This is a genomic window from Psychrobacter sp. KH172YL61 (assembly GCF_007182895.1).
Taxonomy (GTDB): domain Bacteria; phylum Pseudomonadota; class Gammaproteobacteria; order Pseudomonadales; family Moraxellaceae; genus Psychrobacter; species Psychrobacter pacificensis.
On sequence record NZ_AP019516.1, the window covers coordinates 1 to 922,746 of the forward strand.

Consider the following 922,746-nt stretch of genomic DNA (forward strand, 5'->3'; position numbering starts at 1 on the left):
GCCTACAAAGCTTGTTACGAGCTTGGTAAAAAACAATCAAAAAATCGACACAATCCTTTATTTATATATGGACCTTCTGGATTAGGGAAAAACGCATTTAATGCATTCTGTAGCACATCGATATCTAAAAAATAATCAAAGTTTTTATTATTTTACTTCTGAAAAATTTATAAACCAATTAGTTTATTCATTAAGAAATAATAAAATAGAAGATTTTAAAAAGAAAATAAAAAAAGTAGATTTATTGATTGTGGATGATATCCACGTCTTAGCAGGAAAGACCAAAAGTAGTAATGAGTTTTTGACGTTATTTGCAGATTTTACTAGTGGTGACAAACAACTGATTTTGGCTTCTGATCGTCATCCATCACAAATGACGGAATTTGATGAACGCTTTAGATCGCGATTTTCTTGGGGATTGACAGTCGCAGTTGACCCTCCTGAGATTGATACTCGCGTGCAAATTTTGCAGAAAAAAGCCGCTTCTTATGGCATGGTGCTGCCTAAAGAGTGTGCATTGTTTATCGCTCAAAACGTGGTGTCCAACGTCAGACGTTTGGAGGGTGCTCTCAATCAAGTTTTTGCAAATGCTAATTTGACAGGTGCACAGATTACTCTTGAGATGGTGCAATACGCGTTAAAAGACATCGTCGCTATGCGTGTACAAGCCGTAAATATGGATAATATCCGAAAAATAGTCGCTGAATACTATGATGTAACGGTGAAAGACATTATGGGGCGTAAACGTACGCGTAGCATCGCCAGACCTCGCCAAATAGCGATGGCCTTATCGCGTGAGTTAACAGGTGATAGTTTTCCTGAAATTGGTCAATCATTTGGTGGACGTGACCATACTACAGTGATGCATGCTTGCGATAAAGTAAATGAATTACGAGCAGCAGATCCAGCGTTTGACAAGGATTATAAGACGCTAGCGTTGATGTTACAGGCAGGTTAGTAGAGTAAGTCTCCACTGTATTTTAGGGAGAAAATATCGTTTATAATATTGAAAATATAAGCAGATAGATGCTCTGTAGATTATAGTCGGTAGACAAGGTATTATTAGACGATTACGTCAAATTTTTATAAAAAATCATTCAAATAAGAGTAACTAAGCATGCAATTATCGATCAATCGAGAATCGTTACTAAAAGCTATCAACTTGATCGCCAAAGCCGCTGATAAACGCCATAATATGGTGATATTGGGTAATATTAAGCTGCAGTTATCAGAGTCCGAGCTTATCTTGACAGCCTCAGATTTAGAAGTGGAGCTGACATCGACCTTGAAATTGCCTGCTGGTGCTTGTGTTGAAGCAGGAACAACGACGCTACCTGCAACAAAACTAAAAGATATTTGTAAGTCTTTACCTGCACAAGCCCAAGTTAACCTAGCGACTCAAGCGAATGAACGTTGTCTGCTTACCAGTGGCAAGAGCCGTTTCACGCTAGGTACCTTACCAAGTGAAGACTATCCAAGCTTGGGCAATCCTGAAAATATCACGCCGTTGAACATCAGCCGTAGTCGATTGACAGATTTGATTCACAAAACTCAGTTTGCGATGGCAATTCAAGATGTACGTTATTATTTGACGGGTATGCTGTTTGATGTTTCACAGCAGCAGCTGACGACCGTTGCGACTGACGGACATAGATTGGCCTTGGCACGTAGCGTTATAGATGTGAGTGCTGATCTGAGCATGCAGGCTATCTTGCCACGTAAGGCAGTGATCGAGCTTGAGCGTTTGGCGACTGAGCTTGGCAAAATGCTAGGCGATAAGGACAATGCAGTTACGCTGAGTTTTGGGCGTGAGTTTTTGCAAGTGAGCTTACCATTTGGCGATGTAGATAGTGCAGGGCAAGTCAGCCAAAACCTAATGGTGACGTTTACTGCCCGTTTGATTGATGGCAAATTCCCTGATTATCGCCGCGTCATGCCAAGCAATACCGATAAGCTCGCGTTATTTAGTCAAGAAAAAATGACTGACGTATTACGCCGGGTTGCGATTTTAAGTAACGAGAAATCTCGCGGTGTGGTCTTTAATTTTGCCAGTGATGGTATGATAGAAGTACGTGCCAATAATGCTGAGCAAGATGAAGCCGTGGAGATGCTCCAAGCCAAATATCAGGGCGAGCCAATGGAGCTATCATTCAATGCTGCGTATCTACAAGATGTGCTAAGTGTTATTCAAGGTGATTTGCAGATGCATATGAGCCAATCGAATGCTTCAGTGTTGGTCAATCAGCTTAATGATGAGTTCCATCAATACGTCATCATGCCAATGCGTATATAGTCTGATTTTTTGCACATCATACAGCATTGAACCGCGCTAGCATCTTTTGAGTATTTACGCGGACAGCTTAAATTTAAATAAACTTTTGCTTGCTTTGAAAGCTGTAAATAATGGGCGGCTATCGATATCATGATTGAACGTCTACAAATATCAAATCTGCGCAACCTCACACAAGTTAATTTGCAGTCGACCGTTTGCAACGTTGTCATCGGTGCAAATGGTAGCGGCAAAACCTCTTTACTTGAAGCGATATTCTTATTATCGAGAGGCAAGAGCTTTCGGCATCATCAGCCCAAGCGCTATATTCAGCATCATCAAAACTATGCAACGGTCTATGCTAAGCTCAATGATAGTCGTACGTTAGCCATTCAAAAACAAGCAGATGCGACCACCATTCTGCGTCTTAATCAAGCGACTGTCTACAATCAAAGTATATTGACTGAGCAGCTACCCACGCTATTGATAGATCCCTCAACGATGGATATGTTAGAGCAGGGTAGTGCCAGTCGTCGCCAGCTATTAGATTGGTTGGTGTTTCACATGAAACAAGGTTTTCACCCACAATGGGTCGCCTATCAACGCCTGTTAAAACAGCGCAATAGTTTACTAAAAAAGACTCGTCAATTGACTCAAGTCCAGCTAGCTGAGCTAAAGTCTTGGGATAAAGGACTAAGTAATCATGCAGCATTGATACATCATTATCGTGAGCAAGTATTTACTGAGTGGCAGCCTTATTTTGCCAAAAGTGTTCTGCAATTGTTACCGTCTTATGCTGAGCAATTGAGCCTAAGTTATAACGCTGGCTATGACACTAATGTCGCGCTTGATGTGCAGCTTAATGAGCGATTAGAGCAGGATTTACAGTTAGGATATACCCGTATAGGCAATCATCGGGCTGATATCCATGTGCATTGGCGCTCTGATAATGCAGTGCGGTCTGATGATGATGTTGTAGATAGTCAGGCGACAAATACAAATACAGCGTCCTCAAACCATGAGGTAAATGCTAAATTACCAACTCTAAAAGAGCAGGCAGCAAATGTATTGTCCCGCGGTGAAAAAAAACTGCTGATTACGGCACTGCGACTGTCACAGCTGCCTTTATTGCTCAATGATAATGAAGATAGCGCTTCGTTCGATAATAACTCAACATCGAGAGCGACCCCTGTTGTGCTACTAGATGACATCACCGCAGAGCTAGACGATAGGGCGATAGGTATTCTTTTATCAACATTAGCGCAGCTGCCTTGTCAGGTGTTCATGACCAGCTTGACGGATGATATCGTACCTCTGGTTAATGATTTGTGGTCAAAACCTAGATTGTTTCACGTGAAACAAGGCCAGATATTGTCTGTTGATTAATTCCTATTGATTAATTCTTAATCGCTTATCATCACTTTAAGCATTTTCCTGCCTACTTATAACGCCTTTTATGCGTCCTTTACTGAGTATCACAGTCACGACTATTACTTATACTAGCTATTAGGTAGAGACACTGACTCATAAGTCGTAAAACTCCCAGTAAACAGTGACTTACAGACAAAAAAATGCTAAAATAACCCTTTATTTTTGTCCTGTTCTCAGCAATTTATTCGATAGCATCATATAATAGACTTCTATTTTTTATTTCTTTATAAGTAGTTGATAATTAAGTATTTTATTTATTTCAATAGTTTTAACAATGGCTAGAAAAACAAAGACTATTACTAATAAGTAATTTGCCAATTTTATCTCTATGCAGCCTTTTTAGGCTAACGGTGGTTAGTAGTTTAGCCACTCATATGCACTCTAAGTGATGAATAATAGAAGTTGGTTTTAAGATGCCATCATGAGGTGCATTTTTATAAGTGCGCTGATAAAAACGGCTGATTATGGCTAGATTAAGGAATGTACATGAGTGATTCATTACCTATTGACCACGAGCAATTGATAGACGACAGTGCTACTGAAGCCGCTGTGTCTACTGTAGTTTCAGAAGTATTACCTTCTGATTATAGTTCTAAGGATATCCGTGTACTACGTGGGCTAGAGGCTGTACGCGTGCGCCCTGGTATGTATATTGGTGACACTGACGATGGCACAGGCTTGCATCATATGGTCTTTGAGGTCGTGGATAACTCTATCGATGAGGCGCTGGCCGGTCACTGTGATCAGATTGATATTATCATTCACGAAGACGAGTCTGTCAGTGTGATGGATAATGGCCGCGGTGTACCAGTCGATATTCATCCAGAGGAAGGGGGTATCAGCGGCGCAGGTCATCATGACAGTCCTGCATGCAGGCGGTAAGTTCGATGATAATAGCTATAAAGTCTCAGGCGGTCTGCATGGTGTTGGGGTATCGGTCGTCAATGCGTTGTCTAAAAAGCTTGAGATGAATATCTGGCGTGAAGGCTATCATTACCGTCAGACCTATACTGATGGCGTACCTGACGCTGATATTCAGCAGATGGAAGCGACCGATCAAACCGGTACGCAAATCCGCTTTTATCCAAGCAGCGACGTATTCACCGGCACAGTCTTTGAATATGATATTTTGGCAAAACGCCTACGCGAGCTGTCATTTTTGAACTCCGGTGTGCGTATCGTTCTGACCGATGAGCGTATTGATAAGCGTCGTGAGTTTGAGCATAAAGGCGGCTTATTAGAGTTTGTCAGCTATATCAATGCAGGTAAAGACGGTATCAATGAAGTATTCCATTTTACCAGTCAGCAAGACGATGGTATCAGTGTCGAAGTCGCGCTACAGTGGACCGATACGTATAACGAAAAAGTGCTGTGCTTTACCAATAACATTCCGCAAAAAGATGGCGGTACGCATTTATCAGGTTTCCGCTCAGCCCTGACACGTGGCTTAAACAGCTATATGGATCGTGAGAATTTATTCAAAAAGAAAAAGTCGCGGCGACTGGCGATGATGCTCGTGAAGGTCTAACGGCTATTGTCTCGGTGAAAGTGCCTGATCCAAAGTTCTCAAGCCAGACCAAAGACAAGCTGGTCTCAAGTGAAGTGAAATCTGCTGTCGAATCAGCGATGCATGATAAGTTCAATGATTATCTGCTAGAAAACCCAAGCGCTGGTAAAGCCATTGCTAATAAAATCATGGAAGCTGCTCGTGCGCGTGACGCCGCTCGTAAAGCGCGAGATGACCCGCCGCAAGACGACTCTGGATATTGCAGGTCTGCCGGGCAAGTTGGCTGACTGCCAAGAAAAAAGATCCAGTACTATCTGAGCTATATATTGTGGAGGGTGACTCTGCAGGTGGCTCAGCGAAGCAAGGTCGTAGCCGTAAGACTCAAGCGATTTTGCCACTAAAAGGTAAAATTTTGAACGTTGAGCGTGCACGTTTTGACAAAATGCTGTCATCTGCTGAAGTGGGTAACCTGATCACGGCACTCGGCTGCGGTATCGGCCCTGATGAGTATAATCCAGATAAAGTACGCTACCATAAAATCATCATCATGACTGATGCCGATGTGGATGGCTCACACATTCGTACCCTGCTGCTGACGTTCTTTTTCCGTCAAACGCCTGAGCTGATCGAGCGTGGCTATGTATATATCGCCCAGCCGCCGCTATATAAAGTGAAAAAGGGTCGTCAAGAGCTGTATCTCAAAGATGATGAGGCGCTAAAAGCGTATCTATTGTCATCAACCATTGATAGTACCAAGCTACATGTTAGCGCGGATGCGCCTGCTATTACAGGGCAAGCGCTTGAATCATTGCTGAATGATTATAACCAAACTCAGCTGATCAAAGCGCGTTTGCAGATTCGCTTCCCAGCGGTCATCTTGGATGCGTTGACGCACACGCCAAAGCTATCCATTGATATGACTTATGATGAGTCTGCGATGCAGGACTGGCAAAAAGCCATGCAGGTTCAGCTTGACGTCTTTGGTAGTGAGTTAAATCCTGAGATTGAGTTGGTCAATATTCATGCACCGCAGTCACAAGATATGGATTCAGCGGCTGCCGATTTATTGGGTATGACACCTGCAATTGGCACTGAGGCCGCAAGCACCGCAGAAGGCGAAGCATCAGACAATGAGGCTTTATCTACTAAGGCGCAGTGGCTACCACGTGTCACAGTCTATGTGCATCAACTGGCACACCATTATCTGTTAGATGCTAGCTTTATCAACTCAAGTGAGTATGGCAAACTGTTACGTCTATCAAGCGAATGGAATACCCTGCTTGAGAGTGATGCCTTTATCCGCCGTGAAGCAAGTGCGGGCACGACTAAAGATATCCCAGTACGTGACTTCGATTATCTCTGGCAGCAAATGATGCTCGACGCGCGTCGTGGTCTGGCTATCCAGCGCTACAAAGGTCTAGGTGAGATGAACGCCGACCAGCTATGGGATACCACGATGGATCCAGAAAACCGTCGTATGCTACGTGTCACTATCGAAGATGCGATTGCCGCTGATCATATGTTTACCTGCTTGATGGGTGATCATGTCGAGCCGCGTCGTGTCTTCATCGAAGAAAATGCGTTAACCGTCTCAAATCTAGATATCTAATTTTGAAACTGATCAGTAACAATGTATAAAAATACCGCTTCGTCTATCGAAGCGGTATTTTTGTTTCACATGAAACCTTTTTATAAAGCTAATCATACCTGCTATTCGAGTTAAGAGAAAATACCATGATTGAAGTAGTGCTGCTCGCGATTGCACTCGCGATGGATGCGTTTGCTGTATCGATAGGACTGGGCGCAAAGTCACAGAAACAAAGCCAGCAATATGTACGTCATCTCGCTATTTATGCCGCATTATATTTCGGTATCGCGCAGGGTGTGATGCCGTTCATTGGGTATTTATTGGGTGCAGCGCTACTGGGTTGGTTGGCGGCGGCCGCGCCTTTGGATCGGCGGTATCATCTTAATTGCGCTGGGTGGCAAGATGCTGTACGAAGTGCTCAGTGGTGAGGGATGACGAAGACGATATTGACGTGGGCGGTAGTGTCATTAGCCATCGCACCATGTTTACGCTAGCGATTGCCACTAGTATCGATGCCATGGCAGCTGGATTTACGCTAAATTTATTGGCCTTGAACGCGTGGTTAGCTTGCTTGATTATCGCGGTCGTAACGGCTGTGTTTGGCTGGCTTGGGGTCTATTTGGGACGTCGCTCAGGCACATGGCTAGAGGATAAAGCCGAAGTATTGGGCGGTGTGGTACTGATTGCGATTGGTATCAAAGTCATGTTCTTTGGCTAATCTATTTATAGTCAATCAATATTAAAAAGTGGTACAAGGCAGACGAGTGCAAGTACTACAGTAGTAGGCTAAACGAGTCTAACGCTGTAACACTTTAATAGTGGTTCGACTATAGAGTTTCACTTAGCCTTTATGCAAAAAGCACCGCCTTGAATATCAAAGCGGTGCTTTTTTGTTCTCCACGTGAAACTTAGGCGTATTATGTATTCAACGACTATTCTTCGTCGGTATCAAAGCGCCACGCGAGTACACGAGTGCTCTTTTGACCTTGGCTCATCTCAATGATACGCATCTGCGCGACATTAAGCTGCTTTAATAGTAGTTGTAAAGGTTTCACGTTTTCAGATTTTGATACTAACGTCGTGAACCAGCCGACATGCTCTGCAAAGCTTTGGCTTTCGTTTGCCATCTTGGTCAAAAATGCAATCTCGCCACCTTCACTCCACAATTCTTTATGCTGACCACCGAAGTTTAGGTTTTGCGCCGCGTTACCTGACTTGGTTGAATGACGGCTGATTTGCTCGCTTTCATTTTTGCCGCGATGACGTTGTAGGTTGTGCTGCTTACGACTGTTGGCTTCCATCGCTTCTTCTAATGAGGCGTGAAACGGAGGGTTACACACCACCACATCGAAATAATCTTGACGACCAATGATGTTTTTAAAGATGAACTTAGGCTCAGGCTGTAGCTTTACTTTGACCGCGCTTTTTAGCTTAGGATTGGCGTCACAAATGAGGGCGGCAGTATTGACCGAAACCGGATCAATATCGCTTGCGGTAAAGCGCCAGCCGTAGCTTTGGCTACCGACAATCGGATAGATCGCACTGGCACCCGTACCGATATCAAGGGCGTGAATCTCTTTACCGATCGGCGGTGTGTTGTCGGCATTCACGTGCGTGGTCTGCGCGAGTAAATCCGCAATATAGTGAATATAATCGGCACGCCCAGGGATTGGCGGACACAGATAGCCGTCAGGAATATCCCAAAACTTCACGCAGTAATAGTGCGCCAGTAGTGCTTTGTTGAGAGTACGAACCGCCTGATGATCCGAGAAATTAATCGTCGGCTCGCCTTTGGGGTTGGTGATGGTATGCTCAGCAAGCTCAGGCAACGCGCGAGTCAATACGGCAAAGTCGTAACGACCTTGATGTGGATTGCGCGGATGCAATTGACCGAGTTTTTGGCGGTCGCAGGCGATCGGTTTCTGTGTTTACTATTGGCAGGATTACGGGTCATGGGCTTACTTATCATAATGTCAGGCTACGATATATGGATATAAGTCAGCAGTGTAGCAGATTTCACCGCTCGCAAATGAGTTATCGATGGCCTATCGATGACGCAAGATCAGGTTGAGCCCCAATACGATCATCGCAGACCCCAACACACGGTCGATCCAATGCTCAAAACGCTGAAGTCGTCGATGAATTGCAGGGACAGAGAGTAGCATCACCACGGTGCTAAACCATGCCATCTGTAGCACCATCATCCAGACGCCATAAATCGCCAATTGCCAAAGTGGGATGGCTGGCGATAGCACAAGGGTAAAAATCGCCACAAAATAGACAGGCGCTTTTGGGTTGAAGACATTGCAGAAAAACCCGCGACGCAATGTGGTAAAAGTATCGTTAGGTGTTGTAAATTTGGTATGAGTAGAGGCGTCTTGCTTTGCTTGTAAATGATCAATAGGTGCGTTCTCTTGCGTTACTAACGCTGTTAGTTCTAATGGCTTTTTAGGTTTGGCCTGAATACCTTGCCACCCCAGATAGATCAGATAGCCACCGCCCAGCCATTTGATCGCGGTCAATAGCGGCTGCGAGTGGGCAATCACCGTTGCCAATCCTAGCACTGAATAGATAATGTGTACCGATAATCCTAAGGTAATACCCAAACTACAAATCAAACCAGTACGCCGACCTTTGGCTAATGTCTGCTGCGAGACCAACACAAAATCAGGCCCTGGTGAGGCGGCCGCCAGCAAGTGAACGCTCGTGATTAGCAAAAACCCATGCCAAAACTCCATAAAACCCTCTGTACCCTATCCAGTCTGAATCATAGTTGCACTTATCACAAATGAGGTCAACTTTTATCTATTATCGCGCCATTCGAGTCATTGCTATCGCTTGTGTTATGGCTATATGCTGTCTATATTAAATGAAGTATTAAAAATAGTCCTATCGACAAATCGCTATAAATAAGCGATCAAGATTCGACGATATAACTAGGGCGTGTTGAACATTCGCAAATAGGCACTGCTGATTGCTAAAATTGTTCCAGACAAGGCACAAAGCGACGATAATGCAGATGCCTTAACGAGATTTGTAACGCAGTATGGGGCAATTTTAGCATCAGCCCCAACGATAAAAGCAGGGGACAGGACTCTTTTTTGCCTATCGTTAAAAATAAGCGCTTAGAATGACTAAACTTATTATTTTTAACATCGAATCGCCTAAAAATAGTCGCTGTCAGTGCCATGGTCGAATGTTTAACACGCCCTACTCACTTCATAAAAAATAACTTTGACAAGGACATCACCATGACGACGGACAGTACCACGCAAGACAACCGCATTACTTATGACACAGACGGCACTATTTGCCTGATTGGGCTAAACCGCGCCAATAAACGCAATGCTTTTGACAGTCATATGATTACCCAGCTATCTGATGCATTGACTCGATATGAAGACGATGAGCATCTACGCTGTGCGCTTATCTTTGCGCATGGCGATCACTTCACCGCTGGGCTCGATCTGGTCGAGCTACAAGATAAGCTAAACGATGGTGTGTTTGAGTTTGATGATAATCAAATTGATCCGTGGGGCATTAGTGGACGCTTACGTACCAAACCTGTGGTGGTGGCGGTCAAAGGCACGTGCTTTACCGTGGCTATCGAGTTGATGCTCAATTGTGATGTGGTCATCGCAAGCGACAACTGTAACTTTGCGCAAATGGAAGTCCAGCGCGGCATTATGCCATTTGGCGGAGCGACGGTACGCTTTGTCGCGGCGGCAGGCTGGCAAAAAGCCATGCCATATCTACTCACGGGCAAAGCGTTCGATGCGCAAACGGCTGATCGACTGAACTTGGTCAGTGAAGTGGTGGCAAATGGGTCTGAGTACGAGCGCGCATTAACACTGGCACAAGAGATCAGCAAAGCTGCGCCGCTGGGCGTTAGAGGCGCGCTGTCTTCCGCGCAAGATGCGAGCCGCAATGGTGCCGCGAAGGCACTGGCTAATATCCACAGCTATTTGCCGCCACTCTTTCATTCAGAGGGATGCAAAAGAGGGCGTGATGGCGATGGTTGAGAGACGTGAGGCTGAGTTTAAGGGGATGTAAACTGAAAATTTAGACGATTTTTGATTAAATTGTCTAAGTTATAGATAACTGTGATAATTGAGTAAAGTTGCTTATATGAGTAGCATATTAACTAAATAATATTATGTAGCGTTGCTATATTAGAACCATATAATCTAATTCATATTTAGTATTATTATATTTATAGTAGATACGATATAATTGCTAGGTTAGCAGGCTTGATATTTAAGGTAAAAGATGGTAGGCGTGCAAAAAAATATTCAGTTATTCGGGAACTTAAATGTCTACAGATATTAATCAGCTTAGAGATTTATCAACACTTTTCACAAGAAGTGAAATACTTCGATTGTTGAAAAATGACTTTGGCTCAGTTGATAAAAAATTAATAAGATATGATTTGATAGATAAAAGAAGAGGAAGTACATATTTAAAAATATTTAAAGAAGAGTATAGAAAACTCCAAAAAACTATCAAAATGAATATGTTGTAAAAAATGAGTTTCTAAATCAGAAATTGATAAAGGAAATAGGTAATAGACACTCAGTAATTTTTAATGAAATGAGACTGGGTGGTGCAACTGCTGATTTAGCTATTTTTAATGGGGTATCTAAGGTATTTGAAATAAAAACAATACTTGATAAAGAGTATAGATTATCAAAACAGTTAGAGGTTTATAAAAAAATATTCAATGAAGTTTATGTTATAGTTCCACAGGAAAATGTATTACAATATATGAAATACGACAGTAACGTAGCAATTATCTCTTATGATTCAGAAATGACAGAATTCAGAGTGAAAGAGAGGCGATAAAAATATTGATATTGATATTGATGTTCTGATGAATGTTCTGCATTCTAAAGAGTATCTTAATATTACATATGATTACTATGATGAATTACCTGAAATAAATGCTTTTAACCAATTTGAAGTATGTAAAAGTTTAATTTCGAAAATACCATACGAAAAGCTTAACTATTCATTTATAGAAGCTATGAAGAATAGAAAAGTATACAACTCATTTTTTAACAAGGTCAATAATGAATTTAATCAGGTTTGTCTTTCATTGAATTTGAAAGAAGAGCAAAGGAAGGATTTGATTAATAAGTTAAAGACTCATAAGGTGTGTTAAATGTACTATCCATACTTAAGAGGTAGACAGTTCGAATTAATAACAATTAGAGATTTAGCATTAGAGAATGCTTTAGAAAAAGTCACACCTGTCATTGAGCCTGTTAAAGAAAATTTTAATAGCTTAAGTCTTGCTAATAATATATTTCTTGAAAGTGGATTTAAGCCCTTCTTAATAGTAAATCCATCTGTAGGCGAAGTTGTAGGAGATAAAGAGCATTTCCTACAATATATTAGTAAGCTAGAAAGCTCAATGTATAAACCTGCTTTCCACTATTCTGATAATGCAGAATATATCTTGGAATGTATCCATAAGTACAACTTAGAAGACACTATGATTATTGGTCTAGATGACTTCACTAAAGAAGATAGTTTGATTGAACTTTGTAGTAATAATAGTATAAGTCACATCATGCTTTTAGAGCCTCACAGGTATAGGTCTTTAGATAGAAAGATTAAAGATTTAAATAAGATTTATATTAGATTAGATGATCTATTTGAACGTCAACAAAAAAATGCAGATTATCTCGAAATCCCTGCTCACAAATTTTCCGAAGAGCATTTGTACTATAAAGATGACCGATACCAAGGGTTTAGCGATTTTACTGTTTTATCTAAGGAGTATCTCGAAGGTGGAAGTGTCCCAAGAGCTGTTGTTATAAATCTGACTTATATTAATGAAGAGATGAATGATCAAATTTGGATAAGACATTTTACTTCTGATACAAATGATTCTATCTCCAATGTACAAGGAAAATTTGCCGAAGCTACCAAAAAGCTATCAAGTTCTGTGAAGAGTTACCGCTAGAAAATTCAGGTACAGATGAGCTTAAAAAGTACTATGAAGAATTAAAGTATCCTGGTCTTGGTACTGTGAAAAGATAACTATCAAAAACCATTTGCTAGTCGTTAAAAAGTATTTAGATAAAATATCATGAATAGTATATGTGAAAGTTGCTTCCGAAGATAGAGAGTTGAAAGGTTTTATCCTCTCTCAAGGCGAGCGTGGGTCATGTTGTTTTTGTGGCACTGATGATAAAAATATAATAAAAATTGATGAGTTATTAGATTTTTTTGACGAGCTTTTAGGTAATTTCGAGACACATCCTGATGGTATTGGACTTCTAAGCCTCATTCAAGGTGATTGGAGCTTATTCCGTAACAACGAGACAGGTATTAAGTTTCTTAATATAATTATCGATAAGTTAGAAATAAGTTTTTTCATGCAGATGTTCTAGTTAACTATAGCCAAGAAATTTTAAACAATGTAAATTACTGGTTTGATTTGAAAGAGCAGCTAAAATGGGAAAAGAGATACTTAATAGATGTTAACTATCTGACAGATGAGCTAGGATGGGACGGTTTTTCGAAAGTAAGTTTGTAGTGAGTAAAGATGACGTCTTATATAGAGCTAGATTACATCATAGTACAAACGATGAGAAATTTTCTCCTGATAAAATGTTCTGTCCACCTAAAGAAATTAGTACAGCTGGTCGTGCTAATCCCATGGGTATTCCCTTACCTATATTTATCAGATCATGAAGAAACTATACTATATGAGATTAGATCCACGTATTTAGATGAAGTTTCTGTAGGTAAGTTCTCAGTCAAAAATGACTTAGACAGAGATGTAGTAATTTCTGACTTTACTGAAGTTTCTACAATATATCATCCAAATGAGGTAAATAAAAAAATAAAGTCTAGACTATTAAAAAGACATATTAGTAGAGATTTATCTCAGCCTCTCAGGAGGTATGACTCAGAATTAGATTATATACCTACACAATTTATCTGTGAGTTTATTAAAATTTATACAGGTGTGGAAGGCTTGAAATTTACTAGTTCACTGCATAACATTGGTAATAACTATGTGATTTTTAATCAAAACTTATTTGACTGTTTTGAGGTTAAAAAGGTAAATATTTCAAAGGTGAAGATAGGGTATAATTGATTTCGACTAAAGAAAATGTTATTTCTATTAGACTTCTTGCATAAGTCATCGTCAGCCCTTGTAACTCCGTCAGTGGAAGTCAATGAACTGGTACTTTTGCAAGAGGTCTATTGAAAGCTATATTCTAATATTTTTCTGAATTTTGCTGCTTAATTCAAAAAATTTAAGAAAGGTGTCCAACTTTAAGTAGCCTTACCCTCAAACCTCACCCAAATCTTCCAAATCCACATACTCCTTTTGCCATGTATCTTATACATCTTACGGTCGATCTCTGGATACAGGGTAATATCGATCGGTGGTCGGCTGCCGCCCATCAGGTAAGTGGCATCGGCATCGCTCTCATTGCGCATCGAATGCGCCGCGCCATGTGCAGGAAAGCCAACAAAATCTCCAGCACTCAGCTGATAATGCTCATCACCATAGCGCAGCGACAGCTCACCTGACAGCACATAAATGAACTCATCCGACTCTTCATGATAGTGATGGGTCGTCGTCTCATCTCCCGCTTCCACCCGTACGAGGTGCAAGCCAAACTTGGTCAGACCAACGATATCACTGAGCGATACCGTATGGCGGATAGCGTGCTCATTGAACTGGTGGATATGCTTAGTCTCAGGCGTGTTGTCGATATCGGATTTGGTCAAGACGTATGCTTGCGTGTCCTTAGGCGGCTTTTGTTCTGGTGTCGTCATCATCGGTCTCCTTGGTTGATGCTTTGAGTGTATACCACTATTAGCCAATAGTAACAGGTTTTAAAAGGGACGAGATAGGCGTGATGTTGATAATCAGACAGCGGCTTTATATATCCTGCATAAAGCGATTGTTGATGACGCCATTCCTGTTGTACCCTGAACCATTATTTTAAATGAAGGGGAATGCGGGTGTTGTATAACTTTGATGAGGCGATAGACGTGGTACGGGGTCGCTTAAATGGCACTATAGCGATGATACGATTCCGCTGTGGGTGGCGGATATGGATTTTAAGGCCGCACCGCCTATCTTAAACGCGATTGAGCAAGCCGTACAGCATGGCATATTGGGCTATACCAAACCTACTGAGGCGCTATATGACGCCATTATCGAGTGGCATGGCAGTCGCTATGAGTTACCGCTTGCTAAAGAAAATATTTTGTTTTCCCCGGGTGTCGTCCCAAGCTTAGCGCTGATGATGAACGTCTTTACCGAGGTAGGGGATGCGGTGCTGGTCAATGACCCTGTGTACACGCCCTTTATGAGCAAAGTCACGCAAAATAAGCGCACGCTGGTGCGCTCAGCGCTGGTGGAAGCGGACGACAAATACCGTCTGGATTTGGACGATATGGAAACCAAAATCATCAAGCACAATATCAAGCTGTACTTTCTGTGCAATCCCCACAATCCGGGCGGGCGCGTGTGGACGGCGGATGAGCTGAATGCGGTGCTAGACTTGTGCAAAAGCATGATGTGGCGATTGTCAGTGATGAGATTCATCAGGATTTGACCTTGCGCGGGCATACCTTTACGCCGTTTTTAACGCTGGCACAAGGTTATGAGCACAAGGTGGTGAGTCTGACCTCGATGACCAAAACCTTTAATATCGCGGGGATCAAAGGCTCGCTGATTTTTGCTAAGGATGCCGCACTGATAGAAAAAATTGACGCCCAGCAGCATCTAAACGATGAGTATGAGCTCAACATGTTCGCCTATGCGGCGATGCACAGCGCCTATCGTGACGGCGGTGAATGGTTGGCGCAGCTGCTTGTCTATATTGAGGATAATATTGAGTTTACCTTAGATTTTTTGGCGGACAAGTTGCCCAAAATCAAAGTCATGCGCCCAGAAGCGTCCTATCTGATTTGGCTGGATTGCTCAGCATATAGTCAAGACGACGAGCAGCTTTATGATATTTTACGTGCGGCGAAAGTGGAGCTCAATGCTGGAATCAAATATGGTGAGGAAGGACATCTCAAAATGCGTATCAATGTTGCCTGTCCGCGTATGCTGTTAGAAGCGGGTTTGGCGCGGATGGTGATGGCGTTTGAGGGATTGGGTGGTTAAGGCATTATTGAGAAAATGGGCAATGCCTTATTGCTGACTTAGTGAAACAAGCAAACTATTGATTCTATTAATCGAGATCAAACATGGATGAAAAAGTTAAAGCATCATGGAAGCGTGTACTTCACCCCACGACGCTTAAAAAATATCATTACAGCCTCTATATTTTCGATGGGCTTCGAAATGCTCAAGAATAGTATTGTTGAAAAGATAAAAGGCTTTTTTACTAATGGGTTCGATGAAAATGGAATGATTGTTAGCGCTGAGTATAAAGAAAAGGTGCTTGTCTTGAATAGAAGCCGACTCTATGCATCTTTAACGTGGCTACGAGATATGGGTGCCATTGATGATGAAGATTTAGAGAAATTTGAGTATATCAAAAGGTGCCGCAACACCTTAGCTCATGAAATGTTAACATTTGCTTCGTCTGGGATTGACTTTGATGTCACAGAAACTTTTGAAGAAATGGTCGGTTTATTGAGAAAGATAGAGATTTGGTGGTTTGTAAACCTAGATATGGTAATAGACCCAGAGGCTTATCCTGAAGATCTAGATTTAGAGCAGGTTACTCCAGGTCCAGTATGGGGTCTTCAAATGCTTATTGACGTTGCGTTAGGTTCAGAGGATGAAGCGCAAAAATACTATAATTACTTTGTCGCAAACTCGGACAAAGTTTAAGATGTGCATTTCCTCGGAATTTTTCAACTCTCCTACAACTAGCTGCGAATGTATGTTGAATTGTACAAAATAGTATGGTCTAAATTTTCAACCACTTCTAAGCTAAAAATACTTATCACACCAAAGCTCAATCGGTCATAACCATTGAGCCTTAATATCTATACAGTTACTCTATCGGAGATAGCTCACCATGCGCGCTTGAGCGCAGGTACTGTTTGGGCGCTTTCACTTTTGCACCAAGCTCGCTCGCCACATATCAGTAAAACCACCTCTAAACAAACGGTGCATCAGGACAATGCGCTTTTCCAGCTCACTCTCCGTAGGCGCACGCAGCAGCGTAATCGGCGCTGTCTGCGCCGCTTGCCACTCAATCAAGCCAAGCTCGGCAAACTCACCCAGCCAGCCGCCCATAGGCCAATGTTGCCACTGATCATAAAAACGATTGGCATTGATAACGATGCTGTCCAAGTGATTCAGCGGCGGACGGCAAACGCCATGCTGCTGATGATAGACTAGCTCCCCAGTCAGATAAAACGGCATGCCGCACACGCGGGCGCGAAATGCAAAGTCGGTGTCCTCCCGCGCCGTAGCCGACATAAGCGGTGTCAAAGCCGCCAAGCGCCTCAAACTGCTGGCGCGTGATGGCAAAGCATAAGCTCCAAAACGCGCCAAAGTCCTCGGTCTGCGTCATCGCGGCAGGCGCGAGTGAGTCTGTGGGCGCAAAGTTGGGACGGTAAGGGTTGTATACCGAGAGCGCATCTAGCGCGGCGTCATTCAGCATCCCTGCTGCCAGTGATGCCGACTCGGCGGCTGACAGCGGGCGCGTTAGATATTTGGGCTGCCCCATCAGCAGCGCGTTAGGATGCACCGTGAGCTTGCTATACAGTCCAGCGATGCTGTCCGCCGCAACCAGACAATCGACATCTAAGAATATCAGCGCATCATGGCTGGCGTGTGTGGCGCCGATATTGCGATTGTGCCCGATATCAAAGCGCGCTTGCTTATCGTTGCCATCATTCGTGGTCGGTATCTGTACGATGTTCAGCGCGTATTCGTTTAGGCGCTTGGGGTCGGCGTCGTTATTGACGATGATGACTTCGGCAGGTGGCGTACTGCTGTTGGCAAGGGCGGCAAGCAGATTGTATAAGTGCGTGTTGCGTCCATAACAGGTAGTGATGACGCTCACAGGCGCGGTCGGTCGCTTCGGGAGATTGGGTCGTGATGCATCATAGGCTTAGTTTTCTTATTATTAAATGAATATTAACGCTCAGGACGCAGCGCAAGTTTTGGCAACAGCCACTCATAAAACCATGCCTTGGTATCGTCATAGTCGCCAAAGCTGTGCATCAATGCGGCTGCCGAGGTGTCCAAATCAGGCACTGTTTGCAGGGTAGCGGTCGGCGTAGGCAACTGCCCGTTATCATTTTGCATTGTTTTACAAAAGTCATCCCAGCCCAGCGCCCGACCTTGCGCAATCAAGGCATTAGCGGTGGCGACTTGCTCGTCATGCGGGCGCGCATCAGGCTGTACGATAATGGGCGTCTGCTCGTAGTAGACCTGCGCGATGCTGTTTAGCCCGCACGCCATCAATATTGCATCGCTATGAACGATAAACGGGCGCACGTCTTTGACCTGCGTGGCAATATCGACCAAGTGGCGCATGTTATCACTAATAGGACCGAGCGAGATGATAAAGGCATCGGGCAATAGCTCACGCAGCTTGGGCAGGCGCGCATCAATCGCTTGGTGTCCGCCATAGCCTTTTATCACCGTGATGATGGGCGCGCCCTCACGATACGGCTGAGCATCATCTTTTAACTCATTGAGTAACGTCAAAAACTCGGAACGGGTCAAATCCGTACTGGGCGCTGTACCGATAAAATCCAAATATAGGCTTTTCTTTGGCATCCATTCTGGCGTGTCTATCGCTTCAAGGGCGCGCGGATACGGTGCGAGCATTGCCAGCGCCCCTTTAAAAGCCTCTACGTGCGGCATGTCATCCCGCACGCCAGTCAGGCGAACGTACAGGTAGGGCATACTGATCGTGCGACACAGCATGGCAATTTCCACACTAACATCAATGATCATCAGATCAATCTGCCGCGCGTCTAGCGCCTGTATCAGCTGATAGCTGCGCGCTTGAATGTCGCGATTGCCCACAGGCGAGTAGTGCAGGCTCTCAGGTTGCCAGTAGTGTCCCGCGCGACCTTTGAGTATATCGTCTGCGTGCTCATCTTCAGGCGCGAGGCGGACGACTTGCGCTTCACTGATATTGCTAAAGCTATAGTCCGCCGCAGACACGCTGGTAAAAACCGTGAACTGCGCGCGCACAGGCTCAGGCAGTAGCGCCGCCAGCTTGTCCGCCTGCCGACAATGCCCCGAGCCGTGATGATGGGCGTAATAACCGATGCGCACCCCTTAACCCTCAGCGTGCTGTGGTAAGGTGTCGAGACTTGACGTCGCTTGTGGTGGTGGCATCGAAGGTAAATGTTTGGGCGTGGCAGCACTGGGCTTTTGCGCTGTGGATAGCGATTGTTGTTCTGGTGTCAGCGTCTGATAATACAACTCCAAATAGCCATCGACCATCGTGGTATCAGCACAAAATAACTTGGCACGCGCACGGCACGCCGCCCGTGAGATGTTTTTGATGCTATAAAAGGCTTTGATAAAGGCGGCTTTGTCTTCTTTAGCGACCACAATGCCCGTTTCAGACGTGACAATCTCTGCGCACGCACCCACATCAAAGCCAATCACAGGCGTGCCGCAGGCGAGACTCTCTGCCAATATCAGCCCATACGGCTCATCCCACGTGCTGGTAAACAGCATCGCCGTCGCTTGACCTAAGTAGCGGTTAATCTCTGCTTTGGTTTTGTGACCGACATAGTCGAGCAAATCGCTGCCTTGCTGCTTGTCTTGGAGTAATAACGGCGCGACAGATTGTTCAAAATACTGCGCGTTGCTCTTAGGTCCTGCGATAATCAGGCGCTTGCCCGCCGCCAAGCAATATTGCATTGCCAAATGCGTGCCTTTTTCAGGACAAATACGCCCATACCACAGATACACCTCGTCATCGATGGCCTCAAGTTGCGCGTCAAAAGAGTCCACATCAATACCGTTATACACCACTTTAGATGGCACAAATTCGGCAAACAGTTTTTGCTGATAGGTACTAATCGAGGTGAATTGCGTATCGGTGCCCAGTTGTAGGGTCAATAATGCCAAGCGCAGCTGCGGAAAAATCGGCGTATGAAAGGTGGTAAAAAAGCGCTTGCCAAAGACCTGACCCATCATCATCGGAATGTGGTGCAAGCTGTGATTGTGTACCACATCAATCTCGCCGCGTCCGTCACGCTCGATAATATCGCGTAGCGCATGTTGATAGGCGAGGTACTGATACATCTCCTCGCGCCCCATCGCCACCGACTCATGCTCGTTTGGATAGACCATCGCCTCAAATTCTTGACGCGACAATAGCGGTACAAGGGTCGCCTTCGTCTGACTGTCAGCATGCGCGTAAAGCAGCACCTCGTGCCCCGCCGCGACCAGCTTATCACACAGCAGATGCGTAATCATCTCAAGCCCACCTGCGTAAGGCTCAGCAATCGGGTATAAAGAATGCGCAATGATAGCAATGCGTAAGGGTCGCTTCTGCGGCGTGACAGAAGCAGTGGGTAAAGATAAAGGGGGCATAATATTTCCTATGGCGGCGCTTATTCATCATCGTTATGGCCGCCGCTGTTATGTTGTTGTTATTGAAAATAAAGGTAAAAGTCAGGACAAAAATATGCGCAAAATAAAAGTAAAATAAAGGTTAAAAGTTGATGGTCTGCTTATCTTGTACGCGATCAGTCGTCTCGATAAAGGGCATTTTTTGAATGTTTAGTGGTTTTACATATTCTGTATTTAATAAGGGAAAAGGTGCTGATGGTTCTGGTAAAGAAAGTAGGTACTCGGCTTCACTGGCCGCGCTGTAATTGGCTAAGGCAAGTCTTGCGGCAATGAGTTTTAAACCAAAGACGGTGAGCGCGCAGGCAAATAATATCGGGGAATAGGCCGCAGACAGCGGTGATACTAGTAGAGCAGTGAGTGCATTTAACATCAATAGTAATTTGGGTAAGGCACGGCGATTGGCGTGCTTTAGCGCTGATTGTGTGGCATCAGGAGCGATTTTGGGGTACACAAAGGGCTTTTGCCGTCCCCACAATACAGGCAACCAGCACAGCGCACCCACTTCCCAAAAGTTTAAATGCATCAGCCATGTGCGTAAGCGTTTGGCGATGGTGTGTCGATAGCCGCGCTGCATTTGCTGGGTGAGTGGGGCTTGGTCGCGTAAATATGCCCATAAGCGGCGCAGTAAAAATACGCCGTAACCTGTATAGACGACAGCCAAAATCGGTAACGCCCATGTGCTGTCATGGCCCACCATTAATGCAAACGCCATTACCATCACCGTGATAAGCTGAAGCAGGATTAAAATCCCTGTGCCATTGACCCATGCACTAAGCTGCGACAAGTGCGCGCGCTGATAACGGCGCTGCTCAGCTTTGCTGTGTTTGGTTGTCGCCATACTCGCGGCATACGTCGGATGCAGACGACGTAACAATGGCGCGGCAAGATAGCGACAAAAATCTGCATATTGCCATATACCCAGCGCTGACGCTGTGCCAATAAATCACACAAGGTTGCGGGCAGCAGTCCCGTTGCAATCACTGTAGGAATAAAGGCGCTACGCATATCATGCTGATGCATGAGCACCCCATCTGCGCGTCTTCGGTGATTGATGCGCCCGACCAGCCGCCCAGCTGCTGCAAATCACGACGCCGAATGACCGCATAGGTGCCTGTCGATAAGGCGCGTATACGATTGCGCGGCTGATATAGGTGATGGTTAAAGTAATGATTCAGCTCGCTGTGAATGTCCTCAAGATGGGCGCTGCGATAAAACTGCGGAAACTGTAATAGTGTGTGCTCAGGATAGTCGTTAATGGCTTGTACCATCGCCTCACGGGCATGCGGCAATGCTTCATAATCGCTATCCACCACCACGATATGACTACAGCGTCTGTCCATCCACGCCAGCGCCAAGTTAAGTGCACCCGCTTTGTAGCCTGCAATCTCATCAATATGATAAAAGCGCACGTTGAGCGCGGCATCTAGCGATTCACAAAAGGCGGCCAGTGGTTGATAAAGAGATTTATCCGTATGGTTATTATCAATAATTAAGATTTCATCCACTGCCTGTTTGACAGCCAATAACGACTTAATGGTTGCAATCACAATCTCAGGTGGCTCCGCTCGTGTCATTAGCTGGAAGCTAAAGGCAATCGTGGCAGTAGTCGACTGAGATGATACGGGCGCAAAAACTGTATCTTGCACACCGTGCATCATACGAGACGCAGACGTTAAAGGAGTCATAATCTTTTATTCTTATCGTTATCGAGCTGTGGACGTTGGAAACAGGGGCAGCAAATAGCGCTTTGGTTTTAATGAAATATTTAATTGGCGCTTGAGAGAACAAATTCATAGTAATACAAAGCTTGGTAACATATTGATTATTAAGTGTTAGTTTCTGCACTATCTCGTAATGTTACGTAAGTTTTTCAGTCATTAACTTAAGAAATTTAGTGAAGCATCGAAAATATAGAGATACACACCTATAAAATAAGGTTTTATAAAAGGTTTATAGCGATAGGCGTCAAAAATCTGTCTTAGTCATGTCCTTATGTTGAGTGCGTCAACGCTTGAAAAAAATAGTTAAGAATAAACCGCATATCAACCGCCATTCATGGCGCTAAACTTGTTAAAATAGGGCACCAATTTTTATTGATGGATACTCACCTTATGACGACCGCATCATCGACGCCAACTATCAAGCAAGACCGCATTTTAATCCTCGATTTTGGCTCGCAATACAGTCAGTTAATCGCCCGCCGTGTGCGCGATTCTGGGGTATTTTGTGAGATGTTCCCTTATGACATCGACACTCAGCGTATCATCGATTTTGGCGCAAAAGGCGTCATCTTATCGGGTGGCCCTGAGAGTGCATGCGGACAATAGCCCGCGTATCAATGACGCGGTGTTTGAGCTCGGTGTACCAGTACTTGGCATTTGCTACGGTATGCAGGCGATGGCAGATCGCTTCGGCGGGCAAGTTCATGCCAGTGATATTCATGAGTTTGGTGCGGCGACCATCGAAGTAAATGGTCACTCGCAGCTGACTGACGGTATCGAAGACAGCAAGACTGACGGCGCGGCTGCCAAGCTAAACGTTTGGATGAGTCATGGTGATAAAGTCATCAAAGCGCCTGAAGGCTTTGACATCGTTGCTAGTACGCCAAGCTGCCCGATTGCGATTATGGCTAATGATGACAAGAAATACTACGGTCTACAGTTCCACCCAGAAGTGACGCACACCCTACAAGGTCAAGCGCTGCTAGGTCGTTTTGTCCATCAGATTTGCGATTGTGCTGGTGAGTGGACGCCAGACAATATCGCTGATATGCGTATTGCACAGCTCAAAGAGCAAATCGGTGACAAGCAAGTATTGCTCGGACTATCGGGCGGCGTGGACAGCTCAGTCGTTGCAGCACTACTGCACAAAGCCATTGGCGATCAGCTGACTTGTGTGTTTGTGGATAATGGTCTCTTGCGTCTGCATGAAGGCGATCAGGTCATGCAAGTTTTTGCAGAAAACATGGGCGTCAAAGTCGTCCGCGTCGATGCCGAAGAGCGCTTCTTAACCGCGCTGGCTGGCGAGAGCGACCCAGAGAAAAAGCGTAAAATCATTGGTAAAACCTTCATCGACGTATTCGCTGATAGTGCGCGTCAAGTGAGCGAGCAGAGCGATGGTAAAGTTGTTGAGTTCTTAGCACAGGGTACGATTTACCCAGACGTGATCGAATCTGCTAAGTCACATCAAGGTAAAGCACACGTCATTAAGAGCCATCATAACGTTGGCGGTTTGCCAGATGACTTGGCGTTTGAATTGGTTGAGCCGTTACGCGATCTATTTAAAGATGAAGTGCGTAAACTTGGTATCACCCTTGGTCTACCAGAGAAGATGATTTACCGTCATCCGTTCCCAGGTCCAGGTCTAGGCGTGCGTATCTTGGGCGAAGTGAAAAAGAATATGCTGATATCCTGCGCCTTGCCGATGCGATCTTTATGCAGGAGCTGGAGCGTTCGGGCTGGTATGACAAAACCGCGCAGGCCTTTGCGGTATTCCAGCCAATCAAATCAGTTGGCGTGGTCGGTGATGGCCGCCGTTATGCGTGGGTAATCGCGCTACGTGCAGTTGAGACCGTGGACTTTATGACCGCCCGCTTTGCGCATCTGCCGTATGATTTGATTGAAACGGTATCCAACCGCATCATGAACGAAATCAAAGACGTGTCGCGCGTGACTTATGATGTGTCGAGTAAGCCGCCTGCTACTATTGAATGGGAGTAGGGTTTATTTAGTACTTAAAAAGAAAAGAACGTAGCCTTGATGGTTGCGTTCTTTTTTTATAAATGCATCATTGAACTTAGACGATAACTAAGATAAGGATATTCTGTGCAACGCGCCTACTACTCAAACTCAATTCAAGAGTTTTTATTGAATTCCGAAGATAGCATTCTAGGTCAATTAACAGCAAATCATAGCAATAGAACACTTGAAGAATTACAGGTCACTGCGTGGCGAAAACAAATTAAAATTTTAAAAGACCAGCTTGCTTCATTTGAAGGGCAAATCTATTTTGAATTTGCCATACCTAGGATGGGTAAAAGAGTAGATAATATAATTATTATAAATAATGTCATCTTTATCGTCGAGTTTAAGGTTAGCGACGGAGGTTATTCAAAACATGCTATAGAACAAACTATTGACTATACCATTGATCTAAAGAATTTTCATGAAGGCAGTCATCATGCTAAATTAGTACCCATTTTGGTTGTAACAGAGGCTAAAACGTCTATCTTTGTTGAAGACAATATAACTATTATAAATCATCAAGATGTTGCTAAAACAAACCAATATGATTTAACTCAAACGCTTAGCCGTTTTATCAATGAGGATACTTCAGCTGTCGATGTACTACGTTGGGAAAACTCAATTTATAAACCTACTCCGACGATAGTTGAGGCTGCTCAGGCACTATATAAAGGTCATAATGTCAAAGAAATCACGCGATCAGACTCAGGTGCTATCAATCTCAGTAAAACGACAGATCAACTGAATCGAATTATTGAAGAATCAAAGCACAATGAAAAGAAATCTATTTGCTTTGTTACCGGTGTACCTGGTGCTGGGAAAACCTTGGCTGGTTTGAATATTGCCGTTCAAAGAATGAAAGCTGATGAAGATGAGCATGCTGTTTTTCTTTCTGGTAACAGTCCTTTAGTTGAGGTATTGCGAGAAGCTTTGACTAGAGATGCTGTAGATATATCTAAACAGACAGACGACAAGCTGACTAAAAAACAAGCTGCTATAAAAGCGAATGCGTTTATACAAAATATTCATCACTTTCGAGATGATAATCTGAAATCTGTAAAAGCGCCAACTGAGAAAGTAGTTGTTTTCGATGAAGCACAAAGAGCCTGGACTCAAGCACAAGCCAGCTCTTTTATGAAAAGAAAAAAGGGTCTTGAAAACTTTAATATGTCAGAACCTGAGTTCTTAATTGACGTTATGAATAGACATAATGAATGGTGTACCATTGTATGCTTGATCGGAGGTGGCCAAGAAATTAATACTGGTGAAGCCGGATTAGAAGAATGGATAAATTCTCTAGGCAAGAAATTTTCAAATTGGGATATTTACTACTCTGAACAAATTCTTGATAGCGACAACTATGTTAAGTCTCAAAGTGCTAAGAACTGGTTGATAGAGAATGGTCATAGTGAGTCCGAATTACATCTGGCTGTATCAGTTAGATCATTCCGGTCTGAGAAGCTATCTTATTTTATTCACGAGCTTTTAGACTTAAATTATAATGCCGCTAAAAATATTTATGCACAGATTAAAACGGATTATCCTATTTTCATTACAAGAGATATTGACGCTGCTAAAAAATGGTTACGAGATCAAGCAAAAGGAAGCGAGAGAATCGGGTTGATTAGTTCATCTGGTGCCAAAAGATTAAGACCTTTGGGTATAGACGTTAAAAATACTATTTCAGCACCTAGCTGGTTTTTAAATGGTAGTAGGGATATTCGTTCCTCTTACTTTTTAGAAGAGGTAGCGACAGAGTTTGATATACAAGGTCTAGAAATCGATTGGGCATGTGTGGCTTGGGGTGGTAATTTTCATTTAAAGGATGGTAGCTGGCAGTATTTAAACTTTAAAGGCACTAAATGGCAAATCATTGGTCAAGAGATAACCAAGGAATATTTAAAAAACACCTATCGCGTATTACTCACTAGAGCTAGACAAGGTATGATTATTTATATACCAAGAGGTGATACTCTTGATCATACAAGACCTAAAGAGTATTACGATGGCACTTGGAATTATTTAAAGTCAGTTGGAATTCAAGAATTGAAGTAGTTTATACAATAATAAGAACACCCACTGCTTGAGTGGGTGTTTGTGTATAAAAATAGACGAGTTATCAAAACCCTAACCCCGAACATTCACCACATAACGCCCAACCACCTTACTCGAAATAAAGCGATCTAAGTATTCAGGCGTTTGCTCAAGGGTAATTTCTTCAGCATAACCCTCAAGGTCAGGCAATTTCATATCGGTTGAAACGCGCTGCCAAATCGCTTTTTTGTCCTCAAGTGGGATAAGTACCGAGTCGATACCCAATAATGACACTGCTCTGGTGATAAATGGCATGACCGTCATCGAAAACTCCGCACCGCCCGCTAGGCCGCAACTGGTCACTGCGCCGCCCGCTTTGGTTTGCTTGAGCAAATTAGCTAGATAATCGCCACCGAGCGTATCAATGGCATTGGCCCACAGCTCACGGCCGATAGGTTTGCTACCGATTTCATTGATCGTATCGCGATGACGGACTTCGCTTGCGCCAAGATCTTTTAGATAATCGCTTTGTTCAGGCTTACCTGAGAAGGCGATAACCTCGTAGCCCAATTGACTTAATATAGCGATACTGATACTACCGACGCCGCCCGTTGCGCCCGTGACGGCGACTGGTCCGTCTTCAGGTTTTGCGCCCATTTTCTCAAGCTTTTGCACGCTTAAGGCTGCGGTTAGGCCGCCAGTACCATAAATCATTGCTTCTTTTAATGTTAATGATTTTGGACATTCTATCGCCCAATCAGCGGGTATCGAGATTATCTGGCCAAGCCCGCCTGCGGTGTCCATGCCGAGATCATAGCCGAATACCAATACTTCTTGCCCTGCGCTAAACGTGCCTGATTTGTCACTGACGACGACACCAGCCGCGTCAATACCAGGGGTATGCGGATAGTTTCTGGTGATTCTTTTATTGCCCGTGGCTGACATGGCATCTTTGTAGTTCAATGATGAATAATTCACTTCGATGAGCAAGTCATTCTCTGGTAAGTCACTGACTTTGCGCTCTTGAATGCTTTTTTTGAATTCGCCGTCGTTAGTTTCTTCAACGACTAAGGCTTTAAATGTTTTCTCGTTTGACATAGTGATATCCCTATTACGTTTTATTGTTTATGTTCATGAGTCATGGCTTAACTATCGCATGCTTCATTATCTCATGACTACAAAGTCACTAAAGCAAAAAAATCCCACTGTACTTCAGGATAAATACAAACGGGCTTCTTCTTATTTTATGCTACCTCTGATGATAATAGTCATTGAAAGGTTAGTGTGTAAATTATAGTTTTGACAGTACTTTAAAGATATAGTGAATTCAGTATAAAAACGATACAGTGGGACTGGGATAAATTTTTCGCAGCCTCTGTCTGCGTAGGCACAGCACGCAAGGAAAATTTAGACCAGTTCCACCTCGATATATAATGTATCTGTTTTATTTAGGATTGACTATACTAAGGTTTTAATAGTACCTTACCTTTTTTGCCAGATTGCACATCACCTGAGGCGGCTTTGGTAATCTCATCAAGCCCATAAACCGCTTCAATTGGTAATTTTAGATTGCCGTTGGTCGCGCGCTCTAGTAGTTCATCAATCAGACGCTGTTTGTTGTCCAGATCCATTTCTTGGCTGGTTTTGCTGCCCCAGAAGCCTTTGACGATAGCTTGCTTAAAGATCAGGCTGCCAGCGTCTAGTTGCATTGGTTTACCTGACATAATACCAAACGAGACCAACGTGCCGTTGCTACCGAGTAACGATAGCAGCTCATTGCTTGATTCGCCACCGACGGAGTCCACAGCAGCGGTGATCTTGTCCTTACCGATGATAGCGCGGACTTGGTCTTGCCAGTCATCATCAGCGGTGACGACATTGTTTTTGATATCTAGCGCGGTCAGCTCTTCTAACGAGTCTTTGCTACGCACGAGATTAATGGTGTTCACACCGCGTGCCGCTGCCAGCATGGCTAGTGTTTTACCAACAGCACCATTAGCCGCATTATGGATGATCCATTGTCCACTATCTACTTCTAGGAATTCAAGCAGCATCAAGGCGGATAATGGCATAGCAATCAGCTGCGCGGCCAGTTCGTCTTCGATGCTATTAGGGATGACAAATACCATATTGGCAGGGGCGACAAAATACTCTGCCCACGTTTCGTGCACACTGGCACAGGCCACGCGCTGACCGATGCTTAAGTCTGTGACCTCATCACCGACCGCATCAATAATTCCTAACGCTTCACTACCGCCAACCGCTGGCATTTCTGGCTTGTAGCCGTATTGCCCGCTGACCGTTAGCATGTCGTGGTTATGAATGGGGGAAAAGATGGTTTTGATACGGACTTCGTTGGCAGCAGGCTGCGGCATAGGACGCTCGCCCACGCTCAGTACGTCGGAAGGTTTGCCAAAGTGATCATAAGTAGCAACGCGCATAAATCATCCTTAATCAATTATTTGTTGTTATGTGTGTGGGACCCAGACCATCACATTATGGTTATGGTGTAGCTATCGTACTGTGTGATCTGGTTTAAATATAATCAGTATGAGTCATACTATAGATAACAATAGACTGGTCGTCTAGTAAATAGATGATAACATTATGTATGGTTTTGTTTCAGGTGGATTAAATGCTCAGGCATTGTCTTGACAGCATAGATATTGATTGCTGCATTTGATAAAGATGAGCAGTCGCCATACTGATCATGTACAGACATAGTGCTTGAGACGTCAATGACACGGCGCTATATGGAAAGAGATTGACTATATAGAGGCTTAATAAAATAGGGACTTAATAAAACTCAATGCGACTAAGGATGTGCTCCTGCACCATATAAGCACAAAAATACGCGCTGGGCCACGCCACGATAAAGGCCAATCCCCACGAGTGCATCAGCTCGGTAAAACCGTCAATATAGCCCACCTTTATAAGCAATAATACGGTTGAAATGATGAGTGACATCATCATCGCCATAAGACCGGTAAAGATCAGGCGATAGTATTTGCGGCGGGTGCGTATTCTGATGGTGGGAAAGTTGGCCATAGTTTCGATTGTCCTACAAGTGATAGCAGTGCTCATGATACTCCGTGATGACGGACTGGTAAAATCGTTATTATCAATCGTCAGGTTTGCTATAGATTCATAACCATCTTTTTATCTTGAGAAAAACAATATCTCTAGATAATGCGCTCTTCTAGAGAGCAACTTTTGCTACGATAATCTATGATAAGTAAGACTAAACGATAAATAGGAAAATAGCGCTATTGGATACGCAGTTTACGATGACGCAGGGTTTTTATAAGCAGCGTCTGATTGATGCAGGATTAAAAGTATTGATACCTGCCGAGGACGAGCGGGCAGAGGTACATCGTATCATCAAAAAAGAGCTGTGCGTCGGTAAGTTCAAAGACAGCTCACGCGAATATTATATCGATGTCATAACTAAGCTTGCTGAGCAAGGAGCAGAGGGGGTGATACTAGGCTGTACTGAGGTTGGCCTGTTGATCACGCAAGACGACAGTCTGATCCCTGTATTTGATACTACAGTGATTCATGCCGCCGCTGCGGTAAGGTTTTTAGTGGATAAGGATTTTACTTGAATAATGCAAAGAGTAAATAAACTGTGCTGCTAGCGCTTATCCTTATTAACTCAGGACAGATCTAACTACTACCATGAACCTTTTTGTACACTTTGATGATACGGCGCAGCGGTAACCGTCTCCATGGTGTCGTTGGCAAGGCAAATAGGAGCATGGTTTTGGCGATAGCCCCTTTGGTAAGGTCACGCGATTTACTGGAGGGCGTACTCGTGTCGCTCAAGGTGCATCCTTTTATGCCACTTTGATTGGGCTTTGATAAGTGTCAGTTGGGTTTATAGTCGAACCACTATTAAAGTGTTACAGCGTTAGACTCGTTTAGCCTACTACTGTAGTACTTGCACTCGTCTGCCTTGTACCACTTTTAATATTGATTGACTATAATTGAGAATAGATAGTGAGCTTAGGGTTGTAGTTATAACCACTACTGCTATAAAGCGCTCCTATTATAAATAACAATGCTTAAGCTATCTGGGCTAGAAAGGTAAACAAGAGCTAACGATAGTCTTGTATATGAACATAGAAGATAAGGTTTGACTAGAAGGTTATAAATTAAAAAATCTAGGCACAAGTTTAGCGCTAAAATCAAAGTCAGATTTTGTTTCCGCCTTAATTCTAAACAAGGATGTCTTTATGCTATTTAAACGCTTAGGCCTTGCCGCACTATTTAGTCTCTCTATCGTAGGCTGTACCACAGCGCCCAATACGCTTGCCATTAACACTACCCAAAAAATTATCCAATATGAGCGCAATAAGTCTGATCTGGATGTCAAATCATTCACGCTAACTTCTGGCGACAAGTTAGTTTATGCCGAAAATAACAATCTCACCGCCGAGCCACTACTTCTCATTCACGGTTTTGGCGGTAATAAGGACAACTTCACCCGTATCGCTGACGAGTTAGAGAACTATCATCTGATCATTCCTGATCTGCTGGGTTTTGGTGAGTCGAGCAAACCTATGAGCGCAGACTATCGCTCACAGGCACAGGCCATGCGCTTACATGAGCTGTTGCAAGCTAAAGGATTGGCAGGCAATATTCACATCGGCGGTAACTCGATGGGCGGCGCGATCAGTGTCGCGTATGCTGCAAAGTACCCAAAAGACGTCAAGAGTCTGTGGCTTGTCGATAGCGCAGGGTTTTGGTCAGCAGGCGTGCCAAAATCGCTTGAGGGCGCAACCCTTGAGAACAACCCATTGCTGATCAATAGCAAAGAGGACTTCTATAAGATGTACGATTTTGTCATGTATAAGCCGCCTTATTTGCCCAAGTCAGTCAAAGCGGTATTCGCGCAAGAGCGTATCAATAACAAGGAGTTGGACGCCAAAATCCTTGAGCAAATCGTCACTGATAATGTCGAGGAGCGCGCTCAAATCATCGCGAACTATCATATTCCAACGCTCGTGGTTTGGGGTGATAAAGATCAAGTCATCAAACCTGAAACGGTCAATGTGATCAAAGACATCATCCCGCAAGCGCAAGTCATTATGATGGAAGATATCGGTCACGTGCCGATGATAGAGGCGGTAGAGCAAACGGCGGAGGATTATAAAGGGTTTCGTGCAACGCTGAAGGGTCAGTAATTCACAAACCTTTTATTAATCGTGTCAGTAAGGCGTCTGTACTTTCGTTTTTGACTAACGTGACGCCTTGCCCTGCCCATAACGACAGATGCTCGGCGTCCAAACGCTTGGCCGCATCCGCTCGCATAAACTTGGTCATGGCGTTTAATTGTGGATAAGGCGGTAGCGCATCTGCACACTCAAACTGAGCAAAATCACGCAAATAGTTGTTTAATAATCCACGTGCAAGCTTGCCTGAGAACAATCTGGTTAAGCGCGTCTCAGTACTGCGTAACCCTTGACTGGCATCAATAAGCGCTTGTTTATACGTATCATTAATACCGCATTGATCTGTGGTCAAAACGCCGTTCCCATTTGCACAAGCTCAGCGCCTGCCGCTTGTACTGCCTTGATATCCTGTCCCGTCATAATGCCACCTGCGGCAATCAACGGAATATCTGTGCAAGCGTGCGTTTGGCTAATCAGCGTCAATAATCCTAGAGGATCAGTTTCACTTTGTGGCAACCAGCCACCGCGATGACCGCCAGCTTCTACGCCTTGTACACAAACTGCGTCTGCCCCAATATCACTCCATGCTTTCGCTTCCAGTGGATGGTTTGCCGTACCGATGACGCGCGTACCGACACGTTGCAGACGCTGAACTTGCTCGGCACGGATAATACCAAAAGTAAAACTGGCGACAGGCACAGGGTTGTCATAGAGGACTTGCAACTGCTCAGCAAAGCTCTGTGCTGGACGCGTGGGTAGCGTAAATTCTATATTCTGCTCTTGGTAATAATTACTCAGCCAATTCGGCATGGCGGTGTCAAAGCTGCTCGACTCCTGCTCAGATAGCACCATCAGATTGACCATAAAAGGACGGTCGGTCAGGGTCTTAATCGTATCGATTTGGCTATTCAAAACGTCTGGCGCGGTCATGCCAGCGCCTAATGAACCAGTCCACCAAAGTTACTGACACTCGCAATCAGCTTAGGGTGGTGGCACCGCCTGCCATTGGCGCTTGGATAATCGGATAGGTGAGGTTAAGTGTATTGAGTAAGCTCATGAATGGCTCCTTTTATTAGGATATTTGCATGACTTACTGTAACAGAGGTAGGCGGTGCGCGTGTTGGATAGTGTTTATTTAGTTGCTGAATAGGGTGGTGGGTTTTGGCTATAAATTCGTAGTTAAAATAGTTGACTATAAAACTGTAGTTAAAGCTTATTAATGCATATACTTGATATTACTAAATGTCTAGCCAAAGAAAGTTGAAATAAATAATGAATAAAATATCTCAAATTACTCGACGCAATATATTTGATATCTTAAAAATAGAAGAGATTTGGTGGGCAGGAAAGCTAAATGAAACAGAGTTTTTATCTAGAATTTATGATTTAGAGAGCATGCCTTCTACAGATTCTAGATACGAAAATGCCGCAGGTGATATATGGCAACACAGAATTAATAATTATGACTGGGAGGATGATTGGGTATTCAGTGATGCAAGATTTAACTTGCTAAATTGCGATGACGCCTCTCTTTTGAACTTTCTCTGTCTGATGATACATCCAATGGTAAGAACTGATCAAAAGGAAGTTGAAAGAATAACAAAGGTACTCAACGATAATTTGTATCATGATGAGTTCGAGATTGTTGAAACAACCAAAATATCTGGTAGACCAGTTTTTAGTGGAAAAATGAAGTTTACAGGAAAAACATCGATCGAAAGAAAAAGTAATGAAATCAAAGTTATTTTTAACGCTGAGTACGTTTCTCAGCAGATTAACTTAATGGAATCATCAATTGAAACTTCACCTTATCAAGCGATAGGAGTAGCGAAAGAGTTGATTGAAACTGCTTGTAAATCAATCTTTAAAAGTAGGCAAGAAGAATACAATAAAAACTGGGACTTATCTAAATTAATGAAAGAAACCACTAAGCTGCTCAAAATTACGCCTGACAATATATCTAATGAAGCAAAAGCAGCGAGTTCGATACGACAGATTCTAGGTAGCTTGTCTGCTGTTGTCCAAGGCATTGCAGAGGTTAGAAACGAATATGGTAGTGGTCATGGCAAAGATAGTGATTTCAAAGGTCTACAACCTAGGCACGCTAAGTTAGCAGTTGGAGCATCATCTACCTTAGCTATATATCTACTAGAAACACATGAAATGAGAAAAGATAGCTAAGAAAACTGACCCATTTTTATAACTCAGCAGCCCAACCACATCATCACCGCTAATCAGCAAATTCCAATGATACGCCCTAAACAGACTGAATCTAGTTCTCTATTTCAACAAATTTATCGTTAGTATGATGCCGAACCCGTCTGGATCAGTCAGCTCAATACCGTTTTCATTCCAATAAAGATTTTGTGAGGTAACTGCTAGTATCTCTGCCTGTTTCGTTCTCTCTATAATGGCTTGGATTTCCTCTTCACTATCTAACTAAGTAAAATACGATCAAATTGTCCTTGTCAGGGATGATGGTTTGCTTTATCAGCGGAATAGGTAAACTCCATATGCTAATCCCTGATCGGGAAATCCTAAAAAAACACCATCGTAACCATTATGATCTTTGAAGCCGCCCAGCTTTTCCAGTCCAATAATATTCTGATAAAAATCAATAAGGGTGCCCAAATTATTGGTGTGCCGTGCATATCGAAATTTCATAAGTATCCTTACTCAATCCTAGTACTGCGGTGGCCATGGACGATCACGATCGCTCTCTATCCATTCGGCGACATAGCCGGTTGGCGGCATATCCCAATCAGATTGTCCCAATACTGCCAGTACTTGTGCCGTGTCAATCACCCGACCGCCTTTGGTCACGCCCGTACGCAGTAGCGCAGATGAGCAAGGTTTGCCCTTGACCCACATGGATTGTTCAATATAGAGCCAACGCGCATCGATACCGACGATTTTGGTTTTTAGCGTGACCTTTTCAAACGCACGAATACGCTTGCGATATTGGATGGTACTGCCAGCGATGACCAGACCCCAACGCTGTTTTAGCAGCTGCGTGCCAAGTCCGCTACGCACCGCAAAGTCCATACGCCCCAAATCATACAGCGTGAATACGCGACCGTTATTCATCTCCAAGAAGTTATCGATATCCGTCAGGCGACAGCGAAACTGGATCTCGCTGGTTTCTTTTAGGGTCAAGGTATCGCCCTTTTTTGCTTTTAAGGCGGCATGAGCGATGGTGCTGGCATAACGGATAAATGGGTACATAAAGTCGTCTCGAAGGTTTAAAGGACAGTATTAAAAATCGTTAAATTAGGAGCTATTGTCAGGGCTACTTAGGCCTATTTTTTACGTGACTCGACCCCAATCCAATTGAAGTACGCACTCACCGTTTCGGGTATCCAGTTAATATCAAATTTTGAAGATTTGCCATTAGTATTATTTTTGCTCGACCTTTATCTGAGCGATAACGCAAATAGCCGATATGTCCACCGTGCTCAGTATCTAAGATAGTGACGCTATCAGAGACATCGTTTGGTGTCGCGGTAAAGCCAATAAACGGATCGTCCTTTGCACTGATGAGTAATAAAGGCTTGGTCACTTTGATCAAATAGGGAAGGGCGGACGAGGCTTGATAGTAGTGGTTGTTAGAGCGGTAGCCATGACGCGGCGCGGTAAAGATATCATCAAAGTCACTGATGCGATTGACCGCTTTGATCGAGTCGATCTCCTCTTGAGTAATGTCATTGGCTAAGGCTTTTTTGATAATTGGGTTGAGCAAATAAGGCGTATAAATACGATGACTTAAAAGCTATGCATACTAAGCGCCGCTGATGACATATCAACAGGGGCGGAGATAACTACGGCACCTTTACAAAGAACCTTGTCTTCGTATTCGCCCATATATTTTGCCAGTGCATTGCCACCTAAAGAGACACCGACTGCATAGATATTGGCGTATTTTTCGCTTAGGTTTTGCAGCATGTAGTGCACTTCGCCCGTATCACCTGCATTATAAAACACCCGTCCACTAGCTGGAATACCACCACAACTGCGGAAATGGGCGACCACAAAGTGCCAGCCTTGCGCGTACATCTGATAAGCCAGAGCGCGGGCATAATGGCTATCGCTACTGCCTTCCATACCGTGGAACAAAACGATTAATGGCGTTTGTTCAAGTTCACCATTTTCTGAATGTTCTATAGGATGCGCATCATAAAAATCGTAAGCAATATCGCTTTCGTCCAAAGAGTCTTTTTCGACTTCGCGGCGATAAGTTGGTGCTTTTGGCGCAAAGAACTTGGGCAAGATGCTTTGCAAGTGTGGATTGGTCAGCCAAAAGGGCGGCTTAAAAGGCGCTGGAGAAAAGGGTTTGGTTGAGGTTGACATATTTTGGTCTTATTTAATGATCGTGGAAAAGCAAAAAAAGTAGCGTGGTGAGGTTTTTTATCATAACGCCAGCACTGACGAAATCCAATAATTTTCAGTGAACGCATGATTACTGAAATGGCTGACAAGCTAATAAATGGCGACTGAATACAACTATAGTAAAACCGTTATAAAAATGGTATAGCAAGATTAAACGCTATTTTTCGCAGCCTCTAGAGACGCAGTCACAGCAAGCAAGAAAAGTAGCATTTAATCGAGTGCGTTTTCTATGCTGTATCAATTTTATTGAGGTTCTACTATGTTTAAGCGGCTAATGAGAAAGGTTAATCAGGTTTTTTAGACTTCTGGCTGATCCAATACACGACCATCCATCGCCAGCCGCTCTTTTAGACTCTCGATATCTGCCTGTGCCAGTGTTGCGGTCAGCGTGACTTGTTTGCTATAGGCGACATCATCAATATGACCGCCCAAGCTCTCTATCATATAGCGGCATTGTGCCTCGGTCGCAAACTCTGCGAGTATCTGAATCTGTGTCATGGGTACATACGGGTTCAATGTCATCTCATCGACCGCGGCTTGGGCCGCGCCTGCATAAGCGCGCGTCAGACCACCAGCGCCCAGCTTGATACCACCGAAATACCGCACCACGATAATGATCACATTGCCGATGGACTTGTGCTGCAAGACATTTAATATTGGTCTGCCTGCGGTGCCGCTTGGCTCGCCGTCATCATCGAAACCTGCGCTGGTCGTATTGTCAGGGTCACCAATGATGTAGCCCCAACAAAAATGCCGTGCATCTGGATATTGTTCGCGCAGTTGTTCCACGTGAAACATGGCCTCTTCACGCGAGATCACCGGATACGCGTAAGCAATAAACTCAGATTTCTTAATTTCTAGGCGCGCGGTGACGGCGCGTTTTAGGGTTTGATAGCTCATATTTCATCAGGCTTAGGTTGGATATGGTAAACTTAGCTAACTGTCACTGTCGTCCATATTGGCCGCAGTATTCATTTTATTTTTCATTATAGTACCATTTCTAACCATCGAAGATAACGAGACGCTCATGGCTGAGTGCTGGTGTCGTTAGTTTCTGATTTAGGGCTGGTATCATAAAACCGATGGTAGTAAATAGTATGCGTTTAGATAAATTTATCAGTAAAGCCACCGAGCTGTCACGCAAAGAGTCCAAAAAAATCCTCCACGCCTCTGAGGTCACCGTCAATGATGAGGGTGGTCAAAGACCCAGGCCTCCATGTCGATGTCATCAACGATGAGGGTGATGTGGGCAGGCGAGCCGCTGTCAGTTGCGACAGGCAATCGCTATATCTTGCTGTACAAGCCTGAAGGCTTTGAGTGTACGCTAAAAGCCAAAGAACACCCAATTGTCACTGAGCTGATTGCCGTACCAGAGCTGGGCAGCTTGCGTATCGCTGGCCGTCTCGATGTCGACACCACCGGCGCGCTACTCATGAGTGATGATGGCGGCTGGCTACACCGTGTCACCAGTCCTAAGCATGAACATGCAAAAGTCTATGAGCTGACCCTAGCATCGCCGATGGATAGCGATGCCCAAGAAAAAAGCGGTGAAAAAAAGTCGCTGAAGGCATCTTATTAGAAGGCGACTATGAGCCGACCAAACCTGCTACGCTCGAGTTCATCGATGAGACACACGCCCGTCTGACACTAGAGCAGGGCAAATACCATCAAGTCAAACGCATGATGGGTTACTTTGGCAATAGAGTGACGGAGCTGCACCGCGCCAGTATCGGTCATATCAATCTAGACGGCTTAGAGAAAGGCGACAGTCGTTTCTTAACGCCAGAAGAAGTCGCCAAGTTCTAGTCTCTGACCTCTTTAGTATGCGCATCCATACTACTGTTTAAGTTATTATTTTAAATTCATCAGCAGCCACGACACCGTGTGCTGCTTTTGTTGTCAGCTATTTATGTTTGTGATTCTCTATCACTATTTCTGCGCTCTGCTTGTGTTGCCTATCTCTTAAAGCTGGGTAGCCATTTTGCAAAACTACGCTTTTATGGCTTTGCAAAAACCTTCTTTGTGCTAAAGTCTGTCTAATATTTTAATATATTCTTTTACATAATATAATTGCGATTAATAAGAGCTGGCTTTGTGAAGCGCTGCATTTATTAAAAACCAACTGGGATTGTTTCTGTGACATTATCTGTATTTAAATCTGCGAGCTTAATCAGCGTCATCTTATTAGCCACTACTGCTTGTGCCCAACCAAGTTCGGCGGATGCGACACGCACCCAATTGACCCAAAACAATCAAAGCATGCAGACGAGCAAAGCGGTAAGTGCAACTGTTGATAAGCGGTTGCGCCAAGTGCTGACCCAAGCCGGTATCAAAACGCAGATTACCTCCATTGCGCCGTCCAAATTACCCAATATGTATCAGGTAAACTTGGCGGGTCAGCCGCCGCTGCACATCACAAAAAGACGGTCGTTATGTCATCCAAGGTGAGTTAAAAAAGAATCCAAGCAAGCGGGTAGTGACCAAAACACCAGTACGCAGCACGAGTGCGCAGGTAGGCAAGCCTGTCAGTGCAGCAGTCAAATCGGTGCTGCTCAAAAATACGCGTGCGCTCAAAAACATGAGTGCAAAAACGCCGTTTTTTTATACCGCGGTACCGGGCGTGATTTGGGGCGCAACGCTAGAAGGAGTGCCTTTCTTGTTATCGGACGATGCGCAGTACATCACTGACGGTGAGATATCAGTGATCGAAAACGGTCAGTTTATCGGACTCGATGAGAGTTTTGAGCGTCGCAAAAATCAATCGGTGTTTGCGACATTGAATGACAGCCAGCTGATTACTTATCCAGCGACCAGTCCTGAGAGGGCGGTGATCTATGTGGCTGATGACGTCAACTGCCCGTATTGCCGTCGATTTCATCAGCAAATATCCATGCTCAATGCAAAAGGCGTCACGGTAAAAATCATTGGCTATCCGATATACGAGCAGTCCCCTGAGCAAATGCGTGGTATTTGGTGCCAAGATAGCGAGAGCAGTCGTCGTCATGCATTCGATAAGGCGATGCTACAAGGAGAGATGACACCTACACCAGCAAGCTGCAACGCCGACCACGTGACGCCCAATCGCGAAAAAAGCCGCTGGACTGGCAGTGATAGCAACGCCTGCTATCTACCGTGAGGATGGCGTGCTGTATCAAGCAAGTTTTGAGAGTCCTGAGTTTTTAGAATTTTTGGGTATCGAATAATCACATTGGTGTCGTTCACATTTTAGTGAATAAAGATTTTAAATCACGCCACAAAAAACCGCTTTATGAGCTGATTCATAAAGCGGTTTTTATCGTTTGACTTATCAAAATGTTGAATATCAAAAGCGGTCTCAATTCGTCTATGGCAAAACAATATCGACGATCTTCCACTGAATCAAGCCTTGGCGCTGCATCTCTATCGTGAGCGGATAGCCTTTGACTTGACCGCTGATAGCAAAGCAATTGATACCGCAGTAGCTCAATGTTGGCTTGTCACTATCGTTGCCTTGTGCGGCTTGTTGCTCAAGCTCCGCGGCTTGTTTTTTCATGACTTGCTGGATTTGGCTCTTGACCACCGCATCGACGTCGCCGCGCTGGATGATCAAGCTTTGAATGAGGTTTCTGAGATCGACCTGATCGCTTGCGATGGCCCATGCCGCCGCCAGCTCTTTGGTTGCTGTATTGGCTTGACCCTGAGTGTTAATGACTTTTTCGATATTTTGCGGGGTGATGGCACCATCGACGGCCTTTGTGATAAAGCCGTTGGCTGCTTGGGTTAATGCGTCTCCGCCGAGCTCAGCGATTAATGGATACTTTGTCATGGTCGTGGCAAATTGATCAGTCAGCTGATGTTGAATGCTTGGACGCACTTGCTCGTAATCAATGGTCGCTGCGATAGCGGCACCGTCTTTGACCTCATAAGCATTTTTGAGCTGATACGCACTGTAATAAGGGGGAGCCTGCATAGACGGCTACGGCAATGACAATCAATAAAACAATCAGCTTTTTCATAAGATGGGGAACCTTGTCGCAAACGTCATGGGTATAAATGACCGTAGATATGGCGATAAATACTAGCACGACTCGTCATTATTCAGGTATGAAAAGCTTTGTAGTAATCTTAATAAATCGTGTATATCGCAACCTAACTGCCTTAACTACGAATTTCATGACTTAAGCGCTTGATAAATCAGCAGACCATCTCCATAAATAGCGCAAACTTTTATAATTGATTTGGCTAAGTAGCCCCCACCGTATTTTTCGTTACATGCACATATTATCATCCTGTGACATTGTGGTTTGCCATGTTTCACATGAAACGTTGCTGTGTGATTGTGTATGAGATGAAGGCCGTCAATGGTAAAAGCTGATCAAAGCTAATGAACTGACGAGCTGGTGGTGCTACGAAGACGATAGGAGAAACCATGAGTAAACGCGATTTTTATGAGTATTAGGTGTCAGCAAGACCGCTGACAGCAAGGGAGATTAAGCGAGCTTACCGCAAGCTTGCCATGAAATATCATCCAGATCGCAACTCTGATGACCCTGATTCTGAAGACAAATTCAAAGAAGCCTCAATGGCTTATGAAGTACTGAGCGATGAAGAAAAGCGCTCAGCGTATGACCGCATGGGTCATGCTGCCTTTGAAAATGGCATGGGTGGCGGTGCAGGCGGCGGTAACTTCCAAGACATCTTTGGCGATATTTTTGGTAACTTTGGCGATATCTTTGGTCAATCACGTGGCGGTGGTGGTGGACGCACGCGTCGCGGCTCTGACTTGCGCTATGTGATCGAGCTCACCCTCGAAGAAGCAGTACGCGGCTGCAAAAAGAAATCAGCTTCACCGCGCCAGCGCCATGTGACACTTGTGATGGTAAAGGTGCCAAAGATGCCTCTGATGTCGTGACCTGTCAGATGTGTCATGGTCAGGGTCAAGTGCGCATGCAGCAAGGTTTCTTTGCCGTGCAGCAGACTTGTCCGCAGTGTGGCGGCTCTGGTAAGCAAATCAAAAACCCTTGCCCTGACTGTCATGGCAATGGCGTCAAAGACAAATCACGCACGCTAGAAGTATCTATCCCAGCGGGCGTCGATGATGGTGATCGCGTCCGTCTGGCAGGTGAAGGCGAAGCTGGCGCCGCAGGCGTACAGAACGGCGACTTGTATGTCGAAGTACGTGTCAAACCGCACAACGTCTTTACTCGTCAAGGCGCGGACCTCTATATGGATGTACCAGTCAGTATCACGGATGCCGCACTTGGTAAAGAAGTTGAAATCCCAACCTTGGATGGTAAAGTAAAAATCAAAGTGGCAGAAGGGACGCAGAGTGGCAAACTGCTACGTGTACGCGGCAAAGGCGTGACGCCAGTACGCACCACGATGAAAGGCGACTTGATCTGCCGTGTGGTCATCGAAACCCCTGTCAATCTGACTCGTGAGCAAAAAGATCTATTGCGTCAGTTCCAAGATACGTTAGATGATGACAGTAAGCATCAGCAGTCGCCACATAAAAAATCATTCTTTAAAAAGATTGGCGATTTGTTTGACTGATTATTTAACTCAGACAGACTGTTGCTAGATAGCCATACTGAGAGTAAGCCCAAAGGTTTCACATGAAACCTTTGGGCTTTTTCTCTGTGCTGATAAAAAACCACTCAGTTAACGATATTTGTTAAACTGACGATAAATGATATCCAAAAATAACCCACCAAATATAAAGTATGTAAGGTAGCGATATGAGTCAACAAACAACAGAACAAACCATTAAAGTTGGTGTGATCGGTGCAGGTGGTCGTATGGGTCGTATGCTTATCGAAGCGGTACAAAATAATCCTAAGACCATCCTGAATGCAGCGATTGAGCGCCAAGGATCGAGTCTCGTCGGCGCGGATGCAGGCGAGGTGGCAGCTATTGGACGTTTAGAGGTGCAAATCGTTGACGAGCTAGAGGCTGTAATTAATGACATCGATGTGCTGATTGACTTTAGCTTGCCTGATGCGACTGAAAAAACATGCAAGTTTGTGCCGAGCATAATGTCGCGATGGTTATTGGCACCACAGGATTTAATGAGGCGCAAGAGCAGGTATTGGCAAAAGCCAGTGGAAAAATCGCTATCGTCTACGCAGGTAACTATTCAACCGGCGTTAACCTGTCATTGAAACTACTTGGTATGGCAGCCAAAGCATTTGGCAATGATGCTGACGTAGAGATCATCGAAGCGCATCACAAACACAAAATCGATGCCCCATCTGGTACCGCATATATGATGGCAGAAGCCGTCGCAGAGGCGCGCGGACAGAATCTAAAAGACGTCGCTATCTACGGACGCGAAGGACAAACGGGTGAGCGTGAGTCGGGCACGATTGGTATTCATGCCGTACGCGGTGGAGAGATCGTAGGCGACCATACCGTGATGTTTATCGCTGATGGTGAGGTGGTTGAGATTACTCACCGCGCACGAGAGCGCATGACCTTTGCCGCAGGTGCTGTACGTGCCGCAACTTGGGTGACTGAGCAAGCCATTGGGCAATATGATATGCAAGATGTGCTGGGTCTAAATGATTAGAGCGCATTGACGATGACTTAAAAAAGGTGAGGAGATGCAGGTGAGTCGTATACGTATAAAGCACGAATTGGCTATAGTCAATCCCACTTAAAAATGTTATAAACTAATTATCAAACCCAATTGTTATTATAAAGACCATGACTTACTCACTAGATTTTCGCAAACAAGTGCTAAAAAGCTTAGACGAGGGTATGACCTTTGCCGAGGCAGCTGAATTCTATAACCTCAGCCCAACCACGATACAAAACTGGAAGCGGCGTGTTCATAGCAAAACAACCAGGCAAACCAAACCCTATAAAATACCAGATGACGTGCTACTTAATGATGTTAAAGAACATCCTGATGATTACCAGTATGAGCGAGCCCGTCGTCTAAACTGTAGTAAAACAGGCATTTATCATGCCCTAAAGCGCCTAGGCATCAGTCAAAAAAAAGACATTAGAGCATCCAAAAGCTTGCCCAATAAAAAGAGCGGTGTATCAGGGAAAGCTTAATAGCTTTACGCAGCAAGGCTATCCCATCGTTTATATGGATGAAAGTGGCTTTGAGTCTGAAACCATTCGCTCTCATGGTTATGCACCGATTGGTAAGCCTTGTATCGATAGCTACAACTGGCAAGGTAAAAGGCGAACCAACGTTATTGGTGCTCTGTATGAAAAGATGCTGTTTGCGCTTGATTACTTTGAGACAAACATCAACAGCATTGTCTTCTATCACTGGTGCAAACACAAACTAATCCCAAGTCTTAAAACAAAATGCGTGATTGTGATGGATAACGCCAAATTTCATAAAAGCAAACGCATTCAAAAGCTACTAAACAGGCACGGGCATCGTATTCTTTGGTTGCCGCCGTACAGCCCAGACCTAAACCCTATCGAAAAGAAATGGGCTCAAGTGAAGTTTCTACGCCAAGGCTGGATGGAAAACGACTTATCCAAATTGTTTTATGATGTTTGTCCTAGCCATAACAATTTTATTTTGAACTGACTATAGTACCATTCTTAAGGTGAATATTACCAAAAATATAAGCTTGCCCGCGTTTGCCCTAAGTCTGGCTGTCCTACCAATCACCGTACAAGCCAGTAACGTCCAAACCTATGTGATTGACACTTATGGCGGCGTGTCGCTACTGCCAGTGGTAAGGCAACAACTCAATAGTAGCGCTGATGGCGGCACCGTCAGCATCTACCAAGGTAAGCTAGTACTAATAACAACACCCCACAATTATCAAATGATACAGCAGCTACTCACGCAGATTGACCGTCAGCCACAAGCGCTCACAGTCGCTGTGCGTGTTGGCAATAGCAGCAGTGTTCAGGATAATATTCGTCAGGGTCAGGTTATTATTACCAAGCGCAATATTCAGGGATCGGGTGTTTGGAATCAAAGTAACGGCCAGAAGCAAAGCAGCAGTTTATATCAAGTACAGACGCTTTCTGGTAGTGCCGCTAGTATCAGTACCGGCACGCTCTATTCATTGACGCAGAACTATCGTGCCACTATTCAACCAAATTATCACTATCCCATTGACCGTCAGCCAAGCGCGCAAATTGTCATTCAGCAGCAGGTACTACCGCCAACGACGCAAGGCATTACTGTCACACCGCGTCTACTACCGAATGGTCAAGTCGAAGTGAGGTTGTCACAAGTTGAAGAGCGACTGGCGCGATCCAACTCATCCCTACAATAGGTACGGCACGAGCAGTAATAGCATTCAAAGTCAAAGTCTGAACAATACAATCATTGTGCCGCGCGGACAATGGGTGACGATCGGTGAGATTTCACAACGCTCAACCAGCAGCGGCAGTCGAACGACCAATAGCATTAATAGTGTACCGATAGCTTTATTGGTTCAATAGCTCATTATGCAAATGGCTAAATACAAAAAAGCGCGGTGTTATTAATAGCACCGCGCTTCTCTATAGATGATAGGTTCAAACCCTAGTCAATATAAACCACTTCAAGCGGCGGAAATCCATTGAACTCAACTGATGAATACGAGTTGGTATAAGCACCCGTGGTGAGCCAATAGATTTTGTCACCAATCTCAAGCTCCTCTGGTAACTGATAACCTGCTTCTTCGTACATGATATCGGTTGAGTCACAAGTTGGCCCTGCCAATACGACTGTCCCTTCACTGGTAGACGTTTCCATCTTGGGAGTATAAACAGGATATTTGATGGCTTCGCCGAGCGTCTCGATTAAGCCTTGGAATAAACCAACATCCGTATAGACCCAGCGCGCCAAATCTGTGTCTGATTTGCGAGAGATCAGTACCACATCACTCACCAAGACACCTGAACCACCAACGAGTGAACGACCTGGTTCTAAAATAATCTCAGGCATCTCATCTGCATCGTAGTCATCAGTCAAATAGCTGGTAATCTCTTCTGCATAGACCTTAATAGGATTGACTTCGCTGATGTAGTTGGTTGGGAAGCCGCCACCTAGATTGATCATTTGTAGCTTGATGCCTTCTTCGTTCTTCATCCAGTCAAACATATATTTAACTTTGGCTAATGCATCATCCCATGCCGCAACGTCTTTTTGCTGGCTACCCACATGGAACGAGATACCATAAGGTACCAAGCCAAGCTCACGCGCCTGAATAAGCAAATCAATGGCCATATTAGGGGTGACAGCCAAACTTACGTGACAATGGCCATTCTGCTGTCTCTGATCCTTGTACCAATATGCGCACAAATACTTTAGAACCAGGGGCATGTTTAGCAATATTTTTAAGGTCTGCTTCTGAATCAGTCGCGTACAGATCGATACCTTTTTCAAAGGCATATTTGACATGGGCGGCTTTTTTGATGGTGTTGCCATAAGAAATGCGTGATGGCTCAACACCGCAATCCAGCACACGATCCAGCTCATAGATGGAGGCACAGTCAAAGTTAGAACCAAGCTTTGCCAGCAGATTGATAACTTCAACCGCAGGACTGGCTTTCATCGCATAATGCAGTTTGGCATTCGGGAACAGGCTGACCATCTCATGATACTTAGTCTCGATACGACTTAGATCCACCACTAAAAACGGGGTCTCACGACCCTCAGCAGCTTTGGTAAATTTCTGCCAGCTGGCAGGGTCAAAATATTGGTCAATTTTGATCATGGTCATAGTAGTAAACCTTTGGTGAGAACAGTATCTGCTAAAAATTGGCACCATCTAGTGGATATCAGAGAGTAACATCCACTATAGGCATCATTATGTAAAGGAGAAAGAGATTAAGAATTGATCGGTTGTGACTGCTGCTCAGCGGACTGGGCGCCTTGCTTTTCGCGCATCTTGAGGACTTTACGAACTTTATCACGGGCACGTGTCTGTTTCAAACGAGACAGGTAGTCGACGAATATCACGCCGTTGAGATGATCCATTTCGTGTTGGATACAGACGGCAAGCAAGCCTTCTACCACCCTCATCAATGACGTCGCCGTTCTCGTCTAATGCTTCGATACGTACTTTATTAGGGCGCTCGACTTTGTCGTAGACATCTGGGACCGAAAGACAGCCTTCTTCGTACGGTTGTTTTTCTTCTACCAATGGCGTGACCTTTGGGTTGATAAATACTCTTGGGGCACTTTTGTCTTCAGACAAATCCATCACGATGAGCTGAATATGACGATCGACTTGGCTTGCAGCAAGGCCAATGCCCTGAGCATCATACATTGTCTCAATCATGTCTGAGATTAAGGTTTTGATTTCAGCAGTCACTTCCTTGACTGGCTTGGCAATCGTGCGCAAGCGGGGATCTGGGTAACTTAAGATAGGGAGTAGTGCCATAACGCTCACCTCAATGATAGGGACAAAATAGGGTTGATATTATAAGATAAATGGGGACAAAAGTAATGCTTATCAATACTTTCCCGTCTATATCAGGTCTCATGCATTCACAAATTAAAGATTTTTATAGGTATCTGGACACAAAAAGCCTCACTTATGAACTGCCCCCATAAGTTGGACACAACTTATGGGGTATTTTATGCGCTACGATCTAGACTTTAAGCTTGAAGTCATCGCATACTATATGCAAGGACATACTGGTCGTGCTACAGCTGAGGAATTTAACCTAGATAATAAGATAGTTATCAAATGGGTTAAGCAATATCAAAGCGGTGGTATTGAAGCTATCAAACCAAAGACCAGCAAAGCTTACTATAGTCACGAGTTTAAACACAAAGTCATTACAACGATGCTTAGCCAAGGCTTAAGTCAATTGGAAGTTGCTTTAAGGTATAACATCAGCTCACCGGCGCTTATTAGTCACTGGCATAAAGCGTATCGACTAGAAGGCATATCTGGACTCATCTCCAAACCTAAAGGTAGAACCGTCATGAGCAAACCCTTCATTACAGACAAACCAGAGGGATGAAAAAAGCTTAGCAGAATTGAAGCGTGAGAATGAGTACTTACGTGCAGAGGTTGCCTACCTAAAAAAGCTCGATGCCTTGCTCAAAGCGGGAGGAAAAAGCAGGCAAAAAGCAAGGCTCATCGAAGGGACTAAGAGAGCGCTGCTGTTTATCTGACTTACTTAAAGCCGCTGGTATGCCTAAAAGCGTCTTTTACTATCATAGAGAAAAGCTTGGTGATAAAGATAAACATGCTGACTTAAAACAGCGTATTACTAAGCTGTATCACCAGCATAAAGGCAGGTACGGCTATCGTAGAATAACGGCAGCGCTAAAGCAGTTAGGTAGCCATTACAATCACAAGCTCATCGCTAAGCTTATGCGTCATTTAAACTTAAGTGCACGGATTCGACGACAAAGATATCGCTCTTATAAAGGTGTACAAGGCAAAATTGCAAAGAATTATTTAAAGCGTCAGTTTCATGCAGATAGACCAAACACACGCTGGCTCACTGATATTACTGAGTTTAAGGTAGGTGATCATAAGCTATATTTATCACCGATACTCGATTGTTATAACAATGAGATCATCAGCTATACGCTCTCAAAGAGACCTACCTATGATTTGGTTAGCAAGATGCTAGATAAGGCGTTAGATAAGATAGATACGCACCAGAACAACCGTTTAATGCTGCATTCAGATCAAGGCTGGCATTATCAGATGAGACCGTTCAGTAAGGCGCTTAAACAGCACGGTATTAAGCAAAGCATGAGCAGAAAAGGCAACTGCTTGGATAATGCGCTGATGGAGGGGTTCTTTGGTACGCTGAAGTGCGAGACGATTTATATTGAGAAACCAAAATCGATTGAGCAGTTAGAACAACAGATTCATGAGTATATGCATTATTACAATAATGAGCGTATTCAACTCAAACTAAAAGGACTGAGCCCTGTGCAGTACAGAACTCAGTCCTTGGTATAAACTAAACCGTCCAAGTTTCGGGGGTCAGTTCATTAACGCAAGGCTTTTTTGTAGATATTCTATCTAGTCGGTAATTATGCACGGCGTTTGTTTACAATCATTTCATACAAAAATAGCAAAATGATCGCACCGATAACTGAGAAGATAAGACCAGTAAAACCGCCATCTGCGTTGATACCAATTAAGCTCGCTAAGAAGCCACCTAACATGGCACCGACGATACCCAATACGATCGTCATGATCCAGCCCATAGGGTCACTACCTGGCTTAATAGCACGTGCCAATAAACCTGCAACCAAACCGACGATAATCATCCAAATAAAGCTCATGTTATTCTCCTAAATTATGAATATTTATAATATGTTGCTAATTTAATAACTCCATTGTAAAGATTCCTCAAACGCAAGAGTAAGCAAAAAATGTTACCTGTGTAGGGCCTATGTGAGGAAAAAGTCAGATTTGCTATTACGTAGGTGCAATAGGTAAACGGAAGGTTACAAAGGTAGCCATGGTGCTAACAGAATGGCGTATCAATCATTTAGCCACGACAGAAGAATTTGATAAGGATAGGGGAATTAAATAAAAAAAGCGTAGCCCGTCTATGAGACAGCCACGCTTTTGTTTAATACTAATTTTTAGATACTAATTTTAGGGTTTAGGGTTTAGGGTTTAGGGTTTAGGGTTTAGGGTTTAGGGTTAAATCAATCGTTTATTTATCACGCAATGCCGCTAATAGACGCTGATGAATCCCCCTCAAAACCACCGTTGGACATCACGACTATTGCATCACCTGCTTGAGCATGACTACTGATATGTTCAATAATAGTATCGACACTAGACATTACGTGCTGGTTAATGATGGAGTCACTTGTAGCCGTGGCTTGTTCGATGACTTCTCTCAAACCCCATTCCAGTCCCGCTGGCTCATACCACAATGTATAGTCAGCGAGGGCAGCTGACTCAGCCAAGCTGTCTTGGTGAATACCCATTTTCATGGTATTACTGCGCGGCTCAATAATCGCCCAAATACGTCTGCCAGCCAGTTTCTTTTTGGCACCGTCTAATGTTGTGGTAATCGCAGTAGGGTGATGGGCAAAGTCATCAAAGACTAAGACATCGTTTACATCACCGATCAACTCCATCCGCCGTTTGATACCAGCAAAAGCCGATAATGCGGCGCAAGCGGTAGAGATGCTGACACCGACATCATAAGCGGCCGCGACGGCAACCAAGGCATTATTGACGTTATGAATACCACTCATGCCCCAGTCGATGACAGCTACTTCTTTATCAGCAGCAAAACTGACTTGAAATTGACTGCCATCTTCGCGAATGAGTTCCGCTTGCCAGTCGCTATTGTTTTTAAGCGTACGGTCGTTTTTACTGGTATTAGATGCGGTCGTATCGATGACAGCAGTACGCCAGATAGGGGTCCAAACGCCTTTTGCTAACGTATCTTCTAAGCTAATAGTTGCTGCAGGCATGATAATTTTTCCGGTACTTGGAATCATACGTACCATATGATGAAACTGCGTTTGGATCGCATTCAAGTCAGCAAAAATATCGGCGTGATCAAATTCTAGGTTGTTCAAGATAGCGGTGCGCGGACGATAATGAACGAATTTTGAACGTTTATCAAAAAACGCAGAATCGTACTCATCAGCTTCAATGACAAAATAACCAGAAGGGACTGTCGTATCATCGTCAGTTTTTTCTGCCCCTAGATAGCTGCTGTGTGCAAATACCTGCTGTAAGTGCTCATCAGTGGTATTGACCAGTGGCACACCGCCAATTAAAAACCCTGTATCGATACCAGCGTAATGCAATATCCAAGCAAGCATGGTTGTCGTTGTGGTCTTACCATGAGTACCAGCAACCGCTATCACGTGGCGCGATTGCAGCACTTGCTCTGACAAAAACTGCGGACCTGACGTGTAGCGCAGACCCGTATCTAGCATATATTCAATCACATCCATGCCACGCTTCATCGCATTACCAACAACGACCAAGTCTGGCGCTGGTTGCAAATGCTTTACGAGATAGCCTTCTTCAATAGTGACGCCCGCATTTTCAAGTTGGGTAGACATAGGAGGATATACGTTGGTATCTGAGCCAGTAACGGTATGCCCAAGTTCACGCGCTAATAATGCCAGCGAGCCCATAAAAGTACCACAAATACCAAGAATATGAATATGCATAGACGTTCCGTAAGAGCTTGAATAAGAGAAATAGAGAGAGTAAAAATAAAGTTTTGAGTGCTGAGCTGTTATCAATCGTGACTAACGTTTTAATCAGTCATTGCCATGGCAGTAGTCTGGCAGACAAGCGATCATTGTAAAGTAAACGCTGGTCGATGACCAACAAAAAACGCCTAACAAGTAGGCGTTATCTAGCTGATAAATGCTGTCTTATTTGGCAGCATACCAAGCACTTGCTGTCTATTTACGTGACAACGTATAGTCATTATTTAGGTTTTTTTGCTCATCTATCAAAAATCAGATGATTGTCTTGAATATAATAAGACTCAATATGTTTGTCTTCATATACAATGGTAATTTTGTCTTTATCTTGACGATAGACGCCAGACTTAAGTAACGGTGCGCGCTGTTGTTCAGCATCGTGATGGGTGCTGGATTTTAGTACAGAGCCATCAGAAAATAGGTTCAAAGTGACATCGATACTATCGCAGTCTTCACAAGGTACCATACCACCATAATCACCCATTAGCGTGGCTTGTAGCGCACTACTGTTCGATTCTGAGTGTATAGTAGAAGGGTGCATATGCCCCTCATTACTGGACTGAGCAGCAGCAATAAGTGATTGCCCTTCTGTAGATTCATTCAAACTGTCATCAGGATTTGACTCAGACATACTGTTGCTTTCTATCTCTTCTGATGTGCTCTGCGGAGCAGACTCTGCTGATGCGTCGACAAATGAAGCTTTAGTCCTCATGTCTTGATCAGAATTCGAGGAGGCACTATCACAACCTATCAATAGCACACAGAGTGGTACCGCTAATAAGGACGGTCCCCAGCGTCTAATGACAGTAGATGTGGTAGAGCAAATAGGTGCAAGATATATCATGGTCATACCAAAAACAGTTTTTGAATAGCGTTTTTAAAAATCACCTATGCCACTGGCAACCGTTATCAAGATAATCTTGTTGCCAAAAAAGAGAGACAAGGGGTCGTATAAACGTTGCGATAATATAGATATTGGAATTTGAGAGCGTAGCTGATCTTTGAAATGTAGACAATTTATCGCTCAAAAGCGACGGCGCTCTCATAACTTCTCACTAAAACTACCCACTGAAAAAACAGGCTGTCTAAAGGTATCAAAGGGTTACAGATATATCTGTGGACTTTTTGTTGTGTTCAATATGCTTGGTATAGCAAAGTAGGCTCTATCAGTTTGTCTAACATAGGTAATAAAAGAGGTTTAACAGTCGCAGATAATAAAGCAGACATTGCATAGCAGAGTATGAATGTCTGTTTAGAAAGAAGTGATAACGGTAAAATATAAAGTGATTTTAATGAACTATCGAGCGATAGACTGGTTGGTGATAGGTCGCACGATACGCCACAGTATCACCCCATGCGCCACAAGAAGTACGCTAAATAGGATCAACGACAGCTCAGGGATACTAAGTCCGACAAACGTCCAATCGATAGAAGCACACTCACCAGAACCTGCAAATACTTCTTTGAGCACTTGCAACATAGGCAAGGTATCTAGCCAATAGTCCAAGCCTGGGCCGCATGACGGTACTTGATCGGCAGGTAGGTGCTGTAGCCAAACATGGCGTATAGCCACAGCAGTAGACCAGCCAATACCTGCCAAACTACCAAGCCATAATAGCAACTTCACCACTTTGGATTTTTGGATTAAACAATGCTGATATCAGCGCAAAACCGCCCATGACTATTAGACCAATACGCTGAAAAATACAGAGCGGGCAAGGCGAAAGCCCTAGATGGCGCTGTAAATAAAACAGCGCAAAGCTCATGCCTATTATGGCCATCAATACTAAAAATATTTGTAAGTTACGGTAAGTGGTCAGCTGTCGCATGGTGCGTTACTCTTATGGTTTCATCTATACAGAGGTTAGGGAGGCAATCAGGTTTAGCGATACTGCTGTAAAAAGTCCATAAAGTCTTCTGTCTCAGACTTCTCAATCTCAGCCTGCTGCAAGATAGACTTTTCTGCCAATACTTCGTATTTCGCTTGGGTGTTTGGACTGAGAGTCTGCTGCAATAATGACTCGCGATGCTGCTGCGCTAATGTAAAACCAAGCTGCCATAGACTACCTAAGCGTTTGCTATCAGAGTTTACTTGGGCGGAGATCGTCGACTCAGAATGTCCGGCTTTGCCTTGCATCAATGCCACTGCAGCACGGTAGTCATTGCCACCATAATGAGCGTCCAGCAATGCAGCAAGTGGCTGCATACGCTCCAGATGCATCAGCATCCAGCCCTCAAGCGATTGCTCTTGACCGTTATTGATGATGTGTAAACCTTCACGGCGACCTTCGTTGACCACACGCTCTAGATTAATAGCGAGTGCTTCTTCTTCTTCAGGCAGCAAATCAGGTGAATCGCTGAATAGACAGTAGAGCGCCATCACTTCTAAAAAAGCAAGCACTAGAGAGACGAATACCAACATCGCTATAAGGATCGAGATCAATAGCACGAAACTCAACATAAGCAATACCGCGACGCTCAAGCGCTTCGGTTGGTGTCTCACCACTCATCGCAATTTGCTTAGGACGGATAGGGCTATAGTATTCATTTTCTATCTGAAGGATATGATTATTGATCTGAATTGGGTTGCCATCTTCATCTTCCAGACCAAGCTTGGCAAAGCTCTCATGCGGTGTTTGGATCGCGCGGCGTAGTCCAGCGACATACTCTGGCAAATAGTTATAACGAATATCTAGCTGCTCTTGCACGCTATTGGTATAGCCAAGTTTGCCCATACGCAGGCTGGTGGCAGTCGGTTTATAGTAGGTTGAGTCATTTAGACGCTCTAGATCATGCTCACGCCCAGCAACAAAACAAGGACATACGCTTGGACTTGCACCCAATAAATACAACACAATGCTGGTCAGTCGCTTAAAGTTGCGAATAAGCCCTAGGTATTTTTCGTTTTTGAATTCTGTTAGCGTCTGCTCTTGTGCCGTTGGGGTTTGCGCTTGCCACGTTTCAAAGAGCGTGTCACCAAAAGATAGATTGTAATGTAACCCTGCGATGGTCTGCATACGGCGACCATAACGGATACCAAGACCACTGCGATAAAGGGTTTTTAGCTTACCTGTATTAGAGCTACCATAATCAGCCAGTGGAATATCTTCATCTTTAGAAGACAACATACAAGGCATAGATAGTGGCCACATCAGCTCGCCTTCCGGCATGCCTTGATACACCAAGACATGCAATTGACGCAGCATATTGAGTGTCTCTTTTGGCGAAGCTTTTGGTTCGGTGATAAGCTCAAGTAGGCTTTCTGAATAATCGGTAGTAATAAAAGGATGGGTCAATTTTGATCCGAGTTTGGCTGGATGCGGCGTCTGTGCCAAAAAACCATCAGGCCCTCACGCGCAGCCCTTCTTTTTCGATACCGCGGAGCATACCCGTTAAATGCTGGCTGTCAAACCAATTGGGAATGTCAAAATTAACAAAGCTACTCGCAAAATTACTCATAATAGTCATCTATTGTTATTCATTATGGCGGATCAAAGCACGATGGGCGTTTGTCCATAAAAGAGGTAAATGTTCGGTCAATAATTCCGTCAGTTTAGCTCAAAGCCGTATTGAAAACCACGAACAATTACAAATACGATAAGCTTTGAGCAGGACGTTTGGGCTAGATTTTTCTCAGTATTTTTGATGAAATTGGTCAGCACGGATACTTTGCGGATTCATCAATATTGGCAAAAAAGCATCTACCCAAGAGATAGATGCTTTGACAGTCATGCTATAAGCAATCAAACACAGTGCCAACGCACCATGGCATCATCCATACAGTCATGGCGTTGTCGTCAGTTTAAATAGAAAATGACGAGCCACAGCCGCAAGTGGTGGTGGCATTGGGGTTGGTCACGACAAAACGTGCGCCTTCTAACCCTTCAGTGTAGTCAACGGTAGAGCCTTGCAAATATTGATAGCTTAGCGAGTCAACAACCAAGGTCACATCACCATTATCAAAATTGGCATCGTCTTCATTTAAGTCGTTGGCAAAGTTAAAGCCATAAGAAAAACCTGAACAGCCGCCGCCCGTCACATAGACGCGTAGCATAAGTTCACTATCACCTTCTTCTTCGCGCAGACGGCGTACTTTTTGTGCCGCACTGTCGGTTAGGCTTAATACCGTAGGATCTACTGGCTGATTTGAGCTTGGATTAAATTGGTTGGCTGATTCGTTCATATCTACCTCAGTTGCTAGGATCAAATGCGGTCGTCGTCCTGTTTGGGTTTGCAACAAAATGATTGCAAATAAAGATACGCACGGCGTTTGATTTAATTGGGTGCTGTCGTTATGGCAAAGCTATTGGTGCATTATAAGCTGTTTGTGCAATATCAATACGGTGTTTGTGCCACCAAAGCACTTTATTGATGATAAGCACTTATCTTTAGCAGTATATCATAATGGGGTAGCGATTCGCTTGTCAAGAGTCATCGTCCTTACCAAAACTGATGAATCAAAACTTTTATAGCTATCAAGGTTATACTCATTATGTGTGCGAGAGTATATGGCTGCCAAAGGCCTTATTATAGTCATTCGTATCGATAGGCTGACAAGGATTATATAATCTAGGGTCATTGGCATAAATACTTAATTTTAAAACACTTCGTTTTGAAATAGTTATTTAATAGTTTGCCTATGCGGCAAGCGTTTGAAATAATAGCCGCCAGTTGGCATACCCTATGTGTGTTTCTTATTGCCCTATATTTATATTATTGCTGAGATGAAGAAATTATATGATCGAATTTAAAGACGTTGGTGTTCGCCGTGATGGTCGTGAATTGTTTGCAGGTGCAAGCTTTCAGCTACATCCAGGTCACAAAGTTGGCTTAACAGGCAACAACGGCACCGGCAAATCGACTTTATTTGCCTTATTGTTGACGCAAATGGGCAAGGGCGATACCGAGGTCACGCTCGATAAAGGTGAGGTCAGTATTCCTGATAGCTGGCATGTCGCGCATATGGCGCAGGAAGTCGGAGCCAGTGATCAGACGGCAATTGATTACGTGTTGAGCGGTGATGAGCAGTGGTATGAGATCAATGCAGCGCTCAATGACTTAAGTAGCGTCAGTGATGAGCAAATTGGCGTCTTGCATCAGCAGTTCGATGAAATCGATGGCTACCGTACGCCAACCAAAGCGGCACAAATCATGGCAGGCCTTGGTTTAACACCAGCCAGCACGAGCTGCCTGTCTCAGGGTTTTCAGGTGGCTGGCGCATGCGCTTAAACCTCGCCAAAACTTTGATGAGCCGCGCTGATCTGATGCTACTCGATGAGCCGACTAACCATTTAGACTTAGACGCCATTCTCTGGCTTGAGACTTGGATCAATGCTTATACTGGACTGGTCATCGTCATCTCGCATGACCAAGCGTTTTTGGATGCTACCGTCGGTCATATCTTGCACGTCGAACAACAAAAATAACCCTTTATACGGGTAATTATCAACAGTTCATTCGCACCCGTCACGAGCGCATGGCGCAGCAGCAGCAAGCGTTTGAGAAGCAAGAAGCGACCAAGGCACATCTGGATGATTTCATTCGTCGTTTCCGTGCCAAAGCCAGTAAAGCCAAGCAAGCCCAAAGCCGTATCAAACAGCTAGAGCGCATGTCGGAGCTCTCACCAATGATGGCTGATAACCCATTCTCTTTTCGCTTTTATGAACCGGCAAACATGAGCTCACCGCTGATTGAGCTGACCCATGCAGATATTGGCTACAGCGAGACGCCGCTACTGCGTGATGCCAATGTGCAAGTGACGCCGGATACGCGTATTGGCCTATTGGGCATGAATGGCGCAGGTAAATCCACACTTATTAAGGCATTGGTCGGTGAGCTGAAAATTTTGTCAGGTACTTACCGCGTGTCAGACACCCTTAAGCTTGGCTACTTTAATCAGCATCAAATGGATATCTTGGATGCCAAAGCCACGCCGATAGAAATGCTGCGCCGCCTAGCAGGCAAGACCTCTGATGCCGTGTTACGCTCATTTTTGGGCAGCTTTGATTTTCGTGGTGATCGTATCGATACGCCAAGTGAGCTGTTTTCTGGTGGTGAGCGTGCACGCTTGACCTTAGCGTTGATCGTCTGGCAACGTCCCAACGTCCTTGTCCTCGATGAGCCAACCAACCATTTGGACTTACAAATGCGCCAAGCATTGACGATCGCCTTGCAAGGGTTTCAGGGCGCGGTGGTATTGGTGTCGCATGATCGTGAGCTAATTGCCAATGTCTGTGATGAACTGTATCTGGTACATGATGGTCAAATCGATGAGTTTGACGGTGACATCAGTGACTACGGCAAATGGCTGGCAGAAAAGCGTAAGCAAGAAAACGCATCAGACAAAAGTAGCAGTAAGAAGAAAAGCAAGAAAGAGAGCAAAAAATTGGTTTCACGTGAAACAGGCAATAGCCAAGTGACCAATCAAGTGAGCAATACAGCACCTGATAATTCATCAAAAAGTAACACTGCGACCCCAGCGCTTAGTAAAGAAGAACAACGCAAATTAGCCGCTGAACAGCGTAAGCGCACTGCACCTATCCGCCGTGAGATTGAAGAGACAGAAAAAGCACTTGCCAAGATTGAAGGGCAGCTTGCAACGCTTGAGGAAAAGCTGGCTGATACCAAGTTGTACGAAGAAAGCCGTAAGGCGGACTTACTGGTCTTATTGAATGAGCAAACCGCGCTACAGCAGCAGCACAGCGATAACGAAGAAAAATTGCTGCTATCGATGACGACGCTAGAAGAAATGGAAGCGGAATTTTAGTAGCAAGTTATATGAGATTTGGCTGTTAAGCGATTTTCGTCGTAAGTAATCAAACATAAAAAAGGGAGGGCATCAGCCCTCCCTTTTTTATCGTTTTTGCAACATTATTCTTTACGGTATTTACCATCACCGTAGGACAGTACTTTCATTGTGGTCGTACAAAGCTGGCAATCGATTTGACTAGCAGCAGCTTTCGATAAATCAAGAATACGGCCTCGAATATAGGGGCCTCGGTCTGTGATTTTGACCACGACACTTTTTTTTGTTTTTTGGTTGGTCACTTGAACTTTTGTGCCAAACGGTAACGTGCGATGGGCAGCGGTTAGTGAGTTCATGTTAAAGATACTACCACTTGCAGTGCGTTTACCATGAAACTTGCTGCCGTAATAACTGGTATTGGCCGCAAAAACTGTGGTACTCAGTAATAGTGATAACGTGACAACCAAAGACTTAATTAAATATGACATTCATGACCTATAAGCAATTTATGAAATAGACAGCGATGCTTGCCTATGTTGTCATACCCCTATGAGTATGAATAAGGAGGGGATTTTACAAGATATAGATTGTCAAACTATTACAGCCGTGTAAAAAAACTCACGAGGTCAAATGCTTGTTTTTTAAGGGAAAAATATCATTTTTGACTAAAAATAATGGAAGAATGAGTACCGAGCATAGGCTTATAGAGAATAATTCTTACTAAGAAGTCGACAAGAGACCAGAAAGTAAATAACAAAATGCAAATAAGTGATATATAAATACGAATACTATCGATATAGTAAGTTTTGACCGCGAAAAGCCTACCGAAAACAGTCTGTTTTATTGTAATAAAAACTTTCTACTTTATTACTAAACTGTAAAAAAAACAAAATTATTGATTGCTTTAGACTGTTTGAGAAAATTGGTCATATCGTATGGCAAGTCGTTAAGAAAAACATGGTGGTTCATGGCTGTTAAAAAACAGCGGTTGGAATATTTCAGTAAATATAAACAACAATCATTGAGTAAAAAAGACGGTCTCATCACTTTTAGTAATCATTAGGCGGCTTTATTTTTGTCTTTATCTTCTCTGCACACGACAAAAAAATCATCCCCACCCGATTTTCATAGGTTTAGGGGTTAAAAAGCTAACTAACTGTCGAAATACAGTCTTATCATTGTTAAAGAACACCAAGTGAAGGCCCTCAATCAACACATCCAGGCCAAGCGCAAACAAACTGGCTTGAGGTCGAGCGTTTGACTTTAACTTGCGCTTTAACGGCTTATCTTTGTCTTTATAAATACCGACATGATAAGCCCAACAAAATGCTAAGGCGTTCACTGCGACTAATTTACTGACCCGATCAAGATGGGTTAAGTGGGTATCTTCAAGATTAAAGCCACGGCCCTTTAGACAAGCAAATAAAGTCTCAATCTCCCAACGCTTAGCATAGCTTGTCATCGCATCCACTGTTTCTAGTTGATTGGTTGCGACAATCACTAAACCATAGTCTTTATCACGCTTGGCAAATACTCGAACCAAACAACCATCGACAGTCAGTATTCGCCCATGTCGATATGTTTCTTGATGGCTAACATGGCGCAATAACTCTTTAATCTGTACCAACTTGCCATGATGATTCTTAACTTTACTGTTCTTCTTAATCCGTATGGCAAAGGGTATGTGATTATTGGTGAGCCAGTTAAACCATTTTCGCCAACAAACTCTCTGTCTGCTACTATCATCTCAAGGTTATCTTTGCCAAATTGTTTGATAAACCGCTCAATAAGTTCACAGCGTTCAAGATGGTTTGTATTACCTCGCTTATCTAGCATTTGCCAGTATAAGGGGATGGCTATCCCTTTATATACCACCCCTAACATAAAGATGTTGAGGTTACTTTTACCCCATTTCCAGTTGGTGCGGTCAATGGTTAAGGTGACTTCGCCTAGCCCAAATAGTCGATATATCATTAAAGCCAGTTGATCGTAGTCTATCCTCGCTTCGGCAAAAAATCGCTGTAGTCTGCGATAGTGACTGTCGGTCTTGCCACCCTTAGGAAGGTGTCTTGCTGTTTTTTTAAGATTACTGCTTTGAGCAGTAATCAGGGCTATTATCATTAGGCTCAAACAATTGATTCTTGCCTTGTTCATGCTCAGGTTTTGGGTTAAAGTCTCACTAAGTCTGTTAAAGTTTGGCATGGTCTATTCGTCTTAAAAATTACTATTATGCCTTTGCTTTAACAGACTTTTTTGTTTTTTGTCGTGTGCAGAGCTTTATCTTATATTTTTCAATTTTCGTTACATCAATAAAAGTCAGTGATATAAAGCATTCTAGGAAGTCATCTAGAGCAATATTTACTATAGAGATATATTTCTATAAGTTTTCTTACAAAACAGTTGCATAAATGAGACTTTAAGATTAGAGTTTTCGACCCAACAAATATTAACTAATGGAGTCACGTATGAAAAAAATTGTTGCTGTGGCATTGCTCGCTGTTTTGACACCAGGATGTGCGACGCAAAACTATCTTGTGTCTTCATCGACTGCACCGACAGCCGCTACAAAGGCTGATGCTGATAAAATGCAGACTTTCTTTGTCAGCGGTTTGGGTCAAGAGCAAGACATTGATGCGGCCGAAGTTTGCCAAGGCAAAGAGAATGTGGCTAGTATCCAAACGCAAAGCAACTTTATCAATATTGCGCTAGGTTTTATATCTTCAGGTATCTATACCCCACGCCAAGTCCGTGTTTACTGCAAGTAAGGAATAATGAATATGAAAAAACTACTAACAATGGCAGTGATGGGTTCAGTATTATTGGTATCAGGTTGTGCAACCCAAACAGGTCTTATTCAACCAACTCAAAATACCACTCCAGAATATACTAAGTCACAGACCTTCTTTATTGGTGGTATTGGGCAAGAACAGACTGTAAACGCTGCTGAAGTATGCGGCGGCGCACAAAATGTTGCCAAAGTTCAAACAGTACAAGAAGCCAAAGACATCGCACTAGGTTTGGTCACTTTTGGCATTTATACCCCTCGTACGGCTAAAGTTTTCTGTCGATAAGAAACGCTATCAATACCTCACATCATTTATTTTGACCATTAATTGATCGATGTTGAGCGCTGTATCTTAGAGCCGTTAAAAAAGAGCAAACAGTCACTGTTTGCTCTTTTTTTTGTGGTGAGTATTGGTCATCAGTGATGACAGAAATGCTGCAATGAATGGGTAAGATTACTGGTAATATTTTTATAACGGTGTTTATTTTGATTATTGCTATCATAAAGTATGGACTATAAAAAATGACTATACCGAACACTAATATTGATCGATATGATCCATTCTACAGTCGGCATTTCGGTATGACTGATATGTTTTTATGTTGAGGAAAATAACATGGCAGAAAAAAATTACTATGACATTTTAGGGGTCAAGAAAGACGCCACAGACGCCGAGATCAAAAAAAAATACCGTAAGCTTGTGCGTCAATTCCATCCCTGATGTCAGTGATGATCCAGACGCGGATAGTAAGATTGCTGAGATTAATAACGCTTATGAAACCATTAGAGATAAAGACAAACGTGCCGAATACGATGCGATGTTGGACAACCCGTTCGCTGGACAAGGTGGTGCAGGCGGGTTTGGTGGTTTTGGCGGTCAGGCGGGAGCGTCGCAAGGCGGTTTTCGCTGGGAGGATATCAAAGGCCAGTTCGGCGATGGCGAAGCATTTGGCGATGGCGGCTTTCGTTTCGATGATATTTTTTCAGCGTTTGGTCGCGGGGCGCGTGGTTCATCCAGTGGTCGCTCTCAAAGCCAAGGGTTTGACCCTTTCGGTGGCGGTTTTGGGACGCAAGATAGTAAAGGTCAGGACCAGCATGCCGAGATTACGGTCGATCTGTCTTCGGTTTATCAAGGGGACAACTATAGCATCAAGTTAAACGTTCCTGTGCGTCAGCCTAATGGCGAGGTGAGCTACGACAACAAAACGCTCAAAATTAAAATTCCAAAAGGCATTACTGATGGCAAGCAAATTCGCTTGAGCGGGCAAGGTGCTGCTGGCAGTAGCAACGGCAAAAATGGTGATTTGTTCTTAAAAGTAAAAATCCGCCATGATGACAATATCCGTATCGAAGGTGCAGACGTTTACCAGACTGTCAATATCGCACCATGGGAAGCCGCATTGGGTGAAAAAATTAATGTCAGCACGCCAGCAGGTACGCTTGGAGTGACCATACCCAAAAACAGTAAATCAGGTAGCAATCTGCGTCTAAAGGGCAAAGGTATCCCTGCCAAGCAAGCGGGCGATTTATACTTGACCTTAAATATCATTAACCCTGATGTCAGTAGCGATGCGGCAAGACAGGCTTATGAGCAGCTCAAGCAAGCCTTTGCCGACACCACTATCAACCGTTAATCCATGCGCTTGATGGTCGACATTCATCATGATAGTCAATAGTGAGTCATCAAGATGAATGCACCAAGGATGAAATAAAGAGAAAACGAGGATAATAGCTATGAAACACTCGCCTGAATTTACCGATATCATTATGAGCTTAGATGAGCTTGTCTCTGCTTGTGGCCAAGAGCGCCAATGGGTCATCGAATTGATTGAAGAAAGTATTATTGAATACGATGTGCCAGAACGTGAGCAATTCACTGGCTATCAGCTGACCACCGTGCGCCGTGCCTCACGACTCAGCCGTGATTTTGATGCCAGCGTGCCTGCCATTGGCTTGATACTTGAGCTGTTAGATGAGGTTGAGCAGCTGCGTCAATTCAAACGTCAGTCTGAGCGCCAAACGCCTATCATAGAGGTTGAGATCGACAGTATAAAGTAGTTAAGACCTAAAATACCGCACAAAAAAAGGCCTTTATTAGGCCTTTTTTTATCGACAGAAAATGCTTTGCTAAAAATTAACGTGAATAAGTAGGATCAGCTGCTGCGGTAAATAATACATCAGTTGACGAGTTCAGAGCCGTCTCTGCCGAGTCTTGAATCACACCGATGATAAAACCAATGGCAACCACTTGCATGGCGATGTCGTTCGGTATGCTAAATAAGCTCGCTGCCAAAGGAATGAGCAGCAACGAACCACCAGCAACACCAGAAGCACCGCAAGCACTAATCGTCGCCACCAAACTCAATAGAAGCGCTGAAGCAAAAGACACCTCAATGCCCAAGGTGTGAGCGGCAGCAAGGGTTAACACGTTGATGGTAATCGCCGCACCCGCCATGTTGATAGTTGCCCCTAGCGGGATGGTCACTGAGTAAGTATCTTCGTGCAATCCAAGCTTACGCGCTAGGTTCATATTCACAGGAATATTGGCAGCCGAACTGCGCGTAAAGAAGGCTGTAATTCCTGATTCGCGTAGACATCTGAACACAAGTGGATAAGGGTTTTTGCCCGTCTTAACAAACACGATAATAGGGTTTGCGACCAAAGCGATAAACAGCATACAGCTGATCAGTACCATCAAAATACGGGCATAGCCTGCTAGCGAGGCAAAGCCTGTCTCAGCGACCGTACTGGCAACCAGACCCAAAATACCAAAAAGGCGCTAGGGCAATAATCCACTTGACCACTTGTGAGATAGCATCAGCAAAGTCACCAACGACATTGCGGGCTGTGTCGCTGGCTTGGCGTAGCGCAAAACCAATGATGATGGCCCATGCCAAGATACCGATATAATTGGCCTCAGCGATGGCATTGACCGGATTGGCAACCAAATTCATCAATAGGTTGGTCAATACTTCTTTTAGGTCGGCGGGGGGAACTTGCGCGATATCGGCGTTGACCAATACCAGATCAGTGGGGAACAAAAAGCTGGCACCAACGGCAGTTAAGGCAGCCAAAAAAGTGCCAAACATATACATGATGAGCACAGGCTTGACATAGACTTCATTGCCACTGCGATGTTGGCTAATCGCCGCCATGACCAAAATGAACACCAGTATAGGCGCTACGGCTTTTAGTGCACCAACAAACAATGTACCAAGTAGCCCTATGGCGATACCGATACTTGGTGCTAGCCAACCGATCAGCACCCCCAACACCAAACCAATAATAATGAGCGGCACCAGCCCGATACGCTGATACACCGCAATCAATGAACGCATTTGTACATCCCTCGACATCTGTCAAAAGTAAATGAATTGTTTGAGCAAAAATTTATCGAGGGATGGTAGCATTTTTTGACATATTCGCATACCGCTCATATAGTCAATCAATATTAAAAGTGGTACAAGGCAGACGAGTGCAAGTACTACAGTAGTAGGCTAAACGAGTCTAACGCTGTAACGCTTTAATAGTGGTTCGACTATAGCAGTGGAGGCGACGTATAAAGTGAAAAGTAACAGGTAAAATATAACGAGTGTGCTCAAATGTGGAGCAAGTATAGACGAAGGCAAATTAGCAAAAATGCCTAGGGCGTGTTAAAAGTAGTGACAAGGTAAAGAGAGAAATAAACGGCAGCGCTATACCCTAAAGTGGGTCAACTCATAGCCTAATTGCTGATAGGCTTTATATTTGTGGCGACCTTCTTGGGTACTGGTAGCATCAGGTCGGATCAGCTCAAGGACGCGAGAGGGCTTGGCATTATTGGTCGTAGCCATAAAGCCAGTCACCGGACGTGTCGTTGTATTGAGCACGATACCATTAAAGTCTGCTGGCATATAACTGCCGAGCAATACGGGCGCTAAAGATTTGTCGGCGTCAGAGTCAGCGGCTTTAGAATGAATATCCGACAGGCATTGATGCGGTATAAAGCTCGTGGCATCTTGTGCCCAAAGTGCTCTATCTAGCTCTGCTAGCAACGTTTCATCTTCGATCAAAATCAACAAAGACTGCGTGCTTTTGTTCAGCGCTGTTTGAGTCAACTGACAAATAAAGCCCAAGAAATCTTGGGCTTTACTCTCACTAATACATAAAAACTGATCTTCATAGAATGGTTTTCATAAAGTATTTGATAAAATAGCATTTATCAATAGACGGTCGTTAATGCACTGCCATTGATCGATTAAGCCATATCCGCGCTGTTTTTCAGGTACTGCATAAATAGCGGTACTGGACGACCAGTTGCAGCTTTGTCTTTACCTGAGTTCCATGCGGTACCAGCAATGTCTAAATGCGCCCATGCCTGACCTTCTTCAATGAAGCGAGACAAGAAGCAAGCGGCAGTCACTGCGCCCGCACCTTTACCACCGATGTTTTGGATATCAGCAATTGGCGAGTCAATCAGTGCTTGATACTCATCATCAAGTGGCATGTGCCAGATAAGATCACCTGATAAGTTGCTCGCATTCTCGAGATCAAATAACACATCTTCATCATTACTAAAGACTGCCGAACGCACATGGCCCAATGCAACCACGCAAGCACCCGTCAATGTGGCGACATCGATGATGGCTTTTGGATTATAGCGCTGTACATAGCATAAAGTATCAGCCAGTACCAAGCGACCTTCGGCATCGGTGTTCAGAATTTCAACAGATTTACCATTCATGGCTTTGACAATATCGCCTGGGCGCGTGGCATCACCTGATGGCATGTTCTCAGCACAGGCGAGCGCACCGACCACGTTGATTGGTAGACGTGCTTCACATAAAGCTTTGATAGTACCAAGTACTGAGGCTGAACCACCCATGTCAAACTTCATCTCATCCATTGCCGCGCCTGGCTTGATTGAGATACCGCCTGAATCAAAGGTCACGCCTTTACCGACCAAGACGATAGGCGCATCATCATTTGTAGCTTGTGCATTATTGTCGCTAGCTTTGCCGGCTTTCTTAGCGGATTTTTTGGTTGGTAGTTTATCAGTGAGCGCTTTTTTTAGACCAGTCACTTTTGCGTTGCTAATCGTTTGCTCGGTGGTGCCAGCGTTTGCACTAAATGAGGATTTACCGCGGTACTCCATGATGACAAGCTGACCTTCTTTGGTAGAACCTTGAGCCACTGATAAGAAACAGTTCATACCCAGCGCTGACATCTCGTCTTCACCGAGTACCTTGACAGTCAATAGGTCAGGATAGGTTTTTGCAAGTTCTTGTGCTTGCTCTGCCATATATGCAGGGAAACAAATATTACCTGGCTCATTGGCGACGTCACGAGTGAGGCTTTGACCGGCGAATACTGCCTCAGCAAATGCGAGTGCAGGCTGTAGTGAGTTATCAGCTAACAGATAAACATCAGTCAATACAGGCGTTGCTTGCTCAGATTTATATTTGTCAAAGCGATAGCTGGCTGCCAATAGGTTTAGGGCAAATTGACCAAAATGGCTTTCTTCTAGCGCATCACCTAAGGCAACGGTAATAGACGATACACGCTTTTGCGTGCTGCTATAGATGGTCTTGGCAATTTTTTGCAGTACGGTATTGCTGAATTTGTCCGTGTTACCAACACCAACCAACAATAGCTGTACAGGGTTTTGTTTGGTGGTTTTTTTATCCCTGCCAATGCATAATCAGCAACGGTCTCACAGGCTGTGCCCTTAAAATGAGAGACTTCAATCAATTGCTCAATACGAGCGGTATAGTCTGTCAGCATGGAGTTGGCAAGGATGTTTTTCTTATCATCGACCAAGACCACCAGACAAGCGTCGTCTTTACTTTTGGCTTCTTTTTTGAGGATTTTTTGCGTATGCGTCTTTGGCAGGTGCTGAGATAATTTGATATTCATATAGTTATCCTTATTAGAGTTATGAAAATGATGCAATTGCTGGTGCCTGTTAGATTATTGGATTATTTGGCTTGTAGAGCAATCACGATAGTGTAGCATATTGCGATGATGGTACGCAGTTTGCACCGTTTAGGTAAAATGTCGGAACCGTTTTACTTGATCAGTGGTTAGGGATTCACGCTAACCTTTCACCAACTCATCAGTCGTTACTAACGCACTAAACCTGTCTTGTAGCGCTGCCATCGCGGTGTCATGCATGACCTCAGCACTGATGGTTTTTCTAGTAGCACTTGGGAGATCGCGAGTGGCACAGGCGTCGTGACAGACAAAATTGTCAAAACCCAGATCAAAGGCAGCTCTCACACTGGAACTTACGCACATGTGGCTCATAAAACCTGCAAAAATAATTTGTTGTTTGTTTGCAGACGAGGAGTAGTGATTGTAGCTGCGTATCATAAAACGCATTGGGATGGTTTTTGACAATCACGGTTTCACCATCATGCGGCTGTAGCTCTTCGACGATCTCGACGTTAGATGATAAAGGATCAAAGACATTGCCATTTTCTGCACCGTGATGGGTGATGTGAAAGATAGGGACATCTTGCTTGCGGGCTTTATCCAGCAATAGTCGTGCGTTGTCGATGGCCTTAGCGCCTGCTTGACCTAATGGCATGGCACCATTGACATACTCGTTTTGATAATCGATAAATACGAGGGCGCAATTTGACCAATCAAGTGTATCGAACTCACCACCAGCAAGTTCAAGTAAGGTTGCGGGCGTAGATGTGGTATTAGTCATTGGTATTCTCCATCACATTAGATGACATAAAAATAGTTTTATCCGTCAGTCAGTTTAGCAATTAATAACAGAGATAGAGATTCGATGATACGAATGACAAACAAACCTTTCCAAACTAAATAAAAAACGTATTGGAGAAAACCCTGTTAAACCAATTCCATATAAGATTTCATTAACGATTTATCCGATATTTGATATGTTTATCGTCTACCGATAGTAATGCGCTATCAGTAAGGTGTACGTAATGTTTGCAAACACATTTCACAGCCATTTTTAGGCAAAACATGCTAGGATTAGCGGTTATATTTGTCGCTTGTGTTTGTTGAGTAGGACTAATCAGTCACTCAGTAATTGTCAATATTATTTGAACGTATATGATGCCCATGATGCATTGTTATTGTGCTCAAATATGACGATAGACCCCCTAATCCATCATGCGCATACCAACTGTTTAAGAGTACCCATTGTGATATTACGCCGCTATATGACTCGACAAGTTGCCTTGACCACTGCTTTGGTGCTGGGGTTTTTGGTAGTAATGATGCTAGGCGGTCGTTTGATACGTTATTTTGGCATTGCTGCTGAAGGCCGTTTGGATATTAGCCTGCTGTTTACGATCATCGGGTACAACCTGCCGTATTTTCTAGAATTGATATTACCGCTAGCCTTTTTTATCGCGTTGATGCTGGTGTTTGGTCGTTTATATGTCGATCAAGAAATGGCTGTCATCAATGCCAGCGGCGTGTCTCGCGGTAGGCTGGCGCGCCTGATGACACCATTGATATTAGCGTTGTTTGTCGGTGAGGCGGCGCTATCTATTGTAGGCAAACCATGGGGCGTACGCTCATCCGAGGCGGTGTGGCAGCAGCAAGCATTGACCAGTGCGTTTGATCTGATTCGTCCGAATGAGTTTATAAGCAGCGGTAACTACCATCTATACGTGGGTAGTCTCAGCGATGATAAGAAAAAACTACAAGATGTGATATTGATCCAATCTGAACCGACGCCAAAAGGCAATACTGGCAAAAGCGCTGATATGAATAATACGATTGATCAAGAAACCGCTGATCAAATGGGCATCTCTGATATGCCAAAAGATATTATAAATAGAGATGCAAAAGACATCAGTAAAGACACCATCACGCTCGCCAAGCGTGCTGAACAGGTCAATACGGGCAATAGTGGTGTGACCCAGTTGGATTTGTTTCAAGGTCGTCGTTACGAAGTGGGTGCAGGCAGCTTGAAATACAATCAAGTCGCCTTTGACCGTTATCGCATCACCCTCACCGAATCCCTCACAAGAGGTCATCACTGAAGACAATATCGAGACCCAACCGATTGGACCTTTATGGCAGGCGGCAACAGGTGATGCACAAGCTGACACCAATAATGCGCTGCGTGCTGCTCAAGGTGAGCTTGGCTACCGTCTGGCACTGCCGTGGCTGATGATTATCGCACCGATGCTGGCTGTACCGCTTGCGCAGTGCGTCCACGCCAAGGGCGTTGGTTGCGTCTATTTCCCTCTATCTTATTATTTGTCAGCTGTGCGCTAGGCATCATCTCGCTTAAGAACGCAGTGAGCAAAGGCAGTATTAGCGTATGGGCTTACGCATGGCTGGTATTAGGCTTTATGGCACTAGCGCTTTATTTGAATTGGGGTAGCCGTGTGCAACATCGTCTGCGCTTTCGTAAACAAGAAAATAGATTAGCCGCCGCCGCGCCTATCAGCAGTCTGGACAATCAACACAATAGCTCACAAGGAGGGCAGTCTTAATGCGCTCTTTATTTGCTAAGTCTGCAGGGGCTGGTCAGCTGGCCAAAAAACCTGCCAATTTAAAAGTCCTCAGCCGTTATGTCAAACTCAACGCCTTACTTGCTATTATCGCGGCCGTCGTTGGTTTATGGGCGTTACAGCTGGTCTTTTCTTACTTATCAGAGCTCGATTCGTTAGATGACAGTTATACGATGGGGCAGGCACTCAAGTATATCTTTTATCGCTCGCCTTACTTCTTAGAGCAATTCATCCCAACGGGTGCGCTACTCGGTGCCGTCATAGGATTGGGCTTACTTGCTAATAAAAGTGAGCTGGTCGTCATGCGTGCGGCTGGGGTCAGCATCTATCGTATCGTCGGCTGGGTGTTACAACCTGCCTTCATTTTTGTGCTACTGGCATTGGCGATTAATCAGTTCGTGCTACCGCATTCCAATCAATTGGCAAAGCAAATAAACGATGAGGACAACACATCGCTAGTCACTTCGGTGCGCGGCTATTGGACGGTGCAGCCACGCTTTGAAAATGCACAAGATGGCAGCGCGACACCTGATGGCAGTGATATTTTATATATCGATTATGCCGATGTTGCCGGTAATATCGGCGAGGTAAAACGTTGGCATTTAGATAACAACGGTAATCTGCAAACGGCCGTTCATGCTAATGGCGGAAAATATACGGGGCGTGAGCCTATCGATGTGACCAGTGACAAGCCAAGCGAGCAGTATCGCTACGAATGGCAGCTGAACGACATGGTCGAGCTTAGCATTAATCAGGGCTTTGAGAGTAGCCAAGCCGTTTCACCATCAGATACGCTCAGCTTACCATTCGCTCCAGAGTCGGTGTATCTACTGACGCGCAAGGCAGAGGATTTGTCTCTGACGCAACTATACGAGCATCGTCAGTTTATGCAAGAGCAGGGCAAGCGCTCCTTGGATCATGAAGTGGCGTTTTGGCAAAAGCTATTATCACCTTTATCAATATTGTCACTGGTCATTGTTGCTTGCTCATTCGTCTTTGGCTCGCTACGGACGCACAGTTTGGGCTTGCGTATCGTGGTGGCTTTGCTGTTTGGCTTGCTCTTTAGCTATATTCAGGACTTGGTCGGATTTATATCGCTTGCTACAGGATTTTCGCCCATGCTGATGGTGTTATTACCGATTATCGGTAGTGCGCTATTGGGTGGTTATTTGATAAAACGCCAGATGTAGAAAGACAGTTGGTCATACAAAACAAAAAGCACGCTAGATCTATTTTAGCGTGCTTTTTTATGACGATCTTTATGGTTGGATGCTGAAGACTAATCTTTGGTCGCCATAGTAATCGTATAGGTTTTGCCCTGCTTGATTTTTTTCGCTATTACCGAACACTTCGGTAAACGAGCGCTTCATAAACTGACGTAAGCCATTGATCGTCACCACATAAAAACGCCCACCTTGACGCATGCGGGCATAAGCATCGAGGAAATACAGATAATGCTGCTCTTTACCGACTTTGGCAGGCAAGTTTGACATCACAAGGCTAAAGTCTTTGTCGGCTGCCACATGATTAAAGCCATTGGATAAATGCACATCGACGTTTTTTAGACCATTTTTTCGCAGTTACGGCGCGCATATTCTACCGCCATAAAATCTTTATCAATCAAAGTATGCTGACCGTTTGGACATTCGCGCGCCGCCGTCATGCCAAGCACACCATAGCCACAGCCCAAGTCGATTGAATCATCATCTTCTTGGAAATCTACATAATCAAGCAGCATCAAACTGCCATCATCGAGCTTTTGCGGTGAAAAAATACCCCACGTGGTTGCAAAATCAAACGGCTTACCTAGTACGTCATCCGTAAAATGTATATCTTCGCGCCAGTGTTTGGCTTTTTTGAGGGAGGTCGGCAGGGGGACGGTGGTTTGTAGAGTGGCTCATGGGATTCTCAAATAATAGATAGGTAAAAGGTTAATAAGCTATGGCAGGTATTGTAGCGAGAAAAGGGTAGGTTTGCAGCTATGGATTACAAACGTTTTTCAGTCAAACTGCTAAAAAAATATTGATACTATTAAAAGATAAATTATGCTTTTATCAAAATAGGTAAGTGCACAAATCCTACAGCGGTGACTCAAAGGACAATAATGTGACAAATAATCTTAATAAAGATTGGACACCAACATTCGGTACCGTCTATACATGGTTTGCCATGGATAAAAATGGACGGATTGCCGTTCTGGTGAATAACTGCTGGGGTAACCTACCGCAGTCAGTTTTAAATATCCCTAACGCTGAGCTATTGTTAGATGACTTAAATGAATACATGTGGGAGGAGTCAAAAACATATACGAACTATCCGCAGGATAAAGCGGGAGAGCTAATAGTGGATCTATATTCTTATTGGAGTAATAAGGATAGGTACCGCAAAAAAGTTTCGATAAGCACTGTCGGTAAAATTGGAAAATGGCATGGATACATTATTGACTTGTACTGCTTTTTCGAAAACAAAATGATGAGTCGCAATAAGATTACTAAAGAATTAACTGCTGAGCTTAAGCGAATAAAAAATTACAGTGATGCGAATTTATCGGTAAATAAAGGTTGCTTTTTATATTTTGCAGTAGACGGGTACAATGAAGGTGATGACTATCCAGTAGGCTATGAGGGTGCGACCAAAATGGGCGATTATTACCGTTATCTTGTACCTACAATCTACGCATCTATTGAGGATTTTCCACAAGCGCTTTGGCACGGTATAGCCGTTTCAGACACCCTAGACTTTACCAAAGATAGAGTCCTTGATAATAATAAGATCAATACCTATTTTACTAGGAATTATCAAATCACTAACTAACTCATAACCCTTATTATGCGCTTAATGATAGTAATCCGAAGGCGACCAGTTTGTTATCGACCAAACCCAGACTGATACCATTATCAGTACTATAGTCGGTTCACTATAAAATCGATACAATAAGATTAAACGCTATTTTTCGCAGCCTCTGGAGACATAGTCACAGCAAGCAAGAAAAATAGCGTTTAATCAAATGAATTTATTATCCTGTATCGTTTTTATTTAGACTTAACTATAACAGTACTTCCATTATAGTTTCTTAATAATAAGCTTTCTGAATAATTAATTTTATGAATGTTGAGAGATGTGAAAATAATTTTTTGGTCTATAGGCGTATATTCAAAAGGCTCTCTGTAGTAATGAATCTTTTGATGGTCAAAAGTAAAACCTATCACTACACTGTTTAGAAGATAAAATTGTAAAACACCATAAGAGTATATTTCGTAATTTTTACCTTTCTGTGGCTCATATTCTATAGGCTCGCCAAAAATATTTATAACCTTACTCTTATTCGCTTTTAACGCTAAACCATTGAATTTTTTTTGTTACTAAGAATTCTTCAATATTTTGAAGCGATACTGTCACTACTCAACCTCATTGATCGCTTACTACACACAACGTCTACAAACTTGCTATTACCACATACGGATAAATTTCCGTAAATAAAATAATTTCTAGACTACTCCCCCAAACGTTTCTTTAACACATGATCAAACACAAACGGCCCAAAGGGTAAAAACATTTTGATTTTATGTGCCGTGATAAAGAGCACCACAATATAAGCGATGAACAACACTCCATGCACAGGCCCGACGTAGCCCACCATTTCAGGCATATTCAGCATATATTTGAGTGGCATGGCGATACCCAGTAGCAGCAAAAAGACGTGCCTTCCAAATAACCCATCACGGTCAAGTTTTTTTAGCGCAAATGCTTGTGCGTTAGTGAGAGTGGGCTTGGATGATGGTTGAGATTGCGGCACAGTATGATCCTTTGCTGATGAGTCAATATATAAATTAAGCGCTCGCGCTAACCACGTGGATGATGCACCGCATGCAATTGCTGCAATCTTGCCGTCGCTACATGGGTATAAATCTGTGTGGTAGACAAATCACTATGACCAAGCAATAGCTGTACACTACGCAGATCGGCGCCATGATTGAGCAAATGCGTGGCAAAGGCATGGCGCAGCGTATGCGGTGATAGTTCCTTGTCGATACTGGCTACTTTGGCGTAACGCTTGATAAGATACCAAAAGTTCTGCCGCGTCATATAGCCGCCTTGCGCGGTCAAAAACACTGCTTGGCAATTGCCAGATTTTAGATGGGCAATCAGATCGCCGCGCCCATGAGACAGATAATCTTCTAGCGCATCGCTGGCGTATTCACCGAGTGGCACCAGTCGGGTTTTATTGCCTTTACCTGTGATTTGTAGCCAGCCTGCGTTTAGATTGACTTGTTCAAGTGACAGATTAATCAGCTCACTGACGCGCAAACCGCAGGCATAGAGCACTTCTAGCATCGCTTTGTCACGCAATCCAAGCGCCGTACTGGTATCAGGTGCGGCAAGGAGATTATCGACATCAGCCTCGGCCAAATCCTTTGGTAACGGGCGTCCAAGCTTTGGGCTTTTGATACGCTCGCAGGGATTGTCTTCGCGCAGATTGCTCGCTATCATCCATAAATAGAACTGACGCAGACTTGAGAGCATACGCGCTTGGGTGCGTGGGGTTTTACCATCTTGGGCAAGCAGCGAAAGGCAGTGCAGCACATCATCAGGCTGCCAGCGGGTCAGGGCGAGTGGGTTGGTCAACTCACAAGAACGCAAGTCGCGCACATACGCATTACGGGTACGCGTCGCCAAACCACGTGCTAGCATGGCTTGACGAAACTCAGTCATATAAGACGGTTCATCATCGACTGCCAGCGCTTTGGGCTGACGCTGTTGTACGGCGCGGTCACGACTCATAAGATGCTCGGATATAGGTCAGATATAAGTTAACCACTTTTTTCTTCACCACATAACGATACAGCGTCGCGCTTGCTGGCATGGTGTCATCGCCATCAATAGTGATTTCATCAGGGTCAGCGTCTAGGTTGATGTTTTCTGCCAGTGTTTCTTGAGTCATCAGCTCATGACCCAGATGACGACAGAAATTTGGAATGTCGCGAGTGGTAGCAGGGTCAGTGGCCAGTATCTCAATCACCTCACCGCTATCTGCTTTTCGGATGACTCGGTGCAGCATCATCACAGGCTCAGGACAGATCAGCCCCTGCGTGTCTAGATGATGGTCGATGGTCGTATCTGGTATAGAAGTAGTCATAGTCATTATCGTAAAGCTAAGTAGGTAGGTTAAAGAATGGATCGTTTGTTTAATCACTTACTGAGGTGTACTGTCTAGATCGTCTACGGCTGTTGTCTCTTTGTCAGTATTTGCCACGTCTAAGAAGTTAAAAAAGCGCTTAAAACTGACTTTGAATAAAAATGCCACACCCAACCAACAGGACAGTCCTAACCATGCCGTATCAGCAAATAATAAGCCACCGATCAATATGATGGTCGATACGCCAATACTCATGGCAATCATCGAGGGTTGGTTTAAGCGATAACGATAAACCACAAAAGCATCATAAAGCGTAATGGGAATGGTCAATGCAACCAAGGCATAGGGCAGATTGTAAAACAGTTGATACAGTAGTTGATTATCATGAAATGTCTTGATACTGGCAATAGTACCAAAGACCGTAAATGCGAAAATAGCAGCATAAATCAGGTAAATCGCTATCTGATTTGCACGCTGCGCGCCTCTAATACGAGCAATAGCAAGCGGAGCAAAACCAGATTGCGACTTAGTATGCAAGTCTTGGTCTAGGGCAGTGGTCATAGTAATCAGTCATTTATCTGTGAGTAGGTACGATGTAGCAAAATGGTGCGACAGAAATAACAGTTTCTTCTACCTATCTGCCTAATTAGTCTGCTTTGACCGCATCAATAGCGATACTACTATTTGGATCCGCAAAGTAAGTCGACATCAGGATACAAGCAGAGATATCATCAATCGGATCACGTTCATGCTTGATCCAGCCGTTGTCCCATGCGATTTCTCTTGCTTCGATAGAGGTTAAACGCTCATCACATAATGATACGGTCACTGGCAGATGCTGCTCCATAATTCTATGCGCCAGCCGCCGCGCGAATTTATGTGCGCGTTTTGAGAGCATGGAGCTGCTACCATCCATATTAAGTGGCAGGCCGACCACGACTTGTGCCACGCCCCAGACTTTGATAATACCGATGAGGTTGTCCCAGTCGGGCTGACCATTATTCATCGCCAAGATGTCAAAAGCGCGTGCGGTTTGGGTCAAGCTATTACCGAGTGCCATGCCCATTTTTTTGACACCATAATCTAGCGCCAAAATAAGATGCGGTTTGATCTTTGGTTCAATGGCATCAATCTCAATGTCACTCATATTGCCACTAACCTTGCCATTAGTGTCAATGTCATCATCAATGGTATCTTCATCATTTGCTATAAAAGGGCTATATACCATATTAAAGGCTATCCTTTTTTATCTGTATTCATAGAGCATGTGCTATTAAGCATGACCGATGTCACTGCTAAGATAGTCAAAGTTGACGCCGATTTTGTCAGCGGCGATTTGCCAGCGCTCTTCGAACGGCGTATCAAACAATAAAGTCAGATCGGCAGGGCAGACGAGCCAATCACCATTACCCAGTTCTTGGTCTAACTGTTTTTTGCCCCAGCTGGCATGACCCAAGCACAGTTGATAGTGACCGACACCTTGACCTGCCGCGATACGCTTTAGAATATCTTGGCTGGTGGTGATGCAGACATTCTCTGAAATCGCAAAAGAAGACGCCCATTCAGGCTGACCTGTATGCAGCACAAAGCCCACCTCAGGATACATAGGGCCACCTTCTAACGCCACATCTTCCATCACTTGCGGATTAGTCACTTCAATATCTAAATCTTCTAGCAGTTTACCCACTCGCGCCTGCTCTAACGGACGATTGACCATTAGACCTAGCGCACCATGCTTATCATGGCGGCAGATATAAATGAGCGCCTGCTCAAACCTTGGGTCTGACAGCTCTGGCGCCGCAATTAAGAAGTGATGGGTCAAATTGGTATTAGGCATAGAAACAAACACAACCGAATAGTAAGGGTGAGAGACCACTATATGGTGATAACCAGTAGAAAAGCAAGATTCACTCCAACTGCTATTGATAGCCACAAAGATTTAACAAGTACTTTTTTGATGAATCGTGCTGGATGATTTAACGACAATTAATGTGTCATTTGACATCAGACAGCAAGCTACGAGCATGATCGCGAGTCACATCAGTGATCGTAACGCCACCAGACATACGCGCCAGCTCATCTACTTGCGCGCTGCCTGTCAGTATTATCAGTTCACTTTCGGTCTGTTCTTGATGGTGCTTTTGTACCAAGATATGTTGGTGCGCTTGCGCCGCGACTTGTGCTTGGTGAGTGATCGCGAGCAATTGCTGCGTTTGCCCAAGCGCGCGTAGTAGCTCGCCGACCACCTGCGCCGTACCGCCGCTGATACCGACATCGACTTCATCGAATACGAGCATGGGTTTGGCAGCGTTGTTATCAGCGTTGGTTGCTTGCAAGACTTGCATGACCAGCGCCATTCGTGACAGCTCACCACCTGAGGCGATTTTATGCAGTGGCTGCATGGGCATACCGACATTGGCACTGAACAATAAATCAATATCGTAGCAGCCATGTGCATTGTACTGGCTAGGCTCTGTCTTTTTGGTAAAAACGAACTCGCAGCGCGCATTGGGTAAGGCAAGCGGTTGTAGTTGTTCTATAAGCTGTTTACTAATGGTTGGTGCCGCTTTTGTACGCTCTTGATTTAGCTGTGTGGCCAGTGCTAGATAATCCTGCCAAGCTTGCTCAATTTGCTCGGCCATCGCATCACTGCTCGGCTCGTTTTCTAACTGTTCTAATTGCTCTTGCCAAGCTTTTGCTTCATCAATCAAATCGCTCGCTGGCAAGTTGTACTTACGTGATAAGCGATGACCTAAACTGATGAGATTGTCTAATGCTTGTAAGCGCTCAGGGTCGGGCAGTTGCTGCTCGGCATAATCTGACAGTAGCACCGTCACCTCGGTGATTTGTTGCTGCGCCAAATGCAGCTGCTCAGAGGCTTGCTCAAAGGTTTGGCTGACACCAACTTGATGATCGCAAAGTTTGATTACTTGCCCGAGCAAGGTCATTACATCTGGCTCATCGGTATCATTGTCGAGCAGATGCAGGCCATGACTGGCTTCCATCATCAAAGCTTCAATATTAGAGAGCTCCTCGTGCTCAGATTCAACTTCTGCATAGTCCACAGCCAATAGAGGGGTGATGTCTGCCAGTTGGCTTTGTAAAAGTTGAATACGGTCTTGACGCTGAGCCTCGCGACTTGCAATATCATCAGCGCGACGCTTTAGCTGCTGATACTGCTGATAGCTACTGGCTGTCTGACGCGTGAGTGGCGTTATTTGTGCCATCTCATCGAGCCAATTCACCACAAACTGCGGCTTAAGTAAGGCTTGCTGAGCATGTTGGCTATGAATATTGACCAGTAATGCGCCCAAGCTTTTTAGCTCAGCCAAACTGGCAGGCGAACCATTCAGCCATGCTTTTGAGCGACCAGTATTGCTCAGCTGCCGCCGAATAAGTACTTCAGGCTCGTCTAGCGCCCGATCATTCTTGGCAAACCATTCGGCAATGACGCTGTTGTTGTGTACATCAAACTGAGCATAAATCTCTGCGTTGTCTGCGCCATGTCTGACCATCGCGCTGTCTGCGCGTGCACCTACACAAGGATAGTGCATCCAGCAATAACGACTTGCCAGCCCCTGTTTCACCAGTGATGACATTGAAGCCTTCAGCGACACTCAGCTCATGCTGAGCGATCAACGCAAACTGATGTAAAGTTAATGATACTAGCATCAACGCCTCTCATGACAGACAATGAACTTCATATAAATCTTAAGAAGCCATCTATAAAATAAGATAAATAAAGCAATGAATTTATCTATTTAACGACACTAAATAGATAAATATTGTAGGCAAACAGTATGGTGCTAAATGTGCTCAAATACAAACATTAAGGGAGTGTATAATCGAATTTGTGATTGGAAGATTACCACAAAATTATCAAGAACTGGCAATGAGTAATCGCTGTAATATCAATCATTAAGAGGGTTGATTATAGCAAAATTATGTCTATATACTAAGCGCGATTTCGGACAAAATTCATAAAAATAGACCCAGTATAATGATGTGTTAATGGCATAAAAGCAGATAAATAAGTCTATCTAAGCTTAGCATCAAACAGTATTTTCCTAGTCGCTTTAACAAACTTTATAGAGATAATGTGGTAGCATAATCTCACATAATGATAAAATCTTCTTGTTATATTGATGACATACGGTGCATGATAACGAGTCATGATTTTGTAAAATTACAGGCGTATAGTGAGAAGAGTATGCCAATCAGTCATTATTCCAAAGCGTTTTCATAGAACCTGTGGCTACTCTTAGCACGCAGATATCTAGTAGAGAAGGATACCGCACTCAGTGCAGAGAGGTGTGTTGATGACGCGGCTCTAGCGGTAACCAGTTACTTATTTTTTAGTTTTACCATAATTATTTGATAAGGAAGCCACTATGACAGCGGCGCAATTTACTAACGTAACAGTTAATGCCCAAGCGACAGTATCTTATGATGGTCGCTGTTCCAGCCATACCATTATGTTTGAAGACGGTCGTCACAAAACCTTGGGTGTGATCTTACCTTGTGATAACTTGGTCGAGCATTATCACTTTAGCACCAATACATCCGAGCGTATCGAAATCACCGGCGGCGAGTGTGAAGTGAAAATTAATGGTGATGACGAGTTTAGCTACTACCGTGCTGGTCAATCGTTTGTTGTCGAAGGCAATAGCGGTTTCAATCTACGTACCGAAGAAATCGTCCAGTATGTCTGCCATTTAGAAGGTTGATATTATCAACAATGCGATTAAGTTAACATTGGCTGCAATTAAGCTAGCATCATCAGTGAACAGCTAACGCCATCAAATATTAATGACCAAACAATAAACAATATCAGATTGGTATTGTTTATTTCTGTTTTTAGTGCTGACTTAATCGCTCCCTCATTGCCAACGAGTTGCAGTGCTCAATGCCAATGACATTCTTCTTATTCCATCGCTTAGCGCGATATCCACCTAATACTTAATAGGCCTGTTATGGCAAAACCCATTTATTTTTACGGCATTCATGCCATTGATGCGTTACTTAAACACCGCCCTTTGGATGGTCTTAGCTTGTTTGTGCAACAGGGACGCGAGAGTGACAGCCATGTACAAGCCATTATGGCTGAGGCGGAAGCTAATGGTATCAGTATCCAGCCGACCCAAAAAGATAAGCTGACACAGCTATGTGGTAGCCCGCAGCATCAAGGCGTGGTACTCAATGCTCGTCCGCTAGGTTTTGCTGATGAAGGTCTGCTTGATACCATTATTGGTCGCGAACAGTGCTTATTGTTAGTGCTAGATCAAATCACAGACGCACATAACTTTGGCGCTTGCTTGCGCACAGCCGTAGCAATGGGTGTGGACGCCGTGGTTTGTCCGAAGCACCATGCAGCAAGCCTGACGCCCACAGTCGCTAAAGTATCTGTTGGGGCCGCAGAGATGATGCCGATTATTAGTGTCACCAATTTGGCACGTACACTTTCGCACATCAAAAACGCAGGAGTATTTGTGTTTGGTACGGCGCTCAATGCCGATGCGAAGCCTATCCATGCCGCTGATCTGACTGGCAAAACAGCCATCATTATGGGGTCAGAAGGGAGGGGGATGCGCCGCCTGACAATGGAGAGCTGCGATGAGCTGGTTTATATTCCGATGTCAGGGAAACGAGCATGGCAACCTACAAAGCTTAAACGTAAGCGTCGCTACTGGTATGGCACTGTATGAGGTTAATCGCCAGCGAACTTTAGCTGCTGGGCAAGCTTAAGGTACTCTTGGTGTAGGGGTTCTAGCTGTAAGTATAGAGGCAAGGTCGCTCTCGTTAAGTATGATATCGTCTGCATGACGATTGCGCTCTTCACGACTAAGCTGGTTGGTCATAATGGCTTTGATTTTTTGAATACTTTGATCATCACGCTGACTGGCACGCGCAAGCTGCGTGTCTTCGGTGGCATCCATCACAAGGATACGTTGGCATAAATTGGCAAGACCCGCTTCTGCTCCCCTCAATGAGTAGGGGTGCGGACAATACCACATAAGCTGAGGTGCTAGACTCTAACTGTGCTTTGGCTGTCTCACGTATCGCTGGATGCGTGATCGCCTCAAGCTCAATAAGCGCTTCAGGGTTTGCAAATACGTGCGTGCGTACAGCGGCCCTATCCATTGACCCATCATCATTTAATACCCAATCGCCAAACCGTTTTTGGATTTTTGCGCAGAGTATCGCTGCCTTTAGTAACGATCTCATGAGCGATCACATCGGCATCGATAATATCAATCCCTTGCTCAGAAAACCAAGCACTAGCAGCGGATTTGCCACTACCGATCCCGCCTGTTAAACCAACGACGAGCGTCTTGTTTTTTGTCTGTAGTTTCTGTGGTTGACGCGAATAAGATTGTGCGGCTTTATTTGACATAATGATGGCTTATTTGACAGAGGTAGTAAAAGCAGTGACTAATGAAGAAATTGCTTATCAGTAATTATGCTTATAGATTAGGGTAAAAAGCTTACTATCAAGACTCAGTAAGTATACATACCAAGATACCAGCTGACGATATCTGAGCCGTATAATAAAGCAACAATACCTGCGACAGCAATGTAAGGACCAAAGGCAAAAGGCCTGCTCTCACCTTGTTTTTTCATCAAGATTATTCCGACGATCGACCCAAGCAAGGGATGACAATAAAATAATTAATGGCAACATCATGGGCCCGAGCCAAGCACCTAATACTGCTAGTAATTTAAAATCACCTTGTCCCATCCCATGTTTCTTAGTGATTAAGTAGAATACTTTAACGACGATCCAGAGTGATAAAAATCCGAAGAGTAAACCCCATATCGACTGCGTTGGTGAGACAAACCAGCCTTGTGAGTTGACGGCCAATCCTAGACCTGCTAGTGGAAAAGTCAGGCGATCGGGTAGTAGCTGCGTATCAAAATCAATACCGGTTAGAGCCACTAGTGTCCACACTAAAACGAGCGCTGACAATCCAGTTGCATTGACGCCGAATTTGTAGATCACGAGCACCGATAGTAAAGCGGTTACTAACTCAACTACAGGATAACGCAAACCAATCGCAGCTTTGCAGTTTGAGCAGCGCCCTTTTAGTGCCAGCCAGCTGATTAAGGGTATGTTTTCATACCATCTGATCTTATGAGCGCAATGGGGGCAGCGTGAGGCAGGTCGACTCAAAGTAATGGGTTGGTCAGTAGCCACGACATTCGCTATAGGTAACGTATGCTCGCGTGGCATATCGGCCTGTTCGATCATAAATTGGCTACATTCTTGTCGCCAACCGTAAATCATCATAAGTGGGATACGATGAATCACAACATTTAAAAAACTGCCAACACAAAGACCTAACAAACCAAATACGACCAAGGCTAGAGCTATATTTTCTTGTAGTAACTGTATGAATTGCATTAAACCATTATCCTACGACTGAGCCCATTTGGAAGATTGGTAAGTACATCGCAATGACCAGACCACCAACTAATACACCCAGTACAGCCATGATCATAGGTTCCATTAAGCTGGTCAAACCATCAACGGCATTGTCGACTTCGTTTTCGTAGTAGACAGCGACTTTATCTAGCATTTCTTCCAAGCTACCAGACTCTTCGCCGATACCCACCATTTGAATAACGAGACTTGGGAATAAATTGGTTGAACGTATGGAGAACTGTAGTTGCTGACCAGTAGAAACGTCATTTTTGACCTGTTGAGTGGCATTATAAAACACGACATTGTTGGTCGCACCAGCAGTAGAATCTAGCGCATCAATGAGAGGTACACCAGCGGCAAAAGTGGTAGATAGGGTACGAGCAAAGCGCGCAATAATTGCTTGGTAAGCAATATTGCCAAAAATTGGTGCTTTTAGTACCGCACGGTCTAAAAAGTCACGGAATTTTTTAGAGCGTTTTTGGCTTCTGAAAATCCGATAATAGCCCCACCGATAAAAATAATTAAAATAAACCACCATGCTTTCATCCACTCAGACATACCCACTACCATTTGAGTAAAAGCAGGTAGCTCTGCGCCAAATGACTCAAATAGGTCTGAAAATACAGGCACGACTTTTATTAGTAGAATCATAGTAACGATAATGGCAACTACGATGACAGCAATCGGATATTTCATTGCTTTCTTAATCTTTGCTTTTAGTAGTTCGCTTTTTTCTTTGTAAGTCGCTACACGCTCAAGCATGGTCTCTAGCGCACCCGATTGCTCACCCGATTCGACAAGTGAGCAGAATAGATCATCAAAGTAACGAGGGTGTTTACGTAGGGCGGAAGCAAAGGTGCCACCTGCTTCGATATCAGCTTTGATTTGTAGCACCAAGTCTTTCATACTCGGATTATCAAGCGAATCTGCTACAATTTCAAAAGATTGAGTCAGCGGGACACCTGCTTTCATCATCGTTGCCAATTGTCGCGCAAAAATCGCAATATCAATGGCTTTAATTGGTTTTTTGAAGGTGTAGAGCGGTTTTGGTTTCTTCTTGATACCTTTAACCGTGATCCCTTGCTTGCGTAAAGTAGCTTTGGCTAACTCTAAGCTACGACTAGTGGTTTCGCCTTTCACCTTTGCCCGCGCCGGTTTACGCCATCATAGACAAAGTCCAACAGCATGTCAGTCTTAGCTTTTGCCATATTACTACCCTCGAGATTGTCTAATATAGATATTGCAAACATAAAGCAGAATACCAGACAAAATTGTTGGCTGGTATACTTTATTTTAGCGCAAAAAACCAGTGCCTATCTGTTTTATTTTTAAGTATATCTATTAGATAGTATTTCTACGTTAGGAGCCTTTAGAAAGAAAAAATACTAGAAGATTAGGGCGTGTTGAACATTCGACCATGGCACTGACAGCGACTATTTTTTAGGCGATTCGATGTTAAAAATAATAAGTTTAGTCACTCTAAGCGCTTATTTTTAACGATGAAGCGGCAAAAAGAGTCCTGTCCCTGCGGGCTGATGCTAAAATTGCCCCATACTGCGTTACAAATCTCGCTAAGGCATCTGCATTATCGTCGCTTTGTGCCTTGTCTGGAACAATTTTAGCGATCAGCAGTGCCTATTTGCGAATGTTCAACACGCCCTAATAGTTGCATATACGACTTAATGCTTATGCTACTTATTCAGAAGTAACGCGCATCATTTCTTGAATACTAGTGACACCTTGCAGAACTTTTAAGACCCCAGAACGGCGTAGATCTCGAAAACCATTTTTGAGCGCCGCATCTTTGATATCTATGGCATTGCCATCTTCCATAATGATACGTGAGATGTCGGGGCTGACCTTCATTACCTCATAAATACCTACACGGCCTTTATAACCTTCACGGCACTCATTGCAGCCCACTGGCTCATAAATCACGTTGTCTGGATTATCCAAATCTGCATCAGTAAAACCAATCTCTAGCAAACTTTGACGAGGGATATTGATCGGTTTTTTACAGTTATTGCACAGTCGCCGCGCCAAACGTTGCGCAATGACTAAGTTGACTGACGTTGCAATGTTAAAAGACGCCACTCCCATATTACGCAAACGCGTTAATGTCTCGGGTGCTGAATTGGTATGTAGGGTGGAGAGTACCATATGCCCTGTTTGTGCCGCTTTAATAGCGATCTCGGCAGTCTCCAAGTCACGAATCTCACCAACCATGACAATATCAGGATCTTGACGCAAAAAAGACTTGAGCGCATTAGCAAAGGTTAGGCCGACCTTAGCGTTGACATTGACCTGATTGATACCTTCAAGGTTAATCTCCACAGGGTCTTCGGCGGTTGAAATATTGGTGGCACCAGTGTTTAAGATATTGATACCTGTGTAAAGAGAGACTGTCTTACCAGAACCAGTAGGGCCAGTAATCAGTAGCATACCTTGCGGTTTGTGCAGCGCTTCTAAAAACATCTCCTGCTGATCAGGTTCATACCCTAGCGCATCAATACCAAGCATGGCTGATGAAGGATCTAGGATACGCAAAACGATTTTTTCACCGAATAAGGTTGGTAATGAGTTTACCCGGAAATCGATGGCTTTGGTCTTAGAGATTTTGAGCTTGATACGACCATCTTGTGGTATTCTGCGCTCTGAGATATCCATCTGTGACATGACTTTTAGACGAGCCGCAATTTTGCCAGCGAGCTGCACTGGCGGACTGGCCATCTTTGCATCACGCCATCAACACGAAAACGTACTCGGAAAGATTTTTCGTAAGGCTCAAAGTGCAAATCAGAGGCACCCATGCGAATAGCATCGACCAACATTTTATTGACGAATTTTACAACAGGTGCTTCATCGACCCCATCATTAAGTTTGGTTGTCCCTTCGTCCTGATCGTCATCACCATCTTCAAAACCAACATTTAAGTCACTGTCAGAGAAGCTGTCAAAGCTCTGCATCGTATCAACGTAAACGCTTTCGATACGCTTTTTTAGCTTGTTTTCTTCAACAACAATCGTTTCGATAGACAAGCGAGAATTAAAGGCAATAGCATCAATAGCATCAACACGAGTTGGATCACTAAGCGCTACAAATAAGCGTTGGCCGCGCTTGAATAATGGCAATGCATTAAACTTACGGACGATTTTTTCATCGACTAAGTCCTTTGGAATGACATCAGTGCTGAGCGCATCGAGATCGAACAAAGGATCGCCAAAGGCTTGTGATAACATTTGAGCAAGGTGATAAGAATCAGCCAGTTTATTGTCTACAAGGTACGGCACCAATCCGATTTTCTGCTCCTGCGACTCAATCTGTGCCGTTTTCATATTTGCTTCGCTAACGACACCATCACTGATGAGCTGCTGCGCTAGACCACCATATTTACTGGTTGTAATAGACATTATGACCTCTCCTTGATAAAGGGTTTGCACACCGCTTTAGAATACAGACTACTATATATGCTTTAATATATTTGCGGTAATGGATACGTATTTTGATTCAGCAAGTTATTTCTACTTCTTTCGTAATAACTTAGAGAGCATTTAATAATTTTTAATTTCTGTTAGACACAATATACGACTTGACTTTATTTTAGTTTAAAGGCTTTCTACAAATGATTAAACAATCAATACATCAAAATCTCTGTTTTTAGTTGTCATTTTTGAACATAGGTATTGAAAAGCACCGCTGCTTCTGGCAGCACACTACTATAGCACTTACGAATTATTTGTTATACTGGCGCGCATATGAGCCGAATTGGCGCGAATACATGAGACAAGGTAAATAAGTATGCAAGCTTGGGTGATCGGTAATTGGAAGCAGAATCCAGCAACTAGCCATGATGTTGATGCGCTGTTAAATGACCTGCTGACTAAGGTTGATGCTAAAAATCAAGCTAAAACGCCAACCTCTAGTAGTCAATGCAAATTGATGGTAGCACCAAGCTGTATTCATTTGGCCGCAGTCAGTGCACGCTTAGCAAATACTTCAATAGTCAGCGCCGCTCAAGACGTGAGCGCTCATAGTGCAAGAACAGGCGCTTACACCGGAGACTGCTCAGCACAGCAAGTCGCAGATACAGGAGCTACTTGGACGATACTTGGTCACTCTGAGCGTCGCCAGTATCATAAAGAATCTCATGACTGTCTAATAAATAAACTGTCTCATGCGTTTTCTCAAAATCTTGGTGTGGTGTTCTGTATCGGCGAAACGCAAGAACAGTATGATAATGGTCAAACACTTGACGTTATCAATGAACAACTCTCAGTGATTAAAGATATGCTTGTTCAGCAACCAGATTTAGCAGCATCGTTATCTGAAAAGCTACTCGTCGCTTACGAACCTGTCTGGGCAATTGGTACAGGTAAAGTACCGACTGTGGCAGAAGTGAGTAAGACTCATCAACATATCAAGCAAACCGTTGCGGGCTTTGCTGATATGGCCGATACAGTCACCGTCTTATACGGTGGTAGCGTTAATGCTGATAATGCTGATAGCTTTGCTTCTGACTCTATGATTGATGGCGCATTGGTTGGCGGTGCCTCATTGAAAGCAGATAGCTTCTTAGCGATCGCTGATGCTTTTAGTCAAGCGAATGCTTAATCGAATAAATAACGCTCAGATATCAGTATCATAGCTGATAGACAGTATGGTTTTATCAGTTGGTAAAAGTAGGTTTAACAGTACCCTTGCAATCGTGTACAATGCGCCTTATTTATATAATCGATTTGGTATCATCAGATGCTAGTCATTATTTTTATTAACCTTATGTTTTATTTTCCGTTATCAGTCGTCATTACGCGGCAAAAGAGGCCACCATGTTTACGTTTATATTAGCCCTGCATATTATCGTGGCCATTGCCATGATCGGCTTGATTTTGATACAGCATGGTAAAGGGGCAGATGCTGGGGCTTCTTTTGGTGCCGGCTCATCAGGTACCGTATTTGGCGCGGCGGGAACTGCTAACTTTTTGACGCGTGCGACTGCAGTATTGACGGTCATATTCTTTATTACCAGTATGACGTTGGCGGTGCATGCCCGTAAGCAGGCTGAAGATCAGTTTCGTCTAGATGCGCCAGTTTCAGCACCGCAAACGCCGCGTCCATTGACGCAAAATCCTGAATAAGTGGCTTTTGAGTAGTCAGCGCTTGCTATTTTGGTAGGTTACATTTACAATGCTTTTCTGTTTTCGCAAGTCCTTATCTATTAATGCCTACCTTACGCATTATATATAGTAGATAGGAAGTTAGAGAACAGGGTGGTAAAATGCGATTGTGGTGGAATGGTAGACACGCCATCTTGAGGGGGTGGTGGCGAAAGCTGTGGGGGTTCAAGTCCCCCAATCGCACCAAGTTTCACAGACGCCGCATAGCGTCAGGTTGGATTTTTAGTAGCAACCACTTAATTTATAATTATTTTAAATAAAGTGTTGACACTTCTACATTATCTCCCCTATAATATGCGTTCTAGATTGATGCGGGGTGGAGCAGTCTGGTAGCTCGTCGGGCTCATAACCCGAAGGTCGTTGGTTCAAATCCAGCCCCCGCTACCACTTTTTATACTGATGTCTTGTACACTAAATTTGTCAGTACCGATTAACCCACCATAATGTTTGTGGGTTTTTTGTATCTGAAGGTCAGTGTTATCGCGGTATCTATCCTACTTATGCTAAGCTCTAGGTCTATAGAGTACGATATTACTCGTCACTGGTCATCATCGGCCGCCACTGGCACGATGCTCCTTAAGCAACACTATCTTTTATTCCTCACGCTTTTATCGATAGTAGTGCTTTATAACTAATAAAAGCATTGTTTGGCTGAGCTTGATGTTTTAGGCTCGTCCCTATATAAACGCACAACATCTGTTATATGTTTGTGGTTTACCATTATATAATGACCGTAATTCTTACTATATATAAGTACGAAAAGAGCAAAGCTTTGATACGGTTTACTAAGTACGATAGATAAGCGAATAGGAAAATACAAAGAGATTATGAAGCTTTCGACTAAAGTTGCAGAACTGACTAATATTATTGCCCCTGCTGTGGCCGCTTGCGATGTGTCGCTATGGGGTATAGAATTTGCGCCACAAGGCCGTCGCTCTTTATTGCGTATTTATATTGAGGCATTGCCAGAAGAGCAAGCCCAAGATAAGCACGTTACTATCGAAGACTGTGCCGCAGTGAACCATCAAGTAAGCGGTATCTTAGAAGTTCATGATCCTATCGCTGGTGAATATATTTTAGAAGTGTCTTCACCTGGTTTTGACCGTGCATTTTTCTCAGATGAGCAGATGCATGCCTATGTGGGTCAAACAGTAAGCTTACGTTTGATTCAAGCTATCGGCACAGGTGATCAAAAACGTCGTAAAGCAACAGGTACATTAGATAGTATCGATGATAAAGTTTTAAAACTGACGTCAAGCGATGGTGAGCAGTTTGAGATTGCATTAAGTAATATTGATAAAGCCAACTTAGTTTACGAAGATGCCTAACGACATATTATTAGGCAGCTGCTCATAGATCAGCAGTGTCATCTTCAAATAGCTTATGTGGCTTATAGTAACTATATGATAGCAACACCCAAATTATAAAATTTAAGTCAATCAAAAAATGATAGGACAGGTATAGCATGAGTCGTGAAATCTTAACGGTAGTAGAAACTGTCAGTAATGAAAAGGGCTTAAATCCTGAAGACATCTTTGAAGCCATAGAAGACGCTTTGGTGGTATCGACCAAGAAAAAAGTATATACTGAGCAGCCAGAAGTGGCTGTGCGAGTAGCTATTGACCGTGCAACTGGCGATTATGACACTTATCGTTATTGGACCGTGGTTGCAGATGAAGACCATGAAATGCCTGCTTGTCAGCTTGCTATCACAGATCTTGATCAAGAAGAATGGTCAATTGGTGATATCAAAGAAGAGCAAATCGAATCGATTGAATTTGGTCGTATTGCAGCCACTCAAGCAAAGCAGGTCATCATCCAAAAAATCCGTGAAGCTGAGCGCGCACTTGTGGCAGACGCTTTTGAGCCGCGTGTTGGTGAAATGATGTATGGCGAAGTCAAGAAACAGACACGTGATGGCTATATCATCGACTTAGGCGACAATGCTGAAGGCTACTTGTCACGCGATCAAATGTTGCCACGTGAGCAGCTACGTCCAAAATCACGTATCAACGCCATCTTATATCATGTAAACCGTGAAAACCGCGGTGCACAGCTATTGTTATCTCGCACGCATCCTGAAATGCTATCAGCATTGATGCAAAAAGAAGTACCTGAGATTGCAGAACAAATTATCGAAATCCGTAACGTCGCTCGCTTGCCGGGCACCCGTGCTAAAATAGCCGTGAAGACCAACGATCATCGGATTGATCCTGTTGGGGCTTGTATTGGTATGCGTGGTACACGTATCCAAGCAGTACAGCAAGAGCTAGATGGTGAGCGTATCGATGTTGTGGTTTGGTCAGATGATCCAGCTCAGTTCATCATCAGCTCTTTAGAACCAGCTGATGTCAGCAGCATCATCTTAGATGAAGACACTCAAACAGCAGATATTATCTTTAGCACCAACGATCAACTGGCACGCGCGATTGGCTCACAAGGCCAAAACGTACGCTTGGCCTCTGAGTTGACTGGCTATAAGCTGAATATGATGCTCGAAGAAGAGTACAAACAGCGTCAAGAAAACGAATCAAAAGCATTTATTGAATTATTTTATGATCGCCTAGAAGTTGATCAAGATCTAGCGCAGGCGCTGGTTGATATTGGTTTTACCAGTATCGAAGAAGTGGCCTATGTGCCAGTCGATACCTTCTATGACATTGAAGGGTTAGACGATGAAGCAATCGACATGATTCAAGAACGTGCTAAAGACGTCGTCATTGCTGATGAGCTGGTCAAACAACAGAACATGAAAGAGCCAAGTCAAGAGCTTCAAGAGCTTGAAGGTATGACAGTCAGCTGGGCCTATAAAATGGCACAAAAAGATATTATTACCGTGGATGATTTGGCAGAACAAGCCGTCTTCGATCTAGAAGATATCGAAGGATTAGACTCCGAAACTGCAGGAAAACTCATCATGAAAGCTCGGGAATCTTGGTTCGATGAATAAGCGGTAACTGCATATCGCTGTCTTTTGGTGATATGCTATTGAGAATAAAGTGCTGGTGTCTACATACTGTAAATACTGGCCTTAACCCAATCATTTGTAGCCAACAACTGAATTGAACATATAGCAAATAATAGACAGTAGGTGATAATAAATGGCAGATAAGACCGTCAAAGAACTGGCAGAAATGGTAGGCAAAACTACAAGTGCTGTAAAGCAGCAACTGGTAGATGCTGGCCTACCTGCTCGCGCAGAGGATGACCTAGTCACCGAGTTTGAGCAAGAGAAGTTGGTGACGTATTTAAAACAAAGTCATGGTCAAAACGAAAAGCGTCGTATTAGTCTCAAATCTAAGACAACGAGTACCGCTCGTGTGACTGGCTCTTCGGGTAAATCTAAGAGCGTTAATGTTGAAGTACGCAAAAGAAAGTATTTGAGAAGCCGGATCCAAAGAAAATAGCTGAAGAATTAGCCGCGCGAGAGCAGGCTCTCATTGAATCTCAAGAGCGTGCTGCTAAAGAAGCAGAAGAACGTGCTGCGACCAAGAAAAAAGCAGAAGAGCGCCAAGCGGCAACTTTAGCTGCAATGCGTGCAAGCTTAGGCTCTAGCAAAAAATCAGACGACAAAAACGATGATATTTCTACGTCAGTTGTCGTCAAAAAAGGCGGTAAAGCGAGCAAAGCCACCGTTGAAGTCAAGCCTAAAGAGCAGCCGAAGAAAAAGGTTGCTGCTACTAAACCTAAAGTTGAGACAGCTGCTGAGCGTAAAGCTCGTGAAGCACGCGAAGCCGAGGAAGCACGTTTACGTGAAATTGAGGCAGAAACACGCCGCAAGCAAGCAGAAGAAGCGCAAAAGCGTACGCTTGAGCAAATGCGTAAAATGGCTGGTAAATATACCGATCGTGAGCCTGTGGCAGAAGTGCGTAAAGATGAACCATTGGCTGAAGGCCTGGTCGGTGATGCATTAGAAGAGTCATTTGAAAAGAACGTCGCGAAATCAAACGCGGTGCAAACAGCACGGGTGCTCGTGGTCGTCGTCGTAAGAATCAAGATGAGCGTGAAATCAAAAACCGTAAAAACGGTTTGCGTTCAACACAAGCCTCACAGCACAAGTTTGAAAAACCTGTCGAAAAAATCGTCTATGATGTTGAGATTGGTGAGCAAATTTCAGTTGCAGATCTTGCACAGCGTATGGCAGTCAAGGCTCGTGAAGTCATTAAATTACTGATGAAAATGGGTGAAATCGCTCGCGAATCAGATACCATCGATCAAGCGACAGCAAGTCTGATCGTTGAAGAGATGGGTCACAACCCTGTCCTTGTCAGTGATACCAAGGTCGAAGACGATCTACAAGATGCTGTCGATGAGCGCAGCAGTAACGTGCAAACCCGTCCACCTGTCGTCACTATCATGGGTCACGTTGACCATGGTAAGACCTCATTGCTTGATAAGATTCGCGAGACCAAAGTAGCGACTGGCGAAGCAGGTGGTATTACTCAGCATATCGGTGCTTATCACGTAGAAACCGATCGTGGTGTTATCACTTTCCTTGATACTCCCGGTCACGCAGCGTTTAGCGCAATGCGCTCACGCGGTGCTCAGGCAACTGATATTGTTGTACTTGTCGTCGCAGCTGATGATGGCATGATGCCACAAACGGCAGAAGCGATTGATCATGCACGTGCTGCTGGTACGCCAATCATTGTTGCTATTAATAAAATGGATAAGCCAAATGCTGATCCTGACCGTGTTCTCAATGAATTGACAACGAAAGAAGTCGTCACAGAAGAATGGGGCGGCGACACACCAATGGCCCGTATTTCAGCTAAGACAGGCGAAGGTATCGACGACTTACTAGAGTTTATTAGCTTGCAAGCTGAGTTAATGGAGTTAGAGGCGCCACTAGACGGTGCTGCACAGGGTGTGGTTATTGAATCAAGACTGGAAAAAGGTCGTGGCCCTGTGGTTAGTGTTCTAGTTAAGAAAGGCACGTTGAAACAAGGCGACTTGGTTCTAGCTGGTGAGCACTACGGTAAAGTACGTGCACTAACGGATGAGAATGGTCAACGTGTTAAATCAGCTGGCCCTTCTATTCCTGTAGAGATTTTAGGTCTGCCTGAAACACCTGCGGCTGGTAGTGAATTCTTAGTAGTAACGGACGAGAAAAAAGCGCGCGAAGTTGCGGCCTTTAGAACCAACCGTGAGCGTGAGCGTCAACTTGAGCGTCAAAATGCCATGCGTTTAGAAAGCATGTTCGATCAGATGGGTCAAGGCGATGTGTCATTCTTGAACATTGTATTGAAGACAGACGTACGTGGTTCACTTGAAGCACTACTAGCTGCCCTAAATGAATTGTCTACTGATGAAGTAAAAGTCAGAGTTATCAGTTCAGGTGTTGGTCCTATCTCTGAGTCTGACGTAACACTTGCAGAATCTAGCGAAGCGGTATTGTTAGGCTTTAACGTCCGTGCAGATGCCACCGCACGCCGTAAAGCAGATACAGCTAACATGGATATTCGTTACTATAGTGTCATCTATGGTTTGATTGATGATGTGAAATCTGCAATGAGTGGTATGCTTGCTCCCTGAACATCGTGAGAAAATCCTTGGTGTTGCAGAAGTTCGTGAAGTATTCCGCTCTAGTAAGTTTGGTGCGGCTGCTGGTTGTATGGTGGTTGAAGGTACAATCTATCGCAACAAACCTATCCGCGTATTACGTGATGACCAAGTTATCTTTACTGGTCAATTGCAATCATTACGTCGTTATAAAGAAGACGTCAATGAAGTACGTACTGGTATGGAATGTGGTCTGGCCGTTCGTGGCTATGATGTCGAAGCTGGCGATAAGATCGAAGTCTTTGAAATTCAAGAGTTCGCCCGTACTATCTAAAGCCGCTGTTCGATAACAGAGTATGTAGCAATGCAATATGCCAAATGTGCTGAGCATGCTAGATACTCTGTCGATATTCAGCGGTACTTAGGCCTATCAGGTACACCCTGCTAGGCCTTTTTTAGCAAATATCATTACTACATTTTTTAGCAAACAGTTCTATATATTAATAACAATAAGCCCATTAAAGTAAGGTAACAACATGAACCAACGTCTACAACGCTTATCCGATCAGATCCAGCGTGAGCTTGCTGTTCTTATTCGTGATGAAGTCAATGATCCTCGTCTAACAGGCTTTGTCACAATTTCCAGTGTCAAAGTGAGCCCAGATTTAGGCTATGCAGATATCTATGTCACTATCATGGAGCCTGAGCTCAATGATGCCATGACTAAGACCAATCACGAAGAAAGCGTCAAAGTATTAAATAAAGCAGCAGGGTTTTTGCGTACTGAGCTGAGCCATAGCCTAAAAACACGTACTACGCCGCGCCTACGCTTTCACTATGATGAAGTGACTGCTCGTGGTAACTACATGATGGACTTGATTAATAAAGCCGTCAACAAAACTGAGCAAAACGAGAATGACGAGTAAGTTATTATTATGTCTATAACGTCTAAGCAACCTGATAAAAAAGCCAGCAAAGCACCTGAAAAATAAAAGTTTCAGGGGTTATCTTGGTGGACAAACCCAAAGGTATGACTTCACAGCAAGTTGTGTCGAAAGTGAAGTATTTGTTTAAGTCACCGATACACGATAGCAAAAAGGCTGGTCATACTGGTACGCTTGATCCGATGGCAACTGGTTTATTGCCGATTTGCCTAGGCGAAGCGACCAAGTTTAGTCATTATCAACTGGATGCTGACAAGTCTTATCAAGCAACGATTTTGCTTGGTAGTCAAACCGATACGGGTGATGCAGACGGTCAAGTGGTGGCACAATCATCTATTCCAACATTTGATGATGTTTCATTGGCTACTATCGCACAGCAATTTCTGGGCCCTCAGCAGCAGATACCACCGATGTATTCAGCATTAAAAAAAGATGGCAAAAAACTGTATGAGTATGCCCGCGCTGGTATTGAAATTGATAGGCCACCGAGAGATATCATTATTAAGGCGATTGAGCTGCATGCGATTGATGATATACAGATTTGTTTGACAGTCACTTGTACCAAAGGGACTTACGTACGCGTATTAGCAGAGGATATTGCAAAAAAGCTAGGAACGCTTGGACATTTAACGGCATTGCGTCGCACGCAAGTCGGTAATTTTAGTATTGATGATTCTATTGCACTATCGGCTTTAGAAGACAAAGACTTAGATAGCCGACACTCTCAGTTATTGCCTGTCGATGCGTGTATTGATATCGATGCTGAGTTGGTACTGACCGAAGAACAGTGCGCGCGCGTACATATGGGACAGCGCTTAAACTTATCCGATAGCTTGATAGGTAAGCTTAGAGATTATGTTGCAAGCAATGCTGCTCATCAAATATCCCATGCCAGTGAAGCAGAAACCAATATTGCTGGTTCTGATATCGGTACTGAAGACAGCATGGACATCTCGCAGCCTTTACAGCACGAGTTAGCTGTTGATATACGCTTGCTAAATGAGCAAGGAGCATTTCTTGGATTGGGCGCCATTAGCCTCAATGGACGCTTACAGCCCAAAAAGCTTATCCAACGTTGAGGCTGTATTAATAAATGCTGATCAGTAGGCAACGGTTTTTGTCTGCTTTACTAATGGTTTACACTAATCACATACCGTCACATTTTATTGCAGGTTTCGCCTATGGTGAAACCTGTTTTTTTATACAGTGTATATACCAGTTAAGGACAGCTGCATAAAATGAAAATGGACGACAATAATAACCAAAAAATAGAATTATAACCAAGGACATTTTCTAATAAGTATAAAACCAGTCAAGGGAAGACTATTAACGATGTATAACATTAATGAATGATAAAAATATTAAAACAAATGAATTAATACAAACTCAATGCTAAATACAAAAGGAAATATTATGAAAACGATCGCTTTTTTACTACACAATAACTTCGAGCAAGCAGAATATGAAGATGTGAATAACCAGCTAAAAAACAAAGGTTATAAGACGCTACTGATCACTACGAACGATGCTAAAGAAGTCCAAGCCATGCAGCAGGATGTAAATAAAGGTGATACCTTTACTGCTGATATCTTCGTAAAAGATGCAAATGTTTCCGATTATGATGCATTGGTATTGCCAGGTGGTACAGTGAACGCTGATACTATTCGTGGTAACAAAGACGCTCATAAGGTTATCAATGCCATTAACGACGCAGGTAAACCATTAGCTGTGATTTGTCATGCACCTTGGGCACTTATCAACACGGGCATTGCTAAAGGCAAAACACTAACCGCCTATCATACGCTGCAAACCGATCTAGAAAATGCTGGTGCGACGTACGTCGATAAGACTGTACAAGTCGATGGCAATTTAATTACTTCACGTAATCCAGATGATATCAGTAATTTTGTCGATGCTATCGACAAAGCATTGTCTTAAATTTTGCTTTATTTATTGAAAGATGAAAAATTAAAAATTCTCAACTATTTATAATTACAATTAAAGATATAATTACAATTAAGGAAAATATTATGTCTAACTCTAACCCAAATGATACTGAACTTGAGCAACAACGTGCTGAATCGGCAACGGCCGCTCTTAAGAGTCAAACTGAAGACAACCATACTGAAAACAGCGAAGCAGCAGCAGACCGCATTGCTAGTAATGTAAAAGATGCTAAAGAAGACAAATAGTATCTTTGTGTGTCATTCAGCCTAGAATGGTACAGCTGCATTTGGCTTTAGCTTAGTAGCAATAATTATCTTAGTATTGGTAACTGTAAAATAGATATTTTGAAAAATAATAATGTAGGAGCTAACATGAGTAACTCAACAGATAATATGGATGCGCAAGAAAAAAAATTCAGCAATTATCAGAAGACATTGATCCTGGTGAGGATGCTACTCCTGATAGTTTGGCAGAAGCCACCACAGCGTCACCACTTGACGATGACGAGCTAGGTGGCAATGCAACACAAGATGATATTAACAAATAAGCAAACATTGTCATCTGTTGATAAACTGTCCTCCCATTAAGGCCAGATCTAAATTTACAAGTTTTATGAAAAACTGCTGATAGTTCAGCAGTTTTTTGTTATAATTGCCCTCACATTTAAATCAGGTTTTGAATAATGTATGTTAGTTAGATCCACACCTTAACTAGGTGTTGACGTTGATAAATATAATGCATACGTTCAAACGTGTTAAATGGTCGTTATCTTTAACTGAATTTGTCGTACACTAGGTCAACTCTAGTAATGCAGGGTTGTCCTGAATGGCGCGCAAGTTATTTTATTTACTATTCTACTGCTTTTAATCTGACTCAAATTGTAGTCCGTTTTTAAAGTTTTTAGCATTGCCGGAGATATTTATGCTAACTAATACCGATCGTGAACAAATCATCGCTCAATACCAACGTGGCGAAAACGACACTGGCTCCCCAGAAGTTCAAGTAGCTTTGTTGAGCGCTCGTATCAACGATTTGCAGAATCATTTCAAAGAACATAAAGCTGACCATCATAGCCGTCGCGGTCTTATCCGTATGGTTAACACGCGTCGCAAATTGCTTGATTACCTAAAAGGTAAAGATCTTGGTCGCTACACCACTCTTATCAGTCAGTTAGGTCTACGTCGCTAATCTAACGACAATAATACGAGTGGGTGGTAAAACAAAGGACGCCATTATATGGCAGAATCTTAAAATTTTGCTAACCGCTTGGAACTTGTTTGTTGTTATCGATAAAATAGATTTTTCTAAAAACGGTGTGGAATAGTTTCACGCCGTTTTTTTATGCTTATTCATTTTGAAAGCTATGTTTAGATAGCACCATTTGTCTAAAACACATCAATGTCGACAAACATCAGCTACCAAAAATAATGATAATGATGCTGATTGGGCGTTAAAATCAGTATTTTCTATCGATAACGGCTCTGTTCTGCAATTAATTGGTCAATGGCTATAAATCACTGTAAAATAATGCCTTGTGAGTTCGATAGTATATCTACTGAATATATAGCGACTACTGATAAAGTACTTGTCTCTTAGCTTACTGCGTAAATAGCTGATTCTTGAGAGCGTAGACATAGCCTGGACGGTCTTTAGCGCCGAAGTCTTTTGACTTAATGTCTGTTTGATAGTATTTATAGTAAAGCCAAAATTGAACGACCAAATATACATAATAGTACGATGTCTAGCACGAAAAGATATATGAAATAATTAGGTAAAGTTATTGGCATTGATTGAGATGATTTCTAATAGAGAGATTGTCAGTTAATGACCATATACACAGAATTTTAATGACAGATATCAGGTTTTTCAAAGCTGATATCACTTTTGTCAGTCAACATTAGGAAGATTATATGACAATGTTTAATACCATTAAGCGTGAATTTCAGTACGGCGATCAGCAGGTCGTTATCGAGACAGGCCGAATTGCCCGTCAAGCAAACTCTGTATTAGTACATATGGGTGGCGTGACCGTACTTGTCGCAGCAGTCGTAAAATCAGAAGCCAAAGAAGGTCAAAACTTCTTTCCATTGACCGTAAACTATCAAGAAAAAATGTACGCTGCGGGTAAAATCCCAGGTGCTTACGGCAAACGTGAAGGCCGTGCGAGCGAGTTTGAAACGCTGACCTCTCGCTTAATCGACCGTCCGATTCGTCCGTTATTTCCTGAAGGTTATGTAAACGAGATTCAAATTACTGCCACCGTCGTGTCATCAGACAAGACGCAGCACGCAGACATCGCCGCGATGATTGGTGCATCAGCGGCATTGGCAATCTCAGATGCGCCGTTTAACGGTCCTATCGCTGGCGCACGCGTTGGCTTTATCGATGGCGAATACGTGCTAAACCCAACGCTTGAGCAGCTAGAAACCAGTGACCTTGACCTTGTGGTTGCGGGCACCAAATCAGCAGTATTGATGGTTGAATCAGAAGCAGCAGAGCTGTCAGAAGACCAAATGTTAGGCGCAGTCTTGTACGGTCACGAGCAGCAACAAATCGTCATCGACAACATCGTTGCCCTTGCTGAAGAAGTGGGCACACAAAAGCAGAATTCACCGCGCCTGCTGCCAATGCTGAGCTAGAGTCTGCGGTAAAAGAACAGTTCGGCGACAAAATCGCTGAAGCCTACACCATCACTGAAAAGCAAGAGCGTTACGCGGCCCTTGATGAGATTAAGCAAGCCATCATTGAGAGCCTAGCAGGTGATGCTGAAGCGGACGACTACAGTGACAAAGTGTCTGAGCTCAAAGACATCTATGAAGAACAAAAATACCGCACCGTGCGTGACAATATCTTGTCAGGTAAGCCGCGTATTGATGGTCGTGATCTTGAGACGGTTCGTGCACTTGACGTACAAGTGGGTGTTCTACCATATACACATGGTTCAGCACTGTTTACCCGCGGTGAGACGCAAGCATTGGTGACAACCACGCTTGGTAACACCCGTGATGTCAATATGATTGACTCACTAGGTGGCACGATTCGCGACCATTTCATGCTGCATTACAACTTCCCACACTTTTCAGTAGGTGAGACGGGTCGTGAAGGCGCGCCAAAGCGTCGTGAAATCGGCCATGGTCGCCTTGCACGCCGCGGTGTACAAGCGATGCTTCCAGATAGCGAACGCTTCCCATACGTCATCCGTGTGGTATCAGAAATCACTGAATCAAACGGTTCATCTTCTATGGCGTCTGTTTGCGGTGCAAGCTTGGCGTTGATGGATGCAGGCGTACCATTAAAAGCACCAGTTGCTGGTATCGCGATGGGTCTGGTTAAAGAAGGCGAGCGTTTTGCTGTCTTGTCAGATATCTTAGGTGACGAAGATCATCTAGGTGATATGGACTTTAAAGTAGCCGGTTCTAAAAACGGTATCACTGCACTACAGATGGATATCAAGATTGAAGGTATTACCCCTGACATCATGGAGCAAGCGCTTAAGCAAGCCCACGCTGGTCGTATCCATATCTTGGACGCAATGAACCAAGTATTGCCTGAGAGCCGTACTGAAATCAACGCTCATGCACCAAACTATGCCGTTATCGAAATCAACCCAGACAAAATTCGTGACGTTATCGGTAAAGGCGGCGCAACTATCCGTCAGCTAACCGAAGAGACTGGTGCGGTTATCGATATCGATGACGCTGGTACGATTCGTATCTTTGGTGAAAACAAAGCAGCGACTAAAGCCGCTATCGGTAAAATCGAAGCAATAACTGCTGAAGTTGAAGTTGGCAAAACTTATGAAGGTACGGTTGCTCGTATCGTCGACTTTGGTGCGTTTGTTAACCTATTACCAAACACTGATGGCCTAGTGCACATCTCACAAATCGCAGAAGAGCGCGTAGAAAATGTATCTGATTATCTGAAAGAAGGTCAGGTCGTTAAAGTGCTTGTGCAAGACGTTGATAACCGCGGCCGTATCAAACTGACGATGAAAGGTGTTGAGCAGAACTAAGGCTCAGTATTTGATGTAGTTTGATTCATAAAAACCGCCTTGGGATGCTCTTATGAGTGCCCAAGGCGGTTTTATGGGCGCAAAAAGTGATGACTGGCTAGAGAGCCATTTATAAATCAATGCTTTTGGGCATATGTATATCGATACGCAGTTTTGGTAGGTCTTGTAAATACGTGGTCAATAATGGCAACGTATCAGTCTGCCAATCTAGAGGTAGCGAATTTATACTCCCATTTTTATTAGATATAGGATCGCGAGGATTATCGGAGATAAGCGGACGAGCGAGTAGCGCAACCCTACGGATACCCTGATAGCGTATGAGCGGAATTAATTTCTGCTGTAGGTCAATCAAAGCCGCGATGAGCCAACGCGACCGCGCAGGATGGTATGGGTGGTTTGATACAGCAAGGTTGGCGATATAACTTGGTTGATTGCCGTTACTACTGATGCCAAGACCAGATTGCTCACGTGTGCGCTTATACAGTAAGCAGCTGCCAACACTCAGACTGCCATCACGGCACACGCTATGATAATGATGATAGTTATCAGGAAACAATGTTTTGGCTCGCGTGAGCACAGGGTCTAGAATGACACCAGCGTTATTGACAGGTAAAACAAGCAGCTGTGCATTGCTATTTAAAATAGAGGCATGCGTAAGTTGCAGAATCGCCATTATAGACCTCTTTGTGAAAATCCTACGTTTATTGTGTCTCTGTACTAGTAGAGCTATCCGCTTCTAATTGTGCTATTTGCTGTTCAAGTAGAGCGATTTGTTCTGCTTTCATATCGGTTAGCTGTTTATTCATTGCCAATTGCTCAGCAGCCAACTTTTCTTGTTCAGCTAAGCGTTTACGTTCATCTTCTAAACGATCAATTTCTTCTTTGGCTAAGCTGTCCGTCTTTGGCAGCGGTGCATTTAAGATAGCTTTAGGGTTTCGCGTTTCAACACCCTTATTGTCGTCTGCACTGGCGCTTTCATCAGTGAAACTGCTGTCAGTGAGTACAGTGTCAGGCTCATCAGTTATGATGTGTGGAGTCGAAGCCGCTTGAGCAGCCTCGGTTTGCTTATTCATCGTAGTTGATTGAATGATAGGTGAAACCACTTCTGGCTCGGGTTTTACCCAAAGTAAGTAACCAACAGCAATGAGTATCACCGCAAAAATAAGGATAATCCAAACTCGTCGGCCAGCTGTCGCAGATGTTGCCCTAGAAGGCTTGGTCGATAAAGGGCGCATTTTTTACGGTTCATATTATGATCGATTTGTGTCAAGAATATAAGTAGACCTACTATAGCAAACTCAGAATAAAAAGCCTATCTATTGATAGATAGGCTTAAGTCAGTATGAAATAGTGAGTTGCTTAGGTGGTAGTCTAGAAACAACACTGGATAACTAGGGTTTGAACTTGACTGTACCACTGGTGCCTGTTGTCATGGCATCGCGAGCAAGCTGATCCTCAAGATGGTTTTTGGCGCTGATGGCATCAGGGTCAGGGCGATGTTCCGAATGTCCGCATTTTGTGCATTCGATGTATTCATCTGGCGTTGGCGTAACAATATTTATCTGTACCACAGCGTCCATCTCCTGGCATTTTGGACAGCGCACTCCTGCTAAAAATCGACGTTTAGGGCTTGATGACTGATAGCGCATTTAGATAGCCTCGCGTGTTGTTTGAGCATTTGCAGCATCAGTATTCTTTGCATCAGTGAAACCGTTATGGCGTAGCAAGGCATCTATGTTCGCACTACGGCCACGGAAGTTTTCGAAATTGGTTTTGGCTGGAAAACTACCTCCAACAGACAGGATCGACTCACGAAAAGCTTTACCTGTTGCTGGGTTAAAAATGCCCTCTTCTTCAAACTTACTAAACGCATCTGCCGAGAGCAGCTCAGCCCATTTATACGAGTAATAACCTGCAGCATAGCCACCTGCGAATATATGGCTGAAGCCATTGGCAAAGCGGTTATAGTCAGGTGTTTGCATGATAGCGATATCGCTACGCACGGCATTTAAAGTCGCTAAGATACCCTCATAATTAAGTGCTGGTGTATGGGCATGAATCAGCAAATCAAACAGCGCAAACTCAATCTGGCGCAGCGTTTGTAGGCCGCTTTGGAAGTTTTTGACAGCCAATAGTGCATCAAGTTTGTCTTTAGGCAGTGGCTCGCCAGTGTCGACATGACTGCTAATAAGGGCAATGCCTTCAGCATCCCAAGCCCAGTTTTCCATAAACTGACTAGGAAGCTCGACGGCATCCCATTCGACGCCATTGACACCCGCGACATCACCAACGGTCACTTGAGTTAACAAATGATGTAAGCCGTGACCAAATTCGTGGAATAAGGTCAGCACCTCATCATGGGTCAATAAGCTTGGCTTGCCATCAAGTGCGGGCGTAAAATTGCCAACCATGAAGCAAACAGGTAGCTGCTGATGGTTTTGTTCCTCGTAACTGTAACGAGATTGAAAACCACTCATCCAAGCACCGCCGCGCTTGCCGCTACGAGCAAACAAATCAAAATAAAATCCGCCAATCAATTGATCATCAGCATCAAACAGTTGGTAAAAACGTACGTCATCGTGCCAGCGTGATACAGAATGATCATCTGCACCCTCATAGCTTTGCTCTTGTACTGTAATACCATATAGACGTTCGACAATGGCAAACAAACCGCTCGTCACTTTTGGCAATGGAAAGTACGGACGAATCTCTTCTTGTGACAAGCTAAATTCACTTTGTTTTACTTTCTCAGCGATGTAGGCGCTATCCCAAGGTTGCAATTCATCAATGCCATAATCCTGCGCATACCTCTGTAACTTTGCTAAATCTTTCTGCGCGGCTGGGGTCGCTTGAGTGGCCAAGTCACGCAGGAACGTTTCTACCTCTGAGACACTGTCTGCCATCTTAGTCGATAGGGATACTTCAGCATAATTATCAAAGCCTAATAACTTGGCCTTTTGTTCACGTAAGGTGAGAATTTGGCTCATGATGTCAGCATTATTTAATGACTCACCTTTAGCATTGGTATGCGTATCAAATTCAGAGGCGCGCGTGACATAAGCGCGATACAGCGTTTCCCGTAAGCTGCGGTCATCAGCGTGGGTCATAACCGCTAGATATATAGGAATGTTCAAGCTTGCGACATAATAAGGCGTCGGAAGCGCGTCTATATCTGTTTGACTCAGGGTGCCATTAGCAAGCTCACGAGTCTTGAACTGTTCACCTGCATCTGCCAATAGCGCCAAACCGCTCTCTGTTAAGCCTTTTAGCTGATTTGGTTGTAGAGGCAATGCAAAGGCTTGGGTTGCATCCAAGATACGATCTGAGAATGTCGCAGATAAGGTAGATAGCTCACTTTGAATAGCAGCAAATTTATCTTGCTCAGTCTTAGGTAATGCCACCCCTGATAACTCAAAGCTACGTAGTGCCAGCTCGATCGCCCGCGCACGTGCCGGCTCAAGTGCCGCAAAAAACTCGGTATCATCGACGATCGTTTGATAGCGGGTAAAAAGTGGCTGATGTTGACCAACCCGCGTCCCGTAAGCCGATAACTTGGGCAGTAGCTCGTGGTGGACATGACGAATCTCATCGTTACTCATCACGCCATTGAGATGAGACAAGATTCCCCAGCTACGATCCAGCGCTAGATTGATATGATCAAACTGCATCACATCTGCCAGTGCTTGCTCAGCGCTTAATTTTGCAATGCCAGTACTATTGTCAGCCCCCGCCGTCAAGTTATCTAAGAAACTATTGGCATCGTCGATAGCATTGATGACTTGGGTTTGTAATGTACTTGGCGCAGCATTGGTAAAATCAACAAGGCGCAAATCTGAAGAAGGAAGAGACATAAAGGTATCCGATATTAATGATTATTATGAAAGAAAGATTAGGCAAACGTAGCTTTTAAATCGCGCTTGATACGAGCTAACTTTGCGATGTACTACGACTCGCGCCATTTAAAATTTATATTTAGTTATATAAAAGATGGGTTCATTTAGTCAAAATACAACCTGAGTACTTATAAACTAAGAGTGAATGCTTAAACTAAAAGTGAATGCTCAAAGGAAACGACAAATAATAAATAATATAGTAAGTTGAGATATAGTGAATTCAGTATAAAAACGATACAGTGGGACTGGGATAAGTTTTTCGCAGCCTCTGTCTGCGTAGGCACAGCACGCAAGGAAAATTTAGACCAGTTCCACCTAGATATATAATGTATCTGTTTTATTTAGGACTGACTATAGTAGAAATCTTTAACAATACAGAGTGCTCTACTTACAAAGGGCTATCATTTGCTTGCAAATTAACCCTATAGCGAGCTTAGGGTAGCTGTTAGCATCAATATAAAGGAATTTAAAAATTGTACGCCGATCAGGCGTACAGATAGACAATGGATAAAAAATATTGATGAATTGACAGTATAATTCGTTGTTTACCGACAATGATTAGAGCTGCTATTAATAATAAATAAGGCAAGATGCCCTGACATTGTACTCATAAAAGAATGTATAAAATCGAAAGTAAATGATAATAAAACAAGGAGCAATATATGAAAGCGACTCTTAAAAGCTTACGTGAAACCAAAGCCAATCCAGCGGTAAGTATCTTTGTTAAGACCCACCGAGCACATCCGGCGAACGAGCAAGATCCTATCGCTCTAAAAAAATCAGTTGAAAGTTGTCGAAGACCGCCTAAATAAAGAATATGATAAGAGTACAGCGACGACTATTTTAGATAATATTCATGCAAAGACCAAAGAATTAAATCATAACTATAATCTCGATACTTTAGCGATATTTGCTAGTACAGATGATGTGCAAATCGTCCGTATGCCAATCGATACGACCGAGCGCGTTGTCATATCAGACAGCTTTGCCACTCGTGATTTGGTGCGTGATATGGCCAGTGCGGTACATTACTATACGGTTGTCCTAACCCGCGATAATTCTCGTCTGATTGAAGCATCAAATGATCGCGTCATTAGAGAGTTTGATAAAGATGACGACATACAAAATAACATGGAAAATATCCAGTTTCCTGTTGAAAATAACGGGCTATATACCACAGGTGACGGTGGGTCAGATCGCTCATCAAATAATGAAAGCAGCCACTTAAAAGAATACTTTAATCAAGTCGATAAAAGCGTACAAGAGCTATGGGGTGAGCACAAAATGCCACTCGTGATCGTTGGTGACGCCAAAAACATCGGTTACTATAAAGAAGTCTGCGACCGTCCAGACAACATCATTGCTACCGTGTCAAATGTTACTAATTTAGAAGATGGCAGCGCTCAGCATATCGTTGATAGTGTACAAGAAGCGGTAGAAGAATACCGTACATCATTACATCATGCTGCTTTGGGCGAAATCGATAAAGCCCGCGGTGCAAATATGCTGCAAACTGATCTGCAGGAAGTATACCGTAGTGCATTCCAAGGCGCCGGCGAGACCCTTTACGTACGTCGTGGCTATATCCAATCTGCCAAAATTGATGAAAAAGCGCAAACTCTAAGCCTTGTAAGCGACGCTAGCGCAGAAGGCGTGACTGATGATGCGATCGGTGAAATCATCGAGCATGTCATCCATAATGGTGGTAAAGCTGTATTTATGCCACAAGATATCATGGGTGAAGATCAACCAATCGCGTTAGTTACTCGTTACTAATTTAACGATGATCTAACAATGACACCTACGTGCGATATTCATTTATGAATTAGCCATTAATAATGGATAGGTGTAATATGAGAGCATTGGTTCGATATGAGCCAGTGCTCTTTTATTTCTTTCATTACTATCACTCTGGGTGTTATCGTAGCTGAGCTATTGATTTTTACTCCATAAATATTGAGCGTACAATTAATCAAATTATGACTACCACCTCTTTTGTTTTAACCAGCTACAACATTCATAAAGGCATGTCACCACTAAACCGTCAGGGTGAAAATGCAAGGTATTGCTCAAGCGTTAGAAGCGGTGGGCTCCGACATCTTATGTTTGCAAGAGGTGCAAGGGCAAAACCTTAAACGCAATATGCAATATAACGAATATCCCAATCAGTCTCAGCATGAATGGTTTGGCGAATTTTTGGATTTAGAAAATAGCTATGGCAAAAACTCAGAATACGAGAATGGTCATCACGGCAATGCCGTATTAAGCCGGTTCCCATTAGACCCAAAGCACAATGTCAATATTACCGTCAATAGGCTAGAGCAGCGCGGCGTCCTGCATTGTGAAGTGCAGCCTATCGGTTGGGACAGACCAGTTGTTGTACTGTGCGCGCATCTAAATCTGTTTGAGCGTGACCGTATTAAGCAGTATCAGGCTATCAGCGATTATGTAAGAAATGAGATTGCACCTGATCAACCGCTCATCTTGGCAGGCGATTTTAACGATTGGAAAAGATGTCTTGCGACAAACTGGCAACTGAGCTTGGTATGATAGAAGCATTTAGACATTGTCATGGCAAATTGCTACCGACATTCCCCGCAAAACTGCCAGTGCTCAGTTTAGATCGTATCTATCTGCGTAATTTGGTTGTCAAAGACGCATGGGTACATGGTGGAAAGCCGTGGTCATCATTGTCGGATCATTTGCCGATTAGTGCAAAGCTGATGCTGCCCTAATACTTTCTTAATACTTGGTGGTGATGTGCTCGGATGCACTGCCTTGATAATCTATCGAGACTAAAACATCTTTTTAGCAAAAATACTATCGACTAAAATCGCCCCTTATGAAATAGTCATCTAACTTGAAATAAATAGTAAGCACTAACTAATAAACAAAATATAAGGATATATCACTATGGCAACGCCATCTACCAACGACAATAACCAACAACCTCAACTCCCCAATACCCAGCACGCTGCCCTGATACGTGAATTCGGTGAACCAGAAGTAATGATATATCAGGATGGTGTCGACATCCCTGAATTACAGGACGATCAGGTATTGGTCAAAGTCGCCTATGCCGGTATCAACCCTGTCGATTATAAAACCCGCCAAGGCAAAGGGTGGGGCGCAGAAAATATACAAAAACAAAAATTCGACAATAACCAGCCTGCTATTTTAGGGTTTGACGTATCAGGTACAGTGGTTGATAGCAGCAGCGATGAGTTCGCTATTGGAGATCGCGTTGCCGCCTTGACCTTTACTGGTGGTTGCTATGCGCAGTACGTGGCGGTAGACACCAAAATGCTTGCCAAAGTGCCAGAGAATGTGACATTAGAGCAGGCAGGGGCATTGCCGTGCATTGGGCAAACAGCGCTACAGTTTGTGGAATTTGCAGATATCAAAGAGGGTGAGCATGTCGTAATCAATGCACCAGCAGGCGGCGTCGGTCACTTATTAATACAGCTATTAATGGACAAAGTAAGCCGTGATGATATTAAGGTCACAGTTATTTGCTCACCAGAAAAATATGCCAAGCTCGGTGAGCTTATCGATACTGACAAGCTGGCAGGCTGGATTGATTATACCAAAGACGAAGCGTTCCCTGACTTGCAAGCCGACGTACTACTTGACTTAGTTGGCGATGATGCTGGCGTGCGCGCCCTGAGTGTGCTCAAATCGGGCGCGCGCGTGAATGTGTTGCCAACCATTTGGGTCGATAAACTCAAAGAAGCAGGCGAGCAAAAAAGCTTAGAAGTATCAGGGTATAAAGCGCAGCGTAGTGGTGATGATATGGCGCGTGTTTTACAGCAAGTCGCTGATGGTCAATTAACCTTAAAAATCCAAAAAATCTATCCTTTATCAGAAGTGGTAGCCGCGCACCATGAGCTACAAAAGGGCGATGCATTCGGAAAAATTGTCCTTGCTGCTTCTGAATAAGGGGCGCTAACCAGTTTTTTAAAAATCATAGGATCCTTTACGTACTTCATAAAGCTCTACAAGAATGGTGTCTCTGACAACACAACAGGCCTACTCTCTAATGTTGTCTGCTGTAGGATAGTGAGAGACACGCTGATAAATGAAGTAATAACAAAGGATGTTCTATGACTATGAATAAAGACATTGAAAATAAAGTTACAGAGAATAAAAAACAGACAAAAAAGTCATGGATCATGTCGCCTATGAAGCGCAAGTGCGTGAAGAAATAGAAGCATGGAAAAACCCTGATAAAGGCGTTTTGGACAAAGCTTTTGTGGTCCTTAATACGCCTATTGTCGCGGCAGGTGATGCATTAATGGATGTGCCGCAATTCGGCGATGCCTTAAAAAAAAGCAACTGAGCAAACCATCAGTACTTTGAGTAATGCCGCCAATTGGACATTGAACACTCAAGGCGTTATCGAGAGCTATCAAGAGGAGCCTGATTTTGAAGGCTCGTCAATCAAGACGCTTTCTGATATTAAACATCTACCAATTGCGGTTGTCGATAAATAAGTCAAGCTGCTCAAAAGTAAATATGTCGCGCTCACCAGTGTGCAAGGCGTGACGACAGGGGTGGTTGGCTGGGTAGGTATTCCAGCCGATGTGGTGGGTCTTATCACTACCAATCTACGCGCTATCGGAGAGTATGCGACTTACTATGGCTTTGACATGAATGATAAAGGCGAGCAGTTGTTTGCCATGTCTTTGTTGGCGGTGGCTACTTCTGCCTCTGCTGAAGCGCGCAAAGCAGCACTGGATGATACCCGTGCGATGATTAAAGATCCAGAAACGCAGACATTTAATCAGATTAATGAAGAGGTCATGTCGCGGGTACTGCGTCAGACAGCAACCAAAGTGGCCACCAATATGGTCAAAACGAAAGCCGCGCAAATCATTCCTGCGGTGGGTGCAGTAGTGGCAGGTGGCGTCAATGCCAACTATACGGCCAATGTCTGTGAAGCGGCGTATCAATGCTACCGTGAACGTTTTTTAGATCGCATTGCATAGGTAATCGTTTACTCAACCTGACCATGGCAATTTTAGTTTGCAAGCATTTGACGAAATGTCAGGCTAATCCGTCCAGTATCGACTGTTTTTGTTTTCGTGATTGTATGCTTCCAAAAGCGCTGTGTGTCCCCATGCATGACAATTAATTGTCCAGACTCAAGATAAAGCGCGACTTTTTCTTGAGTTTTTTTGTGCTTAAAGACAAATTTGCGGGTGGCACCAAGGGAGAGAGATGCAATGATTGGTTGATGACCGAGCTCTTTTTTCATCATCGGCATGATAGCCCATGCCATCAGTGCCAGTTGGATAATAGTTGAGCAAGCAGGTGTTGAAATGTGCTGCAATACCGATGTCTGCCAACGCTTTTTCTACATATTGTTTCACGTGGAACACTATATCTGACCATGGTATTGTCTGTCGCGTATGCCCTGAATACTGGTAATCTGCATCCGTGTCTCCCATCCAGACAATTTGGCGAGTCGTCACATGAGTTTTACCAAATAACGTCACTATATCCGATTGCCAAGGCAACCCATTTAGCAACGTATTATAGAGGACATTGGCATCGTTTATGACTATGCCTAGATCGTTTACATTACCATCATAGGGCAATAAATTATCTGTAGGTGTTGGGGCAAAAGGTCAGTCATAGATCAATAGTTATCTCTCATTATTTGCTGCGTTGATAGTGCTCTTGAATGATCTGAGCACACAGTTTGGGCGCTTCCATTGGCAGTAGGTGACCATAGTCTAGCAATGAGATGATGCTGCTATCAGGCACAAATTTTTGCCATTGTTGTCGTACCTTATCATTGATGAATAAAGTAGGCTTACCGGTAATCAGCGTATAGGGGCAGCGTAGTTTTTTGAGCGCGGCATCGATATGAGGTGCGCTAAAATAGTTGGCCAGCTCTTGCTCTGGAGCAAACATCAAGCTGTAACTTCCATTTGGATTTTTGCTCAAGCTCTGTTCGGCAAATATCTGCAAGTGTTCATCACTGATGCGTCTATAAGCACGCTGCGCACGCAAGTTGTCATAATAAGCATCGACACTCGGCCACGTAGATTGCCGATTTACTGTGCTTTTGAAAGGCTCACGACTCAGCAGGATAGAGCGCGGTAACAGATTATACAAAATAGCTTGGTTTTTGGTGAATGTGACAGGCTCTATCAGATATAGCTGCGAAAACAGCTCTGGACGTTTGGCTGCTGCCATGGCTGTGGCGGTTGCGCCTTGTGAATGTCCGATACCGACGACAGGCTTATCTTGTGTTTTTTCTAAAAACTCAATAAGCAGGTCAGCATCTTGCTCACGCGTTAGACGACGGCTGTGCGGTTTGTCATACCAATAGCCACGCAGGGCAAGTGAGCTGATATCAAACTCAGTTGCCAGCTCATTTAGCAATGGCGTATAGGTACCAACGGTGAAACTATTACCACCATAAAAATGCGCGGGTGTGCGGCGATGGTTATCTGTTTGAACTGACTGATTGAGCTGGCTAAGATGATAGTAACGTGCTTTTTTACCATCAAGATTGATGCTGTTTGTAAATGCTTCCATAAAATAAACACTTCCTTGTGATTTATTTTGATGGGTCTTAGTTGTCTTCACCTAAGAAACCACCGCTTTGACGTTGCCATAATTTAGCATAGACGCCATCGCGTGCGAGCAGCGCCTCGTGACTGCCTTGTTCAATAATACGCCCTTTGTCCATCACTACTAGTCGATCCAGTGCCGCAATGGTTGATAAACGGTGGGCAATGGCAATCACGGTTTTGCCAGTCATCATGTCGTTTAAGCTTTCAGTAATAGCAAATTCGATTTCAGAGTCAAGGGCACTCGTGGCTTCATCAAGCAGCAAAATTGGTGCGTTTTTCAGCATTACGCGGGAGATGGCGATACGCTGGCGCTGACCACCTGAGAGTTTGACGCCGCGCTCACCGACCTGGGTATCAAGGGCGGTGTTGCCTTTGTCATCGCTTAAGTCTTTGATAAAGTCCCATGCTTGGGCTTGCTTAGTGGCTTCAATAATTTCAGCATCGGTGGCATCTGGACGACCATAAGCAATGTTTTCACGGATGGTACGATGCAATAATGAGGTATCTTGGGTCACCATACCAATTTGCTGGCGCAGTGACTCTTGAGTGACCTCATCAATTGCCTGTCCATCAATAAAGATTTTGCCACTATCGACATCAAAGAAGCGTAGTAGTAAATTCACCAAGGTTGATTTGCCTGCCCCAGAGCGTCCGACCAGACCGATTTTTTCACCTGGTTTGATGTCCAAATAAAAGTCATCTAGCAGCTTCACACGGTTGCTCGCCAGTGCGGTACCTGCATTGTGCGCCTCATCGACGCGCGCGCCTTCATCATCGGCAGCGATCATATCCTCTTCGTAACCAAAATCAATATGATCAAAGACAATACGACCATCAGTGACCGTTAGTGTTTGCGCATTAGGTTTATCGACGATTTTTTGCGGGGCTGATAGAGTACGCATACCATCTTGTACCGTACCAATACTCTCAAACAAACTGGTGGTCTGCCACATAATCCAGTGGGTCAAACCGTTTAAGCGCAGTGCCATAGCAGTCGCTGCGGCAATCGCACCAACACCAACATCACCTTGTTGCCACAAATATACACCGATAGCTGCAGTCGAGCCAATCAAAGTCACACTGATGGCATGGTTGACGACCTCAAGATAGCTGACCCAGCGCATCTGTGCGTGTACCGTACCCAAAAACTGATTCATCGCGTATTTGGCATAACCCAATTCGCGCTGCGAGTGGCTAAACAGCTTGACGGTCATGATATTGGCATAAGCATCGGTGATGCGTCCTGTCATCAACGCACGGGCATCCGCTTGGACAATGGCCGTACGTTTGAGGCGCGGAATAAAGTACCACATGGAAAGCCCAAACAGTACAAACCAAACCGCAAATGGAATGAGCAGCAAGCTGTCTAGATTAAACAAAATCACCCCAGTAGTGACAAAATACACCACCACATACATCATCATATCGGTGATGGTCATCACTGTATCACGCACGGCCAATGCCGTTTGCATCACCTTTGCTGAGACACGTCCTGAAAACTCATCTTGATAAAACTGCATCGACTGCCCAAGCATTCGGCGGTGAAAACGCCAGCGCATCTGCATCGGAAACACGCCTTGGATCACTTGAAAATGTACCAATGACGATAAGGCAATCCAAAATGGGCTGAGGATTAACACAGCAAACATCAGCAGTAGCATGTCGCTTTTTTCTGCCCACAGTGTCTGCGGGGTATAAGCACCCAGCCAATCCACCAAGTTACCAATCCATGCAAACAACATGGCCTCATAGACCCCAACACCTGCGGAGAGGATCATAAATAAGAACAGCCAGCCACGTAAACCATGAGTACAGGCCCACAAAAACTTCAACAACCCCTTACGAGGCAATGGCATGGGCGTTTCTGGGAAGGCAGGAAGACGGGATTCAAAAAAACGAAAGAGAGCGTTCATAGGCGGCAATAATACGTCAAAACAGAGCGGTTTTGAGTCGTTACTTATGTTAATAAAATAGCAGGGTATTTTATCAAAACTTGGCAATCAGGCGTGCAGTAAATTGTAATTGATCCATGCATAGTGCTTTTGGTTGATACGTTATTGCCAATAACGCGCGTGGAAATACGGATAAATAGATTGCTGTCAAAAATATATTTTGCTACCTTCTAGACCGCAACTGGCTTAGTTGATCGAATGATGAGCGTTGTAATCATATTTTTTAATGAAATCAGTTGAATACAAAGCGGCTTACTTGATGCTGCGCCACCAGTGTATGGATAATAAATACCCAGTACTAGGGTTCAAAAGGTAGGCCTTAATGATGTATCTAACCATTGCGGTGCTGTGTAGCGTCGCTGTTTCAGTGCTTTTAAAAATACTACGCCAAAAGAAAATGGATATTCGTCAGACCATTGTCGCAGGTTATCCCGTCGCTTTTTTACTGACTTGGCTTTTATTAAAGCCCGATGTCGGCGCCATACATGCGCTAGACAGTGCTTGGGGCATCATCATCGCGCTTGGGATCTTGCTACCGGCCGTGTTTATTATCCTTGGACGTGCTATTGAGGCGGTGGGTATGGTGGCAACGGATGCCTCCCAGCGCTTATCATTGATTATTCCGATCATTGCCGCTTTTTTGCTATTTGGTGAGGTGCTGACAGGTACGCGTGTGCTGGGATTGGCACTTGGCTTTTTGGCACTAGGAGCACTGGTTTATCGACCACAGCAGACAGATACCCCTAAGCAAACAAAATACACACCGCTGTGGTTATTCGGTGTATGGGCGGGTTACGGCATCATCGATATCTTGTTTAAGCAGGTTGCCAAGCAGGGTACTGCTTTTCCGTTGACACTGTTTGTGAGCTTTGGAGTCGCAGGTTTATTATTACTCGTCTATCTGCTCGTCACTCGGGTGCGCTGGCAGGCAGACGCCCTTGTCGCTGGATTGCTACTTGGCGCGCTCAACATGGGTAATATTTATGCTTATGTCAGAGCCCATCAAGTGCTCTCCGATTCATCCAGTATTGTGTTTACGGGGATGAACGTGGGTGTCATCGCAGTCGCCACATTGATCGGAGTGGGCGCGTTTAAAGAACGACTCAATCGCATCAATTTGGTGGGGTTGCTACTTGCAGTATGCTGTGTGGGCGTCTTATTTTTGGCGTGAGATAAGTTGTCCAAGGAAGGATAAAGTAGAATTTTTAGCAAAGTTGTCACGTTTTCTATATAGGCATACTTATCATCCTATGATAAGGTCATCTACAAATAGCAGACCTTATATAGGTGATAGAAAGCTTGATTTATAATGTTTAATTTCACTCAATAAAAATAGGATGTACTTTCAATGGAATACGACAATCAGTTGCAGCGCATAAAAGACGGTTCAGGGTTTATCGCTGCGCTCGACCAAAGTGGTGGCAGCACACCAAAGGCTTTAGAGAATTACGGCATCAGCGGCGATGAGTATGAGAATGATGAGGCCATGTTTGATTTGGTGCATGAGATGCGTGCCCGTATCATGACGTGCGACTGTTTTGACAATGAGCGTGTGCTTGGTGCGATCTTATTTGAAGATACCATGGAGCGTGACGTCAATGGTAAGTCGACCGCCAACTATTTGTGGGAAGACAAGCAAATCGTTCCATTCTTGAAGGTAGATAAAGGTTTGGCGGAGCAGATGAGCGGCGTCCAAGTCATGAAGCCGATGCCTAATCTAGATCTGTTGCTAGATAAAGCCAAGAACTATCCAGTATTTGGTACCAAGATGCGCTCAGTCATTTATGAGCCAAATGTCGATGGTATTGAGCTCGTTGTACAGCAGCAATTTGATGTGGCCAAGCAAATCATCTCAAAAGGCTTGATGCCAATCGTTGAACCAGAGGTCAATATTGATAGTGCCCAAAAGCATGATTGCGAAGTGCTATTAAAAGCCAATATTTTGCGTAATCTGGAACGCTTAAATGACGAACAGCAAGTAATGCTCAAGCTGACATTGCCCGAAGAAGCAGGATTTTATCAGGAACTGGTCGACCATCCAAAAGTGCTCAAAGTCGTGGCGCTATCTGGTGGTTATAGCCGCACTGATGCGTGCGCGAAGCTCAAACAAAACCCCGGTATGATTGCCAGCTTCTCGCGCGCCTTTACCGAAGGGTTGAGTAAGCAGCAAAGCGATGAAGAGTTTGCCGATACCATCAATACGTCGATTGAGGAGATTTATCAGGCGTCGAAGGTTTGATATTACTAAATACATAAACTAAAAAAGCTTATACCTCTTTGTATAACTGGCGTCCTTCCTTGTTGTATTTTTCCATCATCTCAGCCATGCCTTGACGGACTTCTTCAGCACTGGCTTCGCCTACTTGTCCGACCAGTTCTGTATCGACTTTTTTGATCAAATGATCATCATCGCTTAAGTCGCCTGATTGCGGCGTTACCTTTTTATTGGCGGCATCTTTGTCCAGTCCTGCTGCATACTCACGCACGTTTTGCGTAATTTTCATGGAGCAAAACTTCGGACCACACATAGAGCAAAAGTGTGCCGATTTATGCGCATCTTTTGGCAAGGTCTCATCGTGATATTCGCGCGCGGTATCAGGGTCGAGCGCCAGATTGAACTGATCATCCCAGCGGAATTCAAAGCGCGCTTTGGATAGCGCATTATCACGCGCCTGTGCACCAGGGTGACCTTTGGCAAGGTCGGCGGCGTGTGCAGCGATTTTATAGGTAATAATGCCGTCTTTGACGTCTTTTTTGTTTGGTAGCCCTAAGTGCTCTTTTGGTGTGACATAGCATAGCATCGCGGTACCAAACCAGCCAATCATCGCCGCACCAATCGCACTGGTGATATGGTCATAACCCGGGGCGATGTCAGTCGTTAATGGGCCCAAGGTATAGAAAGGCGCGTCCGCACACAGATCAAGCTGCAAGTCCATGTTTTCTTTGATACGGTTCATCGCCACGTGTCCAGGGCCTTCAATCATCACCTGTACGTCGTGCTCCCATGCCACTTTGGTCAATTCACCAAGCGTACGTAGTTCGCCAAACTGCGCCTCATCATTGGCATCTTGCAAGCAGCCGGGGCGTAGGCCATCACCTAGACTGAACGCCACATCGTATTGCTTCATAATCTCGCAGATATCTTCAAAATGCGTGTATAAAAAGCTCTCTTTGTGATGCGCCAGACACCACTGCGCCATGATAGAGCCGCCGCGTGAGACGATACCTGTCAAACGCTTTGCGGTGAGCGGTACATAGCGGAGCAGGACGCCTGCGTGAATGGTAAAGTAATCCACACCTTGCTCGGCTTGCTCAATCAAGGTATCACGGAATATCTCCCACGTCAGATCTTCAGCGACGCCATCGACTTTTTCTAAGGCTTGATAAATCGGTACGGTACCAATCGGCACAGGAGAGTTGCGGATTAGCCATTCACGAGTTTCATGAATGTGATTGCCCGTCGATAAATCCATGATGGTATCCGCGCCCCAACGCGTGGCCCATGTCATTTTGGAGACTTCTTCATCAATCGATGAGCCGAGCGCTGAGTTGCCGATATTGGCATTGATTTTTACCAAAAAGTTGCGCCCGATAATCATTGGCTCAGATTCAGGGTGGTTGATGTTGTTGGGGATAATTGCACGTCCAGCGGCTACTTCATCACGGACAAACTCAGGGGTGATAATTTTGGGCATATTGGCACCGAAGCTCTCACCCTCATGTTGACGCATGTCAGTCAGTTCATGCTGCTTTTGCGTCTCACGTATCGCAATATATTCCATCTCAGGGTAATGATGCCGCGACGCGCGTAGTACATCTGAGTGACGTTTTTCCCTGCTTTGGCACGGCGCGGTTTGTCAATATGAGCAAACCTGAGGTTGGCAGTGCTGATATCACGAGCACGTGCTTGCCCGTATGAGCTAGACAGACCGCTTAGTTGCTCGGTATCACCGCGCTCGGCGATCCAGTTTTCACGCAGTTTGGGTAGACCGCGGGTCAGATCAATCTCGACATTGGGGTCAGTGTACACGCCTGAAGTATCGTACACATAAAAAGGCGGATTGTGCTCGCCATCCTTATCACCCGTACCGCCAACTGGCGTATCCGTTAAGCTGATTTCACGCATCGGTACTTGAATATCAGGCCGTGAGCCTTCGATATAGACTTTGCGCGAGGCGGGTAGGGATACGGTGTAAGTCGCGCGCGTCTTCTTCAAAGCGTGCATCACTGGCGGCGCGGTGGGCAGGTGTCTTTAGCGCGTCGGCTTTTTTATCGGCTTTGGTGTCTGATACGAGAGGTATGTTATCGGCTGGGTTGTGCGTTTGGACTTGTGATGGCGCTGAGGCACTGTCTAAAGAGGCATTGTCAAAAGAGCTGCTGTTTGAAATAGTCATATGCTGTCCTAGCGTGTTGGTTTTTGAATAAAAGCAACACCGCCAGTAGCTGCGGGGCAAACACTCGTCATTCAGACAAATTTATATTATCAACACCTAACAGCGAGCAAAGAAATTGTCGCGGTTAATGGTCATCAAATAGTGGACGCCGCTTTCTATCTTCTCTCGTTATCTACGTATGCGGCGTGCATCGTTAGACAATAGCGATGATAAAAAAGTATTTTTACGCGTCCGTTGTCATCAATAACAACGTGCTTAAGACTTCCCTGCGTCGGTACTAACCGCATCAGGTTCGGCGGGTGATCTCTCAGCGAATGTAGATAGGTGGCTACTTTTATCAATGTTTAACTATAAACGTTTAATAAAGTAGGCCAATGCTACATCGCACCCCGAGTCTGTCAGTGTTGTAAATCTTCTTCATACTAACAAAATTCTGCGTTAACGGCTAATGGAATTTGGATGAAAATATCAGGCGCTTATTTTGCTATTTAGCATGGATACAAAGAACAGGGAGTTATTGATAGTAATTAAAATTCCTTGATATTACTGATACTTAGAGGCGATTGCTAAATATTGTGTAAAGCGAATGCAGGATTTGAGAGGTTGTCATTAAACTGTCATAAAGATTTGGCAAGATAACGCTCATATCACAAACAATGCTTTTTTATATCGTTGTTAAATTTCAGGAGTCCTACATGCGTTATTCGTTATTAGCAGTGGCCGTTAGTTGTACATTAATGCTTACGGCGTGTAATAAGTCAACAGAAACGGCAGAACCAGCTGCTGATACGACCAGTAGCGCCGCTACCACGGCTGAAACCACCACGCAGACTCAGGCAACGCCTTCTGCTGACACGGGTTTCAAATCTGCTGAAAACATTGCCATGAATATCACAGGTGCAGGCGCATCATTCCCGCAGCCGATCTATGCCAAATGGTCTTCTGACTATAACGCTGCCACAGGTGGCCAAGTCAACTATCAATCTATTGGCTCATCTGGTGGTATCAAACAAATCCAATCAAAAACCGTCGATTTTGGTGCTTCTGATGCGCCATTAACACCTGAAGAGCTTGAAGAGTCTGGTCTTATCCAGTTCCCAACCGTGATTGGTGGCGTTGTGCCAATCGTTAACATCGATGGCGTTGAGCCAGGTCAGTTGAAGCTAGATGGTGAAACCTTAGCCAATATCTATCTGGGTAAAATCAATAACTGGAATGATCCTGCGATCAAAGCCTTGAACCCAGATTTGACTTTGCCAGATGCCGCCATCACCACAGTATTCCGCTCAGATGGTTCAGGTACGACGTTTAACTTTACCGATTATCTCGCCAAGGTATCACCAGATTGGAAAGACAGCGTTGGGGTTGATAAAACGGTCAAGTGGCCAACCTCTGCGACTGGTGCAGGTGGTAAAGGTAATGAGGGCGTCTCAAGCTACGTCAACCGCATGAAAAACTCTATCGGCTATGTGGAGTATGCCTACGCCAAGCAAAACAACATGTCACATGCCGCGCTTAAAAATGCCGCGGGCAATATCGTGCAGCCATCTGCTGAAACCTTTGCCGCCGCTGGTGACATCGATTGGTCACAACAAGAAGGCTTTTATAAAGTCATCACCAACTCTGAGACGGATCAAGCATGGCCAATCGCTGCTGCTACTTTCATCTTAGTACACAAGCAACCAGAGAATCCTCAGCAAGTCGCTGGCGTGTTGAACTTCTTTGACTGGGCGTATACCCAAGGTGATGATGATGCCATGGCGCTAGACTATGTCCCATTCTCTGATACAGCAGTGGCTCTATTCAAAGAGAAATGGAATGAGGTCAAAGGTAGCGATGGACAGCCTGTTTATAAGCCAGCGCAATAAACGATCTGTACAAGCTGCTTAATGACTTTTTGATTTCCTCTTAAGCCACTATTCTCCGGTAGTGGTTTGAGAGGTTTTATCACAGCAAATTTGACCAAAACACTAATCGCTATATTTCACGATAATCATTAGTCAAGTTGCGTTTGCTGTCATAAAACGAAATGAACACCCTGATTTTTTGAATTCACCCATTCAATGCTGAGACACTTATGACAGACTTAAGGTCCCAACTGGCTAAACAAAAACGTTACGACGCTTTATTTGTCAATTCTACCAAAGCGTTTGCCATACTCGTCCTCCCTATCGTTAGGGGGCATTTTGGTGTCTCTGATTGTTGGGGCGTGGCCGAGTATCCAAGAGTTTGGTCTGGGGTTTTATAGCAGTAATAATTGGGATACGGTTTCCAATGAGTACGGGGCACTCGCGCCTATTTATGGCACCTTGGTGACGTCATTTATCGCGATTGTTATCGCTGTACCAGTCAGTTTTGGTATTGCGATATTTTTGACCGAAATGTGTCCAAAGTTCCTCAAAAAACCGCTTGGCATTGCCATTGAGCTGTTGGCAGGTATTCCTTCTATCATTTATGGGATGTGGGGCTTGTTTGTCTTTGCGCCTTTCTTTGGTGAGCATATTCAGCCATGGTTTATTGAGCATGTGGGCCCGCTACCTATCATCGGTAAGCTGTTTACAGGCGCACCCATGGGACTAGGGATGTTTACCGCGTCCTTGGTACTTGCCATCATGATTATCCCTTTTATCGCTGCCACCATGCGTGATGTTTTCTCTGTGGTGCCAGATCTACTCAAAGAGTCGGCCTACGGTATGGGTGCGACGACGTGGGAAGTGATGTTCAAGATTATCTTGCCTTATACCAAAGCGGGTGTCGTTGGCGGCGTGATTTTGGGACTGGGTCGTGCGCTCGGTGAGACCATGGCAGTGACTTTCTTGATCGGTAATGCGTTCAATATCAGCCCAAGTCTATTTACTTCTGGTGTGACCATCACCTCAGCATTGGCCAATGAGTTTGCCGAAGCGTCAAGTGAGCTGCATCTAGCATCTTTACTACATCTGGGCTTAATCTTGTTTATTATCACCTTCATCGTGCTGTCGTTGGCCAAACTGATGCTCATGCGCATGGATCACAAAGCAGGTAACCGATAAGCCTAAGCATGGTTATTGGATCTCGATTGATATTGATAAAAGATATGGGAAATAAATAGTATGGCTGCTAACAATGCGATGAATGCGCCCATGACCACCAAGCCAAGCAGCGTGGGGCGTTACAACAAGAGTCTGTACAACAAACGTCGCTGGATGAATAAGCTGGGTTTGGGGTTTGCCATGTCAGCCATGGTGTTTGGCTTATTTTGGTTATCATGGATCTTGGTGACGCTGTTTATTGAAGGCTTCCAAGGCATGGTGCAGCTGCCAATTTTTACCGCTGACACGCCACCGCCGATGAGTCCAGGTGGTTTGCGCAATGCGATCGTGGGTTCTGCCATGCTGGCGTTTTCAGGGTTGTTCATCGGCGCACCCATCGGGCTTATGACTGGTATTTATTTGTCTGAGTTTTCTAGAGGCAGTATGCTTGGCCAAGTGACGCGCTTTTTGAACGATATTTTATTATCGGCACCATCCATTGTCATTGGTCTGTTTATATATGCTTTAATGGTCAAAGGTCAAAGTTTCTCTGGTTGGGCAGGCGCATTGGCATTGGCATTGATTGTCATTCCAGTCGTCGTACGTACCACAGAGAATATGCTGAATCTGGTACCCAATAGCTTGCGCGAAGTGGCTTATGCACTTGGCACGCCCAAGTGGAAAATGGTGACGCAAGTGACTATCAAGGCTGCCAAAGCGGGACTGACGACAGGGGTACTTTTGGCTTTTGCTCGTATCACTGGTGAGACGGCGCCATTACTATTTACCGCCCTCAATAATCAGTATTTCAGTACCGATATGGGTCAGCCAATTGCCAACTTACCCAATACCATCTATCAGTTTGCGATGAGTCCTTATGATAATTGGCACACACTGGCATGGTCAGCCGCGCTGCTGATCACAGCGTCGGTCTTGGTATTGAATATTTTGGCAAGATTTATTGGCAATCGCGGTCAGGTCAAATAAAGACAGATATCGCTGCAAAGATACCAAGTATTTACTTATATTTATACGAAATACACTAAGCTAGGTTGGATAATATTATGAATGATGTCGTAAGCAAAGCCCGCACAGAAACAACGGCTGATCGCTTTAACAGTACAACAGACAGCTTGTTAAATAGAACCACGTCTCATAGTGCGCAATCGCAGCAACCCAATACTGCTGACTTCACCAAGCAAAGTATTCATGATATGCCCAAAAACATGCCCAAAGCAAAAATGGAAGTCCGCGATCTTAACTTTTACTACGATGATTTTCAGGCATTAAAAAACATCAATATCGATATCGCAGAAAAGTAACGGCGTTCATTGGTCCGTCAGGTTGCGGCAAATCGACGCTGCTACGTACCTTTAACCGCATGTATGATCTGTATCCAGGAATGCGTGCAGAGGGCGCTATCAACCTTGATGGGCGCAATATTTTGGGCAAAGACATCGATGTCAACTTGCTACGCGCGCAGGTCGGTATGGTATTTCAAAAGCCAACCCCGTTTCCCATGTCGATCTATGACAATGTTGCCTTTGGTGTCAAACTCTATGAGAAGCTCAGCAAAGACGAGCTAGATAATCGCGTGGAGTGGGCACTAAAAAAATCGGCGCTATGGCCAGAAGTGAAAGATAAGCTAAAAGCATCCGGCCTGTCGCTATCAGGTGGTCAGCAGCAGCGTCTGTGTATTGCCCGTAGTGTCGCAACCAAGCCTGAAATATTGCTGCTCGATGAACCAACCTCTGCGCTTGACCCTATCTCGACGGGCGCTATCGAAGATCTGATAGAAGATCTCAAAAATGACTATACCATCGCCATTGTTACCCACAACATGCAGCAAGCGGCGCGGGTATCAGACTATACCGTCTATATGTATCTAGGCGATATGATCGAGATGGGTGAGACCGATCAGATCTTTACCAAACCTACCCAAACTGCGACAGAAGATTATATTACTGGTCGCTATGGCTAGGGCCGATTAATTAGTACTGAAGAGCTAATACTGAAGTTGGGTCGTTTCACTCAATCAGCATATCGCGCTACTAAAATATAGATTTCAGGGAATACCTCTTATGCAAAGTGATAAGCATATCTCCAAAAGTTTTGACCAAGATCTTGATGAAGCCATCCGTTTGTTCTTATACATGGGTGATAGTGCTGCCAACCAAGTGGCCAAAGCGATTCATGCACTTATTGATAGAGACGAGACACTGGCGCAAGAGGTCATCGAGATGGACTTTGATATCAACCGCATGGAGGTTGAGCTCGATGAACATATTTTATTGTTGGTTGCCAAGCGTCAACCTGCCGCAGGAGATTTGCGTCTGGTTATGTCGATCAGTAAAGGCGTGGTAGATTTGGAACGTATTGGCGATGAGGCGGTAAAAATCGCGAAAATGGCCAGCAGAATTGCCGCACAAGGCAAATCGTCTTACGGCTATGCTGAAGTGCAGCATTTGAGCAATCAGGTAAGACTGATGCTTAACAACGCACTAGAAGCCTTTAGTCAATCAAATGCTGAGCAGGCGTTTGAGGTCATGCGCAATGACAGTGTGGTCAATAACGAATATCAATCTGCCATTCGCGCGTTGATGACCTATATCATGGAAGACTCAAGACAAGTCTCAAAGGTTATCAATATCATGTGGATTTTGCGCTCGCTTGAACGTATCGGCGATCATGCGCAAAACGTGGCGGAGCTGGTCATCAACTATATCAGTGGTCAAGATGTACGCCATTCAGACTATGCCATGGTCGAAAAAGCAGTGCAAGAAGCCAATGATCGTCTGGCTGCTCGTCAAGTGAGCACGATGTCAGTCGACGACTACGAAGCTTTAGAAAGTAATGACGACTAATAACGCAGGCAAAATAGTCTTCTTACGTAAAAAACGCGCTTACTATAGCGCGTTTTTTATGGGCGTAATGCAGTGGTCTCAGCCTAGCTTTCTGGCGTCCAGCCTTGAGCGCGCTCATAGTCTTCATTATCCAAGAACTTATCACGTTGCTCGGTCAAGAATTTTTTAGCTTCAGGATCCATCATGCTCAAATGATTCTCATTGATAAGCATGGTTTGATGTTCTAGCCACTCTTTCCATGCCTTGTCAGAGACTGTGTCTTGTAGCTCTTGGCCTTTTTTGTTAGGGGAAGGGCGGATGCGGCATTTTTGGTAGTTCTTGCTTGTATTTGCGGCAAAACACGGTATTGTCTTGGGGATTAAAAGTCTCAGTCATCAGGTGTTCCTTATTTATCATATTAGGCCATGCCATCAATTAGCCCATTAAATCATTTAGCGGTCTTAAAATGGCTACATCTTGTCAAACATCGTCAAAAACTTTGTGAATATACCGATATTCTCTGCAGTTTTTTCCTTGTTTGACTACCATTTATCTTATTTTAAGCCTCGCTATCTAAATGATGATATGCCCTAGCAGGCAAATTAAATAATCATATGAGCCTATGATAACGCTCTTGGTCAATTTAGCAAGGGTATCTCGTGTCTGTTATTAAACAGACACAAATCTATAAGGTGTTATCAGCACGTCTTGCCTTTATTCTGATTTATCGTTTCATATCAGATAGACAAAGAAAGCGCGAAAAAAGGGCGGGTAGCTGATAGTAAGTTATAGTTAATTCAGTTTAAAAGAGATATAAGACAACCGAGCGCAGATGTAACTGTGATACTTCAAGTGAGGTTAACGCTGTAGCTCTTTTATAGGGGATTGACTATAATAAAAAACACCCGCATCAATAGCGGGTGTCAGATATATAGCGATAAGTTAGCTCTGGCTGAAAAGGGTCTGATTAGGCAAAGGCTTTTAAACGAGCGCGGCCACTGACCACTGCTTGCTTGACTTGGTTTGGCGCAGTACCGCCCAGATGGTCACGAGCTGCTAGTGAGCCCTCTAGCGTGAGATAGTCAAAGACATCCCTCACCGATGGCATCGCTGAATTGCTGTAGTTGTGCCAAGGATAAGTCACTGAGATCAACGCCTTCTTTGATGCCGAGTGCGACCGCATTACCCACGACTTCATGCGCATCACGGAATGCAACGCCTTGACGTACCAGATAATCTGCTAGGTCAGTGGCAGTGGCATAGCCTTTCATTGTCGCAGCACGCATACTTTCTTTGTTTGGGACGATGTTGGGCAGCATATCAGCAAAGGCAAGTAGTGAGCCTGTCAGTGTATCGACACAGTCAAACAAAGGCTCTTTGTCTTCTTGATTGTCTTTGTTGTAGGCGAGTGGCTGGCTTTTCATCAGGCTGAGTAATGTCATTAGCTGACCAAAGACACGTGCCGCCTTACCGCGTACCAGCTCAGGCACGTCAGGGTTTTTCTTTTGTGGCATGATCGATGAGCCAGTACAGAAACGATCGGGTATCTGCACAAAGTTAAACTGCGCTGACATCCACAGAATAATCTCTTCACTCATACGTGACATGTGCATCATCAGAATCGAGGCGGCGGAGGTGAACTCAATCGCAAAATCACGATCTGAGACCGCATCGAGCGAATTTTGACAAATACCTTCAAAACCCAATAGCTCAGCGGTGATAGTACGATCAATCGGGAACGTCGTGCCAGCGAGTGCGGCACTACCAAGGGGCATCTGATTGATACGGCGGCGGGCGTCAATCAAACGTTCGGTATCGCGATACAACATCTCAAACCAGGCCATCACATGGTGACCAAAGCTGACAGGCTGGGCGGTTTGTAAATGCGTAAAACCAGGCATAATGGTATCGGTATGTTGGTCAGCCAGGTCAAGCAAGCCACTTTGTAAGCGTATGAGCAGCTCGATAATATTATCGATCTCTTCACGTAACCACAAACGAATGTCGGTCGCGACCTGATCGTTACGGCTACGACCCGTGTGTAGTTTTTTGCCAACAGCGCCTATAATATCAGTGAGGCGTGATTCGACATTCATGTGCACGTCTTCGAGGGCGATTGACCAGCTAAACTCACCTGCTTCGATCTCGCGTAATACTTGTTGAAGACCGTCGATAATGGTGGCCACTTCATCAGCAGTCAAGATATCGCATTCTTTGAGCATCGTTGCATGGGCAATCGATCCTTGAATATCGTGACGAGCAAAGCGTTGGTCGAAGCCGACAGAGGCGGTAAAGGCAGCCACGAAGCTGTCCGTCGCTTCACTGAAGCGTCCACCCCACATCTGCTGGCCCTGAGTGCTGGTAGGGCTGTTTTGTGCATCTTTGTTTGTTACTGAGACATTCGTGCTAGAATCAGAAGCAGATGAATTTTTACTTGATTCAGGATTACTAAGGTTTGAAGAATTGGCGTTCATATTGGTACAAGACAAGTCAAGAGAGTAAGAACTCAAGTATAGCAAATGATGAGGTTGCCTTACTAGCTACGCGCTTAGAGTTTTTTATTCCAAAACTCATGGAGATCATGAGGCCTTGGCAGTGGCTGACATATATTGCTTTTTGGTCACTGTTTCTCACAGTGATTGAGCGTCATGGTCTGTCCAGTTGGTCGGACTTTATCATCAAGCTTGTTGCGCGAACCATACAAAACGGTTTGACCGTTATACCTGCATTATATTTGGTAGATTATCTGCGCCCTGTCTTCAAAAATGCCAGTATTCCGAGTGTGAGTGTGCGTATCGTCATGCTGATGATGTTTGCCGCTACGGTTTCTATGGCTTTAGTCGTTTTGGTTTTGATTAATATGGGTTTGATGGAATATGATCGCCAAGCTTTTATGACCAATCTGTTTTTCAATACCGTACTGACGGGCGGTTTTACCATTGTATTTTTGCTGTACTTTTTGCGTAGCTACCGTGAGCTTAATGCGCTCAAGCTATCGTTTGAATACAAGTTGACTGCACAGAATGACTTAATAAAAGCCCGCACCGCGCCGCACTTTTTCTTTAATACCATCAACACACTGGTCTCACTCATTGAGTCCAATCCGTCAAAAGCCTCTGCTTTATTACAAAACGTTTCGGTCTTATATCGTGCCAGTTTTAGCGGCGAACGTGAGATTAGCTTTGAAGAAGAAGTTGCGCTGTGTGAGCATTATCTAGCGATCGAGTCTAGCCGTTTGGCAGACAAACTCGAGGTCCATTGGGATTTGCCTGATGAAGATATTATGTATGATATGGTGATTACGGCGTTAACCTTACAAAGCGTACTGGAGAAAATGCTACTCAATGTGGTTGAGATGACCACTGAAACCATCCATTTTAATATTAAAGTCACTTGGGAGCAGCACAGAGTAGCTATTCAGATCGACGTGGAACTTCCTACAAAGACCTTAATCATTAACCATGATTTGCGTCAGCATATGGATTTTTATATTCAAGCGGATCGATTACGTGCGTACTTTGGTCAAAGTGCTGATATCCAAAGCACAGTGACTGGTAACCACATTACTACCATTATTGACTATCCCTTACAAGACGTCAGTTTATAATCTTTCCTCTTTTACCATTTTTTATGATGTTCTCAGACACTATATTCTTATTATAAGATGTTGTGGCATATTTATTGCATCGTCTTTTATATCTATGTCTTTTATATCTATGTCTTTTATATCTATATGGTTATTGCGATTTTTATCTGGCAATTATTGACAATGAGTGGTTACTATCAAAAATATGATGCAGAAAATTTCACCATATTGAACTGGCCAGTACATTCGTCATACCATCGAAACATATTCAGTAGAGTTTGGGGTGGGAGTTTACATGCGTATTGTAGTTTGTGATGATGAGCCTTTAGCGCGTGAGCGTTTGGTCAGAATCGTACAGGAGTCAGGTCATGAGGTGGTTGCTCAAGCTACCACAGGGGCAGAAGCGATTGTCGCCGTAAAAACTCAGCAGCCTGACATTATATTATTAGACATTCGTATGCCTGAGATGGATGGGGTGCGCTGTGCCCAAGAGCTGGACAAACTTGATCATCCACCAGCCATTATATTTGTCACCGCTTACGATCATTATGCGATAGCGGCACTAAAAGCCAATGCAATTGGTTATCTGTTGAAACCGGCAAACAAAGACGAGCTATTAGAAGCACTGAACAAAGCAAAAAACCTAAACGCGGCGCAATTGAACGAAATTCGCAAGCTTGCAAATCCAGCGGCGCGTCCGATACGCGAGCATATTGCTGCTCGTACCCATCGCGGGGTCGAATTGATTAAGCTCAAAGATATCTATTATTTTGCGGCAGATCAAAAATACGTCAAAGTACGTCACAAAGATGGTATGGTATTGATTGATGAGACCCTAAAAGAGCTAGAGCGAGAGTTTGATGATCGTTTGTTCCGTGTGCATCGCAACGCTATTATCAATCTGAATTTTTTAGACTTTTTAGAAACCCTAGACGCTGGACAATATCAGATACGTTTTAAAGGAATCGATGAGACGTTAGCCGTGAGTCGTCGTCATCTGCCAGCCTTACGTGACAAAAATCCAAAGCATGTAATAGGATGTTTTCAGAGCGACATAATCATCCCATATCATCAAACCCTTATTTATGCTTAAATAGGGGTATTTTTTTGCGCCAGCATTTACTATCTCTGATGTGAGTCGATCATTTTTTGTGGCAAGTTTTCCTAATCGCTTAGCACCAACTTAGCACTGACATTGTAGCATTTAGATTATAGTACCGAATTTATTGAGGCCCTTTATGAGCAATCTGCAGCAACCTGCTTTGACTACCTTAACCATCGCCACGCGACAGAGTCCTTTGGCTCTATGGCAAGCGGAGCATATTCGTGATCGCTTACTGGCGCTCTATCCTGAGTTGACAGTTGAGTTACTAAAAATTGTCACTAAGGGTGACAAGATTTTGGACACACCTTTGGCCAAAATTGGCGGTAAGGGTTTATTTGTCAAAGAGCTCGAGCAAGCATTGTATAACAAGCAAGCAGATATTGCGGTACATTCGCTAAAGGACGTACCGATGCAGCTGCCTGAAGGCTTGACACTAGGTGTCTATTGCAAGCGTGCTTCACCAACTGATGCTTTTGTCTCAAATACTTATAATAGTATTGATGAATTGCCGCAAGGTGCAGTTGTTGGGACTTCAAGTTTGCGCCGTCAATGTCAGATCAAAGCCTACCGCCCAGATCTACAGATCAAAACCTTGCGCGGCAATGTCGGTACGCGTTTGGGAAAATTAGATGCAGGCGAGTATGATGCCATTATCTTGGCGACCAGTGGCTTGCAGCGTATTGAATTAGATGAGCGGATACGTGGGCAGCTAGATATTGATGCCTGCTTGCCTGCCGTTGGTCAAGGTGCGTTAGCCATTGAATGCCGTGAAGGTGATGACGAGGTGTTGAAATTACTAGCGCCATTGAACGATGATAAAGCGCGTATTCGCCTTATCGCTGAGCGTGCGCTTAACCGTCACTTGGAGGGTGGCTGCCAAGTCCCGATTGCAGCCTACGCAGTGTTGCAGATGGCGGATGAAACCAGTGCGAATAACGATGACAATGGTGAAAACGGCAACAACGATAACAACGATAACGGTAATGTATTGTGGTTACGTGGTCGAGTGGGTAAAGCGGATGGTAGTAAGCTGTTAAAAGCAGAAAAGCGAGTGACATTGGTTGGTACACAAGACGAGCAAGAGTCGCAGGCAAATCAGCTCGGTATTGATGTTGCCAATATACTACTTGCTGATGGTGCAGGGGCTATCTTGTCAGCGATTTATCACGCTGAATAGCGTATTCACTTTGTCATACTGAGTCATTGATCCACATATCCACTGTTTGGTCGATGATTCAGTCCATTCTACAAGCCTTTTGTCGTGGTACATCTATGTCATCAACGTCAACTAAAGCTAGGTCTACTCATAAAAATCAATCCACTGATGGGTCGGTGCCAAAAATTGTCATCAATACGCGGCCGATAGCACGCGCTGCGCCATTGACGAATCATTTGCGAGCAGCAGGGTTCACGGTGGTTGAGATACCGATGTTGACGTTGCAGCCGCGCCCAACGACTGGCGATGACCTAGCATTGATGCGTGCGTGGCTAGCAGGTGAATATAAGGCTCTGGTCATCATAAGCCCAACGGCGGCCACTTCTGGGTTGAATGTTTGGCAGTCGCTTGTGTACAGTGAGCATGACGATAGTAGTTATGCGCAACCGGACAATAAAGCAGCCAACATAGCTTCTGAAGCTTTGGTAGCCCCAAGTCAAATCATTGCAGTGGGTCAAGCAACCGCTACGGCATTGACTCAAGCCAATATAGACGCGGCAAACTACCAAGTACGACAGCCTGAAGTTGCCAATAATGAAGGTATGCTAGCAATGCCTGAGATAGAGCGTTTACAGGCGGGTGATAAGCTTTTGATATGGCGCGGACTGGGCGGGCGACGATTATTGGTCGATACTTTACAAGCACGCGGTGTACATATCGATAGTATTGCGTGGTATAAGCGTACAATGCCTACCGAGGCAATGACTCAGTATCAGCAGTGGCAAAAAGATTTTTTTGTATGTAATCAAACGACAAATACAACACCAAAGCAAGCAAAACCTATCGTCGTCGTGAGTAGTGGCGCTGCTTTTGAGCATTGGACGAGCATCGTCCAAGGTGCAAGAGAAAAAATGTCAGAACCAAAACGTAGTAATGACATAATGACTGATGCAAGAGATAATTTGCCACTCACGCTAGCGGACTTTTCTTATGTCGTATTGGGTGAGCGCTTAGCAAATATGGTTGCAGCGCAGCACCTGAGCTATTGGCGTGTAGAGGATTTGGCGCCAGACACCATTCTTTCAGCCATCACTACCGATACTTAGGGCGTGTCCCTATTTTAAAAATGGTGATAAATCACAGGCAAACAGCGTCAAAGATTTAGCCATTTTTAGCCCATTTAGTGACAAACGTTTGAATTGGGGACATGCCCTAATTTTATAATTTCTATTTGATTTAAATATGTTTATACCTACCCATCACGGTACTGTCTTATGCCAATGAATTCTGAGTCTTTATCTAAGGATCCTTCTGCTATACAGCAGCGTCGGCAAGCAAATATCTTGCTGCTGCGGATGCAGTGGTTGGTCATTTTGCTGCTTATCGCGGCATTACTCTGGCTCTATATTAGTCAGCAGCGTTTTCAGCACAGTGTCAATGAGCGGTTGCAGAGCAATGAGCAGGTTGTCAGTCGTCTAAATGAGATGGACGATCGTTTATTTGCCATGAGTCAACAGACATTGCCAGAGCCTAGAATCAAAGCCAGTAGCCAAGCGCAAAACCAGCTGGATTTACTACGTATTCAAATAAAAGCCGCTGACAGATTGCTAGCAGACAACAATGATAGTGCCGCGATCGAGTTGTTGCGAGGTTTGCATTGGCAATTGGCACAAAGTAGCAACGAGATTGCACCTGCATTGACCGTCGTAATCAAGCAAAGTTTGCTTAAAGACATCGAGCGATTACAAGCGCAAAGCTCACAACCTAGCCCATGGCAAATACAAAATCTTGCGATTCAAAACATCCAAGAGTTTTTGCACAGTCATGAGCGCCTTGGGAGTTACGAGGGTACTGATATCCAGCGCCGAGAGCTAGTTGATGCTGCAACTGAGGGTGACCAAAAGCGTGCAGTAGCGAACCCGCCTGCTCAAACGTCAGTGCGTAACGATATGACATTAACGCGTAGACAACTGACGATTCATGAAGTCATCATGACGTTGAATTTGGCGAGCCAAGCGAGCAATATGCGCGAGCAGGATCAACTGATCAATTATTTGACCCAAGCGCGCAAACAGCTAAAAACCTTACTACCTAAATCATCGGTTAGCAATGGCAAAAACTCCGCGCAAGTTGGCGCCATTGGCATTGCTCCATCCGACAAAAAGCCAAAGGGTACGGACAACAACCTAGAGACCATGCAGTCGCCAAATGATATACCAGAGGTCATTGCCTGGCTTGACCAACTGATTGTCAATGCTCCTAAGCCAACACCCTTGTTAACCACACAGATTTTGGATAAGCCACAACCTTAATCGATACGGTTCGAAACAGCTATATATAGACAACATGAGACACAAGGTAAGTTATGACCAATATGAGTGAAAAGCCAGATTTTATGTCTGAGGTAGCAAGTGATCGACCTGAAGTACTGGCGCATTACCCAGTGATTCATTATCAGCCGATTCATTGGGGTGAGATGGATGCCTTTAACCATTTAAATAACGTGGTGTATTATCGTTATTCTGAGTCAGCGCGCATTGGCTATTTACATGCGTTAGATATGTTCGATGGCAGTATGGTCACCGTCTTAGCACAGTCGAGCTGCCAGTATTTGCACCCAGTGACCTATCCTGATACTTTGTTATTGGGCGTTCGCTGTCAGCGTCTGGGCAATACCAGTATTGCGATGGAATATAGCTACTATAGTACAGCACAAAACAAAATCGTTGCGACCGCTGATGCCGTCGTAGTGCGTCTCGATAGTGATGGGAAAGGTAAGTTACCGTGGACAGCAGAAGAACGTGCGCGCTTACTGGCATTAGAGGCAAAATTTGGTCATACCCCTGAATATTAGAATAGGCTTTAGCTGCGTTGATGACCTATCTCGGATAGTGTTATATAACCATCAAAAATAAAAAAGGCGCGCTAACATTATCGTAGCGTGCCTTTTTCATGACTTTTCTCAGGCCATTTTCCAAGTAGATTTTAGCTCTCTTGCGGGGCGTGCACAAAATCCACCACATTGAGATCAAAACCTGATAACGCATAAAACTTCATGGGCGATGACAGTAGACGCATATCACGGACGCCTAAATGACGTAATATCTGTGCACCAACGCCGATACTGCGATAAGGCTGCTGGGTGATGGTCGATTGTGACTCATTGTCCAAGGCTTTATCTAATGCATCTCCTAGATCGACCGGCTGATGATTGCCGACCCAAACCAACACACCGCGCTCTGAGGCGCTAATCTCTTCTAGCGCTGATTGGACGCTCCAGCCACTACGACCAGTCATATCATTTTTGGCGGCAAATAAATCACGCAGCGGGTGGAAACCGTGGACACGTACGGTACTCACGCCTTCGCTCACATCTCCTTTTACCAAGGCGATATGAGTTTCTTCAGCGCCGAACTCGCGGAAACGGTGCAAGGTAAAAGTGCCATGTTCTGTTTCAAAAGGACGAGTTTCGATTTCCTCTACCGTTTGCTCATTGGCGATGCGGTAGTTGATGAGATCAGCAATGGTGCCCATCTTGATGTTATGCTCTTTGGCAAATATCTCAAGATCATCGCGACGTGCCATGGTGCCATCAGCGTTGATGATTTCTACAATCACCGCTGCAGGCTCCAGTCCCGCTAGGCGAGCCAAGTCGCACCCTGCTTCTGTGTGGCCTGCACGGTGTAGAACGCCGCCGTTTTGTGCCATGATAGGGAAAATATGCCCAGGCTGCACGATGTCTTCTGGTTTGGCTGCCGAAGATACAGCGGCTTGAATAGTGCGAGCACGGTCAGCCGCTGAGATACCTGTGGTCACGCCTTCAGCCGCCCTCAATCGATACTGTAAAGTTGGTGCTAAATTTTGCCTCGTTGCGATCTGACATCAGCGGCAATGCCAATTGCTGGCAACGCGCTTGTGATAGCGTCAGACACACCAAGCCGCGCGCGTGGGTAATCATAAAGTTAATGTCTTCAGGACGAACATGGGTCGCCGCCATGATGATATCGCCTTCGTTTTCGCGGTCTTCATCATCCATCAAGATGACCATTTTTCCAGCACGAATGTCTTCGATAATCTCAGGAATCGTATTTAAACTCATAGTAAATCTCAATATTTTATTATTAATAAATATGTGTGGTTTGTAATATAAAGGGTTGTCGGCTCATTGTAGCAGTAGTTGGTAACACGTGCTGTTGCCGTTGAGCAAATCGTTTGATCATCGTAGCAACCAAATATGAAAATGTTTCATGATTCTTATTCATCATGACGATAGGTATTTTAACGGTTTTTGCCTCAGCGTGCTGACCCAAAGCTGAACTATAACGCTTAGTCTTTTAAAAACAGGGTTCAGTTTTACCAATAGTATATGCAACTAACTTTCAAACCTTTTGATCCAGTGGGTCAATAGATCAGTCGTTACTGGCCGCTTGGCTTTTTAGCCACGCCATAAACTGCTTGCTATGCTGTTCTCGCTGGTTATCGGCAAACTCATAAAAGCTCGTGCCTGCTAAGTTTTCTGGCAAATAGCTTTGAGGGTAGTAGTGATTGGGATAATCATGCGGGTAAGCATAACCTTGACCATAGCCTTGATTGCGCATCAGTTTGGTCACGCCATTACGTAGATGTAGTGGTACTGGCGAGGCGTCTTTTTCTGCTAACGCCATCGCTGCATTGATCGCTTTATACGTGCTGTTACTCTTTGCACTGGTGGCTAAATAGACCACCACTTGCCCTAGGATAATACGCGCTTCTGGCATACCGATGGATTGCACACTGCGCAGGGCTGCATCAGCGAGGAGTAGGGCGTTTGGGTTGGCATTGCCGATATCTTCACTGGCTAAGATTACCAATCTGCGCGCGATAAATTCAGCTGGCTCTCCGCCCACCAGCATTCGCGCCATCCAGTACAGCGCCGCGTCAGGATCTGAGCCACGCACTGATTTGATCATGGCTGAGATAATATCGTAATGTTGCTCGCCATCTTTGTCATAACGTACCAATGCCGTCTGCGCCACTCGGCTGACCAGTTCGTCATCGATGACAATCGGTGATTGCTTGGCATCCGCTGTTTGAATCGCCAGCTCTAACAAGTTTAGTGCTTTTCTGGCATCGCCGTGGGCCAGTTGGCTGATGGTGTCTTGTGCCTGCAAGTCGATGGTGAGCTTTTTGAGTATATGGTCTTCCGAGAGTGCCCGCCGTAATACCGCACTGATTTGCTCAGGCGTTAATGGCTCTAAACGATACACTTGGCAACGTGACAACAGCGCGTTATTCACACTAAACGACGGATTCTCTGTCGTGGCGCCAATCAGTGTAATATCACCAGACTCTACCGCGCCCAATAATGCATCTTGCTGCGCCTTATTAAACCGATGAATCTCATCGATAAAGACCACTGGTGACTCAAATGCCAGTGAGTCTTTGCTATCGAGCACCTCGCGCAACTGCTTGACCCCAGTATTCAATGCAGAAAGCGCATGAAAAGGTCGATTGACCGCATCAGCCAATAGCATTGCGATGGTCGTCTTACCGATACCTGCTTCGCCGTGCAAAATAATAGAGGGCAGATGCCCTTGTTCGACCAAACGCTGTAAAGGTGCGCCAGTGGCCAAAAGATGCTCTTGGCCAATAATAGCCGCGAGAAGCAGGGCGCATACGCTGAGCAAGAGGGGTGTCGGCATGAAAGTTAGGCGGCATAAGGTTCTCTATTGAAAAATTAAAAAACGGTCTATTGGCTAAAGTGGCGGCCATTGAGAGATTTTATAGTCAAATCTAAATAACGACATACTCGTCTATAGTTATCATTTCTATTGAAGTGAAAAGCGTTTGTTTGCTTGGCATGATTCTCGCAGCAACTTTACTATGACAATGAGTATTAGACATCAGCAGTCAAAGTAGGCTACTTTATAAGTATGGTACTTGCTATAAGCAATACACGCTAGGCTAACGCAAAAACATGTTAATGAAAGCTAACGAAGCGTATAGCTTATGTCCCCAGCACTTTATTTTTAATCATTCATCCTTACTAACGGTTCAATGGTAACGATCAGAATGATTGACCAAACACCATTTATTATCACTGGCCTATCAACGATAAGGTATTGCACTGACTATGATGAGACCACCTCTCAAGCGTTTATTGAACCGATACTCACGTAATATTGCAAAAAAGCAGCAGTCGCGTTGTCTGACAGTTGGTGAGATCGCGTTGGCACGCTCAGTGTTCGGTGACAGTATCAGATTAGATGAAGTGCGACTAAAAACCACTTGGTGGGTTCTCAAAAGTTATGCGGTGAGTCCGAATGGTAATGTTTACTTTAATCCCGCCGATTGGATCACAGATTTTAGTGTGGCCTCGTTAGGCAAGCAAAGCTGGCTCATCCATGAGCTCACCCATGTGTGGCAGTTACAGCAAGGCTTGAAAGTGGTACGCGGTGCCCTTATCGATCGGCGATATGATTATGTGCTAGAGACGGGTAAGTCCTTTTTTAAATACGGTATCGAGCAGCAGGCGCGAATGGTTCAAGATTATTTTGTGCGCCGTCAAAAGGACAGGATTGTCAGGATTTAGAAGCCTGTATACCATTTTTGACAGTAAACGACATGACTGACAAAAAACGCGCCAACAGCAATTTTACTATTTAAACTGCCTCATAGTAAGCGAAAAGCCTACGTGCATCACCATTTTAGCTTTTTATATTTTAGCCTTATTAAAGGATATTTACGCTTATGTTTCGACTTTTGCCAGTAAAGCCTAATGTTGATACTTCTGCTAGCTCAGCTCTGGCCGCAGTAGCGCTAACGGGCGTGCTATTTCTGACCGGCTGTCAGCAGCAAGCTGACGCACCGCCTGTATCAGATGAGGCTCAGACAACTGAAAAAACAAGTGAGGAAGACAGTCAACCTATGCAGCAAAGTGATTCTGCTGCGGCGCGTATAGAGCAGTTTCAGCCTATATACGTTGCGCAAGCGCAAGGGCTACAGCGTCGACTACAAGCAGAGTATGAGTCACTGGAAGCGGCAGATACTTCAGATAGCGAAGAGTCGCTATTACTCAATGGAGCGACTAACGATTCAGCTACTCTTACAGAAAATGCGAATAGCGCCAATTCCGAACCATTACCAGCTGATAGTCCAGTAGAAGCTAACGCTACCAGTGAGGAAGGTTCGGATACAGAGATGAATACAAGTACGGAAGTTGGAGAGCGTGACTTAACGGTATTAAAACGTATTAGCCTTGAGCCGCGCAAACCGATTATATTGACGGAAGAGCAGATCATCGAGCGATATCAGCAAACGATGGCAGCGTTATATCAGCCTGTGACCACGCCCCTTAGTGCAGAAGATGCGGATACGCTAATCAACATAGCGACCTTAGTTCCTCAGTTATTTGAGCATGCAGAGATTGCAGGAAGGGGTCAGTGCAAAAAGCCCTGCGCTGGCTCGGTTGATTATTCAGCACCAAGTATGGGGAGCAAATAGAAGCGCAGCAAGTGGTTGATATGCAGCAAATGAAGCAACAACAGCAGCAAGAATTTGAAACGCTCATGGCCAAATTCAACGATACGATTAAAGGATATGACGAGCAGATTGCTAAATATGAGCAGACGTTAAAAGAGTTTCAATAACGGTTTAAATGATACACATAGTAACGAGTTTGCCAATAATTGGATGAAGTATATCCAATAGTATCTATCCCATCATAGCAATAAAAAATCCCGCACGATGGCGGGATTTTTTATTGTAAAGATACTATTTTTGATTACTTACGGTCTTCAACCTTGACAAAGTCACGGCGCGTTTCACCAGTATATAACTGACGTGGACGACCGATCTTGTATGGGGCGCTGTGCATCTCTAACAAATGGCTGATCCAACCTGAAGTACGAGCCAGTGCAAAGATTACCGTAAACATTGATGTTGGGATACCGATGGCTTTTAAGATAATACCAGAGTAAAAATCAACGTTTGGATATAGGTTACGCTCGATGAAGAACGGGTCTTCTAGTGCAATTTTTTCGAGTGCCATTGCCAATTCAAGTTTAGGATCGTTGACACCAAGTGCTTCTAATACTTCATCACAAGTCTCTTTCATGACTTTCGCACGTGGATCGAAGTTTTTGTAGACACGGTGACCAAAGCCCATTAGCTTCACTTCACGGCTTTTCACTTTTTCCATAAATGCTGGCACGTTTTCAACCGTACCGATTTCATCAAGCATTTCTAGTACAGCTTCGTTGGCGCCGCCATGCGATGGACCCCAAAGAGCTGCGATACCAGCAGCGATACAGGCATAAGGGTTGGCACCCGTTGAGCCGGCTAGGCGCACAGTAGAAGTCGAGGCGTTTTGCTCGTGGTCTGCGTGCAAGGTGAAGATTTTGTCCATGGCGCGGGTGACGACGTCGTTTGGCTCATAGTCCACATCAGCAGGAGTCGCAAACATCATGTACAAGAAGTTCTCAGCGTAGCTAAAGTCGTTACGTGGATACATGAACGGTTCGCCCTGCGAGTATTTATAGCTCATCGCCGCAAGCGTAGGCATCTTAGCAATCAAACGAATAGCTGTGATTTCACGATGCTCTTCGTTGCTTAGGTCTAGGTTGTCATGATAGAACGCTGATAACGCACCAACGACACCAACCATAATGGCCATTGGATGCGCGTCACGGCGGAAACCTTCAAAGAATTTACGCAATTGATCATGAACAGCCGTATGTTCACGAATTTTTTCAAAGAAATCTGCCTTTTGCTCAGCGTTAGGTAGCTCGCCATTTAGCAACGCATATGCCACTTCTAGATATTCAGCATGGTTTGCTAACTCGTCGATAGGGTAGCCGCGGTGTAATAATTCGCCTTTGCCACCATCGATATAAGTAATTTTTGATTCAACGGGAGCAGTTACTTTAAAACCAGGGTCATAAGACCAAAATCCTGATTCTTGCAAAGCAGCAACATCGATAACTGGGCGCCCTAAAGTACCTTCAATAATAGGAAGTTCGTATTCTTCACCATTCACGGTTAGTTTGGCATTAGTGTCAGCCATAAATTGCTCTCCATTGTTTTTGATTCGTTAGAATAAAATTACTACAGACGCATACCTCACGTCGTTATCTGTCAAACGGCAAAATCCGTTTCACTCATTTAATACGCAAGGTATATTAGCAGCAATTACTTGTGATTTGAAAAAACTTTTATTGACCGTGGGTCCAATTGGCACGGCCTAGCGGTGGTTGTTCGCTGTAATTTTTGTATCAAAATATGTCTGATTGGTTATTTTGCGCCAAACTTTCTGTTTATTAAACATGTTTACAACGTCAATATTGACGTTATATTTTGGGGTTTGTCGCAAAAACGCAGCAGGATTTTCGCAAAAAACGAGGCTACAAACAGACAGGGCATGAGCAGTAGACAAGTTAAGTGTCGAGCATAATTGTCAGAGGTAAGCGTTTTCCACATTCAGTATTGCATATATCTATTCGTTTGTTAATTAAGTGTGTGACTTTATTACTTTAGGGATAAATTTGTAATTATCGCCCAGTCATTTTATAATTGCAGGAATTGACTGGCACTAGCTTTGTGCGAATTGATAAGTGGTCATGATATAGTGTCGCCTAGAGCTTACTTTATACATGCTTATTTACGATTGTCTGGTATTTTGATAAACCAAACCGAATTCTGTGGTTTAAATGTTCTTGTTAACTGCTCTATTTTTAGATGCTCAGCACCAGTATTTAGTGCTCAGTACAAGGTTTATTTTGATAGAGAAGACATATTAACGTTGTCTGGCTATTCATACGACCAATAAAAATAGACTGGTTAGTCGATCTTACTCATGTTTATTTTCTTTGTTGTATAATAGATAGGTTGTTTTGTAGGCCTGTCAGCTCGACAAGCGACACTAAACAGCTTATCAATACCTTATATACATGATTCTTTCTTCATATTTAGCACAAACTAAAAGAAGTCAGCTAGCTCTTCCTTACTTTATTCGTCTCGTGTGTTGCTCGATGCTCAACTGATACCATTTTTGTCAAGCGTTGATAGCAGATACAGGAGTATAACCGCAAAAAGGATGCCCGCTGTGAAAAGCAACCGACCTATTGATCTGCCTCTAAGCCAAGTGATTAGCGTTAATCGCTCACCGATCGCAATCGCCTCTATTTTGCATCGTATCTCTGGCATTATTTTATTCTTATTAATTCCTGTTATGCTGTGGCTATTACAGAACTCATTGGCGTCGCCTGAGAGTTTTGAGACCGTATTTGACAACGTACTTGTGCGCTTTTTGGCATGGATATTTGTTGCCGCCATTGCATATCACTTCGTGATGGGTATCAAACATTTATTTGCTGATATGGGCATGAACGAAGAGCTAAAATCTGGCCGCGCTGCCTCTATGGTCAGTTTTGTAATTGCAGCGATTTTAGTTGTCGCGTCATTTATATGGGTGATGTTCTAATGATTAAAAATGATTCAGGAATCAAAAGTGCTACTGGTCTGACAGGTTCAGGCTCACGCGATTGGATTATTCAGCGTATTAGTGCTGTTGTTTTAGCCGTTTATAGTGTGGTGTTGCTGGGTTTCTTTTTGACCCACGGCGATGTCACGTATCTTGAGTGGTCATCATTCATGACTAGCCTGCCAATGCGTTTATTTAGCTTAGTTGCTGTACTTGCATTAGCTGGCCATGCTTGGGTGGGAATGTGGACAGTATTTACTGACTATATTACGACAGGCAAACTGGGCTCAAGCGCAGCAGGTTTACGTTTAGTGCTACAGTCATTGATGATTATCGCTATTTTAGTATTTCTATTTTGGGGCATCATGATTTTTTGGGGTAACGGCTTTAGTGTCGTTGCTGTTTAATGATTGAGTGACCAGCTTTAGTATTGATATAAGCATCTATATATAACGGATGCGCGCAGCTGGTATGTCAGCTGATAGAGTAGTTTAAAAGTATCCGTTGATAGCCAAAAATAGTCATAGCATTGGACCAACAGCGCCCACTATTTAGATTGTCGCTGAATGAGCAACAAGGTTGAGCAGGTTTGGTTCAGTATAACGATAGATATGCAAATTAAGTGGTCAAAGACTGTTATATCCTCTTCTTTAATAAGTGCATGTAATGGCCAAATAAAAGCCCTTAAACCTGCAATAAGAAGATTTTAAAACACGCTTTTCATTTACTTATAAGCATTAATAGGCATTAGGAAAACCGTAATGGCAACTAGACAAGACAATACCATTAGTAATATTAAGACCCTAAACTACGATGCAGTTATCGTTGGTGGCGGTGGTTCAGGTATGCGCGCTTCATTGCACTTAGCGGAAGCGGGTATGAAGGTTGCAGTCCTGACCAAAGTATTCCCAACACGTTCGCACACGGTTGCCGCTCAGGGTGGTATCGGTGCAAGTTTGGGCAACATGAGTAACGACAACTGGCACTTCCATTTTTATGACACCGTAAAGGGTCAGATTGGTTAGGTGACCAAGACGCTATCGAGTATATGTGCCGTGAAGCACCAAAGGTAGTCTATGAGCTTGAGCACATGGGCATGCCGTTTGACCGTAACGAAGATGGTACGATTTATCAGCGTCCATTCGGCGGTCATACGTCAAACTATGGCGAAAAAAGCGGTACAACGTGCGTGCGCTGCTGCTGACCGTACAGGTCACGCATTGCTACACACGCTGTATCAGAAAAACTTACAGCAAGGCACTGAGTTCTTTATCGAGTGGATTGCGCTTGATTTGATCAAAGACGAAGCGGGTAACATCAACGGTGTTATCGCTCTTGAGCAAGAGACAGGTACTGTTGCGGTATTCCAAGCACCAGTTACTGTTCTAGCAACAGGTGGTGCAGGTCGTATCTTTGCCGCTTCTACCAACGCTTATATCAACACTGGTGATGGTATTGGTATGGCAGTTCGCGCTGGTATCCCACTACAGGATATGGAGTTCTGGCAGTTCCATCCAACGGGCGTTCATGGTGCAGGTGTACTATTGACCGAAGGGTGCCGCGGCGAAGGTGCTATCTTGCGTAACAAGGATGGCGAAGCTTTCATGGAGCGTTATGCCCCAACCGTTAAAGATTTGGCACCACGTGATCTCGTATCGCGCTCTATGGACCAAGAAATTAAAGAAGGTCGTGGTTGTGGCCCTAATGCTGACCATATCGTCATGGACATGACCCATTTGGGTGTCGACACTATCATGAAGCGTCTACCGTCAGTATTTGAGATCGGTAAAAACTTCGCCAACGTTGACATTACTAAAGAACCTATTCCAGTTATCCCAACCATTCACTACATGATGGGTGGTATTCCAACCACTATCCATGGTCAGGTAATCGTGCCGGATCTAGAGGCAGGTACAGATGAAGACGGTTTATATGCTAATGGTAACGTCGTTAAAGGACTATACGCTATTGGTGAGTGCGCTTGTGTGAGTGTACACGGTGCCAACCGTTTAGGTACCAACTCACTACTTGATTTGGTTGTGTTTGGTCGTGCTGCTGGTAAGCACATTGTTGATGAGTTCCATCAAAATGATCATAACTACAAACCACTTGATCCGCATGTACTTGATATCACGGTTGGTCGTTTAAACAAATTGCAGCAATCAACATCAGGCTACAATGCACAAGACGTGGCTGATGAGATTCGTGCGACGATGCAGAAACACGCCAGTGTATTCCGTACGCAAGCCATGATGGATGAAGGCGTTGAGAAAATTTTAGCGCTGGGTGAGAAAGTCGAACAAATCCATTTGGGTGATAAATCACAAGTCTTCAACACTGCTCGTATCGAAGCGTTTGAAGTGGCAAACCTATACGAAGTAGCAAAAGCGACGATGGTATCAGCCGCGAGCCGCCACGAAAGCCGCGGCGCGCATAGTGTCTCTGATTATGATCGTCCAGAAGATGATGACTATGCACCAAACGGCCGTAATGACCACGATTGGATGAAGCATACTTTATGGTATTCTGAAGGCAACCGTATCATTTACAAACCAGTTCGCAAAGTGCCACTGACTGTTGACTATATCGAACCAAAAGTTCGCGTCTATTAATCCTAGACTATGCGCTCGATATAAACAGAAAGCTTAAACGTTTTATCCCTTATTCATTTATTAAAAAGGTGACCGCCAGCTACATGCTCATAGGAGTGCTGCTAGGCTATTAATTGATATTCAATTATCAGTAGTGATTAGTAGCCAGCACTCATATGTTGCAATCTTTGTATGCCCGCCATCACCTACGTGTGGAGTTTAGCATTATGAGCCGAGGTACTCGCACCATCGAAATCTATCGCTACGATCCTGATGTGGACGCAGCCCCACGCATGCAAACTTATACGATTGAATTACTTGATTCAGATCGTATGTTGCTTGACGTGTTATTACGCCTAAAGAAAGAAGATGAAACAATCACTTTCCGCCGCTCTTGCCGTGAAGGTATTTGTGGTTCTGATGGCATGAACATCAATGGTAAAATGGTCTAGCATGTCTAATCAACATGAACACGCTACCAGAAAAAGTAACCGTTCGTCCGTTACCTGGTTTGCCAGTGGTTCGTGACTTGGTTGTTGATATGAACCAATTCTACGAGCAATACGAAAAAGTACATCCGTACTTAATCAATGATCAGCCAGCACCCCCAACTGAGCGTCTGCAGTCTCCTGCTGAGCGTGAAAAGTTAAATGGTCTGTATGAGTGTATTCTGTGTGCATGCTGCTCAACGAGCTGCCCATCTTTTGGTGGAACCCTGATAAGTTCTTAGGTCCATCAGCGTTGCTACATGCGTATCGCTTTGTGGCTGACAGCCGTGACGGTGACACGCAAGCACGTTTGGCGCGTTTAGACGATCCGTTCAGTTTATTCCGTTGCCGCGGTATCATGAACTGTGTGTCAGTTTGTCCAAAAGGCTTGAACCCAACCAAAGCAATCGGTCATTTACGTAATATGTTGATTGATCAAGCTGGTTAATTGTTTTGATTATTATTGACTAACAAAAACACCACCTATTCATTAGGTGGTGTTTTTGTTAGTCAAAATCACCGATTATAGTAGTATTAATTTTCTGATTACTATTGTTTGAAGTGGGCTTCTATTGGTAGCGATGAATAATCCTGCCGGATAGGTAGAACAAGAAGCCTAGTACACTGGTGAATAATAGAACGTTAGTCTATCCGTAAATCCGTACGGGCGATACGTTAGTCATATGCAAGAAGACATATTGTATAAACAGTCAATCTATACAATCAGATACACGTAAAGTTTGGTATAATTACATCCTGAACTTGATCAAACATTGCGAAGTTTGTTTCCAATGCATTAAAAGTAGCATTTATACGGGCTATTGCATTAATACAATAAAACGTTATGTATACAATAACGATGCTTCTATAATTGATAATAGATATTCATTACGTAAATACTTAGTATTGAACAAACAAACTATATCGCAAAAACGCTCATGATATGCTATACAGCAATGCATGTTTATCTGAAACAATAAGATTTGTTAGCAAATAGCGGATATTTCAGCGATAATAGCCAGTTTATAGGCTAGCTGAAAGATTGACCATTTATTAATAATTTATCATTGATGAATTGGTTATGGCTAAAGAAGTATATATAAATTAATGTTGTGAAACGAGCCAGATCAGAAAACTGAGTGTTCACAAATAAATTTATTTTTAACATAGGTGTTGCAATAAGACTTGTTATCACTATTTAGCATTACTTGCTCTTTTAGACAATGACAGCAATATTCTATAGTGACGGCAATACTTAGGGATAAAGGGTTTTATCGAACTGTATTCAATGGGGTATGACGAATTGTCTAAACGCCTAGCATACAACGACTGACACCATAATAAGCACGATTCCATTCATTTATCTATCAAATAGACGATTATTATGAATAGTATAACCAAAGAAAAAGCGGGCCAAGGACATACTGAACTGGCCGCCGATAATGCCAGCTATATAGAAGCTCTTTATGAGCAATACCTAACGGACCCTGATAGTGTTGACACAGATTGGCAAGCGTACTTCGAACAGTACAAATCGTCAAATGATGCTCAGCATAATGCTATTAAAGACCAATTTTTGTTACTTGCCCGCAATCAAACGGCGAACAAATCGAGTAACGAAAGTACCGGTACAAGTAGTAGTAATTCAGACAACTGTACTGATCCAAAGCAAATGGGTGTACAGCAACTCATCTCCGCATACCGCCGCCGTGGTCACCGCCGCGCCAAGCTAGATCCATTGAACTTACATCCACGTGCAGAAGTGGAAGATCTGACCCTAGCTTATCACAACCTATCAGAAGCCGACCTTGATACTGTATTCCCAACCAATGATTTAGTGATCGGTAAAGACGAAGCGCCATTGCGTGAAATTATCGAGATCATGGAGCGTGTTTACTGCCGCCATATCGGTATTGAGTATATGCATGTGACCACCAGCACTGAAAAACGCTGGATGGAAGAGTATGTAGAAAGCAATCTAGGCTATATCAAGTTTGACAAAGAAAAGCGTTTGTCTATTCTTGAGCGTCTAACAGCGGCCGAAGGTCTAGAAAAATATTTGGCGCGTAAATATACAGGCGTTAAGCGTTTTGGTCTAGAAGGTGGTGAGAGTTTCATACCTGCAGTCAATGAAATCATCCAACGTGCTGGTGGCTATGGTACAAAAGAGATGGTCATTGGTATGGCTCACCGTGGACGTCTAAACGTGTTGGTCAATATTTTGGGCAAAAACCCTGCAGACTTATTTGATGAGTTTGACGGTAAAGTGCAGCCAGAAAAAGGCTCAGGCGACGTTAAGTATCACAATGGTTTTTCATCTAACGTGATGACCCCAGGTGGTGAAGCGCATTTAGCCTTAGCATTTAACCCATCGCATCTTGAAATCGTTGCACCAGTACTACAAGGCTCAGTACGTGCACGTCAAGTGCGCCGTAATGATCAGCCGTCATTAGATAATACTGGTGGCAACTCAGTGTTACCTATCGTTATCCATGGTGATGCGGCTTTTGCTGGACAGGGTGTGGTTCAAGAAACCTTCCAAATGTCACAGACCCGTGCTTATACCACTGGCGGTACTGTACATATCGTTATCAATAACCAAGTTGGCTTTACCACTAGCCGTCAAGAAGATGTTCGTTCAACCGAATATTGTACTGATGTCGCAAAATGGTACATGCACCAATCCTACACGTGAATGGTGATGATCCTGAATCAGTCGTTTTCGCGGCTCAATTAGCCTTAGACTATCGTCATCAGTTTGATAAAGACATCATTATTGACTTGTTCTGCTACCGTCGCAACGGTCACAACGAGGCAGATGAGCCTTCAGCCACTCAGCCATTGATGTATGCAGTTATTAAGAAGCTGCCAACGACACGTACCCTTTATGCACAAAAGCTCATCGCAGAAGGTATCTTAAATACTGAAGAAGAAAAACAGTATGAAGATAATTATCGTGAATCTTTAGACCGTGGCGATTACGTTGTCAGCTCACTGGTTCAAGAGCCTAACGAGCAGCTATTTGTAGACTGGAAGCCTTATCTAGGTCATGACTTGGTTGACGATTGGGATACCAGTGTTGATATCGAAAAGCTCAAAGGTTATGGACGCCGTATGGCTGAGATGCCAGAAGGCTACAAGCTACAGCGTCAGGTTCAAAAGGTTGTTGAGCAGCGTCTAGCCATGCAAACAGGCGAAGAGCCTCTCAACTGGGGTGCCGCTGAGACATTAGCCTATGCATCATTAGTTGATAACGATGATGTCTTGGTACGTATTACTGGTGAAGATGTCGGCCGTGGTACATTCTCACATCGTCATACTGAAATCTACAATGTTAATGATGGCAGCATGTATGTGCCACTTGCTCATTTGAGCGAGAAACAAGCACGCTTTGCAACTTATAACTCGTTATTATCAGAAGAAGCTGTATTGGCCTTTGAATATGGCTATGCAACCACCGTACCGAATGCTTTGATCGTTTGGGAAGCGCAGTTTGGCGATTTCGTTAACGGTGCTCAAGTTGTCATTGATCAGTTCATCTCAAGCGGCGAGACCAAATGGCAACGCGTTTGTGGTTTGACCATGTTGTTACCACATGGCTTTGAAGGTCAAGGCCCTGAGCATTCATCTGCTCGCCTTGAGCGCTTCTTACAGCTATGTGCTGAAGACAATATGCAAGTCATCACACCAACGACGCCCGCGCAAATTTTCCATGCCTTACGTCGTCAGGCGATACGCCCAATTCGTAAGCCTTTGATCGTTATGTCACCAAAGAGCTTATTGCGTCATAAGCTAGCAACTTCTCATTTAGAAGAGCTTGCTAACGGTAAGTTCGAAACGGTATTGCCAGAGATGGACGATCACAACGCAGACAAAGTGACTCGTATGGTGCTATGCGGTGGTAAGGTTTATTATGATCTACTAGAACAGCGTCGCGCATTGGGTCTTGATCATGTTGCGATCGTCCGTATCGAACAGCTCTACCCATTGCCAGAGCAACGTTTGGTCGCTGAGATTGAAAAATACAGCAACTTGACCGAGATTGTATGGACGCAAGAAGAGCCATTGAATCAGGGCGCTTGGTACTACTTAGCACCGCATATGTTCCGTATTGTTGTACCACATCCAACAAAAGCAAAAGTGATGGAGCCCGTGGCACGTCCTGCTAGTGCAGCACCTGCAACAGGATCTCCAAAACTGCATGCACAGCAACAACAAGCACTGATTGCTGGTGGCCTTGGTGTAAGTGTTGATGAATTAGCTCAATAATAGATTGTCTATTAAGATTATAGAAGATAAATGAATCAGGCGATGACAGTCAGTATGTTTTAATATTCCGCCAAATAGCATTATTAAAACGATACTGATTGCCTATCACGACTTAATAATAAGTATGAATATCCAAATCTAAGGAGTATATCGATGGCTGACATCAAAGCCCCCGTTTTTCCAGAATCGGTTGCCGATGGCACAATCGTTGAATGGCACGTCACTGAAGGTCAACAAGTAAGTCGTGACGACCTACTAGCTGAAATCGAAACTGATAAAGTGGTACTAGAAGTCGTTGCACCAGATGACGGTGTATTGACCAAAATCGTCAAAAACGTTGATGATACTGTATTGTCCGACGAGCTGATTGCTGAATTTGAAGCAGGCGCAAGTGCTGGTGAAGCACCAGCGGTAGAGACAGATCAACCCGCTGCGCCAGTACAGCCAAAACAAGCTACTGATGGCGGTGAACCAGTACAAGCTACTGACAAAAAAGACGAAGCAGAGCACAAAGATCAAAGCCCAGCCGTCCGTAAAGCGGCAAAAGAGTCTGGCGTTGATCCTAAAGATGTGGAAGGTAGTGGCCGCGGTGGTCGTGTCACCAAAACAGATATGGCAAACCCAACACTAAAATCAGACAGCAGCATCAAATCAGACAGCGGTCGTCCTGTAGCAGAATCAACGGGCGAGCGTACTGAAAAACGCGTTCCAATGACGCGCTTGCGTAAACGTGTTGCTGAGCGTCTATTATCAGCATCACAAGATACCGCGATGTTGACGACGTTTAATGAAGTGAACATGAAGCCATTGATGGACATGCGCGCTAAGTACAAAGAGAAGTTCGAAAAACGTCATGGCGTACGTTTAGGCTTTATGTCGTTGTTTGTAAAAGCGGCAACTGAAGCGCTAAAACGCTTCCCAGCAGTCAATGCTTCACTAGATGGTGATGACATTGTTTATCATGGTTTTTATGATATCGGTGTAGCCGTATCATCAGATCGTGGTCTGGTCGTTCCTGTACTGCGTGATACTGACCGTATGGGTATGGCGGACATCGAAGCCAAAATCCGTGAATATGGTAGCAAGGCGCAAGAAGGCAAGCTTGGTCTAGACGAGATGACGGGTGGTACATTCACTATCTCGAACGGCGGTGTATTTGGGTCATTGATGTCAACCCCTATCTTGAACCCACCGCAAACTGCCATCCTAGGTATGCATGCGATCAACGAGCGCCCAATGGCGGTCGACGGTAAAGTTGAGATTTTACCAATGATGTACCTAGCGCTGTCTTATGACCATCGCATGATCGATGGTAAAGAAGCGGTACAGTTCCTAGTAACTATCAAAGAGTTGGTCGAAGACCCAGCTATGTTGTTACTAGACTTGTAAGCTTCTAAGCTTGTATTGGCAACCGCTGATACAAGCTTTTTAGCTTTGGTACAGATAATAGCTCTACTTGATAAGCAGCAATTGATTTGCTGCTAATTATATTCAAAGAATTTAATAATGGTGACTGATGCTCAGTGATCGATAAGTTAGTCTTTCTCACGGACATAGCGTATTAGCTATCAAGTGTAGACAATGCTGAGCGTTTGGTAAAAAAAAACAGTTTAAATAACACATAAAATTAAAAATAGGAACGTACTATGAAAGACAATTATGATTTAGTCGTCATCGGCGGCGGTCCTGGTGGTTACGAAGCAGCGATTCGTGCAGGCCAGCTCGGTATGAGTGTTGCTTGTATCGAAAAGCGCGTTTATAAAGGCGAGCCAGCACTTGGCGGTACTTGCTTAAATGTCGGTTGTATCCCATCAAAAGCCTTGCTTGACAGCTCACATCGTTATGAAGCAACTAAGCATGACCTTGATGAGCACGGTATCAGCACTGGTGATGTGGCTATCGATATCGAGCAGATGATTGCTCGTAAAGAAGGCATCGTAAAACAGTTGACTGGCGGTGTTGCTGCACTACTAAAAGGCAACGGCGTAGACTGGCTACAAGGCTGGGGTACTCTTGTTGACGGTAAAGGCGCGGACAAGCAAATCAAATTCACCGCCCTAAGCGATGACAGTGAAACCACCATCACTGCCAAAAACGTCATCCTAGCGGCAGGCTCAGTGCCTATCGAGATTCCAGTAGCGAAGACTGACGGTGACCGTATTGTTGATTCAACTGGCGCGCTTGATTTCACTGAAGTACCTAAGCGTCTAGGCGTTATCGGTGCTGGTGTTATCGGTCTTGAGCTTGGTTCAGTATGGCGTCGTCTGGGTAGCGAGGTCGTCGTATATGAAGCACTTCCTAGTTTCCCTAGCTGCTGCTGACAAAGACATCTCAAAAGAAGCCGGCAAAATGTTCAAAAAGCAAGGTCTTGATATCCGCGTTGATACCAAAGTCACCAATGCTGAAGTACAAGGTGATCAAGTTGTCGTCACTAGCGAAAGCAATGGCGAATCGAGCGAGGAGAGCTTTGACAAGCTAATCGTTTGTGTTGGTCGCCGTGCTTATTCTGAAAAGCTACTTGGTGAGGACAGCGGTATCACGTTGACCGAACGTGGTCTTATCGATGTCAATGATCAGTGCAAAACCAACCTTGATGGCGTTTATGCGATCGGTGATTTGGTCCGTGGTCCTATGCTTGCGCATAAAGCGATGGAAGAAGGCATGATGGCCGTTGAGCGTATTCATGGCGAAAAATCTCAAGTTAACTATGACACTATCATCAATGTCATTTATACTCACCCAGAAATTGCATGGGTAGGTCTGACTGAGCAAGAAGCTGAGGAAGCTGGCTACGAAGTGAAGACCGGCTCTTTCAACTTAGCTGCTAACGGTCGTGCATTAGCGCAAAGTGAAGGCCAAGGCTCTATCAAAGTCGTCGCCGATGCGAAAACAGATCGTTTGTTAGGTATGCATGCGATCTCTGCTGGCGCTGGCGATATCGTCCATCAAGGTATGATCGCAATGGAATTTGTCTCTAGTATTGAAGACTTGCAGCTGATGACATTTGCGCATCCAACGATTTCAGAAGCAGTGCATGAAGCGGCGCTATCTGCAGATGGCCGTGCTATCCACGCTATCCAGCGCAAAAAGCGTAAGAAATAACTAGTTGCTCGTTTAATTATTATCGATTTACAACCTGATTGGGGTATCGCTATTTTGGCGATGCCACAATCATGAGTGCGTCAGACGTATGATTCATATGTATATGTGCGCACTTGATTTCACTTTTATTAATTGTAAAAAATAAAGGATACAATCAATGAATTTACATGAGTATCAAGCAAAAGAGCTATTAAAAAGCTACGGATTGCCAATTCAAGAAGGCATCATCGCCCATAACGGCGACGAAGCTGCTGCAGCTTTTGATAAAACCCCAACGGATATCGCGGTAATTAAAGCGCAAGTACATGCTGGTGGCCGTGGTAAAGCGGGTGGCGTAAAACTTGTCAAAACTCGCGAAGAAGCCAAGCAAGTTGCTGAAGAGCTGATCGGTACTAACCTAGTAACGTTCCAAACTGATGCTGATGGTCAGCCAGTCAACTTCGTATTGGTTGCAGAAGATATGTATCCAGTACAAACTGAGCTATATCTTGGCGCTGTTGTTGACCGTGCGACTCGTCGTGTGACGTTCATGGCCTCTACCGAAGGCGGCGTAGATATCGAAGAAGTAGCACACAACACACCAGAAAAAATCTTCAAAGTACACGTTGATCCTTTAGTTGGTTTAATGCCTTTCCAAGCGCGTGACGTTGCGTTCAAACTTGGCCTTGAAGGCAAGCAAATCAATCAATTTGTTAAATTGATGACTGGCGCCTATAAGGCATTTGTTGAAAATGACTTTGCATTGATGGAAATCAACCCATTAGCCGTTCGTGAAAACGGCGAAATCGTTTGTGTTGATGGCAAAATTGGCATCGACTCAAACGCCCCATATCGTCTGCCAAAAATCGCAGCACTACAGGATAAAACTCAAGAAAACGAGCGTGAGCTTAAAGCCGCTGAGTTTGACCTAAACTATGTTGCTCTAGAAGGTAACATCGGTTGTATGGTTAACGGTGCTGGTCTTGCCATGGCGACCATGGACATCATCAAATTGTATGGCGGCAAGCCTGCTAACTTCTTGGACGTTGGCGGCGGCGCAAACCAAAGATCGCGTTGTTGAAGCGTTCAAAATTATCCCTTGAAGACAGCAGTGTTGAAGGCGTACTAATCAACATTTTCGGCGGCATCGTACGCTGTGACATGATTGCAGAAGCGATTATTGCTGCAGTAAAAGAAGTTGATGTACAAGTTCCTGTGGTCGTGCGTTTAGAAGGTAACAATGCTGAGAAAGGCGCGCAGATCTTAGAAGAGTCTGGTCTGAAATTAATTTCAGCTCAAGGTCTTTCTGACGCCGCGCAAAAATTGTCGACGCTGTTAAAGCGTAATAGCCAAAGCGTAATGACGGCAGTGGCATATTGAAATGCTAATGACAGCTGAAGCCTGCTGCCATCATTACAAGACAACCGAATACAAGGAAAATATAATGAGTGTATTAATCGATAAAGATACCAAAGTATTGGTACAAGGTTTTACTGGTAAAAACGGTACGTTCCATTCAGAACAAGCCATCGAATACGGCACCAAAGTAGTTGGCGGCGTAACCCCAGGTAAAGGCGGTCAAACGCACCTAGGCTTACCAGTGTTTAACACAATGGCGGAAGCCATGGAAGCGACTCAAGCTGACGCTTCTGTTATTTATGTACCAGCACCATTTGTACTAGATTCTATTGTTGAAGCCATCGATGCTGGCGTTAAGTTGATCGTTGTGATCACTGAAGGCGTACCAACTATCGATATGCTAAAAGCAAAACGCTATCTCGAAGAAGCTGGCGACGTGCGTTTGGTTGGTCCTAACTGCCCAGGTGTTATCACGCCAGGCGAATGTAAAATTGGTATCATGCCAGGCCACATCCATCAGCCAGGTAAAGTGGGCATTATCTCACGTTCTGGTACGTTGACTTATGAAGCGGTTGCTCAGACAACTAAGCTTGGTTTTGGTCAGTCAACGTGTATCGGTATCGGTGGTGACCCTATCCCTGGTATGAACCAGATTGACGCGCTAAAACTGTTCGAAGCAGATCCACAAACTGAAGCAATCATCCTAATTGGTGAGATCGGTGGTACTGCTGAAGAGGAAGCTGCTGCTTACATCAAAGACCATGTAACTAAGCCAGTTGTTGGTTATATCGCTGGTGTTACCGCTCCTGAAGGCAAGCGTATGGGCCATGCTGGTGCTATTATCTCTGGTGGTCAAGGTACTGCTGAAGAGAAATTCAAAGCGTTTGAAGATGCTGGCATCGCGTACACACGTGACCCATCTAAACTTGGCGACAAACTAAAAGAAGTTACTGGCTGGTAAGATAGACATTAGTCTATAGTGAAACTACTAAAACTATATTGAAATGTTAAGAAGACACCCCTACAATGGGGTGTTTTTTTATATCTGAAAATCCTATGAAAAGCGAGATATTGGCCATTACTTATAAAGATTGTATCAGTTTTCATAAACATGTTATTTTGAATGATATGGCTCGTAATTTTTGATTCAGGGTTCTTGAACTGATAATTTCTGTATATCTGCTGAGACGTTTGATATTAGCAAGGTACAAATCCAAATCGCTATAATATCTACTAAGTATTTGCTAAGTTAGCATTATTTTACCTAACCTACTTTCTTAAAACAGTCCTCTTATTATGAAAAAAATTACTCATGCTGTTATCCCTGTCGCAGGCTTTGGTACGCGTATGCTGCCATTGTCTAAATCTGTGCCAAAAGAATTGTTACCGCTTGGCAATCGTCCTGCTATCCATTATGTGGTCGAAGAGGCTATCGCTGCGGGTATCAAGCATATTGTCTTGGTCGGTCATGCACAAAAAAGCGCGATTGAAAACTACTTCGATATCAATGCTGAGCTAGATAATCAATTACGTCATAAAGGTAAAGATGAGCTGGCTGATAGTTTAAATTGGCTACCAGAGGATGTAACGGTATCAATGATACGTCAAGGTAAGGCCTTAGGTTTGGGGCATGCAGTACTAGCTGCGCGTCCTATCATTGGCGAGCATGATTTTGCTGTATTGCTCCCTGATGTCGTTCTCGATCCGTTTACTACTGATATGGCTGCTGATAATTTGGCCTTTATGATTGATGCTTTTAGTCATGACGGCCATTCGCAAATATTGGTAAATGAAGTTGCTGACGAAGATGTGCACAAATACGGTATCGCCAAACTTATCGATACCAGTCATATAGATGAGTTTGGCGACGTTAATGCCAGCTTTGGCGTGGCAGGTTTTGTAGAAAAGCCAAGCTTAGCAGAAGCACCATCAAACCTAGCTGTCGTAGGGCGTTATGTTTTTAGCAATCATATTTTTAATTACCTCGCAAACACTAAAGCCTCAGTCGGTGGTGAGATTCAACTGACTGATGCTATCGATGCGCTTATTAACGAATATGGTGTGAATGTGACAACGATGCGCGGTGCCAGTTATGATGCCGGTGACATGCGCTCGTATATGCAAGCGTTTATCTATTTTGCCGAGCAGCAATTAGCAGATGAAAAATAGCGATGGATAAGATAAAGGACGATAAGAAGTATCATAGCGCTCGCCGTTCCAAATACTGGGAGCAGTTGCAAACGCTTGCGGCGCAGCCATGGTCGCTGGCAAGTTTATTTGCGCAAGATGACAGTCGTGCGACACGCTTTAGTGCGCAAGCTGGCGCGCTGTACATGGACTATAGCAAGCAGTGTATCGATGAGCGAGTTATGGGTGCTTTATTGCGGCTAGCAGATAGCTGTGAGCTGTCCGCTCGAATTGATGCATTGATGCAAGGCGCGATGGTCAACAATAGTGAAGAACGTGCGGCCCTACATACAGCACTACGTCTGCCTGAGAATGCAGAGCTACAAGTTGGTAAGCAAGATGTGGTTGCCGATGTACATCATAGTTTGGCACAGGTAGCGAGATTATCCGAGCGTGTCCGTAGTGGCACATGGCGAGGGTTCTCAGGTAAGGCCATCACCGATGTGGTTAATATTGGCGTTGGCGGTTCTGATCTTGGGCCGCTCATGGCGACTGCTGCGCTTGACGAATGGGCAGATACGGAAATCGGTGTACATTTCGTCTCTAATATGGACGGCACTCAGCTTGATAATCTACTAAAGCACCTCAATCCTGAAACCACATTATTTATTATCTCTTCCAAATCCTTCGGTACGGTTGATACCTTATCTAATGCCAAAACCGCACTGTCTTGGTTACTTGCGACGGCGACGCTGCGCGCTGGTACTGAAGACAGTGTGTTGCGTCGGCACTTTATTGGAATATCAGCCAATAGTGAAAAGATGAGGGTTTGGGGGATACATCCTGAGCATCAATTAGAGCTTTGGGAGTGGGTTGGAGGCCGGTTTTCTTTGTGGTCAGCGATTGGGCTAGCCATTGCTATTCGTGTTGGTATGAATAGGTTTAGGGAGCTACTAAGTGGTGCTCACAGTATGGATGAGCATTTTGCACAGGCAGATTTTGTAGATAACTTACCAGTATTGCTAGGGCTGCTAGCTGTATGGAACAGTACGTTTTTGAGGGTGAATGCCCATACCGTATTGCCTTATGATGGACGGTTAGGCTATCTGCCTAGCTACTTGACCCAGCTTGAAATGGAAAGTAATGGCAAGTCGGTCACTCAGCACGGCGACCATATTGATTATGATACTTGTCCAATTCTGTGGGGCGAGATTGGTTCAAACGCTCAGCATGCCTTTTATCAGCTACTGCATCAAGGCACGCAGCAAGTCTCCTGTGATTTTATCGCTTGTGTACGCCGTTATAGTGGCGAGGTGCAAAACGCCTCGTTGCAACAACAGCATGAGCTATCTTTAGCAAACTGCCTAGCGCAAAGTCGAGTCTTGGCATTTGGCAATGCTGCTGTCACAGAGGCATCGAATAGTGATGCAAAAACGGTATCCAGTGCAGATAAATACAAATATTACCGTGGTAATCAACCATCGACTACCTTGCTTATCGATGAGCTTACGCCTCATAGTTTGGGTGCGCTGGTTGCGCTCTACGAGCATAAAGTCTACGTGATGGCCAGTATTTGGGATATCAATCCGTTTGATCAATGGGGGTTGAGATGGGCAAGCAAATGGCAGAGTCTGTGCATGACGCTATGCAGCAAGAGGCTCACAGCCAATTTGACACTTCTACCGACCAGTTATTACAGCATATCAAAAAACTGTCTTAGTAATACTGATCAATCAATAATGTAAAAAGGTACACTCATGGGGACTGCTACAAACGATCAATGTATGCCTTATAATGGATTTGCATCAAACCCATTGACCAACTCCAATGTGTGTGCTGGTTGGCCATAGTATTGAAGCGATTACCAGTGCCGTGGTGCTGGCAAGTTTAGGTCAACGCGTTCATCTGTATGCAGATATAGATCTATTGGCTCAGCAGATACAGCAATATAGCTTTGAGCATCATCTGCAAGCGCTATGGCAAATGTATGTACAGCAGCGAGTTATTACAAGTCAAGCATTGCCAGATAGTGCAGAGACGTTAATACAATATTATGAAACGGCAAATCATGGTGACAGCCACGTCGTCAGTCAGAGCATTCATAGTGATGATCAAAATAAAGTGGCGCTTTACTGGTTGTTTTTAGACAGTATTAAGTCTGCGTGGACAGAAGATGGTTGGATTCGGGCTTTTAATCAAAGCCATCAGCAGGCATTACCTGTAATAATGAGCGGAATTAAGGAATTAGGCGCTGTATCAGCACTATCTGAGCGTCTACAGCGAGCGTGGGTCTATTATATACCGTTTGTTTTTTTGCAAGATGGTGATGCTTATAACTCCATGTTGAACCCTGCATTATGGTTGCTGGGTGAAAAAACAGCAGACAGCAACCAACATTTAGAGATGTTACAGCCGTTAATGCAGCATGCTCGCGCCGCTCATCATGCCGATATCGCAACGATAGAGTTTGCGCGTAGTAGTATCATGGCGATGCTCGCGACCCGGGTGAGCTTTATGAATGAGATGTCACGCTTGGCGGATAGCCAGCAGGTGGATATCAGTCAGGTGAGTCGTATTATGGGGTTGGATGAGCGCGTAGGCAGTAGCTATCTACAGGCAGGATGGGGGTTTGGCGGTAACACACTACCTACCGAGCTGGCTAAGTTACAGCAGTCGAGCAAAATGCATAGTTTAGACATGCCTCTTTTACAGTCTGTCGTGCATATTAATGAGGACCAAAAAGAGCTGATATTTCGCAAGTTTTGGCAGTATTTTGATGGTTTCATTGACAATAAAACTGTCATGATCTGGGGCGGCAGTTATAAAGCAGGCTCAGGCCGTACCGCAGGCTCAGCCATTCATCCATTGTTAGCATTACTGTGGTCTTATGGTATCCGTACACTGGTTTATAGTGATAAAGCACAGGGTGAGCTTGCTGCACTGTACGAACAACAACCATTGCTTGAATTGATTAGTAGTCCTTATCAGAGAATCAATGATGCTCAGGCCGTTTTTTTGATCAGCTGGTCGCCACGAGATCGATTGGATATTGATAAAATCAATCAGCAAGCCATGCCGGTATTTGATGCGCAAAATACATTTACTCGATCGCAAATTGATCGCTTAGTAGGCGACTATGTGGGCATTGGCCGATCTAAATAATGTTATTGAAGTTCTTCATTATTAAAAAAGCTCGCTAATCATGATTAGCGAGCTTTTTTGTGACTTTACGCTGGTACTGCTCCTTGTACCGCTAGCCATTGTTGAATTTCTTGCGTTTTACTAGCCAATAACGAGTGATCGCCGCGACTTTCGATATTCAATCTAATCAGTGGTTCAGTATTTGAAGCACGCAAATTGAAGCGCCATTCGCCAAAATTTAGGCTTAAGCCATCAAGCAGAGATTTATTAGGGCTGTCTACACTAAATTTTTCTTCAATGGCACTGATGATGGTTGGGGCATCATGAGTCGTGAGGCGGAAGTTTAGTTCGCCTGAGCTGGGATAAGACTGAATATAGCCTGTGACCAATTCTGATAAGGTCTTACCTGTGATAGACAGCAGCTCAATGGTGAGTAACCAAGGAATCATACCGCTGTCACAATAGAAAAAGTCACGGAAGTAATGATGGGCCGACATCTCGCCACCATAGACCGCACCTGAGTCCCGCATGATTTGCTTGATAAAAGAATGTCCAGACTTACTGATGACGGCATTTCCGTTATGCGCTTCGATAACCGCTTCAGTATTATATATCACTCGTGGATCATAGACGATTGACTCACTCGGGTATTTGTTCAAAAATGCTTGAGCGAGCATACCGACGATGTAGCTACCATCAATGAACACGCCATTTTCGTCAAACAAAAAGCAGCGATCAAAGTCACCGTCAAAAGCAATACCAAGATCCGCTTTGTTTTCTAGTACGGCTTGCTGGGTCGCCAGTCTATTGGCTTCAATCATTGGATTAGGAATACCGTTAGGGAAGCTACCATCAGGCGTATGATGCAACGTGATAATTTCAATGGGTGCACCAGCTTGCGTCAGTCTATTGATTAACAAGTCAACGACTGGACCTGCACTACCATTGCCTGAATTAACGACCAGTTTGAGTGGTTTTAGTTTATCAATATCGATAAAAGTCATGACATGATCGATATAAGCACTTTTATCAGTCAATAATTGCAACTGTCCTGATTGATTGTCAGTGGTAAATTGTCCTGATTCTGCCAATGCCTGAATCTCTGCCAAACCGTCATCAGCACTGATAGGTTTTGAATGTTCTTTGACCAGTTTTAAACCATTATAGTTGATAGGGTTGTGACTGGCAGTCACCTCAATACCGCCCAGCGCCTGATAATAACTGGTGGCAAAGTACACCTCTTCCGTACCACTCATGCCCAAATCTATGACGTCGACGCCTGCATCAACGATGCCTCTGATAGCGGCTTGTTTTAATTGCTCACTAGAGTGGCGAATATCACTACCAATGACAATAGCTGGTTTTAGATCTGCCATATCATTGGTTTTATTTTCAATGGCTGCGTGATAGCGCTGATATAAAATCTGAGCAAAAGCCCGACCAATACGGTAGGCGATGTCTTCATCGAGATTGACGCCAAGCTCACCGCGTATATCATAGGCTTTAAACGAGTTGATGGTGATAGCATTGAATTCCGTGGCTGGCTGATAGCTGGTGGTCGCAGAAGTCGACATAATGATAAAATTCCTTGCGCATGAGCAATGATAAAATAAGAAAGTAGATAGCATAATTATAAGCCAATCAGGGTTCAATGATACATTAACTACTCAATGAGTTAGATACATGTCGATATGTATGATGCAGATTTATGCTGATCGATCACTAAGCCTCGTACTACACTGACATACGAGAATGATAAACTATACGCTATACCAAGCCAAAAAATGGCATGATAAATAAGATATAAGAGTATTTCCTATGAGTATTTTAGACAATAAAATTACCGTACCTAAGCCCGTGCAAGGCACACCAGAAGCGAACGGTGAGTTTGATGATTTACTGGCTTTGATGGCTCGTCTACGAGCAGATTGTCCGTGGGATAGGAAACAGACCAACCATAGCCTTATTCCGTATGCCATTGAAGAAGCCTATGAGCTGGGCGAAGCAGTGCAAAGCGATGATGATGAAGATATCAAAGGTGAGCTGGGTGATGTCCTATTACAAGTCATCTTTCATTGTCAGATGTACGCTGAACAAGGGCGTTTTGATATGAGTGATGTCATTACGACTTTACAAGAAAAGCTGGTTCGCCGTCACCCTCATGTATTTGAAGCCGAAACGCTCAAGGACGATGCCGCAGTAAAAATACGCTGGGATGAAATTAAAGCGGAAGAGCAACAGGCACGCGAAGCACGAGGTAAGTCAAAACGTCGCTTAGATAACGTAAAAGCCGGTAGTGCTCTCATGCAGGCACAAAATGTACAAAAACAAGCGTCAACGCTGGGTTTTGATTGGGACGGTGTTACTGGTGCCGTCGAAAAGCTAGACGAAGAGATTGCCGAGCTAAAGCATGAGCTAACAGATAAATCTATAGTCGAGATCAAAGCCAATATCAGAGAGGTAGAAAAGGAATTAGGCGATTGCATGTTTGCGCTCGTCAATGTCGCACGTAAACTAAACCTTGATGCAGAAGCCGCTACCTTAACCTGCGTACATAAATTTAAATCACGTTTTGGTTATATTGAGGAGCAATTAGCATTAAGTGGTAAGCGTTTGGAGGACAGCGATATAACCGAAATGGATGGATTGTGGGAAGCGGCGAAACAACATGAACGCTCATCATAAAATTTCGTCTCACAGTTATATTTCGCCTAGCAGCTACACAGCAATGTCTATTGTTAGTCTTTTATGCGCTCTGCTGATGCTTAATAATGCCCACGCTGCTCCCTGTTTTGAGAACCCTCAGCGCGCTTACAATTATCTGTTGGCACAAGAAAATGCCAAAATACAGGCACGAGATGAAGCCACCGTAAATATCAATCGTGCCAGTGAAGGCGAGCTGGTATCGCTGAATGGTATTGGCAGCAGTAAAGCCCAGGCGATTATTTTATATCGTGAAATGTTCGGTGAATTCAAAACAGTAGATGAGTTGGCAAAGGTGAAAGGTATTGGTGCAAAAACGCTTGAGAAAAATCGAAGACGCTTAAGTGTGCAAGATTAATAGCGGTATTTTGCATTAATCAATCCCAATATTGACAAAATAGCATGTAAGTAAATGTCATAACACACCCAGCACGTGCAAAATTTGTTAAACTAGCGGGTACATCCGCCTGATAAACGCTGTGTTATTCAGGGGTGGTTAAAGAATACCGGCGAGGAGTAGATGCATGGCCGAGCGTGCCGCCAAGCAGTTAGAACTGAACAAATCTGAATTACCCAATTCCATTACTGAAGTGATTGCCACATTGACCCGAGCTGGGTTTGATGCGTATATTGTTGGTGGCGGTGTGCGCGATACCTTATTGGGTCTGCGCCCAAAAGACTTTGACGCCGTGACTGATGCCAAGCCGCACGAGATTAAAGACGTCTTTGGCAAGCGTTGCCGTATCATCGGTCGCCGCTTCCAATTGGCACATGTATATTCAGGTCGCGAGTTAATCGAAGTGGCGACGTTTCGTGGTCCACCAACGAGCAATGCCAATACCAATCAGGACGGTATGATCCTGCGCGACAATGTGTGGGGCGATATCAAGCAAGACTTTGCCCGTCGTGACTTTTCTATCAACGCGCTTTATTATCAGCCGCTCAAAGGCGTGGTTCATGATTTCTGCGGTGCGCTTGATGATATTGATAATAGAATCATTCGTCTATTGGGTCATGCGCCAGTGCGTATCGAAGAAGATCCAGTAAGACTATTACGTGCGCTGCGATTTAAAAGCCAAATTGGGCTTTGAGTTTGATGATGCGTTATCCGATCAGTTTCATGATGGTAATTGGGCGCTGCTTGAGCAGATATCGCCACATCGTCTCTACGATGAAACACAGAAGATGTTTACCGGTGGCTATCTAGTGCCACTGTTGCCACTATTGTTTGAGTCTGGCGCGATCGATAGCCTCATCATTTATCCACCAGCCGAGCCAAGCGCCTTAGTCAATCAAGTGGCCATCAATACCGACAAGCGTATTGCGGCAGGCAAAAGCATCAATCCAGCGTTCTTTTATGCAGCGCTATTGTGGGAAAACTATTTGCATCAATTGGCAAAAGCTAAAAAGCGCAATATGCCGTTTGCTGAAGCACAAATGCATGCCGCTGGTAAAGTCATTGACCGTCAACGCATCAAAACCGCTATTCCAAAATTTGCTGAGCAGTTTATCCGTGATATTTGGATATTGCAGCCAAAACTTGCGGCTCCGCGTAGCAAGCAAATCGTTCAGCTCTCTGAGCATCCGCGCTTTCGTGCGGGTTTTGACTTCTTATTATTGCGTGAGCAATGCGGTGATGCTGAGCATCCATTGTCAGAGTCGACGAATGGCATGGGCGAGTGGTGGCAGACGTATCAGACATTGTCTGAGCGAGAGCAGCAGCAAGCGATTGAAGCGTTCGACGAAAATATTCGCCGCGGTGCCTATAAAAAAGGGCAACGTAGCCGCGGACGCAACCGCCAAAAACCAGAAGCAAATATCACTGATCACTCACCATCTAATCAGAACAGTGCAAAACAAAGTAAAGCCAATACTAGTACTGATAAAGGTAGGAATGATCAGACAATGGTAAATGACCCATCAAATATCCCAGCACGTCGTCGTCGCGCTGCCAGTCAGACCAAAAACACTGGTAAAGAATATGATACGCAGCAAGTCAAGCAAGACAGTAATGAGCTTGCTCAGCTACAGCAGCTATCGCTTGCCAGTAATAACCAAGCGACAAACAAAGGCCATCACTCTAAACCTGCGCCACTGTTCGTTATAGAGCACGAAAAAGTTGTGCCACCGCTACAAAAGCAACTATTAGATGAGCAAGCATCGCAGCCGAAGCGCAAGAATGCACCTGTGCAAACGGATAAAGCTGATCATTCAGATAGTACTCAGTTGTCTAAAGCTAATTCGTCAGAGGTTAAGGCAACATCTGATCAGGTAAAACCAACTCGCTCAATCGCCAGATCGCCAGCGCTTGTCAGTATGAATAACGAGCCGATTCCGCACAAGCGTCGCCGTCGTCAGCCTACTGTTGATAGTACAAATAGTGTCGAGTTGCAAAGCAAAGCTGATAAAGAACAATCAACAGCGAAGTATGCGAGAAAAGCACTTAAGTCAGTAGCGTCATCAGCTAGTCCAGCTGATACTACAGAAGCAAAAACTGTAGCGCGTGAAGGGACAAAGAAAGCGGCTACACCAACAAAGGTCAAGAAACCAGTCAAAGCAAAGACTGAGCAAGTTAATAGTAATCAAGCGCCTGCTGTTAAAGTGACCGATGATAAAGGCCCTGTGCCATCAAAACGCCGTCGCCGTCAGCCTAGTACTGACAGTGCCTGATATGAATAACAGTATGAATGATAGTCACTGGGTTACCTGTTATGTGGGCCTAGGTAGCAATCTATCTAATGAGTTGGGCTCGCCTATAGACCATTTGCAGCAAGCGCTTGAAAGCATGAAAAGAGTGAGAAAATACGCGAAATTAGCGTGTCTTCTTTTTATGCGTCAGCGCCAATGGGTCCACAAGACCAGCCAGACTTTATCAATGCGGTTGCTGGGTTTGAAACGGTAATGACGCCTTTTGAGCTGCTTAGTTTTTGTCAGCAGTTAGAAAGCATGGCCAAGCGGGCACGTTTGCGCCGCTGGGGTGAGCGTAGTCTAGATGTCGATATTTTACTATATGGTGATATGCAGATTGCCGAACCACAGCTAACGGTTCCGCACGTTGGACTATGCGAGCGTAATTTTGTATTAATACCACTGCGAGAGTTAGCGCCACATTTGACTATCGTAGAAACACCAATAGCTGATTACCCACAAAGTCATGATTGGACAGGCTTAAAATTATTATCAAACGACTGATCTGCAGTGGCTTATCATAACTGATTAAGTATCAGATACTTTTTATGATAGCTCACTAACGCTCGCTAAAATGATAGACATTGATAATTAAAGGCATTGCAAGTTAATTGAGGGTCATATGACAACATTATCTACGTTGAATAAATTTAAAAAAGAGGGTACTAAGTTTACTTGCTTGACGTGCTATGACTCAATGTTTGCACGGATGATGGATAAGGCACAGATCGATACGATTTTGATTGGTGATAGTCTAGGTATGGTCGTGCAAGGCCATGACTCAACACTACCTGTAACCGTCAATGATATGGCCTATCACACAGCCAATATCGCTCGTAGTAATAAACACGCTTTGATATTGGCTGACCTGCCGTTCATGAGTTATGTGACGTTGCCAGAAGCCATTGCCAATAGCCGCCAATTGATGCAAGCAGGGGCGCATGTGATTAAGGTCGAAGGCGGTAGTGAGCTCTGTGAATTGGTGACGACTTTAGCGCAAGCAGGAACGCCTACTTGTGTACATCTTGGTTTGACTCCGCAATCGGTCAATGTCTTTGGCGGCTATAAGATTCAAGGCCGCGGTGACGAAGCGGCTGACAAATTGCTCGCTGATGCTAAGGCAGTGGTTGATGCTGGTGCAGCGCTTTTGGTGCTAGAGTGTGTGCCGGCAGCACTTGCCAAAACAGTGACAGATGCTGTTGCTGTACCAGTCATTGGCATCGGTGCAGGCGCAGATACTGATGGTCAGGTACTGGTGATGCATGACATGTTGGGCATGGTACACGGTCGTGTGCCACGTTTTGTACATGACTTTTTGACCGATGAGCGCAATCATGCACGCAGTATTGAAGGGGCTTTTGCGTTATATCAGCAATCAGTACGTGAGGGCAGCTTTCCAACTGAACAGCATCAATTTAGCTAATCTATTTGAGCTTTCAAATATCAGAATATTGAAATATAAGAAAAACTACCATGTCTCCAATTATTTATCATGATATCCCATCACTACGTGCAGCGCTTCAGCCTTATCGTGGTCACCAAATTGACAAACAAGACCGTCAGCAGCGTATTGCGTTAGTACCAACAATGGGTAATCTGCATCAGGGTCATATAGAGCTGGTAAAAATTGCTAAACAGCATGCGGATATCATCGTCGTTAGTATTTTTGTCAATCCTACTCAGTTCGGTGTGGGCGAGGATTTTGATAGTTATCCGCGTACACTAGACGAGGATGTGGCTAAGCTTGCCACTGTTGGTGCAGATTATGTGTTTGCGCCAAGCGTTGATGCGATGTACCCAGTATTACCACCACCGACTACTGTATTAGCTGGCGCTATTAGTAGCCAACTATGTGGTCAATCACGTCCTGGTCATTTTGATGGCGTTGGTATCGTTGTCTCTAAGCTTTTCAACATTGTGCAACCAGATGTGGCGATATTTGGCCAAAAAGACTATCAGCAGCTGGCTATTATTAAGCAGTTGGTGCGTGATTTGAGCTACCCAATTGAGATTATTGGTGCACCTATTATTCGTGCTGATGATGGGCTAGCGCTCTCCTCACGTAATCAATACTTAACCGAATCTGAGCGACAAGTTGCGCCTATACTGCATCGAGAGCTACAAGATTTGGCAGAGCAGTTGAAAGGTGGTGGTATTAGTCAGCAAGCGTTTGAATCATTACTAAAAGACAAGCGTACACGCATTAGTGATGCAGGTTTCACGATCGATTATCTAGAAGTAAAAACTGAAGCGCTGGGTTCTGTCGTAAGTGACTCTACAACTTTCAATATAGAAAATAAAAACATTGTTATTTTGGTTGCAGCATGGCTGGGACGCGCACGTTTATTGGATAATCAGTTAGTAGTGGTGGGGTAAACCCTTCGGTACATATTGTATCGGATGCAATGAACTAGAATGGGTAGATCATGGATATAAATCAGGATCAAAGCGAGAATCAAGCCGCATCGACAACGCCAAAAATATCAGCGCCAAAAATATCAACGGATAAACTCAGCATTCTAGTGGTATCAGGCCGTTCAGGCTCAGGAAAAACCTCAGTACTGAATATCTTAGAGGATTTAGGTTACTACTCTATTGATAATCTACCGTTGTCTTTATTGCCGAGCGCCGCGCACAAACTGGTAAAAGAGAGCGGTATCAATCGCATTGCCCTTGGCGTTGATATTCGAACGCCGCGCGCGGATCTGTCCAATTTTGCAGCAACCTATGCAGCATTAAAAGACACTTACGGCAGTCAAGCTGTTCAAGTGTTGTATGTGACCGCGCAGGAGAGTACCCTGATAGCGCGTTTCAATGCGACGCGCCGTGTACATCCACTCATGTCTCAGGATGTCGATAGTGACAATGCAAACCATGTCGTATTCAATCTACCTGCCGCGATCAAAAAAGAAGTTGAGCTGTTAAAGCCCATCTCCAGTCAAGCAGATATCAAGATCGATACAACGACTTTAAATATTCATCAGTTAAAAGACAGGTTACGCGAACATATTGGCATGGACAATCAAATTGTCATTAACCTGCTGTCATTTGGTTTTAAGCACGGTAGTCCTATTGATGCTGATTTTGTGTTCGATGTCAGGATTTTGCCTAATCCACATTGGAATCCTGAGCTGCGTGCCTCGACAGGGCTCGATGCTGAAGTCAGCACGTTTTTTGCAGAGTATCCTGAAGTGGCTGAAATGCTAGATGATATCGATAAGTTTTTGACACGTTGGCTACCAGAGTTTTTGCACAATAATCGTCATACAGTGACGGTTGCGATCGGTTGTACCGGCGGTAAGCATCGTTCAGTATTTATCACCGATCATCTACAGCGTCGCCTCGCTGATACGATGCCAGAAGGTGTAAAGGTACTGGCAAAGCACCGTGAAAAAAGTCGTTGGTAGTTATATTCAGCACTATTAATTTATTACTTATTATTTTGGAAAGCTTTTATGATTGACTGGTCAGAACAAGATATGCGTGTCTCGCGCACAGAGCTCAAAAAAGCCCACGAGCGCTTACAGCAGTTATCCATACCACTCGCTAGCCTCTCAAAAAAGCAGTTAAAAACGTTGCCAGCTAGTGATTATTTTATGGCTGAACTCATGGCATTGGCCGATATTACCAGCGCCAATGCTCGTAACCGTCAGACCAAACGCGTCGGTAAGCTCATCAGCGAAGAAAATCGCCACGAGTTGGTCAAGGCATTGTTTGATGCATTTTTCCCCAAAGAGCAGGTGTCTAAAATTGAAAGTTGGTATGATCGTCTAAATATCAATGATGAGGGCACGCTCAAGCAATTTGTCAAACAATACAAAGCCTCTGAACACAACAGTATGTATCAATTACTACTATGGATTGAGTACGCCAAACATATGCAAGACGACGAGCTAATGGCAGAATCCAAAGCAGACTTGGCAAGCTATATTCGCGAAGTGGCGATCTTGTCGCAATTGAAAAAATAGATATACGATAGTAATATCGACTAGATTTTAGAACGCAAAAAAGCCAATCAATGACTGATTGGCTTTCTTGTATGCGCTGTATAAGCTTGTATATAGAGGCTATTTTTTCTCAGCGCGAGCTTTATCGACTAGATATTCAACCACTTTAGGCACCTTAGCATCTTCACCTGTGACTACATATTTGCCTTGTACGACTACAGCAGGTACGCCAGTAAGCTGATAGCGCTTAGCGCCTTCTTGTGAGCGACCAATTTTTGTGCCAACAGCAAATGAGTTGTAAAGACTGTTGAATTTCTTCTCATTCACGCCTTTTGATGCGTACCATTTACTCAATGATGATTGATCAAACAGTTTTTTGCCATCTTTGTGGATCGCGTCAAACAAGGCAGAATGGGTTTTGTCTTCGAACCCTAAAAGCTGAGCCGCATAAAAACCACGAGCATTGGCTTCCCAAACAGGGTTTAGTGCTGCTGGTGTTTTAAAGAATACGACATCTTTGTCTTTAGTCTTTGCCCATTTCTCCATATGTGGATCAAGCACATTACAGTGCGGGCAGCCATACCAGAAAAACTCACGAACAATAATAGCATCACCGCTGATGGTCTCTGGATTGTCTAGCACACGATAATCTTTTCCAGCGACATAGTCTGCAGCTTGTGCGCCCATAGAAGCAAGTCCAATGGCCATTGCCAGACCAGTCAATGTAATGACACGTTTCATACTTTATCCTTAAGATGTAGGGATTTAGAGTTTGTTAAAGGGTTTGTGTATCTATGGCGCTTATAATACATGATATCTGAGCGAGAAGAATTTCAATATACTTAAGTGACATAATATTGAGGTATCGACTATGATAACGTAAAACGTGGGCGCTTGTGAATCGGATTCTTAACCGACAGTTGTAAAGCTGTTAGCTATTATTTAAGGTATCTTACTTACGCTGCTTTGTATTTTTATCAATATTATCCGCTCATTTATATTTTTAGATCAGATCTCTCTATACTAGGAGTAATTGTCGATAATATGAATGAGTATTTTTATAATAGGCCGTATAACGGCGCTATTACAAAGCAGCTAGCACACAAACTTAGGTGTTTGCCCAGTCTATTCACAATCAGTGACGATGTACTTACGACAAAGAAGCTGCGCTCATGATAATATTGAACACATAATCGTGCACCTTCTACGATAATAATGATAACGACAACAAAGGAAATACTATGAGCTCAGCCTTATCTTCTTCGCCAACATCGAGCGATACAACCAAAAACCGCTTCGATGATACAGTAACGAATACGATAAACGTCGATCCCAGCGAAGTCGAAAAATTTAACAACTTGGCGAGTGAATGGTGGAGCAATACAGGTGCATTTGCAACCTTACATGAAATCAATCCATTACGCTTAAATTGGATAGAAGAAAACGTCAAACGGGGTTATCAAAACGACGCTAACAATGGCAACAACACTGGCGCGATCAAAACAGCAGAGCAAGGGCTCTCTGGTAAAAAGGTACTGGATGTCGGCTGCGGCGGTGGCATATTATCGGAATCTATGGCGCGCCGCGGTGCGGATGTGACAGGGATTGATTTGGGCGCTGAAAACCTCAAGGCCGCAACCGTACATGCCTCACAGAGCGGGTTAGAGAACACATTGCGCTATCAGCATATTCCAGTTGAAGAGCTAGCAAAAACGCATGCAGGTCAGTTCGATGTGGTGACCTGTATGGAGATGCTGGAGCATGTGCCTGATCCTAGCTCAATTGTACAAGCGTGTTATGAGCTACTAGCGCCTGGCGGCGTCTGCGTGCTCTCAACCATCAATCGCAACCCAAAATCGTATTTGTTTGCCATCGTTGGGGCAGAGTATGTATTGCGATTGCTCGACCGCGGCACGCATGATTATGCCAAATTTATCACGCCAGCTGAGCTAGACAAAATGGCCATCAATACAGGATTTGCACGCCAAGATATCATCGGTTTGCATTACAATCCCTTGACCAAGCGTTATTGGCTTGCTCAAAATGTCGATGTCAATTATATGATCGCCGTTCAAAAGCCATTGGTTTAACGCGGTAGATTTGACACTGTAGACGGCTTTCTTTATCCATTGTAATTTTACTAAACACGTTATCAATCTCAAGAGCATTCACTATGAGCCAATTTGTAAAAGCTGTTTTATTTGACCTTGATGGCACGTTAATCGATACTGCCGCGGACTTTGTGCGTATGATTGGTAAAATGAGCCTTGAAAATAATTGGCAAGCGCCGTCCGAGACAGATATTCGTGAGCAAGTTTCTGCGGGTGCATCCGCTATGGTGCAATTGATGCTCAGACATAACGATCAGCTAGAGGTTGGCGAGGACGAGTTACTTAATTTTCGTCAACAGTTCCTAGATGACTATGAGGCCGACATCTGTGTCGATAGCTGCTTGTTTGATAGCCTTGACGCGGTGCTGGCAGATCTAGAGAGCAAAGGCGTACCGTGGGGTATTGTCACCAACAAGCCCCGCTATCTGGCAGAAAAACTGCTCAATAAAATGCAACTTGATGAGCGCTGTGCCGCTTTGGTCTGTCCAGACGATGTATCACGCTCAAAACCGGATCCTGAGCCGATGTATATGGCCCTAGAGAAACTGGGCATCCCTCGCGGTGCCGCTGGCTCTGTGCTCTATGTGGGCGATCATATCCGTGATATTGAAGCGGGCAACGCCGCTGGCATGCCAACCATTTTGGCCGCTTATGGTTATATTCCGCCTGAAGATCAAAAGACGCTAAAGAAGTGGGGAGCTGACTATATTGTTGAGACCCCTGAGCAGTTGAAAAAATTGCTGCTTTCTTCTGGCAAATTTGAGTATTTATAGACTGGTTTTTGGGTGGTAAATCGTCAGTATGAGTCATCTTGAGTTCATACTGATAAGCATATATTTTAATGATTCAACGATAAGTAGTGAGTAATACCATGAGTGACAATATCAATCAGCCAGCTAATCAGACAAACAACCAAAAAAACGTTCAAAGTCTTACTCAACCTTTGACTCATGACGATATTCGCAATTTTGTGCCACCTACTCATTGTCTAGATGGAAAAACTATCTTAGTGACAGGTGCAGGGGGATGGCATTGGCCGTGTTGCAGCATTAACCTATGCTCGCTATGGCGCTACAGTATTACTACTAGGTCGTACCAGCAGCAAGCTCGAGTATGTCTATGACGAGATTGAGAGCCTTGGCGGTAAACAGCCTGCTATGTTGCCGATGAATCTAGAAGGGGCGACCTATGCTGAAATGCAGCAGCTAGAAGGATTGATTGATAAAGAAGTTGGTCAGCTGGATGGTATTTTGCATAATGCGGGTGTGCTTGGGCAATTGACGCCACTTGAGATGTATGACGTTGATACATTCGCTCAAGTCATGAAGGTTAACTTTACAGCGACCTTTATGCTCACCCAAGCATTGCTACCACTGCTAAAAGATGCCGATCATGGCTCTATCGTCTTTACGTCTAGCACTGTAGGTACGCATCCTCGTGCGTTTTGGGGCGCTTATGCGCTCTCTAAGCAAGCGGTTGAAGGTATGAGTGATATCTTCACGCAAGAAACTCAAAACACCACCAACCTGCGCTTTAACTGTATCAATCCGGGTGCTACTCGCACCAATATGCGCGCTCATGCTTATCCAGGGGAGAACCCTATGAGCTTAAAAACACCTGAAGATATTATGGCAGGCTACGTCTGTTTGATGAGTGATGCCAGTATTGGGGTGCGCGGGCAAGTTGTTGAGTTGCAGCCAAAAGATTAACAGTGATATTTTTGCTTTATGTGGTCATGTTCTATTTATGATATTGCGACGATTATTAGGTTGTAATCAGTCGTATCTAGCCCCATATATTTGTTATTAAAGAAGTTATATACAAAATAATGACTAATAAAAAACAAATAGGATAAAATTATGGCAGGTGGCTGGTCAAGAGATGGTGCTGAGCATGAGCAAATGGATGCAACGGTCAATGATGCGTTAGAGCGCGCAAGACGCTCATTGCCAACAGGTGTGAGTGCAGAGTTTTGTGACGAATGCGGTAATTCTATTCCGGAGGCGCGGCGACTAGCGTTGCCTGGTATCCAGCATTGCGTCAGTTGTCAGACAGCGCTTGAGCAAGAGGCAAAGGCGGTGGAGCTATTTAATCGTCGCGGCAGTAAAGACAGCCAATTGCGCTAAAAGGAAGAAGAAAGCAAAGGGCGGGCATTGCTAGATAACATAGCAATGCCCGTCTTTTTCTGTCTGTTGCTATATAACCATTGCCATCAGTTCACGATCGCAATCCTCCCAATTTATAGAAGCTGCTGACGCTTTGGCATCATGTTCAGTTTCTGTTTTTCTGTAGCTGTATCGACAGCATTGCCTAGTTGCAAAATGATTTCTAGCCGACTATCAGTCTGTGGATCGATTGTTTTGGTGGTTAGACTACCAGGGTTAAAATTGATCTGCAGCCAGCCATCAGAAGTATGAACCACGCCTTTGATACGTTGCCAATTTGGCAAATTCAATAACCAATTCTGTAAATCGTCAGCGTTTAGTATGTAGTGTGCAGGTAATCGCCATCCAGCCAACTGAAAATCCTGCTGCTCTTCATGATAGCGATAGGGCAGATCACTATTAGCACTAGCCTGAGCTTCTGTCTCATCGGTAGATGAACTCGATGATGGTACAGTTGCTAAAGAATGGGTTTGAGACTGCAAGCCGATCATCGGTTTGTGAAGATGAGTGATACTGATTTTACGTTGATTTGCGATGATATGGCTGGGCTTGTCGAGTTGGTAGTTTAGACCTGCTATGTATTCCTTGGTTAATGGGGTGTTTGATGCGTCTGTTGTCTCAGTTATTAGTTCGGATACTGCCCAAATGATTTTCACTTGTGAATTTAGCTTGGCTATCCACTCTATCAAGGTGTGTTTTTCGCTACTACTTAGTTGATCATAACGATTGACGATCAGCACATCGGAATCACGAACATGCGCTTGAAAACCCTCATGATCACGATATTTAATCTGTTGCCACTGCTCGCCACTCAGTACAGTTATCAACGTATTCATCTGTAGTGCGGTTTGCCAATGCGGCGCACTGAGCTGTAATATCAGCTCGCGTGGATGTGCCAATCCTGTGGGTTCAATAAGCAGTCTTCGCGGGTGATGGTCATTAAGCAGTCGACTGATCGCAATTTGTAAGGGCAGTTGACTGGTACAGCAAATACAGCCGCCACTGACTTCACGCATGGCGATATTCTGTTGCTCAAGATCGTTATCTTGAGAGCTTGCCAATAGTGCACCATCAATACCGATACGGCCAAACTCATTGATTAATAGCGCCCAGCGCTCGTCATTAGGTTTTGTGGCAAGTAGCTGATTGATGACGGTGGTTTTGCCAGCACCTAAAAACCCTGTCACTAATGTGCAGGGTATGTTTTGAAAAATAATAGGGTTTTTCACAGATATGCTCATCATATCGGCACGTGTTTATGAATGACCAAACACGGCCTATATTAAAAGAAATGTCATCAGTCAAAGGTTATTCACTCTTGACGGTTTCTACCTCAGCTTCATCAGGAACGAACACATAGCCCACGCCCCATACGGTCTGAATGTAGCGAGCTTGTGAAGGGTTGTCTTCAATCAAGCGACGCAAGCGTGATACCTGTACATCGATAGAGCGCTCCATCGCACCCCACTCACGACCACGGGCAAGGTTCATCAATTTGTCACGGGTCAACGGCTCACGTGGATGCTGTACTAGCGCTTTGAGTACGGAGAACTCACCAGTGGTTAAGGTCACAACATTGCCATCGCGTTTGAGCGTACGAGTCGATAGATCTAGTGTCCATGGACCAAATTCAACCACTTCTAATTGGTGACTTGGTGCCCCTGGAAGCTCACGGTTCTGACGACGCAACACGGCTTTGATACGCGCCAATAGCTCTTTTGGGTTAAACGGCTTAGGCAGGTAATCATCTGCACCCGCTTCCAAACCTGCGATACGGTCAGCATCGCCACCTTTAGCAGTCAGCATAATGATTGGAATATCCGCATTGTCTGCACGTAGGCGCTTACAGATGCTAATACCGTCTTCGCCCGGTAGCATCAAATCTAACACAACCAAAGAGAAGAGCTCACGTTGCATGAGTTTGTCCATCTGACTACCATCATGGGCAGTACGAACGACGAAACCATCGTCTTCTAAGAAGCGCTGTAGCAAAGAGCGCAGGCGAGCGTCATCATCGACAACTAAAATACGCTGAGTCAAAGTATCGGGGCTGTTGTTATCAGTCATACAGGCATCCTCTTATAAAAATTATTGTTAGCAGAAATGACGAGTAAAAAGCGATGAGTAAAGCACTGCCATTAATTATCGTTATTTAATGATGGATCAAAACAAGCACGTCATAAAACCAAAAACTATTGTTCAATATATCAGCACATCTCAATATTTGTGCTATGGATACTTTAGTGTATAAGATTGCACTGCGAATTGCATCACTCATAAGAATAAATGCTGTATGCGTTTGTTTAACAAGGCTACAGAACGTTTGATATAAAACGTTTTATGCCGCAAAACAGGCGATAATTAACGAAAAGATAAAAGGATTTTTATTCATGCAGCTTTTGCTATAATGCAAAACTACATTTCTCAACGATTGATACGTATATGAGTAGCACTGATACCTTAACGTCATCTCAAACCTCGACAAATGCACAGGTTTTGGATGCAACCACACACGCGAATATTCACGACAAGCTTGCTCGCGCGCTTGGCATTAAGACTGCTCAAGTCAATGCGTTTGTGAAGCTTTATGATGAAGGCGCAACGGTTCCTTTCATTGCGCGTTACCGCAAAGAAAAAACGCAAAACCTTGATGACGCGCAGCTGCGTGCTCTCGAGAAGTCTCTGAATTATGAGCGTGACATGGCCACCCGACGCCTCAAAATCACTGAGCTACTGAGCACGCAAGGCAATTTGACCGATGAGCTGCAGACGCGTATCGATAATGCGACGTCAAAGCTTGAGCTTGAAGACATCTATCTGCCATATCGTCCGCGTCGTCGTTCACCGGCTGCCAAAGCACGTGCCGCTGGACTCGATGCTGCTGCGCAAGCTGTCTTGACGCAAGAAATCACCCCGACAGAGGCGCTGGCTGATTATCAAGTTCAGTCAAGTATCACTGATGATAGTGGTAATGAGATCGACGTTGACTTTAGCGATATCGACAAGCAGCTTGCTGGTGTGCAAGCCATTATCGTTGATGAGTGGACGCAAGCATTGGGGTTGTTGGACAACTTACGCAATGGTTTTGCCAAAACTGCCAGTATCGTATCGAGCGTTGCGAGCGAAGAAAAAGCGTGAAGTTGGCGAAAAGTTCAAAGACTACTTTGAGCATAGCGAAAGCCTGGCTCGACTGCCAAACCATCGCCTATTAGCGATGTTACGTGGTCGTCAAGAAAACGTCTTGGGTCTAAAAATCGAAGGCGAAGACGCACCATTTATCGAAAAAATTATCAATCATTTCGATGTCGATGCCAAAGCGCCAGCAGCACGCCGTGAGTTTTTGACAGAGGCGGCCAGTAGTTTGTGGAAAGACAAATGGCGTCCACATATCGAGCACCGCTTACTGACCGAAAAGCGCCTAGCTGCAGAAGCAGATGCGATTGATGTGTTCGCTAGTAACTTACAGCATTTATTGATGGCTGCACCAGCAGGCCCTAAAGTGATCTTAGGTGTCGATCCTGGTATCCGTCATGGCGTAAAAATGGCTATTGTGGATGCGCAAGGTCATGTCATGTCAGATAGCGAAGAAAAACCTGTCATCGCGACGGTTTATCCGTTTGCCCCTGACAACAAAATGGATGAAGCCAAAAAAGTCATTGATGAGCTATTAAGTACTTATGATGTTGATTTGGTCGCGATCGGTAATGGTACGGCAAGTCGCGAAACCGATGCGATGATTAAAGAGATTTTGGCCGCGAACGCTGCACTTAAAGCCAAAGCTGTCATCGTCAATGAATCAGGCGCTTCCGTCTATTCGGCGAGCGAGCTTGCTAGTGATGAGCTTGCCAATTTAGACGTGTCGGTGCGCGGTGCTGTGTCTATCGCACGTCGCTTGCAAGATCCGTTATCAGAGCTTGTCAAAGTCGATCCAAAAGCCATCGGTGTAGGTCAGTATCAGCACGATGTGAACCAAAACCAGCTCGCAGATAGTCTTGATAAAGTGACTCAAGATAGCGTGAATGCGGTTGGTGTTGATGTGAATACAGCGAGTCCTGCTATTTTGGCACATATCGCGGGTCTGAACCGTAATGTGGCGCAGCAAATCGTGACTTATCGCCGCGAGCACGGGGCATTTGATAGCCGTGAAGCACTCAAAAATGTTCCACGTCTAGGCGCTAAGACCTTTGAGCAAGCAGCAGGTTTCTTACGCATCCATAATGGCAGCAATCCACTAGATGCGACAGGCGTGCATCCAGAGAGCTATGCCTTGGTTGATAGCTTACTCGCACAAGCCGGCAAGCCTTTATCAGAAGTCATCGGTAACGATGGTGTACTGAATGCTATCGATACGACTGCGCTGGCTGCTAACGATGATAATGTCAGCGTAAAAGCGATTATCGAAGAGCTTGCTAAACCTGCACGCGATCCACGTCCTGAGTTTAAAACGGCTAACTTCCGTGATGATGTCAATAGTATCAAAGATTTGAGCGAAGGTATGCAGCTTGAAGGTGTGGTCACTAACGTAACGGCCTTTGGCTGTTTCGTTGATGTCGGTGTACATCAGGATGGTTTGGTCCATATCTCTCAGATGGCCAATGACTTTGTCGCAGATCCCATGAACCGCGTCAAACCTGGTGATATCGTATCGGTTCGTGTTATTTCTATCGATGAAAAACGTGGTCGTATCGGATTTAGTATGAAGCCTGAGTCTGAAAAACCTGTCCGTACGGCTGCTAAGTCTACTGCAACCAGTACAGATGGTGAAAAAGTGAGCCGTCCACGCAGTAATCAGGCGAATAGTGACCGTCCAAATAATAGTCGTTCTGCTGCTGATAAGCGTTCGTCTAAGCCACGTGGTAAACGTCAGGACAATACGAATAGTAACCGTAGCAAACCGATCAAAAACGATAAAGCGCAAGCACCTAGTAAAATGGGTACACTTGGCGCCTTGTTACAAGAAGCTGGCGTGACTAAAACTAAGAAATAGCCAAAATTTATAGCCGTGTGCAGCAAAAAAGGCAGCCAATTGGCTGCCTTTTTATATGTCACTTATTGATAGTAGTAAACTGTTAATCATACTATTCAATCAAGCACTGTCATTATTAACGAATGGTGAAACGACGGTTTTCGTTAAATTCCACTTGACCAGGCTGAGTCGCTAAAAGCTCACCACGACGGTCTTTTTTCTTTTCTTGTAAGGTACTAGTAGCATTTGCCGTTTTATTGTTAGAAGCGGCTTCACCTGCAATTAATGGCTGATAGTTTGAATTACTGTGCTGCATATTTGGCGTTTGTGTACGTTGGGTAGACTGTGAAGAAGCTGCACCCGTTGTCGCTGGCATATTGCCGTTCATTGTAGGCATATTACTATTGCTCATAGTGCCAGACTTATCATTCATCTTGTTATTCGATTCGTTCATTCTGTTGTCAGAGTTGTTCATACCCTTGTTCGAATCATTCATCTCGCTACGAGAGTCATTCATCTTATTGCTAGAGTTATTGATGTTGACCTGACTAGACTGTGCAGCTCCCAATTTACCAGTTGGTCCTTCTACACCGACTTGTACATTGCTTTTAACAGAGCTACTTGGCATACGTGATTGCATAGAATCACTGCTGTTGGTCGGCATAGCCATTGCAAGTGTAGGCAATGCAAGTGTAGTACCTAAAATTAACGATAAAATATTCTTTTCATTATAAAACTCCAAATTCGATAAATGAACAATGATTAAAAACAGCTGCCATATCTATATATAATTATGTCTAAAATGCAGATAATTGAGGACAGCCTAATTTTGGTTAGACCTTACTATAATTTGTAAAAACAAAGTACCAGTTATATAACAGACATTTCAGTAGTAAACTCATTAAGGTTCTAACAGCTTGGTGTATTGTTGTGACGTTATGAAACTATTAAGCCCACATCTCATTTAAGAAATGAAGTAAGCATTTGGATCTATTTTATTCAACAATGATATATTTACCAGTATTTGTATCGATAACAGGCTGCTAAAAACCTTTATCTGGCACACGAACTACTGGAAAATTTTGACTAATATCAATTCGATCAATAACATTGTTTTAGAGAAATATTTTTACTAGATGATGTTTTTGAAGTGAACTTTGATTAAAATTTTTAAATGAATATTCTCTATAACAATCAAACCGTAATGTATTTTGTCCTAGCGTATTGAGGGAGAATATGGCTGTGCCATTAGACTAAAAATCTGTAGCATAATGTACTAAAAAATCGAAAAACCGCAACATTGATTACCAAAAATACGCTATTAGTATTCGCTAATATGATAGCTGAGCGCTATAAAATTTGCGTATTAAAAAACCGCACCTTGTTATCAAGATACGGTCATGAAAATCATCAGCATTAATAAATCATTATTTAAATGTTTTACATTCGGTTAACCATCGATAACTTCAAAGCTTAGACCTGAATGTTCTTCTAAACGGGCTATGAGCTTATCACCCATCGCAGAGGCAGGCGTCCAGAATCCGCCACCAACGTCTTCTTTACTGATATCTTGTGCCAGACATAATGCTGCCTGCGCGAGCATACGAGAAGTGCTACCGTAACCAGGATCTTTATCGCCGGTAACTTTGACCGTGATGGTGTCGTTTTTAGCTGTTTGACCGAAATGGCGAATATCAAAGTAGCCATTTTCCTGCTCATCCTTAGAAGGGCCTGTGCCTGCTTTAGGCAGAACATGCTTGGACAATAACTCACGGCTTGGTTTAATCATCATGGCAGTGGCAAATCCTAGTAGACCCGCGCTCATCGCGTAGCTTGATAACTTACCTTTGACACCATCTTTCATCCACATGGCTTCGTCATATTTAAAATCGCGACCGTATTCGTAACCGAGTAGCTGGTTACTGCGATGGACAATACGTGTGTTGATACTCGCCATCACAAAGGGCGCCAACCAACGTTTATGGGTGCTGTCGTATTCTGGTTTGCTGACATTGTCTTGACGTACATTGGGCACATCTGTGTCATCGTTTAGTAGATAAGGGTTGGCTACTTGCTTACGGCGTGATTTATCTTCACCAACTTCTTCGAATATCGTCGCCATCGAGGCAATCGTACCACCAGAGATGCCGCCTTTTGCCGCCTTTACGCGCATGTGAATCACATTACAAGCTTCTCCGAACTTCTCTTCTGCTTTGGTTTGCGTAAAGTAAACGCCCAAATCTGATGGGATAGAATCAAAGCCGCAAGAGTTGACAATCCGTGCGCCGCTTTGTTTGGCAGTCTCTTGATATTTGTCCATCATGTCTTTGATAAAGATCGCTTCACCAGTAAGATCGACGTAATCGGTACCGTTTTCGGCACAAGATTTAATAAGAGGTTCGCCATATTTGAGGTAAGGGCCGACGGTTGAGATGATGACTTGTGTCTGTTTGGTCATTTCATCAAGGCTGGCAGAGTCTTTACTATTGGCAATGATAATATCTACTTTGCTCTCAAGTTTCGACTGTAGCTCATTGAGTTTTTCTTCATCACGTCCTGCAATTGCCCAAGTGACATTAGAGCCATCTTTCTTTTTAGCATTGGATAAAAAATTGGTTAAATAGTGAGCGGTGATTTGTCCGACAAAGCTTGTTGCGCCATATAAGATGACGGCATAAGGGCGGTTGTCGCTAGTATCTTGTTGTGCGGGTTTTGCGGTATCCGTCTCGGTACTCATAAGTATTGTCCTTAATATATTGGATGATAATGTGACTTTAAACTATAAACCAAGTGGTCTGAATAAGTTAGAAGTTTATGGGGTCGCGACAGTTTTCATTGCCAAATCTCTTTTTCAGAAATTTTTGATGTTATTTATATGCAACCATAAGACAATCAATAATTTAGCAAATAAGGTGCTCATCATCCTAAATAATATGTTTATAGACACAAGAAAAAAATAAAAGGTGTTAACACTTGCTACAAACTTTACATAATCTACTGACATCATTACTAAAATGCACGTTGTTTAAAGAGAAATATTGCTAGTCTATGTTTGTAAGCAGATATGACTGGTATTAGAAAAAAAGTTAAATCAATACTATATTAAATCAATACTATATAAAATTTACTATCTGATTTTTAACAATTATTTGAGGAGAATATTATGTTTCGTTGGGCTATTATCTTTGCGGTAATCGCACTGCTAGCAAGTTTATTAGGATTTGGCGGCGTCGCAGGACTGTCTGCTAATCTGGCATACATCTTCTTAGCAGTCGCTGTGATTTTATTTATTGTGGCGTTTGTTAGTCGCAAAATGTAAACACAGCTTATTACTATAAAAATCCAATAAAAAAAGACCCTCAATTGAGGGTCTTTTTTTATATTCAACTAAAGTACATCATTTACTCATTTAACAGAAATATAAGGCTATAGACGTTTGGGTTGCACGATATGCTCCATGCGTTTAGCAAGGCGAATGTCTAAACTAGAAACGCCGCCGGTGTCCTGATTGGTTAGGCGTACCTCGACTATATTGTATATATTACGCCATTCCGGATGATGTTCGAGTGCTTCAGCATAGAATGCCGCTTGGTTCATAAAACTCATCGCCTCAATAAAATCGCTGAAGTGATAGGTCTTGACGATACTATTGCCATCACGCTGCCAACCAGCAAGCTCTTCTAACTGTAGATCAATTTGCTTGTCAGATAAACTACTCATATTAATAACCTTTATTGTTATACGGATTGGTTTATTAAAAGTTATATTGGGATGGATCTCCTAATCTAAAATTGCTGCATACCAGTTGTTTGGGATAAAGGGCGGTAAGCTATACCAAATCTTGGTACTCAGGGTGCTTGCTGATATATGAGGCCACAAACGAGCATTGCGGCACAACCTTTTATCATGTTCACGGGCGTAATCTAGCGCATGTTTGACTAGCGCTGAACCGACACCTTGACCGCCTAACTGTCGCGGAACGATCGTGTGGTCATAGACGAGGGTGTCATCACGGTCTTGATAGCTGATATAGCCCGTCTGACCATCGACGGTAGTCTCAAAACGATTCGCTGCTTGGTTATGTGTGATATCTAGTGCTGATTTAGTGGTTTGGTTACTCATGATACAACTCCATTTATTATTATCGAATTTTTAATAACTGCCATATTTTCTAAGGATGAATGAAGAAGGCAGATTTATTAAATACTATGTCATCAGTAAATATTTTGTGCTTGGTTGAGTATGTATGATTGATATCAAACAATCTAGTCGCTTACCGTAATAGTCGTTATGACGATTGTTAATAGTATTAATGTCTTTTAATCTGCGTTAAAAATGTGAATATATCACCATATATAAGCTATCGCTTTACGAACGACGGGTGGTAAGAATCGACTAAGACCCTTTGCTGTCTCGCTCTCTGGTGTCGACTTATGTGAGTGAGTGGTGGTATCCGCAGCCGATACCGACTGGTAGGCTTGCCACTCTTGCTCGCTGGGCTTACTAAAGTGATGAATACGTCCTATTACTTGTCGTAGCTGTGTGCTAAAACGCCCAGTGTTGTAAGGCAAATCATATTTATGACAGATGGCTTTTACTTGCGGGGCAATACTGGCATAGTGGCTAGCTGGCATATCAGGAAAGATATGATGCTCAATCTGATGAGACAAATTGCCAGTCAAAATGTGAAACCATTTATTCCCTTTGATATTGCTAGAACCCAAAATCTGACGCACATACCAGTCGCCTTTGCTCTCATCAGTATCGAGATGGGTATAGATGTGAGCCTGCTCTGTAAAATGGCCACAGAAAATCACCGCCCACGTCCACAGATTACGAACCGTATTGGCCGTCATGTTGCCACTCAGTGTGCTCATAGCGCTACGACGACCTAAGGTCAAGGCGGCTATGGCTGGCAAAGCCACATAATCTTTACCAACTTGGCGGCCAATTTTGGCAAATAGTGCGCGAGATTTTTGTTGCATGATTTTATGTAAGTCAGGGGGAGTCGGCGTATTCATCGACACTGATCTGAATATCATGAAAGGCAACCGCCCACTCAAAGCCAAAGGCCAACACGGCAGTACTAAACATATTATGGCGATCGCTTGGTGTCCAAGGCTGCTCATCAGTGACCCGAATCAAATGATAGCCAACGTCATGGTCGCGCCCAACAATATTGGTAAACGTATGATGTAAGTAGTTATGCGAGTGTTGCCACAGTGGCGCAGGGCAAACAATATCCCAGTCAAACTTCTGACTGTTCAGATGCGGATGCTGCATCCAGTCATATTGACCATGCATGACATTATGCCCAAGCTCCATATTGTTGAGTATTTTGCTAAAACTAAGTATTGACGTACCCAATAGCCAGGCCCCTATCTGCGAGCGGCGTGATGACATGCGTCCTGCGACAGCCAGTAAACCACGGGCGACAAGCTCACTATAGACCACAGTCGCATAAATCCGCTGAATGTATTTGGCGTCATCGCTACCTAATGAGTCCATCACACCTTCATATAGCGCATTTAATTCTACTGCCAAGGCATTACTTTGTGCTTTGGGTAAAGGCGCCTGCGTCACAGTGGGATAAGGCGTTTGCTGCGATGACGGGGCTGGCTGCTCGCTACTATCTCTTGCTAACGGTGCATCGGACAACGGCGTCAAGATAGGTACGGCAGAATGTGCGGTGTTAACAGGTGGTAATAAGCGCATATATAATCCTTAACCGAAACGGCACGAATAAGCAGCACTGGGTTCGGTTTGATGAGTCATCTGAGTTTTAGCATACAATATGAGTTAACATCAGTCTATTTTTTGGTTTTAATAGGTCGATAGTAAGGGGCTAGTGGTCGTATTTTTAATTTCAGCAGTGCTAGATGTCTAACACCACGTCTGTCATAGCGATATTGATGCAGGTTTGGATAGACTCGTAGCCATCACTACTTATCTTGCCAGTTTGGATGTTTTTGACCACGCCGCTCACTTTATTGCAGCGGCACAACTGGCAAATTCCTTGCCTACAACCATGCGCTAGGCGTATACCTGCATTTCCGGCAGCGACCAATAATGTGGTGTCGCTATCGAACTGCCGTTGCCGTGAGCGTAAGTACACCGTATGCGACTCTGTCTGTAGTGCATTATCTAGTACTTGATTACCACCGCTATCAAAATCAGGCAGTGCGCTACCGAAATTCTCTATAATAATATTGTCACGTAGCTGATTGCCCTGCGGTAAAATGATTTCTGACACTGCTTTATATAAGCCGGCTAATAACGCTTGTGAACCGCAGGCAAATATCTGCGTATCTGCCAAAGGTAGATTAAGTGATAATAAACCCTCTGCACTTAAGTATCGTTCGCCAGCCAGATAAGTAGCAGGATTATCTGTATGAATCAGATGATAGCTGAAGGCTGGATAGGTATCGCTCAGTTGTTGCCACTGATGTTGAAACTGGGCAAGTTTCGTTCGATTATAATGTAGCAACGCCACCTGATGTCCGTCTGCTAGTGCTTGCGTAATAAGTCCTAGCATAGGCGTGATACCGCTACCGCCAGCGACAAATAACAAAGGGTGCAGTTTTTGGTTATTTGGTTCTCTATTATCTAAACTTGTCTTTGCCTGTGCCAAAGTAAAATGACCCAGTGGCATACTGGTATCAACGATGCTAGATAGCGACAGTTGCTTGGTCAAATAGTCAGATACTAACCCTTGCGGTTTAACAGCAATAGTAACCGTATGACGTTGGCTTTTTGCTGACTTAGTAATGACGGCATCATCTTGCCACCACAATGGTTGATTCGCCAATCCTACGATTGAATAGCTGCGCTGATGATAAACCCCATCGATAAAAACACGTAAATCAAGATACTGACCGCCTTGCCAATCATCTGTCCCTTTGGATATCTGCTGCCTAAACGCTTGATTGGTCTCAAATTGCAGTGCGATCAAATCCTCACTCATCTCATATCGAGCAATAAGGCGTAGCTTGGGTGTCGTCAATGACCAAAACGGATGTAAGCGCGACCCGATAAAATCGACAAACGCACGTTGAACTATTTCAGGGCGATAGCCGTTGGCCATATCATCAGTACCTGTATAAATATTATTAAAAATATATGAGAAATAATGACTCAGCTTATAGCCAGTTTCATTGATGGCATACTAAACCATTATTTTTTGCGTTGTTAAGCCACTCTAATATGTTAACGGCTATTGATTAACTTTGCGAAAGTTTTGATGCTATTTTTTGTGGTTTTTATCAAACAGCAATAAGTCAGAATGTTAAGCTCGTAACCTCAGAAAAATATTTTTACCCGCTTTTATCCAGAAACAGCGATACTCTATGACAAAAGCTGCAAAACAAGGGGTAAAACAACCTGTCAGCTTGCAGGGGGTGCGCTTCAATGCGATAATGAGTGAAAACTCATATTCTTTATTCTGAGGCGTCATAAACGCTGTTTTTATTCAGTTTTTTGATAAAAATGGTTTTACTCGCCTCTTTTATATAGTCCAGCGGAGTGTTAATGGCTCAATATATCTACACGATGAACAACGTGTCAAAACTTGTTCCGCCTAAGCGCGAAATTCTAAAAAATATCAATCTCTCCTTTTCCCGGGTGCCAAAATTGGTGTCTTAGGTATCAATGGGGCAGGTAAGTCGACCTTGCTACGTATTATGGCGGGTGTGGATACTGAGTTCAGCGGTGAAGCACGTGCGCAGACAGGAACCAAAGTTGGTTACTTGCCGCAGGAGCCACAACTCGATGACAGCAAAGATGTGCGCGGCAACGTCGAGGACGGCATGCGTGAGGCGTTAGATGCGTTAGCGCGCTTAGACCAAATCTATGCTGAGTATGCGGAACCGGATGCTGATTTTGACAAACTTGCTGAAGAGCAGGGCAAAATGGAAGACATTATCCAGTCATGGGATGCACACAATCTAAATAACCAGTTAGAGAAAGCCGCTGACGCGCTACGTCTACCGCCTTGGGATGCTGATGTCAGTAAGCTATCAGGTGGTGAAAAACGCCGTGTGGCATTATGCCGTCTACTATTGTCTCGCCCTGACATGCTATTACTTGACGAACCGACCAACCATTTGGACGCCGAGTCTGTTGCATGGCTAGAGCAATTCTTGCAAAACTATAGCGGCACTATCGTTGCCATTACCCATGATCGTTATTTCTTGGATAATGTGGCGCAGTGGATTTTGGAGCTTGACCGAGGCTATGGCTACCCGTATGAAGGTAACTATACTGAATGGTTAGAGCAAAAAAACAAGCGCTTAGAGGAACAACAGAAGCAAGAAGAGTCGTTTGCCAAAGCGCTGAAAAAAGAGCTTGAGTGGATTCGTAAAAATCAAAAGGGTCAGCAAGCGAAGTCTAAGTCGCGCGTACAGCGTTTTGAAGAGCTGAATTCAAAAGAATTCCAGCAGCGAAATGAGACCTCAGAGATTTATATTCCGCCCGGTCCGCGTCTAGGTAATAAAGTTATCGAGGTCAATAACATCTCCAAGTCGTTTGGCGATCGTTTATTGTATGAAAACCTAAGCTTCAATGTCCCAGCGGGTGCTATCGTTGGTATCATCGGTCCAAATGGTGCGGGTAAAACCACGCTATTTAACATGATTACTGAGCGTGATACCCCAGATACTGGTTCGGTTGATTTGGGCGAAAGTGTCAAGGTTGCCTATGTCGGTCAGGTGCGTGACAACCTAGACGACAAAAAGACCGTCTGGGAAGAAGTATCAGACGGTCTTGACATGATTACTGTCGGTGACTACACCACGCCAAGCCGTGCGTACATCGGCCGCTTTAATTTCAAAGGCTCAGACCAGCAGAAACATGTCGGTCAATTATCAGGTGGTGAGCGTAACCGCTTGCAATTGGCAAAAACCCTAAAGCAGGGCGCAAACGTACTGCTACTCGATGAACCCTCGAACGACTTGGACGTTGAAACCTTACGTGCGCTAGAGGATGCGATTCAAGTATTCCCAGGTACGGTCATGGTGGTCTCGCATGATCGCTGGTTCCTTGACCGTATCGCCACCCACATCTTGGCGTTTGAAGAAGAAGGCCCAGTGTGGTTCGATGGCAACTACAGTGAGTTTGAAGCCTATCGTAAAAAAGACAATGGGTGATGACGCCACGCCTAAGCGTGCTAAATATAAGAAAATCACCAACTAATACCATTGTTTGGTATATTGGAACTGCATAAAAAGACCGCTAATCAATAGCGGTCTTTTTGTTTAGCTTAATTGTTTAAAAGTCATGACTAACGATTAACGCTTACGCCCAAATTTACGCTGCTTTTTATTACTAATCTCAGTAATAGCACGAGTGATTTCTTCTTCGTTTAAACTTGCGACTTGCTGCAAGATTTGCATCATATCAGGCGTCAGCACATATTTGGCATGACTGGCGATGTCATTGATACGATGGTCAAAGGTCAATATGCCCGTTTCATCATCTTTTGTAGATAATCAAGACGAGTCAAAGCGCTGATAAAGCTAGTAAATAATGCGCGATCAAAGAAGTCAGGAATATCATCGGCATACAGTACAGACAAGCGTTGTCCAAGCAAATGGCACAGGTCAACGACTTCGCTTTCGGTCAGATTACCAGAGCCCTGCTGAGCGAGTAGGGCAAGCGTCATAAAATAACGCTCAAGACTTTGCCCAACGGGTGTCGCCAGTACTTGTAGCTGTTGATAGCGCTTGCTATTAGACTCAGGAACACTAAGCGTGTCATCACCCAACTCAACAATCAACCCATGAGAGAGTAAACTATCGACTTTTTTATTGAGCGTCTCCGCCAAACCATGCGCTGGGTAGTATAAGAACAGCTCACCTTGCAAGAATGGGTATAACTGCTCAGCGATACTATCTAAACGACTGCGTTTGATACGGCCATTACGTGCCACTAGCGCTGATAAGAAAGACAGCAAGATAAAGACGTGTAGAATGTTATTGCGGAAATAGCTGAGCAATGCCGCTTGCTTGCCAGCGACCTGAATGATATCGCCCAAGATGTGCGGCGTACGCTCTATGAGTTTTAGCTTGATGCCATAATCAATGATTTCTTGCGGGCTCATATCTGTGATGACAGTGTCATCTGCATAAGGAAGCTGTTGCGCAAGGCCTTGGTACAAAGCGATTTGCTCACGGCAACTGTTTTCATCCAGTGCCGCTTTCGGTGCGGATAGTAGTACCAATGATAGCAGCGACACAGGCGTTATCACGGCAGCTTTATTGATGTGCTGCATGACTTTTACACCGATGTTATCGACCATGGCACTGGCTTTTTCATCGAGTGGGGAGTCGGTGCGATCGGACGGTAAGCTGTTGGCTGGGACATCGAACTTTGTCATAAAATCGCTAAGATGCAGCGGTGTACCAAAACTTAGATGTACATTACCAAAAATACGCTCAATTTTACGACCCACTTTGAGTAGCCCAATCAACGATTCTGATTCTTTTGGTTTGCCCTTTAACTCACCGATATAAGTGCCGCCTTCCATAATACGCTCATAACCAATATAAGTTGGGATGAACACCACAGGCTTATTGGTTTGACGTAACTGGCTATGTACCGTCATCGCCAGCATACCCATTTTGGGCGGTAGTAGGCGACCTGAACGTGAGCGACCACCTTCAATGAAGTACTCGATCGGCGTATTACGCGTGATAAGGGTATGCAAATATTCACGCAATACGGCGGTATAAAGGGCATTGCCACGGAAGCTACGACGAATATAAAAGCGACAGCGCCGCGCAATAACGGTCCCAATACTGGCACATCTAAGTTATCACCTGCTGCGACATAAGGGATACTCAAACCGCGTTTATAGATGACATAAGACAACAATAGATAATCAACATGACTGCGATGGCACGGCACATAAATCAGCTCATAATCGGTCGCAAGGTCACGTACTCGCTCAAAATGATGGACTTCCACGCCGTCATATAACTGTGTCCATAACCACGTTAAAAATTTATAAAACCCACGAATAATGGAATGAGAATAGTCATTCACCATCTCATTGGCGTATCCTCGCGCTTGACTACGAGCGTCGCGTACGCTGGTGCCTTTTTCGGCAGCTTCCAGCTCTATTGCGTGCTTAATCGCTGGCGAGTAGACCAGTTTATCGACCAAATTACGTCTATCTGACAAATCAGGGCCCAGCATACTGGCGCGCTGCTTGTCTAAATAAATCGTCAATTGCTGCTGTAGCATCCGCACGAGTTCACGATTGCCATCAGCAGCCGCCACGAGCGTATAGCTGGGTGATTTTTCAGCATCAGTTTTGACATCATTATCCGTCGTTGCTGATTCAGTATCTTGTGAGTCTGTAGCAGGTGAGCTTTTAGCACTTGAATCCTCAGAAACCAAATCTTTAGAAGCTAAGTCTTTAGAAGCTAAGTCTTTAGAAGCTAAGTCTTTAGAAACTGAGTCTTTAGAAACTGAGTCTTTAGAAACTGAGTCTTTAGAAACTGAGTCTTTAGAAACTGAGTCTTTAGAAACTGAGTCTTTAGAAACTGAGTCAAAAACGTTAGGGCCCGCGCTTTCACCTTTGAGGCTATCATTGATGATAGTACGCAAATCTTGGGGTGGGTGGAATTGTACAAAGGTATCACGGCCCATCACGCCGATATTAAATAACTGCTTGCTGATACTCGGGTCTTGCCAATTGTCAGCGGTTAATAGTTTAAATAGCGAGTCTTCTTTTCAGGGGCGCGTCCCCACAGGATAGATACGGGTACTAGGCGCACCTTTAGCTCTGGATATTGCAATACCGCAGAGACTAAGCGAGAAAGGCGCGGAGACAACTGATTGTCTTTGGCACTTGGGTGATTCAAAAATATGATGGCTGCATTTTCTTTGATATTGTGAGCCGCGTCATTGACCCCAACCAATGCAGGCGGCAAGTTATGCTCTTGCGTCTGCAAATCGATCAAAAATACTGTTGGAGCGAGAATAATCCTGTAGCACATAAAATCTAAGTACCTGCTCGTCGCTATCAAAATCAGGCAATTCACCCAATAATTTCGGTTTGACAGCAACATCGAGTAGCTGTCCCGATAGTTTACGATACAGCTGATTGATCGGCGCGTTAGCGTAAGGCTTGGTGACGATTGGACTCGCGTCAGTTTCAGAAGTGCGGTCAGTGCTGACTGGCGCTTTAAAAATCCGTTTTTTAGGAACTTCGGTATCATAATCAGTATCAAAAATAGTCAAATATGTTGCGCTTATGATGCCATAAAAGCCACTAAAGCGATATATAGTGTCTGTATATACTGCTAATATTAATACTATTGGGTTACTCACTAGTAAGCGAGCAGTGATATAAAACGGTCAAGTATTTGAAAGTTACGATATTTGGCGTAATAATATATTGATGCCATGTCTATCTAATCCGTATGACGCCTATTCTTTAGTTCTATTTTATTAAGCCGTAATATTATGACGCCAGCTATCGACCTTGCCAAAAAACGCGGTCTTGATTACCGCATACACGAATACACGCATGACAGTCATGCGGCCTCTTTTGGTTTAGAAGCCGCAGAAAAGCTTGGCGTGGCGGCAGTGCAAGTGTTCAAAACTTTGGTGGTATCGACCGATACTGGCGACCTTGCGGTTGCGATATTGCCAGTAGATAAAACCCTCAATTTTAAAAAAAATGGCCAAAGCCTTATCCGCGAATAAATTGCTGTCCTGCAAAAAAGTACAAATGGCAGATCCCAAGCAAGTAGAACGTAGTACCGGCTATGTGTTGGGCGGCGTCAGTCCACTCGGGCAAAAAAAGCGCCTAAAAACAGTCATAGATAGCAGCGCACAAGACCAGACAACGGTCTATGTCAGTGGCGGTCGTCGCGGTTTGGAGATTGAGTTACCACCAGCGCAATTAGCCAACACACTTGATGCGCATTTTAGTGCGATTACTGATGAATAATACAAATAAACCTTTTACGGCGATGAGGGCGGAGCGCGTAAACTGATAAGCCAACTGATATATTACTTTCTCTATTTAAGGATGTCCTCATGCCGCATTTAACCATTCAAGCCACGCCCAATGTCAGTATCCCTCACGAAGAATCATTGCTAAAGTCGCTCAATAAAGCATTATGGGACAGTGGATATTTTGATAAGCCGGCAGATATCAAAACACGTATCTTACCTATTGAGACGTTTTTGGTGGGTGTGGAAGATGATGAGCAAGCGAATGGGTTTATCTATGCCAATCTAAAACTGATGAGCGGCCGCGATATAGAGACTCGTAATCAGCTGGCTGAGCTCTTGGTCGCTACCATCGAAGAAAAGATCGGAGACGAGCAATCAGGTCGTGCGGCACTGCAAATATGCGTAGAAGTCGAAGAGATTAGTGCGGTATATCATAAGAAGATGCTAGGTAGTTAATGTTAAACGCTTTAACCTTTTCCAAAGCGACTTATTATATTTTATATTTTGAATACTGTTGTTTGAAGGCGTTAGACGTATATGGTTAAGCGGGCTTGCACAAAGACTGACTAGCAACCTTTGGTAGTATCATGACCTCAACTTTGTAGCCTGCTGTTTTGCCATGAGTGGCCATAAGATTACGTGCGATACGGAGTCGGTATTTTCCCGTTTTAGGTAAGCAGCCTTGATAAATGATGCCGCCTTTGGTGCCATCTTGGGTACCATCCGGCATATGCAATACACCGACGTTAGCAGTCTCGGGCGTACCTGCAAGTGGTGAAATGTTAATAACGGCATATTGCTGACTTGCAGCATCGAAACGATACCACTGCTCATCGGTATGAGGAGCGAGTTTACCAGTGACGACGCTAGTAACAGCGCCTTTGCAAAATGTAGAGTACTATCGCTACTTTTGGCCGCTGCACTGCTGATGCCAATACTGGCGAGCGTGGTACTAATGACCAATGCTCGTATATATCGAGCAGCTAAAGCCGTGTTTTTATCGTTAGGTAAAACCATTATTTACTCTTAAATTACAGGTTGCTTTTGATAGTCTTTAATCATAATACGGTCGGTTAAACACAAAAAAGCGCCTAAATGATAGGCGCTTTTTTGTGGATTATGAATACAGTGTTAGTCTAGAAAAGCAAAGTTTTCGCTGTCCATCTCTGTCATGCTATTGCTTGGTGCGACCATGGATTCAGCATGTCCAGAGGTACGTGGTAGCAGCTTGTCAAAATAGAATTCGGCTGTTTGAATTTTCGCTTTATAGAATTCTGGTGCTTCTGTGCCACCATTTTCAAGCTTGTCATAAGCGACCGCTGCCATACGTGCCCAGTGGTAGCCCATCATGACGTAACCTGAGTACATCAAGAAGTCATCTGATGCGGCTGAGATGATTTCACGGTCTTTACGAGCCATTAGCATCAAGCGTACTGTCAAGGTGTTCCACTCAGCGCACAGCTTGGTAAGTGCCCAAACAAATTTACGCATGTCTTTATCAAGGGCATACTCGCCGCACCATTTCATGATGCTTGAGGTATAGTCACGGATGATTTTACCTTTAGATTGCAAGATGACCTTACGACCGAGCAAATCTAACGCCTGTACGCCCGTGGTTCCTTCGTACATGGTCGCGATACGAGCATCACGAGCAATCAGCTCCATACCCCATTCTTTGATATAGCCGTGGCCGCCATAGACTTGCTGACCGTGTTTGGCCGCTTCGATACCAAGCTCAGTCAAGAAGCCTTTTAGGATGGGGGTATAAAAACCTAGCTTGTCATCCCATTTTTCAAACTCTTCTTCATCGCCATTGGCGATGCCTTGTGACATTTTGTCCGCATAGCGTGCTGAATGATAAAGCATTGAGCGACCGCCTTCAGCAAAGGCTTTTTGCGTCAATAGCATACGGCGTACGTCAGCGTGGTGGATGATCGCATCAGCTACTTTTTCAGGATCTTTGGTACCAGAAAGGGGTGCGCATAGAGCGGCGTTCTTTGGCATAGGGCAATGCATTTTGGAAAGATAGCTCCGTATGTGCCAAACCTTGGATACCTGTACCGATACGAGCAGTATTCATAAAGGTAAACATCGCTTTTAGGCCTTTGTGCGGTTCGCCAATTAGGTAGCCAGTAGCACCATCGAAGTTCAACACACAGGTAGAAGACGAGTTGATACCCATTTTGTGCTCGATTGAACCGCAAACAACAGCATTGCGCTCGCCAGATTCGCCTTCAGCATTCGGCGTGAATTTTGGTACGATAAATAGCGAGATACCGCGTGTACCCTCTGGCGCATTTGGTAGGCGTGCTAAAACAATATGAATGATATTGTCCGTTAGATCATGCTCACCACTTGAGATGAAGATTTTGGTGCCACTGATTTTGTAGGTACCGTCATCCTGCAGGGTGGCTTTTGACTTTACCTGACCCAAGTCGGTACCACATTGAGGCTCGGTCAAACACATCGTACCTGACCATGAGCCTTCGACCAGCTTTGGTAGATAAAGGTCTTTTGCTCATCTGTACCATACTGAAGCAGCGTGTTGATACAACCAGTTGAGAGGCCAGAGTACATCGCCCACGGCCAGTTGGCCGTGCCGATCATTTCAGCTTTGATTAAGTTGATTGATGTGGGTAGGTTCATTCCGCCGTACTGTTCAGGATACGAGATACCTTGCCAGCCGCCTTCTACAAATTGGTCATAAGCTTCCTTAAAGCCCTTTGGTGTGGTGACTTCGCCATTTTCAAAATGACAGCCTTCTTCATCGCCTGATTGATAGATAGGAGCAAGGACGTTTTCAGCAAAATCTGCCATACCCTGTAGGATCATATCTATGGTTTCAGGATCCGCGTTTTCGCCATTGTCTAGGCTTTTATAATGCGTTTGGTAATCAAATACATCATTAATCAAAAATTTGATGTCACGTAAAGGTGCTTTGTAAGTTAACATAATCGCTCTCTTTGGTTGGTTCGCTATCATAGACTTACGACGCAGTATTTGAGTCAAAAGTCATGTCAGCGATGTGTCATTATTTTAATCGAGATAGATACTATATCTGTTGTTATGAGTGCTAGTAATAAACAGCGAGTCCATTGTGAAGGGTTTTAGGACGTCCTTGTTGAGCGTCAGCTATTATTGCGTTGATATGATTATAAATCTTATAGACCAATAAATATACAATTCATAACTATTATTCATGACTTTTACCTTAATTAATTAATTTTAGTTTTATGAAGTGGCTGATATATGTGCTGGATATGCTCAAAGATCATCTGTTATAGATGATTGATGATAAGCAGAAGACCGAAGAGTAATAGACATAATATAGTCGAACCACTATTAAAGTGTTACAGCGTTAGACTCGTTTAGCCTACTACTGTAGTACTTGCACTCGTCTGCCTTGTACCACTTTTAATATTGATTGACTATAAATAAGGCAGACCCTCTATGAGTGAGTCAAAATTACACAAACAAACCTCTTGGTTGACCGCGCTATTCACGCGTATTAAGGGGCTCATTGATGGTGAACTTGGGCATTTACTAACCGTCAATCGTAGCCGAAGACCCTGGCATATGCCTATTGTTGCTGCGATTGCGATCAGTTTTCCAGTATTTGTGGGCGCTTACTTTGGTGACTTATCTGCTGGAATCAAAGCGTCGCTAGGGTCAATGATTATTTTAAACCTGCCATTGGTGGGCGGATTACCTTATCGGCTAGTGACAGTGATGGCTTGGGGGTTTGCCATGATACTCAGCTTTGCGCTGGGTTTGATGGCGCAGCAATTACCTATACTCAGGCTGCCTTTCTTTATGCTTGTTGCGCTTAGCGTGGTGATGTTGGGTCGTTATTATAAGCAGCCACCACCAGCAGGGCTATTTACATTGATGGCTGGGGCAATCGCGCTGTTTATTCCTGTCCCGTTAGATCGAGTGCTCTCAGCGATAGGGCTTGTGTTATTGGGTAGCGGATCTTCGATGTTGCTCGCGCTACTGTATACACTGTTTTTGCTCGCCACACGTCCTATTGCCCCTGCGCCTAGTTATCATTATGAGCCAGATATGATCAGTGATAGCCTCATTGTCGTAAGTTTCATCAGTCTGGCGTTGGTAATAGCAGTTTTATTAGACATGCCTTATCCATATTGGGTGGCAATGAGCTGCTTTATTATTATTCAAGGCATCCAGCTGCGAACCATGTGGATCAAGCAATTGCATCGTATATTGGGTACGTTGGTTGGTATGGTGGTTGCCAGTTGGATGCTGTCTTGGGGGCTATCGAGATGGGGTGTCGCCGTGGCTATATTATGTATGATGCTATTGATTGAGTCGTTTGTCGACCGGCATTATGGGCTGGCGGTGATTTTTATTACACCCTTGACGATATTTATCGCAGAGTACGGCAGCACGATGCCGGTGCCGCCAGTGGCAGGAGATGTCATTCATACACGCATGATTGATACGGCACTTGGCTGTGTGATTGGTCTGAGCGGTGGTTTGGCCATCCACTCTACACGATTGCGTGAGCCACTGCGGCGTTTGGAGGATTGGCTGCTGCTGCGCTTTAGTGAATAAAAAGCAGCAGTTTGATGCTGCTGATTAAGAGTTCCATTAAGTATTTTGATTCAGTGCTTCTGTTGCTTTTGAGACATCAACTGTATGACCAGTCCAGCGCTCAAAACTCAATGCTGCTTGTCCGATGAGCATGCCGTAACCTTCAGACGTTTGGGCATCACGCGCCGCGAAATGCTGCAAAAGGGTAGGTCGCGCCCATACATCATGTCATAAGCGTATTGACAGTGTAGAGCATCATCCAGCGGCAGTTTATCGCCTGATAAGCCAATAGATGTGGCATTGATAATCATATCAAACGTGCCGCTCAAATCCTTGGTGGCACAGGTCTGAATCTGCTGCGCTGCAATCACCGAACTTGCTGCGCTCAGCTCATCCACCAAATCTACCGCTTTACTCACGGTGCGATTGGCAATAGTCAGTGAGCCAATACCTGATTGAATCAGCGGTAGTATGACACCGCGTGCCGCGCCGCCTGCGCCAATCAGGGCAACGCGAGCACCGTCCAGTGGCCAACCTAAGCGTGTTATGTGATTGACGAGCCCTTGTCCGTCCGTATTATCGCCGTATATGGCCTCTTTTATCGACGCGCCTTGTTGTAGTAGCGCCTCATTTATCATGAGGGTATTGACCGCGCCTGCTGTTTTGGCATGCTCTGACAAGCCGCCGCGCGCACAGCAGTCATAAGCGACTTGCTTAAAGGGTACGGTCACATTAGCACCCATACCGCCACCATGAAAAAACGCCTCAATGACCGCTGTAAAACTGGCAGCATCGTCAGGGCAATACTGGCGCTGATAGCGAATATCAATACCAGCCTGTAAGGCAAACTGCGCATGAATTTCAGGGGGATTTGCTGTGGGCAATCGGGTTGCCAATAACGATGAAGTGTTGGGTCATAAAGGGTCCATTGGCTAAAAGAGGCAAGACATCATTAAAAATGCATCGCTTACGGCCATTTATCATAAGCGATAAAATGATGATTGACAAACCAATGGCTCACTTCATAAGCCTTATATCGGGCAGAGTTTGATGAGTGATATATTTAACAAATATGTACCCTCTGGGAACGTTATGTGTAACCTAAAAGGTAGTCAAGCGCTGAGCAGTTGGGTAAACTATCGATTATATGTTAATTAGTATAATATGCTCTAATGACTGTTAGGTTATAACTTTTATTACATACATTCTTTATTAAAAAATCCTTTGTTATCGGTGGCTTGTGGGCCAGCTCGTTAATATTCTTTTAAGATCAATCTAAAAGTGTGAGTAAATTATCCATGTGGAATCATAACCTTCAGACTCTTCTAGTCGGTACGATAATGGCAGTTAGTGTGACGCTTGGCGGCTGTGATAGCACCAAAGAGGATGCTCAAAATCCAGAGACAAACGCTGAGAGCAGCGAGCAGGCTGTGGCCGAGGCTCCTGTAGAGAACAGCGCTGGGGATAATCCTGATCTAGATGGCGCGACCGCCCAACAAGGTACACCAGTAAAATACGATGTCTCGGCATGGAACGCTGACAAGGGCGAGCCCCTTGGCACCGATGAGTTAGATAGTATCAAGTCAGCATTTGGTAAAGTAATAAGTACGGATGAAAATAGCCTAGACTATGCCAGTAATCCTGCCACCAAATATCGCTTTATGAAGACGGACGCGCCTTATCTAGATATTATCGACTCCGAAAAATACCTTGAGCTTGGCTGGTATTATGCCAATCCGACCGATTCTGATAAAGAAAAAGAGTTGAGCCAAGACCATGCCAAAAAAGCCTACCAACTATCGCGCCGACTGATGGGTGATGAGGGTGGCAAAATGGTCGCTGATATGCTCAGTAATCAAATCATCAAAAACAGAGTCATTGGCGGACAGAAAGTGGAACTGGCAAAATGTGAGTTTTATAGCTGTATGCTAGTCATCAATAAATCCGCTGCCCAAACAGACAATAGCTAAGCGATGCTAGACATGACGTCACTGCCCAACAGCTGGGTATGTCTATATCCACAAGACGATACGGCAACTAGCAAAGCGGTGACACTGTCGCCAGACAACCGCGGCCTAGCATATGCGGATGGATTTTTTACGACCATGGGTGTGATGGACGGACTCATCCTATGGGCAGACTACCATCATCAGCGGCTCATCTCCCATGCCGACGCCTTGCAGTTAGATATAGACTGCGAGGAATTACTGGCAGTATTAAAAATATATGCCCAGCAGCTAGAGCAGGGTATGCTCAAGCTCGTGGTGACTCGCGCCGCACAAGACATTCGCGGTTATGGCTATGTACCAAGTGAATCAGGAAGTGATTGTGAGATCTGGCTAAAACCGGCTGTTATGAGAGTCTCCACGGCTGTGGTACTGTCATTACCTGATGGCAATCTAGTACCCATGCAGCCGAATGCCTCGGCGATATGTTTATCTTCACAGATTGCCTGCCTGCCGCCATCGCTGGCAGGACTCAAAAGCCTGAGCCGCCTAGATAATGTCCTTGCCAGTGGCGAGCTACAGCGTATAAAAGCTGAACCACTGGCGGCTAACGTTACAAAGAGCCTCAGTGAAGGACTGCTACGTGATATGAGTGGTCATTGGGTTGAAGGTACGATGAGTAATGTGTTCTATCAGTTAGCAGATGAGCCTTTATGCGAATCTGAAACGCACCCTAGTGGCCACGAAGGTGTTGAGAACAAGCATGAGAGCTATCTAACAACAGGTCAATGGTACACCCCTTCCATGGAACAATCGGGCGTTGCTGGTGTGATGCGGCAGGTGATCATTGATGCTTTGTCCACGACAAAATATCCAGTGGTGATACGGTCGTTATCAGATGAGGACTTGCCTAGGTTGACGCGGTTATTCTTTTGTAATGCACTGCGTGGCATCATGCCGATGAGTAATTTGACGCTATTGTCAGGTGATGTTGTAGATTTTAAATCCGTTTAGTTGTCATTTCCTTTATTTAATAAACGATAGAAATGTTGTTTAAAAAACTCTTTTCTCCCCTTCATGTTGTAGGTCTTCATAGCGCGCTTGGCTGAGTTGTAGATATTCTGTTTCCTGTTCAATACCAATAAAACGTCTTTCTAAGACATTACCTGCGATACCTGTTGTTGAAGATCCAGCGAAAGGGTCAAGTATCAAAGCATTTTTTTTAGTAGAGGCTAAAATCATCTGTGCCAACAATGCCAAAGGTTTTTGCGTAGGGTGCTTACCACAAGATTTTTCCCATTTAGCAATTGCTGGCAAGCGCCACACATCTTTCATTTGCTTATCGTTATTGAGTCGTTTCATCAAGTCGTAATCGAAATAATGTGGCACTTTAGGATGTTTCCTCGCCCAAATAATGAACTCTGTAGAATGAGTGAAAAACCGACAAGAAAAAATTAGGCGGTGGATTGGTTTTTCCCAAGTTATAACATTGAGTATTTTAAAACCAAGCTGCGGCAAAATACGACCTAGAGTAAAAATATTGTGATGTGTACCACTGACCCATAATGTCGCATTATCTGCCATTTTCTCTCGTACAGCAAAAAGCCACTCGTAGGTAAATACATAAGCATCATTGTCACTGACAAGCTTGTCCCACTGACCTTTATTGACTGACTGGACTTTACCGTTTTTGACTGTTAAACCATCATTAGATAAGAAGTATGGAGGGTCGGCAAAGACCATGTCTATGTTGTTATCTAAATGAGGAATAACTGTTAAGCAGTCACCTTTCAGTAAGTTAAAATCTAAATTAGTACTACTAAAAAACGAATGACTTTCCATGTCTATTCCAGCATATCGGCTAAGAAGTAAAGAAGCTCAGGTAAATTAAATTCTCCCTGTATAAAGCCATACTGCCCGCAATCGTCTGGAATAACAACAGTTTGACCAATAAATCTCTTATCTTCGCTAATGATGCGAAGCATATTTACTAATTCATCTCTCACTACTACAGAGTCTTCAGTATCTAATAATTCATTAGGTGCCGTTGAGTTGAATTCAATATTAATAGTCATATTTTCGATACTTATCATAACTTACTTTCCTCTATGATACTTATTGTATGTAGACTTATTGTATACAAAATATAGCATGAGTCAAACAAAAAAACTAATATGCGTGCCTTATATGAAAGAAAAAGTTCTATGTGATTTCGGTGAAAGAATACGCCAGTTGCGTAAAAAAAATGACTTGAGCCAAGAGCAGCTAGCCGAAAAAACCGGTTTTCATCGCACATATATAGGTATGGTTGAACGTGGTGAGCGTAATCCTGCTTTAGTAAATATCAAAGTTTTTGCAGATAGTTTTGATATCAGCTTGTCGGTATTATTTAATGATAAATCATTTGAAAAGAGGTTAAGAGTGGCAAAGAAAAATAAATTAGTCATGCCCTTCTTGAAGTGGGTAGGTGGAAAACGCCAACTTATAACTGAGATTGAGCCGTTGCTTCCTAGCCGTATATCTACTTACTACGAGCCATTTTTGGGTGGTGGCGCAATACTTCTGCACATGCAACCAAAAAAAGCAGTGATCAATGATTACAACTCTGAATTAATCAATGTTTACGAAACGATTAGAGATGATGTAGATGCTCTTATTGAACACTTAGCTATTCATGAAAATAACTCCGAGTACTTTTATCGGATAAGAGCTCTAGATAGGCAAGAAGGTTTTGTTGAGTTAACTAAGATAGAGCGTGCATCTCGTGTTATTTATCTAAATAAGACCTGTTTCAACGGACTATATAGAGTCAATAGTTCAGGCGAGTTTAATACACCTTTTGGGCGTTATAAAAACCCTAATATAATCAACGAAACTGTTCTGCAAGCGGTAAGTAATTACTTACAGAATAATGATATTGTATTGCGTAATGGAGATTTTGAGGAAGCTGTTAAGGGAGCACGTAAAGGCTCCTTTGTTTATCTTGATCCACCGTATGATCCTGTTTCGAAAAGCTCAAATTTTACAGGATACGTTCAAGGCGGTTTTGGTGATGATGAACAAGTAAGGCTTAGAGATACTTGTATCAATCTAAATAAAAGGGGTGTTAATTTCCTTTTGTCTAACTCTGCTACTGCCTTTATGAAAGAATTATATAAAGACTTTGAGATAATTGAGGTAGGCGCTAGTAGGAGTATTAACTCTGTGGGGAGTAAAAGAGGTGAGGTTAAAGAGATATTGGTAAGGAATTATTAGCTATGAATAAATCTAAGAACGATCTAGCTTGGGAGAGATTATTCGAAGAAGATAGTCTCTTGGACAAGATAGACGCTGAAGGTGAATTCGTTGTACATTCTAAAAGAATCAACGATTTCAGACAAGCTAGGCTTATGACTAAGTTTGATGCTAGAAAAGACTTACCAGAAATATTCAAAAGAATAAGCTATCTATTTTGCCAATTAGTAGAGGAGGCTATAAAATTGGAAGATTTGATATGTTCCATAACTTTGAAGATTACGATACTCCTAAAAGATCAGATGTAGTTCTAGAGAAGCAGTTCCCGTCATTTATTGGAAACAATAGATCCAAATCTGATTACTACTGAATCATCAGCTATATATTGTGCTGATTTATGTTCAATTTTAACAAGTTTTACAGGTGCGGATGAACTATATAGCACTATAAGCGGTCGAATGGGATCAGGTGATTTTGATTTTAAGATCGAAGAGCCAAACAAGATTTTTGATTTTAAAGTAAGAGGTTCTCAAATAGAAATCGATGCTGGTTACGAAAGTCACGATAGTATTTATCTTATAGAGGCTAAGAACGTGCTTTCAAGAGATTTTGTAGTTAGACAGCTGTATTATCCTTATAGGACTTGGTTAAACAAAGTGTCTACAAAAGATATCAAAAATATCTATCTCACATACTCTAATGGAATATTTTACATTAGAGAATACTTGTTTGAGGATATAAATGACCCTATGTCGATTAGGTTGTTGAGTTCAAGTAGATATTCGATTATAACTAAAGAATTGACATTAGAATATTTGAAAAACTTATTAAATAAAACCCTACCTCAACTCAATAGTCAAGACGCACCTTTCCCTCAAGCAGACGATTTCAATAAGATCGTGAATCTATGTGAAGAGCTCGTAAAAAAATACTCTAGTAATCTAAGTGAAGATATTGATGAGAGTAGTGAAAGAGGTTTTTCTAAGAGAGAAATAGCTGATATTTACGATTTTACTGATAGGCAAGCCGATTACTATGCGAACGCAGCAAGATATTTAGGCTTGGTGTCTATAGATAGAGGGATGGTATATCTTACTGATTTAGGTTTAGAAATAATGCAGTTGCCACTCACTACAAAAACAAATTCGGTTTGCAGAACTCATTCTCTCATCTAAACCTTTTCCAAAGTATTTGATTTATACATAAGTAAAGCAGGTGTACTATCAATTGGAAACGTTCAAGATATTGTTGAAGCTTGTAAAATTGAAAATTTAAATAGAGCTTCTAGCACTTTTTCAAGAAGGTGTCTTACTGTTAAAAGTTGGATAGAGTGGATATTCACTCAAGTTAAGGAAAGCTAAAAGGATAAGTAACAATGAAATACCATTGAAAATCGTACGGTTCAGTGCTAAATTCTAGCAAACATCTGCCTCGCGAGTTGCCATGAGCAAGCCCACACCCAATACACCACCTGAACGTCCCAATAAGTCGCCATCGAATAAGCAAGATGGCACAGTCGAGGAGCGTGTAGACACCACGCTACCGGACGCGCAACCAGTGGTAGATAGGGTGCAAGACACGCCAGCGACCAATGTCTCACTGATCAGTGGCAACAGCAAACCGCGTCAATATAAAGTCAACAATCCCTCATTTTTTATGCAGCGCGGTTATCAAGTATTGCTGGTGCTAGGGCTCATTGCTGCATTTTTCTTAGTCATGGTGTATCAGACCTTGTTTGGTCGTATCGAGCAGCCGCAGCAAATGGTCACGATTGAGCAAGGTCAGACGTATTATGGCCTATTGCCGCAGTGGCAAAATCAAATTCCGCTATTTTCGGCCAGCGTAGCCAAGCTATATATTAAGTCGCAAGTCGATGCGCCTTTGCATGCAGGCATTTATCAATTGCCGGAAAATCCAACCATTGCTGAGGCATTGCAAATATTAGAGCAGGGCGCAAAAGCAGCTATGGTAAAGGTGCAAATCATCGAAGGCAAAACCTCAAAAGACCTCTATCAAGCGCTGCGTGATAATGACAATATCGAAAAGAAGTGCTGACCGCAGACAGTGATAATGCCAGCATTGCACAAGCGTTAGATTTGGCTGGTATATTGCCAGATAACGTGACCAACAGTAGTGATCCTATCGTCAATCATAATCTTGAAGGGTGGTTTGCGCCCGATACCTATTATTATGGTGAAGGGACGAGCGATAAAAAAGTGCTCACGGACCTATATAAAAGCCAGCAAAAAGCGCTGACTGATGCGTGGGAAAACCGTGCGCCTGACCTACCTTATAATAGCCCTTACGAAGCACTAGTAATGGCATCTATCATCGAAAAAGAAACCAGCGTACCAGAAGAGCGTCCGCTAGTCTCTGCCGTGTTTAGAAATCGCTTGGTTAAAAACATGCGTATGCAGACCGATCCGACCATCATTTATGGTATGGGTAGCCGTTATGATGGTAATATCCGCCGCAAAGACATCGATGAAAAAACGTCTTATAATACCTATCAGATTGATGGCTTACCGCCAACGCCAATCGCGCTGCCATCTGCTGCGTCTATCGAAGCCACCTTGCATCCTGCCGATAGCGACGCCCTTTACTTTGTGGCAACTGGTAACGGCGGACACAAATTTACCAATAGCTTGGCTGAGCACAACCAAGCGGTAAAGACTATCTGAGCGTCATGCGCGAGAAAAAATCTCAAACACCGCCGCAATAAAGCACTTCTTTATCTCTTATAAAACGTATCGTTTATTGAGCGCTATAATCTAACGATAGCGCTCACCGATGACATAAGGTCATATCATGTCAGTATCTATACAGACCAACGCGCCATCCGCACAAACGAGTACAGCATCGTCCACGCTACCGGAATCAAATGCTTCACAAACGACGACCGCACCTATTGCAGGGCGGTTTATTAGTTTTGAAGGAACGGAAGGCGTCGGGAAAACCACGGCGATTGAACAGCTATGCTTGCAACTAGAGAAAAACGGTATTCACTACCTTCGTACGCGCGAGCCGGTGGTAGTCCGTTTGCTGAGCGACTGCGCGATATATTGCTAGATCCTGCAACTGAAATTGAGGATGATACAGAGCTTTTATTATTATTTGCAGCACGCTGTGATCATATGCAGCAAGTCATCCTGCCTGCGCTACAACGTGGCACATGGGTTATTTGTGACAGGTTTACGGACTCTACTATTGCGTATCAGGGTTTTGGACGCGGACATGGCGATAAAGCGATGCTGACCAAAATTGAGACGCTGATCGAGCAGTTTGTGACGCAGTTGCCTGAGCTGACTTTATGGCTTGATTTACCTGTAGCAGAGGGCATGGCACGCGCCAATAAGCGCAGCGCAGCAGATCGCTTTGAGCAGCAGGCAATGGCGTTTTTTACTTGGGTACATACCGGTTTTAGTCAACTTGCAAGCTCGCATCCTGAACGTATCCAGCGTATCGATGCGTCAGGCAGTACCTGATGAGGTGAGCGCGCGAATATGGCAGGCAGTCGTAGACAGATTTGATGTTGAATAATCATATTTGAGTGAGCATGTTTATCTTGTAAGTAGATTTAATAATCAAGCAGATATGATAAAAATAAAAAGCCCCAGCATGTTGAACTGACCCCCGAAACTTGGACGGTTTAGTTTATACCAAGGACTGAGTTCTGTACTGCACAGGGCTCAGTCCTTTTAGTTTGAGTTGAATACGCTCATTATTGTAATAATGCATATACTCATGAATCTGTTGTTCTAACTGCTCAATCGATTTTGGTTTCTCAATATAAATCGTCTCGCACTTCAGCGTACCAAAGAACCCCTCCATCAGCGCATTATCCAAGCAGTTGCCTTTTCTGCTCATGCTTTGCTTAATACCGTGCTGTTTAAGCGCCTTACTGAACGGTCTCATCTGATAATGCCAGCCTTGATCTGAATGCAGCATTAAACGGTTGTTCTGGTGCGTATCTATCTTATCTAACGCCTTATCTAGCATCTTGCTAACCAAATCATAGGTAGGTCTCTTTGAGAGCGTATAGCTGATGATCTCATTGTTATAACAATCGAGTATCGGTGATAAATATAGCTTATGATCACCTACCTTAAACTCAGTAATATCAGTGAGCCAGCGTGTGTTTGGTCTATCTGCATGAAACTGACGCTTTAAATAATTCTTTGCAATTTTGCCTTGTACACCTTTATAAGAGCGATATCTTTGTCGTCGAATCCGTGCACTTAAGTTTAAATGACGCATAAGCTTAGCGATGAGCTTGTGATTGTAATGGCTACCTAACTGCTTTAGCGCTGCCGTTATTCTACGATAGCCGTACCTGCCTTTATGCTGGTGATACAGCTTAGTAATACGCTGTTTTAAGTCAGCATGTTTATCTTTATCACCAAGCTTTTCTCTATGATAGTAAAAGACGCTTTTAGGCATACCAGCGGCTTTAAGTAAGTCAGATAAACAGCAGCGCTCTCTTAGTCCCTTCGATGAGCCTTGCTTTTTGCCTGCTTTTTCCTCCGCTTTGAGCAAGGCATCGAGCTTTTTTAGGTAGGCAACCTCTGCACGTAAGTACTCATTCTCACGCTTCAATTCTGCTAAGCTTTTTTCATCCCTCTGGTTTGTCTGTAATGAAGGGTTTGCTCATGACGGTTCTACCTTTAGGTTTGGAGATGAGTCCAGATATGCCTTCTAGTCGATACGCTTTATGCCAGTGACTAATAAGCGCCGGTGAGCTGATGTTATACCTTAAAGCAACTTCCAATTGACTTAAGCCTTGGCTAAGCATCGTTGTAATGACTTTGTGTTTAAACTCGTGACTATAGTAAGCTTTGCTGGTCTTTGGTTTGATAGCTTCAATACCACCGCTTTGATATTGCTTAACCCATTTGATAACTATCTTATTATCTAGGTTAAATTCCTCAGCTGTAGCACGACCAGTATGTCCTTGCATATAGTATGCGATGACTTCAAGCTTAAAGTCTAGATCGTAGCGCATAAAATACCCCATAAGTTGTGTCCAACTTATGGGGGCAGTTCATGTCGCTGGGGCTTTTTATTGATGACAGTTTGTTATTTAACCAATTATGACGTTAGCGGTTAAATAACGATAGAGTTTATTTATCACTATTTTTGTCATTCAGCTCACTCTGTTTGGCTTCTTTCCCAACCGCGCCAGAAGCGTCGGTGTCAGCTTTGGCAGTCGAATGAGTAGCACTGTCTTGACCAGAGTCAGGGGAGACGATTGGGATCAAGCGCTCCTTTTTTATTTTTAGGCGCGTTGCCATTACCATTGGCATTACTATTACTAGACGGCTTAGTCTTTGAGGTCGCGGTCGAGTTTGCTGTCATCACACCTGTGTTCGCTGTGTTGGTAGCCTCTGTTTTTGGTGCTACTGCCTTATCATCGGCCGCGACTGTCGCAGTATTGGACTTATCTATGGCGCTGTTCGCATTAGGGGCACTGGCGACGCTTTGCTCAGTATTTTGAGCCGTATTAGTTGGTGCCTCTGGCGCTGGTTTTTGTAGGTTATCGCTGCCCAGCTCTTTTTCTTTACGCTTTTCAGGCGCTTTTGAGCTGGACTCAAAATTGGCATCGGCGACCATACGCGCTTGTTCTTGCTTTGGTGTCACGTCTACTGGTTTTGGCTGTACTTCATCATCCACGACCAGTGAGATAAGCTACGATCACGCGGCACCGTACCGTCGAACTTATCAGTAATGACGTGCAGCTTGCCTTCTTTGTCTATGGTGTACAGCGGTACAAACTGCTTGTTATCCGCTTTATACTGCTCAAAGCTATAGCTGTCAGTGATGTTGGTGATTTTGATGCGCGCTTTTTTGGACAGCATACTAGCAAGCTTGGTATACGTCACATCTTTGCCAAACAGCCACTGTGAGTGAAAATTGGACTGCTTGTCGTCGCGCTCACTTTTGACTTTTTCATCACTGAACTTGAGACGGTATAGCTTACGCTCGCCAAATTCATGACGATAATGAATCTCAGACAAGGTATTCATCTCTTTGTCCATACTCATCGCAAACAAACGCCCAATACCAATCAGATCAAGATGGTGATCAGCGTGATCAGAGATTGGGTTGCCAAAATAAGTACGCAATCCACTCATGCGTGCGCGCGCGATATTGGTATAGTTATTATGCGCGACGATGACATCGAAGCCTTGCTCTTTAAGAGAGGTAGCGATGAGTAGGGCAATCGGGTTTGAACCGACGATAAGAATACCGTTGGTCTCAGGCTCACGTACGCCCAGCAAGTTGCCGACCATCTTTGCGCCCAGACCCTGAATCATTACCGTACCGATGATGACCATAAATACCAATGGTACAAGCAGCTCAACGCCTTGAATATCATACTCTTGCAAACGAATCGCAAACAGGGATGAGATAGCAGCAGCGACGATACCGCGAGGGCCAATCCAGCTGATCATCAGCTTTTCATTGGTTTTGAGGTTGGAGCCGATGGAGGACGCCCATACTGATAATGGACGCGCCACAAACATGACAATAGCAAGGAGCACCAGACCTACAAATCCTACGCTCAATAAACTTGCCAGCTCTACACGAGCGGCCAAAATAATAAATAGCACAGAGATCAGTAGAACGGTTAAAGACTCATTGAACTCTAGAATCGTCTCGCGTGGGAATTTTGGCCAGTTTGCCAAAGCCACACCCAGTACGGTCACAGTCAATAATCCTGATTCATGCTCCAAGTGATTTGATACCGAAAACAAGACCAAGACGAATGCAAGGGTAAAAACATTGCGCAAAAACTCAGGCACCATATGACGACGCATGAGGAAAGCAAGCAACCAAGCGCCTGCCATACCAAGGGCGGTTGCCAATACGACAATTTTGGCAAATAGCAAGATACTACTGGCTTCACCGCCTGAGATGATATATTCATAGACCAATACCACGGCAATTGCACCGATTGGATCAATGATAATACCTTCCCATTTGAGGATATTAGAGATGGTTTTATTGGGGCGCACGCTACGCAACAGCGGCATAATGACTGTCGGACCGGTCACGCAGACCAGCGCACCAAACAGCAATGCAATCAATGGGTCGACATCGAATAGCAAATAAGTCGACAGCGCCACGATAGCGATGGTGATGAGTACACCAATCGAGACCAGCATTTGCACCACAGTACCATGCTGCTTGATCTCATCAAACTCTAGCGTTAGCGAGCCCTCAAATAGAATAATTGCCACGCCCAAAGAGATAAAGGGGAACATCAGCTCACCTAATACCAAATCAGGGTCAAATACCCCCAGGACTGGTCCGATGATAATGCCAATGAGCAATAAAAATAAAATGGACGGTTGCTTCAAATACCAAGCCAGCCATTGGGCGGCAATGCCAATCCCAACCACGCCGGATAGCAATAGGGCGGTATCCATAAATTAATCCTTTTGTAATCTTGTCATATTTTATATCTATCCATAGCTGCTATAAGATAGTCGCTACCGTTCGTTTATGATCAATTGTTATCATTACTGATTGTATCTGGGTCATCACATTGATAGCCATCATGAATCGCAACATGAGCTTGAGATGATATATACACTATAAAGTAGCAGGGCAAAAGCATTCTTAGACAAATAACAGTGGTCTAAAAATGCAAAAGATGGAAAACAGGGATGATGATAGCCAGCTTGATAAACGAGTAGTCGATAGCATTTTTACTAATTGACTTTTGTTTGTTTTATGATTTGTTTTGCTTGCTATCATAACATGATTTGATTCATATACATGTATACAAAGCCTGCCACGATATCAGCGCGCAGCCACAAAATTGTACAAAGTCAGTATGAAATAACCATGCCTTGGGTTATCCTGCATTATGGAAATGATGGCAAGATAACGTTTTGTCCATCATACAGTAGCTACGTTGGTCATGCACGCCGTCAAAACAACAATAATATGACGTCAATCAGAGACCGGCTATTGGCGCTGAGGGTTTATGTTTACTAAAGCCAACAACCCTGGTTTTGATTAAAATAAATATAAAAACGGGGCTGACATGATCGTTACTATATCAGCCTAGCGATAAAACATATATGAAATCGATGCATAGCACGAATACCATCGTGTAATATGAGTATAACGATAACGATATAGTCAATCCTAAATAAAACAGATACATTATATATCAGGTGGAACTGGTCTAAATTTTCCTTGCGTGCTGTGCCTACGCTGCTCGATGCTGCGAAAAATTTATCCCAGTCCTACTGTATCGTTTTTATACTGAATTCACTATATAAGCAAATATAAGAACGCTGACCAATAACGATTGGGGTTATGTGCGTCAGGCAAGACGTTATCGAGTACCATCATCTAATTACCAACAATAATAATGACCATTCATATGGAGGACAATATGCCTATCAATATGTTTAAATCACGAACCACTGTCGATATGCGACTTTGGTTACAGCGCAGTGCGCTGGCGCTCGCTGTGAGTACGGCGATGGTGGCTAGTATTAACGTCACCACAATGAGCAATGCACATGCGGCTGTAACCACGGCTGATTTCTCTGGCCTAGTTCAACAAGTGACACCCGCAGTGGCGCGCGTCAACGTCACCAAGACAGTCAGTGAGGCTGAGCTTGCTAAGGCGCAAACGGCTGAAGTGTTGCGGCAGTTTTTTGGCGATCGGGTGCGCATTCCTGATCGAGCAGTCACGCCAGCGATAGAGCATGCTTATGGTACAGGCTTTTTGTCACATCTAACGGCTACATGCTGACCAATCATCACGTCATCGAGGGCGCTGACAAAATCACCGTCACACTTAATGATAGAACCGAGCTTGATGCAACCTTGATTGGTAGCGACGAGCGCTCAGATGTGGCTGTACTAAAAGTTGAAGGCACTCAGTTCCCCGCGCTACCGATTGGCGACTCAAACAGCTTAAAAGTAGGGGAGCCCGTACTAGCCATTGGTTCACCATTTGGTTTTGATTATTCAGCCTCCGCTGGCATCGTCAGTGCCAAATCACGCAGCTTCTCACGCGAAACCAGTGTGCCGTTTATACAAACCGATGTGGCGCTAAACCCTGGCAACTCAGGTGGCCCTCTATTCAATCAGCGCGGTGAGGTGATTGGTATCAACTCGCGTATCTTTAGTGGGACGGGCGGCTACATGGGGCTATCATTCTCTATCCCAATTGACGCTGCTATGGATATCTATGAGCAATTAAAGACCAGCGGTGAAGTCGCTCGCGCATATTTGGGTATCTATCCGCAAGATATTGACCGTAATCTGGCCGAAGCTTATAAATTGGATAAACCACAAGGCGCTTTGCTGACCCGCGTTTCTCCAGACTCGCCAGCACAAAAAGCAGGTCTAAAACCTGGTGACATTATCTTGCAGTACAATAATGTACAAATCATGCGAGCATCCGACTTATTGAATCTGCTCAACCGAGCAAAGCCAAGCGATCCATTTCGCGCACAGATTCAGCGCAATGGTAAGCAGATGATCATTAGCGGTAAACTTGCTTATGCACCTAATGATGTCAGAGCCCAAAGTGGGGATCAGCAAAGTGATGATGTCCAACTGGGCCTACGTTTGCGCGATTTGACCAAAGATGAACAAGCAGAGATTGCTACAGACAATAAAACGGGGGTGTTGGTCACGACGGTTGATCCGACAGGGTTAGCCGCGCGCTCGGGGATTTTGGCAGGTGATGTCATTACCAATTTTCACCAAAAGCCTATTAAGAAAGTAACGGATTTCTCTGACGCCATCTCATCCCCTACCCAAAAAGGGCGTTGTCACGATAGAAATTATTCGACAAGGCATCCCTGCTATTATTGGTCTGCGTATTGAATAGATAAAACCATAAGGAAGTGATTTGGACAGCAGCATACCGAAAAACACCGAAAAGTATAATTGCTCATCATAAATACCGCTCGCTATAAGAGATACGCAAACGGATACTGCATCAGTCTGCAAATAATGTATTTAAATATTCGTCAGCAGCGGTATAGGCACGCGAGGCCTGCCTTTTCGCTTATATCGTCCCACCATCGATGTGTTGACCATTCGCTAGTATTGGCAAAACCATTCAGCAGTGTTGATACGTTGCTGAGTGCTTTAGTTATCGGTATATTATTAATAAAGACTTGAAGCAATATTTATTGTTTCTAGCAATAAAAAAGCTTTTTTCGTCTTTGATTTGTGCTTGAATCATCAATTGATTGATAGCGGTCAAATCAAAATATGCTACACTAGCAGGCGTTTTTATTATTATATTTTATGGCGCAACAGGTATTTGCGGTCACTGGCATCGATAATGCCAATACTCACTTTAATACGCAGTAATTTATAATGTAAACGTTATGATAATAAATAAAATTTCAGCATTAACATCAAGCAAGGGTTGGTCATTAGCGTTTATCAACGTATATAAATTTTTGGCACTTGCAAACGACCTATCATGTGACAGCTTTGATAAAAGCTAGGATAATACAGTAAGGCACGGTTATGAGCACAGCATACGACGAGATCAAAACCCGATTACAAGGCTCAATGGTAGCCTTGGTAACGCCCATGCACCCTGACGGTACAGTTGATTATAAACGTCTGGCTGACCTCATAGACTGGCAGATCGAGCAGGGCACGCATTGCCTCGTTGCTGTCGGCACCACTGGCGAGTCGGCAACCCTATCGATGCAAGAGCATAGCGATGTCATTCGCTATTTTGTCCAGCATGTTAAAGGTCGCGTACCAGTCATCGCAGGTACTGGTGCAAACAACACCATAGAAGCGATTAAACTGACTCAAGACGCAGCAGATGCTGGTGCAGACTGTGCGTTATTGGTTGCTCCTTATTACAATAAGCCGCCACAAGAAGGCTTATATCAACATTACCAAGCCATTGCTAAAGCCGTCAATATTCCTCAGATGCTCTATAATGTACCGGGTCGCACGGTCGTCGATATTGCCCAAGAGACGGTCGAACGTCTTGCTGATATCGACAATATCGTTGCTATCAAAGATGCGACAGGCTCTGTTGGTCGCGGTGAGCAATTGATTAAAGCTGTTGGTGACAGAATGGTCGTATTGTCTGGTGATGATGGTACAGCGCTTGATCTACTAAAAGTAGGTGGTAAAGGCAATATCTCGGTGACTGCCAACGTGGCGCCAAAAGCCATGAGCGAGACTTTCGCTGCTGGCTTGCGTGGTGATTTTGAAACGGCTAGTCAGATTCATGACGTAGTCAAACATCTACATCGTGACTTATTCATCGAGTCAAGTCCTATTCCAGCTAAGTATGCGCTACATAAAATGGGCATGATCGATAAAGGGATACGCTTACCACTCGTTTGGTTGGCAGAGCAACATCATGCGACTATTGATGAAGCGTTGGTTCGAGCAAACATACTATAACCTGATCTTCAGCGATTTAAGACTTGTTGCTTGACGATTAATATTCAAGCGAGCAACAAGTCAACTTATCATGATAAGCCAATCGCCTAAATGAGCAATAACTGCTAACTCAGAGAGACAACATGATGACAGTAGCATCAAAAACGACAAAACTACTTCCTGCAATGCTGACCTTAGTTTTGGGTAGTACGTTGGTATTGAGCGGCTGCCAAGCGACCAAGAGCCTGCTTGGAAAGCGCGACAATGGCAGCTTAGACTATCAACAAAGCAAAAAGCTTGCACCGATAGAGCTGCCGGCTGCTCAAGAAACAGCGCCTTTCGTGCCTTTGTACCCAACACCGAATGTGGGCGCGAACACGCTTAAATTACAGAATGAGTCAGGTAATCAGTATCAGTTGCCAAAGCCTCAGCGTGCTGTTAGTAGCCCTTCAAACTAATTTCTTTCTTCATTTGTACCGCCGATCTTTATGATTATTGATTAAAATAATAGACTTCTTGCATAAGTCATCGTCAGCCCTTGTAACTCCGTCAGTGGAAGTCAATGAACTGGTACTTTTGCAAGAGATCTAATATCGATATTGTAATAAAAGTCAGCGGTCGCTGCGCGTTTTTACCACATAAGCTTGAACGAACAGGAACCCCCATAATGCAAAAGCAACAACTGCTGTATAAAGGCAAAGCCAAATCTGTCTACGAAACAGAAGACAATGATCTTCTGATTTTACACTTCCGTGATGATACCTCAGCGCTCGATGGTAAGCGTATCGAACAATTGGCGCGTAAAGGCGTGGTGAATAACCGCTTTAATGCTTTTATCATGCAAAAATTGTCTGATGCTGGTATCGAGACGCATTTTGAAGAGCAATTGTCTGACGACGAAGTATTGGTCAAGCGCTTGGATATGATTCCTGTAGAGTGCGTGGTGCGTAACTTTGCCGCTGGTAGTTTGGTACGTCGTTTGGGCTTAGAAGAAGGGCAAGCATTGACACCGCCAACGTATGAGCTTTTTTATAAAGATGATGCGCTAGGTGATCCGATGGTCAATGAGTCGCTCTCTGTATCTCTTGGCTGGGCAACCAAAGAACAATTGGCTAAGATGGAAGAGCTGACCTATCAAGTCAACGATGTACTCAAAGCATTGTTTGATGCGGGTGATTTGATTTTAGTTGATTTCAAACTAGAATTTGGCGTATTCCATGACCGTATCGTATTAGGTGATGAGTTCTCACCAGATGGCTGCCGTATCTGGGATAAGAACACCAAGAAGAAACTTGATAAAGACCGTTTCCGTCAGTCATTAGGTGATGTGATTGAAGCTTATGAAGAAGTGGCTGACCGTATCGGTGTACCATTAAAATAAGTATCTGATACTTAGCATAAAATAAAAAACTGAGCCATGTGCTCAGTTTTTTTTATGGCATTATATTTATGATGGTTCCTTAGTGAGTATTTAAATCTTTGGCTGTGGGCTAAGAGTATTAAGGTTTTAACTCAATGAGATAGGCGCGGTATACTTCATGGTGTACTTACCATACATATTCTATTAGTGATCGGTGCGCTATACAGGCATCGAACTGTTAGAAACCTTTACAGAATTCTTTATACCTACTCGTCCAGTGTACATAAAGCAATCAAGCCGTTTGTTTTTAATCAATATTTAGGGAATTTAGATATAAAAATAGATGATGAAAATAAAGCATATAGGATTTTTGCAAATGGTCTTATGGCTCATTTAGGGAACGAGTATTGGAAGCAAATGTCTAATCATGTCGATATCTATGAGGGAATGACACAGTCTTCTAAGGTTATAATTACTATCAAGGGAGATAAGATAGATGAATATAGAGAACTATCTAACGAACTGCTTTTCCTTGAACATGAGGCCTCATTATTTCTCAGAAACCATATTTTTAACCTTACAGGAGAAAAAATATGGGGCTTAACCTTTAATCTATACCCTAATGGTAAGTTTGAAATAGAGTATGACTACGATAAATCAAAAGATTATGAAGAAACTAATGAAGTTATCACTGGAGGTGAAATAAATTGGACTTTTAAAAGTGATAGTCTAAAGTCATGAATAGTAATTGAAAGCATACCCTAACGAAACCAGTTATTTTACACCAAAAACCTATTAACAGACCACTTAAAATAGACTGCTATAATGGAATCACTTATAACAGACTATAATTCCTATCCATTTATCAACAGTATCACCCTTTCAGCCATAGACTTATCACTTAATTCGTATAAAAAATCAAACATAGCGCCAACACTGTACTCCATACCTTATCTGACTTTTATGCTAATTTGTTAGTACTTACTCATATCAATTAGACCATAAAAATAAGAAAAGGTTTCGCTAATGTCTACTGCTTCATCAACTGTTTTAGAGTCTGACTGGTTCACTCGTCCGACCTGTGTGGTCGCTGCTGACTTGATTGGTAAAGTTATATGTCGACAGCTAACCGATAGTGATGGACAGCAAAAACACTACGTATGCGTATTTCTGAGACCGAAGCCTATATTGGTCAAGACGATCCCGCTTGCCATTCACATGCAGGTACTCGAACAGCGCGCACAGAGATTATGTATGAGCAAGGCGGTGTGTTTTATGTCTATCTGACCTATGGCGTGCATCATATGCTAAATTTGATTAGCGGCTCTATAGAGTCACCTGAATCGGTGCTGATTCGCGCTGGATTTTTGACTGAGGGTAGTGACCGTCTGATTGAAGAGCAACAATTCAGTCCAGATAAGCAATTTACTCACCCCAAGCAGTTTGCAGGGCCAGGTAAACTGACCAAACGCTTGCAGATAACTCGCGATTTATATGGCAAACCTATCTCGCCAGACTCAAGCGTTTGGGTTGAAGATGATGGTTGCCAGCCACCTGTATCAGTGCGTCCGCGTATCGGTATTGATTATGCCGGTGATGCTAAAGACTGGCTGTTACGTTATATATGGACTGATCATCCTTCTTTATCTAAGAACTAGTAGATTGAGATTTAAATCTATTTTGTGAGGTAAGTTCATGTATAAGTTGACGGTTTTATTCCTGATGAGGCCTTAGAGCAAGTAAAGTCCGCTTTATTTGCCGCTGGTGCTGGGAGTATTGGCGATTACGAGCAGTGCTGTTGGCAAGTGCAAGGAACAGGGCAGTTTATGCCGTTAGCAGGTAGCGCGCCGCATATCGGTAAGCAAGATAGTTTAGAAACGGTCGATGAATGGCGAGTAGAGATGGTCGTCGATGACGCATTTATTACTGCTGCTGTCATCGCGTTAAAAGAGGCGCACCCGTATGAAACGCCAGCGTATGATGTGATAAAAGTCTTGGATTTTTAGTTTTATCTAGAAAAATATTAGCTTGTTGAGTGTAAGAATTCTCATTAAAAAAACCAAATAAGCCACTTGATGACTTATTTGGTTATAAATTTTGGTTATAAATTTTTGTTATAAATTTTTGTTATTTCAACTGAGTATTAATAGTGAATATCAGACCCTAATAATCGATTAATCCTTTTAATCTTAATGACATTGTAGCTTGGATAGCTCAGTTCGATTTTATAATCGTCGCGACCACGTTCAGCTTTGACCTTGATTTTACGGTCGCCCTTTTATATTTAACACCTTTGACACGGTATCCCATGCTGCTAACTTTGTTGGCAGCTCGACGCTCGATAGCAGCTGAGTAGACGTTTTTATCCGCTTTTTTATGCTTGTCTTTGTGTTTTTATGCTCTTTGTTATCTTTGTAGACGTCTTCATAGATATCGTCATATACACTATAGCCGCCAGGTGTGGTGACACAGCCAGTAGTTACCGCTAATAAAGTGGCGACAATACTGCCAGACACTACATTCTTTAGTGTTGAAGATGATAAAGCTTTCATAAAAATGTCCTCATAATCTATTATCGTTGGATAAAGATAGTTTTCTAATATTTCAGTAAAGGGGCGTGTAGAACTGCTCTATTGACAGTAGTGTCAGCGTCATCAGTCTTTTTAACGTTAATAACGTCTAAATTTGGATAGCTAAGCAATATCTCATACTCCTGCGAGCCGCGTCTGGCCTCAATGTCAAAGACACCACGCTTGTTTTTTTTCTTCAAGATCGATATCTTCGACACGGTAACCCATAGATCTTACTTTATTGATGGCACGGCGCTTGATCGCTGGGTAACGTGACTCTCTTTTAATGCTGTCCTCTATATCACCTTTTTTATAGCGCTTGTCGTTCTTATATTTACCATTATCTTTATGTTTATCTTTTTTATGGCGGTCATTGTCTTTTGATACTTGTTATCTCCCCAATTGTTCGACCATAATCTTTTATTTGAGCTGATGAGTCTTAGAGAAGGATAAGTATATGTTAGCTCATAGAGCTGATTATTCTTTTTGGCAAAAGCTGTCATTGCGCGAGCGCCACGATAGCTATCAGAGCGAATGTCTATGACTTGATAGCCTTTGCGGCGTAAGTCTTGACGGAGCTGCTGGCTGACACGGTTGAAGCTATCGTTCTGCCGATTATTATCACCACGATATATGGGCTGGTTATCATAGCCAGGACCAACGACAGCACAACCGACAGTGGTAACCAATAGAGCAACGATAAAAACAGTAGATATGGTTGTCTTAAAGGAAAACGGTTTTAGAGTTTTCATGATGCAATATCCTATAAGGTTTCAGAGAGCTTGCAATAAGAATGCTTATATAAGTCAAAGGTAGAAGGTTCTAAAATATGTTGATACAGCCATACTCAGATAGGTGTTAAGAGCTACTATCACTAAAAACTATTTTAGAAATGTTTTCTTACATTATCTATCATAGGATACAAAGCTTTATATTAAGTGTCATTTGCGTTAATAAGTTGTAATTATTGAGAATGATTAAATCGTTGTAAGCATATGCTTACATACAATGACGTTTACGCGACTTAACATGAGAGTGAGAGTTAGGCATTATGGTTACACGGCATTAGGGAGTGTGACTTAAGGATTGAGTTAGCCGCATTAAGGATAATGATTCAATTATTAGCATCAGGATGATAATAATAGTTGAAGTAAGGACACATACCCATTGCTGATAGCAGCAGTTAAGATTAGATGCTGTAATAAGGGCAGGATGCCCAGTATCACAATCACTGAATATTTGTGCAAGGATGCATAGAAAGCAGTCGTGATAGGTAACATGGACAGTTAACGATAAAACCGCATAACAATTTATTGCTATGCGGTTTTATCGTGTCTGAAAATGCTAAACAGTTTTATATAGTATGAGAAACCTCTATCTAAACTATTATCTAACTGACATCATTATCTACCTGACACAAAAAACCGCATAATTTATCATGCGGCTTTTTATTTTATAATAGAAACATCTTTTTCAAAAACTTTATTTTATAAAAAAAGTGAATTAGTAATTGTTTTCGCGGCGCCAGTCATCTACTTCGCGCTCAGCATGATCTTGGGCATGACCATAACGCTCTTGTATACGACCAACCAGCTTATCACGGCTACCTTCCACTTGATCTAAATCGTCATCAGTCAGCTCACCCCATTTTTGTTTTACTGAGCCTTTTATTTGTTTCCATTCGCCTTTTAAAGTATTCTTATTCATGATTATATTCCTTTTATCTTGTTTGATTCACTTTCATCAAATAGTCTTTGAGTTTATTGACGATATGAATATCGTTTGTTAGAGCTACTTATTTATTGATTTTCTTATTTTAGTAGTTCACAAGTATTATTGGCTGTTACCAATTATCTTGTGGTATTAAATATAGGACGTTTCAATTCAGCTGTCTGTATACGCTATGTTTATATAGTGGAACCAATTTAAAATGTTATAGCGTTACTGGTATAAATTTTCCTTGCGTGCTGTATATACAGAGGCTGTGAAAAATTCATCCAGTAGCGCTTTGGAACTTATGACAGTTTTGTTTTGAACTGACTATAGTGTTACTTAATTATAGTGAGCGTGCATTATGTGTTATCTGTCAACTCGCTGTAGTAGTAAAGCGTAAATTACGTCTGCCATGCGTAATAAAAATGCTCAAATCAATAATTGTCATTAAGTAAGAATAAGATAAAAAACCAATATTACGTAAAATAAATAGCCTACGAATAAATAGCAGAAACCTAAAAATAGGTCATCTGCTTGTTTATTTTGCAATATAAGATAAGAGCCAGCTTGTTAAGATATAGCCAATCCACTAAAAAAGCGTTACAGCATTAACCTCGCTTGAAGTATGACAGATACATCTGCACTCGGTTGCCTTGTACCACTCTCAAATTGGATCAATTATACTCTGCTAGAGGTTAGCGAGGTAACGCTGGTAACGTTTGGTCAATTTGCTGAGACGGATACGGTCACTAAGTAGTGACAATATTGGCGATACATTTGGTTTAGGCAGCTTTGCTTTACCCGTACGCTGTAGTTGGCGCTTGATGACTGCCATGGTAGCAACGGCACTTAAGGTCTTATCCTTCCACGAATTTGGCTATAGACTTATCGTTTAAATGACTATAACCTTATAGTCGAAACATAATTAGTAAAAGTTATTGTGGGTTTAAAAATGACGAGTCTAAAAATAGTAATCAATATGTGACTATCATCACACTTTTTAGCACAATAGCACTTCAGGTAAATTACTGGCGTGTTGACATAATCATTTATCGAGTAGGGATACCTCTATATTGAATGCATTAGCGCAAAATACAAACGCCCCATAGAGTCAAAACGTGAGCAAGCAAAAGCTAGAACGCGGCGTGCCTTATTAAAAAGCGCGTTACGGCTCTATAGTCTAGAAGGTGCTCAGGGCATGAGCATGAATAAAGTGGCTAAAGGGGCAGGTATTGCGCAGCCCAGTTTTATAATCATTTTGAGAGCTTGGATGCGCTACAGAACGAGCTCAGCGCTCAGTTAAAAGACCACTATCTATCGCCAATGCGGCTGGCATGGGTCAATATGCTAAAAGACTATGACGTGCTGACTAAGGAAGAGTTTAATCAGCAGTGTCAGCAATGTCTGATAATGATTTTTGATTCTACCTTTCAGAATATTGCGCTATTTCAGCACTTACTCGAAGATCGTCCGCGATTCACTGCCGATATAGAGAACCAATCCCTCACTCAATAATGGACTGGGTAATCTAGTCGCAGACATACAAGAGGAGTGGACGGAGATATTTATGCAGGGATTACAGCTATCCAATCGTTCTTGTGAACGCAGCGCTGTTAATCTTTGTGTGGATATGGCAGCCGCGCAAGTACATGAGCTGATACTAGGCTGTCATCAGCAGCGCTACTCGAGGGAGCAAGCGATTGCGACATTGAATATCAGCTTTGATACCCTATTTGCCAATTTTTTGCAAGGAAGCAACCATAGCGGCTCATGATATATCTCATGAAAGCTAGGATTTATAAAACATAAAAGGGAGTATGACTATGGGCACTACAGCGGCTAGCGCGACGGACAACGAACAAATCCACTTTAGAACCTGTACTTTATGCGAGGCGATGTGCGGCATCGAGATCAAGCACGATGGCGAAAAAGTCTTATCGATCAAAGGGGATAAAAACGATCCTTTTTCTCAAGGCTACATTTGCCCGAAAGCCACTGCTTTGCAGGATTTGTACGAAGACCCTGATCGTTTGCGAGGGCCTGTCGAGAGAACGGCGGACGGTTGGAAATCGATCAGTTGGATTGAGGCGTTAGATAAAGTCGCTGCAGGTATTCAGTCTGTTCAGCAAAAATATGGTCAAAATGCGTTTGGGGTGTATTTGGGTAACCCGAATGTCCATAACATGGGCGGTATGCTGACTATCAAGCAGCTATTGACCAGCCTAAAGACGCGTAGTCGCTTTTCTGCCACTTCAATTGACCAACTGCCACACCATATCGTCAGCATGCATCTGTTCGGTCATATGCTCCGCATCCCTGTTCCGGATGTGAATCGCACGCAGTATATGCTCATCATCGGCGGTAACCCGCTGGCCTCTAATGGCAGTATCATGACTGCGCCCAACATGCGTCAAAAGCTCAAAGACATCAAAGCACGTGACGGCAAAGTAGTGGTGATCGATCCAAGGCGTACCGAAACCGCAGATATCGCCAGCGAACATCACTTTATTCGTCCAGCGACAGACGTATTATTGCTATTGGCCATGCTCAATGAAATCTACGCGCAAGGCTATGCCAAGGTAGATAGCCGAGTGGCAGGTTTGGCACCAGAGATTGATCGTATTGCATCATTTGCAGAAGGGTTCACCCTGAGTCGGTGGCAGATATTACAGGTATTACCGCCGCTGAAATCAAACGTATCGTCAAAGAGTTTTGTGAAGCCGAAAGCTCGGTCTGTTACGGCCGTATGGGTATCTCGGTGCAAGAGTTTGGCTTGCTCAGCCAATATCTGTCCATGGTCATCAATATCGTCACAGGACGCTTAGATGAAGTGGGCGGACTCATGTTCCCCAATCCTGCTGTCGATGTGGTCAATAGCTCGGGCCCAGGTTATTTGGGCAAACGCCATAGCCGCGTGAGCAGTCTACCCTGACTTTAATGGCGAATATCCAGTGGTTGCGATGGCGGATGAGATGTTAGTCGCAGGAGAAGGGCAGTTAAAAGGCTTTATGAGTGTCGCCGGTAACCCTGTCCTTAGCACGCCAAATGGTGAAAAGCTAGATGAGGCCTTATCAGGGCTTGAGTTTATGGTGTCGCTTGATTACTTTGTGACTGAGACCAGCCGTCATGCCAATATTATCCTGCCGCCCGTCTCGCCACTCGAGCGTGACCATTACGACATTACGTTTAATGGTTTTGCTGTACACAATGTTGCCAAATACTCGCCTGCTTTATTTAGCAAAACAGAGAATGAGAAGCATGACTGGGAGATTTATCTAGAGCTTGCCGATCGCTTGGATAAAGACGCGCCAGAAGCGGTACAAAAAGAGCGTGCCGCGACAAAAGCGTTTGGACCGAAATTCTTACTTGAGCAAGGTCTCAAGTACGGACCTTATAAAGACGTCACGTTGGATGCGCTGATAGACAATCCACACGGTATTGATTTAGGACCACTGCATCGTATGTTGCCGGAGGCGATCAAGCATGCCGATAAGCAAATCAATCTCAATGTTGATTTTTATCAGGCAGATTTGGAACGGATCAAAGAAATGATGCAGCAGTATGATAATCAGGAGATTTTGCTCATCGGACGTCGCCATGTACGTAGCAATAACTCATGGCTGCACAATAGTTATCGATTGGTCAAAGGTAAGTCTCGTTGTACGTTAATGCTGCATCCAGAAACGGCAGCACAGCATGGTATTGAAGACGGACAAGACGTGAGAGTGACCTCGCGTAGGCAGTGTGGTTATTGCAGCAGAGGTGACTGATGAGCTGATGCCCGGCGTCGTCAGTATTCCGCATGGCTTTGGTCATGGACGTAAAGGGGTGAAGCAGAAGATTGCGCAAGCGCATGCCGGTGTCAGTGTTAATGACCTAACAGACGATACCTTAATTGATCAGTTGAGTGGTAATGCCGCCGTTAATGGCGTACCTGTGCAATTAGAGGCGTTGGGCGCTAACGCAGACAATGTGGCTAATGCGGTATTAGAAAACTCAATAGATAGTGCAATCGCATAAGTTCAATTTTTTAAAGTAAAAGCAGGCGCTTACACGATGTAAGCGCCTGCTTTTTATGGAGATAGTTTTTTATAGTGTCTAGAGATTCAGTCAGCTGTTTGTACCCACAAAATCAAAATCAACGTTGGGCGTTTCACCTTGTATCAATAAGCTGATGGCTTTTGCAGAACCGCAAGCATGCGTCCAGCCTAACGTGCCATGTCCTGTATTGAGCCATAGATTGTCAAAAGTGGCTGACGCGTTATGGCTACCATGTTTGACTTGACCGCAATGCGCGCGCCCAATCAAAGGTACGTTCGATGGGGTCATTGGGCGCAGTCCTGTCCAATATTGAACCGAATTTGCGATGATACCTTTTGGAAATAATTGCTGCACTCGGCGCGTAATGGCCTCACAGCGCGTGGCATTTAAGTCTAAATTATAACCATTAAACTCTGCGGTGCCTGCCACTCGCAACTTATCACCCAAACGTGAAGTCACCAGCTTAAACTCATCATCAATCAGGCTGACAAAAGGCGCTAAATGCGGCGCTCGTGGATTGACCGTATAGGTGGCTGAATAGCCCTTTGCTGGAAAGATAGGCACGCGAATATCCAATGGTTTTAACAGAGGAACGCTATAGCTGCCTAGCGCGATCACATGACTATCAGCTGTGAAAGTCTGTGCGTTTTCGCCTTTTGGGCGAATGGTAATACTGTGTACATGACGATGGGTAGAGTCGGTATCGACGTTAAGTGCCAAAATCTCAGTATCATATAAGAACTGTACACCCGTATCAATGCAGCGCTGTGCGAGTCTTTGCGTAAATAGGTGCGCATTACCAGATTCGTCACGGCTGGTGTAGGTTGCACCAGTGAGTTTATGCGCAATCGGATAGAGGGCAGGTTCCAAGTTGACGGCATTATTGATATCAATCACATGGCGCTCACAACCAAGCGCTTGCATGCGCTCAGTGGGTTCAATCGCCGCATCAAACTCAGCTTGGCTGGTATAAAAATGCATGATACCGCGTGTTTGCTGCTCATAATTGATACCGATATCGGCGCGTAGCTGTTGTAAGGCGTCGCGAGAATATAACCCTAAGCGTACCATTTGCACCAGATTGGCATCGGCACGATCAGCGCGGCACTCTTGCAAAAACTGCATCGCCCATTTGAGCTGATCCTTATCCGCACGCAGACGGAATAACAGCGGGGCATCCTCCTTAAACAACCATTTGAGCGCTTTCATCGGGGTGGCAGGATTGTCCCACGGCGTCGCATGAGAGACCGATATTTGACCACCATTGGCAAAAGACGTCTGCATCCCTGCCGCCGATTCGCGTTCGATCACAGTCACATCATAGCCTGCTTGACGTAGATACCATGCGGTGGTCACGCCCACCACGCCTGCTCCGAGTACCGCAATATGTGTCATGGGATTCTCTATGCTCATGTTAATCATGACGGCAGCCGTGTATTAGCTTGCCATCACCGTTGCTGCGCCGCCTATTTGTTTCAGCTTGATTTTACTTTGGGCGCGCAACATCCACCTGTAGTGCGGCTGGCAAGTCCAATATATTCAAATCGCTTTCTGCCAATTGCTCAGGACGAGCAACGACAAGGGCTATAAATCCATTGTCATTTTCTATCGCATTCACCACTTGGATTTTATCGAGTTTGTCGCCTGCCGCGGGGAGTAGTGCGCCTGTGCCTTTGACATAATGCAAAAACGCTTTGGGCGCTGATTTAAAATAAATACGGGCGATGACTTCTTGGCCCAAGTAGCAGCCTTTATCATAGTCCATACCGCCACGCTGATGCAGGCGCAGTTCTTGCGGCTGAAACTCACCTTGAGTCGCCGCGACAATCCAATAGTTACCAGTGGCGATACTGCACGCCATCCAATCCTGCGTGTCTTTAGCGGTATTGTGATCGTCCTTATGGCTAAAGGTTGGTTCGTCTGCTAACACACACGGATAAATCGCGATCGACTCACTGGTATCAAATTTAGAAAACGCGCCAAACTTTTTTAAATGAGCTTGTAAGGCATCTGCACAATCGCTGCTGATGACCACATCATAGTGCTTCTCGGCTTGTTTTTGATCCAAATACCAAATTCAATACGACCTTTTAAGTTGCAGATTGCAGCGGCTTGATAGCTAAGCCCAAGTTTGGTGACATCACAAGTCAATTGCCCTTGCAAGAATTTTTCGGCATCCTCGCCTTGAATGGTCAACTGCGAAAACTGCGGCAATGCTGAGGGGTTTGGAGATTGTGTCATTGTTATTATCCCTTCTGCTTAATAATTAAGATATATAGATGAAATCGAAGCGATAAAAGTTATAGGTGCGCTTTAATATAGACGCTGTTGTTACTGACAGAACGTGTCAGCAAAAATGTCAATAGGGTTAAGAAGAGTACCACAAAAATGGTGTCACAAAAACGTCATCAATAAGTGGGGCGCTCCAGTGTGGGTTAAGCATTAAATTAGGTGTAGTGCGCCATTTTCAACGGTACAAATTGGTTAAAAATGGCGAGTTACGGTACAATGTCCGCTCTACAATAAACCCAACGTCTGATGACTGCCGAGGATATGATGAGCTTACCAAATTGCCCGAAATGTGATGCTGAATATACGTATGAAGATGGTGCGTTACTGGTATGTCCGATGTGCGCTCACGAGTGGACGGCGGCTGAGACGGATGCGGCACAAACGGAAGAGCAAGATGCCGTCATTCGTGATGCGGTTGGCAATGAGTTACAGGACGGCGATGCCGTTACGGTCATTAAAGACCTAAAGGTCAAAGGCTCTTCACTTGTCATTAAAGTTGGAACTAAAGCGAAAAGTATTCGCCTATTGCCAGACGCAACCGATGGTCACGATATTGATTGTAAACTTGACGGTTATGGCCCAATGAAGCTGAAATCTTCTGTCGTCAAAAAAGCGTAAATTGTAAAAATGTCTTGAAAGATTCGATAATAAACAAATATAAGACTGACGACATTTAGAAAATACAGAACTGACAGAATATAAAACCTATAAATAGAGAATAGCTATGAGTACTAAAAACGAACAGCTTTTTGCGCAAGCTCGCAAACATATTCCAGGCGGCGTTAATTCACCCGTCCGTGCCTTTGCAGGGGTCGGCGGTACGCCAATTTTTATGCACCGCGCCAATGGCAGCAAGATTTATGACACCGAAGACAATGCCTATATTGATTATGTGGGTTCTTGGGGCCCAATGATTTTGGGTCACGCGCATCCAAAAGTCATCGACGCTGTCAAACAAGCCGCCGATGATGGTTTGAGCTTTGGAACACCAACGCCGTTTGAAACCACGGTCGCTGATAAAATCTGTGAGCTCGTTCCGAGCGTTGAGATGATTCGCATGACCAGCTCGGGGACTGAGGCGACCATGAGTGCGATTCGTTTGGCACGCGGTTATACTCAGCGTGACAAAATCGTCAAGTTCGAAGGCTGCTATCATGGCCATTCAGACAGTCTGCTTGTCAAAGCAGGCTCAGGCATGCTTGATATCGGTGAACCAACGTCTAAAGGCGTACCAGCCGATTTTGCGAAGCACACGATCACGATTCCTTATAATGATCCGCAAGCGATCAAAGACTGCTTTGAAAAATGGGGCGACGAGATTGCTTGCGTGATTTTAGAGCCGATCGCTGGCAACATGAATATGGTAATCCCAACACAAGAGTTTCATGATACGTTGCGTGCCCAGTGTACGGACAATGGCGCAGTATTGATTTTTGATGAAGTGATGACAGGATTCCGCGTGGGTCTGGGCGGTGCGCAGGCACATTTCGGTATCACGCCTGATTTGACCTGTTTTGGTAAAATCATCGGTGCAGGTCTACCAGTTGGTGCGTTTGGCGGTAAAGAAGAAATCATGTCGTGCATCGCGCCCATTGGTGGCGTTTATCAAGCGGGCACGCTATCAGGTAACCCACTCGCCATGCGTGCCGGTATTGCGATGTTTGAAGACCTAACGGCAGAAGGTTTTTACGAAGACTTAGCTGCCAAAGTCGATCATCTGGTCGATGGCTTCCAAGCGGCGGCGGATAAGCATGGCATCAATCTGCGCACAAATAAATTGGGCGGTATGTTTGGTATGTTCTTTGTCAAAGATGCTGATACCAAAACCCCAAGTAATTTTGATGATGTGACAGAGTGCGATATGGAGGTGTTCAATACCTTCTTCCACGGTATGTTAGATCGCGGTATCTACCTAGCGCCGTCTGCGTATGAAGCAGGCTTTATGTCAATCAAGCACAGCAATGAAGATATCGAGGCATCGATTACTGCTGCTGATGAGATATTTGCAGAGATAACAAAGGGTTAACCCACTCTAAATCTCTCAAATTTTAGACATTTGAAAGATAAACCAGCATTCATAATAAATTATGATGCTGGTTTTTTGTACGTTTGTCATATTTGTGATCTTTTAGGCTTAAATTGCCACGCAGGACATCGCCATACATACGAAAATCACTAGCAAAACTTTTTAGCGGAAATTTAAGCGAGGCGGGTTTGTTTTTTCAAAGAAAAATGCCCGACCCAAGCGCAGGCATATCCTGCTGCGACACCTCTTGCGAGAGGCTTTACCGAGCCAGTTTTGATTGACTTTGCCAATCCTAACAAACCAAAACTGCTACCTGCAAAATGGAGACGGCGACAAGCCATGTTTTGATGCTCGTCTAAATAAAAATCATAAAACGCCTGTTTGGGTGACGCTTCAGTTTTTATCATATCCGTTCTGGTACTGTTATGGGTATTAGCGGTTTCGGTCGCATTTTTTCGGTTGTTTGATTCATGCGGTTAGCGTCCTTGCTGGCGGGTTTATCGACTATCCATTGTCGGCAGTTTTTAGGTAAATAATTGATGGATTTCGATGTGATTTATACCGATGTAAAAGCAGTAAATAACGGTTTTTTATCACAATATTATGAGCTTTCAATGTAGCAAACCGATATTGCTAACACAAGCGTTAGATGTAGGCTTGGTCATTAGCCTTTGATAGAGTGGTTTTACACTTTTGCTATGATTTTGCGGCGCTTGCGCGTATTTAGGATAAATGCTTTAATGGCAAAATGGCCCAGATTTGTGTGGCGGCTGCTTTTTCTATACCTATGATTTTATATCTATGTCGTACCTGATTTTGTTAAACTACACACTCTCTCTAATACGGTGACAACTTGCCTTATGCCTACTGACTATCTTACAAACCCGCCACTCGGCGATGATGAAATGATGGCAGCCATTGATATTGGTTCCAACAGTTTCCACTTAGCCATTGCCCGTCTTGATCATGGGGAAGTGCGCAAAGTAGTCTCTATGTCTGAAAAGGTACAGCTCGCTGCTGGACTGGATGAGCATAAAATCTTGAGCGAGACAGCTGCACAGCGTGGTCTGGATTGTTTGAGTCGGTTTGTGGCGCGTCTGGATTCTGTACCGCCAGAGCGTATTCGTGTGGTTGCGACCAACGCCTTGCGCCAAGCCAAAAATGCCAATGATTTTATTGCAAAAGCCAATAAGATTTTGCCCAAGCCCATTGAGATTATCGCTGGTCGCGAAGAGGCACGCTTGATTTATTTGGGCGTCTCGCATACCAATGAGAGTAGCGACAAGCGCTTGGTTATTGATATTGGTGGTGGCTCGACGGAATTTATTATCGGTCAAGAGTTTGATCCTTTATTGACTGAAAGCTTACAAATGGGCTGCGTCGCATTCACACAGAAGTACTTTTCTGATGGCCTCATTACCAAAGAGGCTTTTAACAATGCGATTTCAGGCGCGCGCAAGGAAGTACTGGCAATCAATGGTCGTTACCAAAAGACTGGTTGGAGCAGCGTGGTCGGCTCAAGTGGGACGATCAAAGCGGTGCGTAATGTCCTTGTGTCCAAAGGCTGGGCCGATGAGCAAGAACGCATTACTTATAAAGGCGTTAAAAAACTAGAGCGATTGCTGCTTAAGATTGGCAATATTGATGATATCGAGCTAGAAGGCGTCAAAGACCACCGTAAAGCGGTATTTCCGGCAGGTGTGGCAGTGTTGCGTGCGGTGATGAAGGTACTAGGCGTTGAGACCATTACCTACTCAGATGGGGCATTACGTGAAGGCGTGATGTATGACATGCTGGGGCGTTTTGCGAGCGAAGATGTGCGTGACCGCAGTGTGCTCGCGCTTATCAAGCGTTATTCAGGCGACAAAAAGCAAGCCAAGCAAGTGGTAAAAACCAGTCGTAACCTGTTCGAGCAAGTAAAAGATAAGCTTGCCCTAACAAGCGATGACTGTGACTTACTCAGACGTGCCGCGTTTTTGCATGAGATTGGCCTTGCAATCAGTCATAGCAGTTATCATAAGCACAGCGCCTATTTGCTTGAGTATTCTGATATTCCAGGGTTCTCACAAGTGGATCAAAAGCGTATGGCGCAGTTGATGCTCAACCATCGCCGTAAGCTCAAAGCCGATATGTTCGAGCAGACCTGTCAGATCGGGGGAAACCAGCTCGTTTATCTGTGCTTGCTATTGCGTCTTGCGGTACTCGCGCATCATAGCCGTAGTGATTATAAACTGCCAGAATTAGAATTAAAGGTCATCAGTGATAGCGACTGGCAAATCACGGTGGCTGATAGCAGCGAGCATTATGCGTTTTTGGTTGCTGATTTGCGCACAGAGATTGAGCAGTTTGCCAAATGGGGCGTACAGCTTAGTGTGGTAGAGGCGCAAGCAACTGAACCGTTACCATTGTCCGTATCGAGTTAAAGACTAACGTAACAAAAGCAGTGCTGTCGATAATGTCATGCTATATAAGATGTGCTACTATAGCTTCTACTCAGTTTACAACTGTACTTTCATTATCTGAACACCGATAACGATATTATTCTTAAACATAAATACATTAAGTATAATGATTAAAGGGAAGCGTCTATGAGCACTGTCTGGGATAGTGTGCAGCTTGCACGACATGCCAAGCGTCCATTATTTATGGACTATGTTAATCAGCTTTTTACTGAATTTGATGAGTTGCACGGCGATCGTGCTTTTGCCGATGACAAAGCCATTTTGGGCGGTCTGGCACGGTTCAATGATCAACCTGTAATGGTCATCGGTCAGCATCGTGGTCGCAGTACTCGTGAGCGTATCGAGCATAATTTTGGTATGGCCAACCCTGAAGGCTATCGCAAAGTGATTCGCTTGGTCAAAATGGCAGAGCGCTTCAATATTCCTGTGATGACCTTTGTCGATACTCAAGGTGCCTATCCTGGTGTTGGCGCAGAAGAGCGCGGTCAAGCGCAAGCGATTGCAGAGAGTATCGCGGTATTCTCTAGCCTAAAAGTGCCTATCATCGTGACCATTATCGGTGAAGGTGGTTCAGGTGGTGCATTGGCAATTGGCGTTGGCGACAAAGTCAACATGCTGCAAAACAGCATCTATTCGGTCATTTCTCCTGAAGGCTGTGCATCTATCTTATGGAAAACCGCTGAAAAAGCACCAGATGCCAGTGAAGCTCTGAGAATTAAATGCCATCAACCTTTACCAGCTAGGTTTGGTTGATGCCGTCATCGATGAAGGTGAGGGCGCACATGTGCAGCCACAACCCGTTATGGAAGCTCTAAAATCACTGATCACTGAGCAGCTTGATGAAATCAGAGATTTGGATCCTCAAGCGCGTTGTGAGCTCCGCTACGAAAAATTAAAGACGTTTAACTCAGAAGTGATGCTGCCTGCTTAATGCAAAGCATGTGCTAAGCTTTTCATATTAGAGACTGAGTCTTAATGCTAAAATAAAACGTGTCATTCAATGGCGCGTTTTTTTATGTCTATTAATTTGCTCATGAATTTATCTATCTAAAACTAAGGCTGATTATGACCAGCAGTGCCATCCTCACGCATCCTATTAGACCAATCAATGATTTGCCAATTGATGAGACATTGGCAGATGCATTATTGGGCAGTATAAATGACTATAGGGAGCAGCTGCATGGTCGTCGCCTATGGCTAGCCTGTAGTGGTGGGCGTGATTCATTGGCGCTTGCAGCGTTATGTGTGCAGCTCTATCGGCAAGGCAGATTGCCATGTTTGCCGCAGCTGTTACATGTTGATCATGGTTTGCAAGCCGATAGTCAGCATTGGGCAACGCATGTCGCGAATTGGGCTAAGATGCAGCAGATACCTTGTCATATCCTAAGAGCACAAGTGACAGGTCGTGATGAGCAAGCCGCGCGGCAAGCCCGCTATAACGCCATGCGTGCGCATATCAACCAAGATGATGTACTGCTACTAGGACATCACGCCGACGACCAAGCCGAAACGGTACTGATGCGCTTGATCCAAGGCGCTGGGGTCAATGGTCTATCAGGTATGCAGCCATGGCGAGTACAAACGCAGCATGGACGACGCCATGCATTATGGCGACCTTGGCTTACGGTGAGGCGCGCCACGATTAGTAATTATGCCAAGCGCTTAGCGTTGCCTTATATCGATGACCCGACCAACGAGACGGGTGATAATGTCCGTAGCGGACTGCGCCGCGATATCATGCCAGTACTAGCAACTTATAACCCCAATGTCATTGATAATATTGCTCGCAGTGCGCAGCTATTAGGCGATGCGCAAGCCACTGTCAATGTTCAGGCTGAGCAAGATATGCAGCAGACAGCTGATGAAAGCCTACAGCTACCAGCAGCACAGCGCGTGCTCAATATCGATACATTGCAAGTATTGCCCATTTATCGCCAGCGGCAACTACTGCATCATTGGCTGGGTCAAGATGAGCCATTACCGCCTGCTAAGCAGCTCGTCGATGACGTATGGAATCTTACTCAGCGCAGCGACCATGATCACCAAACTGAGCTGTTTTGGCAAGCTCGTACGCAATCCTATGTTGTTCGCCGCTATCGCCAGCAGCTCTACCGGCTAAGCAATGAATGGTTGTCTTGGTTAGATAGACCACTAATGGTACAAGCGCAGCCATTATCGAGTTTGGATTTGACAACAAATGAATCAGCAGAGAGTGATTTTGCACTACTGACTGTTCGTCGCAGTGAAGACTATATCTGGCAGTTGCAAGTGTATCCAGATGCGCTGGCAAGATTGATAGAATGTCATATAGGCGCACTCAATGCAGTATTAAAGATAAAACCATTAGATCGCAAACAGCGTGTGCAGACGGCATTGGCGACACGTTCACAATCAGGCAAAAAACTGTATCAAACGCTTGGTATTCCATTATGGCTGCGAGAAAGCTTGGTTGTGGTCAGTGTCGTACTCTTAGATAAAGAACACGCTAAAAATGAGATTCCTATCTTATTATTATCGCCTTTTGATAGGTGGATATTGAAAATGACTTTTCGATCAATACCAAAAATCTAGGTAGTGATATCGACGATGTTTTTAAGAATGTTATAAGCGTAGTTGAGTAGATGAAACAAAACTATAGCGGCTGTTATATCTTGCAATGAGGCTTTCATAAGTGTGCTGCCCATACCTTGAAGTCTTTTTGAATGGCCTTACGAATAAAAAACATATTTGACACCTCAAAATATTTTATAAAAATTATTTCTCAATCTAACAGCTAAACCATGTCATAGTCGATGTCAGTTGCGTGTTTTAACTAGGTTTACTGCCGTTGTAGACGGCAGGAATTTATCAAACGATACTAGGAGCAGTATGATAAACTGAGTGTCGTTTTATATATCAGTATGTTACGTTGAATACTTTTAAATGTTGTGACTAGGAGACAAGTATGTCGGTATTAGATAATAAGAAAATCAGTTTTATTGGTGGCGGAAATATGGCACAAGCGCTTATTAGTGGGCTTGTGAGCTGCGGCATCAAACCAAGTCTAATCACGGTCGCCGATCCTAGCGGCGATATCCGTGAGCAACTAGCGGCTAAAGGTCTAAACACCGTTGACCCAATGGCGGATGCCAAATCTGCTGTGATCGGTGCTGATATCGTGGTACTGGCAGTAAAACCACAAATCATGAAAGTGGTGGTTGGTGCTTTTGCTGATGCATTGGACAATCAGTTGGTCATCTCGGTTGCCGCAGGTCTGTCAACTGACCTATTGTTTAGCATGCTGGGCGGCTATAGTAATATCGTGCGCGCCATGCCAAACACGCCTTCGATGATTCAGATGGGTGCAACCGGTCTCTACGGTACAGATAATATCTCAGCCGAACAAAAAGAGCTGGCAACGGCGGTGATGGAAGCCTCAGGACTGGTCATGTGGGTTGATGATGAAGAACACATGCATGCTGTGACTGCCGTGTCAGGCTCAGCGCCAGCGTACATGTTTTACTTTATCGAATCGATGGTCGATGGCGCAGTGGCATTAGGGCTTGATAAAGAACAAGCCTCAGCACTTGCCATGCAAACCATGCTTGGTGCGGCAAAAATGGCCATGAATAGTGAGGATGCGCCTGCTGAGCTGCGCCGCAAAGTGACGTCTCCAAACGGTACCACTCAAGCCGCTGTTGAGTCTATGCAAGCCAATGAGATTGGCCGCCAAATCGGTGAAGCCATGCAAGCGTGCTATGATCGTAGCCAAGCGCTTAGTGAAGAGATGAGTAAATAGTTATTGATTAGCAATTGAGTAAGCAACGACCCAAAAAGTAGGTCAGGCTCAACAGCTGACCTGTATTGTATGATGATTCGCATCTGATAATGACAGTTGTCATCCTAAAATCTGTCAACAATGTCCCATTGAGTAGCCCTTCATGAACAACATGTTATTTCAAGTTTTTGATCTGGTCACCACATTCGCTATGATGCTGGTGTTTATTCGTTTTATGCTGCAATTTGCAGGGATGGATGCGCGCAACCCGATGATTGCACCTGCCTATAAAGCGACCCATATCGTCGATGTGTTTGGGCGTATCTTCCCAACGGTCGGACAGGGACGTATTAGCATTGCGGCTATCGTTTTAATGTTTTTGATTCGTCTGATTGATATTTCTGGAAAAGCAGCATTGACGCATCAAGGGATTGCCCTGTGCCGCTATTTTTCACAGGGACGATCAGCCTAGTGTTAGATTTTTTACGCATGTGTCGCTACTTGGTGATTGGGTCTATTATCGTCAGCTGGATCGTGGTGTTTACCCAATCCCAGCATCCTATTATTGGTATCATCATTCAGCTAGCAGAACCGATTTTGGCACCGTTCCGTCGTATTACGCCGAACTTAGGCATGCTTGATTTATCACCGATGATTGCTTTTTTTGTATTCTATCTGCTTGAGATCTTCATCGGCGGCTTGTCGGCAAACTTTATGCCAATGCTAGGATAATTGGTTTCTCTAAATCACAGAGAATAAATAACGCATCCCATGCCAAAAGGCGCACTATAAAATATAGAGCGCCTTTTTTATGTCTGCTATTGATGAACGTTAATACTTTATGTTGTTACTTTATAAAGAAATTAAGAGTGGATAAAGCGATTGGGTATTAATTGCGCCTGAGCATCATCAGGGTGCGGTATGTCAGCCGCGCGCAATGTCTGGGTATTCCAGTTATCTGCGGATTTTACCGCATCAATCAAATCATCTTCCATCGCCAAACGCCCAGCAATAAAGCTGGCAAGCGAACATCCTGAGCCATGAAATTCACCCTCTAAGCGCGGTAAGATGCTCTTATGTACCATCTCGCCCTCTATATATAAATACTGCTCGATATCACCGCTGTCAAAATCATGAGAGGTTTTTACCAACACCGCATGAGCGCCTTGCGCGCATAGTTTTTTCGCACCACTGTGCAAATCCTGCTCGCCGCTCAGCGCGCGCAGTTCATGCGTATTGGGTGTAATCAAGGTGGCATAGGGTAGCAGCTGCCTAAACGCGCGCACCAGCGTTTTCTCATCGCCCAAACTGCCACCGCTATTGGCGACTAATACAGGGTCCAATACAAACGGAATATTTGTGCTTATTATTTGCTCAGCAAATAACTGGGTTAGCATGGCGATATTGTCAGTGGTACCCAGCATACCAGACTTGATGGCTTTGACAGGTAAATCGTCAAGCACCGCAGTGGCTTGAGACTTCACTAGCGCTGCCGCACAAGCTTCAAAACCAAATACCTGCTGTGAGCTTTGAATCGTGACTGCCGTACAAGCAATAGCCGCATGCGCACCAGATTGACCGATGGCTTCAATGTCCGCTTGTAATCCAGCACCGCCTGAGGGATCCAGTCCAGAAAAACACAGTACGACAGGTCGCATAACCGCTCCTTTTAGGTATTTTATAATCAGTGATAAATACTATAGCCACCTACCGCCAAAAAATCTATCTCAGTCTAGTACCTATAGATTAAGTATAAAGTATCAAAACAAATGAGACTGTTCTGAATCATCAATTTAGCAGTGGTATTTTTTTTGCAATATGGCGTAATTTTAAGTATCTTAGATTAACACATGAAGTGCAATACCAAATGCAAGGGTGAAAAAAGACCTAGATGCGCTAGCATCAAAGTTTTTATCCACCGACCAAAGTGAGATTGCAACCATGAGCTATACACATCTAAGCCTAGGTGAACGATACCAGATTTATGCCCTTAAAGGGGCAAAAACATAGTATTAATTTTATAGCGAGGGTGTTAAACAGAAGTCCCAGTACCATATCAAGAGAGCTTAGGCGTAATAAAAGCCTACGAGGTTACCGAGCAAAGCATGCTAATAACAAGGCTTGTGACAGACGGGCTAACAACGCCACAACTATTGTGACTGACCTCTGGGCATGGGTGACAGACAAGCTTAAAGAGAACTGGAGTCCTGAGCAAATATCTGGCGTTCATGCTGGTATCAGTCATATGAGCATTTATCGCTATATTTGGCGTGATAAGAGGCAGGGCGGTACATTGTGGCAGTGTCTCAGACGTAAAGGAAAACCATACCGGCAGCGTCTAACCGCTGAGACTCGAGGCCGTATCAATGACAGAGTCTCGATTCATGAGCGCCCTTGTATTGTTGAAGAACGCTCACGTATTGGAGATTGGGAAGCGGATACCGTTATCGGTCAGCATCACAAGCAAGCGATTGTCACGCTCGTTGAACGTAAAACGGGGCTGCTGAAGATGAAGCGTGTGGGTCATAAAACAGCACAGCAAGTATCAGAGGCAATGATAGAACTCTTAGCGCCAGTGAGGTTGCAGGTTAAGACCATTACCTCTGACAATGGTAAAGAGTTTGCTCAGCATAAGAAGGTGAAACAAAAGCTCTTTAGCCCTTTCTTCTTTGCCGATGCTTATGCGTCATGGCAGCGAGGAACCAACGAGAATACCAATGGCCTTATCAGAGAGTACTTGCCTAAGGGTTGTGACTTTAGACAAGTCTCTGATAATGAAATACAGGACATTGAGAACAAACTAAACAACAGACCAAGAAAACGATTAGGTTTAAAACGCCTATGCAGGCGTTCTATAATATTAATTAGCGTTGCACTTGGTGTGTTAATCTAAGTATTAAAAGGCGAGAAAAGCATTTATATCGATATAGTCAAGTCTAAATAAAAACAATACAGAATAATAAATTCATTTGATTCAACGCTATTTTTCTTGCTTGCTGTGACTGCGTCTCCAGAGGCTGCGAAAAATAACGTTGAATCTTATTGTATCGATTTTATAGTAATCTAACTATAATTATGAGAAAAGCCTCATTAAATCGGCAGACAAGGCTTGCAATTCGTTTTGGCTTTGTTATAATACTCGCCCACAACATAAGACGTATTGTTAGCATCAATACTATGTTTATTTTTATAAATGTCTTAAATCGTTAGGTGAAGTGGGTGAGTGGCTGAAACCAGTTCCCTGCTAAGGAACCATACGTGTAAGCGTATCGAGGGTTCGAATCCCTCCTTCACCGCCATTTATTCAGTTATTATTAGAGTAGTAACGCAGTATATTGCGTTAAACATTCTTAATAATTAAATCAAAAAATATTTTGTTTTTAATTAAAAAAGATGTTGACACAAGCGATATTATCTATATAATAGCCAACCTAATTTACTGAAATTGTTTTTAACAACTCGGTAAATGATTTGCAAAGTACGCGCTTGTAGCTCAGTTGGATAGAGCACTTGGCTACGAACTAAGGGGTCGGGAGTTCGAATCTCCAAGCGCACCATTTGCATAATCAACTAAATTAATCGCCTGTCTTATGACAATTGGCGATTTTTTTATGTCTATCATTTTTGTAATCTATCACGGGGCTTGATGGCTTCGTACTGGTGACTTGCTGTCAATCGCTTTGCAACTATAGTCAATATGATTAGATGGTCATCTAGGATAATGTACGATAGACCAGTCATTTACGGTACAATAGCGTTATTATTCACTGCTTGCTATGAGCTCGTACCATGCCAAAAAGTTCCTCTAAACGCCCGTCAAAATCTGTCAATAAATCAAAGCCGCAACCGAGCGCTTTTGTGCAGCAAGATCCTAATGCAGCGCCCACCATTGCCAAGCCCATGGTTCGTGTCGTAGCCATTCTTTATGATGGTATGTTGATTCTGGCATTGTTATTTTTGGTGGGTACGATATTGACCGTAGTTGGCACGCTGCTAACGATGGAGACGGGTACCGAGTCTTCACAGGCCCAGTCACTACCGCTTTGGTATCAAAACGCCATTATGACGCCGTCGTTTGTTCTGACACTGGTGGCATTCTATGGGATATTTTGGCGCCGTGGTGGTCAGACATTGGGGATGCAAACGTGGCGATTGAAAACCATCAATGATGCTGGTCAGTGGCTCACGTGGGGACAGTCATTTAAGCGTATCTTGGCTGCTTGTCTGATGCCATTACTCTTTGGCATTATCGGTAGTCTTATTGATGGGTCACGCGCCGCCTTATTAGCCAGCGCGTTTCTTGGACTGGTATTCAACTATGTTTTTGTCTGTTCAACCCTCGTGGTCTCGCAGTACAGGATATGCTATCCAACACCATTACCCTAAAAATGCCAAAAGTGGCACATGAAGGGGTTATGGCGCGGTTTTAAAAATCGTAAGAAAAAGTCTTAGGATTATAAAATAGCCAGCAAGGCTCAAAACATACAAAAGTGAAAGTTATATACTAACGCTTTGAATCAGCCATGCAGTATAACCGACAAAGAAAAGCACCAAAGTAGCGCCTGACGTACGACCGAACTGGCGCTTTGTTGTAAAGGCAAACACACACAGAGCAACGAGTAATACCGTCAGTAGCCCCATTGCCATCACATCACGTGACAAAATCACTGGATCAGCAGCAATCGGGGCAATCACCGTAGCTAGGCCTACGACCGCTAACGTATTAAAAACATTCGAACCAATGATATTGCCAAGTGCCATGTCGTGTTCGCCTTTACGCGCTGCTGACATGCTTGATACCAGCTCAGGCAGTGATGTACCAACCGCAACAATCGTCAAGCCAATGATGAGCTCGCTGAGACCCCAGAGCGTTGCCAATTCGACCGCTCCCCAAACGATCGCCCGCGAGCTGATTACCAGCATCAGCATACCGAGCAGTAAGCTACCAAGTCCACGCGCTACGCTTGGCTCTGTCGCATCTGAATCTGCATTATCAATGTCCTCTTCATGCTCATGATAGCCCTCACGAATGCTCAATACGATCTGTAATCCCAATACCGCAATCAACAATACAAGCAATATTAGACCATCCACTTGGCTCAATATGCCGTCACGTAGCTGCCATGCAGCGATGGCGGTGATTAGCAGTAGCAGCGGCAGGTCACGCTTTACGATACCTTTACGGATGATGATAGGGCTAATCAGTACGGTTGCACCGAGTACTAAAGCAATATTAATAATATTTGAGCCGTAAGCATTGCCTAAAGCCAGCTCAGGACTGCCTTCTAACGCTGCTAATACTGACACGACCATCTCAGGTGCTGATGTGCCGATGCCCAATATTAATACCCCAATTAAGAAGCTTGGTACGCTAAACTTCTTTGCCAATGCTGTTGCTCCGTCAATAAAGACATCGGCACTCCAAACCAAAATTGCTAACCCAATCAGTATTGCAATCACCGCCAACCACATCGGTATGTTTCCTTATATATGATGAAAAATATGAGTTTAATAAATAAAAATCGCACAAAAAAAGCCGAATCTTGATTTAGATTCAGCTTTCCTCATAGCATCGAGATTTTTAGTAATAATAGCAGTTAACTCAAAGATGTAACTTTGTGTTTATCTTAAATTTACCAAAACCTCACCATCCCTGTCATATTAAGCAACTTGTACAGGAATGATATTTGCTGTGTCTTTAACTGTGTTGTCTTCGTTGCAATAGACCAGTTTTGGCTGATACGTCGATGCTTCAACTTCATCGAAATGCGCGTAAGCACAGATGATCACGATGTCGCCTAGGTCTGCCATGTGTGCTGCTGCACCGTTTAGCGAGATAATACCAGAGCCTGCCTCAGCACGGATAGCATAGGTACGAAAGCGCTTGCCATTGGTCACATTATAGATATCGATAGATTCGTTTTCACGTAGACCAGCTAGGTCTAGTAGATCACCATCGATACCGCATGAGCCTTCATAGTGAAGCTCAGCATGGGTAACGCGAGCACGGTGTAATTTGCATTTAAGCATATTAAGTAGCATAGGTTGCTTCCTTAGCGTAACTGATATTAAATAACTAAATCAAAAGGTTAATGGGGACAAACCTACCAAAATAAAAGGCTATTACTATAGAGGTAATATTTTATTCAGGCAATTTAAAGCCATTAATTTGTGAACGTGCTTTTTCGATATCACCATCTAGCAATAGTGGTAGCGCGTCAAAAGCCGCCGTCAATGCGCTGTCAATGGCGATTTGCTCATCGGGAGACGCTTTTGAGAGCACATGTCCACTGACTTTAGATTTGTGACCAGGATGGCCGATACCCACACGCAGACGATGAAAGTCATTACCGATATGCGGCGTAATATCACGCAAGCCATTGTGACCACCGTGACCACCGTCGGTTTTGAGTTTGATGCTGCCAGCTGGAATATCGAGCTCATCATGAACAATCAATAACTCGTCGTTTTTGATGCCATAAAAATTTACCATAGGCACGACTGACTGACCAGATTTATTCATAAACGTGAGCGGCATAAGTAAGCGCACATCAGAGCCATGAATGTGCCCACGTCCTGTCACCCCGTGGAATTTTTTGTCAGGGGGAGAGCGTGATGTTGAATTGTTGCGCCAAATGATGGACAAACCAAAATCCGGCATTATGACGCGTAAACATATACTGCTGACCAGGATTACCAAGACCGACAATAAGCTTTATGGCCATAAAAACACCCTGCTTAAATTTGATAAATAAGGATAAGGTTTGAAATGTTGATAGACAGTATATTCTCAAACCTTAGGGCGTGTTGAACATTCGCAAATAGGCACTGCTGATCGCTAAAATTGTTCCAGACAAGGCACAAAGCGACGATAATGCAGATGCCTTAGCGAGATTTGTAACGCAGTATGGGGCAATTTTAGCATCAGCCCTAACGATAAAAAGCAGGGGACAGGACTCTTTTTGCCGCTTCATCGTTAAAAATAAGCGCTTAGAGTGACTAAGCTTATTATTTTTAACATCGAATCGCCTAAAAAATAGTCGCTGTCAGTGCCATGGTCGAATGTTCAACACGCCCTACTTACAAAAACAGCAGGAGATTTCAAATCGCCTGCTGTCTTCTTAACTAAACGAGTCTGTTACTAAGTAGCACAAAATAAAATGCTACCTAGACATAGTATATTACTCGTCGTCGTTGCTTTCTTCAGCATCAGCGCCGTCGTTTTGCTCAGTTGCTGGTACTTCATCAGCATCAACGTCGTCAGCATCTTCGTCAACTTCTTCAACCGTTGGTGGCTGCATGTTAACGATAGTACGGTCATGGCCGTCTTCTAGCTCAAGCTCATGAATCACAACGCCTTCAGGAAGTTTGATGTCTGATAGACGGAACAAATCACCGATTTCCATACCAGATACATCTACTTCTAGATATTCAGGAAGTTGTGATGGTAGGCAGATCACTTCGATATCAGATACTAAAGTAGACAATACGCCACCAGCAGCAGTACCTGGCGCTTCTTCACGACCAACAAAATGCACAGGAACGTTCATGTGGATTTTTTGACCTTTACAACGCGCTGGAAGTCAGCATGCATTGGGAAGCCTTTAGCAGGATGACGCTGCAAGTCTTTGATAACAGCTTGATGCTCGGTACCGTCAACATTGATGGTCAAGATGTGTGAAAGAATGCTTCAAACTCAAGTGCTTTTACTAGCTCGTTGATTTTGATAGAGATCGCTGTTGGCTGCTCACCACCACCATAGATGATAGCAGGAACTAGGTTCTGCTTACGTAGGCGGCGGCTCGCACCTTTACCTTGTAGGTCAGCAGAACGATCAGTAGCGTTTAGTTCAAAATGATTATTGCTCATGGATATAATCCTATAAAAAGAATGATGAAGTGTCTGGTCATAAAAAGTGGATTTGCGACCAATCCACTAATACGTGATGAGAGCTAATATCTATCGTTGCGTATAAATGACACAACTATCGATGTTAGCCATTTGCTTATAACAATGATTTTTATAGTAAAAATTACCAAAATAGCCATTATTATTCAGCATGATCAGCACTTTTGATAATGCTAGCCTGATTAAATAAAACAAACGGTCAGCACAGGCGCGCATTATACGGGATTTTGTAGTAATAATAAAGACCTACGCAAAGTACGTACATAAAAATAGCGTCAAGTACTGATACTTGACGCTATTATTTTTATGACTAAATTTTTATTGTCACTACAATGTTATTAAAATTTATAGCAATGACTGTCTCATATTAAGCATCAAACATCGCACTAATAGATTCTTCATTATTAATGCGGCGTAAGCTCTCAGCAAGCATTGGCGCGATACTGACCTGACGGATTTTGCTACAGGCTTTTGCTTCGGCAGATAATGGAATCGTATCAGTCACGACGACTTCGTCTAGCGCAGATTCGCTGATGTTTTTGAGTGCATTACCTGATAGGACAGGGTGAGTGATATAAGCTAAGACGCGGCGTGCACCATTCTCTTTTAGTGCTTCAGCGGCTTTACATAATGTACCAGCCGTATCGACCATATCATCAACGATGACGCAATCACGGTCACGAACATCACCGATGATGTGCATCACTTGTGACTCATTGGCACGAGCACGGCGCTTGTCGATAATCGCCATGTCGGTATCGCCTAACTGCTTGGCCATTGCACGGGCACGAACCACACCGCCAACATCAGGTGAAACCACCATGATGTTGTCATAATCTTGTTTTTGTAGGTCGTTTAGGAGTACTGGCGTACCATAGATATTGTCTACAGGAATGTCAAAGAAACCCTGAATCTGATCTGAGTGCAAATCAACTGTCATCACGCGATCGATACTAACGATGTTCAGCATGTCAGCGACGACTTTTGCTGAGATAGGTACACGCGCTGAGCGCGGGCGACGATCCTGACGCGCATAACCAAAATATGGCATGACAGCTGTGATACGACCAGCACTAGAGCGACGCAAAGCGTCAGCCATCATCATGATTTCCATCAAGTTGTCGTTGGTCGGTGCACAAGTCGGCTGCATGATAAACACATCTTTACCGCGTACGTGTTCTTTGATTTCCACGGCAATTTCGCCATCAGAAAAACGCGTGATGTCAGCTTTACCAAGAGGTATGTGAAGATGATCGGCTACGGTTTTTGCTAATTCTGGGTGGGCATTGCCCGTAAAAATCGCCAAATAAGGCATGACAGAAGTCCTATTGATTGACTCAAGCAGCGACCGCTAAGCAGTGACAAACTGCTCAAATTAAGAAAAGAGTGGTGAAAAGATTGAAGACTACTATTACAGTAAAAAATGGCAGGGGTAGCTGGACTCGAACCAACGGATGTCAGGATCAAAACCTGATGCCTTACCAACTTGGCTATACCCCTGTAATGTCTAGGCTACGAACAACCGAAAGCTAATAGCGACTAATTCGTCATTCTTAGAATGGTGTCATGACCTGTCAGTTATGTTATAAACGATTGAGCCGCCTAAAACATAACCTTTCCCTAGCGGTGTTCATTGCGAACTATACCGAAACTGGGATAACGTTGTCAATGACAATAGCATAAGAGGTTATGTATAAACCGCTTATACTCAATGTATGTCTAACGCTTCGTACTAAAAAATGGCAGGGGTAGCTGGACTCGAACCAACGGATGTCAGGATCAAAACCTGATGCCTTACCAACTTGGCTATACCCCTATTGTGGCGACCTATTATAAGTAAATTTTCAGATTTTGCAAGTCATTTGCGCCTTTTTCTGGGATTTATTCGAAACTAAGTGAATTAGCCTGAGTTGCATCGCTACTATTGTAGTGAATAGGGGTCTTTTTATTAAGCCTGTCAATCGTAAGCTAATGCTGTGCGAGTTACTTTTGTACGAGAGGATTGACCACTCTACCACTCATAAATATTGCAGGTTCCGTCAAACAAGCTGTATTCTCTGGGTCTTCAATGACAATATCACCTTTTCGTAAATAGTAACTACCTATACGCTCTTTAATTATACCGCTAGTGACAACCTCCTCACCGAGCTTAACTTTGGTTCCATTTACAGAAATGGCTTGTTCATTCTCAAAAGAATGGCTCTATCGGGATAAAAAATAGGACTAAGATACTTATCATCGTTCTGAACAAAGTATAAGCAGTTATCTTTTATAACGTATTTGCCTTTCAAAACAAAATTGATTTCGCGCATTGAAAGAGCCGGTGCGTAAGTAAATAGTTCAGCAGGTGAACTGGTTTTACGGTGCTGCTCAGAAGTAGATATATTCTGAGAGTTAGCTTGTAATTCAATTCCTAGCTGCGGTGGTAAAATTACATTATCAGACAAACGCTTGGAATTAGGTTCATCATAAGACTTAGGTAGCGATGTACACCCAGTTAGACTTAATGATAAGCAAACAAAAACCATACTTGTTATTGAGCATTTTTTTAGATATAAAGCATTCACGTTACAAACTCCCCACCACATACCCCCGAACAAGGCGCACTTTCAATCCATGTTACCAACAGCGCTTTATCAGAGGCAATACTCGCATCTAACGGCAAGAATACCGCGCTACCAGAGCCAGTCATGCGTGCTGTACCCAGTGCTTGCGATTCTAACCCTTTTAAGTAATCTAAAGCCTCTGCAACAGCAGGAGCGAAGCTTGTCACTACTGGTGTAAAGACATTATGATAGGGCGTATTCAAATTTTGAACATAATCATTGGACTGGTTTTTGATGGTTTTAATCGATAGAGGGGTGATATCTCGATGTAGCTTAGGATGAGCAAATAGGGTAGCGGTATTGATATGCGCCTCAGGCGTTAAGACTAAATACTGCTGGTCAGGTAAATTGATGGCAGTTAATTGCTCGCCAATACCCATGGCAATGGCATCTTGACCAAAGATAAAGATTGGCACGTCTGCACCTACCTTTGCACCGATTTTTATCAGCGCATCACAAGTAACGTTAAGCTGCCAAAGCTCATTAAGTGCCAGCATAGTCGTTGCGGCATTGGATGAGCCACCACCCAATCCCTGCGCCCATAGGCAAATGCTTGTCTAACCTGATAGTAATTGGTGCTAACTGCTCGGGCAGCGTGTTTGACTGTATGGCAAACGCGAGCAATGCGCGCGCCGCTTTGAAGATTAAGTTGTCTTCTATATTGGCAGTTATCGCCTCTGCACCAGCTAATACTAATAGCTGATGACAGAGCGTGTTGGCATCTGCTTTATTATCAGCCGTTTGTATCACAACATCATCCATGAGTGAAAAATGCAAATAATCGCCCCAATCGAGCAGGCGAAACACCGTTTGCAAATTATGATAACCATCAGCACGCTTGCCTGTAATATGCAAAAATAGATTGATTTTTGCAGGGGATAAACGCGTAACAGTAGAGTCAGATGCTTCGGCTATGTTTTCAATCATGTTTTTCATCATAAAGTACGGACATAAACGACTATGGTAATGAGCAATAGGGGCTGATTTTTCAGTGGTGATACACTAGTAATGACGGACTAGTGATTAATCGTCATCACCACTTTATTGCCCTGTGGTTGTACAGCGCTGATTTTACTAGGGAGCTTGTCATTCCCTTTATAAGTAAAGCTGGCACTCCAGTCGCCATTGACTGAGCTGATCAATCGGTTTTGAGCATCTAGCTGCGGAGCGCTATCTGAGGGCGCGGGGCGACCAAAAATCCAGTAAGGCATTTGCGAGATAGGCGCTTGCCAGCCAGTGGCTTTTTGTAATAGTTCCTCAGGGTCATCAGCGGTCAATGTACCTGTCTTTTCACTGACTAGCGTCGCGGTTTGACCATTGTACTCGATGTTGGTTTTACCAATACCAAGCGCGCCGATGAGTTCAATAGCAAAACGATCGTTTTCTTGTCCCCATGCATAAAACGCACTACCACCTTGGGTACCTGAGGTGTCATTAGCAGGTATGGTCACCCCAATTTTACCCGTGATATTAAAGCTCTCTAGCTTTTTGGGCTGATCTGCGTTTTGAGCTTGCATCGTGGTTGGTTGATTGGTCGCGTTGGCTGTTTTTAGTGACTGACAGCCAGAGGTAATAACCATTGTAGTCGCTATCGCAGTAAGCAAAGCCAGTTTATTTGGTTTATAAGACATCGTTGATGCTGACATAATGTGCTCTCAAAATGGGAAAATGGACAGGTTAACAAAGATATTAGCTTAAGGGCTATTTGTTGCTCAGTTATGCACGGCTGTTAGCTTCTTATACGTCCCTTGTAATTGATAAGTGCTTTGTGACGTGTCAAGCCTAATGGCATCATGCCGCAACAGTTATTTTGAAAAACCACTATCAATATAGCTGTATGCTGTCATTGATATTGTGTTGTCCAAAGGAGAAGCGCTGTTGCAAATCTGCGAGTAGTGCTTCGACTTTTTCGTTATTGCCAAGACCTTGATAAGCACGCAGTAATAGAGTGCCTGAGCGCAGGGTTGGGAGCACATCGTAAGGCGTTTGCAGATAATCGATGACTTGCTTATAGTTTTCTTTGGCCAGTGCATTACCCGCCAGTACGTTTAGGGCCTGTAGATGAAGGTCATTATCGTAGCGCGGATCATCATAGCGAATCTGGATAATTGCTGTGGCGAGTGCCAGACCTTGCTCAGAGCTACGCTCGTTGGCCAATAGCAACTGTGCATAACTGAGCTGATAGGGATAAATTGGTAGGATCGAGCGCCTGCAAATGATTAAGGAGTGTACGTTTGACGACATAGTCGCTTTTGTCATCTAACAGTTGGACACGGGCAAAGAGTAACATCTCATTATCAGGATATTTACGAGCGGCCCGCGTCAATAGACGTAAGGCTTCTTCTGATTCATTTTGCTGCCACAAAATATCGGCTTGCATCACAAAGGTGTCAGGGGCGAACACCGTAAAGTCTTTGCGTAGCTTTTCTAAAGTAGCAATGGCGGCGTCGACGTCGTCATTGAGCAATTCATATGCGACCACTTTTCGACGTGCTTCTAATACTAAGTCTTCTTGCATCACGGCATTGAGATAGTATTTGGCTTTATCAAACTGCTGCTGGCGCTCAGCACTGATACCGAGATAGTAATAAGCTTGGTCAAGGTAAGCGGGGTTTTTGGCAAGCATATTGAGTAGATCATCCGCACTCGCATATTCTTCGATATCCAAGCTCACTAGTGCTGCTAACAAGGTAATCTCAGCATCGTCGTTAAAGCGGCTGTGGGCTTCGAGCAATAGTTTCCAAGCTTGCTCGCTTTGTTTTAAGTCTAATAAGTAGCGAATCTCGTACAGGTACAAACTTTTGCTATCAGGGATTGCGCAAGCGTGCTTGGCTTATATAGTTGACCACAGTTTCAGAGGTGACGATTTTGCGCAAGATGTCAGCCTTTAGGGTGATAAAAGGCACATAATCAGGCTGGCGCTCTAGCGCACGGTTGATATGCACGATAGCGATTTCGGGCTCATTAAATTGGTAAAGTAAACCAGCTTTTAATACGGACAGTGAAGCATTTTGCTCACTATCTAGTGGCTGCAAAGCGGCAAGCAGCTCGCGTTTGTCATCGTCATTATTGGGATAAATACCGATAAGGATTTCGCTCAAATCTGCACGCGGATCGTAACGCAAGATGCGGTTTAAGGTCTCGCCAGCTAAGATATAGTCGTGTGCCCGTAGTGCCAAATGCGCCACATAAAACCAAGCAGGTACATGATCAGGATTCTGGTCTTGCCATGATTTCGCAAAGGCTAATGAATCCTCAACCCTTTCATTACGCAATGATAGAGTTAGCGCCCTCTCAAATACCGCTGTGGCATCTTCTTTAAAAGATTGTTGCTTATAGATCGTCATCGCACGTTGTTTGTCATCACGATCCGCAGCAAACTCTGCATCTAATAGAGCATATAAACTGGGTTCGTTGAGTTCAGGCTGCCATAGGCTGGCTGGCGCTAGACCATCAATGTTGGTTACGCTATCTGTCATTTGGCTGTTTTTATGAACAGTCGTGCTGATAGAGGTGCTAGAAGTAGCATTATTATTTGCCCTGTTATCGCTAGTAATGACTGCTACTGGTGGCGTTTTTGCGGCCAATTCTGTATCAGCATGGCTGGCATGTGCAGGTACGGCAAGGCATAAACAGACGGCCAATGACAACGCTAGCTTATAACGCTGGCACAAACGATCAATAACGACTTGCAATAAAGCGCGGAGGCTAGATTGCTCGTTATAAAGAGGTTGTGATCTAGATAATGATCCAAAAAACATCATAGATAGTCGTGTTCGCCCATGGTTTACCTACATAGCTGAGGCAATTTTATTTTAATCATTTCAAATCAAATAGTGGTAAAGAGTACCCATGACAAATATTATAAGAGCGGATGAACAGTATAAACAATAGCATCCGTGTTACTCATATCTGAGCAATCATCATTCTATTGATAGGCTATGACTAATACTTGTTTTAAGCATGAGTTATCTTGCTAAGACTTTTATACAAATAGGTATATTGATCAGAATACTGTGGAAATATAACAAGTTAGGCGACACTAAGCGAATGATTTATGATGATCTTAGCGACTATTTGCCAAAATACATCCATTGATTTTATCAATCATATCGGTAGTTGATTTGTTACATTTGCGACCAGATACAGAGATATCGCTATCATAGATGGGTGAGTGTTAATTAACGCCAGCAATAATGATATAATAAGCGGTTTTTAGGGTCTTCCTTTCAGCGCTGTCGTCAAAAACTGTCTTTTAAAAATAATAAGATAGCGTGAGTGAGCAGCTAGGCGTCATGTTTATGGTCTATCGATAATGAGATTAGTGGTCATTGGGGTCAATCACAAAACTGCACCAGTCGCTCTGCGAGAGCGCTTGGCGCTGGTGGGTGACGATGTGAATGTCGCGCTTGAGCAAATAGAATCCTTCACGGATGGCAGTGTGATTGTCTCCACTTGCAATCGAACTGAGATCTACGCGCTTGTGCCCCATACGTTGACCCCGCACCACTCACACTCATCAAGCTCGGCAGTCAATGAGCAGACAGATCACGCCATCTCTCATAATGATTTTAGTAGCAGTGCTCATGTCACATCAAGCATGATCAGCGCTCATATCCTCAAGATTAAGACGTGGCTTGCTGAATTCAAACAGCTGCCACTCGTAGATATCGATCCTTATCTCTATGTGCACCGCGACACGCACGCATTGACCCACTGGCTAAGAGTCGCAGCGGGGCTGGATTCTATGATACTGGGTGAGCCGCAAATACTTGGTCAAATCAAGCGCTCTGTGCATTTGGCACAAGAGCAAAAAGTATTGAGCAATCAGCTCGGTTGGATCGTTGATCAAGTATTTGCCGCTGCCAAACGAGTACGTAACGAGACGCAAGTTGGGGCGCAAGCGGTATCGCTGAGTTTTGCGGCGGCCAAATTGGTCACGCAGATATTTGATGACTTGCCGAGTCGTACGCTATTGGTCGTCGCGGCAGGTGAGATGAATCGCTTGGTTGCCACCCATATCGCAGGACTTGGCGTTGGGCGAGTGATTATTTGTAATCGTAATCCTGAGCGTGCTGAGGCATTGGCGGCTGAGTTACGTAGTCCCAATCGCCGTATAGACGTCAGACCCTTGCAAGATTTGCCGCAAGTATTGGCAGACGCCGATATTGTCAGCAGCTGTAGTGGCAGCATGGATTTATTGATTGATAAAACCATGACCATGCAAGCGCTTAAGCGTCGCCGTTATCAGCCGATGCTAATGATAGATTTGGCCGTACCACGTGATATTGACTCAACCATCAGTCGTATGGATGATGTCTATCTGTATTCTGTCGATGATTTGCAGCATGTGATTGCTGGCAACATCGAGCAGCGTCGGCAAGCGGCGGTCGATGCAGAACTTTTAGTCAGTCAATTGGTCGTTGAAATAGATCGTCGCTTCCAAGTTCGCCAAGTGGGTAAAGACATCCAGCAGTATCGTACCTGTACTCAAAATCAAGTAGATAAGCTACTGCATGAGTCCATTGCCAAGCTGCAACAAAAAGATATCAGTCCAGAAGATATTCTCATTGAGCTGTCACGGCGCCTGACTCAAACACTGACGCACGCACCATCCAAGCTCATGCGTAAAGCGGCCCGCGAAGGTGATAGCGATTTGCTAGATTTTGTGGTGTCTGGGCTACAGGATGCCCATCGCGGGCGCTGATGTTCTCACAGTGTCGATCAACGAACACTTACCAATAAAACTCTAATCGCGCAAGCCATATCAGTGCCTGAGCGTATCGTTGTCAACCTCTAGCATCAGTGCTACTATCAAATCTTATGGATGATTTGGGTCAAGACAGTTTGGCTTAACATAGGGTGATGAGACTCGCTCATGTCGTGACTATAATGTGACTAGAAATAGTTTCGCCCCATGTTTATAGCCCTCATTAATGTGTATTAGAGTCAGTGCGTTTGCATATCATGAATCTGAAGCATTGATATCTTAGATTAACACATGAAGTGCAATACCAAATGCAAGGTGAAAAAGACCTAGATGCGCTAGCATCAAAGTTTTTATCCACCGACCAAAGTGAGATTGCAACCATGAGCTATACACATCTAAGCCTAGGTGAACGATACCAGATTTATGCCCTTAAAGGGGCAAAACATAGTATTAATTTTATAGCGAGGGTGTTAAACAGAAGTCCCAGTACCATATCAAGAGAGCTTAGGCGTAATAAAAGCCTACGAGGTTACCGAGCAAAGCATGCTAATAACAAGGCTTGTGACAGACGGGCTAACAACGCCACAACTATTGTGACTGACCTCTGGGCATGGGTGACAGACAAGCTTAAAGAGAACTGGAGTCCTGAGCAAATATCTGGCGTTCATGCTGGTATCAGTCATATGAGCATTTATCGCTATATTTGGCGTGATAAGAGGCAGGGCGGTACATTGTGGCAGTGTCTCAGACGTAAAGGAAAACCATACCGGCAGCGTCTAACCGCTGAGACTCGAGGCCGTATCAATGACAGAGTCTCGATTCATGAGCGCCCTTGTATTGTTGAAGAACGCTCACGTATTGGAGATTGGGAAGCGGATACCGTTATCGGTCAGCATCACAAGCAAGCGATTGTCACGCTCGTTGAACGTAAAACGGGGCTGCTGAAGATGAAGCGTGTGGGTCATAAAACAGCACAGCAAGTATCAGAGGCAATGATAGAACTCTTAGCGCCAGTGAGGTTGCAGGTTAAGACCATTACCTCTGACAATGGTAAAGAGTTTGCTCAGCATAAGAAGGTGAAACAAAAGCTCTTTAGCCCTTTCTTCTTTGCCGATGCTTATGCGTCATGGCAGCGAGGAACCAACGAGAATACCAATGGCCTTATCAGAGAGTACTTGCCTAAGGGTTGTGACTTTAGACAAGTCTCTGATAATGAAATACAGGACATTGAGAACAAACTAAACAACAGACCAAGAAAACGATTAGGGTTTAAAACGCCTATGCAGGCGTTCTATAATATTAATTAGCGTTGCACTTGGTGTGTTAATCTAAGTATCAAAACAACACATGACCTCATCATTAAAGACAGTAGCGCTGGGTTAAAGGGTTATCTTGTCTATCCTATATCTTCTTCATTTTTGTTCGATATGAGTATTCGGTTGATACCAATCATCTATGGTACTTAACGATATTAGTATCTATATTATTTCCTATCCCCATATTATGGTATAAAAATAAGGTCCAAAAAATTAAGAAACAGTCATCATCTAATCATATACTAGGAGTGTTCCATGCCTGCATTACGTCAAGATATCGATCCAAACGGCTTATTAGAGTATTCAGTGGTCTACACTGATCGTGCGCTAAACCATATGTCAAAAGCCTTTCAGCAAGTGATGAATGACTTATCTAGTGATCTAAAATCTGTCTACAACGCGGATGCCGTGACGATCGTACCGGGTTCTGGTACTTATGGTATGGAAGCGGTCGCGCGTCAACTGGCAAATGACGAAGATTGCCTCATCATTCGTAATGGTTGGTTTAGTTATCGTTGGACGCAGATTTTAGAAAAAGGCAAAATTGCCAAATCGTCTACCGTACTCACTGCCAATCGTGCAGATGATAGCGAGTTACCAAAGCCGTTTGCACCTGTGGATATCGACACGGCGGTAGCTAAAATCAAAGAAGAGCAGCCAGCAGTGGTATTTGCGCCGCACGTCGAGACTTCGTCTGGCATGATTTTGTCAGATGACTATATCAAAGCGTTGAGCGCGGCTGTGCATAGCGTCGGTGGATTGTTGGTTATCGACTGTATCGCGTCAGGCTGTGTCTGGTTAGACATGAAAAACTTGGGTATCGATGTGCTTATCAGCGCGCCGCAAAAAGGCTGGAGCAGTACACCAGGCGCTGGTCTTGTCATGCTAAGCGAGGCGGCGGTCAAAAAGTAGACAGCACAGAGTCTGATAGCTTCAGTATTGATCTAAAGCAATGGCTAAATATCATGCGCGCTTACGAAAACGGCGGTCATGCCTACCACGCGACGATGCCGACAGACAGCTTACGCCAGTTCCGTGATGCGGTGAATGAAGCCAAAGCGGTTGGTTTTGATAAGCTATGTGAGGCGCAGTGGTCGCTTGGCAAACGTATTCGTGAAGTACTAGAAGCCAAAGGCATCGAGAGCGTTGCGGCTGAAGGCTTTCAAGCGCCTGGCGTTGTCGTATCTTATACCGATCGTGATGATATGCATAAAGGCAGCGCTTTTGCGGCAGCGGGTGTGCAAATCGCCGCTGGCGTACCCTTAAAAGTAGGTGAGCCTGACAGCTTCAAGACGTTCCGTTTGGGTCTGTTTGGCTTGGATAAATTAACCGATATCGATGGTACGGTCACGCGTTTTGAGTCCGCACTGGATGAAGTACTAAGCCAGTAGTTATGATTGAGAAACCTTTTAAAATGATACCGCTAACTTTATAAGTACTTCTGAAGACGCTTTTATCATCATAAAATACTGAGCCGTTATTATCATCATACGTGCTCAGTATTTTTTTACCCTTTATTATATTTTATAATATAATGTATTTATATAAATCGAACGTTAAGCAAATACTTAATAAACCTAAATGGGTAGTCCGTTATGAGTATACAAATAGACTGGCAAGCATTTACACCGATATCTCTAGTAGGTGGTCTGATGCTAGGGGTAGCGACAGTTATTTTGCTGCTCGGTATCGGCCGTATAGCGGGTATCAGTGGCATTTTTCAAGCTTGCTAAAACCCAAGCGTGTAGAGATGTGGCAGATACTGTTTATACTGGGTTTGGTCATATCGCCCGTGCTGTACAGGCTGGCAAGACCGCTACCTAACGTAGAGATTAGCACTTCTTTGCCACTGTTAATTGCCGCAGGGTTACTGGTCGGATTTGGCACGCGTCTTGGCTCAGGCTGTACCAGTGGGCATGGTATTTGTGGTAATGCACGTCTATCTCCACGCTCACTGGCCGCGACCGTCACCTTTATGCTGTTGGGTATTGTGACCGTGTATATCGGTCGTCATGTCCTAGGGCTACTATAAATGCTCAATGGCAGATTGCCATGAGATTGCTAGTAGGACTAAAGCACGCACGACATATGATAGTTAATAGAAGATAATAATAGCGAGATACGACGATGCTAAAAAATATAATCGGATTGCTGGCAGGGTTACTGTTTGGGTTTGGGCTGCTGGTGTCAGGTATGACGGACCCTGTAAAAGTACAAGGGTTCTTGGATGTGTTTGGCGCATGGGATATCTCCCTTGCCCTGGTGATGGGTGGTGGGTTGTTCGTTGCATTTTTTGGTGTGCTGTTGGCCAAGCGTCAAGAGAATAGCTGGATTGGCACGCCCATTGACATGCCAAGCAAAACCGTCATCACCAAACAACTGATTATCGGTGCCATGTTGTTTGGTATCGGCTGGGGGCTGGTGGGTATTTGCCCGGGGCCAGGCATTGTCTTGCTCGGGACGGGTCAGTGGCAAGCGTATGTGTTTATCCCTGCGATGGTCGTAGGAATGCTGGTCTATCAGTGGTTTGAGCCAAAAATTGGCTAATTAAATAATGTGAACATTAAAAAGGTCAGCCACGTATATGTGATTGACCTTTTTTATGAATGTTAGTTGATGACAGGATTTAATGTATTGTCAGATCACTTAGCACTCGCAGTGACTTTTGACGTTTCGTGCGCCAACGATTTGGCTGCTTGGCGTAGCTCAAACTTTTGTACTTTACCCGTACTGGTTTTTGGGATTTCGGCAAAGACGATATATTTGGGCACTTTAAAGCCTGCCAAGTGCTGACTACAATGCGCTATTACCGTATCGCGTTGCAAGGTGCTGCCCTCATGAATCTCGATAAAGGCGACGGGCACTTCGCCCCATTTATCATGTGGCGCGGCGACGACCGCACAGCTCTCAATGGCAGGGAGCTTGTATAAGACATTTTCGACCTCGATACTAGAGATGTTCTCACCGCCTGAGATGATGATATCCTTGAGTCTGTCCATGATTTTGATATAGCCATCAGGGTATTTGACACCCAAATCCCCCGTGCGGAACCAGCCATCAGTGAAGGCATCTTCAGTGGCTTTGCGGCTTTTTAGATAGCCTTTCATCACCATATTGCCACGTAGTGCCAGCTCACCCATCTCTTCGCCATCGGCGGCGACTGGCTCAGTCGTGCCTTGTTTAAATACCTCAAACCCTGTCATTAAGTGTGAGGTCACGCCTTGACGTGATTTCTTTTGGGCGCGGGTGGCGACATCAAGATCACTCCATTCTTCTTGCTCAGCGCAAACGGTCACTGGCCCATAGACCTCAGTGAGACCGTAGACGTGAGAGATATCAAAGCCCATCGCTTCCATTGCTGCCAGCATGGTTTCAGATGGCGGTGCCCCAGCGACCCAGCCTTTGACGGTATGCGTAATGGCTTCCTTATACTCAGGTTTGCCGCCAGCAATCATGTTATGGACGACGGGCGCAGAGCAGTAATGGGTCACTTGATGCTTGGCAATTAGCTGCAATATCAAATCCGCATCAATCTTACGCAAGCAGACATTGACCCCAGCGCGCTCAGCGATGCTCCACGGGAAGCACCAACCGTTACAATGGAACAGCGGCAACGTCCACAAGTAGGTCGGATGCTTTGGCATATCCCAATCCAAAATATTCGACACCGCATTGAGCGTAGTACCGCGATGATGATAAACGACGCCTTTTGGTTTGCCTGTTGTGCCAGAGGTGTAGTTCAGGGCAATGGCATCCCATTCATCCGCTGGCATCTCCCAATTATCCAAGCTGTCTGAACTGGCAACCAATGCTTCATAGCTCATCTGTCCAAACGGCTCGACATCGATAGCATGATCGGTCGCGTGAATGACAATGAGGTTTGGGAAGGTCTCATTGATGATCTCAGCGTGCTCCGCAAACTCGCTATCCAAGATCAGCACCTTGGCCTCTGAATGCTGCAAACAAAAGGTCAGGGCGTTGATATCAAGGCGCGTGTTCAACGTGCAGAGTACGCCGCCTGACATGGGTACGCCAAAGGCGCATTCGACCATCGCTGGCGTGTTTGGTAGCATGACGGCGACCGTATCGTTTTTATCAATACCCAGTTTGCGTAAGCCATCCGCCAATTGACGGCAGCGCGTATAAGTCTGTTGCCATGTCTGAGTGAGATTGTTGTGTGCAAGGTCATCATAAATGATCGCAGTCTTATCGGGATAAACCTGAGCGCTACGGATAATAAAATCAATAGGGGTGAGTGGTTGATAATTGGCAGCGTTTTTGCCGAGGCCAGTATGAAAATCTGTCATGATGATAATCCTTTATCGTATTTTTATAACGCGTCAATAGGGTAACGCAGCACCGTAATTTAACATAGAAAGGTGTTAAATTAGAATAGTCGATGTTTATCGATTAGTCTAATGGGCGGTGAGGAGGAAGTGATAAAATAGTTGTCTGATTATAAAAAAACATTGTCAACACTGGAGCGGGTTTTATCGTAATAACCTAACGATACGCCACAAGTTCGTGTGATAATTGGCACACTTCACGATCGTATTCTGATCGTCGCTAAATAGTGCTCACTCATCAGTCGTTTGTCTGCATAGCTAGTGATAATAGCGGTGTGTTACGATACTGATAACGCTACATCTTATAGTATGTCTGTTCTGCAAAAATAGTCCAAAAAAACCATTCATAAGGAAAATGATATGACCGCCAGCCGTTCTGCCAATACGATCGATTCCGCCAGCACTAATGAATATTATCCACATTTATTTGAGCCATTAGATTTGGGTTTTACCACGCTAAAAAACCGCTTGGTCATGGGCTCTATGCATACAGGGCTTGAAGACCGTTTTTATAATTATGGTAAGCTGGCGGCGTATTTTGCAGAACGTGCCAAAGGCGGCGTGGCAATGATGATCACAGGCGGCATCTCACCCAATCGCGAAGGTTGGTTGTTGCCTGCTGGCGGTACGATGAATACCAAAGCTGACGTCATCAATCACCAACGCCTCACTCGTGCTGTGCATAAGCATGACAGTAAAATCATCATGCAGATATTGCACAGTGGTCGCTATGGCTATCACCCTTTGCGGTGTCATCTAGCCCAATCAAATCCCCCAATCCGCCGTTTAAACCGCGCAAGATGAGCATAAAAAATATCGAGCAGACAGTCAAAGACTATGCTCGTTCAGCGCGTCTTGCCAAACAAGCAGGCTATGACGGCGTCGAAATCATGGGCTCTGAGGGCTACTTACTCAATCAGTTTTTATCGCGCCACGTCAATCAGCGTAGTGATCAATACGGCGGCGATATCAATGGCCGGATGAAGTTTGCCGTCGATGTGGTCAAAGCTGTTCGCGAAGCCGTGGGTGAAGATTTTATTATCCTATTCCGCTTGTCAGTGATTGATTTGGTCAAAGATGGCAACGTCATGGATGAAGTCATCACCGTGGCAAAAGCGCTAGAAGAAGCGGGCGTGACGATCATGAATACGGGCATCGGCTGGCATGAAGCGCGTGTCCCGACGATCGTCACCAGCGTACCACGCGCCGCTTTCGTTGATTTCACCGCTGAGATCAAAAAACACATCAGCATCCCGATGATGGCGGCCAACCGCATCAACATGCCAGATACCGCAGAAAAAATCATCGCTGATGGTCAGGCAGATGTGATTCAAATGGCGCGTCCATTCTTGGCGGATGCAAACTGGGTCAACAAAGCCAAAAACGGTCAGACAGATCGTATCAATACCTGTATCGCCTGTAACCAAGCGTGTCTCGATCATACGTTTGAAAACAAACGCTCGACTTGTTTGGTCAATCCACAAGCCTGTTATGAGACTGAGCTGGTCTACAAAAAACCAAGAAACCGAAAAAAGTCGCCGTTATCGGTGGCGGGGTCGCTGGTATGTCAGCCGCTCATGTCGCCGCCTTACGTGGTCATGAAGTGACCTTGTTTGAAGCCAAAGATGTGTTGGGTGGACAGTTCAACTACGCCAAAGTCATCCCGGGCAAAGAAGAGTTCTTTGAAACCATTCGCTACTATATCAATGAACTTGAGCACTTAGGCGTCGAGATTAAACTCAATACTTTTGTAGATAAAGACATGCTGGAAAAAGCCAAGTTCCATCATGTTATCGTCGCCACTGGCGTTGTACCTAGAAGTCTCGCAGGTAAGCTTGAAGGGGCTGATCTGCCACAAGTGATCAGCTACGCTGAATTGCTCTCTGGCGAAAAAGCCGTGGGCAACACCGTGGCGGTCATCGGTGCGGGCGGTATTGGCTTTGATGTTAGTGAATATCTGACTGCCAATCACGGACAATCGCTGGATGAGATCGGCCCTGAAGGTCTAAAAGATCCAGATTATCGCCCTGAACCGCAGTCCATCAGCGAGTGGCGCGAGGAATGGGGTGTAACCAATGATACTGACTATCAAAGTGATGGCGGACTGGTCAGACCCAAAGCGATTAAGCCCATTCGCCAAGTGTATTTAATGCAGCGTAGCAAAGGCCGTCTGGGTAGTAGCCTCAACAAAACCTCGGGCTGGGTACATCGCGCGCATATCAAATCGCACGGCGTCATCCAAGTCGCTGGCGTGCAGTACGACAAAATCACCAACGAAGGTATTTGGGTCACCAACTCTCAAGGTCAAAGCCAGCTACTCCGTGTCGATAGCGTCGTCGTCTGTGCAGGTCAAGAGTCAGTCGCCAGTCTGATGCCAAACGTTGGCGATGCGCCAGACGCGTAATACCATCTCATCGGCGGTGCTAAGCTCGCCGCTGAGCTAGATGCCAAACGTGCGATTCGTGATGGTGCTGAAGTCGCGGCAGAAATCTAAAAGTTAGATAGCTTGAGTTAATGTAAAAGCAGCAAGATAGATTATCTGGCTGCTTTTTTTGCTTTGGAAAATGTGGTTGTTAGTGCGTTATTTATTTAGTTTTATTTTTCAGTCTAGTATAGTCAAGTCTAAATAAAAACAATACAGGACAATAAATTCATTTGATTCAACGCTATTTTTCTTGCTTGCTGTGACTGCGTCTCCAGAGGCTGCGAAAAATAACGTTGAATCTTATTGTATCGATTTTATAGTAATCTAACTATATCGTAATTATTTTAATGAAAAAGGCTTTAAGTGTAGAGCGATGTTAGTGAGAGGCTATTGTACTAGATCATCGTCTTCAGCCAGTATTTGTGTTAACGGTTGTTTAAGATTCTGGTATACCTGAGGTAGCGCTTTGAACGGCTCAAGGGTAAAGCTAAAAGGCTGATCTGCGTTAAACACCCAATATTTTCCTATTAATTCACCCTCTGTCGTTTGCAGATTATCTTGGGGTACATGGTTGATAGAGAAATGATTTTTATCAGCGTTATACCAGATACCCATCGCACGCAAATCTTTCTCATCGTTATAACTTAGCGTTAGCTGTGGCTGAACTTGGTTATTAACCGTTACTAGCGTTATCGTTTTACTCGGGAAAGGCGCTAATGCTTTTGCCCAGCCAGTACCTTGCTGTGAGTGAGCCGATACGCTAGCCCACTGTCGTTTGACGTAGGTTGCATCTGTATCCGAGTGGACAATAGCAAATAAGTCTTGTTGAGTGATTTCTATTATTTGGCGTCGAGGGTATACCGTCACAGTCGTTTTATCGGCTGAAATAGTATTGTCTTCCATCCCCAAAAAAGAATTCAGTGCAAAGAAAATAATGGCGATTTGTTCCATGAGTCACTCCACCTTTTTAACGGATTAACTTTAAATAGCTACCTCTAAAATGCTAAGTGAGATGCAAAGACATATAAGATCAAGATATCAGCAGACTACAAGCTCAAGCATTCATCTCACCAACCAACCACCCTTCAAAATCACTAACTTGCGTCGCTAGTTCAGGTTGCGCTTTTGCTAGCTCGGCAAGCGCATCTTGAATCTCATGCTTATTATATTTCACACCAGTCAATGTCTCTTTGAGCAAATCAATCAGCTCAATATTTAACGCATCAGAGAAGATAACAACCTCCGTAATCACAGCCTGCTTGACATCCATATGCACATCCATCATGCCCCAATCAAAGCGCGTCTCGATATGATGGCTAAACTCAGGCGTCTTGCCAAAGCGCCAATCCCAGTCAGCCATCTGCTGGTAGTAAGCGTTTAGAGCCGGCTGCTGGGAAAGGCTGGCTTCATCCAACTGCTCAACTGGCGCAGTCTCTCCGTAATACTCACAAAACGCCTCGATAATCGCATCAGACAAGGTCTCATGATTGATGGCATCATTGAACTCTACCAAGTTTGCCACGCGCGCACGTACCGATTTGATGCCTTTTGCTTTGAGCTTTAAGGGATGCGGATTGAGATAGTCGCCAAGCTTTTGCATATTGGCATTGACTAGCAGTGTCCCGTGATGAAAGCTGCGATCGGCGGCGTGTTTGAAGGCGCTGCCTGATATTTTTCTATCGCCGACTTGCATGTCATTACGACCAGATAAGGTGGCATCTATACCCAGTTTTTTTAGCGCATTGATGATAATGGTAAAGTTGGCCGTTTGGTCGTACGCGTGTTTTGGGGATAAAAAGTAAAATTGGTATTGCCCAAGTCATGAAATACCGCACCGCCACCACTTTGACGCCGCGCCAAAAAGACATCGTCTGCTGCCATCTTATCCGTCTTGCATTCTACCCATGGGTTTTGTGAGCGACCAATGACCACGGTCTCAGAGTTGCGCCATAAGAAAAGCGTGTGTGAGTCGGGATTGAGCGTATTAAATATCCAATCCTCGGTGGCAAGATTGAACCACGGATTGGTCACCGCAGACTTTAAGATGCGTAGTTTCATGATAGATCCTTCTTTCAGATAGTTTTTATAGAGTGAGCGTTATAAATAGGCACTGACATTCTTACCGATGCGGCGTTAGAATTCAATGTCGTTGTAATAAGAAGAATAATTTAGAAAAGCCTAATATGTTTATAAAATTTTTTAAGAAAGTGATCTAAAGTGATCTGTAGCCAAGACCTAATTAATATAAAAGGTTAAGCTTACAGAAGTAATCTACTTTTAGCATAGAAGGGGTTTTATGATTTTATACAAATACATGTCATTATCAGGCGCGATGAAAGCTATTGAAACTTCATCCATTGGTTTTACTCATCTAGAGGATTTCAATGATCCTTTCGAATGTACTGCTTTGGGTTTTAAAGCACAATCAAATTCTTTCACAACATCCAAAATTGCTCAAAATGCTTGTAGAAATAGATTTTCTCGAGGATACGTTGTTCTATCTTTAACTAGACAACCACTAAATCCTTTGATGTGGGCTCATTATGGAGATTCTCATCAGGGAGTTGTTATTGGAATTGATGTTGAAGAAGCTAACTTGCATTCACTTTCTGATAATTTTATTCCGTATCAGCTTGGTGAGGTAATATATACAAAAACTAAACTGCACAATGACTTAGATCTAATAAGTGAAGATGAGTTAATGGATATTGGTCAAAATATTCTATTTGAAGGAAATATATTTAATCTTGCAAAAGAGCTTTTTTATATAAATCATTAGACTGGGCTTACGAAGAAGAGGTGAGAGTAGTAAAAGAAGTTAAAAGCCTTAAAGCTAGTTATCACAGCGGGAAAGGAGTTTTGGAGACTTCAATAAAATCACAATAGCAGGTCGACCGCTATACTGTTTTTCTATCCCTAAAAGCTCAATAAAAGAAGTATATTTAGGCAAAAATGTTTATAAAAATATATCGAGAGCAGCAACAGTCTCACAAGATGAGTACGCATTATTAATTCAGAGCTGGAAAAACAAGGTATTGAAGTTTACCACTGTGAATGTGACTTAAATTCTTGGGATTTGAAGAAGAGAATTAGCAATTAACTAGGCAGTTACAGTGAATGATCAATAGTACAATTGAACCTACGTCAAAATGTCTCAATTCAAACTATTATATTCTTCTCTTCTCATATTATCCAAAAAAATACGAATGGCTTCTGTGTTTGATTGCCACTTACTATCTATTAATATTAAATGGCAATCTCGAGCATCGTAGCTATAAGTGAGTTTACAGAGATATAACCCAAGCCTAAAGAGCATTCAACTTTATTCAGCACAAATCTCCCACTGCGACTTGGTACTAAGATAACACTGCATCACCGCTTTGCCAGACTGCGCATAGGCATCACTGACGATACGCTGATTGCTTGGCAAACGATATCTGATAATGGCTGGCTCATCATTGACGGTGGTCGTCCATCCAGTGATCTCATTACGGTCATTGTAGTTTGCTTGATTAGATGTGGCCATTTTGCCAAGTCCTGGCAGGTTATAAGAGACCTGCCTAAAGCTATAACTCATCGCTGCACCTTCAGCGCCCTCATACTGACAGTTTAGCTTTTTGTGTAATTTGTCATCTATTTTTGTATCGCCAGATACGAGCCAATACCCTCTTAGATAGTAAATAGATAGTAAAAAATTAGCAAACAAATATCAATTATTATATTTTTAAGGAAACCTCCTACTGATTAGATGGCATTGCTTATACTTTGATATTATTAAGATTGTCTATCGATGAGTCTTATTGTTAGAAAGCTTCGATATCAAGATAGGTTCTATTCTTATACATACTGATGAGGGTAATGACTCAAGAGTGACTTTGGAGTTTGCCAGTATATAAATAATAAAGCGCTGAAATAGGCTAAAGTAGAAAAATTGTAGGGTAGCAGCGTCTACTGGCTTTTCGCTCGATAAAGTATTTTACCCAGTTATCTAAGATATAGAAAAGCTAGACATCGTGAAATGGCTTTAAATAAGACAGGTTAATCCATAAGAATGTGCGATGACACCTATAAAAAGCAATATACAAGGTGGTTATAGATTTACCATCATAGTGCCTTATTAGCACATTAACCTCCACCACATATCAGACGGTTATGACCGACACGAGTTGGCAAATGCAGTCTAAGCACTTAATAGGATTACCTAATGACCAACCGTGATCTCATCATCTTTGTGACCCTCTCTTTTATGTGGTCACTCTCTTTTGTGTTTTATCGGGTTGGCGTGCCTGAATTTGGTTCGTTGGCATTTGCCAGTTTGCGGGTGATTTTTGCAGGATTGGTCATGCTCGTATTTGTACTGCTAAAAAGAAAAACAGAGTTGGTATCAAACAGCACTGGAAAATGCTGTCGCTGGTTGGCTTATTCTCCGCTGCATTGCCATTTGTGTTGTTTTCTTTTCTGCGCAGTCAGTGAATGCAGGCGTACTCGCCGTACTAAACGCTTCCGTACCGATGATGAGCGGCTTTATCGCTCGCGTCTTCTTTAAAGACAGACTGTCCAAAAAACAAGCGCTTGGATTGGTGATTGGGGTAGTTGGGGTGATTATATTGATGAGCGAAAGCTTATTTGGTGGTGGCGATCAGGGTAAAGGCTTGGTCGAGGGATTATTACCGATGGGCTACGCGCTATTCGCTTGTGTGGGTTATGCGCTTGGCGCAAACATCACCAAAAACTACTTATACGATGTCTCGCCAGTTGCGATCACGGCAGGTTCACTCATCATCGGTAGCCTTATCATGCTGCCGGTGACTTTTACAGAGTTCCCTTATGGCAAAGCGATCAGCATAAAGGCATGGGTATCTGTAATATGTATCGGTGTGTTTTCAACCGCCATTGCCCTTATTTTTATGAATCAGTTGATCAAAAATATTGGGCCAACGCGTGCCACGAGTATCACGTTAGTCATTCCAATTTTTGCGATTATTTTGGGCTATCTATTGCTTGGCGAGGCGCTAAATATACAAGCCATCATTGGTTCGATTGTGATATTAATCGGCACATATCTGTCATTAGAGCTATCAATTAAGAAAATGCTAAAGCCAAAAGACAAGGCCCAGATGAACAGTATTTAAGGCTTAGTAAACAGTCTTCGTAGTAAACAAATACGAAGATTTGTATAGGTGAATATTGTTGTATCTGTTTGTAAATATTGCTTGGAATAATGAAATCTATCCCCTATAAATGTAGGCGCTAAACGTAGATTTACTAATGATATTATAAGTTTTTCTAAACAGCATTCGATAATAATCAGTATGAATGATGGTTGCTATAACTAAAGATCATAAATAGCGACAATAACCAATAGGACAGATTATGGCACACGATATTTTATTTGAGCCTGTAAAAATGGGCACACAAACGCTAAAAAACCGCATTATGATGGCTCCACTGACACGTCTGCGTGCCGTTGAGCCAGGCGATGTCCCTATCACATGGGCAGCAGAGTACTACTCGCAGCGTGCAGGGGCGGGCCTTGTCATCACTGAAGCGACGCAAGTATCGTTTCAAGCAAAAGGCTATGCAGGCGCACCAGGGCTACATACTCAAGATCAAGTCACTGCATGGAAAGCCATCGTTGACAATGTCCATGCCAAAGGTGGCAAGATTGTCGTCCAGCTATGGCACACAGGACTTGTCTCACATGAAAGCGTACAACCTGAGCGCCGTGCGCCAATTTCAGCCCTCAGATGTCGATGTAGGTATCCGTACCTCATTGCGTGATAGTGACAACCAAGCCATTCGCGCGGATGCCACGCCGCCGCGCCCAGCCAGTCTTGATGAGATTCAGCAAGTGGTTACTGACTTTGCACATGCAACCAAGTGCGCGCAGGAAGCGGGGTTTGATGGTATTGAGATTCATGGCGCGCATGGTTATTTGCTGCATCAGTTTTGGGCCAAGCATACCAATCAGCGTGACGATGAGTACGGTGGCAGCCGCGAAAACCGCGCGCGTCTAACCTTGGACGTGATTGATGCTTGCGCAGAGGCATGGGATGCTGATCACGTGGGTATTCGTATTTCACCACTTGGCACGTTCAACAATGTTGAGGGAGGCTACGAAGAAGACGATAACATTTGGCTGATTGAGCAAATCAACAAGCGTGGTCTAATGTATTTGCATCTGTCAGAGCCAGACTGGGCAGGGGGTACGCCGTATAGCGATGAGTTCCGTCAGCGTGTCCGTGATGCGTTCGATCAGACCATCATCGCGGCGGGAGGCTATGATGCGGACAAAGCAGAAAAAAATATCAAGGCAGGTTATATCGACGCAGTAGCATTCGGTCGTGATTATCTTGCCAATCCTGATCTCGCTGAACGTATTCAAGAGGGTGCACCGCTCAACGAGCAGCATCCAGAGAGCTTCTATGGTGGCAGCACGGTTGGCTACACTGATTATCCGTTTATGGATCAGGCGCAATAGTTTATTTGTCGGTTCTGCTGACTAAATAGCTAAATTATGCTTCATAAAAGCCCTCTGACTATCGGTAGTCAGAGGGCTTTTTGTGCTTCTATTTTCATTATGTACCAAAATTGCCTGTTTGATAATCACGGAACGTTTGTCGTAGCTCATCTTGGGTATTCATTACAAAGGGGCCGTGACCTGCGATAGGCTCACCGATAGGTTCACCACTTAACAACAGTAGTTTGGCAGGAGTGTGTTCATCGTTATCGGTAGAATAGGTGAGCTCAATAGTATCGGTAGCAGCATCAGATAAAGGTACAGGTTGAGAATCTACAGATGGTTCAATCGGCGCTGCAAACTGAATCAGATTGCCTGCACTGATAGATGTGCCATTGACCAGTACTCGGCCTTCTTGTACGAGAAGCAGGGTATTGTGCGTGCTAGGTACTTCGAGTATCGTTGTGCCTGCGGTATGCAGCGCGATATCCCATAGGTTAATGGGCGTAAAGGTTACCGCATTACCTGTGACGCCATGCCAGTCACCTGCAATGATGGCAACTTGACCGATGACCGTTTGTTTGTCAGCGCTTTGAGCAACAGCATCTTTAGTAAGATTATCTTGAGAGTCGGCATCGCGACTGTCCACCAATTCTATGATAGGCATCTCAGCACGTTTGATAAATTGATATTTAGGATCAGTCAGCTTGTGCGCGCTTGGCAGATTGACCCACATTTGCACCATACTAAACACACCACCGCGCTGCCCAAACGCCTCAGAATGGAACTCTTCGTGTAGAATGCCGCGACCAGCGGTCATCCATTGCACATCGCCTTCCAAAATCTCCCCACGCCCACCGATTGAGTCAGCATGACTGATCTCACCTGAGTACGCGAGGGTGACGGTCTCAAAACCTTTATGAGGGTGTTTGCCAATGCCATGTGGCTGCGTCTGATAATCAGGATTTGGTGCAAACGTCGTCGGCTCGCCATAATCAAATAGTAAAAATGGATCGGTATGACTGTAATTGAAGTCTGGTTGGTCATCGACATAATTGATCAATGTTTTCACAAAAAATCCGTCACCGACCCAATGCGGTGCTTTATCACCATGAATCTGTTTGATTGGGCGCATCGAGTACCTCGCAATTCTATCTAGCATAAATAACAGTAAGTGAATATTATACTATAATTCTATAGTGTAATGAACTTATGTCGTGTTTATTTTATGCTATCAAATGCGACTGCTTCTTAAACCACCTCGCCACTCACAAAGCCACTGGCCCAAGCCCATTGGAAGTTATAACCACCAAGCCAGCCTGTTACATCGAGCACTTCGCCGATGAAGTACAAGCCCTCTTGCAAATTGCTTTGCATGGTCTTTGAGGATACTTCGTCAGTTTTTATGCCGCCGCGTGTGACCTCAGCCGTACGGTAGCCTTCAGTACCAGAGGGCTTGAGCTGCCAGCCATTGAGAGTAGCGCCAAGCTCACTCAGTCGCTCATCTTTGATATTGGCAAGCTCAGTATCTTTGATATCGTCCCAAAGCTGGGTTTGTAGTGCTGCCAATAGTTTTTTGGGTAGTGCGTTGTCTGTGTTTTCTGCCAATACAGTACGGATCAGTTGGCGTGGGTGTGACTTTTTGCGGGTGAGTAAAATATCGGTGACATCTACATCGGGCAGTAGGTTAATGCTGATCGTCTCACCACTGTGCCAATAGTTCGATAGCTGGAGCATGGCAGGGCCAGAAAGCCCGCGATGGGTAAACAGTACAGGCAGTTTAAAGAGATACGCTCATTGCTGGCAATGACTGGTAGGCTGATGCCTGCTAAGCTACGAATCAGCTTGCCTGTTTTGTCCGTGAAGGTAAATGGTACGAGACTGGCATCGGTTGCTATCAGTGTATGCCCAAACTGCTGCGCTAGCTCGTAGCCAATGCCGCTTGCGCCCATCGTTGGAATAGACAAACCACCAGTGGCTACCACTAACGACTCACAACGATAGCGCGTCTGTGACGATTGACTCTCGCTTGCGACGTCTTTTTTGCCAAGCTTTTTGCTGGTTATTAGCTCAAACCGTTTTGCTTTATCATGGTCAGTCGTCTGTACATGATTGATTTGGGTATTGAGCTTGATTTGCACACTGACAGCCGTACATTCATCAAGGAGCATAGTGAGGATATCTTGGGCAGAATCATCACAAAATAGCTGTCCGTGTTCACGCTCATGGTAGGGGAATCTGATGCGCCTCTACCATGCCGATAAACTCCCCAGCTTGGATAGCGACTCAGTGCCGACTTACAAAAGTGAGGATTGGCACCGATAAAATGCTCAGGCTCCACAAAGTAATTGGTAAAGTTGCAGCGGCCACCACCTGACATCAAAATCTTTTTGCCTGCTTTATTGGCGTGATCTATGACCAAAACGCGACGACCACGGCGACCTGCGGTGAGCGCACAATATAATCCTGAAGCGCCAGCGCCGACGATGATGACGTCATAGTGAGTAGAGGGTTGTGCATTGTGGTGATTAGTCATTGCGGTCTCGTAAAACAATCATTTAAAAAAAGGTGATAACAAAACCAATTGTATGTGTTAATAATACAGATCGGCGGTGTTGTCTAAAGCAGTATCGGTAGGGCAGCTATTGTCCATATTTCATTTGAGGTTACAAGGATTAAATGTGATATCCGATGAGCTGTGACATGGCATCTGCATATCAAGCGCACTCTTGATTGTGATGTTGCAATAATCCTTACTAATAATTCTTCAATAACCGCTGCTATCAATCACCAAGTATACAGATGTACAGCGAAATTGTTATGATTGACTGATGATGTCTTGCAACCGACACGCTTATTTGTCAAACTATCGCTGAGTGTCACGCATTATGGAAGATGACTCTTATTGCCTGCATGGGTAGTCGTTATAGACGACTTTCTATGTAAGTCATGATAATTAAAAGGACCAATACTATGACCCAGAAATCATTTCCAATCTCAGCCGAGTTTATGGCTGCTGCCAATACCACCCCTGAAAAGTATCTCGAAGACTACAATCAATCTATCGAATCAACCGAAGCAAATGATGCGTTTTGGGCGAAGCGTGCTGAGCTGATCGACTGGATAAAAAAACCGACCAAAGTCAGCAATGTCAATTATGACTTAGACGATTTCAGTATTAAATGGTTTGAAGATGGTGAGCTGAATATCTCCGTCAACTGTCTTGATCGTCACCTCGAAAAAGATCCATACAAGCCAGCTATTATTTGGGAAGGGGATCACCCTTCACTACACAAGATTATTTCTTTTAAAGAATTACATGAAGCAGTCTGTCGTCTAGGCAACTCGCTACGCAAGCTTGGCGTTGGCAAAGGGGATCGGGTCACGTTGTATATGCCGATGATACCAGAAGCCATGGTCTCGATGCTGGCATGTGCGCGTATTGGTGCGGTGCATTCTGTGGTATTTGGTGGGTTTTCTGCTGAGAGTCTGGGCAATCGTTTGATAGACAGCCGCTCAAAAGTTGTGATTACGGCTGATGAAGGTTTACGTGGCGGCAAGCACACACCGCTCAAGGCCAATGTCGATCATGCTCTTGAGATGGATGGCACAGACAGTGTCGAAAAAGTCATCGTCGTCCACCGCACAGGCAACTCTATACCGATGAGCGGTCGCCGCGATGTTTGGTATCACAATCTCGTTGATGGACAATCAGAGATCTGTGAGCCTGAAGTGATGAATGCCGAAGATCCATTATTCTTACTGTATACCTCTGGCTCAACGGGTAAGCCAAAAGGCGTTGTGCATACCACAGGGGGTTATATCACTTATGCCTTGTCTACCTTCCGTGATGTCTTTGATGTCAAAGAAGATGACGTTTATTGGTGTACCGCAGATGTGGGCTGGATCACAGGTCATACCTACTCAACATATGCACCGCTCGCCAATGGCACCACGACAGTCATTTTTGAAGGGGTGCCAGAGTATCCAACATGGGCACGTATCGGACACATCATCGACAAGCACGACGTGACCATTTTATACACCGCCCCAACGGCGATTCGAGCGATGATGAAAGAGGGTGATGCCTTTGTACGTGAGTCGGATCGCTCAAGCCTGCGTTTGCTGGGTTCAGTCGGTGAGCCAATCAACCCAGAAGCGTGGGATTGGTACTATCATGTCGTTGGTGACAGCAAGTGTCCCATTGTCGATACGTGGTGGCAGACCGAGACAGGCGGTATTTTGATGGCACCGATTCCGGGAGCGGTCGATCTTAAGCCAGGTGCCGCGATGACGCCGCTGTATGGTATTAAACCTGAAGTCGTCAATGCTGAAGGCGCAATCATGGAAGGCGCTGCTGAAGGTAATTTGGTCATCAGTACTGGTTGGCCTGGGCAAATGCGTACGATCTACAATGACCATCCGCGCTTTTTGAAAACCTATTTTAGCGATTATCCCGGCTATTACTTCACAGGTGATGGTGCGCAGCGTGATGAAGACGGACATTATTGGATCACAGGCCGCGTGGATGACGTGCTAAACGTCTCAGGGCATCGCTTGGGTACGGCAGAGATTGAGAGTGCATTGGTTGCTCATCCGGCTACTGCCGAGGCCGCGATTGTTGGTATGCCGCATGAGATTCGCGGGACAGGTATCTGTGCCTTTATCATTCTAAAGTCTGGCGAAGAAAAAACAGACGATCTAAAAGCGGAGCTAAAACGTCATGTGCGTGCCGAGATTGGGCCGATTGCGACCTTAGATGCTATTTATATGGTGGATGCGCTACCAAAGACTCGCTCAGGAAAGATTATGCGTCGTATCTTGCGTAAGCTGGCAGAAGGTCAGTATGTCGGATTGGGCGACTTATCTACGCTGGCGGACAGCTCAGTGATCAATGATTTGGTAGAAGAAGTCAAAGCGAGCCGCGGAGAGTAGTTGCGTTAGCCCGTCTATCGGGCACGCGAACGGTGCTATTTCAACTTTGATATCCGTTCAGCAACGTCAAATAAAAGCCATGTTATTGTGAATAGCATGGCTTTTTTACGCAGACGATATTGATATTGCGGCGTTTTGACGATTCAATATCAATGGTCAATGAACATTGCTACCCACTAGTTGCCCGCCATATAAGAGATCGTTTTGCCATTTATAGATGGTAGCGACTCATAAATACTCGATAAGGTTTCCTGTCATTATGACTGATCATACTTTGCTCTCAACGGATAAATCTTTACCAAAAATCGCGATCATCGGTGGTGGTCTGACAGGACTGCTAACCGCGACACTACTAGAACGCGCCTCAAATCAGACACACGATCTATCCAATACACCGCAAATCACTATTTTTGAAAAGTCGCGTAGTGTTGGCCGGTTAGCGACGCGCTATCGTACCGACAGTGACACAGGTAAAAACTGGCAATGGGCATTTGGTGCACAGTTCTTTACGGCAAAGACTGATAGTTTTCAGCAGTTTATCGTCCCTTGGCTAGATACTGGGCTGCTACAGCCATGGTGTGCCAACGTGGTCGAGCTCACGCCCGCGAATGATAATGGTCAATCGCCTGATATCCAAAGTAAAGAGCAGTGGGATACCGTGCATGCGCGCTATATCAGCACACCAAAAATGAGCAGTTGGGGACGTGAGTTGGCCGCTGGGCTCAGGCACACAAACATAGTGTTTAAGACGCGTGTGGCTCCGCTGGATGAGCATACTATTCACTCAAATAATAAAAAAACTGAGCTATTTGACGAGACAGGGAATAGTCTTGGTTGGTTTGACTGGGTCATTTGTACTGCACCAAACGGTCAGGCAGTAGAGCTGATGGCAGACAGTGGGTTTAGTCAGCAAGTTAACATCACTCAGCCGCAGATGCAGGCCTGCTATACGTTGATGCTCGGTTGGGACAATACCCAAGAATTACCTGAAACATTGAACTCTCAAACAGCACCGCAGTGGGATGTTGCTTATTTAAATAGTGAGGTACTCGATAGAATATTTATTGAACATCATAAACCCGCTCGTGATGAGCTATTACCAAGCATCACCATTCATGCGCGTAATGACTGGTCACAAGTCCACGTCGATGATGATTTGGAGACAGTCAAAGCCGCGTTATTAATGGCAGCGCAGCAAGCCTTAAACTGGGACAAAGATAGTGCTCCAAGCCAAACAGATTGTCATCGCTGGCGCTATGCGGCTACTATAATAGATACAGATACTAAAGAGCTAGGTATCTTAGTCGATGAAACCAGACAGTGGATGGTCAGTGGTGACTGGTGCGCACGCGGCAATATCGAAAGCTGCTATCAGGTAGCTCGGCAGACAGTAGAGGCAGTCTATAGGGCACGATCTATATGAGTTGATTGCTGGCTGAATCTATCGGCTGCCAATCGCTAGAGAGGTTTTTACGTGTTTATAGCGATAGGCATCGAGATTTGAACCTGTTATAAATAGCGAGGCAAAAAAAAAGCCCACAGAGGGGGTGTTTTTGGTGTTATCACACGTTATCTAAAGTTAGCCTTAGCCTATATTTTACGTGCATTACGTGCTAATATCTATTATCTAGCGTTATCACAACTGACCACCAATTAGTTACATAAATGGTGGTCAAATTGGTGGTCAGATTTATCACTGTAAATAGGTAACAAGGGCGTGGTCATGGCAGCATTAACAACTGATACCCAAATCAAGCGAGCAATCAAAGACGCGCAGGGACAAAAGCGTGTTTATCACACTATTGGTGGCTATGCTGGCTTACGTTTGCGCTTACGTGGTGGCTGTATAGAGTTTCAGCACCGCTACACACACCCCTATCACTGGTAAACGTAAAGAGATGACGCTAGGACAATACCCAGCTTTGACGCTTGAGCAGGCAAGGCAGACCCATGCCGACAATATGCGTATGCTTGCCCAACTGATTGATCCGATCACACAGCGCGATAGTGAACGGGTAAAGCAAGCCACCGCCATAACCAACACATTTCAAGCCGTAGCTGATGACTGGCTATATGAGCAAACCAGTAACCCCGATCACCAACCAGCACCAAGCACACTAGAAAATATCAATAATTACCTAGCGCCATTAACTGCCACTTTTGGTAAATTCCCAGTTAGTGAGATAACAAGCCAGCAAGTATTAACCCTATGCCGTGACATACAAAGAAAGCATGTGCATAAGGGCAACCGCGTTAAGCACATGGCGCAGCGTATCTTTGCCCATGCTGTGTTAAAGGGCTTCATTGAGTACAACCCAGTCACCCAGCTATCAGGTGCTAAGGCATTGAAAGCGACACGCACCAAGCACCATGCGTCACTGACAGACCCCAAAGACTTTGCCGTCTTATTAAGAGATATTGACGGGTTAAGTGACAAGCAAGTCTATAACAAACCGATATTAAAACTATTAACGCTTACTTTTGCCCGTGTAGGTGATATATGCGCGATGCGATGGGCAGACATTGACCTAAACGCTAAGCAATGGGTTTTTACCCCTCAAAAGGGGGCAGAGGCGCGATGACATGGTGGAAAGCCTAGTCATACCACTAGCACCGCAAGCAATAGCCGTCATAGAGCAAATGCAGACGCTAACGGGTGGTCATGATTATGTATTTCACAATGCCAACCGTAGGAAAGCACCGCATCATGATCCGCAAGCCATTAACAAAGTATTGAATGATCCATCTATGAATAGCATGGGCATTGGTAGCAATTACGAGGGCAGAGGCTATAAAGAAGTACATACGCCCCACGGCTTCCGTGCCAGCGCAAAAACCATGCTGATGGAACGATTAGGCTATGACGAACTGCTAACAGAGATACAGCTAGGACACCAAATGCTTAACAAGTACGGCAAAGCCTATAACCGTATGCAAGCCGTACCTGAACGAACGCGCATGATGACGGACTGGGCGAACTACTTAGATAATATTAAGGTAGGCAAGTTTGATAATGTCATTCATGCCAGCTTTAAACAACGATCACAAAAGCATGGGTAACACCATGTAATACCAACCATGCAAGGCTAGGACTAATTACCCGAACGACAGCTATTCACACCCTTATGCTGTCACCGCCTTGCACCTATTTTGTTTAAGGGTGTAGGGGTGTGATATGAGCGTATTAGATGATGAAGTGTTTCAAGGGAAAAAATATATTCTCGCAGTTGATTTTATAAATCTAGTTGCCAGCACTACAAAAGATTATATAGATGATATAGCTTCCTACCTTGTCTTAAATAATTTTGATAAAGAAGTATCGTCTTATTTAATGGATAAATATTCGCGTGTCACTCGAGTTGAACATAGCCAATCTCATGATTATGATGTTAATACTAGAAATTTTTTAGAGAATTGCCACTCAAAGGTAATTCTTAGTAAGAGTATTTCACTCCGCTTAATAAATGATTTAAAAGGGGGACTTCTATTACTCCTATGAAGAGTTAGAGTCCATAGGGTGTATCAAAAACTAAAGCTAGAACTGACTGCTGAAGCAGCTAGAGTAGTTAGGGACAAGGTAAGACAATATGATGAGAATGAGATACATTTTATTTATCGAAAGCCTATAGATAAACCTGAAGAGCCTAATGCATGCCAGTTAAATTACTTCAAGTTAGAAAGGTTTGATATTAAAACCGCGGCTTGCTTACTTGCTGGTATAGAAGTACGTCTGATAGATGAAAATGAAGGCGAAAGTTTATTCGCGGAAGTATTCGCTGATTATATTAGCTATAAACTGATGTTTGAGCTGGCTATAGATAACAACGAGGTCATTTTCGATGATGATCTTATTAAATCTGAAGATTTACAGAAATATCTCTTCAGGATTGGTTATGTTCTCAAGGGTTTCAATGACTGGTTGAGAATTGAGCCAGCAAAACCTTTGGTAGATGTTCAATTACCTGTTATAGATTCTAGCTTGTCAAAAACACCAAAAGTGAACCATGATGAGTGTACAGAAAAATATGAAGTGCTTAAGAAGAAGTATGAAAGCTTAGAAAAGGAGTTTGATGAAATCCAGAAGCAACTTACAAATGCTACGGTTGAGCTGGATGACAATACTGCCGCAAGTTATCAGACAACTATAGGTATATTGTTGGAAATAATGAAAGCGCCAAAAGGAACAGAAGACAAACCAGCATTTCCTAGCGAAGCTGCCATCATTGGGTTAGCTACTGAAGAAGCAATATTCCGTCAAGGTAAAACATCTTTAGAAAATCGCTTTAGGGTAGCAAAAGAGGCGCTGGCCAATGAAAGAAAAAAACCGCATAACCTCAAGAGAAGTTCGAATTCACGTTAGTGTGTCATGATTCTAGTTGCTGTGCATACTGGAGCGACTCATCAGTTATTAAGATGTGAAGCAATGAGCAAACTAATTTTACATCCGTATTTTTTTTGGATTTTGTATGATTGATCTAAGCATAGAAGTGCAGGAATTGCTGACAGCATGGGGTAACTGGGTGTTGGCAGAAGGCAACGGTTTAGGGTATTCAAGTCCGATGGCTAGTCTAATGCGTGGACATGTTGTAGAGAAAAGCAAAATACGTTCCGCTATGTTTCTCACTGATGACGAAGCACTAAAAGTAGAAAGACTAGTAACCATTCTATGCGAATGTAAACCCTTAGAAGGCAAGATTTTAAAGCTAAAATATATTGACCGTATGAGCACCAATGGCATAGCAGAGTATTACCTAACGCCGCTCAAGTATGGTAAGGATAGCGTTAACAAAGTAAGCTCGCATACCGCTGTACAGCATATAGCACGTGCTGAAGGATTTATCGCAGGTTTGATAGTTGGCCAAACACGGTTAAACCACTGACACTACACTGCCAATAATAAAGCGGCCATACTTTAATAAGTGTGGCTTTTTTAATGCTAAGTAAATAACTAGGCATAAACTTGCATCCCAATTAGGGCATAGCTTCACCCTAGTTAGGATGCCCATAATACAGGCTTGAGCCATACTGATAACCTCAATCAACGTTAGTTTCAATCTGAAAACTTGAGCTAACAACATTAAGAGAGGGTAGAACGATGGCAGCCGTATCTAAGGCAGCAGTTAAAAGAATTATTGGTAAGTACCGAGAGCAAGGTCTTGGAGACCAGCAAATCGCTATTAAGCTACTAAAGCGCAAAGACAATATAGGTAAAAATCTGCAAACAGCAATTGAAAGGTATCAAGAGGCAGGGTCGCAAACACCCCTTGAAGATGTTATGGGGATATTTGATTTGAACCCTAGTCGTGCACCCGGCAGCCGTGTTGCAGGTCAATCAAACCCAAACGCCTCAATAGGCGATAAGCTAAGCTCGTACGCAACCAGCGCAGCAATGGGATTGGCAGATTCTTATTCTGGTATTTGGCAAATGAACAAGCAATTTGGTGATAAGGCTAACAGCGTCGCTAATAGCGTGCTTGGAACAAACCTTGATACCAACGCAGCAGAGCGGTATAACAAACAGTATCAGCAAGCAAATTTAGCCACAGACGGTGCGCGTTCGGTTGCAGGTCGCACTGGCGGTGACTGGGTGCGCGGCGGCGCTGAGATTGCAGCAACATTGCCAATCTATGCGGCAGGTCGAGGTGCTACGATCGGCGCTCGAATGGCCGACCAGGGTGTGAGAGGTGCAGCGGTTGGTGCAGCTCAATATGCAGAAAACACAGACGACAGGTTGTTAAATATGGGCGTAGGTGCAGCAGGTGGCGCTATCGGGCAAGGTGTCGGTGAAAAGGTCGCTGGAGCAGTAGGCAAGGGGTGTAACGAAGGCTGTTAACGCCAAACGTGGCAATCTTGCCCCAGCTTACAAAGAAATTGACGATCTCGGCAAGCAGTTTGATGTTAGAACGTCAGTGGGTGATATCAAGGGTGGCGGCGTTATTAAGAACACAGAAACGCATCTCGAGCGCATACCAATAGTAGGTATGGGCAAGTTTAGAGAGGGGCAACACAGTCAAGCGAAGGCTGCATCACGTAAAATCACCGGTAAACTTAAAGCTGTTATGGCTGACACAGACTACAAAGCATTGCCAACTATCAGACAAGCAGCCGCAGCAGGTGATAGAAACGCAGCGCGTGTGCTGAACATCGTTGAGACAGCAGGTGACGACACAGGGCGCGTACTACAGGCGAGCGCAGAGGTTCGCGCATTCCGTGAGAGCAAGATTGCATCAAAACTTTACGACAAGGTTGATGAAGCGGTCGCAGCGAGTGGTAATGATATTGTTACGCCTACCAATACGCAGTCAGCACTAACAAAAACGCTTGATAAACAAGCGGCATCCTTATCGCCTGATGATGTTATTGTTCGAGAGCTTACAGACATTCAAAGGAATCTTGCTGATACTTCAAAACCTAAAAATTTTGCCAATATGCGTCAATTACGATCAAGACTTGGTAGTCTCTCAAGTGAGCTAGGGATAAGCGGCAAAGGCGCGGCATCAAAAACTATGGGGGATTTACGCCAAGCAGTTGATGACGATATTGCAGAGTTTGCACTAAACTCAGGCAACACGGCTATCAAGAAGGCATATCAACGCGCAGACAAGTTCTACAAAAACGCTATGAAGCGTGCGGACAAGGCTATTGCCAATGCAATGGATAGTAATAAGCCTGATGAGATTTACAAAGCATTTATTAAAACAGGTCAAGGCGATAGAGCTAACAACTTCTATCAAGCATTAGACCCAAAAGGACAAGCAGCGTTACGCTTTGCTATGGCAGATGAGGCTATCAATAAAGCCACGAATGAAAGCACAGGTAGTTTTAGCCCTGCTAACTTCGCAAAAGAGTTTGAGCGATTGAGCGATCCGTATAGCAATATATTTAAAGGCGATGATAAGAAACAAATGGACGGACTTGTTAAGCTCATGCGTCATATCGAGCGAGCAGGTCAGTACAAAGAAAATCCACCAACAGGAGTAAGACTGACTGATATTGCTATGGTTGGTGGTGTTATGTCCAATCCAATAGGAACCGCAAAAATTGCAGGGATGGCAGCACTAGCTAAAACGCTACTAACCACCAACGCAGGCAAAAACCTACTGCTAGCAGCTAACAAACTACCGGAAAACAAACAAGTTGCATTGGATAATCTACTAAAGATGGCAGCTAAACTGTCAGCGGCGGCAGGTGCCAAGACAGGTCAAGAAGCTAATAACAGTGTAGCAGGCACGAAAATTGCCAATAATGCACCGTTAACATCGTTCTAATTACTTGTTAGATATAAATTGCTTAAAGCACTTTAGTTTGGTTATAGTGCTTTTCAGGCATTATATTTTAACTACTACGCTGGAGAATAGATTGAAGTCATTTTTAGTAAGACTATTTCAAGTCCTATGGATTATTGGATTCGCAGTTGTGTTAGGTGGTATTTTTGCCAATATTGCATCCTACAATGAATTGCCGGCCGCGGTGTTCGGTGCATGTGTATGGCTCATTTTCTTTGCAGTAATTCAATACTTACTTTTTGCTACTCTTGATCCTAGGGCCCTATTCGATGGCAGCATAGTACCTAACAATAAAGGCGGTATTACTAGAAGGTCTTTTGCTATTGGTATTGCTACTAGCTTGGCATTGGTAGTAATAAGCGGCGTTATAACTAAGCTATATCTTACCTATCAAGATAATCAAAAACTTGAAGCTGGTAGTGATATTGATTTTTACAGCGAAATACTTACAGAAAGTACCTACCGCCATGACTTTACAGATTGCTACTACACTGAAGAGGACAAACCAAAGAAAGCTGATGTGCAGCAGATAGCTAGAAACTTAGAAAATCAAGGTGTTGTTGGATTGAATATACTCGTAGAAATAGCAGATCGTAACGACAAAATAGGCGAAGCCTTTCGGTGTGCAATTAGGGAAGATATGAGTATTGATGAAATGGCAACGATAGCCGGCATTGATTACTAATGAATCAACCGCACCCTAAGAACCAAAACCCACCCGCTAATCGGTGGGTTTTTTCAATTATATGTTCTCCTAATCGATCAACTGGCACCCTAGTTAGGATGCGAACTCACCCCAACTAGGATGGCAGCCCGCTAAGCTTTTAGCATACTGATAACTCAAATCAACGCCAAGTAACGGCATGACACAGGAGTTAGCAATATGCTAAATGTATCAAACAATCCGCAAAGCTCAACCCAGTTACATCCGCAAGGGCAGACGCGCATTAAGACAGCGGCATCCTTAGTAGGTGTTCATCATCAGACACTTCGCCGATGGTGGAAAGCTGACAAGTTCCCAAGACCGATTGATATCAACGGCATTCTATTATTTAGAAACGCCGATCTACTAGCATGGCTTGAACGCCAACACTCAGCTAGCAAGGGGGCTTAATCATGACTACTACAGCCACCGCCCCAGTGACCAACCAGCCAGCACCTAAAACACAGATTGACACTGTTAGAGCGCACCTGATGACAGGGGCAACAATCACTACTTGGGATGCTTACCGGCTTTATCAAATCACATGCCTAGCGCAGCGCATTCATGATCTAAGAACTGCAGGGCTAATTATTCAAAGCGAAATAGTCACGCACAATGACAAGCGTTTTTCAGTCTATTGGCTTGATGAACAGACATTACTTGAAAGCGAACTATCTAACAGCGAGGTGAACCCATGAGCCAGTCAAACGATGTATTAGAACCGCGCCTAGTAGCAGTGGATAGCTATTACTTGTCTGTCATTAATGACCGCATACAAGACCTATCAAATGATGCTGAGAGCCTATCAATGGCACTTAGCGCGATCAGCACCGATGATGATGCAAGCCGTGGCGTAATAGTCGCTATACGGGCTGCCTTACTCGCTAACAGTGAACTGGCAACCATTCTAAGCGAGCAGATGGACGGGCTTATCTTACTGCCTGAGCTGGAGGTAACAGACCATGAGTGATAACGACCTAGTGAATGAAGTTATGGACAGGTTAAAAGGTGAAGGATTTTTGATGATAGCTGATGAATTTATAGATCAGTTAATCATTACTTTACATGCCAATGTGACCGCCATTAATAGTCTGACTAAGATGGTAGAAGTAGAAAATAAAATGCTAGCTCTACGCGGTTCACTACCTACAGGTAGCAGACAAGTGGACTCACTCAAAGGGCTATCCAAACGCATAGCAGAAATAGCGTTCAACGTGGAAGGGGGTAAGAGATGAGCAAAGATAACAAAAACGACCTAACATTCTGTGACGTGGAGTACGATAGCCAGAATGGCACGAATTTGAGCCTTTATCATACGAATTTGAGTGTAAATAGCCAAAATTTGAGCCTAAATGACAGGAATTCGAGTGTTAATGGCAGTGTTATGAATATGTCCGCTAAATCAGAAAAACTCGCTAAATATCGACGCAGATTGAGTCATAAAAAAAAGGATGTAACAGGGGCGATTACCCATTTTTTTTATGAAACAAGCCGTTGCAACTGATGATAACAGCGGTTATCATAACCACACTACTAAACTAATAGCGGTTAAGCCAAGCCGTCATTCATTGGCTATTTTTGTGCCTAAAACTTGCCTGACTACTAATCAGCAAGCTACTACGGGCATGAATAAAAATACGTCTGTCTTTATACAGGCACGTCATATATTTAGCGCCGTCACTGGTGCGAACATCTATGACGGGTTGATAGAGCCTAATACAAAAGCCTTTACGGTAAATAAGCTCAACCGTCTATTAGCGGTAGTTAAGACCCGTCACCCCTATTTTTATGGGTGACAACAAACTAACTAATCTAATAGGAGGGCATAATCATGCCTAATTCAATCCGTACGACCTCAAACACTCAAACCCCTACTAACAGCACACCAGCCACATTCAAGGGCAGGTGACAGCGTTCTATGCCCATCTGTAGGCAATGGCACTTATCAGCTATTCAATGATAAAGAATACGGCTGTTTAGGCTTTACCACCAACGGCAAAACATACCATTACCGCAATGACGGCAAAGTAAGCCGCAATGATGCCGCCCCGTCATTATTCCATGACACGCCAGCCAACCGCCAAGCCATTAACGCGCTGTATGGCAGCCAGCACAGCATAAAAACAATAGATTGCACCGATGCAGACGATAACGAAGTTATCTTAATGTCGTCTTGCATGTTGTCCGATACCGCTTGTGACGTTTCTGGCGCTGCTGAGGTCATGCACGATATTGGTCAGCTACTCTACTTAATTTACAACGAGAACATCTCCTCTAATCAAGTTAAGTCAATGGCGCGCCTTGTACACGACACTACCGATAGATGGTATAGCATTCTTAACTACCGACTTGATGCGCTCAACAAGCCATTAGAACAAACTGGTTTTGGCAAGGGTAGAGGGTTAAGACTATGAAAACTATCAATCAGTTAAGACAAGAATATATCGATAGCAAAATGGGCGAACAAACCCACTTAGATTGGTTCGATGCTTTATTCACTACTATCAAAGATGATCTTAGAAGTGGTGATATTCACAAAGCGCAAAAACTTTGCAGACATAGGGCAATATTTAGCACAAGACTTTCAGCATTATTCTGAAGATGAGCTGGCTGGCCTAATTGCTGAAAAGGAGGGTTTATGAAGACTTACCCACCGAAGCAAAGCCGTAAGCACGCTAAGCGCAAAAGCTACTACAAGAAGTACAGAGCCACGCGCCAGCCGAACCACACGCAGGCAAGGGGGGCTAGATGACCACCACACTACAAACAAACACCATGAAAAAGCCCGCGCATTGAGCGCAGGCTTAGACATGATAGGTCGTTTTAATGCAGCCACACGGCAAGGGCTGGCAGATGACAATATATTGCTTAATCTTTATAACCTATGTGAGCAGTTAGGCATACAAGACAGGCTATTGCACCTTGATAGTGATATTACCATAACCACAGGCATTGATACAGGTAAGAGAGCTGACAGAGAACACGATAGGGCTAGTATTAAACAACAATCAAGATCAACCCGTCACGCTTGCCAGTGTCACACCTAACAGCACTCAAAAGCCGATTATCATTGATCGTATGCAGCCGTCAGCTTTCATCATTGGTACGTTAGACAGTAGCAAAGAGATTATAGCGATTGATAACTTAAATGATGCTGTCACGCTTGCTTATTATCTTATGGCGGATAACGTCACGCTACTGGTGAGCCTTGATAAGCTGCTATTTAATGGCATTGTCAGCCATTTTGCCGAAGCCTATCCCGTGACTATCTTTACCACCTTAGACGAGAAAGACAAAGCGTGTCACCCGTTTAAAGGTGCAAACGTCAAAGGGGTTATTACTGGCGCTAGAACTCTCTTAGAGCATTTAGAATATGGCGAGCTTAGCTATAGAGAGATATTAACCCTTGATGATACAACCATACTCGATCTACAAGCTGAGATATGGGGCGAGCCTGAACCCTTAGCCAATGATCCAAGCAAGCCGACACCATACCCTATTAACGCATTCACAGGACTGCTAAGACGGGTTATTGAGTTAGTGGCATATTATGCACAAGTACCGCTTGCCATGGCAGGGCAATGCGTTTTAGGCGCACTGGCACACATGGGGCAACGCTTCATTGATGCACCGATGGGGCACGGTCACATGCCCGCCAGTCTTATTCTAATCACAGAGGGCGAAAGCGGTAGCGGCAAAACGCAAGCAATGGGTTTAACTCACTTCAAGATCAAAGAGTATGAGCGCCAACAATATGCCAGCTACTTAGACGATGTGGCAGCATGGGAAAGTGACAAGGCTAGTTTGAAGGGCAAGGAGTTATCAGAGTTTTTAGATGACAACCCAAAGCCCTACAATCCTAAGACTATGTTTGACGATGCAACCATTGAGCCAATACTAGATAGGTTTGTCGCTGGAGAAATGAGCAACGCTAGTCTATCCACTGATGAAGCAGGTCAATACTTTAACGGTCATACTATGACGGGTGACACCGCAGGCAGTGCCCTATCTGCAATCACTAAGCTATATAGTGATGGTGAAGTATCAAGGTTAAGATCGCAAAAGTCCGCCTATGCCACACCGCAAACAGATGCCCATAACGTGCGTATGACTCTATTACTACAGGGGCAACGCATTATATTAGAGAAGGCACTAACTGATCCTTTAATGAATGGGCAAGGCTTTTTAGCCCGTGCCTTGATTGCTTGCCCTGAGGACTTGCGCGGTCATCGAGTATGGGACGATGAAAAGCGCAGGAATGACAGCCCGTATGATAATCCTGATTTAATCGCCTACTGGTCACGCTGTCAGAGCTTACTTGACCCATTGCCAGCCCATCTACCAAACGACAGCACAGGCACACCACAGCGCATAAAAAATGCAATGGGCAGAGGGTGCAGAGCAGACCTTTATAAGCACATGCAGACGATAGAGAACCGCCAAGCACAGGGGCAGGCATTAGAGTATCTAAAAGCGTATGCCTCACGTATGGCAGAGAATGCGAGCCGTATAGCGTCATTAATGGCATTCTTTGAGGGGCGCAAGGAGATCACTACTGATGATATTGCCCGCGCTTTTATGCTTGTAGAATACTCAACCAGCGAGCGCCTACGCTACCTTGATGCAACGCCTACAGGTGAGCAGAACGACAGTGAGAAGCTAAGCAGCTGGCTAGTGGATAAAGCGAGGGGTAAGAAGCCGCCTATCTTGAATAAGTCGTTTGTGTCGCAGAATGCACCCAATGCCCTAAGAGGTAAGAAGCTTAACGGCTTGCTTGATGATCTCGAAAGCATGGGGCATATTAGGTTAGAGAATGACGGGCGCAGGCGCTTAGTTTTAATTAATCCAAAGCTAATTATTGATGAATAGCTAACCTTAGCTACCCTAAAAAGCTGCTAAACTTGCTAAACTTCATCTAGCCCTTGCCAGTCAAGGGCTTAACTTTAGGTAGGGCGCTGCTAAGCATTGCTAAACTTGCTAAACTTTAGCTAAGAATGGCTAACTTTAGCGGAACTATAGCAACTTTAGCAGCACCTTAGCAGGTGCAATCTAAGCTACAGGCTATAGCTGATAAGGCTTACGGGAACTTTAGCAACTTTAGCGACTTTTTACAGGTATAAAACTATATTGGCAGGCGTTTAGCGTCTGCCTTTTTTATAGTGTAAAGATACACCCTTGCTTAGATTTCAAATCCGACCATCTACCCATGACAGCCCGCGCCAATGGCTCAAATATCTGTGACAAATCAGTTTTCCGACTGCCAGCATGTTAATAAATGTTAAGGTTTATCTAGGTTTTCGGACACGTTAGGCGATCAATACCAAGCCCTTTTTATAATGCTCAACAACCTAAGGAAACCCTAAGGTTTTAGATGCGCCCAGTTTTGAGCCTATCTCATGCAAAGGCTAGTTTTCGGACACGTTAGAACCTAATAAAACTTAACATTCATTTCATTACTGGCAGAACCTACCACCCCATGATTACTACAAGGTTAGAACCGTATAAAACCGTACATTCAAAACCGATTAATGCAGGCACCGACTTGTTAAAACTTGTTATTCAAAACCTGATAAAACCTTACATTGAAAACCAAATCACACGCCACCTAATGTTGACAAATGCTAACATTTTGCATGGCATTCCCTCATCATTGCCAATGTCACAAAGCTATGCAGTATAAGGGCTTAGCTAATTAATGGAACAGTACGCGCGCACGCGATGCAGACACCAATTACAGGGTTTTCATACACTATAAAAAGGAGTTTTCGGAGTCCATAAAAGGGGTAGTTTTTCGGACTGCTTTAAAAGAGAATAACAGCACGTTTTAGGGCTTTCATACACCATAAAAGGGGGTTTTTGGACATCTTAGAGGGTAGTTTTTGGAGTCCATAAAAGAGCCGTTAAAATAATACTTGGAGTCCATAAAAGGGGTGGTTTTTCGGACTACTTTAAAAGGACTGGGGTAATTCTTTGAGTCCATAAAGGGAATTTTCGGACATCTTAAGCAGCGGCTAAAAATGAATTGTTGGACACGTTAAGGGGTAGTTTATGGAACAGTACGCGCACGGGGCATATTTTGCCCATGCTGGATAGTTTTGCGACAAGTATCGCGAGGCAGAATAAGGGACTTTTCGGACAGGTAAACGCCTTTTTATATCTTTCAAAAACCTATTGAGCAGATACCGCCAAAACTGGGGAATGGAAGCAAAAAGCAAGGAAGCAAGGAGAATAGGAAGCAAAACAGCGCATTTTCTATTATTCCTATTTACTGCCAAGTCAATACAGCAAATGGATAGCGATAGAAGCAAACGTTTTTAAGGAAGCAGGAACTGGAATAACCGCCAATGGTGTGAATTAGCAGATGCACAGAAACGCACGAAATACGCACACATTTAAGTATCATTACCGAGCGTGTGCAGGGATTAGCAATTCAACCCCATGCAAACAAAAAGCAACCCCCTAAACTTTTAATTTTGCGGTCGTAAAAATATGCAGATGTCAGCGGTCACCGCTTGCCAAGTCCCTGAACAATTACACCGTCCTACCGTGTTGAGAAATGTTGAAACTCAAAACACAGTCAAGTAAATGGCAGTCATGACTATATTAATATTGGTGGTCAAAACATTAAAATTTTGAGCAAATGGTGGTCAAATTGGTGGTCAATTTACTAATTAAAAATAATAAATATATATAAATCAATGGTTTACCAGCCAAAAAAAAGCCCACAGAGGGAGGTGCTGTGGGCTGAGGAAAACGGGCTGTGCAGATTGATCACAAGTTCCGTGGTCGTGATTTATTATAGTTATCGGCTTTCTATACACTCATTTATTAGGGCAATAATAACCAATACAATAGGTACATATATTTGCTTACATATTTAAGTGTACAAGTGTTTTGTGACAGTTGCTATCATAACCCGACTGACTCCTATTTGGCTGTTTTGGTTACAGTATATTACTTTGTAAAAATACTCGGCTGCACGATCACAGCATAGACTCTGTCATTGGGAAGTAAGAAGAAAGACGCAGATAAGTAAATAGCCTGTGACCAACTATCGAGCCCTATACATAATAGGACGTTACATTAAGTAGCAGATTGTTTTTAAGAATTTTATGATGCTTTTAATAAAAGATACAAATGATTTCAATGGGTTATATCATTATGAAACGAATGACTCGATGTTGATAGTTTGAATCATTTAATCATTAAAGAGATGGCATGACGGCATGACGGAAAAATGCTAAGCTATCTGCCATTATTATGTCGATATTACACTGGGTTTGCCATGACTGAGAGCACGCATTTGCATACGCAGGAGCCGTCAAGTTCGCAAAATACTAAAAGTATTTTTAACTTGCCCAACAATCTTACGATTGCTCGTATCTTGATGATTCCGTTGTTTGTTGCGATTGCGTACTGGCCACCTGCTATGGGCATCGGTATGCCTGCAATCTCAGACAACGTCATTGCGCGAGTGGGGATGAGTGAGTTTAGCGATAGCCTATTGCGCCATTTATTATTAACCAGCGTCTTTATTATTGCAGCAATTACCGATTGGCTAGATGGTTACTTTGCTCGTAAGCTGAATGTCATGTCAGCGTTTGGACGCTTTTTGGACCCAGTTGCTGACAAGCTGATGGTGGCGGCGGCCTTGATCGTTTTGGTGCAATGGCATCCCAATATTATTATGGCAATCGCTGCGATCGTCATCATCTCACGTGAGATCGCTGTATCCGCATTGCGCGAGTGGATGGCAGAGCTTGGCAACCGAACCAGTGTCGCTGTGTCCTATGTGGGCAAATTAAAAACGACCTTTCAGATGATAGCGATTACAGTACTGTTATTAAACTGGGAGTCGCTTGAGACGGTCGGTTATGCGCTGATGGTCGCCGCGGTGATATTGACGCTTTGGTCAATGATGATTTATCTCAAAGCTGCGTGGCCTTATTTGAAGCAAAGCGGCTAATAGTAAGACAAACAATCGTAACCTGCATAAAAAACGCCAGTGGCTTAATGCAACTGGCGTTTTTTATTTGTCTATTCTTACTGTTTTAACGACTGAAGCATTACAGCTCTATCGAAAAATTCTCACCTAAGCTTTTTTCAATGGCAGTGTCAGTGACTGCCGCCGCCGCCATTTTGACAGCACTAGTGATGGCATTACCATTTGCCCAGTACTCAGCGCCATGTGGGGTGACTTTGATTAGCTGAACGCGTGGGTCCTCTTTGCCTTTTTCAAAATACGCATTGTACATAGGCGACCACAGCTCATCTAACTTGTCTTTATCATCTACCAGCTCCGCTTTACCAGTGATAGACAGATATTGTTTGTTGTCTTGGCTGACATAGGCCAAATTGACTTGTGGATCGTTTTTGATGTTATCGATGGTCTCACAAGGGCTGTGACCGATAAACCAAATTTCTTTGGCACCAATACTGGTCTCGGTGGTATTCATGGGGCATGAGTGAAGATGGTTCTCACTGGTGCGCGTGGTCATCATCGTATATTTGATGTCTTTTACCATGGCTTGGATGGTGTCCATTTGTTGTTGCTTGCTCATCGTAGTTATCCTTTACTATTTAAAATTTGGAGTAAAAATTATTATTCGGTAAGAGTGATCTAGAGTACTGATAGGGTGGTCAATGACGCCTATTAACAGTTATCAATATAGCGATATCACCTAATAGAACGATACAGCTGGTCTGTAATACCCTGTGAAAGTTTGTAATTATCTGCATGATTTTATTCAGTAGATGATTTATCAATCAAAAAATACTGTCTAAAAATAACCTTACCAAAAATAAAGCAATAAAAAACGCCAATAAACCGAGGCATATTGACGTTTTGGTTTTGTAATGTATGGCTTAAAGATTACAACGTGACTTCAAATTGCTCGCCGATATCTTCGGCGGTTTTGCCATCTTGTAGGGCTGCTGCTGCCATTTTGAACATATTAATAGTAGAGCTGCCACCTAACCAGCACTCGACGCCATGTGGGACGACCTTGATTAACTGTACGTTTGGATCTTCTTTACCATGTTCAAAAAACGCATTGTAGACTGGTGACCACAGTTCTTCTAATTTGTTTTTATCCGTTGGTAACTCAGCATTGGCGCTGACAGAGACATAGTCTTTTCATCTTTAGAAGCATAAGACAAGCCAATTTTTTGGTTGTTCTGAATGTCTTTGACCACATCTGAGGTTTTATCACCGATGAACCAGATCTCTTTACCACCGATACTCGCTTCGCTGGTTGTCATTGGCCACGCATGTACGTCACCTTTACTATTGACGGTGCTTAACATTGCAAATTTTACATCTTTAATAACGTCTTGGATTTTTGTCGATTTGTTCTTGTTTGTTCATAGAGGATTCCCTTTTCTTTATAGTGATTAGATGATTCATTGTTTGTAGTAATCATTTTTATTCAAGGTAGATGTAATTCATCTTTTAAAAACACCCCTTAACAACTGGAACTAGAATACCGAGTAGCAGCCCTACATTTATATAGGTGGCCAGTAATGCGATGTGAGTGTTTGTAAGGGAGTATGAGGGTTAGGTAAAAATTGCGACGCCGAGTGTCGTCACTGTATTTGAATGCTATCTAAACATTCATGGGCTAAACACTCATGGGCGGATTATTGAATTGATTGTGTTATTGAGCATGTAGTTAGCGGCGACACCGTATCAGTTATCAGCAATTTATCTTGGTTTAGACCTGCTTATTATAGGTCTTCTTGTTATAATACCCAGACCATTTACTTAGCATGGCAGAGATGCCTTGATCTTACGGATTATGCCTTTATGATGACCATCGCCGGACAGCCGTTTTTGACCGATTTTCAGACCCAGCAATTGATCAATCAGTTTGCCCAAAAAACCGATCTAAACGTGACCCAAATCAGTACTCAGCAGGTTTTTGTACTCTCAAGAGAGCTCTTAGGTGAAGAGCAAAAAAAGGCTTTGGATCTTTTAGGGGTAAAGAGCAAACCTCGCTAGAAGCTGCGACAGAGCGTCAAATCCAAGTCATCGTCAGTCCGCGTTTTGGCACGATATCGCCATGGGCGAGTAAAGCCACCGATATTTTTAATAACTGCGAGCTGAAGATCAATCGTATTGAGCGGGTGATTGTTTATACGCTGACGCTAGAAGGTGCTACCGAAGACAAGCTGCCAACGGCGGCTGAGCGTTTACTCTATGACCGTATGACCCAAAGCTTGGTTTATGATTTAAACGACGTGAATAAACTGTTTGACGATGAACCGCCAGCATCACTGAATCATATCGATGTCATCGGACAAGGTCAGTCAGCGCTAGAGTCGGCCAATACCGAGTTCGGTTTTGCGTTATCCAGCGAAGATATCGACTATCTGATGAATGCGTATGTCAATGAATTAGGTCGCAATCCAACGGACGTTGAGCTGATGATGTTTGCACAGGCGAACTCAGAGCATTGCCGTCATAAGATCTTTAATGCCCAGTGGACCGTTGATGGTGAGGTGCAGCCAAAATCACTATTCCAAATGATCAAAAACACCTATCAGTCGAACCCACAAGGCATCTTATCAGCCTATAAAGATAACGCCGCTGTGATGGCTGGGTCTGATGGCATGCGTTTTTATCCTATCCCAACGGACGCGATGGATGCCAATTCAATCCATCCTTATGGATTCCATCAAGAAGACATCGATATCTTGATGAAAGTTGAGACGCACAATCACCCAACGGCAATTGCTCCGTATTCAGGTGCGGCAACGGGTTCTGGCGGTGAGATTCGTGATGAAGGTGCGACAGGTCGTGGCGGTAAGCCAAAAGCGGGTCTAGCAGGACTCCATGTGTCACACTTGCATATCCCAGAGCTGTCCGAGAAATGGGAGCAGTCAGGCCAACTGAGCACGCAAGCCTACGGTACGCCAGATCGTATGGCAACTAGCCTTGAGATTATGCTTGATGCCCCATTAGGTAGCGCCAACTTCTCAAACGAGTTTGGTCGTCCAAACCTATGCGGTTACTTCCGCAGCTTTCAGCTAGATACCTCTGCGGCAAAAGACGGTAGCGAGATGCGCGGCTATCATAAGCCCATCATGCTGGCAGGTGGTTATGGCAACATCAAACGCAATCTGATTGAAAAAATGCGATTAAAAAAGGTGATTTGCTCATCGTCTTGGGTGGCCCTGCAATGCAAATCGGTCTGGGCGGCGGCGCGGCCTCATCGGTCGATAGTGGCGAGCTTGATGAAGGCTTGGACTTTGCTTCAGTCCAGCGCGATAACGCCGAGATGGAGCGTCGCTGTCAAGAAGTCATCGATCGCTGCTGGGCCTTAGCTGGTAACGATATTGACGCTAGTAATGCCAGTAAAGACGGCAACCCAATCGTCTCGATCCATGATGTTGGTGCAGGCGGCCTGTCAAACGCCATGCCTGAGCTGGTCAACGACCATGAGATGGGCGCGCATCTGAACTTGCGTAAGATCCCATCGTTAGAAGCGGGCATGTCGCCAATGGCCATCTGGTCTAATGAGGCGCAAGAGCGTTATGTGCTGGCGATTCGCCCAGAGAGCAAAGATCAGTTCGATGCAATCTGTGCCCGTGAGCGCTGTCCATATGCCATCTTAGGCGCGGCGACGGATATCCGTCAGCTCATCGTTGATGACGAGCTATTAGCTGAGCAACCAGTCGATATGCCGATGCAAGTACTGCTCGGCGGTACACCAAAAATGCAGCGCAGCTTTGAGCGTACTGATAGCACGTTACCAGCATTAGAACTGGGTGATGTTAATCTAGCCGAGTCAATTACCGATGTATTGCGTCACCCAACCGTGGCGAGCAAATCATTCTTGATTAGCATTGGTGACCGTTCTATCACCGGTATGGTCGTGCGTGATCAGTATGTGGGTCGCTATCAAGTGCCTGTATCAGATTGTGCGGTGACGGCGTCAGGCTTAGTGGCGCTAGATGGTCAGCCGATGACTGGTGAAGCCATGAGTGTCGGCGAGCGTACGCCTGTTGCCCTTATCAATCCAAAAGCCTCTGCGCGTCTAGCGGTCGGCGAAGCGATTACTAACATCGCGGGCGCGCGTATCGCTCAGTTGTCTGACATCACCATGTCAGCGAACTGGATGGCAGCATGCGGTGATGATGCAGAAGATGCGGCACTATTCGATGCAGTACATGCAATCGGTGAAGAGCTGTGCCCAGCACTCGGTATCGCTATCCCTGTTGGTAAAGACTCGCTATCGATGCGTGCTAACTGGACTGATGAAGAGGGCGCTGACAAATCAGTCGTCTCGCCAATGAGTTTGGTTGTGACTGCGTTTGCTCCTGTCGTTGACGTCGCAAAAACGCTAACCCCTGAGCTAATCAATGGTGACAGCGCGTTCTACCGTATTGACCTATCTAAAGGTAAATTGCGTCTAGGCGGTTCGATCCTTGCGCAAACGCTTAGCCAACTCGGTAACGACTGCCCAGATCTAGCGCAGCCAAGTGATTTGATCGACTTCTTTAACTTTGTGCAAGCGGGCAACGCGCAAGGCGTCATCAGTGCTTATCACGATATCGGTGATGGCGGTCTATTAGCGACCATCGCAGAGATGCAGTTCACCAGCCGTCAAGGTATCAAGCTGTCATTAGATGATGACAACTTACTCGGTCAACTGTTCAGTGAGGAGCTGGGCGCAGTCATCCAAGTATTGCCAGAAAACGTCGCAGCGCTCATGCAGTTGGCAGAAGAATTTAACGTCAGCGATATGCTCAGCCTTGTTGGTCAAAGCTCAGAAGAAGACAACCTATTAATCCAAACGCCTTTGTACATGGGTGATGACACGCTACGCTTTAGCCGTACGAAATTGCAGCAAGCATGGACACAGGTCAGCTATCAAATCGCCCGCCTGCGTGACAACCCAGCCTGCGTGCAACAAGAGTATGACTTGATTGCCGATACTAATCATAAAGGTCTTATCGCTGCGCCAAACTTCGATCTCAATCAAAAGATCGAGACGCCATATCTGAACAGTCGTGAAGATAAGCCAAGAGTCGCAATCCTCCGCGAGCAAGGTGTCAATGGTCAGACGGAAATGGCAGCAGGCTTTACCCAAGCGGGCTTTGAAGCGGTCGATGTGCACATGAGCGACTTACTAGAAGGCCGTATCAATCTACGTGACTTCGATGGTCTGGTCGCTTGTGGCGGCTTTAGTTACGGTGACGTACTGGGCGCAGGCTCTGGCTGGGCGAACTCTATCTTGTTCCATGATGAGCTACGCATGCAGTTCGTCCGCTTCTTCGCCCGTCCGAATACGTTCTCACTTGGCGTCTGTAATGGCTGTCAGATGATGGCGCAGCTTAAAGACCTCATTCCAGGTGCAGAAAACTTTCCACGCTTTATCGCAAATGAGTCGGCACGATTCGAAGCGCGTACGGTCAACGTCAAAGTTGAGCGCACCAAGTCCATCTTATTCAAAGGCATGCAAGACAGCATCTTGCCAATCGCTGTGGCGCATGGTGAGGGTCTTGCCACCCTAAACGCTACTGAGATCGATGGTATGGCGAAACATGGTCAGCTCGCCATGCGTTATGTCGATAGTCAAGGTCATCCGACCGAGACTTATCCATTAAATCCTAATGGCTCAGTCGGCGGCGTCACGGGTCTGTGTAGCACTGACGGCCGCGTCACTATCATGATGCCGCATCCTGAGCGTAACCTAAAAGCCTACAATCATAGCTGGAAACCTGAGCAGTGGGATGAAGATGGTGCATGGATGCGGATGTTCCGTAATGCACGGGCTTGGTTGCGTTAGGATAGTTTGAGTTAGTTTAGAATATTGTTTGAGGGTAATAAAAAAAGGTGGGCGTAAAGCTCACCTTTTTGTGTTTATGATATTTAGCTTAATTAGATCCAGAAAAAAACATATAGATAAGTACTTCAATGACGTATATAATAAGAGATAAAGATAAAGGATATTGAATGTTACATTTCATCGAAACGCCAATATTTACTAAGCAAGTACTGAAACTATTAGATGATGAAGCTTATAAAGAGCTACAGGAAAATCTAATCAATAATCCAGAACAAGGTGATTTGATTCAAGGTACAGGGGGCGTTCGAAAAACCAGATGGGCACTTAACCAAGGTAAGAGTGGCGGTATTCGGATTATCTATTATTTTGTGAATAGTCAAGGCATATTTTTTATGCTGCTCGCTTATCCTAAGAATAAACAAGCCTCTCTATCAAGCGAAGAGAAGTCTGGTTTATACAAACTGACTCAACAAATTAAAGAGGTGTATAGCCATGAGCAATGAATTTTACGATGATTTATCTACATCACTAAATCAAGCATTGGCGATTGCTAAAGGACAGGCTCAGCCTAGCCGCCAGTTTACCCATGACGTGCCTAGTATTAAGGAAATAAGAACTAAGACAGGGCTATCGCAACAGCAGTTTGCCGATAAACTTAATATCAGTTCGCGTACCTTACAAAATTGGGAGCAAGGTACTAGAAACCCAACAGGGGCTGCCGTCACATTAATGCGCTTATTGAATAAAAAGCCTGAGTTAATTACCGAAGCTTAATTGATCAAAAACAGTCAATCTTATCTTGGTCACGCACTCGGTGGGATTATGGATGTGTGTGAAAGCGATGACGCATGGATGCGTATGTTCCGTAACGCTTGTGCTTGGTTTAGATAGGCTAAGTTGGTTTAGAATATTATTGTAGATAACTGTTTTTAGAATGAAAAGGTGGGCGTAATGCTCACCTTTTTGTGTTTGGGTTTTGGTTCTATTGGGAGCTATTTCCCGCCTTCCGCTTGTATCTGCCAGTCTGGGCGTGGCGTTGGCTACGGTTTGGGTCGTCGCTTGCTTCGCGTCGACACCCCAAAACCTAGCCATCACAACTCGCCCAAACCAGCAGGTTACCGCTACAGTCGGGGCTAAAACGCGCTCCTGAATGACCGTTTTATGATAAATTAGTCTAAACTTTAATTTTAGTATTATTGGTGCGCTGGACGCACCCCACGAACTCATTGTTTTCTTTGGAGATTAGAATGGACAACCAATCTGAACCGAATAAAGTCGAAAACAAGCCACACGAAAAATCAGATGATAATTTACCGAAAAAATGTGGCATTGTAATGCCTATTGCAAGTATGGAAGGCTATCCTGAATCTCATTGGAAAGATGTCAAAAGGATAATAGAATCTGCTATTAAAGAAGCTAATTTTGAAGCTAGATTGGTGAGTGATGCGGATGATATAGGCGTTATTCACAAACGTATTGTTCAGAACTTATATGATAATCCGATGATAGTTTGCGATATAAGCGGTAGAAATCCAAATGTCATGTTTGAGCTAGGATTACGTCTAGCTTTCGACAAACCAGCAATCATTATAAAAGACGAAATAACACCTTATTCTTTTGATACATCAGCAGGATTAGGCTAATCTATAGAAGAGTTTGACCAGAGCTATTATAGATTACATGAAGATTTTTGAGAAATAAGTGATACTAAAGTAGCTCGAACAGATAGTTAGTCGTATAATTTATTAACTACAATGGGTTATTATGGGTATGAAGAAAAGTTGATTTATGTTGAATAAATATGCTTCAATCAGAGTTTTGATTCAAAGCATTATGTTATATGATTATCTATCTTCTGACAGCTCTCTACCCTTTCTCTGAGCCTCAGCAATCAACTCCTTTACCCGAGCACTCTCCCCTAAGCACACAAGCCTCATATTCAGACAGCGATTCACCTTCTTGTTGTTGCTGATTTTCCTGCTCTTCTTTAGCTTTGGCTTCTAGATACTCTTCAAGTTTTTGTTGTTCATCTTGCTGTGAATGACTCATGACTGACTCCTTATACTATTTATTTGCTGACGATGCTATTCGATTAAACATAGTGGCAAGTCTGGCGTTATTTTCTTCGATATATTTATCGCCTAGTGCTAATATCTCATCCGGTGCTTGTACCGTTTCGGGATAGTCTTTCAGTCCACTTTGAATAGCCGCATTACCATTGGATACCATCTTCGGTAAGCTCTCTGGTGACTTCAAAGTGACATTGCCAAGCGAATACCCAAGTGCCACGCGCTTTGTGTTTTGGCGTTTGATAGATAAAGCCCTGATTCGGCCAAGCGTCCGTCTCAGCAATAATGCTTGCGCCTTTGGGACAGTCAAAACCTTCGCCGTGCCAGTGAAACACCGTAAAGTCTTTGGGTAGATCTTGTAATAATGGATGCGCTTGACCTGCTTCGGTCAATTGCATCGGTAACCAACCAATCTCTTTGACTGCAGACGGTTTCACCTCAGCGCCCAAACAATGCGCGATGATTTGCGCGCCTAAGCAAATGCCAATGACTGTTTTACCGGCATCAACAGCTTGTTTTATCAGCCGCTTTTCTTTAATGAGCCAAGAATATTTATCCTCATCATGAACGCTCATTGGCCCACCCATCACGATGAGCCAATCAAAGCTATCCAGCGTTGGCAGGTTGTCGTTATCGTAGGAGCGACTAACGGTGATCGGATGGTTATGCGCGCGCGCCCACTGTTTGATAAAGCTTAGATCCGCATAATCGGTATGAAATAGCGCGTGAATACGTAAGCTCATAACGTACCTGTTTTATCAAAACGTTCTATCTACAAATCTGCAAATACTGACGCACGACGTTATCCATGCCTTGCTCTAGCGATTCAATAGTAAAGGCATGACCAATCGACACCTCCGCGATATCACCAAGGCTTAGCAAATCGGCTAAATTGTCTAAATTCAAATCATGACCAGCATTGACGCGAATGCCGTTATCACTGGCGAGGGTAATACAATCGCTAAAGCGTTGCTTGACCTCGTCGAAATCAATATTGCAATCGTTCTTACCATTATTGTAGGCGCGCGCCCATTCTTCGGTATACATCTCTATCGTTTGCACATCGCTAGCGATGACGGCTTTAATCTGCTCGATATCAGGGTCGATAAATACGGCGCAGCGTGTGCCAAAGCCTTCAAGCTCATGGCTGAGTTTGGACAGCATGTCGCTATATTTGATAATATCAAAGCCGTGGTCAGAGGTCAGCTGGTCTTCACTATCGGGTACGAGGGTGCATTGATGCGGTTTGACCTCGCGAATGAGTTTTAAAAATTGTTCATTCGGATTGCCTTCGATATTAAATTCGATATCTTGATAATCTTTGAGATACTCACTGATATCATAGACATCTTGGTATCTGATATGACGTTCATCAGGTCGCGGATGCACGGTAAAGCCTTTAACTCCTAGATCAATCAGCTTTTTTACAAAGTACAGCAGATTGGGATAATCTGTGCCACGAGAGTTTCTGATTAAGGCGAGTTTGTTTAAATTGACACTAAATAGGGTGCTCATAATATGTCCTTTTTCATTGTTGTTATGTCCGATAATAAAACATAGACCTTATGTTATCACGCTTGACTGGTATGAGTTTTCTGGTGTGCTGTGTCTACGCTGACAGAGGCTGCGAAAAATTCATGCCAGTCGCGCCAGTTATCTTTTAAACTGCCTATATTTGTATCGCTTCAATAAAAATCATCCCGACTAGCATACTTCATATTGAGCGCCTGCAATATCGCATAGGTCTCGATATCCATGATGCCTGTTGGCTTTAGCGGCCGGAAATGCAATTGAAACGCATAGATGACATCGCGGCTGGGCTTGTCCCACTCGTCGCTATTATTGATTTGATAGCCGTATTTGCGAAAAGCTTGCTTGATCTCCTGCACGCTTGGCGCGACCAAGGTACGCCGATTCATAATTTCTTGCTTATCGGCTTCATCATACCAAGCGCCAATACCGTAATCATCATGCAATCGCTGCCAAGGGAACTTCGCACCGGGGTCGATCTTGCGCGAGGGGGCAAGGTCCGCGTGACCGATGATGTTTTTGGGAGAGATGTCATACCGCTGCGCAATATCTTGCACCAATTGCGCGACTTTTTTGATTTGTAGCTCATCAAATTCGACGAAATGCGAGTAGGGATGATAGTCAAGCTCGCTATTTTTGAGGACGTTTCGATATTGAGGTTTGATACCTTTATTGACGATCTCAATACCGATAGACGTGTCATTCAGGATCGTTCGACCGGCAAAACCGCCGTCGCCGGCATGCCAAGCGCGCTCGCTCTCAGGTACGAGGTTATAGATTTTGTCATCGTCATTGTCTAAGACCAGATAGTGCGCGCTGACATTGCCTGTGGTCAAAGTCTTTATCGAGCGCTCATTGTCTGAGACGGTGTAGTGTGGGACGATGGTTTTGATGCGCTGGCTTTTGCCAGTCGATTGATAAGTGTCGCTATCGATAACGAAGGATTCGGTCGTCGCCATCTGCGCTTTGGGAGTGGTGATACAGCCTATCAAAGGTAGCGATAAGAAGGTCGCTAATGCTAAAGCGGTAAAGTTTTTGCCATGACATGCTCTTTTCTGAAACATATAATGTATTAAATACAAAAAGGTGAACTAAAAAGTTCACCTTCTATTTACTAAAAATTTTTCAAGCTTTCTATTATGTTAAACAACTAGCATCAACAGCATTTTCAGTATTCTCGTTTACTTTTATTAGATTTATAGCATTAAATTCAATTATTAATCCTTGGGTAGATTTGTCTTCAGTATTTGATTTTATCTGTCCACCCGTTATATCTGGAACTATAACTGCTAAATAATGTCCTTCAGTAATTTCTTCATTTCTTAAAATAAGTTCTGTTAACTCAGTCATTGTATATAAAGCTTTAGCATTGCTATCTTTAGTCATAACTTTTACCTCTATTACTGTATGGCTTGTGAAACAGTAAATGTTTTAGGCTCAATTGAATATTCGTAATCGAAATCAATTTCTGAACCTACTGTAGAGTAACTTTTAGGATGAGTGAATTGTTCTATAAACGTATCTTTATCGACAAATATATAACTATCTTTTAGAGTATTCTCTTCAAAATAGTTTGTCACACATTTGGAAATGAAACTATTTAAAGTAATACCTAAAATATTAGATTCATGAATACTTTTTCGATGCATACTTTCTGACATACGAACATTGAAGGTACCGCTACAAGGTTTATCAGGACATTTATTTTCTTCTGCGCACATCTCTAAATATTCATCGACAGCAGACTCAAAAGATAATTTTAACTCTTCTAAATTTTCACCATCGTACATAACAAGGTCTTGAATCATTTGAATTTTGCCAAAAGGCATAAATCTTCTGTACTGACCTCTATTGAACCAGTATAACCTTTATAAGAGAAGTATTGTTTATTAGCCATTATTTGACCATACCTTATTATCATCAAAGTGCTGAATAACTTGACGTATATAGCACCTCTTCATGATCGATTGTGGATGAGGTTCATGGAAACTCATAGATAAGCCAGTTCTTTTATTAATGAACTTTCTTCTAGAACCGCTACCTTTCGCTAACTGATAATCATGCAAAGACAACAGCTTAACAAATTCATCCCATGTGAAATCTGTAGGAACAGTTCTAAAGCGTTTTATAAGTTTTTCTGACTTAGACATATAGTACCTAACTGCACACGAGTTTTGCAACTACTTTATAGTTGCGTTTTAAGATAAAGAGAGCGTTTACAATATATTGTATTTAAGAACCTTATAAGCACAATATATGGATTATTGATAATAGTTTACAAAATTCGATCTTAAAATACTATATTGATTTTCGAAATATAATGTGCATTAAAATGGCTTAGTGATATATTTTTTCTTAGTTGTTCAAATCTTTTCCGAAGCACAGACTTCCAACTCTCCTCCAAACACTCAATAGCTAGCCAAGGCTCAATCACTTCAGCGTCATGTTTTTCTTTTGAATTAGCCAGTTGCCATAGCGCCTCTAGCGTGGCAAACGGATAGGGACGCTCTACCAAATAGACCGGTAAATCCGCGTTAATGATGCCATCACGCACTACTTCAAAATACCAGCCTGAGATACCTTGCTTGCTGACCCATGCTGCAATATTGGGCACTTTGGTAAATTGGCCGATTTGGTCGTTGATTTTGTAGCACGGGCGGCGTGGTTGGACGATGCGCAGCTGCACGCTACCTTCACCGTTTATTTTGTCGTCGCCATACTGATAAACGTCGCCAATACAGACGTTAGACTCATCCATCTCAGGCAAGCCATTAACAGTTTCAGTGGTGAGGGTTTTCTCCGAGCGTACCGATACGTACTTTTAGGTCAAACTCTGTATTGATTTTTTCATAAGTGGCCATTGGCAGTTGATGCACGGCTTTGAGCGGGCCGCCATGATGTTTGCGATCGGCTTGCTCGTCAGTGGTCAATCCCATAAAATTGACGGCGACGGGTGCTGTAATGGGCGCTTTATCAATGGCGCTCATCTCATCACGGGTAAAGGGCATGGCTTTGCCTGCGCGGACACATACTACGTTTGCCACATGCAAGGGTAGGTTAATCTCAGGGTTTGAGCGGTGAGTAGAAGACATGGACAATCCTTAATGAGCATTGAGATCAAAACAAAAATTGGGCAATGGTGATTGATAAAGATGATAGCAACCTCTGCAGCAATTATCTATTTAATCAGGCATTATCATGACGCGTATCCCCAAATATCGGCACAAAAAAAGACCAAAATAACGATTCTGGTCTTTTGGTCTTATGCTTTTAGTATGACGCGATTATTGTACTCAATAATCTTATTTGTTTTTGTTGCGACGACCAGCGGTTTTCTTTTCACGCGGTGTGGCGACCAGCTCAGCCAACTGATCCGGTGATGACCATAGGCCTTCTAAGTCATAGAACTCACGCGCTTGTGGGGTCATGATATGAACGACAACCGCGCCCAAGTCAATCAGTGTCCAGTCAGAGTCGATACCGCCTTCGCGGCCAAGCGGCATAAAGCCCGCTTGTTTGACTTCAGCGCCGACGCTATCCGCCATCGCGCGTACATGACGTTTTGAGGTACCATCAGCGATGACGATACGCTCGGTGACGTCAGTTAAGTCTTCTACATTCATTACAGTGATGTTCTTTGCTTTCATATCATCTAGCGCGCTTTGTACAATGTTCAAGCACACGGTTAAGCGTTCTTCGGTCATGGTGTTGATCATAAATTTTAATCTCTTCAATCGTAACTATTAAAAATAAAGGGGTAAAACGTCAATTTGTCTGATTCGACTGATCATATGTCGTCAGTCACGTATAGAGACAGGATAGGCAAAATGACATAGATAAGGCGATTTTAACGGAATTGAGCAGCAGAATATAGCTGATGGGCGATAATATAGTGATAAACGGCAGGATTGAGCCATTTAGCTAATGAATTGGGGTGAGTATTGCTCATAATATCATTTATTGCTGCGATAGATGCGATTTGCCTGTCAGTGCCGGGCATTTTATTTGTTTCAGTCGCCAATATGTGTAGTTGTTCGCGTATTTGCGTGCTTGATACGGCAGTGATCGGTCGCGTATCTATATAAATGCGTCCTTTCATAGCGCTTTTCAAGTCAGTGCCATCTGTTTCTAAGCTATCTACCAAGCATCGAGCAATTGGAGTGAATAGCTCAATCGGTGAGTCGATTACATGTGATTGTAAAGGTGGCGGCAGTTGCGATTGCAAGGTAGCAAGATATTGCGAGGTCGATATAGGGTTTTCAAATGATGTCGCCCTGTCAGAAACTCCACCATTAATATGATCGCTATCCTCACGATTAAACACCCACAGATTGACATAATCAGTGAGTCCTAACCCGTCTTTCCATTTATCCAAACTGCGCGCGCTGTCCATACCCATGATAAATATCAAACTATCATGAGGGTACTGCTGTCTGAGTGCGCGTACAGTGTCGATTGTATAGACAGGCGGCGCTTGCCATAGCTCAAGCTCATTGATTTGTATCGGTGTGTCTTGCGTTGCGAGCTGCAACATGGCTAAGCGGTGTTTAGGGTCAGTGCTCTGCGTTTTAAATGGCGAGCGCGCATTGGATAATAATGAAACGTGCAAGGGGCGGTTTTGCTGCTTTGCGATTGGCAACAAGTCCTGATAGACGTGTAGAGCCACTTCTAGGTGACCATTATGTACCGGATCAAACGAGCCGCCAAGATAGGCACGGATGGCAGGGGCAGAGATCTTTTCGTGAGAGTTATTGCTCGTATTTGACATAAATAAATGCAAACTTAGATTAACACACCAAGTGCAACGCTAATTAATATTATAGAACGCCTGCATAGGCGTTTTAAACCCTAATCGTTTTCTTGGTCTGTTGTTTAGTTTGTTCTCAATGTCCTGTATTTCATTATCAGAGACTTGTCTAAAGTCACAACCCTTAGGCAAGTACTCTCTGATAAGGCCATTGGTATTCTCGTTGGTTCCTCGCTGCCATGACGCATAAGCATCGGCAAAGAAGAAAGGGCTAAAGAGCTTTTGTTTCACCTTCTTATGCTGAGCAAACTCTTTACCATTGTCAGAGGTAATGGTCTTAACCTGCAACCTCACTGGCGCTAAGAGTTCTATCATTGCCTCTGATACTTGCTGTGCTGTTTTATGACCCACACGCTTCATCTTCAGCAGCCCCGTTTTACGTTCAACGAGCGTGACAATCGCTTGCTTGTGATGCTGACCGATAACGGTATCCGCTTCCCAATCTCCAATACGTGAGCGTTCTTCAACAATACAAGGGCGCTCATGAATCGAGACTCTGTCATTGATACGGCCTCGAGTCTCAGCGGTTAGACGCTGCCGGTATGGTTTTCCTTTACGTCTGAGACACTGCCACAATGTACCGCCCTGCCTCTTATCACGCCAAATATAGCGATAAATGCTCATATGACTGATACCAGCATGAACGCCAGATATTTGCTCAGGACTCCAGTTCTCTTTAAGCTTGTCTGTCACCCATGCCCAGAGGTCAGTCACAATAGTTGTGGCGTTGTTAGCCCGTCTGTCACAAGCCTTGTTATTAGCATGCTTTGCTCGGTAACCTCGTAGGCTTTTATTACGCCTAAGCTCTCTTGATATGGTACTGGGACTTCTGTTTAACACCCTCGCTATAAAATTAATACTATGTTTTGCCCCTTTAAGGGCATAAATCTGGTATCGTTCACCTAGGCTTAGATGTGTATAGCTCATGGTTGCAATCTCACTTTGGTCGGTGGATAAAAACTTTGATGCTAGCGCATCTAGGTCTTTTTTCACCTTGCATTTGGTATTGCACTTCATGTGTTAATCTAAGAAATAAAAGAATGAGGTGCACGCTGTTTTTGGTACCTCTCATTCTTTTATTAGCTAACCTTTTATATTAACTGAATCATAGCGCTATTGTAGAGGGCGGGCGAGTATCTGTCACCACTATCTATCACCACCTATAGTCAGTGAAAATTAATACCACTACATTAGGCACTGTTAAATCAATTTTTTTGCTTGCTGTGCTTGCGCAGACAGAGGCTGCAAAAATTGATATTAGCAGTACCTTATCGTTTTTGAGATACTTTGACTATACCACCACAGCACCAATAAAAAACCGACCATCATGATGATAGTCGGTGGTATAACGGACTTTGATTGGCAAATCGTATAGCGATTAAATCAGGTCGCTATACGCTTGGATAGCGGTCAGCGCGATGGTATAGACGATATCATCAACGAGTGCGCCACGCGATAAGTCATTGACTGGCTTATTCAAACCTTGCAGCATCGGTCCAACGCTGATGACATTGGCGCTACGCTGCACCGCTTTATACGTGGTGTTACCAGTATTGAGATCAGGGAAAATAAAGACGTTGGCTTGACCTGCGACAGGAGAGTCAGGCGCTTTTTGTTTGCCCACACTCATGACCGAGGCGGCATCATATTGTAGTGGGCCATCGACTTTGAGGTTCGGCGCACGCTCACGGACGATTTGGGTGGCACGAGCGACTTTTTCGACATCCGCGCCTGCGCCTGATGAGCCCGTAGAATAGCTGATCATCGCGACTTTTGGATCGATACCAAAGGCAGCAGCAGACTGTGCCGATTGAATGGCAATTTCTGCCAACTCTTCAGCATTCGGATCAGGATTGATCGCACAGTCACCATAGACAACCACTTGCTCAGGCAACAGCATAAAGAACACGGACGATACGAGCGAGTACTGCGGCGCGGTTTTGATTAATTGAAATGCTGGGCGTACGGTATTGGCAGTGGTATGAATCGCACCTGAAACCAGACCGTCGACCTCATCTAGCTGTAGCATGATGGTGCCAAGATACACCGTATCTTTTAGATATTCAGCGGCGACGTCTGCGCCAGTCTTGCCTTTACGGCGCTCAACAACAGCAGCGATATATTTGCTCATATCAAGGGTGTCAGGGTCGATGATTTCTAGACCTTCTGGCAACGTCAAATCGCGATTTTTGGCGACTTGTTCGACATCGCTGCGTTTTGCGAGCAGTACGCAATCAGCGATACCGCGGCTCTGACAGATACAGGCTGCTTCGACGGTACGTGGTTCAGAACCTTCTGGCAATACGATACGTTTTTTAGCGTGCTGTGATTTTTTGACCAACTGATGGCGAAACGCCGATGGGGACAAGCGCGGTTCATGATTACGGCTAAAGTATTCTTTAATCCAGCTCAAATCCAAATGGGCAGCGACATAACGCGCCACTTCTTCAGCGCGATCGGTGTCATCACTTGGAATCTCTGAACTCATATGGACAAGGCTCTGTACCGTTTGATAGCTGTCACTCTCGACGCTCATGATAGGGATGCCCGTTTTGAGCGCCGACTGCCACAGCTCCGTTACGGTCTCGCTTGGTAGGATACCACCTGTCAAGACCAATCCTGCCAGCGGAATACCATTGATACAGGCCAATCCTGCGGCCAATAGCAAGTCATCGCGGTCACCAGGGACCACCATCAACGTACCACGTTTGAACACTTGATTGACACGAGCGACTGAGCGCGCCGTTAGACTGATGCGATTGATACGACGTGTTTTTGCTTCACCAACGTTAAGCCAAGTGGCATCAAGCTCGGTGGCAATGTCCCAAGTGCGCGGTACAGACAACGAATCGCTAAAGGGAACGACACCGATGAGGCGAAACGCGTCGGTATTGAACGAAGGCGATAGACGCTGCACTTCTTGCAAAAGGTTGGATCTAAGCTGACGACCGCCTCACCCGGAGCGACTGGTTGATTTTCAAAGGTATTAGGCACGTCTTGTACCCGCATCAATATCACGCCAAGCGTACGCGCATCCATGACACCGCCGAACTCGCGCGCATGCACATCAAGCTTGTCCGCCAACGCCGCTGGTTGACTGATATCAGCGGCACCAACAAATATGATCTTGGCATCTAAAGCATGGGCGAGGGCGCGGTTGATTTGTGAAGCGTAAGAGGTCTCAGTGGTCGGCACCAGACCTTCACAGATGATGACGTCAGGGCCATCATCTATTGTGTGATAATTGGCAATCACTTCTTCCATCAAATCATCAAGGTTGCCATCGCCCAACATCCGCTCGACGTGCTGACGACTGATCGATTTGGGCGGCTTTAGACCAAAGGCATGCATGGTCAATGCGCTTGAGCTGTCTAAGCTGTGCTGCTTATCTAGGGTATCGTCTTGCAAAAACGGCTTCATAAAGCCCGCTTTGATACCGTTATAATCAAAGGCGCGAATCAGTCCAAGCGCGGCTGATGTCACACCGATACCGCGGCTAATGGGAACAAGTAAAATGGTCTGCATAGTGTATCCTACGGTTTATTTTATTATTAAGTTCAATTCATCCTTGCCAGAATGAGCAATGTGCTGAGTATGTACGCCATAGCCTTATAGCAAATGTTAATTATATAGATATGGCGTATCAAACACGCTCACGCTTATATTAAATTCAATGCCTGACGAGTCTCTTGAGCAATACGGCACTCTTCATCAGTTGGGACGACCCATAACTCGATACTGCTGTCATCTGCGTGGAAGCTGCCTTCTTTACCACGAACCAAACTGGCATTTTTGTCAGCATCTATTTTGATACCGAAATGACGCATCACTGCCAGGATTTTGGTACGTGTAATGTCGGAGTTCTCACCGATACCGCCAGTAAAGACAATACCGGTAAACTCTGGTAGCGCACAGCTAAGGCTGGCCAGATATTTACCAGCACGATAGCAAAACATCTCGATAGCGAGCTTGGCATCTTCGTGACCTTCACTGGCTGCTTGCTCGATGGTACGCAAGTCGTTAGAAAGTCCTGAGATACCAAGTAGACCGCTGTCATTATTAAGCATTTTGTCGGTCTCTTCTAAGCTCATACCGAGCTGACGCTTCAGGTGCATGTGCAAGCTAGGATCCACATCGCCACTACGCGTACCCATCATAAGGCCCTCAAGTGGGGTCAGACCCATGCTGGTATCGAGACTTTTGCCATCGTATACTGCGGCGGCTGAGCAACCATTGCCTAGATGTGCTGTTAGCCAGCCATGTGGCCCTTTATCTCAGTGATTTGGCTGGTGCGTTCTGAGACGTAAGCATGTGATGTGCCATGGAAGCCATAGCGACGGATTTTATGTTCTTCGTATAGATATTTTGGTAGCGCATAGCGAAAAGCAACGGGCGGCATGGTTTGGTGAAAAGCGGTGTCAAACACCACCACTTGCGGCATATCAGGATAGATCGCCTGAACCGCTTCGATACCCAGTGCATTTGCAGGGTTGTGTAGCGGAGCTAATATTTTGAGACGCTTCACTTCTTCTAACGCATGCTCATCAACGCGAACGGCTTTGGAGTATTCGCGGCCACCATGTACCACGCGGTGTCCAACGGCGATGAAGTGGTACTGCTCTAGTAGCTCAAGGATTTTTTGTAGCGCCAGCTTATGGCGACCACCAGGAATAGAGATTTCAAGTTTTTCACCGTTTAAGGTCGTGTGCTTAATACGGGCGGTATCGAGACCTAGGTTTTCGGCAAGACCGGTGATACGAGTAGAGTTGTCATCACTAATCAACGCGTATTTGATGGAAGACGAGCCGCAGTTTAAAACCAAGGTTGGGCTGGTCAGGGTTGATGTTTCAGAGTTCTTATCATCAAAAGTGGTGGTTAGGCTGGCGCTCATACTCTATCCTTAGATTGGTTTTTATAGGTGGGTTTTTGTAGGTCGAAAATCATCATATCGTCAGATTACTATGATAAAAACGACACTGACATCGCATCGTTCTCATATTAAGGTGATGATAGATTGATCGTATTTAACACAAAATTAGCCATATCCATGCTGATCTATCAAACAAGTATATGATCGATCTTAGTCATACTGAGGCTGATGGTTGTATCTTATTACTATATAGCAGTACCGCTGAATCGTAGGCCTGAGCCTCAGCATAGCCGTAAGGCCGCGGTATAATGTAACATATTTTCGTAGCGATAACGGTAAGGTTTAAAATTGGTGTCTATCAAGCGTTTAAAATATTGGTACATCTGTTATAGCCAGTGGCTCCTAGGTACTTTAGCCATTGATTATTGGCTGTTGTAGAGCTGCCTTATGAATATCAAAAATTGTAAGAAATATTGTCCAAATTCCTATCAGACATGTTTCTATGCGCAAATTATCAAGCGATACCGTCAGTAAATTATGATGAAAGCATCAAACCAATCCCCACTATGAGCCAAATTTATTGGCCAATGCTGTTCAGTATGCGTATAGCTTTGTGTCATAATGCTATGATTAAAACTTTGATATTGGCCATTTTTGGGCTGCCTTTTTCGCTCTTTATTTATTACGATTTTTAATCGCACTTACACCGCTACACGCTCACAGGTGATCCACTCTATGTCTACTATACTTCGCTCATCAGAAACTGGGCATATCGCCTTATGGAGACTTGCCAGTCGCCGCGCCATTATTACTTTAGTTATTGGCAATGCGATGATGGTAGGGTTGTCAGGCTGCGGGCAAAAGGCGCTTTGTACTTGCCAGAGTCTACTAGCCAAACGGTAGAGGGTAGCCCATCTGTACTAAATAGTACGAGCCATCCACAAGATGCCGCTTTTGCTGGTATTAATGATGATACCTATCAAAAAAATGACTATCTAGATGAACAGCAAATACTGCCCGAGCCGAGTACAGATCCTAACGATTATTAATGTTTATTCTTACCCTTGATACCCTGATTATATTAGAGATGTTTATATGAGTCATTCTGAACTACCTGCTGACGTAACCGATGTTGCTACTGGCGAATCTGTCACTATTCAAACTGAGCACGGTCTATATGTTGATCCTAAAGCGTTGAGCGCTCATCTGCCCGCGCTAAGCTATCGCGACGACGCGCTACATATGGAGCAGGTTAGTGTTGATGAGTTGGCAAAACAATATGGTACGCCATGCTATGTCTACTCAAAGCAGGCGATACTGGATGTTTATCAAGCCTATACCGATAGCTTTACCAGTCTCGATCATCAGGTATGCTACGCGGTAAAAGCAAACTCGAATCTTGCGGTGCTTGGAATGCTTGCGCAGGCAGGTGCGGGGTTTGACATCGTCTCTCGTGGTGAGCTGGTGCGCGTACTGGCTGCAGGTGGCGCAGCGTCGCGCGTTGTCTTCTCAGGTGTTGGCAAAACTTACGGCGATATCGAATACGCACTGACCCAAGGTATTGGCTGCTTTAACGTCGAGTCGATCAGTGAGCTGACCTTGATCAACGAGGTAGCGGCAGCACTGAATAAACGTGCGCCAATCTCATTACGCGTCAATCCAAATGTCGATGCCAAGACGCATCCGTATATCTCAACAGGTCTTAAAGACAACAAGTTTGGTATTACCCACGAAGACGCCTTAGCGGTCTATCAGCAAGCGGCGGATTTATCGCATATTGATATCGTTGGTATTGATTGTCACATTGGCTCGCAGTTGACGGAAGTCGCGCCGTTTGTCGCCGCACTAGATAAAGTCATTGAGCTGATACATAGCCTGCGCGATCATGGTATTGAGCTGCGTCATATTGATTTGGGTGGCGGTCTAGGCGTGCGTTATATTGATGAGACGCCCGTGTCTATCGATGAGTTTGCCGAGGCTTTATTACCAAAGCTGAGCGAGCTTGGTTTGACCGTATTCTTTGAGCCGGGTCGTAGTATTGTTGCCAATGCTGGTGTGCTATTGACGCAAGTCGATGTACTTAAGCCGACTGAGCATAAGAACTTTGCGATTGTCGATGCTGCGATGAATGACTTGATTCGTCCTGCTTTATATCAAGCTGAAATGGCCGTGATTCCAAGTACCTTGCCGAGCGATGGTATTGATACAAATGGTACAAAGCCGTGGGACATCGTTGGCGCGATTTGTGAGACAGGGGATTTTTTAGCAAAAGATCGCTTACTGTCATTAGAGGCAGGAGCTGTCCTGGCAGTGACGGGCGCAGGGGCTTATGGCTTTACTATGAGTAGTAATTACAACTCGCGTCCGCGAGCCAGCGAAGTGATGGTATCAGGCAATAACCATCAGCTCATCCGCAAACGTGAAACGGTTGAAGCATTGTATGCTGACGAAATACTGTGGCAGGATAAATAAAGCCGCCAACACGCCAACACTGACACTGTTTTTGCATCATAAATAAAACCCACTGTGATAATAACGGTGGGTTTTTATGGCAAACTCGAATGGGGTATATCGAGTTTGAGGTATAACGATAAGTTAGTATTTGATAGCGGTGATAATTATGATTGTATCTGACAGCGTGCTAATATAAGCCATACATAAAAATAGGATAGGACATCAAAGATATGCTAATAGAATTTACTAAAATGCATGGGCTGGGCAATGATTTTATGGTTATCGATTTGGTGACCCAGCGCTTAGATTTGAGCAAGGAGTTGGTAGCGTTATTGGGAGATCGTCACCTAGGTATTGGCTTTGATCAACTGCTTGTGGTCGAGCCACCGATGCGCCCCGATGTTGATTTTAGTTACCGTATTTTTAACACCGATGGCACCGAGGTGGAGCAATGCGGCAATGGTGCGCGCTGTTTCGCCCGTTTTGTCCAAGCACGTAAACTGTCATTTAAGCAGCGGCTACGGGTTGAGACGGCGAGCGGCATTATCTCTTTGACCACTGATCGGTTTGGTTGGGTAGAGGTTGATATGGGTAAGCCCAAGTTTGAGCCAAATGAGATTCCCTTTAGCCCAAGAGCCACGACCAAAATCCAAAACACTTATCACCTCGATGTCAATGGCACACCTGTACAGCTATATGTCGCCAATATGGGCAACCCACATGCCGTTATCAAAGTTGATGACGTGCTTGACGCTGAGGTTGAGACGTTAGGCAAGGCCATTGAGTCCCATCCAGCGTTCCCAGATCGCGTCAACGTGGGCTTTATGCAAGTGATGAACCAGCGTCATATTCGTCTGCGTGTGTATGAGCGCGGCGTGGGCGAGACGCAAGCTTGCGGCACGGGCGCCTGTGCAGCAGTTGCAGTCGGTATAAGAGAGGGCTGGCTCGATGAAGGCGAAGAAGTGCGCGCGCAGCTCTATGGTGGCAGCTTGATCATCAAGTGGCAGCCTGGCTATTCAGTTATGATGACAGGTCCGACTGCTTTTGTTTATGAAGGAGTCTTTAGTCCAGATGGTTTGATGGCGCAAGCAGGTATTAAGCCAAGTTCTGAAGGCTGATATCTGTCGTTAGAAAAATGATATCAATAACATGGGTGCTTCTGATATGGTTATGTCCACTCATCAAGACGGTCAGACAACGCAAACGGCACCTTGGCTATCAGCTGAGCTGGCGGCGAATATAGAGTCAGATGCCGCGCTACGAGCGTTATTAGCACCTGTCCATCGTTGGCTCAATACGCTGTCTGTGCGTAATCACTCGCCGCATACGCTGACCGCTTATTTTGCTGGCTTAAACCAACTGGCACTGTTCTTACGCGGTAAGCGTCTGACGTGGACGCGTTGTGATAAGCGCCAACTGGCTCAGCATATTAGTCAGCGTCTCGATGAAGACAAGCTTGCGCTTGCTAGCGTTCAGCAAGAGCTGTCAGCGATTCGGCATTTTTATGGTTGGCTCATAGAGGAGGATTTGGCGCGTATCAATCCAACGACCGGCTATCAGCTCAAGCGTAGCCCTAGACCATTACCCTCTATCGCTGATGTGGATTTATTGACGCAGTTACTCGATCAACAAATCCCTGATACGCCAGAGCAGGCGCGCTTGTGGTTGCGTGATAAAGCCATGTTTGAGCTGCTCTATAGTAGTGGTCTACGTGTTGGCGAGTTGGTCGCACTCGATATGGCTGATGTGGACTTGTCTGATTTACGAGTGCGAGTCACTGGTAAGGGTAATAAAACCCGCTTAGTACCATTAGGTGCAAAGGCAGCAGAGGCGATAACACGCTATCTACCGCATCGCAATCTATGGGTCGAACAGATGGACAGCGCCTTGTTCATTAGCGAAAAACTCGGCACCAGACTATCGACGCGAGCAGTACAGCAGCGTCTAAAAGTTGCGGCGACTCGCGCAGGTATTGCGCAAAACATGTATCCACATCTACTGCGTCATTGCTTTGCCTCACACATGTTGTCAGGTAGTGGTGACTTGCGTGCCGTGCAGGAGATGTTAGGACATAGCGATATCAGTACCACGCAAATTTACACCCACGTTGATTTTGCCAAATTAACACAAGTCTATGATCGCGCCCATCCACGAGCCACCCACACTCAAAATGATGAAAATCCTACCTAATTGAGTAATCTACGGTTTAAGCAATCTACGGGACTTCTTAAGTTATGCCAAACGATGACAATCAAAGATAGGTAATTTCTGTCGACCTTGCACTTGAGCTTGCTTGTCTAATGATGCCATGACGATGGCGTATCCTTTATCTATGTCAGATGTCGTAGACAGATTTAGCTCACTGCTATCATGGCTCGCAATAACGCTGCCATCAAAAGCAGTAATGGTAGTATGTCCCCACGTCTGGCGAGTATTGCCATCTTTATATGCATGATCGCCGCCCTGTGCTGCACCGATCACCATGCACTGACTGTCCAAAGCACGTGCCTGTAACAATAGCGACCAATGCGCCTGTCCCGTTAGATAAGTAAAAGCAGACGGTGCACTTAATATATCAGCACCTGATTGACGTAAGCGCTGCGCTAGAGCAGGAAAGCGCAAATCAAAACAGACCATCATACCCAACTGATAGACAGCGCCTTCTGACTCAAGAGGCGCAACCACGGTCTGCGTGCCCGGCTCAAATGTCGCCGCTTCATTGTAGCTGCCTTGCTTGTCGGCCACGGTCGCGGTAAACAGATGAATCTTATCGTAGCGCGCCACTCGCGTACCATCAGGTGCAAACAATTGACTGACTTGGCGCAGCCGACCATCAGGAACGACCATGCCATCAGGCCGATAAGGGCAAGGCAGTGAGCCTGCCAGTAGATATATATTATGAGTGCGGGCATACTCTGCCATCGTCGCTGATAGCGCGTCAAAACGCTCTGCAGTCGCAAACTGCTGACCCATGCTACAGCAGTTTTCAGGTACGACAACGAGTTCAGCACCTTGCGATTTGGCATCAATGATCGCCGCTTTTATATTCGCTAAATTGCTATCGATGTCTTGCTGGCTGTTCATTTGAATGGCAGCTGTGCTAAATTGAGAGGGCATTGTTGTGTCAGTCATGACAATATTCTCCGTGACGGGTAAGTCTTGATGGCTGCTCATGACAATTTTTTATGACGTTTTTTATTATAAAATGTTGATGACGCTGAACAAACCATTCATAGTTATCGGTTGGTTATTAAGGCAAACATGCTAAATTTGTATCACAAACATACCAATCGTATCTGGATAGGATATAAATTAACGTAGCAAAATTGTGATAAAAAATGCTATCGTCATGTCCTGTTAAGGTGACATCATCGCCTTAATTGGCAAAATAAATACAATATGACCAAGACTGGAGTGTAATAAGCCGCCCATGAGTATGTCATTCGGATTGGCGAGCACGCTAAGCACCTCACAAAAACTGACACCGCAAATGCAGCAAGCCATTAAATTGCTGCAGCTCTCTAGTCTTGAGCTCGCACAAGAGGTTCAAGCCAAACTGGATAGTAATCCGCTGCTTGAACGTATCGAAGAGGATGATGACGAGTACGAGAATAACCGTGACGATAGAGCAGATGAGCTAAGCGAGTCATTAACACTTGATAGCTGGAACCAAAGCAGCAGTGACGCATCTAGCGCAGGATCTGATAACCATACAGACTATGGTGACGATAGCACTGACAGCTGGGAGAAACTGCAGCAATCTCGTATTGATGATGGAGCGATGGATAGTGATAGCAGTTTTGAGACGGATAGCTTCGATGCCAGCAGCTTTGATACAGGTAACTATGCTTCTGCCTCCACAGGTTCTGGTAGCAGTAGAGCGGATGAGGATTTTGATAGTTATCAGGGCGGTACTTCGTCGACTATCCAAGATCACGTACGTTGGCAGCTCAACTTTAAGCGCCTATCAGAAGCGGACACCCTGATTGCAGAGTATTTGATGGACTCTATGGATGACATGGGATTCATACGAATTGATATCGATGAGCTGCTACAGAGCTTTGATACCATGGCCAACTTTTATCAGTGGGATGAACGCGTTGAGTACGACGAGGTCATGGCCGTATTGCGTATGATCCAATCTTGCGATCCGATTGGCGTTGGCGCACGTCATTTGAGTGAGTGCCTAGCGATTCAGTTATCCAAGCTAGACGCCAATACTGCATATCTCAAAGAAGCAAAAGCGTTGCTAACAGCCGGCGAGCTTTTGGTGAGTAACAATATCAAAGCGCTTACTGAACGGACAGGCCTTGCCCCTGAGAACATCACCCTGCGCTTAACTTACTGCGCACCTTAAACCCTTCACCCGGATTACTCTTTCAGATCAACCAGCCTGATTATACCCAGCAGCCCGACAGTTACGACATTCCAGATGTATTAGTCACACCCATTAGGAGTCGTAAAGCCACTGCCAATGCTGAGGCATTAGAAGACGGTTGGCATGTACGCCTCAATCCTGACACCTTGCCGAAGCTGCGAGTAAACCAAGAATATGCCAATTTAGTCAAACGCGGTGATGACAGTCCGGACAACCAATATCTGCGTGAAAACCTCACCGATGCGCGCCTCTTTATCCGCAGTATTGAGGAGCGCAATCAAAACCTATTAAAAGTAGCAACCAGTATTGTGCGTTATCAGCAGGAGTTTTTGCAGCACGGTGCAACGGCCATGCAACCACTTATTCTAAAGGCAATCGCAGAAGAAGTAAATCTACACGAGTCCACCGTTTCACGTCTCACGACCAGTAAGACGATTTTGACACCGCAAGGACTATTTTCACTAAAGCACTTTTTTTCTTCTCACGTCAGCAGTTCGGATGGCGATATCTCATCAACGGCCATCAGTGCCATGATTAAAAAGCTCATCGCTGATGAAGATCCCAAAAAACCGCTATCGGATAGCCGTATTCAAAAAGAATTATTGGCAGATGGTATCGATATTGCCAGAAGAACTGTTGCCAAATATCGTGAAGCCATGAATATTGGCTCATCTACTCAGCGCAAACAGAAGTATTAATCGTTTAAATACAGCCATCTGCAACAATTTTGAGTAATCATTGATATTTCTGTGGCAAGATATAAAAAATAAAATTTTTTGATTATATAGAAACATGATGGAAACAACAGCTATTGTTACACTTAATTACAATTTAACGTCTTGCTACTATCCCTCTTTCATGACAAATTAGAGTCATACCAACAACGAAATCTAAGTGCCAATCTATAGTATTTACTTGTAATGAATAGATCTCTTGCAAAAGTACCAGTTCATTGACTTCAACTGACGGAGTTACAAGGGCTGACGATGACTTATGCAAGAAGTCTAATAAAGGAGACGATAAAAGGATACGTCGAAATCTTACTAGAGGCATTAGATAGATTATTGGTAAGGCAGGATGATAAGAGCAGGAATGCGACTTCATCTGTTGAATGTAAGTTACAAATACAAGGACAATAATATGAATGTTTCTATCAGTGGTCACCATATCAGTGTTACCGAAGCTATGGACACAGCAGTTCGTGAAAAGCTTGAAAAAGTAGAGCGACACTTTGATCAGATACAGAGTATTAAAGTGATATTATCGTTAGACAATAGTGGCGCAAGTGATGGCGGTAAAAAAAGCCATAAAGCTGAAGCGATTATGCGCGTCTCAGGTCAAGAAATGTTTGTCCAAGCCTTAGAAGATGATATGTATAAAGCCATTAATGAGATGGCAGACAAACTTGATAGACAAGTACGTAAGTACAAGACCCGTCAAGAGCGCAAAAAGACTCAGGGTGCTGGGCGTGATGAGCGCTATCAAGACACCACGTCTGCTGAAGCAGTGCCAGCAGCTTAATCATAGGTTTGAATAACGTTGATTAAGTGGGCAATCAGATCATCAAGAGCGTCTGAACGAGCTAAAAAATAAGAAATTTGACAAACAGCTATTTCATTCATCGGTGATCTATAAAGAAAAAAGACCTCGAACGTTTGACACGTTGAGGTCTTTTTTAGTACGTCTCTAATGATGGGGTTAAGACTTGATAATTAATAAAAACTAATGACAGACTGAAATATAAAAAATTAGCCTCCGCCCACAGCCTGTACGACTTCTATATTCATACCTTCTACAATACGCAATTGAGCCAGCTCACTCTTTGGTGTTAGCTCACCATCTACTTCAACGGCATAGCGTCCTTGACTGAGTCCAAGTTCATTGATGACTAATTGCACTGTCTGATGAGTGGTTTGTAAGTTTTTACCATTAACACTAATGGTGCTCATATAAAATCCTCCTTAATAATTTGAGATTCCTTGTAGTAATGGTCCTATAAGTATTAGTCGCAATATAGATGCTTTGAATCTTATAGGCGACTATTTGTATCTATACTCATAATATCAATCAATCTTCGGCAGGTATGAGTAGAATGGATTAATCCATTGAGTTCTCAAGTCGAAATGTAGAGATAGCAAGCCATAACCAACCTACAATCATAAGAACCCCGCCAATGGGGGTAATCGCGCCAAACCAGCGCGGTGCTCCAAGCGTCATGGCATATAGACTACCGGCAAATATAATAATACCGGTTTGCAATAACCAAGCCGTAGCTTGAGTGGTGTATTTTAAGCGTATCAGTAATCCCACAACTAATAGACCCAGCGCATGTATGAACAAATACAGCGTCGCGGTATGCCACCATTCAAGCTGTTGTGCGCTGACAATATTCTCCAAACCATGAGCACCAAATGCACCTAAAGCGACAGCAATAGCCATATTAATCGCGGCAATACCGATCCAATTTAACATGACAACACTCGTCTTTTTTTGATGCTATTGAATATCATCAGGTAAGATCACGCTATCAATGGTCATGGCATCGCGAATTTTGTCCATCGCGTTTTTTTCGATCTGACGGACACGTTCAGCGGATATAGAGTAAACCGCGGCCAGCTCGTGCAAAGTGGATTTTTGCTCAGAGAGCCAGCGCTGCTCGACGATATCACGTGAGCGATCGTCCAATGTTCCCATAGCCGCGATGAGGGCAGACGAGTTATTTTCTTCCCAGTCTTCTTCTTCCAACTGCTCAGCAGGATCGATGCCATCTTCCAAAAACAGCTGCGGTGCATAGCGACCGTCATCATCGTCGCTGGATTGCGCTTCAAACGAGGCATCATAAGAAGTCAGGCGTGACTCCATCTCGAGCACTTGCTTGCGCGTAACATTCAAGTCTTTGGCAATCGCGTCTGCTTCTTCTAGCGTGAGCTGATTATTGGTTTTCTTTAAACTACGTAAATTAAAGAATAACTTGCGATGTGCTTTGGTGGTCGCAACTTTTACGATACGCCAGTTACGGATGACAAATTCGTGAATTTCAGCTTTGATCCAATGTACGGCAAAAGACACTAAACGCACGCCTTTATTCGGATCAAACCGTTTGACCGCCTTCATCAATCCAAGATTACCTTCTTGGATTAAATCAGCTTGTGGCAGTCCATAACCTGAGTAGCTACGTGCAATATGAATGACAAAACGCAGATGCGACATCACCAGCAGACGTGCTGCTTCGACATCACCTTCATCATAATAGCGATGGGCAAGTTCTTGCTCTTGTACAGGCGTTAAGATCGGAATTTGATGCACAGTATTGATGTAGGCGCCCAGATTAACCCCCGGCGCTGCCAAATGGGTTGGCATTGCTGGCACCAAATCGCGCGTACTGGTATTGCCTAACGTACTGGCGTCATAAGGTGGGCGCTGTGCAGCTGCCTTTAGTGCAGCATCGCGCGCATCGTTTTTTATAGGAGCTGTGCTGTCTTTTTTATTCGCATTCGCAGCATCAGAAGTAGTAGTAGCCATATTCTTGACCTTGGTTAAATAGTTAAGCAAATAGTCAGATAAAAATCTCTATAGTTGTAATTGTAAAGGACAGCAGCGTTTAGTTGCTATCAGTTTTGGTAATGATGAAGTGATATATTGTAGCGAAACGCTGCAATGATGTGCTATTGCCTGACAAATCAGTAACTTCGTTGACGATTAACGCTAAGTAGTCGCTCGTTTGTGTTTGCTGACTCTGATGACAAAACGCTGTGATATCAGCTTGTGAGTTGGGATCCGTCGCGACCACATATAATGATTCACCAGCGGCTACATCGCGTAACGCAACCTTGGTTTTCAGCAGTGGCATTGGGCATGCAAGCCCGCGACCATCGACGAAACGCTTGATATTTAGTAAAGGTTGCTCTTCATCTATTTTCGTCTCAGTGCCAACATCTGGGCCACCATTCTCTATTGGCAACAAGTCTAACAGATGATTGATCTCTTGCTGTTCTGGATCGGATAAGCTCGCTGATAAGTAAATAGAGTGTGATGCACGTTTGATGGGTAATTGGCTATCAGCGGACATAATACAAACCTTACAAGTATCAGTATTTCGGTTTCTTTATCAAAAAGGCTCAAACAATTATTTTTGAATATCGTCAATCTATTTACGGCAACCATGAGCTTACTATTATTGTGTTTAACCATTATACCAAATAGCCAATGTATAATTGCATTTGAATATAATCAACGTCATGTTCGGTTCATTAGAATCACACAGTCATGTTGCACAATCGTGACGGGTGGCTGAGTGATTGGTAGCTAAGCACATAGTAGAATTGACCTTATACAAACAAGCTCGTATAGTCGAAAAGACGTCGTCAACAATCTGATAGGATACGAATTTGTACCACGCTAATAGACCGCCACGACTTATTAAAGCCGCCAGCCATTCGTTAAATAAGCTGTCGGAAAGCTCGCTATCTAAACTATTTGGGCAAACAGATAGCCGCAACTCTGTGGTTTTATCTTTTCAAATAGTATCAAAATCGGACTGTCAGTGACACTGCTGGTAATTGCTACAAGTGCTCATAGCAAGGGATGGTGATGATAGCCAAGCTATGCCATTTGCCAATCATTCATGGCAAACAGTAGAGTCACAATCGTTAGAGCTACCCAATTTGCGCGGGCAAGGACTGAGCTTTGCTGAGCAGTATCAAAATAAAATGCTGGGTGAATGGTCATTACAGAACATCAATGGTCGGGTCAAAATGGAGCACGACCCTTGGGTGCAAGAAACGGTAAAAGACATGACGTGGCGATTGAATGCGCAAGCCCGTCAGCAAGCACCACTTGGCTTAGTTATTCTTGATAATCCCAGCATCAATGCTTTTGCCGCACCTGGTGGAGTCATCGGGATCAATACAGGGACGATATTGGCCGCCAAAAGTATGGATGAGCTGGCAAGTGTCATCGCCCATGAAGTCGCGCACATCAGTCAACGTCACTATGAGCACAGCGCAGACGAGCGCAAAAAAGCCTTACTGATGCAAGTAGGCGGTATGTTGGCTGCGATTGCCGCATCAGCAGTCGATGGTGATGCGGCGGCGGCTGTAATGGCGGGTAGCCAGACAGCTTCTATGAATAGCAGCATGGCTTTTAGCCGTAACAACGAGCGCGAGGCCGACCGAGTAGGGATGCAAATCATGACTCAGGCAGGCTATGACCCTCGGGCAATGCCACGGTTTTTTGCCACGATGAATCAACAAAGCCAGCTCAATCAGGTTGAAAATCGCTTTTTACCAAGCTTTGTGCGCTCGCACCCGCTCAGTGATGAACGACTGAGTGAGTCGCAGAGCCGTGCTGGGCAGTATCCCACACTGTCATTGAGCCAGCAGCAGCGCCATCAAGCCTTGTTTGATTTGCTCTATTGGCGTGTACAAGTTACTGGCAAACATGCTTCTGAAGTGACGCTCACAACCGCTGCTAAAAATAGTCTGGGTGCCAAACTTGCCTTAGTGAGCTGGTACGGAGAACAGCAGCGCATCGAAGAGGCTAATGAGGTATTGGCACAGATAAATAAACTCCCAAATACGCAGCGTCAAAGCCTAGAACCTTTACTATCGATTACTTATAGTCAGCTTTTAAGCGAACAAGGCAGATGGCAACAAGCTGCAGATATTTTAGAGAGTCAGCAGCGTCTTTATCCTGAGCGCCGTGACTTGCGTCTGTATTTGGCGGAAGCACTGACCAATAGCAATCAGCCATTAAGGGCACAAGTACTGCTAAAACCACTCACAGAGCAACAACCAAGCGATCGCTATGCATGGCAAAGTCTGCAGCTTGCTAATGAAAAGCTCGCTAAAACCACAACGTCACCACAACTGGCTAATATTGCAACGATCAACGCATTGCGTTATCGCAGTTATGATCAACTTTGGAATGGGCGCTATGAGAGTGCGTTGACATCACTGACGCAGGCCAAGCAATTGACGGAAAACCTGCAAGCCACAGCACAAAGCAATAGTGCGCGCCCATTGCTAGCCAATATCAACGCAGAAATCAAAACAATAAAAACCGCCAAAGACTTTGAGCCTTAGGCGGTTTGTAAATAGTCAGTTTTTCGTACAACAACGGGTGCGCTCGACAACATCATTTTCAGTAGTAGCAGCTCATATGCCGGCTTGCTACCTAAAACGAAAAATTAGCCTTGTAGCGCATCTTTAACCATTTTAGAGATCAACGCAGGATCAGCACGACCAGCGGTCTTGTTTTTCAGTACACCCATCACGCTGCCCATATCACGCATAGAAGTGGCACCTTGCTCTGCGATTTCCGCGTTGACCAATGCCATGATGTCATCTTGATTCATTTGCTGCGGCATAAACTCATTGATAATATCAATTTCAAACTGCTCTTTGGCCGCCAAATCATCACGGCCATTTTCAGTAAAAATAGTGAGCGACTCTTGACGTTGTTTGAGCTGTTTTTGTAGCACTTCTAATACTTGTGCATCATCTAGTTCTGTCTGACGATCAATCTCGATCTGTTTGACGACTGATTGTACGTTGCGCAGTATTTTGACACGCTCAAGCTCACGAGCTTTCATAGAAGTTTTGATGTTGTCTGATAACGTCTGTTTAAGTTGGCTCACTGCTATTATCCTTATTCGTTTGTTAAATGCTATTTGTTGGGTACTGTTTAATGAGTTTTTTTGGGGTAAAACCTGCTGAGAGCGGGCTTTGATAAAAAATTGCGTCAGCAGTAACAACGAAAATTGTAGCATAAAAAACGCCACTGATATCGATGGATAACAGTGGCGTTAGTGTAGCACTTGTACTTAACTAATCAGATTATTGATTAGTACATACGAGTAGTACGAATAGTTTCGCGTTGTAACTTCTTCTTATAACGCTTTACGGCAGCAGCTTTTTTGCGCTTACGTACTTGCGTTGGTTTTTCATAAAACTCACGCTTACGTACGTCTGATAATACACCAGCTTTTTCACAAGCGCGCTTGAAACGACGGATAGCGATATCAACTGGTTCGTTTTCTTTAACCTTAACTGCAGGCATGAAGACTCCTCGATTAGGATGAGATATAAGGGCATTAGTTTGGCTGTGTATTAGTATTTAGCCGTAATATCTCAAGATTACTGGCATCAGCTCAAACTAGGACAATTCTCACGCATTAGCGTAAGGGCAGGTATTTTAATAAAAAATACCAACAAAGTCAATGATTTTAACGGTTTATTGTCTATTTATACTTTGTTTAAAATGTATCCAAGCTGAACTGTCAGGTTTTAGGTGAGTTAGAGCACAAAGTTTAGTGTCAATAAAAAATCCCTACCGTCTATAACGGTTTAGTGGGAGTTTATGCTATGATATTTCCCATATTGTAGGGTCTATCAACCGTTTTGTGCGTATTTTATTGAGGATGTTGGAATGAAAAAACAGTATTGAACACGGTGTTAAGCACAGCTTTTATCGTAGCTTTGGGTGTGGGCGTGAGTGCTTGTAGCGGCGGCGAAGAGCACGAAGAAGTATTGGCGATTGATATGGTAGATGAAGCGGCTGAGCTAGCACGCGCAAACGCCCCTGAAGCAGAAGACATGGAGTTTCCAGAGACGGCACCGATGCCAGCGGCGGATGCAACAGCTGCAGATGGGACAGAAGCTGATGCCACTGCTGAAGCAGGTACGGCGGATACAAGCATGGCAGACGCGACAACCCCAGCCACAGAGAGTGCTGATACCGCGGCTGCGCCTGCTGCCACTGACAGCGCCGATATGGCAACACCTGCTGAATAAGCTTTTAATTAGACTCACCCACTCTCAACTTATTTTTCTAAGGTATTGGTTTACTTAGTTTTTAAAATTTCAGTTAAAACAATTAGAATTTTAAATTCTATAAAAATCAAAGGCCTACGATAAGTTGAGATTGGCGTTAGACTCGTAATATAATATTGTGAGTCTATGAACTGCTACAAAAAATTTGGCCACAGACGCATCAAATAAAGGTAAGGTCATGATCGATATACAGCAGCATATAAAAAGACTGAGCTTATCTGTTATCAGTCTGAGTGTGTTATTAGCATTGAGCGCTTGTAGTGGTGATAACGCGACTACGGAAGAGTCCAGCGCAGCCAACGAACCTGCTGCTACGAGTGTTGAAGAAACAGTTGCAACAGAATCTGAAACTACGGTGCCTGAGCCTATGGCTGAATCTGAGACTACCGACATGGTGGTTGAAGAAGAGACTGCGGTTGTCGCTGAGCCTGAAGTGCTCGCTGCAGATGCTGGTGCTAAACTTTACGAGTCAAACTGTAAAGTCTGCCATACAGCGGGTTTATTGAATGCACCGAAATATGGTGACACAGCCGCTTGGGCGACTCGTTTGACCAAAGATAAAGAGACACTATACATGCACTCCGCTAAGGGCTTTAATAAAATGCCAGCACAAGCGGTAGATGGTGTCAGTGAGGCACAAGTCAAAGCCGCTGTTGATTATATGCTCGCGTCAGTAAGCTGATATAGTATATATAGAGTATATCAGTCATTGAAATTTGTTAAACTGACCGTCATTGTGACTGACAATGGCGGTTTTTTATGCGCGTTTTCTATTACTATCGATTTTAAAAATATGACTGGCTGTGCGAAGCGGATTTGATTCGCTATTCAAAATTTTAAAGCGATATACAATAAAAACGCGGCAAAAAATAGTCCGAAAACAAAAGCATAAAGGCAAAAGTATGAAGGTATTGGGTTTAGAGACGTCTTGTGATGAAACTGGGCTGGCCATCTTCGATAGTGAGCAGATCAATAATGACAATCAAGGGTTGGTCGGGCAAGTACTGTACTCACAGATTGAGCTGCATGCGCTCTATGGCGGCGTTGTACCTGAGCTTGCCAGTCGTGATCATATTCGTAAGCTCGTGCCCTTACTCAACGAGCTGCTTGAGCAGTGTGATATGAGTAAAAACGACATCGATGCGATTGCCTATACCAAAGGGCCAGGGCTGATCGGTGCGTTGATGACCGGCGCATTATTTGGCCGCAGTCTGGCGTATGGTTTGGATATTCCTGCTATTGGTATTCATCATATGGAAGGGCATTTGCTCGCGCCGCTTATGGGTGCCAATCCGCCCGCTTTTCCTTTTGTTTCGCTGTTGGTCTCTGGTGGTCACACTTTACTTATAGCCGCTCATGGTGTGGGGCAGTATGAGATATTGGGTGAGTCGATCGATGACGCGGCGGGTGAGTGCTTTGATAAAGCGGCTAAGATGCTAGGCTTGCCTTATCCCGGTGGCCCTAATATTGCCAAACTGGCAGAAGCTGGCAATCCTGATGCTTATGCACTGCCAAGACCGATGCTATATCGAGGTTTGGACTTTTCGTTTAGTGGTATGAAAACAGCAGTGCATAATCTGATTAAAGATACCCCGCAGTCCGGTGGCTCAGGCAATAGCGCTGATAGCGATCCGCAAGTACGCGCCGATATTGCCGCAAGCTTCCAACACGCGATGGTCGATACGCTAGTAAAAAAATGCGTCAAAGCGCTTAAACAAGCGAATATGAGCAGACTCGTTATCGCGGGCGGCGTCAGTGCCAACACACATCTGCGCGAGACGCTAGAGACTGAGCTGGCTAAGATCAATGCGACGGTCCACTATGCACCGCCCGCGCTGTGTACAGACAATGGCGCGATGATTGCTTATGCCGGATTTGAGCGCTTGCAAGCTGGGCAGTCAGATGATCTGGCGATTAGCTGTATTCCGCGCTGGCCAATGACAGAATTACCAGCACTGTTGCCTGCAGTATAACGTTCAAAAGCCATATAAATTAAGGATAATCTATGCAGTGGCTAGCAATCGGCTTAGGAGCAGCATTAGGCGCGTGTTTACGTGGCTATTTAGCGCGCTTTAATCCACTGTATCATTGGATACCACTTGGCACGCTTGGCGCAAATGTCTTAGGCGGCCTGCTGATTGGCCTTGCGCTCGTCTGGTTTGAGCGTATGGGTAGCAACTTATCTGATCATGTGCGCGTGTTTGTGATTACCGGATTTTTGGGCGGGTTAACTACCTTTAGTACGTTTAGTGCAGAAGTATTTGGTTTTATTCATGATGGGCGGCTGCTAGCAGGTCTGGCGTTGATCGGTCTGCACGTTGGATTGACACTGCTGGCAACCGCGCTTGGGTTTTATTTCTTTAAGCTAGTTTTGTAGGTGTTGATAGATATTAATCGTTCAATGGTCTGTTATAAGTGGTTCCATTATACTAGTCTGTTTTAAGTGGTTTGTTTTGTTAGTTTCAGCGGAGTATACCAATAAATGATGGATACTATCTGAGTGGAAATATTATTTAGTCTTGAGTTTACTCTCATAAATGATCTATCATGTGAAGATATTACATTTATCAATATTAGTTGTGTCTTCCCTATTTCTTAGTATTTTCTACAAGCGAAAATGCTATCCATTGTGGTTATAAGTATGATTCAGAGTTTTCAAATCAAAAACATTGGTACATACGATGCAGTAGGAATAAGCTGTGATAACTTAGAAAAAGTTAATTTTATTTATGGAGCTAATGGTAGTGGCAAGACTACAATCTCTAAACTGCTAAGTAACCCACAATCTAACTGCACGATTAGCTGGTTAGATAACCGTGCGCTTGAAACTCTTGTATACAATAAAGATTTCAAAGAGAAAAATCTTCTTGATAGTGGTTTCGAAGGTGTTTTTACAATTGGTGAAGAAGATATAGATAATGAAAGAAAAATCATAGCAGAAAAAGATAAACTAGATAAACTGATGGTTAATATTAGACGCTATACAGTTACATTAGATTCTAAGCAAGGTGAATTAAGAGCGTTAGAAGAAGAAAAAGTAGAGGCTGTTTGGAATAACAGTAAACTAATAAATCATGAACTTCTTAGAAGTTCATTGACGGGTTACTTAGGTAAAAAGATTGATTTTTTCCAAAGAAATTTGCAAGGTTTAAGCGATAATACACCAGCTTTAGCATTAGAGGAATTAGAAAGTATTGCAACGTCTATATTTCATGACAACACATCTGCAATAACTAATAGACCTCTTGCAAAAGTCATAATTTAAGCTCGGAATTAATGATACCAGCAAACAGCTTCATTCTAAGATCATAGCGCTGACGACGGTTGCGATATTTATGAGCCACGATTTTAAACAACTTGATTAAGCCTATTTTGTGCTCAACCACAATACGGAACTTTGCCAGATAGTGATTGGCCTGTTTGCATATCTCCAATAACTGACCACCACGAGGTTTCTTAAATGGTGTGAAAGTTTGGTTATGTAGCTTTGCTAACCCTTGATAACCACTGTCTGCTAGATAGTTAGTGTTCTCAGGTAACCAATCAGGACAAGTATCTTTATACAGCTTAAAATCGTGGATTGACCCTTTACAGGTTTGCACATCAAGTATCAAACCGGTTTGCCAATGAACGATAACCTGCGCTTTTAAGGTGTGTTGTTTTTTCTTACCGCTGTAGTAGTCTCTTTGGTTTTTTTGGACGCTCAATTGGGGTTTCGGTGGCATCGACAATGACGACGCTCCAATTGATGTCCTCATCGACACGACTAGGCAGCTTTTTAGGCAATTCAAACTTGCCAGAGTCAATCAGTGTGTCTTCTACTTTACGAATGATACGGCTAGCAGAAGACTCATGAATACCAAAGTCCATACTGATATGATAAAGCGTGCGGTATTCACGCCAATAAGTCAGGGCTAGTAGTATCTGCTCCTTAAGACTGAGCACACTTGGTCTGCCTGATTTGGTCTTAGATGCTTCATGCTCTTGCATGGCCTCAAGCATGTCATAAAAGGTGGCTTTATGAATGCCAGTGTAGCGTTTAAAACCAGCGTCACTTTGTTTGAGTAGCTTATCTATGTTTGGCATGGTTCTTAGACAACGATGAATGTTCTTCTTATTTTAATTCCCTCTGCTACTTTTGCAAGAGGTCTAATATACAAAATATATCGCCTGAATCTCTATTCAAAATAGAAAACAACGATATTTGGACGGAAGTCATAATAGGTAAAAATGACGTTGGTATATCAAAGCTAATAGAGCATTTAAAGATTAGTGATTGGGTAAGCGCAGGTGTAGCATACATTCAAGAAGATAATAGCACATGCCCGTTTTGTCAAAAAGAAACTATCGACAATGAGTTTAGAGAAAGCCTAGAAAATTATTTTGATGCAACTTACACAGAAAATTCTGCTCTAGTAGATAGGCTACTTACTGATTATGTTAGCGAATCTAACTCTATAAATTCTTTATTAGATCGTATAGTTAGCATACATGAGCAGCCTGTTCCTTATAGTTTCGATATAGGTTTATTTAAGCAGATTTCTGCTCAACTTAAAATAAAACTAGATTTAAACCTTAATATCATGCGTGATAAATCGCAGGAGTTGAGTCGCAGTTTAGATGTTCATACTACCTCAGAAGAGATTGAAGCATTACAGGCAATTATTGTCAATTCAAACGATGCTATTCAATCTCATAACAATTTAGTTGCAACCTTAAGTGATTCAAAAGCTCGTTTGAAACAGCAAGTTTGGCACTATACAGTCAACGCTAATAAAGCCATACTTGACGAATATAATTCCAAAAAAAGTCAGCTAGTTAAAACTATAACAGCTATCAAAAGAGGGATTGGCGTTGCAGAATCAAGAATCGAAGGTATAGAGCAAGAGTTAGCAGCCCTTTCTCAGATACCAACTAATACTGTATCGACGGTTCAGGACATAAACGCTTCATTATTATCTTTTGGTTTTACTGGATTTAGCATACAGCCTGTTGAGCAAAACAGATATCAACTATATAGGGGTGACGGTACTCTTGCCAAAGATACTTTAAGTGAAGGTGAAGTAACATTCATAACTTTCCTTTATTTTTATCACCTATGCAAAGGAGGACGAACTGAAAGTTCAATAAATACCGATCGAGTTATTGTAATTGATGATCCAATATCAAGCTTAGATAGTAATATCCTTTTTGTTGTTAGTAGCTTGGTTAAAGATATAATAAAAAACGTAAAAAGTGATGATAATCATCAATTTAAACAATTAATAATATTGACTCACAACATTTACTTTCATAAAGAAATATCCTTTGTGAACGGTCAAGCACAGTCAGAGAATACCGTCAATTTCTGGAAATTGAGAAAATCAGAGAATAAGACAAGTATTACTAATTATCAAAATAAAAATCCGATATACAGTTCTTATGAGATGTTATGGCGAGAGCTACAAGAAAATATAGGTTCTCCAATAGCTATCCAGAACTCTATGCGACGAATAATTGAGAATTATTTTAAAATTCTTGGAGGTATGGGAGACCATGATATTCTAAGTAATTTTACATGTCCGAATGAGCGGTTGATTTGCAAATCTCTCATGTGTTGGGTTAATGACGGATCTCACTGTATTCCAGATGATCTATTTATTGATGGGCAGTTTGCATCTGTAGATGAATATAATAGAATTTTTGAAGCTATATTCGAAAAAACAGGCCATATCTCTCATTATAATATGATGATGAGAAATACTAATAATAACCTAACTCAGTTAGCTGTATAACTTTCTAAGAAAGCTAACAGTGATTATAGTCAATAAACCCTACAATGGCTTTTACAATACCCTCTAACAAACTCGCAAAACCCTGCATATAAGCCATATCTTGGCTCGCCGTACGCGTCGCTGCATATAGCTGACAATGTACGCCATCACCTAATGGTCGCGAGACGACCCAGCCTTTTTCTCATACTCGCTTACTACCCAATCGGGCAGGGCTGCCACGCCACGTTCACTGGCAACCAACTGAATCAACATTGCGGTCAGCTCTGTGGTACGAACACTCTCAAAGCTCACTTGTGCTGGCGTCATAAAATTGGCAATGATATCGAGACGCTTGGCTTCTACTGGATAAGCGATTAATGTCTCGTTAATCAAATCATCTGGTTCAATAAATTTCTGTGCTGCCAAATCATGTGTTGGCGACAACACCAAGCGACTCTCATATTCAAACAATGGCTGATAGCTAATACCGTCGAGCGGTAAATCACTGGTAGTAATAAGCAAATCGATATCGCCTTCCATCAAGAGATGATGCGGCTCAGGCTCAAAGCCCGTGGCAAAATCAAGCTCGACATCCGACCACTCGCGGCGATAGTGATTGAGTATCGGCATCAGCCAATCAAAACAGCTATGACATTCAGACGCTAAGCGCAGGCGACCGGCTTGCCCATGCGCTAAGCGCTTTAGATCGTTTTTGGTACGTGTGACTTGCGGCATGATATTATCCGCTAAGGCTAGCACAGCTTTACCTGCTGGCGTGAAAGTGAGCGGGCGGGTGCGGCGATTGACCAAACTGACGTCGTAATAGTTCTCTAGCTCTTTTAGTTGATGTGAAACGGCAGAAGCAGTGACGTGTAGCTCATCGGCCGCTGCCGCAAGTGAACCATGCGCTCGTAGCGCAGTTAAGGTATTAAGATGACGAAGCTCAAGCATGATAAGACCTAACCGCTAAAGTGAGAAAAACTCATTATAGTGGATACTGTGTTGATTTTCACTCATAGATGTTGTCAATGAGTGATTGTTGCTAGCGTTTACGTAGCAACAGCTGTGAGATGACCACCAATACTAGCGAGGCGACCAGCAATAACGTACCTATCGCATTGACTTCTGGTTTGAGGCCTACCCGCACCATCGAATAAATACGCAGCGGTAAAATCTCATAACTAGGGCCTGTGACAAAGGTCGATACCACCACGTCATCGAGTGACAAGGTAAAGGCGAGTAACCAACCTGCCATGACCGCTGGCAAAATAACAGGAATCAGCACCGTGCGTACCATCGTCGACTCAGATGCGCCCAAATCGCGCGCTGCCTCCATTAGCCGCTCATCTAAGCTGCTCAGACGCGCAAAAACAGTAATGACCACGAACGGCAGGCAAAAGGTGATATGCGCTATCAGTAAAGACACAAAGCCTAGCTGTAAGCCTATCAATAAAAACAGTGCCAGTAGTGAGATAGCCAGGACAATCTCAGGCGACATCATCAGCACAAATAGCAGCCCGTTTAGCAGGCCTTTACCACGAAAGTTATAACGATGCAGCGCTAGAGCTGTCAGTGTCCCGATCAAAGTCGAAACCGTAGCGGCGACCAAACCCAAGACAATAGAGTGCCAAAATGCATCGAGCATCGCTTGGTTGTTAAATAGTGTTTCGTACCACTTTAGGCTAAAGCCGCCCCAGTTATAGCCAATTTTTGATTTGTTAAATGACATCACCACCAAAACAATGATGGGTAGATATAACAAAGTATAAATAAGACCGAGATAGCCTTTGGCAGCGATACTGCCAATCTTGAGCTTACGTGAATAAGACATTAGGCCACCTCGTTAAAGTCAGTCTTGCCAATGCGGCGACTACTGGCGCGATAAGCCAGTAATAATACCGCCATTGCCACTGTCAATAACACGCTAGCAGCAGCACCAAACGGCCAGTCACGGGCGTCTAAGAATTGGTTTTTGATGATATTACCGACGAGTAGGTTGCGAGAGCCGCCCAAAATATCCGCCACATAAAACATACCCATCGCAGGCAACAGCACGAGCAGTACGCCAGAGATAATCCCTGGCGTCGTCAGTGGTAGTACCACATGCCAAAAGGTCTGTGTTTTTGATGCACCCAAATCCTGAGAAGCCAATAGCATGTCATTGCGTAAATCGGTAAACACGGCATATAGCGGTAATACCATAAATGGGAATAATAAGTAAGTTAGACCAGCAATGACCGCGCCTTGCGTATATAAAATATCGATAGGAGCATCAATGGTACCGATTGCCAGCAGTGACTTATTAATCAAGCCATTATTCGCGAAGAGCAGCTTTAACGCATAGGTGCGTACCAGAGAGTTGGTCCAAAAGGGCAGGATCAACAGCAGCATGAGTAACGGCTGCCATCGCACTTTACCTTGGACACGAGCCATGCAAAAGGATAGCCCAGCAGTAGACAGATAACCGTTGTGATACCTGCCATCCACAATGAATGAACGAACACCTCAAAATATAACGGATCAACCATGCGCACATAGCTGTCAATATTGATAGGTAAGCTAATAAAGGCGCTGCTATCTCGGGTTAAAAAACTGACCGCGATGACCAATATATTTGGTAATAGCGCAAATATCAGTAGCCAACCCCAGATCAGCCAGAGCGTTGCCGTACGAAACGGACTTTTGCTGCCTAAGTGGTTGCGGGCCATCAGCTACCATCCTTTTGTACAGTCGCCTTGTTTGTATGGTCAGCGTCTTCTGGCAATACCCACTCCCAGCCATCAACCCATGAGACCTTGACGCCTTCGTTGAGTTTGTAATCAAAGCTTGGGTCATCTTCATCAAAAAACTCAGAGGCCTTAATGATATGGCCATTTGCCAATTCAATAATCGAGTCTAACGTACTGCCTTTATAATTACTTTCGATGACGCGCCCCAGTAGTCCGCTATGCTCATTATCTTTTGGATCATATATGCGTAAGTCTTCGGGACGAAGTAGTAAATTGACGATATCGCCCACTTGTACATCATTGGCAAAATTGGGTCGACGCAAGTTACGTAGCGTTGTTGGCCCTTCTTGCGCTTGAGCCTCACAGACTTCAACTTCGATGCGTCCATTGGTCACGTTGCCATCACGATCTGGAAGGTCTGGATAGACACCCTTGACCTCAGCTCTAAACAGATTGGTCTCGCCGATAAACTTGGCAGTAAACAAGTTGGCAGGAGTCTCATAAATCTCAATAGGCGTGCCAATTTGCTGGAACATGCCGTCTTTCATCACGGCAATGCGGTCTGACATCGACAGCGCTTCTTCTTGATCATGCGTGACAAATACAAAGGTAATGCCCAGCTCACGTTGTAGACGCTTGAGCTCTGATTGCATTTGCAAACGTAGTTTGTGATCAAGCGCGGATAGTGGCTCATCGAGTAGTAATAGCTTGGGGCGATTGATCACCGCACGGGCGATCGCCACGCGCTGCTGCTGCCCACCAGATAAATCCTGCGGTTTGCGATTGGCCAAATGCTCCAACTGCACCATAGCCAGCATCTCGCTGACGCGAGCTTGAATCTCAGCTTTTGGCACTTTTTTTAGCTTTAATCCATACGCGACATTTTGGGCGACGCTCATATGTGGAAACAATGCGTACTGCTGAAATACCGTATTGACCGGACGTTTATCAGCGGATAAGCCTGCCATCTGTACGCCATCTAGATAGATTGTCCCCGCATTGGGCTGCTCAAAACCTGCAATCAAGCGCAGCAAGGTTGTCTTACCACAGCCTGAGGGCCCAAGCAGTGTCAAAAACTCGCCGTGCTTGATATCAAGGTTGATGTCTTTTAACACTTCAGTTTGATCGTAGGTTTTTTTGATACCATTTAATTGCAGCAACGTCTTGTCATTTTGAGGTGACGCAGAGGTTTTGTGCGTGCTTGGCGATGGGTCGGTCATAATATCTGTTCCTAAGCGTCAAATAGATCAGAGCAGTAAATCAATGCAGCCATCAAGGTATCTCGATGTCATCAAAAAACTGGCAAGAGCGTAAGCACGATTTGATTGCTGCCTGATAGCTGTCTGATTGCTGCGTATTATAACAAACCCGTGATATAAATCAGTGCAAGTTCGTTATAAGTTACGCGAGTCGTACCGTCATAGCAGCGATGGTTACGGCTATATTTTTACAGTTATAAGTTGGCGTATAACGACATTTAAACAAAATTTTTTACCGTTTTTTGGCCTCTATTCCTATACAATCACGGTATGGCTGACAAACGTAAGGCATCTGATGGGTGAGTGTGAATAGTCATCTGCCCATTTATGTTTGCATACAAGTATATAAAGCCGTTTATAACTCTCATATTATTGATAATAAAGGATCTCTCATGCCTACTGATATACGTCCAACAACAGGTCAAGAAGCCCTTGAGCTTTTAAAAGAAGGTAATGCCCGTTACGTGGATAGTCTCACCAGTACCGATGAATATATGCAGCGTCGCCCAGAATTGGTCAAGGATCAAAATCCATTGGCGATTATTTTGGGCTGCTCGGATGCACGAGTACCTGTTGAGATTGTTTTTGATCAAGGCTTGGGGGATTTGTTTGTCATACGTGTGGCCGGCAATGTGGTGGCGCCATCACAGATTGGCTCAATCGAATTTGCCGCCGAAGCCTTTGGCACAAAGTTGGTGGTAGTCCTTGGACATTCAAAATGCGGCGCGGTCACGGCCTGCGTTGAGACCTTGATCAATCCTGATCAGAACTATTCTCCTAATTTGCAATCGATCGTTGATCGCATTCGCCCAAGTGTCTATAACTTGCATGAGCTGGCGACCGCCAATGGTCAAGACGTCGATGCCGATGAGTTGGTTGATCGTTCTATCCGTGCCAATGTGCGTATGTCAGTGAGTCAGCTCAGACATGGTTCGCGGGCACTAGAGGACTTGACCAATAGTGGTCAGCTACTTGTTGTCGGTGCTGAGTATGACCTAGAGACAGGTAAGGTGAGGTTCTTAGACAGCTAATATATCTAAACATGAACATACTTTGTTCATATTCTTACAAAACCCTATCAATTATTTTGCCAATTTTTATTATGATGAGAGACAGCAGTGAATCATGACAGTCGTGATTCGCTTATTTATAACACTCTTTTTGAATAACCTTAGGATAACTATGTCTACTAACAATAATAATAATGCGACCATCGCACAGCCTGCGAGCAGTATCAGTACAGATGGCGTCCAGTCAATCTCTACGCAAACGACAGGATTTACTTTCAATCACACTATGCTACGCGTCAAAGATCCTGCCAAGTCATTGGCGTTTTATACTGGCGTGTTGGGTATGACACTGCTTGCGGTCAAAAAATTCCCTGATATGGAATTTGATCTGTATTTCTTGGCAAAGCTAACTGAGAGCGAGCGTGAGAACCTGCCTGCTGGTGATGATTTAGAAATCTTTGCTTTCCGTCAGCGCGGTATCTTAGAGCTGACCCATAATTATGGCACTGAGACAAAAGCTGACTTTAGCTATCATGATGGCAACCAAGACCCTCAAGGCTTTGGACACATTTGTTTTAGCGTACCGAACCTAGATGAAGCCATCGCTTGGTTTGATAAGAACGATGTTGAGTTCAAAAAACGTCCAGAAGACGGCAGCATGAAAAACATTGCCTTTATCAAGGATGTTGATGGCTACTGGATTGAAATCGTACAAGCTGATTTGATGTCATAACTGGCAAAACAGTAGTGAGATGTTCATTTATTTATCCCCTTAAACGCGCGCTAAAACAGCAATAGGAGCAACCCTTTATGCCCACCCCCGACGTGAGTCGCCTATCGAACACGCTAACCGATGGTGTAACCATCTATCAACAAGTGGTCTATACCACGCAAGACTTGGCAAGCGGCTTTATTGAGCGCATTCCATATTTTGTAGCGGCGCTCATTGTGTTGGGGATTTTTTGGCTATTGTCGATACTTTTCAAAAAAGTCGTGCATAAAACCTTAGGCGCGCGTGCGTCATCAAAACTTGGTGAAAGTGTTTCAGCGCATAGGCGGGGCATTGATATTTTTTATTGGCTTTATGATCGCCATGGTTGTTGCTATTCCAGGATTTACACCAGCCAAATTAATCGGCGCGCTGGGTATTGGTTCGGTGGCGATTGGTTTTGCCTTCAAAGACATCTTCCAAAACCTGCTCTCTGGTATTTTATTGCTGATCTCAGAGCCGTTTCGTATTGGTGATCAGATTATCTCAGGCGACTACGAAGGCACCGTTGAAGACATTAAGATTCGTGCAACGACGATTAGAACCTATGATGGTCGGCAAGTAGTGATTCCAAACTCGGAGCTGTATACCTCGGCATTAACCGTCAATACCGCCTACAAACAGCGCCGCTTGCAAGTGGCGGTCGGTATTGGTTATGAGGATGATATCGAAACAGCAAAAGCTGAGATTCTACAAGCTTTGGATAAAGTTGATAGCGTATCGAGAAAAGCGACGCCAAGCGTAATTGCGACAGGGTTTGGCGGCTCTTCTATGGATTTGACAGTACGTTGGTTTATTGATAACGGCACTCAGGCTAATAAAGTCGCTTCTATTCATCAAGTCATTGTAGAAGTCAAAAAGCGCTGGATGCAGCCGGTATCAATATTCCTTTCCCTATACGTACAATAGATTTGAGCGATCCTTCAGTGAAATCTATTGTTAAGCAGATAAATAAGCAGCAAGATGACAATGTTAATGTTAATGTTAATGATGATGATAATGCCAAAAAAGCAGAGACAGAGTAATTTGCTTAGAGCGTTATTTCAAAGAGCTGTCTTCACGTGATGTTTTTTGAGCAATAAAAAACCGTCATATTCAATGATATGGCGGTTTTTTTGTCTTTCTACAAACTATAGTGAATTCAGTATAAAAACGATACAGTGGGACTGGGATAAATTTTTCGCAGCATCGAGCAGCGTAGGCACAGCACGTAAGGAAAATTTAGACCAGTTCCACCTTGATATATAATGTATCTGTTTTATTTAGGATTGATTATACTAGGCCAGTACAAAAAGTTAGTCATTCTTTGCTCTAAATTCGGTATGGCACGATTTACAACTTGCACCCACTTCACCAAAGGCAGCCTGGACGTCTTCGACACTAGTAGCCGACTGTGCAGCAGCATTTAGCTCAGCCGTCACTTTTTGAAAGTTGTCCGCTTCAGCACCGAAACCATCAGCATTTGACCATACGGCTTCAGTCGCGTTGCCCATGGCTTCTTGGTTTTCAAAGTGACTCCAAGGGTTTGCCGCATCTTCTGCCAAGAATGATGCCTGCTCTTTGAAAACCGCCGCATCAAAGGTATCAGGGGCTTTGACCATATCACCCATGACCCCCATCGCATCGCCCCAGCTTTTCATGCTGTCTTGGCGCGCTTTGATATCAGGATCGTCGCCTGCACCGCTACACGCTGTCAAACCCAGCGCCGCTGCCATTAAGGTGATGCTAAAAAAAGATTTCAAAGATTTTTTGGTATAAACCTGTGCCATATGACTTACTCCTTTAAACGTGGCTAATAGTAGGCATCGCTATCACGCTTGCCTTACCTCAAATATTATTATAAAAATATTTCTTAAGATTCTTTTGCGCACAGTGGCTGCGAAAGAGTCTCTACTATTGTAGCGTTTGTCGGCAGAATGGGAGCAATATAATGTTATATCCTCGTAATCATCGGATGATATAAGACCCCTTTAGCAAAACGTTTGTTAGATATAAAAAAGGCCAACGATAATCGCTGACCTACACTCTCAAACCTAACATTCTTGAGCTTTAAAAAAGCTTAGAGAGCCAACCAATCACGCGGCTTGAGATAATAATCAGTCAACTCAAACTCAGGTGTGCCCTCAGCCGGCTCAAACCGATAATGCCAGCTGGCAAGAGGTGGCATACTGACTAAGATCGACTCAATACGGCCGTTACTTTGTAAGCCAAATAAAGTGCCACGATCGTAGACCAGATTGTACTCTACATAACGGCCACGGCGATAGAGCTGAAACTCACGCTGTGCTTCGGTATAAGGCATATCTTTACGCTGCTCAAAAATCGGCATGATACCGTCAAGGTAACCATTGCCAACGGCCTTCATAAAGTTAAAGCAAGTCTCAAAATCCCAGCCGCGACTCTCTGTACTGACGTCGTCATAAAACAAACCACCGATACCACGCTGCTCATCGCGGTGACGCAGATGAAAATACTCATCGCACCACTGTTTGAAATCAGCATAAATATGGTCACCGAAAGGCGCGCATAGATCATGACAGACCTGATGCCAGTGTACACAATCGGCGAGTACGGGGTAGAAAGGCGTCAAATCAAAGCCGCCGCCAAACCACCAAATCGGCGCTTCGCCTTCTGCTTCTGCCACGAACAAACGTACGTTAGCGTGGCTGGTTGGGACATTTGGGTTTTTGGGATGTACCACTAAGGACACGCCCATGGCTTGCGCTTTGCGACCAGCGATATTAGGGTGGCGTGCAGTGGCAGAAGCAGGCAAATTGTGGACATGGATATGACTGAACATCACGCCTGCTTTTTCGATGACCGTGCCATCTGTCAATACGCACGAACGACCGCCGCCACCCTCTTTGCGCTCCCAATCGTCAGGGACGAAAGTTGCATTGCCGCCGCCATCGCGTTCTTGTGCCTCTAAGGCGTCGCAGATACGAGCCTGCAGGTCCACCAAAAACGCCCGTACGCGCAGGATGTCTTGATTGGTTGGCGTGGTCTCTGACGCTACGGTTGAGAGGTCTGCTTGGTTATCTATATTTGAAATACTCATAAGACATCTATTTATTTAGGTGTATGGCTGTATTAAAATCTTTATCGAGCATGTGCCCCATACGATCGCGTTTGGTTGCTAGATATTCAGCGTTCATATCGTTGACACCGACCAACAATGGCACCCGTTCGACAACGTCAATACCGTGCTCCGTCAAATAAGCAACTTTGTTTGGATTGTTGGTGATGAGTCTGACAGCGTTGACACCGATATGGGCAAGCATCGGACCACACATATCATAGATACGCGCATCAGCAGGCAAGCCTAACATGAGATTGGCATCCAGCGTGTCGTGTCCCTGATCTTGGAGGGCATAAGCGCGAATCTTGTTAGTCAGACCGATACCGCGACCTTCTTGACGCAAATACAAAATCGCACCGCAACCTGACTCTTGGATGGCTTGCATGGCAGTATTGAGCTGTGGTCCGCAGTCACACTTTAATGAGCTAAACGCATCGCCTGTTAGGCACTCAGAATGAATCCGAACCAGCGGAATTGGTCTTTGCGACGACGTGTCATCTGAGCTAGGTGCTGTCATTGTGCCTGTCGTTTGATCGACCACAGACAGACCGACGGTCAGCATGACATGCTCTTGGCCTTCGTCGTTTTCAAAGATATGAATATCAAACTCGCCATGACGAGTGGGTAGTTTGGCACTAGTGATAAATTGATATGACATTACTGTCCTGCATAAGCCTATAATCGTGGCGGTAAAGGGTTTGTGATAATGCTATTAAACCCGCGATAACATTCTAGCCTGAACGATAAGGCCAAGATGATAGCAGTATAACCCTTTCATAAAGAACGCGTGCTTATTGTATTTATTATAAAAACACACAAAGTTCACAGACGACGCACGATGATTAAAGCGACAATTAAAATGCTATTATGCCATACTATTTTGGTGGATACAGTGACAAGTCTTTATCCTTACATTACTATGTCGTCACTAACATCCGATATTGATGCAAAATAATAGGGCATAATAATAGTCCTTGGTATTAAAGCACGTAGTTTTGAGGCACGATCTACTGTGGTAGCGTGTTCATATGATACGTAGCGCAGCTATATACACGTAAAGTTGCATGAATAATTATATGGTCGATTACATCAATAATGATGTAGATATTATTGACGTCTCTCAATTGTAGCTATTGCTATATTGGAGACACGTCTTGTCAGCAGATTGGTAGGTATCGTACGGTTTATGCAGCAGTCACTTCATTCCCCAAAGTCTCAGTCCTCATCTGCATCAGTATCTGATTCTGCCGCCCAGCTATCGAGCTTACAGCAGACTTATACTGTGATTCCTCGCGTGCGTCCGCATACGCCATTGCTTGATGCCATTAACACACCTTCTGATATGAATACGCTTTCAACCACTCAGCTGATTACGCTGGCTGATGAACTGCGTCTTTTTTGTTGTATTCAGCAGGACAAAGCGGTGGGCATTTTGGCGCCAATTTGGGTGTGATTGAGCTGACGATTGTATTGCATTATCTACTTGATGCTCCGCAGGATCAGATAGTGTGGGATGTGGGTCATCAGGCCTATGCACACAAAGTCCTGACCGGTCGCCGTGAGCAGCTGGCAACGATCAGATCAAAAGATGGTCTGACTGCATTCCCAGAGCGTGCAGAGTCTATCTACGATACATTTGGCGTTGGGCATTCATCAACCTCTATCTCAGCCGGTTTGGGCATGAGCTTGGCGCTGCGCTATCAAGGCCTCGCGCAAACGGTTGCTTGTATCATTGGTGATGGTGCGATGACTGGTGGTATGGCTTTTGAGGCCATGAACGATGCAGTCCAACAAGATGCCGATCTACTAGTCATTTTGAACGACAACGATATGTCGATTTCTTGTTCTATCGGTGGTTTTTCGCGGCATTTAGCGATGCTTTGGGAGTCGGGCTACCAAGTCGATATCTCTGAGTCAGGTGAGCCTGTGCTTTGCCAGCGTCCTGATATGCAAGCATTTGATCGCCGCAAACGTCACAAAGAGATGCGTGATGTACCGCAATTAGAAGATAACTTATTTAAAGCGATTGGCTTTACCTATTTTGGTCCGTTTGATGGACACAATATCCCTGAGCTACTACGTGTGTTGTCAATTGCCAAGCAAGTCAAAGGGCCTGTTTTGGTACATATCTATACCACCAAAGGCAAAGGCTTTGCACCAGCAGAACTAGATCCGGTCGGCTATCACGCGATTAGTAAGCTACCAGCAGAGATTCATAATGAGTCTCAGAGCATATCTGCAGAAGCATTAAAGCAAAACACAAAACCTGCGCTAAAATACTCGCAAGTATTTGGTAATTTTTTATGCGATAAAGCGGCTGAAGACGATAAGTTGCTCGCGATTACCCCTGCTATGGAAGAAGGCTCGGGCATGATTGACTTTGCTCGTCATTTTCCAACACGCTTTTTTGATGTGGCTATTGCCGAACAACATGCGGTTACGCTAGCGGCCGGTATGGCAACGCAAGGTGTCAAACCTATTGTGGCGATTTACTCGACGTTCTTACAGCGCGGATACGATCAGCTGATTCATGACGTGGCGCTACAGAATCTCGATGTCATGTTTGCAATTGACCGTGCAGGCCTCGTTGGTGAAGATGGTGCCACGCATGCAGGCGTGTTTGATTTTAGCTTTTTACGTTGTATCCCGAATATAGTGATTGCTGCGCCAAAAGATGAAAACGAATGCTATCATCTGCTCAATACTTGCTATGAGTATCAAGGTTGTACGGCGGTGCGTTATCCACGTGGTACCGGTACAGGCGCCGTTATCGAGCAGCCAGCACAGACTTATAAAATCGGTGAAGCCGTTATTGAGTCAGTATTGGGCAGCAATGATGCGCCTTATAAGCTAGCACTATTGGCTTTTGGTACGATGGTTGCGACTGCTCAGCAAGCGGCCGAGAGCTTAACCAGTGATGATACAGCGTTAGAGTGTCAGGTACATGTGGTCAATATGCGCTGGGTAAAACCGTTAGATACAGCTATGCTTGAGAGTTTACTGGCGCAAGGGGTGACGCATATCGCAACCATAGAAGAGCATATGATTATGGGTGGCGCTGGTAGTGCAGTGAATGAATACTTGCTCAATGAATCGGCTGCTTTTAAACGTCAGCGTCCAGCTGTTAACAACATCGGTATTCCTGATCGCTTTATCGCGCATGGCTCACAGGCAGAGCAGTGGGCTGATTGTGGTTTAGATGTGATAGGTGTTATTAAGCAGCTTAAGCAACTGTTGTCGTAAATTTTACTTTTTAGATTTGCAGTATTATTTACAAATTATTGTTTTAAAAGCTATTACTGTAAACAGATACTCGCTCTTTAAACAGAGCAAACGCCTGCTAGCCGTAGGTGCCAACTTTTTTACAACTTGCGCAGTTTGTATGACCACCAAAATATTGGCTTGGTCAGCGTGACGGTTTTTTCGTTTTTATCGAACAATTTTAGTATAATGCGGGTGTCGTTTATAAGTTTTTATTTATAAAAGATACGTTTTTAATCGCATAGATGTGGTGTGATGCGGCGGCTGTTTGGCATGTTGTGGGCACAGAGTTGGTTTTATTTTTTATATTCATTCATCAAGCAAATAGGTTATTTATGGAACCCATGGTCGTCATCGCAGCGCGTACTGCTGAAAAAAGTTGGTAAAGAGATTTTATATGCGCATCAAAACCGTCACAAAATCGAGTTAGATATCGAGTCTAAAGGACTTGATGGTCTGGTGACGCGCATCGATCGCTTTAGCGAAGAGCTCACGATTGAAACGCTAAAAGCCAGCTATCCGAATCATTCATTTTTGGGTGAAGAGTTTGGTATGCAAGAAGGTCGCGGCGAAGACGCCGACTGGTGCTGGATTATCGATCCGCTAGACGGTACTAAGAACTTCGTTCATGGTGTACCGCAGTTCTGCGTATCTATCGCTGTACAGCACAAAGGCGTGACGCAGCACGGTGTCATTTATGACCCAGTCCGTGATGAGATGTTCTCTGCTAGCCGTGGTAAAGGCGCACGTTTGAACCAACGCCGCATTAACGTCAGCGAACGCAAAACCATCGATGGTGGGTTTTTTACCACAGGTCATCCGCTTGAGCGTAAGCGTAATGGCGAAGTGATCTCTTATGCCAAGCAGCACTTTGAGAGCTTGCAAAAGATATCGGAAGCCGGTGGTCAAGTACGCCGTCTAGGATCAGCGGCGCTTGATTTGTGTTATGTTGCTGCTGGACGCTTTGATGGCTATTTTGAAATGTCGATTAAGCCTTGGGATATTGCAGCAGGTGAGCTTATCGTCACTGAAGCACGCGGCGTGGTGGTCGATCATACTGGCGCGCACAACTCTATGACCTCAGGCTCTATCTTTGCTTGTAACGTCAAACTGCTCAAGCCATTGATGCAAACCGTCGTGCCAATTTGGGGCGATGTGCTCTAATTATAAAATAAGCAGGCTTAAACGCTGAGCGAGTCAAACATAAAAAAGCTGGTTCCGTTAAGAAGCCAGCTTTTTTGCTTTTTAGCGCGTTTGTCTTCGACCGTAATACCTTGAAACGCCAACTCTTGACTGACAGTTTCTAACAACTGTAGCTCTTCTTCTATCAGCATGAGCATGTCTTGGACACGCGGTAATGCTTTACTGCAAGCAGTGATGCCAAACTCAATTCTATCTAAATAACTGGTCAAAGTAATATTCATGGCTTGACCGTTGAATACGATAGAAGCGGGATACAGTGATTGTAAGCGCGCGCCATTCCAATATAGCGGCTTCTCAGAACCAGGAACGTGAGAGATGATAAGGTTGAAGGCTTGTTTTTTGGGAAAGATACCAGTCGCCAAGTTGATACCTTGCCATGCATAGGCGATGACGCTGTAATTAATGACTTGCGCTTGATTCATACGGCGAAAGCGACGTTTGCCATTATTCATACTACGATGGATCAGCTCCAATCTGCGTAATGGGTTGTCCAAATGTGTGCCCAAATTCGCTAGTACAAATGACAGCTGATTGCCCGATATACTATCATCAGTACGCAGTGACATCGGTACAAACGCAATCAGCGGCTTGCTGGGTAGAGCATCCATTGAGATCAAATAACGACGAATAGCGCCAGCACAGACGGCTAATACCACATCGTTTCTACTGATTTTTAATCTTTCGGCAATTTTATTAAAGCGCTGTATGTCATAAGACTGCGCCGAGATACGACGTGATGCGGAAATGCGCCTGTTCAAAATGCTCATCGGCGCGTCAAACGTACCGACATAGCCTTCATCACCATAGTTTTTCAGATTGTCTATCAGTTCTGTAAATACCGGTTTGATGGTAGATATCTGCTCTTTCATGATGCGCCTGATAGATCTTTCGGCAGGCAAAATAGCATTCATTTGATTACGGTGACGCGCCATCAGTGACCATACTGGTAGCGAGACGGGTTCGGTAGGGGATTGTGATAAGGATTTTTTTACCAAACGCATGGCAGCGATACCATCAACGAGCGAGTGATGAATCTTAAAATACCAAGCAAAACGTTCAGGCCCACCTTCTACTTCTGGCTCAATTCCTTCTATGACATGGCATTCCCAGAGAGGCATCGCACGATCCAGCAGTCGCCCATGCTCTCTTGAGACATACATCAACAGCTCACGAATACGCCCAGGACTCGGTAGCGCCACATGATGTAAATGATGCTCTACATCAAAATCTTTGTCTTTTTCCAAAACACCAAATGCTCTAGCACCTGATTGAACGGAAAGCTCGGCGGTACATCAGATTCTTGCATTTGTTTTACCAGCTGATAAACAAAGTCGCTATCAGCGCCCTCGGGTAATTCAAATAAAAACAATCCGCCAACGTGCATTGGTTGTTTACGCGACTCAAGAAGTAAGAACAACTGGTCGACTGCTGTGAGAAGTCGCATAATAAATCCTTTTATGACGATAATGAATAAAAATGATAACTGACGGCGTGCTGACCCAATCAGATTTCCGTCTTATTATTTTATAATCGGTTTTTTGTTAGGGGTGACCCGAGCAAGCGCTTACTGGAAAAAATAGCCCGTCTGCGGTGAGCTGGCAGTTGCCATCTTACGCATTGGCATACGACCTGCCAAAAATGCGGCGCGGCCTGCCCATACGGCATGTTTCATGGCATGTGCCATCATCACAGGGTTTTGTGCATGGGCAATTGCTGAATTCATCAGAACGCCATCACAGCCAAGCTCCATGGCAATTGCAGCATCAGAGGCAGTACCGACACCTGCATCGACCAACACAGGTACTTTGGCGTTTTCGATGATGAGGCTGAGGGTATGGCGATTAAGCAAACCAAGCCCCGAGCCAATCAAGCTACCAAGTGGCATAATAGCGACGCAGCCCATGCTCTCTAACTCTTGGGCGACGATAGGATCATCTGAGCTATAGACCATGACTTCAAAGCCATCATCGACCAGTACTTGCGCCGCTTTTAAGGTCTCAGTGATATTAGGATAAAGGGTTTTTTCATCGCCCAATACCTCAAGCTTGACCAGATTGTGCCCGTCCAATAACTCGCGCGCAAGTTTGCACGTACGAATGGCAGTTTCGGCATCGAAGCAGCCAGCCGTGTTCGGCAAAATCGTGTATTTGTCAGGGGGAGATGACATCGAGCAAGTTTGGCTCGTCGCTGTTTTGTCCGATATTGGTACGGCGAATAGCGACGGTCACGATTTCTGCTGCCGAAGCGGCAATGGCTTCTCCAGTCTCGCTCAGGTCTTTATATTTGCCTGTACCGACCAGCAGGCGAGAGGAAAAGGTACGACTACCAACAGTAAAGGTATCTTGCAAAAGTGGTGTCGGGTGAGTAGCAGTGCTAACGGTCTCTGACATAACTAAAAATCCTAATGGCGAGCGGGCAAGGTGGACAGAAAAAATATAACGAGATTTCTAAGTAATATTAAAAAAGTGCAGTAGACAATAATAGCGCACTGTTAGCAAAATAAAAAATCGCATGATAAGTTGGCTATATATACCGTAAAAATAGGCGAGTGGCGATACATAAAAAACGCCGACCACATAAAATAATACGCGTCTAAAACAAAATGTTATTATAACAAACTCATGCAATCTTACTTGCAATCTTTTTGGGCTTGGTCAGTCAAGCTCAGTGTATTTACAGTGCTTTGGTGTGATTGTCTATTTGACACTATCTCTATTTATTAGGTTGTCTTTATGATGCAGTTGCCGTACAGCTTTGCGAAACGCCATCAGATTTTGGCCATACTCGCCATTGACCCTGAGTTGCCACCAACTTTGGTATTGACGAAAGCCACCCCATTATCCGCAATCAATGAAGCGGTGCGGTTTTTGCAGCAGCAAGGCAGTCGCGGCGTACCAACTTACGAAAGTGTCAGCTCGGATGATTTTTGAAAAACGTATGAACGCGGCTTACGCTGGGAATACCGGAGAGTCGCAGCATATCGCTGCTGGGCTTGAGGATCATCCGGATCTTGATAGTTTAGCAGATAGCGTCCCTGAGACTGAAGACTTGATGGATCAGCAAGATGATGCGCCGATTATTCGTCTGATTAATGCGCTGTTGTCAGAAGCCATTCGCCTAAATGCCTCGGACATTCATATCGAAACTTTTGAAAAACGCTTGGTGGTTCGCTTTCGAGTCGATGGCGAGCTTAAAGAAATTATCACGCCAAAACGCCAACTGGCTCCGTTATTAGTCTCGCGTATCAAAGTCATGGCCAAGCTGGATATCGCTGAAAAGCGTGTACCGCAAGATGGGCGTATTAGCTTACGACTGGCAGGGCGAGAAGTTGATGTGCGTGTATCGACACTGCCGTCGAGCTTTGGCGAGCGCGTGGTGATGCGTCTACTAGACAAGCAAGCGGGACGTCTTAACATGACGTATTTGGGACTATCTGATAATGACTATACCGAGCTGAAGCGCTTGATTCATCGTCCGCATGGCATTATTTTGGTCACAGGGCCGACGGGGTCAGGTAAGACCACCACGCTATATTCGGCATTGACTGATTTGAATGACCAAACGCGCAATATCTTGACCGCCGAAGATCCCATTGAGTTCCAGCTCGACGGTATCGGACAGACACAGGTTAATAATAAGGTGGATATGACCTTTGCCAAAAGTCTGCGTGCGATGTTGCGTCAAGATCCAGATGTGGTGATGGTGGGTGAGATTCGCGATTTAGAGACGGCAGAGATCGCTGTACAGGCGTCTTTGACAGGGCATTTGGTTTTATCAACGCTGCATACCAATACCGCGATTGGCGCGGTCACTCGCTTGCAAGATATGGGTGTTGAGCCATTTTTATTATCGTCGTCACTGATCGGCGTGGTGGCACAGCGCTTGGTGCGTACTTTATGCTCACATTGTCATGGCTGGCAGGCAGCGGACACCGAACAAGCCAAACTTTTTACCGAAATTGGTATTGAGAAAGTATTGGACAGCGATATTGAAAATGCAACAAGTAAGGCGATTCGTCTACCCAAGCCAGTAGGCTGCGATAAATGCAATCAGTCAGGGGTTTAAAGGACGTACGGCGATATATGAAGTCGTACCAGTTGATGATACGCTGCGCCGTATGATTCATAGTAATACCGCTGAGTATGAGTTAGAAGCGTATGCTCGCCAGCAGACACCATCGATTCGCGCGGATGGTCTACGTAAAGTGATAGAAGGGCGCACGACATTAGAAGAGGTGCTGAGAGTGACGAAAGAAAGCGCCCTAACGGATGACACGATACTGGTATAAATGCTTAGCTATAAATAATGAGAAACAGTATTTGGAGAACAGTGTCTAGAGAGTAATGTCTGAAAAGCAGAAAAAGATAACTGAGCGAAATAGCCAGTTATCTGATCTTTTTCGAAATTAACAGGGTAACGTTTTCAACTGCTATTACTTGGCAGCGATGCACTCAATCTCAACGCTCGCTCCTGCGGCCAACTCCGATACGCCGAACGCTGAGCGTGCAGGATAAGGTTTGGACAGTTCCATCTTGTAGGCTTTATTAAAGTCATCGAAGTCATCCATATCTGCCAGCATGGCTGTGCATTTGATCAGGTCGGATTTTTGATAACCGTATTTGGATAGCGTGTTCTGGATATTATCTAGTGTTTGTTTGGTTTCAGCGTCGATACCGCCTTTGACCAACTTGCCGTCTTTAATACCAATTTGTCCCGACATATATAATGTATTGCCAACACGTACGGCTTCTGAGAAAGGGTAGGGACCGCCATCACCCAAAAAAAGTTGGGCTAGATTTAATATTAGCGGCAGGAGCTGTCGCTGGATTGGCGTTAGCACCAACAGCCAAGCCTAATGAGCACATAGCAACCAGGGTACGATAGGTAAATAGGTGCTAAGTTTGGACATCCTTGTCTCCTTATTAAGTTGATTGATCATAAACATGCTAGATGCGCCACAAAATGCAGATAGCAAATGTTATGTCGGTTTAATCGATTATTTGTTATTAATAGTCTCGTCATCTGCAGAGAGTGTGTCGTCTTGCTCGTTATCTACTGTAGTATCCGTATTATTTTCTGAGGCATTTTCATGTGCTTTGCCTTGGCGGCGTGCCTCTAGTTCAGATTTTGGAATCCAAGCCCAAGTCATCTCCACTACAATCGGGTCGCGGTCACTATCAGATTCACGGTCATCAATGACGCAAGGGATAACCATTTCACCTTTTGGCGTATTTAAAATCTGCAAGCGCTGCTCATCAGATAGGCTGGCTACGGCTGCAATTTGACCTTTTTGATCGGGCGATAAAAATTAACGGAATAAGATTTAATCAGTAGTACGCGATCAGAGGGTAAGTTTAACCCCAAGATAAATCCCGTTGCCGTTTCAGCCAGTAACGTGATGGCTACTGCATGGATTGAGCCAATGTGGTTCTGTACTGCTTTGACATTGTTTAGACTGACGATGACTTGATTGGGCTCAACCATTTCATAGTACACGCCTGTTGTCCCTACGTAGGGTACAACTTTGCCAAAGGCTTTTGAGAGAATACTTGAGCGTGCACTGGCAGGTAGATATTTGGTCACAGACAACAGTTTGGTAAATTGATTACTAATTGGTTTTAGCGTGCTGCTAGGTTTTTCGATGGATGATCTTGTGCTATCAGAGACTTTGGCTGGTTTTTTATTGGTCAGCTTGACGGGCAGTTTTTTTAATAATCCCTGACATACAAATTTCCTTAACGTAGATAAATCGAATGTTGTTTTTGATAGTGGCAAACAGTCACTGTTAGCAAAGCCATTACAAACACTATGGTACATTAACCGCTGCTTTCCTACTATTATTAGCATGAACTGCTGCGCTTATAAAACAGCAGTCATCTATATTGTGTTGCTAGGATATAGTTTTAAATAATTAAAATGGCTCAATGGTGATGCACGGATCTGCTTAGTAGACAATCTCTTACGAGACCACCGCGCTATAATAGCGTGATGTTGGTACGTCTTATTTCATAAATTTTCAATACTGGATGATGCTATGTCTGATATGTCTACTCACGAGCCGACCAATATTATTTATACTGGCGTCGCGGGTACTGGCAAAACCTATCGATTGCTCCAAATCGCGAAGCAATATACCGATTACCTGCCTGAGACAAATAATGAAGCGCTACTTGGGCAGCTGTTGCAAAGCCTAAGCTGGCGTGATGTTGTATGCTTGATATTCTTAGATCTTCAGTCAAAAAAGCAAGATTTGGTAAAAGTACCTGAATTGGTTAATCATATTTTCTTTGCTACAAAAGCACTGCAAAACGATCGAGAGAAAAACCTAAGCAATACCGCTTGGTCTGTATTGCAAATGCACAGTCCTACGACGTCAGACACAGTGAGTTATAAAAACCGTGCCAGCCAAGCATATTTTGATAAAGATAACAGCGGCGCATGGTATTTACTGCCTGAGAGTATGGTGTTGCTAACAGAGTTGTCACAGCAATTGGCGGAGTTTCAGCAGGCACAGCATGATAACCAGTCCAATCAAAACCAAAACTCTGGTCAGCAGCGTTTTAGTATGGTGAGCTTTCATCAGGCTTACGGTTATGAAGAGTTTGTCGAAGGTATTCGTCCTATTGTAAGTAACTCTTCTCAGGCAAATGACAGTCACTCGAGTAATACCCAGATGAGCTACGCCGTTCAAGATGGAGCGTTTTAAAGCTATGCCAGCGTGCCGCGCGTGACCCTCAGCATCGTTACGCGATGTTGATTGATGAGATCAATCGCGCCAATGTGTCACGAGTCTTTGGCGAGCTGCTCAGTTTGATTGAGCCAGACAAGCGCGCTGGCAAACCAAATGCGATGACGATTCATTTGGCGTATTCTGGGCGTGCGTTTAGTGTGCCTGCCAATATTGATATCTACGCCACCATGAACACACAAGATCACTCCCTTGCGCCCCTTGATATGGCACTGCGTCGACGTTTCCGCTTCATTGATTGTCCACCGCAGCCTGAATTATTACCGATAATTGGTGATATCGCTAGCGCGACTGATCGTGCACAAGCAGACACGGTAGATTTAAGCAAATTGCTAACAGGCTTAAACATGCGTATCACACAGACGCTAGGAGCCGAGGCGCAGTTGGGCCATGCTTTTTTATTTTCAGTCGATGATTTAGCTCAATTACAAATGGTGTTGGTCGAACAGATCATTCCGCAGTTGGCGCAAGCTGCGGGCGGTCAAGTGGCTATATTGCAGTATATTTTTAGAGATGAGCAGCAGCCGTTAAGCACCCAGTTTATCCACGATAGCCAAACAATGATAAATAATGATTTGCATGATCCGATGAGTAAGAACCATGCAACGACGCAACATCAAATGTTTGCAGAACAAGGCGCCTTTCTTGGTCAATCGATGAACGTAGGTGGTTATATGATGAATCCTGACCTTATTGCTAAGACTGGTGAGTTTGGCAAGCCCGCTATCTATCAGCGTTTGTACGAGTAAGGTGGCTGTTTAGTGAGAACTCATAATCAATACTATGCGCAAAGAAACTATATTAATGCAGACAGTTTTTATGCTCGTATACCTAACAGTCAGGCTCTCGTAGCAAATGTTATCACGGTATTTGAACATCAACGCCTCACAGCCCACGATTTCGCGCATGTCTCTGACTTTCATTGGCTAATGGCGCAAGAATTTGCCGTGTTTACCATCAAGCGTAAACAAGGACAGTGGCAACTCAAGGTTGGGCATCATATAGGAATTATCCTTTGCCTAGTGGTATGACACTTGAGCTATTGCCAAAACTGAATCAATCCACTGGATATAATAATATTGCTCAGACTCGTCACTGGGTACAAGGCATGTTATCTGACTTAACTCGTCTTGATGCGCGTCAAAGTCGTAAGCTGCCTAGCATGAAAAACCTAGGTCAATTTAGTGATCAGTCAATGCCATTATCTGTAGAGGCTCAGCCATTGTCAGACTGGTTATTAGAGCAGTTTTTGCAGCGCTTGGCTCACTATCAGCCAACCCAGCACTATCAGGCGCAGATCAATAACCAATCATCGCTACAAGGGCGCCTGCTCATCAAAGAGCAGCTTCGCTACAATAGTATGCAGCCGCATAAGTTTGTCTGTGAGCGTAGTGTGCTCAGTCAAGACATGTTGGCCAATCGCTTGATTAAGAGCGCATTGATATTGCTGATGCCGTTACTGCCTAGATCTATATGTACACCGCTCTTACGGCCATGGCAGCCGTTATTTGGGCTAAACCAGCGTGAACGACAGCGGCTAGCGTCAATATATACTCAAGCAAAACAGCAGTTAAGCGTCCTGCCATTACAAAAACAGCAGTTGCAAGCCGCACAGCAGTTGGTAGACCTAGCTTATTGGCTGTTACAGCAGTCAAATGCATCGACAGGTTATGGTATTGACCCCACTCGACCAAACCTACCTCAGCCAAGATTGTGTCTATTGATCGATATGAATCAGGCGTTTGAACAGTGGGCGAGTCAGCGTATCGCGTCGATGTTTCAGCAAGTGAGTAGCCATTATCGTGCTTTTATCAAACCCAAAGTGTCTGGCTCAATGATAGCGAGGGTCAAGCATGCGTATCGATACGACCAGATTTGCTGATATATAAAACGGCTGATAATGATAATAACCAAAATCAGAGTGACACCGCGGTTAGTAAAGAGACAGTAAACGATTGCTATAGCCACGTCATCGATATCAAATGGAAATATCTGCCTCATGCTGGTGCTATTACTGCCAGTGATGCCTATCAGTTGACCAGTTATGCACAGGCCTATCAAGCAGGGCAAGGTTGGATGGTATATCCTGTATTAGGAGACAAGAGACGACCAGTGGCGCTTAAGCAGCAGATTTATCGTGACAATGGCGATAATAAAAGTAACATTAGCAGTGACATTAGCGATGGTACTAACAGTAACCACTCAAACCATGCGGATTTATGGCTAATACCGTTTGATGTGCTGACAGGTATGGTCAACGGTGATTTACCTGCGAATTTGAATGAAAAATAATGATTCCATCAATCATAAGAATCATAATTAACGAAGGTTTTTAAAGAGACTATTTTTATAAGAATGCCTTTTGAAAGAATTTAGAGATTATTTAAAATTAATCGAAAATAGGTGTTGACACAATCGCCTTTACCCCTTAATATGTGCACCTCGATAGCGAGGAACATTAACAAGTTAGCGGCATTGCCAACAACGAGTTAATTAACAAACTATCGTGATAATAGAGAATTTCGGAGTGTGGCGCAGTTTGGTAGCGCATCTGGTTTGGGACCAGAGGGTCGTAGGTTCGAATCCTATCACTCCGACCATCTATTTTAAGAGCCTTACAGGCTTTTTTTTTTATGTATAATGATTTAGTTTCTGATATAGTAAAAGTTATATTATAGACTGAATGATATATATAAAAGTCCTCTAAGAGCGCCTGTAGCTCAGCTGGATAGAGCATCTCCCCTTCTAAGGAGGTGGTCGCAGGTTCGAATCCTGCCAGGCGCGCCATTTAGCCTGCAAATCTTGCCTATTCTTTTGGCAATAGTTATGGCGGTTGTAGCTCAGTTGGTAGAGCCCCGGGTTGTGATCTCGGTTGTCGTGGGTTCGAGTCCCATCAGTCGCCCCATTTTATTTTGCATTGTCTGCATATAAATCCTATCTTTATACTAAACCTTATCGAATAAATAGCACTCGCCACTGTTGGCGTTTTTGTGCCTGCTTGATTTCTATTTCTCTGTATTATCCTATAATATTAAACGGTTAAAGCTTTCTGAACTTTTGATTGTTTAACAATTCACTGACTTCTTATTCATATCAATTTTGCGATAGGTTTTTCTTCAAAAACCTAAACCGACTGTGTCTACTCTACAATTTATTAGTACTGCTTATGAGTAAATAGACATCATGTTTTAAATCGGGCATTATGCTTAGGTCTTGATGCATCCTGCTGATTGAGACATCGTATTGGCTAGATCGAAAAAATTTAAAGCATTTTGGATACACACCCGCCTTTTTAAGATTTGTTGTTATTGACCCTGTATTATTGAGGAACTGATTGATGGACGCATTGAGCGTATTGCTACAGAATGTGCACCTATTTGAGACCAAGTATTATCGTTTGAATGGTGCTGGCAATTGGTCTTATTCTATGAGTAGAAAAGACACCATTTTATTTTACTTGGTGATGTCTGGTGGTTTTGTATAGACGTTGGCAATGTCTTACGCGAAGCTCGTGCTGGTGATATGATTATGATCCCGAACGCGCATAAGCACGTAAGCTATGCACTCAATCATCATGGTGACGTGGCTGAACCCCTCGATGAATTACTGACCAATTGTCAAGATCGCACGCTTGAGATTGATGGCAATGGCGATCCTAATTCCTCATTGATTTTGATTGAATGTAAATACGATAAAGAGATGATTAGCCCTCTACTATCTGTGTTACCACCGATATTGCCTGAGCTCAATGATGCGGCTGATGGTCGGTTTGAGGTAATTGATGTGGAGATCAAGCTTTTGACCTTGGAGTCTGAGCGCGAACGCATGGGCAAAACAGCTGTGATCAATCATTGGGCAAGCATCATGATGATTGAATGTTTGCGCGTTTATATTGAAAGCTTACCTGAGGCGACTGAGAATTGGCTAAAGGCCATGAAAGATCCGTTTTTGACCAAGGCGCTTGCAGCGATGCATGAGGCGCCAAGTCAAAGCTGGACCATTCATAAGCTTGCAGAGGTGGCAGGTATGTCGCGCTCGAGCTTTGCTCAGCGCTTCAAAGACACGGTAGGGATGCCGCCGCTCACTTATTTGATTGATTACCGCTTGCGTTTGGCAGCACGCTATTTGCGCTTACAGCAAAATAGTATCAGCCGTATCAGCGATATGGTGGGCTATGCGTCAGATTCAACTTTTAGTCAGGCGTTCAAACGCGTTTATGGTGTCTCACCAAAAGCGTACCGTAAACAGTATCAACAACAAAAGATTGCATAAGTTATTATTTTAACGTCCTCAGTGTTCATTTATTAAAAGCGTTAAGGCGACCAAGGTATCCTTAACGCTTTTTTTGATTGATATATATCTAGCATTTGCCTAGGTAAAATACTTGGCAGTCAACTGGCGCTATTTTGGCTAGGCAAGGCTGACAATGCGCTTGTGTTCAGGTACTATGGAATAATGAGTCGTCGAGGTGTGAGCGTTCATATTTGACGCATAATATGTGACTGTATACCAGTGATATAAGAGGATCGAGACGATGTTTATTTTTGCTGCTGATGGTATGTTATGACTGAACCGACCGCAAAGCCAAGTACAGAAGCCAATAGCCACCAAGGTACTACTGCAACTGCTAAAAAGAACAGAAATCTGATAAAGCTAATGCGCAAGATAACGTGCATGCTAGCAAAACGATGTTAGCTAATACGGCTGAAATGCCTGATAAAGCGGCATTATTAACGCTATTTACTTTGTCAGATACCAAGGAGAGCATTGATGAAGTAGGCGCTAGCGAACAGCCTGACACCGATACATCAACCATACAGCCTACTGCCAATGAGTCAAACGTGGCTGCGCAGCGTGTGGCTCTTTATCATAGCCAGCACGAGCGCACTCGACTGCTATATATGGCATCCGCCAATACGCGCCCCACGTATTTAGTACAAACCCTCAAATCACAATTTGCAGAATATCAGCAGTATTTGCTTGCTCAGCAGCTTGATAAGCGTGGTTTGATGGATACAGAAATGCTTGAACGACTTTGGCAGCAGCTGCACGTGGTCGATGATATTATTGCAGATATCGTGCATCATATGCCCGCGCAGCAGCCAGCAGGTTGGCAGCTTACCACGCAGGATGGGCGCAACCCGCTGTGTTTTGCCACTGTCGGTAAGCTAAAACATGGCAAGCCAATCCGCGATCAAGGCAGTCTCAATAGCTACGTGCTAGGTCACTTTGGCGTGAGCAGCTTTACCTATGATCGGGGGTATTATATCGGTCACGTGGTTGGGTATTTATTCAGCTGTTATTTTTGCGCGCACTTATCTATCAGTTATGGTGTGGCAGCGCTCGGTCAGCAAGTCGTTGCTGATTATGACTATGCTAGTCTTGAGACGCCGCACATGGTCAGGCTGTTACAAGGTCTGGATGGGTATTGTAAAAAACGTGTCTATCAATTGGCAGTGATTTGTGCGCGCTTGAGTGTGTTTGCAAGTGATAAACGCATTGAGAGAATGCTGATCGCTGAGGTCAATGATTTTGATAAAAAGTTACAGCAGCAGCATTTGGATGTTTTATTATTACAAGGCTTGATGCCTGACAGTAATGACTCAACGCCGCTTTGATATAGTCAATCCTAAATAAAACAGATACATTATATATCAAGGTGGAACTGGTCTAAATTTTCCTTGCGTGCTGTGCCTATGCTGCTCGATGCTGCGAAAAATTTATCCCAGTCCCACTGTATCGTTTTTATACTGAATTCACTATAGATAGTTTTTATAGACATTACCCTTTTGTTAAGCCATACATCCAAACCCCTACCTGTGACTTTTTTTAGGATATCTGCCGCTATGCCCGCTTATCATTTTAAAGCGCTTGACGACCAAGGTAGTGTCCAAAAAGGCTTACTAGAAGGGGATTCTGCTCGGCAAGTTCGGCAGCAGCTGCGTGATAAGCAGTGGACACCAGTCGAAGTCAGTGCGGTCAATGACAGACAAAGCCAAAACAAAAGCCGCTATAAAAAACCATCTGCTTATGAGCTTGCATTACTCACACGCCAGTTATCTGTGTTACTAGCGGCCGGTATTCCACTTGAAGAAACTTTGGCTGCTGTCGCTAAACAATCGCCAAAGACGCATATCAAATCTCTGATGCTGGCGGTACGCTCACATGTCCTCGAAGGTTTAAGCTTAGCACGAGCATTACAGCAGGCCGCGAGCTTCCCACCGTTATATATTGCCACGATTGCCGCAGGCGAAAAATCTGGTCACTTGGATTTAATCCTTAATCAGCTAGCCGACTACACTGAAAACCGCTTTGCCCTTCAAAAGAAAAATCCAAGGGGCGATGGTCTATCCGATTGTACTGATGGTTATGGCAATTGGCGTGATCATGGGGCTGATGAGTTTTGTGGTGCCCAAAATTGTCAAAGTCTTTGAGCAGTCCGAACAGGCCTTGCCATTGATTACTCAAGTCGTTCTGACGTTATCAAATATCATTACGCAGTGGTGGTGGTTAATGCTGCTGGTATTGGCAGGTACTGCGTTTTTGTTTTACCGTTTTGCCCAAACGCAGGCTGGGAAACTGGCAATAGATAGTATGGTACTCAGGCTACCGATATTAGCCAGATTGTCTAAGGGATTGAATGCGGCACGTTTTGCTAGTACGCTTGCGATTTTGGTGCGTTCAGGGGTGCCGTTGATTGAGGCGCTACATATTGGTGCGGCAGTGACGACCAATCTGCACATCAAGCAAACGATCATGAGCGCTGCTGATAGGGTCACAGAAGGCTCAAGTTTATCCAGCCAACTCGAAAAATCCACTTACTTTCCGCCCATGATGGTACAAATGATCAAAAGCGGTGAGAACTCAGGCGAGCTTGAAAGTATGCTCAGTCGTGCCGCCACAATGCAAGAAGCGGAGGCCACCAATTTTATCAGTACCTTACTATCATTACTTGAGCCTTTGATGCTGGTCTTGATGGGTGTGGTGGTGATGATTATCGTGATGGCAGTGATGCTACCAATCGTTAATATGAATGACTTGGCAGGCTAGTCAATAGTTAACTGACTAGCTGAAAAACAACCGATATGCTCTTCTCAAATTATCAACTATCTGTATTTTTATCCTCTCTTAATCCCCTATCTTGCTAAACCCTACGTTAGCTTTCTTAAGATTTGCTTACTGTTGTATATTGTTGACCAAGCAAGATTTTTGCTATGGTAAACCTAAGCACCACGTTATAGTGAAAGCGGGTCAAAACGATAGTGATAAATATCGATGATTATTTGGTGACGGCTACTTGCTACTTGCTGCTCATTACTTGTTGCTGCTCATTACTTGTTGCTGCTCATTACTTGGTATTGACTGTAATGACAATCTGAGCACAGCGCTGGATAAAAATAAAACCATGGTTTATAGTGACAATAATTTAGGGTTTTATTGATAAGCTCCTAAATGCATGAGTGCTACTAGAACGCCACTTTTACTATTTACATAACTGTGATGACCAAAGCGATGACTATGACTGACACCCTTCAAGTAAATATTAGCCCAAAAAGTGCCAATACCAAAGATGACAATAATAATATTCAAGCCCATGGTGGCATTGTAAATGACCATCAGAGAGTCCATTCAATGACACATCGCAGCTTGATAGGTAAGTCTAGACAATCGGGATTTACGCTTATTGAGATTATGGTGGTTATCGTTATCTTGGCTATTCTTGCAGGCTTGGTCGTCCCAAAAGTAGTCGGGCAAAGTGACAAAGCGCGTGTCAAAACCACTGAAACCGCGCTCGCTACCGTCTCCAACGCGTTAGATATGTATAAAGTCGACAATTCACGCTATCCGACGACAGCGCAAGGGTTAGAGGCGCTTACCACACCGCCAAGTGACGCCAAAAACTATCCTGAAGGCGGCTATATAAAAGGTGGCTATCCTACTGATGGTTGGGAGAATGAATTGCAATATGTGTCGCCAGGTAGTGAAGGGCGAGCTTATGACTTGTTTTCCTTAGGTGCAGATGGACAGCAAGGTGGTGAAGGTCAGGATGCGGATCTTTATGCTCAGCTATAGAATTTAGCTTTGTCTGCATCTAAAAAATCTATACCAATAAAATATCGTTAAACGCACTTGCTATCGTGCAATTAACGACCTATCAATATCAACCAATATCTTTTTATTGGTTGATATTTTTTATCGATACGTAAAATAAATACCATCTGATATGACCTTTGTATTGAGGGTCAGTAGTTTTATCAGTAGGTGTATGTCCGTACTGCCAGTCACTGGAAGCTAACATCAAAGGTAATAACTTATGTCAATAAAAATACCAACACTACAATCAGTCGCTATCAATAAACGCGCTACTAAGTTCCATGTGCTTGCGTTTACTGTTGCAACCACCTCGTTGATGACAGCTTTATCAATGACATCAATCAGCGCACAGGCGGCAGGCTTGAACGACTTATTTAATAGTAGTAGCGCATCCCAATCAAAATTTTTACCAGTGGATAAAGCTTTCCAAGTGACTAGCAGCACCAAAGCCACATCTAAGGGCACGCGTTTATCCATCACGTTTGATATCACGCCAGGACATTATGTCTATAAAGAGCAGCTCGCGTTAAGCTTTCCCAAAGGAATAAATGCGACACCATTTACCTTTAATCAGGCACCAGTGTCCATTGATGATCCAACCTTTGGTAAAGTTCCTGTATTTACGCAAAGGAGTGTTGTTGCCACCACGATGCTGACGACCAATAATGGTAAAGGTGCAAAAAATGCCCCGATTATCATTGGTTGGCAAGGTTGTGCAAAAGCTGGGCTATGCTACCCACCCGAAAAGATCAAAACTAAGGTAAATATTGCTGCGACACGTAGATAAGTATTGAGAAGTTTGATTCAAATATTGGTAATGACAGGTAGCTATTCATGCTCATGAAGACATCACAACAATCGGCATCATTGACTGCAAATACACATGCAAAAAAAGCGTATGTCTTAGCATGTGTGATTGCTAGCGGCTCGCTATTGACAGGGTTGTTAGCGACCTCAACGACGGCGCAAGCGGCAGGATTGGGTGATCTATTTGGCAGCAGTCAAAATACAGCGCAATCGAAATTTTTGCCAGTAGATGAAGCCTTTCAGGTGAGTAGCAGTAGTGCCTCTACCAAGTCAGGTACGCGTTTATCCATCGCGTTTGATATCACGCCTGAGCATTATGTCTATAAAAATCAAATCAAACTGACGCTACCTGCGGGCGTGACGGCGGCACCTTTACCTTTAACCAAAAGCCATATTCAATCGACGATCCGACATTTGGTAAGGTATTGGTGTTTGATCAAGCCAATATGGTCGCAACTACCACATTGACCAGTAACAACGGCAAAAACATCGATGAAGCAGCAGTTGTCATTGGTTGGCAAGGTTGCGCCAAAGCGGGATTGTGCTATCCCCCTGAAAAAATCAAAACCACTGTCAATATCACAGCAGCATCGTCACAGAGCGCGACAAGTAATGCCAACACTGAGGCAGAACGTGCGTCTGTTGGCGACGGCCGCGAGCGACAATCTGACTGATGCGACGATATCTGCTGGGAATACTGAGACGACATCTATAACAACCAGTAGCACCACGGCGCAAGCAGAACAAGCGCTGATGGATGATGAGGTTATTGATTATGATCTAATCGATGATAGTACTTTGGAGTACGACTCTTTAGATGGTAGCACTGCAACGACCACGATTTCTGGAGCAAACGCCAATGTATCAAGTGACGCGACCAATAGCGAGAATGTAAATGCTAGCAACCTTGTTGATGGTGATCCCTTTGGTTTGGCGTCTCATCCTTGGCTCGCATTGGTATTGCTATTTTTAGCAGGTCTAGGTTTGGCCTTGACGCCGTGTGTCCTACCGATGCTGCCCATCGTTTCCAATATTGTCGCCCGCGAGCAAGACCCAACGGTCAAACGCGGCGTCATCCTAACCACCAGTTACGCGATTGGTGTGGCGACTGCCTATGGTATTTTGGGCGCTGTGATTGCGGTATTTGGCGAGTCATTAGGTATTATTGGCTGGTTGCAAAATCCTATTATTTTGATTGGCTTTGCGATTGTTTTTGTCTTGTTAGCGCTATACATGCTGGATGCTTTTACCATACGTTTACCGCAAGCACTCAGCCGAAAAATGCAGGGCTTAGCCAAGCAGGCGATAGCAAGCTTGGTAGTACAGGTGGTAGTTTGATTGCTGGATTTTTATCTGCATTAGTCGTATCTCCTTGCGTCTCTGCGCCATTATTCGGCGCGCTATTAGCAGTCTCTACCATTGGTAGTCCGCTATTGGGTTTCGCCGCCTTATTCATGCTGGGTTTTGGTTTGTCAGCACCGCTTATTTTAATCGGCGCTACTCAGGGCAAAATCATGCCAAAAGCAGGAGAGTGGATGAACTGGGTCAAGCAAGGCTTTGCGCTACTATTATTCGCGGTAGCATTGCTATTAGTTGAGCGCGTGTTTATATCGCCAGTGATGCTTATGGTCTGGGCATTATGGTTTATGGTGGTGGCGACATGGGCATGGAGCTGGATTGGCAAAAGACGCATGTTAACCCAAGCCATGAGTCTGATCGCTGGTATTTGGGCGGCTTGTTTGATCGTGGGCGCGGCATTAGGGAATGATGATAGCCTGCATCCATTAGCCTCGCTAAGCGCTACGCCGACGATGCTTCAGTCAGCAACTGGTCAGCCGATGGGCAACGATAGTGCGGCGACAGATAAAACGATCACCACACTTGCAGAGCTAGATACGATTGTTGCAGCATATCCTAATGTCCTTGTCGATTTGACAGCAGATTGGTGTGTTGAGTGCCGTATCATGGATAAAAATTTATTTCATAATCGCCCAGCACAGATGCAAGACTGGCAGCTGGTGAGGCTTGATATCACGGATACTACAGAAGACTCCAAAGCCGTTTTGTCACGCTACAAGCTGTTTGGCCCGCCAGCATTACTCTATTATCAAGGTGGTCAATTGGTTAATCAGCAAGTGGGCGAAATCGGTCGCGTGGAGTTTGAGCAAACCTTAACGACGCTAAATAACTGATGGCTCACAACCCGTACTTAATAACCTGAGTAATTCTTTTGCTAAAGCTTAATAATGAAAAAAAGCCAGCGTACGCCAATAATGGTACGCTGACTTTTTCATCCCATAAAATTATTTTAATAATATCTTCTAAACGTTTGGTTTTACACACAATATGTCTTTTAAGCAGATTTAATATATCGATAACGCTAGTATAGTGATTATATTTTCATTACAATAAAGTAACAATACTGAAGGGGTATATCAGTTTGTCATAACTGCTTCTGATGTTCTCATTTTTTCTAGTTTTTTAGCGGCGACGCTAACAGTTATATTAATTAACTCACATACTCTGCTGGCGATAATGCTGGTTAGATAAAGGACATTTATGTTTGCCCACATCACCACTCAGCGTCAATTACAACGTACTCATGTAATCAGTCGTAACGCCAGTAGTCGCACGATACATACTCATTTGAGTATCGCAGTCGCTATCGCGTTGAGTTGTACGGCGGTACAAGTACAAGCAGCTGACAATAGCCAAACTTATAACGAACTGCCAGTACCAGAAGCGGCGTTTGAATATGAAACCGTTGAGATGCCGCAGAGCGTAACCACACAGAGCGGTAAAGTAATCAGCAAAGAATTTATTGCTCAACAAGCGAAGCTGTTTTCTGAATGTACGCAAGTGCAGAGCAGTGCCGCTCGTTTGGCTTGTTTTGATAAGGTAGCTGAACAAGGTAAAACACCAAGCTACACCACGACCAAACAACCAGTTGATTTGGCAAAAACATTCAAGACGACTATTTCGGGTAATCCACAAGTTGTTTTTGTGGAAGAGAACTCGACCAGTACTTTTAGTGATGAGAGCGCAACTGCTAATCAACAGTCTGCTACTAATAGTTTGGATACGGTCACAGACAATCAGCAAGAAGCACAAGTTCTAGAAAATGTGGGTGTCACTCAAGCAGATATTGAAAAATACACACCACTCAGTTTGGCATATGATCTCGATCAAAACAGTGAGCGCGGTACTTGGACAGTAAGACCATACCGTCCGACTTATCTGCTGCCATTGTTTTATACTTTTGATCCTAATTTAAGCCCAAGCACCCCTTCTCAAGAAATTGAACCTTTTGACTCTAATGACATACGTGAGACAGAGCTAAAATTCCAGTTGTCTCTAAAGAGTAAAGTCGCAGAGGATCTATTCGATACCAGCGCTGATCTGTGGTTCGGCTATACCCAAGAGTCACATTGGCAGGTGTATAACGAAGACAATTCACGGCCATTTCGTGCTACCGACTATCAGCCTGAGATATTTTTGACTCAGCCTGTGACGGCAGACCTACCTTTCGGTGGGCGTTTACGTATGTTAGGCGCGGGTGCTGTGCACCATTCTAATGGACAGGATGATCCATTATCACGTTCGTGGAACCGTGCTTATTTAATGGCAGGGGCCGAGTGGGGTAAGCTGTCAGTCATACCGCGTCTATGGGCTCGAGTGAATGGTGATAGCAGTAGCGACGATGACAACCCAGATATCGAAGATTACATGGGTTATGGCGATATCAAGTTCTTATATGATTTGCCTGCCGAGCAGAGCATTAGCGGTACCTTGCGCTACAATCCAAGCACCAATAAAGGCGCTGCCCAAATCGATTATATCTATCCATTGTCAGAAAACGTCAATGGTATGGTGCAGCTATTCCAAGGTTATGGCGAGTCCATTGTTGATTATAATCATGAGAATACCTCTATTGGTTTCGGTATCGTACTGAATGATTGGAAAGGCCTCTAATATAAGCGAGTCTTAACATATTTATGATAATCACTAGTCTATGCACCGCTTAGTGCCTTATCAAACTGGACTGTGGCTGGCAGAGTATTTAAGTGTACGCTGCCAGCTATGCCGTATTTATCGCAGTACACCACAGTCTCAGCTATTGATGCAGCATTCACAGGCTAATAGTAATGACGCATCGAGCGAACATTCTGAATTTTCCCTTTCAAGCAATCCATCCTCATTTGCTCATATTTTTCATCAAATCAATCACCGCTTAAATAGAGGTCTACTCTGCACTTATTGCCATAATAGTATCGCATGGCTGCCACAGCCTTTTGATGTTGACATTGCTGCTGGTAGATCCTTATCTATCCAAGTATCCACCTATTATGAATATCCAATCCGTCAAGCGATTCGGGCGTTTAAGCATCATGAAGACATGACAAAATTGCCATTGTTGTTACATGCATTACGCCAGCTACCACGGCCACATGGCTGTCATCGTAATAATAGCGTGATTGTTGCCATGCCAACGACCAATCAGCGGCTAGTGAAACGAGGGTTCGATCCTGTCAGTATTTTATCATCACAACTGTCAAAGCATTGGCAAATTCCTCTATGGCACGGTGTGGAGCGCATTGATGATACGGTCAGTCAGCAAGGGCTCACACGCGCTGAACGTCTAAGCAATTTAGACAACGCTTTTGCACTAACAGAAAAACCTCCGGTAAAACGCTTGCTATTGTTCGATGATGTCGCAACCACAGGCGCGAGCTTGCAAGCATTGGCAAGTGCATTCATCTCATCTGAGCAAACAGTGACCATAAATGCTCAAAGCCATAACAATTATCATATTTCTGCCTATGCGTTAGCTCATGGCAGTCAGTCCTAAAAATCATCTATCTAATTGAAATTGTTAATATATTGCTAATATATCATCGTAACGCTATATTATTAAATACATATATATTTACTGGTGTATCAAGTACGTATTATTGTTCATCCGTATATAACATGAACAGAATGTTGTGGAACAAAAATTGCATATTATTAGTTAAGCTAACTATAAAATTATTAGCAAAACTGACACCAGATTTTAGTTATTTTAAAAAAAACTGATCAGAGACAGACATTAGCAGTGCTAAATAGGGGATTTGATGTGAACGCATCTATGAATAGTCTACCGACCTCGCTAAGAACAGCCAGTTTAGGGTTTACCTTGATTGAGCTGATGGTAACGATTGCTGTTCTTGCAATTATTGTAAGTATTGCTGCACCTAGTATTAGCACACAGCTTGCTAATCAGCGTGTTAAGTCGACGGCTGCGACGCTTGAGAATGCGTTAAAAGAGGCAAAAGTCGAAAGTGTTATTCGCCGTCAAGATATTCGAGTCGTATATAATAATAGTGCCAAAACCATTGTCTTGCAGAACACTAGTGGCACTGTGTTGGCGACTTATAATGTTAATTCTACAAGCACAGTATCTATCAATCCTAATACAGTAACTGCGGTGACTTTTCAACCAAATAAAGTGACATCTAACGTTGGCAAAGTTACTTATACTATTTGTGATAGCAGTGCAGTAGTAACACCACGACAAATTGAAGTTAACACAGTAGCAAGCATTAGCAACAAGAAGTTAGGAGGTACTTGCTAATGAAAAACATCAATAACCAGTATGGAGTGGGCTTAGTAGAGGTGCTAGTGGCACTGTTACTATTAGCAGTTGCAGTGCTTGGGTTTTCAGCTATGCAAATGACTGCTGTAAAGCTACTGATGAAAGCCTCATGCGTACGCGAGCATTAACTATTATGAGAGGAGGCGCGGAAACAATACGTGCGAACTCAGGTGGAATAAGCGCTTTCAAAACTGCTGTAAATGGCAGTACTGATTCTATAACGATAGATGGTGTCACAATCACAAAAGATAGTTGTGTAAAAATACAGCTGGAGCACCTGCTGCCACAGATAGCTGTACTATTGAGCAGCTAGGGGCACGTGATGGCTTGTTGATGAAATCATATGCGGTGCAAAATGATATTAAGTTGGGCTTAGTGCCTAACGGCTGTCCTGGTACATCAGGTAATCAAGAGCGCCAATGCTTTGTAGCTAGCTGGGGTGATACTACTGTAACTCTAAGCGATAGTGATGCGAATGCCTGTGCCAATGCAAATGGCACTTATAAAAATGGTGCAGAGTGCTTTATTATGGAGGCCTACTGATGCCAAACCTTAACAGTTATGAGCGTAGTAATTGCGATCAGTCTGGTTTTACCTTAATAGAGTTGATGATTTCATTAGTCATAGGTTTGATTGTCTCAGCCGCTGTTATACAGATATACGTAATTAGTGTTAAGACGAGTAGCGTGCAATCTAGTGGTAGCGAGTTGCAAGACGCTAGTGTGTTTGGGCTACAGCAATTAGAAAAAAAAGTTCGCTTGGCTAATTTAGGAAACCCTATTAATAGAATAGATGGAACGACTGCAAAAGGTGGTATCGTCTTAACAGGTTCCAACCTTGGGGTTGCTACCACACCTTATACCGATACTGGTTATTTGACAAGGCGCGCAGGTGATCCTACTAGCGGTACAAATGGATGGACAGGCATCTCAAATACTACTGTTCCTAGTGATCAACTGACAATCCAATATACTAACATAACAGGTAGCCCGTTCAGTGATTGTGAGGGCTCGGCAGTTGAGGTAAATGATATCGCTATCGAGCGTTACTTTTGCGACCTGCTACGAATGATAGCAGTAGTGGCGCTATTAAAAACCTAGTACTAGCGTGCGATGCTGGAAGGGTAGATTTTGCAGCAGGCAAGATTAGAACGATAAGTGGTACAGATCCGCGTAATTTTGGTCAAGCTGGTCAAGAATTTATTACTAATGTGGATCAGTTCAAGATCTTGTTAGGTGCCCAGTATGATTCGGGTAGTAATGCAGGTCAAATCATGTATTTACCAAGTAGTGCCTATTTGATAGATGCTAATAAACCAGCAATAACAGCAGTAAAAATAGGTTTAATCGTTCATGGTAGTACTCCTATATTAGGTAGTGATGATCAAACATCTTTCATGCTGTTAGGTCAAAATAATGTACTGAAGACAGACACTGCGCGCCAGAAGCAAGTACGTACGACTTATGAGACAACAACCTTCTTACGCAATGCTCGTGTAGTCAACGTAAAAACCAGCCTTTAAACTCTGGTAAGGAGAGTAAGAATGACGATCCATCGCTATTCACCAAATTCAACCATAAAAGACGTCAAAATGACTATTGGATATCGGAGTGCTGAGCGAGGCGCAACGTTGATAGTAGTGCTACTATTCTTAGTGTTGATTATGCTAGCTGGTGCTATAGCGGTGAGACAGAGTAATACTGATCTTAAGATTGCTACGAGCGATCAGATCAACACAGTATTATTGCAGTCTTCAGATAGCGCCAATCAAAGCTCGAAATGATGCTGAATGGTAGCTCAACATCCACTGAATACCTTGATGTAACGAGTGCGGCAGGCGTGTTTGGTCATTTCTTACTAAATCCTGAAAATTCGACTAATGAATTTATTTACTGCTTTAATCCGCGCACCAAAAAGTATTTGGCATCTAATGCTACCATCATGGTGAAGGGCACGACCGCCAATCCAACAGCTTATTGGAGTGGTTTGAATAATGGTATATGTGATTACAATAGCGCTGATGGCTATACCAGTGCTAGACAAACGGTGGTTACTCAAATGAGCGTGACTGTTGCACCTGTCGACCCAAATGCGGAAAGATTTGGACATATGGTCATCGGTAAAGAGATTGAGGATAGGACCAGTAAAAATTTACGTTCGATATCAGATCTGCTTCAGCGTTACCGTCCTACAGCGAACCTAAAGCTAATGGTGACAATTGTTTTGCACAGACCAGTATTAAAGCCAATGTGATTGGTAGCAAGAAATCGTTAAGCGACTGTATGCTCGCCGCCAACACTCCAAGTAAAATGCTATATGAGCAAGCGGATGTCGAAAACATCTCTTCTTCTACGAAATGTATTCCTTTCGGTAGAGGTACATTGAATGCAGAGTGCGTTCTCAAAACTACGCCGTAACCAGTTTACTCATTATATAAAGGATATAAGCCATGAAACGACTAAATACTGTATCGCCAATGAGTGGCAAAGTTGCGTTACCTTTGAAGTATCTTGTTGTTGCCATGGCTGCTATGGTTGCTTTGCCAGTTGCACAAGCTGATGTAGCTGGTAAAAAAATAGGTGATTTAGAGATATATAAGGCAGCCGAAGGTGGCAAGACGACCATCACAATGATGTTAGATACATCCGGTAGTATGACTCTAAATCAGGTAAATAGTGCTGTTACGTGTGATATTCCTGTGGGTACAAACTATACCAAAGGTTTTGAGAATTCGAATACAGTACCTATATACAGAAAAGACTATTGTGAGACTACGAAGTTTTATTATCGTAAAAGAGGTAATACATGGTATAGCTGCGGTGCAAGCGATGGCTCAGGTAGTTTTACTTATGGCGTTGCGGAATGTGATACTGAAATAGTTAATCCAACAACCAATGGTTTTATTTCTGGAACTGCTAATGGTAACACCTATTACTATAAAAATAATGTACGCATTTATGATCGACTTACTCGTTTAAAAGACGCAATTTTTACATTAATGGATAATACCCAGCTAGACCCCAATAAAGTCGCTATTGGCATTGGTCAGTTTTCTTCCCAAAGTAATAGTGATAATGTGGTGGAGTTTAATACTAATGGTACAGCTAAGAATGCTGATGGTAGTAGTGGCAAGATACTGGTACCCGCAGAATTACTAAATGATGTTCAACGTTTAAAGATTAAAGTTGCTGTTGCCGCTGCTGGAGGGGGTAACGGAACACCAACAGCTAATGCTTATGCAGAAGCAGGTGCTTATATGCTGGGCAAAATACTTCCGCTTCATATTCTTCCGCTAGGGAAGAATACATTAGAATAGACAATAATAATAGATACTATGAATGCTCAAGATGGGGCAGTAGTGGTTTAGACTGTACACAATATTTCACTAATTCATTTATTACTAGTACTGCTGGCTTTACGACTGCGCAGTGCCAAAATGCTAGCTCGTTAACTTGTCTATTAAAAACGACTGTAAAAACTGCAGCAGAGCTAGGATACAGTGGTTTTGCTAAATCTGTTACAGCATCGAAATCTGGATCTAACTATATCAGTCCACTTTCTTCACCTTCTAGCTGTGATGGACGCGGTATCTACTTCTTAACTGATGGTGAACCAAACAGCTCCCCTAATCCTCTGCCTCTCATGAGATCGGCTTTGGGATCCTCATCATTTAACCTATCCTCAGTCACGCTGCCGAATGGGAGTCAGAATGGAAATGGTATGGCTGAAGTTGGCGCATTTGCCAAAGCGTTGCGCGACCCTACGATTAATCCGTTAGGTACAGATAGAGAAATATTTACAGCAGTGGTTGGGTTTGGTTCAGTATTCGATGTTGATAGAGAGGCGGATAAGAAAAAAGATCCAGAAGATCGCATTATTCGTAAACTCCCTTATACCAATCCAAAAACAGGTAAAACTGGCAGTCGAGATTTCTATAATTGCACAAAATTCACAGATATCGACGCAAGAAATGCCTGTAATTGGGGCGAAAAGACAACTGCAGCATTGCCAGGGGTTGGTGGATTTGGTGAGGGTGGTTTCTTTTCAGCACAGTCTACTGAGGATATCGTTAATAGCATTACAACCTTCGTAAGCGATTTGAATCAAACTCTACCTTCCACACCGTCGGGAACTATTATTATCCCAGACGATCCCTATCGTGCTGATAGTCAGCTTGCTGTCGCCTACTATCCAACTATACAGCCCAAAGTTGCTGAAAACTCAGTGATTTGGGAAGGTAACCTAAAGAAATATAGTTTAAATGAAGGCACGCTATATGGTAAGAGTAATACTAAGCTCTTCAAAAATATAGCAGGGGAGTTGAACCCAGCAGCACAGGATCTGTGGTCAGACACTAACTATGCTGGCGCCAATGACAAAGTAGAGTCTGGTGGTTTTTATTCTCAGCTAAGTACACCATCGACGGGTGTTGCCTCTGTTAGAACTTTATATGTAGAAGATTGGGAAAACAGTACTAGCAAAAAGCCAGTATTGAAAAAGGTGAGTGTCAATGCTGCAGGTAAAGTGTTGGTAAATAATGCTGCTTTAACAAATACATCTTTTGTGGATACAGCAACCTATAATGAAGCGACGTTGAGAAAATTACTAAATTTTTTAGGTTTTGCCAATCTTCCAGCGACAACAGTCAATGTGAAGGATATGACGTTGACGAGCGCCAATGCAACTCAGCCTATCAAGGTACTAGGAGCGACGATACACTCGACTCCTGCTTCAGTATCATACTCAGCAAACTTAGATGAAGATGGTAGAGTTAACACTACTCGTGATGATTATGTACTATTTGGTTCATCGGAAGGTGGTCTGCATTTGGTTAATGCTGACAATGCCAGTACGAGTGGGAATGGTGGTAAAGAAAAATTTGTCATTATTCCAAGAGAGATGCTGATAGATCCCGAAAAATCAGCAGCATTAGTGAAAGATGCTACTAAGACTAGTACGGGTTCACCTAATTTTGGTATTGATGCACCTTGGCTGGTCAGTGCGGACTATAAGTATGATTTTGAAGCTCGCCGCGTCAACATTGACACGACAGATAATAAAGGCATCTATGCTTATGGTGGCCTACGTATGGGTGGTGAGGCCTTATATGGCCTGAACCTTATTAATAACGAAAGTCCAAGTATGATGTTTGCGATTACGCCAGCGACTTCAGGTTTTAGTCGTATGGGCCAAATTTGGGAAAAGCCTACTAAAGCTAAGATAAAAATGAGCACAGCTGCTAGTGATAAAGGAACAGATGTTCTGGTATTCGGTGGTGGTTATGATATGTGTTATGAATATGAAGGCTTTCAGCTAGGAGTGACTAACTCAGAACTAAAAGAATGCTCAGGTAAAACTTCTGTCAAAGGTAACGCAGTATATATCATTAATGCCAAAACAGGCGCACTCATCTGGTCAGCTTCTAGTGACTCAGGGGCAACAACGTCAGTACCTACTATGAAAAATAGTATCGTTGCTGGCGTGACCACGCTAGATCGTGACAATGATGGCTTTATGGATCATATCTATTTTGCAGATTTAGGTGGTCAAGTCTTCCGTGCTGACTTTACCAATGCAGGATTTGTAAAGCCTTCTACGACAGCCACAGCATCATCGCCTGAGACCTCTTTTACTAACACTCGAGTTACTCGAGTTCTTCAAAGTGCTTATACTGGCTCTGATACCAAGTACAATCATCGTTTCTATGAGCGCCCAGTCGTCAGTTTTTACCGAAACCCCGTTAGCAGCAGTTTATTTGCACTCGTAAATGTCATATCGGGTGATCGTAGCTCACCTTTATCTAAGATACGTGATCTTAGTAAGTCTGATAGACTCTATGGCATAATGGATACCGATGTCACAAAGGCGGACAATATTTTTTATGCGAGCAACTTTACGACAGCAAGCAATGCTAACGGTCAAAAAATAGCTGATTTGACAGCCAATAATTCAGCAAGTAGTAATTTAGTCGAGTTGCCTAGTGCTATCGGCACTTTGAGCGCTACGGGCTATACAGTAGCGCAAAAAAATACTGCTATCTCAGTGTTACAAGGTACAACAAAGAATGGCTGGTATATTCCGTTAACGAACTTTGACGGTTATGGCAATGTTAGATATACCAAAGGTGTCGGTAAGTCTGAAGTGATCGATAGCTTCTTATATACGACTGCCTATAATCCAGATATGAATTATGGAACGGTAGATTCTTGTTCTGCTAAGATTACTGGTGGTTCAGAGAGACAACTATATTGTTTGCCTTATGGTATTTGCACTGATGATGCCTCCAAAAATGGCTTAGGCGGATTTGTCAGAGCAGGTAAGGGTATTCAAGAGCTTACTTTAGGGCCGCGAAGCTCGACGCTTTCTAACCAACGCTTGCTTATCGGAACCAGAACTCTGGCAGAACGTGCAAATGATCGAGTAAATTTCGGCTCTGATACAGGTAAGGGTATTTTTGACGTAATATCAAAGCCGTATGGTTTAAATCAAAACCTGTCAGCTACTGATCTTGTTGCAGGAAGTGGTACTGCTCCTGACTTGATATTCAATGATCGATTTACTCTTCAGCCAAAAACATGGTATGAAGTAGACTGATGAGACAGCAATATGAAGAAAGAAGTGTTTAGGCAACAGACAGGCTTTACGCTCATTGAGCTAATGGTTGTGGTCTTTATCATCGCTATTCTGGCTGCGATAGCTATTCCGTCGTACAGACAGTATGTTGTTCGCAATTCAGAGCACCAAGCACAAGCACGTCTGCAGCAGCTTGAGATAGAACTTAATCGTTGGCGTGCCACTGCTCTAACTTACAAAGGATTTCAGCCTAGAAAGACAGCCAGTGATGGTACAGTCAGTAACGGTTATGATGACGCACCTACTAATCAAACTATATATGTGCCAGCGGGTAGCAATAATGGTAATTACAGTTATAGGATTAGTCTAGTTGATGCTAGTACGAACGGTACTCTAGCGCCTGCCACTACTGGCTTTTCTACCGCGGGAAACTCATGGCGTATGCTTGCTGAGCCTAGTCCTAGCCTCACAAGCTTTGACGCGCACCTCTTTATGCTAAGTAGTAAGGGGTTACGGTGCCAGAGCAAAGATAGAACGGTGCAAATAACTTCTACGGACTGCGGTGCGGGAAAGGAGAGTTGGTAATGTCTACGATTACTAAAGTATTTAAACAGCAACACGGTTTCACCTTAATTGAAATGATGATCGTCGTCGCCATTCTTGGCGTACTCGCTGCGATTGCCTACCCGAGCTATCAACAATATGTCATCAAGACCAAGCGTACTGATATGATGAGTGAGATGCACAATATTGCGTCAGAGATTGAGAGTCGAAAGTTAGCGCAAGGTCGTTATGCAGGTATTGTTTTGACAGACTTAACAGTTAATTATCCTAGGCAAGGTACAGATCTCTACACAGTGGCAATAACCCCGACGCCGCTAACGAGTCAGTGGACTATCACAGCAAGCCCCATACCAATGACGCAAATGGCCAATGACGGTAGCTTAACCCTTAATTACCAAGGGATAAAGTGCCGTATCATTAGTGGCATTAGGAATTGTGGTACAGACGATGAGTGGAATGATTGATATTTGATATAAGTTTAATTTTGTCTAGTGACAAAAATTGTCAGCTAAAATTATAGTACATAGTGGCAATTTACATAAACTGACAATTTTCAGCAATAAGTTGGCAACATCGTCTTCTAGCTTGATGCCTTTATGTTATGAAATCGGTAAAACATATCAAGATTCATCGATTAATGACTAGCTATTGGCTGAAATCTAGAGACAATAAATGCTAAGGTTTCAATTTAAAGAGACTAATGTATTTTTAGAGTATCACAAAAAGTTGGCACAGTATCTGCAACAGTTATAACAAGAGAAACATTATATTTATAGCTGGCAGTTAGATAATAATTCTATTGCCATATTATCCAAAAGGACAAGTCTATGAACACTGTACAAAAAGGTTTTACCCTAATCGAACTAATGATCGTGATCGCTATTATCGGTATTCTAGCTGCGATCGCACTACCTGCTTATCAAGACTATACAGCTCGTGCACAAGCATCAGAAGGATTCACAGCGACTTCTGGTCTACAAAGTGATATAGGGGTCTATGTAGCAGATAAAGGTGCTCTTCCAGCTACTGCCGATTATGCTGCTGGTAAACCTGCTGCACCAATTGCTGCCAAGGCTTTAGACGGTAAATATTTTGCTCCAGGTGGCGTTACAGTTGGTGATAAAGGCGTCATTACTGTGAAATTTGACGCAGGTTCAAATAGTGGTAAGGCTATGATATTGGAACCTACCAATAATGGTGGCCAAATATCAGGCTGGAAGTGTGCGCCTGCTGCTACTACTGGTATTGATGCTTCACGCTTACCTGCTAGCTGTCAGTAATTGCTGATCGTATTTGCTAGTCTTCTGAGGTATAAAAAAGCCCTAGCAATTGCTAGGGCTTTTTTTAATTTTTAATAAGGAAGATCTATCATGAGAATACAGAACGGTTTCACTTTAATAGAGCTGATGATTGTCACCGCTATGATCGGTATTCTAGCAGCTATCGCCATACCCAGTTATTTAAATTATATTGGTAAATCTCAAACAGTCGAAGGTTTTACTGTCTCTAATGGTTTGCGTAGTGAGATAGCGGCACATGTATGGGAAAACAAACGCTTTCCCTAATGCAGCAGAGGTCGCTGTTACAGGAGTTATCGGTAGACAGGCTAATTCACTTGATGGCAAATACGTTTCTAAGAATGGGGTTAAAGTCGCACCAAATACAGGTGTTATCATTATCAATTTTGATGCTGGAAATATCGCTGGTAAAACGCTGGTATTAACGCCCGAAATAAACATACTGAATAATCAACAAGTCATTCAATGGGTATGTAGTGGTACAATAGGTAAAGATAAGCTACCGACTAGTTGCCAGAGTTAAACGGCTTATATATTTTTATTTGAAACTGTGATAACTGGTATAAGCGTTTTACCTATAAATAAAATATTGATGTAATCTATGCTAAATACCTCTCTAAATTTTCGTCTTAAAGCTTTTGGAATTCATCTTGGGATTTCTATTCTTATAGCATTAGTGAGTTTGTATATAGTATTTATGGTATGGCATCCTGCACCGCTTGCGAAAGCAGTTGGTGTAACTCATATATTTATCATGATGCTGGTCATTGACGCTGTGCTTGGTCCCTTACTCACTTTAATCGTTGCCAAACCGGATAAAAAGTCATTAAAGTTTGATTTGGTAGTCATTATTATTTTACAGCTTGCAGCCTTTATCTATGGCATGTATAACATTGCTCATAGCAGGCCTGTCTATATTGCTTTTGATACGCTACGCTTTGAAGTCGTTCAAGCTAATGAAATACCGAAAACCAGCTTAGAGCAAGCCCAAGCACCGTATCAGCACTTAGAGTGGGGAGCGCCTACGTATGTAGCTGTCGCCGCGGTAAAAAATGACAAGGAAAAAAGTGCTCGTTTGTTTCAAGAGCTAGAAACAGGAATCGCGCCAAGTAAGCAGCCTCATCTGTATGAGCCATTAGATAAACAGTGGTCGGTGATTAACGATAAAGCCAAACCTATCAGCAAGCTATATCAGTCCAACGATAAGTCGCGGGTGGATGGCGTCATCGATAAATATCCATCTATTATTGCATGGTTGCCATTGGTCGCTTATGAGCAGGATATGATAGTGTTAATCGGTGATAATAGTGTAATAGATATTGTAGATTTAAAACCTTAAGAATAAAAAACCACCGAACAGCAGTTGCCGCTCGGTGGTTTTTTATTGACGGGTTTATCCACGCATCAAAGTGCGATCAGGCTGCCTACTTCTCTAAATACTGAATCTTACCTTCTACGCCGTCCCATTTGGCGGCTTCTGGCATCTGCTCTTTCATCTCTGTGATGTTTGGCCATTTTTGCGCCAGCTCTTCGTTTAGCTGAGTGAACATCTCTTGCCCTTTGGGTACTTCATCTTCTGAGAAGATCGCATTGGCTGGACATTCAGGCTCACATAGCGCGCAGTCGATACACTCATCAGGGTCGATGACAAGGAAGTTTGGTCCTTCATAAAAGCAGTCCACAGGACAGACTTCTACACAGTCGGTGTATTTGCAAAGAATGCAGTTATCTGTAACGACAAAGGTCATAGTGATGTCTACCTGTTATTGATTTGGCTTTTGGCTAAATAGAATAGTCGAAAATAAAGCGTATTTTAGCGCCTTTACTACGATTTGACAATTCCCTTTAATGACCAATGATTTTCTTCAAATGATAGATTAAATCGTGCGCTTGTTTGGGAGTCAAGCTATCAGGATCAATGGCGCTTAGTTCGTCTTCTATGCTAAATAACTGATTTTGCTTTAGATTATCCCTCTGTATTTGGTGATTGTACTATGTAACTAGTCTGCGGTTCTAGAACAGCGTTATTGTTATGTTCTAGCTGTTTATCCGTTACTGAATTAGCTAAGTCATTTTTATCATCAATAGTTTTTTCATTTTCTGCTTTTAGATTGTCTATGAAGTAACGTTTGGCGTCATTTAATACTTGAGTGGGGATACCCGCCATCTTCGCGACATGCAATCCAAAGCTAGAACTTGCAGCGCCCTCACAGATCTGATGAAGGAGGAGTAGCTGACCATCGATTTCACTGGCGGCGACGTGGACGTTACGAATATCGTCACTTGTCTGTCCCAATTGCGTCAGTTCAAAATAATGAGTGGCAAATAACGTCAGGCAGCCAATATCGACTAGACGGTTGACACAGGCATGAGCGATTGCCAAACCATCAGTGGTGGCGGTACCGCGTCCGACTTCATCCATCAATACCAGTGATTTATGGGTTGCTTGATTTAATATATTGGCCGTCTCTATCATTTCAACCATAAAGGTAGATTTACCACCAGCCAGATCGTCCGCTGAGCCGATACGGGTAAAGATACGGTCAATATCACCAATATGTGCATGCTCGGCGGGCACAAAGCTGCCGCAATGAGCAAGCAAAACAATCAGCGCTGTTTGGCGCATATAGGTAGACTTACCACCCATGTTAGGGCCAGTGATGAGGAGCAGTCTTTCAGGATGTCCTTCATCAGCATTGGCACTACCCAGCACGCAGTCATTGGCGACAAAATAATTTGTACTTGATGCAGCACCGTTTCGATTGTTCGCGTTCGCTTGATTTAACGCCGCTTCGACCACGACATGACGACCTTGGCGGATATCAATATGGGTCTGATTTTTCGCTATAGATTTATTTTGATTTTCTGAAACTCCTCCCATAACTGGGCGTTGCCAATGGTAAGTCGTCGCAAGCTGCGCCCAATTACTGAGGACATCGATTTGGGCAATAGCAGCGCTCAGTTGTTGTAGCTCAGCCAAGTTCTCGTTTAGTTGGTTGAGCAGCGCTTGGTACAGCGTTTTCTCACGAGCCAATGCCAAAGATTGCGCACTCAGATATTCTGTCTCGACCTCTTTTAATTCATCAGTAATAAAACGCTCACTACTCTTGAGCGTTTGCCGACGGATAAAGTGGGCAGGGGCATTTTTCGCTTGCATCTTGGGCAATTCAAAGTAAAAGCCACTGACTTTATTAAAGCCGACTTTTAGACTCGGTAATTGATTGTCTTGACGCGCTCGCTCTACCATGTCGTCCAATGTCACTTGGATATTGTCGTGAAGATGGGTGAGGCGATCGAACTCTTCATCATAACCGGCAGCTATCATACCGCCATCACGGATATGTGCAGGTGGTTCAATGACAATGGCACGCTCGATTAACTCAGCCACCGCTTGAACGGCTGGCAGCCTGGCAGGCAATTGCTGCATCAACATGGGTAATAGACCAGCGTCTTCATGGCTGATACCTGACACTGTCAGTAGAGTGGTAATCTGGGCGCTGCTCGCGATACCATCGGCGAGCTTGCGTAAATCACGAGGTTTGGCACTCATCAGCCCGATGCGACTACTGATTCGCTCAATATCGCCAATGGTATTCAGTGTTTCTCGTAAACGTGTCACCAGTGAGCTATTTTCTGAATTTTGATTCGAATTACCATCCGCATTCAATAGGGACGTTATCGCATCTAGACGCATATTGATACGCGCATGCTGACGCAGTGGACGCTTCATTTGCTGTATGAGCAGTCGCTTGCCCATTGGCGTTTGACAATGGTTAAGGACGGATATTAGGGAAGTACCGCTACTACTGACTGGACTAAATAACTCAAGGTTTTGCTGACTATTGGCATCAATAATCAAATAATCGTCACTGTATTCAACGATCAGCTGATTGACTTGTGGCACATGGCGCTGCTGAGTTTGCTGTGCATAATGAATAAGCGCAGCACAGCTAGTTTGCGCCAGCAGGTTATCTGCGATACCCAAACCATCGAGACGTTGCACCTCAAACTGCTGACAAAGCGTGTCGCTCGCGTGCGTACGGTGAAAGTCATTGGCCGCGACTTCTATAATAGGGCAGTCCAGATGTTGCCGTAACCACAGCATCCACTGTGCATCAGTGCCATCAGTGCCGCCAATGCTATCGCTGAGTGCTTCACTAATGATACATTCACTAGGCGCAAAACGAGCAAGTACCGTCAGCATTTGAGTTTGCAATCCATCTATATCGTTTTTATCTGCTATTAGCGTCTGAGTAGTCAATGTACCTGCAGCTAGATCCATTTGGCTAACAGCTGCTTGTAACGTCTGGCTATTATCTTGCGTTTTTAAATGAGCAATATCGATGGCGACGACAGTCGGTGTATGGTTTGGTGCAATGAGTGCATCATCAGTAATAGTACCTGCTGTCAGCGTTTTGACCACTTCACGGCGCATGATGCTACCAGCCGCCGATTTACTTTTGTCTTTTTTTTGCTTGTCGCCCATCGCAGGGATATTGGCATTATTGTTGGCGCTGCCAGCATTGGTCGTTGTCGACTCGTCAATTTGCTCACACACGACGACCGTTTGCCCAGCCGCGATGAGGGCGTGCCATGTAGCTATCGGCTGCATGAAAAGGAACGCCCGCCATCGCTATCGGGTTGCCCGCTTTATCCGTACCACGACGCGTCAGAGTGATGTCTAATATTTGCGCCGCCCGCTTAGCATCATCAAAGAACAGCTCATAAAAATCCCCCATCCGGTATAGCAGCAATGCTTGTGGATAGTTGGCTTTCATGGTTAGATATTGCACCATCATTGGCGTATGATCTGCTAAGTTATAGACGGTATCGCCGATGCTTAAACAGTCAGATGTATTTGGTTTTGATAAGGCATTATCTGATTGAGTAGAAATAGATGAATGATTTTGGACGGACGGCTTTACGGTCATGCAGAGTCTCTTATTATGTTTCGATAGATTTTTATTAAATAGCATTTGCGGCAGCTGGTTTCGGATTAGCGCCAGTTTTATAGATTGTTTTGGTACGATAGAGTTGATATAACAAATGCGCCTGGTACGTACCGAAGAAGGATATAACGATTAGATTTAGGCTAGATTATATCGACAGCGCCATATGACAGCCACCTCATAGCTATCACATACAGGCGCCAAAAAAGCTAAGAAATTTAATAAAGTAAGCGCTATTTTAACACGTCCTGCTCGGTTTTTGCCTTGGCAAATATCTACTCACCGCCCTTGTATCCATCAGCGCCATAACCATATATAATGACGGCACACTTAATTGGGCGATACTAAATTAGGTAGTACTTAGTCGGGTAATGACAAGGCCACGAGCTAAGCTTTGGCTAATGCGCACTAATTATCGAATATTCCATAGGTCAAAAAATTATGTTATCAAAGATTATAGGCAGTGTGGTTGGCACCAAAAATGACCGCGAACTAAAACGCATGCGTAAAGTGGTCAGCAAGATCAACGCACAAGAGGCTGAAATACAAGCCCTGTCTGATGAGCAACTACAACAAAAAACGGCAGAGTTCAAAGCCCGCCACCAAAAAGGCGAAAGCTTAGATGCACTATTGCCAGAGGCGTTTGCCGTCTGCCGCGAAGCCTCATTGCGTGTCAATGGTATGCGCCATTATGACGTACAGCTGATCGGTGGTATCACCTTGCACGAAGGCAAAATCGCTGAGATGAAAACGGGCGAAGGTAAAACCCTAATGGGCACCTTGGCGATGTATCTCAATGCCATCAGTGGTAAAGGCGTGCATTTGGTCACGGTCAACGACTATCTTGCGGCGCGTGATGCGGAGCTCAACCGTCCGCTCTTTAACTTTTTGGGCATGACTGTCGGCGTGATTTACTCACAGCAGCCGCCACAAGAAAAAATCGACGCCTATCAAGCCGATATCACGTACGGTACCAACAACGAGTACGGTTTTGATTATTTGCGTGACAACATGGTCTTTAGTCTAAAAGAGAAAAAACAGCGCCCGCTAAACTTTTGTATTATCGATGAGATTGACTCAATCTTAATCGATGAGGCACGTACGCCGCTGATTATCTCAGGGCAAGCCGAAGACTCTTCGCGCATGTATGCGCTGATTAACACCATCATTCCACGGCTTAAGCGCTCAAAAGACGAAGAAGCCAATAAAAATAACGAAGATGAAGATTTTTGGATTGATGAAAAAACCGTCAGATTGAGATTAGCGAAAAAGGCTATGAAAAAATCGAGCGCTTCCTAGTCGAAGTGGGCGAGCTTGGTGAAAACGAAAGTTTATATAGTCCAAGCCGCTTGCCGTTATTGGCTCACGTCCAAGCTGCCATCCGTGCGCATCATGTATTTGTCAAAAACGTCCACTATATCGTCGATGAAGGCGAGGTGGTCATCGTTGATGAAAACACAGGCCGTACTATGCCTGGTCGCCGCTGGTCAGAAGGTCTGCATCAAGCAGTAGAAGCCAAAGAAAACGTTGAAATCCAAGCAGAAAACCAAACACTTGCAACCACCACATTCCAAAACTACTTCCGTCTATATGACAAGCTGTCTGGTATGACGGGTACCGCTGATACTGAAGCGGCAGAATTTAAATCTACTTACGATCTAGATGTCATCGTCATTCCAACGCATGAGCCGATTGCTCGTATCGATATGGATGATCAGATTTTCTTAACCAAGTTAGGCAAATACAAGGGCATTATCCGCGAGATTAAAGACATTCAAGCCAAAGGTGCACCTGTGCTGGTCGGTACAGCGACCATTGAAGCCAGTGAAGAACTGTCTTATTTGCTCGATCAAGAAGGCGTGAAGCATAACGTCCTAAACGCCAAGCAGCATGAGCGTGAAGCTGAGATTATCGCACAGGCTGGTAGCCCAAAATCAGTGACGATCGCCACCAACATGGCAGGTCGTGGTACGGATATTATCCTTGGTGGTAATTGGCAGTCGTTTATTGAAGATGTCGATTCGGTCAGTCCGGAGGAGATGCAGCGCCTAAAGTCTCAGTGGCAGGTGAAGCATGACCAAGTGGTAGCGGCGGGTGGTTTGCATATCATTGGCTCTGAGCGTCATGAATCACGCCGTATCGATAACCAGTTACGTGGTCGTGCTGGTCGTCAGGGTGACCCTGGGATGTCGCGCTTTTTCTTATCGCTCGAAGATGATTTGATGCGTATCTTCGCAGGCGATCGCGTGGTCAATATGATGCGTGCCATGGGTCTAAAAGAAGACGAAGCCATCGAGCACAAGATGGTGTCAAAATCGATCGAAAACGCGCAAGGTAAAGTTGAGAGCCGCGATTTTGATGCACGTAAGAATCTGTTGAAATATGATGATGTTGCCAACGAGCAGCGTAAAGTTATCTATGGTCAGCGTGATGATTTGCTTGCCGAAATGGACTTATTAGAAGCCATTGAAGTGATGCATCATGAAGTCTATAACGCCATGATCAACCAGTTCATTCCGCCTGGCTCGATCGACGATCAGTGGAACATTGACGGATTAGAAGATGAGCTTGAGGACGAGTTTAAAGTCACGATGCCGATCAACGATTGGCTAGATGAAGACCGCCGTCTAGATGAAGAAGGACTGCGTGCCAAGATTATCCAAACAGCCATAGACCGTTATCACAGCCGCCGTGAGCAAATGGGTGAGCAAGACGCCGCCCAGCTTGAGCGTCATTTTATGCTACAGAGTCTAGACAAGCACTGGAAAGAGCATTTGACACAGATGGATCAGCTGCGTAAAGGTATCCATCTACGCGGCTATGCGCAGAAAAACCCTGAGCAGGAATACAAGCGTGAATCATTTGAATTGTTCCAAATGATGCTTGGGGCGATTAAGTCTGAAACGGTACAAGATTTATCACGTGTTCATATCCCAACCAAAGAAGAGCTAGAGGCGTTGGAAGCTCAGCAACGTGAGAATGCGGCGCATATGCAAATGCAGTTTGAACATGATGACGTAGATAATTTAGATAGCAATGTAAACAGTGCAGCCGCTCAGCCGCAACCACAAAACCGCAGCCTTAGTGGTACGGCAGCAGCTGGCGCTGCTATGGCAGCCAGTGGTAGCAACGCCAATGAGCCAAACCCGTATGCTGGTATGAATATTAGCCGTAATGCCCCTTGTCCTTGTGGTTCAGGGCTCAAGTACAAACAGTGCCACGGCAAAATCTAATCAGTATGGTCTTTTAATCATTAGTAATTATGATTAAAGTCTGTAGACTGCTAAATAGTAAGCCCTTATCTCAACCAGATAGGGGCTTTTTATATCTTATCAAGGCTGCTTGTTCTATAATTTACCGTTCTATAGCAGATGAACACTTTGTATTGATTGCTTACAAATTCAGCATAGGCGTGAATTTATGGACACGCTATAGTGTTTAGTATACCTATTTGGGAGAGCGTTATGAGTTTAGAATTATTAAAAAATTGCGTACTTCAGTCGCATTGACGGGGTTGCTCGCTGGTGCATTAACGATCAGTGCCTGTCAGCAACAATCAGAGCCAGAGTCAAGTATGGAAGATGGTGTCAATGCTGAAGAATCTGTACCAATGTCAGCCGAGCCTGCTGAGCCAAGTGATGTCGTTGTAAATACTGAAGATGCTTCACTTAATGAAGTAGAAGGTGATACGGTCGCATCGGTAAACAGCGGTGTGACGCAGGTATCGTATCTGTGTTCACCTGAGCTAAAAGTTGAAGCGACTTATAAAGAAGATGCCAATCAAGTGGTCGTTGCCACTGATATGGGAACAGTAACACTGAATCAGACCAATGAAGGCAGTAATCCAGAAGTGTTTGAAGTTGCCACAGGGTTAGATGGCGGTCAAGGGTTTACTCAGTGGCGTGTGGCGCATGAAGAACGCGAAACTGGTGTCATGCGTACAGCTGGAGAAGATGAGTCAACCGTAAATACGTTTGAATGTAATAAAGTATAAAATTTTGATTACTACGTACCACACAAAAAAAAGCAACGCGAGATTAGCGTTGCTTTTTTTTGTCAGTGATTTATCTATGCTGATGATTAAATCACCAGTATCTCATTTATTTTGGTCGAGTAGCATTGGCCTCATGTGCCAAAAACCCTTCTTCAGTCACATCGAGCTCTTCATGTTTCAACTCTACTTGAATACTATCGGTATGGATATGTGTGCTCTTATTGACTTCAATTTCTTGGATGGCGTAGGTATCTTTAGTAATAGTTGCTACTTGGCGTGATAAAACGATTTCAATCGGCTCGTTACCAACCTCTATTTGTTTACCATTGACGGTCACCACGGCTTTACTATCTAGTGAGGGTTCAACATGACGCAATATATCTCTGTCATCATAGTTACCTGACAGTAATTCTTGACTCTCTGCATCATGATACTCAGTGCGAATGGTAATGTATTCTTCTATAAGCTCAATAGGCACTTCAATGGTCTTGGTTCGGGCATGCTTGGTGACAGTCACTTTACCAACGTCTAGGCGCTCTTTATTGATGACAGGTCGCTCTTCTAATAGCTCCAAATGCCCAACATTGACGACATTGGCGGTTTCATCAGCTAGTGTGCTTTTTTGGTTTTCCAAATCGTCTTGGTATAAGTTTTCTGTATGGTCAGTAGTCATTTTTATTTCCTTATAATTATAAAATGATGAATCGGGCAAAATGCAATGTTAACGAATGATATTGAATTTATTACTATCATTAATCATTACTATAATAACTCACGTCCCCATATTATCGATACAAAAAAGACCAGAGATATGCTCTGGTCTTAATCTGCTAAGTCAAAATGCTTAGCTACCTATTATTATCACATCTCATAATGAAATCACAATGACATTAAAAGACGCAAAGTATCAGGGTATTACATACCACGAGCGCGGCGTACATCATCTGCTGTGATATCATCACGGTCAACTAAATTGCCTTCACGGTCGACCACATTACCGTCATTATTAACGTCTAGCTCTTCGCGCTGGATAGTCTCAACGATAGTTTCAGTATGACGCTCTGTTGTTTTACCAACATTAACTTCTTCAGACACATAAGTGTCTTTACCAACACGAGCACGTTCTGCTTCTAACTCAACTTCAACGGTATCATTAGTATCCATATCACCGATGCGGCGGTCTGTTGGGCGATCAACGCTAGTGCGCTGAATATCAGCATGTTCTTCTTCTAGCTCAACCTCGACATTGCGCTCTTCAGTCACAACATGTTTGCCAACTTTTACAAGGCCTGCAACGATACGGTCTTTATTGACAGTTAAACGCTCTTCTAAAAGCTCTAGTGTGTTTGGTGCATCATAAGAATGGTCTGCGATGTCTACGCGCTCTTCAGCTGGAACGGTATCAGCAGTAAACGCTTGACGATCTTTTTCGTATTGCTCTTTATAGCTGTACTGATAGTCGTGGTCATATACTTCCATGGCTTCTACTTGAGACTTGGTCAAGCTATCGAAGAAAACATCATCACCAACAATACGAGCAAGACCCGCTGGTACTAATACCTCTTTTGAGCTAAACCAGCCACCTGCATCAACGATTAGGTAACGAATACGGCCAGTAGTGTCTTCTACTAACGCACCTTCAATTTTACCGATTTTTTCTTCATTAACGCCGTAAGCAGTTTTGTCTGTTGGATCATAATAGTCATCACCGATTAGGTCACGATGAGTGGCTTGAATATCTTTTAAACGGATTAGTTGGCTCATTATTGTCTTCCTTTTTATGAGTTAGTATTTGTAAAAATTATTTTATAAATGGATATTCTTAAAATTGCTGATGAATACTTATTTTAAATTCTGGGCAAAAATTACTTCCAATAATCGAATTTCAATAAGTAAGTTAAGAGATATATCACAACATCTCTGCATCAACTTGTAGCCATCCTAACACTATGATTTTGGATGAAATACATGAGCAAGGTAGCAAAATGTGCGCTTGGGGTAATTACATGTAATAGGCTGTAAGTGGTATAACATAGGTGGGGTACAACTTAACGAGTCTTAACACAAAGAAATGTTTGAAGTTAACGTTGAATCAATAGACACAAAAAAACCGCAGAGCAATGAGCAATGCGGTTCTTGAACAAAAGATAAATACCAATAAATGCGTGAAGTTAAATGTTACGAGCTATCTGAGCAACGACACGCTAGTATTGCTTTTACTTAAGGAAGCTCAATAGCAACGGCAACTGCTTCGCCGCCACCAATACAAAGTGTCGCAACGCCTTTTTTGCCGCCGGTACGCTTGAGAGAATTGATGAGTGTCACTAGGATTCGTGCACCTGAACAGCCTACTGGATGACCAAGCGCACAAGCGCCGCCTTCAACGTTAACTTTGGCGTGGTCGATGTTTAGCTCGTCCATAGCCGCCATAGTGACCATCGCAAAAGCTTCGTTAATTTCCCATAGATCCACATCAGCGACTGACCAGCCAGCATTTGCTAGTACTTTTTCGATGGCACCGATCGGAGCGATGGTGAATTCGCTTGGGTGACGAGTTTGAAGCAGTGGCAACGATGCGAGCTTGATAATCCAGACCTTCAGCCTTTGCTTGTGACTCTTTCATGACGACGACAGCAGCAGCACCGTCTGAGATTGAGCTGGCATTGGCTGCAGTGATCGTACCGTCTTTTGCAAATGCTGGGCGTAAGCTTGGGATACGATCAGCATTCGCTAGGCCTGGTTGCTCATCAGTATCGACCGTTTGCTCGCCTTTACGAGTTTCAAACGTCACAGGCTCAATTTCATCTTTGAAGTGATTGTCTTTGATAGCGGTTAGCGCGCGACTGAGTGATTCGATGGCAAACTCATCCATCTTTTCACGTGTATAGCCTTTTTTATCCGCCATTTCTTGAGCGAACATACCCATGAGCTTACCAGTCTCAGCATCTTCTAGACCGTCTAAGAACATATGATCTTTGACTTCTTTGTGACCCATGCGGTAGCCACCACGCGACCCTGGCATCAGATACGGTGCATTGGTCATTGACTCCATACCACCAGCTACAGCAACATTGAAGCTACCAGCTTTGATGCCATCATGTGCTTGCATGACGGCTTTTAGACCTGAGCCGCATAGCTTGTTAATGGTGACCGCGCCAGTCGCGTCAGACAATCCAGCTTTGCGCATGGCTTGACGGGCAGGGCCTTGACCCAAACCTGCAGTCAAGATACAACCCATGATTACTTCATCAATATCATCGACACTAACGCCTGAGCGTTCGACAGCGGCTTTGATTGCAGCAGCGCCCAAATCGCTAGCACTCATGTCTTTTAGTATGCCTTGGAAGCCGCCCATTGGTGTACGTGCGCCGTTTAAGATTACAATTGCATCATTTGACATCGTTATTATTCCTTATTTACGTATTTTAAATGAAAGTGCCTCATAGAGAGGTAGAGGTAAGGGCTGGTTCGCTGTTACTCTTTATCAGTTAGCACTTGCCTGGTTCACTGATAAAGGGGTGATAAGCGTGGCTTGCTAAAATTATGTTTTAAGCCAGCTCATCTAAGCGAATGCGTACTACTTTATCAGTAATGGTCTCTAATTTTTCAATTTTTTCGATAGCGAGATTCATCTGACTCTCGACCACAGGTAGGGTTAAGATAATGACAGGTACTTGACCAACTTTATGCGCAGGTTTCTGTAGAATGGCATCGATATTGATACCTGCATCGCTTAGGATGCGAGTGATGTCCGCTAAAACACCTGGGCTATCATAAGCATGTACACGTAAGTAGTAACCAGTAATCATCTGCTCAGCACGTAATATTGGTGTGTCTGAGAGTTGCTCAGGGATAAATGCTAAGTGCGGTACATGGTGTCCACGATTGTTTTGCTCGCTGCTGTTTTGCTCGTCGCCACTTTTGCTACCTAATACACGGACGAGATCCATGACGTCGGCCATCACTGCCGAAGCAGTAGCACCAGCACCAGCGCCATCACCGCAGTAGAGTGTTTGCCCAAGTGGATGTGAGTTGACCAATACCGCGTTTTTTACGCCGTTGACATTGGCAAGCAACGCATCTTGTGGAATAAGCGTTGGATGTACACGCAACTCAACGCCAGCATCATCACTGTTGCCTTGACCATCACGGCGTACTGCAAATCCTAAATGTTTGATGCGATAGCCAAGCTCTTCGGCGTAGTTGACATCTTGTAGTGTGATACCAGTGATGCCTTCACAGTAGACTTTGTCAAACTGTAGCGGGATACCAAAGGCAATCGAGGCAAGCAAGGCTAGTTTGTGCGCCGCGTCGATGCCTTCCACATCAAAAGTTGGATCTGCTTCTGCATAACCCAGCTCTTGCGCCTCCTCTAGTACGTCGGCAAATGGGCGACCTTTGTCACGCATTTCGGTCATGATAAAGTTGCCAGTACCGTTAATGATACCTGCGAGCCAATCAACTTTATTGGCAGCAAGCGCTTCGCGCATCACTTTGATAATTGGGATACCGCCTGCCACCGCTGCTTCATAAGCAACATGGACATTATTTTCTTCAGCAAAGGCAAAAATCTCATTACCGTGTTCAGCCAATAGCGCTTTATTTGCAGTTACGACATGCTTACCGTTTTTAATAGCTTGCATGATGACGTCTTTAGCCAAGGTCGTACCACCAATCACTTCGATAACGATATCGACATTGTCGCTTGCCGCAATTGCCATCAAGTCACTGTTTTGCATGATGCTGGTATCAATATCATCACGCTGACGGCGCGTACCCACTTCGGTAATAATAATATCGCGTCCACTACGGCGTTTTAGCTCATCTAAATTGTCATTGATTAGGTTGATCACACCTGTTCCGACGGTGCCTAAACCAAGTATCGCTAGTTTGATGGAATTGCTCACAGTATCCTCAAGAGGTTAAATATAATGAAGCGGGCATAACGCTGGGGCAATAGCAAATGAGTCTGCGGCATAACACCGGCAGTCTATAGGCATTTTCTAGTGCTACTTTGCATACATACTTCATTATAGTTGAATAAAAAATGCTCAGATAAAAGGGTATTGCTAATTTTGCATCGCGCTTTATCGTATCATACCGACAAGCAGTTGTGACGTCTACACAATGTCGATAAGGTTATATAGGGTATAGATTATAGAATAACTATCGTGCTCATCTGTACTTGGCATACTCAGATATTGCTCAAGCGGTGCTGTCTTATATTTAAATCCATTCATATAAACGGTAGATATTAGAATATATTAAAAATATCACATGTTAGGATTAAGTATTAGTTTGCACCGACAGCTTGCGCCAGTTGTGCTGCAGGTAAATAGCCACCTACTTGCTCGCCTGCTTCAGTAAAGATGGCAGGGGTACCGCGTACACCCAGTCTTGATCCTAGAGCCATATGCGCTTGCACAGGGTAGCACAGCTAGGCGCTTGCACATTGGCACCCATTTTTGCTTGATCCATCGCTGCGTTACGATCCTGACTACACCAAATCGCTTCCATCTTTGGCACAGACTCTTGACTGCGTGGCCATGCGAGATATCGCACTTCGATACCGCGCGCATTGATATCATCCATTTCTGAATGTAGTTTACGGCAGTAGCCACAGTCGGCATCAGTAAAGGCATAGACGACCGCTTTGGTCTCACCTTTTGCTGGATAAATGATCATCTCTTTTTTATCAACAGCTTGTAACGCTTCTTGCGCGGTACTGGCCGCCAAAGCAGCACTGATATCAACTGGCGTATCACCACCAACGGCAACGATCTGTCCTTGGATAATATGCTTACCCGACTTATCGGTAAAGAAAGAGGGTAGCCCTTCAGCAGTCACCCAATAAATACCGTCCATATCTGTTGGTACCGCTGAGACGATCGTTTCTTCGATACCAGAGGCCTTTAGGTTTGCTTGTAATGCACTAACTACTGCAGAGTCATTATCAGCTGACGCTTTGGCTGGTGCATCCTTGGTCTGCGCCGCGTTGACAACACTGGTATTACCGGTTGCATCCGCTGCATTGTTTGAGCAGCCAGCAGCAACACCTACTAGCAAGGCACTCATCACAAAACGAGATAGGGTAGTACGAGAGAAAAAATTATTCGTCGTGGTATTTTTGCTAATGGATGACGGCATATGGATTTCCTATAGGCATCGCGCCTAGACATGAGTTCGTTATATACAAAGCGTTGTGGATTACAATATATAGTAAGGTGTCTGTATAGTGTTTTAAAGGTTTAATTTTACAGAAGTTTTTATAAATGATTGATAGTAAAGATAAGCGGTAAAATCGCTATATTAGCATATTTATGGATAATGACAGCTCAAATGCACTGTCTAATAAATGCAAATAATCCCAACTTTTAAGAATAGCTGACAACACAAATTCAAAAAATAAGATACATTTGTACTATGTAATATATGGACGTGCCCTTGTAGTCTACTGCTAACAGCATTGTTATTATAAGAATTGTTTTTATAAGAACTCTAATAAAAACTTTGTTTTAATGATTTCAGTAGTACTTACTTCAACAAATTTGCTTTAAGGAGCACACATGGCAGGTGCCAGTTTATTAACCTTACTTGATGATATCAGTGTGATATTGGATGACGTCTCCGTCATGACCAAAGTCGCTGCCAAAAAAACCGCTGGGGTATTGGGCGATGATTTGGCGTTGAATGCTGAGCAAGTTACTGGTGTCAAAGCCAACCGCGAACTACCTGTTGTCTGGGCAGTTGCTAAGGGCTCGTTCATCAATAAGCTCATTTTGGTACCAGCAGCGTTATTGATTAGTGCGATTTATCCACCGCTTGTCACGTTTTTATTGATGTGTGGCGGTCTGTTCTTGGTTTATGAGGGGGCTGAAAAAGTCATACATCGGTTTTGGCCACATGCATTGCCACATGATGAAGAACAAAATGCTCGCCGAAAAGCCAATGCCGATGAAACAGTCGATTTAGTGGCATTTGAAAAGAAAAAATCAAAGGGGCCATACGTACAGATTTTATCTTATCCGCTGAGATTATCGTGATTGCACTAGGCGCAACGGCAAGTGCTACTTTGCTAGAACGCAGTTTAGTATTGTCCATCTTGGCAATTGGTATTACGATTGGTATTTATGGTTTGGTCGCTGGTATTGTCAAAATAGATGATGCAGGCCTACATCTGATGGAGCAAGAAAGCACGTTTAAGAAGAAATTAGGTAAGGTGATGTTTGCCGCCGCGCCAAAGCTCATGAAGTTTTTATCCATTGCAGGGACGTTGGCTATGTTCTTAGTGGGTGGCGGTATCTTAGTACATGGTATTGGCTTTTTGCATCACGGTGTAGAGGATATCGCACATCTCACTGGTATTTTTGAAGGAGTAACAACCACCGTATTAAATGGTGTTATTGGTTTTATTATCGGTGTGGCAGTTGTGGCATTGCTTACCATTATTGATAAAGTTCGCGGCAAAGATGATAAGGCTTCTTCTACTCATTAAGCTGGTTTGTGGTTTTATCTTATGTCCAATTTTATTCTAAATAGATAATTAAACAAAAACCTATTAAAACAAAAAGCCCCAAAGCTATTAGTAGCTTTGGGGCTTTTATATTTCTGCTTCTATATATTAGCTTTCGCTATCGGTATCATCAGACGCAAGCTTCTCAGCTTGGGTCGGTTTTTTATGATCCGTTTTGGGCTTGCGACTGCGTGCCTTTGGAACCTTCGGCGTCGTCAGGTTAAACATGCCGGTCTGTGGCAGCAATTGCTCAGCCACATTCTCGATCATGTTTTTATAGCTGGCGATGGTGGTCTTAGATTTAGCTGCTTGACTGTCATCTTTGCTCGTCTCTTTAGCAGATTCTTCTACTTTAGATTCGGTTGTTTGCTCAGCCTCTTCTGCATCAGACTTTTCTACATCTGCCTGTGTTGCATCAGCTTCCGTCGTATTGACTCCTTGTGCTTCACTGGCTTGAGCTTCTACACGGTTAGCAGCTGATTGCGCTTGCTCGACTTCTAGCAATTTCTCACTATCAGCGCTGACATGGTCAGCCTGAGCTTGATTGGCCAGTGCTGTCGCTTCAACGTTATGTGCATCCACTTCGCTATTGTTTTGCTTAGTATTTACTAGCGATGCTTCATTGCTCGAAGTCTGCTTTGTAGGAACACTCAACACAGCTGGCTCTTGGTAGTCAGGATGCTGACCGCGTGGATCATTGCTGGCACGCTTGCCAATGGCACGTGGTTCAACGGCGGTTTTGCCTTGAGCTACTGCAAATTGACTGACTGCTTGAGTCATCGCTGCGAAGCGTGCCAAGTAATCGGCTGCTAATGGCTGGTAGCCATAGTTGCTAAAGTCAAAGCGCTGACTGGCCATATTGTTGCTATGGTTGTCATCGACAGCATTCTCAACGTTGGTGCTATTATCTGCAGATTGCGCTTGCTCGTTATACAAGGCAATTGTCTCGATAAAGCAGCTGATAACGCCATTTTCTGCTAAGCGAGTTTGCGCGTCTGGCAGCGTCGCACGAATAAACTCACCAACGGTGCCACGTATCGCTGCTACACTTACAGTAGTAGCTTCGACCTGAGGTGTTGCTTTTGCTTGCTGAGCACGTACCACACGTGGGTCGTTGCTAGCTTGACCAAACTTCTCAGCAGTCACGTAACGTTCACCAAACAGTGATTCGTGTGTTAACTCAAGTGCTGAGTTACTCATGCCTTTATCATTGGCACCACTGTCATTAGCTGGAACTTTTTAGCTTCTTCAGCTTTACTGACATTATCAGTGGTACCAGTATCAGTGGTCTCAGCTTTCTGATGCTCGGGCTTGGTTTTGGCCTGTTCTGCATCAGCCGTTTTTGTACTAACTGACTGACTGTCTACGTCGCCAGCAGAGGCTGGTTGGTCGCTAGAAGAGGTTGGTTGCGCTTGTTCTGACTGATTTTTATTATCAGTGCTCTGCTTACGATCAGGTGCATTGTTTTGCACCTTAGCGTTAGTAGTCGCCTCTTGGTTGTTTTGAGTCTGATTCTCAGACGTCTCTACCGTACCCTTTTATTGTCACCTTTTGGTCAGTATTTTTCTCACTGTTACTAGGCTTGTTGGCAGCTTGCTGAGTAGCGTGATCTTTTGTGCTCTCGTTCTTTGCCGTGCCGTTTGTTGAGCGTTGTTTATCGCTAGATTGAGGCTTAGCAGGCGTGGACTTGCTATCATCTAAAGATAAGTGTACAACTTCTGACGCCTTTAGCTTGGTCGGTGCTTCATTGACTTGTAGCACGACTTCATTAGGGTCCTGACTACGACGTGTGCCAGATTGGTTTTTACCATTGGCATCGTCGCTATTTCTACCATTTTGCTGCTTGTTTTGCTTAACATCGTCAGCCGTTAGCGTCTCACCGCGCTCTAGCTTTCCGCGTGAGCCACGTTGGCTATGCGATTTACGCTTAGCGCGCACTTGCTCATCAGCTTTTTGGCCAGTTACGTTGTCTGCGTCATTACGATCGTTTGCTTTTTGGTTATTGTCTTGACGATTGCTGTTGTCTTGACGGTTATTACGATTGCGATCGTTCGTACGTCTGTTTTCCTGTTGACGCTTGTCTTGCTGTTGTTGGCCTTGCGTGTCAGACGATTTCTCATCAGCACCGCTATTGGTATGGTCAGTCGTCTCGTCAGTCGCTTCTTTTCTTTGACGCGGCTTTGAGTTTCTTGACTTACGCGGCTTACGTCTTCTTCTGTCTTCGTTATTGCTGTCATCAGTATCGCTGTCGTTAGTACGGCGTGTCTGTTGACGATTAGCGTTGCTATCTGATGGTTGGTTGTCGTTTTTCTGATGATTGTTTTGTTGAGTTGGCTGCTCACTATTTGAAGCGCCACTATTCAATGCATTGCTATCAACTTGGCCAAATGAGCCTAAGCTTTGTGCGCCAGTATTTACCAAGGCCTCGATCGCTTCAGCGGCATCGCGACTACTGACACTAGGTGTGGTGGTGGCTTGCGGTGCTTGCGCAAACAGATTTGATAACCAAGCGACTGCTTTTGGTTGAGCAGTGGCTTCCACATTTTGAGCTTGCGCTGCGACTGGCGCTACAACGTTTTTAGGTTGACTGGCTTGTGGTGCGCGCGCTGGCGCAGCGTCATTAGCATTTTTATGATTACGGCGATCATTGCTATGATTGACGGTATCGTTCTGCGATTGCGTGGCTGTGCTCTGCTTGTTGTTATCATTTGACGGTTTACGAGGCTGGCGAGTAGGCTGCTGCTCAGGGCGCTCTTTTTCAGCCGTTTGCCAGTCGACATTGTAGCCAAGGTCACTGTGCTCTTGTTGCTGGGTATCAGTGATACGCTCGTAGCTCGATGGGGCAAATCCGTCGCGGTTAAAGTGCAGCTTAAAGTTTGGTGACTCTAAATGGGCGTGCGGCAAAATCGTGATACGAGTGCCACTATCTTGCTCAAGATAAACCAAGCTGTCACGCTTTTCATTTAGCAAAAATGCTGCGATGTCGGTTGGAACTTCCGCTTGTACTTCACCTTGGCGTTCTTTGAGCGCAATTTGTTCAATTTGACGCATGATAGAGAGCGACAATGAACGCAGGTCACGAATCATACCGTTACCATGGCAACGTGGGCAGATATAACCAGTTGATTCTTCTAATGATGGACGTAGACGCTGACGGCTCATTTCCATCAGACCAAATTTAGAGATATCACCAAACTGGACGCGAGCACGATCGTATTTGGTCGCATCAATTAGACGCTTTTCGACTTCTTTTGATGCTTATTGTCATTCATGTCAATAAAGTCAATAACGATCAAACCACCCATATCACGCAAACGCAGCTGACGGGCAATCTCGTCGGCCGCTTCTAGGTTGGTATGATAAGCAGTCTCAGCAACGTCTGAACCTTTAGTCGACTTAGCTGAGTTGATGTCGATAGAGACCAAGGCTTCTGTTTGGTCGATGACGATTGAGCCACCTGATGGTAGACGTACCTCACGCTGATAGGCCGTTTCGATTTGTTTTTCGATATTAAAGCGCGAAAACATTGGTTCATAATCGGTATATTTGCGTAGCTTTTCGGCTTGTTTTGGCATCACTGCATCAATAAAGCCTGCTGCTTCAATATAAGCGTTTTCGTTATCAATCCAAATCTCAGCGATATCATCACGCAAATAGTCACGGACAGCACGGGTAACGACACCTGCTTCTTGATGGACAAGGCGCGGTGACGGATATTTTTGGTTTTGTTCTTGGATGGCCTGCCAGATATTAAGCAAATGGTTAAGGTCATGTTGCAAGTCTTCTTGCGTCTTGCCGATACCCGCGGTACGAATGATAACACTCATGCCTTTTGGCAAATCAAGATTGCTCAGCATACGTTTCATGTCTTCGCGCAGCTTGCCTGAGATTTGACGTGAGATACCGCCGCCACGAGGGTTATTTGGCATGAGTACCAGATAGCGACCAGCCAAAGAGACATACGTCGATAGGGCAGCGCCTTTGTTACCGCGCTCTTCTTTTTCGACTTGGACGATTAGCTCGTCGCCTTCTTTAATCAGTTTTTTGATGTTTTCATCACGTGGGTTACCGCTTAGGTATTCGGCAGAGATTTCACGAATCGGCAAAAATCCTTGGCGCTGAGAGCCGTACTCGACAAATACCGCTTCAAGCGATGGCTCAACACGGGTTACATGGCCTTTATAAATGTTAGATTTTTTTTGCTCGCGGGTACGATTTTCTAGGTCGAAATCGTATAGATGATTGCCTGTACATAAGGCGACACGAATCTCTTCGTTTTGAGTTGCGTTGATCAAAATGCGTTTCATATTTATATCCTATGAGTACGCATAACAACGATAAGACAGTCTTTAAAAGATAGTGGCAAGTGTGGCTAATATGACATTAGCATTTGTAGATATCAGTGAACAGTAGAACGTAAATCGTGGGTTTCGTAAAGCACGTAGGCTTTTTCAATGGCTCTTTACCTGAACTTATGAGCGGTGCTCACATTAATATAAATAAAATAGGGTGTAAGGCTATGATACTTATATTCTATTATCAATAAACTTGGTACATATATGAATATGTCAGCGAATAAAAACTCTCTTAATGTCAGTACGTTCTATTGGTAGTGATGTTGGCGCACGTTGTAAGCGTGGGCGACGGACAGCTACGGGTCTAAAAAATACTGATATTAAAAAGGCATATTGCGGTAGCCATTCATCCCTTCAAAGTCTAACAATAATATCGCGGTCGTGATTGCTACTATATATCGTAGCGTCATCAGTCAGCGGTTATCTATTCAGGCAAAGCGATTGGTTACTCTTTATTTATCGTTCTTTATATATCGTCAATAATATCTTGGGTGTCTCAAGGTTAGGTATCACAGCTTTGGTTATCAGCGGGGCGTACTTGGCAAACAGAGTAATGGACCAGCTTGTCAGCATGGTATCGTATTTACCTCTTTATCGTCATCTGTTTGACCACCAATACTCAGGCAGCTATCGAACTATTTTTCGATCCTAACGCTAACCGACCCATACTTGCTCAACTATGCTGTCATAAATGACCATCAGATAAGTAATCATTAAATAATAAATAGTTATCAAAAAAAGTCGTTGTCATGCAGTTAGTGAGTCAATGTGGTGTTGTCATCCGTTAATAAATAGACTGATCGTCAAAGTTATTAACGCGATGGTATTTAGTGTCACTATTTGTTTTATGGTACCGAGTAAAATTCGATACAGTGTTTTAATTTATAGGGCTGTGTTTGGTAACGAATACCTTTAAATGCTAATGCCTCTAAACGACTGGCCCTACAATTAGATGAAACGTTTCATAGCAGCAGGGTAAATAGCATTGACCTCTTTACCAACAATCAGTAAACACTGGAAAGTAATAAAACAGTGACCAGCTATCTGAAACAACAATGATTATTGCTGTCGCCTCTGCTTAATTGTCGCTCAACATGCTAAACTATAACAAATCTTTGTGTAAATACCTAACTAAAAATGACAAACTCAAAATGACTGACGACGCTCCTACCCATGAAGCGCCTGCTATTTTCAATAGTAAAACCCGCCCACAAAGCGCTGACGATGAGATTAGCAACTTCGGCAAGGTAAACTACCTTGAAGTAACACGCCATCAGCACGACCAGCGTTTGGATAACTTTTTGCTCAATCGCTTGAAGGGTTTGCCAAAATCGCACATCTATAAAATGATTCGCTCAGATGAAGTGCGCGTCAACAATAAACGCTGTAAGGCACATGATAGATTGCAGCGTGAAGACGTCGTGCGTATCGCACCTGTGGAGTTGGCAACACGTGACAAACCTATCATCAGTACCTGAGTTTGCCAAAAGCTTGCTCGCTCGCGTGGTCTATGAAGATGAAGGCTTGATCGTACTAAACAAGCCTTTTGGTATTGCAGTGCATGGCGGTAGCGGCTTGGACTTCGGCGTCATCGAAGCCATGCGTGAAGTGACGGGCAAAAGTATCTAGAGCTGATTCACCGCATCGACAAAGATACCTCAGGGCTGTTGATGATCTCCAAAAAACGCTCAACACTCAAAGTATTGCAGCAGCATTTGGTAGACAAGACTATTCAAAAGCACTATCTATGTCTGGCCAAAGGACAGCCTGCGCTGAATGAGCAACGTATCAATGCACCATTGTTACGCTATACGCTTGCTAATGGTGAGCGCCGTGTCAAGGTAGATAGCCAAGACCCGCAAGCCAAAGACAGCCAAACCGATATTATCATTCATGAGCGTTTTATGATTAATAGTCAGCCAGTTAGCCTCATCGAAGCCAAGCCACTAACTGGCCGTACGCATCAAATCCGTGTGCATTTGGCTCATATTGGTCATGCCATTTTGGGTGATGATAAGTATAACGTGCATGATAAATCAGGCGTTCATCGTCTGTGTCTCCACGCGTGGCGCTTAGATATTCCGGGTTATGACGCTATTACCGCACCATTGCCAGACGACATGGCGGATTGGCTACCAGAGACAGCCAAGTTGCCTGAATAAGTCTAAATATAATCATTTTGGTCTAAAAATGTAGACCTTTATAGAAACATGAAAACGTCACGATACCTTATTTAATCAATAAGCCGCCGTGACGTTTTCGTATCTGCTACTTACTATTGTTATTCGTTAAGGTGAATCCATGACTGCATTATTTACCACTGATACGCCAGAACTTACTCAACACTCTCAGCTAGCAGATGAGCACCGTCTATCTGATAAGACACTAATTATTTTTGACTGGGACGGTACGCTGATGGATTCTATCGGCTTAATTGTGGATTCTATGCATGTGGCTGGAGAGGCACATGGATTTAAGACGACTGATAAAGCGGTGAAAGACATCATTGGTCTGAGTTTAATGAATGGTATCGAGATTTTATATCCTTATGCAGATGAGTCGCAGACGCTCGCCATTCAGCAGACTTATGCAGAGTACTATATTGCTAATAGCCACTGCACGCCACTCTTTGAGCCGATAGAGGATATGTTGCAGACTCTGCAGGTGCAGGGCAAAAAGCTTGCTGTTGCAACTGGTAAAAAAAAGAAAAGGGCTCGATCGTGTATTGGATGCCTCTGACAGTCGCGATTATTTTGTCATGACACGCTGTACTGATGAGTCAGGCTCAAAGCCTGATCCGCAGATGTTAACCGATATTTTGGCGTATACACAAAAAAAGGTTTCTGATGCCGTGTTTATCGGAGACAGTATCTATGATATTCAAATGGCAACCAAGCTTGGCATGACCAGTATCGCGGTCAACTATGGCACAGCAACAAGTGCAGAGCTTGCCGCTCAGCAGCCGACATATCAGGTTGATACGCCGCAAGCATTGGCTAAGCTATTGTGTGCTTAAATAAAAGCCTTTTAACTTACATAAAAAAAGGGTTTATCGTTAATATCGACAAACCCCTTTTTGATGCCTGGCAAAGACAATATTTATTCAGCATCTTTTGGTGCGTCTGTCACTGAGTTAGCTACCAGTTGTTCACTAGCATCATTAGCAGTATCATTTTGTGTCAGATTACTCTCAATGATTTTGTCATTATCAAGCTGGTAGTCGTACCATCTACCCATGACACCAGCCAGCTCATCCAGACCTTCTTTCTCAAGGCTGAAAATAACTGGATAGTACAGTTTAAGCCGAGTTTTTTGAGTCTTTTGCGGGTATTGAGTAGGGCATTTTTGGACGCGCCATATTTTAGCTTGTCAGCTTTGGTGAGCAAAATATGGACAGGTAGCTCGCCATCTTTTGCCCAATGCAGCATCTGCTCGTCAAAAAACTTGAGTGGGTGACGAATGTCCGTCATCAGCACTAGGCCAGCAAGACTTGAGCGCGATACTAGATACTCTTCTAGCTCGACCTGCCATTCTTTTTTCATCTCAAGTGGTACAGCGGCATAGCCGTAACCTGGCAAATCAACCAGTCGTCTATCAGTGTTACCGATACTAAAAAAGTTAATCATCTGCGTGCGCCCAGGCGTTTTGGACGAGCGTGCAAGCTGGCGCTGATTGGTCAAAGCGTTGATAGCTGAGGATTTACCAGCGTTTGAGCGTCCTGCAAAGGCAACTTCTAATCCCATATCAGGTGGGCAAAGCTTAAAGGTGGGCGCTGAGGTCATAAATTCAGTCTGCTGAATTTTCTGACGAGATTTGGTGTTGAACAGCGCATGTTCGGCAGCAACATCGGTAAACGGGGTATTCATAAATGGCTCATTAATCTTAAAAAATTAGATACGGGTATAAAATTCTGGTTAGCTGGTGGTTGGTTTAAGCCATGACTTCAATTTAGCAAATATGCAAAAAGTGGAAAGAGGCTCTTCTTTATCAGCGCTTACACCTTGTAAAGTTAGCGATTTGATATTATCCGCTATTCTATACTATTACCTGTCTTACTTATTGAAATAACTGCGATTAGCATCATATAAATAGTAGGATAACATTAAAGTTAATTGTTGATTAGAATAAGTTTTTAGTGTTAACAAAGCTGAATATAATTTATCTATGTTTGCATGACATATATTGTTACAATGTTTAATAAAAGACATTTAGGACGTATTGAACATTCGACCATGGCACTGACAGCGACTATTTTTTAGGCGATTCGATGTTAAAAATAATAAGTTTAGTCACTCTAAGCGCTTATTTTTAACGATGAAGCGGCAAAAAAGAGTCCTGTCCCCTGCTTTTATCTTTGGGGCTGATGCTAAAATTGCCCCATACTGCGTTACAAATCTCGCTAAGGCATCTGCATTATCGTCGCTTTGTGCCTTGTCTGGAACCATTTTAGCGATCAGCAGTGCCTATTTGCGAATGTTCGACACGCCCTAATAGAACGATTGATGTGATACGTGAAATCTCACGAGGAGGTGCTCTATGTTTTCAATCAATAGACTTCTTAGTAAGGGCTATCATGCTCTAACAGTTGGCAGTGCTGCCTTATTGCTAAGTGGCATCATGATCAGTAGCGCAGGTGCGGCTGATATTGCTACTACTTATGATAACTCATGTGCAGCCTGTCATGATAGTGGCGCACTAAATGCTATCAAAAAGGCGATAGTGCCAAATGGCAGAAACTTATTGAGCAAAAGGGCATGCCGACACTCATTAAATCTGTCAAAAGTGGCATGATTCAAATGCCAGCAGGCGGTCTTTGTAACACCTGTAGTGATGATGACTACCGTAAGCTTATCGAGTATATGAGCAAGTAGTCCATTTAGAAATGAAGCTTGAAGCGATAAGTAAGATAGAGCGCTGGGTTTACAACCTGAATGCGCTTTTTATTTTTGCCCTATACTTTAGGCTATGCTCATCAGAAAACTGATGAATACTACGATTAAGTAGGCAAATGATACAAAGTCTTGCTATAATAATCGAAAATAAACCCTGATGTTAGTAAGTACTTTCAGACTGCTTGTGTCCAAGACCTCAAAATATATGCCACGCCTATGATTAAAGAGGCGACTATATTAGGTATCTTATCCGTGCAATCACTCTAAATAATGCTTACGCCGAGCTAGTAGGATTTGTATCAATGAAAAGTTAATCGCTGCTGCCAGCTTATGCGTTGCAAGTTTCAGCGTACAAGCTGCTATTATTGTTCCTGAGTATGACGTCGATGCAGGTCAGAAAATTGCAGAAACCGTTTGTGCTGCTTGTCATGGTCTTAATGGGGTCAGTATTGTTCCTGCGCAGCCAAACCTTGGCGGCCAAAATGTAAAATATCTTTATAAACAGTTAGTTAACTTTAAAGCAGGCTATCGCAAAAACGGTGTCATGCAGTCACAGGTTGCTAACTTGTCTCAGCAAGATCTAGCCAACGTGGCAGGTTACTACTCTAGCCAAGCGCCTTGGGGTGTTGGATACGGCAACCCTGCAACGAACCAAGAAGCCACCAAATTATTCTTGGGTGGCGATAAGTCACGCGGTGTGATTGGTTGTGCTGGTTGTCATGGTCCGGATGCTGCAGGTAACCCTTGGGCAGCGTTTCCAAAATTAGGCGGGCAGCATGCTCAATACATTGCCACTCAGCTAAAACTATTCCGCGCCGCTGGACGTGCTGATGATATCGATAGCGATGATCAAAAACGTGTCAATGATGCTGCGAAAGAAGGTGAGATGGGTATGATGCAAACCGTTGCATCGAAATTATCAGATCGTGACATTCGTATCTTGTCAGACTATGTGAGTGCTATTCACTAATTAAACGGCACTGATGATCACTATCTGATACGCACGTTGTAGATAGAATTATTGAGCACCTTGCACATATTGATCATGTCTGAACTACTAAACCCCGATTTCGGGGTTTTTTTATAACTGTTTGTCCCTTATATTGAAAAGACAATGTACAGCTGAATTGCTTTACAGAGGCAACTCATTGCTCTGTATAATTATAAATTACCGTTATTCACTTTATACCATACTCAAAAATGCGATTAGCTGTATCGAACTCGTTTTGCTTGCTACTGTCGTTTTTGTGAATGGTATTAGATCGTTTGGATTGAGATTATGATGATCCGTTATGCTTCTTATTTTATCGCGGTATTGTTACCGTTGTTATTATTTCGCTGGTTTGCCCCTGCTTCAATCGGTGAGATCGATTTTTGGTTATTATGGCTGCTAGCAATGGTGTTGGTCGCGTTGCCAGTTGTTTATGCTGAGATAGCTTTGGCTTATCGTAGTGTCGAGGGACCTTTGGCCGGTATGCAAAAGCTCACTCGCGAATCAGATGCAAGCCCAATATGGCGAAGCTTTGGTTGGCTGGCTGCATTGGTTTCTATTGTGATTGCAGCATTGATCATATCAGGTGCCAGTACAGGGATATTAACCGCTTTGACTGAGCTTAATAGTACCCCTGATGTACCAAGTTTTGCGGTTGCCGCAGGGTTGATGGTTATTACTGTGCTATTAAGTCTGCTTGGCGTTGCGCCTTTGCCTATTGGCCTCGGATTGATGGTCGTTGGATTAATATTGGGCATCGCAAATGGTGTGCCTAATATTAGTTTTGCTATGACCGATATTAGCTTGGTTGAATGGGCGCGGGCAGTGGCGCTAGCATTGGTCAGTGTTGGTGCGGGTACAGGGTTGTACTGGTTCGGGCAAAACTTGGTCAGTAAGGAGACGGTCACTGCCGTGGAAGCAAGCAGCCAACAGGCACAAAATAAGGCTGCTCGTAATTATCGTGCCACCAAATCGGTATTGCCAATTTGGGTGTTGCAGCTATTGGTAGGGGTTGTCGCGTTATTTATTAGTGGTATGTCGTTACCACCGATTGGACAACTACTCTATTGGGCTGGCGTACTATTCGTCGTTAGCTATTTGCTGCATTACAGTACTCAGCAGTTAGCGCATAAGTTTGGGCTGTTAGTTAGCTTGATAATAACTTTTGTTTTAGCATTGCTACTAGTGGTTGCGATTCCGACGACTTGGCTGGTAGGCATTCTAGTTATAGTGAGTAACATAGCGGTACTACTATTATCGGTATTTGCAGGATGGCAGATGAAGATCAGTCATTTACGCAAATCATTGAACTTTAGCAGCGAAGCATTCTATAACTTATGGCGAGTTGCGATACGTCTTGTCGTACCGCTGGCATTGCTATTGGCGTTAATAGGTTGGGTGATACAGTGGTTGAGCTAACAGGTGATGGCGGTAAGCATAGCAATGCGCTGCAATCGGAGTTAATGACAGTCTATCTGGCGTATGCGGAAGATGAGCAGCGCCAGCATTATCTGGCGTTAAAGGTTAGCCAAGGTACGAGTCTGTATGAGGCACTAGGCAAAGCTGGCTGGCTTGAAAGGTTTGCAGCGCTGGCAAAATGGTGTGAGCAAGCAGTAAACGTTACAACGCCAACCGCTAAACGTTGGCATGTGGGCATCTATGCACAAAAACAGCCGCTGAATTATCTATTGCAGCCTTTTGACCGTATCGAGGTATATCGCAGTTTAAGCGCTGATCCAATGTCTCAGCGCAAAAATAAATCTCGCGGTTAAGTTATTATTAATTTTAACTGTTAGTCATTCGAGCTGATAAATCGTACGGATTACGATGCTGGCAAGCTCTCGATACCTTCGATGCGAGTGACCAAACCATTATCATCAAAGTAAACAACTAAGTGTTGGCTTGCATTTTTGACATCAGCAATGCCTTTACGGCGGCCTTCGGTACCTGCTTGGTAATCGTAAATGTAATCCCAGCGCTTAGGCTCAAGGGTATCTCTAATCGCAGGACTGCCAAGGATATAAAGTACTTGGTTCTGATTCATCCCTACTTTTAGTTTTTGTGCTTGGGTTTGAGTAATCGCTGTGCCTTGAGGCAAATCAATCTTATAAACGCTCAATAGTGAGCAGCCAGACATAGCGACAGTAGCGCTCAGCATACTGGTGATAACAATGTTACGTAGTACGCTGGCATGGCTTAACGGACGAAAATTTAATGTCTTTATCATGGTAAGATGACTCATAAGAAATGAATTAGGCGCGGCCAAAGTTAGATGGTGCGAGTCTGACCGACAATCTTGGACAAATGATACGTCATTTACTTGCAATTGCCTACCACTTACGACATTATTTACCAAACACCACCTGAATGGTTTTATTATTTATATTTTAAATTCATAGGCTTGCACTGCGGTTATTCAGGGAATTATAAAGCAGTCCGTCACCCTCATCAGCACTGTTTTTAGGGTGTTAAAACCACTTATATTTAATAAAGAATAATCAGCAACGATTATTTATCTCATATTTTTAGTTTTTCATTTGCTAAGACTGTCACAGTCAGAAGGGGATATTATGGCTTCTTTTACCAATCAAGATTTACGTAGAGCAGGATTGAAAGTTACGTTGCCTCGTATTAAGATTTTAGAGCTGCTAGAAAGCGCCGAGTTACACCACATGAGTGCAGAAGAAATATACAAGGCGCTCATCGAACAAGGTGAAGATGTTGGTCTTGCCACGGTCTATCGTGTACTCACCCAATTTGAGCAGGCGGGCATTGTAGAGCGTCATAACTTTGAAAATAACTTGTCAGTGTTTGAAATTACCCAAGAAGAGCATCACGACCATCTGGTCTGTGATGTTTGTGGCAAAATCATTGAATTCCATAATGAGATGATCGAGGAAGAGCAGCTGAAAGTCGCAGAAAAGCACGGCTTTAAACTATCGGGTCACTCGTTAGTCTTATATGGTATCTGTGCTGACCAAGCTTGCAGAGACAGTGCCAAGTAAAGACCTTGGTTATCAATTAAAGCTTTATTTTTATAAATGACTCTAAGATCTCTTATATTAAGAAGCCCTCATTATTGATAATGAGGGCTTTTTTGAGTTTAATTTTTCAGTATGTACTGACATCACTCTCAATAGCTTAACTGATGTCTAAAGATAAACTATCCGCACCTTCATCTAAATTAGCCTTACCGTTTTTGCTACTGAGCTTAATTTTTAGGCGTAAGTCGTTAGGGGAGTCAGCATGCAAAATTGCCTCTTTATAAGTGATCTCTCCTTGTTCATACAAGTCAAAAAGCGCTTGATCAAAGGTTTGCATACCGCTGTCTCGAGAGCGTGTCATGACGTCTTTGATTTCATGCACCTCACCTTTACGGATATAGTCGCTAATTAGCTGTGAGTTTAATAAAATCTCAATAGCAGCACGGCGTCCCTTTGCCATCAGGGGGTTGGAATGAGCTGCTGAGCGATAATGGCCTGCAAGTTCAGTGACAAATCCATAAATAGCTGATTATGACGACTGGTTTCAAAGAAATGAATAATACGGTCAATCGCTTGGTTGGCATTATTGGCATGCAAGGTTGCAAATACCAGATGCCCTGTCTCAGCGTACTGGATAGCGTAGCTCATGACCTCACGGTTACGAATCTCACCAATCAAAATGACATCTGGTGCTTGGCGCAACGTATTTTTTAGTCCTGCTTCAAATGAATGAGTGTCGATACCGACTTCACGCTGAGTGATGATACAACCACGATGTTTATGGACAAACTCGATAGGGTCTTCTATGGTAATGATATGCCCATGAGAGTTTTGGTTACGATGTCCAATCATAGCCGCGAGCGTAGAAGATTTACCTGTGCCGGTCGCGCCGACCAGCAAGATAATGCCGCGCTTTTTCATGGCCAGTTCTTTGAGCGCTGGCGGCAAGCGTAGTTCCCTCAACAGTTGGGATCTTATTCTCAATTTTCCGTAAAATCATTCCTGCCATATCGCGCTGTATGAATGCACTGACCCGAAAGCGTGCTTGCTGTGCTTCATCAGATATAGCAAATTGACACTCGTTCGTCTCTTTAAATTCTTTTTGCTGGCTAGGGGTCATCACTCCTTTGACTAACATCATGGTTTGATCAGCGGTCAAAGGGGTTTTACCGACAGGTAAAATTTTTCCATTTACTTTCATGGAAGGCGCTACATCAGCAGTAATAAAAAGGTCAGAGCCATTTTTATTAATCATCAACTGCAATAATTTATCAATGTCCATATCGTACCTGCATTCGATGTAAGTCGATTAAAAGTTATTTAGAGTAGTGTATTAAAGGTCATTCATAGAGACCAATAACAATTTAGCACCATTCACGCTTTTTTTGTGATTTGGCTGAGACTATAAAAATGCCTCAGGTTGCTTGGCATAAGGACGAGCCACATCTTTACTGATGGTGCCTTTTGCAACCAAGTTCTTTAAGGTTTGATCAAGCGTAATCATGCCTTCGCCTGCACCCGTTTGGATGGCAGAATACATCTGAGCAATTTTGTTTTCACGTATTAAGTTACGGATAGCGGGTGTGCCTAGCATGATTTCATGAGCTGCCACACGTCCACCAGCTTGACGACGCAATAGGGTTTGTGAAATAACGGCTTGTAGTGACTCCGATAGCATGGCACGAATCATATCTTTTTCGGCGGCAGGGAATACGTCGATGACACGGTCAATCGTCTTAGCGGCTGAGCTAGTATGCAGAGTGCCGAATACTAAATGTCCTGTTTCGGCCGCAGTCAGTGCCAAACGAATGGTCTCAAGGTCACGTAACTCACCAACCAAGATGACATCTGGATCTTCTCGCAATGCCGAACGTAATGCAGGCTCAAAACCTAAGGTATCGCGGTGCACTTCACGCTGGTTAATCAGGCTTTTTTTCGATTCATGGACAAATTCAATCGGATCTTCAATCGTTAAAATATGCTCTTTACGACTTTCGTTAATATAATTAATCATGGCCGCTAGCGTCGTCGATTTACCCGAACCAGTTGGGCCGGTAACTAACACCACGCCACGTTTGAAGTCTGAGACACGTTTGAACACGTCGCCCATCCCTAAGTCTTCCATGGTCAATACTTTAGAAGGGATGGTACGAAATACCGCGCCTGCGCCGCGATTTTGATTGAATGCATTGACTCGAAAACGTGCCAAATTTGGAATCTCAAAAGAAAAATCTGTCTCAAAGAACTCTTCAAAATCAGCGCGCTGCTTGTCGTTCATAATGTCATAAATGAGCTGATGAACCACTTGGTGCGTCATCGCAGGCATATTGATGCGTGTCATCTCACCATCGGTACGAATCATCGCAGGCATGCCAGCTGAAATATGTAAATCCGATGCTTTATGTTTGACCGTAAAACGTAGCAAGTCTTCGATACTTAAGGTGTTTTTTTCAGCCATAATCCGATATTCCTATCAATTAGTCAGGGTAAGACAAAGAGCATAAAGGCACGTGGTAAACTATCCATCAATCGCTTTGTTCAAGCGTAAAATATTGAAGAGTGAACCAGCATGCCGTCTTTACCACCGCTATCATATTCAGTAGCATATGTTAAAGCATGTAACAATATCATAACAAGACTGTGAGTATTTAACCATCTACTCCTTTAAGAAAATATGAAATTAGTCATTTTTCAGCTAATTTTATATATGAGCGATAAATAATTTTTATTAAAAATATTTAAATTAAGCAGTCTCAGCCATAAACTATTTATAAAACCTATTAAAAATTAAGTAAATTTTGAGAGCCTTATATATGACTGATATGAAAGAGACAAATCAAAGTGTTGATAATCAGACGCTTCTCGCTAATTGGCAGCAAGTCAAAGAGCAAATGACCCAAGCCTATGAACAGGCATCTGAGCGAGATAGTAGATCTGCCAACACTACCATTTTGCTAGCCGTGTCAAAAACCAAGCCTGCCAATATGATTGCTACTTTGGCGAATGAGGGACAGCAGCACTTTGGCGAGAACTATCTACAAGAAGCCATTGAAAAAATAAATACGCTAAAATCGAATCCTGCATGCGCGGATATCGTCTGGCATTATATCGGCAGTATTCAGCGTAATAAAACACGCGATATTGCCGAGCATTTTGATTGGGTGCAAACCCTTGAGCGCGATATCATTGCCAAACGTTTAAACGATCAACGCCCAGATGAGCTCCCAGCATTGAACGTATTAATTCAGGTAAATATTGATAACGAAGACAGCAAGTCAGGTTGCCTACCAGCAGAACTGCCAGCATTAATCATAGCGATTAAAGGCTATGAGCGCTTGCAACTGCGCGGGTTAATGATTATCCCTGCCAAAGCAGATACAAACGCTTTTGCACGAACCAAGGCATTGTTTGACGATATAAAAGCCAGCCACCCAGAGTTGGATGCTTGGGATACACTTAGCATGGGGATGAGTGGCGATATGACAGAGGCGATAGGCAATGGGTCTACCATGGTACGTGTTGGTACAGCTATCTTTGGTGCGCGAGATTAGTTTTGTGCGCGAGACTAGAATGCTGCGTACTAGGCCAATTGAATAAATGATTAATTGGCCAATCAATCAAACCGTATCTTCTCGTTTGGTCACTAGCATTTGCGTGATTTTTAGATTGTCCGTTGCAATGATTTCAAACCGATAATTGGCGTACTCGATGGTGTCGGTCTTCTTAGGAATTTTGCGCAGCATATACATCATAAAGCCGCTGATGGTCTCATAGTTCTCACTGCGTGGTAAGTCGACGATATCTAATGCACGAATGACATCTTCAATAGGGGTCATTCCATCGATCAGCCACGAGTTGTCTGTGCGCTGAACAATAGGCTGCTCCTCAAGCGTCACCAGCTCGCCCATCACAATGCTCATCACGTCTTTGAGTGTGATAACACCAACCACAAGCCCATATTCATTCACGATGACAGCGAAGTCTGCGCCAGTCGATTTGAACATCTCTAATACTTCAAACAAAGACAAGGTGTCCGGTACAAATAGTGCCGGTTTTAATAGAGATTTGTCTGTCAGATTGACCTCTTGCTGATTTAAAACCAAGGCCAGAAAGCTACGAGACTCTACATAACCCACGATATGTTCTAGGTCGTCATCATGGCAGACCAAAAACTTATTGTGCGGCTGCTCAATCATGATATTTACGACTTCTTCGGTACTGGTTTTGGTATCAAAATAAACGATATTTTCGCGTGGGTTCATCACTGAGGTGACGGTACGCTCCTGCATATCAAAGATATTTTCTATCAGATGATGCTCTTGTTTTTTTAGCACGCCTGCTTCAGCGCCTGCATCCATGACGGCATAGATATCTTCTGGGGTCATATCATCTTGGCGAATGGTTGAGATACCAAAGGATTTAAAAAGGATATTTGCAGCGCCATCGAACACCCAGATAATGGGTTTTAATACAAAAATCAAGAGAATCATTGGGCGTACCAGTCGCACCGCTATCGCCTCAGCACTCGACATTGCCAAGCGTCTGGGCATCAGATCTGCAAGTAATGAAAACAGACTGGTGATGAGTGCAAACGATATCACTGAAGCCACCGCTTCACTATTAAACATCTGCTCCAGATAAGGACTGATGGCTGACTCGCCCACAGCACCCGCCGAGATAGCAACCGCATTGAGTACTATCTGTACGACCGTGATAAAGCTCCCAGGATGATCCTGCATATTGAGGGACGTCAAGTGCGCGAACATCGCCTTCTTTTGCCATGATTTGCAGTTTGATTTTGCGTCCTGCGGCAATCGCAATTTCAGCAGCAGAGACAAAGGTACTCAAGGCAAGTAGAAGGAGAAGAAAAACACTGGCAGTTAGCAAGCTCATGACATACTCGAAAAGAAGTAAAGAGGAATTGGGTCAAAAATAGTCAGTAGGTAAAGGGAGAAGATCAGAAGGTGGACGGTAAATTTGTTCATGTATAAAAACCAAAAAAGCTGGGCAAGCACCCAGCTAATAGGGAAAAATTCGACGTTTTGTCAAACGATCTGACTTGCACCTTTCAACTCATAAATTCGTAAATCATATAGGGCGTGTTGAACATTCGCAAATAGGCACTGCTGATCGCTAAAATGGTTCCAGACAAGGCACAAAGCGACGATAATGCAGATGCCTTAGCGAGATTTGTAACGCAGTATGGGGCAATTTTAGCATCAGCCCCAACGATAAAAGCAGGGGACAGGACTCTTTTTTGCCGCTTCATCGTTAAAAATAAGCGCTTAGAGTGACTAAACTTATTATTTTTAACATCGAATCGCCTAAAAAATAGTCGCTGTCAGTGCCATGGTCGAATGTTCAACACGCCCTAAGCTGAAAGGCAAGTGCGATTTAGCCTTTAATTGACCACTTATTGACCAACGGATAGCGGCGTTCACGTCCAAAAGCTTTGTGGCTGATCTTTGTACCGATGGGCGATTGCAAGCGTTTATACTCGCTATTGTCTACCATCTTGATGACTTTTGCGACCATCTCAGCATCAAAGCCTTTATCGATAATTTCCTGATAGCCCATATCTTCATCGATATAAGACATCAAGATACCGTCCAATACATCATAATCAGGCAAGCTATCCTGATCTTTTTGATCTGGACGTAGCTCAGCAGATGGCGGACGAGTAATAACGCGCTCAGGGATGACAGGTGTGTCTTCTAGGCGATTGCGGTAGCTTGCTAACTTATACACTTGTGATTTATACACATCTTTTAGTACGTCAAAGCCGCCAGCCATATCGCCATACAATGTTGAGTAACCAACCGCTAATTCTGATTTGTTACCTGTCGTGATGACCAAATGACCAAACTTGTTGGACAGTGCCATCAAGACAACACCGCGAGCACGGGCTTGGATGTTCTCTTCGGTTGTATCCGCTGGTGACTTATTAAATAGAGGCGCTAACGTATGACGGATACCTTCGACGGCGTCGAAAATAGGACACACGGTATAAGAGACATTTAAGCGACGTGCCTGAGCCTGTGCATCTTCTAGACTGATTTGAGAGGTATATTCATAAGGCATCATGACGGCATAGACCTTGTCAGCGCCCAACGCATCGACCGCGATACAGAGCGTCAGTGCTGAATCAATACCACCTGATAGTCCAACAATAATGCCAGAGAATCCTGAGTGATTGACATAGTCGCGTAGACCGACGACCAATGCCTGATACATCTCAGACTCACGGCTTAGAGACAACGGCGCTTTGGCTTGATTGTTGAATTTGGCTGTGTTGACATCTAAAGTGGCCAACAATAACTGATTCATAAAGCGCGGTGCTTCATGAGCCACGCTGCCATCGGCTTGCACAGCCATAGAGCCGCCATCAAATACAAGATCGTCTTGACCGCCAACTGCATTGACATAGACGATAGGCAAGTTGTTTTCACGGCTGCGCTTAGCAAGCATGGCTTTGCGGTTATTTTGTTTTTCAATCTCAAAAGGTGAGGCGTTTAAGCTAACAATGAGGTCAGCACCTTGTTTTTTGAGTTCGGCAATCGGGTTTTTGTCCCACAAATCTTCACAAATGAGCAGACCAATCGTAATGCCTTTATAGTCAAATAAGACTTGATTGCGACCTTTATCAAAATAACGGCGCTCATCAAAGACGCCATAGTTTGGCAACATCTGCTTGTGATAGAAGCCCTTTTGATGACCATTATGTAAGATAGCAGCGGAGTTAAAAGTACCGTGATGATCGACATGCGGATAGCCGACAATCATGACGATATCGTCGATATCACTCAAGGTAGATAAGGCGCTTTTGACACGGCCTGATAGGCTTGGGCGTAGCAATAAATCTTGCGGAGGATAGCCTAGTAGTGCCAACTCTGGAAATACGATAACGTCAGCACCTTGTTCGCGTGCTTGTAATGCAAGCGTGCGCATTTTTTCAACGTTGGTTGCGATATCGCCTACCAAAAAATGTGACTGCGCTAAAGCAAAAGTGACCGTATCTTGTGGTTTGTTGGTCTTGCTGGCTTCATGTGAGGGGTTAAGATTGGGATTATCAGTGTCTTTTGACATTGTTATTGTTCCTATCGATATATTATTAAAATTTGGTGAGTCTGTATTGATTTAAAATAAAATCAAAGTAAGTCCGAAATTCATTCAAAACTGCGTGCTTGCTTATCAAGCTCGAATGTTGAGTTGATATGACAAGCCTAAATCCTACATAATTGCTTAGACAATGCTTAAAAGCATAATTGCTTATGCCTCCTATCCCAAATGATCGTGCCATCCTAAAATGAGATCTTATGATAGTCTAGAAGAAGACGATACAAGAGGGTCTGGAATCTGCTTTGATAGATGCGATGTTTATGCAACGACAAAAATAAAAGCGTACAAATGCACTTAACTATATTGAAAAGCTTAAAATAATTGCTTTAGTATAACATCAATTGTCGTGACAAATAGAACGCACCAGTGAATTCCCCTGATAAGATTGCAGTTTAATAGCTGAATATAAAAGCAGCTGCGATGGCACTGTTTTTCACAGTAAATCCATGCATTATGCGCTAGTCATTCCGCTCATCATCTAGTAAGCTTGCATAGACAAAGTTGTAAGTAAAGATTACAACATAGCGTTATATAATTATCATAATCTATTGCATAATGGAGCGTAATAGCTGCGTTTTTCGCGATGTTATTTATCAGAGTGATAGTTTGTAAATACGCAGTATTGCCATGTGATTTAATGGGTTTGACACCGTTTTTTCTTTATATACTTATAATCTACCATCCTCGCTAATGGATACAGTTTATGGACAGCGTCTATAAGCTGATGTTCATCACACATTTATAAACTTGCCAGCAAAGTTATCGTTTGCTGTCCGCTCTTGGTTTATACGCTATGATTGAAAATTGGACAAAGAATTTATTATCCAGCGCTTGCTTGCGATTACTTTGCTGGTTGCGCTGTTCGTATTATGCTTTAAAGTGGTGCAGTTTTTTATTGTACCGGCATTGTGGGCGGCAATTTTGGCGTATGTGACGTTCCCTATTTATGAGTTTTTTCACGAAAAAGTTAAACTGAGTCCAGATTTTAGCGCTGCCATTATGACCGTGAGCATCTCCTTGATAATAGGTGTGCCATTGGTTATTGGTGTGTTTATTTTGCAGCAAGAAGCGTTGAGCTTAATCAGTAATTTGGTCTATCGTATTAAAGTGGGCTATTTGGATGTGCCTGACTCATTTAAAGACTTACCGATTATCGGTCAGCAAATCAAAGACGTACTGTGGCGAATCAATAAAAACCCAGAAGGCACGCTAGAAGCGTTTCGTCTTTGGGTTCAGTCGCACTTGTATTATGGCAAGGTCGCATTTGACGTGGTGTTCAGTGGTCTGGCCAAGCTGGGTATGGCGCTGATGACGCTATTCTTTTTTTATCGTGATGGCACCAGTCTGGTTCGTCAGATTCGCCAAGCGCTGCGTAACATCATCGGCAATCGCATCGACGGTTATATTGACTCTGTAGGTACAACCACGCGTGCGGTGGTATACGGCATCGGGCTGACGGCATTGGCTCAGGCGCTATTGGCTGGTATCGGCTATTACTTCGCTGGTGCGCCAAGCCCTATCTTATTGACCATTGTCACGTTTATTATTGCGTTGATTCCCTTTGGTACGCCATTTGTTTGGGGCGGTGTGTCTGTCTGGCTCTTGAGCCAAGGACATACTGCAGAAGGGATTGGTTTGGCACTATGGGGCGTGTTTGTTATTAGCTGGGTGGATAATCTCATTCGACCTATTGTTATCAGTGGTGCGACCAAAATCCCATTTATTATTATTTTTATCGGTGTGTTGGGTGGTCTAACCGCATTTGGGTTTGTTGGATTGTTCATCGGCCCTGTGGTACTGGCCATCGGTCTTGCCGTATGGCGCGAGTGGATATCGCAGCATAAGAATGAGATATTTGCGTCGCAAGACGTCACGCTCTCTGACTCAAATGCCATAGCGCCAGTACATAATCCAGCACAAGACACAGTCAGTGGAAATGAGTCTACATAGAAAACCCTTATCGATAGAGAAAATTGCCAATGACAAACAATGATATTGCAGATACTAAGGACAATAAGATAAACCAGATGGCCAAAGGTATCACGATCGTTGCTGATAGCAATATCGCTAGCCTGAATGATTTTTTTAATGACGCTACATTAGGTCAGATGTCTGGGCAAACAGTCAAAATTATACCGGTCGCTGGTCGTGATATTGACGCAAAGCTGCTGTCTGAAGTACAGCCAGATATTTTGTTAATACGCTCGGTCACGCAAGTCAATGAGGCGCTGTTGGCTGAAAATCACAGTGTGCAATTTGTTGGCTCAGCGACTATCGGTACAGATCATGTCGACCAAGACTATTTAGCGATGCGCGATATTACTTTTGCCAATGCCGCTGGTTGTAGCAAGCACTCGGTGGCTCAGTATGTACTGACGGCTATCTTGACCATACGTCCAAACTACTGGCAGCAGCCTGTGACACTCGGTATCATCGGCCTTGGCAATATTGGCAGTACGCTTGCTCAGTATGCCAATGACTTGGGCTGGCAGGTGCTTGGATACGATCCATTATTACCAAGCTCTACTATTAATAATGCCAGCCTTGAGCAGGTGCTTTCTCAAAGTAACGCGGTGAGTTTGCATGTGCCTTTGACAAGTGAGAAAGTTGATAGTGATGCTAAAGGCAGTGACTATCCAACGCGTCATCTCATCAATGCAGAGACATTGGCCATGATGCCTGCTGATACCATATTGATTAATAGCGCGCGCGGCCCTGTGATTCATGAAAATGATCTCAAGAACGATATTGCTCATACTGGGCGGCAAGTGGTTTTGGATGTGTTTGAGCATGAGCCAACGGTTGCTGATAGCCTACTAGCTAAGCTCACAATCGCCACACCGCATATCGCTGGCTATACATTAGAGGGCAAGCTACGTGGTACGCAAATCATCTATGATGCCTTGTGTGAGAAGCTAGCGATCATACCTGCCCAGTCGATGTCTAACCTGCTACCACTTAACTTGTTTTTGTGGTCTGAGCTAAAAGCACACCCAGACAGATTGCCAAAATTTTATGACATTATGCAAGATGATGCCTCATTGCGAAGCAAAATATCTGGTGGAAACTCTGATAAACAAGTGAATGGCGCAGATTTTGACGGTCTGAGGCGTGATTACCACTTGCGCCGTGAGTGGCAATCCTAATCTAGCAACTTAAAAATACTATTCTTAAAAACATAAATAATCTACGTCATTGAAGCATTATTATTTATGAATCACGGTAGACAGTCATGAGCCAATCAAGCAGTACCTCTAGTCATCAACCTAACTACGCACCCACCATAACACTGGCAATGGCACAACAACGCGCCAAGTTTATCGGTGATATTCGCCAGTTTTTTATCAGTCGTCAGGTACTGGAAGTACAGACGCCGCTTTTATCGCAAGCAGGTAACACCGACACTTTTTTGCAATCAGTGGCAGCGCACGTAACCTATCAAGATCGTCCTCGTACCTATTATTTGCATACGTCTCCTGAGTTTGCGATGAAGCGTTTATTGGCTAGCTGGCAAGTGCCTATTTATCAGATTTGTCCTGTGTTTAGGGATAATGAGATAGGCGTGCGTCATAATATCGAATTTACGATGCTAGAGTGGTATCAGCCCAATTACAGCCTCGATGATATGGCAGGTGAGCTTAATGAGTTGCTTACGGCGCTTTATGGTCATCCAATGGTGATGAGCCATTATCGCTATGTCGATGCTTTTATGGATTTTGTCGGTATACATCCACTGACAGCGAGCCTATCTGCGCTCCAAGCGGTAGCAGAAGATAGAGGGTTGATAGGATTTGATTTTAATGATGCTGATGATAGCGAAGCAAATCGTCGCCAGAACTGGTTAGATTTACTATTTAGTCATGCAGTAGAGCCAAATTTGGGACATGATTTGCCGACACTGATCATAGAATATCCACCTGCGACAGCTGCATTGGCAAAGACAGCGCTAGATAAAGAAGGCAATAAAATAGCGAAACGCTTTGAGCTTTATATCAATGGCATTGAGATTGCCAACGCTTATGATGAGCTGGCAGATGGTCCAGCATTGCGAGCACGTTTTGAGCAAGACAATCAATTACGTCATCGTCATGGGTTGCCGAAAATGCCCATTGATGAGCATTTAGTTGCTGCATCTGATGATTTGATTCCTTGTAGTGGTATTGCGGTCGGTGTTGATCGATTGCTCATGGTGATAACGGGCGCAAAAACTTTAGAGGAAGTGATTGCTTTTCCGAGTGGTCAAGCATAACCAACAGGTAGTTTTTATTCATAGCAGCAGAAAAAGGTCGTTACCGATTTACCAATTAAATATTGGCGAATCGATAACGACCTTTTTATAATCTGATTCAGTGATTTGAATTACGTAGTTATAGCTTGGCAGTCAGATCTATCTAAATAGTGACAGTTTATACTGTAGCAATGGCTTCATTGATGTCGATATCACCATTGTGCAAGTTGAATACTTTTCCAATAGTATTATCGGCGGTTAGGACAGCCGCCAGCGTCGTTGCGACATCTTCAATAGCATTTTCACCAGAGCTGGTATCATTGATAGTGATTTTGCCTGTACCGTCACGTTCTTTCAGTGCACCCGGCTGTACGATTGTATAGTCGAGTGAGCTATTATTCACGAGCCAATGATCAGCGTAATGCTTAGAGATATAGTAGTCTTTTAGATCTGCAATGTTAGGGTTGTTATCCCATTTCTCAGTCTCTAGCGAAAAGACAGAGCTAAGCATAATATAGCGTTTGATACCTTTGTCTTGCGCGGCTTGCATGGTCTTTACTGCACCGTGTAAGTCGACTTCTAGTACATTTTTACCACCAGATCCTGCGACAAAATAGACAGCATCAATATCTTGATCCAGTTGTTTCTTGATAGACTCTTTGCTGGCGGTAATATCCAAATCTAGCTGAGTATAGTTGTCATTGTCAAACAGCTTTTTTTCTTGGCGAGTCGTACCAATTACTTGGTGTTCGTCAGCTAATAATTGCTTAACCAATTCACCACCGACACGGCCACTGGCACCAATGACTAAAATCTTCATAATCATTCCTATTTTTATTTGAGTTCTGTTATTTGAGGCATTTAGTGAATGTGTTTATCTCAAAAACTGACTGTATCGTAACAAAATAATCCGCACGCTTCGTTATAAAGCGTGCGGATTGGATAGAGTTGGTTATAGAGTGTATACGGTTTGCAAGAAAGCAATATTTGCCAAGCAAGATTCGCTATCTAGAGGATAGTACTTTAATGAGATTAGAAGGGTAACAGCGCTAACGTACTAAGCGATTCAGACCGTCGGCAAAAGCTTTTTTATCGCGGTCGCCGTAGGGTTTTTGACCGCTCATCTCTTGCAGCTCTAGGACACCAGTACCGCGCATGGTGTCCATAAAATCGCGCATATTAAGCTTTTGCTTGATGTTATTTTTGTCATAGACCACGCCGCGTGTGGTTAGCACCAAGCCGCCTTTGTCCAAAAATATCATTGGCTAAAGGTATGTCGCTTGTAATCGCCAAGTCGCCTGCCTGTATTTGCTCGACGATATAATCATCAGCCTTGTCAAACCCTGATGACACAACCGTCATGACGAGCAGAGGAGATTTGCGTAGTTTGATTGGCTGGTTGGCGACGAATATCGCCATCGTTTTGGTACGTTCAGCCGTTTTGATAATCAAATCTTTGGCAATCAATGGTACGGAGTCGGCATCCACCCAAATTTGCATTATTTCTTCGCCTTTTCTGTCTTTGGCGACAATTCTGCCAGACTGTCTGCTTCACCACTGTTATCTTCTAAGACGTCGTTTTTAGTTTTGGCATCTGCGGTATTAGAGTGAGTATCGATATTCGCGTATTCTTTGTCCAAACCTACTTTATTTGGCAATACGGCAACCAGCTTTGCCATAGCGGATTCTAAGTCAGTCACGTCATTGGGCATCAAGGTAATATGAGCAATCTTGCGATCATCACGCTCAGCTTTATGATAGCTATGATAGTGAGCGCCATCGATATTTAGCACGGCACTGATATCAGGATATTGGCCGAGTACGTTGACCATAATCGCTGGATGGACGTTGTCCGTATCACCGAGTGGTAAGTTGACCACAGCACGGATATGGTTTTCAAACTGGCTAGTAACCGCGCCTTCGATGCTCCAGTGGCCAGAGTTGTGTACACGCGGGGCAATCTCATTGGCCAGTATCGTGGTATGACCGCGAGCATCTTTGGTGACAAACAATTCAAGTGCCATGACGCCCACATAGTCTAGATGGTTCATGATCTTTGTGATGGCGTCTGTTGCCTGCTGGAGCAGGTGGCTGGTACCGACCGCAGGTGCTTGAGTTTTTGCCAAAATACCGTGATGATGATGGTTTTCGACCAAATCATAACAGCGTATCTGACCATTTTGCGCTCTTGCGGCAATGATAGAGACTTCACGATTAAAGTTAATGAAACCTTCAGCAATCAGTGGCGCAGGTGTTGGCGTGAGTGACCCTTTGCCACTAACAGCGTCTTTTAGCGCAAGCCAAGCAGTTTTAATGTCACTCTCTTGTTTGATAACAAACTGACCTTTGCCATCGTAGCCACCGCGGCTGGTTTTCAAAACGATAGGCAGGCCTAACGCTTCACAAGCTTGTTTTAACTCAGCTTCAGAATGAACAGCCATAAATGGCACGGTGGCAATATCGAGCGTATTGAACATCTGCTTTTCTTTTAGACGGTCTTGGGCGATATCAAGCGCAATCAGTGGTGGGAACATACCTTGCTTGCTGCCAGATTTTGACACGCTCGTTAATTGCTCGACCGTAGACGTTGGTGTGTTCTCGAACTCTAAGGTAAAGACATCAGCGGCTGCCATAAAGTCGACTAATTGATCGCTATGAAACACGTGACCGTATAGGCTGGCAGGGCATTCTGGATTGTCTTCTAAAAACACGCATTGGTAACCGAGTGGCATCGCGGCTTCGGCAAGCATCATACCAAGCTGACCACCGCCTAAAATACCGATGGTACGAATGGTTTGGGTAACAGGATAAGCGTTTGCTGTAGTCATGAAAGGCTCTTTGAATAAAAGTGAATGAGGTCTGTGTTGTATTAAAATTTAAAACGCAATGGGTGAAAATAGGAAAAGGTGCACTATAGGCACCTTATATCTAGTATGACGTACTGAAAAATAAAATGTGGTAGCTCTTGTTTTTAGGCGATCAATACAAAATACTATGCTAAAAAAGCTAGTCACTCTATATTTATTTAAGAATTAATAATACCGGGTGTTGGGCTAGCGAGAATGGTCTCGGTTTGCGTCTGACGCATCTCATCCAGCTTAGTAGCAATCGTTTCATCATGCAAGGCTAAGACTTGAATCGCAAGTAGGGCAGCGTTATAAGCGCCAGCGGTACCAATCGCCAATGTCCCAACAGCAACGCCTTTGGGCATTTGCACGATAGACAACAGACTGTCCCAACCACTTAGCATAGAGGATTTTACAGGGACGCCAAATACAGGTAGTGGTGTTTGGCTCGCACACATACCAGGCAGATGAGCGGCACCGCCTGCACCCGCGATAATCACTTGTAGACCATTGTCTTTTGCGCTTTTGGCGTAATCAAATAGCCTGTCAGGTGTACGGTGAGCAGAAACCACTTCACACTCAAAGGCAACATCAAAGTCTGCTAGCAATTGTGCTGCGGCACTCATGGTCGCCCAATCAGATTGCGAACCCATAATAATGCCGACTTTTGGTTGACCAGCAGGGGGAGGTGATTGGACCGTTCTGGTTAGCCGCAGTATTGGTGGTGCTCATGATTGGATATCCTCAAAAGACCATCATACAAAAATTTTGCTACACTCGTAAAGCCAAGTTTGACTTTTAATAATGATATGGTGTTAATAGCATTTATATCACTGGTTTATCTCTATTCTTTTGTCGTGATAATGCTGCACAAAGCGAGAAGCTGTCAGTGGTAATGGCTGTTCGGTATCCAGCTGATAGCAAGTCAAGTAGCCACTATCTACCGCTGCCGAATAATCAGTACAGGCGACTTGTGGACTGAGTGGCTCAGGTGTACCAGTGAGCCAATAGTGACCGACAAAAACAGGTTTATGTGTTTGAATCGCAAAGTCAATATTTTCAGCCAGTGCATCAGGCGGTATTTGTGCCAATGCGGAGGACGGTGCACGAGCGACCTCACGAAGCGTGCGCTGATTCAACGCATCAAGCCACCAACGCACCCGTACTCGTCTGCGTTCAGTGCCTTCTTTATCTACCATCACAATACCATCAGGCAAGCCCGTCTCGACCCCCTTTTAGTACACGCTCTAAGGCATCAAAAGCGATAGTATCTTCTTTAGCGGTTGCGATTAGACCTTCAGAGGTTAGGCAGTTATTATCCGTCAGCAGGGGCTCTAGAACCGCCATGCTATCTACATCCCAGCAAGCATGGACGAAACAGGCATAATCTGTCTCAATCCACAGAGGTATCTCGTACAAGCGCTGCAACCAGTATTCGTGCTGCTCTGAGCCGAAAGGTATCTCTGCCAAGAATGCTTCATGTTGGCGTTTATGTACCGCATTATGTGAGCGCAGATACTGGCTAGAATCCTCAGGATCGAGCGTAGCATAAGCCAAGGCATTATATTCATGATTGCCCATCACCGCATCGGCCACGTCCGCGTCTAACATCGCAAAGACAATCTCTAATGTGGCCAGTTGCTGCGACCCACGGTCAATCAAATCGCCAATGAATAATGCCCTGTGACCTGCCGGTGGCACAAAATGCTGACCGTTATGCTCGTATCCTAATTGGTTTAACAAACCAACGAGCTTGTCTGCATAACCATGAATATCACCGATAATATCTATAATCATAATGAAATATTAAATCTCAAACGTAAAAGTAAGCAACTTGCTTAATTGTCCTGATTCAAAGAATTTCTATTTGAGAAAACAGTTTAAAAACCAGGCGACAATAAAGCATTTATAAAATGGGGTAGTACTTTAGGCTCTAAAATAATCGTAGCAATGACGCCAAATGCGCCGCCCCACATATGTGCCATATGATTGATTTTTGAGCCACCGCGTTTGTCCGCGTAAATACTATAAAATACATAAGCGACGGCAAACAGTATCGCAGGAATAGGAACAATGGCAAATAAGTAAATTCGCTCCCACGGTGCTAGCAAAATAAAGGCAAATAAGACTGCCGACACACCGCCTGATGCCCCAAGACTTAAGTAACTGGCATTGTCTTTATTTTTAAGGTAGCTTGGAATCATGGCAACAACAATAGCCAACACATAAAAAACCACAAAACCATAGCCGAACAAAAATGAACGATATAGCCCTTCAATAGCTCGGCCAAAAAAGTATAACGTAAACATGTTGAATAGCAGATGCATACTGTCGGCATGAATAAAGCCATGCGTGACAAAACGATCCCATTGTCCGTTATTTACAGCGGGTGGATAAAAGATAAGACGGTTGAGTAATTTCTTGTTTTGCCATGCTAATAAGCTGACAATAACAGTAATGATGATAATAAGGGTCGTATGGTTTAACAAAGGAAAATCCTTAGGCCGCGCCTGATAGGTGACAATGCAATAAATGGCAATGCGATAAATGACAATGTTCAAAGCCTAAGCGTTAGGGCTGAGTAAAAACAAATATGACCATTAATTAATATATTCATACTAAGTTAAGATATTGATACTAAGTTCAAGTTGCTCGTAACGTAATTAGTTAATACCAACAGCAGTTATGCTGATACAAATATCTATTATGTGACAAAACGATGCATTTTTATGCTTTTATAGTGAGTAATGTAGCAGTGTATCATGTGAGATAAGTGAAACCGCTATATAGACGTCGATGCCGCTAAAGAACGCTTGACAGTTTCAGGGTAAGTAGCCGTATATACAACGAACAATAAGTGCTTAATTTTTGCGGATTCAAAAAAGTCGAGAGAGGCAGTGATCCATGAGTATTATCGATCAATTAGAACAGACCGTCACCCCCGCTATATTGGGCGAGCATAATCGCAGTGATAGCGTGGCTTATATCAGCTTGCTTGAGCAGTTTTATGCCATTTTAGCCACGCGCTTAGCGGTGCCACAGGTCTACTCACAACTACTTCGTAACGATCAGGTGATGGCTAATGACAGTATTGCCGAGCGGCCTTTATTTGAGCAGCTATGGCAAGACCAAGTACTACAAAAACGGTTATCCAAGAGCTGTCAGCCGCGCATCATATTGATGAGTCGATCACTGCTCAATTGCTAATTAATGCAGCATCCTTAGCCTATCGTGAGCTAAAGGTTTTGGCCAATGGACAGTTTTTGCCAGCATTCTTGCAAGGAGAGCAGTCGACGCTGCGCCCATATTTACCTATATGGTCAGCGTCCGTTATCACTGCTACTCAAGGCGCTGGACACGAATCAATGTCAAACTTTGTCGCAGATGTCGCAGATAATGGTATCGCGCCATCAAGTGATACCCTACCGAATAAATTTAGTGAGCCTGATCTAAGTACTGACGCAGTCGCTGCAACGACAGCTACTACAGCCGCTTATGTGGAAAACGCTAATATAAGCGCTACTGACGCATTAAATGACGATGAGCATTTTGGTGACAGTAATGACGCTATCCATGCCAGTCCAGCAGCTCATCACTTGGCAGAAAATAGCAACGTCAAGCGAGAGCGCGTGCGCACTCGCAATCAGCGAAACGACCTACTGATGCGAGTATTTTTATTGATAGTAGCACTGGCTGCGATGGCACTGGCTGCTTGGGCATTATTAATAAAACCCAAAAGCGACCTACCAGTAGAACCGGTTGCTGTCGCGCCTGTGGTTACTCCAGCACCGCCACCAGCACCAACGATGACTCCCATCGATTTCATCGTTGGCGTAGATGATAGTGGCAACCTCTATACTTGTAGCGCGACGGTCGGTGATGCAGCGCTACAAAGCTCTTTACAACAGGCACTCAATACGAGCTTTGGCGAGCAGGCGAGTATATGTGAATTTACCGTACAGAATGGAATAGCAACTACTATCGCAAACATGCCTGCGGAGATATTGCCCAATGTTCTGACCATGCTCAGATCGACACCGTTCGCCCGTCTACACTTACAAAACGATCGTCTGACAGTAGAGGCGCCGGATGACATGCTACTACAACAATTGGTCACAAACGTACGTAGTTTAGCACCAACCATGGCAGTCGATAGTACTGCGCCATTGCCACTGCCTAACAACAGTAATGGTGATACGACATATGGTATGGCTGGCACTAATGGCGTAAACAATCAACTCGGCGATGGAATAGGCGCTAATAACCAATACAGTAATGACGGCATGAGCAATGGTACTGGAGAATATCAAGCCGCTGATGATGACACAGGTGATCGCGTGATACCTGCGCCACTACCTAACAATAATGATGGATTTAATAATAATTCCAACAACGTACCTGCCAATGTTCCAAGTAATATTCCTAGCAGCGTCCCTTCTGGTAATAGACCGAGCAGACCGTCAGGCCCTATTTCTGAGTCAGAAGTAGATGACATGGCGAGCAGTGTCATCGTTGCTGAACCAGCACAAGTCAGGTAGTGAGTCGTATAAAGTACATTTAAATCGACTCAGTTCGAATGTACTTTCAGAACTTTTAGAAATAGTTCAAAAGTTAAGCAAGGGAGCGGTATGAATTTGTCATACCGCTTTTTTGATTTTAACTGTTGCTTAGCGTACGTATTTAAGATCTGGGCATCAAAAATGGTGCTACTTCACCAAAAAAAGCAGATTCGCGGAACTGAGTATCGCATTCTCTTAATTTGTACTCCAAATGCCTGTTGGGTTATGAATGTATAGTTACGCGCACCAATTAAAACATTACTTAACGTATCATTTGCACAACAACGTATCGACTGTGAAAACACCTTTAACAATTCTATAATATCCAAAATCAATCATAGTGGCCTGATAAATCTGACTTGACAGAGTAAACAGCCGCCACGTTATTAGATGATTTTATGCTTTAGAGAATCGAACAATATAAATAAAAATTAAGGGGAGAGTTGTATTATGGATATTATCAGTCATTTGACACGCACAGTCAGCCCAGCCGTATTAGCAGATGATCATAGTCCTGCTAAGCAAAATCTACTTGAGCAATTTTATGCAATTTTTGCTGCTCGCCTCGCGAATAATGATACCTATAGCCGTTTTGCTAATGAGAATATCGCTCGTGATGATAGTGCTTTTTATGATCGTGTATGGACAGAAGGGGCTCACCGTGACCAAATCTCTCGTGAGCTCGCTAATGCACATGGTGTCGATGAGACAGCTTCTCGTGGTCTGATTGCTATGGCAGCGCCGCTTGCTTTTCACGAAATCGAAAGCTTGGCTGGTACTACCCCTGTACCGCAATTTCTCAATGACAATCTCAACAGTTATCAGCATCATATCCCTACATGGGCAGGGCTGTCTTACCTGCGAGCGCGATAGCAGCGAAGCCTGCTGCGGCGCCTATATCCGATACGGTCAGTACCGCGCCACTACAGAAAGAAAAAGAGCCACAAGGCAGCTTTATGAAAGCCCTATTACCGATTATCGGTTTGATTATTTTGGGTGCATTGGCTTGGGCTTTATTAAGAGGCTGTCAGGAGAACCCTGAGCCTGTTGCTACGCCGATAGCTACCGCGCAGCAAGACGAGCAAGGTAATGAGCAAGCAGTAGTAGCAACTGACATCGAGCCTGCCTCACTCCGTATCGCCACTGGCGAAAATGGTGAGCTATACGCTTGCCGCATGAGCGTAGGCAACGAGACGCTACAGACCAATGTAATGAATGCACTAACTGGTGCATTCGGCGATGAAGCCAATAAGTGCCGCGCTGATGTCGATGATAATTTTGCCATAGATATGGCAGCTGCTGCACAGCTTACTACGATATTGCCGATCGTTAAAAATGTACCCGAATGCTAGCATGGTGATTAAAGGAGATACCATCACGGTCAATGCACCTGATGATGCGGTATTAGCCCAATTGGTGTCTGATCTACAAGCCGCTGCACCAGCGATGATGGTAGAAGCTGAAGGGCCGCTCGATCTGCAAGGTGAGATTGACGAGAGTGTGGCTGCTGCAGATGCTGCAATGACCAATCTTGGAGAAAATCCAGACCCACGTGATGTTGCACGTGCTTTGAGTATTCAGGTGATCAATTTCCAAGTAGATGAAGCCGTCATCCCTGAGGTCAATAAAGCCATTTTAGATCGCGCGGCAAAAATTATCGATGATGTGCCTGACTTGAACCTAATGATCATCGGTCATACTGATAGTCAAGCGTCTGATTCTTACAACATGGAATTGTCTCAAGAGCGTGCAAACGCGGTCAAAGAGTACCTAGTAGGTCAAGGTGTTGACGCGAGCAAGCTCAGCACCAAAGGCATGGGCGAGTCAGACCCTATCGCGGATAACTCAACCGAGCAAGGTCGTTTCCGCAATCGCCGAATTGAGTTTGTGGTTAATGATGAGATGGTCGATTTAAATGATGGCATGATCATCAACAGCGACTCGCTTGACCCAGATTTGAATCCGCTAGACAGTAATAATGATGATCTGCTATCTGATGGTGATGATGCGACGCAAGGTACTGCGGTAGATCCAACGAATTAAGCAAAAATCATCTAATTTGGTAGTAGTTAAGTCTAAAAAACCGCACCTTAACGTGGACCGACCCCCGTAAGTTGTGTCCAACTTACGGGGACGGTTCAGCCAAATTTTTCAACGGTTTCGTATGAATACAAGGCTACTTATAATCAGTAGGGTCTTTTGATTCATTGGCAGGTTTATCAGCTTGTGTATCAGACTCAACGTTAAAAAAGCTCTGAGTAACATTGTTCTTTGCTTGTTGCCAATAATCAAACTGCTGGCAAGTAGACTCAAGATCACCTTGCCACTTTGGTATATTGCCGCACATGGTTTTGATACGCCTCTGGTTAGGATAGGGTAGTTCTTGCGCCGCCGCCGCCGCTTCATGCGCGGCAACACGATCGTTACACACCAGTGCAATATCGCAACCAGCTTCAATGGCAGCTTTTACGCGCGCGCTGACATCGCCAGCGGCCTTTGCCCCTGCCATTGATAAATCATCAGAGAAAAGCACACCATCGAACGCGAGCTGATCACGAATGATATCTTTTAGCCAAATTTTAGAAAATCCTGCGGGTTTGTTATCTACTTGCGAAAAAATCACATGGGCTGGCATCAAAGCATCAAGCAGTGACAACGTTTGCGCAAAAGGTTGCATGTCACTATTGATGATCTCGTCCAAGCTACGTGTATCGATGGCCTCTGATACATGAGAGTCAGGAGCGATAGCGCCATGACCAGGGAAATGCTTGCCAGTGGTGGCCATGCCAGCCGCTTTCATGCCGCGCATAAACTGCGTGGCTAGGGCAACGATTGCTTGTGGCTCCTGATGAAAGCTACGGTCACCGATAACTTGGCTGATACCATCTCTATCCAGCACGGGCGCAAAGCTCAAATCAATACCTACCGCCATCACTTCGGCTGCCATCAGATAGCCACAGTCGTATGCGCAGCTGAGCGCACGGCTTGGATCGTGATTGAATAACTCACCAAGCCTACCCATAGCAGGTAGCGGTGTGAACCCTTCACGCAGCCGTGCGACTCGTCCGCCTTCTTGATCGACACCGATTAATATATCTGGGTTGTGGTACCGGATATCGTCACATAATGCGCGTACTTGGGCCGCATCAGCGACGTTGCGTCCAAACAATATGACCCCGCCAATCTGTGCTTGTTTGATCAAGCTGACGTCTTCTGCGGTCAGTGCGGTATTATCGATATCAATCATTAAAACGCCGTACATTGCGTCATCCTTATTTTTTTGTGTATTGTTATATTATGGGGTTGACCGATCATCGATGTCCAATCGCTTAGCAGTCATTACTCATGCACTTTATTATGACAGTTATTATCAATTGAGCCTAATGTGGCAGATTATTGGCATCAAATCAATTTGTGGGTAGTCGGCGAATTAATGCTAATAGCCTTAAGTCGCTATGTGTGATAAAAGTGAGAGAAAGTTTGGTATGTGCAGGCGTTGCGTGTAAGATTGCTTATACAGTTTGAGACAGTTCAGTATTTATGCACATGATAATATTGATTTTTGACTATATATCAGGATTCGATAATAAGCGTCAGAATCTATATATAAAGGCGACGGAATAATAAAGCTATAGCGTTGTAAGCTCATAGTAATAAGTAAGCTAAGGCAAAGTAAGACAGACATTGAGCAAAAACAGACGACAGTCATGGGCAATAATACATTCAGCAGTTTTTAATTTTTATAACACAAATAATATCACTAACTTCAAATAACTAGGTACATATGATGAAAAACAACCAGCACAGTGGTTACTCAGTGCAGCGTCAGTGGGCATCGCCGGTATTATCCTGACACAAAGCTACGGTACTGCCGTAGCAGAAACCAATACGGGAAGTTTTGTTCAGACACCTGAGCAAAAGGTCACTACTCGCCAAGTTGCCGCTTTGCTGGATCGCAGTCATTACCTTAATCAGCCATTAGATAGTAAAAAAGGTCGCGAAATCTTATCAATGTATATTGATAGTCTCGATCCAAACCATACCTTATTTTTGCAATCTGATGTCGATGAGCTGAAGAAAAAGCACGCCGATGATTTTGGCACGCGCCTCAAGCAAGGCGACCTATCTGCAGGGTAGAAGTCTTTGATCGTTATCGCAAACGCTCAAACGAATACTTTGCCATGGCAACCAAGATGCTCAAGAAAGATATTGATTTGACCGGTGATGACACTATCATTCTTGATCGTGAAAATCTCGGACATTTCAAAACCAAAAAAGAGCAGCGTGACTATTGGGAACGTCAGCTAAAGTTTCAGCTGATGAGTATTACGCTGGGACAAGAAGACGAAAAAGCCAAAGAAAAAGTGTTTTTGAGCAATCCAGATATCACTCGTGGACAGGACTTGGTACGCAACGATGAACGTACGCCAAATGAGATTTTGCAAAATCGTTTGTCGCGTCAGCAAGAGCAGTTTAAGCGTCTCAAAGATGATGAAATCATGGAGACGATTCTAAACACCGCCATGCTGACCTATGATCCGCACAGTAACTACTATGCGCCGATTCAGGCAACTGAGCTGCAGATTCAGTCGAGTTTGCAGCTAGAGGGTATCGGTGTTTCTATCCGTCCTGATCGTAAAAAATCCAGATTACACCCGTATCGTGACCTTAGTCGATGGTGGTCCAGCGGCCAAATCTGGCCAAATCAAGCCCAATGACTTGATCGTGGGTATCGCAAAAGATGGCGAAACCATGACGGACGTGGTTGGCTGGTCAACGCGTGAGATCGTCAGCTTGATTCGCGGTAAGCGCGGTACGTCTGTCACGCTCAAGCTGCGTCAGCCTAATACGCCAGATGCCAGTGCCCGTACAGTCACCGTTGTGCGTGATATTATCCAGCAAGAAGAGTCAGGCGTGACTCAGCGAGTGGTCGAGGTGCAGCGTCCTAATATCGACAAAACACCAAAACGCATTGGCGTTCTTGAGATACCGAGCTTTTATCTGAACTATCGTGCCCGCCGTAATGGCGAGGACTACCGTAGTGTCAGTATCGATACTGAAAAAGCGTTAAAAAAATTGAACGAAGAAAATATCGATGGGCTCGTGGTGGATTTGCGCAACAACCCTGGTGGCTCGTTAGATGAAGTTGCCAAAATGCTAGGATTCTTTATTAAAAGCGGTCCATTGGTACAGATTCGTGATAACCGCGGCAATGTCCAAGTGTACCGCGATAATGATGGCGGCGAGCAGCTCTATGACGGCAAAATGGTCGTCCTAACCAACCTAGCATCGGCCTCAGCCAGTGAAATTTTGCCGCTGCTATTCAGGATTATGGTCGTGGATTGGTGGTTGGTAGCACAACGACAGGTAAAGGCTCTGCGCAGATTCAACTGGATAGCTTGGCGTTAGGCTCTGCAACTTTAACTCAGCGTAAGTTCTACCGTATCACAGGTGGTAGTACGCAGAATAAAGGCGTGGTACCTGATGTTGAATTGGTCAATATCTATGATGATGCGACCTTTGGCGAACGCGCCCAGAAAAAAAGCCTTGCCTTGGGATACCATCAGAACGGCGCCTTATAAGCCTGAAGGGAAGTTTACCAATGACACTTTAGCGACGCTCAATCAGCAGTCTAAAATTCGCCAAGAGAAAAATCCGCAGTTTGTGTATCTATCAACGCTGAATGATATTCGTAATATGGATGATGAGAAAAAACCAGTTCGTTTAGATATTAACAGCCGCCGAGCCAAAATGCAGCTGATTGAAAAGCGTTCGCTAGAAGCCGAAAACAGACGTCTGATCGCTACTGGTGAACGCCCCTATTCTAATTGGAATACGTATCAGGCCGCGATGGATGCAAAGTTTGAAGAGCGTAGCCGTATGAAAGCTGCTGAGCGTCCAGAGCTGCCAGAAGATGAAGCCTTTATTAATGAAGCGGCCTACCTAATGCTAAGTGCTGAACCCAAGACCTTACTCAGTCCTGAAGAGAAACTATAAGGGGTTAGGGGTTATACGATAGCTAGTATTACCATGTAAGCATATGCTTACATGGATTGACGTTTAGACCACTTACTAGTGATAGGACAATCTGCGATTATAACTGTACGGCACGATTCATTGATACTAGGGATTGGTATCTTAAGGTCGCATCAGGGATAAGTGGTTTGCTGATTAGGGATGATAAGGCTGGATGCCTGTCAGTTATGAGATACCCCGGGATTAGGTATCACATAACGCTAACATGGATGAGTTGGTAATAAAAGCCGCATGACGCTTGTCGTTATGCGGCTTTGTTATGTCTGGATCTAAGAATTATTTCTGGCGCTAGCTTACGCTTCTTTGATAGATTTGTGAGAATGGCTATTGAGCTTAAGGATGCTCACAGAAGCGCAATGAATGCTTCATTGTTAGAACGCTCTTTTATCTACATCTAATCAATCAGCACTTATGACAGACATAAAAAAGGCCAGTAGACAGTGCTACTGGCCTTTTTGATGAGAAGATAAGCTCAAATATAACCTATTCTCTAACCGTCTCACGATACTCTAGGAGAGATTAGTGCTCAACGCCACCTGCGCCATGTATATGGCCGTGGTTTAGTTCGTCTTCAGTTGCTGCACGTACTTCTTGAATTTCAACATCAAACGTCAAACGCTTCCCAGCCAACGGATGGTTGGCATCAACAGTTACTTCTTGGTCGTTTACGTCAGTGACTGTCACTAGCATCACTTGGCCACCAGCTTCTGACTGGAACTGCATACCAGGCTGGATATCATCAACGCCTTGGAAGTTTTCGCGTGGTACGCGCTGTACCGCTTGCTTTTGATACTCGCCATAGCCATCAGCAGGCTCAACCACTGCGTTGACTTTTTCGCCAGCAGATTTGCCTTCTAATTGTGATTCTAGGCCTGGGATGATGTTGCTGTGACCGTGTAGATAAGCAAGTGGCTGACCTTCTGGAGACTGGTCAAGGATATTGCCTTCGTCGTCTTTTTAATGTGTAATTGAATTTGACGGCAGTGTCTTTTGCGATAGTAGTCATAAAATATCCTAAGTATATCTATGTAAAAAATTAAATACGGTTGCAATAAACCTAAAAAAGCCAATCAGCAAGCCAAATAGCCACAGTATTAGTCAATTATCATCAGTTTATTAAAGTAACTTTAGCAGTTAGCATCTTTAATTGAGATGGCGTATATAAGTTTCAAGGCAAAAAACATAAAAAATGCCAATTAATGCCACAATTTATCATAATAACTGCTATTTTCTATAGTTAATCGATAACTACTGGCCACTCAGGGTTTGGGAGTTGCGTTTTTGGGAAGGACTCCTAACATAACAATAAAATAAGGATGAGAGATACTATGACTGCATTTGCCGATAATACTAATAACCAGCTAACGAGCGACGTTTCAATCAGCCATGATGATATCAATAATACGGCTGATATCAGCTACCAATTCGATTTTGCCCGTTTTTCTGAGCATTTGGTGGATGTGTCACTGTCCTTTACGGCAACAGCTAATACCCCTCAGCTCTGGCTACCAGCATGGATACCAGGCAGTTATCTGATGCGCGAGTTTGCTCGCAATATCACCGCTGTACATTATCGAGTAACAGACAGCCAAATAAAAGAAGGTGACGATTTTTCTGAAACTTATCGTGCACAAAAGGTAGATAAACATACGTGGCAACTCCCCACTATCACAGCAGGACAAAGGGTAGTCGTCGAATACGAAGTCTACTGCTACGACCTATCGGTACGTACTGCCTATGTCGATCAGCAGCGTCTGTATGGTAATTTTACCTCACTTGCACTCGCGGTCGACGGGCAAGAGCAGATTCCTGTACAAGTCAGCTTGATTGTTCCGGAGTCGTTTTTGTTAGATAAAGAAGAAAGTCATGTAATCTTGGCATGTGGTTTGGCATCTACGCATCTGCGCGTTGATGGTCAGAGCGAAGATAAACGGCACTGTTATCAATTACGGGCAGATAATTATCATGAGCTGATTGATTACCCTTTTGAGATTGCAGCACAGAATAAATTTGATTTTATTATTCATGACAGTCAGCATCAGACGCTTCATCACAGTTTTTATCTCTCAGGCAAGCATAGTGCCAATATGGGCAGGCTACAGCAAGACGTCACTCAGATTTGTCAGACTTATCTAGACTGGCTGGGGGATGCACCCTTTCATGATTACACCTTTATGACGTTTGCCAGTGGTCAGGGATTACGGCGGACTTGAGCATATCAATTCTACTAGTCTGATTACCCCGCGCCGTGACTTACCAAATGCTGATGAGCCAAAAATACCGAGCACGGATTATCAGCGGTTTTTGGGCTTGTGCAGTCATGAGTACTTTCACTCGTGGTGGGTCAAAACCGTGCGCCCTGATGTCATGGTTGATGTTGATCTACGCCGTGAAGCGTTCACGCCGATGCTTTGGGTATTTGAAGGATTTACGTCTTATATCGATGATTTTATGCTGCAAGCATCTGGCGTGATCGATAAGTCAGACTATCTCAGGTTACTAGCGGAACAAATCAATCGCTACTATCAAACGCCTGGACGCGATAACCAAAGTGTCGCAGAGTCAAGCTTTGATGCGTGGATTAAGCTGTACCGTAGCGATGAAAATACGGGCAATGCTGGTATCAGTTACTACAATAAAGGCGCATTGGTGGCCTTGTGTCTGGATTTGATATTGCTAAAAAATACCAATAATCGCTATCGTCTATTCGATGTGGTCAAAGCGTTCTATACCCAAGCAAAGCAAAATGACAGCAAGCGTATCGGCATCAATAGCGCGGATATGGGCGACGTGATTGGGCAGTTTATGCCGATAGCGGAATGGGAGGATTTTGAACGCCGTTACGTCAACGGCGTAGAGGAACTGCCAATTGAGGCGCTGCTGCTCGCAAACGGTATCAAAATGCAGGTCAATACCAAAGAGACTGCGGATAAGCATGTCCCATGGGGTATGCGCTGCAATGAGACACCCGCTGGACTCAAAATCAATCGGGTGAACCGCGGTAGTGTGGCTGCCAAAGCAGGTATCTCAGCCCATGACATCATTATCGCGATTGATGGCATCAAGGCGGATAGTAAGCAGCTAGCATCGCTGAGTAATGCAGCGCGCACTGTTGAGTGTCATCTGTTTCGCCGCGATGAGCTGATGTGTGCAAGTGCAACCTGAGGCACTGCCACAAGCTGACGGGGATGACAGTGATATGCCTGAAAAAGCATTTCCTCATAAGGTCAGTCTGCGCTTAGTAAAAGGTGCTCCAACGTTAGCAGATCATAGCGATCCTAAGCAAGCAGAATCCGCTTGGGAGCCATGGCTGGATGTGATGAAGCGTCAGTCAGCATAGTGACATCGAGAGATAGTAGTGACATCGAGAGATATAAGTAGCAAAGCAAAACCCCCTAATAAGCAAATATGGTTATTAGGGGGTTCAAGTAATAGCTGAAAGGTTTTTTGGTATGCTGAATGGCTAGCTACTCTTCCTTGGTTTTAGTATCAGGGTCCTCACTGGCAGACTTCTCGTTTGCAGTAGTGTCGCCGTTAGGCTCGCCAACCCTCAGCATTATCGTTTTCAACATCGCTCGTCGCTTTAAGCGCGACAATCCAGTTTTGCATGAGCTCAATATCTACTTGCTGAGTATCGATGATATGCTGTGCCAATTGACGCATTTCTTCATCAGTACCGTATTCGAGCTCGATTTTTGCCATATCTACGGCGCCAATATGGTGTGGTAGCATGCCACGTGCAAATGCCATATCCGGCATAGGATCAGCAATACCCAATGTCATCTCACCATGCATGCTTTCCATGCCCTTAGCGTAGGCCTGTTGCATAGCAGCGGTATTGGGCTTAGGTTTGGCTGCGTCAGGATGGCTGGCAAGCCATTTGTTTAGGATATCAATCTCAGCTTGCTGCGCCGTGATGATATCTTGAGCAAGCTGGCGCATGGCATCATCTGTACCGTACTTTAGCTGAATTTTTGCCATATCTATCGCGCCGCGATGATGCCCAAGCATGCCTTTGGCAAACGCGGTATCAGGATCGTTATAACCCATACCGATCATCATCTCATCATGCATACTGGTCATGGACTTTGTGTAGTCTTTGAGCATATCCGTCATCTGAGTGTCATCTGTGGCGTTTTCGCTATCTACCGATGTATCGTGGCTCATATTCTCATGCTCAGCATGAGTCATGTCAGTCATTGGCGGGTGGCTTCTTCTACAGGCGCTGATTGACTATCTGCTGCTGGCTGACACGCACCTAATAGCAGTGCAGTAGAAATGCTGGTGGCCAACAGAACAAAACGATGAGAAGCAATCATGATATATCCCTACTATAAGAAGACCAAATGATAAATAAATGAGGTCTATTTTACATAAATAATGACGTGCTGAATCTTAACAGATAAACCTTACCCATTCGAGACGCTATGTTTAACAAGAAGTAATATATTTACTTTAAATGAAAATATATGTCGGTATAGTCGAACCACTATTAAAGTGTTACAGCGTTAGACTCGTTTAGCCTACTACTGTAGTACTTGCAATCGTCTGCCTTGTACCACTTTTAATATTGATTGACTATAGCTAAGCGTTTAGACGGGACAAATTAATAGCTGATACCCAATTGCTGATAGTGCTGACTAGTTAAGTGAATGCGCACAAACTCGCCAACTGCTATGTCACCTAATTCAAACCCTGCCACCGACCAACGTATCAAACGTAGGCAGGGCAGACCAACATGCGCGGTCATTCGTCTGACTTGACGGTTTTTACCTTCATAAATTGTCAGCATCAACCATGAGTCCGGTACGCTTTTACGCTCACGTATCGGCGGATGACGTTGCCAGAGCGCCATCGGTAGCTCATCTTCACTGACGTGTTTAACCTCAGCAGGCAGAGTTTTGCCATCTTTGAGCGTCACGCCACGTTTGAGCTGATTGAGTTGCTCAGCAGTAGGAATGCCCTCAACCTGTACCAAATAAGTCTTACCTTGCTTACGTCCAGCATTGGCTTTTGGCGGATGGGTAATTGCTTTATTGACTCGGCCATCATCGGTCAGAATAAGTAACCCTTCGGACGTTGCATCAAGCCTACCAGCAACTCGCAAAGACTTATCAGTAAAGTACTGCGATAGGGTGACATGGTCATTGTTACTATCGTCTCTGAACTGACTTTGCACCCCATAAGGCTTATTGAACAAGATGAGACTAGAAGTCGGCATAAAGTGATATTTCCTGAAGGTAAATGAGTGATTAGCAGTCTTGGCTTATGTTTAATCAAGCAAAGTCAGTACTAAAAAATAAGAACAGAGGTATTGTGTTTGATATACGCTGTGCGATGTATTTTGCTACAAAAGTAGGACAGCAACCACGCAAATTTACTGCTATTCTAAATCCATATTTTTATAGGGGTATTTATATTTTTGATAGTAATAAACCTATCACCTACAAGATAAAATGATTGTCCAGCTCTTTGTTCTATTACTATCAACAAGATAATGTATTATAACCCTTTAAAGATTATAAATTTATAGATGCTGCATTTTATTAATAATTTATAAATTGTATATGTGATATTTCTTATTAATTAGCCAATAACACTGAATTTAATGATAAGCAGTTTCTATGCACAGTTTTAGTTTGTATTTACATCAATGCATATATGTTTAATTTGAAGCTATTTTTTAGTATCGTTCAATCCAATGCCGCAAGTATCTCATACATCAGACTTTGTTTAGCTAATAAGCGTCTAGAGCGCAACCATTATAATAGAAAAGCCAGCATAACAACGTGTTCAGTTCGCTTGCGATGTATAACTTACCACTAAGGAGTTTTATCCATGTCATATGATAAGGTCATCGTACCAAGAGACGGCGAAAAAGTAACCGTGAATGCTGATTTGTCGCTAAATGTGCCCAATCATCCGATTATTCCGTTCATTGAAGGTGACGGTATTGGGGTGGATATCACACCTGTCATGATAAAGGTGGTCAATGCAGCGGTCGATAAAGCCTACCACGGTAAAAAAATCAATTATCTGGATGGAAGCTTACTTGGGCGAAAAAGCGGCCAAAATATATGACGGTGAATATTTACCCAGTGAGACATTAGAGATTTTAAAAGACTACGTCATCAGTATCAAGGGACCGTTGACCACGCCGGTGGGTGGTGGCTTTAGTTCGTTGAATGTGGCTGTACGTCAAAATCTTGATCTGTATGTCTGTCAGCGACCAGTACGCTGGTTTAAAGGCGTGCCAAGCCCAGTACAGCATCCTGAGCTGACCAATATGGTGATCTTTCGTGAAAATACAGAAGATATCTATACAGGTATCGAGTGGAAGGCAGGCAGTGATGATGCCAAAAAAGTCATCAATTTCTTAAGAGAAGAGATGGGTGTGACCAGCATTCGCTTCCCTGAAGACTGCGGCATCGGTATCAAGCCTGTCTCAAAAGAAGGCTCGCAGCGCCTAGTACGTAAAGCCATTCAGCATGCTATCGATAATGACTTGCCAAACGTGACCCTCGTGCATAAAGGCAATATCATGAAATTTACGGAAGGCGCGTTTAAAGATTGGGGGTATGAGCTGGCAGCAGAGCGTTTTGATGCTAAGCCATTAGATGGTGGTCCATGGATGACGATGAAAAATCCCAAAACGGGTAATGACATCATCATCAAAGATGTGATCGCTGATGCATTCTTGCAGCAGATTTTGATGCGTCCGGCAGATTACTCCGTAGTGGCAACACTCAACCTGAACGGTGACTATATCTCTGACGCGCTAGCGGCGGAAGTAGGCGGTATCGGTATTGCCCCAGGTGCCAACAAAGGCGGCGCAATCGCTGTCTATGAAGCGACGCACGGTACTGCGCCTAAGTATGCTGGTCAGAATAAAGTAAACCCAGGCTCATTGATATTGTCTGCGGAAATGATGCTGCGTGATATGGGTTGGTGTGAGGCGGCGGATCTCATCATCAGTGGTATCCAAGGCGCGATCGCCAATAAGACGGTTACTTATGACTTTGAGCGTTTGATGCCAGATGCTATCTTGCTCAGTACTTCTGAGTTTGGCAAAGCCATTATCAAGCACATGGATGCGTAATCGCATTAATGCCTAGAGCGTTAAACTCTATTATATTTATTCAAGGCCACTTACTGATGTAGGTGGTTTTTTTATGTGTTTGAAATGGATAGACATAGGCAAGTTGTTTATTATCATTTTGAGATAGGCACAAAAAAACACCCTCAACGTTCTAAGACGGCTGAGGTGTTTTGTTTGCTAATACTTAAACTTACCTAATCGATCTGTGTATAAAAACCAGAGCGATTAGGATTAATGTTTCAAGATCAATTGCTTATTACTTATAGCGATGCCAAGGCTTCGTTAAACAAAGCGCTTGGACGCATGGCTTTTTTCGCAAGCTCCTCATCAGCATAGTAGTAGCCTTTGATATCGACTGGCTTACCTTGAACGTCGTTAAGTTCTTTGACAATCGCGTCTTCGTTTTCTGCCAGCTTTTGCGCCAATGGCGTGAACTGTGCTTTTAACTCGCTATCTTGATCCTGCGCCGCCAGCTCTTCAGCCCAATATAGCGCTAGATAGAAGTGACTACCACGGTTATCAAGCTCACCAGTTTTACGTGATGGTGATTTGTCATTCAGCAGCAGTTTTTCGGTCGCGGTATCGAGCGTGTCCGCCAAGACTTGAGCTTTAGCATTGTTGTCGTTGCTTGCCAAATGCTCCAAAGAGACATTCAAGGCCAAGAACTCACCAAGTGAATCCCAACGTAGATGGTTTTCTTCGGTGAGCTGCTCGACATGCTTTGGTGCAGAACCGCCAGCACCTGTCTCGAACAAGCCGCCGCCTTTCATGAGTGGCACAACCGATAGCATCTTAGCACTGGTACCAAGCTCTAGGATTGGGAATAAGTCAGTTAAGTAATCACGTAAGATGTTACCAGTCGCAGAGATCGTATCGAGGCCACGAGCGACACGCTCTAGGGTATAACGCATGGCGCGAACCTGAGACATGATTTCGATGTGTAAACCGTCAGTATCATGATCTTTTAGATACATTTTAACTTTTTGATGAGCTCGTTCTCATGTGGACGGTATGGGTCGAGCCAGAAGATAACAGGCGTATTTGATTCACGGGCACGGCGTACAGCAAGCTTGACCCAATCTTGGATCGGGGCATCTTTGGTCTGACACATGCGCCAGATATCGCCTTTTTCAACGCGTTTTTCGAGCAAGACTTCATCGGTTTCCACGTCGACGATACGCGCAATACCAGCATCGCTAGATTCAAAGGTCTTGTCATGAGAGCCGTATTCTTCTGCTTTTTGTGCCATTAGGCCAACATTTGGTACGGTACCCATGGTCGTTGGATCAAAGTTGCCATGCCATTTGCAGAAGTTAATCATTTCTTGATAAATACGAGCAAAGGTAGACTCTGGCATGACGGCTTTACAGTCATACATTTTGCCATCAGCGCCCCACATTTTACCGCCTGAACGAATCATCGCAGGCATTGAGGCATCCACGATCACATCACTTGGTGAATGGAAGTTGGTGATACCTTTGGCCGAATCAACCATGGCCAGACGTGGACGATGCTCCTGACAAGCATGTAGGTCGCGCTCAATTTCTTCACGCGTTGAGGTTGGCAAAGTAGCAATCTTATCGTATAAATCTGCCATACCGTTGTTGACGTTGATGCCAAGCTCATCAAAGAGTTCGCCGTGTTTTTCAAACGCATCTTTGTAGTAAATGCGGACCGCATGACCAAACACGATGGGGTGTGAGACTTTCATCATGGTGGCTTTGACGTGTAGTGAGAACAAGATACCCGCTTCGCGGCAATCTTCCATTTCACGCTCATAGAATTCAAGCAAGGCTTTTTTGCTCATGACCATCAAATCGATAACTTCTTTGTCTAGTAGGTCGATTTTAGGTTTCAATACTTTTTGGTGCCGTCGTCTAGCAATAGCTCCATGCGAACCGTGCGCGCCTTATCTAGGGTCATAGATTGCTCGCCATCATAGAAGTCGCCGCCATGCATGTGCGATACATGTGTGCTTGACCATTGTTTCCATTCACCCATTGAATGTGGATGCTTGCGTGCATAGTTTTTGACGGCTTTTGGTGCGCGGCGGTCTGAGTTACCTTCACGTAGTACAGGGTTTACGGCACTGCCTAAGCTCTTACCATAGCGCTTACGTAGCTCTTTTTCTTCATCCGTTTGTGGATCATCTGGAAAGTCAGGGATGGCATAGCCTTTACCTTGCAGCTCTTTGATGGCTGCTTTGAGCTGCTGTACAGAGGCACTGATATTTGGCAGTTTGATGATGTTGGTGTTGGGGTCTTGAGTCAGGCGACCAAGCTCAGCTAGGTTGTCAGGAACACGTTGCTCTTCGGTCAAGTATTCAGGGAATTCAGCCAATATACGTGCCGCAACAGAGATGTCACTAGTTTCAACTTCGACACCTGCGGTCTTAGTGAACGCTTCTACAATAGGTAAAAAAGATAGTGTCGCAAGCGCTGGGGCTTCGTCAGTTTTTGTATAAATAATTTTTGACATTTTATTTGAATCTTCCTTTAGTTGTCGTTAATAATAAAGCTCGAATATAATGTTGAATATGGGTCAATGATACTATGCAATGCTCAATAATATAGTTCGAACAAGTACGTCGTATGTAGCTGCTTAGCAATATTTAAGTTAGAGATATTCAAGTTTGATAAAACATTTTCTTTTACTGATGTTCACTACAAGGGCGTTCTCAGATGGCACGTTGACTGCCCCGTAAAACTGCCAGACAGCAAGTCGCTGACGGTATATTATAATAAACCCACTATAAATTCGAGAGGATGTCAATCACATACCATGAACTAAGTATACTGTTTTCGCTCATATCTTAGGGTTTCCAAATTATACTAAGCTGGTAGTAACCTTATTCTAACAGTCATTTGTTGCGATATCATCTTTTCAATAATATGGACGGTGTTTTATTGACCTTTATATTATTCTTGAGAGGACATAAGGATAATCCTAAAAACCACCAATGTCACGATTGGTGGTTTTTTATTGCGTCTCAAAAAAACTTTGCAAATTGTGACAGCAAAACCGCAAAAATTTGCTAGGCTAGGTCATCAACAGATTGGTTATCTATAAATATATAGCGATTATAAGAGTGACGGTGAGTATGAGTTTAGAGTATGCGCTGATGAATGATACTAGCTGGCAGAGCCAGACCGATTGGCAAACGCCAGACACGCCTTTTATGTCATTTGCTTTTTGGCAGGCGCTTGCTGAGACAGGCGCGATTGGCGAGCGGGCAGGGTGGCTACCGATATTTATTTTGGTGCATCGTGTCAATGATGATACTAAGGATGCCGCTCTGCAACCAGTCGCGGTGCTGCCAGTCTTTATAAAAAGCCATCATCGCGGTGAGTTCGTGTTCGATCATTCATGGGCAGAGGCGTATGCGCGCTATGGTCTCGACTATTATCCAAGATTGGTCACTAGTGTGCCGTATACGCCGATTACGGGTCAGCGGCTTTGGCTGGCAAAAGGGGAAAGGCTCAATGAAGAGATAATCAAAACAGCCATCGCAGGTGTCGATGATATCGCTCAGCAAGTCGGCGCCTCAAGCTGGCATGGGCTATTTGTGACGCCTAATCTAGCCTCTATTGCGACCACGTCTATGCCGACCGAAATTGATATAGAGCGTGCGCTAGCAGCACAAGAGCGTGGCGTAGAGTCCGCGCCGATTGCGATGCCGATATTCGAGCGCCAAGGTTGTCAGTTCTTATGGCAAAACAAAGATTTGCTCAATGACAGTCAGCCCTTTGCAGACTTTGATGCGTTTTTGATGACGCTAAAAGCTAAAAAGCGCAAAACCATCCGTGCGGAGCGTCGTAAAGTGGCTGAGCAAGGTATCATCTGCCAGCGAAAAATCGGCGATGCTATCAGCGATGCAGATTGGAAGGCTTTTTATCACTGTTACGTGATGACTTATGCGGTACGCGGACAGCAGCCTTATCTGACGATAGACTTTTTTATGGCATTGGCAGCGAGTATGTCTGAACATATTATGCTCGCGCAAGCACTCGATGCCAGTGGTGAGATTATCGCCAGTAGCCTATTCTTATATGACACACCTGATAGTAATAGCAACAACGACGACAGTGTTGATGGCGATGTTAATAATGATGTTGATAATAATGCAACCTTGTACGGTCGATACTGGGGTGCGCTTGGTGAGTATGACAGCTTGCATTTTGAGCTGTGCTATTACCAAGGCATTGAGTTTGCCATCGAGCAAGGGCTAGCGTCCTTTGATCCGGGTACGCAAGGGGGAGCATAAGCTGGTTCGTGGATTTATCCCAACGACCACGCACTCGCTTCACCGTATTTATGATCCGCGTTTTGTCCCTGCGATTGGCGATTTTTGTGCCAGAGATCGGATGCATATGGCACAATATCGCAAGCAAGCCCATGAGGCACTACCATTTAACGCGGACAATATGCCAGCCTTTGATACGCTTCATTGATATACACCACTAATATCCACTATTAATAATAGCCTGCAGGCCTTTACTTTACACATTTCATGATTAGCCGTTAACTATGCCCACAAACTCTATTGCTAGTATTGCTACCTCTCTGCCTCCTATTGAACTCGTATCGTGGCTCAATGCCGAAGGTTCGCTCACAGCCATGCTAGAAGAGAAGGCAGGGCAGCCGTTACGAGTGGAGCGCACCTTTGAAGGCTATCGGCTATTGACGCTGCAACAAAAGCGACAATTGGGTCTGCAAGGCTCAGCGCTGAATCGTCCACTGCTGGCGTGGATACGTGAAGTACTGCTATACGGCAATGACGAGCAGCCATGGGTCGGTGCGCAAAGCATCTTTCCGCTATCAAGCCTAAAAGGTAAGGCGCGACGCTTGCAGCAGCTAAAAGGTACGCCCATCGGTTATGTGTTATTTAAACGTCGGCGCACAGTGCCAAACCAGCGATTTGTGCGACAGACGAGCGAGGGCTGGCAGCGGCAAACGCGCTATGACTGGTATGGTCGCTTACTACTTATCAGCGAAACCTTTTGCCGGCATTTTTGTCCAGTGATACTTAAAAACGTTTTATTCTTATATACACAAAGAAAAAACTAGGGTCAAAAATTTGCATTGAGTAAAACCTTTAGGGCGTGTTGAACATTCGCAAATAGGCACTGCTGATCGCTAAAATGGTTCCAGACAAGGCACAAAGCGACGATAATGCAGATGCCTTAGCGAGATTTGTAACGCAGTATGGGGCAATTTTAGCATCAGCCCCAACGATAAAAGTAGGGGACAGGACTCTTTTTGCCGCTTCATCGTTAAAAATAAGCACTTAGAATGACTAAACTTATTATTTTTAACATCGAATCGCCTAAAAAATAGTCGCTGTCAGTGCCATGGTCGAATGTTCAACACGCCCTATTTAATTGGCTATTTATCTGTGTTATATCGCCATTTAATTTGCTCATCTTCAGGCAGGCTTTTTTGCGCTCATCGCACAATTTTTCATGTTACACTTACGCTTTCGCAATGCTATCGATGCCGCTGTATATCGATTTTATTGACGGATCGGTCAAGTTAATGCAGGCCAACTGCCTGTGTTTATTCTTATGTTAATTTTTACTGATAGTCGCCATTTACAATCATGGTCGTACCATAAAACAGCTGGCAAAGAGCAGCGTGCACAAGTACCTAGCATACTTTGAGCAACGTCGATGCAGTGTTCGTTTGATTGTGGGCAAGCTATCAGCTTCTTTTCAATGATACTTTTCAATGACAGTCACTACTTAGGACATTATTATGTTTAAAGACATTTCTATCAAAGAGTTTGATCCGACCCTTGCTGAAGCGATGGCCGCAGAAAGCGTTCGTCAAGAAAAATCACATCGAGTTGATTGCCTCTGAAAACTACTGCTCACAAGCAGTGATGGAAGCACAAGGCACTGATTTGACCAATAAATACGCTGAAGGCTATCCTGGTAAGCGTTATTATGGTGGCTGTGAGCATGTCGATGTCATTGAACAATTGGCCATTGACCGTGCAAAGAGCTGTTCGGTGCTGAATACGTCAACGTCCAGCCACATTCAGGCAGCCAAGCAAACGCTGCCGTATTTTTAGCATTGCTAGAAGCCAATGACACGGTACTTGGCATGAGTCTAGACGCTGGTGGTCACTTAACGCATGGCGCGCACATCAACTTCTCAGGCCTGAACTACAACGCCGTACAGTATGGATTGGTCGATGGCACTGGCCTTATTGACTATGATCAAGTAGAAGCATTAGCGCGTGAGCACAAGCCAAAGATGATCATCGCAGGCTTCTCAGCGTATTCACAAGTCGTTGATTGGCAGCGTTTCCGTGACATCGCTGACGAGGTAGGCGCGTATCTATTGGTAGACATGGCACACGTTGCTGGTCTTGTTGCGGGCGGCGTCTATCCAAGCCCAATACCTTTTGCTGATGTGGCCACTACCACCACACACAAAACCCTACGTGGCCCGCGTTCAGGTATGATCTTGTCGCGTGATGAGAAACTTGCTAAAAAGCTAAACTCTGCCGTATTCCCAGGCAACCAAGGTGGCCCGCTCATGCACGTCATCGCGGCAAAAGCGGTTTGCTTTAAAGAAGCGCTGGAAGACAACTTCAAAACCTATCAGCAGCAAGTTGTGAAAAACGCACAAGCCATGGCAAAAGTCATTCAAGAGCGTGGCTATGAGATCATCTCTGGTGGTACTGAAAACCATCTCATGCTGATTAGCCTAGTGAAGCAAGAAATGACCGGTAAAGAAGCCGACAAATGGCTTGGTGATGCACATATCACGGTCAACAAAAACGCCGTACCAAATGATCCAAAATCACCATTTGTCACCTCTGGTATCCGTATCGGTACCCCAGCCATTACTACTCGCGGCTTCAACGAAGCGCAAGCGGGTGATTTGGCAGGCTGGATCTGTGACGTGCTAGACAGCCGCGGTGATGAAGCGGTTGCAGCTGAAGTACGCGGTAAAGTAGAAGCCATCTGCAAAGAGCTACCAGTGTACGAAAAAACCAGTAAGTATTAACTGACTCTATTTGAGAGTTGTATAACAAAAAACCGCTTAGCGTTTGCTAGGCGGTTTTATTTTAATCACAGTTAAGGAAGATACGATGTCTATTTCAACAACTATGTCATTTTGCTTTTGTAGTGTTCGCGAGGAAAATTTAACCAGCATACTTGTTGGTGATATGACACTGGATGAGCTAAGAGAAAATCGCGACAACCAATACTTAGATGTGAGACAAGCGTCTCTTGAACATTATACGGAAGAACTGGTTGAGTTATTGGGAGAGGGGCATTATGCCTTGTGCGATTTGTTGTTTTTGGCAAACAATAGCACCCCGCTGCATGAGCAGCATGACGGTTTATTATACAATGTGGCCGTCGTACCTGAGATCGTCAAAGCGTTTGCCGCGACAGACTTAAAAAAATTGGTACACGATATCGGCTACCACGAAGCAGAGAGTCAAGAAGGTTTGAATACATTTCGTGAGAATTTAAATCACGTTCACGAGTTATTTAAGTTTGCAGAAGAGAACAAGCTCAATGTGATTGGGTTTACGCTTTAGTGAGTCGATCATGTTGCTGCATGACGCCGCACCTAGACATATTTGAACCGAATGTCAGATAAATAAAAACCGCCCAACATTATTGCTGGGCGGTTTTATTCATTCAAATAATTGTGCGATAAGAGCATGCTCATGCAATAAGGGGCAAATTTAAACCCTACGAATATTTATAATCTCAGCCACCGAGTTGATTGAGTCCTAATGCCAGCACCAAACCAATAGCAGTGCTGATACCCGCCCAATGGTTGCCATCTTTAAATGCAGAAGGAAAAACTTCTGTCGCTAATGAAGCAATCACCGCCCCTGCGGCAAAACAGTCAATTGCACTAATTACTGCATCATCGACATCTTTGAGAAGCATTTTGCCAATAATAGCTGCTAATGATAATAAAATAGCTGCACCAATCCATAGCATGAGTATTTTTTTGTGACTGCTACCACCATCGCGCATTTGTTTGGCACCGCCTGCGGCTTCTGGGAGGTTTGATAATAAAATAGACCCTGCTAGTGCCGCGACTTGTAAAGCGTTACCACCAATCAGCGCGACGCCAAGCGCTAAGTTTTCTGGGATACCATCAAGCGTAATAGCAGCAAGCAAACCTGCCCCGCCTTTGTTTTGCATTTTTCATCAATCAGATAGTCAATACCCGTAAAGACCACTGCGCCTAACACGGTAAAGGCGACAGTCGTCCACAAACCACTCTCGCCAATCGCAGGTTGAATCATCTCAAGTACCACTGAGATCACGAGTGCACCACCTGCCAGCGCAAGCAGATTGCCTTGTATCCAGTCAGGCATATAGCCGTATAGACCCCATAATGCACCAATAATGAGTGCGCCTGAAACCACAAGAATAATGGCAAATACCAACATAAAATGCCTCGATACTTTTAATAAGTTTTAATAATTCTGAGTAATGTCTATTGATACGACGAATGGCGGTGAGATCACATCGTATTTGATAATAATGCTATCACGTGATGTGACTCATGCAATCTCCTCAAGATTAATCACGGTTTAAATACGCTCAGACGTAGTATTACATAAGCAGTATTACATAAACGGCAACTTGGTGAATATTTGCAATATCGTGGCATTGACGATATCGACAAAGAACGCACCTACCATTGGCACGATTAAGAAGGCTTTCGGCGAGGGAGATAGCGATCCGTGACTGCTTGCATATTGGCAATCGCTGTCGGGGTAGCTCCCATACCAAAACCGCAATGTCCTGCTGAGAGTACTGCCGCGTCATAGTCTTTGCCCATGACTTTAAAGGTAATGAGGTAGACGTAGATAATCATGATGATGGTCTGTACGATCAATATGACCAATACAGGCCCTGCCAAATCCGTCAACTGCCAAAGCTTCAATGACAGTAACGCCATTGCCAAAAACAGAATCAAAGACGCATTACCAAATACATCAATCGAGCGATCAAACATCTCAAAACTGAAGACCATCGTTAACACATTGCGAATGATAACGCCGCCTGCCAGTGCCCAGACGAACGTCGGTAGCTCAAACCATGTGCCCTCAGCCACGAGCGTCATCCCATCGGCAAAAGCCAATGCCCCTGCAAATAGCGCTAATGTCTCGATAGTAGAGGATGCCGTGATAAAGCGCATGCTATCGGGTCTCTCAAAGATGTCCTTATTACTCCCTGCAGTCTCCTCGTCATTTTTTCACCGCTAAGTGTCATTCTCAAAGGGCACAATAATCCATAGTTGCGGCTTACCAAAGTCGCTATAAGCATCTTCGATAATGCTTTTAAAAATATTGAAGTCTTCGGTGTTTATCTTTTTATTACCGTCAAATCAAGCACTAAGTGCTGCACATCGCTGTCTGTCAGACAATCCCATGCACTGTCCCAATTGTGTGAAAAATAGCTGGGGAAGTGGCAGGCACGCGCCAGACTCGTCAATAGCGTGGTTTTGTCCAGTGTGTCACACGCAGGTATGGTAACAGCCTGAGTAGGAATGACGGCAGGTAGCGCTGTACCGTTTTGGTTAATGGGGTCTTGACTGACATAGTGGATGGCTTGGCTCGTATCTTTCTGATTCATGGCTTCTTGATTCATATTCGCTTGTTTCATGTTAGTGCACCTCAAGCTTTTGAAAACTGTCATAATGATCGACGGTTAAGTAATAAACAGTGGGCGGGCGACCACCTGTGACGATACGCCTTGCACCGCGATGGGAGACGCCAGGGGTGGGTACGGTGTATTCGCGGTAGTAGCCTTGCGACTGGGCGGGTAGCCTGCCTTCACGGTTATAAAACGTCGTGCCATCTTTATTGGGATAAGGATATGGCCCGCCTTGTTGAATCAGCGCAATTGTCTTATCGACTTGTGCATCACCTGTGATGCTAGTGGTCGTGGTGCCAGTTGTGGCGACTTGACTGGTATTGTCAGACGTATACTGAGATAACGTCGAGCCTAAATCAGCAAAGAAGTAGACAGCGACAGCGATAATGGCAATGAGGCTAAATAGGGTACTGCCTAGGCTTCTCTTGTTGCGAGAGCTATTTTGACGAGTGTTTTGATGGTTGCGATTTGAGAGGCGGCTGTGATTATCTCGTTTGCTATTATTGGGCATCTGCCTTGGTGTATTTGGTTCAGTATCTGGTTCAATGCTGAGTACGGCTGACGTCACTTTGGTGGCACGCAATTGGTTTTTATCATTACGACTACTCGTGAAATAGACACGTCGACCAACCGCTATCTGCTCCGCCAAACTTACTTTGCTAATATGAAAAACACGTCTTCATCTTGATTATCGACATCGATAAAGCCATAGCCTTTTTCGTGATTCCAATGTTTAATCTTGCCGCTTTGCATGGTGGCACCGCTCCTTATTGTTTAGATGTCCGTAATATAAATGACTACGATTATCATAAAAAAACGCCAGCACAATGGCCGACGTTCTCAAACGCTCGATTCAATCATGAATACAGATTTAGTTATGCACGTACTTCACCATGACCATAGACGATCCATTTTTGCGAGGTCAGTCCCTCAAGACCGACTGGGCCACGCGCATGGATTTTGTCCGTTGAAATACCAATCTCAGCACCAAGACCATATTCAAAACCATCAGCAAAACGGCTAGAGGCGTTAATCATGACGCTCGCTGAGTCCACTTCGCGGATGAAGCGTTGCGATTTGGTATAGTTGTCCGTGATGATGACATCGGTATGATGGCTGCCATGTGTATTGATATGTTCAATCGCCTCATCGATACCGTCGACGACTTTGACCGCAAGAATAGGGGCAAGATATTCTGTATCCCAGTCCTCAGAGGTAGCAGCAGACAAGTGACCGTTTAAGGTGATCACATCGGCCAAGATACTCTCAGCACTTTCGTCAACACGCAGTTGCATGGCATCATCGGCCTCGATAATGGCGGTGGCAATCTTGGGCAGTAAATCTTTGGCGATAGAGGAATCAATCAGCAGCGTCTCCATCGTGTTGCACGTACCATAACGATGGGTTTTGGCATTGACACTGACCTTGATCGCAATCTCAGGATCCGCATCGCTATCGATAAAGGTATGGCAGTTACCATCTAGATGTTTGATCACAGGGACGCGGGCGTCGTTGCTAATACGCTCAATCAGACCTTTGCCGCCACGCGGTACGATGACGTCCACATATTCAGTCATGGTGATCAGCTCACCAACGGCAGCTCGATCGGTCGTTTGCAATACTTGAACGCTGTGCTCAGAGAGATCCGTCTGACTGAGACCTTTTATGATGCATTTGGCAATCGCTTGATTGGATTCAAACGCTTCAGAGCCACCGCGTAAGATGATGGCGTTGCCTGATTTTAGTGCCAGTGAAGCAGCTTCTAAGGTTACGTTAGGACGCGATTCATAAATCATGCCAACGACGCCCAGTGGCACACGCATTTTGCCCAAATGAATCCCCTGATGGCTGATAAGTCATATCCGTCACTTCGCCGATTGGATCAGGCAGGCTCGCCACGTCTTTTAGGCCTTGGAGCATAGCGTTGAATCGTGCTTCGTTTAATTCCAAGCGATCGAGCAGAGCGCTATCAAGCTCGTTTTTGTGACCGTTGTCCATATCGATTTTATTGGCTGCCAAAATATCTGGCTTGGCATTGACTAGCTCATCATGAATGGCCATGAGTGCTGAGTTTTTGTCGCCTGTGTTGGCTGCCGCGAGCGCACGAGAAGCGGCTCTGGCTTGCTTGCCAACAGACTGCATGTAGGTGGTAATATCCGTCGTATTTGCTTGACTCATCAATTATTCTCCTTATGTGATATCAGTTTTATATAAATAAAAGCGCCTAAAAAGGCGAAAATTTAGCAAAAAATCAGTTTTGAATGCCTATTTAGCGGTCCATAGGTCATTATGCTATTTAACATAGAGGAGATTGCGGCGATAGTAAAGATGATTTTGTGAACAGAACCCGCTTTACAAAGCATCAAAGTGACTTTACAAAGGGTTGCTTCAAATATTTTGTGAGCTGTGTTTACGTGCCTTTAACAGAACTGCGCTGTAAATACTAAGGTAGCTGCGATGTATCATCAGTATAGTAGGCACTAAGAAAACGGCACTATCAATAAATGACGCTGAATCATATGACAAGTAATGGAGAATAACGATGACGATTAAAAACACGACATACAAAAACTGGATGACGGTTGGCTTGGTTGCAGGGGTGCTTGCGCTCAGTGCTTGTAGCAAAGACGAGACACCAATGGAGACGCAAGCGGATACAAGCGTTGACGCTCAAACCAGCGTTGAAGAGAATGCAACCGCAACTGCGAGTAGCTCTGATGACATCGCCGTTGCTAGCGCCGATGACGGTATGGCTGTCAGTACAGGGGGATGATGTGGCTGTGGCAACCGCAGATGATGCAGAAGTACTGGATGGCACCGAAGATTCAGAGCATGTATCGACGTACTAAGTTTTATGGCGCGCCAAACGCTATGATAGTGTGTTGGTCAATATAGCATTATCAGATAAAACAACGCCTGGCACGCGAAAGTGATAAAATAAAGCCCAGAGCGATAAATATGGTCTGGGCTTTTTGTGCCAGTCAGTTATCCAGTACTGATTAACTGACTGGTTAAACACAAGATTTGCCTTTTTACTGTGTAATAAGAGACAATATGGCATTTTTCTCTTGGCCTGCTCAGGCGTAGCATTAGCATAATAATGCTATAGATACTTATACTATATATACGGCTCTTATTTATTTTTATTCGTGTTTTCACTCATATTTATTGGAAGTCTGCTGAACCATGCTTGATACTGCAAAAAAACCAACTCGGCCTATCGCCCTAGACTTACAAGACATCCATAAAAGTTATGGCTCATTAGAGGTGCTCAAGGGAGTGTCTCTGACGGCCTATGATGGTGATGTCATCTCTATTTTGGGCTCATCTGGCTCAGGTAAATCGACATTGCTGCGCTGTATTAACTTGCTCGAAAATCCCAATCAAGGTCGTATCCTGATCGGTAACGAAGAGCTGATGCTAAAACCTGCCAGATCAGGTGAGCTGCAAGCGGCGGATGTGAAGCAGTTAGAGAGCTTGCGTGCTCGCGTTGGGTTCGTCTTCCAAAACTTTAATTTGTGGCCACATAAGACGATCCTACAAAACATTATTGAGGGGCCAACGCAGGTTCTCAAGATCAAAAAAGCCCAAGCGATCAGTGATGCCGAAAAACTGCTCGACAAAGTCGGTTTGCTCGATAAAAAAGACGCTTATCCAGCGAACTTATCTGGTGGTCAGCGTCAGCGGGTTGCCATTGCGCGCGCGCTTGCCATGCAGCCGCAAGTGCTATTATTTGATGAGCCAACCTCGGCGCTAGACCCTGAGTTGGTCAATGAAGTACTGGCTGTGATGCGAGAGCTGGCAGAAGAGGGTCGCACTATGCTGATCGTCACTCATGAAATGCGCTTTGCCCGTGAAGTATCAAGCAAAGTGGTCTTCCTGCACCAAGGGGTGGTTGAGGAGATCGGCACACCTGAGCAAGTCTTTGACAATCCTACCTCCGAGCGCGTCAAAGATTTTATGGCCTCGCATCGTCCGCACTAATCCTGTCCAAGCTATAAATCAGATGGTGGTAGCGCCCCACCGACTTTACCGCCATCGAATCCTATTAAATATAAAAATCACTATACCGTAACTATTGTTTATCCTTTATTGCCCAATAGTCACGGTGAGTATGCAAAACGTTTGTTTTTGATTTTTTACTCAGGTATTATCAAAAGGTTTATAGTCGGTCAATTTTAACGGCTGTCCATTATTCTGCTATCTATATTGCTTGTCTGTCAGGGACGTCAGAGAACAAAGTATCAGAACCCCATATCCATACCCATCAGAATTTAAGGAACATATGATGTCGAACGCTCGTCTATTTTGGTCATCGATGACCGTCTCTGCTGCGCTCATGCTAAGCGCTTGTAGCCAACCTGCCGATGAAACTACCGAAGCCAATGCCGATGCACCTGCCGCAGAAACGACTGGCAAAACCATCCGCATTGCAACCGAAGGCGCTTATCCTCCGTTTAACTATACCAATGCTGATGGTAGCTTGAGCGGTTTTGATGTCGATGTTGCCAATGCCTTGTGTGAGCAGATGCAAGCCAACTGTGAAATCGTAGCGCAGGATTGGGACGGTATTATCCCGGGTCTATTGGCACAAAAATATGATGCCGTTATCGCAGGTATGTCAATCACTGCTGAGCGCCAAGAAAAAGTCGATTTCAGCGAACCGTATTTTGCCAATACGATGGTATGGCTCACCAACACTGATGGCAGCTTTGATCCAATGGCGATCCAAAATGTCACGCTTGGTGGACAGCGTTCTACCACGCCAGGCGCTTATCTACAAGATAACTACGAAGGCAAAGATGGCAATACCGTGCAGCTATATGACAACTATGACAATGCTTACTTGGATCTAAAGTCTGGTCGTAGCGATGCAGTATTGGCCGAAAAAGTCTCTGCCAAATCATGGCTCGCTGACAATAAAGAAGGCTTCGGTATCGTTGGTGATGAGATAGACAATAATGACAATATTGCCATTGCCGTGCGTAAAGGTGATGGACTCAAAGCGGAGTTTGATAAAGCATTGAGCGAGATCCGTAGCAACGGTGAGCTTGCCCGTCTTGAGCAGCAAAACTTTGGTCAATAATGACTCACTAAAGACGGCTGCGAATACGCGCGCGCCACTGACCAGTACTGAGTAAGTGGCGCTCAATAAGGCATCAAGCAGCACGTAATAAGTGACGATATGGCTGGTAACTATATTAAGGAATAATAAGTATGACACTTTCAATGACATCACTAATGACCTCATCAATGAGCAAAAAGCCTTGTTGCTAGCACCGCTTAGCGCCGCGATGCTAATGCTAACAGGTTGTAACAACAGCTCAGCACCAGCAGAAAATGCTGAAGCTGATACCGCGTCTGAAGCACCTATGAATATCAAAATCGCAACAGAATCAAGCTATAAGCCATTTAGCTATACAGATGCTGATGGCAAACTGATCGGCTACGAGATTGAGTTGGTTGACGCATTATGTGCACAAATGAAAGCAGAATGTGAAGTCATATCTCAAGATTGGGATGGTTTGATTCCAGGGCTTAACGCACAGAAATTTGATGCCGCCATCGCTGGTATGTCAATCACCCCTGAACGTAAAGAAGTAGTGGATTTTAGTGACCCTTACTTCCATAGTGGTATCATCTTGATTGGTAAAAAGGCGACGATATCAGCATCGATTCGCTCAAAGGTCAGCCAATCGCTTCACAGCGCTCTACCGTGGCCTCACAGTATCTACAGGACGAGCACGCGGATGCTGATATCAAGCTATATGATACTCAAGACAATGCCTACCTAGATCTAACCTCAGGTCGTGTGCGCGGTATGATGTCTGATAAAGTCACTGGCACTGATTGGCTAAAAACAGAAGCGGGTAGCGGCTACGAGATTAAAGGTCAAGAAATCAGCAGCGACGACGATGCAATGGGTATTGCATTCCGTAAAGGCGATCCATTGGTTGCTAAATTCAATGCGGCATTGGCTGAGCTAAAAGACAACGGCACTTATGATCAAATCACAGGCAGTTACTTTGGTACCAGCTCGACCGCTGCGGCACAAAAAAGCAGTCGTGACTGATGGCGTTGATGAAGTCATAGTCGTTGAAGAAGACGCACCAGCTGAAGCGGCAACGAACTAAGACGACGTCTTCTGCATAGACCGTTATTTTGAAAAGTGTTGTTTACCCAAGAAAACCCAAGGATGATCATGAGCAATCACTGTGTTCCAGTCCGTGCTACGACTGGCAAATCTATTATTAGCGCTATGACGAGCAGTCGTCTATCTGTGTCATTGCTCGCACTGGCGACTATTTTTACCATCTCTGGCTGTAGCAATAGCCAGAGAATGCGGCCGATACCAGTTCTGATACGACCGAAACAAAGGCAACTAAGGATGACGTACTTCGTATTGGTACGGAAGGGGCGTATGCACCTTTTAACTATACCAACGCCGATGGGACACTGGGTGGTTTTGACGTTGAGATAGCCAATGCCATCTGTGCCGATATGCAGGTAACTTGTGAGATTATGGCGCAAGATTGGGACGGTATTATTCCTGGTCTAAAAGCCGGTAAGTATGATGCGATTGTCGCGGCGATGTCCGTTACGCCAGAGCGTGCAGAGCAGGTTAGCTTCACTGATCCATACTTTAGCAATACCTTGGTTTTTTGGCCAAAAAAGACAGCAGTTTTGACCCTAGTAACCAAAGCGACATCGACGCTCACTCGATTGCCGCGCAGCGCTCGACCATCTCATCACAGTGGTTCGAAGACAAGTATCCAAACGCTGACATGAAGCTTTATGATACGCTGAGCAATGCGTTTTTGGATCTAGGATCAAACCGCGTCGATGCGATGATCTCTGATAAGTTGCCTGCGATAGAGTGGCTGAGCTCTCCTGCTGGTAGTAAATATGCACTAAAAGGTGACGAGATTGATATCAATGATAACTTTGCGATAGCAGTACGCCCAGGCGATCCGCTACAAGCAAAGATCAATCAATCTTTAGCCAATATAAAGGCCAATGGTACGTATGACAAAAATCAATCAACAGTATTTTGCTATACCAGAATCTGCGATGCAGACCTCAGATGCAGACACGCCTGAGCAGCCAGTCGCAGAGACCGCCGGTCAGTAATTTTACCAGCTGCACGCTACGGCTTTCATAAGAAAGGTTTATAGCCAATAACAGTTGATTGTTTCTTAATAAAAGGATATTACCATGATGGTGATGTCCTTTTTATTATTCCATAAACGTATCGTATGGTCGTGGCATAGTCATCGTTATTCACTATTCGCTTTACTCAAATTTAGTCAGTTCGTTTCAAGCGTATTTGCCCAAGTATCTGTTTAAGTACGGTTTAGGCACAGCTTTTACGCGTCAGGATTAACATCACGGCGAGCGAATATGATAAAATCAGCGCTCATTTCTACTGTGTCAATTATCGCAGCGCCAACCGTATTGCTCTGACTTCATTTTTTTTGACGACGACCATCTGTATTAAGGTGGTATAAAATACGGTGATGGACTGCGTTCAGCTATTGATGCTGATTCTTTTAACTCATATTTTGCAAATTGCTAATATAAAGAGACTGAGTGGATAATCGTGTTTGACTTACAAGGATTTGGCGCGCTTTTATTAAGCGGCGCTACCGTCACCATACAGCTTGCCGTGACCAGTTTAATCATTGGTCTGGCCTTAGGCTTGCTCGGCGCAACCGCAAAGATGTCCAATATCTGGTTGCTGCGTAAGCTTGCGACTGTCTATACTGCGACGATGCGCGGTATTCCTGAGTTGCTATTGGTGCTCTTTATTTATTATGGCGGCTCAATCTTATTGATGAGCATCCTCAAAAAGTTCGGCTACAACGACTATGTCGAGATTAGCGCTTTTTGGGGCGGTGTTATGGCGCTGTCGATCGCGTTTGGGGCGTATGCGACTGAGATTTTTCGCATGTCGATTCAAGAGATTCCGATAGGGCAACGAGAAGCGTCGCAAGCGATTGGTATGCGTCCTTTTCAGACCTTTTATCGCATTACGTTGCCGCAAGTATGGCAGATTGCATTGCCAGGTTTGGGCAATTTATTTTTAGTACTGCTCAAAGACACGGCGCTGGTGTCTGTGGTGGGTCTCAAAGACATCATGTATCAGTCGTCGCGTGCTGCCCAGTCAACACAGCAGCCGTTTACCTTTTATATGGCAGCAGCGATTATTTATTTGGGTCTGACCATGTTGATTACTGGCTTTATGATGTGGCTTGAGTGGCGCGCCAATCCAGCGGCACGCTATGCCAAAAAGATAAGCCGTCAATCCACTCACAGTCAATCGACCATAGGATAGAGGAGAGATACTATGGATTGGAATTGGCAGGTCATTTTTGATCATATACCTGATTTACTGGGCGGTGCGGTACTGACTATACAGCTGGTCGTGATCTCAGGTATTGTCGGATTGTTTTTTGGTTTGATTCTAGCGCTGCTGCGCTTGTCGAAGAGCTGGTTAGTACAGATATTGCCATTTCTTTATATTTTCTTTTCCGCGGTACGCCGCTGCTGGTGCAGATATTCCTGATTTACTATGGTCTTGGTCAGTTCGGGGCGGTGCGTGAGTCGTTTTTATGGGAGCCGGTGCTCAGTCAAGCATACTGGTGTGCGATCATCGCCTTTACCCTAAATACCAGTGCATATCTGGCAGAGATTATACGCGGTGCGATTCAGACGATACCTGTCGGTGAGCTTGAGGCGGCCGATGCGCTTGGTATGTCAAAATGGCAGAAGCTGACACGTGTAACGTTGCCGCGTGCGTTTGGTATTGTGATCCCAGCCTACAGTAATGAAGTTATCTTTATGCTAAAGGGCAGTGCGCTCGCATCGACCATCGCGTTGATGGATATTACGGGGGTGGCTCGTACGATCAGTGCGCGTACCTATACGCTGATGGAGCTGTTCTTTGCCGCGGGTATCGTTTATCTTGTGCTGTCATGGGTTATCTTGTTTAGCTTTAGACTGTTTGAAAAACGTATGAACCGACACGCCAGCTATGTGCCACCAGATGTGGTGACCAACACGATTCCATAGAGAGTCACTGGTCATGAATGGTCGCCAAGATGACAATAAAGGTGACGGTAGACAATATAGTAGGGATTGCTGAAAAATATTTATCATTTATAGGGAGAGTCTAGTATGAGCCAATCGCCACATATGTCATTAGCAAATGCCATCACCGCTGGGGTCAGTGAAGAACAAAGCATTGATAACCACAATGAGCGTCTGCGTAGCTCTATTGGCAAAGTCGTCTGCGTGGGGCGTAACTATGCGGCGCATGCAGAAGAGCTTGGCAATGAGGTGCCATCATCACCCATATTGTTTATGAAGCCCGCCTCTTCTGTGGTATCTACTCGCCATGATGTGATCCGTCCCAATCCAGAGATATTTGGCGGGACGCATTACGAGGCTGAGCTATGTATTCAGCTGTCATCTGACCTGTCGATGGCAACGATTGAAGAGGCACAGCAGGCGATTGGCGGGATGACCTTGGGGCTGGATTTGACCTTGCGTGATTTGCAGAGCACCCTTAAAGAAAAAGGTCATCCATGGGAGCGTGCCAAGTGTTTTGATGGGGCCTGTGTGCTTGCTGACTGGATCGACCCACAAGCCTTTGGCAATCTTCAGAATGTACATTATCAGCTCATCATCAATGATAAGCTGGCGCAAGACGGTGATAGTGCTTTGATGCTGTTCCCTGTCTATGAGCTGCTGGTCAACATCAGCCATGCTTTTAGCTTACAGGCAGGTGATGTGATTATGACTGGCACACCAAGCGGCGTGGGTGTACTACAAGCAGGCGATAAGCTCAAACTAACATTGGGTGCTCATGAATGGGTAACACAAGTGCAGTAAGCTTGCTAAATGAACCAGTACTAGTCGTCATAAATATTAAAAAGCCTTGAGCCATTGCTTGGGGCTTTTATTTTTTAGACTTTATATATTTTTTCAAAATTTTTTAATACTTATATCTCTCAATAATTGTTTGTACAGTTATTTGTCATCAGTTTGTCATCTATCGTTCAGCGTGCTGTCATAAAGAGTCAGTAGACTTAAGCGGAATTCGTATTTTTGTGGTTGTAATGTGACTCCGCGACCCACTCTCCGCCAATCTAGCCCAATAGCAAGGTGACTGATAATGACATTATTGAATAAAGAACTAGAGCTCGCTCACGAAATCGTTGAAGATTCAAACCCTACTAATAATACTGATTTTCAGACAGTTATCAACCGCCGTCTGAATCGCCGTAGTATTCTAAAAGGTGGTACAGGGTTGACGGCAGCAGCGTTTTTTGGCGCGCTACCTTTGGTTGGTTGTAGTGATGACGATGACAATATCAGCAGTCCTATTATCGAAGATGGCAATGATGCTGCTATTCCTGCGCAGGGTGATTTGAAGCGTCCTGAAACCTTAAAGTTTAAGGCCGTAGCGCACTCAACTGCTGAGACGATGACGGTGGCAGAAGGTTACAAGGCAGAGATGATACTGCCGCTTGGCACACCGCTGATGCCTGGCCTTGACGACTGGAAAGACAATCGTGAGCAGTCGGCAGAATCATTTGAATGGCGCATGGGCGATAACCATGATGGCATGTGGTTTTTTGGCAAAAACGGTAATGCCTACGATGCCAAAGCCTCAGAGAATGGCCTACTGGTTATGAATCACGAATACGTCAATAGTGAGGAGCTAAGCCCGTTTGGCTATTATGTCATCGAAGATAAAGATGCTGCGCCTTTATTCCAACGCCGCCGCCTTGCCAGCGATGTGCGCCGTGAAGTCAACTGCCATGGTGTGGCCGTGGTTGAGATGAAGCGCCGCGCAAATGGCATGGGCTATGAGATGGTGCCAAACTCCAAATACAATCGACGCATCACCAGTAGTACGACCGCACAGTTGGCAGGCCCTGTGGCAGGTTCTGATTTGGTCAAAACCAAGTTTGACCCAACAGGTTTTCAGACGCGCGGCATTAATAATAACTGCGGTGCAGGCTTGTCACCTTGGGGCACTTACCTGACCACAGAAGAGAACTTCTTGGGTGTGTTTGCGCGCGGACAAGATGCCAGTCAGTTAAGCGCCAGTGATAACTATGGTCGCGAGCGTTACGGTGCACCAGAAAACTCTCCAGGCTCTCGATATCTATGGCACACGCCTGACGCCAAAGACGCCATCATCACAGACGAGTTTTCACGTTGGGATATGACCGCTGTTGGTGCTAGTGCTGCTGATGATTATCGTAATGGTTTCAATACCTTTGGCTATATCACTGAGATTGATCCGTTTGACCAAAACTCTACACCGCAAAAACGTACCGCCATGGGTCGATTTGCCCATGAAAACTGTGCCTATGCACCCGTTAAGCAAGGCAAACCTGTGGTATTTTATATGGGTGATGACGCTCGAGGCGAGTATATTTATAAGTTCGTCTCCAAAGCGATGTGGTCAAATGCGGATATCGGTGGCGGGCTCAAAGCTGGTGACAAATACCTGAATGATGGTACGCTATATGTTGCCATATTTAATGAAGATGGCAGCGGTGAGTGGAAAGCACTTGTTCAAGGTCAAAATGGACTAGATGCCTTCAATAGTGCGTTACCATTTAATAGCCAAGATGAAGTGCTGGTCTATGCTCGCGCTGCTGGCGATACCGCTGGCGCCACCAAGATGGATCGACCAGAATGGGTATCGGTCAGTCCTATGACGGGCGATGTCTATGTGACATTGACCAACAATAAATATCGCGGTGTGCGTGAGGACCAACCTTTATCAGCTGCTAACCCGCGTAGCTATCAAGTCAATGGCAAACCAAGTGGTAATGACAACGGTCATATCATTCGCTGGGCAGAGACGGGCGGCGATCATGCCGCAACCAGTTTTGAGTGGGATATCTATCTGTTTGGTGCACCAAGTAACTTGTCCGCAGAGAATTTATCGCAGTTAAGTGCTAGCAATGATCTGTCTTCTCCCTGATGGTTTGTATTTTGATCCACGTGGTGTGTTATGGATTCAAACGGATGATGGTGCGTATACCGACACTACCAGCTGTATGCTGCTTGCGGCATTACCGGGCAAAGTCAGCGATGGTACTACCATCACGACGTCAGCAGGACAGCAAACACGCATTGGCATGCCGGCTAGTAACGACAATATCAAACGCTTCTTTGTCGGCCCTGAAGGCTGCGAAGTCACCGGTATTACCATGACACCAGATTTCAAAACACTGTTTATCAACATTCAGCATCCAGGTAATACATGGGGTGCGGTCGCTGGCGGTAGTACTCCGCGCTCAGCAACAGTCATGATTACCAAAGAAGACGGCGATGTCATATTGGCGGAATCATTTGAGTCGGCAGCCAGTCCGGCATAGCTCGGTAAGCGCTAGATGACAAAATAGTAGAAATGGCAGAAAGGCGTATTCACTAAATAAAAATCCCAAGTTTCGGCTTGGGATTTTTTCTTTGATGCATGTAGTAGTTAATGCTTTAACAATAATAAAGATACCGTTTATCATCCATACATCTCTTTTGGTCACAAACGAACGCTAAAACTAAATTATTCGCTTCTATTTGCGACTGTTAAAGGATAGTATAGAAAAACACCCTTTTTCGCTAAACGTGCCAATACTATGAGCAGTCAAAATTTGTTTTATAACAACCGTATTAGTGACAGTAGCGCTCAGAATGATAGCAGTTATACGCGTAATCGCCATGAGCTTGATGCCCATTTTTTCTCAGCTGATAGCGTGCCACGGCATGGTGATTTGTATGAGCAGATAGATCAACTCGAAGCCATCGATATGGATGAGCTGGTCAAATTATTGGCAGACGCAGAAGACAATGAGGAAGCGACCAAAACCCCTGTCTCTTTGGCGGATTTTTTTTGAAGGGTTGGCGCAGCTTGCGACCATGGGAGTGGTTGAGATGACTGAAATCGTCGAGTCCATTCATCGTGAAGTCATCTTGCGTCCCTTAGGCCGGTTCAATGATAAGCACCTAAATAAATGGCAGCGCGGTTTCACTGGGCGCACCTATGGTACGATACGTCATATCATGCTCATGGTCGGTAACAATCTGGCCTCGGTACTACGAATATACAAAAACTTCATCGTGCAAAAAACAGCTCAGCCACTACCTGACTCACTAAAAAAGCTGGTCAACGTCATCAATGGTGTCATGGGTGATCATCTGGTCAACAATCAAAATGCGCTCGCAATTCCGATGATGTTATACACCAAAGAAGGCAAGCCCCAAAATGAGCGGCTATCAGGGCGGATTGTCATTTTGTGCCATGGCTTGTGCATGAGTCACTTAAGCTGGCAGTCGCAAGAAGGCAATAATCTGGGCGAGGCGATTCATATCAGCCAGCCTGATACCACCGTTCTGTACTTAGATTACAATACAGGTCGACGTATCTCACGCAGTGGTCGTAAATTCTCTCAATTACTACAGGACGTGGTCGATAATAACCCAAATATTACTCAGATAGATTTGGTGGGTCATAGCATGGGCGGCTTGGTGGCGCGCAGTGCGCTGTTTTATGGTGAGCAAGAGCGCCTAGATTGGATAAAGCGCGTGGGCAATCTCATCACCTTAGGTTCACCGCATCATGGGGCAGTGCTTGAGCGTATCGGTAATTATGTGCAAGACATCATCGCCAAGTTGCCATTTGCAGGCTCACTTGCAAAGCTCGGTGATATGAGGAGTGCGGGTATCATTGATCTGCGTCATGGCAGTATTCGTGACGCTGACTGGAAAGCCTTAGAGGGACGCAGCGTATTACCACAAGACTTTCGTCATCCTGCGCGCCTGCCAAGTGGTATCAAAACTTACTTTGTCGCCAGTGCATTGATTGAGACACATTACGAATCTAAGATGACGGATTTGCTAGGAGACAGCTTGGTATCGGTCGCATCCGCGTTAGGTGAAGATGATGCCGAGCATGCGTTGTTTGTACCAGATGGTCATAAAGCGGTGTTTTATGGCGTCAATCATCTTAACTTAATCTATAGCAGACGAGTGCGTGAGCAAGTCGTTGAATGGCTGCTCGATAATGGTCTAAGCGACTATGCTGGACGTCCGCGCATACATTCTTACCCTAGAAGTTTGTCTGTGGCGGTGTAAGCTGGTGTTATTTAGCATTAAATGTATTAGTAGTTTTAAAGGTAAGTATGGTTGATTTTCTTATTAAGCTTTAAGGAGTCACTTTTTATTTGCTCTAAAACCTCATTTAACTGGTCTATATTCTTTAGAAGCAAGTTACCTTGAATATTTTGCAGCCCTGTCTTTTCTTTATATGAATTTTTCTCACTTTCTGCAAGAAGATTTTTGATTTGCCCATTATTGTTGGTAGCTTGCGATAAAAAGGCTTCTCCCATAATATTGAGAGTTTTGTCTAAATTTTCTTTATTATATAAATCAAATTCTGTTCTGTAATGTACAAGCCAAATTAGAAATTTTTTGGAAAGGTCTGGGCTTATGACCGTAATATTTTTTGAAATGCTTTTATCTATAGCCAAATATGTTGTAGATAACTCAGTATAAAGCCCTGACATTAAAAACCAATGACCTATCTTACTTTCTGTAGTCATTTCATTCCAGTTAGGAAATTTTGGGTGAGTTAGCTTTTCAAATGTAATAGTTAAGCTTAATAGTTCATCATAAACTGCTATTTTTCGATCAAATAACTTTTAATATAGTGAATTCAGTATAAAAACGATACAGTGGGACTGGGATAAATTTTTCGCAGCATCGAGCAGCGTAGGCACAGCACGCAAGGAAGATTTAGACCAGTTCCACCTTGATATATAATGTATCTGTTTTATTTAGGATTGACTATATGTTTGCTGTGATATTTGATGAAAATGCTCATTTTTAGTGAGTAGTTTTTCATGATCTTGTTCAAGTCGTTTTAAACGCTCATCAATAGCTGCTTGCTCTTTTCGTCCAATTCTTTCAAGGTAAATTTTACCGAGGTAGATTATAAGCCCACCTAAAACAGCATTGCCACCCAAATTGATAATCAATTCTTGCCAAAAACTACTCATAGCAACTACCCATACTTTAAAGACTTAGTATAGAACAAAAAACCCCCAAGCATCACACTTGAGGGTTTTTTTATGAACAATGGCTTACGGTGACAAAGCAAAACTACTCAGCAAATACCGCTGCTACGTCGTCTTTGTTGAATTTATAGACTTCACCGCAGAATCCGCAGTCCATCTCAAACGTACCGCCTTGCTCTTCGACGATATCTAACGCTTCTGCTTCGCCGATTTGTTCGATGGCCATCTCACATTTCTCGCGTGAGCACGTGCAACCAAACGTTAGGGGAACAGGCTCAGGGGCGACAACGTTTTCTTCGTGATACAAGCGATACAGAATCTCATTGGCATCCAATGTCGTCAGCTCTTCTGCCTTGACCGTGCGCGTCAACACGCTTAGACGTGTCCATAGATCATCGTCGATACCTGCATCTTGGTTTTGCTCAACTTCAGACGTTTCTTCTGCAGTACGCGGTAACATCTGTACCAAGATACCACCCGCTTGCAAGCCATCAGATGCTAGGTTAATGAGCGTTGGAATCTGTGCTGATTGCTTTTGATAATGCGCCAAGCAATCTGCCAGATTGTCATGGCTACGCTCAACGATACCTTGGTACGCTTCGCCACCTTCAGGGTGAATATTAATGAACAATACCCCTTGTCCCATAGCACCCAGCTCAGCAAAGGCATCTTTGGCATGGATCATATTGTCCCAAGCCTGCACTTGCTCGTCCGTCTCGCCTTTCCAGCTGGCAAGCGCACGGATGATACCGTCTTGATCGCATTCTGCCATCGCCCAATTCAGCAAGCTATCGCTGTCTGATGACTGCAATTGGATAGAGAGACGACCGTTAATTTTGACGGTACTGATAAGTAAACTCGCTGCCGTCAGCATCTCGCCCAATAAGCGTTTGATGGCTTCAGGGTAGGGCTTTTGCGCAATCGTACTGGCGTAACTGCGTGATAGGCGCACCACATCGCCGCGCACGGGCGAGTCTTCAATAAAAAAACGTTGGCGTATGTCGTTGTCGCTATGAGTGCCAGCAGTTTGGCTGTCCGTGTTAGGGACTTGAGTATCTTGTGTCATAAGTCATTTGTAGTATTAAGAAGTTGTTAGCTTTATGGGGACTATGGCCAATTTATCAATCGTAGCAACCACAATATTATGGTCACAATGTTTTCTTGATTATATGTACCAATGAGGGACAAATCTAGGTATGAATGAGTCAGCTATCTGTCTATTTCTATAGTGATGCAGTAATTGGGAACCAGCGGCTTTTAGGTAAAAAATAAATATATTCCAAAATATCACCTCCTTCAAAAAAAACTTACCATCTAACACAAATTTGTTGTACAGTAACATTGAGTTGCATTGTGACAAACAACAGCAACAACTGTACGGATGCGGGGCAATGAGATCGGTCAATCAGACTCGTGTCTTCAAAGCACTCATTCAATCTTGTGTTAAAAGCTTGTGATAAAAGGATGTATTCCATGACCCACTTATTTTCTAAACCGTTGACTTTGGCGGCCTTTATGGCGTTGGGCTTAGTTGGTTGTAACAACAGTAGCCAGACCACAGCCGAAGCGCCAGCTGCAGATGATGCCACCACGACAGAAGCTGCTGCCACGGATACCAACGGCACGCTACAAAAAATCAAAGACTCTGGCACCATCGTCGTCGGTCACCGTGACTCCTCTATTCCATTTTCTTATATCGCTGATGATCCTAATCAGCCTATCGGCTATGCCCACGATTTAGAAATGAAAGTCGTTGAAGCCGTTAAGCAAAAGCTAAACATGCCAGATCTCAACGTCCGTTATAACTTAATCACCTCACAAACGCGTATCCCATTGGTACAAAAACGGCACGGTGGATTTTGAGTGTGGCTCAACCACCAACAACGAAGAGCGCCAAAAACAGGTGGCATTCTCTAATGGTTTCTTTGAGATTGGTACGCGTCTATTGACCAACAAAGACTCTGGTATTCAGAATTTTGAAGACCTAAAAGGTAAAACCCTTGTCACCACGGCAGGTACGACCTCAGAGCGTTATATCCGTCAGTACAATGATGACAACAAAATGGATATGAACATCATCTCAGCAAAAGACCACGGCGAAGCCTTTTGATGTTAGAAAATGGTCGTGCTGATGCCTTTATGATGGATGATGTGTTGCTCGCGGGCGAAAAAGCCAAAGCAAAAAATCCTGATGAATGGGTTATCGTTGGTGAGCCACAATCGTTTGAGATTTATGGCTGTATGATGCGTAAAGACGATCCTGAATTCAAAGCTGTGGTCAATGAAGCGTTAAATAATGTCTTTAGCTCAGGCGAAATCAATAGCATTTATGACAAATGGTTCTTGAACCCAGTCCCACCGAAAAACGTCAATCTAAACTTTGAGATGTCTGACAACTTAAAAGCGTTGATTGCCGATCCGCATGACGGTGCTCAGCCAAAAGCGGCGACCGCTCAATAAGCTCTTTGTCCCTCAATATGGCTTGTCTATAGGTCAGATATTATGTTTCTGACCTATAGGCTTATGAATCGCTGCTCGGAGAGACAACCATGAATTATAGCTGGAACTGGGGTGTGCTCTTTGAGCAAACTGGTATCGGTAACGAGCTTTATATCCATTGGATGATTACAGGTCTTGGCTGGCTGCTATTGATCGGCAGTATCGCATGGGCCATCGCCATGGTCGTCGGTACCATCTTAGGCATCATGCGCACGCTGCCGAGCAAGACGGCGCGAGCGATTGGTACGGCTTATGTGACATTCTTTCGCAATATTCCACTGCTAGTACAATTGTTTTTTTGGTTTTACATCGCACCCGGCTGGCTGACGCCAGCAATACAGGAGTGGTGGTATAAGGACTTGTCGCCGAATACCTCAGCAATGCTATCGGCAAGTATCGGTCTTGGCTTATTTACTGCTGCTCGTATCGTTGAGCAAGTTCGTACAGGGATTGAATCCCTACCTGATGGGCAGACCAATGCCGCATATGCACTGGGTTTTAGTATTCCGCAAGTCTACAAAGAAGTGCTGCTACCACAAGCCTTTCGTATTATCTTGCCGCCGCTTAGCTCGGAGCTGACCAACTGTTTTAAAAACGCCTCTGTGGCTTCCTTGGTCGGGGTGATGGAACTGATCAGTCAAACCAAAACTATCAGTGAATACACGCAGAACAGTATTGAGATTTATACCTACGCGACGATTATTTACCTCGTTTTCAATTTATCATTGATTGCTCTGATGGGGCTTATCGAGCGTAAATTGCGTGTGCCTGGGCTTATTGCGGGAGGTCAGAAATGAGTATGATGACCGAATTGGCAACAGCCTATCCTGGTTTGATGGGCGGTATGATCACCACCTTAAAAGTGCTGTTCTTGGCAATTATTGGTGGTATCAGCCTAGGCACGATACTAGCATTGATGCGCTTGTCTGGTATCAAAGCGCTTGAGGTACCTTCTAGGCTATACGTCAACTATTTCCGCTCAGTGCCGCTGCTCTTGGTACTACTGTGGTTTTATTTTGCTGTACCGATGATTTATTTTTGGATAGCAGGTAAGTATCTACAAATCAATGCCGCTTTTGCCTCTTGTGTGGTGGCCTTCATGATGTTTGAGGCCGCTTACTTCTCAGAAGTGGTGCGTGCAGGTATTCAATCGATCGGTAGCGGTCAGGTCAATGCTGCCAAAGCGCTTGGCATGACTTACGGGCAGACCATGCGTCTGGTCATCTTGCCGTAAGCCTTTCGCAAAATGCTACCGCTAATTTTGCAGCAGTGTATTATTTTATTCCAAGATACGACGTTGGTGTTTGCTATTGGTTTGACGGATTTTTTCCGCGCCGCCTACGTCCGCGGTGAGCTCATGGGCTTACTTACCCCTTATATCTTAGGGGCGGGTGCTATCTACTTTGTGATTAGCTTAAGTGCGTCTATGGGCGTGCAGCAGCTACAAAAACGCTTGCGGTTTTAATAGATGTCTCGCTTAGGATTTTGAGCGTTAAGATTGTGGTTTGGTATTTTGATTTAATTTTTAAACGACGGTTATCGATAATAATGTGGTTAGGGAGCCAGTGATGAGCAATGCTGATACATACATAAATTCCTTTGGTGGACTGGTGACTAACAATGGCCATGCGACGGATGAAATGGTCATTCAAATGTCCAATGTCAGCAAATGGTACGGCGACTTTCAAGTACTAACTGATTGTACTGCCCACGTGCATAAAGGGGGATGTGGTCGTCGTTTGTGGCCCTTCAGGTAGTGGTAAATCGACGCTGATTAAGACCGTTAATGGGCTTGAGCCTTTTCAAAAAGGTGAGATCATGGTCAACGGCATCTCTGTCGGTGATTCAAAGACAAATCTGCCTAAACTACGTAGCCGTGTTGGAATGGTGTTTCAGCATTTTGAATTATTTCCGCATTTGACCATTATTGATAATTTAACGGTTGCCCAAATCAAAGTATTGGGGCGTAAAGAAAGTGAGGCGAAGCAAAAGGCCATGGCGTATCTAGACCGCGTTGGTCTGACGGTACAAGCGGCAAAATACCCAGCCGAGCTCTCTGGCGGTCAGCAGCAGCGTGTGGCGATTGCACGCGCGCTTGCCATGGATCCTGTGGCGATGCTGTTTGATGAGCCAACCTCAGCGCTCGATCCTGAGATGATTCAAGAGGTGCTTGACGTCATGGTCGAGCTGGCGCGTGAGGGCATGACCATGATGTGCGTGACCCATGAGATGGGTTTTGCCAGTCAGGTTGCCAATCGCATTATCTTTATGGATGAAGGGCATATCGTTGAGAACTGTAGTAAAGACGAATTCTTTGAAGGGGCAAAAAGCGATCGTGCGCAGATGTTCTTATCGAAGATTTTGAATCATTAACCATCTTGGCTGTATTTACGCTAGTGCTTAAAATATAAATGAAATCATCAATAAAGAGCGTCTATTAATAGGCGCTTTTTTATGGGCGTTAATCTAGCAATTTGGTTTATAGTCAATCAATATTAAAAGTGGTACAAGGCAGACGAGTGCAAGCACTACAGTAGTAGGCTAAACGAGTCTAACGCTGTAACGCTTTAATAGTGGTTCGACTATAGATGAATATGTGATTGGTTATACGGTTAGATAGGTGAGTGCATGTCTGTTTACTGATACAATGGCGCTCATACTTGTTGATAATTAGAATAATTCATAAACCATATTGGAGTTTTTATGAGCGTAGACAATCTATCTGTAGCATCGGCAACCTCATCAAAAAACGGCGTTGTCATCATTGGCGCAGGCTTGGCAGGCTGGCATGTGATTGATGCGATTCGTGCAAAAGATGCAGATATTCCGATTACCTTGATCACCTCCGATAGTGGCGATCGTTATCACAAGCCGATGCTGACCATGGCGATCAGCCAAAACAAGCGCGCATCAGACTTGGTACGAGCAACAGGTAGCGACGCGGCAAAAGCCGCAGGCGTGACCTTGCTTGCCAATACACAAGTCACAGATATCGATACAGCCACCCAGCAGTTACAGCTTATCTCTGCTAATAGGCCAAATCCCGCCCACACGGATTATGCGACGATCAGCTATGGTAAGTTGGTGCTGGCGATGGGTGCGCATCCTATTTTCCCCAAAAAGCTTGCCAGAGGATTTGGTCTGGCATGTCAATCATATCAAGCAGTTCGGTCAGCTACAAGAAAAGCTGGCAACTGGTAGCCAGCATGTCGCCATCGTTGGCGCTGGTATGGTCGGGACAGAAATCGCGGAAGACTTGCTAAAAGCAGGTCATCAAGTGACCTTGATTGATTTGAACGATGCGCCATTATCACAAATGCTACCAGCCAAAGCGACGGCACGTATTGCCAAAGCAATTGAGTCACAAGGTATTCAGTTTTTGGGCGGCTCTCAAGTCTCTGCTGTTACCCGCGTGAGTGGCAATGAAGACGGCAGCGATAGCGAAAAGCTAAGAGTAGACTACGCAGCGCTCGCCTCAACTGAAGATAATGCAGATGTAGAGCAACCTGAGCCGTTGATCGTAGACCATGTGATTGCCAGTACAGGTCTGACCGTCGATGGGCAGCTGCCAGCAGCGGCGGGCGTTACGTTTGACCGTCGTACGGGTATTGTGGTTGATGAATCGACATTGCGCACCGACACTGCACACATCTATGCCATTGGTGATTGTATGTCTATCAATGGGGTTGCTTGTCGTTATGTGGCGCCATTACGCGCACAGGCTGCGACCATCGCTGATGATATCTTAGGGCACGAGCACAGCGGTTATGATCATAAACCACCGATGATTCGTCTAAAGAACAAAGCGATTTCGGTGATGGTAACGGGTGTGCCAAACGCGGCTGGTAATTGGCAAGTGAAGACGGAAAGCGATGATGAACTCATCATGGACTTGCTAGATGACACTGATGCAGTGAGCGCGACCGTGACAATCAAAGCGCCTGCCACTCCCAAAGCCTCCTGATAGACTTGTTTAAAAAGCAAGTTTAAAAGATCACGTTACTGGTTGAGCCAGCCCATTCCTTATGATGGGGCTGGCTTTTTTATGTCAAAAACCTGCCATGATTTTATGTTACTTTTTACTAAGCATGAATATCGAATATCCAATTAAATGATACATACCGTATTGATATTGTTGACATGCTTTCATTTATAGCGTTATAGTAGTTGAATGCTATATCAAACCGAATCAAGGAAGAAGGTTTGCTCGCCAGCGATTAATCAGCACTATCTATAAATACTATAAAAAGTAAAACGAAAGGACTCGTTATGACTCAAAACTCTAATTTCGATGAGACTCACGTTGATTTTGACGCTATTTTGGATAATATCCCTAGTATCAATATGGGCGCACGCTCAGCAAATGCGCCGCTCACCCAAAGCTATGATAAAGGTCCTGATGTACCGCTGATTGAAGCGACCATCGGTGACTTTTTTGATGCTATTGTGTCCAAATATCCTGAGCGCGAAGCGCTGGTCGTCTGTCATCAAAATATTCGCTGGACATATCGTGAGCTACAGCAGCAGGTCAATCAGCTATCCAGTAGCATGATTGAGATGGGGCTTGAGATTGGTGATCGCATCGGGATTTGGTCACACAACAATGCTGAATGGTTGCTGATGCAACTCGCCACCGCAAAAGTCGGCGTTATTCTTGTCAATATCAATCCTGCCTACCGTACCTTTGAGCTGCAATATGCCCTGAACAAACTCGGCTGCTCAGCACTGGTGCTTATGCGCCATTTTAAAACCAGTGACTATGCCAGCTTGATTCGTGAGCTCTGTCCTGAGATTTACCATAAAGATTATACCCAGCTTGATTTGGTTGAGATTCCAACGATTGAACGTATCATTTGGATTGATGAGCCAGACTCTGATGAGGTCTTTGGTTTTATGCAAAAGTTCTCTGCATGGATGGCGGAAGGCGACGCCAACGATCCACGCGTGGCCGAGCGTCAAGCCCAGCTCAAAAATACTGATGCCATCAACGTGCAGTTCACCAGTGGCACGACAGGCACACCAAAAGGCGCAACCTTAAGCCATCGCAATATTCTTAATAACGGCTACTTCATTGGTGAGGCCATGAATCTCACGGAAGCCGACAGACTGTGCATTCCAGTACCGTTGTATCATTGCTTTGGCATGGTGCTTGGTAACCTCGCGATTCTCACGCACGGTGGTTGTATTGTCTATCCAAACGATGGCTTTGAGCCGTTGACGGTATTAAAAGCGGTTGAAGAAGAGAAATGTACGGGTCTACATGGCGTACCGACGATGTTTATCGCGGAGCTTGATCATCCTGAGTTTGAAAACTTTGATTTATCCACTTTGCGTACAGGTATCATGGCAGGCTCTAGTTGTCCGATTGAGGTCATGCGCCGCGTCATCGACAAGATGCACATGAGTGAAGTCACCATTGCCTATGGTATGACAGAGACCAGTCCAGTCTCTTGCCAGACCAATGAGTACACCCTCTTGAGAAGCAAGTCTCGACCGTAGGATTGGTACAGCCTGCACTTGAGGTAAAAGTGATCGACACCGAGACGGGCGAGATTGTGCCTATCGGAGAGACTGGCGAGCTACTCACGCGTGGTTATTCCGTGATGAAGGGCTATTGGGGTAGCCGTTTTAAAACGCGAGAAGCCATTCAAGATGGTTGGATGCACACGGGTGATTTGGCAACGATGGATGAAGACGGCTATGTGAAAATCGTCGGCCGGAGTAAAGACATGGTGATTCGCGGTGGTGAAAACATCTATCCGGTTGAGATCGAAAACTACCTTTATCGTCATCCCAAGATTCGCGATGTGCAAATCGTTGGCATACCCGACGAGCGTTATGGTGAAGTGCTCGCAGCATGGATTATTCCTAAAGAGCCGGGCTGCTTGACGGAAGAGGAAGTCCGTGAATTCTGCAGCGAGCACATCGCTCATTATAAAGTGCCTGCTTACTATCGCTTTGTCACTGAGTATCCAATGACCATCACGGGCAAGATTCAAAAGTATAAAATTATTGAGCAAATGAAAGAAGAGTTGGGTTTGTCGTAAGCTTATTTATCAGCTCTAAAACACTAAAGATGAACTATGTGGGTCATACTTAAAAAATAGCAGTTGGATCATTCATATAAAAGCTACTCGCATTTACGTATCTATGTATCAAAGAAAAGGGACATCATGAGCGCTATCATAACCAGTAAACTGAGTCCAAACTCAAGCGACTTTCAGCAAAACAGTGCGGCGATGCAAGCGATCGTCGATGATTTGTATGTACACTTGCGTAAAGTCGCCCAAGGTGGCTCAGAGCGCGCCCGTGCCAAGCATCTAGCACGTGGCAAGCTACTACCACGCGAGCGAGTTGAGCGTTTGCTTGATGTGGGTACGCCGTTTTTGGAAGTAGCACCGATGGCAGCGCATGACATGTATGGCGAAGAGATTCCAGCGGCTGGCGTGATTGCCGGTATTGGTCGTATCAATGGTATTGAGTGTATGATTGTCTGTAATGATGCCACGGTAAAAGGCGGCACCTACTACCCAATGACAGTCAAAAGCATTTGCGCGCTCAAGAGATTGCGCAAGAAAATCATTTGCCGTGTGTTTATTTGGTTGATTCAGGTGGTGCTAATTTACCCAACCAAGATGACGTATTCCCTGATAAAGAGCACTTTGGCCGTATCTTTTTTAACCAAGCAAACCTCAGTGCGGCAGGTATTCCGCAAATCGCGGTGGTCATGGGTAGCTGTACGGCTGGTGGTGCGTACGTGCCTGCCATGAGCGATGAATCTATCATTGTCAAAGAGCAAGGCACGATATTTTTGGGTGGTCCGCCACTGGTAAAAGCTGCAACGGGTGAAGAGGTGAGTGCAGAGGATTTGGGCGGCGGTGATGTGCATACGCGGCTATCAGGCGTGGTCGATCACTTAGCGCAAAACGACACGCATGCGTTATCAATCGCCCGTAACATCGTCAGTCATTTGAATCGCCCTGCCAAACACATTCCTAATCAAATCACACCGCGACCACCACGTTATGACGCCAAAGAGCTGTACGGCGTTATTCCAACGGACAAGCGCAAGCCATTTGATATCAAAGAAATCATCGCCCGTATCGTTGATGACAGTGCCTTTGATGAATTCAAAGCGCGCTTTGGCACGACATTGGTTTGTGGATTTGCTCATATCGAAGGGGATGCCTGTGGGTATCATTGCTAATAACGGCATTCTATTTAGTGAGTCGGCGCAAAAGGCACGCATTTCATCGAGCTGTGCTGTAAGCGCAAAATTCCATTGGTATTTTTGCAGAATATCACAGGCTTTATGGTTGGGCGCAAATACGAAAACGAAGGCATTGCTCGTCACGGTGCCAAGATGGTGATGGCAGTTGCCAATGCCAAAGTACCGAAATTCACCGTCATCGTTGGTGGCTCGTTTGGCGCGGGTAACTACGGTATGTGTGGCCGTGCTTACAGTCCGCGCTTTTTGTGGATGTGGCCAAATGCCCGTATCTCTGTCATGGGCGGTGAGCAAGCAGCGTCAGTACTGGCAACGGTCAAACGTGATAACTTTGATCGCAAGGGTGAGGCGTGGAGTGAGGAAGATGAAGCGGCATTTAAAGCACCAATTCGTGAAATGTATGAAGCGCAAGGTCATCCCTATTATGCCACCGCGCGCCTGTGGGACGATGGCGTGATTGATCCTGCTGATACCCGTCATGTATTGGCATTGGGACTGAGCGCTGCCTATAACGCACCGATTGAAGAGACGACTTTTGGTGTCTTTAGAATGTAAGCGCTAAGGTCTGCTCGTGATGAGAGAGTGGTGCGACAATCTTTTAAATACGATTCTACCGCAACATCGGGTTTTGACATCTTACTTTCTTATATGAGCATTATGATGGATGACCCAAACGTTGGGCTAAGTATTTACATAGACATATAAATAGGAACATAGAGAAAGTTATGAAAGAAGCAAAATCAAAAAATAGTAATCATTATAAAAGTCTATTAGTCGATATAAAACAACACGTCGCTACCGTGACGTTAAATCGTCCCGAGATACGCAATGCCTTTAATGACGAGATGATCGCCGAGCTGACAGAGGCTTTCACTGTGCTTGGTGCTGACGATGACGTACGTGTCATTGTGTTAGCCGCTGCTGGCAAAGCGTTCTGTGCAGGCGCTGATCTTAATTGGATGCGCGCCATGGCGGATTATAGCTATGAAGAGAATCTAGCGGATGCGGATAAATTGGCGCAAATGCTTAAGACAATTTATGAGTGTCCTAAGCCGACGATTGCGGCAATACAAGGCGATGTCTATGCAGGTGGTATGGGTCTCGTTGCCGTCTGTGATGTGGCCATCGCTGTGAAGATTGCCAACTTTTGCCTGAGCGAAGTGCGCTTGGGCTTGGCACCTGCGACCATCAGTCCTTATGTCATCCGAGCGATGGGCGCTAGAGCTGCGCAGCGTTACTTCTTAAGTGCTGAGGTGTTTGATGCCAAAAAAGCACGTCAGCTTGGCTTTATCCATGAGCGCGTGAGCGAAGAATGGTTAGATGATGAGGTCACGACACTTTGTGCCAAAATGGTTAAAAACAGCCCCGATGCGGTCAAAACCTGCAAGCAGCTATTACACGATGTTGCTGGCGCGCCCATCACTGATGAGCTGATTGCTGATACGGTAAAAGGTATTGCGGATATTCGCGCATCAACACAAGGAAAGGAGGGCGTGCAAGCATTTTTGCAAAAGCGCAAGCCTGATTGGTTGACAGCAAACTAACGATAAACGAATAGATAAACGGACAAATAGACAAGACGTCAAATAATAATGACAAGATACAGGGATAGTTATGTTTTCTAAAATTCTAATTGCCAACCGTGGTGAAATTGCTTGCCGAGTGGCCGCAACTGCCAAGCGTCTTGGCGTCAGTACCGTCGCGGTGTATTCTGATGCTGATCGCGAAGCCAAGCACGTGGCGGTTTGTGATGAAGCGATCTATCTAGGCGGTTCGGCACCGAAAGACAGCTATCTCAAAGGTGATGCCATTATTGCCATCGCCAAGCAAACAGGTGCTGAGGCCATCCACCCAGGCTATGGGTTTTTGAGTGAAAACGCCGATTTTGCACAGGCCTGCCAAGAGGCTGGTTTGGTGTTTATCGGACCCTCTGCTGAGGCGATTCGCGCCATGGGCGGCAAATCTGAGTCCAAGCGCTTGATGGAGGCCGCTGGCGTGCCGCTGATACCCGGCTATCATGGTGACAATCAAGACGCCCAGTTTTTGCAGCAGCAAGCAGATGATATTGGCTATCCTGTCTTAATCAAAGCGAGTGCAGGCGGCGGCGGCAAAGGCATGCGTATCGTTGAGCAAAGCAGTGATTTTATTGACTTGCTTGACTCGTGCCGCCGTGAAGCAATTACCAGTTTTGGCAATGATCAAGTGTTGATCGAAAATATGCGCTCAAACCACGCCATATCGAAATCCAAGTATTTGGCGATACGCATGGCAATTATGTGCATCTGTTTGAGCGGGATTGCTCCGTGCAGCGTCGCCATCAAAAAGTATTGGAAGAAGCGCCAGCACCGGGTGTCGATAGGGCCATGCGTGAAGCGATGGGTACGGCTGCAATTGAGGCGGCGCGTGCGGTTAATTATGTCGGCGCTGGCACGGTTGAGTTTATTGTGGAGCAGCGCGAAGGCACGATGAATTTTTATTTCATGGAGATGAACACGCGCTTGCAAGTTGAACATCCGGTCAGCGAAGCCATTACTGGTGTGGATTTGGTCGAGTGGCAACTGTTGGTCGCTGCGGGTCAGCCATTGCCAAAATCGCAAGACGATTTGACGATCAATGGTCATGCGATCGAAGCGCGTATCTGTGCTGAAAACCCTGACAATAATTTTTTACCAGCGACGGGAACGTTGTTTACCTATCAGAAGCCTGAGCACAGCACCTTTGTCATTGATAAAAACGGCGCTGATGTGCGTATCGATGATGGCGTACGCGAGGGTGATGTCATCAGTCCCTTCTACGATTCTATGATTGCCAAGCTTATCGTCCACGCACCCACACGCGAGCAAGCGTTGGCGAGACTCGATCGTGCATTGGCGCAGACGCGTATCGTCGGTCTACCAAATAATGTGGCATTTTTGCGTTATATCTTAAATACCGACTCATTTAACAACGCCAATCTTGATACGGCGCTGATAGAGCGCGAGCAGGACAAGCTATTTGATCAGCATCCGCTTGGATTATCGACGCTTGTGGTGACGGCTATTACGCAGCAGCTTGCGAGTGAAGCCGTATTACAAAAGATCGACAACGACCCCTTTAGCAAACCGACAGGATTCCGTGCTTATAGCGATTACACTCGCTCATTTAGCCTCATTTATAATGAGCAGTCCTATTATGCTCGTATCAGTAACTGGCACAATGTGAGTGGCGCTGAACGCAAAAGGGCGGTGACAATCTCAGTAGCTTTGCGCTTGTCATTGGTAAAGAAGTCGCGAACACGCAGGATGATAGCAATATCAATGTCGCCGCTCAGACTGAAACGGTTTATGAAGGCCAAGTCAGCTATGATAGCAGTGATGCGCACAATCATACCTTATGGTTAGAGGGTGCACGTATCAGTGCGCAGAGCTGGGTTAGTAATGAGACAGTTTATGTGTTCACAGATAGCGGATGCGATGAGATTACCTTAATTGATGTGATGGCGCATGTGGGTGAAGACACAGCAGCAGTCGGCAGCCTAAAATCACCGATGCCAGGGCAAGTCGTTGCATTCAAAGTAGCTGTTGGCGATACTGTGAAAAAGGCGAACCACTTGCGGTCATCGAAGCCATGAAGATCGAACATACCATTACCGCACCAAATGATGGTGTGGTAGCAGAACTATTATTTGCAGCAGGTGATTTGGTCGCTGATGGTGATGAGCTACTGCGTATCGATAGTGAAAGCGAATAGAAAAGGACAATAAGCATGAGCCACTCGTATCCAAGCCATGTCACCATCGTCGATGTCAGTCCGCGTGATGGATTGCAAAACGAATCCATGACGGTACCGACCGAGGTTAAACAAGCCTTAATCAATGATTTAATTGACGCAGGGATTAAAAAACTGGAGGTGACCAGTTTTGTCTCGCCAAAGTGGGTGCCACAAATGGGCGATAACAGCGCATTGCTTGATGCGCTTGCGCCAACGCGGCAGAAGGACGTTTGTTACTCAGTACTCGTGCCCAATATGCGCGGCTTTGACAATGCGATTGCCTACCGTCCTGATGAAATTGTTATTTTTGGTTCAGCCAGCGAAACCTTTAGCCAAAAAAATATCAATTGCAGTATCGATGAGAGTATTGAGCGTTTCACGCCCGTTGCCGCTGCGGCAAAAGCGCAAGGTATCAAAGTACGCGGCGTTATCTCTTGTACCGTTGGTTGTCCTTATGAAGGCGAGATTGACCCTAGCCAAGTCGCTTACGTGACCAAGCGGTTGATTGAGATTGGTTCAGAGCAGATTGGCATTGCCGATACGATCGGTGTGGGTACGCCGCTCAAAGTACAGCGTGCCCTACAAGCAGCGCTTGAGTATGCTGATATTGCCATGTTATCAGGTCACTTTCATGATACTTACGGTCAAGCACTCAGCAATACCCTAGCGGCATTACAAATGGGTGTCAGCGAATTTGATACCTCAGTCGCAGGCCTCGGTGGCTGTCCGTATGCCAAAGGCGCAACGGGCAATGTCGCGACCGAAGATGTGGTATATATGCTGCATGGCATGGGTATCAGCACGGGTATCGATTTGGAAAAATTGGTCGTGGCAGGCGAGCGTATTAGTGGGTTTTTAAAGCGTCCAAATGGCTCAAACGTGGCACGGGCTTTGATTAATAAATGTCAGTCTTAAAAAATTATCGTAAAATGAAATATAGTCGAACCACTATTAAAGTGTTACAGCGTTAGACTCGTTTAGCCTACTACTGTAGTACTTACACTCGTCTGCCTTGTACCACTTTTAATATTGATTGACTATACTAAAAAACAAGGAATGGTCATGAGTTTACCTGGATTGAATTTTCAGCTTGGCGAAGATATTGACGCGCTACGTGCTGTCGTACAGCAGTTTGCGGCCAATGAGATTGCCCCGCGTGCAAGCGAGATCGACAGCAGTGATGAGTTCCCTATGGATCTGTGGCAAAAGATGGGCGATCTGGGTCTACATGGCATTACCGTCCCTGAAGAGTATGGCGGCTCCAACATGGGCTATGTCGCTCATATGGTGGCGATGGAAGAGATTAGCCGAGCGTCGGCATCGGTGGCGCTTAGCTATGGTGCGCATTCTAACTTGTGCATTAACCAAATCAAACGCAACGGCTCTGAAGCACAGAAACAAAAATATTTGCCAAAACTCATCAGCGGCGAGTTCATCGGTGCATTAGCAATGAGTGAGACCGGTGCTGGTTCAGATGTCGTCAGCATGAAGCTCAAAGCCGAAGAAAAAGACGGTAATTACATCTTGAACGGTAGCAAAATGTGGATCACCAATGGCCCTGATGCGGATGTGATGGTGGTCTATGCCAAGACCAATCCTGAAATGGGTGCCAAAGGTATGACCGCCTTTATCGTAGAAAAAGGTATGGAAGGGTTTGGTACCGCGCAAAAGCTCGATAAGCTTGGCATGCGTGGTAGCCATACGGGTGAGATGACTTTTAACAATGTCATCGTACCAAGCGACAATATCTTGGGCGGTCTCAATGAAGGCGTTAAGGTACTCATGAGTGGCCTAGATTATGAGCGTGCCGTATTAGCCGCAGGTCCTATTGGCATCATGCAGGCGGTGATGGACAATGTCGTCCCTTATATCCATGAGCGCAAGCAGTTTGGTCAAGCAATTGGTGAGTTTCAATTAATCCAAGGCAAAGCGGCTGATATGTATACTATTTTGCAGGCAGGTCGTAGCTTCTTATACACCGTTGGTAAAAACCTCGATATGCTAGACGCGCACGGCGCAGGACACAGCCGAGAAGTGCGAAAAGACTGTGCTAGTGTGATTTTATGGTGTGCCGAAAAAGCCACATGGATGGCAGGTGAGGGCATTCAGATATTTGGCGGTAATGGGTATACCAACGAGTATCCACTCGGTCGCTACTGGCGCGATGCTAAGCTGTATGAGATTGGCGCAGGTACTAGCGAGATTCGTCGTATGCTGGTCGGTCGTGAGCTGTTTAACGAGACCAAATAAAAAGGGTTAGAACAGTAGCTAGCAAAGCTTTGACCTTATAAAAGAGAAAAGTATCTAATAAAAAAGCAGCACGCTTTAAACGTGCTGCTTTTTTTGTCAGTGTGACAGTATGATATTGGCTTATCTATGACGGATTATGACTTATTACGATAATCAAAAATACCGTGCCAGACCATTTAATAATAAATCATCGCGCAAGCGTACGGGGCGATTGACATGCTGCGAGATAGTGGCCGCATCGCCGCCTGTCATGATCACTTCAAAGTTTGGGTGACGACGACTAATCTCATTGATTGCACCAACGATAGAGAGCAAGATGCCACGGTGCACCGCGTCTTGGGTGGTCATGCCTTGGCTAACACTATCAAACGTGCCGTTAGAGATGGTGATTTGCTTGGTTCCAGAAAACAGAGACTCGCGTTGTAGGTAAATACTGGGGAAGATATAACCACCCAAATGCTCAGCGTGATCAATCAAGTCAATGGTCACTGCCGTACCGCAGCCGATCACGCATTGGCGTTTTTTCTTATCGACGGCTCCTAGCATCTGTAGCCAGCGATCACAGCCGAGCTGCTGGTCATTATAAGCACTTTTCATAGCGCATGCGCGGCATCAACATGGACAAACTCAAATGGAATGTTCAAACGACTGAGCGTCTCTGATACTTGGGCATTGAGCGCATCGCCCAGTACGGATGAGATACCAATAAAATCGGGCGCATAACGCTCAAAGCGGTCAGTCAGACCCATGAGTAATTCAGCGGGTGCTTGCAGATGCTGCTTGGCATCATGTGAGACTATCTGCCCGATATCGTCGGTCAGCCAGTATTTTAGGCGGGTATTGCCAAGATCAAGCCAGAGCATAAAAATCCCTTTATATAGCGCTCGTTAATGATGGTGCTCGTCAGTGTTATGATTAAGCCTAGGGCGTGTCCCTAATAAATAACGTCAATACGCCCAGTAAAAAGCGTAGAAATCTTACCGTTATCTTGCTGTAATTGCAAACACCCATGAGTGTCGACACCGCAAGCGACTCCCGTCATGACTTTTTTCTCATTATTATAGTCTTGGGTAACACGTAAACGCAGACCGGCTAGCGCATCCATCGCTGCAAACTGCTGCAAAAAATCCATCTAAATAATAGGTATGCCCCGTTGGTTTTTCGATGGCCAAATGCTCAAAGCGAATCATCGCTGCCATCAGTGCTTTGCTCATCTGCTGATACAATGTTTGTAAGTCTGGCAGGCTCGTGGCAGCTGCCACTTCTGGATGTAGCAACTCATGGATGTCCTGTAAGCTGATCGCTTGATAACTCATCCCCTCAGAGGTTTGCGCGGTGAGCGTTGGCGCAGCTTTTACATTCAACCCAATGCCTAGTACCACACCAACCAGCTTGCCAGATTTGGTCACGGGTTCTATCAAGATGCCAGCGAGTTTTTGAAAGGGCAATGTGCGCTGAAGTGAGATGGCGCTGTCTAAAGCTGAACCGTCGGGTGCAGAGTGCGCCAATTCAGAATGATGACTGGCTTGACTCTGATAAAACCCCAAATCATTTGCCCATTTCACCCCAATTGGCGTCAGACCTTGCGCTTGTAGTTGTTCATTTACGGTTTGGATAACAGGCATTTTTGCCAGCTCAAGACCAATAATCAAAGACAGTAGCCCACTAACTGGCATATGCACCGGATGGTACAACGACAGGTAGACATTGCCGCGTGGTGACTGCCACGAGCGCCCATGTTGTCCACGTCCCGCGCTCTGCGTCTCTGCGGTCAAGACGTGTACGGTAGCAGCATCTAGCGTGCCATCTTGCAGTGCTGCGATCAGCTCGCTATTGGTCGAGGTGCTACTGGCAACGTGACGGTGGTTAAGCTCGGATAAAGCGGGAGAAAAATTGGTGAGTGGTGACATAAGTTTAATCGATGTGGTTAAAGGAAACTTTGATATACTAAGCGGTTACCAAAGACAGCATACCAAAGACAGAATAAAGGTCACGTTGAGATTTGGCAAATACAGTTAAGTGCGCTAAGAAACCAGTAAGTAGGCAATAAAATTAATACTAGGGCGTGTTGAACATTCGCAAATAGGCACTGCTGATTGCTAAAATTGTTCCAGACAAGGCACAAAGCGACGATAATGCAGATGCCTAAGCGAGATTTGTAACGCAGTATGGGGCAATTTTAGCATCAGCCCCAACGATAAAGTAGGGGACTCTTTTTTGCCGCTTCATTGTTAAAAATAAGCGCTTAGAGTGACTAAACTTATTATTTTTAACATCGAATCGCCTAAAAAATAGTCGCTGTCAGTGCCATGGTCGAATGTTCAACACGCCCTAGGCCAGTATTATAAAAGGTTTGTTCTATGATGTTATATGTGTGGTTTGTGATTGCAGGGGCGTTTGCAGGTGTCAGTGCAGGCTTGTTTGGCGTGGGCGGCGGCATGATTATCGTCCCCGCCCTGGTCTGGATTTTTACCGCCTATGACTTTTCGCCAGAGGTGGTGACACACCTAGCTATTGGTACGTCTCTTGCGACCATTGTTGTGACCTCGATCAGCTCACTGACGGCTCACAATAAACGCGGCGGTGTCCGCTGGGAAGTGTGGCGCAAGATGGCGCTCGGCTTGGTGGCGGGGAGTTTGGTCGGCGCTGGTATCGCAGATATGATTGATGGTCAGGCGCTACAAGCCATCATCGGTGTTGGCGCGCTATTGGTTGCGCTAAAAATGCTGTTCTTTTCTAACAAAGAGCAAGTGGGCAAACCGCTGCCACCTGCTGGGGTACAGTTTGGCGCTGGTACGGGCATTGGCATGGCGTCCTCTATCTTTGGGATTGGCGGTGGTAGTTTGACCGTACCGTTTTTGAACTGGGCGGGGCTGCCGATGAAGCAATCGGTCGGTACGTCGGCGGCGTGTGGTCTGCCTATTGCTCTGGCTGGCGCGGCTGGATTTGCCTGGTTTGGTCAAGATGTGGTCAATCTGCCTGAGGGCACCATCGGATTTGTCCATGTCATAGGATTTTTGTGTATTTCGGTGGCGAGCTTTGCAATGGCAAAAGTGGGTGCCAAACTTGCTCATGTATTGCCTGCCTTGATGCTCAAGCGCGCGTTTGGCGTATTATTGATATTTGCAGGAGGGCAGTTGTTATTAAGTGGATTGGGTGTGATTTAGTTTTGGTGTAGTGAATTAGTTACTAATAATAAATTGAGGGTTCAATATGGCTATTACCGAATTATTCCATAAAAGACAGAAAAGAATTCGAGGCGAATATCCTGACGTTTACCAGTACGAAGAATTGCCTAACAAATTAAAAAGTATAGTCAGTTCAAAATAAAATTGTTATGGTTAGGACAAACATCATAAAACAACTTGGATAAGTCGTTTTCCAACCAGCCTTGGCGTAGAAACTTTACTTGTGCCCATTTCTTTTCAATAGGGTTCAAATCAGGGCTGTACGGTGGCAGCCATAGAATACGATGACCATGCCTATTCAGTAGCTTTTGAATGCGCTTCTTCTTATGAAATCGAGCGTTATCCATCACAATCACGCATTTGGTTTTAAGACTTGGGATTAGGGTTTGTTTGCACCAGTTGTAGAATATGCTGCTGTTAATGTTGTGCTTAAAGTAATCTAGTGCAAACAGCATCTTTTCATAGAGAGCACCGATAACGTTGGTTCGCTTTTTACCTTGCCAATTGTAGCTATCAATACAAGGTGTACCAATTAATGTGTACCCATGAGAGCGAATAGTCTCGTACTCAAAGCCGCTTTCATCCATGTAAACAATGGGATAGCCTTGTTGTTTAAAGATATCAAGCTTACTGTGATATATCGCTCTTTTAATCGGACAGGCTTTTGGATGTTCTAAGGTCTTTTTTTGACTGATACCAAGCCGTTTTAGGGCATGATGAATGCCTGTTTTACTACAGTTCAAACGACGTGCTCGCTCATACTGGTAATCGTCGGGATGTTCTTTGACATCATTAAGTAGCACGTCATCTGGTATTTTATAGGGTTTGGTTTGCCTGGTTGTTTTGCTATGAATACGCCGCTTCCAGTTCTGTATGGTGGTTGGGCTCAGATTATAAAACTCAGCCGCCTCGGCAAAGGTCATACCCTCGTCTAAGCTTTTTAGTACTTGCATACGAAAATCTAGTGAGTAAGTCATGGTCTTTATAATAACAATTGAATTTGATAATTAGTTTATAACACTTTTAGGTGGAATTGACTATACAAATTGTTCATATTTGGAACGAAACAATAGGTCAAGATCAATCTGGTATTAATTGGAGTCAATTAACCCTAAATCGTGAATACTTAAAAAATTGCTACAAAATATTATGCAAGGAAACTGGTGTTTTTAAGTTGAATGAAGATGATAGCAACGTAGAAGGGCTGATTATTTATTTTGAAAGTATTTATAAATATTTTTTGGAGGAAGAGTGTGCGGAAAAGGCATTAAGTGTAGTAGAACTGATGATGAAAACAATATCAAAATTCTCTAAAGAAAATAGACGTGAAGTCAACATAAATTTAGATGACACTATAAATGAATTAAATCATAGATTTCTTGAAAACGGTGTAGGTTATCAATATGAAAACGGTCAAATCGTTAGAGTGGACTCTGAGTTTATTCATGCTGAAGCGGTCAAACCCGCTTTACAGTTATTAAGTAACCCTACATACAGAGGTGCTCAAGAAGAGTTTTTAAACGCCCACGAACATTATCGTCATGGTCGTTACGATGCCGCTCTAACAGATTGTCTTAAAGCATTTGAAAGTACCATGAAAATCATACTAGATAAACATGATTGGGAATATGGCAAAAAGATACTTCAAAGAGGCTTATTGATTGTTGTCTAGCTAATGAACTGATACCAAAATTTTGGACTGATCATTTTAATTCATTAGGTAATATGCTTATCTCAAGCATAGGTACACCTCGAAATAAACTTAGTGGTCATGGCAAAGGTAATGATGAGATAGAAGTTCCTGAACACCTTATTCAGTATGTGCTACACATGACAGCGTCTACGATTGTATTTTTAATCAAAGCAGAAGAAAGGTTAAATAGAATAAACCTAGTATGTAAACCATGAGACATTATTAGTATGAAAGCAGCAGAAAAATATCGCCGTGTCTTTGGCTCGGTGAGTCATTTAAAAGACCAGATATCATGGACAACTGGTCTTACCAATATGGTAGAATTTTTGGCGTGGGAGCCCAAGCAAATTCTTGGAATCACCAAAAAGCAATATGTACGCCAAATCATTGAGTGGGCTACCCAGCCTGAGCTAGCAGGCAAAAGTGTAGAAGAGATTGAACACGCCATTATCAAAAAGCTCAACGCAAAAATGCATGACACGGAGCAATTAGAAACCTATTCATCCCAAAGAGTTGGCATCTGTCATCCTAGAGAAGCTGTGCGCCGCGTAAAATTCTTTTCTGAAGAGTATCTAAATAAAGAGTTCGATATCTTTTTAAGTTTATGTAGCGACGCCTATTTAGATTTATTTTATCAGCAATTCATCACCTTTGAGCCAAATGGGTCGTGGTCGACACATGGCAATAGTGGATTGTTTGAGGCAAGCACCGAGCTAAAAGCGATGTATATGGACAACTTGGCCTACAACCATCAGGCGAATGTGCTGGTAGCAAACGAATTGAAATTTAATGGTCGAAAAAACCCAGATCAGCTGCTCAAGTACTGTGTGATGTATGAGCATTTACTCGAAAAAGGCTTTATCAATAAAGGTGCCAAGTTTTTACTGCTGTTCATCGGTGGCAGTGAGCTAGAGCACAATAAACAGCGCTTAGCCGACCGAGAGCTGGCACTGTGTCACAAAAGACCCAAGAAATATCAGCATCTCTTAAGACCAGAGCTGTTAGATATTGTTGATCATCTACAAGTGGCCAGTATCACGTGGTCAGCATTGATTGCGTTCAATGATCGCTATCTAACAGAAAACAATGTCAGCCAAGTGGAGCAAAAACTATTACGAGGGTTTCATCAAAGCCTGAAGGCAAAATCGTTTATGCACTTAGACGTTTAATCCTAAAAACTCACGACAATTTCAGGTAGAATAGCCGCCTGTTTTCGCCACATCTATTGACTATTCATGCGTTTAAAATCTCTAAAGCTGGCAGGTTTTAAGTCCTTTGCCAACCCAACGACCTTTACCTTTCGTCATGGCATCACTGCCATCGTCGGGCCAAACGGCTGCGGCAAATCCAATGTGATTGATGCCATACGCTGGGTGCTGGTGAGACCTCTGCCAAGCAGCTGCGTGGCGGGGCGATGAGCGATGTCATCTTTGCTGGTACTCAAGACAAAGCGGCCAAGAGTGTGGCGAGTGTCGAGCTGACCTTTGAGCATACCCAAGATGAGCAAACGGGCATTCGCCATGAGCTTAACTTGTACCAAGAACTGTCCGTTCGCCGTCAGGTCAATAAAGACGGGCGCTCGGATTACTTTATCAATGGTACGCGCTGTCGTCGCCGCGATGTGGTCGATGTGTTCTTGGGAACAGGGCTGGGTGCGCGTAGTTATGCGGTCATTGAGCAAGGCATGATTGGGCGGATTGTTGAGTCAAGTCCCTTTGCAGCTGCGTGAGTTTATCGAAGAGGCGGCTGGGGTTTCGCGCTATCAGGCTCGCCGCGAAGAGACACAAAAAAAGCTTGAAAAGACAAGAGATAATTTGGCGCGTCTGCACGATATGCAAAGCGAGCTGCTGCGCCAACAAAAGGCACTGTCTAAACAGGCAGCGAGCGCGCAGCGTTACGAGGAGATCTCTCAGCTTGGCTGATATTGAGCAGCAGCTTGCTATTCAGCAGCTCTATCAGGCCAAGCAGCAGCATCAGCAGCAAAAAATCATACATGAGCGCAGTACGGCTGAAGTGTCAACATTGCAAGCGGATTATGACACGCTAAAGGCACAACAAGACAAGCTCACCGCTCGTATTAACCAAGAGCAATGGCTCAAAGATGATGCCCAAAGCGCGCATTACGAGCAGCAGCTGGGCTACCAAAACGCTGAGCATCAACTGAGTGATGCCACTGCACAGCTGGCAGCCATTGAGCAGCAACTGTCTCACTTGGCGCAGCAGCGCCAGCAATCACTCGCTGATATTGAGCGGCTTAACACTGAACAAGCTGAGCAGCAGCAAGCATTAGAGAGGTTACGCCCACAGCTCGCTGAGCTGAGCGACAAGCGTGATAACCACAAGCGTCATGAGCAGCCATTGCAGCGCGCATGGCATGACGCACAAAACCAGCTGTCGCGTCTGCAAGACAAGGCACGTACGCTTGAGCAGCAGCAGGCGATTAATACTCAAGCACAAAAGCGTCACCAGCAAAGCGATGATAAGTGGCAACGCCGCGAGCAAAATTGGCAAAACCTCTGGCAGCAATTGCAGCAGTCTATAGCGCCATCTGATAATACTAATGCTGTTAGTGCCAGTGCTGATGCAAGTCAGGCAGCAGACGAGCAAGACTTGCATCAGGTGCTAGAAGAGCAAGTCGCTAAGCTGAGCAAACAGCTACAGCAGATTGAGCGTCAGCAAGAAGGGGTGGATGAACGTCTGTCTGAGATACAGCCGCAAGCGCATCATTTGCAGCAGCGACTGAACACGCAGCAACGCGAGCTGAGCGATGATGAAAAACGTCATGCACTACTCGCAGGTGAATACGACACTTTGCATCAGATATTGCATCCAAAACCTATATCAAACTCTCAAAACAAAGCAGCTGCAACAAATAACACCGATAGTGGCGCTGTAAATACACAGCAATTGGCTATTACGACGCTGCGTGAACAGATTGAACTGAGCGCGAAGGGGCAAGCGCACGCACAGCTGCTCGATAGTGTTTTAGCGTTATGGCTAGATAGCCATGTATTAATTGCAAGCCACACCAATTCAGCACGTGCTGATCATGTGAATGATGCGGATCAAAAAGCCAATAGTTTGAGTTTGTGGCAAACACTTGAAGATGATGTTACTGATTTACTGACTTATCAAACCATACAAAACACCTCAGCCAGTACAAAAGACAAAACACTAGCAACGGGTCATAGCCTATGGTTGGCTGCGAAGCAAAATAAAACCAGAGACAGTGCCTTTATCAGCGACTTACCAGAGAGCTTAACTGATAAAGTGTTGCCATTATCACAGCTGATTGCGCAGCCTGCGCTTGTGCTTTGGCAGCAGTGTTATCTATACACAGCACAGTTTGAGTCTACTAGTGAGCATGATATTAACGTGTTTGCCGATGTCTTAAAGTCATTACCGTCATCAGCGCTTCTACTGACTGCTGATGGTTGGGTCATTAGTTGTCAAGGCACATTAAACTTGAGCAAACTTGCGGGCGCGCAAGACGATCAAAGCGAGGGCAGCAGTCAGTTTCTCACCCAGCGTTTGGCGCAGCGCACGCGTTTGCAAACGCTAGAGGACCTGCTCGGTGAGCTAGAGTTGAGCATCGACAATCAGCAAAAATCCATCGCAAAACACCAGCGCGATTATGATGCGTTGATAGTCAGTTTGGAAGAAACGCGCGCCCAAGCTGAGCAATTAACCCGTGATAAGCATAAATACCAGCAGCAACTGACGACCGATCGCGCCAACGCTGAGCGCTTGCAAGCAGACAGCCAACGCCTAAATGCTGACAAAGTGACGCTTGAGCAAGAAAAGCAAGAGCTTGCGCATGAGGCGCAGACACTTCTTCATGAGCAGCAGGATATCGAACGCGAGATCGCCACACTCACGCCGCAAATAGTAGAAGCACGAGCGACCAATCAGCAATTACAATCTGAGCGCAGCGAGCTACACCGCGCACGTCAAGCCGATGATGAGGCTTGGCAGGCACTGCAGCTACGTATTCAGCAGCATGAGATGCGCCTAGAGCATAGCGTTAGCAGTCTGGCTCGTGCAACCGAGCAATATGACAAGTCATTAGAGAATGAGCAGAGTCTACAGGCGCGCCATGATAAGCAGCAGAGCACATTACCAACGTTGCAAGCCGCATTGCATAGCGCACAGACAACGCGCGATGAGCAGCAAGCGTTATTGAGTGAGCGTGATAGCGCGCTCACGGCACTAAAACAAGCGTATGCTGAGCAGCAGACGGCATTTGATACGTTGCAAAATACCTTGCAGACGCAGCAAAGCGAACTTGCACAGCATGCAACTGAGTTAGCATTAAGTGCCGCGCGTTTGGAGGATGCCAGTTCACATACACAAAGCGCTCTAGATGCTTATACTCAAGTGAGTGAGAAGTACAAAACGAAAGCAGAACAGCCTCAACAAACCATGAGTGTCTCAAACTTGCTGGCAGACTTTATCGCTCATGATCGCCGTGTGCGCCCAGACAAAATCGCTGAGCTTGCGTCCGAGCGCGCCAAGCTTGCGCAGCAATTAAGTAAGATTGGCGCTGTCAATCTTGCTGCTGTCGCGGAGTTGGCCGAGGTCAATGAGCGCTTGGAGCCACTTGCGCAGCAGACCACTGATATCGCCGCCAGTATGCAGACATTGACTGAAGCGATTGCTTCGATCGATGAGACGACCAAGACGCTATTTATGCAGACGCTCGATGCGGTCAATAATGAGCTGGCCAATTTGTTTGCTAAAGTATTTGGCGGCGGGCAAGCCAGTCTGACACTGAACACAGACGAGATGCCAGCCAATACGCCAAAGTCGGAGCAATGGCGGGCAGGGCTTACCTTGATGGCGCAGCCAAAAGGCAAGCGCAATAGCCGCCTAGCCGTACTCTCGGGCGGTGAAAAACGCTGACCGCATTGAGTTTGATTTTTGCGATATTTAAGCAGCATCCCGCACCGTTTTGTGTGCTTGATGAGGTCGATGCGCCGCTCGATGATGCCAATGTTGCGCGTTTTACTAGCCTCATTCATGAGTTGGCAGATGACTTGCAGTTTATCTTTATCAGTCATAATAAACTGACGATGCAGATTGCCGATGAGCTAAAAGGCATCACCATGCCAAGCGCAGGTATTTCTACCCTAGTCAGTGTGTCGCTTGATGAAGCCGCGCGTTATGTAGAGAGCTAAGACCAAAAAAGCCAAAATTAAAAGCGCTATGAGAATCAAAGCGATGCAAATATAATCAATCCATCGGCATAAATACAAATAAGCTTGACCTCAGTCCAGCATACTGGTTATAAAGTACACAATGTGGTGACGACATGGGTCAGCCATGCTAGAATATTGCCATTTATGCTCGTTTGTGTATTCCCTTTTGTTATATATACTAGGATGTATTTATCATGACCGCTATTCAGTTTGTATTGATTGCCATTGCCGCGTTTATCGTGCTCGCAGGGCTGTTTATGGTCATTCGCAGTTTTAAGCGCCGTAATGGTGCTGAAGCTGCTGCGGTCAATTATGATAAAAACGGTATTCCCATCATACCGCGTCATGAGCGCAATATCGTTGATCAGCCAGACTTTGATGATACGGTTGCTGGCGAGACGAGCATTGGCCCTGACCGCACTTATCTGAATGCGGTCGTTGAAGAAGAGCCATTGACGCAGACTCATACTAACGTCGATCCCCAGCTGACTGCTGAGCGTGACACTATGGCAGATGAAGATCATGACGTCGTCGACAATGAGGACTATGCGCGCTGGCAAGAAGAGCAACGTCGCGCTGATAACGCTGAGTTTTTAGAGGCGGCTGAGCAGATGCATATCGAGCAAGAGCCTGATGCATTCTCTAGCCTCATGTCGGCAACAGATAGCTTGATGCCATCGATTGACACGGCAGAAGAGCCAAGCTTCGACAACAACAGCCCGATACTGGATCAGCATTTATCAGAGTCAGGCGATGATGCGCAAAACGGCCCCCTTGATCAATGCCAAAGACAACATCAATATCACCATCTTGCCGCACCAATATCGCGATCGTCCAACCGCGATTATCCGTGGTCATGATCTGCTAGCATTGATTGATAAATATGGTCTACGCTATGGCGCGATGAATATGTTCCATCGCTACGAGCAAAAAAGACGGCACGGGTATGCTGTGGTTTAGTATGATGGGTATCACCGACAGTGGTATCGCGCCCTTTGATCCGCATAGTGTCGCGACCAACACGTATAACGGCATCGTTATGTTTTTATCATTGCCACATCCTCAAGCCGTGCGCAGCTTCGATAGCATGATGAGCATTGCTTATATGATGGCAAGCGATCTTGACGCGATTATGCTCGATGAAGAGAACCAACCAATCACGTCTGAATACAAGCAGCAGCTACGTAATCAAGTTCGTGATTATGAAGGCTAAAAGCTTAAAGGCGAATAGCTCGAAGGCTAAGTAAATCAACTGCTAAAAACAATTATAGAGTGTTAAAAAGGCAAATAGCGATTCATGTTATTTGCCTTTTTTAATGGGCTATAGTTTCTGAAAAAATTTAGAGTCGGTTCAAGATAATTTAGATACAAGGAAGGCGGGGAAAGTACTACACATAGTAGACTGAGCGAGCCTGACACAGTAGCTGATTTATATAGGATTGGCTATATCCGAGTATCCTGTAAACTTGTTATCATATCGTCATCTTGAATGACAAAAAAGACCCCGACTATGACTGACGCTACCTTATCAAATAATTCTAAAAACCTATCTGCTCAAGTGCAAAGTGCAACATCTAATATAGCCAGTTCGGCCAATGACGGCACCAATAATAATGCAGAAATTGTCTCGCAAATGCGCACGCTTATCGAGTCTCTCAAACAGCACAACTACGCCTACTATGTGCTAGATAATCCAATCTTAGAAGACAGTGAATACGATCAATTGCGCCGCTCGTTGCTTGAGATTGAAGAAGAATATCCGGACTTAGTGCAGCCAGATAGCCCAATCAATCAAGTCGGCGATATGCCGCTATCGGCCTTTACCCAAGTCACGCATGATATTCCAATGTTGTCCTTGGGTAATGTCTTTGAGTATGATGATTTGCGCGATTTTATGCGCCGCGTCAATGATCGCCTGAGCGACTCGCAGCAAAACCCTGAATACGAGATGGAGCTAAAGCTTGATGGATTGGCCGTTTCATTAAAATATGAGCATGGCAAATTTGTCCAAGCGGTCACGCGCGGTGATGGGCAGACGGGTGAGGACATTACCCAAAATGCCAAAACCATTCGCAATTTACCACTATGGATCGCCGATGCGGCTGATATCGAGCTGTTAGAAGTGCGCGGTGAAGTGCTGATGCCAAAAGCAGGGTTTGAGCGTCTCAATCGACTTAGCGAGGCGAGCGAAGGTAAAACCTTTGCCAATCCACGCAATGCCGCTGCTGGTAGCTTACGTCAGCTTGATCCCGCCATAGCCGCTAGTCGTCCACTCGCATTTTATGGCTATTCGGTCAATCAAGGACTGCCTGAAAGTATAGACACCCAGTCAGGGGGCGCTGGCATGGCTCACCGAGCTTGGCTTCACCGTCAGCGCTGTAGAAGTGGTCGCCAATCCACGCGCCGCGCAGACTTATTATGAGTCAGTGATAGAAAGTCGTGCCGATTTGCCATTTGAAATCGATGGTATGGTGATTAAGGTGAATAGCCTTGCCTTGCAGCAGCAGCTCGGCTTTTTATCCCGTGAGCCGCGCTGGGCGACGGCCTATAAATTTCCTGCTGAAACCGTCATGACGCGTCTCAACGATATCGAATGGCAAGTCGGACGGACAGGGCAAATCACCCCAGTCGGTAAGCTCGAACCCGTCAAAGTCGGCGGCGTCACCGTCAGCAATGTCACCTTGCATAACTTTGGTGAGATTCAGCGTCTGGACGTGCGCGCAGGCGATATGGTTAGCGTGCACCGTGCAGGTGATGTCATCCCCAAGGTCACCCGCGTTTGGCACGAGCAGCGCCCAGCCGACTCTGAACCTGTGACCCTACCTTCGACTTGTCCTGTCTGTGATTCGCCTGTCATCCCTACCAGAAGATGAGGCATTGGCACGCTGCACAGGCGGACTGTATTGCCCAGCGCAGCAGACTGAGGCGCTGATTCACTTTGTCTCACGTCGTGCTATGGATATTGATGGGCTTGGTGAGCGCTGGCTGATTAGCTTCTTTGAGCATGGCCTTATCAAAACGGTTGCTGATATCTATCAGTTGCACAATCATGCGGATGAGATGGTCACCTTTGAAAAACTGGGTGAAAAATCGGTCCAGAATATCATTAATGCTATCGAAGCCAGCAAGCACACGACATTGGCGCGCTTTATCTATGCGCTGGGTATTCGCGGTGTGGGTGAAGGCACAGCACAGAACTTTGCGCAGCAATTTGGTGATTTAGATAGTCTGATGGCCGCCAGTATTGAGACCTTGATAAAAACGCCCGATGTTGGCGAAATCACCGCTGAGCTGACCTATGAGTTCTTCCGCGCGCCGCACAATATCGAAGTCATCACCGCATTACGCGCGGCTGGCGTGCATTGGGATAAAGTCGAGCAGGTCGCCTCAGAAGGGCTACCACTCGATGGGCAAACATGGGTCATCACGGGTGCGCTCGATAGCATGGCGCGTGATGAAGCCAAAGCCAAACTGCAAGCACTAGGCGCAAAAGTCTCAGGCAGCATCTCGGCAAAAACCACTGCGCTACTGGCAGGTGATAAGGCAGGCTCTAAGCTAACCAAAGCAGAGAAACTAGGCATTAAGATAGTGGGTGAGGAAGAGTTTTTGGCGTTGGTTGAGGGCTGAGGTTAGCGGTAGGGTGCGCCCAGCGCACCATTTAAAAATTTGATTTAGGAATTAAAAGTATTATTCAATAAATAGCTGAACGTTGAATCATTTTCATAGATAAGTGTTTTTCAATATATTGTTTCCTATTTATGCGTTGGTGCGAAAGGCGTACCCTACGACTTAAATTACTAACACCTTTATCAAAATTTCGGAAGGCCATGACATACTACACTTATACTCAATTAATGCGTCACATAGCTGTCATCGCCTGCATAAGTGTGGGCGTCGAATATTTAACCGGAAGTATTAGCTTATCGTTTTTACCACTACTTATCTTAGTCATGAGTTATTTGAAATGGTTAGGTATATTTAAGTCAGTCAACTCTCAAAAAATAGACATCAGTGCTAGCATGCAACACTTAAAAAGTGCTAATACTCAGGCTGAATCGAGATTACCAAGTTTCGAATTTGTAGCGAAAAAGTACAACTCTGGACTTTTATTGACGATAGCTATCTTTGCATCGATGATATGGTTGAGCACAAAACTAATTATCGCATGGCTAATGCCCTTGTTCACAAATCAACCATTTGCTCCTTCTGACATTATATGGACAGTGATACCGATTGGCATAGCAATACTCAGCTATCTAGTAGGCAAAGATGAAGAAAAAACAAAATACCATTAGTATCAATATCTACTCTTAGGTTTTTACCAGAAAAACTACAAATTATTAAATCCAATCAAACGTTAGATATACCATGGCAGTCGATTGAAGATATTCATGAAAAACGGACACTTTCACATGCTCTATTGAAGATAGTAGTGAACGAAGAGAGTAGTGGAATTAAATCAAACTATGGAGAGTATTCATTTGATATTTATGATGTTTGCTATAGTGCAGCAGATATTGAACAGCTTGCTATTATTTACTGGGCAAAAGCCATAGGTAAAGAGATCAAAACAGTCGAGTAGGGTGCACTCCGCGTACCATTTAAGAACTTTATTTAGGAATTAAAAGTATTATTCAATAAATCGCTGAACGTTAAATCATTTGCATAGATAAAGGTTTTTAATCTATTGTTTCCTATTTATGCTTTGGTGCGCGAGGCGCACCCTACAAATTACTAATTTTCCACACCCATAATCTCATATACTTAAAAACCTACTCCACCAATTCCTCATGCGGATTAACTTTAGACTCACCTTTCTTACCATCAGGCTTGATCTCAATGGGTAATACCAGTCCTTTGGCAAAGTCAGTATTCAACTATAGTCTGAACACCAGCCTACCTCCGAAAAACCCACCACTTATCATTAAACCTAACAAAGTTAACAAGACTGATTCAGATCGCGCTTACCGATGCTTATAAGATAATAGTCACAGTCATAAAAGAACTATGATCAAGCAGCGAATAAGCAAAACGTAAGGAGCGCGTTATGGCAGACAATACTAATAATAAATCTAATACCGACACTATAGATAGTAGCCAAAGTCCGCAAGTACAGCATCTCATCGACACTCTACAAGGCGAGCATATCGGCAAAGAAGGCGGGCAGTCTGCCGTCATCTTTCGGATGGTGATGCCAGACCACCTATGTCCGTTTGGCCTCAAATCAATCGATGCGCTCAAGCACGCAGGCTACGATATCATCGATCGCCATATCACGACCCAAGATGAGAATACATTGGTCAAAGACACGCTTGGGGTCAAGACCACGCCGCAGACCTTTATCGATGGCAAGAGTGTTGGCGGCAATGATGATCTGCAAGTATTTTTGGGTAATCACGAACCCGAGACAGACGACACCACTTACGCGCCCATTATTGCGATATTTGCTGTTACCGCACTCATGACACTGGCATTATGCTGGGCTTTTGCTGTTAGTGTCTTTTCGATACAAGCGCTTATGTGGTTTGTCGCGCTCTCCATGTGTGTATTGGCGATTAAAAAGCTTGAGGATTTAGAAGGGTTTACCACTGGGTTTTTGGGTTATGATTTGATAGCACGCCGCGTGGTACGCTACGCCTACGTGTATCCGTTTTTAGAAGCGTTTGCCGGTATCGCTATGCTTGCCGATCAGCCTTGGCTCAATCCGATTGCGGGTCTGGTCGCTTTTATCATTGGTTTGATAGGCGGGGTATCAGTTATTAAAGCCGTCTATATCGATAAGCGTGAGCTAAAATGCGCCTGCGTCGGCGGCGATAGTAATGTCCCACTGGGCGCGATCTCTTTAACCGAAAACGTCATGATGTTCGGTATGGGTGGTTATATGCTGATTCGCGCTTTATTATAATCAAATGGTTTGATGATGCATAATAAATACATCGAGCTACTCCGTCATTTCCCCATGCGCCTTAGCATCCCCTTTTTGCCATCTGGTTTGATCACGATAGGTAATATCAACCCTTTGGCAAAGTCGTCTGATAACACATAGTCATAGCGACTGGCAGCGACATTGGGTGTGGTATGAATGACCAGTGTCATCTCGTTACCATCGGTCAGTTCATGTGAGACATAGGTTTCGCTCAGCTGATCCAAGGCTTTGGATAGCGCTTCGTTACTTGCCATACTGATAGTGAGGTTGTGCTGCGCTGTCGCCGCGTCCACATCGAAGTACTCTGCATAGTCACGGACGTTTTGACTATCGATTGCAAATGGATACTTATAGTTGGTGGGATCGGCAGGCTTTGTCCCGCTATCGACTAGCGACCAGTCTATCTCATCGGCTGCTGGTATTGACGAGTCTGATGCGGTCGCCGCTGTTTTAGATGCTTGGTTAGGGGTTTCGGTGTTATTATCGCAGCCTGTTAGCGTCCATACACTCGCAGCTGCCATTACCATCATCGTTATCAGACGCGTCGCCATCGGGTTATCCTTTTACTATTGATCATCATTAATGTGTACTAAAGGCTATTTTGACAGCTTTCCTGATAGTTCTCTAGCAAAACAAACCAGCACTGATGATATTCATAATCATCAGAGAGAAGATGTGTAAAAGAACACGCATAAAAAACAGCCGCTCAAGGGCGACTGTTTTATTTTTGATAAATCTCTGCTTATCTTTGATTGATTAGAGTTGGCAGTTTACTTTATATTCTTGACCGCTTGCCCATTTCATTGCAAAGATTCCTTTGTCACCTTTCATGTGCCACGCATAGACCGCTTTTGGATTTGAGTCGTTGACATAGCTTGCGACGTCGCCTTTTACATCGCCGTTTAAGACGAGCTTTTGCTCTGTCCATTTTACTTTAGGTAAGGTGGCATTGAGTATGACTTGTTTTTGTTAATAGACTGTTTTGCCATGATGGTGCTGCCATCGGTACAGGTATATGGGGCTGCTGCCATACGGTCATAAGCGGCAGTGACTTTTTCTGGCGCAGGGGTATCAGTCGTCTCTGGCGTGGTGGGGAGTAGTCGTGGCACAAGCGCTCAGTAAGGCAAGTGCAGGTAGGGCAGTTGCAATTTTAGTGATGGTATTCATCATTCTCTCCAAAGTATTACTGGTGTCATTTACTTGTTCTTAATAATGCGTTTAGCATATGAGGCTTATAGTAGCGAAAACGAAGTATTGCCGTGTTAGAAATTGTTCATTACCTATTAGCTTCGTTACCCAATCGCTGACTAATGTAACTTACCATCGCCAGCCTATTGAAAGATAAACGATAATCATTTGACTATTTATTCACTAATGAGTGAGACAGAAAAAGCACCCATCAACTGAGCGCTGATAGGTGCTTTTTTTATGAGTTTAATACGGCCTACGTTTAGTTCATGTTTCTATACTATTCATATTATTAAAACTACTTCTTATCAAGCTATTTGGTTTTGCGCGGTGGCAGACCTGTATGCTGAGTTTGGAAATTGCCTTTGCTGACTTTTTTTCTTGGTATTTTTGCCGACCGTATTTTTGCTTGTGCCAGCACGGTTTGCAGCGTTGTTTTTTGACGAGTTGTTGCTACGCTTCACTGAGTCATTTCCTAGGCGACTGTTCTTTTTGCGTGCTGACTGATAGCTGTCTTGCGCCGCATCACGCCCCTCTAAGTGTGCATTGAATGGCGGAATCAAGCAGCCACGGTTTTTGCCAATCAGATCACTACGGCCCATGTCTTGTAGCGCTTTACGTAGTAGTGCCCAGTTTTTTGGATCATGATAACGCAGGAACGCTTTGTGCAGTTTGCGCTGCTTGCCAGATTTGACAATATCCATATCACCTTCACTACGGCTGATCTTATGTAGTGGGTCTTTGTGGGTGTGATACATGGTGGTCGCGGTCGCCATCGGGCTTGGATAAAACGCCTGTACTTGGTCAGCGCGAAAGCCATTGCGTTTGAGCCACAGCGCAAGGTTCATCATATCTTCATCGGTGGTGCCAGGGTGCGCGGCGATAAAGTAAGGGATGAGGTACTGCTCTTTGCCCGCCTCGGCGCTGTACTGCTCAAACATCGCTTTGAATTGATCGTAGCTGCCCATGCCAGGCTTCATCATTTTTGACAATACGTTGTCTTCTGAGTGTTCAGGGGCGATTTTTAGATAGCCACCGACGTGGTGCGTGACCAGCTCTTTGACGTATTCAGGATCTTTAACCGCCAAATCATAACGCAAACCAGAGGCGATAAGGATTTTTTTCACGCCTTTGATATCACGGGCTTTGCGATACAGTTTGGTCAAATTACTGTGATCGGTCAGCAGGTTTTCGCAGACATCAGGATAGACGCAAGACGGTTTACGGCAGTTTTTCTCAATCGTCTCGTCTTTACAGCTCAGACGATACATATTGGCCGTTGGCCCACCAAGATCAGAGATCACGCCAGTGTAGTTGGGTGCAGTATCACGAATGGCTTCGACTTCACGCAAGATTGAGTCTTCTGAACGGTTTTGGATAATACGGCCTTCGTGCTCAGTGATCGAGCAGAAGGTGCAACCACCAAAACAGCCGCGCATGATATTGACCGAAAACTTGATCATGTCATAAGCAGGGATGCGCGCATCGCCATAGCTTGGGTGCGGCAGACGCGCATAGGGCAGGTCAAACACATAATCCATCTCTTCAGTCGAGAGTGGAATCGGTGGTGGGTTCAGCCAGACATCGATAGAAGTATGCGAGTTACCTGCACCGCTACTATGACGCTGCACCAGCGCGCGAGCGTTACCCGGATTGGTCTCTAAATGTAAGATACGGTTGGCATGCGCATAAAGCACAGGGTCAGATTTGACATGCTCATAGTCAGGCAGACGAATCACCGTTTGCTCACGTGGGGGCATTTTGATTTTATGCTTGCGGGCGGTTTTTGGCTTATTAAACGCATTGTCAAAGCCGCGCATCTGTACCACTTGGGTATCAGTATCCACTTGGTCGGCATTAATGATTTTGTCAGTGACTGGCTCAGCGACAAAACCCTGATATTGTGATGACATAGATGACGGCATGGCTTGCCCGACAGGCGAGTCCGATGGTTTGTTCTGCTCAATTGAGCAGCTATCAACGTCTTCGGTCATGACATACGGGTTGATGATCGGATCGACACGGCCAACGGTATCGACATCGTTACTGGCGACCTCAGTCATATCCGCTTGCCAATGACGACGCGTTGGGGTCAATAAATACGCTGTACCACGTAGCTTACTCATTTGCTCAAAGCTATAGCCTTTCGACAGACCATGTACCACATCGACGATGGCGCGCTCAGCATTACCATACAATAAGACATCCGCACGCGCATCGAGCAAAATACTACGGCGCACTTTGTCTGACCAATAGTCATAATGCGCGATACGGCGTAAGCTGCCCTCAATACCGCCCAAGATAATCGGGACATCAGGATAGGCTTCACGGCAGCGCTGGCTATAGACGATAGCCGCGCGGTCAGGGCGCTTATTAGCGACGTTGCCAGGAGAGTAGGCATCATCACTACGGATTTTACGATCGGCGGTATAGCGGTTGATCATACTATCCATATTGCCAGCGGTCACGCCGTACGCATAGACAGGTTTGCCAAGCTCCATAAAGGCGTCTTTGCTCTTCCAATCAGGCTGCGCGATAATACCGACGCGAAAGCCTTGTGACTCAAGCAAGCGACCGATAATCGCCATACCAAAGCTTGGGTGATCGACATAGGCATCGCCTGAGACGATGATAACATCGCAAGCATCCCAGCCCAAATCGTCCATTTCTTTGCGGCTCATCGGCAGATAAGGCGCAGGCTCGTAGCAGCCTCGCCCAGTGTTTGTCATAATCATAAAGTGGCTTGGTGCCTTGTTTAAAGGCAGTGCGGGCGATGGTATCGGCAGACATGGGCGGACCTGTTAATTAGAAAATGGTACTAGAAATACAACCTTTATTCATTATTGATGATAAAGGCTGATTTAAAAGCGCTCATTTTAACATGAATCATCTTCACTATGCGACCTATTCTATGGGTGGCGATTGCCGATAAGTTATTGATAGCGCGAGATAAACTGCTTATGCAAAGTGAGCGACTAGCCCAGCCAAACAATGGTAAAAATGGTTTCAGCAGAACCGTCACATTGTCGCAAGCATGGTTGTTAAAGTGCAGTTATCAAAGTATGGGTTCGGTCAGTACTAATCATTTGTTTTCTCATGTTTGTTAGCCGTTCTGATTTTCATCCATAACTTTTGGCATAGCTTTTGCTCCAACCCCGTTAGGGCTTATTTGTGTGCATTCATGAGTGAAAATGGTGCACCGATAAAAATTGAACGGATAGATAAGTGTTTGGAGATAAAATGAGAACATCATCTGTTGGGCTGGATGCGATAAAAGGGCTACTAAGAACATTACTGCACAAGATACTTATGCTGGGGACGCTATTGTTTGGCACGATCGCCAGTGCACAAGCTGCGGAGGCAGACACATTGACGGTGGCACAGCTACTCGAATATCAAAACATCGCTTGGATTATTTGGGGCGGGGTTTTGGTGTTCTTTATGCAGGCAGGTTTTGCGCTACTTGAGAGCGGCTCCGTGCGTGCCAAGAACGCGGTAAACGTAATGATGAAAAACTATACCGATATGTGTATAGGGGGCCTAGCGTTTTATTTGGTAGGTTTTGGGCTAATGATGGGTACTAATCATTCGGGGTTTGTCGGTACCGATCATTTTATGCCAGTCAATCTGTCCAATATGGACTGGGCACTGATGTTCTTTCAGATGATGTTTGCGGCGACAGCGGTGACCATCGCGAGTGGTGCCATGGCAGAGCGTGTCTCGTTTATCGGCTATGCAGTCGCCGCTTGCTTGATCTGTTTATTTATCTATCCTGTGTTTGCCAGTTGGGTCTGGGGTGGGTATTTCGGCGGGTCAGGCTGGCTAGCTGAGCTTGGTTTTATCGATTTTGCTGGGTCGACCGTGGTGCATTCTATCGGGGGCTGGTTGGCACTGGCAGGCATCTTAATCATTGGGCCAAGACTGGGCCGCTTTGCCCCTGATGGTACGCCAAGACTCATCGCAGGTCACAACATGACGCTATTGGCGCTTGGCGGGTTTATCTTATGGTTTGGTTGGTTTGGCTTCAATGCTGGATCGACATTATCTATCACTGGAAATATTGGCTTGATTGCCGTCAATACTTTTATCGCTGCGGTCAGTGCGGTGGTGAGCTACATGCTGATTGCTCGGACAATGAGCAAAGCCATTTTGCTCAGTGATAGTGTCAATGCCAGTTTGATTGGTCTGGTGTCTATCACGGCAGGATGTGCCACAACAACGCCTGTTTTCGCCGTTGTCATCGGTGCCATCGCCTCTGTGGTCTATATTTTATCCACGCAAGCATTATTGAAGCTCAAAATAGACGACGTGGTATCAGCGGTGGCAGTGCATGGATTCGGCGGTGCATGGGGTACACTCGCGGCTGGATTGTTTTATACAGGGGACTTATTTAACTTATCACGGCTGGGCGTACAAGCGCTAGGCGTGGGCGTGGCGTTAGCTTGGGGACTGGGGTTGGGTCTTGTGATGTATAAGCTGATTGATCTAAGCTTTTGGGTTAAAGGCCAGCCGCTTACATGAGCAGCGTGGCCTTGATTATACCGAGCATGCCGAGCTCGGCTATCCTGAATTTCAAAAGCAGATGTTCGATGCGAAAAGCCTAACAGAGCGGCATTTATAGGAGAGAACTGATGAATATTGATACTCAATCCGTCGACCAAACCGTGTCTGCGATGGCAGAGGTGCTGTCAGAGTATTTACATCCTGAAGAGGTGCGCCTGCTCAAGAGGCAGTGGCAACAGTACTCAACTGTCTCTGTCAAAATGATGCAGCAGTGTGTGTTGGATGCGACAAGGCGCTATCCTGAACTACAAGATCACAAATCTAAAATTCGTAAAGGCTTTTGGGCTACGTTGCAAGTGGATAGTCAGCAGTCAGTGGAGTCTGACAGTCACAATGGCCATAACGAGACAATCAATGCACCCGTACCTATCTCTGAGCCCGTTCTCGCATTTTATACCGTGATAGAAGCGCTGCGCAGTCAGCTAACGGTAGCAGACAGTCGCAGCTTTTTTCATAGTATGCACCAAACTGTTTCGCAAGAACGCACCTTCAAAGGGCACCACATCAATATCAATCAATTTTTGGAAGGTAATCGTCCACCTGTACCGGACAATGAGCACCTGTTAAATAATCTGATGCAGCTTGCCTACGTGTGCTTGTGCGATATTACTGGTCCTGTAGAGGCAGATGAGATACTGTTTCAAGCGGCACAAACGGCCAAGCAAAGTTATCCAAAAGCCATTGTTGAAAAGTTATTTTAACCTATCAAGTGAGCACGTTACGAGCAAGTACGGATATCGCCTCGTAACGTACCTTATGGTTTCAGGTGAGTCAGTGCGCTGTCTGATAGCTTTTAATTATCTAATAATTGAAGCGGGAAAGTCACCACATCAAATGCAAGGGCAAAGGGCAGCAGCACCAGTTTTTGTGCGCTATTTGGTCCATGACGGTTTGTGTTTTTTTGCTGCGTTTGAGTATAAAAGCTTACCGTATAAGGCTTGGTTAGAGCGCGATAATTTGACTGAATCAAGCTTAAATTACTCACTTGCGGATATATGGCACCTTTCACGGGGACATTAAAACAAAAACGCTGGGCACCAATACGTTGATCACTGGCTGAGGTACACTCTCGGGCATTATTTTGTAAAAAGAACTGATAATCTGAGCGTCCAAACTCGTCTTTTAATTTGGCGTAAGAAAGCTTCATCTCCCCCTTGGAAATATCCATCGTTATTGGGGACATAAAAACTCATGTCATTGTCAACGTGGATGTCTTTTTTGTGTCAGATTGCTGAGCAAACTGATCATCTCAGTCCCACCTTGGGTAAGTACGTAGCTGTTTTTTTCACCAACGATAACCATCGTCGCATTTGGCGTTTTTGGTAATGCCTGCGCCGGACGGCCAAAAGCGATCACTTGATCTTCTGACAATGTCTGCTTGGTCGTGATGATATGGTCATTACTTTCTAGCAATGAGCTGGTCGCGCAGCCTGATATTGCAAGCATTGAAGAAGTCAGCAAAGTCCCTTTACCAAAGCTTTTGGGCTTATATGCTTTAGTATGTTATACCTGCTGTTTATTTTATGAGGGTAGTCTGGTTGATAGGTCATGATCAGGCTTCCTTGTCTACTTCGATGAATAAAAATTGCTAATATTATCCAACTTATGTTAGTTTTTTACAAGTTTTGAATGCAGTTTAAACACTAATTATTAATAAAAAAGCTGATACCAACTCAACTAATACAGGTAGATGTATTTAGTCTAAGGTAATCTTGGTTCCACTCTTGGTAAAGTTCATCACAAACTGACTTTTAAAATTGCGTACATTATTTTCGTAAGTCAGCAAGCTACGGGTGAACTGGTGGTAGTCGCTCATGTTTTTGGCATTGACCATCAGCATAAAATCAAAATCGCCCGAGACTTCATAACAGCTCATCACCTGTGTTTGCGAATCCATCAAACGCTCAAACCGGCGCTGCATTGATGTGTTGGAGCGCTCCATTTCTATCATCACCACTGCGGTCAGACCGTAACCCACTTTATTAGGATTAACGATGGCGACTTGCTTGGTAATCACGCCGCTATCTATCAATGCTTGAATGCGACGCTGAGCCGTCGCAACAGACACATGCACTCGTTCTGCGACAGTTTTAAGCGGTAATGTCGCATCGTCTTGCAATAAATTCAAAATAGCTTTATCAGTGCTGTCTAGGATATGGCTCATGATAATGTACCCTCATTAATTATGATTATTAGGTTTTCGATTATAAATATTATCACTAATAATTTAAATTTAAGAAAATAGTTATTTATATGACATTATTTTGATAAATTTATCCATAAATACATTTTTATAGAGATAATATATCAAAGCACTCTAGTAAAATAGACCGTACCAATCAGAGCTGCTTTAAAAAAAGAGCGAGTAATTGTTTTTTTATCATCTACTAATAACTACGGTGCTTATCATGTCTATCTCAATGCTCTCCAATGTATTCGCTAATGCGCTAGCAACCACTACTTCACGTTTGCCATTGCCTGCGATTTGGACGACTGGTAACACGCAGCAGCGCACGCTGATGTTGGGAGTGTCATTTGCCATCTTATCCAATATTTTGTTTGGTGTACTCTATGCGTATAGCAGCTTTCTGACGCCTTTGTCAGGCACACAAGTGTTTATCTGGCGTATGCTGTCAATGTGGGCGGTGTTGGTTGGCTACTTATTGATAAGTGGACGGCTAGGCATGCACATCGATAAATTGCGTGCTTTGCACTCGATCAAACAGTGGGTTTGGCTGCTACTACCTACGCCGATATTTTTGAGTCAGCTTTGGCTATTTATGTGGGCACCGGTCAATGGGCAAGGTGTACAAACCGCCATGGGCTATTTTTTGTTTCCACTCATGATGGTGGTGTTCGGTTGCCTGCTGTTTGGCGAAAAGCTCAGTCGTCTACAGTGGCTTGCGGTCGCATTTGCGGCGGTAGGGGTGTTTAGTGAAATCATTCGTACGCAGAGTGTTTCTTGGGCGACATTGTGGGTGTGTGGTACTTATCCGATATATTATATCGTGCGTAGACTCCAAGGCATTGACGCCATCACTGGTATGCTGGTCGATCTGACATTGTTTGCCCCATTTGCGCTTGGTTACTTGTACTTTTTTGCATCTAGCAATTTGGTGATGGTAGCAGGGTCTGGATTTTTGATCATGATGTTAGTTGGTCTTGGCGTTTTGAGCATCTTAGCAATGAAAACCAATATTGATGCCAGCCAAATGCTACCCGTCAATGTCTATGGCATGATGAGTTATATAGAACCTGCTTTGCTATTTATATTGGCGGTGACGGTGCTCGGTAATCCGTTTGAATCAGCGATGATCTATAGTTATGGGTTGATCTGGTTAGGTATTGCTTGTTTGATTGCTCATGGGATAAAGCAGCTTCGCACTCGTAAAAGTGTGCCGTCATCAATCAAGGGGCAGGTCGCGTAAGCGGCTAGTAGGGTAGTTAATGAGTATTGTCAGTCACGGGTATTAACAGTTGATAAGTATAGTGGAACCAATTTAAAAATGTTATAGCGTTACTGGTATAAATTTTCCTTGCGTGCTGTATATACAGAGGCTGTGAAAAATTCATCCAGTAGCGCTTTGGAACTTATGACAGTTTTGTTTTGAACTGACTATATAAGCATTAATAAGGTACAAAAAAGGACGGCTCTATATTTACTGAGCCGTCCTTTTTTGACATTTAGATTAAATAACACTTAATCTAAGTGTTGTTTAAAGCCACGCTGCTTATCACGTTCCCAATCGCGATCTTTTAACGTCTTACGTTTGTCATGCAGCTTTTTACCTAATGCGAGGCCAATTTGGCATTTCACCAGCGAGTTTTTCCAGTAGCAAGACAGCGGTACGCAAGCGTAGCCTTTTTGATTGATTGCTCCAGACAGTTTTTCGATTTCACGACGATTGAGCAGCAGTTTACGGGTACGAATACTGTCTGGACTAACGTGCGTAGAGCTCGATAGTAATGGCTGAATGTGCGCACCAAATAAGAAAGCTTCGTTATTGCGAAATATGACGTACGCTTCAGTGATGGTCATTTTTCCTGCACGAATGGCTTTGACTTCCCAGCCTTGCAATGCCAATCCCGCTTCAAAGGTTTCTTCGATAAAATATTCATGACGCGCTTTTTTATTGGCGCAAATCTGATTATCAGGTTTTTTTGATTTTTTTGACATAATTTCTCCATAAGGATTGCCTAAAAACACAGGCGCCTTATTTGACCAGTCCTACTAATTCCTCATCTTAACCCATTCAATGGTATTGAATTTTATTTGGATTATAAGTCAGATGAGTCGAACCGCCTATTGTATCAAAGCCTCTGGTGAAAAGGTAAATCGGCTGTTAGGACAAATGTAGCAGATAAGTATTAAGTTTGAGCAAAATTTGCTAGCATATGGCCTAATATTACCGATTATATTAGCCATGCTATGAGCCATTCTATTTCTCCCTAATTCCTCAAAGCTACACACCAAAATTCTATATCCTGGTACGTTTGATCCCATTACCAATGGTCATGTGGATTTGGTGACACGCGCAACCAAGCTCTTTGATGAGGTTGTGATTGCGGTTGCCTCGGGGCATCATAAAAAACCTCTATTTAATTTTGAAGAGCGCGTTGCTTTAGTCGAAACCGTATTTGCCGATTTGCCGCAAGTCTCGGTGATTGGCTTTGAAGGGTTGCTCGTTGATTTTATGCGCGAAAAACACGCCACCGCCGTGCTGCGCGGGCTGCGAGCGATGTCCGATTTTGAGTACGAGTTTCAACTGGCCAATATGAACCGCGAGCTTGATGAAAACTTTGAAGCCGTATTTTTGACCCCCTCTCAGAACTATTCATTCATCTCATCGACCATGATTCGTGAAATTGCCAAACTCGGTGGCGATGTCAGTAAATTTGTCCCACCTGGTGTGTTGCAAGCTTTTGACAAAAAGTTAAATAGTAACTAAAAGATGCTGCATCAAAAATACTCTGCTAGCACTTGCTAAAACAGTCAAGCGCAGCCAGATAGGGGCTAATATGAGCAAAAATATAAGGAGCAGTTTATGGCGCTATTAATCACTGATGAGTGCATTAACTGTGATGTGTGTGAGCCTGCTTGCCCCAATGAGGCCATCTCAGAAGGCGATGATATTTATGTCATTGATCCAGATCTATGCACAGAATGTGTCGGGCATTTTGACGAGCCACAATGCGTGGTGATTTGTCCAGTCGACTGTATCCCTCATGACCCCAACCATGTCGAGACAGAAAATGATTTATTAGCCAAATACAAGCGTATTACAGGTCAATAAAATCTTGATAAGCGATTGATGACGTTTGGGTTTACAACGTTTTAGGGACAATATAATGACCAGCAATACAATGACAACCAAATCCATGCAAGTAGCCAGTGAGTTCGATCAACGGCACTTATGGCATCCATATGCCAGCCTGCCGCCCACCTATTCCAATATCGTTATCGATCGCGCTGAAGGGATTTATATCATTACTGAAGACGGCACGCGCTTAATTGATGGTATGTCGTCATGGTGGGCGAGCGTCCATGGCTACAATCATCCTAAGTTAAACGACGCGCTGACTCAGCAGCTAGGTAAAATGGCGCATGTGATGTTTGGTGGCTTGACCCACCAGCCAGCAATAGATTTGGGCAAAAAATTGCTTGGCATTGTGCCTTTTGGTCTCGATGCGATTTTTTATGCGGACAGTGGCAGTATCGCCGTAGAAGTGGCACTAAAAATGGCGCTGCAATATCAAGTGGCTGCCAAGCGCCCAAACAAGCAACAGTTTGCCTCGACCCATTCAGGCTATTACGGAGATACTTGGCATGCCATGAGTGTCTGTGATCCTATCAATGGCATGCACAGTCTGTATGGCAAGCAATTACCGATGCAACATTTCGTTCCTGCGCCGCCACTTGGGTTTGATCGCGTATTGACAGTAGATGATCGTGAAACATTAGCTCAGTTTTTTGCAGAGTATGGCGCGCAGCTGGCAGGATTTATTATCGAGCCGATTATTCAGGGCGCAGGTGGTATGCGTTTTTATAACCCTGAATACTTGCGGCTATTACGCGCACTTTGTGATAAGTACGATGTACTCTTGATAGCGGATGAGATTGCTACTGGGTTTGGGCGTAGTGGCAAACTATTTGCGTGTGAACATGCTGGCATCAGCCCTGATATCATGACCATTGGCAAGGCGCTGACCGGCGGCTACATGACTTTGCCGCAACGCTATGTACCCGCAAAATTGCCGATACCATTCACAATAGCGACTATCCAGCGCTGATGCATGGTCCGACCTTTATGGGTAATCCGCTCGCCTGTGCGGTCGCCTGTGCATCGATTGATTTGATCCTGTCTTATGATATCGAAACGCGTACTGCCAGTATGCAACGTACGATGGAGCAAGCCCTGACGCCAGCTGCGCAGCTGGCAGGTGTAGCCGAGGTACGTTGTTTGGGGGCAGTGGCGGTGATTGAGTTGTATGAAGCGGTTGATATGCCCATTTTTCAATCCTTATTGATTGATAATGGTATCTGGGTCAGACCCTTTGGTAAGTTGGTGTATATCATGCCGCCTTACATTATTACTGATGATGAGCTGACCACCTTATGCCAAGCGCTGCTAAAAGTAGTACGTAAATATTTAGAACATCGAGGTTAACCATGAGCGTGCTATTTGTATCCGGCATTGATACCGATATTGGCAAAACCTATGCCACGGGTCTGCTTGCCAAATCATTAATGCAGCAAGGCGTCAACGTTATCACGCAAAAGTTGGTACAAACAGGCATCAGTAAACAAGCAGATGGCGAACTAGGCATTGCGGATGATATTTTAAGTCACCGTCAATTGATGCAGATGCCACTACAGCCATGCGATTTGGACTTTACCACCTGTCCTTATCGCTATGAGAAGCCTGCGTCACCGCATCTGTCCGCAGCATTGGCCAATCAGCCTCTTAACATCAATGTGATTACCGATGCCACCAACGCATTGCAAGCCGATTATGAGTTGGTGTTGCTTGAAGGGGCAGGCGGGCTACTGGTACCGATAAATGAGCAACTATTAACCTTGGACTATATTGCCAAGCAAGGCTATCCTATCGTCTTGGTCACCTCTGGCCGACTGGGCAGCATCAATCATACGTTGCTTAGTTTGGAGGCGATAAAATCGCGCGGCTTAATGATCCATAGTGTGATTTACAACCATATCCATGATGATGCTGAACAAACGGATGCTGAGATTGCAAATAGTACCATTGATTTTTTTGCAGGCGTATTTGGCTTGCCATTACCCCAAAAGCGCACTGGCTGGTCTTAGCCAAACAAGCAAATGAACATTCAGATGATGCTGACATAGCCTTGCCAACAGCGTTTATCTAAGTTTTTAAGGTGTCTTTTAGGTAGTCATAGTCATTCTAAAAATAAGCCGAAAAGACATTCCCATACAGGCGTTAGTTTTGCTATACTAGCGCGCTTGGTAGACTAGGCGATCGCCGCTGTACACTGGCAACAGATGAGCAGGGAGGAAAGTCCGGGCTACATAGGGCAGCGTGCCAGCTAACGGCTGGGCAGAGTAATCTGACGACCAGTGCAGCAGAGAGTAGACCGCCTTTGACTTAGTTGATTGTCGCAAGACACCAATGTCATCGGTAAGGGGTGAAAGGGTGCGGTAAGAGCGCACCGCGTGAATGGCAACATCTCACGGCATGGTAAACTCCACGCGTAGCAAGACCAAATAGGCATCGGCATGGCGCGGCCCGCGTTCGATGCGGGTAGGTTGCTTGAGCGTATCAGCGATGATACGCCTAGAGGAATGATCGTCCACGACAGAACCCGGCTTATCGGTTTACCAAACCTTTTTTATCATTTGTTGTAGTAAGTAAGTGCAGTTAATTTGAATGACATTCATTTTTTTGCAAAAAATGCCCATTAGGGGTTGACGGCGGTCAGCAGCTTGGGCATAATGTGCAGCCTAAAACGGCGATGTAGCTCAGCTGGTTAGAGCGCACGACTCATAATCGTGAGGTCGAGAGTTCAAGTCTCTCCATCGCCACCATATATAGCAGTATTAAAAAGCCAATCTCTCTGGGATTGGCTTTTTTTTACCTGAAATAATCTTTCATTTACAAGGTTTGTATGTGCTATTGCTTAGTCAAATACTCCTTGTTAGATGTCTGTCAGTCTCGCTTACTTGATAAATACTTTCTCTGCTACTAAAATCGCCTTACTTTGCAGTAGAAAACTGCTAGAATACTCTTTGGTATGTGCGTACAAAAGCGCAGCAGAGTTACCGTACTAAGTACTGGGCTTTAGGCGAGGTTATCCATTCTAAGGATTACGATCGACACAACAGCTGACCTGTAGCATACGTTTTAACGAAGCATACCTATCTTATCAAGTGTACTTGACCATATTTATCTCTTATCTTTATTCTATCACCTTTAATTTAGTAGGCGCTTTGTGACTGCATTAGCCAATATTCGTAACTTTTCAATCATTGCCCACATTGATCATGGTAAGTCGACCCTTGCCGATCGTTTTATTCAGATGTGCGGTGCCTTGCAAGATCGCGAGATGCAGGCGCAGGTGCTCGACTCGATGGATATTGAGCGTGAGCGCGGTATCACTATTAAAGCGCAGTCGGTCACGCTATATTATGACCATCCTAATGGTGAGCGCTATCAGCTTAACTTTATTGATACGCCAGGTCACGTTGATTTCTCGTATGAGGTGTCACGCTCATTGGCCGCTTGCGAAGGCGCGCTATTGGTGGTCGATGCCGCGCAAGGCGTAGAAGCACAGTCGGTTGCCAACTGTTATACCGCAGTCGATCAGGGCCTAGAAGTCATGGCTGTCCTTAACAAGATTGATCTACCGCAAGTGGAGCCTGAGCGCGTCATTCAAGAGATTGAAGATATTATCGGAATAGAAGCCATTGATGCCCCTCGTGTTTCAGCGAAATCTGGTCTGGGTGTCGATAAATTGTTGGAAGCGTTGGTTGAATTCATTCCAGCACCGACTGGCGACCGTGAAGCACCCTTACAAGCACTTATCATTGATTCATGGTTTGACAGTTATCTGGGTGTGGTCTCACTGGTTCGCGTACGTGAAGGGACGGTAAAAAAAGGCGATAAGATCTATATCAAATCAACGGGCGATGCTCATCCAGTAAGCTCTATCGGTGTATTCACGCCAAAACCTGTCGATACGGGTATTTTAGAAGCGGGTGAAGTAGGCTTTGTTATCGCTGGTATCAAAGATATTGCAGGCGCGCCAGTTGGCGATACGATTACGCATGCCAGTACGCCTGATGTTGAACGTATTCCAGGTTTTAAACAGATCACGCCACAAGTATATGCAGGAATGTTCCCAGTCGATTCGAGTGATTTTGAAAAATTCCGTGAAGCGCTGCAGAAATTGCAAATCAACGATGCGTCATTATTTTTTGAGCCTGATACTTCAGACGCGTTAGGCTTTGGCTTTCGTTGTGGCTTCTTAGGCATGCTACACATGGAGATTATCCAAGAGCGCTTAGAGCGTGAGTATGACTTGGATTTGATCACCACTGCGCCTTCAGTTATCTATGAGATTGAAAAGAAAGGCGGTGAAGTCATCTATGTTGATAATCCATCAAGACTGCCTGAGCCTAACAATATTGAAGAGTTCCGTGAGCCAATTGCCCGCTGTCAGATTTTAGTACCGCAAGATTACTTGGGTAACGTCATGACCCTATGTATTGAGCGCCGCGGTGTGCAGGTTGATATGCGCTTTATGGGTAAGCAAGTTCAGGTTATCTTTGATATTCCGATGGGTGAGGTGGTCATGGATTTCTTTGACCGTCTAAAATCAGTCTCGCGTGGTTTTGCATCACTGGACTATAATTTTGATCGTTATCAAGTGGACAAATTGGTTAAAGTCGACGTGCTAATCAACGGTGAAAAGGTGGATGCCTTGGCAATGATTGTGCATCAAGACCAAGCACGTTTCCGCGGTAATCAGCTAGTGACCAAGATGAAAGAGCTGATTCCACGTCAAATGTTCGATGTGGCGATTCAAGCCGCAATTGGTAGTCAGATCATTGGACGTAGTACGGTAAAAGCCATGCGTAAAGATGTCTTGGCCAAATGCTATGGCGGTGACGTATCGCGTAAGAAAAAGCTCTTGTCTAAGCAAAAAGCAGGTAAAAAACGTATGAAACAAGTGGGTAGTGTGGAGATTCCACAAGAAGCCTTCTTGGCTGTTTTACAAGTGGACAGTTAATACATCGCTTTATCTGAGAAAGTTCTGGTACATAACAGTTGAATATCGTCAGTTTTTTGATTAAAGCAACTAGACAAACAGCACGTTAATAGGCAATTTGGTATGGATTTTGATTTCAATTTAATTTTAGTGCCGTTGACCATAGGCTTAGGAATTGTCTGGCTGCTAGATAAGCTGGCACTCAAGCAGCGCAAAACTCGCGGTCGAGGTCAAGAAAGTCTGCTAGTGCGATGGGCCTATGATTTTTTTCCTGTGTTGGCTGTCGTATTGATCGTACGCTCGTTTTTGATTGAGCCTTTCAATATTCCATCTTCTTCCATGGTGCCAACGCTATATACGGGCGATTTCATTGCAGTCAATAAATATGCTTATGGCGTCCGCTTACCGCTGACTTACAATAAGGTGTTGGATACAGGATCACCTGAGCCTGGTGATGTGGTGGTATTTCGCTATCCTGAAAACCCAAGCATTTACTATATTAAACGCTTGATTGGCTTGCCAGGCGATACGGTGAGCTACAGTCAAGGCAAGCTCTCTATTAACGATGTACCCGTAAAAACAACGCCTATCGATTTTTCAGCCAATGCTGAATTGACATCACAGCTTTATCTGCCAGGACAGATGGGTCCAGGCGAGGTGCTGACAGAAAGCGCGGCTGCGATGGGTCAGCAAGAAGAAGGCGCCGCGCAGTACTTCCAAGAAACGCAGGGTGAGAACCAGCACTTGGTTCGCTATCTAAAAGGGATGAACAGTGCCCAATATGCGCCTTTTTTACAGCAAGAGTCGCCAGAAGTGGTAAGCTCAGAGGGGACAGAGTGGCGCATTAAAGTACCAGAAGGTCATTATTTTGTGATGGGTGACAACCGTGATCGCAGTGCAGATGGCAGGTTCTGGGGATTTGTTCCTGATGAAAATTTAGCGGGTAAAGCGGTCTATATTTGGATGCATAAACCACCAGGATTAAACTTACCAACTTTCGAGCGTAATGGTACCATTGATTAATACCATGAGTACTCTATTGATTGAGTTATCGATAATAGTTTTATGCTAATATCGTTACTATTCAATAAATAGCGTTTTACTATCTAAGTCATAGGTATAGAACGCTATTAAAAATAGTCATCTATCTGTAGAGGGATATCATAATGCAGCAGTTATCTGGTCTTGCCACGCAGCGCGGTGCTAGTGTGACAAACATCGTTCTCATTATTATGATGTTGGGGATCGCGGTTAAACTCCTAGTGGCCATTGTGCCTGCTCAAATTGGTGACTATCAGCTCACGAAACTTTTGAGTGCAGAGCTTAAAGTAGCCAATGACAATAACGAGACAGCCAAGCAATTCGTTGAGCGTGTTAATAAACAGCTATCCATCAATGCTGACTATGACACCAAGGCAGAAGATGTATTCACTTTTACCAATAAAAAAACGGGCCAATTGGCCATTCATAAAGAATATGCAGTAACCAATACGTTCTTTAGCAATGTCGATATTGTGAATCGTTTCGAAGGAGACATCGATATGGCTACAGCAGAATAAATAATTATAAGATAGGACAGCGCTTTAGTGTCCTCAACAAAATCCAATATAGACTCTTATTAAACTGAATCTGTAAAACAGAAGGGATAACCACAAGCCACGCATGAAACCAACTTCGCAACATTCCCAAGCGGTTCTTACTTCCAAAAAAAATAGCACGTCTGTCGACACGCTTGTTGTTAGCTCAGAATTTACTCAGCGCTTAGCAGTCTTAACGCGCAAGTTAGGCTATGTATTTAATGATTTGAGCCTGCCAAAGCTTGCATTGACGCACCGCTCATTTGACAGCAAAAAAAACTATGAGCGTCTAGAGTTTTTGGGTGATGCGCTTTTGGGCATGATTGTGGGTGAGGCTTTATACCATCGTTATCCTAATCAAAACGAAGGGCGTCTAACCCGTATGCGTGCAACTTTGGTCCGCCAAGAATCATTGGTTATTATCGCGCAAAATCTAGAGCTGTCTAACCATCTGATATTAGGCGTGGGTGAGCGTAAGGGTGGCGGCCGTAATCGTGCTTCTATATTGGCGGATGCGGTAGAGTCTTTGATTGGAGCCATCTATTTAGACAGTCAAGATATGGAGATTACTCGTCATTGCGTACTCTCTTGGTATGGAGACTTGATTGACAACGTCAATGACCAAAAAGCACTAAAAGATGCGAAGAGCCGTTTGCAAGAGTGGTTACAGTCTAAGCAATTTGATTTGCCAAGCTACGAGCTTATGGAAACACGTGGCAACGCTCCCCATCAAATTTTCGTAGTACGCTGTCACGTGAATATTCAAAACTGCTCTGATATTACTGAATCTGGTGAAAGTCGCCGCATCGCTGAGCAAAAAGCAGCAGAACTTATGATTAATCAGCTGCACAAACTTCCAGGATCCGCTAAAAAACGCTCTTAGCGAATATTCGCAGGTGATTATAGGCATATTTCTGAGTCAACAATGCCGCTTTTGCGTGATAAGACCTGAAGCGGCATAGACCTAATTTACCTTGTATACTACTTATTTCAAATATTACCAGCTGATATCCAATAGTAACTACACCGACAAACTATTAAGTCATATTTGGCTGGATATAAACCCTATAGGATCAACTTATGAGCAATCACCCTGATGTGCCATCGAATAATGAAGATAGTACTCAAAATATGATTGAAAATACAGATGTCGATACGAATGCAGATAGCGTAGAAGATATCACACTAGAAAACGATCTGGCGATTGAAGAGTTTTTTGCACCAAGTGGTAGTGCCCAGTTGGCTGATGATTTTAGATCAGGCTATGTGGCTATCGTTGGACGCCCAAACGTCGGTAAGTCAACGTTGATGAACCACTTATTGGGTCAAAAATTATCAATTACCTCACGTAAGCCGCAAACGACGCGCCACCGTATTCATGGCATTTTGTCCAATCACGAGATGCAGGCGGTGTTTGTCGATACGCCAGGCATCCATCGCAATGAAGTACGGGCTATTAATGAGCGTATGAATAAAGCGGCAGTATCCGCTCTAGTAGATGTTGATCTGGTATTGTTCGTTGTTGACTCAGATCAATGGCGTGATGATGATCTATTGACGCTGCAAAAGCTTGGTGAGACCGATTTAACGATCGTACTGGTCATTAATAAATCAGATACTTTAAAAGATAAAGGCAGCGTATTGCCGCTTATTGAAACCTTTAATGAAAGTTTTGACTTTGCTGATATCGTGCCAGTATCGGCGCTCAAGAACCAAAACTTAGATCGTTTGCAAGAAGTGATTGCCTCACATTTACCAGTTGCTGCACCTATTTATGATACAGAGCAAATCACTGACCGTTCAGAGCGATTCTTAGCGAGCGAAATCATTCGTGAAAAAATCATGCGTAGTGCTGGTGATGAAGTGCCATACGACTTGACTGTACAGATCGACGCGTTTAAAGACGAGCCTGCGCATACAGATCCAAAGACAGGGCGTCCACGTAAAGCCTGTACCTTTATTGATGCAACTATCTATGTTGAGCGCAGTGGTCAAAAAGCCATTGTTATTGGTGATAAAGGCCAGCGCATCAAGCAAGTCGGTATGGATGCTCGTAAAGACATGGAGCAACTGTTTGACAAAAGATTATGCTAACGCTATGGGTCAAAAGTCAAACGTGGCTGGTCTGATGACGAACGTGCATTAACCAGTTTGGGATATTGATAGCAATCACGCATAGTACGGTAATATTGCTATCCATATGTTAAATGCTGAGGTAATAAACGATGCGTAACGAAGCGTTAATTGGCTATTTATTACATCAGCGTCCTTATCAAGAAAAGCGTGCGTTGTATTATCTTTTTTCTCAGCAGCATGGTGTGATACATGGTGTTGGGAAAAAGGTGCACCGTTATTTATGCCTTTACAGCTATTTGCCACTGGCAAACGCGACTTAAAGACATTCACTCAAATCCAGATTACTTCGCAAACCACTCTCCAAACAAGTAACGAGCAAAAGAAGGTACCTCTGCCACACTATCTACTGTACCTTATAGTAATATCAATGGACAGCACCAATATGCGGCGTTGTACCTTAATGAGATACTGTGGCGATTGTTACCGACCGAAGATCCAATGCCGGTATTGTGGCAACATTATCAGGACAGTTTACAGCAGCTGAAGCAACCTTTAGATAACACTGAGCTTCGTTTATGTTTGCGCCAATTTGAGCAGCACCTATTCAATGAGTTAGGTTTCACCTTAACGCTAACGCATGATAACATCGAACATACTATCGAACCTAATTGTGTATATCGCTTTTTTACCTGATGTGGGGTTACTGCCAATCATGCAGAATGCTATAGAGTCCGAGCATTTAGAGAGTAGTACCGGACAGACTATATTTAAGGGTATCGATATTATCGAGATGGCCTACCTAGGTATCACTAAAGCAACGCTGAATAATTGGTCAAAGCTACATCGGCATCTGATAGATCATCTACTTGATTATCAACCATTACAAAGTCGGCTGCTATGGCAACAGCAACAACGTTATCAATAAAGAGATTATCATTTTTAAATCTATTGAGTTTAGGCCATGGCTTGACTTGTGGGAATATCGATACTGTTGCCTAGGCCGATGGTGTTGATGAGTTAAATATAGAACACGCTATGATTTAGGATTATAGCAAGCTGTTGTTATGGTAAAAAATGCGATGTATTAAAATGCTTAAAGGTAATGTACTTGCTACTTTGTCCGCATTCAATTACCCATCACAATCGGTAGGGTGGTCTTGATTAAGCTTCTGACTGACTCGACCGTTTTGATTGAAAGAAATTTGGTACATTGCATCATTATAGGTAGATGTGGGGCAGTACTTGATATGGCCAAAATGCCCCCGAGGTTTGCCACTATCACCCCAAAATTTGATGTAATGGCGACCCGCTCCGACTCTGAGTTTCAGTGTACTATATTTTAAATTAAAATATTGATTGAGTACTAGAGTATCAGCATTTGTATCGAAGTTTTTGTTACCGTTTTTGTCTACGAATAATATAAGCATGTTGTCACTATTGCGGTCGCATTGTATACCGTCATTCGATAAACAAACCAATACATCTTGTCTAGTGATATAGCTTTCAGCTTTTGCCAAAGCGAGGGCGTTCTCTAATTGGGTTTTGACGCGTTTGGCTTCCATACGCGTTAATTGCGTCAATATGCTTGGCGTTGCAATCGCTACTATGATAGCAAGCACCGTTACAGTAACAATCAGCTCGACAAGAGTGAAGCCATTCCTACCTTTAGCTCTTAAAGCTTGCAAATGCATTGCAGAACGTTTATTACATATAGTTAACTGGTGTAGTGGAGCGTACAACTGATTTATTCGAAATATTAGCCTATCATGACTAAGCATTCCCTTCATCAAAGTAGATACAGGTAAAACCACTATCAGTAATCTGCGATAATTTGATGATGTTTTATAAAGCGATTTCATAGATTGCTACATCCTATGGCTTCAGACTTTCCAAATAGAATAATCGCGCCTATTTGCAACATCTAGCTAATCCATTATGTAGAAAAAATACTTGATGAAGATTAGGGCGTGTTGAACATTCGACCATGGCACTGACAGCGACTATTTTTTAGGCGATTCGATGTTAAAAATAATAAGTTTAGTCACTCTAAGCGCTTATTTTTAACGATGAAGCGGCAAAAAGAGTCCTGTCCCCCTGCTTTTATCGTTGGGGCTGATGCTAAAATTACCCCATACTGCGTTACAAATCTCGCTAAGGCATCTGCATTATCGTCGCTTTGTGCCTTGTCTGGAACCATTTTAGCGATCAGCAGTGCCTATTTGCAAATGTTCAACACGCCCTAGTATTTTGGTTTGTTGGCAGTATACAAAATTATTACTTTTTTATAAGTTACTTCGAATATCAAATAAAGTCGACTATTTTAATATAAACAGAATATATGTCTATTGTCAAAAAATGTTTCCAATTAGTGAATAATGTGCATTAGGAATAGAGAAAAATTATTAATTGTAATAAAATATGTTCAAACGATAGGTGCTAGTTGATTTAGCATCTATCGTGAACTGACATACAAAAGATAAAAAAGCGTAAGGTGTGTTAGTTCTAAGTAACTTAGAATGGCTATTGTGTTTTAGTTACAACATTATCGTGTAATAATGTGTAGCTCGTTAACGAAAAAAGTTGTAAACTGAATGGATAATCGCTAAGCTACTTCTTAATTGGTTTTGCTTTGTACCTAAAATGCGTAAAAGATGTCTAATTTAGAGCGTCTTGAAAATCGGTTTTGCTTAATGCATCACTAAAATTATCCTTTGGAGGAAGTCCATGAAACTGAATAAAATTGCTTTAGCACTGTTCGCTGTAACAGCTGCACCTCTAGCAGCTAATGCTGGTGTTACTATTAGCCCACTATTATTAGGTTATCACTACAGCGAAGGCGCTGATGATGATCAAGCTGAATTACTAGGCGACTATAGTGGTAGTGGTGATAGCTACTATAAAGAAGACGGTCTATATACTGGTGCCGCTTTAGGTATCGAACTTACTCCTTCTACTCAGTTCCAAGTAGAGTATGGTGTATCAGATACTGATGCTATCCGCCAAGACGGTTCTGATAACTTCGATGCAGAGCAAGAAATGATCTCTGGTAACTTCTTAGTTGGTACCGAAGAGTTCACTGGTTATACTGATAGCGCTCTTAAGCCATATGTGTTAGTTGGTGCTGGCCAATCTAAACTTGAGATTAAAGACTCTTCAGGTGACAAAGTTTCAGGCACTAAAGATACTATCGGTAACCTAGGTCTAGGTGCTATGTATCGTATCAACGATGCACTAAGCCTACGTGGTGAAGCTCGTGCGATTCATAACTTTGATAACAACTGGTGGGAAGGCATGGCCTTGGCCGGTCTAGAAGTTGTACTTGGTGGCCATCTAGCACCTACAGTAGCAGTACCACCAATGGAAGAGCCAATGGTTGACAACACTCCAGTAGTTGTTGTTGAAGCTGACCTTGATTCTGACGGTGATGGCGTACCTGATAGCATGGATGCATGCCCAGGCACTCCAATGAATGTGGTGGTTGATGAGCGTGGTTGCCCAGTACCAGTAGATATTACTGATGAGCTAAAAATGGAACTACGTGTATTCTTTGATAACGATAAATCAGCTATCAAAAACCAATACAAGCCAGAAATCGCTAAAGTAGCAGAAAAAATGCGTGAGTATCCAAACTCTACAGCTCGTGTAGAAGGTCATGCATCTAAAACTGGTCCTTCAGCACGTTATAACCAACGTCTATCTGAAGCTCGTGCCGTTGCTGTTAAATCTATGCTAACTAACGAATTCGGTATTGCTCCAAACCGTCTATCAACTGTTGGTTATGGTTATGACCAACCAATCGCATCAAACGATACTGAAGAAGGTCGTGCTATGAACCGTCGTGTTTATGCCATCATCACTGGTGACAAAACTATGACTGTTGAACAAACTAAAGATATGGTTGTTCAGTAAGTATTAGATAAATAATCGTATAGTTAGATATATGGTTACAAAAAAGCCACCCAATCGGGTGGCTTTTTTTATTTATGTATTGAGAAAAGTAAGTTATTTCATAAATTTATGAATCAATAATGTTATACTAGCCACCCAAACATTCTGTAAATTGACAGAATGTACATTAGCATAGCTATCTGTACGATGAATTTATCGGCATAGATATTTGATTATATTGAGATTTTCTGAGTGATAGCATTTATTGTGTATCATCTAAAATTCAATATTTATCTTATTGATGATAAAAGTTTATCCAGCGGCGCTTATTGCTACTGCATTTTTTTAAGACGACACGAGCATTTTATATGGCGAACGATATCAAACACCTGCGTAACATTGCAATTATTGCCCACGTTGACCACGGTAAAACAACTTTGGTTGATAAATTATTACATCAATCTGGTACTTTTGGCGATCGTGCAAATATTGCTGAACGTGCAATGGATTCAGGTGATATTGAGCAAGAACGTGGTATTACTATTTTGGCTAAAAATACAGCCATTCGTTGGACAGATCAGACTTCAGGAACTGAATACCGTATTAATATCGTTGATACCCCAGGTCACGCCGATTTCGGTGGTGAAGTTGAGCGTGTGATGTCAATGGTTGATTGCGTACTTTTGGTTGTTGATGCTGTCGATGGTCCGATGCCTCAGACTCGTTTTGTAACGCAAAAAGCATTTGAACAAGGTCTAAAGCCGATTGTTGTTATCAATAAAATTGACCGTCCTGGCTCACGCCCTGATTGGGTAATGGATCAAATTTTTGATTTGTTCGATAATCTAGGTGCAACTGATGAGCAGCTTGATTTTCCAGTGGTTTATGCATCAGCGTTAAATGGTATTGCAGGTTTGGAAGCAGATGATTTAGCTGATGACATGACGCCACTATTTAAAACTATTGTTGATGTTGTACAGGCGCCGCAAGTTGATGCAGACGCACCATTCCGTATGCAGATCTCAAGCCTTGATTACAATAGCTTCGTTGGTGTGATTGGTATTGGTCGTATCCAGCGTGGTAAGGTTAAAACCAATACACCAGTTACTGTCATTGATAAACATGGTAAGACACGTAACGGCCGTATCTTAAAAATTATGGGCTACCATGGCCTTGATCGTATTGATGTTGAAGAGGCACAGGCTGGTGATATCGTTTGTATCACAGGTATCGATGCGCTTAATATCTCAGATACGATTTGTGATCCTAATAAAGTTGAAGCATTACCAGCATTAACAGTTGATCAGCCTACCGTATCAATGAATTTCCAAGTAAATAACTCACCATTTGCTGGTCGTGAGGGTAAGTTTGTCACTTCACGTAATATTCGTGAGCGTCTTGAGCGTGAATTGATTCATAACGTTGCACTACGTGTAGAAGACACTGAATCTCCAGATAAATTTAAAGTCTCTGGTCGTGGTGAGCTTCATCTATCTGTACTTATCGAGAACATGCGCCGTGAAGGCTTTGAGATGGGTGTTTCAGGCCCAGAGGTTATCGTAAAAGAAGTTGATGGTGAGCTACAAGAGCCGTATGAAAACGTTGTCTTCGATATCGAAGAAGAGCATCAGGGTTCTATTATGGAGCAGGTTGGTCTACGCAAAGGCGAGATGACCAATATGGAGCTTGATGGTAAAGGTCGTATGCGTATTGAAGCGACAGTACCAGCTCGTGGTTTGATCGGTTTCCGTTCTGAGTTTTTAACATTGACTTCAGGTAGTGGTATCATGACGTCAAGCTTCTCGCATTACGGTCCACAAAAAATCGGTGATGTGGGTGGTCGTTCAAACGGCGTATTGGTTTCTATGGCAAACGGTACTTGCCTAGGCTTTGCACTGTTTAACCTACAAAAACGTGGTAAGTTATTTGCTGAGCCACAGCTTGAAGTTTATGAAGGTATGATTATTGGTCTTAACTCTCGTAACGATGATATGACGGTTAACCCAACAACCGGTAAGCAGTTAACCAACGTACGTGCTAGTGGTACTGATGAAGCGTTGACGTTGACGCCAGCAGTTAAGTTCACGCTTGAGCAAGCGCTTGAGTTCATTCAAGATGATGAGTTGGTTGAAGTCACGCCAAAAGCGATTCGTCTACGTAAACGTTATTTGACTGAAAGTGAGCGTAAGCGTCACAGCCGTAGTAAGAAAAATGCATAATATCGACAGTATAAACTATTCAATCTTTTAGAGCGTTGATTTTCAACACCAAAATTTAATGTCTTTTAGACATCGGAGTAGTTAAAGAATTAGCAGTATAGGGTGAGCTATAGTGGTTCACTTTATACTGCTTTTTTTTTGTTGTAATTTTGAAGAAATAAATACAAAATGAACATTAGTTTTGATGTGTTCAATGATTAACGTTAGAGTGAAGTATGATACTGATTATATAAAATATCTATACGCCTATAGATAATTTTTGAGGAGAATACAATGAGTATGGTTTCAGAATTTAAAGAATTTGCTCTAAAAGGCAATGTGATGGACTTAGCAGTTGGTGTTATCATTGGTGGGGCTTTTGCTACCATCACTAAATCATTGGTAGATGATATCATTATGCCAATTGTCGCTTTCATTGTAGGGGGCGAGATTAACTTTAAAAATATGCTTTTGGTATTGGGTGATGTGCCTAATGGGGTTGCTATGACCTACGATGCACTCAAAGAAGCTGGCGTTCCTGTATTAGCATATGGTAGCTTCATCACTGTACTCATTAATTTTCTAATTTTAGCTTTTATTATTTTTATGATGGTGAGAGTAGTAAATAAAATGCGTCGTACGGAAGCTGTAGAGGAAGCTGTAGTAGAGCCATCAGAAGAAGTACAGTTACTGCGTGAAATCAGTGCTAAATTAAGTAATACTCATATTGTAAAATAATAACGTACGGTTTAGTGGTAACAAAAAGGCTAACTTTATGTTAGCCTTTTCTATTGTCTATTCATAAAGTCATATTTTTGATTTATGCTAAAAACGATCAAACACAGTAGCTTATGGCGTGACAACCACGTAATCGTTAGTATTAATCAAAATCTCTGATGGTTGGTCAACGACAATACGCACAGTATTATTGTCAATAACTTGTGATTTATAATAGTTGTCTTCAGCAACTGTACAGCCTAAACATCTTCCCATAGCATCCCAAGGCTCAACAAATAATTTTTGCTGCGCTTGATCGGCATTTCCACCGATAAGAGAGAAGGGTAGGCTCACGATATAGGCGGCGGTACCAGCCACAGCATTGACCAGTTGTAATGGTTTACCAACAATCGTATCTACTACCATCGTCTCATACGAAGGGCCAAAGTCAGTTTCGTCTATTTCTATGGCTGCAAGAGTAGGTTGCATACTAGCAGCCATTAACGCTAAGGAAGTAAAGACAGGAAACAACTTTTGCTTAACTGCGCGTTTGTTTGTGGCTTTAACCGTCATAACGATATCCTAAAATTTACAATTAGTATGATTAATGGCTGCTGCTGTCTCCATATAGGAATATCGCGGCAACGACAGGTAGGGTAAGTATTACAGAAGAATAAATAGTGCGCACTATTTTTGTAAGCGCTAGCACTATTAAAGCAAGATGTACGCCAATAAGCAACAAGAATACATGGGATATTCTTATGTGAGTAAAAAAATATATCAAACTAGATTGTATTTATTTTGAAAATAGTAGCAGATTTGTCTTTAGTCAAGGTAAGAAATCATATGAGCACTAATTAAGCTTAAGCTAACGGCTGACAATTTGGACAATAAACGCTGGCTCTACCATTGAGCTTAACATTTTCTAGAATGGTATCGCATTTTAGGCAATGCTCTCCTTGCCTACCATAAACATTTAAAGTCTGCTGAAAATAACCCGTTTGACCACTCGCGACTGTAAAATCTCGTAGCGTTGAGCCGCCAAGTTTGATAGCCTTTTTTAATATATCTTTAATATTGTCAACTAAAATTATCAGCTGCTCAAGTGACAGTTGATTGGCTGGGGTAGCAGGGTGAATACCTGATAGGTAGAGGCTTTCCGTCGCATAGATATTACCGACACCTACCACGACTTTTTGTTCCATAATGACAGATTTGATAGCTCGTGCGATGGACTGTGTTCGTTTGGTCGATGGTTTTTTGTTAGAGCCTGTATTGTTATGATCTTTATCGGATAAGTTATTACGTTGAATAACGTTATAAAGATATTCTGCGGTAAAATCTTCCGAGAGTGGCTCAGGGCCCAAGTGGTCCAGTAATTTGCTACCGTAATCTTCATACCATAATACTGAGCCAAATCGTCTTGGATCGTAATAATGTAGCTGAGACTTTGCATTTTCAGAATCCCCTAAATACTACTATTAGATGATCATGTTTACGTTTGTCAGTGCCATAACTGTGCTGCTGTAAACTACCTGACATGCCTAAATGAATCAAAAGCTTAAGTGGTGCTACCATGGCATCATTATCATTAAGCACTGTGGGCAAAAATTTAAGAACAAGATATTTTGCTCGGCGTTCAACGCTATCTAACGTGTAGTCAGCCAGACTACTTAAGTCATCTGGCATCGCCCAACGTAGTTTGGGTTGAAAGACCTTTATGTCAATCACCTGTTGTCCTAATAATGGTGCAAGGCTAGTCTTGGTGGTTTCTACTTCTGGCAATTCGGGCATGATGTTTTATGACAACTCTATTTTTGAGTGAATAATTGGTAGCTTAGCATGTCAACTAAGCCACAGCGCGACGAGCATGTAAGACACCGTGCTGTTGCTCTAGTTTCGCCAGTAACTTAGATAGATGCGCTAGCCCTGAAACTTCGATATGAAATTTCAAAAAGGCGATATTGTCATCGTTACTAAGCGTTTCAACTTTGCGGATATTGACGTTCTCTTTATCAATAATCTGTGTCAAATCACGCAACAGGCCGCGTCTGTCATACGCCTCTACGTGGATATCAACTGGCTGATAGCGACCAGATTGTACTTGCCAAGCTGCCTCTATTTTGCGCTCAGGATCACGCTCGACCAAACGCAGATACTCAGGGCAACCGCGGTTATGAACGCTGACACCTCGCGATAAGGTAATGTATCCGGCAATTGGCTCACCATGTACAGGATGGCAGCAGCCTGCTAAATTGATTTCAATATTATCCAGACCGTCGATACGGATTTTGTAGGCATCGAGCTTGCTCGCATCTCTAGTATCGACGTGCGGTGCAAAGTTCTCTGGTGGTATCTCGGGTTCTAAATGCAGCTGCCGAGAAATATGGCTGGTTAGCTGATTGAGACCGATATCACCTGTGACGAGCCCCACGATAATATCATCGGTCGTATTGACGTGGAAATGCTGGATATAGTCATTTAAGTCAATGCTATTGGGATGCACAGATAGGCGCTCAAGCTCTTTGCTAAGCATCTGACGACCTATTTCAATATTCTTATCACGGTCTTGTTTGTTGAACCATTGACGCAGTTTTGAGCGTGCGCGATTGGTATGAATATAGCCCAGTGAGGCGACTAGCCAATCACGATTGGGCTCACGCGATGCCTTAGTGATGATCTCAACTTGTTCCCCCTGTTTTTAGCTGATAAGTCAATGGCACATAGCGCTGATTAACTCGGGCTGCCTGTGCACGGTTACCAACTTGGGTATGCACATAATAGGCAAAATCGAGAACGGTTGCACCTTTTGGTAGCTCGGTGATGTCGCCGTCACGGCTGAAAATATAGATACGCTCGAGCTCATCAAAATCAACGAGTTGTTCTTCTTCGTCAAGCTCCATGTCATCTAGCTCTTCGCCTGTCATGACAGATGAGCGCGGCTGGTTACGGGTCTCGTTGTTAATAGACAGTAGCTGACGTAGCGAGCTGATTCTTTGATTTAAGTAATTGTCTTTTTTATTCTTCAGGCCTTCTTTGTAATTGACATGTGCGCACATGCCAAGCTCCGCCCTCAAAATGCATCTCCTGAGTACGAATCTGCACTTCAAGCGATTTGTTTTCGGCAATGACGGCGGTATGTAGTGAGCGGTAGCCGTTTGACTTTGGGTTGGTAATATAATCGTCAAATTGCTCAGGAATATAACGCCACAAACCATGTACCAAGCCTAAGACGTGATAACAGTCTGAAGGATTATTGACCAATACTCGCAATGCTCGGATGTCATACAGCTGGTCAAAGGATAAACCTTTGAGTTTCATTTTGCGGTAAATAGAATAGATATGCTTGACGCGTCCGGATACTTCGCCCTCAATGCCAGCATTCGCTAATGCCTCATTGAGCTTCTCTTCACGCTGAATATAAGACTCGCGTTCGCTTCGCTTTTCGGACAGTAGCTTGGCAATCTCTTTGTACCTATCGGGCGCAAGGTAGCGAAACGCCAGATCCTCAAGCTCCCACTTGAGCTGTGCAATACCTAAGCGATGGGCCAATGGCGCATAAATAGTCATGACCTCGCGCGCGACACGAGTTTGACGCTCTGGCCTAGAAAACGTCAACTCACGCATGGCAAAGGTACGCTCTGCCAACTTAATGAGTACCACACGCACGTCGTTGGTGACAGAAATGAGCATGCTATAAATATTTGATAGCTGGTCACGCTGATTATTGACGAAATGATCTTCTAAGCGTTTATTGCTCTCAATAATCTCTGAGAGTTTCCCCATTGCTAAAGTGTCTTTAACAAGGGCTAGGATATCCGCACCAAAATTTTTCTCAACTTCAGCAAGACTAATGATGGATTTGCGGGCACTGCGATATAGCATGGCAGCAACAAGCGCGTCTTCATCTTGATAGAGATAGGTCAATATGTCTGTCATGCCAATACCAGTGACGTAAGCACCTGAGCGCTCAGATTCGCTAGTATTCATGTGACTGCGGATAAACTCACAAGCAGCACTCAGATGAGGTACAGACTCTTGTCCGATACGCTTCGCCACATTGTCGAGCCAAGTGGGTACATCGATATTGGCTTGATCTAAATCAATGGATTCGAGCTCTTCATCTGAGAGCGTATAGGTGTTGTCCAGATACTCGTTTTCAAGCGCGGGGTCGAGGCCATCATAAGTATGTGCCGCTGATCGATCAAAAGTAGTATGTAGCTTGTGAGTTGACAGCTGGTATTTGATATCGAGAGGAATCTGGGCGTAGCTGTTGGCAGATTGGTGAGAGCGTTGGCTCGCTACCAATTGCGCCGCCAGTGTGGCACTGTCGGCCTGCGTGGTTTGTCCATCCACCAACGGCAACCCCTCACGAATTTTTACCATAGCCGACTCCTCTTAGCTATTTTGAATTGATTATAACCTCATCTACTATGCACACACTCCGAATGAACGATTCATAAAGTGCCAGCTATAAACCAATACAACTGCTAAAAATCTGATTTTTAGCAGCCATAAAATGCGCGTAAAATATATAAAGCTACGAGTACAAGTGCTGCTTATACGGCGATATACAGTATAAGAAGATTGTTTACTATTATCTCACTTTGAAAGGACAAATCAAGCTAGGCTCTGTAATGACTTTGGTTAATTATGTGAAATAGTCGTGAGCTATGGGCAAAATATTATCCAAGCTTGGATTCAGTGTTGCGGTCATAATACGGCTACTTAAGAGGTTATTACGAATCATAAGATACGTATAAAAATCAGCTGTCTACTTTTTCAAAACGAGCGATAGACTCGACGTGTCCAGTATGGCAGAACATATCCATGACACCCGCATGCGTCAAGCGATACCCTTGCTCTAGTAATGCTTTGGTATCGCGGGCGAGGGTTGCTGGATTACAAGAAACGTAGACGATACGCTCAGCGTTGAATTTTGGCAAATACTGCATAATCTCCCAAGCACCAGAGCGCGGGGGGTCGATGAGTAAGGCGTCAAAACCCTGATTGGCCCAAGGTTTGTCAGTGCAATCTTTTGTCAAATCTTGACTATAAAATTCAGTATTGCTGATACCGTTACGACGAGCATTGTCAGCCGCACGCTTGGTCATGGCCTCACTACCTTCGACACCCACCACAGAACCTGTTTCACCAACGAGACGTGCTAGCGGCAGGCTAAAATTACCCAAACCACTAAACAGATCCAGTACTCGCTCACCTGCTTTTAAATCTAATAAGTCGCAAGCCAGCTTGGTCATTTGGCGATTGACAGATAAATTGACTTGGGTAAAGTCAGTAGGAATAAATTCAAAGGTCAAATCATATTCTGGCAGTTGATAATATAGGCGACCAAACTGCTCGCTTAGATCATCTGCCTCTGTCAAAGCGATACGTTCAATACTATCAGCACCTTTTGACTGTAGATATAGCTGCCAATTGCGCGCTGCAAAGAATGCTTTTAATTTGTCTATATCAGCCTCTGACAGCGGCTCTAAGTGACGCACGATTAGTGCAACAGGTTGATTGCCGTCAGGCAATTCTGGCAATTGCTCACCCATCGCAAGCTCAAGCTGAGCAATCTTGTCACGGCTCTCTAGCGTGCTGATGAGCGTCTTTAAGTTCTCAATCTCAAAACCGATGCGTGGGTCTAAGATATGGCATTCATTGAGCTCTGCCAAAAAGTTACTTGAGCGCTCACGAAAGCCGACCAGCGCGGTTTCTTTTTGACGACATAGCGCACGCCTAGACGAGCCTTGGTGCGATAGCCAAGACGATCACCTACGACAGGTGCTAGCCAGTTATCAGGTTCTACATTGGCTTGATGCATGAGCATCTCAGCAAGTACGGACTGCTTAAAATTTATCTGCCCATCGGGCTGCCAGTGTTGTAAGTTGCAGCCACCGCAAACACCAAAATGTGGGCAAGGCGGCACAGCACGCTCAGGATTTGGATTGGCAGTGATGCTGATTGCATCGCCTTCCTCAAAACTGGCACGGCTATTGGTGATTTTTACCAGTGCGCTTTCACCCGGTAGGGCAAAGCTTACAAATATTTTTTTGCCATGCTTATCTTCAGCATGGCCATCATCAACCCCAAAACCATTGCCATAGATGGCAACACCGCGACCATCATGTGACAAACCATCAATGTTAAATGGAATCGGCTCTGCATCTTTTAGACGACGGCGCGTTTTTGATGATGGCTTAGATTTTTTCTTGCTGGGTGGAATGGCAATCTTTTGGCTATCATTCGTTTGAGTAACACCGTTCTGCGGAGCAGAATTGGCTATTGAGGTTTTGGAGTCGGTGGGTTGCATAAACCTGCCTTAATAATAAATAACTATAAGAGGAGAATAATAAACTGCTAATAATACGGTTTCTATAATTTGGGTGCCGATGACCAGTCAGCAATAAACTCTTGATGTCGTGGACTACCATCGGCTTGGGTATATTGTGCTAGATAGTCGTAGCTCTGCTGTTGCCACGCATCAAAATCTGGTGAGGACAGCTTTCCTGTCAGACGTAGCCAACGAAGATAGATGAGCCAAGTGTTCATCACATCAGACTCACAATAGATGGAGAGTGTCTGCCAATCACCACTACTGACGAGCGCGCCCACCATGCTACCATCAACGTCAGTTTTGCCTGGTAATCCATATAAACTGGCGACGATATCCATGGCCTCGCGGCGACTGGCACCGTACTGACTAAATCTGTCCATCAAATCAAGATGACGTGTATGGAAGCGATTGACGTAGTTATCAAAGCGCATATTTTTGATACGTTCACCTTCTTCAAACAGCCATGGCGCTGATAAATCATATTGCATAGCGCGATATATCAGTACAGGTATGTCAAAACCTGAACCATTCCAACTGATGAGCTGTGGCAAGGTCTCAAGATCACTGAATGCCCGAAAAAACTTGGCAAGAATGTCTTTTTCGCTAAACTTATCCGCGGTCAATGAAAACAACGATAACTTACCATCCTTGATATACAGTGCCGAGATACAGACAATGCGCTGCAATGGCAAGCGCATAAAATCATGTCCTGCCTCCTGCATGCGGATGGCTGTCAGTGCGCTTAAGGTGTCTTCATCATTCAGTGCAGCCAACTGCGGATAAATACGCCGTGCGCCATCGATATCGGCGACCGTCTCGATATCGAAAACTAGTATAGGGTCGGACGGTAGAGCTTGTGACATAAAGAATCCTGCATTTTTATAAGCTTACTATGCTGCGTTATCTGCATCATTATCGATATGACTGTCATCAACATTGTATAAACCTGTCGATAAATAACGGTCTCCACGATCACAGACGATAAAGGCAATGACGGCATCAGGATTATTTTTGGCGACTTGCGTTGCTGCCCATGCCGCTGCACCTGAGGACACTCCAGCAAAAATACCTTCAGTTTTTGCCAGTTTGCGCATGTAGACTTCAGCGATACGCTGATCGACATCCATGATCTCATCGACCAAGTCTGCATCAAAAATACCCGGCATATATGCAGCAGGCCAACGGCGGATGCCAGCAATAGAAGCGTCTTCATCAGGCTGCAAACCAATGATTTTGACGTCTGGATTTTGTTCTTTTAGATAACGTGAGACACCAGTGATGGTGCCAGTGGTACCCATTGAGCTAATAAAGTGGGTGATCTTACCGTCAGTTTGCGCCCACAACTCAGGCCCTGTGGTGAGATAATGCGCTTGACTGTTGTCAGGATTGTTAAACTGATCCAGTACGATGCCTTTACCATCGGCTTGCATCTGTAATGCCAAATCACGCGCCGCTTCCATGCCTTCATCGACTTCAATCAACGTCGCGCCGTAAGCAATCATGGCATCTTTACGCTCTTGAGTAGAGTTGGTTGGCATCAGTAATGTCATTGGATAACCGCGCATCGCCGCGACCATAGCTAATGCAATGCCAGTATTGCCGCTAGTGGCTTCAATCAATGTATCGCCGGGTTTGATATCACCGCGCTGCTCTGCTTGATAAATCATATTAAAAGCAGGGCGATCCTTTACAGAGCCAGCAGGGTTATTGCCTTCTAATTTGGCTAATAATGTGGCGCCATTTTCGATATGCTCTTGTTCAGGTAGGCGCTGCAATTTAACCAATGGCGTTTGACCGACACAATCGGCAAGCGTGGTGACTTGAGTGATAAAGTTAGCGTTTGACATGGCCGTTGCGGACATAAGAAATCCTTATTTATTTTCTAAAATATTTTTTGGGCGATAGGCTGTGATCGAATCACTATTTTTTATTGTCTGATCATCATTTGAGACAAGCGTTTTGTGTATTGGCTTATAGTGACAGATAAACCAAAACTTAACGGCAGTAGCGTACGCTCTCATTCATCATGAGGGTAAACCATCTAGTGTGGCAAATAAAAAGTTGCGTCATTATATCATTTTGTTGCTAGTTGCGCTTATTGCATAAAAGAATAATACTTGATGAAAGCGCCTTTTACTGGCAATTTTTTTAGGGACAAAAGCAGGTTTTATGGTGCCGCAACCATGCCGTTTAGTAACGTATGTATATTTGTTAGGTTTGCTTAAAGCCATATTGGTCAAAGTTTGTGTTTCATTCACCTTGAATGGGTAAACGCGATTTATAGAATCCTGTTAAGATAATCTTGAACCATAAAAGGCGTATCTTTAAAAAACAAGCTAGCAAGCTTAAGCATTTTTTATGGTAGCGTAGAGACCGTAACAAAATTCACAGACAGCATTTTCGTAGAGAGTAGAGCGAGCATGGCATATAAAAAACGTTTTAATACCAGTAGCGCTTATGGTCAGCTGATCCTATTGGTGTTTTTTACCCATCTGCGTGTTGGCGGCGGTAGGGGGATTTTGGTATTTCACGAAACCATGCGTGCGAGCGATTCAGAGCAAGAGGCACTGGCTGAGGCGGTATTGATTCGTTATACACCAGTCATTGCAGAGCTGATTCCTGATTTGTTGGAGCAAGAACGTCAGCAATCAAAAAGCAGCACAGATGAGGCATCACAGAGTGCGATGACAACGCTCGAAAGCATACAGGATAAACTCGGGCGTATGCAGTCTGAGCAGCATGTACAGCGTATTGCTGTTATCAATGAAGGCAATCAAGTATTGGCGACCGTAGGCTATGGTCTGAACGAGAAATGGCCGCTAATCAGTGACTCAGCAAAGTTTTTATCGCAAAAACCAACGCCTGTAGGCACGGCATATGGCAGCGTGTTGGGTGAGTTTGAGGGCAGACGTTGTGGCTACTGGTCGATATGGACAACGAGCCACTTTATATCGCCCGTTATCGTATCGCGATGGCGCTGGTGATTACCGGTCTGTTTACCATTCTGATTTTATTACTCAGCTTAAATATTTACTCAAAGCGTTGGATTGCACCTATCTATGAGCTGCGTTTGCAATTACAACGTACCCATGTTGATAACTTATATCAGCCTGTACCAGTAGAGTCAGATGGTGAGCTTAATTTATTACAGCAAGATTTGGTCAAGACATTTCGTCGCCTCCATAGAAGTTTTCAGGAGCTCAAGGATCATGCCGAGCAAACCGAAGACGATCTGCGTTTGGCATTTGATGAGATGGAAATGCAAAACATCTCTATTCGAAATGCGCGTGATGCTGCCATCTCAACCAGCCAAGCCAAATCCGCATTTTTGGCCAACATCAGCCACGAGCTGCGCACGCCGTTGAACAGTATCGATGGCTTTATTAACTTATTAGCGCGTCACGGTGAGCTCAATCCTGAACAGGATTTATACGTACAGACTATCCGCAAATCCTCAGCTCACCTACTTGCTTTGGTCAATGATGTTTTGGATTTTTCTAAGATTGAGGCGGGCAAGTTGGTGCTTGATCGTCATGAGTTTGATTTGTATGACACCATTTATGATGTGGTTGATATGCTCTCTCCTGTCTCTGCCGAGAAAGGGCTGCGCATGGCTGTCTTGTTCTATAACGATGTGCCAATGCGTATCAATGGCGATGCGCTGCGCCTCAAGCAGGTATTGACCAATATCGTTGGTAATGCCATCAAGTTCACAGATAGTGGCGATGTGGTCGTACGGGTCAGCTTGGATGATCACCGTGATAACTATCTAATGATTAGCGTGCAAGACAGTGGTAAAGGCATCTCGCTTGCTGATCAAAAATGCTGTTTCAGAGCTTTAGCCAAGGCGATCCGTCAATCACGCGCCAGTATGGTGGTACGGGGTTGGGTCTGGTTATCTCCAAGCAATTAACGCGTCTGATGGGCGGCGATATCGGCTTTCATGACAATGCTCAAGAGAACATCGCCAACCAAGGCGCGACGTTTTGGTTCCGTATGCCAGCCCATGTCGATGTGCTAGAGGCACCAACTGGTCAGACCATTGAGCTGCCAGTATTGGCACCGCTTGCGAGCGAGACAGATGAGTTCAACGTCTTGGTTTGGATCAGTCATACGGCCTCAATACAAGTGTTGAAGGCCAGCTTGCAGTACTTGCCGATTAAGCTCACCCAAGCCAATTCATTACCGGGGGTGCTTGAGTCACTCAAAGAGCATGGCAACTTTTGGGATTGGGTCATCGTCGATGATGACACGCAAGACGATATGATGGCGTTACTCAAGCAAATCCGTCTCCATTATCAAGGCAAACTTGCTGTGTTTGGCTATCAAGTGGCAGCTGACCAAACACTGCTAAACCGCTATCAAGCCAATATCTTGTATGAGCCATTGGACAAAAGACAGCTATATGCAATGCTTGATACACAAAACCGTAGCATGCCAAAGAGCTTACAAGAGCCGCGCTGGAAAGGGATTACCGTGCTGGCAGTTGATGATCATCTACCAAATTTGTTGGTGCTTGATGCGCTATTGAGCGAGCTTGGCATACAAGTCATTACAGCGAGTAGCGGCTTTGATGCCATAGAAATTATCAGTAAACAGCAAACCAAAAATGTCAAATCTGCTAAAAACGATAAGCAGAGTCTGTCGAATAAAACGCAACTCTCAAAAGCCGAGACACGCGATGATGTCAATAAAAAATCCAGCACCTCCCTGTATGCTGAAGAGAGTGCAAATGACGATAAAACAGCTACTCAAGATAAAAATCATATCGATTTGATATTTATGGATATCCAAATGCCGCGTATGTCAGGTCATGAAGCAGCGAAGCAAATTCGGAGCATTGAAGCGGCTGATAGCCGTATTCCTATTATTGCTCTCACCGCACATGGCTTAGCGGATGAGCGCGACAAGCTGATCGCCAGCGGTATCAATGACTACGTTGGCAAACCAATTAGCCAACCTCAGTTATTGCAAGTACTCCAAAAGTGGCTAGGCCGGAAAAGCATCACACCGCAAATAACGGCATTGGCTGATACTGATCTGCAAGCTTCTAATTTGCAAAGCATCGATTTACAAAATACCGACTCCGAAAATATACACCTCACAGAACAATCGACGCCGCTCTCGGATCAAAAGACCCCAATTTATCCGATGGTCAAAGACAACGAACGCGTTCGTAATAGGACTGAAATCACAGAACCGCCAAAAGTCACTCGACCATTATCACTGAAAAAAATCCGTGATGACTACTTGCGTGACAGTCAGCCACGTGACGATTATAGACGAGAGACCACCCGTGAGAACCAGCCTCGCTATGAGAGCCTACGTTTATACAAGCAAGGGCAAGAATCATTATTATATCCACCAAAAGAACCGACAGATAATTCTGCTGAAGACATAACAGCGAATATGGACAAAAGGCTATATGAGCAAACGGATCACAACCTCCATCAAAAAAACCTCAGTACAATGGATACGTCTGATATTTTAGACTGGCAAGATGCGCTTACTCGCTCAGCAAACAAACCTGATTTAGCAGCCAAGCTCATCATTATGATGCTCGATACGATTAACGAGGAAAAGCAAGCACTGACTCAAGCATGGGAAGCTCGTGATCGTAACTTATTGGCACAAATCGCCCATCGCATATTGGGCGGCAGCCGTTATACAGGAGTGCCGCAGCTACGTCAGGCCAGCCAAGATTTGGAAGATAAGTGTCTGCTGAATGTACAGCATACGACACCTGTGCAATTTGCAATGATTGAGCCTTATTATGAGGCATTATTAACGGCGCTAGACAACCTGCAAAAGGTAGATTTATCATCTTATCCGCAGCTTAATTATCATCGTTTGAGCGAAAATGACATGACGTGGAAAATGATTTAGAGCAGGTAATCGGACCGTTATTATGCGATGTAATAAGTGAATTGCATACGATACCGATCACTAGCGGTCAGATAATGTGCGAATATTAAAAGGCAGACGCTTGATACAGTATCGTAGCAGTCAGTTATTGCTACGGTAGAGTAGGGTTAAGCCTGCTAATATTGTGACCATCATTACTAGGGCGTGTTGAACATTCGCAAATAGGCACTGCTGATCGCTAAAATGGTTCCAGACAAGGCACAAAGCGACGATAATGCAGATGCCTTAGCGAGATTTGCAACGCAGTATGGGGCAATTTTAGCATCAGCCCCAACGATAAAAGCAGGGGACAGGACTCTTTTTGCCGTTTCATCGTTAAAAATAAGCGCTTAGAATGACTAAACTTATTATTTTTAACATCGAATCGCCTAAAAAATAGTCGCTGTCAGTGCCATGGTCGAATGTTCAACACGCCCTATAGTTATTTTATTCATTAATAAGGATTATTATGAACGTGGTTGCCAGTTACCAGTATGAAACATTACAAGTGCATGTCGTAGACAATATATTAACGGTCACCTTAAATCGTCCAAATAAAAAAAAATGCCATGAGCTTTCAAGTCATAGATGAGCTGATTATGGTGGCAGAGCGCATTAGCAAAGACAAAACGATACGCGCGGTTATTTTAAATGGTGCAGAAGGCACATTCTGTGCAGGTATTGATTTAGGGGATTTAAACCATCCCAAAAACCAAGCCTTTGCTATTTGGGAGCTGATTAAGCCTTGGCAAAGCTCATTCCAACGTGTCTGCTTGGTGTGGCGTGATCTACCAGTACCTGTCATCGCGGTACTAGAAGGCTACTGTATTGGCGCTGGGCTACAGCTAGCATTGGCTTGCGATGTGCGTATTAGTCATCCGGATTGCCAGCTGTCTATTATGGAAGCCAAATGGGGTTTGGTACCGGACATGGGATTGACGCAATCGGCATTTGGGGTGGTACGAGAAGACGTTCTCAAAGAGCTTGCCATGACGGCGCGCATCATCAATGCCAATGACGGCAAAGAATTAGGATTAATCAGTCATTGTAGTGAGACGCCGCTTGAGCAAGCACAGCAGCTGGCGGCTGAGTTTGCTGAGCGTTCTCCTGATGCTGTGCTAGCGAGCAAACGCGTAATCAATGCGATGTATGAGCAGCCTGCAACTACCTTATATAAAGAAAAAATCTGGCAAATTAAGATGATGCTTGGACGCAATCGTAAACTTGCTCTGAGAAAAGCAAAGCAAGCTAGCACGGTGTTTAGCAAACGTCAGTTCCGCTAACGTTCTTTAATTTTGGTAGATATTGTCTTAAGGATTTTATCTGAGACAATTTCGGCCTCAGTACTTAGATTAAAAGTACGCCAGACATATTTTGATAAATTACGTTGATTGTTTTTAGTTGTTAAGGCTTGTTTCATTAGTCCCTTATGGCTATTGAAATCCGAGTGGACAGCACGATATAACACTGTTTGCTTGCACAGATTTAGATAAAGATGCACTATTGTCGTTAAAAATATCTATTTCATGCATCTTACAAGCGCTTAAGTAATCATCACTATATAAATGGTCTAACTATGTCTGCCCCAAAGTCCTCTCTACCAAATAAACCTATCGCCTCTGAACGAGTACGTTCTGCTGATCTGCCTGTTGCATGGATTATGATGCTAGGATTAATGGTTGCGGTAGGGCCTTTATCCATTGATATGTATCTGCCTGCGCTACCATCAATGGCAGATGATTTTGGCGTATCTACGGCATTTATGGCCAACTCTGTGCCAGCGTATTTTTTGGGTTTGGTATTCGGGCAGTTATTTTATGGCCCTTTTAGTGATCGTGTCGGCCGTGTTAAGCCTTTATACATAGGCATGACACTATATGTGATTGCGTCCATTCTTTGTGCGACCACTGACAATGAATATGTATTATTTGTAGGGCGAACGATGCAGGCATTAGGCGCTTGTGTAGGGGCAGTGGTGACTCGCGCTGCTATTAGAGATCGCCTAACCGCCAAGCAAACCGCAAAAGCTTTTTCGATTATGATTTTGGTCATGGGTCTGGCACCCATACTAGCGCCGTCGCTTGGTGCACTATTTTTACAGTTTTTTGATTGGCATTCCATTTTCTGGTTTTTGGCCGCTTTTGGTGCCCTAAATTTATTGCTTACTAAGTTTTTCTTTTTTGAGACATTGACCGAAGAAAATCGTAATGTGCGTCCTGCAAAAGAAGTGCTTAGTCAGTATTGGGATTTATTAAAAGATCCAACCTTCAACTATCCAGCGATTGGTGGCGGGTTGTTGATGGGTGCGATGTTTGTCTATATCAGCTCAGCTTCTGAATTAATCATGGACACTTATGGCGTCTCGGCCACGCACTTTGGCTGGTTGTTTGGGATGAATGCGGCGGGCTTTGTGGGTTTGACTCAGCTGAATCAGTGGTTGACCAATCGCTTTCGTATCTTGAGCATATTACGCTTTGGGACGATGATGCAGGTGCTCTCTGCAGGCACATTGTTTGTTGTCGGTATATTTTTGGGGACCGATGCTTGGTTGCCACTGGTGCTGGCGTGTATTTTCTTTTGTATTGCAGGCTTGGGATTGACCCAGCCAAACGCCTCAGCGATTGCGCTGGCTTTTCAAAAGCAGCGTGCGGGTATGGCAAGCGCGCTGCAAGGCTCGCTGATGTTTTCAGTGGGTATTTTTGGTGGTTTATTATTAAACTTATTCCCTCTCAATCCAGTGTTAAAAATCGGTATTGCACTTTTTGTACTGATGAGCTTGGGTGCGTTTTTAATCTGGCAGATAGATCGTAATTTAGACCTCGATGACGCAGAGTAGCGGCTGCAAGTTTTTGAGACACCCAATATTGGTGTTTTTTTGTCTTAATAAAAGGGTTCTGATACATGAGCGCTACGCGTGGTAATGCAGAGCCTGATGCTTTTATAAGACACGCCTTATAATGACTGAGGTGTCATGTTTAATCGTAGTTGATTGAAAATAAATAGTTTGTTGTCACCAAACAAATTTATCAGAAATATTTCAATTAGAAAAAATTAGTGTAGATTGTAACTTTATGTTTACAATGTAAGGTTTTTTGAAACTGACAGTTACCATACAGTGATGTTAAGACAACAAGCGTTGCAACTTTAAGGACAAAACATGATGCAGTTATATCGAGTATTACCAGTTATATTAAGCGTCGGTTTATTTGGTTGTGGTAATTCTTCTACCACAGAAAATACCAATACAGCTGGCACACCAGTGACAAAAAATGAAGACAGTTTTGTAAGTAACTTACCGGATACTGCTCCAGTCATCAAAGTGGGTACTGAAGCCAATTATGCGCCTTATGAGTTTAAGGATGAATATGGAAATGTAACTGGATTCGATATCGAGCTAATGCAACATATTGGCGAAAATCAAGGGTTTAAAATCGAGGTTTATAACGATCCTTGGGAAGGGTTATTCAATAACTTGGATAACAAAAGCCGAGATATGATTGCGGCAGGTTTGACCTATAGTAATGAAAGAGCTAGTAAGTATCTACTTTCAAATCCCTATGCACCGCTCCCTACTAGTATTGTATATCTAGATAAATCATTAAATATCCAGTCTTTAAACGATTTAGGTAACGTCAGACTAGGTGTTTTGAGTAACTCAGAGCCTTATGAATATTTTGCTAAGGGAGAGTACAAAACTGAATCTGTAGAACAGTACCCAACCACGTTTGCAGCAGTAGAAGCCATGGCGCAAGACAAAGTTGATGCTGTAGTAGATGATTCGGGTGTACTTCGCTATACCCTAAACGACTTACCAAGCCTCCAGCCACTATACTTTGATTATGAAAGTATCAAAGCAGAGGGTGCTCGAAAAGTATTTTTGATTGATAAAAGCCACCCTGACTTACTTAAAAAAGTAAATACTGGCCTTAAAGAGCTTCAAGAAGATGGCACCTATGCCAAATTAACCACTAAATGGTTTGGTACAGATCTGACAAAGACGTCTTTACAGCAACAACAAATGTTGCAGTAGTCTTAAGCGTAATAGTGATGGAACGTATTATTTTTAAATAAATAATAAATATGAATTTATCTATATTAAAAGGAATATGCTATGACTGTATCAACTCAAAATGGTAGCTCCCGTTACCGAGGTTTGATTCTGTCCATCGCTGCCTTCTTGGCATTGATTGGGGTGTTGCTCGCCTTTACGTTTTATACATCAAGTGTTCTTGAACGTAATACAACACTTGTAAATATATCTAATAAAACAGCTAATAATGCTCAAGCGATTATTAAGGATCTGTTTGACTTGCAAAGTAGTGTGGGGAGCATATTAACTCCCCCATCAAAAGCGTGTTAGGGAAAGGTTGGAGAGTAACACTCAAGAAATCGATCAATTGCTTATCAGTATGCGTGAGGGTTCGAAATATACCGATGCCGCAGGTACTGTTTATAATATTCCTAGTATCAAGACAGCGGGTGAGTTGGCAGCTTTAGAAGAGGCACGGGAAGAGTGGAATACTCTAAAACCACTAATTGTCAATTATTTAGAAACTGCTGGTGATATCCGGATTGATTCTTCAGATGAGCTGGCATTAGCTTATGAGCAAGCCAAAACCTCCAGTTTGCTGATCAACGACTCGCTAGATAATCTGACACGCGACGTATTTAGTAATGCAGAGCGCCAAGCCAATACCATTCGTCTAATTCAGGCACTTGGGGTTGTTGCGATTTTTGCTTACTTCTTGATCTTCGTATTCTTCTTTGTACGCCGCTTACGTGAGACCGATGCTGAGGCATTTGCTGCTCGTCGCGAAACGCAAGAGATTATGGAAACGGTAAATACGGGCCTATTCCTACTGGACAAAGACTTAAATATTGGTCAGCAGCACTCGCGCGCGCTAAACAGTATCGTTGGTTCTGATAGGCTAGCAGGAGAAAACTTTACCAACGTCTTGCGTGGTCGTATTTCTGACAAAGATCTTAAGACCACTCAGCAGTTCATTGAGCAGCTTTATAATCCTCGAGTTAAAGAAAAATTGGTAGATTCTCTAAATCCTTTGCACAAAGTGATGCTACATAACAGCTCTGATGATAAAGGACTTAACAATCGCTTCTTAGACTTTAAATTCTCACGTGTTTATGAAGACAAAGACATCGCACGTATCTTGGTCAACGTCAATGACGTGTCAGATGCTGTTTACTTAGAGCAGCGTTTAGAAAAGAACGCTCGCAAAACGATATGCAGATTGAGATGTTAACCACTATCTTGAATGTAAATCCAAAGATCATTAATGAGTTCATTAGCAACACCCAAGCGCATATCGAGCGTATGAACAACATCTTGAAAAATCCTGGTAGCTCACAATACGAGCTTGAAGGCAAACTAAATGCGATCTATCGTGAAATGCACAGCTTGAAAGGTGAGGCATCGGCACTAAAACTGCATAGCTTTACTAAAATTGCGTCAGAAGCAGAAGACAAATTGCATGCCTTGCAAAATCAAGGCCAGCTATCGGGTAATGATTTCTTACAGTTGGCAGTACACTTAGATGACTTACTAAGTCTATCAAATACCATTGCGACCTTGGGTGAACGTATTAACCGCTCAGCACCGCCTAAAGCGGCGACAGCCAATACGCAAGCCCCATTAAGCGATTCTGCTTTAAAAGACAGCGTGGCAAAAACAGCTGCGGTAAATAGTCAGCCAGCGAGTAGCATCAGCACTGATGGCGGTTTAGATATTGATCTAGACGGTGAAAGCAATGATGATCGACTGTCTTTTTACAATGACTTTGCAAAAGAGATTGCCGCTAGACAAGGCAAGCAAGTACAGCTAAAAAGCACGACACTGGCGCAAACTCACATACCAGAGCATCTTGCCAAGCCAATTAAAGAAATCAGTATCCAGTTACTACGAAACGCAGTTGTGCACGGTATCGAAGCACCAAGTGTTCGTCATTCGGCTGGTAAGCCTGAAGTCGGTACGATTGACTTAGAAGTACAAGATAACGGTTCAGATTTCATACTAGTAGTGCAAGATGATGGCCAAGGTATCGATTATGACAGCATCCGTAATAAGCTAAGCAAAGAAGGTCGCTTTAGTGAGGAAGAAGCAAGCCAGCTCAGTCAAGGCGATTTACTCAAGCAGTTATTTTCTTCTGGCTTCTCAACCAAAGAAAACGCAGATGAAGATGGTGGACGCGGCGTTGGACTGGATATCATCAAAGCGCAAGTAAAAGACTACAATGGTAAGCTGAACGTAAATAGTGAGCTGGGTCAAATGACACGGTTTGTCATTACGTTACCAAAAGCTTAATTAAAAACAGTAAACATATTGTCAGGGACGACAAGCATTTCATTAAAGGTAATAGACAAGTTATGCATAAATTAATGATTGTTGATGATTCAAATATTATCAGAAACCGTATTCAGCGCGCATACGACTCAGGAAAGTTTATGCTGGTTGCAACAGCGACTAGCGGCGTTCAAGCCATTGAAAAATTTAACATTCATCGTCCTAACGTGATCACCATGGACTTGACCATGCCACAAATGGACGGACTTGAGTGTATCGAAAAAATCATTGCGATTGATCCTGATGTACGTATTTTGGTCGTATCAGCGTTGTCTGATAAGGCCACTGGTATCGAAGCTTTATCACTAGGTGCCAGCGGTTTCTTGTGCAAGCCTTTCTCAGAAGAGGAGCTCGTGGAGTCTTTGTATGAGCTGATGCAAGACTAATACCATTCATCGATTAAAGCAGATGCCATTATGAAAGAACAAAAGCTACAGATTTTTTTGAGTATTATTAGTAACTATTTTAATCAGTTTGGTGGAGAAGAGCTAATTGCTGACACTCCTTACTTATTAGAAAACAAACAGCCAAAAGTCCACGATTATACAGGCGTTATTGGTATATCAGGTGGACAAAAAGGCGTGGTATATTTTTCGGCAACTCGTCAATTACTGTCTTCAATATTGGACAGCATGGGCGAGACCGATAAGAATGAGGAAAACTACATCGATTTGGCTGGTGAAGTTGCCAACACGATTTCGGGTAATGCGCGTAAAGAGTTCGGCTCTGAGTTTCATATCTCTGTGCCGTTTGTGTTCAAAGGCGCACCGCAAAGTATTGTGTTGCCGAACGATGAGCGTTCTTTTATCATTCCCATCACTTGGCACTCACAAGTTGGCGAGATTGTGGTTTGTTTGCAGGACTAATGCTGCTGCCACGTAATACAGATGGATATTAATATATTATGTTTAAAGTAGAAAAGTTGGGTGTGTTTCTAAGCTCGATCAATGCGTTCTTTGCGCAGATCGACGGCTCAGAGGTGTCTATCGATACCCCTTATTTGAACAACAATAAAACGGCGATTGGTTTTGATTATAGTGGTGTCATTAAGATATCAGGGCCTCTTGAAGGCTGTGTCTATGTCAGCGCACCAAGCGTAATGTTGCGAGAAGTGATAAATGTGATGGGTGAGCCTGACTCTTCGATCACGATGATGAAAGACTTGCTGGGTGAAATGGCCAATACTATCTCTGGTAATGCCCGTACAGAATTTGGTTCTGAATTCATTATCTCTACGCCACAGATTGTTGAAAGCGCACCAAGTGTGTCTTACTTACCTAGAGATCGCCAAAGCTATATCACGCCATTCACATGGCGCGGTTACAAGGCTGTGATTGGTATCTGTATTGCATAATCTAATATGGAACCATTCATATAAAGTCTAAAGCCAGAAATAAAAAAGCGATACGAATGTGTCGCTTTTTTTATTGCACCACCGATCTACTGTGTCTGTAACGCATTGAGGCACTATGAATAAACTGCTGGAGACTTTAAGGTATTATGTGATAAAATACAGCGCAGCTATTTTTACAGTTTAGATATAATTAGTTTAAACGTACAATGGCTTATTTTTGAAACCAACCAATGACACACACATCATGGCAAAAAAATTGCTGGGTGTTTGGCGACTTGATTAATTTGCGAACCATTAGGGCTTTAGTAATAAAGACTAGTCAGTAGCAGATGCGTGTCGCCAAATAGGCTGTTTTTGTGATGTGGAGGCATAACCAACCAATAGGATATATTCTCATGGCTACAAAGAATCCAACCAAAATCGAAATGCGCGACTTACTACAAGCTGGCGCTCACTTTGGTCACCAAACACGTTTTTGGAACCCAAAAATGGGTCCATACATCTTTGGCGCACGTAACAAAATCCATATCATCAACTTAGAGCACACCGTAAAAGCGTTCAACGAAGCGTTGACTTACGTAAACGGCCTAGCTGCTAAGAAAAACAAAGTATTATTTGTTGGTACTAAACGTGCTGCAAGCGGTATCGTACGTGAGCAGGCAGCTCGTGCTGGTATGCCATACGTTGACCATCGCTGGTTAGGTGGTATGTTGACTAACTGGAAAACACTACGCCAGTCAATCAACCGTCTAAAAGAGCTAGAGAAGCAATCAGAAGACGGTACTTTTGCGAAGTTAACCAAGCGTGAAGCGCTAGAGCGTACCCGCGATATGGAAAAACTTGAGCGTTCACTAGGCGGTATCAAAGACATGGGCGGCCTACCTGATGCTATTTTTGTTGTAGACGTAGATCACGAAGCAATCGCTATTAAAGAAGCTAAAAACCTAGGTATCCCAGTTATCGGTATCGTTGATACTAACTCTAGCCCAGACAACGTTGACTACATCATCCCAGCTAACGATGATGCTATCCGTGCTGTGACTTTGTACGTAACTTCTATGGCTGATGCTATCATCGCTGGTAAAGAATACGCACAAACTCAAGCTGGCGGTAAAGCTGAGCAAGCACCTGCTACTGAAGAAGCACCAGCTGCAGAAGAAGCTGCAACTCCAGCAGAGTAAATAGCTGAGTTAAAAAGTTTAACTTTGTAAGGATGTCTTGATAGTGTAGCTATCAGCATCCATATAATGTTATGAACAGCGTATAAGCTCATAATAGGCATGATGTAGTTTTACTCGTCATGCCTTGTTATTGAATAGAGCATTATTAATGAGGCCGTTATACATAACTGAGTAGCTAATGGGCGAGTATTATCGTTCGTACTGGCTATAGCGCTATGTTTTTAAGATTTTATCTTTTGACATCATTGATGGCTATATTAGTAATGACTCAAAATGAGCGGTCTTGCTAGATTTAAAGCAACATTAAGATATCGAATAGACATTAATTCCTCTTATACATAACTATACTAAGGTGACTCTTATGACAGAAGTAAAAGTATCTGCCAAAATGGTAAAAGAATTGCGTGACCGTACTGGTCTTGGCATGATGGAATGTAAAAAAGCGTTAGAAGAATCAAACGGTGATGTTGAGGTTGCCATTGATAACCTACGTAAATCTGGTCAAGCAAAAGCAGCTAAAAAAGCGGGTAACATCGCAGCTGATGGCGCTATCATCATCGCTCAAGACGACAGCAAAGCGTTCTTGTTAGAAGTTAACTGCCAAACTGACTTCGTTGCAAAAGACGACAGCTTCACAGCATTTGCAGAAAAAGTGGCTAACGTTGCACTAGAAAACAACGTCACTGATGTTGCTGCTATCTCTGAATTGCCTTATAGTGATGGTCAGACTGTTGAAGAAGCACGTGTATCTTTGGTACAAAAAATCGGTGAGAACATTCAGGTTCGCCGTGTTGAAGTACTTGAAGGCGCTAACATCGCTGCATACCGTCATGGTCTACGTATCGGTGTAGTGGTTTCTTATGAAGGTGGCGACGCTGACACTGGCAAAAATCTTGCCATGCACATTGCAGCATTCAACCCTGTTGCTGTCGATGATGAAGACGTTGCTGCTGATGTATTGGCACGCGAAAAAGACATCATCGAAGCCAAAGCAAAAGAGTCTGGCAAGCCTGACAACATCGTTGAAAAAATGATCGAAGGTGGCCTACGTAAGTACCTAGACGAAGTAACTTTGCTACGTCAGCCATACGTTATGGACAACGACAAAAAAGTTGGTGATGTCCTAAAAGCTGAAGGCGTAAAAGTACTTGGTTTCAAACGTCTAGAAGTTGGTGAAGGTATTGAGAAGAAGCAAGAAGACTTCGCTGCTGAAGTTGCTGCAACTCAGGCTGCTAACAAGTAAGCACCAAGTAAGAACTAAGTCATATTGGAAAAACTGTGAGTGCTGATTCAGCGCTCACAGTTTATCTTTATAACTGATGACCTATCAAGATATAAAGCGTCCAAGCACAAAAAAAGCCCGTTAATTTCTTAACGGGCTTTTTTGTGTCTGGCTTTAGGTCACCGGTCTATTTCATTTCTAGCTTAGCTCTGGCTTAGCGTAAAGCATCATAAGCTGAGTTAGCATAGCTGGCACTATTTACATTATTGCTAGTGCCGTAACTGACATTGCGCAATCCACTGTTAATGGTGCTACTCGTTTGATTGCTGACACTCATACTGGCGCCAGATAGCCCAGCATCATTCTTATACAAGCTATGATAACGGCTCATGACTCTTTGCACATAGTTACGGGTTTCTTTAAAAGGAGGGATACCGCCGTATTTATCGACATTACCTTCCCCAGCGTTGTAGCCAGCTACTGCATGTTCGACATTGTTGTTGAAACGGCGCATGAGCCAAGCGATATATTTGGCTGAGCCTTCAATATTGTCTGCAGGGTTCCAAGGGTTACTTACATTAAAGCGACGAGCCGTCGCTGGCATTAACTGCATGAGGCCTTGCGCACCGACAGGTGAGCGAGCATTGGGATTAAAAGCGGATTCGGTATGCATCATTGCTTTCATAAGGGCAGGATCTACGCCATTACGTTCAGCAGAGGCGCGAATGTAGCTGTCGTAAGCATTGCGGCTACCACTCTTGCTAGCGGCACTGCTACCATAGCCATTGCTACTATTAATGCCGTCATACATTTTAGAGTCTTTATAATAAGTGACTTTAACTTTCTTAGTGAATTTATCAAAATTGCCACTAGGATTGACGTTGGTCAGTAGTACTTGCCCAGCTTTGTCTTTATAGATATACATATTGCCAGCGTTGGCAGCAGTAGAAAAAAGTAGAGAGGGCAATCGCACTTAATAAAATAGGAGACAAACAGCGAATAATCAAAGTAGCAGTATTTATCATAGTGTTATCACTTTTTATCGAATAATAGCAAATTGTTTTGCCTATAGACACGTCATTTTACGCGCTTAAGCGGTCATCGGGGTTGCAGGATTTTTATAGCTCGTCATCGATATAGCCACCTAGCAAATACCACGTTTAACAAGAACCACTTGCAATAGATACAAAAAATAATAGTTGCTTACTATAACATATAATAACTTTTTACCGCATCAGATTGACAAAATAAGTTGTAAAATCAAATTTTTATCGTTAAACAAACTTAAATAAATCAAAGTGCTATATTTTTGAAGATTGTTAAATATCTGTTTATATTGGATTATAGGCAAGCACTTTTTTGATGCATACCTTATTTTAATTCTCTAAAATGCAAAGGTGATGACAATGGTTGGATGAGCCAAATGTCATGTCTATTAGTCTCGTTACTGAGTAAGCAATAACAATAAAAATAATGATTGAAATGATGAAACAGTGCTCAGTCATCTGTCAAAGCGGTAAGCAAAATCAGTCTAGATACCGACAGCACTGATAAAGATAGGTACCCAAACTGCAGTAACCAACCCGTTCACTGCCAAGCCAAATGCTGCATAACGTCCCGCTGTGTGACTGATTTGCCACGCTTCTACTGTACCAAATGCGTGAGCAGCCAGTCCAAGTGCAAGACCTTTAGCTCGATCATCATTGATACCGCGAAACAAAAAACGGGCGACAGCGCCGCCAATGAGACCTGAGACGATGATGATCAGGTTCGCCAGTGCTAATGGCGCATTGATTAAGTCTGCAACACTGAGGCCAATGGGAGTAGTCACAGAACGGGTAGCAAAAGCAAGTATGCTGTCGTGACTCAATGAAAATAGATAAGCCAATGACATGGGCGGTAGGGCGCCAATGACACTAGCAATAGCAACGATCAACGAGAGCTTTTTGACAGGCAGTCCTTTAAAGTTCATTGCGGCTAGTGGCACCGCCAAAAGTACTGTGACATATCCTAATAGATGATCGAATATAGGCTTGGCCGCGCTGTAGTAGTTGTCATAATCCCATTGCAATAAAAATAAGAAGACCAGTACCAAAACGAGCGCGGTAATTACCATTGGTAACCATGATAATTTACGCGCTAACACACGTGCAATGACGTGTGCCACCAAGGTTAGGAGTACGGCTGCTAAGGTCGCCATAAATACGCTGTCAAAAGTCATAATATCTCTCCGCAGCTCACGGCTGTTCCTTTTGCTGATTAGTCGTGCCGCTGTCGGCATTGGCATCTTGATTCAACCAGCGATTGGCCAGTAGCGCGAGTCCCCACATCGGTATGAGCGTGCTTACTATCATTGTGACCATCACGCCCAACAGCTCATCTCCTAGCGCGAATAGCAGTAAGCCTGCACCCGCTGAGACGGGCAGAAATGCAAAACCACTATCGACGAGGGAGGGTGTTACTGGCTTGAGTGAGCCAGTTAGGCAACCCTTTGAGCAATCGCCATATCATCAAGATAACAAACATTGCCACCAAGCCGACAATATTGGCGGCTTTTTCGATACCCGCCAACTGACAAAGAACCACAGCCGTCTCTCGGACAACGATAACCATAATCAACGTTAAAATTAACGAAATCCATAGCGGGAGATGGGAGGTGGGCAGGCTTCATAAGCAGTGTGGCCAAGTCAGATATAGGTGATGAGTTTATAAAAACGAGCGGGCGATAGTATCAATAATATAACGTGAAAAATAATATTATGAACGCTGATAATAGACAGTAGTGACATTTCAACTTTTGAGTGGCGAGTATTACCTATCAATATTTGTTGAATGTATAACCGTTGATTATATAGAGAATAAGCTTACTAATAAAGCTTGTAGACACATTCAAAAAAATAGACGATATCGATTGATATCGTCTATGCTATTTTAACCTACTGTATAAAAAGATTGCTGTCTAACAGTATGAATCAAAGGTTTACTTATCTATTGACGTCAACAATCGTTTTTCAGCAGCGACTATTTTTCAGAATCAGCGGTTTGTGAATTGAGCGCATTAAATTCGTCAAATGCTCTTTCTTCTTCTGCTGTCATCGTCGGCTCTTCAACTTCATGTTCGTCGGGCTGCTCAAATTCCTCAAGTACTGGCATCAGCAATGTTGCTTGTGCAAGCGGTAATACATCGGTGGGCTTGAGATTGGCTTGTCCGAGTAGTTGTCTTAGTCTATCGCTTGGCAAGCGAATCGTCAAGCACTCATGGCCGCTATCATCATAGCTTTCTTCTTCAATAACACCAAGCTCGTACAAGGTATTTTTTAACTGTCCTGCATGATAGGGTAGCGTCAAATCAAAAGTGGTCAATGTGCCAGTTAGTAGCTGCTGCACGGCTAATGACAACTCTTCTATGCCTAAGTTCTCTCTAGAAGACACATAGACACGATTAGGTTGACCTTCGCTAGCATAACCAATACGTGCAGGCTCGTCAGTCAAATCAATCTTATTATAAACATTGAGTACCGGCACATCGTTATCAATCTCAGCCAGTACCTCTTTGACCGCCTGAATTTGCTCATGCATATCTTCACTAGAAGAATCGATGACGTGTAATAATAAGTCCGCCTCTAGCGTCTCTTCTAGCGTTGCATGAAAGGATTCAACCAATTCATGCGGCAAATGACGGACAAAACCTACCGTATCAACCAAGACTACACGTCCCACACCTTGCCAGTCTAAGCGGCGTAGCGTTGGATCGAGTGTCGCAAATAGCTTATCAGCTGCGTAGATATTTTCATCGACTAAGCGATTAAATAAAGTGGATTTGCCCGCATTGGTATAACCAACCAGTGAGATAGTGGGTACGTCTGATTTTTGGCGACGTGCCCGGCCCTGAGCACGAGTCTGTCTGACCTTCTCAATTCTACTTTTGAGCTGCATGACGCGCACTTGTAGCAAGCGACGATCGGTCTCAAGCTGGGTTTCGCCGGGGCCACGTAAGCCAATACCCCCTTTTTGACGTTCCAAATGCGTCCAACCACGGACCAAACGTGTCGATAAATGGTTCAGCTGCGCCAGCTCTACTTGTAGCTTACCTTCGTAAGTACGAGCACGCTGAGCGAAAATGTCTAAAATCAAACCAGTACGATCCAGTACACGGCATTTCACCAAAGCTTCGATATTACGCTCTTGTGAGGGCGATAAATTATGGTTGAACAGTACAATATCCGCATCATGCTCGCGCACCAGTTCTGCAATTTCCTCCGCTTTACCGCTACCAACGAAATACTTGGCGTCAGGGCGTGCACGTGAGCCTGTGACCAGTGCCAAGCGATCGGCACCTGCTGAATCTGCTAGTAGTTCAAACTCGCCTAGATCGTCAGGATCTTGAATTTGGCGAATGTCTAAATGTACAATAATGGCGCGCTCGCCACCTTCATGTCTTTCAAAATAATCCAAAGAGTATCACCTATTTAATAAAGTAAATGTCTCGCTATCAGCAGCTCAATAAGGCTTGGCATAGCGTTCATATGAGTATCTATATGTGGTCTTATCACTTGATATTAAAGGGTATGAGCACAATTAGCGATGGTTTTATGTTACAGCGATGACTGGGATTAATTTTTTATAAATCTGCTTTATTGCCCGTTTGTATAAAAGTGAGCACCCACTGAATGGACACCCTATCACTGAGCGTATGAACTTTGTTATACTGGGCTCGTTTTTTGACTATTAAACACCCGTTATTTAATCATGAGGGGCGAAGATGAGCCAAGCTAAATCAAGCTTTTCACTCAGACGACAGTTGGGACGCGGTAAGCAAATTGCTGGCATGACCACCACCATCGCTGGTGGTATGCGTGCCGCTCAACGCATTGGGGCATTCAAGCAGCCACCACGCGAAAAACTGCCACGCTATATTCAGACGTTTTGTCGCAAGATGGCAGGCTCATTTGGGGTAAAGGTCGTTGAAGTCGAACCAGTAAAGCAGCATCACGGCCTGTGGGTATCGAATCATGTATCATGGATGGATATTCCTATCGTTGGTACCGTGAGTCCAGCATTCTTTTATCCAAAGCTGAGATTGGTGAGTGGCCTGTGTTCGGTAAGCTCGCGCATGCGGCAGGCACGCTTTTCATCGAGCGCGGCTCCGGTGATGCAGGCTCAGTGTCATCACAGATTGCTGATTTTTTAGCCAAAGGTTTTTCGGTGATTTTCTTCCCTGAGGCGACCACCACCAGTGGCAAAAAAAATCAAGCGTATTCATGGGACATTGCTCCAGTCAGCGATAGATGCTGATGTGCCTATCAGACCCATTGTTATCGCTTATGTCGATAAAGATGGCACGCTTAGCGACGCGCTGCCATACTATGGCAAGATGACAATGACCGACAGCATGAAAAAAGTGCTCGATAGCAAAGATGTCACCGCGTATGTATTGCCATTGGCACCGATAGATCCAAAAGGCTGTACCAAAAGCGAGCTGACCAATTTGTTGCAAGCACGTATGCAAGAAGGGTTGGCAGAACTGCATTCACGAGTACTTCGTGTACCCGTTGAAGATTGATTATTTATAGCTAAACTAGCTTAGTTAATAAAAAGGCGCAAATCGCGAGTTATATATATGACTGCGATTTGCGCCTTTTGTGTCTATAATAAATGCAGGTGTAGCAATTTATAGACCGCTGATCTAGATCGAACTAAGGGGATGGATTGGGATGCTGCGCGTGTACCGCTTCAATCGCTTCCAATACATCTGCTGTTAGCTCCACATTGACACTATCAATGTTTGATTTGAGCTGTTCGGTTGTCGTCGCGCCAATGATATTGCTGGTGACAAAGTGACGTGAATTGACAAAAGCCAATGACATTTGCGCCATGTCCAACCCAGCATCAGCGGCGATCTTTGCATATTGCTCGGTCGCTGATACCGCTTGCTCATTGGTATAACGGGCATAGCGATCATACATCGTCAAGCGTGCGCCATCTGGACGCTTGCCATCGAGATATTTACCAGACAATACGCCAAAACCAAGTGGCGAGTAAGCAAGTAGCCCCACGTTTTCGCGATGGGCAATCTCAGCCATACCAACTTCGTATAAACGGTTTAATAGGCTATATGGGTTTTGCACCGTGATAGGCGCGATCAAGCCATTTTTGTCCGCTTCCCATAGATAGCGCATGAGTCCCCATGCCGTATCGTTTGATAAACCATAAGCACGAATGCGACCTTTTTGATTTCATCATTTAATGCTTGAATGGTCTCTAAAAATGGCGTTAAGTCATCTAATGACTGTGCTGCCATGTCCTCTGTATAGCCGCGCTGACCAAAAAAGTTCGCTTGACGTTCAGGCCAATGCAGCTGATAAATATCGATATAATCGGTTTGCAAGCGCTCAAGATTGCCGTCAATAGCGCTGCTGATATGCTGCGCGTTAAAGCGTGTTTGACCATCACGCAAAAAAATCCATTGGTGATATTTTGCTGGCAAGGATGACTTTGTCACGCTGTTTGGTTTTATCAAACCAAGTACCCATGAATCGTTCGGTATCACCTTGTCTGTCTTTATCTGGTGGTGATGGATACATCTCTGCTGTATCCCAAAAGTTGACGCCTTCACTCAGTGCCATATCCATCTGGGCGTGTGCCTCAGCCTTGGTGTTTTGCTGTCCCCAAGTCATCGTACCTAGACAGATCTTAGATACTTTTTCATCGAATTGCGGTAACGTTGTATATTGCATTCGATTGTCCTTTCTCGTTTTTTATTGTGGATTGTGCGTTTGGACAACTACATAAGTTGTATACCAGTGACGCCAGGTGGTGTGACCTTAAAGATTTTTACTTTAAATAATACGTCTTGCCCAGCCAGCGGATGATTGAAGTCCACTTCGACTTGGTCATCATCAATGGCGCTGATCGTACCGGGCAAGGTATTTTTGCCTTTGTCTTCGAATTCAACCATCATACCGACTTCTGGATTGTCAGCGACGAGCGCAAATTGAGTACGGCTAAAATGTTGGATGTTTTCAGGATTCCAGTCACCAAATGCTTGCTCTGGCTCAAGGTGAGCTGTGCGCGTGTCGCCTGCGCGTAGATTCATAAGTACCTGCTCAAACCCTGGCAACAAGCTTTCATCGCCGATAGTCAAGAGACGGGCGCATCACGACTAAACGTTGAGTCAATGACCGTGCCGTTTTCTAGTGATACTTCAAAGTGTAGGCTAACAAGGCTACCAAAGGTGATGCGCGTGTCTTCATTTGGATTAATAAATTGAGATTGAGTCATAATAAAAAAGCCATCGGTTGCTGGAATAAAAGAATAAGGAATCTGGATGCCGTATTATAGTGTAAGAAATAATAAGCCATCTAAGGCCAGATGTAAGCGTCAATAATGTAACGTAGATGAGGTACTATAATTGGCAATTCTAAAAGATATGAGGTGTCGGTGGTGAATAAACAACAAGGCACTGTCAAAAATGGCAGGACGATAAAGGGTTTGGCTTTATCGAAACCGAAGCAGGGGATTCAATCTTCTTTCACGTGAGTGAGTTTAGAGCAAAGCGCCGTCCCAATGTTGGCGAGCAAGTCGTCTTTAGTATCGGACAAGACGATCAAGGGCGCTTGCGGGCAACAGAAGTACAAGAGTTGCACTTTGTACAACAAAAAATGGCACAAAAAAATCAGCAAATCCGTCAGCGCAACCAAAAACGCAGTCAGCAAGCAGAGTTTGAAGCAGAACAAAAGAAACGCTCGTTTCTTGGACTGGCTTTTATGGTGTTTTAGCTCTATTAGCAGCGACAGGTAAACTAAGCTGGCTGGTGGTGGTTTGGTACGCAGCGTTGGGCGTGATCACTTACGCCATGTATGCCAAAGACAAAGCTGCTGCTCAAAGTGGCGACTGGCGTACACCTGAGTTTACATTACACGTGCTGAGTGCGCTTGGCGGTTGGGTAGGGGCGTTATTGGCTCAGACGTATCTGCGGCACAAATCACAAAAGCCTGAGTTTCGAGTGACTTATTATTTGACCGTTGTCATTAATATGGCAGGGTTGCTGTTTTTATTGGCAGGTGGTGGGTTAGGGGCTTTAACTGATGTATTATCAGCGTTGCTATAAATGAGAACTAAGACACACATATGGATAACGTGATTATGAATACGTCAGGCTTCGTTGGTGGCACCTTAGTACATACTGAAAAAGGTTTAGCACCAATAGAACAACTAAAAATTGGCGATAAAGTGTTGTCTAAGGCAGCTGATGGTTTGGGTGATCTGGTTTACAAGAGGATAACTCGGACGACAACTAATGATGCATCAATTTTCATGATGTATTTTAATACTTATGTAAATCCACAATTGAATTTGGCAGATAGAGTTAATCTAAGACGTAAGTTAAAGAAACAACAGATATTGCCTGAACCTCTATTAATGACAGCAGATCATCCCTTTTGGACACAAAACAGAGGTTGGGTGAGAGCAGATAAATTGAACGCTCAAGATATCTTAGTGACTAAGGATAATACTTATTTTACAACTGATAGTGGAGGTGGGTATGACTATAGATATGAAGGCATAATACCTATGTATCATGCAAATAAAAAGGATATGCTTATCAGGTAAGCTTTGGTGATGAAACAGGCGAACTCAAAGGATCATACGTTAATTTATTAACAGGAAGGTATGAACTTTATACGGATCCAGCACCAACATGGATAAATAAATTGTGGCAAGCTGACTCAGAATGGGAGCAACGCCTATTAGAACAAACACCTAAAGATAAACGTGAACATGCTAAGTTCTTTGGTTTTCGTCAAGGGTGAATGGAAAGATCCTGATACTATAGATTGGGTAGAGGGCGAAGGTCCTCTTACTATGACGGTATATAACATTGAGGTAGCAGATACTCATACTTACTTTGTCGGTGAGCAGGGGTTGTGGGTGCATGAATAGAGATTGTGCAGATAGGTCAAATTAACATATATATTCAATCGTCAAAAACAGACAAAAAAAGGTGGGTCACGACTGCGTAACCCACCTTTTTTATTTATCAATTAAATTAATATCTTTAGCTATAGACGGTTATGATCGTGGCATTTCACGCTTCTTTTCCAAAAACAGCATATCGATGACAATCAGTACAACACCGAGAGAAATCCCAATATCTGCAATATTAAAAATCGGATAATGCCAAACATCAGCATAGTGCACATGGATAAAGTCAATCACATGACCATGTAGTAAGCGGTCGATCAAATTACCAAGCGCACCGCCTAGTACCATGGCAAGTCCAAGCGAGAGTAGCGTGGCTTTGCGAGGTGCTTTGAGTAAATAGATGATCAGAAACAGTGACATGAGTAATGCCAGTCCTGAAAAAACCACTTCTGCCAACCGCCAGCATCTGCCAAAAGCTAAATGCTGCGCCGTAATTATAAGCAAGTGTCCAGTTGAGAAATGGCTCAATCACGGGCACTGGATCATGAAAGGTCAGCTTGGTTTCTGCCAGCCACTTGGTCCACTGATCTATGACAATGATAATCAGCGCCAGTGCATACCAAATAAAAGCACGAGTACCGTTAGCCACCAGTTTTGGTGTCCTATTTATTGACTTGCTCAGGCGGCCTCTAGGCGTGGTTGAGCTACCTGTGGTCGCATGAGCAGGCTTAGGCGAATGATCAACCCTCAACCTGCGAGTCATGCGGGCTTTCAGATGAATCCGTTGGGTTAGGCATAATGACGTACCTCGCCGTCACCACTGACGTTGGTCACGCAGCGCGCGCATAGTTCAGGGTGTGCGCTATCTGTGCCGATATCATCACGGATGTGCCAGCAACGTACGCATTTAGTACCAGTGGCAGCGCTAACTTGTACCACTAGATCTACAGCCTCTTCTGTATTCGTTTCGGTTGCTTCATCTACCTGTACGATGCTATCAGTAGGTGCTTCGCTCATTGGCTTTAGTTCTGCGTTGCTAGTGATGAGTACAAAACGAAGCTCTTCATCAAGCTTGGCTAGACTTTCATACATGGCACCGTCAGCGTATAGGCTCACATCGGCAGATAAGTTGGCATTGATAATTTTTTCACCACGTGCGGTTTCGATGTGCTTGTTTACCATGTCTTTGGCAAACATAATACGCTGCCAGTCATCATTGCTGATAGCACTTAGCTCAAACGCTGGGAACTCGTACCACTCTTGGGTAAACACGTAGCCGCCTTTATCAGCCTCACGTTGGTTCAGCACTTCCCACGCTTCTTGCGCCGTGAATGATAAGATCGGTGTGATCCAGCGAATCAGCGCATGAGCAATATGGTAGATTGCCGTCTGGGCAGAGCGGCGCGGCTGACCGTCTTTTTGGGTGGTGTACTGACGGTCTTTGATGATGTCTAAATAAAAACTGCCCAAGTCTTGCGAGCAAAACGCGGTCACGTGCTGGGTGACTTGGTGAAAGTCCATTGCATCATAGGCACTGATGATTTGCGCTTGTACGGTTTGCGCGCGCTCAATGATGAATTTATCAAGACTGACCAGCTCGTCCATCGGTACACTGTCGGTTGCAGGATTGAAGTCATCAGTATTGGCCAGTAAGAAGCGCAAGGTGTTACGAATACGGCGATACATATCGATCGCGCCTTTAAACACCGTCTTACCTGCGCTCATCTCATAACGATAGTCGCTAGACGCAATCCACAGACGCAACATGTCCGCGCCCGTTTTGTTGATCTCTTCTTGCGGCGTGATGATATTACCCAATGACTTACTCATCTTACGACCGTTTTCATCGACCACAAAACCATGGGTCAGTACTTGCTTAAACGGTGGGCGCTCATACATGGCCTCTGACGTCAGTAATGACGTTTGGAACCAGCCGCGATGTTGATCAGAACCTTCTAAATACATGTCAGCTGGGTTGGTCAATTCATCGCGTTGCTCAAGTACGGCGAAATGCGTCGTGCCTGAGTCAAACCACACGTCCAATGTGTCCGTTGCTTTGTCATAATCAGCCGCTTCGCTACCTAAGAAGTCCTCGCAGCTGGCGTCAAACCACGCTTCAACACCGCCCTCAGCGATTTTTTTGCGCCGCAGTTTCCATCAGCTCAAGCGTATTTGGATGCAGCTCGCCTGTTTCTTTGTGCGTAAAGAACGTAATCGGCACGCCCCACGTACGCTGACGTGAGATACACCAGTCAGGGCGACCATTCATCATCGCTTCGATTCTATTCTGCCCCATGCAGGTGTCCAGTTGACCGATGGAATATCAGCAAGGGCGCGAGCACGTAGACCTTGGGTTTCCATATTGATAAACCACTGCGGGGTCGCACGGAAAATAATCGGTGACTTGTGACGCCAGCAATGTGGATAGCTGTGTTCAATTTTGGTATGGCTGATTAGATGGCCATTGTCATGTAGGGCAGCGATGATTTTTGGATTGGCTTTATATATGTGCTCGCCTGCAAATACTGCCGCGCTATCTAGATAAACGCCCGTACCGCTCACTGGGTTTTCCACTGGTAAGTTGTATTTTAGACCAACGATATAATCGTCGAGACCATGACCGGGTGCAGTATGTACCAAACCAGTACCACTATCGGTGGTCACATGATCGCCCAAGATGAGCGGCACTTGGCGGTCTTCAATCAATGGATGCTGAGCGCTCAATCCTTCAAGCTCACTGCCTGATACGGTCGCGAGGACGCCTTTATTCTCAAGTTTGAGTTCACTTAGCGCAGTTTCAATAAGATCAGCTGCTAGTAGCAGGTTGCCTTTTTGGTCGCAACCACGCTATAGTTATGCTCAGGATGGACTGAGATGGCTTGGTTAGCAGGCAGTGTCCACGGCGTGGTCGTCCAGATAACCGCAGCGATGTTGTCTGCGATACCTGCCAATGCGGTCACTTTATCCGTGCCAAGTACATCAAAGCTGACATAGATCGCGTCAGAGACTTTGTCTTGATACTCTACTTCAGCTTCCGCGAGAGCTGAGCTACAGTCCAAGCACCAGTTGACTGGCTTCATACCACGAGTCACATGACCATTGTCATAGATTTTGGCAAGCGCGCGCACGATGTTGGCTTCCTGCGCAAAGTTCATAGTCAGATAAGGATTGTCCCAATCACCGAATACGCCTAGACGCTTGAAATCTGCCTTTTGTAGTTCAATCTGAGTGTTGGCGTATTCGCGGCATAGACCACGGAATTCGGTAGCAGACACTTTTTGACCGACTTTGCCGACTTTGGCTTCGACTTTTTGTTCGATTGGCAGACCATGACAATCCCAACCAGGGACATAAGGCGCATCAAACCCTGACAAGGTTTTTGATTTGACAATAATGTCTTTTAGTACTTTATTGACCGCGTGACCCAAGTGAATCTGACCGTTGGCGTATGGAGGGCCATCGTGCAAAATATACTTAGTCGCACCAGCACGCGCCTGACGAATTTTACCGTACACGTCATCTGCTTCCCAAGCAGCTAACCAATCTGGCTCGCGCTTGGCAAGGTTTGCGCGCATCGCAAATGGCGTATCCGCAAGGTTCAGCGTGTCTTTGTAATCTTGGCTTGGTGTGTCAGTGCTTTTATCAGTCATAGAAGGTATCTTTTTAAAAGGTAGGTTTGTGTGTCGGTTAAAACCGGCTACAAGGCTCGATGTTCAACGTATTTCAATATAGTGCTGAGGTTAATGCTGTGTCGATAATACTTAATTACTAATAATAGTAGGTATATTGCTCATCATAGTCGGTTTATCAACCGTCATGTCAATAAATACCCATTGTTGCTCATTAGTCCACAAATAGTTACGTCAATAATAAATGGTAACGAGACGATTGCAACATAAAATATGCTAGTAAAAATAATTCAAAAAAATATTTAGATCGGCAGCTATTATATGACAAAAAGAGTAGGGGTAAAAAGAGCTGAGCAATTGCATCCTCATTTTGATCAATATCAACTGTTTATCTACGTTGCATGTCGTTGATGAAAGTATAACGATGACCTCTTCGCAAGATAATTTATTAAAAAATAAAGTCAGGTTCAGCCGCTAAAAAACCGATGCTAACCATAAGCGCAGTTTTAACGACCATAGTGGCTGAATACCTGTTAGCCCTTGTGTCATCTTGCCATTCTCTAATACCACATAGGATGGTGTGACTTGTCCTTGCCAATCCGCAAAGATATCACCTTCTTGGTCATTTATCGCGGTGAAGTCAAACTGATGCTGATCGAGGTAGCTGCGTAGCTCTTGATTTGAGCCTGACTGCACAGCGATAGTGATGACAGCATGATCGTTTGTCGCTGCTAGCCTATTTATCGTTGGCGATGTGACGCTACAGACCGAGCACCATGTCCCCCAAAAATATATCAGTGTTGGCTGCTGGCGACTCAGCTCGGCCAAATCCACCGGTTGCCCTTGATAGTCCATTAATTGCAATTGCGGATCGGCTGGCATGACAGGCTGTCGCCACCAGTTGACCACACTATAAATCACCAAAAATATCACCCCATAGAGCAGTGCTGTCTTAAGCACAGACAGGATGCGCTGTTTGGGTGTTTTTTTCGGTTTTTCGAGGGTTTTGTCGATGCCAATATCAGTCGTCATAGGGGCTGCTTTTATACTTTTATGTGTTGATAGATAAAAATAAACGGCTGATGATGCAGCCGTTTATTGGATTAAAAAGTCAGTAGGGAGTTATAGCAGATACGTTATTATGGCTTTTGCGCACGATTCTGCAATGGATCACCAGTAAGCACACTGCCTGAGTTTTCGCGGCGTTCTTCGTCACTTAATTTGCTTGCAGGAACTTTGGATTTACGTTTCCATTTTAAACTAAATAAGTCATCACGGCGGTCGATCAGGTTGTGCACTGAGCCTTCGTGACGCACGTGAGTCAACTTATCTAAGTTGACATCAGAGAAGAAAATCATCTCGGTATTGGGCGTGGTCTCTGCCATGATGGCATCATGTGGGAATGCAAAATCTGACGGTGAGAAGATAGACGACTGTGCGTACTGAATATCCAAGCTTTCGACTTGTGGCAAGTTACCTACCGAGCCGCAGATCATGACATAGCATTCGTTTTCAATGGCACGTGCTTGGGCACAATGGCGTACACGCAAATAGCCGTTTTTGGTATCTGTCCAGAAAGGCACGAACAAAATATCCATATCATCAAGTGCTAACAGGCGTGCAAGTTCAGGGAACTCAACGTCATAACAGACCAAAATACCAATACGCCCCGCATCGGTGTCAAAGACCTGTACTTTATCGCCACCTTCAATGACCCACGCGCTACGCTCATGCGGGGTGATATGAATTTTGCGTTGCTCTTCAACCGTACCATCACGGCGGCACAGATAACTGACATTGTACAAGGTATCGTCTTCGTCTAATAAAGGCATAGAGCCTGTAATGACATTGACGTTGTAACTGACGGCCAAATGCGAAATTTCATTTTTAAACCATTCGGTATAATCGGCCAAAAAGCGAATGGCGATGTTTTGGTCAGTAGACTCGCACAAGCCCATCAGCGGCGCATTAAAGAACTCAGGCAAACAAGCAAAGTCAGAGTTATAATCGGCCATCACATCGACAAAGAACTCCACTTGCTGGAGCAGTTCTTCTGGCGACTCGACCTCACGCATCTGCCACTGAATACCACCGATACGCACCTCAGATTTACGCGTATTGGGCTTATAATCTTTTGGCTCATAATAGATATTTGACCACTCAAGCAAGGTGGCAAACCCTTTCGATTGTTTGTCATCTGGTAGGTAAGCGGTCAAGATACGCTTGACGATAAACCCGTTTGACAACTGAAAAGACAATGCAGGGTCGTGAATTTCGCGGCTCTCAACAGCGTCAATATATTCGCCTGGGCTTAAGTCTTGGTGGTTATGGTAGTTAGAATGCGGCCACCCGCCAAAATAGCGCGGAAGTTGAGCTGACGACACAGCTCTTTGCGTGCGTCATAGAGACGGCGACCGAGACGGTAGCCACGATAATCAGGGTCAATCAGCGCATCCAAACCATAAATAGCATCACCCTCAGGGTTGTCTCTAATGATTTCTTTTGCCCGATCAAATCATCATAGGTATGCGGGTTAGAAAATTTGGCATAATCAACACGCATGGACAGTACAATACCAATTAATTGATCATGGTCAAACAGCGCAATCTGCCCTTCAGGAAAGGCGTCTATGAGCGTATGAATGGTGTTTTTTGACCACGCGCCGCCTAGGTTGACGTAGACGCGATCCATCAAGGCTTTTGGTTGGGGGTAGTCTTTTTTCTTGATCTCAGCGATCGTGAGATGAAAGTCATCTGTTTTTTCGATTTTACTCATGATATTCCTATATTAAATCTCTACTAAATTTGAGTATGCGTAATGCAATGATCCTAAGCACTCGATTTTGTCAATTTTTATGAAAAAACCAATAAGAATATTCCAGTAGTCAGATATAGCCTTTACAATAATTATTACCCTATTTACAATGGGTTATAGCAATATTTTATGACATGTTGCTCAGTGTATTTGAGGTTTATTCTGACTGATATAGAGGAATAAACCTTAGTAATCATTGCCTGCCGTATCACTTGGTTTTTTATTGGATTGTTAATAACGAAATACAGGGTTGTCCAATGCCTTTACAACGGCGACTGTTTTGCTATTTATTATCTAAATATAAAATCTAAGTAATATCTATCAGTATCATTCATTTTGCTTGCTATGATAGCAAGCTATATAAGTAATAATAGTCTCACGTAGTAACTATTTGCTACGTTTTTGTGAGTCTGCAGCTTTATCTACTTCAGGCATAGTATCGTTTTGCTTGTTTCATTTGGCCGGCGTTATCGGCTTTTAGGATTATTTTATTATGCCCTTAACTCGTAGCAATAGAATCAAGCAATGGGATGCAATACAAGAATCAGTACTGGTTCAATTGGTCTATGTCAGTACGCTAACGCTCGGTTCACGCCTAAATACCTCTATATTTGAGGATATAGAGGCCCATGCTCGCGATTATAATGAGCAGCATGGTATTACTGGTACATTATGTTATGGCAATGGTCAGTTTTTGCAGTGCATCGAAGGCGAAAAAAGACATGTCTTTGCGCTACAAGAACGTATCTTTGCTGATAGTCGTCACAAAAATATCGAAGTGCTTTTACTACAAGAGATTAATCATCGCAGCTTCTCAGACTGGCGCATGCGTCTGCTGTTTTTGGAGCGCTGGCTATGGTCGCCTGCAACCAAAGAGCAAGCAGCGCAGTTGTCACCATTTCTACCATTTGCGCCGCACGGTTGGTCACCTGATCGTACTGAGCAATTTTTGCAAATTATCAAAAATTTCGATACCCAGCCACATATCAAGGCAGCGGGCATTACTTACAATGCGCTAGGCAATATGTTCCGCCATATGGCGGCACCGCATCAAGCCTTTTTGATTGTCCAAGGGTTTCTTAGTATCTTGCTGGTAGTGGGGTTGATGTTGCTATACTGGTAAACCATGTACCTTTACAAACGATGATCTGATGAATAAAAAAAGACGCTAGCCTATGGGTTAGCGTCTTTTTTTGAGATAAATCGTTGGCCTACCAATCACATATCAAAAATCTTACCACGATTCATGATGTTGTTTGGATCAAACACCTTTTCACCTTACGCAAATAATCAATCTCAGTCTCGCTGCGGCTGTATTGCAGATACGGCTTCTTCGTCATACCCACGCCATGCTCAGCAGAGACCGACCCGCCATATTTTTGTACCGTCTCAAACACGTATTTATTGACAATTTGACACTCACTAAAAAAATCATCCTTACTCATGTTATCAGGCTTTAAGATATTCAAATGCAAATTACCATCACCGATATGACCAAACCAGCACACCTCAAAGTCTGGATAGTTGCTGGCGACGATATGATCAATCTCAGCGATAAACTCCGGTACATAGCTGATGAGTACCGACACGTCGTTCTTATAAGGGGTGAACACAGAGATCGTCTCAGAGATATATTCGCGCAGCTTCCACAGCTCTGCCGCCTGACTAAGGCTTTGACTCATCACCCCATCAACCACCCAGCCCTCTTCCATGCACTGCTCAAAGATGGCCATGGCTTTTTCCATGATTGGCTCATAGGGGCTTCAAACTCTAATAAAGTATAAAACTTGGTACGTGATTCAAACGGCTCTTGTACTTGACCATGTGCCATGAGCTTATCAACCGCTACATCATCAAAGAATTCAAACGCAGTCAAATCAATCTGGGCTTGAAAGGCAGAGAGCACATTCATGACGTCACTAAAGTTGTCCATACCCAGAACCATGACATTTAAGTCTTGTGGCTGACGCTCAAGTTTGATTTGCGCGTGAGTGACAAGACCAAGGGTACCTTCAGCACCGATAAACAGTTGACGCAAGTCGTAACCAGTGGCGTTTTTCACCATGCCTCGGTTGAGGTGCAAGATATCCCCTTTACCCGTAACAACCGTTAGTCCCATGATCCATTGACGGGTCATGCCATAGCGGATGACTTTGATGCCGCCCGCATTGGTACCGATGTTACCACCCATTTGACTAGAGCCTGCTGAGGCAAAGTCGACAGGATAGTAGAGATCTTTTGATTCGGCGAACTGTTGTAGCTGTTCGGTGACAACGCCCGCTTCAATCTCGACCATGCGGTCCGCTGGATAGAACTGTCCAATCTGGTTCATTTTATCCATGCTGACAACGATCTCGCCATTGGCGGCGACGGCGCCTGCTGAGAGTCCGGTACGACCACCACTAGGGGTGAGGACGACGTTATGCTCATTAGCCAGTAGGACGATGGCTTGGACTTGTTCGGTGGTCTTTGGGAAGGCGATGGCGGCGGCGGCGGGGGCGAAGTGTTTGGTCCAGTCTTTGCCCCAGTGCTCTAAGCTCTCTGCGTCGGTCTTTATTTGGCTGGGGTCGAATTGATGGGTGTCAGTCAGTGAGCTTAGGATCGTTTGCACAGCGTTGGTATGGGCTTGGGAGGTGGACTGTTCGGTAGTTAGCGTCATGGTCAAATCTCAATATTAGCGTAAGCACGATGTTGGGACTGTTTATTATATAGCGAAATGACTATAAATTCAGTGAGGAGTCGGCTCGTGATGGCAATAAGTGGGTGATAGTTTCTAAATAAAAAATGAGACAAATAATAAAAAGTGGTTTGTTTGATTTCAAACCGAATGATTCACTATAGCATAAAAATTTTTCAGGCTTGATAATCAATAATTCATCTAATCTGCTAACATCGGCGTCAAATTTTGTGTAAGATATCGGGACTGTTTTCGTTTCATCCATCACAGATTATCCGACAGATAATCTTATAAAACAAATATAGGACAGTTCTCATATGGCGTTATCACTACAAAAAGACAAAATCCGGTTTTTATTGCTTGAAGGTCTACATGACAATGCCCTAAAAGTATTGGAGGGTGCTGGTTATCACAACATCGAGAATATCAGTCACGCGTTAGACAAAGAAGAGCTGATCGAAAAGATCAAAGATGCTCACTTTATCGGTATTCGTTCGCGTACTCAATTGACGCGCGATGTACTTGAGCATGCAAACAAACTTATCGGCATTGGGTGCTTTTGTATTGGTACCAACCAAGTCGATCTAGATGCCGCTCGTGACTTAGGTATTCCTGTCTTTAACGCGCCATTCTCGAACACCCGTTCGGTAGCTGAGCTGGTATTGGCTGAAGCGATTATGCTGTATCGCGGTATTCCTGAAAAGAACGCAACCGTACATCGCGGCGGCTGGGGTAAGTCTGCGACTAACTCACATGAAGTGCGCGGCAAGACTATCGGTATCGTCGGTTATGGTTCTATCGGCTCGCAGTTGTCTGTGCTAGCAGAAAGCTTTGGTATGAAAGTCATCTATCATGATGCTGTGACCAAATTGCCACTAGGTAATGCGGTACAAGTTGGTAGCCTAGAAGAGTTACTATCAATGGCTGATATCGTGACATTGCATGTGCCTGATGTGCCAAGCACGCGCTATATGATGAAAGCTGAGCAGTTCGCTCAGATGAAAGAAGGCAGCTACTTTATCAATGCGGCTCGCGGTACGTGTGTTGAGATTGATGATCTGGCGGCAGCAATTGAGTCTGGTAAAATTTTGGGCGCGGCTATCGATGTGTTCCCAAAAGAGCCAAAATCAGCTGACGAAGAGTTTGAATCACCACTACGTAAGTTTGATAATGTGATTTTGACGCCGCATATCGGTGGGTCAACACAAGAAGCGCAAGCTAATATCGGCCTTGAAGTCGCTGATAAGTTTGTCAGATATTCTGACCAAGGTGATACGGCGACGGCGGTGAACTTCCCAGAAGTTTCTATTCCGTTCAAAGAAAACTCGCATCGTCTGCTACACATTCATAGAAACGTGCCAGGCGTACTGTCTCAGATCAACCGTCTGTTTGCTGAAGCAGGTATCAACATCCTAGCACAGAGCCTGATGACAGAAGGCGATGTCGGTTATCTAGTCATGGACGTTGACTACAACGATTCGACTGCTGCACTCGATCAATTAAAAGATGTAGAAGAGACTATCCGCGTACGTATCTTATTCTAATATAGTCAATCTGCTTTTAAATTGGATTAACTATATCAGTGCTAATAGTTTTGATACGCATTGAAGATTTATCACAAAAAGAGAGGCTCTATTGATTAGAGCCTCTCTTTTTACTCTGTTTTATTGTACTAATGCTAGGTTTAATTGGCTTTAGCGTTGTTTACCGCTTCTGCTTGCAGACGCGCTTCAATCTTGGCCGCTTTGCGTTTTTCTATGACATCCATCACGTCACTACCGATATGGGCTTCACCGCGTTTTTTGGCCAGTTGCATTTGGTGCTCGCGCTCACGGAAACGCGCTTTTTGCTCATCTGTGGCTTTGTCAATACAATGCGGGCATGACTCGCCTTTGATATAGGCTGGGCTCTGCATGTCATCGCTAGTGATGGGCATACGGCAGGCAAAACACTGCTCATAATTACCTTTTTTTAAGTTGTGATTGACCGATACACGGTTGTCAAAGACAAAGCAATCACCTTGCCACATAGAGTCACTGGCTGGGATTTCTTCTAGGTATTTTAGGATACCACCTTCTAAATGGTAGACCTCTTCAAACCCTTGCTCTCGCAAATAGGCAGTTGACTTCTCGCAGCGGATACCACCTGTACAAAACATGGCCACTTTTTTATGCTTGGCTGGATCGAGCTCTTTTGATACGTATTCTGGAAACTCGCGGAAGGTTTCAGTGTTTGGATTGACGGCATTTTGGAACGTACCGATTTGCACTTCATAATCGTTACGTGTATCGATGAGAGTCACTTCAGGATCTGAGATCAGTGCATTCCATTCGCTAGGCTTTACATAGCGACCGACCGATTGTAGTGGGTCGATGTTTTCTACGCCCATGGTGACGATTTCTTTTTGAGCTTTACCTTAGTGCGATAAAACGGCTGCGCATCGGTATAAGACTCTTTGAAAGTAAACGTACCAATCGCTTCGATATTGCGCAGATAGTCAAGGATGGTATCGATACCCTGACGCGTACCAGAAATCGTACCGTTAATGCCTTCGCTTGCCAGCAATAAAGTGCCTTTGACATCGTTATCTAGCATGGTATTCAAAATCGGCTCGCGATACTGCTCAAAGTCAGTAAAGCGTGTGAATTTATAAAGTGCGGCAACAACGATATTGTTAGTGAGGCTATCGTAGGCGGGGGCTGATTGATTGTCAGTTACCACGGTTTCTTTGATATTACTATCTTGAGTGGTGCTCATGTGTTTCTCCTGCTGGCTAGGTCGCAAACCTAGTGCGTTGGGTTTAAAGTATCTTTTCAATTTAAAGCATTAACAAAATTGTGGGATTGATGAATGCGCGCGTAGTGTAGCAAATTTTGGCAGGGTTTTGAATAGTTTAGGTCGCTCAGCTTGATAGGAGCTGAAATAATAAATGTTTTGATTATAAGATAAAACAAAAAATCCAGCTCAAAGGCTGGATTTCTTATTATCAACTTAATCTTTTTTGAGGTTCGTTTAGAGTTTACTTACTCTGGAACCAGCGATCCGCTTGGTTACGTGCATTGGCGATGTCTGAGCTTGATAAGTTCAATGCCAACTGTCCAATTTTGCCGCGCGCTTTGTTACGGACTTTTTCGTCGAGCATGCCATCACGGGCAGCCAAGTCATACCATTTATAGGCATCTACCAGATTTTTTTGTTTTTCATCTAACAATGCAAGTGTATAGCTGGCACGGTTGTCGCCACGCATCGCGGCTTTCTCTAGCCAAAGACGCGCTTGCTGCAAGTTAGGTTGTACGCCTTCACCGCGTAAATACATGATAGCAAGGTTTAACTGAGCAGGAGCAACGCCTTGCTGAGCGGCTTTGGTGTACCACTGGATAGCTTGCTGGGTGTTTTGAGCAATACCTTCGCCTTTTTGCAAGCGCTTGGCTAGATAAAACTGAGCATGATCGTTACCTTGGGCAGCACGACTAGACAGCTCGCTCACAGGCATCAGCTCAAAGCGTGAAGTATCAAGCGGTACGTTTGATATTAACTCAGCATTGGCCAAACCAGCACAAGAAAATAAGGCAGTAAACAATGCGGCTTTTAATAATTTCATAGCAGCTCCAAAATTAGGCAGTTAATACGCAAGAAAATTGTACCGCTAAACATCGTCTCGCTAAAGACAGTTAGACGGCGATAACAATTAGGTGACATCTTGCGAGATGAATTACCTAATCATCAGCAATAGAGTTTTTAATTTTGTATCATCGATTTAACCCAACTAATTAGACAAACGGTCGTAATAGTGGGATAACTGACAACATTTTGCTAGCTTAACACCCAAACTTACGAAACTCAAATACTAATTACAAGATTTAATAGCTGCTTGTACCTGATTGTCCTCAGTAAAATCATAGAGTTACTATAAGACAATCATTAGTTAACAATTTGCTAAGATAAAAGGTTCAGCAATAACGGTCATTTTATCCCTTTTGAGCAAAAATTAAATATCTGACATTACTTCGTTTTTTCTTTGTCACTCGATAGATAGCGACATCTGCGAGTAGATTGGGTGCCTGTCTAATTAATGCCGTCATCAGTGGGGAATGACCTTTATCAGAGTCGCTTACCGCAAAGCGATTAACGATATGAATATCATGCTGCGCACACAGTTGCTCAAAGTCTTTAAACGTACATAGATGAATATTGGGGTGTTGTACCATTCATAAGGCAGTGCTTCAGACACCGGCATCATCCCTTTAAGCCCTAAATGAAGACGGTTTTGCCAATGGGCAAAGTTAGAATGTGATGATCGCCTCTCGGGCGACGCGTAGCATATCGAGCAGCAGCACATCAGGCGCTTTTACCGCTTGTAGCGCACGCGCCATAACCACGGTATCAAAGCTGTTATCGGCAAAGCGTGCTAAGCCATCGTTTAGGTCTTGCTCAACAATCGATAAGCCGTTGCCAATGGCTTCGTTGATTTTGTCTTCATCAATTTCAAGCCCGTATCCAGTGACGCCTAACTTCTGCTGTAAGTGCGCGAGCAGCTCGCCATTACCGCAGCCCAAATCAAGTACATGTGCTTGCGGTGCGATCCAGCGCTCTGCCAGTTGGTGATCCATTCTCATGAGCGCTCTCCTGTGGCTGGGCGGCTAGGGTTAATAAATGGCGCTGTCAAAAATCCTCTAACAGCACCCATGTAGCGAGGGAATGTCAAATAAAAAGAGTCATGGCCATGCGGCGCATCAATATTAATATAGCTAACAGGTTTGCCAGTAGCCATCAGCGCATCGACAATTTCTTGCGAGCGTTCTGGTGCAAAGCGCCAATCGGTGGTGAATGACACAACCAAGTACTGGCATTGTGTATGGGCGAATGCCGCTTTGAACGCAGAAAGCTCTTGCTGTCGATCAGACTCAATGTCTTCAATCGTCGCTACCGCATCTTCTAACTCGTTCTGCGCATTGGCTTTGCTAGACTCGACTGACGCCGCGATAGAGTTTTCTAATGGGACGGCCGACTCTGTATTGTCTTTTGCTACCGCTGATGAGTAGTCACGTGTCGGGTCGAAATAATCTAATGCCTTGGTCATGAGCAGATAAGTATTGGCATCAAAGTTTTCACTAAAGCGCTCACCTTGATAGCGCAGATAGCTCTCAACCTGAAACTCGACATCGTAGCCGTACATAAACTTGCCAGATTTTAAGTCACGACCAAACTTGGCTTTCATCGCGTCATCAGTCAAATAGGTAATATGACCGACCATCCGTGCCAAGATCAGGCCGCGACGAGGGTAGGTACCAGCTTGTATGTAGCGTCCATCCTTAAAATCAGGATCGGACAATATCGATTGGCGTGCGACTTCGTTAAAAGCAATATTTTGCGCAGATAGCTTCGGTGTACTCGCAATCACCACACAGCGTTTTAGCCTGTCTGGATAATCGACAGACCATTGCAGCGCTTGCATACCGCCCATCGAGCCGCCAACGATAGCATGCCATACGTCAATGCCCAGACGATCTGAGAGCATGGCTTGGGTTTTTACCCAGTCTTTAATCGTGATGAGCGGAAAGTCAGGGCCATAGACTTGTGGCTCATTACTGTTATTTGCACTGCTATCGCTTGAATCGATACTGTCATCCGAACTAATGCTATCGGGATTAATAGTTGTTGGCCCTGTTGAGCCAAAACAGCTACCGATATTGTTGACGCACACCACATAAAAGCGATTGGTATCGATGGCTTTGTTCGGACCAATCATATTGTCCCACCAGCCCGCTTTTTTGTCATCAACGCTATGAAACCCTGCCGCGTGATGGTTACCCGATAACGCATGACAAATCAAAATCGCATTTGATTTATCGCTATTGAGCGTGCCGTAAGTCTCTACCATCAAGTCAAACGAGGGCAGAGTACGGTTACATTCCAAGGTCAATGGCTCGGCAAAATGGAATTTCTGTGGCGTAACCACACCCACAGATCCAGCAGCAGTATTGGCTGAGCTGTTTACGTGAGTTTGAGAATTAGGGGACTGGTCACTGGTATTATCAGAGCGTGCGTTCAAAGCTACCTCGCAAGACAACAATCATCAATAAAATAAAAGTAAAATGGCAAAATTTTAATGGGCTACTTTACTTACACCATTTTTATAAACTGGGCTTGCCTATTGTATGGTGATGCGCGTAGGAGTACAACCGCCGAGCAGGTCTTTTAAACGCCGTTTTATCGCGTTAAATAATAAAGGGTAAATGATAGAAGGCTGGCGACTGCGTAGCAAATTGTACAAGTGCGCTTTTGCCATGCGTGATTCATGGATAAAATGCTACACTAATGCGGTGTTTGCACAAAGGTGTATGAGCAATCTGGTACCTTTATGATGACACGACTTCTAATAACTTACTGCTGATAAATAGTGCTGCTATGAAACCTGAATTGCCTCCACGTATTGCTGTCCTGTTAGTCAACCTTGGTACGCCAGATGAGCCGACGGCACCTGCCGTACGACGTTATCTCAAACAGTTTTTGTCAGATCCGCGAGTGATCGAGATTCCCAAGTTTTTGTGGGCCATTATCTTAAATTTGTTTGTCCTGCCAAGTCGTCCTAAGCGCGTGGCAAAGGCTTACGCGAGCATTTGGGAAGGGGATTCACCGATTCGTAAGATATTAAAAAGCCAAGTTGAGCTATTAGAGCCGCGTTTGGCCAATAGCGTGGCGCCATTTCGCGTCTCTGTGCATCCTGCGATGAGCTATGGTAATCCTGGATTGCCTGATGTGATGGATGCACTGCGCGCAGAAGGCGTGGATCACTTTGTCATTCTGCCTTTGTTCCCGCAGTACTCAGCCTCTTCAGGTGGCGCGGTATATGATGCGCTGACAAAATGGACACTTAAGCAGCGCAACTTGCCAAACTATACCATTGTTAAAGACTACTTTGCCCATCCGCTATACATTCAGGCGCTAGCCAATTCTATCCGCCGTTTCCAAGAGAAACATGGTAAGCCTGAGAAGTTAATGTTCAGCTTTCACGGCATTCCGCAGCCTTATGCAGATAAAGGCGACCCCTATCCTAAGCGTTGCAAATGTACCGCTGCGCAAGTGGCACATGCACTTGGTTTAAAAAGACGATGAATGGATCATCAGCTTCCAGTCGCGCTTTGGTAAGCAAGAGTGGGTAAAGCCGTATACTGATGTGGTATTAGAAGATTGGGGCAAATCTGGTGTGCGCTCAGTACAAGTGATTAGCCCTGCATTCTCAGCGGATTGTCTTGAGACGCTAGAGGAGTTGGCCATTGAAAACCGCGATAATTTTTTGGAGGCAGGCGGGCAAGAGTATCACTATATCCCTGCGCTAAACCTCGATGAGACACACATTGAATTGCTCGAAGCGTTGAGCTTGCCTCTTGTAAAAGGCTGGGCTGGCACACTTGATGGATGGGTTTAATCGGCTGAAAATATCTATTACTGTTAGTTAAATGATAAGTCATAAAAAAGCACGCTTAACGATATTAAGCGTGCTTTTTCGCTCTAAAGGGCTATATTAGCCGCGGTGCTAATTTCTAAAAATCATCGTCATTGCTGCGTTCTGCGGCATCTCTATCAGCAATATCCATTGTATCTGGATAATCATTATCATCAAGATTGTCTTGCACCAAAATCTCATCCACACGCGACTCATCAAGGTTTTGACGATGCATAGGTGTTAATCCTTGCGTAGCAGCACTACCGACTTCTGAATTATCAAACCCTGCACTATTATCAATCACATCATCATTGTCGATAGTGTGCAGCATCGGATTGTCTAAATCGACCAACTGATTGTCTTGGTTATCGGTGCTGTCATTATTGTCGCGGCGATTGCCATCGATATGATCCATCTCTTCTGGTAGTGGATTCTTTGTGTTTTCCATAAGTCATTCCTTGTTGTAATTATTAGCAGTAAAGTCATTATAAGGGCTTATAAAAGCGCTGCTTATAGCGACATTGATAATCTGTCCATAAGTTTGTACGGTTATCGGGATTTTCACTAGTAGTAAGGTGTGACAGGATGTTCAAAAATGTAAGGCGATTGCCAAAATGCAAAACGGCCACTCATATGGAGCAGCCGCTTGTCATTATAAGGTCGTTTATAGTTTTCTTATGATGTCAGTATAGAGAGCATGATAATGATTGTACTAATGATTGACATGCTTGAGCTCATAGTTTAATTTCTGCACAAGACATGATTCATAATCAGCCAGTTTGAATCGCCATAAATACGTCAAGGCAATACCATAGATGACAGTCTCAGCCAACTCTTCGACAACTTCACCAAATGTAGGCGGGAACATAATGGCGTTCTCGCCCATATATTGAATGATTGCCAGCGCGGTAACGATGAGGGTAGAGCGAGACCGGCACATTCTTTAATACCGCCCATAGGTAGTGCCTCGAATAAGCTAATAGGCCAAGCGCGACGAGATAGATAACGGTCAGCACACTGTCTTCCCACCAATCATAAGAGTGATTTAAAAACGAGAAATCGCTCGGAACCAACAAATCTGGTAGATAGTTTAGCTCGCGACGAATGACGGTAAAAAATACAAAGTGCGGCTGCCAACCAAAAGGCCTGAATGTGTTTGATATGACTTTTTATCATGTACTGTGTGCAACGCAGTAAACAGACAAATAGCAAGATCATACCAGGAATTTCAATAATGCCATCTGAACTCAAAATAACTGGCTCCTGCGTATCAAAAAAATGTGTCAAAACAAAAAAGTGAGCCCGTAGGCTCACTCTAAACCAAAAACTATCTAACAAAGACAGTTAATATGACGCTATTATAACCCAATATGGTAATAATAACGTCATAGAATATAACCAAGTAGTCATAAGTGGTTGTTTATATAGATGATACAGTGGGTTTCAAAACCCATCATAACCCATAATATCTTTAAGCTCGCTAGCGTTCTAAGTTGACCAAATCAATGATTAATGCGCCTCATCCCAGTTTTGACCGCTATCAGTCTCAACCAGTAACGGTACAGCAAAGTCGACATGCCAGCCTTTATCTACGGCCGTAGTCGTCAAGACATCTTGCATGGCATCGGTAATCAATTGGCTAACCGCGTCTACCTTATCGGCATCCACTTCAAACACCAGTTCATCATGGACTTGCAGCAGCATTTTGGCTTGATCTTTTGGCAATACCTTATCAACGGCAATCATGGCAAGCTTAATCAAATCAGCGGCAGATCCTTGTAGCGGCGCGTTGATTGCGGCACGCTCAGCGCCTTGCTTGACCATACGATTGCTATGATTGATATCAGGGGTATAGAGTTTACGGCCTAATATCGTCTCGACATAGCCTTGCTCGTACGCGCTAGCACGCGTATTAATCATATAGTTTTTGACACCCGGATAGCGCTCAAAGTACATATCGATATAGTCTTGCGCTTCACCGCGGCTCATCTGTAATTGCTTGGCAAGTCCAAAGGCACTCATCCCGTATAGCAGACCAAAGTTAATGGCTTTGGCATTACGGCGTTCAGTTGGGGTAACGTCCGCAACATCCCTTGCCAAGCACTTCAGCAGCAGTCGAAGCATGAATATCTAGGCCTTCGTTAAAGGCATGCGTCAAGTGCTTATCGCCTGAGAAATGCGCCATGAGACGAAGTTCGATTTGTGAATAATCGGCCGCTAGGATCACGCGACCCTCTGGGGCGATAAAGGCTTGGCGAATCAGACGACCCGTCGCCGTACGAATCGGAATATTCTGTAAATTAGGATCAGTCGATGACAGACGACCTGTGCTGGTCAATGCCTGATGATAGCTGGTATGCACGCGATCCGTCTCGCTATCTGCAACATTATCTAGCGCATCGGTATAGGTGCTTTTTAGCTTAGACAGCCCGCGATACTCTAAGGTAATATCGACTAAGGGATGATCTATTTTCGATAGGACGGCTTCACCAGTCGAGTATTGACCAGACTTGGTTTTTTTACCGCCCGGCACGCCCAGCTTGTCAAACAGCATCTCACCAAGCTGCTTCGGTGATCCTAAGTTGAACTCTTCACCAGCGACTTCATAAGCCCGTTTTTCTAGGGCGACAATCTCTTCATCAAAGCGTTTTGATAGCTCGTTTAAGAAAGAGCGTTTGATGAGAATGCCGTTTGCTTCCATCTGGCAAAGTATCTCTGCTGTTGGAATCTCTAACTCGTGTAGCAATTTGGCATTATTGGCATCGTTAGCCAACTCAACGCTGAACACGTCAAATAACTGATAAGTAATATCAGCGTCTTCACACGCGTAGTCACTGGCGATATCGATAGCCACTTGGTCAAATGTAACTTGCTTCGCGCCTTTGCCTGCGACTTCTTCAAAGCTAATCGTCTGCGTTTGCAGATAATGGCGTGCCAAATCGTCCATACCATGGCGAGTGGCAGCCGCATTGATGACGTAGCTTGCCAGCATGGTGTCCATCGCCCAGTTATTTGGCTGCTCATGTATGGCGCCGACTAAGTCAATATCATAGTGCGCAAGGATATGCGCATCATACTTTAGATGCTGACCGATTTTACCGATATTAGGATTTTCTAGTATCGGTTTCAGGCGCGCCAGTACGGTATCGCGGTCGAGTTGTTTCGCTGTTAGCTCATCGCCTTCTAAGCGGTGAGTGAGCGGAATATAATAGGCTTCATGCGCTTGCACCGCAAAAGACAGCCCGACGATTTGCGCCTCGCGCCAATGAACACTGGTGGTTTCGGTATCAATGACGAAGTGCGGAGCCGCCTCTAGTAATTTGACCAAGCTATCAAACGCTGGCTCATCGAGTACAGTATGCCACGCTTTATCTTGATGGTTACTGCCCGTCATATTATCAATATTGGCAGATTGCAGCGATTTGGCAACTTGCGCTTGTGACTCCGCGTTTGCTTGGCTATCAGCGACACTTTGCGAGCCGTTAGCCGGATGGTTTGGGTGATCAAGAGATGCCAGCTCGTTTCTGAACTCAAGCTCAGTATACAATTCGCGCAGCTCATCTATATGCGCACAAGGGTCGGTATTGATTTTTAAATCGTTCCAGTCTTGGCCGATTTCTAGATTGGTAATGATGGTGGCAAGCTTTCTATTAAACGGAATATCATCGGCGTGCTCGATCAAGCCTTTAGCACCGCGACCTTTGATAAAGCCAATATGCTTGAGCATGTTGTCGATGTCACCATACTCAACCAACAAGTCTTTGGCGGTCTTTTTACCGATACCTGGCACGCCTTTGATCCCGTCAGAGCTGTCGCCCATGAGCGTTAAGAAATCAATCATTTGGTTTGGGTTAATGCCAAACTTATCAATGACAGCTTGGGTATCGGTGATTTTGCCGGTGAAGCTATCTTCTAATATCACGCCGTCATTGACCAACTGCATCATGTCTTTATCGCCCGTTGAGATGACCACATGATGACCCTGCTCAACAGCGCGGTAGGCGAGCGTACCGATGATGTCATCGGCTTCTGCACCCTCAATACGTAATAGCGGAATACCCAAGGCGCTGACCAAACGATGGATATAAGGGATTTGCTCTACCAATTCTATATCGATAGGCGGACGAGCGGCCTTATAGTCAGACGACATATGATGGCGAAAAGTTGGTGATTTGGTATCGAAGCAGACAGCCATGTGGGTCGGGTGATAACGACGCATGAGTTTTAGCAGCGCATTCAAGGTACCGCGTATCGCATTGGTGATTAGACCCTGCGAGTTTTGCATGGTCTTTGGGAGGGCATGATAGGTGCGAAACAGATAATACGAGCCGTCGACTAAGATAAAGGGCGGCTGATCTTTGTCTACATGACTGGTATCCATCAGCGCGACGTTAGGCATGTCGTCAAAATTCGGTAAGGTTTTAGGATCGAGTGCTTGATGGGAGTTGTGGTCGTGATCGGCGGTATTGTCAGCTATATTATCAGTCATAAAAGTCACTTATCAGCTATTAGATAAAAATATGTCCTTATTATAACGATAAAAACAGTGCGTGCCGAACTGCTTAACCGTTACGAGATGTTCTGGCAGTTTTATTTTTACACCAAAATTTCAAACAAAAAAAGAACCCAGACCAGCTGAGTTCTTCTATAATTAACGTATTTTTAATTAACTACTTTCTTAATTAATCATTGATAATGAGTCTCATAATGCGTTACTTTACTTCTGAGGTGACTTCAACATCGATATTGCCGCGTGTGGCTTTAGAATATGGGCACACTTGGTGCGCTTTCTCGACCAACTGTTGAAACTCGTCAGCTGACAATTCTGTATTTTCACCAATGACATGAATTTTAGCAGCCAGTTTATAGTCATGGCCTTCGCCTTGAAGCAAATCTACTTCAATTGAAGTGGTTGAATCAAACTTTGCTTTTTCCATTTGCTTAACAGCTGCAAGGGCGCCATCAAAGCAGGCACTGTATCCCATGGCAAATAGCTGTTCTGGGTTATTGCCCTCTTTTCCAGAGCCTGGTGGTACCATGTTTATAGTCAGGTCATTGTCACTTAAGCTTGCTGAACCTGCACGGCCGCCAGTAACAGTCGCTTTGGTTGAATATAAAGTTTTCATAACACATCCTTTGTTTTGGTTTTTAGATTTTCGTGGTAAAGCCAAATAACCAACCTAGGATAACAAATCATTAAAACAGCTCAGTAAGTCGGTAGTAAATCTTTACGACAAGTTTGTAAATATGACTTTTGGAGCTCTCTACAGTAGCAATACCTGCTGGTGCTAATAAACAAAATGACCAAAGCCATGTGGTTGGTCATATTAATATCATCAAATTGGGTGATAAAAAATCTAAATCATAAGGACATTGTTCGATGAATAGAGTGGTTGCGATATCTGGTGTTTTCTTCTGGACAATGCTTGCGCTCATAGGCTGTGAAGTAGATGACGCCAGTTATGGTTCTGATAGCGACAATATTACGTTGACGAGCTTTGCCAATAGTTACGATAGTAAGGCCAACGATACTGCCATTGCACGCATCGATGAGACCTATCGTACAGGCGCACGCGAGATCAAAACCACCAATCTCATCAACAGTTATAGCAACCAGAGTCTCAATGATTTAGACAGAACCATATTGGCAGATAATTTCGAAGGTCGACTCGAAAACAAAGACATCGAAGTCAATGGTCGCACGGTCAAGCGTCCTATTTATGAAAAAAACAGTAATAACAAACTGGACTATCAAACCACCTATCAAACACTGAACTTGTCGGGCTTAACGACCCGCAGTTATAGCGCGGGCACGAGTATTGAAGAGCGCCGCGGTATTCTCACCGATTTGAGCAACTACTCAGAAATTCCATCCGATGTTGCTTTCCCTGAAGGCTCCGTTTGTTACATTCCAGTCGTGACAAGCGAGCGCTCATTTTTGGCTTTCAATGACAAAAATAAGACAGGCTATTCGTCATTGGAGAAATGGATCGAAGCTGCTAAACAACGCTTTAGTGACGACAGAGATCATATGACCTCTCAGTTTGGTGTTGGTATAGCAAATAAGCAAAAAGCGGCGCAAGTGATGTTCTTTGAATACAAAAATCAACCTGCCTATGAATATAGTGGTGTTGAATATGGGAAGGATATTTATGAGGCAAATTATGTTGCCAAAGGTAGCACCGATCCAAATATAGATAGCCGCTTTGGCGTGGTAGATTGTACGCTTGTCAATGAGGTCGCAGGAGACTTTATAACGGAGCAAATCAAGCGCTATTATTAAAATCAAGCAAGCCCTACGCTGACGGTTAAAAATTTTGTTAACACGCTTTGTCTGACTGATAGAGCGTGTTTTTTGTGCGTGAACTCTGCACCCTAACGCGAAATCGGCTACAATACGCTCATTATTGATTTTATTTATTTAGATTAACTTCTAAATGACACAACTGTTGAAGCTGAAAACTATGAGCGTAGATCCAAAAAAACTAACCAAAGAAGTGGCCAAGCGCCGCACCTTTGCCATTATCTCGCATCCCGATGCTGGTAAAACCACCATGACTGAAAAGCTGTTGTTATGGGGACAAGCGATTCAGGTCGTAGGCGAAGTCAAAGGCCGTAAGACCGATCGTCATGCCACCTCAGATTGGATGAGTATGGAGCAAGAGCGTGGTATCTCAATCACCACGTCTGTCATGCAGTTTCCGTACAAAGACCACATGGTCAACCTACTAGACACCCCAGGTCACGCCGACTTTAGTGAAGATACCTATCGTACGTTGACTGCCGTGGATAGCGCACTGATGATGGTCGATGGCGCAAAGGTGTCGAAGAACGAACCATCAAGCTGATGGAAGTTTGTCGCATGCGCGATACGCCAATCATTTCGTTCGTCAACAAGCTCGATCGCCAGATTCGTGAGCCGCTTGAGCTACTGAGTGAAATCGAAGCGGTACTAAAGATTAAATGCGTGCCCGTCACGTGGCCGATTGGTATGGGACAGGATTTTGTTGGAGTGTATCACCTTGCAGAAAACAAAACCTACTTATACGAGAAAGGCAATGGCGGCAAGATGACCGTCTCTGAGACCCGCGAAGGCTATGATTATCCTGATATACGCGAGCGTCTAGGTCAGCTGATGTTTGATGCTTTTGAGGAGTCACTCGAGCTGGTACAGATGGCGCTAGAAGAGTTCGATGTAGAGGCGTTTTTGGCAGGTGAGATGACGCCAGTTTTATTTGGCACGGCATTGGGTAACTTTGGTGTCAATATGGTACTCGATACCTTGGTCAAATACGCGCCACCACCAAAAGCCCATCCAACGACTGAGCGTAAAGTATCAGCAACCGAGACCGATTTCACAGGTTTTGTTTTTAAGATCCAGGCAAATATGGATCCACGTCACCGTGACCGCATCGCCTTCTTGCGCGTGTGCTCTGGCAAGTACGAGAAGGGCATGAAAATGAAGCACGTGCGTCTGGGTAAAGACGTTCGTATTGCCGATGCCTTGACCTTTTTGGCAGGCGACCGTGAAGCATTAGAAGAGGCGTATCCGGGCGATATTATTGGTTTGCATAACCACGGAACGATCTCTATCGGTGATAGCTTCACTGAAGGCGAGGAGCTGAGCTTTACCGGTATTCCTCATTTTGCTCCTGAATTGTTCCGCCGCGTGGTACTAAAAGATCCGCTTAAATCAAAAGCCCTGCAAAAGGACTACAGCAATTAAGTGAAGAGGGTGCCACGCAGGTATTTATGCCGCAAATCAATAATGATTTGGTCTTGGGCGCGGTTGGGGTGCTACAGTTTGAAGTGGTCGCGCATCGTCTCAAAGAAGAATACAAAGTGCAATGTACCTTTGAGCCAGTATCGATTGCCACTGTACGCTGGATTCACTGCGATGATGACGTGGCTTTGGCAAAGTTCAAGAAAAAAGCCCATGACCAGTTATCAATCGATGGTGGTGGTTATCTGACTTATCTTGCGCCATCACGGGTCAACTTACAATTGATGCAAGATCGTTATCCAGAGATCACCTTTAGCAGCACGCGTGAGCATTAAGATTATTTGTATCAAATATACCTGCATCGCTTATTGTTCAATGATTAAGACACGCTAGCCGTGTCTTTTTTATTGTCCGTTATTTATGCGGCAAATGAGTCAAGAGAGGTTTTGAGTGATTATAGTTAAGTCTAAATAAAAACGATACAGGATAATAAATTCATTTGATTAAACGCTATTTTTCTTGCTTGCTGTGACTACGTCTCCAGAGGCTGCGCAAAATAGCGTGTAATCTTATTGTATCGATTTTATAGTGAACCGACTATAGCAACACTTCAAAAACACAAACAGTGTTCCTACAATACAGCGTCATTGTTACGGTAGAATGTATTACAACATTTTATATTTATAAAAGAGGATGCATGAAAGCTATGGTTCAATCTCATCTTAATAGGTTCACGCTGACGCATATTTCTTTAGGCAGAGTAGGGCGTACACGGCGAATTGGTCTCTTAGCAAGCGGTTTACTGATGGGTGCCGCTAGTCTGTCCGCAAATGCAGGTAGCCTTATCAGCTCAGCAGAGTATCTCGATTATCAGTTACCAGAAAAAATTCAAAAGATGTGTACTGAGCGTGATAATTGCCCAGAAATTGAGATTAAATACCTTAAGACAAATCATGGTTGGATAGATAAGACAGTCAATGCACGTATTGATAATTTGGTGGTGAATAGCAAGCCAACTGAGTCAGCACCTATTAAGACGAAAAGCAGCCAGGAAGACGTAACTGCTGCGATTAATGACTTTGCGACATCGCAGTTTCAAGATATGCCTGAAGAGGTTTCGTGGGCTTATAGCTTGATGGTGACGCCTGATTACTTGGGTCACGTCAATAACTTTGAGCTGTTCGAAATCAACTCCTACGTCTTTACTGGTGGTGCACACGGCATGCCTTATAGCGAGTATCTAACGTTTGATCTGACCACCAAAAAACAAGTCACTCTTGATGACATGCTGATCAAAGGCAAAAAGCCTCGTTTTGAAGCACTCGCGCATGATGCGTATAAAGCATGGGTAAAGACCGTCGCTGATGATGTCAGTAGCTATGAGAAAAGCTGGCCGTTTATGTTGAGCGACAATGTGACCTTGACAGAGACAGGGATTAACATTCGGTATCAGCACTATTCTATCGGTCCATACGCCTACGGTATGCCGGTATTGAGCATTCCGTATAGCCAGCTTGATAAGGTCATCAAGCCTCACTTTATACCAAAATAGATCAAGCACATGACCACTAATTATGCTCTCTATCATAGAGTGATCAGTGAATAAAAATTGACAGTAATTTGCTTAAAATCGTTTGAAAATTAATAGAAAAAATAAGGAGTAACAAGATGACGGATAATACAGATAGTGTGAGCACGGCAGCACAAGCCAGCACATGGCAATTAAATGCATTAACAGAGGCACTGGGCGATCTGACACTGACAGTCGAGGATAGCTTGTCTGTAGGTCGCGGCGGTGACAATGATGTGGTACTCGGCAGCAAGCAAGTATCTCGCAATCATGCCATTCTAAGCATACTTGATGGTCAGTTATACGTAAAAGACTTAGACTCTTCTAACGGTACCTTTATCAATGATCGACGTATCGCGGGCAACGAATCAAACCTTCTACAGGCTGAGGATACGCTTGGATTTGCAAGCTTTAGCTTTCAGGTACAAGCGCCTGTCGCTGCTACAGCAGATGGGACACTAGAGCCAGTCATAAAGGACGATACAGTAAGTAGTGTCAGTGATGAGACTGCCCCAGCAGAAACTACTGAGAATTTGCATGATGAATATATCATCGAAGAGCATATCGTCAGCGAGCCAATCGTAAAGCAAACGAATATTGAAGAGATTTTACCCACTGCAGAGGATGCAGAGAGTCCATCTGTCGATACTACTTCAAACACCGTAGTAGATTCAGCAAGTGCGCCTGTAGTTGACAGAGCGGAAGTGGCTGAACCAGCGCCTCAAGAGCCAGTAGTTAAAGAGACTGGTATTGAGGGATGTCTTGTCGGCTGCACAAAGTGCTACGCCTGCATCGATTGAAACAGCACCAGAAGAGTCAGAGCCTGTATCTGAAACGCCTGTATCTGAAACGCCTGTATCTGAAACGCCTGTATCAGCGGCGACTGAGTCAACTGTAACGGAGTCAGAAGCTGTGACGACTGCAGAGCCGTTGACCCCAACAGTATCTACTGATGATGAACCATCAGTATCGCAGCCAACAGTAAGTGAAGAACCTGTAGTAAATGAAAAACCAGTAGTAAGTGAAGAGCACGACAAAACGACAAAGACTGAATTACAAGAAGAAGCCGATCCTGATGTCTTAAAAGCCAAGCAAGCAGCGACCGCGCAGTTTTCGGGTACGGCAAATTTAGGGCGGGATCATGATCTTGGCACCCAAGGCAATAATGCCATGGATCAAGAAATCAGTAATCCAGCTCATACAGGACAAGTAGAGAAAAAATCTAGCGGTGGTTGGTTTATATGGGTATTTGCTGTCATTTTGATTATTGGCTTGGCATTATGGCTATTTAACATGGGCGTTATGTAGGGACATCGATCCGTAGTTTGAATACGAGCGTTTATCCATAGCTATCCTGATTGATAAGCAGTCCGTTAGCTCAGTTAGTTTATGAAGGTTGAGGCCTGAACTTAACTGCTGTATGAATCGTCATTCAGACAAACTGCTTTTTATAGCGCTAACATTCAAATACGGTGTTGGCGCTATATTTTATGGTTCAGTCCACTGTTTTATTTTTTGCCATTCTGCTGCTAAGAGAGCGTTACTATGATGACTTTCCAAGAATATCAAGCGTTTAAAGATCGGGGTTTTAGTCATGCACCCTTAGTCAAAAAACGTTTGATGGATGCACAGACGCCAGTGTCTGTGTTTTCCAAAGTACGTGATTTAAACGGCTCTGCATATTTGTTTGAGTCTGTGGTAGGCGGTGAGCGCTGGGCAAGATACTCGATGATCGGCTTGGGTAGTGATCTTATTTTACAGTACGCTGATGGCAATATGACTACCAAGCGGAACGATCATATCGATACAGCAGCAGTAGAGAATCCTTTTGATTATATCCGTCAGTTGATGGTGCAGTATCGAATGCCGACTTCTGAAGATGTGCCCACCATGCCAAGTTTTAGCGGCGGCCTAGTCGGTTACTTTGGTTACGACATGGTACGTATCATTGAGCCTAGTGTGGGCCTATCTGACGCACCCAATCCAATGTCAATGCCAGATATGTGGCTGATGCTTTCCATGAGTGTCATTGTTTTTGATAATTTAGAAAATACCTTATCGATCATCGTCTATGCTGACTGTCAAACCGAGGAGGGCTACAGCTTAGCTATCCGTGAGTTGGAAAAAATCGAAGAGAAGTTGGCAGAACCGTCCAATTTGTCCGCGCCAGTGATGCCCACACCAAAATTTATCTCGCAAACCGGTATGGAAAAGTACTGCAGCGACGTTAAGAAAATAAAAGACTATATCGCAGCAGGCGACGTCATGCAGGTGGTTCCAGCACAGCGGTTGACGGCAGATTACACAGGCGACTCTCTAGCCGTCTATCGTGCATTACGCTATCTAAATCCATCGCCGTATCTGTTTTTGGTGCATGGCTATACGCTTGATGATCACAAACGCTTTGATATCATTGGCGCTTCTCCTGAAATCCTGTCCCGTATCGAAAACGGTAAAGTCACCGTACGGCCACTAGCAGGGACGCGCAAGCGTGGTCAGAATGAAGCGGAGGATCTGGCACTTGAACAAGAGCTGCTCACTGATGAAAAAGAGACTGCCGAGCACTTAATGCTTATTGATTTGGGTCGCAATGATATCGGCCGTGTTTGTGAATATGGCAGTGTCAAAGTTACAGACAAGATGTTTATTGAGCGCTACTCACAAGTCATGCACATCGCGTCCAATGTGGAGGGTATGATAAGGTCTGATAAAGACGCGCTAGATGTATTTTGTGCCACGTTTCCAGCGGGTACACTATCAGGCGCGCCCAAGATTCGCGCGATGCAAATCATTGATGAGATAGAGCCAGTACGTCGGACAGTATTTGGTGGTTCAGTGGGCTATCTAGGTTGGAATGGCAATATGGATACCGCCATTGCTATTCGTACAGCAGTGATGCGCCGCGGTGAAATCCATATCCAAGCAGGCGCAGGTGTTGTTGCTGATTCTGTGCCAGAAGCGGAGTGGGATGAAACCAATAAAAAAGCATTGGCGTTGGTCAAAGCGGTAAAAATGGCCTGTAATGGACTACGCATTCGCTAGTTATATAGCCAGCTATGCAGCGCATATAATCACAACAGATCAGAAGAGCAATTACGTTGTTATTTTTCTATCAAAAAAATAACAACGTAATCAGTAGCTTGAATATTATTATTAAAATAATAAAAAAAAAGATAAAAAAGGGCTTGCGCATCTCAAAATATTTGATAGAATAGCCACCACTTTAGAGAGAACAAGCCGACTTAGCTCAGTTGGTAGAGCAACTGACTTGTAATCAGTAGGTCGCCAGTTCGATCCCGGCAGTCGGCACCATCTCTTTTAAAGTAGCTTTTTATGAATTTGTCTTAAATGAGAGTCATTTTTGTTCAAAGCACCCTTAGGTGGGATTGGGGAGCGGTCAAACCCAACAGACTGTAAATCTGTCGCGAAAGCTTCGAAGGTTCGAATCCTTCTCCCACCACCATATTTTTTTAAAAGTTTGTTATAGCGCCAAGCATGCTCTATATAGTTTCTAACTCTCAACTAGAGTTATTAAGATTAGAGTAAATGCGGGTGTGGTATAATGGTAACACCTTAGCCTTCCAAGCTAATGACGCGGGTTCGATTCCCGCCACCCGCTCCATATATACACCATCGCAAAGCCTATTAATTATTCATCACGACATCAGTTATTACTACTGTATCGTGATATTTTTTTTAGTGCAGCTCAAAGGTTTACACTATACGCTCATATAGCTCAGCGGTAGAGCACTCCCTTGGTAAGGGAGAGGTCTCGAGTTCAATTCTCGATATGAGCTCCATTTATTATGTAAATCCTCTATGCTTGTTTTGCTATTTATATATAGCTTTGCGTCGATATCGAAAATATAAAATATTGAAACATATAAAATTAGTACGACAGGTAACGATTTAAAGGTGACACTGAGGTGTTGCCTTTTAGTGCTGTCAGCATATTAATAAATATTGCTTTTGATGATTCGATATCAACAGAATTAAAACTGGTAAACGAGTATGCAAACGTTTATACATTACTTTTTGCATTTTGGTTTCCCTCTCGTTATCGCAGTTGTATTTTTTAAGAAAGAGTGGAAAAAAGCATATCTGATATTGCTTGCGACTATGTTAGTTGATTTGGATCACTTAGTAGCAGACCCGATCTTTCAGGCTAATAGATGTAGCATTAATTTTCATCCGCTACATACGTATTATGCGATGCTGGTATATGTTGCTTTGCTCTTTTTCGTAAGCCTTTTAACATCATTGGGATTGGATTGCTTTTTCATATGTTAACGGATTTTACGGATTGTTTGATGATGTCATCTAGCTGATATAATAGCTTTGCACATCGAGCCGTTAAACGGTTATAAGCAGTAGCATATTTAAGACCTCTTTAGATAATAGAAAAATAGGTTTCGAGCAAGAGATGTATGACTATTGAGGATAAGCCGGCGTATAATAACGGATACAAAAATTAGTTCGAAGTGCTGTTTGATAAGAAGCAGTGGTTCGTGCGGTTGATAGCTAGGTTTATGATGAGTTAGTTTTATTATGAGCCATTAAACAGCTTTTTATTGATCATTCACCAAAAAAGAGGAAATACCCATGGCAAAGGCCAAGTTTGAACGTAGCAAGCCACACGTCAACGTCGGTACCATCGGACACGTTGACCATGGTAAAACCACCCTTACCGCTGCAATCGCAACCGTAGCTGCAATCACTTCTGGTGGCGAAGCAAAAGACTACGCGTCTATTGACTCAGCACCAGAAGAAAAAAGCACGTGGTATCACCATCAACACCTCACACGTAGAATATGACACAGACACACGTCACTACGCACACGTAGACTGCCCAGGTCACGCCGATTATGTTAAAAACATGATCACAGGTGCCGCTCAGATGGACGGCGCAATCTTAGTTGTATCAGCAACTGACGGCCCAATGCCACAGACTCGTGAGCACATCTTGCTATCACGTCAGGTTGGCGTACCATACATCATCGTATTCATGAACAAATGTGACATGGTAGATGACGAAGAACTACTAGAACTAGTAGAAATGGAAGTTCGTGAACTATTGAACGACTATGACTTCCCAGGTGATGACACCCCAATCATCCACGGTTCTGCTACTGAAGCCCTAAAAGGCTCACAAGAAAAATACGGCCAACCAGCCGTTGTAGAACTACTAAACGTACTAGACACCTACATCCCAGAGCCAGAGCGTGACGTTGACAAAGCATTCCTAATGCCAATCGAAGACGTATTCTCAATCTCAGGTCGTGGTACCGTAGTAACTGGCCGTGTTGAATCTGGTATCGTAAAAGTTGGTGACGAAATCGAAATCGTTGGTATCCGTGACACTCAAAAAACCACCTGTACTGGTGTAGAGATGTTCCGTAAAATGCTTGACGAAGGTCGTGCTGGCGAAAACTGTGGCGTACTACTACGTGGTACTAAGCGTGAAGACGTACAACGTGGCCAAGTACTAGCGAAGCCAGGTTCAATCACGCCTCACACCAAATTTGACGCTGAAGTATATGTACTGTCAAAAGAAGAGGGTGGTCGTCACACACCATTCCTAAACGGCTATCGTCCACAGTTCTACTTCCGTACCACTGACGTAACTGGCGCAATCCAATTACAAGACGGTACTGAAATGGTCATGCCTGGTGATAACGTTGAGATGGGCGTAGAGCTTATCCACCCAATTGCTATGGACAAAGGTCTACGCTTCGCTATTCGTGAAGGTGGCCGTACTGTAGGCGCTGGTGTTGTTGCTAACGTATTGAACTAAGACTTAAGTCTCAGTAATGAGATTATGAATTAGTCATAAAAAAGCCACCCTATCTAGGGTGGCTTTTTTTTTGGGGGTGTGAATGAGGAGAAGGAGTTAAATACTAGGGTTTTTCTCTCATTTGAAAAAATAAATTCTAAAGCTATAAGTTACAAGGACTGCTTCATATACAGTAGATTAAAGATTTGCTTATAGATAGCTATAACCCTTATTATATAATGGCAGGATTTTAAAAATAAAAACACAATAACTTAAATCGGAGTAAATAATGATTACCCATGTACCTGATGTAACTTTTAAAACTCGTGTTCGTGATGAATCTATCGGTGGTGAAAACCCATTCAAATGGTATGATCTAACCACAGACGAGTTATTTGCCAATAAAAAAGTAGTGGTATTCTCACTACCTGGCGCCTTTACACCAACCTGTTCAACCAGTCATTTGCCTCGCTATGAAGAGCTTTACAATGAGTTTAAAGCGCTAGGTGTTGATGAAGTTGTTTGTGTTTCTGTTAACGATGCCTTTGTTATGTACCAGTGGGGCCTGAAGCAAAACCGTGAAAACGTTTTCTTACTTCCTGACGGTAACGGTGAGTTCACTCGTAAGATGGGTATGCTGGTGGATAAGAGCAATCTTGGCTTTGGCATGCGTTCATGGCGATATTCGATGTATGTGGATAATAAAGAAATCAAAAAGGTGTTCAAAGAACCTAACTTCGGTGACAACTGCTCAACAGACCCATTTGAAGTGTCAGATGCAGATACCATGTTAGAATATCTGAAAAGTAATGCTTAATCACAATTCTTAAGTGTGTTGACGTTTGACTGGTATCATCAGGCGTCGATAAATACTTGAATGCTGAAGCTCAAATACTGTTGAACTGCTTAATCCTTAAGTATAAGGGCTAAGCAGTTTTTTTATGTTTTCTACAAAAACTTTGGCAATATTAAAAGAAATACCTAAGATAGTGTTAAATATGAGGCGCGAAAGCGGGTATTTATGACATAAATAATGTCATTTCTGAGTAATTATAAAAATGACGATAAGATAGCGTTTATTGCATAAGAAAAATAAAGGGAGAAGCGGTGTTTATTATAAAGAAATTAGCAATCAATACATCAGAGCGGCAACAAGCGCTTCAAGCCGTTGCAAATATCGAAGCGCTCGTACAGCCGCACGACGCATGGACTGAGCAGTCGTTGGCTGAGATGCTCGCGCAAGATAGTATGCATATGCTCATAGTTTATAAACAAGAAGATAAAGCCGATAATAATAAAGTCATTGGCTACTGCCTCTATCAAGTGATTTTTGAGCAAGCAGAGATTTTGCGTATTGGCACGCATCCTGATTATCAACGACAAGGCATTGCTTCACAAATTATTGATAAGTTGCATGAAGTATTGCAGAGTAATCAGGTGGAAAATTTGTTATTAGAAGTACGAGCAGACAATCATGCTGCGATAGCGTTATATGAAAAGCAAGCATTTGCAATCATTCATAGACGCAAAGGCTATTATAAGTCACCGAATCAGTCCGCAATTGATGCGTTAATCATGCAACATGTCTATGGTGAGTGAAGAGAGTAAATTCTCATTAGGAGTTATAAGCGTGGTTTCTTTAAAGATAAATTATTTATCTCAACCAACGTTATCGTGTTTAACTTGATGGTATTTTCTTCTTACAGATATTAGTGTCTAACTGATAATTGCTGTCTGCTTTCATCCGTGCAAGAACATCTATACGCTCGCTCAATAATTCTACCATCACGCTTATATTGGCTTGCTGTTTCCTGACTTGTTCTAGCTTTTGCTGAGTCAGCATGAGCTGCAAATCAATATCCAATTGGCCATCATAGTAATCGTTTAAGCTGTTTTTGATTTCAGTAAGGGTGAAACCAATGGCTTGCGCGCTTTTGATTAGCTCAATACGCTCGACGCACTCGGGATGAAACTCAGTATATAAACGTGAGCCTGCTTGACGCTTACGCGACCTTAATAGGCCCAACTGTTCATAGTGACGCACGGTGTCTTTGGTTGTATTGGCTTTTGCTGCCAGCTCTCCGATTAGCAGAAATGAGGTATCAAGCGCCATAAAATTCTCTTAACTCTTTAGCTTTTGTAGATTTCATGATTGATGCTGCCAAGGATTTGCTGTATCGAGAAGGGATACGGCCAATGGCTGATGAAAATTATTGTGCCAATTGATGGAGCGACTGCTTATTAAGCGATCTAATTGAGCAAGAAAGTCAGGACGCGGTAGAGTAGTGGCACCCAAGCTCATGAGATGATCATTAGGTAACTGGCAGTCGACAAGTGCAACATGACTTTGCTCACATAAGCGCATCAACCCCCAAAACGCGAGTTTTGACGCATTAGAGGCACGATGAAACATGGATTCGCCAAAGTAGATGCCATTTATTTTTAGGCCGTACAGTCCACCAATGAGTTGACCTGTCTCGTCCCACACCCTCAATGCTATGGGCAAATCCTTGCGCATGCAGTTTGGTATAAGCCTCAATCATCTCTTCATGAATCCAAGTGTGTTCGCCTTCGGGCAGGTCATTATTAAGACCATCGCTACGCGGCAGACTACAGGCATGTATGACGTCATCAAAAGCTTGATTGAGTGTTAGTTGCCAACGCGTGCGATTTGCTTGCTTGCGCAGTGACTTACTCGGTTGATAATCAGATGGGACGATCACACAACGCGGCTCAGGACACCACCAAGCGATAGGCTCATCTTCATTGAACCATGGAAACAGTCCTTGTGCATAAGCAGATATTAATGTATCGGGTGCAAGATCGCCACCCATCGCGACAATACCAATGCCCTCAGGATCGATAGAGATAGGATCAGGAGAAGTCATAACGCCCAAGACTTTGTAAAGTCTCAGGCGTGATGTATTGATCATGATCGCCGTGCTGCGCAAAGTTATTCATTTAGTCTTCTTAATCAGCAGTCAGCGTTGACGCATAGGTATGGTCTTTCGCCGTTGTCTCACCGATAGCATCCAAATATTTCTCAGCATCCAGCGCTGCCATACAGCCAGTACCAGCAGAGGTAATGGCTTGACGATAGACATGATCAGCCACGTCACCTGCGGCAAACACCCCTTCGATACTGGTCTGCGTGGCATTACCATTCAAGCCACTATTGACGACCAGATAGCCATCTTTCATATCCAATTGACCTTTGAATAGGTCGGTATTAGGCTTATGACCGATGGCGACAAACATACCCATTGCATCCAGTTGTTTGGTGCTGCCATCAATCATTGATTCGATAACGACACCATTGACGCCCATGTCATCACCGACAACTTCTTTGACTTGATGATTCCATTCAATTTTAACATTACCGTTTTTGGCTTTTTCAAACAGCTTGTCTTGTAGGATTTTTTCAGAGCGCAGGCTATCACGGCGATGCACTAAAGTCACTTCAGAAGCAATGTTAGAGAGGTATAAGGCTTCTTCAACGGCTGTATTACCACCGCCAATCACAGCGACTTTTTGATCTTTATAAAAGAAACCGTCACAAGTGGCACAAGCGGATACGCCAAGCCCTTTAAATTTGGTTTCTGATTCTAGACCTAAATACTGAGCAGAGGCACCTGTTGAGATAATCAGGGCATCACAAGTATAGGTACCGTTGTTACCTGACAGCTCAAAAGGTCGTACATTCAAGTTAACATCATTGATATGATCATAAACCAATTCTGTACCGAAACGCTCAGCATGTGCTTTCATACGCTCCATCAATGCAGGACCGGTCAAATCATGCGCATCGCCTGGCCAGTTATCAACCTCAGTAGTGGTGGTTAATTGACCACCTACTTCCATACCCGTTACCATAACAGGTTTAAGGTTGGCGCGTGCCGCATAGACCGCAGCCGAATAACCGGCAGGACCTGAGCCTAAAATGATGAGCTTTTCGTGACGTGGAGCAGTAGTGTCAGTTGCCATAAGTGGTTCCTTTCTAAATATACGCATGAAAAATATGAGTTATAAATCTAATAAAAAAACGTCAAGCGTTGCTACTAATATGGTTTTTCTAATTGCTGTGTGATAATAACATAAGGGTAGATAGCAAAAGTGCAAGTTTGCTAAAACAAACACAGCTATCATTAGAATCAAAGCATGATAACCTTGAAATACTCGTGCTAGAAACAGCTGGTATTTTATAGGGTCTATACAAAATTGTTAGCAGTATTATGTTAGGGCGTGTTGAACATTCGCAAATAGGCACTGCTGATCGCTAAAATGGTTCCAGACAAGGCACAAAGCGACGATAATGCAGATGCCTTAGCGAGATTTGTAACGCAGTATGGGGCAATTTTAGCATCAGCCCCAACGATAAAAGCAGGGGACAGGACTCTTTTTGCCGCTTCATCGTTAAAAATAAGCGCTTAGAGTGACTAAACTTATTATTTTTAACATCGAATCGCCTAAAAAATAGTCGCTGTCAGTGCCATGGTCGAATGTTCAACACGCCCTAGTAACTTTTGGATTATTCGCAGATTTTTTGCGCAAATCGTATATTGATTTACTTTCTTGCACGCTTTCTTTATAAGAGTGTCGCCACTGTACCTATGTATTTGTTATTATAAGAAGTTATGCCAAGTGTGATAGAGCTTAAGCGATGACTGCTATGCTCAGGCCTTTTGAGAGGTGAATCTCAACCAAACACTTTGCTAGGTACCTTTATATGTCAGCACTTTATGTCAGCATGATTAGACTTAGTCATGCACTGGCGACCATTTAGTATTAACAACAAGGCAGATTTTACGTGATATCAGCACCGCTTATTGAGTATTTAAAAAGGGAATATTTACCCTCCTTGGGTTAATACTGGCTGTTTATTTGTTTGTTATTTTAATGACTTACACAGGCAATGATCTCTAGCTGGTCGCACATCAGTAGTGATATGACGACTATTAACAATATGGGTGGCCAGACGGGCGCTTGGTTGTCCGACTTGCTCTATAGCTTTTTTGGCTATGGTGCATGGTGGTTTTTAGCGTTTGTGGTTTATGAGTCTATCCTTATTTGGTGGGACAATAAGCCGACGTTTTGGCTCATGCGACTGGTCGCTTATGTGTTTTTGCTGTTGAGCGCCAGTGCATTATTTGCACAACTGGTTGCCTTAATTCAGCAAGTAGCCAATCCTGCATCAATGGGACTTGAAGGCGTGGCTGGTGGTATCATCGGTCTTGAGTTGCAGGAACGTTTGGCACAGTTGCTATCGCAGTGGGGCAGTGTGGTTTTCTTGGCGGTGTTCGTTGTGATTACCGTGACCTTTGCCTTTAACATCCATTGGCTCGCTATATATCAGAAGATTACAGCATTATCTTGGCTTGGCTCAGGGTTAAAAAATAAAGAAGATGCTGCCGAGTTGGATGAGCAAAGTGAGGTGTCGCAAGACCGTGACAGTATCAAAGAGGGAAATCCCAATCAAACAGCCGAGTATGAGCAGCTGCCACTTGAGTTGCAATCAGCTGACGATGCGAATAGTGCTCACGCAGTAGATAATAGTGGCAGATTCAGTAATGTATTATCAGATTTTTTATTGACCTCAGGATTGGCTGATAGTGTGAAAGCATCTATGGCGACAGCAAAAGCAGCAGCAACGTCTAGCGATGAAAAAGTGACTCACCATACGCGGTCGCAGCGACTGCTAATGCTACGGTTGGCAGTACAGTCAGTGACACCAACACATCAACGATACCAAACCCTATCGTAGCGCCTGCTCGCAAAGTCGAGCCAAGCTTTGCATGGAATGATGCAAATACGGTTGATGATCTGCTCGCACGTGAACAGATGGCTTATAGCACTAACAGCATAGATAACTCTACTGTGCCTAACTATGCACAGAGTGAAGTCGTCACTGACGTGTCATTAGAAGAAGCAGTACAAACCTCTGTGGCAGCACCGATGGTAGAAACAGAAACTCAATCAGATTTATCTAATCAAGAGCTAGCTACTCAATCCCTCAATGGATGAATCAACGAATGCTCAAGCTGTCAATCAGGTTATTACTGAGCCGGAAGACTCTCACCCAGATGATATAACGGAGAATGTCGATAAGTTGGCAGAAGCATGGTTGGCGGAGCATGGCAATATATCAGAACCTGTTGCAAAATCGTCGGTTGCTACTGCTGAGGAAACTAATGTCACTAATCAAACTCCGCAAGAAGAGCTATCAATGCCTACGTCAGACGCCACTAATAGCATTCTAAGTGACGACTCTTATGGGCTCTCTGCTGCACAGTCCGAACTACTACAACGTGATGAGTCATCGCCTATACCTGAGGTCACAGTGGCTCAGCCATCAGTAGAAGTGGCCGCATCAGTATCAGAAATTTCGGATATGACACCGACCAATACGCCGCCTGCCAACCCAAAAGCGGCGCCAACTGTGGAAGCGGTCAGTTCGGCCTCAAATACGCAGCCTGTAGCCCCAGCTAAACCTTCTGTCAGCTTTGCGGTACCAGAAGGTGATAGTAGCAACCATATCACTGACATGATGCCGGAGGAGGATAGTACTGACGATAGTGCACCCGTTATGCCGCATATCAGCGATGACGAAGCATTCAGCAAAAAATCACGCTCGATGCAGACGGCTGCCTATCGCAGTAGCCTAACCCCTATTCCAGAAGTGTCTATATTGGACAAGCCAGATCCTGACCGTAAGCCTAGCTATACCGTCGCTGAGCTTGAACAATTATCTGAGCTGCTTGAGATCAAACTACAAGAGTTTAATGTAAAAGCCAACGTCGTCAACGCTATCCCAGGGCCTGTGGTGACTCGTTTTGAAGTGGAGCTGGCTGCTGGCGTAAAGGCCAGCAAAGTTACTGGTATTTCACGTGACTTGGCGCGTTCACTATCGATGGCTTCTTTGCGTGTGGTTGAGGTCATCCCTGGTAAGCCGTATATTGGTATCGAAGTGCCCAATAAAAAACGTGAAATGGTGCGCTTAATCGAGCTACTTAGTACCGAGATGTTCAAAGACCCTAAAGCACAAATCAGCATGGCGATGGGTAAAGACATTGGCGGTAACCCCATTATTACTGATCTGGCGCGTGCCCCGCATATGCTGGTTGCTGGTACCACAGGCTCTGGTAAATCGGTATTGGTCAACTCAATGCTATTGTCGATGTTACTCAAGTACACGCCCAATCAATTGCGACTCATCTTGATTGATCCAAAGCAGCTGGAGCTTGCCAACTATAATGACATTCCGCATCTACTTACCCCAGTTGTCACTGACATGACCGAGGCCGCTAGCAGCTTGTCATGGTGTGTGGCCGAGATGGAGCGCCGCTATCAGTTGATGAGCTTGCTAAAGGTTCGTAAGCTCAATGAGTTTAATAAAAAAGTCATCGCGGCAGAGAAATCAGGCAATCCAATGCTCGATCCGTTATGGCGACCAAACGACAGCGTAAGTATCAGCCAAGCGCCAAAGCTCAAAACTCTGCCCATGATTGTCATCGTCGCAGATGAGTTTGCCGATATGATTATGCAGGTGGGCAAGCAAGCCGAAGAGCTTATCACGCGCTTGGCACAAAAATCACGTGCGGCTGGTATTCACTTAATGCTAGCTACTCAGCGCCCATCAGTCGATGTCATTACGGGTTTGATTAAAGCCAATATCCCAGTGCGTGCAGCACTACGAGTCAACTCAAAAGTCGATTCGCGTACGATTCTGGATAGTGGCGGTGCTGAGGACATGCTCGGTAACGGTGATATGTTGTTCTTGGGACCAGGTCAGATTGAACCAGATCGTGTGCATGGTGCTTATGTCAGTGATGAAGAGGTCAACCGTGTCTGTGACGCATGGCGTGAGCGCGGTGCGCCCGATTATATTGACAACATGGCAGGAAATTTTGAGCTATCTAGTCCGGGCGGTGGTAGCACGGCTAATGCCTCTGGTGAAGATGATGATCTATATAATGACGCCGTCGCCTTTATTATGGAAACGCGTAAGGTCTCAGCTTCTAGTATCCAGCGTAAGTTCAGTATCGGATATAACCGTGCAGCCCGTATTGTCGACTCAATGGAAGACGCTGGACTGGTCAGCTCGATGGGCAAAAGTGGTAAGCGCGAACTGTTAATGTAGTGCTTAGTATTGAATGAATAATGAAAAAACGAGTCATGACAATGGCTCGTTTTTTTTGTGAAAGAGATTCAAGATTAATTCACTCATAAGCGAATAAGCTACCAAAACTTTCAAATGACTAGTGAGTTTGTTTATCAACCATAAGTCGTGGTTTTTTATAATAAACTGACAGTTACTGATGAAATAGATACTTAGATTAACACACCAAGTGCAACGCTAATTAATATTATAGAACGCCTGCATAGGCGTTTTAAACCCTAATCGTTTTCTTGGTCTGTTGTTTAGTTTGTTCTCAATGTCCTGTATTTCATTATCAGAGACTTGTCTAAAGTCACAACCCTTAGGCAAGTACTCTCTGATAAGGCCATTGGTATTCTCGTTGGTTCCTCGCTGCCATGACGCATAAGCATCGGCAAAGAAGAAAGGGCTAAAGAGCTTTTGTTTCACCTTCTTATGCTGAGCAAACTCTTTACCATTGTCAGAGGTAATGGTCTTAACCTGCAACCTCACTGGCGCTAAGAGTTCTATCATTGCCTCTGATACTTGCTGTGCTGTTTTATGACCCACACGCTTCATCTTCAGCAGCCCCGTTTTACGTTCAACGAGCGTGACAATCGCTTGCTTGTGATGCTGACCGATAACGGTATCCGCTTCCCAATCTCCAATACGTGAGCGTTCTTCAACAATACAAGGGCGCTCATGAATCGAGACTCTGTCATTGATACGGCCTCGAGTCTCAGCGGTTAGACGCTGCCGGTATGGTTTTCCTTTACGTCTGAGACACTGCCACAATGTACCGCCCTGCCTCTTATCACGCCAAATATAGCGATAAATGCTCATATGACTGATACCAGCATGAACGCCAGATATTTGCTCAGGACTCCAGTTCTCTTTAAGCTTGTCTGTCACCCATGCCCAGAGGTCAGTCACAATAGTTGTGGCGTTGTTAGCCCGTCTGTCACAAGCCTTGTTATTAGCATGCTTTGCTCGGTAACCTCGTAGGCTTTTATTACGCCTAAGCTCTCTTGATATGGTACTGGGACTTCTGTTTAACACCCTCGCTATAAAATTAATACTATGTTTTGCCCCTTTAAGGGCATAAATCTGGTATCGTTCACCTAGGCTTAGATGTGTATAGCTCATGGTTGCAATCTCACTTTGGTCGGTGGATAAAAACTTTGATGCTAGCGCATCTAGGTCTTTTTTCACCCTTGCATTTGGTATTGCACTTCATGTGTTAATCTAAGATATTTAAAAATTCTTACTACAATTACTCTCCAAGGAAGGTTGGTTATGTTTAAAGAATATACCCAGTACGATGCACTCGCCTTAGCGGCACTGGTTAACTCAGGTGAGCTCAGTGCAAAGGAGCTATTAGACGCCGCCGTTTATCAGGCCAATAAACTCAATCCCAAGCTAAATGCCATTATTCACCGTTTCGATGAGCGCGCTTACAACGCGGCGCAGGCAGGACTGCCTTCTGGCGTATTTACTGGCGTGCCGTATTTGCTCAAAGATCTCTCATTTAGCTTCGCAGGTGAGCCTATTACGATGGGCAGCCGCAGCGTCACTATCCCTCTCAGAAAAAGACAGCGAAATCGTCAAACGCATGAAAGCGACAGGCGTCAATACCTTTGGCAAAACCAATACGCCAGAGTTTGGCTTGATTATCACCACTGAGCCAAAGCCCATGGCGCCACTCACAACCCGTTTAAAAAAGGCTATAGCTCTGGTGGCTCGTCAGGTGGTAGTGCCGCGGCAGTGGCGAGCGGTATCGTACCGATGGCAGGCGGCGGTGATGGTGGCGGTTCGATACGGTTTCCATCTGCCTGGTGCGGTGCGTTTGGCTTAAAACCAAGCCGTGGCCGCAATCCACTTGGCCCTAATCTTGGTGAAGGTTGGGATGGGGCAGTGGCCGATCATGTGATTACGCGCTCGGTACGTGATAGTGCCGCGATGCTCGATGCCACCAGTGGTGCAGAGATTGGCGCGCCTTATGTCATTGCGCCGCCAGACGGCACGTTTTTGCAGGCGGCGATGCGTGCACCAAGGCCATTGAAAATCGCGTTACAGCAGCAGCCGCTGATTGCCAATACCGTAGTAGACAAAGAAGTACTTGCTGTACTAGAGCAAACCGCTAAGCAGCTAGAATCGATGGGGCATCAAGTAATACCCGCTGAGCCAAATATTAATATCGAGCAGTTTTGGCATGACTTTATCGTCGTGGTCTGCGCGCATACCGCTTTTACGATTGATAATATCGAGCGCGAGTTTGGCACTGCCCATATCAAAAACCTAGAGCCGCAAACCTACAATATGGCGCTACTCGGACGTTCGCTATCAGCAGTGGACTTGGTTCATGCCAAACACGGTTGGCATAACAGTCAGTATCAAACGGGACTGTTATTAGAAACCTACGATATGATTTTGTCCCCGACGGTACCGACGCCTGCGGTCAAACACGGCGTGCTACCACCCAGCCGCATGGATGAGATGATGATGCGTAGCGCTGGGGTAATTAATAAAGGGTTTGACATGGGTAGATATGCCTTTAAGTCAGGCATGATCGAAAAGCTAAGCGCCCCTGTGCTAGGAAAAATGGGCTTTACGTTATTGGGCAATGTCACAGGATTGCCAGCAATGTCAGTGCCGGTCGGTATGAGTAAAAAAGGCTTACCAATTGGCATGCAGCTGATTGGGCGTATGAATGATGAGGCGACGCTATTTAGTCTGGCAGGTGAGATGGAGCGTGCGGGTTTATTTACCAAACCTGCCTTTGAGAAGTAGGTTTGGTTTGTGTGCTTTAATTAGATAAGTAGGAAATAGTAAATAGAAGCTAATCAAAGCGGTAAATATCCATACCCAAACTATGATGGGCCATACTCTGGTGAACAACCGAGACGCGCTGACCGGCACCTAACGCAAAAAAACAATGGCAGCAAATGCTCGTCACTTGGATGAATGTCTTTGTACTCTGGATATTGTTGCCAGTCGAGGGCAGTGGGTATGTCTATCTTAAGCTGCTGGAGCAACCACTGTTTAAAGGATTTGGCAGCTTGGTCAATGCTATCGGCATCCCAGCGTAGCGCTTGCAAGTTGTGGGTGATATTGCCTGAGCCAATAACAAGAATTTTCTCATCACGTAGATGCGCGAGCTGCGCGCCCAATTGATAGCAAGCAATGCTATCGTAATGCTGCGGCAGTGACACTTGAACGATAGGCACATCTGCCTCTGGGTACAGGTGTCTGAGCGGTGCCCAAACGCCATGATCACAGACACGTACAGGATTGACGCTACATGTGATACCGCGTGCGGTGAGCTGCTGAGCAAGTGTCTCAGCCAGCGCTGGTTGACCTGATGCAGGATACTGAAGATCGTAAAGCTCAGGCGCAAAACCCGAAAAATCATGCCACGTTTTTGGCTGCGGGTTACTGCTAATCTCAAGCTTTGCTGATTGCCAATGCGCCGACATAATGACGATAGCACGTGGCTTAGGTAAGTTTTGCCCGATACGTGCCAATGCACTGGTCGTGGCAGATTGCTCAATCGCAAGCGTGGGTGCCCCGTGCGAGATAAACAACGCAGGTAGTTTGGATGCATTAGGCATTATAGCAGACGCACTTTCCCATGCCGCAGCAGAGGTAATAGGTGTCTGTACAGTGTCGTGATGATGGTCACGCTGATGCGTAGTCTGAGAGGCTTTGGATGTCGCGCGTTTTGGATATGTCATGTTCCATTTATTAGGGCGTACGCCAGTTTTTCAATCTATTTTGGGATTGACGTTTTAAATCAAAAAAAGCTTGGGGTTTGGTTAATTACCGCGATGATAAGGGTGGTTATTGTTGATACTCATCGCGCGGTATAGCTGCTCCATTAGTACCACGCGTACCAGCGGATGCGGCAATGTCAGTGCTGATAATGATAACTTTGCGTCGGCTTTTGCTAACACTGCTGGTGATACGCCATCTGCACCGCCGATGACCAACGCAATATCATCACCTTGCTGCATGCCATCAGCGAGTTTATCAGCCAATCCCTTCCGTTGAAATCATCTTACCTTTGACGTCTAGTACCCATAATTGCTCACGGCTCGCGGCATTATGAGCGGCCAATATCGCTTGACCTTCTTGCTCACGGTACTGTGCTAGATTGGCATCTGATGGGTTTTTTGCCCGTTTTGCAGCGGCAATCTCTACAATCTCTGTGCTCAGCATGGGCTGAATACGCTTAAAATACTCATCAAAACCTGTTTGCACCCAGCTAGGCATCTTATTGCCAACGGTCAAAATTCTTACCTTCATAGTACGTACCATTTTTTAAATTGAAAAATTTTTACATTCGAGCACTGAATCTGAGTATTGATGGCTATCAGTGCTCAAGTATCTAATCACTACATCAAAGGGGTAATGGTCTCTGACACGCTATGATCTACATCCTGCTCATCATCACTCGTATCGGCTTGGCGTTGTTTTGGAATCACGCTGAGTTTGGCATCAGACTCGAAGACAATGGCTTCGATATCATCAAAATTATTGACCCCTTCAGCGCGCATCGCACATTCGATTTCTTGACGAGTCAGGCGCTCGGCACGCATCGCTTCTGGCAAAAACTGCCCTTGATAAAAGACAATACGTGGATCAGACAGAATAACACTTCTAAATTGCGGTGAGATAGAGGCGTATTTGGTTATCAAAAACTGTAAGAGATACAGTACGAGTATCGACGAAGCCCCTTCGATGAAAGGGATGCTTTTGAGCAAAATGGTACTGGCACCCAATGAGCCAATCATGACGGTCACGATCCAGTCAAAGTTATTGAGCTGTGACGTCGATCGTTTACCAGAGGCTTTGGTCACCAACACGATCAACACGTAGACCATAAAGGTCGTTAAAACAATGCGACCGAGCTTATCTATGTTGTCAAAAAAAACCATTTCCATGATGTCTGCTCCTATTATAAAGTAAAACAAATAATCGCTAAAATTTGACTGCTCAAAGTTAGCCTAACGGATTTTACCTATGATTAGGGAGAAAACTTTGTATTACCTTGTAGGTGGTCGGTTATGCTCGTTGTAGATGGTCTGGTGTGCTCATACTGTTTTGGGAGCAGGGTTCAAGAAATGGTTGATGGCCCATAGGCTGATACGCGTACTGACCAAGGTGAATACCAGCATCAGCACCAATGAAGAAAGCAAGGGCAAAGGCCGCGCCATAGCCATCTCGAGTAATACCTCACGGCTAACCCCATCAAATAACAAAAACCATATGGCTAAAAAATAAAGGACCGTCAATAACCAAACCACCGCAACACCGCCAAACATGAGCCGGTTGATTTCATTTTTAGCCAAAGCGCGCTGCTGATGCTTGATGAATTTGCTGACAGCAATATAGGCACCGACGATGATAGAGACGACCATGACCAGTTGCGAATTAAGCGCAATCTTGGTCTGAATCATCATAAATATGGCGCTGGCAAGGATGTAACCAATGGCGAAAAACCCAATATATTGCGCCAGTTTAGGCTGACTTGACGCAAGCGTGCGAGGCTTACTGAGATTGGTTGTCTGGCGTGACATAAGCTTGCCTTTATAAAGGTAAAAATAAAAGTTTTAAAAATGTATTCATAAACATAGCAGTCATAATTGCTGTGCAAATAATCATACCACGGGCGTCAAAATATCTGCTGCTGCTTTACTACTGCTCACTAAGCATCGCTTTAGCAAAACCATTAGCGCTGAGCGGTCCAGTCAAGTACTGCATCTAATACAGGTCTTGCCGTATAAGGATTGAGCGCTTGCTCGGTATTGATGAGTCCGACAACCACATAGTCTTGACCTGATAATCCTTTGACATAACCTGCCATCGATGTGACATTATTTAGTGTGCCTGTTTTTATCCACGCTCGGCCAATCGCTGCTGAGTCAGGTAGTCGCTCACTATGAGCGGCAATGGTGCCACTGACTCCAGCGATACCTAACGAGTCTACATACGCATCAAAGCTTGGGTGATTATAAGCGTAAGTCAACAGCTCGCTTAGATTGGCAGCGGTGATGGTGCAGTCGCGGCAGAGTCCCGAGCCATTGGTCAAATAAGGTGGCGGTGTGCTTAGGTTGGTTTGCCACCATTGGCTGATGTGTGTTAGCGCTGCAAGATAGTCAGTATGCATCGGCTGATACTGGTACAAGCTGGCGGCCTTTTGCGTGCTGTTTTTAGCAGGCATATTGGCGCGCTCAGTTGTGTCATAAGCGCCGATGGATAAGGCAACTTGCTCTGTCATGACATTGTTTGAAAAATGATTGATGTCATAAATTTGCTGCGTTAAGTCCAATGAAGGATAGCTGACCATAGGCAAAGGCGACATGGTAATAGCCGTGAGACCATGTACTAATTTTGAAGTATTTTTGGCATCGTAAGGGGTTTCTTGTGAGATCACTTGTCCGCTCAGTGTATTGCCTAGTGCTTGCCATTTTGCAGCAATGACGTGTGCGGCAAACGTTTTGGCATCAGGATACGCCACATAAAACACATGCTCACCGCAGCTTTTTTGGCAGGCTAGCATTGAGTGCTAGCCGCTCCGCTTGCCACTGCGGCGATAGGCTGTAGCTTACCTGTCCGCAAGCCGCGTCGCGTGTGCGGATCTTATTAGGGGAGTTGATAGTTAGCCAGTCGCGGCTTATAAGTCAAGCTTGCGTGGTCGTTGTCCAAAGGGTGAGTCTTGATACCGACGGTGCTAAAGTTCACCAAAAACCCATCTGGACTGGCGTTGTAAGGACGCAGTGGCGCATTGTCAAAGGCGGCAGGATCTTTGCTCACCGACTCAAAAATGCTGCTATCAACGATGATATCGCCATTGATATGGCGAATACCCGCCGCTTGCACTTGATAAAGGAGCTGCTTTAATCGCTCATGAGTCATCTTAGGGTCGCCGCTGCCTTGAATGATCAAGTCGCCCATCAAGGTATCACCGACTTGTATACCCGTATGATAAACCCGCGTGTGCCATACAAAACCTGCCCCCAATGTATCAAGCGCGATAAAAGTGGGTACCAACTTCATGGTACTGGCAGGCGTGCGCGGTACATCAGGCTGATGATTCAATAGTGGTGAAAAGGAGATTTTTACCGAGGCATTATCCGTGCTCACTGCGCTATTGTCATCATTAGTAAGGGAGGGGTTCTCATCAGGTACAACCGTCGGTATGCTCTCTACACTCTGATACGTATAAGGATCATTAGTATACGTATGTATTTTTCGCTCATGCTGTTCAATCGTACGCTGTTCAATAGTGATTAGCGCGCTTTGTGAGTCAGTATGAGTGGTGATGTTGGTCGCTAGGTTATCTGTCTTTGTCACATTTTGGCTGCTATTGTTTTCATTAGCAGTCACAGCGTTATAGTCAGAGGGTCGCGTCGATTGGCGATCTGTATCACGGCTATCAATCACTTGCACAGACGCGGGCAGTCGACTGGCATTTTTGTTACCCACAGGCGTTACGATAAGACTGATATCAGACGCTGTCAGATTGGCACGTGACAATGATGCTTCAATGGGGCTGGTAGAGCCGCCTGTGCATAAGCAGGCGCTATGATCATCGTGGCGAATAGCGTGAGGGTAGCCAGACGTTTATTAGATAAGTGAAAGGGTAATACACGGCTACAGATTGCGGCAGTTTTGGCAGTAATGGGCGACTGATGGTCGCGCTTTGAACGGTATCGCATGAGCATCTTTCATCAGGTGGCAAAAACTGCTTATGGTAACATGAGTTGCTGTTTTCGCATATGCTCTCAGAAGCTCAATTTTATCGTCAATAATAAAGGCTAGCGTACATGCAAAAATGCCATCGCCGTCATTATTGCATCGTTATAAGCGTCATGCGCGCCAAGCTCAGGAATACCATAATGCGCCAGAATATTAGTCAAATGCTGCGTTTGATTGGGAATACCTTGCGTACGGTCGCCCATACGTCGACTGTATAATTGACGCACATCGATGACTTTGTTGGGCAGGGTCGTTCCCATATAGCGTTTGACCAAAGGGGTTTAAAAATACCATGTCGAGCTGTGTGCAGAACCCGACGATGGGTCGGTTATCAATAAAAGGTAACAAGAGAGCCAGCATCTCGTCATAACTCATGCCATGCTCGACATCAGCAGTACGCAGACCATGAATGACAATTGTATCCCGATCTGGCATTACAGGCGGTCTGCAAACTAAGTGCATGCCATTACCCGTATCGATCGTATTGCCATTGATATGTATCGCTGCCACGGATAATAAATGGTGCTTTTTGGGGTTCAGGCCAGTCATTTCACAGTCAATCGCTACCCACTGCTCAGCCGACGGTGTGGTGAACATTGATGCCAGCTCCGGACGCTGTAGCTGCGTCTTTTGCCAAGCGCAAGATAACTGCTGTAACCAGCTCATGTTGATCATCCATTTATTTATTCTATTGCTATATTTATGCTATTTCTAACTGATAGTGTTGACGCAGCTGATTTTTAAAACTTTTTACCACGGCCAGACATTCTTTGAGCAGGTCGCGTTCTAGTGCGGTTAGTGTCGTTGGATCGACTTGCCTTGCCTGTTTGTCATCGGTTGACAGTGCGACTGATAAACGCTGCGCCATAAAAAACTCTAGCGCCTCCAATAATGTATCGGCGCGCTCTTGGGTCAGGGCATGAGACTGCACCAATGCCTTTAGGCGATCTTTACTGCTAGGCACATCGAGCACATCATTTTCTAATGCCAACGTACGAATACCATGAACCAATGGGAAGATGCCTGCTTTTTTTAGATCGATATCTGCTGATATAGATTTACCCCCTATCAAAGGCACAAACTTTTGCCACCACTGATTGACATCGCCAAACTGCAATGCTGCACGGGCAAATTGCCGGACAAACATTGGATCGGCTTGTCTGTGAGCCATTCTTAAATGCTGACGTACCTGTGTAAGTAGGGTTTCATCACCGCAGACGTATTCACCATCCATTATGGCGGACAAGTAGATGCCATGCATGGGGTCAGTGTTTTTAAACCATGAGCCAATCTGCGCGGTAAACTGCTTGAGCGGTTGTCGCCACATAGGATTGGTCATCATAATATTGCCATCACACAGCGGATAGCCAAGCATCGCCAAACGAGTATTAAAGGTATCGGCAAACTGTGCCAAATCCGGATGCGTATAGCCATCACGAATGATTAGTGCGTTATCTTGATCGGTACGCATGATTTGCTCGCCGCGACCTTCTGAGCCCATGACGATGAGACAAGTATTGCTTATCACTTCATCAGGTATGATCAGCTGCCAGAGCTTGGTAAATACTTGCGCATTCAACGTCTGTACCATGCGGCTGATATTACCGATTTTGACACCGTTTTGATGCTGCGCACGAATATAGCGACCGATAAGCTCGACTGCGGTATCTAGGCTTGATAGATCGGTTGCTTGCTCGATTTGAATACTAATGAGCTGTGAGTGATGACCAATGTGGGCGAGCATATCGTTTTGTCCAAGCACGCCGACGACATCACCACTGCTATCAATGACTGGCAGCCTGTGAATGCGATAGCGAGTCATAGTGAGCAACGCATCGCCAATCTCGTCAGTGGCCTTGATCGTACGCAGGTTAAAATTGGTATAGCGCTGGCAAAGCGTAATAGCGGGATCTTGTCTGTCACTCACAGCGCGACAAATATCCGTATCGGTGAGAATGCCTAACAGCAGTTTTGGCTGCTCAGTGTCTCGTATATTTTCTACATAGTTCAGCGGTCGTACCAGTACGTGTTTTAGCCCAGCCTCGGTCATGATACGCGCAGCTTCGTACAAGCTGTTATTGGCATCGACAATATGTACTGGCAATAAATGGACGTCGATGACAGGTTGCAGCATGATTTGCTGCACTTCTTGTTGATGGGTATAGCCAGCAGGGTTTAGGGCTTTGTTGCTACGGCGCTGTCGCAATGCCTTTAGTCTTTCGGGTAGCTTGTCTGATAGCATTTGGCGTACCAGATGATTTTGCGCGCTGATTTTATCGACAGTGGCACCATCGACTTGTAGCAGCAATGTCTCCTCACTGGCCCGAAACTGGTACGGCTGTATAGGCGTGTTTTTACTTTCTGGCACACCATTTTTTATGAGTGACTCAGGTAAGCGGCGACTATCAAACCAGTCATTATTGTTTGGCTCATCAGAATGGTTGCTGCCCAAATAAGAGGCGACAAATTCACCACCCAGTGATTGCTCAATTTGTCCTTTGATGACCACATATAGATACTGCAAGTCTGCTGCGGGTAGGATCTCATCTCTAGCAAGATAGCGGATCTTCGTGTTTTTTCTGATGCTTTGACGTTCAGCTAGACTCAGTACGTCAAAGGGCGGCTGGGTAAAGTCAAGATGGGGCATGGCATCATCCTTGATGGTATATTTTGCAGTAGAGACTTTACTATAGCACTATTCATGCAAAAAGCCTCTAATAACCCTATTTATATTGTGGTTATTAGAGGCTGCTTTATTAGCTCAAGATAAAAGCTTTTTGAGTGGCTGTTTATGCCGCCAGCAACTTTCGAATACGACTGATTGCTTCGCGGCTCTCCTCGACACTCGCGACCAAAGCAACACGGACATAGCCTTTTCCAGGATTATTCCCATCAACCTCGCGTGACAAGTAGCGTCCTGCCAATGCGTGGATATTGGCCTGCTCGTATAATGCTTTGACAAATACTTCATCATCGCCATCGAACGGTTCAGGTACTTTTATCCAAAAATAAAATCCAGCTTCTGGCATGCGCAAATCTAGCAACTCGCCAAGCTCTGACATCCATAGCGCGAACTTTTCTTGATAAAGGGCGCGATTGTGTGCGACATGCTTTTCATCTTGCCACGCAGCGATAGAGGCAAGCTGATGCGGTATCGGCATCGCACAGCCTTGGTAAGTACGATATTGCAAATAAGACTGCAAAATCTTGGCATCGCCCGCCACAAACCCAGAGCGTAAACCAGGTAGGTTCGAGCGTTTGGATAACGAATGGAATACGATACAGTTTTTGAAATTACGGCGACCCAGATTCGCGCAAGCTTGCAGTAAGCCAATCGGAGCAGTATCAAAATACAGCTCGCTATAGCACTCGTCGCTGGCAATAACAAAACCGTATTGGTCTGATAAACGAATGAGATATTCCCAATCCTCCATAGTCATAACCGAACCCGTTGGGTTATTCGGACTACAGACAAATACAAGCTGCGTGCGTGCCCAAACGTCTTTTGGCACCGCGCGATAATCCCTTAAAGTCATTGTCTAACGTACAGGGGAACAAAATGGGGCGTCGCTTGTGCCAATATTGCTGCACCTTCATATATCTGATAGAACGGATTGGGCATAACAACCAAAGACGACGCATTAGAGGCTGAAGAGGACGTGCTTTCGTTATCAGCGGTATCATGATTTATGACGGCTTGTACAAAGCTAAAAATGGCCTCGCGAGTACCCATTACTGGCAAAACTTGGGTGTTGGCATCGACATGGCTAAGAAAAAAACGCTTCTCTAACCAGTGCGCAATCGTCTGACGTAACTCAAACATACCATTGGTGGTCGGATAACGACTTATTTTGTCCAAGTTTTCGCGTAGTACGTCCAGTACAAATGCTGGTGGCTCATGTTTTGGCTCACCAATACCCAGCTTGATTTCGCTGTAACCGTCGGCAGGTATACTGTCAGCGAGTAAGGTTGCCATCTTGGCAAAGGGATAAGGATGTAGATGCTTTAAGTTGTGATTCATAAGTGTGATAACTATAATAGACAATTAATAATAAAGTTATAAAGAAAATTTACATTAGAGCAGTGTAATACCTCTTTTGCCTTTTTCTTCTCATAACGTGAATGCGAATTTATTGTGCTTGAACGGCTGACCTTATCATAGCCCATTCAGTCGTACTTACAAAGCGCATTGAACGCTTCGCGTCTGATAACTTATAACAATATAAAAGATGACTGTCAGTGCCAGAGACAGATCATTTTAAGGACAGTTTGATATGCCTAGTGTACTAAATCATAATAACTTCATCGCTAAAAATATCAATAATGACACTCCTGATGCAGGTGCGCATCCTATTAACGTATATGCGCTGCTAAAAGAACGTGAAGCGTGCTGGTGGCAGGCGAGGCAGCAATTGATTGAGCATCAAGAGAAGAAAATCTTTTGGTATGGCGAAAATAGCTTAATCATGTGGTTACTATGGCAGTTGGTTGGTTACGTGGTTGTCGCCATGGCGCTGATGCTGCTAAATAATATGTTGAATCTATCGTTATCTTTGTGGCAATACATTGCTTTATTTATCTTACAGACTATATTTTTTGTTGGTATTCTTGCAGCGAAAGGCCGTCTGGCGAATAAGTTGCAGGATGAGATAGACAATGATGAACTGATGCGTGAAGAGACGTTCAATGAAATGATTATTTTGGCAGAGGATAGTCTGTATCCTGACGTGCATGCCAAGTCGCCCATTTCCTTGAGGCAGCTGGGTGACTATCTTAATGGCGAGTTTCATTTATCAAGCTTGCATTGCTTATTACAAAAAGAAATCAAGGCTGGACGATTAATCATGGAGCAGCAGCTACTTGAAGTAGGTGTTTTACCACCAGAGCTTGCTGATGTAGAGCTGATAGAACATGCTGACAATATAATATACAAGAGCACGCTGTAAAGCGCGCTCTTGTCATCAAAGATGTTGTCATTCAATTAATAGCTATAAACCACGTTGTTTTCTCTTTTGGTCGCTAGGCTGGCGAGCAGTGCTGATTTTAACGCATCAAGTCGTTCAGCAGATAAGGGCTTATCATTTTGGTCACTGATATAAAACATATCTTCTGCGCGCTCGCCTAAGGTCGTAATACGAGCCGCATGAACCTCAATTTGCTCCTGCAAAAATATCTGTCCAACCCGAGCCAAGAGTCCTGGCTGATCCAATGTCTCTAAGCTCATGATATGCTGGTCAGATGCCTCATTAAACTCAAAGTTAATCACCGTAGCCACTTCAAAATGCCTGAGCTGACGTGGCATACGTTTGTTGGTGAGCTTTAGTACTGTTGGATCTTTAAAGGCATCAATCAGGCGCTGTTTAAGTTCTTGTTGACTGTCTTCATCGACCAACAGCGTACCACTAGGATCTAGCAGCACATAAGAATCCAAGGCAAAGTCGCGGGTAGCAGTAATAATACGGGCATCTAATACATCAAGATTCATCTGATCGAACACCGCCATCGTAACGGCAAACAGATTCATCTGATCTTGGGTATAGACAAATACCTGTACGGCATCCAGTGCCAGCTCGCGATGCTCACGCAAAACCACCAGTGGCGGACTATCCGCATTAGAAGCAAGCCCAATCGGTGGATGGTTTAAGATGGCTTCGGTGTGCCACAAGATGTCTTCTGCAATCTCTCGTAAAAAGTACTCATCGCCCAAATCGTCCCATAGTCGCAATACTTCCTCGCGATTCATGTGCTGATTATTGACATTGTCTAGCATCGCGAGCGCCTGCGCACGAGTGGCGCTGATCATATCTTGGCGATTGGTCGGCGCATCAATATCGGCGCGCAAAATGCGCCGTGTCTGCGAGTAGAGTTGTTTCATCAGCGTTGCCCGCCAGCTGTTCCATAGCTGTGGGTTGGTTGCATTCATATCAGCAACGGTGAGTACGTACAGATGATTCAAGTGCGTCACATTACCGATAAGGTCTGCAAAGACAGTCACCACCTCAGGGTCTGAGATGTCTTTTTTCTGTGCGGTAATCGACATTAATAGATGGTAGCGAGTCAGCCAGCCAACCAAATTGGCGTCGGCTAAGCTCATGCCATGTGACAGACAAAACTCAATGGACTCTGTCTGACCAAGCTCGCTATGGTCGCCGCCACGACCTTTGGCGATATCATGGAACATCGCGGCCAGTACCAAAATTTCTTTGCGTTCGATGCGCTGAAAAATAGTGCTGACCAGTGGAAACTCTTCAGAAAACATAGGATCGGTAAAGCGGTGCAAAATTCGAATCAAAAATAACGTATGCGCGTCCACCGTATAGCGATGGAACAAATCATATTGCATCAGACCCGTGACTTGCGCAAAAGCAGGAATATAGTTGCCCAATACCCCATAGCGATTCATGGTGCGCAAACGATGGAACAGATAGTTTTGCTCTTTTAGATTAGATAAAAATAAAGCTTTGTGAACAGGGTTGTCTCTATAGGTCTGGTCAATGCCGCGTGCTGCAATTTTTAGCGCCCGCAAGGTATGGGTGCGAACCTTGTCGATACCGTGCTGACCCATTAATAAGAACATCTCTAAAATAGATTCAGGATGCTGAGCAAAAACCCGATGGTGCGCTATAGCAATATGATCACCAACACGGTTGAATCTTGCATTGATCGGCTGTTTTTTGGGGCGCTCATCATCAGGCAGGCTGGGCTCTATGATGGTCTCATAATAGTGGTTGGTCAGCATCTCAGACAGCGTTGATATTTGCATGGCACAGCGATAGTAATCACGCATAAAGCGTTCAACGGCCGCATTGGGCTGGTCATCTGGCTGGGTCTCGTAACCCATTAATTGAGCAATCTCACGCTGATAATCAAACAACAGCTTGTTTTCGTTACGTCCGGTCAGCACATGCAGATAATGCCGTATCTGCCATAGATAGCCTTCTGCAAAGCTTAACTCATCAAACTCTTTTTCGGTCAAAAAGTTTTGTTGTACCAAGTCATAGAGCTTGCCCACACGAAAATAGCGTTTGGTCACCCAGCCGATGATATGAATGTCACGCAAACCACCTGGGGCCGTTTTGATATTGGGTTCAAGATTATACTCAGTTGCATTATGTTGTAGATAACGGGCCTTGGACTCTTCCATTTTTACATCAAAAAAGGCACGAGGAGACCACTGCTTGTTAACGATTTGGATGGGCATATCTCGCAGTGCTTCATTGCCGATTAACAATCGAGCTTCGAGCTGGGCACTGGCTATCGTATGGTCAAGTGCAGCTTCTAACGCATCGTTGACGCTACGTACAGACAGCGCAGGCTCCAACCCGATATCCCACAGCAATGCGACCAATTTATCAATCTTACTACTGGCATCAGCGCCAATTTCGTCAGGGAGATAACAGCAGGATATCAATATCTGAATAAAGCGACAGCTCACCGCGTCCATAGCCACCCGTTGCAAACAATGCCAAATCCGTCTTATCTAGCTCAAACCATTTGAATAGCGCAATGAGTAAGCTATCAATCGCGCAGGCACGTGCTTCGACCAATTGACGGATATTGGCACCACGCTCAAGGGCACGGCTGATATCCTCATTGATTTGTGCCAGCCATTCAGGAATGCCAAGCAGCGCTTTATCTGTCGTATTTTGCTCTGACAACAGCGAGTTATCTGTCGCCGTATCATTTGATAGTAGCGGTAGGGGCGTTAGATCAATAGAAGCGACATCACAAGTAAACATGAGTGTTATCCAGTTAAGAGTTTAAAAATAAAACGTTTGGGCTAAAAAGCGGCGCACCAACAGCATACTGAATGCTGATAAAAGTCTCAAATAGCATGCATGAATAAAGGCACCACAATAAGGGATTACATCATCGAGTATAAAGACAAAAAAGCCAGTAAGCACAATACTCAATCTGTCCTAACTCGATACACGCTAACCATCGGCCAAAAAAAAGACCGCCTAGGCGATCTTTTATGGTCTTACTGTGTCAAAAAACTCAAATCTTCTTCAGGGCGCGTGGTAAATACTTCACAGCCATTGTCGGTTACGACCATCGTATGCTCCCACTGAGCGGACAGTTTGCGGTCTTTGGTAATCGCTGTCCACTCATCTGGCAAAATCTTAGTCTGCCACGTGCCTTGGTTAATCATCGGCTCAATGGTAAAGGTCATGCCCGTTTTTAGCTCAAAGCCTGTGCCTTTTTTGCCGTAGTGCATGACTTGTGGCTCGTGGTGGAATTCATCACTGATGCCATGACCACAAAACTCACGAACGATACTAAAGCGCTCAGGCTCGACCACTGCTTGAATCGCTGCACCGACATCGCCGAGACGCGCGCCGTTTTTGACCACGCTCATACCCGCATAAAGCGCGTCTTGTGCGACTTTGCAGATACGCTGCGCCATGATAGAGCCGTTACCAACGATCCACATTTTTGAGGGTGTCGCCGTAGTAGCCGTCTTTGATCACGGTCACATCAATATTGATGATATCACCATCTTTGAGTAGCTTGCTTTCGGTTGGGATGCCGTGACAGACCACGTGGTTGACGGATGTACAAATAGACTTAGGAAAGCCATTGTAGTTCAGCGGCGCAGGAATGGCTTTTGCACATTGACGATATAGTCATGAGCGATTTGGTTGAGGGCTTCGGTACTGACGCCAACTTTGACATGTTCGTCGAGCATGACAAGGACGTCGCTGGCAAGTTTGCCGGCCACACGCATTTTTCTATGGCCTCTGGGGACTGGATAAGGGATTTTTTAGTCATCATCATCTGTCTTATAATTATGAGTTTAATGTGGATAGATTATACCATAAATGGATGAATGGCAGTTTCATGTTAAGTGATAGTGAACCTATCATTATTATTGATAATAATTGCTTTACCGCGTGGTAGAGACGGTTGTGACTCTTTAGTCACGATAATATATTCATATTTTGAAAATTTAGTTGAATCTTGCAGAATATATAAGTAATGTAATTTTGCATGCTAAAGGGATTAGCTGCCATCTTTGCCGATACTATGAGGTAAAGATAATCACAATTAATGATAACAAGGATGTTGTTATGACGCTTTCCTCATCTATTCGCGCCGCGCTCACGCCAAGAGCATTTTTACCAATACTGGGTTCTATCAGTACTGGTGTACTGTTAATGACAATGCAAACCACCTCAGCGCAAGCGGCAGGCCAATACTATAATTGTGCCAACGCCAATGGCTGTACGCTAGTCGACAGCAAGTATTTTACCTCTAATTATACCAAAACTCAGTATCCAGTGGTCATGGCGCATGGACTTTTCGGCTTTACCAAATTATTTGGCGTCATTGATTATTTCAACGGGATTCCTAGTGAGCTGATGAAAGGTGGATCAGAGGTGTACACCACCAAAACATCAGCGGTGAATAATAGTGAAGTCCGCGGCGAGCAGCTATTACAGCAAGTCAAAACCATCACTGCCATTTCAGGCGATCCAAAAGTCAATTTGTTTGGGCACAGTCAAGGGCGGTATAGACATCCGCTATGTCGCTGGCGTTGCGCCAAAATACGTCGCCTCGGTCACCGCCGTATCAAGCCCAGAGCAAGGCTCAAAAACAGCCGATTTTGTCAAAAACGTCCTTGAACCAAACAATGACACAGGTGAGCCATCAAACGTTACGACACAGCTAGTATCAGGGGTGTTTAATTTGATTGGCGGCTTTACAGATGTGGGATCAGGCATCAGTTTTAAAGAGATACAAGCGCAAGATGGCTGGCAAGCACTCATGGCGCTATCAACCGATGGTGCGGCCAAATTCAATGCCAAATTCCCCGCAGCAATGCCAACAAGTTACTGTGGTCAGCCAACCAGTACCTCTGCAAACGGTATCAAATATTATTCATTTAGTGGCGTTGGGCAAGTCACAAGCGTCCTTGACCCTAGTGATTATCTGCTTGCAGTAACAGGCGTACCGTTTTTATCTGATGCCAATGATGGTCTGGTCTCTGTCTGCTCAAGCCGACTTGGGTATGTGATTCGTGACAACTACATCATGAACCATCTAGATTCAGCCGATCAGGTATTAGGTTTGACCGCATGGGGCGAGTCTGAGCCAAAATCTATCTATCGTACTCAGGTCAATCGCCTAAAAAACGCCAACCTTTAAGCTGACTTGTAAAAGAACTCTCATCTATGTCGAATAATCGTCGTCCAGCCTATTTACCAATCGCTATCATCGCTGTGGTCATCATAGTCATCGCGGCGGCGGTGATTGTGTGGTTTAAACCAGATAATAAACCGATGGCGACTCAGCAGTCGCTATCTGCTTCACCCACTGATAAGTCTGAGAGTACACTGTCCACGGCGCAAAGCAATACTCAAGCTGAGGCACCATTTGCTCAAAGCGATGCTTTATTTGTCACTGGATTGGAGCGTTTGCCAGCCTCATTAAAGGGCACGCAAGTGGATGGCGAAATCATCATCGATGAAAACAAGCAGTTGGTCGTCACTGAAGGTCTGCGGCGTTTATTCGATTATTTTTTATCAGCAATAGGAGAGGAGGACGAAGCCGTTATTTTTGCGCGTGTCGAGAGTTATATCCGTCACCACACGCCAGAGCCAGCTGCCAGCCAAGCGGTCGCTATCTTTGGCAAATATGTGGCGTATCTCAAAGCGCTTCCTGAGATAGAAAAGCGTTATGGCAATCTGCAACTGCAAGCGACCAAAAATGGTGAGCTAGATTTGAATGCCATTGCTCAGCAAAAAGCAGGATGTGGCGAGTTTACGTCAGCAGTATTTTGACAAAACCACCATCGAAGCCTTCTTTGGTGCTAGCGATAGTTATGATGACTATAGTATGGAGATGGTCAGAATCAATCAAAATGAGCAAATGAGTGAGGCACAGAAACAGGCTGCCAGACAAGATTATGTGAGCCGTCTACCAGATGGTGCGATCAAAACCAATATCATGCAGCAAGCCAATCTTAATGAGCTTATGGCTCGTACTGAACAGATGAAAGCGCAAGGAGCGTCACCTGAAGCCTTGTATAACATGCGTCGTGAACTTGTTGGCGAGGCCGCAGCGGCGAGGCTAGCCCAAGTCGATCAAGAAGATGCCAATTTTGATCAGCGCTTTACTCAGTATGAAGCACAAAAGGGGCAGCTATTGAGTCAAAGTGCCAATCCAGCAGAGGCGCAAATTCAGATAGACCAACTTGAGCAGCAGTTGTTTGATGCTGCTGAGCGCAAGCGTTTATCCGGTTATGCAGCGTTGCAGGAAACCAAAACCCAGTAAGCATATTTCCTTAACATTAATTAACTTACAGCAATATGAGAGATGGGTATGCTAAAAGTGTGAATAAGCTATGATCATTGGGAGAAGTACGGCCTGATATTTATAGCCTTAGTAAAATGACAGTAATCTTTCAATTGAACCAACAGTCTATTAAAACGATTCTAGGAGCTTATATGAAAAACTTAACCAAAGCATTGATGACTGGTATTGTCATGGTAACGGTACTCGTCGGTTGCCAGTCGATGTCAAGTATGACAGTGCCTGCGACTGAAGAGCCAAATATTACTGGTACAGATGTGATCTAAAGCAGTTGCTAATACGTGTACTGAGACCTATATGTATTACTTAAGGTTTCGATAAACGATATCAGTCATCAGATGCGATAGTCGCACGATAAACACACTTCACTATTTAGTGGAGTGTTTTTGTATCAGCTGACATCTGCCAAGAGAAGGTTTAAATAAAACCTCATCAAGAAAAGTGACATTATCACTGGGAAATAGCGTCAATAGTAAATATCAGTAGTCAGTAGTATGTATGAGGCAAAAATATCCGCTAAATACTTACTCAATTGATAATGACAGTCACTGGTGAGTCAAACAAAATATCGCTACTGTCTGGAAACAGTGAATAAGACAATTACCATAATAAATCAAAATTCTGAATGCGCTTGTTGGGTCTTGTGTCAAGTATGACCTTATGCTCGGCAAGGTTTTTGGATTCAATAAAAAAGGAATGTATATGAAAAATATGACTAAAGTGATGATGGCAGCTACCTTTTCAGTTAGTGCTCTTGCCGCTGGTTGCCAGACAACGGCTACCTTGCCTGCGCCAGTCAGTCAGCCCGTCACTGTAGAGGCATTACAAGCGCACAATTGGCAATTGGTTGATGCCAAACGTAGCAACGGTGAACAGGTGTCTCAGCTGTTCTTTGATCCAACCAAGCCGCTCACTTTGAGCTTCATGAACGACAATGGTAGAAACTACGTGGCATTTATGAACACGTGCAACAATATGAGCGCGGGCTACAGTGTCGTCAATGGTGATGTGCAGATCAAAAACGGCATCAGCACAATGATGGCCTGTCCTGAGCCGAAAGCCAGTTTTGATAAAGCTGCATTAGCAACCGTACAAGGCAAATACAGCCTCAGTAAAAATGCCAAAAATGTCCCTGTCTTAACCATCAAAAATGACAATCAAGTGGCTTACTTTAAAGCTGTCTCTAAATAACTTGGTGATTGAGTAAAGCGATATAGACATTCTGGTTAGATTTGATAAGGTCTCACTAATATGTGGGGCTTTTTTTCGTCCAAAGTTTGTCGAATTTTGCGCTACACTAGCGTAAAGCTGCTGTTACACCTTAGCGATTTTATTGGATACTATTTTATGTTTAAACCTATCATGTCAAAACCAACCACGAATAACATCACGATGAAAGGGGCGACGACGATCGCTATATTGGTGGCTCTCACTGGCTGTCAGACACTGCCTAGTGCTGAAATGAAAAAGCCGACCAGCACAGTGGATAGCAATCCACTGACCGCTGCTATGCCTGCCATTGATCGTCAAGGACACATTGCTTATGTGGAAGAGCAAGGGTCAGGGAGCGCAAAAGTATCGACACTCTATAGCATCCGTCCTGATGGCAGTGATCGTCAGCTCATCGATCAGATCACAGGCTATATCTATGCGCCAGCGTGGTCGGCTGATGGTCAATTGCTTGCTTATAGCAAACAAGCCCCGCGCGAGCATCCTAAAATATATATTTATGATAAAAGCAGCAAAACGCGCAATCTGGTCGTCAATGCTGAAGGCAGTAATATGTCAGCGTCATTTTCACCTGATGGTCAATATCTGCTCTATAGCTCTACGGTCGGCGGCAATGCTGATATTTATAAGATGCGCCTAAGTGATGGGAAAACTGAGCAATTAACGACACTACCGAGCACTGAGGTACAGCCCAGCTATGCCGCTGACGGCAAAAGCTTTGTTTATACCAGTGACAAAGTCCGTGCTGGGCGCCCACGTATCTATCGTTATCACTTCGCGACTGGTAAAGCCGTACCTGTACCGACAAATGGCTATGTCGCCAGTCCTCAGCTCAGTGTAGATGGTCAGCGCATGGCTTACCTAAATGGTCGTAAGGCGGCTGTCATGACACTAGCGACTGGACAAGTAGTTAGTCTGGCAGAAACTGGACTCGATGAACCGGCACGTCTATCTCCTTCTGGAAATTATGCGGTCTACCCAACGCGTTTTTCAAAAGTCAGCGGGCAAGTAGGCGGTCAAAGTTTAGGACGTCAAAAAGGTGGCGATTTGGTCATTCATTCGCTCTTAGGGAACACAAGTTACGCCATTAATAGCCAAAATGGTGGCGTCGTACGCTCACCGATATGGGGTCGTTAATAGCCACAGCTATATATTATGTAATGAAATGTATATATAATCATTAATAAACAAACATAAGTCTATTCTAAAAATAGAAATATAACGGCATCAAGTCGAGCAATCGTCATTCATGTCATACCAAACTATGTAACTGAGTGATTAAAAACCAAAAATGGTCCAGAGCACATCGCGCGCTTACGAGAGGCGGAGCGTCAGGCCCGGTTAGAAACTCAGATGGAGGTGCAGCTCGCCTCACAAAAAATCCCTCGCGGATAGCGTGCGTGATCAATAATGCCAAAGTTGTCAGCGATAGCATCGATAATGGCTTTGAGAAAAGCGTGAGCCAATTGCTACAAATATATAAGCATGATCATAAAGCCGAGGGCGAGTACCTCAAGCAAAACCAAGACGTGCAAAAAGCACTGATGGTGCAACTGGTGGGCGCGCTCGAGCAATTGGCACAGCAGATGGCTCAGAGTCTATCGAGCCGTGCTGACGATCAAGCATCTACCACCGATGTCACAGAGCAGGCCGCGCTGATAGCACACGCTCTCAAAGATGCGCTTGCACCGCTAACGATGCGTATGGATGAGAAGCTGGCGATTGACAGCAGCACCGATCAATCTGGTAAGCTTATTGTCAACAGTCTCAATCGCCTCAATAAAATATTTGACGGTTATGAGTAATCGGTAAGGGTCATCATGGCACATAAAAAACAAAACCTACCACAAAAAACCTGCCCCGTGTGCCAACGCCCTTTTACCTGGCGTAAGAAGTGGGAGAAAGATTGGGAGCAGGTCGTGTATTGTTCTGAGCGGTGTCGGCGGGGGAAGGGTAAAGCGGATTGAGTTATTACAAAGTATTAAGGTAAATTATGAGCAAGCATTTTGAACATTCAAGTTTCCGAGAAAAACTTATTGAACGTCTATTTATTGGTGAAATGCTTAAACTTTCGTGGCAAAAGATGACTGTCAATTGGAGGTCATGAAACCTGAAGTCGATAACGCAGGTTGCGATATTGTTCTCGAAGAAAACAGTGTTGTTCGCCATATTCAACTGAAAACCTCAAAATTTGGTGCTAAAAAATCAGGTCAAAACGTTAATATACGCTTAGCTAATAAACCTTCAGGATGTATTGTTTGGATAGAATTCGATGAACATACTTTAGAATTGTGCTCGTTTTATTTTTTTGGGTCTGAAGCTGGACAGCCATTAACTGGATTAGAAAATACTAAAGTAGCGAAGCATACAAAAGGTAATGCGGAGGGGTGAAGGCTGAGCGACCTAACATACGGACAATTAACAAGGGACAGTTCACTAAATACGACAGTATAGAAGCTTTGTACGATGTGTTGTTCATTCCAAAATTATAAATTAATAGTTGTTAGCCTTTATATGCTGAAATATTGATTCGCACAACTCTGTTGCTGATGGTGTTAGTTTCCATGACTCACTTTGCATCAGTTCAACTATATCTCGACAAAAACCTGTCTTACTTTTAATAGTGCCTTGCTTACCATTTGAAAAAGTAAAAGATTTTTCATTATTTTCTAGCTTAGGTATGACCCCATCCTTACGCATTTTACTTAAAACATTATCAAAATATTTGCCTACTCCTTTAGTTGATGTCTGATAACTGTCAGTAAAATACTTTTCATAATCATCGCTATAGTCGAGCTTTTTTTTATTCCCTTGTTTAGCTAATCCATTATCAGGACACATCTCAAAAACTTCTTTATGAGAAATTTCTTAGGCAATGAGTTTTCAGTCTCTTTGCCTTGAGTGATAGCTATTTTATCTCCTAGCTGTTTTTCAAGTTCATTGAATCTAGGCTTTTTCGTTAAATCAGCGTCTGCGATCACTAAGGCATTAGAAGTGATAAGTATTGCATTCAGACCCTTATTCTTACTGCTATCGACCGCTTCTAAAGAGTCAACCTCGAAATCCCAGTGCTCTAAGTTTGAGCCTTGATACTCCACAAACGCATAATGATAACCATCGATAAAGCGTGAGTAGTCTTCCCATTTAGTTTTATCAATCTCTTTTAGCTCTTCTAGATATTTCTTTAAGTATTGAACAAAGTATAGACGGTCAGTGATGCCTTCTACCCAAATTGTACAATTGGCTAAAAATACTGAGGAAGGCGATACGCCAAGTGTTTGCAATACAGTACGGTCACCATCACAACGTTTGATTACCGTCTCGTATTTGTTCTCTTCGTCATTCATTTGTTTTTTATCTACACGATATAAAGCAATGCGATTATCTTCGTTAATCATATCAAGTAGATAATTAGAATGACTGGTTGCCATATAGTAATGATCAGTTTCATTTAGCAAGAACTTCATCAGTTGTTTGACATAGCCTGCATGCAAATGCATTTCTGGTTCTTCAATAAAAAAAGAAGGAGGGTTCAGTTGTTAAGAAAGCCTTATAAGTAAGAATAATAACTTGCTGTAGACCATCACCTAATTGTGAAATAGGGAACTGTTTTGCTTCTCCTATTTTGATATGTAAACTTTCCTCTTTACGATGAGGAATAAGGGTAATAATTTCATTGTTGAAGAAATAATGAGAAAGCTGGACTTGATAATCATAAATTCTTTGGCGTTCTTCAGGCATACCTAGTAATGAATCTGTTAAAAAATCAAAGAAGTCTTCACCCGAAATAATTTGCTCCTTTGAAAACCTGTAGTCCTGATGAGTACGTAATAATAGAGGAGATACTAAATTTTTAGTGTTTTCTATAGACTTTAAGTTTTTGAGGCTTCTCAAAGTATCTATGTAAAAGAAAATATTTCTATGTAATTTTAATGTGTAAATCCTATTTTTTTTAGACTCGAGACTTTCTAAAATATCTTCTAAATCATCTATTGGGGGGAAGTTAAGCTTCTGCCTTGGAAATTTATCTAATATATTTCTTTCGTAATCATGTGGATATGAGTTTAATGAGTTTGTGGAAGTATTTTCAAGCCTATTTTTTACCCCTCTTACTCTGCTGATTAGGCTTTGGTAGTTGCTTTCAAGATTGTGGTACGTTTGAAAATCTGTAATGTTTGTTCCGATATCAATATCTTTATTTAAACCTCTAAAAACTGCTCAGTATTATTCAAAACTTCTAGAATAGAATTAGGTGTCTTATATATAATCTGTAATTCGTTGCTGGTGGAATAAGCAAAATATCGCATAAAACGACTTTTACCCGAGTTATTGGCTCCTACAATAACGTTCAGGCGTTTTAACTCAAAAGGACGGTCTCGATTCAAACCTTCGCTTGAATCGAAATCTGTATATCCTTCTTTAAACCAAAGCTTTATAGTTTCTTCCATATCTAAAACCTAAATATTCCTACAAATTCGGATTCAACCACTTCTCAGCCGTCTTTATATCCCAATCTTTCCGCTCGGCATAATCCTCTAACTGATCTCGGCCTATTTTACCGACGTTAAAGTACTCACTCTCAGGATGCGAGTAATAGAAGCCGCTGACCGATGACGCAGGCCACATCGCATAGCTTTCGGTCAAAGTCGTGCCAATTGCCTCGACCGTACCGAGCCAATCAAACAATTTGCCTTTTTCGGTATGCTCAGGACAGGCAGGGTAGCCAGGCGCTGGGCGGATGCCAACGTATTTTTCTTTAATCAGCTCATCGTTGGTTAGAGTCTCATCAGCCTGATAGCCCCAGTAGTCTTTACGGACGCGCTCATGCAAATGCTCGGCAAAGGCTTCGGCTAGGCGATCAGATAGTGCTTGTACCATAATGGCGTTATAATCGTCGCCTGCCGCTTTATACTTTTCAGCGAGATCTTCAGTACCGATGATGGAGACGGTAAAGCCGCCTAGATAGTCAGTGTGCTGCTCTGATGGTGAGATAAAGTCGGCCAAGCTAAAGTTTGGCTTACCGCTGGCTTTATCCGATTGCTGGCGCAGATGCTCAAAGGTATGCGTAGGTTGGCCACCATCTGTAGGCGATTTGTCATAAACGCTAATCGTATCTGCGCCGGTGCGTTTGGCTGGAGCAATTTTAAACACCCCTTTAGCGATGATTAACTTTTCATCAATCATTTTTTGCATCAGGTTTTGCGCATTATCGAACAGATCACGCGCCGCTTCACCAACGACCTCATCTTGCAAGATTTTTGGATACTTACCTGCCAGACCCCACGAGATAAAGAACGGCGTCCAGTCGATATAGGGCAGCATCTTATCGATAGGGTAGTCGTCCAATATCACCTGACCGAGCTGATTCGGTACAGGCGGGGTATAGTTGTCCCAATCGTATTGAAAACCACCCTCAACTGATTCAGCATAAGTCAGCTTCGCCGCTTTTGGTTGACGCTTTGCCAGACGCTCGCGGACTTTGACATACTCTTCGCGGGTCTCATCGATGAGGGCGGTACGGTGCTCTTTGGATAGCAGCTTGGTTACCACGCCGACTGAGCGCGAGGCATCAGAGACATAGATGACCGCATCGTTTTGATACTGCGGTTCGACCTTGACGGCCGTATGCGCTTTAGATGTGGTGGCACCACCGATCATCAGTGGCAGGGTCATGCCGCGCTCTTGCATTTGCTTGGCGACATAGACCATCTCATCGAGACTCGGGGTAATCAGTCCTGATAGGCCGATGATATCGACTTTCTCTCTGATAGCGGTATCGAGAATGGTCTCGCATGGCACCATCACGCCCAGATCGACAATATCGTAGCCGTTACAGCCGAGGACCACGCCGACGATGTTTTTGCCGATATCATGGACGTCGCCTTTGACGGTTGCCATCAGGACTTTACCTTTGACTTCGCCTTCGATTTTTTCCGCTTCGATATACGGGTTGAGCCACGCGACCGATTGTTTCATGACGCGCGCCGACTTGACCACTTGCGGCAAAAACATTTTACCCGAGCCAAATAAATCACCGACGATATTCATACCGTCCATGAGTGGCCCTTCGATAACTTCTAGCGGTTTGGGGTATTTCTCCCACGCTTCTTTTGTATCTTCTTCGATAAAGGTGGTGATACCTTTGACCAGTGCATGGGCAATGCGCTCTTCTACCGTGCCCTCGCGCCAGCTCATATCGACGGTGCTGTCTTTTTCTTGCCGCCATCCTGGTAGTTTTCAGCAACCGTCATCAGACGCTCAGTCGCATCCTGACCAGTTTCGCCTTGATTGCGGTTGAGCATGACGTCCTCAATCGCCTCGCGCGCCTCGACAGGGATGTCGTCATAGACTTCAAGCATCGACGGGTTGACGATACCCATGGTCAGGCCATTTTGATCGCGTGAAATAGGAACACAGAGTTGATCGCTTCACGAATCGGATTACCACGGAAACTAAACGAAACGTTGGACACGCCGCCTGATACCATCGCATTGGGCAGGTTGTCTGTGATCCAGCGCGTGGCATTGATAAAGTCCGCGCCGTAGTTGTTGTGCTCGATGATACCCGTGGCGACCGCAAAGATATTGGGGTCAAAAATAATGTCCTCGCTAGGGAAGCCTACTTCGTTGACCAATACATCGTAGCTGCGTTTAGATATCTCGATTTTGCGCTCGTAGGTATCGGCTTGACCGTCTTCATCGAATGCCATGACGATAATGGCAGCGCCGTAGCGCATGCATAATTTGGCGCGCTCAACGAACTCAGCATGACCTTCTTTTAGCGAGATGGAGTTGACGACAGATTTACCTTGCGTACGTTTGAGGCCTTCTTCGATGATGTCCCATTTGGACGAGTCAATCATGAGGGGCACACGGCTGATATCTGGCTCGCCTGAGACGAGGTTGACGAAGTGAATCATGGCTTGCTTCGAGTCGAGCATGCCTTCGTCCATATTGATATCGACGATCTGCGCACCGCCCTCGACTTGATCACGCGCGACATCGAGCGCCTCGGTATAGGCTTCGGTCTTAATTAGGCGCAAAAACTTCTTGGAGCCTGTGACGTTGGTACGCTCACCGACGTTGACGAACAAGCTATCAGGCGTGATGTTAAACGGCTCAAGCCCTGAGAGGCGGCAGGCAGGCGCAATCTCTGGGATGGCGCGCGGCGGATAGTTCGCCACCATATCTGCAATGTGGCGGATATGCTCAGGGGTGGTACCACAGCAGCCACCAACGATGTTTAAGATTCCCGCTTTGGCAAAGCCTTCGAGTAGGGCGGCGGTCTCTTCAGCGGTTTCGTCATATTCACCAAACTCATTGGGCAGCCCCGCGTTTGGATGCGCAGAGACGTAAGTATCAGCAATGTTCGATAGCGTTTGGATGTGCGGACGCAGCGCATCCGCGCCAAGCGCACAGTTAAAGCCAACGGATAATGGCTTGGCATGGCGGATCGAGTTATAAAACGCCTCTGCCGTTTGACCAGATAGCGTGCGACCTGAGGCATCAGTAATCGTACCCGAAATCATAATAGGCAGCTCAAAGCCAATATCATCAAACACACCCGTGATGGCAAATATCGCTGCCTTGGCATTGAGCGTATCAAAGATTGTCTCAATCAAAAATAAGATCGACGCCGCCTTCTATCAAGCACAAGGTTGCTTCACGGTAGTTTAGGACCAACTCATCAAAGGTAATATTACGAAAGGCAGGATCATTGACATCAGGTGATATCGAGCACGTGCGTGAGGTTGGCCCCACCACACCGGCGACAAAGCGCGGTTTCTCAGGCGTCTTGGCGGTAAATTCATCGGCCGCCTCGCGCGCAATCTTGGCTGCTGTCTTATTGAGCTCAGGCACCAAGTACTGCATGTCATAGTCAGCCATCGATAGCCGCGTACCGTTAAAGCTATTGGTCTCAATAATATCAGCGCCAGCGGCTAGGTGGTCATGATGGATATCGGTAATCATCTGCGGCTGCGTGAGCACGAGCAGATCGTTATTGCCGCGCACATCTTGGTCGATATCGGCAAAACGCTCACCACGATAATCTGACTCTTCTAGTTTATAGGTCTGAATCTGCGTACCCATTGCACCGTCCAACATCAAGATGCGTGAAGCCATCTGCTCAGTGATACGGGCGCGCGCGGTGAGCTGCTGTTCCTTATAAGGAAAGACAGCAGGTGGCGTCAAAATAAAGTCATCAGCGGATGATGCATCAGAAGTAGTATCAGATTGAGAAGAGGTCGGTGAGGTCATCGTTTGAGTCATAGGTGCGCTGCTTATATCGTCAATATTATAAAAGGAAGGAATAACAAACCAATAGAGTACAAAAGTCTTATAAAGGAAAACATCAAATTTGAATTATTTTAGCATGAAAAATATAGCACACATGGATACTGTTCATTCTACTTTTACCATAGACAAGCAGATACCTATTCATTGAACTGCTGAGCATAGCATTAAATTCTGTTTCGTAAAGAATATGTGCACAAATGAATATCATTTCGTTTATGGATTACATAAAGCTTTGCTTATGCAAATGAAAGCCAACGCTTGTGCTTAAAAGTCCAACAGAGTTTACACCGGTACTACAAAAAGTTGCGTAAAGGCAGGTTGATAAAGGTTTTATACATGTTAATTTTATTTAATGACAATCATTCATTTGTTAAGTTTTTCTTATAAATAACTTATGGGCAAAAATTTATTATTGTTCTGTTGGTCTATCTAGATTTTGCTTATCAAGAAATAAGCGTTTGAATAGCACGAGCAACTGATATCAGAAGACAATATAACCTATAAGACAATAAGCGAATACATACTCAATCATTAAGGATAATGTTATGAAACTGACTAAAATTGCGACTATCGGCACGCTAGCTATCTCTATCGCTGGCTTAAGTGCTTGTAACAATATGATGCCAGCAAAAGCGCAGATATGAAGCCGCCAATGCATAGCCAACAAATGGCAAAAATGAACGTGGTACAAGTTGCTCAAAGTAATTCTGATTTTTCAGTCTTAGTAGAAGCGGTACAAGCAGCAGGTCTAACGGGTATGCTGTCTGATCCTAACGCTCACTACACCATATTTGCCCCAACCAATGAGGCGTTTATGCAGGCAATGAAAGAGACTGGCATGACTAAAGCGCAACTGTTTGCTGATAAAGCAATGCTAAGAAAAGTACTAGGTTATCATGTCATCAGTGGCGACATGGCCATGTATGCCAAAGATGTCAAACCTGGTAATGTCATGACCGCAAGCAAAGACACGCTAATGGTGACGAATCAAGGTAAGTTGATGGACGAAAACGGTCGCACTGCCAATATCGTAAAAACAGATATCTCAGCGACCAATGGCGTTGTCCATGTCATCGATAGAGTGCTACTACCTAAATAAGATTCATTAAAAAATAATTATTTTTTATATTATGAAGATTTAGTGAGCAGCCATTATTTGATGAATTTTTCATTAGATAACGGCTGTTTTACTATTTAATTGGCATGATTTAGATATAAATAACGCCTATTTTAATGAGTGAGCATGACCAATAAGCGCGATCCTTCATACATCACAATAACCGATATACAAGTGAACAATGGTATATACGTGATTGATACAGTGCTACTACTTAAGTAAGTATCAATTAAAAATTAAACATTTAGAATTGAAACTATTGATATAGCGAATAATTACTTACAGCAAATTGTCTATAGCTAAAAAATGTCAATTATTGATATACGTATTAGCGTCAGCTATTCATGTAGTAAAGACAGTTATTCGCTAGACAAACCAGACATCCAATTATTAAAAGGAATGACCCATGTTAAAGAAGAATTTATTATCGATCGCAGTAGTAACAGCAGCGATGTCATTAGCAGCATGTAACGATACTGAAACAGTCGCAGACCCAGCTGAGCCTGAGGCTACTACTGAAGAAGTGGTGGTTGAGCCAGTAGCAGAGACCGAAGCCGAGCCAATGGTTGAAGCCGAGCCAATGGCAGATGACATGAATATGGAAGCGACACAAACCATCGCAGAAATCGCTGCAAACAACGACAATCTCACTATTCTGACAGCGGCACTAAAATCAGCGGGTCTTGACACCATGTTGATGGAAGACACCAAATACACTGTATTTGCACCAACTGATGATGCATTTGCCCCTGTATTAGAAAAATTAGGCGTGACCAAAGACGAGCTATTGGCTAATAAAGACTTATTAAAAACCGTATTGCCTTATCATGTTGTTCCAATGGAAGTGAAAGCAGCTGATATCCCTTATGGTACCGATATCGAAACGGCGAACGGCAAAACCATCTCAATCAGCGAAGACAATGTTATTACTGATGCGGCTGGTAACACAGCCAACATCACAGGTACTGATATCATGGCAAGCAACGGCGTGATTCATACAATCGACACAGTATTGATGCCTGAGTAAGATTAATAGTTAGTTAAGTCACTCTGAGACTTAACAAGAGTAAAAGAGCCTAGCTATAATGCTGGGCTTTTTGTGTCTATAAGATGGTGGCGCGTAGCAGCGGTATCTTAAAAATCTGCGTTATTTATTTGTATTAAAAAAGCCCGAGACCATTGCCTCGGGCTTTTAGGAAGACTGAATAAGATTGAGCAGTAGCTACGTTAGCGCATATTATCTATATTACTTACGTAGTGGGTCTACATTCGTTCTTTTTTGGTCTGCTAGATGACGCTCTTCCCAATAAGGTGCGTTTTTGATACCGAATTTTGCCGGATCAAAACTATAGCGTGCCACACCAGCTTTACGTTGTGCTTCGTAGTCTTTAAGCATGGTAAGCGTTGGACGAGCCACGATAAAGATAACAAGGATACCAACAATGTTGAGCCAAGCCATAAGACCAACACCGATATCGCCGATGGCCCAGATATAACCAGCTGAGTTAAGACCACCATAAGCAACCATCGCCATGATCAATACTTTAACGAGGAATAGACCAGTTTTGTTTGCGTTACGACCAAGGAAGCGTGTCAAGTAAGCGACGTTTACTTCAGCGATGTAGTAATACGCTAAGATAGTTGTAAAGGCAAAGAAGAATACAGCAATTGCGATAAACGCGTTACCAAATGTACCGTATACCGATTCCATTGCCATCTGCGTAAACGCAGGCGCATTGATTTCAGTCGTAGCGGCAACGTTCTGAACGATGAACTGACCATCTGGTAGTGTACCTTGGATGTTGTACATGCCAGTAGATAAGATCATGAATGCAGTCGCAGAACAAACCAACAATGTATCAACATATACTGAGAATGCCTGAACAAGACCTTGCTGTGATGGATGCTCAACTTCAGCAGCTGCGGCAGCGTGAGGACCTGTACCCTGACCGGCTTCGTTAGAGTAAATACCACGCTTAACACCCCAACCGATTGCTGCACCAAAACCTGCTTGTGCAGTGAATGCATCGCCAATGATCATGCCAAACACATCTGGAATCAGGCTGAAGTTGCTGAGCATGATGATTAAGGCGAGGACGATGTAACCAAGTGCCATAAATGGAACGGCAAACTCAGTAAAGGTTGCAATACGCTTAATACCACCGAAAATGATGACACCTAAGACGACTAAGATAATGGCCAAGCCAACCAAGCGCATAGAGCCAACTTCTAGGCCTGCAACGTTCATGATTGTACCTTCGCCCATTAACTGTGCGAATGCACTGATAACACCGTTGGCCTGTACGCCAGGTAAGAACATACCGCATGATAAAATAGAAGCGATGGCGAAGAGGATGCCGTACCATTTTTGACCAAGGGCACGCTCAAAGTAATAAGCAGGGCCACCGCGATATTCGCCAGTTACCACATCTTTTCTTTGTAAATCTGTGCAAGGGTAGACTCGACATAGGCAGTAGACGCGCCTAAGAACGCCACGATCCACATCCAAAATACAGCACCTGGACCACCGAAGCCGATAGCAGCAGCTACCCCAGCGATGTTACCCATACCCACACGTCCTGCGAGGGAAACGGCTAGTGCCTGAAATGACGAAATACCATCAGTACTGGACTTACCAGTGAATAGTAGTTTGATCATTTCACCGAATAGACGTACTTGTACGAAGCGCGTCATGATGGAATAGAACAGACCAGCGCCCAAGCACAGATAGATCAGTGCTGGGCTCCAGATAATTCCGTTTACCAAGTTAACTAAACCTTCCATATGTATATTCCTAGTACTGTCTCAAGGTGGCTCTGTATGCTAGGAGTAAATTAACTGGTTAACTTACTTATTTAAGTTAAGCAGTTAAATTATCTGCATCGACTCATATCTATATTAGTTTAAGTCTCATACGTGCTTAGCCACCAAGAATGGACTGTAGTTGTCTGTATTTATCCGCTTGGCTTTATCAGTGACACAGACTATTTTTATAGCGCTTGTCATTGATAGCATTAATATCAGCTGTGTGTTTGATTGTTCTACAGCCTCAACTACTGCGGTGTCCTATCATCACGTTATGAATGAGATGAATTATAAGTCCGCGGATAAAACAGGCGGTTATATAATTAAATACTCTTCATGATAAGGGTATTTAATTTGCTATGAGCCGTCCCGATTGGCTACACTGTTGGTAGGGCGAATTGATGGTATTGGTGGAGTATTCGTAAGTTGAATAATGTCTTCTTTACACATCGATCAACTCGCTAATACGTATCAAGCTATAAGTCCACTACCAAATGTATTCAAACCATACGGCTACGTAACTGCAATTTGCCATATTTTTGTCCTAATTACTAGAAATTTCTTTGTGTATGGACGGATGAGTTTTATTTTTGGACCATCGATTTATGCATCATTAGCCTTGATAAAGAAGCGAATTTATGAACTGGCAATCCATTTAATAAACTTTAGTCTATCTAAAAAGTAATAGCATCACATAAAGGTATAACCAAAAAATGACACCCAGTTATTGCGGTTGTGTTTTGGTAACGGTCAATTGTAAAAGCATCATGATAGCGTCATTATGAGCAGTATATCTTGTAGCTTATAAGACTGAGCAATATGCATGAGTGGTTTTTCATGTTGTGTCTGTAGATATAAAAGCTACAAGCACGTGCCTTTATACAAAATATAGAACGCATATGACCGTTAGATGATTGTGAAGGCATAAACGCAAAAAAATTATTAAAAAACGTGTTACCAGATATTTGTTATTTATCATTATTAGGAGAAACAACGATGACGCGTAAATCTATTATGAAGCCGATGTTGCTAGCAGCACTATTGACGACTTCTACTGTCGGTCTGAGCGGCTGTGGTTATAACAATCTGCAGGCGCAAGACGAGCAAGTAACGGCTTCGTGGTCAGAAGTGGTCAACCAATATCAGCGCCGCAGCGATTTGGTACCAAACTTGGTCAAAGTCGTACAGCAGTATGCTGAACAAGAGCAAGAGGTGTTCACCCAAGTGGCACAAGCGCGCTCGCGTGCGGGCGGCATCACGGTGACGCCTGAAGTGCTCAATGACCCAGAAGCAATGGAGCGTTATGCTGCTGCGCAAGATCAGATGACAGGCGCATTATCACGCCTGATGGCAGTGTCTGAGCGTTACCCTGAGCTAAAATCAGATGCGCTGTTCCAAGATCTGCAAGCGCAGCTAGAAGGCACCGAAAACCGTATTGCGGTCGCTCGTAACCGCTATATCCAAGAAGTGCAAGGCTACAACACCACCGTGCGCCAGTTCCCAACCAATATCACCGCAAAAGTATTTGGCATGGATGCCAAACCAAACTTTACCGTTGCTAATGAAGATGCAATTTCGACAGCGCCAAGTGTTGATTTTGGCGATTCTGCAAAAGCAGAGTAGGAAGTATTAGAATATACAAAAATAGAGCGGTGTATGCCGCTCTATTTATTTAGCTGATGACTATTAGTTAATGTCTATTAATTTATAAAGATGTCATTTGAGGTGGTAGAGATTAGATGAATAATTCAAAAGCAATCTTATCAGCATTACTGTTTACACTGAGCGTCAGCGGTGCATCAGTGCTGCATGCTGCGCCTGGTGACGATGTTGGCACGGCTGTAGCGACAGATAGCCCCTCAAATCTGCAAAATCGTAGTGTTGAAGACTTGGTAGCCATTGCCAAAGCTGGTGAATCCAATGAAGCGATCAATGATGCGGTATTAAATAATGATGCCATCAATGGCGCGGTGCTTGGTAATGACGCTATTAATCAAAGCGCAGCAAATGATGAGGCAACCGCTAGTGCGCAAGCGCCAGCTCAGCCACCAGTAACCTCAAGTGCCCAGAGCGTTGATGCTGACAAACTCATACTGAATGAACCAGTCGTTGATCAAGCCAATATCTTAAATCCGCAAGAAAAACAGCGTCTAGAGGCGCAGCTAAGAAATATTTATCAGCAGGGTTTGGCACAAGCAGCAGTGGTCATCGTACCAACAACCAATGGTTTGCCTATATTTGACTATGCTTTACAGGTTGCAGAAAAATGGCAATTGGGTGACAAAGATATTGACGATGGTCTGCTCATCGTCGTAGCAGTCAATGACCGTGACATGTATATCCCTCACAGGCTATGGGTTAGAGGGTGTATTGCCAGATGCTGCGGTCAATCGTATTATCCGTGAGGACATCACACCATTATTTAAGCAAAACAACTATGGTGCTGGAATACTGGCTGGCGTGGATGCACTTAAGACACGCCTAACGGCTGATCCTGAGGTATTGGCACGTGCTGATGCCCAAGCTGCTGAGCGTAGTGCCGTGCAAGGCTCAGATGAGCTACCATCACCTATTTTCTTATTTATTATGGCGATGATATTTGGCAGTTTTATTACCAACATCTTAGGCCGAGTATTTGGTTCTATTATCACGGCAGGCGGCTTTTTCGCCGGTTCATTAGCGCTTGGCGGCGGCTTTTTTATGACATTGATCATGGCGATATTTATATGGATGTTCTTGATTTCCCGTGGCGGCGGTGGTGGCAAAGGCGGCGGCGGTAAAGGTGGGCGTAGAGGCGGTGGCATGATTTTCTTACCCGGTATGGGTGGGGGTAGTGGTGGCGGCTTTGGCGGTGGTGGTTTCGGTGGCGGCGGCTTTGGTGGTGGTGGCGGCGGTTTTGGTGGTGGCGGTGCTGGTGGCTCGTGGTAACGGTCTACTTCGTAAAAGCTTAGAGTCTTAATAAGAACGTTTGCAACTATCCAAACACCAGTAATCATCAACAATGACGTATTTTAGGAAACAAAATAATGGCAGAAAACCATGCTTCAACTTCTAGCTTTGCTCGATGGTGGCGTCAGGTCTTGTTTGTCCCTTTGCTGCATAGCAAGTGGCTGACGGCAGACGCTCGCGCGCGTCTAACAGATCAAGTGACACGTGCTGAGCGTGGACATCGTGGTGAAGTGTTTTTGATTGTAGAGAATCATTTACCGATTCAAGACGCTTATCATATGGATTGCCGCGAGCGAGCAATTGATCTGTTTAGTGAATATCGAGTTTGGGATACCGAAGAGAACACAGGCGTTCTCATCTATGTCAATATCTGCGAGCATCAGTTAGAGATTGTGGCGGATCGCGGTATCAGCACGCATGTAAGCCCAACCGTCTGGCGTGCTATGTGCGAAAAAAGCAGTATCAGGTATCAGCAACAAGAAGACAGAAGAGAGCTTGGCCCAATTGTTGGATGAAGTGGGACAAGTGCTGCGCCAGTACTATCAGCTTGAGCACAATCCAGCAGGCAATGAGCTGTCTGATACCGTGGTATTTTTAAAATAGTAATACGGCCTCTTGAAGCGCATTATTGATAGAGTCGAAGGTGACTGTTCTCGTCTCTAGGGTTTTGATGCTAAAATATCGCACGCAAAATGTTCGTACCGTTTAAAGACGGTACAAATATATAAATTGTCCACGGCTCGTCTCGATGACACCATTATTGGAATACTATGATTGATTTAATACAGAAACTACCAAAAGCGGAACTTCATTTACATATCGAAGGGTCATTAGAGCCTGAGCTGATGTTTAGACTGGCAAGAAAGAACAACGTAGAGATCCCTTATGACAGCGTAGAAGACGTGCGCGCCGCCTATAACTTTAATAATCTGCAAAGTTTTTTAGATATCTACTATGCTGGCGCAAATGTCTTACTCACCCAAGACGACTTTTATGATTTGACGTGGGAATATATTCTGAAGTGTGTTGAAGACAATGTCATCCACACAGAAATATTCTTCGACCCGCAGACGCATACCGAACGCGGCGTGGCTTTTGAAGCGGTCATCACAGGTATCAAAGATGCGCTTGCCGATGCCAAAGAAAAGTACGGCATCACCTCTTGTATCATCATGTGTTTTTTACGCCATTTATCGCAAGAAGCAGCGTTTGAAACATTAGAGCAAGCAATGGCATTTAAAGATGACATCATCGGTGTTGGTCTGGACTCATCAGAGCTTGGTAACCCACCATCGAAGTTCAAAGACGTATTCAAAAAGGCCAAAGAAGCAGGCTTTAAACTGGTCGCTCATGCAGGCGAAGAAGCGGACTTTTCATATATCTACGAAGCGCTAGACTTACTGAATATCAATCGAATCGATCATGGTGTGCAGTCTATAAAAAGCCCAGAGCTGATGCAGAGACTCAAAGACGAGCAAATGCCACTAACCGTTTGCCCGAACTCAAATATCGAACTGCGAGTTTTTGATAATTACAAAGAGCATAATATCAAAGCGCTTTTAGACTATGGGCTTAATATCAGCGTCAATTCAGACGATCCTGCCTATTTCAAGGGCTATGTGAACCAAAATTTTATCAACTTATATGAGAATCTACCGATAACAGAAGAGGATATTATTACGTTAGTAAAAAACTCATTTAGATCGGCATTTATCAGTGACGAGCTAAAAGAAGCTTACTTAGCGAAAGTGGACGCGGCATTGTAATAAAGGCGGATTACTTTGATCGCGAAGGCTTAACGATTGCTATCAATCGTTAAGCCTTTTTACGATGTGAAAGATAGATTTCTCAATGAAACAGTCGAATTACAATCTACTCTATCTGTTATAACATCAAGGCTATAAATCAGTGATCTCTTGTACGAGTAGCGGCAAGACTACGCCAGCTTTCTCTGCTAATGTGATATCAACAATTGTATCGGGTGTTGGGTCAGGGTTTATCTCGATAACTTGCGCACCATTTTGCTTGGCTAATTGTGAGAGTCCAGCAGCAGGGTAAACCAAGCTTGAGGTACCGATACTGATAAACACATCACAGTTAGCCGCAGCCTCTTCGGCAGTCTGCCACGCTTGTACAGGTAGTGCTTCGCCAAACCATACAATATCTGGTCTGATGTAACCGTCGCAATGCGGACAAGTAATCAGCTTATCATCAAAACGTATCGTATCTTGCTTAATATAGGCGGCTCTTGATTGTTCTGGATAAGGTATCTCACACTGACCACAGCGATCACGCCACAGTTGACCGTGCAAATGAGTCACTGCGCTTCCAGCCTGCTCATGTAGGTCATCGACATTTTGCGTGATGAGTGTCACTGTTTGATCGGAGGTTTGCGCATGATACTGCCACTGAGCCAATGCATGATGGGCTGGATTTGGTACTTTATCTGCGACCATCTGCCTGCGCCACTGATACCACGACCATACAAGCTTTGGATCACGAGTAAAGGCCTCAGGGGTTGCCAAATCCTCGACGCCGTAGTTTTCCCATAACCCTGTTTGCTTATCTCGAAACGTTGGGATGCCGCTTTCTGCAGAAATACCTGCCCCTGTCAAAATGCAAATGCGCTCTTTCGATGCCAACAATGTTGCCGCAAGTTTTACTTCTGCTATTACCGCTGGTGATAATTCTGCTAACATGAGCCAACCTTTGTTAGTAATGGATATTTTTACTTATGATAGACGGAATTTGGTGGCTTGTCATATTAATCGCCATCATCGTAATTTTATGGTTGGTAGCGAAATCGCGCGGGGCAAAAGCAGGCGAAAAGCACGGTAGTGCCAAGTCAAAAAATACAGTACCGAATGATGCCCTGCAAAAACATCCGCATTATTAAAGCAGTATTTTCCTGATTATCAAGTCATGCGTAAAGCCAAGCATTTGCTCATCTGTAAACACAATAAAAAAGTGGCGATGATTACCATCGATAAAACACTGGCAGCCGGTCAGCGCCGTTTGGGCGATATTTCTGTGATCAATTATCACCGCGTGCCCAGCCGCGCCCAGCTTGCTACTCATTTGCAAGAGGCAGAGTAGGCGGTGCTTGTATCAGTGGATAAAGAGCAAGTGGGTATTTTAAGAGAAAGTTTTTTTAGAGCTGGTCATTTAACAAGCTGGCCGTTTAAAAGAAGCGGCTCAATTAAATAGTCACGTGACGAATAACAAGTCAGAGGCTGCGAGTAAATTTAACAACACTTGATAGAGGCTACTAGGTAATGACAAGTAATATTGAAAGACTTGAATTTTTGATATTAAAGGGCTTTAGAGGTTTTAGGTAATGCTGAGGAAGGGTGAAATACGATGATTGGTGCGCCCGGCGGGAATCGAACCCACGACCCTCGGCTTCGGAAACCGATACTCTATCCAACTGAGCTACGAGCGCATATGATAACGATATGTCTGACTGTCACGCTTAGATGCGCATGATAACCAGCATAAGATGCCTAGAAATAAAGACCGCTTAGTCTAACAAATAAAACGCATAAAGCCAATAAATGACAGTCGTGATTGAGGTTTTTTAAGAAAAAACAGCCAAGTCATTAAACAAGCATGGCAATTTACCTGCCTTTTCCCTTATAATGTTGGGGAGAATTCATATTTATAATCACCGATTGCAAGTGCGCTGGCACGCGGGATGGCTGTCTGCTATTGAGGACTTAGAGGTCGTCAAAGGAGGACAGACAGAATGTCCGCGCCGTGCTAGTCCCTTGTATACGTAATAAGAGAACGTGACGAATGAGAAAAGTAGTTATGTTATCGGCAGCTGCCATTCTAGGAATCGCTAGTATCGCGGTGAGCCAAGCTGAAGATATTGTCGACACGCCTGTAACTGTGACTGACGTCGCAGAAGGCCAAGAAGTCGTAGAAGAGGCACCTCAAACGCTAGGTGGTGAGCCCCAAGCTGCTGCAGACACAACAGATGGCGCTGCACCTGCTGATGGTGCCGCTCCAGCAGAAGGTGAAGAGACCGCCGCTGCAGCGCCTGCCGCTGACGAAGAGCCGATTCCGCAAGATACGCCGCAAGTACAAAAGCTGATTGCTTTGTATCCTAATCTGATTGCCCGTATTCAACCTGTTGCAACTGTATGTTTTGAAGACGATGAAGTGTGTGATGTAACAGCACGCTCATCTGGCCCATCTGCTGGTGACGGTCCTCGTGATGGTAAAGCAGTATACAATGCGGTATGCCATACTTGTCACGCCTCTGGTTTGTTAGGTTCACCTATCTTTGGTGATGCTGGCGCTTGGGGACCACGTATCGCGAAAGGTAAAGATACGCTATATACCCATGCTATCAATGGTTTCAATGCGATGCCTGCCAAAGGCGGCGCGGACATTCCTGATGAAGAAGTCCAAAACGCTGTAGACTATATGGTTGCAGAAGCCAGCTAATTTTTGCTAGCGGCTTTGCTGGCTCTTACAACAGTTATCGATAAAGCGCCTATTTCAGTAATGAGATAGGCGCTTTTTTATAATAAGTATTATTAATACGGTACTTCAAATATAAAGCAGTTGAAATTTGCGATTAGCAGCCTCATTTTATGAGATTACACCGTGTCTTCTAGATAGTAGAGCGTGTTGAACATTTTTATATGGCCTCGGTCAGTATGATAATGACAGTCGAATGTTCAACACGGCCTATTATTCTAAAAATCGTGTTTTATACAAATTGATAAAAAATAAGAGGTCTTCATGTCTGATGTACCAGCACTTTCTATCCAAGGCTTATCCAAAACCTATGACAATGGGTTTTCGGCGTTAAAAGGGGTTGATTTAACCGTACCACAAGGTGGGTTCTTTGCACTGCTTGGCCCAAATGGCGCAGGTAAGTCCACCATGATTGGCATTATCAGTTCACTATTTAAGCCAACAACGGGTAGTGTCCATATTTTTGGGACAGATTTATTAGAGAACCCTTCGATTGCCAAACAGTACCTTGGCGTAGTACCGCAAGAATTTAATTTCAATATGTTTGAGAAAGTCGAAGATATCTTGATTACGCAAGCAGGTTACTTTGGTATTCCAGCAAAAGAAGCCAGACCTCGCGCAAAAAGCCTGCTGACAGCACTGGGGCTATGGGACAAGCGTGACAGCAAATCGCGTGATTTATCTGGCGGTATGAAACGCCGTCTGATGATCGCGCGCGCCTTGATTCATAAACCAAAATTACTGATTCTCGATGAGCCCACAGCAGGGTGGATATTGAGCTGCGCCGCTCGATGTGGGAGTTTATGCAGCAGATCAATATCGAAGAAAACACCACGATTATATTGACCACCCATTATCTCGAAGAAGCCGAGCAGTTGTGTAAACGTATTGCGATCTTGGATCACGGTGAGATTCGTATCAATACAGAAATGAAAGATTTATTGGCGCAGTTATCTGTAGAGACGTTTGTCTTTGATTTAGAGACGCCGCTCAATGAGCAATTGGCTCTGACTGGAGTGACAGACATCTCCCAGCCAGATAAGCAGACGCTAGAAGTCACCCTGACAGAAGGCGAGTCATTAAATGGTGTCTTTGATCAGTTATCCGATAAAGGCATCAAAGTCGGCAGTATGCGTAATAAAGCCAACCGTCTAGAAGAGTTGTTTATGCGCTTGGTTGACAAAAATATTGAAAGTGCAAACAGCATGAAGGAGGCGGGATTATGAGTCAGGAACTAATCGATCATAATAAAACGATGTCACTGAGTAAAAAGTGGATTGCGTTTCGTACTATTTGGTTCAAAGAAGTGCGCCGTATTCTGCGTATTTGGCCGCAGACGCTATTACCGCCAGTGATTACGATGAGCTTGTACTTTGTCATTTTTGGTAAGATGATTGGCTCGCGCGTAGGTGAGATGGGCGGCGTGCCCTACATGCAATTCATCGTACCAGGTTTGATCATGATGTCGATCATTACCAACAGTTACTCGAACGTGGTTTCGAGCTTTTTTAGTGCCAAATTCACGTCTAGTATCGAGGAGCTGCTCGTTTCACCCGTCTCCAAGCATGCAATTTTGATGGGTTATGTCAGCGGTGGTATCTTCCGTGGACTGGCCATCGGTGTCATTGTTTCGATTGTCGCGTTATTCTTTACTGACCTTGGTATTGAGCATTTATTTGTCACTGTATTTACGGTACTTGGCACGTCTACCTTGTTTTCATTAGGCGGTTTTATCAATGCGGTGTTTGCGCGATCATTTGATGATATCTCTATCATTCCAAGCTTTGTATTGACGCCGCTGACCTATCTTGGCGGCGTGTTCTATTCGATGGAAAATTTATCACCATTTTGGCAAAACATCTCGCTATTAAATCCTATCGTGTATATGGTCAACTCATTCCGTTACGGTATTCTTGGCTACTCTGATGTCAACGTTTGGTATTCGATGGCAGCGATTTTTGTGTTCTGTGCAATATTTTATACCATTGCTTATCGCTTGCTCAGTAACGGTTCGCGCGTGCGCTTGTGATGGTCAGCGTGTGAAGCGATAGCGATGCCCAAAGCGCTGTCGGTTGAGCAGTTAGGGTTTAACGATTAAATAGTAGGAAAGTAAATGAGTATTCATGGTATTTTAGGAGAACAAACCACCGATTATCCGACTGAGTATAGCCCAGAGACGCTATATCCTATTGCACGTAGTATGGGACGTGATGTGATTGGCTGGCACGCTGACAAATTAACGGTCGGCGTAGATTGGTGGCAGGCATTCGAGATCTCTTGGTTAAATCTACAAGGTATTTCGCAAGTGGCGATGGCGCGGTTTAGTATTCCTGCCAGCTCGCCCTTTATTGTCGAGTCAAAATCGCTCAAGCTATATTTGAACAGTATCAATTTTACTGAGTTCGCCAGTTGGAATGACGTTCAAGCGTTGATCGCTAAAGACCTGTCAGCCTGTTTGCAAGCGGAAGTACAGGTGGAGTTATTTACGCTGAATGATGCAGCAAGCCTGCTGGTTGCCCAGCCAACAGGTATTTGTATTGATGACACATTGGCAGGTAGCACGGGAAAAATCGCGTTAACTGAGCATCCTGATGCATCACTGTTGAGTAATGATGTAACAGAAGCGAGCAGTGAACGTGTGGCAAATAACAGCAATCAGCCTTATGTTTTTTATTCTAATCTGCTGCGTAGTAATTGCCCTGTGACCAATCAGCCAGATTGGGGCACACTAGCCGTGTCGATAACGACTGACAAGACTTTTAACAACGCAAATATGCTACGTTATATATTAAGTTTTCGTCAGCATAACGGCTTTCATGAGCAGTGTGTTGAGCAGATATTTGCAGATTTGAGCGAGCATTATCAGCCAAGTGAGTTGATGGTACGCGCATGGTACACGCGCCGCGGCGGTATCGATATCAATCCTTGCCGTGTTAGCGATATGGCACTATTGCCTGCGCCGAGTCGCCTGATTCGCCAATAATTTATAAGTCGTACAAAAAAGCGCCTATCTCATTTAATGGGATAGGCGCTTTTCTGTGTCTCAAATCAAACATATCTGACGTTCAATTTACTGACGCTGTATGCTTGGACTACGATTTATTCACAGCCCAATTTTGCCAGTAGCTCGTCACGGCTAAGCAACTCTTTTCACCGTCACGACGATTGACATATTCGTATTTGTCTTCAGCGATGTTACGATCAGACACGACGATACGGTGTGGAATACCAATCAATTCTAAATCAGCAAACTTCACCCCTGGGCGTTCGTTACGATCGTCCAGTAGGATGTTGACACCTTTGGCCTTTAGCATCTCATAAAGCTCAGTGGCAGTCTGCATGACCGTCTCTTCTTTTGACTTCATCGGTACGATAGCCACTTCAAAAGGCGCAAGTGAGTCTTTTACATCAGGCGTTTGTGGCCATATGATACCGTTATCATCGTGGTTTTGCTCGATGGCAGCCGCGATGATACGGCTGACGCCGATACCATAGCAGCCCATCATCAAGGTTACAGGCTTGCCAGCTTCGCCTGAGACGCTGCAGCCAAGTGCTTGTGAGTACTTATCACCCAACTGGAAGATATGACCAACTTCGATACCGCGTTTGATTTGTAGGGTTCCCTGACCATCAGGTGAGGCGTCGCCTTCGAGTACGTTGCGGATATCAACGATGCGTGTGATGTGCGCGTCACGATCCCAATTGACTCCGGTTGCGTGTTTGTTGACTTCGTTGGCACCAGCGACAAAGTCAGAGAGAATATGCGCTGCGCGATCGACGAACACAGGGATATCTAGATCGACACCGATATAGCCTTTGAGCAGTCCTGCGGCTTTTAGCTCCTCTTCGCTCGCCATAGTCAGCGGCGTGTTTACTTCTTCGATTTTTTCCGCTTTGATGTCGTTGAGCGTATGATCGCCACGCAGTACCAACGCAACCAACTGCTCTTCGCCTTCTGGCGTATGACCTTGACAATCAAGGTTTTCACGGTGGTGGCAAGTGGAATGTCTAAATGCTCAGCAACTGCTTCGCAGGTTGGCATATTAACGGTATCAACGTTGGTTAGCTCTTGGGTCGCAGGCTGACGCTCGCCTGTGCTAATGGCTTCAGCAAGCTCAATATTGGCTGCGTAGTCAGAGATGGTGGAGAAGGCAATGTCATCTTCGCCACTGTCTGCCAAAACATGAAACTCATGTGAGGCAAAGCCGCCGATAGAGCCTGAATCCGCTTGTACCGCGCGAAAGTCAAAACCCAAACGGCTAAAGATACGAGTATAGGCGTCGTACATATCTCGATAAGTCTCAGCAAGTGAGGCTTGATCGATATGGAACGAGTAAGCATCTTTCATGGTAAATTCGCGTGCGCGCATCACACCAAAGCGTGGACGAATCTCGTCACGGAATTTGCTTTGAATCTGAAAGAAAGTAATCGGTAGTTGCTTATAACTACGTAGCTCGCCTTTTGCCAGATTGGTGATGACTTCTTCATGCGTTGGACCCAGCACAAAGTCACGATCATGACGGTCTTTGAAACGCAGTAGCTCAGGGCCGTAGTCTTCAAAGCGTCCGCTGGTCTGCCATAGCTCAGCAGGCTGCGTCATCGGCATCAGCAACTCTTGTGCGCCGATGTTTTGCATCTCTTCACGAACGATGCGCTCAACCTTTGCAAAATACGCAGACCCATGGGCAACCAAATATACAATCCAGAAGCGATCTTGCGGATAAGACCAGCACGCACCATCAATTGGCTTGAGGCGATGTCGGCATCACTTGGGGTTTCTTTTAGTGTGGCAAATAAAAATTGACTGGCTTTCATAAATAAAGCGTAACCTTATCTTTGATAAAAAAATAAGAAATAGTAGGATGTTGAGCGTATGGCTAATCGTTTCATTGCCGCCGCAAGCTTACCTTTATCACTTAGCAATATTCTAGGGTATTTCCTAGTTACTCACATGCTGGTATAAAAAAGCACATCAGTAAGAACCACTCTTATAAGAGTAAACAAGAGAGGCAAATTTGATTTAAGGTATGAATATGCCGAAATGCAAGATATTCAGGGCAAGAGCCTGATAATGCTAAAAGACTGACATTTTATACATACAATCTGACTATGTTAGGTAAAGTTCGCCTAAGACGCAATGACTTTTTATCTTTTCAGACCGAACGTTATACAAAGGCTGAGATGAGGCTCGAATAATTGAGTTGTTTATAAGCTTTTAAGCCAAAGGTAATGTATGTTTTGGAGATTGCCTGATTTACGTATTATGTAGAAGATTGGTAGCCATTACTTGAATTTACTGCACAATAGTCGCAGTTACAGGTTAAGTATTTGTTTTAATTGTATAAAACCGTTGGTCATCTGAAAAACGATGCACTCTTATAACGATGCACCTTTATAAAGGTAACTTCTATGAGTAGTCCTGATATGAACAATACCAATGGCACCCACAAGCCAGCGAAGCAGCCTATTGCCACAATGTCTTGGGTAATATTACTCATCGGCTTAGCAGCCATCGTTTTTGCTATTTATAGCGCGCAAAAAATCACAGAAGAAGAACCGATAGAAACCATTACTCGAGAAGGCGTGGTCACGCAAATCCAGCAATTAAACAGACTCCATACCGTCGCGTTTAGTGTTGATACGGTGATTACGAGTGAGCGTCCGGGGAGTTGGATGAAGTTGTGGCAAGATGAACAAAAAGCGCTGTTCATCGCTCATGGCCGCGTCGAAGCAGGGGTTGATCTGAGTGCTTTGACGCCTGAGATGGTGCAGGTCATTCAGCCTACTCAAACTATAACTGATGCAGAGGATGAGCAAGCAGCGAATAATGCACCTGCCTCAGCCATGCCACAAATCAATATTACCTTACCACCTACAGAGATATTTTCAGTATATTTAGATGATATCGAGATTTATGACTGGCAGACAGGCGCTTTTGGCATGATGCAAGTTGATCCTAAGATATTGGCGCAAGCACAAACCATGGCAAAAAAAGAAGTGCTAGAGCGTGCCTGCCGAGGAGATGTCATGAATATGGCGCTGCAAAATGCTCAAACGCAATTGCAGCAGCTGTTTGCTTTAACGGGTGCTGTCGTGACGGTCAACACGCAGGGTGCAGGCGCATGTCAGTTGCCAGCAGTCACTAACAGCTAGTTTACTCTTTTTTAAATTCAGCAATGGCGAGCTTACGTGCTGATTTATGTTCGACTATCGGCGCAGGGTAGTCAGCATTTGCAAAGTCTCCACCCTTCGCCAGTGCTTTACGCATTTTATCCCTCACTATGCAAAGTGCTCGCGGGGATGTCTTTTAGTTCTGGTAGCCACGTTTTGATAAATATCGCTTTTTTATCATGAGTGCTGCCTTGGCTAAAGGGGTTCATAATACGGAAGTAGGGCGCTGAGTCAGTACCTGTTGATGCGCTCCATTGCCAGCCGCCATTATTGGAGGCAAAATCCCCATCGATGAGCTGCTGCATAAAGTAACGCTCACCCAAGCGCCAATCAATCAACAAGTCTTTGGTCAAAAACATTGCTGTGACCATGCGCAGTCGATTGTGCATAAATCCAGTAGCGTTCAGACAGCGCATCGCCGCATCAACGAGTGGTACGCCTGTTTTGCCCGTGCACCATGCTTGAAAATCATCGTCATCGTATGACCAGCTGACTTTGGTGTCAGTGTCCTCTTTATACGCTTTATGGCGAATCAGGTTTGGCTTATCGACCAGCACATGACGATAAAAAATCTCGCCAAGCAAGCTCGCTTATCCAGCGGTCGATATCTTCATTATCGCCATCATTACCGTGTAGCTTTTCTTGTACTTTGCTGGCTTGTAAATAGCAGAGCCGCGGGCTGATGGTGCCTATAGTGAGATAAGCGGATAGCTGACTGGTGGCATGCAGGTGCGGCACATCACGGCTGACATCATAGTCATTGATATCATCAGCGACAAACTCATCTAAGCGCTGGCAAGCAGCAGACTCCCTGCAGGATAGGCGTCCCTTGCGGCAGTGAGTTGGGCTTTTATATCGATATGCTGTAACGAGTCCTCTTTTGCAGCGTCTTTTGATAATCGCCAAGCATTTCTTCACTGAGGGCTTTGATATCGTCAGCTGTATGGGCACTATTTTTCGATGATTTTAGCTCGATTTTATCATCGCAGTCGACTGCTGGTGCGTCATGCATTTGAATGGTGCTAACGTCTAGCGTATGTCGCCATTTCTTATAAAACGGCGTGAAGACTTTATACATACTATCGCCGTCATTTGTCGTGATACTCAGCGGTGGCAAGATACATTGGTCATGCCAGCGGACAAACTCGATGTCGTCTTTTGCAAGCTGCTCACACAATTGCTCATCACGACCAATCTCATTGCCTTCGTATTCATGGTTAGCCATGACGCAGCTGATGTCGTTGTCCTTACATAAGCTCGTCAGAGACTCTATACAGTCAGAAAAGCTTGGACAGAGCTGTACCATTAAAGTGATATTCAGTTGTGATTTCAAATCCTTTGCTAGTATAGGTAACGTACGGGCAATATGGTCGACTTGCACCAGAGAGGTGTCATGCTGTTGCCACTGCTCGGGCGTCAAAAAGAATATGGCGGATACCGATGCATTGTCTTCATTAGCCCGCTCGCACAGTGCTGCCAATGCAGTATTGTCATGAATACGCAAATCTCGACGAAACCACATCAAGTAATGCAACGGACTGTCGCTATCGCTACTGTCATTGTTTTTATTATTGCTACCATTGTTGTTAGTAGTCTTTGACATCAAAGTATCCCTATATGAATCAATCGCAATCATAAACAAAACTCGGCATAAAAGTATGCTAGGATAAGTTTTTGGATGCAATGGCTTTGCCGTTTGCGTAACAAACTCTCATCATATCTCTCGATTTATCTTTAGTCTGACGCTATCTGATGTCGCTAGAATCGATGTCAGATTTATGAATATAAAATCCAAGGTCACAAAATGCACGTTAAGTTTTGCGGATTTACTCAGCTTAGTGATATACAGACTGCGGCACAGTTAGGTGCAGACGCAGTCGGTTTGGTGTTTTATCCGCCAAGTCCGCGTGCGGTCACGATAGAGCAAGCACAGACATTGAGTGCTGCGGTACCTGCTTTTGTGAGCGTAGTGGCGTTAGTGGTCAATATGCCTAAAGAAGAGCTGGTCAAATTAGCAAACGATGTACCTTTTGATATCCCTTCAGTTTCACGGTGATGAAATGCCTGAACAATGCGAGCAGCTGGCAAGCCGTGTCAATAAACGCTGGATCAAAGCATTGCGTATCAATGCAGAGCAAGACACGCCAGATAGCGTTCGTGCTCAGATTGCACAGTTTGCTGACGCAGGTGCCAGTAGTATTTTGCTGGATGCGTATCATCAAGCGGCATATGGCGGGACAGGGCAGCGCTTTGACTGGAGTCTCATTCCCCATGACAGCGCGCTACCAATTGTATTGGCTGGTGGTCTTGATGCGCAAAATGTCGCAGAGACATCAAATCTGCCCATCTACGGCGTCGATGTCAGTGGTGGTATCGAGGTTGATAAAGGCAAAAAGATGCTGCCAAGATGCGTGCCTTTATGAAAGCGGTCAAGCGCGACCGATGGCAAAACGCTACGGTCACTGACGCCATTTAAGTTTGTTATCGTAGGTTATTTTCTATATATAATAGGCTTATTTGGTCGTTATTCCGATTTTTCCGTTCCAATCTTATTTCATTTTTCTCTTTATATTTATTCTAAAAAATACCACTTATTACAGTAGGAATTACCATGAGTCATGTCGCGAACAAAGATTTATCTACTACAGCACAATCTGTAAACACCTTTACCAATCCTGAAAACGTGCAAGATTTTAACCAATACCCTGATGCACGTGGCCATTTCGGTGTACATGGTGGACGCTTTGTCTCTGAGACGCTGATGGCCGCATTAGAAGAGCTTGAGACGCTTTATACCAAAGTCAAAGCAGATCCAGCGTTTTGGGAAGAGTATCATAACGATTTGGTTAATTATGTCGGTCGTCCAACGCCGCTGTATCATGCCAAACGCTTGAGTGATGAGATCGGCGGCGCGCAAATTTACTTTAAGCGTGAAGACCTGAACCATACTGGCGCGCACAAAGTAAACAACACCATTGGACAAGCATTGCTTGCCAAGATGTGTGGCAAAAAACGTATCATCGCCGAAACTGGCGCAGGACAGCATGGTGTCGCGACCGCAACGATTGCTGCGCGCTTGGGCCTAGAATGTATCGTCTATATGGGTGCTGACGATGTTGAACGTCAAAAAATGAACGTCTATCGTATGCGTTTGCTTGGTGCGACAGTGGTGCCAGTAACGTCTGGCTCACGCACGCTAAAAGACGCGATGAACGAGGCGATGCGTGATTGGGTGACCAATGTTGATAGCACGTATTATATTATTGGTACCGTTGCAGGGCCGCATCCTTATCCGCTATTGGTTCGTGATTTCCAAGCGATTATTGGAAAAGAAGCGCGCATTCAGCATTTAGAAAAAACAGGCAAAATGCCAGATGCGTTGGTTGCTTGTGTCGGTGGTGGCTCAAACGCGATTGGCTTGTTCTTTGATTTCCTCAATGATACCGACGTTAAGATGTATGGCGTCGAAGCCACGGGTGATGGTATCGAGTCAGGTCGTCATTCTGCACCATTGGCGGCTGGTCGTATCGGCGTGCTGCATGGTAACCGTACTTACCTCATGGCAGATGATGATGGTCAGATTCAAGAGACGCATTCTATCTCAGCCGGTCTTGATTACCCAGGTGTTGGTCCGGAGCATAGCTTCTTAAAAGACATGAAACGCGTTGAGTATGTCGGCTGTACTGACAAAGAGGCGCTAGAAGGTTTCCATGAAGCCACGCGCAAAGAAGGTATCATCCCTGCGCTTGAGACTTCTCATGCTATCGCTTATGCCTTAAAACTGGCGAAAACCATGACGCCTGATCAGACAATCATCGTTAATATGTCAGGTCGCGGTGACAAAGATTTGCATTCAGTAATGAAGGCAGAAGGGATTGAGATGTAGTAACAAGTCATTTGATGAATGATCAATTTATAAGTTGCTAAACTCTCCTTCATAAAGAAAATTGCCTAATGCCCTTTACCTAATATAGCTTGTTAGATAAAGGGTTAAGTAAGCCAGTTTATAATAATTAAGAGACCACTATGACCCGAATTGAAAGCACTTTTGAAACTTTAAAATCACAAAACAAAAAAGCCCTGATTCCTTATGTGATGGCAGGCGATCCTAATCCTGCAACGACCGTTGGTCTATTGCACGACTTAGTCAAGCACGGCGCAGATATGATTGAAGTGGGCTTACCGTTCTCTGATCCAATGGCAGATGGCCCAACCGTATCGCTAGCGGGTGAGCGTGCATTAGCTGCAGGTACCAGTACGCGTGATGCGCTCAAGATGGTGGCAGAGTTTCGCCAAACCGACACGCAAACGCCAATCATCTTGATGGGCTATCTTAATCCTGTAGAGATTATCGGCTATGACAATTTTGTCACGCTATGCGAGCAGTCAGGCGTTGATGGTTTATTGATGGTAGATTTGCCACCAGCCGAGGCGGGTAGCTTTACGCAGCATTTGACCGACCATTCAATGAATGAGATTTTTTTGCTGTCGCCGACCACTTTGCCTGAGCGCCGTGAGCAAGTATTGACCCATTGCGGTGGTTATATTTACTATGTATCGCTAAAAGGTGTGACGGGCTCAGCCACGCTAGATACTGACGATGTAGCAACTCAAGTGCAAGCAATCAAAGCAGAAACAGACTTGCCAGTATGCGTCGGCTTTGGTATCCGTGATGGCGCTTCTGCAAAAGCAATTGGTACTCATGCGGATGGTGTTATCGTGGGTAGTGCATTGGTACAGAATTTTGCAGATATTGATGCCAATGACACCGCGGCTGTGGCCAAGGCTCAGCAAAACATTATGGCAAAAATGGATGAGCTGCGTGCGGCATTAGACAGTCTGAGTGCTTAATATTCATTATCCTAGTATCGCTTTTATTAATCTAACAGCGGCAAGATGTTTTAAGTATCTCATTGAGGCAATTTGATAAAGGTAATAGCTGGTTTGAAGGGGTTATTTTGAGTAGTTGTCCTTGAATCGCGAAGTTAAATAATGGGAATCAATGACTCAAAAACGTTACTGAAAGATGACGTTAAATGACTTTGCTAAATTTAGTTTACGAGTGTAAACTAACATGACTATTATATGGCGTCTGATAGCCGTGATTTGTCAGTGACTAGTTTCAAAAAGCATCTGCCAAAAAGCATTTGCCAAAAAGTCTCAACAAGCACATCATCTATCAACAAGCACCTAACCAAATGATCGACACGTAAGATTGATACATTAGCGTGTCGCATAATTGCTCATGTTATGACTGGGTTTGACGCTTTGTTTAGACAACCATTAAACTCTCAATGACAAGCGAATGAGCCAACTTGTCAATAAGCCTTTTATGATGGCAAATAATATGACTGATACAGCAACAAAACTCGATAATAATACTGCTAAAGCCGAGCCAAACAGCAACGCGGATAGGCAGTCATGGTTTAACCGTCCTATACCAGGTATCAAGCAGCAATTAACTGCGCAATTGACCGCGGTAGAGACTGAACCGTCGACCAAATGTAGCAATTGTCATTCTGTGATTACCAACACCGCACTGATTTTTTAACTGCTATGTGTGTCCGCACTGTGATCATCATTTACCGATGAGTGCTCGTGAGCGCTTAAATTGGTTGCTTGATCAAATAGACGGTGAGACAGGGCAAGAATTCACTGCCAAAGATCCGCTGAGCTTTGTGGATAGCAAGCCATATCCTGCGCGTATGAGCGAAGCACAAGAAAAAACGGGCGAGAGTGAAGCGCTGGTTGCCATGTACGGCAAGCTGCGTAACCTTGATATTGTCGCTTGTGCCTTTGATTTCCGTTTTATGGGCGGCTCGATGGGTTCAGTGGTTGGCGATCGTTTTGTACAAGCCGCTGAAAGAGCGCTTGAGCAAAAAATCCCATTAGTCTGCTTTGCCGCGTCAGGCGGTGCACGTATGCAAGAAGGTCTGTTGTCATTGATGCAAATGGCACGCACGGCGGCAGCGATTGAACGTCTAAAAATCGCTGGTATTCCGTATATTGTGGTATTGACCAATCCTGTCTACGGCGGTGTGACTGCGTCATTGGCCATGCTGGGTGATATTCATTTGGCAGAACCAAAAGCGATGATTGGCTTTGCGGGTAAGCGTGTAATCGAGCAGACCGTGCGTGAGACGTTAGAAGAGCCGTTCCAACGTGCAGAGTTCTTATTAGAGCATGGCGTCGTAGATGAAGTGGTGCATCGTCATCAACTGATTGATACGATCTATCGTTTGCTCGCAAAACTGTGCCACGTACCTAATGTAGATGCTTAATAAGATGTATGGCTCAGTATCATGAGTCAATTATTGAGTGCATAAACGCCTAGCCGCGTGCTAACATCTACTGCATATGCAAGACCCTCTAATAGCATTTATCGTCATTGCACGGTAAATGCTATTTTTGGTTTTAGCCAACAAATATATTTCTGTTTCTTATTAAATTTCCTATAGGTTTTATCCATGTCTGATCTTGTAGCGCCCAACTCTAGTAGCCCTAACGACAACGTTGGTTTGGTCAGCTTGACCGAATGGCTAAATTATATGCAGCAAATACATGTGTCTGCGATAGATATGGGACTATCGCGTGTATTGCCTGTTGCCGAAGCGCTAGGAGTAGTAAAGTCAGCTAAAGATGACGCTTATGTCTTCACTGTGGCAGGCACCAATGGTAAAGGCTCTACGACCGCTGTTATCGCCGAAATGTGTAAAGCCGCAGGTTATAAGACGGCACTATATCAATCGCCACACTTGAGCGTATTTAATGAGCGCGTGCGTATCAATGGCGAAATGGTCAGCGATGAGACGCTGATTGATGCTTTTAGCAAAGTCGAAGCAGCACGTTTAGAGTGCGATTTGACCTTGTCATTCTTTGAGATGACAACGCTGGCCGCATTACTCATATTTGCTGAGGCAGACTGTGATGTATGGGTGTTAGAAGTTGGATTAGGCGGACGGTTAGATGTGGTCAATATTATTGATCCTGATATGGCAGTGATTACTAATATTGGTATCGATCATGTCGACTGGCTCGGTGACAATGTTGAGGACATCGGTCGCGAGAAAGCAGGTATATTGCGCCAAGGTATTTCTTTAGTTTATGGTGCTATTGAAATGCCATCTAGCGTGCAGCACGCTATCGATAATAAGCAAGCGACTTGTTATCAAATTGGGCAAGATTTTAGCTACCGCGATATTGACTCAATGATTTGGCAATACAGTAATGCGGCAGTTACCTTGCAACTACCATGCCCTGCGCTATCCTTGACCAATACTGCTAATGCACTATCGGCGGTACTTGCAAGCCCGTTGAAAGTCGATGTAAGTGCCATCGAGCAGGCATTGCAAACTGTCAAACTGGCAGGGCGCTTTGATTATCGTGAAAGCCATCATCGCCATTGGTTGTTTGATGTGGCGCACAACGAGCAAGGTGTGGAATTTTTATTAGCGCAGTTATTGCCATTTTGGCATCAGCATTTGAGTAAACACGGCAGCCAAGCTGATAGAGACCTTCCAAAAATCAAAATGTTGTTCTCTATGTTGGGTGATAAAGATATCGACAAAGTAGTACAACGTCTGACTCAAGCAGGCTTGCCGATTAGTGATTGGTTCATTGCTGAGATTGATTATCCTCGTGCCGCGAGTACCGAGCAGCTACAAGGCGTCTTAGCCAAATACATAGATACTCGCCATGTCCATGATTTTGATGGTTTACAAGCAGCGACGGAGGCGGTCATACAGGCAAGCCAACCACAAGATTTGATCGTCGTATGTGGTTCGTTTCATACGATTGGCGAAGCGCTTGCTGCACTTGCCGTATGATCATTTAAGTTAAGGTGGCGCCTGTTTAGTGTTAATCTTAGTACTTGCCTGATGGCAGACAGCACGAAAAATATGCTTTATAATCAAAATGATTTGCAAGACTGGCATAAATGGGTCGGCATAGATTTTGAACACTGATGGCAGTAACTGGCGGTACGAGGTATTTATTAGCGCAATTATCTATATTGCTGTAAGACAGTCCCTGCGCCGCTCAATCAACCTTATCACCAACTAAGAGACGTAAACGGATGAACTTTTCGAGACAAGCCTTATTGGGCATTGGGATGATTCTAGGCGGTAGCGTGATGTTATACGCCATGGTGCAGCAGATTGGCGAGAGCAACCAGCCACAGCCAACATCAGCGATGATAGAGAAACCAACGACCGAGCAAGAATCTCCGCAACCGCTAACGACTGACATTGAGACAGAAAAACGTATCCTTGCGCAAAAGCAAAAGAACGTGCTGCTCGTGTTGCCGAGCAGGAGAGACGCGCACAGGAGTTTTTGACAGAACAAGAAGTGGCTGAAGCAGAAGCGTTGGCCAAAGCCCGTGCTGAAAGCCAGCAGTATGTCAAAAATATCGCGGCGACAAATGAACAGAGTGAGAGTTCAGAAGACGTAAAAGACACAGAAAAAAGTGTCAAAAGTAAGGAAGTGCAAGATGCTGAAAAATTGGTCAAGGCAGCCGATGATGCAGTGAATGAAGCCAAAGCAAAAAAGCAGGCGGAAGATGAGCAGCAACAAGCCAAAGCAAAACAAGAAAAAGCCGCTGCTGAAAAACTAGCAGAAAGTAAAAAAGAAGCAGAAGCGAAAAGACAAGCGGACGCTCAAGCTGCGGCCGAAAAAAGAGAGAGGCAGCTGAAGCGGCTAAAAATGAACCACCAAAATCGCCCTCTGAGTATCAAGTCAAAAAAGGCGATGGGTTGATTAAGCTTGCAAGACAATACAACATGCCTGTCGAAGTCTTGGCTCAAGCAAATAACATTTCACCATCGACTTCATTACAGTTAGGTCAAAACATTACCATACCTTCGCGCAGTCAAGTGCAACGTCTGGAGCGAGAAGCGGCCGCCGCCAAAAAAGCGGCTGAGGCTAAGCGAGACGCTCAGCAAAAGCTTCGTGAGGCTCGTCAAAAAGTCAAAGAAACCGATGCGAAAGGCAGCTTTGGGGTGCAAGTAGCGCTCGCAGATAATCAGGCCAAAGCGGATCAACTAGCGAAAAAATTCAAAGAGGCTGGATATCAAGTGAAGACCAGTCCGACCAGTCGCGGTGTACGCGTCATTGTTGGTCCTGAACGTGGAAAGGTTGCCGCATTGGCACTAAAAGATAAGATCAATAGTGATTCTAACGTCAATACGACCGGTGCTTGGGTGCTTTATTGGCGTTAAATAAGACATCAGTGGGGTATCCCTTATCACGACCTACACGCTGATATATGGCTTAGCTGTCATCTTATCGATTTAGACCATGATTATTTTTAAACACGACAACCACTGTCGTGTTTTTTGTTTTATCGTTTGCCGATTGGCGCAAGCTTGGTTACGATGAGCACATTTTTATTACTCATTTTTGTATAACCTGTCAGCCTATAAAGGTTGCCCTGTGGTGATCAGCCGATCATTGACTCTTCAGAGTCTTGAACGCTAGCCGGTCACTGTTATATTGTATAAGGTAAAACCATGTCATTTGGCGCTATATTTTTAATCTTGGCCGTTGGGTTTTTAGGACTGATTACGTTACCAAAGCTATTGGCGAAACGTCCAGTCGCAGAGCCTGAGTCAAAGCCTGTGCGCGGTGATGAGCTGGCTATCTGGCCATTTGCCCCAATGCCAATCATGACCGACACTGAAGTGATATTTTTTAATAAATTAAAAAATGCGCTGCCAGAGTATCATATCTTTGTGCAAGTTCAGCTGTCACGAATCATTGAAGCCAATAGTGACGAGACATCCGAGCGCAGCTTTTGGTTTAATCGTATCTGTCGCCAGAGCGTTGATTATGTAATCGTGGATGTTGACGCTCAGACCACGCTAGTTGCCATCGAGCTTGATGACTGGACACATAGCAGCAAAGCGCGGCAAAAGGCTGATGATAAAAAGACAAAGCCCTAGCTAGTGCAGGCATCGCCATCGTTCGTTTTCACGCTGAGCGTATGCCTAGTGCCGATATGCTGAGATACGAGCTAATGCAGGTGATTGAGAGTTATTAAATGGTTCACTAAGCTTCTTTGGTTGTTAAAATGAGACAGTTATTCAAACTATCTAGCTTAGACTATTCTTTTATTTGGCTTAACTGCCTTGGATAAATGACAATCAGTCGCTCACCTTCGAAGTACAATCCTGTTCTGAGGTTTGGCGTGTCAGGGTAGGTAAGGGGCGGCTGACACCGACCATAGCGGTCATAAAAGTCGCGCTTAGTGAACCATTCAATATAATGCGCGGCTCGCAATGAAGTGGTGTCAATCGTCGCAAGAGCGGCTTTATCTCTCTTATCACACCATTCATGTATCGGAAAGCTGGGTGTTAGCCAATGAGGCCAATCATAATCACCAAGGTTGGTTGTGTTAATCGGTAAAAAGAATCGCCCTTTGATTACACCATAGCGTTTGTCTATTTTGACCTGCCCGTGATCTTCCGTATCTACCCAGACGGCTCGAAACTGCTTGGTTTGCATGTGCGTCATCTTACGCTGTAGATTATCATTGGAGTTAATCCCTACCCAGTTCACAGGCTCAAAAGGTGCTGATCCCATAAAAAATTTAATGGCTAGTTCCCAATGCTCCACCAGCCTCTCTTCATGATTATACAAAATCAAATCAAGCTCACCGACAGTCTGCTTACCATTGTACAGCTGTACATTATTAGCTAGTGTCTCGTACGGATGCAGATTACGCGCAAACCCATCCTCTAACCAAAACGATAGTAGTCCCTCAAAGTGAAACCCCAATCGATTGGGACTAGGGCGTTTGAGTAAATAGCGAGTCAGCTCTTGATAGGTGGCAGTGGTGTCTAGCTCTGTTAATCGTTGCTCATACGCTTCAAACTGTGTCTGCCAAAATTGTGCACTATGCACAGCAACGGTATGTGTGCTCTGATGCGGTGCAAAGTCTAGCCACGTGGTCAAGACATTGGGACATGCCAGTACATAAGCCAAATCGCGCACGTAAGGCCGGCGGAAACGCTCCCAAGGTACATCATCTATGAGGCGATTATGTGTGGGTTTATTGATAGGCTCGGACATAGGATAAACCATCATTGTGGTGAGGCATTTACCCTAACGGCTCGCTCTATAAAAGTCTATAGGATACGAGTATCGGCGATGGCAGTGCTAAGCTTTTTGGCTTCAAAACATGATATTAATGTGATGGATATGAATACTGATATCAGTAAAATTTAGCACAAAAAAAGCCAACCATTGAAAACAATGATTGGCTTTTCTCTTACTGCTATGTTTGGTCGGAACGGCAGGAAGTAAAGTAAAGGCTGTATGCCTTTTAATATATAGGTTTTATTATTTTTAATATCAACGATACCAACAATAATACCAACAATCGTTTTTAATAATGCCCTTTTTTGGCTGTTTGCTGCTTCACTCAATATTATTTTGTAATTATTTTTACTGTTTACCGTTTCAACATTTCTCAACATGATAGGGCGGTGTCATTGTTCAGGACTTTGCAAGCGGTGACCGCAGCCATCTGCATATTTTTACGACCGCGAAATTAAAAGTTTAGGGGGTTGCTTTTTGTTTGCATGGGGTTGAATTAATCACTGCACGCGCTCGGTAATGGCACTTAAATGCGTGCGTTTTTAATGCGTTTTATTGCATCTGTACTATTTAGCCCGTTGGGAATTATTCCAATTTTTTGCTTCCTAAAAAATATTTGCTTCCACTCTTAGCCGTTTGCTGTCCTGACTTGGCGATGAATAGGAATAATAGAAAATTCGCTGTTTTGCTTCCTATTTTCCTTGCTTCCTCGCTTTTTGCTTCCATTTTGGGGCATCTGCTCATTAGGTTTTGAATATCAGGTTTTATTAGGTTTTGTGCAGCCCATAAAAAAGGCAAACGCATAACGTTCACCCTCTCAGAATAACAATCATTAAACATTAAGCCTCTAAAAAAGGTTCGGCTTTAGGAGTCAGAGTGACTTGCAAGCCCATACCATCAATAATTTTTAGCATGGTGTCAAAGCGGGGCTTTTCGGACTGTAGGGTTTTATAAAGACTTTCACGTCTTATGCCTGTCTTTTCTGCCAGCTCATTCATGCCCTTTGCGCGTGCAACATCGTTTAATGCTTGGATAAAGTCACTAGGTGTGCCATCGCTCAATGCTTCATTCAAGTAAGCATTAATAAGGGTTTCATCTGTTAGGTACTCTGCTACGTCAAAACGGCTGATCTTAATATCGGTCATTGGGGGTGCTCCTTTTCTTGTTCCTTAACCTGCTGCCATAGGGTGCAAGCCTTATCAATGTCGCTTGCTTGGCTGTCTTTACTGCCTCCTATCAATAATAGATAGAGGGTATCGCCTTGCTTGGCATAATAGACACGGTAACCATTGCCTTTGAATATTCGCATCTCATAGATACCGTTTGTATTGGCTAATGGCTTATGGTCACCAAAATTGCCGCCTTGCGCTCGCTTGATACGTGCCAGTATGCCTACTTTGCCTAACGGGTCTTTGAGCTTGTGCAACCAGCGTCTAAATTGTTCGGTTTGGTTAATATCAATCATAGGGGTAAATTATAAGAATACTTATAATTAATTGTAAACTTTTGGATAATAGATAACAAGTTACGATTGTATGTGGCATATATAGAGTGTAGGCAAAACAAAAAGGCAGACGTTTAACGCCCACCTTTTATTGTTTTGTCTTAATGTGATTGTGCGGACTTAACCCACCACGTTGATGTCATCAATCTGCTGCATCAGCTCATTGGTTAGGCTAAGCGCTGCGATGATATTCATATAGTGCTTGATATCGCTATGATCTAGCGTTCGACCTTGACGATCTTTAAGCCACTTTTGCGCGGGCTGATATCCACCGATATAGAACTCCCATGCGATTAGCGGTACATTGGTAAAATACTGAGTATCGTTAAGCCAAACTTTACCAATGCTGCTATCTACTTCGTCAGGCTCAAAGCCAACGCTGTTTTTGGTCATTTTACGAGTAACGGCATTATCACCTCCTACGGGATAACCTATACCAAGCGCTTTAGTTTGTGCGGCAATCTTTGGTGACTCTAATAAGTGAATTTGACGTAGCTCTCCACCTAGCGTCACCAACTGCCAAAAAGCATCGGCATCGCTGGGATAGGGCACGCGTGGGAAGTCGATTTTTAAGAACTCTTTATAAGTCTCACGATATGTCGGGCTGTGCAATACGGCATAGATATAATCAAGAATATCTATCGGCGCAAACGTGCCAGCCGTATCTTCCTTTCATTGGTAAAGGTTAATCCAATCGCTTTGGCAATGTCTGTCACGATTTCGGTGTCAAGGTTTGGTGTTCGGGCTGGCTTGTCTTCATCTTTTGATTCTAATAGATTGGTTTGGGTGTCTTGTTCAGGGTATAGGTAAAGTGGGAAGATATATCCAGTTTCCTTTGTTTGTAGAGAAACAGTACATCTCTCAATAATAGCTTTAGATAAAAATATATGTTGAAAGTCAAATGTGCTTTGCTGGCGGCAAGTGATAAGCGAAATATTATCTTCGTTTAAGTGTTTAATAGTGTTCCAGCTTGGTCTTCTCTGTAGCGAGGTATCATAATATGTTGCTCTCATGTCAAAGGACGATACAGAATATTCTTAAAATATTCTTCTGAAAACTCACTTACGACTAGATTATCTAATAACTTAAAACTGCTAGTATTCTTTATCTTATATTCGTTTAGAACACTAGGTTCATGTTTATTATCCAAAACTCTTTTATTTTGTCCCCTAGCTTCTCATTATTCCAGTCTATAAATAGTGCGTCTCTACCAGTTTCTATACCAGTATTACTAGCCTGAAAAATTTCGTTTAGTGAAAAATAAGCATCGTATTTCACCTTATTACTATAATCAATTCTAATAAACTCAAAATTTGGTAAGCTAGGCTTTAATTCATCCCAAAATACTTTGTTTAAATTGTGCTGTTCTAAAAATTCATACTTAGACTTCCTTGTACCAAACAAGCTATGTACAAAAACCTTGCCTAATTCACTTGCTTTTTTCTTGTTCGTTTTTATAAAGATATTAATGGAAACACCTGCCATAATATCAAAAACGTTTTCATCTTTACCACCGTCTGGCGCAGTTTCCTGTTTACGAGAATTGCCATGTAAATCAAGAATGTAAACCTTATCAAAACTCTCTAGCAAACTTTTACGCATCTGCCGATGAATAACACCATCAACAAAGCTGTTGTTAGTAATAAACGCTAAAATACCCTCACCGTTTTTTTCAATATAGTGCTGACCATATCTAATGAATTTAATATAGTCATCTGATAGTGGCTGAATATTACGCTCATTCAAATCTTTTTATAATCTGCTATTAAGTCTTGAATCCAATCCCCTTTATTCGTGCTACTCACCGCATAAGGTGGATTACCGATTACTACCATCACTGGTGCATCACGCTTAATGGCGTTAGCCTCGTTTGCCTCAGCAGACAGCCAGCCAGCAAATAGCGTTCCTGTATCGGGGTTATGTTCTTCTAGTGAGTTAGTCAGATAGACTTGCATACGTTTAGGTTTGATCGGCTCATAGCCTGTATCAGCAAGTAGCATATCAAGCTTTAAGTGCGCCATTGCATAGCTTGCCATCAATAGCTCAAAACCGTGCAAGCGTGGCAATAGGTCTTGCTCAACGTAGCTGCTCCAAATGCCGCCCATATTTTCAAACTGACTGTGAAATATATGCTGAATAATGGCGGCAAGGAATGTCCCTGTACCAGTCGCTGGATCAAGAATTTGCACCTTATGTACCAACTCTTTAACCATCTTATAGCCCGTCTTAGTACGACTATCAGGGGTTTGTGTCTGTTTTTCTATTTCTATCTTACTGGTATCTGCTATACCGTCTGCTAAATCGAATTCAGACTTCAAAATATCATCTACAGCGCGGACAATAAACTTAACCACTGGCTCAGGGGTGTACCATACACCGCGCTGCTTACGAAGTTTAGGGTTGTACTCTGCAAGGAAAGTCTCGTAGAAGTGAATGATAGGGTCTTGTGTTTGAGTAGTCTTACCGAAGTTTTTGAGGATAGCTGCTACATCGGTGGCGCGAAATACATCAGCAAGGTTATCTACCGTAGTCTTGATACGTGGGTCAATATCAATACCAGCCACATGAGAGAACAGCTTTCTTAAAAATGGATTGGTTTTAGGGATAAGCTCAGCTGCCTCTTGACGACTAAAAGTATCTAGGGTGTCATCATGCAAACGTGCGGCAAACATACCATAGGCGAGTGTTTGCGCGTAAATATCAGCAAAGTCTGCTGGGGTTAAGTCATGTATAAGTACGCCCTTAAAAGTTTCAAACTGGGCACGTAGGTCTGAATTATCGTCTGAATGTTCATCGCTGATTAGTGCCTGATAAAGCGTATGTTCAAGTAATCGCGCTTTACCCGCCATCAAGACTGCAAGACGTTGAGCAGATTTAATCGTTTGTCCGACATACACGCAGAAATCACGCAATAGCTCAGCTAAGCGCTTAAACTCACTGTCGTGTGTCTTCACCGTGCCAGCGATCAACTCACCGACACAGACCTGATGAACGCGCTCGCCATTGACATAAAACTCAAAGCGTAGATAGTCCGTAATAATCAGGTTGTCTAAGGCTGCTTTATATCTATCAAACTGTTCTTTATAAAGTTTAGAGCTTAAATCCTTGCCTACGTCTTTAGCTTCGATAAAGCCAATCGGAATCTCTTTTTACTTATTAAAAAAATCAGGGTTACCGCAGTCCGTTACTTGGCTTGGTTCATTGGTGACCATCACATCAGGCACTAGGTTGTTTATCAAATCCTCTAAATCTTTACGGAAAGTATGTTCTGAGCTATGACCTAACTTAACTCTTGAGGCTACTTTATTGACGTAATCGCTAACGTATTGATGATTGCTATCTGACATAGATATCCCTAAGTGGTATTGATGAATAAATGGGCTGGATTATAAAATTTAAAATAAGGTATGAAAGTTGTGAGGGTTCGCCTATAGGGCGCGGGTGCTATATCAATATAACGTCACTGTTTGGCATCTTAGCGATAATGCTTACCTCACCACCTAACGCTCTAACATAGTTTTGCAAAGTCGATAGCTGAATGTCTTTACCGCTTTCTACCTTTGATATGCTGGCTTGTGACACACCCATAATGACGGCAAGCTCAGTCTGCTTTAGCTGTTTGCTTTTGCGTATTTTGGCAAGCTCAATAGACTGGCTTAATATCTTAGATTTATTATTGATCGCTTGTTGTCTATCGGCTGGCAAGTCTGCTACATAGTCATTTAGTGCGCTAAAATGTGTCATAGATTAAACCTCGGTTTTTATATTCCCTCATAATACAACAATACAGTTATATTTTGTCGGGTTTTGAGCTATTGGCTTTAGCCTACTACTATAAAAATGAAAGTATCAGCCATAAAAAAGGCAGACGCTAACGCCTACCTTATATTATTTTTGCCTGCATCTACTTTTTTTGCTTGGGACACTTGGGACAACGGGACAGCGCCCGTACTTACTGGCTTTCAGCTGTCCCAGCCCTTTTTAGCCTTTGGGACACTTGGGACAGATTAACAGATTGCGCTATTTTGTCCCAGCTGTCCCAATGGTGTTTTAACGCTTGGGACAGGCTCTAACCCTTGCTGTGTATGGGTTGTCCCAGCTGTCCCAGTGCTTTTTGTAGTTTCACAACTTAATATCTCACCTTTGACCGCATAAACACGCTGGCGGTTCTTTTTGAATGGTAAAGGCACTTTGCACGTTTTACGATTACTCTCAGTCACATTTAAAAATCCTGCTTCATCTAACACTTGTAAGACTTTGCTTTTGTTAAATGGTGAACAGACTTCATCAAAGGTACTGGTAGAGAAATAATATTCCCCCTGTGTCGTAGTTATGATAGCCAGCACGGTTTGTTATCTTAGTTTCAAAGTCTTGGTACGTGTGAATATGGCAAGGCTGAAAACGGCTTGATCCGTGCTGTTCAATAAATGCCTTAATATGCTCTATGATTTGGCGCTGCTCATGCTCACCATCACGCCCGTAGTTATCGAGCCAGTTATCTAAGCAAATCATTACAGCTGTAGTTGCTTGTCCTACTTGCCAGCCCGTTATACCTGCCTGTGTTGCCAGTTCTCCAGCTGCGCTCACGATAGCGAACCGTTTAGCAACTCTATGCGCCTGTGCTGTCAGGTCGCTGTACTGACTCATGAAGTCATCTACAAGCTGCTTAGCGGTGGCGGTGGTCGCTGCCTTGTCACTGGTGATATGTTCTAGCCATGCAATGCCAGCTGATCCATAGTAAGCGTGTGATAGCTCTTTAATCCTATCGGCTTGTGCTTCGCTTGTTTCTGCCAGTACCAAACTATCAAAGGTTTTTAACCCTTTGCCAGCATCAGCATCAATATGCGCTACTCGAACCTCGATACCTACATTGGTTTTTTTGTCCTGCTTGCGCCATGAAGTTTTGTAGCGACTCCTCACCATTAGACAAAAGATAATGCGCCATGTTTTGGCTATACGATTGTGTCCCGTGGTGGTACTACGTCCTTTACCTTGACCATTAGCCAGCATATAAACGGTTTTGCCTACTATTTTGGGATCACATTCGCTGATCTCATCAAGTGGTAAAAAACTGTCGTTGTGCTCGCTTGCTGTGCCTTCTAGAGCGTTATCAGTGCTGCGCCATGTCTTAACGTACCTGTCAGGATTGCCCCATACACTAGCAGCCACCTTGAGCGATAATGACTTACCCATGCTTGATGATCCTAAAAGGTGAAAACCGCCCCGTCATACTCTAATAGCTCCAGTAATTGACCTGCGAACGCGCAAGCAATAGAGAACACAAAACGGCTTTGCTCTGCTAGTGGCTTGCATAAGTTATCGCGCCACTGTGCTAGCTCTCCTTGCTGGGTTAGGGTGCTGTTGATACTGTTTGCAGACTGATAGACAATAAGCTGCTTACCATCGCTGCCTATGGCTCTGTCAGGTAATATATATTGCTTATCGTGCCAGCCTAACTTATCCACGCATAACGCCCGTTTGTGAATAGGGTATTTTTGAATATAGGTGTCTAAGTAGCTGCGCTGTTTGGGGTTGGTGGTAATGTTTAGTCCTTGACTGGCAAGCTCCTTGCGGTATTCCCTTGCATCACCTTGCAGTAGCGATAACGGCATTGACCACGTATGCAATACGCTGTCATCATCGCGCCATTGCAGTAACCGCCCCCATGTAGTGCTGCCTGTGTCCCGTGTCTTAGCGATAACTTCTATAGGTGAACAAACAAACGCCTTAGACTTAAAGGTAATGTTTGCTGGGTCATCATCGTTATACTTTACGAAAAACAATCCATCGTGATATAGCTCAAAACGCCCATCACTATAGATCATCGGTTCATTCAGCTGGGGATCATCGCGCCATTCAGGATAATAGGCAGTATCTTGTAAGTTGATTAGCTGGGTGTCATCAGCTGCTAGTATCGCTTTGTAGCTGTCATGCTGCAGCATAGTGACGATATGAGCCACAGTAACCAATGCTTGAGCCTTTACACCTGCTAATAGGTTTATTAAGCCCTTGTCATCAAGCGTCATAGGTACGGTAACAAGTGAACCGCTGCTCCAGTGCTGCACCATCTTTTTAAGGCATTGCTTTGTTTTGTGAGGGCTGACAATGATTGTTTTATCACTGCTCATCAGGTAGCTGTAAACATCAATACCGCTATCAAGGTCATTAAAAGCTATGACCTCATGGGCTTTGTTTGGCTCACCAATGACGATAGCGCCATAACCTGTAGGATCAATGACAATGGGCTTTGCTTTGCTGTTTGGTGTGTAGAATACCGCGCCTACAATATCGCCTTGTTTATCGGTCAATGCTAAGCCTATAGTGTTGGCTGTTGGTTCGGTTTTGCCAATTTGTTCACCATAATATATAGTAGTATTACCTGTAACGAATAGCAGCCGTTCAGGTTCTAGCATGTCATTAAGTTTGATTAAAAACGGATCGTTTGCCAGCTGTTCCTCTGTAGCTGGCTTGCAATCTTGTAAGAGTATGAGCGCCCATGTTGTCCGCATGGGCTTTTTCTTGGCTGTTTGTTGGTGTGGTGGTCATCTGTTCCCCCCTTGCCTGCGTGTGGTTCGGCTTGCGCTCGGCTCTATATTTCTTGTAGTAGCTTTTGCGCTTGGCGTGCTTACGGCTCTGCTTTGGTGGGTAGGTTTTCATTCTGCACCTACCTTGCTATGGCCATTCATCACTAGGGGATTCGTTGAGGGTGTCTAATTGCGTGTGCAGTATCTCTGCCCATGTGCAAGTAGCATCATGTGCTAAACGCGCTAATGCTTCGGCTGTATGAGCCTGTATCTTGTCATAGTGAATAAGTGCCAGTAACTGACCAACATCATGTAGAGCGCCAGCTGCACCGCTAATATCACAAGCAAGGTTTGATAAATCATGTGACGATATGATAATGACATCGGTATCGTTAGGACTAGTTAAGTCGATAACTTTACGCTGGTTAATTTGGGCAATAGACAAGCCGTCATCTAAGCCCTCAGGGGCTTGATTAGCTAGTGTTGTAGTGTTTGAAGTCGTGCTGATTGATTTACCCATGATGGATAACTCCTTGTAGTTTTTGAGTGTATGCCACGCTATACGGTAAAAGTATAGGGTGACGGGTCTTACTCTCGGTTCTACAAGAAACCGCCCCGCATATTCGCCTTACGGCTGTTTTATTTTGCAGCGTCAACCCGTCATAGTCGGTCGGTGAGGTGTTCACCTTAGATATGATGGTTTGCCCCCTTGTGGCGCATGTGTGCGCTTGTGAGGCTGTGCTAGATTGTATAGTAACAGCTTGAGAGGCTGCGCTATTATCAGGCACAAAAAAGCCAAAATGCCACGGCTGGCTTGTCCGCTTGTAGATTTTGAGAGGCCTATATAGTAACCGCTGCTATCATCGGTTGCAATCTGTTTTGGTTGTACTTGCTGGCAAGCTACCAGTGAGAGTAGCAAGCCAATACCTGCCACCCATGCCATAAAGATAGTAAATCTTAGCAGTAAGCCACGTTTACCCGTCTGTTTGCGATTGTGCGCCCCGTGTTGGGCTTTTAGATTGGGTTTGGTATGGTTATCACTCATGATCTGTTACCTCCAGCTCAGGCAGTAAGATAAGCCCGTCCATCTGTTCGCTTAAAATGGTTGCCAGCTCACTATTAGCGAGTAGGGCAGACCTTACAGCGACTATTACGCCCTTACTGGTATCATCATCGGTACTGATCGCACTAAGCGCCATTGCTAGGCTCTCAGCATCGTTTGATAGGTCTTGTATGCGGTCATTAATGACAGACAGATAATAGCTATCTACCGCCACTAGGCGCGGTTCTAATATGTCGTTTGATTGGCTCACTTAGTTCACCCTCACTGTTAGATAGTTCGCTTTCAAGCAAAGTCTGCTCATCAAGCCAATAGACAGAAAAACGCTTGTCATTGTGCGTAACTATTTCGCTTTGAATGGTTAGCCCTGCGGTTCTTAGGTCATGTATGCGCTGTGCTAGGCATGTGATTTGATAAAGGCGGTATGCGTCCCATGTGGTGATAGTTGCCCCTGTCATCAGGTGCTCTCTAACAGTGTCAATCTGTGTCTTAGGTGCTGGCTGGTCGGTCACTGGGGCGTTACTGGTGGCTGTGGTCATCATGGCTCTATATCTCGCTAGTGGTTGAGGTGTGAGAGTTAAGCCATTCGTGAACGTCTGCATAGCTCCATGCTGTCATAGTTGGTGATAGCTTTCTGCCAGCTGGGAAACGTCCATCTTTGACCATTCAAACAAGGTGGTTTTGCTAAAGGTAGGAACGGCAAAATGTCCTTAGCTCTGCCCATGCCAGTAGTAGGCAGTTGCATAGCTGGACTGTTTGCGCTGGTTGGTTCGGTGTCGTGAGGGGTGTTGTCAGTAAAAGGAATTACTGGGGTGTCTTGGGTTGGGTGTGTCATTGTGTATAGCTCCATGTAGTGTATTGAGCCGTAACGGACGCTACGGCTTACATGGTCTATGTTAGGGGGTAAGCATAGGTGTCAGAAAAGGGTGTCACCTCAATAAAATGGTGTCGGTAGTGGTGTCACCTCCAAACGATAAAGGTTTGAAGCCAATTTTAAATTAGGGTGACACGTTGAGGTGTCATCTTATCAGTATGGGATAATAGGCAAGCAAATTGCTATTTAAAAAACCACTCCAGTTATAGTTTTTCTGCTCTCTAGGTGTGGTAATAGCTGTAATTCTGTCTATAAACCTTTGGTCTTTAGGCAAATCTTTAAAATGCTTCAAGACTAGAGGAACTTTTGATGAATGAGATAGGTTTTGGTTTAAATCGTTATCTTCTAAATAAATATAGTTCCAGACATAGTGAGCAACTATTAGTTCAGGTGCTATATTCGCTTGACTAGAATCAATGAATGCTAGTTTATTATTTCTAAAGCTCAACTCTTTCTGCATCTTATAGAAGTCAAAACCTAAGTCAACATTTATATTATCAAGAGTCTTTATGCGACTTATAAAAACTTCAGCCAAATCCTTCAATCTCAAAAACATTTCCAAAGCTCTATTGTCCGCTAAGAATTTATAAAATTCATTCTGCCATTCTTCTGCTTCCTTATAGCTTGTAAATTTAATAGACCTCTTGCAAAAGTCATAATTTAAGCTCGGAATTAATGATACCAGCAAACAGCTTCATTCTAAGATCATAGCGCTGACGACGGTTGCGATATTTATGAGCCACGATTTTAAACAACTTGATTAAGCCTATTTTGTGCTCAACCACAATACGGAACTTTGCCAGATAGTGATTGGCCTGTTTGCATATCTCCAATAACTGACCACCACGAGGTTTCTTAAATGGTGTGAAAGTTTGGTTATGTAGCTTTGCTAACCCTTGATAACCACTGTCTGCTAGATAGTTAGTGTTCTCAGGTAACCAATCAGGACAAGTATCTTTATACAGCTTAAAATCGTGGATTGACCCTTTACAGGTTTGCACATCAAGTATCAAACCGGTTTGCCAATGAACGATAACCTGCGCTTTTAAGGTGTGTTGTTTTTTCTTACCGCTGTAGTAGTCTCTTTGGTTTTTTTGGACGCTCAATTGGGGTTTCGGTGGCATCGACAATGACGACGCTCCAATTGATGTCCTCATCGACACGACTAGGCAGCTTTTTAGGCAATTCAAACTTGCCAGAGTCAATCAGTGTGTCTTCTACTTTACGAATGATACGGCTAGCAGAAGACTCATGAATACCAAAGTCCATACTGATATGATAAAGCGTGCGGTATTCACGCCAATAAGTCAGGGCTAGTAGTATCTGCTCCTTAAGACTGAGCACACTTGGTCTGCCTGATTTGGTCTTAGATGCTTCATGCTCTTGCATGGCCTCAAGCATGTCATAAAAGGTGGCTTTATGAATGCCAGTGTAGCGTTTAAAACCAGCGTCACTTTGTTTGAGTAGCTTATCTATGTTTGGCATGGTTCTTAGACAACGATGAATGTTCTTCTTATTTTAATTCCCTCTGCTACTTTTGCAAGAGGTCTATTACTCCCATTGAGCATAAGTTTGAACCATTTTATTATATAGTTGAACTATAGATTCATTATTCACCTCGTAATTATCAGAGTAACTCCTTGATAAGCTTTCAGTTTTTCCAGTTACGGTATTATATAGAGCTTGTGCCAATTTATATGCGTTATCATCTTTAATTATTAGTTGCGTAGTGTCTTGAGTCATTATTAGTTATCCTACTAATTAATTATGATAACTCATCGTCTCCTAAGAGTTTGCTCTGAGTATTTTTTTAGCTCGAAAGATTATAGTGTTTTCTATAAATACTTTCAATCCATATAAAAACAAAAAAAGCCACCCCCTAAAGAGTAGCCTTTTCATCAATTATTACCTAAGTTCTACTAACTCACTTCTTTCATCGCTTGCTTAAGCATCGGCTTTAAAAACTCACCCGTGTGTGAGCCTTCGACCTCTGCGACCTCTTCTGGCGTACCCTCAGCGATGATCATACCGCCGCCTTTACCGCCTTCAGGGCCAAGATCAATCACCCAATCCGCGGTTTTGATAACATCCAAGTTATGCTCAATGACCACGATGGTGTTACCTTTATCGCGTAGCGCATGCAAGATGTTGAGCAGCTTATCGATATCATGGAAATGCAAACCTGTGGTTGGCTCATCCAAGATATAAAGCGTCTGTCCCGTGTCGCGTTTGGCAAGCTCGCGTGCCAGTTTCACCCGCTGCGCTTCACCGCCAGATAGTGTCGATGCAGACTGACCCAAGCGAATGTAGCTCAGCCCCACATCCATCAACGCTTGCAGGCGACGATAGATCGCTGGAATCGCCGAGAAGAACTCAGTGGCGTCCTCTACCGTCATCTCGAGCACGTCAGCGATGGTTTTGCCTTTATAGTGAATCTCTAAGGTCTCGCGGTTATAACGCTTGCCTTCACAGGTGTCACACGGCACATACATATCCGGTAAAAAATGCATCTCAACTTTGATGAGACCATCGCCTTGGCACATCTCACAGCGTCCGCCTTTGACGTTGAAGCTAAAGCGCCCAGCTTTATAACCACGTGCGCGGGCTTCTGGTGTCTGGGCGAACATCTCACGCACGGGAGTGAAGACGCCAGTATAAGTCGCAGGATTGGAGCGCGGGGTACGACCAATTGGGCTTTGATCGATATCGACCATTTTATCCAAATGCTCAAGACCGCTAATGCTGTCATGCTTATCCGCGATTAGCGTTGAGGCATTGTTTAATTGTGTGGCGGCGATAGGCATAAGCGTACGGTTAATCAGCGTTGATTTACCAGAACCCGATACACCCGTGACACAAGTCATCACCCCAACGGGCAGGCTCAGATCGACGTCTTTTAGGTTGTTGCCTGAGGCGCCTTTGAGCTCGATAGTCATCGGTACCTTTTTGTTTTGGCTTTCGCTTTACCTTTAACCTCGACCTCTACGGTTTTGGCTTTATGCCGCACTTTTGGTATCTCAATGCGTTTTTCGCCCGACATATATTGTCCGGTGAGCGAGTCTGGCGTTGCCATCACTTCATCCACCGTGCCCTCGGCGATGATATGACCACCGTGTACGCCAGCCCCAATACCGATATCGATGACGTGATCCGCTTGACGAATCGCATCTTCATCGTGCTCAACGACCAGTACGGTATTACCTAAATCACGCAAGCGTGTTAAAGTTTTAAGCAAGCGGTCGTTATCACGCTGATGCAAGCCAATGGACGGCTCATCAAGGACATACATGACGCCCATCAGACCGGCACCAATTTGACTGGCCAAACGAATACGCTGCGCTTCACCGCCGGATAGGGTTTCGGCAGAGCGTGCTAGGGTTAGATAATCGAGGCCAACGCTAACGAGGAAGTTTAAGCGCTCGTTAATCTCTTTAAAGATCTTCTCTGCCACTTCACCTTTATGACCGTCAATCTTTAGAGTCTTATAATAGTCCGCCGCGTCGCCAATAGAGAGCTTGACGATGTCAGCGATGGTTTGTTCATCGACACGCACATTGCGCGAAATCTCGTTCAGACGCGCGCCATCACAGACATTACACGTGGTATCAGCTAAGTATTTAGCCAGCTCATCGCGGACGAGGTTACTTTGCGTTTTGGCATAACGGCGCTCAAGATAGGGTAGTACGCCTTCAAAAGGAACGGTTTTATTGGTTTTACGTCCGCGCTCATCGGTAAAGTTAAAGGTGAGCTTTTCTTTACCTGAGCCGTGCATGATCAGCTCTTGCTGCTTTTTGGGCAGCTCCGTCCACGGTGTATCCATATCGATTTTAAAATGCTTACAAACGGTAGTTAGCAGCCCAAAATAGTACGAGTGGCGCTTATCCCAACCGTTAATCGCGCCTTGATTGAGCGTCTTATCAACATGAGTAATGAGCTTTTCAGCAGCGAAATACTGACGCTTACCGAGTCCATCACAAGTTGGGCAAGCACCGTAGGGGTTGTTAAAACTAAACATGCGCGGCTCAAGCTCAGGTACAGCGCGATCACAAATCGGACAGCTGTGCTTGGCAGACATCACTTGATTATCAGAGCCGCCCTCAGTAGGGTTACCATCCATAAAGTGCAGCGTCACTAGACCTTGTCCCAAACGTAGCGCGGTCTCCAAGCTCTCAGCGACACGGTTGCCCAAGTCATCACGTACTTTAAAGCGATCAACCACCACTTCGATGGTGTGTTTTTTCTTTTATCGAGTGTCGGTAGCTCGTCAGTATCATAGACATGACCATCGACGCGTACGCGTACAAACCCTTGACCGATCAATTGCTCAAGCAGCACTGTATGCTCTCCTTTACGCTCACGCACTACTGGCGCAAGAATCATAAGCTTGGTCTCATCGGGGAGTGCCATAACCTGATCAACCATCTCGGTCACCGACTGCGCCACCATAGGTTCGCCATGCTCTGGGCAATAAGGCGTACCGATACGCGCGTATAATAGACGCAGGTAATCATAAATCTCAGTGATCGTACCGACCGTTGAGCGTGGATTATGGTTGGTCGATTTTTGCTCAATAGCAATTGCCGGTGACAAGCCTTCGATGCTATCGACTTCCGGCTTTTCCATCTGCGATAAGAACTGGCGCGCATATGCTGACAAACTCTCGACATAGCGACGTTGCCCTTCAGCATATAGCGTATCAAAAGCCAAGGACGATTTACCAGAACCGGATAAACCAGTGATTACCACGAATTTATCTCGTGGAATGTCTAAATCAATGTTTTTTAAATTATGAGTACGTGCGCCGCGTATTGCGATATGGTCATGTGCCATCGTTTATGGGTTTCCTATTTGCTAAAAGAGTATTGGGAAATATCTCAAATGAAAAGGTAAATACAGATCAGTAAAATTATGGGTTAAAAACGCGAATGATTTCTAAATTTATAATGTCGTTATAAATAGCTCTGTTATAAAAAATATGGTTATAAATAGTGCTTTTATAAAGTGTTCATACGTTCGTGAAGTAAGGGCTATACATGCCAATTTACTGTTTGCTTATTTTGCAGTCTTTGATGCGATTGATTTCTGTTCGACTAAGCAAATCTAAATCAAATCCCCTGATAAGTAACAGGCATCGTTTGTTATGGTTTTGACCAAAAATGTCATTTTACAGAGGAGTTTGTCGTTTGAACTGTCGTTCGAGCTAATGAATAATAATGTTTATAATGCCTTACTTTATTGTTATGGCGACCGCATTATTCAAGGTGTGATTGCGCATCTGACGCAGTTGGTAACAAAATAATTGCGTAGTATGAATGGCTTGGGTTGATGCGCTATAGGCGGGGGCGTCAGTAAGACAAAAGTCTCGGCAACCAAACGGCGAATGTCTTATACTAGAGGGCTTGATTTATAGGCCAGTGTCTTGATAAACCAGTAGTGATAAATCATGGTGCAGTACAAGTACCAGCAGTGAAAAAACAGCAATGATCAATCAGTGAGGCAAGTATGAATAGCGTAGAGAAACGGGCAATCCTCGGAGTCGGTGGCATCTTTGCCTTGCGTATGATTGGCTTGTTTATGATTGTGCCGGTGTTTTCTGTTTATGGTGACAATTATGCACACGCGACGCCGTTTTTGATTGGTCTGGCAGTTGGTATTTATGGACTAGGACAAGCGATCTTTCAGATACCGATGAGCCTTGCCGCTGATAAATTCCCACGTAAACCGATTATATTTTTGGGATTGATACTGTTTGCAGTCGGCGGCATGATTGCAGCAAATGCGACGGATATTTATCAGGTCATCATCGGGCGCGCGCTGGCAGGAAGCGGTGCGGTTTCTGCGGTGCTCATGGCATTGCTTGCCGACGTCACCCGCGAGGAGATGCGCACCAAGGCAATGGCGACGATGGGCTTGACCATTGCCACCTCTATTATGTTGGCCTTTGCCTTTGGGCCGTTATTAGTAGGCTCGCTTGGTATCTCAGGATTGTTTTGGCTGACGGCAGCATTTGCTATTTTAGCGATGCTGCTACTTTTTGTCGTACCCACGCCAATGCGCGTGCTCAAGCACAATCTGGATAACAAATCGATCGGTGAGCAACTCGCTACTGTGCTCAAAATCGGCGACTTAAACCGTTTGCACTTTGGAATTTTTGCGCTGCATTTGACCATGACAGCGATATTTGTAATCTTGCCGCATCAGCTCACAGAGGTGATGGGTCTATCGGTACGTCAGCAAGGCTTGGTCTACTTGCCGCTATTGTTTGTCGGCTTTGCCGTCGCCATTCCCTTTATTATCATCGCTGAAAAGAAGCGTAAAATGCGCCAAGTCTTTCTAGCTGCTATCGCCTTAATGACTGCAGCCTTGGCATTTCTTGCTTTTGGTAGTCAGGTTGGTGTTGGTATTATTTTTGGATTGCTACTGTACTTTATGGGTTTTAATTTGCTTGAGGCGACGATTCCATCTTGGATATCTAAGCGTGCACCAGTCGCCAATAAAGCAACCGCGATGGGGCTTAATTCATCGAGCCAGTTTTTAGGTGCGTTCGTTGGTGGCGCGATGGGCGGGCTGCTATTGAATCAGTCTAACTTGCTGGCATGGGGCTGTTGTCACTTGTCATGGGCATCGCATTGCTGCTGATTACACCCATTGCCCAGCCACCTTATCTGTCGAGCACGACAGTAACCATTCCTAAAAACATCAATATCCAAGATTGGTCTCGGCAGATGCTAGCAGTCGATGGCGTGGATGAACTGGTCGTTATGGCAAAGGAGCAAGTCGCTTATTTAAAATTAGACAAGACCCAACTGACGGATGATTCGCGACAAGCACTGTCGCATCTGGCACAAAGCCCACTAGATATTTAAACAAAAATTGGTTAAAGTAAAATCATATCATTGATAGGAATCATTTTTCTATCGAATAATTATTCATAAGTAAAAGGACGGTATCATGCGCGGAGTTAATAAAGTTATCATCATCGGTAACCTTGGAGCAGATCCTGAGGCACGCCAGTTCAATAATGGCGGTAGCGTGACTAATATCTCGGTTGCGACATCTGAGCAGTGGACGGATAAACAAAGCGGTGAAAAAAGAGAAGCGACAGAGTGGCATCGTATCTCACTGTTTAATCGTTTGGGTGAAATCGCTGCACAGTATCTGCGTAAAGGCAGCAAGGTCTATATTGAAGGTAGCTTGCGTACGCGTAAGTACCAAGACCAGAACGGTCAAGATCGTTATATTACGGAGATTCGAGCTGAGCAAATGCAGATGCTTGATGGTATGAGTGGTGGCCAAAGCGATAATGGAGGCTTTAGTAACAATCAAGGTGGCCAGAACTCAAACAGTTACGGCAACCAAGGCGGTCAAAGCAACCAAAATAATTTCGGTCAGCAAGCAGGTGGCCAGCCAGCACAGCGAGGCGGCTACAATAACCAACCGAGTGGCGGTCAGAACAGCTTTAATAACCAAAATGCACCTGCGCCGCAAAATCAGTTTAATCAACCCGCGCAATCTAAGCCTACGGCAATGTCAGATGGCCCTGTAGACGATGATATCCCGTTTTAGGAATACAATAACCTGATAGTGTAGAGAAAAGTCATTAGAGCCTATATTTATAGGCTCTTTTTTGTTTAAAAGATAAAGATTTGAACAAGTATCTTTGAATTAAAAAATCCCGTTAATAGCGGGGTTTTTTAGTTTTTATGAATAAATTATTAGAAAATTACCTATATGTTTATATTCACGCGATATCAGAGATTAAGTATCAAATAATAGACTTGCTTATTGTTATTTTGCTAATAAAAAACAAAACTTATGTTTATTTTTCATTCTGCTATTAAAGGCTGGAAATATATGCGATTACTATTGAGTGGTTTATCAAGGAAGTGTGGTTATTCACTGTTGTATATATAGTGAATTCAGTATAAAAACGATACAGTGGGACTGGGATAAATTTTTCGCAGCCTCTGTCTGCGTAGGCACAGCACGCGAGGAAAATTTAGACCAGTTCCACCTTGATATATAATGTATCTGTTTTATTTAGGATTGACTATAACCGTTATTTTTTAAAAGCGTTGTTGCCATTATTTTTATTTTCTTAGATTAACACATGAAGTGCAATACCAAATGCAAGGTGAAAAAAGACCTAGATGCGCTAGCATCAAAGTTTTTATCCACCGACCAAAGTGAGATTGCAACCATGAGCTATACACATCTAAGCCTAGGTGAACGATACCAGATTTATGCCCTTAAAGGGGCAAAACATAGTATTAATTTTATAGCGAGGGTGTTAAACAGAAGTCCCAGTACCATATCAAGAGAGCTTAGGCGTAATAAAAGCCTACGAGGTTACCGAGCAAAGCATGCTAATAACAAGGCTTGTGACAGACGGGCTAACAACGCCACAACTATTGTGACTGACCTCTGGGCATGGGTGACAGACAAGCTTAAAGAGAACTGGAGTCCTGAGCAAATATCTGGCGTTCATGCTGGTATCAGTCATATGAGCATTTATCGCTATATTTGGCGTGATAAGAGGCAGGGCGGTACATTGTGGCAGTGTCTCAGACGTAAAGGAAAACCATACCGGCAGCGTCTAACCGCTGAGACTCGAGGCCGTATCAATGACAGAGTCTCGATTCATGAGCGCCCTTGTATTGTTGAAGAACGCTCACGTATTGGAGATTGGGAAGCGGATACCGTTATCGGTCAGCATCACAAGCAAGCGATTGTCACGCTCGTTGAACGTAAAACGGGGCTGCTGAAGATGAAGCGTGTGGGTCATAAAACAGCACAGCAAGTATCAGAGGCAATGATAGAACTCTTAGCGCCAGTGAGGTTGCAGGTTAAGACCATTACCTCTGACAATGGTAAAGAGTTTGCTCAGCATAAGAAGGTGAAACAAAAGCTCTTTAGCCCTTTCTTCTTTGCCGATGCTTATGCGTCATGGCAGCGAGGAACCAACGAGAATACCAATGGCCTTATCAGAGAGTACTTGCCTAAGGGTTGTGACTTTAGACAAGTCTCTGATAATGAAATACAGGACATTGAGAACAAACTAAACAACAGACCAAGAAAACGATTAGGGTTTAAAACGCCTATGCAGGCGTTCTATAATATTAATTAGCGTTGCACTTGGTGTGTTAATCTAAGTTTCAATTTTTATATTGAAATTTATAAAAACCACCTTCCATACCTTATATAAACCGTTTGTGCTATCCAATTCAATTAGTGCTAACAGTCTATTAATGACATTGATATACTCTATTTAATTAAATAGTATAGCTGATTTTAAGCGCCAAGGTTGCATGTAAAGCATCAGTTAACAATAAATTCAAATCTATCAGAGTTTGGCCATTCATGGCTGAAAAGAACAAAAATTAACTGGGTCGGCGTCTTATCGGTAAGATGCCTATCTTGCTGTCAATACTGAGTATAAAGCATGAACTACGGTGACGTGTTTCGCAAAAGCGATTTAGGTAGAGCAGAAATAAAATCTCAAAGTCTCGGTATATTGCCGCGAGAAGCGAGAACATTGCTGATTATGATTGATGGCAAGCGCACGTATCAAAACTACCTTGATACGCTTGATAATAGCAAAATGTTTGCTGATTTTGGCGGTGTTGGGCCTTTATTTGAATTACTTTTAGAGCTTGAGTGTATTGAACTGATTGGTGCTGCTAACGCTAGTTCGCAAATCCAAACAGCGCCTCAGGTATCTACTGTAAACGAAGCACCTACTGTTCCTCAAGTACCAGTCGCTAAGCAACCTCAATCTACAGACAACTCATTTGATATCAGTACTGAGATAGAGTTCGATCGTACTTTTAATAGCAAACCGCCAAGCAAAATTGCAGAGACTGGCAAAAAGTCTATCGGTATTATGTTTAAGGCAAAAGTTGCTGGTGCCAACTATGGAACCCTTAAATCTGACTTGGCGACCTACATTGAAAAAAATGCACTACCTGCAGAAGCTTGGGGCTATTTACTGAGTCTAGAGCAGTGTGAGGACAGCGCGCAATTATTACTGTTGGCACAAGAAGTACAAAAGAGCAGTAACGCGAATCTAGCACGTGGTATGAGCAAATTTATCAAAAAAATTCAACAGTCACGTTAGTACGGCCATTGATGAGTGATTAGCAATACCTGCACCGCCTTTTTTATAAATCTAGCAAATTAATTGGAAAAAATTATGGAGTCAGTCGATCTCTCAGAGTCAAATAGTCTAAAAATGCGGCAGGGTGAGCATATCATTTTGCGTCTGACTTATATCAGTCGTTATAACAACGATAACCTCAACGGTGAGGTAACTCGTATCCTTGAGCAAGCTCAGCAAAATAACGAGCGCAATGGTATCACTGGTGCGTTGGTGTTTAACCATAACTACTTTTTACAAAGTATCGAAGGGGCTAGGCCGGTTATCAATGGCTTGCTTAGAAAGCTTGTGCAGATGAGCGTCATCATTCCCTGCAAGTCATAGAATGCTGTGAGGTTGAGCAGCGTCATTGGAACAAATGGTCAATGAAGTATTTGATTCCAAGCGATGAGAACAAGGGGCTTGCACTGAAGTTTTCGACAGGTAACGAATTCAATCCTTATTTGATGAGCACCAATCAGATTATGATGTTGATTGACACCTTATCAGAGCTTCAAGAGCAAGAAGAGCAGCGTGCCTCTCAAAAGAAAAAACCGTGGTATGCCCTTGGTTAATTGAGTAATGTCTATAAATGCGATCCGCTTTCATAATATTTGTATAAGAGAACAAACATGACATCAACACACGCAGATGCCCATATCTTAGTGAGCATGACCTATGCCAGCCGCGCAAACCCAAATGTATCAGCGACCGATTTCAATGAAATATTACAGCAAGCACAGATAAATAACGCTGCTAATAGTATCACTGGGATGCTAACGTTCAATAAAGATTATTTTTGCAGACGATAGAAGGCCCAAGAGCGCAAATTAATCGATTGCTATACAGTCTCATTTCCGATGAGCGTCATCACGACCTACAGATTATTGACACACGTGAGCTAAAGCATAGGGAGTGGGCGAAATGGTCAATGAACTATGCGTCTCCGACCGAAGAGAACGCCGCAATCTATTTAAAGTACTCTACGACTATTGGTTTTAACCCTTACCTGCTAAATGCTGAATCTGCTCATGGGTTGATGAATGAGCTGAATGCACAAAAAGGCTAAATAAAAGTCGTTAGGGTTTAGACAAGCATTCGTTCGCAAGCTCATATGCTTTTGCTACAGCGCCTAGTTATCAGATGCTAATAAATCAGATTTATTAATATAGTGTATTAATGAATATTATTTTATTAAAAAATGAAAAAGTACTAATATTCAGGGAATACCGCATTTAAGAAACACTATAGAAAATAGAAATTTGTTGAGCTAAGTTTCGATAAGTAATTATTGTCGATAGCCATTTGCTATATAAGGTATAATGAATGCTTGTGTTTGCCAGCAATATTTTTATTATTCATGTTTATTAAAATAATTATGAATAATCTTTGATTAATCAAAAATCAAATTAACCCTTAAAAACTATTAATTTTTGAATAATGAATGAGTCATCATTCAGGTATCCCAATAGGCACAATGTCTCTATTGAGGTGATATTTTTTATCCGACAGTTGGACTTACTATGAGTAAAAATAACGCAATTGATTTAGATAACTTAAACGTAGATGAACTACGTGCCATCAGCGAAAATGCCCAGCAGCTTATTGCCAAAAAACAGCATCAGCGTTTGTATGATGCTTATATTCAGTTTGAGCAAATTGCAGAAGACAGCAACGCTACGATTGAAGAGATCTTAAAAGCTGGTGAAAAACTAGAGAAAAAACGCAGTATTAAGTATCGCAATACTGATAACAAGGAAGAAACTTGGACTGGTCGTGGACGTAAACCAACGTGGTTGGTTGAAGCACTAGCAGCAGGTCGTGGCCTTGAAGATTTTGCTATCTAATTAGGCTATCCAATTAGATAGTTTCGAGTCGTAACACAGTACGGGACGGAGCTTATCAGTCTTATGGATAATGGTTTATTTACAATCATTTAGTCATAAGCACTGAGGCTTTACAAAATAAAAAAGCCAGTATCTTTATTGCCAATATTTTGGTAAAAAGATACTGGCTTTTTTCTGTCATCTATAGGTCATTGTTTGTTATGATAATGACGTTTTTGTCTTATATAAGAGTTGTGCAACCGTGGCCCAAGTATCTGAGTTGTCTCATAAGCGTCCCCGCAAGCTTTGGTGGCTGATCGGATTTGTATTGTTTGCCTTATTTGCCCTATTGCAAATGCCAGCGGCATGGCTAATCCAAAAGTATGCACCCAATACGCCTTATGTGCAGCATGTGTCTGGCAATGTATGGCAGGGCTCTGCCATTTGGCAAATTCCTCTATCATCGACACCGCTCACAGGGATGGCCAAATGGTCATGGCAGCCATGGCAACTGCTCACAGGCAAGCTTGGTGCCGATGTGACTATCAACTCAGAGCAAACGAGGTTGAACGGACAGGTAAAGCTGGGTTTAAACTCATGGCAAGTTGATGATATGAGCGGAAAGATTGCTCCTGAGACTTTGGCAAGTGTGGTTGATTGGCAACTGCCTAACACACCCATTCAAGTCAATGGCGTTTCGTTAAAGCGTCAGTCTAGCGACAATGCATCATCGGAATCCGCTGAGAATGAGTCTGCTAAAAATGCGGCGGGATTTAGTGAAGCTGATGGTCAGTTGACCTGGGTTGGCGGTGAAGTCGGTTATCCGAGTGGTGGTAAGGTTTTTTATATCACTATGCCTGCATTGCGAGCTGAGCTGAGTGCTGAGCAAAAGAACAATAAAAATCTGCTGCATATCAATCTATTGAATAATCAAGATAAGCGCTTAGGCGATCTGTATATAGACGGGGATAACATGCTAGATGTCAGTCTGACTCAGCGCTTACTAGAAAACATGCCTGAATATAAAGGGCAAGCACCGCAGGATACACCAGTCGTTAGTTTGCGCCAGCCGCTGCTAGCTGGTCTGGGGGCGCCCTAAATGTCAAATATTGCTGCCAGCTTAAAGCCTGTCGTAAATACTCTCAATCGTTTTTCAGGGTGGTTGTTGCTACTGGCAATTGCTTGGCTATGTTGGACAGCGGCGCGTCTTTTGTGGTTACTATTAGCAGCGCCCTTAGCACCAGCATTGCCGCTAGCCCCTTTGCAAAAACAATACAAAGTCTGCCAATGACTATAGTGGTTTGTTTGCGATATTTGCGGACCCTGACCCTATTGCAGCGGCAGTCCAGCCACCACCCAATGTTGAGCTTAAAGGCGTACTACTCGCTATACCGGAGAGCATGTCTTCAGCGTTGCTTAACATTAATGGTGAGGTGAAAAATTACCGAATTGGTGATGGACTAAAAGACAGCGACTATATTCTTGTCGCTGTTGACTGGAATTCGGTTATTATCGCGGATGCCAATGATAAAGAAACAGTGATTAGCATGCCAGATGCTATGTCGCTAGATCAAAGTGATATGCTGGCAGGCGGCGTCAGTAATCAGCGTCTGCCAGACAATAGTATGTTACCGACTGCGCCTCAGACACTACAAGATACGCCGCCTGAACCGACAGAGACGAATGGTGAAAGCAGTCCGCAAACGGCGATTGAAGAGGCGGTCACCGCGCTGCAAGAAAATCCTGCCAGTTATTTGAGTAGAATGGGGTGATGGCCTCAGGTGAAAGCTATCAAGTCACCGCAGCGATGCCATCGAAGTTGCGCAATCGACTCGGACTGGAGCCAGGCGACAAAGTGTTGACAGTAAACGGACAAAACGTGGGCAATAATCCTGCTCAGGATGCAAGCGTATTGCAGCAAGTACAGCAAGCAGGCGAAGCACAAATCGAGGTTCAACGTGGTGAGCAAGTTATTACTATCCGCCAGCAGTTCTAATAAGACGGACTTTTAGCAAAGAGTGCTCGTTAAACACTCAGTACATATGACGCAATATCACTGTAGGTAATTATCAATATGGTAAGTTTTCATCAATTTTCAGCCACACCGTTACACCGTATCCTGCCGCGTTTGATGCGCCTGTGTCGTCCTCTTTGCCTAGCGGTACCCTTATGGGCTGCTAGCATGGGCCTAGCGAGTGCTGAGAGCTGGAAGGTAAACCTACAAGATGCCGATATCAAAGCTTTTATTAATGAGGTGGCAACCATCACTGATCAAAACTTTGTCCTTGATCCTCGTATCAATGGCAATGTGACGGTCATCTCAAACAAAGCCTTATCGCGTGATGAGATTTATCAGCTGTTCTTAAGTGTCATGCAGGTCAATGGGATTGCAGCGATAGAGGCAGGTACGACAATCAAACTGGTGCCAGATAATGTCGCCAAGCAGTCTGGTGTCGCCGTTGATTTGCGCGGCAATAGTGTCGGTGAGTCGCTTGCAACCCGAGTGATTTATTTGACGAATACTCAAGCAGCAGAAGTATTGGGCGTTATAAGACCTTTAATGCCGCAGTCTGCACATGCCGCCGCTGTGCCTGGTGTGAACGCGCTGGTGCTATCAGATCGCGCGGATAGCCTGAACCAACTCACGGCCCTTATCCGTGACTTGGATAGCAATATTAATGATAGTCTGCAAGTGATACCACTACGCCACGTCGATGCCGAACGTATGATGGAGCTAATCAGTGCCTTGGTGGCAAGCGCTGGTAGCGGACAAGCACAAGGTGGTAATAATCAACTCAAAGTGATCGCTGATTCATCAAGTGATCGATTGCTGGTCAAAGGCAGCCCTGAGATGATTGCCAAAGTTCAGGAGATGGTTAATCAACTAGATACCACACCGACAAGAAGACTGAGCGGTTTACGTGTCTTTCGCCTAAAGTATGCCAGCGCCAGTCATATTGCTGATATGCTACGAGGCCTTTTGGCCAATCAATCGATTAATAGCGCTGGAGCCACCTCAACGTTAGAGTCCGCTTCTTTAAATGATGCAAGCAGTACAGGGGCAACCATTAACAGTGCGGCGAGTGAGAGTATTGGCAGTAGCAGTAGTACATCAGTTGTGCCTACTAGCAATACAAGTGGAAGCGGTACAGGCGTTGGTGGAAAACCCTTTAGTATCATCGCTGACGAGACACAAAATGCCGTCATCGTCAATGCAGATCCTGAACTGATGTTTGAGATTGAAGATGCGGTCAATCAATTGGACAGTCGCCGCGCACAAGTCTTAATTCAAGCTGCTATCGTTGAAGTCTCAGGTGATGATGCAACCCAGCTAGGCGTTCAGTGGGCGCTTGGTAATGCCAATAGTGGCTATGGTGTCGTCAACTTCAATAATGTCGGTGCTAGTGCGACCACCTTGGCCGCTGCCGCATTGGTGGTAGTGCTGCTGCGGGCGCCGCAGGTATTAGCTCCGCTGCCAGCTCTATCGTTGGTGCTTTGGTTGGGATTGGCGATAGCCGAAAAGACAGTCAGGGTAATACGGAATTTTATGGTGCCATTTTGCAGGCACTCGACTCTTCTACCAGTGCCAATCTATTGTCCATGCCGTCTATTTTGACATTGGATAATGAAAAGGCCAGTATCTTGGTTGGTCAAAACGTACCTTTTGTCACAGGTTCTTATACTACCAGTGGTAACAACTCAAACAACCCTTTTCAGACCATTGATCGTCAAGATATTGGTATCAATCTTAACGTTATCCCCTCATATTGGTGATAATGGCACCGTACGTTTGGAGGTCTCACAAGAAGTATCTTCCGTCGTACCAGGTACTACTGGCAATGCTAGTGGTTTGACTACCAATAAAAGTCTCATTAATACAACGATTTTAGCCGATGATCAGCAGACCATTGCCCTAGGTGGTTTGATGCGTGACAATAGCACCACACGCCAGCAAAAAGTTCCGGGCTTAGGAAATGTACCAGTGATTGGCAGGTTGTTCCGCTCTGACAATGACAGTACTCAAAAGAGTAACTTGATTATATTTTTACAACCAACCATCTTACGTGATGGTGGCGCGGTTGCCAGTGTGACCGAGCGTAAATTTAACCAGATGCGTGTACTGCAATTGGTCATCGATAAAAATGGTACGATCAAACAGCTCCCGTTGAGCGGAACACAGGGCTGGGATGGTAATGTCGATGCAGACTATGAATTGATGCCGCTCAACCCCCTTATTCCTAAGCGCGATCAAACCCCGCGGTCAACCCCTCAAGGTTTCACTAAGGTAGATAGTCCCAACGATGGTATAACGACATATCCTCTCAATCGTTAAAGCAGCTATTAACCACCACTTTAAACAACTGATATATTAAATCAGCACAAGCCAATGTACGATGTAATAAACAAAAATTACATCATACATTGGCTTGCGTATTCGTAACACAGCTAAACAGAGCGACCGTCGTATTTTACGTATACTAAACTTTAGTGAGATAAAAATAGGTATGCACATTTATATCCATAAAATTGGTGCTGTATCAATAGGTAGAGACAATCATGGCAAATCATAAAAGGGGTAAAAGTTGGCTGGTCTTGGGTGCTGTGGCCACCGCCTTATTGATTATTCCTCGGCGTAGTAGTCGAAAATCCGATAAGGTGACTGACACTAATATCGCAAATTTAAAAAATAAGAATGCTCATCACGGGGATAAGGATACCCAGTAGGGGCGCATAGCGCTTTATAGTGAACGCGGCATCGCTTGAATAGGCTGTTACTACAACCATGTGTATAATATGATGGTTGATAAGGTATTTTGCTAAACACGTTGTTTTTGGAGTGTATTTATGTCTGGTCCTGAGTCATCAAATAGGGTAAATCAAGCCTTGAGCAATTGTTATCCGCTCATTGATACCCATACACATTTTGATGCGCCAGTATTTGATAATGATCGAGAGCAACAGGTGCAAAAAGCTTACCATCAAGGTATACGTCATCTTGTGCTGGTTGGTTATCTTTATCAGCATTTTGAGCGTATGTATGACACTAAGCAGTTGATCGATAAGTTATCAAAGCGTTTTGGCATAGACACTGGCGAGCATAACGAGTCTGATTTCTGTACCCATATTGCGCTAGGCTTACATCCTTTTTATATCGAGCAGCATACTGATGCTCATTTGACAGAATTGGCACAAATGGTTGCTGCCTGTCGACCATTAGCCATTGGTGAAATTGGCTTGGATACCTTTACTGACGCAATGAAAGAGCCTGATGTTTTTGATAAACAAAAGCGGTTCTTTAAGGCGCAGCTAGATATCGCTGTGACCTATCAGTTGCCAGTGATGCTTCATATTCGTAAGGCGCATGCCGAAGCGCTTGCTATATTAAAAGCGCATGAATACGATGCTCATACATTGGGCGGTATTGCGCATAGTTTTAGTGGTGGTGAACAAGAAGCCAAGGCATTTGTGAAACTAGGGTTTAAGCTGGGTGTTACAGGTCAGGTGACCAATCCGAACGCCAAAAAACTGCGCCGTGCTATTCAGGCCGCTGTGGATACATATGGTATTGAGTGCTTGGTGATTGAGACAGACTGTCCGGATATGACGCCGATTATGTGTCAAAATTCAAATAGTCAGCATTCAGCCGTTGGACAAAGCCTAGACAATGAATGGGAGGCAGCCCACGCACATGATAGGAATATTCCTGCTAATTTGCCTTGGGTATTGTCGAGTTTAAGTGAATTATTGGGTGTCTCACAGGATAAACTTGCTAAGCAGTTATGGCAAAATAGCTGCGATGCTCTAAAAGTAAACTGGGCCTACCCAACATAATTATTAAACTTATACTTAAAAGATGAAGTAAGCACAGTCAAAATATTTAAAAAGAGTATTTAAAAAGCTATGAATGAAACCAGACAAATTGAGCACCCAGTCGTAGAGCCAGTCACTACCGAATATGATAATGTACAAGCTAGCGTAGATGAAAAAATGAGCAGTATGACCGCCGCTTCCAAGGTACGCGTACGCTTTATGGCACATCAGCTGTCAATACGTTTGCAGCGTCGCATGTTTATATCATTGGGGTAGGCGGTGTTGGTTCTTGGGCGGCAGAAGCGCTGGCACGTACGGCAGTCGGTATGATTACCTTGATTGATTTGGACGTTTTGGTGGCCTCTAATGTCAATCGGCAGCTACCGGCGTTAGACAGTACGTTTGGTCAAAGCAAAATTGAGGCAATGGCGGCACGTATTAAGGAGATCAACCCTCAAGTCACCTTAAATCTCGTTGATGATTTCTTGACCGTCGAAAACGTCGCAGCGCTACTGCCGAGTCGCCACGAAGCGAAAGCAGCTGCCGATCAAGGTAGGCCTACTGTAATTTTAGATTGCGTGGATGATATGAATGCCAAGCTGGCGATTGCCCTACATTGCCGTTTTAATAAATTAAAGCTGGTCTGTGCAGGTGGTGCAGGTGGTAAGATAGATCCAAGTCAAATAAGAGTGAGCGACTTGCGTGATAGCTATCAAGATCCATTGCTTGCCAAATTGCGTAACAAGCTGCGCCACGAAAAAGGCATCAATAGCGCGCTAAAAGAGAAGTTCGGTATCAAATGTGTTTATTCTACCGAGCCACCACATGTGGATAAGAGCTGCCAAGCAGGCGGATTACAATGTGGTGGTTATGGGTCGGCAGTGGTCGTCACATCGGTGGTCGCAATGATTATGGTCAATGAAGCGTTACAATTATTGATAAAGCAGACGAGTCACCAATCGAGCGTCTGATATTATTTAATGGAGTCGATCTTGTCTATATCTAACTCACCTAAAAGCAGCTACCCAGTAGCGGTAGATGAAGTAGAGCGTATCAACAAGTTGAAAAAATATCAGGTACTCAATGAAGATGAGGAGCCTGCATTTGATCGACTCGTTGCACTCGTAAAGCTGTTTTTTGATGTGCCGGTGGTAACGATCACTTTTATGGATGAGGAAACGCAATATTTAAAAACAGCCTGCAAATTCAACAGTGAGACTGAGAGTGTACGTACCACAACACGTGAAGTAGCCTTTTGTAATTATACGGTTTTATCTAACGAAGTCTTTGTGGTGCCAGATGCATTGGAGGACAGTCGCTTTCGTCAGAACCCATTAGTTACTGGCTTGTCTCATTTGCGGTTTTATGCGGGTGCACCGATCATTTTGCATGAGGGCAATAAAAGTTACCGGTTAGGTTCATTATGCCTGATGGATACCAAGCCCAACCATAGCTTTAGTGACCAACAAAAGAGGTATTGGCGCAGTTTGCGATGATGGCAGCAGATGCGTTGAAGCTACAGGATAAAGAACGTGATGCCAAACACGCCAATGAGATGAAATCTAACTTTTTGGCCAATATGAGTCACGAATACGAACACCAATGAACGGTATCATTGGTATGGTAGAGATGCTAGGTGACACCGAGCTTAGCGCTGAACAGCGAGAGTATGTAGATAACATCAAAGTCTCTAATGAGCATTTGATGGTGATTATTAATGGGATTTTGGACTTATCGAAAGTTGAGTCTGGAAAATGACTATCGATTCTATCCCACTCAATTTATCTACATTATGTAATGAAGTGGTCAGCCTATTTTCTATTAAGGCACGTCAACGAGGTTTGACGCTAGATTATCATTATACCGAGTCATTATCACCTTATGTGAAAGGGGGATCCAGTACGCCTCAAACAAATCATCGCAAATCTTGTGAATAACGCGATTAAGTTTACCCGTGAAGGCGGGAGAGTGAGTATTGATGTCAAGCATATGAATAATTGCTATCGCGAAAATATTGACAAAAATAGCATGAGGCAGGAGACGTTAGAACGTAAGGCGGATAAAAATATGACCTTATGTATTGAGGTCACAGATACAGGTGTCGGTATAAAAGCTGAGTCATTAGAGGCAATATTTGATGCTTATGATCAAGCCAATAAATTCACGCATCGCCTTTATGGTGGTACAGGTCTTGGGCTCTCCGTCTGCAAATCTCTTGTCGATCTGATGGGTGGGTATATTTGTGTCGATAGTACCGTAGGCGTTGGTACTACATTTCGAGTGTTATTGCCGCTACCGACTATTGATGAAGAGAAATACGAAACATGGCAAGACTCTCATGATCTCACAATGGCAGAGCCTAGCCACGAGCGTGCAGGTCATATCTTATTGGTAGAAGATGATACCGTCAATGCCATTATTGCCAGAAAGGCATTGACCAATAGCGGTCATACCGTCACTCATGTGACTGATGGTCAACAAGCGATTGAAGCTTTTGCCTTGTTTCCCAAACGTTATGATGTCATCTTGATGGATCATCACATGCCGATTTTGGATGGTGTACAGGCCACTATTAAGCTGCATGAGCTTTATGACCCTCAAGACCTACCACCTATTATCGCTTTGACTGCCAATGCCATGGATGGAGAGCGCGAAAAGTACTTAAAAGTGGGTATGCAAGATTATTGCACCAAACCTTTTAAAAAGGAGCAGCTAAATGCTTTAGTACAATATTGGTTGATACAAAAGCAGCTATCAGAAGAGGAGTAAGTCACAGGTCGTTATCATGATAATTGCCATGACAATGACTATTAAATATTAGGCGCGACTAACTAAATACTAGGCGCTACCAAACGTTAAAGGCGACTATGCGACAATGAATACAGCCGCTGTAAACACAAAAAAGCTTAACCGTTTATATAGCGGTTAAGCTTTTTTATTAGTGATCAACACAACAATCTCAGCGATCAATCATGCTTATTGCGCTATTAGTTTACACGAGTTTGGTAGTCACCCGTACGCGTATCAACACGGACGATTTCACCTTGCTGTACAAATAGCGGTACACGTACCACGGCACCAGTTTCTAGCTTAGCCGGCTTGCCGCCGCCACCTGAGGTGTCACCGCGTACACCAGGATCGGTTTCTGTGATTTGTAATTCAACAAAGTTAGGCGGCGTTACTGATAAAGGTGTGCCATTGAACAAAGTAATGGTGCATAGAGCATTGCTGTTCTCTTTTAACCACTGTATCGCGTCGCCCATCGCGTTTTTGTCAGCTTGAATTTGCTCAAAGCTTTCAGGGTGCATAAAGTGCCAAAACTCACCATCATTGTATAGATAGTTCATTTCCGTATCCATCACATCAGCCGCTTCTAAGCTGTCGCCTGATTTGAATGTTTGCTCCAGTACTTTACCACTACGAAGATTACGCAGCTTAACGCGGTTAAAGGCTTGACCTTTACCGGGTTTGACAAATTCGTTTTCAAGAATGGCACAAGGGTTGCCATCCAGCATGACTTTTAGACCAGCTTTAAATTCATTAGTAGAAAAACTTGCCACAAGAGACTCCTAGGGGTTGTAGATATGGTAGTAGATAGATATGAGGCTGACTGTACCAAAAGTTGCTGCCAAGCCAAGTGCTTACGTATTAGCGATATACTTTGATAGGGTAGACACTAAGGGCGTATAATATCCGATTTTGGGCACAGGTAGTAGGCTGTCATGATAAACCATTTAATCACACAAAAAAACTGGCAAACGCAATTATCGGAAGCCATTACCTCTGTTGACGAGTTGCTCAGTCTCCTAAAACTCGACTCACTACGTGCAGAGGTCTATGTGCCGAAGCATTTTGAGCTGCGTGTGCCGCGCGGCTTTGTGGCAAAAATGACTGTGGGCGACCGTGATGATCCGCTATTAAGACAAATACTGCCAGACCAACAAGAGCAAATCAACGTCACAGGCTATGTAGCAGATCCTTTAAGCGAAAACAGCCAAAACCCTGTCAAAGGAATGCTGCACAAGTACCAATCAAGAGTATTACTGACGATTACTGGGGCGTGCGCGATTCATTGTCGCTACTGTTTCCGTCAGCATTTCGACTATAGCGCCAATATGCCAACTGCTGATGCAAAAGAAAATATCATCAACTATATCAGCGCGCATCCTGAAATCAATGAAGTGATTTTGAGCGGGGGTGATCCTTTAAATGTGACCAATAGACGTCTGTTTGCATGGTTAGATACTTTGGAATCTATTCCGCAGCTGACGACAATTCGACTGCATACTCGTCTACCGCTGGTTATTCCAGCCCGATTGGATGACGCACTATTAGACAGACTGTCTCAAAGTCGTTGCCGTATCGTGATGGTCATTCATTGTAATCATGCCAACGAGATTGATGATCTGACAGCAGAGTACCTTCAACGTGCTCGCGCAGCTGGCGTGACGATGCTAAATCAAGCAGTACTATTAAAAGATGTTAACGATAATATCGATGCTCAGACAGAATTAAGCCAGCGTTTGTTTGCTTGTGGCGTACTACCGTATTATCTATATGTTTTAGATAAGGTGGCTGGTGCCGCACACTTTGATAATGACGAGCGGTCGTCAATTGAGCTTTACTGGTCGTTATTGGCAGCATTACCGGGATATTTGGTACCCAAGTTGGTCAGAGAACTGCCGAATAGGCCATTTAAGGTGCCGATTGATATTTACAAACATATTTAATGCAGGCAATATAGGGGTGCAGAAAAAACCTGTTAAAAAGAGACGATTGTTGATAAAAATTGGTCAGTGACTGATTTTTTTATAAGAAGGGGGTCACGGTATCAGACATTATATTGATAGAACGCCTAAAATATATTGTCTAACAATAAAACGTCTATCGTTCATACCCATAGTCTCTTTAAAACAATACACAGTTTGCATGCTTTTTACCTGATATTGCTCTACTTTGTGTGGTTGCATACTTGCCTCTTGTCAACTTACTCAGAGTGACCAACAGTGAGTAGGAATACTGATGATAACTTTATCTAAGTTTCAAGAAGCCCTTTCTTCCAAAGAGCCACTAACAACGCCAAACCAATCAGTGAGCGGCCAAGAGCATCATTTGCTCAAACTATTGACAACGCTATCTTCACAAACCCAAGAGCAGCAAGCTGAGCACTTAGAAAAAGTTCTCTCCGTATTATGCGAGGCCAATATAGATGAGCTTCAATGCCTTAAACTGATGACGGCTGTGAGCGATGCTTCAGATCGGTTGATTGCCACGTTACGACAGCAGTATATTTATGAAACAGGCGCGCTGAGTGAGGTGCAGTTGGGTTATGTGGCTCAAGTAAAATCCTTGCATTATTTAATTATTTTGGCTTATGACAAGGTTGTACGTCGTCAAGAATTAATATCAAACAGTCCGCCAAAAAATATTTTAAAGAAAGGTTTTCCGCGCTATTTTAATACCAATAAAAAGCGCGCCAATACGCTTACGGTTGCCATTTATCAGTCGCTGCTGAGGTACCACAAGCTATTGTGTGAAGAGGCACTTTGCTATCGCAAGCCATCAGATTATCTCTGGTTCAGAATTAATCAGTTGTACCACCTCGCTTATCAACAGCGTGTGTCTCATCTCGAGTTGAATCGAGAAACAGTGACACCCTACACAAATAGTATTCATCAGCTTTATTGCCAAATATGTTTGCATAGTTTATTGAATGTATGTGCCATGCGTCGTCCTAATGTTCTATTGGTACAACGTTTATTGCCTGAATGGTCTCATTATATTGTTGCGACAATAGAACCAAAGACGGAAACACGCGTGTTCGTAGATTTACAGAGTGATAAACCACCAACGTATCTAACGCCCAACTCTGAGATAAATCCCTATGAAGATCGCTATGACTGTTTGTTTTTAGAGCTGACTCCTATGGTGCAGTATTTTAATTCACGTAGGCAGCTATCCACTGAGAGCAGTAATGTGGGGATAGGACACGGTCTGTTGAATACAATATCAATGACAGTCAGTTATCGTTATCTACAACCACAGCTCACGCTGCCTACTAAATATAGTCTCAAACATCGTGCGAGTTTAATCGCTGGTTTTAACAGTATCCATCACCATGTTAGTGACTCAAGCAGCTTTGCTAGCTTGATAGCAATAGATGAGTTATCCATAGATGAGCGCCCTCGTTATGACACGTTTAATGCAGAGCAAAACAGTAATAGCGTATTAGACATAGAGGTGTTTGACAGCCATGACAGTTTGTCACTATTTCGTACACTGCGATTGGTGCCAACAGTAGATGTGTTGAATGAAGAGCATGTTGAAGAGGAGGCTCTTGATATGGATATGATAGATGGCGAGCTTGTTGCAACCACACCGCCATCATTACATATCATGAGTTTGTTCTTACTCTGTCAACCTGATGTGACAGAGCAGCCTGATCGGTCAATAGGGGTGGTGCGCTGGCGACATTTTGATACCAAAGACAAAGAGGTTGAATGGCAATTGCTTGGTCATCAGATTGTGGCATGCGGGTTGCGCTTGGAAGGGAGGGACCCACAGAAGCATTGTTTTGTGCCAGCGCTGATTCTGGGTAAGGATGAGCAGCTGCAAACCATGAGTTCGCTGATTGTACCTTCGTCTTACTTTCAGCCTGATGATAGAGTCATCATGCGTATCAGCAGCAAACAAACCCATCTACGTTTGGGTCGTAGATTGATGATAACTGAAGGGTTTAGTCAATACGAAATAGCAAAATAATGTCTATTTATGTATTTATAGTGAAACCATTATAAAAATGGTATAGCAAGATTAAACGCTATTTTTCGCAGCCTCTGGAGACGCAGTCACAGCAAGCAAGAAAAGTAGCATTTAATCGAGCGCGTTTTCTATGCTGTATCAATTTTATTGAGGTTCTACTATATTGAAAGAAAGAGGGGTTGCACCGTATAAGAAAAAAGGCTGATGTTTTTTTTGATAATGATATTAAACAAACAAGGTCATAAGTTAACCTGCAGTCAATCAAATTATTGTCTATAATGAGCGATATTGTTACTCTAATTTATAAGATGCCTCGGGCGCTAGAATATATTACGCCAACTAAAACTCAGCTACTATCACAATAATCACTGAGCATATTCTCTATAATGTTTTCTAAGCCAGATTAATTTTTGGAAACAGTATAAGGTGTCAAAAATAAGAGATAAAGATACAACCATAAGATTAAAAGGCCACCTATGCGCATTCAGTCCACCTTAAATCTATTAGTGATTAACGATGATCAGCTCTATGCTGAGCGTCTTGTACATCTACTGAGTGATTATTATGACAGCGTGAATTTAGGATTTTTGGATGATAAAGAAGAGCTACTAAAAGTACTGCGCCAGTCGTGGGATGTGCTGGTATTTGTTAGTGCTTATGATATGAGCTTTACGGATGTGGTTGGCATCATTCAAGAGCAGAGCATTGATTTGCCGATGATTTATTTGATGAAGGGTGAGGCAATATCGACCGCGTGTAATGATGAGGGGTTGCCTGCGGTGATGAGCGGAACCATGGTCAAAGCACTCAAGGCTGATCAAGAGATGGCTATCGTTATGGCTATCTGCTTACAGCATGACAGCTTGCGTAGTCGCCGTGAGCTCAAGAAACTACGCCATGTCCTATCAGAAGCAGAGCAACGTGCCAATGTGCTGATTAAAAACTCGAAAAGTGCAGTTGCCTATATCGATGAAGGTATCCATATCTTTGCCAATGATCCCTATCTTCAACTGTTTGGCTTTCGGTCAATGAATGATGTCATAGGGGTACCTGTGATTGATTTGATTTCAGGTGGCGATAGTGTCAAGGACTTCAAGCAATTTCTACGTCAGTTCGATAAAGGTAGCCGTGACGAAGTCGAGTTTAACTTTGAAAGCGTGCGCACGGATGGCAGTACTTTTGAGGCAAAATTACAGTTGGCATCTGCGACTTTAGATGGCGAACCCGTTACTCAGATTATCATACAACAAAATGCTAGCAACAGCGCAGAGGTTGCCAAACGCTTGGCTGAAGCAGAGCGTAAAGATAACCTGACAGGTGTGAATAATCGCCACGGCTTTGAGGAGCAAATGGCGATAGTGCACCAGCAAGCAACTCAAGGCGTGCTGACAGCAGCATTGCTCTATGTACAGCTCGATAACATTGGAAAAATAAGAAGTAGCCTCGGTCTGCAAGGAGTAGATACGACTGTCAAACAGGTTGCCTATGCACTAGATGAACTGGTATCGGATGGACATGTCAGCCGCTTTAGTGATACCGCATTTATGATACTTGTCAAAAACAAAACTACCTCAGAGCTCGAAGAGCTGGCTGAGAACATAGGTTCGCGTATCAGTGAGATGCTCATTGAGGTAGATAAGCGTACGACGAGTACCACGGTAAGTATCGCAATCGTCAAAATCGAAAAAATACCGCAGAGCCCGCTATAATAATAGAGCGTGCTATGGATGCTATTAGCCAGATCATGGTCGAAACCTCTAACCATGGTGGTACTTATCATCTATATGATCCGAGTGAGCATGCCAATAGTGATGATCATGCGCTTGCTGAGTCTCTGATTGATGCTATTACAAACAGTCGATTTGAGCTGTCATTTCAACCAATATATGATATCAATCAAGATCGTAGTGACTTTTTTGAAGTGTATCTACGTCTGCCATTGGCCGATGCCGATAACACGGTATTGACTCCCTGATCAGTTTATGGCTGTGGCCAGAAAACACAAGCTACTTGAAAAGATAGATCGCTGGGTACTCATTAATGCGTGCAAAAAAATCAATGATGTCCGTAAAGAGCATCCTGAAGCCAGACTATTGGTGCAGCTAACCAGTGCCTCATTAATTGACAAGAAACTGCCCAATGTGGCAAGCCAACTGATCAAGGCAGTAGGCGGCGCTGCTGGTGTCTTAACGTTGCAATTTAACGAAAAAGACATCTCGGATCATTTAACTGTGGCAAAATCTCAGTTTTCGGCCCTTAACGAAGTCAACTGTCAAATGGGCATTACTAATTTTGGTTCTTCTGCCAAATCTATCGAAATTGCCAATTTAGTGCAGCCGGATATCGTGCGTTTGGCGCGTAACTATGTACAAGATATCAATTCAGCAGATAACTTAGACACGGTTAAATCACTTATCATGCGCATCAATGAGGTAAATGTTGATGTGCTAATGCCGTATATTGAAGATGCAGCGACTATGTCAGTCGCATGGAGTGTGGGGGCGCGCTATCTGCAAGGATACTATTTAGAAAAGCCTAGCAAAACGCTAAAGATCGCCAGTTAACATATTGCGATGCTACAAAATCTTTATCGCTAATGCTCACCAACCAAAGATTGCCAAAATGTCTATTATTAGTAAATATCAAATAAGCAGTCTTTTTGCCGCTGTTTTATTGCTCACTGCTTGTGAGCATACCCCGCCTGATCATCGCGACCCTGTGACACTACCACTATATGTCAATGGAGATGCAGATAATGGCTCGTTAATTTATCAAGATGCTTGCAGTCAATGCCACCAGCTCAACGCTGGTCTCAATAAAAAGGGCCCGCAATTAATGAATATATACGGCGCACCAGCTGCTGAGCTAAAAGATTACACTTATAGCGAAGGGGCTCACAAAGTCAGGATGGGTATGGGACGCCAAAACACTCGATCCCTATATCGCGGATGCACAAAAAGCCATGCCAGATTCAAAGATGCTATCAGACCCTATGCCAGATGCTAAAGAGCGCGCGGATGTTATTGCGTATTTATCAACCCTCCGCGCTGATGCGCCGATCGTCGTAGAGGATGCGAACTGACCTTACTGGTTGATCGTTATGACCCAAAAAATGAGCCGATAATTTACTATGACCCATGCCCCTAACGATAGAGCACCATCACCTACATATCAAAAAAATATCCAAAACGCTTGGTCAATCCGCTCCCAGTGGCACCGATTTGCAACGCAATCAGCAGAAAATTGCACAATTGATGGCGCAATTGAACCAAATTGTATTGGACAAACCGCAAGCAGTTAAATTGGCACTCAGTGGCATACTAGCAGGTGGGCATTTATTGCTACAAGATTTACCTGGTATGGGTAAGACAACTCTGGCTCAAGGTTTGGCTAAGCTGTTAGGCCTGAGTTTTAGCCGAGTGCAGTTCACCAATGACATGCTCCCTGCCGATATCTTAGGCATGAGTATCTATGACCAAAGTAAACTGCGTTTTGAATTTCGTCCCGGTCCTATTTTTACTCAACTGCTACTTGCTGACGAAATCAACCGCTCCAGCCCCAAGACGCAAAGCGCACTCCTTGAAGCAATGGAAGAGCGACAAGTGACGCAAGATGGACAAACTTATTCTTTGCCGCAGCCGTTCTTTGTTATTGCAACCCAAAACCCACTGCAACAAGCTGGCGTCTATCCGTTACCTGAATCACAGTTAGATAGGTTCTTGCTGTGTCTGTCATTGGGCTATCCATCACCTATGGCAGAGCGTGAACTACTAAAAGGTCAAGATCGCCGTGAGCTATTAAAGGATCTAGATACGGTGCTTGATACTGAGGCTGTGCTATTGGCACAACAAGGCGTAAAACAAGTTTATGTGGCGGACGTGGTATTGGATTATCTACAAAGACTCGTTGCAAAGACTCGAGCAAGCCAAGAGTATCATGGGTTATCACCACGTGGCGTGCTATCGCTACAGCGTGCTGCACAGGCTTATGCTTATGTGTCGGGGCATATGGAGGTGACGCCTGAAGATATCCAAGCGGTCTTCGCTGCCGTGGCTGATCATCGTCTCGGGCAGCGTTTTGCCCCTGCACAAGTGGTAGGTGGGCAAGCACCGCAGACCATCGCCCAACGCATTTTAGCAGACGTGCCTGTCATCGTTTAGCTGTCTATATTTTTAGTTATCTATATTGAAGTACGAGCAGGTTTAATAATACATGGCTATATCATCGAGTCCGTTAGTCTGAGGACTAGCGACTAGAGTCAATTACATGGTAAGAATAGGGTAGTCATGAGCTTTTTACCAAAAGCCTTAACCGCGTCAATCAGGTCAGCAATGAGCCGTTGGTTTGCCTCGCGCGCACCCAAAAATGATAGCGCGACGCTCAATCTACGCAACGTCTATATTTTTTTTTAGTCGTGAGGGTATGCTATTTGCTGTGCTATTAGTGATTACCTTTATCGCGGGTATCAATTATGGCAATAACTTGGTACTTGGCTTGTGCTTTTATCTGGTCAGCGTTTGGTTGATTAGTTTTCATGTGACTTTTGCGCACATATCGGGTCTGCAAATGCGTCTGCTAGAAGTGACTATGACAGAGGCCGGTACTCCTGCTTGGGTGACACTGCAACTCAAAAGTGAGAGCCGTCAGCCACGGCGGCAGTTATTATTTGAGTTTGAGCAAGTAGCTGACAAGAAGGGATAAAAGTGGCACGAATCGGCAAAGCTCCATACTCGTGACGAGTCTACAAAGTGAGCAAACTATTCGCTTACCTGTTCAAACCTACAATCGCGGTCCTCTTGAGCTGCCACGACTAATAATTAAAACCGTTTATCCTTTGGGTATTATGCGTGCTTGGTCTTATGTCTATTTTGCGCGTAAGACTTGGGTGTATCCCAAACCTGAAGCATTTGACTGGCAGGTGCAGTATTCAGTTGCAAGCTCGGAGGATCTGCCAATTGGCGGACAATATCGACAAGGGCAAGACGACTTTGAGCGACTGGATAATTATGTCGAAGGGGGAGTCGCTGGCCCGTGTCTCTTGGGGCCATGTGGCACGGGGTCAAGGCATGTTTACCAAGCACTTTGCAGACCCTGTCGGTCATGAGCAAACGCTTGATTATGCAGATATGCCAGGTGCTCATCATGAACAGAAGCTTGCGCAATTGGCTCATGGGGCGTTGACATTGGGTCAATTAGACGTGCCCTTTCAAATGCGTTTACCCAATGATACGCCTACTAGCGCAGCGGTGGGTGATGGCGAGACTTTTGCGCAAGCGTGCTTGCTAAGGCTGGCGAAAGCACCATGAATGAACCCAAACAGTTTTCTGCAACCGATGCCACAAAAACGGCAAGATTTGAGCAGTTAGCACTCGGTCAAAATATACAAGCGAAAAGTGGCATAGCAGCTGATAATAAATGGTATCGGCGACTACTGGCTCTACCAGCTTACTACTGGGTGCTAATTGCTCAAATAGCAGTCGTGTTGCCACATGCTGCTCACTTGCCAATATGGTTAATCGGGTTTGCGGCGATTAGTATTATTGCCCAACTACCGCGTCTCAAGAGTCGGCTAAAAAAACTCTCGCATTTAAAACGTGTCTATCAAAGCATGCAGATGCTGGGTTTTTTATTAGGCCTAGTAGGTCTGTGGCTAACGTATAACACAGCATTTGGGCTGGACATGGGCGTGGCATTTTTGGTGCTATGTCTCGCTAGTAAGCTTTGGGAGCTGTACAAGCGGCGCGATGCTTATGTGGTATTGAATCTATCGTTATTTGTACTTGCTGCATTGTTTTTAATGGATCAAGGGTTGCTGACAACTTTAGAGGTGGTACTGGGCGCTGTTATTGTCCTGCTGGCGTTTATTGCCCTAAACGACGATAGTAATGATGACGGTGATGGACGCCTGCGTACTTTAGGGGTGTTAGGGATTGGGGCACTGCCATTGTTGGTGGTGCTGTTTCTATTTTTCCCAAGACTGCCGCCACTGTGGTCTGTACAACTATCAGCTCAGCAAGCGACCACAGGTGTGTCCGATAGTATGTCACCCGGTGATTTTGCCAATTTAGGCCAGTCAACTCAGCTGGCTTTTCGCGTAGAGTTTGGCGATGAGCGTCCACCGCAACAGCAACTATATTGGCGCGGACTCGTGTTTAGTGATTTTGACGGAGTTACCTGGCGACCAAGCAATCAGGTAAGCCAATGGCCGACTAGATCGCAAGCCCCTACATGGATTCAAAATGCCTTTGCTACCGTTCCTGAGCAAGTGCAAGCCGCACCTACTCGCTATCAAATTATCCTAGAACCTACTCAGCAGAACTGGTTATTCGGGCTCGATTATTCTTTTTCTCAGCAGCCAGATATCAACATTACTTCCAACTTTACATTATCAAAAGATCAGCCTGTTACGCAGCAGCTGCGTTATGATGTATTGCAGTTTGCGCCGATGCGTATTGATACTGTGCTGACAGAGGCATCAAGACGCCTAAATCTGGCACTACCAGCAGAGGGTAATCCGCAAGCACGCGCGCTTGCTCAGCAGTTATTTGTACAATCAGGCTCAGATCCCGTGCGCTACATGGCTGCTATCGAGCGCTGGATCAATCAAACAGAGTTTCGCTATACGTTGTCACCGCCACGACTCAATACTGATCGTATCGATGAGTTTTTGTTTCCAGACCAAAGCAGGATTTTGTGAGCATTACTCTTCAAGCTTTACTTTTATGATGCGCGCAGCTGGTATTCCAGCGCGGGTAGTAGCAGGCTATCAAGGTGGTGAGCTGAGTCAAGGTGGTGATGTTTGGGAAGTGCGTCAAAAAGATGCGCATGCATGGACTGAAGTTTGGCTCGAAGGCCAAGGCTGGGTACGCGTCGATCCCACGTCGTTTGTGGCGCCTGAGCGGGTTGAGCAGGGTATGAATGCGATGACCCAGCAGCAAGGCGCAGCCATGTTTGGCAGTGGTGCCAGCGCGCAAATCAGCTATCAGCAGTATCAAATGCTACAAACACTACGTCGCTTGTCTGACCAAGCCAGCTATTACTGGCAAAAAGATGTGGTCGGTTATGACCAAGACAAACAAGCAGATTCGCTCCTAAAATGGTTCAACATCAGCTCCATTATGCAGCAAGTGATTTGGTTGGCGGCCAGTGCTATTATCGTTATGACTACCTTAGTATTCATCATTTGGCGCCGCCGGCGCAAACGCTGGCACCCAGCAGATTTGCCGCTTGCCCAGCTCTCGAAACATGTCGGCAAGCGCGATAAATTATTGGCTCGAGAGGATCATGAAGGACAGTTAGCTTGGCTAGAACGCTTAGCATCTGCTATCGATAGTCGCCTAAATGACGATACTCGCCGTCATGCAAGTCATTTAACAGACAGTGAAAACCCGATAGCGATTCAGACAAAACTGATTGAAATTAAGCAAAACTACCGTCAGTTACGTTATGGGCGCCTGAGTAACTTGGATACTAACCATAGTGAATATCAAAAACTACTTAAGCAGCTGAAAAGAATGTGCGCGAATTATTGTAACGTTTTAATGGATGGCGTTGATAATTTGAGTGAGATTAAAGATGCTGACGCATGGATATGTAGCAAATATCAGTAAAGGTTGTTTTGAGAAGATAAGTAAGAGAGTGTCTCATGGCGGTATATGTAGATTTTGTGCAGATAAAATTCAAAGGCTATAAATGGTGTCATATGCTTGCGGATAGTTTGCAAGAGCTGCATGATTTTGCAGCATTGATTGAGGTAGATCCACGTTTATTCCACCGCACCGCAAGCTACCCGCATTATGATATTACCGTGCAAATGCGCGAAACAGCCCTTGAGAATGGGGCGCTGCCTGCCGACAGGAAAAAAATTATTGAATGTGCCAAGAAGTTAAAAGTAGAGTTGCAGTCTGAAATGTCGTTATCTGATAGTGACTGATGCAGCTTATAAGTTACACAAAGAAAAAGGTGGGTAGAGATTTTGCTCACCCACCTTTTTTTTGCTTAGATGATACTTTTCTCGTTTGGTATTATTTGGCAACTGCCGCCGTGCTGATTGCGTTGAGCGCTTTTGAGACATTATCAATAACGGTATCGCAACCTTTGATATTATGGCGTGTTTTTAGATATTCAGGATTGTTGTATGAGAGCCATACCTTTTTATTGGCATCTTCGCTAATGAGGATTTTTTGTGGTAAATCAATGGCGACGGTTTGCTCGCAATTCATCAGAGACGATCTTAATTATGGCGATATCCTTGAGCGATTCATTAGTGAGTCATGGCGAATATCCATTGTGCGTCATCAGGCAGGGGGATGGCAATATATTCCAATCGATCGTTACACCAAGCGCTCTGCCAAATAGTCGACCAGTAGTCTGATTTTTGGCGATAGTTGACGGTTGTGTGGGTAGATGGCCCAAATGCTTTCTTTGGGTTCTCTATAGTTGTCGAGTACGCTCACCAACGCACCCGATGCCAGATGTTTTTGTACGTAGTAATCGGGCAGTTGTACGATACCCAGCCCTTTTAGCGCCGCATCAACCAGACTATAGCCGCTGTTGTACTGTATGGAACCAGAGACGCGCAGGTTTTTTTCTATGCCTTTTTCGACAAAATGCCAATAGTCGCGTGTACCTAGTAAGCAGTTGTGCTGGCTGAGATCGTCAAGCGTGCGCGGTACCCCGTATTGATTGAGATAAGCTGGTGTCGCACAGACAAAATTGGTGCGCAGGCTAAGCTTTTTGCCATCATCGTAGAGTCGCGCAACTTACCAATACGAATGGCCAAATCGTAGCCACCCTCGATTAAATCAATTTTTGGTTACTCAAAAAGCGGTTACCTCAATGTCCCGATATTGCACCATAAAATCATTGATTAAGGGCAGCAATTGTTGCTCGCCATAAGTCACAGGCGCAGTCAGTTTGATTCTGCCTTGAGGTTTTGATTGCAAATTGCTCACCGCTTGCTCAGCCGCGTTCAAACCATCGAGCACACTGCGGCAATGCTGATAAAACACGCGGCCCTCTTCGGTGAGTGAGACTTTACGCGTTGTACGATATAGCAGCTTGATCTTCAGTCGCTGCTCTAACGCACTAATCTGACGGCTGACTTGCGCAGTCGAGATACCAAGCGCTTTTGCAGCGCGCGTAAAGCTCCCGTACTCTGCCACACAGACAAACTCACTAATCCCTTCCCAGCGCATGATTATTACCAATATGTAAAAGATATTTGCAAATATAGCATATTGTTATCTTCTCAGAAATAAATATAATGGTTAGTATCAATGTAAATAGACGGTGTTTTACTGTCATCGATGCTTGCCTATATAGGGCAGGCAAGATAAGCTCAGTCTGTCTTTATCTGTTTTAGTCACAGAAATCGTGACGATTAAAACGAGCAGATAGCCTTATTGAACAAAAATAATGATTGGGCGTGAATGACGTTTTAAGTTTACGCTACGTTACAGTCCATCAATAACAATCAAAAGAGAGATTCCTATGTCAGATAAATTTATCAAATCAAAAGCCGCCGTCGCTTGGGGCCCAAAGCAGCCATTGTCTATCGAAGAAGTAGACGTCATGCTACCACGTAAAGGCGAAGTACTGGTAAAAATCGTGGCCAGTGGTGTCTGTCACACAGATGCGTTTACCTTATCTGGTGAAGACCCAGAAGGCGTATTCCCAGCGATTTTGGGTCATGAAGGTGGCGGTATCGTTGAGCAAGTCGGCGAAGGCGTAACCAGCGTTCAGGTCGGTGATCATGTCATTCCGTTATACACGGCAGAGTGCGGCGTTTGTAAAATGTGCCGCTCAGGCAAAACCAATCTTTGCTCAGCAGTACGCGAGACGCAAGGTAAAGGCTTGATGCCAGATGGCACGACACGTTTTTACAAAGACGGCGAGCCTATCTATCACTATATGGGTTGCTCAACGTTTTCTGAGTACACGGTTTTACCAGAGATTTCTTTGGCTAAAGTCAATAAAGAGGCCCCACTAGAAGAAGTTTGTTTGCTTGGTTGCGGTGTTACCACAGGCATGGGTGCGGTCATGAATACGGCTAAAGTCGAAGAGGGCGCTACCGTTGCCATCTTTGGTCTAGGCGGTATCGGCCTGTCAGCAGTGATTGGCGCTGCGATGGCAAAAGCCCAACGTATCATTGTGATTGATATTAACGAGAGCAAGTTTGAGTTGGCTAAAAAACTAGGTGCAACCGATTGCATCAATCCAAAAGACTACGACAAACCGATTCAAGAAGTTATTGTTGAGCTAACCGATGGCGGTGTGGATTATTCGTTTGAATGTATCGGTAACGTTGACGTCATGCGTTCAGCGCTAGAGTGCTGCCACAAAGGTTGGGGCGAGTCAGTCATCATCGGTGTCGCTGGTGCTGGACAAGAAATCTCAACTCGTCCATTCCAGTTAGTGACGGGTCGCGTCTGGAAAGGTTCAGCATTTGGTGGTGTAAAAGGCCGTACGGAGCTACCAGGTTATGTCGAGCGCTATCTGGCAGGTGAGATTCCTTTACAAGACTTTATCACCCACACGATGCCAATAGAAGACGTGAACGAAGCGTTTGACTTAATGCACAAAGGCGAGAGCATTCGTACGGTTGTCAATTTCTAAGCGTCGTTACTGACAGTAATATCAAAATCACAGTTTTAACCTGATGACGCTACAATAAAAAAGCTGCTTCAATTTTAAAGCAGCTTTTTTTATTTTATTTTACAATAACAGACGGTTTAGTTAGTCATATTCGCCAATTGTTCTAATATGCTGACGTAATTTTCAACCCCTTGCGCACCGCTGACCAAATGACGCTCGTTGAAGATAATCGCCGGCACACTTTGAATGCCCTTGCTGCTGCCAATGCTGTTCTTCTGCTCGCACTTCTTTTGCAAAGAACTGACCCTCTAGCACTGCCAGTGCCTCACTACGATCCAGTCCAGTCTCAGCTGCAATGTCAGCAAGCACATTGATATCGGAGATGTTTCTGTTATCGGTAAAATGTGCCGCAAATAACGCTTGTTTTAACTCATGCATATATCCTTGCTGGTCTGCAAAAATGCAGCAGCTGATGCAGATTAAATGTATTGTGCATGCGAGTGTCATCATTGAAATTAAATTCAAAGCCAACTTCCTGTCCAGCTTCAGTCATTCTGACTCGGCTAGCATCTGACTCTTCTTTAGTCGAGCCATACTTTTCGATAATGTGCTCACGCAAGTTTTGTCCCTCGCTTGGCATATTGGGGTTTAACTCAAACGGATGCCAATGAATGGTGTGTGCGGTATTGGTTTGCTCAAGTGCTGCTGCCAGTTGGCGATAGCCGATGACGCACCAAGGGCATACAACGTCTGAGACGATGTCTATTCGGAGTGGTTTTTCTGATGTGCTCATATATCCTCGCAGGCATTATTGTTTATTTTTTATGACGGTATTTTATAGCTAGACATATCAGCCAAAGCGACTTGGTTGAATCAGCTTTGGATAATATCACTCAGTCAATATTAAGAGAATGAGGGAGCGATTACAATGTAGTCTGCACAGTCTGCGTTATCACTTAGGTAGCTCAATTGTAACTATTATCAGTAGGATAGCCGAAATTTTTGCAAAAACGGTCTAACAACTGACGCACTGATAACAAAACCCATGACTACTTAACCAATCTGCCGTGGTCACAAAACAGGTTTTATTTAAAGTTGCTCCATTGAAATTAGCGATGATTATTTATAAATAACGCTAATAATAATTCAATAAACAATAAGAACTTAACACTCACTATGGTGTCATATATGAAAAATATTACTGAAGCAATGAAATGGCGTTACAGCACCAAAGACTTTGACACCAACAAAAAATATCAGCAGAAGACTTTCAGAGTCTAAAAAATATCTTACGTCTCAGTCCGTCGAGCACCAATATTCAACCTTGGCATTTTGTGATTGCTGATGATGAAGCGGGTAAAGCTCGAATTGCAAAAGGCACTGAGGGCATGTATGAATTCAATGATGCCAAAGTAAAAGATGCCTCGCATGTCATTGTATTCTGTAGTCGTGTCTATGCCGATGACGAGTTTTTAGAAGGCTTGCTCGACAAAGAAGATGCCGATGGTCGCTTTGCAGAACCAAAACTCAAAGAGCAAATGCATCAAACGCGCAAAATATTCTTGGACATTCGTCGTTACGAGCAAAAAGACGAGGCGCATTAGTTGATAGAGCAGTTGTATCTCAATATGGGCGCTTTGTTGCTCCTAGGCGCTGCTACTTTGAGTATTGATACTGTGCCGATGGAAGGCGCAGATTTAAAAGCACTTGATGAAGAGTTTGAGTTACGTAGTAAGGGCTATACCGCTGTTGCCGTGATATCGCTTGGCTATCGTAGTGAAGATGATTTTAATGCTGATGCCTAAGTCTCGATTTGACGAAAAACAATCATCACTAAAGCCTAGTTTTAGGTGTTTGATTTGAAATGATTATTCTAAAGTAGCCTCATAATAGTCCTATAAGCTTTCGTTTGTGGGGCTTTTCTTTATTGAAGACTATTTAATATACTACCTTTTTCTAAAAAATAGATTGCCCACTTCGCATAATATATTGCTAAATCATATGGCCTGAATTTGAGTGCTGATAAATTAAAACCAATTAATACTAGCTAGCAGCGGATGGTTAGGCTAATTGAGGTAAATGATTATCAGTTAGATTAAAGCGATTGGTAGTACACACTTTCAGGTACTGTCTCAGATTAAAAACTACACTGTAATAACTACAAAATAAAAACAAAACAAGTTTTTTGGTACGCAATAATGGATTTATTGCCGCCGTAGCTATGTAGCTATGTAGCTATGTAGCTATGTAGCTATGTAGCTATGTAGCTATGTAGCTATAAGGCGCTTTTTCACCCATTATATTCATCTGCCAGCGAGAAGCCAGCATGTCTACCTTGACGTTAACAATTAATAAGCAGGATTATCAGCTCGAGAATCTTGACGCCCGTACGACACTGCTCGACGTCTGTCGTCAACATTTACAAATTACTGGACCCAAAAAGGCTGCGACCACGGCCAATGCGGCGCTTGTACCATGCTCATCAATGGTCGCCGAGTCAACTCTTGTCTCACACTTGCTATCATGCATGATGGTGATGAGATTACGACCATCGAAGGCATCGGTATGCCGGACTCACTATCGGCGCTGCAACAAGCCTTTAAAGATAACGATGCCTTTCAGTGCGGATATTGCACCCCAGGTCAAATTTGTTCAGCGACTGCCTTAATAGAAGAAGTAAAACAAAATTGGCCAAGCCATGTGAGCACAGACTTACAACATCCTGATAGCCTTCTAGTACAAGAAATCGCTGAGCGCATGAGTGGTAATGTCTGTCGCTGCTCCGCTTATCCCAATATCATCAAAGCCATCTCACAAGTGCTTGAGAATGAAGCATCAGCGTCTACTTCTAAAACAGTTGACAACGCTGCGCAAAACTCAAGCGTAACAGGTATTTGGTCACCGCCGTCAAGCGAGACTCAGTTCCATAAAGCATCAGCGAATAACAAAACAATAACAGGCAAGGCAGGAGACCACTCATGAAACGTTTTGAATATAGCCGCGCTGATGCACCTAAGCAAGCCGCAACCTCTGCTAGCAGCAAAGACGCTTCTTTTATTGCAGGTGGTACTAACTTATTAGATCTCATGAAACTAGAGATCGAAACCCCAATCAAACTGGTCGATATCACTCGTTTAGAATTAGAGCAAGTGGAAACGACTGCCGATGGTGGTTTACGTATTGGTACGCTTGTGACCAATAGCGATTTGGCCGCGCATCCTGAGGTGATTGCAAACTATCCGGTATTGTCCCGAGCTATCTTGGCAGGAGCGACTGGTCAGCTACGTAACAGAGCGACAACGGGCGGCAACTTTTTGCAGCGTACTCGTTGCTATTATTTTTATCAAACAGACAGCGCTTGTAATAAACGTGAACCGGGCACAGGATGTCCTGCTATCAACGGGGAGAACCGTACCCTAGCTGTCTTAGGTACCAGTGATTCATGTATTGCTCAGCACCCATCCGATATGGCAGTGGCAATGCGCTTACTGGATGCCACGATAGAGACAGTTAAAGCAGATGGCTCGACTCGCGCTATCGATGTCAAAGATTTTTATTGTTTGCCGAAAGACACGCCGCATATCGAAAATGTGCTAGAAGCAGGCGAGCTGATTACTCATGTTGTATTACCTGCCCCTATTAAGGGCATGCATACCTATGACAAAGTGCGCGATCGCGCTTCTTACGCCTTTGCACTGGTATCTTGTGCCGCAGTCGTCGATGCTGACGACAATGGCAACCTAAAGACAGTACGATTGGCGTTCGGCGGCATCGGTACCAAGCCATGGCGTAATGAAGAGGTTGAGGCACTATTAACGGATACCGATGGCAATAGCGACGTTATCACGCAGGCCGCTGATCTATTATTGCAGGATGCCAAAGGTAATGGTCAGAACGACTTTAAAATACCATTGACGCGTCGCCTACTAAAACAAGTTATTCAGCGCGCATTAGCGGGCGAGGGAGCATAATCATGGCACTATTAGAATCAATCACCCAGTCAGAACCAACCAAAAAACTGACCATGGATGAGCCTGTTGAAACGCTATTTAGCACAACAGCAAGCTAGTTGGTAAGCCAATCAACCGTGTTGATGGTTCCCTAAAGGTTAGCGGTCAAGCGAAATACAGTGCCGAAATACACTTGGACAATCAAGCCTATGGTGTATTGGTAGGCGCGACCATTGCGAAAGGTCAAGTTGAGAGTATCGATAGTGACTCTCTAAAAGGCATTCTAATATTATTAAAGTCGTGACCGATCCTGAGCACTTTTTGCGTAACTCTCAACAAGGGACAAAAACTAAAGCACCCAAGCAAGGGGTTAGCGAGATTTTTTATCATGGTCAGCCTATTGCTGTCGTGGTTGCTGAGACTTTTGAGGCGGCAGAGAAGGCGCTAAAGCGCTGAAAGTGACTTATAAGGATGAGACTGACCAAGCGGCACTGAACTTTACTCAAGAGCTCTCTAACGCCCATGCGGTAGATGAAAAAAAGGCTCTGATAAAAATAATGTCCAAGGCGATCCAGACCAAGGCTTAGCTGATGCGGCAGTGACCGTTGATCGCTTTTATCATACCCCAAGTCAAAGCAACTCTCCAATGGAGCCCCATGCAACGTTGGCTCATTGGGAAGGCGATAAGCTCGTTCTGTATACTTCCAATCAGATGCTCGCTTCTTGCAAACAGCAAGTCATGGATGCTCTGGACCTAAATGAAGATCAAGTACAACTGATCGCACACTATGTCGGTGGTGGGTTCGGTAGTAAGCTCGGTATTGCTCCTGAATCTATTGCAGCGGCGATTGCTGCGAAAGATCTGGGTCGTCCTGTATTAATCACTATGACGCGTTCACAAGTGATGGAAACAACGGTCAGACGCTCAAACACGCGTCAGCGTATCGCAATCGGCGCGAACAATGACGGCGTGATCGATACATTGATACACGATACGATCTCTAGTAATTTGCCAGGTGAGGCTTTCTTTGAGCCAACTGCTCTATCTACGCACCATCTATATAGGGGCAAAAACCGCCGTGTGAATTATGAGATGGTAGACATGAACCAAGTGTTGTCAGGTTCTATGCGTGCGCCTGGCGAAGCGGTAGGTATGATCGCGCTTGAATGTGCCATGGATGAGCTTGCCACACAGTTGGATATTGATCCGGTTGAACTACGCCGTCGTAATGAGCCAGAGCAAGATCCGAGTAAAGATATTCCTTTCTCGACGCGCCAATTGATTGCCTGTATGGAACAAGGTGCTGAGCATTTTGGTTGGAGTGAGCGAAACGCCAAGCCTGCCAGTCAATTAGAAGGTGACTGGTGGATAGGTACAGGCATGGCGGCTGCTGCCCGTGGTAACCAACTACAGCCATCTGAAGCACGTGCAACCCTACAGGTAGATGAGTCAAAAGCACTTGGTATCAAAGCAGTTATCGAGACAGACATGACAGACATCGGTACAGGGTCTTATACGGTGTTTTCTCAGGTAGCGGCAGACCTGTTAGGACTGCCTATCGACCATGTTGAGATGAAACTAGGTGACACTGCATCGCCACCAGCATCAGGCTCAGGTGGCAGTTGGGGTGCTGCGAGTGGGGGTAGTGGTGTCTATCTTGCTTGTGAGCAGCTGCGTGAAATGCTAGCAGAAAAAGTTGGTCTGTATCCTGACAACATTCAGTTAGACAATGGTCAAATCAAGAAAACAGGCGAGCATGCTTTAACGGCAATGGAAGCTGCCAAAAGAGCGGCCAATCATTTGCTGACAGCACTATTGATAAGCTATCGCAAACCACAGGGCTTTCACTATCAGGACAGTCAGCATCACAAAAGTATGATTTTGATAATACAGAGTCTTATGCGCTTGCGGATGTGGTCGCTGACTATGACGAGCAAAAAATCACTGCCAAAGGCCAGATAAAACCGGGTAAGAACGGTAAGAGCCATCGCCAAGCCTCTTTTGGTGCGAACTTCGCTGAAGTGGCGGTTCATAAAGTCACTGGTGAGATTCGGGTGAGACGTATGACAGGTGCATTTGCCGCTGGTCGTATTTTGAACCACAAAACTGCAACGTCGCAATGCTATGGCGGTATGGTGTTCGGTATTGGCTCAGCGTTGATGGAACAAGTGATTCATGACAAACGTGACGGTCGTCTCTGTAACCATGACCTTGCCGAGTATCATGTGCCAGTTAATGCGGACGTACCGCAGTTAGATGTCATATTGGTAGAAGAAGATGATCCTTATACCAATCCAATGCACATCAAAGGTATCGGTGAGACGGCTATTTCAGGTGCTGCTGCCGCGATTGCCAATGCTATCTATAATGCGGTCGGTGTGCGTGTTTATGACTTCCCGATTACCCTCGACAAGCTGCTTTATGAGATGCCAGAGTAGTTTTATCAGCTTATGTATGACAAGAACCCGCTTACTGAGCGGGTTTTTGTAACTGAGTCGGTAGTATATTTTATTACTAGCAAAAAATTCACTAACAAAAAACAATTATTAAATAAGAGGCATTATGAATCAAGTCGCTGACATTCTGAAGCTGGCAAGCGAGGCTCAGCAGCAAGGTGTTGATGCTGTATTGGCCACTGTCGTTCATACAGAAGGCTCAGCGTATCGCCGCGCTGGTGCCATGATGCTCATCTGTGAAGATGGTCGTTCGGTCGGAATGATCAGCGGTGGCTGCTTGGAGCCTCACATCATCAAACGTGCCTTTTGGCTCACGCGTGACGGTGCCAATGTGCAGGTTTATCAGACAGGTGATGACATTGAGTACGCTGATAATGGTCAAGCGCAGGTAGCGATCAACAAAGAAGCTGGCGATACAGACGATCTAGACGACTTGGATGGCCTAGATGACATGGACTTTGATGAGTTGAATTTTGGGCTTGGCTGTAATGGACGTGTGCATGTGCTGTTTGAGCGTCTGGCAACAGCCGCACCATTTTTAGAGTCAGTTCGTCAGGTGCGACGTCATCAGCAGCCAGTTATGGTCGCTACTTTGATTCGCAACAACGGTTGTCAGAATACCGAGTTGCAAGTTGGCCTGCGTATCAATCTAGACGAATATCACAATTCGGAAAATTCACTAGAACAAGAGATAATAAACCCTTCGAATATAATTGCCGATATTGTAGAAAAGTTAGCAGAGTACGAGCTGTCTGAGAGCAATACTGAATACGTGACCATAAAAACGGACGAGGCAACCACCGAGTGGCTCGTACAACGCCTGCAACCACAAGTGCGCCTGCTCGTTTGCGGGGCAGGTAATGATGTGATGCCATTGGTGACCATGGCCAAGCTACAAGATTGGCATGTCACGGTCATAGACAGTCGCGCGCAATATGCGACTCGTATGCGCTTTCCTCAGGCAGATGCAGTGATGTCATTATCTTTAGAGGATAGTGATACCCTGCTAAAGCTGAGTAATAACGCAGCGGTCGCTCTTATGTCACATAGTCTGACCCAAGACCGCGCTCGCTTGGCGATATTGCTAGCACATGCGCAAAACTATAGATACTTAGGACAGTTAGGGCCGCGCTATCGTACCGAACGCTTAATCAATGAGATAAGCGCTAACATGGATCATCCTGCTATCTTGGATACTGGCGTTCAAAAACTGCATTATCCGATTGGCTATAAGCTAGGAGGAGATGGTCCAGAGGCACTCGCACTGGGTATCATGGCACAGATAAATGCAGTCATGCACGATCAAACTGCATCAGTAGAAGGCTCCTACAGTAGGGTCTCGAATTCAGAAGCAAGCGTTGGTAATACGGATGCTGATATTGTGCCGAGTACCGTATGAGTAGTATCGTCTTAGAAGACAAGGACAGACAGGTGCAAAATCATGCGGTCATCATATTGGCAAGTGGCCTCAGTCAGCGCCTTGGCCAACCTAAGCAGCTGCTCGTTAAGAATGGCGAGCTATTAATCGTGCACATGATCCGATCGGCAGTGAGCACCAATCCGCAAGCCGTTATCGTTGTGATTCCTGATAAGCATCCTGCAGTTGCTAGTGTAGTTACAGAGTTGGCTGTGCAATATCCAGCGGTTCAAGCGGTAGTAAACCCAAAACCTGAAACTGGTATGGCGGACAGTTTGCGTTTGGGTATTGAGAGTATTGCGAGTCTTGGAAATTCGTCAATCGAGCGCGTGCTTATCATAGGGGTTGATCAGGTTCTATTAGATCAGTCGCATTTAATGGCTTTGCTGGCTGGTGAACAGTCTGTGGTAGCCAGCAGTTATCATAGCTGGACGTATTCAGATGAATTAAGCGCTACAGAGCAAAAAAATATCATCGGCTTACCGCTAGTGATTGATACAGGTTTACTCAGACAATGGCAAACTGAATTGACAGGTGATAAAGGCTTGCGTCATTTAATCAGAGCATTACCGCCAAGCCAAATACATACAGTGATCAATAAGCAGCTCAGTTATGATATCGATACACCAGCACAGCTAGCGTTTGCTCAAAAAAAAGGCTGGCTTGATCAGCACTCTGAACGAATATGAATAGTAAGCGACTGACATGACAAGCATGATAGCAACCAAGCGTCTCTACCTAAGACAGTGGCAAGCAAGTGATCGTGCGCGGTTTGCCGAGATGAATGCTGATCCTAAAGTGATGGCATATTTTCCTAAACTATTAACCCCTGCATTGAGTAATACCATTGCCAATAAGTGTCAAAAATTAATTGAAGAGCATGGCTGGGGATTTTGGGTGGTGGCTCGTAAAGATGGCGCAGATAAAAGTGATGACTTTATCGGTATGGTTGGGTTAAATAACGCGCATGCTGATATGCCCTTGCCCCTGCTGTCGAGATTGGTTGGCGTTTGCACAAGGATTATTGGGGGCTAGGCTATGCCACCGAGGCGGCGCGTGCAGCGCTGGATTTTGCGTTTACCGAGCTGGCACTTGAGGACGTGGTGTCATTTACGGCGGTCATCAATCAGCGCTCGCAAAAGCTTATGCAGCGTCTTGGTATGACTGATACGCAGGACAACTTCTCTCATCCGATGCTCGATGCTGATCATCGACTGGCTGAGCATGTTCTATATAAAATCACGCGTCAGCAGTGGCAAGCCCTTATAGTATAACGGACTCTATTTATATCATACGGCCGATCTTGAAAGCGTCAAAATATGCCCCCTTAAACAAACGGCAACGCTAGATAAGCGGTGTTTTGAGGTTTGACGTGCTGACTGCTAAAGCCAAACTCAATCATCTTATTGGTTAGCTTGTTTTTACGCCCGCGTCCAGGGTCAACGACGATGACTTCACAGGTTGGCAGCGCATGACGTTCGATAAACCCAGCCAATATCCCAATATGTTGGTCTACGTAGAGCAAGTCACTGCCGATAATGATATCAAACCTACCAAGATGGCTGTTATCCTCTGACCAGTCTAAACGCTCAAAATTGATGCCTCTGTTATTATTTAGCGTGGTATTTCTATCAAGGAAATACTCAACGGTCGGATGATAGTCGGTCGCTGTGATGTCTGCTTGTCTATGATTGAGCAATAGACTCGATAGCGCCATGCCGCAGCCCACCTCCAAAATTCGTTTGTCCTTAATATCGTAATCAAGCATGTGATTGGCCAGCACCAAGCTTGATGGCCATATCACCCTCAAACATCGGCCAAGAAGCAGAGCAAATGCCCAAGTTTAATGCCTCATCATCAGGATCGCTAAATTGCTGATTGTCACGCAGGGTGCAAACGTCGGTGTTGCCAATTTCGATCGTTTGATAGTGCACGCGCACAGTGGTCAGCGAAGTCATAAACTGTCCTAAAAAACAAGCAAAAGTGCAAAGGTTGGCAAAGATTGCCGCTTTCGGTGAGGTAGGGCATACAAAGGTGGGCGTGCATCTTGGATATAGTATTGACTGTGATTTGGTAGAGGTTGTTATTTGACAAAAACACATGTTGTCAAAACAGTACTCTTAAAGGTGCAAAAGAGTATGACCTAAATGATGACAAGTTATTGTTAATTCTGAAGGTATTGTTATTGCTGGATAAAAGGGCTGGTGAAAGCGGACGGTAAAAGAAGCGTATGAGAGATGTTGAATGGCTTTTATGCTGGCATGATAGGCTTGTCGTTTATTTTGACAAGCCCATACAAGAGAGGATTAAGGCTGGCGTGTGCTGCTGAATCAATTTAGAAATTTGAGTCCAGAGGTCTTGAGCGCCCAGACCAGCTCTACAAAGGCGCGACTGTTGGTTAAGGGTTCGCCATCGATGATGAGTACATAACCTGCGCCATCGATCCATAAAAACACAAAGCTGGTTTCAGGTATGAGCAAGTCAACTTGCTGAAAAAACGAGATCGCTTGGCTTTCTACTGCCCAGCCGCGCTGCTTTTGGCGCAGCATAAAGCCGGAAAAGTCAGCGGCGGCAACACTGAGCATGTCCGCTTCTTCTTGACTATAACCAATCCGAGCCAGACAAAACCCTTCATCAGAGCCAATCGCGGCACGGCGTTTGCCAGATAAGCTCGCGACTACGTAAGGCAAAAACTGATCCAATGGTAGATTGGGCGCTGGCAAAAGCAAAGACAGTTTTTCGATCCAGCCGTGTTCTATAAAGCTTTGTAGCCATATATCAGAATAACGCTGTAACCAATCAGCGGCGAGTAGTGTCTGCCCATAAGACAATAAATCTTGTAGCGCCAACTGCTCGTCAGTCGGCTCATTCTGTGAAAACGCCTCAAAAATACCAGCAGGCGTTAATGTTAGATAGGTCTTATCGGCATTCAAATAAGAAGACATAGCGGCTACCTTAGCGATGAAAAAGTGGTAAAAAGTGATAGAAGTTAAGTTATAAACGCATGACAGTTTATGGTGGCGTGGTAGGCTTGATGGTCTGATCCAAATGCTGTTGGCAGTTATCCCAGCGTTGATCAAATTGCCAATCACTTTTGCCCAAGCTAAACCATACTAAGGAAAATGCCAGACGATCATTACGCACAGTACAATAGGCAAAAAACTCATTTTCAATTTGCTCAAGCGTGCCCCAGTCTTGGCTAGCACGTGCTTGCAGCAGCTCAGCGGTGATGTCTCTTGCGATCTCTCTGGCGTCATCACTACTGATACGCAAGCGTTGTTTTTGCTCATTGAGCGACGGTGATACCAAAACGCTCCAGCGAGTGGCGAGCATACTGTTGCGCTGAATATAGCTTTTTTTATCAATACAATCGCGAAACCCTTGCTTGGCCTCAGGGGTCAAACGGTCTTTGATACGCGTAAACAAATTATTGACATCGTATGGAATGTCAAACCAGCACCCATAGAAAAAATCTGCTACCGCGCCCTGTAGGGGTTCTTTTTCGGTGAGTAATAAGGCGGCGTTGATGCGCTGCTCATGAAAGTGACGGTTGTTGGGTGCCAAAAACACTTTGCGTGAATAAAACCGAAAGACTCGGTGCGCCACTTTCTCGTTTTCTTTGATCAGGTCTGAGTCAGACATAATGGTCTCCCTTGTGTCATAGCCGTGACGACAACCAGTGCCTCAGGCTATGAGCTCATTCAGCAAAACAACCTCTGATAATATGAGTGTCAATGAGTCATCAATCCAGCAATGTCTGCATCAAATCAATCATAAATTCAGCATCCTCTTCACTCATTGCCTCAAACCCTTCAGGCATACCAAGCTCAGTTAAGGCTTCTTTTCCATCATCATCGCTATGCAAATCCAGGATGGCTTCTATAAAAATTTGCGCATCTGGAAAGTCGTCTTTGATGAGAAGGACGTGGCTTATGTCTGCCAGATCACTTTCAATCAATACTGAGAGCTGAGCTTTGGTCAAGCGTGAGAAGCTGTGAAAGATCTCCGCCAAGAAAAACGCCGCTTGGGCATCGCCTTTGATGACTTTGCGAGCAGCTGCTTGATAGGTCTCAGTGATATCCCAGTTGAGGTCAGATTCTTCTATATCGACAGCTTCGAGCAAACGCAAACCGATCAGCTTGACGTCTCGATTGTCTGCCATCGCAACGGTTGCGCCTTTATGGATATCTTCTAAGTGATTGATGTCGCTATTGGCCGCCGCGGCAATGACCATCTCATCAGATTTGCCAATGGGACGAGCAACTGCACGGTAGCCTTGCTCACGGATGAGGGCAGCGGCATCAAAAGGGTTGGCGTAGATAATTTGAATAACACCTGCCTCAATCAAGGTCTCTTGCTCAGCATGTGAGGCTGGGATATTGAGGTGCATGTTTAGGTTGGCACGTTTTTGAATCAGCGTATTGAACATGTGCCAGCCAGCAAAGCGCTCAGGCGAAAAATCAGGGGCGATTAACATATTGTGTGTCGTCATGATTTAGCCTTCCTCATCTTGTTTCATTTGGGCGTACTGAGCCATTGCCGCTTCGATTTTACTGCGTGATGGCTTACGGCGTACTGAAGTGTATCCTACAGTTTCGCCGCGGCGAACATTGGGCACGACCGTGGCATATACCCAGTAGTGACTGCCGTCTTTGCATAAATTTTTGACATAGCCATGCCACTTCTTTCCAGCTTTTGCTGTGTCCCACAAGTCTTGATAAGCCGCTTTTGGCATATCAGGATGACGCAGAATATAGTGCTGTTGACCGATGAGCTCATCGACGTGGTAGCCACTAATCTCAACAAAGGCGTCGTTGACGTGAGTGATAATACCGTCTAAATCGGTACGCGAGACAATGAGCTTACCATCTGGGTAGGGACGCTCTACACCTGTATCATAGACAGTTCGAGAGGTGCCATCATGATAGGTCAGGGTGATTTGCTCAGCAGGCAGGTCAGGCTTGTGTGCATCAGGGATTGGAGAACCCATGGTCATCTCCTTCGTTGGTCGTTATATTTATAATGAGTAAAATCGAGTACATAGGGCACTCGTCAAAAGCCAAAGCCACCAATCAAATGAGTTTTGCTAGGGCTTCTGAGGCGCGCTTGATGTCCAAGAATATCAAACCAAGCTTGGCATTGGGTTTTGCCATGATAGTGAGTACCGCTTCATCGCCTGATGACGTCATGATTACGTAGCCCATCTCGCCTTGAATCATGATGCGATCGATACTACCGCGTGCCAATTCGCGGCCTGCACGGTCGCCTAATGATAGCAGTGCTGCTGACATCGCACCCACACGATCTTCATCAACGCCAGTTGGTAGAGCTGAGGCAATCATCAGACCATCGTTAGAGATTAGGGCAGATGCTTCAACATCTGCTGATGAGCTGTTTAAGTCTTCCAATATCTGTTGAAATGAATCTGTACGCATATCGCTTTCTCTATACTGTGTGTTAATTTTTATTTATGAACTATAGTTAGCCAAAAATAACCCTGTTTGAAAAAGGGTATTATAAATCCTTACTAAAAATATTGATATAGTAAATCCCTATTTAAACTAAGGTTATGATAAGTTTTTTCTGCTATTTCATAAAACTTGCAATGTAACGACCAAAAAGCCCCCATCATTCAATGATAGGGGCTTTTTTAGTGACGATAAATCAAGGCGTATTCGTTAAGCTTTATTACGCCATTGACCTTGAAACATAGTGCCTGCAATAGGGTTCAGTCCCATCTGATAGGCCAAATCAGCAGGGCGGGCGATGTCCCATAGTGCTAAATCAGCATCACAGCCCACTTCTATTTTGCCTTTATTAGATAGACCCAAAGCCTTGGCTGCATAAACGGTTGATCCTGCCAATACCTCTTCAGGCGTGAGGTAAAACAGCGTACAGCCCATATTCATTGCCAACAACAGCGATGTCAAAGGTGATGTACCGGGGTTGCAATCGGTTGAAATCGCTATAGGAACTTGATGCTTGCGAAGTGCCTCAATCGGTGGCAGCTTGGTGTCACGCAAGGTATAAAACGCTCCGGGCAATATCACCGCAACCGTGTTGCTAGCAGCCATTTCTCTATGTCAGTTTCTGATAAATGTTCTAAATGGTCGCTAGATAGCCCTTTGTATTCGGCAACTAAAGCGCTACCGCCGATGTCAGATAACTGCTCAGCGTGTAGTTTGACCGGCAGGTCTAAGGAGCGTGCAACCTCAAAAACGTGTCTAATCTGATCGCTACTAAACGCAATGTTTTCACAAAAGCCATCGACCGCATCAACCAAGCCTTCTGCATGCAGGATTGGTAGCCACTCACAGACTTGCTCGATATAGTCGTCCGCACGGTCCTGCATATGGGACTTATATTCAGGTGGTAAGGCGTGCGCTGCAAGATACGTGGTGCTGACGTGGATGTCGTATTTTTCGCCAAGCTGGCGTGCGACGGTGAGCATTTTGCGCTCAGTATCTAAGTCAAGACCATAACCTGATTTGATTTCGATGCTGGTGACGCCTTCTTTCATCAGCGCAAGTAGGCGCTTTTCACTTTGGGTAAATAGCGATTCAATACTGGCCGTGCGGGTGGCACTCACGGTTGCGACAATACCGCCGCCTTGTGCTGCGATGTCTTGGTAACTGGCCCCTTGCAAACGCGCTTCGAATTCATTGCTGCGGTTGCCACCATAGACAATGTGCGTATGACAATCGATAAGCCCAGGCGTTAGCCATTTGCCATCGGCGTCTGTGATTTGGTTCTCGTGATAATGTGGCAGATGCGTCGTGATTTGCTCTTGTGCCCCAATCCATGCAATCTTGCCGTCTTTAATACCGATAGCCGCGCTCTCTAGCTGACCGTATGGGACGTTATTAGTATCTGAATTTTCATAAAGATTAAAACCATAGTGCGCTGAAAACGTCGCAATATTGGCATTGATAATAAGGTGGTCAAACGATGTCATAGTAGATTCGTCGAGCGTCTGCTCTTTAAAATTTTCTGATTCATTCATAGTATGCTCCCTAATAATTGGGAGGCGAGCGATCTTTGTTTGCAAGACCTTTGCTTGTAAGATCTAAGTGACAAGTAAGTGCTGTTCTACAATCGTTGCCAGCAATCGAGCAGCGACTTTGCAGCTACGACTATCCACATCAAAGGTTGGGTTGATCTCAGCAATATCTGCCATTTTTACTTTGCCTGATGACACAATCAGCTTGACCATACGCTCAACAAAACCAAGCTCAATACCAAAAGCAGCAGGCGCACTGACACCCGGAACGATACTAGAGGGGAGACAGTCCATATCAATAGTGAGATAAATAATATCAACCTGATCTATGAAGCTTTTGACCTGCTCGGCAATGGTGTCCCAAGGCTTATAATGACAGTCTTCATCACTAATAACCTGTACGCCAAGTTGCTCAGCGCGATCAAAGAGCGCGGCGGTATTAGAAAAGCGACTGACGCCAATACAGCAATAATGAAAGGGCTGATCGTGTGCGTCAAGATGCTCGGCAATCTGGCGAAACGGTGTACCAGAAGTCGCCACATCAGACTGACGAATATCAAGATGGGCATCGAAATTAATAATCCCGATAGTAGGCGCTGTGTTTGTGCTGATAGTTGTATCGTTTGCCTTTTCTAAGGCCTGCCATAATCCCAAAAAGCTACCATAAGCAATGGCATGACCACCGCCAAGCCCGATGGGTAATCCACCTTGCTTGACGATAGTGCTCACTGCATCGGCATATTTGATCTGAGCTTGCTCAAGAATACTGTCGGCAAAGCCATCATTGTCATCACAATGAATGTCGCCAGCATCACCCAATAAGGTTGATAATTGACTATCAAAGCGTTGTTGCAAATCAGCGATGACTGGCAGCGTAGCAAAAGCTCGACGAATCAATGGCGGGGCAGCTCTAGCACCCACGCGTCCTTGATTGCGTCTGACGCCTTGATCACAGGCAAAGCCAATTAGCCCAATATGTTGAGCCTCATAAGGCTGAGCAAGCTGATACCAATAACGGGCGCGTGCAGTCTCAAACGGCTCTGCGCGTCCTGTCCACTGAGTCATATCAGCAGGTGTATGGCAAATGGGTGTGGTCATGTTTGTGACTGCCATCATGGCTCTCCTTTTACCAGCCAATGCTTATTTAGACTCGTACCAGTTCTGACGTAGTTCTTGCCAATGCTCAGCAAGTGTACCGTCTAGTACTAACTGCTTGGCCGCTTCGATATCAGGGGCGAGGTAGCGATCTTTATCATAGAACGTCACTTTCTCACGTAGTTTTTGATGTGCCACAGTCAACGGCTCTGATGTCTCGAGTCCTCGATGAAAATCAATACCTTGACCAGCAGCCAGTAGCTCAATACCTATGATAGTCGCAGTGTTTTGCGCCATCTCATATAGGCGGCGTGCGCAATAGGTAGCCATGGATACATGGTCTTCTTGGTTGGCAGAGGTTGGGATGCTATCGACGCTACCTGGATGGGCGATAGATTTGTTTTCTGAAGCCAGTGCAGCAGCGGTCACATGCGCAATCATAAAGCCTGAGTTGACCCCAGCGTTATCGACTAGGAATGGTGGCAGACCACCTGACAAAGTTGCATCGATCAGCAAAGCGACACGGCGCTCAGACATCGAGCCAATCTCAGCGATAGCCAATGCTAAAATATCCGCGGCAAAAGCGACTGGCTCAGCATGGAAGTTACCACCTGATATGGCGACCGGACCATCTTCATTATTAAAGATAAGCGGATTGTCTGTTACCGCATTAGATTCGATGAGCAGCGTTTTCCCTGCTTGGTTGATAATATCAAGACAAGCACCCATGACTTGTGGCTGACAGCGTAAGCAATAAGGGTCTTGAACGCGATCATCTTGTTCGCCATCGTGCGAGGCACGGATAGCACTGCCTTTGATCAGTTGACGGTGTGCTTTGGCGATCTCTATCTGACCATGATGACCGCGTACTTCGTGAATACGCGCATCAAATGGTGAATCTGAGCCTTTGGCGGCATCAATTGACAGTGAGCCGACGATAGTAGCAGTCTCAAGTAAATCACGCGCTAAGAAATAACCACGTAATGCTAGCGCAGTTGAGACTTGCGTACCGTTGATAAGCGCAAGGCCTTCTTTGGCTGCCAATGTGATTGGCTCAAGTCCATGCTTTGCTAGGGCATCAGCAGCTGGCACTTTTTTACCAGCGACAAACACATCACCTTCACCCATCATCGCAAGTGTCATATGTGATAGTGGCGCTAAGTCACCAGAGGCACCAACTGAGCCTTTGGCTGGGATATTTGGGGTGATTTGATTGTTGATTAAACCAAGTAAACTATCTACCACCTCGCGACGTACGCCAGACACACCTTGTGCTAGGCTAGCAACTTTCATCACCATAATCAGGCGCACCACGCCCTCTGGTAGCGCGTCACCTGTACCTACCGAGTGAGAAATGATTAGGTTACGCTGTAGCAGCTCAAGCTGGTCATCACTGATGCGGGTTTTGGCAAGCAGACCAAAGCCGGTGTTAATGCCGTAGGCGCTCTTATCACGCTCAATAATGGTTTTGACATTGTTATGCGAGGCGTCAATCGCCTCATACGCACTCTCAGGCAAGCTCAATACCACGGGCTGATCGTAGATGTCGCGTAGCATCTTGAAGCTAAGCTGGCGTGGATGTAGGGTAAGTTGTTTGATGTTGCTCATAAGGGTAATCCTAGTTGCATAGACATATAAGTGTTTGTCTTTATAATATTAAGGTAGTTCAAACTATTTGATCATTGGCAGATTTAAACCATAATCTTGCGCTGTCTTAATCGCCAACTCATAACCTGCATCGGCATGACGCATGACGCCTGAGCCGCAGTCATTGACCAGTACGCGTGACAAGCGTTTGGCTGCGGCATCTGTACCGTCCGCCACGATGACCATGCCTGAATGCTGCGAGTAGCCCATGCCGACACCGCCGCCATGATGTAGTGATACCCACGTTGCGCCGCCTGCTACGTTTAGCATACCGTTCAACAGTGCCCAATCAGATACCGCATCTGAGCCGTCTTTCATGCTTTCGGTCTCGCGGTTGGGGCTGGCGACCGAGCCCGTGTCGAGGTGGTCACGACCGATAACGATTGGGCCTTTTAGCTCACCGTTTTTGACCATTTCATTAAATGCCAAACCTGCTTTATCACGTTCGCCAAGACCCAACCAGCAGATACGTGCAGGCAAGCCTTGGAACTGAATACGCTCTTTTGCCATATCGAGCCAGCGGTGGACGTGGGTGTTTTCTGGGAACAGCTCTTTGATTTTTTGATCGGTCTTATAGATGTCTTCTGGATCACCTGAGAGCGCTACCCAGCGGAATGGGCCTTTGCCTTGGCAAAACAGCGGACGAATATAAGCAGGGACAAAACCGGGGAAATTAAAGGCATCTTTGACGCCTTCATCAAACGCCACCTGACGGATATTATTACCGTAATCGGTCGCTGGAATATCCATCGCTTGCAAGTCTAAAATCGCTTGGACGTGTACGGCACAAGATTGAGCAGCGGCTTTGGTGAGAGCTGCATGTTGCTCTGGATCTTCTTGAGCGGACCTCCATTCTTCGACCGTCCAGCCGCTTGGTAGATAGCCATTGATCAGGTCATGCGCTGAGGTTTGATCGGTCACCAAATCAGGTTTGATGTCTCCTTCACGAGCGCGCTTAACGATTTCAGGCAAGATATCTGCAGCGTTACCAAGTAGCGCGATAGAGATCGCCCTCGCCTGCTTTGGTATGCTGCTCAATCAATTCATAAGCATGGTCAAGATCGCGCGCTTGCTTATCGACATAACCCGTGCGCAAACGGAAATCGATACTAGACTGCTGGCATTCGATGTTCAATGAGGTTGCGCCTGCAAAGGTTGCGGCCAGTGGCTGCGCCCCACCCATACCGCCAAGACCTGCGGTCAAAATCCAACGACCCGCCCAGCTGCCATTATAATGCTGACGACCTGCTTCAACAAAAGTCTCGTATGTGCCTTGCACGATGCCTTGCGTACCGATATAAATCCAGCTACCTGCGGTCATCTGTCCGTACATAAATAAGTCTTTGCGATCGAGCTCATTGAAGTGCTCCCACGTTGCCCAGCGTGGCACAAGGTTTGAGTTGGCAATCAATACGCGCGGTGCGTTCTCATGAGTTTGAAACACGCCCACAGGCTTGCCTGATTGTACGAGTAAGGTTTCGTCATCTTCTAATTCTTTGAGCGACTCTAGGATTTGATCATAGCTCTCCCAGTTACGCGCGGCGCGTCCAATACCACCGTATACCACAAGACTTTTTGGGTTTTCTGCCACATCAGGATGTAGATTGTTTTGTAGCATGCGATACGGCGCTTCGGTCAGCCAGCTTTTACAGTGCAACGTGCTGCCAGTAGGGGCGGCGATATCGCGAGACTCATCACGGCGGGTAAGTTTTTGTTGGTTCCGTTTTCAGTAGTCATGGTCATATCCTTGTGGTAGCTCATAGGGCGATAAAATAATAAGAGTAAGTGTTTTATAGGCAGTCTATAAAGGCATCGAAATATAGAGTAGCTAGATCAAGATTTTTAGACTTGCTATAAATTGTATATACAAATTATCAAAGATGCTTTTTTTCATGCAAGGATTTTTGATAAAAATTAGAATTAATGAAAAAAAGAGCATAACTGATAGAATGATATGAATAAAAGTTCGCATGATTGTCGTGATATTATGGCGCTACTCTTATTAGCGGAACTGACGGTTTAAAACAAATATGACAAAAACGATTCCGGCGTATCAGCGGATTAAAAATGCGATATTAGACAATATTCACTCTGGCAAATGGCAAGCGGGCAGTGCGATCACTACAGAAATGGCACTGGCGACAGAGTTTGGTGTCTCACGGATGACGGTGAATCGCGCGCTCAAAGAGCTAAGCGAAGAGCGTGTATTGGAGCGGCGTCAAGGCTCAGGAACCTTTGTCGCGCAGCAGCAATTCAACCATACCTTTGTAGAAGTGCGTAATATCGCAGAGGATCTCAAATCTGCCAATCGCGATTATGAAGCAAAAGTGGTGAGTAAGCGCGCGGTCACAGCCTCGCTGCTCGATGATGAGCTACGCCGCAAGTTTGGTATTGAAGAGACGACCAATACGCCCGATACAACGCTAGATAACCGCAGTGATACGCCCGTTTTATATGAGGTGAAAATCATTCACGTTGCAGATGGTCAGCCCATACAATTTGAAGAGCGCTGGGTCGATGCCAAAAAAGTGCCACATTTTATTGATCAGGATTTTACCGTGGTTAATACCAGTGATTATCTGGTCGCCAAAATACCGCTAGAGAGTGGCAGCTACACCATACGTGCGCTAGCGGCGCCAAACGAGGTGGCAGATGCGTTGCAGATTGCGCCGCAGTCGCCGACATTGGTATTGCGTCGCCAGACTTATTCAGCTGGTCAAGTCGTCACTTTTGTGAAGATGTGGCATGCAGGAGATCGCTATCAATTCTCGGGTGAGCTGTAGTTTTGCGCTAATGGCGGTCATTACCTGACGCACGCTCACGGAGTTTGTACGCTTTTTTATCTAAAGTAAGATATTATATTTATGAGCAGCGATTGATCCAGTAGCAACTATGAACGTTTGATCGGCTGCCTATTGAATGATCATACGCTATAAAAATTCGAAAATAATAGGGTCGCCGCATTGAAAAATATGCTGACTAACCTCAAATCGAGCAACCAAAGCCGAATTTTGCAGGGCGATTATTATATTGCCCTCTTGTATCAGCTTTTCCCTATTTATTGGCGCTAACTGTTTTCATGTAAACCCTTTTATCTCATTTATCTACTTTTATATTTTATAAGGACGTCTTATGAAACGTCGTACTCTTTTAGCCCTTGCTGCTAGTACTGTGTTACTTGCTGCTTGTGGTCAGTCTAATACTAATGAAGCTGACACTACTGCCACTGACACCACCTCGACTGGCGGTTCTGATTTGCTGCAACGTATCAATAACGGTGGTACGATTAACGTCGGTACAGAGGGTACGTACCCTCCATTTACCTATCATGATGAGAGTGGCAAGCTGACAGGCTATGACGTCGAAGTGACTCGTGCGGTCGCTGACAAGCTAGGCGTTGATGTTGAGTTTAAAGAGACTCAGTGGGATGCGATGCTAGCAGGTTTGGATTCAAAACGCTTTGATATGGTGGCCAACCAAGTCAGCTTAACGACGCCTGAGCGTCAAGCCAAATATGACAAATCTATGGCTTATAGCTGGTCAGGCGCGGTTGCATTGGCACCGACTGATGACAACCGTTATAGCTCTTGGGATGACCTAAAAGGTTTACGTACGGCTCAATCACTCAGCAGTAACTACGGCGAGCTGGCAGAAAAATACGGCGCAGAAATCGTCCCTGTCGATGGTATGGCACAAGCGATCCAATTGGTCAAGCAAGACCGCGCTGACTTCACGATGAATGACAATCTAGCCGTGCTTGATTATCTCAAAAAATTCCCAGATTCTGATCTTGAGATCAAATTGACAGCCCCACCAAGTGAACAAACAGGCTCAGGTCTCGTGCTCATCAAAGGCAACGATGAAGTGGTGGCAAAACTGGATGAAGCAATGGCCGCACTCGCCGCTGATGGTACACTCACCAAACTTAGTAAAGAGTTCTTTGGTGCTGATGTAAGTCAACAAAAGTAATGTTGGCTTCTATCACATCTGTGCTCGCAGAACTATTGGCATTATTGCCATTTATGAGTCCCTGATCGGGCGCAGATCGTCATCTCGTCGTTTTGGCCAATGCTCAAAGGCGGTATCTATTATTCGATACCGCTGGCATTGATCTCGTTTTCTATCGGTATGGCGATTGCCCTGACCGTTGCTTTGATTCGAATTGTACCGCGTACTGGTTGGTTCCATGAGATCATTTATCGCTTGGCTCGTATCTATGTATCCGCGATTCGGGGTACACCGATGCTGGTTCAGCTGTTTATTATTTTCTACGGTTTACCAAGTGTGGGCGTCAAGCTCGACCCGTTTCCCTCAGCGATCATTGCATTCTCGCTCAATATTGGTGCTTATGCATCAGAGACGGTGCGCGCCTCGATTTTGTCGATTCCAAAAGGGCAATGGGAAGCGGGTTCAACTGTCGGCTTGACGTATTTACAGACTTTCCGTCATGTGATTTTACCGCAAGCGCTGCGCGTGTCAGTGCCGCCATTGTCTAATACCTTTATCAGCTTGGTAAAAGACACTTCACTTGCATCACTGGTATTGGTCACTGAGCTGTTTAAACAAGCGCAGATCATCACAGCTCGTAACTATGAATTTATGCTGGTGTATACCGAAGCGGCGATTATTTATTGGGGTATCTGTCTGTTCTTGACCTTTATCCAAGGCAAGCTTGAGACTCGATTAGACCGTTACGTGGCAAAGTAAGTCATAGCTGAGCTGCTTGACAAGAGCGCTTAGCAACCGACCATCGTACATATAGACCAGTACAATAGGAATTTTTATGATCAAAGTCACTAATATTCATAAAGCCTTTGGTGGCAATCAGGTGCTAAAAGGCATCGACTTGACCATTCATAAAGGTAAAGTGGTCGTCATATTAGGACCTTCAGGCTCGGGTAAAACCACGTTTTTGCGCTGTCTCAATGCGCTGGAGATTCCTGATAAAGGTGTCATTGCATTTGATGATGACAGCTTAAAAGTTGACTTTGCAACTAAGCCAAGCAAAAAAACGCTGCTTGCCTTGCAGCGTAAATCAGGTATGGTATTTCAGTCTTATAATTTGTTTCCGCACAAGACTGCGATCGAAAATCTCATGCTCGGCCCGACAGTGGTACAAGGTAAAAACAAGGCTGAGATGCGTAAAGACGCGCTGGTATTGCTTGAAAAAGTCGGACTGGCGGACAAAGCTGAGCTGTACCCGTTCCAGCTATCTGGTGGTCAGCAGCAGCGTATTGGGATTGCTCGTGCGCTCGCGATTGAGCCTTCATTGTTATTGTTTGATGAGCCAACGTCTGCACTAGATCCAGAGCTGGTACAGGATGTCCTTGAGACGATGAAGCAGCTTGCCTCTGAGGGCTGGACGATGGTCGTGGTCACTCACGAAATTAACTTTGCCCGTGACGTTGCCGATCATGTGGTCTTGATCGAAGACGGCGTTGTAGTCGAAGAGGGCAGCGCTAAGCAGCTGTTTGAAGACTCAACGCATCCGCGTACGCAGGCATTTTTGCAGCGTATCGAGCAGTAAGCGATTTATATCGTTGCAATATGTTTAGTTAGAAAGAAGCCCATTGAGGGTTTTTTTTGTGTTTATAATTTTAGTTTGACGGTTTTGGATAAATTTTATATAGCCTCTGTTAGCGTAGATACAGCAAGCGAGAAAAATACCTTTTTAAAAGCCAAGTCGGTAAGGTTAAGAATACATATACTCATACTTGACTATTCTAAGCATCATAGCCACCTTAACAAAATAGTAATATATTAAAACTTTTTTTTATTTATATTGATGTTTTAATAAAGTTAAAAACACTCTTAACCTAGTGCTTAAAGGAGCTGGTTTGAATATTCGTAACGTATCAATTTTCTTTTGCGTTTTGTTGACTGCTTGTCAAGTTACAACCTCTCCTTCGAAAGACATGAAAGTAGCAAAGGACTATTCTCAAAGTACTATGCCTTTAGTTCATTACTCTTCTACTAGTGGTCAGGGTTTATTTTATACTTACCCTTTCAATTTTTCCGATCTCAATGAGAGTGAAATTTTACAAGGTGTAAATGTACAGCTTAAATACGAAAATGAATGTATTTATTTCCAGTATGGCCCACACAAAGCCGTACCGCTGCTACCATACGGGGTTTCGAGCTGGGATAAAAAGAATCAGACTTTAAAATATTTTAATGTCATTTACCAAGTAGGCGATACTATAAGCGCTGGAGGGACTCTAACTTCTAAAGATAATCCTAACGGCTATATTCTAAAAGGCTTAAAAACCACACCTTCAGATAAGTGCAACTTGGATAAGATCTTAGTTTTATTTGGATTGCCAGATGGAAGAGCGTTGCATGATAAATAGTTCTAATTCATAGATTATAAATGATCATTTTAATTTAACTTGAAGTTTATACCATTAATCAAGCCTATCTATTGCGTCGTTTTTTAATCCAAATTTGGCTATCGCACCCTGCCAGACAACCAAATAATAAGGCTAGACCGTTTGCCGTCTTTTAAGCCAGCGAGGAACGCGCGTGGTCGTGCCATTGACCACTGCATTTAACAACGCCGCCAGCAAAATCAGTGTCACGCCCAGATATTGAATCCAAGACAAAGCTTGATGTAGCAGTATCATTGCCAGCGCAATCGCCGTCAACGGCTCAAAAATCGTAAAAACAGACGCACGAGAGGCGGGCAGCTTCTCTAATGCTTTCATATAAAGGCCAAAGGGCACGACAGTACCCAAGAGCGATAGTCCTAATACATAACCCCAAGTCGATAACGGCAAGGTAACTAGCTGCGCGTACGTCTGATACGTTTCAGGCAGTAGTAGCAGCCCGCACGCGCTGATGACCACAGAGGTAAAAAAACACCAAAGGAGCTGGATGCGCGTCATGCATCGCGCGCTTACCGAGTACGCCGTATAGTGAGTAGCACATCCCTGCTGCCAATCCGAGCAAAACACCCCAATTGACCTCCGCTTGCTCACCCAGCATCGTCAACCCAACCCCAAAAACCGCCATGAATGCCAGCGCGATAGATTTTCGCGTAATGGACTCACTGAGCAAAAACTTTGAGAATAACAAGCTAAACACAGGCGCGGTATAAAGCAAAGCCACCGCAGGGCCCGCGCCAACATAACTGACAGCAAAAAAATAGCAGACGGACATCCCCAGCACACCAATCAAGGACTGAAGTGCTAGCCCAAACCACTGCTTGGGTCGTAGTTTGATCAGCTGTGGCCATAGGGTCGGTAGCATGGCTAAGATAATCACTGCTGCCGTCACAATGCGTAATATCGTGACTTGCCAACCACTAAAGCCCATTTGATTGAGGTAGGTTGAGAATATCCCAAGCGTCCCCCAGCAGGTTGCCGCGGTGATGATTTGGACAATGCCCATCCATGACTGATGCGAGTGTATCGCCGCTGTACTGTCGATATTTGCCATAATGGTTTCTTCTTACGATCTAAATGACATTGGGCTATAGTCAATCAATATTAAAAGTGGTACAAGGCGGACGAGTGCAAGTGCTACAGTAGTAGGCTAAACGAGTCTAACGCTGTAACATTTTAATAGTGGTTCGACTATATTGCTAAAGCGCCTGTGATGTAAAGGCACCAAGCCATACTGCAATAAGAAAAGACAACCGGTTCAAGGGCTGTCTTTTGTTTGTTATTTCAGTCTATCATTAAAAGATTATAAACTGCTACTAGGGCGTGGTGTAAATTTAATCGACTGTCATTTAAAATGGAAGACGTGGCGGGATAGTAGCATTTACACCTGCAGCAAAAAGTTACTTAGCAATCGCTTGGCGCCTTCAGTAGCAAATGACTCAGGATGAAACTGTACGCCTTGGATTGGATACTCTTTGTGCGCCAGTCCCATAATCTCATCACCAGTCAATGCTGACTCAGCAAAGCTCAATTCAGCACAGCTATCATTGGCGACTACTGAGGTAATCGTCAGACAGCTTGGGATGGTGTCGGCTTTTACCACCAGAGAGTGATAGCGCATGATCTCAAGCTCTTGTGGTAAGCCTTGATAAATACCTGAGTTATCATGGCGAATTGATGAGACTTTGCCATGCATCGGCACACTGGCGCGTACCACATCACCGCCAAATACATGAGCAATGCCTTGCATACCCAAGCAGACACCTAGTAGCGGCACAGTTTTGCCCAGTGTCTCAATGACCTCGCTACAGATACCAAAGTAAGCGGGATCATCAGGGGGAGCCAGGGCCAGGTGAAATGATAATTCTATCAAGATTCATCGCTTGCACATCTGCTAGGGTGATTTCGTTATTGCGTTTAACGATGACGCTGGCCTCTTTATCACTGTCTAAGGTTTGCAAAATCTCACCCACATATTGGTAGAGATTGAAGGTAAACGAGTCGTAGTTATCGATAATTAAAACATTCATGGGTCATAAACTCTTTTGTAAAAAATAGTGCTAGGTAAAATATGGTCAATTTATGCAGTACGTTTGGTATCCGTTATGATTGCATAAAGCTATCTAATACGACTTTCATCGCCGACAGTTTACGCTGAATCTCTAAGTACTCATCGGCTGGGTTTGAGTCGTAAACGTTACCGCCGCAAGTTTGGGCGTAGGCAGACTCGCCATTGATAAACAGACTGCGAATAGGAATGGCAAAGATACAATCACCATTGAAATTGAACGAGCCTAATGCACCGCCATAAGCACCGCGACCATCAGGCTCTAGCTCGTTGATGACTTTGATGGCTTCTACCTTGGGCGCGCCTGATAGTGTCCCAGCAGGGAAGTTACTGGCAAGGGCACTAAACATATCTTCGTTAGGATGCAGGATACCAACGATTTCAGAAGAGATATGCTGTACGTGAGAGAAGCGTTTGATGTCCATCAAGCTACGTACTTTTACCGTACCAAATCGTGCCACACGGCCAATATCATTGCGATGCAAATCGACTAGCATGTTGTGCTCGGCAATCTCTTTGTCATCGTTGAGCAAGGCGCGGGCAAGCTTACGGTCTTCGATTACGTCCGCACCGCGCTTGGCAGTCCCTGCGAGCGGATAGGTTTCCATTTCACCCTGACGCAAGCGGAATAGCAGCTCAGGAGAAGCGCCAATGATGCACTGCTGAGCAAATTTCATAAAATACATATGCGGTGATGGATTGACGGCACGTAGCTTTTCATAAATCGGCATTTTGTCACCGGCAATACGATATTTAGATTTAAAGCCTACCTCGCACTGAAAAATACGCCCAGCGATGATGTCTTCTTTGACTTGCATGACGACATTGGCATGCTCTTCTTGGCTCATACCATCACCTAAAAATTCAACTTTAGGCGCTTCATAGCTAGGCGTTGGCTCATCGAGTAGGGCTTTGATTTGCTCGATGCGGTTTTCTTGTTGAGCAGTTGGGTAATAAAAATAAAAGATTTCCCCAGTCATCTTATCTAGGGTCAACCCATCTAAATACACGCCAAACTTAAATGGCTCAAAGTCTTCACTGGCTTTTGCATTAAGGCTAGGTTCAAAGAAGTTCACGCAGTCATAACCCAAATACCCGACCAGACCACCGCTTTGATCACGAGCGATGACATGCTGCGGCGTTATATCACGCAGTAGCTGATAAGGGTTGTCGGTCTGATAATGGTTGGTTTCAGCAGTTTTATTATCGGTAATCGCAAGCGTATTGCGGTCTAATGCGGCGATAGTCGTCACAGGATCAAAGCCAATCGCATGATGGCGCGAGATGTGGCTGTCTTCACCTAATGATTCGAGCAAATAGCAGGTATCAAACGCGCTTTCAATACGTTTGAATAATGCAAAAAAATCGATATCTTGCGTCAGTTTGATGCGTTGTGGTTTGCTCGGGATATCGATAGGAGCAGGTTTGGTCTGTGTGCGAGTGCTAGAGGTCATAACAAAGTCCGAAATGGTTCAAATATGTGTTGATTAATAAGTGTCGATTAATAAGTGTCGATTAATAAGTATAAGTTTCGTCAGTAAAAAGTTAGATAGTATCGTCGTTAGAGGCTAAGAGTGATCTCTATGAGTAGCCAGTAACGCGCTGACATCATGGCTTTGCTTGGCCTTGGCACCGCGAGAGACAGTGGCGATACCAACGCCTAGTTGCTCAGAGATATCACGTTGGGTGATGCCACGATCTAGCAAGTCAAAAATCCGAATACGATTGGCGATGTCATGCTGTTCTTTATCCGTCAGCAGGGCACTGAGCAGCTTTTCGATATCTGTGCTATCAGTACAGTTGGTCAAATGTTTCACTAAGCTCTGATAAGGATCGGTAGTCATAATAGGTAATCTTAGCCAAAGAAAATAGATAAGTCGCTCATCGAGCGATTTTTCGCTGAGAACTATCTTGTTTCAGTATTCTAGTACAGTAGTACAAGAAAAACAAGTCATGAGCTAAGTTAATAGCAGCCTGCTATAGACGTGATGAGTTTCTACGCCTTATCGCATATAGCCTTAATAGTTATTCAGACTCATGCTGAATAACATATTTACAGTTAGTATCGAAGCATTTTTGCGCTTTGTCAGCATATTAAAAGCTAAAATTGAGGATTTATTATATTAATTATTGCCAAATTGTTAATACTTCGTTATTATGCCTCTCATTATTTAAACGCTAATTATTATCATTAACATTAATCATGTTATTCGCACGATGAGTTAAGTGTTTTAAGGTATTTAATCTTCTGGTGGGCACTATTTTAAAGGTTGTTTGACGATAGCCTTTAAAAATAATTCTAAAAATTCTAATTTCTGACAGTAAACAAAGTGAGTAAATGTGTTATGCGCGAAGTAAAGTTATCTAGTCAATTGACAGTATTGTCTATCGGTGTTGCCGCTGTATTGTGGACGCAGCTGCCAGCGCTGCAACAGCAGCAGATATGCCAAACACGACATTACAGACGATCACTGTAACAGCAAATAGCTCAGTACGTGACGCTGTACAAGAAGACTCTGTCTATATAGATGACTACACCCCAGCTGCACAAGCCAGCCATTTGAGTGATTTTCTGGACGTTGTACCAGGGTAAGCGTAGGCGGTACCTCATCGGTCAACCAACGTATTCGTGTACGTGGTCTTGATGATACCAACCTAAAAGTAACAATTGATGGCGCACGTCAAGAAGGCGCATTGTTCTACCATATGGGTGATGTCACTATTGATCCAGATCTGCTAAAACAAGCAGAAGTATCAGTCGGCAATAACTCAGTGACGCTAGGCAATGATGCTATCGGCGGTGCGGTTGCTTTTGAGACAGTCGACGCGGCAGATTTACTCAAGCCAGGTCAAAAAGTAGGTGCTAAGCTGCATACAGGTTATGCTAGCAACAATGATGAACTGCTAACTTCTGCCACTGTATATGGTGCGCCAACAGAAAATATTGATTTACTGGCTTATTATGGCAAACGCAATGCGGACGCTGGTGAAGACGGTAAAGGCCGTAAAATCCAAACGGAAGACAGCGAAGGCGAAAACATCTTATTAAAAGCTGGTGCTTATGTCGGTAGTGATCATCATGTAGGCGCTAGCTTTAGCCGTACCGAAAACAAAGGCAAGTTCCCATTACGTCCAGATTTTCCTGCTGGCGGCTGGAACCCAATCATCCCGCAGGAAGTCAAACGTGATACCTATGCGCTTGACTATGCTTACAACCCTGCCAACCAATTGGTCAATGTAGATGCCAATGTATATCAGACCAGCACACAGATTTTGCGTAACTCTGATGGCGAACCTGGGTTTGAGTTTGATGCAGAAGTCCAAACCACAGGCGCAAAAGTACAAAACACTAGTATCATCGATAGCAGTATCATCAATGGTGTGCCAGGGGTTCATAAGTTCATCGCTGGAGTTGAGCATTACAAAAAAGAATCTGAGATGACACGCGACTTTGGTAATGCGAGCACCGATGAAGCAACCAATACGTCTGTATATCTAGAAGATCAATGGCAAATGGGCAAGTTTAGCTTGACGCCTGGTGTACGTTATGATCGTTATGAGTCTCCAGAGTATGTATCTGCTGGCAAGACTTACGACAATGTCGTTGGCGCATTGGCTGCTAGCTATGAAATTGCACCGCGCACCCAACTATTTGCAAGCTATACTCAGTTATTTAATGGTCCAGATCTTAGCCAAACGATTTTTAATTCCGATGGTGTTGATACGTATGTGAACAATGACCTAAAAGCAGAAGAAGGTGACAATGCAGAAGTCGGTATTGCTACAACGCTGCGTGGTCTGACTATGGCTGATGACTCTTTAAAATTAAGTGCTAAATACTTTGGAAACCAATATCGAAAACTATATCGAGTTTGTACGGTCAGGCTTGAGTTGTGGACCAAGTCTTGGAAATGATTGTCAAGGGGCGGTCAATAAGGATGAAGATTATAAAATCAAAGGTGTTGAGCTATCAGCCGATTATCGCGCAGATAACTTCAACATGGGTCTAAGCTATGCTCGCGCGCAGCAAAGGCGAGGATACGGGTTATAATATATCTTCTGTCAGTGGTGGTGGATCTGAGTCTGGCGACAAGTATATGGTCAACTTGGGTTACGCTCCAACCAACACTACCGAGCTTGGCTGGCGCAGCACTTACGTCGCCTCAGTGACGCCGGACACCGCGGGCGATGACAACGAAAAACCAAACTATGACGTGCATGATATCTTTATGAGCTATACACCAACTCAAGTTGAAGGCTTAAAAGCCACGCTTGGGGTATACAATATCTTTGATGAGACCTATGCCAGCCACGCATCACGTAACTCTATAGATGATGACTATACTGACTTTGAAATGGGACGTAATATCAAAACGTCTTTAACGTATCAGTTCTAATATATAGTCAATCAATATTAAAAGTGGTACAAGGCAGACGATTGCAAGTACTACAGTAGTAGGCTAAACGAGTCTAACGCTGTAACACTTTAATAGTGGTTCGACTATAGCTTATCTGGTTTGAGTCTAATCGTACTTATAGAGTCAGCTGTCTGTACATGGGAGCTGGCTTTTTATTGCCTACTGGCTTTTGGATTGGCTATAGCAGCAATGACGCTAACGGATAAATACCTACCCAAACAACATATAATAAAGAACCAAGACCAATGATTACATTCAATCCTCGTCAAGCCTGCTTGTGGATTCACCGTTATACTGGGCTTGCTATGGCAGCCTTTTTAATCATTGCCAGTCTCACGGGTGCGCTGCTCGCTTTTCATCATGAGTTAGATGACTTGTTTAACCATAAACTGGCGCGTGTCGAGGCACAAAACACGCCGATACAGTCTGTCGCTGCGCTGCATGATAGTGTGATCCGTACCTATCCACAGTATGGTTTTTCAAGTTTGCCGACGACCATTGAGGCGGGCAAGTCAGCGGTGTTTTCGGTAGATAGATGGCGCGGCGGCAAGCCTACCACGCCTGAGCCTGCTTTTAATGAGGTTTATGTCAACCCTTATACCGGCGCGATTATCGGTACGCGTGATAAGGAGGCATGGGCATGGCATAATACCATGTGGAAGGTGTTTTGGTTGCACCGCGACTTATTGCTTGGTGATATTGGTAAATGGGTCTTGGGTATTGTCTCGCTAGTTTGGACGATTAATTGCTTTATTGGCTTTTACTTAACGTTTCCTCGAGCAGTCAAATCGAGTCAGTCAAAACAAGTCTCTAGCAAAAACGCGCCTCGCTGTTTAAGCGCTGGCTACCTGCATGGAAAATCCGTACTAAGACCAATACCTTTAAGCTTAACTATGATTTGCATCATGCTTTTGGTCTGTGGCTATGGGTGATGCTGTTTGTCATCGCTTGGTCGAGCGTTGGGTTTAATCTAAAACCCGTTTATCAGCCTGTGATGCAGGCAGTGGTCGGACTGATGCCAAGAGAAAGAGGGCGACCGCCAACCAAGCCTGAACCGAATAAAACAGTAGAAAATCAGGGTAGGGCAGATAAGTCTATAAATTCAAATACGACTGTTAACGATAGCCGCAATACAGCGGATGCCATTGCTCAAGCAGTCAATAAGAGCAACAGCATTGCCTATCTGAGTGCCCAAGCCGATATTGCGGCGCGGCAGAATGGCACGGCTGTACAGCAGTTATTGGGTATCCGCTGGGTTGCAGAGGACGAGCAATGGCAAATGCGTTTCAAAACAGATAGAGATATTGGTACACACAGCGGCGCGTCATCTATTACGGTTGATGCTGCCACAGGAGAGGTTGCGCGTGTTAGTTTTGGTTATCAAAGCGGTTTTGGTAACAAAGTAGACCAATGGCTGTCAACGCTGCATATGGGACATGTCGGTCAAGGTTGGAGCCATCGACTGTATCAAGCATTTTTGGCAATGATTGGACTGGCAGTTGCGGTGCTATCAGGGACAGGTGTGTATCTATGGTGGAAAGGCCGACAGCAGCGTTTAAAGGCGTTGCAAAAGCTCAAATAGATATTAAAACATGAGAATTGATGTGCTCAATATAGTGCTAGTACCAATGTACTAGCATTATATTGAGCTTTTTACAAGAAGAAGTGGGGTTTTACACCGTATCAACAATCACAGGACGACCCTGATGATTGAGCACAGTCACATCGACATTGTATAAATCTTTCATTGTCTCTTGAGTAATAACATCAGCAGGGCGACCAACAGCCATCACTTCTCCTGCTTTCATTGTAACGACCGTATCGGCAAATTGTGCTGCTTGATTGATATCATGTAGGACGATCACCACGGTTTTTTGCTGGCTGTGGCTAAGCGTACGTAGCTCACGCATGAGTCGACCAGCATGATACATATCTAGGTTATTGAGTGGCTCATCAAGCAATAGAAAGGGCGTATCTTGGCAGACAATCATCGCAATCAGCACGCGCTGACGCTGTCCACCTGATAGCGTTGACAAGAAACGCTCGGCAAGTGGCTCCAGCTCAAAGCGTTCAAGGATTTCTTGTACTTTTGCTGATCTTCTGCGGTTGGTTGTCCTTGATGATAAGGGTAACGACCAAACATCAGCAGCTCATGCACGCGTAGTCGTCCTTGTACATGGTTGTCTTGTCCGAGCATCGCGACCGTCTTGGCAAGTGTGCGCGCCTGACAACTGACAATATCACGTTCCTCATTATCTACAGCGAAGCTTATTTGTCCAGATTGTAGCGGCTGCAAGCGAGCCATGACAGAAAACAACGTCGATTTTCCAGCGCCGTTAGGTCTAATCAAAGCAATGACCTGCGCCGTTGGTAGGGACAACGTAATGTCATGCAAGATTTGTTGTTTGCCAATATGGTGAGAGATATTATTCAGTTTAATCATAATCGTCTTATTTAAAAAAGTCTTAGGGCTTTCTTTATCAACAGCATCAGCTAAATAAACAATGTCGGCTAAGTCGTTATAACGAACGGCGCTGGGACATAAATATCAATGCCAAGAACACGAGGCCACCTGCGAGCTCTATCACAACGGACAATACGCCTGCCATATCTAGCACTTGCTCAAAGAGTGTCTGACCCAACACCAAGCAAATCATAGCGACCAAACTGACCAATATCAGCCGCTCAGTATGATACATGTGTCGAGCGATACGATTGGTCAATGCACAAACCAATAGACCAAAGAAAGTCACTGGACCGACCAGTGCCGTGGCTGTGGCGACTAGCACTGCGATAACAGTTAATAGGCCAAATGCCAGACGTTGATAATGGATACCAAGGTTAATGGCTTGGGCTTGTCCGAGCATCAGCACATCGCATTGGTAGCGCCAGCGCCAGACAAACACCGCAGTGATGATACAGATAAATAGGCTAATGCCTAATAGCTGAGGATTGACAGTATTGAACTGCGCGTAGCTAGCGGACTGTACGACCACAAAATCATCGGGGTTAATCAGCCGTGCAATGAGTGCTGATAAACTGCGGAACAACACACCAAAGATAACGCCCACCAATATCAAGCGTGTCAGATCCTGACTGCTTTTAGAAAATAATAGCTTAAATAATAATAAAGATGCCCCAAACATCAGGACAATCTCTAGCGTGAACTTGGCAATAGGATCGAGACTGGTAAAACTAATCGCCCCTAAAAAGAAAACCAGTAAGCTTTGTAGCAAAATATAGAGCGAATCAAATCCGAGTAGGGAGGGCGTTAGAATTGGATTGTGAGTCAACGTTTGAAACAATAACGTCGACACGCCTATCGCATAGCCAACCACCATCAGTGCCAGCAGTTTTTTTGCCGCGTAGCGGTAGCGCAAAGTCCCAATAGCCATTGACATTGAGTGTCATAAACAAGGTCATCGAGATCAGTAGAATAATAGCTGCAATGGATTTCGGATGCGCTGCTATCCATGCCCAAAGCTTTGCCAACTGACCTTGGGCAGCAGCTGAATACTGACCATCTGCTGCAGATGAGTTATCTATCGCTGTGTTGGTTTCCGTAGAACGAGCCTTTGTGGCAGTAAGCTTAGTTGATGAGAACATAAATAAATCCTATGATGCCAAGCTTATCTAAATAAGGCAAAAAATGAACGACGGTAAGTGAGTGGTTAATCGATTAAAGATTGCTGTTTTATTATTCAGCTTTACTGCTTAGTCTTATTGCTCAGCTGGCGCGCGCAGTAATAGCCATAAAAACAGCACTGTACCGACCACGCCAAATATGGTGGCAACAGGCACTTCAAATGGATAGCGAATCGAGCGACCGATAATATCGCACAGCAATACTGCTGAAGCGCCCAGTAGCGCGACTGCAGGCAAGCTACGACGCAACTTATCTCCCATCAGTCGGCTCACAATGTTTGGCACGACGAGGCCAATAAAAGGAATCATACCGACCGTCACGACGACAACGGCACTCATCATCGCCACCATCCCCACACCAATCCACGTCACTTGGCGTTTACTAATACCTAAGTTCAAGGCGATATTGTCACCCAAACCAACGATGGTTAGCTTATCTGCGATGATATAGGCGAGTACACACAGCGCGCCCGTGAGCCACAGCAGCTCATAACGACCTGCTAAGACGCCTGAGAAATCCCCAAACTGCCACACGCTGAGCATCTGTAGCGATTCGGTTTGATAGGCGATAAAGGTAGTGACTGCTTCGATAATGCCGCCGAAGACAATACCAATCAGTGGAACCATCAAAAAATCAGTCGGCGGAATACGGTGAATCAATAGCATAAATAGCATCATGCCGAATACAGCGGCGATGGTCGCTACGCTCATCTTCACAATGAGCGCACTGGCAGGAAATAGCAGACTGACCACCAGCAAACCGAGCGCGGCGCTTTGGGTCGCACCGACCATGGACGGCTCTACAAAGCGGTTTTTTAGCACCACTTGGATGATCATTCCTGCCACTGCCATCGCAATGCCCGTCAAAATAATCGCAACGGTGCGCGGGATACGGCTGACCAGTAGTAGCGAGCTATCAGAGTTTGCACTATGACTAATGATACTTTGTAAGATACCCGACCACGAAAAGTCAGCCACACCAATAGATAAGCTCAATAACACCAAAAGCCCCATGATAATGAGGCTTGCGGTGTTGATTAACCACGGTGGCATGGCAGCACGTCGATATTTCGAGCCTAAAGTATGGCTAGCGCTTCCTTGCCAATTTGATACTGGCAGAGAAGCGTTAGGTTTGAGCCTAGCACGAGCACGGTGTGAAAATAACGACATAATCTTTATTGGCTTAAAAATGAGCAAGGTTAACGGTAATAATTACCTACTTGTGCAATAATCGCTTGTATAGAGAACGACGTTATTTAGCGTTAGCAAAAGCATCTTTAATCGTTGTGAGATCCTGCATCCATTGGTAATAGCCACCAAACGCTAGGTAAGAGTCTGGGCTTAGATAAACCACTTGCTGCTTGCTCCAAGCGTTGGTTTGCGCGACCAGCGGATTGTCCAATACGGCTTTGGCACCGATACCATCTTCACCAATCGCGGCGCTGCGATCGATAACAAACAACCAGTCTGGGTTGGCTTTTTGAATATATTCAAAAGAGACCGGCTGTCCATGAGGGGCATCGGCAATTTGCTTATCTGCCATTGGCACATCTAGCACCGTATGGATAAACCCGTAACGAGATTTATCGCCATATGCTGACATTTTATTGCCATTAACCATAACGACCAGACCAGTGCCTTTATCTTTAGTGACACCCCTTTGTCCTCGTCAATAAGCGTATCTATGTCTTGTTGCAATCTAGCGGCCTGATCGCTTTTGCCAAACAACGCACCCAAATCATGCAAACGCTGCTTACTCGACTCATAAATATTAGCCGTGTCGATAGACATATCCAACGTCGGCGCGATGTTTGACAGCTCATTATACTTTTCTGCCATGCGTGAGCCCACCAATATTGCTTGTGGTTGCATGGCATTCAATGCCTCAAGATCTGGCTCAAACACAGTGCCGACCGCTTTTGGTTCAGGCTGCGTTTTTGAGTGTAAATTGTCTAACAGCAAACTGCCTGGCATACCGTCAACAGCCACGTCTAGTGCTGCCAAGTCTTGCATCAAGGTCATGTCATAAACCACCAGCGGTGAGGGACTCATTGCCAATTCAACATCACCCTTAACCGTATTCACCGTGATTTTTTCAGCAGAGACGGCATCATGGTTGGCCACGTTTGACGATTCATTGGCCGTTTGATTGGTAGCTGTCGCATCAGCTGATTCAGTCTCAGGCGAGCTACAACCTGTCACACTGATAGCAGCGATTAAAGCTGTCATCATCAATAATGGACGTTTAAAAATAGGAATAGTACGACGGTGTGATAATGGGGTAGTAGACATAAGGGACTCGGTATATCAGGATGTTTAAGCAGTCTGTTAATAAGATAACTGCACAGGTAGCACAATAAAAATAGAAAATGATGAGAGCAGCTGAGCAGAGTAATGCTCATATCAAAGGGGTGCCGATAGAGCGCCTGTCAGTTTTACTCTCTAGCCTTATTCTTTTGGGTTGAGCGTTTTATGGTTTGGATATTTTTATGCGCATCAGTTTTTGATCATGATACGAAAAAACCAAACAGCCGTTATGATAAAGTAGTTGAGACTCATTATCAATAATAATGATAATGATTTTTATTGGCGATAAGTACTTATCTAAAAGACTTATTAAAAAAGCGAGCTAAATACGGGCGAGATGGCAGTAATGCTCAATAGTTATAGGGTATCTGTCAGAGATAAGAGGCAATGAGTTCACAAAGCAAAAAAAATATTATAAATTATTATTGATAATAATTATCGTTTGCATTATTATCAACGCCATTCCACCTCGGATAATAAACATTAGGCTGTTATGAGTTCAACGGATTTAGAGACACCACCAACCAGATTGATACTGCTATCTCTTCTCGTAGTGGTAGGGTTGCATGTACTCACCGCAGTCGCCTTGGCGGTGATGAAAACGCCCAAACCACAGCCTGCGCCAAAAAAAGATATCACGCCTGTCGAAATAGAGTTTGTGACGTTACCTGCTAATAATGCAGTAGCGAAAGTAGAAACGAAAGAACCTGTGCAGCAGGTCAAAAGGTCACCGTCAAAAAGAAGTGCAACCTAAGCCTGTACAAAAGCCAAAAGCAGAGCCACCGCCTAAGAAGCGTGTCGAAACACCTATAGAACCAGCGAAGCCTGTGGTGAAAAAAAGTATCTGAAACACCGCCAATCATCGCAACCGAAAAAACATCTACTGAGAGTAGTCAAAAGCCTGTACCAAAAGAAGCAGCACCCAAAAAGATCAGCCCAGAACCGATAGTCGATACATCGGCTGCTGATGAACAGCGCAAAGAGGCTGCTGCTCGAGCCAAAAAAGCCGCTCAAGAAGCACAAGACAGAGCAGCGCAAGAAGCTAAAAGAGTCGCGGATGCTAAGGCTGCGGCACAAGCAAAAGCTGCTAGAGAAGCAGAAGCCGCCGCCCAAGCACAAGCCGCTAGAGAAGCAGCTGAGGCAGCTGCAGAAGCTGCTGCTCGAGCACAGAGTAATGAGCCTGTAAGCTTTACTGCGAGCGCTGCCAATTGGGCCTCTGCGCCAAACTTTAGCTTTCCTGATCGTGCGGCACGTAGAGCGCGTTCAGGTGATACGCTCAACGTGGTATTGGTATTGCGTGTCAATAAACAAGGTGGTATCGATAGCGTGCGAGTGGCGCAGTCTTCAGGCAATACTTTGCTGGATAAAGAAGCCCAGCGTCAAGTACGCTTTGGCAAGTTCAAACCCTTTACCAAGAATGGCGCACCAGTGGTGGGCAATGTGACCTGCCGATCAGCTATGTAGTTCCTTAAGTATTTATATTATATAACAACGTATTTATTGATAATTTTTCATAATAAGACAAGGCATGATACTCATTTTAGTAGCATGTGATGGCATAAAACATTAAGGAGTCTGATATGGACTTTATGCAATACTGGCAGATCAGCGACATGGTGACAAAGACGTTATTCTTTTTGTTACTTGCGTTATCTATTCTCTCTTGGGTGACAGGTATCGTCCGCGTATTGCAAAGTCGCAAACTGGCGACCAGTGTGGCAGATGACTTGAGTCAACAACTACAAGCAAAGCAGGCCGATTTGGTCGGCTCCGATGCTGCCGCTCATCGTTTGGTCACTGAACAGACGTTACTCAAGCACATAGGGCGCTACCGTTTTGCGAGCGAGCGCGGCTTACCTATTCTTGGCACGACGGCAGCGATCGCGCCATTTATCGGCTTATTTGGCACGGTGTGGGGCATTTTCCACGCGCTGCATAATATTGGTATGAGTGGACAGGCAGGATTGGGACAAGTGGCAGGCCCCGTTGGTGAGGCACTAATTATGACGGGTCTTGGTATCGCTGTGGCTATTCCAGCTGTGGTGTTTTACAACCTAGCAGTACGTATCAATCGCCGTGTGATGTATCAAGCCAATGATAGAGCACATGATCTGTTGTCCGGGTCTGCTGAGCCTGTGCCATCGTCTACTAGCCCGAATGCGGGCGCAACATCGGTGCAGGCGGTTAAAGGCAATCGCTTAAATACTATCGATGCAGCAGTAGACACGCAGCAAGCGCGCCACTACAGCAGCTCTGTGGCAGAATAAAAAAGCACCTCTTGGCGGCATGACAATAAACACAAATATTGAGAATAATTATGGCATTTCAACTGGGTGATAATGACGTTCAAGGTATGAATGAGATGAACCTCATTCCGCTTATCGATATCATGCTGGTATTGATGATTATCTTTTTATTGACAGCGACCGTGCTGAATCCGACGGTTCCTTTAGATTTGCCAAAGACCAGTGCTGAGGTCAATCAAACGCCGCCAGAAGCCATTCAAATCAGTATTGATAAAGACGCGGGAATATTTTGGGACAGCGATCCCATCAGCATGGAAGCGCTAGAGGCGCGTCTGCAAGAGCAAGGCGCAACCGGCAAAGATCCTTCAGTACAACTGCGCGCCGATAAAGAAGGTAAGTATGATACGGTTGCTCAGGTCTTGGCGGCTGCCAGTCAAGCAGGACTTACCAAGATTGCCTTTGTCAATGAATAATAGCAGCGATAAACGGTAGTAAGTAGTAATAAGCAGCGAAATGCAACGTCCGTTACAGCAAAAAATTGGCGATATAAATCAACAAGCCAATGAATAGCACGAGCGCCATAACAATAATAAGAACGATCAAAATAATAAGCTTCTCTCCGACCTCAGTGACGACTTAAACCTCAAATTAAGTCATCACTGAGGTTTTCTTTACCAGCCATAGCCAAATGGACGGTAGCCAAAGCCCAGATGTCCGTAACCAAACGGATAAGGCGAGCGCAAGTAATCCAGATCGCGCTGACGGATATAGTAGTAGCGTCCTTGAGAGTAAGCTTCTTCTAATTTCTCAATACCTTCTAATGGACAGACTGGCTGCCAGTCATAGCCTTCGCGACCGAGCTTATAAGCATTCAGTTCGGTACAGTAGTTTTTGAGACCTTGCTGTCGTCCTTGCTCCCACTGTATGCGATTGGGACTTGCGCCGCCAACACTGGCGCAGCTGTTGGTATAATGCCCGAAGTAAGCCCCTGAACGACCTTGTAGACCATCGGCATAACCGACTTCTTGCCAGTTACTGCTTTGACATTGCTGCGGGGTCAGGCTTTGGGTGGTGGCACAGCCTGACACTGTTAGCACGATTGCGCCAAGTAATGATAAGCTTATGACAGTGTTGCTCAGGAGTTTACCTGTCAGCTTGCTAGCGATATAAGCGCTTGACGAGTTTGACTTAATAAGATAATTCATAATAAACCTGCGCGCGTTTAAAATTATGGTTTATCATAGCACTTTTTTACGCCGACCACTTTTTGTATCTGGTTTTTGTATGTGGCTATGCTACTGATGATTAGGCACGCTAAATGTCTGATTTAACAGTATAACTGACAAATAAAGAGTGAGCCATATAGCCAGTTTTTGAATAGTAGTTGAGTGGCAGTGCTTGATTTTTTGCGGGTTCGAGCTCATTATAAGTCTTGCTATATCGTTATCTGTCATGTGAGTAGCAGCCAGTTCACGTTAACGATTTATAGGATAGTTATTTATAAAGCCGTTATTTTTACTGTTAGCGTAGACAGCGGTTATCAGCCGTGGCAGTTATATTGATATTGTTTAGCATCATTTTTATTTAGTTAAAAGGCCAGAGCATCATGGGAACATTGATTGGCGTTATCATTGTACTATTCGTCTTAGGGAGTATGATGGCGCTCAAACCGAATGGTATCGATCAGCGTTTAGACAAGCTGCGTATGACCGCACGCCGTTTGCAGCTTAATCCAAAGCTCGTTGCTTGCCCTGATTGGATCAAAGGTCGTGATAATGAATATGGCCGCGGTATGCTTGGACAGTATTGTCTGATATTAGAAGAGACCAAACTGCCGCACACACGCTATCAAGTGATCGATGGACAATGGCGACCAGATAGTAGTTTTGTTGATACCAGCGATGATGCAAAAACACTCCATATTCCAAGTGCCATTCGCTCTACGCAAAGCAGCAATAATGTGACGGTGAAAAAAACCGATTTTAGCTTGGACAAAGCGCCATTAGAGCTACCAGTGAGCATTGAGCCGTTTGTTAAAGGGCTGATGACCAAGGCAAATAGCATTATCATCTATTGGGAAGACATTGCTTACGTGCGCCCAAACTCTAATCCCACGTATCATCAGCAACGGATTGAGGCAGATCTGTTAGTGCTCAAAGCCAATCTTGAGAAATGGGCGATACAAATGCAAAAAGACGTGAAAGGCTAGTAAAGCGCTTTTTTGTCTCCATTAACAGCCTATATACAAGCAGTTTTTTATATTCAATTTATTTAAAGTTGACAGTTTAACGCTTAGCAGTGTAACGTCTTTATAACTATATCTTTATTTTATGGTTATAATTTGTTTTATAACCTTTTTATCAGCAGCTACTATTACTATAAATAGCTGGGTCATGGCTAACCCCTGATCATCAGCACCCATAAATTACTCCGCTGCTGACTGTAATGTTACTTTCAATCTACTTATACTTTTAATCACTTATATTATGGTGTCGTCAAATATGGCAAAAACCACAACCAAAAAAACCGCAGCATCAGCTGCTGACAGCCCAAAGGGCAAGTCTTTGGTGATTGTAGAATCACCAGCCAAAGCAAAAACCATTAATAAATATCTTGGCGATGATTTTATCGTACGCTCGAGCATCGGTCATGTCCGTGATTTACCAGTTAGTGCAAATAAAAGCGCAAAAAAAAGCAACCACGACCAAAAAAGATGACAACCTGACAAAAGAAGAAAAAAGCACAGCAAGCACTGGTACGCCGTATGGGCGTAGATCCAGAACACGACTGGGCGGCGGTCTATGAAGTATTGCCAAACAAAACCAAGGTCATCAAAGAGCTCAAAGCACTGGCCAAAGACGCTGACAAAATCTATCTGGCAACGGATATGGATAGAGAAGGGGAGGCGATCGCTTGGCATCTAAAAGAAGTTATCGGCGGCCCTGATAGCAAGTATCAACGTGTGGTCTTTAATGAGATTACCAAATCAGCCATCCAAAATGCCTTTAAACAACCCCTCAAAGCTTGATATCGATCGCGTCAATGCTCAGCAAGCGCGCAGATTCTTGGACCGTGTCGTTGGCTTTATGATATCGCCACTATTATGGCAAAGATTGCTCGCGGACTATCAGCAGGCCGTGTGCAGTCAGTCGCTATGCGCTTGGTCGTTGAGCGTGAGCATGAAATTCGCGCGTTCATTCCAGAAGAATACTGGCAAATCCATGCAGATACACATGTCGCTCATGATAAAACCAAAAAAGCCTCAGATGCGGAGCAAATCGGTATCCGTTTAGAGGCGACCAAACAAGGCGGTAAAACGCTAAAGCTTGGCAATAAAGAGCAAACCGATAAAGTGCTTGAGATACTCAAGGCAAGCGATTTTATCGTTAAAGAGCGTGAAGAGAAGCCAACCCAGTCACGTCCAAGTGCGCCTTTTATCACCTCGACTTTGCAGCAAGCCGCCAGTACACGTTTGGGATTTTCTGTTAAAAAGACCATGATTTTGGCGCAGCGTCTATATGAGGCGGGTCACATCACTTATATGCGTACCGACTCGACGTTCTTGTCTGGTGATGCGCTCGCGGCTGTCCGTGGTCATATCGAAGACAGCTATGGCGCAAAATACGTACCAGAAAAGCCAAATTTTTATGGCAATAAGCAAGGCGCACAAGAGGCGCATGAAGCGATTCGTCCTTCTAATGTCAACTTAAAGTCAACGCAAATGAAAGGCGTTGAGCGTGATGCCATACGTCTATACGAGCTAATCTGGCGGCAGTTTGTGGCGTGTCAGATGTTGCCTGCCAAATATCTATCAGTCAATCTTTTGGTAGAGGCGGGTAATGTCGAGCTAAAAGCGCGCGGCCGTACGATGACTTTTGATGGCTATACTCGTGTTATGCCGCCGGCCAAAACTGATGATACGCTGCTCCCTGATGTCAAAAAAGGCGATAAGCTCACCCTAGATAAGCTCGATCCGAGCCAACACTTTACCAAGCCGCCACCGCGCTATACTGAGGCAAGCCTTGTCAAAGAGCTTGAGAAAAAAGGTATTGGTCGTCCCTCGACTTATGCCTCAATTATCTCCACCATTCAAGACCGCGGCTATGTCAAGCTCGAAAACAAGCGCTTGTTTGCCGAAAAAATGGGCGATATCGTCACCGATAGATTGACCGCAAGCTTCCCAGATTTGATGGATTATACCTTTACTGCTGCGCTTGAAGACAAGCTCGATCATGTCGCCGAGGGTGAGCAAGATTGGAAAGACGTGCTCGATAATTTCTATGGTGAGTTCAAAACCACCCTTGAGCATGCCAAAGGCAAAGATGGCATGCGTCCGAATGATCCAACCGACGTGCCAGATGTCCATTGTGATATCTGTGATCGTCCGATGCAGCTGCGTACAGGGTCAACAGGCGTATTTTTGGGTTGTACTGGCTATAACTTGCCGCCGAAAGAGCGCTGTAAAGGCACCAAAAATCTAATGCCAGTCGAAGCGTTTGCCAACTTAGATGATGCAGAAGGTGATGACGAAGCGGCAGAAGTCAAAGATTTGATGGAGAAAAAACGCTGTCCGAAATGCGGCACCGCCATGAATGGTTATATCGTCGATGGTGGTCTCAAGCTACACATCTGCGGTAATAACCCTGATTGTGACGGTTATATTCTAGAAGAAGGTAAGTTTGAAGTACCAGGCTCAGATGCGCCAACCATCGACTGTGACAAGTGTGATGGTCAGATGGAGCTAAAGACAGGTCGCTTTGGCCCATACTTTGCTTGTCAGAACTGCGACAACACCCGCAAGGTGCTAAAAACAGGCGAAGCAGCACCGCCGCGTATGGATCCTATTCATCTACCAGAGCTAAAATCGACCAAGCATGATGATTACTTCATCTTGCGTGAAGGGGCGGCTGGCATGTTCCTTGCGGCCTCTAAATTTCCAAAGGTGCGCGAGACTCGTGCGCCCAAGCTCGCTGAGCTACGTGAAATAAAAGACAAGATGGAAGACAAGTTCCAATATCTGTTTGCAGGGCCAGATGAAGATCCTGAGGGTAACCCAACTATATTACGTTGGTCACGTAAGAAAAAAGAGCAGTACATCGGCTCTGAGAGAAAAACGGCAAGGCCACCCGTTGGGGTGTGTACTGGCGTAAAGGCGAGTGGGTAGAAGAGTAACCACTTTTCTACCGGTCATAAAAAACCTCTTAACCGTATACAATAGTTAAGAGGTTTTTTATGGCTAATATATATAGTATTAGTTCATCTCGATAATACCGCAAGCAACACGGTCACCTGATGCGCCTGATGGTTGGCTGGTGTAATCGTCAGCGCCAGAATGTACGATAAAGGCGCGGCGATTCACGCTATACTTACCTGCTTTATCGGCCGTGATTTTTTTGTTCACATAGTTGATAGTAGCGACGCCATCTTCATTGGCTGTCAGGTTAGGTAGGTCACCTGCATGACCATTCATATCATCGGGATTAGAATGTGGTTTGTTGTCAGGATTGAAGTGACCGCCTGCCGCTTTACCCATATCAGCACAGCTACCTGTCTCATGAATATGTAGTGCAACCGTTTGGCCCGGCTGTAGATTCATGAGCTTACCGTAGACTTGTACACCGCCATCGACAGGACGCAGGAACATCTGTCCGACTTCGTTCTTATCACCGCTCACTGCTTTGATGGTAGATTTTAGTGCTGGCTGATTGACAGGATTGCCTGTTTGCATTTGACCTTCGACCGTTTGGCAACCAGTCATGGCTAACGCTGATCCGCATAGTAGGGCACTTGCAAGCATTGTCTTATTCATTATTATCTCCAGTTATTTTATTCATTATTTAGAACGTAGTTAAAGTTACAAATATCTGTATTTATTGTTCTGTTAGAGCGCGTATCGATATTCGTTAACATCATCGTCAGTATAGCCAAGCAAACCCTATAGTTATTCATTAAATGCGCAACAATCGGTTAATAAATGTAAGTAACGTATGGGTTTGAAAGTGTATTAAGGGATTTTCTTTGGCTCATTTTTCCAAATTAATGTCTCGCCAGAATCTAGCGTTTGGGTGAGTAAATAGCTTTGCTCTGACTGCGCTATAGTTGCCTTATTATCCGCGTGCGTTAAGATCAGTCGACTCGTGCTATAGGCCATCATATGTCGAAGCCGTGACTCAATGTCATCAATAGTGTCACCGCAGCTCATCATTGTGGAAGGAAAACCGCCAGTGAGTAAATTTTGATTGATAGAGAGGGTGTAAGGCCCACTAACGCCGTTGCAGCCAACAGAGATACCAAAGCTTTGACCATATATACCTGACTCAAAACCATTTTTTTCGTCACTTTCATCGTCACCATAGTTATCCAAACCGTAGGAAAGGGGTGATGGGCTTTTCTGTCTGCGTAAATTCGCTCATGACGGCGCCTGTTTGGTCCGTCACTTGTAATAGTTGCCAACGATAGCCCTCTAATAATTCATTGGTGAGTAGTATGCCAGCTACGGGGCGTTCAGGTTTAGGCGTGCCCGTAAAGATTAGGGTTTTGCCCTTATCCGTTCTTAAAGCCAGCTGTTTTTCTAAGGTTTTGGTAGCACGTACTGACTGAGGCAGCGCGGGAACAAATGTAAAATTCGTTCCTGCATAAGGCTTAAAAGTTGCGTTTAATAGATATGCTGTATCGCTAGGGATGATTGTATTACCGCGCCAATCTTGGGTAGTTGCTTGATATATCGCAGTGCAGTCAGCAGCCGTGACTGGTGATTTAGTTGTATCTTGTATTGATGCTTGTGTATAAGGATAAGGTAGAGGCAGCCACATATCAAAGGACACGATGTATCGATAACAGCCGTCATCAAAAGTTAACAGGTCTGGGCGAACGTCCATCGTTAGGGGCGGCTGAAGGTTGAGGCGTGTGAGTTTGCCTTTATCATTACTAACCTGTGTTAATTGCCAGTTATAGCCTGTGATGGTTTGAAACAGTCTGGGTTTGAGGGTAGCCGCTGACCAGTTTTTATCGTCAATGACGGTACTGGTTTGCGCTGAATGATTGAAGCTGTTTGTTTGGCAACCTAGTAGGGCGGAGAGGTAATAAGGCGCTTATTATCGCTAAAGGCATCCGTAAATTATTTGACATTATAATTTCCAATAAATAGACATTTGTCTAAAATATATCACAAGGTTCTAGAGAGATTGTTGTTTATTATTGCCAAAAAAAGCCGCCCATCATAGTGATGAGCGGCTCTTATTTTAAGCATTGACTAACGAATACTCAATTAGTTGTGTAGCGCTTTGCCTGCCGTTTTATCAACCGTCACTTTTGCAGGCTTGAGCGGTTTTGGCATATCTACCAAAGCAACCTTTAAAATCTCTTCAATCGTCGCAACTGGCTGAATAGTCAAGCCTTCTTTGACATTGTCGGGGATATCAGCTAGGTCGCGCTCGTTACTCTCTGGAATCAGGACATGCTTGATGCCGCCGCGATGCGCTGCCAGTAGCTTCTCTTTGAGACCACCGATACGTAGGATTTTGCCGCGCAAGGTAATCTCACCTGTCATGGCGATATCTGGACGAATGGCAATACCTGTCAAGGCAGAGACCAGTGCAGTCGTCAATGCACCACCAGCAGAAGGACCGTCTTTTGGCGTGGCGCCTTCTGGCATGTGCACATGGATATCTGTGGTTTTGACTGTCTCATAGTCAATGCCAAGACTGTCACCGCGAGCACGCACCACACTCATCGCCGCACGAATCGACTCTTTCATCACATCGCCAAGTGAGCCGGTGAAGCTAAGCTCACCTTTACCTTTCATAGCGACCGCTTCAATAGTAAGCAGCTCGCCGCCCACTTGTGTCCACGCAAGACCAGTGACACGACCAATCTCAGGCTCTTCTTCCGCCAGACCGTAGTCATACTGGTGCACACCTAGATAATCATCGATGTTCTTGTCATCGACGGTCACTAGCTGACGTTCCGCTTTTTTTCGGAGCGCGCGCGCCATGAGTTTCAACCGAATCGCGAACGACTTTGCGGCAGATTTTATTGACTTCACGCTCAAGGTTACGTACACCTGCTTCACGGGTATAGCTTCGTACGATACTGTGTAGGGCCGCTTCAACAATCTCAATCTCGCCTTCTTTGGAGACCGTTATTCTTGATCGCTTTTGGTACGAGGTATTTCTGTGCGATGTTGACCTTTTCTTCTTCGGTATAACCCGGCAGACGAATGACTTCCATACGGTCAAGTAGCGCAGGTGGAATATCCATGCTGTTAGCCGTACAGATAAACATCACTTGCGACAAATCTAAGTCCATATCTAAATAATGGTCGTTAAAGGTGTCGTTCTGTGATGGGTCTAATACTTCAAGCAATGCTGATGCTGGATCGCCGCGGAAGTCTTGCGCCATCTTATCGATTTCATCCAATAAGAATAGTGGGTTTTTCACTTCGACTTTTGCCAGTGACTGCACGATTTTACCCGGCATCGCACCGATATAAGTACGGCGATGACCGCGGATTTCCGCTTCATCACGTACGCCGCCTAGTGCCATACGGACAAATTTACGACCCGTTGCGCGCGCAATCGACTCACCCAACGAGGTTTTACCAACACCTGGAGGACCGACGAGACATAGAATCGGGCCACGCAGTTTTTTCACGCGTGATTGTACGGCGAGATATTCTAAGATGCGATCTTTGACATCTTGTAAGCCATAGTGATCTTCGTCTAAGACCGTTTTTGCCTTGTCTAGATTGATTGAGACTTTGGTCGTCGCATTCCACGGCGTATCCAAAATCCACTCAATGTAGTTGCGTACCACTGACGATTCGCTTGATGCAGGTGGCATCATTTTAAGCTTTTAAACTCTTGCTCCGCTTTTTTGCGCACATCGTCTGGCAAGTCAGCATCTTCTAGACGCTGCTCTAGCTCAGCGACATCATCTTCGCCATCAAACGCGCCATCATTGAGATCTGATAGCTCGTTTTTGATCGCTTTCATCTTCTCATTTAAGAAGTACTCGCGCTGATTGTCTTCCATCTGCTGACGGACCGCATCTTGAATATCTTGCTCGATATTTTGCTCAGCACTTTGCTTGACCAGATATTCCGTCAAGGTGTTGATATGCGTTTTGATATTATTTTCTTCTAAGAACGACTGTTTAACATCCAAATCCATTGACACGCGGGTTGAGATGAAATAAACCAGTTCAAGCAAATCATCGATGCGTTTGGCCACGCGAGTTAGCTCACGGGCATTACGCAGACGCGCATCCGCATAGCCTTCAAACAGGGTGGTCAACGCCTGAATAGTGTTTTTCTTCTGGCTCTCATCCATGCTGACATCAAGATCAGCACGCTCAAATCTCGCCATCAATAAGTCGTCATGACTTTCGATATTGTCGACACGGGCGCGATATTGACCTTCGATGAGTACTTTGATGCAGTTCTCATCGCTATCGTGCGGCATGGTGCTGACGATGCGGCACACCGTACCGTATTGATACAAGTTGTCTTGATCAATGTCTTCGGTCAATGAGTCTTTTTGGGCGACGACCAGTACTTTGTTGCCATACTCAGCTTGTGCCAGCTCAACGGCTTTCACCGATGGCGCACGTCCCACAAACAAGGCAATCTGCATGTGCGGGTAGACAACCACATCTCGCAATGCCAAGAGTGGCAAGTAGCTTTCATCTTGGTTGTCGTTTACATCTTTATTATTAGAGTCAGTGTTATCAAGACCAGTGTCTGTCTCATTGGTTGACGCCGCTTTTTGTGCTGCATTCGACAAGGCCTCTGCCTCATTGTTGTTTGTAGCAGTAGATGAAGCGTCGACATCAATGTCGATATTGTCTTGGGTAATTTTATGTTCACTCATATATTTTTCCTCTTTCCCCGGACTTGTAAAGTCAAGTTCGTGGTTCATGTCTAGATAAATGGTGTCCACAGATAAAATTGCAAGTCTCATTGGCAAAGATGCACAGTTATCTTTGTTAAATAGTGCGACAAACACCGACGTTTCAATGCGGTTATTGGATTAAAAAGTTGGATTAAAAATGCTGTGTCTGCATTAAATAAGTAAAATCTCACCATTAGATAGCGAGCGTGTGTGAGATGCGGGTGTCTAATTCGGTTCTATGCATGGGCTTTATATCCAAAATAAGGTAAACTGGCGCCCGTCTAAAAACGCGTCTGAGAAACGAGCCGACATTAAGACGTTTTAGACAGCACAGCGATATTCATCAGTGTTACTATTCATCGGTCTCAATGAGACCAAGTTATAAAGAGCAAGGGGGCAATACATGGCCATCAATGCGGTACTGCTGGCAGTTATTATTATGCTAGGACTGTCACTTTCGCGCGTGCACGTGGTGCTCAGTTTATTAATCGGGGCGCTAGCAGGTGGATTGTTAGCAGGTCTGGGTATTACCGATACGCTCAATGCTTTTCAAGAAGGTATCCGTAATGGCGCACAGATTGCGCTATCGTATGCCTTGCTAGGGGCGTTTGCCGTGGCGATCGCGCACTCGGGATTGCCGCAGTCATTGGCAGGGGCGGTGATTAGACGCATTGATGCTGCGGGCACGAGTGGCATGATTAAATATATGCTGTTTGCAGGCCTCATTACCATGAGCTGCTTTAGCCAAAACCTAATCCCTATTCATATTGCCTTTATTCCACTGCTGGTACCGCCGCTGCTTTTGGCGTTCAACCGTATGCAGATAGATCGCCGCCTGATTGCCTGTCTGATTACCTTTGGCCTTGTCACCACTTATATGTTTATACCGTATGGGTTCGGTGATATTTACCTCAATCAAATTATGCTAAAAAACGTCGGTGAAGCGGGCATTGATGTTGCCAATATTTCTGTGGTGAAAGCCATGGCAATTCCTGCGCTTGGCATGCTCATTGGTCTGCTGGTCGCGGTATTTATCAGTTACCGTAAGCCGCGCGAGTATCAGCAGATTGCGATAGATCAGCAAGCGCATGATGCCGTCGTAGAAGGCGATGCATTAAGTAAAACAGCCGCTGGCGCTCAGTCGCAAAGCAAGCTAAAGACGCTGGTTGCATTGGCTGCTATCGTGACGGCTTTCGTCGTGCAGCTATACACTGATTCGCTACTACTTGGCTCGATGTTTGGCTTTGGCGTGTTTATGGCGACAGGCGTGGTGAAATGGCGTGATGCTGATGGTGTCTTTAATGATGGTATCAAATTGATGGCGATGATTGGCTTTATTATGATTACCGCGCAAGGTTTTGCTGAAGTCATGAAAGCGACAGAGCAGATTCAGCCACTCGTTGATGGGGCGGCGTCACTGTTCGGTGGTAATAAAGCGATGGCAGCATTTATCATGCTCTTGATCGGTTTGATTGTGACTATGGGTATCGGCTCGTCCTTCTCGACCATTCCTATTTTGGCCGCGATCTATGTGCCGCTATGTATCTCTTTAGAGTTTTCGCCATTAGCAACGGTTGCAATTATCGGTACAGCTGGCGCGCTGGGTGATGCCGGTTCTCCTGCGTCAGATTCGACATTGGGTCCCACATCGGGTCTTAACATCGATGGACAGCACGACCATATCAAAGACAGTGTGGTGCCAACCTTTATTCACTACAATATTCCGCTACTGGCATTTGGCTGGATTGCGGCGATGGTGCTTTAGTAAATGATTTGAATGATTGGTTTGATATAAAAGGTGGGTATAGCAACTAGCATAAAGAGTTACTATACTCGCCTTTTTTCGTTTCTATTAATTGCTCAAACTGCCTATATTTTTAACAATCTTCATCAAAATCCTTAATCTCACCATTCAAACTGCTCAAAAACGCATCACTTTGCGCGAGCAGCTCATTTAAGCGTACTTCATTGACTAATCGTGTCATCTCATCAGCGCTAAACGGTTGCTCTTGACTGTAGTAACGTTGCTCTCTAGCGTCATCGCTACCTAACCTTTGCAAATATTCATCCACACGGTCTGCACTGGAATCAGCAGCGCTAGAGACTTTTTCAAATTGTTTATCGTCTTTCATTAAAACCACCTTATGCCGTTTGGCGTAATTAAGCCATCTAATGGCACATCCCACGGCTGACGCGCTAATTGTTCAACCACTTGAAAGTCATAACACCAGCCAATTTTTAATGGTTTCTTGACCCCTGAGCGATAGCTTTTGCCAAGCGTCGTATCATAAAAACCGCCACCCATGCCCATACGATTACCGTGTTTATCTACCGCGACTAAAGGACAGATAATAACGTCTAATTCTGACGCCCATAATAGAGCGCGGCTATGATTTTGTTTCATTCCGAGCTGATGAATGCGAGTGGGGAGGTTGACGAGTTTTGAGTGGTAAACAGGCACAAAACGCAACCGTTTATTATCACTGCCATTACTAGTACGTCCGAGAGAACCAACGACAGGTAAATAAGGAGAATAGCCTAAGCATATGCACCAATCCAGCAGTGGCTGAGTGGGTAGCTCGCCAAATCCATCATAATATAGCCCAATACGCGCATTTTTTGATAGCCGCTGCTGTAATTTGCTCAAATGCAAGCTCGCTGCTTGCGCCAAATTTCTACGCGCGCCATCACTTAATTGACGACGCTGGCGAGTAAAGTGCCGTCTGGGTGGATTACTTAGCGTAGGTTCTTGTGAGTTAAGCATTTTTGACTCAGTGGGCATGGTTTCCAGAGTGCATAGGTATCTTATCCAATGACATATCAGATTGATGAGGGGCGCTTTTAGAGATTCGTTTTTAGGCATTGACCAAAGCGATTTGTGAATATTCAACACGTCCTAGTCATGCTATCATAACGCCACTTTATATCGTATTCTCCTTTATGTGCAGCGGATGTTGCATTTTTTAGAGCAGTCATAAAACAACAAACCATCAAAGAGGGTAGTTATGTCGACACAGAATCAGGCAACACGACTTGAGAAAGACACCATGGGTAACGTAGAAGTCCCAGCTGATGCCTATTGGGGAGCGCAAACACAGCGTAGCCGCGAAAACTTCAAAATCGGTGGCGAGACATTGCCGCGTCCAATGATTGAAGCGATGGCACTGGTCAAAAAAGCCGCTGCGATTACCAATGCAAGCCTAGAGCGTATCGAAGGCGACAAGCGCGACCTTATCGTACAAGCGGCAGATGAAATCATCAATGGTGGTCTTACCGATCAGTTCCCGCTCGTGGTATGGCAGACCGGTTCTGGTACGCAGTCAAACATGAACATGAACGAAGTGCTGGCCAACCGTGCTAACGAAATCGCGGGTTCTGAGCGTGGCAGCTACACGCCAATTCACCCAAATGACCATGTGAACCATGCACAGTCTACCAACGACAGCTTCCCAACGGCGATTCGTGTGGCGGCTGCGCGTCAAATCAACAGCTTATTGATTCCAGCGGTAAAAGCACTACGCGATACCTTAGATAAAAAGTCCAAAGAATTCGATAGCATTGTTAAAATTGGTCGTACACATTTGCAGGACGCTACACCTTTGACCTTAGGTCAAGAGTTCAGCGGTTATGTCAGCCAACTTGACCATGCATTGACTCGCATCGACAATGCGCTACAAGGTCTATATGAATTGCCACTAGGCGGTACTGCGGTTGGTACTGGTCTAAACGCCCATCCTGACTATGCAGTAAAAGCAGCTGAGCAACTAGCGACTTTGACGGGCTTGCCATTTGTCACATCCCCAAATAAATTTGAAGCACTAGCCGCTCGTGATGCAGAAGTATTTGCATCAGGCGCACTCAAAACACTAGCCGCTAGCTTAAACAAAATCGCTAACGACGTACGTTGGTTGGCATCAGGTCCTCGTTGTGGTTTGGGTGAGTTGACGATTCCTGAAAATGAGCCAGGCTCTTCTATCATGCCAGGCAAAGTAAACCCAACGCAGTCAGAAGCAATGACTATGGTTGTCGCTCAGGTCATGGGTAACGATACGACTATCAGCATGGCGGGCGCGTCAGGTAACTTTGAGCTAAACGTGTATAAGCCAGTGATCGCCTTTAACCTATTACAGTCTATCAAGCTACTGGGCGATGCGTGCAACAGTTTCAACGAAAACTGTGCGGTTGGTATCGAGCCAGTCAAAGAAAAAATCGATGACTTCTTGCATAACTCATTGATGCTAGTGACGTCATTGAACCGTCATGTTGGTTATGAAAACGCGGCAAAAATCGCTAAGACGGCTTATAAAGAAAACAAAACGTTGAAGCAGGTGGCGGTTGAGCTGGAGCTATTAACTGAAGCGCAGTTTGATGAGTGGGTCATTCCTGCTGATATGGTACATCCTAAGTAAGCTATCTAATAGTTTTTAGAATAGTAAAAAGACCTTGTCGTATGGCAAGGTCTTTTTTTGTTTTCGATTTTGGATCTGATACTACTTTTAACTATTAGTTGTTTCATTTGCTATAGAGATAATACGATTTACTTATTATCGTATTAAGTTTACTCTCAATATCAAAATTACATTCAATGAGGCAAAAATGGCTTCCAATAAGAACCAACATTATGTACCTCAGTGTTATCTAAAAATTTCTCCATAGATGAATCAAAAGCGGCCATCTGTGTTTATAACTTGGACAGAAAAAGCTAATTAAAAATGCACCTATAAAAAATCAATGTTCGAGGAACTATTTCTATGGTGAAGATCTTGCATTGGAAAAAGCGTTACAGCCGATTGAAGGTCAGTTCTCTGAAATAGTTCGCAATCTTGAAAACATAAATCACGTTCTGACAGACAATGACAAGCTATTTCTCATAGAATTTTGGCTACTTCAACGTGCAAGAACTGAGGAGTTCGCTAAGTCTACTGCTGAATCAACTGAACAAGATATAAAAACCTTGCTTTCTATTGACATTAAAATGGAAGTTAAAAAAGTTGTTCACAAAGTAATACAGTCGATCTTAAAAAATAGGCATTTAATTCATGACTTAAAGGTTTGTATTTTAAAGAACAATACTAAAACTGATTTCATAACCTCAGACCATCCAGCAGTACTCACAAATCGATGGTATTTTCTCAATAAAAAAGTGCAATTTAGGTCTTTTGGATTACAGTCATCAGGAGCACTATTTATTTTACCTCTTACTCCTAGAATTCTTATGTTGGCCTATGATAAAGATGTTTATAGTATTGCTAATATAAAAGGGTGGGTTCAGCTTAAAAATAGGTATGATATAGATGCTTTTAACTATCTTCAGTTACTGAATTGTCGAGCTAATATATACACAGCAAATCCAGATAGTGCCCTATATATAGAGAGTCTTCATAACGAAGTAGAGTATTCAAAATCTTTGCAAGGTCATAAAACAGAATTTTACATTTCAGATAATTCTGATGGCAAGATAAAAGATGAAAATCGAATTGACGTTTCTGAAATTAAAGTGAACCAAAAATTCTTCAAAGTCTCTCAAACTGTTTACGCTGCACCACCAATATGGCCTAGAGTAATAAATTGGAAGCCAAATGGGTTTATAATGACAAATGACACGTATGATGATTTTGTTCGTCAAGCAGTAGTAAAAAAAACAGGGCGAAGTGATTTTTATAAAATGTCGATCCGCAAAGGCTAGCTAGAGTCAGTAAAAGTAATCTTATTCGAACAACTAAACTAAATTTCTCTGATTTCTTAAAACTCAAAATATGTTTTTATCTAAACTACCTACAAAAAAGCCAAGCAAAATGCTCGGCTTTTTCATATCAAAAATCTAATCTCAATTAAAACTTATAAAGCAATCCAAGCGTGGTCGTAGCATCAGTACGCGAGTCAACCATTGGGCTATCGTATTGCTCATTAGGTACATAGCTCACGCTTTGATTGGCAAACCCTGCCCATTTATCGTTAAAGTCGTAGTTGGCACTAACGCTGACATACGGATTCAAGCTCGAGTTAGATTTATAAGCGGCAACGCCTGTCTCCGCTGACTCTTCTTCACTGACGCCATAGTAGTATTCATTGTAGGCCGCGTCATGATACTCAAAGCCGATGCTTGGATAGACCGTCAGCTTGTTTCTAGTAATTTTGGCAAGGTAAGTTAAGCGACCAGTATTACCGCCACTTTCGTCCAACACATCGGTCGCAAACTGACCACGAAACGCACCGATAGGCGTGCGACGCTGGTAGCTTATACCTGCTTCTGCAGATAGTTTACGCTCATCGAGACCTTGCAGGGCACCATTAGCATCATCAGGATCAAACGAATTCCCTGCGAGCTGCGCGTAAGCAGAGAGCTGATTGACACCATCATTGATCAAGTACGCACCCGCTTGAGCACCGCGCGCATAGATCCTATTATTGTCATAAAAAATGCCCGGTAGCACACGCACTTCAGTGCTGTCTTCGAGATCATAGGCGGATTTTACCGCCATGACATTGACCCCAACGCTCAATTCGGCGTCTTTGTCAGTCGGTAGGTTTTTATTAAGAAAAGGGATGGCACTAGACAGGCTAGACACACTGAGTAATGCCGTAGCAGTTAACGTGCTCAGCATGGCTCGCGTAGAGAAGTGAGGTTGCGCTGCAAGTTTTAACATAATTGGGTCTCGTAAGTGAGTATAAATAACGGGGTAGTAAGATCAGGTAAAAAACGAGCAAAAAGCGAATAAGAATAAATGGTCTAAATAATTCGGCTGTTATTGGTAGTTATTTAGCAATGATAGATAAATACGCGCATTTACTCAATGGCTTTTAGCACTTGTAGGATTTGCTGATGAATATCTTGCCACCACCAGACAAAGCCAATACTAATAATCAGCATCGCAAGCCATGGCAATAGTTGCCAGATTATGCTCACGTTAACAGGCCCTGGCGCAAATTTCTTGGGATCAATATAAGTGGGGTAGTTATTTATGGGGTAGTTATTTATATAGCCACCACTTTGGTCGAAATCGGCAGTATCCGCGGTGTTGTTTAAGTCTACAGGGGGTTGGATATTATTATCAGCAAATATATTGGTAAGCGGCGGATTACCGCGCTGATTATCGTGTAAGCTCGTTTGATAGCTTGGCTGATGATTGCTTGCATAGCTCGCTTGGACCGCGTTTTGATAAGCTTGCTGAGCTTGCGCCATAGCTGCTTGCTGTGCCAGCTCTCGCTTACGATAAACGAGAGCAATAGGCAAGGCGATAAGCAAGCCAGTAATCGCGCCGCCGATGTGACCGGCATTATCGATACCCGGTACGGCAAAGCCATAAACCAAATTAATCGCCATGATGATGATCAAGCTCTTGAGATTGAGTACCATGCCATTGACCGATATTTTAAACAGGGCAGCGATCAGTAACGCCGCACCGATACCCATGATACCACCAGAAGCTCCCGCTGATAGGCCGGGCTGTCCTGTTCCTTCTATGATACTTTGCCATGTGACATAGTTATTGAGCAAGTTACCACCGATGGCTGCTAGTAAAAACAATGCCAAAAACTTGGCTGAGCCAAATATCGGCTCGGCAATCTGCCCAAAAAAATACATGGCAAAGCCGTTAAATAGGAGATGCATGAGACCAATGTGCAAAAACGCACTACTCACCAAGCGCCATGGATCATCCATCATCGTTAAGGGTAAGGCGTTGGCACCCCATTTAACTAACGCTTCAGTTGACGGGTTATTGGCATCGACGCCCGTGACTAGCTGCATGACAAATAGCCCGATAAAGCTGGCTAATAGCAGGGTAGTGACGGGCGCTGTTTTTAATAATTGTTGAATGGTCATAAAGGCTAACTGTCATCAAAAAGTTATAGAGACAGTATAAAGGGTATGAGCAAATTATGTTATGTATAGCCAGTTTTAAACGTCGATCGCTAGACATTAAGCCGCTCTAAAAACGACCCACTTTGAGGTTTTCATACGTGCCTTTTACCAAGATATTATCCGTGACAGTATTGATATCGGTATGACCACAGAATGCCATAGATATATCACACTCTTTATAGATAATCTCAAGCGCGCGGCGCACCCCGTCTTCACCATACGCTCCCAATCCGTAGAGAAAAGCGCGACCGATCATCGTGCCTTTTGCGCCCAATGCGATAGCCTTTAGTACATCTTGACCTGAGCGAATCCCGCTATCGAGCCACACCTCGATGTCGCTGTTTTCGGCATGGACTGCCTGTACGATGTCTGCGAGGGCAGAGATAGAAGATAACGCGCCATCCAACTGACGACCGCCATGGTTTGAGACGACTAGGGCATCCGCGCCACTGCGAGCCGCCATAATAGCATCTTCAGGCTCCATGATACCTTTTATGATAAGTTTACCGCCCCACATGTCTTTGATACGCGCTACATCGTCCCAGCTCAGACGTGGATCGAATTGCTCTGCCGTCCAAGCAGAGAGTGATGACAGATCCTCAACATTTTGTGCATGACCGACGATATTACCAAACGTGCGACGTTTGGTGCCCAGCATATTCATACACCATTGCGGCTTGGTCATGAGGTTGATGATATTGGTTAATGTGGGTTTGGGCGGTGCGGATAGACCATTTTGATGTCTTTGTGACGTTGTCCAAGCACTTGTAAGTCGGCGGTCAAGATAAGTGCTGAGCAATTGGCATCTCTGGCACGGCGAATCAGATTGGCCATAAAGTCTTGATCGCGCATGACATAGAGCTGAAACCAAAACGGCTTACTAGTATGAGTGGCGACATCTTCGATAGAGCAAATGCTCATGGTTGAGAGTGAAAAGGGCACGCCGAATTTTTCAGCGGCGCGTGCGGCATGTATCTCACCATCTGCCCACATCATGCCGGTAAATCCCGTTGGGGCGATGGCTACAGGCATCTTGACTGGCTCACCGATCATACTCGTTGCCAGACTGCGGTTATCCATATCGACCAATACGCGCTGGCGCAGCTTGATACGGTCAAAGTCAGTCTCGTTATTACGATAGGTGGTCTCAGTCCACGAGCCTGAATCGACATAGTCATAGAACATACGCGGCACTTTACGCTCAGCGACACGGCGCAGATCTTCAATATCGGTCATTTTTTCTAGATTTATCATAGGATCCTCACTACAAATAATGTATAGACGGTTTGATGTTATGACGTAAGCAGTTGCTGCAAATCCATCACTGAAAACGGATAATTTAATCGCTGTGATGGAGTCAAAATCACAGGGATAGACGTGGCAAAATCCATCATAAGCGCCTCATCAAAGTCTGCAATATCGACATTTTGGTAAGTGATTGGTTGTACCGACTGAAACTGTGCAAGTATTTGCTCAGCGATATCACATAAATGACAGCCAGAGGTCCCTAGTAGCCACCATTGATTGCTATTCTCAGTAGTATTGAGGTTTGGGCTTGCGGCAATAACACGCGCTCGTAATACTTCTATACTATTATTATGCATGGTGAGATCTCTGAGCTTAAAGTATGCCAAAAAATGCTGATTATTAGGCTATTTTGATAAAAAGTAAAAATAGTTGGTTCATTATTACATCATAAAGAAGTGGTGTAAATAATGACAGCGATTGTGAGATTAGGTAAGATGAGTTCCTGTCTAAGATTATTCATTTTCTCTCAGCTTATTACTTTTTTAATCACTCGGATATCACGCATGACAAGTTTTGGTAAGTTCATAAAACGTCTGTTGTTGGCAATTGTATTATTGGTTGTGGCATTTCATATTCTAGTCACCGGACTACTGTTAATTTGGAAAACACAGCCAATCAACAATAGCATGTTTATGTTAACCCATCGTCTAACGGGCGGTACCGTTACGCAGACATGGGCTGAGTACGATGCCATCGCCAAGTCTGTCAAACAAGCAGCGATCGTGAGTGAAGATTCCACGTTTAGCCAGCACAATGGCTTCGATATCGACGGTATCAAAGCGGCACAAAAGAAAAATGAAGAAACGGGCAAAATGTCCGCTGGTGGTTCAACCATCACCCAACAGCTGGCAAAAAACCTGTTTTTGACCTCGCATCGCTCTTATGTACGTAAGGCAGAAGAAGCTGTCATTACTGTCATGATAGAAACACTGTGGGACAAGGAGCGTATCTTGACCGCTTATCTTAATGTGGCAGAATTTGGTAATGGTATCTATGGTATCGATGCCGCCGCGCACCATTATTTTGATAAATCTGCGGCCAATCTGAACCGAGACGAATCAGCGCTCCTCATTGGGATGCTTACCAATCCGAAGTATTACGAAGACAATCAAGGTGACAGAGGCTTGCGCAACAAGCAACGTATTATCAAAAAACGCATGAAAAACGCCGTATTACCGCAAGCGTCTTAATCTTTTAAAAGAAGCCTTAACAACAAGAATAACGGGAAAGAATAATATAGTTAAGTCTAAATAAAAACGATACAGGATAATAAATTCATTTGATTAAACGCTATTTTTCGCAGCCTCTGGAGACATAGTCACAGCAAGCAAGAAAAATAGCGTTTAATCTTATTGTATCGATTTTATAGTGAACCGACTATAGTTAATAACCTTTAAGACGATAGTATAAAGACGACGGCGCATCGATAACGCAAAAGGAGTAGTAACGTGGTAGAGATAAATAATAATCAGAACAGCGGTGATATGAACGAGATTATCGACGTTAATAGTGTGAGTGAAGATGGCAACGAAAACGTTGATAAAAATATGAGCGTAAGCAGTAACTATAATGATCTGACCGACATCGACTGGCAACGCTCAGAAGACGGCAGCTATTCACCCAGCAGTTATATCAATCGAGATTTGTCTTTATTACAGTTTCATCTGCGTGTATTGGCGCAGGCAGCCAGTCCTCGTCACCCACTGCTTGAGCGCTTGTTTTTTCTCATTATTTTTCATCGAATCTCGATGAATTCTTTGAGATTCGTGTTGCAGGTATCATGCAAAAGCTCAATATCGGTGACGTATCGACCAGTGCGCATGGTATGCGCCCAAGCGAGGTGTTAAACGAGATCTCTGCGATCACTCACGACGCTATCAATGAGCAATATCGCATTCTGAATGAAGATATTTTGCCCGCTCTTGCGCTCGAGGATATCCGCTACCTAAAACGTGATGAGCTCAATGCCGAGCAGTCTGCTTGGATGAAGCGTTATTTTACCGAGCAAGTCGTGCCAGTATTGACGCCGATAAGCATTGATCCTGCGCATCCATTCCCGCGATTGGTCAATAAAAGCCTGAACTTTATTGCCACATTAGAAGGCAAAGATGCTTTTGGTCGCGACATCAACTTGGCGATTGTACCAGCGCCGCGCAGTCTGCCGCGTGTGATTCGTCTGCCAGATGAGCTAACGGGTGGTAAAGAGCATCATGTGATGCTATCAGCCATCATTCATGAGCATATCGGTGAGCTGTTCCCTGGTATGAGTGTGACGGGTTGTCATCAGTTCAGGCTCACGCGTAATGCAGATTTAGATCTGGCGGATGATGTAGAAGATATCGCCAAGGCACTCGAGGGCGAGCTTGAAAACCGCCGTTTCGGTGACAAAGTCCGTCTTGAGGTCACAACCGACTGCCCAGCGCACATCAGTGAGTATCTGCTCAATGAGTTTGAGTTGCATGACAATCAGCTGTATCGTGTCAATGGCCCTGTGAATCTGACGCGCTTATTGTTTGATTTTAATATTCCGGGACTGCGTTATCAGCCATTTACTTATGCCGTGCCAAAAGCCTTTCGCCGAGATATGGATAAATCAGATAAATCATCCAGTATGTTTGCCGCTATGCGTAAAAGCGATGTACTGGTGCATCATCCGTTTCATGCATTTTTACCCATTATTAATCTGCTTTGGCAGGCAGCTAGCGATCCCAAAGTGTTGGCGATCAAGCAGACATTATACCGCTCAGGTACCAACTCAGAGATCGTCAAAGCGCTTGCCGCTGCCGCTCGAAATGGCAAAGAAGTCACTGCCGTCATTGAGTTGCGTGCGCGTTTCGATGAAGCTTCCAATATTGCTGTCGCCAACTATTTACAAGAAGCAGGTGCGGTTGTGGTTTATGGCATCGTCGGCTACAAGACCCATGCCAAGCTCATGCTCATCGTGCGCCGTGAAGAAGATCGAATCCGCCGCTATGTCCACCTAGGCACAGGCAACTATCATGCGGCCAATGCCAAGGTCTATACAGATTATGGTTTATTCAGTGCCGATCCTGATATCTCAGAAGATGTGCATAAGATATTTCAAGAGCTCACTGGTATGGGCAAACCTGCCAATCTCAAAAAACTGCTACATGCCCCTTTTACGTTGCACGAAAAACTAATGAGCTTTATCGATGATGAGATTGCCCATGCTAAAACAGGCAAGCGCGCTCATATTATCGTCAAAGCCAATGCGCTCACTGAGCGTCGCCTGATTGACAAATTGTATGATGCGTCGCAGGTAGGCGTCAAAATTGAGCTGATCCTGCGCTCTATGTGTTGCTTGCGTCCGCAAGTAAAAGGCCTATCTGAAAACATCACTGTACGCTCTATTATTGGCCGATTTTTGGAGCATACCCGTATTTATTATTTCTATAATAATGGGGATGAGCGTTTGTATTGTGGCAGCGCAGACTGGATGGATCGTAACCTGTTCCACCGCGTTGAGGTGGCCTTTCCAATCGAAAATAAGAAGCTTTTTAAGCAGATATATCAAGATGGTTTGATCAATTACTTACAAGACAACACGCAAGCGTGGACACTGGATGGCACAGGCGTTTGGCAGCAGCTTCAGCCAGCAGCAGGGGGAGACGCCACACGTTGCTCAAGAACACTTATTGAAAGTGATTAATGGTGTTGAAGAGTCCAGCTAACTGATTGAGTGCTATCTTCATCATTTGACCAAGCACTATTTAGTCAAACACTATTTAACCAAGTATTGGTACATACCAGTGCTTGGTTTTTCTGGTTAATGCGCTGTAAAAGTTACAAACTGTGTTGTAACCTCACATTTATTCACATATTGATACGGCAGTACACTGGTGAATCTCACAGTATCCCACCTATAATTAACATCAGTTCTGGTGCAGTTTATTATTTTTATCAAAAACCTCATCACTCATCTATCTAAAAGTAACTGAACAAAAGCAACTGACTAAAAGTGGCTGAGTACATAATGATGCCGCACCGGAGAAATTCTAAATTCAGTCAACAATAAAAATAGGAAATACATCATGAGTACGACGAACAATGATACCTCAGACATCAAAAAAGCAGCAGAGCAAGCAAACGGTCAAGAGATTGAGAAAAATCTAAAAGACAATAAAAAAGTCGATGCGCCTGAATCACTAAGTGAAGAAGAGCAAACAGCGTTCATTGAGGATGACCTACGCACTGACAAATAAGAGTGTGTTTGCAGCATACGTCCAAAGCACTAATCAGATAACGATAATAAATAATGCGAGGGAGACGCCATGACCATGCCAGAAAAAAACAATACTGAAGAAAAATTCCTTGTAGAGGATCCCGCCGTTACGACGCAAGAAAATCCTCAAGGCAGCTACGAAGGCCGAAAGTACCAGCCAAATATAGATGGGCCGGAACAAGCCTCACAGGAGACAGACGAGGTCTATGTCGACCCGCGCAAAGAAGAAAATCTGCCTGCGGGTGGCAAAAACGTATCGGACCTAAATGCTTATGATCTAAGTCGAGACGACTAACAAATGATAAGCACAATATGTTATCGATACGAACAATAATTATAATAAGGACAAAACAATGGAAACCAGAGATCCTGCTTTAAGTAAAACTCGAATCGCAGAAACGGACACGCATGAAACTTTAGACAGTGCTCAAACGGTGAAAAACCATGAGGAGCTCGAAGAAAACGTCAATGAAAATAAAGGTACCGACACTTTTGAAGAGGGTGTAGTGGAGTCTGAGCACGTCAATGATGGTGACAACCCAGCGCGCCAGCCCGACCGCCGCGATCAACCAGGTAATGGTTTTGATGATAATATCAATGAAAGCACCGTTGCAAGCGAAGGGCCTGATAGCCAAAAAAATTAACAACATGAATCGCTATGCTAATGTTGATAATGCTCAGACTCGCACCTTAAATCCCTGATGATAAAGATTAGACCGACAATAGAAAGCTGAGCAGAAGACTATGATATTTGCGTAATTATCGACTGATATCTATATTATTTAGATAACAGTTAAAGGCGCTTACAATATTGGATGAATAGTTATAATAGGGAGTAAGACAAATATGCCAAATGACAAGCCCGTCACTGATGAGTATAGTCTAAAAGATGCAGATGACAACAACGGTATCGTACCAGACGACGCTCTACAAAAAGTAAATCCAGCGGCAGCAGACAAAGCAGCAGGCGATCATGATCCGCATAATGTGGCTAAGAGTGCCAAGCAGTACGACAGCCCATTGATGGAAGATGATAAGTAATACTATTTATATACCAGTATCTCTGATCCATAAAAGTATCGCTGATCGTCAGAAAATAATCAGCATAAATAAAGAGGCATTACCGTTGTTCAAATATAACCCGAATAACGGTAATGCCTTTTTGTGTCTATAACCTATAGATTTCAAAGTACAAATGAATGATGCCTGTCTATTAAGCAGGCGTACCACTATGAAAGCGTAGCTCCGCATCAGGACTGTCTATTAATTCTGCTTCTACTTCTTTAAAAAACGCAACGCGCTCATCGATATTATCATCTGATAATGACTGGGCAAGCGCAAGGTAATCTTCAAAATGGCGGCTCTCTGACTTTAGTAGATAGCGATAGTATTTTGCTAAACGCGCATCATCAATGACTTCCGCCAACGCTGCAAAACGTTCACAAGAGCGCGCTTCAATGAACGCCCCAATGATCAGTACATCGACCATCGCTGCTGGCTCATAAGTACGCTTATGTTTCAGCATACCCTTGGCATAGCGACCTGCACTCAAATACTTCCAGTCCTGGCCGCGTTCGTTCATGATGCCAAGCACCTGCTCGTAATGTAGCATCTCTTCACGTATGAGCTGTGCCAATTTACGTTGCAAATCATAAGAGAACTCATACCGAAATATCAAATTCATCGCAGTGCCAGCGGCTTTTTTTTCGCAATTGGCATGATCCTGAATGATAAATGGTAGGTTATCTATAGCCGCATCGACCCAAGCTTGCGTCGTGCGCGCCCCCAAAAAAATTATAAATAGGGGATAGATCAACTTTTATAGGTGTGCGCAGGTGAGTGATATCGACACTGTCTTCCCCTACGTCCATACTGCTTTCGTCAACGACATTTACTGGTGAAAGGGGCGCTTCTTTTCGAGGTTATCCTTATGAATATCGTAGTGATCAGTACCATGCGCTGATGATTGTAAGGACGAGAGGTCGGGCTGGTTTATAGTCATAATCTAAAAGGGCTTTTTTATAAATGAGAGTTTAAAGCAGCTAATTTATAGATGCTTTCAAAATAATGGGCTACAGTTACTACGGCTAAGTAAGTTGTCTAGATCATGGACAGTATTTAAGTATAGTAGAACCTCAATAAAATTGATACAGCATAGAAAACGCGCTCGATTAAATGCTACTTTTCTTGCTTGCTGTGACTGCGTCTCCAGAGGCTACGAAAAATAGCGTTTAATCTTGCTATACCATTTTTATAATGGTTTCACTATATAACTATAGATGGTAATGATTACTTACAGTTTAGTCTCAACTGAGCATTCATTAATTTCTAGATAGTATTCATGGTCTGTGAGGCTTACATCTTATACGATATCATTATTATACAACCCCAATATTTATTTTCTAAATGGCGTTTGCTTGTTTATTTTATTATTTGATAGTAGGATGGGATTTTGCTCTTTAGTCACAGTGTCTTGCTATCAATAGCACTTAGTAGAGAATGGCAAGCATTATACCAATGACAATTCTTGTATCAAAACAGAAGATTTATACAGTCTATTTTAGGGCTGATGAAAAACTCTTTAATGAATAATTATTTATCAGCATTAAATACCATAGGTTGTCGTAGGTAGCAATGATATCTTTCATTGTATAAATAATTGTTGATAAAAATAACGAGTCTCAAATAGTCGCTGTAGCAATTTAGTATTACCAATACTCACCAATAGATAAGGATAACGACATGGGCCAGTCTTCTAACGCCAATCGCATTCAAAAGGCATTCTTGCCATCGACCAACAGTTGTATGACTTTATTGAAAACGAAGTGCTGCCAAAAGTTGGTGTTGATTCAGACAGTTATTGGTCAGGTTTTGAGAAGGTTATCAAGGAATTTACGCCACGTAATAAAGCGTTGCTAGAAACTCGAGACAAGATTCAAGCACAGATTGATGAGTGGCACCTACAACACCCTGCAAAAGATGGCGAAATCGATTATCCAGCTTATAAGACATTCTTGCAAGAGATTGGTTATCTGCTGCCAGAAGGTGATGACTTTACGGTCAGTACAGAAAATGTCGATGACGAAATCGCGCACATCGCAGGGCCGCAGCTGGTCGTACCAGTACGTAACGCTCGTTATGCATTAAATGCGACCAACGCACGTTGGGGTAGCCTATATGATGCGTTGTATGGCACCGATGTTATCAGTAGTGACAATGGTCAAGAAGCGGGTGGTAGCTATAATCCTACTCGCGGTGCTGCTGTTGTCGCTTATGCCAAAGCATTTTTAGATGAGCATTTCACACTAGCATCAGGCTCTTACAATGATGTGACCAGTTTTAAAGTGATCGATGGCAAGCTTGAAGTCGTACAGGGTGATAGCAGTACCGAGCTAAAAGATACGGCTAAGTTCGTCGGTTATGTCGGCGAGGCAGATAGCCCCTCTGGTATTTTGCTCAAAAACAATGGCTTGCATGCTGAGATTCAGATCGATAGTAATCATCCAGTTGGCAAAGATGACCCAGCAAATATCAAAGACGTGCTACTTGAGTCAGCCATGACTGCGATTCAAGATTGTGAAGATTCGGTCGCTGCTGTAGATGCAGAAGAAAAAGTGGAAGTCTATCGCAATTGGCTTGGCTTGATGAACGGCGATCTACAAGAGACCTTTGAAAAGGTGGCAAAACCCGTACTCGCAAACAAAACCCAGATCGTGAATATAATACACCTGATGGCGGTAAGCTGATTTTGCCAGGTCGTTCGCTACTCTTGATTCGTAACGTGGGTCATCTCATGCAGAACCCCGCAATTTTGGTTGATTTAGGCAATGGCCAAGAGCAAATATTTGAAGGCTTAATGGATGGTTTAATCACACCATTATTATCACTCAATGATATCAAAGGCAAAAACGAGCTATCAAACTCACGCCAAGGCTCTATGTATATTGTGAAGCCAAAAATGCATGGCCCTGAAGAAGTTAAAATGGCCAATGATTTGTTCAACGCATCAGAGGACTTATTGGGTCTAGAGCGTAATACGCTCAAAATCGGTATCATGGACGAAGAGCGCCGTACCACAGTCAATCTGAAAGAAGCGATTCGCCAAGCAAAAGAGCGTGTTATCTTTATTAATACAGGTTTCTTAGATCGTACGGGTGATGAGATGCATACCAGTATGAATGCCGGTCCGTTCGTGCCAAAAGGCGACATGAAGTCGCAAGCATGGCTACCTGCGTATGAGCAGTGGAACGTTGATATCGGTCTAGAGACTGGTCTGCAAGGTCATGCTCAAATTGGTAAAGGTATGTGGGCAAAACCTGATGAGATGAAAGAGATGATGGACACCAAAGCGGCTCATCCGAAATCTGGTGCCAGTACGGCTTGGGTACCCTCACCAACGGGCGCTACCTTGCACAGCATACACTATCATCAAGTTAGCGTGGCCGATGTACAAGATACGCTTAAATCACGTGAGCGTGCGAGCTTAGATGATATTTTGACCATTCCATTGGCAAAAAATACCAATTGGACAGAAGAAGAGAAGCAGCAAGAGCTTGAAAATAATGCTCAAGGTATCTTAGGGTATGTGGTACGTTGGGTAAACCAAGGCGTAGGCTGTTCCAAAGTACCTGATATCAATGATGTTGGCTTGATGGAAGATCGTGCTACCTTACGTATCTCTAGCCAGCATATTGCCAATTGGTTACATCATGATGTGGTAAGCGAGCAGCAAGTGATGGACACAATGAAACGTATGGCAAAAGTCGTCGATGAGCAAAATGCAGGCGATAGTGATTACCAGCCAATGGCAGATAACTTTGATAACTCTTATGCATTTAAAGCAGCCTGTGATTTGGTCTTTAAAGGACGCGCGCAACCTAGCGGCTATACTGAACCATTGTTGCATCAAGCGCGCCTTGATCTAAAAAGCCAATGCTTAGAGAGGCCGGCTTAGCAATGGGTATTTTAGCGTATGCTGAAGTCTAAGGTGTAGTATCTAATCTTGCTCGTTTGTAACGCTAAATATGTCATAAATACGTTGGTCGATTCTTCATAAGCGCTATTTATTTATCAATGGATAGCGCTATTTGGGCAATTATTTTGTTTTTATTAAAATATTTTAATACTATAAGTAATGATATTAATCAATAAAAGCGCTATCTGCTTGAGTAGATAGTGCTTTTTTTTGTAGCTATTTGGATTTTATAGGTGACTTGTCATTTGATACTGGGGGTATCGAAAAGCGAAAAAATATGTTGCAAATTATGTCAAAGTTGTTATGCTTGTACTCGAAGTATGAGTTTGGTAACGGATGTTACGCAGTAGGACGCATAAGACTTAAGTTTACATGGCAGTTACGTTTTTAATCCCAGTTATGTGAGTCATGGTTTTTATCTTAACTGTAATAGAAATTCGCCATACTTGTTTCTGACTAAACTTGGTAGCCAGTTACACATTATATCTTTGAGGATTTGTGACGATACCATTATGGGCGCCAGCTAATAATGGCTTGCTCATTACTACAATTGTAAAGTGGAGATACCCCATGAAAAAGTTACTTTTAGCTACAGCAATCGCAGCCCTATCTGTATCTGCCGCACAGGCAGCACCTACCGTTTATGGTAAAGTATTCGTTACTACTGATTACGTTAATGCTGAAATTGATGGTCAGAATATGGATAATAATAACAGAATTAATGAAGACAACGGTTCATTACAAGTTAATTCTAATATTTCACGTTTAGGCTTCAGAGGCTCTGAAGCGATAACGGCCAACACTGACGTAATTTACCAATTAGAGTACGGCGTTAAAGTTGATGATAGTGGTAGCGATAACATTGGCTTCAAAAGCCGTGACACTTATCTTGGTCTAGTCAACAAAGATTTCGGTCAGTTCCGTTTTGGTCGTAACTACACAGTCATTGACTATATCAATAACGTATCAGTTAATGAAGGTTATTGGGATAATCTTGGCTCTAGTACTCTGAACAACAACGACAGCTTTGCTAATATTTTGACCCCGACCGTTGGTAACCGTATCAACAACTCTATCATCTGGTTTGCTCCTAAATACAACGATCTACCATTAGCGCTTGCGCTGATGTATGGTGCTGATGAAGACTTTATATCTGAGAGTGGTCGTGACGCAGGCTATGGTGCCTCATTGATGTTTGATCCAGGTACAGGCATTACCGCTGGTATTGCTTATGAGCAAGACATGAGTGTTAGTGGTGATATTATCCGTGGCAGTGCTAGCGTCGATTTAGGTAAATATATCGCAGCTCCTGTAAAGTTAGGCGTTCTATATCAAGAAGCTGACTATGCCGGTACTACTACTGCAACAGAGGACGGTTTAGTGGTGAGTGCTGAAATGGGTCTTTCGAATTTTGCCCGTCCAGCCTCTGTTTATATTCAGTATGACAAAACCGACAATATCAGTGGTCTTGAGAATAATGACTCAAATCAAGTCGTTGTAGGTGGCAAATATGCGTTTAAAAATAATATGATCGCTCATGCCTATGCTGGTCTAAATTCAGCGGAATTAAACAATGGTCGTTTTGGTTCGAGAGACGAAGACGGCAATGTTAATGAAATCGACTTACGTGGTGATATTGACGTACTCGCTATCGGTGGTGGTCTAGAGTACTTATTCTAATCTAACCATTAGAATCTAAATAAAAAACTCATCCTTCGGGGTGGGTTTTTTTGTTTTGTAATCAATACTGTGTCTTGAACAACAGCGTGTCTTAAATAACAGAATCCGTAAAATTAATAATAACATTTGTGTAAACTTTGGTTTTTTCATCTTACTGTAATATTTGCTTGGTAAAGTTATGTCTAAGCAGTTCTTATGGCTCGCTATATATATGGTTTCGAAGGTATAGGACCTTGCCATTATATATCTAATGATCTTAGACCATTTATCACTCAAATCGTAAAGTGGAGATATCCTTTGAAAAAATTACTTTTAGCCACAGCCGTCGCTGCACTTTCAGTTTCTGCTGCCCATGCTGCGCCAACTGTATATGGTAAAGCATTTTTAACCTTAGATTATGTTAGTACAGACTACGATGCAGCTAACAAGACAGATGAAGATACATTTAAACTTAACTCTAATCAATCACGTATTGGTTTTAAAGGTGAAGATGATCTTACTGATACCACTAAATTAGTCTATCAATTGGAATATGGTATTGATGTTGATGACGATAGCCAACAGTTTAGATCACGTAATACTTATGTAGGCTTAGCCCACAACACTTTAGGTACTGTACTAGCGGGACGCCATGATACCCCATTGAAACTTGCACAAAACAAAGTTGACGTGTTTAATGATAGCTTATTTGATATTAAAAATGCGGGTGTTTCAGGTGAATACCGTGCTAACAATATGGTGGCCTATCAATCACCTGTTATTGTCGGTATGCCAGTGAGTTTTATGGCAGCTACCGCATTATCAGAAACTGATGCCGACGGTGATATTCTCGTTTCCGCAGAATCTGGTACGAAGCCTGCAGTCTATCGTGATAGAAAAGTAAAAGATAACGGTTATTCTGCTTTATTAGCCTATGACAAAAATGGTGTTTATCTAGCCGGTGCTTATGACAAAGACATGGGTGCTAACAATGTAAATACTGGCGTGATTGATAATACGTGGCGTTTGGTTGCTGGTTTAGATATGGGCAAAATGAATATGGTTTCGGGCTTAACTTTAGGTGCTCTATACCAACAAAGCCAATACTACGATAATTATAGCATCGTTAACAACAACCGCGTTAACAAAGCCAGTGAAGATGAAAAATCTTGGCTAATTAGTGGTAAATATAAAGTTGGTGCAACACCTTGGGCAGTTAAAGCACAGTATGTTAATACCACTGACGAAAAAGGCGTAAAAGATGCTGATGTAAATGAAATCGCAGTTGGTGGAGAATATGCATTCAATAAAGCGACCACGGGTCATATTTATGCAGGGCAAATCAGCCGTGACAATAACAAAGATGACTTGATTGTAGGTACGGGTATTGAATACAAATTCTAATCTAAACATTAGAAAACGTATTATAAAAAACTCATCCTTCGGGGTGAGTTTTTTTGTTGTGACCTTTTAAAGCCGCAGTGGGTTATAATAGCTACGTATTTACGATGATTACGCACTTATGACAATTAAGCGTTAAAAACTGAGTGTTTTAAAGAGTTTGCGCTTTTGCCCTATATTTTGTAGCGTATTTTTAGTAAAATCCTTCTTTACCAATTACCGACAGAGTACTATGACCAAGTTTATATTTGTGACCGGTGGGGTAGTGTCCTCACTAGGAAAAGGTATTACCGCAGCCCTCTTGCCGCAGTCCTTGAAGCACGTGGCGTGAGCGTGACGATGACCAAAATGGATCCGTATATCAACGTCGATCCAGGTACGATGAGTCCGTTTCAGCATGGTGAGGTGTTCGTCACCGAAGATGGCGCAGAGACAGATTTGGATTTGGGTTATTATGAGCGTTTTTTACGTCACTCAAAAATGAGTAAAAGTAATAACTTCACCAGTGGCCGTATTTATCAAAATGTTTTAAATAAAGAACGTCGCGGTGAATACCTTGGCGGTACGGTACAGGTTATTCCGCATATTACCGATGAAATCAAAAACAAAAATCCTCGCGAGCGGCGAAGGATATGATATTGCTATTATTGAGATTGGCGGTACCGTCGGTGATATCGAATCCCTTCCTTTTATGGAAGCTGTCCGTCAGATGCAAGTAGAGCTGGGGCGCAATCGCGCTATGCTCATGCATCTAACGCTGGTGCCTTATATCGCTAGTGCAGGTGAAACCAAAACCAAACCTACCCAGCATTCGGTAAAAGAGTTACGTTCTATCGGTCTGCAGCCAGATATCTTGATCTGCCGCTCTGACCACCATATCTCGCAAGACAACCGCCGCAAGATTGCGCTGTTTACCAATGTCGAAGAGCGTGCCGTTATCATGTGTGAAGATGCACAAAGTATCTATCAGATCCCGCGCACGCTACATGAGCAAGACCTTGATGATCTCATCTGTGAGCGTTTCGGTCTTGATGTGCCCGAAGCGGATTTGAGCGATTGGGATAAAGTGGTTGAAGCCCAGCTAAATCCTGAAGGAACAGTGACAGTTGCGATGGTTGGCAAATACGTTGAGCTACCAGATGCTTATAAGTCGATCAACGAAGCATTGCTACACGCAGGTATCACGCATAAAGTCGATGTCAAAATCGACTACATCGATGCTGAGCGTTTAGAAGATGACGACACTCTACTAGCGCAGCTAAAAGAAGCCAATGCTATCTTAGTACCAGGCGGTTTTGGTGAGCGCGGTACGATGGGTAAAATAAAAGCCATCACCTATGCTCGTGAAAATAATGTGCCGTATCTAGGTATTTGCCTTGGTATGCAGCTGGCCGTGATAGAGTATGCGCGCAATGTACTGAATATCAATGCCAACTCTTCTGAGTTTGATCGTAAGACAGCTGAGCCTATCATTGGGCTTATCACCGAATGGTTAGATGAGCGCGGCGAGCTACAGATTCGTAGCGATGACTCAGACCTCGGCGGTACCATGCGCCTAGGCGCGCAGCAAGCAGAGCTGGTTTCTGGTAGCAAGCTTGCTCAGATTTATGGTGCTAACAATATCACTGAGCGCCATCGCCATCGTTATGAGATGAATAACCGTTATATTGAGCCATTAGAGCAAGCGGGTATGACTATATCTGGTTATTCTGCCAAGCAGCATTTGGTAGAGTCGGTAGAGATTAGCGAGCATCCATGGTTTGTTGCTGTACAGTTCCATCCTGAATTTACTAGCTCACCACGCGGTGGTCATCCACTGTTTAATAGTTTTGTCAAAGCGGCGAAGAACCATAGCGAAGCAAAATAGTCTTCATAATAGAGTAACTCTATATAATGTAGTGTAAAGTAAAAGTATTTATTATAAAAAAGACTGATCTTCGGATTGGTCTTTTTTTTGCTCAACTCAGGTTGTTTGTTGTTATTAACGAGTCAATATCCTCATTAATAATCTCTAATTACGCTTGCATACTTTTTTTTAATCAGGCTATCGGTTACAATATGGGATGGAGATATTAATAACAAAATAAGAGGTAGTGGCTAAATGGAAAACCTATTAACGGCGCAATCACACATTGCACTTAACACGCCTAATAATAAGACGATCAACATTGGTAATGATCAACCCTTTGTATTATTTGGTGGGATGAACGTCTTAGAATCTAAAGAGTTGGCGTTTGAGATTGCTGAGCAATACGTTGAGATATGTGAGCGCTTGGGTATCGGCTATGTGTTTAAAGCGAGTTTTGATAAAGCCAACCGCTCAAGCCTGCATTCATACCGAGGGCCGGGACTCGCGCAAGGTATCGATTGGCTCGGGCAAATCAAAGAAAAATTCCAAGTACCGATTATCACTGATGTACATGAACCTCATCAAGCAGCACCAGTCGCTGAAGTTGCTGATATTATCCAGTTGCCAGCTTTTTGTCACGTCAGACGGACTTGGTTCATGCGATGGCAAAGACAAACGCGATTATTAATATCAAAAAGGCACAGTTTTTGGCGCCGCATGAGATGCGACATATTGTCAATAAGTGTCTAGAAGGCGGTAATGATAAGCTGATACTTTGTGAGCGTGGCAGCGCCTTTGGTTATAACAACTTAGTCGTTGATATGCTCGGATTTGATACCATGAAGCAGATGGATATCCCCGTATTCTTTGACGTGACACATAGCTTGCAGCAGCCAGGCGCGCGTAGTGACAGTGCAGGTGGGCGCCGTGAGCAGATTACGACACTGGCACGTGCTGGTATGGCGACAGGATTGGCAGGGCTTTTCTTAGAGGCGCACCCAAATCCAGAAACGGCGAAATGTGATGGGCCATGTGCGCTGCGCATGAGCCAGCTAGAGCCGTTTTTGCGTCAGCTTAAGCAAATTGATGATTTGGTCAAAGGCTTTGAGACATTAGATACTCATTGATATTATAAATGATAAGAGGGTGATGCAATGGCGATTCAAACCGCACAAGTCAGTATAGAAAATATCGACGATGAAGATGGTCTAGATAGTGTAATGACCGCTCTTAAGAATATCTCAGGCGTGACTGCTATCGATCTAGATCCTGTGCATGATGTTGCAACGGTCAGTTATGATGATACGGATACGAGTATTCATGCTTTGACGGCGGCGATTAGTATGGTTGATTATGTGACTCAGCCATTTCCTATCGATGCGCCGCAAAATCCGCATCATAGAGACTAAGATATATGGACGATCTGAATGCTACATAAGCAATGAGTAGCGTTCAGGTTTTTATTAAGAAGTTCCTGTCTTGTTAATAGCATCTCGTTAATAAAGTAACAACCAAAGTGTCTTGCTGTCGCTGATGATAGGGCTTATGCTTGTTTAGTGGTACTTTGATAGGTTTTGAGAAGTAAATATTGAAGAACAGCTATCAAGGCTACTTTTCACTAATAAAAATAAGGAGCTAACCATGGCAAGCCAAACACGTATTATTCAAATTGATGGCATGACTTGCAGCGGCTGTGTGGCAAGTGTACATACTGCTACTGCCGACATCGACGGTTTAGATACGATCACCGTTGATCTAGCTGACAATCTAGCGACGGTCACCTTTGATGATAGCAAAACCAGTGCAGAAGCGATTGCTTCGGCCATTGATGAGGCTGGATTTGAGGCGACTGTCGCTAATTCATAAATGTCGTCATCTATCTACAAAACCAGCTACCATGTTATTACTGGCATGTTAGCTGGTTTTTTAATGGTTAAAAATTCTGACTATAGATTACGTCCATGGCTGTCCTAGTTTGCTGCTATTTACTAAATGATTGAGGCTTACTTGAATAGATGATGGTTGTGACCATCTAATAGGTGCTACCTGAATATATTGCAATATGTCTGTCTATAATAACTGGGTAGCCTAAACAGCGTATTCATACTGATTGTTATCGTGTTTTACTTGTTTCATTTGATTTTTTTGTCAATCCACTGATATTTTATTATGGCTTCTATGAGTATATAGACGCTATAAAGAGTTATTTTTATGAATGATACTACCCGTACCACTAGTGATGGATCCTACGATGTCGAGACTGACATTCAATCAAATACGCCACTTGCACCGCAACGTGCGCATCTGCAATTGGCGATTGATGGCATGACGTGTCAGGCCTGTGCTTCACGAATCGAAAAGGTGCTGAATAAAAAGCCTTCGGTGTATGAAGTGAGTGTGAATTTTGCTGGTGAGACGGCAAATGTAGATTATGATCCGACGCAAACGACGCCAGAACAGGTCACAGAATGGGTAAACAAGACGGGTTTTGTTGCCAATCTACAGGCCAGCGACAGTTTATTTGCAAAAACAGATGAAGACACAGCCACCCAATATCCATGGCGATTGATTGGTTTATGGTTGTGTTTGGTGCCATTTTTGGTGGGTATGGCAGGCATGTTGGTGGGTGCTGGGATGGCGTGGATGCCGCCCATTTGGATTCAGTTTATTTTAGCGACGATTGTACAGTTTGGCTTTGCGTTACCATTCTATAAGAGCGCATGGGCATCCATCAAAGGCGGTCTTGCCAATATGGATGTACTGGTGGTGATTGGTACCGTGACGATATGGGCATATTCGGCTTATCTGTGGCTTACTCATGGCGATGGCACTTTGGGGAGCCTCTTGCAAAGTGGACACATGGGCGGACACGGTGCTAGTAATAGCCCAGCCGTATATTTTGAAGCAGGGGTGATGGTCATTGCGTTTGTGCGGACTGGTAAATACTTAGAGGAACGTACCAAGAAGCATAGCCTCAACAGCATTGATTTATTATTGTCATTAACGCCTGATGAAGTCGAGCAGCAGCAGCCAAATGGTGATTTTCACTCTATTGCACTGTCTGATGTACAAGTAGGTGACATCCTACGTGCCAAGCAAGGTAGCCGTATCGCGACCGATGGCATCGTCACAGATGGTAGCGGCTGGTGCGTGGAGAGTCACTTAACAGGTGAGTCAATTGCCCTTAAAAAAGAAGTGGGCGATGGATTACTGGCAGGTGCTTTGGTGGAGAATGGTAGTTTGCTCTATCGCGTCAGTGCCAAGGGTAGTGACACCAAGCTGGGCGATATGGTACAAGCATTGAGTGATGCGCAAGGCTCAAAAGCTAACTTGGCAAGATTGGCGGATAGAGTGACTGCTGTGTTTGTGCCAATCGTGGTCACTATTGCGTTGGTTACTTTTGGCCTAACATGGTGGCTGACTGGTATGGTCGATACTGCCTTGATGCACGCCGTATCAGTATTGGTCATTGCATGCCCTTGTGCCCTTGGTTTGGCCACGCCAGCAGCTATCATGGCGGGTATGGGGGTTGCGGCGCGTCATGGCGTGTGGTTCAAAGACGCGCAAAGTCTCGAGGCGGCAGGGAATATTGACACGGTGGTGCTCGATAAGACAGGCACGCTGACCATTGGCAGACCCACTATCGTCGATCATGTCATGATGGATAAGTCGATCGCTGTTAATGATGTCTTGCAGATCGCCGCCAGTGTCGAAGCACATGCCAGTCATCCATTGGCAACTGCTTTGACCAACGCGGCTAAAGAGCGTCAGCTGTCTTTGTTCGATGTGACTGATATCAGTGTGATAAAAGGATCTGGTATACAGGCAAACATCGAAGGACTTGGACGAGTAAACGTCGGGACGGCTGAATTTGCTAATATGACGTTACCTAAGCTGATGCCAAAAGTATGGCAAATTGCCAGTACCGTTGCCATTAGTATCAATGATGAGCCACTAGGCGCATTTGCCTTAGCAGATGACTTGAAAGCGGATACCCCGCAAGCAATCACTGCGCTACAAAATGCGGGTATTAATGTGATCTTGATGAGTGGTGATAAGCAGTCGGTCGTCGATCATGTGGCAGGGCAGCTGGGTATTGAAAAAGCTTACGGCAAAATGAGTCCACGCGATAAGGCCAGTCAAATTGCACGGCTGCAAACTGCTGGTCATAAGGTGGCGATGGCAGGAGACGGGGTCAATGATGCGCCAGCGATGGCCACTGCCGATGCCAGCTTTGCAATGTTTGAGGGAACAGATGTCGCGCAGCACAGCGCTTCTGCCCGTCTAATGGGCGAGTCGCTCATGCATATTGATGCGGCGCAGAAGATTGCCCAAGCAACGCTACGCAATATTAAACAAAATCTGTTTTTTGCTTTCATTTATAACTGCCTTGGTATCCCGCTTGCCGCTTTGGGCTTCTTAAATCCGATGATTGCAGCAGCAGCGATGGCACTCAGCTCTATCTCAGTTTTGATGAATGCATTACGCTTGACACGATTTAAGACAGAGGCTGCGCTTGAGAATACGGTATCTGCCCCGCACACCAATGAAACGCGTTTAGCGAAATAATAATTGCTGTATTAGCAATGATATTTCATCAACGCAGACCAAACGAGTATTTGAGATATACCTATCTATGATGATATTTATGACCGCAAGTCAGTGTAAGATAAGGGAAGTTTGATAAAATATATGCTATGATGCCAAGCACGATAGCCAACCGTTAATCTGTTCAATAAGCCTTTCTTCATATGCAAATACAGCCATATGGCAGAAAGGCTTGAAGGGATTCTAGGTATATGAGCTATACGATATTTTGCTTTATCTTTTTTGTATGCTAGCTGCCGTTATTTATCTCACAAACTTGGCATGACCAAAGGAATTAACAGACATTATGTACGCTGAAGAAACCAACAACGTCACCGCAATTAAAGACATTCGCGCTCGTGAAATTTTTAGACTCGCGCGGCAACCCAACTATCGAAGCTGATGTGATCTTAGCTGATGGCACTGTCGGCCGTGCTGCGGCGCCAAGTGGCGCATCCACAGGCTCACGTGAAGCGCTTGAGTTACGTGATGGCGACAAATCTCGCTATATGGGTAAAGGCGTCAAAAAAGCCGTTTCCAACGTCAACAGTCAGATTCGCAGTGCTTTGATTGATAAAGATGTGACTGAGCAGCAGGGTATTGATGATGCCATGATTGCGCTAGACGGCACAGAAAACAAAGAGAGCCTTGGTGCGAATGCCATGCTAGCGGTGTCACTTGCGACGGCCAAAGCGGCTGCCAAGTCACAGAATCTGCCATTGCATCAGTATATTGCTAACTTGCGTAATCAGACGTCATTGACCATGCCTGTGCCAATGATGAACATCCTAAATGGTGGCGAGCACGCGGACAATACCGTTGATATTCAAGAGTTTATGATTGAGCCAGTTGGCTTTACCAGCTTTTCAGAAGCGCTACGTGCTGGTACAGAGATTTTCCACAGCTTAAAGTCTGTATTGAAATCACAAGGCTTAAATACCGCTGTTGGTGATGAAGGTGGTTTTGCACCAAATCTACGTAGCAACGAAGAAGCCATCACGGTTATTATGCAGGCGATCGAACAAGTCGGCTACAAAGCGGGTGAAGATATTCATCTTGCGCTAGACTGTGCGGCTAGTGAGTTTTACAAGAACGGTCAATACGTATTGGCAGGCGAAGGCAACAAAGCTTTCGATAGCCAAGGGTTCTCAGACTATCTCGTTGGGCTCACGCGTCAGTATCCTATTATCTCTATCGAAGACGGTCTTGATGAGTCAGATTGGGATGGTTGGAAGTATCTGACCGAGCAGATTGGTGATAAAGTCCAGTTGGTCGGTGATGATCTATTTGTGACCAATCCTACAATCTTGCAAGAAGGTATCGATAAGCATATTGCCAATGCCATTTTGATTAAGTTCAACCAAATCGGTACATTGTCAGAAACGCTAGATGCGATTTATATGGCGAAGAAAAATGGCTATGCAACCATCATCTCGCATCGTTCAGGCGAAACCGAAGACAGCACCATTGCAGATTTAGCAGTTGGTACCGCTGCCGGTCAGATCAAAACAGGCTCACTATGCCGCTCAGACCGCGTTGCTAAGTACAACCAATTGCTACGCATCGAGCAGCAAGTACGTGCAAGCTACCGTGGCCGTGAAGAGTTTATCGGTCTACGTGGTTAACAGACTGACTTGGCTTTTTAACGCGTAATATACGTCAAAAAGTCTAAGCTCAAAAGCCGAACTTATCATTGAATCTAGGCGATATATAATCATTTGTGTATCGCCTAATCATCTTAAAACTCTTATATCATTTTTTCTATGTTGTTTGGCGTTGTCACCTTATGAAATATTTTAGCCAATTTATACTACTTGCTCTAGCCGTTGCAGTGCTTTTGGGATTGCAATATCAGTATTGGCTGGGGAAAATGGCCATTTTGAACATAACAAGTTGACGGCTCAAATTGAAGAGCAACAACGCTTAAATGATAACCAAGTGGCAGCAAACAATCTATTACGTACCGATGTGCAAGATCTAAAAACTGGACTTGAGGGCGGTAGAAGAGCACGCTCGCTTAGATTTGGGCTTAATCAAACCAAATGAAACTTTTGTCCAAGTATCAACTGCACCAACGACGCATAGTAGCTATTAAGCTATAGCTATCGGTCTGTATGATGTGATATCAAGCATTATCATTTATTATAAAGCCATCCGTCATTCTTATCATTTTCACTATCTCTCTTTAAATATATCGTCATGGGTTCAACCATGAGTATCACACTATGAATAAAACCCCTAATATACACGCCATGATCGTCGCAGCTGGTCGCGGCAGCCGTTTTGGTGCATCCATTGCCAAACAGTACACAACGCTACAAGAGCAGACTTTGTTGCAGCACAGCGTGGCTAGGCTTGGTCATAGCGATTATATTAATAAATGCCTATTGGTCGTAGCAGCAGACGACAGCACAGCGCAGGAGCTAGAGTTTGAGCTTCCTATATATTACGCAGTTGGTGGGGCCGAGCGTTGGCAATCAGTGCAGGCAGGGGTAGAGGCCATCAGTGAGTCAGGCGCCGATGATACGGATTTAGTACTCATTCATGATGCGGCACGTCCCGCTGTACCGAGTGTGGATATCGATCAAGTTATTAAAGCGGCGATGAGGGGAGCCTTATGGTGCTATCTTAGCGACACCGGTGGCCGATACGTTGAAGAGCTCCTATCAGAAAATCACACCTACTGAGGAAGATAGACTCATTCCTTATGCGAAATGCACTATTGACCGTAGCAACATATGGCAAGCCCAAACCCCGCAAGTTTTTCGTTTAGGTCAGCTGAAACGCGTCCTACGCTATGTATCTGAACATCAGCTCAGTATTACAGACGAAGCCAGTGCTTTTGAGCACTTAGAGCTACCTATACGTTTGGTGCCGGGTAGTCGACAAAACATCAAGCTTACGTATCCTGATGATGCTATATTACTGGCAGCAATTCTTGATATCCAATTCTCACATTAATCAAATTTATAGATTTGCTTCGTATTTATATCAGATAGCTCAAGGTAATGACTGTCAATATCGCATCAATTTCACGGCAAGTTTTAGATTCAATAAAAGTTAATATATATTAATTTAATATATATTTAAAACATGTTTTTGTATATAAGCAAGACTATTAATTAATAAAAGGTTGCTTTGATGACCAATCTAAACTATGATGTAACTAACTTAATACAATTAATATAAAAACTTATAAAATCAATAATATATCAGGCCGATTTATTACGCTTAGTTATGTTGTCTCTATATTTTCTGAAGTTAGTATGATTGTTTTAGCGACATTTACCTGATAATAGGGAGAAGCTGATTGTCAACAATCAACGATTCAACAAATCCAGTAACGACAGATCTCTGCCAGCTTGTATATATAAGCCGGATTACCTCTACTGGTCTTTCAAGTCCTAGCACGCTTAATGACATCTCAGAGACCTCGGTCGAACGCAATCAAATAGATAATATCACGGGTATTCTTTGCTATGGCAATGGCTACTTTTTGCAGTGTGTCGAAGGCTCAGAGCAGGCACTAACCAACCTAAAAAAATCGTTTGTTGATAGATGATCGACATAAAGAATTGAAGGTTTTAGATTTTTCTGAGATTACCAAACGTCGTTTTGCCAGTTGGTCATTACGTTCAATTACCCTTGAGCGTTGGATGACTAAAGAGCCTGAACTTAAAAAGTTAATGCCATTTAAGCCGTATGAGTGGGATTCTAATGAGTGGCAGAAGTTCTTGGACATATTGCAGGGCTACTATGAAGAGCAAACGAGAACAGGTAACGTTGATACGCCTCCTGTCAAATACAGTACGCTAGGGGTGACGTTGAGTAAGGTCGTTGGTCAACACCAAGCATTCTTTTTAATTCAGACGGTACTCGGCTTGATGATAGCTGCCACATTGCTATGGCTAATACTGTAATCGATAAATAATATAGTTATAGGCGTTAATTCTCTTATGATTTTAAGTATGTTCATACGATTGCTCATCGAGCTAAATACTAATTATATCTAGTTGAGCAGACAAACAAGAAAAAGCCAGCATTGATTCAATGCTGGCTTTTTCTAATTAAACAACTAGCTTGGATATTAAGAAAGAGCAGACATAAAAACCCCAACTCATAACATATTATGAGTTGGGGTTTCGGTGGTACCATTGTTAGTCTTATTGGATGCTAACAAGTGACGCCAAATAGTGGCGTCCCCAGGGGGATTCGAACCCCCGTTACCGCCGTGAAAGGGCGGTGTCCTAGGCCTCTAGACGATGGGGACTAGTAACAACACTTCAACTGCTTTCACCATTTATGCTGAAGTGGTGCGTATTTTAGTAGCGTCTGCGTTTCCTGTCAAGCCTTTTTCTACGTCTTTTTAAAATTAAATATCTTTTTTTAATTGCACGGCGAGGATGGAGATCATTGCGCTTTAAATGATACCGAATCCATAGGGAAGTACAAACACTAATAGTTAAAGCGAGCAACATATAGCCTAGGATGGTTCCCCATAACTTAAGTTGTGGATCCATAATAAAGTCCCTCCTATTAGGCCTCGATAGTATTCGCTAACAAGGCAAAGTGAGCAACTTGAACTATCTATAGGATATAACTGCATCGCTTAGGCGCGACATTCATCATAAGTAGTCATATTAGTCGTCCAAAAATATGACATTTATTATTATACAAAATAATTCCATCTGCTTATCGTGATATCAATCATATCCCTATTGATTATCAAATCAAGATGTCAAAGTCATCAAATATTACAAATAGCACTATTATGTATGATTGGCAATATATGATATGTGACTTATTCACTATCGTTATCAGCTGATGCTTCTGTAGCTTCTTCATTGTGCATCGCATTAGCGAGCATAGGATAATTATTGAGTATGTGACAGAACAGCTCGGCTGTCTTTTGAGTGTCATACAGTGCTGAGTGAGCATTTTTACCATCAAACTCGAGTCCTGCTGCCTTACATGCCCGTGCTAGTACAGTTTGTCCAAATGCCAGTGCAGACAAAGTCACGGTATCAAACACTGAAAAATTGTGAAAAGGATTGTGATTCTTACTATTGGTACGTAGCACAGCTGCATTTAGAAATGCCAAATCGAAATGCGCGTTGTGTCCAATCAGAACACATTGACGGCACTCTTCTTCGCGGCGTACTTCTTTTAAGCCTTTGAAGATACGGCGAAGGGCCGTTTTTTCATCTTCAGCAATGGCTTTGCGCATTGGGTTGTTAGGATCGATGCCAGTAAAGGCAAGGGCACTGGGCTCTAAATTCGCCCCTTCAAACGGTTCAATATGCGCATTGAATGCCTCACCTGGGTAAAATACGCCATGCTCATCAAGTAGTACAGGGATACAGGCGATTTCTAATAGCGCATCAGTCTGAGAGTTAAAACCCGCTGTCTCGACATCGACGACGACAGGCAAAAACTTACGAAATCGGTCTTTTAGACTCAAGGGTGTTTGCTCATCGTCGCCCTTGTCTTCAGTAGCAGCACTTGGAATTACGTTCAGGTCGTCATCCGTGGAATTTGAGACATCTGCGTCAGGCAAGGTTGCTGTATTTTGATTGGTCATATCAAGTTCAATCACTTTTATCAGTCGTGCTGGTATATGGAATTGCACATCATTATTTCATAACATCGATAACGCCTTTGCACTAATGAGGTTTAGTACAAAGGTATCATTGGCATTATAGAAAAAATAATAGGTTGCTTTGTTAGTGCTAGGCTGTGTGGCTACTAAATCTTAAGCGACCAAGGTAACGTTTCACCTGCCATGAGCGGCGTTAATGATGCACCATCAAAGTAAGGGTAGTCGTTTGGTACTTGCATAGGCGTGTTGACAAGCGTAATGGTACTCTCGTTTAGAGGTAGACCGTAGAACTGCGCGCCAAAGCGACTGGCAAAGCCTTCTAGCTTATCTATTTTGCCAACGCTATCAAACGCAGTGGCATATAACGGCAGGGCAGTTGCTGAACTATAGCAACCAGCACAGCCGCAAGCGGCTTCTTTCTTGTCGGTAGCATGTGGCGCAGAGTCGGTACCCAAGAAGAATTTTGGATTACCACTCGTGGCCACATCCAACAGGACTTTTGATGGCTTTCACGCTTCAAGATAGGTAAGCAATAAAAGTGCGGTTTGATACCACCAACTAATAGATGGTTGCGATTAAACATTAAATGCTGCGGCGTAATAGTAGCAGCAACATGGTTGCCTTGAGCCAATACAAAATCTGCTGCATCGCTGGTCGTTATATGCTCTACCACGATTTTTAATGTTGGAAATTTGACGATGATTTGCGCCAGCACTTCATCTAAAAAAGCGTTTTTCGCGATCAAAGATATCTATATGGTCTTGCGTCACTTCACCATGTATCAATAGTGGTAAATTGTGCTTTTCTAGTGCTTCAAATACATCGACACAGGCATTGATATTGGTAACACCATCGGCAGAGTTGGTGGTCGCTCCAGCAGGATAAAGTTTGACCGCTTGTACGATGCCTGACTGAGCGGCCAATTCGATATCTTGAGCGGTGGTATTGTCCGTTAAGTACAGAGTCATACGTGGATCAAAGGCTGATTTTCGCTCAAGACTTAAATCGCTTGCTGCCAAAGTTTTCATGATACGCGCGCGATAGGCCTGCGCATCATGTGCATTTTTGACTGGTGGCACAAGGTTTGGCATACAGATCACACGGTTAAAGCTACCTGCTGCGTGTGGCACAGTGGTGCTCAAAGCCTGATCGTCGCGCAAGTGAATATGCCAATCATCTGGCTGAAGGATGGTTAATTCTCTAATCGAATCAGTCATAGTGTCAAAGCGCTCTATATCGTCAAATAAAGGAAAAAAAGAGGATAATACTGTGCGACTATCATAACAGATTTACCCAGTTGACTAAATATAAGGCGAAATATCTGTACATAATTCATTGAGTACTATTTAACCCTTTTTAAGATTTAAGCCAAAAGCACACGCCTTATGGCAGTTAGACTTTTGCCTATAGTAAATATGATGTACACTGAGCAGGTAATTTCTTTTTAACTTGCTTACGATTTGATCTTAGCGCGTTTACTAAAACTAAATTCTCATAACAGGGAGTTTTTCATGGCTCAACTTGATCCAAAAAATATTAATAAAATCGTATTGGCATACTCAGGTGGTCTTGATACCTCAATCATCGCTAAATGGCTGCAAGAAACCTATGATGCGGAAGTGATCACCTTTACCGCTGATATCGGTCAAGGCGAAGAAGTTGAGCCAGCAAGAGCCAAAGCTCAAGCAATGGGTATCAAGCACATCCATATCGAAGATTTGCGCGAAGAGTTTGCCCGTGATTACGTATTCCCGATGTTCCGTGCCAATGCCATTTATGAAGGTGAGTACTTACTTGGCACATCGATTGCACGTCCACTGATTGCCAAGCGTTTGGTTGAGATTGCTAAAGAACACAATGCCGATGCCATCAGTCATGGCGCAACTGGTAAAGGGAATGACCAAGTTCGTTTTGAGCTAGGTGCTGTCGCTTTGTCACCAGACGTGGTAACGATTGCTCCTTGGCGTGAGTGGGATTTATCAAGCCGTGAAAGCTTAATGCAATATGCCAAAGAGCATGACATCGCTATTGATTATGCAGGCAATAAGAAAAAATCTCCTTATTCAATGGATGCCAACTTGCTACATATCTCTTATGAAGGTGGCGTTCTAGAAGAGCCGTACACTGAAGCAGAAGAAGACATGTGGCGCTGGTCTGTCAGTCCAGAAGACGCGCCTGATGAAGCGCAATATCTAGAACTAGAATACAAGAAAGGCGATATCGTTGCTATCGATGGCGAAGCCCTAAAGCCTTATGAAGTCATGATTAAGCTGAATGAAATCGGCGGTAAACATGGTATCGGCCGTTTAGATATCGTTGAGAACCGTTATGTTGGCATGAAGTCACGTGGTTGCTACGAGACGCCAGCTGGCACAATTATGCTAAAAGCCCATCGCGGTATCGAGTCACTAACGCTTGATCGTGAAGCTGCCCACCTAAAAGATGAGCTCATGCCACGCTATGCAAAAATCATCTACAATGGCTATTGGTTCAGCCCTGAGCGTATGATGCTACAGGCATTGATTGACAAATCACAAGAATACGTCAACGGTACGGTACGTGTAAAATTATACAAAGGTGCTGTGAGCGTCGTCGGTCGCAAGTCAGATGATTCGTTATTTGACGAAAAAATTGCAACTTTCGAAGATGATGCAGGTGCTTACGATCAAAAAAGACGCAGAAGGTTTTATCCGTCTAAATGGTCTGCGTTTGGCTATCGAAGCTAGCCGTGGTCGCGATTTGTCTAAATAAGCGTTTCGATTATACATAGTTAACTAAGTATTTAGCTCAACAGCAATAAAAAAGAGGCCTATATAAATAGCGCCTCTTTTTTTATGGCTGATGCGTTTCTATAGTCAGATGACCACAAAAATGTTATAAAATAAATCAACTAAACGATTACCACAATAAATAACCATGACTTACTCCCTAGATTATCGCAAACAAGTCTTAAAAAGCTTAGATGAGGGCATGACCTTTGCTGAAGCTGCTGTTTTCTATGATATCAGTCCAACGACTATCCAGAAGTGGAAAAAGCGTCTTCATAGTAAAACCACTCGATATATTAAGCCCTACAAAATAGAGGGATGAAGCCTTAGCTCAAGATGTCAAAGACCACCCTGACGATTATCACTATGAGCGAGCACAGCGTTTTAATTGTAGCCCAACAGGCATCAGTAAAGCCTTAAAGCGTATTGGTGTTAGCAAAAAAAAAGACACTTGAGCATCCCAAAGCCTGTCCTGTGAAAAGAGCGACTTATCTAGCCAAGCTTAACCACTACATTGCTCAAGGCTTTGCTATTGTCTATATGGACGAAAGTGGGTTTGAGAGTGAAACGATGCGTCCTTGTGGTTATGCACCCATTGGTAGCCCCTGCATTGGCAGTTACAATTGGCAAGCCAAAGATCGAACCAACGTCATTGGTGCACTATATGGCAAAACGCTGTTTGCACTCGATTGCTTAAAGACCAACATTAATAAAAAGATTTTCTATCACTGGTGCAAGTTCACGCTGATACCAAAGCTTAAGAGAAAATGTGTGATCGTTATGGATAATGCAGCCTTTCATAAGCGCGTTCAAAAGCTGCTTAACAGGCATGGTCACAGGCTTCTATTCTTACCACCTTATAGTCCCTGACTTAAATCCCATCGAGAAAAAGTGGGCTCAAGTGAAGTTTTTACGCCAAGATTGGATGGAAAATGACTTATCTAAATTGTTTTATGATATTCATCCAAAACATAACTCTTTTGTAGTGCAGTGACTATATCAAGACTCTGTTTTGAACATCAGTTTATTAAAAGCACATGTCTTTATTGAGCTTGTGCTGTCTCTGCCGTATCAGACTCTTCATCGTCCACTCTCACAATAGCGACATCTTGTTGCTGCCGCTCATCAGTGATATCTTGTGCTAATATTTCTTCGGTGGCGAGCACGACGCCATCAGACTTTTGCGATTGATATTTGAGTGTAGCGAGCGCCCCCAGTACACCGATGACAAGTATAATAATAAGAATGACAGGGTTTTTCCAAAGCGGTGTGGAAGCGTCATATTCTATCGGCTTTTCGCTCGTTGTCGCTGGCGTGTTGTCATTATTGCCACCGATCAATCCTAAGCTTACCAAAGGTGGCTTTGGTGGATTGGCGGGTTCAGAGTTGATGCGCAGTCGGTTTCGAATAAGATAAATATCAGAGATTTTCGCCAACTGCAGTAACCAGCGCTGATGTGGCAAAGCAATAGCATGCATCTCTTCAAATACCAGCATGTCGTTGTGACGACCCTGCGGCAAGTTCTCCGGTGAGCGTCCAATAGCTTTTAGGTAATTACCCGTTGCCAATTGCATGTCTTGTACAGGTTCATGGTTTTTAGGCTCGAACCCTGTCAACTCGTACCAGTGGCTATCAAAAGGTGGCGGGGTGCTTGATAGCTGCTCAGCGTGTAATAGTTTGAGTTCTACACTCTGCGCATGATTTTCCAAAGACTCTTTGTCTTCTACAGACTCTGTCAGTGTGGCCGGCTCGCTGTTAGCACGCTCTGACTCAAGAGTAGGCACTGCTTGCGTTTGTACATTGTTAAAGCGTGCTGCGGACAAAAACTGTGGCTGTAGGGCAAACCATTTATTCATCTCGTCACTATCGAGTTGACTGTATTCTGCCAAGATGGCCAGTTCTCGAAGGACAATCACGCATAAAGAGGTGAGTAAGATTTGAACTTGCTGCGTTTTTGCTTGAATATCTTCAGCAATATGATCACTGATTTTTTATCACACGGGCGCTGTTATTAAAAACGGCATCTGCTGCATCGTTTCGGTGATATAACGTCGCCTTAAGAGTCGCAAAATTCATGGAGTTATATTGTCGTAACTCTTTGACAGCAGCACGTCCAAATAGTCTTTTGCTGAGTGCTTGTTCTTGATGTTGCTGCTGATAGGCAAGAAGCGCGCTCACAATAGCTTGTAGACTGGCATCCATTGCCAGCCTCGCTTGTGGCAATGAGAGCTGTGCGGCATCAGCCAAAAGTGGCAGCATAGGCTTGGTATCATGATATAAAAATCATACATCGACACACGTGTCGGTGAAATAGTCGTCATAATCTGCTAGCATCAAAAAGTGTGCCTCTATATTACGGTGCCAAAAGCATTGACACAATCCCTTGATAATAGAAATTTTGAATCAGTTTTACTAATTACCTTAACAGTTATCTTATGGATGATTGATAGCGGGAAGCATTTATGACGAATAATGAAACTTTTAATAAACATCTAGTGATTAATATTGCTAAGCAGACATTAACAATGCATAAGCAGCAAGCTGAGGTCACTGAATATACCGTCTCTACGGCAAAAAATGGCATCGGTAGTCAGCAAGATAGTGGTTGCACGCCACTTGGTCAGCATATCATTGCAAAAAAAATAGGCGGCAGTGAGCCTATGAATGCTGTGTTTGTGGGCCGTGTGCCGACTGGCGAGGTGTATGATGCCGCTCTTAGCACGTTACATCCCAAGCGTGATTGGATACTGAGCCGTATTCTTTGGTTGAGCGGTTTGGAAGAAGGCTCGAATAAAGGTAGCAACAGTCAAGGTGGCTGTGATACTTATGAGCGCTACATCTATATCCACGGCACACCAGATACTGAGCCGATGGGTATACCGCTTTCACATGGCTGTATACGTATGCGTAATACAGATATCGTGGAATTATTTGAGCAAGTCGAAGAGGGTATGCCGGTAATGATCGTTGCAGATTAACGAAGATTAATTGTGCTTATTATTTCTACATTTCTATAGCATATTTACTTATCAGTATTTGAGCCAAAAAATCCGATGACGGCTAAGGATGGTAGTGAAAGGTATAAATATTGAACGATAAGATCGAAGCGAAAAATAAAATGGTTTATCTATAAAAAGGACAGCTTCATTGATAAAAGCTGTCCTTTTACTAAGCAATGTATCTTTATCGAGGTATCTTTACCGAGTAAGACGTTTTACCAAAATGTTGAGCTGTCTTTAAATTTAGCCAAACGCGTTTCGATATAAATTGGGTCATCGGTGAGCATGGCAGCAAACCAACCTGCACCATATAGAGCATTGGTATCTTTCGCTGATTTTAGGGCATAGAACTGTTGATATTGATTGTCATCATTGCGTTGCTCTAGCGCTATGTACGCTTTTATCAGACGCTTTAACCAACGTTTGGTTTTCTTCTTGGCTTTTTTCTTACTTAACAAAGGCGCAGAGAACTCACTTATGTAGCGTAACGCTTTTAGGTGATCGCATAGTAGCGCTTCGTCTTGATTATCCTCAGAGATATCCATATCAACATTTACATCATCGCTCACAAGATCGGTACTGCTTACTTCATCAGTTTCTTTATCTGCTTTGAGGCACTTGTTATATTGTTTCGATAGAATTTTTGCTAGCTTGTCGAGAGCAAGTTTATCCGTTTGAGGCTCAATACTAGGGTCACTCATGGTAAAGGCAATCAGCTCTAGCAAGGTGAGCTGAAAGTCATTGGCTTGCAGTGTATTGATCGGTGTGATTTTTATGTTCTCGATATCTGTCGTCCAATCAACAGCAGGGGCTCCGAGTGCCTGTAGCTCAGGCTCGATATAGGTATTGATATGAGTGAGTTGGTAATAATTGTCCAGCAACGACGAGGTTTGCTTTAGTATCGGTAGCCAGTCAGGATTGATCTCGTCAGAAAAGCTATCAAATGCTGTTAACGCAGCCTGCAAGCGCTCAAGACCAATGCTTACCTGCAAAACATGCTCGTCATCAATGCTTCCAGCGACGATAGCACTGCTATTTGGCAGTATCTGTAATAGACAGTTATGTACGGCTGCTCGTATAAAGGCGGGCATGCTACTGTCTTTGTTCAAATCTAGTTGGCTTAGGTCAGCGCCAACTGCTGGACTGTGGTTCTGTCCGTTGATGAGCAAGCCACCGTTCTCAGCTTTGGTCACGGTAGATAGACACAGCTTGTAACGTTTGCACCATGTTTTGGCTGTCGTAAACAAAAATCTAAATCTCCTGACACCAACTCGAACTCTATCTCCTGAATGGTTTTTCGCTGAGAGTCATCAGTACCATGGACAATTTCTCCATGATCGTAAGCCATCTCGATACAACTATCAGTTTCGTCACTACTATCTTCTATCAGTAAGCGCGTGGTGCGCTCGACGTTGGTGACATACAGTCGTGTTAGGTTTTTTGCTAACTTTTTGAGTTTGAAGTCAGCCAATGCAGAGGCGACAGGAGTTTCTGCATATATCGTCAAATCAGGCATCAGCCCATTATTATGAAGCATTTCCTGCACTTGCTTGTCATCTAACACAGCGTTGTGCTCCAAACGAGTGGCAATGCCATCGCCACCAGCTTTGATGGTTTGTACCCAAGTATCGCCTTCTTTGCGAATACGCAGACCGATACCTGCCTGTGCAAGCTGCTGGTCAGGAGTATCGTAGTAATGTGCAGCCAGTTGCGTCACTTGGGAAGATTTAACTTTTACTTGCCGCATTAAACCCTTTAGACGTGACTCTGGTACCAAAAACTTCAGCTCTATCTCTTGCATATTGGCTCCTAATAATTCTGACTGATGGCTTTGATTGACGGTTTTGCTTGATAATTATTAGTCTACCACTCTCTGATTATTTAAACCGCAATAAAAAACCGCCCTACATGATATAGGGCGGTTTTTTAAGTACGTACTGCTAGTCTAGGGTTTATTAGAACTGGTTCATCGTGTTCTTGCCACCACCAGCTTTTAGTGCGTTATCACCAGAGAAGATTTCTTTGTGGTCATCGCCAAGGTCAGAACCAGCCATTGCTTGGTGCTTAACACAAGAGATGCCTTCGCGGATTTCTTTACGTTGTACGCCAGCTGCATAAGCAAGCATGCCTTCTTCACCGAAGTAACCTTTAGCAAGTTCATGAACGCTAAGAGCAGTCGTGTGGTAAGTCGGTAGCGTGATTAGATGATGGAATACACCAGCTTCACGTGACGCATCACGTTGGAAGTTCTTAGCGGCAACGTCAGCTGCTGCATCAAGCTCAGTACCGTCGTAGTCAGCACTCATCAAGTCATCTTTATTGTATGCAGAGATGTCTTTACCTTCTTCTTCCCATTTCGCGATGACTTGCTTACGGAAGTTAAGCGTCCAGTTGAATGATGGGCTGTTGTTGTATACAAGCTTGGCTTTAGGCTGTTGCTCTTTGATACGGTCAACCATTGATTTGATGTGCGCAACATCTGGCGTTGGCGTCTCAATCCATAGTAGGTCAGCACCATTTTCTAGAGCAGTTACACAATCTAGAACCACGCGGTCGATGTTGGTGTCTTCGCGGAATTGGTATAGACCGTTTGCTAGGCGTACTGGGCGTACCAATTTGCCATCACGTTTGAGCAGCATGTCATTTTCTTTTGCTTCGTCGATTTCAATCTCTTCAACTTCAAGGAAATCGATGTACTTAGAAGCAAGATCACCTGGTTCGTTTGATACTGGGATTTTTTGCGTCAACGATGCGCCTTCAGAGTCAGTACGAGCAACGATAACACCGTCTTCGACACCAAGCTCTAAGAATGCATAGCGGATGGCGTTTAGTTTGGCGATAAAGTCTTCGTGCGGTACAGTCACTTTACCCGCTTGGTGACCACACTGCTTCACATCAGATACTTGGTTTTCGATCTGAATGGCACAAGCACCAGCTTCGATCATTTGCTTAGTCAATAGGTAAGTCGCTTCTTCGTTACCGAAACCTGCATCGATATCAGCGATGATTGGCACAACATGTGAATCAAAGTTTTCGATTTTTTCTAGGATAGCTGAGGTGTCTTGACCCGCTTCTTCAGCAGCATTTAGCTCACGGAAGTAGTCGTTCAATACTTTAGCGTCAGCTTGACGCAAAAACGTGTAGATTTCTTCGATTAGCTTAGGTACTGATGTTTTTCGTGCATAGATTGGTCAGGTAATGGACCAAACTCAGAGCGTAACGCCGCTACCATCCAACCTGAAAGATAGATATAAGTTTTAGAGGTCGTACCGAAGTACTTTTTCTTAGCATACATGGTTTGCTGTGCCACAAAACCATGCCATGCACCTAGAGACTGTGTATACTGAGATGTATCATTGTCATAATCTTCCATGTCTTGACGCATGATTTTTGCAGTATACTTTGCGATATCCAAGCCCGTTTTAAAACGGTTTTGTGACATCATACGTGCGGCATCAGTCTCGCTAATGTTCTGCCAGTTGCCGTGCTTTTGCTTTTAATTCACGTACTAGGTCGATCGCTGATTTATATGCAGTTGACATCTATAGTCTCCTTGGTAGGGGTGTAAAAAATAATAAATTGAGCGTTAAAGTAATAATTTGCGTTATCAATAAATTTGGTAGTGATGCTATCAATACCTCGTAAAGGTCTTCTTTACCCTAAACAAACCTGTGCATGAATACAAGAAGATTGCTGAACTCAGCAGTTGACAAATAATTACTGATGTATAGTGTTGATTCAGCTTGTCCATGTCTATCAAAGGTGTTTGAGCATTTAATAAACAGCGTTGTCATAATTAGCAACAAGAGATGTTACAATTATACTGACACTTGGTAGTGTTTCACTGTCGAGATAAACCGTTACTATGCTATTTAACTATGTTGTTTTTTGGACGATAACCCGTTCGTAAAACTCAGGTTTGTGGTCTGTACCGCAAATCCTTTATGGAACTCACTATAACTGCCTTACCAAGATTTATCTAATTTATGATACTTATCTTTAGTATTTTTATAGGTTATAATGTAGTCATAACAGTATCTTATGGTGATGAAATTGAGTTATGCTGAGTATCTTTTGCGGTAAAACCAATAAAAATTCGCAAAATTATGCGGTCCTAGATCGAAAATCACCATTTCAGTACTGATAACACCAAGCATGCCGTGGTGCTTGTCTTTTAAAAGCTAAGAGAAATACATATGAATTTGCAGCGGGTTGATTTAAATTTATTAGTCCATCTAGATGTGTTGCTACGAGAAAAAAACGTCACTCGCGCAGCTGAGCAGCTTGGTATCACCCAGCCTGCCATGAGCAATATCTTGCGCCGTTTGCGTAAGTTATTTAATGATCCATTGCTGGTGCGCTCCTCTGAAGGGATGACACCGACTGAGCGCGCCCTTGAGTTGCAGCCACGCATCCGTGAGATACTTGCAGATTTGACTCAAGTACTAGAGCCGCGTACCGAATTCCGTCCTTATAGTACCTCTCGTGTTTTTCGAATCATGACATCAGATTATGCCGAAGCGACTTTGGTACCGAGGCTAGTGAAGGCACTACGTTCGGAAGCACCCAATGTCATTTTGGATTTTTTGACACCCTCAGATGTCTCTTATCGCGATATGGAGCAGGGGCGTGTTGATTTGGCGATTAATCGTTTTAATGAGATACCACAGAGCTTTCATCAGGTATTGGTATGGCGTGATACGTTTAGTTGCTTGCTATCGTCTGAAAGTCCTTATGCCAACCGCTTTAATCTGAAAAACTACCTAAAAGCGCAACATGTTTGGGTATCTAAAACAGGGATGGGCGTGGGATTTGGGGTTAATCCAGAAAAATCAGGTGGCCTAGGATCTATTGATCAGGCATTGCAACGTTTGGGCCAAAAACGCCAAATTAGTGTCTTCACTCGTCATTATCAGATGCCAGCCATGCTTGCCGCAAATAAAGACTTGATAGCGACATTGCCAACCCGTGTGGCTCGTATGCAGGCTAATAACGACAGTATTATTATGGAAGAACCGCCGTTTTTTATTCCTGAGTTTGAGCTGACCATGGCATGGTCACCATTGCTACAGCACCATCCCTGCTCACCGTTGGTTGCGTCAATTAATCATGCATGTGGCACGGCAAGTAGTGGCTGAGGAAGAAAATCCACCACAAGAAATACCTGTCATTAATCACTTGTTTTAATGAGACTTTTTACAAAGTAGTAAGTATCTTATAGTAAGTAATCAACTCACTTTGAATATTATTGTTTAACCTATATTTGGTATATTCAACGAACCAAACCAGCCACTAGGCTGGTTTTTTTGTTTAGTGTTGCTATGTAGTCTTATTCAATATTTAGCTATTCTTAATAAGAGGGTTACACTGTTAACATCTTCAACACACTTCACAATATATTGTAAAACTCTTCGCCAAATACCTTGTTATGATAAGCACAGATAGAAAACGACTTATCGATTCATTTATTGAGTTATCCTATCAACGCAATACCAAACAATTAAAAGTGCCAATAATACTGAATATATAAAATCAAATAATAAGGACATCTACATGTCAGATATTACTACTGTTAACCCAGCAACGGGTGAAGACATTAAAAATTATGACTATATGACCAACGACGAAGTTAACAAAATCGTTGATGCGTCACATAATGCATTTTTAGAGTGGCGTACGGTGAGCCATGAAGAGCGTGGCCGTATCATTCAATCTATCGGTGACAAGCTGATGGAATATAAAGAAGAGCTTTCTCGCCTTATGACCGAAGAGCGCGGTAAGCTCTATGGGCAAAGCCAGCAAGAAGTTGATCTATGTAAAGCAATTTGTGATTACACTGCTGAAAATGGTGTTGCTGCGCTTGCCGATGATGAGCGAGATATCGAAAGCATGAAAAAGGTATCGTGACTTATCAGCCAATCGGTGTTATCTATGGTATGCAGCCATGGAATTTCCCAGCGTACCAAGTCTTTCGCTATGCCATTGCTAACTTGATGGCAGGTAACAGCGTGCTACTTAAGCATGCAGCAAACGTCACAGGTTCTGGCTTATTGATCGAAAAAATATTCCACGAGTCTGAACTGCCAAATGATTTATTCCGTACAATTTTGATTGACCATGACCAATCAGAAAAATTGATTGAAAATGACAAAGTACGTGGCGTAACGCTCACAGGTAGTGATGCTGCTGGTCGTATCGTTGGTCAACAAGCGGCCAAAGCAATCAAAAAATCAGTACTAGAGCTCGGTTCAAATGACGCCTTTATCGTACTAGAAGACGCCGATATAGAAACCGCTGTAGAGACCTGTACCCAAGCCCGTTTAGTCAATAACGGTGAAACTTGCGTAGCAGCGAAACGCTTCATCGTGGTCGATAGCGTGTATGATGAATTCCGCAAGCGTATCGTAGAAAAATTTGAAGGTACAAAATCTGGCGACCCAATGGATGACAGCTCAGACATCGGTCCATTGGCGCGTGCAGACTTACGAGATCAGTTGCATGAGCAAGTAGAACAAAGCGTAGCAAAAGGTGCAACGATTGCTGTTGGCGGTAAAGTACCAGAAGGTAAAGGCAGTTTCTATCCAGCAACTATCTTAGAAAATGTCGAGAAAGGTCAACCTGCCTACGACGATGAATTGTTTGGCCCAGTGGCGTCATTGATTCGCGCCAAAGATGACGACGATGCAATGCGCATTGCAAATGACAGTCGTTACGGCCTAGGCGGCGCTATCTTCTCAAAAGATGAAGAAAAAGCCATTCGCTTAGCCAGTGAGCAATTCGATACTGGTATGGTCTATATCAATGGTTACGGTCTTGCCAATCCTGCACTGCCATTTGGTGGTGTGAAGAACTCAGGCTATGGTCGCGAGCACGGCGGCTTTGGTATTAAAGAGTTTGTCAACATCAAAGCAGTACACGTATTTGGAAAATAACAGAGAATAATACGTAAAACTGTTAAAGACTAAAGAAAAACCCAGCTACTTAATAGCTGGGTTTTTTGTGCGGTTGAAAATAGGGCGTGTCCCTATTTTAAAAATGGTGATAAAAATGAGATAAATCATAGGCAAACAAGGAAAATAACGCAGGTAATATCAAGATATTGACCAGCTATTTGACACCGTTTGCCAAAGATTTAGCCATTTTTAGCCCATTTAGTCATAAACACTTGAATTAGGCGCACGCTCTAATATCTTAAAACAACTAAGCGTCAATCAATAGACGTAAGGGCAGGGCCGGCAAGATGCTAGAGGCTTGCTCACTTGGCGTTAATGACACGCCGCCAATAGCGATTTGTAATATCGTCCACGGCAATAGTTGATGCTCCAGCACTTGTACGCGCTTTTGCAAACTATCAGGCGTGTCGGTATGACGAATAAGCAAGACCCCTTGGCTTAACACTTGTCCTGCATCCAGCTCGGCGGTGACCACATGGATACTACAGCCGTGCTCACGCTCACCTGAGCAGAGTACACGGGTATGCGTATCTAGCCCTTTATAAGCGGGAAGTAGCGATGGGTGCAGGTTAATCATCGGTGCAGGCGCGTTATCAATAAAGTCTGCACTCAATACCCGCATAAAGCCTGCCAAAACGACCAAGTCAGGCTGCCACGCTTCAAGCTGTGCGGTGGCGTGCTTTTCAAAGGTTTTGATGCCCATGCGCTTGCCGCTCTCTACGTGCGAGAGTACGGCGACCTCGATGCCTGAGTCTTTGGCGCGGGTGACGGCATAAGCGTCGTCGCGATTACTAATGACACCAACGATTTCAATCGGTAGCGCACCTGCTTGCATGGCGTCTATGAGGACTTGTAGATTACTGCCACTTCCTGATACCAAAACCGCAATGCGTAATGGTTTGACAGGTTGGCTTGTCTGATCAATTGACATTAACGGTATACCACGGCATCGGCTTCACGTTTGACCATTTCGCCAAGTTGCCAAGCGTTTTCACCAGCGTCAGTCAACGTCTTGATCGTTGCTTCAGCTTTGTCTTTAGGCACCACGATGACAAAACCAACGCCGCAGTTAAAGGTGCGGTACATCTCACTTTGCTCAATATTGCCTTGGGTCTGTAACCAAGTGAATAACTCTGAGAACTGCCAGCTGCTGGTATCGATGCTAGCCGCTAGGTCATCAGGGAGCACTCGTGGCAAGTTGTCAGTGAGACCGCCACCTGTGATGTGTGACATGGCATGAAGCGCTGAGCTACCAAGGGTATCCTGCAATGCCTTGATTGCTTTGACATAGATACGAGTAGGGGCCATCAAGGCATCTTGAATAGGTTGACCATCTAGTTGCTCATCGCTAGTAGCCACGTCAACACCGCTAACTTCGATGACTTTACGCACTAGTGAGTAGCCGTTTGAGTGTGCCCCACTTGAGGCAAGTGCAATCAGAACATCGCCTTCGGTAACGTTGTCACCAGTCACGACCTCGCTTTCTTCAACCACGCCCACGCAGAATCCAGCGAGGTCATAATCGTCGTCTTGATACATACCTGGCATTTCAGCAGTTTCACCACCGATAAGCGCGCAGTTGGCAAGTTTACAACCATCGCCGATACCAGTGACCACAGTCGCAGCTACATCAACATCAAGCTTGCCTGTTGCGTAATAATCTAAGAAAAATAGTGGCTCTGCACCGCAAACCAACAAATCATTGACACACATCGCGACCAAATCAATACCGATGGTATCGTGACGATTGAGCTGTAATGCCAATTTTAGTTTGGTGCCCACACCATCAGTACCAGACACCAATAACGGAGAAGTGTAGCCTGTTGGGATACGGCATAACGCACCAAAACCGCCAAGTCCACCCACGACTTCAGGACGAGTAGTGGCTTTTGCAACGGACTTGATTCGCTGAACCAAAGCATCGCCTGCATCGATATCAACGCCGGCGTCTTTGTAGCTTAAAGAAGGCTTGTCACTCATAGTCATCTCACAGTTGGGGATAGATAATTGGAATTAAAAAGTAAGGGGAGTCAATCACGCTACAATCAGCGAGATAAAGTTTAAAGGCAAAGTTTAAAGATAGTGCGCGCATTATACCCAAAAACTGACCACACTCGCAAAGCAACTTACCGATATTTGGCTAAGTTTTGCATTAAATGGCAAATAAGCGATTAAGAAACAAAAATGACTGATTTTTTGTTGTACTCTGCGATAATAAAACACTAGATTTACGACTCCTGACGGCTCAAGTACCGCAATTTTTGTCACTATCTCAAATCAGCCCACATATAGGATTACTTATCATGATAAACCAACCAATCGACCCTTTTTCAGACGTTTATTTATCGTCGTCGTTTTGGTTGTGGCGCTATTCCTTCTCTACCTGATGATACCAGTCATTGTGCCGTTTATATTTGCTTTTATGCTGGCCTACTTGTTCAATCCTTTGGTAAAGCGATTGTCAAAACATCTCAAACGTTGGATCGCAATTATTATTGTGTACTCTACCATCACTGTAGGGATGGCGCTGTTGCTCTGGTGGTTGGTACCGACATTGTGGCATCAGCTGCAAGCCGCTTGGGAGTATCTACCTAAGATATCTAGTTGGTATAATCAAGTGGTACGAGAGTGGTTCAACAGTAATACTCGTTTTCAATTGCCTGTCTTAGAGTCGAAGGATTTTTCTGAGACGCTGGTCGAGTATATGCAAACGAATTATAAGTTTGCTGATGCCAGTACCATGATGAGCCAAGTACTGACTTCAAGTATGAACTTTATTAACAGTGCAGGACTGATCGTGTTGGTGCCAATTTTAACGTTTTATTTTTTTGTTCAATTGGGATCAGCGTTTACAGACGTGGAAGATGGCGATACCAGGAGCATACTGCAAACAAGTCATTGGCATCGCCAAAGAGTGCGATCAGGCTTTAATGGCGTTTATTAAAGGCCAGCTGTTGGTGATGGTGCTACTGGGTGCTATTTATGCAATACAGCTGCAGCTTATTGGTCTAGAGCTTGGACTTATCATCGGTATGGTAGCGGGTATTGCAAGCTTTGTACCTTACTTGGGTTTTGGCATTGGATTTGTGGCCGCTATCATCGCTTGCTTGTTTCAGTTTGGGTTGGATTGGACCTATTTGTTATTGGTTGTTGGGGCGTTTTTGGTCGGGCAAGCTGCAGAAGGTTATATTCTGCAGCCGCTACTATTAGGTGATAAAATTGGTTTATCACCATTATGGGTTATCTTTGCGGTATTAGCAGGCGCCAGTCTATTGGGTTTTGTGGGTATGTTAATTGCGCTACCAGTCTCTGCTGTCTTAAATGTATTGTTCCGCCACCTATATGCGTATTATCTTACGACAGATTTTTATAAAGGTCGTAAGCAATTGCTACTGTTTGAGAAGAAGTAAATATTTTATTATTGAATATAGTGAGCGGATAGCGTACAAATGGGAAGAAAAAAGCAAATGGTTGATCAGGCTTAGTAGGTAAAAGACTTGTCAGTCATTTTGCAAATATGTTATATATAGTCGCAGTGTTGATCGTATCAGCCGTTGCTATATTTTTTATCAAGATTAGCCTAATTAGGGCAATTCATCCATCATAAAAAAGCTATATATCCACTGCACATATTTTTATCAGGTAGTATGGATAGTACTGAATAGCAATTTATTCCTTTTTCTACTGCACTTTTATATTGCACTACGCAACACGAGTTGATGATCCATGGCAGAAGCACAGCTAAGTCTCAATCTGGACATTAAGCATGATGCAAGTCTTAGTGACTTTGCCGGTCCTGGTTGGATGTCTATTATTGATGCAGTGCGGCAATTACATGTCGGCCTGATTGGTCAGTTATACCTGTTTGGTAGCCCTGCGACGGGTAAGTCTCACTTGCTCTCCGCTATTTGTGAGTCATTTATTGAAATGGACAAATCAGCCATTTGCTTGTCGCTCAATGAATTGATCCATACCGACGTCCATGTATTATCTTCTTTAGAAAACTTTGATCTGATCGCTATCGATGATTTAGAAGTGCTTGAGCAAAGTAGTCAGTGGCAAGAAGCGCTGTTTCATCTAATCAATCGTAGCCGCGAAGGGCAGCGCCAGCTTTTATTTGCAGCCAATAAGCCGGCTGGCGACTTACCGTTTCAATTGAGAGATTTATTAACGCGCCTAGCACAAGCACCAGCTTTTAAGGTGCCTACTGGTCATGATTTAGCAGACCGTCAAGCACTGCTTCAGTCCATTTTGCGTCGGCGCGGCTGGCAGTTTGATGATCGAATTATTAATCATTTATTGACTGAAGGGCCACATCGTATCGGTGCAATGATGGAAGTGCTCAATTATATACAGCCAATGTTTTCTAACCTTGGCCGCAGTAATATATCAAAAGCGGTGATCAGTGACGCGCTGCGTACCATTGATGAGCAAACGCTTGCAGCAGAGCTGGCTGATATAGCCCAAGAGACGCAAGTAGACAATGTGACGACGGATCAAGACCAACATACGATGCCACTTGATTTTTAGTCGTAAAATTTTTAATTGTAAGACTTTTAGCAGCAAAAATACAAATAACAGTAAGAATACGAACTTTTTATCCAACCTGCTTTCACTATTAATGGAATAACCTATGAAATCGAATGCTTCTTTGCTAAAAAAATTGACTATTGGACTGTTGTTTGTGGGTGCGACCTCAGTCTCTGTGATGTCACAAGCCGCTGTGACGCTATTGGTTGATGACCATATCAAAGTGACTGCCATCAATGGACAAGAAGTTCAGCAAAGTCTATTTCAACCACTAACTAAAAAGTTTACCCTTGAGCCAGGTCAACACGCTATCACTGCTAAGTATGACCGCTTATATAACTTGCAGCGTGATGAGCATGATTACCTGCGTTCAGGTAACGTCAGCGTGACGGCGGAATTGGCAGATAACCAAACGTATCGTTTGACGATGCCGAACCAGCCAGAAGATTACGAAGCCGCTAAAGATTATGCTAAGCAGCCAACACTCGCTATTCAGCAGAACAATACAGTTATCGCAAGTCAACAGGGTATGGCTGGTAATCAAGGTGGACTGCTTTCAGGACTTGGTAAGGCGCTAGGTGGTGTGTTTGGTGGGGCGGGCGATGCAGAATTACAAAACCAACGTGCGATAGCAGCATTAGATCAACCAGCAGCAATGCCAAACAATACTAATGTTGGTACGACCAATATCAAGCAAACCACGAGTGTGAATACCTCTACCAATACCTTAGATTCATTTATGCAGATTTGGCTACAAGCAACACCTGCTGAGCGTGAAAAGATGCGTCAATGGATTCAACAGTAAATCAATCTGTTACAGATCGCTGAGCATAAAAAAGCACCCAGCTGGGTGCTTTTTTATGGTTCTAAGTTTTACTGTTATTTGGATTTATTTAAGCTAAGTGTGATCAGCTTAGTAAAGTATTAACCCAAAAAGGCATTGTACATCCATACCAGCTTTTCTTGCTCTTGTACGTATTCATCAACCAGATCAGCGGTACCCTGATCGTCGCTTTCTGCTGCTAATGACGATACTTGACGCTGCTCGGCAATGAGCGCTTGTAAACCAGTTACTACGCCTTTAACGCAAGATGTACCATCTTTGACGTTTTTGTCTTCGCTGATGCTCGTGTGTTGTGCAAAATCGCTGTAAGCGTGAAGTGGTGTACCACCCAGCGTTAAAATACGCTCAGCGATCTCATCAATCTGTAACTGTAGCGATGTGTATAATTCTTCAAACTTTGGATGCAAAGTAAAGAAGTGCTCACCTTTACATTCCAATGATAGCCACGTACATTTAAGTAAAACACATGGTACGTTGATAGCAGATTGTTTAATTGAGCGATAACTTCGCTCATGTCAGCTTTTTCTAAACCGATCTGGTTAGTAGCGTTATTAGTATTACTCATAATATTGTCCTTATAGTGTGAGTGTTGTTATATAAAATTGAAGAAAGACGAGTAGTAGTTAATTAGCATAAAAATAAAAATATCTTAACTTTTATTAATATCTATATAAGCTCTAGCTCTTCCTTTGATGCTTATAATAATAGCAAACTATCATTAGTAAGTTAAAGATAATAAATTTACTTTTACAATTGGTTTTATAAAACTATAATTGAGTCTCTCTATCGCTTTTCTAAACGATAGAGAGAGCTGATAACCTTTATGCTGGCGGCTGCAAGTTTTCAGGATTTAAGCCTTTGACCGGAACCACTTCTTGTAGATGTTGACGTACCGTATCGATAGGGAATTTTTGCGCTTGCAAACGTTTCGGAAGAATTTGGCTACCTTGCTGGCCTTTCATCTCAAACATCATAAAGATATAGTCGTTAGTCTCGTCCCAGCTCTTGATAGCAGTCCACGGAATAACCGCTTGCTGGTCGCACCTGCACGCATTTGCATACCGCGCATTTGCGAGTTTTTCATCATCTCAGGCTGGTTGCTTGGCATTGCCATGACCAGACCATGTTTTTGTACACCAAGCTTCATTTGACGCATTTCATCTGGCATCTCTTGATCAGCAATTTGTTTTTCAAACTCTCTTTTTACATACCATCTAAAGCCTAAAGTACGCGCCAATAGATAAATCACCACACCAACGAGCATCAACCAAAAAATGATGGTTGAGTAGCCTGTTACAAAGATCAGTCCTGCAATAGCGAGTACCACAACCACAGCCATAATGATCCATTCTTTGGTCTTAAAGCTTGACAGACCAAAAGAGGGGCTGGCACTGGCAAACAGTTCATATTGGGCTTGAAGGAATTCAGCTTCAGTTAGGTTTAAGGCGACAGGTTGGAGCGTGTAAGGATACAGGGCCATAAAGGTTTCTCAGATGCTTATGTTAAAAGTTTTGGGTTTACATCGCCAAAGCCAAGTCATGATGTACTACTTGGCTGTAGGTAAATAAAGGTATGCGCTTATCTTACCGAAAAGTACTCTTAAATGAAACATATAAGCGGATCTGTTCACTGATAGCGGCGATATTAATGGCTTTAATAAAGGTAGATGATCCTTATTAAAGTAAGTTGAACATATAGGATATGCATTTCGGGTAAGTATGACTGGCTATGAATAATGAAAGTAGTAGCCCAAAATCACGCTAAAAGCGCTCAAAAAAGCTCAAAGCATGGTCAAATCTGCTGGGTCTTGGTATGATAGCGGCACCCATATAGTTTGATAAAAAATATGGCAGCATGGCAAGGTAGTTATTGAGTTATGAAGCTTTGCAATAAGTATAAGCTGACCAATAATCATACTAATAATGTTTAAACTTCTTATTCACTTTTAGTGTTACAGGCAACGATTATGATTGATCCAAAACTCTTACGCGGCGATTTAAGCGATTTACAGCAACGACTGGCCACTCGTGGCTATACGCTTGATATGGAGTTTTGGCAGTCGATTGAATCCGAGCGTAAGTCTCTACAAGTCAAAACAGAAGAATTGCAATCGCGTCGTAACGCTGGGGCTAAGCAAGTCGGTGCTCTAAAAAAATCAGGCGAAGATGCCAGTGAGCTATTGGCTGAAATGCAAAGCGTTAGCGGTGAGATTAAAGCTGCTGAAGACGAGCTACGTACTCTGCAAGAGCGGCTGACTCAAGCAGCGCTGCAGATTCCAAATATTCCAGCGGCAGATGTACCAGTGGGTACGTCAGAAGACGATAACGTAGAAGTGCGTAAGTGGGGCACGCCGCGTACGTTTGATTTTTGAAATTCAAGATCACACGCATATCGGTGAGACGCTTGGTATGCTCGACTTTGAGGCCGCAACCAAACTGACAGGCAGCCGTTTTAACGTGCTAAAAGGCCAATTGGCGCAGCTGCATCGTGCACTGATCCAGTTTATGCTCAACACCCATACCATAAAATACGGCTATCTTGAGACCTATGTGCCTTATATTGTCAATAGCGATAGTCTAAAAGGGACGGGTCAGTTGCCTAAGTTTGAAGAGGATTTGTTTAAGCTAAGCAATCACACGAATAACGATGAGATGGATTTTTATCTGATTCCAACAGCAGAAGTGCCAATGACCAACTTGGTACGCGGAGAGCGTTTGGATATCAAAGAGCTACCGCTAAAATTCACCGCCCATACGCCATGCTTCCGTAGTGAAGCGGGCTCGCATGGCCGTGATACCCGTGGTCTGATCCGCCAGCATCAGTTTGAAAAAGTCGAAATGGTCAATGTTGGCACCAGCGATCAGTCTGATGACTTGCTAGAGGCAATGACAGGGCAGGCCGAATATATCTTGCAGCAGCTTGAGTTGCCATACCGCACGGTACAGCTATGTACGGGCGATATGGGTTTTGCCGCACAAAAAACCTATGACATCGAAGTATGGCTACCAAGCCAAGATACCTACCGCGAAATCTCTAGCTGCTCTAACTGTGGCGATTTCCAAGCGCGCCGTATGGTACGCGCGTCAAAGATGGCAAGCAAACTAGCTTAGCTCATACTTTGAACGGTTCAGGATTGGCGGTTGGTCGTACGCTACTAGCAGTGATGGAAAATCATCAAAACGCTGATGGTAGCATTACGATTCCAGAAGTATTGCGTCCATTTATGGGCGGTGCTGAGACTATTTCAGTTTAATAAATGGACTATAAGTAATGAGCTGCTTGTCACTTAGGTCACTTGTAGCTTGTTACTGATAGCTTAAATTAAAATCTATGACTGTCTATCGTTTAACAAAACTGATGTGAGTCATTGCTAAATAGAAACGGTATTGTCACCGCATTTTTGGCTAGGCTCATAGCAAATATGTTAATATTGCATTTTTATTTTATAGCCTATCCACTGAGGACGCACGCCGCGTTTTTGATGGATCATCCTCTGAGTAAACTCTCCTCTTATCTTTATACGACTCATTCGAATATTAGGACACTCTATGCCAGCTCCAATTAGCGAACGTAAACTAGCCAATGCCATCCGTGTACTGTCGTTTGACGCGGTTCAAAAAGCCAACTCTGGACATCCGGGTGCGCCAATGGGTATGGCTGATATTGCCGAAGTTTTGTGGCGCAAATTTTTGAAGCACAATCCAGCTGATCCTAATTGGCACAACCGTGACCGCTTTGTACTGTCAAACGGTCATGGCTCGATGCTTATTTATTCATTGCTACATTTATCAGGTTATGATGTCAGCGTTGATGACCTCAAAGGTTTCCGTCAGCTGCATTCAAAAACCCCAGGTCACCCTGAGTATGGCTATACCCCTGGTGTTGAGACGACGACTGGTCCTCTAGGCCAAGGTATTGCCAATGCTGTTGGTTTTGCGATTGCAGAGAAGACACTCGCAGCGCAGTTCAACCGCGACGGTCATAATATCGTTGATCATCATACCTATGCGTTCTTAGGCGATGGCTGCTTGATGGAAGGCATCAGTCATGAAGTGTGCTCGCTCGCTGGCACATTAGGTCTTGGCAAATTGGTATTCTTCTATGATGACAATGGCATCTCAATCGATGGTAATGTTGAAGGTTGGTTCACTGATGATACCGAAGCGCGCTTTGAGTCGTACGGCTGGCAAGTGATCAAAGTCGATGGTCATGATACTGATGCGATCACGCAGGCAACTGAGCAAGCAATTGCAGAAACTGCTAAGCCAAGCCTAATTATTTGCAAAACGACTATCGGTGCTGGTAGCCCAAACAAACAAGGCCTTGCGGCAAGTCATGGCGCGCCACTTGGTGATGACGAAATCGCCTTGACGCGTGATGCGCTGTCTTGGAAGCATGCCCCATTTGAATTAGATGACGAAATCTATGAAGCGTGGGATGCCAAAGCCAAAGGCGATGTGCAGCAAAAGAACTGGGATGCTGAATTTGAAGCGTACAAAAAGCCTATCCAGAGCTTGCAGCAGAACTATCACGTCGTCTAAATGGTGAGTTGCCTGCTGACTTTGCTAGCCAAGCGAGAGCCTACATTCAGCAAACGCAAGAAGCGGGCGGTGATGTTGCTAGTCGTAAAGCCAGCCAAAACGCGATCAACAGCTTGCAGCCATTACTGCCAGAACTACTAGGCGGCTCAGCAGATTTAGCGGGCTCAAACCTCACGTTATTCAAAGGCGCTAAAGGCATCGAGAAAGACGCTGACGGCAACTATATCTATTATGGTGTGCGCGAGTTCGGTATGACCGCGATTGCCAATGGTATTGCATTGCATGGCGGCTTTATCCCTTACGTAGCGACGTTCCTGATGTTTATGGAATACGCACGTAACGCGGTACGCATGGGCGCACTGATGAAGCAGCGCGTCATCCACGTCTATACGCATGACTCTATCGGTCTGGTGAAGACGGCCCAACGCATCAGCCAGTTGAGCAATTGACGAGCCTACGTACCACGCCAAACCTACGTACATGGCGTCCTTGTGATGCGACTGAATCTGCAAGCGCTTGGGTAGAAGCAATCAAATCAGAAAGCAACCCATCCGCATTGATCTTTAGCCGTCAAAGCTTGCCACATCAAGCACGTGATAGCGAGCAAGTCGCGAACATCACCAAAGGTGGTTATGTACTGGCAAAAGAACAAGGCGAGCTACAAGCCATCATTATCGCCACCGGTTCAGAAGTTGGCCTAGCGATGGAAGCGCACAAGACGCTTAGCGAAAATGGTGTTGGCGTCCGTGTGGTGTCTATGCCATGTGCTGAGATTTTCGTTGAGCAAGAGGCGAGCTATCGCGAAGCGGTATTGCCTGCCAATATCCGTGCTCGCGTCGCAGTGGAAGCCGCGCATGTGGACTACTGGTATAAGTTCGTTGGTCTAGATGGCAAAGTCATTGGTATGACCACTTACGGCGAATCTGCACCTGCCAGTGATTTGTATAAAGAGTTTGGTATTACAACTGACGCGGTGGTTGATGCGGTAAATAGTTTGGTGTAATTTTGAACTAAAAACCGTTTGTAAGACAGCACATATAAGATAGACTGAATGCGTTCAGTCTATCTTTTTTGGGTAAAATTATGAGTGTAGCTCTATATCTCGACTTAGCAAATTATGAAGGGAAAGATGTCTATCAAGAAGTCTTAGCTGCACATATTGAGGATATTAGACGCATACTAAAAGACTGCGAGGCTTTAAAAAATTATGATGCTAATTTAACTAAAGTAATATCTACAGACATAGAAGAGCCTATAAAGAATACAGAAGATGGTCTACTCAAATCAGTATTTACTAAATTAAGTATTAAGAATAATAAGCTAAACTTTACTTTCGTAAAAGAGCGTATAGAAGAATGTAACGAGGTTGACATCCATGAAAGGCTGACATCTAAACTATGGAGTCTTTTTGCTCTCAGCGTTTGTAATGATCATCTATTGTGGTTATTGAATCGAGGGGGAATTAACAGTAGCTGAATATCGTTCTTTTTTTACAGAGATAGGGATGCAAGTGTCATCTATAGACCAACCTTACTATCATCCCTTTTTACCATGAAATATATTATGTTGATGACGTAGTAAGAGTAGGTGAGCATGAGCAAATAATTATCAAAGAGCAGCTGTATCCGACTATTATGTTTGGTGCATTACAGTTTTCGAGGGGTGGAGTAATTATCTACAATCATCCATGCGTAGATAAAAGCTTGGCTGAAAAAGTGATATGTATTTCACCAATCATAGAGATAACCGATTATGTCATGACTTATCTCATGGCTGGGGACATAATTCGCGCTGGCGAACAGACTTTGTTAGAAACTACGAGACAGAAAAGAATGGAAATTCAACGTAGATGGAGAAGAAGATCTTTCAAGTGCTGAAAGCTATAAACAACATTATCAGCAATATAATGATGAAATACCAGTATCGGTACCAGCTGCGAAAGAGTTATTAGTTAATCGGTGTTTTATACATAAAAATAGTATTCCACAAGAAATACAATCAGACTTATTTCCTTATGATTGGCATATAGACATTGCTAAAGACAACTTTAATTATGTGCAATGGAAGAAGAAACATTTAGTAGACAGGTAGTCATCGGTAGCTAACTATTAAACGACATAAACTAAAATTCAATATTTTCTAAGATGATAAAATCATGACAAGTTGCACGACTTCTATTAACTCGCAAAAGCCATTCCTTACGTCTAATCAACCGACTGTTGAAACGGTAAACGTGCTCTTAACGTTAGATGATTTTTTCTCCGATAGGTCAGAACAGGCGAATCCTGATGAGTTAGATGGTTTGACCAGACATCAGGACTTTAAATATGAAAGAGAGCTTCGTAACTGTAATCTTGATTATTCGATAAACAGTCTTAAGCGAGTTGATGATTGGTTGCTAACGGTTAAAAATAGACTGCCTGAATTTACAGAACATCGAATCTTTTCTTTAGAATACCCGCTGCACAATAGCTCGACTATTGAGATATTGAGCTATTATTTAGGTGAAGTCATTGGGCGAGCTCGTAGAGAAGTCCCAGTTTGGTACTCTGATGCAAGCGATCATTGTATAGGGAGATCAGGCCGCACTGGCTGAAAACATGTTTGTCGATTTTGATAGTGATATCCAAGATTTGTGTGATTTTTTCGTTCCTAAGCAAGTGATTTACCAAGCATTGATAATAGCTAGTGACGATGGGGCATTACAAGACCAAACAATTTGGCAAAGTGTGTTGGAGCTAGTTCCATCTACTATATTAAGCAATACTGATTTCAACCAGCCTTTGCCACCCGTATCCACTATGGAGTTGAAGTTTGACAGGGAGATTGAATTTGCTAATTTAGATCGAGCGGATTTAGCTTACTTACAAATGATGCCTCCAAAATGGATGAAAGACGACGTCTTGTATGAACAAATGAATCAATTGGCTAAGCTATATAAAACAGGCAAAGTAGTATGGGCTCATGTCGTCCAAGCAAATAAAATGCTATGGTCTTTTGATCAGACATATTCTTGTCCTGCTGAAGTCTTATACGATCCAACAGGGCGAACACCAGTTTCTTATCTAGCAGAAATTGCACATGAACTTTATACTTTTAAAAATACCATTCCTGATACGGATGATATAGAAATATCAAAGTATGCCGAGCACATAACTGACGAACATACTAGAATGCATGGTTTTGACATTCCTAATAGCATCACGCCTTTACCATTAAAGTCTACCAGTATATTCGTTTGGCGGTTACATTTACCCAATGGTATTTTACAAAGCTCATTCCCTATTTTAATCAGTGATGAAACAGCTGAGGTTACTGTACTTCCTGCCAAATTTTGGGACCCAGCTTATTACGATCAATGGATTCAAGACAGTTATTTTGAAGAAGATATGTATTATGGCGTACGAAAACTTTATGAGAGTGATAATCCTTGGAAAGGATATGAGAAGCACCTTCGGCCACAAGTGACTGAGCTTATTGATGACATTCCAAGCTTAGCTAATGAAGTCACCTTCAACAGCTATAAGCCTACTTCAACCGATATAGCCTTCGTTACAGCTTCAATTCAGCAGAATTTTGCAGAAGCAAAACAAGAAAGTACAAGCTTCATGAAAATTGTCATTGGTGTAATCATATTTATAAATATCTTATATGGGCTTAAATCTTTTGTTTAGTAGATGTCAACCTAATAAGCCATGCTTTGAGAAATCCACCATGTCCCTAAAATCTAGCTTTAAAGGTTTCCTCGGTGAAACCGTCATCAACGTCGCCATGTGGCTCAAGCTTGAAAAAGACATCTATCACCGTCTAAACAATGTCACTTTGCCATTAGCCAATGGTGGTAGTACGCAAATCGATCATGTTATCGTCTCCGTATACGGCATCTTTGTGATTGAAACCAAAAACTATAAAGGTTGGATATACGGTAGCGAGAAGCAAAAGCAGTGGACACAAGTTTTCCAAAATGGAAGTAAATTCAAATTCCAAAATCCATTGCGTCAGAACTACTTGCACATAAAGACGCTCGCTGATTTATTAGACTTGGAGCTGAGCTACTTTCATTCGATGATTGCTTTTATCGGTGAGTGCGAGCTAAAAACCCGTGATGAGCTACCCGAACACGTGTTAACAGGTGGTATGGTATCTTATGTGAAGAAGAAGCAAGATAAAATACTCACCGAAGACGAGGTCACATCTATCGTCGAGCAGATCGAGAGCAATAAATTTAGCAAGTCATGGCGCACCAATCGCCAACACAAAGCCTATCTAAAAGACAAGCATAGCAATGCTAGCAAGAATACTGATAACCCTACACCTGAGTCTATAATAAAAGAAACCGTTGATAGAACTATCCTAAAGAGTAGAGAAGTGCATCGATGGTCTGGTCAAACTGAGATTGAATCTAGCGAGTTACCGATCGATAGTTTGAATACTCAGCAGACCATCACACCGCCTACCAGTATGTCGCATGACATGGCCAATAAACTGTTTATGACGCCGTTTGAGATTGTAGAATCTGAGCCAAAAGTGAATAAACCTGAGATACTTAAAGCGACAGATCATGACGCTAATATCGATCAAGCGCCAATCTGCCCAAGATGCAACGGCGAGATGATTAAGAGAGTAGCAAAAAAAGGCCAGAATCAAAGTCAGACCTTTTTGGTTGTATCCAATTTCCTAAATGCCGCGGCGTAGTAAATATTGATTAACTACTAGTCACATTACCCGTATATCTCTTCCAAGCGCAGACAAGCCACCAATCGACCATCCCATTCGCGCAGTTGTGGCTCGATTTCGCTGCACTGCGAGGTCGCATATGGACAGCGTTTATGTAGAGCGCACCCGCTTGGCGGATTAAGCGGGCTTGGTAGCTCACCTTGTAGCGTCAAATCTTTCTTTTGGCCATTTACTGTTGGTGCGGCCGCCAGTAATGCGATGGTATACGGATGTTTTGGCGCATTATAGATCGCTTCTTTGGGCCCGTGCTCGACCGCTTGACCCAAATACATCACCATCACATCATCAGCGACATGACGTACGACTGACAAGTTGTGTGAGATAAAGACGTAAGCGGTACGATACTCATCCTGCAAATCCATAAACAGATTTAAGACCTGCGCCTGAATCGATACGTCGAGCGCGGAGGTCGGCTCATCAGCGACGACAATTTTTGGATTGAGCATCATGGCACGGGCAAGGGCAATCCGCTGGCGCTGACCACCCGAAAACATATGTGGGAAACGCCCAGCATGTTCAGGACGTAGACCCACGTTTCTCATCATCTCATTGATTTTGTCACGCTTTTCTTCTTTCGACAGGTTGGTATGAATATTCAACGGCTCTGTCAATTGATAGGCGATAGTATGGCGCGGATTCAAGCTACCATAAGGGTTTTGGAAGACCATTTGAATTTCGGTACGTAAGTTTTTGAGCGCCTTTCTACTATAGCCAGTGGTGCCTTCATCGTTGATAAAAAGCTCGCCCTGCGTCGGCTGCTCAATGAGTGTCAGCTGGCGGGCAAGGGTAGATTTGCCGCAGCCAGATTCACCAACGACTGCCAATGTCTTGCCAGCCTCAAGCTCAAAAGAGATACCGTTCAGCGCTTTGACGTGCGCTTTTGGTTTGCCCAATCCTTGTGATACCGGATAGTGCTTATGTAGATTGTCTGCTTTTAAAACCACTTTATTACTCATACTTGTGACTCCAAAATAGCAGCGTGAGAGATAGGGGTGCGAGCAGTAGGATCGGCATAAATGCAGCGCACTTTGCCATTTGGTGTGTCCAAAATAGGCGGCGGCACGTCACAAGCAGGCTCTTTATATGGGCAGCGAGGAGATAATAAGCACCCGCTTGGGCGATCATATTGACTTGGTACGACCCCAGGCAAGCTATTTAATCGTTCTTGTCCGATAGCCAGCTCAGGAATGGCTTGTAAAGGGCCTCTGTATAAGGGTGTGCAGGATGTTGGAAAACCTCTGGCACGGTACTGGTTTCAACCACTTGTCCAGCATACATGACCGCGACATCACGCGAGTTTTGTGCAACAAGGCCCAAATCATGGGTAATCAAAACCATCGCCATTTGTTTTTCGCGTTGCAATCGACCGAGCAAGTCCATAATCTGCGCTTGTACGGTGACATCAAGTGCGGTGGTCGGTTCATCGGCGATGAGCAGTTTTGGTTCACACGCAAGCGCCATCGCAATCATAACGCGCTGGCTCATACCGCCTGAGAGTTGATGTGGATACACTTTGAGTCGGTTTTTGGCGTCAGGCATTTCGACCAACTCTAACAGCTCTAATATGCGTGCCTGTACTGCCGAACCGCGCAAGCCTAAATGCTTGCGCAGTACTTCACCTAACTGCATCTCAACGGTAAAGCTTGGATTGAGGCAAGACATCGCGTTTTGAAAGATCATGGAGATGTCTTTGCCAATGATGCCGCGTTTTTCTTTGGCAGGCATACTGATCATATCTTTATTATCAAACATCACACGCTTTGCGCGGACGGTGGCAGACGGCGGCAGTAGCCCCATTAGCGCCATCATCGTGACTGACTTACCTGAGCCGGATTCACCAACGACAGCGATGACTTCACCTTGTGTGATTTTTAAAGACACATCATCGACAGCACGAAAGGCACGCTTTCCTTGACCAAAAGTGACCGACAGATTTTCGATGTCCAATAACAGCGGCGCGTCTGTTGTTGATGCACCATTCATAGAAGTATGAGCGGTAGGCGTTTTAATTAAAGTATCAGTCATCTTAGGTCACCTGCTTTAATTTGGGATCGAGCGCGTCACGCAGGCCATCACCCGTCAAGTTAATCGACAATGCAGCCAAGAAGATAGCGACACCTGGCCAAATAGCGAGCCAAACGTTACTTTGAATGTATTGACGAGCCGTACCGAGCATCGCGCCCCATTCAGCATCAGGTGGCTGTACCCCAAAGCCTAAGAAACCAATCGCACCCGCTTCTAAAATAGCAGAGGAAAAAATCATCGTTGCTTGTACGATGAGCGGTGCCATGCAGTTGGGTAGAATCGTGATAAATAATAAACGCAGCACACCAGCACCCATCACCTGCGAAGCGATAAAGTACTCACGTTGCAACTCCACCATCGCGGTGGCGCGAGTCAGACGAATAAAAGGCGGCGTACAGACCAGTGCAATCGTAATAATCGTATTGGTCATAGAGGGCCCTAAGATAGCGGCAATGATGATCGCTAGTAGTAAGCTTGGGTATGACATCAAAATATCATTGACCAGCATGACCGCTTTGCCCCAAACTTTGGGCCAAAAGGCAGCACTAAGTCCTAAAGAGATGCCGACCAACATCGCAAGGGTCGTCGCGCTCAGACCGATAAACAGAGAGTAACGCGCGCCATACATCACCCGAGACAAGGTATCTCGTCCAGCATCATCCGTGCCTAGCCAAAACATCGCATCACCACCACTTAAAAAGGCTGGCGGCAGCTGCTCTTGACCCGTAAACAACTCGTAAGGGGTCATAGGGGGCAATTGCGGGCGCGAGTATGGCAACAATAACCATTAGCATGAGAATAATAAAACCCAACACCGCGCCCTTGTTTCGGCAAAGGTCGATAAAAATAGCTGCCAAGACGATGGCGGTGTGGCAGCCATCAGATTGACATCAGAGGGGGAGAACAGAAGGCTTCATGAGCAGTTCCTATAGTGGCTAGCGCAGTGACATTTTTTAGAATTTTGTTCCTAAAAAGTACTAAGCATTGCTAAAACATCACTTCAGCGCCAATCATCACTATTTATCATATGAGTATTTATCAATGTGACATTGCAACATTAAGAGGTATGTCGAATACGCGGATTGATCAGACCATACAAAATATCAATAAATAAACTGACCAAAATCAAGGCAGTGGCGACCAACAAAATGCCGTTTTGCACAATGGGGTAATGACGAGTGAAAAAGCCATCGAGAAGCCAATTACCAACACCCGGCCAGCTAAAGATAGTCTCGGTAATAATCGCGCCTGCAAGCAAGGTTGCCATTTGTAAGCCAACCACAGTGACGACAGTGATTAGCGCGTTACGCATCACGTGTACCATGATCACGCGGCGTGGCGATAAACCCTTGGCGCGAGCCGTACGCACATAGTCTTCATCCAACACTTCCAACATCGCAGAGCGTGTCATCCGCGCGATCATCGCGAGTGGAATGGTCGATAAGGCAATCGATGGCAAGATAAAGTGTTTGACCACATTCCAAAAAGCGCCCGGTTCCCCTGAGGTGAGAGAGCCAAGCAACCATGAGCCGTACAAGGGATGGACATCCAAGAACTGTGCGACAGAGATCACACCAGCAACGGGTAAAAGGCCAAGATAGTGAGCGAATATACCTGTCAGAATAGGGCCTAGTAAGTAGATCGGCATCGAGTATCCTGCCAGCGCCCCTGACATCAGAGTATAGTCAATCCAAGTACCACGGCGTAGTGCGGCAAAGATACCCAAGCTCACACCAATCACACTAGCAATGACAATCGCACATAGCGCCAACTCTAACGTTGGAACGAAGTGCGCAAAAAAGTCTTGTAACACAGGAGAGCGAGTACGAAAGGATTGACCAAAGTCACCCGTCAATATACCCGTCAAGTAATCCCAGTACTGAACGATAAGGGGTTTGTCTAATCCCAGTCTTTCTAGGGCGCGAGCATGTAGCTCTGGATCCACCATACGCTCACCCATCATGATTTCGACTGCATCGCCTGGTACGAGACGGATTAGAGTAAAAGTCGATAGCGTGAGGCCAAGATAGACAGGAATAAGAATGGCGATACGGCGCAGAATATAAAGTAGCATAGGCTGCTCAATAGTTGTGATTCAATGAGTGGAGTAGTAGCAATGAATGAGGTCGTCCGTGACCATGCCCTTAAATCAAAAGTACTTAAATCAAAAGTACTCAGGTGAAAGGTGCTCAAATGAAAAGTATGTGGGTCAAAAAGCAATCAACTCATATAAATACGGCTGGAACAGAGGTTCTGAGCCAGCCGAATACAAATCAAATAATAGTGCATGTCGTACCGGACGTAATTAGCTAAGGTTATTCAACGTTCACGCCATCGAAGCGTACAGCACCAAGTGGACTGATTTTGAAATCCACAACGTTTGGTGCAGTGAATACGGTGACTACCGAATGCGCCATAGTCGTCCAAGGAAGCTGCTCTTTGAAGATCTGCTGAGCTTGTACATAGTCATCCACACGCTCATCTTGATTGGTGACCTGACGTCCTTTCATGACTAAATTATCAAAGTCTTTATTACACCAACGTGAGTAGTTATTACCACCGACCGCGTCACAAGACAGTAATGAGCCCAACCAGTTATCTGGATCACCATTATCACCCGTCCAACCTGCCAAGATCACATCAGGCTCGCCTTTTGCCGCGCGTTTTAGGTATTCGCCCCACTCATAAGTAACCAGTTTGGCATTGACGCCAATCTTCGCCCAATCTGCTTGGAGCATTTCAGCCATGAGTTTGGCATTAGGGTTATATGGACGTTGAACAGGCATGTACCATAAGTCGATGTTCATATTGTCCGCGCCAGCTTCTTTAATTAGCGCTTTTGCTTTTTCAACATCATAAGGTGCATCTTTTAAAGAGTCGTCATAACCCCACTGCGTAGGCGGCATTGGGTTGGTTGCCTTGAGACCTTCGCTTTGATAGACAGCATTGATGATCGCGTCTTTATTGATCGCCATATCCAATGCTTGACGTACTTTAAGATCACTTAGCTTCGGCTTTTCAACGTTGTAGCCCACATAACCGACGTTAAAACCTGGTTGATCAAGAACGGTGGCTTTACCAGATTTTTTGACCGATTCAATTTCGGCAGGTTTTGGATATGCCGATACATGACATTCACCCGCTTGAACTTTTTGCGCACGAACGGCTGAATCTTTAGTAATAACAAACACAAGGTTGTCGATGTAGATGTTGTCTTTGTCCCAATAGTCTGGGTTTTTGGTATAACGGATTTGCGCGTCTTTTGATAGGACGTAAAGACGAAAGGCCCAGTACCAACAGGTTTGTTATTGATATCTGGCTCATTACCAGAGGCCATCAACTGATCTGCATATTCAGCAGAGTTGATATAAGCAAATGGCATCGCTAGGTTTTTGTAAAAATGGGGCATTGACTTCGTTAAGCGTGACTTTGACAGTATAGTCGTCGACCTTTTCGATATTTGAGATGATATCAGGTAATCCCATGCCAACTGAATAGGGAAACTCTGCAGGGTAAGCTTTGTTAAATTCAAAGTCTGGGTTGGTGAGACGTTTTAATGTAAAAATCAGATCGTCTGCGTTGAAATCGCGACTTGGTGTGAAATAATCGGTTTTACCGAACTTGACGCCTTTACGTAGATTAAAGGTGTAAGTCTTACCATCTTCGCTAATATCCCAGCTTTCAGCGAGTCCTGGCTGAATTTCAGTCCCATCTCTTTTAAACTGTACCAAACCGTTATAGATAGGATAAGCACTCGCATCAAAATCGGTGCCGGCGGTGTACTGTGCGGGATCGAAACCAGCTGGGCTGCCTTCTGAACAATAAAGTAGGGTTTTAGCGGCTTTTGCATCTGAGCTGGCAGCAGACTCGTCAGTGGTTTTATTGTCGCCACTACAAGCACTCATACCCAAGATAAGCGTGGTCAACAGCGTCAGTTTAAAGAATGATTTTTGCATTATTACGTCCCATGTAATGATAGGTAGTTGCTTATAAAGTGCTATGCCTGTTTAAAGAATTAGCAAACTTTCAACTGCTTTTGGTATATTTATTTTGAAGATATATTCTTTACAAAAGATACATATATAAAGTTGAGAAAGATTTAATTTATATAATGTAGAACATATCGTTATAAATAAGTCGTTTGAATATACTCTCATAAATAGCGATAATGCAAGAAATCTTTGAAATAATTTAATAAAAAAGACGATTTCTATTATTTTAGAGAGCTAATACACCCAAAAAGGTAACTTTTACGAATTTTGACAGTAAAATTCATAATAAAAAGTTATTAATATACATATATATTAATAAATTAGTTACTTTTCGGATACAAATATTTTTATTGTTGTGATGATAGACAAACGTATAAATGACAATGATTTGTAAAAATCAGTGAATTATTGAGCAGCTGCTGACTATTTGGTGCGGTAGCTATTAGATGCTGTGGTTATTAAGTGCTGCTATGATTTGTTTTTATTAAATCAGCCAGTTTTTCCCCAATATCATAGGACAAGCTAAGACTGTCATATGGGGTACATTATTTAAGATTAATGCTACCTAGTTTTGCGTCAAACGTCCTTATATCGTACAGATTTCTGAGCGTACGATAAAGCGTTTGCCTTCAGGGATTTCTAACGAAAAACTCGCACCGCGACCATTGACGACATCAATGGTCAAATCGGTATGCTGCCATAGATTGTATTGTGCGCGTCCCATATAAAATGGACAGCCAACAAGCTCACCAACCAGCACATCCTGACCGCCTACCTTAAACTCTCCTAATGGATAGCACATCGGCGAGCTACCATCACAGCAGCCACCTGACTGATGAAACATCAGCTTTCCATGCTTGGACTTTAGTAGCTCAATCAACGCCTTACACGACTCTGTTGCTGCCAGTTTCATATCGTACTCCTTCTTATGGCCCATCCATGGTTTATATAATTGCTCTCTAGTATCAGTATGCCACAGTCAAATCAAAAGGTCGCATCATCTTCAGACACATCACAACTGGCATATGACTAAAAAGATACGACCTTCGGCTGATAATTGACAGTTGGAATAACTATGTAATAAGAAGCTTATAACACTGTCATTTTGCTATCCGTTATTGATTATAGTCGATGACGATACGACCTTCGATTTTGCCATTACGCATCCGCTCAAAAATATCATTGATGTTCTCAAGCGGCTCAGCTTTGACGGTCGCTTTGACTTTGCCAGCCGCTGCCATATCTAACGACTCTTGTAAGTCAAGACGTGTGCCAACGATAGAGCCGCGTATAGTGATACCATTGAGTACAGTATCAAAGATTGACACCGGGAAGTCGCCAGTGGGGAGCCCGTTACATACTAAAGTACCACCGCGACGTAACATGCTTAAGGCTTGATCAAAAGCTTTTGATGATACTGCAGTGACTAACACGCCATGAGCGCCACCGATTTTTTCTTGTAGCAACTCGCCTGGGTCTGTATTTTTGGCATTTACCGTCACTGTTGCCCCCAGCTTTTTGGCGAATTCAAGTTTTTCGTCATCAATATCAACAGCAGCAACATTGAGCCCCATGGCAATGGCATATTGTACAGCCATGTGACCAAGGCCGCCGATACCTGAAATAACAACCCAGTCGCCTGGCTTGGTGTCGGTCATTTTAAGTCCTTTATATACCGTGACGCCCGCACATAAAACAGGGGCAATCTCGATAGAGTCGACGCCTTCAGGGATGATACCGACATAGTCGGCATCTGCAAGGACGTATTCTGCAAAGCTACCGTTCACTGAGTAACCAGAGTTTTCTTGCTTTTTACATAAGGTTTCCCAGCCACCCAGACAATGCGTACAGTGACCACAAGCAGAATAGAGCCAGGGCACACCGACTCGGTCGCCTTCTTTGACGTGATGGACGTTGTCACCGACCGCCGTGATTACGCCAACACCTTCATGGCCTGGGATGAATGGCGGGTTTGGCTTAACAGGCCAGTCCCCCCTCAACCGCATGTAAATCAGTATGACAGACGCCTGAGGCCTCCATTTTTACTAAAATCTGACCGGCACCTACGGTTGGGATGTCGACTTCTTCGATTTTTAAGTCTTGACCGAACTCATGTAATACAGCGGCTTTCATTTTGTTAGTCATGATAAGTTCTCTTTTATGGGTGATTGATAGATGTCGATATAAAAAGTTGTTGCGATGTTGCATTCAAAATATGCAAACACCTTATTTTGAACGCAAGACTGCTACAAATTTTTCCTGCTGTGCGCCTAAGCGCATTAGAGGATATAAAAATTCGTTTCAGTTTTTTTTATTTAGATCGTTGTAGCGAGCGGGCTATGTAACACTTGTGATAACCCGCTCCATGATTAGAAATGATGGTTTAGAAGAAGCCCATTTTTTAGGGCTGTACGACACCAGCATGTTTTTGGTTTGCTGATAATGGTCGAGCATCATTAAGTGGTTTTCGCGTCCAATACCGGATTGCTTATAACCGCCGAATGCAGAATGCGCAGGGTAGATGTGATAGCAGTTGGTCCATACGCGTCCAGCTTGAATACCACGTCCGAAGCGGTAAGCTTTGTGTACGCTACGTGTCCATACGCCCGCGCCTAAACCATACAAGGTGTCATTGGCAATCTGCATGGCTTCGTCATCGTCTTTAAAAGTAGTCACGGCAAGGACAGGTCCAAAGATCTCTTCTTGGAACACGCGCATATCGTTGGTGCCTTCAAAGATCGTTGGTTTGACGTAGTAACCGTCGGTCAAATCGCCATCGTGCTTAGCCTGTTCGCCGCCGACGAGCACTTTTGCGCCTTCTTTTTACCGATATCAAGATAAGATAGGATTTTCTCTAATTGATCTGAGCTGGCTTGCGCGCCAATCATGGTGTCGGTATCTAATGGGTTACCCATCTTGATGGCTTCAACGCGGGCGATACAGCGTTTGATGAATTCATCATAGATGCTCTCATGAACGAGTGCCCGCGATGGACAGGTGCAGATTTCACCTTGGTTCAGTGCAAACATCACTAGACCTTCGACAGCTTTGTCCAAGAAGTCATCGTCCTCATCCATAACATCGGCAAAGAAGATGTTAGGGCTTTTGCCACCAAGCTCTAACGTCACTGGAATGATGTTTTCGCTCGCGTACTGCATAATGAGGCGGCCAGTGGTAGTCTCACCTGTAAAGGCAACTTTATTGATACGAGGGTTTGAGGCAAGTGGTTTACCCGCTTCGACACCAAAGCCATTGACGACGTTTAGCACGCCTTTTGGCAAGATATCAGCGATGCCGATGGTCTCTAACATGAACAGAATAGAAACTGGCGTTTGTTCGGCTGGCTTTAGAACGACACAGTTACCAGCAGCAAGGGCAGGTGCTAGCTTCCATACGGCCATTAGGATAGGAAAGTTCCAAGGAATGATTTGACCGACGACACCAAGTGGCTCATGAAAATGATAAGCCACAGTGTCTTCGTCAATCTGACTGATACCGCCTTCTTGTGCGCGAATGGCGCTGGCAAAATAACGGAAGTGATCAATGGCTAGAGGGATGTCGGCTGCGAGTGTCTCACGAACAGGTTTGCCGTTTTCGTAACATTCGGCAATCGCAATCGCTTCTAGGTTGGCTTCCATGCTGTCAGCTATTTTGAGTAACAAGTTGGCACGTTCAGTAACACTGGTTTTGCCCCATGCGTCTTTGGCAGCATGCGCCGCGTCTAGGGCTTTTTCGATATCGGCTTCTTTTGAGCGGGCGACTTGGCAAATAGTTTTACCATCGATGGGGCTTGTGTTATCAAAATACTCTCCATCGACAGGAGCGGTCCACTCACCATTAATAAAGTTATCGTATTTTTCGCGGAATTGGACCGGACTGTTTTCAGTGTTGGGATAAGCGTATAACATTAACCACTCCTTGTTGTGTATGTTGGTTATTTAAAATATGACTATTTAGAGATAGCCATTTTAGAGATAGCCATTGAAAAATAAACCCTTGGTATTCCTAACCAATTTATTATTCTATCGTACTGAACTTTTGTACAGGACGATAATGACTTTTTCTAATGATATAATTTGTATCACAAAACTTTCGGTTATACGATATAGGGCGGTTAAAGTGGTTCGCAAAGCGGATGCAGCTGTTATAATTGTGAGCATCTACTTTGGCTTGCTGTGGTCAATTAATTAACCAGAGCGGCTTTCTTTTTTATACTATTTCTTTTCATAATATTGGTTGGTTTGGGTCTATGCGTCAATCTTCTGCTCTTGATATTCTAAAAACAGGTCAAAACGTCTTTTGACTGGCTCAGCAGGTTCAGGTAAGACGTATACCCTCAATCAATACATCGATTATCTGCGCGCTCGCCGTGTACCGGTTGCAGTCACAGCCAGTACCGGTATCGCTGCTACCCACATGAACGGCACGACGATTCATAGTTGGTCGGGTATTGGTATCAAAGATGAGCTGAGCGACCGAGATTTGACCAATTTATCTCGTAAGCAGTTTTTGGCAGACAGATTAAAAGACACGGCAGTACTGGTCATCGATGAGATATCGATGCTACATGCCAAGCAGCTCAACTTAGTCAATCAAGTACTCAAGCATGTCCGCAAAAACGACAAAGCCTTTGGCGGCATCCAAGTCGTCGTCGCAGGAGATTTTTTCAGTTGCCACCGATTGGTAGTAAAGGCGAGAGCAATCGTGAAAAGTTCGCCTTTATGTCTGAGGCGTGGCTCGATGCCAAATTTCATATTTGCTATCTGTCAGAGCAGCATCGACAGGTTAGCGAAGCGGCAAATGGCGGTTTAGACTTAGATGATATTCTCAACCAAATCCGTCGTCAGGAAGTGACCTTTGAGGCGATTGCCGCTTTAGAGAATACTTACGATCAAAGCGTCGATATCAAGCGTACTCGCCTGTACACGCACAATCTCAATGTCAATAAGATTAATGACAAGGAGCTGGCACTGTTAGACGGTGAGATGATGCGTTTTGAAGCCACAACCACGGGCGATAGTAAGCTGGTTGAAACCTTAAAAAAGACCGTACGTACTCAAGACGAGTTGGTTCTCAAGGTGGGCGCCAAGGTCATGTTTATCAAAAACAATGCCGAGCTTGGGGTGTCCAACGGGACGATGGGTGAGCTGATTGGTTTTGCTGCGGTCAAAATAGAGGATAAGGAAAGTAGTGACGCGTTAATCGAAGACGATAGCAGCGATGACATTGATGAGGAAGCTGCTGGCGAAAAAACGGCAAAAGCTAAGAAGTCCGCTGCTAAAAAAGACAAAGAAAAGCCAAAGTCGAAGAAACCAACGACCCAGAAAATGCCTGTCGTGCGGCTTAATTCAGGACGAGAAGTCATCGCTGAGCCTGAGGAGTGGATCATCGAAGATGAGACGGGTGAGGTGCTAGCAAGTTACTTACAAGTACCGCTGTGTCTGGCATGGGCGATCACCATTCACAAGTCGCAAGGCATGACCCTCGATGCCGCTGAGATTGATTTATCGCGTACCTTTGAGTTGGGACAAGGTTATGTGGCCTTATCACGTCTCAAATCGCTGGCAGGATTGCAGCTACTGGGTATGAATGATATGAGCTTGCAACTTGATCCACTGGCACGCGGCGCAGACAAGCGGTTTTTGGTCCTGTCTGAAGAGGCTGATGCCAACTATGCGATGCTGGATGAAGAAAGTATGCAGCAGGCGCATGAGAAGTTTGTTTTAAAGTCAGGTGGTACGCTCAGTCAATCCGTGATTGACGCCTATGCCGCGCTGCAAAAAAAGCGCCGCGAACAGCAACAAGCGCAAATCGATAAAAAACAGAAATTAGGCAATCAAGTCTCTGACAAATCAGAGAGCACTTTGCTTGCAACCAGAGTGCTATTAGAAGAGAGCTTGACTATTGCGGAAATCTCGCAAGCGCGTCAACTATCGCAGTCCACCATCATGCGCCACATCGGCGAGCTAAAATCACAAGATCCAAGCCTTGCCTGCGATCATCTGCGTCCAGAGGATGAGGTCATGACAGCGGTTGGCAACGCTTATGTCGCCATCAAAGTTGCCAATAACCCAAACGATTTTAATGATGATGGCAGTATCAAACTGCGTCCGATATTCGATCATCTCAAGCAAAGCATTGACTACAACACCATTCGTTTGGCATTGATTTTTATCACGCCATAGTTTGTTATGACAAGATAGTTTGTTATGACAAGATAGATTTTACGACACTGTCGGTTTTTTGAACAAAAAATATTGAACCAACTGTTAGAGCACGTCTAAAGCGACAACGCCCATTCTTTATATCCCTTTATAGCGATATCTTTTATGCCTGATTTTTCTAGCGCCACTTATCAATTGACCTCTGACCCAATAGCGGCGACCTATCGTACCACTGGTGAGCACTCACAGCCATTGAGAGTGGCTATTAATGGTTTTGGTCGTATCGGGCGCAATGTACTGCGTGCCTTGCTAGAGCGCTTTGAAGTATTAGGACGTGCAATCCATGTCGTCGCGATTAATGACTTGGCACCAGCAGATATTTTGTTGCATTTATTAAAATTTGATAGCACGCATGGTCGCTTAAGCCGCTTGGGGGTCAGTGCTGATATTATCGAGAGCGGGGCCGATAATGAGCATAAAACTCAGCTCTGTCTCACCAAAAACACTTTGACTTATTGTATCAATATGCTTTCAGAACCCAATCCACAAAACCTACCTTGGCAGTCGCTAGGGGTCGATGTGGTACTAGAGTGCACCGGTCACTTTCGCTCGTATGAGCAAGCGATGCTGCACATCCATGCAGGCGCACAGCAGGTGATCATCGGTGCAGCGCCATTCGATAATGTGGATGCTTGTATCGTTATGGGGGTCAATACAGATGCGCTCATGCTTGATTTACCGATTATCTCCAGCGTTTCTTGTACCACGCAGGCATTGGTGCCGCTGATTGACACATTGGATAAAGCGTTCGGCGTCAAGTCCGCTATGATGACAGAGATTCATGCGGTTACCGCCGATCAGACGGTGCTCGATCAAGCGCATCGAGATCCCAGACGGGCGCGTGCTTCTGGCTACAATATTATCCCAACGACCTCGAGTAGTATTGCTGCGACGGAGCGGGTATTGCCAGCGATGGCGGGCAAAATAAATGGACATTCAATACGGGTGCCCACCATCGATGTGGCAGCGATTGATGTGACCTTTGTATTTGATACGCCAGAGGTCAGCGTTGATATTATCCGTGACGTCCCTTCAATCTGCCAGTCAGACGCATTTACGTGACATCATGGCTTATACGGATGAGCCATTGGTCTCTAGTGATTTTATTCATCAAACTGAATCGCTTATCATAGATGGTCAGCAGCTCATGCAGGTAGGCGAGCAGTACAAGGTTTTTGCGTGGTACGATAATGAATGGGGTTATGCCAACAGACTGCTCGATATGTGCCTGCATCTGGCCTCAAGCAAGCGATAAACCAGTGGTTCAAAGGTATTTGCAAATTAATTGAATTTTTTTTAGATTAGGGGCTTGCATTATAAAAGTATATCTATATAATGATGCACCAATGGAGACGTGGCAGAGCGGTTGAATGCACCGGTCTTGAAAACCGGCAAGGGTTCATAGCCCTTCGAGAGTTCGAATCTCTCCGTCTCCGCCAATGCTAAAAAGCCCCAATCAGTGATGATTGGGGCTTTTTTTATGGTATATTTTATAAATACTGGACGACAGGCTCTATAAATGTAATTTGCGAATTTATTTTGCACTAATTTGTAGTTCATTCTGCACTAAGTTTTTATAAATTATTCTGCACTAGGTGTTCCATTCAAAAAATAGTGCGATGACATAAATGCCTCGCACCACTACTATATAGTTAATAACTATAGCTCATGCCTGATACTCTTTAAATAATTCTCAAAAAGCAGCAAACCCAACGGCGCTAATTTATCCTGCCAAAGTGATTTGATAGTATCGTTATTATCTATCTTTACACTAGCTTGATCAACAACCACACCCGTGTCCCACCCATCATCTAACTGGTATAAAGAGCCACCTGTCACAACTTCACCTGCATTAAAGGCATCGGCGATAGCATTTTTCCCTTTATAAGCTGGCAAGAGACTTGGATGATAGCCTACAGCACCAAGTCTAGCCTTAGCTCGAGCATCAGCATCCACAAAGCAGTAAGCATGTGCCATCAATATCACGTCGATGCCATCTGGTACTGCGTTTGTCATCAACGTTTTACTATGAGTAGTCACGGGGATAGCTAACCTATCAGCCAGTATCGCCGTTCTATCATCAATACACGGTACTGATACTAATATGACCTCAATACTATCTATATCAGTGCAACGCTTAAGCAGTTGCTCAGCTAACCATTTTTGACCGACTATCATCACTTTAATCATAGTCAGCCCCTAAATAACGAAATCCTTGTACGGCGCGAAAGTGGCCGCCGTATTTACCACCAGCAGTGAGCGCGCGGGAAGCTCTACCACCATGTAGCTGCCCGCTAATCTGCGTCCATTTCGGATTGCGTCTTAGAGCAGTCGCCAAGTTTGGATGGCTAGTGTGAAATATAGTACGCAATGGCTTGTTATAACGATTTTCAGCATTTAACCAGTGTTCACATACCTGATTAAGAAAACGCATACCGATGCCTGCACCTTGCCACTCAGGCATTACTACCAGTCGACATGCTCGTGCTTCGATGAGACCAGGGCGCGTTGAGACTGCAAGATGAGCGACTAGCTCTCCATCGACTACAGCCACATAGTTGGTAGCAGCAATCATAAGTGGCATTTTTAGATAGTGATGCGGCTCAAACAAGTGCCAAAACTGCCAGTTGGTTTGATAGATTTCGAATGTAATAGGTGGGCGTTGCCAAAGACGCCCCCGTGTAAATTCACCTTTGGAGGTGTCATACACCCAATCTGGCTGTAGCCAATCAAGCACATCATAATGGCAGGTTAAAAGTACCGCCTGCTTACCTTTTGTACGACGCCAAGACTTTGCAAAGGCATTAGCCCCGATACAAGCAATCTGACGATCAACGACACTACTAAATTCATCTATGATTAGTCGTTCAGGCTCATCGGCTAAAGCACGAGCAAGATTGGCACGGAATTGCTCACCATTACTCAGCACATGATATGGTCGTAGCCATGCGGGTACTGTACCTAGACCGACTGCTGAAAGACACGCGGTGGCATCATCAATACTGCCATCGACGGCTATCTGATCAATGATGGGTTTTGTCTTATCCCATTTGGGGCTATGGATAGGAGTACCGCGCCATAGCTTCTTACCGATACTCGTTTTACCAGTGCCTGAGCCACCGACAATGACGCCAATCTGCCAATCATTGTCTTCAATGGGTAGGTCGGCAGTGATATGGACGTTTGCGCCTTGCTCAACATTGAACAGGCTTTTAATACGAGCGGCTCGATAGCTATCGTGATCAGTACACTGATGATGGATATCAATCTTCATACGACCACCACCTTAAGGCTATAGCCTTGCGTGTTAAGTTGATCGTACACATATTTTTGATGAGATTCATCATCACAATTTACGATGACACCAAACTTAGGCTTATATTTAAAGCCATTTTTAGCAGGTGCTTTTGGGTCGACCTTTTGAGTCTTTTTGCGTGTGGCCACGAGATATTCCTTGTTTAGTTTGAGACTCGTGGTCTTCTGTTTTGCTGAAATTAGCGGCGTTCTCGACGCTCAAGAGATTAATAGTTTTACAACGGCTACATTTGATAGATAGTTTGTCAAAATTGCCGATTTTGAGTAGTTTTTTGCCACACTCTTGGCATGAAATAAACTGCATAATTTTTCCTGTGCTTAGCGTTAGAATCGCGTTAGATTCTGTGTTAAACTCCGCTCGCTGTGTACACGGCGGCGGAGCCTCGGCTTTGCGACAGGTACTGTCTGTCAAAGAGTGGTAATATAATGCTCCAACATTTTATTACCGCTCCGTTTTCTTTATTCAATCCGTTCCCAGCAATCAAGTGTCTTAGATGGTTGCATGTTATTGTGAGCCTGACCACCACCAGTATTACTTGTAACGACATTAGCTTCCATACCGCTCGTATTCTGTGTACCAGCACGTATATTGCCGTCGATATTGCCCGAATGAATATCAGCGGTATGACCATGACTTGGCATTTCTTCTACAGTCAAAATATGCTCATGCTCGCCGTACTCTTTACCATGTGTCCTAAAATCTATATGATCCTCAGGATCATCTGAAAAACCAACCGCCACACGGCCCTGTAGTGCTCGCTCCCATGTGCCATAGCCTTTATATATAGCAACCTGATCGGCAGTCTCAAAGTGCTCTGTCGTCCAAAACAGCTCCCCCTACTTGTGTGTCCTCGTATGTGCGTAACTCAAGATCTTCTAAACGCCTACGATCCGCCTTAATCATTTCTTTATACTCATTAATAGCATCTTGGAGCACTTTCTTTTCGCCAAAATTCTGTACTAGCGCTTTAAGTAACTGACCGTTATCTGATTTATCAAGCGTCAACCCCAAACCCTCAATGACTCCTGCGACCTCCTCCTGAAGCGCATTAGACCATTCAGGTGTGAAATAAGTCGCGTCCTGATTGGGCAGATCGCTATTATCACTGAAGCCCGTTTTACCCTCGCCGTTGGCGTCAGCGCGGGCGGTAGCCGAATCTATACGATGCATAGTGTGTCCTTATTTTATATCAAGCCGGAGCGATGCCGGTAGGTAGTTTTTAGATAAGCAGTCCATATCAGCTTTGATAGGTTTGGCAAGGGTGAGCGTCACGCGAAAGCGCAATCGCGCCGTATTAAGCGGATCGACACACGACCCTAAACATTGCATAGGCACGTAAGTTTGCACTGCAAGCACGGTCTGATTGTAGCGAGCAAACAGCTTGTAGAGACCCGCTAAATTAAGCAGTACGTGCCCTTCACGTTTGACACGCTCAATCTCGGCGCGTCGATCATCGATTGTATTGCCGACATCACTTTGACCACACAATAATGGCAATCCGTACTCACGCTCAAACTCATCAATCAGCTCATCTGGTATGCCATTTAATACCGCAAAAATACGCGCAGCTGACACCTTGACCAACTCTAACGCTTTGCTATGTGCTACTATATCTTTATATATAACTGTCTTATGGCTATGGTCATATGCCCCATATGGTAGGTGTTGCATGAGCGCATCTGCTATTTTGTTTGTCTCACTCATGAGGTCACCATGACATTGGCAGGGCGTATCCAGCCTACTTGCTCCATACTGACGGTGGGGTTGACATTGACATTTGGCGTTAACTGCACATCAATCATGCCTTCTACAGCCATAATAAGACTATACAGCACCGCTGCTTTGTAGCTCTCAGCGGGTATCATTGCTTTTAGATAGTCATTGATGATTGCGCTAATCTCACCCGTATTAACATTAACGCCTGTGATTTTGGCGGTCACATCAAACGCAATAATGGTAGGTTTAAATGTACGGACGTCTTCCCAAAATGCGGTAGTGTCTTTTAAAACTTGCTCAGATTGAGCCAGTAAGCTGTCGCTTGGTAAAGTTGCCCCATCCGCACCTTGTGCGGTGATGGCGACATCAACGCTACCAGCGCCGCGACGTAAGGGATAAACGTAAGCATTAGCGACACCAGACACACCCAATACTGCCTGACGTAAGTCTTCAGTGCGTGACAAACTTTTACCCAGCTTTTTCTTGTTCCAGAGCCTTGAGCGCCATCGCTCAAGGCTTTCTCCGTCTGATCCACCGCTGATTATATCTACACCTGCTATACTTTGTAGTCCCGCGACTGGTGATACCCATCTCAACGTGCCAGTGACATTAAAGGCCGCGCCGTTATTGCTTGCTTGCACTGGTACAGCCACCTGTTTTTTAGCAGACAAAGTGGCATTTGTAGTGGTCTGCCAATAGCGCCCAAAACCATCTGTCAATTTGCTACCAACGGGCAAGATGATCCCATCAGTGTTACCTGAAGCCCATACCTGACCCGTTGCTGTCGAGCCACCAAGACGGGGCAAATCCAGCTCATCGGCGTGTATATAGAGGTAAGGCTCATCTGCCGTCTGAATAAAAAGCTGTTTTAAAATATACTCTTGATGACTGTATAAGCCCTCAGCAACTGCCGCTGTGGCTGATGCGCGCACGTCTGCATCGGAATCACGCTGGGGCAGTATGCCAGTTTGATTGACATACTCTTGCATGATGACGGCTTTGATATTGCTATATTTAGGGGTTTGATACATTATCCAGCTACCTGTACGTTAATAGATGTATTAGTGGCACTACCGTCCGCTTGTACCAATTCAGCTTTTATTAATAAATGGCCTGACTCAACATTGCCCGCAGTCACAATAATATTGTTTAGATAGTAAGGCGCTCGTAATGGTTCTAACGCTTGTTTTGCCCATGCTAGTGCTTGCCTACGCATACGTGGTATATCTTTGCTACGCCTAAGCTTGTGCAATTCACTACCTAGCGTACTATCACCAAAATACGACCCTTTTGGCGTTAATAAGCGCAAATAGGCCGCTTCTGCTAGTGCTTGAGTACCTGTAAATGGTGGCGCGTTAATACCATCCAGTGTGTAGTCATTAGTGATTTGGTCAAATCGCATCAGCAGCTCCCATTAGTACAGTTGGCGGTGATGTGCCTTCAGCTGTATGACCGTGTATATTGTATGCCCCGCGCATGATTTGCATAGAGCCAGCTTTGTCTGATACATCGCCTGTGGCTTTGATATCGCCATCAACTTCTAGGCTGACATTACTTTTTATTTTGTCTTTAAGCAGTCTTAGTTCCACGCCGTGCTGGTTATAGACTACTGTTTCGCCATCATTCAGCTCAATCGCCACAGCATCATTGCCAGCAACAATCACAAAATTACGCGCGCGACCTTGCATTGGTAGCATGACCACCTCAGCATCTTCAGGTAGCCAACTGGCAAACCCTACCTGCTGATACAGCGGTACATCATCGACCAGTTCACCGCTCGGCCAAGCACCTGCAACGCTTTATTACCAGTACGCTTGATCGTACCAATAATTGCCTGACGGACGATTGGTGCTTGTTTAAATGGGTTCATGCCTTACTCACTTTTTTAATCAGATCAGCGTACTTGACTGGTTGCATCCAGTCATCCGTGCGTTTGAGCCGCAGCTCAGTAGTTTTGCCATTGGCGCGTGACAACTGTAATGTACGCCCATAAATTACCCAGTCGCCAACAGCGCGCGTCAGAACATTACTATCAAAGCTTACTTCCCACCCTGTTTGCCACGGCTGACCGTTGTGCGTCCAACCTGATACTGGTAGCGTTAAGTCCGTCGCATCCAGCCAAGCATCAGCCATTGCTTTAGCAGCGAATTTCTCCGCTTCGGCTTGTGTGTCTGAGCGACTATCGTTAATGATGCGGTGGCGTTTGAGCGCCATGCGGTCACTTGTCACTTTTGCTTTAAAGTTTTTGCCCTTGTCATTTTGACCTACGATCTCAATTGTGCTGAATGCGTTTGAGATGTCATATTGATAGTCAGCATCGAGTACGTTGTTTTGCTCGTATCTATCGTCGTTGTACAGATAAAATTTAGGCTTAACGGCTGGCTGTGGCACATCAAATGGATTGCCGATCATCAACTGACCATCAGCTGATAGCCAAACATACTGACCACTTGCTTGTGCCGCCGCTGTTAGCACGTCCCATACAGACTCGCCAATATCCACACCTGTTTTACCTTTGAGCCAGTCCTGTTGCACCTTGCCAATAGTGATAGGCAAATTTGCCAAATCACCGCCTGTCACATAGCGTTTTATTAGCTCTGACAGACTAAGATTAGCAGCGGCATCGATGGGTGCGTGACAATCAATCAGCTGTCCTGCTAGGTCACGCCCTGATAGATTTGTGCTAAGTCCATTACGACCAATACGCTGACCAATTCGGTCTAAGATGCCTGTTAATACCGTTTCACCGTTACAGCTCACCGTGCAGTTAGACCCACCTTTGACATAGTCAGGTAGTACGTCTTGCTCAGCATCAAACCAACTAAAACTAAACGCATCAGCAGGCACACCAATATCACTATCGACACTTAGATCGTCCCATGTCGAACACACCACGCCGTCGATATGTAGTGCCATTTTTCTGTGTCGTTATCGGGCATAGCATGACACCTGTATGCCTGCGTCAATGACAGATGCATCAACCAGTCCACGATTGAGCCGCGACAGCTCATCCGCGCGCGTATGGTCAGCGTATAGTAGATGAGCCAATAGACGCCAAGTACACGGCACTGTGACTGTGTGCTTAGTTAGTGGCGGACGACTATTAATCGTAGCGTCAGTCAATGCTTGCAGTTGGGCGGCTGCTTTTTTTAAGTCACGAATGATAGGTGTAATATCTTTATTAACGACAGGCAACGATTGGTCATTTTGTGTACTATCATCAGCGCGCACCTGATCGATTGCCTCTTGTATCTGTTGGCGCGCCTCATCATTGATTGCAATCAAATCACTTGGCGTTAGGGTAGGGTTGCGCTGTTCTTCCTTTAGTATTTCAATGACACCGCGACTAGTCATTGCAGCTGGTAGTACTTGCCCTGTTCTGCGTAGCGGTGGCACATCACTGTCACCAAACACATCGCCAATAGCTTTGATACGGTTAAACAGACGACGCCAGTTATTCATTGGATCATAGTCCAGCGGTAACATCTTAACGATACCGTCCACATCACCTACGATACCGCCTAGCCATACTGGCGGATTAAGTAAATCATCTACACGTACCAGATTTGTGCCAAGATTCGTCCGTACCTCACGCAGTTTGCTACGTATGGTTTCAGGGATACTACGAGATTGCGCAATAGCCGCCTCAGTGCCAATAGCATCAAGCTGCTCTTGATAAATAGCCAGCTCCTCCGCTGGCGCTGACAAGATAATACTGTCCGCTGCTTGGCTAGGGGCGGGCATTGGTTCAGGGGTGAAGTGCTGAATATTCCGTTTTGAGCCACTTACAATAAACTGTAGCTCAATCGTACAGCCGTCTACGATGTCACTATCGTGCTTGACTCTATAACTTGCGCAAATAGCCTCTTGTGCGCCAAATACTGGATGTATTAGTTCACCGTTGCCTTTGGCATCCAGCGCGTTGAGTAAGTTTTCTAACGCTTGCTCATAGTCCGTGCCGTCTATGATGGCAGTCATACTTACGTTTTTAGGGTTATTACCCATATCAAAAATATCGGCATCATTGGCATACGGTGCTTGATGAGTCGCCAGCGCCTTATCTTGGCTGTCATCAACGCCAAAATATTCAAACTCGACACCGCGAAAGGATGCGTCATATAAATTTTCTTGCCATGCCATTTATGCGCTCGCAATACTTGTCAGAAAGTAAGTTTATTATGGAACAACGGAGCAGGGGCTTATAGGTGACAAAGTTCCGAGAAACCTAGTTTTTTGTTTTATAGTTTGGGGTTGATGCGGTAGGATAAACAATTATCTGTTAAAGAGAGCGTAAATATGTCAATTGAACAATACGATCATCAAGAAGTAGTAAGACAGACTGTAGCTAAATTATCTTTGCGCTTAGCGAAGGGCGCTGATAGAGCTGGTTTGAGTCATCCCTTAGACGAAGCTAGCGCCAAAGGTTTACTAAAAGCTATGGTAGAGCGAGGCGTGATTTATTCAGCTGATGAAGTGTCTTATATTGCCCAGTATGAATTTCAATGGAATAAGAAACACGCTGATAAACTTGGCAATTTTGCAGAAAAAATTAGCAATGGTGGTAGAGTCCAAGGTGCTGATACTGAGTTAGGGAAAGAGCATGGCAGCTCAAATTTTTCAAAAGCTAGATGATTTATCAGCACCTAAATAGGATTAAAGATGAACATATATGTACTTTTAGGAATTTGGTTGGTACTTTGGATCGGTGGATGGTGGATAGCAAAAAATAAAATTAAGGCTAAACAGCCGATAGGTATGGGTTGGTTAATCAGTTTGCCTTTTCTGATAGTTTGGATGTTAGTTGCAGGATATTTTCAAACAGAACAAACGTTACCAGTAGAGCCAGTTAGCGCAGCAGTCGTAGAGTCTGTGGCGAAAGAACCTGCGCCCGCTACAATCCCCACCATCCATACAGACCCAAAAATGGCACTCAATTATGCAAATAATCGTTTAGTTAGTTTGAAGAGTGATTACGCCAAAAATGCAGCGCTTTATCAAGATAAAGACGCTCAAGGCTTACTTAGTATTCGCGGTGAGTTAATAGACGCTATGAATGCCAATGAATATGAATACCCTTCTGAGATGCGCTATTTTATGGGTTGTGACCAAGCTTACCAGTCTTTAGTTTCTCTAAATCATTACTACCGAGGCGAATCTATACATCAAGACGGTCATAATTTAGAGACGATAGCAAACCATGAAAAAGACTATGAATACTGGTTAGGCTTGTGTGAAGATAACATCCAATCCAGCTCAGAGCTTTAACGATAAGGTCCAAACTTACCGCGCTTGGTTTGCTTACCAATCTCATCCATCATATTCATGGCGGTGCTGTGCCCACCAATAGTGATCGTTGGGTTAAAGGTCGGTACAGGTTTAGCGGCGATGTTAGATAAATGAGCAGTCATAATTCCTAGCTGCGTAGACATTTGCGATTGTATTTGCTTAGTTTGTGCTTGCTCATTGACCATTTGCTCTTGCTTTTGTTTTGTCTGCTGCTGCTCAGCGATCATCTGATCGTATTTAGCATTGGCATCAATAGCCGCCTGTGCCTCGTTATTACCAGCTGCTGCTAATACATGAGCGATAGCCGCTCCTATTTTATCAGCGACGACAGTGCCCTCAATGAATGTCTCATTGATACCCGTGCCAGCCGCATAACCCACAGCCCCAGCGGCAGCAACAGCTCCGCCGACTTTTGCAAATTTAGCCGCTCCAGCAAGGCCACCAGCCACGCCACCACCGCCTGCCATTCCCAATGCACCGCCTACCGTACCAGCAGCCCCAATCGCCGCTAGTGCAAGACCTGCACCATAGGCGGCTGTCGCTAGTCCTTCATGCTTTTCCATAAAGCCGCCAAGCAATTGGTTAAAACCGCTTAGCTGCTCATTGACCTGTTTATATAAACCATAGTTGATATTAAGCTGCTCTTGCTGGCGATCCATTGCCGTTGCCCACTCATCACCTTTAAACAGTTCATGAAGCCCATCAACTGTACCACCTGCGTTATCTAAGCCAGACTTAATACGTTCATTCTCTGAGCCGTTAGTACTGATCGCAAGCGCTGCCATTAGTGCCTGTCTATCAGCGATGACCTCACCTAAATTTGAGCCTTCCAGCATTGTGCTCATCTGTTCATAGAGCGCTTTAGCTTCTTGCCCTTTGCATTACCCGCTTGCTTCTTAAGCGCTTGATATTGCGAGTCGCCAGCCAGTTGGCGTTCAAGTAAGCTGACAAACGCATCAATCTGGTCCACACCTTGTAATTTTTGCTGGCGTGCGTACGCCGACCAGTCGAGTCCTCCGCCTTGTGATTTTTGGTAGTTGTGGGTCACCAGCCTGTGGTTCAATTTGCTTATTTATTTGCTTACTAAATTCACGCGAGCTTATTTTCTGCAATAGATTAACGACATTGTTACCTGCCTCATCTTGATTACCAGCCGTATTGATAGCAACCTGATTAAGCGCTACAATCTTTTTTAGACCATCAACTCCCCCATAACCCGCAGCCTTAGCAAGCGGTAATTGGCGGCTGAGGTACTGCGCCATAGTGTCATACTCAAACCCACCCAATTGTCCACCAGCCACAGCGATATCTTGTCCAAGCGATATCTGATTAGGGTCTAATCCAAAGTTTTTGAGCTGTAAAGTCACAGCGGCAGCGTCTGGCGCGGTCGCACCCGATACAAACGACGCACGTTGTGTGACACCCAGCACTTGTTTGACTGATGCCAAATCATACGCACCGCTTGCGATAAGCGTATCTGCCGCCTCAAGTGCGCCCTCACGTGTACCACCACCGCTGCGTACGGCGGACATCACGGTTTTGTCCAGCTCAACCTTGACCAGCTTGCGATCTGCCACCGTCATACCTTTGCCATAGGTAGCAGTACCTGAGGTACGTGCAAGCTGCTCATCATACGTGCGTGCAGGCTTAATTTGACTATTAACGATAGCGCCCGCCGCGACAGCACCGCCGACCACCGCGCCTGCTGTCTGCATCTTACCCATCAATGTCGATGACGTGCGCAGCTCACCATTAAGCCTGCGCACTTCCTCGCGCATCCGTTGGTGTGCTCGGCGAATGTCATTAGCTGATGCTGTGCCCGACGTGCGCAAGCGCCGATAAGCGCGCTCTTGATTGCGTATCTCATCGCGTATTTGTTGCTGTGTACGCAATCCCATGCGCTGCATATCATTAATCGTGCGCGTGTCACGGCGCTGCTGCGCGGCAATACGCCCCAGCTCACCCGCCGCATTACCAGTCAGCAATAATCGTAAACTAACGGTTTGAGTAGACATAAAAACGCCCTATGTAGTGGTTTTTGATTTACGACGAGCAGCAACCAATTTACGTGGTGCGGCATTGGATGCAGGAGGCGGTGGTGGTGTGGACACAGGATTCGCTAGATTGTTTGCTGGTTGTTTAGACTTAGTGACATTAGGCGATAATCCGAGCATATCTAACGCCATATCGACGGGCATACCCCACGCTTGATCGTAGGGCACGCCCATTTTGACCAGTAGCCCGACTAGGCGGACTTGGTTGCTTGCTCGCGCTCTTTTTTTTCCAGTGCTATGCGCGCAATTTCCAATCGCTGTCCGTCTTGACGGCTGGCGCTATCCAGCTCATCATATGTGAGCGCACGACCCAGCGCAGGTACGTGTGTCATTGTGGCGAGATCGACCAGCACTTGTAAGTCTGTCTCACGAGCATTCATAGACGCCGCATAGCTTTGTCCGACGGTGATAGGTGTTAGCTCAATATCGTGATAACGCTTGCCATCGACTAGGATGCCGACAGGCAGTTTGACAAACTCACACAAAGTGGTCGCGGACTGAGTTTCTTTTTCTGCTGACATGATTTATCCTTGATTTTATTAACGTTTAGACCAGCGCTTACGCCGCGCCCTCAGTGATTTTATCCATCGCGAACATCTCAATTGAGCGCATTGCTTCACCGTCAAGCTTATAACTCTCTGATACGTCCGTTGCCTCACAGCCTGTGTAAGTCGTGCGGTGACCACCGTCCAGCGACTCAATCGTGATACGACCGTCTTCAATATTTGCCCAATTGATATCACCTGATTCGGGGATGATGACTTCTACTGATAGCGTGATAGAGCTTGTCGTTTTGGTTTTTTTGCGGGTGCGGCCTTGACGGTTCATTGTTGCGACAGGCTTCTTACCCGTCACAAACTTAGGGCTGACACTCGCACAGTCAAACTCTCTACCGTCGACTGTGAGCACGATTGTGCCGACTACATCTGCTTCACTCATGGGTTATCCTTAAATTAATAAACGTCTAGCGTAGTGTTAATAACGTGCATACCGCGTACCTGAGGAGCGTTTAAAAAAAGCATTGCTTTTTAGCTCCGCAAGGGAAATCCTTTAAATAGGATTTCCAAGCGCGTGAATTTAGTACACGTCCAATGTCGTGTTAATAACGTGCATACCGCGCACCCAATGCGACGGAATACGAGCATCTACCGCTGTTTTATCAGTAGTGCTTTGCATAACAGTCAGCTCATTTTTGGTAGCGGCCACGTGCTCAAGTATTTCAGCATCATCCATCTTTAGACAACGGTCAAGAAATAGGCTGCGTAAATCCCGACGAGACGCATCAGTATTTTTGCGGCGTGGATTTGCTGCTACTGCTGCACGTAGGTCACGGCGTACGTAGCGCAGCACCAACGCACCATTAATATCCAGCAGGAGATCATCCGCTTGACCAGTCACTGGATTGGTGCGGTACGTACTGATTAATCGCACAATCTCAGGCTTGCTGTCATGACCGACGTTGACCATCGCCACACCGTCATTTAAAGCTTGCTCGATGCGCGTTTTGGTTAAACGTAGACTGCCATCGACCACAGGCAGCGCGGGCAGTTTGCAGCCGTTAAAGGGGGAGGGCGGGATCAGCCTCGCTTGCGATAGTCGCAGCGATACTGGCTGCCAGCTCAGGCTCAAAGCCAATCGCACCGTGATAGCAGACTGCAATGATGCGGTAGCAGCTCGCAACCGCAGGATAAGCCGCAAAAGCGGTGGCCGCGTCTACATCATCAAACGGCACGATAAGAATGGCATCGTTTTGCTCAGTTTTTGATGATACAAAATCTAAGTGTTCAACCCATGCATTTGCTGTCGCTTCGTCTATGATTGGGCTATCTAACGCAATGATTGAGTGCCCGTGTGGGGCTAGGTTTTCTATTGCAGCCATAATTTTCCCTTATTAATTGGTTAGGAATAAAAATCGATTTGCAGTGCTCATACCGATTACGTTCAGCTTTAAAGGTTCATCATCTGACTTTGTTGTGTCAGTTAAAAGTACATGCTCAGCACCATAACGCTCGCGCTGTAAGCGGTAGCACAGACGATTGTGATCAGTCACATAAGCAAAAATAATGTCGCTGTTACCGATATTAAATTTACGCTTATCATCAAGCGACAAGCGCGGATTGGTGATATTCGGGTATAGTGTCAGCACGTTTTTAGCAGCGCTTGCGTCGTACCAATACAGCTTAGCTACGCCATTTTCGACGTATGCAATCGTTGGACGCATGTTCTGATCAAAGCTAAAGCTCATCTCAGTGACATCACCTGCAAACGCTAAGACTGCGACTGGCTCAGCACCGCTACGCTGTAGATAGATACCTTTGCCTTTGACATAGCCATACCAGTAGTACTGCATAGGTTCACTGGTATCAGATAGTGCGATACCGCCAAGCTCCCAACACTTTGTCGCTGTCTGTGACTTATTGCGAGGTGGCAAAAACGAGGCACTATCAAGCTCAGTCAGTGTGTTGTCGGGCAACATTACAATTCGCCCTCGTAACGACCCCAGCTAACTTCAAATACCAACTCAGCAACTTGAGTGTTGTTTTTGAAATTCCCGAATTATCTGAGACTTTACTGTATTCAATTTGGAAGAATCCCATGCTGGTTAACAGTAGAAACGTCTTTATAATCCCGTTTGCGGCATCAAGAGGTAAGGCGCAACGTATAACGGCCTTATAACTGCCTTGTACATAGTTATCTATTGGCAGCGTTCGTGAGTCGCCTGCATACCAAATACTTGACCCATTAGGTCCAGCTGTGAAATCACCTAATGACCCGTTGTATATTGCATGTCCAGCATTGCCTGCATTGGTACGCATGACTTGACCAACATCATTTTTATATGAATTACTACCACCTAAGCTGGTGCCACCAACACCTGCCATCCTAACTGTATAGTTGTACTCAGTAGAAACCCCGTCCCCATCGGTGAGATTGATTTTTCCAGTTTTATCAATAAGAGAAAACACTCGCCATATTTTATATTGGACTTGTAAAGTTTCACCTTCATTTATTGATATGGTAGTCGGTGCGCCATTTGCATCTTTTATCAAAGCTCTTGTGCATAGATAATATTCAGTAGCACTGCCATATTGACTAGCAAGACCAATCTCTGAGATATTTACACTTTCTAAATTCAAAAATTGATAAGTGTAAGTAGAGCTGTTTTTATATAAGTCACCATCTCTATCGGCATCGTAGTCGTGAGAGTTAGTAACAGCCAATATACTATTGTTTGCAGCAATGAAATCATCCAAAGAGGTTTGAGTTGGTGCAGGGATACTATTCCCAGAACCCAATAAACAATGAGCACGCATATCAGTGCCATTTCCACCCCCAAAGTAATCTAATCCTTGGTTGAGTATTAAGTTTTTTTGAAAACCTGTGTCTAACTTTTGTAGTCCCATCAGCGTTTTTAACAATGCAGCGAAACTCACCTGCCATTTGAGCTAACATTTATAACTCCTTAATTTAATTTAATGCTTAGAGGTTTAGCTTCAGTTGTATAAACGGTATCTTTTTCAGTGCTGTAACTGATTAAAGTTTTTTTGATATTAATCGTTAAAGGTTTAACAATGGCTTCGTAGGTGCTGTTATCTTCTATAATAAGGCTTCTTAACAATGACTTCATTTCTACGCTTAAAGGCTTTGCATTACTTATATAAGATTCTTTACCGTCAAAAATTTACTCTGCAACAGTGCTCTAAAGGTAATATCTAATGGCTTGACGGTTGATTCATACGCATCACTGCCAATCGTTGTGTCTTTTAATATCCGTCTAATCGAGATGTTTAACGGCTTAACTGTGGGCTGATAAGCATCTTCTTTTTCAACCAAAGCTGGGTATGGCTTACTTGCCCATAGCCGCCGTGTTACTTTCCCACCGTCTCAACACGCACCCCCTGCGATATACTCAAAGCAGCCGCCATCATACGACCCGCTTTAGAGTCAGCACCGCTCACAATATCCGCTGATGCTGTATCGTAAATAGGTGTGGGATTTGAAGGCGCAGCAGTGTCGCCAGTGACAAAAACAATGCGATGATCTTGCGTTGGCAGACCCGTCCGCTGCGTCTGCGTATTGATGTCGGTATAGATACCAGGCGTTTTCATAGTTATTCCTTAAGCTCTTAAATTTAAAGGGGTTAAATCAATTTGGTCAGACGCTAGTACACGAGGGTCATCAGCTGCATTGCCGTTCTTATCAAAATAAATGTAGTCCATATTGATCGTTTCTATGTATGGCACATCGGCATCACGGTCTGGGTCTGAGACGGTGGTGCTCGTATGCCAGTCATACGCCAAGACACTAACCACTTGATTACTGGTCTTAGCATTAAACAGTGACGTAATTTCGCCACCATCCAGCGGATCAATAGCCAGCCCCATACGGTTGCCCAGCAGCGCATTTTCGACCAGCTCAATAAGTTGATAGCTGCCAATATTAAGCATTGTCCCATCAGCCTTAAATGCGCCCTGACGACTCGTTTCCTCACGTCGTCCAGAATTAGCAGCGACAAGCACCGTAAAGACATAATCACGCTCTCGCTTTTTTGCGCCCAGCTTTTTAGGTTTGGATGAGGATTTGAACGTTACCCAGATCGCAGGGAACGAGGCAACGACTTGCGCAAACTCATCAGGTGACTCAGCATCAAAATCGCCCGCGTAGCTCTTAATACCACGCACAAACCCACCGCCATGCGCCTTGTTATAGGCGTGTAGCGTGTCTTTGATCGCCTGTTCTATTTGGAGACAGCATAATTTTCCTTAGTACAGACCATTACCAAACACACTTGGACGTCCGCTGGTCATCTGTGCAAGATTAATACTCGGTGCTGCGTTGACCTCGTTTGTGCTAGCGCCAATACCAATCTTGCCGTCGTTGACGGCTTTTAGGTTTTTTACCGCCAAGTCATAACGCTTTTCATCGCGCTCGCTGACCCGTGCATTACCTAGTGCCACGTGATAGCGCGCGACATCGCACGCCATCATTTGGACAAAGGGTGAGCCTAGCACCGTAGGTACGTTCATTTGCTTAGCAAGGTAGGCATCTACTTCTGAATTGGCAGAGACAATGGCCGCTTGTAGCTTTGACTCATTGATTTCGCCCGTGTAGGGCACTTCGGTATCGGTAATCTCTACCAAGTCCTCACGCCCAAAGCGCGTAACCATCGCGTCTATCGTTGCATAACTGCCCATTACATCACCTGTTATTAGATTAATACCGATGTCTAACGCCAGCCCTTGTATAGCGGCGTTAGATTTTTACATTCGGCGTTTACGCGTAGCCTTTTAACATCAGCTGCCAAAAACCATAACCCGCGCCGTAGCGAGCCTCAGCCCCAAACTTATAGACAGCACGCGAAAATACATCAGGCGCGTTCAAATCAGTTTGAGAAACAAATACAGGCTTCTTACGCTCTTGAATAATCAGAGCCTTGACGGGCATAGAAGTGTCTTCTAAATACCAAGTACCAGCTTTTAAATCATCAATGACCAGCAATTCAGCCGTGTTTTTGTAGATATTTTGATCACCGTTTTCTAATTTATCGGCAGTGAGCAAGGTGCGCGCAGTATCTTCAAGGTCAGGTCCGACAATCAGCAGGTTTGGTTTAACCTTTAAATTGCGGCCTTCATAATCTGTAAGCGAACGCATCTTAGTACGACCAATACCATAGCTGGCTTTTGCAGCAGCAGCAGACTCAGCAGACAGCGCTTTGTTATGTACGTTACTCATGGTTTTTTCTTGACCGTTTACAGTGACAGGATGAGCACTCGAAAAGAACGGCTTGCCGTCATAACATAGACTGGTTTGACCTTGATTGATTAACTCAGAGGTTAGCTCATCAGGCAACTGCTTGGCAGACCAGCCTGCTTGCTGGCTCATATTGTTATACTGACCAATATTGTCGTCTTCGATATCATTACGTTTGACTTCGACTGTTACTTCAAAGTCATCATTGACGATGCTATAGCCTTGCTTGGACAATTTATTGATGACTTTGTCGCCGACCCATTTACGCATACGCGGCATATTTTGTAGCCACGCATAGGTCTCTTGTGAGTTAGAGCTTGGCACGACCATTGCCACTTTCTTGTGAAAGCTCTCAGTCTTATTAAACGTATCGTTATAGACTTTCTTAAGCCCAGCCGCGATAGCATTTAGCGTTTGTGCATTGACGTTCATAGTGTGTCCTTGATGTTAGTATTAATTTGATTCATTCGTATCGCGGTGTGGATTAAGCGCCGAGTATACCCACAGGCGCACCGCCAATCTCGACCCACGCCTTACCGCTATAATCGACACCCATCAGCGTACCGACACCCAATGCCGCAGGATCACCATCAGTAAATTTGCCAACGGTATTTTTTGCGGTCAGCACCACAGTAGTACCGATATCAGCGGCAGTGACTGGATTTGTCGCATCGTTACTTAGTAAAAACTGACGATTACGCGTGATCACGATTGTATTATTGGACGCTGGTGCTTCAGGGCTAGCAGTCGTTTCAGATCGACCCATCAAGTATTTGGCATCTGCATCAGTCGCAGGCACTGCCTCTCCCGTACTATTAACCGCTACCAGCTCACCCTCAGTGATAGTGGTGATAGCAGCAATCATTAAGGGCAATGAGATACCATCGCGGTATGGTGTATTTAGCATGATTTGTCCTTTTAATAAATTAAGTTAGCAATTTGGAATAACTACTTAAGCGTTAAGCTCCGCAATCATATCGGCGTGCGAGATACCCATACCGTTTGCAACTTCGATTTGCTCAGCGGATAGTGCCGTGATCTTGCCACCCGCGACAGGATCAGGTTTGCCAGTTGTTTGCTTTTGATTAAGTGCAGCGATGACAGGCGCGTTATCTAAAAACGCTTTAAAGCCAGCAGGATCAGATGCGGCATATGACTGTGCCCATTTTTCTTGTGCAGGCAATAAACGCCCATCAGACAGCGCAGCGGTCAATAGCTCAGCAGTAGGGTCAACTTGATTACCTTGCAGCTCGGTAATTTGTGCATTGAGCGCTGCGACGGTTTCAGTCATCGTCTTAACTGGCACATACTTAGCTGGGTCAGGCTCAGCAACGTTAGTAAACACACTAGACAATGCCGCGAGTGGCTTGTCCGCATCGATGGTGACTTTGGCATCAGTCGCTTTATTTTTAAAGTCGTCGACTTGCGCGGATAGGGCAGTCACGGCTTCATCTTCAGTCGTTGACTCTTTGAGTCCAAGCGCAGCAATAACATAAGCAAGTAAAGGGTTCATAGGTTTGTCCTGATCTTGTTTTTGGGGTAAATTTGGCAGACAGTGCAGTCAGCTCATCGAGTGTTAACAGTGCGGGTTGATTGGTGATAGCGACGTTCATTACGTTTGTGACATTACCGTCCGTATCGTAAGCAATGACTGGTGATTTATAGCGGTACTCACGACCAGCGATCGCTTGTGTCGCTCTGGTCGTCCAATTTGGTGCGCGGTTGCACAGTCCAACGCCATCCACATATTCAAACTGTCCCGCAGCCAACCACCCAGCAGCAGGTGCTGGCTGACCATTTTTTCGGTGTATAACGTCTGATGCTCATAGTCGATGACCATATCAGTCGGGCGCGCGTTTAGCATCTGTGCCAAAACGCGACCAGACGTGCTGTTCAATTTCCAGCTATCACACTCGTGTGGTCGCCCGCTGCCATCGCCGCTTCTCGTCTCCCCCTTCAGGGAATACTAAAAAGTAACCATCAGGCGTACCAGTAGCGCTGGCAATAGTCAGTGATAGTGCGGCGATATATGGCGGGGCTGTTTTTGACATAGTGTTCCATTCTTTGTTTGTCTTAATTAATCTCAGTCGTTTTTAGATGATGACGGCACTACATAACGCCTCCTGAGGCGCGTTTAAAAAAGTACTACTTTTTTAGCGCCGTTGTCTTAAAGTCTTATCATCGCAAATTAATATCTGATTTCTCAGGGGATACAGTTCCGAGTTTTTGAGTGGGCACAAAAAAACGCCCTCTTAGGAGCGTTCAATTTATAAGTAGAGCAATCACCGCGTTTTATCCTTTGCGCCTGACAGTCGTAAATCTAACGACCCTCTAACGCTATTCAATTGCTATATGTTTGATGCACTATCTGAAACTACGACGTAAATGTGCCATCAGCACCTGATTGACGCCCGTTTCTGCTTCAGGCTGCAAGTAGCCATTGATATCAATCGGTATGTAAGGACGTGCTGGTATCTTAACTTTGCGGCCACGGCCTGCCATGCCACCCCATTGCTGTATAGCAGCATACGCGCCTGATTGGTTACCACCGCCCGCACTGATCGTCGCGCTCGTTGCATCGCTAAAAGTCTGTATGCTGTTGTATAGCGAATCAGAGCGCCTAAGTAGTCCCGCTGTACTAATACCCAAGCGCTCATAGTTTTTAATTGTTACCTGAGATAGGGCAGGCCACTTTGGTCGCCCTTGCATCCGAAAGTTTTGCTGCGTCTGACTGAGCATTTGCGCGCGTATAGTCCGCATCAGCGGTGCAGTATTGCTGGTTTGCCGAGCTGCTTGGTTGAGTACCCGTTGTAGCTCATCTGTAATTAATATCGTTGATATTGTCATATATCGCTCTAAGTTGTTGATATTGACAGCGATTGACGTTACGCTAGCAATAGCATTGGTACTCATAATGGTACGAGGACGGTTGCATTAGTGATTATCAGCATAATCACCAAGCCGTGTGTAGTGGGTTCAATTCCCACCCAATGCCCCTAATCATTTAGTACAGTGTCTAATAGCTTTGTATAGTTATTGCCATTATTGAGGTTATTGGCTGTATCTACAGTGATTGTGCGTATGACATTGCCCACAAAGTTTTGCTTAGCATCAATCACGTCGCGCCCTTTAATGCGCTCATTCAAATGTACAATCAACTTGTACTTGTCCAGCGCGACATCAAAGACCAGTACAGGCGATTGCTTGTTATTGTCCCAATAGAGGCTATGCGGCGCGTTTAAGTGCTGCACAATATTAGCAACCCAGCTGGGATCATGCCGTTTATGTGCCCGATCCAAATGCTGCAACGTAATACGATCATGCAGAGTAATAACCGCGTTTTCTAGCGCCAATCCTTTATCAAATGCCAGTTTTTGTACAAACTCAGGACGTACTACGCCAACGTGTCGAAACTCACCCTTTGGTCTAGTCGGGTCAACACTATCGACCCATGTTTTTACATCGTCATTAAATCGGCTAAGCACTGACGCGCGTCCAAGTACAGCTTGCATACTGTTAGCGCCCAGCAAAGCAGGTACTTGACCTGCTTTATCGAGCATTGGCTGCATCGGTAGCGCATCACCTGTATGTACCCAGCCCGCGTCTGTGCGGTATACAGGCATATTAGGCAAGCGCATGACATTGACAGGGGCAGTGTAAGCCCCATAAGTACCCTGTACGATGACAGATTCAGTGGTCACATACTGGCTGATATCGTCGTATATCGTATAGCCGTCAAGCGCACCGTACTGCGCGGCTTGCTCAGCAGTCAGTAATATCTCATCACAGCGGCAGCCGTAAGCACAGCGCGGACGAATAGACTGATAGTAAGGGTCATCGCGGCGAAATATTTGCCCATTGAGTGATTGATGACTTGGACGCACGCGGTTATCGCCACGTGATACCCACATCGCATAGGGGTATATATCGTAGTCACCATCGTGGCGGCGTGCTTTGTGATACGCTTGATTGATATTGGTTTCATAAATACGCTTTAGACGGTAGTCACTACCCAGCTGTACAGGTTTGACACTACCATCAGGTAGCGTCATATCTTTTACCCCACCAGCCTTTTTCCTTAAGCATCGGCTCGATAGATGCTTGCCATTGCTTAAATGACATATCACCTTCCATGGCTTCGACCAGTGACTGCTGCACTTGCTTTAGCATATCCATGTCAGTCATCTTAGCAACGACAAAGGCGTGATCGTGCGCACGCCCCTGTACTTCTAGATAATCAATACTGGCACGAGGCTTTTGTCTTGTAGATACTGGATAGCATCATCAGGACGGCGATTAAACAGGCTTTGCAGATTAATATTATTAGAGGCAGCGTTAGAATCAGGCATTTATACATCCCCAGCGGGCAATTCTAACGGCTGCGCGTGCAACTTACCCCAGAGACCAGCGGCACATAGGTATTGTTCAAGATTGGCTGCCAACTCATCGACCGCCTGATTTGGCTCAGCATTGGACAGTAGCGCCAGCGCTTCGTCATAACTTGTTGCAGCCGATAGTTTATCGACCATCGCTTGTCCCAGCTTGGCACTCATATCAGCAATATTATTGTCCCAGTCGTCACCCGTAGTGGCCTTATCGATCCCGCGCTCTGCTGTATCAATATTTGCGTGCTCACGTTTGACAGGGTCAGCTTGCGCAGCTAGTACAGCTCGATGCGCAGCTAGTGCAGCAGTAAGGGCGGTAGGGGTGGCATTACTACCCACGCTTAAGATCGCCTCATCATCACCAGCCATCGGGATACTTAGCTTAGTGTGCAGCCATTCAGCACCAATCCGCATACCGTTAATACCAGCCAGTTTAGGGATTGCTTCACTGAATGTTGTGATATCTTCAGGCTCAGATAGATCAAACGCAAACTTAGGGTAGCGGCGTGGATGGACGCTCGGATAATTTAACCGCATCATTGATGCTACGATATCGCGGCTGATAGACGCTGCGAGCTGCTTAGCATCACTATCTCGTATTTCAATTCGCGCCACTTCGTGAATATTGCCAAGTGCATTGGTGCTAGATTTACCATCGCTTTGAGTGGTCAGCGTACCGCCCAGGATCGCTTTAGACTGTGACAGCTCACACCACTTAATCATTGACTCAAACGGATCACTATTGCCTTTCGCGGCTTCTTTAAAGTCGATCTTCATACCTTCTGGCACGATACCTGCCGCGCGGTGTCCGATCTCCATTACTGCGCGTAACAAGGTAAACTTCTCAGATTCGGTAGCGCCAGCAGGATACGTTCCCAGACGCATTGGCAGTCCGTAAATTTCTAAAAATTCAGCCAAATCACGCACTGAGTAATTTTTAAATACATATGGCCACGCAAGTATTCGATGCAGTCCACCACGTACCAGATAACCGCTCTTAGCTTTGTGCGTGTGCATCAAAAACGCATGATCCCACAGCGGCTCAGGGTCATTGATACCGTTACCGAGCATGATGGTTTTTTGATCTGCACCGATGACAAACTTTTGCGGGATTACAAAGTCCAAGGACTCGGCGTACCATGTTGACCCATCACGCACCCAATTGATCTCTTGACCGGAGAAACCCTTACCGATAGCGTCAAGTGCATCTTTAATCACATCATCAAAATTATCAATGGCACTCATAAGCGTCTGAATAGTCGCCGCTTGCTCTTTTCCGCTGTCGTTGCACCTTCAGGCGGTTTGATGTACCAATCAAGCGACAGGAGGCTACGCTTACGCTTATCCAACTCAGCAAAGATATGAGCGTCACGCTCTTCCATATCTTCAAACAGCGCCAACATATCATTCATATTGCCTGACTCTGCACCAGTCAATAGTTGATGCAACTTAGCAGGCGTTAGTCCCACCGCTGGGTGCGTCAACTCTGGACGCTCCCATACATGGGCGCGGTCGTCAGCTGCTTGCACTTGTGAGCCGAGCAGCCGCTTGATCTGCTTTTGGGCGATGGGCGCGGCTTGTTTTAGTGCTGAATAAAATGACATTAAAAGTCCTTAAAATAATATTGTTAACCAAAACCTACCAGCCACCAGCACTTAAAAACCCACTAAGCGATGCAAGCTTGTCAAACACGTCACGCATTCCGCGTGGCATATCTGATTTATCAATTGGCACTGGTGTCCAATCCAGCTCAGGCGTAGGAAATTTACTGGCATAGTCACAGAGTAAATGAGCAATACCACTATCACCGTGGCGCTTACTGCCTGTACTACTGGTGGTACGCTCCGCTGGTATCCGTGCCACGCCTTTGATTTTCTTAAACAATAAATGATCGTCACGGATATCACGATCAGCGGGCATATCCTCAATCGTCCCATCCGTTAAGCACTTACCGAAATGCGGCGTATGCTCGGCGTACCAACCTTCAGACATATTGACAGCATCAATACGATGCGCCCCAAATTTGATTTGTAGCTGTTCAGCTAAGAAGCCACCGTTACCCGTCGCATCATTAGCGCCCTTGCTAAATCGCGGCGTGCGCTCAATCACATGGATGCAGATGCGTTTTGTTGATTGTATGGCGTCTTTTCCATCTCAAGTACGTACGGACAGTAGCGGCTCATATTCAAGCGCTCCGCCTGCCACCACATCGAGCTGGCATCGCGTTTACGCGCAAAATCAAGTCCATAGTAATGCGGGTGTGTCTTATCAAGCGTTAGCAATACAGGGTCGGCAACTTCTTCTAACCACTTATCTACATGGGTGTTGCGGGCGTCCTCAGTCCACAGCTCAAAGCCTTTAGGCGCGATAAAGCGGATGACCTTACTGTCTTTATTTTGTAGCTTCTCAAGCTGTCCCATGGTTAGCCAACGACCTGAGCCTTGCGCTGGGATAACGTCCAGCTCTTCCCTCGGCATCGTCGCCATAGAATTTATAGACCTCGCTTACCCACGCGGCTTCCTCAGCAGCATCATACTCACGACCCAAGCGCAGACACACGCGCTTATACAGCCCTTGCTCGACCGCCTCCGCAAACGTGGTCTTATGCACCGTACCGCTACGTTTGAGCGCACGTACTTCTTGGATTAGATCATTAAAAGCATTCTCATCACCGTTATGTGTTGAGATAATGCGAACCTTACCGCCCCAGATGAGTAGTGCCAGTGCCGCTTTGATGAGTCCTGCCAAGTCTTCATGGAATGCTGCCTCATCGATGACAACCACGCCTTGCTTACCACGTAAGTTAGATGGGCGAGAGGATAGGGCAGTGATGCGGTTTTTGGCTTTTGGGAATCGGATCGTATAAGTTTTGATTTCTTTATCGCCATCTTCATCGACAAAGATACCTTCCTCAATTTCGCTTGCAGCATAGTTAAACGAGCGCGCCCACATCGCACAGGCTTCGACAAACTCCATCGTCATGTCTTGGTTATAGCCGACATAGTAGACATTTTGCCCACCAGACTTTTTTATCAGATGCCGCAACCAAAGCACAGTCCGCAGCCTCTGCCCACGTAAGGCCAATACGCCGTGATTTCTCAGCGATCTTAAGTTGTGACTCGTCTGCTATCCATTTTTGCTGATACGGTAGCAGTACTGCTGGTGCTTCCAGATCAGTATTGGCATCAAGTAATGGCGGCGTCTCTTTTTTGGTCATCAGTCTGCAATCCCTAGTATCGCTTTACGTATTTCTTGTACCGCCTTGCCACTCAGACCACCTTTACTTGCTAGCTGCTCAACCTTGTCAGCAGCAGCATTGGCTTTGTCACGTACTTCAATCTGATGCTTTTTTTGATTGACCGTTGCTTTGGACAGCTCAGCGACACCTTTACTAATTTTAGACAACATACCCATGCGCACCATCGGGTCAGTATCGGTATCATCTAAACTTTGCAGTTGTACCAATGCGTTAAAAACTCTGACTGCATCATGGTAATAACGGTAGACGATAGCGCTCCCGCATCATCAGGATTGCGCTCAGCCATATAGATGGCGGCTTGCGTAGACAGTGACACGGCTTGCATCTTTTGCTCATGCTTTTGCCAAAGCGGTGCACAGACGATTTGCTGATCTGATAGCCAAGCTCTGTCAGCCAGTCTGTTAGCTGCTGATAGTCTTGAAATCCTGAATCCTCAAGGCGTACTTTTAATAGTTCCAAATGCTCAGGACTTAGCTGATCTACTGCGCTTTCACGTGCCATAGCTTAGCTCCAGTATTTAGTAGGGCGAGCGATACCAGCGCGGCATTCCACGGTATAGTCAACGATATCGATACCAAGTGCTGTACAGCGCCCGTGCCAATGCCCATCAGGTTTTTTAGTAATTTCTACCATCTTGCGCTTTTCTAAATAGCTAAGCTGCTGGTGTAGCTCGCTTGGTGTTACCTCACCATAGATATCATCCATGATGGTCTTTAGCATCGCATCAGCACAGCCGAGCGGTTCAGCACGGTTCATAGCAACCAACAGATACCAGCGCATACCTTCGCGGCGGCTCTTTTCAATATCAATAGGCATTGTTATTCCTTATTTTTGCTGATTGTTCAGCGCGTATAGTCGATCAAGCTTGGCATCGATAACCGTAAAGGTACGGTTAAAATCCATGCGGGTCAGATACTTTTCAGGCAGCTCCGCTTTTAACATCAAAAAGTCTCTTTCAATCTGCCGCACTTCATTGGTTTGTTGCTGCACCTGTTTTGCCACATTACTGATTGATAATTCTAACGAGTCATCACGCTCACGTAAGGCCGCATCAAAACGGGCAAAAAACGCCTTTCCCGCGCCCCAAATTGACCCTACCACCGTTAGCAATAGCCCAATCGCTTGATAAGCTTCTAGTTCGATTATCATCTTTTGTCCTTATCATAGTAGCCTTGGCACTCAGCGCAGCGCATAGCGTACGGCGCAGCCTTTTACGCACGGCGCCGATAGCATCGCCGCAGTCGATACAGACCGTAATGCTATTAGCCGCTTTAGTCTTAATATGCGATAGCGCCGCGTTCAGATGCACCGCCGCCGCTTTGTTGGCATGGTCTATGATATCGCCCACTTACACACCGCCTGACTTAATAGGCTGCCCAGTGACTAGCCTTAGCACCGCATTGATAAAAGCGACAAACGTAGCAATCACGCCGTACATCTCAGCACTCATATACTGTTCAAGCGCAGGCGTTGCCGAGGTTGCTAGCCCCACCGCGATGACAATGGCGTTAAACCAAATGACCTTTGATTCGTACCAGTGCTTTTCTGGCGGGGTCGAGCCGTAATCCGAATCTGACAAAAACTTAGTCATATCAAAAGACTTGTAGCCATTATCATGCTTAGGCAGATCATCGATAGTTAATACATGGCTCTCATCTGCGCCGCTTGCCTCATCTGTCCCAAAGTGGCGCGGCGGATACTGCTCGTAGTTATCAATCATGATTTATCTCTATTTAGTTTGACCAAACGCACCAGCAGCTTGATAAACCACTTAATCACCGCCAGCACATTTTTAAGTTTCTTAAAACAGCTCATAGTATTACGCCAAAAACCGCGCCCGCTCTTTATGACGACGGGCATGCAGTCCGGGGATATATTCCAACTTGCCATTGATACGACCTTTGTTATACAAGAGGAAGCTATCAGCCGCCGCCTCAAATCGACCCGCTTTGATATTGCGATAGATGCTTGAGGCTTTTAGTCCCATCACCCCGATGTTATAGACCAGTGAGATAAGCGCATCGAACATATTTTGCGTGATTTCCCCGCGCTCAATCTCATCAGCAAACATCATATTCACCGCCGGGCTAAAGTCTTGGTTAAGTACCGCCTGCTTGATACGTGCAGCCTCTTTACGAGTCACAGGCTTATCACTCATGCGCACAGGCGTACCATCGGGGTAATAAGTCGTGCCCCAACCGATAGTTGGTTTACCGACAGAGTCGCGGTACGGCTTAGACCGAAAACCCTCAAACTCATTGAGCAGCGCCATACCTGCCTCAGATAGCTGCATCTCTTTGCCATCTGACCAGCCATTAACTTTGATTAGCACCGCTTTTAACTCATCAGGTTCGATCAGTGCGAGCAACTCATTAGCACCATTAACTTCGGTTTGACTCAAGCGCCCATCATCTTGTTGCGAGCGCATCCAATCAAAGAACGCTTTTTCGGTTAGTCTAGTCTCAGTCATAGTCAGCTCATCAGATTAATAATAGATAAAGTTATGCAATATCCCTATCATCTCAAAGCCAGTGCCCAAAACACGGGGGTAATAGTTCCGAGTTTTTTAATTATTTGCAGACACAAAAAAGCCGTTAGATACGCCAATATCTAACGGCTTTTTCTAAGCGTCTCGTGCTCTACTCGGTCATCTCACGTGATGGAGATCAGCTTGGAAGCTTGTCACGCAACGACTGCCAGTGTTTTTTATATGCAGCGCACCGCTGGTCTGACGCTGTCCGTCTTCTCTGCATAGCAGCCCTAACGGCAGGGTAGTAACTTATATTAGCAATCAAACAGCTTGTACTGCCTACGGGCATACGCTTCTTTAGCTTGCGCATCATTATGCTGTTGCACAATCTTACGTACATGACGACTTGTAATAGAATACCTTGCCGCCAACTGATTACTAGTTGCTCCTGCTTTATACTTCTCTACAATGCTTGCATTGCGCTGCTTAATTTTTTCGTTAGCTGCATCGGTAGCGTTAAAGTAGTGTTACCCCAGTAATGGCATAAGCGGCGAGCAACATCATCACCTAGCAGCAGCACTAACCTATGATTATTTGTTAGTTTTTTTATGGGAGGAATATGCAACTCTTGACCACGGTACGCTGTCACCAGTTGATCAGCAGTCTCTTGGCCGAGCAGCATTGCTAGTTCCTGATAAGTTTTAGTATGATGACGATCAGGCATCAGCTTGCACCTCCGTAAGCTTAGCCATTTTTTGATTGTGCTTGGTCAAAGCCGTGATGATACCGCGCAGCTGACGGGGTGTACAAAACGTCAGCGCATCAACTTTGTACATATGTTTTGCCATTGACTCAGCATATTCCCACGGTTTAGCGCCATCTGTCAGTAACGCTTCAATCTTATCTACCAATGCTTTTTTTGGCAGCTGCTGCGTCTGGCTTTTTGGCCTGATGTTTTTTGGCGGGTGTCACGGTAAAGCCGTGCTGCTCCATGTGATCAACGACCTTACGTAGCGCCGCTGCTGTGCAGTCTTTGCTTGAATTTTTACCTGTCACTTGATACAGCATCTCGCGATATGTGCCGTCATCCAGCCCCAGCTTATTTTTACCGATATGCACGAGCTGCATCATCTTCTTTTTTTGGGGAGAGTATGCCATCGCAGACCTCACATAAGCACATGATTTATTAGATATTTGTCATTATATCCAAAAGGGCGTGTTTAGAGTTATGAGGCAAAATTATTTTAAACATTAGTTCTAAACACAAAAAAACCGCTATCAGGTGCGTGATAGCGGGTGCTTATGTTTATGTAGTAGGCGTAAGTTAAGTCTTTACATTCAGTAGCTTATAACCTAAATTAAGTATGAAGTGTCTCGCATGGCTAACATTTAATTTTATTGACCAATAGGACTTACTATGAGTGATGAAAACAAAAATAACCCAAATCGTGAGATTAGATCTGACAAAGGTTCGTGGCCATTAAGCAATAAGGGACAGCAACCACCGCCTCCCTTCTAGTGAAATGCCAAAACTTAAAAAACCTAAAAAATAGGGTACTTACATTACTAGTAGTAAACTTAGCTATTATTATAAACTCATTAAAACTAATAGGACAAAACTATGGGCAATTCAAGTAATAATAGTTCTGATTCAGACCGCAAAATAAAATCTGATCGAGGGAGGTTCTATTGGCAGACCTTTAGGGGATGCGGCGATTGGACAAAGACCAGCCCCGCCAACCAGCGCGCTACCACCCCTTAAAAAACCAAAAAAATAATACTTTTAAGCTGTTTTAACATAGCGCATTTCTAAGAGTTTGATGTCCTCTCTAGGGAAGTAAGTAACCATACTACCAAGATCATCTGCTAGCTTGACATCATCCTCTTCTACCCAATCTTCATCTTTTTTTGCAATATGCGTTACATAAAAGGCAATTCCATCGTCATCCATAGTAAAGGGGTGCAAATGGCTCACCTGAAAAATCAACTGTGTTGTTACAGGCATAACAAGTGCCATCTTTATGGTATAGCTTGATTTGTAGAGCCCCTACTTTTTTATGTGAAGATAGCGTTTTCCATACGTCTCCTAAACTTAGAGTGTTACTCAAATTTCTTTTATATAAAAAATCTCTCCACTTTTCTTCACCCCATGTCAGCCATAAGTATGCAATCAACAGCCCTGAAGGTATGACAAAATAAGCGTATGGTGAATCCCATAGCTGAATTGTTAGAGCAGTTGGCAGACCCAGTACTAGTATAAGCATCCACACATCGACTAGCTTTTCAGTTTTCCTATGGTCGCGCCTAAGTAAGGCATAGCCTATATAACCAGCAACAAGCGTGGCTTGTACTTGTAGTGGTAACTGTAGTAACTCTTGCATAAGCATCCCCTAATAGTTGACTAGTATTATTGCACATACTGAGAACACAGTTTAAACAATGAGACGCAATAAAAAACCCGCTAATAGTCATCTATTAGCGGGTTTTAATACATTGGGCTAAGTGCTCTAGTCTTCTTCAACTATACTCACATTGTCACAGACTTTGTTTAGATGACGCAGTGCTTGACCGATACTAGCAAAGTCAGGTCTACGCATACCTAGATCGACTTTCTCTTTCTTCTTACTGCGTGGACTTTTTTTCACGTATCGAACAAAAGGCATATAAAACTTACTTTCAGGGTGTACATCTGGCTCAATAAGCCATTCCCCCCTTAAGCCATCCATTAACCGACAGTTCTGTTCTAACTCTCCGTTTGTATATTCCGTCTCGCAAAGTGATGATGTAGCCATCGCATTTAAGCTTGAGACAACCTAATACAAACTCCTTATTACTCAACGTCTTAATCTGCTCTTTATTTAACTTACCCATAATCTTTGCCCTCCTAGACATTACTAAAATCAAGCGAGATTTGATGATAAGCGCCTTTTTCATCACGCTCATAAAAGCGGATATACTCTTTGGTGTCCGTCACTTGAATAGCGTCACTGATGGCATCCATCGCACGATCCCATTTCGCATCGTTGATATCTAGACTACGCAGAGCAAGCACGCGGCCAGTCGAAACCTTACCTTCTTTATCGACCTGAAACGCTTGATTAATCAGCGCTTTGATGTTGGCGTTGCTATCTTGTGTCCAATCTGTGAGACATTCATCAATCAGCTTTTTGGCTACTTGTAGACGCTCATCAAACACAATATTTTCAGAGACGGCGACTTGTACTTTATATTTGCCGTCGTAGCTCATCAAAGTCGTATTACCTTTTTTTCCGCCCAGCTGCACGTCATACTCTTGAGCAGACAGTGCGACAAAATCATTAAAGCTATCAAATAGCTTATTTTTAGCCGTACGCATGACAGCACGGACATCGCAAGCAGTAGCGATCATGTCTTTGACAACTTCGTCACGCAATTTATCGACGGGTTTAACTTTGTCGATGGGGATTAGATGACCTTTCGCGTTTTGGACATAGCCTTCAGGTACGGTACAATCGGTAATGGTTTGGGTTTGATTACTCATAATTAGATTCCTTTTGATTATTTGTCTTGTATTTAGTGAACAGTCGGAGCGTTTGATTGCATGTGCTTAATAGCATCGAGCACATAGCTCTCCACATCTTCTATTTGTCGTCTCTTACCTATAGTGATGTTTGATTGTCTAAGTAGTAGCTGATGTCGAGCGCGCATGACACGCTCTTTGGCATCAGGTACATCAGCAAGCGCAATTGCCATCATGTTTGACGCTAGCGCAAAAATCATGGCCTCGTCTGGCGATATTTGATCTGCACTGCGCCCACCCATGACAGCGCCTAAAGTCTTACTATTTTTATTTTTTGTCATAACCATTAGTCCTTTTTTAATCAGTTTGTTTGAGTAATTGTTAGCATCACTATCAGACCTAACACCAGCCACACCATCACCTTATTCATATCAGAAAGACGGCTGACCTCGTGTTTTAGCTCAGCAATATCAGACGCCGTTTGCGCTTCAAAGTCTGGATAGCGCTCAAGCATATTTTTCTGATATTGCTGTTTTAGGGTGTCATCTGGTGGCACATCATTTGAGCTATCAACACTCAAATCTATTTCGCGTAGCTCTTTTGCGATTGCCTCAGTATTAGCTGACTTCACGGCTGTCCTCCTTTCTCACTATCAGGCTTATACGCGCAGCCTTGACAAGCGCGCCAGTGGCGCAGAGCCGCAGGGTTATGCGTCGGGGCATCAGCAAGAGCGTGCTCCGTGCAGTACTGGCGGCTGACTGTCTCAGCGGCATAAGGACACGCGACCTGCTTGCGGTACGTGACATACGCATCAGCGATAGTCTTTGTATTACCCGTATAGTTGCCCGAGAGTGCCAGTGACAGGCTAGGGCGCGCGTATTTGATACGCCTTGCAATTTCAGCGTACGAGATACCGAGCTTTTCTTTTCCTCGTGACAGGCATCGATCCAGTTAGCAGCCGTCACTGGATAATGTTTCCAGTCTTGCGGATTTTGAGCGTCAGCAGCGGTATCAATGGTTGTAGTCTTTATAGTAGACATAGCGCACCTCCTAGTACTGCGATAGCGAGTAGGATTACCATGACAAGCAATATAAGGCGGTGTAAGCTACCAACTGCTTTACGCAACTGCTCTATGTCATCAGTAGTCGTTTTCTCAAAAGTCGGCAAACGAGTCAGAGCAGCGCGTTGACGTGCTTGCGTCAGATAGTGAGCAGCGGTTTTGTCTGCCGCGACGGCATCGGCTTTGACGGTATCAAACAGTGATTGATTAGACATGACTCGCTCCCCTTTTTAGCGTGTTTAGAGTTATTTTTTTCGGCTTCATGTGAGGGCGGTAATGGCTTGGCGGGGTCGTATACGACCAACCCCAAATTACCGTCATAGACTTTTTGCCACGTTGTATTTCAGGCGCTTTTGGTCCCGTATTATGTATGAGCTGATAAATAGCCAGTTGCTTATTTGTCCCGCTTGGCGTACTTGTAAATACCCCGCGCTATGCAGATGACGCAGGTACTGGCGCACACTGGCGACATTCAGTACCAGCTCAGGTGTTGAACCACTAGCAATGATTTGATTAGCATTAAATGTTCTTAGGATGCGGATGGTACGCCAGATGGCCTCATTGACAGAGGGTGGCTTTGGTGCGCCTTTACTGTCAATACGTGGTGGCTTTTGACCGATATCACGTATTAGCTGATAGCGGTAGGTTGGTAGATTGCGCGTGAGGCTAATTTGCTCACGTGAGACATAGCCTGCGCTGTTTAACGCACCAAGCCATGCCTTAGCTTTACCATAATTGATACTAGGTATCGTGCGTGGCACATCACGGATGGTCACACCATCAGTGGATGCGCGCAGCATGTCCCATAGTTGTTCATAATCGCTGCGCACGATAGGACGCGGATTTGAGACAGAGAGTAGTGGGTTTGAATGGATAGTCATACCGTTTTGACAGTTACTTTTTTTAGAGTGGCTGTTTTGACACGTATGGTTTTGACAGTTACTTTCGAGTGAGTTTTGACAACGACAACACATAAAATATCTCCTAAAATGAACGTGGTTTGGGTGATTGACCAGTGATAAAGCCATTAGGTAGTAGCTGCTCGAGATCATCCATCGTCACAGAGCGCATACCGCATTCCAGAGCGCGCTGTCCTAGCATCTCAATGTTTGTGCAAGTACGGCGTGTTGAGCCACGTACTGCACCGACCAACTGCTTAAGTACTTGATCCTCAATAGTGATTTTTGGCGCATAGACTTTTGCCAGTAGTGCTGCATCATTCGCCGTCGCAGGCTGCGCGGGCACCCAGCTATGTACCCGACCATGAAAACGCTCCCAGCGTTCAAGTTTTTTGGGTAGCATCTCCTCGCCGATGATCAGTATCGTCCCTTGTGATGACTCGTAGATATCCCGTATCATCTCGATTTTGTTCCCTTTTACCAGATGATCTGCTTCATCAACGATTAACGGGCGGCCACTTTTTGCCAGCTCCTCCGCGATTTGACCGAGCATCTCAGCAGCCGTTTTGTAAGCTGGGATGGTCATCTCACGTAGCACCGACTCAAGGAAGCTCTTTTTCGTCGCAATACTAGTCGCCTGCACGTAATAGGCATTGAGTCTGTTAGCGATATAGCTGGCAGCCGAGGACTTACCATCGCCGCTTCGACCATAAAAAACCCCGATTCCTGGCAAGCTTGGATGGCGGCTCTGTATGCGTTCTATTGCCTCAAAGCACACCGCCACGTTCGTGACTTGCGCCACTCCCCACCGCCGTAGGCGTATTGACATTGTTCATTACTTCACGCATGATTTAATCTCCTATGATTGAGTATGCGTACTTGATCAGGCGGTAGTCATCGCAGTGACTACCGCCACCTTTTAGGGCTACCTAAGTAGCTAACCCCACTTAAAAAATACTTTAGTACCGTGCTGCTCCTCATGAGCGGCTTGATACGCCTTCATTTTTATTCCAAATATTTTCGACTCTGGGTACAGCTCATAAAAATCTTGGTCGCCAGCGTCCAGCTCATTGCCAGCTTTGACTTGCTCATACAGACCCAGCCATCGCTCAAACTTCTCATCTTGTGTCATATCCGTATTGCTTTTAGGCTGTGGGATGACGACCGCTTGCGGCGATGCGAAAGTCCTTAGTTCTTTATTGTCATTATTTATGCTATTTAGCTTGTCAAACGTGGCTTGCATAGCAGTCATATCAGTCGCTTGACTCTCCACTGTGACTGCATCTTTAGCCAACCGCTCATTGAGTAAGTTTTGCGCCCGCTTAATATCAGCACTTGGCATCATCTGATCTTGCACATGCTCTAGTACGCGGTGCGGTCTCATATTTTCAAGCGCCGCATCAACATGCACTTTCGCCCGTTTCACTTGACCTTGAGCACGTTTTTCTCTCGCATCGCCCAGCGCAGATTGAGCAAAGTAGCCTTTCTTATTCGCCTCAAACTCAGCGATACAGATCAGTCGATGGGTGAGGTCACGTACCAGACCTTAGAGCCGTCATGGATGTCATAACCGACCAGCATGGTCTCGCCGTGATATTGTGTTAAGTCCGTACTAAAGTACTTATTACTAAACAAATTGATCTCACCGCGCAGACATTTACGCTGTACATAAGGTCGATACAAGTCGTCGCGCTCAGCATCTGATACCACAACCAACCCAGTGCCAGCTTTGGTCATAGCGTCAACTTGCTCATCCCACATTTTTTGTGGCGTCAGGTGCTCACGGCGTCCTGTGGTTTGGTTGTAGCGGCGGGGCAGACCAGTGTGCGGCTCATTGTTATAAGCCATGACTGCATCACTTGCGATTTGCAAAAACTCATTCCAGCCGATTAAGGCTTTTGACTCACCAAACGTCTTAATATCTTTGCGTGTTTTCTTAAACACCGCTTGCTTAGCTTGGCTGTCCATATCGTCACCTATATAAGTAGGCAGTTTTTTGGCAAGCCGTATCCAAATTGTTTGATGCACACGCTCGATAGTCCCGCGTGCTTGTGAGTTATAGGCGATAGAGTGTTTAACCTCGACACCCATACGTGTCATCAGACCCGTTGACTCATCTTTCATCATCGTATTTTTATAGCCTGATCCGTTGTCCACATAGAATATGGCAGGTATACCGTAATCACTTGCTGCGCTGGATATCGCGTCCAGTACGGCAAGGCCAGATTCTACCAAATCAATGCTATAGCCCACCACCATACGAGTATGTACATCCAATACAGTGGTGATCTCAGGGCGAAACGGCTTGCCAGTATCAGGGTGTGCCACCTCAGCATCGAACGTATGGCCATCAGCGGTATACACATCGGTGGGCAGCAACACACTGGCGTCACGGCGCACAAACGGCTTGATATTCTTAATCTCACGACTACCCATACGCCCGCGCTCACGCTCGACATTACCGATATGTGTTTCTAAAAAGTATCGTGCCTGATGATAGCTTGGCATCTCGACATCACTATCAGCGTAAGCCGTTTCAATACGGCGCATGACTTCGGCAAGCTCAGGCTTAGCAGGGTCGCTCCACAGTTTTAGCAGTATCCCAGCCCACGGCGGTATTTCAGTCGTGCGGGCTTTTGGCGCTAGTAATGCGACAGCGCTGGCATTGGCATCCGCCTCGCTAGTCTCAAACGCTTTTACCCAATCAAACAAGGTACGACGACTCACATTACCGCGACCCTCTTTAACGCCGCTTTTAGCCCCACTTTTAGAATTGGCACGTTTAATAGTGGCGATAAGCGTCTCGTCTAAACGCTTCTCTTTACTGGCTTTTGCAAACGCCTCTATGGCTTTGGTTTTACCCGTCAGCTCAGCGGCTTTTAGTACATAGCGCACCACAGCGATACGGGCAATAGCACAATCCCGTTGCCAGTCGGCAAGCACTGCCGCGCTAGCAACGACGTTATTATTAGTGGTCGCCAATTCAGTAGATGAGGTTTGAGCCACATCGCTAATATCCGCATCGTGAGCTAGTGTCGCCAACGCTTGTAGTTTCACATCTTCAAATAAAGCCTCAGGTAAAACATACTCACGGCGTACACCGCCACGACCTGAGCTAGGAACTTCTACGTACTGCCAACCATTCCTTGCCACATACATCTCAATAGCACGGCGCGATTTAGGAAGTCCTTCTATAGATAGCTTCGTAATTTCCGAAATTGCGAATTGATTTTTCATGACAATAGCTCCGCAACCGTGGTATATTTAGCGGCATACCGTGGTCTAACGCGCTTTTGTCCACCGTCCAGCGGGTAGGGAATAGTAGCTGCACAGGTACATCAAGATATTGAGCAATAGCCAGCTCCCCTTGCGTAAATGGCTCAGCTAAGGCTTTACTAGCAGAACTTTTTGGCACACCCATCTGCGTGCATAGCTCGGCCAACGTCACACCGCGCTTACGGATAACAGACTTGATATCTTCGGTGTGCCAGCTACCATCAGGCAGACGCTCAAGCTGACGAAACAGCGGATAATGCTCAAAGCTCAACATAGTAGTAACTCCAATCAGCCCTGCTGGTTTATTTTTAATCGTTTAAGTTTAGACTTCGTAAACTTGATTTGTAAACATCATAATTCGTAATTTACGAGTTGTAAAGGCTTCGCAATAAAAATTGCGCAATAAAACTGAAGTATTTTATTTTATTCATAAATATCAACAACTTATAAATTACGCAATTTAAAGGAGGTTCTGGCATGACTGCGCAATCAACCAAAAATAATATGGCAGTGGATACGCCACTTAAAAAACGACTCTCACAATTAATGACCGATGAAGAAAAAGAACAACCATTCTCATTTGCCACTCGCGCTGGGATAAGTAGCTCGACTTTCCACGGCATATGGACAAAAGGCAGTACTAGCATTCACCGAAGTACAGCCAAAAATAGCCGACGCCACAGGAGTAGACGTCGACTGGTTACATAAAGGGATTGGTGAGCCGTACAGTGTCGCAGAGCAGCAGGTAAGTACAGAGAAGGAGAGAGAGCAGATTAAAGAAACAGCAGACGCTGCCAATATTGATATGGCAATAATGATAGAAGCCCTGACCATCGTAGATAGCTATCTGGCAGAGCATAACAAGCGTATGGACAGCGACAAAAAGGCCGAATTAGTCGTCAGTATTTACGATTTACTGTGTAAAAGCCCAGAGGCAGGTAGTACCATTACCGCCATGCTAAAGCTTGCTGTATAGCGCGACATATATTGTCGCTTTGGTTTTAAAATACTATTGTCGATAGTCATGCTAGCGCGTAAGATAGCCCTGCCATCAACGATAAGGAGCAGGAATATATGAAGACTTTAGCATTCCCAAAGCCAAGCCAGCAGGGGTGATACAAGGGATCTACAGGCACAAAAAAAGGACATAGCCGCGTTATTAAGCAACCATGTCCATCCCAACCCATCTACCAGTGTTACCTTGACTGATGCGACGGGTAAAACGGTGAGTATAAACTGCAATACTGCCAATGCCGCTGAACTGTTAGACCTCGCCATAGCCTTCTTAAATAGATAATCACTCAAAGCAATAACGCAATATAGTGTAGATACACAATAATCCTAATAGGTAAGTCTATACTATATTGTCGTAGTGCCCATTTAGTGCAGAATAACTTACAATTATCATCGTAACTTAATTCGCACCACCTATTTAGTGCAGAATAACTTATAAACGCTCTCAATTCAGATCATCAGATAAAACCTAACCAGCTGCGACTGAATGCCCCATAACTAATAGCTTCTATCCCACTTCAACCCAACTCATCCCATCTAGTCCCACTACTTATCTAGTGCAATATAAAGTACTAACTCACAATAAACCTCATAAAAGATCAAATGATGCGCAGTCCCACTATTTAGCTAATGAATTGCCAAACTCAATGCTTTGATCATCTGCCAATATAAGTGTGCCTTCTTTAATCTCGATCGTCATATCCTTCGTGTTTTTAATGGCACGCATGACATTGATGTCTTCAATACTACTCTCGATAATGATCTTGCCAGATTGTTCTGGCTCGATGGCTGGATCAAATTGTATGAGAGGAACATTGAAGTCTTTGCCTTGTTTCAGGTTGGCGTCTTTCATCGTTAGTGTGCCTTTAAAACTTTGTATTGCAACGTCTCCATGGTTGGATAGCATAAACTGCATTTTGACTTGGTTTAAGCTATCGCTATCACTGGTCTTAATCGGTAGGAGAGCGACAGGATACGTCTGTGCCGTCGCATTTGCTGTTTGACCTGTCACAATAGGACTTTTCTTGCCTGTTGGATTATTAGGATGCAGCCGCTCGTACTCACGCTGTTGTATGAGGGCCTGCTTGATAGTGGTACGCGGCATGGCGCCCGATTCATACGCATCGCTAAGCTTCATGCGTAGCATATATCGACTAAGTAGCTGCTGATCGTCGGCAGGTAATTGCTCAAAAGTCTGTCCCAGTTTTTTTTGCCATTGATCAGAGTCAGTCGGTATGGTTTTTGGTCTGGATCCGTTTGCGGCGACGAGCAACCCGGTGCTATCGCTAGCATGGCGACTGCCATAGTCAGACACAACGTTTTATAAAAATGCTGCTGTAACCCCATCATCGTACCTCTCCTTATACATTTTCATCCTCATATTGAAATTGAGGATGCACCCCAATCATTGCGACTATTTTCTTAATATACCGTGTTTGGGAGCAGGTTTTGTTTAGTTATCGCTAACCACAGTCGCAAACGTACGATAAGGTCAAAGAGTAAATGCGTATCGGTATGAGGCAAAAAAGAGTTCAGAGAGCAAGGTTAATCTACAAATTGCAATCTCACTTTTATCATAGCCACAAAAAAGACCAAGCTTGCGTGAGCAGACTTGGTCTTTTTGATAAAAAATAGTGACAACGTTTTAGAGTCTCAGTCAATCTCAGCCAGATCGTTATGATTAATACGACTGATGAAGGATATTATTGATCGCTGTCTTGCAATTCAGATAAAGAGTGAGAGATATTGTTGTTATAGGTCACAACGATTGCCTCATCGATGATGCGCTGGCTCACACCGCGCTTACGTAACGTCTCAATAAATACTTCGTCATGAGCGAGCGTATAATCTTGATGGTCACGATCGAGTCCTTGACGAATATAAAGACGGATAAGCCCTTGAATGCGCTTAAAACCCAATTCTGAGGAGGTTGTTTCTAATAGGGCAATCATTTCTTCAGACAACCGAATACTGATCGGGCGCATGATTTTTTGCGGATGATCAGAGAACTTATTTTTTACACGTGCAGGTATCATAATAAACCATTATTTTTAGTGAGTAGGGGTAAAACACTCAGACAAAAACGAACCCAATCAAAACTAATCTTACCATACAACAAAAATGCCAAAAGAACACCGCTGCCATGCGAATATTATGATCAGTCAATATGAAAACGGCAACAATAAAAAAACCTTCATCAAATAGTGATGAAGGTTTTTAGTATATGGCTCTCCAACCTGGGCTCGAACCAGGGACACACGGATTAACAGTCCGTTGCTCTACCAACTGAGCTATTGGAGAATAAGCTGTCATAACTGCAAGTGTTTCAAGCTTTATAAAACAGTCATTACTTGGCTTGTTCGCGTTATGTGGGGCACATTTTAGCCAAGTCGTTAAAGGCTGTCAACCTTATTCTGAGATAAATTATAAATATTATCGCAATTATTATAAATAGGCGTTTATCCCTTATCAGATAGGACGTTTCAGCGCCTCTGCTCGTTCAATAGGGGCGTAAATAGGCCGATTTGCTCACAATGATACGTACACTTATAAAAATAAAAGACGTTACGTAGAAGAATGCGCAAAAAGCGCACGCGAGTATTTAGATCGTAAGACACAGCAGGTAATAAAAACAGTTCTATCTTGAAATAAAAGCCATTACGACATGCTTTGACACAATAAAGTTGCAGGACAGCCCTTCACATTGGTAACAGAACTCTATAAAATACCGACCATGTGGTTTCTTTGCTATGTTTTATTAGCAGTTGCTTAAATAAAGGCGGTGCGCAAAAGATGAGTTCTACGACGATTGCCTACGGTTGCCTAACCATTGCCATTATATGTGAGGGTGGTAGGGACGACATTTTTGGTGAAATCAGAGCAGTTTACCCGTTTAGGGCCGACGCTGATGATGGGGGCGCTGTATGCACTCTCATTTTATTTATTGGCACAGACACTCAAGGTGATACCGCTAGGCATTGCTTATGCGTTATGGGGCGGGTTGGGCATTGTGCTCACATCGCTTGCAGGTTTGGTGCTATTTAAGCAGACCCTTGATACGGCAGCAGTGGTTGGCATTGCCATGATCGTTGGCGGTGTCGTTGTAATGAATTTATTGTCTAATTCTGTGGTGCATTGATATGAGTGTAGAAATAGAAAATCCTTATAAGCGTAAAAAACAGCCAGAAGTGGTTCGCCGTGCTCTGCTCGATCAAGCAGCACGGATCACGCTTGAGCAAGGGCTATCTAAAGTGACGTTTCAGGCAGTCGCTGATGCGGCAGGCGTGACAAAGGGCGGTGTGATGCATCATTTTGCAACAAAAAATGCCCTTGTGCTTGAAGTGTTCGATGATGCCATGGCGAAATTTGAGGCAGAAGTCGAGGCCGCTATGGCAAAAGATCCTGTGAGTCATGGCGCTTTTACCCGTGCTTATATCGATGCCACCATCAGTCTGGGCGAAAAAGCGCAAGAAGAATACGACAACCAAGCCACCTTATATGTATTGATGCTAGGTGATAGTGAGCTACGTGAGCTGTGGGCCAAATGGGCCAACACGCAGTTAGAAAAACATGCCGCCACTGACGATACTGAAACCCTATGTATGGCTCGTCTGGTCGCTGATGGAATTTGGCTCTCCGACTTTTCAGGTATCAACATATCAGATAAAAAATCGCTACATGATCGATTGATAAAAATGACGCAACCTGACTTTGACAATCGTTCGGGTCAATAAATATCCGGATTGCTAACCATCCAACTTTAGAATTTTAACAATGACGATATGATTTGGTAAAGGGCGTTTTATTGCCGCTTTTATCAATCCCTCTCAAGGAGTATTTATGACAAATATCAACAATTTGACAGACATTATCGATTTAGAACAAGTGCAAACTGCCTATATTAATGGTCGCTACTTAGCGGTCGATGACACGCTCGCCACTTTTGAAGATATCAATCCAGCGACAGGTGAAGTGCTGGCAACCATTCAGCAAACCACCAATGAGCAGATTGATGATGCGGTCAAAGCGGCTCATAAAGGTCAAAAAATCTGGGCGGCGATGACCACCGTTGAGCGTGGTCGTATTCTCTCAAAAGCTGTTGAGATATTACGCGCGCGCAACGATGTGCTCGCATTACTTGAGACCAAAGACACCGGCAAAGCGCTGTCTGAGACTAAGTATGTCGATATCGTCACGGGTGCTGATGTGGTTGAGTACTATGCAGGACTTGCGCCCATGATTGAAGGTCGTCAGATTCCACTGCGTGACACGAGCTTTGTCTATACTCGCCGCGAGCCGCTGGGTGTGGTCGCAGGTATTGGCGCATGGAACTATCCGATTCAGATTGCGATGTGGAAAGCCGCGCCTGCATTGGCTGCTGGTAATGCGATGATCTTTAAACCATCAGAAGTCACGCCGTTGACTGCCTTAAAACTGGCAGAAATCCTGACAGAAGCGGGACTACCAGATGGTGTGTTCAATGTCGTGCAAGGCAACTACGAAGTGGGTCAAGCACTGACCAATCATCCAGATATCGCCAAGGTATCATTCACTGGTGGTGTGCCGACGGGTAAAAAGGTCATGTCGAGCGCGGCAAGCTCATCGCTAAAAGATGTGACCTTAGAGCTTGGCGGTAAGTCACCATTGATCATATTTGATGATGCTGATATTGATACCGCGGCTGATATCGCTATGATGGCGAATTTTTATAGTACCGGTCAGGTATGTACCAACGGCACGAGAGTATTTGTCCCAAAAGCGCTACAAGCCAAGTTTGAGCAAGCCATCTTAACGCGTGTTAATCGTATCAAACTGGGTGATCCAATGGACGAGAACATCAACATGGGTCCATTGGTCAGCTTCCCGCATATGGAGCGCGTACTTGGCTATATCGAGCAAGGGAAGAGAGTGGCGCGCGTCTGCTAACGGGCGGCGCACGCGTCACAACAGACGCATTGGCTAATGGTGCTTTTGTTGAGCCGACCGTATTTACAGATTGTAGCGATGATATGACCATCGTCCGTGAGGAAATCTTTGGTCCAGTCATGTCAATATTGACTTATGAGAGCGAAGAAGAAGTCATCCGCCGCGCCAATGACACCGATTATGGCTTAGCAGCTGGAGTGGTGACGACTGATTTAAAGCGTGCGCATCGCGTCATTGCTCAGATCGAAGCGGGTATTTGCTGGTTGAACACGTGGGGTGAGTCAGCGGCACAGATGCCAGTGGGTGGCTACAAGCACTCAGGCGTTGGCCGTGAAAATGGTATCGAGGCGCTTGAGCATTATACTCAGACCAAATCTATCCAAGTAGAGTTGGGTGCGTTTGAATCGGTCTTTTAACGAGTGGTATTGAGAAAGTGAGCGCAGTTTGGGCCTGATAACGCTGTGCATTTGACCTTGCTGCTACCAAGTGATTTATATTTTTCCATATTATGGAGCATGTTATGACATCAACCACCCCTGAGTACGATTATATTATTGTTGGTGCAGGGTCAGCAGGTAATGTGCTGGCCACGCGTCTGACCGAAGACGCCAATATAAAAGTATTGCTACTAGAAGCTGGTCGTCCAGACTATCGATTGGATTTTCGTACCCAAATGCCAGCGGCGCTTGCAATGCCGCTGCAAGGAACGACCTATAACTGGGGCTACAAGACAGATCCTGAGCCATATATGAACAACCGTGTCATGGACTGTGGTCGCGGTAAAGGGCTGGGCGGTTCATCGCTTATCAACGGTATGTGCTATATACGTGGCAATGCGCTCGATTTTGACGACTGGGCAAAGATAAAAGGCTTAGAAGACTGGACGTATCTCGACTGCTTGCCGTACTTTAAAAAGTCAGAAAACCGCGATGTTGGCGAAAACGACTATCATGGCGTCGGTGGTCCTGTCGAGATGACCACCTCAAAACCAGGGGTGAATCCGCTGTTTCAAGCCATGATTGAAGCTGGGGTACAAGCAGGCTATCCGCGTACCGAAGATTTGAACGGCTATCAGCAAGAAGGTTTTGGTCCGATGGATCGTTTTGTGACGCCTAATGGTCGCCGCGCATCTACGGCTCGAGGCTATCTAGATCGTGCCAAGCCGCGTGACAATATCACGATTTTGACAGGGGCACTCACCGATGTGATCTTATTTGATGGCAAGCGTGCCGTCGGGGTCAAGGTCGAGCACGAGGGTCAAACCAAAAATTCTATGCCGCTCGTGAAGTGATCGTCTCATCAGGTGCTATCGCTTCGCCGCAATTATTGCAGCGCTCAGGTATTGGCCCTGGTCAGTGGCTAAAAGACGCTGGCGTGACAGAAATACTAGATTTACCGGGTGTGGGCAATAACTTGCAGGATCATTTAGAGCTGTATATGCAGTACGAATGTAAGCTGCCAGTCTCGATTGCGCCTGCCAATAAGTGGTGGAATAAACCTGCTATTGGAGCTGAGTGGTTGTTCAATGGCACAGGCCTTGGCGCCTCCAACCAGTTTGAAGGTGGCGGTTTTATCCGTACGGATGAGACATTCACTCACCCAAATATCCAGTATCATTTCTTACCGCTTGCCGTGCGTTACGATGGCCGTAGTGCCAGTGATTCGCACAGTTTTCAAGCCCACGTCGGTTCATTGCGTTCGCCAAGTCGTGGTCGCGTCAAGCTGACCTCAAAAGACCCCAGTGCGCATCCAAGTATTTTATTTAACTATATGTCACATGAGCAAGATTGGCGGGAGTTCCGCGCGGCGATGCGTATCACTCGTGAGATTATGCATCAACCTGCGCTGGACCCTTATCGCGGTGCTGCCATCTCACCCACCGAAGACTTGGTGACCGATCAGCAGCTAGATGACTATGTGCGCGAGCATGGCGAGACGGCTTACCATCCCTCATGTACCTGTGCGATGGGCGAAGATAATGATTCGGTCGTCAATGGTCAAGGGCTGGTACATGGTATTGATGGCTTGCGAGTCGTCGATGCATCTATCATGCCAAATATCATTAGTGGTAATCTCAACGCCACCACCATCATGCTGGCCGAAAAAATCGTTGATAAAATGAAAGGCGTACAATTGCCGCGCTCTACGGCAGATTATTATGTGGCCAATGGAGCGCCGCTACGCGCTGAGCCAATGCGCGATTATCTCTCAACGGTGTAAATGACAAGTCAGCATAAAATATGCTGCTAAATAAAGAACGATATCAGATAACTCCAAAATAATGGCCTTTCAACGTAAAGGCCTTTTTTATCAGCGTCAATATATGAGCGCAATGTATGTCATATATGGGTGCTATTTATCATTTTATTCGCTTTTATTCATTGGTACTGCTTTGTGCGTCATGCGGTTAAGTATACGTTATGTGGTCAAAAGTCATAATACTATGCCGGACAAAGCAATATCGGACACTGTTTAATTTACTTATTTGAGGTCTTTTATGTACAGTTCGCCATCAAAAGAGGTGACGAAACCGTTGAGCCTAAACAAAACTGTGTTTTTAGGTTCGGCTATTATTTCTATTTTATTGATCATCTGGACCATTGCTTTTCCAGATTATAGTGAGACCTTACTTGGTGCAAGTATGGCGTGGGTATCAGACAAGTTTGGCTGGTACTATATGTTGGTGGTTGCTGCTTATAGTATTTTTGCTTTGTTCGTTGGTTTTTCTAAATATGGCGATATTAAGCTGGGTCAAGACCACGAAAAAGCGCAGTTTCCGTTTTTAGCGTGGGCGGCCATGCTGTTTTCAGCGGGTATTGGTATTGATCTGCTATTTTTTGGGGCATCAGAGCCATTGATGCATTATTTAACGCCGCATACTGGCCTAGAGCCTGCGAGCGCCGAGGCCATGCGTCAAGCGCTTGCTCAGACTTTTTTGCATTGGGGTCTGCATGGCTGGGGTATTTATGCGCTGATTGGTATGGCACTGGCTTACTTTGCTTACCGCAAAAACATGCCACTTGCGCTACGCTCACCGCTCACGCCAATATTTGGTGAACGCTTGATCAAAGGCTGGCTAGGTGATGGGATTGATACTTTCGGTGTTGTCTGTACGTTGATGGGTATTGCGACGAGCCTAGGTATTGGGGTGCTACAAGCCAATGCTGGCTTGACCCATGTCTTTGGTATTGAATCTAGCAAGATGGTTCAGGCGCTGATCATTGTCGGTGTGGTCGTCGCTGCCGCTGTCTCTGCGATGACAGGTGTTGAAAAAGGCGTACGTCGTCTGTCTGAATTCAATATGTTGTCGTCAATATTGCTATTGCTTGCCATCCTCGTGATGGGTAATACCGTCTATTTATTAAACACCTTTACGCAAAATATTGGTCAATATTTCCAAACCATTATCTATAAAACCTTTGATGTTTATGCCTATGACGGTACTGCCGGTGCCGACTGGAAATCAGGTTGGACGATATTTTTCTGGGCATGGTGGGTGGCTTGGGCACCGTTTGTTGGTCTGTTTATCGCGCGTATCAGCCGTGGCCGTACGCTACGTGAATTTGTCTTTGGCGTGATGTTCATTCCATTGGGCTTTATTTTTGCATGGTTCTCTATCTTTGGTAACACTGCGATAGATCTGGTTGCCAATGGCGCAACGGCGCTTGGTGAAACTGCCGTCAATGATGCCGCCATGGGCATGTTTGCGCTATTTGAATATTTCCCCTATAGCGAAGTGCTTTCATTTGCAGGTGTGATCATTGGTCTGGTGTTCTTTGTCACCTCTGCGGACTCAGGCGCGTTGGTACTTGCCAATCTGAGCTCAAAAGGCATGACTAATGACACGGATGCACCGGTTTGGTTGCGTTTGTTTTGGGCGGTGGCAACAGGTCTTATCACACTAGGATTATTGTTTGCGGGCGGTTTTGCCTCATTACAATCGGTCTCTGTGATTGCAGGTTTGCCGTTCTCTTTGATTCTGGTGCTCTACATGATGTCCATGTGGAAGTCACTGAAAGAAGAGGGCAATAAGCGCAAAGCCAGCACGATTGGTACTGCCAATGTGCTCGACAGCGGTAAGAGCTGGAGAGCACGTTTGCAGCGTATTGTGAGCTTCCCAGGTCACGCGCAAGTCGAAAAGTTCTTAAAAACGGTGGTGATGCCAGCGATGACTGAGGTCGAAAAAGAGTTCAAAGCAGGTGGTCTCAAAACCTCTTTAGATGCGCATAATCTTGCCAGTATCGGTGAAGATATCGATGCAGGCATGGGCCAAGACAGTGCTCAGGTCGACGGTCTAAAACTGCGCGTCGGTCATGGTGATGAAGATGACTTTGTTTATGAAGTTAACTTGATCAAAGCTGAACGTCCAAACTTTACCTTAAACACCTCAACCAAGCATGCTGAGTTTTACTACCGTGCTGAGGGTGTTTTTAAGCGATGGCTCGCAGGAGTACGACTTGGTGGGCTACACCAAAGAGCAAGTGCTGGTCGATATTCTGCATCAGTATGAGCGCCATTTGCAGTATCTACATTTAGAGCGTTAATGGTCTAGATTATCGTGCTATATCGCGCTATCAATCTATATGTACGATAGCCGATAAGTGACCGTCTTTATAAGAAAGTGTTATAGCAATGACCCCATAAGTTGACTACCGCTTATGGGGTTTTTTGTGGCAAATAAGGTAAATGGGAAGTAGAACAAGCCTGAGATAACATATAGCCAATATAAGGTAAAATCCATCAAACAAGCGGACAGCTTTTAACACATAGACAAAGGATATCGTTGTGAGCAGATTAAAATACATAGCGCATTACTCAGAGCAGATTCAAACGCAAGCGGCGCAAATGATAAGCGACGGTCGGATGGGTGAGTATTTGGATAAAAAATATCCCACCCAGCACCAAGTGCAAAGTGATAAGGCGCTTTATCACTATGTCAATGAGATAAAAAACCAATACATGCGCAAGATTGGCCCGCTATCAAGCGTCAGCTATAGCAGTAAGTTAAAGGTACTAAAGCATGCGCTAGGTATCCATACTACCCAGTCTCGCGTGCAAGGCAGCAAGCTTAAATCCCATAACAGTATCACGGTTGCCAGTCTATTCAAAGACGCACCGCCAGAGTTTTTACGGATGATTGTGGTACATGAGCTGGCGCATTTTAAAGAACATGATCATAACAAGGCGTTTTATCAACTGTGTTGTCATATGGAACCTGAGTATCATCAGCTCGAATTAGATATGCGTTTATGGTTGCACTGGCAAGAGCAATGATTGGACAGCAATATAAAGTCAAAACATCTCTTTGCCACCGTCTGAAAACGCTCAACGTTATCGCTAACCGTGCTAAGCTTGCCTCTACTAAAAATTTAACTGCCAAATCATAAATTGAGACACAATTTTTTTGTTATCTCACGAAAAATAGAGAAAAAAATGATCAATACTAGGGCGTGTTGAATATTCGACCATGGCACTGACAGCGACTATTTTTTAGGCGATTCGATGTTAAAAATAATAAGTTTAGTCACTCTAAGCGCCAACATCTACAAAATGCCAAAGTTGCAGCCAACAAAATCGAAGACAAAGAATTTAAGGTTGAGATAGATGAGCTGCTTGCGAAACTGGTGACTGAATGATCGACCTTGTCCAATAGGATAATGGATGAATGACTTACTCAATAAAAATACTCACAAAAACACGTGGATAGTGCCTGTTGCTTGCCTATTAGCAGGGGGTGCGCTTACTGGTATCTCGACCAACTTGGCAAAATATGCTGTCAATATCGGTCTAACACCACTCGCGTTTTTGTTTTGGTCGATCACTGGCGCGGCCATTATTTTACTAATCGTTGCTCTTATCAAACAAGAGATACCGCCTATTAGTGCCCGTAGTATCGAGTATTATTTTGTTGCCGCCTTTGTTAGCGTGGCGGCTGCCAATTTACTGCTCTTTTCGGCCATTCCTCATGTTGGGGCAGGGTTTGTTGCCCTCATTATTTCCCTTACCCCCACTGCTAACGTATCTTGGCGCACTGCTGCTACGTATGGAGCGTTTTTATCTCATTCGTGCGCTTGGCGTAGTGGCGGCGCTTCTTGGCGCAGGGGTGTTGGCTATTCATAAGCTTTCTGCACCAGAATCTAGTGTCTTCTGGATTTTAATCGCGCTGTGCGGGCCAGTGCTACTCGCCATTGGTAATATCTATCGGACATTACGCTGGCCTGACAATGCTTCATCTAGTGCGATTGCACCCGGCATGCCTAGTTGCGGCGGCGCTGTTGTTAGGTTTGTTTAGTGCGTTCTCTGATTTTTCTGTCGCGATATCTTTGGATGCTTGGCTGCTGCTAGGATTGATAGTCGTACAAGCGTGGGTGTTTGCTGGTCAGTTTTTCTTATTATTTCTTTTGCAAAAAACAGGTGGGCCTGTATTGCTCAGTTTGCTAGGGGCGGTTGGGGCTGTCGTTGGTGTACCGATTGCGATATTTTTGCAGGGAGAGCGTCCACCTGAGGGGTTGTTTTTGGGGGCATCTTTGATAGCTATCGGCGTGGTGCTGGTGACATGGGGCGGCGTAAAAATGGCGATAATAATAACAAAAGAAGAATGAGAGACAGCTTAGCAAGTGGGGGCTTAGCAAGTGGGAAAAGGAGTCAGTACGTCAGTCAGTATTGTATGATCTTGCAAGTATTTGATATCTCATCTGAATGACTCTTAGGATCTATATTGATTCAATAATTGGTTACGATTCTCTCAAATCAGTTTTTTGTGAATAGGGCAAAAAGGAGTATAAGTATCGTGGTTATTGTTGTCATGGGTTCAAGCTATGAATGCAGCCGCACGTTATCGATTATTGAATAATGTTACGATTCTGATTAGTGTCATCGCGGTAGCTATTGTCTTATTGGATAGTGGCTTTACGTTGCCCATTTGGCTGCAACAAGTGTTTCATATTTTTTACTTGGTCGTTATTTTGCTCAGCTTTGTGGTGACGGTTGGCCGTTATCTCTACACAAACAAACCGCGAACGCTCAATAAAGTTGCTATTTTTGATGCTTTTACCAGTATCGCGATTGTCATTTTACTTACCGCGCATTTCACTGATTTGGTGCGTTCTGGCTTGGACGCCGCCGTTGATGGTTTTGTCGCGATAAAAATCGCCGTGTTTGTCACCTTTATCCGTGAACTCTCTGATCATAATTTCAATCTCAATCGCACCTTTTGCATCCTGCACAGTTTTTTATTTTAAGTTTCTTAGCCGTTGTGCTGGTTGGTGCTTTGCTCCTAATGATGCCCAATGCGACAACGCAGCCGCTGTCCTTTATTGATGCGCTCTTTACCGCGACTAGTGCCGTTTGTGTGACTGGGCTTATTGTCGTGGATACGGCAACCTATTTTACGACGTTTGGCCAAGTCATTATTATGGGACTGATACAAATCGGCGGCCTAGGTATTTTGACGTTCGTGACCTATTTTAGTTACTTCTTTAAGGGCGGCGTCAGCTACGAGACGCAAGCGAGTATTAGCGAGATGTCTTATATGCGCGGCATGGGTGATGTGGTGTCGACACTTAAGTCTATTTTATATGTGACATTCGCCGTTGAGGCGGTGGCGGCGGCACTCATTTATATCAGCATTTATGATATGCCTGATATGAACTGGTCTGAGCAATTGTTTTTTCGGTCTTTCATGCGATATCCGCTTTTTTGTAATGCTGGGTTTTCTACCTTTAGTGCTGGCATGTATGACGATTCGCTACGTTTTAATTATCCATTGCAGCTTATCATTGCGATGACCTTTATCTTTGGCGGTATGGGCTTCACCATTGTGGTCAATGTGCTGCGGTATTTGCGTCATCGCGCTGAGCGACTGATATATCGCAATGACCGGCACCATATTTATCAGCCTTGGTTGCTGAATATCAACAGCCGTATTACCTTGATTACGACTGGGGCGTTATTGTTGACTGGTCTGGTTGGGGTGATGGTATTTGAATACAACAATGTACTCGCTGACCATACCGGTTTCTTTGACAAGCTTATCACAGGGTTTTTTACGGCTGCCACGCCGCGAACCGCAGGGTTCAATGTCATTGATATGGGTGAGCTGACTTTTCCAACGGTCATGCTAACGATATTTTTGATGTGGATTGGGGCGTCGCCCAACTCAACGGGTGGTGGTATCAAGACCAGTACCTTTGCGATTGCGCTATTAAATACACTGAGTCTAGCCCGTGGGCAAACAAAGATAGAAGTCTTCAAGCGTCAGATTGCGGAGATTTCAGTCCGCCGCGCGTTCTCTATTATGTGGTTGTCATTATTGGTCATCGGTACGGGTGTGACGCTGATTAGTTATGATCAGCCAGAGCTTGATTTGATCAAAGTGGTATTTGAATGTTTCTCAGCTTATAGCACGGTGGGGCTAAGTTTAAACCTGACAGCAGACTTATCGGATTTTTAGTAAAGTGGTGGTGTCGGTCATCATGTTTGTTGGACGGGTCAGTATGCTGACGATATTTATTGCGCTACTCAAAAACATGCGCCAACGCAATTATCGCTATCCGACTGAGGAAATCACGATTAACTAACTTGTGATAAATAGACGGTTTTATGTGCAAAAACAGGGAAACTTAGAGTAAAAGATACTAAAAAAGGTCATTAAGGTTATGAAATATATCATCGTAGGGTTGGGGAATTTTGGTGCGTCACTGGGAGCAGCATTGACCCGCCAAGGTCACGAAGTGATTGCCATTGACAGCAGCATGCAACGAGTAGAAGCCTATAAGGAGGTCATCTCTCATACGCTCTGTATGGATGCCACGGATGAGTATACCGTGAGCGGATTGCCGATTGTCGATACCGACACCGTCATTGTCGCTATTGGAGAGGATCAAGGCGCCAACGTGATGGCAACGGCGCTGTTCAAGACGTTAAAAGCAAAACGTTTGATCAGCCGTAGCATCAATCCGCTGCATAAAAAAAGTTTTGCAGGCCATTGGTGTCGATGACATTATTTATCCTGAAAAGAAGCAGCCAATCGCTGGGCCAAACGACTGTCACTAAGCCATTTTGTTGATTCGTTTGAGTTAAGCGATAACTTTAGTATGGTTGAGATTAAAATTCCAAATGTGTTGATCGGCAAGACGGTTGAGGAGTTGCGGTTGGAGCAAAAATTCAATATCCGATTGCTTAGTACCTTGCGCTATGAGTATTATGAAGACAGCTTTGGTCGTACCCAGACCAAACCTAGCGTGCAAGGTCTGGCCACGCCTGATCAAATATTGCAAGACCGTGATGTATTGGTCATTTATGGCGCAAACAAACACATCAACCAGTTCTTACGTAGTGTGGGTGTGAAAATCAAATAACGGCTTGCAATCGCAGTGACATGAAAAGGGACAGGGGAAGTTTATGAATAAGCGTAGTATATCCGTTCTATTGGTCGCTGTTATCGTGTTGCTGTCAGGCTGTGATCCGTCTGCGCAAGATCCAAACGTCACCTTGTCCGAGCACCAACAAGATCCGATTGAAGCGTTAGAGGTGACCTCCGATGTAGATCGCAGTCAGTTCAGCTATAAAGAAACCTTTTATGTACCGATTTACTCTGACATCTATACCGATAAAGACAATCGCAAAGTACTACTGTCAGCAACGCTGAGTGTGCGCAATACCACGCTGAAAAAATCACTGTATATTAATAAAATTGATTATTATGATACGGATGGGGCATTGGTAAAGTCGTACCTAAGCAAACCCATCGAGCTATCAGCGATGGCCACGCTCAACTACATCGTCGAAAAGAAGAAGATAAAGGCGGGTCGGGTGCTAACTTCATTATCGAGGTCGAAGGTGTCGATGAAACTGTCAGACCAGTTATCGAAGCGGTCATGATTGGGAATTTTAGTAATAAAGGATTTGCCTTTAGTACAGAAGGTACGCCAGTAATACATTAAAGGAATGTATTCAGTGAAGTAATAAATAACAAGGAAAGTTTAATTTAATTCAAGGAAGCGTTATGTCTGCAACCAAAGAAGAAATCAGCGCCTTTATGGCGTTAGAGTTTCCACAAACCAAATGTATCGTCGAAGCAGTCAGTGAAAATGGTGCGACTTTATCACACGAGATTGGCATCGATGAGCTACGCCCTGGTGGCACAGTGTCAGGACCTGTCATGATGGCCGTCGCTGACGTCGCCATCTATGTTGCGATACTCGGGAAAATCGGTATCGTGCCATTGACAGTGACGACGAGTCTGACTATCAATTTTTTGCGTAAACCATCAGCAGATGCACGTATTATCGCTGAATGCACCTTACTCAAAGTAGGGCGAGCCTTGATAGTGGGCGAGGTATCTCTGTATTCAGAAGGCTCAGACGATGTCGTGGCTCATGTCGTCGGCACCTATTCTGTACCGCCCAAGCGTATCTAAAACGCTATGTAAGCGCTTGGGTACGTTATAAGATAGCGAGCGTCTTCTACTCGCTCGGGTCTGACCCTGGTGGAAAGTCATGGCGTAGCTGCGCCACATTAGCAGTCGTGACCGTGTCAGTGAAATTGTTCAAATCACTATGCACGTATTGGGTGACAGCGCCTATTTGCGCATCATTCATCATGCTATGGAACGATGGCATCCCGCGCAGGCCATTGATTATTACGCTAATAATATAGTACTTCAATTGCATTTTACTGTTGTTGGCCAGCGGCGGATAGTAGCCAGCGCCGTATGCACCGTCACCTTTTGCATATAGCAACCTGCACAAGAGTCGTCATAGAGTTTTTTGAGTCCTGCGCGGTTTTCAGTAGAGGGCACGTTGATGACATTCCACGCCAGCATTAAGCTACGGATATTCAACGGGAAAGGCAAATGAGTAGTTTTTTTCAGGGGGTTTGTCTACGATAGGGACGGTCTGAAAATAAGCAAATAATGCACTGACATCGTCATCTGTCAGGCCATGATAGGACGGGTAAGGCATCGCAGGATAGATCTGATGATTTGGCGCACGACCTTTGCGCAAGGCTTTTTTAAAATCGGCCTCAGTATAGTTGCCAATACCATAGCGCGTCGATGGTGTGATATTGGTCGAGTAGATATTGCCAATCGGCGTATCAATCGGCATGCCGCCACTATAGTCTTCACGGTGGCAGGCCATACAGTCGGCGGTACGCGCCGCGGTTGGCAAGCGCACTATTGACTGGGCTGACATTTGGTAGGGTTATTCTGTTAGGCAAAGTGTCCATTGGCAAACTGACCGTCTCTGCCATCGCAGCGGTAGAGAGTACGCTAAGTCCAAATATCAATGTCAATGTCAATGCTGGCATAACGGCACAAAGTGGTTTCATAACGTCCTTATAGTGCTGATAAATCATCCTTAATCCCTCATCCTAATATGCCTGCAGTTCGCCAGTCGTGTCTAGCAAAATAACGCAACGTGATAACTATCATTCTAAGTGCTTGAGGTTTCAGTACCAAGCAAGCTAGTGGCTGTGTCGGCATATTTTTTACTGGCGCTTTTGGCTTTTGCCTTTATCGAATCTTTAAAGAATAGCGTCGCAAGCGCACACGCTATCGTCAGTGATAGCAGCATCGAGACCAAAGTATGACTAAAAAAATGATCGCCAAATAGCATCTTATACAGCCCCATGCTCCAGCCTAAGAGCGTAACTATTTTTAGTATTTGATAACGGTGCTTTTTTGAGTGTTGGCAAAAAGCCAATCCATATAAGGAGAATCCTGCGCTGGCGTGAGCCGCTGGGAAGCATCTGGCAGGCGTTGCGGCAACCATGTTTTGCCACAGATTTAGATAAGGCAACTCACCGCCAAAAATTGCCAAGTCATTCGGGCAGCTCACATGGGTGACGCCTTTTAATGTGGTAATGGTAGCCGGTACAATCGCTAATACCAGCAGTAGATAGCCGATCTCCCGAATTGGTAAAGGAAACAGAAATTTATCGAATTTACAGCGATGCTGTGAGGCAAGATCCGGCAAAGGCTGTCTATATTTTATAATTAACACTGCTATGAGGGTAGACCGCCAGTAGGATCAGTAGGGCTTTGGGCAAATCATAAAAGATAAACGCATAAGGCTGCGCACCTTTTTCTAGTAGCCAGTGTCCATGGCTATAAAAAAGCTCACTGATGCGTATGTCTAACTGACTATGTTCAAACACCAACGTAGCGAGGATGGTCAAACACAGTAATTTTAGCCAGTCCCAAGCCATTGAGTGGTTTTCTAAAGTCATGGATACCTCTGGCAATGTATAGTAAGTAAGAACGTATAATAAATAGGATAGCTTCTAGCTTGATTATTGATCAGTGCCTGTGATAGATGTCTTTATAAAAAGACAGACAACGCCATGAGCCATAAAATTGTTAATAGACATAACGACACGAACTGCGCCGCCGAGCCAACATCTTTGCGATTTTTGCGAGTGGATGCTTGGCGGTTGATGTGTGGTCGACGCAAGCTTCGATACCCGTGTTAATCAGCTCAACAATTAAAGATAAAAAGACGCGAGCACTAGCATCATTTTTATACCAAGCGTAAAAGGCATCATAATGACAGCGGCAAGCAGGACAACATTGAGCCACACGACTTGTCGAAAAGCCGCCTCAAATTTGTATGCTGCCTTAAATCCGTCCATTGAATAGCCAGCAGCTTTTATAATTCGGTAAAAGCCCGTTTTGCCTTTTGCGCTTTCTGCAAAGCTATCAGGCGTGAGCGCACTGTGATGTGCTGCCTGCTTGATAGAGCAATGCTCGGCTGACTCGTCTTCAAGATTAATAGGAGTAATTTTATTCATATAGAATTCTTAATGATCTATTAATATCAAGATGCGCTTTCGGTTTTGCGTGACCAAAAAAACAGTCAAGCAAAGTCGATATATCCTAAGTATAAGACGAGCGAGATTAAGAAAACGTTAAGAGCGTAAGCAGGAATGAGAATAAAGAATGATTCGGACAAATGGCACAAATGGCATTGCCCGCCAGTTCAGTGGGCAATGGTTAAATAGAAATTGTGGTGATAGTAAGCAAAGTACGGTTATTTATAATAAATAATAAAAGTGCTGCCGCCAGACGGATTGGCTTGATGAGTCAGCTGCCAGCCCATATGAGACATGATGCGTTGTACGATACTCAGTCCCAAACCTGAGCCTTCAACCTTGTGATTGATATCATTTTCTGGTGACAAGGCTATGCCTGTACCCTCGTCTTGATAGTCATGAGTTAGGCGCTCAAAGCGCTCATACAGCAGCGGCATCATCGCCTCAGGAATACCAAGACCAGTATCAGTTACCATGATTTTTTCGTCATCGATAGTGATGGTGACTTCGCCATCATCGGTATACTGAAACGCATTTTTTATCAAATTGCCCAGTGCCATTTTTAATAGCTCAGGACGCACATAGGCGCTATATTCTTGCTCAGCGACTATTTCACACGTGACCGTTTTATAGCGCAGCAAATAGGTCAATCGCTGCACCTCGGCTAAGGCAATGCTATTGATAGAAGTTTGCGGTGCATCTAGCTTTTCAGGGGCGCGCGAAAGTAAGAGCAGGGCGGTGATAATCTCAGAGGTCTCACGGGCGGTAGTGCCAATCCGATTGGTAAACTCGTTTAGATGACTGTCTGCTGGTAATTGCGAAGCTAGCACTTCGAAGGCACCCATGATGATGGTTAAGGGCGTGCGCAGCTCATGGCTGACATCACCAGTAAACAGTTGCTCGCGCTTTAGATACTGCTCAAGTTTATGGTTTTTTTCATCGATAGCTCGCGCCAATACGCCCACCTCAGAGGGCAAGTGCGTGAGTTCCGTTAGGTTGCTATGATCCGTTTCGACGGCTTTTTTTAAATCGAGTAAAGGCTTGATGATTTGTTTAGAGGATAAATGAGAGAATATGGCGGCAATAAGCAAACTCAAAATGACCGCCACTCTTAGTGTGTCTGCAAAGATATCTTCTAAGTTTTCGAAGATTTCTAGTACAGGGTAGTGGCTCATCACCATCTCAACCCCTTCCAAGTACGTCAAAATGTAAGTCTGATTGCCTTGTTGATAGGCGAAAAATGAAGGTTACCGTGGGTTTTGCCAGACTCACCGTCTATAGTGACAGACTTCTCTTGCACCGTTGCCGTTGCTGTTGTTTGCAGGTTGGTAGGGGCACTATCGTAGCGATAGATCTTGATGCCTGGGTCGGCAGTATAAATAGAGCGATCGCCGTACTTTTCTTGGCTGATATCAAGCTGCTGCAACAGCCGACCCTTAACCAACTCCTGTTCTATTCTGCTCTCCGCGTATAGAAAAATACTGACAAAAGCCCCGCATAATAACAGCGCGAATATAAAGTAGGATAATCGAAACTTATTGGCTATCGAGTCTATATTGAACATAATATGGAGATGCTTAATCAAAGGAGGTAATTGATATAGTGAGCGATGATAGACAGTATGAGGTGCTACTCTCTCAGTTATACTACCGCGTGTTCTGATTTATTGGGATCGATAATTTGGTAACCCACACCAGGCACTGTTACTATCATGGTTTTGTCAAAAGGCTTGTCGACCTGCGCCCGCACGCTATGAATATGAGTGCGTAGCGCATCACTGCTGGGTATATCCAGACCCCAAACCTTTTCTTCAAGTTCTGTCTTGCTGACGACTCGCGGTGCGGCACTCATCAGGATATGTAATATCTTAAATCCAGTTGGGGTGAGCTTAATCGACTTTCCTTCGCGCATAATAGTATGTTCACTATTATTTAGCGATAGCGCGCCCACAGCGATACTGTGTACAAAATGATCGTCCTCATGACGACGTATAAGTGCTTTGATACGGCACTCTAGCTCAATCAATGAAAATGGCTTGACCAAATAATCATCAGCACCGCTATCAAAGCCTGCCACTTTATCCAAAATCGTATCGCGCGCAGTGAGCATCAGCACAGGCGTTTTGTCATGCAGTTCTTCTCTGAGTTTCTTACACAGCTTGGTGCCATCCATACCTGGTAGCATGACATCGAGCAATATGACGTCATAATGATTGCTTGCGGCGAGCGTTAGCCCACTATAGCCATTATGTGCGTTGTCCAGCTCAAAGCCTTTTGGCTCAAAAAACGCATAAATATTGGCCACGATATCGGGGTTGTCTTCAATAACGAGTATCTTATACATGGTGTTGACCTAAAAATAGTGGCTACCTAAAAGATGGAGCAATATAAAAACAGATTTAGTTATTCACTTTAAAAAGGTTGGCGCGCCTTTGACTTCATCGGTTGTGATGCCAAAAAAAGCTAAGCAACGTCGGCGTAATAAAATCGTGTGATACGGGCTGACTGCTCATAATAGAGAGACTGTCCGCATCGATGTGATTACTGTCTGGTGACCAAATGACTGCAGGTACGTGTTTTTGGGTATCTGGTGCAAACTTATAGGGCAGACCATGCAAGTAAATATTGTTTTCTCCCAGACTCTCGCCATGATCGCTCATATACACCATGACTACATCATAATCTTGTTCGTAAGTCTTTAGGGTATCGATCACGTTATCCAAAAAGTAGTCGGTGTACAGAATCGCATTGTCATAGCCATTGATCACAGACTGGGTATCACATTTTGACAGCTCATTGGTCATACAGACAGGTTTGTACGTTTCAAATTCTTTAGGGTAGCGCTGGTAATAAGCGGGGCCATGATTACCCATTTGGTGTAACAAAATAAGCGTGTCTTTAGGCGTCTCTTTCGGTGAGCTGCCTGACTTAACCAGTTTATCAAAACCATCAAGCATACCAATATCTCGGCATTCAACATCGCAGTTCGGATTGGTATCAGCCGTTTTGAAGTCCTCAAAAGTGACACGATCAGCTACGCCTTTAGAGCTAGAGTTGTTGTCTCGCCAAACGACATTGACCCCTTGCTTGCTGAGCGTATCGAGTACGTTTTCATTGTACTTGGCGGTATCGATATCATATTTTTCTCGATTTGCATAACTGAACATGCAGGGCACTGAGTAGGCAGTCGAAGTGCCACAAGAGACGGCATCTTTAAAACTATAAAGGTTGGACTGTTTTGCGAGTAGTGGCGTGGTATTGCGTGTATAGCCATTTAAACCAAAGTGATCAGCGCGAGCCGTTTCACCAACGACGAACACCATGAGCTTGGGTTTTGCAGTGCTGCTGTTTGTAGTGCTACTGGTAGGAGCGACGCGCTTTGCATCTGTCGCATGTAGGGGTGAAAGTATCAGGACGGCGCAGCTCATTGACATAGTTTTCGACAAGTTTGATCGTAGAGTAAATAGGCGTGATTGGGTTGGCATAAGAGCGCACCTCTTTATGCTGACGAAAGAAGCTGGCGTACTGGTCACCAAAGGGTAAAAGACACGCCGCGATAACTGCGATAGACAATATCAAGGTAGCTGTCTTTTGTAGAATACTGCGTTGCCAAGTAAAGCGCTTTAGACGAATTTTGCTAATGATAACTGCTGGCAACACGCTCAGTAGCAGCACCCGAATGACCATACTAGGGGCAAACAATCCCATCGCCTCTGCTTGATCGGTCTCCAGACTATTGATCAGCATGTTGGTGTCAAATATCGTCCCGTAAGCATCGGTAAAATAACCGCAGATGGCAGCAGTGATCAGTAGCGCAATCAATACTGGTTTGGCAATCGGACGATAGCAAAGCAGTTGTAATACCAGCCACATCAGTCCAAACAACAAGCCAGTAATAGACAGTATAAAGCCGACGTTTTTGCTAAATGGATAGACATCTAGCACCTGCTCAAAAAAGCCAATATTGGCAGTCACCACCAAATATAAGGCAACAATGATAATAAGATAATTGAGATTTACCTCATGATCGTAGAGCTTACTCAGATAGCTGTTTTTTTTATTGGTTTTAGGCGCATCGATTTTGGCGGTTTGAGATATGGACATATAAATACTTCTCAACAGAATGGTAGGAAACGTCATTCCTTACCATAACAAGTGTGCTGTTAAGAAGATGTTAAGGTGGCAGCTTTGATGCTGATGCTAGTTTGCGAGGTGTTGAGTGGTTTATATAAAATTTTACGGACAGATTTTATAGATATTCAAATTATTCAGGATTCATGATTGCTTTTAACTCAGACTGATTCTTTATAGTAATAAAACCATAGTGCATATCTATGAATTCCTGTTTTTGCCAAGACTGAATGATTTTATTGATGGTTTGTCGGGTGGTACCGAGCATAAAGCCAAGCTCTTCTTGTAATAAGCGCAAATCTATCTTTATATCGCCATCCATCTGCTTGCCATAATTACCAATCAGCCCTACAAGCATACTCGCCAGTCTTGCCGATGTACTCAACGAGGTAGCGTCATCAATCCAGTCAAAGGCTCTACGAATACGCGCACAAGTGATGAGCGCGAGGTGCTTGTATAAAATTGGATACTGTTGCGCCGTTTGAATTACCACCTTTCTGGGGATAGAAATCAACGTAACCTTATTAATCGTCCATGCATCGTGGGTGCGAGGATTATCATCTATGATAGAGATCTCACCAAACCACTCGCCACTAGATAGGTGAGCGAGGGTCATGGCATTGCCGCTAGTGCTCACATTGCAGACTCTAATCGTACCCGATACGACAAAGTGCAGCGCCGCATCATCATTGTCACCAATAGCATGAATCATTTGGCTTTTTTGGTATACCTTTAGCACAGCGTTATACGCTAGTAGCGCTTGCACGTCGGTTGGCAAGTCAGCAAACCAAGGGTCGTTATTTAAATGATGATTGATATTCATAAGTGTCATGTTTTTGACAGATTTGGGTTTGAAGAATGGTGTAGAGTAATTATTCGGACTATTCACAACTGTAAAGGACTATACAATGCAAACAGCGATAAAAACGACCACACAAACTGATTCAACATCGAGTGTACACCATAATATGAGCGAACAAGAGTGGCAGATGCGAGTAAATCTTGCTGCTTGTTATCGCTTGATTGCGTCCTATGGCTGGGATGATCTGGTATTTACCCATATCTCAGCCCGCGTACCAGGGACAGAAGATGAGTTTTTAATCAATCCTTATGGCATGCTATTTGAAGAGATCACCGCTTCCAGCCTAGTCAAAGTCAACAAAGCGGGCGAAAAGGTCTCGCCATCAGCGTTCAATGTCAATCCAGCCGGGTTTATTATTCATAGTGCCGTACACGAAGCCCGTGATGATGCGCACTGCGTGATTCATCTGCATACTAGCGATGGCGTAGCGGTCTCGGCGCAAGAGCAAGGCCTACCACCCATCTCGCAGCAGTCATTATTTCCGTTATCTAACTTGGCATATCACGATTACGAGGGCGTTGCACTTAACCCAGAAGAAAAAGTCCGCTTGGTCGCTGATTTAGGCAAGGCTAACTTTATGATCTTGCGCAATCACGGTCTGCTCACTTGTGCCGACACCGTCGCTGATGCGTTTTTGAATATGTATATTTTACAAAACGCCTGCGAGATTCAAATCAAGGCGCAAAGCGGTGGCAGCGCATTGACGCCGATACCAGCACAAATATTGGCTGGTATTCAAGCGGCATCGAAGCAGGTGACCAGAGGAGCGAATGGTGATATCGCATGGCCTGCCTTATTAAGAAAGCTACGCCGTACTGACCCATCGTTTGAGGAGTGATTACATATGGGCAGCGTTAGGTGAGTATTACCATCAAGAGCGTGGTCAGTATGAGTATATAAAAGACGCTCAGGTAAGGTTTATTATCTAGTGTTTGCAATCTATACGCCATCAACAACCGTCGCACCAAAAAAAAGCAGCACATCGTTTGATGCGCTGCTTTTTGTTTCCTGTTTTTACCTCCCTATAAGCATTCTATCTGTCAGGGTCTTATTTTGACTCCTCATTCCCTTTGTGTGCTATCACCGGTTTTTAAATTAATCCGCCTCTATCAACTTGTATTTTTTTTGTCATCATATGTTCATAAATGAGCCGTATTCTTATGCCCATTATAAATAGTTGCTGTGTGTCACAGAGATTGATATCCATTAAGAGATTCATTGATAGCAGTTGATGCGTAGATAAAAGGTGTGTGTATGAGCGTTGCTGGCAGGCTTGGTAGTATCTCTACCCGTATGCTGATTATTTTAGCGTTGGCTTTTTTGCTGATTATCCTCATGGTGTACTTGGTCATTGGAAACCCAAGGCAAGCCGCGCATTATGGAGATGACATCAGAGACTGTGGTTGAAACAGGTAACGAAGTCATCAACAGTATCATGGTGAGTATCAACCATGTCGATGGGCTGGCAAAAGCAAGCAGTACGATGGCGGGCGGTCTACCTAAAGAGGATGCACTTTACCAAGAAACCTTTGGCAATCTCATGCAACAAATGGATCAAAGAATCGTGGGTGGCGGGGTATGGTTTGACCCAAATATGTATGCCCAAGGTCAAGAGCGTCAGTCGTTTGTATGGGCGCGCGATGAGACAGGCAGCATGCAGTCAGTGACGCGCTATGACCAAGTAAGTCAAACGCCCAATGCTTATTATCGAGACTGGTGGTATATTCCAGCGTTGTACGCCAATCATGATCACTGCGTCTGGAGTCGGGCATACATCGATCCCACCAGCAATCAGCCGATGATGACTTGTGCTAAAGCATTGTACAACAGTACTAATCAAGCGTTTGATGGCGTGGTGAGTTTTAACTTATTATTGGACAATCTTGATGCCGCCATGAAGAGGTGGCAAGAAAAAATAGGCGGCTATGTCTTTTTGGTTGACTTGGACAATCGATTCCTAACTTTTCCTGATCAGTCGCTCGTCACTCAAACCACCGCCAACAATCCACAAGGTGAGATGATGAACGCCAGTCAGTTGGCGGCTATCAATCCGAGTTTTGCGCCTATCGCGGACAGTTTGGGTCGCATTAACGATACGCTCATTGATGATGCTACTGCCAAAGATGAAAGCCGTTTTACCTTGGCGGCGCGTAGTATTTTGAGTACGACCAATCTGGGCAAAATAAGTGAGCAAGAGTCTGAGCTACTCTCGGCGTTGCTGTTATTAAATATCGATCAAACTTTCAATTTAGTCGACAGCCATCTGGTCGATACCATCGACGTACCCAATGATTTTGTCTTGCAGCAGCCAGCCACAGCCTTCGTCTTTCGCATGCCATTTACTTACTGGAAAATGGTGATCGTCAAACCAATAGTGATCTGCTCAGTGTTGCCAATGCGCTATCGAACCAGCTGATTCAAGCCATGCTACTGGGCTTTATCCCTATTTTATTATTAACGGCATGGGTGTTCCGTCAGTATTTTACTCGTCCATTACAACGTATGTCGCTTTTGGTGGCTGAGATGGGCGCTTTGATTGAACAAAAACAATATCAGAAACTGCTCGCACATAAGCTGCCCAGCTCAAGCGTGAGCGAAATTCAGATCATCAGTGAGCAGACCAACCAACTGATTGATCGTGTCGTCGAAAACGAAGGCGCGCTTGCCGAGATCAACGTCCATCTAGAAAAACAAGTTGCTGCCCGTACCCAAGATCTACAGCAAGCGATGGATGAGCTAAAAGCCTCACAAGTACAATTAGTGCGCTCCGAAAAATGGCAACCTTGGGTCAAATGGTGGCAGGCGTGGCGCACGAGGTCAACACACCACTGGGCTATGTACGCAGTAATATCGAACTGGTCGGTGATAACTTGACGCGTTTCGATGAGCTGATCAGCCAGACTGACCAGCTATTGCAGGCGCTAAAAGACTCTAGTGCTGACCAAGCGCAAGTAGCACAATTGACGGCTCAAACTCTACAATGCTGTGAAGAGATCAAAGAAGATGAAGTCAGTGAGGACTTGGCCGATTTGATCAAAGACAGCTTGTACGGGGTCGATCAGATAGCTGAGTTGGTGGTAAGTTTGCGCGACTTTTCTAGAATTGATGAATCAAAAGTAAAAGACGTCGATATCAATGACTGTATCACCACCTCGCTGGTCATGGCGCGCAATAACCTCAAAACCCTAGATATTACGACCAACCTAGCGACACTGCCGCTGACTCAATGTAACCCCTCGCAAATCAATCAAGTGCTATTAAATTTATTCAATAATGCCGCTCAAGCCATAGCGCCTGATCAAAAAGGCGAGTTGCATATCACATCAGCTGTCGATGAGACGCAGTCGCAGGTAGTGGTGCAGGTCACAGATAATGGTATCGGTATCAACGAGCAGGCTTTAGAGCGTATCTTTGAGCCGTTTTTTACCACCAAAAAAGCAGGCGATGGAACGGGTTTAGGGCTGGCGATCAGCACGCAAATTATTGAGCAGCATGGCGGCAGTATTGCAGCGAGCTCAATCGTCGGCGAGGGCACAACTTTTACCATTATGCTGCCAATACAGTCAAAAACTTATGAAAATAAACCCTCCAAAGCCTTATTTGAAGGTTGAAATACTTCTCACCACTCACCTAAAGAGAGCCTCATGCAAAAACCAAAAATTGCCTTTATCGATGATGAGCCGCGCATTTTACGCAGTCTAAAAATGCATTTTCGCCAGTCGCACGATGTATTTACCACCACCGATGCCACTGAGCTTATGAAATATGTCAGCGAGCACGATGTACAAGTGGTCATCAGTGACCAACGTATGCCTGATAAGCAAGGGACGGAAGTCTTGCGTGATATTAAAGAAGCGTCACCCAATACCATTCGTATCTTGCTAACAGGCTATGCGGATCTCAATGCGGTGATTGACTCGGTCAATGACGGAGAGATTTACCGTTATATCACCAAGCCTTGGCAAAATGATGAGCTCAAAAAGATCGTAAATAAAGCCACAGAGATTGCTCAGCAAACGCAAGATATTACCCAAAATATGAAGCAAGGTGATGAATCTCAGAGTTTTATGAATGCTAGTAGCAAAAGGAATATACTGGTATTAGATGATGATGAGAGTATTTATCAAGAAATAAAAAATCAGTTTAAAAGTACTTATACAGTGAGCTGGGCAAGCAACCTCGAGCAGGCTGCGAAGTTACTACAAAAAAAGAAGTTTGGTGTCACCATCACGGATGCGACGCTCAACGAAGAAAATATTACTCCTATTGTCTACGCTCTAAAAAATATCCAGCCCGATCTGATGGTGCTGATGTTGACTGAATTTAAAGACGCTCACATGGTGATTGATCTCATCAATAAAGGGCAGGTATATCGCTGTCTGCCACGTCCTACCAACTTCTCTATTATGAGTATCAGTCTGGACCGCGCGTTTGAGCATCACGAAAGACTGGTACAGCAGCCGATATTAGCAACGCGTCATCATGTTGAAGAAGTACCAGAAGCTGAGACTTTTAATTTTTCTGAAAGATTGAAGGGTTTCTTTGCCAAGTTTAGAGGCTGGCGCATGATGATGTAAAGTATTCTGATTAAGATGCTATATCAAGTCAGCATATGATTGAGCATTATCTTTAATAAAGAATAAATAGCCGTATTTATAAGAATTTGCGTGACATAATTACGGTATCGAGTGATAGGCTTATTAAAACAGTACGTTTATGTTTCTTATAATCATTATTAGACCACTCATCACCATTAGTATCAGCAGCATTATTCTAAACTGACTAATACTGATGCCAGCCAAAAAGTGTTTGCCAATGACGTTGCCAATAACGGCACCCAGTCCTAATACCAGACCATACACACAGATCTTGACTGTGAGTATGCCAAAAAAGGCGTAGCTGACGACTTGCACAATACCGACAAAAAAAGAATTCGCCGTTTTGGTCGCAATAAGATTCTCTTTTTCTAGACCTGCGTTCATATAAAAGGGTTAAGAATGGGACCTAGGCCACCCACCAACGTGCTCATAAAGGCAATGAAAAAGCCCACAGGATCCTTTTTATTACAAAAAGTGCGGTCAGTTTGTCTCATCTGCCGTAGAAATGCTGTTTTTTATCTCCAATCATATAGACCCTTATCTGGACAATACCGAACAAGAAAACTTGGTAAAAGTATGCCGCGTTGCTAAAAACCTAGAAGGGGACCCTATCGAATATAGAGAATCTTATGGATTGGCAGAAAAATTTAGTTATGAGGTCAATATTATTTAACCATTGGCCATTTCACCATTAGCGAGGGCAGTGGTTAAGTTATGCTCAATAAGCTATAAAAAGGAGCTGATAATTCAGCTCCTTTTTTCATACTTTTATCACCTGACTCTATGAACGACCAATGAAAGAAATGGTTGATACATAGAACTGCTTACTGGCTGTTAAACGTAATCGTCTGTCCGCCATTACCAGCTGGCGGTACGATAGTGACTTTGCTCGCAAGTATGTCGCCTTTGGCATTGATTTTGTAGCATTCTTTTGAGCTGCCTTCAGAGGTGCCACCAGCAAGCATGTTGTCTGAGGTTTCGATACAGAACCATGCGGTCTGATTGCTGTCTCGCGTTAGGGACCAGTTTTGGTTATAGGTGCCGATTTTTTGGCGCATACGACTGTCCGTATAGACATTTTCAGTAATCAATTTGTTTGAGTCGCCCACCGTCGCCATTTTGGGGATAGTGGTCGTTTGATTTGAGACTGAGTATTTGCCTGTGCTGTCTGTAAAACCGTGAAATACCAAAGGGTTCAAGGTGAAGTAATTGATAGCGACTGAATGGTTAGTGATTTGATTGTTCACTTTATTGATCGTGTTGATCTCAGTACCTTGTACCTTTTTATTATTGAAAACCATGTTGCCTTTAGGCGTGACTTGAATATCTGCTGAGGCCGTTTGATTGCCGATAGTGGCAACCAAATTTTCACTACGTTGTTTGGTATAGATATTGAGCATGGCGGTCTCAACAGGGTACTCGGTCACTATGTTGTTTGGGTTGGTGTTACCCATCGTTCCACCGCTCGCACAAGCGCTTAAGCCCAGTCCTGCGGCAATACATAATCCTAATGTTTTCATGATTTAATCCCTCAGTCTATGTGGATGAATGCTATTAGTAGCTACTGTAAGTAGCAGTTATTATAAGGAATATCTACTATAATCGAATTTTTTAGCAATGACATCTGCTAACCATCCTAGACCTTCTATTATTACATCACTATAACAACCAGTAATTTTCTAGTGCGTTAAGAATTGCGGGCGACGCTACAGGCGTAACCAGAATCTTCCATCAATTTGCCAAAAATAGCCCCCAAGATAAATAGGGGGAAGTATTTGACAGCAAAGCCGCCAAGACCTTGCATAAAGACTTCAGTATAGATCACCATCGTTTGGCTGCTCTGCCCACTTAATACCACTGCCAAGATAGCGAGTAGAGGTGCCAAAACTAAGACGCTCACGCCTCGATAGGCAAAATACATTAAGAGGGACAAAGACAACAAAATAGCAAAAATGCTCATGATTTTGATTTCCTTCCATGGAAAATAGGCGGTGAACTATAATGGTTGCGGCTCATTATTCTTCTTATAAAAAGACATTTTATAAAAGGTATTGATCCATCGATGAAAACGATGGGCTGTTTTTGTAATCTTTATTTGGGTGATAGAATTAGGCCTTTAACAGTCCATGCTTTTCATAGTGGTTTTTGGATGGTAACTCCTGCTCCACGAAAAATCTAATAGACGGTTGTTCATAATAGCTATCCTTAGCATGAACTCAATATCACCAGTCCAACGATGAAAAGAGTGATGAGAAAAGTATAGTGATAGGGTAATCACGTAGAGATAACGGCTTACTTAAATCAAACTTAGGTCAAATAAAATGATACATTATGTATCATTTTAAAATCTAACAGAGGAGTAAACAAAGGTCAACTAGTAGACCTTGAGAGTCACGGTACTGGTGTAATGGTCCATTTTTAATGAAGAGATACTAACCACTTTGAGATAAATTAGACCGTATTCAAATGTCAGACATAACTTATAAGTGTGGTGATATCAATGATAAGAGAGCTTAAAACCTTTGTGGCCGTTTGCGAGTTAGACAGCTTTGCTGCCGCTGCTCGGCACATCAACTTGACCCAGTCTGCGGTCAGCGCCCAAATAAAAACCCGGAAGACAATCTAGGGTTATCTTTATTTACCCGCTCTGCTCGTGCCATTACGCTCAATCCGCAAGGCACGCGCGTATTACCGATCGCCAAAGAGATTTTGGCGCTTTATTCAACAATGCAGTTGTCCACAGATACCGATATTGCCAGCTATTACGGGCAGCTTAGGATTGGCTCGATCAATTCCGTGCAAGTGGGTATCTTGCCAGAGGCACTAAAAGCGATTACGTTACTTGCCCCCTTAATGCAGACGGAAATTGTCCCCGGGCGTGCTGTAGAGTTATTTGAGAAACTAGAAGTTGGGGAGATAGATGCGGCAATTACCATACAGCCAGCATTTGCCTTGCCAAAAGATATTGTGACGCAGTCCATTATGACCGAACCCTACGTGCTCATTAGCCCTAAAAATGGCCCTTTCATAGCCTCAGACAAACGCTTGAGCAGCATCCTTTTATCCATTACACCTTACAGTCCTCAGCAGGCGCAAAGATAAACAAGTTCTTTAAACAACAGGACATCAAGGTAAATACGATCATGGAGATTAATGATCTGGATGCGATCGTTCGGATGGTGGAGTCGGGGCTGGGGGTGGCTTTGATTCCGTATGCTGGGCTATGGATTAGAAGTACGCCGCCCGTTCAAATTCACCATTTAGGGGATAACAGTTTGGTGCGCGAGGTTGTATTGGCATATCGTTATACCGATCGTCAGCAGCCACAAATCAATGCTCTAAAGCAGGTGTTGGGGCTGTAAGTGAGTCAAGAGTCTTATAAACCTTTGTCACTGAAGCTAGGTTTTTACTTTCGGCACGTATAATTAGCGATTAATCCACTTTTTCAACCAATAAGCTTTCTCATAAAATCTTTCTTGCCATATAAATTTTTTCCAAAAGAACTACTGTAAAAGTGCTCATTCTTTTTTATAGAACAACCTAATCTGTCATATTTTTTATTAAGCAGCAAAATTTTTGGGGCTGAGAGCGAAATATTTGCGTTTTTCTTGTACTAAATTCTCGGTTACGATGGCGCTCATATTGAGTAGCGCCAAGACAAAACACTTAACAGAGTCATTTTTGTCGGCCTACTTCTTAAATCTCTCTTATGTCTAAGAAGTTATAAAAATATGGAAAATACAGATAACCTTATCGATAATAAAGCCCATACTCGCATTGAAAAAGATTTATTGGGTGAGCAAGCCGTTCCTGCAACCGCACTATACGGAATCCAAACCCAACGCGCCGCGCAAAATTTTGATATTACTGGCATGCCAATTAGCCATTTTCCTGATTTGATCAAAGCACTGGCAATGGTGAAAGCGGCTGCTGCCAAAGCCAATTATCAACACGGTCTACTCAGTGAAGAGAAGCTTAGCGCCATCACTGATGCGTGTAGCGATCTGATACAAGGCGAGCATCATGAGCAGTTTATTGTTGATCTCATCCAAGGCGGGGCGGGCACGTCAACCAACATGAATGCCAATGAAGTGATTGCCAATATTGGCTTAAAAAAGATGGGGTTTGAGTATGGTCAGTATAGTCATCTCCATCCCAACAATGACGTCAATCGCTCTCAGTCGACCAATGATGTCTATCCAAGCGCGGCACGTTTGGCGATGGTATTTGCGGCAAAACCACTGCAATAGGCCATTATCAAGCTACAAAACAGCTTAGCTATCAAAGGTAAAGAATTTAGCAGCATTCTAAAAATGGGTCGTACTCAATTGCAAGACGCAGTACCGATGACGTTGGGGCAAGAGTTTAACGCTTTCGCCAGTGATCTAGGCAGTGAAACGGCGCGAATCGAAGATGCTTGTTTACAGTTATGTGAGTTGAACTTGGGCGGTACGGCGATTGGTACGGGCATCAATGCGCCCAAAGGTTATGCCCGCTTAGCGATTAGTGAGCTCGCGGATATCAGTGGTCTGCCAGTGACGCTCTCTGAGGATTTGATCGCCGCCAGTGCCGATATGGGTGCGTTTATTACGTTTTCGAGTGCGCTCAAACGCCTAGCTATTAAGCTGTCTAAATTGAGCAACGATTTACGTCTACTGTCGAGTGGACCGCGTACGGGCTTGGGCGAGATTAACTTGCCAGCGATGCAACCTGGCTCGTCTATTATACCGGGTAAAGTCAATCCTGTGATTCCTGAGGCCATGAACCAAGCTGCGTTTCAGGTAATGGGGACGGACATGACGATTACCATGGCAGCAGAAGCAGGGCAACTGCAGCTCAATGCAATGGAGCCGCTGATTGTTTATAACCTACTAAACAATGCGCGCCTGTTAGAAAAATCGATTCGTATGCTCGATGGGCGCTGTATTCAAGGTATAACCGCCAATAAAGCTCGCTGTGCGCAGCATGTCGAAAACAGTATCGGTATCGTGACAGCACTGGTACCACATATCGGTTATGAAAATGCCAGTCGTATCGCAGGAAATGCGTTGCTGAGTGGGTCAGGCGTGGCGGAGCTGGTCAAACAAGAAAAGCTGCTCAATGATGAGGAACTTGCAGCGATTTTATCACCTGACACGATGGTCAGTAGTATATAGATTTGTGCACATAAACTGGATTGAACAAAGAAAAAAAGAGCGATATCTATCAACGGATATCGCCCTAATTCTTTAAAGTGTCGTATCTTCATCGTTTTGATCACTATGACAGCGATGTGATGAAATTAGACAATTATTATCGCTTAGACCCTCGACCTTTTGAAGGACGTCTGCCGTTTGTGGCAGGTTTACCATTGCCTGCAGCATTCTTGCCACGACTGGCAGGACGCCCATCTCTACCTTTAGAACCTGCTGGTTTTCTGGCATCATCCTTGGCGTACTTATTGCGCCCCTTTGCAGCACCTGCTGATTTTGCAGAGGATTTTGACTTTGATTGAGCGTCAGTATGCGGTTTTTTCGTGGTGCATTGCGCGATTTTTTGCCCGAATGATTGTCTTGCGACGAGGATTTTTCGACAGCTTTAAGCAGGACAGACAGCTCTGTTGGTGTCAGGTCTCGCCAGTCGCCGACAGGAAGCCCCTTAAGGCTTACATTCATAATCCGCGTACGCTCAAGCTTGACGACCTCATAACCAAAATGCTCACACATACGGCGGATTTGACGGTTCAAACCTTGAATGAGTGTGATGTTAAAGACGTTGGGTGCTACCTTAGTAACGGGACATTTTTTGTCATCTTGCCCAGCATTGGCACGCCACTCGCCATACCCTCAATAAAGCTATCCGTGATTGGCTTATTTACTGTGACCAGATACTCTTTTTCGTGGTTATTGCCAGCACGCAATACTTTATTGACCAGATCACCATTATTGGTCAAAAAATTAATCCTTGAGAGTCTTTGTCCAAACGCCCAATCGGAAAGATACGTACCGAGTGTCTCACAAAATCGACAATGTTGTTTTTTTCAGAGCTTTCCGTGGTGCTGACAATGCCCACTGGCTTATTTAAGGCAATAAAAATAAAATCATCAGGCTCGCGTGGCTCAATCAGCTGTCCGTTGACTTTTACTACGTCTCCAGCAGCCACTTGATCACCCACCGATGCACGCTTGCCATTGATGTATACATTACCTTGTTCAACAAAGCGGTCAGCATCGCGTCTGGAACAAATCCCACTTTCGCTGATGTATTTATTGAGACGAGTCGAGGAATTGTTATACATAAAGCACCGTTTTACCTGATAAAAAGCTTTTTTGCTAAGAAAAAAGCCTAAATTGAATGGTTCAGTCGTCTTGTCATTAAAGCGGCGACTTGCGTTTTTACAGTCTAACGCTTACGTTCTGTAAAGCACTTTGACCACATGCCAGCCAAATTTGGTTTTTACCAAATGAGGGGTGAAAAGCTCACCGTTGAAGCAGATTTTATCAAAAGGTCCTACCATTTGGCCTTTTTTGAACTCACCTAAATGACCGCCTTTTTTGCCTGATGGACAGGTTGAGGTATCGTTTGGCCAGCACATCAAATGCTGCGCCTTTTTGAGCTTGGCCATAATATCTTCTGCCAACTCTTTTTGTTTGACTAAAATGTGCAATGCGCTAGCGGTACGAGCCATCGTATAAACCTTTCATAGAGTATCAATTATCGGGTCATTATATCATTACTTATCTTATTTTAGCTTAGTTACTAACCTTTGTGATTCAAAGGTTATCTAAGATTATTTAAGCCAATTTCTTATATTTGAAGCCCGTGTTTTCTATTTAATATCTCTTCTTTACAAAATAAAAGGTTAAAGCTGATGCCAATCTTCAATCGCCTTGTGTCCAATTTCTAGTCCCACATCATAGCTATAACGGATTTTTGGCTTTATTTTTGGACAATCGACTCGCCATGTTTTTTTAAGTCGGGTGGACAAATCTCTAAAATTTTCTGTGATGATGGCGTCTGTAAAAATTGTACCGAGTCGTTGTAGCGTTGGGTTCGCGTCAACAAGCTTTGGGCAAAACCATATCGTTGCTTAGTATAATATTTAGCCAATAGCTGATCGCCTTTACTGCTTGCTTTAGCGTAGTTTTGCGGGCGAGTACGTATGACCATGAGCTTATCAATACTCTCTTGCCCAGCCGCCCACTGTACGGGCAAAGCATCTGCCACACCACCATCAAAATAAGGCTCACCAAATATCTCGACCGCTTGGCGGGTCAGCACTGGGATAGAGCTTGATGCCCTTAATCCATCCAAAATATTGTCTTTAGCCGCTTTGATGTAGGTTGCTTGTCCTGAAATAGCATGTGTTAACACCATGTAAAATTCAGCATGATTGGCAAATAACTGTGCCTGATCCAGTGGATATTCTTGCTCCACTATATCCCACATCCACTTTAGATCCAGTAAGTCACCGCCTCTAAGGAAACGGCCATAATGAATAAATTCAGATCGAAGGGAATGATCCAAGTAAATATGCAGGGTGCGGCCTTGTTGTGCGGCCAAATAGTTAGCAACGTTAGTTGAACCTGAAGAGACGCCCACACACAGATCAAAAGGATTGAATTGTTGTTGTAAAAGGCGTCTAAGAAACCGCTGCTAAATGCGCCACGCATGCCGCCGCCTTCAACTACCAGTGCTTGTCTATGTTGTTTAAGCATTGAAAACCTCGAATGACGCTCGCAAAGTATACCTATAAGTACACAAAACGAGGGGATAAAAATGTTTATAAATATAGTCGATACTAGGGAAATATACTTTTAAGCCGTTCTAAATCTATTTCTTGGATATAGACTGTAGTGGTCAACTAATTTAGGAAACCTAATAAGAGGTTTTGATTAAAGTAGCGTCTCTCTGTCTCTAATGGTGTTAGCGAGTTGTTGAAGCTGTGCGGTCTCACAGCTTGATAATAGCCCCAAATATAGTTAGTGATAGCACTTGATGCTTCAGCAATCTCTTCGTAGCCGCCCTTTAGCATCCACTGCGTCTTAAAGCTTCTAAAGAAGCGTTCAGTTGGGGCGTTATCCCAACAATTTCCCTTTCGGCTCATACTTTGAACCATGCCATGACAACTTGCGACTGACTCAGCGAATTTCTGACTGGTATAATGCGTGCCTTGATCAGAGTGAAACAGCACTCCATTAGGCTTGAGTCTAGTCTGATACGCCATCTGTAGCGCTTTGGCAGTCAAAAAGCTATCAGGAGAGTCTGAGACACTAAAGCCCACCACGCGCCGTGCAAACAGGTCTAGAACGACAGCCAAGTAACACCAACCGCCTTTGATACCGACATAGGTTCATCACCTGTCCAGACTTGATTAGGCGCTTTTGGGCTAAAGTTGCGATCTAAGATATTGTCATGGGTTTTGTGTTCTTGATCAGCTTGCTGTTATTTATGCGTCTTGAGCTGACAGCTCATTAGTCCCATGCCTTTCATAAACTTAGACGCTAGGTAGCGCGTCAACCGAATCCATGTTCATTCCACAGTATGGCGATAATGGTACGAGCGCCAGCCGATTGCTTTGAATCGTTGAATATCTGGCGTATCAGGGCTTTTAACTTAACGAGTTTATATCTATAGGCTTAGATCGTATACCATATAGTTAGATTACTATAAAATCGATACAATAAGATTCAACGTTATTTTTCGCAGCCTCTGGAGACGCAGTCACAGCAAGCAAGAAAAGTAGCGTTGAATCGAGCGCGTTTCCCCTATGCTGTATCAATTTTATTGAGGTTCTACTATAACTTGAATTCTCGGGTATATGCGCGGCGTTTGGTCGTCATACTAATTATCCTCTTTGGGGTAGTATAACCTCTTAAACATGGGCCGATTTAATTATGCCACTACAAGATCTTGGCGGTCATAAAAGTTGCCCAACGCTTATAATTATTATCCGTTCTCGACTCAGGGTTATAAGGAATGGCGATGTATGTTTGAATTTTATTAGTGTCCTAAATTAGTTCACCACTACAATTTTTTACTTACAACACGCAACCTTTTTAACACACGTTGATTATAAATCTTTTTTTTTAAGGTGCTAATATAATTGAGCAATACTTAACTTATATAACATAAACCATTGATTCTAATGACTTTCACTTTGTATTATCACAGATTATTGTTTATCGAGATTTTGCAAGCTTTACTTAACTGGAGAAATTATGCGTGCTTTAACTTACCACGGTGCTAAAGATGTGCGAGTGGACAATGTCCCAGAACCTAAACTGCAAGAAAAAGATGATGTTATTTTACGTGTGACTGCAACTGCAATTTGTGGCTCAGATTTACACTTATATCGTGGCAAAATGCCTGCAACCGAGGAAGGCGATATCTTCGGTCATGAGTTTATGGGTGTGGTTGAAGAAGTAGGCTCTGAAGTCACTGCTGTTAAAAAAGGCGATAGAGTTGTTATTCCTTTTGTTATTGCATGTGGTAACTGCTTTTTCTGTCAGCATGACCTAATGTCCGCTTGTGAGACTACAAATACAGGCCCAGGCGCTGCTATTAATAAAAAAATAATTCCGCCACCGGCTGCTTTATTTGGTTTTAGCCATTTATATGGTGGGATTCCTGGTGGACAAGCAGAATTTGTACGGGTTCCTAAAGGTAATTTTAATCCGTTCAAAGTAAATGGCTCACTGTCAGATGAGAAGGTTTTATTTTTATCAGATATTTTACCAACTGCTTGGCAGGCCGTGACTAATGCCAATATTACTAAAGGTTCAACCGTAGCTATTTATGGTGCGGGTCCTGTGGGGTTGTTATCAGCCGCTTGTGCCAAAATGTTAGGCGCTGAGCAGATCTTCGTGGTAGATCATAATGACTATCGTTTGCAGTATGCCAAAGATACGTACGGGGCTATTCCGGTTAATTTCGATAAGGTAGATGCTGCTGAATTCATCATTGAACAGACCAAAGGACATCGCGGCGTTGACGGCGTTATTGATGCGATTGGCTTTGAAGCCAAGGGCAGTATGCTAGAAACAATAATGACCAATTTGAAAATTGAAGGGTCAAGTGGTGCAGCTTTACGTCAATGTATTGCAGCTGTGCGTCGTGGCGGGGTCGTTAGTGTTCCTGGTGTGTATGCAGGACCCATTCATGGTTTCTTATTTGGTGACGCTTTTGATAAAGGGCTTACTTTCAAAATGGGCCAAACCCATGTACATAAGTATTTACCACAATTATTAGAGTATATTGAAAATGGTGATTTATCACCTGAAGCTATTATTACTCACCGTATGAATTTGTCTGACGCTGCTAAAGGTTATGAAATTTTCGAAAAGCGTGAAGAAGAATGTCGTAAAGTCATTTTAACTCCTTAATTTTTCAAATTTACCCTTTACTTTTAACATTTAAAGGTTAGGTCATAGCTGCTTTAGCGAGATTGTCTTAAATAATGGTTATCGCTAAAGCAGCTAGTAAAAAAATCTTTGACTTGCTTTTCTCTGCACACGGCAAAAAAATCATCCCCCAACCGATTTTCATGGGTTTAGGGATTAAAAAAACTAACTAACTGTCTTAGATGGTCTTAAAGCTTAGAAGTGTAAAGCAAAATAAACTTTCTTATATTTATCGGGATCATCTTTATTAGCTACAAACCCTTTGCTAACCAACTTTACCGAGTTAAATGTTTCACCTTCATCATTAGTTATCATAACAATCAAGTTTTGATCCCCAAAACTTTGGAGTTCTTTAGTCAGCTCTTTAATTGTCTTAGTTCTATCTTCCCATTGCACTACACCCAAAACATAAAACCTCTAAACGATAACCTATCTATCATTTGACTTTTTGATATTAAATGATAGTAATATCTTGCTATTATCAATGAACATCAATTATTAAGTCTAAGTAATAGAGGGGCATTATGTCCGTTCGTATTTATGTGAGAGCCAGCACTAAGGACCAAGACGCGACCAGAGCATTAATAGATTTGGTTGCCTTCAGTAGCCGCTATGGTGATAGCTATGTTGATTACGTTGAGCACTTCAGTGGTACAAAGCTCGATAGACCAGTATTAGCTAAGTTGCTAAAGGACGCCGAGCAAGGCGATATTTTATTGGTTGAAAGCGTGGATAGGTTAAGCAGGCTATCTCAAGATGATTTTGCGATTCTAAAGCAGCGTATTAAAGATAAGGGTTTACGATTGGTGGTGGCTGATCTACCAACCACTCATACGATGAGTGACGGTATGACAGGTGAGATCCTAAAAGTGATTAACGATATGCTGATCGATTTATTAGCGACCATGGCAAAGCTTGATAATGACAAGCGTAGAGAGCGCATTAAACAAGGATTGGCCAACAGTGGCTATAAACCCACTGGTAAGAAAGCCAATACCGCAAAACACAATCGTATTAAAGCATTGGCCAGTCAAAACAATATGACAAAGAAGAGATCGCTAAGGCGGTTGGTGTTGGCGTAGCTACCGTTTATCGTGTCTTAAAGCAGGTTAATAGCTGAGGTGTTTTAAATATCGACTCAACGTGACCTTTGGGCTTTATCTAAAGGCATCACAACGTCATATAAAAATCGTTTTAATGCAGTAAGGCGTGATAATAATCATTATATTGCATTCATAATTGTTTTTACGCAAAATGGCTTATCTATAATCGATTGAGCCACACATAATGAATACCCCTATCTCAGATCCTATTGGCGCAGCATGGCTTGTCCGTTATGCCAGCATCGAGCTGGTTTCCCTTTTATATGTCAGCAGTAGTATCGGTGGACGCAGACAAACCTATCTATTAGCGTGCTAAAGACTTGGAGAGCTACCCTGAAAAACGCTCACTGCGTAGTCAGCATGACGATTTCTACCTTAATGAGACTAAACGTATTTGGCAGGACAGCAAATGCCGTTACGGTGCGTGTAAAGTCTGGCAGCAGATGAAAGCTGACGAGTTAAAGGTTGCTCGGTGTACCGTAGAGCGATTAATGAAGCAGTATGGCCTACAAGGCGTTTGGCGTGGCAAGGCAAGATTACCAACAACAGCCTTGACGACCAAAAGCGCGCTGATGACTTAGTCAATCGCAACTTTAGCGCTTATCGTCTTAACTAGTTGTGGGTTGCTGACTTTACTTATATCAAAACAACGTGCGGCTGGGTCTATACCGCCTTTATCATTGATGTGTTTGCCCGCGCTATTGTGGGCTGGAAAGTCTCTAATCGTATGAATACTGATATGGTAATGGCGGCATTGAACCAAGCAATAGCAGATAGAAACCATCCCAAAGATATCATTCATCATAGTGATCGCGGGACTCAGTACTTATCCATTCTCTATACTTCTAGGATGACGGATTCTGGCGTCATTGCCTCTGTTGGTACCAAAGGTGATTCATACGACAATGCGTTGGCTGAAAAGGTTAACGGGCTGTATAAAACCGAGGTGATTCATTATTTAAAGCAAAACTGGACTGGTGGGAACGATGTTGAACTGGCAACCCTTGAATGGGTCGATTGGTTTAACAAAACCCGTTTGCATAGTAAAATGGGTTATGTGTCGCCTTTTAGTTTGAGAGACGATACTATGATAGTCTTAGTGAGTCAGACAAAGCTGACTGACTCAAGCAATCCCTCTCCGATATAGTCGGGGCGTTTCACTCAAAAAATAGGAGCTTATAGCTCCCATTTTTTGTTAGCTTTCTAAGTTTCTATGTTAATTTGAAGAATACTTCATCATAATGTCCAAATATAGTTAATCCAATTTGAGAGTGGTACAAGGCAGCCGAGTGCAGATGTATCTGTCATACTTCAAGCAAGGTTAACGCTGTAACGCTTTTATAGTGGATTGACTATACAGCTATATTTTTGATTTCTACAATATCACTTGATTCAATGAGCGATTGGATATTACTAAATAAACTTTGAATATAATCAGTGGCCATATGGATATCTAAATCCTCCCTGCTACGCCATTCTTCTAAGAAAAATATCTACTCGAGTCATTTTCGCTAATATAAAGCTCATATTTCAAGCACCCTTCTTCTTGAAGCGTAGGCTCTATTACACTTTTTAAAAGTGCTTCTAACGTCTCTTTTGATCTGATTTTGCCTTAAAGTTCGCAATTATTGAAATAGTCATCATTTCACCTTGAATTTGTTTTAGAAGTTTTCTAGTACAATTTTGCCTTTTGACTTGCCTGATTCAAGTAACTTATGTGCTTTTTCCAAGTTTGCAGCGTTAATATTGCCTAGATTTTGGTTAAGCGTACTTCTAATTTTTGCTGGTCAACCAATTGGGCAACCTGTTGCAATAGATTGTAAATACCCCATTCTTAACACAACATCATCGTAGAATTATTAAGCCACCTGCCTGTACTCAGCAGGTGTCATATCATTAAGTGAATCATGGGGTCTTTCGTTGTTATAAACCTTGATCCAGTCTTCAGTCAGCATATTGACCTCGTTTAAATTGTTGAAAAGGTAGCAATCTAAAACCTCATTGCGATAACTGCGATTAAACCGTTCAATATAAGCGTTCTGATAAGGACAGCCAGGCTCGATATAATCAATATAGATGCCATGAGCTGATGCCCAATCAGTGAATACCCTGGATGTAAACTCACTGCCGTTATCCACACGAATTTGCTTAGGATAACCATGCCACTCAGCCAGCTGATCAAGGTAGCGAATCACTCGGAGTGAGGGAATACTGGTACCAATATCAATGCCTAATACCTCACGGTTATAATCATCAATCACATTAAAGGTTCGAAAGCGAATATTGTTGTGTAGTCTGTCGCTCATGAAGTCCATTGACCATGTATGCCCCAATGCATTTGGCACACTTAGCGGCTGAGGGTTACGTGTTGGTAAGCGTTTTTTAGACTTGCGGCGTAGGTTTAAGTTTAACGCTGTATAAACTCGATGTACGCGCTTATGATTCCATGAATAGCCAAGCTTACGTATACGTTTAAAGCACTTTGGAAAGCCCCAGCGATTGTGCTTGTCAGTAAGCTCATTTAAGACATCAACAATCTCACTATCATCAAATAGCTTAGGCTTATAGTAGTAAGCGGTTCGACTCATGCAGACCACCTGACAACTCACTGCAATGCTGACATCATACTGCGCCTGTAATTCTTGCGCCCAGACTTTGCGCTCGGGTACAGGCGCTATAGCTTTTATGATCTCTTCCTGCATTTGCGCTTTGAGGCTTAAATCAGCATACATCTGTTTGAGCCTACGGTTTTCTTCTTCAAGCTCTTTTAATCGCTTAACATCAGAAGCTTCCATACCACCGTACTTGGAGCGCCATTTATAGAAAGTCGAGCTAGCAATCCCGTATTTACGGCACAGCTCTTTAGCAGGTATTCCAGCTTCTGCTTCTTTTAAAATGGATACTATTTGGGTCTCAGTCATTCGTTTGCTCATATCAAAACTCCTTATGGGTATTTTATAAGAAATTCTACGTTTGAGCTGTGTTATTTTAGGGGATAGTTACAAGATCACCTTGCTTTTCAATATCATCGGTTTCATACATTGAACGGGTGAACATCAACTCCCAATGGATAGAAATAGATTTAGTCTTAAACGGCATAATATCAAAGGTTTGTGGATCATCGATCAATCCAAGCTTGCCTTGTGGTGCAATCAGAGAAACTATTTGCTCGATATAGGTTTCTGTATGATTTGTAGAGAATACGTATTTTGGTTTTGCAATGCCTAGTGTCTCGATTTGTGCATTTAAATCTTTGCTATGATCAATGACATGGTCGGCACCAAGTGATTCCACCCAAGATTTCGTTTCTTCACGTGACGCTGTTGCTATAACAGTTAGATTTGTTTTTGCTTTTAGGAGTTGGATAGCGATTGATCCTACACCGCCTGCACCACCAATAATTAAAATACTGCCAACTTCTGTTTCTGAAATTTGAAGCCGATCAAACAGCATTTCCCACGCCGTTATGGCAGTTAATGGCAATGCTGCTGCTTCTGCATTAGATACTGTAGTTGGTTTAAGACTGATAATTCGTTCATCGACTGCTTGATACTCAGCATTACTACCATCTCGGGTTAAATCGCCAGCATACCAAACAGAATCTCCTACTTTAAACGAGGTAACTTTTGAGCCAACTTCAATAATTTCCCCAACGGCATCCCCAACCTAAAATACGATTATTTGCTTCAGACGAATTTTTTCTCACTTTGGTATCAACTGGATTCACAGAGATTGTCTGAACTTTTACCAGTACATCACGCTCTTTAAGCGTAGGCTTCGCTTTTTCAATATCTACCAATGAATTTTTAAAATCATCATGGTTGTTTATAACATAAGATACGGCTTTCATAGATTTGTCCTCAGCTTTAAAAAATAGGTAAAAATGGGAGCGAAGTGCTCCCATTTTATGTTATTCAATCATTAAAACTCTTGGCTCGTTGGGCGCAAAACAATCTCATTAATATCTACATCCGCAGGCTGTTCAATTGCATAAGCAATTGCTCGAGCGACTGAGTCAGATGGTATGGCTTGTTTGTAGAAATCAGTAACAAACTCTGAACTCTCTTTATGAGAAGAACCGAATTTTAGTTCTGACTCAATTGCACCAGGCTCAATAGTAGTCGTTCTAATTGTTTCTCCAACTTCATGACGAAGGCCTTCTGAGATGGCTCTTACAGCAAACTTAGTACCGCTATAAACAGTACCTCCTGGACTAAATACTTTTACCCCTGCAACAGATGAGAGGTTAATAAAGTGTCCAAAGTTTTGTTTTTGGAAAACAGGTAGGGTAGCTGCTATACCATAAAGAACACCTTTAATATTAATGTCGATCATACGATCCCATTCATCAACTTTTAACTCACTTAATGGTGCAATAGACATCAATCCAGCATTGTTTACCAATACATCGATTTGACCAAATGCGCTTAATGCCTTTTCAATAAGTGCTTGCACTTCATTTGGCTTGGTTACATCCACACCAATAAATTCAGCTTGACCACCTTCAGCACGAATGTCTTGAACAATAGCCTCTAATTTTTCAGTACGTCTAGCACCAATGACAACCTTTGCACCTTTTTTTAGCAAGTAAGCGAGCAGTAGCTTCACCTAAACCACTACTTGCACCAGTGATAACAATAACTTTATTTTCTATATTATTCATACAAGTAACCTTTAACCTATCTGTCAATTATATTGGAGGGTTAAGTATTGCAGCCTTGTTAGGTATAATAAATGAATAATATTATCTTTCAGAATTCCTATTTACGGAATAATTACCATAACACAGGTTTGGACATGCAGAACAAATTAGAAATGATGCGTATCTTTTGTGTCGCAGCAGAGTCTCGAAATTTTAAAGAGGCAGCAACTCAGTTGGGTATTTCCCCTCAGGTAGTGACACGGGCAATAAAAGAGCTAGAAGAGCAGCGCGGAGAGATTCTGTTTTACAGGAGTACTCGACAAATTAAAATTACCGCTGATGGTGAGCGTCTGGCAAAGCAAGCACGTCTTGCAGTGGAATCGATTGATGCTTTGCTTGTAAAAGACACCAAGGAAAAACGAGATGAAATGCGTGGGACTGTCCGCCTTACTGTGTCGTCTGTGTTAGGGCGTAAATTGGTAGTACCTGCACTAGCAGAATTTGCCACACGTTATCCAGATATTGTCGTGGATTGTGTGCTAACAGACTCACACTCGGATGTGATCGATGAGCGGATAGATATCGGGATCAGATTTGGATTTTTGCCGGACAATCGATATGTGGCAAGGGAATTGGCTAAAGTGAAATTTTATTCTGTGGGTACGCCAGAGTTAATTGATAAGGTTGGAATGCCCAAAAAATTATTGACCTTGATAAATACCCTCTAACAGCACTATTCGATCATAAAACAGGGCGTTACTGGCCATGGACATTCACCGAAAGTCGAAGCTTTACGCCATCAAAGCCCCGTTTTATTACAGATGATCTAGAAGCTGAATTTCAAGCTATTCTCGCTGGAGTTGGATTCGGACACATGCCTGGATTTCTAGTTTTGCCGTGGCTTAGGAGTGGTAAGCTCATTCATATACTTCATGAGGAAACCTCTCCCGTTTGGCGTCTGTATTTATATCGTCCACAGCGGGGCCCGACACCTTTGCGAATCCGAGCATTGTTTGATTACTTAGTGGAAGTGCTGGGCCATATAGAAACCTAAATCAGATAAGACCATCATGTATCTAGGGCGTGTAGAACATTCGACCATGGCACTGACAGCGACTATTTTTAGGCGATTCGAGGTTAAAAATAATAAGTTTAGTCATTCTAAGCGCTTATTTTTAACGATGAAGCGGCAAAAAGAGTCCTGTCCCCCTGCTTTTATCGTTGGGGCTGATGCTAAAATTGCCCCATACTGCGTTACAAATCTCGCTAAGGCATCTGCATTATCGTCGCTTTGTGCCTTGTCTGGAACAATTTTAGCAATCAGCAGTGCCTATTTGCGAATGTTCAACACGCCCTAGAGTAACTACAATTTTTCCTATTTGCTGATTTGATTCAAGATAGCGCTGAGCGTCATGCATGTCCTCAAAGTTAAAGCAACGGTCGATCACTGGACGAAGATATCCTGCACCTATACTGCTCAGAATAAATCGTCTGGCTTGCTCCCCTTAGAACAGGGTCATGGAGAACCTCAAGGAACAAAAAACCTCGCATGGTTAAGCTCTTGCGTAATGCAATTTTAAGGGGAAATGGTGTATTCTCCGGGCTAAGTGCACCATGCATAACCATAGTTCCTGCCACAGACATCGCTTTTGCAATCTGTTCGATATGTGGCCCTCCTACAGCATCGAAGGCGACATCAAGATGTTCTCCACCCAAACGTAAAACAAGCGCCTCATACAAATCTGGTTCATCTTCACTGGCTATAACATCTTTAACACCGAGATCCAGCAAACGTTGCTTTTTCTCTATCGTCTGTGTACTTGCAATGACCTTAGCACCCGCTGCTTCAGCTATCTGTATCGCAGCCAGTCCTACGCTACTTGAAGCTGCTGTGATCAAGATCGTTTTTCCTTTCGATAATCCACCGGCATGGATTACACCACCCCAAGCCGTCAAATACTGCATCCAGATTGAAGAAGCTTCTTCCCAGCTTAAGCTATCGGGTTTGTGAACTAAAAATTTTCTGGAATCAGAAGCTTGTCCGCATATGTCCCATATTTGGCGAGATTGTCAGTAGGAAGAATCGATACTGCATCTCCTGGAGAAAATTGGCGTACACCTTCACCTACCGCAAGAACTATGCCTGCTCCCTCATATCCCAGACGAGAAGGGAATACTGCCTTTTGAATATAAGTACCACGCCGAAACATTACATCAGCTCGGTTGAGTCCGATCGTTTTCATCTGTATTAGAACTTCTCCTGCGGCTGGTAAAGCAACAGGAAGTGTTTCTAATGTCAGAACATCTGTATCTCCAATACAATTGAAGCGCCAAGTCTTGGCCTGAAGTGCGTTAAATGACATCGATAACTACCTTAATATTGGCAGAGCGATCTTGAACAGCATCATGAGCCTCAATCGCTTGGTCTAGAGTAAAATGACGAGGATCAACAATAGCACGCAGTTTACCTTCCTCAACGAGACGAGTCGCGGTCTTAAGGACATCACCATGATGAGCACGGCGATTGCCTGTTAACGTCGGCATTAGGACGAATACGCCAGACACTGTGGCACTCCGTAGAGATGAATTCGCTAAATTATGATTGCCAAATGCAGCACAGCTGGTGATGTGGCCATAGTGAGTCGTCATGGAAAGTGACGCTTCGAGTACTGGACCACCCACAGTGTCGTAAACAATGTTAAAACCTTGACCCTCAGGGCTTGCAGCAATAATGTCATCGGAAGATGCTGTTGTGTAATCGAGAGGTGTTGCACCGAGTTCTGAAATCAGTGATTGATCAGCTGTACGACCAGTCGCCCAAACATTTGCATCAAGTGCTTTTGCAAGCTGAACCGCCATATAACCAACGCCACCAGCACCACCTTGAACAAGTACAGTTTGCCCTGGTTGGACCTTCGCACTATCCACTAAACCTTCCCAAGCGGTGAGGAACGTCAATGGTAGTACTGCTGCCTCGCGCATAGAGATATTCCGTGGCTTTAATGCGATCAGATCAGCATCTACCGCAACATATTCTGCTAAAGATCCTTGAAGACCACGAACGCCACCAATCAGACCGTAAACTTCATCTCCGACGTTGAAGTGAGTGACACCTTCACCAACAGCAGTTACAACTCCAGCCATATCCGTGCCTAACACGGCAGGAAGCTCTGGCATAGCATATGGTGCTTCACCAAGACGAATTTTATAATCAATAGGGTTTACACCACTGGCATGAATACGTACTAGAACTTGCCCAGCCTCTGGTTGAGGTATAGGGAGTTCTACACGTTTAAATTCATGATCACCGAAATTTTCTAGGATAAGCGCATTCATCATCTTACTCATAGTTGTTCCTTATTTTTAACTGGGGAATGATATGCACAATACCAAAGTAAATTAATCCAATAAATGATATTTATAGGATTTAATAATTCCTAAATAATGAATAATAAATATTATCTGCTCACTAAAGAAGTGGGGTTCAGCAGATGCTTACCAAAAAAAAAGAGATCTACACAGACCTCTTTTTTATTTGGGTTTAATACGTGAAATTATTGTTGAGTGCCATCTTCATTTAGAATTTTCCCTGTGTGCTTTGGTTTAATTAAAGGTGCAGTCGGACGCGGTCCTGTATATTGCAAGCCGATACCAGCATAGACATCATCTGCTGCAATTTCAGTTCCAAAACGTTTTTGTCTAGTTCTCGGATTTCTTGGCTAATTTCTTCAATATTACTCTGGTCAACACCCAGCTCTTCTAAAATTGCACCGCCAAATAGCATTGCCGACTCGAAGGTTTCGCGTATCATGTAATCCACATTTTGTTTTACTAAATGCAGCGCATGCTCACGGTCATAAGAGCGAACCAGTAACTTGGCCATAGGAAATTCATGTTGCACCAACTCTACAATCTTATTCGTCGTTTCTTTGTGGTCTACGCAAACAACAATGGCTTCAGCCGTATCTGCTCCAGAGGCATGTAAAATATCTAAACGAGAACCATCGCCATAATAAATTTTAAATCCAAATCTTTCAGCGTTTTGAATCATGTCGATATCATTATCAATGATGGACACATCAATGCCTCGAGCAAGCAATAATTGACTGGAGACTTGTCCAAAACGACCGAAACCAATCATCAGTACTTTTCCAGAAAGTCCTTCAGCAACACGGACATTTTCTAAAGAAGTTTGTTCTTTAGTTTGGATAAAACGTTCAAACAGAATGCCAACAATCGGGGTCAAAATCATCGACAAGATTACAATTGCAGTCAGGTTTGAGCTTTCCTCAGCACTAATGATTTGGGCACTCAAGGCGGCAGCAAAGAGTACAAAAGCAAACTCCCCCCTTGAGCCATTAGTAATGCGCGATCGAGTGCTTCAGAGTGTGAACTTTCGGCCAGGCGTGCAGTCAGATAAATGATGGATGCTTTGACAAACATCAGCAGAATTACAGCACTTAAAATTAACGCCCAGTTATTTTTTATGACGTTAAGGTCTAATGACATGCCGACACCTAGAAAAAATAATCCGAGCAATATGCCACGAAACGGTTCAATATCTGCTTCAATCTCATGGCGAAAAGTGGATTCGGAGAGTAATACCCCTGCAAGGAATGCCCCATTGCCATCGATAAGCCACTAACTTGCATCAGTAATGCTGCGCCGAGTACCACTAAGAGTGCTGCTGCAGTCATGACTTCACGGGCTTTGGCTGCGGCTAATAAACGAAATAAAGGGTTAAGCAACCAATAGCCTGCAGCGATTAAACCTGCAATTGATATTAAACCAATCCCAATGCTCTGCAAACGCGCAGAAGTACTTTCAACAACTTGATTCGGTGCGATAAAAGCGACAATTGCCAATAAAGGGACAATCAATAAATCTTCAAACAGCAGGATCGAGACAATTTTTGTCCTCGTGGTTGAGCAATGTCTCCACGATCTCCCAAAAGTTGCATCACAATTGCAGTCGAGGTGAGTACAAAGCCTGCAGCACATACAAAACTCACCTGCCAAGAATAGCCATAGGCCAAGCCTACCGCCATTAGCCCCAATGAACCGGCACTAATCTGTAATGTGCCTAATCCAAAAATTTCTTTTCTTAAACTCTATAAATACGATGGACGCATTTCTAGTCCAATCACAAACAGATACATCACAATACCAAGCTCAGCAACATGCAGAATGGACGCAGAATCGTAGAAAAACGCTAATCCAAATGGACCAATAATTAATCCTGCAATTAAATATCCCAATACCGAGCTTAATCCTAGGCGCTTGATTAAGGGGGACTGAAATCACTGCCGCTGTGAGCAGTATGACAGGGGATAGAAGGTTGATAGATGTGGCTTCTGCACTCATATATTTCTCAGATTTTGTATAGAGTTTGTTGACACTTCAAATATAGAAAGTAGATTCAAAACACAAGTGCAACAGGTTTGTAGTTAGTTGAAACAGTTAATCACTATACCCGAATTTCAAGTAATCAATGGGATAATTTTATCACTGCATTTGAAACACTACCTAAATTTTTAAGGTTTATAAAAAATATTCCTTTTTTATACTATGGGGTACATTAGTATTAATGCTAGAAATAAGGAGGTCTGATGCCTAATGAGGTTGAAGACAAAAAGATTCTTCTACGCGTCAGAAAGATCAAAGGTCCGACGCAAGCGATTGAGAAAGCGTTAGAAGACAATGTGGAATATGGTGCAATTCTGCAACAATAGCATTATGTCGAAATAAAAACCCAGATTTTGGCTCAGCTATGGGAAATTTTTTTAACTTTTATATAACAAAACTGTCTAACATGCATATATTAGGAATGTCAGAATCAGTTTTAATTCTAATAATTATGGAGTTTTAGTTATGCTTAAAACAGCTTTATATGTCCGTCTTGAAGCTAAACCGGGTAAAGAGGACGAAGTGGAAGCTTTCCTTAAAGGCGGTTTACCTATTGTAATGGAAGAACCTGCGACAGTTGCGTGGTTTGGCCTACGTCTTGGACCTACAACATTTGGTATTTTTGATGCATTTCCTGATGAGGCGGGTCGCCAAGCACATTTATCTGGCAAGGTTGCAGCTGCTTTGATGGATCAGGCCGATGAGCTATTTTCAGAGCCACCGTCTATTGAAAAAGTAGATGTTTTGGCTAGTAAACTACCAGGTCATACCGACGCTTAAATGTATGAGGGTGCTGCCTGAAATTTTGAATGAAAGGCAGCACTCTCTACCATGTCAAGGTAGGTCGACCAAAGTACAGATTATGACGGTGTTTTACATGTACTAATATGTATAGCCTGTAGGTATTGTGTGATTAAATAATCGCGATGTAAGTTATAGTTTAATAAAATCTAACTCGTATTTGGGCACTATATTTTTATAGTGTTTTTACCTCTACTCAAGCCCTTCTCAGAACAAAAAAACTATGTTTGTTCGTTGAGAGTCTATTCTTATTACGCTGCTATTATCGTTTTTGAATTTCTACGTATTGTTTCTACTGCTTATTCTCTGCATGATATAAGGAGATTGCTGTTCTAATCTCTGCATATCTCTGGGGAACGTATGAAGCATACTACTTATATTCATGAGCAATCAAATTGGGCTGAATGGCAATGGTCGGACAAGAAGCTATTGCCATTCGTCAGTCGTGTGCGGATATTACAAGGCCATTTATTAGGAAAAACTCACCACTAAAAAATGGGCGACCATGACCAAGTGTTCTATAGACACGGCACTAAGAGATATTAATGATTTAATAGAGAAGGGTATGATGCAAAAATCTGGGGCATCGGGACGCAGTACGAGTTATGAGTTGGTTTTATGATAAAAACTATATTGTTCAAGTCTGCTATGGCAGCAATAAAGTATACAAATAAGCGGTAATAGAGACAACCCATTCAGTGACATAATATGAGTGGTTCCATTATGAAGGTCTAAAATATTCGATACGATAAGGAAGTCTTAACTTTATGAGAGGGTTGCATCTACAAGATCTTCTTTGTATGTACAGGGGACCAACATAGAGCTCAAGCTGATTGCTCAAGATGATAAAAGCGCTTAGACTTTGTTATACATCTACTGTGCAGTTATTGGTTGTAGAAAATAAAGCAAGATATCTTACTCCTATGTGATAAATGTGCATTATCATTTTAGTGTTTATTTATAAATGGTCACAAATAGCTTTTCTAGTCTTGTTTAATATCGATAACTTCCTAGCAGATATCAGTTTTATTAATTTATTAGGGAATGACAAAAGGTTTGATGAAGAATAAAACGGCCTTCGACTCTTAAAGCCGAAGGCTGCTTAAATAGTCTAGAAGGTAGTATGTGCTAGACACACAAATACCTAGTTATATTTTACGATGACATCGCTCCCCCTCAAGCTCGACTTTATACGTGTCGAGTATAATGTTTTCATCATCTAAGCATTGACCTGTGACAAGATTAAAGCGCTGCTTATAAATAGGTGAGGCGACATATAGCACATTTTCAGCAGAGCCATCCTCGTTGGTAATAGTCGTGCCGCCAATCAGACCTCTAGACAAGACGTTGGCTTGACTGAACGGATCATAATTATCAAGCGCAAATAACTGTGTCTGCTTGGTACAAAAAATAGCCACTTGTTTTCCGTTTACGAGCGCACAGACACCTGTTTCGGGAATAATATCATTGATTTTGCACACAGTGAGCTGAGCCATCAGAAGATCCTTAATAGTAAAATATAAATGAGACCAATAACAAAAATATTATTTAGCGTCTAATATTAATAGACGCCGACACGTTAAGATTACGCCAATTCGGTCACTTTTATTTGCGTCTTTTCCATGTCGGTTGCAGGGCGAATCTGCTCTCGCTCAGTGACGAATACCACATTGTCATCGCCTTGCTCACTATTAACAAAATGACGGAAACGTTTGAGTTTTTCGCTATCAGTAATGGTGGCTTTCCATTCACAAACATAGTTGTCGATGAGTAATTGCATCTGTGACTCTAGCTCCTCAGCGATACCTAAACTGTCCTCAATAATGACTGCCTGTAGATACTCAAGTCCACCTTCAAGGCTCTCGCGCCATTTGGATGTACGCTGAAGCTTATCTGCGGTCTTGATATAAAACATGATAATACGGTCGATATATTTGACAACTGTATCCGTATCAAGATCCGTTGCGAATAGCTCGCCATGACGCGGGGTCATGCCACCATTACCGCAGACAAAGAGATTCCAGCCTTTTCAGTGGCAATAATTCCAAAATCTTTGCTTTGCGCTTCAGCGCACTCACGGGTACATCCAGATACGCCCATTTTTATTTTGTGTGGTGAGCGTACGCCTTTGTAGCGGTCTTCTAGTCTAAGTGCTAAACCCACACTGTCATCGACACCGTAGCGACACCAGTTGTTGCCCACACAAGATTTCACTGTACGCAGAGATTTACCATAAGCATGGCCCGTCTCAAATCCAGCATCTACCAGTTGTGTCCAGATATCGGGCAGTTGGTCTAAACGTGCGCCAAATAAGTCGACGCGCTGACCGCCAGTGATTTTGGTATATAGATTGAACTCTTTGGCGACTTGTCCGAGTATGATGAGTTTATCCGCAGTGATTTCACCGCCAGGTACGCGCGGCACGACCGAATAAGTGCCATCTTTTGAATATTGCCTAGATAGTAATCGTTGCTGTCTTGCAGTGGCGTGAGTTCGGGTTTGAGTACATAATCATTCCAGCAAGAGGCCAAAATAGAGGCAACGGTTGGTTTGCAAATCTCGCAGCCATGACCACTACCGTGCTCATCTAATAGCGCATCAAATGTCTTAATGCCTTGTACTCGAATCAAACTATACAACTCCTGACGCGAGTAAGCAAAATGCTCACACAGATCATTATTGACTTCAAAACCAAGCGCGGTTAGTTGATAACCTAATGTGTCTTTCACCATGGGCGCACAGCCACCACAGCCTGTACCGGCACTGGTACATGATTTTACCTCTGCCATGGTATAGGCACCGTCTTCAACGGCGGCACAAATAGCACCTTTGGTGACGTTGTAACAAGAGCAAATCGTGGCGCTATCGGGCAGGTTCTCGATACCCATGGTGGGTTTTTCTACGTTGGGTAGGATCAGGCTTTCAGGATGGGTAGGCAGGTCAATATCGTTTAGAAATAGCTGCAAGAGATTGTTGTAATCCTCAGTGTCACCTACCAATACAGCGCCCAGTAGCCGCTTATTATCCGCTGTGGTTACCAGTTTTTTATAGATACCCTCAGCAGGGTTTTGGTATAAATAGCTCAAACTGTTTTCTGTTGCACCGTGCGCATCGCCGATACTGCCCACATCTACACCCATCAATTTGAGCTTGGTGCTCATGTCAGCGCCTGTAAAGGTCTGAGCGTGATCGCCTGCAATTTGAGCGGCGCAAATACTGGCCATGCTATAACCTGGCGCGACCAAGCCAAAAACGGTGTTGTCCCATACGGCGCACTCTCCAATGGCATATACATTCGGGGCATTGGTACGGCAGGCTTCATCAATCAGAATACCGCCACGGGTGCCGATTTCAATACCGCATTCAGGGTTGCTTTTGATAATGCCATCTTGCGGACGAATACCCGCACTAAAGACGATCATGTCGGTATCTAATGAGGTATCATCAGCGAACTGCATGGTTAAATGACACGATGCTTCATCCGATAGGGTATTGTCGATAATGGCCTTAGTATTTTTACCTGTTAGTACTTTGACGCCAAGGCCTTCAATTTTACGCTTTAAAATATCACCGCCAGCAGCATCGAGCTGTACACCCATCAGCTGAGGCGCAAACTCGACTACGTAAGTCTCTAATCCTAGTGTGACTAGGGCCTTGGCTGCCTCAAGGCCAAGCAGGCCACCCCCGACCACAACACCTTTTTTGACTTTTGGCTTCTCAGCAGTACTGAGAATATCATCCAAATCTTTAATCGTACGATAGACATGACAGTGCGGATGCTCGCGCCCTGGAATTGGCGGCACAAACGGATAGGAGCCTGTTGCTAATACCAATTCAGCATAGTCTATCTGGGTACCGTCTTCCGTGCTGATACATTGATTGGCGGCATCGATGTTTGTGATTCGCTGATTGAGATGCAACTGAATCTGCGCATCCTCATACCTGCTCAAGTCCACTAAGTTTAGTTTACTCACATCTTTATGTTCAAAATAGCTCGATAGATACACCCGGTCATAAGCTGGGCGATCCTCTTCAGCAAATACGTGAATCTCAAACTGATCGTGTAAGCCTTGCTCTATGGCTCGCTCGATAAAGTGATGTCCCACCATACCGTTACCAATCACCACTAATTTAGCTTTATTCATCGTACTTACTATAGTGCTACTCATATGCCTATCCTCAGTAATGGGTTTGCTTAAATACTTTCATCTAATGTCCCATCCAAAAGTCGCAAGTTAATTTTTAGATGGTTCAATGATAGATAGTCGTTAATACTTAGATGCCTATAACTATTAAGCCCTCAATAATCGTGCCAAACACAATTAATGACATTCAATTATCGAACCCTTATATAGTTAAAAAATATGTAGCCTTACCAGTTTATAAGGTCATGCCAGTACTTTTGGCGATACTATTTTCTGTTATAAGTAGTTGCTTAACATAATCTTTTTAGCAACTATCATTTATATTCTATGCACCAAAATAGTTGCGAAAATGCACCAAATTGGTTTCGATTGTCACTTTAAAGGTGCATCGCTTACTTTACTTAGTCGAGAGGTAACTTAGTTTTATCTAAGCAATATTATTTAATTGGGATGCCTTTAGAGCCATCTGGTACAAAGCGTAGCCCTATTAAAAAAGATGATGTTTTATATCTATGTCAATTTTATATTTGCAGCTGGCACATCCATTGCACTCTCTTAATGGTCGCAACTGATAAGTTCCTGACTCATAACGTGTTTTTTATAACTTTAATGTTAGCCATTTGAGGAAATCGTCTATGCCTTTATCGAAACCTGATGTGCCAAATAAAAACAACCTGAATATCTTTTCTTTTAGCGGTAAAAACAAAATTCTCCATCTTGGGTGGATGGCGTTTTTTTTCACCTTTTTGTGTGGTTTAACCATGCGCCATTCTTATCTGCGATTGGAGAGAGTTTGAACCTCACCAAAGACCAGGTAAAAACTTTATTGATATTAAATGTTGCCTTGACTATCCCAGCTCGGGTCATCATTGGCATGTTGACCGATCGCTTTGGTCCTCGGCTTGTTTACACTGCAATTTTAGCCATTGGGGCAATTCCCTGTTTCACCTTCGCTTTTGCACAAGACTACAATACGCTAGCCCTATCACGCTTTTTTATTGGGTTTTGTTGGTGCAGGGTTTGTGGTTGGCATTCGTCTCATGAGTGACTGGTTCCCTGCCAATGAGCTGGGTACAGCTGAAGGTATCTATGGGGCTGGGGAAATTTCGGCTCTGCCGCCGCGGCACTGCTACTACCGACAGTCGCTATTGCGGCCGCTGCCGTCTTTGGCGGTGAGGAAGGTTGGCGTTATGCAACGGCTACCTCAGGGATGGTTATGCTGCTCTATAGTGTGATTTTTTATAAGATGGTACGTGATACCCCTAAGGGCGCCACATATTTCAAACCTAAAAAATCTGGTGCCATGATGGTGACTTCATCAGGTGACTTCTGGCTCATGATGGTATTTAAACTGCCTATGTATTTGGCATTGGGCTTATTGGCGTGGAAATTATCACCAGCTGGTGTGAGTTTGCTGAGTCAGGCAAGTGTCAACATTGTCTATATTGCGTTGGTGGTGTTATATGTTTATGAATTTATCAGTAGTTATCGTTTTAATAAGGAAGTATTTACCACACCTGTGCCAAAAGCTCACCGATATGACTTTAAGCAAGTCGGTATTTTGAATATTTTATACTTTGCGACTTTTGGCTCAGAGTTGGCCGTGGTATCTATGTTGCCGCTTTTTTATCAAGAGACTTTTAACTTATCGATTGTCATGGCAGGTGTCTTGGCATCAAGCTACGCCTTTATGAATCTGATGTCGCGTCCTGGCGGTGGCTGGTTGAGTGATAAATTCGGTCGTAAAATCACTCTTTTGATTCTCACCGCAGGTTTGGCTGTTGGTTATCTGTTGATGGGTATCGTTGACTCTTCATGGCCGATCGCGCTTGCGCTGTTGATTACTATGTTCTGCTCTTTCTTTGTACAGGCGGGTGAGGGTGCGGTGTTTGCTGTGATTCCTTTGATTAAACGTAGTATGACCGGGCAGTTTGCAGGGATGACAGGCGCCTACGGTAACGTCGGGTCAGTGATCTATTTGACCGTACTAAGTCTGGTATCGTATCAGGTGTTTTTCTTTGTGATTGCTGCAACGGCTGTGGTTGGCTTCTTGGCGCTGTTTTTATTAAAAGAGCCTGAAGGCGTCATCATTGAAGAGATGCCAGATGGCAGCTTTGCTCAAATACAAGTGAGCTAAATTATGCATGAGAGCGTCAAACAAGCGCCTAAACAAACAAATCAAGTAAGCAGCCATGATGCGGACGTTGCATTGTGGCTGCCTGATTTTTTTACGATGGCAGGACGCAAAGCTGATAATCAAGATAGCCTACTCATAACGACCTGCCTACCTTATGGGTTTCCATCGTTATCATCGTCAGCGTTTCATGGGGCTCATCCCTCTTTTACAGCGCCTTTATTGGTGCTGATGGCTGATGGAGTCAGTGCTTGCCAGTTTCCCAAACAAGCCAGTCAGTCAGTGATAAACACGGTGACACACCATATCACCTCAAAACTTGCAGAGATGGTACAGACAGATAGGGTGCAAGCAAATGAGATATCAAACGAATCTCAAGAGCAATCGCCAAATCTACTACACCGCTTTGATGACGATCAAGTTGCCATCGTGATTAAGGAGGCGGTGCACCAAGCCAATGATGCGCTTTATTTCCCGCAAGCGTATGAGCGCCTGCCAGCTTTATTATCGACTTTATCAGGATTGCTCTGCATAGGCGACCGTATTCATCTGTTTCATACGGGCGATTCTCGTATCTATCGTATCGGTATCGACAGTATGGTGCTATTGACCAAAGACCATCATATCCACCACGGACGGGATAAAGGAGCCCTGTCTGCTGCTATCGGTGCTGACACACGAGTGGAGCTGCAACAATCTGTGTTCACTTTGCACCAAAACGAGTGTTTGGCGCTCATGACCGATGGGGTTTATGAGTCAATTACGCCAGCAGAGTTACAGTTTGAGCTGTGTGCTGCGGTACAGGCCATGCACCAATCAGTGGCATGTCCCAATCAAATCATCGACCATCTTCAGATGAGCCAGCGTTTATGTGAGCACGCCTTTAGCGAGGGTAGCCACGATAATCTCAGTGTAATCATGCTCGGTATGAACGATGAAATCATAAAGAGTAAAACGCACCGAGAAACAGATAACGGCATTGCGCTTGATCAGGGTGTGGATAGCGACAGTAGTCACGCTCAGGATATCAATCACTATCGCTTACCAACGGGCTTGGCAGTAGGGGCACAGATTGATAATTTTGTGGTCAAAAAAATCATCGCGCGTACGGCTCGCAGTGAGGTGTATTTAGTAGAGGATAACGACCAGCATGCATTTGTTTTGAAATCGCCAAGTCTCAATGTCATTGCTGATGGGCATTATCTACGTGAGTTTTTAAAGGAACGTAAAATCGGTTTGAGCCTGTCCAAGCACAAACGTATTGGTGAGCCCGCTTACAATCAAGTGAACCCCAATAGCGTATCCTCCCATGATCCGCTGTTAACCAGTGATGTCTCTAAAAACTGAATGCTACTTTCAATGCGTCTAATGCGTCGGGGCTTTTGCGCTACTACCCAGTGCCTGCCAGTAGCACTTATTTATATCATTTAACGGAATATATCGAAGGGAAGAGCCTACGAGTTTTTATGGATCGTCAAGCCCCTTGTGATATTTGGCAAACTTACGATTTACTCACTAAGATCGGCATGGCGGTCCGTGTGATGCATCGAAACTACCTACTGCATCAAGATATCAAGCCTGAAAATATATTATTAACTCAATCAGGTGCGGTCAAGTTAATCGACTTTGGCTCTGCTAGCTCCTCCATACTAAAGGACAGTACGCGTCCTCCTAATGGCGATTTGCACTACGCTGCACCAGAATATTACACCGATGCCCCAAAAGGCGTGCATTCTGATTTGTTTTCCATTGCCGTGATTGGTTATGAGTTACTTACAGGTGAGCTACCATTTAGCTCGCAAGAGTTGATGAACCCATCCGCCTCACTGATCGTACCTGCCGAGCGCCTGCGTCAAAACCGAGTGCCCGCTACCAGCCAGCAAGCGTTGATGCGTGCACTACACTCTAGTACGCAGGCAAGGTATCAAGCGATTGGCGAGTTCTTACAAGACTTTAATCCCGATAATAGTAACAATACCAGAGACCCTGAACCGCTGATCATACGTCATCCCCTTATTGGTTTGGCACAGCATTTGCTTTATTCAATTTGTCATTATCATATCGTTGCTGATTTATTTTTCATAAAACCTTGTTAAACGTAAATAGTACGACAAGCCATTTTACTCAACGCTGCGTGTTGCGGCTAAGGAATGATTTTCCTATGTCACTTGATTCACCAGAACCAAACCATACTGCTTTCTCTACCAATGCTTCTTCTAGACGTCAGACTACTGCGGGCATCGTTATTATAGGCGCTGGGATGGCAGGCAGTCGTTTTGCCATTGAGCTGGCACGTGCCCAGCAGCAAAGCAGCCAAGAAAAAGGCGCAGCTCATTTACCCATCACGCTGATTAGCAAAGAACCGCAAGTGGGCTACAACCGTATCATGCTGTCACCCGTACTCTCAGGAGAGTCGGTTTTTGAAGAGACATATTTATACGAGCTAGCAGAATATGAGCAATTGGGTATCACGGTATTGGCTGGCACGTCGGTAGATGCAGTCGAAACCAATCAGCAGTGTGTCAAATTGAGTGATGGACAAACCCTGGATTATACCGAGCTGGTGCTTGCTACTGGCTCACAAGCTCGCGTCATCCCTTTGCCAATCATGATGCTAAGGGGGTTCATGTATTTCGAGAGATTGCTGATGTGCAGGTATTGACGGAGTACGCGCGCCAAGCAAAAAGGGTCTTGTCATTGGTGGCGGGGTGCTGGGTCTGGAAGCCGCTTGTGCTTTGGCATCTCAAGGGGCAGATATGACAGTGGTTCATGTCGATAGTCATGTTCTCAACCGACAGCTTGATATGCCCGCCGCTCATCTGCTACAAGCAGAGCTCTTCAGTCGAAGTGTCAAGCTGGAGGTGTTAGCCAACACAGAATGTATTACGGTCAATGATCAACACGAGGTTAATGGTCTGTTGTTAAAGGATGGCCGCACACTGCCAGCAGACTTTATTGTCATGGCCGTTGGCGTCATCCCCAATACGACACTGGCCCAGCAAAGTGGTCTTGAGGTTAACCGAGGTATCCTCGTAGATAACTTTATGCATACGAGCTGTCCTCATGTCTATGCGATTGGTGAGTGTATAGAACTGGATGGTGAGCTGTTCGGTATGGTAGCCCCTGTCAACCAACAGGTGGATACTTTGGTTTCTGTCCTAAAAGAGTCGAGCGTCTCAAGTAGTAGGAGACTTAGTAGTGACTCACGAATAACCGAATACAAAAACCACTGGCGTCCCTTTATCAGCAAGCCTTTATCTTTAAAATTAAAAGTATCTGGCATCGCCGCTTTTTCAGCAGGTCAGATTGCTTTTGATGATATTGAAATGGCACAGATAGAGCGCGTGGTTTATCAGCAAACGAGCCTCGATCATTATCTTTGTCTCTATATTAAAGCAAGCAAACTTATTGGCACGGTACTATACGGTGATGTGAGTGAAAGCGGGTTTTATAGTCAGCTGATCACTGATGGCAGTGACATATCCTCGATAAAAGAAGACCTTATCTTTGGCGAAGCCTATTGCGATGTAGAGAAAATAGAAGCAGCTGAGCCCGAATCTGCCGTGCCAAGTGACGCACACCTAATAGGAGAGGCCTCATGAGCAGCACCATCTTAAATGACGATCAAGCCCTCAGTGTCGTACCGTCCTCTCGCATTACAACTTACACTGAGGATTTGATCAGTCCTATTCGTACCACTTGTCCTTACTGCGGCGTAGGCTGCGGCGTACTAGCAAACATCGATGAGGCAGGTGTAGTCAGCGTGACAGGCGATCCTGAGCATCCAGCAAACTTCGGGAAACTCTGCTCAAAAGGCAGTGCATTGGCACAAACATTGGGCACTGAACGCAGGTTGACTCAGCCTTATTATCAAAACAAACAGCGAACAATAGCAAAAGGACAACCGACAGATACGCAGCCTGCCGCGTGGGAGGCAGTATTGGATGATATTGCCAGTCGTTTGAATAACACTATCGTGACACACGGGCGTGACAGCGTAATGTTTTATGTGTCAGGGCAGCTGCTTACTGAGGATTACTACGTTGCCAATAAGTTCATTAAAGGCTTTATTGGTAATAATAATATCGATTCCAATTCGCGTCTTTGTATGTCCTCAGCGGTTGCAGGGCATAAGCGTGCTTTTGGTGCAGACTTAGTGCCTAGTAATTATGAAGATTTAGAGTCTTGTGATTTATTGGTGCTGGTGGGCTCCAATATGGCGTGGTGTCATCCTATCTTATTCGGACGGTTTTTAGCCGCCAAAAAGCGTGATCCTAATAAAAAACTAATCGTGATTGATCCGCGTCGTACTGATTCTTGTGAATTTGCTGATTTGCATTTACCCATCGCTGTTGGCACGGATACGCACTTATATAACGGACTGCTGCATTATCTTGAGCAAGAAGGCTGTGGTGATAAAGACTATCTTAAGCAGTGTCATGATGTTAAGCCCGCCTTAGAGGCCGCAAAAACATGGACGATTGATAAAGTGGCGACGGCATGTGGTATCAGTGCGGATCTGGTACAGGAGTTTTATGCGCTGGTTGCTGCAAATGATAAAACCGTCACGGCATTTAGCATGGGTGTCAACCAATCTGCAAGTGGTACCGACAAGGTCAATGCCATTATCAATACTCACTTGTATACTGGGCGAGTGGGCCGAGTAGGTGCAAGTCCGTTTTCACTCACCGGTCAGCCAAATGCGATGGGCGGGCGCGAAGTCGGTGCATTAGCTAACCTGCTTGCCGCGCATCTAGACCTAGACAACGAGCAGCATCGTCATTTGGTGGCTGATTTTTGGCAAGCGCCGCAACCGCTTGCCGCAGAAGTTGGGGTAAAAGCTTGCGATGCTGCTGATGCCATACTAGATGGCCGTATCAAAGCCATCTGGATTATGGCGACCAACCCTGTCGTCAGCTTGCCTGAGGCTGATAAGTTTCGCCGCGCATTGGCTACCTGTGATTTGGTGATTGTATCTGACTGCTCCGTCGACAGCGATACGGTTAAGTGTGCAGATATTGTTTTGCCTGCACAGGGTTGGGGGGAGAAATCAGGCACAGTGACCAATTCGGAGCGCCGCATCTCGCGCCAGCGGGCGTTAATGCCTGCACTCGGACAAGCAAAGCCTGACTGGTGGATACTGTCGCAAGTCGCTAAACGCATGGGTTTGGCAGGGTTTGATTATCAGCATGCTAGGGATATATTTAATGAGCATATCGCTCTGACAGCTTATAGAAATGATACCAGCCAAGATGTATCAGAAAACAATCAACCGCGCCATCTTAATTTAGCAAAAGATCTTTCGCCAATGGTGGTAGGGGCGATAGCATCGATAGAGGAAAGCCTAAACCATCTTAAGCAGCAAAATAAAAACGTATTCTCTTTCAGTCACGACGCATATGATGTCATGACACCGTTTCAGTGGGGCGGCGCACGTATTACACCTAGCAAAACGAAATTTATTGCCATTACGCCTCCCAGTCACGCCAGTATACCCAATAGGCATACGCAACGATTGAGCTCGAAAAGCGCTGATAGTAAAAAAAAATAACAGCAGTCATACGTTTCATCAGGATAGCTCAGGAGCATTAAATCTACGGCTGATTACAGGTAGGCTTCGCGATCAATGGCATACGATGACGCGCACAGGACTTGCACCGCAGCTCAACCAACACGAGTCTGTACCAACGCTCACCGTGCATCCAAATGATGCCAAGCAGCTCGGTGTTGACCAAGGCGATTATGTACAGCTACGTCCCTGCTATGAGAAAAACTTATCAATAAATAGCCAGCCGCCGCGTACGGTCGCGAGCACCACTACAAACAGTCAGGTGCTCGCGCAAGTTGCTATCAGCGACAGTATGAGTGCAGGTGATGCCTTTATGCCGATGCATTGGAGCAACGCCTTTGCTCGTTTTGCTCGCGTAGGCACGCTGATCCCAACAGTCGTTGATCCGCATTCAGGACAGCCTGAATTAAAAAATTCTGCAATCAGCGTGATGCCTGTGCCGATGAAAACTTATGGCAAGATTTTGGTGCATCCTGATCTACAAGACACCATAATAGTGCATCTGCGTGAGACTTTAATGGATTTTGAGAAAGAGCCTGAGGATCAAGGAGTGCTGATACCTTCTTCTGATACAAATACAGCTTCTGAAAGATCAAACTCATTACCCGCATTGACATGGAGTTTAAGTCGTCAAACCAATAGCGTCTTGATTACTTTAGCCAGTCCTGTAGACAAAGTCATCAGTAAACTGCTTGATCCTGATTATTGGCAGCACTTTATCAATACTTATCAAGCATCTCTCACCGATAAATCGATCAATAGTGCCTTTACTTGCAGCAAGCAAGCAAAGCAGCTTCGCTTCGTCTCGACGCAGGTAGAGGCAAATACTAAAGTGATAGATCGGGCATCGATTAGTACGTCAAAGTCTGACATACCAAGCGATCAGCTACTGCTCAGCATTTGTTTTGCGCCGCAAGTGGCGCAGCTACCCAGTATGCATTGGCTTAACAATTGCTTTGCCAGTACTGATGCGATACCAGAGAATCAACGCTATAAGTGGTTGCTGGCAGGTCGTCCAGCGACAGGGTATGTTGATCCAGGTGCATTAGTATGTTCATGTATGGCTGTTGGAGAGAATATTATTATCGAAACAATTACCAAGCAGCAGTGTATGAGTGCCCACGCGGTTGGAAAGGCATGCCGAGCAGGGACTAACTGCGGTTCATGTGTGAGTCAAATTAATGCCTTGATCGATAGGTATGCGTCTTAAGTAGTGCTTGTTGCAAAGTTTGATCGTTAATATGGCATAGGGCTTGCACCGTATTTTATATGCTCTTCTTTTCTTAGGTATGCCATTGTTAGGTGCAGAGTTGCGCGTTATTAACAGTGTTATTAGGAGTTATTACCATGACTGATTCATCTACCTTTATTGCCGCATTAACTTCACAAAATTTACCCAATATAAATTGTCATATTAGAGTGAGCGATGAGCCATCAGGTATAGAAAAAATGTGAAAACGGGCACGGTACATTTGGTTGGTGCAGGTTCTGGCGATCCTGAGCTACTCACGTTAAAAGCATTACGAGTAATGCAAAAAGCAGAGGTCGTACTCTATGATAGTTTAGTTTCAGAGGATATCTTAGATATGTGTGCGCTGACGGCAGAGAAGATATTTGTCGGTAAGCGCCGTGCCAATCACGCACTACCACAAGAAGGTATCAATGAGCTACTGGTCAAACACGCGCTAGCAGGCAAAACGGTCGTTAGGCTCAAAGGTGGCGACCCCTTTATATTTGGACGCGGCGGAGAGGAGCTGCAAGAAGTGGTGCGTCATGGTATTCATTTTGAATCTATTCCTGGTATCACTGCTGCTAGTGCGGCCGCAAGTAGAGCAGGTATTCCCTTGACACACCGTGATCATGCGCAAGCCGTAAAATTTGTGACCGCTTGCAAAAGTTGGGCGCACCTAATAATGACTACGATGAACTCTTAGACAGTACGCAAACGGTTGTCTTTTATATGGGGTTGAATCGACTAGATGAGATGACTCAAGGGCTAATTGCCGCAGGGCGCGACAGTAATACACCTTTTGCTGTGATTAGTCATGCCAGTTTGCCAACGCAGCAGCTTCTTATCGGTACGCTTGGTAATATCGCGGAGCAGCAAGCTGAGGCAAAATTACCAACACCTGCGCTATTGATTATGGGTGATGTGGTTAATTTATATCATGAGTTTGCAAACTACAACCTTGGTGCGTTAGGCACAAGTACCTTTATTGACGTTCAAAACGTTGTTAGCAGTCATGATTTAGTCAGTAATTTGGAGGTTGTCACGTAGGATAGAAGCATACTAGTGCCAAGCGATAATAGTGCTTAGCACTTTTATAGTATGTCAGCGCAAATATAGTATGTCAGCGCAAACACTTAAACAGGGTAATGACTACTACAAAATACTAAAACGCATGTAAAAAGTAGACGATGTAATAAAAAGAGTATGATGCAAGGTACGATGACTTTGGATACATTAAGAGTTAGTTCAGCAGACTGGTATAAGTGGTTCCATTATACCAGTCTGTTTTAAGTAGTCTATTAATAGGTTCAAAGGGTTAAATAGCTGGTTCCCTTGGAGCATAGCTTTTGAAACCATTTTTCTTTATATTGTCACTTAGACAGGCTGGACATTTGATGTATAGTGTCATTTGCATTTCACTATTTATCAATTTCTCAGCCTGTTTTTTCCAGCCTACTTTTTGAACCACCACCCGGATATAAATGTAGCTATGAATAAAACAACTTTTAAAATATCGAAGATGGACTGCCCTTCGGAGGAAAACCTAATCCGAATGAAATTAGAGGGCCACTCGAATATTGAACATCTTGAGTTCGACATTCCTAACCGTCAATTAACTGTGTTTCATCATGACAATATAGAAGGGATAGAGACTGCTATTCATGACCTAAAATTAGGAGACACCCTACTCTCGACCGAAACCATTGACCCCTCTGATCCCAACAATAATTTTAAAATTGATGCTGACTCTAGTCACAAAAAGATGCTGAGCAAAGAAAGCTACTATGGATAGTGCTGGTCATTAACTTTGCTTTCTTTATTATTGAAATGAGCACGGGACTGATTTCTCGTTCGATGGGGTTGGTCGCCGACAGCTTAGATATGTTAGCAGATAGCTTCGTGTACGGAATTAGCTTATTTGCGGTCGGTGGAACGGTCATTAAGAAAAAACGAATTGCCAGAATTGCCGGATATTTTCAAATTACGCTAGCGATTCTTGGTTTTTTAGAAGTGCTAAGACGTTTCTTTGGCAATGAGCAGTTACCTGACTTTTCTACCATGATAGTCATATCGATTCTTGCGCTAATTGCAAACTCGATTTGCCTCTATTTACTACAAAAATCGAAAAGCAAAAAGAAGAAGCCCATATGCAAGCCAGTATGATTTTCACTTCAAACGATGTGATTATCAATTTAGGGGTAATTGTTGCAGGGATTTTGGTTAATTGGTTACACTCTAGTACGCCTGATTTGATTATTGGTAGCATCGTATTTGCTGTAGTTATTCAGGGCGCCTTTAGAATATTGAAGTTGAGTAAGTAGCCAAGCCTAATAACTGAAGCAAATAGCTCAAGTAAGTAGCTTAATTAAACCGCTAAGTGTAAAGTAACTGGGTTTGAAGCAAATAAACATCATAAGGATATGAGACCTCAAGCAATGATTGAACAAACTTTAAATCTAGTCACCACCAAAGACCATCAGCAAGTTGCCGTTTGGCGAATAATAGATGATGAAGTCTTTGATAAGAATCTGGGAGACCTTCCTAAATTTTGTGTAAGTATTTAATCTAAACGTCAGTTACACAGAATCTGGGATGGTCTCTTCAAGTCCCTCACTAGCGCACCGATCATAGATAGAATATCTATGGTAAGTACATCATGAAGTACACTGTGGCTATCTCAGCAAGTTGAAACCTTAATACCATTAGCTCACAGCCAAAGGTTCAAGTCCTCACTAGGGTACTGTATCCTTTTCACTCTATAAAATCCATAAAACGCCAAACCCAGTAATAAAAGAATGCTATAAATATAATAAAACCCGTATTCATATACGTATTCATACCCTTTATAGTGTCTAAAGTCCCCTGATAAGTGATTACCTCATTAATTTCAGCTTCGACATCTTCCACATTAAGACTTACCATCTGTCTAATTCCATTATGAAACCCTAGAAAATCTTTCTGTATATACCACCCTATCACGGCTTTTTTTACCTTCAATAGGTTCTAAATATTTTTGCCAAAACAAGAGGAGTCAGTGTCAAAAGCTGAATAGCTGCACCCATATACTTCTTTACGGTTAAGGTCATTGAGATCTAATAACATAAAAATGTGATTTCCCTCACCAACATTCAAACTACCTACAATACCTTCACTATAATTAAGCTCAGACTCTAAAGGGAAGTCTCTACCTTGCCAACTCAGTATTGCCCAAGCTATTAGCGATATCCAAGTTAATAGCAGAATGACTATTTGAACTTTTCTAGTTAATGTTAATACTTTGAATTGCTTCAGTCGTCTTGTTAAGTGTCTCACTCAGTATCAAGCCCTTTTACCAAATCTGCCATTAAATCCTTATCCGTTTGTCTGCTCAAAAATCCAACAGATTATCGGCTGTATATTCCCTTAAACCGTCTAATGAATCCCTTCTCTAAAGCATCTACAAGAACAGCACCCAGTAGTATTTTTTTGCTGTGTTAGCTTCTTATCTAATTTCTGTTTTTCTTCTAAATCACCACTATCCAGCAAGCTCATATTTTCCCTTAAACTAGCAAATCTATTTATTCCGATAACCAAGCTCATTTTAAAAGATTTTAATGTAAGAAACTTAACTCAAAATAGATAGCTTTTCATCTGTAATGAGCATCATATGAATAAAAAACCGTAGTAGCGGTGAGTATTGCCATTTGTTCATCTGCTCTCTATGGTCTTGACTAGCAATACCGATATGGAGAGCATTTTTCGACTCATTAGATTGCTGCTTAATGTCTTGATAGTCAGTAGATGACATAGTTTCCATCAACAAATCTTCGTTGCTGCTCATCAGCCAATGTTTCAAAGGCAGCAGTTTCTTACCAATGTCAATGAAACGCTGCAACTCTTTCTCATCTCTTTTCCAAATGGTAGGTATGCTCGGCTACTAGAGAGTTTTTCACGACATATCTCAATAAACCAAGTCCAATCAGTCTCTGATTTTTCTCGTAGACGATAGGCATTACTTAACAAAAACGATAGCAACCTTAAATCACTTTGGTATTGAATGTTCAGTGGACTCAGTACGGAATTCTTTGAATCTGATAGCTTAACAAAGCGAGGTTTGCCGCGTTTGGTAGTGATAGCGGCAACCTCGCTCGCACGTTCTATTAGAACCTTTGCATCGTGAATAGAGATATTTGCTAACTGGGCTGCTTTACTTAAAGGCATCTCTTTATCATAGGTCTGTAGTAGCAGTTGTACTCGGTTTAGACCATAACGACCAAACAGCTCATTAGTGACTGGCGTATTGGTACTCAAGAGGAGTTTCTTATCACAGTTTTCGACCGTAAACTTCGGTGACTTGCGTTTGCCTTCTATAATATTTTTAAATAAAAGTGTACGAATACTAGGTATACTGACGCTACTATTACTAACAGTTGCATTATTCTCCTTAAGCTTTTTGTTCGTAAAACCTGTTACGTTATACAGCGTACGTTCTGGCAATGTTATATCTGCTTTACTAAGCGCATAGGTCGCCATCAGCGTGGCAAAATGGTTGTAATACTCAAAGCTCCGCTCAGGCGATAAGTGTCCCATAATACCTGAGAGAGCATACCAGCGATCCTGTGCATCTGTATGCTCTCCGAGTATGCCTTGTTTGATGCGAATTACGTCACTTTCGTCATAATCGGTAAGGGCTTCTACGAGATCTGAATGGCCTACTAGCGCTAAAGATAGGTTACTCACTGCTGTATGCCTAAACCCATGAAAGGTATGCTCTGCTACATTATCATCTACCGATATGTCTTTTAAAACTCGTTTGAGTAACTGCAACGGAACATGGTCATCAATAGGGCGCTGATCCGATGATAAGGTAAAGATAAATTTGTTTGAACTGTCGCCAATATTACTCTGCACAAAATTAATAAAAAATTTAGCTCATTAGGTTTGAGGAGAGCAAATAAGGGAACGCGGCGAATACTACTTTGAGTCTTAGTTGGACGGTAGCTATTGGGCCTTATTACCACTGATGGTACAGCTGTTTTTAAGCCTTCGATGTCATTATACTTAAGTCCCAACAGCTCTTTTTGCGCATCCCAGTACGATAGACTAAGATAAATAAAAGCGCGAACATCTCCTGCTCCAATATATCTACAGAACTCAGTATCTGCGTAATAATGGCTTGATACGCTTGCAGTGATATCAGCTCCGCACGTACACGCCGACCATTTTTGGACTGCTGGAAGTTCACGGAGGGTAGGTTGTATTTGCTCTTAGCAAAGTTGTGCATACTCTTCAATAAATTGGCAGAGTATCCAATGTCAGTATTGTTTCGTACGACAGCTTTGTATTCTAAGATGTCTTCATAGAGCTCTTCAAACTCTTCCTCTGACCAAATATCAAGCGGCTGAGCCGTTGTGAAATATAACCATTCATAGCCTATGGTTCTAATATATTTCAAAATAGACTCATTGCTAAGCGATTTTGATTCTTTTCGATTGAGTAAATTCAACACCCAATCTAATAAAATTTTTTCACTTAAGTCATCGTATTGCTTATAACGTTTTTGTACTCTTTCAATAAGAGTAGGCGGCTTTTTGCTGGTTTTTTTCTTTTTCTGTTTTTCATCCGTTTTGAAGTCTTTAGTCAGATTCATAATTAAATCAGACTTTCTAACATCTATCTTTTTGGTAGAACTACTACTAGATGACTCGTTTTGATTAACAGAGCTTTTGCTGATAGACAGCGTCAAAATATGTTCTAGATCATACGGCTCCTCTTTATACTGATATTTTTGGTTCAAGAACCGACCAAAGTCTTGCGTACTTAATCCTGCAGTATTATGCATACCTCGCAGCACCCCAACTGAAGCATGGTCGATACTAGCGTCATCGAAATCCTCCCAGTAATAACTGGCGTAATATAAAAACCTTGAAAAGGGAAGTGGTTTAATACCTAAAGGCTTGATCACGTCAGACAAAGCCACGGTCAAGTATCGCTTTATCTTATCTTCTGACAGCTTGGCAATGATATGTTTGATTTCTGCTTGACTGCTGTTTTTATGATAACGCATCAGCCAACACTGACTGACCACATCTACAATGATTTGCTTGGTGTTATAAAGCTTGTCACTACCTTCTTCGCGCTCGTTACCAAAGTGCTTTTGTACAAAACGCGGCGAGACCATTATCCTTTCTTTGATGAATGGCTGATACTCTTTGGTGAGCAATGAGATAAGCCACCCTTGAAGCATTTGTACCTCGTTGATGCCGCCATACACAATTCCTGAGAATATCAGCCAGCCTATAATCTGCTCTTGGCTGTAATTGGTGTTCTGCTCCCAATGATGCTCTACTGCGCGAATGATTTTGACCAGCGCCTTACCGTCTTTTTAACCAAGCTGTATTTGTAATTAGTGGATTGATTTTAGTAGGCTGTGGCGCGATTATCTTAGGATAGTGATGCTCAGCAAGCATATAGTGCTTATTTTGATAGTCAATGAACTTGACGATGATTTGCCAAACATGTTTGAGTGTTCTAGATGACTCGTAAGCTTTTGCTATTTTATTTTCAATGATTGACTGAAACTCATCAAATCCCTCTTGGGACAATGGCTCCAATTGCCTGTAAAGCTCTATCTGAAACTGGCTTAAAGATTGACTCCAAGATAGCCATGACAAATCAAAATAATCGCTAGAGCTTGGCGAAAATGAAAAGATGCGCTCATTGGGCCAAAGCGCTTGTTGGTAGTATTTATTAAAAGACTGTATGAATCCGATACTTCCAGGATGAACCCTTTTCAACGACTCCCATTCGGTTTGTAAGTCGGCGAGTAGCTTTATCTCACGTGTCCTTGCCGTGTCACTGTCTTTGAGTATAGATGGGTAAGGCACGTAGCGCTTTTTTCTACCATCAAACTTTGCTAAGTCATCAATAATTTTTGGCAGCTTTATTTCATTTATTAGCATGATCAACCTCTGCAGTGCTTGTGCCGACATGATTTGAATTAGGATAATGATTGATTGTGATATCTGATAACCCAAGCTGTGCTGCGATCTGTTCAAACACGGACGCTACACGCTTAATATCTGCTTTACTACTTGATGAGAAACGTCCCAATACTTCTTGACGAGCTTTTTCATGACCAATAACTGTGTTAATCAGCGATAAGGAAACGCCAAGATTTTCAAGCTGCGTACGAACAAAGTGGCGTGTCCAATAGGGGTTGGCGTCAATGATGTGTTTGGTCATATGATAAGCATCGCCACGCTTAATGTCTTTAAGAGTAGGGGGAGTTAGCACTAGGAGCTCGTTCATACAACAGCTTTAATAGTGTTTCATCATTACCCAAACGGATATTGTCAATGATAGCGCTGATGTCATGATAACCTTGATGCTTTGCCTGATAATTAATCAAATACGCTCTATAGTCTGTTAGATGGCGTATCAGTGTCGGGCATAGCGGAATGAGACGATCACTTTTGACCTTCTTAACAGGCTTGTCATTGATGAGCAGCCAACCCATATCAAGATCAATATCGTACATTCTGCCAAGACCGTTGTTTGGTCGCACGCCGGTTAAAAGGCAAAAGACAAACCATACAAAAATACTGGTTCTGTTAAAGTGCTCCTCATCGTTTGAACTTTGATCGGTCCAGTACTTCATCTCATTTATGATGTCGCAAACTGTTTCAATCTTCAACGCAAACCCTGACCCCACCGTATATTTATGCCAGGCGGAGATATAAGTCAGGTCAAAATTACTATTGCTATTAAATATGTTCAGTGCTGATTTATAGTGAGCCATAAGTGCTTCGCTAGTGTGGCTACTATAGTACATCGCAGGAGCATGGGACGCAGGCGTGCGACAGATGATATCGGCGATATGCGCATGGCAATTAGGTGTATAACGAGAGAGCACGACATGTAGTGCGGTCTCTATACGATTGACGGACAGGTACGGCAATCCAAGGCTGCTACGCAAGGCGGCAAGATAAGCCGTAAAATCTTCTTTTGACGGCAACTCGCAAGCAAGTAAATCATCTATAAGCCATGATGGTAGTGGAACTTTGATGGTATCAGAAGTATTTTCATAATCCTTTTCGGGCAATGTTTGGCTTGTCGATCTTTTAGTAATACCTAAACTGTGTTCAATGTAGTATTTTTTACCTTTGATTTTGAAAATATTAGGATGACCGATATAGCCGGGTATTAGTAAGGATTTAACTGGCAACCCAGTAATCATAGATAACAATAAAATACCAGCACAGGTTTTATCAGTCTCTGTTTCTGGTAAGGTGCTTGCATCTTGGTTGAGCGCAGCAAATAACGCTTGGTAGCCGGCAAGGGAGAGTAAGCGCGTGTTAGAGTTAAGCGCGAGATTGCGCTGAGACATATAGTTTTGCTGTAGCGATAAATCTATAGTTTGGAGCGGTATAGAGTATTTGATTAACGGGTTTGGATATTCGCCATAGCTGACATAGGGTGCCTCATGGTGATCAATACGCTCTTCAAAGCTAGTAGTTAGATCTTCATAGGTTTCTGTATTAGGGTCTAAAAATGCAAGATCTATGGCGATAGCACTGTGTTCTATATCGTCACGTGTGCTACCCCATGCATCATTGCTGGACGTAGTATTCCAGTTATGCCTAGTTGCAGTGGTGTCTACAGGATATTTTGATGTGTTATCTGCTAGGTTGATAGCTTTAACTTTAATGTTCTTAGGTAGCTTTTTACGCTTAGGTTTTGGCTTCTGTGGCACGTGCGCGTGTTGATAGGCAGTCGTTATTTTCTCTATTTGGCTCAGTTTATCTTTTGCCACTTTCTTTTCTTCGGCATGAGTAGCTTGCTTATCATTTAACAATTCATATGCACTTTTTTGCTGCTCTAATAGATCAGTGAAAATGGTGAGTATGCTTTCCAAACTCATGGTCATTTGAGGTAAATCAGGTAGTTCACGCCAAATCCATGTTCGTCTAGAAGATCTTGAAAACTGCGCCTGTTTAAATTGCATCAGTATATTTTTGGTGTGTTGTTTTGTACTATGCTGCATCAGTATCACACTGGTGTGCATTGCTATGGCTAGCCAAATTAACCGTTTCTGTAGGTAGTCATGCTGATGTTCATTGATAGAATGTTGCATGAGAATAAGCAATTGCATGATGAGTGGTTTTTTTGCTAATTCTGATCTACTAATAGTCATAGAAAGCCGAGGAACTGGCCTTCTTTGTAATACCTGTAATATTAATCTTAGTAGATTTTGGGGATTATCATCTGGCTGGCTATAGCTATTGTGTACTGCTAAAGTGATCTCAGATATGGCAGTCGATACTGCTTCTGGATATATAAAATTCTGGTCATTATCAATTTTTTTAATGATTTCTGTTAATGCTGGCGTATCAAGCCATTCTAGCTCTTCATGAGCATTCTCAGTCATAAAACACCCTCAGAAGGTCGCTTGTAATAGGTTTGCTCACTTATATTTATAAGCCGACAAAATGTAGTAATAGCAAAAATATTTTTGCCAAATAATTTTTGGTTTATCTCTTGATCCAAGATCTCGTTTAGCTGCGTGTAAATGAGCTTGATATCTATTTCTTTATTGTATTTTGCGATGAGATCAATAAGCTCGTAAAAACTGATGTCGAAATTAAACTGATCTTTTGGGATATATCTCACAGACACTTTTTGTCCGAGTACATTAAAATCAACATCAGGACTTTTGATCAAGTGAAAAAGCTCAAAATTATTGACTAAAAACCATCTTTTGTCTTCTTTGATAAATAATGTGGTTTTAGTCCAAGCAGCGCTATGCTTAAGTTTAAAGGCTTCACTAATGAAGGGTCTGATATGACAGGTATAAAGATTATATAGTTCAAGAACGCCTTCAAATATGAGCACAGGAGTTGTCTGCAGCTTGGCAACTGTTAATGATTTTGATGGATTCATAAACACTCCACTAAGATAATGATCTAATGTGGTCGATATGCTTCATTTATTGACCTCTACTCTTATCTTACTATTACTTGCTATCAATTAGATCCCACCTCGTCAACTAGACGACAATACGTGACGCATCATTTTACTTTTAGAGTTACTTATAGAAGAGCAATGATAATTTGCTCTGAAGCGCTTTAGAAATGAGCTAGAGTTAGCAAGCACGTGGATAGGGTAGACAGAGTGGAATTCTAGGACAACGGCTTACGGATCTTAGATAGAGATTTACCAGTGTGCTGCTTAAATATTAGGATCAAGAGCTTATATGACATGGATGCAGATTGATATCTGATCTTAGGACATAAAAAGAATTTTTTATTATTTCTCACCTCTTAAACCGCCTAACACTACTCACCACCACCCCAAACAGCTCAAGCGAGCCTTTCACCACGATATCTGCATAGTTCTCATTGTGAGCTCGTAAGATAATATGCTCACCGAGTATCAGCTGCTTGGCGGTAAAGCCGTCATCGACTAGTGCAATCACGATATCTTTATTCCTAGCGCTTAATGAGCGATCTACAATCAAGATATCATTGGGGTAGATACCCATATCGATCATGCTATCGCCTTCGACTTCTACCAAGTAGGTTGTCGTTGGACTGTGAATAAGCAGTGTGTTTAGATCAATGCGGTTTTGCACATAGTCCGTCGCTGGGCTTGGAAAGCCTGCTTTGACTCTATCGCTATAAAGCGAGAGCAATACCGTCTCACCTTCATCGGTGAGCCTTCCTATTATCTTAACCGTCATTGAGTCCACCTCTGGTTTAATCTACTTTGGGTATTTGGTTAATATTCGTGGTATAGCAAGGCGATAGCATATCCCGGCTCATTTGCCATGACTGCTTGTCTTTGATGCCTTCGCTTGCGATAAACACAGCAGACTGCTGATTACTGTTTTGACCATATCTTTTATTAAGCTGATCCATAACGGCAATAACCTCTGCGCTCTTTGAGGTACTTTGTTGGTTGGTTTGATTGTCGCTACTATCGTCTGCAAACAAGTCAGGCTGTACCTCATCATGCGGGCAGATATCAAAGAGCATAACGCCTGCTTTAGCGTAGCGAACATCTTTTTAAATATTTGCGTCAGTATTTGCCGAGCAGCGGCTACCATCACTCTAGTATCAGCGGTTGGGGTTATAAACTGACATTGTCCGGATATAGAGGTATAACTCTCTGTTTGACTAAACGAGCTATTCTTAGCAAAGACGCTTAAGTAATGACAAACACTGTCTTGTTTGCGCAGCTTGCTTGCCGCTTTTGCCGCATGACTACAGACCGCTTGGCTCAGCTCATCAGGGCAAGTAATACGAGAGGAGAAAGAACGAGAAGAGATGATCTGCTTCTTAGCCTCTACCGCCTCAATACCAAGACAGCTTTGACCATTAAGCTCTAAGCAGGTGCGCTCGAGTACCACCCCGAAGTGCTGCCTTATTTTCGCAGGCTCACAGACGGCGAGCTGATAGACCGTATGAATACCCATCTTATTGAGTCTGACCTTGTAACGACGACCCACGCCCCATACCCTCACCGACATCGGTGATCTGCATGATACGTCTGATCCATCGAAGATTATCTAGCACGCAGACGCCTTTAGTAGCGGGGTGCTTTTTAGCAGCATAATTGGCAAGCTTTGCCATGGTCTTAGTACTGCCCATACCCACACATACTGGAATGCCGGTGTACTGCTCAACGATGCTTTTGAGCTTACGCCCATAGCTATCAAGATCAGTCATCGCAGTAGGATAATCGGCTAAGTATAAAAAGGCTTCATCTATAGAATAGACTTCAACGGTAGGACACAGTTTCTCGAGGGTGCTCATGACTCTGTGAGACATATCAGCATATAAAGTGTAGTTTGAACTAAAGACGGTAACGTCGTTCTTCTCGCAGAACTCTTTAACCTGAAAGTACGGCACACCCATCTTGATACCGAGCTGTTTTGCCTCACTGGAGCGAGCGACCACGCAGCCATCATTGTTAGACAGTACGACCACTGCCTTACCTCTTAGATCAGGGCGAAAGAGCTTCTCACAGTTGGCATAGAAGCTATTGCAATCAACAAGCGCATACATGGCTGTCTCAGTAGATGGATGGCATAAAGAAAGGCATATCCAATCACGAGTATTTACGTGATTAGAGATGCCTTTGATTGTAGAGACAGCGTGCTTGAAAATTCAAGAGCGAATAAAGGGTAGACGACGATGGTTGTCGTGAGGGTTTAAGGAGACATAGTAGTTTCAATCCACGCACCCGTGATGGGTGCGACGTCGATCACATCCCTACCGCATCGCGGCAACCAGGTTTTCAATCCACGCACCCGTGATGGGTGCGAAACGCAAAGATGATTAATAAAGGCTTGGCGTTAGTTTCAATCCACGCACCCGTAATGGTGCGAACAGCTCACCAGTACGGGTCGCGGCGAATATGGCGTTTTCAATCCACGCACCCGTGATGGGTGCGAAATTCTTAGATTCATTACCGTTCGTCATTATGATGTTTTCAATCCACGCACCCGTGATGGGTGCGAAGATGTTTCCTGCGATAGCGACTGCATGGTTGTGTTTTCAATCCACGCACCCGTGATGGGTGCGAATAGGTAGTGAATTAGATTCACCATCTAATGGTGTTTTCAATCCACGCACCCGTGATGGGTGCGAATACGTACAACCGTGCAACACGCAGCAATGCAGGGTTTTCAATCCACGCACCCGTGATGGGTGCGAACATCCGCTTACCTTTCACAAAATGCGGATTAGTGTTTCAATCCACGCACCCGTGATGGGTGCGAAAGTTTTGGTAGTCCAGACTATCGCTATACTGAGTTTTCAATCCACGCACCCGTGATGGGTGCGAACATCCGCTTACCTTTCACAAAATGCGGATTAGTGTTTTCAATCCACGCACCCGTGATGGGTGCGAAACCTTCCAGTAGTCGGGCATTTCTACTTCTGGTTTTCAATCCACGCACCCGTGATGGTGCGAATTGGACGAGCGCTATTACGGCCTACAACTTGCCAGCGTTTTCAATCCACGCACCCGTGATGGGTGCGAACATAATCATTAACCAGTAGCGGCGCGGCTCATCGTTTCAATCCACGCACCCGTGATGGGTGCGAACTTAACTGGTACTTCGTAAGTTTTACCACCTGCGTTTTCAATCCACGCACCCGTGATGGGTGCGAAGTCTATCAGTGCTGATTGTCTAAAACTTTCGTGTTTTCAATCCACGCACCCGTGATGGGTGCGAACAGCCGTCAGCTAAAACGATTGCTGAAACTGGCGTTTCAATCCACGCACCCGTGATGGGTGCGAAACTGGTCAATGTACCAGCCAAAGACGCACTTAGTTTCAATCCACGCACCCGTGATGGGTGCGAATTAATTGTGGACGGCTTAACAGTTGAAACCACTGTTTCAATCCACGCACCCGTGATGGGTGCGAACAAAAGAAATGGACGCTATTCGCGCGAGCTTAAGTTTCAATCCACGCACCCGTGATGGGTGCGAATAAAGTCTTTAAATGGGTTAAAACGGCGTTCTAATGTTTTCAATCCACGCACCCGTGATGGGTGCGAACCCTCAGTAGTTGGTAGCTCAGGCGTACTAGCAGTTTTCAATCCACGCACCCGTGATGGGTGCGAATTGATTGTTTAATGACTCTCTATTTTTAGCGAGTTTTCAATCCACGCACCCGTGATGGGTGCGAATTTTTGTGCGTGGAGGGAGTGGTGTCCGCTGTTTCAATCCACGCACCCGTGATGGGTGCGAAGATGACAGCTACGGATTGCATATCAAAGAGTGGGTTTCAATCCACGCACCCGTGATGGGTGCGAAGTTAATCACAACTGGAGACACCCTATGACCTGGGTTTCAATCCACGCACCCGTGATGGGTGCGAATTAATCATACTATCGCCCTCTATCACGACCCAGTTTTCAATCCACGCACCCGTGATGGGTGCGAATCAGCATATTTTACAAGCGTACCACTAAAAAATGTTTTCAATCCACGCACCCGTGATGGGTGCGAAGTGTCTACGTTGAATGACTTAATTATTCTTTGTTGTTTTCAATCCACGCACCCGTGATGGGTGCGAATCGTTAAGCCATTCAATGTCATCTTCATGCCATGTTTTCAATCCACGCACCCGTGATGGGTGCGAAGCCCTACGCGAGCAAGGTATTTCACTCAATCCGCGTTTTCAATCCACGCACCCGTGATGGGTGCGAATCGTTAAGCCATTCAATGTCATCTTCATGCCATGTTTTCAATCCACGCACCCGTGATGGGTGCGAAGGCGCAGATAGTCATAGTGTATACGCTAATAATATAGTTTCAATCCACGCACCCGTGATGGGTGCGAATCAGCTCGGTCATTTGCGTATGTGTCGCTAGATGTTTTCAATCCACGCACCCGTGATGGGTGCGAAGTCCCACCAGCGTATATTGAACGCTAATAAAATAGTTTCAATCCACGCACCCGTGATGGTGCGAATAAACACGCCCCTTAATTGGGGCTTTTTTGGGGTTTTCAATCCACGCACCCGTGATGGGTGCGAATGCGTCTACGGGTTGTGTGGCGGGGTGCTGATTGTTTCAATCCACGCACCCGTGATGGGTGCGAACAGGTTTTTCCCGTAGCTCGTTGCAAGCATGGGTTTCAATCCACGCACCCGTGATGGGTGCGAACCGAGACTCGTGATGCTATCAGCGCAGCATTAGTTTTCAATCCACGCACCCGTGATGGGTGCGAAAGATTAGATAACAATAGCCCTATTGATATAGAAGCATTAGTTTTCAATCCACGCACCCGTGATGGGTGCGAATAACAAATAACGCTTGCTTAGCTTTTTATGTTGTTTTCAATCCACGCACCCGTGATGGGTGCGAATGGTTCGGTAGAGCGTGACTGTTCGGTATGGCAGGTTTTCAATCCACGCACCCGTGATGGGTGCGAACCTATCGCGCTCAACAGTTGGCCGCATTTAGTGTTTTCAATCCACGCACCCGTGATGGGTGCGAAGCCAATATTAGCATCATAATTTACTGACAAAATGTTTTCAATCCACGCACCCGTGATGGGTGCGAAAAAGATATCATATGACCATAGCCGTTATAAGTGTTTTCAATCCACGCACCCGTGATGGGTGCGAATATCCATGAGCAATACAAATCAAGCAAACAAAAGTTTCAATCCACGCACCCGTGATGGGTGCGAACAATCGCTCTGGCACTACTGGCACAAGCCAGCAAAGTTTTCAATCCACGCACCCGTGATGGGTGCGAAAAGCGATTGCGCTAGGACGGCAACTAGGCAAAGTTTCAATCCACGCACCCGTGATGGGTGCGAAACAATGTAATCTTGCGACGTCGTTACTAAAAAAAGGTTTTCAATCCACGCACCCGTGATGGGTGCGAAGAATGCCAGTTCTCTTGATTCCCTAGCAATAACGTTTTCAATCCACGCACCCGTGATGGGTGCGAACGAGGCAAAGACCTCAGCAGGTACATCAGCAGGTTTTCAATCCACGCACCCGTGATGGGTGCGAATAATAGTCGCCTTGACAAAAACCACTAAAAGAGTTTCAATCCACGCACCCGTGATGGGTGCGAATTGGCTTGCTTATCCGTCTGTGCGTCTATGTTGTTTTCAATCCACGCACCCGTGATGGGTGCGAAGTACCTGTCAAACTATTTATCAATCTTTATTGTTTCAATCCACGCACCCGTGATGGGTGCGAACGCCGTTTAATGATGTATATGTCGCACTTAGTAAGTTTTCAATCCACGCACCCGTGATGGGTGCGAACTTTAGTCACGCTGCGATAAAAAGCATGGCCTGTTTTCAATCCACGCACCCGTGATGGGTGCGAAAAGTACATCCGCGACAACAACGAAGCGGCACTCGTTTCAATCCACGCACCCGTGATGGGTGCGAAACCATGTAATCGGCACAGCTAAAAACGTGCGAGCTGTTTTCAATCCACGCACCCGTGATGGGTGCGAATATTAGCGAGCATGGCACACGCGGCGAGTGTTGGTTTCAATCCACGCACCCGTGATGGGTGCGAATTAGCATAGTTTGTCTCTTAGCCTACGACATCGTTTCAATCCACGCACCCGTGATGGGTGCGAACAGCACCCACGGGGCAATCAACTAAACGCTGAGTTTTCAATCCACGCACCCGTGATGGGTGCGAATGCACGTTGATGCATAAAGAAGGACATAGCATAGTTTTCAATCCACGCACCCGTGATGGGTGCGAAACGGTCTTTTGTTGTAGATGTTTTTCACGCGTTTCAATCCACGCACCCGTGATGGGTGCGAAGAGCGAGTGCCGTTGTTTTTGGCACTGCTCGATGTTTTCAATCCACGCACCCGTGATGGGTGCGAAAGTGTAATAACGACAAATCGAGCATGACACTAGTTTCAATCCACGCACCCGTGATGGGTGCGAAGACGACAAAGGCGCTTACAAAGCCTATGCGACAGTTTCAATCCACGCACCCGTGATGGGTGCGAATTGAATGATCGCTATTTACGTGATGAGCAGTTAGTTTCAATCCACGCACCCGTGATGGGTGCGAATAATAACGGTTATCATGGCTGAGGTATCAATTAGTTTTCAATCCACGCACCCGTGATGGGTGCGAAAAAAAGAGGGCTTTGTCATTAACCGTATCGGCGTTTCAATCCACGCACCCGTGATGGGTGCGAAGCCAATCTTGTAGAAAATGACCATCCGTGGAACGTTTTCAATCCACGCACCCGTGATGGGTGCGAAACCGTGAAGCCGCTATTGAAGCAGGCTACAGTGTTTTCAATCCACGCACCCGTGATGGGTGCGAACACGATGACGATGATGACCGAACCGTGCCAAAGGTTTTCAATCCACGCACCCGTGATGGGTGCGAAGCTTCTGATTAGGTAGTTTTCTGTGTTTGTAGGTTTCAATCCACGCACCCGTGATGGGTGCGAATCTTGGCAAAAGCATTATCCAGAAGTCTGCAAAGTTTCAATCCACGCACCCGTGATGGGTGCGAAGTTAGAGATAACTATATGGTTCATTCGTCTGTGTTTTCAATCCACGCACCCGTGATGGGTGCGAAGATAGCTACCGTATCGCTGCAATGTCAATCAAGTTTTCAATCCACGCACCCGTGATGGGTGCGAACAATAGTCGGCGCCATACTATTGCCTTGCGCGTGAGTTTTCAATCCACGCACCCGTGATGGGTGCGAAGACTGCTTCGTAAAATTAACAGCCTTATCCATGTTTTCAATCCACGCACCCGTGATGGGTGCGAATACGTTTATGTTGTTATCAAAAGCAGGGCGCAGTTTCAATCCACGCACCCGTGATGGGTGCGAAATACTCACTAAAACTGTCCTCGTAGATTGAGTGTTTTCAATCCACGCACCCGTGATGGGTGCGAATGGTTTTGGTCTTGGCTTGCTATCCTCATCGTAGTTTCAATCCACGCACCCGTGATGGGTGCGAATACTGTGGTTATATCGAGTCGCTCATTGTGCAAGTTTCAATCCACGCACCCGTGATGGGTGCGAAGGCTACCACGGCTTGCGTATTGAGCTTAAAGATGTTTTCAATCCACGCACCCGTGATGGGTGCGAAAGCTTGGCATCAAATCGCATAGATACCTTGTTGTTTTCAATCCACGCACCCGTGATGGGTGCGAAGTTACTGGCTGTGTCTGTGCGTCCTAGTGCCAAGTTTTCAATCCACGCACCCGTGATGGGTGCGAACGATTGTTTGCAGCCAAACATTGAAAGCATAGAGTTTTCAATCCACGCACCCGTGATGGGTGCGAAGCTATATTGGTGATACGCTTATGCTATCGCAGCGTTTTCAATCCACGCACCCGTGATGGGTGCGAACGGCTTTTCGGCTGCGGCTGCACTCCAAAATTCCGTTTCAATCCACGCACCCGTGATGGGTGCGAATGCTATTGGTAAATTTGCAAAGTCAAGAGATATGTTTTCAATCCACGCACCCGTGATGGGTGCGAAGCTGTTGCCACTGTCCGGTAAAATACTATCTAAGTTTCAATCCACGCACCCGTGATGGGTGCGAATAGAGCCAGTCATCATCTAGGAGATACACCATGTTTTCAATCCACGCACCCGTGATGGGTGCGAACAGCCTGAGAGTCGTAAGCGGTCGCTGGCGCAGTTTTCAATCCACGCACCCGTGATGGGTGCGAACGCTTTAAATGCGTAATCAATAATCACCCAAAAGTTTCAATCCACGCACCCGTGATGGGTGCGAATTGGTCTCTGTAGGTGTCGTTATCTCGGGCATTGTTTTCAATCCACGCACCCGTGATGGGTGCGAAAAGCTCGCAAGGTCGGAACAAGGCGAGTATCGAGTTTTCAATCCACGCACCCGTGATGGGTGCGAAGACATTGCGGTCGAGCATAAGCCTGTTCGCGGCGTTTTCAATCCACGCACCCGTGATGGGTGCGAATATTCTCAATGCGACCTGCATAGACAGATAGCTGTTTCAATCCACGCACCCGTGATGGGTGCGAACACAGGCGGCTGATGAATGGGGCGATGCTAAGGTTTCAATCCACGCACCCGTGATGGGTGCGAATGTGGGCGATAGCACCTCTATCTGGTTCATCAAGTTTCAATCCACGCACCCGTGATGGGTGCGAAAACAGGGCATGAATTGACACCAGAGCAAGGCTGGTTTCAATCCACGCACCCGTGATGGGTGCGAATTGCTGCTTGTGCGCTGCATTGCAGTAATCAAAGTTTCAATCCACGCACCCGTGATGGGTGCGAAGCAAGGGCTTTAGAGACTGGCAGCAGGAGCGCAGTTTCAATCCACGCACCCGTGATGGGTGCGAATAGTGTCTTTAAATAAAACACCATCATAAGCTGAGTTTCAATCCACGCACCCGTGATGGGTGCGAAATTTGCAATTAATCATAATTAGCTCCTTAGAATGGTTTTCAATCCACGCACCCGTGATGGGTGCGAAGAGGCGTATTAAATAGTTTGCTTCTTTCGCTGCGTTTTCAATCCACGCACCCGTGATGGGTGCGAAGTAGATAAAGGCGGACGGCCTACAATCTATAGTGTTTTCAATCCACGCACCCGTGATGGGTGCGAATGCAAGTTGTTTTTTGGCGTACCGATACTTTGTGTTTTCAATCCACGCACCCGTGATGGGTGCGAAAGGGGTGACGTCAGTGCCAGCTACGTTGGATAATTGTGTTTTCAATCCACGCACCCGTGATGGGTGCGAACAGTGACGGTGTTGTTTGGACGTTCACCTGCCGAGTTTTCAATCCACGCACCCGTGATGGGTGCGAAGTGACAACATTAGATGATATGCTTACTAATGTAGTTTTCAATCCACGCACCCGTGATGGGTGCGAAGCAATACTATCAATGCTTATACTTTCATCTATTGTTTTCAATCCACGCACCCGTGATGGGTGCGAAGATAGGTTTACTAGCATAGCTAACGCAGTGGAAAGTTTCAATCCACGCACCCGTGATGGGTGCGAAGGATGTTTGAAGGCTTAAGTCAGGCAGACAGGACGGTTTTCAATCCACGCACCCGTGATGGGTGCGAAATGGCACAGAGAGAACGAGCCTATCTATTACAACGTTTTCAATCCACGCACCCGTGATGGGTGCGAAAAAGTCTGAATACACGACTGGATTTGCAAGTGTGTTTTCAATCCACGCACCCGTGATGGGTGCGAACACAGAGCCACTGCTGGCAAACGGACGTATAGATGTTTTCAATCCACGCACCCGTGATGGGTGCGAAGGCGGCATAACACGAGTATAGCCATCAAAAGTCGTTTTCAATCCACGCACCCGTGATGGGTGCGAATTATGGTTGTTTTGCTGACTAGGCAATGCAGGCCGTTTCAATCCACGCACCCGTGATGGGTGCGAACGACTGACCATGCCATAATCGATTGACTCGCATGTTTTCAATCCACGCACCCGTGATGGGTGCGAAGCTTTGCAATCCTCGCTTGTGACCGTCTATGTCGTTTTCAATCCACGCACCCGTGATGGGTGCGAATCATCTGCTCATCAGTCATACCCCTAGTCACTGAGTTTCAATCCACGCACCCGTGATGGGTGCGAAACAGATGCTAAAGGGTCGTGGAAAACAGACATAGTTTCAATCCACGCACCCGTGATGGTGCGAACCACGGCTGGCGCATTTAGAGTGGGAGCATAGAGTTTCAATCCACGCACCCGTGATGGGTGCGAAGATATTTGAGCCGATATATGAGGATAGTTTTAGCGTTTCAATCCACGCACCCGTGATGGGTGCGAAACGCACCAAGCATTGCCCAAATAGTGATAAAAGTTTCAATCCACGCACCCGTGATGGGTGCGAACAGGTTACAGCGAAAAGACCGCTCAACAGATGGTTTTCAATCCACGCACCCGTGATGGGTGCGAAGTATGTTTAAGGATACGGTCAACCATGTGTCGGTTTCAATCCACGCACCCGTGATGGGTGCGAAACGCACCAAGCATTGCCCAAATAGTGATAAAAGTTTCAATCCACGCACCCGTGATGGGTGCGAAGCGCATTGCATGAGTATGTGATTACCGAGCCAAGTTTCAATCCACGCACCCGTGATGGGTGCGAAGCACTCTTGCAATTACCTGATTTGCCGTCCTTGCGTTTCAATCCACGCACCCGTGATGGGTGCGAATTTGCTAGGGCGATTGCTATATCCAAACTTGACGTTTCAATCCACGCACCCGTGATGGGTGCGAACAGCACCTGACCATCTTCAATAGTTGGTGACATAGTTTCAATCCACGCACCCGTGATGGGTGCGAACGGTGATGATGGTGTTTGCCGACAATATGGTTGAGTTTCAATCCACGCACCCGTGATGGGTGCGAATTGACAAAAGCCGCACATAGACCGCCCGCTGTTGTTTTCAATCCACGCACCCGTGATGGGTGCGAAGTCAGGTATTGCAGGACGTTTACGACGGTAAAGAGTTTTCAATCCACGCACCCGTGATGGGTGCGAACACAGTGGGACGGTGACATTGGCAGACAATTCGTTTCAATCCACGCACCCGTGATGGGTGCGAAAAAGTTGTCTAGTTTTGTGATTTTCATTCAAAGTTTCAATCCACGCACCCGTGATGGGTGCGAATCCTTGTAAGCTCCTATGCTTGCTTAGTTGTTGTTTTCAATCCACGCACCCGTGATGGGTGCGAAGAGGCGTATTAAATAGTTTGCTTCTTTCGCTGGTTTCAATCCACGCACCCGTGATGGGTGCGAATAGATGGTTTTGCAATGCTACGAGTAAGAGACATGTTTTCAATCCACGCACCCGTGATGGGTGCGAAATGCGTCAAGGCTAGATGATGATGCAACGAAAGTTTCAATCCACGCACCCGTGATGGGTGC

The 922,746-nt window shown here is 44.3% G+C and carries 749 protein-coding genes, 19 tRNA genes, 1 other RNA gene, 221 pseudogenes, 1 CRISPR repeat array and 1 riboswitch (1 of these 992 only partly in view); of the genes and pseudogenes, 533 read left to right on the forward strand and 457 right to left on the reverse strand.

From position 1 onward, the window contains the following. Positions 1 to 100 precede the first annotated feature (100 nt). The 5 genes and pseudogenes from dnaA (at position 101) to PKHYL_RS00025 (ending at position 7,513) form a co-directional block, all read left to right on the forward strand. Positions 101 to 958, forward strand: coding sequence for a chromosomal replication initiator protein DnaA (gene dnaA / locus PKHYL_RS18400; protein WP_442966099.1), 858 nt, complete (start codon positions 101 to 103; stop codon positions 956 to 958). 159 nt (positions 959 to 1,117) lie between these two features. Next, positions 1,118 to 2,293: a DNA polymerase III subunit beta gene (gene dnaN, locus PKHYL_RS00010; RefSeq protein ID WP_240365692.1), complete on the forward strand. Its 1,176-nt coding sequence runs from the start codon at positions 1,118 to 1,120 to the stop codon at positions 2,291 to 2,293. A 129-nt stretch (positions 2,294 to 2,422) separates the two neighbouring features. Further along, a complete protein-coding gene (gene recF / locus PKHYL_RS00015) occupies positions 2,423 to 3,655 on the forward strand; it encodes a DNA replication/repair protein RecF (RefSeq protein WP_240365693.1) in 1,233 nt (410 codons plus the stop codon). Positions 3,656 to 4,186: 531 nt separating this feature from the next. Further along, positions 4,187 to 6,816: pseudogene (gene gyrB / locus PKHYL_RS00020) on the forward strand (DNA topoisomerase (ATP-hydrolyzing) subunit B). Positions 6,817 to 6,941: 125 nt separating this feature from the next. Beyond that, positions 6,942 to 7,513 (forward strand): annotated as a pseudogene (locus PKHYL_RS00025) (manganese efflux pump MntP). A gap of 214 nt (positions 7,514 to 7,727) precedes the next feature. On the opposite strand, the pseudogene rlmF reads toward PKHYL_RS00025, so the two are convergent. Together rlmF and PKHYL_RS00035 are read right to left on the reverse strand one after the other, a co-directional pair. Next, a pseudogene (gene rlmF, locus PKHYL_RS00030) lies at positions 7,728 to 8,764 on the reverse strand (23S rRNA (adenine(1618)-N(6))-methyltransferase RlmF). 76 nt (positions 8,765 to 8,840) lie between these two features. Next, entirely contained in the window at positions 8,841 to 9,533 is a 693-nt protein-coding gene (locus tag PKHYL_RS00035) for a LysE family translocator (RefSeq protein ID WP_071002660.1), read from the reverse strand. Positions 9,534 to 10,046: 513 nt separating this feature from the next. Here PKHYL_RS00035 and PKHYL_RS00040 point away from each other — a divergent pair. The 6 genes and pseudogenes from PKHYL_RS00040 (at position 10,047) to PKHYL_RS00065 (ending at position 13,906) form a co-directional block, all read left to right on the forward strand. Further along, a pseudogene (locus PKHYL_RS00040) lies at positions 10,047 to 10,848 on the forward strand (crotonase/enoyl-CoA hydratase family protein). Between the two features lie 259 nt (positions 10,849 to 11,107). Next, positions 11,108 to 11,317 (forward strand): hypothetical protein, encoded by a 210-nt coding sequence (locus tag PKHYL_RS00045; protein WP_240365694.1) that lies wholly within the window; start codon positions 11,108 to 11,110, stop codon positions 11,315 to 11,317. Positions 11,318 to 11,340: 23 nt separating this feature from the next. Next, on the forward strand, positions 11,341 to 11,637 hold the full coding sequence (locus PKHYL_RS00050; protein ID WP_240365695.1) for a sce7726 family protein: 297 nt from the start codon (positions 11,341 to 11,343) through the stop codon (positions 11,635 to 11,637). Between the two features lie 319 nt (positions 11,638 to 11,956). Then, positions 11,957 to 12,763 (forward strand): sce7725 family protein, encoded by an 807-nt coding sequence (locus tag PKHYL_RS00055; RefSeq protein WP_240365696.1) that lies wholly within the window; start codon positions 11,957 to 11,959, stop codon positions 12,761 to 12,763. Positions 12,764 to 12,902: 139 nt separating this feature from the next. Then, a complete protein-coding gene (locus PKHYL_RS00060; RefSeq protein ID WP_240365697.1) occupies positions 12,903 to 13,193 on the forward strand; it encodes a hypothetical protein in 291 nt (96 codons plus the stop codon). 257 nt (positions 13,194 to 13,450) lie between these two features. After that, positions 13,451 to 13,906, forward strand: coding sequence for an RES domain-containing protein (locus PKHYL_RS00065; protein ID WP_240365698.1), 456 nt, complete (start codon positions 13,451 to 13,453; stop codon positions 13,904 to 13,906). Positions 13,907 to 14,088: 182 nt separating this feature from the next. Here the strand turns inward: PKHYL_RS00065 and PKHYL_RS00070 are convergent, their stop codons facing one another. Next, positions 14,089 to 14,601 (reverse strand): cupin domain-containing protein, encoded by a 513-nt coding sequence (locus PKHYL_RS00070; RefSeq protein ID WP_240365699.1) that lies wholly within the window; start codon positions 14,599 to 14,601, stop codon positions 14,089 to 14,091. Positions 14,602 to 14,879: 278 nt separating this feature from the next. Here PKHYL_RS00070 and PKHYL_RS00075 point away from each other — a divergent pair. Next, a pseudogene (locus PKHYL_RS00075) lies at positions 14,880 to 15,943 on the forward strand (MalY/PatB family protein). 87 nt (positions 15,944 to 16,030) lie between these two features. Further along, positions 16,031 to 16,618, forward strand: a complete 588-nt coding sequence (locus tag PKHYL_RS00080) for a hypothetical protein (RefSeq protein WP_240365700.1) — start codon at positions 16,031 to 16,033, stop codon at positions 16,616 to 16,618. 225 nt (positions 16,619 to 16,843) lie between these two features. Here PKHYL_RS00080 and PKHYL_RS00085 read toward each other — a convergent pair whose 3' ends face one another. The 7 genes from PKHYL_RS00085 to PKHYL_RS00115 all read right to left on the reverse strand — a co-directional run bounded on the left by PKHYL_RS00085 (position 16,844) and on the right by PKHYL_RS00115 (position 22,032). Next, the gene (locus PKHYL_RS00085; RefSeq protein ID WP_240365701.1) at positions 16,844 to 17,086 is read right to left on the reverse strand and encodes a hypothetical protein; all 243 of its coding nucleotides are present in this window, start codon (positions 17,084 to 17,086) and stop codon (positions 16,844 to 16,846) included. Then, positions 17,049 to 17,804, reverse strand: a complete 756-nt coding sequence (locus tag PKHYL_RS00090) for a glycosyltransferase (protein ID WP_240365702.1) — start codon at positions 17,802 to 17,804, stop codon at positions 17,049 to 17,051. The genes PKHYL_RS00085 and PKHYL_RS00090 overlap by 38 nt, the downstream gene beginning before the upstream one ends. Before the next feature lie 74 nt (positions 17,805 to 17,878). After that, a complete protein-coding gene (locus tag PKHYL_RS00095) occupies positions 17,879 to 19,033 on the reverse strand; it encodes a hypothetical protein (protein ID WP_071002653.1) in 1,155 nt (384 codons plus the stop codon). Between the two features lie 3 nt (positions 19,034 to 19,036). After that, a complete protein-coding gene (locus tag PKHYL_RS00100; protein ID WP_071002652.1) occupies positions 19,037 to 20,308 on the reverse strand; it encodes a glycosyltransferase in 1,272 nt (423 codons plus the stop codon). A 121-nt stretch (positions 20,309 to 20,429) separates the two neighbouring features. Next, entirely contained in the window at positions 20,430 to 21,185 is a 756-nt protein-coding gene (locus tag PKHYL_RS00105) for a hypothetical protein (RefSeq protein ID WP_240365703.1), read from the reverse strand. After that, on the reverse strand, positions 21,089 to 21,367 hold the full coding sequence (locus PKHYL_RS00110) for a hypothetical protein (RefSeq protein WP_240365704.1): 279 nt from the start codon (positions 21,365 to 21,367) through the stop codon (positions 21,089 to 21,091). Before PKHYL_RS00110 ends, PKHYL_RS00105 begins: the two co-directional genes overlap by 97 nt. Continuing rightward, positions 21,325 to 22,032 carry a glycosyltransferase gene (locus PKHYL_RS00115; protein ID WP_240365705.1) on the reverse strand — a complete coding sequence of 236 codons (708 nt, stop codon included), beginning with the start codon at positions 22,030 to 22,032 and terminating at the stop codon, positions 21,325 to 21,327. Before PKHYL_RS00115 ends, PKHYL_RS00110 begins: the two co-directional genes overlap by 43 nt. Positions 22,033 to 22,458: 426 nt before the next feature. On the opposite strand from PKHYL_RS00115, the pseudogene guaA reads away from it, so the two are divergent. Beyond that, a pseudogene (gene guaA, locus PKHYL_RS00120) lies at positions 22,459 to 24,066 on the forward strand (glutamine-hydrolyzing GMP synthase). A 105-nt stretch (positions 24,067 to 24,171) separates the two neighbouring features. Continuing rightward, positions 24,172 to 26,145, forward strand: a complete 1,974-nt coding sequence (locus tag PKHYL_RS00125; protein ID WP_071002649.1) for a DUF2075 domain-containing protein — start codon at positions 24,172 to 24,174, stop codon at positions 26,143 to 26,145. A gap of 72 nt (positions 26,146 to 26,217) precedes the next feature. On the opposite strand, the gene PKHYL_RS00130 is transcribed toward PKHYL_RS00125, so the two are convergent. The 3 genes from PKHYL_RS00130 to PKHYL_RS00140 form a co-directional block, all read right to left on the reverse strand. After that, complete coding sequence (locus PKHYL_RS00130; protein WP_071002648.1) at positions 26,218 to 27,222, reverse strand: YhdH/YhfP family quinone oxidoreductase; 1,005 nt, start codon at positions 27,220 to 27,222, stop codon at positions 26,218 to 26,220. 365 nt (positions 27,223 to 27,587) lie between these two features. Further along, positions 27,588 to 28,565, reverse strand: coding sequence for a zinc-binding dehydrogenase (locus PKHYL_RS00135; protein WP_071002647.1), 978 nt, complete (start codon positions 28,563 to 28,565; stop codon positions 27,588 to 27,590). A gap of 355 nt (positions 28,566 to 28,920) precedes the next feature. Continuing rightward, positions 28,921 to 29,172 (reverse strand): DUF2798 domain-containing protein, encoded by a 252-nt coding sequence (locus PKHYL_RS00140; protein WP_240365706.1) that lies wholly within the window; start codon positions 29,170 to 29,172, stop codon positions 28,921 to 28,923. 221 nt (positions 29,173 to 29,393) lie between these two features. Between PKHYL_RS00140 and PKHYL_RS00145 the strand changes: the two genes are divergently transcribed. Continuing rightward, entirely contained in the window at positions 29,394 to 29,729 is a 336-nt protein-coding gene (locus PKHYL_RS00145) for an aspartate/glutamate racemase family protein (RefSeq protein ID WP_240365707.1), read from the forward strand. A 61-nt stretch (positions 29,730 to 29,790) separates the two neighbouring features. Here the strand turns inward: PKHYL_RS00145 and PKHYL_RS00150 are convergent, their stop codons facing one another. Then, a complete protein-coding gene (locus tag PKHYL_RS00150) occupies positions 29,791 to 29,949 on the reverse strand; it encodes a hypothetical protein (protein ID WP_156770986.1) in 159 nt (52 codons plus the stop codon). A 410-nt stretch (positions 29,950 to 30,359) separates the two neighbouring features. Here PKHYL_RS00150 and PKHYL_RS00155 point away from each other — a divergent pair, with 410 nt between their 5' ends. Then, positions 30,360 to 31,310, forward strand: a complete 951-nt coding sequence (locus PKHYL_RS00155; protein ID WP_071002645.1) for an alpha/beta hydrolase — start codon at positions 30,360 to 30,362, stop codon at positions 31,308 to 31,310. A 1-nt stretch (position 31,311) separates the two neighbouring features. On the opposite strand, the pseudogene PKHYL_RS18405 reads toward PKHYL_RS00155, so the two are convergent. Further along, positions 31,312 to 32,228 (reverse strand): annotated as a pseudogene (locus tag PKHYL_RS18405) (NAD(P)H-dependent flavin oxidoreductase). A 342-nt stretch (positions 32,229 to 32,570) separates the two neighbouring features. On the opposite strand from PKHYL_RS18405, the gene PKHYL_RS00170 reads away from it, so the two are divergent. Further along, the gene (locus PKHYL_RS00170; protein WP_071002643.1) at positions 32,571 to 33,479 is read left to right on the forward strand and encodes an abortive infection family protein; all 909 of its coding nucleotides are present in this window, start codon (positions 32,571 to 32,573) and stop codon (positions 33,477 to 33,479) included. A gap of 99 nt (positions 33,480 to 33,578) precedes the next feature. Here the strand turns inward: PKHYL_RS00170 and PKHYL_RS18410 are convergent, their stop codons facing one another. The 6 genes from PKHYL_RS18410 to PKHYL_RS00185 form a co-directional block, all read right to left on the reverse strand. Then, positions 33,579 to 33,719 carry a hypothetical protein gene (locus PKHYL_RS18410; RefSeq protein ID WP_442966170.1) on the reverse strand — a complete coding sequence of 47 codons (141 nt, stop codon included), beginning with the start codon at positions 33,717 to 33,719 and terminating at the stop codon, positions 33,579 to 33,581. Between the two features lie 69 nt (positions 33,720 to 33,788). After that, positions 33,789 to 33,962 carry a hypothetical protein gene (locus PKHYL_RS18415; RefSeq protein ID WP_442966100.1) on the reverse strand — a complete coding sequence of 58 codons (174 nt, stop codon included), beginning with the start codon at positions 33,960 to 33,962 and terminating at the stop codon, positions 33,789 to 33,791. Between the two features lie 18 nt (positions 33,963 to 33,980). Next, a complete protein-coding gene (locus PKHYL_RS00175) occupies positions 33,981 to 34,523 on the reverse strand; it encodes an acyl-CoA thioesterase (RefSeq protein WP_071002642.1) in 543 nt (180 codons plus the stop codon). Positions 34,524 to 34,641: 118 nt separating this feature from the next. Next, complete coding sequence (locus tag PKHYL_RS18420) at positions 34,642 to 35,037, reverse strand: hypothetical protein (protein ID WP_442966101.1); 396 nt, start codon at positions 35,035 to 35,037, stop codon at positions 34,642 to 34,644. Between the two features lie 23 nt (positions 35,038 to 35,060). Then, on the reverse strand, positions 35,061 to 35,645 hold the full coding sequence (locus PKHYL_RS18425) for a YheT family hydrolase (RefSeq protein WP_442966102.1): 585 nt from the start codon (positions 35,643 to 35,645) through the stop codon (positions 35,061 to 35,063). 336 nt (positions 35,646 to 35,981) lie between these two features. Further along, on the reverse strand, positions 35,982 to 36,584 hold the full coding sequence (locus tag PKHYL_RS00185; RefSeq protein WP_071002640.1) for a YigZ family protein: 603 nt from the start codon (positions 36,582 to 36,584) through the stop codon (positions 35,982 to 35,984). A 197-nt stretch (positions 36,585 to 36,781) separates the two neighbouring features. Between PKHYL_RS00185 and PKHYL_RS00190 the strand changes: the two are divergent. The 3 genes and pseudogenes from PKHYL_RS00190 (at position 36,782) to PKHYL_RS00200 (ending at position 38,820) form a co-directional block, all read left to right on the forward strand. Further along, positions 36,782 to 37,490: pseudogene (locus PKHYL_RS00190) on the forward strand (pseudouridine synthase). 330 nt (positions 37,491 to 37,820) lie between these two features. After that, complete coding sequence (locus tag PKHYL_RS00195) at positions 37,821 to 38,132, forward strand: hypothetical protein (protein ID WP_240365710.1); 312 nt, start codon at positions 37,821 to 37,823, stop codon at positions 38,130 to 38,132. Positions 38,133 to 38,160: 28 nt separating this feature from the next. Next, a complete protein-coding gene (locus PKHYL_RS00200; RefSeq protein WP_240365711.1) occupies positions 38,161 to 38,820 on the forward strand; it encodes a thioredoxin fold domain-containing protein in 660 nt (219 codons plus the stop codon). A gap of 207 nt (positions 38,821 to 39,027) precedes the next feature. Here the strand turns inward: PKHYL_RS00200 and PKHYL_RS00205 are convergent, their stop codons facing one another. Then, entirely contained in the window at positions 39,028 to 39,633 is a 606-nt protein-coding gene (locus tag PKHYL_RS00205; RefSeq protein WP_240365712.1) for a DUF2939 domain-containing protein, read from the reverse strand. A gap of 459 nt (positions 39,634 to 40,092) precedes the next feature. Between PKHYL_RS00205 and dnaJ the strand changes: the two are divergent. From dnaJ to PKHYL_RS00235, 6 genes and pseudogenes are all read left to right on the forward strand, one after another. Beyond that, a pseudogene (dnaJ, locus tag PKHYL_RS00210) lies at positions 40,093 to 41,216 on the forward strand (molecular chaperone DnaJ). Positions 41,217 to 41,401: 185 nt separating this feature from the next. Further along, positions 41,402 to 42,231: pseudogene (gene dapB / locus PKHYL_RS00215) on the forward strand (4-hydroxy-tetrahydrodipicolinate reductase). Positions 42,232 to 42,368: 137 nt separating this feature from the next. Next, the gene (locus PKHYL_RS00220; protein ID WP_071002712.1) at positions 42,369 to 42,725 is read left to right on the forward strand and encodes an IS630 transposase-related protein; all 357 of its coding nucleotides are present in this window, start codon (positions 42,369 to 42,371) and stop codon (positions 42,723 to 42,725) included. Continuing rightward, complete coding sequence (locus PKHYL_RS00225) at positions 42,706 to 43,218, forward strand: IS630 family transposase (protein ID WP_227517133.1); 513 nt, start codon at positions 42,706 to 42,708, stop codon at positions 43,216 to 43,218. Before PKHYL_RS00220 ends, PKHYL_RS00225 begins: the two co-directional genes overlap by 20 nt. A 19-nt stretch (positions 43,219 to 43,237) precedes the next feature. Continuing rightward, positions 43,238 to 43,921 carry a hypothetical protein gene (locus PKHYL_RS00230; RefSeq protein ID WP_240365713.1) on the forward strand — a complete coding sequence of 228 codons (684 nt, stop codon included), beginning with the start codon at positions 43,238 to 43,240 and terminating at the stop codon, positions 43,919 to 43,921. After that, complete coding sequence (locus tag PKHYL_RS00235) at positions 43,881 to 44,090, forward strand: hypothetical protein (protein ID WP_240365714.1); 210 nt, start codon at positions 43,881 to 43,883, stop codon at positions 44,088 to 44,090. Before PKHYL_RS00230 ends, PKHYL_RS00235 begins: the two co-directional genes overlap by 41 nt. An 82-nt stretch (positions 44,091 to 44,172) precedes the next feature. Here the strand turns inward: PKHYL_RS00235 and PKHYL_RS17905 are convergent. Then, positions 44,173 to 45,349, reverse strand: a pseudogene (locus PKHYL_RS17905) (type III PLP-dependent enzyme). Between the two features lie 113 nt (positions 45,350 to 45,462). After that, positions 45,463 to 46,018 (reverse strand): annotated as a pseudogene (def, locus tag PKHYL_RS00250) (peptide deformylase). Between the two features lie 199 nt (positions 46,019 to 46,217). On the opposite strand from def, the gene PKHYL_RS00255 reads away from it, so the two are divergent. Continuing rightward, the gene (locus tag PKHYL_RS00255; protein ID WP_240365635.1) at positions 46,218 to 46,607 is read left to right on the forward strand and encodes a helix-turn-helix domain-containing protein; all 390 of its coding nucleotides are present in this window, start codon (positions 46,218 to 46,220) and stop codon (positions 46,605 to 46,607) included. Between the two features lie 71 nt (positions 46,608 to 46,678). Further along, positions 46,679 to 47,566 carry an IS3 family transposase gene (locus tag PKHYL_RS00260; RefSeq protein WP_240365636.1) on the forward strand — a complete coding sequence of 296 codons (888 nt, stop codon included), beginning with the start codon at positions 46,679 to 46,681 and terminating at the stop codon, positions 47,564 to 47,566. 74 nt (positions 47,567 to 47,640) lie between these two features. Here the strand turns inward: PKHYL_RS00260 and PKHYL_RS00265 are convergent, their stop codons facing one another. The 6 genes and pseudogenes from PKHYL_RS00265 to erpA all read right to left on the reverse strand — a co-directional run bounded on the left by PKHYL_RS00265 (position 47,641) and on the right by erpA (position 53,989). Beyond that, positions 47,641 to 47,895, reverse strand: coding sequence for a GlsB/YeaQ/YmgE family stress response membrane protein (locus PKHYL_RS00265; RefSeq protein ID WP_058024727.1), 255 nt, complete (start codon positions 47,893 to 47,895; stop codon positions 47,641 to 47,643). Between the two features lie 380 nt (positions 47,896 to 48,275). Beyond that, positions 48,276 to 49,764 (reverse strand): annotated as a pseudogene (gene mpl, locus PKHYL_RS00270) (UDP-N-acetylmuramate:L-alanyl-gamma-D-glutamyl-meso-diaminopimelate ligase). A 283-nt stretch (positions 49,765 to 50,047) separates the two neighbouring features. Beyond that, the gene (locus tag PKHYL_RS00275) at positions 50,048 to 50,518 is read right to left on the reverse strand and encodes a copper resistance protein NlpE N-terminal domain-containing protein (RefSeq protein ID WP_240365715.1); all 471 of its coding nucleotides are present in this window, start codon (positions 50,516 to 50,518) and stop codon (positions 50,048 to 50,050) included. 585 nt (positions 50,519 to 51,103) lie between these two features. Next, a pseudogene (locus tag PKHYL_RS00280) lies at positions 51,104 to 51,635 on the reverse strand (disulfide bond formation protein B). Positions 51,636 to 51,688: 53 nt separating this feature from the next. Then, positions 51,689 to 53,265: pseudogene (gene gshA / locus PKHYL_RS00285) on the reverse strand (glutamate--cysteine ligase). Positions 53,266 to 53,608: 343 nt separating this feature from the next. After that, positions 53,609 to 53,989, reverse strand: coding sequence for an iron-sulfur cluster insertion protein ErpA (gene erpA / locus PKHYL_RS00290; RefSeq protein WP_058024722.1), 381 nt, complete (start codon positions 53,987 to 53,989; stop codon positions 53,609 to 53,611). A 554-nt stretch (positions 53,990 to 54,543) separates the two neighbouring features. Between erpA and PKHYL_RS00295 the strand changes: the two are divergent. Continuing rightward, positions 54,544 to 56,572 (forward strand): annotated as a pseudogene (locus PKHYL_RS00295) (ATP-binding cassette domain-containing protein). A gap of 104 nt (positions 56,573 to 56,676) precedes the next feature. Here PKHYL_RS00295 and PKHYL_RS00300 read toward each other — a convergent pair. From PKHYL_RS00300 to PKHYL_RS00310, 3 genes are all read right to left on the reverse strand, one after another. Then, positions 56,677 to 57,039: a septal ring lytic transglycosylase RlpA family protein gene (locus PKHYL_RS00300; RefSeq protein ID WP_058024720.1), complete on the reverse strand. Its 363-nt coding sequence runs from the start codon at positions 57,037 to 57,039 to the stop codon at positions 56,677 to 56,679. Between the two features lie 620 nt (positions 57,040 to 57,659). Beyond that, a complete protein-coding gene (locus tag PKHYL_RS00305; protein ID WP_332835978.1) occupies positions 57,660 to 58,223 on the reverse strand; it encodes a transposase in 564 nt (187 codons plus the stop codon). Next, positions 58,109 to 58,753: a hypothetical protein gene (locus PKHYL_RS00310; RefSeq protein WP_240365716.1), complete on the reverse strand. Its 645-nt coding sequence runs from the start codon at positions 58,751 to 58,753 to the stop codon at positions 58,109 to 58,111. The genes PKHYL_RS00305 and PKHYL_RS00310 overlap by 115 nt, the downstream gene beginning before the upstream one ends. A 263-nt stretch (positions 58,754 to 59,016) precedes the next feature. Here PKHYL_RS00310 and PKHYL_RS00315 point away from each other — a divergent pair, with 263 nt between their 5' ends. From PKHYL_RS00315 to PKHYL_RS00330, 4 genes and pseudogenes are all read left to right on the forward strand, one after another. Beyond that, complete coding sequence (locus PKHYL_RS00315; RefSeq protein WP_071002626.1) at positions 59,017 to 59,316, forward strand: Bor family protein; 300 nt, start codon at positions 59,017 to 59,019, stop codon at positions 59,314 to 59,316. Between the two features lie 12 nt (positions 59,317 to 59,328). Next, positions 59,329 to 59,622, forward strand: coding sequence for a Bor family protein (locus PKHYL_RS00320; protein ID WP_071002625.1), 294 nt, complete (start codon positions 59,329 to 59,331; stop codon positions 59,620 to 59,622). 330 nt (positions 59,623 to 59,952) lie between these two features. Beyond that, positions 59,953 to 60,970 (forward strand): annotated as a pseudogene (locus tag PKHYL_RS00325) (DnaJ C-terminal domain-containing protein). 100 nt (positions 60,971 to 61,070) lie between these two features. After that, positions 61,071 to 61,394, forward strand: a complete 324-nt coding sequence (locus tag PKHYL_RS00330) for a chaperone modulator CbpM (protein ID WP_071002623.1) — start codon at positions 61,071 to 61,073, stop codon at positions 61,392 to 61,394. Between the two features lie 76 nt (positions 61,395 to 61,470). On the opposite strand, the pseudogene sstT reads toward PKHYL_RS00330, so the two are convergent. The 5 genes and pseudogenes from sstT to PKHYL_RS16995 all read right to left on the reverse strand — a co-directional run bounded on the left by sstT (position 61,471) and on the right by PKHYL_RS16995 (position 66,030). Beyond that, positions 61,471 to 62,674 (reverse strand): annotated as a pseudogene (gene sstT, locus PKHYL_RS00335) (serine/threonine transporter SstT). Positions 62,675 to 63,031: 357 nt separating this feature from the next. Then, entirely contained in the window at positions 63,032 to 63,433 is a 402-nt protein-coding gene (locus tag PKHYL_RS00340) for a DNA polymerase III subunit chi (RefSeq protein WP_240365717.1), read from the reverse strand. A 140-nt stretch (positions 63,434 to 63,573) separates the two neighbouring features. Continuing rightward, positions 63,574 to 65,231: pseudogene (locus PKHYL_RS00345) on the reverse strand (leucyl aminopeptidase). 180 nt (positions 65,232 to 65,411) lie between these two features. Then, positions 65,412 to 65,594 carry a hypothetical protein gene (locus PKHYL_RS16990; RefSeq protein ID WP_332835913.1) on the reverse strand — a complete coding sequence of 61 codons (183 nt, stop codon included), beginning with the start codon at positions 65,592 to 65,594 and terminating at the stop codon, positions 65,412 to 65,414. Next, on the reverse strand, positions 65,578 to 66,030 hold the full coding sequence (locus tag PKHYL_RS16995) for an isochorismatase family protein (protein WP_269778209.1): 453 nt from the start codon (positions 66,028 to 66,030) through the stop codon (positions 65,578 to 65,580). Before PKHYL_RS16995 ends, PKHYL_RS16990 begins: the two co-directional genes overlap by 17 nt. 484 nt (positions 66,031 to 66,514) lie before the next feature. On the opposite strand from PKHYL_RS16995, the pseudogene PKHYL_RS00355 reads away from it, so the two are divergent. Beyond that, a pseudogene (locus tag PKHYL_RS00355) lies at positions 66,515 to 67,804 on the forward strand (LPS export ABC transporter permease LptF). Beyond that, positions 67,804 to 69,012 (forward strand): LPS export ABC transporter permease LptG, encoded by a 1,209-nt coding sequence (gene lptG / locus PKHYL_RS00360; RefSeq protein WP_071002618.1) that lies wholly within the window; start codon positions 67,804 to 67,806, stop codon positions 69,010 to 69,012. Before PKHYL_RS00355 ends, lptG begins: the two are co-directional and overlap by 1 nt. 89 nt (positions 69,013 to 69,101) lie before the next feature. On the opposite strand, the pseudogene PKHYL_RS17910 reads toward lptG, so the two are convergent. Beyond that, positions 69,102 to 69,723: pseudogene (locus tag PKHYL_RS17910) on the reverse strand (class I SAM-dependent methyltransferase). Between the two features lie 205 nt (positions 69,724 to 69,928). On the opposite strand from PKHYL_RS17910, the gene PKHYL_RS00375 reads away from it, so the two are divergent. Further along, entirely contained in the window at positions 69,929 to 70,636 is a 708-nt protein-coding gene (locus PKHYL_RS00375) for a hypothetical protein (RefSeq protein ID WP_227517129.1), read from the forward strand. Positions 70,637 to 71,315: 679 nt separating this feature from the next. Here the strand turns inward: PKHYL_RS00375 and PKHYL_RS00380 are convergent. From PKHYL_RS00380 to recN, 7 genes and pseudogenes are all read right to left on the reverse strand, one after another. After that, positions 71,316 to 71,618 (reverse strand): annotated as a pseudogene (locus tag PKHYL_RS00380) (DUF3817 domain-containing protein). A 47-nt stretch (positions 71,619 to 71,665) separates the two neighbouring features. Beyond that, positions 71,666 to 72,604: a site-specific tyrosine recombinase XerD gene (gene xerD / locus PKHYL_RS00385; RefSeq protein WP_071002615.1), complete on the reverse strand. Its 939-nt coding sequence runs from the start codon at positions 72,602 to 72,604 to the stop codon at positions 71,666 to 71,668. Continuing rightward, entirely contained in the window at positions 72,594 to 72,959 is a 366-nt protein-coding gene (gene tusA / locus PKHYL_RS18430) for a sulfurtransferase TusA (RefSeq protein ID WP_442966103.1), read from the reverse strand. Before tusA ends, xerD begins: the two co-directional genes overlap by 11 nt. A gap of 57 nt (positions 72,960 to 73,016) precedes the next feature. Beyond that, complete coding sequence (locus tag PKHYL_RS00395) at positions 73,017 to 73,520, reverse strand: hypothetical protein (RefSeq protein WP_071002613.1); 504 nt, start codon at positions 73,518 to 73,520, stop codon at positions 73,017 to 73,019. Between the two features lie 85 nt (positions 73,521 to 73,605). Then, on the reverse strand, positions 73,606 to 74,106 hold the full coding sequence (gene ruvX / locus PKHYL_RS00400) for a Holliday junction resolvase RuvX (protein WP_071003723.1): 501 nt from the start codon (positions 74,104 to 74,106) through the stop codon (positions 73,606 to 73,608). A gap of 126 nt (positions 74,107 to 74,232) precedes the next feature. Further along, positions 74,233 to 74,796 (reverse strand): YqgE/AlgH family protein, encoded by a 564-nt coding sequence (locus PKHYL_RS00405; RefSeq protein WP_071002612.1) that lies wholly within the window; start codon positions 74,794 to 74,796, stop codon positions 74,233 to 74,235. Between the two features lie 157 nt (positions 74,797 to 74,953). After that, positions 74,954 to 76,631: pseudogene (recN, locus tag PKHYL_RS00410) on the reverse strand (DNA repair protein RecN). Positions 76,632 to 77,350: 719 nt separating this feature from the next. Here recN and ppnP point away from each other — a divergent pair. Both ppnP and rlmB read left to right on the forward strand, forming a co-directional pair. Next, complete coding sequence (gene ppnP / locus PKHYL_RS00415; protein WP_058023616.1) at positions 77,351 to 77,686, forward strand: pyrimidine/purine nucleoside phosphorylase; 336 nt, start codon at positions 77,351 to 77,353, stop codon at positions 77,684 to 77,686. Positions 77,687 to 77,932: 246 nt separating this feature from the next. After that, positions 77,933 to 78,704: pseudogene (rlmB, locus tag PKHYL_RS00420) on the forward strand (23S rRNA (guanosine(2251)-2'-O)-methyltransferase RlmB). On the opposite strand, the pseudogene coaE reads toward rlmB, so the two are convergent. The 4 pseudogenes from coaE to pilB all read right to left on the reverse strand — a co-directional run bounded on the left by coaE (position 78,667) and on the right by pilB (position 83,621). Further along, positions 78,667 to 79,353 (reverse strand): annotated as a pseudogene (coaE, locus tag PKHYL_RS00425) (dephospho-CoA kinase). The pseudogenes rlmB and coaE sit on opposite strands and share 38 nt — an antisense overlap. A gap of 104 nt (positions 79,354 to 79,457) precedes the next feature. Further along, positions 79,458 to 80,361: pseudogene (locus PKHYL_RS00430) on the reverse strand (prepilin peptidase). A 7-nt stretch (positions 80,362 to 80,368) separates the two neighbouring features. Then, positions 80,369 to 81,590, reverse strand: a pseudogene (locus PKHYL_RS00435) (type II secretion system F family protein). Positions 81,591 to 82,077: 487 nt separating this feature from the next. Next, positions 82,078 to 83,621: pseudogene (gene pilB / locus PKHYL_RS00440) on the reverse strand (type IV-A pilus assembly ATPase PilB). Between the two features lie 559 nt (positions 83,622 to 84,180). On the opposite strand from pilB, the gene tpiA reads away from it, so the two are divergent. From tpiA to pnp, 13 genes and pseudogenes are all read left to right on the forward strand, one after another. Next, positions 84,181 to 84,993, forward strand: coding sequence for a triose-phosphate isomerase (tpiA, locus tag PKHYL_RS00445; protein WP_240365721.1), 813 nt, complete (start codon positions 84,181 to 84,183; stop codon positions 84,991 to 84,993). A gap of 215 nt (positions 84,994 to 85,208) precedes the next feature. Beyond that, positions 85,209 to 85,517, forward strand: a complete 309-nt coding sequence (gene secG / locus PKHYL_RS00450; RefSeq protein ID WP_021814138.1) for a preprotein translocase subunit SecG — start codon at positions 85,209 to 85,211, stop codon at positions 85,515 to 85,517. Positions 85,518 to 85,659: 142 nt separating this feature from the next. After that, positions 85,660 to 85,742 (forward strand) — tRNA-Leu (locus PKHYL_RS00455). A gap of 124 nt (positions 85,743 to 85,866) precedes the next feature. Further along, a tRNA-Met gene (locus PKHYL_RS00460) sits at positions 85,867 to 85,943 on the forward strand. A gap of 440 nt (positions 85,944 to 86,383) precedes the next feature. Continuing rightward, complete coding sequence (gene rimP, locus PKHYL_RS00465; RefSeq protein WP_058023609.1) at positions 86,384 to 86,884, forward strand: ribosome maturation factor RimP; 501 nt, start codon at positions 86,384 to 86,386, stop codon at positions 86,882 to 86,884. Positions 86,885 to 87,021: 137 nt separating this feature from the next. Beyond that, positions 87,022 to 88,506 carry a transcription termination factor NusA gene (gene nusA / locus PKHYL_RS00470; RefSeq protein WP_071002604.1) on the forward strand — a complete coding sequence of 495 codons (1,485 nt, stop codon included), beginning with the start codon at positions 87,022 to 87,024 and terminating at the stop codon, positions 88,504 to 88,506. Between the two features lie 151 nt (positions 88,507 to 88,657). Continuing rightward, positions 88,658 to 91,392: pseudogene (gene infB, locus PKHYL_RS00475) on the forward strand (translation initiation factor IF-2). A 202-nt stretch (positions 91,393 to 91,594) separates the two neighbouring features. Next, on the forward strand, positions 91,595 to 91,984 hold the full coding sequence (locus PKHYL_RS00480; RefSeq protein ID WP_071002602.1) for a ribosome-binding factor A: 390 nt from the start codon (positions 91,595 to 91,597) through the stop codon (positions 91,982 to 91,984). An 86-nt stretch (positions 91,985 to 92,070) separates the two neighbouring features. After that, on the forward strand, positions 92,071 to 93,081 hold the full coding sequence (truB, locus tag PKHYL_RS00485) for a tRNA pseudouridine(55) synthase TruB (RefSeq protein WP_442966104.1): 1,011 nt from the start codon (positions 92,071 to 92,073) through the stop codon (positions 93,079 to 93,081). Positions 93,082 to 93,415: 334 nt separating this feature from the next. Continuing rightward, the gene (locus PKHYL_RS00490) at positions 93,416 to 93,940 is read left to right on the forward strand and encodes a type 1 glutamine amidotransferase domain-containing protein (RefSeq protein WP_071002600.1); all 525 of its coding nucleotides are present in this window, start codon (positions 93,416 to 93,418) and stop codon (positions 93,938 to 93,940) included. A gap of 92 nt (positions 93,941 to 94,032) precedes the next feature. Continuing rightward, positions 94,033 to 94,194, forward strand: coding sequence for a hypothetical protein (locus tag PKHYL_RS00495; RefSeq protein ID WP_156770984.1), 162 nt, complete (start codon positions 94,033 to 94,035; stop codon positions 94,192 to 94,194). 676 nt (positions 94,195 to 94,870) lie between these two features. Beyond that, positions 94,871 to 95,137: a 30S ribosomal protein S15 gene (gene rpsO / locus PKHYL_RS00500; RefSeq protein WP_058023603.1), complete on the forward strand. Its 267-nt coding sequence runs from the start codon at positions 94,871 to 94,873 to the stop codon at positions 95,135 to 95,137. A gap of 722 nt (positions 95,138 to 95,859) precedes the next feature. Further along, positions 95,860 to 97,961 (forward strand): annotated as a pseudogene (gene pnp / locus PKHYL_RS00505) (polyribonucleotide nucleotidyltransferase). A gap of 109 nt (positions 97,962 to 98,070) precedes the next feature. Here the strand turns inward: pnp and PKHYL_RS00510 are convergent. The 4 genes from PKHYL_RS00510 to PKHYL_RS00525 all read right to left on the reverse strand — a co-directional run bounded on the left by PKHYL_RS00510 (position 98,071) and on the right by PKHYL_RS00525 (position 101,812). Then, on the reverse strand, positions 98,071 to 98,634 hold the full coding sequence (locus tag PKHYL_RS00510; RefSeq protein ID WP_071002598.1) for a hypothetical protein: 564 nt from the start codon (positions 98,632 to 98,634) through the stop codon (positions 98,071 to 98,073). Positions 98,635 to 98,662: 28 nt separating this feature from the next. Further along, positions 98,663 to 99,196 carry a hypothetical protein gene (locus PKHYL_RS00515; protein ID WP_240365722.1) on the reverse strand — a complete coding sequence of 178 codons (534 nt, stop codon included), beginning with the start codon at positions 99,194 to 99,196 and terminating at the stop codon, positions 98,663 to 98,665. A gap of 156 nt (positions 99,197 to 99,352) precedes the next feature. Continuing rightward, positions 99,353 to 99,610 carry a YheV family putative zinc ribbon protein gene (locus PKHYL_RS00520; protein WP_071002596.1) on the reverse strand — a complete coding sequence of 86 codons (258 nt, stop codon included), beginning with the start codon at positions 99,608 to 99,610 and terminating at the stop codon, positions 99,353 to 99,355. Continuing rightward, a complete protein-coding gene (locus PKHYL_RS00525) occupies positions 99,611 to 101,812 on the reverse strand; it encodes a M3 family metallopeptidase (protein WP_071002595.1) in 2,202 nt (733 codons plus the stop codon). 704 nt (positions 101,813 to 102,516) lie between these two features. On the opposite strand from PKHYL_RS00525, the gene PKHYL_RS00530 reads away from it, so the two are divergent. The 7 genes and pseudogenes from PKHYL_RS00530 (at position 102,517) to PKHYL_RS00560 (ending at position 106,842) form a co-directional block, all read left to right on the forward strand. Then, complete coding sequence (locus PKHYL_RS00530; protein ID WP_240365723.1) at positions 102,517 to 102,666, forward strand: hypothetical protein; 150 nt, start codon at positions 102,517 to 102,519, stop codon at positions 102,664 to 102,666. After that, positions 102,638 to 103,630 (forward strand): AOC03_06830 family ribosome hibernation factor, encoded by a 993-nt coding sequence (locus PKHYL_RS00535; protein WP_240365724.1) that lies wholly within the window; start codon positions 102,638 to 102,640, stop codon positions 103,628 to 103,630. Before PKHYL_RS00530 ends, PKHYL_RS00535 begins: the two co-directional genes overlap by 29 nt. A gap of 203 nt (positions 103,631 to 103,833) precedes the next feature. Then, positions 103,834 to 104,589, forward strand: a pseudogene (locus PKHYL_RS00540) (endonuclease/exonuclease/phosphatase family protein). 178 nt (positions 104,590 to 104,767) lie between these two features. Next, positions 104,768 to 105,793, forward strand: a complete 1,026-nt coding sequence (locus PKHYL_RS00545; protein ID WP_071002593.1) for an NADP-dependent oxidoreductase — start codon at positions 104,768 to 104,770, stop codon at positions 105,791 to 105,793. Between the two features lie 226 nt (positions 105,794 to 106,019). Next, on the forward strand, positions 106,020 to 106,193 hold the full coding sequence (locus tag PKHYL_RS00550) for a hypothetical protein (protein WP_240365725.1): 174 nt from the start codon (positions 106,020 to 106,022) through the stop codon (positions 106,191 to 106,193). A 16-nt stretch (positions 106,194 to 106,209) separates the two neighbouring features. Continuing rightward, positions 106,210 to 106,347, forward strand: coding sequence for a hypothetical protein (locus PKHYL_RS00555; protein WP_240365726.1), 138 nt, complete (start codon positions 106,210 to 106,212; stop codon positions 106,345 to 106,347). Between the two features lie 48 nt (positions 106,348 to 106,395). Further along, positions 106,396 to 106,842, forward strand: a complete 447-nt coding sequence (locus tag PKHYL_RS00560) for an EcsC family protein (protein WP_240365727.1) — start codon at positions 106,396 to 106,398, stop codon at positions 106,840 to 106,842. 32 nt (positions 106,843 to 106,874) lie between these two features. Here the strand turns inward: PKHYL_RS00560 and PKHYL_RS17915 are convergent, their stop codons facing one another. From PKHYL_RS17915 to PKHYL_RS00575, 4 genes are all read right to left on the reverse strand, one after another. Continuing rightward, complete coding sequence (locus PKHYL_RS17915) at positions 106,875 to 107,135, reverse strand: alpha-ketoglutarate-dependent dioxygenase AlkB (protein WP_332835914.1); 261 nt, start codon at positions 107,133 to 107,135, stop codon at positions 106,875 to 106,877. After that, positions 107,038 to 107,352: an alpha-ketoglutarate-dependent dioxygenase AlkB gene (locus tag PKHYL_RS17920; RefSeq protein WP_332835979.1), complete on the reverse strand. Its 315-nt coding sequence runs from the start codon at positions 107,350 to 107,352 to the stop codon at positions 107,038 to 107,040. Before PKHYL_RS17920 ends, PKHYL_RS17915 begins: the two co-directional genes overlap by 98 nt. A gap of 160 nt (positions 107,353 to 107,512) precedes the next feature. Further along, positions 107,513 to 108,403, reverse strand: coding sequence for an alpha/beta fold hydrolase (locus PKHYL_RS00570; RefSeq protein ID WP_071002589.1), 891 nt, complete (start codon positions 108,401 to 108,403; stop codon positions 107,513 to 107,515). 37 nt (positions 108,404 to 108,440) lie between these two features. Then, positions 108,441 to 110,354: an ABC transporter ATP-binding protein gene (locus PKHYL_RS00575; RefSeq protein WP_071002588.1), complete on the reverse strand. Its 1,914-nt coding sequence runs from the start codon at positions 110,352 to 110,354 to the stop codon at positions 108,441 to 108,443. Between the two features lie 361 nt (positions 110,355 to 110,715). Here PKHYL_RS00575 and PKHYL_RS00580 point away from each other — a divergent pair, with 361 nt between their 5' ends. Both PKHYL_RS00580 and PKHYL_RS00585 read left to right on the forward strand, forming a co-directional pair. After that, positions 110,716 to 111,564, forward strand: a complete 849-nt coding sequence (locus PKHYL_RS00580; protein ID WP_071002587.1) for a hypothetical protein — start codon at positions 110,716 to 110,718, stop codon at positions 111,562 to 111,564. Positions 111,565 to 111,741: 177 nt separating this feature from the next. Beyond that, positions 111,742 to 112,632: a fructose bisphosphate aldolase gene (locus tag PKHYL_RS00585; RefSeq protein ID WP_058023584.1), complete on the forward strand. Its 891-nt coding sequence runs from the start codon at positions 111,742 to 111,744 to the stop codon at positions 112,630 to 112,632. Between the two features lie 28 nt (positions 112,633 to 112,660). Here PKHYL_RS00585 and thiC read toward each other — a convergent pair. Next, positions 112,661 to 114,787, reverse strand: a pseudogene (thiC, locus tag PKHYL_RS00590) (phosphomethylpyrimidine synthase ThiC). 246 nt (positions 114,788 to 115,033) lie between these two features. Beyond that, positions 115,034 to 115,189: riboswitch (TPP riboswitch) on the reverse strand. A gap of 293 nt (positions 115,190 to 115,482) precedes the next feature. Here thiC and pstS point away from each other — a divergent pair. The 5 genes and pseudogenes from pstS (at position 115,483) to phoU (ending at position 120,662) form a co-directional block, all read left to right on the forward strand. Beyond that, on the forward strand, positions 115,483 to 116,655 hold the full coding sequence (gene pstS, locus PKHYL_RS00595) for a phosphate ABC transporter substrate-binding protein PstS (protein ID WP_071002586.1): 1,173 nt from the start codon (positions 115,483 to 115,485) through the stop codon (positions 116,653 to 116,655). Positions 116,656 to 116,864: 209 nt separating this feature from the next. Beyond that, positions 116,865 to 117,819, forward strand: a pseudogene (pstC, locus tag PKHYL_RS00600) (phosphate ABC transporter permease subunit PstC). A 153-nt stretch (positions 117,820 to 117,972) separates the two neighbouring features. After that, on the forward strand, positions 117,973 to 118,785 hold the full coding sequence (gene pstA / locus PKHYL_RS00605) for a phosphate ABC transporter permease PstA (RefSeq protein ID WP_442966141.1): 813 nt from the start codon (positions 117,973 to 117,975) through the stop codon (positions 118,783 to 118,785). 227 nt (positions 118,786 to 119,012) lie between these two features. Continuing rightward, positions 119,013 to 119,779, forward strand: a pseudogene (pstB, locus tag PKHYL_RS00610) (phosphate ABC transporter ATP-binding protein PstB). 100 nt (positions 119,780 to 119,879) lie between these two features. Continuing rightward, a complete protein-coding gene (gene phoU / locus PKHYL_RS00615; protein WP_058023580.1) occupies positions 119,880 to 120,662 on the forward strand; it encodes a phosphate signaling complex protein PhoU in 783 nt (260 codons plus the stop codon). A gap of 83 nt (positions 120,663 to 120,745) precedes the next feature. Here phoU and PKHYL_RS00620 read toward each other — a convergent pair whose 3' ends face one another. From PKHYL_RS00620 to argH, 3 genes and pseudogenes are all read right to left on the reverse strand, one after another. Next, positions 120,746 to 120,961: an oxidative damage protection protein gene (locus PKHYL_RS00620; RefSeq protein ID WP_240366471.1), complete on the reverse strand. Its 216-nt coding sequence runs from the start codon at positions 120,959 to 120,961 to the stop codon at positions 120,746 to 120,748. After that, complete coding sequence (locus tag PKHYL_RS00625; protein ID WP_240365728.1) at positions 120,945 to 121,037, reverse strand: Fe(2+)-trafficking protein; 93 nt, start codon at positions 121,035 to 121,037, stop codon at positions 120,945 to 120,947. The genes PKHYL_RS00620 and PKHYL_RS00625 overlap by 17 nt, the downstream gene beginning before the upstream one ends. A gap of 571 nt (positions 121,038 to 121,608) precedes the next feature. Continuing rightward, positions 121,609 to 122,983, reverse strand: a pseudogene (argH, locus tag PKHYL_RS00630) (argininosuccinate lyase). Positions 122,984 to 123,222: 239 nt separating this feature from the next. On the opposite strand from argH, the gene PKHYL_RS00635 reads away from it, so the two are divergent. The 6 genes from PKHYL_RS00635 (at position 123,223) to PKHYL_RS00660 (ending at position 129,342) form a co-directional block, all read left to right on the forward strand. Further along, on the forward strand, positions 123,223 to 124,248 hold the full coding sequence (locus tag PKHYL_RS00635) for a histidine kinase (RefSeq protein ID WP_240365729.1): 1,026 nt from the start codon (positions 123,223 to 123,225) through the stop codon (positions 124,246 to 124,248). 274 nt (positions 124,249 to 124,522) lie between these two features. Beyond that, on the forward strand, positions 124,523 to 125,320 hold the full coding sequence (locus PKHYL_RS00640; RefSeq protein WP_240365730.1) for a LytR/AlgR family response regulator transcription factor: 798 nt from the start codon (positions 124,523 to 124,525) through the stop codon (positions 125,318 to 125,320). Positions 125,321 to 125,465: 145 nt separating this feature from the next. Further along, positions 125,466 to 126,509: a hydroxymethylbilane synthase gene (gene hemC, locus PKHYL_RS00645; RefSeq protein WP_071002580.1), complete on the forward strand. Its 1,044-nt coding sequence runs from the start codon at positions 125,466 to 125,468 to the stop codon at positions 126,507 to 126,509. 155 nt (positions 126,510 to 126,664) lie between these two features. After that, on the forward strand, positions 126,665 to 127,594 hold the full coding sequence (locus tag PKHYL_RS00650) for a uroporphyrinogen-III synthase (RefSeq protein ID WP_240365731.1): 930 nt from the start codon (positions 126,665 to 126,667) through the stop codon (positions 127,592 to 127,594). Between the two features lie 168 nt (positions 127,595 to 127,762). Beyond that, positions 127,763 to 128,800 (forward strand): hypothetical protein, encoded by a 1,038-nt coding sequence (locus tag PKHYL_RS00655; protein ID WP_186475291.1) that lies wholly within the window; start codon positions 127,763 to 127,765, stop codon positions 128,798 to 128,800. 53 nt (positions 128,801 to 128,853) lie between these two features. After that, positions 128,854 to 129,342: an acyl-CoA thioesterase gene (locus PKHYL_RS00660; protein ID WP_392397098.1), complete on the forward strand. Its 489-nt coding sequence runs from the start codon at positions 128,854 to 128,856 to the stop codon at positions 129,340 to 129,342. Positions 129,343 to 129,473: 131 nt separating this feature from the next. On the opposite strand, the pseudogene ribBA reads toward PKHYL_RS00660, so the two are convergent. Then, positions 129,474 to 130,587 (reverse strand): annotated as a pseudogene (ribBA, locus tag PKHYL_RS00665) (bifunctional 3,4-dihydroxy-2-butanone-4-phosphate synthase/GTP cyclohydrolase II). 310 nt (positions 130,588 to 130,897) lie between these two features. Continuing rightward, positions 130,898 to 132,185 (reverse strand): annotated as a pseudogene (locus tag PKHYL_RS00670) (replication-associated recombination protein A). Positions 132,186 to 132,603: 418 nt separating this feature from the next. Here PKHYL_RS00670 and PKHYL_RS00675 point away from each other — a divergent pair. From PKHYL_RS00675 to PKHYL_RS17000, 3 genes and pseudogenes are all read left to right on the forward strand, one after another. After that, positions 132,604 to 133,133, forward strand: a pseudogene (locus tag PKHYL_RS00675) (type IV secretion protein Rhs). A gap of 84 nt (positions 133,134 to 133,217) precedes the next feature. After that, positions 133,218 to 133,970, forward strand: coding sequence for a hypothetical protein (locus PKHYL_RS00680; RefSeq protein WP_240365732.1), 753 nt, complete (start codon positions 133,218 to 133,220; stop codon positions 133,968 to 133,970). An 11-nt stretch (positions 133,971 to 133,981) separates the two neighbouring features. Continuing rightward, positions 133,982 to 134,116, forward strand: coding sequence for a hypothetical protein (locus PKHYL_RS17000; protein WP_269778210.1), 135 nt, complete (start codon positions 133,982 to 133,984; stop codon positions 134,114 to 134,116). 134 nt (positions 134,117 to 134,250) lie between these two features. Here PKHYL_RS17000 and gltA read toward each other — a convergent pair whose 3' ends face one another. Next, positions 134,251 to 135,531, reverse strand: a complete 1,281-nt coding sequence (gene gltA, locus PKHYL_RS00685) for a citrate synthase (RefSeq protein WP_071002573.1) — start codon at positions 135,529 to 135,531, stop codon at positions 134,251 to 134,253. Between the two features lie 1,029 nt (positions 135,532 to 136,560). On the opposite strand from gltA, the gene sdhC reads away from it, so the two are divergent. The 12 genes and pseudogenes from sdhC (at position 136,561) to PKHYL_RS00745 (ending at position 154,024) form a co-directional block, all read left to right on the forward strand. After that, positions 136,561 to 136,947, forward strand: coding sequence for a succinate dehydrogenase, cytochrome b556 subunit (gene sdhC, locus PKHYL_RS00690; protein ID WP_083328899.1), 387 nt, complete (start codon positions 136,561 to 136,563; stop codon positions 136,945 to 136,947). A gap of 20 nt (positions 136,948 to 136,967) precedes the next feature. Beyond that, entirely contained in the window at positions 136,968 to 137,354 is a 387-nt protein-coding gene (gene sdhD / locus PKHYL_RS00695; RefSeq protein ID WP_227511562.1) for a succinate dehydrogenase, hydrophobic membrane anchor protein, read from the forward strand. Positions 137,355 to 137,708: 354 nt separating this feature from the next. Continuing rightward, positions 137,709 to 139,559 (forward strand): annotated as a pseudogene (gene sdhA, locus PKHYL_RS00700) (succinate dehydrogenase flavoprotein subunit). 206 nt (positions 139,560 to 139,765) lie between these two features. After that, positions 139,766 to 140,474, forward strand: a pseudogene (locus PKHYL_RS00705) (succinate dehydrogenase iron-sulfur subunit). 936 nt (positions 140,475 to 141,410) lie between these two features. Continuing rightward, positions 141,411 to 144,295, forward strand: a pseudogene (locus PKHYL_RS00710) (2-oxoglutarate dehydrogenase E1 component). Positions 144,296 to 144,448: 153 nt separating this feature from the next. Then, positions 144,449 to 145,684 (forward strand): 2-oxoglutarate dehydrogenase complex dihydrolipoyllysine-residue succinyltransferase, encoded by a 1,236-nt coding sequence (odhB, locus tag PKHYL_RS00715; RefSeq protein ID WP_071002569.1) that lies wholly within the window; start codon positions 144,449 to 144,451, stop codon positions 145,682 to 145,684. Between the two features lie 257 nt (positions 145,685 to 145,941). Next, positions 145,942 to 147,397, forward strand: a pseudogene (gene lpdA, locus PKHYL_RS00720) (dihydrolipoyl dehydrogenase). A 157-nt stretch (positions 147,398 to 147,554) separates the two neighbouring features. Continuing rightward, positions 147,555 to 148,756 (forward strand): annotated as a pseudogene (gene sucC, locus PKHYL_RS00725) (ADP-forming succinate--CoA ligase subunit beta). A 64-nt stretch (positions 148,757 to 148,820) separates the two neighbouring features. Then, a complete protein-coding gene (gene sucD / locus PKHYL_RS00730; RefSeq protein WP_058023974.1) occupies positions 148,821 to 149,696 on the forward strand; it encodes a succinate--CoA ligase subunit alpha in 876 nt (291 codons plus the stop codon). A gap of 335 nt (positions 149,697 to 150,031) precedes the next feature. Next, positions 150,032 to 150,904 carry a UTP--glucose-1-phosphate uridylyltransferase gene (locus PKHYL_RS00735; RefSeq protein WP_071002567.1) on the forward strand — a complete coding sequence of 291 codons (873 nt, stop codon included), beginning with the start codon at positions 150,032 to 150,034 and terminating at the stop codon, positions 150,902 to 150,904. A gap of 2 nt (positions 150,905 to 150,906) precedes the next feature. Further along, positions 150,907 to 152,582 (forward strand): annotated as a pseudogene (gene pgi / locus PKHYL_RS00740) (glucose-6-phosphate isomerase). 107 nt (positions 152,583 to 152,689) lie between these two features. Further along, entirely contained in the window at positions 152,690 to 154,024 is a 1,335-nt protein-coding gene (locus tag PKHYL_RS00745) for a UDP-glucose/GDP-mannose dehydrogenase family protein (protein WP_240365733.1), read from the forward strand. 65 nt (positions 154,025 to 154,089) lie between these two features. Here PKHYL_RS00745 and PKHYL_RS00750 read toward each other — a convergent pair whose 3' ends face one another. Further along, positions 154,090 to 155,577, reverse strand: coding sequence for a phosphomannomutase CpsG (locus PKHYL_RS00750; RefSeq protein WP_240365734.1), 1,488 nt, complete (start codon positions 155,575 to 155,577; stop codon positions 154,090 to 154,092). A 244-nt stretch (positions 155,578 to 155,821) separates the two neighbouring features. Here PKHYL_RS00750 and mazG point away from each other — a divergent pair, with 244 nt between their 5' ends. The 8 genes and pseudogenes from mazG (at position 155,822) to yjgA (ending at position 163,362) form a co-directional block, all read left to right on the forward strand. Further along, the gene (mazG, locus tag PKHYL_RS00755) at positions 155,822 to 156,688 is read left to right on the forward strand and encodes a nucleoside triphosphate pyrophosphohydrolase (protein ID WP_223334353.1); all 867 of its coding nucleotides are present in this window, start codon (positions 155,822 to 155,824) and stop codon (positions 156,686 to 156,688) included. A 76-nt stretch (positions 156,689 to 156,764) separates the two neighbouring features. Further along, on the forward strand, positions 156,765 to 157,064 hold the full coding sequence (locus PKHYL_RS00760; RefSeq protein ID WP_240365735.1) for a ComEA family DNA-binding protein: 300 nt from the start codon (positions 156,765 to 156,767) through the stop codon (positions 157,062 to 157,064). 166 nt (positions 157,065 to 157,230) lie between these two features. Then, positions 157,231 to 159,376, forward strand: a pseudogene (gene pcnB / locus PKHYL_RS00765) (polynucleotide adenylyltransferase PcnB). Positions 159,377 to 159,389: 13 nt separating this feature from the next. Further along, positions 159,390 to 159,898: pseudogene (gene folK / locus PKHYL_RS00770) on the forward strand (2-amino-4-hydroxy-6-hydroxymethyldihydropteridine diphosphokinase). A gap of 118 nt (positions 159,899 to 160,016) precedes the next feature. Further along, positions 160,017 to 160,817 (forward strand): 3-methyl-2-oxobutanoate hydroxymethyltransferase, encoded by an 801-nt coding sequence (gene panB, locus PKHYL_RS00775; protein WP_071002559.1) that lies wholly within the window; start codon positions 160,017 to 160,019, stop codon positions 160,815 to 160,817. A 50-nt stretch (positions 160,818 to 160,867) separates the two neighbouring features. Continuing rightward, on the forward strand, positions 160,868 to 161,770 hold the full coding sequence (panC, locus tag PKHYL_RS00780) for a pantoate--beta-alanine ligase (protein ID WP_083328898.1): 903 nt from the start codon (positions 160,868 to 160,870) through the stop codon (positions 161,768 to 161,770). Between the two features lie 50 nt (positions 161,771 to 161,820). Next, complete coding sequence (gene rapZ, locus PKHYL_RS00785; protein ID WP_093069802.1) at positions 161,821 to 162,801, forward strand: RNase adapter RapZ; 981 nt, start codon at positions 161,821 to 161,823, stop codon at positions 162,799 to 162,801. A 48-nt stretch (positions 162,802 to 162,849) separates the two neighbouring features. Further along, entirely contained in the window at positions 162,850 to 163,362 is a 513-nt protein-coding gene (gene yjgA / locus PKHYL_RS00790; protein WP_071002557.1) for a ribosome biogenesis factor YjgA, read from the forward strand. Positions 163,363 to 163,461: 99 nt separating this feature from the next. Here yjgA and PKHYL_RS00795 read toward each other — a convergent pair whose 3' ends face one another. Beyond that, positions 163,462 to 164,082: a thiol:disulfide interchange protein DsbA/DsbL gene (locus tag PKHYL_RS00795; RefSeq protein ID WP_071002556.1), complete on the reverse strand. Its 621-nt coding sequence runs from the start codon at positions 164,080 to 164,082 to the stop codon at positions 163,462 to 163,464. 500 nt (positions 164,083 to 164,582) lie between these two features. On the opposite strand from PKHYL_RS00795, the gene ubiG reads away from it, so the two are divergent. The 4 genes and pseudogenes from ubiG to PKHYL_RS00815 all read left to right on the forward strand — a co-directional run bounded on the left by ubiG (position 164,583) and on the right by PKHYL_RS00815 (position 167,578). Further along, positions 164,583 to 165,431 (forward strand): bifunctional 2-polyprenyl-6-hydroxyphenol methylase/3-demethylubiquinol 3-O-methyltransferase UbiG, encoded by an 849-nt coding sequence (gene ubiG / locus PKHYL_RS00800; RefSeq protein ID WP_071002555.1) that lies wholly within the window; start codon positions 164,583 to 164,585, stop codon positions 165,429 to 165,431. A gap of 83 nt (positions 165,432 to 165,514) precedes the next feature. Then, positions 165,515 to 166,225 carry an HAD family hydrolase gene (locus tag PKHYL_RS00805; RefSeq protein WP_071002554.1) on the forward strand — a complete coding sequence of 237 codons (711 nt, stop codon included), beginning with the start codon at positions 165,515 to 165,517 and terminating at the stop codon, positions 166,223 to 166,225. A gap of 98 nt (positions 166,226 to 166,323) precedes the next feature. Beyond that, positions 166,324 to 167,161: pseudogene (locus tag PKHYL_RS00810) on the forward strand (YciK family oxidoreductase). 150 nt (positions 167,162 to 167,311) lie between these two features. Next, positions 167,312 to 167,578: a DksA/TraR family C4-type zinc finger protein gene (locus PKHYL_RS00815; protein WP_071002552.1), complete on the forward strand. Its 267-nt coding sequence runs from the start codon at positions 167,312 to 167,314 to the stop codon at positions 167,576 to 167,578. Positions 167,579 to 167,691: 113 nt separating this feature from the next. Here PKHYL_RS00815 and PKHYL_RS00820 read toward each other — a convergent pair whose 3' ends face one another. Both PKHYL_RS00820 and ompR read right to left on the reverse strand, forming a co-directional pair. Next, positions 167,692 to 168,846: a CobW family GTP-binding protein gene (locus PKHYL_RS00820; protein ID WP_240365736.1), complete on the reverse strand. Its 1,155-nt coding sequence runs from the start codon at positions 168,844 to 168,846 to the stop codon at positions 167,692 to 167,694. Between the two features lie 79 nt (positions 168,847 to 168,925). Continuing rightward, positions 168,926 to 169,684: an osmolarity response regulator transcription factor OmpR gene (gene ompR, locus PKHYL_RS00825; protein WP_071002551.1), complete on the reverse strand. Its 759-nt coding sequence runs from the start codon at positions 169,682 to 169,684 to the stop codon at positions 168,926 to 168,928. Between the two features lie 375 nt (positions 169,685 to 170,059). Between ompR and PKHYL_RS00830 the strand changes: the two are divergent. Then, positions 170,060 to 172,604: pseudogene (locus PKHYL_RS00830) on the forward strand (helix-hairpin-helix domain-containing protein). 115 nt (positions 172,605 to 172,719) lie between these two features. On the opposite strand, the gene PKHYL_RS00835 reads toward PKHYL_RS00830, so the two are convergent. Then, complete coding sequence (locus PKHYL_RS00835; protein ID WP_240365737.1) at positions 172,720 to 173,268, reverse strand: hypothetical protein; 549 nt, start codon at positions 173,266 to 173,268, stop codon at positions 172,720 to 172,722. Positions 173,269 to 174,033: 765 nt separating this feature from the next. Beyond that, a complete protein-coding gene (locus PKHYL_RS00840; RefSeq protein WP_240365738.1) occupies positions 174,034 to 175,320 on the reverse strand; it encodes a saccharopine dehydrogenase family protein in 1,287 nt (428 codons plus the stop codon). Positions 175,321 to 175,746: 426 nt separating this feature from the next. Between PKHYL_RS00840 and PKHYL_RS00845 the strand changes: the two genes are divergently transcribed. Then, positions 175,747 to 175,902, forward strand: a complete 156-nt coding sequence (locus tag PKHYL_RS00845; RefSeq protein ID WP_021814049.1) for a DUF1328 domain-containing protein — start codon at positions 175,747 to 175,749, stop codon at positions 175,900 to 175,902. 107 nt (positions 175,903 to 176,009) lie between these two features. Here PKHYL_RS00845 and PKHYL_RS00850 read toward each other — a convergent pair whose 3' ends face one another. From PKHYL_RS00850 to PKHYL_RS00870, 5 genes and pseudogenes are all read right to left on the reverse strand, one after another. Next, entirely contained in the window at positions 176,010 to 176,303 is a 294-nt protein-coding gene (locus tag PKHYL_RS00850) for a 4a-hydroxytetrahydrobiopterin dehydratase (protein ID WP_071002546.1), read from the reverse strand. Between the two features lie 109 nt (positions 176,304 to 176,412). Continuing rightward, positions 176,413 to 176,705 (reverse strand): annotated as a pseudogene (locus tag PKHYL_RS00855) (GNAT family N-acetyltransferase). Between the two features lie 224 nt (positions 176,706 to 176,929). Next, the gene (locus PKHYL_RS00860; RefSeq protein ID WP_240365739.1) at positions 176,930 to 177,604 is read right to left on the reverse strand and encodes a fatty acid desaturase; all 675 of its coding nucleotides are present in this window, start codon (positions 177,602 to 177,604) and stop codon (positions 176,930 to 176,932) included. Next, complete coding sequence (locus PKHYL_RS00865) at positions 177,582 to 178,298, reverse strand: hypothetical protein (RefSeq protein ID WP_240365740.1); 717 nt, start codon at positions 178,296 to 178,298, stop codon at positions 177,582 to 177,584. Before PKHYL_RS00865 ends, PKHYL_RS00860 begins: the two co-directional genes overlap by 23 nt. A 160-nt stretch (positions 178,299 to 178,458) precedes the next feature. Then, positions 178,459 to 179,667 carry a flavin reductase family protein gene (locus tag PKHYL_RS00870; RefSeq protein ID WP_240365741.1) on the reverse strand — a complete coding sequence of 403 codons (1,209 nt, stop codon included), beginning with the start codon at positions 179,665 to 179,667 and terminating at the stop codon, positions 178,459 to 178,461. A 443-nt stretch (positions 179,668 to 180,110) separates the two neighbouring features. Between PKHYL_RS00870 and ettA the strand changes: the two are divergent. Next, positions 180,111 to 181,772: pseudogene (ettA, locus tag PKHYL_RS00875) on the forward strand (energy-dependent translational throttle protein EttA). Positions 181,773 to 181,867: 95 nt separating this feature from the next. On the opposite strand, the pseudogene plsB reads toward ettA, so the two are convergent. The 3 genes and pseudogenes from plsB to PKHYL_RS00890 form a co-directional block, all read right to left on the reverse strand. Beyond that, positions 181,868 to 183,875, reverse strand: a pseudogene (plsB, locus tag PKHYL_RS00880) (glycerol-3-phosphate 1-O-acyltransferase PlsB); the annotation flags it as partial. Positions 183,876 to 184,288: 413 nt separating this feature from the next. Next, complete coding sequence (locus tag PKHYL_RS00885) at positions 184,289 to 184,546, reverse strand: hypothetical protein (RefSeq protein ID WP_240365742.1); 258 nt, start codon at positions 184,544 to 184,546, stop codon at positions 184,289 to 184,291. Further along, entirely contained in the window at positions 184,518 to 184,826 is a 309-nt protein-coding gene (locus PKHYL_RS00890; protein WP_240365743.1) for a hypothetical protein, read from the reverse strand. The genes PKHYL_RS00885 and PKHYL_RS00890 overlap by 29 nt, the downstream gene beginning before the upstream one ends. 225 nt (positions 184,827 to 185,051) lie before the next feature. On the opposite strand from PKHYL_RS00890, the pseudogene ybaK reads away from it, so the two are divergent. Together ybaK and PKHYL_RS00900 are read left to right on the forward strand one after the other, a co-directional pair. Beyond that, positions 185,052 to 185,541, forward strand: a pseudogene (gene ybaK / locus PKHYL_RS00895) (Cys-tRNA(Pro) deacylase). Positions 185,542 to 185,630: 89 nt separating this feature from the next. Further along, on the forward strand, positions 185,631 to 186,005 hold the full coding sequence (locus PKHYL_RS00900) for a 5-carboxymethyl-2-hydroxymuconate Delta-isomerase (protein WP_240365744.1): 375 nt from the start codon (positions 185,631 to 185,633) through the stop codon (positions 186,003 to 186,005). 85 nt (positions 186,006 to 186,090) lie between these two features. Here PKHYL_RS00900 and PKHYL_RS00905 read toward each other — a convergent pair whose 3' ends face one another. Further along, complete coding sequence (locus PKHYL_RS00905) at positions 186,091 to 186,279, reverse strand: hypothetical protein (RefSeq protein WP_240365745.1); 189 nt, start codon at positions 186,277 to 186,279, stop codon at positions 186,091 to 186,093. A gap of 66 nt (positions 186,280 to 186,345) precedes the next feature. Here PKHYL_RS00905 and PKHYL_RS00910 point away from each other — a divergent pair, with 66 nt between their 5' ends. Next, positions 186,346 to 186,579: a hypothetical protein gene (locus tag PKHYL_RS00910; RefSeq protein ID WP_240365746.1), complete on the forward strand. Its 234-nt coding sequence runs from the start codon at positions 186,346 to 186,348 to the stop codon at positions 186,577 to 186,579. Positions 186,580 to 186,680: 101 nt separating this feature from the next. Here the strand turns inward: PKHYL_RS00910 and PKHYL_RS00915 are convergent. Further along, a pseudogene (locus PKHYL_RS00915) lies at positions 186,681 to 188,501 on the reverse strand (acyl-CoA dehydrogenase C-terminal domain-containing protein). Between the two features lie 498 nt (positions 188,502 to 188,999). On the opposite strand from PKHYL_RS00915, the gene PKHYL_RS00920 reads away from it, so the two are divergent. Continuing rightward, complete coding sequence (locus tag PKHYL_RS00920) at positions 189,000 to 190,124, forward strand: FUSC family protein (RefSeq protein ID WP_240365747.1); 1,125 nt, start codon at positions 189,000 to 189,002, stop codon at positions 190,122 to 190,124. A 36-nt stretch (positions 190,125 to 190,160) separates the two neighbouring features. On the opposite strand, the pseudogene aroE reads toward PKHYL_RS00920, so the two are convergent. After that, a pseudogene (gene aroE / locus PKHYL_RS00925) lies at positions 190,161 to 191,021 on the reverse strand (shikimate dehydrogenase). 365 nt (positions 191,022 to 191,386) lie between these two features. On the opposite strand from aroE, the gene PKHYL_RS00930 reads away from it, so the two are divergent. Both PKHYL_RS00930 and PKHYL_RS00935 read left to right on the forward strand, forming a co-directional pair. Then, positions 191,387 to 192,073, forward strand: coding sequence for a hypothetical protein (locus tag PKHYL_RS00930; protein WP_228724646.1), 687 nt, complete (start codon positions 191,387 to 191,389; stop codon positions 192,071 to 192,073). Positions 192,074 to 192,085: 12 nt separating this feature from the next. Beyond that, positions 192,086 to 193,063 (forward strand): aminotransferase class IV, encoded by a 978-nt coding sequence (locus tag PKHYL_RS00935; protein WP_240365748.1) that lies wholly within the window; start codon positions 192,086 to 192,088, stop codon positions 193,061 to 193,063. 39 nt (positions 193,064 to 193,102) lie between these two features. On the opposite strand, the gene PKHYL_RS00940 is transcribed toward PKHYL_RS00935, so the two are convergent. Beyond that, the gene (locus PKHYL_RS00940; protein WP_240365749.1) at positions 193,103 to 193,891 is read right to left on the reverse strand and encodes a DNA-methyltransferase; all 789 of its coding nucleotides are present in this window, start codon (positions 193,889 to 193,891) and stop codon (positions 193,103 to 193,105) included. A gap of 2 nt (positions 193,892 to 193,893) precedes the next feature. Beyond that, positions 193,894 to 194,142, reverse strand: coding sequence for a hypothetical protein (locus tag PKHYL_RS00945; RefSeq protein ID WP_240365750.1), 249 nt, complete (start codon positions 194,140 to 194,142; stop codon positions 193,894 to 193,896). A 94-nt stretch (positions 194,143 to 194,236) separates the two neighbouring features. Between PKHYL_RS00945 and PKHYL_RS00950 the strand changes: the two genes are divergently transcribed. From PKHYL_RS00950 to tmk, 5 genes and pseudogenes are all read left to right on the forward strand, one after another. After that, positions 194,237 to 195,304: a Dam family site-specific DNA-(adenine-N6)-methyltransferase gene (locus PKHYL_RS00950; RefSeq protein WP_240365751.1), complete on the forward strand. Its 1,068-nt coding sequence runs from the start codon at positions 194,237 to 194,239 to the stop codon at positions 195,302 to 195,304. A gap of 2 nt (positions 195,305 to 195,306) precedes the next feature. Continuing rightward, positions 195,307 to 195,591 (forward strand): type II restriction enzyme, encoded by a 285-nt coding sequence (locus PKHYL_RS00955; RefSeq protein ID WP_240365752.1) that lies wholly within the window; start codon positions 195,307 to 195,309, stop codon positions 195,589 to 195,591. A 27-nt stretch (positions 195,592 to 195,618) separates the two neighbouring features. Further along, positions 195,619 to 196,644: pseudogene (locus tag PKHYL_RS00960) on the forward strand (DUF6997 domain-containing protein). An 82-nt stretch (positions 196,645 to 196,726) separates the two neighbouring features. After that, positions 196,727 to 198,005, forward strand: a pseudogene (gene mltG, locus PKHYL_RS00965) (endolytic transglycosylase MltG). A 185-nt stretch (positions 198,006 to 198,190) separates the two neighbouring features. Beyond that, positions 198,191 to 198,823: pseudogene (gene tmk / locus PKHYL_RS00970) on the forward strand (dTMP kinase). A 114-nt stretch (positions 198,824 to 198,937) separates the two neighbouring features. Here the strand turns inward: tmk and PKHYL_RS00975 are convergent. From PKHYL_RS00975 to PKHYL_RS00995, 4 genes and pseudogenes are all read right to left on the reverse strand, one after another. Next, positions 198,938 to 199,879 (reverse strand): IS3 family transposase, encoded by a 942-nt coding sequence (locus PKHYL_RS00975; RefSeq protein ID WP_240365754.1) that lies wholly within the window; start codon positions 199,877 to 199,879, stop codon positions 198,938 to 198,940. A 16-nt stretch (positions 199,880 to 199,895) separates the two neighbouring features. After that, a complete protein-coding gene (locus tag PKHYL_RS00980) occupies positions 199,896 to 200,285 on the reverse strand; it encodes a helix-turn-helix domain-containing protein (RefSeq protein ID WP_240365635.1) in 390 nt (129 codons plus the stop codon). 118 nt (positions 200,286 to 200,403) lie between these two features. After that, positions 200,404 to 200,541 carry a hypothetical protein gene (locus tag PKHYL_RS00985; protein ID WP_240365755.1) on the reverse strand — a complete coding sequence of 46 codons (138 nt, stop codon included), beginning with the start codon at positions 200,539 to 200,541 and terminating at the stop codon, positions 200,404 to 200,406. A 276-nt stretch (positions 200,542 to 200,817) separates the two neighbouring features. After that, positions 200,818 to 202,713, reverse strand: a pseudogene (locus PKHYL_RS00995) (cation:proton antiporter); the annotation flags it as partial. Positions 202,714 to 203,732: 1,019 nt separating this feature from the next. Here PKHYL_RS00995 and PKHYL_RS01000 point away from each other — a divergent pair. The 7 genes and pseudogenes from PKHYL_RS01000 to PKHYL_RS01030 all read left to right on the forward strand — a co-directional run bounded on the left by PKHYL_RS01000 (position 203,733) and on the right by PKHYL_RS01030 (position 210,052). Beyond that, positions 203,733 to 205,148, forward strand: a pseudogene (locus PKHYL_RS01000) (Do family serine endopeptidase). A gap of 653 nt (positions 205,149 to 205,801) precedes the next feature. After that, a complete protein-coding gene (gene dapA / locus PKHYL_RS01005) occupies positions 205,802 to 206,707 on the forward strand; it encodes a 4-hydroxy-tetrahydrodipicolinate synthase (RefSeq protein ID WP_071002526.1) in 906 nt (301 codons plus the stop codon). Between the two features lie 122 nt (positions 206,708 to 206,829). After that, positions 206,830 to 207,144, forward strand: a complete 315-nt coding sequence (locus PKHYL_RS01010) for a hypothetical protein (protein WP_227517122.1) — start codon at positions 206,830 to 206,832, stop codon at positions 207,142 to 207,144. Between the two features lie 209 nt (positions 207,145 to 207,353). After that, on the forward strand, positions 207,354 to 208,067 hold the full coding sequence (purC, locus tag PKHYL_RS01015; RefSeq protein ID WP_071002524.1) for a phosphoribosylaminoimidazolesuccinocarboxamide synthase: 714 nt from the start codon (positions 207,354 to 207,356) through the stop codon (positions 208,065 to 208,067). Between the two features lie 186 nt (positions 208,068 to 208,253). Beyond that, positions 208,254 to 208,787, forward strand: coding sequence for a hypothetical protein (locus PKHYL_RS01020; protein WP_071002523.1), 534 nt, complete (start codon positions 208,254 to 208,256; stop codon positions 208,785 to 208,787). Positions 208,788 to 209,072: 285 nt separating this feature from the next. Further along, positions 209,073 to 209,704, forward strand: a pseudogene (locus PKHYL_RS01025) (DNA-3-methyladenine glycosylase). A gap of 37 nt (positions 209,705 to 209,741) precedes the next feature. Beyond that, a pseudogene (locus PKHYL_RS01030) lies at positions 209,742 to 210,052 on the forward strand (NGG1p interacting factor NIF3). A gap of 258 nt (positions 210,053 to 210,310) precedes the next feature. On the opposite strand, the gene PKHYL_RS01035 reads toward PKHYL_RS01030, so the two are convergent. The 4 genes from PKHYL_RS01035 to PKHYL_RS01050 all read right to left on the reverse strand — a co-directional run bounded on the left by PKHYL_RS01035 (position 210,311) and on the right by PKHYL_RS01050 (position 213,164). Beyond that, complete coding sequence (locus PKHYL_RS01035) at positions 210,311 to 210,598, reverse strand: hypothetical protein (RefSeq protein ID WP_240365758.1); 288 nt, start codon at positions 210,596 to 210,598, stop codon at positions 210,311 to 210,313. A gap of 314 nt (positions 210,599 to 210,912) precedes the next feature. Then, positions 210,913 to 211,368, reverse strand: a complete 456-nt coding sequence (locus PKHYL_RS01040) for a hypothetical protein (protein ID WP_240365759.1) — start codon at positions 211,366 to 211,368, stop codon at positions 210,913 to 210,915. A 751-nt stretch (positions 211,369 to 212,119) separates the two neighbouring features. Continuing rightward, positions 212,120 to 212,323 carry a CsbD family protein gene (locus PKHYL_RS01045; protein WP_240365760.1) on the reverse strand — a complete coding sequence of 68 codons (204 nt, stop codon included), beginning with the start codon at positions 212,321 to 212,323 and terminating at the stop codon, positions 212,120 to 212,122. Positions 212,324 to 213,017: 694 nt separating this feature from the next. Further along, the gene (locus PKHYL_RS01050) at positions 213,018 to 213,164 is read right to left on the reverse strand and encodes a hypothetical protein (RefSeq protein WP_240365761.1); all 147 of its coding nucleotides are present in this window, start codon (positions 213,162 to 213,164) and stop codon (positions 213,018 to 213,020) included. Positions 213,165 to 213,595: 431 nt separating this feature from the next. Between PKHYL_RS01050 and PKHYL_RS01055 the strand changes: the two genes are divergently transcribed. The 5 genes and pseudogenes from PKHYL_RS01055 to PKHYL_RS01075 all read left to right on the forward strand — a co-directional run bounded on the left by PKHYL_RS01055 (position 213,596) and on the right by PKHYL_RS01075 (position 216,349). Continuing rightward, the gene (locus tag PKHYL_RS01055; protein WP_240365762.1) at positions 213,596 to 213,844 is read left to right on the forward strand and encodes a hypothetical protein; all 249 of its coding nucleotides are present in this window, start codon (positions 213,596 to 213,598) and stop codon (positions 213,842 to 213,844) included. A 52-nt stretch (positions 213,845 to 213,896) separates the two neighbouring features. Beyond that, positions 213,897 to 214,103: a hypothetical protein gene (locus PKHYL_RS01060; RefSeq protein WP_240365763.1), complete on the forward strand. Its 207-nt coding sequence runs from the start codon at positions 213,897 to 213,899 to the stop codon at positions 214,101 to 214,103. Between the two features lie 49 nt (positions 214,104 to 214,152). Further along, positions 214,153 to 215,154 (forward strand): molybdopterin-dependent oxidoreductase, encoded by a 1,002-nt coding sequence (locus PKHYL_RS01065; protein ID WP_240365764.1) that lies wholly within the window; start codon positions 214,153 to 214,155, stop codon positions 215,152 to 215,154. Then, complete coding sequence (locus PKHYL_RS01070) at positions 215,124 to 215,261, forward strand: hypothetical protein (RefSeq protein WP_240365765.1); 138 nt, start codon at positions 215,124 to 215,126, stop codon at positions 215,259 to 215,261. Before PKHYL_RS01065 ends, PKHYL_RS01070 begins: the two co-directional genes overlap by 31 nt. A 76-nt stretch (positions 215,262 to 215,337) precedes the next feature. Continuing rightward, positions 215,338 to 216,349: pseudogene (locus tag PKHYL_RS01075) on the forward strand (molybdopterin dinucleotide binding domain-containing protein). Positions 216,350 to 216,439: 90 nt separating this feature from the next. Here PKHYL_RS01075 and PKHYL_RS01080 read toward each other — a convergent pair. Together PKHYL_RS01080 and ygfZ are read right to left on the reverse strand one after the other, a co-directional pair. Then, entirely contained in the window at positions 216,440 to 217,765 is a 1,326-nt protein-coding gene (locus tag PKHYL_RS01080; protein WP_240365766.1) for a D-amino acid dehydrogenase, read from the reverse strand. 91 nt (positions 217,766 to 217,856) lie between these two features. Beyond that, positions 217,857 to 218,611: pseudogene (ygfZ, locus tag PKHYL_RS01085) on the reverse strand (CAF17-like 4Fe-4S cluster assembly/insertion protein YgfZ). Between the two features lie 315 nt (positions 218,612 to 218,926). On the opposite strand from ygfZ, the gene PKHYL_RS01090 reads away from it, so the two are divergent. Next, a complete protein-coding gene (locus tag PKHYL_RS01090) occupies positions 218,927 to 219,280 on the forward strand; it encodes a zinc ribbon domain-containing protein YjdM (RefSeq protein ID WP_071002514.1) in 354 nt (117 codons plus the stop codon). Positions 219,281 to 219,386: 106 nt separating this feature from the next. Further along, complete coding sequence (hemL, locus tag PKHYL_RS01095) at positions 219,387 to 220,688, forward strand: glutamate-1-semialdehyde 2,1-aminomutase (RefSeq protein WP_240365767.1); 1,302 nt, start codon at positions 219,387 to 219,389, stop codon at positions 220,686 to 220,688. A 49-nt stretch (positions 220,689 to 220,737) separates the two neighbouring features. Here hemL and PKHYL_RS01100 read toward each other — a convergent pair. After that, positions 220,738 to 221,095: pseudogene (locus tag PKHYL_RS01100) on the reverse strand (Mpo1-like protein). Between the two features lie 453 nt (positions 221,096 to 221,548). Between PKHYL_RS01100 and ppx the strand changes: the two are divergent. The 6 genes and pseudogenes from ppx (at position 221,549) to PKHYL_RS01130 (ending at position 227,639) form a co-directional block, all read left to right on the forward strand. After that, positions 221,549 to 223,111, forward strand: coding sequence for an exopolyphosphatase (gene ppx / locus PKHYL_RS01105; RefSeq protein WP_071002510.1), 1,563 nt, complete (start codon positions 221,549 to 221,551; stop codon positions 223,109 to 223,111). Between the two features lie 165 nt (positions 223,112 to 223,276). Beyond that, a pseudogene (locus PKHYL_RS01110) lies at positions 223,277 to 224,081 on the forward strand (acetyl-CoA carboxylase carboxyltransferase subunit alpha). Between the two features lie 134 nt (positions 224,082 to 224,215). Further along, a complete protein-coding gene (tilS, locus tag PKHYL_RS01115; RefSeq protein ID WP_240365768.1) occupies positions 224,216 to 225,721 on the forward strand; it encodes a tRNA lysidine(34) synthetase TilS in 1,506 nt (501 codons plus the stop codon). Positions 225,722 to 226,094: 373 nt separating this feature from the next. Further along, positions 226,095 to 226,928 (forward strand): pyrroline-5-carboxylate reductase, encoded by an 834-nt coding sequence (proC, locus tag PKHYL_RS01120; RefSeq protein ID WP_240365769.1) that lies wholly within the window; start codon positions 226,095 to 226,097, stop codon positions 226,926 to 226,928. Positions 226,929 to 227,070: 142 nt separating this feature from the next. Further along, the gene (locus PKHYL_RS01125; protein ID WP_240365770.1) at positions 227,071 to 227,379 is read left to right on the forward strand and encodes a hypothetical protein; all 309 of its coding nucleotides are present in this window, start codon (positions 227,071 to 227,073) and stop codon (positions 227,377 to 227,379) included. After that, entirely contained in the window at positions 227,379 to 227,639 is a 261-nt protein-coding gene (locus tag PKHYL_RS01130) for a YggT family protein (protein WP_240365771.1), read from the forward strand. The genes PKHYL_RS01125 and PKHYL_RS01130 overlap by 1 nt, the downstream gene beginning before the upstream one ends. Positions 227,640 to 227,770: 131 nt before the next feature. Here PKHYL_RS01130 and PKHYL_RS01135 read toward each other — a convergent pair whose 3' ends face one another. Then, positions 227,771 to 228,565 carry a hydroxymethylpyrimidine/phosphomethylpyrimidine kinase gene (locus tag PKHYL_RS01135; RefSeq protein WP_240365772.1) on the reverse strand — a complete coding sequence of 265 codons (795 nt, stop codon included), beginning with the start codon at positions 228,563 to 228,565 and terminating at the stop codon, positions 227,771 to 227,773. Between the two features lie 283 nt (positions 228,566 to 228,848). On the opposite strand from PKHYL_RS01135, the pseudogene PKHYL_RS01140 reads away from it, so the two are divergent. The 4 genes and pseudogenes from PKHYL_RS01140 to PKHYL_RS01155 all read left to right on the forward strand — a co-directional run bounded on the left by PKHYL_RS01140 (position 228,849) and on the right by PKHYL_RS01155 (position 231,359). Continuing rightward, a pseudogene (locus tag PKHYL_RS01140) lies at positions 228,849 to 229,775 on the forward strand (IS30 family transposase). A gap of 341 nt (positions 229,776 to 230,116) precedes the next feature. Next, positions 230,117 to 230,206, forward strand: a tRNA-Ser gene (locus PKHYL_RS01145). Positions 230,207 to 230,389: 183 nt separating this feature from the next. Continuing rightward, positions 230,390 to 230,464, forward strand: a tRNA-Arg gene (locus tag PKHYL_RS01150). Between the two features lie 232 nt (positions 230,465 to 230,696). Further along, a pseudogene (locus PKHYL_RS01155) lies at positions 230,697 to 231,359 on the forward strand (RDD family protein). 45 nt (positions 231,360 to 231,404) lie between these two features. Here PKHYL_RS01155 and PKHYL_RS01160 read toward each other — a convergent pair. The 14 genes and pseudogenes from PKHYL_RS01160 to PKHYL_RS01225 all read right to left on the reverse strand — a co-directional run bounded on the left by PKHYL_RS01160 (position 231,405) and on the right by PKHYL_RS01225 (position 241,185). After that, positions 231,405 to 232,379, reverse strand: a complete 975-nt coding sequence (locus tag PKHYL_RS01160; protein ID WP_240365774.1) for a calcium/sodium antiporter — start codon at positions 232,377 to 232,379, stop codon at positions 231,405 to 231,407. A gap of 189 nt (positions 232,380 to 232,568) precedes the next feature. Then, the gene (gene panD, locus PKHYL_RS01165; protein ID WP_010196068.1) at positions 232,569 to 232,949 is read right to left on the reverse strand and encodes an aspartate 1-decarboxylase; all 381 of its coding nucleotides are present in this window, start codon (positions 232,947 to 232,949) and stop codon (positions 232,569 to 232,571) included. A 100-nt stretch (positions 232,950 to 233,049) separates the two neighbouring features. Then, positions 233,050 to 233,632 (reverse strand): annotated as a pseudogene (gene pth / locus PKHYL_RS01170) (aminoacyl-tRNA hydrolase). Positions 233,633 to 234,088: 456 nt separating this feature from the next. Further along, positions 234,089 to 234,776 (reverse strand): annotated as a pseudogene (locus PKHYL_RS01175) (50S ribosomal protein L25/general stress protein Ctc). Positions 234,777 to 235,182: 406 nt separating this feature from the next. Then, positions 235,183 to 236,130 (reverse strand): ribose-phosphate pyrophosphokinase, encoded by a 948-nt coding sequence (locus tag PKHYL_RS01180; RefSeq protein ID WP_057758042.1) that lies wholly within the window; start codon positions 236,128 to 236,130, stop codon positions 235,183 to 235,185. Positions 236,131 to 236,239: 109 nt separating this feature from the next. After that, positions 236,240 to 236,315 (reverse strand) — tRNA-Gln (locus PKHYL_RS01185). A 240-nt stretch (positions 236,316 to 236,555) separates the two neighbouring features. Continuing rightward, positions 236,556 to 236,631 (reverse strand) — tRNA-Gln (locus PKHYL_RS01190). A gap of 349 nt (positions 236,632 to 236,980) precedes the next feature. Continuing rightward, positions 236,981 to 237,382, reverse strand: coding sequence for a hypothetical protein (locus tag PKHYL_RS01195; protein ID WP_240365775.1), 402 nt, complete (start codon positions 237,380 to 237,382; stop codon positions 236,981 to 236,983). Beyond that, positions 237,379 to 237,951, reverse strand: a complete 573-nt coding sequence (locus PKHYL_RS01200) for a 4-(cytidine 5'-diphospho)-2-C-methyl-D-erythritol kinase (protein ID WP_240365776.1) — start codon at positions 237,949 to 237,951, stop codon at positions 237,379 to 237,381. The genes PKHYL_RS01195 and PKHYL_RS01200 overlap by 4 nt, the downstream gene beginning before the upstream one ends. Then, complete coding sequence (locus PKHYL_RS01205; protein WP_240365777.1) at positions 237,905 to 238,348, reverse strand: 4-(cytidine 5'-diphospho)-2-C-methyl-D-erythritol kinase; 444 nt, start codon at positions 238,346 to 238,348, stop codon at positions 237,905 to 237,907. Before PKHYL_RS01205 ends, PKHYL_RS01200 begins: the two co-directional genes overlap by 47 nt. 89 nt (positions 238,349 to 238,437) lie before the next feature. Beyond that, complete coding sequence (lolB, locus tag PKHYL_RS01210) at positions 238,438 to 239,067, reverse strand: lipoprotein insertase outer membrane protein LolB (RefSeq protein ID WP_071002491.1); 630 nt, start codon at positions 239,065 to 239,067, stop codon at positions 238,438 to 238,440. 178 nt (positions 239,068 to 239,245) lie between these two features. Further along, a complete protein-coding gene (locus PKHYL_RS01215) occupies positions 239,246 to 239,578 on the reverse strand; it encodes a hypothetical protein (RefSeq protein ID WP_240365778.1) in 333 nt (110 codons plus the stop codon). Next, positions 239,562 to 240,218 carry a tetratricopeptide repeat protein gene (locus PKHYL_RS01220; protein WP_240365779.1) on the reverse strand — a complete coding sequence of 219 codons (657 nt, stop codon included), beginning with the start codon at positions 240,216 to 240,218 and terminating at the stop codon, positions 239,562 to 239,564. Before PKHYL_RS01220 ends, PKHYL_RS01215 begins: the two co-directional genes overlap by 17 nt. Before the next feature lie 10 nt (positions 240,219 to 240,228). Beyond that, a complete protein-coding gene (locus PKHYL_RS01225) occupies positions 240,229 to 241,185 on the reverse strand; it encodes a tetratricopeptide repeat protein (RefSeq protein ID WP_240365780.1) in 957 nt (318 codons plus the stop codon). Between the two features lie 551 nt (positions 241,186 to 241,736). On the opposite strand from PKHYL_RS01225, the gene hemA reads away from it, so the two are divergent. From hemA to PKHYL_RS01250, 5 genes and pseudogenes are all read left to right on the forward strand, one after another. After that, on the forward strand, positions 241,737 to 243,128 hold the full coding sequence (gene hemA, locus PKHYL_RS01230; RefSeq protein WP_071002488.1) for a glutamyl-tRNA reductase: 1,392 nt from the start codon (positions 241,737 to 241,739) through the stop codon (positions 243,126 to 243,128). A gap of 383 nt (positions 243,129 to 243,511) precedes the next feature. Further along, complete coding sequence (locus PKHYL_RS01235; RefSeq protein WP_025643743.1) at positions 243,512 to 244,438, forward strand: IS30 family transposase; 927 nt, start codon at positions 243,512 to 243,514, stop codon at positions 244,436 to 244,438. 264 nt (positions 244,439 to 244,702) lie between these two features. Then, positions 244,703 to 245,838 (forward strand): annotated as a pseudogene (locus tag PKHYL_RS01240) (aminotransferase class V-fold PLP-dependent enzyme). A 204-nt stretch (positions 245,839 to 246,042) separates the two neighbouring features. After that, positions 246,043 to 246,479, forward strand: a pseudogene (locus PKHYL_RS01245) (YeeE/YedE family protein). 95 nt (positions 246,480 to 246,574) lie between these two features. Continuing rightward, on the forward strand, positions 246,575 to 246,994 hold the full coding sequence (locus PKHYL_RS01250) for a DUF6691 family protein (RefSeq protein ID WP_071002483.1): 420 nt from the start codon (positions 246,575 to 246,577) through the stop codon (positions 246,992 to 246,994). A gap of 95 nt (positions 246,995 to 247,089) precedes the next feature. On the opposite strand, the gene PKHYL_RS01255 is transcribed toward PKHYL_RS01250, so the two are convergent. Further along, positions 247,090 to 248,754: an AMP-binding protein gene (locus PKHYL_RS01255; protein ID WP_240365782.1), complete on the reverse strand. Its 1,665-nt coding sequence runs from the start codon at positions 248,752 to 248,754 to the stop codon at positions 247,090 to 247,092. Positions 248,755 to 249,153: 399 nt separating this feature from the next. On the opposite strand from PKHYL_RS01255, the pseudogene PKHYL_RS01260 reads away from it, so the two are divergent. Beyond that, a pseudogene (locus PKHYL_RS01260) lies at positions 249,154 to 251,287 on the forward strand (FAD-dependent oxidoreductase). A gap of 318 nt (positions 251,288 to 251,605) precedes the next feature. On the opposite strand, the gene PKHYL_RS01265 reads toward PKHYL_RS01260, so the two are convergent. Beyond that, a complete protein-coding gene (locus tag PKHYL_RS01265; RefSeq protein ID WP_071002480.1) occupies positions 251,606 to 252,169 on the reverse strand; it encodes a hypothetical protein in 564 nt (187 codons plus the stop codon). Between the two features lie 103 nt (positions 252,170 to 252,272). Then, positions 252,273 to 253,276, reverse strand: a pseudogene (locus PKHYL_RS01270) (lipoate--protein ligase). A 274-nt stretch (positions 253,277 to 253,550) separates the two neighbouring features. Between PKHYL_RS01270 and PKHYL_RS01280 the strand changes: the two are divergent. Then, the gene (locus PKHYL_RS01280; protein WP_240365784.1) at positions 253,551 to 253,997 is read left to right on the forward strand and encodes a DUF2971 domain-containing protein; all 447 of its coding nucleotides are present in this window, start codon (positions 253,551 to 253,553) and stop codon (positions 253,995 to 253,997) included. 543 nt (positions 253,998 to 254,540) lie between these two features. Here the strand turns inward: PKHYL_RS01280 and PKHYL_RS01285 are convergent. Further along, positions 254,541 to 254,795 carry a hypothetical protein gene (locus PKHYL_RS01285; protein WP_071002476.1) on the reverse strand — a complete coding sequence of 85 codons (255 nt, stop codon included), beginning with the start codon at positions 254,793 to 254,795 and terminating at the stop codon, positions 254,541 to 254,543. A 627-nt stretch (positions 254,796 to 255,422) separates the two neighbouring features. Here PKHYL_RS01285 and PKHYL_RS01290 point away from each other — a divergent pair. The 4 genes from PKHYL_RS01290 (at position 255,423) to PKHYL_RS01300 (ending at position 257,699) form a co-directional block, all read left to right on the forward strand. After that, positions 255,423 to 255,764: an EamA family transporter gene (locus PKHYL_RS01290; RefSeq protein ID WP_240365785.1), complete on the forward strand. Its 342-nt coding sequence runs from the start codon at positions 255,423 to 255,425 to the stop codon at positions 255,762 to 255,764. Beyond that, positions 255,688 to 256,350, forward strand: a complete 663-nt coding sequence (locus PKHYL_RS01295; RefSeq protein ID WP_240365786.1) for a DMT family transporter — start codon at positions 255,688 to 255,690, stop codon at positions 256,348 to 256,350. The genes PKHYL_RS01290 and PKHYL_RS01295 overlap by 77 nt, the downstream gene beginning before the upstream one ends. 241 nt (positions 256,351 to 256,591) lie before the next feature. After that, positions 256,592 to 256,999, forward strand: coding sequence for an oxidoreductase (locus PKHYL_RS17010; protein WP_269778212.1), 408 nt, complete (start codon positions 256,592 to 256,594; stop codon positions 256,997 to 256,999). Next, positions 256,920 to 257,699, forward strand: a complete 780-nt coding sequence (locus PKHYL_RS01300) for an oxidoreductase (protein ID WP_269778213.1) — start codon at positions 256,920 to 256,922, stop codon at positions 257,697 to 257,699. The genes PKHYL_RS17010 and PKHYL_RS01300 overlap by 80 nt, the downstream gene beginning before the upstream one ends. Positions 257,700 to 257,796: 97 nt before the next feature. On the opposite strand, the gene PKHYL_RS01305 is transcribed toward PKHYL_RS01300, so the two are convergent. Together PKHYL_RS01305 and PKHYL_RS01310 are read right to left on the reverse strand one after the other, a co-directional pair. Then, positions 257,797 to 258,813, reverse strand: a complete 1,017-nt coding sequence (locus tag PKHYL_RS01305) for a pirin family protein (protein WP_240365787.1) — start codon at positions 258,811 to 258,813, stop codon at positions 257,797 to 257,799. 116 nt (positions 258,814 to 258,929) lie between these two features. Continuing rightward, positions 258,930 to 260,214, reverse strand: a pseudogene (locus PKHYL_RS01310) (NAD(P)/FAD-dependent oxidoreductase). A 437-nt stretch (positions 260,215 to 260,651) separates the two neighbouring features. On the opposite strand from PKHYL_RS01310, the gene acs reads away from it, so the two are divergent. The 16 genes from acs to PKHYL_RS01390 all read left to right on the forward strand — a co-directional run bounded on the left by acs (position 260,652) and on the right by PKHYL_RS01390 (position 272,398). Next, positions 260,652 to 262,613: an acetate--CoA ligase gene (acs, locus tag PKHYL_RS01315; protein WP_071002467.1), complete on the forward strand. Its 1,962-nt coding sequence runs from the start codon at positions 260,652 to 260,654 to the stop codon at positions 262,611 to 262,613. A 259-nt stretch (positions 262,614 to 262,872) separates the two neighbouring features. Next, positions 262,873 to 264,036: an NAD(P)/FAD-dependent oxidoreductase gene (locus PKHYL_RS01320; protein ID WP_212563995.1), complete on the forward strand. Its 1,164-nt coding sequence runs from the start codon at positions 262,873 to 262,875 to the stop codon at positions 264,034 to 264,036. Between the two features lie 300 nt (positions 264,037 to 264,336). Continuing rightward, a complete protein-coding gene (locus tag PKHYL_RS01325) occupies positions 264,337 to 264,501 on the forward strand; it encodes a hypothetical protein (protein WP_240365788.1) in 165 nt (54 codons plus the stop codon). A gap of 10 nt (positions 264,502 to 264,511) precedes the next feature. Next, positions 264,512 to 265,195 carry a tyrosine-type recombinase/integrase gene (locus PKHYL_RS01330; RefSeq protein WP_240365789.1) on the forward strand — a complete coding sequence of 228 codons (684 nt, stop codon included), beginning with the start codon at positions 264,512 to 264,514 and terminating at the stop codon, positions 265,193 to 265,195. Between the two features lies 1 nt (position 265,196). After that, positions 265,197 to 265,673 carry a tyrosine-type recombinase/integrase gene (locus tag PKHYL_RS01335; RefSeq protein WP_240365790.1) on the forward strand — a complete coding sequence of 159 codons (477 nt, stop codon included), beginning with the start codon at positions 265,197 to 265,199 and terminating at the stop codon, positions 265,671 to 265,673. Between the two features lie 115 nt (positions 265,674 to 265,788). Further along, a complete protein-coding gene (locus PKHYL_RS01340) occupies positions 265,789 to 266,112 on the forward strand; it encodes a hypothetical protein (protein WP_240365791.1) in 324 nt (107 codons plus the stop codon). An 18-nt stretch (positions 266,113 to 266,130) separates the two neighbouring features. Beyond that, positions 266,131 to 266,973 (forward strand): hypothetical protein, encoded by an 843-nt coding sequence (locus PKHYL_RS01345; RefSeq protein ID WP_240365792.1) that lies wholly within the window; start codon positions 266,131 to 266,133, stop codon positions 266,971 to 266,973. Between the two features lie 106 nt (positions 266,974 to 267,079). Next, positions 267,080 to 267,493, forward strand: a complete 414-nt coding sequence (locus tag PKHYL_RS01350; protein ID WP_240365793.1) for an antiterminator Q family protein — start codon at positions 267,080 to 267,082, stop codon at positions 267,491 to 267,493. Between the two features lie 215 nt (positions 267,494 to 267,708). Beyond that, the gene (locus tag PKHYL_RS01355) at positions 267,709 to 268,446 is read left to right on the forward strand and encodes a hypothetical protein (protein WP_240365794.1); all 738 of its coding nucleotides are present in this window, start codon (positions 267,709 to 267,711) and stop codon (positions 268,444 to 268,446) included. Between the two features lie 76 nt (positions 268,447 to 268,522). Further along, entirely contained in the window at positions 268,523 to 269,881 is a 1,359-nt protein-coding gene (locus PKHYL_RS01360) for a hypothetical protein (RefSeq protein WP_240365795.1), read from the forward strand. Between the two features lie 148 nt (positions 269,882 to 270,029). Next, complete coding sequence (locus PKHYL_RS01365) at positions 270,030 to 270,584, forward strand: hypothetical protein (RefSeq protein ID WP_240365796.1); 555 nt, start codon at positions 270,030 to 270,032, stop codon at positions 270,582 to 270,584. A gap of 198 nt (positions 270,585 to 270,782) precedes the next feature. After that, on the forward strand, positions 270,783 to 271,013 hold the full coding sequence (locus tag PKHYL_RS01370; RefSeq protein WP_240365797.1) for a helix-turn-helix transcriptional regulator: 231 nt from the start codon (positions 270,783 to 270,785) through the stop codon (positions 271,011 to 271,013). Positions 271,014 to 271,015: 2 nt separating this feature from the next. Continuing rightward, positions 271,016 to 271,300, forward strand: coding sequence for a helix-turn-helix domain-containing protein (locus PKHYL_RS01375; RefSeq protein ID WP_240365798.1), 285 nt, complete (start codon positions 271,016 to 271,018; stop codon positions 271,298 to 271,300). Beyond that, the gene (locus tag PKHYL_RS01380; RefSeq protein ID WP_240365799.1) at positions 271,297 to 271,572 is read left to right on the forward strand and encodes a hypothetical protein; all 276 of its coding nucleotides are present in this window, start codon (positions 271,297 to 271,299) and stop codon (positions 271,570 to 271,572) included. Before PKHYL_RS01375 ends, PKHYL_RS01380 begins: the two co-directional genes overlap by 4 nt. Then, on the forward strand, positions 271,565 to 271,837 hold the full coding sequence (locus tag PKHYL_RS01385) for a hypothetical protein (protein ID WP_240365800.1): 273 nt from the start codon (positions 271,565 to 271,567) through the stop codon (positions 271,835 to 271,837). Before PKHYL_RS01380 ends, PKHYL_RS01385 begins: the two co-directional genes overlap by 8 nt. Before the next feature lie 246 nt (positions 271,838 to 272,083). Beyond that, complete coding sequence (locus PKHYL_RS01390; protein ID WP_240365801.1) at positions 272,084 to 272,398, forward strand: hypothetical protein; 315 nt, start codon at positions 272,084 to 272,086, stop codon at positions 272,396 to 272,398. A gap of 212 nt (positions 272,399 to 272,610) precedes the next feature. Here the strand turns inward: PKHYL_RS01390 and PKHYL_RS01395 are convergent, their stop codons facing one another. Beyond that, on the reverse strand, positions 272,611 to 272,826 hold the full coding sequence (locus PKHYL_RS01395; RefSeq protein WP_240365802.1) for a hypothetical protein: 216 nt from the start codon (positions 272,824 to 272,826) through the stop codon (positions 272,611 to 272,613). A 186-nt stretch (positions 272,827 to 273,012) separates the two neighbouring features. Here PKHYL_RS01395 and PKHYL_RS01400 point away from each other — a divergent pair, with 186 nt between their 5' ends. The 3 genes from PKHYL_RS01400 to pgsA all read left to right on the forward strand — a co-directional run bounded on the left by PKHYL_RS01400 (position 273,013) and on the right by pgsA (position 278,568). Next, positions 273,013 to 273,201: a hypothetical protein gene (locus PKHYL_RS01400; protein ID WP_240365803.1), complete on the forward strand. Its 189-nt coding sequence runs from the start codon at positions 273,013 to 273,015 to the stop codon at positions 273,199 to 273,201. A 353-nt stretch (positions 273,202 to 273,554) separates the two neighbouring features. Next, positions 273,555 to 275,471 (forward strand): DUF3987 domain-containing protein, encoded by a 1,917-nt coding sequence (locus PKHYL_RS01405; protein ID WP_240365804.1) that lies wholly within the window; start codon positions 273,555 to 273,557, stop codon positions 275,469 to 275,471. 2,416 nt (positions 275,472 to 277,887) lie between these two features. Beyond that, a complete protein-coding gene (gene pgsA, locus PKHYL_RS01410; RefSeq protein WP_071003712.1) occupies positions 277,888 to 278,568 on the forward strand; it encodes a CDP-diacylglycerol--glycerol-3-phosphate 3-phosphatidyltransferase in 681 nt (226 codons plus the stop codon). A gap of 100 nt (positions 278,569 to 278,668) precedes the next feature. On the opposite strand, the gene PKHYL_RS01415 is transcribed toward pgsA, so the two are convergent. Together PKHYL_RS01415 and PKHYL_RS18435 are read right to left on the reverse strand one after the other, a co-directional pair. After that, entirely contained in the window at positions 278,669 to 279,163 is a 495-nt protein-coding gene (locus tag PKHYL_RS01415) for a pyridoxamine 5'-phosphate oxidase family protein (protein WP_240365805.1), read from the reverse strand. 311 nt (positions 279,164 to 279,474) lie between these two features. Next, positions 279,475 to 279,908 (reverse strand): annotated as a pseudogene (locus tag PKHYL_RS18435) (pyridoxamine 5'-phosphate oxidase family protein). Between the two features lie 499 nt (positions 279,909 to 280,407). On the opposite strand from PKHYL_RS18435, the pseudogene purL reads away from it, so the two are divergent. From purL to PKHYL_RS01460, 5 genes and pseudogenes are all read left to right on the forward strand, one after another. After that, positions 280,408 to 284,395: pseudogene (gene purL / locus PKHYL_RS01440) on the forward strand (phosphoribosylformylglycinamidine synthase). A 167-nt stretch (positions 284,396 to 284,562) separates the two neighbouring features. Then, positions 284,563 to 284,898, forward strand: a complete 336-nt coding sequence (locus PKHYL_RS01445) for a type II toxin-antitoxin system RelE/ParE family toxin (RefSeq protein ID WP_025643795.1) — start codon at positions 284,563 to 284,565, stop codon at positions 284,896 to 284,898. After that, on the forward strand, positions 284,888 to 285,169 hold the full coding sequence (nadS, locus tag PKHYL_RS01450) for a NadS family protein (protein WP_058024381.1): 282 nt from the start codon (positions 284,888 to 284,890) through the stop codon (positions 285,167 to 285,169). The genes PKHYL_RS01445 and nadS overlap by 11 nt, the downstream gene beginning before the upstream one ends. 177 nt (positions 285,170 to 285,346) lie before the next feature. Continuing rightward, complete coding sequence (locus PKHYL_RS01455; RefSeq protein ID WP_240365809.1) at positions 285,347 to 285,532, forward strand: hypothetical protein; 186 nt, start codon at positions 285,347 to 285,349, stop codon at positions 285,530 to 285,532. A gap of 110 nt (positions 285,533 to 285,642) precedes the next feature. Next, positions 285,643 to 286,038, forward strand: coding sequence for a hypothetical protein (locus tag PKHYL_RS01460; RefSeq protein WP_071002456.1), 396 nt, complete (start codon positions 285,643 to 285,645; stop codon positions 286,036 to 286,038). 241 nt (positions 286,039 to 286,279) lie between these two features. Here PKHYL_RS01460 and PKHYL_RS01465 read toward each other — a convergent pair whose 3' ends face one another. From PKHYL_RS01465 to PKHYL_RS01530, 14 genes and pseudogenes are all read right to left on the reverse strand, one after another. Continuing rightward, positions 286,280 to 286,444 carry a hypothetical protein gene (locus PKHYL_RS01465; RefSeq protein WP_240365810.1) on the reverse strand — a complete coding sequence of 55 codons (165 nt, stop codon included), beginning with the start codon at positions 286,442 to 286,444 and terminating at the stop codon, positions 286,280 to 286,282. Positions 286,445 to 286,459: 15 nt separating this feature from the next. Then, on the reverse strand, positions 286,460 to 286,624 hold the full coding sequence (locus tag PKHYL_RS01470) for a hypothetical protein (RefSeq protein WP_240365811.1): 165 nt from the start codon (positions 286,622 to 286,624) through the stop codon (positions 286,460 to 286,462). Beyond that, positions 286,608 to 287,207, reverse strand: coding sequence for a type 1 glutamine amidotransferase (locus PKHYL_RS01475; protein WP_240365812.1), 600 nt, complete (start codon positions 287,205 to 287,207; stop codon positions 286,608 to 286,610). The genes PKHYL_RS01470 and PKHYL_RS01475 overlap by 17 nt, the downstream gene beginning before the upstream one ends. 25 nt (positions 287,208 to 287,232) lie before the next feature. Next, positions 287,233 to 287,979: a pyridoxine 5'-phosphate synthase gene (locus PKHYL_RS01480; protein WP_071002451.1), complete on the reverse strand. Its 747-nt coding sequence runs from the start codon at positions 287,977 to 287,979 to the stop codon at positions 287,233 to 287,235. A 170-nt stretch (positions 287,980 to 288,149) separates the two neighbouring features. Then, on the reverse strand, positions 288,150 to 289,058 hold the full coding sequence (locus tag PKHYL_RS01485; RefSeq protein ID WP_240365813.1) for an N-acetylmuramoyl-L-alanine amidase: 909 nt from the start codon (positions 289,056 to 289,058) through the stop codon (positions 288,150 to 288,152). A 73-nt stretch (positions 289,059 to 289,131) separates the two neighbouring features. Beyond that, positions 289,132 to 289,380 (reverse strand): hypothetical protein, encoded by a 249-nt coding sequence (locus tag PKHYL_RS01490; RefSeq protein WP_071002448.1) that lies wholly within the window; start codon positions 289,378 to 289,380, stop codon positions 289,132 to 289,134. 14 nt (positions 289,381 to 289,394) lie between these two features. Further along, positions 289,395 to 289,823 (reverse strand): type II toxin-antitoxin system HicB family antitoxin, encoded by a 429-nt coding sequence (locus PKHYL_RS01495; RefSeq protein ID WP_240365814.1) that lies wholly within the window; start codon positions 289,821 to 289,823, stop codon positions 289,395 to 289,397. A 60-nt stretch (positions 289,824 to 289,883) separates the two neighbouring features. Continuing rightward, positions 289,884 to 290,144, reverse strand: a complete 261-nt coding sequence (locus PKHYL_RS01500; RefSeq protein WP_071002444.1) for a type II toxin-antitoxin system HicA family toxin — start codon at positions 290,142 to 290,144, stop codon at positions 289,884 to 289,886. Between the two features lie 218 nt (positions 290,145 to 290,362). Further along, positions 290,363 to 291,086, reverse strand: a pseudogene (locus PKHYL_RS01505) (MOSC domain-containing protein); the annotation flags it as partial. Between the two features lie 210 nt (positions 291,087 to 291,296). Next, positions 291,297 to 291,710, reverse strand: a complete 414-nt coding sequence (gene rsfS / locus PKHYL_RS01510; RefSeq protein WP_071002442.1) for a ribosome silencing factor — start codon at positions 291,708 to 291,710, stop codon at positions 291,297 to 291,299. A 131-nt stretch (positions 291,711 to 291,841) separates the two neighbouring features. Next, positions 291,842 to 292,762, reverse strand: a complete 921-nt coding sequence (locus PKHYL_RS01515) for a nicotinate-nicotinamide nucleotide adenylyltransferase (RefSeq protein ID WP_071002440.1) — start codon at positions 292,760 to 292,762, stop codon at positions 291,842 to 291,844. A gap of 39 nt (positions 292,763 to 292,801) precedes the next feature. Further along, on the reverse strand, positions 292,802 to 293,728 hold the full coding sequence (locus PKHYL_RS01520; protein ID WP_025643743.1) for an IS30 family transposase: 927 nt from the start codon (positions 293,726 to 293,728) through the stop codon (positions 292,802 to 292,804). 451 nt (positions 293,729 to 294,179) lie between these two features. Beyond that, positions 294,180 to 296,326: pseudogene (pta, locus tag PKHYL_RS01525) on the reverse strand (phosphate acetyltransferase). A gap of 134 nt (positions 296,327 to 296,460) precedes the next feature. After that, a pseudogene (locus PKHYL_RS01530) lies at positions 296,461 to 297,692 on the reverse strand (acetate/propionate family kinase). A 714-nt stretch (positions 297,693 to 298,406) separates the two neighbouring features. Here PKHYL_RS01530 and PKHYL_RS01535 point away from each other — a divergent pair. From PKHYL_RS01535 to PKHYL_RS01555, 5 genes are all read left to right on the forward strand, one after another. Then, positions 298,407 to 298,574: a hypothetical protein gene (locus PKHYL_RS01535; protein WP_240365815.1), complete on the forward strand. Its 168-nt coding sequence runs from the start codon at positions 298,407 to 298,409 to the stop codon at positions 298,572 to 298,574. After that, on the forward strand, positions 298,547 to 298,720 hold the full coding sequence (locus tag PKHYL_RS01540) for a hypothetical protein (protein WP_240365816.1): 174 nt from the start codon (positions 298,547 to 298,549) through the stop codon (positions 298,718 to 298,720). The genes PKHYL_RS01535 and PKHYL_RS01540 overlap by 28 nt, the downstream gene beginning before the upstream one ends. A gap of 193 nt (positions 298,721 to 298,913) precedes the next feature. After that, positions 298,914 to 300,143, forward strand: a complete 1,230-nt coding sequence (gene lysA, locus PKHYL_RS01545; protein ID WP_240366474.1) for a diaminopimelate decarboxylase — start codon at positions 298,914 to 298,916, stop codon at positions 300,141 to 300,143. A 212-nt stretch (positions 300,144 to 300,355) separates the two neighbouring features. Continuing rightward, complete coding sequence (gene dapF / locus PKHYL_RS01550) at positions 300,356 to 301,243, forward strand: diaminopimelate epimerase (protein ID WP_093067369.1); 888 nt, start codon at positions 300,356 to 300,358, stop codon at positions 301,241 to 301,243. Positions 301,244 to 301,289: 46 nt separating this feature from the next. Further along, complete coding sequence (locus PKHYL_RS01555) at positions 301,290 to 302,315, forward strand: tyrosine recombinase XerC (RefSeq protein WP_093067908.1); 1,026 nt, start codon at positions 301,290 to 301,292, stop codon at positions 302,313 to 302,315. Positions 302,316 to 302,357: 42 nt separating this feature from the next. On the opposite strand, the gene PKHYL_RS01560 is transcribed toward PKHYL_RS01555, so the two are convergent. Further along, the gene (locus PKHYL_RS01560; RefSeq protein WP_093067373.1) at positions 302,358 to 303,257 is read right to left on the reverse strand and encodes a nitrilase-related carbon-nitrogen hydrolase; all 900 of its coding nucleotides are present in this window, start codon (positions 303,255 to 303,257) and stop codon (positions 302,358 to 302,360) included. Between the two features lie 298 nt (positions 303,258 to 303,555). Between PKHYL_RS01560 and rpoN the strand changes: the two are divergent. Both rpoN and hpf read left to right on the forward strand, forming a co-directional pair. Further along, positions 303,556 to 305,201, forward strand: a pseudogene (gene rpoN, locus PKHYL_RS01565) (RNA polymerase factor sigma-54). Between the two features lie 442 nt (positions 305,202 to 305,643). Then, positions 305,644 to 306,024: a ribosome hibernation-promoting factor, HPF/YfiA family gene (gene hpf / locus PKHYL_RS01570; RefSeq protein WP_240365817.1), complete on the forward strand. Its 381-nt coding sequence runs from the start codon at positions 305,644 to 305,646 to the stop codon at positions 306,022 to 306,024. 227 nt (positions 306,025 to 306,251) lie between these two features. On the opposite strand, the gene thiS is transcribed toward hpf, so the two are convergent. The 4 genes from thiS to PKHYL_RS01590 form a co-directional block, all read right to left on the reverse strand. Beyond that, entirely contained in the window at positions 306,252 to 306,452 is a 201-nt protein-coding gene (gene thiS / locus PKHYL_RS01575) for a sulfur carrier protein ThiS (protein ID WP_058025626.1), read from the reverse strand. A 148-nt stretch (positions 306,453 to 306,600) separates the two neighbouring features. Further along, entirely contained in the window at positions 306,601 to 306,975 is a 375-nt protein-coding gene (locus PKHYL_RS01580; protein WP_240365818.1) for a DUF423 domain-containing protein, read from the reverse strand. Positions 306,976 to 306,999: 24 nt separating this feature from the next. After that, positions 307,000 to 307,863: an RNA polymerase sigma factor RpoH gene (gene rpoH, locus PKHYL_RS01585; protein WP_201587611.1), complete on the reverse strand. Its 864-nt coding sequence runs from the start codon at positions 307,861 to 307,863 to the stop codon at positions 307,000 to 307,002. A 241-nt stretch (positions 307,864 to 308,104) separates the two neighbouring features. Further along, a complete protein-coding gene (locus PKHYL_RS01590; protein WP_240365819.1) occupies positions 308,105 to 308,572 on the reverse strand; it encodes a sulfurtransferase TusA family protein in 468 nt (155 codons plus the stop codon). 535 nt (positions 308,573 to 309,107) lie between these two features. On the opposite strand from PKHYL_RS01590, the gene PKHYL_RS01595 reads away from it, so the two are divergent. Continuing rightward, on the forward strand, positions 309,108 to 310,586 hold the full coding sequence (locus PKHYL_RS01595) for a M48 family metalloprotease (RefSeq protein WP_240365820.1): 1,479 nt from the start codon (positions 309,108 to 309,110) through the stop codon (positions 310,584 to 310,586). Between the two features lie 104 nt (positions 310,587 to 310,690). Here the strand turns inward: PKHYL_RS01595 and PKHYL_RS01600 are convergent, their stop codons facing one another. Together PKHYL_RS01600 and rpsU are read right to left on the reverse strand one after the other, a co-directional pair. Next, entirely contained in the window at positions 310,691 to 311,140 is a 450-nt protein-coding gene (locus PKHYL_RS01600; protein ID WP_240365821.1) for a GatB/YqeY domain-containing protein, read from the reverse strand. Between the two features lie 206 nt (positions 311,141 to 311,346). Further along, the gene (rpsU, locus tag PKHYL_RS01605) at positions 311,347 to 311,562 is read right to left on the reverse strand and encodes a 30S ribosomal protein S21 (RefSeq protein ID WP_010195908.1); all 216 of its coding nucleotides are present in this window, start codon (positions 311,560 to 311,562) and stop codon (positions 311,347 to 311,349) included. Positions 311,563 to 311,954: 392 nt separating this feature from the next. On the opposite strand from rpsU, the gene PKHYL_RS01610 reads away from it, so the two are divergent. The 5 genes from PKHYL_RS01610 (at position 311,955) to PKHYL_RS01630 (ending at position 315,600) form a co-directional block, all read left to right on the forward strand. Beyond that, entirely contained in the window at positions 311,955 to 312,296 is a 342-nt protein-coding gene (locus PKHYL_RS01610; RefSeq protein WP_240366475.1) for a hypothetical protein, read from the forward strand. Positions 312,297 to 312,513: 217 nt separating this feature from the next. Then, positions 312,514 to 313,017, forward strand: a complete 504-nt coding sequence (locus PKHYL_RS01615) for a c-type cytochrome (RefSeq protein ID WP_240365822.1) — start codon at positions 312,514 to 312,516, stop codon at positions 313,015 to 313,017. Positions 313,018 to 313,237: 220 nt separating this feature from the next. After that, the gene (gene tsaD, locus PKHYL_RS01620) at positions 313,238 to 314,308 is read left to right on the forward strand and encodes a tRNA (adenosine(37)-N6)-threonylcarbamoyltransferase complex transferase subunit TsaD (protein ID WP_240365823.1); all 1,071 of its coding nucleotides are present in this window, start codon (positions 313,238 to 313,240) and stop codon (positions 314,306 to 314,308) included. A gap of 32 nt (positions 314,309 to 314,340) precedes the next feature. After that, positions 314,341 to 314,712: a CrcB family protein gene (locus PKHYL_RS01625; RefSeq protein WP_240365824.1), complete on the forward strand. Its 372-nt coding sequence runs from the start codon at positions 314,341 to 314,343 to the stop codon at positions 314,710 to 314,712. A gap of 264 nt (positions 314,713 to 314,976) precedes the next feature. Continuing rightward, positions 314,977 to 315,600: an AAA family ATPase gene (locus PKHYL_RS01630; RefSeq protein WP_240365825.1), complete on the forward strand. Its 624-nt coding sequence runs from the start codon at positions 314,977 to 314,979 to the stop codon at positions 315,598 to 315,600. Here PKHYL_RS01630 and PKHYL_RS01635 read toward each other — a convergent pair. Both PKHYL_RS01635 and PKHYL_RS01640 read right to left on the reverse strand, forming a co-directional pair. After that, complete coding sequence (locus PKHYL_RS01635) at positions 315,590 to 316,042, reverse strand: transposase family protein (protein WP_240365373.1); 453 nt, start codon at positions 316,040 to 316,042, stop codon at positions 315,590 to 315,592. The two genes, PKHYL_RS01630 and PKHYL_RS01635, sit on opposite strands and share 11 nt — an antisense overlap. Beyond that, entirely contained in the window at positions 316,002 to 316,421 is a 420-nt protein-coding gene (locus tag PKHYL_RS01640; protein WP_240365372.1) for a transposase family protein, read from the reverse strand. Before PKHYL_RS01640 ends, PKHYL_RS01635 begins: the two co-directional genes overlap by 41 nt. On the opposite strand from PKHYL_RS01640, the gene PKHYL_RS01645 reads away from it, so the two are divergent. Beyond that, entirely contained in the window at positions 316,415 to 318,109 is a 1,695-nt protein-coding gene (locus tag PKHYL_RS01645; protein ID WP_240365826.1) for an AAA family ATPase, read from the forward strand. The genes PKHYL_RS01640 and PKHYL_RS01645 overlap by 7 nt on opposite strands. 13 nt (positions 318,110 to 318,122) lie before the next feature. On the opposite strand, the pseudogene PKHYL_RS01650 reads toward PKHYL_RS01645, so the two are convergent. The 5 genes and pseudogenes from PKHYL_RS01650 to potA form a co-directional block, all read right to left on the reverse strand. Beyond that, positions 318,123 to 319,039 (reverse strand): annotated as a pseudogene (locus PKHYL_RS01650) (LysR family transcriptional regulator). A gap of 91 nt (positions 319,040 to 319,130) precedes the next feature. Then, entirely contained in the window at positions 319,131 to 319,919 is a 789-nt protein-coding gene (gene potC, locus PKHYL_RS01655) for a spermidine/putrescine ABC transporter permease PotC (protein WP_240365827.1), read from the reverse strand. Then, the gene (locus PKHYL_RS01660) at positions 319,919 to 320,521 is read right to left on the reverse strand and encodes an ABC transporter permease subunit (RefSeq protein ID WP_240365828.1); all 603 of its coding nucleotides are present in this window, start codon (positions 320,519 to 320,521) and stop codon (positions 319,919 to 319,921) included. The genes potC and PKHYL_RS01660 overlap by 1 nt, the downstream gene beginning before the upstream one ends. Continuing rightward, positions 320,467 to 320,796 carry a hypothetical protein gene (locus PKHYL_RS01665; protein WP_240365829.1) on the reverse strand — a complete coding sequence of 110 codons (330 nt, stop codon included), beginning with the start codon at positions 320,794 to 320,796 and terminating at the stop codon, positions 320,467 to 320,469. Before PKHYL_RS01665 ends, PKHYL_RS01660 begins: the two co-directional genes overlap by 55 nt. Beyond that, positions 320,796 to 322,037 carry a spermidine/putrescine ABC transporter ATP-binding protein PotA gene (potA, locus tag PKHYL_RS01670; RefSeq protein ID WP_093067429.1) on the reverse strand — a complete coding sequence of 414 codons (1,242 nt, stop codon included), beginning with the start codon at positions 322,035 to 322,037 and terminating at the stop codon, positions 320,796 to 320,798. Before potA ends, PKHYL_RS01665 begins: the two co-directional genes overlap by 1 nt. Before the next feature lie 431 nt (positions 322,038 to 322,468). On the opposite strand from potA, the gene PKHYL_RS01675 reads away from it, so the two are divergent. The 3 genes from PKHYL_RS01675 to PKHYL_RS01685 all read left to right on the forward strand — a co-directional run bounded on the left by PKHYL_RS01675 (position 322,469) and on the right by PKHYL_RS01685 (position 324,764). Then, positions 322,469 to 323,107: a carbonic anhydrase gene (locus PKHYL_RS01675; RefSeq protein WP_093067434.1), complete on the forward strand. Its 639-nt coding sequence runs from the start codon at positions 322,469 to 322,471 to the stop codon at positions 323,105 to 323,107. A 151-nt stretch (positions 323,108 to 323,258) separates the two neighbouring features. Next, the gene (gene gloA, locus PKHYL_RS01680; RefSeq protein WP_240365830.1) at positions 323,259 to 323,819 is read left to right on the forward strand and encodes a lactoylglutathione lyase; all 561 of its coding nucleotides are present in this window, start codon (positions 323,259 to 323,261) and stop codon (positions 323,817 to 323,819) included. A 282-nt stretch (positions 323,820 to 324,101) separates the two neighbouring features. After that, complete coding sequence (locus PKHYL_RS01685) at positions 324,102 to 324,764, forward strand: mechanosensitive ion channel family protein (protein ID WP_240365831.1); 663 nt, start codon at positions 324,102 to 324,104, stop codon at positions 324,762 to 324,764. A 386-nt stretch (positions 324,765 to 325,150) separates the two neighbouring features. Here PKHYL_RS01685 and PKHYL_RS01690 read toward each other — a convergent pair whose 3' ends face one another. The 3 genes from PKHYL_RS01690 to ribA form a co-directional block, all read right to left on the reverse strand. Then, on the reverse strand, positions 325,151 to 325,624 hold the full coding sequence (locus tag PKHYL_RS01690) for a c-type cytochrome (protein WP_093067440.1): 474 nt from the start codon (positions 325,622 to 325,624) through the stop codon (positions 325,151 to 325,153). 290 nt (positions 325,625 to 325,914) lie between these two features. Beyond that, positions 325,915 to 326,913, reverse strand: coding sequence for an oxygen-dependent coproporphyrinogen oxidase (gene hemF / locus PKHYL_RS01695; protein WP_093067444.1), 999 nt, complete (start codon positions 326,911 to 326,913; stop codon positions 325,915 to 325,917). 7 nt (positions 326,914 to 326,920) lie between these two features. After that, positions 326,921 to 327,592, reverse strand: a complete 672-nt coding sequence (gene ribA / locus PKHYL_RS01700) for a GTP cyclohydrolase II (RefSeq protein ID WP_093067447.1) — start codon at positions 327,590 to 327,592, stop codon at positions 326,921 to 326,923. A gap of 528 nt (positions 327,593 to 328,120) precedes the next feature. Here ribA and dxs point away from each other — a divergent pair. Then, a pseudogene (gene dxs / locus PKHYL_RS01705) lies at positions 328,121 to 330,177 on the forward strand (1-deoxy-D-xylulose-5-phosphate synthase). A 353-nt stretch (positions 330,178 to 330,530) separates the two neighbouring features. Next, positions 330,531 to 331,359 (forward strand): annotated as a pseudogene (locus PKHYL_RS01710) (inositol monophosphatase family protein). A 17-nt stretch (positions 331,360 to 331,376) separates the two neighbouring features. On the opposite strand, the pseudogene PKHYL_RS01715 reads toward PKHYL_RS01710, so the two are convergent. After that, positions 331,377 to 332,842, reverse strand: a pseudogene (locus PKHYL_RS01715) (WS/DGAT/MGAT family O-acyltransferase). 120 nt (positions 332,843 to 332,962) lie between these two features. Further along, positions 332,963 to 333,746, reverse strand: a pseudogene (locus PKHYL_RS01720) (thiazole synthase). 384 nt (positions 333,747 to 334,130) lie between these two features. Here PKHYL_RS01720 and PKHYL_RS01725 point away from each other — a divergent pair. Together PKHYL_RS01725 and gspE are read left to right on the forward strand one after the other, a co-directional pair. Further along, a complete protein-coding gene (locus tag PKHYL_RS01725) occupies positions 334,131 to 334,328 on the forward strand; it encodes a hypothetical protein (protein WP_240365832.1) in 198 nt (65 codons plus the stop codon). Positions 334,329 to 334,344: 16 nt separating this feature from the next. Next, positions 334,345 to 335,686 (forward strand): annotated as a pseudogene (gspE, locus tag PKHYL_RS01730) (type II secretion system ATPase GspE); the annotation flags it as partial. Between the two features lie 144 nt (positions 335,687 to 335,830). Here gspE and PKHYL_RS01735 read toward each other — a convergent pair. From PKHYL_RS01735 to PKHYL_RS17930, 3 genes are all read right to left on the reverse strand, one after another. Then, a complete protein-coding gene (locus PKHYL_RS01735; protein ID WP_240365833.1) occupies positions 335,831 to 336,178 on the reverse strand; it encodes a RidA family protein in 348 nt (115 codons plus the stop codon). A gap of 216 nt (positions 336,179 to 336,394) precedes the next feature. Next, entirely contained in the window at positions 336,395 to 336,643 is a 249-nt protein-coding gene (locus PKHYL_RS17925) for a hypothetical protein (protein ID WP_332835915.1), read from the reverse strand. A 23-nt stretch (positions 336,644 to 336,666) separates the two neighbouring features. Next, on the reverse strand, positions 336,667 to 337,215 hold the full coding sequence (locus PKHYL_RS17930; RefSeq protein ID WP_332835916.1) for a DUF4442 domain-containing protein: 549 nt from the start codon (positions 337,213 to 337,215) through the stop codon (positions 336,667 to 336,669). 217 nt (positions 337,216 to 337,432) lie between these two features. Here PKHYL_RS17930 and PKHYL_RS01745 point away from each other — a divergent pair, with 217 nt between their 5' ends. The 32 genes and pseudogenes from PKHYL_RS01745 (at position 337,433) to tfpZ (ending at position 362,456) form a co-directional block, all read left to right on the forward strand. Continuing rightward, positions 337,433 to 338,104, forward strand: coding sequence for a hypothetical protein (locus tag PKHYL_RS01745; RefSeq protein WP_240365834.1), 672 nt, complete (start codon positions 337,433 to 337,435; stop codon positions 338,102 to 338,104). Between the two features lie 44 nt (positions 338,105 to 338,148). Continuing rightward, on the forward strand, positions 338,149 to 338,895 hold the full coding sequence (locus PKHYL_RS01750) for an AAA family ATPase (protein WP_240365835.1): 747 nt from the start codon (positions 338,149 to 338,151) through the stop codon (positions 338,893 to 338,895). A 12-nt stretch (positions 338,896 to 338,907) separates the two neighbouring features. After that, on the forward strand, positions 338,908 to 339,177 hold the full coding sequence (locus tag PKHYL_RS01755) for a hypothetical protein (protein WP_240365836.1): 270 nt from the start codon (positions 338,908 to 338,910) through the stop codon (positions 339,175 to 339,177). After that, positions 339,162 to 340,028 carry a 5-methylcytosine restriction system specificity protein McrC gene (locus PKHYL_RS01760; protein WP_269778214.1) on the forward strand — a complete coding sequence of 289 codons (867 nt, stop codon included), beginning with the start codon at positions 339,162 to 339,164 and terminating at the stop codon, positions 340,026 to 340,028. Before PKHYL_RS01755 ends, PKHYL_RS01760 begins: the two co-directional genes overlap by 16 nt. Further along, positions 340,022 to 340,438, forward strand: coding sequence for a 5-methylcytosine restriction system specificity protein McrC (locus PKHYL_RS17015; RefSeq protein WP_269778215.1), 417 nt, complete (start codon positions 340,022 to 340,024; stop codon positions 340,436 to 340,438). Before PKHYL_RS01760 ends, PKHYL_RS17015 begins: the two co-directional genes overlap by 7 nt. A 231-nt stretch (positions 340,439 to 340,669) precedes the next feature. Then, positions 340,670 to 340,746, forward strand: a tRNA-Pro gene (locus tag PKHYL_RS01765). Between the two features lie 109 nt (positions 340,747 to 340,855). Further along, positions 340,856 to 340,933: transfer RNA gene (locus PKHYL_RS01770), tRNA-Arg, on the forward strand. Positions 340,934 to 340,975: 42 nt separating this feature from the next. Then, a tRNA-His gene (locus tag PKHYL_RS01775) sits at positions 340,976 to 341,051 on the forward strand. Positions 341,052 to 341,626: 575 nt separating this feature from the next. Further along, positions 341,627 to 342,418, forward strand: a complete 792-nt coding sequence (locus PKHYL_RS01780) for an AraC family transcriptional regulator (protein ID WP_240366476.1) — start codon at positions 341,627 to 341,629, stop codon at positions 342,416 to 342,418. A 398-nt stretch (positions 342,419 to 342,816) separates the two neighbouring features. After that, positions 342,817 to 343,764 (forward strand): hypothetical protein, encoded by a 948-nt coding sequence (locus PKHYL_RS01785; RefSeq protein WP_240365837.1) that lies wholly within the window; start codon positions 342,817 to 342,819, stop codon positions 343,762 to 343,764. A 228-nt stretch (positions 343,765 to 343,992) separates the two neighbouring features. Next, positions 343,993 to 345,196: pseudogene (gene gspF, locus PKHYL_RS01790) on the forward strand (type II secretion system inner membrane protein GspF). Positions 345,197 to 345,778: 582 nt separating this feature from the next. Further along, a complete protein-coding gene (gspG, locus tag PKHYL_RS01795; RefSeq protein WP_058025683.1) occupies positions 345,779 to 346,219 on the forward strand; it encodes a type II secretion system major pseudopilin GspG in 441 nt (146 codons plus the stop codon). Positions 346,220 to 346,460: 241 nt separating this feature from the next. Beyond that, the gene (locus tag PKHYL_RS01800; RefSeq protein WP_071002393.1) at positions 346,461 to 347,027 is read left to right on the forward strand and encodes a protein-disulfide reductase DsbD domain-containing protein; all 567 of its coding nucleotides are present in this window, start codon (positions 346,461 to 346,463) and stop codon (positions 347,025 to 347,027) included. A 47-nt stretch (positions 347,028 to 347,074) separates the two neighbouring features. Further along, positions 347,075 to 349,239 (forward strand): annotated as a pseudogene (gene dsbD / locus PKHYL_RS18440) (protein-disulfide reductase DsbD). 367 nt (positions 349,240 to 349,606) lie between these two features. Next, complete coding sequence (locus PKHYL_RS01820) at positions 349,607 to 351,019, forward strand: phospholipase A (RefSeq protein ID WP_240365840.1); 1,413 nt, start codon at positions 349,607 to 349,609, stop codon at positions 351,017 to 351,019. A 52-nt stretch (positions 351,020 to 351,071) separates the two neighbouring features. Continuing rightward, positions 351,072 to 351,896, forward strand: coding sequence for a ComF family protein (locus PKHYL_RS01825; protein WP_240365841.1), 825 nt, complete (start codon positions 351,072 to 351,074; stop codon positions 351,894 to 351,896). Positions 351,897 to 352,175: 279 nt separating this feature from the next. After that, the gene (locus PKHYL_RS01830; protein ID WP_093067499.1) at positions 352,176 to 352,661 is read left to right on the forward strand and encodes a GspH/FimT family pseudopilin; all 486 of its coding nucleotides are present in this window, start codon (positions 352,176 to 352,178) and stop codon (positions 352,659 to 352,661) included. Further along, positions 352,661 to 352,810: a prepilin-type N-terminal cleavage/methylation domain-containing protein gene (locus PKHYL_RS01835; RefSeq protein WP_240365842.1), complete on the forward strand. Its 150-nt coding sequence runs from the start codon at positions 352,661 to 352,663 to the stop codon at positions 352,808 to 352,810. The genes PKHYL_RS01830 and PKHYL_RS01835 overlap by 1 nt, the downstream gene beginning before the upstream one ends. 5 nt (positions 352,811 to 352,815) lie before the next feature. Then, a complete protein-coding gene (locus PKHYL_RS18445; protein WP_442966142.1) occupies positions 352,816 to 352,995 on the forward strand; it encodes a hypothetical protein in 180 nt (59 codons plus the stop codon). Continuing rightward, the gene (locus tag PKHYL_RS01840) at positions 352,935 to 353,225 is read left to right on the forward strand and encodes a hypothetical protein (protein WP_240365843.1); all 291 of its coding nucleotides are present in this window, start codon (positions 352,935 to 352,937) and stop codon (positions 353,223 to 353,225) included. The genes PKHYL_RS18445 and PKHYL_RS01840 overlap by 61 nt, the downstream gene beginning before the upstream one ends. Beyond that, entirely contained in the window at positions 353,225 to 353,782 is a 558-nt protein-coding gene (locus PKHYL_RS01845) for a PilW family protein (protein WP_240365844.1), read from the forward strand. Before PKHYL_RS01840 ends, PKHYL_RS01845 begins: the two co-directional genes overlap by 1 nt. Further along, positions 353,734 to 354,204 (forward strand): PilW family protein, encoded by a 471-nt coding sequence (locus PKHYL_RS01850; protein WP_240365845.1) that lies wholly within the window; start codon positions 353,734 to 353,736, stop codon positions 354,202 to 354,204. The genes PKHYL_RS01845 and PKHYL_RS01850 overlap by 49 nt, the downstream gene beginning before the upstream one ends. A 257-nt stretch (positions 354,205 to 354,461) precedes the next feature. Continuing rightward, a complete protein-coding gene (locus PKHYL_RS01855; protein WP_240365846.1) occupies positions 354,462 to 354,935 on the forward strand; it encodes a hypothetical protein in 474 nt (157 codons plus the stop codon). Positions 354,936 to 354,964: 29 nt separating this feature from the next. After that, on the forward strand, positions 354,965 to 355,099 hold the full coding sequence (locus PKHYL_RS17025) for a hypothetical protein (RefSeq protein ID WP_269778218.1): 135 nt from the start codon (positions 354,965 to 354,967) through the stop codon (positions 355,097 to 355,099). Positions 355,100 to 355,131: 32 nt separating this feature from the next. After that, positions 355,132 to 355,998 (forward strand): hypothetical protein, encoded by an 867-nt coding sequence (locus PKHYL_RS01860; protein ID WP_240365847.1) that lies wholly within the window; start codon positions 355,132 to 355,134, stop codon positions 355,996 to 355,998. Between the two features lie 404 nt (positions 355,999 to 356,402). Beyond that, entirely contained in the window at positions 356,403 to 359,276 is a 2,874-nt protein-coding gene (locus tag PKHYL_RS01865; protein WP_240365848.1) for a pilus assembly protein PilY, read from the forward strand. Between the two features lie 12 nt (positions 359,277 to 359,288). After that, complete coding sequence (locus PKHYL_RS01870) at positions 359,289 to 359,840, forward strand: type IV pilin protein (protein ID WP_240365849.1); 552 nt, start codon at positions 359,289 to 359,291, stop codon at positions 359,838 to 359,840. Further along, positions 359,840 to 360,283 carry a type IV pilin protein gene (locus PKHYL_RS01875; RefSeq protein WP_240365850.1) on the forward strand — a complete coding sequence of 148 codons (444 nt, stop codon included), beginning with the start codon at positions 359,840 to 359,842 and terminating at the stop codon, positions 360,281 to 360,283. The genes PKHYL_RS01870 and PKHYL_RS01875 overlap by 1 nt, the downstream gene beginning before the upstream one ends. Positions 360,284 to 360,646: 363 nt before the next feature. Continuing rightward, positions 360,647 to 361,099, forward strand: a complete 453-nt coding sequence (locus PKHYL_RS17935) for a pilin (RefSeq protein WP_332835917.1) — start codon at positions 360,647 to 360,649, stop codon at positions 361,097 to 361,099. Between the two features lie 90 nt (positions 361,100 to 361,189). Further along, complete coding sequence (locus PKHYL_RS17030; protein ID WP_269778219.1) at positions 361,190 to 361,384, forward strand: pilin; 195 nt, start codon at positions 361,190 to 361,192, stop codon at positions 361,382 to 361,384. After that, the gene (locus PKHYL_RS01895; RefSeq protein WP_240365851.1) at positions 361,356 to 361,640 is read left to right on the forward strand and encodes a pilin; all 285 of its coding nucleotides are present in this window, start codon (positions 361,356 to 361,358) and stop codon (positions 361,638 to 361,640) included. Before PKHYL_RS17030 ends, PKHYL_RS01895 begins: the two co-directional genes overlap by 29 nt. Before the next feature lie 159 nt (positions 361,641 to 361,799). Beyond that, positions 361,800 to 362,456, forward strand: coding sequence for a TfpX/TfpZ family type IV pilin accessory protein (gene tfpZ / locus PKHYL_RS01900; RefSeq protein WP_240365852.1), 657 nt, complete (start codon positions 361,800 to 361,802; stop codon positions 362,454 to 362,456). A gap of 85 nt (positions 362,457 to 362,541) precedes the next feature. Here the strand turns inward: tfpZ and fdxA are convergent, their stop codons facing one another. From fdxA to PKHYL_RS18450, 3 genes are all read right to left on the reverse strand, one after another. Beyond that, positions 362,542 to 362,865, reverse strand: coding sequence for a ferredoxin FdxA (gene fdxA / locus PKHYL_RS01905; RefSeq protein WP_011279554.1), 324 nt, complete (start codon positions 362,863 to 362,865; stop codon positions 362,542 to 362,544). A 218-nt stretch (positions 362,866 to 363,083) separates the two neighbouring features. Continuing rightward, positions 363,084 to 365,729, reverse strand: a complete 2,646-nt coding sequence (gene mutS / locus PKHYL_RS01910; protein WP_442966105.1) for a DNA mismatch repair protein MutS — start codon at positions 365,727 to 365,729, stop codon at positions 363,084 to 363,086. After that, positions 365,668 to 366,048, reverse strand: a complete 381-nt coding sequence (locus tag PKHYL_RS18450; RefSeq protein WP_442966106.1) for a hypothetical protein — start codon at positions 366,046 to 366,048, stop codon at positions 365,668 to 365,670. Before PKHYL_RS18450 ends, mutS begins: the two co-directional genes overlap by 62 nt. Before the next feature lie 459 nt (positions 366,049 to 366,507). Between PKHYL_RS18450 and secA the strand changes: the two are divergent. Together secA and PKHYL_RS01920 are read left to right on the forward strand one after the other, a co-directional pair. Further along, positions 366,508 to 369,299: pseudogene (secA, locus tag PKHYL_RS01915) on the forward strand (preprotein translocase subunit SecA). Between the two features lie 218 nt (positions 369,300 to 369,517). Next, positions 369,518 to 370,060 carry a hypothetical protein gene (locus tag PKHYL_RS01920; protein WP_240365853.1) on the forward strand — a complete coding sequence of 181 codons (543 nt, stop codon included), beginning with the start codon at positions 369,518 to 369,520 and terminating at the stop codon, positions 370,058 to 370,060. Positions 370,061 to 370,166: 106 nt separating this feature from the next. Here the strand turns inward: PKHYL_RS01920 and PKHYL_RS01925 are convergent, their stop codons facing one another. The 5 genes and pseudogenes from PKHYL_RS01925 to PKHYL_RS17040 all read right to left on the reverse strand — a co-directional run bounded on the left by PKHYL_RS01925 (position 370,167) and on the right by PKHYL_RS17040 (position 376,207). Further along, positions 370,167 to 370,733 carry a YsnF/AvaK domain-containing protein gene (locus PKHYL_RS01925; RefSeq protein WP_240365854.1) on the reverse strand — a complete coding sequence of 189 codons (567 nt, stop codon included), beginning with the start codon at positions 370,731 to 370,733 and terminating at the stop codon, positions 370,167 to 370,169. Positions 370,734 to 370,975: 242 nt separating this feature from the next. Beyond that, positions 370,976 to 371,824: a DUF2382 domain-containing protein gene (locus tag PKHYL_RS01930; RefSeq protein ID WP_240365855.1), complete on the reverse strand. Its 849-nt coding sequence runs from the start codon at positions 371,822 to 371,824 to the stop codon at positions 370,976 to 370,978. Between the two features lie 456 nt (positions 371,825 to 372,280). Further along, positions 372,281 to 373,460: pseudogene (locus PKHYL_RS01935) on the reverse strand (thiolase family protein). A gap of 148 nt (positions 373,461 to 373,608) precedes the next feature. Then, complete coding sequence (locus tag PKHYL_RS01940; protein WP_240365856.1) at positions 373,609 to 374,967, reverse strand: homoserine dehydrogenase; 1,359 nt, start codon at positions 374,965 to 374,967, stop codon at positions 373,609 to 373,611. A gap of 386 nt (positions 374,968 to 375,353) precedes the next feature. Beyond that, positions 375,354 to 376,207: pseudogene (locus PKHYL_RS17040) on the reverse strand (DsbC family protein). Between the two features lie 419 nt (positions 376,208 to 376,626). Here PKHYL_RS17040 and PKHYL_RS01950 point away from each other — a divergent pair. Then, a pseudogene (locus tag PKHYL_RS01950) lies at positions 376,627 to 377,555 on the forward strand (DUF808 domain-containing protein). Between the two features lie 126 nt (positions 377,556 to 377,681). Here PKHYL_RS01950 and PKHYL_RS01955 read toward each other — a convergent pair. The 3 genes and pseudogenes from PKHYL_RS01955 to PKHYL_RS01965 all read right to left on the reverse strand — a co-directional run. Continuing rightward, entirely contained in the window at positions 377,682 to 378,773 is a 1,092-nt protein-coding gene (locus PKHYL_RS01955) for a hypothetical protein (protein WP_240365857.1), read from the reverse strand. Continuing rightward, the gene (locus PKHYL_RS01960; RefSeq protein WP_240365858.1) at positions 378,770 to 379,045 is read right to left on the reverse strand and encodes a hypothetical protein; all 276 of its coding nucleotides are present in this window, start codon (positions 379,043 to 379,045) and stop codon (positions 378,770 to 378,772) included. The genes PKHYL_RS01955 and PKHYL_RS01960 overlap by 4 nt, the downstream gene beginning before the upstream one ends. A gap of 592 nt (positions 379,046 to 379,637) precedes the next feature. Beyond that, a pseudogene (locus tag PKHYL_RS01965) lies at positions 379,638 to 381,880 on the reverse strand (Rne/Rng family ribonuclease); the annotation flags it as partial. Between the two features lie 1,199 nt (positions 381,881 to 383,079). On the opposite strand from PKHYL_RS01965, the pseudogene PKHYL_RS01970 reads away from it, so the two are divergent. The 3 genes and pseudogenes from PKHYL_RS01970 (at position 383,080) to PKHYL_RS17050 (ending at position 384,944) form a co-directional block, all read left to right on the forward strand. Beyond that, positions 383,080 to 384,090 (forward strand): annotated as a pseudogene (locus PKHYL_RS01970) (RluA family pseudouridine synthase). Positions 384,091 to 384,229: 139 nt separating this feature from the next. After that, positions 384,230 to 384,667, forward strand: a complete 438-nt coding sequence (locus tag PKHYL_RS17045) for an HAD hydrolase-like protein (protein WP_269778222.1) — start codon at positions 384,230 to 384,232, stop codon at positions 384,665 to 384,667. Then, complete coding sequence (locus PKHYL_RS17050) at positions 384,654 to 384,944, forward strand: HAD family hydrolase (protein WP_269778223.1); 291 nt, start codon at positions 384,654 to 384,656, stop codon at positions 384,942 to 384,944. Before PKHYL_RS17045 ends, PKHYL_RS17050 begins: the two co-directional genes overlap by 14 nt. 83 nt (positions 384,945 to 385,027) lie before the next feature. On the opposite strand, the pseudogene yihA reads toward PKHYL_RS17050, so the two are convergent. Further along, positions 385,028 to 385,794 (reverse strand): annotated as a pseudogene (yihA, locus tag PKHYL_RS01980) (ribosome biogenesis GTP-binding protein YihA/YsxC). A 670-nt stretch (positions 385,795 to 386,464) separates the two neighbouring features. On the opposite strand from yihA, the gene PKHYL_RS01985 reads away from it, so the two are divergent. From PKHYL_RS01985 to PKHYL_RS02000, 4 genes are all read left to right on the forward strand, one after another. Further along, the gene (locus tag PKHYL_RS01985; protein ID WP_240365859.1) at positions 386,465 to 386,719 is read left to right on the forward strand and encodes a cytochrome c5 family protein; all 255 of its coding nucleotides are present in this window, start codon (positions 386,465 to 386,467) and stop codon (positions 386,717 to 386,719) included. A 399-nt stretch (positions 386,720 to 387,118) separates the two neighbouring features. Further along, the gene (locus PKHYL_RS01990) at positions 387,119 to 387,790 is read left to right on the forward strand and encodes a c-type cytochrome (RefSeq protein ID WP_240366478.1); all 672 of its coding nucleotides are present in this window, start codon (positions 387,119 to 387,121) and stop codon (positions 387,788 to 387,790) included. 309 nt (positions 387,791 to 388,099) lie between these two features. Continuing rightward, positions 388,100 to 389,230, forward strand: coding sequence for a hypothetical protein (locus PKHYL_RS01995; protein ID WP_240365860.1), 1,131 nt, complete (start codon positions 388,100 to 388,102; stop codon positions 389,228 to 389,230). After that, entirely contained in the window at positions 389,206 to 389,583 is a 378-nt protein-coding gene (locus PKHYL_RS02000) for an RnfH family protein (protein WP_240365861.1), read from the forward strand. Before PKHYL_RS01995 ends, PKHYL_RS02000 begins: the two co-directional genes overlap by 25 nt. 50 nt (positions 389,584 to 389,633) lie before the next feature. Here the strand turns inward: PKHYL_RS02000 and PKHYL_RS02005 are convergent, their stop codons facing one another. Continuing rightward, the gene (locus tag PKHYL_RS02005; protein ID WP_058024230.1) at positions 389,634 to 390,053 is read right to left on the reverse strand and encodes an outer membrane protein assembly factor BamE; all 420 of its coding nucleotides are present in this window, start codon (positions 390,051 to 390,053) and stop codon (positions 389,634 to 389,636) included. A 328-nt stretch (positions 390,054 to 390,381) separates the two neighbouring features. Here PKHYL_RS02005 and fur point away from each other — a divergent pair, with 328 nt between their 5' ends. Further along, positions 390,382 to 390,816: a ferric iron uptake transcriptional regulator gene (gene fur / locus PKHYL_RS02010; RefSeq protein ID WP_058024231.1), complete on the forward strand. Its 435-nt coding sequence runs from the start codon at positions 390,382 to 390,384 to the stop codon at positions 390,814 to 390,816. A gap of 136 nt (positions 390,817 to 390,952) precedes the next feature. Here fur and PKHYL_RS02015 read toward each other — a convergent pair. Then, a pseudogene (locus tag PKHYL_RS02015) lies at positions 390,953 to 392,077 on the reverse strand (PilT/PilU family type 4a pilus ATPase). 120 nt (positions 392,078 to 392,197) lie between these two features. Then, positions 392,198 to 393,253 carry a type IV pilus twitching motility protein PilT gene (locus PKHYL_RS02020; RefSeq protein WP_071002368.1) on the reverse strand — a complete coding sequence of 352 codons (1,056 nt, stop codon included), beginning with the start codon at positions 393,251 to 393,253 and terminating at the stop codon, positions 392,198 to 392,200. 364 nt (positions 393,254 to 393,617) lie between these two features. Here PKHYL_RS02020 and PKHYL_RS02025 point away from each other — a divergent pair, with 364 nt between their 5' ends. Then, a complete protein-coding gene (locus tag PKHYL_RS02025) occupies positions 393,618 to 394,346 on the forward strand; it encodes a YggS family pyridoxal phosphate-dependent enzyme (RefSeq protein ID WP_093067942.1) in 729 nt (242 codons plus the stop codon). Between the two features lie 66 nt (positions 394,347 to 394,412). On the opposite strand, the gene PKHYL_RS02030 is transcribed toward PKHYL_RS02025, so the two are convergent. Both PKHYL_RS02030 and PKHYL_RS02035 read right to left on the reverse strand, forming a co-directional pair. Beyond that, the gene (locus PKHYL_RS02030) at positions 394,413 to 395,549 is read right to left on the reverse strand and encodes a hemolysin family protein (protein ID WP_240365862.1); all 1,137 of its coding nucleotides are present in this window, start codon (positions 395,547 to 395,549) and stop codon (positions 394,413 to 394,415) included. Between the two features lie 640 nt (positions 395,550 to 396,189). Next, positions 396,190 to 397,881, reverse strand: a complete 1,692-nt coding sequence (locus tag PKHYL_RS02035) for an NAD+ synthase (protein ID WP_223334572.1) — start codon at positions 397,879 to 397,881, stop codon at positions 396,190 to 396,192. A gap of 826 nt (positions 397,882 to 398,707) precedes the next feature. Between PKHYL_RS02035 and PKHYL_RS02040 the strand changes: the two are divergent. From PKHYL_RS02040 to epmA, 3 genes and pseudogenes are all read left to right on the forward strand, one after another. After that, positions 398,708 to 399,864, forward strand: a pseudogene (locus PKHYL_RS02040) (AI-2E family transporter). Between the two features lie 77 nt (positions 399,865 to 399,941). Continuing rightward, positions 399,942 to 401,060 carry a 4-phosphoerythronate dehydrogenase gene (locus tag PKHYL_RS02045; RefSeq protein WP_240366479.1) on the forward strand — a complete coding sequence of 373 codons (1,119 nt, stop codon included), beginning with the start codon at positions 399,942 to 399,944 and terminating at the stop codon, positions 401,058 to 401,060. 86 nt (positions 401,061 to 401,146) lie between these two features. After that, entirely contained in the window at positions 401,147 to 402,163 is a 1,017-nt protein-coding gene (gene epmA, locus PKHYL_RS02050) for an EF-P lysine aminoacylase EpmA (RefSeq protein ID WP_071002364.1), read from the forward strand. Positions 402,164 to 402,320: 157 nt separating this feature from the next. Here epmA and PKHYL_RS02055 read toward each other — a convergent pair whose 3' ends face one another. The 6 genes and pseudogenes from PKHYL_RS02055 to PKHYL_RS02080 all read right to left on the reverse strand — a co-directional run bounded on the left by PKHYL_RS02055 (position 402,321) and on the right by PKHYL_RS02080 (position 407,477). Then, complete coding sequence (locus tag PKHYL_RS02055) at positions 402,321 to 402,962, reverse strand: NAD(P)H-binding protein (RefSeq protein WP_071002363.1); 642 nt, start codon at positions 402,960 to 402,962, stop codon at positions 402,321 to 402,323. A gap of 229 nt (positions 402,963 to 403,191) precedes the next feature. Continuing rightward, positions 403,192 to 403,642, reverse strand: a pseudogene (locus PKHYL_RS02060) (YaiI/YqxD family protein). Then, positions 403,642 to 404,970 carry a 5-(carboxyamino)imidazole ribonucleotide synthase gene (locus PKHYL_RS02065; RefSeq protein ID WP_071002361.1) on the reverse strand — a complete coding sequence of 443 codons (1,329 nt, stop codon included), beginning with the start codon at positions 404,968 to 404,970 and terminating at the stop codon, positions 403,642 to 403,644. Before PKHYL_RS02065 ends, PKHYL_RS02060 begins: the two are co-directional and overlap by 1 nt. Before the next feature lie 197 nt (positions 404,971 to 405,167). Next, positions 405,168 to 405,720 (reverse strand): annotated as a pseudogene (purE, locus tag PKHYL_RS02070) (5-(carboxyamino)imidazole ribonucleotide mutase). 98 nt (positions 405,721 to 405,818) lie between these two features. After that, positions 405,819 to 406,785, reverse strand: a pseudogene (locus PKHYL_RS02075) (metallophosphoesterase). An 83-nt stretch (positions 406,786 to 406,868) separates the two neighbouring features. Further along, positions 406,869 to 407,477, reverse strand: coding sequence for a rhomboid family intramembrane serine protease (locus tag PKHYL_RS02080; protein ID WP_071002359.1), 609 nt, complete (start codon positions 407,475 to 407,477; stop codon positions 406,869 to 406,871). A gap of 415 nt (positions 407,478 to 407,892) precedes the next feature. Between PKHYL_RS02080 and PKHYL_RS02085 the strand changes: the two genes are divergently transcribed. From PKHYL_RS02085 to PKHYL_RS02105, 5 genes are all read left to right on the forward strand, one after another. Beyond that, positions 407,893 to 408,195: a hypothetical protein gene (locus PKHYL_RS02085; protein ID WP_240365864.1), complete on the forward strand. Its 303-nt coding sequence runs from the start codon at positions 407,893 to 407,895 to the stop codon at positions 408,193 to 408,195. After that, the gene (locus PKHYL_RS02090; RefSeq protein ID WP_240365865.1) at positions 408,108 to 409,526 is read left to right on the forward strand and encodes a hypothetical protein; all 1,419 of its coding nucleotides are present in this window, start codon (positions 408,108 to 408,110) and stop codon (positions 409,524 to 409,526) included. The genes PKHYL_RS02085 and PKHYL_RS02090 overlap by 88 nt, the downstream gene beginning before the upstream one ends. A gap of 471 nt (positions 409,527 to 409,997) precedes the next feature. Continuing rightward, the gene (locus tag PKHYL_RS02095) at positions 409,998 to 410,420 is read left to right on the forward strand and encodes a hypothetical protein (protein ID WP_240365866.1); all 423 of its coding nucleotides are present in this window, start codon (positions 409,998 to 410,000) and stop codon (positions 410,418 to 410,420) included. Continuing rightward, on the forward strand, positions 410,387 to 410,899 hold the full coding sequence (locus PKHYL_RS02100; protein WP_240365867.1) for a hypothetical protein: 513 nt from the start codon (positions 410,387 to 410,389) through the stop codon (positions 410,897 to 410,899). The genes PKHYL_RS02095 and PKHYL_RS02100 overlap by 34 nt, the downstream gene beginning before the upstream one ends. Beyond that, the gene (locus PKHYL_RS02105) at positions 410,883 to 411,590 is read left to right on the forward strand and encodes an OmpA family protein (RefSeq protein WP_240365868.1); all 708 of its coding nucleotides are present in this window, start codon (positions 410,883 to 410,885) and stop codon (positions 411,588 to 411,590) included. The genes PKHYL_RS02100 and PKHYL_RS02105 overlap by 17 nt, the downstream gene beginning before the upstream one ends. 133 nt (positions 411,591 to 411,723) lie before the next feature. Here PKHYL_RS02105 and nagZ read toward each other — a convergent pair whose 3' ends face one another. After that, complete coding sequence (nagZ, locus tag PKHYL_RS02110; RefSeq protein ID WP_071002356.1) at positions 411,724 to 412,809, reverse strand: beta-N-acetylhexosaminidase; 1,086 nt, start codon at positions 412,807 to 412,809, stop codon at positions 411,724 to 411,726. 566 nt (positions 412,810 to 413,375) lie between these two features. On the opposite strand from nagZ, the pseudogene PKHYL_RS02115 reads away from it, so the two are divergent. After that, positions 413,376 to 415,544: pseudogene (locus tag PKHYL_RS02115) on the forward strand (carboxy terminal-processing peptidase). A 558-nt stretch (positions 415,545 to 416,102) separates the two neighbouring features. Here PKHYL_RS02115 and PKHYL_RS02120 read toward each other — a convergent pair. Beyond that, a pseudogene (locus PKHYL_RS02120) lies at positions 416,103 to 416,589 on the reverse strand (FKBP-type peptidyl-prolyl cis-trans isomerase). 322 nt (positions 416,590 to 416,911) lie between these two features. On the opposite strand from PKHYL_RS02120, the gene PKHYL_RS02125 reads away from it, so the two are divergent. From PKHYL_RS02125 to PKHYL_RS02135, 3 genes are read left to right on the forward strand one after another with little or no spacing between them, the layout of a single operon-like run. Then, on the forward strand, positions 416,912 to 417,796 hold the full coding sequence (locus PKHYL_RS02125; RefSeq protein WP_240365869.1) for a M61 family metallopeptidase: 885 nt from the start codon (positions 416,912 to 416,914) through the stop codon (positions 417,794 to 417,796). After that, on the forward strand, positions 417,771 to 418,748 hold the full coding sequence (locus tag PKHYL_RS02130) for a M61 family metallopeptidase (RefSeq protein ID WP_240365870.1): 978 nt from the start codon (positions 417,771 to 417,773) through the stop codon (positions 418,746 to 418,748). Before PKHYL_RS02125 ends, PKHYL_RS02130 begins: the two co-directional genes overlap by 26 nt. Next, positions 418,732 to 418,923, forward strand: a complete 192-nt coding sequence (locus PKHYL_RS02135) for a hypothetical protein (RefSeq protein ID WP_240365871.1) — start codon at positions 418,732 to 418,734, stop codon at positions 418,921 to 418,923. The genes PKHYL_RS02130 and PKHYL_RS02135 overlap by 17 nt, the downstream gene beginning before the upstream one ends. A 194-nt stretch (positions 418,924 to 419,117) precedes the next feature. On the opposite strand, the gene copM is transcribed toward PKHYL_RS02135, so the two are convergent. From copM to PKHYL_RS02145, 3 genes are all read right to left on the reverse strand, one after another. Then, the gene (gene copM / locus PKHYL_RS02140; RefSeq protein ID WP_240365872.1) at positions 419,118 to 419,783 is read right to left on the reverse strand and encodes a CopM family metallochaperone; all 666 of its coding nucleotides are present in this window, start codon (positions 419,781 to 419,783) and stop codon (positions 419,118 to 419,120) included. Further along, positions 419,780 to 419,902 carry a hypothetical protein gene (locus PKHYL_RS17055; protein WP_269778224.1) on the reverse strand — a complete coding sequence of 41 codons (123 nt, stop codon included), beginning with the start codon at positions 419,900 to 419,902 and terminating at the stop codon, positions 419,780 to 419,782. Before PKHYL_RS17055 ends, copM begins: the two co-directional genes overlap by 4 nt. Positions 419,903 to 420,189: 287 nt before the next feature. Beyond that, the gene (locus PKHYL_RS02145; protein WP_071002351.1) at positions 420,190 to 420,804 is read right to left on the reverse strand and encodes a pseudouridine synthase; all 615 of its coding nucleotides are present in this window, start codon (positions 420,802 to 420,804) and stop codon (positions 420,190 to 420,192) included. 617 nt (positions 420,805 to 421,421) lie between these two features. Between PKHYL_RS02145 and icd the strand changes: the two are divergent. Continuing rightward, positions 421,422 to 422,682 (forward strand): annotated as a pseudogene (gene icd, locus PKHYL_RS02150) (NADP-dependent isocitrate dehydrogenase). A gap of 260 nt (positions 422,683 to 422,942) precedes the next feature. Here icd and PKHYL_RS02155 read toward each other — a convergent pair. Then, positions 422,943 to 425,160: pseudogene (locus PKHYL_RS02155) on the reverse strand (NADP-dependent isocitrate dehydrogenase). 622 nt (positions 425,161 to 425,782) lie between these two features. On the opposite strand from PKHYL_RS02155, the gene PKHYL_RS02160 reads away from it, so the two are divergent. From PKHYL_RS02160 to PKHYL_RS02175, 5 genes and pseudogenes are all read left to right on the forward strand, one after another. After that, on the forward strand, positions 425,783 to 426,946 hold the full coding sequence (locus tag PKHYL_RS02160) for a peptidogalycan biosysnthesis protein (protein WP_332835956.1): 1,164 nt from the start codon (positions 425,783 to 425,785) through the stop codon (positions 426,944 to 426,946). Then, complete coding sequence (locus PKHYL_RS17940) at positions 426,918 to 427,133, forward strand: peptidogalycan biosysnthesis protein (protein ID WP_332835918.1); 216 nt, start codon at positions 426,918 to 426,920, stop codon at positions 427,131 to 427,133. Before PKHYL_RS02160 ends, PKHYL_RS17940 begins: the two co-directional genes overlap by 29 nt. A 76-nt stretch (positions 427,134 to 427,209) precedes the next feature. Beyond that, entirely contained in the window at positions 427,210 to 427,749 is a 540-nt protein-coding gene (locus PKHYL_RS02165) for a chorismate--pyruvate lyase family protein (protein WP_240365873.1), read from the forward strand. A gap of 687 nt (positions 427,750 to 428,436) precedes the next feature. Continuing rightward, a pseudogene (gene glyA / locus PKHYL_RS02170) lies at positions 428,437 to 429,699 on the forward strand (serine hydroxymethyltransferase). Between the two features lie 85 nt (positions 429,700 to 429,784). Further along, positions 429,785 to 430,243, forward strand: a complete 459-nt coding sequence (locus PKHYL_RS02175; RefSeq protein WP_071002344.1) for a hypothetical protein — start codon at positions 429,785 to 429,787, stop codon at positions 430,241 to 430,243. A gap of 175 nt (positions 430,244 to 430,418) precedes the next feature. On the opposite strand, the gene PKHYL_RS02180 is transcribed toward PKHYL_RS02175, so the two are convergent. The 7 genes and pseudogenes from PKHYL_RS02180 to PKHYL_RS02210 all read right to left on the reverse strand — a co-directional run bounded on the left by PKHYL_RS02180 (position 430,419) and on the right by PKHYL_RS02210 (position 434,507). Beyond that, entirely contained in the window at positions 430,419 to 430,865 is a 447-nt protein-coding gene (locus PKHYL_RS02180) for a ZIP family metal transporter (RefSeq protein ID WP_240365874.1), read from the reverse strand. Then, positions 430,799 to 431,116, reverse strand: a complete 318-nt coding sequence (locus PKHYL_RS02185) for a hypothetical protein (protein ID WP_240365875.1) — start codon at positions 431,114 to 431,116, stop codon at positions 430,799 to 430,801. The genes PKHYL_RS02180 and PKHYL_RS02185 overlap by 67 nt, the downstream gene beginning before the upstream one ends. Before the next feature lie 180 nt (positions 431,117 to 431,296). Further along, a pseudogene (locus tag PKHYL_RS02190) lies at positions 431,297 to 431,889 on the reverse strand (sodium/glutamate symporter); the annotation flags it as partial. A 149-nt stretch (positions 431,890 to 432,038) separates the two neighbouring features. Continuing rightward, complete coding sequence (locus PKHYL_RS02195; RefSeq protein WP_240365876.1) at positions 432,039 to 432,338, reverse strand: barstar family protein; 300 nt, start codon at positions 432,336 to 432,338, stop codon at positions 432,039 to 432,041. A 1-nt stretch (position 432,339) separates the two neighbouring features. Further along, a complete protein-coding gene (locus PKHYL_RS02200) occupies positions 432,340 to 432,978 on the reverse strand; it encodes a ribonuclease domain-containing protein (protein ID WP_240365877.1) in 639 nt (212 codons plus the stop codon). A gap of 2 nt (positions 432,979 to 432,980) precedes the next feature. Then, the gene (locus PKHYL_RS02205) at positions 432,981 to 433,082 is read right to left on the reverse strand and encodes a cold-shock protein (protein WP_240365878.1); all 102 of its coding nucleotides are present in this window, start codon (positions 433,080 to 433,082) and stop codon (positions 432,981 to 432,983) included. A 122-nt stretch (positions 433,083 to 433,204) separates the two neighbouring features. Continuing rightward, positions 433,205 to 434,507, reverse strand: a pseudogene (locus PKHYL_RS02210) (glutamate-5-semialdehyde dehydrogenase). 364 nt (positions 434,508 to 434,871) lie between these two features. On the opposite strand from PKHYL_RS02210, the gene PKHYL_RS02215 reads away from it, so the two are divergent. From PKHYL_RS02215 to PKHYL_RS02265, 12 genes and pseudogenes are all read left to right on the forward strand, one after another. Next, positions 434,872 to 435,102, forward strand: coding sequence for a hypothetical protein (locus PKHYL_RS02215; RefSeq protein ID WP_240365879.1), 231 nt, complete (start codon positions 434,872 to 434,874; stop codon positions 435,100 to 435,102). A gap of 413 nt (positions 435,103 to 435,515) precedes the next feature. Beyond that, complete coding sequence (locus PKHYL_RS02220) at positions 435,516 to 436,313, forward strand: ABC transporter ATP-binding protein (protein WP_071002339.1); 798 nt, start codon at positions 435,516 to 435,518, stop codon at positions 436,311 to 436,313. Positions 436,314 to 436,614: 301 nt separating this feature from the next. Continuing rightward, positions 436,615 to 437,415 carry a transporter substrate-binding domain-containing protein gene (locus tag PKHYL_RS02225; protein ID WP_240365880.1) on the forward strand — a complete coding sequence of 267 codons (801 nt, stop codon included), beginning with the start codon at positions 436,615 to 436,617 and terminating at the stop codon, positions 437,413 to 437,415. Positions 437,416 to 437,506: 91 nt separating this feature from the next. Beyond that, positions 437,507 to 438,124 carry a transporter substrate-binding domain-containing protein gene (locus tag PKHYL_RS18455; RefSeq protein WP_442966107.1) on the forward strand — a complete coding sequence of 206 codons (618 nt, stop codon included), beginning with the start codon at positions 437,507 to 437,509 and terminating at the stop codon, positions 438,122 to 438,124. Then, positions 438,046 to 438,402, forward strand: coding sequence for a transporter substrate-binding domain-containing protein (locus tag PKHYL_RS18460; RefSeq protein WP_442966108.1), 357 nt, complete (start codon positions 438,046 to 438,048; stop codon positions 438,400 to 438,402). Before PKHYL_RS18455 ends, PKHYL_RS18460 begins: the two co-directional genes overlap by 79 nt. Positions 438,403 to 438,531: 129 nt before the next feature. Next, positions 438,532 to 439,460: pseudogene (locus tag PKHYL_RS02235) on the forward strand (ABC transporter substrate-binding protein). A 469-nt stretch (positions 439,461 to 439,929) separates the two neighbouring features. Continuing rightward, complete coding sequence (locus tag PKHYL_RS02240) at positions 439,930 to 440,664, forward strand: ABC transporter permease (RefSeq protein ID WP_071002335.1); 735 nt, start codon at positions 439,930 to 439,932, stop codon at positions 440,662 to 440,664. A 12-nt stretch (positions 440,665 to 440,676) separates the two neighbouring features. Continuing rightward, positions 440,677 to 441,401 (forward strand): annotated as a pseudogene (locus tag PKHYL_RS02245) (ABC transporter permease). A 192-nt stretch (positions 441,402 to 441,593) separates the two neighbouring features. Further along, positions 441,594 to 442,223: a fumarylacetoacetate hydrolase family protein gene (locus tag PKHYL_RS02250; protein ID WP_425301319.1), complete on the forward strand. Its 630-nt coding sequence runs from the start codon at positions 441,594 to 441,596 to the stop codon at positions 442,221 to 442,223. Between the two features lie 283 nt (positions 442,224 to 442,506). Next, a pseudogene (locus tag PKHYL_RS02255) lies at positions 442,507 to 444,733 on the forward strand (PhoX family protein). Between the two features lie 258 nt (positions 444,734 to 444,991). Then, a complete protein-coding gene (locus tag PKHYL_RS02260; RefSeq protein WP_240365882.1) occupies positions 444,992 to 445,249 on the forward strand; it encodes a hypothetical protein in 258 nt (85 codons plus the stop codon). Positions 445,250 to 445,286: 37 nt separating this feature from the next. Next, entirely contained in the window at positions 445,287 to 446,486 is a 1,200-nt protein-coding gene (locus PKHYL_RS02265) for a GPI inositol-deacylase (RefSeq protein WP_240365883.1), read from the forward strand. Between the two features lie 35 nt (positions 446,487 to 446,521). Here the strand turns inward: PKHYL_RS02265 and PKHYL_RS02270 are convergent, their stop codons facing one another. The 3 genes from PKHYL_RS02270 to hslO form a co-directional block, all read right to left on the reverse strand. Next, positions 446,522 to 446,953, reverse strand: a complete 432-nt coding sequence (locus PKHYL_RS02270; RefSeq protein WP_071002332.1) for a hypothetical protein — start codon at positions 446,951 to 446,953, stop codon at positions 446,522 to 446,524. Positions 446,954 to 447,187: 234 nt separating this feature from the next. Then, the gene (locus PKHYL_RS02275) at positions 447,188 to 447,409 is read right to left on the reverse strand and encodes a hypothetical protein (protein WP_071002331.1); all 222 of its coding nucleotides are present in this window, start codon (positions 447,407 to 447,409) and stop codon (positions 447,188 to 447,190) included. A 103-nt stretch (positions 447,410 to 447,512) separates the two neighbouring features. Further along, a complete protein-coding gene (gene hslO / locus PKHYL_RS02280) occupies positions 447,513 to 448,493 on the reverse strand; it encodes an Hsp33 family molecular chaperone HslO (RefSeq protein ID WP_071002330.1) in 981 nt (326 codons plus the stop codon). A gap of 407 nt (positions 448,494 to 448,900) precedes the next feature. Between hslO and PKHYL_RS02285 the strand changes: the two are divergent. The 14 genes and pseudogenes from PKHYL_RS02285 (at position 448,901) to PKHYL_RS02350 (ending at position 463,154) form a co-directional block, all read left to right on the forward strand. Further along, positions 448,901 to 449,887, forward strand: a pseudogene (locus PKHYL_RS02285) (glutamate/aspartate ABC transporter substrate-binding protein). An 89-nt stretch (positions 449,888 to 449,976) separates the two neighbouring features. After that, complete coding sequence (locus PKHYL_RS02290; RefSeq protein WP_071002328.1) at positions 449,977 to 450,723, forward strand: amino acid ABC transporter permease; 747 nt, start codon at positions 449,977 to 449,979, stop codon at positions 450,721 to 450,723. Next, a pseudogene (locus tag PKHYL_RS02295) lies at positions 450,720 to 451,391 on the forward strand (ABC transporter permease subunit). The gene PKHYL_RS02290 and the pseudogene PKHYL_RS02295 overlap by 4 nt, the downstream one beginning before the upstream one ends. 175 nt (positions 451,392 to 451,566) lie before the next feature. Continuing rightward, positions 451,567 to 452,299, forward strand: a pseudogene (locus tag PKHYL_RS02300) (amino acid ABC transporter ATP-binding protein). Between the two features lie 330 nt (positions 452,300 to 452,629). Continuing rightward, positions 452,630 to 453,127 (forward strand): FAD-dependent oxidoreductase, encoded by a 498-nt coding sequence (locus tag PKHYL_RS02305; RefSeq protein WP_240365884.1) that lies wholly within the window; start codon positions 452,630 to 452,632, stop codon positions 453,125 to 453,127. Further along, complete coding sequence (locus PKHYL_RS02310; RefSeq protein WP_240365885.1) at positions 453,024 to 453,890, forward strand: FAD-dependent oxidoreductase; 867 nt, start codon at positions 453,024 to 453,026, stop codon at positions 453,888 to 453,890. Before PKHYL_RS02305 ends, PKHYL_RS02310 begins: the two co-directional genes overlap by 104 nt. A gap of 305 nt (positions 453,891 to 454,195) precedes the next feature. Next, positions 454,196 to 455,973 (forward strand): annotated as a pseudogene (locus PKHYL_RS02315) (AMP-binding protein). A gap of 192 nt (positions 455,974 to 456,165) precedes the next feature. Continuing rightward, positions 456,166 to 457,709: pseudogene (locus PKHYL_RS02320) on the forward strand (carboxyl transferase domain-containing protein). 170 nt (positions 457,710 to 457,879) lie between these two features. Further along, complete coding sequence (locus PKHYL_RS02325) at positions 457,880 to 458,698, forward strand: enoyl-CoA hydratase/isomerase family protein (protein WP_240365886.1); 819 nt, start codon at positions 457,880 to 457,882, stop codon at positions 458,696 to 458,698. A gap of 70 nt (positions 458,699 to 458,768) precedes the next feature. Continuing rightward, positions 458,769 to 460,210: pseudogene (locus PKHYL_RS02330) on the forward strand (acetyl-CoA carboxylase biotin carboxylase subunit); the annotation flags it as partial. Between the two features lie 374 nt (positions 460,211 to 460,584). Next, a complete protein-coding gene (locus tag PKHYL_RS02335; protein WP_240365887.1) occupies positions 460,585 to 460,764 on the forward strand; it encodes a hypothetical protein in 180 nt (59 codons plus the stop codon). Next, positions 460,761 to 460,883: an acetyl-CoA carboxylase biotin carboxyl carrier protein subunit gene (locus PKHYL_RS02340; RefSeq protein WP_240365888.1), complete on the forward strand. Its 123-nt coding sequence runs from the start codon at positions 460,761 to 460,763 to the stop codon at positions 460,881 to 460,883. Before PKHYL_RS02335 ends, PKHYL_RS02340 begins: the two co-directional genes overlap by 4 nt. A 15-nt stretch (positions 460,884 to 460,898) precedes the next feature. After that, a complete protein-coding gene (locus PKHYL_RS02345) occupies positions 460,899 to 461,819 on the forward strand; it encodes a hydroxymethylglutaryl-CoA lyase (RefSeq protein ID WP_071002321.1) in 921 nt (306 codons plus the stop codon). Between the two features lie 147 nt (positions 461,820 to 461,966). Then, positions 461,967 to 463,154, forward strand: coding sequence for an isovaleryl-CoA dehydrogenase (locus PKHYL_RS02350; protein WP_071002320.1), 1,188 nt, complete (start codon positions 461,967 to 461,969; stop codon positions 463,152 to 463,154). Positions 463,155 to 463,307: 153 nt separating this feature from the next. Here PKHYL_RS02350 and PKHYL_RS02355 read toward each other — a convergent pair. Both PKHYL_RS02355 and PKHYL_RS02360 read right to left on the reverse strand, forming a co-directional pair. Continuing rightward, positions 463,308 to 464,017 (reverse strand): annotated as a pseudogene (locus PKHYL_RS02355) (pantothenate kinase). 195 nt (positions 464,018 to 464,212) lie between these two features. After that, positions 464,213 to 465,064, reverse strand: a complete 852-nt coding sequence (locus PKHYL_RS02360) for a biotin--[acetyl-CoA-carboxylase] ligase (protein WP_240365889.1) — start codon at positions 465,062 to 465,064, stop codon at positions 464,213 to 464,215. 453 nt (positions 465,065 to 465,517) lie between these two features. Between PKHYL_RS02360 and PKHYL_RS02365 the strand changes: the two genes are divergently transcribed. Then, entirely contained in the window at positions 465,518 to 466,321 is an 804-nt protein-coding gene (locus tag PKHYL_RS02365; protein WP_240366480.1) for a sulfite exporter TauE/SafE family protein, read from the forward strand. A gap of 149 nt (positions 466,322 to 466,470) precedes the next feature. Here PKHYL_RS02365 and PKHYL_RS02370 read toward each other — a convergent pair whose 3' ends face one another. Continuing rightward, complete coding sequence (locus PKHYL_RS02370; protein ID WP_240365890.1) at positions 466,471 to 467,319, reverse strand: IS630 family transposase; 849 nt, start codon at positions 467,317 to 467,319, stop codon at positions 466,471 to 466,473. 50 nt (positions 467,320 to 467,369) lie between these two features. Between PKHYL_RS02370 and PKHYL_RS02375 the strand changes: the two are divergent. The 10 genes and pseudogenes from PKHYL_RS02375 (at position 467,370) to PKHYL_RS02430 (ending at position 479,138) form a co-directional block, all read left to right on the forward strand. Next, a pseudogene (locus tag PKHYL_RS02375) lies at positions 467,370 to 468,250 on the forward strand (STM4504/CBY_0614 family protein). A 12-nt stretch (positions 468,251 to 468,262) separates the two neighbouring features. Continuing rightward, positions 468,263 to 469,204, forward strand: a complete 942-nt coding sequence (locus PKHYL_RS02380; protein WP_240365892.1) for a hypothetical protein — start codon at positions 468,263 to 468,265, stop codon at positions 469,202 to 469,204. Positions 469,205 to 469,270: 66 nt separating this feature from the next. Beyond that, positions 469,271 to 473,212: pseudogene (locus PKHYL_RS02395) on the forward strand (AAA family ATPase). 215 nt (positions 473,213 to 473,427) lie between these two features. Next, a complete protein-coding gene (locus PKHYL_RS02405; RefSeq protein WP_240365896.1) occupies positions 473,428 to 474,093 on the forward strand; it encodes a hypothetical protein in 666 nt (221 codons plus the stop codon). 10 nt (positions 474,094 to 474,103) lie between these two features. Continuing rightward, on the forward strand, positions 474,104 to 474,193 hold the full coding sequence (locus tag PKHYL_RS17060; RefSeq protein ID WP_269778225.1) for a cell division protein ZipA C-terminal FtsZ-binding domain-containing protein: 90 nt from the start codon (positions 474,104 to 474,106) through the stop codon (positions 474,191 to 474,193). After that, entirely contained in the window at positions 474,180 to 474,446 is a 267-nt protein-coding gene (locus PKHYL_RS02410; protein WP_269778226.1) for a cell division protein ZipA C-terminal FtsZ-binding domain-containing protein, read from the forward strand. Before PKHYL_RS17060 ends, PKHYL_RS02410 begins: the two co-directional genes overlap by 14 nt. Before the next feature lie 420 nt (positions 474,447 to 474,866). After that, positions 474,867 to 476,860 (forward strand): annotated as a pseudogene (gene ligA, locus PKHYL_RS02415) (NAD-dependent DNA ligase LigA). Positions 476,861 to 477,060: 200 nt separating this feature from the next. After that, positions 477,061 to 477,528, forward strand: a complete 468-nt coding sequence (locus tag PKHYL_RS02420; protein ID WP_240365897.1) for a hypothetical protein — start codon at positions 477,061 to 477,063, stop codon at positions 477,526 to 477,528. A gap of 137 nt (positions 477,529 to 477,665) precedes the next feature. Then, positions 477,666 to 477,815, forward strand: coding sequence for a hypothetical protein (locus PKHYL_RS02425; protein WP_240365898.1), 150 nt, complete (start codon positions 477,666 to 477,668; stop codon positions 477,813 to 477,815). A gap of 465 nt (positions 477,816 to 478,280) precedes the next feature. Then, positions 478,281 to 479,138: a MauE/DoxX family redox-associated membrane protein gene (locus PKHYL_RS02430; RefSeq protein WP_156770978.1), complete on the forward strand. Its 858-nt coding sequence runs from the start codon at positions 478,281 to 478,283 to the stop codon at positions 479,136 to 479,138. A 44-nt stretch (positions 479,139 to 479,182) separates the two neighbouring features. Here the strand turns inward: PKHYL_RS02430 and PKHYL_RS02435 are convergent, their stop codons facing one another. The 3 genes and pseudogenes from PKHYL_RS02435 to PKHYL_RS02445 form a co-directional block, all read right to left on the reverse strand. Next, entirely contained in the window at positions 479,183 to 479,710 is a 528-nt protein-coding gene (locus PKHYL_RS02435; RefSeq protein WP_240365899.1) for a hypothetical protein, read from the reverse strand. 378 nt (positions 479,711 to 480,088) lie between these two features. Further along, positions 480,089 to 480,268, reverse strand: coding sequence for a hypothetical protein (locus PKHYL_RS02440; RefSeq protein WP_240365900.1), 180 nt, complete (start codon positions 480,266 to 480,268; stop codon positions 480,089 to 480,091). Positions 480,269 to 480,660: 392 nt separating this feature from the next. Then, positions 480,661 to 483,137 (reverse strand): annotated as a pseudogene (locus PKHYL_RS02445) (YgiQ family radical SAM protein). Between the two features lie 519 nt (positions 483,138 to 483,656). Between PKHYL_RS02445 and PKHYL_RS02450 the strand changes: the two are divergent. Further along, a pseudogene (locus tag PKHYL_RS02450) lies at positions 483,657 to 484,968 on the forward strand (ammonium transporter). A 10-nt stretch (positions 484,969 to 484,978) separates the two neighbouring features. Further along, positions 484,979 to 485,611: a hypothetical protein gene (locus PKHYL_RS02455; RefSeq protein WP_071002306.1), complete on the forward strand. Its 633-nt coding sequence runs from the start codon at positions 484,979 to 484,981 to the stop codon at positions 485,609 to 485,611. Between the two features lie 92 nt (positions 485,612 to 485,703). Here the strand turns inward: PKHYL_RS02455 and PKHYL_RS02460 are convergent, their stop codons facing one another. From PKHYL_RS02460 to PKHYL_RS02470, 3 genes are all read right to left on the reverse strand, one after another. Then, entirely contained in the window at positions 485,704 to 486,093 is a 390-nt protein-coding gene (locus PKHYL_RS02460; protein WP_240365901.1) for a hypothetical protein, read from the reverse strand. 17 nt (positions 486,094 to 486,110) lie between these two features. Then, the gene (locus PKHYL_RS02465) at positions 486,111 to 486,371 is read right to left on the reverse strand and encodes a hypothetical protein (RefSeq protein WP_240365902.1); all 261 of its coding nucleotides are present in this window, start codon (positions 486,369 to 486,371) and stop codon (positions 486,111 to 486,113) included. Positions 486,372 to 486,606: 235 nt separating this feature from the next. Beyond that, entirely contained in the window at positions 486,607 to 487,074 is a 468-nt protein-coding gene (locus tag PKHYL_RS02470; RefSeq protein ID WP_071002305.1) for an Lrp/AsnC family transcriptional regulator, read from the reverse strand. A gap of 244 nt (positions 487,075 to 487,318) precedes the next feature. On the opposite strand from PKHYL_RS02470, the gene rarD reads away from it, so the two are divergent. Continuing rightward, entirely contained in the window at positions 487,319 to 488,338 is a 1,020-nt protein-coding gene (rarD, locus tag PKHYL_RS02475; RefSeq protein ID WP_237182795.1) for an EamA family transporter RarD, read from the forward strand. A 272-nt stretch (positions 488,339 to 488,610) separates the two neighbouring features. Here rarD and smpB read toward each other — a convergent pair whose 3' ends face one another. Next, the gene (gene smpB / locus PKHYL_RS02480; RefSeq protein ID WP_071002304.1) at positions 488,611 to 489,087 is read right to left on the reverse strand and encodes an SsrA-binding protein SmpB; all 477 of its coding nucleotides are present in this window, start codon (positions 489,085 to 489,087) and stop codon (positions 488,611 to 488,613) included. A gap of 259 nt (positions 489,088 to 489,346) precedes the next feature. On the opposite strand from smpB, the gene coaD reads away from it, so the two are divergent. From coaD to recO, 12 genes and pseudogenes are all read left to right on the forward strand, one after another. Beyond that, entirely contained in the window at positions 489,347 to 489,859 is a 513-nt protein-coding gene (gene coaD / locus PKHYL_RS02485) for a pantetheine-phosphate adenylyltransferase (RefSeq protein ID WP_240366481.1), read from the forward strand. A gap of 96 nt (positions 489,860 to 489,955) precedes the next feature. Further along, the gene (locus PKHYL_RS02490; protein WP_058024492.1) at positions 489,956 to 490,204 is read left to right on the forward strand and encodes a YfhL family 4Fe-4S dicluster ferredoxin; all 249 of its coding nucleotides are present in this window, start codon (positions 489,956 to 489,958) and stop codon (positions 490,202 to 490,204) included. A gap of 70 nt (positions 490,205 to 490,274) precedes the next feature. After that, positions 490,275 to 491,578 (forward strand): annotated as a pseudogene (gene bioA, locus PKHYL_RS02495) (adenosylmethionine--8-amino-7-oxononanoate transaminase). A gap of 2 nt (positions 491,579 to 491,580) precedes the next feature. Beyond that, a pseudogene (gene bioD, locus PKHYL_RS02500) lies at positions 491,581 to 492,299 on the forward strand (dethiobiotin synthase). 94 nt (positions 492,300 to 492,393) lie between these two features. Then, positions 492,394 to 492,776, forward strand: an RNA gene (gene rnpB, locus PKHYL_RS02505) — RNase P RNA component class A. A gap of 122 nt (positions 492,777 to 492,898) precedes the next feature. Then, positions 492,899 to 492,975, forward strand: a tRNA-Met gene (locus PKHYL_RS02510). A gap of 404 nt (positions 492,976 to 493,379) precedes the next feature. Then, entirely contained in the window at positions 493,380 to 495,179 is a 1,800-nt protein-coding gene (gene lepA / locus PKHYL_RS02515) for a translation elongation factor 4 (RefSeq protein ID WP_071002301.1), read from the forward strand. Positions 495,180 to 495,281: 102 nt separating this feature from the next. Further along, on the forward strand, positions 495,282 to 496,181 hold the full coding sequence (gene lepB, locus PKHYL_RS02520) for a signal peptidase I (RefSeq protein WP_240365903.1): 900 nt from the start codon (positions 495,282 to 495,284) through the stop codon (positions 496,179 to 496,181). Positions 496,182 to 496,324: 143 nt separating this feature from the next. Continuing rightward, positions 496,325 to 496,717: a DUF4845 domain-containing protein gene (locus tag PKHYL_RS02525; RefSeq protein ID WP_223334848.1), complete on the forward strand. Its 393-nt coding sequence runs from the start codon at positions 496,325 to 496,327 to the stop codon at positions 496,715 to 496,717. A 103-nt stretch (positions 496,718 to 496,820) separates the two neighbouring features. Further along, positions 496,821 to 497,618 (forward strand): ribonuclease III, encoded by a 798-nt coding sequence (gene rnc / locus PKHYL_RS02530; protein ID WP_071002298.1) that lies wholly within the window; start codon positions 496,821 to 496,823, stop codon positions 497,616 to 497,618. A 248-nt stretch (positions 497,619 to 497,866) separates the two neighbouring features. Beyond that, positions 497,867 to 498,898, forward strand: a pseudogene (era, locus tag PKHYL_RS02535) (GTPase Era). A 62-nt stretch (positions 498,899 to 498,960) separates the two neighbouring features. Beyond that, positions 498,961 to 499,736: pseudogene (gene recO, locus PKHYL_RS18465) on the forward strand (DNA repair protein RecO). Positions 499,737 to 499,941: 205 nt separating this feature from the next. Here the strand turns inward: recO and PKHYL_RS02555 are convergent. Further along, positions 499,942 to 500,670 (reverse strand): GspH/FimT family pseudopilin, encoded by a 729-nt coding sequence (locus PKHYL_RS02555; RefSeq protein WP_227517195.1) that lies wholly within the window; start codon positions 500,668 to 500,670, stop codon positions 499,942 to 499,944. Between the two features lie 865 nt (positions 500,671 to 501,535). On the opposite strand from PKHYL_RS02555, the gene PKHYL_RS02560 reads away from it, so the two are divergent. The 3 genes from PKHYL_RS02560 to mscL all read left to right on the forward strand — a co-directional run bounded on the left by PKHYL_RS02560 (position 501,536) and on the right by mscL (position 505,635). Next, positions 501,536 to 502,720 carry an OmpA family protein gene (locus PKHYL_RS02560; RefSeq protein WP_186475117.1) on the forward strand — a complete coding sequence of 395 codons (1,185 nt, stop codon included), beginning with the start codon at positions 501,536 to 501,538 and terminating at the stop codon, positions 502,718 to 502,720. Between the two features lie 347 nt (positions 502,721 to 503,067). Continuing rightward, positions 503,068 to 504,918 carry a translational GTPase TypA gene (gene typA / locus PKHYL_RS02565; protein ID WP_071002295.1) on the forward strand — a complete coding sequence of 617 codons (1,851 nt, stop codon included), beginning with the start codon at positions 503,068 to 503,070 and terminating at the stop codon, positions 504,916 to 504,918. Between the two features lie 273 nt (positions 504,919 to 505,191). Then, complete coding sequence (gene mscL / locus PKHYL_RS02570; protein WP_058025799.1) at positions 505,192 to 505,635, forward strand: large conductance mechanosensitive channel protein MscL; 444 nt, start codon at positions 505,192 to 505,194, stop codon at positions 505,633 to 505,635. A gap of 111 nt (positions 505,636 to 505,746) precedes the next feature. Here the strand turns inward: mscL and PKHYL_RS02575 are convergent, their stop codons facing one another. The 6 genes and pseudogenes from PKHYL_RS02575 to cysM form a co-directional block, all read right to left on the reverse strand. Continuing rightward, positions 505,747 to 506,187 carry a hypothetical protein gene (locus tag PKHYL_RS02575; RefSeq protein ID WP_071002294.1) on the reverse strand — a complete coding sequence of 147 codons (441 nt, stop codon included), beginning with the start codon at positions 506,185 to 506,187 and terminating at the stop codon, positions 505,747 to 505,749. A gap of 290 nt (positions 506,188 to 506,477) precedes the next feature. Further along, positions 506,478 to 507,408 (reverse strand): annotated as a pseudogene (gene mutM, locus PKHYL_RS02580) (bifunctional DNA-formamidopyrimidine glycosylase/DNA-(apurinic or apyrimidinic site) lyase). Positions 507,409 to 507,463: 55 nt separating this feature from the next. After that, positions 507,464 to 510,000 (reverse strand): annotated as a pseudogene (locus PKHYL_RS02585) (RelA/SpoT family protein). Between the two features lie 380 nt (positions 510,001 to 510,380). Further along, a pseudogene (gene rlmD, locus PKHYL_RS02590) lies at positions 510,381 to 511,933 on the reverse strand (23S rRNA (uracil(1939)-C(5))-methyltransferase RlmD). A 62-nt stretch (positions 511,934 to 511,995) separates the two neighbouring features. Continuing rightward, positions 511,996 to 512,820 (reverse strand): 3'-5' exonuclease, encoded by an 825-nt coding sequence (locus tag PKHYL_RS02595; protein ID WP_093067765.1) that lies wholly within the window; start codon positions 512,818 to 512,820, stop codon positions 511,996 to 511,998. 27 nt (positions 512,821 to 512,847) lie between these two features. Beyond that, the gene (cysM, locus tag PKHYL_RS02600; protein WP_186475426.1) at positions 512,848 to 513,804 is read right to left on the reverse strand and encodes a cysteine synthase CysM; all 957 of its coding nucleotides are present in this window, start codon (positions 513,802 to 513,804) and stop codon (positions 512,848 to 512,850) included. Positions 513,805 to 514,377: 573 nt separating this feature from the next. Between cysM and PKHYL_RS18470 the strand changes: the two genes are divergently transcribed. The 14 genes and pseudogenes from PKHYL_RS18470 (at position 514,378) to tsf (ending at position 527,997) form a co-directional block, all read left to right on the forward strand. After that, the gene (locus PKHYL_RS18470; RefSeq protein WP_240365906.1) at positions 514,378 to 514,941 is read left to right on the forward strand and encodes a hypothetical protein; all 564 of its coding nucleotides are present in this window, start codon (positions 514,378 to 514,380) and stop codon (positions 514,939 to 514,941) included. A gap of 275 nt (positions 514,942 to 515,216) precedes the next feature. Next, positions 515,217 to 515,902 (forward strand): annotated as a pseudogene (locus PKHYL_RS18475) (ATP-binding protein); the annotation flags it as partial. Positions 515,903 to 516,760: 858 nt separating this feature from the next. Then, on the forward strand, positions 516,761 to 517,843 hold the full coding sequence (locus tag PKHYL_RS18480; protein ID WP_240366483.1) for an Hpt domain-containing protein: 1,083 nt from the start codon (positions 516,761 to 516,763) through the stop codon (positions 517,841 to 517,843). A 487-nt stretch (positions 517,844 to 518,330) separates the two neighbouring features. Continuing rightward, a pseudogene (locus PKHYL_RS02620) lies at positions 518,331 to 519,144 on the forward strand (crotonase/enoyl-CoA hydratase family protein). A gap of 293 nt (positions 519,145 to 519,437) precedes the next feature. Then, complete coding sequence (locus PKHYL_RS02625) at positions 519,438 to 520,697, forward strand: multidrug effflux MFS transporter (RefSeq protein WP_240365907.1); 1,260 nt, start codon at positions 519,438 to 519,440, stop codon at positions 520,695 to 520,697. 321 nt (positions 520,698 to 521,018) lie between these two features. After that, positions 521,019 to 521,891 carry a substrate-binding periplasmic protein gene (locus tag PKHYL_RS02630; protein WP_240365908.1) on the forward strand — a complete coding sequence of 291 codons (873 nt, stop codon included), beginning with the start codon at positions 521,019 to 521,021 and terminating at the stop codon, positions 521,889 to 521,891. Between the two features lie 81 nt (positions 521,892 to 521,972). Further along, complete coding sequence (locus PKHYL_RS02635) at positions 521,973 to 522,221, forward strand: hypothetical protein (protein WP_240365909.1); 249 nt, start codon at positions 521,973 to 521,975, stop codon at positions 522,219 to 522,221. 7 nt (positions 522,222 to 522,228) lie between these two features. Continuing rightward, positions 522,229 to 523,122 (forward strand): hypothetical protein, encoded by an 894-nt coding sequence (locus PKHYL_RS02640; RefSeq protein ID WP_240365910.1) that lies wholly within the window; start codon positions 522,229 to 522,231, stop codon positions 523,120 to 523,122. Beyond that, on the forward strand, positions 523,116 to 524,180 hold the full coding sequence (locus PKHYL_RS02645) for an ATP-binding protein (RefSeq protein ID WP_240365911.1): 1,065 nt from the start codon (positions 523,116 to 523,118) through the stop codon (positions 524,178 to 524,180). The genes PKHYL_RS02640 and PKHYL_RS02645 overlap by 7 nt, the downstream gene beginning before the upstream one ends. Before the next feature lie 62 nt (positions 524,181 to 524,242). Further along, positions 524,243 to 524,605, forward strand: a complete 363-nt coding sequence (locus PKHYL_RS02650) for a response regulator (protein ID WP_058025789.1) — start codon at positions 524,243 to 524,245, stop codon at positions 524,603 to 524,605. A 30-nt stretch (positions 524,606 to 524,635) separates the two neighbouring features. Then, positions 524,636 to 525,085: a chemotaxis protein CheX gene (locus PKHYL_RS02655; protein ID WP_240365912.1), complete on the forward strand. Its 450-nt coding sequence runs from the start codon at positions 524,636 to 524,638 to the stop codon at positions 525,083 to 525,085. 38 nt (positions 525,086 to 525,123) lie between these two features. Next, complete coding sequence (locus PKHYL_RS02660) at positions 525,124 to 525,573, forward strand: chemotaxis protein CheX (RefSeq protein ID WP_093067793.1); 450 nt, start codon at positions 525,124 to 525,126, stop codon at positions 525,571 to 525,573. A gap of 395 nt (positions 525,574 to 525,968) precedes the next feature. Continuing rightward, entirely contained in the window at positions 525,969 to 526,754 is a 786-nt protein-coding gene (rpsB, locus tag PKHYL_RS02665; RefSeq protein WP_186475105.1) for a 30S ribosomal protein S2, read from the forward strand. Positions 526,755 to 527,115: 361 nt separating this feature from the next. Continuing rightward, positions 527,116 to 527,997 (forward strand): translation elongation factor Ts, encoded by an 882-nt coding sequence (gene tsf / locus PKHYL_RS02670; RefSeq protein WP_240365913.1) that lies wholly within the window; start codon positions 527,116 to 527,118, stop codon positions 527,995 to 527,997. 193 nt (positions 527,998 to 528,190) lie between these two features. On the opposite strand, the gene PKHYL_RS02675 is transcribed toward tsf, so the two are convergent. The 5 genes from PKHYL_RS02675 to hflX form a co-directional block, all read right to left on the reverse strand. Beyond that, positions 528,191 to 528,943 (reverse strand): lytic transglycosylase domain-containing protein, encoded by a 753-nt coding sequence (locus PKHYL_RS02675; RefSeq protein ID WP_240365914.1) that lies wholly within the window; start codon positions 528,941 to 528,943, stop codon positions 528,191 to 528,193. 564 nt (positions 528,944 to 529,507) lie between these two features. Further along, positions 529,508 to 530,197: an LrgB family protein gene (locus tag PKHYL_RS02680; protein WP_240365915.1), complete on the reverse strand. Its 690-nt coding sequence runs from the start codon at positions 530,195 to 530,197 to the stop codon at positions 529,508 to 529,510. A gap of 16 nt (positions 530,198 to 530,213) precedes the next feature. Further along, the gene (locus PKHYL_RS17065; RefSeq protein WP_269778227.1) at positions 530,214 to 530,348 is read right to left on the reverse strand and encodes a hypothetical protein; all 135 of its coding nucleotides are present in this window, start codon (positions 530,346 to 530,348) and stop codon (positions 530,214 to 530,216) included. A 67-nt stretch (positions 530,349 to 530,415) separates the two neighbouring features. Further along, positions 530,416 to 530,589, reverse strand: coding sequence for a hypothetical protein (locus PKHYL_RS02685; protein WP_240365916.1), 174 nt, complete (start codon positions 530,587 to 530,589; stop codon positions 530,416 to 530,418). Positions 530,590 to 530,997: 408 nt separating this feature from the next. After that, positions 530,998 to 532,431 (reverse strand): ribosome rescue GTPase HflX, encoded by a 1,434-nt coding sequence (hflX, locus tag PKHYL_RS02690; RefSeq protein ID WP_240365917.1) that lies wholly within the window; start codon positions 532,429 to 532,431, stop codon positions 530,998 to 531,000. 307 nt (positions 532,432 to 532,738) lie between these two features. Between hflX and PKHYL_RS02695 the strand changes: the two are divergent. Next, a pseudogene (locus tag PKHYL_RS02695) lies at positions 532,739 to 533,539 on the forward strand (lysophospholipid acyltransferase family protein). Between the two features lie 133 nt (positions 533,540 to 533,672). On the opposite strand, the pseudogene PKHYL_RS02700 reads toward PKHYL_RS02695, so the two are convergent. Then, positions 533,673 to 534,713, reverse strand: a pseudogene (locus PKHYL_RS02700) (aldo/keto reductase). 47 nt (positions 534,714 to 534,760) lie between these two features. Continuing rightward, positions 534,761 to 535,257 (reverse strand): annotated as a pseudogene (locus PKHYL_RS02705) (FKBP-type peptidyl-prolyl cis-trans isomerase). Between the two features lie 242 nt (positions 535,258 to 535,499). Between PKHYL_RS02705 and PKHYL_RS02710 the strand changes: the two are divergent. The 4 genes from PKHYL_RS02710 (at position 535,500) to PKHYL_RS02725 (ending at position 536,919) form a co-directional block, all read left to right on the forward strand. Further along, positions 535,500 to 535,754 carry a hypothetical protein gene (locus PKHYL_RS02710; protein ID WP_240366484.1) on the forward strand — a complete coding sequence of 85 codons (255 nt, stop codon included), beginning with the start codon at positions 535,500 to 535,502 and terminating at the stop codon, positions 535,752 to 535,754. Between the two features lie 35 nt (positions 535,755 to 535,789). Beyond that, a complete protein-coding gene (locus PKHYL_RS02715) occupies positions 535,790 to 536,086 on the forward strand; it encodes a DUF1294 domain-containing protein (protein ID WP_240365918.1) in 297 nt (98 codons plus the stop codon). Between the two features lie 20 nt (positions 536,087 to 536,106). After that, positions 536,107 to 536,589, forward strand: coding sequence for a hypothetical protein (locus PKHYL_RS02720; RefSeq protein ID WP_240365919.1), 483 nt, complete (start codon positions 536,107 to 536,109; stop codon positions 536,587 to 536,589). 168 nt (positions 536,590 to 536,757) lie between these two features. After that, positions 536,758 to 536,919, forward strand: a complete 162-nt coding sequence (locus tag PKHYL_RS02725) for an HINT domain-containing protein (protein ID WP_240365920.1) — start codon at positions 536,758 to 536,760, stop codon at positions 536,917 to 536,919. A gap of 129 nt (positions 536,920 to 537,048) precedes the next feature. Here the strand turns inward: PKHYL_RS02725 and lspA are convergent. The 5 genes and pseudogenes from lspA to PKHYL_RS02750 all read right to left on the reverse strand — a co-directional run bounded on the left by lspA (position 537,049) and on the right by PKHYL_RS02750 (position 543,305). Next, a pseudogene (gene lspA / locus PKHYL_RS02730) lies at positions 537,049 to 537,664 on the reverse strand (signal peptidase II). Between the two features lie 26 nt (positions 537,665 to 537,690). Further along, a pseudogene (ileS, locus tag PKHYL_RS02735) lies at positions 537,691 to 540,551 on the reverse strand (isoleucine--tRNA ligase). Between the two features lie 453 nt (positions 540,552 to 541,004). Continuing rightward, positions 541,005 to 541,562 carry a protein disulfide oxidoreductase gene (locus PKHYL_RS02740; protein WP_240365921.1) on the reverse strand — a complete coding sequence of 186 codons (558 nt, stop codon included), beginning with the start codon at positions 541,560 to 541,562 and terminating at the stop codon, positions 541,005 to 541,007. Positions 541,563 to 541,669: 107 nt separating this feature from the next. Further along, complete coding sequence (locus PKHYL_RS02745; RefSeq protein ID WP_240365922.1) at positions 541,670 to 542,914, reverse strand: carbon-nitrogen hydrolase family protein; 1,245 nt, start codon at positions 542,912 to 542,914, stop codon at positions 541,670 to 541,672. Positions 542,915 to 542,975: 61 nt separating this feature from the next. Then, the gene (locus PKHYL_RS02750; RefSeq protein WP_240365923.1) at positions 542,976 to 543,305 is read right to left on the reverse strand and encodes a hypothetical protein; all 330 of its coding nucleotides are present in this window, start codon (positions 543,303 to 543,305) and stop codon (positions 542,976 to 542,978) included. Between the two features lie 532 nt (positions 543,306 to 543,837). On the opposite strand from PKHYL_RS02750, the gene PKHYL_RS02755 reads away from it, so the two are divergent. After that, positions 543,838 to 544,467 carry a BLUF domain-containing protein gene (locus PKHYL_RS02755; protein WP_186475091.1) on the forward strand — a complete coding sequence of 210 codons (630 nt, stop codon included), beginning with the start codon at positions 543,838 to 543,840 and terminating at the stop codon, positions 544,465 to 544,467. 95 nt (positions 544,468 to 544,562) lie between these two features. On the opposite strand, the pseudogene PKHYL_RS02760 reads toward PKHYL_RS02755, so the two are convergent. After that, positions 544,563 to 546,003 (reverse strand): annotated as a pseudogene (locus tag PKHYL_RS02760) (FAD-binding oxidoreductase). A gap of 335 nt (positions 546,004 to 546,338) precedes the next feature. Here PKHYL_RS02760 and serA point away from each other — a divergent pair. Continuing rightward, positions 546,339 to 547,565: a phosphoglycerate dehydrogenase gene (serA, locus tag PKHYL_RS02765; protein ID WP_240365924.1), complete on the forward strand. Its 1,227-nt coding sequence runs from the start codon at positions 546,339 to 546,341 to the stop codon at positions 547,563 to 547,565. Positions 547,566 to 547,705: 140 nt separating this feature from the next. Here serA and trhO read toward each other — a convergent pair. The 4 genes and pseudogenes from trhO to metX all read right to left on the reverse strand — a co-directional run bounded on the left by trhO (position 547,706) and on the right by metX (position 551,986). After that, positions 547,706 to 548,778, reverse strand: a pseudogene (gene trhO / locus PKHYL_RS02770) (oxygen-dependent tRNA uridine(34) hydroxylase TrhO). Between the two features lie 262 nt (positions 548,779 to 549,040). Continuing rightward, the gene (locus tag PKHYL_RS02775; protein ID WP_058025769.1) at positions 549,041 to 549,622 is read right to left on the reverse strand and encodes a tetratricopeptide repeat protein; all 582 of its coding nucleotides are present in this window, start codon (positions 549,620 to 549,622) and stop codon (positions 549,041 to 549,043) included. A gap of 367 nt (positions 549,623 to 549,989) precedes the next feature. Continuing rightward, a pseudogene (metW, locus tag PKHYL_RS02780) lies at positions 549,990 to 550,637 on the reverse strand (methionine biosynthesis protein MetW). After that, entirely contained in the window at positions 550,634 to 551,986 is a 1,353-nt protein-coding gene (gene metX / locus PKHYL_RS02785) for a homoserine O-acetyltransferase MetX (protein WP_240366485.1), read from the reverse strand. The pseudogene metW and the gene metX overlap by 4 nt, the downstream one beginning before the upstream one ends. Positions 551,987 to 552,429: 443 nt before the next feature. Between metX and hemH the strand changes: the two are divergent. Then, positions 552,430 to 553,450: pseudogene (hemH, locus tag PKHYL_RS02790) on the forward strand (ferrochelatase). Between the two features lie 115 nt (positions 553,451 to 553,565). Here hemH and PKHYL_RS02795 read toward each other — a convergent pair. The 4 genes and pseudogenes from PKHYL_RS02795 to PKHYL_RS02810 form a co-directional block, all read right to left on the reverse strand. After that, a complete protein-coding gene (locus PKHYL_RS02795) occupies positions 553,566 to 553,916 on the reverse strand; it encodes a hypothetical protein (protein ID WP_071002267.1) in 351 nt (116 codons plus the stop codon). 264 nt (positions 553,917 to 554,180) lie between these two features. Then, the gene (locus PKHYL_RS02800) at positions 554,181 to 554,408 is read right to left on the reverse strand and encodes a hypothetical protein (RefSeq protein WP_240365925.1); all 228 of its coding nucleotides are present in this window, start codon (positions 554,406 to 554,408) and stop codon (positions 554,181 to 554,183) included. A 569-nt stretch (positions 554,409 to 554,977) separates the two neighbouring features. Then, positions 554,978 to 557,957 (reverse strand): annotated as a pseudogene (gene polA, locus PKHYL_RS02805) (DNA polymerase I). 223 nt (positions 557,958 to 558,180) lie between these two features. Next, entirely contained in the window at positions 558,181 to 558,594 is a 414-nt protein-coding gene (locus tag PKHYL_RS02810) for an organic hydroperoxide resistance protein (protein ID WP_071002265.1), read from the reverse strand. 254 nt (positions 558,595 to 558,848) lie between these two features. Here PKHYL_RS02810 and PKHYL_RS02815 point away from each other — a divergent pair, with 254 nt between their 5' ends. The 14 genes and pseudogenes from PKHYL_RS02815 to rimI all read left to right on the forward strand — a co-directional run bounded on the left by PKHYL_RS02815 (position 558,849) and on the right by rimI (position 570,133). Further along, positions 558,849 to 559,751 (forward strand): hypothetical protein, encoded by a 903-nt coding sequence (locus PKHYL_RS02815; RefSeq protein WP_240365926.1) that lies wholly within the window; start codon positions 558,849 to 558,851, stop codon positions 559,749 to 559,751. Positions 559,752 to 559,932: 181 nt separating this feature from the next. Continuing rightward, positions 559,933 to 561,526, forward strand: a pseudogene (locus PKHYL_RS02820) (peptide chain release factor 3). 362 nt (positions 561,527 to 561,888) lie between these two features. Beyond that, positions 561,889 to 562,743, forward strand: coding sequence for a DUF3298 and DUF4163 domain-containing protein (locus PKHYL_RS02825; RefSeq protein ID WP_083328872.1), 855 nt, complete (start codon positions 561,889 to 561,891; stop codon positions 562,741 to 562,743). A 116-nt stretch (positions 562,744 to 562,859) separates the two neighbouring features. Next, positions 562,860 to 563,561 (forward strand): FHA domain-containing protein, encoded by a 702-nt coding sequence (locus tag PKHYL_RS02830; protein ID WP_240365927.1) that lies wholly within the window; start codon positions 562,860 to 562,862, stop codon positions 563,559 to 563,561. Next, positions 563,524 to 564,069 carry a hypothetical protein gene (locus PKHYL_RS02835; RefSeq protein WP_240365928.1) on the forward strand — a complete coding sequence of 182 codons (546 nt, stop codon included), beginning with the start codon at positions 563,524 to 563,526 and terminating at the stop codon, positions 564,067 to 564,069. Before PKHYL_RS02830 ends, PKHYL_RS02835 begins: the two co-directional genes overlap by 38 nt. Positions 564,070 to 564,306: 237 nt before the next feature. Further along, the gene (trpE, locus tag PKHYL_RS02840) at positions 564,307 to 565,803 is read left to right on the forward strand and encodes an anthranilate synthase component I (RefSeq protein ID WP_071002262.1); all 1,497 of its coding nucleotides are present in this window, start codon (positions 564,307 to 564,309) and stop codon (positions 565,801 to 565,803) included. Between the two features lie 194 nt (positions 565,804 to 565,997). Then, positions 565,998 to 566,073 (forward strand) — tRNA-Thr (locus PKHYL_RS02845). 67 nt (positions 566,074 to 566,140) lie between these two features. Further along, a tRNA-Tyr gene (locus PKHYL_RS02850) sits at positions 566,141 to 566,224 on the forward strand. 85 nt (positions 566,225 to 566,309) lie between these two features. Then, a tRNA-Gly gene (locus tag PKHYL_RS02855) sits at positions 566,310 to 566,383 on the forward strand. Between the two features lie 103 nt (positions 566,384 to 566,486). Further along, a tRNA-Thr gene (locus tag PKHYL_RS02860) sits at positions 566,487 to 566,561 on the forward strand. A 211-nt stretch (positions 566,562 to 566,772) separates the two neighbouring features. Further along, positions 566,773 to 567,051 (forward strand): DUF6122 family protein, encoded by a 279-nt coding sequence (locus tag PKHYL_RS02865; protein ID WP_240365929.1) that lies wholly within the window; start codon positions 566,773 to 566,775, stop codon positions 567,049 to 567,051. A 312-nt stretch (positions 567,052 to 567,363) separates the two neighbouring features. After that, positions 567,364 to 568,555, forward strand: a pseudogene (gene tuf / locus PKHYL_RS02870) (elongation factor Tu). A 268-nt stretch (positions 568,556 to 568,823) separates the two neighbouring features. Then, complete coding sequence (locus tag PKHYL_RS02875) at positions 568,824 to 569,351, forward strand: peroxiredoxin (RefSeq protein WP_071002259.1); 528 nt, start codon at positions 568,824 to 568,826, stop codon at positions 569,349 to 569,351. A 290-nt stretch (positions 569,352 to 569,641) separates the two neighbouring features. Then, entirely contained in the window at positions 569,642 to 570,133 is a 492-nt protein-coding gene (rimI, locus tag PKHYL_RS02880) for a ribosomal protein S18-alanine N-acetyltransferase (protein WP_071002258.1), read from the forward strand. Positions 570,134 to 570,212: 79 nt separating this feature from the next. Here the strand turns inward: rimI and PKHYL_RS02885 are convergent, their stop codons facing one another. The 3 genes and pseudogenes from PKHYL_RS02885 to trxB form a co-directional block, all read right to left on the reverse strand. Then, a complete protein-coding gene (locus tag PKHYL_RS02885; protein ID WP_058023725.1) occupies positions 570,213 to 570,647 on the reverse strand; it encodes a MerR family transcriptional regulator in 435 nt (144 codons plus the stop codon). A 33-nt stretch (positions 570,648 to 570,680) separates the two neighbouring features. Next, a pseudogene (gene aat, locus PKHYL_RS02890) lies at positions 570,681 to 571,495 on the reverse strand (leucyl/phenylalanyl-tRNA--protein transferase). Between the two features lie 9 nt (positions 571,496 to 571,504). Next, positions 571,505 to 572,518 carry a thioredoxin-disulfide reductase gene (gene trxB, locus PKHYL_RS02895; RefSeq protein WP_186475078.1) on the reverse strand — a complete coding sequence of 338 codons (1,014 nt, stop codon included), beginning with the start codon at positions 572,516 to 572,518 and terminating at the stop codon, positions 571,505 to 571,507. A gap of 961 nt (positions 572,519 to 573,479) precedes the next feature. Here trxB and PKHYL_RS02900 point away from each other — a divergent pair. The 3 genes and pseudogenes from PKHYL_RS02900 to PKHYL_RS02910 all read left to right on the forward strand — a co-directional run. Beyond that, positions 573,480 to 574,295 carry a DNA translocase FtsK 4TM domain-containing protein gene (locus PKHYL_RS02900; RefSeq protein ID WP_240365930.1) on the forward strand — a complete coding sequence of 272 codons (816 nt, stop codon included), beginning with the start codon at positions 573,480 to 573,482 and terminating at the stop codon, positions 574,293 to 574,295. Positions 574,296 to 574,372: 77 nt separating this feature from the next. Next, on the forward strand, positions 574,373 to 574,555 hold the full coding sequence (locus PKHYL_RS02905) for a hypothetical protein (protein ID WP_240365931.1): 183 nt from the start codon (positions 574,373 to 574,375) through the stop codon (positions 574,553 to 574,555). A gap of 532 nt (positions 574,556 to 575,087) precedes the next feature. Further along, positions 575,088 to 576,671 (forward strand): annotated as a pseudogene (locus PKHYL_RS02910) (DNA translocase FtsK); the annotation flags it as partial. A 216-nt stretch (positions 576,672 to 576,887) separates the two neighbouring features. Here PKHYL_RS02910 and PKHYL_RS02915 read toward each other — a convergent pair. After that, a complete protein-coding gene (locus tag PKHYL_RS02915; RefSeq protein ID WP_025643743.1) occupies positions 576,888 to 577,814 on the reverse strand; it encodes an IS30 family transposase in 927 nt (308 codons plus the stop codon). 150 nt (positions 577,815 to 577,964) lie between these two features. Here PKHYL_RS02915 and PKHYL_RS17070 point away from each other — a divergent pair, with 150 nt between their 5' ends. Next, positions 577,965 to 578,351: an amidase family protein gene (locus PKHYL_RS17070; protein ID WP_269778229.1), complete on the forward strand. Its 387-nt coding sequence runs from the start codon at positions 577,965 to 577,967 to the stop codon at positions 578,349 to 578,351. Beyond that, positions 578,281 to 579,458 (forward strand): annotated as a pseudogene (locus PKHYL_RS02920) (amidase). Before PKHYL_RS17070 ends, PKHYL_RS02920 begins: the two are co-directional and overlap by 71 nt. 49 nt (positions 579,459 to 579,507) lie before the next feature. Here PKHYL_RS02920 and PKHYL_RS02925 read toward each other — a convergent pair. The 10 genes and pseudogenes from PKHYL_RS02925 to dapC form a co-directional block, all read right to left on the reverse strand. After that, positions 579,508 to 580,279: pseudogene (locus PKHYL_RS02925) on the reverse strand (DODA-type extradiol aromatic ring-opening family dioxygenase). Positions 580,280 to 580,483: 204 nt separating this feature from the next. Then, positions 580,484 to 580,973, reverse strand: a pseudogene (rlmH, locus tag PKHYL_RS02930) (23S rRNA (pseudouridine(1915)-N(3))-methyltransferase RlmH). Between the two features lie 89 nt (positions 580,974 to 581,062). After that, positions 581,063 to 581,611 carry a DUF421 domain-containing protein gene (locus PKHYL_RS02935; protein ID WP_240365932.1) on the reverse strand — a complete coding sequence of 183 codons (549 nt, stop codon included), beginning with the start codon at positions 581,609 to 581,611 and terminating at the stop codon, positions 581,063 to 581,065. A gap of 150 nt (positions 581,612 to 581,761) precedes the next feature. Then, complete coding sequence (locus tag PKHYL_RS02940; RefSeq protein WP_240365933.1) at positions 581,762 to 582,247, reverse strand: ABZJ_00895 family protein; 486 nt, start codon at positions 582,245 to 582,247, stop codon at positions 581,762 to 581,764. 152 nt (positions 582,248 to 582,399) lie between these two features. Continuing rightward, entirely contained in the window at positions 582,400 to 583,230 is an 831-nt protein-coding gene (locus PKHYL_RS02945) for a D-alanyl-D-alanine carboxypeptidase (RefSeq protein WP_240365934.1), read from the reverse strand. An 83-nt stretch (positions 583,231 to 583,313) separates the two neighbouring features. Then, entirely contained in the window at positions 583,314 to 584,207 is an 894-nt protein-coding gene (locus PKHYL_RS02950; protein WP_240365935.1) for a D-alanyl-D-alanine carboxypeptidase, read from the reverse strand. Continuing rightward, positions 584,189 to 584,389, reverse strand: a complete 201-nt coding sequence (locus PKHYL_RS02955) for a hypothetical protein (RefSeq protein WP_240365936.1) — start codon at positions 584,387 to 584,389, stop codon at positions 584,189 to 584,191. The genes PKHYL_RS02950 and PKHYL_RS02955 overlap by 19 nt, the downstream gene beginning before the upstream one ends. Before the next feature lie 193 nt (positions 584,390 to 584,582). Continuing rightward, positions 584,583 to 585,095: an exonuclease domain-containing protein gene (locus PKHYL_RS02960; RefSeq protein WP_442966109.1), complete on the reverse strand. Its 513-nt coding sequence runs from the start codon at positions 585,093 to 585,095 to the stop codon at positions 584,583 to 584,585. Between the two features lie 34 nt (positions 585,096 to 585,129). Next, the gene (locus PKHYL_RS02965) at positions 585,130 to 587,076 is read right to left on the reverse strand and encodes a DUF294 nucleotidyltransferase-like domain-containing protein (RefSeq protein WP_071002250.1); all 1,947 of its coding nucleotides are present in this window, start codon (positions 587,074 to 587,076) and stop codon (positions 585,130 to 585,132) included. 142 nt (positions 587,077 to 587,218) lie between these two features. Continuing rightward, a pseudogene (dapC, locus tag PKHYL_RS02970) lies at positions 587,219 to 588,450 on the reverse strand (succinyldiaminopimelate transaminase). Positions 588,451 to 588,703: 253 nt separating this feature from the next. On the opposite strand from dapC, the gene PKHYL_RS02975 reads away from it, so the two are divergent. After that, positions 588,704 to 589,375, forward strand: a complete 672-nt coding sequence (locus tag PKHYL_RS02975; protein WP_071002248.1) for a hypothetical protein — start codon at positions 588,704 to 588,706, stop codon at positions 589,373 to 589,375. A gap of 35 nt (positions 589,376 to 589,410) precedes the next feature. Here PKHYL_RS02975 and glnD read toward each other — a convergent pair. Further along, positions 589,411 to 592,168, reverse strand: a pseudogene (gene glnD, locus PKHYL_RS02980) ([protein-PII] uridylyltransferase). Positions 592,169 to 592,410: 242 nt separating this feature from the next. Continuing rightward, a pseudogene (gene map, locus PKHYL_RS02985) lies at positions 592,411 to 593,204 on the reverse strand (type I methionyl aminopeptidase). Positions 593,205 to 593,921: 717 nt separating this feature from the next. Between map and PKHYL_RS02990 the strand changes: the two are divergent. The 9 genes from PKHYL_RS02990 (at position 593,922) to PKHYL_RS03025 (ending at position 599,366) form a co-directional block, all read left to right on the forward strand. Next, a complete protein-coding gene (locus PKHYL_RS02990; RefSeq protein ID WP_240365937.1) occupies positions 593,922 to 594,578 on the forward strand; it encodes a hypothetical protein in 657 nt (218 codons plus the stop codon). A 26-nt stretch (positions 594,579 to 594,604) separates the two neighbouring features. Beyond that, on the forward strand, positions 594,605 to 595,213 hold the full coding sequence (locus tag PKHYL_RS02995) for a hypothetical protein (protein ID WP_240365938.1): 609 nt from the start codon (positions 594,605 to 594,607) through the stop codon (positions 595,211 to 595,213). Next, on the forward strand, positions 595,185 to 595,706 hold the full coding sequence (locus PKHYL_RS03000; RefSeq protein WP_240365939.1) for a lipase secretion chaperone: 522 nt from the start codon (positions 595,185 to 595,187) through the stop codon (positions 595,704 to 595,706). The genes PKHYL_RS02995 and PKHYL_RS03000 overlap by 29 nt, the downstream gene beginning before the upstream one ends. A gap of 173 nt (positions 595,707 to 595,879) precedes the next feature. Continuing rightward, entirely contained in the window at positions 595,880 to 596,011 is a 132-nt protein-coding gene (locus tag PKHYL_RS17075) for a hypothetical protein (RefSeq protein ID WP_269778230.1), read from the forward strand. A gap of 436 nt (positions 596,012 to 596,447) precedes the next feature. Then, the gene (locus PKHYL_RS03005; RefSeq protein ID WP_240365940.1) at positions 596,448 to 596,936 is read left to right on the forward strand and encodes an META domain-containing protein; all 489 of its coding nucleotides are present in this window, start codon (positions 596,448 to 596,450) and stop codon (positions 596,934 to 596,936) included. Positions 596,937 to 597,092: 156 nt separating this feature from the next. Beyond that, positions 597,093 to 598,112 carry a PD40 domain-containing protein gene (locus tag PKHYL_RS03010; RefSeq protein ID WP_186475065.1) on the forward strand — a complete coding sequence of 340 codons (1,020 nt, stop codon included), beginning with the start codon at positions 597,093 to 597,095 and terminating at the stop codon, positions 598,110 to 598,112. A 263-nt stretch (positions 598,113 to 598,375) separates the two neighbouring features. Then, positions 598,376 to 598,780: a hypothetical protein gene (locus tag PKHYL_RS03015; protein ID WP_186475064.1), complete on the forward strand. Its 405-nt coding sequence runs from the start codon at positions 598,376 to 598,378 to the stop codon at positions 598,778 to 598,780. A gap of 15 nt (positions 598,781 to 598,795) precedes the next feature. Further along, positions 598,796 to 598,942: a DUF2256 domain-containing protein gene (locus PKHYL_RS03020; protein WP_186475063.1), complete on the forward strand. Its 147-nt coding sequence runs from the start codon at positions 598,796 to 598,798 to the stop codon at positions 598,940 to 598,942. 136 nt (positions 598,943 to 599,078) lie between these two features. After that, complete coding sequence (locus PKHYL_RS03025; protein ID WP_240365941.1) at positions 599,079 to 599,366, forward strand: hypothetical protein; 288 nt, start codon at positions 599,079 to 599,081, stop codon at positions 599,364 to 599,366. Between the two features lie 102 nt (positions 599,367 to 599,468). Here PKHYL_RS03025 and PKHYL_RS03030 read toward each other — a convergent pair whose 3' ends face one another. From PKHYL_RS03030 to metH, 5 genes and pseudogenes are all read right to left on the reverse strand, one after another. Then, entirely contained in the window at positions 599,469 to 599,816 is a 348-nt protein-coding gene (locus PKHYL_RS03030; protein WP_240365942.1) for a hypothetical protein, read from the reverse strand. Beyond that, the gene (locus PKHYL_RS03035) at positions 599,795 to 600,475 is read right to left on the reverse strand and encodes a hypothetical protein (protein WP_240365943.1); all 681 of its coding nucleotides are present in this window, start codon (positions 600,473 to 600,475) and stop codon (positions 599,795 to 599,797) included. Before PKHYL_RS03035 ends, PKHYL_RS03030 begins: the two co-directional genes overlap by 22 nt. 10 nt (positions 600,476 to 600,485) lie before the next feature. After that, positions 600,486 to 600,869, reverse strand: coding sequence for a hypothetical protein (locus PKHYL_RS03040; RefSeq protein WP_240365944.1), 384 nt, complete (start codon positions 600,867 to 600,869; stop codon positions 600,486 to 600,488). A 305-nt stretch (positions 600,870 to 601,174) separates the two neighbouring features. Next, positions 601,175 to 601,423 carry a hypothetical protein gene (locus PKHYL_RS03045; RefSeq protein ID WP_240365945.1) on the reverse strand — a complete coding sequence of 83 codons (249 nt, stop codon included), beginning with the start codon at positions 601,421 to 601,423 and terminating at the stop codon, positions 601,175 to 601,177. A 19-nt stretch (positions 601,424 to 601,442) separates the two neighbouring features. Then, positions 601,443 to 605,098, reverse strand: a pseudogene (metH, locus tag PKHYL_RS03050) (methionine synthase). Positions 605,099 to 605,912: 814 nt separating this feature from the next. On the opposite strand from metH, the gene PKHYL_RS03055 reads away from it, so the two are divergent. Both PKHYL_RS03055 and PKHYL_RS03060 read left to right on the forward strand, forming a co-directional pair. After that, positions 605,913 to 606,371: a fasciclin domain-containing protein gene (locus PKHYL_RS03055; RefSeq protein ID WP_240365946.1), complete on the forward strand. Its 459-nt coding sequence runs from the start codon at positions 605,913 to 605,915 to the stop codon at positions 606,369 to 606,371. Positions 606,372 to 606,795: 424 nt separating this feature from the next. Beyond that, positions 606,796 to 607,416, forward strand: a complete 621-nt coding sequence (locus PKHYL_RS03060) for a fasciclin domain-containing protein (RefSeq protein WP_093069503.1) — start codon at positions 606,796 to 606,798, stop codon at positions 607,414 to 607,416. Between the two features lie 219 nt (positions 607,417 to 607,635). Here PKHYL_RS03060 and PKHYL_RS03065 read toward each other — a convergent pair. Continuing rightward, a pseudogene (locus tag PKHYL_RS03065) lies at positions 607,636 to 609,173 on the reverse strand (alanine/glycine:cation symporter family protein). 1,017 nt (positions 609,174 to 610,190) lie between these two features. Here PKHYL_RS03065 and PKHYL_RS03070 point away from each other — a divergent pair. The 4 genes and pseudogenes from PKHYL_RS03070 to PKHYL_RS03085 all read left to right on the forward strand — a co-directional run bounded on the left by PKHYL_RS03070 (position 610,191) and on the right by PKHYL_RS03085 (position 613,909). Then, positions 610,191 to 610,817, forward strand: coding sequence for a LemA family protein (locus tag PKHYL_RS03070; RefSeq protein ID WP_071002235.1), 627 nt, complete (start codon positions 610,191 to 610,193; stop codon positions 610,815 to 610,817). A gap of 116 nt (positions 610,818 to 610,933) precedes the next feature. Then, a pseudogene (locus tag PKHYL_RS17080) lies at positions 610,934 to 612,122 on the forward strand (TPM domain-containing protein). Positions 612,123 to 612,220: 98 nt separating this feature from the next. Continuing rightward, positions 612,221 to 612,658: a TPM domain-containing protein gene (locus PKHYL_RS03080; RefSeq protein WP_240365947.1), complete on the forward strand. Its 438-nt coding sequence runs from the start codon at positions 612,221 to 612,223 to the stop codon at positions 612,656 to 612,658. 255 nt (positions 612,659 to 612,913) lie between these two features. Next, entirely contained in the window at positions 612,914 to 613,909 is a 996-nt protein-coding gene (locus PKHYL_RS03085) for an adenosine deaminase (RefSeq protein WP_071002232.1), read from the forward strand. A gap of 132 nt (positions 613,910 to 614,041) precedes the next feature. Here PKHYL_RS03085 and PKHYL_RS03090 read toward each other — a convergent pair whose 3' ends face one another. Continuing rightward, positions 614,042 to 614,842 carry an NAD-dependent deacylase gene (locus PKHYL_RS03090; RefSeq protein ID WP_186475053.1) on the reverse strand — a complete coding sequence of 267 codons (801 nt, stop codon included), beginning with the start codon at positions 614,840 to 614,842 and terminating at the stop codon, positions 614,042 to 614,044. Positions 614,843 to 614,877: 35 nt separating this feature from the next. Here PKHYL_RS03090 and PKHYL_RS03095 point away from each other — a divergent pair, with 35 nt between their 5' ends. Together PKHYL_RS03095 and PKHYL_RS03100 are read left to right on the forward strand one after the other, a co-directional pair. After that, on the forward strand, positions 614,878 to 615,039 hold the full coding sequence (locus PKHYL_RS03095; protein ID WP_240365948.1) for a hypothetical protein: 162 nt from the start codon (positions 614,878 to 614,880) through the stop codon (positions 615,037 to 615,039). A 26-nt stretch (positions 615,040 to 615,065) separates the two neighbouring features. Continuing rightward, entirely contained in the window at positions 615,066 to 615,239 is a 174-nt protein-coding gene (locus PKHYL_RS03100) for a hypothetical protein (RefSeq protein WP_240365949.1), read from the forward strand. Positions 615,240 to 615,508: 269 nt separating this feature from the next. Here PKHYL_RS03100 and PKHYL_RS03105 read toward each other — a convergent pair. After that, a tRNA-Arg gene (locus PKHYL_RS03105) sits at positions 615,509 to 615,585 on the reverse strand. 368 nt (positions 615,586 to 615,953) lie between these two features. On the opposite strand from PKHYL_RS03105, the gene PKHYL_RS03110 reads away from it, so the two are divergent. The 4 genes and pseudogenes from PKHYL_RS03110 to queF all read left to right on the forward strand — a co-directional run bounded on the left by PKHYL_RS03110 (position 615,954) and on the right by queF (position 619,614). Next, on the forward strand, positions 615,954 to 616,595 hold the full coding sequence (locus PKHYL_RS03110; RefSeq protein WP_240365950.1) for a c-type cytochrome: 642 nt from the start codon (positions 615,954 to 615,956) through the stop codon (positions 616,593 to 616,595). A 300-nt stretch (positions 616,596 to 616,895) separates the two neighbouring features. Beyond that, a pseudogene (locus tag PKHYL_RS03115) lies at positions 616,896 to 617,857 on the forward strand (ABC transporter ATP-binding protein). 29 nt (positions 617,858 to 617,886) lie between these two features. Next, the gene (locus tag PKHYL_RS03120; protein WP_071003675.1) at positions 617,887 to 618,660 is read left to right on the forward strand and encodes an ABC transporter permease; all 774 of its coding nucleotides are present in this window, start codon (positions 617,887 to 617,889) and stop codon (positions 618,658 to 618,660) included. 84 nt (positions 618,661 to 618,744) lie between these two features. Continuing rightward, positions 618,745 to 619,614: an NADPH-dependent 7-cyano-7-deazaguanine reductase QueF gene (gene queF / locus PKHYL_RS03125; protein ID WP_071002227.1), complete on the forward strand. Its 870-nt coding sequence runs from the start codon at positions 618,745 to 618,747 to the stop codon at positions 619,612 to 619,614. 116 nt (positions 619,615 to 619,730) lie between these two features. On the opposite strand, the pseudogene PKHYL_RS03130 reads toward queF, so the two are convergent. Further along, positions 619,731 to 621,446 (reverse strand): annotated as a pseudogene (locus PKHYL_RS03130) (proline--tRNA ligase). Positions 621,447 to 622,040: 594 nt separating this feature from the next. Between PKHYL_RS03130 and PKHYL_RS03135 the strand changes: the two are divergent. Further along, positions 622,041 to 622,784 carry a DUF4230 domain-containing protein gene (locus PKHYL_RS03135; protein WP_240365951.1) on the forward strand — a complete coding sequence of 248 codons (744 nt, stop codon included), beginning with the start codon at positions 622,041 to 622,043 and terminating at the stop codon, positions 622,782 to 622,784. A 1-nt stretch (position 622,785) separates the two neighbouring features. Here PKHYL_RS03135 and PKHYL_RS03140 read toward each other — a convergent pair whose 3' ends face one another. The 4 genes from PKHYL_RS03140 to PKHYL_RS03155 are packed head-to-tail and all read right to left on the reverse strand — an operon-like array spanning position 622,786 to position 624,405. Beyond that, positions 622,786 to 622,899 (reverse strand): FAD-binding domain-containing protein, encoded by a 114-nt coding sequence (locus tag PKHYL_RS03140; protein ID WP_240365952.1) that lies wholly within the window; start codon positions 622,897 to 622,899, stop codon positions 622,786 to 622,788. Position 622,900: 1 nt separating this feature from the next. Next, positions 622,901 to 623,386, reverse strand: coding sequence for an FAD-binding domain-containing protein (locus PKHYL_RS03145; RefSeq protein WP_240365953.1), 486 nt, complete (start codon positions 623,384 to 623,386; stop codon positions 622,901 to 622,903). After that, the gene (locus tag PKHYL_RS03150) at positions 623,346 to 623,708 is read right to left on the reverse strand and encodes a hypothetical protein (protein WP_240365954.1); all 363 of its coding nucleotides are present in this window, start codon (positions 623,706 to 623,708) and stop codon (positions 623,346 to 623,348) included. The genes PKHYL_RS03145 and PKHYL_RS03150 overlap by 41 nt, the downstream gene beginning before the upstream one ends. Continuing rightward, complete coding sequence (locus tag PKHYL_RS03155; protein WP_240365955.1) at positions 623,653 to 624,405, reverse strand: deoxyribodipyrimidine photo-lyase; 753 nt, start codon at positions 624,403 to 624,405, stop codon at positions 623,653 to 623,655. The genes PKHYL_RS03150 and PKHYL_RS03155 overlap by 56 nt, the downstream gene beginning before the upstream one ends. Before the next feature lie 201 nt (positions 624,406 to 624,606). On the opposite strand from PKHYL_RS03155, the pseudogene PKHYL_RS03160 reads away from it, so the two are divergent. The 9 genes and pseudogenes from PKHYL_RS03160 to PKHYL_RS03200 all read left to right on the forward strand — a co-directional run bounded on the left by PKHYL_RS03160 (position 624,607) and on the right by PKHYL_RS03200 (position 632,740). Next, positions 624,607 to 625,278 (forward strand): annotated as a pseudogene (locus tag PKHYL_RS03160) (phosphoribosylanthranilate isomerase). A 135-nt stretch (positions 625,279 to 625,413) separates the two neighbouring features. Continuing rightward, a complete protein-coding gene (trpB, locus tag PKHYL_RS03165; protein ID WP_240365956.1) occupies positions 625,414 to 626,688 on the forward strand; it encodes a tryptophan synthase subunit beta in 1,275 nt (424 codons plus the stop codon). A gap of 140 nt (positions 626,689 to 626,828) precedes the next feature. Then, positions 626,829 to 627,653, forward strand: a complete 825-nt coding sequence (trpA, locus tag PKHYL_RS03170) for a tryptophan synthase subunit alpha (RefSeq protein ID WP_212563843.1) — start codon at positions 626,829 to 626,831, stop codon at positions 627,651 to 627,653. A gap of 484 nt (positions 627,654 to 628,137) precedes the next feature. Beyond that, positions 628,138 to 629,083: pseudogene (gene accD, locus PKHYL_RS03175) on the forward strand (acetyl-CoA carboxylase, carboxyltransferase subunit beta). A 186-nt stretch (positions 629,084 to 629,269) separates the two neighbouring features. Next, on the forward strand, positions 629,270 to 630,628 hold the full coding sequence (locus PKHYL_RS03180; RefSeq protein ID WP_240365957.1) for a bifunctional folylpolyglutamate synthase/dihydrofolate synthase: 1,359 nt from the start codon (positions 629,270 to 629,272) through the stop codon (positions 630,626 to 630,628). Positions 630,629 to 630,876: 248 nt separating this feature from the next. Then, entirely contained in the window at positions 630,877 to 631,137 is a 261-nt protein-coding gene (locus tag PKHYL_RS03185) for a hypothetical protein (protein ID WP_240365958.1), read from the forward strand. Further along, positions 631,134 to 631,556, forward strand: a complete 423-nt coding sequence (locus tag PKHYL_RS03190; protein WP_240365959.1) for a hypothetical protein — start codon at positions 631,134 to 631,136, stop codon at positions 631,554 to 631,556. Before PKHYL_RS03185 ends, PKHYL_RS03190 begins: the two co-directional genes overlap by 4 nt. After that, positions 631,553 to 632,017, forward strand: a complete 465-nt coding sequence (locus tag PKHYL_RS03195) for an SPOR domain-containing protein (RefSeq protein ID WP_240365960.1) — start codon at positions 631,553 to 631,555, stop codon at positions 632,015 to 632,017. Before PKHYL_RS03190 ends, PKHYL_RS03195 begins: the two co-directional genes overlap by 4 nt. 291 nt (positions 632,018 to 632,308) lie before the next feature. Further along, positions 632,309 to 632,740, forward strand: coding sequence for a DUF2726 domain-containing protein (locus PKHYL_RS03200; RefSeq protein ID WP_240365961.1), 432 nt, complete (start codon positions 632,309 to 632,311; stop codon positions 632,738 to 632,740). 160 nt (positions 632,741 to 632,900) lie between these two features. Here the strand turns inward: PKHYL_RS03200 and PKHYL_RS03205 are convergent, their stop codons facing one another. The 22 genes and pseudogenes from PKHYL_RS03205 to uvrA form a co-directional block, all read right to left on the reverse strand. Then, positions 632,901 to 633,869, reverse strand: a complete 969-nt coding sequence (locus tag PKHYL_RS03205) for a DUF1853 family protein (RefSeq protein WP_186475042.1) — start codon at positions 633,867 to 633,869, stop codon at positions 632,901 to 632,903. Between the two features lie 152 nt (positions 633,870 to 634,021). Further along, entirely contained in the window at positions 634,022 to 634,276 is a 255-nt protein-coding gene (locus PKHYL_RS03210) for a hypothetical protein (RefSeq protein ID WP_240365962.1), read from the reverse strand. Between the two features lie 205 nt (positions 634,277 to 634,481). Continuing rightward, positions 634,482 to 634,700, reverse strand: coding sequence for a hypothetical protein (locus PKHYL_RS03215; RefSeq protein ID WP_212563838.1), 219 nt, complete (start codon positions 634,698 to 634,700; stop codon positions 634,482 to 634,484). A gap of 35 nt (positions 634,701 to 634,735) precedes the next feature. Further along, a complete protein-coding gene (locus tag PKHYL_RS03220) occupies positions 634,736 to 635,041 on the reverse strand; it encodes an addiction module antidote protein (protein WP_201592207.1) in 306 nt (101 codons plus the stop codon). After that, positions 635,038 to 635,361: a type II toxin-antitoxin system RelE/ParE family toxin gene (locus PKHYL_RS03225; protein WP_212563837.1), complete on the reverse strand. Its 324-nt coding sequence runs from the start codon at positions 635,359 to 635,361 to the stop codon at positions 635,038 to 635,040. Before PKHYL_RS03225 ends, PKHYL_RS03220 begins: the two co-directional genes overlap by 4 nt. A 159-nt stretch (positions 635,362 to 635,520) precedes the next feature. Further along, positions 635,521 to 636,012: a type ISP restriction/modification enzyme gene (locus PKHYL_RS03230; protein ID WP_240365963.1), complete on the reverse strand. Its 492-nt coding sequence runs from the start codon at positions 636,010 to 636,012 to the stop codon at positions 635,521 to 635,523. Between the two features lie 26 nt (positions 636,013 to 636,038). Next, positions 636,039 to 636,413: a type ISP restriction/modification enzyme gene (locus PKHYL_RS03235; RefSeq protein WP_240365964.1), complete on the reverse strand. Its 375-nt coding sequence runs from the start codon at positions 636,411 to 636,413 to the stop codon at positions 636,039 to 636,041. Positions 636,414 to 636,519: 106 nt separating this feature from the next. Further along, positions 636,520 to 637,146 carry a hypothetical protein gene (locus PKHYL_RS17950; protein WP_332835919.1) on the reverse strand — a complete coding sequence of 209 codons (627 nt, stop codon included), beginning with the start codon at positions 637,144 to 637,146 and terminating at the stop codon, positions 636,520 to 636,522. After that, positions 637,143 to 638,354 (reverse strand): N-6 DNA methylase, encoded by a 1,212-nt coding sequence (locus PKHYL_RS17955; protein WP_332835920.1) that lies wholly within the window; start codon positions 638,352 to 638,354, stop codon positions 637,143 to 637,145. The genes PKHYL_RS17950 and PKHYL_RS17955 overlap by 4 nt, the downstream gene beginning before the upstream one ends. Before the next feature lie 195 nt (positions 638,355 to 638,549). Next, positions 638,550 to 638,747: a hypothetical protein gene (locus tag PKHYL_RS17960; RefSeq protein WP_332835921.1), complete on the reverse strand. Its 198-nt coding sequence runs from the start codon at positions 638,745 to 638,747 to the stop codon at positions 638,550 to 638,552. Positions 638,748 to 638,844: 97 nt separating this feature from the next. After that, positions 638,845 to 639,144 (reverse strand): helix-turn-helix domain-containing protein, encoded by a 300-nt coding sequence (locus PKHYL_RS03245; RefSeq protein WP_071002215.1) that lies wholly within the window; start codon positions 639,142 to 639,144, stop codon positions 638,845 to 638,847. Positions 639,145 to 639,407: 263 nt separating this feature from the next. After that, a complete protein-coding gene (locus PKHYL_RS03250) occupies positions 639,408 to 639,746 on the reverse strand; it encodes a hypothetical protein (protein WP_240366574.1) in 339 nt (112 codons plus the stop codon). Beyond that, positions 639,688 to 641,909, reverse strand: a pseudogene (locus tag PKHYL_RS18485) (DUF927 domain-containing protein). The gene PKHYL_RS03250 and the pseudogene PKHYL_RS18485 overlap by 59 nt, the downstream one beginning before the upstream one ends. A gap of 163 nt (positions 641,910 to 642,072) precedes the next feature. Beyond that, positions 642,073 to 642,444 (reverse strand): hypothetical protein, encoded by a 372-nt coding sequence (locus tag PKHYL_RS03265; protein WP_240365967.1) that lies wholly within the window; start codon positions 642,442 to 642,444, stop codon positions 642,073 to 642,075. Positions 642,445 to 642,606: 162 nt separating this feature from the next. Next, positions 642,607 to 642,969, reverse strand: a complete 363-nt coding sequence (locus tag PKHYL_RS03270) for a hypothetical protein (RefSeq protein ID WP_240365968.1) — start codon at positions 642,967 to 642,969, stop codon at positions 642,607 to 642,609. After that, a complete protein-coding gene (locus PKHYL_RS03275; RefSeq protein ID WP_071002211.1) occupies positions 642,962 to 643,237 on the reverse strand; it encodes a hypothetical protein in 276 nt (91 codons plus the stop codon). The genes PKHYL_RS03270 and PKHYL_RS03275 overlap by 8 nt, the downstream gene beginning before the upstream one ends. Then, positions 643,188 to 643,526 (reverse strand): helix-turn-helix domain-containing protein, encoded by a 339-nt coding sequence (locus PKHYL_RS03280; protein WP_240365969.1) that lies wholly within the window; start codon positions 643,524 to 643,526, stop codon positions 643,188 to 643,190. The genes PKHYL_RS03275 and PKHYL_RS03280 overlap by 50 nt, the downstream gene beginning before the upstream one ends. Positions 643,527 to 643,530: 4 nt before the next feature. Continuing rightward, entirely contained in the window at positions 643,531 to 643,650 is a 120-nt protein-coding gene (locus PKHYL_RS18490) for a helix-turn-helix transcriptional regulator (protein ID WP_442966110.1), read from the reverse strand. Positions 643,651 to 644,003: 353 nt separating this feature from the next. Continuing rightward, on the reverse strand, positions 644,004 to 644,546 hold the full coding sequence (locus PKHYL_RS03290) for a hypothetical protein (protein WP_240365971.1): 543 nt from the start codon (positions 644,544 to 644,546) through the stop codon (positions 644,004 to 644,006). Beyond that, complete coding sequence (locus tag PKHYL_RS03295; RefSeq protein WP_240365373.1) at positions 644,512 to 644,964, reverse strand: transposase family protein; 453 nt, start codon at positions 644,962 to 644,964, stop codon at positions 644,512 to 644,514. Before PKHYL_RS03295 ends, PKHYL_RS03290 begins: the two co-directional genes overlap by 35 nt. Beyond that, positions 644,924 to 645,343 carry a transposase family protein gene (locus tag PKHYL_RS03300; RefSeq protein WP_240365372.1) on the reverse strand — a complete coding sequence of 140 codons (420 nt, stop codon included), beginning with the start codon at positions 645,341 to 645,343 and terminating at the stop codon, positions 644,924 to 644,926. The genes PKHYL_RS03295 and PKHYL_RS03300 overlap by 41 nt, the downstream gene beginning before the upstream one ends. A gap of 434 nt (positions 645,344 to 645,777) precedes the next feature. After that, a pseudogene (gene uvrA, locus PKHYL_RS03305) lies at positions 645,778 to 648,688 on the reverse strand (excinuclease ABC subunit UvrA). 672 nt (positions 648,689 to 649,360) lie between these two features. On the opposite strand from uvrA, the pseudogene PKHYL_RS03310 reads away from it, so the two are divergent. The 19 genes and pseudogenes from PKHYL_RS03310 (at position 649,361) to PKHYL_RS03400 (ending at position 664,399) form a co-directional block, all read left to right on the forward strand. Next, positions 649,361 to 650,724 (forward strand): annotated as a pseudogene (locus PKHYL_RS03310) (MFS transporter). An 85-nt stretch (positions 650,725 to 650,809) separates the two neighbouring features. After that, positions 650,810 to 651,424 carry a single-stranded DNA-binding protein gene (ssb, locus tag PKHYL_RS03315; RefSeq protein ID WP_071002203.1) on the forward strand — a complete coding sequence of 205 codons (615 nt, stop codon included), beginning with the start codon at positions 650,810 to 650,812 and terminating at the stop codon, positions 651,422 to 651,424. A gap of 634 nt (positions 651,425 to 652,058) precedes the next feature. After that, complete coding sequence (locus tag PKHYL_RS03320; protein WP_025643743.1) at positions 652,059 to 652,985, forward strand: IS30 family transposase; 927 nt, start codon at positions 652,059 to 652,061, stop codon at positions 652,983 to 652,985. A 315-nt stretch (positions 652,986 to 653,300) separates the two neighbouring features. After that, the gene (locus PKHYL_RS03325; protein ID WP_071002202.1) at positions 653,301 to 653,975 is read left to right on the forward strand and encodes a hypothetical protein; all 675 of its coding nucleotides are present in this window, start codon (positions 653,301 to 653,303) and stop codon (positions 653,973 to 653,975) included. Between the two features lie 75 nt (positions 653,976 to 654,050). Beyond that, positions 654,051 to 654,338, forward strand: a complete 288-nt coding sequence (locus tag PKHYL_RS03330) for a BLUF domain-containing protein (protein WP_240365972.1) — start codon at positions 654,051 to 654,053, stop codon at positions 654,336 to 654,338. A 41-nt stretch (positions 654,339 to 654,379) separates the two neighbouring features. Further along, on the forward strand, positions 654,380 to 654,568 hold the full coding sequence (locus PKHYL_RS03335; RefSeq protein WP_240365973.1) for a hypothetical protein: 189 nt from the start codon (positions 654,380 to 654,382) through the stop codon (positions 654,566 to 654,568). Positions 654,569 to 654,664: 96 nt separating this feature from the next. After that, positions 654,665 to 655,062 (forward strand): annotated as a pseudogene (locus tag PKHYL_RS03340) (BLUF domain-containing protein). Between the two features lie 454 nt (positions 655,063 to 655,516). Further along, a complete protein-coding gene (locus PKHYL_RS03345) occupies positions 655,517 to 655,840 on the forward strand; it encodes an H-NS histone family protein (RefSeq protein ID WP_071002199.1) in 324 nt (107 codons plus the stop codon). Between the two features lie 241 nt (positions 655,841 to 656,081). Next, positions 656,082 to 656,918, forward strand: a complete 837-nt coding sequence (gspN, locus tag PKHYL_RS03350; RefSeq protein WP_083328865.1) for a type II secretion system protein N — start codon at positions 656,082 to 656,084, stop codon at positions 656,916 to 656,918. Then, entirely contained in the window at positions 656,919 to 657,110 is a 192-nt protein-coding gene (locus PKHYL_RS03355) for a hypothetical protein (RefSeq protein ID WP_240365974.1), read from the forward strand. 10 nt (positions 657,111 to 657,120) lie between these two features. After that, on the forward strand, positions 657,121 to 657,591 hold the full coding sequence (locus PKHYL_RS03360) for a hypothetical protein (RefSeq protein WP_240365975.1): 471 nt from the start codon (positions 657,121 to 657,123) through the stop codon (positions 657,589 to 657,591). Beyond that, on the forward strand, positions 657,588 to 657,815 hold the full coding sequence (locus PKHYL_RS03365) for a hypothetical protein (RefSeq protein ID WP_332835922.1): 228 nt from the start codon (positions 657,588 to 657,590) through the stop codon (positions 657,813 to 657,815). The genes PKHYL_RS03360 and PKHYL_RS03365 overlap by 4 nt, the downstream gene beginning before the upstream one ends. 78 nt (positions 657,816 to 657,893) lie before the next feature. Then, positions 657,894 to 660,152 (forward strand): annotated as a pseudogene (gspD, locus tag PKHYL_RS03370) (type II secretion system secretin GspD). A gap of 512 nt (positions 660,153 to 660,664) precedes the next feature. Beyond that, entirely contained in the window at positions 660,665 to 661,651 is a 987-nt protein-coding gene (locus PKHYL_RS03380) for a TatD family hydrolase (RefSeq protein WP_071002196.1), read from the forward strand. Positions 661,652 to 661,809: 158 nt separating this feature from the next. Next, positions 661,810 to 662,601: pseudogene (locus PKHYL_RS03385) on the forward strand (tRNA threonylcarbamoyladenosine dehydratase); the annotation flags it as partial. Between the two features lie 21 nt (positions 662,602 to 662,622). Continuing rightward, a complete protein-coding gene (locus PKHYL_RS03390; protein ID WP_240365977.1) occupies positions 662,623 to 663,126 on the forward strand; it encodes a GAF domain-containing protein in 504 nt (167 codons plus the stop codon). Further along, positions 663,108 to 663,236: a hypothetical protein gene (locus tag PKHYL_RS17090; protein ID WP_269778233.1), complete on the forward strand. Its 129-nt coding sequence runs from the start codon at positions 663,108 to 663,110 to the stop codon at positions 663,234 to 663,236. Before PKHYL_RS03390 ends, PKHYL_RS17090 begins: the two co-directional genes overlap by 19 nt. Next, on the forward strand, positions 663,233 to 663,388 hold the full coding sequence (locus PKHYL_RS03395) for a histidine kinase dimerization/phospho-acceptor domain-containing protein (RefSeq protein ID WP_240365978.1): 156 nt from the start codon (positions 663,233 to 663,235) through the stop codon (positions 663,386 to 663,388). Before PKHYL_RS17090 ends, PKHYL_RS03395 begins: the two co-directional genes overlap by 4 nt. 171 nt (positions 663,389 to 663,559) lie before the next feature. Continuing rightward, complete coding sequence (locus PKHYL_RS03400) at positions 663,560 to 664,399, forward strand: response regulator (protein WP_240365979.1); 840 nt, start codon at positions 663,560 to 663,562, stop codon at positions 664,397 to 664,399. A 218-nt stretch (positions 664,400 to 664,617) separates the two neighbouring features. On the opposite strand, the gene efp is transcribed toward PKHYL_RS03400, so the two are convergent. After that, positions 664,618 to 665,190 (reverse strand): elongation factor P, encoded by a 573-nt coding sequence (efp, locus tag PKHYL_RS03405; protein WP_058025610.1) that lies wholly within the window; start codon positions 665,188 to 665,190, stop codon positions 664,618 to 664,620. Positions 665,191 to 665,352: 162 nt separating this feature from the next. On the opposite strand from efp, the gene epmB reads away from it, so the two are divergent. The 12 genes from epmB (at position 665,353) to PKHYL_RS03465 (ending at position 676,325) form a co-directional block, all read left to right on the forward strand. Then, positions 665,353 to 666,360 (forward strand): EF-P beta-lysylation protein EpmB, encoded by a 1,008-nt coding sequence (gene epmB / locus PKHYL_RS03410; RefSeq protein WP_071002193.1) that lies wholly within the window; start codon positions 665,353 to 665,355, stop codon positions 666,358 to 666,360. Between the two features lie 292 nt (positions 666,361 to 666,652). After that, positions 666,653 to 668,392: a hypothetical protein gene (locus PKHYL_RS03415; protein ID WP_240365980.1), complete on the forward strand. Its 1,740-nt coding sequence runs from the start codon at positions 666,653 to 666,655 to the stop codon at positions 668,390 to 668,392. A 476-nt stretch (positions 668,393 to 668,868) separates the two neighbouring features. Next, complete coding sequence (locus PKHYL_RS03420; RefSeq protein ID WP_240365981.1) at positions 668,869 to 670,101, forward strand: GGDEF domain-containing protein; 1,233 nt, start codon at positions 668,869 to 668,871, stop codon at positions 670,099 to 670,101. Positions 670,102 to 670,115: 14 nt separating this feature from the next. Next, positions 670,116 to 670,367, forward strand: a complete 252-nt coding sequence (locus tag PKHYL_RS03425) for an EAL domain-containing protein (protein ID WP_240365982.1) — start codon at positions 670,116 to 670,118, stop codon at positions 670,365 to 670,367. 7 nt (positions 670,368 to 670,374) lie between these two features. Beyond that, positions 670,375 to 670,956: an EAL domain-containing protein gene (locus tag PKHYL_RS03430; protein WP_240365983.1), complete on the forward strand. Its 582-nt coding sequence runs from the start codon at positions 670,375 to 670,377 to the stop codon at positions 670,954 to 670,956. A 58-nt stretch (positions 670,957 to 671,014) separates the two neighbouring features. Then, positions 671,015 to 671,398, forward strand: coding sequence for a c-type cytochrome (locus tag PKHYL_RS03435; protein WP_240365984.1), 384 nt, complete (start codon positions 671,015 to 671,017; stop codon positions 671,396 to 671,398). 131 nt (positions 671,399 to 671,529) lie between these two features. Continuing rightward, positions 671,530 to 672,552 (forward strand): AAA family ATPase, encoded by a 1,023-nt coding sequence (locus PKHYL_RS03440; protein WP_240365985.1) that lies wholly within the window; start codon positions 671,530 to 671,532, stop codon positions 672,550 to 672,552. 184 nt (positions 672,553 to 672,736) lie between these two features. Further along, the gene (locus PKHYL_RS03445) at positions 672,737 to 673,093 is read left to right on the forward strand and encodes a hypothetical protein (protein ID WP_240365986.1); all 357 of its coding nucleotides are present in this window, start codon (positions 672,737 to 672,739) and stop codon (positions 673,091 to 673,093) included. A gap of 254 nt (positions 673,094 to 673,347) precedes the next feature. Continuing rightward, positions 673,348 to 673,698, forward strand: coding sequence for a hypothetical protein (locus PKHYL_RS03450; RefSeq protein WP_240365987.1), 351 nt, complete (start codon positions 673,348 to 673,350; stop codon positions 673,696 to 673,698). After that, on the forward strand, positions 673,695 to 675,089 hold the full coding sequence (locus PKHYL_RS03455) for a DUF3488 domain-containing protein (RefSeq protein ID WP_240365988.1): 1,395 nt from the start codon (positions 673,695 to 673,697) through the stop codon (positions 675,087 to 675,089). Before PKHYL_RS03450 ends, PKHYL_RS03455 begins: the two co-directional genes overlap by 4 nt. Then, entirely contained in the window at positions 675,052 to 676,002 is a 951-nt protein-coding gene (locus PKHYL_RS03460; protein ID WP_240365989.1) for a transglutaminase-like domain-containing protein, read from the forward strand. Before PKHYL_RS03455 ends, PKHYL_RS03460 begins: the two co-directional genes overlap by 38 nt. Positions 676,003 to 676,037: 35 nt before the next feature. Further along, positions 676,038 to 676,325, forward strand: coding sequence for a DUF4031 domain-containing protein (locus tag PKHYL_RS03465; RefSeq protein ID WP_071002186.1), 288 nt, complete (start codon positions 676,038 to 676,040; stop codon positions 676,323 to 676,325). 91 nt (positions 676,326 to 676,416) lie between these two features. Here the strand turns inward: PKHYL_RS03465 and PKHYL_RS03470 are convergent, their stop codons facing one another. The 3 genes from PKHYL_RS03470 to PKHYL_RS03480 all read right to left on the reverse strand — a co-directional run bounded on the left by PKHYL_RS03470 (position 676,417) and on the right by PKHYL_RS03480 (position 677,589). Continuing rightward, entirely contained in the window at positions 676,417 to 676,614 is a 198-nt protein-coding gene (locus PKHYL_RS03470) for a DUF302 domain-containing protein (protein ID WP_227517188.1), read from the reverse strand. A gap of 111 nt (positions 676,615 to 676,725) precedes the next feature. Then, complete coding sequence (locus tag PKHYL_RS03475) at positions 676,726 to 677,118, reverse strand: LysR substrate-binding domain-containing protein (protein WP_240366487.1); 393 nt, start codon at positions 677,116 to 677,118, stop codon at positions 676,726 to 676,728. Between the two features lie 93 nt (positions 677,119 to 677,211). Beyond that, positions 677,212 to 677,589 (reverse strand): LysR family transcriptional regulator, encoded by a 378-nt coding sequence (locus PKHYL_RS03480; RefSeq protein ID WP_240365990.1) that lies wholly within the window; start codon positions 677,587 to 677,589, stop codon positions 677,212 to 677,214. Positions 677,590 to 677,899: 310 nt separating this feature from the next. Here PKHYL_RS03480 and PKHYL_RS03485 point away from each other — a divergent pair, with 310 nt between their 5' ends. Further along, entirely contained in the window at positions 677,900 to 679,009 is a 1,110-nt protein-coding gene (locus PKHYL_RS03485) for an S-(hydroxymethyl)glutathione dehydrogenase/class III alcohol dehydrogenase (RefSeq protein WP_197496776.1), read from the forward strand. 116 nt (positions 679,010 to 679,125) lie between these two features. On the opposite strand, the pseudogene PKHYL_RS03490 reads toward PKHYL_RS03485, so the two are convergent. After that, a pseudogene (locus tag PKHYL_RS03490) lies at positions 679,126 to 679,781 on the reverse strand (DsbA family oxidoreductase). Between the two features lie 493 nt (positions 679,782 to 680,274). Between PKHYL_RS03490 and PKHYL_RS03495 the strand changes: the two are divergent. The 11 genes from PKHYL_RS03495 (at position 680,275) to PKHYL_RS18500 (ending at position 688,086) form a co-directional block, all read left to right on the forward strand. Next, positions 680,275 to 680,592, forward strand: a complete 318-nt coding sequence (locus PKHYL_RS03495) for a nitroreductase family protein (RefSeq protein WP_237182800.1) — start codon at positions 680,275 to 680,277, stop codon at positions 680,590 to 680,592. Then, on the forward strand, positions 680,593 to 680,793 hold the full coding sequence (locus PKHYL_RS03500; RefSeq protein WP_240365991.1) for a hypothetical protein: 201 nt from the start codon (positions 680,593 to 680,595) through the stop codon (positions 680,791 to 680,793). 670 nt (positions 680,794 to 681,463) lie between these two features. Continuing rightward, positions 681,464 to 681,970, forward strand: a complete 507-nt coding sequence (locus PKHYL_RS03505) for a 2Fe-2S iron-sulfur cluster-binding protein (RefSeq protein WP_240365992.1) — start codon at positions 681,464 to 681,466, stop codon at positions 681,968 to 681,970. Beyond that, positions 681,967 to 682,959 carry an FAD binding domain-containing protein gene (locus tag PKHYL_RS03510; RefSeq protein ID WP_240365993.1) on the forward strand — a complete coding sequence of 331 codons (993 nt, stop codon included), beginning with the start codon at positions 681,967 to 681,969 and terminating at the stop codon, positions 682,957 to 682,959. The genes PKHYL_RS03505 and PKHYL_RS03510 overlap by 4 nt, the downstream gene beginning before the upstream one ends. A gap of 300 nt (positions 682,960 to 683,259) precedes the next feature. Continuing rightward, the gene (locus tag PKHYL_RS17095; protein ID WP_269778234.1) at positions 683,260 to 683,394 is read left to right on the forward strand and encodes a hypothetical protein; all 135 of its coding nucleotides are present in this window, start codon (positions 683,260 to 683,262) and stop codon (positions 683,392 to 683,394) included. A gap of 142 nt (positions 683,395 to 683,536) precedes the next feature. Further along, positions 683,537 to 684,901: a molybdopterin cofactor-binding domain-containing protein gene (locus PKHYL_RS03515; RefSeq protein ID WP_269778235.1), complete on the forward strand. Its 1,365-nt coding sequence runs from the start codon at positions 683,537 to 683,539 to the stop codon at positions 684,899 to 684,901. Continuing rightward, the gene (locus tag PKHYL_RS17100) at positions 684,853 to 685,377 is read left to right on the forward strand and encodes a molybdopterin cofactor-binding domain-containing protein (protein ID WP_269778236.1); all 525 of its coding nucleotides are present in this window, start codon (positions 684,853 to 684,855) and stop codon (positions 685,375 to 685,377) included. Before PKHYL_RS03515 ends, PKHYL_RS17100 begins: the two co-directional genes overlap by 49 nt. Before the next feature lie 124 nt (positions 685,378 to 685,501). After that, positions 685,502 to 686,794: an XdhC family protein gene (locus PKHYL_RS03520; protein ID WP_071002179.1), complete on the forward strand. Its 1,293-nt coding sequence runs from the start codon at positions 685,502 to 685,504 to the stop codon at positions 686,792 to 686,794. Further along, a complete protein-coding gene (locus PKHYL_RS03525; protein ID WP_071002178.1) occupies positions 686,791 to 687,501 on the forward strand; it encodes a nucleotidyltransferase family protein in 711 nt (236 codons plus the stop codon). Before PKHYL_RS03520 ends, PKHYL_RS03525 begins: the two co-directional genes overlap by 4 nt. 16 nt (positions 687,502 to 687,517) lie before the next feature. After that, positions 687,518 to 687,847 carry a GNAT family N-acetyltransferase gene (locus tag PKHYL_RS18495; RefSeq protein WP_442966111.1) on the forward strand — a complete coding sequence of 110 codons (330 nt, stop codon included), beginning with the start codon at positions 687,518 to 687,520 and terminating at the stop codon, positions 687,845 to 687,847. Further along, positions 687,823 to 688,086, forward strand: a complete 264-nt coding sequence (locus PKHYL_RS18500; protein ID WP_442966112.1) for a GNAT family N-acetyltransferase — start codon at positions 687,823 to 687,825, stop codon at positions 688,084 to 688,086. The genes PKHYL_RS18495 and PKHYL_RS18500 overlap by 25 nt, the downstream gene beginning before the upstream one ends. A 53-nt stretch (positions 688,087 to 688,139) precedes the next feature. On the opposite strand, the gene PKHYL_RS03535 is transcribed toward PKHYL_RS18500, so the two are convergent. The 11 genes and pseudogenes from PKHYL_RS03535 to hutU all read right to left on the reverse strand — a co-directional run bounded on the left by PKHYL_RS03535 (position 688,140) and on the right by hutU (position 698,235). Continuing rightward, the gene (locus PKHYL_RS03535; RefSeq protein ID WP_240366488.1) at positions 688,140 to 688,616 is read right to left on the reverse strand and encodes a class I SAM-dependent methyltransferase; all 477 of its coding nucleotides are present in this window, start codon (positions 688,614 to 688,616) and stop codon (positions 688,140 to 688,142) included. Then, positions 688,573 to 688,770, reverse strand: a complete 198-nt coding sequence (locus PKHYL_RS03540) for a hypothetical protein (protein ID WP_240365994.1) — start codon at positions 688,768 to 688,770, stop codon at positions 688,573 to 688,575. Before PKHYL_RS03540 ends, PKHYL_RS03535 begins: the two co-directional genes overlap by 44 nt. A gap of 372 nt (positions 688,771 to 689,142) precedes the next feature. After that, a complete protein-coding gene (locus tag PKHYL_RS03545; protein WP_186473855.1) occupies positions 689,143 to 689,757 on the reverse strand; it encodes a hypothetical protein in 615 nt (204 codons plus the stop codon). Positions 689,758 to 689,824: 67 nt separating this feature from the next. Then, positions 689,825 to 690,454, reverse strand: coding sequence for a hypothetical protein (locus PKHYL_RS03550; protein ID WP_212564260.1), 630 nt, complete (start codon positions 690,452 to 690,454; stop codon positions 689,825 to 689,827). Between the two features lie 100 nt (positions 690,455 to 690,554). Continuing rightward, on the reverse strand, positions 690,555 to 691,304 hold the full coding sequence (locus PKHYL_RS03555) for a PhnD/SsuA/transferrin family substrate-binding protein (RefSeq protein WP_212564261.1): 750 nt from the start codon (positions 691,302 to 691,304) through the stop codon (positions 690,555 to 690,557). A 3-nt stretch (positions 691,305 to 691,307) separates the two neighbouring features. Continuing rightward, entirely contained in the window at positions 691,308 to 691,802 is a 495-nt protein-coding gene (locus tag PKHYL_RS03560; protein ID WP_071002173.1) for a PAS domain-containing protein, read from the reverse strand. A gap of 82 nt (positions 691,803 to 691,884) precedes the next feature. Further along, a complete protein-coding gene (locus tag PKHYL_RS03565) occupies positions 691,885 to 692,247 on the reverse strand; it encodes a roadblock/LC7 domain-containing protein (RefSeq protein WP_071002172.1) in 363 nt (120 codons plus the stop codon). Between the two features lie 243 nt (positions 692,248 to 692,490). Continuing rightward, positions 692,491 to 693,815 (reverse strand): annotated as a pseudogene (hutI, locus tag PKHYL_RS03570) (imidazolonepropionase). 63 nt (positions 693,816 to 693,878) lie between these two features. Next, positions 693,879 to 694,910, reverse strand: coding sequence for a formimidoylglutamase (gene hutG / locus PKHYL_RS03575; protein ID WP_071003668.1), 1,032 nt, complete (start codon positions 694,908 to 694,910; stop codon positions 693,879 to 693,881). 42 nt (positions 694,911 to 694,952) lie between these two features. Beyond that, on the reverse strand, positions 694,953 to 696,515 hold the full coding sequence (hutH, locus tag PKHYL_RS03580) for a histidine ammonia-lyase (RefSeq protein WP_071002171.1): 1,563 nt from the start codon (positions 696,513 to 696,515) through the stop codon (positions 694,953 to 694,955). A gap of 63 nt (positions 696,516 to 696,578) precedes the next feature. Further along, positions 696,579 to 698,235: pseudogene (hutU, locus tag PKHYL_RS03585) on the reverse strand (urocanate hydratase). A 349-nt stretch (positions 698,236 to 698,584) separates the two neighbouring features. Between hutU and PKHYL_RS03590 the strand changes: the two are divergent. From PKHYL_RS03590 to PKHYL_RS03610, 5 genes are all read left to right on the forward strand, one after another. Further along, complete coding sequence (locus tag PKHYL_RS03590; protein ID WP_240365995.1) at positions 698,585 to 699,337, forward strand: UTRA domain-containing protein; 753 nt, start codon at positions 698,585 to 698,587, stop codon at positions 699,335 to 699,337. A 349-nt stretch (positions 699,338 to 699,686) separates the two neighbouring features. Further along, entirely contained in the window at positions 699,687 to 700,523 is an 837-nt protein-coding gene (locus PKHYL_RS03595; protein ID WP_071002168.1) for an amino acid ABC transporter substrate-binding protein, read from the forward strand. Between the two features lie 99 nt (positions 700,524 to 700,622). After that, positions 700,623 to 701,261, forward strand: a complete 639-nt coding sequence (locus PKHYL_RS03600; protein WP_227674154.1) for an amino acid ABC transporter permease — start codon at positions 700,623 to 700,625, stop codon at positions 701,259 to 701,261. Between the two features lie 76 nt (positions 701,262 to 701,337). Continuing rightward, positions 701,338 to 702,081, forward strand: coding sequence for an amino acid ABC transporter ATP-binding protein (locus tag PKHYL_RS03605; RefSeq protein ID WP_240365996.1), 744 nt, complete (start codon positions 701,338 to 701,340; stop codon positions 702,079 to 702,081). Positions 702,082 to 702,391: 310 nt separating this feature from the next. Continuing rightward, positions 702,392 to 702,904, forward strand: a complete 513-nt coding sequence (locus PKHYL_RS03610) for a hypothetical protein (protein WP_152978606.1) — start codon at positions 702,392 to 702,394, stop codon at positions 702,902 to 702,904. 132 nt (positions 702,905 to 703,036) lie between these two features. On the opposite strand, the gene PKHYL_RS03615 is transcribed toward PKHYL_RS03610, so the two are convergent. The 5 genes and pseudogenes from PKHYL_RS03615 to PKHYL_RS03635 form a co-directional block, all read right to left on the reverse strand. Continuing rightward, complete coding sequence (locus PKHYL_RS03615) at positions 703,037 to 703,438, reverse strand: EamA family transporter (protein ID WP_442966113.1); 402 nt, start codon at positions 703,436 to 703,438, stop codon at positions 703,037 to 703,039. Beyond that, positions 703,362 to 703,991: a DMT family transporter gene (locus PKHYL_RS03620; RefSeq protein ID WP_240365998.1), complete on the reverse strand. Its 630-nt coding sequence runs from the start codon at positions 703,989 to 703,991 to the stop codon at positions 703,362 to 703,364. The genes PKHYL_RS03615 and PKHYL_RS03620 overlap by 77 nt, the downstream gene beginning before the upstream one ends. 327 nt (positions 703,992 to 704,318) lie before the next feature. Further along, positions 704,319 to 704,967, reverse strand: a pseudogene (locus PKHYL_RS03625) (anthranilate synthase component II). A 73-nt stretch (positions 704,968 to 705,040) separates the two neighbouring features. Continuing rightward, complete coding sequence (locus tag PKHYL_RS03630) at positions 705,041 to 706,459, reverse strand: anthranilate synthase component I family protein (RefSeq protein ID WP_179797786.1); 1,419 nt, start codon at positions 706,457 to 706,459, stop codon at positions 705,041 to 705,043. Between the two features lie 114 nt (positions 706,460 to 706,573). Then, positions 706,574 to 706,849 (reverse strand): Trp family transcriptional regulator, encoded by a 276-nt coding sequence (locus PKHYL_RS03635; RefSeq protein ID WP_240365999.1) that lies wholly within the window; start codon positions 706,847 to 706,849, stop codon positions 706,574 to 706,576. A 563-nt stretch (positions 706,850 to 707,412) separates the two neighbouring features. Between PKHYL_RS03635 and PKHYL_RS03640 the strand changes: the two genes are divergently transcribed. The 5 genes from PKHYL_RS03640 to PKHYL_RS17110 all read left to right on the forward strand — a co-directional run bounded on the left by PKHYL_RS03640 (position 707,413) and on the right by PKHYL_RS17110 (position 711,005). Then, positions 707,413 to 707,598, forward strand: a complete 186-nt coding sequence (locus PKHYL_RS03640) for a hypothetical protein (protein ID WP_240366000.1) — start codon at positions 707,413 to 707,415, stop codon at positions 707,596 to 707,598. A gap of 32 nt (positions 707,599 to 707,630) precedes the next feature. Further along, complete coding sequence (locus tag PKHYL_RS03645; RefSeq protein ID WP_240366489.1) at positions 707,631 to 708,920, forward strand: TonB-dependent receptor domain-containing protein; 1,290 nt, start codon at positions 707,631 to 707,633, stop codon at positions 708,918 to 708,920. 98 nt (positions 708,921 to 709,018) lie between these two features. Beyond that, positions 709,019 to 709,402 carry a TonB-dependent receptor gene (locus PKHYL_RS03650; RefSeq protein WP_240366001.1) on the forward strand — a complete coding sequence of 128 codons (384 nt, stop codon included), beginning with the start codon at positions 709,019 to 709,021 and terminating at the stop codon, positions 709,400 to 709,402. 266 nt (positions 709,403 to 709,668) lie between these two features. Next, positions 709,669 to 710,355 (forward strand): PepSY-associated TM helix domain-containing protein, encoded by a 687-nt coding sequence (locus PKHYL_RS17105; RefSeq protein ID WP_269778237.1) that lies wholly within the window; start codon positions 709,669 to 709,671, stop codon positions 710,353 to 710,355. Further along, positions 710,283 to 711,005: a PepSY-associated TM helix domain-containing protein gene (locus PKHYL_RS17110; RefSeq protein ID WP_269778310.1), complete on the forward strand. Its 723-nt coding sequence runs from the start codon at positions 710,283 to 710,285 to the stop codon at positions 711,003 to 711,005. Before PKHYL_RS17105 ends, PKHYL_RS17110 begins: the two co-directional genes overlap by 73 nt. Before the next feature lie 91 nt (positions 711,006 to 711,096). Here the strand turns inward: PKHYL_RS17110 and PKHYL_RS18505 are convergent. The 6 genes and pseudogenes from PKHYL_RS18505 to PKHYL_RS03685 all read right to left on the reverse strand — a co-directional run bounded on the left by PKHYL_RS18505 (position 711,097) and on the right by PKHYL_RS03685 (position 715,360). After that, positions 711,097 to 711,866, reverse strand: a pseudogene (locus PKHYL_RS18505) (ATP-binding cassette domain-containing protein). Between the two features lie 76 nt (positions 711,867 to 711,942). Beyond that, a complete protein-coding gene (locus tag PKHYL_RS03670; RefSeq protein ID WP_332835923.1) occupies positions 711,943 to 712,740 on the reverse strand; it encodes an iron chelate uptake ABC transporter family permease subunit in 798 nt (265 codons plus the stop codon). After that, positions 712,673 to 713,029 (reverse strand): hypothetical protein, encoded by a 357-nt coding sequence (locus PKHYL_RS17965; protein ID WP_332835924.1) that lies wholly within the window; start codon positions 713,027 to 713,029, stop codon positions 712,673 to 712,675. Before PKHYL_RS17965 ends, PKHYL_RS03670 begins: the two co-directional genes overlap by 68 nt. A gap of 114 nt (positions 713,030 to 713,143) precedes the next feature. After that, positions 713,144 to 714,121, reverse strand: coding sequence for an ABC transporter permease (locus tag PKHYL_RS03675; protein WP_071002159.1), 978 nt, complete (start codon positions 714,119 to 714,121; stop codon positions 713,144 to 713,146). Between the two features lie 199 nt (positions 714,122 to 714,320). Then, positions 714,321 to 714,671, reverse strand: coding sequence for an ABC transporter substrate-binding protein (locus PKHYL_RS03680; protein WP_240366003.1), 351 nt, complete (start codon positions 714,669 to 714,671; stop codon positions 714,321 to 714,323). Beyond that, complete coding sequence (locus PKHYL_RS03685; RefSeq protein WP_240366004.1) at positions 714,620 to 715,360, reverse strand: ABC transporter substrate-binding protein; 741 nt, start codon at positions 715,358 to 715,360, stop codon at positions 714,620 to 714,622. The genes PKHYL_RS03680 and PKHYL_RS03685 overlap by 52 nt, the downstream gene beginning before the upstream one ends. Before the next feature lie 508 nt (positions 715,361 to 715,868). On the opposite strand from PKHYL_RS03685, the gene PKHYL_RS03690 reads away from it, so the two are divergent. Next, a complete protein-coding gene (locus PKHYL_RS03690) occupies positions 715,869 to 716,129 on the forward strand; it encodes a hypothetical protein (RefSeq protein WP_240366005.1) in 261 nt (86 codons plus the stop codon). Between the two features lie 256 nt (positions 716,130 to 716,385). Here the strand turns inward: PKHYL_RS03690 and PKHYL_RS03695 are convergent, their stop codons facing one another. Then, on the reverse strand, positions 716,386 to 716,655 hold the full coding sequence (locus tag PKHYL_RS03695) for a hypothetical protein (protein ID WP_240366006.1): 270 nt from the start codon (positions 716,653 to 716,655) through the stop codon (positions 716,386 to 716,388). 1 nt (position 716,656) lies between these two features. On the opposite strand from PKHYL_RS03695, the gene PKHYL_RS03700 reads away from it, so the two are divergent. The 3 genes from PKHYL_RS03700 (at position 716,657) to PKHYL_RS03710 (ending at position 718,094) form a co-directional block, all read left to right on the forward strand. Continuing rightward, positions 716,657 to 716,839, forward strand: coding sequence for an energy transducer TonB (locus PKHYL_RS03700; protein ID WP_240366007.1), 183 nt, complete (start codon positions 716,657 to 716,659; stop codon positions 716,837 to 716,839). Between the two features lie 116 nt (positions 716,840 to 716,955). Then, positions 716,956 to 717,642, forward strand: coding sequence for a MotA/TolQ/ExbB proton channel family protein (locus tag PKHYL_RS03705; protein ID WP_240366008.1), 687 nt, complete (start codon positions 716,956 to 716,958; stop codon positions 717,640 to 717,642). Between the two features lie 50 nt (positions 717,643 to 717,692). After that, positions 717,693 to 718,094, forward strand: coding sequence for an ExbD/TolR family protein (locus PKHYL_RS03710; RefSeq protein WP_240366009.1), 402 nt, complete (start codon positions 717,693 to 717,695; stop codon positions 718,092 to 718,094). A 198-nt stretch (positions 718,095 to 718,292) separates the two neighbouring features. On the opposite strand, the gene PKHYL_RS03715 is transcribed toward PKHYL_RS03710, so the two are convergent. Continuing rightward, on the reverse strand, positions 718,293 to 718,826 hold the full coding sequence (locus PKHYL_RS03715; protein WP_071002154.1) for a DUF2799 domain-containing protein: 534 nt from the start codon (positions 718,824 to 718,826) through the stop codon (positions 718,293 to 718,295). Positions 718,827 to 719,227: 401 nt separating this feature from the next. Here PKHYL_RS03715 and PKHYL_RS03720 point away from each other — a divergent pair, with 401 nt between their 5' ends. Further along, entirely contained in the window at positions 719,228 to 719,830 is a 603-nt protein-coding gene (locus PKHYL_RS03720) for a hypothetical protein (RefSeq protein WP_075106813.1), read from the forward strand. Between the two features lie 292 nt (positions 719,831 to 720,122). Next, positions 720,123 to 722,793, forward strand: a pseudogene (gene topA / locus PKHYL_RS03725) (type I DNA topoisomerase). A gap of 79 nt (positions 722,794 to 722,872) precedes the next feature. Here topA and PKHYL_RS03730 read toward each other — a convergent pair. The 4 genes and pseudogenes from PKHYL_RS03730 to lon form a co-directional block, all read right to left on the reverse strand. After that, entirely contained in the window at positions 722,873 to 723,430 is a 558-nt protein-coding gene (locus PKHYL_RS03730; RefSeq protein WP_212564267.1) for a superoxide dismutase family protein, read from the reverse strand. Positions 723,431 to 723,625: 195 nt separating this feature from the next. Beyond that, positions 723,626 to 723,985, reverse strand: a complete 360-nt coding sequence (locus PKHYL_RS03735) for an META domain-containing protein (protein ID WP_240366010.1) — start codon at positions 723,983 to 723,985, stop codon at positions 723,626 to 723,628. Continuing rightward, positions 723,978 to 724,445 carry a hypothetical protein gene (locus tag PKHYL_RS03740; RefSeq protein ID WP_240366011.1) on the reverse strand — a complete coding sequence of 156 codons (468 nt, stop codon included), beginning with the start codon at positions 724,443 to 724,445 and terminating at the stop codon, positions 723,978 to 723,980. The genes PKHYL_RS03735 and PKHYL_RS03740 overlap by 8 nt, the downstream gene beginning before the upstream one ends. Before the next feature lie 443 nt (positions 724,446 to 724,888). After that, positions 724,889 to 727,295, reverse strand: a pseudogene (gene lon / locus PKHYL_RS03745) (endopeptidase La). Positions 727,296 to 727,914: 619 nt separating this feature from the next. On the opposite strand from lon, the gene PKHYL_RS03750 reads away from it, so the two are divergent. Beyond that, entirely contained in the window at positions 727,915 to 729,276 is a 1,362-nt protein-coding gene (locus tag PKHYL_RS03750; protein ID WP_071002148.1) for a Na+/H+ antiporter family protein, read from the forward strand. A gap of 112 nt (positions 729,277 to 729,388) precedes the next feature. Here PKHYL_RS03750 and PKHYL_RS03755 read toward each other — a convergent pair whose 3' ends face one another. Then, positions 729,389 to 729,643, reverse strand: coding sequence for a hypothetical protein (locus tag PKHYL_RS03755; RefSeq protein WP_240366012.1), 255 nt, complete (start codon positions 729,641 to 729,643; stop codon positions 729,389 to 729,391). After that, positions 729,643 to 730,293, reverse strand: coding sequence for a 5-formyltetrahydrofolate cyclo-ligase (locus tag PKHYL_RS03760; RefSeq protein WP_240366013.1), 651 nt, complete (start codon positions 730,291 to 730,293; stop codon positions 729,643 to 729,645). Before PKHYL_RS03760 ends, PKHYL_RS03755 begins: the two co-directional genes overlap by 1 nt. Before the next feature lie 223 nt (positions 730,294 to 730,516). Between PKHYL_RS03760 and fumC the strand changes: the two genes are divergently transcribed. Together fumC and PKHYL_RS03770 are read left to right on the forward strand one after the other, a co-directional pair. Next, on the forward strand, positions 730,517 to 731,920 hold the full coding sequence (gene fumC / locus PKHYL_RS03765; RefSeq protein ID WP_240366014.1) for a class II fumarate hydratase: 1,404 nt from the start codon (positions 730,517 to 730,519) through the stop codon (positions 731,918 to 731,920). Positions 731,921 to 732,231: 311 nt separating this feature from the next. Continuing rightward, on the forward strand, positions 732,232 to 733,197 hold the full coding sequence (locus PKHYL_RS03770) for a DUF4238 domain-containing protein (protein WP_240366491.1): 966 nt from the start codon (positions 732,232 to 732,234) through the stop codon (positions 733,195 to 733,197). Positions 733,198 to 733,342: 145 nt separating this feature from the next. Here PKHYL_RS03770 and PKHYL_RS03775 read toward each other — a convergent pair whose 3' ends face one another. From PKHYL_RS03775 to PKHYL_RS03790, 4 genes and pseudogenes are all read right to left on the reverse strand, one after another. Beyond that, entirely contained in the window at positions 733,343 to 734,158 is an 816-nt protein-coding gene (locus PKHYL_RS03775; RefSeq protein WP_071002143.1) for a MipA/OmpV family protein, read from the reverse strand. A gap of 140 nt (positions 734,159 to 734,298) precedes the next feature. Then, a complete protein-coding gene (locus PKHYL_RS03780; protein WP_240366015.1) occupies positions 734,299 to 735,336 on the reverse strand; it encodes a rhomboid family intramembrane serine protease in 1,038 nt (345 codons plus the stop codon). Positions 735,337 to 735,442: 106 nt separating this feature from the next. After that, positions 735,443 to 736,629: pseudogene (locus tag PKHYL_RS03785) on the reverse strand (alpha-hydroxy acid oxidase). Between the two features lie 38 nt (positions 736,630 to 736,667). Continuing rightward, positions 736,668 to 736,979 carry a glutaredoxin family protein gene (locus tag PKHYL_RS03790; protein WP_058024101.1) on the reverse strand — a complete coding sequence of 104 codons (312 nt, stop codon included), beginning with the start codon at positions 736,977 to 736,979 and terminating at the stop codon, positions 736,668 to 736,670. 207 nt (positions 736,980 to 737,186) lie between these two features. Here PKHYL_RS03790 and mtgA point away from each other — a divergent pair, with 207 nt between their 5' ends. The 6 genes and pseudogenes from mtgA to PKHYL_RS03820 all read left to right on the forward strand — a co-directional run bounded on the left by mtgA (position 737,187) and on the right by PKHYL_RS03820 (position 741,967). After that, entirely contained in the window at positions 737,187 to 737,873 is a 687-nt protein-coding gene (gene mtgA, locus PKHYL_RS03795; protein ID WP_071002140.1) for a monofunctional biosynthetic peptidoglycan transglycosylase, read from the forward strand. Between the two features lie 384 nt (positions 737,874 to 738,257). Further along, positions 738,258 to 740,375, forward strand: a pseudogene (gene ppk1, locus PKHYL_RS03800) (polyphosphate kinase 1); the annotation flags it as partial. A gap of 360 nt (positions 740,376 to 740,735) precedes the next feature. Beyond that, the gene (locus PKHYL_RS03805) at positions 740,736 to 740,906 is read left to right on the forward strand and encodes a hypothetical protein (protein ID WP_197496744.1); all 171 of its coding nucleotides are present in this window, start codon (positions 740,736 to 740,738) and stop codon (positions 740,904 to 740,906) included. 69 nt (positions 740,907 to 740,975) lie between these two features. Next, positions 740,976 to 741,221: a hypothetical protein gene (locus tag PKHYL_RS03810; protein WP_071002139.1), complete on the forward strand. Its 246-nt coding sequence runs from the start codon at positions 740,976 to 740,978 to the stop codon at positions 741,219 to 741,221. A 58-nt stretch (positions 741,222 to 741,279) separates the two neighbouring features. After that, positions 741,280 to 741,570, forward strand: a complete 291-nt coding sequence (locus PKHYL_RS03815) for a hypothetical protein (protein ID WP_240366016.1) — start codon at positions 741,280 to 741,282, stop codon at positions 741,568 to 741,570. Positions 741,571 to 741,772: 202 nt separating this feature from the next. Next, positions 741,773 to 741,967 carry a hypothetical protein gene (locus PKHYL_RS03820; protein WP_071002137.1) on the forward strand — a complete coding sequence of 65 codons (195 nt, stop codon included), beginning with the start codon at positions 741,773 to 741,775 and terminating at the stop codon, positions 741,965 to 741,967. A 172-nt stretch (positions 741,968 to 742,139) separates the two neighbouring features. On the opposite strand, the pseudogene PKHYL_RS03825 reads toward PKHYL_RS03820, so the two are convergent. Further along, positions 742,140 to 742,797 (reverse strand): annotated as a pseudogene (locus tag PKHYL_RS03825) (tRNA-(ms[2]io[6]A)-hydroxylase). Positions 742,798 to 743,668: 871 nt separating this feature from the next. Between PKHYL_RS03825 and PKHYL_RS03830 the strand changes: the two are divergent. The 14 genes and pseudogenes from PKHYL_RS03830 to PKHYL_RS03890 all read left to right on the forward strand — a co-directional run bounded on the left by PKHYL_RS03830 (position 743,669) and on the right by PKHYL_RS03890 (position 759,317). Further along, positions 743,669 to 745,880: pseudogene (locus tag PKHYL_RS03830) on the forward strand (malate synthase G). A gap of 591 nt (positions 745,881 to 746,471) precedes the next feature. Continuing rightward, complete coding sequence (locus tag PKHYL_RS03835; RefSeq protein ID WP_071002135.1) at positions 746,472 to 747,581, forward strand: porin; 1,110 nt, start codon at positions 746,472 to 746,474, stop codon at positions 747,579 to 747,581. Positions 747,582 to 747,776: 195 nt separating this feature from the next. Beyond that, positions 747,777 to 748,964 (forward strand): porin, encoded by a 1,188-nt coding sequence (locus tag PKHYL_RS03840; protein WP_240366017.1) that lies wholly within the window; start codon positions 747,777 to 747,779, stop codon positions 748,962 to 748,964. A gap of 229 nt (positions 748,965 to 749,193) precedes the next feature. Then, a pseudogene (locus PKHYL_RS03845) lies at positions 749,194 to 750,828 on the forward strand (CTP synthase). Between the two features lie 234 nt (positions 750,829 to 751,062). After that, positions 751,063 to 751,937: pseudogene (kdsA, locus tag PKHYL_RS03850) on the forward strand (3-deoxy-8-phosphooctulonate synthase). Between the two features lie 27 nt (positions 751,938 to 751,964). Next, positions 751,965 to 752,219, forward strand: a complete 255-nt coding sequence (locus PKHYL_RS03855; RefSeq protein WP_093071246.1) for a heavy-metal-associated domain-containing protein — start codon at positions 751,965 to 751,967, stop codon at positions 752,217 to 752,219. Positions 752,220 to 752,451: 232 nt separating this feature from the next. After that, a complete protein-coding gene (locus PKHYL_RS03860) occupies positions 752,452 to 752,676 on the forward strand; it encodes a heavy-metal-associated domain-containing protein (protein WP_071002129.1) in 225 nt (74 codons plus the stop codon). Between the two features lie 345 nt (positions 752,677 to 753,021). Then, entirely contained in the window at positions 753,022 to 755,379 is a 2,358-nt protein-coding gene (locus tag PKHYL_RS03865) for a heavy metal translocating P-type ATPase (protein ID WP_240366018.1), read from the forward strand. 325 nt (positions 755,380 to 755,704) lie between these two features. Continuing rightward, positions 755,705 to 757,022: pseudogene (gene eno, locus PKHYL_RS03870) on the forward strand (phosphopyruvate hydratase). Positions 757,023 to 757,290: 268 nt separating this feature from the next. Beyond that, positions 757,291 to 757,443, forward strand: a complete 153-nt coding sequence (locus PKHYL_RS03875; RefSeq protein ID WP_240366019.1) for a hypothetical protein — start codon at positions 757,291 to 757,293, stop codon at positions 757,441 to 757,443. Beyond that, the gene (locus PKHYL_RS17970; protein WP_332835958.1) at positions 757,421 to 757,492 is read left to right on the forward strand and encodes a hypothetical protein; all 72 of its coding nucleotides are present in this window, start codon (positions 757,421 to 757,423) and stop codon (positions 757,490 to 757,492) included. Before PKHYL_RS03875 ends, PKHYL_RS17970 begins: the two co-directional genes overlap by 23 nt. 130 nt (positions 757,493 to 757,622) lie before the next feature. Continuing rightward, positions 757,623 to 758,358: pseudogene (ispD, locus tag PKHYL_RS18510) on the forward strand (2-C-methyl-D-erythritol 4-phosphate cytidylyltransferase). Positions 758,359 to 758,707: 349 nt separating this feature from the next. Beyond that, positions 758,708 to 758,959, forward strand: a complete 252-nt coding sequence (locus PKHYL_RS03885) for a BLUF domain-containing protein (protein ID WP_240366020.1) — start codon at positions 758,708 to 758,710, stop codon at positions 758,957 to 758,959. Between the two features lie 13 nt (positions 758,960 to 758,972). After that, positions 758,973 to 759,317 carry a hypothetical protein gene (locus PKHYL_RS03890; RefSeq protein ID WP_240366021.1) on the forward strand — a complete coding sequence of 115 codons (345 nt, stop codon included), beginning with the start codon at positions 758,973 to 758,975 and terminating at the stop codon, positions 759,315 to 759,317. A 274-nt stretch (positions 759,318 to 759,591) separates the two neighbouring features. Here the strand turns inward: PKHYL_RS03890 and PKHYL_RS03895 are convergent. From PKHYL_RS03895 to pyrC, 3 genes and pseudogenes are all read right to left on the reverse strand, one after another. Then, a tRNA-Glu gene (locus PKHYL_RS03895) sits at positions 759,592 to 759,667 on the reverse strand. Between the two features lie 531 nt (positions 759,668 to 760,198). Continuing rightward, on the reverse strand, positions 760,199 to 760,978 hold the full coding sequence (gene rnt, locus PKHYL_RS03900; protein WP_223333204.1) for a ribonuclease T: 780 nt from the start codon (positions 760,976 to 760,978) through the stop codon (positions 760,199 to 760,201). 164 nt (positions 760,979 to 761,142) lie between these two features. Continuing rightward, a pseudogene (pyrC, locus tag PKHYL_RS03905) lies at positions 761,143 to 762,213 on the reverse strand (dihydroorotase). Positions 762,214 to 762,507: 294 nt separating this feature from the next. Here pyrC and PKHYL_RS03910 point away from each other — a divergent pair. From PKHYL_RS03910 to PKHYL_RS03920, 4 genes and pseudogenes are all read left to right on the forward strand, one after another. Continuing rightward, positions 762,508 to 763,747 (forward strand): annotated as a pseudogene (locus tag PKHYL_RS03910) (argininosuccinate synthase). A 165-nt stretch (positions 763,748 to 763,912) separates the two neighbouring features. Next, positions 763,913 to 764,086 (forward strand): helix-turn-helix domain-containing protein, encoded by a 174-nt coding sequence (locus tag PKHYL_RS17125; protein ID WP_269778241.1) that lies wholly within the window; start codon positions 763,913 to 763,915, stop codon positions 764,084 to 764,086. Positions 764,087 to 764,144: 58 nt separating this feature from the next. After that, a pseudogene (locus PKHYL_RS17130) lies at positions 764,145 to 764,219 on the forward strand (IS630 transposase-related protein); the annotation flags it as partial. Then, positions 764,194 to 764,634, forward strand: a complete 441-nt coding sequence (locus tag PKHYL_RS03920; protein ID WP_240366022.1) for a transposase — start codon at positions 764,194 to 764,196, stop codon at positions 764,632 to 764,634. The pseudogene PKHYL_RS17130 and the gene PKHYL_RS03920, both read left to right, overlap by 26 nt. 173 nt (positions 764,635 to 764,807) lie before the next feature. On the opposite strand, the gene PKHYL_RS03925 is transcribed toward PKHYL_RS03920, so the two are convergent. Together PKHYL_RS03925 and PKHYL_RS03930 are read right to left on the reverse strand one after the other, a co-directional pair. Next, a complete protein-coding gene (locus tag PKHYL_RS03925) occupies positions 764,808 to 765,653 on the reverse strand; it encodes a hypothetical protein (protein WP_240366023.1) in 846 nt (281 codons plus the stop codon). A gap of 91 nt (positions 765,654 to 765,744) precedes the next feature. Beyond that, positions 765,745 to 766,011, reverse strand: a complete 267-nt coding sequence (locus PKHYL_RS03930; protein ID WP_240366024.1) for a hypothetical protein — start codon at positions 766,009 to 766,011, stop codon at positions 765,745 to 765,747. Positions 766,012 to 766,226: 215 nt separating this feature from the next. On the opposite strand from PKHYL_RS03930, the gene PKHYL_RS03935 reads away from it, so the two are divergent. Beyond that, entirely contained in the window at positions 766,227 to 766,742 is a 516-nt protein-coding gene (locus PKHYL_RS03935; protein WP_223333200.1) for a L,D-transpeptidase, read from the forward strand. 236 nt (positions 766,743 to 766,978) lie between these two features. Here PKHYL_RS03935 and PKHYL_RS03940 read toward each other — a convergent pair whose 3' ends face one another. The 3 genes and pseudogenes from PKHYL_RS03940 to PKHYL_RS03950 all read right to left on the reverse strand — a co-directional run bounded on the left by PKHYL_RS03940 (position 766,979) and on the right by PKHYL_RS03950 (position 770,305). Continuing rightward, complete coding sequence (locus tag PKHYL_RS03940) at positions 766,979 to 768,010, reverse strand: CHAD domain-containing protein (protein WP_240366025.1); 1,032 nt, start codon at positions 768,008 to 768,010, stop codon at positions 766,979 to 766,981. Beyond that, positions 767,953 to 768,564, reverse strand: coding sequence for a CYTH domain-containing protein (locus PKHYL_RS03945; RefSeq protein ID WP_240366026.1), 612 nt, complete (start codon positions 768,562 to 768,564; stop codon positions 767,953 to 767,955). Before PKHYL_RS03945 ends, PKHYL_RS03940 begins: the two co-directional genes overlap by 58 nt. A gap of 154 nt (positions 768,565 to 768,718) precedes the next feature. Further along, positions 768,719 to 770,305, reverse strand: a pseudogene (locus tag PKHYL_RS03950) (isocitrate lyase). Positions 770,306 to 770,959: 654 nt separating this feature from the next. Between PKHYL_RS03950 and PKHYL_RS03955 the strand changes: the two are divergent. The 3 genes and pseudogenes from PKHYL_RS03955 to PKHYL_RS03960 all read left to right on the forward strand — a co-directional run bounded on the left by PKHYL_RS03955 (position 770,960) and on the right by PKHYL_RS03960 (position 773,695). Continuing rightward, positions 770,960 to 771,950, forward strand: a pseudogene (locus tag PKHYL_RS03955) (LysR substrate-binding domain-containing protein). Between the two features lie 366 nt (positions 771,951 to 772,316). Next, positions 772,317 to 772,670 (forward strand): aldehyde dehydrogenase family protein, encoded by a 354-nt coding sequence (locus PKHYL_RS17135; RefSeq protein ID WP_269778242.1) that lies wholly within the window; start codon positions 772,317 to 772,319, stop codon positions 772,668 to 772,670. Beyond that, the gene (locus PKHYL_RS03960; RefSeq protein ID WP_269778243.1) at positions 772,667 to 773,695 is read left to right on the forward strand and encodes an aldehyde dehydrogenase family protein; all 1,029 of its coding nucleotides are present in this window, start codon (positions 772,667 to 772,669) and stop codon (positions 773,693 to 773,695) included. Before PKHYL_RS17135 ends, PKHYL_RS03960 begins: the two co-directional genes overlap by 4 nt. Before the next feature lie 268 nt (positions 773,696 to 773,963). Here the strand turns inward: PKHYL_RS03960 and purN are convergent, their stop codons facing one another. Together purN and purM are read right to left on the reverse strand one after the other, a co-directional pair. Further along, complete coding sequence (purN, locus tag PKHYL_RS03965) at positions 773,964 to 774,647, reverse strand: phosphoribosylglycinamide formyltransferase (RefSeq protein WP_071002116.1); 684 nt, start codon at positions 774,645 to 774,647, stop codon at positions 773,964 to 773,966. Next, on the reverse strand, positions 774,647 to 775,696 hold the full coding sequence (purM, locus tag PKHYL_RS03970) for a phosphoribosylformylglycinamidine cyclo-ligase (RefSeq protein WP_071002115.1): 1,050 nt from the start codon (positions 775,694 to 775,696) through the stop codon (positions 774,647 to 774,649). Before purM ends, purN begins: the two co-directional genes overlap by 1 nt. Positions 775,697 to 776,009: 313 nt before the next feature. On the opposite strand from purM, the pseudogene PKHYL_RS03975 reads away from it, so the two are divergent. From PKHYL_RS03975 to PKHYL_RS03985, 3 genes and pseudogenes are all read left to right on the forward strand, one after another. Then, a pseudogene (locus tag PKHYL_RS03975) lies at positions 776,010 to 777,126 on the forward strand (AI-2E family transporter). 316 nt (positions 777,127 to 777,442) lie between these two features. Continuing rightward, positions 777,443 to 778,246, forward strand: a complete 804-nt coding sequence (gene hda, locus PKHYL_RS03980) for a DnaA regulatory inactivator Hda (RefSeq protein ID WP_071002113.1) — start codon at positions 777,443 to 777,445, stop codon at positions 778,244 to 778,246. Positions 778,247 to 778,349: 103 nt separating this feature from the next. Next, positions 778,350 to 779,051, forward strand: coding sequence for a DUF2057 family protein (locus tag PKHYL_RS03985; RefSeq protein WP_071002112.1), 702 nt, complete (start codon positions 778,350 to 778,352; stop codon positions 779,049 to 779,051). Between the two features lie 119 nt (positions 779,052 to 779,170). Here the strand turns inward: PKHYL_RS03985 and PKHYL_RS03990 are convergent. After that, positions 779,171 to 779,655, reverse strand: a pseudogene (locus tag PKHYL_RS03990) (Dps family protein). Positions 779,656 to 779,911: 256 nt separating this feature from the next. After that, positions 779,912 to 780,570 (reverse strand): annotated as a pseudogene (locus tag PKHYL_RS03995) (YcxB family protein). Positions 780,571 to 781,056: 486 nt separating this feature from the next. Between PKHYL_RS03995 and serS the strand changes: the two are divergent. From serS to PKHYL_RS04020, 5 genes and pseudogenes are all read left to right on the forward strand, one after another. Next, positions 781,057 to 782,343: pseudogene (gene serS, locus PKHYL_RS04000) on the forward strand (serine--tRNA ligase). Positions 782,344 to 782,638: 295 nt separating this feature from the next. Further along, positions 782,639 to 784,634 (forward strand): annotated as a pseudogene (gene tkt / locus PKHYL_RS04005) (transketolase). Between the two features lie 80 nt (positions 784,635 to 784,714). Next, entirely contained in the window at positions 784,715 to 785,107 is a 393-nt protein-coding gene (locus PKHYL_RS04010) for a hypothetical protein (RefSeq protein WP_240366028.1), read from the forward strand. Positions 785,108 to 786,231: 1,124 nt separating this feature from the next. Further along, positions 786,232 to 787,305, forward strand: coding sequence for a hypothetical protein (locus PKHYL_RS04015; protein ID WP_240366029.1), 1,074 nt, complete (start codon positions 786,232 to 786,234; stop codon positions 787,303 to 787,305). A 40-nt stretch (positions 787,306 to 787,345) separates the two neighbouring features. Then, positions 787,346 to 788,326 carry a nuclease-related domain-containing protein gene (locus tag PKHYL_RS04020; RefSeq protein WP_240366030.1) on the forward strand — a complete coding sequence of 327 codons (981 nt, stop codon included), beginning with the start codon at positions 787,346 to 787,348 and terminating at the stop codon, positions 788,324 to 788,326. A 26-nt stretch (positions 788,327 to 788,352) separates the two neighbouring features. Here PKHYL_RS04020 and PKHYL_RS04025 read toward each other — a convergent pair whose 3' ends face one another. The 10 genes and pseudogenes from PKHYL_RS04025 to PKHYL_RS04075 all read right to left on the reverse strand — a co-directional run. Further along, positions 788,353 to 789,324 carry a peptide ABC transporter ATP-binding protein gene (locus tag PKHYL_RS04025; protein ID WP_071002104.1) on the reverse strand — a complete coding sequence of 324 codons (972 nt, stop codon included), beginning with the start codon at positions 789,322 to 789,324 and terminating at the stop codon, positions 788,353 to 788,355. Beyond that, complete coding sequence (locus PKHYL_RS04030) at positions 789,321 to 789,518, reverse strand: hypothetical protein (protein WP_240366031.1); 198 nt, start codon at positions 789,516 to 789,518, stop codon at positions 789,321 to 789,323. Before PKHYL_RS04030 ends, PKHYL_RS04025 begins: the two co-directional genes overlap by 4 nt. A 5-nt stretch (positions 789,519 to 789,523) precedes the next feature. After that, positions 789,524 to 790,393 (reverse strand): ABC transporter ATP-binding protein, encoded by an 870-nt coding sequence (locus PKHYL_RS04035; RefSeq protein WP_240366032.1) that lies wholly within the window; start codon positions 790,391 to 790,393, stop codon positions 789,524 to 789,526. A gap of 1 nt (position 790,394) precedes the next feature. Continuing rightward, the gene (locus tag PKHYL_RS04040) at positions 790,395 to 791,141 is read right to left on the reverse strand and encodes an ABC transporter permease (RefSeq protein WP_240366033.1); all 747 of its coding nucleotides are present in this window, start codon (positions 791,139 to 791,141) and stop codon (positions 790,395 to 790,397) included. A gap of 309 nt (positions 791,142 to 791,450) precedes the next feature. Further along, a complete protein-coding gene (locus PKHYL_RS04050) occupies positions 791,451 to 792,467 on the reverse strand; it encodes an ABC transporter permease (protein ID WP_240366034.1) in 1,017 nt (338 codons plus the stop codon). A gap of 241 nt (positions 792,468 to 792,708) precedes the next feature. Next, a pseudogene (locus PKHYL_RS04055) lies at positions 792,709 to 794,349 on the reverse strand (ABC transporter substrate-binding protein). Positions 794,350 to 794,971: 622 nt separating this feature from the next. Further along, on the reverse strand, positions 794,972 to 795,298 hold the full coding sequence (locus PKHYL_RS04060) for a DUF779 domain-containing protein (protein ID WP_058023776.1): 327 nt from the start codon (positions 795,296 to 795,298) through the stop codon (positions 794,972 to 794,974). A 202-nt stretch (positions 795,299 to 795,500) separates the two neighbouring features. Beyond that, a complete protein-coding gene (locus tag PKHYL_RS04065) occupies positions 795,501 to 796,385 on the reverse strand; it encodes a zinc-dependent alcohol dehydrogenase (protein ID WP_240366035.1) in 885 nt (294 codons plus the stop codon). Then, on the reverse strand, positions 796,363 to 796,530 hold the full coding sequence (locus tag PKHYL_RS04070) for an alcohol dehydrogenase catalytic domain-containing protein (protein ID WP_240366036.1): 168 nt from the start codon (positions 796,528 to 796,530) through the stop codon (positions 796,363 to 796,365). Before PKHYL_RS04070 ends, PKHYL_RS04065 begins: the two co-directional genes overlap by 23 nt. Positions 796,531 to 796,869: 339 nt before the next feature. Beyond that, positions 796,870 to 798,293 (reverse strand): annotated as a pseudogene (locus tag PKHYL_RS04075) (aldehyde dehydrogenase family protein); the annotation flags it as partial. A gap of 341 nt (positions 798,294 to 798,634) precedes the next feature. On the opposite strand from PKHYL_RS04075, the pseudogene PKHYL_RS04080 reads away from it, so the two are divergent. The 3 genes and pseudogenes from PKHYL_RS04080 to PKHYL_RS04090 all read left to right on the forward strand — a co-directional run bounded on the left by PKHYL_RS04080 (position 798,635) and on the right by PKHYL_RS04090 (position 802,048). Then, a pseudogene (locus PKHYL_RS04080) lies at positions 798,635 to 800,570 on the forward strand (AAA family ATPase). Between the two features lie 144 nt (positions 800,571 to 800,714). Then, positions 800,715 to 801,864 (forward strand): annotated as a pseudogene (locus PKHYL_RS04085) (type I glyceraldehyde-3-phosphate dehydrogenase). A 93-nt stretch (positions 801,865 to 801,957) separates the two neighbouring features. After that, positions 801,958 to 802,048: transfer RNA gene (locus PKHYL_RS04090), tRNA-Ser, on the forward strand. A gap of 220 nt (positions 802,049 to 802,268) precedes the next feature. On the opposite strand, the gene PKHYL_RS04095 is transcribed toward PKHYL_RS04090, so the two are convergent. The 14 genes and pseudogenes from PKHYL_RS04095 to PKHYL_RS04145 form a co-directional block, all read right to left on the reverse strand. Next, positions 802,269 to 802,799, reverse strand: a complete 531-nt coding sequence (locus PKHYL_RS04095) for a formyltransferase family protein (protein ID WP_240366037.1) — start codon at positions 802,797 to 802,799, stop codon at positions 802,269 to 802,271. Further along, the gene (locus PKHYL_RS04100) at positions 802,792 to 803,883 is read right to left on the reverse strand and encodes a GNAT family N-acetyltransferase (protein ID WP_240366038.1); all 1,092 of its coding nucleotides are present in this window, start codon (positions 803,881 to 803,883) and stop codon (positions 802,792 to 802,794) included. Before PKHYL_RS04100 ends, PKHYL_RS04095 begins: the two co-directional genes overlap by 8 nt. Then, positions 803,880 to 804,053, reverse strand: coding sequence for a hypothetical protein (locus PKHYL_RS04105; protein ID WP_240366039.1), 174 nt, complete (start codon positions 804,051 to 804,053; stop codon positions 803,880 to 803,882). The genes PKHYL_RS04100 and PKHYL_RS04105 overlap by 4 nt, the downstream gene beginning before the upstream one ends. Further along, positions 804,004 to 804,228, reverse strand: coding sequence for a Com family DNA-binding transcriptional regulator (locus PKHYL_RS18515; protein WP_083328859.1), 225 nt, complete (start codon positions 804,226 to 804,228; stop codon positions 804,004 to 804,006). Before PKHYL_RS18515 ends, PKHYL_RS04105 begins: the two co-directional genes overlap by 50 nt. 155 nt (positions 804,229 to 804,383) lie before the next feature. Next, complete coding sequence (locus PKHYL_RS04110; protein WP_240366040.1) at positions 804,384 to 804,665, reverse strand: phage baseplate protein; 282 nt, start codon at positions 804,663 to 804,665, stop codon at positions 804,384 to 804,386. Positions 804,666 to 804,729: 64 nt separating this feature from the next. Beyond that, a complete protein-coding gene (locus PKHYL_RS04115; RefSeq protein ID WP_240366041.1) occupies positions 804,730 to 805,095 on the reverse strand; it encodes a hypothetical protein in 366 nt (121 codons plus the stop codon). Positions 805,096 to 805,104: 9 nt separating this feature from the next. Next, on the reverse strand, positions 805,105 to 805,629 hold the full coding sequence (locus tag PKHYL_RS04120; RefSeq protein WP_240366042.1) for a hypothetical protein: 525 nt from the start codon (positions 805,627 to 805,629) through the stop codon (positions 805,105 to 805,107). Then, positions 805,626 to 806,672 (reverse strand): baseplate J/gp47 family protein, encoded by a 1,047-nt coding sequence (locus PKHYL_RS04125; RefSeq protein ID WP_240366043.1) that lies wholly within the window; start codon positions 806,670 to 806,672, stop codon positions 805,626 to 805,628. The genes PKHYL_RS04120 and PKHYL_RS04125 overlap by 4 nt, the downstream gene beginning before the upstream one ends. Next, positions 806,672 to 807,043 carry a phage GP46 family protein gene (locus PKHYL_RS04130; RefSeq protein WP_240366044.1) on the reverse strand — a complete coding sequence of 124 codons (372 nt, stop codon included), beginning with the start codon at positions 807,041 to 807,043 and terminating at the stop codon, positions 806,672 to 806,674. The genes PKHYL_RS04125 and PKHYL_RS04130 overlap by 1 nt, the downstream gene beginning before the upstream one ends. Next, the gene (locus tag PKHYL_RS04135; protein ID WP_240366045.1) at positions 807,033 to 807,344 is read right to left on the reverse strand and encodes a hypothetical protein; all 312 of its coding nucleotides are present in this window, start codon (positions 807,342 to 807,344) and stop codon (positions 807,033 to 807,035) included. The genes PKHYL_RS04130 and PKHYL_RS04135 overlap by 11 nt, the downstream gene beginning before the upstream one ends. Further along, a pseudogene (locus PKHYL_RS18520) lies at positions 807,345 to 807,392 on the reverse strand (hypothetical protein); the annotation flags it as partial. Then, on the reverse strand, positions 807,377 to 807,511 hold the full coding sequence (locus PKHYL_RS17140) for a hypothetical protein (RefSeq protein WP_269778244.1): 135 nt from the start codon (positions 807,509 to 807,511) through the stop codon (positions 807,377 to 807,379). The pseudogene PKHYL_RS18520 and the gene PKHYL_RS17140, both read right to left, overlap by 16 nt. Then, on the reverse strand, positions 807,508 to 808,557 hold the full coding sequence (locus PKHYL_RS04140) for a phage baseplate assembly protein (protein WP_240366046.1): 1,050 nt from the start codon (positions 808,555 to 808,557) through the stop codon (positions 807,508 to 807,510). The genes PKHYL_RS17140 and PKHYL_RS04140 overlap by 4 nt, the downstream gene beginning before the upstream one ends. Positions 808,558 to 808,569: 12 nt before the next feature. After that, positions 808,570 to 809,781: a DNA circularization protein gene (locus tag PKHYL_RS04145; protein ID WP_240366047.1), complete on the reverse strand. Its 1,212-nt coding sequence runs from the start codon at positions 809,779 to 809,781 to the stop codon at positions 808,570 to 808,572. Between the two features lie 156 nt (positions 809,782 to 809,937). Here PKHYL_RS04145 and PKHYL_RS04150 point away from each other — a divergent pair, with 156 nt between their 5' ends. Further along, positions 809,938 to 810,273, forward strand: coding sequence for a DUF1889 family protein (locus PKHYL_RS04150; protein WP_240366048.1), 336 nt, complete (start codon positions 809,938 to 809,940; stop codon positions 810,271 to 810,273). Between the two features lie 27 nt (positions 810,274 to 810,300). Then, entirely contained in the window at positions 810,301 to 810,906 is a 606-nt protein-coding gene (locus tag PKHYL_RS04155; RefSeq protein ID WP_240366049.1) for a hypothetical protein, read from the forward strand. On the opposite strand, the gene PKHYL_RS04160 is transcribed toward PKHYL_RS04155, so the two are convergent. The 18 genes and pseudogenes from PKHYL_RS04160 to PKHYL_RS04240 form a co-directional block, all read right to left on the reverse strand. Next, positions 810,903 to 811,772 (reverse strand): hypothetical protein, encoded by an 870-nt coding sequence (locus tag PKHYL_RS04160; protein WP_240366050.1) that lies wholly within the window; start codon positions 811,770 to 811,772, stop codon positions 810,903 to 810,905. The two genes, PKHYL_RS04155 and PKHYL_RS04160, sit on opposite strands and share 4 nt — an antisense overlap. Then, positions 811,769 to 811,897 carry a hypothetical protein gene (locus tag PKHYL_RS17145; protein ID WP_269778245.1) on the reverse strand — a complete coding sequence of 43 codons (129 nt, stop codon included), beginning with the start codon at positions 811,895 to 811,897 and terminating at the stop codon, positions 811,769 to 811,771. The genes PKHYL_RS04160 and PKHYL_RS17145 overlap by 4 nt, the downstream gene beginning before the upstream one ends. After that, positions 811,884 to 812,942, reverse strand: a complete 1,059-nt coding sequence (locus PKHYL_RS04165; protein WP_240366051.1) for a phage tail tape measure protein — start codon at positions 812,940 to 812,942, stop codon at positions 811,884 to 811,886. The genes PKHYL_RS17145 and PKHYL_RS04165 overlap by 14 nt, the downstream gene beginning before the upstream one ends. 9 nt (positions 812,943 to 812,951) lie before the next feature. Then, positions 812,952 to 813,155: a hypothetical protein gene (locus PKHYL_RS04170; RefSeq protein ID WP_071002087.1), complete on the reverse strand. Its 204-nt coding sequence runs from the start codon at positions 813,153 to 813,155 to the stop codon at positions 812,952 to 812,954. Between the two features lie 17 nt (positions 813,156 to 813,172). Continuing rightward, on the reverse strand, positions 813,173 to 813,502 hold the full coding sequence (locus PKHYL_RS04175; protein WP_071002086.1) for a hypothetical protein: 330 nt from the start codon (positions 813,500 to 813,502) through the stop codon (positions 813,173 to 813,175). Between the two features lie 37 nt (positions 813,503 to 813,539). Continuing rightward, positions 813,540 to 813,920 (reverse strand): hypothetical protein, encoded by a 381-nt coding sequence (locus tag PKHYL_RS04180; protein ID WP_071002085.1) that lies wholly within the window; start codon positions 813,918 to 813,920, stop codon positions 813,540 to 813,542. A 138-nt stretch (positions 813,921 to 814,058) separates the two neighbouring features. After that, positions 814,059 to 814,610 carry a hypothetical protein gene (locus PKHYL_RS04185; RefSeq protein WP_332835925.1) on the reverse strand — a complete coding sequence of 184 codons (552 nt, stop codon included), beginning with the start codon at positions 814,608 to 814,610 and terminating at the stop codon, positions 814,059 to 814,061. After that, positions 814,540 to 814,860: a hypothetical protein gene (locus PKHYL_RS17975; protein WP_332835926.1), complete on the reverse strand. Its 321-nt coding sequence runs from the start codon at positions 814,858 to 814,860 to the stop codon at positions 814,540 to 814,542. Before PKHYL_RS17975 ends, PKHYL_RS04185 begins: the two co-directional genes overlap by 71 nt. 12 nt (positions 814,861 to 814,872) lie before the next feature. Continuing rightward, a complete protein-coding gene (locus PKHYL_RS04190) occupies positions 814,873 to 815,457 on the reverse strand; it encodes a hypothetical protein (protein WP_240366052.1) in 585 nt (194 codons plus the stop codon). After that, positions 815,432 to 816,415 carry a hypothetical protein gene (locus PKHYL_RS04195; protein ID WP_240366053.1) on the reverse strand — a complete coding sequence of 328 codons (984 nt, stop codon included), beginning with the start codon at positions 816,413 to 816,415 and terminating at the stop codon, positions 815,432 to 815,434. The genes PKHYL_RS04190 and PKHYL_RS04195 overlap by 26 nt, the downstream gene beginning before the upstream one ends. 435 nt (positions 816,416 to 816,850) lie before the next feature. Continuing rightward, on the reverse strand, positions 816,851 to 817,090 hold the full coding sequence (locus PKHYL_RS04200; protein ID WP_240366054.1) for a hypothetical protein: 240 nt from the start codon (positions 817,088 to 817,090) through the stop codon (positions 816,851 to 816,853). A gap of 9 nt (positions 817,091 to 817,099) precedes the next feature. Then, positions 817,100 to 817,723 (reverse strand): phage protein Gp37, encoded by a 624-nt coding sequence (locus PKHYL_RS04205; RefSeq protein ID WP_332835959.1) that lies wholly within the window; start codon positions 817,721 to 817,723, stop codon positions 817,100 to 817,102. A 21-nt stretch (positions 817,724 to 817,744) separates the two neighbouring features. Beyond that, positions 817,745 to 818,176, reverse strand: a complete 432-nt coding sequence (locus PKHYL_RS04210) for a gp436 family protein (protein WP_240366055.1) — start codon at positions 818,174 to 818,176, stop codon at positions 817,745 to 817,747. A 79-nt stretch (positions 818,177 to 818,255) separates the two neighbouring features. After that, positions 818,256 to 819,164 carry a Mu-like prophage major head subunit gpT family protein gene (locus PKHYL_RS04215; RefSeq protein WP_071002079.1) on the reverse strand — a complete coding sequence of 303 codons (909 nt, stop codon included), beginning with the start codon at positions 819,162 to 819,164 and terminating at the stop codon, positions 818,256 to 818,258. Positions 819,165 to 819,216: 52 nt separating this feature from the next. Further along, entirely contained in the window at positions 819,217 to 819,639 is a 423-nt protein-coding gene (locus PKHYL_RS04220; protein ID WP_240366056.1) for a hypothetical protein, read from the reverse strand. Between the two features lie 45 nt (positions 819,640 to 819,684). Next, positions 819,685 to 820,629, reverse strand: a pseudogene (locus tag PKHYL_RS18525) (phage protease). 10 nt (positions 820,630 to 820,639) lie between these two features. Then, a complete protein-coding gene (locus PKHYL_RS04235) occupies positions 820,640 to 820,783 on the reverse strand; it encodes a hypothetical protein (protein WP_240366059.1) in 144 nt (47 codons plus the stop codon). Positions 820,784 to 821,096: 313 nt separating this feature from the next. Beyond that, entirely contained in the window at positions 821,097 to 821,579 is a 483-nt protein-coding gene (locus tag PKHYL_RS04240; protein ID WP_240366060.1) for a phage virion morphogenesis protein, read from the reverse strand. Positions 821,580 to 821,631: 52 nt separating this feature from the next. Between PKHYL_RS04240 and PKHYL_RS04245 the strand changes: the two genes are divergently transcribed. Then, positions 821,632 to 821,727, forward strand: a tRNA-OTHER gene (locus PKHYL_RS04245). 1 nt (position 821,728) lies between these two features. On the opposite strand, the gene PKHYL_RS04250 is transcribed toward PKHYL_RS04245, so the two are convergent. The 31 genes from PKHYL_RS04250 to PKHYL_RS04390 all read right to left on the reverse strand — a co-directional run bounded on the left by PKHYL_RS04250 (position 821,729) and on the right by PKHYL_RS04390 (position 837,855). After that, positions 821,729 to 822,784 carry a phage head morphogenesis protein gene (locus PKHYL_RS04250; RefSeq protein WP_240366061.1) on the reverse strand — a complete coding sequence of 352 codons (1,056 nt, stop codon included), beginning with the start codon at positions 822,782 to 822,784 and terminating at the stop codon, positions 821,729 to 821,731. Then, entirely contained in the window at positions 822,771 to 822,908 is a 138-nt protein-coding gene (locus tag PKHYL_RS04255; RefSeq protein WP_240366062.1) for a hypothetical protein, read from the reverse strand. The genes PKHYL_RS04250 and PKHYL_RS04255 overlap by 14 nt, the downstream gene beginning before the upstream one ends. A 173-nt stretch (positions 822,909 to 823,081) precedes the next feature. Next, positions 823,082 to 824,362 carry a phage portal protein family protein gene (locus PKHYL_RS04260; RefSeq protein WP_240366063.1) on the reverse strand — a complete coding sequence of 427 codons (1,281 nt, stop codon included), beginning with the start codon at positions 824,360 to 824,362 and terminating at the stop codon, positions 823,082 to 823,084. Next, the gene (locus PKHYL_RS04265; RefSeq protein WP_240366064.1) at positions 824,359 to 824,721 is read right to left on the reverse strand and encodes a phage portal protein family protein; all 363 of its coding nucleotides are present in this window, start codon (positions 824,719 to 824,721) and stop codon (positions 824,359 to 824,361) included. Before PKHYL_RS04265 ends, PKHYL_RS04260 begins: the two co-directional genes overlap by 4 nt. Positions 824,722 to 824,755: 34 nt before the next feature. After that, on the reverse strand, positions 824,756 to 825,226 hold the full coding sequence (locus PKHYL_RS04270; protein WP_240366065.1) for a hypothetical protein: 471 nt from the start codon (positions 825,224 to 825,226) through the stop codon (positions 824,756 to 824,758). After that, on the reverse strand, positions 825,223 to 825,537 hold the full coding sequence (locus PKHYL_RS04275) for a hypothetical protein (RefSeq protein ID WP_240366066.1): 315 nt from the start codon (positions 825,535 to 825,537) through the stop codon (positions 825,223 to 825,225). Before PKHYL_RS04275 ends, PKHYL_RS04270 begins: the two co-directional genes overlap by 4 nt. Beyond that, positions 825,524 to 826,162 (reverse strand): hypothetical protein, encoded by a 639-nt coding sequence (locus tag PKHYL_RS04280; RefSeq protein ID WP_240366067.1) that lies wholly within the window; start codon positions 826,160 to 826,162, stop codon positions 825,524 to 825,526. The genes PKHYL_RS04275 and PKHYL_RS04280 overlap by 14 nt, the downstream gene beginning before the upstream one ends. Further along, the gene (locus PKHYL_RS04285) at positions 826,107 to 826,334 is read right to left on the reverse strand and encodes a hypothetical protein (protein ID WP_240366068.1); all 228 of its coding nucleotides are present in this window, start codon (positions 826,332 to 826,334) and stop codon (positions 826,107 to 826,109) included. Before PKHYL_RS04285 ends, PKHYL_RS04280 begins: the two co-directional genes overlap by 56 nt. Further along, positions 826,334 to 826,582 carry a phage protein Gp27 family protein gene (locus tag PKHYL_RS17150; protein ID WP_269778246.1) on the reverse strand — a complete coding sequence of 83 codons (249 nt, stop codon included), beginning with the start codon at positions 826,580 to 826,582 and terminating at the stop codon, positions 826,334 to 826,336. Before PKHYL_RS17150 ends, PKHYL_RS04285 begins: the two co-directional genes overlap by 1 nt. 22 nt (positions 826,583 to 826,604) lie before the next feature. Continuing rightward, the gene (locus PKHYL_RS17155) at positions 826,605 to 826,877 is read right to left on the reverse strand and encodes a phage protein Gp27 family protein (RefSeq protein ID WP_269778247.1); all 273 of its coding nucleotides are present in this window, start codon (positions 826,875 to 826,877) and stop codon (positions 826,605 to 826,607) included. 3 nt (positions 826,878 to 826,880) lie between these two features. Then, a complete protein-coding gene (locus PKHYL_RS04295; RefSeq protein WP_071002072.1) occupies positions 826,881 to 827,192 on the reverse strand; it encodes a hypothetical protein in 312 nt (103 codons plus the stop codon). 9 nt (positions 827,193 to 827,201) lie between these two features. Beyond that, on the reverse strand, positions 827,202 to 827,525 hold the full coding sequence (locus PKHYL_RS04300; protein ID WP_240366069.1) for a hypothetical protein: 324 nt from the start codon (positions 827,523 to 827,525) through the stop codon (positions 827,202 to 827,204). Positions 827,526 to 827,724: 199 nt separating this feature from the next. Continuing rightward, complete coding sequence (locus PKHYL_RS04305) at positions 827,725 to 828,096, reverse strand: hypothetical protein (protein ID WP_071002069.1); 372 nt, start codon at positions 828,094 to 828,096, stop codon at positions 827,725 to 827,727. A 99-nt stretch (positions 828,097 to 828,195) separates the two neighbouring features. Next, positions 828,196 to 828,846, reverse strand: coding sequence for a lysozyme (locus PKHYL_RS04310; RefSeq protein ID WP_240366070.1), 651 nt, complete (start codon positions 828,844 to 828,846; stop codon positions 828,196 to 828,198). A 314-nt stretch (positions 828,847 to 829,160) separates the two neighbouring features. Beyond that, positions 829,161 to 829,337 carry a hypothetical protein gene (locus PKHYL_RS18530; RefSeq protein WP_442966143.1) on the reverse strand — a complete coding sequence of 59 codons (177 nt, stop codon included), beginning with the start codon at positions 829,335 to 829,337 and terminating at the stop codon, positions 829,161 to 829,163. Then, a complete protein-coding gene (locus PKHYL_RS04315) occupies positions 829,310 to 829,570 on the reverse strand; it encodes a hypothetical protein (protein ID WP_240366071.1) in 261 nt (86 codons plus the stop codon). Before PKHYL_RS04315 ends, PKHYL_RS18530 begins: the two co-directional genes overlap by 28 nt. Next, the gene (locus PKHYL_RS04320; protein ID WP_240366072.1) at positions 829,563 to 829,757 is read right to left on the reverse strand and encodes a phage protein GemA/Gp16 family protein; all 195 of its coding nucleotides are present in this window, start codon (positions 829,755 to 829,757) and stop codon (positions 829,563 to 829,565) included. Before PKHYL_RS04320 ends, PKHYL_RS04315 begins: the two co-directional genes overlap by 8 nt. Continuing rightward, on the reverse strand, positions 829,747 to 830,004 hold the full coding sequence (locus PKHYL_RS04325) for a phage protein GemA/Gp16 family protein (protein ID WP_240366073.1): 258 nt from the start codon (positions 830,002 to 830,004) through the stop codon (positions 829,747 to 829,749). Before PKHYL_RS04325 ends, PKHYL_RS04320 begins: the two co-directional genes overlap by 11 nt. A gap of 625 nt (positions 830,005 to 830,629) precedes the next feature. Further along, positions 830,630 to 830,797, reverse strand: a complete 168-nt coding sequence (locus tag PKHYL_RS04330) for a hypothetical protein (protein WP_240366074.1) — start codon at positions 830,795 to 830,797, stop codon at positions 830,630 to 830,632. Next, entirely contained in the window at positions 830,790 to 831,227 is a 438-nt protein-coding gene (locus tag PKHYL_RS04335; RefSeq protein ID WP_240366075.1) for a hypothetical protein, read from the reverse strand. Before PKHYL_RS04335 ends, PKHYL_RS04330 begins: the two co-directional genes overlap by 8 nt. A 126-nt stretch (positions 831,228 to 831,353) precedes the next feature. Then, positions 831,354 to 831,638: a hypothetical protein gene (locus PKHYL_RS04340; RefSeq protein ID WP_240366076.1), complete on the reverse strand. Its 285-nt coding sequence runs from the start codon at positions 831,636 to 831,638 to the stop codon at positions 831,354 to 831,356. A 92-nt stretch (positions 831,639 to 831,730) separates the two neighbouring features. Then, entirely contained in the window at positions 831,731 to 832,366 is a 636-nt protein-coding gene (locus PKHYL_RS04345; protein ID WP_240366077.1) for a DUF3164 family protein, read from the reverse strand. 32 nt (positions 832,367 to 832,398) lie between these two features. Continuing rightward, complete coding sequence (locus tag PKHYL_RS04350) at positions 832,399 to 832,686, reverse strand: hypothetical protein (RefSeq protein ID WP_071002062.1); 288 nt, start codon at positions 832,684 to 832,686, stop codon at positions 832,399 to 832,401. Positions 832,687 to 832,706: 20 nt separating this feature from the next. Beyond that, positions 832,707 to 832,976 carry a hypothetical protein gene (locus PKHYL_RS04355; RefSeq protein WP_071002061.1) on the reverse strand — a complete coding sequence of 90 codons (270 nt, stop codon included), beginning with the start codon at positions 832,974 to 832,976 and terminating at the stop codon, positions 832,707 to 832,709. After that, positions 832,963 to 833,385 carry a hypothetical protein gene (locus PKHYL_RS04360; RefSeq protein WP_240366078.1) on the reverse strand — a complete coding sequence of 141 codons (423 nt, stop codon included), beginning with the start codon at positions 833,383 to 833,385 and terminating at the stop codon, positions 832,963 to 832,965. Before PKHYL_RS04360 ends, PKHYL_RS04355 begins: the two co-directional genes overlap by 14 nt. Next, positions 833,373 to 833,621 (reverse strand): hypothetical protein, encoded by a 249-nt coding sequence (locus PKHYL_RS04365; RefSeq protein WP_071002060.1) that lies wholly within the window; start codon positions 833,619 to 833,621, stop codon positions 833,373 to 833,375. The genes PKHYL_RS04360 and PKHYL_RS04365 overlap by 13 nt, the downstream gene beginning before the upstream one ends. 102 nt (positions 833,622 to 833,723) lie before the next feature. Continuing rightward, a complete protein-coding gene (locus PKHYL_RS04370) occupies positions 833,724 to 834,287 on the reverse strand; it encodes a hypothetical protein (RefSeq protein WP_240366079.1) in 564 nt (187 codons plus the stop codon). Positions 834,288 to 834,390: 103 nt separating this feature from the next. Then, the gene (locus PKHYL_RS04375) at positions 834,391 to 835,107 is read right to left on the reverse strand and encodes an AAA family ATPase (RefSeq protein WP_240366080.1); all 717 of its coding nucleotides are present in this window, start codon (positions 835,105 to 835,107) and stop codon (positions 834,391 to 834,393) included. Positions 835,108 to 835,242: 135 nt separating this feature from the next. Continuing rightward, complete coding sequence (locus tag PKHYL_RS04380; RefSeq protein ID WP_240366081.1) at positions 835,243 to 835,731, reverse strand: hypothetical protein; 489 nt, start codon at positions 835,729 to 835,731, stop codon at positions 835,243 to 835,245. An 89-nt stretch (positions 835,732 to 835,820) separates the two neighbouring features. Further along, entirely contained in the window at positions 835,821 to 837,542 is a 1,722-nt protein-coding gene (locus PKHYL_RS04385; protein WP_240366082.1) for a transposase family protein, read from the reverse strand. Then, positions 837,484 to 837,855: a helix-turn-helix domain-containing protein gene (locus tag PKHYL_RS04390; RefSeq protein WP_240366083.1), complete on the reverse strand. Its 372-nt coding sequence runs from the start codon at positions 837,853 to 837,855 to the stop codon at positions 837,484 to 837,486. Before PKHYL_RS04390 ends, PKHYL_RS04385 begins: the two co-directional genes overlap by 59 nt. Positions 837,856 to 838,395: 540 nt before the next feature. Between PKHYL_RS04390 and PKHYL_RS04395 the strand changes: the two genes are divergently transcribed. Then, positions 838,396 to 838,557, forward strand: a complete 162-nt coding sequence (locus tag PKHYL_RS04395; protein WP_240366084.1) for a hypothetical protein — start codon at positions 838,396 to 838,398, stop codon at positions 838,555 to 838,557. Between the two features lie 657 nt (positions 838,558 to 839,214). Here PKHYL_RS04395 and PKHYL_RS04400 read toward each other — a convergent pair. From PKHYL_RS04400 to PKHYL_RS04410, 3 genes are all read right to left on the reverse strand, one after another. Next, entirely contained in the window at positions 839,215 to 839,910 is a 696-nt protein-coding gene (locus tag PKHYL_RS04400) for a hypothetical protein (RefSeq protein ID WP_240366085.1), read from the reverse strand. Between the two features lie 388 nt (positions 839,911 to 840,298). After that, complete coding sequence (locus PKHYL_RS04405) at positions 840,299 to 840,631, reverse strand: CopG family transcriptional regulator (protein WP_212564286.1); 333 nt, start codon at positions 840,629 to 840,631, stop codon at positions 840,299 to 840,301. Between the two features lie 189 nt (positions 840,632 to 840,820). Then, a tRNA-Asn gene (locus PKHYL_RS04410) sits at positions 840,821 to 840,896 on the reverse strand. Positions 840,897 to 841,388: 492 nt separating this feature from the next. Here PKHYL_RS04410 and PKHYL_RS04415 point away from each other — a divergent pair. The 15 genes and pseudogenes from PKHYL_RS04415 to PKHYL_RS04480 all read left to right on the forward strand — a co-directional run bounded on the left by PKHYL_RS04415 (position 841,389) and on the right by PKHYL_RS04480 (position 853,941). Continuing rightward, positions 841,389 to 841,734: pseudogene (locus PKHYL_RS04415) on the forward strand (DMT family transporter). Position 841,735: 1 nt separating this feature from the next. Further along, entirely contained in the window at positions 841,736 to 842,329 is a 594-nt protein-coding gene (locus PKHYL_RS04420) for a TetR/AcrR family transcriptional regulator (protein WP_058023770.1), read from the forward strand. A 106-nt stretch (positions 842,330 to 842,435) separates the two neighbouring features. After that, positions 842,436 to 843,937: pseudogene (gene betB, locus PKHYL_RS04425) on the forward strand (betaine-aldehyde dehydrogenase). Between the two features lie 104 nt (positions 843,938 to 844,041). Continuing rightward, positions 844,042 to 845,741, forward strand: a pseudogene (gene betA, locus PKHYL_RS04430) (choline dehydrogenase). 277 nt (positions 845,742 to 846,018) lie between these two features. Continuing rightward, positions 846,019 to 848,065 (forward strand): annotated as a pseudogene (betT, locus tag PKHYL_RS04435) (choline BCCT transporter BetT). 241 nt (positions 848,066 to 848,306) lie between these two features. After that, a complete protein-coding gene (locus PKHYL_RS04440) occupies positions 848,307 to 848,795 on the forward strand; it encodes a M48 family metallopeptidase (protein WP_058023766.1) in 489 nt (162 codons plus the stop codon). Between the two features lie 387 nt (positions 848,796 to 849,182). Further along, entirely contained in the window at positions 849,183 to 849,641 is a 459-nt protein-coding gene (locus PKHYL_RS04445) for a DMT family transporter (protein ID WP_240366087.1), read from the forward strand. 116 nt (positions 849,642 to 849,757) lie between these two features. Next, a complete protein-coding gene (locus PKHYL_RS04450) occupies positions 849,758 to 850,123 on the forward strand; it encodes a hypothetical protein (RefSeq protein WP_240366088.1) in 366 nt (121 codons plus the stop codon). 216 nt (positions 850,124 to 850,339) lie between these two features. Beyond that, entirely contained in the window at positions 850,340 to 850,762 is a 423-nt protein-coding gene (locus tag PKHYL_RS04455) for a hypothetical protein (RefSeq protein WP_240366089.1), read from the forward strand. Between the two features lie 14 nt (positions 850,763 to 850,776). Continuing rightward, positions 850,777 to 851,973 (forward strand): TrkH family potassium uptake protein, encoded by a 1,197-nt coding sequence (locus PKHYL_RS04460; RefSeq protein ID WP_240366090.1) that lies wholly within the window; start codon positions 850,777 to 850,779, stop codon positions 851,971 to 851,973. A gap of 4 nt (positions 851,974 to 851,977) precedes the next feature. After that, positions 851,978 to 852,100 carry a hypothetical protein gene (locus PKHYL_RS17160; RefSeq protein WP_269778248.1) on the forward strand — a complete coding sequence of 41 codons (123 nt, stop codon included), beginning with the start codon at positions 851,978 to 851,980 and terminating at the stop codon, positions 852,098 to 852,100. A gap of 78 nt (positions 852,101 to 852,178) precedes the next feature. After that, positions 852,179 to 852,520 (forward strand): potassium channel family protein, encoded by a 342-nt coding sequence (locus PKHYL_RS04465; RefSeq protein ID WP_240366091.1) that lies wholly within the window; start codon positions 852,179 to 852,181, stop codon positions 852,518 to 852,520. Positions 852,521 to 852,616: 96 nt separating this feature from the next. Then, positions 852,617 to 852,880: a TrkA C-terminal domain-containing protein gene (locus tag PKHYL_RS04470; RefSeq protein ID WP_240366092.1), complete on the forward strand. Its 264-nt coding sequence runs from the start codon at positions 852,617 to 852,619 to the stop codon at positions 852,878 to 852,880. Positions 852,881 to 852,923: 43 nt separating this feature from the next. Next, positions 852,924 to 853,465, forward strand: a pseudogene (locus PKHYL_RS04475) (DUF3124 domain-containing protein). A 62-nt stretch (positions 853,466 to 853,527) separates the two neighbouring features. Next, positions 853,528 to 853,941: a PaaI family thioesterase gene (locus PKHYL_RS04480; RefSeq protein ID WP_058023760.1), complete on the forward strand. Its 414-nt coding sequence runs from the start codon at positions 853,528 to 853,530 to the stop codon at positions 853,939 to 853,941. 46 nt (positions 853,942 to 853,987) lie between these two features. On the opposite strand, the pseudogene PKHYL_RS04485 reads toward PKHYL_RS04480, so the two are convergent. From PKHYL_RS04485 to PKHYL_RS04535, 12 genes and pseudogenes are all read right to left on the reverse strand, one after another. Beyond that, positions 853,988 to 854,292, reverse strand: a pseudogene (locus PKHYL_RS04485) (c-type cytochrome); the annotation flags it as partial. Positions 854,293 to 854,350: 58 nt separating this feature from the next. Then, positions 854,351 to 854,698 carry a c-type cytochrome gene (locus PKHYL_RS04490; RefSeq protein ID WP_240366093.1) on the reverse strand — a complete coding sequence of 116 codons (348 nt, stop codon included), beginning with the start codon at positions 854,696 to 854,698 and terminating at the stop codon, positions 854,351 to 854,353. After that, entirely contained in the window at positions 854,646 to 854,852 is a 207-nt protein-coding gene (locus tag PKHYL_RS04495) for a hypothetical protein (RefSeq protein ID WP_240366094.1), read from the reverse strand. Before PKHYL_RS04495 ends, PKHYL_RS04490 begins: the two co-directional genes overlap by 53 nt. 104 nt (positions 854,853 to 854,956) lie before the next feature. After that, positions 854,957 to 855,499: a phosphatase PAP2 family protein gene (locus PKHYL_RS04500; protein ID WP_240366095.1), complete on the reverse strand. Its 543-nt coding sequence runs from the start codon at positions 855,497 to 855,499 to the stop codon at positions 854,957 to 854,959. 7 nt (positions 855,500 to 855,506) lie between these two features. Further along, positions 855,507 to 855,752 carry a phosphatase PAP2 family protein gene (locus PKHYL_RS04505; RefSeq protein WP_240366096.1) on the reverse strand — a complete coding sequence of 82 codons (246 nt, stop codon included), beginning with the start codon at positions 855,750 to 855,752 and terminating at the stop codon, positions 855,507 to 855,509. A 92-nt stretch (positions 855,753 to 855,844) separates the two neighbouring features. Further along, positions 855,845 to 856,313: pseudogene (locus tag PKHYL_RS04510) on the reverse strand (diacylglycerol kinase). Positions 856,314 to 856,552: 239 nt separating this feature from the next. Then, positions 856,553 to 857,539, reverse strand: coding sequence for a sensor histidine kinase (locus PKHYL_RS04515; RefSeq protein ID WP_240366097.1), 987 nt, complete (start codon positions 857,537 to 857,539; stop codon positions 856,553 to 856,555). Beyond that, positions 857,536 to 857,760, reverse strand: a complete 225-nt coding sequence (locus PKHYL_RS04520) for a hypothetical protein (protein WP_240366098.1) — start codon at positions 857,758 to 857,760, stop codon at positions 857,536 to 857,538. The genes PKHYL_RS04515 and PKHYL_RS04520 overlap by 4 nt, the downstream gene beginning before the upstream one ends. A 215-nt stretch (positions 857,761 to 857,975) precedes the next feature. Then, positions 857,976 to 858,677 carry a response regulator transcription factor gene (locus PKHYL_RS04525; protein ID WP_240366099.1) on the reverse strand — a complete coding sequence of 234 codons (702 nt, stop codon included), beginning with the start codon at positions 858,675 to 858,677 and terminating at the stop codon, positions 857,976 to 857,978. Between the two features lie 94 nt (positions 858,678 to 858,771). Beyond that, on the reverse strand, positions 858,772 to 859,761 hold the full coding sequence (locus PKHYL_RS18535; protein WP_442966114.1) for a phosphoethanolamine transferase: 990 nt from the start codon (positions 859,759 to 859,761) through the stop codon (positions 858,772 to 858,774). Further along, positions 859,691 to 860,437 (reverse strand): phosphoethanolamine transferase domain-containing protein, encoded by a 747-nt coding sequence (locus PKHYL_RS18540; RefSeq protein WP_442966115.1) that lies wholly within the window; start codon positions 860,435 to 860,437, stop codon positions 859,691 to 859,693. The genes PKHYL_RS18535 and PKHYL_RS18540 overlap by 71 nt, the downstream gene beginning before the upstream one ends. 160 nt (positions 860,438 to 860,597) lie before the next feature. Next, positions 860,598 to 861,287, reverse strand: coding sequence for a Crp/Fnr family transcriptional regulator (locus PKHYL_RS04535; protein ID WP_212564292.1), 690 nt, complete (start codon positions 861,285 to 861,287; stop codon positions 860,598 to 860,600). 85 nt (positions 861,288 to 861,372) lie between these two features. Here PKHYL_RS04535 and PKHYL_RS04540 point away from each other — a divergent pair, with 85 nt between their 5' ends. The 6 genes from PKHYL_RS04540 to PKHYL_RS04565 all read left to right on the forward strand — a co-directional run bounded on the left by PKHYL_RS04540 (position 861,373) and on the right by PKHYL_RS04565 (position 865,903). Next, the gene (locus PKHYL_RS04540) at positions 861,373 to 862,164 is read left to right on the forward strand and encodes a class II aldolase/adducin family protein (protein ID WP_240366100.1); all 792 of its coding nucleotides are present in this window, start codon (positions 861,373 to 861,375) and stop codon (positions 862,162 to 862,164) included. A gap of 416 nt (positions 862,165 to 862,580) precedes the next feature. Next, positions 862,581 to 862,733, forward strand: a complete 153-nt coding sequence (locus tag PKHYL_RS04545; protein ID WP_240366101.1) for a hypothetical protein — start codon at positions 862,581 to 862,583, stop codon at positions 862,731 to 862,733. Continuing rightward, complete coding sequence (locus PKHYL_RS04550) at positions 862,705 to 863,742, forward strand: cache domain-containing protein (protein ID WP_240366102.1); 1,038 nt, start codon at positions 862,705 to 862,707, stop codon at positions 863,740 to 863,742. The genes PKHYL_RS04545 and PKHYL_RS04550 overlap by 29 nt, the downstream gene beginning before the upstream one ends. Before the next feature lie 8 nt (positions 863,743 to 863,750). Then, positions 863,751 to 864,200, forward strand: a complete 450-nt coding sequence (locus tag PKHYL_RS04555) for a hypothetical protein (RefSeq protein ID WP_240366103.1) — start codon at positions 863,751 to 863,753, stop codon at positions 864,198 to 864,200. Next, positions 864,101 to 864,937 (forward strand): sensor histidine kinase, encoded by an 837-nt coding sequence (locus tag PKHYL_RS04560; protein ID WP_240366104.1) that lies wholly within the window; start codon positions 864,101 to 864,103, stop codon positions 864,935 to 864,937. The genes PKHYL_RS04555 and PKHYL_RS04560 overlap by 100 nt, the downstream gene beginning before the upstream one ends. Before the next feature lie 33 nt (positions 864,938 to 864,970). Then, complete coding sequence (locus PKHYL_RS04565; RefSeq protein WP_071002039.1) at positions 864,971 to 865,903, forward strand: response regulator; 933 nt, start codon at positions 864,971 to 864,973, stop codon at positions 865,901 to 865,903. 123 nt (positions 865,904 to 866,026) lie between these two features. Here PKHYL_RS04565 and PKHYL_RS04570 read toward each other — a convergent pair whose 3' ends face one another. Continuing rightward, positions 866,027 to 866,308, reverse strand: a complete 282-nt coding sequence (locus PKHYL_RS04570) for a TSUP family transporter (RefSeq protein WP_240366105.1) — start codon at positions 866,306 to 866,308, stop codon at positions 866,027 to 866,029. 73 nt (positions 866,309 to 866,381) lie between these two features. Between PKHYL_RS04570 and PKHYL_RS04575 the strand changes: the two are divergent. Then, a pseudogene (locus PKHYL_RS04575) lies at positions 866,382 to 866,597 on the forward strand (GntR family transcriptional regulator); the annotation flags it as partial. A 151-nt stretch (positions 866,598 to 866,748) separates the two neighbouring features. Here the strand turns inward: PKHYL_RS04575 and PKHYL_RS04580 are convergent. Continuing rightward, entirely contained in the window at positions 866,749 to 867,444 is a 696-nt protein-coding gene (locus PKHYL_RS04580; protein WP_071002038.1) for a hypothetical protein, read from the reverse strand. Positions 867,445 to 867,623: 179 nt separating this feature from the next. Next, a pseudogene (locus PKHYL_RS04585) lies at positions 867,624 to 867,884 on the reverse strand (GntP family permease); the annotation flags it as partial. Between the two features lie 540 nt (positions 867,885 to 868,424). On the opposite strand from PKHYL_RS04585, the gene PKHYL_RS18545 reads away from it, so the two are divergent. The 4 genes and pseudogenes from PKHYL_RS18545 to PKHYL_RS04595 all read left to right on the forward strand — a co-directional run bounded on the left by PKHYL_RS18545 (position 868,425) and on the right by PKHYL_RS04595 (position 871,080). Next, positions 868,425 to 868,550, forward strand: a complete 126-nt coding sequence (locus tag PKHYL_RS18545; protein WP_442966116.1) for a helix-turn-helix domain-containing protein — start codon at positions 868,425 to 868,427, stop codon at positions 868,548 to 868,550. A gap of 101 nt (positions 868,551 to 868,651) precedes the next feature. Then, the gene (locus PKHYL_RS17165) at positions 868,652 to 869,026 is read left to right on the forward strand and encodes a LysR substrate-binding domain-containing protein (RefSeq protein ID WP_442966144.1); all 375 of its coding nucleotides are present in this window, start codon (positions 868,652 to 868,654) and stop codon (positions 869,024 to 869,026) included. Further along, complete coding sequence (locus tag PKHYL_RS17170; protein WP_269778311.1) at positions 869,023 to 869,286, forward strand: LysR substrate-binding domain-containing protein; 264 nt, start codon at positions 869,023 to 869,025, stop codon at positions 869,284 to 869,286. The genes PKHYL_RS17165 and PKHYL_RS17170 overlap by 4 nt, the downstream gene beginning before the upstream one ends. 369 nt (positions 869,287 to 869,655) lie before the next feature. After that, a pseudogene (locus PKHYL_RS04595) lies at positions 869,656 to 871,080 on the forward strand (aspartate ammonia-lyase). Between the two features lie 72 nt (positions 871,081 to 871,152). Here the strand turns inward: PKHYL_RS04595 and PKHYL_RS17175 are convergent. The 6 genes and pseudogenes from PKHYL_RS17175 to PKHYL_RS04615 form a co-directional block, all read right to left on the reverse strand. Further along, entirely contained in the window at positions 871,153 to 871,650 is a 498-nt protein-coding gene (locus PKHYL_RS17175) for a hypothetical protein (protein ID WP_269778250.1), read from the reverse strand. 35 nt (positions 871,651 to 871,685) lie between these two features. Then, entirely contained in the window at positions 871,686 to 871,856 is a 171-nt protein-coding gene (locus PKHYL_RS17180) for a hypothetical protein (RefSeq protein ID WP_269778251.1), read from the reverse strand. Further along, the gene (locus PKHYL_RS17185; protein ID WP_269778252.1) at positions 871,853 to 872,200 is read right to left on the reverse strand and encodes a S4 domain-containing protein; all 348 of its coding nucleotides are present in this window, start codon (positions 872,198 to 872,200) and stop codon (positions 871,853 to 871,855) included. The genes PKHYL_RS17180 and PKHYL_RS17185 overlap by 4 nt, the downstream gene beginning before the upstream one ends. A gap of 111 nt (positions 872,201 to 872,311) precedes the next feature. Continuing rightward, positions 872,312 to 872,590 (reverse strand): peptidylprolyl isomerase, encoded by a 279-nt coding sequence (locus tag PKHYL_RS04605; protein ID WP_240366106.1) that lies wholly within the window; start codon positions 872,588 to 872,590, stop codon positions 872,312 to 872,314. Between the two features lie 174 nt (positions 872,591 to 872,764). Then, a pseudogene (locus PKHYL_RS04610) lies at positions 872,765 to 873,620 on the reverse strand (patatin-like phospholipase family protein). Between the two features lie 146 nt (positions 873,621 to 873,766). Beyond that, a complete protein-coding gene (locus tag PKHYL_RS04615) occupies positions 873,767 to 874,222 on the reverse strand; it encodes a DDE-type integrase/transposase/recombinase (RefSeq protein ID WP_240366107.1) in 456 nt (151 codons plus the stop codon). Between the two features lie 901 nt (positions 874,223 to 875,123). Between PKHYL_RS04615 and PKHYL_RS04620 the strand changes: the two genes are divergently transcribed. Next, entirely contained in the window at positions 875,124 to 876,287 is a 1,164-nt protein-coding gene (locus PKHYL_RS04620; RefSeq protein ID WP_025645663.1) for a zinc-dependent alcohol dehydrogenase, read from the forward strand. A 213-nt stretch (positions 876,288 to 876,500) separates the two neighbouring features. Here PKHYL_RS04620 and PKHYL_RS04625 read toward each other — a convergent pair whose 3' ends face one another. After that, positions 876,501 to 876,701 carry a hypothetical protein gene (locus tag PKHYL_RS04625; protein ID WP_222436693.1) on the reverse strand — a complete coding sequence of 67 codons (201 nt, stop codon included), beginning with the start codon at positions 876,699 to 876,701 and terminating at the stop codon, positions 876,501 to 876,503. Positions 876,702 to 876,829: 128 nt separating this feature from the next. On the opposite strand from PKHYL_RS04625, the pseudogene PKHYL_RS04630 reads away from it, so the two are divergent. The 3 genes and pseudogenes from PKHYL_RS04630 to PKHYL_RS04635 all read left to right on the forward strand — a co-directional run. Then, a pseudogene (locus PKHYL_RS04630) lies at positions 876,830 to 877,425 on the forward strand (recombinase family protein). A gap of 167 nt (positions 877,426 to 877,592) precedes the next feature. Then, positions 877,593 to 877,724, forward strand: coding sequence for a hypothetical protein (locus PKHYL_RS17190; protein WP_267448022.1), 132 nt, complete (start codon positions 877,593 to 877,595; stop codon positions 877,722 to 877,724). Continuing rightward, positions 877,717 to 878,530: pseudogene (locus tag PKHYL_RS04635) on the forward strand (IS3 family transposase); the annotation flags it as partial. The gene PKHYL_RS17190 and the pseudogene PKHYL_RS04635, both read left to right, overlap by 8 nt. Positions 878,531 to 878,760: 230 nt before the next feature. On the opposite strand, the pseudogene PKHYL_RS04640 reads toward PKHYL_RS04635, so the two are convergent. From PKHYL_RS04640 to PKHYL_RS04660, 5 genes and pseudogenes are all read right to left on the reverse strand, one after another. Further along, positions 878,761 to 879,049: pseudogene (locus PKHYL_RS04640) on the reverse strand (putative quinol monooxygenase). 20 nt (positions 879,050 to 879,069) lie between these two features. After that, positions 879,070 to 879,227: pseudogene (locus PKHYL_RS04645) on the reverse strand (zinc-binding dehydrogenase); the annotation flags it as partial. A 40-nt stretch (positions 879,228 to 879,267) separates the two neighbouring features. Next, positions 879,268 to 880,341 (reverse strand): IS3 family transposase, encoded by a 1,074-nt coding sequence (locus tag PKHYL_RS04650; RefSeq protein ID WP_240365295.1) that lies wholly within the window; start codon positions 880,339 to 880,341, stop codon positions 879,268 to 879,270. 67 nt (positions 880,342 to 880,408) lie between these two features. Next, a pseudogene (locus PKHYL_RS04655) lies at positions 880,409 to 881,258 on the reverse strand (zinc-binding alcohol dehydrogenase family protein); the annotation flags it as partial. A gap of 71 nt (positions 881,259 to 881,329) precedes the next feature. Continuing rightward, positions 881,330 to 882,071: pseudogene (locus PKHYL_RS04660) on the reverse strand (SDR family oxidoreductase). A 134-nt stretch (positions 882,072 to 882,205) separates the two neighbouring features. Between PKHYL_RS04660 and PKHYL_RS04665 the strand changes: the two are divergent. Further along, a pseudogene (locus PKHYL_RS04665) lies at positions 882,206 to 883,104 on the forward strand (LysR family transcriptional regulator). Positions 883,105 to 883,363: 259 nt separating this feature from the next. Here the strand turns inward: PKHYL_RS04665 and PKHYL_RS04670 are convergent. The 5 genes and pseudogenes from PKHYL_RS04670 to PKHYL_RS04695 form a co-directional block, all read right to left on the reverse strand. Further along, a pseudogene (locus tag PKHYL_RS04670) lies at positions 883,364 to 884,413 on the reverse strand (zinc-dependent alcohol dehydrogenase family protein). Continuing rightward, positions 884,403 to 885,398, reverse strand: a complete 996-nt coding sequence (locus PKHYL_RS04675) for a zinc-dependent alcohol dehydrogenase family protein (RefSeq protein WP_240366108.1) — start codon at positions 885,396 to 885,398, stop codon at positions 884,403 to 884,405. The pseudogene PKHYL_RS04670 and the gene PKHYL_RS04675 overlap by 11 nt, the downstream one beginning before the upstream one ends. Positions 885,399 to 885,657: 259 nt before the next feature. Further along, positions 885,658 to 886,365, reverse strand: a complete 708-nt coding sequence (locus PKHYL_RS04680) for an NAD-binding protein (RefSeq protein WP_240366109.1) — start codon at positions 886,363 to 886,365, stop codon at positions 885,658 to 885,660. Then, positions 886,362 to 887,050 (reverse strand): annotated as a pseudogene (locus PKHYL_RS18550) (cation:proton antiporter domain-containing protein). Before PKHYL_RS18550 ends, PKHYL_RS04680 begins: the two are co-directional and overlap by 4 nt. A 110-nt stretch (positions 887,051 to 887,160) precedes the next feature. Further along, a complete protein-coding gene (locus PKHYL_RS04695) occupies positions 887,161 to 887,307 on the reverse strand; it encodes a cation:proton antiporter domain-containing protein (protein ID WP_240366111.1) in 147 nt (48 codons plus the stop codon). A gap of 351 nt (positions 887,308 to 887,658) precedes the next feature. Here PKHYL_RS04695 and PKHYL_RS04700 point away from each other — a divergent pair. The 3 genes and pseudogenes from PKHYL_RS04700 to PKHYL_RS18555 all read left to right on the forward strand — a co-directional run. Continuing rightward, positions 887,659 to 887,778: pseudogene (locus tag PKHYL_RS04700) on the forward strand (metal-sensing transcriptional repressor); the annotation flags it as partial. A gap of 142 nt (positions 887,779 to 887,920) precedes the next feature. Further along, the gene (locus PKHYL_RS04705; RefSeq protein WP_058024906.1) at positions 887,921 to 888,235 is read left to right on the forward strand and encodes a putative quinol monooxygenase; all 315 of its coding nucleotides are present in this window, start codon (positions 887,921 to 887,923) and stop codon (positions 888,233 to 888,235) included. Positions 888,236 to 888,616: 381 nt separating this feature from the next. Further along, positions 888,617 to 888,748, forward strand: coding sequence for a DUF4172 domain-containing protein (locus tag PKHYL_RS18555; protein ID WP_442966117.1), 132 nt, complete (start codon positions 888,617 to 888,619; stop codon positions 888,746 to 888,748). 656 nt (positions 888,749 to 889,404) lie between these two features. Here the strand turns inward: PKHYL_RS18555 and nirD are convergent. Beyond that, a complete protein-coding gene (gene nirD / locus PKHYL_RS04710) occupies positions 889,405 to 889,752 on the reverse strand; it encodes a nitrite reductase small subunit NirD (protein WP_240366112.1) in 348 nt (115 codons plus the stop codon). Between the two features lie 89 nt (positions 889,753 to 889,841). Beyond that, positions 889,842 to 892,425: pseudogene (gene nirB / locus PKHYL_RS04715) on the reverse strand (nitrite reductase large subunit NirB). A 724-nt stretch (positions 892,426 to 893,149) separates the two neighbouring features. On the opposite strand from nirB, the gene PKHYL_RS04720 reads away from it, so the two are divergent. From PKHYL_RS04720 to PKHYL_RS17210, 9 genes and pseudogenes are all read left to right on the forward strand, one after another. Continuing rightward, the gene (locus PKHYL_RS04720) at positions 893,150 to 893,449 is read left to right on the forward strand and encodes an MFS transporter (RefSeq protein WP_240366494.1); all 300 of its coding nucleotides are present in this window, start codon (positions 893,150 to 893,152) and stop codon (positions 893,447 to 893,449) included. Positions 893,450 to 893,617: 168 nt separating this feature from the next. Beyond that, on the forward strand, positions 893,618 to 894,538 hold the full coding sequence (locus PKHYL_RS04725; RefSeq protein WP_240366113.1) for an MFS transporter: 921 nt from the start codon (positions 893,618 to 893,620) through the stop codon (positions 894,536 to 894,538). Between the two features lie 3 nt (positions 894,539 to 894,541). After that, the gene (locus PKHYL_RS04730) at positions 894,542 to 895,882 is read left to right on the forward strand and encodes a PP2C family protein-serine/threonine phosphatase (protein WP_240366114.1); all 1,341 of its coding nucleotides are present in this window, start codon (positions 894,542 to 894,544) and stop codon (positions 895,880 to 895,882) included. A 35-nt stretch (positions 895,883 to 895,917) separates the two neighbouring features. Continuing rightward, complete coding sequence (locus tag PKHYL_RS04735; RefSeq protein WP_240366115.1) at positions 895,918 to 896,631, forward strand: serine/threonine protein kinase; 714 nt, start codon at positions 895,918 to 895,920, stop codon at positions 896,629 to 896,631. A 65-nt stretch (positions 896,632 to 896,696) separates the two neighbouring features. Further along, positions 896,697 to 897,197 (forward strand): FAD-dependent oxidoreductase, encoded by a 501-nt coding sequence (locus tag PKHYL_RS17195; RefSeq protein WP_269778253.1) that lies wholly within the window; start codon positions 896,697 to 896,699, stop codon positions 897,195 to 897,197. A 46-nt stretch (positions 897,198 to 897,243) separates the two neighbouring features. Further along, positions 897,244 to 898,137, forward strand: a complete 894-nt coding sequence (locus tag PKHYL_RS17200) for an NAD(P)/FAD-dependent oxidoreductase (RefSeq protein WP_269778254.1) — start codon at positions 897,244 to 897,246, stop codon at positions 898,135 to 898,137. Next, positions 898,134 to 901,314, forward strand: a pseudogene (locus PKHYL_RS18560) (molybdopterin-dependent oxidoreductase). The gene PKHYL_RS17200 and the pseudogene PKHYL_RS18560 overlap by 4 nt, the downstream one beginning before the upstream one ends. A gap of 241 nt (positions 901,315 to 901,555) precedes the next feature. Further along, a complete protein-coding gene (cobA, locus tag PKHYL_RS17205; protein WP_269778255.1) occupies positions 901,556 to 902,038 on the forward strand; it encodes a uroporphyrinogen-III C-methyltransferase in 483 nt (160 codons plus the stop codon). 26 nt (positions 902,039 to 902,064) lie between these two features. Beyond that, a complete protein-coding gene (locus PKHYL_RS17210; RefSeq protein ID WP_269778256.1) occupies positions 902,065 to 902,382 on the forward strand; it encodes a hypothetical protein in 318 nt (105 codons plus the stop codon). Between the two features lie 292 nt (positions 902,383 to 902,674). Here the strand turns inward: PKHYL_RS17210 and PKHYL_RS04765 are convergent. Next, positions 902,675 to 902,749 (reverse strand): annotated as a pseudogene (locus PKHYL_RS04765) (IS1 family transposase); the annotation flags it as partial. A gap of 75 nt (positions 902,750 to 902,824) precedes the next feature. On the opposite strand from PKHYL_RS04765, the pseudogene PKHYL_RS04770 reads away from it, so the two are divergent. Together PKHYL_RS04770 and PKHYL_RS04775 are read left to right on the forward strand one after the other, a co-directional pair. Then, positions 902,825 to 903,656 (forward strand): annotated as a pseudogene (locus PKHYL_RS04770) (cation transporter). A gap of 99 nt (positions 903,657 to 903,755) precedes the next feature. Beyond that, positions 903,756 to 903,899 (forward strand): hypothetical protein, encoded by a 144-nt coding sequence (locus tag PKHYL_RS04775; RefSeq protein WP_178377961.1) that lies wholly within the window; start codon positions 903,756 to 903,758, stop codon positions 903,897 to 903,899. A 1,040-nt stretch (positions 903,900 to 904,939) separates the two neighbouring features. On the opposite strand, the gene PKHYL_RS04780 is transcribed toward PKHYL_RS04775, so the two are convergent. From PKHYL_RS04780 to PKHYL_RS04830, 11 genes and pseudogenes are all read right to left on the reverse strand, one after another. Beyond that, entirely contained in the window at positions 904,940 to 905,209 is a 270-nt protein-coding gene (locus PKHYL_RS04780) for a hypothetical protein (protein WP_240366118.1), read from the reverse strand. Further along, positions 905,167 to 906,054 (reverse strand): hypothetical protein, encoded by an 888-nt coding sequence (locus tag PKHYL_RS04785; protein WP_240366119.1) that lies wholly within the window; start codon positions 906,052 to 906,054, stop codon positions 905,167 to 905,169. Before PKHYL_RS04785 ends, PKHYL_RS04780 begins: the two co-directional genes overlap by 43 nt. A 298-nt stretch (positions 906,055 to 906,352) precedes the next feature. After that, positions 906,353 to 907,561 carry a hypothetical protein gene (locus tag PKHYL_RS04790; RefSeq protein WP_240366120.1) on the reverse strand — a complete coding sequence of 403 codons (1,209 nt, stop codon included), beginning with the start codon at positions 907,559 to 907,561 and terminating at the stop codon, positions 906,353 to 906,355. A 127-nt stretch (positions 907,562 to 907,688) separates the two neighbouring features. Continuing rightward, positions 907,689 to 908,276 (reverse strand): hypothetical protein, encoded by a 588-nt coding sequence (locus tag PKHYL_RS04795; RefSeq protein ID WP_240366121.1) that lies wholly within the window; start codon positions 908,274 to 908,276, stop codon positions 907,689 to 907,691. Next, positions 908,263 to 908,625 (reverse strand): hypothetical protein, encoded by a 363-nt coding sequence (locus PKHYL_RS04800; protein WP_240366122.1) that lies wholly within the window; start codon positions 908,623 to 908,625, stop codon positions 908,263 to 908,265. Before PKHYL_RS04800 ends, PKHYL_RS04795 begins: the two co-directional genes overlap by 14 nt. Further along, positions 908,588 to 910,744 (reverse strand): hypothetical protein, encoded by a 2,157-nt coding sequence (locus PKHYL_RS04805; RefSeq protein ID WP_240366123.1) that lies wholly within the window; start codon positions 910,742 to 910,744, stop codon positions 908,588 to 908,590. Before PKHYL_RS04805 ends, PKHYL_RS04800 begins: the two co-directional genes overlap by 38 nt. Then, a complete protein-coding gene (locus PKHYL_RS04810; RefSeq protein WP_071002011.1) occupies positions 910,741 to 911,256 on the reverse strand; it encodes a hypothetical protein in 516 nt (171 codons plus the stop codon). Before PKHYL_RS04810 ends, PKHYL_RS04805 begins: the two co-directional genes overlap by 4 nt. 373 nt (positions 911,257 to 911,629) lie before the next feature. Then, complete coding sequence (locus PKHYL_RS04815; RefSeq protein WP_025645154.1) at positions 911,630 to 912,055, reverse strand: LexA family protein; 426 nt, start codon at positions 912,053 to 912,055, stop codon at positions 911,630 to 911,632. Between the two features lie 16 nt (positions 912,056 to 912,071). Next, positions 912,072 to 912,350 (reverse strand): DUF4113 domain-containing protein, encoded by a 279-nt coding sequence (locus PKHYL_RS17980; RefSeq protein ID WP_332835927.1) that lies wholly within the window; start codon positions 912,348 to 912,350, stop codon positions 912,072 to 912,074. Positions 912,351 to 912,436: 86 nt separating this feature from the next. Continuing rightward, positions 912,437 to 912,844, reverse strand: a pseudogene (locus PKHYL_RS17985) (DinB/UmuC family translesion DNA polymerase); the annotation flags it as partial. Beyond that, the gene (locus PKHYL_RS04830; protein WP_240366126.1) at positions 912,792 to 913,382 is read right to left on the reverse strand and encodes a Y-family DNA polymerase; all 591 of its coding nucleotides are present in this window, start codon (positions 913,380 to 913,382) and stop codon (positions 912,792 to 912,794) included. The pseudogene PKHYL_RS17985 and the gene PKHYL_RS04830, both read right to left, overlap by 53 nt. Before the next feature lie 359 nt (positions 913,383 to 913,741). Continuing rightward, a CRISPR array of direct repeats spans positions 913,742 to 922,746; the repeat unit is 31 nt; unit sequence TTTCAATCCACGCACCCGTGATGGGTGCGAA (it continues 794 nt past the right edge of the window).

Bases quoted from the DNA above. Each gene is read 5' to 3' on its own strand.
- dnaA (WP_442966099.1), top strand. From the start codon at position 101: ATGCATTCTGTAGCACATCGATATCTAAAAAATAATCAAAGTTTTTAT.
- dnaN (WP_240365692.1), top strand. From the start codon at position 1,118: ATGCAATTATCGATCAATCGAGAATCGTTACTAAAAGCTATCAACTTG.
- recF (WP_240365693.1), top strand. From the start codon at position 2,423: ATGATTGAACGTCTACAAATATCAAATCTGCGCAACCTCACACAAGTT.
- PKHYL_RS00035 (WP_071002660.1), bottom strand. From the start codon at position 9,533: ATGGAGTTTTGGCATGGGTTTTTGCTAATCACGAGCGTTCACTTGCTG.
- PKHYL_RS00045 (WP_240365694.1), top strand. From the start codon at position 11,108: ATGTCTACAGATATTAATCAGCTTAGAGATTTATCAACACTTTTCACA.
- PKHYL_RS00055 (WP_240365696.1), top strand. From the start codon at position 11,957: ATGTACTATCCATACTTAAGAGGTAGACAGTTCGAATTAATAACAATT.
- PKHYL_RS00070 (WP_240365699.1), bottom strand. From the start codon at position 14,601: ATGATGACGACACCAGAACAAAAGCCGCCTAAGGACACGCAAGCATAC.
- PKHYL_RS00080 (WP_240365700.1), top strand. From the start codon at position 16,031: ATGAAAAAGTTAAAGCATCATGGAAGCGTGTACTTCACCCCACGACGC.
- PKHYL_RS00100 (WP_071002652.1), bottom strand. From the start codon at position 20,308: ATGCCCCCTTTATCTTTACCCACTGCTTCTGTCACGCCGCAGAAGCGA.
- PKHYL_RS00105 (WP_240365703.1), bottom strand. From the start codon at position 21,185: ATGGCGACAACCAAACACAGCAAAGCTGAGCAGCGCCGTTATCAGCGC.
- PKHYL_RS00110 (WP_240365704.1), bottom strand. From the start codon at position 21,367: ATGCATCAGCATGATATGCGTAGCGCCTTTATTCCTACAGTGATTGCA.
- PKHYL_RS00115 (WP_240365705.1), bottom strand. From the start codon at position 22,032: ATGACTCCTTTAACGTCTGCGTCTCGTATGATGCACGGTGTGCAAGAT.
- PKHYL_RS00130 (WP_071002648.1), bottom strand. From the start codon at position 27,222: ATGTCAAACGAGAAAACATTTAAAGCCTTAGTCGTTGAAGAAACTAAC.
- PKHYL_RS00135 (WP_071002647.1), bottom strand. From the start codon at position 28,565: ATGCGCGTTGCTACTTATGATCACTTTGGCAAACCTTCCGACGTACTG.
- PKHYL_RS00140 (WP_240365706.1), bottom strand. From the start codon at position 29,172: ATGGCCAACTTTCCCACCATCAGAATACGCACCCGCCGCAAATACTAT.
- PKHYL_RS00155 (WP_071002645.1), top strand. From the start codon at position 30,360: ATGCTATTTAAACGCTTAGGCCTTGCCGCACTATTTAGTCTCTCTATC.
- PKHYL_RS00170 (WP_071002643.1), top strand. From the start codon at position 32,571: ATGAATAAAATATCTCAAATTACTCGACGCAATATATTTGATATCTTA.
- PKHYL_RS18415 (WP_442966100.1), bottom strand. From the start codon at position 33,962: ATGAAATTTCGATATGCACGGCACACCAATAATTTGGGCACCCTTATT.
- PKHYL_RS00175 (WP_071002642.1), bottom strand. From the start codon at position 34,523: ATGTACCCATTTATCCGTTATGCCAGCACCATCGCTCATGCCGCCTTA.
- PKHYL_RS18425 (WP_442966102.1), bottom strand. From the start codon at position 35,645: ATGTCAACCTCAACCAAACCCTTTTCTCCAGCGCCTTTTAAGCCGCCC.
- PKHYL_RS00185 (WP_071002640.1), bottom strand. From the start codon at position 36,584: ATGAGCTATCAAACCCTAAAACGCGCCGTCACCGCGCGCCTAGAAATT.
- PKHYL_RS00205 (WP_240365712.1), bottom strand. From the start codon at position 39,633: ATGCAGGCTCCCCCTTATTACAGTGCGTATCAGCTCAAAAATGCTTAT.
- PKHYL_RS00220 (WP_071002712.1), top strand. From the start codon at position 42,369: ATGACTTACTCACTAGATTTTCGCAAACAAGTGCTAAAAAGCTTAGAC.
- PKHYL_RS00255 (WP_240365635.1), top strand. From the start codon at position 46,218: ATGCGCTACGATCTAGACTTTAAGCTTGAAGTCATCGCATACTATATG.
- PKHYL_RS00260 (WP_240365636.1), top strand. From the start codon at position 46,679: ATGCCTTGCTCAAAGCGGGAGGAAAAAGCAGGCAAAAAGCAAGGCTCA.
- PKHYL_RS00265 (WP_058024727.1), bottom strand. From the start codon at position 47,895: ATGAGCTTTATTTGGATGATTATCGTCGGTTTGGTTGCAGGTTTATTG.
- PKHYL_RS00275 (WP_240365715.1), bottom strand. From the start codon at position 50,518: ATGAGGACTAAAGCTTCATTTGTCGACGCATCAGCAGAGTCTGCTCCG.
- erpA (WP_058024722.1), bottom strand. From the start codon at position 53,989: ATGAACGAATCAGCCAACCAATTTAATCCAAGCTCAAATCAGCCAGTA.
- PKHYL_RS00300 (WP_058024720.1), bottom strand. From the start codon at position 57,039: ATGTCATATTTAATTAAGTCTTTGGTTGTCACGTTATCACTATTACTG.
- PKHYL_RS00310 (WP_240365716.1), bottom strand. From the start codon at position 58,753: ATGCCAAACTTTAACAGACTTAGTGAGACTTTAACCCAAAACCTGAGC.
- PKHYL_RS00315 (WP_071002626.1), top strand. From the start codon at position 59,017: ATGAAAAAAATTGTTGCTGTGGCATTGCTCGCTGTTTTGACACCAGGA.
- PKHYL_RS00320 (WP_071002625.1), top strand. From the start codon at position 59,329: ATGAAAAAACTACTAACAATGGCAGTGATGGGTTCAGTATTATTGGTA.
- PKHYL_RS00330 (WP_071002623.1), top strand. From the start codon at position 61,071: ATGAAACACTCGCCTGAATTTACCGATATCATTATGAGCTTAGATGAG.
- PKHYL_RS16995 (WP_269778209.1), bottom strand. From the start codon at position 66,030: ATGACTAATACCACATCTACGCCCGCAACCTTACTTGAACTTGCTGGT.
- lptG (WP_071002618.1), top strand. From the start codon at position 67,804: ATGCGCTCTTTATTTGCTAAGTCTGCAGGGGCTGGTCAGCTGGCCAAA.
- xerD (WP_071002615.1), bottom strand. From the start codon at position 72,604: ATGAGTCGTGACCGCGCCGTACAACAGCGTCAGCCCAAAGCGCTGGCA.
- tusA (WP_442966103.1), bottom strand. From the start codon at position 72,959: ATGACTACTTCTATACCAGATACGACCATCGACCATCATCTAGACACG.
- PKHYL_RS00395 (WP_071002613.1), bottom strand. From the start codon at position 73,520: ATGACCACTGCCCTAGACCAAGACTTGCATACTAAGTCGCAATCTGGT.
- ruvX (WP_071003723.1), bottom strand. From the start codon at position 74,106: ATGAGTGACATTGAGATTGATGCCATTGAACCAAAGATCAAACCGCAT.
- PKHYL_RS00405 (WP_071002612.1), bottom strand. From the start codon at position 74,796: ATGCCTAATACCAATTTGACCCATCACTTCTTAATTGCGGCGCCAGAG.
- ppnP (WP_058023616.1), top strand. From the start codon at position 77,351: ATGACAGCGGCGCAATTTACTAACGTAACAGTTAATGCCCAAGCGACA.
- tpiA (WP_240365721.1), top strand. From the start codon at position 84,181: ATGCAAGCTTGGGTGATCGGTAATTGGAAGCAGAATCCAGCAACTAGC.
- secG (WP_021814138.1), top strand. From the start codon at position 85,209: ATGTTTACGTTTATATTAGCCCTGCATATTATCGTGGCCATTGCCATG.
- rimP (WP_058023609.1), top strand. From the start codon at position 86,384: ATGAAGCTTTCGACTAAAGTTGCAGAACTGACTAATATTATTGCCCCT.
- nusA (WP_071002604.1), top strand. From the start codon at position 87,022: ATGAGTCGTGAAATCTTAACGGTAGTAGAAACTGTCAGTAATGAAAAG.
- PKHYL_RS00480 (WP_071002602.1), top strand. From the start codon at position 91,595: ATGAACCAACGTCTACAACGCTTATCCGATCAGATCCAGCGTGAGCTT.
- PKHYL_RS00490 (WP_071002600.1), top strand. From the start codon at position 93,416: ATGAAAACGATCGCTTTTTTACTACACAATAACTTCGAGCAAGCAGAA.
- PKHYL_RS00495 (WP_156770984.1), top strand. From the start codon at position 94,033: ATGTCTAACTCTAACCCAAATGATACTGAACTTGAGCAACAACGTGCT.
- rpsO (WP_058023603.1), top strand. From the start codon at position 94,871: ATGCTAACTAATACCGATCGTGAACAAATCATCGCTCAATACCAACGT.
- PKHYL_RS00510 (WP_071002598.1), bottom strand. From the start codon at position 98,634: ATGGCGATTCTGCAACTTACGCATGCCTCTATTTTAAATAGCAATGCA.
- PKHYL_RS00515 (WP_240365722.1), bottom strand. From the start codon at position 99,196: ATGCGCCCTTTATCGACCAAGCCTTCTAGGGCAACATCTGCGACAGCT.
- PKHYL_RS00520 (WP_071002596.1), bottom strand. From the start codon at position 99,610: ATGCGCTATCAGTCATCAAGCCCTAAACGTCGATTTTTAGCAGGAGTG.
- PKHYL_RS00525 (WP_071002595.1), bottom strand. From the start codon at position 101,812: ATGTCTCTTCCTTCTTCAGATTTGCGCCTTGTTGATTTTACCAATGCT.
- PKHYL_RS00530 (WP_240365723.1), top strand. From the start codon at position 102,517: ATGAAAGCGACTCTTAAAAGCTTACGTGAAACCAAAGCCAATCCAGCG.
- PKHYL_RS00545 (WP_071002593.1), top strand. From the start codon at position 104,768: ATGGCAACGCCATCTACCAACGACAATAACCAACAACCTCAACTCCCC.
- PKHYL_RS00550 (WP_240365725.1), top strand. From the start codon at position 106,020: ATGGATCATGTCGCCTATGAAGCGCAAGTGCGTGAAGAAATAGAAGCA.
- PKHYL_RS17915 (WP_332835914.1), bottom strand. From the start codon at position 107,135: ATGGCATGGGCTATCATGCCGATGATGAAAAAAGAGCTCGGTCATCAA.
- PKHYL_RS00570 (WP_071002589.1), bottom strand. From the start codon at position 108,403: ATGGAAGCATTTACAAACAGCATCAATCTTGATGGTAAAAAAGCACGT.
- PKHYL_RS00575 (WP_071002588.1), bottom strand. From the start codon at position 110,354: ATGAACGCTCTCTTTCGTTTTTTTGAATCCCGTCTTCCTGCCTTCCCA.
- PKHYL_RS00580 (WP_071002587.1), top strand. From the start codon at position 110,716: ATGATGTATCTAACCATTGCGGTGCTGTGTAGCGTCGCTGTTTCAGTG.
- PKHYL_RS00585 (WP_058023584.1), top strand. From the start codon at position 111,742: ATGGAATACGACAATCAGTTGCAGCGCATAAAAGACGGTTCAGGGTTT.
- pstS (WP_071002586.1), top strand. From the start codon at position 115,483: ATGCGTTATTCGTTATTAGCAGTGGCCGTTAGTTGTACATTAATGCTT.
- pstA (WP_442966141.1), top strand. From the start codon at position 117,973: ATGAATAAGCTGGGTTTGGGGTTTGCCATGTCAGCCATGGTGTTTGGC.
- phoU (WP_058023580.1), top strand. From the start codon at position 119,880: ATGCAAAGTGATAAGCATATCTCCAAAAGTTTTGACCAAGATCTTGAT.
- PKHYL_RS00625 (WP_240365728.1), bottom strand. From the start codon at position 121,037: ATGACTGAGACTTTTAATCCCCAAGACAATACCGTGTTTTGCCGCAAA.
- PKHYL_RS00635 (WP_240365729.1), top strand. From the start codon at position 123,223: ATGAGGCCTTGGCAGTGGCTGACATATATTGCTTTTTGGTCACTGTTT.
- PKHYL_RS00640 (WP_240365730.1), top strand. From the start codon at position 124,523: ATGCGTATTGTAGTTTGTGATGATGAGCCTTTAGCGCGTGAGCGTTTG.
- hemC (WP_071002580.1), top strand. From the start codon at position 125,466: ATGAGCAATCTGCAGCAACCTGCTTTGACTACCTTAACCATCGCCACG.
- PKHYL_RS00655 (WP_186475291.1), top strand. From the start codon at position 127,763: ATGCCAATGAATTCTGAGTCTTTATCTAAGGATCCTTCTGCTATACAG.
- PKHYL_RS00660 (WP_392397098.1), top strand. From the start codon at position 128,854: ATGACCAATATGAGTGAAAAGCCAGATTTTATGTCTGAGGTAGCAAGT.
- PKHYL_RS00680 (WP_240365732.1), top strand. From the start codon at position 133,218: ATGTTTCGACTTTTGCCAGTAAAGCCTAATGTTGATACTTCTGCTAGC.
- gltA (WP_071002573.1), bottom strand. From the start codon at position 135,531: ATGGCTGACACTAATGCCAAACTAACCGTGAATGGTGAAGAATACGAA.
- sdhC (WP_083328899.1), top strand. From the start codon at position 136,561: ATGCCCGCTGTGAAAAGCAACCGACCTATTGATCTGCCTCTAAGCCAA.
- odhB (WP_071002569.1), top strand. From the start codon at position 144,449: ATGGCTGACATCAAAGCCCCCGTTTTTCCAGAATCGGTTGCCGATGGC.
- sucD (WP_058023974.1), top strand. From the start codon at position 148,821: ATGAGTGTATTAATCGATAAAGATACCAAAGTATTGGTACAAGGTTTT.
- PKHYL_RS00735 (WP_071002567.1), top strand. From the start codon at position 150,032: ATGAAAAAAATTACTCATGCTGTTATCCCTGTCGCAGGCTTTGGTACG.
- PKHYL_RS00745 (WP_240365733.1), top strand. From the start codon at position 152,690: ATGTGTGTGCTGGTTGGCCATAGTATTGAAGCGATTACCAGTGCCGTG.
- PKHYL_RS00750 (WP_240365734.1), bottom strand. From the start codon at position 155,577: ATGTCGACTTCTGCGACCACCAGCTATCAGCCAGCCACGGAATTCAAT.
- mazG (WP_223334353.1), top strand. From the start codon at position 155,822: ATGAGTATTTTAGACAATAAAATTACCGTACCTAAGCCCGTGCAAGGC.
- PKHYL_RS00760 (WP_240365735.1), top strand. From the start codon at position 156,765: ATGCTTAATAATGCCCACGCTGCTCCCTGTTTTGAGAACCCTCAGCGC.
- panB (WP_071002559.1), top strand. From the start codon at position 160,017: ATGACAACATTATCTACGTTGAATAAATTTAAAAAAGAGGGTACTAAG.
- panC (WP_083328898.1), top strand. From the start codon at position 160,868: ATGTCTCCAATTATTTATCATGATATCCCATCACTACGTGCAGCGCTT.
- rapZ (WP_093069802.1), top strand. From the start codon at position 161,821: ATGGATATAAATCAGGATCAAAGCGAGAATCAAGCCGCATCGACAACG.
- yjgA (WP_071002557.1), top strand. From the start codon at position 162,850: ATGATTGACTGGTCAGAACAAGATATGCGTGTCTCGCGCACAGAGCTC.
- PKHYL_RS00795 (WP_071002556.1), bottom strand. From the start codon at position 164,082: ATGAAACGTGTCATTACATTGACTGGTCTGGCAATGGCCATTGGACTT.
- ubiG (WP_071002555.1), top strand. From the start codon at position 164,583: ATGAGCTCAGCCTTATCTTCTTCGCCAACATCGAGCGATACAACCAAA.
- PKHYL_RS00805 (WP_071002554.1), top strand. From the start codon at position 165,515: ATGAGCCAATTTGTAAAAGCTGTTTTATTTGACCTTGATGGCACGTTA.
- PKHYL_RS00815 (WP_071002552.1), top strand. From the start codon at position 167,312: ATGGCAGGTGGCTGGTCAAGAGATGGTGCTGAGCATGAGCAAATGGAT.
- ompR (WP_071002551.1), bottom strand. From the start codon at position 169,684: ATGACTGATAACAACAGCCCCGATACTTTGACTCAGCGTATTTTAGTT.
- PKHYL_RS00840 (WP_240365738.1), bottom strand. From the start codon at position 175,320: ATGAGTACCGAGACGGATACCGCAAAACCCGCACAACAAGATACTAGC.
- PKHYL_RS00845 (WP_021814049.1), top strand. From the start codon at position 175,747: ATGTTTCGTTGGGCTATTATCTTTGCGGTAATCGCACTGCTAGCAAGT.
- PKHYL_RS00850 (WP_071002546.1), bottom strand. From the start codon at position 176,303: ATGAGTAGTTTATCTGACAAGCAAATTGATCTACAGTTAGAAGAGCTT.
- PKHYL_RS00860 (WP_240365739.1), bottom strand. From the start codon at position 177,604: ATGAATACGCCGACTCCCCCTGACTTACATAAAATCATGCAACAAAAA.
- PKHYL_RS00865 (WP_240365740.1), bottom strand. From the start codon at position 178,298: ATGCGCTTATTACCACCTGTTAACACCGCACATTCTGCCGTACCTATC.
- PKHYL_RS00870 (WP_240365741.1), bottom strand. From the start codon at position 179,667: ATGGCCAACGGCTATCGCCCTGAAATAGTTCAACGTGCGTTTGTCGAT.
- PKHYL_RS00900 (WP_240365744.1), top strand. From the start codon at position 185,631: ATGCCGCATTTAACCATTCAAGCCACGCCCAATGTCAGTATCCCTCAC.
- PKHYL_RS00905 (WP_240365745.1), bottom strand. From the start codon at position 186,279: ATGCCGGATGGTACCCAAGATGGCACCAAAGGCGGCATCATTTATCAA.
- PKHYL_RS00920 (WP_240365747.1), top strand. From the start codon at position 189,000: ATGAGTGAGTCAAAATTACACAAACAAACCTCTTGGTTGACCGCGCTA.
- PKHYL_RS00935 (WP_240365748.1), top strand. From the start codon at position 192,086: ATGACGTCACTGCCCAACAGCTGGGTATGTCTATATCCACAAGACGAT.
- PKHYL_RS00940 (WP_240365749.1), bottom strand. From the start codon at position 193,891: ATGGAAAGTCATTCGTTTTTTAGTAGTACTAATTTAGATTTTAACTTA.
- PKHYL_RS00945 (WP_240365750.1), bottom strand. From the start codon at position 194,142: ATGATAAGTATCGAAAATATGACTATTAATATTGAATTCAACTCAACG.
- PKHYL_RS00950 (WP_240365751.1), top strand. From the start codon at position 194,237: ATGAAAGAAAAAGTTCTATGTGATTTCGGTGAAAGAATACGCCAGTTG.
- PKHYL_RS00955 (WP_240365752.1), top strand. From the start codon at position 195,307: ATGAATAAATCTAAGAACGATCTAGCTTGGGAGAGATTATTCGAAGAA.
- PKHYL_RS00980 (WP_240365635.1), bottom strand. From the start codon at position 200,285: ATGCGCTACGATCTAGACTTTAAGCTTGAAGTCATCGCATACTATATG.
- dapA (WP_071002526.1), top strand. From the start codon at position 205,802: ATGAGCACAGCATACGACGAGATCAAAACCCGATTACAAGGCTCAATG.
- PKHYL_RS01010 (WP_227517122.1), top strand. From the start codon at position 206,830: ATGATGACAGTAGCATCAAAAACGACAAAACTACTTCCTGCAATGCTG.
- purC (WP_071002524.1), top strand. From the start codon at position 207,354: ATGCAAAAGCAACAACTGCTGTATAAAGGCAAAGCCAAATCTGTCTAC.
- PKHYL_RS01035 (WP_240365758.1), bottom strand. From the start codon at position 210,598: ATGAAAGCTTTATCATCTTCAACACTAAAGAATGTAGTGTCTGGCAGT.
- PKHYL_RS01040 (WP_240365759.1), bottom strand. From the start codon at position 211,368: ATGAAAACTCTAAAACCGTTTTCCTTTAAGACAACCATATCTACTGTT.
- PKHYL_RS01045 (WP_240365760.1), bottom strand. From the start codon at position 212,323: ATGAATAAGAATACTTTAAAAGGCGAATGGAAACAAATAAAAGGCTCA.
- PKHYL_RS01050 (WP_240365761.1), bottom strand. From the start codon at position 213,164: ATGGCAGTCATCAAGCGCCAACTACAGCGTACGGGTAAAGCAAAGCTG.
- PKHYL_RS01060 (WP_240365763.1), top strand. From the start codon at position 213,897: ATGCAGGGATTACAGCTATCCAATCGTTCTTGTGAACGCAGCGCTGTT.
- PKHYL_RS01065 (WP_240365764.1), top strand. From the start codon at position 214,153: ATGGGCACTACAGCGGCTAGCGCGACGGACAACGAACAAATCCACTTT.
- PKHYL_RS01070 (WP_240365765.1), top strand. From the start codon at position 215,124: ATGGTCATCAATATCGTCACAGGACGCTTAGATGAAGTGGGCGGACTC.
- PKHYL_RS01080 (WP_240365766.1), bottom strand. From the start codon at position 217,765: ATGACACATATTGCGGTACTCGGAGCAGGCGTGGTGGGCGTGACCACC.
- PKHYL_RS01090 (WP_071002514.1), top strand. From the start codon at position 218,927: ATGAGCTTACCAAATTGCCCGAAATGTGATGCTGAATATACGTATGAA.
- hemL (WP_240365767.1), top strand. From the start codon at position 219,387: ATGAGTACTAAAAACGAACAGCTTTTTGCGCAAGCTCGCAAACATATT.
- ppx (WP_071002510.1), top strand. From the start codon at position 221,549: ATGCCTACTGACTATCTTACAAACCCGCCACTCGGCGATGATGAAATG.
- tilS (WP_240365768.1), top strand. From the start codon at position 224,216: ATGACCAGCAGTGCCATCCTCACGCATCCTATTAGACCAATCAATGAT.
- proC (WP_240365769.1), top strand. From the start codon at position 226,095: ATGTCGGTATTAGATAATAAGAAAATCAGTTTTATTGGTGGCGGAAAT.
- PKHYL_RS01125 (WP_240365770.1), top strand. From the start codon at position 227,071: ATGAACAACATGTTATTTCAAGTTTTTGATCTGGTCACCACATTCGCT.
- PKHYL_RS01135 (WP_240365772.1), bottom strand. From the start codon at position 228,565: ATGCGACCTGTCGTACTGTGTTTTTCTGGACTGGATCCCTCAGGCGGT.
- PKHYL_RS01160 (WP_240365774.1), bottom strand. From the start codon at position 232,379: ATGTGGTTGGCGGTGATTGCAATACTGATTGGGTTAGCAATTTTGGTT.
- panD (WP_010196068.1), bottom strand. From the start codon at position 232,949: ATGCTACTTAATATGCTTAAATGCAAATTACACCGTGCTCGCGTTACC.
- PKHYL_RS01180 (WP_057758042.1), bottom strand. From the start codon at position 236,130: ATGCCTTATTTGGCGATTTTTACGGGCAATGCCCACCCAGAATTAGCA.
- PKHYL_RS01205 (WP_240365777.1), bottom strand. From the start codon at position 238,348: ATGATTGAAAACATAGCCGAAGCATCTGACTCTACTGTTACGCGTTTA.
- lolB (WP_071002491.1), bottom strand. From the start codon at position 239,067: ATGTCAGCATCAACGATGTCTTATAAACCAAATAAACTGGCTTTGCTT.
- PKHYL_RS01225 (WP_240365780.1), bottom strand. From the start codon at position 241,185: ATGATGTTTTTTGGATCATTATCTAGATCACAACCTCTTTATAACGAG.
- hemA (WP_071002488.1), top strand. From the start codon at position 241,737: ATGAGATTAGTGGTCATTGGGGTCAATCACAAAACTGCACCAGTCGCT.
- PKHYL_RS01235 (WP_025643743.1), top strand. From the start codon at position 243,512: ATGAGCTATACACATCTAAGCCTAGGTGAACGATACCAGATTTATGCC.
- PKHYL_RS01250 (WP_071002483.1), top strand. From the start codon at position 246,575: ATGCTAAAAAATATAATCGGATTGCTGGCAGGGTTACTGTTTGGGTTT.
- PKHYL_RS01255 (WP_240365782.1), bottom strand. From the start codon at position 248,754: ATGACAGATTTTCATACTGGCCTCGGCAAAAACGCTGCCAATTATCAA.
- PKHYL_RS01265 (WP_071002480.1), bottom strand. From the start codon at position 252,169: ATGGAACAAATCGCCATTATTTTCTTTGCACTGAATTCTTTTTTGGGG.
- PKHYL_RS01280 (WP_240365784.1), top strand. From the start codon at position 253,551: ATGAAAGCTATTGAAACTTCATCCATTGGTTTTACTCATCTAGAGGAT.
- PKHYL_RS01285 (WP_071002476.1), bottom strand. From the start codon at position 254,795: ATGAGTTATAGCTTTAGGCAGGTCTCTTATAACCTGCCAGGACTTGGC.
- PKHYL_RS01290 (WP_240365785.1), top strand. From the start codon at position 255,423: ATGACCAACCGTGATCTCATCATCTTTGTGACCCTCTCTTTTATGTGG.
- PKHYL_RS17010 (WP_269778212.1), top strand. From the start codon at position 256,592: ATGGCACACGATATTTTATTTGAGCCTGTAAAAATGGGCACACAAACG.
- PKHYL_RS01300 (WP_269778213.1), top strand. From the start codon at position 256,920: ATGAAAGCGTACAACCTGAGCGCCGTGCGCCAATTTCAGCCCTCAGAT.
- PKHYL_RS01305 (WP_240365787.1), bottom strand. From the start codon at position 258,813: ATGCGCCCAATCAAACAGATTCATGGTGATAAAGCACCGCATTGGGTC.
- acs (WP_071002467.1), top strand. From the start codon at position 260,652: ATGACCCAGAAATCATTTCCAATCTCAGCCGAGTTTATGGCTGCTGCC.
- PKHYL_RS01320 (WP_212563995.1), top strand. From the start codon at position 262,873: ATGACTGATCATACTTTGCTCTCAACGGATAAATCTTTACCAAAAATC.
- PKHYL_RS01325 (WP_240365788.1), top strand. From the start codon at position 264,337: ATGGCAGCATTAACAACTGATACCCAAATCAAGCGAGCAATCAAAGAC.
- PKHYL_RS01330 (WP_240365789.1), top strand. From the start codon at position 264,512: ATGACGCTAGGACAATACCCAGCTTTGACGCTTGAGCAGGCAAGGCAG.
- PKHYL_RS01335 (WP_240365790.1), top strand. From the start codon at position 265,197: ATGGTGGAAAGCCTAGTCATACCACTAGCACCGCAAGCAATAGCCGTC.
- PKHYL_RS01340 (WP_240365791.1), top strand. From the start codon at position 265,789: ATGAGCGTATTAGATGATGAAGTGTTTCAAGGGAAAAAATATATTCTC.
- PKHYL_RS01350 (WP_240365793.1), top strand. From the start codon at position 267,080: ATGATTGATCTAAGCATAGAAGTGCAGGAATTGCTGACAGCATGGGGT.
- PKHYL_RS01355 (WP_240365794.1), top strand. From the start codon at position 267,709: ATGGCAGCCGTATCTAAGGCAGCAGTTAAAAGAATTATTGGTAAGTAC.
- PKHYL_RS01370 (WP_240365797.1), top strand. From the start codon at position 270,783: ATGCTAAATGTATCAAACAATCCGCAAAGCTCAACCCAGTTACATCCG.
- PKHYL_RS01375 (WP_240365798.1), top strand. From the start codon at position 271,016: ATGACTACTACAGCCACCGCCCCAGTGACCAACCAGCCAGCACCTAAA.
- PKHYL_RS01380 (WP_240365799.1), top strand. From the start codon at position 271,297: ATGAGCCAGTCAAACGATGTATTAGAACCGCGCCTAGTAGCAGTGGAT.
- PKHYL_RS01385 (WP_240365800.1), top strand. From the start codon at position 271,565: ATGAGTGATAACGACCTAGTGAATGAAGTTATGGACAGGTTAAAAGGT.
- PKHYL_RS01390 (WP_240365801.1), top strand. From the start codon at position 272,084: ATGAAACAAGCCGTTGCAACTGATGATAACAGCGGTTATCATAACCAC.
- PKHYL_RS01395 (WP_240365802.1), bottom strand. From the start codon at position 272,826: ATGACCTCAGCAGCGCCAGAAACGTCACAAGCGGTATCGGACAACATG.
- PKHYL_RS01400 (WP_240365803.1), top strand. From the start codon at position 273,013: ATGAAAACTATCAATCAGTTAAGACAAGAATATATCGATAGCAAAATG.
- pgsA (WP_071003712.1), top strand. From the start codon at position 277,888: ATGACTGAGAGCACGCATTTGCATACGCAGGAGCCGTCAAGTTCGCAA.
- PKHYL_RS01415 (WP_240365805.1), bottom strand. From the start codon at position 279,163: ATGAGCAAGCAACAACAAATGGACACCATCCAAGCCATGGTAAAAGAC.
- PKHYL_RS01445 (WP_025643795.1), top strand. From the start codon at position 284,563: ATGTTACATTTCATCGAAACGCCAATATTTACTAAGCAAGTACTGAAA.
- nadS (WP_058024381.1), top strand. From the start codon at position 284,888: ATGAGCAATGAATTTTACGATGATTTATCTACATCACTAAATCAAGCA.
- PKHYL_RS01455 (WP_240365809.1), top strand. From the start codon at position 285,347: ATGCTCACCTTTTTGTGTTTGGGTTTTGGTTCTATTGGGAGCTATTTC.
- PKHYL_RS01460 (WP_071002456.1), top strand. From the start codon at position 285,643: ATGGACAACCAATCTGAACCGAATAAAGTCGAAAACAAGCCACACGAA.
- PKHYL_RS01465 (WP_240365810.1), bottom strand. From the start codon at position 286,444: ATGAGTCATTCACAGCAAGATGAACAACAAAAACTTGAAGAGTATCTA.
- PKHYL_RS01470 (WP_240365811.1), bottom strand. From the start codon at position 286,624: ATGGTATCCAATGGTAATGCGGCTATTCAAAGTGGACTGAAAGACTAT.
- PKHYL_RS01475 (WP_240365812.1), bottom strand. From the start codon at position 287,207: ATGAGCTTACGTATTCACGCGCTATTTCATACCGATTATGCGGATCTA.
- PKHYL_RS01480 (WP_071002451.1), bottom strand. From the start codon at position 287,979: ATGAGCACCCTATTTAGTGTCAATTTAAACAAACTCGCCTTAATCAGA.
- PKHYL_RS01485 (WP_240365813.1), bottom strand. From the start codon at position 289,058: ATGTTTCAGAAAAGAGCATGTCATGGCAAAAACTTTACCGCTTTAGCA.
- PKHYL_RS01490 (WP_071002448.1), bottom strand. From the start codon at position 289,380: ATGACTAAAGATAGCAATGCTAAAGCTTTATATACAATGACTGAGTTA.
- PKHYL_RS01495 (WP_240365814.1), bottom strand. From the start codon at position 289,823: ATGCCTTTTGGCAAAATTCAAATGATTCAAGACCTTGTTATGTACGAT.
- PKHYL_RS01500 (WP_071002444.1), bottom strand. From the start codon at position 290,144: ATGTCTAAGTCAGAAAAACTTATAAAACGCTTTAGAACTGTTCCTACA.
- rsfS (WP_071002442.1), bottom strand. From the start codon at position 291,710: ATGATCAACACCATGACCGAAGAACGCTTAACCGTGTGCTTGAACATT.
- PKHYL_RS01515 (WP_071002440.1), bottom strand. From the start codon at position 292,762: ATGTCAAATACGAGCAATAACTCTCACGAAAAGATCTCTGCCCCTGCC.
- PKHYL_RS01520 (WP_025643743.1), bottom strand. From the start codon at position 293,728: ATGAGCTATACACATCTAAGCCTAGGTGAACGATACCAGATTTATGCC.
- PKHYL_RS01535 (WP_240365815.1), top strand. From the start codon at position 298,407: ATGTCTACTATACTTCGCTCATCAGAAACTGGGCATATCGCCTTATGG.
- lysA (WP_240366474.1), top strand. From the start codon at position 298,914: ATGGAGCAGGTTAGTGTTGATGAGTTGGCAAAACAATATGGTACGCCA.
- dapF (WP_093067369.1), top strand. From the start codon at position 300,356: ATGCTAATAGAATTTACTAAAATGCATGGGCTGGGCAATGATTTTATG.
- PKHYL_RS01555 (WP_093067908.1), top strand. From the start codon at position 301,290: ATGGTTATGTCCACTCATCAAGACGGTCAGACAACGCAAACGGCACCT.
- PKHYL_RS01560 (WP_093067373.1), bottom strand. From the start codon at position 303,257: ATGACTGACACAACAATGCCCTCTCAATTTAGCACAGCTGCCATTCAA.
- hpf (WP_240365817.1), top strand. From the start codon at position 305,644: ATGAATGTTTCTATCAGTGGTCACCATATCAGTGTTACCGAAGCTATG.
- thiS (WP_058025626.1), bottom strand. From the start codon at position 306,452: ATGAGCACCATTAGTGTTAATGGTAAAAACTTACAAACCACTCATCAG.
- PKHYL_RS01580 (WP_240365818.1), bottom strand. From the start codon at position 306,975: ATGTTAAATTGGATCGGTATTGCCGCGATTAATATGGCTATTGCTGTC.
- rpoH (WP_201587611.1), bottom strand. From the start codon at position 307,863: ATGCCAACCCATTTGGCAGCGCCGGGGGTTAATCTGGGCGCCTACATC.
- PKHYL_RS01590 (WP_240365819.1), bottom strand. From the start codon at position 308,572: ATGTCCGCTGATAGCCAATTACCCATCAAACGTGCATCACACTCTATT.
- PKHYL_RS01595 (WP_240365820.1), top strand. From the start codon at position 309,108: ATGCCATTTGCCAATCATTCATGGCAAACAGTAGAGTCACAATCGTTA.
- rpsU (WP_010195908.1), bottom strand. From the start codon at position 311,562: ATGCCTGCAGTTAAGGTTAAAGAAAACGAACCAGTTGATATCGCTATC.
- PKHYL_RS01615 (WP_240365822.1), top strand. From the start codon at position 312,514: ATGATCGATATACAGCAGCATATAAAAAGACTGAGCTTATCTGTTATC.
- tsaD (WP_240365823.1), top strand. From the start codon at position 313,238: ATGAAGGTATTGGGTTTAGAGACGTCTTGTGATGAAACTGGGCTGGCC.
- PKHYL_RS01625 (WP_240365824.1), top strand. From the start codon at position 314,341: ATGCAGTGGCTAGCAATCGGCTTAGGAGCAGCATTAGGCGCGTGTTTA.
- PKHYL_RS01630 (WP_240365825.1), top strand. From the start codon at position 314,977: ATGATTCAGAGTTTTCAAATCAAAAACATTGGTACATACGATGCAGTA.
- PKHYL_RS01640 (WP_240365372.1), bottom strand. From the start codon at position 316,421: ATGCCAAACATAGATAAGCTACTCAAACAAAGTGACGCTGGTTTTAAA.
- potC (WP_240365827.1), bottom strand. From the start codon at position 319,919: ATGTCTTATTCACGTAAGCTCAAGATTGGCAGTATCGCTGCCAAAGGC.
- PKHYL_RS01660 (WP_240365828.1), bottom strand. From the start codon at position 320,521: ATGGCTCGTGTCCAAGGTAAAGTGCGATGGCAGCCGTTACTCATGCTG.
- PKHYL_RS01665 (WP_240365829.1), bottom strand. From the start codon at position 320,796: ATGGCCCGCAACCACTTAGGCAGCAAAAGTCCGTTTCGTACGGCAACG.
- potA (WP_093067429.1), bottom strand. From the start codon at position 322,037: ATGACCGACCCATCGCCAAGCACGCACAAAACCTCTGCGTCACCTCAA.
- PKHYL_RS01675 (WP_093067434.1), top strand. From the start codon at position 322,469: ATGCCTACTGATATACGTCCAACAACAGGTCAAGAAGCCCTTGAGCTT.
- gloA (WP_240365830.1), top strand. From the start codon at position 323,259: ATGTCTACTAACAATAATAATAATGCGACCATCGCACAGCCTGCGAGC.
- PKHYL_RS01690 (WP_093067440.1), bottom strand. From the start codon at position 325,624: ATGGCACAGGTTTATACCAAAAAATCTTTGAAATCTTTTTTTAGCATC.
- hemF (WP_093067444.1), bottom strand. From the start codon at position 326,913: ATGAGTATTTCAAATATAGATAACCAAGCAGACCTCTCAACCGTAGCG.
- ribA (WP_093067447.1), bottom strand. From the start codon at position 327,592: ATGTCATATCAATTTATCACTAGTGCCAAACTACCCACTCGTCATGGC.
- PKHYL_RS01725 (WP_240365832.1), top strand. From the start codon at position 334,131: ATGATGCAGTTGCCGTACAGCTTTGCGAAACGCCATCAGATTTTGGCC.
- PKHYL_RS17930 (WP_332835916.1), bottom strand. From the start codon at position 337,215: ATGTACCATAGTGTTTGTAATGGCTTTGCTAACAGTGACTGTTTGCCA.
- PKHYL_RS01745 (WP_240365834.1), top strand. From the start codon at position 337,433: ATGTCTGATATGTCTACTCACGAGCCGACCAATATTATTTATACTGGC.
- PKHYL_RS01750 (WP_240365835.1), top strand. From the start codon at position 338,149: ATGTTGATTGATGAGATCAATCGCGCCAATGTGTCACGAGTCTTTGGC.
- gspG (WP_058025683.1), top strand. From the start codon at position 345,779: ATGACACATCGCAGCTTGATAGGTAAGTCTAGACAATCGGGATTTACG.
- PKHYL_RS01800 (WP_071002393.1), top strand. From the start codon at position 346,461: ATGTCAATAAAAATACCAACACTACAATCAGTCGCTATCAATAAACGC.
- PKHYL_RS01820 (WP_240365840.1), top strand. From the start codon at position 349,607: ATGTTTGCCCACATCACCACTCAGCGTCAATTACAACGTACTCATGTA.
- PKHYL_RS01830 (WP_093067499.1), top strand. From the start codon at position 352,176: ATGAATAGTCTACCGACCTCGCTAAGAACAGCCAGTTTAGGGTTTACC.
- PKHYL_RS01835 (WP_240365842.1), top strand. From the start codon at position 352,661: ATGAAAAACATCAATAACCAGTATGGAGTGGGCTTAGTAGAGGTGCTA.
- PKHYL_RS18445 (WP_442966142.1), top strand. From the start codon at position 352,816: ATGAGAGGAGGCGCGGAAACAATACGTGCGAACTCAGGTGGAATAAGC.
- PKHYL_RS01845 (WP_240365844.1), top strand. From the start codon at position 353,225: ATGCCAAACCTTAACAGTTATGAGCGTAGTAATTGCGATCAGTCTGGT.
- PKHYL_RS01855 (WP_240365846.1), top strand. From the start codon at position 354,462: ATGATGCTGAATGGTAGCTCAACATCCACTGAATACCTTGATGTAACG.
- PKHYL_RS17025 (WP_269778218.1), top strand. From the start codon at position 354,965: ATGCTCGCCGCCAACACTCCAAGTAAAATGCTATATGAGCAAGCGGAT.
- PKHYL_RS01860 (WP_240365847.1), top strand. From the start codon at position 355,132: ATGAAACGACTAAATACTGTATCGCCAATGAGTGGCAAAGTTGCGTTA.
- PKHYL_RS01865 (WP_240365848.1), top strand. From the start codon at position 356,403: ATGGCTGAAGTTGGCGCATTTGCCAAAGCGTTGCGCGACCCTACGATT.
- PKHYL_RS01870 (WP_240365849.1), top strand. From the start codon at position 359,289: ATGAAGAAAGAAGTGTTTAGGCAACAGACAGGCTTTACGCTCATTGAG.
- PKHYL_RS01875 (WP_240365850.1), top strand. From the start codon at position 359,840: ATGTCTACGATTACTAAAGTATTTAAACAGCAACACGGTTTCACCTTA.
- PKHYL_RS17935 (WP_332835917.1), top strand. From the start codon at position 360,647: ATGAACACTGTACAAAAAGGTTTTACCCTAATCGAACTAATGATCGTG.
- PKHYL_RS17030 (WP_269778219.1), top strand. From the start codon at position 361,190: ATGAGAATACAGAACGGTTTCACTTTAATAGAGCTGATGATTGTCACC.
- PKHYL_RS01895 (WP_240365851.1), top strand. From the start codon at position 361,356: ATGTATGGGAAAACAAACGCTTTCCCTAATGCAGCAGAGGTCGCTGTT.
- fdxA (WP_011279554.1), bottom strand. From the start codon at position 362,865: ATGACCTTTGTCGTTACAGATAACTGCATTCTTTGCAAATACACCGAC.
- mutS (WP_442966105.1), bottom strand. From the start codon at position 365,729: ATGCAGCCGATAGCTACATGGCACGCCCTCATCGCGGCTGGGCAAACG.
- PKHYL_RS18450 (WP_442966106.1), bottom strand. From the start codon at position 366,048: ATGACCGTAAAGCCGTCCGTCCAAAATCATTCATCTATTTCTACTCAA.
- PKHYL_RS01925 (WP_240365854.1), bottom strand. From the start codon at position 370,733: ATGACTACTGACCATACAGAAAACTTATACCAAGACGATTTGGAAAAC.
- PKHYL_RS01930 (WP_240365855.1), bottom strand. From the start codon at position 371,824: ATGAGCCAACTAATCCGTTTAAAAGATATTCAAGCCACTCATCGTGAC.
- PKHYL_RS01955 (WP_240365857.1), bottom strand. From the start codon at position 378,773: ATGAGTAACTCAGCACTTGAGTTAACACACGAATCACTGTTTGGTGAA.
- PKHYL_RS17045 (WP_269778222.1), top strand. From the start codon at position 384,230: ATGACTGCATTATTTACCACTGATACGCCAGAACTTACTCAACACTCT.
- PKHYL_RS01985 (WP_240365859.1), top strand. From the start codon at position 386,465: ATGTTTTCAATCAATAGACTTCTTAGTAAGGGCTATCATGCTCTAACA.
- PKHYL_RS01995 (WP_240365860.1), top strand. From the start codon at position 388,100: ATGATGATCCGTTATGCTTCTTATTTTATCGCGGTATTGTTACCGTTG.
- PKHYL_RS02005 (WP_058024230.1), bottom strand. From the start codon at position 390,053: ATGAGTCATCTTACCATGATAAAGACATTAAATTTTCGTCCGTTAAGC.
- fur (WP_058024231.1), top strand. From the start codon at position 390,382: ATGGCTTCTTTTACCAATCAAGATTTACGTAGAGCAGGATTGAAAGTT.
- PKHYL_RS02020 (WP_071002368.1), bottom strand. From the start codon at position 393,253: ATGGCTGAAAAAAACACCTTAAGTATCGAAGACTTGCTACGTTTTACG.
- PKHYL_RS02025 (WP_093067942.1), top strand. From the start codon at position 393,618: ATGAAAGAGACAAATCAAAGTGTTGATAATCAGACGCTTCTCGCTAAT.
- PKHYL_RS02035 (WP_223334572.1), bottom strand. From the start codon at position 397,881: ATGTCAAAAGACACTGATAATCCCAATCTTAACCCCTCACATGAAGCC.
- PKHYL_RS02045 (WP_240366479.1), top strand. From the start codon at position 399,942: ATGGCCAAAGGTATCACGATCGTTGCTGATAGCAATATCGCTAGCCTG.
- epmA (WP_071002364.1), top strand. From the start codon at position 401,147: ATGAGCCAATCAAGCAGTACCTCTAGTCATCAACCTAACTACGCACCC.
- PKHYL_RS02055 (WP_071002363.1), bottom strand. From the start codon at position 402,962: ATGAAGATTTTAGTCATTGGTGCCAGTGGCCGTGTCGGTGGTGAATTG.
- PKHYL_RS02065 (WP_071002361.1), bottom strand. From the start codon at position 404,970: ATGACTACAGCAAACGCTTATCCTGTTACCCAAACCATTCGTACCATC.
- PKHYL_RS02085 (WP_240365864.1), top strand. From the start codon at position 407,893: ATGAGTATTATCGATCAATTAGAACAGACCGTCACCCCCGCTATATTG.
- PKHYL_RS02090 (WP_240365865.1), top strand. From the start codon at position 408,108: ATGGCAAGACCAAGTACTACAAAAACGGTTATCCAAGAGCTGTCAGCC.
- PKHYL_RS02095 (WP_240365866.1), top strand. From the start codon at position 409,998: ATGGATATTATCAGTCATTTGACACGCACAGTCAGCCCAGCCGTATTA.
- PKHYL_RS02100 (WP_240365867.1), top strand. From the start codon at position 410,387: ATGGGCAGGGCTGTCTTACCTGCGAGCGCGATAGCAGCGAAGCCTGCT.
- PKHYL_RS02105 (WP_240365868.1), top strand. From the start codon at position 410,883: ATGTACCCGAATGCTAGCATGGTGATTAAAGGAGATACCATCACGGTC.
- nagZ (WP_071002356.1), bottom strand. From the start codon at position 412,809: ATGTACGGCGTTTTAATGATTGATATCGATAATACCGCACTGACCGCA.
- PKHYL_RS02125 (WP_240365869.1), top strand. From the start codon at position 416,912: ATGACTGCATTTGCCGATAATACTAATAACCAGCTAACGAGCGACGTT.
- copM (WP_240365872.1), bottom strand. From the start codon at position 419,783: ATGACTGACATGACTCATGCTGAGCATGAGAATATGAGCCACGATACA.
- PKHYL_RS17055 (WP_269778224.1), bottom strand. From the start codon at position 419,902: ATGATTGCTTCTCATCGTTTTGTTCTGTTGGCCACCAGCATTTCTACT.
- PKHYL_RS02145 (WP_071002351.1), bottom strand. From the start codon at position 420,804: ATGCCGACTTCTAGTCTCATCTTGTTCAATAAGCCTTATGGGGTGCAA.
- PKHYL_RS02160 (WP_332835956.1), top strand. From the start codon at position 425,783: ATGAGTTTAGAGTATGCGCTGATGAATGATACTAGCTGGCAGAGCCAG.
- PKHYL_RS02165 (WP_240365873.1), top strand. From the start codon at position 427,210: ATGCCCACAAACTCTATTGCTAGTATTGCTACCTCTCTGCCTCCTATT.
- PKHYL_RS02175 (WP_071002344.1), top strand. From the start codon at position 429,785: ATGTCTATTTCAACAACTATGTCATTTTGCTTTTGTAGTGTTCGCGAG.
- PKHYL_RS02180 (WP_240365874.1), bottom strand. From the start codon at position 430,865: ATGCAAAACAAAGGCGGGGCAGGTTTGCTTGCTGCTATTACGCTTGAT.
- PKHYL_RS02185 (WP_240365875.1), bottom strand. From the start codon at position 431,116: ATGTTGGTATTTGCCATTATTCTTGTGGTTTCAGGCGCACTCATTATT.
- PKHYL_RS02195 (WP_240365876.1), bottom strand. From the start codon at position 432,338: ATGAAACAAGCGAATATGAATCAAGAAGCCATGAATCAGAAAGATACG.
- PKHYL_RS02205 (WP_240365878.1), bottom strand. From the start codon at position 433,082: ATGCAAAGCGGCAAGATTAAACATTGGAATCACGAAAAAGGCTATGGC.
- PKHYL_RS02215 (WP_240365879.1), top strand. From the start codon at position 434,872: ATGACGATTAAAAACACGACATACAAAAACTGGATGACGGTTGGCTTG.
- PKHYL_RS02220 (WP_071002339.1), top strand. From the start codon at position 435,516: ATGCTTGATACTGCAAAAAAACCAACTCGGCCTATCGCCCTAGACTTA.
- PKHYL_RS02225 (WP_240365880.1), top strand. From the start codon at position 436,615: ATGATGTCGAACGCTCGTCTATTTTGGTCATCGATGACCGTCTCTGCT.
- PKHYL_RS02260 (WP_240365882.1), top strand. From the start codon at position 444,992: ATGAGCAGTCAAAATTTGTTTTATAACAACCGTATTAGTGACAGTAGC.
- PKHYL_RS02265 (WP_240365883.1), top strand. From the start codon at position 445,287: ATGACTGAAATCGTCGAGTCCATTCATCGTGAAGTCATCTTGCGTCCC.
- PKHYL_RS02270 (WP_071002332.1), bottom strand. From the start codon at position 446,953: ATGACTACAGAAAGTAAGATAGGTCATTGGTTTTTAATGTCAGGGCTT.
- PKHYL_RS02275 (WP_071002331.1), bottom strand. From the start codon at position 447,409: ATGAGTAGTTTTTGGCAAGAATTGATTATCAATTTGGGTGGCAATGCT.
- hslO (WP_071002330.1), bottom strand. From the start codon at position 448,493: ATGACACAAGATACTCAAGTCCCTAACACGGACAGCCAAACTGCTGGC.
- PKHYL_RS02290 (WP_071002328.1), top strand. From the start codon at position 449,977: ATGAATTATAGCTGGAACTGGGGTGTGCTCTTTGAGCAAACTGGTATC.
- PKHYL_RS02305 (WP_240365884.1), top strand. From the start codon at position 452,630: ATGAGCGTAGACAATCTATCTGTAGCATCGGCAACCTCATCAAAAAAC.
- PKHYL_RS02325 (WP_240365886.1), top strand. From the start codon at position 457,880: ATGAAAGAAGCAAAATCAAAAAATAGTAATCATTATAAAAGTCTATTA.
- PKHYL_RS02340 (WP_240365888.1), top strand. From the start codon at position 460,761: ATGAAGATCGAACATACCATTACCGCACCAAATGATGGTGTGGTAGCA.
- PKHYL_RS02345 (WP_071002321.1), top strand. From the start codon at position 460,899: ATGAGCCACTCGTATCCAAGCCATGTCACCATCGTCGATGTCAGTCCG.
- PKHYL_RS02350 (WP_071002320.1), top strand. From the start codon at position 461,967: ATGAGTTTACCTGGATTGAATTTTCAGCTTGGCGAAGATATTGACGCG.
- PKHYL_RS02360 (WP_240365889.1), bottom strand. From the start codon at position 465,064: ATGTCACCACTCACCAATTTTTCTCCCGCTTTATCCGAGCTTAACCAC.
- PKHYL_RS02365 (WP_240366480.1), top strand. From the start codon at position 465,518: ATGTTATATGTGTGGTTTGTGATTGCAGGGGCGTTTGCAGGTGTCAGT.
- PKHYL_RS02370 (WP_240365890.1), bottom strand. From the start codon at position 467,319: ATGACTTACTCACTAGATTTTCGTATGCAAGTACTAAAAAGCTTAGAC.
- PKHYL_RS02380 (WP_240365892.1), top strand. From the start codon at position 468,263: ATGAAAGCAGCAGAAAAATATCGCCGTGTCTTTGGCTCGGTGAGTCAT.
- PKHYL_RS02405 (WP_240365896.1), top strand. From the start codon at position 473,428: ATGACCGCTATTCAGTTTGTATTGATTGCCATTGCCGCGTTTATCGTG.
- PKHYL_RS02410 (WP_269778226.1), top strand. From the start codon at position 474,180: ATGCTGTGGTTTAGTATGATGGGTATCACCGACAGTGGTATCGCGCCC.
- PKHYL_RS02420 (WP_240365897.1), top strand. From the start codon at position 477,061: ATGACATACTACACTTATACTCAATTAATGCGTCACATAGCTGTCATC.
- PKHYL_RS02430 (WP_156770978.1), top strand. From the start codon at position 478,281: ATGGCAGACAATACTAATAATAAATCTAATACCGACACTATAGATAGT.
- PKHYL_RS02435 (WP_240365899.1), bottom strand. From the start codon at position 479,710: ATGGCGACGCGTCTGATAACGATGATGGTAATGGCAGCTGCGAGTGTA.
- PKHYL_RS02455 (WP_071002306.1), top strand. From the start codon at position 484,979: ATGAATATTGATACTCAATCCGTCGACCAAACCGTGTCTGCGATGGCA.
- PKHYL_RS02460 (WP_240365901.1), bottom strand. From the start codon at position 486,093: ATGTCCCCAATAACGATGGATATTTCCAAGGGGGAGATGAAGCTTTCT.
- PKHYL_RS02470 (WP_071002305.1), bottom strand. From the start codon at position 487,074: ATGAGCCATATCCTAGACAGCACTGATAAAGCTATTTTGAATTTATTG.
- rarD (WP_237182795.1), top strand. From the start codon at position 487,319: ATGTCTATCTCAATGCTCTCCAATGTATTCGCTAATGCGCTAGCAACC.
- smpB (WP_071002304.1), bottom strand. From the start codon at position 489,087: ATGTCAAAAAAATCAAAAAAACCTGATAATCAGATTTGCGCCAATAAA.
- PKHYL_RS02490 (WP_058024492.1), top strand. From the start codon at position 489,956: ATGGCGCTATTAATCACTGATGAGTGCATTAACTGTGATGTGTGTGAG.
- lepB (WP_240365903.1), top strand. From the start codon at position 495,282: ATGGATTTTGATTTCAATTTAATTTTAGTGCCGTTGACCATAGGCTTA.
- PKHYL_RS02525 (WP_223334848.1), top strand. From the start codon at position 496,325: ATGCAGCAGTTATCTGGTCTTGCCACGCAGCGCGGTGCTAGTGTGACA.
- rnc (WP_071002298.1), top strand. From the start codon at position 496,821: ATGAAACCAACTTCGCAACATTCCCAAGCGGTTCTTACTTCCAAAAAA.
- PKHYL_RS02555 (WP_227517195.1), bottom strand. From the start codon at position 500,670: ATGAAATCGCTTTATAAAACATCATCAAATTATCGCAGATTACTGATA.
- PKHYL_RS02560 (WP_186475117.1), top strand. From the start codon at position 501,536: ATGAAACTGAATAAAATTGCTTTAGCACTGTTCGCTGTAACAGCTGCA.
- typA (WP_071002295.1), top strand. From the start codon at position 503,068: ATGGCGAACGATATCAAACACCTGCGTAACATTGCAATTATTGCCCAC.
- mscL (WP_058025799.1), top strand. From the start codon at position 505,192: ATGAGTATGGTTTCAGAATTTAAAGAATTTGCTCTAAAAGGCAATGTG.
- PKHYL_RS02575 (WP_071002294.1), bottom strand. From the start codon at position 506,187: ATGACGGTTAAAGCCACAAACAAACGCGCAGTTAAGCAAAAGTTGTTT.
- PKHYL_RS02595 (WP_093067765.1), bottom strand. From the start codon at position 512,820: ATGTCACAAGCTCTACCGTCCGACCCTATACTAGTTTTCGATATCGAG.
- cysM (WP_186475426.1), bottom strand. From the start codon at position 513,804: ATGTCAAACGCTAACTTTATCACTCAAGTCACCACGCTTGCCGATTGT.
- PKHYL_RS18470 (WP_240365906.1), top strand. From the start codon at position 514,378: ATGGCATATAAAAAACGTTTTAATACCAGTAGCGCTTATGGTCAGCTG.
- PKHYL_RS18480 (WP_240366483.1), top strand. From the start codon at position 516,761: ATGTCAGGTCATGAAGCAGCGAAGCAAATTCGGAGCATTGAAGCGGCT.
- PKHYL_RS02625 (WP_240365907.1), top strand. From the start codon at position 519,438: ATGTCTGCCCCAAAGTCCTCTCTACCAAATAAACCTATCGCCTCTGAA.
- PKHYL_RS02630 (WP_240365908.1), top strand. From the start codon at position 521,019: ATGATGCAGTTATATCGAGTATTACCAGTTATATTAAGCGTCGGTTTA.
- PKHYL_RS02635 (WP_240365909.1), top strand. From the start codon at position 521,973: ATGACTGTATCAACTCAAAATGGTAGCTCCCGTTACCGAGGTTTGATT.
- PKHYL_RS02645 (WP_240365911.1), top strand. From the start codon at position 523,116: ATGTTAACCACTATCTTGAATGTAAATCCAAAGATCATTAATGAGTTC.
- PKHYL_RS02650 (WP_058025789.1), top strand. From the start codon at position 524,243: ATGCATAAATTAATGATTGTTGATGATTCAAATATTATCAGAAACCGT.
- PKHYL_RS02655 (WP_240365912.1), top strand. From the start codon at position 524,636: ATGAAAGAACAAAAGCTACAGATTTTTTTGAGTATTATTAGTAACTAT.
- PKHYL_RS02660 (WP_093067793.1), top strand. From the start codon at position 525,124: ATGTTTAAAGTAGAAAAGTTGGGTGTGTTTCTAAGCTCGATCAATGCG.
- rpsB (WP_186475105.1), top strand. From the start codon at position 525,969: ATGGCTACAAAGAATCCAACCAAAATCGAAATGCGCGACTTACTACAA.
- tsf (WP_240365913.1), top strand. From the start codon at position 527,116: ATGACAGAAGTAAAAGTATCTGCCAAAATGGTAAAAGAATTGCGTGAC.
- PKHYL_RS02680 (WP_240365915.1), bottom strand. From the start codon at position 530,197: ATGACTTTTGACAGCGTATTTATGGCGACCTTAGCAGCCGTACTCCTA.
- PKHYL_RS02685 (WP_240365916.1), bottom strand. From the start codon at position 530,589: ATGGTTATCGTTGTCCGAGAGACGGCTGTGGTTCTTTGTCAGTTGGCG.
- PKHYL_RS02720 (WP_240365919.1), top strand. From the start codon at position 536,107: ATGGATAACGTGATTATGAATACGTCAGGCTTCGTTGGTGGCACCTTA.
- PKHYL_RS02725 (WP_240365920.1), top strand. From the start codon at position 536,758: ATGCTAAGTTCTTTGGTTTTCGTCAAGGGTGAATGGAAAGATCCTGAT.
- PKHYL_RS02740 (WP_240365921.1), bottom strand. From the start codon at position 541,562: ATGACGACTGATATTGGCATCGACAAAACCCTCGAAAAACCGAAAAAA.
- PKHYL_RS02750 (WP_240365923.1), bottom strand. From the start codon at position 543,305: ATGAGTAAAATCGAAAAAACAGATGACTTTCATCTCACGATCGCTGAG.
- PKHYL_RS02755 (WP_186475091.1), top strand. From the start codon at position 543,838: ATGCCCTTAACTCGTAGCAATAGAATCAAGCAATGGGATGCAATACAA.
- serA (WP_240365924.1), top strand. From the start codon at position 546,339: ATGGCGTTATCACTACAAAAAGACAAAATCCGGTTTTTATTGCTTGAA.
- PKHYL_RS02775 (WP_058025769.1), bottom strand. From the start codon at position 549,622: ATGAAATTATTAAAAGCCGCATTGTTTACTGCCTTATTTTCTTGTGCT.
- PKHYL_RS02795 (WP_071002267.1), bottom strand. From the start codon at position 553,916: ATGGAAAACACAAAGAATCCACTACCAGAAGAGATGGATCATATCGAT.
- PKHYL_RS02800 (WP_240365925.1), bottom strand. From the start codon at position 554,408: ATGTGCCGGTCTCGCTCTACCCTCATCGTTACCGCGCTGGCAATCATT.
- PKHYL_RS02810 (WP_071002265.1), bottom strand. From the start codon at position 558,594: ATGAAAACTTTATATTCAACCAAAGCGACTGTTACTGGCGGCCGTGCA.
- PKHYL_RS02815 (WP_240365926.1), top strand. From the start codon at position 558,849: ATGAATAGAGTGGTTGCGATATCTGGTGTTTTCTTCTGGACAATGCTT.
- PKHYL_RS02825 (WP_083328872.1), top strand. From the start codon at position 561,889: ATGAAAGCTATGGTTCAATCTCATCTTAATAGGTTCACGCTGACGCAT.
- PKHYL_RS02830 (WP_240365927.1), top strand. From the start codon at position 562,860: ATGACGGATAATACAGATAGTGTGAGCACGGCAGCACAAGCCAGCACA.
- trpE (WP_071002262.1), top strand. From the start codon at position 564,307: ATGATGACTTTCCAAGAATATCAAGCGTTTAAAGATCGGGGTTTTAGT.
- PKHYL_RS02865 (WP_240365929.1), top strand. From the start codon at position 566,773: ATGCAAACGTTTATACATTACTTTTTGCATTTTGGTTTCCCTCTCGTT.
- PKHYL_RS02875 (WP_071002259.1), top strand. From the start codon at position 568,824: ATGATTACCCATGTACCTGATGTAACTTTTAAAACTCGTGTTCGTGAT.
- PKHYL_RS02885 (WP_058023725.1), bottom strand. From the start codon at position 570,647: ATGGCGCTTGATACCTCATTTCTGCTAATCGGAGAGCTGGCAGCAAAA.
- trxB (WP_186475078.1), bottom strand. From the start codon at position 572,518: ATGGCAACTGACACTACTGCTCCACGTCACGAAAAGCTCATCATTTTA.
- PKHYL_RS02900 (WP_240365930.1), top strand. From the start codon at position 573,480: ATGACGACTATTAACAATATGGGTGGCCAGACGGGCGCTTGGTTGTCC.
- PKHYL_RS02905 (WP_240365931.1), top strand. From the start codon at position 574,373: ATGGCTTATAGCACTAACAGCATAGATAACTCTACTGTGCCTAACTAT.
- PKHYL_RS02915 (WP_025643743.1), bottom strand. From the start codon at position 577,814: ATGAGCTATACACATCTAAGCCTAGGTGAACGATACCAGATTTATGCC.
- PKHYL_RS17070 (WP_269778229.1), top strand. From the start codon at position 577,965: ATGTTTAAAGAATATACCCAGTACGATGCACTCGCCTTAGCGGCACTG.
- PKHYL_RS02935 (WP_240365932.1), bottom strand. From the start codon at position 581,611: ATGGAAATGGTTTTTTTTGACAACATAGATAAGCTCGGTCGCATTGTT.
- PKHYL_RS02940 (WP_240365933.1), bottom strand. From the start codon at position 582,247: ATGTCACGCCAGACAACCAATCTCAGTAAGCCTCGCACGCTTGCGTCA.
- PKHYL_RS02945 (WP_240365934.1), bottom strand. From the start codon at position 583,230: ATGCTAGCCTGCCAAAAAAGCTGCGGTGAGCATGTGTTTTATGTGGCG.
- PKHYL_RS02955 (WP_240365936.1), bottom strand. From the start codon at position 584,389: ATGCGATACCGTTCAAAGCGCGACCATCAGTCGCCCATTACTGCCAAA.
- PKHYL_RS02960 (WP_442966109.1), bottom strand. From the start codon at position 585,095: ATGAGCTGGTTACAGCAGTTATCTTGCGCTTGGCAAAAGACGCAGCTA.
- PKHYL_RS02965 (WP_071002250.1), bottom strand. From the start codon at position 587,076: ATGCCCCATCTTGACTTTACCCAGCCGCCCTTTGACGTACTGAGTCTA.
- PKHYL_RS02975 (WP_071002248.1), top strand. From the start codon at position 588,704: ATGCCTAGTGTACTAAATCATAATAACTTCATCGCTAAAAATATCAAT.
- PKHYL_RS02995 (WP_240365938.1), top strand. From the start codon at position 594,605: ATGTCGAATAATCGTCGTCCAGCCTATTTACCAATCGCTATCATCGCT.
- PKHYL_RS17075 (WP_269778230.1), top strand. From the start codon at position 595,880: ATGAAAAACTTAACCAAAGCATTGATGACTGGTATTGTCATGGTAACG.
- PKHYL_RS03005 (WP_240365940.1), top strand. From the start codon at position 596,448: ATGAAAAATATGACTAAAGTGATGATGGCAGCTACCTTTTCAGTTAGT.
- PKHYL_RS03010 (WP_186475065.1), top strand. From the start codon at position 597,093: ATGTTTAAACCTATCATGTCAAAACCAACCACGAATAACATCACGATG.
- PKHYL_RS03020 (WP_186475063.1), top strand. From the start codon at position 598,796: ATGGCACATAAAAAACAAAACCTACCACAAAAAACCTGCCCCGTGTGC.
- PKHYL_RS03025 (WP_240365941.1), top strand. From the start codon at position 599,079: ATGAAACCTGAAGTCGATAACGCAGGTTGCGATATTGTTCTCGAAGAA.
- PKHYL_RS03030 (WP_240365942.1), bottom strand. From the start codon at position 599,816: ATGTGTCCTGATAATGGATTAGCTAAACAAGGGAATAAAAAAAAGCTC.
- PKHYL_RS03035 (WP_240365943.1), bottom strand. From the start codon at position 600,475: ATGCATTTGCATGCAGGCTATGTCAAACAACTGATGAAGTTCTTGCTA.
- PKHYL_RS03045 (WP_240365945.1), bottom strand. From the start codon at position 601,423: ATGGAAGAAACTATAAAGCTTTGGTTTAAAGAAGGATATACAGATTTC.
- PKHYL_RS03055 (WP_240365946.1), top strand. From the start codon at position 605,913: ATGAAGCCGCCAATGCATAGCCAACAAATGGCAAAAATGAACGTGGTA.
- PKHYL_RS03060 (WP_093069503.1), top strand. From the start codon at position 606,796: ATGTTAAAGAAGAATTTATTATCGATCGCAGTAGTAACAGCAGCGATG.
- PKHYL_RS03070 (WP_071002235.1), top strand. From the start codon at position 610,191: ATGACGCGTAAATCTATTATGAAGCCGATGTTGCTAGCAGCACTATTG.
- PKHYL_RS03080 (WP_240365947.1), top strand. From the start codon at position 612,221: ATGGCAGAAAACCATGCTTCAACTTCTAGCTTTGCTCGATGGTGGCGT.
- PKHYL_RS03085 (WP_071002232.1), top strand. From the start codon at position 612,914: ATGATTGATTTAATACAGAAACTACCAAAAGCGGAACTTCATTTACAT.
- PKHYL_RS03090 (WP_186475053.1), bottom strand. From the start codon at position 614,842: ATGTTAGCAGAATTATCACCAGCGGTAATAGCAGAAGTAAAACTTGCG.
- PKHYL_RS03095 (WP_240365948.1), top strand. From the start codon at position 614,878: ATGATAGACGGAATTTGGTGGCTTGTCATATTAATCGCCATCATCGTA.
- PKHYL_RS03100 (WP_240365949.1), top strand. From the start codon at position 615,066: ATGCGTAAAGCCAAGCATTTGCTCATCTGTAAACACAATAAAAAAGTG.
- PKHYL_RS03110 (WP_240365950.1), top strand. From the start codon at position 615,954: ATGTTATCGGCAGCTGCCATTCTAGGAATCGCTAGTATCGCGGTGAGC.
- PKHYL_RS03120 (WP_071003675.1), top strand. From the start codon at position 617,887: ATGTCACTGAGTAAAAAGTGGATTGCGTTTCGTACTATTTGGTTCAAA.
- queF (WP_071002227.1), top strand. From the start codon at position 618,745: ATGAGTATTCATGGTATTTTAGGAGAACAAACCACCGATTATCCGACT.
- PKHYL_RS03135 (WP_240365951.1), top strand. From the start codon at position 622,041: ATGAGTAGTCCTGATATGAACAATACCAATGGCACCCACAAGCCAGCG.
- PKHYL_RS03140 (WP_240365952.1), bottom strand. From the start codon at position 622,899: ATGCGTAAAGCACTGGCGAAGGGTGGAGACTTTGCAAATGCTGACTAC.
- PKHYL_RS03155 (WP_240365955.1), bottom strand. From the start codon at position 624,405: ATGTCAAAGACTACTAACAACAATGGTAGCAATAATAAAAACAATGAC.
- trpB (WP_240365956.1), top strand. From the start codon at position 625,414: ATGAGTCATGTCGCGAACAAAGATTTATCTACTACAGCACAATCTGTA.
- trpA (WP_212563843.1), top strand. From the start codon at position 626,829: ATGACCCGAATTGAAAGCACTTTTGAAACTTTAAAATCACAAAACAAA.
- PKHYL_RS03180 (WP_240365957.1), top strand. From the start codon at position 629,270: ATGTCTGATCTTGTAGCGCCCAACTCTAGTAGCCCTAACGACAACGTT.
- PKHYL_RS03185 (WP_240365958.1), top strand. From the start codon at position 630,877: ATGAACTTTTCGAGACAAGCCTTATTGGGCATTGGGATGATTCTAGGC.
- PKHYL_RS03200 (WP_240365961.1), top strand. From the start codon at position 632,309: ATGTCATTTGGCGCTATATTTTTAATCTTGGCCGTTGGGTTTTTAGGA.
- PKHYL_RS03205 (WP_186475042.1), bottom strand. From the start codon at position 633,869: ATGTCCGAGCCTATCAATAAACCCACACATAATCGCCTCATAGATGAT.
- PKHYL_RS03210 (WP_240365962.1), bottom strand. From the start codon at position 634,276: ATGTTGAGAAATGTTGAAACGGTAAACAGTAAAAATAATTACAAAATA.
- PKHYL_RS03215 (WP_212563838.1), bottom strand. From the start codon at position 634,700: ATGCGTTTGCCTTTTTTATGGGCTGCACAAAACCTAATAAAACCTGAT.
- PKHYL_RS03220 (WP_201592207.1), bottom strand. From the start codon at position 635,041: ATGACCGATATTAAGATCAGCCGTTTTGACGTAGCAGAGTACCTAACA.
- PKHYL_RS03225 (WP_212563837.1), bottom strand. From the start codon at position 635,361: ATGATTGATATTAACCAAACCGAACAATTTAGACGCTGGTTGCACAAG.
- PKHYL_RS03235 (WP_240365964.1), bottom strand. From the start codon at position 636,413: ATGAGAGCAACATATTATGATACCTCGCTACAGAGAAGACCAAGCTGG.
- PKHYL_RS17960 (WP_332835921.1), bottom strand. From the start codon at position 638,747: ATGTCAGATAGCAATCATCAATACGTTAGCGATTACGTCAATAAAGTA.
- PKHYL_RS03245 (WP_071002215.1), bottom strand. From the start codon at position 639,144: ATGACACATTTTAGCGCACTAAATGACTATGTAGCAGACTTGCCAGCC.
- PKHYL_RS03265 (WP_240365967.1), bottom strand. From the start codon at position 642,444: ATGGGTAAATCAATCAGCACGACTTCAAACACTACAACACTAGCTAAT.
- PKHYL_RS03270 (WP_240365968.1), bottom strand. From the start codon at position 642,969: ATGAGTGATAACCATACCAAACCCAATCTAAAAGCCCAACACGGGGCG.
- PKHYL_RS03280 (WP_240365969.1), bottom strand. From the start codon at position 643,526: ATGATGACCACAGCCACCAGTAACGCCCCAGTGACCGACCAGCCAGCA.
- PKHYL_RS18490 (WP_442966110.1), bottom strand. From the start codon at position 643,650: ATGGTCAAAGATGGACGTTTCCCAGCTGGCAGAAAGCTATCACCAACT.
- PKHYL_RS03300 (WP_240365372.1), bottom strand. From the start codon at position 645,343: ATGCCAAACATAGATAAGCTACTCAAACAAAGTGACGCTGGTTTTAAA.
- ssb (WP_071002203.1), top strand. From the start codon at position 650,810: ATGCGCGGAGTTAATAAAGTTATCATCATCGGTAACCTTGGAGCAGAT.
- PKHYL_RS03320 (WP_025643743.1), top strand. From the start codon at position 652,059: ATGAGCTATACACATCTAAGCCTAGGTGAACGATACCAGATTTATGCC.
- PKHYL_RS03325 (WP_071002202.1), top strand. From the start codon at position 653,301: ATGAACTACGGTGACGTGTTTCGCAAAAGCGATTTAGGTAGAGCAGAA.
- PKHYL_RS03330 (WP_240365972.1), top strand. From the start codon at position 654,051: ATGGAGTCAGTCGATCTCTCAGAGTCAAATAGTCTAAAAATGCGGCAG.
- PKHYL_RS03335 (WP_240365973.1), top strand. From the start codon at position 654,380: ATGAAGTATTTGATTCCAAGCGATGAGAACAAGGGGCTTGCACTGAAG.
- PKHYL_RS03345 (WP_071002199.1), top strand. From the start codon at position 655,517: ATGAGTAAAAATAACGCAATTGATTTAGATAACTTAAACGTAGATGAA.
- PKHYL_RS03355 (WP_240365974.1), top strand. From the start codon at position 656,919: ATGTCAAATATTGCTGCCAGCTTAAAGCCTGTCGTAAATACTCTCAAT.
- PKHYL_RS03380 (WP_071002196.1), top strand. From the start codon at position 660,665: ATGTCTGGTCCTGAGTCATCAAATAGGGTAAATCAAGCCTTGAGCAAT.
- PKHYL_RS03395 (WP_240365978.1), top strand. From the start codon at position 663,233: ATGAACGGTATCATTGGTATGGTAGAGATGCTAGGTGACACCGAGCTT.
- epmB (WP_071002193.1), top strand. From the start codon at position 665,353: ATGATAAACCATTTAATCACACAAAAAAACTGGCAAACGCAATTATCG.
- PKHYL_RS03415 (WP_240365980.1), top strand. From the start codon at position 666,653: ATGATAACTTTATCTAAGTTTCAAGAAGCCCTTTCTTCCAAAGAGCCA.
- PKHYL_RS03420 (WP_240365981.1), top strand. From the start codon at position 668,869: ATGCGCATTCAGTCCACCTTAAATCTATTAGTGATTAACGATGATCAG.
- PKHYL_RS03425 (WP_240365982.1), top strand. From the start codon at position 670,116: ATGGATGCTATTAGCCAGATCATGGTCGAAACCTCTAACCATGGTGGT.
- PKHYL_RS03430 (WP_240365983.1), top strand. From the start codon at position 670,375: ATGGCTGTGGCCAGAAAACACAAGCTACTTGAAAAGATAGATCGCTGG.
- PKHYL_RS03435 (WP_240365984.1), top strand. From the start codon at position 671,015: ATGTCTATTATTAGTAAATATCAAATAAGCAGTCTTTTTGCCGCTGTT.
- PKHYL_RS03440 (WP_240365985.1), top strand. From the start codon at position 671,530: ATGCCCCTAACGATAGAGCACCATCACCTACATATCAAAAAAATATCC.
- PKHYL_RS03455 (WP_240365988.1), top strand. From the start codon at position 673,695: ATGAATGAACCCAAACAGTTTTCTGCAACCGATGCCACAAAAACGGCA.
- PKHYL_RS03460 (WP_240365989.1), top strand. From the start codon at position 675,052: ATGAGTTTTTGTTTCCAGACCAAAGCAGGATTTTGTGAGCATTACTCT.
- PKHYL_RS03465 (WP_071002186.1), top strand. From the start codon at position 676,038: ATGGCGGTATATGTAGATTTTGTGCAGATAAAATTCAAAGGCTATAAA.
- PKHYL_RS03470 (WP_227517188.1), bottom strand. From the start codon at position 676,614: ATGAATTGCGAGCAAACCGTCGCCATTGATTTACCACAAAAAATCCTC.
- PKHYL_RS03480 (WP_240365990.1), bottom strand. From the start codon at position 677,589: ATGCGCTGGGAAGGGATTAGTGAGTTTGTCTGTGTGGCAGAGTACGGG.
- PKHYL_RS03505 (WP_240365992.1), top strand. From the start codon at position 681,464: ATGCTCATCAATGGTCGCCGAGTCAACTCTTGTCTCACACTTGCTATC.
- PKHYL_RS03510 (WP_240365993.1), top strand. From the start codon at position 681,967: ATGAAACGTTTTGAATATAGCCGCGCTGATGCACCTAAGCAAGCCGCA.
- PKHYL_RS03520 (WP_071002179.1), top strand. From the start codon at position 685,502: ATGAATCAAGTCGCTGACATTCTGAAGCTGGCAAGCGAGGCTCAGCAG.
- PKHYL_RS03525 (WP_071002178.1), top strand. From the start codon at position 686,791: ATGAGTAGTATCGTCTTAGAAGACAAGGACAGACAGGTGCAAAATCAT.
- PKHYL_RS18495 (WP_442966111.1), top strand. From the start codon at position 687,518: ATGACAAGCATGATAGCAACCAAGCGTCTCTACCTAAGACAGTGGCAA.
- PKHYL_RS03540 (WP_240365994.1), bottom strand. From the start codon at position 688,770: ATGACTTCGCTGACCACTGTGCGCGTGCACTATCAAACGATCGAAATT.
- PKHYL_RS03545 (WP_186473855.1), bottom strand. From the start codon at position 689,757: ATGTCTTCTTATTTGAATGCCGATAAGACCTATCTAACATTAACGCCT.
- PKHYL_RS03550 (WP_212564260.1), bottom strand. From the start codon at position 690,454: ATGTCTGACTCAGACCTGATCAAAGAAAACGAGAAAGTGGCGCACCGA.
- PKHYL_RS03555 (WP_212564261.1), bottom strand. From the start codon at position 691,304: ATGACGACACACAATATGTTAATCGCCCCTGATTTTTCGCCTGAGCGC.
- PKHYL_RS03560 (WP_071002173.1), bottom strand. From the start codon at position 691,802: ATGGGTTCTCCAATCCCTGATGCACACAAGCCTGACCTGCCTGCTGAG.
- PKHYL_RS03565 (WP_071002172.1), bottom strand. From the start codon at position 692,247: ATGCGTACAGATTCATTTCAACAGATATTGGAAGACTTAAACAGCTCA.
- hutG (WP_071003668.1), bottom strand. From the start codon at position 694,910: ATGACCACACCCATTTGCCATACACCTGCTGATATGACTCAGTGGACA.
- hutH (WP_071002171.1), bottom strand. From the start codon at position 696,515: ATGAGCAACATCAAACAACTTACCCTACATCCACGCCAGCTTAGCTTC.
- PKHYL_RS03590 (WP_240365995.1), top strand. From the start codon at position 698,585: ATGACAAAAACGATTCCGGCGTATCAGCGGATTAAAAATGCGATATTA.
- PKHYL_RS03595 (WP_071002168.1), top strand. From the start codon at position 699,687: ATGAAACGTCGTACTCTTTTAGCCCTTGCTGCTAGTACTGTGTTACTT.
- PKHYL_RS03600 (WP_227674154.1), top strand. From the start codon at position 700,623: ATGCTCAAAGGCGGTATCTATTATTCGATACCGCTGGCATTGATCTCG.
- PKHYL_RS03605 (WP_240365996.1), top strand. From the start codon at position 701,338: ATGATCAAAGTCACTAATATTCATAAAGCCTTTGGTGGCAATCAGGTG.
- PKHYL_RS03615 (WP_442966113.1), bottom strand. From the start codon at position 703,438: ATGACGCGCATCCAGCTCCTTTGGTGTTTTTTTACCTCTGTGGTCATC.
- PKHYL_RS03620 (WP_240365998.1), bottom strand. From the start codon at position 703,991: ATGGCAAATATCGACAGTACAGCGGCGATACACTCGCATCAGTCATGG.
- PKHYL_RS03630 (WP_179797786.1), bottom strand. From the start codon at position 706,459: ATGACCTCTAGCACTCGCACACAGACCAAACCTGCTCCTATCGATATC.
- PKHYL_RS03635 (WP_240365999.1), bottom strand. From the start codon at position 706,849: ATGACTACCGATCCTTATCAGAGCTTAGTGAAACATTTGACCAACTGT.
- PKHYL_RS03650 (WP_240366001.1), top strand. From the start codon at position 709,019: ATGCTCGCGCGCAGCAAAGGCGAGGATACGGGTTATAATATATCTTCT.
- PKHYL_RS17105 (WP_269778237.1), top strand. From the start codon at position 709,669: ATGATTACATTCAATCCTCGTCAAGCCTGCTTGTGGATTCACCGTTAT.
- PKHYL_RS17965 (WP_332835924.1), bottom strand. From the start codon at position 713,029: ATGTTCTCATCAACTAAGCTTACTGCCACAAAGGCTCGTTCTACGGAA.
- PKHYL_RS03675 (WP_071002159.1), bottom strand. From the start codon at position 714,121: ATGCCACCGTGGTTAATCAACACCGCAAGCCTCATTATCATGGGGCTT.
- PKHYL_RS03680 (WP_240366003.1), bottom strand. From the start codon at position 714,671: ATGTCAGCATATGGCGATAAATCTCGTTACGGGTTTATCCATACGGTG.
- PKHYL_RS03685 (WP_240366004.1), bottom strand. From the start codon at position 715,360: ATGTCTACTACCCCATTATCACACCGTCGTACTATTCCTATTTTTAAA.
- PKHYL_RS03690 (WP_240366005.1), top strand. From the start codon at position 715,869: ATGAGTTCAACGGATTTAGAGACACCACCAACCAGATTGATACTGCTA.
- PKHYL_RS03705 (WP_240366008.1), top strand. From the start codon at position 716,956: ATGGACTTTATGCAATACTGGCAGATCAGCGACATGGTGACAAAGACG.
- PKHYL_RS03710 (WP_240366009.1), top strand. From the start codon at position 717,693: ATGGCATTTCAACTGGGTGATAATGACGTTCAAGGTATGAATGAGATG.
- PKHYL_RS03715 (WP_071002154.1), bottom strand. From the start codon at position 718,826: ATGAATTATCTTATTAAGTCAAACTCGTCAAGCGCTTATATCGCTAGC.
- PKHYL_RS03720 (WP_075106813.1), top strand. From the start codon at position 719,228: ATGGGAACATTGATTGGCGTTATCATTGTACTATTCGTCTTAGGGAGT.
- PKHYL_RS03730 (WP_212564267.1), bottom strand. From the start codon at position 723,430: ATGAATAAGACAATGCTTGCAAGTGCCCTACTATGCGGATCAGCGTTA.
- PKHYL_RS03750 (WP_071002148.1), top strand. From the start codon at position 727,915: ATGGCCATCAATGCGGTACTGCTGGCAGTTATTATTATGCTAGGACTG.
- PKHYL_RS03755 (WP_240366012.1), bottom strand. From the start codon at position 729,643: ATGAAAGACGATAAACAATTTGAAAAAGTCTCTAGCGCTGCTGATTCC.
- PKHYL_RS03760 (WP_240366013.1), bottom strand. From the start codon at position 730,293: ATGCCCACTGAGTCAAAAATGCTTAACTCACAAGAACCTACGCTAAGT.
- fumC (WP_240366014.1), top strand. From the start codon at position 730,517: ATGTCGACACAGAATCAGGCAACACGACTTGAGAAAGACACCATGGGT.
- PKHYL_RS03775 (WP_071002143.1), bottom strand. From the start codon at position 734,158: ATGTTAAAACTTGCAGCGCAACCTCACTTCTCTACGCGAGCCATGCTG.
- PKHYL_RS03780 (WP_240366015.1), bottom strand. From the start codon at position 735,336: ATGACCATTCAACAATTATTAAAAACAGCGCCCGTCACTACCCTGCTA.
- PKHYL_RS03790 (WP_058024101.1), bottom strand. From the start codon at position 736,979: ATGCATAATAATAGTATAGAAGTATTACGAGCGCGTGTTATTGCCGCA.
- mtgA (WP_071002140.1), top strand. From the start codon at position 737,187: ATGACAAGTTTTGGTAAGTTCATAAAACGTCTGTTGTTGGCAATTGTA.
- PKHYL_RS03805 (WP_197496744.1), top strand. From the start codon at position 740,736: ATGAGTACGACGAACAATGATACCTCAGACATCAAAAAAGCAGCAGAG.
- PKHYL_RS03810 (WP_071002139.1), top strand. From the start codon at position 740,976: ATGACCATGCCAGAAAAAAACAATACTGAAGAAAAATTCCTTGTAGAG.
- PKHYL_RS03815 (WP_240366016.1), top strand. From the start codon at position 741,280: ATGGAAACCAGAGATCCTGCTTTAAGTAAAACTCGAATCGCAGAAACG.
- PKHYL_RS03820 (WP_071002137.1), top strand. From the start codon at position 741,773: ATGCCAAATGACAAGCCCGTCACTGATGAGTATAGTCTAAAAGATGCA.
- PKHYL_RS03835 (WP_071002135.1), top strand. From the start codon at position 746,472: ATGAAAAAGTTACTTTTAGCTACAGCAATCGCAGCCCTATCTGTATCT.
- PKHYL_RS03840 (WP_240366017.1), top strand. From the start codon at position 747,777: ATGGCTCGCTATATATATGGTTTCGAAGGTATAGGACCTTGCCATTAT.
- PKHYL_RS03855 (WP_093071246.1), top strand. From the start codon at position 751,965: ATGGCGATTCAAACCGCACAAGTCAGTATAGAAAATATCGACGATGAA.
- PKHYL_RS03860 (WP_071002129.1), top strand. From the start codon at position 752,452: ATGGCAAGCCAAACACGTATTATTCAAATTGATGGCATGACTTGCAGC.
- PKHYL_RS03865 (WP_240366018.1), top strand. From the start codon at position 753,022: ATGAATGATACTACCCGTACCACTAGTGATGGATCCTACGATGTCGAG.
- rnt (WP_223333204.1), bottom strand. From the start codon at position 760,978: ATGACCAATCAAAATACAGCAACCTTGCCTGACGCAGATGTCTCAAAT.
- PKHYL_RS17125 (WP_269778241.1), top strand. From the start codon at position 763,913: ATGACTTACTCCCTAGATTATCGCAAACAAGTCTTAAAAAGCTTAGAT.
- PKHYL_RS03935 (WP_223333200.1), top strand. From the start codon at position 766,227: ATGACGAATAATGAAACTTTTAATAAACATCTAGTGATTAATATTGCT.
- PKHYL_RS03945 (WP_240366026.1), bottom strand. From the start codon at position 768,564: ATGCAAGAGATAGAGCTGAAGTTTTTGGTACCAGAGTCACGTCTAAAG.
- PKHYL_RS17135 (WP_269778242.1), top strand. From the start codon at position 772,317: ATGTCAGATATTACTACTGTTAACCCAGCAACGGGTGAAGACATTAAA.
- purN (WP_071002116.1), bottom strand. From the start codon at position 774,647: ATGTCAATTGATCAGACAAGCCAACCTGTCAAACCATTACGCATTGCG.
- purM (WP_071002115.1), bottom strand. From the start codon at position 775,696: ATGAGTGACAAGCCTTCTTTAAGCTACAAAGACGCCGGCGTTGATATC.
- hda (WP_071002113.1), top strand. From the start codon at position 777,443: ATGGCAGAAGCACAGCTAAGTCTCAATCTGGACATTAAGCATGATGCA.
- PKHYL_RS03985 (WP_071002112.1), top strand. From the start codon at position 778,350: ATGAAATCGAATGCTTCTTTGCTAAAAAAATTGACTATTGGACTGTTG.
- PKHYL_RS04010 (WP_240366028.1), top strand. From the start codon at position 784,715: ATGAGTGTAGCTCTATATCTCGACTTAGCAAATTATGAAGGGAAAGAT.
- PKHYL_RS04015 (WP_240366029.1), top strand. From the start codon at position 786,232: ATGTTTGTCGATTTTGATAGTGATATCCAAGATTTGTGTGATTTTTTC.
- PKHYL_RS04020 (WP_240366030.1), top strand. From the start codon at position 787,346: ATGTCCCTAAAATCTAGCTTTAAAGGTTTCCTCGGTGAAACCGTCATC.
- PKHYL_RS04025 (WP_071002104.1), bottom strand. From the start codon at position 789,324: ATGAGTAATAAAGTGGTTTTAAAAGCAGACAATCTACATAAGCACTAT.
- PKHYL_RS04035 (WP_240366032.1), bottom strand. From the start codon at position 790,393: ATGACTGATACTTTAATTAAAACGCCTACCGCTCATACTTCTATGAAT.
- PKHYL_RS04040 (WP_240366033.1), bottom strand. From the start codon at position 791,141: ATGACCCCTTACGAGTTGTTTACGGGTCAAGAGCAGCTGCCGCCAGCC.
- PKHYL_RS04050 (WP_240366034.1), bottom strand. From the start codon at position 792,467: ATGCTACTTTATATTCTGCGCCGTATCGCCATTCTTATTCCTGTCTAT.
- PKHYL_RS04060 (WP_058023776.1), bottom strand. From the start codon at position 795,298: ATGAAACTGGCAGCAACAGAGTCGTGTAAGGCGTTGATTGAGCTACTA.
- PKHYL_RS04070 (WP_240366036.1), bottom strand. From the start codon at position 796,530: ATGACTAACAAAATGAAAGCCGCTGTATTACATGAGTTCGGTCAAGAC.
- PKHYL_RS04095 (WP_240366037.1), bottom strand. From the start codon at position 802,799: ATGATTAAAGTGATGATAGTCGGTCAAAAATGGTTAGCTGAGCAACTG.
- PKHYL_RS04100 (WP_240366038.1), bottom strand. From the start codon at position 803,883: ATGAAGATTGATATCCATCATCAGTGTACTGATCACGATAGCTATCGA.
- PKHYL_RS18515 (WP_083328859.1), bottom strand. From the start codon at position 804,228: ATGCAGTTTATTTCATGCCAAGAGTGTGGCAAAAAACTACTCAAAATC.
- PKHYL_RS04115 (WP_240366041.1), bottom strand. From the start codon at position 805,095: ATGCATCGTATAGATTCGGCTACCGCCCGCGCTGACGCCAACGGCGAG.
- PKHYL_RS04120 (WP_240366042.1), bottom strand. From the start codon at position 805,629: ATGAGTGAGACAAACAAAATAGCAGATGCGCTCATGCAACACCTACCA.
- PKHYL_RS04125 (WP_240366043.1), bottom strand. From the start codon at position 806,672: ATGTATCAAACCCCTAAATATAGCAATATCAAAGCCGTCATCATGCAA.
- PKHYL_RS04130 (WP_240366044.1), bottom strand. From the start codon at position 807,043: ATGCGATTTGACCAAATCACTAATGACTACACACTGGATGGTATTAAC.
- PKHYL_RS17140 (WP_269778244.1), bottom strand. From the start codon at position 807,511: ATGAACCCATTTAAACAAGCACCAATCGTCCGTCAGGCAATTATTGGT.
- PKHYL_RS04140 (WP_240366046.1), bottom strand. From the start codon at position 808,557: ATGGCACTACATATCGACGGCGTGGTGTGTTCGACATGGGACGATCTA.
- PKHYL_RS04145 (WP_240366047.1), bottom strand. From the start codon at position 809,781: ATGGCATGGCAAGAAAATTTATATGACGCATCCTTTCGCGGTGTCGAG.
- PKHYL_RS04150 (WP_240366048.1), top strand. From the start codon at position 809,938: ATGTCAATTGAACAATACGATCATCAAGAAGTAGTAAGACAGACTGTA.
- PKHYL_RS04155 (WP_240366049.1), top strand. From the start codon at position 810,301: ATGAACATATATGTACTTTTAGGAATTTGGTTGGTACTTTGGATCGGT.
- PKHYL_RS04160 (WP_240366050.1), bottom strand. From the start codon at position 811,772: ATGAGCACAATGCTGGAAGGCTCAAATTTAGGTGAGGTCATCGCTGAT.
- PKHYL_RS04165 (WP_240366051.1), bottom strand. From the start codon at position 812,942: ATGTCTACTCAAACCGTTAGTTTACGATTATTGCTGACTGGTAATGCG.
- PKHYL_RS04170 (WP_071002087.1), bottom strand. From the start codon at position 813,155: ATGGGCGTGCCCTACGATCAAGCGTGGGGTATGCCCGTCGATATGGCG.
- PKHYL_RS04175 (WP_071002086.1), bottom strand. From the start codon at position 813,502: ATGTCAGCAGAAAAAGAAACTCAGTCCGCGACCACTTTGTGTGAGTTT.
- PKHYL_RS04180 (WP_071002085.1), bottom strand. From the start codon at position 813,920: ATGAGTGAAGCAGATGTAGTCGGCACAATCGTGCTCACAGTCGACGGT.
- PKHYL_RS17975 (WP_332835926.1), bottom strand. From the start codon at position 814,860: ATGGCTGCAATAGAAAACCTAGCCCCACACGGGCACTCAATCATTGCG.
- PKHYL_RS04190 (WP_240366052.1), bottom strand. From the start codon at position 815,457: ATGTTGCCCGACAACACACTGACTGAGCTTGATAGTGCCTCGTTTTTG.
- PKHYL_RS04200 (WP_240366054.1), bottom strand. From the start codon at position 817,090: ATGAAAACGCCTGGTATCTATACCGACATCAATACGCAGACGCAGCGG.
- PKHYL_RS04210 (WP_240366055.1), bottom strand. From the start codon at position 818,176: ATGGGCAGTTATGCAACGATAGACGCGATGGTTACGCGCTTTGGGCGT.
- PKHYL_RS04215 (WP_071002079.1), bottom strand. From the start codon at position 819,164: ATGAACGTCAATGCACAAACGCTAAATGCTATCGCGGCTGGGCTTAAG.
- PKHYL_RS04220 (WP_240366056.1), bottom strand. From the start codon at position 819,639: ATGCTAAATACACCATACCGCGATGGTATCTCATTGCCCTTAATGATT.
- PKHYL_RS04235 (WP_240366059.1), bottom strand. From the start codon at position 820,783: ATGTCAAAAACAGCCCCGCCATATATCGCCGCACTATCACTGACTATT.
- PKHYL_RS04240 (WP_240366060.1), bottom strand. From the start codon at position 821,579: ATGACAATATCAACGATATTAATTACAGATGAGCTACAACGGGTACTC.
- PKHYL_RS04250 (WP_240366061.1), bottom strand. From the start codon at position 822,784: ATGACGCTACCTGATGGTAGTGTCAAACCTGTACAGCTGGGTAGTGAC.
- PKHYL_RS04255 (WP_240366062.1), bottom strand. From the start codon at position 822,908: ATGGATATGCTAAAGCAAGTGCAGCAGTCACTGGTCGAAGCCATGGAA.
- PKHYL_RS04260 (WP_240366063.1), bottom strand. From the start codon at position 824,362: ATGAGTGCCATTGATAATTTTGATGATGTGATTAAAGATGCACTTGAC.
- PKHYL_RS04265 (WP_240366064.1), bottom strand. From the start codon at position 824,721: ATGTCATTTTATTCAGCACTAAAACAAGCCGCGCCCATCGCCCAAAAG.
- PKHYL_RS04275 (WP_240366066.1), bottom strand. From the start codon at position 825,537: ATGGGACAGCTTGAGAAGCTACAAAATAAAGACAGTAAGGTCATCCGC.
- PKHYL_RS04285 (WP_240366068.1), bottom strand. From the start codon at position 826,334: ATGACCAAAAAAGAGACGCCGCCATTACTTGATGCCAATACTGATCTG.
- PKHYL_RS17155 (WP_269778247.1), bottom strand. From the start codon at position 826,877: ATGGCACGTGAAAGCGCAGTAGATCAGCTAAGTCCTGAGCATTTGGAA.
- PKHYL_RS04295 (WP_071002072.1), bottom strand. From the start codon at position 827,192: ATGCCTATTGATATTGAAAAGAGCCGCCGCGAAGGTATGCGCTGGTAT.
- PKHYL_RS04300 (WP_240366069.1), bottom strand. From the start codon at position 827,525: ATGATAATCGAACTAGAAGCTTATCAAGCGATTGGGCTATTGCTAACG.
- PKHYL_RS04305 (WP_071002069.1), bottom strand. From the start codon at position 828,096: ATGATTGATAACTACGAGCAGTATCCGCCGCGCCACTTTGGGACAGAT.
- PKHYL_RS04310 (WP_240366070.1), bottom strand. From the start codon at position 828,846: ATGACTGAGACTAGACTAACCGAAAAAGCGTTCTTTGATTGGATGCGC.
- PKHYL_RS04315 (WP_240366071.1), bottom strand. From the start codon at position 829,570: ATGCCTGATCGTCATCATACTAAAACTTATCAGGAACTAGCAATGCTG.
- PKHYL_RS04325 (WP_240366073.1), bottom strand. From the start codon at position 830,004: ATGGCATACTCTCCCCAAAAAAAGAAGATGATGCAGCTCGTGCATATC.
- PKHYL_RS04330 (WP_240366074.1), bottom strand. From the start codon at position 830,797: ATGGATGACGATGGAATTGCCTTTTATGTAACGCATATTGCAAAAAAA.
- PKHYL_RS04335 (WP_240366075.1), bottom strand. From the start codon at position 831,227: ATGCAAGAGTTACTACAGTTACCACTACAAGTACAAGCCACGCTTGTT.
- PKHYL_RS04340 (WP_240366076.1), bottom strand. From the start codon at position 831,638: ATGGCTACATCATCACTTTGCGAGACGGAATATACAAACGGAGAGTTA.
- PKHYL_RS04345 (WP_240366077.1), bottom strand. From the start codon at position 832,366: ATGAGTAATCAAACCCAAACCATTACCGATTGTACCGTACCTGAAGGC.
- PKHYL_RS04350 (WP_071002062.1), bottom strand. From the start codon at position 832,686: ATGACAAAAAATAAAAATAGTAAGACTTTAGGCGCTGTCATGGGTGGG.
- PKHYL_RS04360 (WP_240366078.1), bottom strand. From the start codon at position 833,385: ATGTCTACTATAAAGACTACAACCATTGATACCGCTGCTGACGCTCAA.
- PKHYL_RS04365 (WP_071002060.1), bottom strand. From the start codon at position 833,621: ATGTCTAATCAATCACTGTTTGATACCGTCAAAGCCGATGCCGTCGCG.
- PKHYL_RS04370 (WP_240366079.1), bottom strand. From the start codon at position 834,287: ATGACTATCCATTCAAACCCACTACTCTCTGTCTCAAATCCGCGTCCT.
- PKHYL_RS04385 (WP_240366082.1), bottom strand. From the start codon at position 837,542: ATGAAAAATCAATTCGCAATTTCGGAAATTACGAAGCTATCTATAGAA.
- PKHYL_RS04390 (WP_240366083.1), bottom strand. From the start codon at position 837,855: ATGTTGAGCTTTGAGCATTATCCGCTGTTTCGTCAGCTTGAGCGTCTG.
- PKHYL_RS04395 (WP_240366084.1), top strand. From the start codon at position 838,396: ATGATAGAAGCCCTGACCATCGTAGATAGCTATCTGGCAGAGCATAAC.
- PKHYL_RS04405 (WP_212564286.1), bottom strand. From the start codon at position 840,631: ATGATACCTGCACGTGTAAAAAATAAGTTCTCTGATCATCCGCAAAAA.
- PKHYL_RS04420 (WP_058023770.1), top strand. From the start codon at position 841,736: ATGAGTGTAGAAATAGAAAATCCTTATAAGCGTAAAAAACAGCCAGAA.
- PKHYL_RS04445 (WP_240366087.1), top strand. From the start codon at position 849,183: ATGAATGACTTACTCAATAAAAATACTCACAAAAACACGTGGATAGTG.
- PKHYL_RS04455 (WP_240366089.1), top strand. From the start codon at position 850,340: ATGAATGCAGCCGCACGTTATCGATTATTGAATAATGTTACGATTCTG.
- PKHYL_RS04465 (WP_240366091.1), top strand. From the start codon at position 852,179: ATGAAATATATCATCGTAGGGTTGGGGAATTTTGGTGCGTCACTGGGA.
- PKHYL_RS04470 (WP_240366092.1), top strand. From the start codon at position 852,617: ATGGTTGAGATTAAAATTCCAAATGTGTTGATCGGCAAGACGGTTGAG.
- PKHYL_RS04480 (WP_058023760.1), top strand. From the start codon at position 853,528: ATGTCTGCAACCAAAGAAGAAATCAGCGCCTTTATGGCGTTAGAGTTT.
- PKHYL_RS04495 (WP_240366094.1), bottom strand. From the start codon at position 854,852: ATGAAACCACTTTGTGCCGTTATGCCAGCATTGACATTGACATTGATA.
- PKHYL_RS04505 (WP_240366096.1), bottom strand. From the start codon at position 855,752: ATGACTTTAGAAAACCACTCAATGGCTTGGGACTGGCTAAAATTACTG.
- PKHYL_RS04525 (WP_240366099.1), bottom strand. From the start codon at position 858,677: ATGTATAAGATACTCGTTATTGAAGACAACCCCGATATCGTGGCCAAT.
- PKHYL_RS18535 (WP_442966114.1), bottom strand. From the start codon at position 859,761: ATGAGCTGCGCCGTCCTGATACTTTCACCCCTACATGCGACAGATGCA.
- PKHYL_RS18540 (WP_442966115.1), bottom strand. From the start codon at position 860,437: ATGTCCATATCTCAAACCGCCAAAATCGATGCGCCTAAAACCAATAAA.
- PKHYL_RS04535 (WP_212564292.1), bottom strand. From the start codon at position 861,287: ATGAATATCAATCATCATTTAAATAACGACCCTTGGTTTGCTGACTTG.
- PKHYL_RS04540 (WP_240366100.1), top strand. From the start codon at position 861,373: ATGCAAACAGCGATAAAAACGACCACACAAACTGATTCAACATCGAGT.
- PKHYL_RS04545 (WP_240366101.1), top strand. From the start codon at position 862,581: ATGAGCGTTGCTGGCAGGCTTGGTAGTATCTCTACCCGTATGCTGATT.
- PKHYL_RS04550 (WP_240366102.1), top strand. From the start codon at position 862,705: ATGGAGATGACATCAGAGACTGTGGTTGAAACAGGTAACGAAGTCATC.
- PKHYL_RS04555 (WP_240366103.1), top strand. From the start codon at position 863,751: ATGCTACTGGGCTTTATCCCTATTTTATTATTAACGGCATGGGTGTTC.
- PKHYL_RS04560 (WP_240366104.1), top strand. From the start codon at position 864,101: ATGGCAACCTTGGGTCAAATGGTGGCAGGCGTGGCGCACGAGGTCAAC.
- PKHYL_RS04565 (WP_071002039.1), top strand. From the start codon at position 864,971: ATGCAAAAACCAAAAATTGCCTTTATCGATGATGAGCCGCGCATTTTA.
- PKHYL_RS04570 (WP_240366105.1), bottom strand. From the start codon at position 866,308: ATGAACGCAGGTCTAGAAAAAGAGAATCTTATTGCGACCAAAACGGCG.
- PKHYL_RS04580 (WP_071002038.1), bottom strand. From the start codon at position 867,444: ATGAAAACATTAGGATTATGTATTGCCGCAGGACTGGGCTTAAGCGCT.
- PKHYL_RS18545 (WP_442966116.1), top strand. From the start codon at position 868,425: ATGATAAGAGAGCTTAAAACCTTTGTGGCCGTTTGCGAGTTAGACAGC.
- PKHYL_RS17165 (WP_442966144.1), top strand. From the start codon at position 868,652: ATGCAGTTGTCCACAGATACCGATATTGCCAGCTATTACGGGCAGCTT.
- PKHYL_RS17185 (WP_269778252.1), bottom strand. From the start codon at position 872,200: ATGTATAACAATTCCTCGACTCGTCTCAATAAATACATCAGCGAAAGT.
- PKHYL_RS04605 (WP_240366106.1), bottom strand. From the start codon at position 872,590: ATGGCTCGTACCGCTAGCGCATTGCACATTTTAGTCAAACAAAAAGAG.
- PKHYL_RS04620 (WP_025645663.1), top strand. From the start codon at position 875,124: ATGCGTGCTTTAACTTACCACGGTGCTAAAGATGTGCGAGTGGACAAT.
- PKHYL_RS17190 (WP_267448022.1), top strand. From the start codon at position 877,593: ATGAATACCCCTATCTCAGATCCTATTGGCGCAGCATGGCTTGTCCGT.
- PKHYL_RS04650 (WP_240365295.1), bottom strand. From the start codon at position 880,341: ATGAGCAAACGAATGACTGAGACCCAAATAGTATCCATTTTAAAAGAA.
- PKHYL_RS04675 (WP_240366108.1), bottom strand. From the start codon at position 885,398: ATGAGTAAGATGATGAATGCGCTTATCCTAGAAAATTTCGGTGATCAT.
- PKHYL_RS04705 (WP_058024906.1), top strand. From the start codon at position 887,921: ATGCTTAAAACAGCTTTATATGTCCGTCTTGAAGCTAAACCGGGTAAA.
- PKHYL_RS18555 (WP_442966117.1), top strand. From the start codon at position 888,617: ATGAAGCATACTACTTATATTCATGAGCAATCAAATTGGGCTGAATGG.
- nirD (WP_240366112.1), bottom strand. From the start codon at position 889,752: ATGGCTCAGCTCACTGTGTGCAAAATCAATGATATTATTCCCGAAACA.
- PKHYL_RS04725 (WP_240366113.1), top strand. From the start codon at position 893,618: ATGCTGCTCTATAGTGTGATTTTTTATAAGATGGTACGTGATACCCCT.
- PKHYL_RS04730 (WP_240366114.1), top strand. From the start codon at position 894,542: ATGCATGAGAGCGTCAAACAAGCGCCTAAACAAACAAATCAAGTAAGC.
- PKHYL_RS17195 (WP_269778253.1), top strand. From the start codon at position 896,697: ATGTCACTTGATTCACCAGAACCAAACCATACTGCTTTCTCTACCAAT.
- PKHYL_RS17210 (WP_269778256.1), top strand. From the start codon at position 902,065: ATGGGGTTGAATCGACTAGATGAGATGACTCAAGGGCTAATTGCCGCA.
- PKHYL_RS04775 (WP_178377961.1), top strand. From the start codon at position 903,756: ATGAGACCTCAAGCAATGATTGAACAAACTTTAAATCTAGTCACCACC.
- PKHYL_RS04790 (WP_240366120.1), bottom strand. From the start codon at position 907,561: ATGCTTCAAGGGTGGCTTATCTCATTGCTCACCAAAGAGTATCAGCCA.
- PKHYL_RS04795 (WP_240366121.1), bottom strand. From the start codon at position 908,276: ATGCTAATAAATGAAATAAAGCTGCCAAAAATTATTGATGACTTAGCA.
- PKHYL_RS04800 (WP_240366122.1), bottom strand. From the start codon at position 908,625: ATGAACGAGCTCCTAGTGCTAACTCCCCCTACTCTTAAAGACATTAAG.
- PKHYL_RS04805 (WP_240366123.1), bottom strand. From the start codon at position 910,744: ATGACTGAGAATGCTCATGAAGAGCTAGAATGGCTTGATACGCCAGCA.
- PKHYL_RS04810 (WP_071002011.1), bottom strand. From the start codon at position 911,256: ATGAATCCATCAAAATCATTAACAGTTGCCAAGCTGCAGACAACTCCT.
- PKHYL_RS04815 (WP_025645154.1), bottom strand. From the start codon at position 912,055: ATGACGGTTAAGATAATAGGAAGGCTCACCGATGAAGGTGAGACGGTA.
- PKHYL_RS17980 (WP_332835927.1), bottom strand. From the start codon at position 912,350: ATGCTCTTTGATATCTGCCCGCATGATGAGGTACAGCCTGACTTGTTT.
- PKHYL_RS04830 (WP_240366126.1), bottom strand. From the start codon at position 913,382: ATGTATGCGCTTGTTGATTGCAATAGCTTCTATGCCAACTGTGAGAAG.